Origin of the sequence: Actinocorallia herbida, assembly GCF_003751225.1 — a bacterium.
Lineage (GTDB): Bacteria > Actinomycetota > Actinomycetes > Streptosporangiales > Streptosporangiaceae > Actinocorallia > Actinocorallia herbida.
In genome coordinates this window covers 8,166,770-9,076,329 of record NZ_RJKE01000001.1, presented here as the reverse complement: position 1 = coordinate 9,076,329, position 909,560 = coordinate 8,166,770, and the positions used below count along the sequence as shown (strand labels likewise).

Annotated in this window: 833 protein-coding genes, 9 tRNA genes, 6 rRNA genes, 1 other RNA gene, 5 pseudogenes and 3 riboswitches (2 of these 857 running past the window's edge); of the genes and pseudogenes, 502 read left to right on the top strand and 352 right to left on the bottom strand. The window is 70.9% G+C overall.

Annotated elements, in window-relative coordinates; translation table 11 throughout:
• A riboswitch (TPP riboswitch) is annotated at positions 1–25 on the top strand (it extends 90 nt beyond the left edge of the window).
• The 3 genes from EDD29_RS41350 (at position 21) to EDD29_RS41340 (ending at position 4,091) form a co-directional block, all read left to right on the top strand.
• Positions 21–1,409, top strand: a complete 1,389-nt coding sequence (locus tag EDD29_RS41350) for a purine-cytosine permease family protein (RefSeq protein ID WP_123669589.1) — start codon at positions 21–23, stop codon at positions 1,407–1,409. Its footprint overlaps the riboswitch before it by 5 nt.
• Positions 1,410–1,467: 58 nt before the next feature.
• Positions 1,468–3,462 carry a PAS domain-containing protein gene (locus EDD29_RS41345; RefSeq protein ID WP_123671012.1) on the top strand — a complete coding sequence of 665 codons (1,995 nt, stop codon included), beginning with the start codon at positions 1,468–1,470 and terminating at the stop codon, positions 3,460–3,462.
• A gap of 167 nt (positions 3,463–3,629) precedes the next feature.
• Positions 3,630–4,091, top strand: coding sequence for an ATP-binding protein (locus tag EDD29_RS41340; RefSeq protein WP_123669588.1), 462 nt, complete (start codon positions 3,630–3,632; stop codon positions 4,089–4,091).
• 432 nt (positions 4,092–4,523) lie between these two features.
• Here EDD29_RS41340 and EDD29_RS41335 read toward each other — a convergent pair whose 3' ends face one another.
• Entirely contained in the window at positions 4,524–4,889 is a 366-nt protein-coding gene (locus EDD29_RS41335) for a DUF4132 domain-containing protein (protein ID WP_246053273.1), read from the bottom strand.
• A gap of 164 nt (positions 4,890–5,053) precedes the next feature.
• On the opposite strand from EDD29_RS41335, the gene EDD29_RS41330 reads away from it, so the two are divergent.
• The 3 genes from EDD29_RS41330 to EDD29_RS45115 are packed head-to-tail and all read left to right on the top strand — an operon-like array spanning position 5,054 to position 7,731.
• Entirely contained in the window at positions 5,054–5,392 is a 339-nt protein-coding gene (locus EDD29_RS41330) for an STAS domain-containing protein (protein WP_123669586.1), read from the top strand.
• Positions 5,393–5,447: 55 nt separating this feature from the next.
• Positions 5,448–6,191, top strand: a complete 744-nt coding sequence (locus EDD29_RS41325; protein WP_123669585.1) for a glycosyltransferase family 2 protein — start codon at positions 5,448–5,450, stop codon at positions 6,189–6,191.
• Between the two features lie 25 nt (positions 6,192–6,216).
• Positions 6,217–7,731: an MptA/MptB family glycosyltransferase gene (locus EDD29_RS45115; protein WP_148086270.1), complete on the top strand. Its 1,515-nt coding sequence runs from the start codon at positions 6,217–6,219 to the stop codon at positions 7,729–7,731.
• Here EDD29_RS45115 and EDD29_RS41320 read toward each other — a convergent pair.
• Positions 7,616–9,802 carry a hypothetical protein gene (locus tag EDD29_RS41320; RefSeq protein WP_425455020.1) on the bottom strand — a complete coding sequence of 729 codons (2,187 nt, stop codon included), beginning with the start codon at positions 9,800–9,802 and terminating at the stop codon, positions 7,616–7,618. The two genes, EDD29_RS45115 and EDD29_RS41320, sit on opposite strands and share 116 nt — an antisense overlap.
• Positions 9,803–9,867: 65 nt before the next feature.
• On the opposite strand from EDD29_RS41320, the gene EDD29_RS41315 reads away from it, so the two are divergent.
• The 7 genes from EDD29_RS41315 to serS all read left to right on the top strand — a co-directional run bounded on the left by EDD29_RS41315 (position 9,868) and on the right by serS (position 16,408).
• A complete protein-coding gene (locus EDD29_RS41315; RefSeq protein ID WP_123669583.1) occupies positions 9,868–11,148 on the top strand; it encodes a glycosyltransferase 87 family protein in 1,281 nt (426 codons plus the stop codon).
• On the top strand, positions 11,148–11,588 hold the full coding sequence (locus EDD29_RS41310; RefSeq protein WP_123669582.1) for a DUF4446 family protein: 441 nt from the start codon (positions 11,148–11,150) through the stop codon (positions 11,586–11,588). Before EDD29_RS41315 ends, EDD29_RS41310 begins: the two co-directional genes overlap by 1 nt.
• A 96-nt stretch (positions 11,589–11,684) precedes the next feature.
• Positions 11,685–12,605 carry a prephenate dehydratase gene (gene pheA / locus EDD29_RS41305; RefSeq protein ID WP_123669581.1) on the top strand — a complete coding sequence of 307 codons (921 nt, stop codon included), beginning with the start codon at positions 11,685–11,687 and terminating at the stop codon, positions 12,603–12,605.
• Positions 12,602–13,105, top strand: a complete 504-nt coding sequence (locus tag EDD29_RS41300; RefSeq protein WP_123669580.1) for a GNAT family N-acetyltransferase — start codon at positions 12,602–12,604, stop codon at positions 13,103–13,105. Before pheA ends, EDD29_RS41300 begins: the two co-directional genes overlap by 4 nt.
• A gap of 45 nt (positions 13,106–13,150) precedes the next feature.
• Positions 13,151–13,906: an enoyl-CoA hydratase/isomerase family protein gene (locus EDD29_RS41295; protein ID WP_123669579.1), complete on the top strand. Its 756-nt coding sequence runs from the start codon at positions 13,151–13,153 to the stop codon at positions 13,904–13,906.
• 151 nt (positions 13,907–14,057) lie between these two features.
• A complete protein-coding gene (locus EDD29_RS41290) occupies positions 14,058–15,038 on the top strand; it encodes a hypothetical protein (protein ID WP_123669578.1) in 981 nt (326 codons plus the stop codon).
• 104 nt (positions 15,039–15,142) lie between these two features.
• On the top strand, positions 15,143–16,408 hold the full coding sequence (gene serS, locus EDD29_RS41285; RefSeq protein ID WP_123669577.1) for a serine--tRNA ligase: 1,266 nt from the start codon (positions 15,143–15,145) through the stop codon (positions 16,406–16,408).
• Positions 16,409–16,460: 52 nt separating this feature from the next.
• On the opposite strand, the gene EDD29_RS41280 is transcribed toward serS, so the two are convergent.
• The 3 genes from EDD29_RS41280 to EDD29_RS41270 are packed head-to-tail and all read right to left on the bottom strand — an operon-like array spanning position 16,461 to position 18,804.
• On the bottom strand, positions 16,461–17,291 hold the full coding sequence (locus tag EDD29_RS41280) for a Cof-type HAD-IIB family hydrolase (protein WP_246053272.1): 831 nt from the start codon (positions 17,289–17,291) through the stop codon (positions 16,461–16,463).
• 20 nt (positions 17,292–17,311) lie between these two features.
• The gene (locus EDD29_RS41275; protein WP_123669576.1) at positions 17,312–17,842 is read right to left on the bottom strand and encodes a bacterial proteasome activator family protein; all 531 of its coding nucleotides are present in this window, start codon (positions 17,840–17,842) and stop codon (positions 17,312–17,314) included.
• Positions 17,839–18,804 (bottom strand): NAD(P)H-quinone oxidoreductase, encoded by a 966-nt coding sequence (locus EDD29_RS41270; RefSeq protein WP_123671010.1) that lies wholly within the window; start codon positions 18,802–18,804, stop codon positions 17,839–17,841. The genes EDD29_RS41275 and EDD29_RS41270 overlap by 4 nt, the downstream gene beginning before the upstream one ends.
• A gap of 65 nt (positions 18,805–18,869) precedes the next feature.
• Here EDD29_RS41270 and EDD29_RS41265 point away from each other — a divergent pair.
• A tRNA-Ser gene (locus tag EDD29_RS41265) sits at positions 18,870–18,956 on the top strand.
• 29 nt (positions 18,957–18,985) lie between these two features.
• On the opposite strand, the gene EDD29_RS41260 is transcribed toward EDD29_RS41265, so the two are convergent.
• From EDD29_RS41260 to EDD29_RS47490, 4 genes are all read right to left on the bottom strand, one after another.
• Positions 18,986–19,165, bottom strand: coding sequence for a hypothetical protein (locus tag EDD29_RS41260; protein WP_123671009.1), 180 nt, complete (start codon positions 19,163–19,165; stop codon positions 18,986–18,988).
• Between the two features lie 90 nt (positions 19,166–19,255).
• On the bottom strand, positions 19,256–19,795 hold the full coding sequence (locus tag EDD29_RS41255) for a Clp protease N-terminal domain-containing protein (RefSeq protein ID WP_123669575.1): 540 nt from the start codon (positions 19,793–19,795) through the stop codon (positions 19,256–19,258).
• Between the two features lies 1 nt (position 19,796).
• A complete protein-coding gene (locus EDD29_RS41250; protein ID WP_123671008.1) occupies positions 19,797–20,051 on the bottom strand; it encodes an RNA polymerase subunit sigma-70 in 255 nt (84 codons plus the stop codon).
• Between the two features lie 238 nt (positions 20,052–20,289).
• Complete coding sequence (locus EDD29_RS47490) at positions 20,290–20,751, bottom strand: M15 family metallopeptidase (protein WP_246053271.1); 462 nt, start codon at positions 20,749–20,751, stop codon at positions 20,290–20,292.
• Positions 20,752–21,037: 286 nt separating this feature from the next.
• Between EDD29_RS47490 and EDD29_RS41240 the strand changes: the two genes are divergently transcribed.
• Complete coding sequence (locus tag EDD29_RS41240; protein WP_123669573.1) at positions 21,038–21,433, top strand: hypothetical protein; 396 nt, start codon at positions 21,038–21,040, stop codon at positions 21,431–21,433.
• 44 nt (positions 21,434–21,477) lie between these two features.
• On the opposite strand, the gene EDD29_RS41235 is transcribed toward EDD29_RS41240, so the two are convergent.
• Positions 21,478–21,942: a MarR family winged helix-turn-helix transcriptional regulator gene (locus tag EDD29_RS41235; RefSeq protein WP_123669572.1), complete on the bottom strand. Its 465-nt coding sequence runs from the start codon at positions 21,940–21,942 to the stop codon at positions 21,478–21,480.
• 270 nt (positions 21,943–22,212) lie between these two features.
• Here EDD29_RS41235 and EDD29_RS41230 point away from each other — a divergent pair, with 270 nt between their 5' ends.
• Complete coding sequence (locus tag EDD29_RS41230; RefSeq protein ID WP_123669571.1) at positions 22,213–23,406, top strand: ATP-binding protein; 1,194 nt, start codon at positions 22,213–22,215, stop codon at positions 23,404–23,406.
• 203 nt (positions 23,407–23,609) lie between these two features.
• On the opposite strand, the gene EDD29_RS41225 is transcribed toward EDD29_RS41230, so the two are convergent.
• Both EDD29_RS41225 and EDD29_RS41220 read right to left on the bottom strand, forming a co-directional pair.
• A complete protein-coding gene (locus tag EDD29_RS41225) occupies positions 23,610–24,341 on the bottom strand; it encodes a hypothetical protein (RefSeq protein WP_123669570.1) in 732 nt (243 codons plus the stop codon).
• Position 24,342: 1 nt separating this feature from the next.
• Positions 24,343–25,287, bottom strand: a complete 945-nt coding sequence (locus tag EDD29_RS41220; RefSeq protein ID WP_246053270.1) for a hypothetical protein — start codon at positions 25,285–25,287, stop codon at positions 24,343–24,345.
• Positions 25,288–25,614: 327 nt separating this feature from the next.
• Between EDD29_RS41220 and EDD29_RS41215 the strand changes: the two genes are divergently transcribed.
• The 5 genes from EDD29_RS41215 to EDD29_RS41195 all read left to right on the top strand — a co-directional run bounded on the left by EDD29_RS41215 (position 25,615) and on the right by EDD29_RS41195 (position 28,687).
• Complete coding sequence (locus EDD29_RS41215) at positions 25,615–26,004, top strand: hypothetical protein (protein ID WP_123669569.1); 390 nt, start codon at positions 25,615–25,617, stop codon at positions 26,002–26,004.
• A 56-nt stretch (positions 26,005–26,060) separates the two neighbouring features.
• Positions 26,061–26,149, top strand: a tRNA-Ser gene (locus EDD29_RS41210).
• Between the two features lie 284 nt (positions 26,150–26,433).
• Complete coding sequence (locus EDD29_RS41205; RefSeq protein WP_123669568.1) at positions 26,434–26,742, top strand: hypothetical protein; 309 nt, start codon at positions 26,434–26,436, stop codon at positions 26,740–26,742.
• 65 nt (positions 26,743–26,807) lie between these two features.
• Positions 26,808–27,563 carry a hypothetical protein gene (locus EDD29_RS41200; protein ID WP_123669567.1) on the top strand — a complete coding sequence of 252 codons (756 nt, stop codon included), beginning with the start codon at positions 26,808–26,810 and terminating at the stop codon, positions 27,561–27,563.
• 362 nt (positions 27,564–27,925) lie between these two features.
• The gene (locus EDD29_RS41195; protein ID WP_148086268.1) at positions 27,926–28,687 is read left to right on the top strand and encodes a carboxypeptidase-like regulatory domain-containing protein; all 762 of its coding nucleotides are present in this window, start codon (positions 27,926–27,928) and stop codon (positions 28,685–28,687) included.
• 67 nt (positions 28,688–28,754) lie between these two features.
• Here the strand turns inward: EDD29_RS41195 and EDD29_RS41190 are convergent, their stop codons facing one another.
• Entirely contained in the window at positions 28,755–29,468 is a 714-nt protein-coding gene (locus tag EDD29_RS41190) for a hypothetical protein (protein ID WP_123669565.1), read from the bottom strand.
• Between the two features lie 218 nt (positions 29,469–29,686).
• Between EDD29_RS41190 and EDD29_RS41185 the strand changes: the two genes are divergently transcribed.
• The gene (locus EDD29_RS41185) at positions 29,687–30,622 is read left to right on the top strand and encodes a L,D-transpeptidase (protein WP_123669564.1); all 936 of its coding nucleotides are present in this window, start codon (positions 29,687–29,689) and stop codon (positions 30,620–30,622) included.
• On the opposite strand, the gene EDD29_RS41180 is transcribed toward EDD29_RS41185, so the two are convergent.
• The 3 genes from EDD29_RS41180 to EDD29_RS46040 form a co-directional block, all read right to left on the bottom strand.
• Positions 30,613–31,827: an MFS transporter gene (locus tag EDD29_RS41180; RefSeq protein WP_123669563.1), complete on the bottom strand. Its 1,215-nt coding sequence runs from the start codon at positions 31,825–31,827 to the stop codon at positions 30,613–30,615. The two genes, EDD29_RS41185 and EDD29_RS41180, sit on opposite strands and share 10 nt — an antisense overlap.
• Before the next feature lie 242 nt (positions 31,828–32,069).
• Complete coding sequence (locus EDD29_RS41175) at positions 32,070–33,995, bottom strand: nSTAND1 domain-containing NTPase (protein WP_123669562.1); 1,926 nt, start codon at positions 33,993–33,995, stop codon at positions 32,070–32,072.
• A gap of 65 nt (positions 33,996–34,060) precedes the next feature.
• Positions 34,061–34,237: a hypothetical protein gene (locus EDD29_RS46040; RefSeq protein WP_170201770.1), complete on the bottom strand. Its 177-nt coding sequence runs from the start codon at positions 34,235–34,237 to the stop codon at positions 34,061–34,063.
• 204 nt (positions 34,238–34,441) lie between these two features.
• On the opposite strand from EDD29_RS46040, the gene fxsT reads away from it, so the two are divergent.
• Entirely contained in the window at positions 34,442–36,976 is a 2,535-nt protein-coding gene (gene fxsT / locus EDD29_RS41170) for an FxSxx-COOH system tetratricopeptide repeat protein (RefSeq protein ID WP_123669561.1), read from the top strand.
• A 63-nt stretch (positions 36,977–37,039) separates the two neighbouring features.
• Here the strand turns inward: fxsT and EDD29_RS47485 are convergent, their stop codons facing one another.
• From EDD29_RS47485 to EDD29_RS41150, 4 genes are all read right to left on the bottom strand, one after another.
• The gene (locus EDD29_RS47485) at positions 37,040–37,723 is read right to left on the bottom strand and encodes an aKG-HExxH-type peptide beta-hydroxylase (RefSeq protein ID WP_246053269.1); all 684 of its coding nucleotides are present in this window, start codon (positions 37,721–37,723) and stop codon (positions 37,040–37,042) included.
• A 551-nt stretch (positions 37,724–38,274) separates the two neighbouring features.
• Positions 38,275–39,483 (bottom strand): FxsB family cyclophane-forming radical SAM/SPASM peptide maturase, encoded by a 1,209-nt coding sequence (locus EDD29_RS41160; RefSeq protein WP_246053268.1) that lies wholly within the window; start codon positions 39,481–39,483, stop codon positions 38,275–38,277.
• 73 nt (positions 39,484–39,556) lie between these two features.
• Positions 39,557–40,105, bottom strand: coding sequence for a GNAT family N-acetyltransferase (locus EDD29_RS41155; protein ID WP_123669559.1), 549 nt, complete (start codon positions 40,103–40,105; stop codon positions 39,557–39,559).
• A 60-nt stretch (positions 40,106–40,165) separates the two neighbouring features.
• Positions 40,166–41,017: a DUF72 domain-containing protein gene (locus EDD29_RS41150; RefSeq protein WP_211360160.1), complete on the bottom strand. Its 852-nt coding sequence runs from the start codon at positions 41,015–41,017 to the stop codon at positions 40,166–40,168.
• Between the two features lie 179 nt (positions 41,018–41,196).
• On the opposite strand from EDD29_RS41150, the gene EDD29_RS41145 reads away from it, so the two are divergent.
• Complete coding sequence (locus tag EDD29_RS41145; RefSeq protein ID WP_123669557.1) at positions 41,197–41,589, top strand: STAS domain-containing protein; 393 nt, start codon at positions 41,197–41,199, stop codon at positions 41,587–41,589.
• Positions 41,590–41,656: 67 nt separating this feature from the next.
• On the opposite strand, the gene pruA (EDD29_RS41140) is transcribed toward EDD29_RS41145, so the two are convergent.
• Positions 41,657–43,282 (bottom strand): L-glutamate gamma-semialdehyde dehydrogenase, encoded by a 1,626-nt coding sequence (gene pruA / locus EDD29_RS41140; RefSeq protein ID WP_123669556.1) that lies wholly within the window; start codon positions 43,280–43,282, stop codon positions 41,657–41,659.
• 226 nt (positions 43,283–43,508) lie between these two features.
• Here pruA (EDD29_RS41140) and EDD29_RS41135 point away from each other — a divergent pair, with 226 nt between their 5' ends.
• The gene (locus EDD29_RS41135; RefSeq protein WP_123669555.1) at positions 43,509–44,099 is read left to right on the top strand and encodes an RBBP9/YdeN family alpha/beta hydrolase; all 591 of its coding nucleotides are present in this window, start codon (positions 43,509–43,511) and stop codon (positions 44,097–44,099) included.
• Here the strand turns inward: EDD29_RS41135 and EDD29_RS41130 are convergent.
• Entirely contained in the window at positions 44,089–44,562 is a 474-nt protein-coding gene (locus tag EDD29_RS41130) for a DoxX family protein (RefSeq protein WP_123669554.1), read from the bottom strand. The two genes, EDD29_RS41135 and EDD29_RS41130, sit on opposite strands and share 11 nt — an antisense overlap.
• 182 nt (positions 44,563–44,744) lie before the next feature.
• Positions 44,745–45,992, bottom strand: coding sequence for a phosphoribosylamine--glycine ligase (gene purD / locus EDD29_RS41125; protein ID WP_123669553.1), 1,248 nt, complete (start codon positions 45,990–45,992; stop codon positions 44,745–44,747).
• Positions 45,993–46,340: 348 nt separating this feature from the next.
• Between purD and EDD29_RS41120 the strand changes: the two genes are divergently transcribed.
• The 4 genes from EDD29_RS41120 to EDD29_RS41105 are packed head-to-tail and all read left to right on the top strand — an operon-like array spanning position 46,341 to position 49,799.
• Positions 46,341–47,429, top strand: a complete 1,089-nt coding sequence (locus EDD29_RS41120; RefSeq protein WP_123669552.1) for a magnesium and cobalt transport protein CorA — start codon at positions 46,341–46,343, stop codon at positions 47,427–47,429.
• A 14-nt stretch (positions 47,430–47,443) separates the two neighbouring features.
• Positions 47,444–48,229, top strand: coding sequence for an MOSC domain-containing protein (locus EDD29_RS41115; RefSeq protein ID WP_123669551.1), 786 nt, complete (start codon positions 47,444–47,446; stop codon positions 48,227–48,229).
• On the top strand, positions 48,226–49,092 hold the full coding sequence (locus EDD29_RS41110) for a phosphoribosylaminoimidazolesuccinocarboxamide synthase (protein ID WP_123669550.1): 867 nt from the start codon (positions 48,226–48,228) through the stop codon (positions 49,090–49,092). Before EDD29_RS41115 ends, EDD29_RS41110 begins: the two co-directional genes overlap by 4 nt.
• A 17-nt stretch (positions 49,093–49,109) precedes the next feature.
• Positions 49,110–49,799: an NUDIX hydrolase gene (locus EDD29_RS41105; protein WP_123669549.1), complete on the top strand. Its 690-nt coding sequence runs from the start codon at positions 49,110–49,112 to the stop codon at positions 49,797–49,799.
• 36 nt (positions 49,800–49,835) lie between these two features.
• Here the strand turns inward: EDD29_RS41105 and EDD29_RS41100 are convergent.
• Positions 49,836–50,003: pseudogene (locus tag EDD29_RS41100) on the bottom strand (DUF397 domain-containing protein); the annotation flags it as partial.
• A 151-nt stretch (positions 50,004–50,154) separates the two neighbouring features.
• Positions 50,155–51,462 carry a hypothetical protein gene (locus tag EDD29_RS41095; protein WP_148086267.1) on the bottom strand — a complete coding sequence of 436 codons (1,308 nt, stop codon included), beginning with the start codon at positions 51,460–51,462 and terminating at the stop codon, positions 50,155–50,157.
• A 162-nt stretch (positions 51,463–51,624) separates the two neighbouring features.
• Here EDD29_RS41095 and hisC point away from each other — a divergent pair, with 162 nt between their 5' ends.
• Complete coding sequence (hisC, locus tag EDD29_RS41090; RefSeq protein ID WP_123669547.1) at positions 51,625–52,695, top strand: histidinol-phosphate transaminase; 1,071 nt, start codon at positions 51,625–51,627, stop codon at positions 52,693–52,695.
• Here hisC and EDD29_RS41085 read toward each other — a convergent pair.
• Positions 52,677–53,531 (bottom strand): helix-turn-helix transcriptional regulator, encoded by an 855-nt coding sequence (locus EDD29_RS41085; RefSeq protein ID WP_123669546.1) that lies wholly within the window; start codon positions 53,529–53,531, stop codon positions 52,677–52,679. The genes hisC and EDD29_RS41085 overlap by 19 nt on opposite strands.
• A gap of 113 nt (positions 53,532–53,644) precedes the next feature.
• On the opposite strand from EDD29_RS41085, the gene EDD29_RS41080 reads away from it, so the two are divergent.
• Positions 53,645–54,388, top strand: a complete 744-nt coding sequence (locus EDD29_RS41080) for an SDR family NAD(P)-dependent oxidoreductase (RefSeq protein WP_123669545.1) — start codon at positions 53,645–53,647, stop codon at positions 54,386–54,388.
• Between the two features lie 6 nt (positions 54,389–54,394).
• Here EDD29_RS41080 and EDD29_RS41075 read toward each other — a convergent pair whose 3' ends face one another.
• From EDD29_RS41075 to EDD29_RS46035, 6 genes are all read right to left on the bottom strand, one after another.
• Entirely contained in the window at positions 54,395–55,174 is a 780-nt protein-coding gene (locus EDD29_RS41075) for a hypothetical protein (protein WP_123669544.1), read from the bottom strand.
• A complete protein-coding gene (locus EDD29_RS41070) occupies positions 55,171–56,910 on the bottom strand; it encodes a serine/threonine-protein kinase (RefSeq protein WP_170201766.1) in 1,740 nt (579 codons plus the stop codon). The genes EDD29_RS41075 and EDD29_RS41070 overlap by 4 nt, the downstream gene beginning before the upstream one ends.
• A gap of 77 nt (positions 56,911–56,987) precedes the next feature.
• A complete protein-coding gene (locus tag EDD29_RS41065) occupies positions 56,988–58,334 on the bottom strand; it encodes a transcriptional regulator (protein ID WP_211360159.1) in 1,347 nt (448 codons plus the stop codon).
• A 352-nt stretch (positions 58,335–58,686) separates the two neighbouring features.
• Positions 58,687–59,955: a UDP-N-acetylglucosamine 1-carboxyvinyltransferase gene (gene murA, locus EDD29_RS41060; RefSeq protein WP_123669542.1), complete on the bottom strand. Its 1,269-nt coding sequence runs from the start codon at positions 59,953–59,955 to the stop codon at positions 58,687–58,689.
• Positions 59,956–60,103: 148 nt separating this feature from the next.
• Positions 60,104–60,814 (bottom strand): hypothetical protein, encoded by a 711-nt coding sequence (locus EDD29_RS41055; RefSeq protein ID WP_148086266.1) that lies wholly within the window; start codon positions 60,812–60,814, stop codon positions 60,104–60,106.
• A 158-nt stretch (positions 60,815–60,972) separates the two neighbouring features.
• Complete coding sequence (locus EDD29_RS46035; protein WP_170201765.1) at positions 60,973–61,113, bottom strand: hypothetical protein; 141 nt, start codon at positions 61,111–61,113, stop codon at positions 60,973–60,975.
• A 10-nt stretch (positions 61,114–61,123) separates the two neighbouring features.
• Between EDD29_RS46035 and EDD29_RS41045 the strand changes: the two genes are divergently transcribed.
• Positions 61,124–61,492 (top strand): hypothetical protein, encoded by a 369-nt coding sequence (locus tag EDD29_RS41045; protein ID WP_123669539.1) that lies wholly within the window; start codon positions 61,124–61,126, stop codon positions 61,490–61,492.
• Between the two features lie 74 nt (positions 61,493–61,566).
• Here EDD29_RS41045 and EDD29_RS41040 read toward each other — a convergent pair whose 3' ends face one another.
• Positions 61,567–62,229, bottom strand: a complete 663-nt coding sequence (locus EDD29_RS41040) for a lysophospholipid acyltransferase family protein (RefSeq protein WP_246053267.1) — start codon at positions 62,227–62,229, stop codon at positions 61,567–61,569.
• Between the two features lie 273 nt (positions 62,230–62,502).
• Here EDD29_RS41040 and EDD29_RS41035 point away from each other — a divergent pair, with 273 nt between their 5' ends.
• Both EDD29_RS41035 and EDD29_RS41030 read left to right on the top strand, forming a co-directional pair.
• On the top strand, positions 62,503–64,191 hold the full coding sequence (locus EDD29_RS41035; RefSeq protein ID WP_211360158.1) for a CocE/NonD family hydrolase: 1,689 nt from the start codon (positions 62,503–62,505) through the stop codon (positions 64,189–64,191).
• A 106-nt stretch (positions 64,192–64,297) separates the two neighbouring features.
• Complete coding sequence (locus tag EDD29_RS41030) at positions 64,298–64,669, top strand: phage holin family protein (protein WP_123669537.1); 372 nt, start codon at positions 64,298–64,300, stop codon at positions 64,667–64,669.
• 150 nt (positions 64,670–64,819) lie between these two features.
• Here EDD29_RS41030 and EDD29_RS46605 read toward each other — a convergent pair whose 3' ends face one another.
• Positions 64,820–65,788 (bottom strand): peptidoglycan recognition protein family protein, encoded by a 969-nt coding sequence (locus EDD29_RS46605; protein WP_211360157.1) that lies wholly within the window; start codon positions 65,786–65,788, stop codon positions 64,820–64,822.
• Positions 65,789–65,864: 76 nt separating this feature from the next.
• The gene (locus EDD29_RS41020; RefSeq protein WP_123669536.1) at positions 65,865–66,632 is read right to left on the bottom strand and encodes a MerR family transcriptional regulator; all 768 of its coding nucleotides are present in this window, start codon (positions 66,630–66,632) and stop codon (positions 65,865–65,867) included.
• A 98-nt stretch (positions 66,633–66,730) separates the two neighbouring features.
• On the opposite strand from EDD29_RS41020, the gene EDD29_RS41015 reads away from it, so the two are divergent.
• Positions 66,731–67,747, top strand: coding sequence for an adenylate/guanylate cyclase domain-containing protein (locus EDD29_RS41015; RefSeq protein WP_123669535.1), 1,017 nt, complete (start codon positions 66,731–66,733; stop codon positions 67,745–67,747).
• Here the strand turns inward: EDD29_RS41015 and EDD29_RS47940 are convergent.
• Positions 67,711–69,288, bottom strand: a complete 1,578-nt coding sequence (locus EDD29_RS47940; protein ID WP_148086265.1) for an RNA polymerase sigma factor — start codon at positions 69,286–69,288, stop codon at positions 67,711–67,713. The two genes, EDD29_RS41015 and EDD29_RS47940, sit on opposite strands and share 37 nt — an antisense overlap.
• A 218-nt stretch (positions 69,289–69,506) precedes the next feature.
• Between EDD29_RS47940 and EDD29_RS41005 the strand changes: the two genes are divergently transcribed.
• Positions 69,507–69,579 (top strand) — tRNA-Arg (locus EDD29_RS41005).
• A 179-nt stretch (positions 69,580–69,758) separates the two neighbouring features.
• Here the strand turns inward: EDD29_RS41005 and EDD29_RS41000 are convergent.
• From EDD29_RS41000 to EDD29_RS40985, 4 genes are all read right to left on the bottom strand, one after another.
• Positions 69,759–71,231 carry a tyrosine-type recombinase/integrase gene (locus EDD29_RS41000; RefSeq protein WP_123669533.1) on the bottom strand — a complete coding sequence of 491 codons (1,473 nt, stop codon included), beginning with the start codon at positions 71,229–71,231 and terminating at the stop codon, positions 69,759–69,761.
• Between the two features lie 5 nt (positions 71,232–71,236).
• Positions 71,237–71,458, bottom strand: coding sequence for a helix-turn-helix transcriptional regulator (locus EDD29_RS40995; protein WP_246053266.1), 222 nt, complete (start codon positions 71,456–71,458; stop codon positions 71,237–71,239).
• A complete protein-coding gene (locus EDD29_RS40990) occupies positions 71,451–71,744 on the bottom strand; it encodes a hypothetical protein (protein WP_123669532.1) in 294 nt (97 codons plus the stop codon). Before EDD29_RS40990 ends, EDD29_RS40995 begins: the two co-directional genes overlap by 8 nt.
• A gap of 843 nt (positions 71,745–72,587) precedes the next feature.
• The gene (locus EDD29_RS40985) at positions 72,588–73,049 is read right to left on the bottom strand and encodes an ATP-binding protein (protein WP_123669531.1); all 462 of its coding nucleotides are present in this window, start codon (positions 73,047–73,049) and stop codon (positions 72,588–72,590) included.
• 183 nt (positions 73,050–73,232) lie between these two features.
• Between EDD29_RS40985 and EDD29_RS40980 the strand changes: the two genes are divergently transcribed.
• Entirely contained in the window at positions 73,233–73,838 is a 606-nt protein-coding gene (locus EDD29_RS40980; RefSeq protein WP_246053265.1) for a DUF6879 family protein, read from the top strand.
• A 19-nt stretch (positions 73,839–73,857) separates the two neighbouring features.
• Here EDD29_RS40980 and EDD29_RS40975 read toward each other — a convergent pair whose 3' ends face one another.
• On the bottom strand, positions 73,858–74,310 hold the full coding sequence (locus EDD29_RS40975) for an ATP-binding protein (protein WP_123669529.1): 453 nt from the start codon (positions 74,308–74,310) through the stop codon (positions 73,858–73,860).
• Between the two features lie 90 nt (positions 74,311–74,400).
• Between EDD29_RS40975 and EDD29_RS46030 the strand changes: the two genes are divergently transcribed.
• The 8 genes from EDD29_RS46030 to EDD29_RS40935 all read left to right on the top strand — a co-directional run bounded on the left by EDD29_RS46030 (position 74,401) and on the right by EDD29_RS40935 (position 82,007).
• Positions 74,401–75,792 carry an NsdA family TPR-like regulatory protein gene (locus tag EDD29_RS46030; protein WP_483902883.1) on the top strand — a complete coding sequence of 464 codons (1,392 nt, stop codon included), beginning with the start codon at positions 74,401–74,403 and terminating at the stop codon, positions 75,790–75,792.
• Positions 75,789–76,499, top strand: coding sequence for a 2'-5' RNA ligase family protein (locus EDD29_RS40965; RefSeq protein WP_123669528.1), 711 nt, complete (start codon positions 75,789–75,791; stop codon positions 76,497–76,499). Before EDD29_RS46030 ends, EDD29_RS40965 begins: the two co-directional genes overlap by 4 nt.
• Before the next feature lie 123 nt (positions 76,500–76,622).
• On the top strand, positions 76,623–77,114 hold the full coding sequence (locus EDD29_RS40960) for a hypothetical protein (RefSeq protein ID WP_123669527.1): 492 nt from the start codon (positions 76,623–76,625) through the stop codon (positions 77,112–77,114).
• A gap of 11 nt (positions 77,115–77,125) precedes the next feature.
• Positions 77,126–77,944 carry a phosphotransferase gene (locus EDD29_RS40955; protein ID WP_123669526.1) on the top strand — a complete coding sequence of 273 codons (819 nt, stop codon included), beginning with the start codon at positions 77,126–77,128 and terminating at the stop codon, positions 77,942–77,944.
• The gene (locus EDD29_RS40950) at positions 77,917–78,339 is read left to right on the top strand and encodes a hypothetical protein (protein ID WP_123669525.1); all 423 of its coding nucleotides are present in this window, start codon (positions 77,917–77,919) and stop codon (positions 78,337–78,339) included. Before EDD29_RS40955 ends, EDD29_RS40950 begins: the two co-directional genes overlap by 28 nt.
• Before the next feature lie 175 nt (positions 78,340–78,514).
• Positions 78,515–79,420: a hypothetical protein gene (locus EDD29_RS40945; protein ID WP_148086264.1), complete on the top strand. Its 906-nt coding sequence runs from the start codon at positions 78,515–78,517 to the stop codon at positions 79,418–79,420.
• A 27-nt stretch (positions 79,421–79,447) separates the two neighbouring features.
• Positions 79,448–81,298 (top strand): hypothetical protein, encoded by a 1,851-nt coding sequence (locus tag EDD29_RS40940; protein WP_123669523.1) that lies wholly within the window; start codon positions 79,448–79,450, stop codon positions 81,296–81,298.
• Between the two features lie 127 nt (positions 81,299–81,425).
• Positions 81,426–82,007, top strand: a complete 582-nt coding sequence (locus EDD29_RS40935; RefSeq protein ID WP_123669522.1) for a hypothetical protein — start codon at positions 81,426–81,428, stop codon at positions 82,005–82,007.
• 28 nt (positions 82,008–82,035) lie between these two features.
• Here the strand turns inward: EDD29_RS40935 and EDD29_RS45110 are convergent, their stop codons facing one another.
• Together EDD29_RS45110 and EDD29_RS40930 are read right to left on the bottom strand one after the other, a co-directional pair.
• The gene (locus EDD29_RS45110) at positions 82,036–83,181 is read right to left on the bottom strand and encodes a hypothetical protein (protein ID WP_148086263.1); all 1,146 of its coding nucleotides are present in this window, start codon (positions 83,179–83,181) and stop codon (positions 82,036–82,038) included.
• The gene (locus EDD29_RS40930; protein ID WP_148086262.1) at positions 83,147–84,409 is read right to left on the bottom strand and encodes a hypothetical protein; all 1,263 of its coding nucleotides are present in this window, start codon (positions 84,407–84,409) and stop codon (positions 83,147–83,149) included. Before EDD29_RS40930 ends, EDD29_RS45110 begins: the two co-directional genes overlap by 35 nt.
• A gap of 590 nt (positions 84,410–84,999) precedes the next feature.
• On the opposite strand from EDD29_RS40930, the gene EDD29_RS40925 reads away from it, so the two are divergent.
• The 3 genes from EDD29_RS40925 (at position 85,000) to EDD29_RS46025 (ending at position 88,540) form a co-directional block, all read left to right on the top strand.
• Positions 85,000–86,328 (top strand): IS630 family transposase, encoded by a 1,329-nt coding sequence (locus EDD29_RS40925; RefSeq protein ID WP_246052464.1) that lies wholly within the window; start codon positions 85,000–85,002, stop codon positions 86,326–86,328.
• A 442-nt stretch (positions 86,329–86,770) separates the two neighbouring features.
• A complete protein-coding gene (locus tag EDD29_RS40920; RefSeq protein WP_123669520.1) occupies positions 86,771–86,998 on the top strand; it encodes a hypothetical protein in 228 nt (75 codons plus the stop codon).
• A gap of 1,059 nt (positions 86,999–88,057) precedes the next feature.
• Entirely contained in the window at positions 88,058–88,540 is a 483-nt protein-coding gene (locus EDD29_RS46025; RefSeq protein ID WP_170201763.1) for a hypothetical protein, read from the top strand.
• A 222-nt stretch (positions 88,541–88,762) separates the two neighbouring features.
• Here EDD29_RS46025 and EDD29_RS40905 read toward each other — a convergent pair whose 3' ends face one another.
• Positions 88,763–89,533, bottom strand: a complete 771-nt coding sequence (locus EDD29_RS40905) for an SAM-dependent methyltransferase (RefSeq protein ID WP_170201762.1) — start codon at positions 89,531–89,533, stop codon at positions 88,763–88,765.
• Positions 89,534–90,296: 763 nt separating this feature from the next.
• On the opposite strand from EDD29_RS40905, the gene EDD29_RS40900 reads away from it, so the two are divergent.
• Genes EDD29_RS40900 through EDD29_RS40890 form a run of 3 tightly spaced genes read left to right on the top strand, consistent with a single transcriptional unit; the run spans position 90,297 to position 92,948 of the window.
• Positions 90,297–91,022, top strand: coding sequence for a peptidoglycan-binding domain-containing protein (locus EDD29_RS40900; protein WP_246053687.1), 726 nt, complete (start codon positions 90,297–90,299; stop codon positions 91,020–91,022).
• A 41-nt stretch (positions 91,023–91,063) separates the two neighbouring features.
• Complete coding sequence (locus EDD29_RS40895) at positions 91,064–91,957, top strand: peptidase inhibitor family I36 protein (RefSeq protein ID WP_123669515.1); 894 nt, start codon at positions 91,064–91,066, stop codon at positions 91,955–91,957.
• Positions 91,958–91,991: 34 nt separating this feature from the next.
• A complete protein-coding gene (locus tag EDD29_RS40890; RefSeq protein WP_123669514.1) occupies positions 91,992–92,948 on the top strand; it encodes a SpoIID/LytB domain-containing protein in 957 nt (318 codons plus the stop codon).
• 59 nt (positions 92,949–93,007) lie between these two features.
• Here the strand turns inward: EDD29_RS40890 and EDD29_RS40885 are convergent, their stop codons facing one another.
• Positions 93,008–94,015 (bottom strand): NBR1-Ig-like domain-containing protein, encoded by a 1,008-nt coding sequence (locus tag EDD29_RS40885; protein ID WP_123669513.1) that lies wholly within the window; start codon positions 94,013–94,015, stop codon positions 93,008–93,010.
• Positions 94,016–94,237: 222 nt separating this feature from the next.
• Between EDD29_RS40885 and pgi the strand changes: the two genes are divergently transcribed.
• From pgi to EDD29_RS40870, 3 genes are all read left to right on the top strand, one after another.
• On the top strand, positions 94,238–95,869 hold the full coding sequence (gene pgi / locus EDD29_RS40880) for a glucose-6-phosphate isomerase (protein ID WP_123669512.1): 1,632 nt from the start codon (positions 94,238–94,240) through the stop codon (positions 95,867–95,869).
• Positions 95,866–97,239: a glucose-6-phosphate dehydrogenase gene (zwf, locus tag EDD29_RS40875; protein ID WP_123669511.1), complete on the top strand. Its 1,374-nt coding sequence runs from the start codon at positions 95,866–95,868 to the stop codon at positions 97,237–97,239. The genes pgi and zwf overlap by 4 nt, the downstream gene beginning before the upstream one ends.
• Positions 97,240–97,360: 121 nt before the next feature.
• Positions 97,361–97,876, top strand: a complete 516-nt coding sequence (locus EDD29_RS40870; RefSeq protein ID WP_211360156.1) for a type II toxin-antitoxin system PemK/MazF family toxin — start codon at positions 97,361–97,363, stop codon at positions 97,874–97,876.
• Positions 97,877–97,884: 8 nt separating this feature from the next.
• Here EDD29_RS40870 and EDD29_RS40865 read toward each other — a convergent pair whose 3' ends face one another.
• The 4 genes from EDD29_RS40865 to EDD29_RS40850 form a co-directional block, all read right to left on the bottom strand.
• Positions 97,885–99,111 (bottom strand): tetratricopeptide repeat protein, encoded by a 1,227-nt coding sequence (locus EDD29_RS40865; protein ID WP_123669510.1) that lies wholly within the window; start codon positions 99,109–99,111, stop codon positions 97,885–97,887.
• A 114-nt stretch (positions 99,112–99,225) separates the two neighbouring features.
• Entirely contained in the window at positions 99,226–100,890 is a 1,665-nt protein-coding gene (locus EDD29_RS40860) for a S8 family peptidase (protein ID WP_123669509.1), read from the bottom strand.
• 344 nt (positions 100,891–101,234) lie between these two features.
• Positions 101,235–102,251: a lytic polysaccharide monooxygenase auxiliary activity family 9 protein gene (locus EDD29_RS40855; protein ID WP_123669508.1), complete on the bottom strand. Its 1,017-nt coding sequence runs from the start codon at positions 102,249–102,251 to the stop codon at positions 101,235–101,237.
• 374 nt (positions 102,252–102,625) lie between these two features.
• The gene (locus EDD29_RS40850) at positions 102,626–104,035 is read right to left on the bottom strand and encodes a sensor histidine kinase (protein WP_123669507.1); all 1,410 of its coding nucleotides are present in this window, start codon (positions 104,033–104,035) and stop codon (positions 102,626–102,628) included.
• Positions 104,036–104,202: 167 nt separating this feature from the next.
• Here EDD29_RS40850 and EDD29_RS40845 point away from each other — a divergent pair, with 167 nt between their 5' ends.
• The 4 genes from EDD29_RS40845 (at position 104,203) to EDD29_RS40830 (ending at position 107,726) form a co-directional block, all read left to right on the top strand.
• The gene (locus EDD29_RS40845) at positions 104,203–104,763 is read left to right on the top strand and encodes a hypothetical protein (RefSeq protein WP_123669506.1); all 561 of its coding nucleotides are present in this window, start codon (positions 104,203–104,205) and stop codon (positions 104,761–104,763) included.
• 121 nt (positions 104,764–104,884) lie between these two features.
• Positions 104,885–105,847 carry a GlxA family transcriptional regulator gene (locus EDD29_RS40840; protein WP_246053264.1) on the top strand — a complete coding sequence of 321 codons (963 nt, stop codon included), beginning with the start codon at positions 104,885–104,887 and terminating at the stop codon, positions 105,845–105,847.
• Between the two features lie 163 nt (positions 105,848–106,010).
• Positions 106,011–106,727 carry an alpha/beta hydrolase gene (locus tag EDD29_RS40835; RefSeq protein ID WP_123669504.1) on the top strand — a complete coding sequence of 239 codons (717 nt, stop codon included), beginning with the start codon at positions 106,011–106,013 and terminating at the stop codon, positions 106,725–106,727.
• Between the two features lie 36 nt (positions 106,728–106,763).
• A complete protein-coding gene (locus EDD29_RS40830; protein WP_123669503.1) occupies positions 106,764–107,726 on the top strand; it encodes an alpha/beta hydrolase in 963 nt (320 codons plus the stop codon).
• Between the two features lie 82 nt (positions 107,727–107,808).
• On the opposite strand, the gene EDD29_RS40825 is transcribed toward EDD29_RS40830, so the two are convergent.
• The 3 genes from EDD29_RS40825 to ggt are packed head-to-tail and all read right to left on the bottom strand — an operon-like array spanning position 107,809 to position 111,399.
• A complete protein-coding gene (locus EDD29_RS40825) occupies positions 107,809–108,834 on the bottom strand; it encodes an aldo/keto reductase (protein WP_123669502.1) in 1,026 nt (341 codons plus the stop codon).
• Positions 108,835–108,863: 29 nt separating this feature from the next.
• Positions 108,864–109,541 (bottom strand): response regulator transcription factor, encoded by a 678-nt coding sequence (locus EDD29_RS40820; protein WP_123671000.1) that lies wholly within the window; start codon positions 109,539–109,541, stop codon positions 108,864–108,866.
• Between the two features lie 52 nt (positions 109,542–109,593).
• Positions 109,594–111,399, bottom strand: coding sequence for a gamma-glutamyltransferase (gene ggt, locus EDD29_RS40815; protein WP_123669501.1), 1,806 nt, complete (start codon positions 111,397–111,399; stop codon positions 109,594–109,596).
• Positions 111,400–111,543: 144 nt separating this feature from the next.
• On the opposite strand from ggt, the gene EDD29_RS40810 reads away from it, so the two are divergent.
• Complete coding sequence (locus EDD29_RS40810) at positions 111,544–112,242, top strand: histidine phosphatase family protein (RefSeq protein WP_123669500.1); 699 nt, start codon at positions 111,544–111,546, stop codon at positions 112,240–112,242.
• A 10-nt stretch (positions 112,243–112,252) separates the two neighbouring features.
• On the opposite strand, the gene EDD29_RS40805 is transcribed toward EDD29_RS40810, so the two are convergent.
• Positions 112,253–113,227, bottom strand: coding sequence for a glycoside hydrolase family 64 protein (locus tag EDD29_RS40805; RefSeq protein ID WP_123669499.1), 975 nt, complete (start codon positions 113,225–113,227; stop codon positions 112,253–112,255).
• Between the two features lie 247 nt (positions 113,228–113,474).
• On the opposite strand from EDD29_RS40805, the gene EDD29_RS40800 reads away from it, so the two are divergent.
• From EDD29_RS40800 to EDD29_RS40790, 3 genes are read left to right on the top strand one after another with little or no spacing between them, the layout of a single operon-like run.
• Positions 113,475–114,731, top strand: a complete 1,257-nt coding sequence (locus EDD29_RS40800; RefSeq protein WP_123670999.1) for a cytochrome P450 — start codon at positions 113,475–113,477, stop codon at positions 114,729–114,731.
• Positions 114,732–114,783: 52 nt separating this feature from the next.
• On the top strand, positions 114,784–115,635 hold the full coding sequence (locus EDD29_RS40795) for an NAD(P)-dependent oxidoreductase (protein WP_123669498.1): 852 nt from the start codon (positions 114,784–114,786) through the stop codon (positions 115,633–115,635).
• On the top strand, positions 115,632–116,048 hold the full coding sequence (locus EDD29_RS40790) for a carboxymuconolactone decarboxylase family protein (RefSeq protein WP_123669497.1): 417 nt from the start codon (positions 115,632–115,634) through the stop codon (positions 116,046–116,048). The genes EDD29_RS40795 and EDD29_RS40790 overlap by 4 nt, the downstream gene beginning before the upstream one ends.
• Before the next feature lie 87 nt (positions 116,049–116,135).
• Here the strand turns inward: EDD29_RS40790 and EDD29_RS40785 are convergent, their stop codons facing one another.
• The 3 genes from EDD29_RS40785 to EDD29_RS40775 form a co-directional block, all read right to left on the bottom strand.
• On the bottom strand, positions 116,136–117,113 hold the full coding sequence (locus EDD29_RS40785; RefSeq protein WP_246053263.1) for an alpha/beta hydrolase: 978 nt from the start codon (positions 117,111–117,113) through the stop codon (positions 116,136–116,138).
• A gap of 310 nt (positions 117,114–117,423) precedes the next feature.
• Positions 117,424–118,248: an SAM-dependent methyltransferase gene (locus EDD29_RS40780; RefSeq protein WP_123669495.1), complete on the bottom strand. Its 825-nt coding sequence runs from the start codon at positions 118,246–118,248 to the stop codon at positions 117,424–117,426.
• A gap of 192 nt (positions 118,249–118,440) precedes the next feature.
• Entirely contained in the window at positions 118,441–119,361 is a 921-nt protein-coding gene (locus tag EDD29_RS40775) for a Dyp-type peroxidase (protein WP_211360155.1), read from the bottom strand.
• 190 nt (positions 119,362–119,551) lie between these two features.
• Here EDD29_RS40775 and EDD29_RS40770 point away from each other — a divergent pair, with 190 nt between their 5' ends.
• The 5 genes from EDD29_RS40770 (at position 119,552) to EDD29_RS40750 (ending at position 123,950) form a co-directional block, all read left to right on the top strand.
• Positions 119,552–120,058 carry a mycothiol transferase gene (locus EDD29_RS40770; protein ID WP_123669493.1) on the top strand — a complete coding sequence of 169 codons (507 nt, stop codon included), beginning with the start codon at positions 119,552–119,554 and terminating at the stop codon, positions 120,056–120,058.
• A gap of 83 nt (positions 120,059–120,141) precedes the next feature.
• Positions 120,142–120,909 carry a VOC family protein gene (locus tag EDD29_RS40765; protein ID WP_123669492.1) on the top strand — a complete coding sequence of 256 codons (768 nt, stop codon included), beginning with the start codon at positions 120,142–120,144 and terminating at the stop codon, positions 120,907–120,909.
• Between the two features lie 138 nt (positions 120,910–121,047).
• On the top strand, positions 121,048–122,646 hold the full coding sequence (locus EDD29_RS40760) for an MFS transporter (protein ID WP_123669491.1): 1,599 nt from the start codon (positions 121,048–121,050) through the stop codon (positions 122,644–122,646).
• 71 nt (positions 122,647–122,717) lie between these two features.
• Positions 122,718–123,173 (top strand): MarR family winged helix-turn-helix transcriptional regulator, encoded by a 456-nt coding sequence (locus EDD29_RS40755; RefSeq protein WP_246053262.1) that lies wholly within the window; start codon positions 122,718–122,720, stop codon positions 123,171–123,173.
• A 147-nt stretch (positions 123,174–123,320) separates the two neighbouring features.
• Positions 123,321–123,950 carry a TetR/AcrR family transcriptional regulator gene (locus tag EDD29_RS40750; protein WP_123669489.1) on the top strand — a complete coding sequence of 210 codons (630 nt, stop codon included), beginning with the start codon at positions 123,321–123,323 and terminating at the stop codon, positions 123,948–123,950.
• A gap of 130 nt (positions 123,951–124,080) precedes the next feature.
• Here the strand turns inward: EDD29_RS40750 and EDD29_RS40745 are convergent, their stop codons facing one another.
• The 15 genes from EDD29_RS40745 to fbaA all read right to left on the bottom strand — a co-directional run bounded on the left by EDD29_RS40745 (position 124,081) and on the right by fbaA (position 142,043).
• On the bottom strand, positions 124,081–124,755 hold the full coding sequence (locus EDD29_RS40745) for a TetR/AcrR family transcriptional regulator (RefSeq protein WP_123669488.1): 675 nt from the start codon (positions 124,753–124,755) through the stop codon (positions 124,081–124,083).
• A 41-nt stretch (positions 124,756–124,796) separates the two neighbouring features.
• Positions 124,797–126,395 carry a DHA2 family efflux MFS transporter permease subunit gene (locus EDD29_RS40740; protein WP_123669487.1) on the bottom strand — a complete coding sequence of 533 codons (1,599 nt, stop codon included), beginning with the start codon at positions 126,393–126,395 and terminating at the stop codon, positions 124,797–124,799.
• Between the two features lie 100 nt (positions 126,396–126,495).
• Positions 126,496–126,804 carry a hypothetical protein gene (locus EDD29_RS40735; RefSeq protein WP_148086261.1) on the bottom strand — a complete coding sequence of 103 codons (309 nt, stop codon included), beginning with the start codon at positions 126,802–126,804 and terminating at the stop codon, positions 126,496–126,498.
• Between the two features lie 107 nt (positions 126,805–126,911).
• Positions 126,912–128,213 (bottom strand): hemolysin family protein, encoded by a 1,302-nt coding sequence (locus EDD29_RS40730; protein WP_123669485.1) that lies wholly within the window; start codon positions 128,211–128,213, stop codon positions 126,912–126,914.
• Positions 128,214–128,448: 235 nt separating this feature from the next.
• On the bottom strand, positions 128,449–130,866 hold the full coding sequence (locus EDD29_RS40725; RefSeq protein ID WP_246053261.1) for an excinuclease ABC subunit UvrA: 2,418 nt from the start codon (positions 130,864–130,866) through the stop codon (positions 128,449–128,451).
• A gap of 280 nt (positions 130,867–131,146) precedes the next feature.
• Positions 131,147–132,016 carry a hypothetical protein gene (locus EDD29_RS45105; RefSeq protein WP_148086260.1) on the bottom strand — a complete coding sequence of 290 codons (870 nt, stop codon included), beginning with the start codon at positions 132,014–132,016 and terminating at the stop codon, positions 131,147–131,149.
• The gene (locus EDD29_RS40710) at positions 132,013–132,792 is read right to left on the bottom strand and encodes a hypothetical protein (RefSeq protein ID WP_148086259.1); all 780 of its coding nucleotides are present in this window, start codon (positions 132,790–132,792) and stop codon (positions 132,013–132,015) included. The genes EDD29_RS45105 and EDD29_RS40710 overlap by 4 nt, the downstream gene beginning before the upstream one ends.
• Before the next feature lie 28 nt (positions 132,793–132,820).
• Positions 132,821–134,932 carry a tetratricopeptide repeat protein gene (locus EDD29_RS40705; RefSeq protein ID WP_123669480.1) on the bottom strand — a complete coding sequence of 704 codons (2,112 nt, stop codon included), beginning with the start codon at positions 134,930–134,932 and terminating at the stop codon, positions 132,821–132,823.
• A gap of 3 nt (positions 134,933–134,935) precedes the next feature.
• Positions 134,936–135,742, bottom strand: a complete 807-nt coding sequence (locus EDD29_RS40700; protein ID WP_123669479.1) for a carbohydrate ABC transporter permease — start codon at positions 135,740–135,742, stop codon at positions 134,936–134,938.
• Positions 135,739–136,665 carry a carbohydrate ABC transporter permease gene (locus tag EDD29_RS40695; protein WP_123669478.1) on the bottom strand — a complete coding sequence of 309 codons (927 nt, stop codon included), beginning with the start codon at positions 136,663–136,665 and terminating at the stop codon, positions 135,739–135,741. Before EDD29_RS40695 ends, EDD29_RS40700 begins: the two co-directional genes overlap by 4 nt.
• A complete protein-coding gene (locus tag EDD29_RS40690) occupies positions 136,662–137,999 on the bottom strand; it encodes an ABC transporter substrate-binding protein (RefSeq protein WP_123669477.1) in 1,338 nt (445 codons plus the stop codon). The genes EDD29_RS40695 and EDD29_RS40690 overlap by 4 nt, the downstream gene beginning before the upstream one ends.
• Before the next feature lie 108 nt (positions 138,000–138,107).
• Positions 138,108–139,016 carry a glycerophosphodiester phosphodiesterase family protein gene (locus EDD29_RS40685; RefSeq protein WP_123669476.1) on the bottom strand — a complete coding sequence of 303 codons (909 nt, stop codon included), beginning with the start codon at positions 139,014–139,016 and terminating at the stop codon, positions 138,108–138,110.
• A 163-nt stretch (positions 139,017–139,179) separates the two neighbouring features.
• Positions 139,180–140,463, bottom strand: a complete 1,284-nt coding sequence (locus EDD29_RS40680; RefSeq protein ID WP_123669475.1) for an adenylosuccinate synthase — start codon at positions 140,461–140,463, stop codon at positions 139,180–139,182.
• 107 nt (positions 140,464–140,570) lie between these two features.
• Entirely contained in the window at positions 140,571–140,978 is a 408-nt protein-coding gene (locus tag EDD29_RS40675; RefSeq protein WP_123669474.1) for a DUF3151 domain-containing protein, read from the bottom strand.
• 45 nt (positions 140,979–141,023) lie between these two features.
• Complete coding sequence (gene fbaA, locus EDD29_RS40670; protein ID WP_123669473.1) at positions 141,024–142,043, bottom strand: class II fructose-bisphosphate aldolase; 1,020 nt, start codon at positions 142,041–142,043, stop codon at positions 141,024–141,026.
• 243 nt (positions 142,044–142,286) lie between these two features.
• Here fbaA and EDD29_RS40665 point away from each other — a divergent pair, with 243 nt between their 5' ends.
• The gene (locus tag EDD29_RS40665; RefSeq protein WP_148086258.1) at positions 142,287–142,739 is read left to right on the top strand and encodes a hypothetical protein; all 453 of its coding nucleotides are present in this window, start codon (positions 142,287–142,289) and stop codon (positions 142,737–142,739) included.
• Between the two features lie 36 nt (positions 142,740–142,775).
• Here the strand turns inward: EDD29_RS40665 and pyrE are convergent, their stop codons facing one another.
• Positions 142,776–143,309, bottom strand: coding sequence for an orotate phosphoribosyltransferase (gene pyrE, locus EDD29_RS40660; RefSeq protein WP_123669471.1), 534 nt, complete (start codon positions 143,307–143,309; stop codon positions 142,776–142,778).
• A 68-nt stretch (positions 143,310–143,377) separates the two neighbouring features.
• On the opposite strand from pyrE, the gene EDD29_RS40655 reads away from it, so the two are divergent.
• The 5 genes from EDD29_RS40655 (at position 143,378) to EDD29_RS40635 (ending at position 149,201) form a co-directional block, all read left to right on the top strand.
• Positions 143,378–143,827 carry a hypothetical protein gene (locus EDD29_RS40655; RefSeq protein WP_123669470.1) on the top strand — a complete coding sequence of 150 codons (450 nt, stop codon included), beginning with the start codon at positions 143,378–143,380 and terminating at the stop codon, positions 143,825–143,827.
• A 216-nt stretch (positions 143,828–144,043) separates the two neighbouring features.
• A complete protein-coding gene (locus tag EDD29_RS40650) occupies positions 144,044–146,434 on the top strand; it encodes a sigma-70 family RNA polymerase sigma factor (RefSeq protein ID WP_123669469.1) in 2,391 nt (796 codons plus the stop codon).
• Positions 146,435–146,699: 265 nt separating this feature from the next.
• Positions 146,700–148,085, top strand: a complete 1,386-nt coding sequence (locus tag EDD29_RS40645) for an NYN domain-containing protein (protein WP_123669468.1) — start codon at positions 146,700–146,702, stop codon at positions 148,083–148,085.
• A gap of 73 nt (positions 148,086–148,158) precedes the next feature.
• Positions 148,159–148,719, top strand: coding sequence for a tetratricopeptide repeat protein (locus tag EDD29_RS40640; RefSeq protein ID WP_246053260.1), 561 nt, complete (start codon positions 148,159–148,161; stop codon positions 148,717–148,719).
• A 284-nt stretch (positions 148,720–149,003) separates the two neighbouring features.
• The gene (locus EDD29_RS40635) at positions 149,004–149,201 is read left to right on the top strand and encodes a hypothetical protein (RefSeq protein ID WP_123669467.1); all 198 of its coding nucleotides are present in this window, start codon (positions 149,004–149,006) and stop codon (positions 149,199–149,201) included.
• Between the two features lie 302 nt (positions 149,202–149,503).
• Here the strand turns inward: EDD29_RS40635 and EDD29_RS40630 are convergent, their stop codons facing one another.
• The 10 genes from EDD29_RS40630 to EDD29_RS40580 all read right to left on the bottom strand — a co-directional run bounded on the left by EDD29_RS40630 (position 149,504) and on the right by EDD29_RS40580 (position 161,546).
• On the bottom strand, positions 149,504–151,093 hold the full coding sequence (locus EDD29_RS40630; protein WP_123669466.1) for an alkaline phosphatase D family protein: 1,590 nt from the start codon (positions 151,091–151,093) through the stop codon (positions 149,504–149,506).
• Between the two features lie 257 nt (positions 151,094–151,350).
• Positions 151,351–151,899: a hypothetical protein gene (locus EDD29_RS40625; protein ID WP_123669465.1), complete on the bottom strand. Its 549-nt coding sequence runs from the start codon at positions 151,897–151,899 to the stop codon at positions 151,351–151,353.
• Positions 151,900–152,380: 481 nt separating this feature from the next.
• Positions 152,381–154,975, bottom strand: a complete 2,595-nt coding sequence (gene clpB / locus EDD29_RS40620) for an ATP-dependent chaperone ClpB (protein WP_123669464.1) — start codon at positions 154,973–154,975, stop codon at positions 152,381–152,383.
• Between the two features lie 29 nt (positions 154,976–155,004).
• Positions 155,005–155,430: a heat shock protein transcriptional repressor HspR gene (locus EDD29_RS40615; RefSeq protein WP_123669463.1), complete on the bottom strand. Its 426-nt coding sequence runs from the start codon at positions 155,428–155,430 to the stop codon at positions 155,005–155,007.
• Positions 155,431–156,600: a molecular chaperone DnaJ gene (dnaJ, locus tag EDD29_RS40610; RefSeq protein ID WP_123669462.1), complete on the bottom strand. Its 1,170-nt coding sequence runs from the start codon at positions 156,598–156,600 to the stop codon at positions 155,431–155,433.
• Positions 156,601–156,671: 71 nt separating this feature from the next.
• Positions 156,672–157,229, bottom strand: coding sequence for a nucleotide exchange factor GrpE (grpE, locus tag EDD29_RS40605; protein WP_123669461.1), 558 nt, complete (start codon positions 157,227–157,229; stop codon positions 156,672–156,674).
• Positions 157,226–159,064, bottom strand: a complete 1,839-nt coding sequence (gene dnaK, locus EDD29_RS40600) for a molecular chaperone DnaK (RefSeq protein ID WP_123669460.1) — start codon at positions 159,062–159,064, stop codon at positions 157,226–157,228. Before dnaK ends, grpE begins: the two co-directional genes overlap by 4 nt.
• A 245-nt stretch (positions 159,065–159,309) precedes the next feature.
• Positions 159,310–160,038 (bottom strand): hypothetical protein, encoded by a 729-nt coding sequence (locus tag EDD29_RS40595; protein ID WP_170201761.1) that lies wholly within the window; start codon positions 160,036–160,038, stop codon positions 159,310–159,312.
• Positions 160,039–160,123: 85 nt separating this feature from the next.
• Positions 160,124–160,846, bottom strand: coding sequence for a hypothetical protein (locus EDD29_RS40585; RefSeq protein ID WP_123669457.1), 723 nt, complete (start codon positions 160,844–160,846; stop codon positions 160,124–160,126).
• 10 nt (positions 160,847–160,856) lie between these two features.
• On the bottom strand, positions 160,857–161,546 hold the full coding sequence (locus EDD29_RS40580) for a hypothetical protein (RefSeq protein WP_123669456.1): 690 nt from the start codon (positions 161,544–161,546) through the stop codon (positions 160,857–160,859).
• Positions 161,547–161,835: 289 nt separating this feature from the next.
• On the opposite strand from EDD29_RS40580, the gene EDD29_RS40575 reads away from it, so the two are divergent.
• On the top strand, positions 161,836–163,992 hold the full coding sequence (locus EDD29_RS40575) for a (Fe-S)-binding protein (RefSeq protein ID WP_246053259.1): 2,157 nt from the start codon (positions 161,836–161,838) through the stop codon (positions 163,990–163,992).
• A 148-nt stretch (positions 163,993–164,140) separates the two neighbouring features.
• On the opposite strand, the gene dcd is transcribed toward EDD29_RS40575, so the two are convergent.
• Positions 164,141–164,722: a dCTP deaminase gene (gene dcd, locus EDD29_RS40570; protein ID WP_123669454.1), complete on the bottom strand. Its 582-nt coding sequence runs from the start codon at positions 164,720–164,722 to the stop codon at positions 164,141–164,143.
• 86 nt (positions 164,723–164,808) lie between these two features.
• Between dcd and EDD29_RS40565 the strand changes: the two genes are divergently transcribed.
• Together EDD29_RS40565 and EDD29_RS48270 are read left to right on the top strand one after the other, a co-directional pair.
• Positions 164,809–164,882, top strand: a tRNA-Gly gene (locus EDD29_RS40565).
• 397 nt (positions 164,883–165,279) lie between these two features.
• The gene (locus EDD29_RS48270) at positions 165,280–165,690 is read left to right on the top strand and encodes an Imm32 family immunity protein (protein ID WP_123669453.1); all 411 of its coding nucleotides are present in this window, start codon (positions 165,280–165,282) and stop codon (positions 165,688–165,690) included.
• A gap of 248 nt (positions 165,691–165,938) precedes the next feature.
• On the opposite strand, the gene EDD29_RS40555 is transcribed toward EDD29_RS48270, so the two are convergent.
• The 8 genes from EDD29_RS40555 to EDD29_RS40525 form a co-directional block, all read right to left on the bottom strand.
• Positions 165,939–166,274, bottom strand: a complete 336-nt coding sequence (locus EDD29_RS40555; RefSeq protein ID WP_123669452.1) for a helix-turn-helix domain-containing protein — start codon at positions 166,272–166,274, stop codon at positions 165,939–165,941.
• Positions 166,271–166,642 (bottom strand): type II toxin-antitoxin system RelE/ParE family toxin, encoded by a 372-nt coding sequence (locus EDD29_RS40550; RefSeq protein WP_123669451.1) that lies wholly within the window; start codon positions 166,640–166,642, stop codon positions 166,271–166,273. Before EDD29_RS40550 ends, EDD29_RS40555 begins: the two co-directional genes overlap by 4 nt.
• Before the next feature lie 1,240 nt (positions 166,643–167,882).
• The gene (locus EDD29_RS40545) at positions 167,883–168,188 is read right to left on the bottom strand and encodes a DUF7677 family protein (protein ID WP_123669450.1); all 306 of its coding nucleotides are present in this window, start codon (positions 168,186–168,188) and stop codon (positions 167,883–167,885) included.
• Positions 168,189–168,750: 562 nt separating this feature from the next.
• Complete coding sequence (locus EDD29_RS45100; RefSeq protein ID WP_148086257.1) at positions 168,751–169,128, bottom strand: hypothetical protein; 378 nt, start codon at positions 169,126–169,128, stop codon at positions 168,751–168,753.
• Between the two features lie 1,039 nt (positions 169,129–170,167).
• Positions 170,168–170,377: a helix-turn-helix domain-containing protein gene (locus EDD29_RS40535; protein WP_123669448.1), complete on the bottom strand. Its 210-nt coding sequence runs from the start codon at positions 170,375–170,377 to the stop codon at positions 170,168–170,170.
• The gene (locus tag EDD29_RS45095; protein WP_148086256.1) at positions 170,374–170,892 is read right to left on the bottom strand and encodes a hypothetical protein; all 519 of its coding nucleotides are present in this window, start codon (positions 170,890–170,892) and stop codon (positions 170,374–170,376) included. Before EDD29_RS45095 ends, EDD29_RS40535 begins: the two co-directional genes overlap by 4 nt.
• A gap of 582 nt (positions 170,893–171,474) precedes the next feature.
• A complete protein-coding gene (locus tag EDD29_RS40530; RefSeq protein ID WP_123669447.1) occupies positions 171,475–172,608 on the bottom strand; it encodes a relaxase/mobilization nuclease domain-containing protein in 1,134 nt (377 codons plus the stop codon).
• Positions 172,605–173,021 carry a plasmid mobilization protein gene (locus EDD29_RS40525; protein ID WP_170201759.1) on the bottom strand — a complete coding sequence of 139 codons (417 nt, stop codon included), beginning with the start codon at positions 173,019–173,021 and terminating at the stop codon, positions 172,605–172,607. Before EDD29_RS40525 ends, EDD29_RS40530 begins: the two co-directional genes overlap by 4 nt.
• A 462-nt stretch (positions 173,022–173,483) precedes the next feature.
• Here EDD29_RS40525 and EDD29_RS40520 point away from each other — a divergent pair, with 462 nt between their 5' ends.
• From EDD29_RS40520 to EDD29_RS40510, 3 genes are all read left to right on the top strand, one after another.
• Positions 173,484–173,948 carry an ATP-binding protein gene (locus EDD29_RS40520; RefSeq protein WP_170201758.1) on the top strand — a complete coding sequence of 155 codons (465 nt, stop codon included), beginning with the start codon at positions 173,484–173,486 and terminating at the stop codon, positions 173,946–173,948.
• A gap of 120 nt (positions 173,949–174,068) precedes the next feature.
• On the top strand, positions 174,069–175,466 hold the full coding sequence (locus EDD29_RS40515) for an NsdA family TPR-like regulatory protein (RefSeq protein ID WP_123669444.1): 1,398 nt from the start codon (positions 174,069–174,071) through the stop codon (positions 175,464–175,466).
• A gap of 256 nt (positions 175,467–175,722) precedes the next feature.
• A complete protein-coding gene (locus EDD29_RS40510) occupies positions 175,723–176,496 on the top strand; it encodes a transposase family protein (RefSeq protein WP_123669443.1) in 774 nt (257 codons plus the stop codon).
• On the opposite strand, the gene EDD29_RS40505 is transcribed toward EDD29_RS40510, so the two are convergent.
• The 6 genes from EDD29_RS40505 to EDD29_RS40480 all read right to left on the bottom strand — a co-directional run bounded on the left by EDD29_RS40505 (position 176,482) and on the right by EDD29_RS40480 (position 182,529).
• A protein-coding gene (locus EDD29_RS40505; protein WP_123669442.1) for an IS3 family transposase occupies positions 176,482–177,677 on the bottom strand; the annotation gives its coding sequence in 2 pieces (ribosomal slippage) (positions 176,482–177,428 and positions 177,428–177,677; 1,197 coding nt in all). The two genes, EDD29_RS40510 and EDD29_RS40505, sit on opposite strands and share 15 nt — an antisense overlap.
• 866 nt (positions 177,678–178,543) lie before the next feature.
• Complete coding sequence (locus EDD29_RS40495) at positions 178,544–178,918, bottom strand: hypothetical protein (RefSeq protein WP_123669441.1); 375 nt, start codon at positions 178,916–178,918, stop codon at positions 178,544–178,546.
• 248 nt (positions 178,919–179,166) lie between these two features.
• Complete coding sequence (locus EDD29_RS40490; RefSeq protein ID WP_170201757.1) at positions 179,167–179,631, bottom strand: S1 RNA-binding domain-containing protein; 465 nt, start codon at positions 179,629–179,631, stop codon at positions 179,167–179,169.
• Between the two features lie 736 nt (positions 179,632–180,367).
• A complete protein-coding gene (locus EDD29_RS47475) occupies positions 180,368–180,766 on the bottom strand; it encodes a tyrosine-type recombinase/integrase (protein WP_246053679.1) in 399 nt (132 codons plus the stop codon).
• Entirely contained in the window at positions 180,652–181,854 is a 1,203-nt protein-coding gene (locus EDD29_RS40485; protein WP_246053258.1) for a tyrosine-type recombinase/integrase, read from the bottom strand. Before EDD29_RS40485 ends, EDD29_RS47475 begins: the two co-directional genes overlap by 115 nt.
• Positions 181,855–182,274: 420 nt before the next feature.
• Positions 182,275–182,529, bottom strand: coding sequence for a peptidoglycan-binding domain-containing protein (locus EDD29_RS40480; protein ID WP_170201756.1), 255 nt, complete (start codon positions 182,527–182,529; stop codon positions 182,275–182,277).
• A 502-nt stretch (positions 182,530–183,031) separates the two neighbouring features.
• On the opposite strand from EDD29_RS40480, the gene EDD29_RS40475 reads away from it, so the two are divergent.
• The 3 genes from EDD29_RS40475 (at position 183,032) to EDD29_RS40465 (ending at position 185,326) form a co-directional block, all read left to right on the top strand.
• Entirely contained in the window at positions 183,032–183,667 is a 636-nt protein-coding gene (locus EDD29_RS40475) for a lysoplasmalogenase (RefSeq protein WP_123669438.1), read from the top strand.
• Between the two features lie 76 nt (positions 183,668–183,743).
• Positions 183,744–184,178 (top strand): 2,4'-dihydroxyacetophenone dioxygenase family protein, encoded by a 435-nt coding sequence (locus tag EDD29_RS40470; protein ID WP_170201755.1) that lies wholly within the window; start codon positions 183,744–183,746, stop codon positions 184,176–184,178.
• Positions 184,175–185,326 (top strand): cytochrome P450, encoded by a 1,152-nt coding sequence (locus EDD29_RS40465; protein ID WP_123669436.1) that lies wholly within the window; start codon positions 184,175–184,177, stop codon positions 185,324–185,326. The genes EDD29_RS40470 and EDD29_RS40465 overlap by 4 nt, the downstream gene beginning before the upstream one ends.
• Here the strand turns inward: EDD29_RS40465 and EDD29_RS40460 are convergent.
• Complete coding sequence (locus EDD29_RS40460) at positions 185,266–185,946, bottom strand: TetR/AcrR family transcriptional regulator (protein ID WP_170201754.1); 681 nt, start codon at positions 185,944–185,946, stop codon at positions 185,266–185,268. The genes EDD29_RS40465 and EDD29_RS40460 overlap by 61 nt on opposite strands.
• A gap of 60 nt (positions 185,947–186,006) precedes the next feature.
• Between EDD29_RS40460 and EDD29_RS40455 the strand changes: the two genes are divergently transcribed.
• The 3 genes from EDD29_RS40455 (at position 186,007) to EDD29_RS40445 (ending at position 190,209) form a co-directional block, all read left to right on the top strand.
• Positions 186,007–187,467, top strand: coding sequence for a carotenoid oxygenase family protein (locus tag EDD29_RS40455; RefSeq protein ID WP_211360154.1), 1,461 nt, complete (start codon positions 186,007–186,009; stop codon positions 187,465–187,467).
• A gap of 108 nt (positions 187,468–187,575) precedes the next feature.
• Positions 187,576–188,115 carry a glutathione peroxidase gene (locus EDD29_RS40450; protein ID WP_123669433.1) on the top strand — a complete coding sequence of 180 codons (540 nt, stop codon included), beginning with the start codon at positions 187,576–187,578 and terminating at the stop codon, positions 188,113–188,115.
• A 300-nt stretch (positions 188,116–188,415) separates the two neighbouring features.
• Complete coding sequence (locus tag EDD29_RS40445) at positions 188,416–190,209, top strand: 5'-nucleotidase C-terminal domain-containing protein (protein ID WP_123669432.1); 1,794 nt, start codon at positions 188,416–188,418, stop codon at positions 190,207–190,209.
• 62 nt (positions 190,210–190,271) lie between these two features.
• On the opposite strand, the gene nhaA is transcribed toward EDD29_RS40445, so the two are convergent.
• Positions 190,272–191,543: a Na+/H+ antiporter NhaA gene (gene nhaA, locus EDD29_RS40440; RefSeq protein WP_246053662.1), complete on the bottom strand. Its 1,272-nt coding sequence runs from the start codon at positions 191,541–191,543 to the stop codon at positions 190,272–190,274.
• A 424-nt stretch (positions 191,544–191,967) separates the two neighbouring features.
• On the opposite strand from nhaA, the gene EDD29_RS40435 reads away from it, so the two are divergent.
• The 4 genes from EDD29_RS40435 to EDD29_RS40420 all read left to right on the top strand — a co-directional run bounded on the left by EDD29_RS40435 (position 191,968) and on the right by EDD29_RS40420 (position 196,184).
• Complete coding sequence (locus tag EDD29_RS40435; RefSeq protein WP_123669430.1) at positions 191,968–192,399, top strand: ArsR/SmtB family transcription factor; 432 nt, start codon at positions 191,968–191,970, stop codon at positions 192,397–192,399.
• On the top strand, positions 192,396–193,382 hold the full coding sequence (locus tag EDD29_RS40430) for a cation diffusion facilitator family transporter (RefSeq protein WP_123669429.1): 987 nt from the start codon (positions 192,396–192,398) through the stop codon (positions 193,380–193,382). Before EDD29_RS40435 ends, EDD29_RS40430 begins: the two co-directional genes overlap by 4 nt.
• Before the next feature lie 273 nt (positions 193,383–193,655).
• Entirely contained in the window at positions 193,656–194,543 is an 888-nt protein-coding gene (locus tag EDD29_RS40425) for an EamA family transporter (RefSeq protein WP_123669428.1), read from the top strand.
• Positions 194,544–194,657: 114 nt separating this feature from the next.
• Positions 194,658–196,184, top strand: coding sequence for an SDR family oxidoreductase (locus EDD29_RS40420; RefSeq protein WP_123669427.1), 1,527 nt, complete (start codon positions 194,658–194,660; stop codon positions 196,182–196,184).
• Here EDD29_RS40420 and EDD29_RS40415 read toward each other — a convergent pair.
• From EDD29_RS40415 to EDD29_RS40380, 8 genes are all read right to left on the bottom strand, one after another.
• A complete protein-coding gene (locus EDD29_RS40415) occupies positions 196,103–196,726 on the bottom strand; it encodes a TMEM175 family protein (RefSeq protein WP_123669426.1) in 624 nt (207 codons plus the stop codon). The genes EDD29_RS40420 and EDD29_RS40415 overlap by 82 nt on opposite strands.
• Before the next feature lie 367 nt (positions 196,727–197,093).
• Positions 197,094–197,453: a hypothetical protein gene (locus EDD29_RS47470; RefSeq protein WP_123669425.1), complete on the bottom strand. Its 360-nt coding sequence runs from the start codon at positions 197,451–197,453 to the stop codon at positions 197,094–197,096.
• 67 nt (positions 197,454–197,520) lie between these two features.
• Positions 197,521–197,946, bottom strand: a complete 426-nt coding sequence (locus tag EDD29_RS47465; protein WP_123669424.1) for a protein phosphatase — start codon at positions 197,944–197,946, stop codon at positions 197,521–197,523.
• A gap of 187 nt (positions 197,947–198,133) precedes the next feature.
• Entirely contained in the window at positions 198,134–199,825 is a 1,692-nt protein-coding gene (locus EDD29_RS40400; protein WP_123670996.1) for a solute symporter family protein, read from the bottom strand.
• Between the two features lie 17 nt (positions 199,826–199,842).
• Positions 199,843–200,421, bottom strand: a complete 579-nt coding sequence (locus tag EDD29_RS47460) for a DUF485 domain-containing protein (protein WP_246053257.1) — start codon at positions 200,419–200,421, stop codon at positions 199,843–199,845.
• A 640-nt stretch (positions 200,422–201,061) separates the two neighbouring features.
• Positions 201,062–201,655, bottom strand: a complete 594-nt coding sequence (locus EDD29_RS40390; protein ID WP_123669423.1) for a hypothetical protein — start codon at positions 201,653–201,655, stop codon at positions 201,062–201,064.
• 641 nt (positions 201,656–202,296) lie between these two features.
• Entirely contained in the window at positions 202,297–203,067 is a 771-nt protein-coding gene (locus tag EDD29_RS40385) for an HAD-IIA family hydrolase (RefSeq protein ID WP_123669422.1), read from the bottom strand.
• Positions 203,068–203,134: 67 nt separating this feature from the next.
• On the bottom strand, positions 203,135–203,713 hold the full coding sequence (locus tag EDD29_RS40380) for a GNAT family N-acetyltransferase (RefSeq protein WP_123669421.1): 579 nt from the start codon (positions 203,711–203,713) through the stop codon (positions 203,135–203,137).
• A 34-nt stretch (positions 203,714–203,747) separates the two neighbouring features.
• Here EDD29_RS40380 and EDD29_RS40375 point away from each other — a divergent pair, with 34 nt between their 5' ends.
• A complete protein-coding gene (locus tag EDD29_RS40375; protein ID WP_123670995.1) occupies positions 203,748–204,158 on the top strand; it encodes a gamma-glutamylcyclotransferase family protein in 411 nt (136 codons plus the stop codon).
• Here EDD29_RS40375 and EDD29_RS40370 read toward each other — a convergent pair.
• Together EDD29_RS40370 and EDD29_RS40365 are read right to left on the bottom strand one after the other, a co-directional pair.
• On the bottom strand, positions 204,155–205,117 hold the full coding sequence (locus EDD29_RS40370; RefSeq protein WP_123669420.1) for an NADPH:quinone oxidoreductase family protein: 963 nt from the start codon (positions 205,115–205,117) through the stop codon (positions 204,155–204,157). The genes EDD29_RS40375 and EDD29_RS40370 overlap by 4 nt on opposite strands.
• A gap of 40 nt (positions 205,118–205,157) precedes the next feature.
• Entirely contained in the window at positions 205,158–205,634 is a 477-nt protein-coding gene (locus tag EDD29_RS40365; RefSeq protein ID WP_123669419.1) for a GNAT family N-acetyltransferase, read from the bottom strand.
• Between the two features lie 141 nt (positions 205,635–205,775).
• On the opposite strand from EDD29_RS40365, the gene EDD29_RS40360 reads away from it, so the two are divergent.
• Together EDD29_RS40360 and EDD29_RS40355 are read left to right on the top strand one after the other, a co-directional pair.
• The gene (locus tag EDD29_RS40360; protein ID WP_123670994.1) at positions 205,776–206,045 is read left to right on the top strand and encodes a WhiB family transcriptional regulator; all 270 of its coding nucleotides are present in this window, start codon (positions 205,776–205,778) and stop codon (positions 206,043–206,045) included.
• Between the two features lie 66 nt (positions 206,046–206,111).
• On the top strand, positions 206,112–206,723 hold the full coding sequence (locus EDD29_RS40355; RefSeq protein WP_123669418.1) for a rhomboid family intramembrane serine protease: 612 nt from the start codon (positions 206,112–206,114) through the stop codon (positions 206,721–206,723).
• A 2-nt stretch (positions 206,724–206,725) separates the two neighbouring features.
• On the opposite strand, the gene EDD29_RS40350 is transcribed toward EDD29_RS40355, so the two are convergent.
• From EDD29_RS40350 to EDD29_RS40340, 3 genes are read right to left on the bottom strand one after another with little or no spacing between them, the layout of a single operon-like run.
• Positions 206,726–207,472 (bottom strand): SDR family oxidoreductase, encoded by a 747-nt coding sequence (locus EDD29_RS40350; RefSeq protein ID WP_123669417.1) that lies wholly within the window; start codon positions 207,470–207,472, stop codon positions 206,726–206,728.
• 10 nt (positions 207,473–207,482) lie between these two features.
• Positions 207,483–208,916 (bottom strand): hypothetical protein, encoded by a 1,434-nt coding sequence (locus EDD29_RS40345; protein ID WP_123669416.1) that lies wholly within the window; start codon positions 208,914–208,916, stop codon positions 207,483–207,485.
• A gap of 4 nt (positions 208,917–208,920) precedes the next feature.
• Positions 208,921–209,703, bottom strand: a complete 783-nt coding sequence (locus EDD29_RS40340; RefSeq protein WP_123669415.1) for a sporulation protein — start codon at positions 209,701–209,703, stop codon at positions 208,921–208,923.
• A 235-nt stretch (positions 209,704–209,938) separates the two neighbouring features.
• Between EDD29_RS40340 and EDD29_RS40335 the strand changes: the two genes are divergently transcribed.
• The gene (locus tag EDD29_RS40335) at positions 209,939–211,771 is read left to right on the top strand and encodes an acyl-CoA dehydrogenase (RefSeq protein ID WP_123669414.1); all 1,833 of its coding nucleotides are present in this window, start codon (positions 209,939–209,941) and stop codon (positions 211,769–211,771) included.
• An 82-nt stretch (positions 211,772–211,853) separates the two neighbouring features.
• Here the strand turns inward: EDD29_RS40335 and EDD29_RS40330 are convergent, their stop codons facing one another.
• On the bottom strand, positions 211,854–212,864 hold the full coding sequence (locus EDD29_RS40330; RefSeq protein WP_246053255.1) for a zinc-binding dehydrogenase: 1,011 nt from the start codon (positions 212,862–212,864) through the stop codon (positions 211,854–211,856).
• A gap of 207 nt (positions 212,865–213,071) precedes the next feature.
• Complete coding sequence (locus EDD29_RS40325; protein ID WP_123669412.1) at positions 213,072–213,665, bottom strand: TetR/AcrR family transcriptional regulator; 594 nt, start codon at positions 213,663–213,665, stop codon at positions 213,072–213,074.
• A 101-nt stretch (positions 213,666–213,766) separates the two neighbouring features.
• Here EDD29_RS40325 and EDD29_RS40320 point away from each other — a divergent pair, with 101 nt between their 5' ends.
• The 5 genes from EDD29_RS40320 (at position 213,767) to EDD29_RS40305 (ending at position 218,482) form a co-directional block, all read left to right on the top strand.
• Positions 213,767–214,399 carry an NAD(P)-dependent oxidoreductase gene (locus tag EDD29_RS40320; protein WP_123669411.1) on the top strand — a complete coding sequence of 211 codons (633 nt, stop codon included), beginning with the start codon at positions 213,767–213,769 and terminating at the stop codon, positions 214,397–214,399.
• A gap of 72 nt (positions 214,400–214,471) precedes the next feature.
• Positions 214,472–214,771, top strand: a complete 300-nt coding sequence (locus EDD29_RS45090) for a DUF6458 family protein (protein WP_148086255.1) — start codon at positions 214,472–214,474, stop codon at positions 214,769–214,771.
• 81 nt (positions 214,772–214,852) lie between these two features.
• Positions 214,853–215,968 (top strand): pyruvate dehydrogenase (acetyl-transferring) E1 component subunit alpha, encoded by a 1,116-nt coding sequence (gene pdhA / locus EDD29_RS40315; protein ID WP_211360152.1) that lies wholly within the window; start codon positions 214,853–214,855, stop codon positions 215,966–215,968.
• A complete protein-coding gene (locus EDD29_RS40310; RefSeq protein WP_123669409.1) occupies positions 215,961–216,971 on the top strand; it encodes an alpha-ketoacid dehydrogenase subunit beta in 1,011 nt (336 codons plus the stop codon). The genes pdhA and EDD29_RS40310 overlap by 8 nt, the downstream gene beginning before the upstream one ends.
• A complete protein-coding gene (locus EDD29_RS40305) occupies positions 216,965–218,482 on the top strand; it encodes a dihydrolipoamide acetyltransferase family protein (protein ID WP_123670993.1) in 1,518 nt (505 codons plus the stop codon). The genes EDD29_RS40310 and EDD29_RS40305 overlap by 7 nt, the downstream gene beginning before the upstream one ends.
• Before the next feature lie 60 nt (positions 218,483–218,542).
• Here the strand turns inward: EDD29_RS40305 and EDD29_RS40300 are convergent, their stop codons facing one another.
• Positions 218,543–220,153: a hypothetical protein gene (locus tag EDD29_RS40300; RefSeq protein WP_123669408.1), complete on the bottom strand. Its 1,611-nt coding sequence runs from the start codon at positions 220,151–220,153 to the stop codon at positions 218,543–218,545.
• 122 nt (positions 220,154–220,275) lie between these two features.
• On the opposite strand from EDD29_RS40300, the gene purS reads away from it, so the two are divergent.
• The 4 genes from purS to purL all read left to right on the top strand — a co-directional run bounded on the left by purS (position 220,276) and on the right by purL (position 224,138).
• Positions 220,276–220,518, top strand: a complete 243-nt coding sequence (gene purS, locus EDD29_RS40295) for a phosphoribosylformylglycinamidine synthase subunit PurS (RefSeq protein WP_123669407.1) — start codon at positions 220,276–220,278, stop codon at positions 220,516–220,518.
• Positions 220,519–220,696: 178 nt separating this feature from the next.
• Entirely contained in the window at positions 220,697–221,095 is a 399-nt protein-coding gene (locus EDD29_RS40290) for an ATP-binding protein (RefSeq protein ID WP_246053254.1), read from the top strand.
• A gap of 59 nt (positions 221,096–221,154) precedes the next feature.
• Positions 221,155–221,829 carry a phosphoribosylformylglycinamidine synthase subunit PurQ gene (purQ, locus tag EDD29_RS40285; RefSeq protein WP_123669406.1) on the top strand — a complete coding sequence of 225 codons (675 nt, stop codon included), beginning with the start codon at positions 221,155–221,157 and terminating at the stop codon, positions 221,827–221,829.
• Positions 221,826–224,138, top strand: coding sequence for a phosphoribosylformylglycinamidine synthase subunit PurL (gene purL / locus EDD29_RS40280; RefSeq protein WP_123669405.1), 2,313 nt, complete (start codon positions 221,826–221,828; stop codon positions 224,136–224,138). The genes purQ and purL overlap by 4 nt, the downstream gene beginning before the upstream one ends.
• Positions 224,139–224,298: 160 nt before the next feature.
• On the opposite strand, the gene EDD29_RS40275 is transcribed toward purL, so the two are convergent.
• Complete coding sequence (locus EDD29_RS40275) at positions 224,299–225,210, bottom strand: coiled-coil domain-containing protein (RefSeq protein WP_123669404.1); 912 nt, start codon at positions 225,208–225,210, stop codon at positions 224,299–224,301.
• Positions 225,211–225,297: 87 nt separating this feature from the next.
• Complete coding sequence (locus EDD29_RS40270; protein ID WP_123669403.1) at positions 225,298–226,980, bottom strand: serine/threonine protein kinase; 1,683 nt, start codon at positions 226,978–226,980, stop codon at positions 225,298–225,300.
• A 74-nt stretch (positions 226,981–227,054) separates the two neighbouring features.
• Between EDD29_RS40270 and EDD29_RS40265 the strand changes: the two genes are divergently transcribed.
• Positions 227,055–227,429 (top strand): sterol carrier family protein, encoded by a 375-nt coding sequence (locus EDD29_RS40265; RefSeq protein ID WP_123669402.1) that lies wholly within the window; start codon positions 227,055–227,057, stop codon positions 227,427–227,429.
• On the opposite strand, the gene EDD29_RS40260 is transcribed toward EDD29_RS40265, so the two are convergent.
• On the bottom strand, positions 227,410–227,760 hold the full coding sequence (locus EDD29_RS40260) for a hypothetical protein (RefSeq protein ID WP_123669401.1): 351 nt from the start codon (positions 227,758–227,760) through the stop codon (positions 227,410–227,412). The two genes, EDD29_RS40265 and EDD29_RS40260, sit on opposite strands and share 20 nt — an antisense overlap.
• A 94-nt stretch (positions 227,761–227,854) precedes the next feature.
• On the opposite strand from EDD29_RS40260, the gene purF reads away from it, so the two are divergent.
• Both purF and purM read left to right on the top strand, forming a co-directional pair.
• Positions 227,855–229,309: an amidophosphoribosyltransferase gene (gene purF / locus EDD29_RS40255; protein ID WP_123669400.1), complete on the top strand. Its 1,455-nt coding sequence runs from the start codon at positions 227,855–227,857 to the stop codon at positions 229,307–229,309.
• An 89-nt stretch (positions 229,310–229,398) separates the two neighbouring features.
• The gene (purM, locus tag EDD29_RS40250; protein WP_123669399.1) at positions 229,399–230,424 is read left to right on the top strand and encodes a phosphoribosylformylglycinamidine cyclo-ligase; all 1,026 of its coding nucleotides are present in this window, start codon (positions 229,399–229,401) and stop codon (positions 230,422–230,424) included.
• Between the two features lie 59 nt (positions 230,425–230,483).
• Here purM and EDD29_RS40245 read toward each other — a convergent pair whose 3' ends face one another.
• From EDD29_RS40245 to EDD29_RS40235, 3 genes are all read right to left on the bottom strand, one after another.
• A complete protein-coding gene (locus EDD29_RS40245; protein WP_123669398.1) occupies positions 230,484–231,284 on the bottom strand; it encodes an N-acetylmuramoyl-L-alanine amidase in 801 nt (266 codons plus the stop codon).
• A 99-nt stretch (positions 231,285–231,383) separates the two neighbouring features.
• Positions 231,384–231,623 (bottom strand): hypothetical protein, encoded by a 240-nt coding sequence (locus EDD29_RS40240; protein ID WP_123670991.1) that lies wholly within the window; start codon positions 231,621–231,623, stop codon positions 231,384–231,386.
• A 157-nt stretch (positions 231,624–231,780) separates the two neighbouring features.
• Entirely contained in the window at positions 231,781–232,827 is a 1,047-nt protein-coding gene (locus EDD29_RS40235) for a LacI family DNA-binding transcriptional regulator (RefSeq protein WP_123669397.1), read from the bottom strand.
• 212 nt (positions 232,828–233,039) lie between these two features.
• Between EDD29_RS40235 and EDD29_RS40230 the strand changes: the two genes are divergently transcribed.
• Complete coding sequence (locus tag EDD29_RS40230) at positions 233,040–233,723, top strand: TetR/AcrR family transcriptional regulator (RefSeq protein WP_123669396.1); 684 nt, start codon at positions 233,040–233,042, stop codon at positions 233,721–233,723.
• A gap of 97 nt (positions 233,724–233,820) precedes the next feature.
• Here the strand turns inward: EDD29_RS40230 and bldC are convergent, their stop codons facing one another.
• Entirely contained in the window at positions 233,821–234,024 is a 204-nt protein-coding gene (gene bldC, locus EDD29_RS40225) for a developmental transcriptional regulator BldC (protein ID WP_012850682.1), read from the bottom strand.
• A 618-nt stretch (positions 234,025–234,642) separates the two neighbouring features.
• Between bldC and EDD29_RS40220 the strand changes: the two genes are divergently transcribed.
• Both EDD29_RS40220 and EDD29_RS40215 read left to right on the top strand, forming a co-directional pair.
• Entirely contained in the window at positions 234,643–235,701 is a 1,059-nt protein-coding gene (locus tag EDD29_RS40220; RefSeq protein WP_123669395.1) for a Leu/Phe/Val dehydrogenase, read from the top strand.
• Between the two features lie 242 nt (positions 235,702–235,943).
• A complete protein-coding gene (locus EDD29_RS40215) occupies positions 235,944–236,153 on the top strand; it encodes a DUF3073 domain-containing protein (protein WP_123669394.1) in 210 nt (69 codons plus the stop codon).
• A 66-nt stretch (positions 236,154–236,219) separates the two neighbouring features.
• Here EDD29_RS40215 and EDD29_RS40210 read toward each other — a convergent pair whose 3' ends face one another.
• A complete protein-coding gene (locus EDD29_RS40210) occupies positions 236,220–236,879 on the bottom strand; it encodes a SanA/YdcF family protein (RefSeq protein ID WP_246053253.1) in 660 nt (219 codons plus the stop codon).
• A gap of 51 nt (positions 236,880–236,930) precedes the next feature.
• Here EDD29_RS40210 and EDD29_RS40205 point away from each other — a divergent pair, with 51 nt between their 5' ends.
• Positions 236,931–238,340 carry a DUF7059 domain-containing protein gene (locus tag EDD29_RS40205; protein ID WP_123669392.1) on the top strand — a complete coding sequence of 470 codons (1,410 nt, stop codon included), beginning with the start codon at positions 236,931–236,933 and terminating at the stop codon, positions 238,338–238,340.
• A gap of 32 nt (positions 238,341–238,372) precedes the next feature.
• On the opposite strand, the gene EDD29_RS40200 is transcribed toward EDD29_RS40205, so the two are convergent.
• Positions 238,373–239,383: a quinone-dependent dihydroorotate dehydrogenase gene (locus EDD29_RS40200; RefSeq protein ID WP_211360417.1), complete on the bottom strand. Its 1,011-nt coding sequence runs from the start codon at positions 239,381–239,383 to the stop codon at positions 238,373–238,375.
• 261 nt (positions 239,384–239,644) lie between these two features.
• Between EDD29_RS40200 and EDD29_RS40195 the strand changes: the two genes are divergently transcribed.
• Positions 239,645–239,875, top strand: a complete 231-nt coding sequence (locus tag EDD29_RS40195) for a hypothetical protein (RefSeq protein WP_246053252.1) — start codon at positions 239,645–239,647, stop codon at positions 239,873–239,875.
• A 3-nt stretch (positions 239,876–239,878) separates the two neighbouring features.
• Here the strand turns inward: EDD29_RS40195 and EDD29_RS40190 are convergent, their stop codons facing one another.
• Positions 239,879–241,969 carry an SCO7613 C-terminal domain-containing membrane protein gene (locus EDD29_RS40190; RefSeq protein WP_123669391.1) on the bottom strand — a complete coding sequence of 697 codons (2,091 nt, stop codon included), beginning with the start codon at positions 241,967–241,969 and terminating at the stop codon, positions 239,879–239,881.
• Between the two features lie 115 nt (positions 241,970–242,084).
• Here EDD29_RS40190 and EDD29_RS40185 point away from each other — a divergent pair, with 115 nt between their 5' ends.
• Entirely contained in the window at positions 242,085–242,705 is a 621-nt protein-coding gene (locus EDD29_RS40185; RefSeq protein WP_123670988.1) for an MBL fold metallo-hydrolase, read from the top strand.
• A 56-nt stretch (positions 242,706–242,761) separates the two neighbouring features.
• Positions 242,762–242,989, top strand: a complete 228-nt coding sequence (locus EDD29_RS45085; protein ID WP_148086254.1) for a hypothetical protein — start codon at positions 242,762–242,764, stop codon at positions 242,987–242,989.
• A gap of 44 nt (positions 242,990–243,033) precedes the next feature.
• Here EDD29_RS45085 and EDD29_RS40180 read toward each other — a convergent pair whose 3' ends face one another.
• From EDD29_RS40180 to EDD29_RS40165, 4 genes are all read right to left on the bottom strand, one after another.
• On the bottom strand, positions 243,034–243,510 hold the full coding sequence (locus EDD29_RS40180) for a hypothetical protein (RefSeq protein ID WP_148086253.1): 477 nt from the start codon (positions 243,508–243,510) through the stop codon (positions 243,034–243,036).
• 201 nt (positions 243,511–243,711) lie between these two features.
• Positions 243,712–243,788: transfer RNA gene (locus tag EDD29_RS40175), tRNA-Phe, on the bottom strand.
• A 14-nt stretch (positions 243,789–243,802) separates the two neighbouring features.
• Positions 243,803–243,876 (bottom strand) — tRNA-Asp (locus tag EDD29_RS40170).
• A gap of 154 nt (positions 243,877–244,030) precedes the next feature.
• The gene (locus EDD29_RS40165) at positions 244,031–244,540 is read right to left on the bottom strand and encodes an O-acetyl-ADP-ribose deacetylase (protein ID WP_123669389.1); all 510 of its coding nucleotides are present in this window, start codon (positions 244,538–244,540) and stop codon (positions 244,031–244,033) included.
• Between the two features lie 165 nt (positions 244,541–244,705).
• Here EDD29_RS40165 and EDD29_RS40160 point away from each other — a divergent pair, with 165 nt between their 5' ends.
• The 5 genes from EDD29_RS40160 (at position 244,706) to EDD29_RS40140 (ending at position 248,888) form a co-directional block, all read left to right on the top strand.
• Positions 244,706–245,701, top strand: coding sequence for a hypothetical protein (locus EDD29_RS40160; protein ID WP_123669388.1), 996 nt, complete (start codon positions 244,706–244,708; stop codon positions 245,699–245,701).
• 93 nt (positions 245,702–245,794) lie between these two features.
• Positions 245,795–246,436, top strand: coding sequence for a hypothetical protein (locus EDD29_RS40155; protein WP_123669387.1), 642 nt, complete (start codon positions 245,795–245,797; stop codon positions 246,434–246,436).
• 69 nt (positions 246,437–246,505) lie between these two features.
• Positions 246,506–247,450, top strand: a complete 945-nt coding sequence (locus EDD29_RS40150) for an aliphatic sulfonate ABC transporter substrate-binding protein (RefSeq protein ID WP_123669386.1) — start codon at positions 246,506–246,508, stop codon at positions 247,448–247,450.
• Positions 247,450–248,202: an ABC transporter permease gene (locus EDD29_RS40145; RefSeq protein ID WP_123669385.1), complete on the top strand. Its 753-nt coding sequence runs from the start codon at positions 247,450–247,452 to the stop codon at positions 248,200–248,202. Before EDD29_RS40150 ends, EDD29_RS40145 begins: the two co-directional genes overlap by 1 nt.
• Positions 248,175–248,888, top strand: coding sequence for an ABC transporter ATP-binding protein (locus EDD29_RS40140; RefSeq protein ID WP_123669384.1), 714 nt, complete (start codon positions 248,175–248,177; stop codon positions 248,886–248,888). The genes EDD29_RS40145 and EDD29_RS40140 overlap by 28 nt, the downstream gene beginning before the upstream one ends.
• A 14-nt stretch (positions 248,889–248,902) precedes the next feature.
• Here EDD29_RS40140 and EDD29_RS40135 read toward each other — a convergent pair whose 3' ends face one another.
• A complete protein-coding gene (locus EDD29_RS40135; protein ID WP_148086252.1) occupies positions 248,903–249,739 on the bottom strand; it encodes a ribonuclease HI in 837 nt (278 codons plus the stop codon).
• Between the two features lie 238 nt (positions 249,740–249,977).
• On the opposite strand from EDD29_RS40135, the gene EDD29_RS40130 reads away from it, so the two are divergent.
• Positions 249,978–250,940, top strand: coding sequence for a hypothetical protein (locus EDD29_RS40130; protein ID WP_148086251.1), 963 nt, complete (start codon positions 249,978–249,980; stop codon positions 250,938–250,940).
• Positions 250,941–250,973: 33 nt separating this feature from the next.
• On the opposite strand, the gene EDD29_RS40125 is transcribed toward EDD29_RS40130, so the two are convergent.
• The 3 genes from EDD29_RS40125 to EDD29_RS40115 all read right to left on the bottom strand — a co-directional run bounded on the left by EDD29_RS40125 (position 250,974) and on the right by EDD29_RS40115 (position 252,833).
• Positions 250,974–251,153: a hypothetical protein gene (locus tag EDD29_RS40125; RefSeq protein ID WP_123669381.1), complete on the bottom strand. Its 180-nt coding sequence runs from the start codon at positions 251,151–251,153 to the stop codon at positions 250,974–250,976.
• Positions 251,154–251,276: 123 nt separating this feature from the next.
• Positions 251,277–251,819, bottom strand: coding sequence for a signal peptidase I (gene lepB / locus EDD29_RS40120; RefSeq protein ID WP_123669380.1), 543 nt, complete (start codon positions 251,817–251,819; stop codon positions 251,277–251,279).
• Positions 251,820–251,864: 45 nt separating this feature from the next.
• Positions 251,865–252,833, bottom strand: coding sequence for a DUF2786 domain-containing protein (locus EDD29_RS40115; RefSeq protein WP_246053251.1), 969 nt, complete (start codon positions 252,831–252,833; stop codon positions 251,865–251,867).
• A gap of 119 nt (positions 252,834–252,952) precedes the next feature.
• Between EDD29_RS40115 and EDD29_RS40110 the strand changes: the two genes are divergently transcribed.
• Positions 252,953–253,486: a hypothetical protein gene (locus EDD29_RS40110; RefSeq protein WP_148086250.1), complete on the top strand. Its 534-nt coding sequence runs from the start codon at positions 252,953–252,955 to the stop codon at positions 253,484–253,486.
• Positions 253,487–253,607: 121 nt separating this feature from the next.
• Here EDD29_RS40110 and EDD29_RS40105 read toward each other — a convergent pair whose 3' ends face one another.
• Genes EDD29_RS40105 through EDD29_RS40095 form a run of 3 tightly spaced genes read right to left on the bottom strand, consistent with a single transcriptional unit; the run spans position 253,608 to position 255,013 of the window.
• A complete protein-coding gene (locus EDD29_RS40105; protein WP_123669378.1) occupies positions 253,608–253,916 on the bottom strand; it encodes a hypothetical protein in 309 nt (102 codons plus the stop codon).
• Positions 253,909–254,604 (bottom strand): DUF2786 domain-containing protein, encoded by a 696-nt coding sequence (locus tag EDD29_RS40100; protein WP_123669377.1) that lies wholly within the window; start codon positions 254,602–254,604, stop codon positions 253,909–253,911. Before EDD29_RS40100 ends, EDD29_RS40105 begins: the two co-directional genes overlap by 8 nt.
• A gap of 40 nt (positions 254,605–254,644) precedes the next feature.
• The gene (locus EDD29_RS40095) at positions 254,645–255,013 is read right to left on the bottom strand and encodes a hypothetical protein (RefSeq protein WP_123669376.1); all 369 of its coding nucleotides are present in this window, start codon (positions 255,011–255,013) and stop codon (positions 254,645–254,647) included.
• 137 nt (positions 255,014–255,150) lie between these two features.
• On the opposite strand from EDD29_RS40095, the gene EDD29_RS40090 reads away from it, so the two are divergent.
• Complete coding sequence (locus tag EDD29_RS40090; protein WP_246053250.1) at positions 255,151–255,624, top strand: pyridoxamine 5'-phosphate oxidase family protein; 474 nt, start codon at positions 255,151–255,153, stop codon at positions 255,622–255,624.
• Positions 255,625–255,863: 239 nt separating this feature from the next.
• A pseudogene (gene rho / locus EDD29_RS40085) lies at positions 255,864–256,925 on the top strand (transcription termination factor Rho); the annotation flags it as partial.
• A 52-nt stretch (positions 256,926–256,977) separates the two neighbouring features.
• On the opposite strand, the gene recQ reads toward rho (EDD29_RS40085), so the two are convergent.
• Both recQ and EDD29_RS40075 read right to left on the bottom strand, forming a co-directional pair.
• Complete coding sequence (gene recQ / locus EDD29_RS40080) at positions 256,978–258,804, bottom strand: DNA helicase RecQ (protein ID WP_123669374.1); 1,827 nt, start codon at positions 258,802–258,804, stop codon at positions 256,978–256,980.
• 55 nt (positions 258,805–258,859) lie between these two features.
• A complete protein-coding gene (locus EDD29_RS40075) occupies positions 258,860–259,069 on the bottom strand; it encodes an EF-hand domain-containing protein (protein WP_123669373.1) in 210 nt (69 codons plus the stop codon).
• Between the two features lie 97 nt (positions 259,070–259,166).
• On the opposite strand from EDD29_RS40075, the gene EDD29_RS40070 reads away from it, so the two are divergent.
• Positions 259,167–260,567: a bifunctional phosphatase PAP2/diacylglycerol kinase family protein gene (locus EDD29_RS40070; protein ID WP_123669372.1), complete on the top strand. Its 1,401-nt coding sequence runs from the start codon at positions 259,167–259,169 to the stop codon at positions 260,565–260,567.
• Positions 260,568–260,594: 27 nt separating this feature from the next.
• On the opposite strand, the gene EDD29_RS40065 is transcribed toward EDD29_RS40070, so the two are convergent.
• From EDD29_RS40065 to EDD29_RS40050, 4 genes are read right to left on the bottom strand one after another with little or no spacing between them, the layout of a single operon-like run.
• The gene (locus EDD29_RS40065; RefSeq protein WP_123669371.1) at positions 260,595–261,107 is read right to left on the bottom strand and encodes a copper resistance CopC family protein; all 513 of its coding nucleotides are present in this window, start codon (positions 261,105–261,107) and stop codon (positions 260,595–260,597) included.
• Positions 261,104–261,814 carry a YcnI family copper-binding membrane protein gene (locus EDD29_RS40060; protein WP_123669370.1) on the bottom strand — a complete coding sequence of 237 codons (711 nt, stop codon included), beginning with the start codon at positions 261,812–261,814 and terminating at the stop codon, positions 261,104–261,106. The genes EDD29_RS40065 and EDD29_RS40060 overlap by 4 nt, the downstream gene beginning before the upstream one ends.
• A 39-nt stretch (positions 261,815–261,853) precedes the next feature.
• On the bottom strand, positions 261,854–262,384 hold the full coding sequence (locus EDD29_RS40055; RefSeq protein ID WP_123669369.1) for an MFS transporter: 531 nt from the start codon (positions 262,382–262,384) through the stop codon (positions 261,854–261,856).
• Positions 262,385–262,425: 41 nt separating this feature from the next.
• On the bottom strand, positions 262,426–263,064 hold the full coding sequence (locus EDD29_RS40050; protein ID WP_170201753.1) for a TetR/AcrR family transcriptional regulator: 639 nt from the start codon (positions 263,062–263,064) through the stop codon (positions 262,426–262,428).
• Positions 263,065–263,261: 197 nt separating this feature from the next.
• Between EDD29_RS40050 and EDD29_RS40045 the strand changes: the two genes are divergently transcribed.
• On the top strand, positions 263,262–264,221 hold the full coding sequence (locus tag EDD29_RS40045) for a pirin family protein (RefSeq protein ID WP_123669367.1): 960 nt from the start codon (positions 263,262–263,264) through the stop codon (positions 264,219–264,221).
• A 59-nt stretch (positions 264,222–264,280) separates the two neighbouring features.
• Here EDD29_RS40045 and EDD29_RS40040 read toward each other — a convergent pair whose 3' ends face one another.
• A complete protein-coding gene (locus tag EDD29_RS40040) occupies positions 264,281–264,847 on the bottom strand; it encodes a nucleosidase (RefSeq protein WP_123669366.1) in 567 nt (188 codons plus the stop codon).
• 148 nt (positions 264,848–264,995) lie between these two features.
• Here EDD29_RS40040 and EDD29_RS40035 point away from each other — a divergent pair, with 148 nt between their 5' ends.
• A complete protein-coding gene (locus tag EDD29_RS40035) occupies positions 264,996–265,808 on the top strand; it encodes a thioesterase family protein (RefSeq protein ID WP_123669365.1) in 813 nt (270 codons plus the stop codon).
• An 87-nt stretch (positions 265,809–265,895) separates the two neighbouring features.
• Here the strand turns inward: EDD29_RS40035 and EDD29_RS40030 are convergent, their stop codons facing one another.
• Positions 265,896–266,405, bottom strand: coding sequence for a PaaI family thioesterase (locus EDD29_RS40030; protein ID WP_123669364.1), 510 nt, complete (start codon positions 266,403–266,405; stop codon positions 265,896–265,898).
• Between the two features lie 177 nt (positions 266,406–266,582).
• Between EDD29_RS40030 and EDD29_RS40025 the strand changes: the two genes are divergently transcribed.
• Positions 266,583–268,259 (top strand): adenylate/guanylate cyclase domain-containing protein, encoded by a 1,677-nt coding sequence (locus tag EDD29_RS40025; protein ID WP_123669363.1) that lies wholly within the window; start codon positions 266,583–266,585, stop codon positions 268,257–268,259.
• A gap of 160 nt (positions 268,260–268,419) precedes the next feature.
• Here EDD29_RS40025 and EDD29_RS40020 read toward each other — a convergent pair whose 3' ends face one another.
• On the bottom strand, positions 268,420–269,622 hold the full coding sequence (locus tag EDD29_RS40020; RefSeq protein ID WP_123669362.1) for a PucR family transcriptional regulator: 1,203 nt from the start codon (positions 269,620–269,622) through the stop codon (positions 268,420–268,422).
• A 263-nt stretch (positions 269,623–269,885) separates the two neighbouring features.
• Here EDD29_RS40020 and EDD29_RS40015 point away from each other — a divergent pair, with 263 nt between their 5' ends.
• The 5 genes from EDD29_RS40015 (at position 269,886) to EDD29_RS39995 (ending at position 274,854) form a co-directional block, all read left to right on the top strand.
• Entirely contained in the window at positions 269,886–270,692 is an 807-nt protein-coding gene (locus EDD29_RS40015) for an ABC transporter ATP-binding protein (protein ID WP_123669361.1), read from the top strand.
• A gap of 159 nt (positions 270,693–270,851) precedes the next feature.
• Positions 270,852–271,619, top strand: coding sequence for an ABC transporter ATP-binding protein (locus EDD29_RS40010; RefSeq protein ID WP_123669360.1), 768 nt, complete (start codon positions 270,852–270,854; stop codon positions 271,617–271,619).
• A gap of 52 nt (positions 271,620–271,671) precedes the next feature.
• A complete protein-coding gene (locus EDD29_RS40005) occupies positions 271,672–272,559 on the top strand; it encodes a branched-chain amino acid ABC transporter permease (RefSeq protein WP_123669359.1) in 888 nt (295 codons plus the stop codon).
• Positions 272,552–273,604, top strand: coding sequence for a branched-chain amino acid ABC transporter permease (locus tag EDD29_RS40000; RefSeq protein ID WP_246053249.1), 1,053 nt, complete (start codon positions 272,552–272,554; stop codon positions 273,602–273,604). Before EDD29_RS40005 ends, EDD29_RS40000 begins: the two co-directional genes overlap by 8 nt.
• Positions 273,601–274,854, top strand: a complete 1,254-nt coding sequence (locus tag EDD29_RS39995; protein WP_123669358.1) for an ABC transporter substrate-binding protein — start codon at positions 273,601–273,603, stop codon at positions 274,852–274,854. The genes EDD29_RS40000 and EDD29_RS39995 overlap by 4 nt, the downstream gene beginning before the upstream one ends.
• Positions 274,855–275,050: 196 nt before the next feature.
• Here EDD29_RS39995 and EDD29_RS39990 read toward each other — a convergent pair whose 3' ends face one another.
• A complete protein-coding gene (locus EDD29_RS39990; RefSeq protein WP_123669357.1) occupies positions 275,051–275,881 on the bottom strand; it encodes an aldo/keto reductase in 831 nt (276 codons plus the stop codon).
• Positions 275,882–275,949: 68 nt separating this feature from the next.
• Here EDD29_RS39990 and EDD29_RS39985 point away from each other — a divergent pair, with 68 nt between their 5' ends.
• From EDD29_RS39985 to EDD29_RS39965, 5 genes are all read left to right on the top strand, one after another.
• Positions 275,950–276,660 (top strand): helix-turn-helix domain-containing protein, encoded by a 711-nt coding sequence (locus tag EDD29_RS39985; RefSeq protein WP_211360150.1) that lies wholly within the window; start codon positions 275,950–275,952, stop codon positions 276,658–276,660.
• 107 nt (positions 276,661–276,767) lie between these two features.
• Entirely contained in the window at positions 276,768–277,892 is a 1,125-nt protein-coding gene (locus EDD29_RS39980; RefSeq protein WP_123669356.1) for an NBR1-Ig-like domain-containing protein, read from the top strand.
• Between the two features lie 125 nt (positions 277,893–278,017).
• On the top strand, positions 278,018–278,425 hold the full coding sequence (locus EDD29_RS39975) for a spore-associated protein A (protein ID WP_123669355.1): 408 nt from the start codon (positions 278,018–278,020) through the stop codon (positions 278,423–278,425).
• Positions 278,426–278,470: 45 nt separating this feature from the next.
• Positions 278,471–278,881, top strand: coding sequence for a spore-associated protein A (locus EDD29_RS39970; RefSeq protein ID WP_123669354.1), 411 nt, complete (start codon positions 278,471–278,473; stop codon positions 278,879–278,881).
• Positions 278,882–278,901: 20 nt separating this feature from the next.
• A complete protein-coding gene (locus EDD29_RS39965; RefSeq protein ID WP_123669353.1) occupies positions 278,902–279,336 on the top strand; it encodes a spore-associated protein A in 435 nt (144 codons plus the stop codon).
• Between the two features lie 166 nt (positions 279,337–279,502).
• Here EDD29_RS39965 and EDD29_RS39960 read toward each other — a convergent pair.
• The 4 genes from EDD29_RS39960 to EDD29_RS39945 all read right to left on the bottom strand — a co-directional run bounded on the left by EDD29_RS39960 (position 279,503) and on the right by EDD29_RS39945 (position 282,531).
• A tRNA-Thr gene (locus tag EDD29_RS39960) sits at positions 279,503–279,579 on the bottom strand.
• 68 nt (positions 279,580–279,647) lie between these two features.
• A complete protein-coding gene (locus EDD29_RS39955) occupies positions 279,648–281,189 on the bottom strand; it encodes an alpha/beta hydrolase (RefSeq protein ID WP_123670984.1) in 1,542 nt (513 codons plus the stop codon).
• A gap of 95 nt (positions 281,190–281,284) precedes the next feature.
• The gene (locus tag EDD29_RS39950) at positions 281,285–282,070 is read right to left on the bottom strand and encodes a fructosamine kinase family protein (protein ID WP_246053248.1); all 786 of its coding nucleotides are present in this window, start codon (positions 282,068–282,070) and stop codon (positions 281,285–281,287) included.
• Positions 282,067–282,531, bottom strand: coding sequence for a low molecular weight protein-tyrosine-phosphatase (locus EDD29_RS39945; RefSeq protein ID WP_123669352.1), 465 nt, complete (start codon positions 282,529–282,531; stop codon positions 282,067–282,069). Before EDD29_RS39945 ends, EDD29_RS39950 begins: the two co-directional genes overlap by 4 nt.
• A gap of 123 nt (positions 282,532–282,654) precedes the next feature.
• On the opposite strand from EDD29_RS39945, the gene EDD29_RS39940 reads away from it, so the two are divergent.
• Together EDD29_RS39940 and galE (EDD29_RS39935) are read left to right on the top strand one after the other, a co-directional pair.
• The gene (locus EDD29_RS39940) at positions 282,655–283,908 is read left to right on the top strand and encodes an aspartate aminotransferase type Ic (protein ID WP_123669351.1); all 1,254 of its coding nucleotides are present in this window, start codon (positions 282,655–282,657) and stop codon (positions 283,906–283,908) included.
• Between the two features lie 290 nt (positions 283,909–284,198).
• On the top strand, positions 284,199–285,152 hold the full coding sequence (gene galE, locus EDD29_RS39935; protein WP_123669350.1) for a UDP-glucose 4-epimerase GalE: 954 nt from the start codon (positions 284,199–284,201) through the stop codon (positions 285,150–285,152).
• Between the two features lie 359 nt (positions 285,153–285,511).
• On the opposite strand, the gene EDD29_RS46015 is transcribed toward galE (EDD29_RS39935), so the two are convergent.
• The 3 genes from EDD29_RS46015 to EDD29_RS39920 all read right to left on the bottom strand — a co-directional run bounded on the left by EDD29_RS46015 (position 285,512) and on the right by EDD29_RS39920 (position 289,575).
• Entirely contained in the window at positions 285,512–285,862 is a 351-nt protein-coding gene (locus EDD29_RS46015) for a TSCPD domain-containing protein (protein ID WP_483902886.1), read from the bottom strand.
• 627 nt (positions 285,863–286,489) lie between these two features.
• The gene (locus EDD29_RS39925) at positions 286,490–288,871 is read right to left on the bottom strand and encodes a VIT domain-containing protein (RefSeq protein ID WP_123669348.1); all 2,382 of its coding nucleotides are present in this window, start codon (positions 288,869–288,871) and stop codon (positions 286,490–286,492) included.
• Positions 288,872–288,918: 47 nt separating this feature from the next.
• Complete coding sequence (locus EDD29_RS39920) at positions 288,919–289,575, bottom strand: helix-turn-helix domain-containing protein (RefSeq protein WP_123669347.1); 657 nt, start codon at positions 289,573–289,575, stop codon at positions 288,919–288,921.
• A gap of 142 nt (positions 289,576–289,717) precedes the next feature.
• Here EDD29_RS39920 and EDD29_RS39915 point away from each other — a divergent pair, with 142 nt between their 5' ends.
• The 3 genes from EDD29_RS39915 (at position 289,718) to EDD29_RS39905 (ending at position 293,740) form a co-directional block, all read left to right on the top strand.
• A complete protein-coding gene (locus tag EDD29_RS39915; protein ID WP_148086248.1) occupies positions 289,718–290,443 on the top strand; it encodes a nuclease-related domain-containing protein in 726 nt (241 codons plus the stop codon).
• A gap of 157 nt (positions 290,444–290,600) precedes the next feature.
• Positions 290,601–292,319, top strand: coding sequence for a zf-HC2 domain-containing protein (locus tag EDD29_RS39910; protein ID WP_123669345.1), 1,719 nt, complete (start codon positions 290,601–290,603; stop codon positions 292,317–292,319).
• A gap of 245 nt (positions 292,320–292,564) precedes the next feature.
• Positions 292,565–293,740: an NlpC/P60 family protein gene (locus tag EDD29_RS39905; RefSeq protein WP_123669344.1), complete on the top strand. Its 1,176-nt coding sequence runs from the start codon at positions 292,565–292,567 to the stop codon at positions 293,738–293,740.
• A gap of 33 nt (positions 293,741–293,773) precedes the next feature.
• Here the strand turns inward: EDD29_RS39905 and EDD29_RS39900 are convergent, their stop codons facing one another.
• Positions 293,774–294,262, bottom strand: a complete 489-nt coding sequence (locus EDD29_RS39900) for an inorganic diphosphatase (RefSeq protein ID WP_123669343.1) — start codon at positions 294,260–294,262, stop codon at positions 293,774–293,776.
• Between the two features lie 118 nt (positions 294,263–294,380).
• Here EDD29_RS39900 and dacB point away from each other — a divergent pair, with 118 nt between their 5' ends.
• The 6 genes from dacB (at position 294,381) to folE (ending at position 301,413) form a co-directional block, all read left to right on the top strand.
• The gene (gene dacB / locus EDD29_RS39895; RefSeq protein ID WP_123669342.1) at positions 294,381–295,736 is read left to right on the top strand and encodes a D-alanyl-D-alanine carboxypeptidase/D-alanyl-D-alanine endopeptidase; all 1,356 of its coding nucleotides are present in this window, start codon (positions 294,381–294,383) and stop codon (positions 295,734–295,736) included.
• A 172-nt stretch (positions 295,737–295,908) separates the two neighbouring features.
• The gene (locus EDD29_RS39890) at positions 295,909–297,024 is read left to right on the top strand and encodes a zinc-dependent metalloprotease (RefSeq protein ID WP_123670982.1); all 1,116 of its coding nucleotides are present in this window, start codon (positions 295,909–295,911) and stop codon (positions 297,022–297,024) included.
• A gap of 101 nt (positions 297,025–297,125) precedes the next feature.
• Complete coding sequence (gene tilS / locus EDD29_RS39885; protein ID WP_123670981.1) at positions 297,126–298,211, top strand: tRNA lysidine(34) synthetase TilS; 1,086 nt, start codon at positions 297,126–297,128, stop codon at positions 298,209–298,211.
• Positions 298,135–298,689 (top strand): hypoxanthine phosphoribosyltransferase, encoded by a 555-nt coding sequence (gene hpt / locus EDD29_RS39880; protein WP_123669341.1) that lies wholly within the window; start codon positions 298,135–298,137, stop codon positions 298,687–298,689. Before tilS ends, hpt begins: the two co-directional genes overlap by 77 nt.
• Positions 298,690–298,840: 151 nt before the next feature.
• Positions 298,841–300,805 carry an ATP-dependent zinc metalloprotease FtsH gene (gene ftsH, locus EDD29_RS39875; RefSeq protein ID WP_123669340.1) on the top strand — a complete coding sequence of 655 codons (1,965 nt, stop codon included), beginning with the start codon at positions 298,841–298,843 and terminating at the stop codon, positions 300,803–300,805.
• Positions 300,806–300,828: 23 nt separating this feature from the next.
• Positions 300,829–301,413 carry a GTP cyclohydrolase I FolE gene (folE, locus tag EDD29_RS39870; RefSeq protein ID WP_123670980.1) on the top strand — a complete coding sequence of 195 codons (585 nt, stop codon included), beginning with the start codon at positions 300,829–300,831 and terminating at the stop codon, positions 301,411–301,413.
• A 60-nt stretch (positions 301,414–301,473) separates the two neighbouring features.
• Here the strand turns inward: folE and EDD29_RS39865 are convergent, their stop codons facing one another.
• Entirely contained in the window at positions 301,474–301,710 is a 237-nt protein-coding gene (locus EDD29_RS39865) for a WXG100 family type VII secretion target (protein WP_246053247.1), read from the bottom strand.
• A 483-nt stretch (positions 301,711–302,193) separates the two neighbouring features.
• Between EDD29_RS39865 and EDD29_RS39860 the strand changes: the two genes are divergently transcribed.
• From EDD29_RS39860 to EDD29_RS39835, 6 genes are all read left to right on the top strand, one after another.
• Positions 302,194–303,924: an alpha/beta hydrolase gene (locus EDD29_RS39860; protein WP_123669338.1), complete on the top strand. Its 1,731-nt coding sequence runs from the start codon at positions 302,194–302,196 to the stop codon at positions 303,922–303,924.
• A gap of 595 nt (positions 303,925–304,519) precedes the next feature.
• Positions 304,520–305,359 carry a dihydropteroate synthase gene (folP, locus tag EDD29_RS39855; protein WP_123669337.1) on the top strand — a complete coding sequence of 280 codons (840 nt, stop codon included), beginning with the start codon at positions 304,520–304,522 and terminating at the stop codon, positions 305,357–305,359.
• On the top strand, positions 305,346–305,780 hold the full coding sequence (locus EDD29_RS39850) for a nuclear transport factor 2 family protein (RefSeq protein ID WP_123669336.1): 435 nt from the start codon (positions 305,346–305,348) through the stop codon (positions 305,778–305,780). Before folP ends, EDD29_RS39850 begins: the two co-directional genes overlap by 14 nt.
• Complete coding sequence (gene folB, locus EDD29_RS39845) at positions 305,767–306,126, top strand: dihydroneopterin aldolase (RefSeq protein WP_123669335.1); 360 nt, start codon at positions 305,767–305,769, stop codon at positions 306,124–306,126. The genes EDD29_RS39850 and folB overlap by 14 nt, the downstream gene beginning before the upstream one ends.
• Positions 306,123–306,674, top strand: a complete 552-nt coding sequence (gene folK, locus EDD29_RS39840) for a 2-amino-4-hydroxy-6-hydroxymethyldihydropteridine diphosphokinase (protein ID WP_123669334.1) — start codon at positions 306,123–306,125, stop codon at positions 306,672–306,674. Before folB ends, folK begins: the two co-directional genes overlap by 4 nt.
• Positions 306,671–307,132, top strand: coding sequence for a DUF3180 domain-containing protein (locus EDD29_RS39835; protein ID WP_123669333.1), 462 nt, complete (start codon positions 306,671–306,673; stop codon positions 307,130–307,132). Before folK ends, EDD29_RS39835 begins: the two co-directional genes overlap by 4 nt.
• 58 nt (positions 307,133–307,190) lie before the next feature.
• Here the strand turns inward: EDD29_RS39835 and EDD29_RS39830 are convergent, their stop codons facing one another.
• Positions 307,191–308,336, bottom strand: a complete 1,146-nt coding sequence (locus tag EDD29_RS39830; protein ID WP_123670979.1) for an NADH-quinone oxidoreductase subunit D — start codon at positions 308,334–308,336, stop codon at positions 307,191–307,193.
• A gap of 84 nt (positions 308,337–308,420) precedes the next feature.
• Here EDD29_RS39830 and EDD29_RS39825 point away from each other — a divergent pair, with 84 nt between their 5' ends.
• Together EDD29_RS39825 and EDD29_RS39820 are read left to right on the top strand one after the other, a co-directional pair.
• Positions 308,421–308,960 carry a PH domain-containing protein gene (locus EDD29_RS39825; RefSeq protein ID WP_246053246.1) on the top strand — a complete coding sequence of 180 codons (540 nt, stop codon included), beginning with the start codon at positions 308,421–308,423 and terminating at the stop codon, positions 308,958–308,960.
• The gene (locus EDD29_RS39820; protein WP_123669332.1) at positions 308,957–310,279 is read left to right on the top strand and encodes a PH domain-containing protein; all 1,323 of its coding nucleotides are present in this window, start codon (positions 308,957–308,959) and stop codon (positions 310,277–310,279) included. The genes EDD29_RS39825 and EDD29_RS39820 overlap by 4 nt, the downstream gene beginning before the upstream one ends.
• 52 nt (positions 310,280–310,331) lie before the next feature.
• Here EDD29_RS39820 and EDD29_RS39815 read toward each other — a convergent pair whose 3' ends face one another.
• Positions 310,332–310,592: a chaplin family protein gene (locus EDD29_RS39815; RefSeq protein ID WP_123669331.1), complete on the bottom strand. Its 261-nt coding sequence runs from the start codon at positions 310,590–310,592 to the stop codon at positions 310,332–310,334.
• A gap of 326 nt (positions 310,593–310,918) precedes the next feature.
• On the opposite strand from EDD29_RS39815, the gene EDD29_RS39810 reads away from it, so the two are divergent.
• From EDD29_RS39810 to lysX (EDD29_RS39775), 8 genes are all read left to right on the top strand, one after another.
• Complete coding sequence (locus tag EDD29_RS39810) at positions 310,919–311,947, top strand: SAM-dependent methyltransferase (protein ID WP_246053245.1); 1,029 nt, start codon at positions 310,919–310,921, stop codon at positions 311,945–311,947.
• Between the two features lie 249 nt (positions 311,948–312,196).
• The gene (locus tag EDD29_RS39805; protein WP_123669329.1) at positions 312,197–313,099 is read left to right on the top strand and encodes a Rossmann-like and DUF2520 domain-containing protein; all 903 of its coding nucleotides are present in this window, start codon (positions 312,197–312,199) and stop codon (positions 313,097–313,099) included.
• The gene (gene panC / locus EDD29_RS39800; RefSeq protein WP_123669328.1) at positions 313,096–313,935 is read left to right on the top strand and encodes a pantoate--beta-alanine ligase; all 840 of its coding nucleotides are present in this window, start codon (positions 313,096–313,098) and stop codon (positions 313,933–313,935) included. Before EDD29_RS39805 ends, panC begins: the two co-directional genes overlap by 4 nt.
• Entirely contained in the window at positions 313,935–314,348 is a 414-nt protein-coding gene (gene panD / locus EDD29_RS39795; protein WP_123669327.1) for an aspartate 1-decarboxylase, read from the top strand. The genes panC and panD overlap by 1 nt, the downstream gene beginning before the upstream one ends.
• A gap of 136 nt (positions 314,349–314,484) precedes the next feature.
• Entirely contained in the window at positions 314,485–316,152 is a 1,668-nt protein-coding gene (locus tag EDD29_RS39790; protein ID WP_123669326.1) for an L-aspartate oxidase, read from the top strand.
• Complete coding sequence (gene nadC, locus EDD29_RS39785; protein ID WP_123670977.1) at positions 316,152–317,033, top strand: carboxylating nicotinate-nucleotide diphosphorylase; 882 nt, start codon at positions 316,152–316,154, stop codon at positions 317,031–317,033. Before EDD29_RS39790 ends, nadC begins: the two co-directional genes overlap by 1 nt.
• A complete protein-coding gene (locus tag EDD29_RS39780; RefSeq protein WP_123669325.1) occupies positions 317,033–317,821 on the top strand; it encodes a type III pantothenate kinase in 789 nt (262 codons plus the stop codon). Before nadC ends, EDD29_RS39780 begins: the two co-directional genes overlap by 1 nt.
• Before the next feature lie 312 nt (positions 317,822–318,133).
• The gene (gene lysX / locus EDD29_RS39775) at positions 318,134–319,651 is read left to right on the top strand and encodes a bifunctional lysylphosphatidylglycerol synthetase/lysine--tRNA ligase LysX (RefSeq protein ID WP_123669324.1); all 1,518 of its coding nucleotides are present in this window, start codon (positions 318,134–318,136) and stop codon (positions 319,649–319,651) included.
• On the opposite strand, the gene EDD29_RS39770 is transcribed toward lysX (EDD29_RS39775), so the two are convergent.
• Positions 319,646–320,623 (bottom strand): LacI family DNA-binding transcriptional regulator, encoded by a 978-nt coding sequence (locus EDD29_RS39770; RefSeq protein ID WP_123669323.1) that lies wholly within the window; start codon positions 320,621–320,623, stop codon positions 319,646–319,648. The genes lysX (EDD29_RS39775) and EDD29_RS39770 overlap by 6 nt on opposite strands.
• Positions 320,624–321,009: 386 nt before the next feature.
• Between EDD29_RS39770 and EDD29_RS39765 the strand changes: the two genes are divergently transcribed.
• Positions 321,010–321,228, top strand: a complete 219-nt coding sequence (locus tag EDD29_RS39765) for a LuxR C-terminal-related transcriptional regulator (protein ID WP_123670976.1) — start codon at positions 321,010–321,012, stop codon at positions 321,226–321,228.
• Positions 321,229–321,314: 86 nt separating this feature from the next.
• Here the strand turns inward: EDD29_RS39765 and EDD29_RS39760 are convergent, their stop codons facing one another.
• The gene (locus EDD29_RS39760) at positions 321,315–322,259 is read right to left on the bottom strand and encodes an NlpC/P60 family protein (protein ID WP_246053244.1); all 945 of its coding nucleotides are present in this window, start codon (positions 322,257–322,259) and stop codon (positions 321,315–321,317) included.
• A gap of 125 nt (positions 322,260–322,384) precedes the next feature.
• On the opposite strand from EDD29_RS39760, the gene EDD29_RS39755 reads away from it, so the two are divergent.
• The 4 genes from EDD29_RS39755 (at position 322,385) to EDD29_RS39740 (ending at position 327,190) form a co-directional block, all read left to right on the top strand.
• Entirely contained in the window at positions 322,385–322,897 is a 513-nt protein-coding gene (locus tag EDD29_RS39755) for an amino-acid N-acetyltransferase (RefSeq protein WP_123670974.1), read from the top strand.
• Between the two features lie 160 nt (positions 322,898–323,057).
• Positions 323,058–323,624 (top strand): RDD family protein, encoded by a 567-nt coding sequence (locus EDD29_RS39750; RefSeq protein ID WP_246053243.1) that lies wholly within the window; start codon positions 323,058–323,060, stop codon positions 323,622–323,624.
• A 443-nt stretch (positions 323,625–324,067) separates the two neighbouring features.
• Positions 324,068–324,403 (top strand): histone-like nucleoid-structuring protein Lsr2, encoded by a 336-nt coding sequence (locus EDD29_RS39745; protein WP_123669321.1) that lies wholly within the window; start codon positions 324,068–324,070, stop codon positions 324,401–324,403.
• A 270-nt stretch (positions 324,404–324,673) separates the two neighbouring features.
• Positions 324,674–327,190 (top strand): ATP-dependent Clp protease ATP-binding subunit, encoded by a 2,517-nt coding sequence (locus EDD29_RS39740; protein ID WP_123669320.1) that lies wholly within the window; start codon positions 324,674–324,676, stop codon positions 327,188–327,190.
• A gap of 360 nt (positions 327,191–327,550) precedes the next feature.
• On the opposite strand, the gene EDD29_RS39735 is transcribed toward EDD29_RS39740, so the two are convergent.
• Positions 327,551–328,414 carry an HhH-GPD family protein gene (locus EDD29_RS39735; protein WP_123669319.1) on the bottom strand — a complete coding sequence of 288 codons (864 nt, stop codon included), beginning with the start codon at positions 328,412–328,414 and terminating at the stop codon, positions 327,551–327,553.
• A gap of 68 nt (positions 328,415–328,482) precedes the next feature.
• Between EDD29_RS39735 and EDD29_RS39730 the strand changes: the two genes are divergently transcribed.
• The 3 genes from EDD29_RS39730 (at position 328,483) to disA (ending at position 331,936) form a co-directional block, all read left to right on the top strand.
• On the top strand, positions 328,483–329,190 hold the full coding sequence (locus EDD29_RS39730; protein WP_123669318.1) for a hypothetical protein: 708 nt from the start codon (positions 328,483–328,485) through the stop codon (positions 329,188–329,190).
• A gap of 87 nt (positions 329,191–329,277) precedes the next feature.
• On the top strand, positions 329,278–330,672 hold the full coding sequence (gene radA, locus EDD29_RS39725; protein WP_123669317.1) for a DNA repair protein RadA: 1,395 nt from the start codon (positions 329,278–329,280) through the stop codon (positions 330,670–330,672).
• Between the two features lie 193 nt (positions 330,673–330,865).
• A complete protein-coding gene (gene disA, locus EDD29_RS39720) occupies positions 330,866–331,936 on the top strand; it encodes a DNA integrity scanning diadenylate cyclase DisA (RefSeq protein WP_123669316.1) in 1,071 nt (356 codons plus the stop codon).
• A gap of 325 nt (positions 331,937–332,261) precedes the next feature.
• Here the strand turns inward: disA and EDD29_RS39715 are convergent, their stop codons facing one another.
• Positions 332,262–333,299, bottom strand: coding sequence for an alpha/beta fold hydrolase (locus EDD29_RS39715; RefSeq protein WP_246053242.1), 1,038 nt, complete (start codon positions 333,297–333,299; stop codon positions 332,262–332,264).
• Between the two features lie 55 nt (positions 333,300–333,354).
• Positions 333,355–334,050, bottom strand: coding sequence for a class I SAM-dependent methyltransferase (locus EDD29_RS39710; RefSeq protein ID WP_170201872.1), 696 nt, complete (start codon positions 334,048–334,050; stop codon positions 333,355–333,357).
• A gap of 118 nt (positions 334,051–334,168) precedes the next feature.
• On the opposite strand from EDD29_RS39710, the gene EDD29_RS39705 reads away from it, so the two are divergent.
• The 6 genes from EDD29_RS39705 to EDD29_RS39670 all read left to right on the top strand — a co-directional run bounded on the left by EDD29_RS39705 (position 334,169) and on the right by EDD29_RS39670 (position 340,222).
• Positions 334,169–335,041, top strand: coding sequence for a sugar phosphate isomerase/epimerase family protein (locus EDD29_RS39705; RefSeq protein WP_246053241.1), 873 nt, complete (start codon positions 334,169–334,171; stop codon positions 335,039–335,041).
• Positions 335,042–335,153: 112 nt separating this feature from the next.
• Positions 335,154–336,056, top strand: coding sequence for a proline dehydrogenase family protein (locus EDD29_RS39700; RefSeq protein WP_123669314.1), 903 nt, complete (start codon positions 335,154–335,156; stop codon positions 336,054–336,056).
• A gap of 76 nt (positions 336,057–336,132) precedes the next feature.
• Entirely contained in the window at positions 336,133–336,927 is a 795-nt protein-coding gene (gene proC / locus EDD29_RS39695) for a pyrroline-5-carboxylate reductase (protein WP_123669313.1), read from the top strand.
• Between the two features lie 87 nt (positions 336,928–337,014).
• Complete coding sequence (locus tag EDD29_RS46010) at positions 337,015–338,346, top strand: efflux RND transporter periplasmic adaptor subunit (RefSeq protein WP_246053639.1); 1,332 nt, start codon at positions 337,015–337,017, stop codon at positions 338,344–338,346.
• Positions 338,343–339,044 (top strand): ABC transporter ATP-binding protein, encoded by a 702-nt coding sequence (locus EDD29_RS39675; RefSeq protein ID WP_123669312.1) that lies wholly within the window; start codon positions 338,343–338,345, stop codon positions 339,042–339,044. The genes EDD29_RS46010 and EDD29_RS39675 overlap by 4 nt, the downstream gene beginning before the upstream one ends.
• Positions 339,041–340,222, top strand: coding sequence for an ABC transporter permease (locus tag EDD29_RS39670; protein ID WP_123669311.1), 1,182 nt, complete (start codon positions 339,041–339,043; stop codon positions 340,220–340,222). Before EDD29_RS39675 ends, EDD29_RS39670 begins: the two co-directional genes overlap by 4 nt.
• Positions 340,223–340,232: 10 nt before the next feature.
• On the opposite strand, the gene EDD29_RS39665 is transcribed toward EDD29_RS39670, so the two are convergent.
• Entirely contained in the window at positions 340,233–341,252 is a 1,020-nt protein-coding gene (locus tag EDD29_RS39665; protein WP_123669310.1) for an alpha/beta hydrolase, read from the bottom strand.
• Positions 341,253–341,408: 156 nt separating this feature from the next.
• On the opposite strand from EDD29_RS39665, the gene EDD29_RS39660 reads away from it, so the two are divergent.
• From EDD29_RS39660 to EDD29_RS39635, 6 genes are all read left to right on the top strand, one after another.
• Complete coding sequence (locus EDD29_RS39660) at positions 341,409–342,569, top strand: acetoin utilization protein AcuC (RefSeq protein WP_123669309.1); 1,161 nt, start codon at positions 341,409–341,411, stop codon at positions 342,567–342,569.
• Positions 342,566–343,378 carry a phosphatase gene (locus EDD29_RS39655; RefSeq protein ID WP_123669308.1) on the top strand — a complete coding sequence of 271 codons (813 nt, stop codon included), beginning with the start codon at positions 342,566–342,568 and terminating at the stop codon, positions 343,376–343,378. Before EDD29_RS39660 ends, EDD29_RS39655 begins: the two co-directional genes overlap by 4 nt.
• Positions 343,379–343,487: 109 nt before the next feature.
• Complete coding sequence (locus tag EDD29_RS39650; RefSeq protein ID WP_123669307.1) at positions 343,488–343,691, top strand: helix-turn-helix domain-containing protein; 204 nt, start codon at positions 343,488–343,490, stop codon at positions 343,689–343,691.
• Positions 343,692–343,874: 183 nt separating this feature from the next.
• Positions 343,875–343,973 (top strand): 30S ribosomal protein bS22, encoded by a 99-nt coding sequence (locus EDD29_RS39645; RefSeq protein WP_012854759.1) that lies wholly within the window; start codon positions 343,875–343,877, stop codon positions 343,971–343,973.
• A gap of 45 nt (positions 343,974–344,018) precedes the next feature.
• Complete coding sequence (locus EDD29_RS39640) at positions 344,019–345,071, top strand: NAD-dependent epimerase/dehydratase family protein (protein ID WP_246053240.1); 1,053 nt, start codon at positions 344,019–344,021, stop codon at positions 345,069–345,071.
• Positions 345,071–345,997 carry a lysophospholipid acyltransferase family protein gene (locus tag EDD29_RS39635; protein ID WP_123669305.1) on the top strand — a complete coding sequence of 309 codons (927 nt, stop codon included), beginning with the start codon at positions 345,071–345,073 and terminating at the stop codon, positions 345,995–345,997. The genes EDD29_RS39640 and EDD29_RS39635 overlap by 1 nt, the downstream gene beginning before the upstream one ends.
• A gap of 28 nt (positions 345,998–346,025) precedes the next feature.
• Here EDD29_RS39635 and EDD29_RS39630 read toward each other — a convergent pair whose 3' ends face one another.
• Positions 346,026–346,895 (bottom strand): HAD family hydrolase, encoded by an 870-nt coding sequence (locus tag EDD29_RS39630; protein WP_123670971.1) that lies wholly within the window; start codon positions 346,893–346,895, stop codon positions 346,026–346,028.
• 129 nt (positions 346,896–347,024) lie between these two features.
• Positions 347,025–347,603 (bottom strand): sigma-70 family RNA polymerase sigma factor, encoded by a 579-nt coding sequence (locus tag EDD29_RS39625; protein WP_123669304.1) that lies wholly within the window; start codon positions 347,601–347,603, stop codon positions 347,025–347,027.
• A gap of 180 nt (positions 347,604–347,783) precedes the next feature.
• Between EDD29_RS39625 and EDD29_RS39620 the strand changes: the two genes are divergently transcribed.
• From EDD29_RS39620 to EDD29_RS39585, 8 genes are all read left to right on the top strand, one after another.
• Positions 347,784–349,037, top strand: a complete 1,254-nt coding sequence (locus EDD29_RS39620) for a putative quinol monooxygenase (RefSeq protein WP_148086247.1) — start codon at positions 347,784–347,786, stop codon at positions 349,035–349,037.
• Entirely contained in the window at positions 349,034–349,267 is a 234-nt protein-coding gene (locus tag EDD29_RS39615; RefSeq protein WP_123669302.1) for a glutaredoxin family protein, read from the top strand. The genes EDD29_RS39620 and EDD29_RS39615 overlap by 4 nt, the downstream gene beginning before the upstream one ends.
• Positions 349,268–349,438: 171 nt before the next feature.
• Positions 349,439–350,188, top strand: a complete 750-nt coding sequence (locus tag EDD29_RS39610) for a redox-sensing transcriptional repressor Rex (protein WP_123669301.1) — start codon at positions 349,439–349,441, stop codon at positions 350,186–350,188.
• Positions 350,185–351,492 carry a glutamyl-tRNA reductase gene (locus tag EDD29_RS39605; RefSeq protein WP_123669300.1) on the top strand — a complete coding sequence of 436 codons (1,308 nt, stop codon included), beginning with the start codon at positions 350,185–350,187 and terminating at the stop codon, positions 351,490–351,492. The genes EDD29_RS39610 and EDD29_RS39605 overlap by 4 nt, the downstream gene beginning before the upstream one ends.
• Positions 351,493–351,542: 50 nt before the next feature.
• Positions 351,543–352,412: a hydroxymethylbilane synthase gene (gene hemC / locus EDD29_RS39600; protein ID WP_123670970.1), complete on the top strand. Its 870-nt coding sequence runs from the start codon at positions 351,543–351,545 to the stop codon at positions 352,410–352,412.
• The gene (locus EDD29_RS39595) at positions 352,409–353,953 is read left to right on the top strand and encodes a bifunctional uroporphyrinogen-III C-methyltransferase/uroporphyrinogen-III synthase (protein ID WP_123669299.1); all 1,545 of its coding nucleotides are present in this window, start codon (positions 352,409–352,411) and stop codon (positions 353,951–353,953) included. The genes hemC and EDD29_RS39595 overlap by 4 nt, the downstream gene beginning before the upstream one ends.
• Complete coding sequence (gene hemB / locus EDD29_RS39590; protein ID WP_123669298.1) at positions 353,953–354,921, top strand: porphobilinogen synthase; 969 nt, start codon at positions 353,953–353,955, stop codon at positions 354,919–354,921. The genes EDD29_RS39595 and hemB overlap by 1 nt, the downstream gene beginning before the upstream one ends.
• Before the next feature lie 134 nt (positions 354,922–355,055).
• Positions 355,056–355,670, top strand: coding sequence for a bifunctional DNA primase/polymerase (locus tag EDD29_RS39585; RefSeq protein WP_123669297.1), 615 nt, complete (start codon positions 355,056–355,058; stop codon positions 355,668–355,670).
• A gap of 129 nt (positions 355,671–355,799) precedes the next feature.
• Here EDD29_RS39585 and EDD29_RS39580 read toward each other — a convergent pair whose 3' ends face one another.
• Positions 355,800–357,461, bottom strand: coding sequence for a serine/threonine-protein kinase (locus tag EDD29_RS39580; RefSeq protein WP_170201749.1), 1,662 nt, complete (start codon positions 357,459–357,461; stop codon positions 355,800–355,802).
• A gap of 214 nt (positions 357,462–357,675) precedes the next feature.
• Here EDD29_RS39580 and hemL point away from each other — a divergent pair, with 214 nt between their 5' ends.
• The 8 genes from hemL to EDD29_RS39540 all read left to right on the top strand — a co-directional run bounded on the left by hemL (position 357,676) and on the right by EDD29_RS39540 (position 364,631).
• Positions 357,676–358,968 carry a glutamate-1-semialdehyde 2,1-aminomutase gene (gene hemL / locus EDD29_RS39575; RefSeq protein WP_123670969.1) on the top strand — a complete coding sequence of 431 codons (1,293 nt, stop codon included), beginning with the start codon at positions 357,676–357,678 and terminating at the stop codon, positions 358,966–358,968.
• A 29-nt stretch (positions 358,969–358,997) separates the two neighbouring features.
• Positions 358,998–359,630 (top strand): histidine phosphatase family protein, encoded by a 633-nt coding sequence (locus EDD29_RS39570; protein ID WP_123669295.1) that lies wholly within the window; start codon positions 358,998–359,000, stop codon positions 359,628–359,630.
• Positions 359,631–359,679: 49 nt separating this feature from the next.
• Positions 359,680–360,222: a TlpA family protein disulfide reductase gene (locus tag EDD29_RS39565; RefSeq protein ID WP_123669294.1), complete on the top strand. Its 543-nt coding sequence runs from the start codon at positions 359,680–359,682 to the stop codon at positions 360,220–360,222.
• Positions 360,219–360,971 (top strand): cytochrome c biogenesis CcdA family protein, encoded by a 753-nt coding sequence (locus EDD29_RS39560; RefSeq protein ID WP_246053239.1) that lies wholly within the window; start codon positions 360,219–360,221, stop codon positions 360,969–360,971. The genes EDD29_RS39565 and EDD29_RS39560 overlap by 4 nt, the downstream gene beginning before the upstream one ends.
• Positions 360,972–362,528, top strand: coding sequence for a cytochrome c biogenesis protein ResB (resB, locus tag EDD29_RS39555; RefSeq protein WP_123669293.1), 1,557 nt, complete (start codon positions 360,972–360,974; stop codon positions 362,526–362,528).
• Positions 362,529–362,532: 4 nt separating this feature from the next.
• The gene (ccsB, locus tag EDD29_RS39550; RefSeq protein WP_246053238.1) at positions 362,533–363,486 is read left to right on the top strand and encodes a c-type cytochrome biogenesis protein CcsB; all 954 of its coding nucleotides are present in this window, start codon (positions 362,533–362,535) and stop codon (positions 363,484–363,486) included.
• Positions 363,487–363,549: 63 nt separating this feature from the next.
• The gene (locus tag EDD29_RS39545; protein ID WP_123669291.1) at positions 363,550–364,380 is read left to right on the top strand and encodes a hypothetical protein; all 831 of its coding nucleotides are present in this window, start codon (positions 363,550–363,552) and stop codon (positions 364,378–364,380) included.
• An 11-nt stretch (positions 364,381–364,391) separates the two neighbouring features.
• A complete protein-coding gene (locus EDD29_RS39540; protein ID WP_123669290.1) occupies positions 364,392–364,631 on the top strand; it encodes a hypothetical protein in 240 nt (79 codons plus the stop codon).
• A gap of 12 nt (positions 364,632–364,643) precedes the next feature.
• On the opposite strand, the gene EDD29_RS39535 is transcribed toward EDD29_RS39540, so the two are convergent.
• Complete coding sequence (locus EDD29_RS39535) at positions 364,644–364,841, bottom strand: BldC family transcriptional regulator (protein WP_123669289.1); 198 nt, start codon at positions 364,839–364,841, stop codon at positions 364,644–364,646.
• Between the two features lie 331 nt (positions 364,842–365,172).
• Here EDD29_RS39535 and EDD29_RS39530 point away from each other — a divergent pair, with 331 nt between their 5' ends.
• The 20 genes from EDD29_RS39530 to EDD29_RS39435 all read left to right on the top strand — a co-directional run bounded on the left by EDD29_RS39530 (position 365,173) and on the right by EDD29_RS39435 (position 385,963).
• On the top strand, positions 365,173–366,045 hold the full coding sequence (locus EDD29_RS39530; RefSeq protein ID WP_342774468.1) for a threonine ammonia-lyase: 873 nt from the start codon (positions 365,173–365,175) through the stop codon (positions 366,043–366,045).
• 175 nt (positions 366,046–366,220) lie between these two features.
• A complete protein-coding gene (locus EDD29_RS39525; protein WP_211360149.1) occupies positions 366,221–367,108 on the top strand; it encodes an SDR family NAD(P)-dependent oxidoreductase in 888 nt (295 codons plus the stop codon).
• Positions 367,109–367,201: 93 nt separating this feature from the next.
• Positions 367,202–367,450 (top strand): DUF4229 domain-containing protein, encoded by a 249-nt coding sequence (locus tag EDD29_RS39520; protein WP_123669287.1) that lies wholly within the window; start codon positions 367,202–367,204, stop codon positions 367,448–367,450.
• A gap of 9 nt (positions 367,451–367,459) precedes the next feature.
• Complete coding sequence (locus EDD29_RS39515; protein WP_123669286.1) at positions 367,460–368,179, top strand: demethylmenaquinone methyltransferase; 720 nt, start codon at positions 367,460–367,462, stop codon at positions 368,177–368,179.
• Between the two features lie 102 nt (positions 368,180–368,281).
• Positions 368,282–369,532 (top strand): geranylgeranyl reductase family protein, encoded by a 1,251-nt coding sequence (locus tag EDD29_RS39510; protein ID WP_123669285.1) that lies wholly within the window; start codon positions 368,282–368,284, stop codon positions 369,530–369,532.
• Positions 369,533–369,651: 119 nt separating this feature from the next.
• Entirely contained in the window at positions 369,652–370,011 is a 360-nt protein-coding gene (locus EDD29_RS39505; protein ID WP_123669284.1) for an NADH-quinone oxidoreductase subunit A, read from the top strand.
• A 6-nt stretch (positions 370,012–370,017) separates the two neighbouring features.
• Entirely contained in the window at positions 370,018–370,572 is a 555-nt protein-coding gene (locus EDD29_RS39500; protein ID WP_123669283.1) for a NuoB/complex I 20 kDa subunit family protein, read from the top strand.
• The gene (locus tag EDD29_RS39495; RefSeq protein ID WP_123669282.1) at positions 370,569–371,210 is read left to right on the top strand and encodes an NADH-quinone oxidoreductase subunit C; all 642 of its coding nucleotides are present in this window, start codon (positions 370,569–370,571) and stop codon (positions 371,208–371,210) included. Before EDD29_RS39500 ends, EDD29_RS39495 begins: the two co-directional genes overlap by 4 nt.
• The gene (locus EDD29_RS39490; protein ID WP_123669281.1) at positions 371,207–372,565 is read left to right on the top strand and encodes an NADH-quinone oxidoreductase subunit D; all 1,359 of its coding nucleotides are present in this window, start codon (positions 371,207–371,209) and stop codon (positions 372,563–372,565) included. Before EDD29_RS39495 ends, EDD29_RS39490 begins: the two co-directional genes overlap by 4 nt.
• Positions 372,562–373,257: an NADH-quinone oxidoreductase subunit NuoE gene (gene nuoE / locus EDD29_RS39485; RefSeq protein ID WP_123669280.1), complete on the top strand. Its 696-nt coding sequence runs from the start codon at positions 372,562–372,564 to the stop codon at positions 373,255–373,257. The genes EDD29_RS39490 and nuoE overlap by 4 nt, the downstream gene beginning before the upstream one ends.
• Positions 373,254–374,546: an NADH-quinone oxidoreductase subunit NuoF gene (nuoF, locus tag EDD29_RS39480; protein ID WP_123669279.1), complete on the top strand. Its 1,293-nt coding sequence runs from the start codon at positions 373,254–373,256 to the stop codon at positions 374,544–374,546. The genes nuoE and nuoF overlap by 4 nt, the downstream gene beginning before the upstream one ends.
• Positions 374,547–376,946 carry an NADH-quinone oxidoreductase subunit G gene (locus tag EDD29_RS39475; RefSeq protein ID WP_123669278.1) on the top strand — a complete coding sequence of 800 codons (2,400 nt, stop codon included), beginning with the start codon at positions 374,547–374,549 and terminating at the stop codon, positions 376,944–376,946.
• On the top strand, positions 376,946–378,277 hold the full coding sequence (gene nuoH, locus EDD29_RS39470; RefSeq protein WP_123669277.1) for an NADH-quinone oxidoreductase subunit NuoH: 1,332 nt from the start codon (positions 376,946–376,948) through the stop codon (positions 378,275–378,277). The genes EDD29_RS39475 and nuoH overlap by 1 nt, the downstream gene beginning before the upstream one ends.
• Complete coding sequence (nuoI, locus tag EDD29_RS39465) at positions 378,264–378,791, top strand: NADH-quinone oxidoreductase subunit NuoI (protein WP_123669276.1); 528 nt, start codon at positions 378,264–378,266, stop codon at positions 378,789–378,791. Before nuoH ends, nuoI begins: the two co-directional genes overlap by 14 nt.
• A complete protein-coding gene (locus EDD29_RS39460) occupies positions 378,791–379,558 on the top strand; it encodes an NADH-quinone oxidoreductase subunit J (protein ID WP_123669275.1) in 768 nt (255 codons plus the stop codon). Before nuoI ends, EDD29_RS39460 begins: the two co-directional genes overlap by 1 nt.
• Positions 379,555–379,848 (top strand): NADH-quinone oxidoreductase subunit NuoK, encoded by a 294-nt coding sequence (nuoK, locus tag EDD29_RS39455; protein WP_123669274.1) that lies wholly within the window; start codon positions 379,555–379,557, stop codon positions 379,846–379,848. Before EDD29_RS39460 ends, nuoK (EDD29_RS39455) begins: the two co-directional genes overlap by 4 nt.
• A 9-nt stretch (positions 379,849–379,857) precedes the next feature.
• Positions 379,858–381,750 carry an NADH-quinone oxidoreductase subunit L gene (gene nuoL / locus EDD29_RS39450; RefSeq protein ID WP_123669273.1) on the top strand — a complete coding sequence of 631 codons (1,893 nt, stop codon included), beginning with the start codon at positions 379,858–379,860 and terminating at the stop codon, positions 381,748–381,750.
• Positions 381,750–383,369 carry an NADH-quinone oxidoreductase subunit M gene (locus tag EDD29_RS39445; protein ID WP_123669272.1) on the top strand — a complete coding sequence of 540 codons (1,620 nt, stop codon included), beginning with the start codon at positions 381,750–381,752 and terminating at the stop codon, positions 383,367–383,369. The genes nuoL and EDD29_RS39445 overlap by 1 nt, the downstream gene beginning before the upstream one ends.
• A 65-nt stretch (positions 383,370–383,434) precedes the next feature.
• Entirely contained in the window at positions 383,435–384,949 is a 1,515-nt protein-coding gene (nuoN, locus tag EDD29_RS39440; RefSeq protein ID WP_246053632.1) for an NADH-quinone oxidoreductase subunit NuoN, read from the top strand.
• Positions 384,950–384,967: 18 nt separating this feature from the next.
• Positions 384,968–385,963: a polyprenyl synthetase family protein gene (locus EDD29_RS39435; protein ID WP_123669270.1), complete on the top strand. Its 996-nt coding sequence runs from the start codon at positions 384,968–384,970 to the stop codon at positions 385,961–385,963.
• A gap of 67 nt (positions 385,964–386,030) precedes the next feature.
• On the opposite strand, the gene EDD29_RS39430 is transcribed toward EDD29_RS39435, so the two are convergent.
• Complete coding sequence (locus tag EDD29_RS39430) at positions 386,031–386,708, bottom strand: C39 family peptidase (protein ID WP_170201748.1); 678 nt, start codon at positions 386,706–386,708, stop codon at positions 386,031–386,033.
• Between the two features lie 71 nt (positions 386,709–386,779).
• Entirely contained in the window at positions 386,780–387,679 is a 900-nt protein-coding gene (gene rarD, locus EDD29_RS39425) for an EamA family transporter RarD (protein ID WP_123669268.1), read from the bottom strand.
• A gap of 75 nt (positions 387,680–387,754) precedes the next feature.
• On the opposite strand from rarD, the gene msrA reads away from it, so the two are divergent.
• The 4 genes from msrA (at position 387,755) to EDD29_RS39405 (ending at position 389,317) form a co-directional block, all read left to right on the top strand.
• Positions 387,755–388,411, top strand: a complete 657-nt coding sequence (msrA, locus tag EDD29_RS39420; RefSeq protein WP_123669267.1) for a peptide-methionine (S)-S-oxide reductase MsrA — start codon at positions 387,755–387,757, stop codon at positions 388,409–388,411.
• Positions 388,412–388,646: 235 nt separating this feature from the next.
• Positions 388,647–388,769 (top strand): hypothetical protein, encoded by a 123-nt coding sequence (locus EDD29_RS47935; RefSeq protein ID WP_281280987.1) that lies wholly within the window; start codon positions 388,647–388,649, stop codon positions 388,767–388,769.
• A 32-nt stretch (positions 388,770–388,801) separates the two neighbouring features.
• Positions 388,802–389,056 carry a dihydrofolate reductase family protein gene (locus EDD29_RS39410; RefSeq protein ID WP_170201747.1) on the top strand — a complete coding sequence of 85 codons (255 nt, stop codon included), beginning with the start codon at positions 388,802–388,804 and terminating at the stop codon, positions 389,054–389,056.
• Between the two features lie 69 nt (positions 389,057–389,125).
• Positions 389,126–389,317: a CsbD family protein gene (locus EDD29_RS39405; protein ID WP_123669265.1), complete on the top strand. Its 192-nt coding sequence runs from the start codon at positions 389,126–389,128 to the stop codon at positions 389,315–389,317.
• Between the two features lie 52 nt (positions 389,318–389,369).
• Here EDD29_RS39405 and EDD29_RS39400 read toward each other — a convergent pair whose 3' ends face one another.
• On the bottom strand, positions 389,370–389,771 hold the full coding sequence (locus EDD29_RS39400) for a winged helix-turn-helix transcriptional regulator (protein WP_123669264.1): 402 nt from the start codon (positions 389,769–389,771) through the stop codon (positions 389,370–389,372).
• A gap of 113 nt (positions 389,772–389,884) precedes the next feature.
• Here EDD29_RS39400 and EDD29_RS39395 point away from each other — a divergent pair, with 113 nt between their 5' ends.
• The 3 genes from EDD29_RS39395 to EDD29_RS39385 all read left to right on the top strand — a co-directional run bounded on the left by EDD29_RS39395 (position 389,885) and on the right by EDD29_RS39385 (position 391,307).
• Positions 389,885–390,505, top strand: a complete 621-nt coding sequence (locus EDD29_RS39395; RefSeq protein ID WP_211360148.1) for an NADPH-dependent F420 reductase — start codon at positions 389,885–389,887, stop codon at positions 390,503–390,505.
• A 127-nt stretch (positions 390,506–390,632) separates the two neighbouring features.
• A complete protein-coding gene (locus EDD29_RS39390) occupies positions 390,633–390,845 on the top strand; it encodes a hypothetical protein (RefSeq protein WP_148086246.1) in 213 nt (70 codons plus the stop codon).
• 54 nt (positions 390,846–390,899) lie between these two features.
• A complete protein-coding gene (locus EDD29_RS39385; RefSeq protein ID WP_148086245.1) occupies positions 390,900–391,307 on the top strand; it encodes a hypothetical protein in 408 nt (135 codons plus the stop codon).
• 255 nt (positions 391,308–391,562) lie between these two features.
• Here EDD29_RS39385 and EDD29_RS39380 read toward each other — a convergent pair whose 3' ends face one another.
• From EDD29_RS39380 to EDD29_RS39350, 7 genes are all read right to left on the bottom strand, one after another.
• Positions 391,563–393,797, bottom strand: a complete 2,235-nt coding sequence (locus tag EDD29_RS39380) for an esterase-like activity of phytase family protein (protein ID WP_123669260.1) — start codon at positions 393,795–393,797, stop codon at positions 391,563–391,565.
• 585 nt (positions 393,798–394,382) lie between these two features.
• A complete protein-coding gene (locus EDD29_RS39375; RefSeq protein WP_123669259.1) occupies positions 394,383–395,201 on the bottom strand; it encodes an ABC transporter permease in 819 nt (272 codons plus the stop codon).
• Entirely contained in the window at positions 395,198–397,588 is a 2,391-nt protein-coding gene (locus EDD29_RS39370; RefSeq protein WP_123669258.1) for an alpha/beta fold hydrolase, read from the bottom strand. Before EDD29_RS39370 ends, EDD29_RS39375 begins: the two co-directional genes overlap by 4 nt.
• Positions 397,589–397,650: 62 nt before the next feature.
• Entirely contained in the window at positions 397,651–398,022 is a 372-nt protein-coding gene (locus EDD29_RS39365) for a DUF937 domain-containing protein (protein ID WP_123669257.1), read from the bottom strand.
• A 47-nt stretch (positions 398,023–398,069) separates the two neighbouring features.
• Complete coding sequence (locus EDD29_RS39360; RefSeq protein WP_148086244.1) at positions 398,070–398,573, bottom strand: SecDF P1 head subdomain-containing protein; 504 nt, start codon at positions 398,571–398,573, stop codon at positions 398,070–398,072.
• A 106-nt stretch (positions 398,574–398,679) separates the two neighbouring features.
• Positions 398,680–399,660, bottom strand: a complete 981-nt coding sequence (locus EDD29_RS39355; protein WP_123670966.1) for a 2-oxoacid:ferredoxin oxidoreductase subunit beta — start codon at positions 399,658–399,660, stop codon at positions 398,680–398,682.
• A 40-nt stretch (positions 399,661–399,700) separates the two neighbouring features.
• Entirely contained in the window at positions 399,701–401,545 is a 1,845-nt protein-coding gene (locus EDD29_RS39350; protein WP_123669255.1) for a 2-oxoacid:acceptor oxidoreductase subunit alpha, read from the bottom strand.
• A gap of 458 nt (positions 401,546–402,003) precedes the next feature.
• On the opposite strand from EDD29_RS39350, the gene EDD29_RS39345 reads away from it, so the two are divergent.
• Positions 402,004–402,705, top strand: a complete 702-nt coding sequence (locus tag EDD29_RS39345; protein WP_123669254.1) for an SDR family NAD(P)-dependent oxidoreductase — start codon at positions 402,004–402,006, stop codon at positions 402,703–402,705.
• A gap of 71 nt (positions 402,706–402,776) precedes the next feature.
• On the opposite strand, the gene EDD29_RS39340 is transcribed toward EDD29_RS39345, so the two are convergent.
• Positions 402,777–404,210: a hypothetical protein gene (locus EDD29_RS39340; protein ID WP_123669253.1), complete on the bottom strand. Its 1,434-nt coding sequence runs from the start codon at positions 404,208–404,210 to the stop codon at positions 402,777–402,779.
• A gap of 119 nt (positions 404,211–404,329) precedes the next feature.
• Here EDD29_RS39340 and EDD29_RS39335 point away from each other — a divergent pair, with 119 nt between their 5' ends.
• The 11 genes from EDD29_RS39335 to htpX all read left to right on the top strand — a co-directional run bounded on the left by EDD29_RS39335 (position 404,330) and on the right by htpX (position 414,235).
• Positions 404,330–404,701, top strand: a complete 372-nt coding sequence (locus tag EDD29_RS39335; protein WP_123669252.1) for an NADH-quinone oxidoreductase subunit A — start codon at positions 404,330–404,332, stop codon at positions 404,699–404,701.
• On the top strand, positions 404,692–405,477 hold the full coding sequence (locus EDD29_RS48265) for an NADH-quinone oxidoreductase subunit B (RefSeq protein ID WP_123669251.1): 786 nt from the start codon (positions 404,692–404,694) through the stop codon (positions 405,475–405,477). Before EDD29_RS39335 ends, EDD29_RS48265 begins: the two co-directional genes overlap by 10 nt.
• The gene (locus EDD29_RS39325; protein ID WP_123669250.1) at positions 405,467–406,015 is read left to right on the top strand and encodes an NADH-quinone oxidoreductase subunit C; all 549 of its coding nucleotides are present in this window, start codon (positions 405,467–405,469) and stop codon (positions 406,013–406,015) included. The genes EDD29_RS48265 and EDD29_RS39325 overlap by 11 nt, the downstream gene beginning before the upstream one ends.
• Positions 406,008–406,949: a complex I subunit 1/NuoH family protein gene (locus EDD29_RS39320; RefSeq protein WP_123669249.1), complete on the top strand. Its 942-nt coding sequence runs from the start codon at positions 406,008–406,010 to the stop codon at positions 406,947–406,949. Before EDD29_RS39325 ends, EDD29_RS39320 begins: the two co-directional genes overlap by 8 nt.
• Complete coding sequence (locus EDD29_RS39315; protein WP_246053237.1) at positions 406,946–407,434, top strand: NuoI/complex I 23 kDa subunit family protein; 489 nt, start codon at positions 406,946–406,948, stop codon at positions 407,432–407,434. The genes EDD29_RS39320 and EDD29_RS39315 overlap by 4 nt, the downstream gene beginning before the upstream one ends.
• Positions 407,431–407,958, top strand: coding sequence for an NADH-quinone oxidoreductase subunit J family protein (locus tag EDD29_RS39310; RefSeq protein ID WP_123669248.1), 528 nt, complete (start codon positions 407,431–407,433; stop codon positions 407,956–407,958). Before EDD29_RS39315 ends, EDD29_RS39310 begins: the two co-directional genes overlap by 4 nt.
• Positions 407,958–408,311, top strand: coding sequence for an NADH-quinone oxidoreductase subunit NuoK (gene nuoK / locus EDD29_RS39305; RefSeq protein ID WP_123669247.1), 354 nt, complete (start codon positions 407,958–407,960; stop codon positions 408,309–408,311). The genes EDD29_RS39310 and nuoK (EDD29_RS39305) overlap by 1 nt, the downstream gene beginning before the upstream one ends.
• Complete coding sequence (locus tag EDD29_RS39300) at positions 408,308–410,299, top strand: NADH-quinone oxidoreductase subunit 5 family protein (RefSeq protein ID WP_123669246.1); 1,992 nt, start codon at positions 408,308–408,310, stop codon at positions 410,297–410,299. The genes nuoK (EDD29_RS39305) and EDD29_RS39300 overlap by 4 nt, the downstream gene beginning before the upstream one ends.
• Positions 410,296–411,792 (top strand): complex I subunit 4 family protein, encoded by a 1,497-nt coding sequence (locus EDD29_RS39295; RefSeq protein ID WP_123669245.1) that lies wholly within the window; start codon positions 410,296–410,298, stop codon positions 411,790–411,792. The genes EDD29_RS39300 and EDD29_RS39295 overlap by 4 nt, the downstream gene beginning before the upstream one ends.
• A complete protein-coding gene (locus tag EDD29_RS39290) occupies positions 411,789–413,267 on the top strand; it encodes an NADH-quinone oxidoreductase subunit N (protein ID WP_123669244.1) in 1,479 nt (492 codons plus the stop codon). The genes EDD29_RS39295 and EDD29_RS39290 overlap by 4 nt, the downstream gene beginning before the upstream one ends.
• A gap of 104 nt (positions 413,268–413,371) precedes the next feature.
• Positions 413,372–414,235, top strand: a complete 864-nt coding sequence (gene htpX / locus EDD29_RS39285; RefSeq protein ID WP_123669243.1) for a zinc metalloprotease HtpX — start codon at positions 413,372–413,374, stop codon at positions 414,233–414,235.
• Between the two features lie 76 nt (positions 414,236–414,311).
• Here the strand turns inward: htpX and EDD29_RS39280 are convergent, their stop codons facing one another.
• The 3 genes from EDD29_RS39280 to EDD29_RS39270 all read right to left on the bottom strand — a co-directional run bounded on the left by EDD29_RS39280 (position 414,312) and on the right by EDD29_RS39270 (position 416,954).
• On the bottom strand, positions 414,312–415,106 hold the full coding sequence (locus tag EDD29_RS39280; RefSeq protein ID WP_246053236.1) for an SGNH/GDSL hydrolase family protein: 795 nt from the start codon (positions 415,104–415,106) through the stop codon (positions 414,312–414,314).
• A gap of 199 nt (positions 415,107–415,305) precedes the next feature.
• A complete protein-coding gene (locus EDD29_RS39275) occupies positions 415,306–415,836 on the bottom strand; it encodes an isoprenylcysteine carboxyl methyltransferase family protein (protein ID WP_123669242.1) in 531 nt (176 codons plus the stop codon).
• Positions 415,837–415,901: 65 nt separating this feature from the next.
• Positions 415,902–416,954, bottom strand: coding sequence for a type III polyketide synthase (locus EDD29_RS39270; protein WP_123669241.1), 1,053 nt, complete (start codon positions 416,952–416,954; stop codon positions 415,902–415,904).
• Between the two features lie 295 nt (positions 416,955–417,249).
• Between EDD29_RS39270 and EDD29_RS39265 the strand changes: the two genes are divergently transcribed.
• Complete coding sequence (locus tag EDD29_RS39265) at positions 417,250–417,990, top strand: GNAT family N-acetyltransferase (protein ID WP_123669240.1); 741 nt, start codon at positions 417,250–417,252, stop codon at positions 417,988–417,990.
• Positions 417,991–418,028: 38 nt separating this feature from the next.
• On the top strand, positions 418,029–418,787 hold the full coding sequence (locus EDD29_RS39260; protein ID WP_211360147.1) for a lysophospholipid acyltransferase family protein: 759 nt from the start codon (positions 418,029–418,031) through the stop codon (positions 418,785–418,787).
• Here EDD29_RS39260 and EDD29_RS39255 read toward each other — a convergent pair.
• Positions 418,784–419,179, bottom strand: coding sequence for a VOC family protein (locus EDD29_RS39255; RefSeq protein WP_123669238.1), 396 nt, complete (start codon positions 419,177–419,179; stop codon positions 418,784–418,786). The genes EDD29_RS39260 and EDD29_RS39255 overlap by 4 nt on opposite strands.
• A gap of 70 nt (positions 419,180–419,249) precedes the next feature.
• Between EDD29_RS39255 and EDD29_RS39250 the strand changes: the two genes are divergently transcribed.
• Entirely contained in the window at positions 419,250–419,675 is a 426-nt protein-coding gene (locus tag EDD29_RS39250) for an SRPBCC family protein (protein ID WP_123669237.1), read from the top strand.
• A gap of 49 nt (positions 419,676–419,724) precedes the next feature.
• Here EDD29_RS39250 and EDD29_RS39245 read toward each other — a convergent pair whose 3' ends face one another.
• Positions 419,725–420,234 (bottom strand): hypothetical protein, encoded by a 510-nt coding sequence (locus tag EDD29_RS39245; protein WP_123669236.1) that lies wholly within the window; start codon positions 420,232–420,234, stop codon positions 419,725–419,727.
• On the bottom strand, positions 420,231–420,626 hold the full coding sequence (locus EDD29_RS39240; RefSeq protein ID WP_123669235.1) for a helix-turn-helix domain-containing protein: 396 nt from the start codon (positions 420,624–420,626) through the stop codon (positions 420,231–420,233). The genes EDD29_RS39245 and EDD29_RS39240 overlap by 4 nt, the downstream gene beginning before the upstream one ends.
• A 225-nt stretch (positions 420,627–420,851) precedes the next feature.
• Here EDD29_RS39240 and EDD29_RS39235 point away from each other — a divergent pair, with 225 nt between their 5' ends.
• From EDD29_RS39235 to EDD29_RS39225, 3 genes are read left to right on the top strand one after another with little or no spacing between them, the layout of a single operon-like run.
• On the top strand, positions 420,852–422,582 hold the full coding sequence (locus tag EDD29_RS39235) for a DUF2207 domain-containing protein (RefSeq protein WP_123669234.1): 1,731 nt from the start codon (positions 420,852–420,854) through the stop codon (positions 422,580–422,582).
• Positions 422,579–423,616 carry a hypothetical protein gene (locus EDD29_RS39230; RefSeq protein WP_123669233.1) on the top strand — a complete coding sequence of 346 codons (1,038 nt, stop codon included), beginning with the start codon at positions 422,579–422,581 and terminating at the stop codon, positions 423,614–423,616. Before EDD29_RS39235 ends, EDD29_RS39230 begins: the two co-directional genes overlap by 4 nt.
• A 51-nt stretch (positions 423,617–423,667) precedes the next feature.
• On the top strand, positions 423,668–424,483 hold the full coding sequence (locus tag EDD29_RS39225; RefSeq protein WP_246053235.1) for a class I SAM-dependent methyltransferase: 816 nt from the start codon (positions 423,668–423,670) through the stop codon (positions 424,481–424,483).
• A 6-nt stretch (positions 424,484–424,489) separates the two neighbouring features.
• Here the strand turns inward: EDD29_RS39225 and EDD29_RS39220 are convergent, their stop codons facing one another.
• Both EDD29_RS39220 and EDD29_RS39215 read right to left on the bottom strand, forming a co-directional pair.
• Positions 424,490–425,569, bottom strand: a complete 1,080-nt coding sequence (locus EDD29_RS39220) for a beta propeller repeat protein (protein WP_123669232.1) — start codon at positions 425,567–425,569, stop codon at positions 424,490–424,492.
• Positions 425,570–425,669: 100 nt separating this feature from the next.
• Entirely contained in the window at positions 425,670–426,434 is a 765-nt protein-coding gene (locus EDD29_RS39215; RefSeq protein WP_123669231.1) for an SDR family NAD(P)-dependent oxidoreductase, read from the bottom strand.
• 111 nt (positions 426,435–426,545) lie between these two features.
• On the opposite strand from EDD29_RS39215, the gene mshA reads away from it, so the two are divergent.
• The 3 genes from mshA to EDD29_RS39200 are packed head-to-tail and all read left to right on the top strand — an operon-like array spanning position 426,546 to position 429,053.
• Complete coding sequence (gene mshA, locus EDD29_RS39210; RefSeq protein ID WP_123669230.1) at positions 426,546–427,793, top strand: D-inositol-3-phosphate glycosyltransferase; 1,248 nt, start codon at positions 426,546–426,548, stop codon at positions 427,791–427,793.
• Positions 427,790–428,278 (top strand): type III secretion system chaperone family protein, encoded by a 489-nt coding sequence (locus EDD29_RS39205; RefSeq protein WP_123670962.1) that lies wholly within the window; start codon positions 427,790–427,792, stop codon positions 428,276–428,278. Before mshA ends, EDD29_RS39205 begins: the two co-directional genes overlap by 4 nt.
• A 28-nt stretch (positions 428,279–428,306) precedes the next feature.
• Positions 428,307–429,053, top strand: coding sequence for a phosphoglyceromutase (locus EDD29_RS39200; protein WP_123669229.1), 747 nt, complete (start codon positions 428,307–428,309; stop codon positions 429,051–429,053).
• Positions 429,054–429,125: 72 nt separating this feature from the next.
• Here the strand turns inward: EDD29_RS39200 and phoU are convergent, their stop codons facing one another.
• Positions 429,126–429,791: a phosphate signaling complex protein PhoU gene (phoU, locus tag EDD29_RS39195; protein ID WP_123669228.1), complete on the bottom strand. Its 666-nt coding sequence runs from the start codon at positions 429,789–429,791 to the stop codon at positions 429,126–429,128.
• A gap of 184 nt (positions 429,792–429,975) precedes the next feature.
• Between phoU and EDD29_RS39190 the strand changes: the two genes are divergently transcribed.
• Both EDD29_RS39190 and EDD29_RS39185 read left to right on the top strand, forming a co-directional pair.
• Entirely contained in the window at positions 429,976–431,148 is a 1,173-nt protein-coding gene (locus EDD29_RS39190; RefSeq protein WP_123669227.1) for a sensor histidine kinase, read from the top strand.
• Positions 431,145–431,825 (top strand): response regulator transcription factor, encoded by a 681-nt coding sequence (locus EDD29_RS39185; RefSeq protein WP_123669226.1) that lies wholly within the window; start codon positions 431,145–431,147, stop codon positions 431,823–431,825. The genes EDD29_RS39190 and EDD29_RS39185 overlap by 4 nt, the downstream gene beginning before the upstream one ends.
• A gap of 103 nt (positions 431,826–431,928) precedes the next feature.
• On the opposite strand, the gene EDD29_RS39180 is transcribed toward EDD29_RS39185, so the two are convergent.
• The gene (locus EDD29_RS39180; RefSeq protein WP_123669225.1) at positions 431,929–432,576 is read right to left on the bottom strand and encodes a copper chaperone PCu(A)C domain-containing protein; all 648 of its coding nucleotides are present in this window, start codon (positions 432,574–432,576) and stop codon (positions 431,929–431,931) included.
• 188 nt (positions 432,577–432,764) lie between these two features.
• A complete protein-coding gene (locus EDD29_RS39175) occupies positions 432,765–433,472 on the bottom strand; it encodes a hypothetical protein (protein WP_123669224.1) in 708 nt (235 codons plus the stop codon).
• Positions 433,473–433,757: 285 nt separating this feature from the next.
• On the opposite strand from EDD29_RS39175, the gene EDD29_RS39170 reads away from it, so the two are divergent.
• Together EDD29_RS39170 and ispF are read left to right on the top strand one after the other, a co-directional pair.
• Positions 433,758–434,240 carry a CarD family transcriptional regulator gene (locus EDD29_RS39170; RefSeq protein WP_106397345.1) on the top strand — a complete coding sequence of 161 codons (483 nt, stop codon included), beginning with the start codon at positions 433,758–433,760 and terminating at the stop codon, positions 434,238–434,240.
• Between the two features lie 15 nt (positions 434,241–434,255).
• Positions 434,256–434,741, top strand: coding sequence for a 2-C-methyl-D-erythritol 2,4-cyclodiphosphate synthase (gene ispF, locus EDD29_RS39165; RefSeq protein ID WP_211360146.1), 486 nt, complete (start codon positions 434,256–434,258; stop codon positions 434,739–434,741).
• A gap of 59 nt (positions 434,742–434,800) precedes the next feature.
• Here ispF and EDD29_RS39160 read toward each other — a convergent pair whose 3' ends face one another.
• Positions 434,801–435,703, bottom strand: a complete 903-nt coding sequence (locus EDD29_RS39160) for a hypothetical protein (protein WP_123669222.1) — start codon at positions 435,701–435,703, stop codon at positions 434,801–434,803.
• 126 nt (positions 435,704–435,829) lie between these two features.
• On the opposite strand from EDD29_RS39160, the gene cysS reads away from it, so the two are divergent.
• The 4 genes and pseudogenes from cysS to EDD29_RS48260 form a co-directional block, all read left to right on the top strand.
• On the top strand, positions 435,830–437,224 hold the full coding sequence (gene cysS, locus EDD29_RS39155) for a cysteine--tRNA ligase (protein WP_123669221.1): 1,395 nt from the start codon (positions 435,830–435,832) through the stop codon (positions 437,222–437,224).
• An 89-nt stretch (positions 437,225–437,313) separates the two neighbouring features.
• Positions 437,314–438,258, top strand: coding sequence for a 23S rRNA (guanosine(2251)-2'-O)-methyltransferase RlmB (gene rlmB / locus EDD29_RS39150; RefSeq protein WP_123669220.1), 945 nt, complete (start codon positions 437,314–437,316; stop codon positions 438,256–438,258).
• A gap of 24 nt (positions 438,259–438,282) precedes the next feature.
• A tRNA-Thr gene (locus tag EDD29_RS39145) sits at positions 438,283–438,356 on the top strand.
• A 185-nt stretch (positions 438,357–438,541) separates the two neighbouring features.
• Positions 438,542–438,796: pseudogene (locus EDD29_RS48260) on the top strand (hypothetical protein); the annotation flags it as partial.
• Here EDD29_RS48260 and EDD29_RS39135 read toward each other — a convergent pair.
• The 3 genes from EDD29_RS39135 to EDD29_RS39125 all read right to left on the bottom strand — a co-directional run bounded on the left by EDD29_RS39135 (position 438,795) and on the right by EDD29_RS39125 (position 440,934).
• Positions 438,795–439,619, bottom strand: a complete 825-nt coding sequence (locus tag EDD29_RS39135; RefSeq protein ID WP_123670961.1) for an alpha/beta fold hydrolase — start codon at positions 439,617–439,619, stop codon at positions 438,795–438,797. The pseudogene EDD29_RS48260 and the gene EDD29_RS39135 overlap by 2 nt on opposite strands.
• Positions 439,620–439,963: 344 nt before the next feature.
• Positions 439,964–440,350 carry a DUF7144 family membrane protein gene (locus EDD29_RS39130; protein ID WP_123669219.1) on the bottom strand — a complete coding sequence of 129 codons (387 nt, stop codon included), beginning with the start codon at positions 440,348–440,350 and terminating at the stop codon, positions 439,964–439,966.
• A gap of 164 nt (positions 440,351–440,514) precedes the next feature.
• Positions 440,515–440,934 (bottom strand): Rrf2 family transcriptional regulator, encoded by a 420-nt coding sequence (locus tag EDD29_RS39125; RefSeq protein ID WP_123669218.1) that lies wholly within the window; start codon positions 440,932–440,934, stop codon positions 440,515–440,517.
• Between the two features lie 76 nt (positions 440,935–441,010).
• Here EDD29_RS39125 and EDD29_RS39120 point away from each other — a divergent pair, with 76 nt between their 5' ends.
• The gene (locus tag EDD29_RS39120; protein ID WP_123669217.1) at positions 441,011–441,862 is read left to right on the top strand and encodes an SDR family oxidoreductase; all 852 of its coding nucleotides are present in this window, start codon (positions 441,011–441,013) and stop codon (positions 441,860–441,862) included.
• 34 nt (positions 441,863–441,896) lie between these two features.
• Here the strand turns inward: EDD29_RS39120 and mycP are convergent, their stop codons facing one another.
• Together mycP and EDD29_RS39110 are read right to left on the bottom strand one after the other, a co-directional pair.
• Positions 441,897–443,105 carry a type VII secretion-associated serine protease mycosin gene (gene mycP, locus EDD29_RS39115; protein ID WP_123669216.1) on the bottom strand — a complete coding sequence of 403 codons (1,209 nt, stop codon included), beginning with the start codon at positions 443,103–443,105 and terminating at the stop codon, positions 441,897–441,899.
• Positions 443,106–443,178: 73 nt separating this feature from the next.
• Positions 443,179–443,706, bottom strand: a complete 528-nt coding sequence (locus tag EDD29_RS39110; RefSeq protein ID WP_123669215.1) for a MarR family winged helix-turn-helix transcriptional regulator — start codon at positions 443,704–443,706, stop codon at positions 443,179–443,181.
• 113 nt (positions 443,707–443,819) lie between these two features.
• Between EDD29_RS39110 and EDD29_RS39105 the strand changes: the two genes are divergently transcribed.
• The 5 genes from EDD29_RS39105 to EDD29_RS39085 all read left to right on the top strand — a co-directional run bounded on the left by EDD29_RS39105 (position 443,820) and on the right by EDD29_RS39085 (position 449,936).
• On the top strand, positions 443,820–445,379 hold the full coding sequence (locus EDD29_RS39105; protein ID WP_246053234.1) for an MDR family MFS transporter: 1,560 nt from the start codon (positions 443,820–443,822) through the stop codon (positions 445,377–445,379).
• A gap of 240 nt (positions 445,380–445,619) precedes the next feature.
• Positions 445,620–445,943 carry a DUF3263 domain-containing protein gene (locus EDD29_RS39100; protein WP_123669214.1) on the top strand — a complete coding sequence of 108 codons (324 nt, stop codon included), beginning with the start codon at positions 445,620–445,622 and terminating at the stop codon, positions 445,941–445,943.
• 34 nt (positions 445,944–445,977) lie between these two features.
• Positions 445,978–446,745, top strand: coding sequence for a trehalose-phosphatase (gene otsB, locus EDD29_RS39095; protein ID WP_246053233.1), 768 nt, complete (start codon positions 445,978–445,980; stop codon positions 446,743–446,745).
• Between the two features lie 73 nt (positions 446,746–446,818).
• Positions 446,819–448,396, top strand: a complete 1,578-nt coding sequence (locus EDD29_RS39090) for a serine/threonine protein kinase (protein WP_170201746.1) — start codon at positions 446,819–446,821, stop codon at positions 448,394–448,396.
• An 88-nt stretch (positions 448,397–448,484) separates the two neighbouring features.
• Positions 448,485–449,936, top strand: coding sequence for a serine/threonine protein kinase (locus EDD29_RS39085; RefSeq protein WP_170201745.1), 1,452 nt, complete (start codon positions 448,485–448,487; stop codon positions 449,934–449,936).
• A gap of 3 nt (positions 449,937–449,939) precedes the next feature.
• Here the strand turns inward: EDD29_RS39085 and EDD29_RS39080 are convergent, their stop codons facing one another.
• Positions 449,940–450,503: a PadR family transcriptional regulator gene (locus EDD29_RS39080; protein WP_123669210.1), complete on the bottom strand. Its 564-nt coding sequence runs from the start codon at positions 450,501–450,503 to the stop codon at positions 449,940–449,942.
• Between the two features lie 176 nt (positions 450,504–450,679).
• Positions 450,680–452,449, bottom strand: a complete 1,770-nt coding sequence (locus EDD29_RS39075) for a serine/threonine-protein kinase (protein ID WP_246053232.1) — start codon at positions 452,447–452,449, stop codon at positions 450,680–450,682.
• A gap of 52 nt (positions 452,450–452,501) precedes the next feature.
• Here EDD29_RS39075 and EDD29_RS39070 point away from each other — a divergent pair, with 52 nt between their 5' ends.
• Positions 452,502–453,053, top strand: coding sequence for an RNA polymerase sigma factor (locus EDD29_RS39070; RefSeq protein WP_123669208.1), 552 nt, complete (start codon positions 452,502–452,504; stop codon positions 453,051–453,053).
• A 59-nt stretch (positions 453,054–453,112) separates the two neighbouring features.
• Here EDD29_RS39070 and EDD29_RS39065 read toward each other — a convergent pair whose 3' ends face one another.
• Positions 453,113–454,537, bottom strand: a complete 1,425-nt coding sequence (locus EDD29_RS39065) for an alpha,alpha-trehalose-phosphate synthase (UDP-forming) (RefSeq protein ID WP_123669207.1) — start codon at positions 454,535–454,537, stop codon at positions 453,113–453,115.
• A gap of 184 nt (positions 454,538–454,721) precedes the next feature.
• A riboswitch (SAM riboswitch) is annotated at positions 454,722–454,860 on the top strand.
• Between the two features lie 16 nt (positions 454,861–454,876).
• On the opposite strand from EDD29_RS39065, the gene thrC (EDD29_RS39060) reads away from it, so the two are divergent.
• From thrC (EDD29_RS39060) to groL (EDD29_RS39045), 4 genes are all read left to right on the top strand, one after another.
• A complete protein-coding gene (gene thrC / locus EDD29_RS39060) occupies positions 454,877–456,106 on the top strand; it encodes a threonine synthase (protein ID WP_123669206.1) in 1,230 nt (409 codons plus the stop codon).
• An 8-nt stretch (positions 456,107–456,114) separates the two neighbouring features.
• The gene (locus EDD29_RS39055) at positions 456,115–456,393 is read left to right on the top strand and encodes a MoaD/ThiS family protein (RefSeq protein WP_123669205.1); all 279 of its coding nucleotides are present in this window, start codon (positions 456,115–456,117) and stop codon (positions 456,391–456,393) included.
• A gap of 264 nt (positions 456,394–456,657) precedes the next feature.
• On the top strand, positions 456,658–456,858 hold the full coding sequence (locus EDD29_RS39050; protein ID WP_123669204.1) for a cold-shock protein: 201 nt from the start codon (positions 456,658–456,660) through the stop codon (positions 456,856–456,858).
• Positions 456,859–457,152: 294 nt separating this feature from the next.
• Positions 457,153–458,778, top strand: coding sequence for a chaperonin GroEL (gene groL, locus EDD29_RS39045; protein WP_123669203.1), 1,626 nt, complete (start codon positions 457,153–457,155; stop codon positions 458,776–458,778).
• A 145-nt stretch (positions 458,779–458,923) separates the two neighbouring features.
• Here the strand turns inward: groL (EDD29_RS39045) and EDD29_RS39040 are convergent, their stop codons facing one another.
• A complete protein-coding gene (locus EDD29_RS39040; RefSeq protein WP_123669202.1) occupies positions 458,924–459,337 on the bottom strand; it encodes a winged helix-turn-helix transcriptional regulator in 414 nt (137 codons plus the stop codon).
• A 104-nt stretch (positions 459,338–459,441) separates the two neighbouring features.
• On the opposite strand from EDD29_RS39040, the gene EDD29_RS39035 reads away from it, so the two are divergent.
• The 4 genes from EDD29_RS39035 to rrf (EDD29_RS39020) all read left to right on the top strand — a co-directional run bounded on the left by EDD29_RS39035 (position 459,442) and on the right by rrf (EDD29_RS39020) (position 466,337).
• Positions 459,442–460,377, top strand: coding sequence for an NADP-dependent oxidoreductase (locus tag EDD29_RS39035; protein WP_123669201.1), 936 nt, complete (start codon positions 459,442–459,444; stop codon positions 460,375–460,377).
• A 685-nt stretch (positions 460,378–461,062) separates the two neighbouring features.
• Positions 461,063–462,573, top strand: a 16S ribosomal RNA gene (locus EDD29_RS39030).
• Positions 462,574–462,979: 406 nt separating this feature from the next.
• Positions 462,980–466,088 (top strand): 23S ribosomal RNA (locus EDD29_RS39025).
• 132 nt (positions 466,089–466,220) lie between these two features.
• A 5S ribosomal RNA gene (gene rrf, locus EDD29_RS39020) occupies positions 466,221–466,337 on the top strand.
• Together the 16S, 23S and 5S rRNA genes form the textbook arrangement of a ribosomal RNA operon.
• A gap of 149 nt (positions 466,338–466,486) precedes the next feature.
• Here rrf (EDD29_RS39020) and EDD29_RS39015 read toward each other — a convergent pair.
• The 3 genes from EDD29_RS39015 to EDD29_RS39005 all read right to left on the bottom strand — a co-directional run bounded on the left by EDD29_RS39015 (position 466,487) and on the right by EDD29_RS39005 (position 470,481).
• Positions 466,487–467,410 (bottom strand): aminoglycoside phosphotransferase family protein, encoded by a 924-nt coding sequence (locus tag EDD29_RS39015; RefSeq protein WP_123669200.1) that lies wholly within the window; start codon positions 467,408–467,410, stop codon positions 466,487–466,489.
• Positions 467,411–467,540: 130 nt separating this feature from the next.
• Positions 467,541–468,899, bottom strand: coding sequence for an apolipoprotein A1/A4/E domain-containing protein (locus EDD29_RS39010; RefSeq protein ID WP_170201744.1), 1,359 nt, complete (start codon positions 468,897–468,899; stop codon positions 467,541–467,543).
• Between the two features lie 409 nt (positions 468,900–469,308).
• Positions 469,309–470,481, bottom strand: coding sequence for a class I SAM-dependent methyltransferase (locus tag EDD29_RS39005; RefSeq protein WP_123669198.1), 1,173 nt, complete (start codon positions 470,479–470,481; stop codon positions 469,309–469,311).
• Between the two features lie 198 nt (positions 470,482–470,679).
• Between EDD29_RS39005 and groES the strand changes: the two genes are divergently transcribed.
• From groES to EDD29_RS38990, 3 genes are all read left to right on the top strand, one after another.
• Positions 470,680–470,988, top strand: a complete 309-nt coding sequence (groES, locus tag EDD29_RS39000) for a co-chaperone GroES (RefSeq protein WP_123669197.1) — start codon at positions 470,680–470,682, stop codon at positions 470,986–470,988.
• Positions 470,989–471,135: 147 nt separating this feature from the next.
• Complete coding sequence (gene groL, locus EDD29_RS38995) at positions 471,136–472,758, top strand: chaperonin GroEL (protein WP_123669196.1); 1,623 nt, start codon at positions 471,136–471,138, stop codon at positions 472,756–472,758.
• Positions 472,759–473,281: 523 nt separating this feature from the next.
• Positions 473,282–473,893, top strand: coding sequence for a sigma-70 family RNA polymerase sigma factor (locus EDD29_RS38990; RefSeq protein WP_211360409.1), 612 nt, complete (start codon positions 473,282–473,284; stop codon positions 473,891–473,893).
• A 1-nt stretch (position 473,894) separates the two neighbouring features.
• On the opposite strand, the gene EDD29_RS38985 is transcribed toward EDD29_RS38990, so the two are convergent.
• Positions 473,895–474,275 (bottom strand): DUF5319 domain-containing protein, encoded by a 381-nt coding sequence (locus tag EDD29_RS38985; protein ID WP_123669195.1) that lies wholly within the window; start codon positions 474,273–474,275, stop codon positions 473,895–473,897.
• A gap of 109 nt (positions 474,276–474,384) precedes the next feature.
• Here EDD29_RS38985 and guaB point away from each other — a divergent pair, with 109 nt between their 5' ends.
• From guaB to glpD, 3 genes are all read left to right on the top strand, one after another.
• Positions 474,385–475,881 carry an IMP dehydrogenase gene (guaB, locus tag EDD29_RS38980; RefSeq protein WP_123669194.1) on the top strand — a complete coding sequence of 499 codons (1,497 nt, stop codon included), beginning with the start codon at positions 474,385–474,387 and terminating at the stop codon, positions 475,879–475,881.
• A gap of 91 nt (positions 475,882–475,972) precedes the next feature.
• A complete protein-coding gene (locus EDD29_RS38975; RefSeq protein WP_123669193.1) occupies positions 475,973–477,091 on the top strand; it encodes a GuaB3 family IMP dehydrogenase-related protein in 1,119 nt (372 codons plus the stop codon).
• A gap of 177 nt (positions 477,092–477,268) precedes the next feature.
• Positions 477,269–478,993, top strand: a complete 1,725-nt coding sequence (glpD, locus tag EDD29_RS38970) for a glycerol-3-phosphate dehydrogenase (RefSeq protein WP_123669192.1) — start codon at positions 477,269–477,271, stop codon at positions 478,991–478,993.
• Between the two features lie 4 nt (positions 478,994–478,997).
• On the opposite strand, the gene EDD29_RS38965 is transcribed toward glpD, so the two are convergent.
• Positions 478,998–480,710 (bottom strand): GMC oxidoreductase, encoded by a 1,713-nt coding sequence (locus EDD29_RS38965; RefSeq protein WP_123669191.1) that lies wholly within the window; start codon positions 480,708–480,710, stop codon positions 478,998–479,000.
• Positions 480,711–480,722: 12 nt separating this feature from the next.
• Positions 480,723–482,285 (bottom strand): succinic semialdehyde dehydrogenase, encoded by a 1,563-nt coding sequence (locus EDD29_RS38960; RefSeq protein WP_123670958.1) that lies wholly within the window; start codon positions 482,283–482,285, stop codon positions 480,723–480,725.
• 184 nt (positions 482,286–482,469) lie between these two features.
• Between EDD29_RS38960 and EDD29_RS38955 the strand changes: the two genes are divergently transcribed.
• A complete protein-coding gene (locus EDD29_RS38955; RefSeq protein ID WP_123669190.1) occupies positions 482,470–483,099 on the top strand; it encodes a TetR/AcrR family transcriptional regulator in 630 nt (209 codons plus the stop codon).
• Between the two features lie 3 nt (positions 483,100–483,102).
• Here the strand turns inward: EDD29_RS38955 and guaA are convergent, their stop codons facing one another.
• Positions 483,103–484,662 (bottom strand): glutamine-hydrolyzing GMP synthase, encoded by a 1,560-nt coding sequence (gene guaA / locus EDD29_RS38950; RefSeq protein ID WP_123669189.1) that lies wholly within the window; start codon positions 484,660–484,662, stop codon positions 483,103–483,105.
• Positions 484,663–484,850: 188 nt separating this feature from the next.
• Here guaA and EDD29_RS38945 point away from each other — a divergent pair, with 188 nt between their 5' ends.
• Positions 484,851–485,840: a zinc metalloprotease gene (locus tag EDD29_RS38945; protein WP_123669188.1), complete on the top strand. Its 990-nt coding sequence runs from the start codon at positions 484,851–484,853 to the stop codon at positions 485,838–485,840.
• Between the two features lie 139 nt (positions 485,841–485,979).
• Here the strand turns inward: EDD29_RS38945 and EDD29_RS38940 are convergent, their stop codons facing one another.
• Positions 485,980–486,654 (bottom strand): DedA family protein, encoded by a 675-nt coding sequence (locus EDD29_RS38940; RefSeq protein WP_123669187.1) that lies wholly within the window; start codon positions 486,652–486,654, stop codon positions 485,980–485,982.
• 181 nt (positions 486,655–486,835) lie between these two features.
• Entirely contained in the window at positions 486,836–487,549 is a 714-nt protein-coding gene (locus EDD29_RS38935) for a DNA alkylation repair protein (RefSeq protein ID WP_123669186.1), read from the bottom strand.
• Between the two features lie 135 nt (positions 487,550–487,684).
• Between EDD29_RS38935 and EDD29_RS38930 the strand changes: the two genes are divergently transcribed.
• Positions 487,685–489,160, top strand: coding sequence for an aldehyde dehydrogenase (locus EDD29_RS38930; RefSeq protein ID WP_123669185.1), 1,476 nt, complete (start codon positions 487,685–487,687; stop codon positions 489,158–489,160).
• Between the two features lie 175 nt (positions 489,161–489,335).
• Here EDD29_RS38930 and EDD29_RS38925 read toward each other — a convergent pair whose 3' ends face one another.
• Positions 489,336–489,869 carry a MarR family winged helix-turn-helix transcriptional regulator gene (locus tag EDD29_RS38925; protein WP_123669184.1) on the bottom strand — a complete coding sequence of 178 codons (534 nt, stop codon included), beginning with the start codon at positions 489,867–489,869 and terminating at the stop codon, positions 489,336–489,338.
• A gap of 201 nt (positions 489,870–490,070) precedes the next feature.
• On the opposite strand from EDD29_RS38925, the gene EDD29_RS38920 reads away from it, so the two are divergent.
• From EDD29_RS38920 to EDD29_RS38905, 4 genes are read left to right on the top strand one after another with little or no spacing between them, the layout of a single operon-like run.
• Positions 490,071–491,144 (top strand): ABC transporter substrate-binding protein, encoded by a 1,074-nt coding sequence (locus EDD29_RS38920; protein WP_123669183.1) that lies wholly within the window; start codon positions 490,071–490,073, stop codon positions 491,142–491,144.
• Positions 491,145–491,147: 3 nt separating this feature from the next.
• Complete coding sequence (locus EDD29_RS38915; protein ID WP_123669182.1) at positions 491,148–491,930, top strand: ABC transporter ATP-binding protein; 783 nt, start codon at positions 491,148–491,150, stop codon at positions 491,928–491,930.
• Positions 491,927–492,799, top strand: a complete 873-nt coding sequence (locus EDD29_RS38910) for an ABC transporter permease (protein ID WP_123669181.1) — start codon at positions 491,927–491,929, stop codon at positions 492,797–492,799. The genes EDD29_RS38915 and EDD29_RS38910 overlap by 4 nt, the downstream gene beginning before the upstream one ends.
• Positions 492,796–493,998: an alcohol dehydrogenase catalytic domain-containing protein gene (locus EDD29_RS38905; protein WP_123669180.1), complete on the top strand. Its 1,203-nt coding sequence runs from the start codon at positions 492,796–492,798 to the stop codon at positions 493,996–493,998. The genes EDD29_RS38910 and EDD29_RS38905 overlap by 4 nt, the downstream gene beginning before the upstream one ends.
• An 87-nt stretch (positions 493,999–494,085) precedes the next feature.
• Here EDD29_RS38905 and ahpD read toward each other — a convergent pair whose 3' ends face one another.
• Both ahpD and EDD29_RS38895 read right to left on the bottom strand, forming a co-directional pair.
• A complete protein-coding gene (gene ahpD, locus EDD29_RS38900; protein WP_123669179.1) occupies positions 494,086–494,622 on the bottom strand; it encodes an alkylhydroperoxidase, AhpD family in 537 nt (178 codons plus the stop codon).
• A gap of 2 nt (positions 494,623–494,624) precedes the next feature.
• The gene (locus EDD29_RS38895) at positions 494,625–495,179 is read right to left on the bottom strand and encodes a peroxiredoxin (protein WP_123669178.1); all 555 of its coding nucleotides are present in this window, start codon (positions 495,177–495,179) and stop codon (positions 494,625–494,627) included.
• 99 nt (positions 495,180–495,278) lie between these two features.
• On the opposite strand from EDD29_RS38895, the gene EDD29_RS38890 reads away from it, so the two are divergent.
• The 4 genes from EDD29_RS38890 to EDD29_RS38875 all read left to right on the top strand — a co-directional run bounded on the left by EDD29_RS38890 (position 495,279) and on the right by EDD29_RS38875 (position 504,478).
• Complete coding sequence (locus EDD29_RS38890; protein ID WP_123669177.1) at positions 495,279–496,202, top strand: hydrogen peroxide-inducible genes activator; 924 nt, start codon at positions 495,279–495,281, stop codon at positions 496,200–496,202.
• A gap of 209 nt (positions 496,203–496,411) precedes the next feature.
• Positions 496,412–497,968, top strand: coding sequence for a CDP-glycerol glycerophosphotransferase family protein (locus tag EDD29_RS38885; protein WP_148086243.1), 1,557 nt, complete (start codon positions 496,412–496,414; stop codon positions 497,966–497,968).
• 1 nt (position 497,969) lies between these two features.
• On the top strand, positions 497,970–501,137 hold the full coding sequence (locus EDD29_RS38880) for a bifunctional glycosyltransferase/CDP-glycerol:glycerophosphate glycerophosphotransferase (protein ID WP_123669175.1): 3,168 nt from the start codon (positions 497,970–497,972) through the stop codon (positions 501,135–501,137).
• Positions 501,134–504,478 carry a bifunctional glycosyltransferase/CDP-glycerol:glycerophosphate glycerophosphotransferase gene (locus EDD29_RS38875; protein WP_123669174.1) on the top strand — a complete coding sequence of 1,115 codons (3,345 nt, stop codon included), beginning with the start codon at positions 501,134–501,136 and terminating at the stop codon, positions 504,476–504,478. Before EDD29_RS38880 ends, EDD29_RS38875 begins: the two co-directional genes overlap by 4 nt.
• On the opposite strand, the gene EDD29_RS38870 is transcribed toward EDD29_RS38875, so the two are convergent.
• Positions 504,479–505,324 carry an SRPBCC domain-containing protein gene (locus EDD29_RS38870; protein ID WP_123669173.1) on the bottom strand — a complete coding sequence of 282 codons (846 nt, stop codon included), beginning with the start codon at positions 505,322–505,324 and terminating at the stop codon, positions 504,479–504,481.
• 215 nt (positions 505,325–505,539) lie between these two features.
• On the opposite strand from EDD29_RS38870, the gene EDD29_RS38865 reads away from it, so the two are divergent.
• Positions 505,540–505,956 carry a cupin domain-containing protein gene (locus EDD29_RS38865; protein ID WP_123669172.1) on the top strand — a complete coding sequence of 139 codons (417 nt, stop codon included), beginning with the start codon at positions 505,540–505,542 and terminating at the stop codon, positions 505,954–505,956.
• 3 nt (positions 505,957–505,959) lie between these two features.
• Here EDD29_RS38865 and EDD29_RS38860 read toward each other — a convergent pair whose 3' ends face one another.
• From EDD29_RS38860 to EDD29_RS38845, 4 genes are all read right to left on the bottom strand, one after another.
• Positions 505,960–506,157: a hypothetical protein gene (locus EDD29_RS38860; RefSeq protein ID WP_123669171.1), complete on the bottom strand. Its 198-nt coding sequence runs from the start codon at positions 506,155–506,157 to the stop codon at positions 505,960–505,962.
• Positions 506,147–507,439 (bottom strand): PspC domain-containing protein, encoded by a 1,293-nt coding sequence (locus EDD29_RS38855; protein WP_123669170.1) that lies wholly within the window; start codon positions 507,437–507,439, stop codon positions 506,147–506,149. The genes EDD29_RS38860 and EDD29_RS38855 overlap by 11 nt, the downstream gene beginning before the upstream one ends.
• Positions 507,440–507,512: 73 nt before the next feature.
• Positions 507,513–508,538: a FecCD family ABC transporter permease gene (locus tag EDD29_RS38850; protein ID WP_123669169.1), complete on the bottom strand. Its 1,026-nt coding sequence runs from the start codon at positions 508,536–508,538 to the stop codon at positions 507,513–507,515.
• On the bottom strand, positions 508,535–509,563 hold the full coding sequence (locus tag EDD29_RS38845) for an ABC transporter substrate-binding protein (RefSeq protein ID WP_246053231.1): 1,029 nt from the start codon (positions 509,561–509,563) through the stop codon (positions 508,535–508,537). Before EDD29_RS38845 ends, EDD29_RS38850 begins: the two co-directional genes overlap by 4 nt.
• Before the next feature lie 57 nt (positions 509,564–509,620).
• Positions 509,621–509,805: riboswitch (cobalamin riboswitch) on the bottom strand.
• A 90-nt stretch (positions 509,806–509,895) separates the two neighbouring features.
• Between EDD29_RS38845 and EDD29_RS38840 the strand changes: the two genes are divergently transcribed.
• Together EDD29_RS38840 and EDD29_RS38835 are read left to right on the top strand one after the other, a co-directional pair.
• Positions 509,896–511,035: an ATP-binding protein gene (locus tag EDD29_RS38840; protein ID WP_123669167.1), complete on the top strand. Its 1,140-nt coding sequence runs from the start codon at positions 509,896–509,898 to the stop codon at positions 511,033–511,035.
• Positions 511,032–511,661: a LuxR C-terminal-related transcriptional regulator gene (locus EDD29_RS38835; protein WP_123669166.1), complete on the top strand. Its 630-nt coding sequence runs from the start codon at positions 511,032–511,034 to the stop codon at positions 511,659–511,661. The genes EDD29_RS38840 and EDD29_RS38835 overlap by 4 nt, the downstream gene beginning before the upstream one ends.
• Positions 511,662–511,670: 9 nt before the next feature.
• On the opposite strand, the gene EDD29_RS38830 is transcribed toward EDD29_RS38835, so the two are convergent.
• Entirely contained in the window at positions 511,671–512,591 is a 921-nt protein-coding gene (locus EDD29_RS38830; protein WP_123669165.1) for a hypothetical protein, read from the bottom strand.
• 5 nt (positions 512,592–512,596) lie between these two features.
• Positions 512,597–513,157 (bottom strand): RNA polymerase sigma factor, encoded by a 561-nt coding sequence (locus EDD29_RS38825; RefSeq protein WP_123669164.1) that lies wholly within the window; start codon positions 513,155–513,157, stop codon positions 512,597–512,599.
• A gap of 251 nt (positions 513,158–513,408) precedes the next feature.
• On the opposite strand from EDD29_RS38825, the gene EDD29_RS38820 reads away from it, so the two are divergent.
• A complete protein-coding gene (locus EDD29_RS38820) occupies positions 513,409–514,767 on the top strand; it encodes an LCP family protein (RefSeq protein ID WP_123669163.1) in 1,359 nt (452 codons plus the stop codon).
• 4 nt (positions 514,768–514,771) lie between these two features.
• Here the strand turns inward: EDD29_RS38820 and pcrA are convergent, their stop codons facing one another.
• Positions 514,772–517,012 (bottom strand): DNA helicase PcrA, encoded by a 2,241-nt coding sequence (gene pcrA / locus EDD29_RS38815; RefSeq protein WP_123669162.1) that lies wholly within the window; start codon positions 517,010–517,012, stop codon positions 514,772–514,774.
• A 76-nt stretch (positions 517,013–517,088) separates the two neighbouring features.
• On the opposite strand from pcrA, the gene EDD29_RS38810 reads away from it, so the two are divergent.
• Both EDD29_RS38810 and EDD29_RS38805 read left to right on the top strand, forming a co-directional pair.
• Positions 517,089–517,535, top strand: a complete 447-nt coding sequence (locus EDD29_RS38810; RefSeq protein WP_123669161.1) for an SRPBCC family protein — start codon at positions 517,089–517,091, stop codon at positions 517,533–517,535.
• A 412-nt stretch (positions 517,536–517,947) separates the two neighbouring features.
• Entirely contained in the window at positions 517,948–519,717 is a 1,770-nt protein-coding gene (locus EDD29_RS38805; protein WP_246053230.1) for a tetratricopeptide repeat protein, read from the top strand.
• A gap of 26 nt (positions 519,718–519,743) precedes the next feature.
• Here EDD29_RS38805 and EDD29_RS38800 read toward each other — a convergent pair whose 3' ends face one another.
• A complete protein-coding gene (locus EDD29_RS38800; protein ID WP_246053229.1) occupies positions 519,744–521,105 on the bottom strand; it encodes a glycoside hydrolase family 15 protein in 1,362 nt (453 codons plus the stop codon).
• A 268-nt stretch (positions 521,106–521,373) separates the two neighbouring features.
• Between EDD29_RS38800 and sucC the strand changes: the two genes are divergently transcribed.
• The 3 genes from sucC (at position 521,374) to EDD29_RS38785 (ending at position 525,193) form a co-directional block, all read left to right on the top strand.
• The gene (gene sucC / locus EDD29_RS38795) at positions 521,374–522,558 is read left to right on the top strand and encodes an ADP-forming succinate--CoA ligase subunit beta (RefSeq protein WP_123669159.1); all 1,185 of its coding nucleotides are present in this window, start codon (positions 521,374–521,376) and stop codon (positions 522,556–522,558) included.
• Positions 522,558–523,445 carry a succinate--CoA ligase subunit alpha gene (sucD, locus tag EDD29_RS38790; RefSeq protein ID WP_123669158.1) on the top strand — a complete coding sequence of 296 codons (888 nt, stop codon included), beginning with the start codon at positions 522,558–522,560 and terminating at the stop codon, positions 523,443–523,445. Before sucC ends, sucD begins: the two co-directional genes overlap by 1 nt.
• A gap of 173 nt (positions 523,446–523,618) precedes the next feature.
• Positions 523,619–525,193 carry a cell division protein PerM gene (locus tag EDD29_RS38785; protein WP_123669157.1) on the top strand — a complete coding sequence of 525 codons (1,575 nt, stop codon included), beginning with the start codon at positions 523,619–523,621 and terminating at the stop codon, positions 525,191–525,193.
• Between the two features lie 33 nt (positions 525,194–525,226).
• Here EDD29_RS38785 and EDD29_RS38780 read toward each other — a convergent pair whose 3' ends face one another.
• Positions 525,227–525,661: a hypothetical protein gene (locus EDD29_RS38780; protein WP_123669156.1), complete on the bottom strand. Its 435-nt coding sequence runs from the start codon at positions 525,659–525,661 to the stop codon at positions 525,227–525,229.
• A 145-nt stretch (positions 525,662–525,806) separates the two neighbouring features.
• On the opposite strand from EDD29_RS38780, the gene purN reads away from it, so the two are divergent.
• Positions 525,807–526,472 (top strand): phosphoribosylglycinamide formyltransferase, encoded by a 666-nt coding sequence (gene purN / locus EDD29_RS38775; RefSeq protein WP_123669155.1) that lies wholly within the window; start codon positions 525,807–525,809, stop codon positions 526,470–526,472.
• Positions 526,469–528,028: a bifunctional phosphoribosylaminoimidazolecarboxamide formyltransferase/IMP cyclohydrolase gene (purH, locus tag EDD29_RS38770; protein ID WP_123669154.1), complete on the top strand. Its 1,560-nt coding sequence runs from the start codon at positions 526,469–526,471 to the stop codon at positions 528,026–528,028. The genes purN and purH overlap by 4 nt, the downstream gene beginning before the upstream one ends.
• A 101-nt stretch (positions 528,029–528,129) precedes the next feature.
• On the opposite strand, the pseudogene EDD29_RS48255 reads toward purH, so the two are convergent.
• Together EDD29_RS48255 and EDD29_RS38755 are read right to left on the bottom strand one after the other, a co-directional pair.
• Positions 528,130–528,372: pseudogene (locus EDD29_RS48255) on the bottom strand (hypothetical protein); the annotation flags it as partial.
• 259 nt (positions 528,373–528,631) lie between these two features.
• A complete protein-coding gene (locus EDD29_RS38755) occupies positions 528,632–529,489 on the bottom strand; it encodes a sulfurtransferase (protein ID WP_123669153.1) in 858 nt (285 codons plus the stop codon).
• Between the two features lie 299 nt (positions 529,490–529,788).
• Here EDD29_RS38755 and EDD29_RS46005 point away from each other — a divergent pair, with 299 nt between their 5' ends.
• From EDD29_RS46005 to EDD29_RS38745, 3 genes are all read left to right on the top strand, one after another.
• Positions 529,789–529,947 carry a hypothetical protein gene (locus EDD29_RS46005; protein WP_170201743.1) on the top strand — a complete coding sequence of 53 codons (159 nt, stop codon included), beginning with the start codon at positions 529,789–529,791 and terminating at the stop codon, positions 529,945–529,947.
• A gap of 64 nt (positions 529,948–530,011) precedes the next feature.
• Positions 530,012–531,088: a DNA glycosylase AlkZ-like family protein gene (locus EDD29_RS38750; RefSeq protein WP_123669152.1), complete on the top strand. Its 1,077-nt coding sequence runs from the start codon at positions 530,012–530,014 to the stop codon at positions 531,086–531,088.
• 68 nt (positions 531,089–531,156) lie between these two features.
• Positions 531,157–532,005, top strand: a complete 849-nt coding sequence (locus EDD29_RS38745; protein WP_123669151.1) for a bifunctional methylenetetrahydrofolate dehydrogenase/methenyltetrahydrofolate cyclohydrolase — start codon at positions 531,157–531,159, stop codon at positions 532,003–532,005.
• A 101-nt stretch (positions 532,006–532,106) separates the two neighbouring features.
• On the opposite strand, the gene EDD29_RS38740 is transcribed toward EDD29_RS38745, so the two are convergent.
• On the bottom strand, positions 532,107–532,784 hold the full coding sequence (locus EDD29_RS38740) for an FHA domain-containing protein (RefSeq protein WP_123669150.1): 678 nt from the start codon (positions 532,782–532,784) through the stop codon (positions 532,107–532,109).
• A gap of 134 nt (positions 532,785–532,918) precedes the next feature.
• Between EDD29_RS38740 and EDD29_RS38735 the strand changes: the two genes are divergently transcribed.
• The 4 genes from EDD29_RS38735 (at position 532,919) to EDD29_RS38720 (ending at position 536,509) form a co-directional block, all read left to right on the top strand.
• On the top strand, positions 532,919–533,278 hold the full coding sequence (locus EDD29_RS38735) for a DUF3017 domain-containing protein (RefSeq protein ID WP_246053624.1): 360 nt from the start codon (positions 532,919–532,921) through the stop codon (positions 533,276–533,278).
• 124 nt (positions 533,279–533,402) lie between these two features.
• Positions 533,403–534,620, top strand: a complete 1,218-nt coding sequence (locus tag EDD29_RS38730; RefSeq protein WP_123669148.1) for an NADP-dependent isocitrate dehydrogenase — start codon at positions 533,403–533,405, stop codon at positions 534,618–534,620.
• A gap of 175 nt (positions 534,621–534,795) precedes the next feature.
• A complete protein-coding gene (locus EDD29_RS38725) occupies positions 534,796–535,785 on the top strand; it encodes a malate dehydrogenase (protein ID WP_123669147.1) in 990 nt (329 codons plus the stop codon).
• A 163-nt stretch (positions 535,786–535,948) separates the two neighbouring features.
• Positions 535,949–536,509 (top strand): type 1 glutamine amidotransferase domain-containing protein, encoded by a 561-nt coding sequence (locus EDD29_RS38720; RefSeq protein ID WP_123669146.1) that lies wholly within the window; start codon positions 535,949–535,951, stop codon positions 536,507–536,509.
• Here EDD29_RS38720 and EDD29_RS38715 read toward each other — a convergent pair.
• From EDD29_RS38715 to EDD29_RS38705, 3 genes are all read right to left on the bottom strand, one after another.
• Complete coding sequence (locus tag EDD29_RS38715) at positions 536,506–537,888, bottom strand: sugar porter family MFS transporter (protein ID WP_123669145.1); 1,383 nt, start codon at positions 537,886–537,888, stop codon at positions 536,506–536,508. The two genes, EDD29_RS38720 and EDD29_RS38715, sit on opposite strands and share 4 nt — an antisense overlap.
• A gap of 19 nt (positions 537,889–537,907) precedes the next feature.
• A complete protein-coding gene (locus tag EDD29_RS38710; protein ID WP_123669144.1) occupies positions 537,908–538,681 on the bottom strand; it encodes an SDR family oxidoreductase in 774 nt (257 codons plus the stop codon).
• A gap of 120 nt (positions 538,682–538,801) precedes the next feature.
• Positions 538,802–539,458: a maleylpyruvate isomerase family mycothiol-dependent enzyme gene (locus EDD29_RS38705; RefSeq protein ID WP_211360144.1), complete on the bottom strand. Its 657-nt coding sequence runs from the start codon at positions 539,456–539,458 to the stop codon at positions 538,802–538,804.
• Between the two features lie 114 nt (positions 539,459–539,572).
• On the opposite strand from EDD29_RS38705, the gene EDD29_RS38700 reads away from it, so the two are divergent.
• The gene (locus EDD29_RS38700; RefSeq protein ID WP_246053228.1) at positions 539,573–540,010 is read left to right on the top strand and encodes a MarR family winged helix-turn-helix transcriptional regulator; all 438 of its coding nucleotides are present in this window, start codon (positions 539,573–539,575) and stop codon (positions 540,008–540,010) included.
• 52 nt (positions 540,011–540,062) lie between these two features.
• Here EDD29_RS38700 and EDD29_RS46000 read toward each other — a convergent pair whose 3' ends face one another.
• Positions 540,063–540,215, bottom strand: a complete 153-nt coding sequence (locus EDD29_RS46000; RefSeq protein WP_170201742.1) for a hypothetical protein — start codon at positions 540,213–540,215, stop codon at positions 540,063–540,065.
• Positions 540,209–540,427, bottom strand: a complete 219-nt coding sequence (locus tag EDD29_RS38695; RefSeq protein ID WP_123669142.1) for a 3'-5' exonuclease family protein — start codon at positions 540,425–540,427, stop codon at positions 540,209–540,211. The genes EDD29_RS46000 and EDD29_RS38695 overlap by 7 nt, the downstream gene beginning before the upstream one ends.
• Positions 540,428–540,777: 350 nt before the next feature.
• On the opposite strand from EDD29_RS38695, the gene EDD29_RS38690 reads away from it, so the two are divergent.
• Together EDD29_RS38690 and EDD29_RS38685 are read left to right on the top strand one after the other, a co-directional pair.
• Positions 540,778–541,590: a helix-turn-helix domain-containing protein gene (locus EDD29_RS38690; protein ID WP_123669141.1), complete on the top strand. Its 813-nt coding sequence runs from the start codon at positions 540,778–540,780 to the stop codon at positions 541,588–541,590.
• On the top strand, positions 541,587–541,781 hold the full coding sequence (locus tag EDD29_RS38685; RefSeq protein ID WP_123669140.1) for a DUF397 domain-containing protein: 195 nt from the start codon (positions 541,587–541,589) through the stop codon (positions 541,779–541,781). Before EDD29_RS38690 ends, EDD29_RS38685 begins: the two co-directional genes overlap by 4 nt.
• A gap of 27 nt (positions 541,782–541,808) precedes the next feature.
• On the opposite strand, the gene EDD29_RS38680 is transcribed toward EDD29_RS38685, so the two are convergent.
• Together EDD29_RS38680 and EDD29_RS38675 are read right to left on the bottom strand one after the other, a co-directional pair.
• Positions 541,809–544,967 (bottom strand): NACHT domain-containing protein, encoded by a 3,159-nt coding sequence (locus tag EDD29_RS38680; protein ID WP_170201741.1) that lies wholly within the window; start codon positions 544,965–544,967, stop codon positions 541,809–541,811.
• Between the two features lie 406 nt (positions 544,968–545,373).
• Positions 545,374–546,540 carry an amidase family protein gene (locus EDD29_RS38675; RefSeq protein WP_123669138.1) on the bottom strand — a complete coding sequence of 389 codons (1,167 nt, stop codon included), beginning with the start codon at positions 546,538–546,540 and terminating at the stop codon, positions 545,374–545,376.
• 129 nt (positions 546,541–546,669) lie between these two features.
• On the opposite strand from EDD29_RS38675, the gene EDD29_RS38670 reads away from it, so the two are divergent.
• The 3 genes from EDD29_RS38670 to dnaE all read left to right on the top strand — a co-directional run bounded on the left by EDD29_RS38670 (position 546,670) and on the right by dnaE (position 552,409).
• Positions 546,670–547,449 (top strand): hypothetical protein, encoded by a 780-nt coding sequence (locus tag EDD29_RS38670; RefSeq protein WP_148086242.1) that lies wholly within the window; start codon positions 546,670–546,672, stop codon positions 547,447–547,449.
• 77 nt (positions 547,450–547,526) lie between these two features.
• Entirely contained in the window at positions 547,527–548,726 is a 1,200-nt protein-coding gene (locus EDD29_RS38665) for a GH25 family lysozyme (RefSeq protein WP_123669136.1), read from the top strand.
• Between the two features lie 92 nt (positions 548,727–548,818).
• The gene (dnaE, locus tag EDD29_RS38660) at positions 548,819–552,409 is read left to right on the top strand and encodes a DNA polymerase III subunit alpha (RefSeq protein WP_123669135.1); all 3,591 of its coding nucleotides are present in this window, start codon (positions 548,819–548,821) and stop codon (positions 552,407–552,409) included.
• Here the strand turns inward: dnaE and EDD29_RS38655 are convergent.
• Positions 552,387–552,932 (bottom strand): 2'-5' RNA ligase family protein, encoded by a 546-nt coding sequence (locus tag EDD29_RS38655; protein WP_123669134.1) that lies wholly within the window; start codon positions 552,930–552,932, stop codon positions 552,387–552,389. The two genes, dnaE and EDD29_RS38655, sit on opposite strands and share 23 nt — an antisense overlap.
• The gene (gene trpS, locus EDD29_RS38650) at positions 552,922–553,956 is read right to left on the bottom strand and encodes a tryptophan--tRNA ligase (protein WP_123669133.1); all 1,035 of its coding nucleotides are present in this window, start codon (positions 553,954–553,956) and stop codon (positions 552,922–552,924) included. The genes EDD29_RS38655 and trpS overlap by 11 nt, the downstream gene beginning before the upstream one ends.
• 300 nt (positions 553,957–554,256) lie before the next feature.
• Here trpS and galE (EDD29_RS38645) point away from each other — a divergent pair, with 300 nt between their 5' ends.
• From galE (EDD29_RS38645) to gad, 3 genes are all read left to right on the top strand, one after another.
• Positions 554,257–555,204: a UDP-glucose 4-epimerase GalE gene (gene galE / locus EDD29_RS38645; protein WP_123669132.1), complete on the top strand. Its 948-nt coding sequence runs from the start codon at positions 554,257–554,259 to the stop codon at positions 555,202–555,204.
• Positions 555,201–556,295 (top strand): galactokinase, encoded by a 1,095-nt coding sequence (galK, locus tag EDD29_RS38640; RefSeq protein WP_246053227.1) that lies wholly within the window; start codon positions 555,201–555,203, stop codon positions 556,293–556,295. Before galE (EDD29_RS38645) ends, galK begins: the two co-directional genes overlap by 4 nt.
• 92 nt (positions 556,296–556,387) lie before the next feature.
• On the top strand, positions 556,388–557,755 hold the full coding sequence (gene gad / locus EDD29_RS38635) for a glutamate decarboxylase (protein ID WP_123669131.1): 1,368 nt from the start codon (positions 556,388–556,390) through the stop codon (positions 557,753–557,755).
• Between the two features lie 13 nt (positions 557,756–557,768).
• Here gad and EDD29_RS38630 read toward each other — a convergent pair whose 3' ends face one another.
• On the bottom strand, positions 557,769–558,704 hold the full coding sequence (locus EDD29_RS38630; RefSeq protein ID WP_123669130.1) for a YihY/virulence factor BrkB family protein: 936 nt from the start codon (positions 558,702–558,704) through the stop codon (positions 557,769–557,771).
• A 184-nt stretch (positions 558,705–558,888) separates the two neighbouring features.
• On the opposite strand from EDD29_RS38630, the gene EDD29_RS38625 reads away from it, so the two are divergent.
• Complete coding sequence (locus tag EDD29_RS38625) at positions 558,889–559,332, top strand: hypothetical protein (protein WP_123669129.1); 444 nt, start codon at positions 558,889–558,891, stop codon at positions 559,330–559,332.
• Positions 559,333–559,336: 4 nt separating this feature from the next.
• Here the strand turns inward: EDD29_RS38625 and EDD29_RS38620 are convergent, their stop codons facing one another.
• Complete coding sequence (locus EDD29_RS38620) at positions 559,337–560,458, bottom strand: D-alanyl-D-alanine carboxypeptidase family protein (protein ID WP_123669128.1); 1,122 nt, start codon at positions 560,456–560,458, stop codon at positions 559,337–559,339.
• Positions 560,459–560,509: 51 nt separating this feature from the next.
• Between EDD29_RS38620 and EDD29_RS45080 the strand changes: the two genes are divergently transcribed.
• From EDD29_RS45080 to EDD29_RS38595, 6 genes are all read left to right on the top strand, one after another.
• Positions 560,510–560,716, top strand: coding sequence for an SCO4848 family membrane protein (locus EDD29_RS45080; RefSeq protein ID WP_148086240.1), 207 nt, complete (start codon positions 560,510–560,512; stop codon positions 560,714–560,716).
• Positions 560,717–560,763: 47 nt separating this feature from the next.
• Positions 560,764–562,509, top strand: coding sequence for a methylmalonyl-CoA mutase family protein (locus EDD29_RS38615; RefSeq protein ID WP_123669127.1), 1,746 nt, complete (start codon positions 560,764–560,766; stop codon positions 562,507–562,509).
• Positions 562,506–564,683: a methylmalonyl-CoA mutase gene (gene scpA, locus EDD29_RS38610; RefSeq protein WP_123669126.1), complete on the top strand. Its 2,178-nt coding sequence runs from the start codon at positions 562,506–562,508 to the stop codon at positions 564,681–564,683. The genes EDD29_RS38615 and scpA overlap by 4 nt, the downstream gene beginning before the upstream one ends.
• 14 nt (positions 564,684–564,697) lie before the next feature.
• A complete protein-coding gene (gene meaB, locus EDD29_RS38605) occupies positions 564,698–565,696 on the top strand; it encodes a methylmalonyl Co-A mutase-associated GTPase MeaB (protein WP_123669125.1) in 999 nt (332 codons plus the stop codon).
• Between the two features lie 129 nt (positions 565,697–565,825).
• Positions 565,826–567,037 (top strand): glutamate--cysteine ligase, encoded by a 1,212-nt coding sequence (locus EDD29_RS38600; protein ID WP_425455019.1) that lies wholly within the window; start codon positions 565,826–565,828, stop codon positions 567,035–567,037.
• A gap of 61 nt (positions 567,038–567,098) precedes the next feature.
• Positions 567,099–568,379: an amidohydrolase gene (locus EDD29_RS38595; RefSeq protein WP_123670954.1), complete on the top strand. Its 1,281-nt coding sequence runs from the start codon at positions 567,099–567,101 to the stop codon at positions 568,377–568,379.
• Positions 568,380–568,407: 28 nt separating this feature from the next.
• On the opposite strand, the gene EDD29_RS38590 is transcribed toward EDD29_RS38595, so the two are convergent.
• The 4 genes from EDD29_RS38590 to EDD29_RS38575 all read right to left on the bottom strand — a co-directional run bounded on the left by EDD29_RS38590 (position 568,408) and on the right by EDD29_RS38575 (position 573,816).
• Positions 568,408–570,861, bottom strand: a complete 2,454-nt coding sequence (locus EDD29_RS38590) for a carbohydrate binding domain-containing protein (RefSeq protein WP_123669123.1) — start codon at positions 570,859–570,861, stop codon at positions 568,408–568,410.
• Positions 570,862–570,908: 47 nt separating this feature from the next.
• Entirely contained in the window at positions 570,909–571,991 is a 1,083-nt protein-coding gene (locus EDD29_RS38585) for an adenosine deaminase (protein ID WP_123669122.1), read from the bottom strand.
• Positions 571,988–573,265 carry a thymidine phosphorylase gene (locus EDD29_RS38580; protein WP_123669121.1) on the bottom strand — a complete coding sequence of 426 codons (1,278 nt, stop codon included), beginning with the start codon at positions 573,263–573,265 and terminating at the stop codon, positions 571,988–571,990. Before EDD29_RS38580 ends, EDD29_RS38585 begins: the two co-directional genes overlap by 4 nt.
• Positions 573,266–573,402: 137 nt before the next feature.
• The gene (locus tag EDD29_RS38575) at positions 573,403–573,816 is read right to left on the bottom strand and encodes a cytidine deaminase (protein ID WP_123669120.1); all 414 of its coding nucleotides are present in this window, start codon (positions 573,814–573,816) and stop codon (positions 573,403–573,405) included.
• Between the two features lie 234 nt (positions 573,817–574,050).
• On the opposite strand from EDD29_RS38575, the gene EDD29_RS38570 reads away from it, so the two are divergent.
• The 6 genes from EDD29_RS38570 (at position 574,051) to EDD29_RS38545 (ending at position 580,730) form a co-directional block, all read left to right on the top strand.
• Positions 574,051–575,124 (top strand): BMP family lipoprotein, encoded by a 1,074-nt coding sequence (locus tag EDD29_RS38570; RefSeq protein WP_211360143.1) that lies wholly within the window; start codon positions 574,051–574,053, stop codon positions 575,122–575,124.
• A gap of 92 nt (positions 575,125–575,216) precedes the next feature.
• Positions 575,217–576,764 (top strand): ABC transporter ATP-binding protein, encoded by a 1,548-nt coding sequence (locus tag EDD29_RS38565; RefSeq protein WP_123669119.1) that lies wholly within the window; start codon positions 575,217–575,219, stop codon positions 576,762–576,764.
• Positions 576,757–578,013: an ABC transporter permease gene (locus tag EDD29_RS38560; RefSeq protein WP_246053226.1), complete on the top strand. Its 1,257-nt coding sequence runs from the start codon at positions 576,757–576,759 to the stop codon at positions 578,011–578,013. The genes EDD29_RS38565 and EDD29_RS38560 overlap by 8 nt, the downstream gene beginning before the upstream one ends.
• Positions 578,010–579,302 (top strand): ABC transporter permease, encoded by a 1,293-nt coding sequence (locus tag EDD29_RS38555; protein ID WP_123669117.1) that lies wholly within the window; start codon positions 578,010–578,012, stop codon positions 579,300–579,302. The genes EDD29_RS38560 and EDD29_RS38555 overlap by 4 nt, the downstream gene beginning before the upstream one ends.
• Positions 579,303–579,486: 184 nt before the next feature.
• On the top strand, positions 579,487–580,104 hold the full coding sequence (locus EDD29_RS38550; RefSeq protein ID WP_148086239.1) for a hypothetical protein: 618 nt from the start codon (positions 579,487–579,489) through the stop codon (positions 580,102–580,104).
• Between the two features lie 95 nt (positions 580,105–580,199).
• Positions 580,200–580,730 (top strand): PH domain-containing protein, encoded by a 531-nt coding sequence (locus tag EDD29_RS38545; protein WP_123669115.1) that lies wholly within the window; start codon positions 580,200–580,202, stop codon positions 580,728–580,730.
• Positions 580,731–580,787: 57 nt separating this feature from the next.
• Here EDD29_RS38545 and EDD29_RS38540 read toward each other — a convergent pair whose 3' ends face one another.
• Positions 580,788–582,176 carry an NAD(P)H-quinone dehydrogenase gene (locus tag EDD29_RS38540; RefSeq protein ID WP_246053225.1) on the bottom strand — a complete coding sequence of 463 codons (1,389 nt, stop codon included), beginning with the start codon at positions 582,174–582,176 and terminating at the stop codon, positions 580,788–580,790.
• Positions 582,177–582,230: 54 nt separating this feature from the next.
• On the opposite strand from EDD29_RS38540, the gene EDD29_RS38535 reads away from it, so the two are divergent.
• The 3 genes from EDD29_RS38535 to EDD29_RS38525 all read left to right on the top strand — a co-directional run bounded on the left by EDD29_RS38535 (position 582,231) and on the right by EDD29_RS38525 (position 585,279).
• Positions 582,231–582,689, top strand: a complete 459-nt coding sequence (locus EDD29_RS38535) for a gamma-glutamylcyclotransferase family protein (RefSeq protein ID WP_123669113.1) — start codon at positions 582,231–582,233, stop codon at positions 582,687–582,689.
• 134 nt (positions 582,690–582,823) lie between these two features.
• Positions 582,824–583,621 carry a purine-nucleoside phosphorylase gene (locus tag EDD29_RS38530; protein WP_123669112.1) on the top strand — a complete coding sequence of 266 codons (798 nt, stop codon included), beginning with the start codon at positions 582,824–582,826 and terminating at the stop codon, positions 583,619–583,621.
• Positions 583,618–585,279, top strand: coding sequence for a phospho-sugar mutase (locus tag EDD29_RS38525; RefSeq protein ID WP_123669111.1), 1,662 nt, complete (start codon positions 583,618–583,620; stop codon positions 585,277–585,279). Before EDD29_RS38530 ends, EDD29_RS38525 begins: the two co-directional genes overlap by 4 nt.
• A 4-nt stretch (positions 585,280–585,283) precedes the next feature.
• Here the strand turns inward: EDD29_RS38525 and EDD29_RS38520 are convergent, their stop codons facing one another.
• The 3 genes from EDD29_RS38520 to EDD29_RS46595 form a co-directional block, all read right to left on the bottom strand.
• Positions 585,284–586,687, bottom strand: a complete 1,404-nt coding sequence (locus tag EDD29_RS38520) for a DHA2 family efflux MFS transporter permease subunit (RefSeq protein WP_123669110.1) — start codon at positions 586,685–586,687, stop codon at positions 585,284–585,286.
• A 103-nt stretch (positions 586,688–586,790) separates the two neighbouring features.
• Positions 586,791–587,342 carry a TetR/AcrR family transcriptional regulator gene (locus tag EDD29_RS38515; protein ID WP_211360142.1) on the bottom strand — a complete coding sequence of 184 codons (552 nt, stop codon included), beginning with the start codon at positions 587,340–587,342 and terminating at the stop codon, positions 586,791–586,793.
• Positions 587,343–587,418: 76 nt separating this feature from the next.
• A complete protein-coding gene (locus EDD29_RS46595) occupies positions 587,419–588,771 on the bottom strand; it encodes a hypothetical protein (protein WP_123669108.1) in 1,353 nt (450 codons plus the stop codon).
• 139 nt (positions 588,772–588,910) lie between these two features.
• Here EDD29_RS46595 and EDD29_RS38505 point away from each other — a divergent pair, with 139 nt between their 5' ends.
• The 3 genes from EDD29_RS38505 to EDD29_RS38495 are packed head-to-tail and all read left to right on the top strand — an operon-like array spanning position 588,911 to position 592,085.
• Positions 588,911–590,221, top strand: a complete 1,311-nt coding sequence (locus EDD29_RS38505) for a flavin-containing monooxygenase (protein WP_123670952.1) — start codon at positions 588,911–588,913, stop codon at positions 590,219–590,221.
• Positions 590,221–591,147: a bile acid:sodium symporter family protein gene (locus tag EDD29_RS38500; RefSeq protein WP_123669107.1), complete on the top strand. Its 927-nt coding sequence runs from the start codon at positions 590,221–590,223 to the stop codon at positions 591,145–591,147. Before EDD29_RS38505 ends, EDD29_RS38500 begins: the two co-directional genes overlap by 1 nt.
• The gene (locus tag EDD29_RS38495) at positions 591,144–592,085 is read left to right on the top strand and encodes an SDR family oxidoreductase (RefSeq protein WP_123669106.1); all 942 of its coding nucleotides are present in this window, start codon (positions 591,144–591,146) and stop codon (positions 592,083–592,085) included. The genes EDD29_RS38500 and EDD29_RS38495 overlap by 4 nt, the downstream gene beginning before the upstream one ends.
• 225 nt (positions 592,086–592,310) lie before the next feature.
• Here EDD29_RS38495 and EDD29_RS38490 read toward each other — a convergent pair whose 3' ends face one another.
• Entirely contained in the window at positions 592,311–594,059 is a 1,749-nt protein-coding gene (locus EDD29_RS38490; RefSeq protein ID WP_123669105.1) for an acetyl/propionyl/methylcrotonyl-CoA carboxylase subunit alpha, read from the bottom strand.
• A gap of 233 nt (positions 594,060–594,292) precedes the next feature.
• Between EDD29_RS38490 and EDD29_RS38485 the strand changes: the two genes are divergently transcribed.
• On the top strand, positions 594,293–594,565 hold the full coding sequence (locus EDD29_RS38485; RefSeq protein ID WP_123669104.1) for a WXG100 family type VII secretion target: 273 nt from the start codon (positions 594,293–594,295) through the stop codon (positions 594,563–594,565).
• A gap of 30 nt (positions 594,566–594,595) precedes the next feature.
• Here EDD29_RS38485 and EDD29_RS38480 read toward each other — a convergent pair whose 3' ends face one another.
• Positions 594,596–598,945, bottom strand: coding sequence for an FtsK/SpoIIIE domain-containing protein (locus EDD29_RS38480; RefSeq protein ID WP_246053224.1), 4,350 nt, complete (start codon positions 598,943–598,945; stop codon positions 594,596–594,598).
• Positions 598,946–599,309: 364 nt separating this feature from the next.
• Between EDD29_RS38480 and EDD29_RS38475 the strand changes: the two genes are divergently transcribed.
• The 10 genes from EDD29_RS38475 to EDD29_RS38430 are packed head-to-tail and all read left to right on the top strand — an operon-like array spanning position 599,310 to position 608,532.
• On the top strand, positions 599,310–600,095 hold the full coding sequence (locus tag EDD29_RS38475; protein WP_148086238.1) for a CpaB family protein: 786 nt from the start codon (positions 599,310–599,312) through the stop codon (positions 600,093–600,095).
• On the top strand, positions 600,092–600,934 hold the full coding sequence (locus EDD29_RS38470; protein ID WP_246053223.1) for a hypothetical protein: 843 nt from the start codon (positions 600,092–600,094) through the stop codon (positions 600,932–600,934). Before EDD29_RS38475 ends, EDD29_RS38470 begins: the two co-directional genes overlap by 4 nt.
• Positions 600,935–602,239, top strand: a complete 1,305-nt coding sequence (locus tag EDD29_RS38465) for a TadA family conjugal transfer-associated ATPase (RefSeq protein WP_246053222.1) — start codon at positions 600,935–600,937, stop codon at positions 602,237–602,239.
• The gene (locus EDD29_RS38460; RefSeq protein WP_246053221.1) at positions 602,236–603,159 is read left to right on the top strand and encodes a type II secretion system F family protein; all 924 of its coding nucleotides are present in this window, start codon (positions 602,236–602,238) and stop codon (positions 603,157–603,159) included. The genes EDD29_RS38465 and EDD29_RS38460 overlap by 4 nt, the downstream gene beginning before the upstream one ends.
• A complete protein-coding gene (locus EDD29_RS38455; RefSeq protein WP_123669102.1) occupies positions 603,156–604,076 on the top strand; it encodes a type II secretion system protein in 921 nt (306 codons plus the stop codon). The genes EDD29_RS38460 and EDD29_RS38455 overlap by 4 nt, the downstream gene beginning before the upstream one ends.
• A gap of 8 nt (positions 604,077–604,084) precedes the next feature.
• Positions 604,085–604,300 carry a hypothetical protein gene (locus EDD29_RS38450; RefSeq protein WP_123669101.1) on the top strand — a complete coding sequence of 72 codons (216 nt, stop codon included), beginning with the start codon at positions 604,085–604,087 and terminating at the stop codon, positions 604,298–604,300.
• A gap of 33 nt (positions 604,301–604,333) precedes the next feature.
• A complete protein-coding gene (locus EDD29_RS38445; protein ID WP_246053220.1) occupies positions 604,334–604,765 on the top strand; it encodes a TadE/TadG family type IV pilus assembly protein in 432 nt (143 codons plus the stop codon).
• Positions 604,765–605,187: a TadE/TadG family type IV pilus assembly protein gene (locus tag EDD29_RS38440; RefSeq protein ID WP_123669099.1), complete on the top strand. Its 423-nt coding sequence runs from the start codon at positions 604,765–604,767 to the stop codon at positions 605,185–605,187. The genes EDD29_RS38445 and EDD29_RS38440 overlap by 1 nt, the downstream gene beginning before the upstream one ends.
• Positions 605,188–605,233: 46 nt before the next feature.
• Complete coding sequence (locus EDD29_RS38435; protein ID WP_123669098.1) at positions 605,234–605,671, top strand: Tad domain-containing protein; 438 nt, start codon at positions 605,234–605,236, stop codon at positions 605,669–605,671.
• 50 nt (positions 605,672–605,721) lie between these two features.
• Complete coding sequence (locus EDD29_RS38430; RefSeq protein WP_123669097.1) at positions 605,722–608,532, top strand: bacterial transcriptional activator domain-containing protein; 2,811 nt, start codon at positions 605,722–605,724, stop codon at positions 608,530–608,532.
• A 162-nt stretch (positions 608,533–608,694) separates the two neighbouring features.
• Here the strand turns inward: EDD29_RS38430 and EDD29_RS38425 are convergent, their stop codons facing one another.
• From EDD29_RS38425 to EDD29_RS38410, 4 genes are all read right to left on the bottom strand, one after another.
• A complete protein-coding gene (locus tag EDD29_RS38425) occupies positions 608,695–609,780 on the bottom strand; it encodes a YncE family protein (RefSeq protein ID WP_123669096.1) in 1,086 nt (361 codons plus the stop codon).
• Between the two features lie 72 nt (positions 609,781–609,852).
• On the bottom strand, positions 609,853–610,923 hold the full coding sequence (locus tag EDD29_RS38420) for an NYN domain-containing protein (protein ID WP_123669095.1): 1,071 nt from the start codon (positions 610,921–610,923) through the stop codon (positions 609,853–609,855).
• Positions 610,924–611,021: 98 nt separating this feature from the next.
• Positions 611,022–611,231 carry an acyl-CoA carboxylase subunit epsilon gene (locus tag EDD29_RS38415; RefSeq protein ID WP_123669094.1) on the bottom strand — a complete coding sequence of 70 codons (210 nt, stop codon included), beginning with the start codon at positions 611,229–611,231 and terminating at the stop codon, positions 611,022–611,024.
• 36 nt (positions 611,232–611,267) lie between these two features.
• On the bottom strand, positions 611,268–612,860 hold the full coding sequence (locus tag EDD29_RS38410; protein ID WP_123669093.1) for an acyl-CoA carboxylase subunit beta: 1,593 nt from the start codon (positions 612,858–612,860) through the stop codon (positions 611,268–611,270).
• Between the two features lie 152 nt (positions 612,861–613,012).
• Here EDD29_RS38410 and EDD29_RS38405 point away from each other — a divergent pair, with 152 nt between their 5' ends.
• From EDD29_RS38405 to EDD29_RS38385, 5 genes are all read left to right on the top strand, one after another.
• On the top strand, positions 613,013–615,661 hold the full coding sequence (locus EDD29_RS38405; RefSeq protein ID WP_246053219.1) for a phosphoenolpyruvate carboxylase: 2,649 nt from the start codon (positions 613,013–613,015) through the stop codon (positions 615,659–615,661).
• Positions 615,662–615,729: 68 nt separating this feature from the next.
• The gene (locus EDD29_RS38400) at positions 615,730–616,620 is read left to right on the top strand and encodes a biotin--[acetyl-CoA-carboxylase] ligase (RefSeq protein WP_246053218.1); all 891 of its coding nucleotides are present in this window, start codon (positions 615,730–615,732) and stop codon (positions 616,618–616,620) included.
• Positions 616,621–616,690: 70 nt separating this feature from the next.
• The gene (locus EDD29_RS38395; protein WP_123669090.1) at positions 616,691–617,653 is read left to right on the top strand and encodes an adenylate/guanylate cyclase domain-containing protein; all 963 of its coding nucleotides are present in this window, start codon (positions 616,691–616,693) and stop codon (positions 617,651–617,653) included.
• Between the two features lie 61 nt (positions 617,654–617,714).
• Positions 617,715–619,799, top strand: coding sequence for an RNA degradosome polyphosphate kinase (locus tag EDD29_RS38390; RefSeq protein WP_123669089.1), 2,085 nt, complete (start codon positions 617,715–617,717; stop codon positions 619,797–619,799).
• Positions 619,789–620,694, top strand: a complete 906-nt coding sequence (locus tag EDD29_RS38385; RefSeq protein WP_123669088.1) for an NUDIX hydrolase — start codon at positions 619,789–619,791, stop codon at positions 620,692–620,694. Before EDD29_RS38390 ends, EDD29_RS38385 begins: the two co-directional genes overlap by 11 nt.
• A 51-nt stretch (positions 620,695–620,745) precedes the next feature.
• Here the strand turns inward: EDD29_RS38385 and EDD29_RS38380 are convergent, their stop codons facing one another.
• The 4 genes from EDD29_RS38380 to EDD29_RS38365 all read right to left on the bottom strand — a co-directional run bounded on the left by EDD29_RS38380 (position 620,746) and on the right by EDD29_RS38365 (position 623,922).
• Positions 620,746–622,224: a CYTH and CHAD domain-containing protein gene (locus EDD29_RS38380; RefSeq protein ID WP_123669087.1), complete on the bottom strand. Its 1,479-nt coding sequence runs from the start codon at positions 622,222–622,224 to the stop codon at positions 620,746–620,748.
• Positions 622,225–622,323: 99 nt separating this feature from the next.
• Entirely contained in the window at positions 622,324–622,815 is a 492-nt protein-coding gene (gene bfr, locus EDD29_RS38375) for a bacterioferritin (protein ID WP_425455000.1), read from the bottom strand.
• A 68-nt stretch (positions 622,816–622,883) separates the two neighbouring features.
• Entirely contained in the window at positions 622,884–623,258 is a 375-nt protein-coding gene (locus tag EDD29_RS38370) for a (2Fe-2S)-binding protein (protein WP_123669085.1), read from the bottom strand.
• A gap of 217 nt (positions 623,259–623,475) precedes the next feature.
• Positions 623,476–623,922 (bottom strand): hypothetical protein, encoded by a 447-nt coding sequence (locus tag EDD29_RS38365; RefSeq protein WP_123669084.1) that lies wholly within the window; start codon positions 623,920–623,922, stop codon positions 623,476–623,478.
• A gap of 123 nt (positions 623,923–624,045) precedes the next feature.
• Between EDD29_RS38365 and EDD29_RS38360 the strand changes: the two genes are divergently transcribed.
• Together EDD29_RS38360 and EDD29_RS38355 are read left to right on the top strand one after the other, a co-directional pair.
• A complete protein-coding gene (locus EDD29_RS38360; RefSeq protein WP_123669083.1) occupies positions 624,046–624,717 on the top strand; it encodes a response regulator transcription factor in 672 nt (223 codons plus the stop codon).
• 73 nt (positions 624,718–624,790) lie between these two features.
• Positions 624,791–626,062, top strand: coding sequence for an ATP-binding protein (locus tag EDD29_RS38355; RefSeq protein ID WP_123669082.1), 1,272 nt, complete (start codon positions 624,791–624,793; stop codon positions 626,060–626,062).
• Here EDD29_RS38355 and EDD29_RS38350 read toward each other — a convergent pair.
• From EDD29_RS38350 to EDD29_RS38340, 3 genes are read right to left on the bottom strand one after another with little or no spacing between them, the layout of a single operon-like run.
• Positions 626,046–626,609 carry a GtrA family protein gene (locus EDD29_RS38350; protein WP_246053217.1) on the bottom strand — a complete coding sequence of 188 codons (564 nt, stop codon included), beginning with the start codon at positions 626,607–626,609 and terminating at the stop codon, positions 626,046–626,048. The genes EDD29_RS38355 and EDD29_RS38350 overlap by 17 nt on opposite strands.
• A gap of 54 nt (positions 626,610–626,663) precedes the next feature.
• Entirely contained in the window at positions 626,664–627,131 is a 468-nt protein-coding gene (purE, locus tag EDD29_RS38345; RefSeq protein ID WP_123670947.1) for a 5-(carboxyamino)imidazole ribonucleotide mutase, read from the bottom strand.
• Positions 627,132–627,167: 36 nt separating this feature from the next.
• Entirely contained in the window at positions 627,168–628,313 is a 1,146-nt protein-coding gene (locus tag EDD29_RS38340; protein ID WP_123669081.1) for a 5-(carboxyamino)imidazole ribonucleotide synthase, read from the bottom strand.
• A gap of 44 nt (positions 628,314–628,357) precedes the next feature.
• Here EDD29_RS38340 and EDD29_RS38335 point away from each other — a divergent pair, with 44 nt between their 5' ends.
• Positions 628,358–629,047: a glycerophosphodiester phosphodiesterase gene (locus EDD29_RS38335; RefSeq protein WP_123669080.1), complete on the top strand. Its 690-nt coding sequence runs from the start codon at positions 628,358–628,360 to the stop codon at positions 629,045–629,047.
• Positions 629,048–629,100: 53 nt separating this feature from the next.
• Here EDD29_RS38335 and EDD29_RS38330 read toward each other — a convergent pair whose 3' ends face one another.
• Together EDD29_RS38330 and EDD29_RS38325 are read right to left on the bottom strand one after the other, a co-directional pair.
• Positions 629,101–630,333, bottom strand: coding sequence for a hypothetical protein (locus tag EDD29_RS38330; RefSeq protein WP_123669079.1), 1,233 nt, complete (start codon positions 630,331–630,333; stop codon positions 629,101–629,103).
• Positions 630,334–630,762: 429 nt separating this feature from the next.
• The gene (locus EDD29_RS38325) at positions 630,763–631,932 is read right to left on the bottom strand and encodes an acyl-CoA dehydrogenase (protein ID WP_123669078.1); all 1,170 of its coding nucleotides are present in this window, start codon (positions 631,930–631,932) and stop codon (positions 630,763–630,765) included.
• 43 nt (positions 631,933–631,975) lie between these two features.
• On the opposite strand from EDD29_RS38325, the gene EDD29_RS38320 reads away from it, so the two are divergent.
• Positions 631,976–633,292 carry a UDP-glucose dehydrogenase family protein gene (locus tag EDD29_RS38320; protein ID WP_123669077.1) on the top strand — a complete coding sequence of 439 codons (1,317 nt, stop codon included), beginning with the start codon at positions 631,976–631,978 and terminating at the stop codon, positions 633,290–633,292.
• A gap of 78 nt (positions 633,293–633,370) precedes the next feature.
• Here the strand turns inward: EDD29_RS38320 and EDD29_RS38315 are convergent, their stop codons facing one another.
• Positions 633,371–634,387 (bottom strand): glycosyltransferase family 2 protein, encoded by a 1,017-nt coding sequence (locus EDD29_RS38315; RefSeq protein ID WP_123669076.1) that lies wholly within the window; start codon positions 634,385–634,387, stop codon positions 633,371–633,373.
• Between the two features lie 134 nt (positions 634,388–634,521).
• On the opposite strand from EDD29_RS38315, the gene EDD29_RS38310 reads away from it, so the two are divergent.
• Positions 634,522–636,093, top strand: coding sequence for an LCP family protein (locus tag EDD29_RS38310; protein WP_123669075.1), 1,572 nt, complete (start codon positions 634,522–634,524; stop codon positions 636,091–636,093).
• Positions 636,094–636,097: 4 nt separating this feature from the next.
• On the opposite strand, the gene ispD is transcribed toward EDD29_RS38310, so the two are convergent.
• Positions 636,098–636,814: a 2-C-methyl-D-erythritol 4-phosphate cytidylyltransferase gene (gene ispD / locus EDD29_RS38305; protein WP_123669074.1), complete on the bottom strand. Its 717-nt coding sequence runs from the start codon at positions 636,812–636,814 to the stop codon at positions 636,098–636,100.
• Between the two features lie 81 nt (positions 636,815–636,895).
• On the opposite strand from ispD, the gene EDD29_RS47930 reads away from it, so the two are divergent.
• From EDD29_RS47930 to rrf (EDD29_RS38260), 9 genes are all read left to right on the top strand, one after another.
• Positions 636,896–638,497, top strand: coding sequence for a CDP-alcohol phosphatidyltransferase family protein (locus EDD29_RS47930; protein ID WP_123669073.1), 1,602 nt, complete (start codon positions 636,896–636,898; stop codon positions 638,495–638,497).
• Positions 638,494–639,150, top strand: coding sequence for a DUF5941 domain-containing protein (locus EDD29_RS47925; RefSeq protein ID WP_123669072.1), 657 nt, complete (start codon positions 638,494–638,496; stop codon positions 639,148–639,150). The genes EDD29_RS47930 and EDD29_RS47925 overlap by 4 nt, the downstream gene beginning before the upstream one ends.
• Entirely contained in the window at positions 639,147–639,890 is a 744-nt protein-coding gene (locus EDD29_RS38290) for a phosphocholine cytidylyltransferase family protein (protein WP_123669071.1), read from the top strand. The genes EDD29_RS47925 and EDD29_RS38290 overlap by 4 nt, the downstream gene beginning before the upstream one ends.
• Before the next feature lie 5 nt (positions 639,891–639,895).
• Positions 639,896–640,951: an iron-containing alcohol dehydrogenase family protein gene (locus tag EDD29_RS38285; protein WP_123669070.1), complete on the top strand. Its 1,056-nt coding sequence runs from the start codon at positions 639,896–639,898 to the stop codon at positions 640,949–640,951.
• A 1-nt stretch (position 640,952) separates the two neighbouring features.
• A complete protein-coding gene (locus tag EDD29_RS38280; RefSeq protein ID WP_123670946.1) occupies positions 640,953–641,879 on the top strand; it encodes a CDP-alcohol phosphatidyltransferase family protein in 927 nt (308 codons plus the stop codon).
• Positions 641,880–641,976: 97 nt separating this feature from the next.
• Positions 641,977–642,846 (top strand): glycosyltransferase family 2 protein, encoded by an 870-nt coding sequence (locus tag EDD29_RS38275; protein WP_425454999.1) that lies wholly within the window; start codon positions 641,977–641,979, stop codon positions 642,844–642,846.
• Between the two features lie 646 nt (positions 642,847–643,492).
• Positions 643,493–645,003 (top strand): 16S ribosomal RNA (locus EDD29_RS38270).
• Between the two features lie 417 nt (positions 645,004–645,420).
• A 23S ribosomal RNA gene (locus EDD29_RS38265) occupies positions 645,421–648,529 on the top strand.
• A gap of 132 nt (positions 648,530–648,661) precedes the next feature.
• Positions 648,662–648,778, top strand: a 5S ribosomal RNA gene (rrf, locus tag EDD29_RS38260).
• Positions 648,779–648,927: 149 nt separating this feature from the next.
• Here the strand turns inward: rrf (EDD29_RS38260) and EDD29_RS38255 are convergent.
• Positions 648,928–651,306: a HelD family protein gene (locus EDD29_RS38255; protein WP_246053215.1), complete on the bottom strand. Its 2,379-nt coding sequence runs from the start codon at positions 651,304–651,306 to the stop codon at positions 648,928–648,930.
• Positions 651,307–651,438: 132 nt separating this feature from the next.
• The gene (locus EDD29_RS38250) at positions 651,439–651,957 is read right to left on the bottom strand and encodes an SRPBCC family protein (protein ID WP_123669069.1); all 519 of its coding nucleotides are present in this window, start codon (positions 651,955–651,957) and stop codon (positions 651,439–651,441) included.
• Between the two features lie 30 nt (positions 651,958–651,987).
• Between EDD29_RS38250 and EDD29_RS38245 the strand changes: the two genes are divergently transcribed.
• The gene (locus EDD29_RS38245; protein ID WP_246053214.1) at positions 651,988–652,623 is read left to right on the top strand and encodes an HD domain-containing protein; all 636 of its coding nucleotides are present in this window, start codon (positions 651,988–651,990) and stop codon (positions 652,621–652,623) included.
• Here the strand turns inward: EDD29_RS38245 and EDD29_RS38240 are convergent.
• The 3 genes from EDD29_RS38240 to EDD29_RS38230 all read right to left on the bottom strand — a co-directional run bounded on the left by EDD29_RS38240 (position 652,535) and on the right by EDD29_RS38230 (position 656,189).
• Positions 652,535–653,536: a glycosyltransferase gene (locus EDD29_RS38240; protein WP_123669068.1), complete on the bottom strand. Its 1,002-nt coding sequence runs from the start codon at positions 653,534–653,536 to the stop codon at positions 652,535–652,537. The genes EDD29_RS38245 and EDD29_RS38240 overlap by 89 nt on opposite strands.
• 170 nt (positions 653,537–653,706) lie before the next feature.
• Complete coding sequence (locus EDD29_RS38235; protein WP_123669067.1) at positions 653,707–654,564, bottom strand: sulfotransferase family protein; 858 nt, start codon at positions 654,562–654,564, stop codon at positions 653,707–653,709.
• Between the two features lie 110 nt (positions 654,565–654,674).
• Positions 654,675–656,189, bottom strand: coding sequence for an arylsulfatase (locus EDD29_RS38230; protein WP_123669066.1), 1,515 nt, complete (start codon positions 656,187–656,189; stop codon positions 654,675–654,677).
• Between the two features lie 177 nt (positions 656,190–656,366).
• Between EDD29_RS38230 and EDD29_RS38225 the strand changes: the two genes are divergently transcribed.
• Together EDD29_RS38225 and EDD29_RS38220 are read left to right on the top strand one after the other, a co-directional pair.
• Complete coding sequence (locus EDD29_RS38225; RefSeq protein ID WP_123669065.1) at positions 656,367–657,332, top strand: hypothetical protein; 966 nt, start codon at positions 656,367–656,369, stop codon at positions 657,330–657,332.
• Positions 657,329–658,489: a DUF6716 putative glycosyltransferase gene (locus EDD29_RS38220; protein ID WP_123669064.1), complete on the top strand. Its 1,161-nt coding sequence runs from the start codon at positions 657,329–657,331 to the stop codon at positions 658,487–658,489. Before EDD29_RS38225 ends, EDD29_RS38220 begins: the two co-directional genes overlap by 4 nt.
• Here the strand turns inward: EDD29_RS38220 and EDD29_RS38215 are convergent.
• From EDD29_RS38215 to EDD29_RS38190, 6 genes are read right to left on the bottom strand one after another with little or no spacing between them, the layout of a single operon-like run.
• Positions 658,426–659,433 (bottom strand): glycosyltransferase family 2 protein, encoded by a 1,008-nt coding sequence (locus EDD29_RS38215; RefSeq protein ID WP_123669063.1) that lies wholly within the window; start codon positions 659,431–659,433, stop codon positions 658,426–658,428. The genes EDD29_RS38220 and EDD29_RS38215 overlap by 64 nt on opposite strands.
• On the bottom strand, positions 659,399–660,727 hold the full coding sequence (locus EDD29_RS45075) for a hypothetical protein (protein WP_148086237.1): 1,329 nt from the start codon (positions 660,725–660,727) through the stop codon (positions 659,399–659,401). Before EDD29_RS45075 ends, EDD29_RS38215 begins: the two co-directional genes overlap by 35 nt.
• 7 nt (positions 660,728–660,734) lie before the next feature.
• Complete coding sequence (locus EDD29_RS38205) at positions 660,735–662,102, bottom strand: alpha-2,8-polysialyltransferase family protein (protein WP_123669061.1); 1,368 nt, start codon at positions 662,100–662,102, stop codon at positions 660,735–660,737.
• A complete protein-coding gene (locus EDD29_RS38200) occupies positions 662,099–663,067 on the bottom strand; it encodes a glycosyltransferase family 2 protein (protein ID WP_123669060.1) in 969 nt (322 codons plus the stop codon). Before EDD29_RS38200 ends, EDD29_RS38205 begins: the two co-directional genes overlap by 4 nt.
• The gene (locus tag EDD29_RS38195; protein ID WP_123669059.1) at positions 663,067–663,951 is read right to left on the bottom strand and encodes an N-acetylneuraminate synthase family protein; all 885 of its coding nucleotides are present in this window, start codon (positions 663,949–663,951) and stop codon (positions 663,067–663,069) included. The genes EDD29_RS38200 and EDD29_RS38195 overlap by 1 nt, the downstream gene beginning before the upstream one ends.
• Before the next feature lie 2 nt (positions 663,952–663,953).
• Positions 663,954–665,138: an acylneuraminate cytidylyltransferase gene (locus tag EDD29_RS38190; protein ID WP_123669058.1), complete on the bottom strand. Its 1,185-nt coding sequence runs from the start codon at positions 665,136–665,138 to the stop codon at positions 663,954–663,956.
• Between the two features lie 238 nt (positions 665,139–665,376).
• Here EDD29_RS38190 and EDD29_RS38185 point away from each other — a divergent pair, with 238 nt between their 5' ends.
• From EDD29_RS38185 to EDD29_RS38175, 3 genes are all read left to right on the top strand, one after another.
• Positions 665,377–667,227, top strand: coding sequence for a glycosyltransferase family 2 protein (locus EDD29_RS38185; protein ID WP_170201740.1), 1,851 nt, complete (start codon positions 665,377–665,379; stop codon positions 667,225–667,227).
• Positions 667,228–667,238: 11 nt separating this feature from the next.
• A complete protein-coding gene (mptB, locus tag EDD29_RS38180) occupies positions 667,239–668,735 on the top strand; it encodes a polyprenol phosphomannose-dependent alpha 1,6 mannosyltransferase MptB (protein ID WP_123669056.1) in 1,497 nt (498 codons plus the stop codon).
• A gap of 125 nt (positions 668,736–668,860) precedes the next feature.
• Positions 668,861–672,265 carry a bifunctional glycosyltransferase/CDP-glycerol:glycerophosphate glycerophosphotransferase gene (locus EDD29_RS38175; protein WP_123669055.1) on the top strand — a complete coding sequence of 1,135 codons (3,405 nt, stop codon included), beginning with the start codon at positions 668,861–668,863 and terminating at the stop codon, positions 672,263–672,265.
• Positions 672,266–672,613: 348 nt separating this feature from the next.
• Here the strand turns inward: EDD29_RS38175 and EDD29_RS38170 are convergent, their stop codons facing one another.
• The 6 genes from EDD29_RS38170 to EDD29_RS38145 form a co-directional block, all read right to left on the bottom strand.
• Positions 672,614–673,846, bottom strand: coding sequence for a phospholipase D-like domain-containing protein (locus tag EDD29_RS38170; protein WP_148086236.1), 1,233 nt, complete (start codon positions 673,844–673,846; stop codon positions 672,614–672,616).
• Between the two features lie 100 nt (positions 673,847–673,946).
• Positions 673,947–675,209 carry an FG-GAP repeat domain-containing protein gene (locus EDD29_RS38165; RefSeq protein ID WP_123669053.1) on the bottom strand — a complete coding sequence of 421 codons (1,263 nt, stop codon included), beginning with the start codon at positions 675,207–675,209 and terminating at the stop codon, positions 673,947–673,949.
• A gap of 89 nt (positions 675,210–675,298) precedes the next feature.
• Positions 675,299–677,482, bottom strand: coding sequence for a bifunctional glycosyltransferase/CDP-glycerol:glycerophosphate glycerophosphotransferase (locus EDD29_RS38160; RefSeq protein ID WP_211360141.1), 2,184 nt, complete (start codon positions 677,480–677,482; stop codon positions 675,299–675,301).
• 197 nt (positions 677,483–677,679) lie between these two features.
• Positions 677,680–678,723, bottom strand: a complete 1,044-nt coding sequence (locus EDD29_RS38155; protein WP_246053213.1) for an acyltransferase family protein — start codon at positions 678,721–678,723, stop codon at positions 677,680–677,682.
• 101 nt (positions 678,724–678,824) lie between these two features.
• A complete protein-coding gene (locus EDD29_RS38150) occupies positions 678,825–680,255 on the bottom strand; it encodes an LCP family protein (protein ID WP_123669050.1) in 1,431 nt (476 codons plus the stop codon).
• 17 nt (positions 680,256–680,272) lie between these two features.
• Positions 680,273–681,007 (bottom strand): TIGR03089 family protein, encoded by a 735-nt coding sequence (locus EDD29_RS38145; RefSeq protein WP_123669049.1) that lies wholly within the window; start codon positions 681,005–681,007, stop codon positions 680,273–680,275.
• 125 nt (positions 681,008–681,132) lie between these two features.
• Between EDD29_RS38145 and EDD29_RS47920 the strand changes: the two genes are divergently transcribed.
• Positions 681,133–683,175 carry a hypothetical protein gene (locus EDD29_RS47920; protein WP_281280984.1) on the top strand — a complete coding sequence of 681 codons (2,043 nt, stop codon included), beginning with the start codon at positions 681,133–681,135 and terminating at the stop codon, positions 683,173–683,175.
• A 13-nt stretch (positions 683,176–683,188) separates the two neighbouring features.
• Here the strand turns inward: EDD29_RS47920 and EDD29_RS38135 are convergent, their stop codons facing one another.
• Positions 683,189–684,727: an LCP family protein gene (locus tag EDD29_RS38135; RefSeq protein ID WP_123669047.1), complete on the bottom strand. Its 1,539-nt coding sequence runs from the start codon at positions 684,725–684,727 to the stop codon at positions 683,189–683,191.
• A 163-nt stretch (positions 684,728–684,890) separates the two neighbouring features.
• Here EDD29_RS38135 and EDD29_RS38130 point away from each other — a divergent pair, with 163 nt between their 5' ends.
• Both EDD29_RS38130 and EDD29_RS38125 read left to right on the top strand, forming a co-directional pair.
• On the top strand, positions 684,891–685,799 hold the full coding sequence (locus EDD29_RS38130; RefSeq protein WP_246053212.1) for a glycosyltransferase family 2 protein: 909 nt from the start codon (positions 684,891–684,893) through the stop codon (positions 685,797–685,799).
• Between the two features lie 11 nt (positions 685,800–685,810).
• On the top strand, positions 685,811–686,884 hold the full coding sequence (locus EDD29_RS38125) for a glycosyltransferase family 4 protein (protein ID WP_123669045.1): 1,074 nt from the start codon (positions 685,811–685,813) through the stop codon (positions 686,882–686,884).
• Positions 686,885–686,895: 11 nt separating this feature from the next.
• On the opposite strand, the gene trxA is transcribed toward EDD29_RS38125, so the two are convergent.
• Together trxA and EDD29_RS38115 are read right to left on the bottom strand one after the other, a co-directional pair.
• Entirely contained in the window at positions 686,896–687,219 is a 324-nt protein-coding gene (gene trxA, locus EDD29_RS38120; RefSeq protein WP_123669044.1) for a thioredoxin, read from the bottom strand.
• The gene (locus tag EDD29_RS38115; RefSeq protein WP_246053211.1) at positions 687,216–688,166 is read right to left on the bottom strand and encodes a lysylphosphatidylglycerol synthase transmembrane domain-containing protein; all 951 of its coding nucleotides are present in this window, start codon (positions 688,164–688,166) and stop codon (positions 687,216–687,218) included. Before EDD29_RS38115 ends, trxA begins: the two co-directional genes overlap by 4 nt.
• A gap of 87 nt (positions 688,167–688,253) precedes the next feature.
• Between EDD29_RS38115 and manB the strand changes: the two genes are divergently transcribed.
• The 3 genes from manB to EDD29_RS38100 all read left to right on the top strand — a co-directional run bounded on the left by manB (position 688,254) and on the right by EDD29_RS38100 (position 692,813).
• Positions 688,254–689,321 (top strand): mannose-1-phosphate guanylyltransferase, encoded by a 1,068-nt coding sequence (manB, locus tag EDD29_RS38110; protein ID WP_123669043.1) that lies wholly within the window; start codon positions 688,254–688,256, stop codon positions 689,319–689,321.
• Positions 689,321–690,184, top strand: coding sequence for a DNA-3-methyladenine glycosylase family protein (locus EDD29_RS38105; RefSeq protein ID WP_123669042.1), 864 nt, complete (start codon positions 689,321–689,323; stop codon positions 690,182–690,184). The genes manB and EDD29_RS38105 overlap by 1 nt, the downstream gene beginning before the upstream one ends.
• An 85-nt stretch (positions 690,185–690,269) precedes the next feature.
• Positions 690,270–692,813 carry a bifunctional FO biosynthesis protein CofGH gene (locus tag EDD29_RS38100; protein WP_123669041.1) on the top strand — a complete coding sequence of 848 codons (2,544 nt, stop codon included), beginning with the start codon at positions 690,270–690,272 and terminating at the stop codon, positions 692,811–692,813.
• Between the two features lie 59 nt (positions 692,814–692,872).
• Here EDD29_RS38100 and EDD29_RS38095 read toward each other — a convergent pair whose 3' ends face one another.
• Together EDD29_RS38095 and EDD29_RS38090 are read right to left on the bottom strand one after the other, a co-directional pair.
• Positions 692,873–693,076: a DUF397 domain-containing protein gene (locus tag EDD29_RS38095; protein ID WP_123669040.1), complete on the bottom strand. Its 204-nt coding sequence runs from the start codon at positions 693,074–693,076 to the stop codon at positions 692,873–692,875.
• Between the two features lie 8 nt (positions 693,077–693,084).
• Entirely contained in the window at positions 693,085–693,954 is an 870-nt protein-coding gene (locus EDD29_RS38090) for a helix-turn-helix domain-containing protein (protein WP_246053210.1), read from the bottom strand.
• Positions 693,955–694,118: 164 nt separating this feature from the next.
• On the opposite strand from EDD29_RS38090, the gene EDD29_RS38085 reads away from it, so the two are divergent.
• Complete coding sequence (locus tag EDD29_RS38085; protein WP_123669039.1) at positions 694,119–694,526, top strand: ATP-binding protein; 408 nt, start codon at positions 694,119–694,121, stop codon at positions 694,524–694,526.
• Between the two features lie 88 nt (positions 694,527–694,614).
• Positions 694,615–695,160 carry a hypothetical protein gene (locus EDD29_RS38080; RefSeq protein ID WP_123669038.1) on the top strand — a complete coding sequence of 182 codons (546 nt, stop codon included), beginning with the start codon at positions 694,615–694,617 and terminating at the stop codon, positions 695,158–695,160.
• 12 nt (positions 695,161–695,172) lie between these two features.
• Here the strand turns inward: EDD29_RS38080 and EDD29_RS38075 are convergent, their stop codons facing one another.
• From EDD29_RS38075 to EDD29_RS38050, 6 genes are all read right to left on the bottom strand, one after another.
• Positions 695,173–695,715: an RloB family protein gene (locus tag EDD29_RS38075; RefSeq protein ID WP_123670940.1), complete on the bottom strand. Its 543-nt coding sequence runs from the start codon at positions 695,713–695,715 to the stop codon at positions 695,173–695,175.
• Between the two features lie 74 nt (positions 695,716–695,789).
• Positions 695,790–697,100, bottom strand: coding sequence for an AAA family ATPase (locus EDD29_RS38070; RefSeq protein ID WP_123669037.1), 1,311 nt, complete (start codon positions 697,098–697,100; stop codon positions 695,790–695,792).
• Between the two features lie 221 nt (positions 697,101–697,321).
• Positions 697,322–697,507: an ATP-binding protein gene (locus EDD29_RS38065; RefSeq protein WP_246053209.1), complete on the bottom strand. Its 186-nt coding sequence runs from the start codon at positions 697,505–697,507 to the stop codon at positions 697,322–697,324.
• A gap of 153 nt (positions 697,508–697,660) precedes the next feature.
• Complete coding sequence (locus EDD29_RS38060) at positions 697,661–698,434, bottom strand: ABC transporter permease (RefSeq protein ID WP_123669036.1); 774 nt, start codon at positions 698,432–698,434, stop codon at positions 697,661–697,663.
• 44 nt (positions 698,435–698,478) lie between these two features.
• On the bottom strand, positions 698,479–699,420 hold the full coding sequence (locus tag EDD29_RS38055; protein WP_123669035.1) for an ATP-binding cassette domain-containing protein: 942 nt from the start codon (positions 699,418–699,420) through the stop codon (positions 698,479–698,481).
• A gap of 34 nt (positions 699,421–699,454) precedes the next feature.
• The gene (locus tag EDD29_RS38050) at positions 699,455–700,120 is read right to left on the bottom strand and encodes a DUF4097 family beta strand repeat-containing protein (RefSeq protein WP_123669034.1); all 666 of its coding nucleotides are present in this window, start codon (positions 700,118–700,120) and stop codon (positions 699,455–699,457) included.
• A 296-nt stretch (positions 700,121–700,416) separates the two neighbouring features.
• Between EDD29_RS38050 and EDD29_RS38045 the strand changes: the two genes are divergently transcribed.
• Both EDD29_RS38045 and EDD29_RS38040 read left to right on the top strand, forming a co-directional pair.
• Positions 700,417–701,559 carry an AAA family ATPase gene (locus EDD29_RS38045; protein WP_123669033.1) on the top strand — a complete coding sequence of 381 codons (1,143 nt, stop codon included), beginning with the start codon at positions 700,417–700,419 and terminating at the stop codon, positions 701,557–701,559.
• 119 nt (positions 701,560–701,678) lie between these two features.
• A complete protein-coding gene (locus EDD29_RS38040) occupies positions 701,679–702,866 on the top strand; it encodes an MFS transporter (RefSeq protein ID WP_170201739.1) in 1,188 nt (395 codons plus the stop codon).
• Between the two features lie 63 nt (positions 702,867–702,929).
• On the opposite strand, the gene EDD29_RS38035 is transcribed toward EDD29_RS38040, so the two are convergent.
• Positions 702,930–703,943 (bottom strand): LLM class flavin-dependent oxidoreductase, encoded by a 1,014-nt coding sequence (locus tag EDD29_RS38035; protein WP_170201738.1) that lies wholly within the window; start codon positions 703,941–703,943, stop codon positions 702,930–702,932.
• Positions 703,944–704,037: 94 nt separating this feature from the next.
• Between EDD29_RS38035 and EDD29_RS38030 the strand changes: the two genes are divergently transcribed.
• The gene (locus EDD29_RS38030) at positions 704,038–704,559 is read left to right on the top strand and encodes a flavin reductase family protein (RefSeq protein ID WP_211360139.1); all 522 of its coding nucleotides are present in this window, start codon (positions 704,038–704,040) and stop codon (positions 704,557–704,559) included.
• Between the two features lie 166 nt (positions 704,560–704,725).
• Positions 704,726–706,240: a class I adenylate-forming enzyme family protein gene (locus tag EDD29_RS38025; RefSeq protein ID WP_123669030.1), complete on the top strand. Its 1,515-nt coding sequence runs from the start codon at positions 704,726–704,728 to the stop codon at positions 706,238–706,240.
• A gap of 54 nt (positions 706,241–706,294) precedes the next feature.
• Here the strand turns inward: EDD29_RS38025 and EDD29_RS38020 are convergent, their stop codons facing one another.
• Positions 706,295–706,906, bottom strand: coding sequence for a TetR/AcrR family transcriptional regulator (locus EDD29_RS38020; protein ID WP_123669029.1), 612 nt, complete (start codon positions 706,904–706,906; stop codon positions 706,295–706,297).
• A 179-nt stretch (positions 706,907–707,085) separates the two neighbouring features.
• On the opposite strand from EDD29_RS38020, the gene EDD29_RS38015 reads away from it, so the two are divergent.
• From EDD29_RS38015 to EDD29_RS37995, 5 genes are all read left to right on the top strand, one after another.
• Complete coding sequence (locus EDD29_RS38015) at positions 707,086–708,468, top strand: 4-hydroxyphenylacetate 3-hydroxylase N-terminal domain-containing protein (protein WP_123669028.1); 1,383 nt, start codon at positions 707,086–707,088, stop codon at positions 708,466–708,468.
• A 2-nt stretch (positions 708,469–708,470) separates the two neighbouring features.
• The gene (locus EDD29_RS38010) at positions 708,471–709,712 is read left to right on the top strand and encodes an acyl-CoA dehydrogenase family protein (protein WP_123669027.1); all 1,242 of its coding nucleotides are present in this window, start codon (positions 708,471–708,473) and stop codon (positions 709,710–709,712) included.
• Entirely contained in the window at positions 709,709–710,800 is a 1,092-nt protein-coding gene (locus EDD29_RS38005; protein WP_123669026.1) for an acyl-CoA dehydrogenase family protein, read from the top strand. Before EDD29_RS38010 ends, EDD29_RS38005 begins: the two co-directional genes overlap by 4 nt.
• Before the next feature lie 157 nt (positions 710,801–710,957).
• Positions 710,958–711,398: a DUF6325 family protein gene (locus tag EDD29_RS38000; RefSeq protein ID WP_123669025.1), complete on the top strand. Its 441-nt coding sequence runs from the start codon at positions 710,958–710,960 to the stop codon at positions 711,396–711,398.
• Positions 711,399–711,427: 29 nt separating this feature from the next.
• Entirely contained in the window at positions 711,428–711,712 is a 285-nt protein-coding gene (locus tag EDD29_RS37995; RefSeq protein WP_123669024.1) for an SHOCT domain-containing protein, read from the top strand.
• 58 nt (positions 711,713–711,770) lie between these two features.
• Here the strand turns inward: EDD29_RS37995 and EDD29_RS37990 are convergent, their stop codons facing one another.
• Positions 711,771–713,042: a coenzyme F420-0:L-glutamate ligase gene (locus tag EDD29_RS37990; RefSeq protein ID WP_123669023.1), complete on the bottom strand. Its 1,272-nt coding sequence runs from the start codon at positions 713,040–713,042 to the stop codon at positions 711,771–711,773.
• The gene (cofD, locus tag EDD29_RS37985) at positions 713,039–713,998 is read right to left on the bottom strand and encodes a 2-phospho-L-lactate transferase (protein ID WP_123669022.1); all 960 of its coding nucleotides are present in this window, start codon (positions 713,996–713,998) and stop codon (positions 713,039–713,041) included. Before cofD ends, EDD29_RS37990 begins: the two co-directional genes overlap by 4 nt.
• Before the next feature lie 77 nt (positions 713,999–714,075).
• On the opposite strand from cofD, the gene EDD29_RS37980 reads away from it, so the two are divergent.
• The 4 genes from EDD29_RS37980 to EDD29_RS37965 all read left to right on the top strand — a co-directional run bounded on the left by EDD29_RS37980 (position 714,076) and on the right by EDD29_RS37965 (position 720,599).
• The gene (locus tag EDD29_RS37980) at positions 714,076–714,963 is read left to right on the top strand and encodes a hypothetical protein (protein WP_123669021.1); all 888 of its coding nucleotides are present in this window, start codon (positions 714,076–714,078) and stop codon (positions 714,961–714,963) included.
• A 151-nt stretch (positions 714,964–715,114) separates the two neighbouring features.
• Positions 715,115–715,381: a WhiB family transcriptional regulator gene (locus EDD29_RS37975; RefSeq protein WP_123669020.1), complete on the top strand. Its 267-nt coding sequence runs from the start codon at positions 715,115–715,117 to the stop codon at positions 715,379–715,381.
• Positions 715,382–715,566: 185 nt separating this feature from the next.
• Complete coding sequence (locus EDD29_RS37970) at positions 715,567–718,839, top strand: glycosyltransferase family 2 protein (RefSeq protein WP_148086235.1); 3,273 nt, start codon at positions 715,567–715,569, stop codon at positions 718,837–718,839.
• On the top strand, positions 718,836–720,599 hold the full coding sequence (locus EDD29_RS37965) for a DUF5719 family protein (RefSeq protein ID WP_148086234.1): 1,764 nt from the start codon (positions 718,836–718,838) through the stop codon (positions 720,597–720,599). Before EDD29_RS37970 ends, EDD29_RS37965 begins: the two co-directional genes overlap by 4 nt.
• Positions 720,600–720,624: 25 nt before the next feature.
• Here EDD29_RS37965 and EDD29_RS37960 read toward each other — a convergent pair whose 3' ends face one another.
• Positions 720,625–721,035, bottom strand: a complete 411-nt coding sequence (locus EDD29_RS37960) for a metallopeptidase family protein (protein WP_123669017.1) — start codon at positions 721,033–721,035, stop codon at positions 720,625–720,627.
• Positions 721,036–721,262: 227 nt separating this feature from the next.
• On the opposite strand from EDD29_RS37960, the gene EDD29_RS37955 reads away from it, so the two are divergent.
• The 7 genes from EDD29_RS37955 (at position 721,263) to EDD29_RS37925 (ending at position 727,852) form a co-directional block, all read left to right on the top strand.
• Positions 721,263–721,625, top strand: coding sequence for a DUF3499 domain-containing protein (locus EDD29_RS37955; protein ID WP_123669016.1), 363 nt, complete (start codon positions 721,263–721,265; stop codon positions 721,623–721,625).
• A 237-nt stretch (positions 721,626–721,862) separates the two neighbouring features.
• A complete protein-coding gene (locus EDD29_RS37950; protein ID WP_123669015.1) occupies positions 721,863–723,221 on the top strand; it encodes a phosphomannomutase/phosphoglucomutase in 1,359 nt (452 codons plus the stop codon).
• The gene (locus EDD29_RS37945) at positions 723,218–723,391 is read left to right on the top strand and encodes a Trm112 family protein (RefSeq protein WP_123669014.1); all 174 of its coding nucleotides are present in this window, start codon (positions 723,218–723,220) and stop codon (positions 723,389–723,391) included. The genes EDD29_RS37950 and EDD29_RS37945 overlap by 4 nt, the downstream gene beginning before the upstream one ends.
• Positions 723,388–724,479 (top strand): SIS domain-containing protein, encoded by a 1,092-nt coding sequence (locus EDD29_RS37940; protein ID WP_123669013.1) that lies wholly within the window; start codon positions 723,388–723,390, stop codon positions 724,477–724,479. Before EDD29_RS37945 ends, EDD29_RS37940 begins: the two co-directional genes overlap by 4 nt.
• Positions 724,480–725,451, top strand: a complete 972-nt coding sequence (locus EDD29_RS37935; protein ID WP_123669012.1) for a cation diffusion facilitator family transporter — start codon at positions 724,480–724,482, stop codon at positions 725,449–725,451.
• 239 nt (positions 725,452–725,690) lie between these two features.
• Positions 725,691–727,109 carry a sensor histidine kinase gene (locus tag EDD29_RS37930; RefSeq protein ID WP_123669011.1) on the top strand — a complete coding sequence of 473 codons (1,419 nt, stop codon included), beginning with the start codon at positions 725,691–725,693 and terminating at the stop codon, positions 727,107–727,109.
• Positions 727,110–727,186: 77 nt separating this feature from the next.
• Entirely contained in the window at positions 727,187–727,852 is a 666-nt protein-coding gene (locus EDD29_RS37925; protein WP_123669010.1) for a response regulator transcription factor, read from the top strand.
• Positions 727,853–728,042: 190 nt separating this feature from the next.
• Here the strand turns inward: EDD29_RS37925 and EDD29_RS37920 are convergent, their stop codons facing one another.
• Positions 728,043–728,384, bottom strand: coding sequence for a MerR family transcriptional regulator (locus tag EDD29_RS37920; RefSeq protein WP_123669009.1), 342 nt, complete (start codon positions 728,382–728,384; stop codon positions 728,043–728,045).
• Positions 728,385–728,476: 92 nt separating this feature from the next.
• Here EDD29_RS37920 and ahcY (EDD29_RS37915) point away from each other — a divergent pair, with 92 nt between their 5' ends.
• From ahcY (EDD29_RS37915) to EDD29_RS37885, 7 genes are all read left to right on the top strand, one after another.
• A complete protein-coding gene (gene ahcY, locus EDD29_RS37915) occupies positions 728,477–729,913 on the top strand; it encodes an adenosylhomocysteinase (RefSeq protein ID WP_246053208.1) in 1,437 nt (478 codons plus the stop codon).
• Between the two features lie 9 nt (positions 729,914–729,922).
• The gene (gene ahcY, locus EDD29_RS37910; RefSeq protein WP_123669007.1) at positions 729,923–731,182 is read left to right on the top strand and encodes an adenosylhomocysteinase; all 1,260 of its coding nucleotides are present in this window, start codon (positions 729,923–729,925) and stop codon (positions 731,180–731,182) included.
• Positions 731,182–731,727, top strand: coding sequence for a hypothetical protein (locus EDD29_RS37905; protein WP_123669006.1), 546 nt, complete (start codon positions 731,182–731,184; stop codon positions 731,725–731,727). Before ahcY (EDD29_RS37910) ends, EDD29_RS37905 begins: the two co-directional genes overlap by 1 nt.
• Positions 731,728–731,983: 256 nt before the next feature.
• A complete protein-coding gene (locus EDD29_RS37900) occupies positions 731,984–732,583 on the top strand; it encodes a superoxide dismutase family protein (protein ID WP_170201737.1) in 600 nt (199 codons plus the stop codon).
• A 124-nt stretch (positions 732,584–732,707) separates the two neighbouring features.
• Positions 732,708–733,559 carry a hypothetical protein gene (locus EDD29_RS37895; RefSeq protein WP_148086233.1) on the top strand — a complete coding sequence of 284 codons (852 nt, stop codon included), beginning with the start codon at positions 732,708–732,710 and terminating at the stop codon, positions 733,557–733,559.
• The gene (locus EDD29_RS37890; protein ID WP_123669003.1) at positions 733,559–734,500 is read left to right on the top strand and encodes a hypothetical protein; all 942 of its coding nucleotides are present in this window, start codon (positions 733,559–733,561) and stop codon (positions 734,498–734,500) included. The genes EDD29_RS37895 and EDD29_RS37890 overlap by 1 nt, the downstream gene beginning before the upstream one ends.
• Before the next feature lie 9 nt (positions 734,501–734,509).
• On the top strand, positions 734,510–734,734 hold the full coding sequence (locus EDD29_RS37885) for a UTRA domain-containing protein (protein WP_123669002.1): 225 nt from the start codon (positions 734,510–734,512) through the stop codon (positions 734,732–734,734).
• A gap of 225 nt (positions 734,735–734,959) precedes the next feature.
• Here the strand turns inward: EDD29_RS37885 and EDD29_RS37880 are convergent, their stop codons facing one another.
• Positions 734,960–735,424 (bottom strand): MarR family winged helix-turn-helix transcriptional regulator, encoded by a 465-nt coding sequence (locus tag EDD29_RS37880; RefSeq protein ID WP_123669001.1) that lies wholly within the window; start codon positions 735,422–735,424, stop codon positions 734,960–734,962.
• 58 nt (positions 735,425–735,482) lie between these two features.
• Here EDD29_RS37880 and EDD29_RS37875 point away from each other — a divergent pair, with 58 nt between their 5' ends.
• Together EDD29_RS37875 and EDD29_RS37870 are read left to right on the top strand one after the other, a co-directional pair.
• Positions 735,483–735,863 carry a cupin domain-containing protein gene (locus EDD29_RS37875; RefSeq protein ID WP_123669000.1) on the top strand — a complete coding sequence of 127 codons (381 nt, stop codon included), beginning with the start codon at positions 735,483–735,485 and terminating at the stop codon, positions 735,861–735,863.
• Between the two features lie 111 nt (positions 735,864–735,974).
• A complete protein-coding gene (locus EDD29_RS37870) occupies positions 735,975–736,379 on the top strand; it encodes a VOC family protein (RefSeq protein ID WP_123668999.1) in 405 nt (134 codons plus the stop codon).
• Positions 736,380–736,430: 51 nt separating this feature from the next.
• Here the strand turns inward: EDD29_RS37870 and EDD29_RS37865 are convergent, their stop codons facing one another.
• Entirely contained in the window at positions 736,431–736,772 is a 342-nt protein-coding gene (locus tag EDD29_RS37865; protein WP_123668998.1) for a hypothetical protein, read from the bottom strand.
• A gap of 190 nt (positions 736,773–736,962) precedes the next feature.
• Between EDD29_RS37865 and EDD29_RS37860 the strand changes: the two genes are divergently transcribed.
• Both EDD29_RS37860 and EDD29_RS37855 read left to right on the top strand, forming a co-directional pair.
• Entirely contained in the window at positions 736,963–737,541 is a 579-nt protein-coding gene (locus EDD29_RS37860) for a TetR/AcrR family transcriptional regulator (RefSeq protein ID WP_123668997.1), read from the top strand.
• Between the two features lie 82 nt (positions 737,542–737,623).
• The gene (locus EDD29_RS37855) at positions 737,624–738,406 is read left to right on the top strand and encodes an oxidoreductase (protein ID WP_123668996.1); all 783 of its coding nucleotides are present in this window, start codon (positions 737,624–737,626) and stop codon (positions 738,404–738,406) included.
• A 319-nt stretch (positions 738,407–738,725) separates the two neighbouring features.
• On the opposite strand, the gene EDD29_RS47915 is transcribed toward EDD29_RS37855, so the two are convergent.
• Complete coding sequence (locus EDD29_RS47915; RefSeq protein WP_123668995.1) at positions 738,726–739,772, bottom strand: RDD family protein; 1,047 nt, start codon at positions 739,770–739,772, stop codon at positions 738,726–738,728.
• Positions 739,773–739,816: 44 nt separating this feature from the next.
• Here EDD29_RS47915 and EDD29_RS37845 point away from each other — a divergent pair, with 44 nt between their 5' ends.
• Positions 739,817–740,812 carry a stage II sporulation protein M gene (locus EDD29_RS37845; protein WP_123668994.1) on the top strand — a complete coding sequence of 332 codons (996 nt, stop codon included), beginning with the start codon at positions 739,817–739,819 and terminating at the stop codon, positions 740,810–740,812.
• A 29-nt stretch (positions 740,813–740,841) separates the two neighbouring features.
• Here the strand turns inward: EDD29_RS37845 and EDD29_RS37840 are convergent, their stop codons facing one another.
• The 6 genes from EDD29_RS37840 to mtrA all read right to left on the bottom strand — a co-directional run bounded on the left by EDD29_RS37840 (position 740,842) and on the right by mtrA (position 747,846).
• Positions 740,842–741,531, bottom strand: a complete 690-nt coding sequence (locus EDD29_RS37840; RefSeq protein WP_211360138.1) for a response regulator — start codon at positions 741,529–741,531, stop codon at positions 740,842–740,844.
• Between the two features lie 69 nt (positions 741,532–741,600).
• Positions 741,601–742,305, bottom strand: a complete 705-nt coding sequence (gene hpf / locus EDD29_RS37835; protein WP_123668992.1) for a ribosome hibernation-promoting factor, HPF/YfiA family — start codon at positions 742,303–742,305, stop codon at positions 741,601–741,603.
• Positions 742,306–742,708: 403 nt separating this feature from the next.
• On the bottom strand, positions 742,709–743,692 hold the full coding sequence (locus tag EDD29_RS37830) for a ComF family protein (RefSeq protein WP_148086232.1): 984 nt from the start codon (positions 743,690–743,692) through the stop codon (positions 742,709–742,711).
• A gap of 90 nt (positions 743,693–743,782) precedes the next feature.
• Complete coding sequence (locus EDD29_RS37825) at positions 743,783–745,567, bottom strand: LpqB family beta-propeller domain-containing protein (protein ID WP_123668990.1); 1,785 nt, start codon at positions 745,565–745,567, stop codon at positions 743,783–743,785.
• Complete coding sequence (gene mtrB / locus EDD29_RS37820) at positions 745,564–747,138, bottom strand: MtrAB system histidine kinase MtrB (RefSeq protein WP_123668989.1); 1,575 nt, start codon at positions 747,136–747,138, stop codon at positions 745,564–745,566. Before mtrB ends, EDD29_RS37825 begins: the two co-directional genes overlap by 4 nt.
• A gap of 30 nt (positions 747,139–747,168) precedes the next feature.
• Positions 747,169–747,846 (bottom strand): MtrAB system response regulator MtrA, encoded by a 678-nt coding sequence (gene mtrA / locus EDD29_RS37815; protein WP_123668988.1) that lies wholly within the window; start codon positions 747,844–747,846, stop codon positions 747,169–747,171.
• Positions 747,847–748,094: 248 nt separating this feature from the next.
• Between mtrA and EDD29_RS37810 the strand changes: the two genes are divergently transcribed.
• From EDD29_RS37810 to secA, 6 genes are all read left to right on the top strand, one after another.
• Entirely contained in the window at positions 748,095–749,066 is a 972-nt protein-coding gene (locus EDD29_RS37810) for a hypothetical protein (RefSeq protein ID WP_123668987.1), read from the top strand.
• Positions 749,063–749,683: a DUF4129 domain-containing protein gene (locus tag EDD29_RS37805; protein WP_123670938.1), complete on the top strand. Its 621-nt coding sequence runs from the start codon at positions 749,063–749,065 to the stop codon at positions 749,681–749,683. The genes EDD29_RS37810 and EDD29_RS37805 overlap by 4 nt, the downstream gene beginning before the upstream one ends.
• Entirely contained in the window at positions 749,680–750,840 is a 1,161-nt protein-coding gene (locus tag EDD29_RS37800) for a DUF4350 domain-containing protein (protein ID WP_246053207.1), read from the top strand. Before EDD29_RS37805 ends, EDD29_RS37800 begins: the two co-directional genes overlap by 4 nt.
• Before the next feature lie 35 nt (positions 750,841–750,875).
• On the top strand, positions 750,876–751,847 hold the full coding sequence (locus EDD29_RS37795; protein ID WP_425455018.1) for an AAA family ATPase: 972 nt from the start codon (positions 750,876–750,878) through the stop codon (positions 751,845–751,847).
• A complete protein-coding gene (locus EDD29_RS37790; RefSeq protein ID WP_123668985.1) occupies positions 751,847–753,139 on the top strand; it encodes a DUF58 domain-containing protein in 1,293 nt (430 codons plus the stop codon). The genes EDD29_RS37795 and EDD29_RS37790 overlap by 1 nt, the downstream gene beginning before the upstream one ends.
• Before the next feature lie 257 nt (positions 753,140–753,396).
• A complete protein-coding gene (gene secA, locus EDD29_RS37785) occupies positions 753,397–756,141 on the top strand; it encodes a preprotein translocase subunit SecA (protein ID WP_123668984.1) in 2,745 nt (914 codons plus the stop codon).
• A 61-nt stretch (positions 756,142–756,202) separates the two neighbouring features.
• On the opposite strand, the gene EDD29_RS37780 is transcribed toward secA, so the two are convergent.
• Complete coding sequence (locus tag EDD29_RS37780) at positions 756,203–756,637, bottom strand: Rv3235 family protein (RefSeq protein ID WP_123668983.1); 435 nt, start codon at positions 756,635–756,637, stop codon at positions 756,203–756,205.
• Positions 756,638–756,752: 115 nt separating this feature from the next.
• The gene (locus EDD29_RS37775; protein ID WP_123668982.1) at positions 756,753–757,514 is read right to left on the bottom strand and encodes a GntR family transcriptional regulator; all 762 of its coding nucleotides are present in this window, start codon (positions 757,512–757,514) and stop codon (positions 756,753–756,755) included.
• A gap of 171 nt (positions 757,515–757,685) precedes the next feature.
• Here EDD29_RS37775 and EDD29_RS37770 point away from each other — a divergent pair, with 171 nt between their 5' ends.
• The 5 genes from EDD29_RS37770 to EDD29_RS37750 all read left to right on the top strand — a co-directional run bounded on the left by EDD29_RS37770 (position 757,686) and on the right by EDD29_RS37750 (position 762,285).
• Complete coding sequence (locus EDD29_RS37770) at positions 757,686–758,729, top strand: SIS domain-containing protein (protein ID WP_123668981.1); 1,044 nt, start codon at positions 757,686–757,688, stop codon at positions 758,727–758,729.
• A gap of 195 nt (positions 758,730–758,924) precedes the next feature.
• Positions 758,925–759,188 (top strand): HPr family phosphocarrier protein, encoded by a 264-nt coding sequence (locus EDD29_RS37765; protein ID WP_123670936.1) that lies wholly within the window; start codon positions 758,925–758,927, stop codon positions 759,186–759,188.
• Positions 759,139–760,854 carry a phosphoenolpyruvate--protein phosphotransferase gene (gene ptsP, locus EDD29_RS37760; protein ID WP_342774467.1) on the top strand — a complete coding sequence of 572 codons (1,716 nt, stop codon included), beginning with the start codon at positions 759,139–759,141 and terminating at the stop codon, positions 760,852–760,854. The genes EDD29_RS37765 and ptsP overlap by 50 nt, the downstream gene beginning before the upstream one ends.
• Before the next feature lie 43 nt (positions 760,855–760,897).
• Positions 760,898–761,488, top strand: a complete 591-nt coding sequence (locus EDD29_RS37755; RefSeq protein WP_342774466.1) for an RNA polymerase sigma factor — start codon at positions 760,898–760,900, stop codon at positions 761,486–761,488.
• A gap of 8 nt (positions 761,489–761,496) precedes the next feature.
• Positions 761,497–762,285, top strand: coding sequence for a hypothetical protein (locus EDD29_RS37750; RefSeq protein ID WP_123668978.1), 789 nt, complete (start codon positions 761,497–761,499; stop codon positions 762,283–762,285).
• 10 nt (positions 762,286–762,295) lie between these two features.
• Here EDD29_RS37750 and EDD29_RS37745 read toward each other — a convergent pair whose 3' ends face one another.
• Positions 762,296–764,011, bottom strand: coding sequence for an MFS transporter (locus tag EDD29_RS37745; RefSeq protein ID WP_123668977.1), 1,716 nt, complete (start codon positions 764,009–764,011; stop codon positions 762,296–762,298).
• Between the two features lie 215 nt (positions 764,012–764,226).
• On the opposite strand from EDD29_RS37745, the gene EDD29_RS37740 reads away from it, so the two are divergent.
• Positions 764,227–764,616 (top strand): MarR family winged helix-turn-helix transcriptional regulator, encoded by a 390-nt coding sequence (locus tag EDD29_RS37740; protein WP_211360135.1) that lies wholly within the window; start codon positions 764,227–764,229, stop codon positions 764,614–764,616.
• Here EDD29_RS37740 and EDD29_RS37735 read toward each other — a convergent pair.
• The gene (locus EDD29_RS37735; protein ID WP_123668975.1) at positions 764,613–765,113 is read right to left on the bottom strand and encodes a DUF6912 family protein; all 501 of its coding nucleotides are present in this window, start codon (positions 765,111–765,113) and stop codon (positions 764,613–764,615) included. The genes EDD29_RS37740 and EDD29_RS37735 overlap by 4 nt on opposite strands.
• A gap of 104 nt (positions 765,114–765,217) precedes the next feature.
• Positions 765,218–766,129 (bottom strand): LysR family transcriptional regulator, encoded by a 912-nt coding sequence (locus EDD29_RS37730; protein WP_123668974.1) that lies wholly within the window; start codon positions 766,127–766,129, stop codon positions 765,218–765,220.
• A 334-nt stretch (positions 766,130–766,463) separates the two neighbouring features.
• On the opposite strand from EDD29_RS37730, the gene EDD29_RS37725 reads away from it, so the two are divergent.
• Positions 766,464–767,324: a sulfotransferase family protein gene (locus EDD29_RS37725; protein ID WP_123668973.1), complete on the top strand. Its 861-nt coding sequence runs from the start codon at positions 766,464–766,466 to the stop codon at positions 767,322–767,324.
• A gap of 7 nt (positions 767,325–767,331) precedes the next feature.
• Here EDD29_RS37725 and EDD29_RS37720 read toward each other — a convergent pair whose 3' ends face one another.
• The gene (locus EDD29_RS37720) at positions 767,332–767,991 is read right to left on the bottom strand and encodes an HAD family hydrolase (protein ID WP_425454998.1); all 660 of its coding nucleotides are present in this window, start codon (positions 767,989–767,991) and stop codon (positions 767,332–767,334) included.
• Positions 767,992–768,076: 85 nt separating this feature from the next.
• On the opposite strand from EDD29_RS37720, the gene EDD29_RS37715 reads away from it, so the two are divergent.
• Positions 768,077–769,273: an acyl-CoA dehydrogenase family protein gene (locus EDD29_RS37715; protein ID WP_123668971.1), complete on the top strand. Its 1,197-nt coding sequence runs from the start codon at positions 768,077–768,079 to the stop codon at positions 769,271–769,273.
• Here EDD29_RS37715 and EDD29_RS37710 read toward each other — a convergent pair.
• Both EDD29_RS37710 and EDD29_RS37705 read right to left on the bottom strand, forming a co-directional pair.
• Positions 769,270–770,232 (bottom strand): N-acetylmuramic acid 6-phosphate etherase, encoded by a 963-nt coding sequence (locus tag EDD29_RS37710; RefSeq protein ID WP_123670935.1) that lies wholly within the window; start codon positions 770,230–770,232, stop codon positions 769,270–769,272. The two genes, EDD29_RS37715 and EDD29_RS37710, sit on opposite strands and share 4 nt — an antisense overlap.
• Before the next feature lie 5 nt (positions 770,233–770,237).
• The gene (locus EDD29_RS37705) at positions 770,238–771,173 is read right to left on the bottom strand and encodes a MurR/RpiR family transcriptional regulator (protein WP_123668970.1); all 936 of its coding nucleotides are present in this window, start codon (positions 771,171–771,173) and stop codon (positions 770,238–770,240) included.
• Between the two features lie 63 nt (positions 771,174–771,236).
• On the opposite strand from EDD29_RS37705, the gene EDD29_RS37700 reads away from it, so the two are divergent.
• From EDD29_RS37700 to EDD29_RS37670, 7 genes are all read left to right on the top strand, one after another.
• Positions 771,237–772,292: an N-acetylglucosamine kinase gene (locus tag EDD29_RS37700; RefSeq protein WP_123668969.1), complete on the top strand. Its 1,056-nt coding sequence runs from the start codon at positions 771,237–771,239 to the stop codon at positions 772,290–772,292.
• Positions 772,293–772,391: 99 nt separating this feature from the next.
• The gene (locus tag EDD29_RS37695; protein WP_123668968.1) at positions 772,392–774,023 is read left to right on the top strand and encodes a glycoside hydrolase family 3 protein; all 1,632 of its coding nucleotides are present in this window, start codon (positions 772,392–772,394) and stop codon (positions 774,021–774,023) included.
• An 89-nt stretch (positions 774,024–774,112) separates the two neighbouring features.
• Positions 774,113–774,595: a hypothetical protein gene (locus EDD29_RS37690; RefSeq protein ID WP_148086231.1), complete on the top strand. Its 483-nt coding sequence runs from the start codon at positions 774,113–774,115 to the stop codon at positions 774,593–774,595.
• A gap of 68 nt (positions 774,596–774,663) precedes the next feature.
• A complete protein-coding gene (gene pruA / locus EDD29_RS37685) occupies positions 774,664–776,289 on the top strand; it encodes an L-glutamate gamma-semialdehyde dehydrogenase (protein ID WP_123668966.1) in 1,626 nt (541 codons plus the stop codon).
• 71 nt (positions 776,290–776,360) lie between these two features.
• The gene (locus tag EDD29_RS37680) at positions 776,361–777,038 is read left to right on the top strand and encodes an HAD family hydrolase (RefSeq protein WP_342774465.1); all 678 of its coding nucleotides are present in this window, start codon (positions 776,361–776,363) and stop codon (positions 777,036–777,038) included.
• A 484-nt stretch (positions 777,039–777,522) separates the two neighbouring features.
• Positions 777,523–779,019 (top strand): serine/threonine protein kinase, encoded by a 1,497-nt coding sequence (locus EDD29_RS37675; protein ID WP_246053205.1) that lies wholly within the window; start codon positions 777,523–777,525, stop codon positions 779,017–779,019.
• A gap of 79 nt (positions 779,020–779,098) precedes the next feature.
• The gene (locus tag EDD29_RS37670) at positions 779,099–783,925 is read left to right on the top strand and encodes an NAD-glutamate dehydrogenase (RefSeq protein ID WP_246053204.1); all 4,827 of its coding nucleotides are present in this window, start codon (positions 779,099–779,101) and stop codon (positions 783,923–783,925) included.
• A gap of 166 nt (positions 783,926–784,091) precedes the next feature.
• Here the strand turns inward: EDD29_RS37670 and EDD29_RS37665 are convergent, their stop codons facing one another.
• Both EDD29_RS37665 and EDD29_RS37660 read right to left on the bottom strand, forming a co-directional pair.
• Positions 784,092–785,027 carry a DUF8094 domain-containing protein gene (locus EDD29_RS37665; RefSeq protein ID WP_123668964.1) on the bottom strand — a complete coding sequence of 312 codons (936 nt, stop codon included), beginning with the start codon at positions 785,025–785,027 and terminating at the stop codon, positions 784,092–784,094.
• A gap of 73 nt (positions 785,028–785,100) precedes the next feature.
• The gene (locus EDD29_RS37660) at positions 785,101–786,117 is read right to left on the bottom strand and encodes a DUF8094 domain-containing protein (RefSeq protein WP_148086230.1); all 1,017 of its coding nucleotides are present in this window, start codon (positions 786,115–786,117) and stop codon (positions 785,101–785,103) included.
• Between the two features lie 95 nt (positions 786,118–786,212).
• Between EDD29_RS37660 and prfB the strand changes: the two genes are divergently transcribed.
• The gene (gene prfB / locus EDD29_RS37655) at positions 786,213–787,334 is read left to right on the top strand and encodes a peptide chain release factor 2 (RefSeq protein WP_123668962.1); all 1,122 of its coding nucleotides are present in this window, start codon (positions 786,213–786,215) and stop codon (positions 787,332–787,334) included.
• A 55-nt stretch (positions 787,335–787,389) separates the two neighbouring features.
• On the opposite strand, the gene EDD29_RS37650 is transcribed toward prfB, so the two are convergent.
• Positions 787,390–787,575: a hypothetical protein gene (locus EDD29_RS37650; RefSeq protein WP_123668961.1), complete on the bottom strand. Its 186-nt coding sequence runs from the start codon at positions 787,573–787,575 to the stop codon at positions 787,390–787,392.
• Between the two features lie 154 nt (positions 787,576–787,729).
• Here EDD29_RS37650 and ftsE point away from each other — a divergent pair, with 154 nt between their 5' ends.
• The 8 genes from ftsE (at position 787,730) to EDD29_RS37610 (ending at position 799,065) form a co-directional block, all read left to right on the top strand.
• Positions 787,730–788,419: a cell division ATP-binding protein FtsE gene (gene ftsE, locus EDD29_RS37645; protein ID WP_123668960.1), complete on the top strand. Its 690-nt coding sequence runs from the start codon at positions 787,730–787,732 to the stop codon at positions 788,417–788,419.
• 13 nt (positions 788,420–788,432) lie between these two features.
• Complete coding sequence (gene ftsX / locus EDD29_RS37640) at positions 788,433–789,338, top strand: permease-like cell division protein FtsX (RefSeq protein WP_211360134.1); 906 nt, start codon at positions 788,433–788,435, stop codon at positions 789,336–789,338.
• Positions 789,339–789,422: 84 nt separating this feature from the next.
• Positions 789,423–790,247 carry a S41 family peptidase gene (locus tag EDD29_RS37635; protein ID WP_123670931.1) on the top strand — a complete coding sequence of 275 codons (825 nt, stop codon included), beginning with the start codon at positions 789,423–789,425 and terminating at the stop codon, positions 790,245–790,247.
• Positions 790,248–790,266: 19 nt separating this feature from the next.
• Entirely contained in the window at positions 790,267–790,743 is a 477-nt protein-coding gene (gene smpB, locus EDD29_RS37630; protein WP_123668959.1) for an SsrA-binding protein SmpB, read from the top strand.
• A 1-nt stretch (position 790,744) separates the two neighbouring features.
• Positions 790,745–792,718: a penicillin-binding transpeptidase domain-containing protein gene (locus EDD29_RS37625; RefSeq protein WP_170201736.1), complete on the top strand. Its 1,974-nt coding sequence runs from the start codon at positions 790,745–790,747 to the stop codon at positions 792,716–792,718.
• Between the two features lie 131 nt (positions 792,719–792,849).
• Positions 792,850–793,222, top strand: a transfer-messenger RNA (tmRNA) gene (gene ssrA / locus EDD29_RS37620).
• A 2,562-nt stretch (positions 793,223–795,784) separates the two neighbouring features.
• The gene (locus tag EDD29_RS37615; protein ID WP_123668957.1) at positions 795,785–796,858 is read left to right on the top strand and encodes a hypothetical protein; all 1,074 of its coding nucleotides are present in this window, start codon (positions 795,785–795,787) and stop codon (positions 796,856–796,858) included.
• Between the two features lie 89 nt (positions 796,859–796,947).
• Positions 796,948–799,065, top strand: coding sequence for an acyl-CoA dehydrogenase family protein (locus tag EDD29_RS37610; protein ID WP_123668956.1), 2,118 nt, complete (start codon positions 796,948–796,950; stop codon positions 799,063–799,065).
• Positions 799,066–799,105: 40 nt separating this feature from the next.
• On the opposite strand, the gene EDD29_RS37605 is transcribed toward EDD29_RS37610, so the two are convergent.
• Positions 799,106–799,939 carry a hypothetical protein gene (locus tag EDD29_RS37605; RefSeq protein ID WP_123668955.1) on the bottom strand — a complete coding sequence of 278 codons (834 nt, stop codon included), beginning with the start codon at positions 799,937–799,939 and terminating at the stop codon, positions 799,106–799,108.
• A gap of 333 nt (positions 799,940–800,272) precedes the next feature.
• Here EDD29_RS37605 and EDD29_RS47435 point away from each other — a divergent pair, with 333 nt between their 5' ends.
• The gene (locus tag EDD29_RS47435; RefSeq protein ID WP_123668954.1) at positions 800,273–801,616 is read left to right on the top strand and encodes an acyltransferase family protein; all 1,344 of its coding nucleotides are present in this window, start codon (positions 800,273–800,275) and stop codon (positions 801,614–801,616) included.
• A gap of 1,791 nt (positions 801,617–803,407) precedes the next feature.
• Here EDD29_RS47435 and EDD29_RS47430 read toward each other — a convergent pair.
• The 4 genes and pseudogenes from EDD29_RS47430 to EDD29_RS37585 form a co-directional block, all read right to left on the bottom strand.
• Positions 803,408–805,309, bottom strand: a pseudogene (locus EDD29_RS47430) (alpha-(1->3)-arabinofuranosyltransferase domain-containing protein); the annotation flags it as partial.
• Positions 805,299–806,468 (bottom strand): glycosyltransferase family 4 protein, encoded by a 1,170-nt coding sequence (locus EDD29_RS37590; RefSeq protein WP_246053203.1) that lies wholly within the window; start codon positions 806,466–806,468, stop codon positions 805,299–805,301. The pseudogene EDD29_RS47430 and the gene EDD29_RS37590, both read right to left, overlap by 11 nt.
• Before the next feature lie 5 nt (positions 806,469–806,473).
• On the bottom strand, positions 806,474–806,602 hold the full coding sequence (locus EDD29_RS47910) for a hypothetical protein (RefSeq protein ID WP_281280981.1): 129 nt from the start codon (positions 806,600–806,602) through the stop codon (positions 806,474–806,476).
• A gap of 53 nt (positions 806,603–806,655) precedes the next feature.
• Entirely contained in the window at positions 806,656–808,158 is a 1,503-nt protein-coding gene (locus EDD29_RS37585; RefSeq protein WP_123668952.1) for an MmpA family trehalose lipid delivery protein, read from the bottom strand.
• Positions 808,159–808,281: 123 nt separating this feature from the next.
• Here EDD29_RS37585 and pgfA point away from each other — a divergent pair, with 123 nt between their 5' ends.
• Positions 808,282–809,217, top strand: coding sequence for a cell envelope lipid trafficking protein PgfA (gene pgfA, locus EDD29_RS37580; protein WP_123668951.1), 936 nt, complete (start codon positions 808,282–808,284; stop codon positions 809,215–809,217).
• An 85-nt stretch (positions 809,218–809,302) separates the two neighbouring features.
• A complete protein-coding gene (locus tag EDD29_RS37575) occupies positions 809,303–810,418 on the top strand; it encodes an NAD(P)H-dependent flavin oxidoreductase (protein WP_123668950.1) in 1,116 nt (371 codons plus the stop codon).
• A 172-nt stretch (positions 810,419–810,590) separates the two neighbouring features.
• On the opposite strand, the gene EDD29_RS37570 is transcribed toward EDD29_RS37575, so the two are convergent.
• The 3 genes from EDD29_RS37570 to EDD29_RS37560 are packed head-to-tail and all read right to left on the bottom strand — an operon-like array spanning position 810,591 to position 812,201.
• On the bottom strand, positions 810,591–810,896 hold the full coding sequence (locus EDD29_RS37570) for a hypothetical protein (protein WP_123668949.1): 306 nt from the start codon (positions 810,894–810,896) through the stop codon (positions 810,591–810,593).
• Between the two features lie 27 nt (positions 810,897–810,923).
• A complete protein-coding gene (locus EDD29_RS37565) occupies positions 810,924–811,346 on the bottom strand; it encodes a type II toxin-antitoxin system Phd/YefM family antitoxin (RefSeq protein WP_211360133.1) in 423 nt (140 codons plus the stop codon).
• Positions 811,347–811,388: 42 nt separating this feature from the next.
• Entirely contained in the window at positions 811,389–812,201 is an 813-nt protein-coding gene (locus EDD29_RS37560; RefSeq protein ID WP_123668948.1) for a crotonase/enoyl-CoA hydratase family protein, read from the bottom strand.
• A 219-nt stretch (positions 812,202–812,420) separates the two neighbouring features.
• Here EDD29_RS37560 and EDD29_RS37555 point away from each other — a divergent pair, with 219 nt between their 5' ends.
• The 5 genes from EDD29_RS37555 to EDD29_RS37535 are packed head-to-tail and all read left to right on the top strand — an operon-like array spanning position 812,421 to position 818,692.
• The gene (locus tag EDD29_RS37555) at positions 812,421–813,986 is read left to right on the top strand and encodes an acyl-CoA synthetase (protein ID WP_123668947.1); all 1,566 of its coding nucleotides are present in this window, start codon (positions 812,421–812,423) and stop codon (positions 813,984–813,986) included.
• A gap of 14 nt (positions 813,987–814,000) precedes the next feature.
• Positions 814,001–814,930, top strand: a complete 930-nt coding sequence (locus EDD29_RS37550; protein ID WP_123668946.1) for a Zn-ribbon domain-containing OB-fold protein — start codon at positions 814,001–814,003, stop codon at positions 814,928–814,930.
• A complete protein-coding gene (locus EDD29_RS37545; protein ID WP_123668945.1) occupies positions 814,927–815,967 on the top strand; it encodes a thiolase domain-containing protein in 1,041 nt (346 codons plus the stop codon). Before EDD29_RS37550 ends, EDD29_RS37545 begins: the two co-directional genes overlap by 4 nt.
• A 2-nt stretch (positions 815,968–815,969) precedes the next feature.
• Positions 815,970–817,127, top strand: coding sequence for a thiolase domain-containing protein (locus EDD29_RS37540; protein WP_123668944.1), 1,158 nt, complete (start codon positions 815,970–815,972; stop codon positions 817,125–817,127).
• On the top strand, positions 817,124–818,692 hold the full coding sequence (locus EDD29_RS37535; protein ID WP_123668943.1) for an acyl-CoA synthetase: 1,569 nt from the start codon (positions 817,124–817,126) through the stop codon (positions 818,690–818,692). The genes EDD29_RS37540 and EDD29_RS37535 overlap by 4 nt, the downstream gene beginning before the upstream one ends.
• A 224-nt stretch (positions 818,693–818,916) precedes the next feature.
• Here the strand turns inward: EDD29_RS37535 and EDD29_RS37530 are convergent, their stop codons facing one another.
• Positions 818,917–820,206 carry a glutamate-cysteine ligase family protein gene (locus EDD29_RS37530; RefSeq protein ID WP_123668942.1) on the bottom strand — a complete coding sequence of 430 codons (1,290 nt, stop codon included), beginning with the start codon at positions 820,204–820,206 and terminating at the stop codon, positions 818,917–818,919.
• A 348-nt stretch (positions 820,207–820,554) separates the two neighbouring features.
• Between EDD29_RS37530 and EDD29_RS37525 the strand changes: the two genes are divergently transcribed.
• Positions 820,555–820,986, top strand: coding sequence for a Zn-ribbon domain-containing OB-fold protein (locus EDD29_RS37525; protein ID WP_211360132.1), 432 nt, complete (start codon positions 820,555–820,557; stop codon positions 820,984–820,986).
• On the top strand, positions 820,983–822,173 hold the full coding sequence (locus EDD29_RS37520) for a lipid-transfer protein (protein ID WP_123668941.1): 1,191 nt from the start codon (positions 820,983–820,985) through the stop codon (positions 822,171–822,173). Before EDD29_RS37525 ends, EDD29_RS37520 begins: the two co-directional genes overlap by 4 nt.
• A gap of 118 nt (positions 822,174–822,291) precedes the next feature.
• Here EDD29_RS37520 and EDD29_RS37515 read toward each other — a convergent pair whose 3' ends face one another.
• The 4 genes from EDD29_RS37515 to EDD29_RS37490 all read right to left on the bottom strand — a co-directional run bounded on the left by EDD29_RS37515 (position 822,292) and on the right by EDD29_RS37490 (position 829,375).
• Complete coding sequence (locus EDD29_RS37515) at positions 822,292–822,774, bottom strand: hypothetical protein (RefSeq protein ID WP_123668940.1); 483 nt, start codon at positions 822,772–822,774, stop codon at positions 822,292–822,294.
• A 5-nt stretch (positions 822,775–822,779) separates the two neighbouring features.
• Entirely contained in the window at positions 822,780–827,666 is a 4,887-nt protein-coding gene (locus tag EDD29_RS47425) for a hypothetical protein (RefSeq protein ID WP_246053759.1), read from the bottom strand.
• Between the two features lie 152 nt (positions 827,667–827,818).
• Entirely contained in the window at positions 827,819–828,031 is a 213-nt protein-coding gene (locus EDD29_RS37495) for a PspC domain-containing protein (protein ID WP_123668936.1), read from the bottom strand.
• Between the two features lie 696 nt (positions 828,032–828,727).
• Positions 828,728–829,375: an HAD family hydrolase gene (locus EDD29_RS37490; RefSeq protein WP_123668935.1), complete on the bottom strand. Its 648-nt coding sequence runs from the start codon at positions 829,373–829,375 to the stop codon at positions 828,728–828,730.
• Between the two features lie 83 nt (positions 829,376–829,458).
• On the opposite strand from EDD29_RS37490, the gene EDD29_RS37485 reads away from it, so the two are divergent.
• Complete coding sequence (locus EDD29_RS37485) at positions 829,459–830,490, top strand: phosphotransferase family protein (RefSeq protein ID WP_123668934.1); 1,032 nt, start codon at positions 829,459–829,461, stop codon at positions 830,488–830,490.
• Positions 830,491–830,526: 36 nt separating this feature from the next.
• Here EDD29_RS37485 and EDD29_RS37480 read toward each other — a convergent pair whose 3' ends face one another.
• Positions 830,527–831,624: an Rv3169 family protein gene (locus tag EDD29_RS37480; RefSeq protein ID WP_123668933.1), complete on the bottom strand. Its 1,098-nt coding sequence runs from the start codon at positions 831,622–831,624 to the stop codon at positions 830,527–830,529.
• 161 nt (positions 831,625–831,785) lie between these two features.
• Here EDD29_RS37480 and EDD29_RS37475 point away from each other — a divergent pair, with 161 nt between their 5' ends.
• Complete coding sequence (locus tag EDD29_RS37475; RefSeq protein ID WP_123668932.1) at positions 831,786–833,384, top strand: serine/threonine protein kinase; 1,599 nt, start codon at positions 831,786–831,788, stop codon at positions 833,382–833,384.
• Between the two features lie 46 nt (positions 833,385–833,430).
• Here EDD29_RS37475 and EDD29_RS37470 read toward each other — a convergent pair whose 3' ends face one another.
• From EDD29_RS37470 to lysX (EDD29_RS37455), 3 genes are read right to left on the bottom strand one after another with little or no spacing between them, the layout of a single operon-like run.
• Positions 833,431–834,378 (bottom strand): LLM class F420-dependent oxidoreductase, encoded by a 948-nt coding sequence (locus EDD29_RS37470; RefSeq protein WP_123668931.1) that lies wholly within the window; start codon positions 834,376–834,378, stop codon positions 833,431–833,433.
• Between the two features lie 17 nt (positions 834,379–834,395).
• The gene (locus EDD29_RS37465) at positions 834,396–835,163 is read right to left on the bottom strand and encodes an SDR family oxidoreductase (protein ID WP_123668930.1); all 768 of its coding nucleotides are present in this window, start codon (positions 835,161–835,163) and stop codon (positions 834,396–834,398) included.
• A 33-nt stretch (positions 835,164–835,196) separates the two neighbouring features.
• Positions 835,197–838,823 carry a bifunctional lysylphosphatidylglycerol synthetase/lysine--tRNA ligase LysX gene (lysX, locus tag EDD29_RS37455; RefSeq protein ID WP_281280980.1) on the bottom strand — a complete coding sequence of 1,209 codons (3,627 nt, stop codon included), beginning with the start codon at positions 838,821–838,823 and terminating at the stop codon, positions 835,197–835,199.
• Between the two features lie 145 nt (positions 838,824–838,968).
• On the opposite strand from lysX (EDD29_RS37455), the gene EDD29_RS37450 reads away from it, so the two are divergent.
• The 3 genes from EDD29_RS37450 to EDD29_RS37440 are packed head-to-tail and all read left to right on the top strand — an operon-like array spanning position 838,969 to position 843,484.
• A complete protein-coding gene (locus EDD29_RS37450; RefSeq protein ID WP_246053200.1) occupies positions 838,969–840,609 on the top strand; it encodes a serine/threonine-protein kinase in 1,641 nt (546 codons plus the stop codon).
• A gap of 28 nt (positions 840,610–840,637) precedes the next feature.
• Complete coding sequence (locus EDD29_RS37445; RefSeq protein ID WP_123668928.1) at positions 840,638–842,251, top strand: serine/threonine-protein kinase; 1,614 nt, start codon at positions 840,638–840,640, stop codon at positions 842,249–842,251.
• 45 nt (positions 842,252–842,296) lie between these two features.
• Complete coding sequence (locus tag EDD29_RS37440) at positions 842,297–843,484, top strand: serine/threonine-protein kinase (RefSeq protein ID WP_123668927.1); 1,188 nt, start codon at positions 842,297–842,299, stop codon at positions 843,482–843,484.
• A gap of 4 nt (positions 843,485–843,488) precedes the next feature.
• Here EDD29_RS37440 and EDD29_RS37435 read toward each other — a convergent pair whose 3' ends face one another.
• From EDD29_RS37435 to EDD29_RS37425, 3 genes are read right to left on the bottom strand one after another with little or no spacing between them, the layout of a single operon-like run.
• Positions 843,489–844,352, bottom strand: coding sequence for a hypothetical protein (locus EDD29_RS37435; RefSeq protein WP_123668926.1), 864 nt, complete (start codon positions 844,350–844,352; stop codon positions 843,489–843,491).
• A gap of 23 nt (positions 844,353–844,375) precedes the next feature.
• Positions 844,376–844,810: a DUF6114 domain-containing protein gene (locus EDD29_RS37430; protein WP_211360131.1), complete on the bottom strand. Its 435-nt coding sequence runs from the start codon at positions 844,808–844,810 to the stop codon at positions 844,376–844,378.
• Positions 844,797–845,408, bottom strand: coding sequence for a DUF6230 family protein (locus EDD29_RS37425; RefSeq protein WP_123668925.1), 612 nt, complete (start codon positions 845,406–845,408; stop codon positions 844,797–844,799). Before EDD29_RS37425 ends, EDD29_RS37430 begins: the two co-directional genes overlap by 14 nt.
• Before the next feature lie 276 nt (positions 845,409–845,684).
• Here EDD29_RS37425 and EDD29_RS37420 point away from each other — a divergent pair, with 276 nt between their 5' ends.
• Together EDD29_RS37420 and EDD29_RS37415 are read left to right on the top strand one after the other, a co-directional pair.
• Positions 845,685–846,290, top strand: a complete 606-nt coding sequence (locus EDD29_RS37420; RefSeq protein WP_123668924.1) for a TetR/AcrR family transcriptional regulator — start codon at positions 845,685–845,687, stop codon at positions 846,288–846,290.
• A gap of 163 nt (positions 846,291–846,453) precedes the next feature.
• A complete protein-coding gene (locus tag EDD29_RS37415) occupies positions 846,454–847,665 on the top strand; it encodes a PucR family transcriptional regulator (protein ID WP_123668923.1) in 1,212 nt (403 codons plus the stop codon).
• A gap of 45 nt (positions 847,666–847,710) precedes the next feature.
• Here EDD29_RS37415 and nagA read toward each other — a convergent pair whose 3' ends face one another.
• The 4 genes from nagA to EDD29_RS37395 all read right to left on the bottom strand — a co-directional run bounded on the left by nagA (position 847,711) and on the right by EDD29_RS37395 (position 852,318).
• Positions 847,711–848,829, bottom strand: a complete 1,119-nt coding sequence (gene nagA, locus EDD29_RS37410; RefSeq protein WP_123668922.1) for an N-acetylglucosamine-6-phosphate deacetylase — start codon at positions 848,827–848,829, stop codon at positions 847,711–847,713.
• The gene (locus EDD29_RS37405; RefSeq protein ID WP_148086227.1) at positions 848,826–849,410 is read right to left on the bottom strand and encodes a hypothetical protein; all 585 of its coding nucleotides are present in this window, start codon (positions 849,408–849,410) and stop codon (positions 848,826–848,828) included. Before EDD29_RS37405 ends, nagA begins: the two co-directional genes overlap by 4 nt.
• A 140-nt stretch (positions 849,411–849,550) precedes the next feature.
• Positions 849,551–850,150 (bottom strand): hypothetical protein, encoded by a 600-nt coding sequence (locus tag EDD29_RS37400; RefSeq protein ID WP_123668920.1) that lies wholly within the window; start codon positions 850,148–850,150, stop codon positions 849,551–849,553.
• Positions 850,151–850,239: 89 nt separating this feature from the next.
• Complete coding sequence (locus EDD29_RS37395) at positions 850,240–852,318, bottom strand: beta-glucosidase family protein (protein ID WP_148086226.1); 2,079 nt, start codon at positions 852,316–852,318, stop codon at positions 850,240–850,242.
• 205 nt (positions 852,319–852,523) lie between these two features.
• Here EDD29_RS37395 and EDD29_RS37390 point away from each other — a divergent pair, with 205 nt between their 5' ends.
• The 9 genes from EDD29_RS37390 to EDD29_RS37350 all read left to right on the top strand — a co-directional run bounded on the left by EDD29_RS37390 (position 852,524) and on the right by EDD29_RS37350 (position 863,758).
• Positions 852,524–853,201 (top strand): helix-turn-helix transcriptional regulator, encoded by a 678-nt coding sequence (locus EDD29_RS37390; RefSeq protein WP_148086225.1) that lies wholly within the window; start codon positions 852,524–852,526, stop codon positions 853,199–853,201.
• Positions 853,202–853,283: 82 nt separating this feature from the next.
• On the top strand, positions 853,284–855,269 hold the full coding sequence (locus tag EDD29_RS37385) for a hypothetical protein (protein ID WP_123668917.1): 1,986 nt from the start codon (positions 853,284–853,286) through the stop codon (positions 855,267–855,269).
• Positions 855,266–856,741 carry a GT4 family glycosyltransferase PelF gene (pelF, locus tag EDD29_RS37380; protein WP_123668916.1) on the top strand — a complete coding sequence of 492 codons (1,476 nt, stop codon included), beginning with the start codon at positions 855,266–855,268 and terminating at the stop codon, positions 856,739–856,741. The genes EDD29_RS37385 and pelF overlap by 4 nt, the downstream gene beginning before the upstream one ends.
• Complete coding sequence (locus EDD29_RS37375; RefSeq protein ID WP_123668915.1) at positions 856,738–858,117, top strand: hypothetical protein; 1,380 nt, start codon at positions 856,738–856,740, stop codon at positions 858,115–858,117. The genes pelF and EDD29_RS37375 overlap by 4 nt, the downstream gene beginning before the upstream one ends.
• A 45-nt stretch (positions 858,118–858,162) precedes the next feature.
• The gene (locus EDD29_RS37370; RefSeq protein ID WP_123668914.1) at positions 858,163–859,149 is read left to right on the top strand and encodes an SDR family NAD(P)-dependent oxidoreductase; all 987 of its coding nucleotides are present in this window, start codon (positions 858,163–858,165) and stop codon (positions 859,147–859,149) included.
• Between the two features lie 53 nt (positions 859,150–859,202).
• Positions 859,203–859,916 carry a sugar phosphate nucleotidyltransferase gene (locus EDD29_RS37365; protein ID WP_123668913.1) on the top strand — a complete coding sequence of 238 codons (714 nt, stop codon included), beginning with the start codon at positions 859,203–859,205 and terminating at the stop codon, positions 859,914–859,916.
• Positions 859,913–860,758: an NAD-dependent epimerase/dehydratase family protein gene (locus tag EDD29_RS37360; protein WP_123668912.1), complete on the top strand. Its 846-nt coding sequence runs from the start codon at positions 859,913–859,915 to the stop codon at positions 860,756–860,758. The genes EDD29_RS37365 and EDD29_RS37360 overlap by 4 nt, the downstream gene beginning before the upstream one ends.
• Positions 860,752–861,480, top strand: a complete 729-nt coding sequence (locus tag EDD29_RS37355; RefSeq protein WP_148086224.1) for a spherulation-specific family 4 protein — start codon at positions 860,752–860,754, stop codon at positions 861,478–861,480. Before EDD29_RS37360 ends, EDD29_RS37355 begins: the two co-directional genes overlap by 7 nt.
• A gap of 37 nt (positions 861,481–861,517) precedes the next feature.
• Positions 861,518–863,758, top strand: a complete 2,241-nt coding sequence (locus EDD29_RS37350; RefSeq protein ID WP_123668910.1) for a hypothetical protein — start codon at positions 861,518–861,520, stop codon at positions 863,756–863,758.
• A 36-nt stretch (positions 863,759–863,794) separates the two neighbouring features.
• Here EDD29_RS37350 and EDD29_RS37345 read toward each other — a convergent pair whose 3' ends face one another.
• The 5 genes from EDD29_RS37345 to EDD29_RS37325 form a co-directional block, all read right to left on the bottom strand.
• Positions 863,795–864,685 (bottom strand): ribonuclease Z, encoded by an 891-nt coding sequence (locus tag EDD29_RS37345; RefSeq protein WP_123670927.1) that lies wholly within the window; start codon positions 864,683–864,685, stop codon positions 863,795–863,797.
• A 61-nt stretch (positions 864,686–864,746) separates the two neighbouring features.
• Positions 864,747–865,268 (bottom strand): hypothetical protein, encoded by a 522-nt coding sequence (locus EDD29_RS37340; protein WP_123668909.1) that lies wholly within the window; start codon positions 865,266–865,268, stop codon positions 864,747–864,749.
• A gap of 141 nt (positions 865,269–865,409) precedes the next feature.
• On the bottom strand, positions 865,410–866,162 hold the full coding sequence (locus tag EDD29_RS37335; protein WP_148086223.1) for a hypothetical protein: 753 nt from the start codon (positions 866,160–866,162) through the stop codon (positions 865,410–865,412).
• Between the two features lie 205 nt (positions 866,163–866,367).
• Positions 866,368–866,676 (bottom strand): integration host factor, actinobacterial type, encoded by a 309-nt coding sequence (gene mihF / locus EDD29_RS37330; protein ID WP_123668907.1) that lies wholly within the window; start codon positions 866,674–866,676, stop codon positions 866,368–866,370.
• A 381-nt stretch (positions 866,677–867,057) separates the two neighbouring features.
• Positions 867,058–867,129: transfer RNA gene (locus EDD29_RS37325), tRNA-Arg, on the bottom strand.
• 127 nt (positions 867,130–867,256) lie between these two features.
• On the opposite strand from EDD29_RS37325, the gene EDD29_RS37320 reads away from it, so the two are divergent.
• The 13 genes from EDD29_RS37320 to EDD29_RS37260 all read left to right on the top strand — a co-directional run bounded on the left by EDD29_RS37320 (position 867,257) and on the right by EDD29_RS37260 (position 880,940).
• Positions 867,257–867,661: a response regulator transcription factor gene (locus EDD29_RS37320; protein ID WP_123670926.1), complete on the top strand. Its 405-nt coding sequence runs from the start codon at positions 867,257–867,259 to the stop codon at positions 867,659–867,661.
• A 61-nt stretch (positions 867,662–867,722) separates the two neighbouring features.
• Positions 867,723–868,373 (top strand): anticodon-binding protein, encoded by a 651-nt coding sequence (locus EDD29_RS37315; RefSeq protein WP_123668906.1) that lies wholly within the window; start codon positions 867,723–867,725, stop codon positions 868,371–868,373.
• Positions 868,370–869,764: a diaminopimelate decarboxylase gene (lysA, locus tag EDD29_RS37310; protein ID WP_123668905.1), complete on the top strand. Its 1,395-nt coding sequence runs from the start codon at positions 868,370–868,372 to the stop codon at positions 869,762–869,764. The genes EDD29_RS37315 and lysA overlap by 4 nt, the downstream gene beginning before the upstream one ends.
• An 11-nt stretch (positions 869,765–869,775) precedes the next feature.
• On the top strand, positions 869,776–871,044 hold the full coding sequence (locus tag EDD29_RS37305) for a homoserine dehydrogenase (protein WP_211360130.1): 1,269 nt from the start codon (positions 869,776–869,778) through the stop codon (positions 871,042–871,044).
• A gap of 320 nt (positions 871,045–871,364) precedes the next feature.
• Complete coding sequence (thrC, locus tag EDD29_RS37300; protein ID WP_123668903.1) at positions 871,365–872,420, top strand: threonine synthase; 1,056 nt, start codon at positions 871,365–871,367, stop codon at positions 872,418–872,420.
• Complete coding sequence (gene thrB / locus EDD29_RS37295) at positions 872,417–873,328, top strand: homoserine kinase (protein WP_123668902.1); 912 nt, start codon at positions 872,417–872,419, stop codon at positions 873,326–873,328. Before thrC (EDD29_RS37300) ends, thrB begins: the two co-directional genes overlap by 4 nt.
• 299 nt (positions 873,329–873,627) lie before the next feature.
• The gene (rho, locus tag EDD29_RS37290) at positions 873,628–875,535 is read left to right on the top strand and encodes a transcription termination factor Rho (RefSeq protein WP_123668901.1); all 1,908 of its coding nucleotides are present in this window, start codon (positions 873,628–873,630) and stop codon (positions 875,533–875,535) included.
• Between the two features lie 199 nt (positions 875,536–875,734).
• Positions 875,735–877,030, top strand: a complete 1,296-nt coding sequence (locus EDD29_RS37285; RefSeq protein ID WP_123668900.1) for a sensor histidine kinase — start codon at positions 875,735–875,737, stop codon at positions 877,028–877,030.
• Positions 877,031–877,040: 10 nt separating this feature from the next.
• The gene (locus EDD29_RS37280; protein ID WP_123668899.1) at positions 877,041–877,667 is read left to right on the top strand and encodes a response regulator transcription factor; all 627 of its coding nucleotides are present in this window, start codon (positions 877,041–877,043) and stop codon (positions 877,665–877,667) included.
• Positions 877,668–877,779: 112 nt separating this feature from the next.
• On the top strand, positions 877,780–878,001 hold the full coding sequence (rpmE, locus tag EDD29_RS37275; protein ID WP_123668898.1) for a 50S ribosomal protein L31: 222 nt from the start codon (positions 877,780–877,782) through the stop codon (positions 877,999–878,001).
• Between the two features lie 106 nt (positions 878,002–878,107).
• Positions 878,108–879,160, top strand: a complete 1,053-nt coding sequence (prfA, locus tag EDD29_RS37270) for a peptide chain release factor 1 (protein ID WP_123670925.1) — start codon at positions 878,108–878,110, stop codon at positions 879,158–879,160.
• Positions 879,160–880,026, top strand: coding sequence for a peptide chain release factor N(5)-glutamine methyltransferase (gene prmC / locus EDD29_RS37265; protein ID WP_123668897.1), 867 nt, complete (start codon positions 879,160–879,162; stop codon positions 880,024–880,026). Before prfA ends, prmC begins: the two co-directional genes overlap by 1 nt.
• 5 nt (positions 880,027–880,031) lie before the next feature.
• On the top strand, positions 880,032–880,940 hold the full coding sequence (locus tag EDD29_RS37260; protein WP_123668896.1) for an L-threonylcarbamoyladenylate synthase: 909 nt from the start codon (positions 880,032–880,034) through the stop codon (positions 880,938–880,940).
• A 33-nt stretch (positions 880,941–880,973) separates the two neighbouring features.
• Here EDD29_RS37260 and EDD29_RS37255 read toward each other — a convergent pair whose 3' ends face one another.
• A complete protein-coding gene (locus tag EDD29_RS37255; RefSeq protein WP_123668895.1) occupies positions 880,974–881,912 on the bottom strand; it encodes a DUF2207 domain-containing protein in 939 nt (312 codons plus the stop codon).
• 353 nt (positions 881,913–882,265) lie between these two features.
• Here EDD29_RS37255 and EDD29_RS37250 point away from each other — a divergent pair, with 353 nt between their 5' ends.
• The 16 genes from EDD29_RS37250 (at position 882,266) to EDD29_RS37175 (ending at position 895,023) form a co-directional block, all read left to right on the top strand.
• Complete coding sequence (locus EDD29_RS37250; RefSeq protein WP_123668894.1) at positions 882,266–882,736, top strand: hypothetical protein; 471 nt, start codon at positions 882,266–882,268, stop codon at positions 882,734–882,736.
• 351 nt (positions 882,737–883,087) lie between these two features.
• Positions 883,088–883,531, top strand: a complete 444-nt coding sequence (locus EDD29_RS37245) for a hypothetical protein (protein ID WP_123668893.1) — start codon at positions 883,088–883,090, stop codon at positions 883,529–883,531.
• A gap of 102 nt (positions 883,532–883,633) precedes the next feature.
• Entirely contained in the window at positions 883,634–884,719 is a 1,086-nt protein-coding gene (locus EDD29_RS37240) for a hypothetical protein (RefSeq protein WP_123668892.1), read from the top strand.
• Between the two features lie 172 nt (positions 884,720–884,891).
• A complete protein-coding gene (locus tag EDD29_RS37235) occupies positions 884,892–886,070 on the top strand; it encodes an MraY family glycosyltransferase (RefSeq protein ID WP_123668891.1) in 1,179 nt (392 codons plus the stop codon).
• A gap of 111 nt (positions 886,071–886,181) precedes the next feature.
• Entirely contained in the window at positions 886,182–886,637 is a 456-nt protein-coding gene (locus EDD29_RS37230) for a Cg1360 family ATP-synthase-associated protein (RefSeq protein WP_123668890.1), read from the top strand.
• A gap of 36 nt (positions 886,638–886,673) precedes the next feature.
• A complete protein-coding gene (locus tag EDD29_RS37225; RefSeq protein ID WP_123668889.1) occupies positions 886,674–886,889 on the top strand; it encodes a hypothetical protein in 216 nt (71 codons plus the stop codon).
• Positions 886,890–887,001: 112 nt separating this feature from the next.
• Positions 887,002–887,796, top strand: coding sequence for a F0F1 ATP synthase subunit A (atpB, locus tag EDD29_RS37220; protein WP_123668888.1), 795 nt, complete (start codon positions 887,002–887,004; stop codon positions 887,794–887,796).
• A 79-nt stretch (positions 887,797–887,875) separates the two neighbouring features.
• The gene (gene atpE, locus EDD29_RS37215; protein ID WP_123668887.1) at positions 887,876–888,100 is read left to right on the top strand and encodes an ATP synthase F0 subunit C; all 225 of its coding nucleotides are present in this window, start codon (positions 887,876–887,878) and stop codon (positions 888,098–888,100) included.
• Positions 888,101–888,132: 32 nt separating this feature from the next.
• Positions 888,133–888,687, top strand: a complete 555-nt coding sequence (locus EDD29_RS37210; protein WP_123668886.1) for a F0F1 ATP synthase subunit B — start codon at positions 888,133–888,135, stop codon at positions 888,685–888,687.
• Positions 888,687–889,496 carry a F0F1 ATP synthase subunit delta gene (locus EDD29_RS37205; protein WP_123670924.1) on the top strand — a complete coding sequence of 270 codons (810 nt, stop codon included), beginning with the start codon at positions 888,687–888,689 and terminating at the stop codon, positions 889,494–889,496. Before EDD29_RS37210 ends, EDD29_RS37205 begins: the two co-directional genes overlap by 1 nt.
• 17 nt (positions 889,497–889,513) lie before the next feature.
• Positions 889,514–891,151, top strand: a complete 1,638-nt coding sequence (atpA, locus tag EDD29_RS37200; protein ID WP_123668885.1) for a F0F1 ATP synthase subunit alpha — start codon at positions 889,514–889,516, stop codon at positions 891,149–891,151.
• Positions 891,152–891,154: 3 nt separating this feature from the next.
• Positions 891,155–892,060, top strand: coding sequence for a F0F1 ATP synthase subunit gamma (locus EDD29_RS37195; protein WP_123668884.1), 906 nt, complete (start codon positions 891,155–891,157; stop codon positions 892,058–892,060).
• 8 nt (positions 892,061–892,068) lie between these two features.
• Positions 892,069–893,496 carry a F0F1 ATP synthase subunit beta gene (atpD, locus tag EDD29_RS37190; RefSeq protein ID WP_123668883.1) on the top strand — a complete coding sequence of 476 codons (1,428 nt, stop codon included), beginning with the start codon at positions 892,069–892,071 and terminating at the stop codon, positions 893,494–893,496.
• 61 nt (positions 893,497–893,557) lie between these two features.
• Complete coding sequence (locus EDD29_RS37185) at positions 893,558–893,947, top strand: F0F1 ATP synthase subunit epsilon (RefSeq protein ID WP_123668882.1); 390 nt, start codon at positions 893,558–893,560, stop codon at positions 893,945–893,947.
• 16 nt (positions 893,948–893,963) lie between these two features.
• The gene (locus tag EDD29_RS37180) at positions 893,964–894,416 is read left to right on the top strand and encodes a DUF2550 domain-containing protein (protein ID WP_246053199.1); all 453 of its coding nucleotides are present in this window, start codon (positions 893,964–893,966) and stop codon (positions 894,414–894,416) included.
• 25 nt (positions 894,417–894,441) lie between these two features.
• The gene (locus EDD29_RS37175; protein WP_123668881.1) at positions 894,442–895,023 is read left to right on the top strand and encodes a cob(I)yrinic acid a,c-diamide adenosyltransferase; all 582 of its coding nucleotides are present in this window, start codon (positions 894,442–894,444) and stop codon (positions 895,021–895,023) included.
• A 13-nt stretch (positions 895,024–895,036) separates the two neighbouring features.
• Here EDD29_RS37175 and EDD29_RS37170 read toward each other — a convergent pair whose 3' ends face one another.
• A complete protein-coding gene (locus tag EDD29_RS37170; protein WP_246053198.1) occupies positions 895,037–895,522 on the bottom strand; it encodes a GNAT family N-acetyltransferase in 486 nt (161 codons plus the stop codon).
• Positions 895,523–895,579: 57 nt separating this feature from the next.
• Between EDD29_RS37170 and nucS the strand changes: the two genes are divergently transcribed.
• Entirely contained in the window at positions 895,580–896,260 is a 681-nt protein-coding gene (gene nucS, locus EDD29_RS37165) for an endonuclease NucS (protein WP_123668879.1), read from the top strand.
• Positions 896,261–896,383: 123 nt separating this feature from the next.
• Here nucS and EDD29_RS37160 read toward each other — a convergent pair whose 3' ends face one another.
• Positions 896,384–896,875 carry a hypothetical protein gene (locus tag EDD29_RS37160; protein WP_123668878.1) on the bottom strand — a complete coding sequence of 164 codons (492 nt, stop codon included), beginning with the start codon at positions 896,873–896,875 and terminating at the stop codon, positions 896,384–896,386.
• A gap of 149 nt (positions 896,876–897,024) precedes the next feature.
• Entirely contained in the window at positions 897,025–897,906 is an 882-nt protein-coding gene (locus tag EDD29_RS37155) for an oxygenase MpaB family protein (RefSeq protein WP_123668877.1), read from the bottom strand.
• Between the two features lie 63 nt (positions 897,907–897,969).
• Here EDD29_RS37155 and EDD29_RS37150 point away from each other — a divergent pair, with 63 nt between their 5' ends.
• The 3 genes from EDD29_RS37150 (at position 897,970) to EDD29_RS37140 (ending at position 900,030) form a co-directional block, all read left to right on the top strand.
• Complete coding sequence (locus tag EDD29_RS37150; protein ID WP_123670922.1) at positions 897,970–898,602, top strand: TetR/AcrR family transcriptional regulator; 633 nt, start codon at positions 897,970–897,972, stop codon at positions 898,600–898,602.
• A 66-nt stretch (positions 898,603–898,668) separates the two neighbouring features.
• Complete coding sequence (locus EDD29_RS37145) at positions 898,669–899,454, top strand: site-2 protease family protein (protein WP_123668876.1); 786 nt, start codon at positions 898,669–898,671, stop codon at positions 899,452–899,454.
• Between the two features lie 183 nt (positions 899,455–899,637).
• The gene (locus EDD29_RS37140; protein WP_123668875.1) at positions 899,638–900,030 is read left to right on the top strand and encodes an SCO5389 family protein; all 393 of its coding nucleotides are present in this window, start codon (positions 899,638–899,640) and stop codon (positions 900,028–900,030) included.
• Here EDD29_RS37140 and EDD29_RS37135 read toward each other — a convergent pair.
• The gene (locus EDD29_RS37135) at positions 899,999–901,024 is read right to left on the bottom strand and encodes an LLM class flavin-dependent oxidoreductase (RefSeq protein ID WP_123668874.1); all 1,026 of its coding nucleotides are present in this window, start codon (positions 901,022–901,024) and stop codon (positions 899,999–900,001) included. The genes EDD29_RS37140 and EDD29_RS37135 overlap by 32 nt on opposite strands.
• A 69-nt stretch (positions 901,025–901,093) precedes the next feature.
• Between EDD29_RS37135 and EDD29_RS37130 the strand changes: the two genes are divergently transcribed.
• The 4 genes from EDD29_RS37130 (at position 901,094) to EDD29_RS37115 (ending at position 904,039) form a co-directional block, all read left to right on the top strand.
• Positions 901,094–902,152 (top strand): 3-hydroxyacyl-CoA dehydrogenase family protein, encoded by a 1,059-nt coding sequence (locus EDD29_RS37130; RefSeq protein ID WP_123668873.1) that lies wholly within the window; start codon positions 901,094–901,096, stop codon positions 902,150–902,152.
• Between the two features lie 20 nt (positions 902,153–902,172).
• The gene (locus EDD29_RS37125) at positions 902,173–902,451 is read left to right on the top strand and encodes a hypothetical protein (RefSeq protein WP_170201735.1); all 279 of its coding nucleotides are present in this window, start codon (positions 902,173–902,175) and stop codon (positions 902,449–902,451) included.
• A 1-nt stretch (position 902,452) separates the two neighbouring features.
• Positions 902,453–903,163, top strand: a complete 711-nt coding sequence (locus EDD29_RS37120) for an alpha/beta hydrolase (protein ID WP_123668872.1) — start codon at positions 902,453–902,455, stop codon at positions 903,161–903,163.
• Between the two features lie 90 nt (positions 903,164–903,253).
• A complete protein-coding gene (locus EDD29_RS37115) occupies positions 903,254–904,039 on the top strand; it encodes an alpha/beta fold hydrolase (RefSeq protein ID WP_123668871.1) in 786 nt (261 codons plus the stop codon).
• Between the two features lie 12 nt (positions 904,040–904,051).
• Here the strand turns inward: EDD29_RS37115 and EDD29_RS37110 are convergent, their stop codons facing one another.
• The 3 genes from EDD29_RS37110 to mce all read right to left on the bottom strand — a co-directional run bounded on the left by EDD29_RS37110 (position 904,052) and on the right by mce (position 907,548).
• Entirely contained in the window at positions 904,052–905,356 is a 1,305-nt protein-coding gene (locus EDD29_RS37110; RefSeq protein ID WP_123668870.1) for an AI-2E family transporter, read from the bottom strand.
• 117 nt (positions 905,357–905,473) lie between these two features.
• Entirely contained in the window at positions 905,474–906,754 is a 1,281-nt protein-coding gene (locus EDD29_RS37105; RefSeq protein ID WP_123668869.1) for a DivIVA domain-containing protein, read from the bottom strand.
• 365 nt (positions 906,755–907,119) lie between these two features.
• Positions 907,120–907,548, bottom strand: coding sequence for a methylmalonyl-CoA epimerase (mce, locus tag EDD29_RS37100; protein WP_123668868.1), 429 nt, complete (start codon positions 907,546–907,548; stop codon positions 907,120–907,122).
• A gap of 85 nt (positions 907,549–907,633) precedes the next feature.
• Between mce and EDD29_RS37095 the strand changes: the two genes are divergently transcribed.
• A complete protein-coding gene (locus EDD29_RS37095; protein WP_123668867.1) occupies positions 907,634–908,809 on the top strand; it encodes an acetyl-CoA C-acetyltransferase in 1,176 nt (391 codons plus the stop codon).
• A 111-nt stretch (positions 908,810–908,920) separates the two neighbouring features.
• Here EDD29_RS37095 and EDD29_RS37090 read toward each other — a convergent pair whose 3' ends face one another.
• Positions 908,921–909,560: the 3' portion of a DUF4230 domain-containing protein gene (locus EDD29_RS37090; RefSeq protein WP_123668866.1), read on the bottom strand. The gene runs 47 nt beyond the window's last position; the window shows 640 of its 687 coding nt (coding positions 48–687); the start codon falls outside the window, past its right edge; it ends in the stop codon at positions 908,921–908,923.

Here is a 909,560-nt window from a genome sequence, read left to right as displayed (position 1 = left end):
GTAGGGAGAGTGCTCCTCGCATGTCTTCAAGCACGCTTGAAAACCGCCCCCAGCGCCCCGAAGGCCCCGCTGAGGCGCCGCTGACCCTCGACGAACCCGCCCCGCGGGTCCTGTCGTTCTGGGACCAGAGCGCCTTCTGGGCCAACCTCGGCGTCAGCCTGTTCGCGTTCTCCGGCGCCTACACGGTGCTGGCGCCCGACGAGAACGGCGTTCCGCAGCTCTCCATCGCGGCGGGCATCGCCGCGATGATCATCGGCACCCTCGTCGGCGGGCTCATGCTCGGCCTCGCCGCGGTGCCCGGCGCCCGCACGGGCCGGCCGGCGATGGTGATCCTGCGGGGGCTGTTCGGCGCCCGGCTGTCGTACGCGCCGACGGTGCTCAACATCGCCCAGCTCATCGGCTGGGGCACGTTCGAGCTCATCGTCATCGCCGACGCCGCGCACGAGCTGTTCGGCGGAGGCCCGCGCTGGGTCTACGTGCTCATCGCGGGAGTGCTCACCACGGCTCTGACGATCTGGCCGCTCGGCTCCGTGCGCCTGCTGCGCCGGTTCGTCACCATCGCCGTGGGGATCGCGCTCGTCTGGTTCTACATCCAGTTCGTCAGGGCGGGGCTGCCCGACCTGACCGCCCACCCCGGGGCGTCCGGGGGAGGGCCGTTCGGCGCCGACTGGAGCCTCTTCTGGCTCGCGATCGACGCCGCCCTGGCCGTCTCGATCTCGTGGGTGCCGCTCGCCGCCGACTACACCCGGCACGCGCGCAGCGAGCGGGCCGCCTTCGGCGCTGCCAGCGGCGCGTACGCGGTCACGCAGATCATCGCGTACACCCTCGGACTCTTCGCCCTCGTCCTCGCGGGCCAAGGCGGCGGCGTCTACGGGCCGTTCCTCACGGTCACGGCCGGCGCGGTCTTCTTCTTCGTCTTCGTCCTGCGTGAGGCCGACCAGTCGTTCGCGAACGTCTACTCCACCGCGCTCTCGATCCAGAACCTTGTGCCGCGTGTGGACCGTCGTGTCCTGAGCGTCGGCCTCGGGGCGCTCATCACGGTGCTCGCCCTCGTCCTGAACATGGACGACTACTACGGCTTCCTCGCCCTCATCGGCTCGGTCTTCGTGCCGCTGCTCGGCGTGCTCGCCGCGGACTTCTTCCTCGGCCGCGGCCGCACCGGCTGGAACACCGCGCCGGACGCTCCCGCGCGGTGGTCGATGGTCGTCTCCTGGCTCGGCGGCTTCGTCGTCTACCAGCTCATCAACCCCGGCCAGCTCGGCGCGTGGCAGCGGTTCTGGGAGGGCGTGCAGGACACGATCGGCCTGACCGTCCAGCCGTGGATGAGCGCGTCGCTGCTGTCCTTCCTCGTCGCGGGCGTGCTCGCGCTGGTGTGCGGCCGGATCGCCGGTCGGCGGGGCACGGACTGACGGGATTCGGCGCCGGGGGAGTGCCGCCCGCCCTCGCGATGGGACGATGGCGGGCGTGATGCTCCCAGATGAGGGTCGGAACGCGCGCGCGGTGCTCGCGAGCGCCGCCGATCCGATCGTGGCGGTGGACGAGGCGGGCCGGGTGACCCTGTGGAACCCGGCCGCCGAACGGCTGTTCGGCTGGGCCGCCGAGGAGATCCTCGGCCAGGTCCCGCCGATCGTCCCGGACGAGCTGACCGCGGAACACCACGCCGTCCTGGAACGGGTCCGCTCGGCCGGGTCCCATGTCTCGATCGGGACCCGGCGGCGGACCCGCGCGCGCGAGCTCATCGACGTGCGGATCGGCACCAGCGCGTTGCGCGAGTCCGACGGGCGGCTCAGCGGGTGGGTCTCGGTGTTCCATCCGGTGGCCGAACCGGAGACCCGGGCCGTCGCGGAGAAGGCGCGGCTCGTCCGTCGGCTGAACGACATCCTCGGCGACCTCAACTCCGCGCTCGACCTCGACCTGGTCCTCGACCGGATCACCGCGGCGCTGGTCGAGCTGACCGGCGCGGACGCCGCGGCGTTCGTCCGGATCGAGGGGAGCAGGCTGCGGCTGGTGACGGCGCGCGGCCTGCCCGAGGAGATGCTCGGCGCGACGGTCGCCCTGGAGCCGAGCCTGGTGACCGAGCTGCTGGAGTCCGGCAGGGACGTCATGCTCGCGTCCGGGCAGCGGGTCACCGACCTCATCTGGCAGCGCCTGCCCGACCTGCACACGGTCGCCCTCGGCATGGCCCACCTCGGCAACCGGCCTTACGGCGCGCTGTACGCGCTGTTCGCCGGGCGGACCACCGGGCACACCGAACTCGAACTGCTGGAGCTGCTCGCCGGGCACGCGGGCGTCGCCGTCGGCAACGCGGTCGCCTACCAGGAGGTCGTCCGGCAGCGCGCGCACGAGCGCGCGGTCATCGACGCGAGCGCCGACGGGATCGCGGTGCTCGACACCGACGGGCTGGTCTGCCAGTGGAACCCCGCGGCGACCCGCATCACCGGACGGGACGCGCTCAGCGCGCTGGGCTCCGGGCTGCCTTTCCCCTTCTCCCCGGGCGAGACCGTCACCCACCTGCTCCCGAACGGCACCTGGATCGACGTGCTGGCCGCGGCGATCGAGGAGACCGGAGAGATCGTCGTGGACTTCCGCGACGTCACCGCGGCCAAGGAACTCGAGGAGTCCAAGGACCTGTTCCTGGCCACGACCGGGCACGAGCTGCGCACCCCGATCACCGTCGTGCAGGGCTTCGCCGAGACCCTCGTCACCCGCTGGGACGAACTCCCCGACGCCGAGCGGCGCAAGGCGGTCGGGATGATCGCGGACCGGGGGAGGGCGATGGGCAAGCTCGTCGAGCAGCTCCTGCTGGGCTCGCGCGCGGGCTCGGCCCGGCCTCCGGTGACCCCCGCGCCGTTCGACCTCGCCGGGCTGCTGCACCGGGTCGTCCCGGCCTTCCGGACGCTGTCGCAGACGCACCGGCTGGAGTGCGCGGTGCCCGAGGACCTCCCGACCGCCTACGGCGACGTGATGGCGACCGACATCATCGTCGGCCAGCTCGTGGAGAACGCCTACAAGTACTCCCCGGAAGGCGGGCTGATCGAGGTGGCCGCAGGGATCGCGGGGGGAAGGCTCGTGGTGACGATCGACGACGAGGGCATCGGCATCGCGGCGGGCGACCACGAGCGGATCTTCGAACGGTTCGTGCAGGGCGAGGCGGGGGACCGGCGCAGGTTCGGGGGCGTCGGGCTGGGCCTCTACATCGCCCGAAGGCTGGCCACCGCCCAGGGCGGCGACGTCACCGCGCACTCCCGCCCGAACCGCGGTACGCGCATGCGGCTGACGATCCCGATCGTGGCATCGCCGGACGGCGGGCTTCCGGACGGGGCGATCCCGGACGCGGCGCTCTCGGACGAAGTGGTCCCGGAGGGTGAATCGAGGGCTTCGGAACGCGATTCCCGGGCCGTCGAAGGGGCCGGGACGGCGGGTGAAACGTTCGCGGATGTGACGGACGAAACGTCCGTGTGACGAATAACCGGGGCGGGCCGTGGAAAAGTCTTCGGGTGATCGGCCGTGACTTCCAGGTCGGTCACTCGTTGGACCGGGAGACCGCTGTTTCGTCCTGGTTTCTTACCAGGTCATACGGGGCATTTCGGTCGGTACAGATGGTCAAGCGGATGGAGGAGGTTCTGACGATGAGCATCGTCCACCTGCCCCATTCAGCCGCCGGGGTCTCGGCGGTACGACGGAGACTCGGGCGCGAGCTGCTGGAATGGGGCGTGCCCGACGAAGTCGCCGACGATGCCGCGGTGATCGTGAGCGAGCTGTTGAGCAACGCGCTCCGCCACGCGCGCCCGCTGCCCGGCCCCGAGCCGCAGATCAAGGCCGCCTGGACGCGCATCGGCGACATCGTCGAGGTCTCCGTCTCCGACGGCGGCGCCATCACCGAACCCCGCAAGGGCCAGCCCGCCCTGTCCTCGCTCGGCGGCCGCGGCCTCGGCATCGTCGAGACCCTCTCCCAAGCCTGGGGAGTACGCCGCGACGACCACGGCAGCACCGTCTGGGCCCACCTGCACGCCCCGTCGGTGTTCCCGCAGATGGACGGCGTCGGAAGACTTGTCCAAGAAACGGGCACCCCCGTGCAAAATCTTTCCTAAGGGGCCGCTAAGGTCTGCCTCAGCTCGGGGTGCTGTCGCGCCCCCGTCGGTAGCACCTCGAGCATCCAATCTCATTGCCGCACCCGCGGCCTCGCTCGCCTCTCTTATCGCCGCACCCGCGTCCTCGCTCGCCCTTGAGGGCTCCCGAGGCCGCGGGTGCGGCTGGTTCGGGCGCTTTGGATCCCGACGCCCGCCCCTCCGGCCTGGCGGACGTCGGGGCGCCCTCACAAAACTCTCAGGGGGATTCCTCGTGCTGGGGGCCGTGCCCCTGGGGGCCGGGCTGGAAGAGCTCGCTGGTGGCTGGGCGGGAAGATCCCGGTGGCTGAGCCGGAAGCCTCGCGGGTGGGGCTGGGGGATCGCTGGTGGGCTGAGCTGGGACCCCCGCCGATGGGTGGGTGGAGAACGTTCTTGTGGGGGTTTTGGGGGTGGGGGTCAGTGGTCTAGGGAGGTGGTGAGGGCTCGGAAGGTGGGGCAGGGCCAGCGGGTCATGCAGGCGCGGCAGCGGCGGAGGGGGTTCTCGGGGTCGCTGGAGAGGCCGCCGGAGGGTTTGGGGTGGTGGAGTTCGAGGATGCGGAGGGCGGCTTCGGCCAGGAGTTCGACCTCTTCGCGAGCCTCGGCGAGGAAGATCAGGTCCTCGCGGGTGAGGCGGGTGCCGATGGGGACTTCGCCTTTGTGGTTGACCAGGCGCAGCAGGTAGGCGACCGGGATTCTCCAGGACGTGGACTTCTCGGCCCGGGCGCGCATCGCCTCCAGGCGTTCGCGCATCCGGGAGCGTTGCCGGTCGGGCTGCTTCCTCACCGGTCCAGCTTCCCAAAACCGAGGGTCTCGCGCGTCCCGATCGTGCAGATCGAACCTGGTGTTACCGCAGGTAGACCGGATCATCACCAATCGGCTGGGCGAATCACTCGGACTTGGCGAAGACTGTCTGGCTACCTGGCGCGCGGGCCGATAGTGTGCCCGTCATGGAGCTTCAGGTCTCGACTGCATCTCAGGCAGGTCACGCCGTCGTCTCAGCCGTCGGTGAGCTGGACCTGTACACCGCGCCCAGGTTGCAGCAGGCGCTCGCCGCCCTGCTCGGCGAACAGGAACTCGACCGGGTCGTCGTCGATCTCTCCGGGGTCGAATTCTGCGACTCGACCGGGATGAACGTCCTGTTGTCGGGCATGAAGCGGGTCCGCGAACGCGGAGGCGTCTTCGAACTCGCCGCACCCCGGCCGGCCGTCCAGCGCATCCTCCAGGTCACCGGCCTGGACACCGTGTTCACCGTGCACGACGCCGTGCCCGCACTCGACGCCACCTGACGTGTCGCGCGCCGCGGGCGGCCCGCACGCCCGCGACGCCACTACGATCGCAGGCATGTCCGACGAAACGCCGACCGGCACCGCGGTGATCATTCCGGCCATGAACGAGGCCGATCGCATCGCCGCGACCGTCCGGGCGGCCCGCGAACTGCCCGGGGTCGATCTGGTGCTGGTCGTCGACGACGGCTCGGCCGACGCCACCGCGATCATCGCGGGCGAGGCCGGGGCCGACGTCGTCCGGCACGCGCGCAACCGCGGCAAGGCCGCCGCGATGGAGACGGGCGCCGAAGCGGTCCGCCTGCTGGACACCCGCGACGGCGCCCGTCCGCGCAATCTCCTGTTCCTCGACGCCGACCTGGGCGACACGGCCCGGGAGGCGGCCCCGCTGATCGAGCCGATCACGGCGGGCGAGACCGACATGACGATCGCCGTCTTCTCCTCGACGGTGAAACTCGGCGGCCACGGCCTCGTCGTCCGCCTCTCGCGCGACGGGATCAAGCGGGCCACCGGCTTCACCCCGACCCAGCCGCTCAACGGGCAGCGCTGCCTGACCCGGGCCGCGTTCGAGGCGGCCAAGCCACTCGCGCACGGCTTCGGGGTGGAGACCGCGCTGACGATCGACCTGCTGCGCCGCGGCTTCCGGATCAAGGAGGTCGAGGTGCCGCTCGCGCACCGGGCCACCGGCACCGACCTGCGCGCCCAGATCCACCGGGCCCGCCAGTTCCGGGACGTCGCGCGCGCCCTGGCCGTCCGGGATCCCGCGGTCCGGGGCGGGCTCTCCCGGCTCAAGCCCCGCTGACCCGGACGCCCGCGCCCCCCGCGCCATGGACGCCGCCACTCCCGCACCCCGGATCCGGGCCCGCCTGCTCCTCCCCCTGGGGCTGGCCTGCTGCGCGTTGTCCCTCGGGGGCTTCCTCGCGCTGTCCGTCCTCGGGCCGTCGGCCGTCCAGCCCGCCCTGGGCGCGGGCGGCGGGCCGCCCTGGGCGCTGAACGCCGGGCTGGACCCCCGCGCGGCGGTCGCGCTGCTCGCCGCGGCGATCACGCTGGCCGGGGCAGGTCTCGCGCTGTGCCTGGCCGCCGTGCGCCGGGGCTTCCGCCCGCGCAGCGGCCCGATCCTCGCGGCGGGCGTGCTCGCCGCGCTCGCCTTCGCCGTCACCCCTCCGGTCGGCTCCTCAGACCACCTCAACTACGCCTCTTACGGGCATATGGCCGCTCTCGGTCTTGATCCGTACACGACGACCGCCGTCGACCTCGGCTCGGACGCCTACGGGCTGGCCGTGCAGGAATGGCGGACCACGCCGTCGGTCTACGGCCCGTTCGTCACCTGGACCCAGGAGTTCGCGGTCTGGGCGGGCGGCGACACCGTGCGCGGCACGGTCTTCGCGCTGTCCCTGATCAACGCGCTGGTGTTCGTGCTGATCGGCCTCGTGCTGCGGCGGACCGCCCGCGACGAGCCGGGCCGGCTCCGCGCCGCCCTGCTCTGGTCGGCGAACCCGCTGCTGCTCTACCAGCTCGTCTCCGGCGCCCACAACGACGTCCTGGCGATCGGCGCCGCGGTGCTCGCCCTCGCCGTCTGCACCGCGGGCGTCCGGCGGGCCTCCCGGGCGGGCGCGGTCTGGCGGGCGTTCGGCGCGGGGGCGCTGACCGGGGCCGCGCTGGCGATGAAGTTCCCGGCCGGGCTGGTCGGCGGGGGCGCCGCCTGGCCGCTGCTGCGCGCCCGCAGGTGGGGCGGGCTCGCCGCGCTCGCGGCCGGCGCGCTGACCGTCGCGGGGGCCGCCTACGCGGCGGTGGGGTTCGGCGCGTTCGACCAGGTCAGGAAGGCGTCCCAGTTCGTCTCACTGGCCAACCCGTGGCATCTGGTGGCCGGGCGGGGCGGCGGAGTCCTGAACGTCGGGCTGCCGAAGGACCTGGTGCCGGTGCTGTCGCTCGGCCTGATGGTCCTGCTGATCTGGCTGCTCGGCCGGGCGCTGCCCGAGGCCGACGAGGCCGTGCGGACCGCCGCCGTCCTCGTCTTCGCCTGGCTGTTCGCCGCGTCCTACGCGCTGCCCTGGTACGACGGACTGGGCTGGGCCGTCCTGGTGCTGCTGCCGTGGTCGCGGTTCGACTGGATCATGCTGGCCAGGACCGTCGCGCTCAGCCTCGCCTACCTGCCCGCGCGCGACCCCGTGCTCGCCGGGCTCCCGGACGGGCTGCACTGGCTGGTGACGGGCCTTCGCGCGACCGTCATGCCGTTCGTGCTGGCCGCGGTGCTGGCGGCTCTGGTGGGGACATGCCTCGCTCGGCGTCCAGTTCCAGTGCTCGTACGCACGCCGCCAGCACCAGCGGGACCGCCAGCGTGAAGACCAGCGCGGGGATCACCACGCCCGAGTCGTTCATCAGCATGCCCACCAGGGTGACGGTGAGGACCGCGACGAGCGACGGCGCGAAGGTCGGGCTGTAGTCGTAGGCGCGGGCCAGGGCCGAGGCCCGCCACGCCAGGGGCCGCGCCAGCACGAGGAACAGGAACAGCAGGGCGCTGATCGCCATCAGCGTGAACGGCAGGTACCCGCCGAAGCTCCGCAGCATCGCCCCGGCCTTGCGGGTGACGACGCCCAGGGCCTCGCCCGCGGCGAGCTGCTCCCAGAACTTGCCGAGGTGGGTCGGCTCGGCCCGCAGCGAGTCCAGGAACGCCATGCCGAGGACGACCCCGGCGCCGACCGCGCCCGCCAGCGCGATCCGCACCGCGGAGACCCGCTGGCCGCCGACCTGGAGGGCGAGGACCGCGGTGCCCAGCAGGATCGCGACGACCCCGCCGAAGTCGGCGCCCCAGCCGGGGAACCCGTCGACGGTCATCGCGCCGAGCCCGATCGCGACGACCAGGGCGGCCGCCGCACGGCGCCGGCCCGCCCGCACGAGGGGTTCGGCGAGCCAGGCCGCGGTGAGGATCGCGGCGGTGGCGAAGAGCGAGAACGCCATGTTCCCGAAGCCGTAGAACCGGCCCGCGACGAGCGCGGTATAGCCCATGAAGGCGTTGAGCTGGAGGTGCGAGCCGGTCATGGCGTCGATGCCGAGGACCGCGACGGTGATCATCGCGATGACCAGGCCCGAGCCCGTCAGGCTGCGCCGCCAGGGCCCGGCCAGGGCCGCGGCGGTCACCAGGGCGGTCGCCGCCGCCACGCAGACGGTGAGGGAGACGACGGGGTGGTCCGAGCGCCACCACGGGATGAGGTTGGCCAGATAGGTGCCCACCGGGGCCGCCGCACCGCCGAGGGCGACGATCCGGGTCAGTCCGAGGACGCGGCGCCGGTCGAACGCGCGACGGCGCAGCGAAAGGGCGGCGAATCCGTAGAGCAGAAGTTGTGCGGCGAGCAGAACGATGAAGAAGGCACCACTCAGGCTCCGTATCGCTTGCGCGGCGACGTCCTCGTCATGCAGGACGTCGGTCTTCTGCGCCGCGGTGTCCGGTGAGGGGACCGTCCGCCAGGTCGCCCCGACCATCCCCGACGGCTGGGACAGCCCGAGGACGGACAGGACCGTCGTGCTGAGGTCGGTCAGCGTGACGAGGCCGCGCCGCCGGGTCGAGGAGCTGGTGAGGTAGCCCGAGGAGAACCCCGGGCCCTGGGCGACCGCGACGTGCAGGTGCGGGTCGCCGGTGGTGTCGGCGAGCCCGGCCAGCAGGACCGTCGCGTCCGCCGGGAGCCTGCCGAGCAGGGCGGCGACCCGGGTGTCGGCGGCCGCGGCGGCGTCGGCCCGGTCGGCGGCCGGGACCTCGACCTGCTCGCCGTCCTCGTCCACCCCCGCCTCGACGAACACGCGGTAGACGTCGTCGATCTCCACGACGGTGAACGGGCAGCGCGACCAGTCCTCGACGTCCTCGGGCACCGGCACGTAGTCGTCGATCCTGCCTTCGGTGTCGGCCGCGCCGAGGGCCGCGCCGGGCCCGACCGCCCGGGTGCACCCGCCGGACTCCTGGACCCGGGCGCCGAGCGCCCCGACCTGCGCCTGGTAGTTGGTCGTCGTGTTGTCCTCGGCGATCGCCGCCCAGCCCGGCACCACCGCGCCCCCGCCCGGCGCCGCGCGCGGGGTGGGAGGCAGGGCGCACGCGCCGTGCTCCAGCCTGGCGCGCTGGCCCGCCGAGAGGGTCAGCCAGCCGTCGATCGGGCAGGTTCGCGTGGTGGTGGTCCGGATCGACAGGGACGCCGCGGCGCCCTTCCCGACCATCTTCCACAGCGCAGGGGTGTCCCCCGGAGAGAGGTCGGACCACTCGAGGCCCGGTACTCCGACGACCACGACCGGCCCCGGCCGCACCGCCGCCTGCGCGGAAGCGGGCAGCGCGACGACCGGGATCAGCGCCGCGAGCAGCGCGAGGAGGAGAATCCGTCCCGCTGCGGCGGCGTCCCGACGGTGCATCCGCCAGCGGGTCAACGGCACCTCCCCAGGGCCCCTCATCGACGCTCGTCCCCAGGTTAGTGGTCGGCTTGCGCCAGGATGGACCCATGGCAGGACCCTGGAGACGCACGATCGCCGCCTTCGGCGGCCTGCTGGCGGCCGGCGCCGCCCTCGTGCCCGTCGCGATGAGCTGGCTCAGCAACCCCGAAGACCAGCGCCTCGTCGACCTCGACGTCTACCGGACGGCCGGGCAGGCCGTCCTCGACGGAAGATCCGTCTACGACTTCGTCACGCAGGCCCCCCAACTCCTCCCCTTCACGTATCCCCCCTTCTCGGCGATCCTGGCCGCCCCCTTGGCCTGGCTGCCTTGGCCGGTGGCCCAGGTCGTCATGGTCGGGCTGGTGTTCGGGGCGCTGGCGCTGGCGGTCTGGTGGGGATTTCGCCCGCTGATCGCCCGCGCGGGTGATTTCGGGCCCCTGGTGTTCGGCGGGCTCGTCGCCGCGCTGATCTTCCCGCTGCCCGTCTACGACCAGGTCAGGTTCGGCCAGGTGGGGCTCTTCCTCGTCGCGCTGTGCGTGATGGACTGCCTCGCCCCGCGCACGTACTGGCCGCGCGGCGTGCTCGTCGGCCTGGCCACCGCGTTCAAGCTGGTGCCCGGCGTCTTCCTGGTCTACTTCCTGATCACCCGGCGGCGCGAGGCGGCGGGGAACGCGGTGCTCACCGCAGTGGGCGTGAGCCTCCTCACCTTCGTGATGCTGCCGCGCGACTCCGTCGACTTCTGGTTCGGGGCGCTGCTCGCCGGCGACCGGGTCGGCTCCAACTTCGGCACCTCCAACCAGTCGCTGCGCGGTTTCCTGCTGCGCCTGTACTGGCCGGACACGGTCACCTCGCTCGTCTGGCTCGTCGCCGTCGTCACCGTCGCGTTCGTCGGTTTCCGGTACGCCAGGAAGCTGTCCCTGCTGGGCGCGTCCGGGCGGCTTTCCCCGACGAACGCCTGGTCGGCCGAGACGGCAGGGATCGCGATCACCGGGCTCCTCGCCGTCCTGCTCTCGCCGGTCGCCTGGATCCACCACCTCGTGTGGATCGTCCTGGTCGTCGGGGCTCTGGCGGGAGATGGGCGCAACCTCCGTCGCTGCCTGGCGGCGGCCGGTGTGTGGCTGTTCTACGTGCTCCAGACGCCCTGGTGGGGCACCTCCCACATCCAGGGCCGGCTCCCGGTCTGGGAACAGGCCCTGGGCAGGGCCATGCAGAGCTCGTACGGGCTCGGCGCGGTGGCCCTGCTGTTCGTCCTCGGTGGCTGGCTGGTGAACGAAATGTGGCGGGAAACACCTCCGCAGGGGCGGGAAGAAGGCCCGGAGCGCGTCGGCATGGGTACGCTCACCCCGTGATGCTTATCACCGTCGCCGTCGTGGGCGCTCTCAGCGGATTGGCCGGCCTCGCCATGGCGCTCACCGCGCGCAGCCGGGTGGGCAGGGTCGTCGAGGAGTGCGCCGACGTCCTCCGCCGGCAGATGCAGGTGGCCACGGGGGTGGACAAGAAGGCGCTCCGCGACCTCGCCATCGTGCGCTACGACGCGCTCGCCGAGATGTCGGGCGAGCTGTCGTTCTCCCTCGCCGTCCTCGACGCCGCGGGGGACGGCGTGGTGATCAGCTCGATCAACGGGCGCAGCGAGACCCGCACCTACGCCAAGGTCGTCCAGGGCGGCCGAAGCTCCCAGCTGCTCTCCCCCGAAGAGGAGCACGCCCTGCGCGCAGCCCGCCTCGGCCGCGGCCCCGTCGTGGAACTCGACGACCCCCTCGCCGACTTCGGCGCCCCCGTAGGCGGCTGACTCTTCGGCCGACGCGCCCCGGCCGTCCGCACAAAACCAGCGCTCGGCTCCCTTAGCCACACGAGCGGCGATCCGACTCGGTTAATCTTTTGTTTCATGCCCGACCGTTACGCCTACCTGGGTCCCGAAGGCACCTTCACCGAAGCCGCGCTGCTCACGCTGCCCGGTGCGGCCGAAGCCGAGCGGATGCCTTACGCCACAGTGCCCGCCGCGCTGGACGCCGTCCGCAGCGGGTTCGCCTCGCGCGCGGTCGTGGCCCTGGAGAACTCCGTCGAAGGCTCGGTGCCGACGACCCTCGACGAGCTGGCGACGGGCGAGCAGCTCCAGATCGTCACGGAGATCCATCTGGCGGTCGAGTTCGCGCTCCTCGTCCGGCCGGGCACCGCGCTCGCCGACATCAAGACCGTCGCGTCCCACCCGCACGCCCAGCCGCAGTGCCGCCGCTGGCTCGCCGCGCACGTCCCGGACGCCGAATGGCGGGCCGCGACCTCGAACGCCGAAGCCGCCCAGCACGTCGCCGACGGCCTGTACGACGCGGCCCTCGCCGGATCCTTCGCCGCCGCCAGGTACGGGCTCACCGCGCTCGCCTCGAAGATCCACGACGTCGACGGGGCGGTCACCCGGTTCGTCGAGCTGTCCCTGCCGTGCGCGCCGCCGCGGCGCACCGGCCGCGACCGCACGACCGTCGTCGCCTACATCCGCGACGACCACGCGGGCGCGCTGCTCCAGATCCTCCAGGAGTTCTTCGTCCGGGGGATCAACCTGACGCTCATCCAGTCGCGGCCCACCGGGGCCGGGCTCGGCTCCTACCTGTTCTGGATCGACTTCGAGGGCCACGTCGAGGACGCCCGCGTCGGCGAGGCGCTGATGGGTCTGCGCCGGGTCTGCGCCGAGGTCAGGTTCGTCGGCAGCTACCCGGCGGCCGACGGGGTGCGCCCGGTGGCCCGGCGCGGCACCGCCGACGAGGACTTCGCCGCGGCGTCCGACTGGCTCTCGGGCATCCGGGGCCAGTCTTGATCATCCGCCGGGAGCGGCCCGCGGACGCGCGGGCGATCCGGGAGGTCGTGGCCGCGGCGTTCGGCGGCCCGCACGCGGCCGAGGCGCCCCTGGTGGACGAGCTGCGCGCCGACCCCGCCTGGATCCCGCGGCTGTCCCTGGTCGCCGAGCTCGGCGGCGACATCGTCGGGCATGTGGTCTGCACCCGCGGCCGGGCGGGGACGACGCCCGCGCTGGGCCTCGCCCCGCTGTCGGTCCGGCCCGACGTGCAGCGCTCGGGCGTCGGCAGGGCGCTGATGCACGCGGTGCTCGGCGCGGCCGACGCGCTGGACGAGCCCTTCATCGCGCTGCTCGGCGATCCGGACTACTACGGCAGGTTCGGGTTCGTCCCGGCCTCCGACCTGGGCGTCCGCGCGCCGGATCCGGCGTGGGGCGTGCACTTCCAGGTCCGGGTGCTCAGCGCCTACCGCCCGGACGGTCTCGGCGAGTTCTCCTACGCGCCGCCGATCATGGGGCTCTGAGGTCGGCCGACGGTCGGGAGATCACCGCTAGGTACGATCTCCGCCATGAGCCTGGAAACCGGTGTCTCGGGCGGCGTCGCCACGGTGACCATCAGCAATCCCGCGAAGCGCAACTCGATGTCCGCGGCCATGTGGCGCGAGCTGCCCGGCCTGGTCGGCAAGCTGGCCGACGATCCGGGCGTCCGCGTGCTCGTGCTCGCCGGGGAGGGCGACCACTTCTGCGCGGGGGCCGACATCACCGAGCTCGCCGAGATCAACGCCGCGGGCGAGGCGAACCTGTCGGCGCAGGCCGAGGCGGCGCTCGCCGCGTTCCCCAAGCCGACGATCGCGGCGATCCGCGGCTTCTGCGTCGGCGGCGGCTGGCAGCTTGCGGGCGCCTGCGACGTGCGCTTCGCCGACACCGGCGCGCGCTTCGCGATCACCCCCGCCAAGATCGGCATCGTGTACCCGCCGTCGGCGATCCGCAGGTTGATCGCCCTGGTCGGCCCGGCCGCCGCCAAGTACCTGCTGTACTCGGCCGACCTCATCGACGCCGGGCACGCGCTGCGCCTGGGCTTCCTCCAGGAGGTCACCGACGACCTCGCGGGACGGGTCCGCGCCTACCTCGACGTCCTGCTGTCCCGCTCGCAGTTCAGCCACGAGGCGGCCAAGGACATCATCGACGGGTTCGTCACCGGGACCATGACCGAGGACCGGCTCGCCTCCTGGCAGGAGGGGTCGATCTCCGGCGCGGACGCGGCCGAGGGCGTCGCGGCCTTCAAGGAGCGGCGTCCGCCGGTCTTCACCTGGACACGCCCCTGAAGAAAGGCGACATAGGGCGACACTCCATGGAGTGGGAAGGTTGCCTGGGTTCCGAATTATTTTTGGAAATCCTGGTATAACGGGTGTTCCGCTTGATCACGACCGTTCCGGAGATCTCCGGAATCCCCTCCCGTCCCCCTCGGAGGACCCGTTGCGCATCATCGCCGTATCCACCGGCCTGGCGCTCCTGGCCGGCGGCCTCGCGTTCGCGCCGCCCGCCTATGCCGCGGCCGGCAGCACCCTGACCATCAAGGTCGCCGCACCCCCCGCCTTCATCGGCGACGAGGTCACGGTCACCGGCAAGCTCACGTCCGGCGGTAAGGCCCTCGCCGACCGGGACGTCCTCGTCGACGTCGCGGGCAAGCGCCAGATCGTGGAGACCAACGGACAGGGCCTCTACATCGCCGAACTCAGGGTGCCCCGCAGCGGCGCCTTCACCGCGGACTTCTTCGGAGACTCCTCCTACAACGAGTCCACCGCTGCGACGCCGTTCTACAACGTCGTCTACCGCACCGGCATCGACGGGTTCGGCGCCCAGCCCAGGCCCGTCGCGCAGAACAAGCCGGTGAACATCACCGGCCGCCTCTACCGGAGCGGCCTCGCGGGCCGGGAGGCGCTGTCCGGCGCCCGCCTCGACCTGCTGTTCTCCCCCGACGGCCAGAACTGGAGCTACGTCGCCTCGGCCGCCACCGACGGCAAGGGCAAGTTCCGGTTCGCCCCGACCGTCGCCCAGGACGGCACCTGGCTCGTCACCCTCCCGGCCAACTCCGCCGCCGACGGCTGGGCGGCCACCGAGAAGAAGATCTGGGTCGACTCCCGCTACCCGACCCGTCTGTCGGCGTCGGCGACGCCCAAGAAGGTCAAGTACAAGGGCAAGGTCCGCGTCTACGGCTCCCTCGGCCACAAGGTCGACGGGCTCTGGGCGGCGCTCGGCAGGGTCCACGTCGCGGTCTACTTCCGCGCCAAGGGCTCCAGCAAGTGGCGTTTCAAGGACGACGCCTGGGTCGGCGCGGACGGCAGGTACGGCAAGAAGTTCACCGCGACCCGCGACGGATACTGGCGGACCGTCTACAAGGGCACGGGCGCCGACTTCAGGGTCACCAGCGGCAAGACCTACGTCGACGTGCGCTGACGCCCTCCGGCGGTACCTGAGAGCTCCCGGGGCGGGTCGGCGCGCGGCCCGCCCCGGGGATATCGGGAAGCGCCGGGGTGCCCCGGGGCGATAACCTCGGGTCTGTGATTGACCTGCGAGCCCTTCGTGAAGACCCCGAACGCGTGCGCGCCTCCCAGCGCGCCCGAGGCGAGGACGAGGCAGTCGTCGACTCCCTGCTCGGCCTCGACGAGCGCCGCCGTGCCGCGCTGACCCGGTTCGAGCAGCTGCGCGCCGAGCAGAAGAGTTCCGGCAAGCTGGTCTCCCGGGCTCAGGGCGACGAGAAGCAGGCCCTGCTCGCCAAGGCCAAGGAGCTGGCCCAGGCCGTCAAGGAGGCCGAGGCGGAGTCCGGCGTCCTCGGCGAGGAGCTCAACACGCTGCTGCGCTCGGTGCCCAACATCATCGAGGACGCGCCCGCGGGCGGCGAGGACGACTACGTCGTGCTGGAGACGGTCGGCGAGATCCCGGCCTTCGACTTCACTCCGCGCGACCACCTGGAGCTGGGCGAACTGCTCGGCGCCATCGACATGGAACGCGGCGCGAAGGTCTCCGGCTCGCGCTTCTACTTCCTCACCGGCATCGGCATGCAGCTTCAGCTCGCGCTGCTCAACATGGCGATGGAGCAGGCCGTCTCCGCCGGGTTCGTCCCGATGTACGTGCCGGTCCTGGTCAAGCCGGAGACGATGGAGGGCACCGGCTTCCTCGGCAACCACGCGCCCGAGGTCTACCACCTGCCCGCCGACGACCTCTACCTCGTCGGCACCGCCGAGGTGGGCCTCGCCGGGTACCACATGGACGAGATCCTCACCGATCTGCCCAAGCGGTACGCCGGCTGGTCGAGCTGCTTCCGCAGGGAGGCCGGCTCCTACGGCAAGGACACCCGCGGCATCATCCGGGTGCACCAGTTCGACAAGATCGAGATGTTCTCCTACGTCGACCCCGCCGACGCGCACGCCGAGCACCTGCGGCTGCTGGAGTGGGAGAAGGAGATGCTCGCCAAGGTCGAGCTGCCCTACCGGGTCATCGACACCGCCGCGGGGGACCTCGGCTCCAGCGCGGCCCGCAAGTTCGACTGCGAGGCCTGGGTGCCGACCCAGCAGAACTACCGCGAGCTCACCAGCACGTCGAACTGCACCACGTTCCAGTCGCGCCGCCTGTCGACCCGGATGCGCGACGCCGAAGGCAAGCCCCAGCCCGTCGCCACGCTGAACGGCACCCTGGCGACCACCCGCTGGATCGTCGCCATCCTGGAGAACCACCAGCAGGCCGACGGATCCGTCCGGGTCCCCGAGGCGCTCCAGAAGTACCTGGGCGGCCGCGAGATCCTGGAGCCGGTCGGCGGCCGCCGCTGACCCCGACCGTCGGTCCGCCCGCGTCCCGTTCCGGGGCGCGGGCGGCGCCGTCTCAGGACACGCGGCCGTCGAGAAGGTCCTCCAGGACCGCCGCGACCCCGTCGGCGTTGTTGTCGGCGGGGGTGTGGGCGGAAATCGCGGCGAGGACCGAAGGGTGGGCGTTGGCCATCGCGTAGGGGCGGCCCGCCCAGGTCAGCATCGGGAGGTCGTTCGGCATGTCGCCGAACGCGATCACCTCGGCGGGGGCCACCCCGCGCGCCGCGCAGTAGTCCTCGAGGGCGGTCGCCTTGGTGACGCCCAGGGCGCTGATCTCCAGCAGGGAGCGCTCGGACGCCCGGGTGATCGTCACGAGGTCGCCGACCGCCTTGACCGCGTGCGCCATGAGGGCGTCCGGGTCGGTGCCGGGGTGCAGGCCGAGCAGCTTGGTCGCCGGGCGTGCGACGAGCCCCGCGTCGTCGACCGCCTCGCCGCCCATCTTGCCGAGGTCGAACCTGCCGTGCAGGTAGCGCTCCTCGAACACGAAGCCCTCGCCGTACTCGACGGCGAAGCGCAGCTCGGGCAGTTCCGCCCGAAGCCTGCCGATCACCTCGTCGAGGACCTCGGCGGGGATCGTCCGGCGACTGATGATCTGTTCGGTGACCAGGTCGTACAGCACCGCGCCGTTGGCGCAGATCGCCTGGCCGCGGTTGCCGATCTCCTGGGCGACCACGTTCATCCAGCGGGGAGGGCGGCCGGTCACCATGAGCACGGCGAGTCCCGCCTGCTCGGCGCGGGCCAGGGCCGCCACGGTACGGGGGGAGACGGTCCCGTCGGAACGGACGAGCGTGCCGTCGAGATCTGTGGCGATGAGCTTCATGTTCTGCCGCGAGGAGCGGGCGTCCACCCGCTCCTCGCGCTCACTCCTTACAGGTAGGGACCGCTGGAACCACCGCGGTCGTCCTCGTGACCACCGGGCGGGACCATGCCCGCGGGCAGCGCCCGGCGCATCTGCTCCAGCTGCGCGCGGGCGGCCATCTGCTGGGCGAACAGCGTGGTCTGAATGCCGTGGAACAGCCCCTCGAGCCAGCCGACGAGCTGGGCCTGGGCGATCCGCAGCTCGGACTCGCTCGGCACCTCCGAGGCGAACGGCAGCGACAGCCGCTCGAGCTCCTCGACGAGTTCCGGGGCGAGGCCGTCCTCCAGCTCCTTGATGGACGAGGTGTGGATCTCCCTGAGGCGGACGCGGCTCGCCTCGTCCAGGGGGGCGGCCTTCACCTCCTCCAGCAGCTGCCTGATCATGCCGCCGATGCGCATGACCTTCGCGGGCTGCTCCACCATCTCGGTGAGGGGGCGCTGCTGCTCGTCGTCATCGTCGGCGTCGTGGCCGCCGAGCTGGTCGCCGATCTTGCCCGGTCCGACGATCAGCACGTGCGGCTCCTGCTCCTGTTCGCTCATGACTCCCCAGTCTCCAACAAGATCTTCCCGAAGTGGCCGCTGTTCTCCATCAGCCGATGTGCCTCGGCCGCCTCCGCCATCGGCACCGTCCGGTCGATCACCGGCCGGACCGAGCCCGCCGCGACGAGCGGCCAGACCCGCTCGCGCACCGAGGCGACGATGCGCGCCTTGTCGTCCAACGAGCGGGCCCGCAGTGAGGTTGCGTGGACCGAGGCGCGCTTGGCGAGCAGCGCGCCGAGGTCGAGTTCGCCCTTGGCCCCGCCCTGGAGGCCGATGACCATGAGGCGGCCCCCGGTGTTCAGGGCGGTGACGTTCCTCGCGAGGTACTTCGCGCCCATGTTGTCGAGGATCACGTCGTAGCCTCCGGACTCGACGAAGTCCTCGGTGCGGTAGTTGACCGTGAGGTCGGCGCCCAGCTCCCGGCACCGTTCCGCCTTCTCCTCGGTGCCGACGGTACAGGCGACGTACGCGCCGGCGGCCTTCGCGAGCTGGATGGCCATCGTGCCTATGCCGCTGCCTCCGCCGTGCACGAGGAAGCGGTCGCCTTTGGTGAGACCGGCGTCCAGGAAGACGTTGGACCAGACCGTGCAGACGACTTCGGGCAGCCCGGCCGCCTCCACGAGGGAGACGCCCGCGGGGACCGGAAGGAGCTGGGTGTGCGGAACCGCCACCTTCTCGGCGTACCCACCACCGGCCAGAAGCGCGCACACCTCGTCGCCGACCTTCCAGCCTTCGACCCCCGGGCCCAGCGCGCCGACGCGTCCGGAGACCTCCAGACCGGGGTAAGGGGACGCCCCTGGCGGCGGATTGTAGAAGCCCATCCGCTGGAGCACATCCGCGCGGTTCACGGCGCTCGCGACGACGTCGAGCAGTACCTCGCCCTCGCCCGGGACCGGATCGGGGACCTCGCCCCAGACCAGGGCCTCGGGGCCGCCCGGCGTGTCAATGGAGATCGCATGCATGGTCATCACGCTATCCATCGGCGAGCACGCCGGTGCCCCGGGCCGCTATCGTGGTGTCCGCCACTGGAGGGTTCGCATAGTGGACGAGTGCAGGCGCCTTGAAAGCGCCCGGGCCTTCACGGGTCCCATGGGTTCGAATCCCATACCCTCCGCCTAGCGCGGCGCGGCCCGGAGGTCGGCGTCAGCCCATCAGCACCATGAGGGCGACGATGGCGATCGCCACGACCGCGGCCACGGCGGCCACCGCCGCGATGATCCCCATGGGCGGCCCGGAAGGAGCCGGAGGCTCCGGACGGTTCTGCTCGGTGAACGCGCGGAACTGCTGGGTACTCCGCGCGGGATCCAGTTCGTTCTCAGCCATGCGCGGGAGGATAGCCAACGCATGTGACGGCTGGGATTCTCCTTTCTCACCCGCCAGGGCTTGACACGGCGCTCAGAAGGCCGGGGCCGGTCAGGCGGCCAGGTCGGCGACCTCCCTCTCGACGTCCGCCCTGAGGGCCTCCAGATCGACGTGGGCGGCGCGCAGGGCGGCCACCGCGGGGGAGCCCGGGAGCATCAGCAGTCCCAGCAGGATGTGCCCGTCGCAGATGAAGCGCTGCTTATGGCGGATGGCCTGCCGCAACGCGAGTTCAAGGACCTTCTTGGCTTCGGCGGAGAACCTGATGTGGCCGGACCGTCGCCCGCCCGGCCGCGCGTCGAGCGCGCCGGGGCCGAATGTGGCCTCGGTGGCCTCCCGGACGGCGTCGAGGTCGATGCCGATGGCGGCCAGGGCGTCGGGGTCGAGGCCGCCCGACTGACGGGCGACGAGGGGCCGCAGCACGTCCGGGGAGAGGCCGTGGGCCGCCAGCGCGCGTCCGGCCGAGCCGCTGTGCGGGCCGAAGAGCCCGAGCAGGAGGTGCGCGGTGGTGATCTCGCCGTGGTGGAGCTCCCTGGCCTCGGCCTGGGTGCGCACGACGGCCTCGCGGGCCTCCTTGGTGAAGCGTTCCAGCACGTCAGTCCTCCCTGCCCCGCGCGGCCGGGGACACCGGCGGCACTGTCTCGATCTTCCGGTGCTTCTTGTGGACCGCCTGGCGGCTGACGCCGAGGGCCTCGGCGATGTCCTGCCAAGACCAGCCGAGCGCGCGCGCATTGCCGACCTGGAGGCCCTCCAGGCGCTCGGCGAGCTCTCTTAGCGCTCGTACCGCGCGCAGCCCTACGGCCGGGTCGCGGCTGCCCGCCTCACGGGCGAGCTGTACTCCATCGCTCATGCTGTCAATGTAGGTTGACGCGCGAGGGTTGTCAACCATGGTTGACGGGCGAAGGGGTGTGACGCGACCTACATGGGACGAGTTCTGGTGATTTGCCCACATGAGGGCGCTCGGGAAGGTAATTGTTCAGAGCATGGTCATGCGGTCATGACCCCATGAACCCCGTACGGCCGCGGTGGTGTCCGCGCCCCCGCCGCGGCCGTACGGAACCAGGAGCTCCCGCTTCGGGACCGCCCCGTCAGCGCTTGTCGAAGTGCTGGAAGTCCTTGGTGCCGGCCCAGTAGCCGCCCCACTGCCAGCCGATCGCCTCGAACGCCCTGACCGTCTTGTCGCCCGAGGTGATCACCCCGGGCGCCGGGGACCGGTCGGTGTAGAACTTCTTGCAGCGCGGGTGCGCGATCTCCCCGGACGTCGAGACGTAGGGGTTCTCGCACGGGTTGATGTCCACGGCCATGCCGTAGGCGTGCCGCGACCAGTTCGACGAACCCGTCGCCGGCCGGCAGTTGAAGGCCGAGGTGTTGTCCGCCTCGATCGAATCGAAGTCGTCGCCCTTGTAGACGTCGACCGGGACCATCTTCCGGATCGGGAACTTGTTCTTGTAGAGCTTCCCGAAGGTGTCGGCGACGTCCTGGGCGACCTCGGCGTTCACCACGAGCTTCCCGCCTTCGTGGGTTTTGCCGTCAAAACCCCAATAAGGCATGGTGATCAGTCGGAGCCCCGAGACCGGAACCGGGCACCCCTCCCGCCACGAGTGCTCGAGATCCGCCGCCGTCAGCTTCGAGATGTCGGCCTTGAACGCGGCTTTGTCAGGTGTCGGGGTCGGCGTGGGCTCCCCCGCATCGGAAGGAGAGGCGAACCCCGATGGCGACGCGGCGCGGTCCGGCACCTCCTCGGTCTGGCCACATGCGGCCGACCCGACGAGGAAGACGGCTGTCAGGGCAAGTATCGGAACTGTCCGTACAACGTCCATCACCTCAGGATCGCCCATGACCGAGAAGGACGAACGCCCGACCCTCTCGGACGAGCTGTTCGGCGGCGAGGACGGACCCGCCGAGCCAGTCCGGGACCTGCCCCCCGAACCCGCCCTCCCGTCCTGGCCCGCGTTCCTCGGCGCCCGGCCGTCCACCCGCGACTGGGTGCTCGGCGGATGCGGCGCGCTGCTCTTCGCGCTGATCGACCTGATCGTCATGTGGGCGCCCCTACGCGACCGGGACGTGACCAGCAGCGCCCAGTCGGTCGTGCTGATCGTCGTCGCCTTCGGCATCGGGACCGTGATGGTGAAGCTCGTGGGTCACTCGTTCAGGGCCATCGGCTTCGGCATGATGGCCGCCTGGATCGCGCTGACGCTGTTCTCGCTCGGCTTCGCGACCGGGCTGAACTGAGCCGGCCGGGCCGGGCGACCGCGCCTACGGGCACCGCCCAGGCGTCAGCCGATGGCGGGGCGGGCCTGCTCGGCGATCCTGGCGAAGACCCGGCCGACGACCGCGAGCTCCTCGGCGTCGAGAAGGTCCACGAAGTGCTGCCGGACCGTCCTGACGTGGTCGTGCGCGGCCTCGCCGAGCAACGCGTAGCCCTCCTCGGTGAGGACCGCGTTCACACCGCGCTTGTCGTCGTCGCAGGGCACCCGGACCACCAGGCCCTTGGCCTCCAGCCGCGCGCACGTGTGCGAGAGCCTGCTGCGCGAGTGGTACGCCATCTGGGCCAGCTCGGCCATCCGCAGGGTCCTGCCGGGGGCCTCGGACAGGCGGACGAGGATCTCGTACTCGGACATCGTGAGGCCGTGCGTGGCCTTCAACTCGCGGTCCAGCAGCTCCAGAAGCAGCGAGCTGCCGTCGAGGTAGGAGCGCCACTGGCCTTGCTGGGTTGCGTCGAGCCAGCGCGTTTCAGCCATGCGGCGAGCCTACCGCCAGGTTTTCCACAAGGTCGCTGGCGAGTCGAACATTTGTGCGTTACGGTGGGCGGCACGATCGAACGGATCTTCGATTACGCGTCTCTTGCTCCGCGCGTCTCTTGATTCTGTGCGTGTCCTGGTCGCGCGTGCGTGCCGCACGGCGCCGTCTAGTCGGGGTTGGGGGGAATCATGGCTGTATTGGCGACACGCCGTAGATGTTCATACGGAAATCTACGGCCATCGCTATATGGGCTCATAGAGTCCGAGAGCGTGGATCCCGTACGCAATCCCTACGCACCAGGCGCCGGGCAGCGTCCGCCGGAACTCGCCGGGCGCGACCGCGAGCTGCTCCAGTTCGAGGTGGTGCTGGAACGGGTCGCGCGCGGCAGGCCCGAGCGCAGCATGGTCGTCACCGGCCTGCGCGGCGTCGGCAAGACCGTGCTGCTCAACACCTTCCGGTCGATGGCCATCCAGCGGCTGTGGGGCACCGGCAAGATCGAGGCGCGGCCGGAGCAGTCGATCCGGCGGCCGGTCGCGGCGGCGCTGCACACCGCGGTGCGCGAGCTCGCGCCCCGGCACCGCGCGCCCGATCGGATCGAGTGGTTCCTCGGCGTCCTCAAGGCGTTCGCGCAGGCGGGGCCGCAGCCGACCACCCGGGCCAAGGCCCCGGCGCACCGCTGGCAGCCGGGCATCGACGTGCCCGCCGTGCGCGGCCGCGCCGATTCCGGCGACCTCGAGATCGACCTCACCGAGCTGTTCGTCGACGCCGCCTCCGTGGCGACCGACCTCGGCGTCGGCATCGGCCTGTTCGTCGACGAGATGCAGGACATCCCGGCCGAGGACGTCTCGGCGCTCTGCGCGGCCTGCCACGAGCTCTCCCAGACGGGCGGGCCGTTGATCGTCGTCGGCGCCGGGCTGCCGCACCTGCCCGCGGTGCTGAGCGCCAGCAAGTCCTACTCCGAACGGCTCTTCCGCTATGCCAGGATCGATCGCCTCGACCGCGAGTCGGCCGATCTGGCCCTGCTGGTCCCGGCCGAACGCGAGGAGGTGAGCTTCACCCCGGAGGCCCTCGACGCCCTGTACGAGGCCGCGGACGGCTATCCCTACTTCGTCCAGGCCTACGCCAAGGTCGTCTGGGACCTCGCGCCCACCTCGCCCATCACCGCGCACGACATCGCGGTGGCCGCGCCCGAGGCGGAGAGCGAGCTCGCCGTGGGCTTCTTCGGCAGCCGGTACGAGCGGGCCACCCCGGCCGAACGCGATTACATGCGCGCGATGGCCCTCCTGGGCGACGAACCCGTGCCCACCGCCTCCGTCGCCGATGAACTGGGCCGTAAGCCATCGAGCCTTTCCCCGGCGCGGGACGGCCTCATCAAAAAGGGCCTCATCTACAGCGCGGAACGCGGCCTCGTCGCCTTCACCGTGCCGCACTTCGGGAAGTTCCTGCGGGCCCAGCCGTCCTGACGGCGGTCGTCGCCGGATCGGGATCTCTACGGCTCTCTAGCGTTTTCCCTAGAGAGCCGTAGAGAGATGTGACGAGTGGTTTCTATGTTTTTCTAGCGATCTGCCTAGAAAGCCGTAGAGAGCTGTTGAGTCCGGGTGGATCGAACCCCTTTGCGGGAGTGTCGTGGTGTGTGTCAGAAGCCGCGCTCGCCGGAAGCCGGGTGTCAGACGAAGACGGGAGCCGACAGCAGACCCGAGCCGTTGCGCTCGGGCAGCACGGGGACATGCGCGGCCCTGACCTCGCCGTCGGCGATGGACACCGCGAAGACCAGCTCGCCGCCGCGTACCGGATAGACCAGGAACCGCCAGCACAGCTCGCGCCACACGTCCGAGGGCTCGCCTAGGCCCGCCCCGTGCTTCCGCCAGGCCGCGCTGCCGTGCAGCACCCGCAGCGTGTCGGTGAGCGGCACCGGGCGGCGCTCGCACGGCACCGCCGCACGCTTGAGCAGCGCGGCGGATTCCGGGGACACCGCCGCGATGACCGCCAGCTCGGCGACGAGGAAGACCTCGGCGAGGCCGGGGCCGTCGGCGAACACCTCCCAGCCCGCCATCGGCGCCCAGCAGGCGGCGAACGCCACCCCGGCGATGAGCGCCGTGCGCGCGACCGTGCGCCAGCCGATCCGGATGCGGCTCAGCCTGCCGAAGCAGCCGCAACCGTCGTCGGGCCGGGTCGTGCGCAGCTCGCTCACCACCCAGGTCGCCGCGGCGAGCCCCGCCACGGTCACCAGGCGCGGCACCAGCGCGTCGGTCGCGAGCAGGGCCAGCGCCAGCACGCCCTCGGCGAGCGCGTAGACCAGGGCCATCCGGTTCTTCGGCCCGTGCAGCTTGCCCCAGGAGGCCAGTGCGAACACCACGATGATCACGAGGAGCTGCGCCCCGAGGAATTCGTTGGTCATCTCACCCCACCACCAGGGTCACGTTGAAACAGCCGACATCCAGATCGCCGCCCAGATCGACGAAACTGGCCCGGGTGAGCTCGGTCACCCGGCCCCGCGGCGACGTCCCGCAGACGACGCAGCGGTCGCAGAAGCGTGCGGCGGTACAGCCGCACTCGATCACCCGCACCTCGGCGCTGCGCTTGCCGCAGTCGTTGCGCACGTGCAGGGTGGAGCCGAGGGAGAGCAGTGGAAGCGGCGCGCACGAGGGGGGCGCCCCCGCGCAGCCCCCCGCGTCGCCGTACGGGTCGAGCGCCGGATAGGCGGCGCCGCGGCCCTCGGCCGAGAACCAGGTCGCCGTCCCGCGCAGCAGCGTCCCCGGAGCCGGGCTGGGCACCTCGGCGAGCGGCCCCGCCTGCGCGGTGCCGGGCCGCACCGCGACCGGGCCGCGCTCGGACCGCAGCGCGATCACGTCGAAGAGCTGGCCGGGCTCCATGCGGGGATGCCGCACGAGGATGTGCCCGAAGTTCTCCGGCGGGATCACCACGTGCGCGCGCGGCCGGTGCGGCCCCTGATCGACCTCGACGTTGTGCACGGCCCCGCGCGCCCCCCGCTCGCGGGCGACCGAGACGATGACGCCGTTGACGCGCAGGATGTCGACCCAGACCCGGTCGGCGGCGAGTCCGTCGGCCGTCGGCCGCACCACAGCCTCACGACCTGGGACAAGTGCCGACAAATCTGCCTTTCCGCCATGCCAGATCACCGTCGATTCCGACATTGCCATACGAAAGTCATAGAACACCGGTTCTTGTCCGTTGGTGCGGGCCGGCGCACGCAGCACGAGCAGGTGCGGACTCGCGTCGACGATGCGCCCCTCGACCGCGTGCAGCGGCGGTTCCGCAGGGGTCAGCAGCCTTCTCGGCGCCGCCCCCAGCACCGCGGCCCGCAGCTCACGCCGACGTCCCATGCCCCTCCTCACCTGTCTTCGTGCTCCACACTTACTAGCTATCAACCATGAGTCGACCATTTTGTCCACAAGTCCCTGGCACGCGGGGAGAGAAATCATCTACTGGGTAGAGATTCCTCTTCCCCAGGGGGCCCGAAATGGAGGATTCTTCTACCAACCCGGCGGATTCGTCGGTGCATGTCGGTACATGTACGGATCGTCGGAGGAGTCCCGTGGTGCCGGGTCGGAGGGGGCCGAGCCGGCCGGCGTCGGTACGGTGAAGCCGCCCGGCCGACACGCCGGGGCCCGCTAGTCTCGGGACTCCCCGCCTTCCCCCTGGAGCCCACCATGCGCTTGCGCTCGGTTCTCGTGGCCGCCGCCCTCGTGCCCCTCGCCGCCTGCAGCGGCGGAGGAGGCTCCACCGACCACGCGACGGCCTGCGACGGCTACAAGACGGCGATCAACACGCTCGGCACGACCCAGGTCGGCGTCGACTTCTCCGATCCGTCGACGCTCACCGGCCCGTACAACGACGCGGCCGACGAGATCCGCAAGATCGCCTCGGACGCCGCCGACGAGCGCGTCGAGAAGGTCGGCGACCAGATCGCCGACGCCCTTGACCAGGTCGTCGAGGCCGCCAAGTCCGGCTCCTCCGCCGACCGCCCGTCCCTCACCGCGAGCGGCCGCCTGGCCGACGCCGTCTCGGCGATGGAACGCGAATGCGGCCCGATCTCCTAACCGCTTTGCCGACCCCCGCCATCCCCGGTACCCTGTCACCTGGCCCCCAGGGCCACGGAGGTGTCGCCTAGTACGGTCTATGGCGCCGCACTGCTAATGCGGTTTGGGTGCAAGCCCATCGCGAGTTCAAATCTCGCCACCTCCGCCCCCGATCAGGGCCTCCGCTCATTCGATGAGCGGAGGCCCTGATCATTTCCCGACCCTGGTCACGGGAGCTCTACGACGCAGCCGGACGGCACCAAGAGGTGCCTTCCCCGTCTTCGACCAGCCGGCCGAGACCCGGCGGTCCCTACCGCGCAGTGACGCGACCCCGACGCCGACGGCCGCTCGTGGAGTCGGAAACCCGCGCCGGGCCACCGGCCCGAAAACCTCAAGGTCCGGACGGGCGAGCAGCGGATCTGGGCGGTCAACCGGCGCGGCGGCATCGGCGTGCTCCGCTGGAACGGCACCCGCCGGCGTGTCGAGAAGGGACCCGCACATGATCAGCGCATCCGCGTCGCGGACGGCCACGGCGGCCTGTGGGCCGTCGGCGAAGACATCTGGACCGGCCCCGACCAGCTCTCCCACCTCTACCACCGCACCGCGAAGGGCGCCTGGACCACCCGGACCATGTCCGCGGACGGCCTGCGCCTGCGGGCGAACGATCTGGTCCGCTTCCCCGGCACGGCCGAGCCGGTCGGCGTGGGGAGCACCACCCACCTGATGGAGGAGTACGGCCGCATTTTCGTCTCCCGCTGACCGCGACTCGCCAGTCCTGTGACAGGCTTCAGGTCGTTTTGTACTAGAAATGCGTGGAGTGTCGGGTGAATCGGCAGGTCGTGATCGGGCGTATCCGGGCGGCTTTCAGCCTGGCGGACAGGCCGGTGCGGATCCTGCTCATCTTGTGCATGGGTTATGCCGCCGTGACGGCCCTGGCCTATGACAGACCGCAGCGGACGAGTTCGATCGAGCGCCTTTACGACGATCTCGATCATCATCGCGTCGATCATCTGGAGTTGGTGACCGTCGACTTCAAGGCGAGTCGCGAGACCAACATCTTCGGGTTCCGGTGGTCCACCAGCAGGCTGACCTGGTGGGAGTTCCGAGGGCGGCTCTCACGGGCTCAGCTTGCGGAGGCTCGTCGGTGGCCGAGTCTGATCCGAGTGGTGACCGGGGACCACGGCGGGCCGGGTTTCGATGAATGGCTCGATCCGGAGGTCGACCTGCGGGTGAGCGGAGGGGATCTGTCGCGAGCGGACAGCCGGTCTTTGTCCGACCGACTCCCCGAAGGGCGGCTGCGGCTCCTGATCTCGATCATCGGGCTGGGGACTTTCGTGCTCATGCTCAGCCGACCCGACCATCACTACGCGAACCGGTGGGCGTGGTTCTGGCTGATGACGACCGGTTTGTCGGGAGCGGTGCTCTATCTGCTCCTGGAACGACGGCCTGCCTGGAGGAGCCTCGACCGGCCGCTGCGGGACCCGGCCAAGCGCCTCACCGGCGGCTGGGGCTTCGTCTGCTCGCTCTTCCTCGCCCCGCTGAGCATCGGCTTGGCTTCCGTCGTCTTCTCCTTGCTCTAGTGGCGACCGTTTTTCCGGTCTGGGACGGCTCCTCCACTGGCCACCGCATTCCCGGGGACCCGACCAGGACGTTCAGGCCGACGGCGCGGGGCTGTGGCAGATGAAGTAGGTTCCGGACACCCTCGGAGCGCCCGGTCGTCGGCATGAGCGGATGCGTAATGCCCTGGAGCAATCGCGCTTCGGTGGCAGTTCTGGTCGGGCGCTGTTCTCGTTCCCGGGGGCGGTGCGGGTTCGGGGGAACCGGTCTCGTGGGGGAGGGGGGCGGATCTAAGATCACCGGCGGGTGAATCTGGTGAATTCGCCCTCTTTCTGGTGAGAGGTAGATGGTGTCAATGCGTGGGTTGTTTGTACGTTCTGTCGGCTTGGTGGCGGCGTTGGCCGGGGTGGGGGCGGTCGTCGCGCCGGCCGCCGCCGCGGCGCCCGGCGACGGGCTGATCGCGACGTATCTGATCCGGCCTCCGGCGACCGACCCGGTCAACACGTGGGGCAACGGGCCGGTGTCGATCACCCCGATGCAGCCGGTGCGGACCGCCCCGATCACCCTTACCGGCAGGCTGGTGACCGACCAGAACGTGCTCAGCGGCGCGCTGGTGACGCTGCGGACCGATGCCGGCGCCGTCGTGGCCGAGGCGTGGACCGACGCGACGGGCACGTACACGTTCAAGCCCGTGCTGAAGGATTTCACCTCCGACTTCAAGGTGACCTACGCGGGCAACTCGACCATCGCCCCCGCCGAGGGCGACCTCACGAGGTTCGATGCCCTGTACAAGACGAGGATCGCCGGTGTGAAGGTCTTCAAGGAGAAGGCCAAGAAGAAGCAGCCGAAGGTCTTCATGAGCGGCCGCATCCAGCGCTGGGTCTACGGCGAGTGGCAGACCACCGGCCTGACCCGGATGAAGGACTGCCGGCTCATCCCCGAGTTCCGTGCCAAGGGCAAGTCGACCTGGCAGCGCAAGCCCCCGGTGAACTGCACCCCGGACGGCAGGTTCTCCCTGCCGGTCGCCCGTCCTCTGGGCTCCACCAAGGGCCACTGGCGCCTCTGGCTCATCCGCACCGACAACGGCCAGGTCCAGTCCCAGCGCCACTGGGCCTCCACGAGCAAAGCGGTCTACCTGAACCGCTGAGCCGAGGCGCCGGGCCGCGGCCCGGCGGCGGCGGAGCGCGCCCGGGGCTCCGGAGGGACCGGGCGCGCTACTTGACGGGGAAGGGCTTGGACTTGACGGGGGTCGTGGTCGGGGTGCCGGGCCAGACGATCTGGAGGGCGCCGGCGGCCTTCGGGGTGACGGTCTTGGTGAACCTGCCGTTGGCCTTGGTCTTCACGGTGGACAGAAGGGTCCACTTCGAAGATCCCTTCTTGCGGAAGAGGATCTTGAGGTTCTTCTTGCCGAAGCCCGTGTAGGAGCCGAACTCGATGGTGCGGAGCGCGCCCGAGAGGGTGACGGGGGACTTCTTCTTCGGCTTCTTGGGCGAGACCGAGGCGGCGAGCTTCGTCTTGGTCCGGACGGTGAAGGCGCCCGTCGGGCCGGGGATCTCGTTGCCGGTCTCGTCGCCGATGGCCTTGGTGGTGATCGACCACTTGCCGGGCACCGCGAACAGGGCGGTGAGCTGGACCTTGCCGGTGTAGACGCCGTCGCCGTCGGGGTCGAAGAGGTCGAGGGGCTCGTAGCCGTTTCCGCTGAGCGCGGTCAGCTCGGCCCAGATCTTGCCTTCGTAGAAGGGCTCCGCGGCGTCGATGGAGGCGCTGACGGTGAGGGTCGTCGACTTGCCGGTGGTCACCACCGCGTTCTTCGGCGACGCGGTGGCGAAGGTGGCCCTGCGCTCCGGTTCCGCCGCGTTCGCGGGGGCCGCGAACGCGGTGAGGGCGACGGAAGCGGCGACGAGAACGGCGAGGGGCGTGCGGGGCATGAAGCGCTCCTGTGAGTAGGGGGGCCTGTCTGAAGGGCGAGGCTACTTAGAGGATTTGCTGCACTCTGCGTCTCACGCCGCTTTTGCCGCTCTTGATCGACTTTTGTCATGGTCGCGTTCACCAAACCGTCACACGGGCTCTGTGGGACTCGGGTGAGGCGTGGGGGTGGAGGGCGCTAGGCTGCCAAGATCCCTCGAACCCTCCCACGGAGTGAACTATGCGACGAATCGCCCATATAGGCGTCGGCACAGTCGTTCTGGCGGCGGCCTCGGTCTTCGGGGTGGGCGCGGCGCAGGCGGCCCCCGAGCCTGAGCGGGCGCCCGCGGGCAAGCTCTACGTCGACGACGTGACCCCCAAGAAGGGGGAGAAGGTCGGCACCGGGATGCCGATCATGCTGCGCTTCACCCAGCCGATCCGCAACCGCAAGAAGGTGGAACGCGCGCTGAAGGTGACGTCGGGCAAGTCGACCATCGGCGCCTGGTACTGGACGAAGAGCGCGTCGGGCATGCCGTTGGCGATCTTCCGGCCGAAGACCGCGTGGAAGCCGAACCAGACGGTGACCGTCACCGCGAACCTCAAGGGCCTCCAGGGCGCGGGGCCCGGCCTCGTCGGGTCCAAGAACCTCAAGCACAGCTTCCGCATCGGCGACGACCACGTCGTGAAGATCGCGGCGAAGAAGTTCCGTGCGAAGGCGTACCGGAACGGCAAGCTGGTCCGGTCGTGGCCGGTGAGCATGGGCTCGGGCGGCGAGGTCGTCAACGGGACGGACGTGCTCATCACCACGAGCGGCATCCACCTCGTCATGGCGCACAGCAAGCTGGAGCGCATGATCTCCCCCGGCAAGGAGGAGGGCGACCCCGGCTACTACGACGAGATGATCCCGTGGGCGACCCGGATCAGCGGGTCGGGCGAGTACATCCACCAGAACATGGACGACCCGACCTGCCTCGGCAAGCGGAACTGCTCGCACGGCTGCGTGCGCTCCCCCAGCGGTGACGCCAAGTGGTTCATGAACTGGTCCTACCGCGGTGACCGGGTGATCATCACCGGCACCAAGCGCAAGCTGGCCTGGAACAACGGCTGGGGCTTCCACCAGATCCCGTGGAAGCAGTGGGTCGCGGGCGGCGCGCTGGACACGCCGGTTCAGACCTGAGCGGGCACCCGGACGGCGGCGCGGGGTCGCCGCGCCGCCGGACGCCGCCAGGGCGTCACCGCCGCCGCGAGGCACACCAGCGCGATGGTGACCGCGGCGGCGACGCCGCGGGTGCCGAGGAAGGTGATCGCGTAGCCTCCGGCGAGCGCGCCGAACGGCGTGGTCGCACCCGTCGCTAGCGCGCTGACTCCGGTCACCCTTCCGAGCAAGTCCGGCGAGGTGACGCGGCAGCGTTGGGCGGCGAGCGCGACGTTCATCAGCGAGCCGAGCAGGCCGACCCCCGCCCACGCGATCATGCCCGCCTCCGGCCGGTGCAGGGCCGTGACGAGCAGGATGAGCGCGGCCCATCCCCAGCCGCACACCGCGGGCACCGCGGCGCCGAGCCGGTCCGCCCAGCGCGGCGCGACCGCGGCCCCGACGGCCCCGCCGGCGCCCGAGGCCGCGACCAGCACCCCGATCTGGAGCGGCGGCGTGCCCTGCCGTTCGGCGAGGACGAGCAGCATCAGCAGGACCGCGGGGAACAGCGCGTTCGTCGCCGCGCACAGCGCCACGGACCGCCGCTGGAACGGGTCGCTCCACACGCACATGACCGCCTCGCGCAGGGTCCCCGAAGGCCCCGCCCCGCGACGGGCCGGGGAAGCGAACGGGCGGAGGAACACCAGCGTGAGGAGTGCGGTGGCGCTGGCCAAGGCATCGGCGACGTACGGGAACGCCCGGCCCGTCCCGTAGAGAAGTCCGCCTAGGGGGCGGCCCAGCACGAGCGATAGGTGGAGGCGAAGTTCGTTGCGGGAGACGGCGGCGTCAAGACTCCTCGTGGGGACGACCCGGGGAAGGGCCGTCTGCTCGGCGACCGCGTAGAAGGCCGCGGCGGTGCCGTCGAGGGCCGCCAGCAGAAGGAGCCCCGAGACGGGAGGGTGCCCGAGAAGGAGAAGGGCACCCGCGCCGAGGAAGGCGAAGACGAGCCGGAGTGACTGGCTCCAGAGCATGATGCGCCGCTGGTCGCCGCGGTCGGCGAGCCTCCCCGCCGGGACGTGGGCGAGCAGGTGAGGCAGGGTTCCGCAGGCCGCGGCCCAGCCCGCCGCCGAAGGCGAGCCGGTAAGGCCGAGTGCGAGAAGCGGCAGCGCGGTGGCGGTACCGGTACGGCCGAGCTGAGCCACCGCCGACCCGGCCCACAGCAGTGCGAAGTCACGGCGCCAAGCGCTCACCCCGGTGGTGCCTTCCTGAGATCCCGCTGCGAAGGGGCATGCGCCGCCGCGCCCTCAGCGCGGGCGCCCGGCCCGCGGACCGCCCCCGTCGTCGAGAGCGCCCCGGATTCCGAGCAGCCTACTAAAACGCCCCGTGATCGTCCGGTGACCCATGATGTTCACCCGAGTCAAACCCCACCCGCGATCCCCACGCCCCGCATCGTGATCGCCCGTGCGTGATGCGGACCGAGAAGGGCCGGGAGCTAATTGGCGGAGGAGGTGAGGTGATGGGCGGTGGGGTGGAGGTGCGCGGGCAGGGGCGGGTCGGTGGCCTGGGTGGCTCGGGTGGCCAGGCGGGCCGCGGTGGCTGGGTCGCCGGTCAGGGCGGCCACGCGGGCGGCGCGGAGGAGGACCAGGGAGCTGTCGGCCGGGGAGGCGTCGGGATCGGGGAGGGCGGCCCGGGCCTCGGCGGGGCGGTTCAGGACGGCGAGGGCCAGCGCGCGGGCCGCCTGGGCGGGTGGCAGGGGAGCGGTGAGGCGGTCCAGGTCGCGCAGGGCCGACGCGGCGGAGACGGGGTCGCCGAGGTCGGCGAGGATCTCGGCGCGCGTCCCCAGGGCTTCGAGGGTGCCGCCGTCGAGGGCGAGGACGCCGGTGAGGACGGCGAGCGCGGGGACGGGGCGTCCGGCGAACCACAGGGCGCGGCCGAGGCCGGTCTGGATGGCGGGGTCGTGCGGGACGCGTCCCACCGCGGAGTTCAGGTCGGCCACCGCGCGCTCGGGCGAAGTGCCGTGGCCGAGCCGGAGCCTTCCGATGGCCGCGAGCAGCCGTCCTACGGCCGTCGTGTCCTGCACAGCCTCGTACGCCACGGCGGCCGCTCGGTAGTGCGCCGCCGCGGCCTCGGCAAGGCCGCGCTCGTAGGCGATGTTCCCCAGAGTCGTCTCGGCGGCGGCGTGGACCCGCAGTGAGCCTTCGCTCTTGCACGCGGCCTCGGCGTTGGCCTGCGCGAGCGCGTGCTCTCCCCAGTGCAGCGCCTTGTCGGCGGCCTGGAGGTGGTCCTCGGGAGAGGGGCGGAAGGCCGGCGCCGGATGCAGCGCGCGTACGGGACGGACGAGGCGGGGATGCGTCAGCCGGTAGAAGAGCAGCCCGTCCCGGTGCCGGTGGGCGCGCAGTAGGTGGCCGTCCACAAGGTCGCGTATGACGGCGGCGGGCATGCCCGCGGTCTTCGGCCCGTCCTCGTAGGCCACCCGGGCGCCGCCGGAACGGGGCGCGAACACGTCGCGGAACCAGCCGGTGAGCGCGGCGGGCGTCATCCGGTGCCCGGCGGCGACCCGGGCGAGCACGGCCGCCGTGTGGTCGGCGAGCGCCTGGTCGACGTCCGGGCCGAGATCGTGGCCGGGGCCGCCCGCCGCGTCCGGGCCGAACAGCCGCGCGCACACGGGCTGGAGGAGCGACGGCTCCACCCAGGCCGCCTCGTCGCGGCCGCGGCCCTGCCGGCCGCCGGCCAGATCGGCGGCGAGGCGGTCCGGCAGGTCGGGGTCGCCATGGGGGCCGAGCGGGCCGCGGATCGCGGCGGCGGCCGCGGCGCGGTCGAGCGGGCCGAGCAGCATCCTGCCCGGTTCGCTTAGTCGTGAGGCGAAGGCGAGGGCTTCAGGGAGCCGCTCTTCACGGACGCACAAGAGAAGTCGGAAGCCTGCGTGGCCGGACAGCGCCTCGGCCAAGTCGTTGAGGAAGGCGACCCGCGCAGCCTCGGCGGCCGATGGCGCGAACAGCTCCTCCGCCCGGTCGATCGCCAGATGGGCGGGTCCGTGCGCGTCGGGGCCCGCGATACCGCGCAGGAACGCCGCCGCGGTGAGCCCGGCGAGGCGGGTCGGCGCGACCTCGGGCCGCCAGGAGGCCAGGATGGCGAAGGCGAAAGGATTCTGCCGCGGAATTGCGGCGAGGGGCAGCGCGGGCCGGTACCCGGGCAGCGCCGGGGGAAGTACCCGACGCGCCCCGTCGCGTAGCGCGGGAATGACACCCGCGTGCAGCAGTGAACTCTTTCCGGCACCGGATTCGCCATGCAGAATGGTGATTTCCTGCCGCTGCCACAGATCCGCGAGTTCGGCGGTCTCGACGGCTCGGCCATGGAAGTGCGGACGGTCCCGCGCGGTGAACTCTCGATTTCCGGGAAACTGCGCGGGAAACGTCATTGGCCTCATCCGGCCAGGCACGTCGATGTGCCTGTGCAGTGGTTTTCCGTTTTCCGCAGGCCGGGTCAGCGGACGGGCGGAAGGCTCGCGTTGAAGGCCGCGACGGTGTCGCCGGCATCGGGTTCGGCGGGGCCCAGGATCTCGGTGAGCACATGCCAGAGGCTTGAGCGGTCGAGTGAGTCGAGATCCGGCAGGGACAGTCCGGAAACGTCCACGAGATCACCGCGAGCGTGATCTTCCATGAGTCCTCCCGGTCGGCGGTCACAGGTCGCACCAATCTTCGCACGCGGTCCAACCGCTTTCCAGAGCGAAAGGAAAAAGATCTGCGACCGACTTGTGCCGGATGCCACGATCACGGAAACGCGCTGTTGCGACCATTGTCGAACACGGGGTTAGCATGACGCGGGACATCTGATGCGAATATGGACGATCACGCGGAGGTTTCGATGGTGAAATCCCGTTCCGCGGGCGTGCCGGGCAGGCCGCTCGGGCGTGTGCCGGACGTCTGGGGGAAGGTGCCCCCGCGCAACAAGAACTTCACCGGCAGGGAAGATCTGCTGACGCGGCTGCGCGAGCGCGTCACGGGGCAGGTGACCGCGGTCGTGCCGCACGCGCTGCACGGGCTGGGCGGCGTGGGCAAGACGCAGATGGCCGTCGAGTACTCCTACCGCTATCGGCAGGAGTACGACCTCGTCTGGTGGGTGCCCGCCGACCAGCCCGCGCTGGTGCGCTCCAGCCTCGCCGCGCTGGCCCCGCATCTGGGTCTGCCCCCGGCGACCGCGACCGGCATCGAGGACGCCGCCAACGCCGTCTTGGACGCCCTGCGCAGGGGCGAGCCGTACGCGCGCTGGCTGCTGGTGTTCGACAACGCCGACCAGCCGGAGGACCTCAAGGATGTTCTGCCCCAGGGGCCCGGCCATGTGCTGATCACCTCGCGGAACCACCGCTGGGAGGGGGTCGTCGACACGGTTCCCGTGGATGTGTTCACCCGTGCGGAGAGCATCCAGTTCCTGGCGAAAAGGGTGCCGCGGACCGTCGGCGGGGCGGACGCCGACCGTCTCGCGCACGAGCTCGGCGACCTGCCTCTGGCGCTGGAGCAGGCCGGAGCGCTTCAGGCGGAAACGGGCATGCCGGTCACGCAGTACCTGGAGTTGCTGACCGAGCGCACGGCGCAACTCCTCTCGGAAGGCAAGCCGTCGGAGTACCCGGTGTCGATGACCGCCGCGTGGGGCCTGTCGGTGGCGTCCCTGAGCGGCACCATGCCCGAGGCGATCGAGCTGCTGCGGTGTTGCGCGTTCTTCGGCCCAGAACCCATCCCGCGCGACGTGTTCAGCCAGCCGAGCGGAGACCTCGGCCCGAAGCTCGCGGCGCTCCTGCGCGACCCGATCCGGCTGAGCCGGGCGGTCGGGGAGCTCGGCAGGTACGCGCTCGCCAAGATCGACGCCTCGGCCCGCACGATCCAGGTGCACCGGCTGATCCAGGCGCTGGTCCGGGAGGAGCTCGACGCTGGGGAGCAGCGCCGCTTCCGGCACGAGGTGCACGTGCTCCTGGCGATGGCCGCGCCCGGCACCCCCGACGACAGGACGAGCTGGCCCGCGTACTACGACCTGCTCGGGCACATCCAGCCGTCCGGGGTGGCCGAGAGCACGGAGCCCGAAGTACGGCAGCTCGCTTTGGACGTCGTCCGGTACCTGTACGCCTCGGGCGGCTACGCCTCGGCAAGGCTGTTCGTGCAGGGGTTCATCGACAGGTGGTCCGAAGACGGGGCGCCGGATGATCTCGACGTCCTGAAGGCGCGACGGCAGCTGGGAAACGTCCTGAGGGAACTCGGTCTCTACCAGGCCGCGTACGAGTTGAACCAGGTGACGCTGGAGCTGCACCGGGGACGCGCCCACCCGGAGGAGCAGGAGGTGCTCCGCCTCGTCAACACGATAGGGGCCGACCTGCGGGCGCGCGGAGACTTCCCGGCGGCGCGCGCGCACGACCTGGAGTCCAGGGAGCGGCACGAGGCCGTCATCGGGGAGAACGAGCCGCACACCCTGCGCGTCATCAACAGCCTCGCGCTCGACTACGGGCTCATCAGCGACTACCAGCAGTCCAAGCGCCTCCACGAGGAGGGCTACATGAGGATGCGGGCACTGGGGAGGCGGGCGGGGGCCGTCGACGTCCTGGCGCCCTGGAGCGGGCTCGCCCGCGCGGTCCGCCTGTGCGGGGATTACGCGGAGGCGTGTGATGTCGGGGAGGAGGCGTACCACTACGGCGTCAACGAACTCGGCGCGGACCACCCGTGGACGCTGCGTACAGGCAAGGACTTGTCCATCGCCTGGCGGAGGGTGGGCGAGCTGGACCGGGCGCTGGAACTCGCCCTGGAGATGCACGCGAGGTACGTCCGGCTGTACGGGCTGAGCCACCCCGACACGCTCGCCTCGGCGATGTGCCTCGCCAACGTCCAGCGCGCGCTGGGCGACCTGGACTCTGCGGTGGAGCTGGCGGCCGACACCGTCAACCGGTACCCGAACGTCTACGGGCCGGAGCACCCCTACAACCACGGCTGCGCGGGCAATCTCGCGATCCTGCGCCGCGCGACGGGCGAGTCGGAGGCAGCGCGCGCGCTCAACGAGGCGGCGCTCGCGGGCCTGGAGGCCAAGCTGGGCCGCGACCACCACTATCCGCTGACCGTCGCGGCGAACCTCGCCAGCGACTACGCCGACCTGGGCCGGCTCGACGAGTCGGTCACGCTCGGCACCGACACCAGGGTCCGCCTCACCCGCGTCCTCGGCCCCCGCCACCCGATGACGCTCTCCTGCACCGCGAACCTCTCCGCCGACCTCACCCTCCTGGACCGCAAGGACGAGTCCGACGCGCTCTTCACCAGCACCCTGGAGGCGTACTCCGCCACCCTGGGGCTCGCCCACCCCGACGCCGTGGTCGCCCAGGACCGCCGCCACCTCGACTCCGACTTCGACCCCCCGCCCATCTGACGGTCCGGCCCGGCGCGCGGCCAGAACCCACCGATCCGGCGTCGGGCGGAAGTCCGCAACGCGTCAGGCGGGGAGGGCGGCCGGGGGATCGGACTTCCAGGCGGCGAGGGTCGCGGTGGTGCCTTCGAGGAAGAGTCGGCCGTGAGGGGTGAGGGCAGGGCTTTCCGCCAGGGCGACCGCCGCGGCATGGGCGGCGTCGCGCCACCGGGCGTAGGCGCCTTCGGCGCGCGGCCCGGCCGCCGGGCGCTCGCGCCGCCAGAACCCGGCGACGCCCAGATGGGCGTAGACGCCGTGGAGAGCGCCCAGGAGCGGACGGGGGTCGGGACGCCAGGCGACGGGGTGACGGACGCCGTCGTCGGCCTCTGTGAGGACGTGGTGGTCGAGGACGGCGTTGAGCTTCGTGTGCTGGATCTCGTGCGCGATCGTCTCGGCGAGGCCCCGCGCGTCGACGGGGGACGAGAGCCCGATGAGGCCGGGCGCGTGTCTCGGGGTGCCGCTGGTGGCGCGTCCCGGGGGCGCGTCGAGCACGGTGACGGCGCGCAGGAGGACCCGGGCCTCGGCGGCGGTCGTCCAGTGCCGCCGCAGCAGGATCGTCCACGCCTCCTCCAGGAGGACGCCCCACCGGTCCGCCTCGGCGGCGGTGAGCCGGCCCCCGCGCAGCGACGCTCCGGGCATCCGGTCCGGATCGGCCTCGTCGAGCAGCAGCGTCATCCCCGCACCGCCCTCCCCCACGTGAAGCGCGCGCACGGGCGCCCACCCAGGCGCCGCTCCCTTACGCGGCACACACAGCACGCCTCCCCCGCCGATTACCTCGACCCCGTCCCCTGTCCGCACCACGAGGTCCTCCCCCGCCCACCCCTCCGGCAGCGCAAGACACCCCACCGAGGGCAACACCAGGACCTCCCCGGCCTGCGGCACCGTGACCGTGGCCCGTACCCCGCCCAGCACGGCCGCCGCCGCCGCGACCCCGCCAAGTAGCGCCGCAGCCTCCGCCCCCTGCCCGCCCTCCCCGCTCACCACCCCCCGCAGCACCCGCCGCGCGGCAGGCCCCACCGACGGATACCCCACGACCTGAGCGAACGCCGAAGGCTCCCTCTCCCGCACCTCCGCGAGCACCCGCCAAGCCTGCTCCCCCGCCCCGCCCCACCCTCCACCCCGAGCCACCTCCAACACCCCCCGCACCAACACCCCTCGCCGTCCGCCCTGCCCCTCCCGCAATACGCGCGCCGCCCCCTCGCCCCCGCCCCCTGCCGCCACACTCCGCAACACCTCGACGGGCAGCCCGCCCGTGCCGCCCCTCATGAGTGGGGCGGGCGGAGGGTGGCTATGTCGGTGGTGAGGGTGTCGCGGACATGGGTGATGAGTGCGTAGAGGTCGGGACAGTAGACGGAGGGGTTGCGGAAGCCGGTGGGGGTGCGGTGGCGGTGGGGGTAGAGGCCGCCGCCGCAGACGCGGACCAGGGTGCAGGAGCGGCATTCGGCGGAGAGAGCGCGGGCGCCTATCTGGCGGGCGGCGATGCCGGGGACGAGAAGGGCGTCGTCGAAGGAGTCGCGGGCGACGTGCAGGGGGGTGCCGCTCGCGCCCTCGAAGGCCGCCTTGAGGGTGTCGACCTGTTCGATGCGGCCGTTCGTCTCGACCACGACGGTCGCGACGGGGGAGAGGCCGATGGTCTCGCTGCGCGAGGGCCTGCCGAGCAGCAGGTGCAGGATCTCGCCGAACAGCCGGACGCGGGTCTCCCGCACGGGTGCGCCGTACCAGCGGTCGAACGCCTTGACGAGCCAGTCGCCGTAAGGGGTGGAGCGGTCGGCGGGACGGCCGGGCGGCGGCAGGTCCCAGGTCCCGTGCGGGAGCAGGAAGTCGATCTCGGGCGGGTCGTGCGCGAGCAGCGCCTCGTAGGTGACGACAGGGTCGTTGGCGAGGTCGACGGCGGCGAGCAGCCCGCTGAACAGATGCCGGTACCGGGGTGCGGTGAGCTGTTCCAGACCCCGCCGGACGGCTTCGTGGCTGCTCCCGCCGTCGCGCCGGAGCCGGTGCCTGTCGTTGGCGGTGGAGTCGCCGTCGAGGCTGACCCCGACGCGCACGTCGAGCTCGTCGAAAAGGGCGAGGAAGACCGGATCGAGCAGTGTCCCGTTGGTCTGCACCTGGAAGTCGACGCGCACCCCGGGCAGCGCCGCCCGGGTCGCGGCCACCGCGTACCGCAGGTGCTCGACCCCCGCGAGCAGAGGCTCGCCCCCGTGCAGCACCACGGTGACCGCGGGCAGCCGGTGCGCCGCGACGTGTTCGGCGATCCGCGCGATCGTCTGGTCAAGGGTCCCGCGCGCCATGCGCCGCGGCTGGGCACGCCACCCTTGGTCGGGCGATTCGTACATGTAGCAGTAGTCGCAGGCGAGGTTGCACCGGCTGTGGATCTTGAGCACGAACTCGCGGAACGGCGTGGGCCGCCATCCGCCTTCCAGCAGCCCTTGGACGTCGAGGAGCGAGGGCCACTCACCGCCGTGGACGGCCACGCTGATCAACTCCCCGGCGATGGCGTCTATCCGGTTTCATCCGGTTATGTGGCCAAAGTCGGGATGTTAAAACTCAGGTGTCCGGCAGTTGCCAAGGCTCGCACCGCACGAGCCCGTCCGCCGTGTCCGCGGTGATCGCCCATCGCTCGTGGTCACGCCATATCCCGCCGACCCGGATGAACCCCCGCGAAAGCCCCTCCCGCCGGAACCCGACGCGCTCGGCGAGCCGCAGCGACGGGGTGTTCTCCGGTTCGATGTCGGCCTCCAGCCGGTGCAGCCCGAGCGGCCCGAACCCGTACTGGACGACCAGGGAGAGCCCCTCGGTGAGATACCCCTGCCCGACCGAAGGCGCGAACCCCGCGTACCCGAGGACCGCCCGCTCGTAGACGCCCCGCGTGACCCCGCTGATGATGACGACCCCGACGATCGCGTCGTCCTCGATCCGCCGGACGGCCAGGGGGATCGCGCCTTCGTCGGCGAGCCGGAGCAGGTAGTCGAGGCATTCCGCCGTCGCTCGCGGCATGTACACCCAGCGCCCGTGCAGCCGCCGGCTCAACCTTCCGAGCCGTGCCACCTCGTCGGCATCCGCAGGACACAACCGCCTGAGAACAACACGGTACATTCCGGCATTCGACCAATACCGGAGGACCTGTGTAAACCCCCCGGCGTCGGATGAACACGCTCAGAAGAGAGTCAAGGGTTCCTCAGGCGCCACCGGCGGGACGGGCTCGGGGAGAGGCGCCAGCGCCTCCGCCGCCGCGCCGAGGCGCGCCCGCACCTCGTCATGGAACCGCCGCGCCAGCGCGGGCGCCTCATCGTTCCCGGGCGTGTGCAGGAAGAACGTGGGCGAACGCCCTTCACGCAGCCACTCCGCCACCGTCTCCACCCAGGGCGCCCACCCCGCGACGGTCTCCTCGGAAGAGTCCCGCCCGAGGTACCTGACGATCGGGGCCCGCGTCAGCGCGAGCGACCGCCGCGGCATCCGGGGCTTGTGCGTCCACGCCTGACGTTCCGCGTCGGTCGTGGGCGGCGTCGAGAACAGCACGGTCGTATCGAAAGGCACCCATTCCGCCCCCGCCGCGTCCAGCGTCCGCTCCAGAAGCCGCACTGCCCGCTCGTCCTCGAAGAACGCCCTGTGCCTGACCTCGACGGCGTACCGATGTGTGCGCGGCAGGTGGCGCAGGAACGTCGCGAGTGCCCCGACGTCCCCGGGCCCGAACCCTCCGGGCAGCTGGATCCACAGCACCCCCGACCGGGGCCCGAGCGGCTCGACCGCGTCGTAGAAGGCCGCTAGTTCGGCCTCCGCCCCCGTCAGCCGCCGCTCGTGCGTGACGGTCCTGGGCAGCTTGAGCGGAAGGCGAAAGTCCGGCGAGGTCTGCGCCGCCCAGGACGCGGCGGTCTCCCGGGTCGGTGTCGCGTAGAACGTCGTGTTCCCCTCGACCGCGTTGCACCAGGACGCGTAAGCGCTCAGCCGCTGCTCGGCGGGCAGCGGATGCGGGACGTACCGCCCTCGCCAGGGAGCGAGCGTCCACATCGCACATCCCACATGAAGCCGCATGGACCCGAAGTTACCGGGTTTCCCCGGGCGCCTCGGGCCACCGCCCCGCCCGTTCCGGCGCGATGCCGATTCCGGGATATGTCCTCACGCAACGAGGTCATCCGATTACCCTACGCCGGAAGTCCGCAACCCCGGCACCCACAGGACGGTGACGCATGTCAGAGCAGTCCGCGCCGCAGCAGCGGCCCACCGGAGCCCCCGCCTTCCGGGCGACGACACTCCGCTACGGAAGCCATCGCCTCCTCATGCTCGCCGGGACGCTCGACGCGAGCGCCGTCGCCGGGCTGGAGGCCGCGCTGCTGCCGCTCCTCCAGGAAGAGGTCCGCACGCCCCTGATCGTCGATCTGGAGGACGCCGTCGACATCGCCGACGTCGTCCACCCGACCCTCATGGAGGCCGCGCGCCTCGCCGCGGAACGGAACGTGACGATGACGTTCGGCTGCTCGTCCGAGAGGCTGCTGCAAGCCTTGCGCGCGATGGGCGCGCTCCGCTTCATGTCCCTGTGGGAGTCCACCCCGGACGCCGTCGAGGCCGCCCTCACCAGGTGAGGACGGCCTCGCGGGACGGGAACCGCGGTGCCCGTGCGTCGCCCCGCACGGGTGCCGCGGTCCGGTGTCAGCCCATGTGCGGGTAGCCGTGCGTCGTCGGAGGCACGAAGGTCTCCTTGATCGTCCGGGTGGACGTCCAGCGCAGCAGGTTCTGAAGGGAGCCGGCCTTGTCGTTGGTGCCCGAGGCCCGGCCGCCGCCGAACGGCTGCTGCCCGACGACGGCGCCGGTCGGCTTGTCGTTGATGTAGAAGTTGCCCGCGGCGAAGCGCAGCGCCTCGGTGGCGTGCGCGACGGCGGCGCGGTCGCGGGCGATGATCGAGCCGGTCAGGCCGTAGGCGCTGGCCTTCTCCATCTGCGCGAGCATCGCGTCGTAGGCGGCGTCCTCGTACACGTGGACGGACAGGACCGGGCCGAAGTACTCGTCGCGGAAGATCTCGTGCGCCGGGTCGTCGCTCACCAGGACGGTCGGGCGGACGAAGTAGCCCTCGGCGTCGTCATAGGTGCCACCGACGAGGACGTCGATCTTCGGGTCGGCCGCCGCGCGGTCCAGGACGCCCTTGAGCTTCGCGAACGACCGGGCGTCGATGACGGCGCCCATGAAGTTCCGCAGGTCGCGCACGTCGCCCATGGTGAGGCTCTCGACGGTCGAGGCGAAGTCGTCGCGGATGAGGTTCCACACCGAGCGCGGGACGTAGGCGCGGGAGGCCGCTGAGCACTTCTGGCCCTGGTACTCGAACGCGCCGCGGACCATCGCGGTCAGCAGTACCGCCGGGTCGGCCGAGGGGTGCGCGACGATGAAGTCCTTGCCCCCGGTCTCGCCGACGAGCCGGGGGTAGGTCGCGTAGGAGTCGAGGTTCTCTCCGACCGTGCGCCACAGGTGCTTGAAGGTCGGGGTGGAGCCGGTGAAGTGGATGCCGGCGAGGTCCGGGGCGCTGAGCGCGACGTCGGACATGGCGATGCCGTCGCCGGTCACCATGTTGATGACGCCCGGGGGCAGGCCCGCCTCTTCGAGCAGCTTCATCGTGGAGTGCGCGGAGAACTGCTGGGTGGGCGACGGCTTCCAGATGACCGTGTTGCCCATCAGCGCGGGCGCGGTCGGCAGGTTCGCGGCGATCGCGGTGAAGTTGAACGGCGTGATCGCGTAGACGAAGCCCTCGAGCGGCCGGTGGTCGGCCCGGTTCCAGACGCCGGGGGACGACACGGGCTGCTCTTCGAGGATCTGGCGCGCGAAGTGCACGTTGAACCGCCAGAAGTCGGCGAGCTCGCACGGGGAGTCGATCTCGGCCTGCTGGGCGGTCTTGGACTGGCCCAGCATCGTCGCGGCGGCGATCGTCTCGCGCCAGGGGCCGGTGAGCAGGTCGGCGGCGCGCAGCAGGATCGCGGCGCGGTCGTCGAAGCTCAGCGCGCGCCAGCCGGGGGCGGCGGCGCGGGCGGCCTCGACGGCGTCGCGGGCGTCGGAGTGGTCGGCGTTCGCGGTGACGCCGAGGATCTCGCGGTGCGCGTGGGGCTGGACGACCTTGATCCGGTCGCCCTTGGCCATCCGGTGCTCGCCGCCGATGACGGAGGGCAGTTCGGCGCCGCCGACGGACAGTTCGGTGAGCTTGGCCTCCAGCCGGGCACGCTCGGGGCCGCCGGGCGCGTAGGCGTGTACCGGCTCGTTGACCGGCGCGGGCACGGTGGTTCGGGAGTCCATGAGCTTCTTCCGCCTCCGGGCGATCGTGGGTTGGGCCTTCTCTCTCGAAGCTAAGAGCGGGCCTTGCCCTTCACCATCGACAGGTGTCACGACCTCCGTGGTGATCTTTCATACAGCTGTATGAGGCGGCGGGCGCACCTGATCACGGCTCCCTCGAGTGAGGGATGTACAGGGATTGTCGGGGTCGGCAGAATTTCCTTGACCGATCATGAGAGGGGGCTGCGCGATGGGTGTTCTCGTGCTGCACGGCTGGCAGAACCACCGCCCGGAAGGGCATTGGGAGCGGGTACTCGCAGAGGAGCTCGCGGGGCGCGGGCTGGCGGTGGAGTACCCGCAGCTGCCGGATCCCGATGTCCCGGATCTGGAGGTCTGGCTCGCGGAGATCGCCGGGCTCCTGGCGGAGCCGCCCGGTCACGGGGAGGCCGACGAGAAGGTCGTGGTCTGCCACAGCCTCGCGTGCGTGGCCTGGCTGCACGCCGCCGGGCGCGGCCTGGTGAAGGCCGACCGGGTGCTGCTGGTCGCGCCGCCATCGCCGGAGTTCTGTGCGGGTGAGCCGGAGATCACGGCGTTCGCGCCGCCGCCGCTCACCCCGGCGGAGGTGGCCGCCGCGGGAGTCGTGCGGCTCGTCGCGTCCGACAACGATCCCTACTGCGTCGGCGGGGCGCTCGAGGTGTACGGGCGTCCGCTGGCGCTGGACGCGGATCTGGTGCCCGGCGCCGGACACCTCGATCTCGACGCCGGGTACGGCCGGTGGCCATCGGTCTTGGAGTGGTGCCTGGACCCATCGGTCAGGCTGGTGCCGCGGGTCAGCCCTTGACCAGCATGGCGATGAGCGAGGCGACGACGCCCAAGGCGATCGCGCCCCAGCCCCAGGCCTCGCCGGTGGTGGTGCGCCGCCACGGGCGGCCTTCGTCGAGGCTGTAGCGGCCCGGCCCGGTGAGGGCCAGGCTCGCGCCGGCCGCCGCGATGAGCAGCGGGGTCTCGGTGCCGGAGAAGAAGCCCTGCTTCCAGGTGCTGAACGCCGCGGTCAGCATGACCCCGACGACCATCGCGGGGCCGAGCGGCCACAGCAGGCCGAGGGCGAGCAGCAGCCCGCCGACGAACTCGGTGAGTCCCGCGATCACCGCGTAGAACTGGCCCGGCTCGAAACCGAGCTTCCCGAAGAACATCCCGGTGCCCTTGATTCCGCCGCCGCCGAACCAGCCGAACAGTTTCTGTGCGCCATGTGAGGCGAGGACCAGCCCGAAGACCAGTCGCAACAACAACAATCCCGCGTCCATACCGCCCCAAGGTAACGGAGCGTGACCTCCGGGCCACGTATCCGACGTTCTCGCCTCGGCAAACTCAGGAAGAGGGAACCCCTCACGGGCCGCTCATGGGCGGGTGCGGAGATGCCGCGTGCCCGGAACCGGTGAGGGGTCCGGGCACGCGGTCGAGCAAAGGAGGTGCGGTAGCGGGAAGGTCAGGATTCGGTGGCCTTCAGCGCGATGTCGCCGCGGTAGTGGGACCCGCGGAGGGTGATCTTAGACACTGCCTCATAGGCGGCCGCGCGGGCTTCGGTGAGGTTCTCGCCGGTGCCGACGACCGAAAGGACCCGTCCGCCGTTGCTGTACAGGACGCCTTCCTCGTTGAGGGCGGTGCCCGCGTGCAGCACGTAGGCGCCCTCGACGGCGTTCGCTTCGGTGAGCCCCTCGATGGCGTCGCCCTTGACGGGGTTCGCCGGGTAGTTCTCGGCGGCGACCACGACCGTCACCGCGGCGCCGTCCCGCCACGCCGTCGTGGTCTCCGGGGTCAGGTTGCCGACCGCGCAGGCCTGGAGCAGCGTGCCGAGCGGGGTGGCGAGCCGGTCCAGCACGACCTGGGTCTCCGGGTCGCCGAACCGCGCGTTGAACTCGATGACCCGCGGGCCCTTGGACGTCAGGGCGAGCCCCGCGTACAGGACGCCGACGTAAGGGCTGTTGCGGCGGCGCAGTTCGTCGATGGTCGGCTGCACGACGGTGCGCATGACCTCGGGCACCAGGTCCGGGGTGAGGAAGGGCAGCGGCAGGTAGGCGCCCATGCCGCCCGTGTTGGGGCCCTCGTCGCCGTCGTAGGCGCGCTTGAAGTCCTGCGCGGGCAGCAGCGGGATCGCGTGCTCGCCGTCGCTGAGCGCGAACAGCGAGACCTCGGGGCCGTCGAGGTACTCCTCGATGACGACCCGCTCACAGCCTTCGGCATGTGCCTCGGCCACGGCGCGGTCGTGGGTGACGACGACGCCCTTGCCCGCGGCGAGACCGTCCTCCTTCACCACGTACGGCGCGCCGAAGGTGTCCAGCGCGTGCGCGACCTGGGCGGGGCCGTCGCAGACGAAGGCGCGGGCCGTCGGAACGCCCGCCGCCTCCATGATCTCCTTCGCGAAGGCTTTGGAGCCCTCGATCCGGGCGGGCCCGGCGTCGGGGCCGAAGCAGGGGATGCCCTCGCGGCGCACGGCATCTCCGACGCCCGCGACCAGCGGTGCCTCGGGGCCGATGACCACGAGGTTCACCCGCAGCCTGATGGCCAGCTCGGTGACCGCGATGGGGTCGGTGGGGTCCAGGTGGTGGTTCTCGGCGAGCTCGCCGATGCCTGGGTTGCCGGGCGCGCAGTAGAGCGCGCTCACGGAGGGGTCTTGGGCGAGGGAACGGACCAGGGCGTGCTCACGGCCGCCAGATCCCAGAACAAGGACGCGCACGTTACGCGAGCCTATCGGCAACGGCGTGTGAACCTGGACGATGCCCCCGGCGTCTGAAGTGTCGGGTGCTAATCTGCCAGGGGCCGGCCGCCCTGCTTTTGGCGGTGCCGCCCCGGGCCTGTCCCCTGACACGAAGGGAGGTGGAGGGCGAAATGAGTACCGGAGACCCTTGTAGTACCGGCGAAACGCCTCATCATCCACGATCCACTTCTTTTCGGGGCCCCGTCACGCACGTGCGTTCCCTCGCCTGATTCCTTCACGGTCTGTTCATCGGCCTGACGGCGTCGCGAGGTCGTAGCGCCGTTCCCCCGCCGGGTCCCGCATCCGTGCGTGAAGGAGATTCCGGTCATGGCCATGACCAAGGTGCGTCCCGGGCTTTCGCTGTTCGGCCGCGGTGCCAAGCCGCTCCCGCTCGACCCGGTGTGCCGCGACAGCGCGGTCATCGATTGGGCCGTCTACATCGACGGCCAGCGAGTGGTGACCGAGAGCGTCGCCGATGCCGTCCGGTTGGTCCGCGACGGCGAGCTTTTCGTCCCTGCCAACACGGACTCGCCCGGTTTCGTGTGGGTGGGTCTGCACAACCCCGATTCCACCGAGTTGGAGCGTCTTGCCGCGCTGTTCGGGCTGCCCGCCCTGGCCGTCGAGGACGCCATCAAGGCGCATCAGCGGCCCAAGCTGGAACGCTATGACGAACTGCAGTTCTTCGTGTTGAAGACCGTCGGCTACGTGGCGCAGGAGGACGGCGTCGACGCGGTCGAGACCGGCGAGATCATGATCTTCTGCGGCCCTGATTTCGTCGTCACGGTCCGGCACGGCGCGCACGGCGAGCTCGGTTCGGTCCGGCGCAGGCTGGAGGCCGACCCGAAGCGCCTCGCGCTCGGCCCCGCGAGCGTGCTGCACGCGGTCGCCGACCGGGTCGTGGACGAGTACCTCCAGGTCGCCGAGGGCATCCAGCAGGACGTCGATGAGGTCGAAGAGTCGGTCTTCTCCCCCGAGCGGACCAACGACACGAACCGCATCTACCACCTCAAGCGCGAGACGATCCAGCTCAAGCGCGCGGTGGGCCCGCTCGCCGGGCCGCTGCGCACCCTGTGCACCCGCCGGATGGTCCCGACCGAGATCCGCGAATACCTGCGCGACGTCGAGGACCACCTCGCCCGGGTCCGCGAGCAGGTCGACGCCTGCGACGAATTGCTCAACCCGATCCTCCAGGCGCACATGACCCAGGTGACCGTCGGCGACAACCAGGACATGCGGAAGATCTCGGCCTGGGGCGCGATCCTCATGCTGCCGACCGCGATCGCCGGTATCTATGGCATGAACTTCGACCACATGCCCGAGCTGAGCTGGGCATACTCTTATCCGACAGTTATTTCCGTCATCGCCGTCGGCTGTCTTCTGCTCTACCGGGGCTTCCGCCGCAACGGCTGGTTGTGATCCGGGGGGCACGGTTGATCACCGTCACGGGGCTGAACGTGCACCCGCTGAAGAGCGGGTCGGCGACACCGGTCCACGCGGCCGATCTGCTCGAGACGGGGCTGCGTCATGACCGCGAGTTCATGCTGGTCGACGCGGAGGGCAGGTTCCTGTCACAGCGCAAGCACCCCCGGATGGCGCTGCTCCGCACCGCCTACGACGGGGTCGCCCTGGACGTCAACGGCTTCCACCACAAGGCGGTCGGCCCCGACGGCGGCCCGGTCGTCGACGTCACCGTGCACGGCAAGCCCTGCCAGGGCGTCGACCAGGGCGCGGAGGCCGCAGGGTTCTTCTCGGACTTCATGGGCATGCCCGTTCGGCTCGTCCGGTTCACCGGGACCAGGCCGACGGGCCGGGGCGGCGGCAAGGTGGCGTTCGAGGACGGCTATCCGCTCCTGATCATCGGTGAGGACTCCCTCGACGACCTCAACGGGCGGCTCGCCGAGCCCGTCCCGATGAACCGGTTCCGGCCGAACATCGTGCTGTCCGGGCTCGGCCCGTACGGTGAGGACTCCGTGCGACGGCTGCGGATCGGCGGCGTCGAGATCGAACTGGTCAAGCCGTGCGGGCGGTGCGTGCTGACCACGGTCGACCAGGACACCGGGGTCAAAGGCCGCGAACCACTCGCCACGCTCGCCCGGTACCGGACCGCGGAGTTCGACGGCGAGCGCCTGATCATGTTCGGCCAGAACGCGATCCCGCGCGTGACCGGTACCCTTCACGTCGGCCAGTCGGTGGAAGTCATGGAGTTCGCAGCGTGAAGCACGTGCACAGTGGCAAGGTCAGGGATCTCTACGAGCTGCCCGGCGGTGAACTCCTCATCGTCGCGCGCGACACGATCTCCGCGTACGACTATGTGCTGGACACGCCCATTCCGGAGAAGGGCGCGGTGCTGACGCAGCTGTCGCTGTGGTGGTTCGAGCAGCTCGCCGATGTGGTGCCCAACCATGTGATCTCCACCGATCTCCCCGAGGGCGCGCCCGCTGAATGGGCGGGGCGCTCCGTGGTCGTCAAGAAGCTCGAGATGGTTCCGGTCGAGTGCGTCGCGCGCGGCTACCTCGTCGGCAGCGGCCTGAAGGACTACCGCGCGACGGGCGGGGTCTGCGGGATCGCGCTGCCCGCCGGCCTGGAAGACGGGTCCCGGCTTGCCGAACCGATTTTCACCCCCACCACCAAGGCCGACGTCGGCGACCACGACCTGCCGATGACGTACGCCGAGGTCGAGGGATCAGTCGGCGGCGAACTCGCGGCGAAGCTCCGGGACATCACCCTCGAGGTCTACCGGCGCGGCGCCGAGCTGGCGCTGGACCGCGGCGTGATCGTCGCCGACACCAAGATCGAACTCGGTCTGCTGGACGGCGAGCTCGTCCTCGGCGACGAGGTGCTGACGCCCGACTCGTCCCGCTTCTGGCCCGCCGATCAATGGCAGCCCGGACGTTCCCAGCCGTCCTTCGACAAGCAGTTCGTCCGGGACTGGCTGACTTCGCCCGCTTCCGGATGGGACCCGGCCTCCGGCGAGGCCCCGCCGTCGCTGCCCGCCGACGTGGTCGAACAGACTCAGGCGAAGTACATCGAAGCGTACGAAAGGCTCACCGGTCGTAAGTGGGGCCAGGCGTCCCGATAGCCGATAGGTTCTGGGGCATGTCGTCGGTGCCCAGAGTCGCTCTCACGGTGGACCTCGTCGTGCTCACCGTGCGCGAGCAGCGGCTCTGCGCACTGACCTGGCTTCGCGACCACGAGCCCTACCGGGGCCGCTGGTGCCTCCCGGGCGGCTTCATCCAGTTGGACGAGGACCTTCCGGTGGCCGCGGCCCGCTTCATGGACGAGAAGGCCGGCCTCGCCGACACCGCGATCCACCTGGAGCAGCTGGCCACCTTCGGCTACCCCGACCGCGACCCCCGCCAGCGCGTCGTCAGCGTCACGTACCTGGGGTTGGCCCCGAACCTCCCCGCCTCCTCACGAGCCCAGGTGACGTGGAAGCCGGTGGGCATCCTCCTCAACGACGAGGAGAACGCCTTCGACCACCGCCGCATCCTCCGCGAAGGCGTGGAACGGGCCCGCTCCAAGCTCGAGTACACCTCCCTGGCCGCGGCCTTCTGCCCGCCGGAGTTCACCGTCGCCGAGCTGCGCCGTGTCTACGAGATCGTCTGGAGCACCCCACTCGACCCCCGCAACTTCCACCGCAAGGTCACCGGCGCCGAGGGATTCCTCGTCCCCACCGGCACCACGACGACCCGCGACGGCGGCCGCCCCGCCCAGCTCTTCCGCCGAGGCCGAGCCGAGCAGCTGCACCCGCCCATGCTCCGCCCCAGCTCCCTCTCCGTCCGCTAACGCGAAAATCTCTCGCGTTAGTGGCCCCCGGGCGAACGCGCCGCACGAGGCCCGCCCCACCACGAGGAACCCCGCCTCCGGATTCTTCGAATCCCGCACCCCGACGGCCGCCCCGACCCCGGCGAGCTCCACGCAGTCGTCTCCGGAACCGGTGCTCTGGCTGCTCTTGCGCCCGCGCAGGTTCGGACTCTTGGTGTTCTTCACTCGCCCCCCGCGAACACTCGAATCATCCGCTCAGAGTCACGCACGGACAGGGCCGAGCCTCTGAGCCGACGGCGCTGGGCGTCCTGGCCGCGCTGGGCACCATCGTCTACGGAGGACCTCCAGCCCAAGGACCATCGCGCCTGAGCGGCGGTCAGCCCCGGACGGCGACGGTGACGCGGTCGCCGACGGACGGGAGGGTCCAGCTCGTCCCCGCGAATCTGACCTCCCACTGCCCTGTGCGCGTCGCGACGGTCTTGAAGTCGTACTTGCCCTTCGCATCGGTGCGGAACGTCTTCTTCCGCGTCCACTTCTTGCCGCCGGCGGGCTTGAACCAGAGGGTGAGCGGCTGCTCGGCGAAGGCCGCGTACGCGCTGCCGGTGTACCACCCCAGCCGCCCCTTGACGCGTACGGTCGACTTGCCCTTCTTCTTGGACAGGACGTCCGGACGACCTTCCACCTGCGTCTGCGCCTGTACCCGGGTGGACGGGCCGACGGCCCCGGCGAAGGCGCCCGCGGCGGGCAGGCGCACCCGGTAGTAGCCGCGGGTCGGGTTCTCCTCAAGGATCCAGAAGGTGTTCCCGGTGCCGATCGCGGCGCCGCCGACCTGCTTCCAGGACTTCTCGTCCCTGGAATGCTCAAGCCGCACCGAGGCGGACGACCGCAGGTCCGTGGCGTTCTTCGGGCCGAACCCGAGCGTTCCGGTGAGGGACAGCCCGTCGCCCGACTTCTTCGGGGTCCGCGCCTTGACCGCGAAGAAGGACGCCTTGATCGGGTACGCGTAGAACGAGGTGGCCGTCGCGCCGCCGTGGACGTCCTTGAGGCCGTCGAGCTCGATGTGCCAGTCGGCGGACCGCGCGGCGTCCGTGGAGGTGCGCGAGACGCGTCCGTCGGAGCCGGTGGAGGTGTGGATGACGAAGCTGCCATCCGCGTTGGCGATCGTGACGGGGGCCGACATGGGGATCCAGGCTCCGCCGCGGTCTCGCTGCTCGACGGTGGCGTCCAGGCTCAGCAGGCTCCCGGTGGCGGTGATGCTGGGCAGCGCCTCGAACGCCTTGACGCGGACCTGCGCCGGGGTCAGCGCCACTTGCCGTGTGACGGGGGTGCCCGCCGGGCTCGCCTTGATCGTCCAGGGCCGGCCGCCGCAGACCCGGCCGGAGAGCGCGGTGAACCTGCCGGACGCGTCGGTGACGAAGTCGACGGACGAGGGCTGGCACGGGTCGGCCAGCGGGGAGGTGGCCCTCATGGGGGCGTTCGCGACGGGGACGGTCGTGCCGTCGCCGTCCACCGTGACGAGCCGACCGCTCAGCGCGACCTGGTAGAGGTCGCCTTCGAAGATGTCGGTCACCTGGGCGGTGGCGTCGAGCACCTGGTAGGTCGCCGCGGCGCGGGCGGGGGCCGCGCCGAGGAGCGTCATCAGGAGCATCGCGGCCGAACCCACGGCCGTCATTCGCTGGAACACGCGCCCGCCTTGTCCGAAAAGCCGCGATTAGAGAGATAGTTCTACCATTCAGGGGTGTTTCGCGGGGATGTTGGGCTTCATCCACCTGATGCATGGGATGCCGCCTCCCCCGCCCCGGTCACATAAAGTTGGGGCATTCCCCAGTACAGGAGGTATCCGGCGATGAGCCCGCGGTTCCGTTCCGTTCTCGACCGCTTCCAGGCCTACAAGCCGGGGAAGACCGCCGTCTCCGCCGACGGCAGGTCGTACAAGCTGTCGTCGAACGAGTCACCGCACGGGCCGCTGCCTTCGGTGCTGACGGCGATCGCGTCGGCGGCCGCGACGGTCAACCGGTATCCGGACAACGGGTGCACCGAGCTGATCGCGGAGATCGCCGGGCATTTCGGGGTGCCTGAGGATCATGTCGCGGTCGGGAACGGGTCGGTCGTCGTGGCCGCGCACCTGTTCGAGGCCGTGAGCGAGCCGGGGGCCGAGGTCGTCTACGCGTGGCGGTCTTTCGAGGCGTATCCGCTACTCGCCGCGCTGGCCGGGGCCGAGCCGGTGCAGGTGCCGCTGAAGGCCGACGAGACGCATGATCTCGCCGCGATGCTCGCCGCGATCACCCCGGCCACCCGCATGGTGATCGTCTGCAACCCGAACAACCCGACGGGCGAGGTCGTCCGGCGCGACGAGCTGATCGCGTTCCTCGACCGGGTGCCGAAGGACGTCCTCGTCGTGCTGGACGAGGCGTACCGGGAGTACATCCGGGACGAGGACGTGCCCGACGGCCTCACGCTCTACCGGGACCGGCCCAACGTCGCCGTGCTGCGCACCTTCTCCAAGGCGTACGGGCTCGCGGGCCTGCGCGTCGGCTTCCTCATCGCGCACCCGACGATCGCCGAGGCGATTCGCAAGGTCTACCTCCCGTTCAGCGTCAGCAGCATCGCGCAGGCCGCCGCGGTCGCCGCGCTCAAGGCCGAGGACGAGCTGACGACCCGGGTCGAGGAGACCGTGAAGGAGCGGGAGCGGGTCGGCCACGCGCTGCGCGACCAGGGCTGGACCGTCGTCCCGTCCCAGGGGAACTTCGTGTGGCTGCGGCTCGGCGACCGGACCGTCGACTTCGCCGAGGCGTGCGAGCGCGACGGCGTCAGCGTCCGGCCGTTCGCCGGGGAGGGCGTCCGGATCTCCATCGGCTCGGTCGAGGACAACAACGCCCTGCTGGCCGCCGCGGCGGCCTACCCCCACCGAGTCTGATCCTCCACGCGCAGGTCCTGCGCGCCGATCACCCGCAGCAGCCGGAGCGCCTCGTGCGCCGGGGTGCCCGGCGCCGCGGTGTACAGCACTACCCGCTGGTCGCGGTCGGGCACGAGCAGCGAGTCGCAGTGCAGCGTGATCGTCCCGACGCGCGGGTGCCGGATCGTCTTCTCCTGCCCCGATCGGACCTCGACACCGTGCTCGGCCCACAGCGCCCGGAAATCCGGGCTGCGCTCGAGTTCGGCGATCAGCCCGGTGACGCCCGGGTCGTGCGGATAGCGGGCGAGCGCCCGGCGCAGGTCGTTGACGCACCCGCGCGCGAAGTCGCGCTGCTCGGGGGTGAGGTCGGCGAGGCGGACGCCCGGCGTCAGGAAGAGGCCGCGGGTGATGTTCCTGGCCTTCGGCGGCAGCGCCGTGAGGCCGAGGAGCGCGTCGGCCATGGCGTTCCAGGCCAGCGGCTCCCACTTGGCGTCCAGGACGAACGCGGGGGTGTCGTCGAGCCGGTCCAGCAGGTGCAGGACGGCCTGGGGGACCTCCGACGGAGGACCGGGCGGCGGCTCCGGCGACTCGCCCGCGAGCCGGAACAGATGGACGCGTTCGGCGTCGCCGAGCCTTAGCGCGCGGGCCACCGCGGCGAGGATCTGCCGGGAAGGGTGCGGCCCCCTGGCCTGCTCCAGCCGGATGTAGTAGTCGACCGACATCCCCGCGAGCCGGGCGACCTCCTCACGGCGCAGCCCGGGGGTGCGGCGGCGCGGGCCGCGCGTGAGCCCGGCGTCCTCGGGTCTGACGCGCTCGCGGCGGGAGCGCAGGAAAGCGGCGAGGCTTGCTCTGTCCACAGGTCGAGCATCGCCCATCCGGCCCCGGATGGCACCGGCCGAAGGTGGTATTCCCGATCCCCCGATCACCGGTGCTCTCCCGCGTGGGGCCGCACCACGGTGGACTCGGCCGTATGACGACACGCATCGCCCTGGTGACCGGGGCCAACAGAGGACTGGGCTTCGAATCGGCGAGGGCGCTGGCCGGGCACGGGTTCACCGTGCTCGTCGGCGCGCGCTCCGCCGAGCGCGGGCAGGAGGCCGCGGCGCGGATCACCGCGGAGGGCGGCACCGCGCGGTGCGTGCCGCTCGACGTCGCCGACGACGCCTCGGTGGCCGCGGCCGCCGACCTCATCGGACGCGAGTACGGGCGGCTCGACGTGCTCATCAACAACGCGGGGATCACCACGCCCCCGGACGTCCCGCCGGCGGACCACCTGCCCAGCCGGACGACGGCCGACACGGTTCGGCGCACCTACGAGACCAACGTGTTCGGGGCGATCCGAACGATCGGGGCGCTCCTCCCGCTGCTGCGCGAGGCGCCCGCGGCCCGGATCGTCAACGTCTCCAGCGGGCTCGGCTCCCTGACCATCGGCAGCGACCGCACCCACCCTTACCACGCGCTCAACTTCCTGCCCTACTGCTCCTCCAAGACCGCGCTCAACGGCGTCACCCTCGCCTACGCCAAGGAACTCGCGGACACGCCCATCAAGGTGAACTCCGCCGATCCCGGTTACTGCGCGACCGACCTCAACGGGCACAGCGGCGTCCGAAAGGCCGAAGAGGGCGCGGCCGACATCGTCAGGCTCGCGCTGCTGGACGCAGACGGGCCCACCGGCGGCTTCTACGGCGAAGGGGGAGAACGGCTCCCCTGGTGACCCGGGCTAGGGGCGGCAGACGTACTCGAAGGTCGCCGAGGACTTGGTCCTCTTCGGGGATTTCAGCTCGAACGTCGCGGTCAGCTCCTTGCGGCCCTCACCGGAGACCGTCCAGTGCAGGGGGGCCTCGAAGGCGGTCTGCCCGTCCATGATGGTCGCCTTCTGGAAGGCGCCCGGTGTGCCGTCGCTCTGCACCCAGCGGTAGGACAGCACACCCGGCGCGCCGTTCAACGTGACGATCGCGGTGAGGTCGACGGTCCTGGCCTGCTTCGCGGTGTCGCAGCGCTGCTGCCCGCCCGGGGCCTCCACCCGGACGTCCTTGACGGCCAGGGGCACGACCTCCTCGCCGCCCCGGAGGGCCAGCCACGCGAGCAACGCGCCGATCACCGCCAACGAGAGGATCACGCTGAGGAACGGCGCGGTCCGGGAGTTCCGGCGGCGGTGCCGTGCGGGCACCGAGTCCGGGCTCCACATCGGCTGCGGGCCGGTCGGGCCGGAGCCGAGCCTGACGCGCACCGCGTCGTCGCCCGGCGGGGTGACGCCCGGCCAGGGGTAGCCCGCCGGGCGGGCGGACGCCGGGGGCCGGGTCGTGTCGCCGCCGGCCGGGCGGGTGCCGCCGTGGCCGTACTCACGCCGGGTCACCGTCGGGTCGAGCGAGGTGTCGTCGGATCGGTCGAGCCTGGTCCGGGTAGGGTCCTGCGTGCCGCCGCCGAGATCGAAGCGGGTGGCGTCCGCGGGACCCGGGCCTTCGCGCGGATCGAACGGCGGACCTGGCACGTCGGTCATCCCGCGCCGAGCACCGGGACCGGCACGAGGGACACGGGAGTGCCGACGGAGATCGACACCGCGGCGCGGCCGACCACGAACGACACGCGCTGACCGGCGATCGGGACCGACTGGTCCTCCTCGGACGCCTCGGGCTCGGGCGTCACCTCCGGGACGGTCGGGGTCTCGGGCGTCTCGGACTCCTCGGGCTCGACCGGGTCGGTCGGCGTAGAGGGGTCCGTCGGATCGGTCGGGTCGGTCGGGGTGGGCTCGGCGGGATCGGTCGGATCCGGGGAGTCCGTCGGGTCGGGGGACTCGGTCGGGTCGGTCGGGTCGGGATCCGGCTCGTCGGTCTCCGACGGGGTCGGGTCGCTCGGCGAGACCGTCGGGGAGGTCGGGGTCGTCGGCGCGGGGGAGCCCGGCACCTCCGACACCGGGTCCACGGTGATGAGGGGCTTGCGCTTCGCGTCGTCGTCCTTCGCGGACCGCGACGGAGGCTCGTTGCCGCCCGCCTGCGCGGCCGGAGAGGCGACGGGCGAGGGCGCGGCCTGCTGGTGCAGCGGAATGTCGTCGGACAGGGACTGGACCAGGTACACCGCGCCGCTGAGCAGCGCCAGCGAGGCGAAGGCACCGGCGGTGACCGCCGCGAGCCCCAGCCGCTTGCTCGGCCGGTACCGCTCCTCGGCGTCGAGGCCGAGCGGCGGGAGGTCGAGCATGGTCAGCGAGGCGGTGGCCGCGCCGGAGGCCGCGGGGAGCCGCATGGTGCCCGGCTGCGCCTTCCCCGCCTGGGGCGTGCCCGCCCGCGGCGTGTGCACCGGACGCGCCGGCGCCGGAGCGGGCGCCGGGACGTGGGGAATCGGCGCGGTGGGGATGAAGTCCGCCGGACGGCTGATCGGGAACAGCAGCGCGAGGGCGAGCGCCCGGGACTTCAGCTGGGCCTTGCCGCGGTCCTCCCACCCGGGGCCGAGGACGGCCCCGGCCGTCATCTCCAGCTCGAGCAGGAACGCGAACGCGCTCTGCGGCCGCTCCCGCACGTCCTTGGCGAGGCCGGCGGCGACGAGCGCGCGCAGCCCCTCCGGGACGTCCTCGACGGGCACAGGAGCCGACCGGTGGGCGGCGGCCAGGGCGGACAGGGAGGCGGCCCGGTAAGGGGGCAGCCCTGTCATGCACTCGTAGGCGACGGCCGTGGCCGCGTACACGTCGGCGGTCGGTCCTACCGGGCCGCCCTCCCACTGCTCGGCGGGCATGTACGCGGGCGTCCCCACCGCACCCGGGTGACCGGGGACGGGGAGCGCGATGCCGAAGTCGGTCAGGTAGGTCTGGCCCTGGCCGTCCACCAGGATGTTGGCCGGCTTGAGGTCGCGGTGCACCACGCCCGAGGGGTGCGCGGCGGCGAGGCCGAGCAGCGCTCCCTTGAGCACGGCCATGGCGGCCTCGGCGGGCATCGGCCCGGAGTCGCCCAGCAGATGGGCCAGCGCGACGCCGTCGATCAGCTCGAGGACGACCGCCGCGCTCGTGGAGGTCTCCACGTACTCGAAGAACTGGACGAGATGCGGCTCTTCCAGTTCCGACAGCGCCTGCGCCTCATCGCGGAAGCGCAGCACGAAGTCGGGGTCCATGGCGAGTGCGGGGGCGAGGTATTTGATCGCGACCTCGATCGAGGTCTCCTCGTGCACGGCCATGACGACATGGCCGGACGCGCCGCGTCCGAGCTCACGCAGATGCCGGTAACCCGGTACCGTCCAGTTCCTTTGCACGCCAGTCCCTCCCGCCACCCCTCAACACGTGCTGAGACGCATGTAGTCGGCCAGTGGTTGGCGAAAGTTTAGCTTTTTCATGGTCCGCTCACCGTTTTTGCGGGACCGAGCTTTTCCACGATGAGCCGGTAGAGCTGACGCGGCCTTCCCGGCTGCGGCGTGCGGTTCGGCGGCAGCGGCCAGGCCAGACCCTCCTCGACGAGGGTGCGCAGGAGCCGCCGCGCAGTGCGCGAAGTCACACCGAGCATCTTCCCCGCGTTCTCGGCGTCGACGATGAGCGGTGCGCCCGTCTCGACCTGGTCGCCCAGCCGGTCGGCCAGCCTGGCGAGGATCTCCAGGCCCTTCGGCTTGACCGGAGGGGCGCCGCGCGGGGGAGTCCGGGGGGCGGGGATGAGCGCTCTGCCGTCCCTGTCCAGCGCGAAGCCCTGCGCGCGCTGGGAGGTCTGGGAGCGGGCCAGGGCCGCGCGCGCGTGCGCCTCGGCCTCCTGCGCGGTGCGGCCCATGCCGATCCCGACCTCGACGGCCAGGCCCAGCTCCTCGCGGATCCGCTCGACGAACGGCGGCGTCCGGAAGCCCTCGGTGCCCGAGGACACCGAGCCGCGGGTGGCCGTCACGAGGTAGCTGTGGTCGTCCAGCGGCCACACCGCGGCGTTCATCCGGTGCGCCTCCTGGAGCAGCACCCGGTGCAGCGCGAGCTTCAGTTCCTCGCGCCAGTACCGGGGCGTGACGCGGCGCGGCGACTCGCGCAGCGTCGGCACGTCGACCAGCACCACGACCAGCTGCGACTCCTCGAGCCTGTGGTGCGCGCCGAGCAGCGCCGCGGTCTGGAGCGCGCTGCGGATGGCCGCGCCGGTGGGGCGGATGCGCAGCGTCGGCACGCCGGCCAGTTCCATCCGCTCGGCCGTGGCGTGCACGCAGGTGAGCGCGACGCTGGTGACGCCGCGCCGCCACAGCCGCTCGTGGAACGCGGCCAGGGTGCCCGGCCCTGCCACCTCCTCGCGCAGGTGGACCTGCTCGACGGGAAGGCCTATCTCCGCGTAGGCCTCCTCCACCTCGCCGCGGGCCAGCACGTCGATGCTCACCTTGGAGGGGTCGAACCGCTCGTCCAGCGCGGCGCGGAGCAGTGCCCCCTGCAACGCGGCGCCGTTGAGCGGGACATAGGTGGCGGGCATGGTCAGCACGCCCGCTTTGCGTGCGAAGTCATACGGGACGGGGCTGGCGAACAGGCAGACGTCGACGCCCGAGCCCAGGCGCATCACCTTGTCGGCGGCCTCCTGCTCGTCCCGGTACGCCGCCGCCACAAGTCTGCTCGGAACCGGTGTCGGTCCGTGCCCCATCAGCATGACCCGTTCGACGAGGTCGTGCGGACCGACGACCCCGATCGTCAGGTCCGGGGTCACCGCCCCCGTCCGTGGTCCTGTCATGGCTTCCGCCCCTGCCTTTCGGCCGCCCACGTTGCCCGTATGTGTAGCCCGACGTACGCACGCGCACCTCGGGGTCGAACCATCCTCAACACGCGGATCGCCCCTCCGCGCGGGGATGTGACTCTCTGACGCGAAACCGAATCAAGAGTGCGGCGAAAAAGTAACCTATAGACAGGGGCGGACAGAAAATCCTTACCGGATGGTCAGGTTCCGGTCAGCACACCAGCCCATGACCACGCACCCTAAAGGTGCGGATCATGGGCTGGGAAGGGCTCTCAGTGATTTGTGGCCACGGCGGTCGGTGTCCGAATCCGGCCGCCGTATGGCATCTGTGTCGTATTACTCAGTCTCGTTACTCGGTCTCGCGAATGACGTCGGCGCCGAGGGCGTTCAGCCGTTCCGCGAAGTTCGAGTGCCCGCGGTCGATGTAGTACGCGGAGCTGATCTCCGTCTCGCCTTCCGCGGCGAGCCCGGCGAGGACCAGGGCCGCGCCCGAGCGCAGGTCGTGCGCGACGGTCTGGGCGCCCTTGAGCGGGGTGCGGCCGTAGACCCTGGCGCGCTGGTTGCCGTCGACCTCGATCGACGCGCCCATCTTGATCAGCTCGTCGGCGAGCTGGAAGCGGCTGTCGAAGATCCGCTCGTAGATGTAGGACTCGCCCTCGGCCTGGCTGGCCAGCGCCATGATCGGCGACTGGAGGTCGGTGGCGAAGCCCGGGTACTCGTCGGTGATGACGTTGATCGGCCGCAGCGGGCGCTCGCGGCGGACCTGGAGCACCGCGCCCTGCTGGCTGAACTCCACGCCCATCTGCTCGAGCTTGTCGACCGCGACGCCCAGGTGCTCCATCTCCGCGCCGACCAGGCTGACCTCGCCACCGGTGATCGCGCAGGCCATCACCAGCACGCCCGCGTCGATCCGGTCGGGCATGACGGTGTGCTCGACGGCGGTGAGCTCGTCTACCCCGTGGACCCGGATGAAGCCGGTGCCGCCGCCCTCGATCTCGGCGCCCATCCGCTGCAGGAAGTCGATGTTGTCCAGGACCTCGGGCTCCAGCGCGGTGTTCTTGATCAGCGTGGTGCCGTTGGCCAGCGCGCCGGCCATGACGAGGTTCTCGGTGCCGGTGTGCGAGGGGGTGTCGCAGTAGAGCGTGCCCGCCTGGAGCTGGCCCACCTTCACATGGATGTTGGTGTCGTGCTCGGTGACGGTCGCGCCCATGCGCTTGAAGCCGTTGTAGTGGAAGTCGAGGTTCCGGCTGCCGAGGTTGCACCCCCCGACGCCCTCGATCACCGCCTCGCCGAGCCGGTGCAGCAGCGCCGGGACGAACAGGAAGGACCCGCGGAAACGGGCCGCGATGTCGGCCGGGAGCACCGGGCTGGACAGCTCGGAGGCGTCGATCACCAGGGTCCGCTCGGCCTCGTGCAGCTCGGCCTTGGCCCCGATGGCCTCGGCGAGCTCCACCGCGCGCCGGACGTCCTCGATGATCGGGACGTTCCGCAGCACCGTCCGTCCCTTGGCGGCCATGAGTGCGGCGCCGATCATCGGCAGGGCGGAGTTCTTCGCGCCCTGGATGAAGACGGTGCCTTGCAGCTGTCGGCCCCCGCGTACACGGTAGGTAACGCTCATTACCGGGTGGTCCCCTTCCCCTAGACACACGCGGCCCCAGTATTCCACCGGGCCCCGGATGCGCTGACCGTTCCGTCCCTGGTCCCGCGCGCTCGTTCCGATTGGGTGAGACTGCCGGACAGGTGCCGAGGTTCGGGTGTTCCGGCAGCTATCCCAGGACCCGCTCGATCTGCCCCGCGGCGTCGCGGGCCAGGCGTTCGGCCTCGCCCTTGGTGGCCTTGGGCCCGTAGACCGACACCGTCCCGAGGTAGCCCGGCGCGGTGAAGACCACGAACCACATGTTCACTTCGACCTCACCGCTCATCGTGACCAGTCCCACGGTCCGCGAACCCTCCCCGACGAAATGCCGGTCCGGGGTCTGCTCCAGCACCTGGTGGGTGGACCACTCGCCGCCGACCTTGGTCTTGTAGGTCCGGCAGAGCTTGGGCACCCGGCGCTCGATCTCGCGCTCGGCGGCCTGCGCGGAGACCGCCAGCAGCGTCTGGGTGACGGTCTCGCCGGTGGCCTTGGCGAAGGTGGTGAGGGCCGCGGGGGCCGCGGCGAGGTCGCCCGCGGTCTCCAGCGCCTTGGCGGCGTCGGCGCACTCGGGCTTGTCGAGCTTCACCTGGCCCTGGAGCTGGGTGAAGTTCCGGATCGCCCGGAGCATCCCGTACGTCCCCGATTCCGGCTCGCCCGCCCGGACGTATCCCGCGACGTCGCTGAGCAGCGCCTGACGGAGCTGGTCGGAGGTGTAGGAGGCCGCCCCGGCCTCGGGGGTCCGGACCGCGGGCGGCGCGGTGTCGTCGGCGCCGCCGGAGCAGCCCGCGGCGGAAGCGACGAGCACCGCCATAACCGGAGGGATCAGACGCTTCAGCAGCATGGAAGCCGACGATACTGCGCCCCGGCGCGGTGATCTTCGCGCCACAACGGGGTAGGCCGAGATCCAAGGGCTCAGTCTCGGGGGGAAAACAACATGTTCGGGAAGTTGCTCGCGGTGTCTGCCTTGACTGTTTCTCTCACTGCTTGTGGGGGTGGTGGTCAGGATGTCGCGGAAAGGGCTTCGGACGCCGTCGCGACGGCCTCGGGGGCCGCTGCCTCGAACGCGGCATCGGCTTCGGCGGCCGCGTCGGCCACGGCCGCGGCGGCCTGTCCGACCGCGGCGACCAAGAAGTTCGCCAAGACGCGGTTCGTGGCGGACGCCGGCCTGGCCTTCGGCGCCTTCAACCAGTGGATCCTCAAGCCCTACAAGGCGGGCGGCTTCAACGCGGACGCGGCCAACCGCAAGCGGACGATCGCCAAGGCCGTCGCGGCGGGCGCGTTCTCGCTCAACCGGCTGAACGCGGCGCGCAAGATGATCAACGCGGACCCGACGCTGTGCAAGTCGCTCAAGGCCCCGGTCGAGGCGGTCTGGGCGACCGCGACCGCCGCGATCGAGAAGATCAAGACCGGTGACGTCTCGGGCATCGGCGACGCCAGCAGCGCGCTCGAGGACATGCGCAAGCAGGCCAAGGACGACGGCCTCAACATCAAGGACCGGCAGCCGCCGTCCGGCTTCTAGCCGGGGCGGAGACGCACGAAGGACCCTGGAGCGCTCTCCGGGGTCCTTCGGCGTAGGTCGCGAGGAGACTCAGGTCAGCTGTCGCCCTTGCTCTGGTGGTCGTTGTACTCGGGCACGTACTCCTGCCCGGTGAGCTTCTGGATCGCCTGGACGATCTCGTCGGTGATCACCCTGCGGGCGCGGCCCTTGGGCATGGCGGCGTAGCCGCCGAACTCCAGCGGCTCGCCGATCCGGACGGTGACCCGCGTGCCGATCTTGGGGAAGCGGCTGCCGTACGGCTGGAGCTTCTCGGTGCCGACCAGCCCGACGGGCAGGACCTTGGCGCCGGTCTCCAGCACGAGCCATCCGGCGCCGGTGCGGCCGCGGTACAGCCGCCCGTCCATCGACCTGGTGCCTTCGGGGTAGAGCGCGAAGACGTCGCCGCCTTCGACGATCTCGGCGGCCTGCTCCAGGGAGCCCATCGCCGACGACCCGTCGCCGCGGGCCACCGGGACCATGCCCATCGAGGTGAAGAACCACCGGCTGAGCCGGCCCTTGAACCCGGTGCCTTCGAAGTACTCGGCCTTCGCCAGGAAGACGACCTTGAGGGGCAGCAGCGACACGGGGATGACGTAGCTGTCGATGAAGGACTGGTGATTGGCCGCAACGATCAGGGGGCCGGCCTCCGGGATGTTCTCCTGGCCCTCCACTTTGAGGTGGAACAGGACACGGAACGCGGGCGGCACCACCAGTCGCATGAAGCGATAGAGCAACGGGTCTCCCAAGGCTCCTGATGACCGATTTTCGGTGGGGTCACCCTATCGGGGTTCCGTTACTCGTCGGTGACCGGCCTGCTACCGGCTGGTAATACTTATCACCGGCGACCGTGTCGCTGCCCCGGTATTTGTCACGATTCCCCAATGATCTGCTTGGTAGCGGTGCCCGGCCGGAATCCGGTTCGGGTGGGCGCGTGTTACCACGAGGTAACACGTGGGTATCTATCTCAGACATCTCCGTACAGGGGAGGACCGATGGCAATCACCGACCGGTTGAGTGTCCCCGAGCGGCTGCGCCAGCTTCCGCAGCTCCCGCAAATCCCCCACCTCCCCCACATCCACGGCATTCCCGGTCTCCCGGCCCTGCCCTCGGCCACCTACCGGGTGAGCCACATCAAAGACATTCCGGTCCCCATGCCGGACGGTACGGTCCTCCTCGCCGACCGCTACGTGCCGCTGGGCGTCAAGACCCCCCCGACGATCCTCGTCCGCACCCCCTACGGACGCAGGGGCGTCACCGGCGCCATCAACGGCTACCCGTTCGCCTTCTTCGGCTACCAGATCGTCGTCCAGAGCGTCCGCGGGACGTTCGGCTCCGGTGGCAGCTTCGACCCGCTCAACGAGCAGGTGGACGGCCTCGCCACCGTCGAATGGCTCAAGCAGCAGCCCTGGTTCCACGGCACGTTCGCCACCTACGGGCCCAGCTACCTCGGGCACACCCAGTGGGCGATCGCCGGGAAGGCGGGGCCCGAGCACAAGGCGATGTCCCTGGCCGTCACCGCCTCCCAGTTCCGCGACGCGATCTACATCGGCGGATCCTTCGCGCTGGAGTCCACCCTCGGCTGGGCGTCGGTCACCACCCGGATCGAGCACCCCCTCGACCTCTTCCGGATGCGCCGCCGCACCGCGCGCGCGGTGCGCGCAGGGCTGCCGCTCGAAGAACTCGACGCCTACACGACCGGAGGCAGCGTCCCGTTCTTCCAGCAGCTCCTAGCGGGCCACGGGGTCCCCGAAGACCCGTTCTGGGACGGCCGGGTGCACAGCGCCGCCTGCGACGGGGACCTCCCGCCGGCGTCCATGGTCGGCGGCTGGTACGACGTCTTCCTGCCCTGGATGCTCAAGGACTACATCGCGATGCGGTCCACCGGGCAGACCCCGCAGCTCACCGTCGGGCCCTGGTGGCACGCCGACCCGCGGCACGGGCTCGTCGCGCTCCGCGAGTCCCTCGTGTGGTTCCGGGCGCACCTCAAGGACGACCCCTCAGGGCTGCGCGAGAACCCCGTCCGGCTGTTCGTCACCGGCGCGGGCGAATGGCGCGAGTACGCCGACTGGCCCGTCCCCGGCACGCGCACCGAACGCTGGCACCTCCAGGCCGGGCACGGCCTCGGCACCGACGGGCCCCGCGCGTCGAAGCCGGACACGTACCGCTACGACCCGAACGACCCGACCCCCGCGTTCGGCGGGCCGACCCTGCTGGGGATCGGCCGCCCCGTCGACCAGCGGCCCGCGGAACGCCGTCCCGACGTCCTGGTCTTCACCTCGCCGGAGCTGGCCGACGACCTCGACGTCATCGGGCCGGTGGCCGCCGAGCTGTACGTCAGGTCGACGCGGCCGCACACCGACTTCGTCGTCCGGCTCTGCGACGTCGCGCCGGACGGGTCGTCCAAGAACGTCTGCGAAGGGGGCCTGCGGCTCACCGCCGAGACCTCCCCGCCCGACGGCGACGGGGTCCGCAAGGTCGAACTCGACATGTGGCCGATCGCGCACCGGTTCAAGAAGGGCCACCGGCTGCGGGTCCACGTCGCCAGCGGCGCCTACCCGAAGATCGCCAGCAACCCGGGCACGGGCGAGCCGATCGGCTCCGCGCGCACCATGGTCGCCGCCGACCAGGAGGTCTACCACGACCCCGACCGCCCCTCGGCCCTCTTCCTACCGGTGATGTGACCCGACTTCGCCCTCTCTTCTTACGCCTCGGTGAGGAGAGAGGGCGATGTGATGTTCACCGTCTGGAGTGACGACCGGGCGGTGTCCCACATGTAACGATCAAACCGTGAAAATCCTGATCAATGTCGTCATCACCGCCCTCGCCCTCGCCGCCGCCACCTGGTTCCTCGACGGAATCGAGGTCACCGGGGCGGGTGACCAGGAGAAGGCACTCACCCTCGTCCTGGTCGCCCTGATCTTCGGGCTCGTCAACGCGGTGCTCAAGCCGATCATCAAGACCGTCGGCTGCGCCTTCTACGTGCTGACCCTCGGCCTCTTCGGCCTGGTCGTCAACGCCCTGCTCCTGCTGCTCACTTCGTGGATCGCCGGCGAGTTCGACCTCGCCTTCCACGTCGACGACTTCCTCACCGCCCTCTTCGGCGGCGTCATCGTCGCGGTGGTCAGCTGGGTGCTCAGCCTGGTTCTGGACAACGACTAGCCCTCACCCGCCCCGCTCCCGCATCCCCCGGACGCGTTCGGGCGCTCGGATCCCGGCGCCCGCCCCTCCGGACCTGCTCGCCCCGGGGGGCTCACCAGCCCTCCCGGGGCGGCCGGACGTATCCCCGCGCCCTTCGGGCCGCGGTCCCGGTCAGCGGGCGATCCGCAGCCTCGCCGAGGCGACCGTCACGGACTCGGCGCCGTGGTTCACCAGGTCGGCGCGGTAGCCGTGGTCGCCGCTGAGCCAGACCAGGCCCGAGACGGTGTGCTCGGTCCTGGTGCCGTGGCCGATCTTGTCCTCGCCGAAGTGGTCCTTCAGACGGATGTTCCCGGTCCGCTCGTACTCCCCGATGACGAGTTTGAGGCGCTCGCCCTTCTGGTGCCCGGTCACGATCGCGGAGAACGTCACGAGGTGCCAGTCGGCGGCCTTGGGGAGCCAGGCCGCGGACTTCGCGGCGTGCAGCCCGGACGGGTCGGCGTGCTCGACCGTCCAGGGGATCGACAGGCGGGCCCCCGGGGCCACCGTGACGGATCCCTCGGTCCCAAGGTCCAGAACGAGCGTCAGGGCCGCAGCGGCCGTCTCAGGGTCGGGCACGGGCTCCGGCGTCGGATCGCCCTTCGGTCGGGGCGCCCCGTCCTTGACCCATTTGTAGAGCTTCGCTCCGGGGCAGTCCGTGCTGTAGCCGTCCCGGTGGCCCTTGATCTCCTTGCCCGCGCCGCCCTTCGCGCGGACGTGGTCGATGGCGTCGCGGATTCCGTGCAGCATCGCGTCGTTCGGCACGGTCAGACCCTCGTTGCCGACCATGCCGAGCACCGCGTAGTGCCCGCTGTTCAGGCCCGCCCCGTTGGCTGCGGGCAGCTTGTGCAGGCCACGCCCTTCGAACACATACCTATGCGGACATACGCAAAAGCTGTAGCCGATGTCGTTCCAGCCGTTGCCGTCCATGTGGCCGTTCTGGATCTGCCGGACGAGCGCCGCGCAGCGGTCGTGGTCGTCGGCCATGCGGGGGTCCACCCGGCTGCCCGTGTAGTGCACCTTCACGCCCTTGGTGCCGGCCAGATGGGACGCCGCGGTGCGGGGGCTGCGCGCGCCCCACTGCTTGCGGGTGACGAGCTTCACGGGTTCCTCCGGGGGGAGCGGGACGGCTCGAAGCCGACCTTAACCCCGGGAAACCAACATCAGGGGTGAATCGCCATCAGACGGCCGGATCGCCGACCCGTCCGTCGGCGCGCTCCTCGGCCATGAGGACCTCCAGCTTGTCGCCGAGTTCCGCGCGGACCCGCTGCTCCATGCCCCGCGCGACGAACGGGTTCACCACCATCTGGACCAGCGGCCGCATCCGGCGGATCACCTCGGACACCCGGCCCGCGTCCGCGCCGAGGAGGTCGGCGTCCTTGAGCACGTGCGTGTCCACGAGGTCCACGAACCGGTTCGCGATCACCTCGCAGTCGCGGCGGATCTCGTCGGCGATCTCCAGCACCGCCTCCAGCGGCACCCCGCCCGCGACCAGCTCCGCGCCGACGTGCAGCAGCCGCGGGCTCGGCACCCGGAAGCGGTCGCCGTCCGGCTCGACCAGGCCCAGCTCGACGGCCCGGCGCAGCCGTTCCTCGATCTCGTCGGGCGCGGTGTCCAGCCCGAACGCCGCGACGAGCTCCTCGTAGGTCGCCCAGCCGGGGATCTCGTCGGTCCACGGGTCGGTGAGCACCTGCTCCAGCCCGAGCACCGCGCCGACGTCCCGGCCCGCCTCCCACGCGGCGACGAGGTCGCTGATGTTGGCGAGGGTGTAGCCGCGCTCCAGCATCTGCCCGATCAGCCGCAGCCGGGCGAGGTGAGCATCGTCATAGAGGCCGACGCGGCCGCGCAGCCGGGGCGGGGGGAGCAGGCCGCGGTCCTGGTAGGACCGGATGTTGCGGACTGTCGTCCCGGCACTTTGCGCCAGTTCGTCGATCCGGTACTCGACCATCGGCCCTCCTCCCGCTTGACCCCTCGGGGCCGGTCGTACGAATCTTACGCCTGACATCAATGAGACATTGTTCGATGTAACGGTCGGAGGCTCCGGACATGACGGACGCGCGCGAGGTCGAGGAACTCCTTCTCGGCGAACCGCTCACGCACACGATGACCGACATGGAAGAACTGTCCGGCTTGGACGCAGAAATCGGGCTGCGGCTCTGGTCGGCGCTCGGATTCCCCACCCCGTCACCCGAGGAGATCGCCTTCACCGAGGAGGACGTCACCGCGCTCGGCGAGATCCGCGAACTCCTCGACCACGACTACGTCGACGAGGAGATGATCCTGCGCGTCGCCCGAGGCGTCGGGCAGGGCATGAACCGGATGGCCAACCGGGTCGCCGAACTCTGGCTGGAACGGCTCGCCGAGCAGCTCGTCAAGCCCGGTGACGTCGCCGACGAGGACGCCGTCGTCGCCGCCCTCACCGCGAGCGCGGAACTGCGCCCCAAGTTCGAACGACTCCTCCTGCGCGCCTGGCGCCGCCAGCTCGCCGCCGCCGGAGTGCGGGCCTTCGGGGCCGCCGCCGACGCCACGGCCGACGCGGGCACCGGCACCGCGCTCGTCTCCGTCGGGTTCGCCGACATCGTCTCCTTCACCCGGCTGAGCAGGCGGCTCAGCCCGTCCGGGCTCGCCGAGCTCGTCGACAGGTTCGAGACGGCCACCGCGACGATCATCGCCGAGGAGGGCGGGCGGGTCATCAAGACCCTCGGCGACGAGGTGCTCTTCACCGCCCCCACCGCCGAGGCCGCCGCCGAGATCGGCCTGCGCATCTCCGACTGGTCCGCCGCCGACGACTTCCCCGACGTCCGGGTCGGCCTCGCCGGCGGAGAGGTCATCCTCCGGCTCGGCGACGTCTTCGGCACCCCCGTCAACCTCGCCGCCCGGCTCACCGCCGCGGCCCGGCCCGGCACCGTGCTCGCCGCGCCGGAACTCGCCGCCGACCTCGCCTCCGGCGACGGCTACACGCTGAGACGGCTCAGCGCGCGACCCCTCCAGGGGATCGGGAAGGTACGGCCCTACCTACTGCGCCGTCACAGCAGCGAAAGGCCCCAGCTCACCTCGACCTGATGCGCCGTCCCGTCGCTGCCGCTGACGATCGTCACCTCGGTGCTGCCCGGCAGCCGGATCAGCGCGGCCGGGAGCGTCACCTCCAGAACGAAAGGCTCCCCGGGATTCACCACCCCGCTCTCCTGGGCGAGCTGGATGTCGTCGTCGGCCGCCACCGCGGTGAAGGGCACCGGGCCGTTCTCCGCCGCCAACGGGATCTCCGACGTGCGGCCAAGGCCGATCGCCACCTCCGCGGCGCCCACGGTGAGCCGGGCCACCACCGGAGCCTGCTCCGCCGTCTCGGGGACGGTCACCTGCGGCTGATCCGCGGGAGCCGCCTCGGGCGCTGGCGAAGGCGCCGCCACCGGGGCGCCCCCATCGGTGTCCCCCTGCTCCCCGGGCGCGTCCGGATCGCTGGGCTCCGGCGAGTCCGTGCTCGTCACCTGGGGGACGTCCGGATCGTTGTCGTCACTGGCGTGGCCGGTGTCCGGCGCCGTCGGCGACGCCGAGGGTGTCACCCCCTGCGCCGGACCACCCTGCCCAGGCCCCTGACCGCCAGGCCCCGGCAGCTCCGCCTGCGCCTCCACCGGGGAGCGCACCGGCTGCTCCCCCGACGGCCACGCCAGCGGAGGCTCCCCCAGCTGCGGCCCCAGCACCAGGGTCGCCACGACCGCCGACGCCAGCGTCACCGCCATCCCGCTGCCCGCGATCACCCAGCGGCGGCCCATCCCGGACGGGGTGTCCGGCTGGCGCGGGAACCCCTCGGCCGTCAGATGCCCGCCCTTGGCGACGATGTCGGCCCGGTACCCGGCCAGCTCCGGATCCGTTCCGGTGTGCATCACCCGGTGCCTGAGCGCGTCCGGCGGCGCCGGCACGGCCGGCGCCGTCACCAGCGCGGGGAGCCCCACCCTGGCCCGCTTCCGGCACTCGGCGCACTGCCGCGCGTGCTCCTGGTCCTGCGGCCTGCGGTTGTCGGCCCGCACCACCACCGGACCCCGGCCGGAACACCTGCCCTCGTGCGCCCGCAACTGCGCGGCCACGGCGGTCTCCGCCCGGCGCCGCGCCCGCCCCGCCCGCGCCGCGGCCCGGTGCGGCGGCTCCCCGAGCACCGCCCCGAGATCACCGCCGACGATCCCGTGCCGCAGCGTCAGCAGCACGAGCTCCTGGTCGGCGAAGGAGATCCGGTCCAGCGCGCCCTGCACGATCACCCGCGCCTCGTCGATGGGCAGCCCGCTCATCTCGTCCAGACCCGGCACGCCTGAGAGCCACGCCAGCTCCCGCACCCGGGTCCGCAACAGCGCCCGCCGCCGCACCCCGCCGTACAGCCACGCCCGCAACCGCACCGGCGCCCGCATCCGCGGCGCCCTGCGCAACGCGTCCACGAACGTGTCGTGCACGATGTCCTCGGCCGCCCTGGGATCCCCCGCCAGCGCGTACCCGTAGTCGTAAAGCTGCTCCCCATAGACCGCGAAAGCCCTCTCCAGAGCCCCCGCGTCCTCCTCATGGAACCCGCGGACCAGCTCCCGGCCCCCCTCGGACCCCGACCCCGCCCATCTGACCATGCACGTCACCTCACCCGGCAACCTCCTGCATACACCCGCCCCCCACCCCCCCGCCCCCAGATCCCCCAAATCGTTCCCCACCCCCACTCACCCCACCCCATTCCCCCCAAACCCCCCACCCCTCCGACCCTCCCCCCACCCGTCCCCGCCATCCGATTCGCCCCCACCCCCCACCACCCTGTATGGTTATTCCCGTTGCCCCACCGCAACACCCACCAGCACCCGTAGCTCAATGGATAGAGCATCTGACTACGGATCAGAAGGTTAGGGGTTCGAATCCCTTCGGGTGCGCAGCACAAAGGCCAGGTCAGCACGATGCCGACCTGGCCTTTCGCATTTATCGGACACATGCATATGTCCGATTCACGGACGCGGAACCCGGCCGTGATCGGCTCCCCGTTCCCAATCCGTTCCCACGGGAACGGCCCCGTCCGGCCCGCATCCCGGCCCTGGTGGACCGTTCGCCCAGGTCACACCACCTGACGGCCCGGCTGTCCTGACGGGGCCCGTGGTGCGGGCAGCGGAGGAACCAGCGCGAGAGGCTTCCCCTTCCAAGCGCCGTCGCCGAGGACCTTCATGATCTTCTGCTTGTCGATGTCGCCTTGCCCGGTGAGGCACTTGGCGTAGGTCGTCATGAGGACCATGGGGCTGTTACCCGCCCACTCCGCGACCTGAGTCGCCGAGATTCCGGCGTTGAGCCAGGTCGACAGGCAGGCGTGACGGAGGTCGTAGGGCCTGGCCGCGAGCGGCGACGCCTGCTCTTCTTCTGTAAGGGCGTCTTCTCTGGCCAATCCCCAGAGCCGCTGGATCGTGCTCGTGGACAGCACCTTGCGCTGCACTCCGAAGAAGATCCGGTTATCCGGCCCGAGCCCGTTGTCCCTCTCGTGTCGGCGGAGGATCGCGACCAGGGGCGGCGGGATGGGAACCGGGCGCCCCTCACCTTTCGCCCGGTGCTTGAGCCCCCGGTCATCGCGGGCCTCGCCGGAGTCGGTCCAGTCCCGTCCGACATCCGGGGCCGCGCGGGTCAGGTAGAACTCGCCCCACTCCTCGTCGGTGCCGGGCAGCGTCCGCTCATGCCGTCTGACGTCGACGGCCTCCTCAGGGCGAAGACCGCAGTAGTAGAGCGTCGCGAAGAACGGCATCAGGTACGCGCCACTCGGCTTACGGCCATAGACCGCGTCGAGGAGAAGCTTCGCCTGATGCGGGTTGACGACCGACCGCCGATCCACCTGAAGAACCGCCTTCGCGGGAGGCTCCCACTTCAGGCTCTTGATCGGATCGGAGTCGAGAAGCTGAAGCTCGACCGCGTACCGCATCACGCTGTTCAGCATGTAGACGTGCTTGCGCGCGGTCTTCGCCGAAGCACGCGTCCCGTCGAGCTTGTTGATCGCCGCGTTGAGCAGCTCCCGCGCGTTGCCGGGCTTCGCCAGCCAGCCGACGTCTTCGCAGTTGTCCCCGACCCACGCGAGGATCTGCCGCTGCTCGTCGGGCGCGTTGGCGCGGTGCTTGGTATTGAAGGCCCACCGGCGCAGTGCCGTCCGCACCTCCTTGGCGGTGTACGGGCAGTCGCACTCGCGGAGCATCGCGAACGTGGCGTTCGCCAGCAGGTAGGAGAAGCCGAACCGGTGCTTGGCCGAGATGTCCGGCCAGCGCATGTCGATGAACCTGGTCGCCAGCTCGTACCAGCCCATCGTCGGCGTCTCATCGACGACCAACGTCCACGAGGCCGGACGCCCGGTGGCCTTGTCGAACGGCTCCGCGTTCTTCGCCGCCGTCTGAATCCTGCTCCGGTAAGCGTCGGCCTGCGCAAGGTTCTTGCATGTCTCGGTGAACTTCCTCCCGTCCACCTTCCACGCCGCCCGATACGACGTCACCTCGCCCCGGGCATTGACGCGACTCTCGATCGCCAGCACCCGAACGTTGAAGGTCGTGCCGTGGTTCACCCGCCTCACCCCTCCCGCTCGGTGAGCCAGAGGTCGAGATCGGCCCGCCGCACCCGAATGCACCCGTTGGGCAGCTTCACGCACCGAGGCGCGTTCCCCTTCGCCCTCCAGTCGTAGAAGGTCGACCGTGTGATCCCGAGCTCCGCACAGACGATCGGGACGGACAGCAGCACCGGAGCCTCGTCGGCGAACCGAGCCCTGGACCTGGCGAGCGAGGTATCAGACACGGGCCACCCGCCTCCGCGCCCGCTTCACCGCGCGAACGGGGACACCTGCCGCAGCAAGCCGCAGCAGAACGCTCGCGGAGCTGTCCCGCGCGCAGGAGAGCCGGCTGGCGGACTGGACTGCGACGAGGTCGAACCGCCTTCCAGGCTGAGCGGCTTCGAGCAGGAGATCATCGAGCCTCCCGTTCCGTTCCAGCCCGAACCCGTCCGGCAGCCGCTCCGCGCCTTCCTCACCTCGGCGGCCGACGTCGAAGAAGACCGCGGTGATCGACTCGGACGGCAGAAGCATCCGCTCACACGCCTCGCTGAGCCATGAGCTGTTCCTCGGCCCGACCGACCTCAACAGCACGCCCGTAGAAGGCGACCCTCAACATGATGTGTCCCCCATTCGTTCATCGGCCGCCATCCGGCCGGGACCGGGATCGACGCCGACCTCGTTCCGCCCCGTCAAGTCGTCACTCGCGGCCACAGCGAAGAACACGCCGCCCCGCACCTGACCGTTCGCCTACACAAATGGAGCACCCGGAAACAGAGCTGATTCGGAAGGGAAGGAGAGTAAAAATCCGAGACCCCTGCGCTCTGCATGTACCGCATCGCCGTGCGCAGGCACGTCGCGTCTCGCGAAGGGTCTTGATCCGACGACATCGGCAGCGAGGCCCGGGGGCACTGCGAGCCCCCGGCTGCGCCCGTCTGCCACCGACAGCAACGCCGGGGCCAAAGTGACGCCCCGGCATACGATGACCCGCCCCAGGGCGTCAGGACGCGATTGGGGGCCGTGGGTGGCATACAGAGGGCATTAACGAGGACGGTCACGAATGACCGATTCGGCAGGCCGTTCCTGCGGGATTCTTCGCGGTGGTGTTCGCCTTATAGGTGAGTCGGGGGGATTGCCGGTAGGGGCAACACGCGGCGCAAGCAGCAGGAACTCAACGCGACCGACCTACCTGTTAAAGGTGCCACACAGATTGGTATACGGATTGGGCCCCCGATTGGGCCACGGATTGGCAATCTGACACTTCATGACGACCCCGCCAAAACGAACAGGAGCCTCCCCTCGGGACAGTCCCCCAAGAAAAGGCCCCTGCACTACGGTGGCCCATGGGGCCAGCCCGCCACCGACGGGCTGGCCCCGCTACCCGGCCATCGGCTCGGAGAAGGGCAAGGACCGAAGCTCGGCCCAGACGGTGTGCCCCTCACGCTCGTCCCCCCAGTAACCGGATCGAACGGCGAGCCTGGTCACCAGTTCAAGCCCCCTCCCGCCCTCACTGAACCGCCCTTCCTGGCGCATTCCAACGCGCGGCGCCCCCGACCCGCCGAGGTCCTGCACGGCGATGCCCGGCGTGCGGCCGAGCATGACGTAAACGACGAAGTGCCCGCCCCTGGCCCCCGAGACCGTGTGCCGGATCGCGTTGGAGACCAGCTCCGCCGCGACGAGCTCGGAATCGAACCCGCAACGCGGCCCGAGCATCCGCCGCGCGTACATCCGCGCCAACGCCGCCTGACTCGCGTACCACGCATACCGCTGCTGCCCAACGAACGTGCCGCTCTCCGGCGACTCCCAAGGCCCGTGCCCACGTTCGAGTTCAACACCCATCGATTCCCTCACTTCCCCGACCCGCCCGCCACCGCACACACGGCGTAGCACCGAACAGACGAACCGGGGACCATGAGGAATCGACTCGGCAAATTGCGTCAAGTCCGACCTTGAGATAAATGAAGAGCGATCTGGAATATGTAATATTCAAGGAAGCGAGTCCGTAGTCCGACTTTGCCAGACTTGCCACTGAAGATCAGGGGTTATCGAATGGAGATTGCGAGCAGGGCTGCCGGCAGCCTTGGTCCGATGAAGACGATCGGACCGAGCGCGAGTAAACCGACGTTCGCTGAACTGCTCTCCGAGTGCGTCACCTCAGCGGTACACCTGGAGATGCATGATCGGCACCTCACCACGGACCCGGCGTTCCTTGCGTGGAAAGCCGGGCAGCCCCACGAGGAGGACACCGAGCCGTACCGCGTGTTCCGCGCGCTGGTCTCGGACACCGTCGCCAGGGGCGTCGTCGCCCGAAGGGCCCGCATCGTGTCAGAGCCGGTATCCGACTATGTGCGCTGGGAACACAGCCTCACCGAACCGCACAACATCGCCGCAGAGGAACTCGTCCGCTGGCTTCCTCGCGAACGCGCGTCAGCACTCGCTCTGCCCGGAAACCCGTTCTGGGTCTTCGACGGCCGCTTGGTCCGCTTCTCCATCTTCGACGGAGACGGTGCCCTCGTCGGCCATCAGTTCACCGAGGAACCCGCCATCGTCGAGTTCTGCACCTCGGCTTTCGAGACGGTGTGGGGCCGCGCGACCGACCACGCCGACTACTGCATATCCACCGACTGAATCCGCTCCGAAAGTGGCCCTACGCTCCGGTTTCTCCGATCAGCTCCGCCCAGACGGTGTGCCCCGCTCCCGGCTCGGTCCGGGTCCCGTGCGACGCGGCCAGGTCGGCCACGATGAACAGACCGCGGCCCTCCTCGGCGAGCGGCCCGGAGTTCTCCCAGGCGAGTGCGCTGTTGGCTCCCTGGTCGGTGACGGAGACGATCACTCGGGCACCATCGGCGACGACTTCGACGCCGAACCATCCTCCGTCCGCGCCCGACCTCGTGTGCTGGAGGGAGTTGTTCGCCAGCTCCGTGACGATGAGGGCGGCATCGTCTTCGAGACCGGTTCCCGCGAGCAGTATCCTGACGAAGGCACGAGCGCGCCGAACCTGATCGAGGTGTCCCGGGAACGTCGCCCTCCAGACGCGTGCGCCCCGGGCACGCAGCCATTCGCCCTCTCTCAGGCTCGGTGTGCTGAGGACCGATGTCATGTCGTTCTCCATGCAGGAATCGGGGTTGCGGAGTCGGCGTGGAGGCCGCCCGCCTACGCGAACTGGCGGCGTTCCACCGGAACCCGACCGATGTGTTCGGCACCGGGCCCATCACTCAAAGCGAATACCTGCGCACAAGGCGACGTCAGGAGGAGACTGGAGGAGACCAGCGAGAATCCCACCGTCGAAGACGATGAGGAGCACATGGGCCAGGACGCGGTAAGACCTCCCTGGGCGGAAGAGATCCGAACCCGGCGCCATCGCCTGTGCTGGAGCCAGAAGGAGCTCGCTCGCCGGCTCTTCCTGGCAGCCGATGAGAAGACGAGAGCGCAGCTCCCGAGCCGAGACTCGATCGTCCGCGAGATCCGGTTCCACGAGCGGGGAGAACACCGCCCAGGGCCGGTCTACGCCGAGCTATACCGGCGGGTGTGGGAGATCGCGTTCAACGGCGAACGGCAAGGCGCGGCGTCTTCTCTGGAGGATGAGGACGCCACGCGGATCGTCGCTCGGGCGCGCGCTCTGACGTACTCGAACGTGGATGACGCCGTGCTCGACGATGCTGAACTGTCGATCGCGAGGGTCGTCGGCGCTTACGAGGGCGAAGGCCCCTGGCCGCTGGCCCAGCGGATGCTTCTGCTGCGGCAGACCCTGCACGGCCTCCTCGACGGCCGACAGTCGGCCAGGCAGCGCCGCGCCCTCTTCCGCCTGGCGGCGAAAGTTTCAGGGCTGCTCGCCTACATGGCCGTGAACCTCGACAAACCGTCATTGTGCGACGCCTACTGCACCGAGGCCGAGCTTCTCGCGCGTGAGGCCGAAGACGTCGAGCTGGCGATGTGGACGATGGGGACCCGCTCGTTCGGGCTTTACTACCAAGGCCGCTACGCCGATGCCGACCACGCCGCCGCGGCCGGGATCAGGCTCGCTCCGTCCAACCCGCAGGCCATCAGGCTCCTCGTCAACGGACGGGCTCGGGCACTCGCCCGCACGACCGGGCACAATACGGAGGCTCGGCGACGGATCGAGGAGGCGCTGACCTTGTCCGATACTTCGGAAGGCCTGCCCGGAGGAATGTCCTCATGCGTCGCCTTCACCCCGTACAGCCCGGCCCGCACCATGGCCAACGCCGCGACCGCGCTGCTGTCCCTCGGGGACCACACCCAGGTCCTGGAGCACGCCGAAGCCCTCGATCCCCTCGTGGAGGAGTCCGACTCCCGCTGGAGCAAGGCACTCCTCCGCCTCGACACCGCAAGCGCGCTCCTCACCCAACGAGACCCAGACGTGGGCCGCGCCCTGGAACTCGGACACCAGGCCCTGTGCATGACGGTCTCCGCACCCATCAAGTCCATCGGGCAGCGGGCCGAGGAACTCGCCCAGAAAGCCTCCCGCTGGAGCAGTACGCCGGAGGCAATCGGCTTCCGTCACCGCCTCGCCTCGTGGAAGGCCACAGCCCGCACCCGCCACACCGCCAAGACAGCACCATGACGCCCCGGCTACACCACGACGAGGAGTCCTTCCCCGCCGCTCCGCCCTCTGACCTGCACGATCCGGCTGCCATCCTGACCCGGGACTGGGACGCCTACCGGGACCTCGACACGATGAAGGACCACTGGGACCGAGCGCGCTGGCATCCCGAATACCGCGCCTACTACTGGATGCTCACCTTCCCCGAAGCTCCTGACCTGCTAAAGCTCGCCCGCCACTGCCAGGACGCCCTGGCACCGCTCGGCATGGACAACATCCCCGAAGACGGCCTCCACATCACCATGACCAAGATCGGCGAGACCGACCGCGTCACTCCGAACCAGCTCGCCGACCTGGCCGCCACAACGCTCCCCACGAGATTCACCCTTACCGCCCATCCCCTCATCGGGTCACGCGGGGCCGCCCGCTTCACCATCACGCCCTGGCACCACCTGGCCGACCTCCATCAGACCCTCACCACCGCCAATGCCAGAGCGGGAGTTCCCGGCGGCCGTCCGACGCCGAGCTTCCGTCCCCACCTGGGCGTGGCCTACAACAACCGCCCCCGCCCCGCCCAAGACCTCCTTCCCTACCTCCTCTCGCTCCACGCCCTACTTCCAGTACGGATCGCGGTGAGGTCCGTCGAGTTGGTGGAACTCCGCAGGGAAGACGCTGCCTACCGCTGGACGGTCCTGCACTCCCTTCCGCTGAACGACCGTCTCCTCTGATCTCCTCTGCCCGTCTCCTCCCGCGCCGACGTTCACTTGCCGTGGCGATCCGCTCCGCTCCCGGCCTCCGGGAGCGGGGCGGATCACGGCAGCAAGATGCCCGCTCGATGGAGAGGAACGCTTGTGATCACCGAGGACACCAGGACCAGGACGCCCCGCGACCGCGTTTCCGCGGACCTGTTCGGCAGGATCGTCGCCCGTATTCAGGAGCACATGCCCGTCGCGACGACCTATGCCGAGACGATGGTCGAGCAGATGCTCGCCTACATGGCCACCGTCGCCGCCTACGACCCCGAGAACCCTCCCGCCGGCCTCCTCCAGGAAGGCCACGAGTTCACCTACCTCACCCCGTCGGCCGCCGTGGACCCCGCGATCCACTACTTCCTCGACTTCACCGCCGACTACCGCGCCTTCTGCGCCGACCTCACCGACGGAGCCTTCCTCGACCACGCCCCCGTCACCCACGACGACATCCGCACCGGCAAGTCCGTCACCCTCACCACCACCGCGATGGCCTTCTACGGCTGGCCCGTCGACCCCGCCATGTGGGAGCAGGGCACAAGCTGCTGCCAGACCGACAACTGCTACCTGAAGGTCACCCGCCTCGCCGCCTAAGGTTCACGATCATGCGCCGCACCTGGGAAGACCTGCCGCCCAACACCCGGGCCGCCATCGAGGAGCACACCGGCCGAGTCGAACACGCCACCCCCCACCACGTGGGCGAGCACTCCGACATCACCGCCGTCCTCCACACCGCGACCCGAACCCTCTTCCTCAAAGGCATGCAGACCGACCCGGAAACCCCGGACCTATGGGCCCTCCGGCGCGAAGCCCGCATCAACCCCGCCGTCGTCGGCCTGGCCCCTCGGCTTCTGCACAACGTGGAAGCCGAGGGCTGGCACCTCCTCGCCTACGAACACATCGAGGCCCGCCACGCCGACTACCAGCCTGGCTCTCCGGACCTCGCCCGTTTGGAATCGGTCATCCACCTCCTCCAGACGATCGACGCCCCCGACCTGAAGATCCCCACCGGACGCCGCTGGACGGACCTGGGCGACATCTCCGCCCTCGAAGGCGACACCGTCATCCACGCCGACCTCAACCCCGGCAACGTCCTCATCACCCCCGACGATCGGGTCTTCGTCGTCGATTGGGGCTTCGCCAGCCGAGGCGCCGCCTGGACCGAACTCGCCCTCCTCGTCCAATGGCTCCTCAAAGCCGGCCACACCCCAGAGCAAGCCGAAGCATGGCTCTCCCGCTTTCCGACCTGGACCAGCCTCCCCACAGCGGCTCTCACGGACTTCGCCGAGATGAACGCGGCCTTCTGGAACGCCGCCGCCGACCGCATAGCCGAGCCCTGGGCCCGAGAACTCCAGGACATCACCGGCCACTGGGCCGAATACCGTCGAGGACTCCCATGCACGAACCACGACAGGTCCACCTGACCAAGAGCATCACCAAGCCCGACGGCACCACGGTCGCCATAGACGAGGGAATGACCGACCTCGTCTCGGCCATATGGGAACTCGGCCTCGACACGGCCATGTGCTGCCAGAACGCCGGAGAATCCCTCGCCCAAGGCGGAGCCGCCATCCCACCCAACCGATGGAACCGCTACGCCGCCTTCTATACCGGCTTCGCCTGGCTCACCATGCCCCCCACCGACATGCAGATCCTCTTGAACATCGCCGAACCCCTACGCCCCGGCAACGGCTGGGCATCCAACATCCGCCTCCGCTCCACCGGCCCGCTCCCGCACGCGAGCCTGCACTTTCCCTCCCGCCAGATCACCGACCTCACCAGCCACCTCCGCCGAACCGCAGCCCGCCACCCCAAGTAGACGCTCCAGATTCGGGCTGGCGAGTCCATCGATTTCGGCATGCACCAATGTCATGGCAGGACGGTCGCCCGCCCGTGCCAGCCGCTCGATATCAGGAACCCACCCAGTTTTGTCAGTACGGACTCGTAGAGTTAACAGCCAGGGGATTCCCAAGACGAAATGGGGCGTGCTTGACATGAGTGATGGGGTCTCGCCCATCGCGACGGGCGGTGCTGGGACGATTTTCGAGTACAGGGTGGCGGCGGTTCTGCTGGGGCGCCTGCTGCGGGGCGCGCTCGTGCCGATCGGCATGCGACTCCCCATGGGGTGGGTGGAACTCCAGCAGGGTATCGACGGTCGGGACTTCGACGACATCGTGGTCACAGCGGGCGGAGAGAATCCGGCTCCATCAATTGAGATCCAGGTGAAGCGGCGACTGCGGATCACGGGCTCTGACGCCGACTTCATCAAGGTGATGCGAACAGCAGCCGGGGTCTGTCAGACACGAGGCAAGGAGCTGGTGAAGGGTCGTCTTCTGCTCGGGCTAGCGGTCGGCGACGATGACGGTACCGGCCCCCTCTCGGAACTCACTGAGATGGCCCGAGCCCGTCGCGATCACGAATCACTGGCACGACTACTCCGTCCAGGAGTCACCCGCGAAGAACTGCGGATCCGTCACAGCCATGTCGTGAAGGCCGTCGCAACCGCAGTGTCGATCTCTGATGGAGCTCAGGCAGAAGCGCTCTCCCACCGAATCCTTGCCGGGCTGCATGTGTGGCGGGTCGACGTAGGTCCGGAAGGTTCTGATTGGCGGGAGGAACTGGATCTTCTAGATGACCTCGCGTCGGCTTGCGACCGTACATCCTCGGACCTGTTGAACCTGCTCTGCGCATTCGCCCAGGAGCTTGGTCCACGTGCCGGGCAGGTGGATGCCGCCCGAGTCCGGGCCGAGCTGCTCCGCGCACACGGCATCGATCTTCCGCTCCACCAAAATGCGGCAACCGCGCCTTCCTCCTCTCCTCGGTTCACCATCGTGAACCACTCAGGAACGGTCTTCGCGGCTGAGAACCAAACCTTCAACAACCCCCAGTTCGGACGCTGACGCTCGCCGACACGCCAGAAAGAAGCCATGACTTCTCTTGAGGTATACGACGGCGGAACCGCGTTCGTCGCGGGCATTCAGAACTTCCATTATGGCGAAGATTTCGTTGAGATCCGAGACGTCCTCAGTGAGGAGCTCGCCGCTTGTGCCGATGGAAGGTTCATCGACCCGACAGGCGAGGACTGGGCGAGCGCACCGAATCTGCTCCGCGGCCACCAGGTCCTCGTCCTGCTAGGCGATACGGGGACCGGCCGCCGCACCGCCGGGCTGAGGCTGCTCCAGGATCTTTGTGATTCCAAGCGACTGCACGAGTTCGAGCCGACCTGGTCGCGCCCTCAGGTGCGCCTGCTCCCTCCTGTAGCCAAGGGGCACGGTTATCTCCTAGACCTGTCAGAACACAGGCCGTCAGAGGACTTCAGCAGAGATCTTCTCGCCTGGGCACGGAATCGGCATGTCGCCGTGGTGATACTCGGTGCCCCCAACACCTGGGAAGGACCCGGTGCGGACCGGTTGAAGGAGCAGACCGTCCTTCACTTCTCTCCGAATGCGCTGGAGCTGGTCCAGCAAGAGTTGTTGGCCTTCGGATCAAACGATCGCACCTACCTGCTCCATAGCCATGCCTTCGCGGATGTCTGGGACTCCAATCCGAAGGCCGCCGACGCTTGCCGGCTGGCACGCATTATCCGAGATGCCCCGGACCCCGATGTTGAACGAATCATCGCCGAGTACGGCGACTGGGAGTCTTGGCTATCTGCGAACTTTCCCGGTGATCTCGAAATCAGAGTGCTGCTGTGGTCGGCGGCGTTCTGTGATGGCGGAAGGCGTTCGTCCGTCCTCGACATGGCGGAGGATCTCCTCCGACGTCTCGGATACAGCCAAGAACCCGCCGACATTCTCGGGGGCAGGTTCACGTCACAGCGGTTGAAGGACGCAGCCGTGGAGCGCTACGGAGACCGGGTTCGCCTTTCTCCGACTCATCACGGACTGGCATCGGCGGTACGACGGCACCTCTGGGACGAAGCCCGCCTACTGGATCTGCTCACCGCCTGGGCTGTCGACCAGGCGGCCCGGCTCCCCGCAGACGACGCCGAGCGCGTAGTCGACGCACTACTAGATCTTGCACTCCTCTATCGCGATACTAAGATCATAAATCGGCTGCGCGACGGCCTGATGACAGAACGACGGCCCCTTGCCGTCCAGGCCCTCGCGCGAGCGGCCCTCGACCCACGGCTTGGCCGCTATGTACGGAGTCGGCTATATACCTGGCTGACAGGAGCCCCATCCCAAAGCCTCGTGGATCTCGTCGCCGACATCTGCGCCGGACCATTCGGTGAGCACGAGCCAGACATGGCGTTGGTCCGGCTCCACTGGGCTGCGCTGAAGACCCCAGACCCAGGAAGCGAGGCAGTGGCCAGGGCGTTTGTCACGCTGGCCACTGCACAACCCAAGATCATCGAAAAAGTGTTCGCATGGCTCGATACGGTGAAGTCCGAGCGGGCTGGGATCGTCGCATTCCTGAGCTTGGCTTCGAGTGGGAGCGGGGTTGCGCTGCTCTGCGGCAAGCACGGTCAGGCACTCGCAGATCGCATCGTGCGCCAGTCGATCATCCTGGCGTTCTGCCGCTCCCTCACCTTTACCGAAACCCGCATGGTGGCTCAAGCCGCGATCGAAGCATGGGTGAATCTAGTGGAGGGTGAGCATCTATCCGCGGACGCCTCGGAGGAGGTGCTCGGTGCCGTGCTAGCTCCATGGGTAAGAGACGATGTCATCAGCAGCTTCCTGCCGAAACGTCCTCTTAATCCCACCTACTTCCGCGATCGGGTCTTCGCGCGCGCTGTCCAGCTATCGCAGGAGAGCGCCCGTGTTCAGGGCGAGTGAACTAAAGAGGCTGCGGCGGACTCGTCAAAGCCGTCTCTCCATGGCGCTCGCGACCTCGGTGCCCGGCATTTCTTTCAGTGCCTCCGGAACAGTGTGGTACCGCCCAAGGCCAGGAGCAGCAAAACACATGGTCTTGGCCGAGGCTCAGGCGGCTGCCCGAGCCTCGGCCATTAAGCTCGCCGGTTATGTGGCTCGCCTCAGCGCCCCGGAAGCCGTGGCTGAGGCCGCGCAAGACACTGCCCTTGCACTAGCTGACTGGCGAAACCCAGACGACTACCCCTTGATCCAAGTGAGGGCTCGACTGGACCTGGTTCTCCCGCCGGCCGACGCGGCCCGCACAGAGAGCTATCTCGACGCCCAGCGCGCCGCCCAACTCGATCAGGTACTGCTCGAGAAGAGAATGACCCACTTGGCCGCCGTGATCCTTGCAGACATCGACACCGCCAGCCGCTGGTGGCTCGACCGTTCTCTCAACGCCCCTGACCCGGTCGCATCCTGGCGCCTGTTCGATGACATCATCCGCCCAATGGTGGCTCATTGGTCCAGCGGTGAAGACCAGGCCACCCGCTTCGCCCGGATGGTCACAACCCTGCTTCAGCGGTTGGATGAAGAACCCGACCGCCTAGAAACCTTTCTCCGCATCACCGAGGCGAACTTTATGACCATGGGTTGGCACGACCTAGCCGCAGACCTCCGTACGCCCAGCTGAGGCAGACAAAAACGGCAGTGATCGGTAGCTAGGAGGTCTCAGTCAGAGCCCGCTCAAGATCTACAAAGCTTGCTTCGCACCCCCTGACAAAGCCTACGACCAGCCGGATCAGACGCATCGAACTGTCGCGGTTCACCCCAAGACGGGCAGCAGCTATCTCGTGGATCTGGCGTTGGTGAACGAGCCTCTCGTAGACCACGAAATCGAGCTGCCGTGGAAGCGCTCGAGCAGCTGGTGCATCGCTCTTGAGGCGCCAGCAGAGTTCTGCAAAGGGTTCGGCATAGTCAGGTGGTTCGGGCAGGAAGGCGCCGATTGCCGCCGTCTTCATCTCAGGAGAGGCGCCAGCAGCAGACAAGACACCTGCTACAAACTTGTCGACTGAGTCTGAAAGTGCGCGCATATGGCGCATGGGAACTGCCCCTTCCGCCAACCGCTCCATCACATAGGCGTTCCAGCTCTTCCGGTCCAAGGCCATAGCAGCACTCGCAACAGTGACAAGATTCAGTGTCAGGAGGCTGAGTGCCTCCGCAGCGAGCCATCGGAGGGCGATCTCTTCACCATCCTGGAGGCGAGGTGTCCACCGCAGAGTAATCCTCCGAAGCAGGTCGATCAGCTGCTTCGCCGCAAGGAACGGATCGAGGAAGTAAACCTCACCACGCAGGAAATTAAAGGCACGCTCCAAATCAATGTTTTTCTTAGCGATTAGGCGGACAGTCTGCTCAAGTATGAAGGCGTTAACACCTTGTGATCCAAGATCGGCTAGAGGTCCGACAGCATCGCTTTCACGACGTTCCACGTCTTCAACTGATTGAGCAGATATTCCCAAGCCACGACTCAGGCTCTGAGCTTTGGCAGAAATCGAGGCTGCAATCGTTAGCTCACCGGCATCGGCACCGGTAAGGGACTTTAGCCCGCTCAGCCAGATGATCCGGTCCAGAGCTTTGGGGGCAGATCTACCAGTACCAGACTTGACCTCACCGATGTATCGTCGAATCGCAAGTTGGGGGTTGAAGTCAAAAGCAAATAGGTCGAGATCCGTAACCTGCAGCGGCTCTTGATAATAGCGCTGGAAGTTGACGCCGCGGCGAGCGTAGAACCCCTCCCAGAACCAAACCTGTGCCACTCGCGCCTCGAGGCGGTCACCTGTTGAAGGGGCTTTGGTGGCGGACTGCACGCTGCGCCTCCTTCCTTAGCTCGAGGATGGTCGACGTGAGGATCTCCTCAGACGCCGCATCATCGGGGATGCTAGAACGATCTCGCTCTGGCGTCACGAACCCGCCCGGGGCGTTGGCCAGTTTTGTGAGGTCTCCAGAGCCACCTTGGATGGATCCGAGGCTGGCCTTTAGCCAGTCCAGGCCGTCGCTCACGATGTCCTCCTTGATGAGTTTGAGGTACGCCCGCTGGCCTGGATCGCCTTCGACTCGGACGACGCCTGCCGCTTCGAGCATGTGGTAGTCGGTGCCGATGTTAGTTGCGGGACCGACTTGGCCTCGCCGCAACAGGCTCCCGACTAGAACCACCGGATCCATGATCCTCCCGCGGCCAAGAGCCGCCTTCTCACGGCCGAACAGGATGTGAGCGATGAAGAGCTTTCTGAGGTGAAGCGCTTCCGTTGTGCTGGCCTGGTCGTCACTCGTCTGGATAAGCGGGGAGAACGCATAGGTCTGGGTCAGGTTCTTCCCGTAAGCGTTGGACTTGACCGTCGCTGCTTGGATTAGGCCAACCTTCCGCGCACCTGTCAGAATCTTCGATTCTCCGCCGAGTGAATCCAAGGTAGAACCTGGCTTTGCGGTGACCGACTCACAGATACCGAGCAGTGCATCACGCTCGTTAGGTGGGAGATTCTGGAGGAACGATGCAATCTCTACCTGCCGCGTACCCCAGACATGAGGATTGAAGACGACCTCCTCATTCAGCTCCTTCGAGAGAATCCGCTGGTTAATCCCGATTGCAAACGCATACTTCAGTCCTCGAGCAGCGGATTCATCACCAACGGACACTCGATTAGTGATCTGTTGAAGGTGCTGTGACGTGGTCAGTGGTGCCCAAGATGCGATCTCTATGCTGTGGAGCAACGCGATCTCTGAGTCGCTAGGTTTCAGGCTGTCCAGCACCTTGAACGTTTGACTGATCACGCTGCCGGTCACACCGACGAACTCTTCGACGTATTTGATCTGTCCATGTTGATCGACTTCGAAATCAATTACATCGCAAGCCTTCAGAATCGGCAGGACGTCCTTGTAAAGCTGACGCTCACCGAGTCCCACGAGGCGGGCGAAGTTTTTGACCAGATCAGGGTTGGTGATGCGGTTATAGCCTTTTAGTCGCGTCGCGAAGTCCATTGCCTGGCCGGTGAGCAGCAACACTCCGATGTCGGCGCGTATAACCTGCTGGGTGATCATCGGTTCTTGTTGCCACAGGAAGAGCACCGCTCTCCCAAGGCGCGACTTGGCCGAGTTCGATGAATCAGAGACAGAAGTACTAGACACACGACCTCCGCAGACGACCATCCTGGACGCACCATGGTCTCACCTCTCAAACCAGGATGCCTCGACATTCTCGGATGTACCGATCGAACTCGACCTTGTTCGCTTCCATAAGATGCAAGTCCGCTCCCGGACGCGACCCCGTCCGGGATGGATCATAAGGACGCCGCGCCCCACCATGATGATCACCAGGGCACGGATCAGCGGGTCAAGGAGCTGCCGCGAGACTGAGTCGGTCAGATAGCGGAGGCGAACAGCGGGGGCACACGGCACCAGCGGCAAAGCCGTCTGACCGGTACCCGGTCTAGTGGCCCGTCCCCGAACGTTCCTGCGCTATTTGATCTAGGAGGGTGAGCGCGGCAGCCTTGTCCCCAGGCTCGTTCTGGGAGGTGGTCGTGGTGCACATCCTCGATCAGCTCTTGGACCAGCTACCCGACCAAGGTTGCGTGACACGCCACTAGTGTCCTGCGCCTGAAATTCGTTGGTTAAGTATGTATCGTGTTGTTATGGCGAATCGGGGTCCTGCTGCGGTCGAGATCGAGCTGGGTGAGGTCGAGCGGGCGCGGTTGGTGGGTGTGTCAGTGGAGTCGTCGGCGTTGGCTCTTCGGGTGGGGATCGTGCTGGCGTGTGCTGAGCCCGGGGCGAGTAACGCGCGGGTGGCGCGTGATCTAGGGGTGTCGGTGACGACGGTGCGCAAGTGGCGGGCGGCGTTCGCGCGCGGTGGGGTGGAGGGGTTGCTGGATGCGCCTCGGGAGGGCCGGCCCAAGGCCGTGCTGAGGGTGGGTGATGATGAGCGGGTGGTGCTGGTGCGGTGGGCTCGGCGGGCGAAGTCCGCGCAGGTCCTGGCGATGCGAGCGAAGATCATATTGGCGTGTGCGGACGGGATGAGCAGCAAGGACGTCGCCGCCCGGTTGGGGGTGGACGCCTCCACCGTCTCCAAGTGGCGTGGCCGGTTCGTCCGGCTGGGGTTGGATGGGTTGATGGACGAGGAGCGGCCGGGCCGGCCTCCGTCGATCACTCTGGATCAGGTGGAGGAAGTGGTGGTGGCGACGTTGGAGGAGACGCCGAAGAACGCCACACACTGGTCGCGGGCGTCGATGGCCGAGCGCAGCGGCCTGTCGAAGTCGACGATCGGCCGGATCTGGCGTGATTTCGGGCTCAAGCCGCACCGGGCTGAGACGTTCAAGCTGTCGACCGACCCGCTGCTGGTCGAGAAGGTCGTCGACATCGTCGGCCTCTACCACGACCCGCCCGAGAAGGCGGTGGTCCTGTGCACGGACGAGAAGTCGCAGATCCAGGCGCTGGACCGGTCGCAACCTGTTCTGCCGATGATGCCGGGCATGCCCGAGCGCCGCACCCATGACTATGCCCGGCACGGCACCACCACCCTGTTCGCAGCCTTCGACATCGCCGACGGCACCGTCATCGGCCAGATGCACCGCCAGCACCGGGCCGCGGAGTTCAAGAAGTTCTTGATCACCATCGACAAGACCGTGCCCGCCGACCTGGACGTCCACCTCATCGTGGACAACTACGGCACCCACAAGACCCCGGCGATCAAAGCGTGGCTCGCCAAGCACCCACGTTTCCACATGCACTTCACCCCGACGGGGTCCTCCTGGATCAACCAGGTGGAACGCTGGTTCGGCTTCCTGGCCGACCAGAAGATCCGCCGTGGCGCCCACAAAAGCGTCCAGGCCCTGGAAGCCGACATCCGCGACTGGATCAACGACTGGAACAGCAACCCCCGGCCCTTCATCTGGACCAAGACCGCCGAAGAGATCCTCGAATCCCTCGCACGATTTTGCCGACGAATTTCAGGCGCAGGACACTAGGTTCGAACCCATGTTGTGGTCACCCGGCCACGAACTGTGTGATGTTCCCGATGCGTTCCCGCGTTGGCCTCCCGGCCGGTCTTACCAACCTCTGAGCTGCGGCGGAGCGGATGAGCAGCGTCCGCTACGGATCAGAAGGTTAGGGGTTCGAATCCCTTCGGGTGCGCTTTAAGTACGGCCTGAGCAGCCAGTTCTTCACTTGAGAAGGACTGGCTGTGTTCGTTTGTGGCGATCGGGCGTCGTTCGGGCATCCATCCCTGAGGAAGCCCCGGCTGATAGTGGGACCGGCCGCATGAGGATCTACAAGATCGCCTACGCCGTCCCAATCCCACCCCAACGCTCCGTTGCAACCGCGCCCAGGACAGCCCCACCCAGAGAACCGGGCCAAGCTTCTGAGGTCAGAAGACCCGACCACGAGCGTTCGGCGCGCATACTGAAGTCAATGAACCAGTCACGCTCGTCCACAGTGCGCTACCTGCCGACAAGTCCCTTCAAAGCGCCTCCTCCTCCGCCGCCACCCGAGGTTTTCTCGGTCGGCGACCGGGTGAGCCATGACAAGCACGGCCTCGGCACGGTGATCTCGATCAGTGGCACCGCCACGGTGACCGTTGATTTCGGCACCCTGCAGGTGTGCGTTCCCACCCCGTTCCCCAGGCTCTACAAAATCTGACGAGGATGGTCCGAGGCGAGCAAGGTAGACGGTGTTGGCCGTCCGTTCCTGGAAGGAGTCGGGAAAAGAGGCGATCACCGCCCCCCGGCTCCTACGCGCTTGCCGTGACGGCTCCACGGCGCACCCGGGAGACACCGATCGCGCCGCCGGAATCACGCACCTGAGCGATCTCGACCCGCGAATGGTCGAAGAACTCATCGCCCGGCTCCGGGTGCGCAGACCCTAACGCCATCAGGACCTCGACAGAGAAGACGTCCTGCTCCGCGGTCGGCTATTGGTCCCTGAGCCGGACGTCGACCGACTCGGCGAAGAAGGCATCTCCTCCGCCTGTAACACCTCGCTTCATCCGACTTCTCGAGGACGTTCCCGCCGCACGCGCAGATCGGCGAGCTCAATTGCTGGCAACCCTCGGAACACGATCGCTGTGCCGATCAGACCTCGCGGCGCAACCCTCGCCAGGCCGCTGACCTGCGCAAGCTCAACATGCTCCGACCAGGATGTTCACCTACCAAGGTGAACATCCTTCGTCTTTCCGGCTGCACGGGGTGCCCGTGGGGTTCCCGGTAACGCCAACCAGTCTTCTCGCACCACAGCCCTCACATGGCCGCCCCCAGAAGACATGTCCCGCCCGATACCCGCCCACGACCCGGAGGACCTGCCGCGCCGAACCCCATCTGACCAGCCGAAACACCGTACATGAGTTGATCACTACGGATCAGAAGGTTAGGGGTTCGAATCCCTTCGGGTGCGCAGGTAGAAGGCCAGGTCAGCGTGACGCCGACCTGGCCTTTTGTATTCGATGGGCGCATGGTTTTTGTTCGGTTCGCGAGCGTGGAAACCGGTGCACTCGGGTCTTCTTCCCTGGGGCCGGGAAGAGTTCGGGGGCGCGTGTGAACTTCTCTGTGCGGACAGGGCATCCTGATGCCGCCGGCGGACTGCGGGTTCGGGACGCGGCAGGTCGGATTGATCACTTCCCGGCGCCTGAACCCATCGGGCCGTGCCCCGCATCTCACCCGGCATAACGCGATCATGAAGGATCGCGCACGAGAACGGGGACCCATGCGGAAGATCCTGATCACGGGCGTGGCAGCGGTACTGGCGCTCGGCCTGACGGCCTGCAACGGTGAGGTCGACGGCGGCTCCGCGGCGGCTCCGCCCTCCGCGCCCGCGCCGAGCGGCACCGCGACCCCGGGTGAGATCTCCACACCGGACGCGCCCTCCGCGCCGAGCGGAACCTCCACCCCGCAGAACCCGGGCGGTTCGGACACCTCGAGCGAGCAGCAGGGCCAGCAGATCACCGAGAAGTGGGGAACCTTGAGCTACCTGGCGCCGGGCAAGTTCCTCGTCGGCGACGTCGCCTTCTTCACCGCCACCGACACCGCTTTCTACGTCGCCGGCGGCACCTGCCCCGACGGCACCGTACCGGCCGACGAGAGCAAATGCTCCCTCGACGGTTTCGACGAATGGGTGCAGAACGCACCGCACAACGCCGTCGTGGAGTTCTCCGGCCAAAGCGCCACCCTCATCCGAGAGACCCAGTAACAAGAACAGGCAAGAGGGGGCCGCGATCCGCGGCCCCCTCTTGCTCCCCTCCCTCAGCACGGGACGCCGGTCGACGATGTGCGGAGCCTCCCGGCGGCCTGCGACACCCGGGGAAAAAAGCTCCGCGCCCGAAGCGCCCTCTTGTGGTCGCGGCCCGCGCGAAGCAGGTGAGGGAGCCGTCGTATCCGGTGCCGACGGGCCTATGGCCGGGTTGGAAGCGCGCTAGATCCGCGCGATCCCGCCGACGACTCTCAGCCCGCCCTCCGGGATCCCGACCTCGGTGATGTGGGGCCAGGACCAGACGTCGACCAGGCCCGGCGTGACGAGCTCGAGACCGCCGAACAGGTCGTGGATCGCTTCGAAGGTCCGCACCCACAGCCTGCCCGCGTAGGCCTTGCGGATCACCTCCTGTTGCGCCGGAGTCGCGCCGCCTTCGTTCGAGACATGGCTCAGGGCGAGCAGCGAACCCGAGGGGAGCGCCTGGACGTACCGGCGGATGAGGCCGGCCGGGTCGTCGACGGGCACCACGTGCATGACCGAGCCGAGGAGGAGCGCGGTCGGCTGGCAGAGGTCGAGGTGGGTGGCCGCCACGGCCAGCACCTCTTCGACGTCGGCGATATCCGCGTGGTGGTAGATCGTGCCCGGAGCCTCGAGGAGCGCGCGGCCGGTGGTCGGCACGTCGTTGTCGACGTAGACGACGCGCGCTTCAGGGTCGATCGCCTGCGCGACCTGGTGCACGTTGGTGCGCTGCGGCTTGCCGCAGCCGAGGTCGAGGATCTGCCGGACGCCCTGATGCCCGACGATGTACCGGACGGCCCGCATGACCCATGCCCGGTTCTCGGTCGCGAGCTGCGCGGCGTTCGACGCCGCCCTGCGGATGATCGCGGCTGCTTCACGCTCGTCCACGTAGGTGTCGGCACCGCCTTGAAGCGCCGTGTAGATGCCTGCCTGGCTGACGGTCCCGGCCCCATCGCCGTCATTCGGGTCGCTCATGTTCCATGTGTAGACGCCGGCGGTCATCGGGGCTAGTGGGACCTTCGGCCGGATCGGGCTGGCTGCCTTGCCACTTGGAGACCCTGCCACCGGGAGGGTGTCGGCGCTTCAGCGCCCGCCGCCACGGTGACGAAGACCGTCACCGCTGAGCCGGACGCCGCCGTTCGGGCGGTCAGGTCCTTGGTACGGGCCACTTGATCGAGCATCAAGTTCTCGTCGGCGCCCGGCTTGTCCGTCTGGACCGGGGTCCGGCCTTCGGCGGCCGTGACGAACGGCGCCGGCCGTTCCCGTTCGGGCGTTCTGTCCAGCGTTGCGGTGAGTGACTGTCATGGCGTTCGCTTCTTTGCGGTGGTCCGGTTCGCCTTGCGCGTTCGGGCGCGGTCCCTGTTGTCGTCGGCCGGGTGAGGCGTCGAGGGATGCCTCAGGCGAGGACACGGTCGCTTTCGTCGGGGAGGGCACCGACGGAGACCAGGGTTCTGGTCGGGCGTTCGGGGTGTTCGGAGGCTGTCAGGTGGGGGTCGGGGTGTAAGGCGGGCTGGTCGGACAGGCTGACAACAAGATCTTGTTGCGGACGGGGCGGGGGTGTCGAGACGGTGGGGGCGTTGCGGGAAACGACCACCATCGGATGAGACGCGGGAGAACGATGAAGCTGACCTCATGTGCTGCCGCGCTTGCGGCGGCGGCTCTGCTTGCGCCTCTGACGGGGGCGGCGGGGTCGCCGGCGGCACAGGCGGCGGACGCGAGGGCGTTGCCCAGCGTGAACATGGAAGCGACCGTCAAGGCGGCGCAGATCGACCCGCGGCGGGCGGACGACACGTTGACCCCGGGCGCGAAGTCCAGCGTGCTCCTCGTGGAGAAGGCGCTGCGCGACCGGAAGCTGCTCGCCGCGAAGTGGGTGGACGGGTACTTCGGCACCACGACGGTCGCCGCCTATGCGAAGTACCAGAAGTCGCTCGGCTACACCGGTCTCGCCGCCAACGGCATGCCGGGAAAGACGTCACTCGCCAAGCTCGGCGCGGGACGTTTCAAGGTCACCAAGACGATCACCCCGGGTGCCAAGGTGTCCAGCGGGGGTGTCATCATCAACACCCGTACGCGGAACATGCTGGCCGAGGCGAAGCGGCTGCTGGGCCGCAAGCTCGTGTTGGACCAGGGGTCGTACAACCCCGGTGGCGACCCCACGTCCGCGGGCACCCACGACGGCGGCGGGACGGTCGACATCTCCGTCAAGGGGATGAACGCGGCCACTCGTACCGCGGTCGTCCGCGCGCTGCGCAAGGTCGGCTTCGCGGCATGGGTGCGCAACCCCGACCAGGCCGACTGGCCGTGGCACATCCACGCCGTCGCCATCAGCGACACCGACCTCTCCGCCCAGTCCCAGCACCAGGTCGGTGACTACTACCTCGGTCTGAACGGGCTCGCCGGGCGCGGTCCGGACGACGGCCCGAAGGTGACCATCCGCACCTGGGAGGAATACCAGCGCCGCTGATTCCTCCCCAACCCAGGCTGCACAGACACAAGGAGCAGATCATGACGAAGCTCAACAAGGTTCTCAGCGCGTCCGCGGCTGCGGTGGCGCTCGGCGGGATGGTGCTCGCCACCGCGTCGCCCGCCTCGGCGGCCACCCGCAACGGCAAGTGCGACGCCGGCGAGTTCTGCTACTACTTCAACAGCGGCAACAAGGGCTCCATCTCCGACTTCAGCACGTCGGTCGGCGACTACGGCACCAAGCAGCCCTCCTGCTACGACTTCAAGGGCGCGGGCGCCGGCAAGGGCAAGTGCATCAAGAACGAGGCCGCCTCGGTCTGGAACCGGACCAGCAAGACCGTCCGGGTCTACTTCAACAGCAACTACCAGGGCAACTACCAGGACTTCAAGGCCGGCGCCAAGGGCAACCTGAACGCCACCCTGAAGAACCAGAACGCCTCGCACAAGATCGGCCCGTCGACCTCCGCGCGCGTCGACCTGTCGGACGCCCTCTACGTCGGTGGCGGCGGCTACATCAGCTGCAAGTACGACGGCTACACCACCACCAAGGGCAAGCACGAGGGCATCGACTTCATCCGAGGCAAGGGCGCGGACGTCCGCTCCCTGGTGACCGGCACGGTCATCCGCGTCAAGCGCGGCGCGAACGGCGGCGCGGGCCTCTCCACGATCGCCATCTACGTCGCCTCGTCGAAGAAGACGGTCATCTACCTGCACACCGCCCCGCGCGCCGGCCTGGCGGCCGGTCAGAAGGTCACCCGCGGCCAGGTCATCGCCGACGAGGCCTGGCACGGCGTGAGCTCCCCCAGCGCCGCGCACACCCACGTCGAGGTGCGTCCCGGCAAGCAGCTGTACGCGGCCCCGAGCGTCAACGACTACACCCTGAGCAACCCGAACCCGACCCCGTTCTGGAACGCCCTGGGCTTCAACGTCCGATAACGCCCCGCGGACTCCGACGACGAGGAAGGCATCTGTGTCCACACGAACTGCACGGCTGTTCTCGCGGCTCACCGCGGTCGCCGGCGCGCTGGCGCTCGGCGGGATGGTGCTCGCCATGGCCTCGCCCGCCTCGGCGGCGACCCGCAACGGCAAGTGCGAGACCGGCGAGTTCTGCTACTACTTCAACAGCGGCAACAAGGGCTCGGTCTCCGACTTCACCACTTCGGTCGGCGACTACGGCACCACGCAGCCCTCCTGCTACGACTTCAAGGGAGCCGGCGCGGGCAAGGGCAAGTGCATCAAGAACGAGGCGGCCTCGGTCTGGAACCGCAGCGGTAAGACCGTCCGCGTCTATTTCAACAGCAACTACAAGGGCTCCTACCAGGACTTCAAGCCCGGTGGAAAAGGCAACCTCGAGACCGGTCTGAAGAACCAGAACGCCTCGCACAGGTTCCTCAGCTCGACCCCGTCGACGCCGACCGGCTGCAAGACCGACGGCACCCACACCAAGCCGCCCACGACGATCCTCGTCTACCGGGCGGACCTGGGCATCGTGCAGCGGATCCCGTTCAAGACCTACGTCAAGAACGTGCTGCCGAACGAGTGGTACGCGAGCTGGCCGAAGGAGTCCCTGAAGGCCGGCGCGATCGCCGCCAAGAACTACGGCTGGTACTGGGCGCTGCACTCGACCCGCAAGACCGCGAGCGGGAAGTGCTTCGACGTCTGGGACCACACGAACAGCCAGATGTACAAGCCGAACTCGGCGCAGCCGGCCACCAACGCCGCGGTGAACGCGACGTGGGGCACCCGGCTGACCCTCGGCGGGAAGATCTTCCAGGCGCAGTACTGCCAGAACACGACGGCGTGCCGCACCTGGTGGCGTGACGGCGAATGGATGTCGCAGGAAGGCTCCCGCGACAAGGCCAGGGCCGGTTGGAGCTACAGCAGGATCCTCAAGTACTACTACAAGGGGATCGCCTTCAAGTCCTGACGCCCGCAGGCCGTCCGGTCCCGATTCCCCGCCGTGTCACACGCGGCGGGGAATCGGCGTCAGTCGACGATGATCTGGAAATTGACCGGGCGGCTTCCGGGGAACACGAGCTTTCCCGAGGCGTTCGCCATCTTGAACCGCACGTAGCAGAGGCCCGGCTTCTTCGGCGTGGTGATCTCGGTCTCGATGTCGACGATCTCGCCGGGGAGCGTGTCCTTGATCAGGATCTCGGGAATGGTCTGGCATTGGTCGGCCCGCTGCGGCTGGTCGAGGCGGCGCAGTGAATATCCCCTCCACGGGACGGTGCCGACGTTCTTGATCTGCCAGATCTTGGTGACGGTCTGGCCGCGCCCGACGTGCGTGCAGTCGGGCAGCGTGAGGTCGCCGACGAAGATGGAGGCGTCGCCCTTGTTCGCCGGGGGAGCGGACGGCGGGTTGGTCGGTGTCACCGGGCAGTCGGCCGCGGTCAGCGCGGGAGCCGCCGGATCCGCGGACGGGCCGGGACCCGGCTCGTCGGGCCCGCCGTCGATGACGGCCACCACGAGGATCACCGCCCCCGCGCAGACGGCCGCGGCGGCGAGCACGGTCGGAAGGGCAGGCCGGAACCGCCTCGGACCCCTCGGCGCGGGGACGCGGCCCACGACTTCGTCGGGCGGCGGCGGCTGAGCGGGAACGGACGCCCCGGTCTCGCCGAGAGGCGCCAGAGCGACCTGCGCGGCCTGCGGCGCGACGGCGGCCGCCGTGAGCCCACCGGGCGGAGTGCCCACCGAGCCGTCGACCCGGATCGGGGGGTCCTCGGCGCTCGTCGGCCTGAACGTCCGGTTCGCGCGCTCCCAGTGATCGCGGTACGCGGCGGGGTCCGCGCCGCACGCCTTGACGAACTCGACGGTGGTGCCCCAGCTCGGGAGCCGGTTGCCCTTGGTGGCTTCGTGCAGTGTCGTGTGGGAGATGGCCCCGGACCGGCCGGACATCTCGCGGAAGGGAGGGTTGCCGACCGAATCGCGCAGTTCCCGCAGCGCCTTCGCGAAGCCCTCTATCGCCTCCGCCTGTGCACGCCTGTCGTCCACCGGACGAAGCTAACAGCACTTCGGGTCTTCCCTCAACTCACACCGGAACCGACCGTTGAGGACGAGTGGGACACCAGGGCAGCCCGCTGGGGCCCGGCCGAGGGGAGATGTCGGGCACAGTTCGTGGGCGGGAGGCGGTGCTTCGGGGCAGGTGGGTAGGGGATCATCGCGGGAGGGGCATCGCGGGTGTGCGGTGGCCGGACGACCGGTGAGGGGAGAGCCGTGGGCGGCGAGGTTGTGCGGGGTGTGGAGTGGGAGGGGCTGCGGAAGCACTTCGGGGAGGTGGAAGGCAGGACCCTCAGGGAGCTGTTCGCGGAGGATCCCGGGCGGGTGGCGCGGATGGGGGTGCAGGCGGGGGATCTGTTCCTCGACTACTCCAAGCACCGGGTCACCGACGAGACGGTCGGGCTGCTCGTGGCGCTCGCGGAGAAGGCGGGGCTGCGGGACGCCGTCGAGCGGATGTTCAGCGGGGAGCACATCAACGTCAGTGAGGACCGCGCGGTGCTGCACACCGCGCTGCGGCTGCCCGCGGACGCCTCCCTGCACGTCGACGGGCAGGACGTCGTCGCCGATGTGCACGAGGTGCTGGACAAGATGGGGGCCTTCGCGGAGAAGATCCGGTCGAAGGAGTGGCGGGGCGCGACGGGGGAGCCGATCGCGACGGTCGTCAACATCGGGATCGGCGGGTCCGACCTCGGGCCGGCGATGGCGTACGAGGCGCTCCTGGACTACGCGGACGCGGGCATCACCGCCCGGTTCGTCTCGAACATCGACCCCGCCGACCTCGACGGGAAGCTGCGCGGCCTCGACCCGGCGACGACGCTGTTCGTGGTCAGCTCCAAGACGTTCACCACGATCGAGACGCTCACGAACGCCAGGGTGGCGCGGAGCTGGCTCGTCGACGCGCTCGGTGAGGACGCGGTAGGCAAGCACTTCGCTGCGGTGTCGACCAACGCGGAGAAGGTCGCGGAATTCGGTATCGACACCGCGAACATGTTCGGCTTCTGGGACTGGGTAGGCGGCCGCTACTCCTACGACGGCGCCATCGGGCTGTCGCTGATGGTGGCGATCGGCCCGGCGCGCTTCCGCGAGATGCTCGACGGCTTCCACACGATCGACGAGCACTTCCGCACGACCCCGTTCGAGAAGAACATGCCGGTCCTGATGGGGATGCTCGGCATCTGGTACACCGACTTCTTCGGCGCGCAGACCAGGGCCGTCCTTCCGTACGCGCAGCGGCTGCACAGGTTCCCGGCTTACCTTCAGCAGCTCACCATGGAGTCCAATGGCAAGTCCGTGAAGGCGGACGGGAGCCCTGTGGAGGTCGACACCGGCGAGATCTTCTGGGGCGAACCCGGCACGAACGGGCAGCACGCGTTCTACCAGCTGCTGCACCAGGGCACCCGGCTGGTTCCGGCCGACTTCATCGGGTTCGCCGAGCCGTTCGCCGACCAGGCGGGCATGCACGACATCCTGACCGCGAACCTGCTGGCCCAGACGTCGGCGCTGGCGTTCGGCAAGACCGCGGCGGAGATCGCCGCCGAGGGGACACCGCCCGAGATCGTGCCGCACAAGGTGATGCCGGGGAACCGCCCGACGTCGACGATCCTCGCGCCGAAGCTGACCCCGCGCGTCCTGGGGGAACTCGTCGCCCTGTACGAGCATGTCGTGTTCGTCGAAGGCGTCATCTGGGGCATCGACTCGTTCGACCAGTGGGGCGTCGAGCTCGGCAAGAAGATGGCGCTCGGCCTGGAGCCCGCGCTGACGTCGGAGGAACCGCCCGGCGATTTCGCGGACGCCTCCACCGAGAGCCTTGTCCGTCGCTACCGCGCGCTAAGGGGGCGACGGGTATGACGGAGGCTCCGCAGCGGGCGCAAGCGCTCGTCCTGTTCGGCATCACGGGCAACCTCGCTTTCAAGATGCTGCTGCCCGCGCTCTACCGGCTGACCGCCAACGGCGTGCTCGACCTGCCCATCATCGGGGTCGCGAAGACCGATCTCGATCTCGACGCGCTGCTCGCGCGGGCACGCGGCGCCTGCGGCAGCGAGGTGGACGACGCCGCGTTCGCGAAGTTCGCCGGGAATCTTCAGCTCATCTCGGGCGACTACGCCGACCCGGCGACGTTCACGGCGGTCCGCGAGGCCGTCGCGGGCGCCGGATTCGTCACCCACTACCTGGCGATTCCGCCCGCGCTCTTCGCGACCGTCGCCGAGGGGCTCGCCGCGGAAGGGCTGAACGAGAACGCGCGGCTCGTCGTGGAGAAGCCGTTCGGCCACGACCTGGAGTCGGCGAAGGCGCTCAATCTCGAGATGCTCCGCCACTTCGACGAGGACCACCTGCGCCGCGTCGACCACTTCCTCGGCAAGGAGCCCATCGAGGACCTCCTGGTCTTCCGCTTCGGCAACATGTTCCTCGAGCCGATCTGGAACCGCACGGTCGTCCGGAACGTGCAGATCACCATGGCCGAGGACTTCGACGTGTCCGACCGCGGCTCGTTCTACGACGCCAACGGGACGATCCGCGACGTCGTCCAGAACCACCTCCTCCAGATCCTCGCGATCCTGGCGATGGACGCGCCGCCGTCACGGGACGCGCGCGCGTTCATCGACGAGAAGTGGCGGGTCCTGCGCGCGGTCCGATCGCCCGGACCCGACGATGTGGTGCGCGGACAGTACGAGGGCTACCTCGACACCGAGGGCGTTCAGGAGGGCTCGACCACCGAGACGTATGTGGCGATGCGCCTGTTCATCGACAACTGGCGCTGGGCGGGCGTGCCCTTCTACCTCCGTTCGGGCAAGGCGCTGCCGGAGACCGATCTCGAGGTCGTCGCCGAACTCGCCGCCCCGCCCGTCCACCTTTTCGACGGGGACCTCCAGCCGAACCTGATCAGGTTCCGCATCCAGCCCGACGCGGGCATCACCCTCGACGTCCTGGCCAAGGAGCCCGGCGCCGACTCGACCCGCCGGATCCCCCTGCACGTCGACTTCACCAAGGCCCTCGGCCCCATGGAGGCGGCCTACCAGCGCATCCTCACCGACGCCGTCACGGGCGACCCGCGCCGGTTCGTCCGCTTCGACCTCGCCGAGGAATCCTGGCGCATCGTCCAGCCGCTCCTCGACGATCCGTCTCAGCCTCTCCCCTACGCCAAGGGCACCTGGGGCCCCGAGGCCGGCTCCGCCCTGGTCCCCGACGGCTGGCACCCCATCTCCACGACCTTCGACTGACCGGCGACGGCCGCGACGGGCGAAGCGGAGGGGGATCTTCTCTTTCGCCCGTCGTGTCCACCGGGTTCAATCGGATGTTCTTCCGGGTCGCCGGTCCGGGAAGGTCTCGAAGGGTCTGCGCTTGAAGATTCTGCGCGTGGCGATGCTGGTCGTCGTCGTTCTCTGCGTCGTCGGCATCATCGTGACGGGTGACGTGTCGGGGGGTCTCACCTCCCTGTTCCTGCTCCTGTTCCTGGTCGGCCTCGTGTACGCCGTGGTCGAGAAGGTGTCCGGGACCGCGTCGGAGCGGCGCAGGGGGCACCCGGAACCCGGTGCGGAAGGGCCGAGGCCGGGCCAGGTCTGGTGGGCGGACATTCCGTACGAGGACAGCCGCGCGAGCAAGGACCGGCCGTGCCTCGTCCTGGACGTGACGGGCCGCCGCGTCACCGCGTTGAAGATCACGAGCAAGGACCGCAGCGGCCGTGCGGACTGCCTGCGCCTCCCCGCCGGGATCATCGACGATCCGACCGGCGCGAACCGCGACAGCTGGCTGGAACTGCGCGAGCAGCGCACGTTCGACGCCGGGCGCATGCGGCGTCATGCCGGAGCGGTGCCCGCGAGGATCTGGTCGCGGGTCCGCCGTGTCCACCCCGCCTGACGCGATTCTCAGGCGTCCTGGGCGTCCAGGAAGGGGATCCAGGCGGCGATGATCTCGACGGCCTCCGCGGTGGTCGGCGGCAGTCGGGCCACGACGGCCCGCGCCCACCCGGTGAGGTCGTCGGCGAGAGCGGGGTCGCCAGGCCGCAGGGCGAGGGTGAGGGCCAGGAGCACCCGCGCCCACAGGGCTCCGTGCGTGACGAACCGGTAGCGCAGGTCGGAATCCTGCGCCTCGGAGGCGTAGGCGAAGAGGTAGTGGGCTTCCAGGCCGAGGCGGACACCGTGGGGGACGTCCTCCGGGAGGGCGCTAAGGCAAACCGCCGAGAGGGCGGTCGCGTGGGCCGTCGCAAGGAAGGGCGCTGCGCTGCGCTGGGACGGAACGAAGGGTGCTTCGGCGTCACGCGGGTCGAGAGCGGGCACTCCGGTGGCACCCGTGGCGGCCATCGCCTGCGCGAGCGTGACGGACGGCTCGGGCGTCGGGTAAGAAGCGGGGTCCGCATCGGGGACAAGGCCGCGGAGCTCCTTGAGGAAGCGGTCCGCGGTCCTCAGGTCGCCGGACTCCCGCAGCCGGACGACCATGCGCAGCCCGTCGGAGGGCATCGCGAATCCTTGTTCGCGCCCGGAGGTCCAGGCGATCTCGGCGGCGGCGAGGGCCGGGTCGGGGCGGCCCGCAGCGGCGTGCAGGTCCGAGGCGCGGCGCGCGGCGAGGAACAGGTACCGCGCGTCGGCCGCGCCGGGCCGGCCCGGCTGGAGCAGGATCCTCAGGCACCTGTCGGCGGACGCGACGGCGAGGTCGGGATCGCCGTGGTCGGCCAGGACATCGGCGTTGAGCTGGAGGACCCGGGCGAGATCGGACGGCCGGCCGACGTCGAGGTGGGTGCGGACCGCGGCGTCGGCCTCGATGACCGCCGATGCGCCCCGCCCGGTGGCCGCGAGCGCGACCGCCCGGCGCATCCGCACGTCCGCGATCAGCGTGGGCGCGGCGCCCAGCTCGGTGTAGCGCGCCAGGCTCTCCTCGAGCACCCCGGCGGACTCCGCGTGGCGGCCGAGCGCGTTCAGCGACCCGCCCGTCCCGTACAGGAGCGCGGCGAGCCGCTCGTCGCGGCGGGCACCGGAAGGCTGCCCGCGCAGCAGTCCCTCGGCCTCGCGCTGCTGGGTGAGCGCCTGCTCCCACATCCCGCGCTGCTGGAGTTCCACCGCCGCGTGGAACAGCAGGTCGATCTGCTCGTCGGACATCGGCGACTCCCGTCCGGATCGCGTGCGGAAGAGCGGACGGCCCCTGCGCACGTTCTGGGGACTGCATAAGGCGCCCGGCCGTACACCGACGGCCGGGCGCCTTCGTAGGGTCGGTTACTTCACGGCGCGGAAGGCGTTGATGATGCCGTTGCCGTAGAAGCCGTTGTTGGAGCGGGAGCCTTCACACGTCTGGGTGGACGTGCTGAGGGCTCCGCCGCGGGTGTACCACTCGTAGGTGAAGGTCGCGGGGGCCGGGCAGGGGTGCGGGACCGCCGTGCGGCGCAGGCGGGCCTCCACGAGGTCGGGGCTGTAGGTGAGGCCGCCGTTCGCCCTGTCGCGCTTGCCGTACCGGCTGACGATCAGGGCCGCGACGCCCGCCGCGTGCGGCGAGGCCATCGAGGTGCCCTGGAGGGACTGGTAGTAGGCGTCGCCCTGCTTGACGACCCACGGCACGGTCGGGGTCCCGTCCGCCGCGATGGAGCCGGACGCGCGCCCGACGCTCTCGGGGTAAGCGGCCCAGATGCCCACGGCGTCGTCCACGTGCTTGTCGGCGGTGTCGACCTTGTCGCCGCCCGGCGCCGCCACGGCGACATAGCCCTTGCCGAAGCTGGAGTAGTACGCCTTGCGCTCGGAGATCCCGGTCGAGGAGACGGGGATGACATGGTCGCCCTCGGAGGGGATCGACACGCACGAGGCCGGGACCTCGCGCGGCCGCGGCTGCTGGCCGGGGAACGTCGCGTAGTCGGGGCCGGAGTCCTCGTTCGTCTTGGTGTAGTCGACGAGGTCGTTGCCCGCCGCGGCCACGAGCGTCACGCCCTTGCGGTGCGCGTAGTTCAGCGCGCGGTTGGCGGCCCGGACGATGACGCGCTGCTGCTCCTGCTCGTCCGCGCTGTCGGCGGGGTTCGCCGAGCAGTTCCAGAGCCAGGGGTCCACGTAGTACGACATGTTCACGACGTCGACGCCGTTGTCCGCGGCGTAGGCGAGCGCGTCGAGGGTCGGCTTGAGGAAGAAGTAGCCGGAGTCCTGGCCGGTGCGCAGGTTGACGATCCGGACGTTCGGCGCGACACCCGCGATGCCCTCGCCGTTGCTCGGGGACGCGATGGTGGACGCGACGTGCGTGCCGTGCTCGTTCTCGTCGACCGTCGCGGGGTCCTCGCAGGAGCCGTCGGGGTCGTCGGCGCAGGCGCCGTCGATCTCGGTGCCGTTGGCGTCGGCGGGCAGGTCCACGGTGAAGTTCCGGCTGAGCTTGAAGTCGAAGTTCGGCCGGATGTCCGGGTGGTAGGCGTCGACGCCGGTGTCCATGATGCCGACGAGGACGTCCTTGCTGCCCTTGGTGACCTTGTGGGCGGCCGCCGCGTCGATCTGCGCCATGTCCCACTGGAGGTTGTCCAGGGGCTCGGACTTGCCCTTGGCCTTCGGGGACTTGCCCGTCCCGCGGACCTTCTCGACGTCCTCCGCCGGGTTCGCCGCGCGGGGCGTCTTCGGCACGTAGCCGACGGCCCGGTTCTCGGCGGCGCCGTCGAGGGCGCCCGACGAGGCGACGGCGTCGGTGAAGCCGGCCTCGTCCGAGGTGACCGTGGCGACGCCGAGCACCGCGTTCTCGTCGACGATCGTGCCTCCGGCGGCCTTGACCGCCGCGCGCGCCTTCGCCGTGGTCACGCCCTCGCCGTAGAGGACGACGTACTCCTTCGACTTCACGGGCTCGGCTTCGGCCGGGACCGCGCTCAGCGTTACCGCCAGCACGCCGACCAGCGCCGTGCTCACCAGAGTGCTGCGCACTCCACTCTCCGTTCCATGGGGGGTCTCCCGCGGGGCCGCAGGCTCTTCGGGGGAGTTAAACAGGTGATCGATGCCGCCCGGAATACCCCTCTTATCAAGAAGTATTCACGTTCTCGCACCCCATCTCCTGCGCAGCCGCATCCGGCCGCCCCACACATCACTCCCGCCCCGTCTCGCACACCGGCCCTGCACGGCCGGGGCGGACGGGACGGGAGGGGAGGACCCCGCCTCCGGCGGCGGACGACGGGGTCAGGACTCGACGCGCCGGACTCGGAGGTCCGGGCCCTGCCCTCTCGTCCCGCTGCGGTGACGAGAGGGCAGGGCCCGGACTCGACGTGATCCGGTCAGGACTTCGCGTGGCTCGCGTTGCGGCGGCGGGCGGTGAGCAGGAGGCCAGCGACACCGCCGAGGGCGAGGCCCGCGGCACCGGCCATGAGCGCGGTGCCCTTGGGGTCGGGACCGAGGGCGGAGGTGCCGGAGGCCGGGGTGGAGTCGGTGAGCGGGGTCACGCCATGGTCGTGGTCGTGCCCGGTGGACGCGGGCGCGCACGACTGCGTGGGCTTGGGCTTGCCCGTCTTGGTGGGCTTGGTCGTGGGGGAGGCCGTGCCCGATCCCGCGCCGGAACCGGTGCTCGAGGTCGCGGTCGGCGAGGGGGAGGCCGTGGTGCCGCCGCCCGTGGTGGTGCCGCCGCCCGTCTCGGTGGTCGTGCCGCCGCCTCCGGCGCCGAGGACGATGTCGGAGCACGAGTAGAAGGCCTCGGGGCTGTCGGTCCGCTGCCAGATCGCGTAGATGAGGTGGCGGCCCGTCTTGCCCGCGGGGATCTTGCCGGACAGCTGGTAGTAGCCGCCCGACGCCGACGGGTTCGTGGCCGACGCGAACGGCGCGGCCTCCAGGTCCGCCCACGTGAGCGGCTTCGCGGCGTCGTACCCGTTCTTGGTGATGTACAGCTCGAAGCCGCCCTTGTGGATCGCGGTCACCCGGAACTTGAGGGTGTAGTCCGTCCCCGCCTTGAGCTGGGTGGCGGGCCAGTCCGCCCGGGCCAGGTCGAGCCCGGGGAAGGCCGGGTTGCCCGCGCTGCACAGCTTCCCGTCGGGGATGATCTGCCGGTGCCGTCCCGCGGCGTCGCCGATCCGCACCCCGTTCCAGTCGTAGAACTGCTGGGCGCCGCCCGCCGCGACCGCAGCCTTGCACGCCGCCGAACTCGGGTTCTCCGGGTTCTCCTGGTAGCACGTGAGGACCCGGCTCAGCGGGAACTCCATCGACCCGTGCGCCAACGCCGGCGCACCGCTCAGCGCCACCGGCGCGGCGGCCGCCGTCACCGCCGCGGCAGCTCGGACAAAGAACTTCGCGTGCCTGTTCATGGGGCCTCCTCGACGGCTCACCGCTGCCTGAATCGCCGCACCGATTCGCTGCGGCAACCGCGATGCTAGGCCCCTGGAACCCCCCTTTCTTCATCCTTCAGACGCTCTTAACCCACCCATCAGAGCCGCCTAAAAATCCCTTCCACCCACCAATCCCACCCCCCTCGAATCCCCTCCCCTTAACGCCCCCATATCAATTCCTTAAGACACCCCTAAGACCATTCTCCATCCCACTTCCCATCCCCGGACCACCCCTCGTCCCCCACCCGGCCCTCCTCCGCACCCCACCCACCCCCTGCCACCCTCACCCGAGCCAGGCCGCACGCCCCCGCCGAGCCTGGCCGCGTGCGGAGCGGGCGAGGTGGGGGCTGGGCTTAAGAGGGGTCGGTGGGGTGGGGGGCGCGGTCGGCGCGGGGTCTGCGCCAGGGGGCGGTGCGGCGGCTGACGCGGCGGGCCGCGTGGCGGACGGTGCGGCCGGAGGCCGGGCGCTGGTCGGTGCGGAGCCAGACCTCCACCTGGGCGCCGCCCAGCAGGGACGTGCCGACGCGGAGCGAGCCGCCGGTGGACTCCGCGAGGCGGCGTGCGATGTCCAGGCCGAGGCCGGTCGACCCGCCGCCGCTGCTGCCGCGCCGCGCGGCGGCCTGTGGATCGGCGATCCCCTGGCCCGCGTCGCCGACGAGCAGGCCGGTGGCGTGCCTGCCGCGGTGCACGGTGACCTGGAGCGCGGCCCCGTGCGGGGTGTGCCGGAAGACGTTGCCGAGCAGCGCGTCCACGACCGCCGACAGCTCCGCGGCCGCGACAGGAACGGGCGCGCCCGCCTCGGGGGCGGTCAGCCGGCACTCGCGGCCCTGGTCCTCGGCCAGCGCCGACCAGAACTCCAGCCGGGCCCGGACGACCTCCGCGGCGTCGCACGCCTGGTCGGGCGCGGGTTCCCGGTCGGTCCTGCGCGCGGCCGCGATGATCTCGTCGACGGCGTCCTCCAGCCGCCCGAGCGCCTCGTGGCTCTGCGCGAGCCTGGCTGGATCGCCCGGGTGGGCGGCCAGCCCGCCGAGGTTGATCCGCAGCGCGGTGAGCGGGGTCCGGAGCCGGTGCGAGAGGTCCGCGCCGGCCTCCCGCTCGGCGGCCAGCAGCCGCGCGAGTTCGCCGACCATGTGGTTGAACGCCTCGCCCGCCACGCGCAGCTCGCGTGGCCCGTCTGGCGCGATCCGCGCCTTGAGATCGCCGCCGGACACCCGGGTGACCGCCTCGGCGAGCCGGTCCGCGGCCCGCACGACCCGGATCGCCAGGCGATCCGCCATGGCCACCGACACCCCGACCAGCGCGAGCGCCACGAGCACGAGGATCAGCCAGGATTTCCGCACCCCCTGGCCCAGCTCGGCCGAGGGCACGAAGACCTCGATGACGGCCGTGCGATCGGCGTCCAGGACGACGGGGCGCAGCAGCACCTTGCCGCCCTCGGCGTCGGCGGTGAAGGTCCGTTTCAGCCGCGCGGCCTCGGCGAGCTTCGCGCGTGGGGCGTGCGAGGAGCCGAGCGGCCCGCCCCCCGGCAGGTGCAGCGCCATCACCCCGGCGGCCCCCGCAGGGGTCGAGCCGAGCGCTGCCTCGAGTTGCGCCGGGTCGCCGGTGACGGTGAGCACCGGCACCAGCGAGGACGCCTGCCGCTCGGCCGCGGTGATCGCCCGGTCGTAGGCCATCTGGCCGTTCAGCAGCCCCAGCGGGATGACGAACGACAGCGCGACCATCGCGGTCACCGCCGTCGCCACCCGCGCCAACGCACTTCTCATTTTCGCGGCCCTCCTTCCCGCCCGGTCCTGCCGCGACGCTACAGGAATGCGCGCGACGACGGATTCCCGCCTGTGGATAACTTCTTTCGGTACTCCCGGGGAATTCTCGGAAGGGTGCGAGGAGCCTTACGGTCGCGCGAATGCCCGGACGCCCCGATAATGGCGGCATGCGCGTGCGACTCGGATTTCTCGCGGTGTGGACCGCCACGACGGCCGCGGGCGTCGGGATCACCTGGGTCGGCGTCGGCGACGCGATGCGCGGCACCGCGCTGCCGGTCCCCGACGCGGCGGCCGAGGTCCCGGTCATCCAGGGCCGCCCGCCGAGCGCGACCGCGGATCCGGTCCGGGATCCGGCGGCGTCCACGCCGAGCCCGACCCGCTCGTCGGCGCGGCCCTGGCCCAAGGCGTCGACCCCCGGCCCCGGCCCGGCGAAGCCGACGAAGCCGGTGAAACCGACGGTCCAGCAGTCGCCGACGAGCCGGCCCGAGCCGTCGCCTGCCCCGCAAGGAGAAGTCCGCACCTACGTGGTCGCGTCAGGCCGAGTGGTCCTGTCGTTCACCGAGGACGCGGCGAAACTCGTCTCCGCGACCCCCGACAGCGGCTTCGAGGTCAAGGTCTGGAAGCAGACCGAGTGGCTGCGCGTCGACCTCACCGACGGCGTTCGCGGCTCCGCCGTGTTCGCCACCTGGAACGGGCACCCGCCCCTCGTCGAGGTCTACGAGTACTAGTCGCCCCAGCGCCCAGAGCCCCCACGCGGGCGGCAGCCGGCCCCCGGACGCCGTTCACACGATGGAAACGCAGGTCAAGGTACTCTTAAGGGGTGGCGGTCCGAGGCGCGGTGGGGGTTTCGTGAGTCGCCGTCGCATCGGGTTCCTGGTGTTCGACGGCGTCAAGATGCTCGATTTCGCCGGGCCCGCCGAGGTGTTCGTCGAGGCCAACCAGACGCTGGACGCCTACGAAGTGGTGCCGGTCTCGGCCGACGGGCGTGAGGTCGGTACGTCCATCGGCGCGCGCGTCTCGGTGGCCTGCGCGGCGCACGAGGCGGGGTGGTTCGACACCGTGGTGATCCCCGGCAGTGAGCTGGCGCCGCGGGAGTTCGTCACCCCCGAGCTGCTGGAGGCCGCGCGGAGCCTGGCCGGGAGGACACGGCGGCTCACCTCGATCTGCAGCGGCGCCTTCGTGCTCGCCGAACTCGGCCTGCTGAACGGAAAGCGGGCCACCACCCACTGGAAGTTCACCAGGGAGCTGGCGCAGCGGTATCCGGAGATCCGGGTCGAGCCCGATCCGATCTTCGTCAGGGACGGCCGCGTCTTCACCTCGGCGGGGGTCGCCGCGGGCGTCGATCTCGCGCTGGCGCTCGTCGAGGACGACCACGGGGCGGACGCGGCCCGCGCCGTCGCCCAGTCGCTGCTGGTCTACATGCAGCGGTCCGGGGGCCAGTCGCAGTTCTCGGCGTCGCTGAGCGGTCCCGCGCCCCGCACGCCGCTGGTGCGGGCGGTGGCCGGGCTGGTCTGGGCCGATCCCGCGCATCCCTACACGGTTCAGGAGCTCGCCTCCCTCGGCGGCGTGAGCGTCCGGCATCTGACCCGGTTGTTCCGCGCCGACCTGGAGAGCTCGCCCGCCGAGTACGTGGCCTATGTCCGGTTCTCGGTGGCGCGGGAGAAGCTCGACGCCGGGTGCACGGTCACCGAGTCGGCGACCGCCGCGGGCTACGGCACCAGCGAGGCCATGCGCCGCGCGTTCGTGGCGCGTCTCGGGATCTCCCCGCGCAAGTACCAGCAGCGGTTCCGCTCCACCCTCCGCTCCGCCTGATCCGGCCGCGCTTCGGGCCGTCCCCCCGTTCCGCCGACCGGCGTGCGCCGACCCGTCGTCCCAGGCCGGCGCCTTGATGCCGCCTTTATGGATGTCCTGATCAGCGGCATTCGTGGCCCGTGAAGGGGGGCGCCGGGCGACGGGCGGAGCGGAGACTTAAGACATGTTGCAGAAAACCACCATCGTCCTGGTCCATGGGGCTTTCGCGGACGGTGCGAGCTGGGCGCCCGTCACACTCCGGCTCCTGGAGCGGGGGCACGACGTGCTCGTCCCGCCCGTCGCGAACCGGAGCCTTTCGGGCGACGCCGCCTACATCCGGTCGGTCGCCGAGCAGATCGACGGTCCCGTCCTGCTCGTCGGGCACTCCTACGGCGGGGCCGTGATCACCGTGGCCGGAGTGGCCGAGAACGTCGTCGGGCTCGTGTACGTGTCGGGCTACGCGCTGGAGGAAGGCGAGAGCCTTGGTCAGCTCCAAGGCGGGTTCCCCGACTCCGAGCTCGCCGCGAACCTCGTCTACGCGCCCTATCCGGTGGACGGCGGGGAGCCCGGCACCGACGTGTCCGTGAAGATCGAGGCGTTTCCGTCGGTCTTCGCCGAGGGGGTGGACGAGGACACGGCCAAGGTGTTCGCCGTCTCCCAGCGTCCGCTCTCGGCGTTCGCGTTCGGTGAGCCCGCGGGCGCGGCGGCCTGGCGGGAGAAGCCCGCCTGGGGCGTCGTGTCGGCCGCCGACAAGACCATCAACCCCGACGTCGAGCGCTTCGGCTACAAGAGGGCCGGTCTGCGCGAGGTGATGGAGCTCGACGCGCCGCACCTGGTCATGCAGACCCACCCGGCCGAGCTCGTCGCGTTCATCGAAGCCGCGCTCGCCGACCTCGGCTGACCCACCGCACTCCCTCTCGAAAGGCACCGAAAGCCCATGGCAGGAAACCCGCACGGACTGGCGCTGGAGCAGGCGGCCCAGGAGTTCGTCGACGCGACGTCCGAGCCCCCGTTCCTCTACCAGCTCGCCCCCGAAGAGGGCCGCAAGGCCGTCGACGGCGTGCAGGACGCCCCGATCTTCAAGCCCGAGGTCGACGAGGAGTGGATCACCGTCGAAGGCGGGCCCACCGGCTCGGTGCGGGCCAGGATCGTCCGGCCGAAGGGCGCCGAGGGCCCGCTCCCGATCATCGTCTACACGCACGGCGCCGGCTGGGTCTTCGGCGACGCGCACACCCACGACCGGCTCGTGCGCGACCTGGCCGTCGGCGCGCACGCGGCCGTCGTGTTCCCCGAGTACGACCGCTCGCCCGACGTGCGCTACCCGGTAGCGAACGAGCAGTCCTACCGCGTCGCCCAGTGGGCGGCTCAGGAGGGTGCGGCCAAGAACCTGGACGGCTCGCGCATCGCGCTCGCGGGCGACTCCGTAGGCGGCAACATGGCCATCGCGCTCACGCTCATGGCGAAGGAACGCGGCGACCTTTCGTTCGTGCAGCAGGTGCTCTTCTACCCCGTCACGGACGCGGCCTTCGACACCGCCTCCTACGCGGAGTTCGCCGAGGGCTACTTCCTCACCCGCGACGGCATGAAGTGGTTCTGGGACCAGTACACGACGAGCGAGGAGGACCGCGCCCGGATCACGGTCTCGCCGCTGCGCGCCACCCCCGACCAGCTCACCGGGCTTCCCCCGGCCCTGGTGGTCACCGCCGAGGCCGACGTCCTGCGCGACGAGGGCGAGGCCTACGCCGCGAATCTTCGCCGGGCGGGCGTCCCGGTGACGGCGGTCCGGTTCACCGGCATCGTCCACGACTTCGTCATGGTGAACTCCCTGCACGACACCCAGGCCGCCAAGGCCGCGGTCGCGCTCGCCGCGTCGACCCTGAAGGCCGCCCTGCACCCGTGACCCGTGCCGGGGAGCGGTCTCGGGGGCCGCTCCCCGGCCCGTCCGCGCCCGAGCGGCGGCTCGCCGCGGGGGCCTTTCGCCGCTAGGCCTCGCGGGCCGCGGAGGTGCTGGACATGTCCGGGTACCGGTCGCCCGCGACCTGCGCCGCGATCGGCTCGAGCAGCGCGAGTTCGGCGGCGGTGAGGGCGATGCGGGTGGCCGCGGCGTTCTCCAGAAGGCGGCCGCGCTTGCGGGTGCCGGGAATGGGCACGACGGTCAGGCCGTGCACGTCGGCCCGCTGCTGCACCCAGGCCAGCGCGATCTGCGCGGTCGTCGCGTCGTGGGCGGCGGCGATCTCGCGCAGCGGAGCCAGGAGCGCGGCGTTGGCCTTGGCGTTGTCGCCGGTGAAGCGCGGCTGCCACTGGCGGAAGTCGCCGCCGGAAAGGTCGGTGCTCGCGTTGGTGAAGGAGCCCGTCAGGAAGCCGCGGCCGAGCGGCGAGTACGGCACGAACGCGACCCCGAGCTCGGCGGCCGCGCCCACGGCGCTGCGCTCGACGTCGCGGCTGAAGACCGACCACTCCGACTGGAGCGCGGCGATCGGGTGGACGGCGTGCGCCTCGCGCAGTTCGGCGCCGGTGACCTCGCTCAGGCCGAGGTGCCGCACCTTGCCCTCCCGCACCAGCTCGGCCATCGCGCCCACCGACTCGGCGAACGGGACGGCCGGGTCCCGGCGGTGCATGTAGTACAGGTCGATGACCTCGACGCCCAGGCGGCGCAGGCTCCCTTCGACGGCCGCCTTGATGTAGGCGGGATCGTTGCGGACGCCCCGGAACCGCGGGTCGTCCGCCCGCCGCTCGATGGCGAACTTCGTGGCCAGCGTGATCTCGTCCCGGTGCGCCGCGACGAACGGGGCGAGGAACTCCTCGTTGGCACCGCTGCCGTAGACGTCCGCGGTGTCGATCAGGGTGACGCCCGCCTTGACGGCGGCCTCCAGCGTGTCGCGGGCCGCTTCGGCGTCCGTCGGACCGTAGAACTCGCTGATGCCCATGGCCCCGAAGCCCTGGACTCCTACGACGGGCCCGCCCGTCCCCAGCGTGACCTTGCGGATCGGTTTGATTTCGTCGCTCATACCCGCTTCAAGCCTTCCCGGGCCGCCGGCTATTCCGGGGCCATGAGCATCACGCCGACGCCCCGGACGGTGTGCAGGTACCGGGGGCGGGCCGCGCTCTCGCCCAGTTTGCGGCGGAGCCAGGAGAGATGGACGTCGATCGTCTGGTCGTCGCCGTGGGGCTGCCGCCACACCTCGGCGAGCAGTTCCTGGCGGCGCACGACCCGGCCCGCGTGCCGGGCGAGATGGGCGAGCAGGTCGAACTCTCGGCGCGACAGTTGGAGCGGGGTCCCCGCGAGGCTCGCCTCGCGCCGGTCGGCGTCGACCCTTAGGTCGCCGACGACGAGGGCCTCGTTGCGCGGGGCCGTACGGGTCCGGCGTAGGACGGCCTCGATACGGGCGTGCAGGTGGACCGCGGAGAACGGCTTCGTCAGATAGTCGTCGGCACCGGAGCCGAGCAGCCGGATGATCTCCTGCTCGCCGTCGCGCGCGGTGGCCACGATGACGGGGACGTCGGAGACCGCCCGCATCATCTTGAGCGCCTCGCCGCCGTCGAGGTCGGGCAGGCCCAGATCGAGCACGACGACCTCGGGGCCGCCCGCGGCGACCTCGCGCAGCGCGTCCAGCGCCCGTCCGGCGCTGCTCACCGCGTGTCCCAGGGCGCGCAGCTCCCGCAACAGCGCCTGTCTGACGTGAGCGTCGTCCTCGACGAGCAGTACCGTAGCCACGATCGGACGATAGAGCATGGTTCCGCCGGTGAAGGAAAGTATGCCCGGCTGGTCAGTCCGGGCGGACCGTGCGCGCGCTACCCCCGTGCCGCCTGACGGGTTCGGCGACGGCCTGGACGAGCCCGTCCCCGAGGAACTCCAGCGCGGTCGCGGCCCCGATCTCCGGGGGCGGCCCGGGATAGGGCTCCAGGATCTGGCCCCGGGTGGTCAGCGCGGGGCCGTAAGCGTCGAGGAACGCCCGTTCGGCGAGGGTCGTGGGCGTGTTCCGCTGGGTGGCGCGCGGCGCCGCGACGGAGCCGGGCAGGTCCATGCCGAGGTCGAGCCGGTGCACCAGGATCTGGAGCACCGTGGTGATGATCGTGGAGCCGCCCGGCGAGCCGAGCGCGAGGAAGGGCAGGCCGTCGCGGAGCACGACGGTCGGCGCGATGCTGCTGCGCGGGCGCTTGCCCGGCGCTGCGGCGTTGGGGTCGCCGGGGCGCGGCGCGAGGCTGAAATCGGTGAGCTCGTTGTTGAGCAGGAACCCGCGGCCGGGCACGGTGATGCCGCTGCCGCCCCACTGCTCGATCGTCAGCGTGTAGACGGCGACGCCGCCCCACCGGTCGGAGACGACGAGGTTGGTGGTCTGCGGGCCTTCATAGGCGAGGGGGCCTCCCGTACCGGAGGCGGAGGCGCAGGTCTCGTACTGCCCGTCAGGAGAGCCCGCCGCTACGGGAGGCTTCAGGGCGCTCGTCGGACTCACCAGACAGGCGCGTTCCCTTCCGTAGTCCTCGGAGAGCAGCTCCTTCAGCGGCACCCCGGGGACGTCGCCCACATACCGCTCTCGGTCGGCGTAGGCGAGCTTCGACGCCTCCAGGTAAGAGTGCAGCGTCTGGACGGGATCGCTCGCCGGGCGCGGAAGCCGGTCGAGGATGTTGAGCGCCTCCCCGACGGTGCTGCCGCCTGACGACGGGGGCGCCATGCCGTAGACATCGAGCCCCCGGTACCGGGTGCGCACAGGGTCCCGGGACACGGCGCGATAGGACGCGAGGTCGGAGGCCGTCAGAAGGCCGGGACGCACCTTGCGGGCCGCTCCTTCGACGAGGGGCGGGCGCCGGACCGTCCGGACGATCTCGCGGGCGAGGCCGCCCTCGTAGAACCAGCCGATCCCCTTCTCGGCGATGCCGCGGTAGGTCGCGGCGAGGTCGGGGTTGCGGAAGGTCGTGCCGACGGCGGGAGGCGCGCCACCGGGGAGGAAGAGTTTTCGGGTCGGGACGAAGTCGGCGAAGCGGGCGGCGTTGCGCGCGGTCTGGTCGTGGAACTCCTGGTCCACGGGAAAGCCGCGTTCCGCGACCTTGATCGCCGGGCGGAGAAGGTCGCCCAGGGGCCGTGTCCCGTGCCGTCGCAGGAGGAGGTCCCATTGGCGGAGCGTGCCCGGCACCCCGACGGACAGGCCGCTGGTGATGGCCTCTTCCAGGGGGATGGGCCGCCCCGTGGACGGGTCGGTGAAGGAGTCGGCGCGCATCGCGGCGGGAGCGCTCTCCCGGCCGTCCACGGTGTGGACGTCGCGTGTGCGCGGGTCGTAGTAGAGGAAGAAGCCGCCGCCGCCCAGTGCGGCGACGTACGGCTCGGTCACGCCGAGGGTGGCGGCCGCCGCCACCGCCGCGTCCACCGCGTTCCCGCCTTGGCGGAGCACTTCGATGGCCGTGCCGCTCGCCGTGGCGTCGACCGTGGCGACCGCGCCGCCGCGGCCCGTGGCCGTTCCGGGAAGGCCGCCTCCGGCCTCCGTCGGCCTTCCGGGCACACCGAGGAGGGTCCCGGCCAGGAGCGCAGAGGCGACCAGCGCGGTTCTCCTCGCCCGCGGTATCCCGATGCGCGGCATGCGTCCCCCCGTCCCAGACCGGCGGCCTGTACCCCACGCCCTACCCGGCCTCCGCGCCGAAATCCCAGGACCCGCCGCACCCGGCTCCCACGCGCACGCGGTGTGCGCTTCCGCCGACGGGGGCGGGCGTGCGAGCCTGGCGACATGGTTGACGCGCGGCGGGTGTGGCTGATCAGGCATGGCGAGAGCGAGTCGAACGCGGGGCTCCCGACGAACGGGCCCGGGGCGGCGCCACTGACGCCGCTCGGCAGGGAGCAGGCGGCGCTGGCGGCCGCGGCCTTCGCGGAGCCGCCCGAGCTCATCGTCAGCTCCACGTTCGTGCGGGCGAGGCAGACGGCGGAGGACACCGTCGCGAGGTTCCCCGCGACGCCGTACGAAGAGTGGCCCGTACAGGAGTTCACCTATCTGGGCCGACTGCACGCGCCGCGTACGACCAACGCCCAACGGCAGCCGGACATCACCGCCTACTGGGAACGCATGGACCCCGAGTACAGGCACGGAGGGGATGGCGAGTCTTACGTCGCGCTCATCGCCCGCGTTCACGCCCTGCTGGACAGGCTCGCCGCCCTGCCCGGCGATGGACTCGTCGCGGTGTTCACCCACGGCCTGTTCATGAAGGCGGTGATCTGGACGCTGGCCATGGGCCGGGAGGCGGCGCCCGACGTCGCGCAGATGCGGGCGTTCCGCCGGTTCGTGGGTTCGTGCGATGTCCCCAACTGCTCGATCACCGAACTGTGGAGGCCGCACGGCCCCTACGGGTTCCGTCTGGTCGGCGGAGGGACGACGCACCTTGCGGGGGCGTCCAGGCCACTGGAGTCCGGCTCCCCCGCCTCGCTGGACTAGGCCCCGTCGCCTACCAGCCGACGGCCACGAGCAGCCAGGCCGGGTCGCCGTGGGAGACGAACGACGACTGCTCGGCGTGGTCGTCGTAGGGGAAGCCGTAAGACAGCCCGCCGAGGGAGTGGGCGTGCCAGAAGGCCGCGTAGTGGTTCGCCGGGCCCTTCTTGTAGAAGGCCGCCGGGTCGCGCTGGACCGCTTCCGGCTTTCCCGCGGTATGCCGGTTGAGCGCCGCGCACAGCGCGGCGGACTCGGCGAGCGGCCCCGCGCAGCCGACGACCTCCGCCGTGGTCGCCTTGACCCCGTGCTTCTTGGCGTAGGCGGTGAAGTAGCCGGCGGCGGAGCCTCCGGGCTGGAAGGGCGCCGCGGTGCGCGGCGCGACGATCCGGTAAGGCGCCTCGACGCGGGCGAGGTCCTTGAACGGGCCGGGCACCTCGTCGACGAAGCGCTGGAAGGTCGCCTCGCGTGATTCGGCGAAGAGCTTCCGGTCCTCGCCGACCTCGACGTCGAAGCCGTCGTGGGAGTGCAGCCGCATGGCGAGCTTCAGGCCGAACGCGTCGACCCGAGTGGTGTTGCCGTGGAAGACGTCGGGGCCGACGGTGAACTCGATGAAGTCCGTGTACTGGGAGTCGGGCGAGCCGAGGGAGAAGTACATGCGGCCCGAACTGTTGGCGGGCATGTCCACGTAGGGCTGTTCGGCGATCGAGTGGACCTGGTCGTTGAAGCGCCAGAAGACCTGGTCGTCGGGGTATTTGCCGTTCGTCCGGTTCAGTACCTTGACGGTGAGGACGTTCGCGGCGGCGGGAATCGCCGAGGTGTCGCCCCAGAAGTCGGCGGGCGTCTGCCCGGGCGCGGCCTGAGAGGCCGCAGGAGGCGCCGACGGCGCCGGGTCGGGCTCGGATGAGCACGCGGCCAGTGCGGCGGCCATCGTGATCGTGAGGCCGAGGAGGAGGGCGCGGGCGGAACCGCGTCCGCTGCTGCCGGAGAACATGCGACTCCCGGAGTCTGGGCACGCCGGGCGGGCGCGTGGCCTCGCCCCGGCTCGTCGAAATTGGGGCCGACCGAAGACGGCCAAGGGCGCATTCCGACCCTACTGGACCCGGGAGGGCCCGCGATCGCGGTCGGCCGGGCCCGGGACCCCGGCCTTGTTCACCAAGCGCTTGCTTGTATAAAGTATGCGAAGCGCGGAAGCACCCCGCGCGGGCCGGTTAGACAGTGACGAGTCCGAGGTGACGGCCATGCGCACTCCGCCCGCCCAGTCCCCGCCCGCAGGGCAGGGACCGCTGGTGTTCAGCCCGTACGACTACGCGGTCCACGAGGATCCGTATCCGTTCTACGCGCGGCTCCGGGAGGAGGCGCCCCTCTACCGGAACGACGATCTGGACTTCTGGGCGGTCTCCCGGCACGCCGACGTGTCCGCGGCCTTCCGCGACCACGCGCGGTACTCCAGCGGGAACGGGGTCACCCTCGACGCGTCCGCGTGGGGGCCCACCGCGCACCGCACGATGTCGTTCCTCGCGCTCGACCCGCCGGACCACACGCGGATGCGCACCCTGGTCTCGAAGGGCTTCACCCCCCGCCGGGTACGCGACCTCTCCAACGACATCCTTCGCCTCACCAGGCTGCACCTGGAGCCCGCGCTCGCGTCCGGGGACTTCGACTTCGTCGCGGACTTCGCCGGGAAGCTCCCGATGGACGTCATCTGCGAGCTGACCGGGGTGCCCGTGGCCGACCGGGACGAACTGCGCAGGCTCGCCGACCTCGTCGTGCACCGCGTCGAAGGGCTCAACGACGTGCCGCCCGAGGGCATGGAAGCCGCGCTCACCCTCGTCGGCTACTACCAGGACATGGTGACCGAGCGCAGGCGCGGCGGCTCCTTCGGCGACGACCTCACGACGGCCCTCCTGGAGGCGGGCACGGAGGACGGGGACAGGCTCGCCGACCACGAGGTCATCGCGTTCCTGTTCCTCATGGTCGTCGCGGGCAACGAGACCACGACCAAGCTCCTCGCCAACGCCCTGTACTGGGGAGGGCGCACCCCTGACGGCATGGCGGGTCACCTCGCGCAGGCGCCCGACGATCCCCTCGACGGGCCCGAGTGGACAAGCCGCTGGGTCGAGGAGACGCTGCGCTACGACACCTCGAGCCAGATGCTCGCCCGGACGGTCACCCGCGAGACCGAGCTGCACGGGAGCCTTCTGCGGCCCGGCGACCGGCTGCTTCTGCTCGTCGGCTCTGCCAACCGTGACCCGCGCGCCTTCGCCGACCCCGACGTCTACGACCTCTCCCGGGACACCTCCGCGCTCATCAGCTTCGGCGGAGGCAGGCACTTCTGTCTCGGGGCCAACCTCGCGCGGCTCGAAGCGCGCATCGCCCTGACGGAGTTCGCGCGCCGCGTCGCCTCCTACGAGGTGGACGAGGCCGCCGCCCGACGGGTGCATTCAGCGAACGTGCGGGGCTTCGCGCGACTCCCCGTACGCGTGCGCACGCGCTGACGTAGACCGCCTGTCCACCCGCCTCCGCAAGGAGCGCCGGCGAAGGGATGCCATGGAAGACCAGAAGAAGGACCCCGTCTACGGCTTCATAGGGCTCGGCCAGATGGGCGGCCCGATGGCCGCGCACGGCCCTGCCGCGATCGTCTACGACGTGTCGCCTGAGGCCGTGGAACAGCTCGTGGCGAAGGGCGCGAAGGCGGCGGCCGGCCCTGCGGAGGTGGCGGCCGCCGCGGACGTCATCTCCGTGATGGTCAGGGACGACGCGCAGGTGGTCGCGGTGTTCGAGGCGATGGCCCCGGCGCTGCGGCCCGGCACGGTCCTCGCGGTGCACTCCACGATCCGGCCGCGGACCGCCGAGGAGCTGGCCGAGCGGGCACGCGAGCTCGGCGTCGAAGTGGTCGACGCGCCGGTCAGCGGCAGCGCGTTCGGCGCGATCGCCGGGACGCTCGCGGTGATGGTCGGCGGGACCGAGGAGGCCTTCGCGCGGGTCCAGGGCCCGTTCGCGGCCTGGTCGGGGCTCGCCCTGCACGTGGGGCCGATCGGCGCGGGCACCCGCGCGAAGCTGGCCCGCAACATCCTCCAGTTCACCGGGTTCGCCGCGGCGGCCGAGGCGCAGCGGCTGGCCGAGGCCGCGGGGATCTCACTGCGCAGGCTCGGAAGGCTCGTCCGGCACTCCGACAGCGTCAGCGGCGGCCCTGGATCGGTCATCCTCCGCGGCACGACGGACCCCATGGCCCCGGACGACCCCCTCTACGACGCGATGCGGCACGCACTCGCGCTCGGAGAGAAGGACTTGTCCTTGGCCTTCGACCTTGCCGACGAGCTGGGCGTGGACCTCCCGCTGACGCGTATGGCAGCCCCGCTTCTGGCCGCGGCCCTGGGCATCCCGGAGAAGGAGTCATGACGGCTCACGAAGTCGACGGCTCGCCCAACGGCCAGGACGAACGCCGCGCACGCGGCCTGGAGATGATGTCCCGGGTCTACGGCTTCGACGTCGACGAAGCCCGCGGGGACTTCATGGAGACGACGGTCGACCACCTGTTCGGCGATATCTGGAGCCGTCCCGGCCTGAGCTTCCGCGACCGGCGGCTCCTCCTCATCGGGCTGCTCGCGGGCCAGCACCTCAACGACGTCCTCGACCTCCAGATGCCCGCCGCGCTGGCCAACGCGGAGATCACTCCGGACGAGTTGCGGGAGATTGTGCTGTTCCTCACGCATTACACCGGTTGGCCGCAGGGCGCCCGGCTCAACGGTCAGGCGGAGACCCATATAGCCCGGTATCAGAAGGCCGCCCGCAAGGGAGGATCCCCGGGATAGGCCACCGGCCACCGCGCTTCCTTCGGGGCTTCCTCGGGCACGCCGGGCATCGGGCGTCAAGGCTCGGTGCCCGGCGGCGCCGTGGGGTCAGGGGGCCAGGCGCGGGGCGAGCCAGCGCAGGGCGAGGGGGTAGCGGTACTCGATGGCCCCGTGCTTGGCCGGGAAGAGCTCGAAGTTGATCCGGGAGTCGGGAAGCCCGGCGGCCTGGAGGGCGCGCCGGTAGGCGATCGCCCCGGAGTCCAGGTGGTACTCGTCGGCGTTTCCCGCGTCGATCCACACGGCGTGCAGGGAACGGGCGGCCTCCGCGCGCGCCGGGACCATCCGGACGGGGTCGAGGGCGAGCCAGCGCGACCAGACGTCCTGGACGGGGACGCCCAGGTCGTCGAAGGGCAGCTGGACGGTTCCGTCGGGCAGGGCCGAGTAGCAGGCCGCGTACCCGTACAACTCGATCAGGGTCATGTCGCTCGCCTTGGACCCCGCAGGCCGACCGCTGTAGAAGTCCGAAAGGAAGGCGTTCCAGTCGCCGTCGTAGGAGTCGCGGAGCGTCCGCGCCGCCTCCGGGAAGAACGGCTGGTAGGAGAGCTCGAACAGGGCGTCGCCGGCGTGGGTGGCGAGCGAGCCGAACACGTCGGGCCGCAGCAGCGGCGTGACCATCGCGCCGTAGCCCCCGCTGGACTTGCCGGTGATCGCCCGGTGCCGCGCCTCGGGCAGCGTCCGGTAGCGCTCGTCCACGAACGCGACGACCTCGTCGCAGAGGTAGGAGTGGTAGTCGCCGGTGCCCGGCGAGTCCAGGTACTGGCTGCCGCCGACGCGCGTCCAGGCGTCGATGAACACCACGAGCGCGGGCGGCACCTCGGCGGACGCGAACAGCGCGTCGATCATCTCGGGATAGCTGGCCCGCCAGGGCGCCCCCTGCCGCCAGGTCCCGATCCGCCCCGTGTACCCCTGGATCACATAGACGACGGGGTAACGCCCGGCCCCCGTCGCATAACCGGGCGGCGTGTACACCCACAGCGGCCGCTCGTGCGGATCGCCCAGCGGATTCCCCCGCAGCCGCTCACTCACGATCACATGCTCGTCAACGCTCCCTGCGAACACCGCGCCTCCCGCCGATCCAGATCCTGGTGCCGAGGTTATCCACAGGCGCGAGAGCGCGGCCGACGAGATCGGCGTAACCTGCCGGTGACGGCATGTGGTCCTCGCGGGCGCGGCCGCCGGGCGGATCGGCCGAGCCCGGCGCCTCCGCCCGCTGCGGTGGACCTGAGCCGTGCGGGCGGTCGGCGGGTGATGGTGGCGGTGCGGCGGAGGGGGGGAGGGGGAGGGGTGGGTTAGGGCTTGTTTCGTGGGGGTTTCGTGGTGGTCCGGAATGGGTGGGTCAGGGTTTGCGGGCGACGCCGCCGTAGTCGGGCACTTCCGGGGCGGCGAGGGCGCGCATGTCGGGGCGCCAGCGCGAGCAGGAGACGACGCCCGGGGGCAGGAGGTCGAGCCCGTCGAAGTAGGAGGTGAGGAAGCCGACGCTGCGCAGGTGGTAGGAGGCGGTCGAGTCGGGGTTCTCGTTGTAGTCGCCGATGGCGTCGTTCTGGGCCGTGTCGGTGTCGACGCCGTCCTCGATCACGACGAAGCTGCCGGAGGGGAGCGCGTCCACGAGGGTCCGGACGATGCCGCGCGGGTCGTCGGCGTCGGGAATCTGGCCGAGCACGCCGAGCATCATCAGCCCGATCGGCTCGTTGAAGTCGAGCGTTCGGGCGGCTTCGGCGAGGATGCGCTCCGGTTCGCGGACGTCGGCCTCGATGTAGTCGGTCAGGCCCTCCGCCGTGCCGACGAGCAGTGCCTGGGCGTGCACGAGGACGAGCGGGTCGTTGTCGACGTAGACGATCCGGGCGTCGGGGGAGACCCGCTGGGCGACCTCGTGGGTGTTGTTCGCGGTCGGCAGCCCGGTGCCGATGTCGAGGAACTGCCGGACGCCCGCCTCGGCGGCCAGCAGCGTCACGGATCTGACGAGGAAGGCGCGCACCTGGCGGGCGACGTGCACGATGCCGGGGAACTTGGCGGCGTGCTCCTCGGCCACCTGGCGGTCGATCTCGAAGTTGTCCTTGCCGCCGAGCCAGTAGTTCCACATCCGGGCCGAGTGCGCGGCCGTCGGGTCGACCTCGGCTCCGGTCCAGGGGCCGACCCCGGGCCCCCGGGAGGTGCTGCTCATGGCGCGTGCCTTTCTCTGAACGAATCCGCCTTATGCGCCGCGATCGTAGGTCTTGACCGGCGATTTCGTTTGAGAAAGAGGCAATGCAGTGAAGAAATGTGATGCAAGTCCTATTATTTCGATTAAGCGTGAGGCAACGCGCTCTCCTTTTCGGCCCGCGCCCGGTACGGCCGGAGGGCGCCGCAACGCGGCTCAGGGAGCGGGGTCCGTGGACTCCAGGAGGCCTGCCGGGGGGATGAAGAAAAGGCCGCCGGTGATGGCGGTGGAAAAGTCGAGAATACGGTCGTGCTCGGCGGCGCCGTCGCCGAGGAACATGTTCCGGAGCATGCGTTCGAGGATGCGGGGATCGCGTGCGTAAGCCAGGTAGTAGAGGCCGCCCGCGCCGTTGGCCGCGCCGCCGAAAGGCATGCCGTAACGCACGACCTCGAGTTCCTCGCCGTCCTCGTCGGTGATGACGTTGAGCGAGAGATGGGCGTCGGCGGGCTTGTCGTCGAGTTCGATGTCGTCGAGCTTGGTGCGGCCGATCGCGCGCTCCTGCGCCTCGACCGGCAGGGCGTTCCAGGACTCCAGGTCGTGCAGGTACTTCTGCACGACCGCGTAACCGCCGCCCGCGAACTCCGGATCTTCCGCGCCGACCGTCGCCGCGGCGACCGCGTCCTCGCCCTCGGGGTTCTCGGTGCCGTCGACGAAGCCGAGGAGGTCGCGCCGGTCGAAGTAGCGGAATCCGTGCGTCTCGTCGGCGAGCGTGACGTGCGCGCCGAGCCTGTGGTGGATCTGCCGCGCGAGTTCGAAGCAGAGGTCCTGGCGTTCCGCGCGGAGGTGGAAGAGGAGGTCGCCCGGGGTCGCCGGGGCGGTGTGCGCCGGTCCGCGCAGTTCCTGGAACGGGTGCAGCAGCGCCGGGCGCTTTCCGCCGTAGAGGCGGTCCCAGGCGTCCGAGCCGATGCCCGCGACACAGGTCAGCCCGCCGGACGCGGCCCGGAAGCCGATCGCGCGCCGCAGCCCGTCGAGGTCGCGCAGGAGATCGCGCGCGGTCTCTTCGCCGCCGGGTTCGAGGGTGAACACCAGGAAGACCGCCGCGCTCGTGAGCGGTCCGGCCATGGGCTGCGCATCCATGACCGGCACCATATCGACATAACACCCGTTTCTTGCACCGAAGTAAGGCCTGGTCACCGACTTTCCCGACAAAACGGACGACTACAAGATCACCTGGGTCTCGACCCCCGCGTCGGACGGGTGCCGGAGTAGCGGAACGGGGAGTGGAGAGGAACCTCCCCAAGAAGGCCGATCGCGGGAGGGGAGCGCCATGGACGCCGTGGGCGTGCTCGAGGACGGGTTCGCGCGGATCAAGGAGGTCGTGCACGAGGCCGTCGAAGGGCTGTCGAAGGACGATCTGGCCGTCCAGGTGGATCCGGAGGCCAACTCGATCGCCTGGCTGGTCTGGCATCTGACGCGGGTGCAGGACGACCACGTGGCCGACGTCGCGGAACGCGACCAGGTCTGGATCACCGGCGGCTGGGCCGAGAGGTTCGGCCTGCCCCTCGACCCCTACGACACGGGCTTCGGCCACGACGCCGCGCAGGTCGCCGCCGTCGTCGCCGACGCGAGGTCCCTGCGCGGGTATCACGACGCCGTTCACCGGGAGACGATCGCCTACGTGCGGGGCCTCACCGCCGAGGACCTCGACGAGGTCGTCGACACGTCCTGGGATCCGCCCGTCACCCTGGCCGTCCGGCTGGTGAGCGTCATCGCCGACGATCTCCAGCACGCGGGCCAGGCCGCCTATGTCAAGGGCCTCCTCCAACGGCGTTGATCGCGGTTTGGGCTTCCTGTGGAAATGACGTGAGCCGCCCTCTAGGTGGCGATCTGTAGCGTCGGAGGGGGAGGTTGAGATCTGTGCCGGAAGTCGTCGAGTACGCCTGGAACACGCCTTCGTGGGTGGAGCTGAACTCCCCCGACGTGGAGGAGTCGAAGCGCTTCTACGCCGAACTGTTCGGCTGGGGCACCTACGTCCTGGCCAGCGACCGACTGGGTGACTACGAGATCTTCACCCAGGACGGCGCGGACGGGCCCGAGGTCGCGGGGCTCCTGCAGCTCGCCGACCCGGTCGAGCGGCCCTCCTGGATGTTCTTCTTCCAGACGCCGGACATCGAGACCGGGCTCAAGCGGGTCACCGAGGCAGGGGGGCAGGTCATGCTGTCCGGCGTCGACGTGGGCGACCTCGGCCGGATGGGCACCGCGCAGGACCCTTATGGCCTGGAGTTCGGCCTCTGGCAGCCCTACCGGCACCAGGGCGCGGCCCGCATCGACGAACCGGGCGCGCTCGCCTGGATCGAGCTGGCCGGAGCCGACCCGGAAGAGGTGTCGGCCTTCTACGTGCACGCTTTGGACTGGCGGGTCAGCGCGCTGGCGCGTGACGGCGCGGGGGAGCGCCTGGAGTGGACCACCGATGACGGACGGCCCGTGGCCAGCGCCGTCTCGTCGGAGGAGGACCCGCACTGGTTGCCTTATTTCGGCGTCTCCGACTGCGCGTCGGCGGCGGACCGCGCGGAGGCGGCCGGGGGCAGGATCCTCAGCGGCCCCGAGGACGGCGCCGCAGGGCTGATCTCGCTGATCACCGACCCCCACGGTGCCCGGATGGTCTTGGTCTGTCGCGCGCCGTGACCGCCTGATCCGCGAGGTTGTGGCGGATGTCTCAGCTTTCCTCGTACATTATAGGTATGTACCTATAGGTATGTTTGCGGAGTCTTCTTTGAGCCGACGTGCGCCTCCGCACGTCGAAAGGAAAGGTGCTCCCCACCCATGGATCTTCAGAGCCCCGCGAAGGCTCCCGCAAAGGGCGAGGCGGAAAAAGCCCCGCGCAAGCTGCGGTCCAGCCCCTGGGCCGCGCTCGCAGCCGTCGCGTTCGGCCTGTTCATGGTCGGTCTCGACGGCAGCGTCGTCTCCGTGGCCAACCCGTACATCGGTGCGGCACTCGACACCTCGCTGTCCCAGCTCCAATGGGTGACCAACGCCTACCTGCTGGCCCTCGCGGCCCTGCTCGTCCTCGGCGGCAAGCTCGGCGACCGCTACGGACGGCGCAGGTTCTTCCTCATCGGCCTCGTGGGCTTCACCGTGACGTCCGCGATCATCGGCCTCGTCGGCTCCATCGAAGGCGTCATCGTCTTCCGGGCGCTCCAGGGCGCCTTCGGCGCGCTGCTCATGCCGAACACCCTCGGCATCCTGCGCGCGGTCTTCCCGCCGCGGCGGTTCGGCATCGCCGTCGGCATCTGGGCCATGGTGTCCTCGGTCTCCACCGCGCTCGGCCCGATCATCGGCGGCGCGCTGGTCGAGCAGGTCGGCTGGGAGTGGGTCTTCTACATCAACGTCCCGATCGGCGTGATCGGCCTCGTCTACGGCCTCTGGGTGCTGCCCGAGACGCGCAACAGCACCGGCCACCACAGGTTCGACGTGCCCGGCGTGATCCTGCTGGCGCTCGGCATGGTCGCGCTCGTCTTCGGCATCGTCAAGGGCGAGAGCTGGGGCTGGAGCGACGGCCGCACCTACGGCGTGCTCATCCTCGGCCTGGTGCTCCTGCTCGTCTTCGGGCTCGTCGAGAACCGCACCGAGCACCCGCTGCTGCCGATGCGGCTGTTCCGCAACCCGTCGCTGACGGTCGGCACGCTGATCACCGCGATCAACTTCTTCACCCTGCTCGGGTCGATCTTCTTCATCATGCTCTACCAGCAGAACGTGCGCGGGCACTCGGCGCTCATGGCGGGCGTGCTCATCCTGCCGCTGAGCATCGCGTCCGTGGTCGCCTCGCCGGTCGGCGCCGCGCTCACCGACAGGTTCGGGCCGCGGCTCACCATGCCGCTCGGCATGGTGCTCCAGGGCGCCTCGGCGCTCACGCTGATGCTCCTCGCCGTGGACTCGTCCTACCACCTCCTGTGGCCGCCGTTCGTCGGACTCGGCCTCGGCGTCGGCATGGTGATGGCGGCGTCGTCGGAGGCGATCGTCGGGAACGCGCCGGTCAAGGACGCGGGCGTCGCGGGCGGCCTGCAGGCGACGGCGCTCCAGATCGGAGGCGCGCTCGGCACCTCGGTGCTGCTGTCGGTGCTCGGCTCCCGTGCCGCGGGGACGATCGGCAGCGCGTTCACCGACGCGGGCGTGCCGGCCGACGTCGGCGCGGAGCTCACCGGGCACGCCCGCGAGACCGTCGCGCTCGGGGTCGCCCTGGTGCCGCCGGGCGCGGACCCCGGACTCGCCACGGCGATCACCCAGGCGACGGGCGAGGCGTTCGTCACCGGGGTGCACGCCGCCGCCGGCACCGCGGGCGCCCTGTGCCTGATCGGCGCGGTCGTCGCGATCGTGGTCGTGCGCCGGGGCCAGAGCCCCGTCGACGTCCCCGCGGCCCACTAGACCCGCCGGCTGACCCGCCCATGGATACCCATGTTCCGGATACCTATCCGGCGCATGGGTACCATGCGTCTGTGCCTTCCCGGAAGGAACTCCAAGACATCTCGGCCGGTCTCGGGCCGATCCTGCCGCTGCTGATCCGTGCGATCGAGCGCCGTCTCGACGATGAGTTCCCCCATCCCAAACCGCCGGAGACCCAGCTCGCCCTCATGCGGCTCGTCGGCGAACGCGACGGCATCACCGTCCGCGAGGCCGCCGAGGCGCTCCGCATGAAGCCCAACAACGTGAGCTCCCTGGTCTCCCTCCTGGTCGCCGAGGGCGAGTTGATCCGCCTCCAGGACCCCGCCGACAAGCGCGTCGCCCACCTCCACATCACCCCCCGCGCCCGAGCCCGCCTCGCCGAGGTCGACGCCCTCATCACCACCTACACCCGCGACGCCCTCGCGACCCTCTCCGACGCCCAGATCACGGCCATCGCGGACGCGGTCCCGGCCCTCACCGCCCTGGCCGCCCGTCTCCGCGAACCCTGACCGGGGCCCGCCCCTGCCCGCACGACCTCGCGCCCATGCCGCGCTCGTGCCCGGCCGAAGTCTCGGCGGCGCCGGTCCCGCCGCATCGCGAGACCTTTTCGAGGCGGGGCGCTGCTAGCGTTTTGGACGGTGCGGGAAAGGGGTTCCATGGCGGCGAAGGGGACGGCGGGGCGTCCGGCGCTCACACGCGGCCTCATCGTCGGGACGGCCATCGCGCTCGTCGAGCGGGAAGGCGCCAAGGCGCTGACGATGCGGAAGGTGGCCGCTGAGCTCGGCGTCGGGACGATGTCGCTGTACAACCATGTGCCCGACCGCGACAACCTTCTCGAAGGCATCGCGCAAGAGGTCTTCGCCGAACTCGACACCGAGGCCGCGGCCGACGCGGGCGACTGGAAGGCGGGGGCGCGGGCGCTGGTCGGGGCGTTCGGCGAGGCGGCCCGCAGGCATCCGCGGACGATGCACCTCGTCCTCACCAGCCGGGTGGACCTGGAGTTCCCCATGCGGACCACGGAACGCGCCCTGACCGTCCTGGAAGAGGCGGGATTCGACGCCGAGACGTCCGTGCGCGCCCTGCGCTGCCTGATGTCTTACGCGATCGGGGCGCAGATGATGATGAGCGGCGCCCTGAAAATGCCGGAACCGCCCGAGACCGCCGCCCGCCTCAAGCAGACCGGCCTCCCCGCCGAGTTCCTCCGCACCGACCTCGCCGGCGACTTCGACATCGGCTTGGAACTCCTTCTCGCCGCCCTCGACGCCCTCCGCACCCGAACCCCCTGAATCCCGATCGCCCGGCCCGCGGGCCTGGACGGCTATCGCCCGGACCCCGGACGGGCCGCGGATCCGCGCACCGTCGCGATCGGCTTGGCCGCGGGGCAGCCGGGTCGGGACGGGGCGGGAGGCGGGGTGGTCAGAGGGGGTCTCGGTGAGGGGTGGCGCCTGCTTCGATGGCGGCGAGGAAGAGTTCGAGGCCGAACTCGAAGTCGGCGTCCGCGTCCGGGTCCAGCAGGGCCTCGTGCTGGGCCACGACGTGGGGGAAGCGGGCCGCGCCGAGGGCGCGCATCGCCGCGGCGGGGTCGCCGGGCTCCCGGGCCAGTACCCTGCCGAGGCCCGCCTCGCGCAGCTGCGAGCCGAGGGTGAACGCCATCATCGAGCGCATCACCGCGATCGCCGTCGGCCCGTCGAGACCGGCCCGGACGCAGAGGCTCAGCGCCCTTTCGATCGCCCGGAACGTCACCGGGATGCGGGTGCGGCTCTCCAGCACGAGGGCGAGGCTGCGGGGGAACTCGCGAGCGATCGCCCGGAACGCCCGGACCAGCTCCCGGGCCTCGTCCCGCCAGGCGCCCTCCTGCTCGTCGGGCACGTCGAGCGTCGCCATGACGTACTCGGCCATGCCCTGGATCAGGTCTTCCTTGCTCTCCACGTGCCGGTACATCGCCATCGCGCTGACGCCGAGCTCCTCGCCGACCGCGCGCATCGACAGGGCGTCAGGACCGTCGCGCTCGACCAGTTCGACGGCGGTGTGCACGATCAGCTCGCGGGTGAGGACCACCCGCATGATCCGCTGGGGAACCGTCCTGCCCACTCCCGGCCTCCCGTCCCGCCGACCGCCGCGGCCCTTCCACCCTACGCTCCGCGCTCCGACGGTGGGGCGTCGGCGGTGTCGCGTCCGGCGGGCTCCGTGCGGGGTCCGGTCTGCGCGTCGTGGTTCGGAATCGGGACGGCATCGTGCGTTCCGGACGCGTCGCCGACGGGCTCGGCGGCCGCGCGGGTCCTGGTGCGGACCGCGGCGATGAGGAGGGCCGTCGCGCAGAGGGAGGCGACGGCGAAGACGGCGAAGGCCAGGCGGTATCCCGTGACGAGTCCGGCGAGGGCGTCGGCGGAGGGGCGGGCGTCGGCCGTCGCGTACAGCAGGTGCCGGTCGGCCGCGGCGAGCCGGGAGGTCGCGACCGCGACGGCGACGGCGGGGCCGAGCACCGTGCCGAGGTTGTGCAGGGTCAGCCGGACGCCGTTGACGACGCCGAGCCGGTCGCCGGGCACGCCCATCATGATCATCGTGGTGTTCGCGGTGTAGAAGACGCCGCTGCCGGCCGACACCAGCATCATCGCCGCGGCGATCACCGGGTAGGGAGTGTCACGTTCCAGCAGGAGCACGGGGAGGGTGAGGCCCGTCATCGAGGTGAGCGCCCCGGCCACCGCGATCCGGTCGGCCCGGAACCAGCGGCCGAGCTGCCCGCCGATCGGCGAGGCGATCATGCCGATGATCGGGCCGGGCAGCACCGCGAGGCCCGCCTCGGCCGTCGACATGCCCTGGACGTTCTGGAAGTACAGCGCGAGCAGGAAGACGTTGCCGATCCAGCCCATCGCGCTCAGCGTCGTGGCGAGCCCGCTCAGGGTGAACGGCCGGTCGGCGAACAGCGATGGGTCGACGAGAGGAACCTTGGCCTTGCGCTGCCGCAGGACGAATCCCAGGAAGAGGAGCGGACCGGCCACCGCGGGCAGCCAGCCGGAGCCCGCGCTCTCCTGCGATCCGGCCTGGGACACCGCGAGCACCAGCATGCCCAGCCAGCCGGTGAGGAGGGCCGCGCCGACCGCGTCGATCGGGTCGTGGGACAGGGCGCGCGAGCGCGGCAGCACGAGCATGCCCCAGACCAGCGCGGCGGCCCCGGCCGGGACGTTCAGCCAGAAGACCCACTCCCAACCGACGTTCTCCGCGAGATAGCCGCCGAGTGACGGGCCGATGAGCGGGGCCGCGGCCATCAGGCCCAGGTAGAAGCCCATGCTCTGGCTCAGCCGCGACGGCGGCACCGCGGCGGCGATGAGCGCCGTGCCGTTGGCCATCACCAGCGCCGCCGCGACGCCCTGCACCACGCGCAGCGCGATCAGCACCCCGATCGACGGGGCGAAGCCCGCGACGAGGCTCGCCGCGGTGAACAGGACGATGCCGAGCAGGTAGATCCGGCGCCGGTCGAACCTGTCGGCGACGCGTCCGGCCACCACGAGCAGGCACGTCTGCACGAGCATGAAGCCGAGGATCGTCCAGGTCGCGGCGAGCGGTCCCGCCTCGTAGTGCTCGGCGACGAGAGGCAGCGCGATGTTCAGCGCCGAGGAGTTCAGCACGAGCATGACGGTGCCGAGCGTGACCGTCGCGACGGTCTGCCACGCGCCCGCGGAAGCCCCGCGGACGGCCCGGGGACGGGGGGAGGGAAGGGCGGGCCCGGACATGCGGCCTCCGAGGGGGTGGGGGAAGTCCAGTGTGGCACCGGGGGTGCCGCCCACGGAGGCCGCCTCCGGGTGAGCCTTCACCGCCCGGTGCGGCGCGGTGTCAGGCGGAGCGGTTGAGCCAGCCGAGGATCTTGTCGGCGCCGCGGTCGGCGCTGGCGGCGCGGCGGCGCGCCCGGCGGCTGCGGGGCAGCGCGCGGATGCGCTCGCGGTGCCACAGGGTGTCGCCCAGGGCCGCGTAGCGCGCGTTCAGCGCCAGGCGTTCCGCGGCGTCGGCGAGCTCGACGAGCGCGCGCCGCTCGGCGATCAGTGACGGCGCGGTCAGTGCCAGCGCGAGCAGCGCCTCGACCTCGGTCATCTGGGTGCCCAGCCACAGCAGCGACTCTCCGCCGGCCCCCGGTTCGTTGCCCATCGCCCAGTCCTTCGTCCGGTCCTTCGTGTCGCTCGTGTCCCCCGGCACGCTCCCCCTGTCTTCATGGTGCACCTTGGACACCCCTTCCGTCGGCTCTTTTTCCGGCTCTAGGCGTTTTCGGTCGCCTCGTTCCGCGGCATGGCGGCGGGCCTGATCCGCACGCTGGTGATCGCGTGCCGGTCGACCCCGGTGACCTCGAACTCCCAGCCCTCGGCCTGGACGGTGTCGCCCGGCGCGTCGGGGATGCGGCCGAGCAAGGCGAGCACCAGCCCCGCGACGGTCGTGTAGTCGGCGTGGCCGTGCGGGGCGAGCTTGACCCCGACGTCCGGCAGATCGTGCAGCGGGAACGATCCGGGGACGGCCAGGGCGCCGTCGTCGGCGGTGACGGCCAGAACGTCCCGGTCGTTCTCGTCGTAGATCTCGCCGACGATCTCCTCCAGCAGGTCCTCCAGGGTGACGATCCCGGCGACCGTGCCGTATTCATCCATGACCAGGGCGAACTGCTGGCGTTCGATCCGGAACCTGCGCAGCGCCGCGGCCACCTTCAGGGACTCGGGGAACGTCAGGGCGGGCCGGCAGGCACGCGCGACGGGCAGCGCTCCGTCGGCGGAGATGAGCTCGCGGAGGTTGGCGACGCCGACGATGTCGTCGACGTGCCGGGCGGCGGCGACCGGCGCGCGCGAGTGGCCGGACTCGGCCAGGGCGGCGCGCGCCTCGGCGACGGGAAGGTCGGCGCGCAAGACGAACACTTGCCTTCGGGGTCGCAGGACCGACCGCAGGGTGCGCTCGTGGATGTCGAGCGCGCCCGTGATGATCGTGCGCTGCTCCGCGGTCAGGCCGCGCTGCCCGGCGACGAGGTCGCGCAGTTCCTCGGCCCCGAGCTGCTCCTTGGCGGCCTCGGGGTCGCCGCCCAGGAGCCGCACTACGCCGTCGGTGGCCTTGCCGAGCGCCCAGACGATGGGCCGGGACAGCACGGCGATGAAGTTCAGCGGCCGGGCGACGAACAGCGACCAGCCCTCGGCTCGCTGCATCGCCACCCGCTTGGGCGCCAGTTCGCCGAGGACCAGCGTGAAGAAGGTCAGGATGAGAGTGACCAGCGCGATGGCGACGGCGTCCGCGGCGCCGCCGAGGAAGGCCAGCGGCTCGACGAGCGGGCGCGACAGGGTGACCGCGGCGGTCGCCGAGGCGAGGAACCCGGCGAGGGTGATGCCGATCTGGATGGTGGCGAGGAACCGGTTGGGGTCGCGCGCGAGCCGGACGAGGGCCCTCGCGGACCGGCCCTTGCGCCGGTCCAGCTTGCGGAGCTGGCCTTCGCGGAGCGACACCAGGGCGATCTCGCTGCCGGCGAGCACCGCGTTGACGCCGATCAGCACAAGGACGAGCACGATGTTCCCCAGATAGGCGCTCATCCCTGCTCCCTCCCCCGTGGCCGCGCCCCGCATCCCCGTCGCGGCCGTGCGTCGCGGCACAGCGCGGGTCCGAGAACGATCAACTACATATGTAGCAGATCCTCCGCCGGCCCCGCCGGACTTCATTTCGACGGACGGTGCCGAGCCACGACAGGGCGGCCAAACCGACCGACGCCTCCCGCCGAGAACACCCACCGGGCGCCCGCCACCGCCGGAACGAGACCGCGAACGGCGCTCAACCCCGCCGAAGATGCCGTGCCAAGTAGACCCCCGTAGGGCTCCCCGGATCCGCCGCGACCTCTTCCGGCGTGCCCGCCGCGACGATCCGCCCGCCGTGCGGTCCCGCGCCGGGGCCGAGGTCGACGACGCGGTCGGCGTTCGCGATGAGGTCGAGGTCGTGGTCGATGACCAGGACCGTGGCGCCCGCCGCGAGGAGGCCGTCGAGGGCGCTGAGGAGGGTGCGGACGTCGAGCGGGTGCAGGCCGATCGACGGCTCGTCGAAGACGTAGAGCGCCCCGTCCTGGTCGGTGCGGAGGGCTTCGGCGAGGCGGAGGCGCTGGGCTTCGCCGCCGGAGAGCGTCGGGGTGGGCTCGCCGAGGGTGAGGTAGCCGAGACCGACCGAGTGGAGTGCGGATAGGCGGCCCGCGATGGCGGGACGGCCGGAGAACGCCTCAGCCGCCTCGTCCACGGTGAGGGAAAGGACGTCGGCGATGGTCCGGTCGTCCACGCGGACTTGAAGGGTCTGCGGGTTGTACCGGCCGCCGTCGCAGTCGGGGCAGCGGATCGTCATATCGGGCAGGTACTGGATGTCCAGCGACAGTTCGCCCAGCCCCTCGCAGCGGTGGCACTGACCGTCGCGGGTGTTGTAAGAGAAATGCCCGGGTTTCCAGCCGCGTTCGGCGGCGTCCGGAGACGCCGCGAAGAGCTGCCGCACGGGATCGAACACGCCCGAGTACGTCGCGGGCGTCGAGCGGGCGTTCTTGCCGATCGGGGTCGCGTCGATCTCGACCAGCCGGGTGATCCCGCCCGCGTCGAGGTCCTGGACGTGCGGGGGGAGCGGCTGCCCGGCGAGCCGGCGGCGCAGCGCGGGCACGAGGCTGTCGAGCACGAGGGCGGTCTTGCCCGACCCGGAGACGCCCGTCACGAGCGTCAGTCTTCGCAGCGGGACGTGCACGGCGATGTCGCGGAGGTTGTACAGCTCGCCCACGGTGAGCGAAAGCCGTCCGTCCTCCTTTTCCGCCCTCCGGGTCCGTACGACGGGCTCGGCTTCGCCCGACAAGAACGGCCCCGTCACGGAGGCCGGGTCGGCGGCCACCTCCTGCGGGGTGCCTTGCGCGGTGACGGTCCCGCCCAGGCTGCCCGCGCCGGGACCCATCTCGATGAGGTGGTCGGCGGCCCGCAGAAGGTCGACGTCGTGGTCGACCACCACGACGGAGTTGCCGTTGCCGGCCAGGACGCCGACCAGGTCACGCACCCCCGCGACGTTCGCCGGGTGCAGGCCCACCGACGGCTCGTCCAGCACGTACAGCAGCCCGGTAGAACGCTCCCGTACCGTCCGGGCGAGCTGGACGCGCTGCCTTTCCCCGGTGGAGAGGGAGTCGCCCGAGCGGTCCAGAGACAGGTAGTCGAGGCCGAGCCGGCGTAGCGGCTGTACCGAGTCGCGCAGCTCCCCGGCGAGCCGCGAGGCGAGGGCGCGCACCGGCTCGGGCAGGCAGCCGGGCAGGTCGGCGGCGAACGCGTCGAGCCGCTCCAGATCCAAGGCGGTGATCTCGGCGATCGTCCGCCCGTCCAGGTGCGAGGCGAGGGCCTCCGGCCGGTACCTGGTGCCGTGGCAGGCCGGGCAGACGTGCGTGGTGAAGAACCTGCTGAGCCTGCTGCGCGTCGTCTCGCTGCCGCTGCTGCCCGCCTGGGCGACCGAGGCCACCGCGTTCTCGAACGTCATGTTCAGTTTGAACGCGCGGCCCTTCTTCGAAGGGAGCGTCACCTCCCGCTGCTCGGGCGGGCCGTGCAGGACGATCTCCTTCTCCGCGGCCGTGAGCTCGGCGTACGGGACGTCGATCCTGACCCCGAGCTCCGCGGCCACCTGCGGCATGTAGCTGCGGCCCGCGCTGTTCCAGGGCGTCACGGCCCCCTCGGCCAGGGTCTTGGCCGGATCCGGGACGAGTGAGTCCTCATCGACCTCGTCGCGGGTCCCCATGCCGTGGCAGACCGGGCAGGCGCCGAGCGAGTTGAACGCGAAGGACTCCGCGCCCGGCAGGCGGAACCGCACCCCGCACTCGACGCACGAGGTCCACTCGTCGGCCGCGGCGGCCAGGGACGGGGGATTGCGGTGGCCGTTCGGGCACACGTGCGCGCCGAGCCGGGAGACCATCAGCCGAACGATGCTGAGCACCTCGCTCATCGTCCCGACCGTGCTGCGCCTGCCGGGCACGGGGGGACGCTGTCGGAGAGCGAGCGCGGCGGGCAGGAAGTCAACCCGGTCCACGTCGGGTTTGGCCGCCTGCTCGATCCTGCGGCGGGTGAAGGTGCTCAGCCCGTCCAGGAACCGCCGCGATCCCTCCGCGTACAGCACCCCCATTGCCAGAGACGACTTGCCCGACCCGGAGAGCCCCGTGACGCCCACGACCCGCCAGAGCGGCACGTCCACATCCACGGATCGCAGATTGTGCACGCGCGCGCCGGTCACCCGGATCGCCCCCGGCCCCCGCTCCCCCACGCCTCCAGTATCCGCCCGCCGCCTTCCCCCGCCCCTCCGACGCGCCCCGCGCCCTCAGGAAAGGAACGGTTTCAGCCCGGCCACCCCGGCAGCCCCTCCCGAGCCTCCACCGAGGCGCCCATCGACGTGAGCGGCCACTACCTGCGCGACGGCGCGGGCAACGTCCGCGTCTTCGTCGGCGGGGGCACGACCGGCACGTCATCGAGGTCGTCTGCTCCTACATCGTCCCCGAGTCCTGAGCGGGCCTCCGGGCCGTCCCTTCCGGTGGGGAGGGGCGGTTCGGATCCTTCGGGAGGGAGCTGTGGAGGTGAGTGGCCTCGCGGAGGGCGAGGGCGTAGGAAGAGGTGTCTCCCAGGTGGGCGTAGGAGTGGAGGGCTTGGGCGTAGGAGTGGAGGGCGGAGGCGGGGCGGTCGGCTTCGGCGTCGAGGCGGGCGAGGCGGAGGCTGACGGCGGCGTGGGTGCGGAGGTCGCGGGTGTCCTCGGCCTCGGCCTGCGCGGCCCGGAGCAGGGGCGTCAGGGCGTCGGAGGGGAGGCCGGCCGGGTCGGCGAGGTGGGGCAGATCGTGCAGGAGGGTGAGGAGAGGCGCCGACGGAGGGGGCGGCGGCGTGACGGCGAGGGCGCGGAACCCGTCCACGATGAGGGAAGGGCGCGGGACGCGGGTGGTGATGAGGGTGAAGCAGGATTCGGCGGCGGGAAGGTGAGCCACCACATCGAAGTCATCGGGCACGTTGTCGAGGATGAGGAGGCTGCGCGGCCCCTCAGGCGGGTCGGTGGGCGCGGGCGCGGGAGCGGCACAGAGGTCGGCGTGCCGTAGTCCACCCGGGAACAGCCCGTGCGCCTGGTGGGCCCATTGGAGCGCGAGGGTGCTCTTGCCGCTCCCGGACGGCCCGGTGAGCACGACGCCCGGGGGAGGCTCGGCCTCGGAGGCGGCCCGCCACAGCGCGGCGAGTTCCGTGCCGCGGGCCGCGCGTGACGGCGGATGGTCGGGGAACGGCGCGGGCAGCCGCAGGACCAGGCGGCCGACCTGCACCGCGGTGTCCACGGGGCCGTGCACCTCCAGATGGAGGGCGGGTTCGGAGGCCGTCACGGCGCTCCGGGGGGCGGCGCGGCGCTCAGGTGCACCCCGCCGATGATCTCGGCGGCCTGGATCAGGGTGCCGACCCGGGCGTCGGGGTGGACCGTCACCGACATCGCGGCGAGCGGCGCGGCCGGGGCGGGCTGCGGGATCTTGATCTCGTCCGGCGCCGCGGGCCGGGGCGCCGGGGGCGTGGTCCGGGGGACGAGCTCGCCGTCCGCCGCGATGGGCCGTCCACCGGTCCAGATCCAGGCGTCGGCGTCGAAGGGCCCGCCGACGCGCGCGGCGGTGAAGCGGGCGGCGGCCAGGCCCGGAGGATCGCGCCGGACCACGTCGTCGTAGAAGGAGTCGGAGACCATGAGCGCAAGGCGGGTGCCCGGGTCGTCGCGCAAGGCGGCGCGCAGCACCGCCGAGTCGAGCATCCGGCAGGTCTTCACCACCGCCCGGCCGACGAACCCGTTGTCGCCGAGCCACGCGATCCCGCAGTGGACGGACACGCGCAACCGGAAAGGCACGGCTTCGCCCTCCGCGCCGAGTCCTGTCCACAGGCTGTGGACAAAGTCCGCGAGGAAGCGCGCCTCGTCGGCCGGAGGGTCGACCAGCGCGACCTCTCCGTCGCCGGAAGGCTGCCGCGCGAGGGCGACGGCCGGGGCCGCCGCGGCGTGCGCCCCCCGGAGCAGCGCCGCTAGGCCGCGCTGCACCTCCTCCTGCGCGAGATCACCGCGTCCGCTGTAGTTCTCGACGTCCACCGCGACACAGATCCGCCGCGCGGCAAGGGCAGGGTCCACAGAGCCTCCTCCGCTAACGCAAGTCGCCTCACGGCCCAGTATCGCCGTGCCCGTCCGGCTCGGTCAGCGCCTCGAGACGGGACCGAAGCCGCTCCGATACGTCCTCGACACGTCCGCCGTCGAGGGAGGCGAGCCGCGCCCTTGCGGTGCGCCACAGCGTCGCCGCCTCCGCGTCCCGCCCTCGACGCGCGGCGGCGTCCCCGAGCAGGAGCAGTGCTCGGGCCTGGTCGCCGCGGTTGCCGCGCGTCTCGTAGGAGCGCAGCGCCCTTTCGAACAGGACGAGCGCGTCGTCTTCACGGCCCCGCGATAGCAGCACCTTCGCGAGGAGTTCCAGGGTCCAGCCTTCGCTCTTGAAGGCGCCCAGTTCGGCCAGCACGCGCAGGGCCGTCCGAAGGTTGGCCTCAGCCTCCGCGTACCGTCCGAGGTCCACGTACGCCTCCCCCAGCCCGTGGTACGCCCAGGCGAGGCCGAAGCGGTCGTCGCCGCGCGTGAACGCGGCGATCTCGGTGACGCGGAGGCGCAGGGAGTGCAGCGCGTGCCCCTGCGCGCGCACGAGGTCGGCCTGCCCGTGCAGCGCCCACCCGACGGCGGTCCAGTCGCGGTCGGCCACGAAGACCCCGTGCGCGCGCAGGGTCAGCCACAGGGCCCGGTCCAGGTCTCCCTCGTCGCGCAGCAGGTTCGCCTCGGCGTGGTCGGCGTCGGCGGTCCCGCGCGGGTCCCCGGCGGTCAGCTCCCGCATCGCCGCGACCTCCTCGAAGGCCTCCTTCATCCGCATGCCCTCGCGGTAGGCGAGCGCCAGCCTCTCGTGCAGCCGCGCCGCGCGGTCCGGCTGCCCGGCCTGGGCGCACAGCCGCGCCCCCCAGCGGTGCAGCCGCTCCCAGTCGCCGAACGGCGAGTGCACGTCGACGTCGGAGGTCACCGCGCGGACGAGGGCCCAGAGCTCCTCGACGAGCCCGCTGCGGAACAGCCGGCTCCCGGCCGCGACGATGTTGTCCCATTCCTCCAGGTACCACTGCCGGGCCTCGCGGGTGTCCGGCCCGTCGAGGGCGGCGCGGTGCTCGGCGGTGCGGGCCGCGTACCAGACCGCGGTGCGGTCGGCCGCCGCGTCGCCCCGGCCGGGACCGAGCAGTTCGCGCGCGTAGAGCGCGACGAGGTCGTGCATCCGGTAGCGGGGGCCGCCGTGGCCGTCCCGGACGTCGAGCAGGTGCAGGTCGGCGAGGCCGCGCAGCCGCTCCCCCGCGTCGGGCGCGCCGGTGAGCACGGCCGCGGAGCCCGCGGTGAGGTCGGCCAGCGGCAGTGCCGCGAGCAGCCGGAAGAAGCGCCGCGCCGAGGGGTCGAGCGAGGCGTAGGAGGAGGCGAAGGTCGCCCGGACCGCCCGGTCGCCCATGCCGTCGCTGAGCGCGAACAGCCGCCCGTCGGGGCGGGCGAGGGCCGCGGCGAGGTCGGCGGCGCGCAGGCCGGGGTCGAGCGCCAGCCGCGCCGCGGCGATCCGCAGCGCCAGCGGGAGCCTGCCGCAGGCGCGCGCGATGTCCTCGGCGGTCTCCTCCCCCGCCCCGGCCGCGGTGAGCAGCCGGACGGCGTCGCGGGGGCGCAGCCCGTCGAGGGCGAAGGTCAGCGCGTCCGGCGCGGTCATGACGCGCCTGCCCGTCGCCAGCAGCAGCGAGCCGCGGGCCGGGCGCAGCAGCGGCAGCTCGGCGGGGGAGACGACGTCGTCGACGACCACGACCATCCGGCGGCCGGCGGTGACCTCCCGGAACGCCGCCGCGCGGGCCTCGCGGTCGCCGGGGATGTGCGCGGGGGAGTGCCCGAGATCGCTGAGGAGGCGCTCCAGGACCTCCATCGCGCCCAGCCGTTCGCCGCCGCTGTGCGCGCGCGCCTCGGCGAACAGGGCGCCGCCGGGGAAGCGCCCGCGGAGCCGGTGCGCCGCCTCCAGCGCCAGCGCGGTCTTGCCGACCCCGGGACGGCCGCACAGGCAGATGATCGAGGGCGCCCCGGCCGATGACGCCTGGGCGACGATCTCTTCGAGTTCCTCGGCGCGTCCGGTGAAGGCCGCGGGACGGCGCGGCAGCGTCCAGGGCGGCCCGCCTTCCGGGGCGGCGGCTCCGGTCTCGACGACGACCGATCCGATCTGGACGCGCATCGGCTACCGCATCCAGGAGGCGTAGGCGCCCGCGGTGAAGTACCGCTGGGCGAACAGGAAGAGCAGGAGCAAAGGGAGCACGTACAGCAGGGATCCCGCGGCGAGGAGGTTGTCCACGCCGTGCCCGGACGGGTCCGCGTACCCCATCGGGACGGCCACCGCCAGCGTCGTCGTCCTCTCGTCGAGGAGCAGGCGCGGGCCCGTCCAGTCGCCCCAGGCCCAGGCGAAGGTGAGCACCGCGGAGGCGGTCAGGGCGGGGCCGGACTGGGGCAGCACGACGCGCAGGAACAGGCGGACGTGCCCGCAGCCGTCGATGAAGGCGGCCTCTTCGAGCTCCCTGGGGACGGCGGCGAAGAACTGCCGGAAGAGGAAGATGATGTAGGCGTTCCCGCCGAGCCCCCACAGGACCCACGGCCAGTACGTGCCGACGAGGCCGAGTCTCGCGAACAGCAGGTACGTCGGCACGAGGGTGACGATGCCGGGCGTCATCATGGTCATCACGAGCAGCGCGAACAGGGGCTTCTCCCCGCGTGCGGTGAGGCGCGCGAAGCCGTAGCCCGCGCAGACGGAACTCGCCGTCGTGAGCACCGAGTAGAGGCAGGCCAGGATGACGGAGTTCAGGAGGTGCCCGGAGAAGTCGATCCGGGTGAACGCGTCGGCGAAGTTCCCCCAGCGGGGCTGCGCGGGCAGCCAGTGGTCCGACGCCCGCTCATCGGGGCTCTTCAGCGCCGCGAGGAACAGCCACAGGAGAGGGCTGAGGAAGAGCACCGCCAGGCAGATCAGGGCGAAGTGCAGGAGGGGATGCCTCAAGGACGACCACCCCCGGGGCCGACCAAGGTGAAGACGAACCTTCGGGAGAGCCTGAACAGCACTCCTGTGCACGCGAGGGTGAGCAGGAAGAGCACCCACAGCAGAGCCGAGGCGTATCCGAAGCGCCCTTCGGCGAAGTAGGCCACATAGACGTGGATCATGAAGAAGTAGCCGCCCTGCGGCATCGTGGTGAGGTCGCCCCCGCCGGATCCGGGGGCCAGGAGCAGCGCGGGCAGGAACGTCTGGAGTCCCGCGGTGACCCCGGTGACGGCCTGGAACAGCAGGACGGGTGAGATGAGCGGCAGGGTGACCGCGGTGAACGTGCGCAGCGCCCCCGCGCCGTCCACCAGGGCGGCGTCGAAGAGGTCGCGCGGCACGTCCTGGAGGGCGGCGAGCGAGATCGTCATGAAGCTGCCGACGCCCCACAGCGCCAGGCAGACCAGCACGGCGGTCATGTGCGGCCCCTCCGTCCAGGTGACGGCCTCGGCCCCGGCGAGCCCGAGGACCCCGTTGACGGCCCCGGTGTCGCGCGCGAACAGCGCCTTGAACGCGATCGCCGTCGCCACCGGAGGCACCACGGAGGGAAGGAAGAACGCGGCGCGGTAGAAGGCCCGGCCCGGTAGGGGGCGCTGCACGAGAACGGCCAAGAGAAGTCCGCCAAGGACGCTCGCCGGAACGGTCGCCAAGGTGAACAGGGCGGTACGGGCGAAGGCTTCGCCCGCTCGCGCGTCGTGGAGGAGTTCGGTGTAGTTGGCGGCTCCGACGAAGTCGCTGTCCTGGGAGAGCACGTCGGCGCTGGTGAGGCTCAGCCAGAAGGCGTACGCCAGGGGGAAGGCGGTGAGGGTGAGGAACCCGATGACCCACGGAAGGACGAACACGTAGAAGACGCGGCTCTTGCGGGCCGTCCCTGCGGGAGCGCTCACCCGACCCGCTCCCTCCCGCGCGCGAGGACCTCGTTGATCTCGGTGGTCAGCAGTTCGGCGAGGGCGCCGGGCGACGCGTCACGCGCGAACGCCTCGGGGACGACCCGGTTGATGACGGCGTCCAGCGCCTCCTCCCGGGCGTAGGGGGTGAAGGACAGGACCGTGAGATGGGGCAGCTCCGCGCGCTGGACCTCCAGCGCTCGCGTCTGGAACGGCTCGGCGGCGGGCAGCCGCGACCGCAGCGAGGTGAGCGGCGGCACGCCGAAGCCGCGGTCGGCGCGGTCGCGGGCGGGCGCCCCGGCGAAGTACCACTCGAAGAACGCCCAGGCGGTCTCGGGGATGGGGCAGGTCCGCGGGATCCACAGGCCCGCCGCGGCGTAGCAGGGGCTGACACGCGGCCCTCCGAACGACGGCGCGGGCATGAGCCGGGCGTCCGCGGGCAGGGCGGGCTCGTCGGCGATGAGGGCGCCGAGCCAGTACCCGGCCATGACCATCGCCATCCGCCGCGCCTGGAAGGCGGGCCACGGCCACCCGTCGGGGTTCAGGTCGACGGGGCTGAAACCGGTCCGCGCCCGGATGTAGGCGAGATACCAGCGCAGGACCTCCCTGGGCTCGGGCGCGGAGAAGTCGACGGTCGCGAGGTCGTCGCCGAAGATCCGGCCGCCCGCCGACGCCGTCATCCCCATCAGGTGGAGGAATCCGCCGAGTCCGGACACGTCGAGGCCGTAGGTGGTGGTCCGGCCACCGCTGCGGACGGTCAGGTCGCGGGCCAGGTCCAGCCAGGCGTCGTGGCCGAGAGGCCGGGACGGGTCGGGCAGGGCCACCCCGGCGCGGTCGAAAAGGGAGGCGTCGCACCAGAACATCCCGTCTTGGGAGTAGTCCTTGACGAGTCCGTACCGGGGCCCGGCTCCCTGCCGGACTCCGTCGAACCGCCACGCGTCGCCCACGGGGTCGAGGTCGGCCGCGTCGATGGCCTTGCTCGCCGTGAGGTGGGGATCGAGGTCGAGGGCGAGCCGGGACGCGGCGAGGAAGGGCGCGTCGATGGTCCCGCTCCCCCGGATGACGTCCGGGGGACCGCCTTCGGCGAGCATCGCGGTGAGCCGGGTGAGATCGGGGTCGAGCCGGCGGACCCGGACGCCGAGGACCCGTTCCGCCTCCTTGCGCGCGGCCTCGTCGAACTCGTTCGCGTGCGTCATCACGGTCAGCTCGCCGTTGTGCCGGGCGGGCTTCGCGCATCCGGCGAGGGCGGCGCCGGCCAGCGCCTGGGCGCCGAGCCCGAGGACGCCGCGGCGGGAGAGCGACCTGGCGGGGGAGGGACCGTCATGCGACCGCATAGGTGGGTTGTACCCCTAGGTCCCAGCCTTTGTCTCAGACAACAACGAAACGGTCATGCAACGACATTTATGAGCTTCCCGGTCGCAAAGATCACCGGGTCGTGGGCGTCATGAGGCGGCGGCCTCGACCGTACGGTACGGCTCGGGAACGGCATGCCCATGGGCGGTCATGACGACGCGGAGCAGATCCGGGTAGTCCGTGACGATCGCGGCGACGCCCATGCCGAGGTACCTGGCCATCGCCTCGGGGGTGTTGACCGTCCAGACCGTCACCGGGAGGCCGAGCCCGGCGGCCCGCTCGAACAGGGCCTCGTCGAGCATCGTGTACTGCGGCGAGAAGATCGTCGCGCCCTCGGCGAGCGCCGACAGGGCGGGGTCGCGCGGGTCCGCGCCGGCCAGCCAGGACGGGTCGGCCAGGGTCGGCGGCTCGGCCAGCGCCACCCGGGCCACCGACGGCTCCAGCCGCCGCGTGTGCTTGAGGAACCGCCAGTCGAAGCCGAGCAGCCGGGTGCGGTGCAGCAGGCCGTGCGCGGCGAGGACGGCGAGCACCTCGGAGACGAAGTAGGCGACCTCCGCGTCCGGCCAGGACGGGTCGGTCTTCAACTCGACGCACAGCCTTACGCTCCCGGCGGGGGCGAGCAGCGCGCACGCCTCGTCCAGCGTCGCGAGCGGCGTGCCCGGCAGCGCGAGCGCGGTGCGGCGGTAGGGATCGGCGGGATCCGCGGCGCGCACCCCGGAGTCCAGGGTCTTGAGCTGGTCGAGCCGCAGCGTCCGGATGGGCCGCCCGACGTACGGGAACTGCGGGTCCCCGGGGAAGGCCGGTCCGGTGTCCCGGGTCGTCAGCGGTGAGACGGTCTGGTCGTGGTGCAGCACCACGACGCCGTCCGCGGAGAACCCGACATCGAACTCGACGGCGTCGACGCCGAGCGCGAGGGCGTGTGCGAAGGCCGGAAGGGTGTTCTCGGGACGAAGTCCGCGAGCACCCCGATGCCCCTGGAGTTCGACACATCGGTCCATGCGCTCAAGATTACGCACAGTAATGTAACGCCCCCCGATCGTGCCGGTTGCCTGCGGAAGAACAACTCCTGGCCAGGGTAGGAGAGGCCTTCTAGCCGCCGGTCGATCGGGGGGTGTGAGAGAGGACACCCGATGTGTGCGGGGCGGCCGAGGCCGCCCCGGGTCAGATCAGATCACGCAGGGTGAGCGTTTGGTCGCGGCCGGGGCCGACGCCGATCGCCGAGATCCGGGCGCCGGAGAGCTCTTCGAGCCGCCGGACGTACGCCTGGGCGTTCGGCGGCAGGTCGTCGAACGTCTTGGCGCCCGTGATGTCCTCGCGCCAGCCCGGCAGGATCTCCAGGACCGGCTTGGCGTGGTGGAAGTCCGTCTGGTTCGACGGCATCTCGTCGTGCCGCACGCCCTCGACGTCGTAGGCGACGCAGATCGGGATCTCCTCGAGGCCCGACAGCACGTCGAGCTTGGTGAGGAAGAAGTCCGTGACGCCGTTGACCCGCGCGGCGTACCGGGCGATCACCGCGTCGAACCAGCCGCAGCGCCGGTCGCGGCCGGTGGTGACGCCGTACTCGCCGCCGGTGGTGCGCAGGTACTCGCCCATGTCGTCGAGCAGTTCGGTCGGGAACGGTCCCGAGCCGACGCGCGTGGTGTAGGCCTTCAGGATGCCGATGACGCCCGTGACCTTCGTCGGCCCGACACCCGAGCCGGCGCAGGCGCCGCCCGCGGTCGGCGACGAGGACGTGACGAACGGGTAGGTGCCGTGGTCGACGTCCAGGAGCGTGCCCTGGGCGCCTTCCAGCAGGACGACCTTGCCGGCGTCGAGCGCCTGGTTGACGATCAGCTCCGTGTTGGCGACGTACGGGCGCAGCCGCTCGCCGTAGGCCAGGTACTCCTCCACGATCGGCTCGACCAGCATCGGCCGCCGGTTGTAGACCTTGGTGAGTACCTGGTTCTTCTCCCGCAGCGACAGCTCCACCTTCTTCTGGAGGATGCCGGGGTCGAAGAGGTCCTGGATCCGGACGCCCATGCGCGCGATCTTGTCGCCGTAGGCGGGGCCGATGCCGCGGCCGGTGGTACCGATCCGGGCCTTGCCGAGGTAGCGCTCGGACACTTTGTCCAGCGCGCGGTGGTGGGGCATGATCAGATGGGCGTTGGCCGAGATCAGCAGGCGCGAGCAGTCCACGCCACGGGCCATCAGGCCCTCGATCTCGTGCAGCAGCACACCCGGGTCGATCACGACGCCGTTGCCGATGACGGGCACGACGTCAGGGGACAGGATTCCCGACGGCAGCAGGTGCAGCGCGTACGACTTGTCCCCGATGACGACGGTGTGTCCGGCGTTGTTGCCCCCCTGGTAGCGGACGACGTAGTCGACCTTCCCGCCAAGCAGGTCGGTCGCCTTTCCCTTGCCTTCGTCGCCCCACTGAGCACCGACGAGCACGATGGCCGGCATCTGACGATCTCCTTCAAGGCCAATAGAAAAGCCCCTGATCGCAAGCGAACAAGGGGCCTCTTGCGATCAGATACTACCCGGCGCAGTCCGGCAGGGAAACTGCGACGTCAGGCCAGGGCCTGCGCGGCGGTCTCACTGGAGTCCCGGAGGAACGTCCGGCAGCGCTCGGCCTCTCCGTCCTCACCGATCGCGGCGGCCGCCCGGCCGAGTGCGGCCAGCGCCCGCAGGAAGCCGCGGTTGGGCACGTGCTCCCACGGAACCGGCCCGTGGCCCTTCCAGCCGTTGCGGCGCAGCGCGTCCAGGCCGCGGTGGTAGCCGGTGCGGGCGAACGCGTAGGACTCGATGACGTCTCCGCGCTCGAAGGCGCCTTCGGCGAGGACCGCCCAGGCCGCCGCGTAGGTCGGGAACTTGGCGGCCACCTCGTGCGGCTCGACGCCGTCGGCGAGGAGCTTCGCCGCCTCGGGCTCATCGGGAAGAAGGGTGGGGGCCGGGCCGCCCAGCAGGTTCTGGCTCATACCCGCATGCTAGGCATCCCGGCCCCCGCCCTTGGCCGCAGGGCCTTACTTGATCTTCTTGCCGGCCGAGAGCAGGTCCTCACAGGCCGTCACGATCCGGGCGGTCATGGACGCCTCGGCGGCCTTGCCCCAGGAGCGCGGGTCGTACAGCTTCTTGTTGCCGACCTCGCCGTCGACCTTCAGCACGCCTTCGTAGTTGCGCAGCATGTGGTCGGCGACCGGACGGGTGAACGCGTACTGGGTGTCGGTGTCGATGTTCATCTTGATGACGCCGTAGGAGAGGGCCTCGCGGATCTCCTCCAGCGTGGAGCCGGAACCGCCGTGGAACACGAGGTCGAACGGCTTGTCCTTGCCGTACTTGGCGCCGACGGCGTCCTGGAGCTCCTTCAGGACCTCCGGGCGCAGCTTCACGGCGCCGGGCTTGTACACGCCGTGCACGTTGCCGAAGGTCGCGGCGAGGATGTACCGGCCCTTGTCGCCGGTGCCGACCGCGGCGGCGGTCTCCAGGGCGTCCTCGACCGTGGTGTACAGCTTCTCGTTGATCTCGTGCGAGACGCCGTCCTCTTCGCCGCCTACGACGCCGATCTCCATCTCCATGACCGTCCTGGCCTTGACGGACTCGGCGAGCAGGTCGACCGCGATCTCCAGGTTCTCCTTCAGCGGCACGGCCGAGCCGTCCCACATGTGCGACTGGAACAGGGGCTCCTGGCCGCGCGCGACGCGCTCCTGGGAGATCTTGATCAGCGGCCGCATGAAGCCGTCGAGCTTGTCCTTCGGGCAGTGGTCGGTGTGCAGCGCGATCTGCACGTCGTACTCGGCGGCGACGACGCGGGCGTACTCGGCGAACGCCGCGGAGCCGGTCACCATGCTCTTGAGGGAACCGGACAGGTACTCCGCCCCACCGGTCGACACCTGGATGATGCCGTCGCTCTCCGCCTCGGCGAAGCCGCGCAGGGCGGCGTTGAGCGTCTGGCTGGAGGTCACGTTGATCGCCGGATAGGCGAATCCGCCCTGCTTGGCGCGGTCGAGCATCTCCGTGTAGACCTCGGGAGTGGCGATGGGCATGCTGCGTTCCTCTCATCCGGGGCAGGTCAGCCGCCGTGCACGCACGACGGTGCCGCAGGAGGGTGCGGCGATGGTCTGCCTCTGCCTCCTACTATCTCGTACGCCTTCGGAGCGGCCCCGGATGGGGTTTGGCGGGGGTCGGGTGGAAAGCCGTGACTGGGGTAGTGAACACTGGTTGGTCTCATGGGTCACGGATGTGTAGTTTCGTTCGCCGGACCCCACTTGTGTCGCTAGTCTCATCCCGTGGGCCGTCACCGAAATGACCCTCGTGGTCTCGTCAACATCCTGATCATCGCCGTGGGCGTAGCGCTCGCCCTCGGTCTGGTGGTGGTCGGTGGTACAGCCCTGGTGAGTTCGATGAAATCCGAGGCGGTGGGCCCCTCGGAGTCGGACCCCGGGTCCTCGGCCTCGATGAGCGCGTCCATCGAGGGCAAGCGCACGGTCTACGCGACGATCAAATTCGTGAAAAAAGTCGACGTCTTCGCGGCAGGCCCCGGCAATTCGCCCGTCTACTGGCGCGGGCAATTCGGCAAGGGCGACGAGCGCGAGGTGCTGTGGCCCGACGTGGACGTCACGATCGGCGACTCCGCGGCCGTCCAGGTGAAGGTCGACGGCAAGGCGATCGAGCTCCCCTCCGGCAAGATCACGATCTCCTTCGTCAAGGGCTCCGCCAAGGCCCGCAGCGTCGAAAGCTGACCGCGGACCCCGGCGGGGATGGGCGTCTTCCGCGCCCTACAGGCCCAGGGCCGCCAGGTCATAGGCGTACCGGTACTCCAGGCCCGCCGCGGTGATCGGCTCGGCCGCGCTGCGCTCCACCACGGTGGCCACGCCGACGACCGTGGCCCCGGCCTCGCGGGCCGCCTCGACCGCGGTGAGCGGGGATCCACCGGTCGTCGAGGTGTCCTCCACGATGAGCACCCGCTTCCCGGCGATGTCCGGGCCCTCGATCCGCCGCTGCATCCCGTGCTGCTTGGCGGCCTTGCGCACCACGAACGCGTCGAGCCGCTGACCGCGCGCGGCCGCCGCGTGGAGCATCGCCGTGGCGACAGGGTCGGCGCCGAGGGTGAGGCCGCCGACGGCGGTGTAATCGAGGTCGGTCGTCAGGTCGAGCATGACCTTGCCGATCAGCGGGGCGGCCTGGCCGTCAAGGGTGACCCTCCGCAGGTCCACGTAGAACGCGGCCTTCCGGCCGGAGGAAAGGGTGAAGTCGCCGTGCACCACGGCCTTCGTCTTGATCTCTTGCAGTAGCTCTTCGCGGTCACTCACGCGTCAAGCCTAGGGTCGACGGGGTCCCGGTCGGCACTCGGGTGGGTGCGGGATGTAACGATGGGTCCATGACGCCAGGCACTCTCGTTCTCCTCGGCGCACCGCTTCCCGGTGGGCTGGCCGACGAACTGCGTACGCAAGGGCTGCACGTCGTCGTTCCGCAGCCCACAGATGATCCGGCCACCGGCGCCCGCTACATCGCGGGCTCGTCCCTGGCCATCGCCGCCGCGGCCCCGGAGGCCCCGCTGGTGCTGGTCGGGCACGGGTGCGCCGGACCCTTGCTGCCCTCGCTCGCCGGGGCCCAGAAGGCCGCGCACAGGCTGGTGGGCGGCTACGTCTTCCTCGACGCCGATCTGCCGGCCCACGGCGGCGACTGGCCGGACGCGCCCTGCGCGTTCCTCGCCACGTCGCCCGACGACGTCAGGTTGAAGGCGGCCAGGGCCCGTGCCTGGGAGACCGCCCATACGGCTCCGGAGAACCTGTCGGAGACGCTCAGCAAGCTGATCGCCCAACTCTGAACCGGCCGCCTTCCCGGCGGGCGCGACGAGCGCGGCACGTGCGACGTGCCGCGCTCGTCGCGTGTCGCGTGTCGCGTGTCGCGGGGCGGCCCGGGGCGCGGTAGGAGAAGATCGGGTAAAGATCCCCGCGACTACGGGTCATGACCTCGTTCGCGGAAACACCCCTAAGCACTGTCCGTAGCCAATAGATTACTCTGCGGCTGCAAAGGGGGTGCCATGGGGGAGCAGAAGGCCGTCGGGCCGAGCGACGCCGAGCTCATCGAGCGGATTCGGCAAGGCGAGACCGCTGGGTACGGGGTGCTGTACGAACGGCACAAGGAGGCGGCGCGACGCCTCGCGCGGTCGCTCGTGGACGGCGACGCCGAGGCCGACGACGCCGTCGCCGACACCTTCACGAGGGTCCTCGCCGTGCTCCAACGCGGCGGAGGCCCGGAGGACGCGTTCCGGCCCTATCTGCTCACCTCGCTTCGCAGGACCGTCGTCGACCGCTACCGGCGGCGCTCCCGCGAGACGAGCACCGACGCCATCGAGAGCTACGACCCGGGCGTTCCGTTCGTCGATCCGGCACTGGCAGGGCTGGAGAACGAGCTGATCGTCCGGGCGTACCTCTCCCTGCCGGACCGGTGGCAGGCGGTGCTGTGGCACACCGTCGTCGAGGGGGAGAAGCCCGCTGAGGCGGGCAAGGTCCTCGGGCTCAGCGCCAACGGCACCGCCGTGCTCGCGCTCCGCGCCCGGGAAGGGCTGCGCCGCGCCTACCTGAGGATGCACGCCCCGGCCCACCCGGACGCGGCCTGCGCGCCCGTGCTCGACATGCTCCCCGCGCTCGTCCGCGAACCCGCGAGGTCGCGCGGCCGGGAGCGGATGGACAGGCACCTGCGCGAATGTCCCTTCTGCAAGGGCATCTACGAGGAGCTGTCCTCGCTCAACGACGGGCTCGGCGTGACCGTGGGGCCTCTCGTCCTCGGCCTCGCCGCGTCCTCCTACCTCACCAAGGGCGCTTTCGCGGCCCTCGGCCTGCTCTGGGGCCGGGTCCCGAAGCAGGGCCGCAGGGCCACCGCCGCGGGCGTCGCGGCCGCCCTGGTGGCCGCGGCGGCCATGGCCTGGCCCGCCTCGAACACCGAGCCGGCCTCGCCCGGGGCGCCCGGCGCTCCCCCGGCCGTCGCGGACCCTCAGCCGTCCCAGGCGCCCGCGGACCCTTCCGCGGGCGCACAACCCGCGAAGCCTCCCGGGCCGCCGGTCCAGTTCGCCGTGCCCGACCCGCCCGCCGCGCCCGCGGTGCCCGGGGCGCCGGGGGCGCCTGCCGTGCCCGCGGTGACCTCGACGTCCCCGGCCGTCACGTCCGCCCCGCCCTCCCCGGTGCTGCGCGCGGAGATCGGGACGGTCGGGGCCCTGCTGCCCGGCAGCCGGGGGATCATCGCCCTGGCCGTCCGGAACGAGGGGCGCGGCAGGTCCGGCGACCTCATCGCCGACGTGACCCTCCCCTCCGGAGTCGTCCTCGACGGGGCGGGCACCGGACGGGCCTCGGCCCGGTGGGTGTCCCGGGTGCCTTTCGGCGACGGCTGGTCCTGCCGCCCCGCGGCCGAAGCCCTGCGCTGCACCCGTGCGGGCCTTCCCGCCGGACGTTCTTCGGCGGCCTACCTTCACGTGAACGTAGCGCCGGGCGCCCAGCGGGGCGTGGTCCCGTCCGTCGCGGTCCGATCCTCCGGCACCCGGGTGACGGCGCGAGGCAAGGCGGGCGTCCTGGCCGCAGGGCTTCCCGCGCGGTACGCGGTGGACGGACGGGTGCGCGTCCAGCGGGTCGGCAACGCCCTGCTGAGCTGCCGCGAGGCCGAGCACGGCTGCGCCGAGGCCAGGCAGCGCAAAGGCGGCAGGCTCGACAACGACCTGTGGAAGATGGCCTCCCTCGACCTCGACGAGGACCCGGCCACCACCCGGTCCAGCTCGGCGCGCCTCGCCCTGCCCGGACGGGTGCTCTTCGCGGGCCTGTACTGGTCCGGCACGGGCCGGGAAGGCGCCATGGCCAAGCTGCGCGCCCCCTCCGGTGGCTACAAGGCGGTCGAAGCGGAGGAGACGGACATCGTCGACCTCCCGGGCTTCCCGGCCTATCAGTCCTTCGCCGACGTGACCGCGCAGGTGAAGGCGGGCGGCACAGGCGACTGGACGGTCGCGGACGTGCAGGGCGGCGAAGGCGTCGGCCACTACGCGGGCTGGAGCCTCGTCGTCGTGTCAGAGGACGTCTCGGCCCCGCTCAGCCGCGCGATGGTGCTCGACGGAGCGCGCGCGCTCGGACCCACCGGAGCCGACACCCTCCAGGTGCCGTTGGACGGCCTCCTGCCCGCGGCGATCCCCGCCGAACTCGGCTTCGTCGCCTGGGAGGGGGACGAGGAGCTGGCCGACGACGGGATCGTCCTGGACGGCAAGAAGCTCGGCGGCCCCAACGCGTTCAGGAGCGTCGCGGAAGGAGCACTCGGGCAATCCCTCACTTTCGGCGTCGACGTGGTGGGGCACGACGCGGAACTCGGCGGGAAGTCATCCGTCGCCCTCACCACCAAGGCCGATGCCTATGTGGCCGGTGTGGTGACGGTAACGGCTCCCCTGCGGAGCTGACCGTTGTCGAGATCCGCCGTAAAGAACGTGTGAACTCCTTAACGGACAGTCCGGAACGGCTGGTAGCGTCCGCGCTCAGCCACCGTCATCGGCCACTCCACCTGCCTCCTCACCCTTGCGCCCGGCATGCGCGCGGTAAGAGGATGGCGAATCACCGGAACGGCTTACGGCGGGAGTGGCTTTCATTAGGCTAGAGCCGCCCGGGCTCTGAGCTGGGTCGATTCGGGTCGCAGACCTCCACTCGGGGTCGGAGAGGTGTTGCCTTGTGGAACGCTGTGCGCTCTTCGTAGACGCCGGTTACCTGCTGGCTGACGGCGCGATGGCGGTGCACGGAGTCCGCCAGCGCGAGCAGGTGTCCTGGGACTTCCCCGGGCTGCTCCAACTGCTGGGCAACCTCGCCCGGGAACGCGCCGGAATGCCGCTGCTGCGCTGCTACTGGTACGAGACCAGCGTGGAAGGGCGCCGGACTCCCGAGCACGAGGCGCTCGCCGACCTCCCCGGGCTGAAGCTGCGGCTGAGCCGGAGCCGTCCGGGCCGCCGCGAGAGCGTCGACGCCGAGCTGCACCGGGACCTCATGACCCTCGCCCGCAACGGGGCCATCGCCGACGCCGTCGTGGTGAGCGGAGACGAGGACCTCGCCGCCGTGCTCCAGGACGCCCAGGACCTCGGCATCCGGGTCACCGTCGTGCACGTCGCGGTGGAAGGCAACTGGACCATCTCCCGGGTGCTCCGCCAGGAGTGCGACGACCTCATCGAGATCGGCGCCGGGCACCTGCGGCCCTACGCCTCGGCCGCGCCAGCCGCCGAGCGTCCGGCCGAGCCTCCGGCGCAGAGCCCGGTGCCCTCGTCCATGCCCGCCTCCCTGGCGAGCGTGCTCGCCGCCTCTTCGAACGGCTCCTCCCTCAGCTCCCTGACCAACGGCCTGACCTCGGCGGCCTCGGCCCCGGTCGCGCACCACACTCCGGCTCCCGCGCCCGTCGTGGCGCCGCAGCTCCCGGCGCCGTCCACCACCGGCTCCAATGTCCTCAGCGGCATCCCCTTCTCCACCCCGTCGGCCGCGCCGGCTCCCGCGCCGCCCACCCAGCCGAGTTACGCCACCCCCGTCGCGGAGCCGACCTATGCCAGTCCTGTCGCGGAGGCGAGCTACGCCAGTCCCGTGGCGGAGCCGAGCTATCTGACCTCGGGCACGGTCACCCCCAATCCGTTCGCGGTTCCGGCCCCGGCGCCCTCTTCCTACGGCACGGCGTCAGCACAGTTCGGCACCACGTCCTCGCCCTTCGGCTCCCTGCCGCCCTCCTCCTATCCGCTCACGCCCCCGCCGACCCCTGCCGCGCCCGTCCACTCGGCCTACAGCGCCTCGCCCGCGCTGCCGGTCGTGCCGCAGCCGGCGGTGCCCTCACCCGGGCCGAGCCTTTCCGACGCGGTGAAGGCGGCGCACACCGAGGGTCAGGACTTCGGCGAGTCGGTGGCCCGCGACGCGCCGGCCCTGTGGTTGGAGGCCGTGCTCGCCCGCAAGCCGCGTATGCCCTCCGACCTCGAGGCCCGGCTGCTCCAAGGCTCGGCGCTGCCGATCGACTTCCTGCTGCACGACGAGGTTCGGCACTCCCTGCGCCGCGGATTCTGGGACGCGCTCGAGCGCTCCCGTCGGTGACCTCGCCGCCACCTTCCGCTGATCTTGAGTAATCTCCCGGTTTTGCCGGGGGAGCGCGGGTAACGTCTAAGCCGTGACCCACGTGACCGAAGGCGACCTCGACGACCTGGAGTTCGACAGCCTGCGGACGGGAGATCACCGCTCCGCAGCCGTGACCTTCGCCGACTGGGCGGACAACGCCACCACGGATGAGGGCCTGACCCGCGCGATGCTGCTGCTGCGCGCCGGCGAGCAGTTCCAGCACGCGGGCGAGCACTCCCACGCGGCCGAGGTGTACCGCCGTGCCATCGAAGACGGCGGGGAGACGTACGGCGACGCCCGTGTCTACCTCGCAGACGCACTCCTGAAGCTCGGCGACAACGCAGGTGCCATCGGCCTGCTCGCCGAGATCCGAGAGAGCGCCCCGACCGACCCCGAGGTGTTCCGCTCCGTCGCCGAGATCCTCTACGAGCACGGCGACCTGCTCGGCGCGCACACCTGGTCCACGCACGGTGCCGACCTGGTGCTCGCGCTGCCCGAGCGGACCCGCGGCGACGCCGCCGAGAGCCTCGAGGGCCTGCTCCGCCTGCGGTTCCGCGCCCGAGTCGACCTTGGCAGACCCGAGGACGAATACGACGCGCTCCTGGACGCCTGAGCCAGGGAGCTCCTCCGCGCAGGCGCGCTCTCGGCGCGCCTCCGCGCGCCTCCGCGCGTTCTTCCCTTCGCGAGCCACGGCCGCACCCGGCCCCGGCGCGCCCGAGCCCACATCGCCGAGGCCGCCGCCCTCCCCGCGCCGTGCCTCTGCCGACCCTCACTCGCGCCTTTCCCGACGCCTATTCGGACGGACATTCGCCACTTGTCGCAAGTGGACATCACCGCGCCATCCTCGACCCTGACCGTACGCTGATCAGGACTCGACCAGAGCGGAGAGAGGCGCGCATGACGGACGAAGAAGCCCCCACCCCCTTGAGCGGCGCCCGCGCCATATGGCAGAACAGCGTGGACAGTGCCATACGCCAGTTCGTGAAGGGAAGCGGCCGCCTGCCGACCGACGACGAAACCGCCAACATCCACAGGCAGATCGACAACATCCTGACCCAGCTCGGCTGCCGCCCCGAGACCGAGGACCAACGCTAGGCACGCCAGGCGGCCGCCATCTCGCACCCGGCCCCGGAAATGTCCTCTGACCAGGCATGATGTCCTTGACCGTTGGACCCTCTACGGTCCCGAGCAGCGGAACGCAGCCGGCACCGGCCGCGCACGGCGGGACAAGATCGTCCGCTGCCGCCCCGATTCCCAGGTCAGCGCCGCACTTCAGACGGCAAGAAGCGGCTTCGGAGATCATCCGGAGCCGCCCCGGGGTCATCGTTATCCGTGGACGGCTTTCCGGCATGGCGAATCCGCGGCACGGCCCAGGTCGAGCGGGATGAATCGCCGGATCAGCCGGGATCGGCCGGGATCAGCCGGGTCTGCTTCGGGTCCAGTGGGGCGGAGCGCAGGACGCGCAGGGTGGTTCCTGTGGCGGGGGTGTGCCAGACGACGGAGTCCGGGGTGATCGTGGCGATGGCGTTCTTGAACCAGGGACCGTCGGTGAGGCGCCAGCCGAACGGGGGGCGCCGTACCCCCGTGGTCTTGGCGAAGAGGCGGGCAGGGCCGCCCAGCAACCGCAGGCAGGCGATCCGGTTCGCCCACTTGAACGGGCCGCCGAGCGGGTTGCGGAACGGCGAGCAGACCGCCTGGAAGATCGGCAGGCCGCCGTCGGCCTTGGCCAGGTAGCTGTAGTGGATGTCGCCGCCGAGGAACGCGATGTTCTTCGGTGGGGCGCCGCGCCCGCCGCGTGTCACTTCGAGCACCGCTCGCGAGACCGCTTCGAAGCTCTCCCGGAACGCCGCCCAGTGCTCCAGGTCGGCGAACTGCCGAAGCTTCTCGCCGAACCCGTCGAGGCTCCGCTCGGCCACCGGCTCGTTCCAGGCCTCCGCGTAGTGGATCACCGGGGGCAGGAGGAACGGCAGCGAGCTCGCGATGAGGAGCTGGTCGACCCCGCCCGTCAGCTGCTCGTCCAGCCAGGACTGTTCGGCGTCGTCGAGCATGGCGCGGCGGGTCGGCGTGAGCAGCCGGGACGCCCGGCTGTCCACGACGACGACCCGGGTCCGGCCCAGCTCGAAGCGGAAGGACCATCGGGCCGTCGAGGGCTCCCGGTCGGCCAGGTCGGCGAATTCGTCGAGCGCCGCGCCGCCGTCGGCCGCGCCGCGGACCGCCGCCAGCACCTTGTCGGCGCGCCGCTCCTCGGGCGAGAGGTTCCCGAGGTGCTGGTAGATCCAGTAGGCACCGATCCCGCTGACGACCCGCTGCCGCCACCAGGCCACCCCGGCCATCGACTGCCGCCACGCGTAGGAGGTGTTCCAGTCGTCGCGGACGTCGTGGTCGTCGAAGACGCTGCGCGTCGCCACCGTGGACAGCAGCCAGCGCACGGCGGGGTCGGTCGTCCAGGCCAGCCGGTACAGCTCGGTGTACTCCTCGAAGTCGGCGATCTCCTCGCCGGGCGGGGCGGAGATGTCGCGGCGGCCGCTGATGAACGCCCGCATGCGCTCGCCCGTGCCGTCGGCGTAGACCTGGTCGCCGATCATCAGCAGGACGTCGGGGAAGTCCGCGCCGTTCTTGAGCGCGTGCGCGAACGCGCTCAGCGCGTCGATCCCGTGGGTCTCGGTCGCCGCGGGCGCCACCCGGCACGACCCGAACGCGACGGCCGCCGGCCGGGCCGGGTCGACGGTCCGGATGACGCTCGGCGGGAACTCGCTGCCCGCTTCCGGCCACACCCGCCGCCCGTCGAGCTGCACCTCGTAGGGGGTCGCGGACCCGGGCTCCAGCCCATCGACGTCCACCAGCGCGTAGTGGTGCCCGTGCACGGCGAAGGTCCGCTCGGTCCGCCCCAGCACGGTCACCTCGCAGGCCTCGGTGGTCTCCACCCAGACCGTCGCCCCGCGCTCCCCGACCCACCGCAGCAGCGGCCCCAGCACCAATCCCGTCATACCCCCCATTGCATCGGAACTCCCGCCCCCCGTCCACACACCCCGCCCTGCCCCCGTCCGGCGGCTCGAAGTGGTCGGCCCGGTACCGGACAACACGCATACACGCCGACTGAACACCGCTTGATTCAACAAAGCGGACATGGCCCGCACCCATAACGGGTGCGGGCTTTCCCCCGCCCGCCCGGAGCCCGGCGAGGTCGTGCGCCGGGTGCGGTGTCACGGGGCGAGGCGGGTGGACTTCCCGGGAACGCGGGAGGTCAGCGGCCCGCGCGGTTGTTCATGCGGCGGGTGGGCAGGGTCCGGGCGTTGCCGCGGGAGCGCTGGGCGAGCGCGGCGGCGCGCCGGTCGGTGCGCTTGAGCGCGGTCTTCCTGCCGGTCTTGCGGACGGTGTCGGGCTTGGCGGGCACGGAGGACTCCTCGGATTCGGGCGACGGCGCGGGCAGCGCGTCCGTCGTGGAGACCGGCAGGCCGGGAACGGGGAAGCGTGCGGCCGACTCGCCACCGGGCACCACGGGGAGGGAGGCCGGGAGCACCGCGGACAAAGCGGTCACGGGTACGCCGGCCGTCGACGGGTCGGTCGCGACGGCGGAGGTGGAGGAAGAGGTGGCGGGCATGCGCGACTCCTGGCGGTCGGTTCCGGCGGTCTCGGCTGAGGGGCGGGCGGTCGTGGTCGCGGCGGAAGCCACGGAGGACGCACCGGTCGGCTGATGGGTGGCGGGCATGCGCGGCTCCTGGTGGTCGGCGGTGGCGGGGCGGGTGGTCGCGGACGCGGCGTCGGGTGCCGAGGGGTGGGTGGAGGCGGGCATGGTGGCTCCTGGGAAGGGCTGTGGTGCATGCGTCGGCGGCGACATGAATGGCACGAGGAAAGGCGAATACGACGAGTGGCGCATTCATGGGCTCGCGGAAAAGAACTGTCGGCCGGGGCGCATGAAGGAATTCCGGAAAGGGTCCGGTGAAAGAGAAGGCGCGTGGTCCGGTAGCCGAAGGCGAACGGCAAAGGAGCCGACAGGCGCACTGTCTCGATGAGAAGGGTGCACAGGTGGGGTCGCTGTGATGGCGGGCGCTCCACGGCGCCTCAGGCCCACCTCGTGCTGCGGGAGCCGCTCGGCGGCTCGACCGGAAGGGATCAGATCTCCATGACGGAGACATTAGCCCGGCCCCGCACCGGACGTCAACACCTTTCTGTGAAGTGCCCGGAATTCACCCGGCACGGTGCGGAGGAAAGGTCGAAAAATGGAGCGGCCCGCGCCCCCGGGGAGGGGGTGCGGGCCGGGGAAAGGCGCCGGATCAGCGCTTGCTGAGCGGGACCGTGGAGTGGACCGCCAGCTTGTCCGTCGCCGGGTCGACCTCGACGGTGACCTCGGAGCCGTCGCGGATCTTGCCCGACAGGAGGCCGCGGGCGAGCTGGTCGCCGATCGCGGTCTGCACGAGGCGGCGCAGCGGACGGGCGCCGTAAGCCGGGTCGAAGCCTGTCCGGGCGAGCCACGCGCGGGCGTCGGCCGAGACCTTGAGCGAGAGCTGCCGGTCGGCGAGCCGGTCGGCCAGGCGGTGCACCTGCAGGTCGACGATGTCGGCGAGCTCGTCCTGGGACAGCGCGTCGAAGACGATCACGTCGTCGAGCCGGTTCAGGAACTCTGGCTTGAACGCCATCCGGACGGTCTTCATGACCGCCTCCCGCTGGGCCTCCTTGCTCAGCGACGGGTCGACCAGGTACTGCGACCCGAGGTTGGAGGTGAGGATGAGGATGGTGTTGCGGAAGTCGACGGTGCGGCCCTGGCCGTCGGTGAGGCGGCCGTCGTCGAGCACCTGGAGCAGCAGGTCGAAGACCTCCGGGTGGGCCTTCTCGACCTCGTCGAGCAGCACCACGCTGTACGGCCTGCGGCGCACCGCCTCGGTGAGCTGCCCGCCCTCCTCGTATCCCACGTAACCGGGAGGGGCTCCGACGAGCCGGGCGACACTGTGCTTCTCGGAGTACTCCGACATGTCGATCCGGGTCAGCGCCCGCTCGTCGTCGAACAGGAAGTCCGCGAGCGCCTTCGCCAGCTCGGTCTTGCCGACGCCGGTCGGGCCGAGGAACAGGAACGAGCCCGTCGGCCGGTCGGGATCGGCGACGCCCGCACGGGAGCGGCGGACCGCGTCGGACACCGCGATGACCGCGTCGCGTTGCCCGATCAGGCGGGCGCCTATGACGTCCTCCATGCGCAGCAGCTTCGCCGTCTCGCCTTCCAGGAGCCGCCCCGCCGGGATCCCCGTCCACGCCGACACCACGTCGGCGACGTCGTCGGGCCCGACCTCCTCCTTCACCATCGCGCCGCGGGTCTCGGCCTCCTCCGACGCCTGGGAGATCTCCTTCTCCAGGGTCGGGATCTCGCCGTACAGCAGCCGCGACGACGTCTCGAAGTCGCCTTCGCGCTGCGCCCGCTCGGCGAGGCTCTGCAGGTCGTCGAGCTTCTTCTTGAGCTCGCCGACCCGGTTCAGGCCGGCCTTCTCCTGCTCCCAGCGGCCGACGAGGCCGTGCAGGTGCTCCTGCTTGTCGGCGAGGTCGGCGCGGAGCTTCTCCAGCCGCTGCCGGGACGCCTCGTCGGACTCCTTGGCGAGCGCGAGCTCCTCCATCTTCATCCGGTCGACCGTGCGCTGGAGCTGGTCGATCTCGACCGGCCGGGAGTCGATCTCCATCCGCAGCCGGGAGGCGGCCTCGTCGACGAGGTCGATCGCCTTGTCCGGCAGGAACCGCGAGGTGATGTAGCGGTCCGACAGCGTGGCCGCGGCGACCAGCGCCGAGTCGGAGATCTGCACCTGGTGGTGCGCCTCGTACCGGCCCTTGAGGCCGCGCAGGATCGCGATGGTGTCCTCGACCGACGGCTCGCCCACGAACACCTGCTGGAAGCGGCGCTCCAGCGCGGGATCCTTCTCGATCCGCTCGCGGTACTCGTCCAGCGTGGTCGCGCCGATCATGCGGAGCTCACCGCGCGCCAGCATCGGCTTGAGCATGTTGCCCGCGTCCATCGCGCCCTCGGCCGCGCCCGCCCCCACGACGGTGTGCAGCTCGTCGATGAACGTGATGATCTGTCCCTCGGACTCCTTGATCTCGTTCAGGACGGACTTGAGCCGCTCCTCGAACTCGCCGCGGAACTTCGCGCCCGCGACCATCGCGCCGAGGTCGAGCGAGATGAGCCGCTTGTCGCGCAGCGACTCCGGCACGTCGCCGGTGACGATCCGCTGCGCCAGCCCCTCGACGACGGCGGTCTTGCCGACGCCGGGCTCGCCGATGAGCACGGGGTTGTTCTTGGTGCGCCGCGACAGCACCTGGACGGTCCTGCGGATCTCCCCGTCCCTGCCGATGACGGGGTCGAGCTTGCCGTCCCGCGCCTTCTGGGTGAGGTCGACGCCGTACTTCTCGAGCGACTGGAAGGTGTCCTCGGGGTTCTCGCTGGTGATGCGCCCGTGCCCGCGGACCTTCTCGAACGCGTCGAGCAGGGCGTCGGGGGAGGCGCCGTACTCGCGCAGCAGGTCGGCGACCTGGCCGCCGTCCGTCGCGAGGCCGACCAGGAGGTGCTCGGTGGAGACGTACTCGTCCTGGAGCTGGCGGGCGCGTGACGCCGCGGTGTTCAGCGAGGCGAGGAGCTGGCGCGAGGTCTGGGGCGCCGCCACCGTCGATCCCTGCGCCTTCGGCAGGTTCGCGATGAGCTCCTCCGTGCGCCGCCGGATCGCCGACGGGTCCGCGCCCACCGCCTCCAGCAGCGGGACCGTCGTGCCCTCGCTCTGCGCCAGCAGCGCCGCGAGGAGATGGGCCGGCTCGACCTGGGGACTGCCCTCCGAGGCCGCCCGGCGGACCGCGACCGAGACCGCGTCCTGGCTCTTGTTGGTCAGCTTGTAGTCCATTGGATCAAACCCCCGGGTTCAAAAATCCTTCAGTCTTGCTGCTTTCGCCAGAGGACGACCCCGGTCTGGCGGATCGGGACCAGATCGCCCCCGCGCCCCTCCCCGCGCATCTGCGCGAGTCTGGCGGCGACGGCACGGGTGGACTCGAGTTCGTTGCCCAGCTCCTCGACGAGCCGTCTCAGCCGTCCGAGCTCATTGCGCAGCTCGTCGTTGGAGCGCTGGAGTTCGAGGATCTTGCTGATGCCCGCCAGGTTGACCCCCTCCTCCTGGGAGAGCCGCTGGATCTCGCGGAGCGCCGCGATGTCGCGCGCGGAGTACCGGCGGCCCCGGCCGGACGCCCGGCCGGGGGAGACCAGCCCCATGCGGTCGTAGGTGCGCAGCGTCTGCGGGTGGAGACCCGACAGTTGCGCCGCGATCGAGATGACATAGACCGGGGTGTCGTCGGGGAAGTCCACTTACCCCTCCCTAGCCTGCTGCACCAGGGTCTGGCGCAGGTCGTCGCCGCGATGGGTCTCCGACAGGTCGGTGAGCGACTTGCGCTCCTCGTCCGTCAGCTTCTGTGGCACGTTCACCTCGATGGTCGCCAGGAGATCGCCCCTGGAACCGTCGCGGCGGGTCGCGCCCCTGCCGCGCACCCGGAAGGTCCTGCCGTTCGGGGTGCCCTCGGGAATGCGCAGCTTGACGGGCTGGCCGCCGTGCACCGGCACCATGATCTCGGCGCCGAGCGCGGCCTCGGGGAACGTCACCGGGACGGTCACCATGAGGTTGTCGCCGTCGCGGCCGAAGACGGGATGTCCGGAGACCTTGAGCTTGACGAGCAGGTCGCCCGCCGGGCCGCCGCTCTCGCCGGGCGCGCCCTTGCCCTTGAGCCGGATGGTCTGGCCGTCCTTGACGCCCGCGGGGATGCGCGCCTGGATGGTGCGGGTGCCGATGGCCCGGCCGCTGCCGTTGCAGGTCGGGCACGGGTCGTCGACGACCATGCCGCGGCCGTGGCAGTGGCTGCACGGCTCGGCGAACCCGAAACCGCCCATGTTGCGGGTCTCCTGGCCGGTGCCTTCGCAGTAGGGGCAGACCCGAGGCAGGGTGCCCGCCTTGGCTCCGGTGCCCCGGCAGGTCTGGCAGGGCGCCTCGGAGGACAGCCGGAGCGGGACCGTGATCCCGTCCAGCGCCTCGCTGAAGGTCAGGGTCACCTCGGACTCGACGTCCTGGCCGCGCCGCGGCCTGCGGGTGGAGGTGGTGCGGGTCTGGCCGCCGCCGCGGCCGAAGAGGCCGCCGAAGAGGTCGCCCAGGCGCTCGCCGGCGCCGGCCCCTCCCGGGGCGTTGCTGCCGAAGAGATCGTTGAGGTCGAAACCCTGCGGACCTCCGCCCGGACCGCCCCCGCGGAACGCGCCCCCGTACGCCCTGACCTCGTCGTACTCCTTGCGGCGCTTGTCGTCGGACAGGACGTCGTAGGCCTCGGAGATCTCCTTGAAGCGCTCCTCGGCCTCGGCGTCGCCCTTGTTGGCGTCGGGGTGGAACTTGCGAGCGAGCTTCCGGTAGGACTTCTTGATCTCGTCCTGGGTGGCGGTCTTGGCGACACCGAGGGACTTGTAATAGTCCTTCTCAAGGTAGTCCTTGGTGCTCACCGGCTCCCCTTCGAAATGTGCTGCGGATCTCGTCCCGGGGGCGGGCCGCCGCCCCCGGGACCGGTGTCAGTTCAGGCCTGCGGGCCGGCGACGACCACACGGGCCGGCCGGACGACGCGCTCGCCGATCCGGTATCCGGGCTGGTAGACCTCCAGCACCGAGTCCTCCTCCACGTCCGCGGACGGGACGTGGGTCAGCGCCTCGTGCACGTTCGGGTCGAACGGATCGCCGACCGCCCCGTACCGTTCCAGGCCCAGCTTGCCGAGGGTCGTCTCCAGGGACTCCCCGACGGACTTGAAGGCGCCGACGAGCTCGTCGTGCTCGCGGGCCTTGTCGATGCTGTCGAGGATCGGCAGCAGGTCGGTGAGCACGCCCGAGATGGCCTGCTCCCGCACGGCCACCCTGTCGCGTTCCACCCGCTTGCGGTAGTTCACGTACTCGGCCTGGAGCCTCTGAAGGTCCTTGGTGCGCTCCTCGAGCTGCTCGCGCAGTTCGGTGGAGGCCTCATCGACCGCTTCGTCGGCCGGAGCCGCGGACTCCTCCTCGGTGGGAGGAGTCCGCAGCTCGCCCGTCTCAGGATCGATGCGCCGCGAGTCGCGGATCACCGGTTCTTCCTGAGAACTGCTCACTTGGCGTCCTTGTCGTCGTCGATGATCTCGGCGTCCACGACCTCGTCGTCCTGGGCGCTCTGGTCGGCGCCGGGTGCGGCGGTGTCGGCGGAGCCGTCGGCCTGCTGCTGGGCGTAGAGCGCCGCGCCGAGCTTCTGCGACGACTGGGCCAGCTTCTCGGCCGACGCCTTGATCGCGTCGGTGTCGGTGCCCTCGAGGTCCTTGCGCACCTCGGCGATGCCGTCGGTGACCTCCTTCTTGAGGTCCTCGGGCAGCTTGTCCTCGTTCTCCTTGACGAACTTCTCCGTCGAGTAGGTGAGGGTCTCCGCCTGGTTGCGGATCTCGGCCTGCTCCTTGATCCGGCGGTCTTCCTCGGCGTACTGCTCGGCCTCGCGCATCATCCGCTCGATGTCGTCCTTCGGCAGCGCGGAGCCGCCGGAGATGACCATCGACTGCTCCTTGCCGGTGCCGAGGTCCTTGGCCGAGACGTTGACGATGCCGTTGGCGTCGATGTCGAAGGCCACCTCGATCTGCGGGACGCCGCGGGGCGCCGGGGGCAGGCCGGTGAGCTGGAAGGTGCCGAGCTTCTTGTTGTACGCCGCGATCTCGCGCTCGCCCTGGTAGACCTGGATCTCCACGGACGGCTGGTTGTCGTCGGCCGTGGTGAAGGTCTCCGAGCGCTTGGTCGGGATCGTGGTGTTCCGCTCGATGATCTTGGTGAAGATGCCGCCCTTGGTCTCGATGCCGAGGGACAGCGGGGTCACGTCGAGGAGCAGGACGTCCTTGACCTCGCCCTTGAGGACGCCGGCCTGGAGCGCGGCGCCGACGGCCACGACCTCGTCGGGGTTGACGCCCTTGTTGGGGTCCTTGCCGGCGAGCTCCTTGACCAGCTCGGTCACCGCGGGCATGCGGGTCGAGCCGCCGACCAGGACCACGTGGTCGATCTTGTTGACCGTGATCCCGGCGTCCTTGATGACCTGCTGGAACGGCGCCTTGCAGCGGTCGAGCAGATCCGAGGTGAGCCGCTGGAACTCCGCCCGGGTGAGCTTCTCGTCGAGGTGCAGGGGGCCCTCGGCCGAGGCCGTGATGTACGGCAGGTTGATCGTGGTCTCCGAGGAGGAGGACAGCTCGATCTTCGCCTTCTCCGCGGCCTCACGCAGGCGCTGGAGCGCCATCTTGTCCTTGGAGAGGTCCACGCCGTGCGCGTTCTTGAAGTTGGTGACCAGCCAGTCGACGACCTTGTTGTCCCAGTCGTCGCCGCCCAGGTGGTTGTCGCCGCTGGTGGCCTTCACCTCCACGACGCCGTCGCCGACTTCCAGCAGCGAGACGTCGAAGGTGCCACCGCCGAGGTCGAAGACCAGGATGGTGGCCTCGCCCTCGCGCTCCAGGTGGTAGGCCAGGGCGGCGGCGGTCGGCTCGTTGATGATGCGCAGGACGTTCAGTCCCGCGATCTGGCCGGCCTCCTTGGTGGACTGCCGCTGGTGGTCGCTGAAGTAGGCCGGGACGGTGATCACCGCGTCGGTGACCTTCTCGCCCAGGTAGGCCTCGGCGTCGCGCTTCAATTTCTGGAGCACGAACGCGCTGATCTGCTGCGGGGTGAAGTCCTTGCCGTCGATCCCGACCTTCCAGTCGGTGCCGATCTCACGCTTCACCGAGCGGATGGTCCGGTCCACGTTGGTGACGGCCTGCCGCTTGGCGACCTCACCGACGAGCACCTCGCCGTTCTTCGCGAAGGCCACGACGGACGGCGTGGTCCGCGACCCCTCCGCGTTTGCGATCACGGTGGGCTCGCCGCCCTCCAGAATCGCGACGACCGAGTTGGTCGTCCCGAGGTCGATACCGACCGCACGTGCCATCGTCCGCTTCCTCCGTCTGTCTCATCGGGGCTCTGACGGGTCCCAGAATGCCCCGCGCGTCGTGTGCTGTCAAATGAGTTGAGTCAAACTCGCTCAACTTAGTTGCTGGAACACCGGTGTGACGCAGCCTATTCCGGGATGTACCCGCTCGTCCGGCAAACGAAGAACGGGCCCGCCATGCCTGTCGGGGGGCAGGCGGCGGGCCCGTTCGGCCTGGTCAGGCCGCCCGAAGGCGGCCAGAAGGGTTACATGGTCTTGTGCCGGACGAGCCAGTTCCACGCGGCCTTGTTGGTGCCCGCGGTGTTCGGCAGCTGGAAGCGGTCGTTGACGATCAGGTCCACGAGCCCGCCCGGGATCAGCCCGCAACCGGACGCCTTGGGCAGCGCGAACTTCATGTCGGTCGTCCAGACCTTTGCCAGGAGAACACCCTCGCGGACCTCGGGAAGGGCGAGCCCGATCACCGGCTTGACCGTGATCGGCGCGGCGTCGGTGCCGACGTAGCAGGAACCGAGGACGAGCGGGTGGACGAAGCGGAACTTCACCCCGAACTCCTTCGGCATGACCGTGCCCGCGACGACCGAGCCCGTCGTCTCGATCTTGACCTTGGTGCCCGTCAGGTCCTGGGTGTAGATGCCCGTGCCCGGAAGCGGCGTCTGGATCGTCAGCTCACCGCTGGTCAGCCCGCCGACCTTGGCGACCGAGGTGCCGTCGGCGAGTCTGCCCTGCCCGGTGACGAGCTGGATCGGCTTGTCGACGAGGACCTTCACCGAGCCGATGTCGATCGTCCCGTCGATGACGGTGGAGACGAAGCAGGTCCAGGACGTCGCGTCCGCGGGCCTGGCCGGGCAGGACGCGAAGTCGGCCTCCGACGGGACATAGGCGTTCTCTGCGGCCGCGGGAGCGGCCGGCGCGAGCGCGACCGCGGTGGCGAGCGCGGCTGCTCCGGTGGCAGCACGACGCAGAAGCTTCTTCATGATGGCTCCGGTAGGGGTGGGGTGTGAGCGCGGCCCCGAGGAGCCGCGCTCCCGCCTGTCGGAAGGAGAGGGGGGCGGAGAAGCGTCAGTACTTCTTCTGCCGGACCGCCCAGACGAAGTTCGCGGAGCTGACGCCGGAGGCGGCGGGCAGGCCCAGGAGATCGTCGGGGTGGCCGAGCAGCGGGTAGGTGGAGCAGCCCGTTGACGCGGGGAGGGCGTACTGGTCGTCGTTCGCCCAGATCTTGATGCCGGGGGTCAGCCAGAAGAACCACGGCAGGGAGGCCGTGCTCTGCGGCTTGAGGACGACGGGGGAGGCGTCCGTGCCGATCGTGCAGTTCTGGCCGAGCAGCCCGCCCGGGCTCCACAGCTTGAACTTCACCTTGAACTCGTGGATCGAGTCCGGCCGGTTCAGCCCGACCCCGACGAGCCGGCCCTCGATCTCGGGCAGGGTCGAGAGGATCACGTTCGTTCCGGGAAGTACCGTCACGACCTTGAAGTTCTGCGGCTGGGTGATGCCGCCCCAGGCCGTCACCTTCGAGCCGTCCGCCGCCTTGCCCTCGGCGGCGGTGACCCGGATGGGCTTGTCGAGCAGGATGCGGATGTTCTTCTTCGTCCCGAGGGTGAAGCCGCCCTCCAAGGCGATCGAGACGTAGCAGTTCCACTCGGTGACGCCCGCGGGCTGTGCGGGGCAGTCGGCGAAGTCGGCGGGCGAGGGCACATAGGCCTGCTCGGCCGCGGAGGCGGGCGCGGTGAAGCCGAGCGTGAGGGCGAGGGCGCCGAGGACGACCCCGGTACGGCGGAATCTCATCGCAGCGTCCTTAGAAGGTCTTGTGACGGATGGCCCAGGTGGCGTCGAAGTGGTTGCTCGTGGCGTTCGCCGCCCCGATCAGCACGTTGGGGAGCTGGTTCTCGCATCCGGTCGCCCAGTCGATGGCGAAGACGTCGTCGTAGACCTTGGCCCGGGTGAGCAGTTTTCCGCTGACGAGCCACGGCAGCGTCCACTGGATGCGGGGGGCGATGACGACGGGAGCGGTGTCGGAGCCGATGTAGCAGTTCGCGCCCAGGCCGTCGCCGATGAGCCGCGCCTTGAGGCCCACTTTGGAGGGGACGAGGGCGCCGGGGGAGACCTCTCCGGTGGCTTCGATCTGGACCTGCCACCCCGTGGGGTCGGGGATCTCCAGAGGGGTGCCCAGCAGGCCCGTCACGAAGGGCACGGGGTCGCCCTTCAGGGAGCCGAGCACGGCGGTCTTCGTGCCGTTGACGTTGCCCTGCCCGATCGTCAGCCGGTACGGAGAGGTGATCCGTGCCTTCATGTTCTTCAGGCGGAACTGGCCGTCGAGGGCGGTCAGCACGAAGCACGTCCAGTCGGACGCGCCCGCGGGCTTCGCCGGGCAGTCGGCGAAGTCGGCCTCGGTGGGGGTATAGGTGTTGTCGGCCTGCGCGGGGGTGGCGGTGAGGCAGAGGCCCACCGCCACCGCGGCGAGCCCTGCGGAGATGAGGCGACGCATGGACACGGCTCCTTGGGGGGTGGGATACCGGTGAGGCGGCTTCGCCTCGGCGTGCTCCTGGGGATGGGGGCGCCGCTGAGACTAACCTCACAAATCGCCCAATCCAAGGTCTGTAGTGTCACGAACGGGAAACACGGGGTACCTCTCGCATTGACCGGTCCACTACGGTGCGAGCGCACGGCTCTGGCTTGGTAAGTTACTCGTCGGTATAACTCGGGACCCGCGTGCGATCAAGCTGGCGGCGCGCCCTACGCTTCAGCCAATGGCCGTACCCCAGGAGGACGGAACAGTGTTCCTGATCACATTGATCATCGGGCTCGCCGGAGCGGCGGTCGCGCTAGCGCTCGCCGGGAAGCGCGTGCTCTTCCTCGCCAAGCTGTTCAAGAGCGGGCAACCCGCTCCGGACCGCGTGGCGAGCGTCAAGCGCGACCCCAAGGGCGACGTCGAAGGACAGGTCACCGAGGTCCTCGGGCAGAAGAAGCTGCTCAAGTGGACCGTGGCGGGGCTCGCCCACTTCTTCGTGATGTGGGCCTTCTTCCTGCTCGCCACCGTGTACCTCGAGGCGGGCATCGCGCTCCTGTTCGGTCTGGAGACGCACGTCCCGATCCTCCAGACGTGGGGTCCGATCGGGTTCATCCAGGACTTCATCGCCGTGATGTGCGCCCTGGGCCTGCTCACCTTCGCGATCATCCGCTTCAAGAACGCGCCGAAGACCAAGGGCCGCAAGTCCCGGTTCTTCGGATCGCATCTCGGCGGCGCCTGGGTGATCCTGTTCATGATCTTCAATGTGGTCTGGACGATGTTCTTCTTCCGCGGCACCCTCGCCGCGCTGGAGACCGTCACCGGCGAGCACTACTTCCCCTTCGGCAAGGCCGCCTTCGGCTCCTACGGCGTGGGCCTCCTGCTCGACGGGTTCTCCGAGACGACGCTGAAGGTCCTCGCGTCCATCGGGCTGCTCCTGCACATCGGCGTCGCGCTGGTGTTCCTCGTCATCGTGGTGAACTCCAAGCACCTGCACATCTTCATCGCGCCGCTGAACGTCATGTTCAAGCGCCGCCCGAACGGCCTCGGCGCGGCGATGCCCGTCACCAAGCCCGACGGCACCCCGCTGGACTTCGAAGAGGCCGACCCCGACGAGGACCTCTTCGGCCGCTCCCGCATCGAGGACTTCACCTGGAAGGGCTTCCTGGACTTCGCGACCTGCACCGAGTGCGGCCGCTGCCAGTCCCAGTGCCCCGCCTGGAACACCGAGAAGCCGCTGTCGCCGAAGCTGCTCATCCTCGAACTGCGCGACCACGCCTTCGCCAAGGCCCCTTACATGCTCGCCACCGACGAGCAGAAGGAGGCCTTCACCGACGAGCAGAAGCTCGCCATGCAGGTCGACAAGCCCCTCGTCGGCGAAGACGGCGTCATCCACCCCGACGTCCTGTGGTCCTGCACCAACTGCGGCGCCTGCGTCGAGCAGTGCCCGGTGGACATCGAGCACATCGACCACATCCTGGACATGCGCCGCTACCAGGCCATGATCGAGTCGTCCTTCCCGTCCGAGGCCGGCGTCATGCTGCGCAACCTCGAGAACAAGGGCAACCCGTGGGGCATGGGCGAGATGAAGCGCCTCGAGTGGATCGAGGAGCTCGACTTCGAGGTCGAGGTCATCGACGAGAAGATCCCCGAGGACGCCGAGTACCTGTTCTGGGTCGGCTGCGCCGGCGCCCTCGAGGACCGGGCGAAGAAGACCACGAAGGCCGTCGCCGAACTCCTGCACACCGCGGGCGTCAAGTTCGCCGTCCTCGGCCCGATGGAGGCGTGCACCGGTGACCCGGCCCGTCGCCTCGGCATGGAGTACCTGTTCCAGGGCATGGCCCAGCAGAACGTCGAGACGCTGAACGACGCGGGCGTCAAGAAGATCGTCGCGACCTGCCCGCACTGCTTCAACACCCTCGCCAACGAGTACCCGCAGGTCGGCGGCCACTACGAGGTCGTCCACCACACGCAGCTGCTCGCCGACCTCGTGGACAACGGCAAGCTCGTGCCGGTCACCGCGATCGAGGAGAACATCACCTACCACGACCCGTGCTTCCTGGGCCGTCACAACAAGGTGTACAAGCAGCCGCGCGACATCATGGCGAAGGTCCCCGGCGTCAAGACGCAGGAGATGCACCGCTGCAAGGACAAGGGCTTCTGCTGTGGCGCCGGCGGCGCGCGCATGTGGATGGAAGAGCGCATCGGCAAGCGCATCAACACCGAGCGCGTCGACGAGGCCCTGGAGACCAACCCGGACACCGTGTCCACCGCCTGCCCCTTCTGCCTCGTGATGCTCGGCGACGCCATCAACGAGAAGAAGAGCTCCGGCGAGGCCAAGGAGTCCCTGGAGGTCGTGGACGTGGCCCAGCTGCTCCTGAAGTCCATCAAGGGCGAGCCGGCGGTCGCCGCCGCGGCTGAGTGACCCTGAGCCCACCGCGGCGCCCGTCCCCCTTCTTGGGGGGCGGGCGCTTCGCTTTTCACGTCGCTGCCAGGGTTTTCCCGTACCGGAAACGCGAAAGGGGAGCCTCGTGGGCTCCCCTCTTCGCTCTTCGTTCTTTGCCCGCGCCGCGTCAGTCCTTGATCTCGGTGCGGTGGAAGTTCAGGTAGGACCGCGACGGCGTCGGCCCGCGCTGCCCCTGGTACCGCGACCCGTATTTGGCCGACCCGTACGGGTGCTCGACCGGCGACGACGTCCGGAACAGGCACATCTGCCCGATCTTCATGCCCGGCCACAGCTTGATCGGCAGCGTCGCGACGTTCGACAGTTCGAGCGTCACATGGCCGGAGAAACCCGGGTCGATCCACCCGGCCGTCGCGTGGGTCAGCAGGCCGAGCCTGCCGAGGGAGCTCTTGCCCTCCAGGCGCGCGGCCACGTCGTCGGCGAGCGCGAACACCTCGTACGTCGACGCCAGCACGAACTCGCCCGGGTGCAGGATGAACGGCTCGTCCTTGTCCACCTCGATGAGCCGCGTCAGATCGCTCTGCTCCTCGGCCGGATCGATGTGCGGATACCGGTGGTTCTCGAACACCCTGAAATACCGGTCGAGCCGCACGTCCACCGAGCACGGCTGGACCATGCCCGGATCGAACGGTTCGATCCCGACCCGTCCGGCTTCCACCAGACCCCGAATATCCCGATCAGAGAGCAACACCCGCCCAACGCTACCGCCCCCCGCCCCCTCTCCCACCACCCCCCGAAACCTGCTAACCTGCTCCCGGTGGCCTCAACCCCCACCACGCGGATGTAGTTCAATGGCAGAACTCCAGCTTCCCAAGCTGACCACGCGGGTTCGATTCCCGTCATCCGCTCCACAAAACCCCAGCTCAGCCCCCTGAGCCGGGGTTTTTTCATACCCCCCCAAGATCATTTGTCACCCGTTTGTCACCCAGACACCCCAACCCCAGCCGTCATCCGGCACCCCCAACCACTCCGATCCGGCAGACCACTGACTCCATGCGGTGAGCCCTGGCAGATCGGATATCCCAGCCTCATCAGGCAAGCGAGGCACTCGACAAGAGCGGCACCTCATCAGAGCGGGGTCTGAGGGCGGCGCTGGGACTCGGATGAAGACACCAGTGCCCTCAATACCGCTGACAGCCCCGACCCTCACATCGCCGTTGACTACCCACAGGGGCAGCCGTCACCTCGCTGTACAAGCCCACCAAGCCCCTACGGGATCCCCCTCAGCCAGCCTCACCAGGAACTTCCATGCCGCAGACAGACACCCTGACCATCTTGTGCTTCCCGCCTACAGGCGAAGTGGACCTCTCTGGAACCAGAACGGCTCTCCAACTGCTGGCTGCCAAGCTCGCTCTTGGTACAGGGACAGTGCAGGCCGAAGACATCGACACCGACTATGGGCAAGTAGCTCTGACTCGGATCCATGTCTTCGTCGCTCAGGCACCGGTCACCATCACGGCAAGCCTCACCGACCGCTCCCTGTCTATCGCGGGAGCCATGAGCAGCTTGCGAGGGCTGGCCCAGGAGATCAACGAGATCGCGGACCTGGCCGACGGCGCCCACTTCCACATCGAGCACTACCCGGATCACCCTTACCTCGCCGAGGGCTCACAGCCCCTCGTGGTCAACAGCCCTCACGGAGGAATGCCGGCCCGCTAGTACTCCAGCCGGTGCGCCCAGAGATCATGGAGGTGATTGTCCAGCGGTCATGACCTGATCGGAAGCTCGTCGTCGCCTGCCGGTGTCAGTCCGGTCCGGGCAATTGCCAGGGAGCCCGGTAGCAGGCTGGCGGCTTGGTCTGGAAACGGGCCGGGTCGGAGCCTCCAACCTACTCGGGGTGACCCAGCGGAGGTGTGCGGGATCTTGTGGTTCGGCGTGGTGTGCGTGGGCTGTGGTGTGGTTGCAGGTTAGGCGGCGTCGGTGTCGGTGCCGCGCAGGATGTACAGGTCGTCGCCGAAGACCGCGGAGATCTGGAGGTGGCCGCCGAGGGCTTGGACGTAGCGGGCGATGGCGTCGACGGTGGAGACCTCGCCGCGTTCGATCTGGGAGACTCGGCCCTTGGTGACGCCCATCCGGTCGGCGACATCGCTCTGGGTCAGGCCGAGTGCGGTACGGCGTTCGGCGAGCCGATGGCCGTCGATGTAGGACTGGTTGCGCTTACGGGCCTCGGCCACGGCCTGTTCTCCGCCGGCCTCGGTGACGATGTCGGCTCGTACATCACTCCACTTGGGAAAGTTCGTCATCGCTGCCCCTCCTCGGCCTCTCGTTCCTTCACGTACTCGACGTACAGTTCCTCTGCACGCGGGATGGCCCGCCGGTACCAGCCGGTCCAGTCGCCGGACTTGTCCCCGCCGACCAGGAGGATCGCCGACCTCCAGGGGTCGAAGACGAAGATGATCCTCACCTCGGAACGGCCCGCCGAACCAGGCCGCAGCTCCTTCAGATTGTGGACCTGTGAACCCGTCAGCCGATCGACCAGCGGTCGCCCCAGCGCGGGGCCGTCTTCGGCGAGCCTGTCGATCGCGTCGACGACTTGCGCCTTGGACCTGGCGTCCAGCGTCCCGAGCCAGCCCAGGAACTCGTTGGTGACGCGGATCTCCCATTCCTCCACAGCGCGAGTTTAGCAAATCCTCTACCTGTGCAGCCGCCAAGCACACGTTGTTCGGGCGGTCGAGGTCGCGCTGGAGGCGCCTGGAGCTTGAGCGCGCGTGTCATTAGCGTGCCATTAGGCAGGGTGATCAAGGGTCAGCAGGAGACATCTGCGGGCGGAGCCGCCCGCAGGTCAGGTGTCCTGCAACGGGAAATCCAGGCGATTCCCAAGCTGACCATGCGGGTTCGATTCCCGTCATCCGCTCCACCAACCCCCAGCTCAGAGTCATGAGCTGGGGGGTTTTCGTTCATGGGTCCCATATCATGCGGCAATCTCAGGTGCAAACATTTTGTTCTGTGTTCGATCTAGGGGATCCTGCCCCAGTCTTGAGGGAAGCCTGGACTAGGCTCAATGTTATTGTCTCCGAGCGCAATTCAATCGCGCATGGCGAGCAAACCCCCGATGAAGTTGGGCGCAGATATACCTACTCGGATATTCAGACTCTAGCGTCATCATGGGAAAATCGCTGGAGCGACTTTATTAACTGGGTTGAAGGTCAAGCTTCGGCTAGAGATTTCTTTCGGCATGCGAGATAATCCACGAATATGTCGACTAGTGCCGCACTACGATCGCCACGACGGAGTTGAGGCCGGCGGTTGGCTGGGGGCGATTGCTGCCGCACCGCTTCCGGTCCTCGTGGCCTAGCGGCCCCTCCGGTTCGGGTCGGCTTGCCATTGGGCAAGTGTCGTCGCAGGACCAGGTGTGCTAACGCGGTGCTAACAGCGGCACTGGATGGTTGTGGATCACGTATGGGGGCGAAAGGCTGCCGAGCAGGCGTCGAGGGCAGATTTGGATGTCCTGGACCGTAGCGATCTTGCTCGTGAACAGCCAATCGTCCACCGTGCACCACCCCAGCAGCAGCTCTGGCGGACAGCGCGGGCGTCCCGACTCAAACTCCGTGCATAATCTTCTGACCTGCTGGGTTGAGCCCGGGGCTCCGGGTCCCGATGCCGCTGCTCTGGCTTGTCCTCGCCTATCTGACCATGTTCGCAAGTGGCTTTATGTCCGCTCCTGAACAGAGGGAAGGGGAGGTGGCTATGAACTGGTGGTTGAGGTACATCAACCCTGCTGCTCTCGTCACTGGTGGCGTCCTCGTCAACTGGGCAAGCGAGGCAGCAGCATCGGGCTGAGCCCAGCAGGGGCTAGCTCTCACTGCGATGCCCTCGGCAGGTGAGTGGCGACCCGGGGACTAGCGTTGCTTTCAGGGGCTGGCTAGGCGGGTTTCCCACTCCTCGAAGGGTGGCTCGACGACGTAGGAGGGATCGCAGTAGCGGCGTAGCCACTGGGCCACTCGGTACTGGGCGTGGCCGTCGTCGACCAGGCCGTCTTCGTCGACATCCAGCACGTTCGTGTAGATGGTGAAGACCATTTCAAGCGTGGAGCCCGAGTCCAGCAGGGCCGGACGGTAGTCGATGCCGTCGAGCAGCTCAAGATCCAGGGTGCCGTTCGCCAGATAGAAGGCGAAGAACCGGATGCCGGCTCGGAGGTCCTCGGAGAGTTTGGCCACAACTGATCGTAGGCCGAATCGACGAGCTGGTTCGGGCACCTGAAATACGGAACCGAAGAGCAGCGGCAGGGCCCTGCCGAGCCGCGGGTATGCGGCGAGCAAGGGCGACGAGGTCCCAGAGGCTCCGCAGTTCAGGAGGCGTTGTGCGCAGCCGTTCCCAAACCGTGTGTCGATGGCTCTGACTACGGCGAGGAGATCTTGGACGGGAAGAACTGGCTGATTGAGTTCGAAGCGGGGGTCTCGCGACCCCAGTCCCCCGCAGGCCGGCGCACTCGCCCGCGCGAAACCATCTGTCACACCGTCTCGCCGTTCGCGCGGGCGAGCACTCCGGGACGAGCGCGGTGGGCGAATGGTCTGCGACGTTGCTAACAGGGGTGCTAACAACAGGGTTGGACAGCCTTGCACCAGGGTGGACGGGGCGGAGGATCCGGTGCAGGTCAGAAGACAGGTGCGGATGGTCTTGGACAGGGGTCTCAGGACTTTTAATCCGTAGGTCAGCCGGTTGTACGGTCGGGTGTATGGATGAGCCGCAGGATGGCAAATTCGATGAAGCATCGACTGATCAGTTATCAGCTGGCTCGATGATGTTGCCCTTATCGTCGATATCCATGATGATTTCGTGACCAGATTGTCCGTGGTAGTCGGACAGCAAGACCATAGCTGCAGACAAGGTGCGTTCTTCAGCATGCATACCTGCCTTCGTAAGCAGGTCACGTGCTGAAAAGGCCTCGATTGCGAAGCTTGCAAGCATCGGCTGATCGGCAGTTGCGTAGAGAGCCAAAATCTTTATGCAGAACCGAGTCAACTCATCAGCTCGCGGATGGGGTGAAGCGATGATCCTCTTGGCGACAGCAGCCACATTTTCATATGCGGGTCTCGGATTAAGCGATCGATGATCTGCGAGGTCCTTCGGCACTTCTAGCCAGAACTCGGCAGCCATCTCATCGATCCTCTGCCACGCAGCACCAACTAGACGCTGATCAGCCTTCGGAGACTTACGCCTGAAGATCGGCACGGTTGACCTTCCCTCGTAGGAGAGGCCGATCTTAGCCGACTTGTACATCTAAGGTATAGGGATAAAAAGATCTCGAAGACATGTCAAGCCAGGCAAAACGTGCACAATAAGACAAAACGTAACAATTACTCCGATCTGCTCGCTTAGCCTCGATCTTTTGATCTTGTTAGCACAGAGTGGTTCGGCTCAGGATGCTGGCGCATACGACAGCGGAAGGATTTCGTTGAGGCCGCTGCTCGTGCGCCCCCTCGAAGTAGCGGACGGCTTGGAGCATTGCCCCGCCGTTGGGTCCTTCGTTGCGGATGCGACGCGCGATGCAAGCGATCTTGTCCAAGTGTGGGAGAAGTCGCGTTAGCACCTGGGTGATTTGTTCGTCTATCGCCAGTTCAGGATCGCGGCATTCGAGCTTCCAAGCACGGCACACTGGCACCGCGGGACTTTAAGGCGACTGCCCTGGACGGGAACAGCATCTAGTTCGATACCGAGCCACGCCGGTCATATCGACGGACGCGGTCCGCTTGCTGAAGAGACGAAAGTAGACGTACTGGCACACCGGCACGCCCGAAGGCTACCGACCCTGCTGCTGACCAGGCCGTCCAGGTGGGCGACCAAGTGAGTGACAACCCAGGCGGACGAGGCTGGACCACAGGGGACCGTTGCGAGCTTCTGCTGCAGGTCGAAGCAGAGTCAGGCCCGTTGGGGATCTTGCATAGCTTCGTTCGGGACGAAGCGGCCGACGAGCTGGTTAGCCGAGTTCGAGGCGTGGGCCTTGCGGCCCCAGCTTTCTGCGGGTCGGCACTCGACTGGATGAATTGCTCTGTCAGACCGTGTGGCGCGAGAGCGTCTGGGCGCAGCCCTAGCATCGCGACCGGTCACCCGGTGAACACGATCGTATGGATGGGAAGACCTGTTAAGGAGGGGCTCTGTGCTCTCGCTTGGAAGGAGAGCACAGAGCCCGGTCATCCTAGGCGCCTTCGGGTGGGCTCATGAGCTTGAGCAGCTCCTTGAGGCTGACCTTGTAGCTGGCGCCGATGATGACTACATGGCAGGGGAAGCGACCTTTGCGGGCGAGGTCGTAGGCCTTGGTGCGGCCGATTCCGAGGATGCCAGCGGCCGTCATCAGGTCGATGAAGGGAGGAAGCGAGCCGAGGTCGTCGAGGGTTATGGATTTCATGCCTCGGTCCTGCCTCGGGGTCGGGTCGGCCGTCTTGGCGGCGGGTTGGTCGTGCGGGCAGAGATGAAGCCGGCGTTGCGGACGGCTTCGGCGGCGTTGTGGGGGAAGGCCTGGGTTGCCAGACGAACGGGTGAGAGTTCGGGCTGGGCGTTAACCGCGTTGATCGCGCTCTGGGCGTGTCCGAGCGTGTTCCCGAGGTCTCTTGCCACCGCTCCGGCCGCGCGGAGGCCGTCTTGCGCTCGCTGGATCTCCGTGATCGGGTTGTGTCCGAGATCGTGGCCGAGCCTGCCTGCGTTCAGTTCGTCGCCGAGGAAGCGGTCGAGCTGTTCGAGGGTTTGTCCCAGGCTGTGTACTGCCGCGGAGAGGTTGCCGAGGATTGTGTAGGCGGTTCCGGGATAGGTGAGGCCTGGGGGTCCGGCTGTTGTGTGGTTGAGGCGCCGGACGTCCTCGTAGATGTTGCGGGCGATCTGTTCGGTTTGGTCGTCTTCTGGCTGCGTGGATTTGTTGTTCGCCATTGCTGTGCACCTCCGGGTTCGTCGGTGCAGCGTGGCGCGGGGTGGCTACCGGGCGAGGCTTGGTGATACTCGCGTGTCGGGTCTCTGGTTCGTCGACTCAGCCATAGGCGCATCCTTTCTCTTCGACGGCTCCGCGCACTGCTGCACGCTTGTGCTCGCTGATCGAGCACTGCCGCTCCCATTACCCAGTGGATCGGCTCGTTACTCTTCGCAATTAAGGCTACTTTCTGGGAGCTCTCCTCTGGTCGCGGGAGGTGGGCGGTGTCTTGGATGCGGATCGTTCTCTCTGGGGCACCTGCGCTCGCGGAGGGGCAGGGAAGGACGCAGTGGCGAGCATCTCTGGAAGAGCTGGCCTCGCTCCCGTCGCTCCCGGCGAGGCGGTGTCTGCCATCTCCTTGAGTGCATGCGCTGCCTGTTGCGCGGCCATGGCCTGAGCGGCTCTGCCCTGGTGGGCTCGGTGCTGGGCGATTCGGTCGACGAGGTATGCCAGGTTCGAGAACAGTTCGATCCATGCGAGGGTCCGCTCGTAGGCGGTCCGGGCTTGGTGCCCCATCGTGAGGGCGAGAATTCGGCTTACGGCTCTCAGGCCGCGGGAGTAGGAGCCGAGTGGCGAGATTCGTCCGTGGGCTCTCGGCCGGCTCTGGCGTATAGGTCGGCGATGTCGGTCAGGCGGGGGTTTCCGGTTGTGTGGGCGACGGTGTGAAGGACGCCGGTGGTGGCTGCGGCGATGTCCGAGCGGACTTGTGGGCTGCTGCTCCACTGGAAGCGGTGGGCGGCCTGCATGACGGCTTGGGATGCTGCGCGGCACACGACCTCCCGCTCATGCGGGGTTCGTGCGGCTCGCGGAGAGGTGGACGGATTGGCGGGGAGCGCCGGATCGGACCACCTCTGGAGCAGCTTGGGGAGGCTGAGTTCTGGGGCGAGTCTGCCGCCGGAGAACCAGATCTGCTGTCCGTCCTTTGTGGTGTCGCCGGGCAGGCCGATCTTGTATCCGGTTACCTCGGAGGGGTTCCGCGTGCTGTGGCGCTTGCCGACCAGGACTCCGGCTTCGTCGAGGTGCGCGAAGAACTCCTCGGGGCTGGCCGCTCCGGTTGCCGCGGTCGTGGCTGCTCGGCGGAGGGTTTGGCGGGGTGGTTCTTTTCGGCCTTGACGTGCGGATTTCTCGTCTTCGGCCCGGGTGGCACGTCGATTCGCCGTCCTGTCGGCCGGTGCCGTCCGCCGCAATCCGTGGCTCTCCTCGGCGGCGGAGCATGCCTCCCGGACTTTGAGTCTGTCGTTCCAGAGCCGTGGCGTCCGGCCGTCTTCGCGGGCCAGGGCGGCGACGATGTGGACGTGGTCATCCGCGTGGCGGATCGCGATCCACCGGCATCCGGAACGATCCGCGTCGCGGATGATGCCCACGCGGCGAAGTGTCTCCCTGGCGATCTCGCCCCATTGCTCGTCACTCAGCCAGGGGTCCTCCGGAGCGGCTCGCAGCGAGCACTGCCACACCGGCTGGTCGATGGGTTTCACGGACAGAGCGGTCAGCGGCTGCCGGAGGAGGCTGATGAGCGGCCTGAGGTTCGGCGCGCCGCCTTCGGTGAGGGGTTCCAGTTCGGACGGAGGCCGGAAGCCGGCAACCACGTGGGGGTTCTCGTGGACGCTGCCACGCCCGGGTCCGTAGAGGTAGACGATCAGGTTTCCGACGTTCGACCCGCGCGTGATCTTTCCGATCATCGGCGGTGGATCAGCTCGTCCAGGCTCATGGCCAGCGAGTCCAGTCTTTGGAGGCTTCCCGCCACCAGCTCCAGACACCAGCCCAGCTCCGGCGGGCACTCCCCGGAGGCGTTCAGCCGAAGCGCGATCTGGTTGAGGTTCCCGCCGACTCGCCGGATCTGCCGGTTCCCCTCCATGACCTCCCGTAGCAAGGCCCGATCTGCCTCCCTGACGACCGGAGCGTCCTCGCGCGCCACCAGGAGGACCGCTTCGGCGGCGAAGAACGTCCGGGTCACCCTCTGGCGGCTGGCTGCTGCCGTGATGATCTCGTATTCGCTCTCGCTGAGCCGCAGGCACAGACACCTTCGTCGGGGCTCGTCCCCTCGCCGTCGATAGACCCTCTGGGTCGGTACCTCGTCGTAGCCGTCGGACAACACCGCACCCCCGGAGTCTCGTGGACCACGCTCGGTCCACACCCTTCGGGGCGATGTGGGCGAGCGCGCAGCGTCGCCCATTTCGTAGCCACGAATGCCTCATCTTGCACCCCGCGGAGCCATCCCGATAAATGACGCAGGAAGCCGCGGCCAGGCGCTGACGCCCGGCGAATGACGTGAAGTGCCGAAGATGACCGGCTGCTTCGGCGTGGACGTCTTCGGGTGTCTCACCGGGGCTAACTCACCCCGGGTCGGACGGGGACGGGCTACCACAACGCTACCGATCGCTCTAAGTGCACTAGTGCGCACTCAGCGCACCTCCGCATCGGGCACTTCGTTTCGCGTTGGATTAGGCATATCAGCCGGCCTGCGCGTCGATCCGAGCGAACCACGGTTCGGGGATCGGGCCGCTTCTCTCAGGCTGATCACAGAACTCAACTGCACCGAGACATGGAGTCGGTCATGCTCTGCGTGGATTCCCCGGAGAAATGGATCCGGGCGACGGGCCCGCTGTCCTGGCGAAGGACGTTCGTCGGAGCCAGAGACCAGGTTCCCCGGGCCAGGGCGTTCGTCGAAAGCCTGTTTCTGGGCACCAGACGTGAGGACGACGCAGGTCTGATCGTGACCGAACTCGTCAACAACGTCGTCCTGCACACGAGGTCGAGGGAGCCGGGCGGATGGTTCGGCGTCGAGGTGGTCATCGACGAGCTCGCCTGGCTCACGGTGACCGACCAGGGAGGCGCCGACCGCCCTCAGATCCGGCCCCAAGCACCGGTCGCGGAGGTCGACCTTGACGACCTGGGCCAGACCGGAAGAGGGCTCTTCATCGTGTCCGAGCTCGCGACCTCTCTCGATATCCAAGGCTGCCCCGTCCGCGGCCACACGGTCCGGGCGGTGTTGGACCTCCAAGCGCGACGATGCGAGTAGAGCGGAGCCCGGGAAGGCGAAGCAATCGGTAGCGTTCTGGTAGCGACCGTAGCTGAGCGCACACGGCCGCTCTACCGTTCGTCTCAGTAGGACTGCCGACGACGAACGACGGAGAAGCCGATGGGCGATGCCCACCCGCTGAGCGGGCTACTCACCACGCTGGGCTTCAGTGGAGACCGCTTCGCCCGCCGTCTCAACGCCGCCGCCGAGAGCCTGGGCCGCCCCGAGCGCATCCATCCGAAGACGCCGTACAAGTGGATGAGGGGCGAGATTCCGCGCCCGCCCTGGCGTTCGCTGGCCGCACATGTCCTCAGCCGGGAGCTCGGCCGCGCGATCGCCGTCACGGACCTGGGCTGGCCCTCCGACGAGATGGAGTACGTCTCCGCCATCGCGGGCCTGCACCTCACGTGGATGACTTGCGGAACCTTGCAAGTCGTGCAGACCGTCACCGACGCTAGCCCTATGGACCGGCGTACCTTCCTTCTCCTTGCAGGGTCCTCGCTCACCGCTCCCGCCCACGAATGGCTGATCGCCCACCCGGCAGAACAGATCGGCCGGAGATCAGGTTCGAAGATTCCGCTCGACGTCGTCGACCACCTCGACGAGATGACCGGCCACCTCCGCCTCATGGACGACAGAGTCGGCGGAGGCAACCTCCTCGACCTGGTCCTCCACCACCTCCGCTACGTCTCCACCCTCCTCAATGAGGGCCGCTACACCGACACGGTCGGCCGCAGACTCCACGCCACCGCTGGCGAACTCCTCCGCCTCTCCGGATTCCTCGCCTTCGACGCCGACCAGCACGCCCGAGCCCAGCGCTACTGGATCGCCAGCCTCCACGCCGCCCACACCGCCGGGGACCGAGCCCTGGGCGCCAACATCCTCGGCTTCATGTCCTGCCAGGCCAAAGACCTCAACCACAACCGGGAAGCCGTCGTCCTGGCCGACACCGCCCGAACCGGCTACCCCGGCACCAGCCCCAAGGTGAAGGCCATTCTGTCCCTCCGCCTCGCCGAAGCCCACGCCAACGACCGCACCACAACCCCCGCCCGCCGCGACACCGACACCCGCCGCTCCATCGACGAAGCCTTCGACGCCCTGACCGACACAGCCCCCACGACCAGCGACCCGGCGTGGAGCTACTGGATGACCCCGGCCCACGCCCACGGCCAAGCTGGCTACTGCCACCTGCGCACCGGCGACCACACCCGCGCCCGCCACCACCTGCGCCAATCCCTCCAGGGCCTCGATTACTCCCGAGAAGACGCCCTCCGCAACACCCTCCTGGCCACCACCTACATCCGCCAGCCCCACCCCGACCTGGAGAAGGCCCTCGCCCACGCGAACCAGTCCCTCACCCTGCTCCAAGGCCAGGTCGATTCGGCCCGCTGCCGAGGCCACCTATCCCAGCTGACCACCGCCCTCACCCCGTACCGAGCATCCCAACCCGTAGCGAACTTCCTTGACCGGGCCAGCTCCGTCCTCACCGCGGAACGCCCTCGGCCAGCGCATCGCTGACGCACGAGGGGCATGGAGGATCGACCGCTCGCACATGTAGATCTGATGTGCCCCGCTGATTCCGGACAGCTCTATTTGCGGTCAGTTCACGCTGAGAGCTGGGAGTTCAGGTACTCAGTGAGCGTTTTCCAGCAGCTTCTGAGGGGCTGTTGATCACGACCTGATTGCGTGCGGCGCGGTTGGTCGTGGACGTGAAGAAACCCCTGGTAGGAGAGGTGGTCTCTGACCTCCAACCGCCCCCGACCAGAGGTTTCACGTGCTTTTCTATCGTGCTTCGCTGCCGTTGTCGCGTTCGACCCTGATCTACCTGACCGGTCTTGTCCGGCGGGAACGGGCGAAGTTGAAGAGCAAGGGCCGGGCGTTGAACGCCGGGAAGCAGGCGTTGATGGCGCTGGCGTATCTGAAGAACGGGGATACGTTCGCGCAGCTCGGAGCGGGTTTCGGGGTGGGGACGACGACCGCGTGGAGGTACGTGAACGAGGTGGTGGCGTGGTTGTCGGCCCGCTCGCCGAAGCTGGGCAAGGCGCTCGCCCGGGCGAAGAAGGACGGGGTCGGACACGTGATCCTGGACGGCACCCTGATCGCGATCGACCGCCTGCGCGCCGACCGGCCGTTCTTCTCGGGCAAGCACAAGCAGCATGGGGTGAATCTGCAGGTCATCGCTGGTCCGGATGGCCAGATCGTGTGGGTGTCGGGGGCGGTGCCCGGCTCGATCCATGACCTGAAAGCGGCCCGGAACTGGGGCATCATCCGCGCCCTGGCCACGTGCGGGCTGATCGTCTTGGCCGACAAGGGCTACGTCGGCGCCGGCCCGGCGATCCTGGTCCCGTACAAGGGCAAGAACAAGCCGCCGTCACAGAAGCAGGCGAACCGAGCGCACGCCAAGCTCCGCGGCCCGGGTGAACGCGCGAACGCCCAGCTGAAGTCATGGAAGATCCTCGCCAAACTCCGCTGCTGCCCGCACCGCGCAGGCCACCTCGCCAAGGCCATCAGCGTCCTCCAAAACCGCGAAGCATCAGCGCACGCGTGATGGAAAAGGTTCAGTGTGAACCTGGGCCGGGCTCTTGTTGCCGAGTGCTGAATGCCGTCGCCGGGGATTATACCAGAGCTCGATGTATTTGATGATGTCCCGGCGTGCGTGTTCTCGAGTGGGATATTCCGTCCGATGGACGCGCTCGTTCTTCAGCGCGGCGAAGAAGGATTCCGCGAGTGCGTTATCCCAGCAGACTCCGGTCCGCCCGGTCGATTGCCGTAGCCGGAGGCGCCGCAGGGTCTCGGCGAACTGCCTGGACATGTAATTGCTTCCGCGGTCGCTGTGAAATATCGCGCTTTCGGCCAGCCGGTGGTTTCGGGCCGCCATGCCGATCGCCTTCTCGATCAGCGGGGTCTTGTAGTCCTCGCCGATCGCCCAGCCGATGACGGCTCTGGAATAGCAGTCGATCACCGTCGCCAGATAGATCCAGCCCTCCCATGTTTCGACGTAGGTGATGTCGCCGACGAGTTTTTCGCCGGGGGCGGACGCGGTGAAGTCGCGCTGCACGAGGTCGGGCACGTGGTGGGCCTGGCCGTCCTGCTCGGTCAGCCCGACGCGCCATGGCCTGGGCTGGCAGGGCTCCAGCCCCAGCTCCCGCATGACCGAGCGGACGAGCTCCGGCCCGGCGGGCACGCCCTGTTCCACCAGATCGGTGTGGATCCGCCGATACCCGTACGTCCCATCGGAAACGTCGAAGAAGTGCCTCACCCACGCCTTCAGCTCATCGCGGCGCCGCGCGGTCGCCGACTCCGGCCGGCTTCTCCATTCGTAGAATCCCGAGCGCGAGACACCCAGCCATGCGCACATCTGAACGATTGCCGGCGATCTATCGCCGATGACGACCGAAGGGTTGGCGTACTCCGCGTCGATGAACTCGTACTTCGAGGTCACCGCTGCTCCCGAGCGAAGTACAACGCCGCTTTTTTTACGAACTCGAGCTCCATCTTGAGTTCCTGGATCTCGCGTTCCTGCTCCTTCAGGCGCACCCGCTCATCGAGCGTCAAAGGAGCCTCTTCCCCGGCATTCTCACGCCGGTACGCACTCACCCAATTCGCCAGAGTCCCGGCATTGATGCCGAGCTCCTTCGCGACCTGTGCGATCGGACGGGAAGAATCCACCACCAACCTGGCGGCTTCCTGCCGATATTCAGGAGAGTAATTCCTCTTCGAACGAGCCAAATCACTTACCTTTCCGGACTACCCCATTCTAGTGGGGCCACTGTCCGGAACCTTCGGGGCGGCTCAATCGTCCTTAGCCGCCCCTATCGGGCATCGCCCCGACGGGAAGCCGAAGCTGCCGGGCTTAAGGCCTACCGACCTTGCGGATTCGTGCCTGTTGGCCAACGCTTCCCGGGCTTACACGCTCGACTAGGCATTCGCGATGCGCGATGACCGTAGTGGCACCGGCACCGTCGTTACTGCGGATGTCCAAGACGAGACCGTCGCCTCCCGGACTCAAGATCGTGGACTTCAGGCAGAAGTCGCACATTACGCGGAAGGCCTGGAGCTCCTCCGGCCGGATACTCAACCGGACCCAGGCCGGCGCGTGCTCTCGGCTGATTCTCATGACCACGGCGTCGATCGCCGATCCGACGGGATACAACTCCGGCCACTGCTCGTGGCTGGGCGGAGGGGCGCCCTGCTGGAACAGGTCGATGGAAGAGCCGAGGTGCTCGTATCCCTCGATTGACGTCATGAGTCCCCACGGCTCGTGGCTGAGAACCTTCGCCTGGACGCGCTGCCCAGGGAGAAGTGCAAGACTCTCAACCTCAAAACGTTGCATAACGGCCATTCTTGCAATGATCGCTCGAATGAGTGCCCACTCCTAGCTCAATCCACGAAGCTTGCTCGCGGAGAGCGCGGAACTGTGAGCGCTTCGAGATCCGTCCCTGCAACGGTGTGGGCATCATGTGCACGCTCTGATGCCCCGGCCCAGTAGCCACTTGGATGACTACGAGGCTGGCCACACCGGCGATGGCGACGGGAGCACGCGATAGAGACGGCGCCGGGGCTGCCACTGCGGCTGAGGGTTAAGGACGCCTCACCTAGTTCGCGCTCTCAGCTTTGGCGAGCAGGGCGCGCGCCTTCTCCAGCCGGGCCGACAGTTTCGACTCCCGCCAGTCTACGAGTTTCTGGTACCGCTCGAGGACGGCGACCTCTGCCGCGTAGTCCTTGCGCTTGCGATGGATGGTGGCCACCCGTTCGTAGTAGCCGGGCGCGATCCAGTGGCCGGGAGGAAGGTCCGGGGTCTGCTGGATAGCCGAAGCCTCCTCGACCGCAGCAAGGATCTTCCCGAGCAGAACAAGGCTTTCGTCGTCTCGCTTCTGCGTACGCATCTCGTTGAGGACGGGAACCCATTCGGTGTAGTGGCGGCCGCCGACCTGGCCGGCGCGTTCTGCGGCTGCTCTGCTGGCGTCCATGCCGCGACGTTAGGACCCGGGACTGCGACGAGGCCCTCCGAACTGGAGCATTGTGGCCAGGTCGTGAGGTACTGGGGAGAGTTCTGCCGTTCGGAGTTCGTGGCTTGGCCGCCCAGTACGCCGTCCCGCCCATGTCGGCTGGCTTTGTCGATGAGTTCTCGTGCCACATGTTGAGAGGCCGGGCCTGCGATGATCAACTGATTTGGTTGTGTTGGTGAGTTGGGTGCCACAGACGGCAATCCAACCGTTCACGCCAACGCGAGTCTTACCCGGCGCCGCTGAAGATTGATCTCACGGAGACAGACCCGGAGCTGCTGGCCGCAGACCGGCAGTTGCCCCTCGTGGAAGTCAGCCGCAGGAACGAGCCCCTCGATGCCCTCGACCAACTCAACGAAAGCCCCGATCGGGACGACCTTCGTCACCGGACCAGTGAGCACCTTGCCCAACGGAGTACGGGCCACCTCGACCAGCGGATCGTCCTGCGACGCTTTCAACGACAACGACATCTGGCCGCGCTCGAGATCTACATGGCGGACCATCACCATGACCTCCTGGCCCTCGCGGACGACCTCCGCGACCGAGTCAATCCGTCGCCAAGACAGCTCCGACACCCGCACGAGACCACGCAAGCCACCGACATCCACGAAAGCCCCGAAAGGCTCGAGTGAACTCACCACGCCCAGGTGGACCTGCCCCGCCTTGAAATCGCTCATGCTCGCCATGCATCCATGATCGTCCGAAACCGGTCTGCCTGCGCGAAGCTTCGAGCTGTCCGTCGCACTGGGGAGCTCAATCTGGGTTGCATTGGGTAACCGAGATGGCCGGAGGGCAGTGTTGTACCTGACTGTCGTGTACTCGCGCCGACGCGTTGCCAGGAGAGGATTGGCCAATCTGGGAAAAGGACCGTCAGGCGAACCTCCGCTCCCTTAGAATCCGTGGATTGCACTCAGCTTCCTCGGAAGGATACCTGCATGCATCAGGCGCCGCCTCCACAGCCTCCTCGGCATTCCATGGCTTGTGCTTCGCCTAATTATTGCCGTTGTCAACCTCTGCCGATTCGCCTGGCACGGTGGTCGAGTTTCCTATAGTGAGCATCACGGCGCCACCTTCACGCCCAATCAGCCGAGCGGACGGCCCGGACCAGCCGCCTACGATCCACAGCAGTCACTCGATTACACCGCTGGGGTAATGAACGCAGGACGCGGCACCGATGGGGTGATCAACTTCTACGACGCTCATGGCAACTACACTGGCTATCAGCGTGGCAATGATTTCTATGACGCTCATGGTAACTATCTCGGTAGCCAGAGGCATTGAGTTATCTAGCAAAGTGCGAGGCTGCGGGGTAGAAAGAATTCGATCAATTCTTCGGGCCGCACGCTAGTCGAGTGAAACGCGGATGCACAGAGGGTGGTGGGGTTGCCCACTGGGCAGCCCCACCCGTGTCGGTTACGCGAGACGGAGGTCCGGGGTGTTGTTGAGGTGCTGGTCCAGGACTTGTTGGGCGATGACCGCCTGGAGTTGCGCGATCTTCTTGTTGGCGGCTTCCAGTTGGGCTTGCAGGTCGGGGTCGGCCGAATCGGGGGTGGTCGGGGACTTGGGTGCGCGGATCTTGTTGAGGGCGTCTAGGGCGGTGGCGTCGGCGGTGGGGAGGGTGTGGAGGTAGCGCTCGGTGGTGGAGATCTTGGCGTGGCCTAGGCGTTCTTTGACGACTTGGAGGTCGGCGCCGCCGGCTAGGAGCCAGGAGGCGTGGGCGTGGCGGAGGTCGTGGAATTTGGGTTTGTGGGTGAGGTGGGCGGCTTGGCAGGCGGGGGTCCAGGTTTTGCTTCTGAAGGTGGAGGCGGGGATGTGGGGGTCGGGGTCGATGGGGCGGGGGTGCGGGCGGTGTCTTTGCCTTCGGCTCGGCGTTTGGCTCGGTAGGCGGTGACGGCTGCTCGGCAGTGGGGGCAGCGGCATTTGCCCAGGCCGTAGGCGGTGGTGGTGCCGTGGCGGTAGCTGCGGGCCTGGGCGTTGGGAGGGGTCCAGCCGAGGTCCTTGGCGGGCTCGATGACCTTCAGGGCTGTTTCCTCTTTGGGGATGTGGCGGGAGAAGAGTAGGTCGTCTTCCTTGAGGTGGCGGGACTCGGTGTGGGCTTGGAGCTTGGTGATGATCTGGGGGCTGAGCTTGAGCTTTCGCCACTTCTTGCTCTTGGGGTAGGGCTTGACGAGGAAGTGCTTGCCCTCGGGGTGGACTTCGGGGGAGAGGTAGAGGACGACGCGGCTGACGGTGAGGATGCCCGTGTCGAAGTCCAGGTCCTTGACGCGGAGTTCGGTGAGTTCGCCCCAGCGGAGGCCGCTTTCGATGGCGGTCTCGACCAGGAGGCGGGAGTCTTCGTCAGGGAGCGCCGCGTAGATGCGGTCGAACTGCTCGGCGGTGATGATGCGGCGGGGCTGGGTGGGGACCGGGTCGGTGGGGACGTTGTGGGCCGGGTGGAGGAGGATCACGCCGTCGGTGACGGCGGTGGTGAAGATGGCGTTGAGGACCGAGACCTTGCAGAACTCGATGCGGCGGAGGCCTACGCCGGAGCGCTTGAGTTCGGTGAGCCAGGCTCGGACGTCCTGGGAGGTGATCTCCTGGAGCTTCATCTCGCCGAAGTACGGGAGGATGTGCCGTCGCAGGGCGGACAGGTAGTCCTGTTTTGTGCTGAGTTCCATGCGGTGGTTCGGTAGCCAGGTCGCCTCGACGTACTTGCCGAACTTCTGTCTGCCTCGGCGCGGGTCCCAGGATTTTCCTTCGGCGATCTTGGCTTCGGCGGCTTGCCAGGCCTTGTCGGCTTCCTTCCTGGTGTCGAAGGTTCCGGCGGTCTGGCGGACGCCTCGGGCGTCGTCGTAGAGGGCCTGGTAACCGACTCGTCCGTGCTCGCCCTTGCGTGCTCTCGTGAAGCCTATTTCGATCACCTCAGGTCAAGATCATTTGTCACTCATTTGTCACTGGATCGTGCTGATACGCAGTGTTGCCGAGTGGTAGTGATTGGCATGTGATCATGCCTCTGACCTGCACTTTAATGCCAAACGATGATCGACTGTAGAAACTTAATCTGACGCGAAATCGAGTTCCCAAGCTGACCACGCGGGTTCGATTCCCGTCATCCGCTCAGATCGCGAAGGCCCCGCCGGGATGTGAGTCCCGGGCGGGGTCTTTGTTTGTTTCCGGGCTTGCCGGGTCGGCTTGGGCTGCGCGCTGCGTCCGGGAGGCGAAGGCGTTCCCGAGTCTGCTTCAGGTCGTGGAGGCATTTCCGCAGGCGGATCGGAGTCGCCGGAGATTGCCGATTCGGCATTTTCGCCGGGGAAACTCGCCCTTTCGCCGATGTGGGAAGCCTAGGCCGTCACTTTCACTTCCAGGAGTTCGGTCCACGTCTTCGGCCCGATCTCGCCGTCCTGGTCGATGCCGTGGCGCGCCTGGAACTTTTTCACTGCCTCGGCCGTCTTGGGTCCGAAGATTCCATCGACGGTAACCGCAGGGTTGGCCTTGTGGTGGTTGAGCCGCAGCTGCGCGTCCTCGACGGGGTTGCCCGTCATGTTCGGAGTCTTGAGCTTCAGCAGCGGGTAGCAGGTCGGATTCGGAGCAGCCATCGCACGTTCTCCCTTGTTCGGTGTGCGGAGTGGTGCTCTCGAGACCAGAGAGATCAGTGAATAATCTGCCATGACTCGGGATTCAGCCGACTCCGCATCATGAATGACTACATGAGCAAGCGTATGTCGGTGTCTTTCCGGGTGTCAATTTGGCAGATCCGAATAAAGCTCGGATCTATTGCTGGATATGGCGAGAAATTGCGCATGCCGCTAAGTATCTCCCTCCGGTCCAAGCCGATGGGGGACGGCCTCGGTCGGTTTGATCGCCGGATGCACAAAGAGCACCGTCCGGGTCGGTGAAGGTCGCGCCATCGGACGGGGCCCGGGTTCCTCGAACCGAGGCCCGCTAAACCCGTCGTCGGCATGGATCGGGTCAAGACCGGGCCGCCCGGCTCGTCCGGTCGCAACGTGCGGGGGTGCGGGGTGTCGCGGAACGGGACGGGGCCCTAACATCCGGTCATGCGTGACTTGTCGAATGTTTCGGGCGCGGCGGTGAAGGCCGGTGCGTGAGCTGGGGCGTGTCCGTGCCCTGTTCCTCGTGGTGGCGGCCGCGCATCTGGTGGTCCTGGCCGTCGGGGCGCCGTCCTGGGCGGACTTCGTGACCAAGGCGTCGCTGATGCCGGTGCTCGCGTGGTGGGTGTACCGGCGGGGCGGCGCGCGGCTGGTGATCGCGGCGCTGCTGCTGTCGGCCGGGGGCGACATCGCGCTGGAGTTCGACGGGCTGTTCATCGTCGGCATGGGGTTCTTCGGGGCGGCGCACGTCTGCTACGTGACGTTCTTCGGACGATCGTTCGCGGCGGCCGGACCGCGGAAATGGGTGATCGCCGGCGGCTACGCGATCATGTGGGCCGTCCTCATCGCCGTCCTGTGGCCCAGACTGGGCGACCTGCGGATCCCGGTGGCCGTGTACTCGCTGCTGCTGACCTCGACCGCCGTGGCCTCGGCGGGCCACGGACTGCGGACGGGCATCGGCGGGGCGCTCTTCCTGATCTCCGACGCGCTCATCGCCCTGGGCATCACCGACCGGGAGCTCCCCATGCACGGTGTGCTGGTGATGCTGACGTACATCTCGGCGCAGTATCTGCTCGCGTCCGGGTCCCTCACCCGTTCCGCCGCACGCCCTCCGGTGCCCGTCTGACCGGCCTCCCCCGGAGGCGGCCCTTGCGGTCGGTCCTTCTCTCAACCTAGCGTTTGCTTGGATGAGAGGAGAGGGTGTGGAGGAGCTTCAGGTAGGGCATGTGCACGAGGCGGATGTGCCCTGGGTGTACGCGGGTGATGTGGGCATCCAGCTTCTGCGGGCCACCCCTACGGGGTTCGCGGTGCGCAATAGGTTCAAGGCCGGCTATCGGCTTCCGACGCACAAGCACACGGGCTCGGTGAACGGGTTCACCTTCTCCGGCCGGTGGTGCTACGCGGAGCAGGGCGTCGAGTACGTGGCCGGCACGTTCATCCACGAGCCCGCAGGTTCGGCGCACACCCTCACCGTGCTGGAGGACACCGACGTGCTCTTCATGGTGGAGGGCGCCTACGTGGAGTACGCCGAAGACGGGACGGTGGCCGGCGTCGTCGATTCCGAGACGTTGATCGGGGCGTACTACGCGCTCTGTGACGCGTTCGGAATCCCCCGTCCGGAGGCCGTGCTCAGATGAAGGGCTTTCCGGACGGCCACTACACGGACGGGCATCCCGCCGGCTTCTACGCCGAGCTGTACGGGCGCGGCCCTGTCCGCCACCCGGAACTGCCGCTCTGGCTCGTCGGCGGGCACGCCGACGTGCTCAAGGCCGTGACGGACCCTGTCTCCTTCCGCAACCGCGACGGCATCCTTCTGGAGGAACTCGGGGTCACGTACGAGCGCCCGCCCACCCTGCTGCACACCGATCCGCCTGAGCACACCCGCTACCGCAGGCTCGTGGCGCCCGCCTTCCGCAGCTCGGTGCTGCGGGGTCTGGAAGACGACATACGGACACGCGTGGGGTCGCTCCTCGACGCAGGGCCGACGGAGTTCGTCGGCCAGTTCGCCGTACCGCTGCCCCTCCAGGTGATCTGCCTTCTGCTGGGCATCCCCGAGGACGACTGGGAACGCTTCTACGCCTGGTCGGAGGCGTTCGTCCCCGGGGCGTCGGAGCTGCCAACGGAGGAACGCGACTCCCTGCGCATGGAGTGCGGCCTCTACCTCGTGCAGCAGGCGCACGCGCGGCGCGCGGATCCCGGCGGCGACGTCATCTCGCAGCTCGCCGTGCTCGAACTCGACGGGGAGAGCCTGACCGACGCCGAGCTCGTGATGTTCCTGATCCAGTTGTTCGTCGCCGGCAACGAGACGACCAGGCACGCGCTGTCGGGCGGCCTCCTGGCGCTGGCCGACGATCCCGCGCAATGGGCGCTGCTGCGGGAGGATCCCGCGCTGATCCCCGGCGCGGTCGAGGAGATCCTGCGCTGGACGTCGCCCGTGGTCTACTTCCTGCGCACCGCGACGGCGGACGTGGAGCTCGGCGGGGCCAGGATCGCGTCCGGCGACAAGCTCATGCTCCTGTACGGCGCCGCCAACCGGGATCCAGCGGCGTTCGGCCCTACGGCGGGAGCCTTCGACGTCACCCGGGCGTCCGAGGCGCTGAACCTGGCTTTCGGTTTCGGGCCGCACTTCTGCCTCGGCGCGGCCTTGGCGAGGCTGGAGCTGCGCCTTGCCCTGACGGAGCTGACCACCCGCTACCGCGCGCTGGAGCGCACGGGGCCTGCGCGCTACAACGGCTCGTCCGTGGTCGCGGGCTTGCGCTCGCTGCCCCTCACGCTCGTCCCCTGAGCCGCGGCCTCGGCCGCGGTGTGGGCGGCGTCGGCGAACATCGCGGCGAGCTCGGCGGCCGAGGCGCGGATGTCGCCGTCGAGCCAGGCGGTGAGCGCGCCCGTCCAGCCGGACACCAGCATGACCGCGGTGAACCCGATCAGCGCGTCGGAGCCCTCCGGGACGCCGAAGCGGTCGCGGGCATAGCGCGCGACGAGTTCGGCCCACTCGCGCTGCGCCGCCTTGCTCCTGGCCCGCAGGACGGGGCTGGAGGGGGCCTCGACGAGCACGATCCGCGCCTTGCGGGGGTCGGCCCCGCCCAGCTCCAGGACCGCCTCGGCGCCGGCCCGGACGACGGCGCGCAGGTCCGCGTCGGGACCCGCGGCGAGGATGGCCCGGGTGGCGGCCTGCGCGGATTCGGCGGCGATCCCGTCGTAGACGGCGGCGAGGAGGGCGTCGAGGTCGGCGAAGCTCTCGTAGAAGTAGCGCTGGTTGAGGCCCGCGCGCGCGCAGACGGCGCGCAGGGTCGTGGCGCGCAGGCCCTCGGTCCCCAGCAGGTCGAGGGCCGCGTCGAGCAGGGCGGCTCGGCGTTCGGCCCGCCGGTCCGCCGCGGCGACGCCACCGTACGGTCGGGTGCTCACCCCAGAATCTTGACACACCCGCATCCAGAATTTAGCGTCTGGATATCACCGTATCCAGATATGAGGGACCACCCCATGGCCGCCATCGCCCCAGCCCTCAGCCGCATCTTCGAGCCCTTGGCAGACGAGCACGACTACCCGGCACCCCAGATCGACGGGACGCTTCCGCCCGACCTCACCGGGACGCTCTACCGCATCGGCCCCGGCCGCTGGGAGATCGGCAGGACCAGGCTGGACCACCTCTTCGACGGTGACGGCATGGTGTCCCAGTTCATCTTCGACGGGCGCTCCGTCCGGTTCCGCAATCGCTATGTGCGCACCCGGCAGTTCGTGGACTCCCTCACCTCCGACCGGCTGCGCAGGCCGGGCGTCGGCACCGCACGTCCCGGCGGGCTCCTGGCGAACGCGGGGCGGATTCCGGCGAACGTCGCCAACACCGGCGTCGCGCTGCACGCCGAGCGGCTGCTCGCGCTGTGGGAGGGCGGCCCGCCGCACCGCCTCGACCCCGACACCCTCCAGACCCACGGGACCCACGACTTCGACGGGGCGCTGCGCGGGCTCCTCAAGTCGTTCTCCGCCCATCCCAAGTGGGATCCGCGGACCGGCGAGATGTTCAACTTCGGGCAGGACTTCTCGCCGCTGCCCACGCTGAACTGCTGGAAGGCCGACAGCCGAGGCGGGATGAGCCGCATCGCCTCGGTCCGGATGCTCGACATGCCGTGGAACCACGACGTCGCGCTGACCTCGCGGCACCTCGTCTTCGTCCTCGACCCGTACCTGTTCGACCTGCGCAGGCTGGCCGCCGGGCACGGGGTGATGACCGCGCTGGAGCACCGTCCGGCCAAGGGGACGCGCTTCCTCCTCGTCCCCCGCGACGGCGGTCCGGTCCGGATCGTCGAGCACGACGCCCTGATCCACGTGCATGTCTCCAACGCCTTCGAAGATGGGCCCGACACCGTCGTCGACCTGGTCCTCTTCGAGGACTTCGCCACCCTCAAGAGGGATCTGACCGACTTCCGGGCTTCCTTCACGGCCCTTCCGCCGAGCAGGCTCATGCGGTACCGGATCACCCCCAACGGACGCGTCATAGCCGAGGAGCTGGCTGACGTGCCCGGGGAGTTCCCCCAGTACGACTGGCGCCTGTCCGGACATGAGCACCGCTTCACCTACATGACGGGACGGACGGCGTCGTCGGGCCCCTACGACTCCGTGCTCAAGGTGGACGGCGAAGGCGGGCCCGTCCAGGCGCACTCGTTGGGAGCCGACGCGTACGTCGGGGAACCCATCTTCGTCCCGCGTTCGCCCGACTCCGCGGAGGACGACGGATGGCTCCTTGCCGTCGTCTATTCGTCGGCCGAGCACCGCTCCCGCCTGGAGATACTCGACGCGCGCGGTCTCGCCCCGGTGGCCGCGGTCCACCTGGACCACCACCTGCCTCTCGGCTTTCACGGGACGTTCACCCGCCGCGTCGCCTCGCCGGACGCGCCCGTACCCCGCCCGGAGGCGCTTCCCACACCCTGACAACCAAGACATAGGGGTGCTTCGGCCCGCACGGCCTCGTTTAGTGTCGGAACGGTCATGGCGGGCTTCAGATGATGAAGGTCCGCCGGGAGCAGTGAGGAGAACCCCATGAGCGTGCACGATTTCCAGGTGGCGGCGGCCGACGGCACCACGCGTGACCTCGCCGGCCTCGCGGGCCGGACCGTCCTTGTGGTGAACGTCGCCAGCAAGTGCGGCCTGACCCCGCAGTACGAGGGCCTGGAGGCGCTGTACCGCGAATTCCAGGGCCGCGGCCTTGAAGTCCTCGGCTTCCCCTGCAACCAGTTCGGCGGCCAGGAGCCCGGCACCGACGCGGAGATCCAGGACTTCTGCTCGGTGAAGTTCGACGTGACCTTCCCCGTCCTGGCGAAGATCGACGTCAACGGGCCGGACGCCGCCCCGCTCTACGCGCACCTGCGCGCCGCCGCCCCGGGCGACTTCGGCCCCGGCAACGGCTTCCTGTTCGAGCACGTCAAGAACACCAGGCCCGAGGCGATCGGGACCGACGAGGTCAAGTGGAACTTCACGAAGTTCCTCGTCGGCGCGGACGGCGCGGTGATCCGCCGCTACGAGCCGACCGTCCTGCCCGAGGAGATCCGCGCCGACCTGGACGCCCTCCTGCCGGCCTGACGCTATGCGCCCCGCGGGGCCGGTTCACGGCTCCGCGGGCGGGCATTCCACAGTGGTATGTGTCCATCCCGTACGGTCCTGCGCGTCCCCTCACGAATCTACGGCGGGCCGGAGAGCCGCGTCCCTGCCCTTCGGGCACGCCCGAGTAGGCCGCCCGGCGCAGGGCCCGCACGTCGACGGCGGAGGTTGCCAGACGCGTCGGCGAGCTTGGGCAAAAGCTGATCATTCGTATGACCTGCCGCCCGGGTTAGGGTCGCGGTGTTCCAGTGCGTCCGGAGTGCGTTCGAGAGGCTGGTGGGCATGGGCGGCGTGGAGATCTCGCGGCGGCAGGCGGTAGGGGGCGTCGGCGCGGCTGCGGCGCTGGCCGCGGCGGGATGGCAGGGCGCGGCGGGAGCCAAGCCCAAGCCCAAGCCGGGCGACGAGTCCGTGACGATCACCGTGATGGGCACCTCGGACCTGCACGGGTGCTGCCTGAACTGGGACTACTTCAAGAACGCGGAGTTCGACAACACCGCGCACGACGACATCGGCCTGGCGAAGATCTCCAGCCTCGTCAAGCAGATCCGCGCCGACCGCGGCCGCGACCGGACCCTCCTGTTCGACTCCGGCGACACCATCCAGGGCACGCCCCTGGCCACGTACTACGCCAAGGTCGAGCCGATCACCGAGACCCGGGTGAAGCACCCGATGGCGCGGGCGATGAACGCCATCGGCTATGACGCCGTGACGCTCGGCAACCACGAGTTCAACTACGGCCTGCCGCTCCTCGACCTGTGGATCCGCCAGATGGACGCGCCGGTCCTCGGCGCCAACGCGGTGCGCGCCTCCCGGGACGTGCCCGCCTACGAGCCCTACGTCATCAAGAAGATGCGCGTCGGGCACGGCAGGACGGTGAAGGTCGGTGTCCTCGGGCTGACCAACCCGGGCGTCGCCATCTGGGACAAGACGTACGTCGAGGGCGAGCTGCGCTTCCTCGACCTCGTCGAGACCGCCCGCAAGTGGGTGCCCGTCCTCCGCGCGAAGGGCGCCGACGTCGTCATCGTCACCGCCCACGCCGGGGACAACGGGTTCTCCTCCTACGGCGGCGACCTCCCGGTGGAGAACGCCTCCGCGATGGTCGCCGAGCAGGTCCCCGGGATCGACGCGATCCTTTTCGGGCACTCCCACCAGGAGGTCGCCCAGCGCTTCGTCCTCAACAAGGAGACCGGCGCCGAGGTGCTGCTGTCGGAGCCGTCCTACTGGGGGCGCCGGCTGTCCGTCCTGGACTTCACGCTGGTCCCGAAGAAGGGCGGCTGGACGGTGACGGCCAAGTCGGCGATCACCGTGAACAGCAACACCGTCGCCGAGGACCCCGCGATCGTCGCGCTGATCAAGCCGCAGCACGACACCACGGTCGCCTACGTCAACCAGGTCGTGGCGACCTCGGTGGCCGAGCTGAGCACCGCGGAGTCCTGCTACAAGGACACCCCGATCCTCGACTTCATCCAGGACGTCCAGGCCGGGACCGTCAAGGACGGTCTCGCCGGGACCGCCTACGAGGCGCTGCCCGTGCTGTCCATCTGTGCTCCCTTCTCCCGCACCGCGGTCTTCCCCGCCGGAGACGTCTCCATCAGGGACATCGCCGGCCTCTACATCTTCGACAACACCCTCCTCGGCAGCGTCCTCACGGGCGCTCAGGTGAAGGCGTACCTGGAGTACTCGGCCAAGTACTTCACCCAGCTCCCCGTAGGCGCCCCCGTGGACGTCGCGACCCTGACGAACGCGAACGGCGTGCCCGACTACCTCTACGACCAGCTCTCCGGCGTCACCTACGACATCGACATCTCCCAGCCGACGGGTTCGCGCATCGTGAACCTCGCCTACGAGGGCGTACCCGTCACCGCCGCGCAGGAGTTCGTCGTGGCCGTCAACAACTACCGCCAGTCGGGCGGCGGCGGCTTCCCGCACATCACCACCGCGCCGGTCGTCTACAACCGGCAGGTCGAGATCCGCCAGGCCCTCATCGACCGCGCCTCGGCCGTCGGCGTCATCGACGCCGCCGACTTCCACGTCCTCAACTGGAAACTGGTCCGCGCGGGCGTCCCGGTCTTCTGACCCTTCCCTGGCACGACCGGCCCCCGCTCAGCCCGTCCTGCCTCCGGCTGGAGGCAGGCGGCTCAGCCGCGCTGGTAGATGTCGGGGATGCCGTCGTGGTCGTCGTCGCGGGTCTCCTCCTCGTGGATGCGGCGGTAGGCGCGGTTGCGCAGGCGCAGCACGATCGCGGCGAGGAGGCTCGCGGTCAGTGAGGCGGCCAGGACGGCGATCTTGACATGGTCGGCCGTCTCGCCTGTGCCGAAGGCGAGTTCCCCGATCAGCAGGGAGACCGTGAAGCCGATCCCCGCGAGCAGCGACAGGCCGAGGACGTCCAGCCAGGACAGGTCGGTGTCGAGATCGGCGTGGGTGAACCGGGAGACCAGCCAGGTCGCGAGCATCACGCCCGCCGGTTTGCCGAGGACGAGCCCCGCGAACACGCCGAGCGCCACCGGATCGGAGACCGTGCTCCGCAGTCCTGCGACCCCGCCGACGGCGACGCCCGCCGACATCAGCGCGAACAGCGGCACCGCCACCCCCGCCGAGAGCGGGCGGAACCTGTGCTCGAAGTGCTCCGCCAGCCCCGGCCCCGCCTCGGGGCCGCCCGCCTTCCGGCTGCGCAGGACGGGCACCGCGAACCCGAGCAGGATGCCCGCGACCGTCGCGTGGACGCCCGAGGCGTGCACGAGGATCCAGGTCGCGGCGGCGAGCGGCAGCAGCAGCCACCAGGAGCGGATCCGGCGCTGCACCAGCAGGGTGAACAGGCCGAGCGGGATCAGCGCGGCCAGCAGGGGCATCGGCGACAGATCCGCGGTGTAGACGACCGCGATGATCACGATCGCGATGAGGTCGTCGACGACCGCGAGGGTCAGCAGGAACGTCCGCAGCGCCGCGGGGAGGAAGCGGCCGAGCACGGCCAGCACCGCCAGGGCGAAGGCGATGTCGGTCGCTGTAGGGATCGCCCAGCCCTCGGCCGCGCCCGGGGTGCCCCGGGCGACCGTCAGGAAGACCAGCGCGGGCAGGATCACCCCGCCGCAGGCCGCCGCCACCGGAACCGCGGCCCGCCGCGGGTCGCGCAGGTCGCCCGCGACGAACTCGCGTTTCAGTTCCAGCCCGGCGACGAAGAAGAAGATCGCGAGCAGGCCGTCCGCCGCCCATGTCGCCAGGGAGAGGTGCAGGTGCAGGGCTTCCGGTCCGATGCCGAAGTCGCGCACCGCCGCGTAGGAGGAAGCCCAAGGCGAGTTCGCCCAGGCCACCGCCACCACCGCGCCCGCGAGCAGCAGCGCGCCGCCGACGGTCTCCGCCCGCAGGACCTCGGCGATCCGCCCCGCCTCGGGCCATGTGCCCCGCCCGAGGATGACCCGCCGCCTGTTTCCGCTCGCGCCTTGACCCACGTGCACTCCCGTCGCCTGAGGCGTCGTTCACCGACCGCCGACCAGACTTCCCGGCACACCAGCCACCAATACTACCCAGCAGCTGCGAAAACACCCCACCAATACTACCCAGCAGCTGCGAAAACACCGCGGACCCCGCGCCGCACACCCGCGCCACCATTGTCCGGACCATCACCGCACACCTCCCGCCTCGACCGACCGCTTACCCCCTCACCGTGCCATTCCACAAGACCCGTTCTGAGTTATCCACAGGCCTGATCTCCCAGGTACCGCAGAAGAAATCTCCCAGCGCTCAACAAATCACGATCATTTGCCCGGTGGAACGACGGAAGCGATTCCCGGTCGGGTAGGTCGTGACACGGCGGGCCCTTCGCGTTAACCTCCACGTATGAGCAACGGTTCAGATGAGCAGATGATCGTGGACGGGTGCGCCGTCCGGGTCGTCGACCCGGCGCGCGTCGCCGTCGTGGCCGAGGCCATGCCCGCGGACGAGGACGTCGTCGAACTCGCCGACGTGTTCGGGCTGCTGTCCGATCCCGGGCGGCTGCGGGTGCTCGTCGCCCTGCTCGAAGGGGAGATGTGCGTGTGCGACCTCGCGGTGGTCGCGCGGGCGAGCGAGTCGGCCACCTCCCATCACCTGCGGCTGCTGCGCGCCCACCGGGTCGTCACCTCCCGCAGGTCCGGCCGGATGGCCTACTACCGTCTCGCCGACGCGCACGTGCGGATGCTCCTGGACGTCGCGCTCACCCACGTCGGCCACGCCCCCGCCACCGGGCACCCCGAGCGTGCGGCGGCCGAGACCCCGGCGGGCCTCGCGTGAGCGCCCAGGGCCACGACCACGGCCCCGAGGCCGGGCACGGCCATGGGCACGGCCACGCGGTGGGCGCGGACGCCGATCGCAAGTGGCTGACGGGCGCGCTCGCGCTGATCATCGTGTTCATGGCGGGCGAGGTGGTCGTGGGTCTCGTCGCCCGGTCGCTGGCGCTCATCTCCGACGCCGCGCACATGCTCACCGACGCGATGTCCATCGTGCTCGCGCTGATCGCCATGCGGCTCGCCGCGCGCCCACCGAAGGGCGGCTACACCTTCGGCCTCAAGCGCGCCGAGATCCTCTCGGCCCAGGCCAACGGGCTCACCCTGCTCCTGCTGGCGGCCTGGCTCGCCTACGAGGCGGTGCGCCGCTTCCTGGATCCGCCGGAGGTCGGGGGCGGCCTCGTCCTGGTGACGGCGCTCGCCGGGGTCGTGGTGAACCTCCTGGCCACCTGGATGCTCTCCAAGGCCAACCGGTCGAGCCTGAACGTCGAAGGCGCCTTCCAGCACATCCTGAACGACCTGTTCGCGTTCATCGCCACCGCCATCGCGGGCCTGATCATGGTCACGACCGGGTTCGCGCGGGCGGACGCGATCGCGACCCTCGTCGTCGTCTTCCTGATGGTCAAGGCGGGCGTCGGACTCGTCCGCGAATCCGGAAGGATCCTCCTGGAGGCGGCCCCGGCAGGTCTGGAACCCGAACGGGTCGGTCCGCTGCTCGTCGCCAGCCCCTACGTGAGCGAAGTCCACGACCTGCACATCTGGCAGATCACCTCAGGCATGTCGGCCGCCTCCGCCCACGTCCTCGTCACCCCCGGGCGTGACTGCCACGCCGTCCGCGCAGACCTCGAAACCCTCCTCCATGACCTGGGCATCACCCACACCACCCTCCAGGTCGACCACGCCTCCGCCCAGTACCTCGCCATAGGCCGCCCCCACAGCCCCTCGACCGACCCGGACGAGGCCTGGACCCGCCCACCGCACCCGTGCTGAGGAGGGGGAACGAGTGCGTCCCCTAAGGCCATCCACCAGTCCGTTCTGGGCCTGGGGCCGGGAAAGCGCCTATTCTTCTGTCGTGCACAAGTACTGGCACGTGGTGCTTCCGCCTCTCGTCGTCTGACGGACGCAGCAGGCTGACGCCTTTTCGGTGAAGACCGGCCAAGCGGGCCGGTGTCTTTCGCGTGCCGTCCGTCTCCTTCCCTCCACAGCTTCGAGACGGAAAGTTCATTCGTGCAGAATCAGGATTCCCTTCCCCGCTCTTCGCCCATGCCCGCGGCGCGTCTGCTCTCGGGACCGATGCCGATCCTCGCCGCCGGGATCCTGTGGGGGACCACGGGGACCGCCGCGTCGTTCGCGCCCGCCGGGGCCGACGCCGCGGCCGTCGGGTCGGCCGCGCTGGTGCTCGGCGGCCTCTTGCTGTTCCTCACCACGCGGGGTTCGCTTCGCCTGGCGGTAGGCGGAACCCCGGCGCGCAAGGTGCGGCTGCTCCTCGGCGCGGTGACCGTCGCGGGCTACCCGGTGACGTTCTACCCGGCCGTGTCGATGACGGGCGTCGCCGTCGCCACGGTCATCGCGCTCGGCAGCGCCCCGGTGTTCGCCGGGCTGCTCGGCTGGTGCCTCGGGCACGGCCGCCCGTCGGCCCGCTGGATGTGGGCCACCGGCGCGGCGGTCGCCGGATGCGGCGCCCTCGTGCTCGGGCCCGCGCTCGACGGGTCCGGTGCCCGGGTGGATCTCGTCGGGGTCGCTCTCGCGCTGGTCGCCGGGGCGTCCTACGCGGCCTATTCGCTCATTGCGGGCCGGCTCATCTCCGAGGGAGAGGCGTCGAGCCCCGTCATGGGGGTGATGTTCGGCGGGGCGGCCCTGCTGGTCCTGCCCGTAGTGCTCGCCACCGGACCCGGCTGGATCGCCACGGGCGCGGGCCTCTCCATCACCGTCTACCTGGCCTTCTTCACCAGCTTCCTGGCGTACCGGCTCTTCGGGATCGGCCTGCGGAACACCTCGGCGGAGACGGCCACGGTCCTCACCCTCTCCGAGCCCGCTGTGGCGGCCCTCCTTGGGGTCGTCGTCTTGGACGAGTACCTTCCGCCGCTGTCCTGGGCCGGACTCGCGGTCCTCGCCCTTGCCCTGGCCGTTCTGACGACGTCTGACGGCTGAGCCTTGGACCAGGTGCCGTCACCCTGAGACGGCACCGGGGCCCCATCCGGATCTGGTGATGTGTCGTGACTTAGAGTTGATGTCCTGGTACTCCACGTATGAGGGGTGAGGGGCATGCGGGTCCTGGTGACGGGGGCGTCCGGCTACATCGGCGGGCGGTTGGTGCCCGAACTGCTCGCGGCCGGGCACACCGTGCGGTGCGCCGCCCGCCGGCCGGAGAACCTGCGCGGCCAGCCCTGGGCGGGCGACGTCGAAACCGTCAAGGCCGACGTCCTGGAATCCGCCGCGATCGGCGCGGCCCTGGACGGCATGGACGTCGCCTACTACCTCGTGCACGCGATGGGCTCGGGCCGCGACTTCGAAGAACGCGACCGCGAGGCGGCCTGGACGTTCGCGGCGGCCGCGGCACGGGCCGGAGTGACCCGCATCGTCTACCTGGGCGGCCTCGGCGCGGGCAGGGAGGTCTCCCCGCACCTGCGCTCCCGCAACGAGGTCGGCGAGATCCTGCTCGCCGGGGAGTCGCCCGCGATCGTGCTGCGCGCCGCGACGATCATCGGTTCCGGCTCAGCCTCCTTCGAGATGCTGCGCTACCTGACCGAGCGGCTGCCCGCCATGGTGACGCCCAGGTGGGTGCACACCAGGATCCAGCCGATAGCCGTGCGGGACGTCCTGCGCTACCTCACGGCGTGCGCGAACATCCCGGGCATAGTGCGCGGCTCCTTCGATATCGGAGGGCCCGATGTGCTCACCTATGAGGAGATGATGCAGCGGTACGCCGCCATAGCGGGGCTGCCGAAACGGCTCATCATCCCGGTGCCCGTACTGTCGCCGTCCCTGTCCAGCCACTGGGTGGGGCTGGTGACGCCCGTCCCCAGGGCCATCGCCCGTCCGCTGGTGGAGGGCCTGCGGACCGAGGTGGTGTGCCGCGACCACGCGATCCGCGCCCTGGTCCCGGACCCGCCGGAAGGACTCATCGGCTTCGACGAGTCCGTGGAACTCGCGCTGCGGCGCATTCGCGAGGCGTCGGTGGCGACCAGGTGGTCGTCGGCCTCGATCCCGGGACGGCCCAGCGACCCGCTGCCGAGCGACCCCGATTGGGCGGGCGGCAGCCTCTACGTGGAGGAGCGCGTCGCCGTCACGGAGGCGCCGGCCGCCGTCGTCTGGACCGTCATAGAAGGCATCGGCGGGGACAACGGGTGGTACTCCCTCCCCGTCGCCTGGAGGCTGCGGGGCTTCCTTGACCGGCTCGTCGGCGGCGTGGGGCTGCGGCGCGGTAGGCGCGATCCCGAGCGATTGCGGGTAGGGGACGCGCTGGATTTCTGGCGTGTGGAGGAGGTCGTCCCCGGCTCTCTGCTCCGGCTGCGCGCGGAGATGATGCTTCCCGGCCTCGCCTGGCTGGAGCTGAGCGTCCACGAGGCGCACGGCCGTACGCTGCTGCGCCAGAGGGCCGTCTTCCACCCGCGTGGCCTCCTCGGTCACCTCTACTGGAAGGCCCTGACCCCGTTCCACGGGATCATCTTCGGCAGGATGCCGCAGAACATCGTCAAGGCCGCCGCGCGTCAGGCAGTCCGAGCCGGGTCCTCGCCGCGCGTGAGGACGCGCATGACGACCGGGGACAGGAAGAGCAAGAGCAGGGCGTAGTACGTGACGCCCGGGACGGTCGAGGACACCGCGAGCGCGAGCGCCAGAAGGCACGTCGCCGTCACGGAGCCGAGGAGGTCGTCCCGGGTGAGCGGCAGGCCCGGACGCTGGATGTCGGGCGTGCGGCGGATGGCGATCGCCATGACGGTCTGGCAGGCGCTCGCCGCGAGGATCGTGCCGATGTAGACGCCCGCGGTGAACCTGTCGTCCGTCTCGTACGTGCTGGTCATCTCCGTCGGGAAGGGGATCACCACGATCGTGAGCACCCAGGCGAGGTTCCAGAGCATCAGCCGTCGGTCGTAGGCGCGGACATGGTGGAACAGTTGGTGGTGGACCATCCACAACCGGGCGATGACGACGAAGCTCAGCAGGAACCCGAAGATGGCCCGGCGGTTGGTCGTGAGGAACTCACGCGCGCCGCCGCTCTGGTCCGCGCCCTCGCCCACCGCGTCGACGAGCGGAAGGACCAGGAGCGTGAGGGCGATCGCGACGACCGCGTCGGTGAAGTTGACGAGCCGCTCCGACTCCCTGAACGTGGCCATCTCCGCACGCTAGCCCGAGGGAGCGCGCAGGCCCGGTAATCGTCGTTCCAAGTGGGGCGCGGGTCGCCGCGGCCGTTGATTGGGTCGCCCGCATGGACGTCTACGCCTCGATGGAGACCACCCCGGACCCGGTCCCGGACCCCGAACTGCCGCGCTGGTGCCGGGACGAACTGGACCACCGTGCCAAGGTCCGCCGAAGGATCGACCTCGCCTTGCGTGCCGCGACCTCGACGGCCCTCCTCTCCGGAAGCGCGGTGCTCTTCTGGACCTTCGTCCTCGACCCGCCGCCCACGCCCGCCGCGCCGCGGGGCGCCCCTGCCCGGCCGACGGCAGACCGGACGGAGCCGGGGCCTCCCGTGGTCGTCGACTACACGCCGACCGAGCCGTCCAAGCCCAATCCGGTGCTGCCGGCTTTGGCCGACGGCACCGCGACGCCGTCGAGCGGTCCGATCGTCATCGACGCGTTCCCCGATGACTCCGTCGATCCTGAGGATCCCGTCGGCCTCGGCGACGCGCAGGACGCCTTGCGGCACCGGCCGCGCCCGGAGAAGGCGGCCCGGCCGAAGCCGCCCGCGCCACCGAAGCCGCGGGCGTCGACGGCACCGGAACCCGCGCCGCCGCGCCCGCGTGCGACGCCCGAGCAGGCACGGCCGAGCGCGCAGCCGGTGCGGAAGCCGAAGAAGAAGAAACGCAGGTATCTGACCGCCGACGAGGAGTGCGCCCGCACCTACAAGGACCCCAAGCTCCTGCTGTCGTGTCTCAAGCTCTGGGACAGCGGGGCCCGGCTCGCCGGTTCAGCCGAAACGCAGGACGAACCGCCGCTGCCACGGGGTCTCGACCGCCCGCGGGTGATAGCGCGCTCGGACGTAGGCGACGGCCTCCTCCGCGGGGACCCCGTCGAGGACGGCCAGGCAGGCGAGCGCGAGGCCGGTCCGTCCCACGCCGCCTCCGCACCCGACCTCGACACGACGGTCGCCGGCGCGTTCGAGCGCGAGGCGGAACGCGGCGCGGGCGTCCGCGGGGTCGGCGGGCGAGCGGAAGTCAGGGCACCGCACCCAGCGGCTCTCCCAGGAGGTCTCGGGCGGTCGGCCGAGGAGGTAGACCCCGAAATCGGGCTGCTCCCCGCCCTCCTGGACGCGACGGCGCAGGCCCCGGCCGCGGATCGCCAGACCTGACGGCAGGAGCAGCACACCTGGCCCGACGGTCCACATCGCCTTCATTCGGCGACGTTAACCGGCGGCCCGCGAAGTTATCCACAGATCGAAAATATTCTCGGTGAGGTCTTGTCGCGCAGCGTAATCTGTGCTCGTCAGGCCGGGCGCGAGACCCCGGAAACGCGTGTGCCCGACGTCGCGGACGTCGGGCACACGGGGGTCGCGAGGCGCGGCGCGGTCGGGTGCGGTCGGGTCAGGGGGTGCGCTGGTGTCTGGGAGCACGGGACGGCGGTCGGTGGGAGCCGACGCCGGTCAGGGAGCGGACGGACAGCTCGTCGTAGGCGGAGGGTTCGGGGCGTTCGGAGCTGAACAGGGTGCCGACGATCGCGCAGAGGAAGCCGAACGGGATGGAGACCAGGCCGGGGTTCTCCAGCGGGAAGACGGCGAAGTCGAGGCCCGCGGGCAGGAGCGAGAGGCTCTGCCCCGTCAGAGGGTCGACCTTGCCCGAGACGACCGGCGAGAAGGCGACGAGCACGAGCGAGCCGCCGAGGCCGCCGTAGATGCCCGCGACGGCGCCCGCCGAGGTGAAGCGCCGCCAGAACAGGGACAGCACGATCGCCGGGAGGTTGGCCGACGCGGCCATGGCGAAGGCGAGGGCCACGAGGAACGCCACGTTGAGGTTCCGCGCGATGATCGCCAGCAGTATGGCCAGGGCGCCGATGACGAAGGCGGAGACCCGCGCCACCGCGACCTCCTGGGACTCCCGGGGCCGCCCGAACATCAGCACATGGCCGAAGAAGTCGTGCGCGAGGGAGGTCGAGGAGGCGAGTACCAGCCCGGAGACCACGGCCAGGATGGTGGCGAAGGCGACCGCGCCGATGAACGCGAGAAGGATGTCGCCGCCGATCTGCCCGCCGAAGTGGGTGCCGAGCGCGTGCGCGAGCTGGAGGGCCGCGGTGTTCCCTGCCGGGTCCTGCTCGGTGATCGCCTCGTGCCCGACGATCGCGGCGGCGCCGAACCCGAGCGCGAGCGTCATCAGATAGAACCCGCCGACCAGGCCGATCGCCCAGTTCACCGAGCGGCGGGCGGCCCGCGCGTCGGGGACGGTGAAGAAGCGGCCGACGATGTGCGGGAGGCCCGCCGTGCCGAGCACGAGGGCGAGCGCGAGGCTGAGGAAGTCCAGCTTGTTGAGCACCGAGCGGAAGACGTCGCCCTCGATGTCCTGGCCGTAGCGGCCGCCGGGCTGCAGGAAGCCCTCGGGACGGGCGCTGGCGTCGGCGGCGGAGCCGAGCATCGCGCTCGGGTTGAAGCCGAAGCGGCTGAGCACCAGCACCGTCAGCACGACCGTGCTGGCGACCAGCAGGACCGCCTTGATGATCTGCACCCAGGTGGTGGCCTTCATCCCGCCGAACATGACGTAGAAGACCATGACGGCGCCGACCACGACGATCGTCAGGACCTGCGCGGCATCGGCGGAGACTCCGGCGAACTCCTCGCCGCGCCGGATGCCGAGCAGCAGGGAGACGAGCGCGCCCGCGCCGACCATCTGCGCCAGGAGGTAGAACACCGAGACGACGACCGTGGAGATGGCGGCCGCGGTCCGTACCCGGGGCTGCCGCTTGACCCGGTAGGACAGCACGTCGGCCATGGTGAAACGGCCCGCGTTGCGCATCAGCTCGACCAGCAGGAGGCTGAGCAGCCACGCGACGAGGAAGCCGATCGAATACAGGAAGCCGTCGTACCCCGAGAGTGCGATGAGGCCCGCGATGCCGAGGAACGAGGCCGCCGACATGTAGTCCCCGGCGAGCGCGATGCCGTTCTGCATGCCGGAGAAGGCGCGGCCGCCGGCGTAGAAGTCGTCGGCGCCGCGGGTGGTGCTGCGGGCCCAGAACGTGATGCCGAGGGTGATGAGGATGAACGCGATGAACAGCCCCACGGTCAGCATCCTGCCGTCCGCGGCGATCACGACGCGCCCTCGGCGGGGACGCCCCGGCCCGCGACGCGGCGGTCCGTGGCGGGCTGCGGCGGAACCGCGGCAGGCCGCGCGGCTTGGCGGTTCGGCGGAATCGCGGTCGGCCGCATGGCTTGGTTCGACGGAGTCGTGGCAGGCCTGGCGGCTTGGCGGCCTGGCGGGACCTCGGCCTGCGGGGCGGTCTGGAGATCCGGCGGGACCTCGGCAGGCCGCCACGCCGCGGTGCGCACCCGGTGCTCGGACTCGGCGCGCAGCTGCGCGGCCAGCGGGTCCAGCATGAGGCGGGCGTAGCGCGAGTAGTACCAGGCGAGCCCGAACGTCGAGGCGAACTGGAGCACGCCCAGCACCAGCGCGACGTTCACATGGCCGAAGACGTTCTGGGCCATGAACCCGCGTGCGAACGCGGACAGCCCTATGTAGAGGAGGTACCAGCCGAGGAAGACCCCGGCGAATCTGATCACCAGTCGTTGGAACCTGGCTCTGAGCAGCCGGAACTTCCGGTCCCCGGCGATGACCGCGCACTCACCGCCCATCCGCTCCGCGCCGGGCCGTATCGTCGCCGCCGCCATCCCGCCCCCTTGGCTCGCTTACCGTAGCCGGACAACTCCGTAGCGGAACCAAACGATAACCGGGAGTGCACGGCTTTGCAGGGGATTACCGGAATGGATTACATCTCCTCCCACGACTCGGCAATGTTCCCCCCAACCCGCTGGACGTGTCCCCGAACCGGCGCCCGTGAACCCGGCGCTCGCCCACACCCGGAGCCCGCCCCGCCCCGCGCCGGGTCACCGGACCCATGGGCTTGGGCTGATCGCTGGGCGCGGGCTGCTCTCGGGACATGCCGCTGGGTGTTGATCATCCGGCCGTGGGCCGGCTTCGGAAGGCGCAGGTGGGAGCTGTGCCGCGGGTTGGTCTCGGGATGTCCCGCCGGGTGCTGATCACCCGGGCATGGGCCGGCTTCGGAAGGCGCCCGCTGCGCGGTGGGCGCGGGCTGGTTTCGGAATGCGCGCGAGTGATGTGCGGTGGGCGCGGGCTGGTCGCGGCGCGCGGCGCTGGGACTCGCGCCGGGTGTGCGATGCCGGGCTTGGGCGCGGGTGGAACTCGAGTGCGGGCTCGGTGCTCGGCTCGGCTCGGGGGCGGCGTGGGCGGGGGCGGACCGGGGGCGCGGTCTCCCGGGGGAAGGTGCCGGGAAACCGCGCTGGTGGGCGGTCAGGGGCGGCGGACCCAGGCCGGGCAGTCGGTCTCTTTGAGGGAGACCTGGAGGTGGTGGTACTCCTCCACGTCGATGACGCCCACGTCCTTGCGGATGACGTCGTCGTAGAAGCGTTCACTGGCGATGAGGCACACGGGTGCGGGTGAGCGGCCCACGAGCTCCTTGAACGACGGGGCGTCCAGGAGGCGGCAGAGGTGGTTGACGTCGGTGCCGACGAGGCCGCGGCCGTCGTGCCGGGCGACGCCGAGGTGGACGGCGGCGCGCAGGCGCATCTGCGCGATCTCGCTGGCCAGCCGGTTGCGCCTTTTGACGTGCGCCTTCAGCCCGTCGAACACCGCGGTCACCAGTAGCGCGGGGTCGTGGCCGGAGGGGACGGCCGCGATGACGCCGTCGCCGCGGTCCTCAACATAGATGTCGCCGTAGGGGATGCGCGCATGGGTGAAGCTCGCCTCGAGCGCCCGGTACATGTTGTCGCGCAGGAACCCCTGGACCTCGTCGGTCCGCCGCGCGTCGCCGTAGGAGATCACGTCGCAGGAGAACAGGTGACACCAGCCCGTCGGCGTCCACGGCGCGGCAGTGTCGGCGGTCATGGGAGGTCCCCCGCAGGGTCGGCGCCCCATCTGGACGGCGCGCCGCGGTCAAGGACATTCCGGATAAAGAATGAAGGTGTCTGCTCATCACACTGCTCCCGCACGCTTCTCTCCCTTCCCTGAGATCAAAGAGAAAAAGACCGAATCGAGGCCCGGTGGGGGCGCATGAACGGTCGTTTGCTGTCTCGCAGCATAGCGACGGAGGCTCTGCCCGCGCCCGTCATCGGTTAATGCCGAACTGTGTCGCCGCCGCACTGGGCGTTTCCGCATTGCGGCGGGAGTGTCGTACCGGGCGGGACGGATCGGGGTCGCGTGCCCCGGTCGTGCGAGCGGGAATCTTCGGGGGCGCGAAGTATGCCGGGTGACACGAGGCGGGAGCACATCGCGGCAGGAAGAGGTCACCGGGCACGATAAAGCAGGTCATCGGCCATGCGGTGCCGTTCTCCCTGTTCTGGACGGTCGGTCGCCGTCGGCGGGACGTGGGTGCTCGAACGCATCCCGCGAGGGAAAGCGGGGACTTTCGTCTTTCCGGTGGGCCGAAACGCGTCTTGCGTTTCGCGGGACCACTGGATTCGGCGCGGGAAAGGCTGAGCGGCGGGCGCGAATTCCTCAGTCAGTGATTGCGTAGGGAAGCGGCCATGTCAAGATGTGCTGCGGGAATCGAGGAGGGCGGGCAGGTCCGCGACGGAGTCGATGACGTGGTCGGGCGCGGCGAAGGCCGCCGCGAGATCCTTTTCCCGGAACTTCCCCGTACGGACCTGGACTCCGGTGAGTCCCGCGCGCTGAGCGCCGAGGACGTCGGCTTCGAGGTCGTCGCCGACCATGACCCCGGTGTCGGCGCCGAGGCGGGCGAGGGCGGCGTGGAAGAACGCGGGGGAGGGCTTGCCGATGACCTCGGCCCGGACGCCCGCGGCGGCCTCCCAGCCGAGGAGGTAGGCGCCCGCGTCGAGGCTGAGGCCGTCGGCGGTGCGCCAGGACAGGTTCCGGGCCATGGCGACCAGGTGGGCGCCGTCGTTGAGGAAACCGAAGACCCGGTCGACGGTCGGGTAGTCGAAGGCGGGTCCCGCGCCGCCGACCACGACGACGTCGGGGGCGTCGTCGACGAGCCGGACGCCGGGCAGGTCGGCGGTGACGTCGCCGCCGTTGAGCAGGAAGACCCGGGCGTCCGGGTGGTGTTCGGCGAGGAAGGCCGCGGTCGCGGTGGTCGCCGTCATGACGTCGGCGGGCCCGACGGGGAAGCCCGCCGCGACGAGCGCCCCGGTGATGTCGGCCTTGGTGCGGGATGTGGTGTTGGTCAGCAGAAGCAGGTCGTGCCCGTCCGCGCGCAGCCTCGTCACGGCCTCGACCGCACCGGGGATCGGCCGCCACGCGACGGTCAGGACGCCGTCGATGTCCAGAAGCACCGCTGTCATACCGGGAATCTAGCCATGAATCCCCCGATCCAAGCCTCCCGGTCGACCACCGGGAGGGCCGGCGGGGTCAGAAGCGGCGGCCCATCCACACCGTGTAGGGATCGCGGCGCAGAACGGCGAACCCGACCGCCTCGTAGAACGCGAGCGCGTTGGTGTTGGCCGGGTCGACCCCGAAGTGGAGGCCGGTGGATCCCGCGGCGACGAGTTCCTCGGTCAGCCGCTCGATGAGGGTCCGTCCGTAACCTTTGCCCCGGGTGTCGTCCAGCAGGTTGATGTGCAGGTGGGACGGGTGGTCGCGGACGATGTCCTCGGGTGCGGGCAGGAAGTGGTGGATGATGTGGATCATCCGCTCGTCCGGGGTCCGCGGCTCGGCCGGGTCGTCGGGGTAGCGCTTCTGGAGCATCGGCCACCACTCCTGCCGGCACCGCTCCTCGAACTCGCGGGTGTCGGGCGTCCCGACGATGTAGCCGAGCACCGGGCCGCCCTCGTTCACCACCGAGGCGAACTGGGGCGAGAAGCGCAGGTAAGGCCCCGCGTAGACATGGCCGACGAGCTGGGGATCGTCATAGCCGTCCGGATTCGCCGAGGTCCGCAGGCAGATGTCGTAGACCGCGTACTCGTCGTCGAGACGGAATTTCCTGATCATTGGCTTGTCCTCTCCAACGGCTATTTTGGGGCTCATGCCCGATCTGTTTGTCTATGGCACCCTCCGCTTCCCGGAGATCCTCGAAGCGCTCCTCGGCAGAGTGCCCCGGCTGTCCCCGGCGAGCGCGGACGGCTGGCGGGTCGCCGCCCTGCCCGGTCTCGCCTATCCCGGGCTGGTCCGCGCGGAAGGCCGGGCCGAAGGGCTCGTGGTGGAGGGTCTGGCAGAGGCCGAGCTGGAGATCCTGCACGCCTACGAGGACGACGACTACACCGTCGAGACCGTGCCCCTCACCGACGGAAGGCGGGCGCTCGCCTACGTCTGGCGTCATGCGGCCCTGCCCGACGCCTGGGACCCTGCGGCGTTCGACGTCGCCGCCTGGGTCCCCGTCTGCGTCGCGTTCCGGGCGGAGCTCCCGCGCGACCGGGCGCCGCGCGAGGCGGGTTAGGGGATCAGCGCGATCTTGCCCGCGACGCGTCGGGCGGCGAGGTCGGCGAGCGCGCCCTCGATCTCGGTGAGCGGGCGCTCCTGCGGCGCGACGGGGTCGAGCCGCCCGTCGGCGACCATCGCCAGCGCGTCCTCCAGCAGTTCCCGCTGCGCGACGGGGTGGTTCAGCGCCCAGAAGCCCCAGTCGACGCCGACGACGTTCCGGTTGCGCAGCAGCACCTGGTTGAGCGGCACCGACGGGATGCCCGCGGTGAACCCGATGACGGTGTAGCGGCCGAAGTCGCGCAGGGCGCGCAGCGTGGCCGGGGCGAGTTCGCCGCCGACGGGGTCGAACACGACGTCCACGCCGCCTTCGGCGAAGTCGCGCGCGGCCGCCTTGACGGCGTCGGGGGAGGCCGTGTCCACGACGGCCTCGGCGCCCGCGGCGAGGGAGAGGTCGCGCTTCTCGGGGCTGGAGGCCGCGGCGAGGACGCGCGCGCCTAGCGCGACGGCGACCTGGACGGCGGCGAGTCCGACCCCGCTGCCCGCGCCGAGCGCGAGCACCGTCTCGCCGGGCCGCAGCCCGACGCGCTCGCGCAGCGCGAAGAGCGCTGTGCAGTAGGACTGGGTGAAGGTCGCGGCGCGGGCGAAGTCGAGCTTCTCCGGCACGTGCACCGCGGTGTTCGCGGGGATGACGACCTGGGAGGAGAATCCGCCGAACCCGCACATCGCGAGGACCCGGTCGCCGATGGCGAAGCCTTCGACGCCCTCGCCCAGCGCGCTGACGGTTCCGGCGATCTCGCTGCCGGGGGTGAAGGGAAGCGGCGGCTTGATCTGGTACTTGCCCTGGATGAGGAGCCCGTCGACGTAGTTGACGCCCGCCGCGCCGACGTCCACGCGTACCTGGCCGGGTCCGGGGTCCGGGGCCTCAGCCTCGACGAACGTGACGGATCCGAGTTCTTCCACGACGAGCTGCACCATAAAACCGAATCCTATTCGGCCATCTCCGCGGGCGAAAGGGTCAGTCGTGATCGGTGAGGGGGTACTTGAGCCCCATGTGGGACGGGCGGAAACCGACCTTCTGGTAGAACCGGATCGCCTCGGGGCGCTGGCGGTCGCTGGTGAGCTGCACCACACGGCAGCCGTAGGCGCGCGCCTCTTCGATGGCGTAGGAGAGCATGGCGTGCCCCACGCCGTGGCCGCGCAGGTCGCCCGCGACGCGCACGCCCTCGATCTGGGCGCGGGTGCTGCCCATGTAGGTGAGGCCGGGGATGTACGTGAGCTGGAGGGTGCCGACCACGTCGCCGTCGAAATCGGCGACGATGAGCCGGTTGTTCGGGTCGGCCGCGATGGCCGCGAAGGCCGCCTCGTAGTGCTCGTTGACCTCGGGAGACTCCCGGGTGGCGCCCAGGACGTCGTCGGCGAGCAGTTTGACGATCTTCTCCAGGTCCGCGTGGGTGGCGTCGCGGAAAACCGGCGGCTTGCGGGTCCCTGTCATGGGACGCAGGGTATCGGGACACGCTTCTGTTGCTTTCACGTGGCCTTGCCGTAACGCCCGCTTGTAGTACTACGGCTTGTAGTACTACATTGGGTGGTAACACCAAGTCCACGCGAGGAGGCGTGAGCCTTGAACACCACGATGTACCGCGACCCGGCCAACCCGCTGGCGGTGCGCAAGGAAGCCGACGACCACTGGACCGACCTGTCCGAGTGCCGCGGCTCCGATCCCGAGATCTTCTATCCCATCACCGAGTTCGGTCCCGCCCGCGATCAAGTGGCCGAGGCCAAGCGCGTCTGCTACCGCTGCGCCGTCGCAGCGGAATGCCTTGACTGGGCGCTGCGCGCAGGAGAGCCCGCCGGCATCTGGGGCGGCACGACCCCCGAGGAGCGCCGCTATCTTCGACGGTAATACCGGGGACTAATCGGGTAGGCCGGTCGTTGTCGATTCAGGCGACGGATAGGGATATAGCCCTCGATGAGTGAGCGAAGCAGGGCGTTCGGCAGGCGTGCGGCCGGGGAGATCAACACCCAGGCGACCCGTGCGCTCGCCGCCGCCGCCCTCGTGCTCACCGTCCTGGCCGGCATGTGGCTGCTGGAGATCGTCGATCAGCTCATCGGCAACCAGCTCGACGTGTACGGCATCCGCGCCCGCCACGTCGGCGACCTTCCCCAGATCTTCACCGCACCGTTCCTGCACGGCAGTTTCGACCATCTGATCGCCAACACCATCCCGTTCGCCGCGCTCGGCTTCCTCGCGGCCCTGCGCGGCATGGGCAAGTTCCTGATGACGAGCCTCATCGTCATCGTGATCGGCGGGCTCGGCGTCTGGTTCACCGGCCCGCCGAACTCCGAGACGCTCGGCGCGAGCATCCTGGTGTTCGGCTACTTCGGCTACCTGCTGGGCCGGGGCGTCTTCGAACGGCACATCTTCGACCTGCTGATCGCCATCGCCGTCGTCGTGCTCTACGGCGGCATCGTCTACGGCGTCTTCCCGAACGACTCGCGGATCTCCTGGCAGGGCCACCTCTTCGGGCTGGTCGGCGGCCTCATCGCCGCCTTCCTGCTACGCCGCCGCGACCGCGTCTAGCGTCAGGCGTTCGGCCGCAGGGACAGGTCGGTGACGACGGCGTCGGGCGGGGTCTCCAGGGCCCCGACGATCGCGCGCGCGACCGTGGAAGGCTGGATGTAGTCCGCGGGGTCGTACTGCCCCGATTCCTGTGCCCGGACCTTGCGCTGCATCTCGCTCGCGGTGCGCCCCGGGTAGACGGAGGTGACGCGCAGCACCGACTCCTCCTGGCGCAGCCCGTCGGCGAGCGCCTTCAGCCCGTGCTTGCTCGCCGCGTACGCCGACCAGTTCGCGTTCGTGCGCAGCCCGGCGCCCGAGTTGACGAAGACCACGTGCCCGCGCGCCGCGCGCAGCGACGGCAGCAGCAGCCGGGTCAGCTCGGCGGCCGCCACGAGGTTCACCATGAGCTGGTCGATCCAGGTGTCGGCGTCGAGTTCGGCGACCGTGCCGAGGTCGCAGACGCCCGCGGCGTGCACGACGCCGTCGAGCCTGCGCGGCAGGTCGGCGACGGCCAGAGCGGCCTCGATCCTGCGCGGTTCGCCGAGGTCGAGGACGACGGTGCGGACGGCCTGCTCGGCGGGCCGCTGGGCCTGCGGAAGGGTCCAGGCCTGGGTCTTCCCGTAGGGGGCCGCCGCGAATCGGCCCGCCATCTGCGTCAGCCGTTCCAGGGACCGCGCGGTCAGCACGAGGTCGTGTCCGCGCTCCCGCAGCAGCTCCGCGGTGGCCAGGCCGATGCCGCCCGTGGCTCCGGTGATGAGATACGTCCCCATGTCGCCCCCTTCATGCGGGTCGCAGAACCCTTGTCACCCCGGCGATGAGCGCCGTCGCGAGAATCCACCCCGAACCGATGATTGCGTAAGCCGCCCACTGGGTCCACCCCACCGGATCCCACGCGCCGCGCAGGCCGAACGCGCCGATCGGAATGAGGAGATCTACGACGTAGATCAGGGACTGGAAGTCGGGGAGCTCCGCGGGCTCCTTGAGGGGACGGGGCGGGATCAGCGAGAAGATCGTGGTGCCCGCGGCGACGATCACGGCGAGCCAGGCCGCGGCGAGCCAGGGCCGGTAGCCGTAGCCGACCGTGTAGTCCAGCAGCGCGCCCCATGCGCGGGTGTGCAGCGGCTGGGAGCGCCTGCGGCGGCGGAACTTCATCAGCTGGGCACGCCGCGCGAGGTCCTCGCGGCCGTCCCGCAGCGCCCAGGCGGAGAGCTGCTCGTAAGGCTGGGCCCGGAAGCCGTCGGGGTCGCGGTTGACCCAATCGAGCCGCTGGTCCGGATCGCCGACGCGCAGGGACTCGTAGACGAGCCCGTCGAGCCGCAACTGCGCGGGCCATACCTCGGTCCGGTCGAGCAGCACCCCGATCCGGGCGTAGGACATCGAGACGATGCCCTCGATCGGCTCGGCGGGGGTGAGGATGAGCTCTGCGATGTCGGAATGGGAGAGCTGGACCGCCAGGCGGTCCGGTGAGCTGAGGCGGGCGGCCCGGTCGAAGGAGACGGTCCCCTCGACGCGGGCTCCGCGCAACTTGACGGTCCCCTCCGCCTGGAAACCGTGCGAGCACTCCAGTGCGTCGGTGACGACGATGTTCTGCCCGTCGAGCGCGAGCCTGCCGGGGTTGATCAGCTCGGCGCCCTCCAGGAACACGCCGCCGTTGATCCGAGATCCGGCGAGTCGCACTCCGCCCTCGATCCGGGCGTTCCTGGCGAAGAGCCCCGCTTCGATCGCCATGCCGCTCGCGAAGACGGCGAAGGCGGCGTCCTGCGCGGTGATCTGCGCCTCGTTGAGGATGAGCCCGCCCGCGAGCTGGGCCCTGCGGAGCTGGAGCTGGCCGTTGATCACCGTCCGGGTGAAGCGCAGTGCCGCCTCGGTGCGCAGGCCGGTGCCCTGGAATCCGGGCAGCACGCAGTCGAGGAACATGAGCTTTTTGATGCGGGTGTTGCCGAACAGCGGCGTGGCGTCGAAGACGCACGATTCGAGCCGCATCTGGCAGTCGACGTCGCCCGCGGTGAGGTCGAGCTCGTCGGTGATCAGCGCGCCGCGCAACCGGACGGCGGGGATGTGGCCGTCTTCGGACGGCACCGCACCGAGCAGCAGCCGGGCGATCACCGCCGCCCTGACCTCGCGGTCGGGGCGGCCGGTGAGATCGACGCGGTCGCCGCGCGGGTAGGCGTCCCACAGCTCCTGTTCGGCGCTGGTCAGGGGGCCTCCCGGCAAGGGGCTAGAACCAGCCGCGCTTGCGGCCGGCCTGCTGGAGCAGGCCGTCGAGGTGCTGCTCCCAGTCGGTGTTCTCGAAGCCCTGGTTGGGGACGGTGAAGCGCAGGAAGGTGTCGTGGCCCTCGCCGAACACGGTGCGCTTGTCCAGCTCCAGGACGACCTCGGTGCTCGCCGGGTTGCTGACGAACGTCACCTCGAGCTGCTTGAAGGAGCCCGAGTAGCGGGCGCCCGGGTAGAACTCGATCTCCTGGTAGAAGGGCAGGAGCTGGTTGACGCCGTAGATACGGCCCTTCTCGCAGTCGGCGTTGCGGAACTGGAAGCCGAGGTTGGAGAAGGCGGCGAGGACGCGCTCCTGCGCGGGCAGCGGGTGCACCGCGATCGGGTCGAGGTCGGTGGCGTCGACGGCCCGGGCGACCTCGAGTTCGGTGGCGACGCCGACGGTGGTGCCGCGCAGGGGCTGGCCGTACATGTGGGTGAGCGGGGTCTCCCACGGCACTTCGAGCTGGAACGGGAAGCTGTGGCGGACGCCGGGCTGGAGCTGGAAGCGGCCGGAGAGGTGGGCCTTGGCGTACTTCTCGTTCTGCGAGTACTCGCTGTCGCCGCTCTCGACCTCGACCCGGGTCACCAGCGCGACGTTGATGCCGAGGATGTCGGCCTCGCGCTCGCCGCCGATGAGGTGGATGTCGCCGCTGACGATCCCGCCAGGCCGGACGTTGGAGTCCCGCAGGATCGTCTCGATCGAGGGGCCGCCGACTCCGAGCGCACCGAGAAGCTTCTTGAAGACCACTGTGTCGTCTCTCCTAGGTAGTTGCGGGGGGTCCCGTCAAACTCTCTCCTTTTAGTCGTTCGAGGCATGCGTTACGTTCCTGATGATCTACCCCCATGCAGTGTGGTATGAGTCACACCCGAACGGGGTTCGCCCCAAGGCTTGTCACCGGTTACCGACGGGTAGCATCATGGTAGTTACTAACCGGTAGAGCGGGCCGAGGGGCACCGCCGACGAGCTAGACGGGGTGTCACCCATGGGGCACTACAAGGCCAACCTTCGGGACATCGAGTTCAACCTCTTCGAGGTGTTCAACCGCCAGGACGTCCTGGGCACGGGCCCGTTCGCAGACGTGGACGAGGACACCGCGCGGAGCATCCTCGACGAGGTCAACCGCCTCACCACGGGCCCGGTAGCCGAGTCCTTCGAGGACGCCGACAGGCACCCGCCCGTCTTCGACCCCGCCACCGGTGAGGTCAAGATGCCCGAGTCGTTCAAGAAGTCCTACAAGGCGTGGATGGACGCCGAGTGGTTCCGCCTGGACCTCGGCCCCGAGCTGGGCGGCACCAACGCGCCGCGGTCGCTGAACTGGGCGGTCGCCGAGCACGTCCTGGGTGCCAACCCGGCCGTCTACATGTTCTCCTCCGGCCCCGGCTTCGCCCAGATCCTCTTCAACGAGGGCAACGAGGAGCAGCGCAAGTTCGCGCAGCTCGCCGTGGACCGCCAGTGGGGCGCGACCATGGTGCTGACCGAGCCCGACGCCGGCTCCGACGTGGGCGCGGGCCGTGCCAAGGCGATCCAGCAGCCCGACGGCACCTGGCACATCGAGGGCGTGAAGCGCTTCATCACCTCGGCCGAGCACGACATGTCCGAGAACATCTACCACCTGGTGCTGGCCCGCCCCGAGGGCGCCGGCCCCGGCACCAAGGGACTGTCGCTGTTCCTCGTGCCGAAGTACCACGTGGACGTGGAGACCGGCGAGCTCGGCGAGCGCAACGGCGTCTACGTCACCAACGTCGAGAAGAAGATGGGCCTCAAGGTCTCCACGACCTGCGAGCTCACCTTCGGCGAGAAGCACCCGGCCATCGGCACCCTCGTCGGCGACAAGCACGACGGCATCCGCCAGATGTTCCTGGTCATCGAGTACGCCCGGATGATGGTCGGCACCAAGGCCATCGCCACCCTCTCGACCGGATACCTGAACGCGCTGGAGTACGCCAAGGAGCGCGTCCAGGGCGCGGACCTGACCCAGCAGACCAACAAGGCCGCCCCGCGCGTCACGATCACCCACCACCCGGACGTGCGCCGCTCGCTGCTCACCCAGAAGGCCTACGCCGAGGGCATGCGCGCGCTGGTCACGCTTACCGCGACCTACCAGGACGCGGTCCAGATCGCCAAGCACGAGGGCCGCCACGACGAGCTGGCCGAGAAGCTGAACGATCTGCTCCTGCCGCTGGTCAAGGGCTTCGGCTCCGAGCGCTCCTACGCGCTGCTGGGCGCCGAGTCCCTCCAGACCCTCGGCGGCTCGGGCTTCCTCCAGGACTACCCGATCGAGCAGTACATCCGGGACTCCAAGATCGACACCCTCTACGAGGGCACCACCGCGATCCAGGGCCTCGACCTGTTCTTCCGCAAGATCCTCCGCGACCAGGGCGCGACCCTGAACGTGCTCGCGAACGAGATCAAGGAGTTCGCGGCCTCCGAGTCCGGCAACGGCCGGCTCAAGGCCGAGCGGGCGCTCCTGGCCCAGGCCGTCGCGGACACCGAGGGCATCATCGGCGCCATGGTGAACGCGGCCCTCGGCTCGCTGGAGAACCCGAAGGAGGTCTACAAGGTCGGGCTGAACAGCACCCGCCTCCTCCTGGCCCTCGGCGACACCGTGGTCTCCTGGCTGCTGCTGCGCCAGGCCACCATCGCCCTGGAGAAGCTGTCCGGCGACGTCTCCGCCGCCGACCGCGACTTCTACACCGGCAAGGTCGCCGCGGCCCAGTTCTTCGCCGCGAACGTCCTGCCCCGCATCACCTCCGACCGCCTCATGGCCGAGAACACCACCCTCGACGTCATGGACCTCCCGGAGTCGGCCTTCTGAGCCGCCTGACCAGTTCCCGCTGAGGGAACCGTCCGCCCCCGCCGATCGCCCTCGGCGGGGGCGGCCGCGTTCCCGGCCCCGGTCAGGGCAGCAGGAGGGTCTTGCCGACGGTGGCGCGGGCCTCGATCGCGGCGTGGGCGGCGGCGGCCTCGGCGAGCGGGAACGTCTGCCCGACCGTCACCAGGAGCCTTCCGGCGGAGGCGAGGGCGAGGGCTTCCGCGACGAGCGGGAACAGCTGCTCGGGGGTCCTGCCGATCGCGAAGAGCGGCACGATCTCCTTGCCGTGCACGGCGTTCTCGTCCAGGTCGGCGAGGCGGCCTCCGGCGGCGCCGTGCCGCACGTATCGGCCGCCCGCGCGGGTGAGCGGGAGGAGTTCCGCGGTGACGGAGGCGCCGACCCCGTCGAAGACGACGTCCAAGCCATCGGGGGCCAGGTCGCGCAGGCGTCCGGCCCAGCCGTCGCCGCGGTACTCGACGGCCGCGTGGGCGCCGAGGGCGACGGCGTGCGCGAGTTTGGCCTCTGACCCGGCGAGCGCGATCACCCGGGTGCCCGAGGCCGCCGCGAGCTGCACGAGCAGTCCGCCGACGCCGCCCGCGGCCGCCGTGACGACGACGGTCTCCCCGGCCCGCGCCTTTCCCGACCGGTGCACGCCGAGCGCGGTCCGGCCGTCGCCGAGCAGCGCGGTCGCCTCGGCCATGGTCAGCCCACCCGGGACGCGGTGCAGGTCGGTGTCCCGGGCCAGGGCGAACTCCGCGTAACCCCCCGAACCTCCCGTCACGCTGACGACCCGGGCACCGCGCCAGCCCGGATCCACGCCCGCGCCCACCTTGTCGACGACGCCGCCGACCCCGTTCCCCGGCACGTACGGGAACGCCATGCGCGGCCCGAACGGCCGACCCGCCCGGAGCGCGGTGTCGAGGAACGCCACGTTCGCGCACGCGACCGAGATCCGCACCTGTCCCGGTCCCGGCCACGGATCGGGCACGCGCCGCACGCGCAGCGTCCCTGGCCCGCCCGGCCCTTCGGCGACCACGGCCCGCACGACGGCTCCCTCCCCTGGCGCGCCCGCGATCCCGCCATCGGGATCGGGCACCGGAGGCCGACGCTAGGCCGCCCGCACGTCACGCGGGAACCACCCGGGCCGCACGGTAAGCGTGCATCCCGGGCACTCCGCGCACACCACCCGCTGATCAGGGGAGGGGCGGGCTGACGGCTCGGCGCGGGCCCTGGACGGGCGTGTTCAGCCCGGCTCGGAAGACCGGGCGAGGGGGCGACGGTCGAAGGCGCGCCGCTCGGGGCGTCAGGCGGGCGGGGACGGAGGGAGGAGGGGGTGGATGAGGGTCTTGGTGAGGGCCGACGCGACGGTGCGGGGGATGGGAAGGAGGTCGGGGCCTTCGGCGTAATAGCGGAGGAAGGCCTCCTGGAAGCACGCGCCGACGAGCAGTGAGGCGGCGGCGGCCGGGTCGGCGGTCTCGGCGAGCCTGCCGCGCGCCCGCTCGGCCTCCAGGTAGGCGGAGAGCGCGGTGACGGGGCGGTCGGGGCCGCCGCCGTGCCGGGCCATCGAGGCGCGGTGGGAGGCCATGCGCTGCGGGTCGGCCAGCAGCGCGCCGAGCATCGGGATCGACTGCCGGTAGAAGTCGAGGTAGGCGTGCGCGAGATCGGTGAGGGTCTCCGCCAGGTCGCCCTCGCCGGGGCGCAGCGCCACCCGGGACGGGCCGGGGAGCCGCTCCTCCAGGACGGCCAGCAGCAGCCGCTCCTTGTCGCCGAAGTACTTGTACAGCGTCGGCTCCGAGACCTCCGACGCCAGCGCGATCTCCTTGGTCGTCGCCTGCGCGATGCCGCGCGTGCGCAGGATCCGCGCGGCGGCGTCCAGGATCCGCTCCCTTGTGCCCATGCCTTCTCCCTCGCCGCCTTCGCCGTGCTCCCTTGACAGGTTAGCGAACACTAGCCCACGATGAAGCTAGTGTTCACTAGCCCCTGTTGAGGAGGGCGGACATGGATCTGACGATGTTCGGAGCGACCGGCCGCACCGGTCGCCATCTCGTCCGTGCGGCGCTCGCCGCGGGCCACCGGGTCACCGCCGTGGTGCGCGACCCGGCCCGCCTGGAGACCGCCGCGCACCCCCTGCTGGAGGTCGTGACGGCCGACCCGCTGGACCCTGCGGCCATCGAGGACGCGGTCGCCGGACGCGACGCGGTCCTGTCCGCGCTCGGGGCGAGCGACCGGACGTCGGCCGCGGTCTGCGGGCCCGCCGCCCGGTCGATCATCGCGGCGATGCGCGCGGGCGGCACGCGCAGGCTGGTCTTCGTCACCGCGAGCGGCCACGTCGTCGACGCGGGGGACGGTCTCGCGACCCGCCGGATCGTCAAACCGCTGGTCGGCCGCTTCCTGGCCGGCCCGTTCGCCGACTTCGCGGACGCCGAGCGGGAGATCAGGGCAAGTGGCCTGGACTGGACGATCGTCCGCCCGCCGCGCCTCACCGACGGCCCCGCCAAGCCCTATCGGACCGCCGTCGACCGAAACGTCCGCGGCGGCCTCAGCCTGTCCCGGACCGACCTGGCCCGCGCCGTCCTCGCCGCCGCCGCAGACCCCGCGACGGCCGGCCACACCGTGGCCGCGGGGTACTGACGCGGGTCCGCGGGAGCACCGGGTGTGACCGAAGTGTCATCGGGTGGCGCAGATTGGACGGGTGGAGCGATCATGGATCTTGTGAGGGTGGGTACAGAGGCTTTACCGAAGGCGGATGTTCGCGCGAGAGGGGTCCGGCCGGTGGGTTTTGGTGTTGCGATCTTCATCATCACGCTTGGCGCAATTTTGAAGTTCGCGGTGAACGCGGACCTGGGGCCGGTGGACCTGAACGCGATCGGGGTGATCCTGATGATCGTCGGGATCGTCTCCTTCCTGTTGCAGTTCGTGTTCGCGCGGCAGCTCGGAAGTGACGGACCGAGGAGGGTGAACGGGCCCGCGGGACGGGACACCTCCCACGACGGCGACGACTGAGGAAAAACCCCGTGCGCCGCCCCGTCTCAAGGACTGAGACGGGGTCGGGCGGGTAGGTCTCCTTCAAGGAAGGAGGCGGCCGTGACAGTAGACGCGCACACCGCCCGGGACGCCGAACTCGTCCAGCTCCTGACCCCCGAAGGCGAGCGGCTGGAACATCCCGATTACCCCTTGAACCTTTCCGACCAGCAGCTGCGCGAGCTGTATCGGGACCTGGTGATCGTGCGGGCCCTCGACCTCGAGTCCGTCGCGCTGACCCGGCGGGGCGAGCTGGGCCTGTGGCCCTCGCTCCTCGGCCAGGAGGCCGCGCAGATCGGATCGGGCCGTGCGCTGGGTGCCGCGGACATGGTGTTCCCCACCTATCGCGAACACGGGGTCGCGTACTGCCGAGGGCTGCCCTGGCTGGACATCCTCAAGCTGTTCCGCGGCGTCAACCACGCCGGGTGGGACCCGAAGGAGTTCGGTTTCCACCTCTACACGATCGTCATCGGCAGCCAGACCCTGCACGCCACCGGCTACGCGATGGGCATCCAGCGCGACGCCCACGCGATCGCCGAGAAGGGCGAGACGGCCATCGGCGACGCGGCCCTCGCGTACTTCGGGGACGGGGCCACCTCGCAGGGCGACGTCAACGAGTCCTTCGTCTGGGCGGCGGTCTACAACGCGCCGCTCGTGTTCTTCTGCCAGAACAACCAGTGGGCGATCTCCGAGCCTCTGGAGCGGCAGACGCGGATCCCCCTCTACCGGCGCGCTCAGGGGTTCGGCTTCCCTGGCGTGCGGGTGGACGGCAACGACGTCCTGGCCTGCCTCGCCGTCACCCGCCGCGCCTTGGACCGTGCCCGGACGGGCGAAGGCCCCTCGCTGATCGAGGCGTTCACCTACCGGATGGGCGCGCACACCACCACCGACGACCCCACCCGCTACCGGCACTCCGACGAGCTGGAGGCCTGGAAGCTGAAGGACCCCATCGCCCGGGTGAAGGCCTACCTTTCGCGGACGGGCCTGGCCAACGCGGCGTTCTTCGAGGAGGTCGAGGCCCAGGTGGCCGAGGCCGTCGTGGAGTTGCGCGCCGCCTGCCTCGCCCTGCCCGATCCGCCGCCCCAGGCGATCTTCCAGCATGTCTACGCGGCCCCGCACAGGCTGCTGGAAGAAGAGCAGGCGGCTTACGAGACCTACCTGGCGGGTTTCCATGACTGAGGTAACGGCACCGCAGACACAGGCCCGAGAGGCCGGGACACAGACGCTGACGATGGCCAAGGCGTTGAACGCGGGGCTGCGGCGGGCCATGGAGGACGACGCCAAAGTCGTCCTGATGGGCGAGGACATAGGCAAGCTCGGAGGGGTCTTCCGCATAACGGACGGCCTCCAACGGGATTTCGGCGAGGGAAGGGTGATCGACACGCCCCTCGCCGAGTCCGGGATCGTCGGGACGGCCATCGGCATGGCCCTGCGCGGGTACCGGCCGGTCTGCGAGATCCAGTTCGACGGGTTCGTCTTCCCCGCGGCCGACCAGATCATCACCCAGCTCGCCAAGATGCGGCTGCGCTCCCTCGGCAAGGTCGAGCTGCCCGTCGTGGTGCGCATCCCGTGCGGGGGAGGGATCGGCGCGGTCGAGCACCACAGCGAGTCGCCCGAGGCCTATTTCGCGCACACCGCGGGCCTGCGCGTGGTGGCGTGCGCGAATCCGGTCGACGCCTACTGGATGATCCAGCAGGCGATCGCCTGTCCGGACCCGGTGATCTTCTTTGAGCCGAAGCGGAGGTACTGGGACAAGGCGGTGGTCGATCCCGAGGTTCCGGCGGCTCCGATGGGCGATGCCCGGGTCGTCAGGGAAGGTACGGACGCGACGCTGCTGGCGTACGGGCCGATGGTGAAGACCTGTCTGGAGGCCGCGGAAGCCGACGAGCGGTCTTTGGAGGTCGTGGACCTGCGCTCCCTTTCGCCGCTGGACACCGAGACGCTCTTCGCGTCGGTGCGCAAGACCGGAAGATGCGTGGTCGTCCATGAGGCGCCCGTCTTCGGCGGCCTTGGCGGGGAGATCGCGGCGCGCGTCACGGAGTCCTGCTTCTACCACCTGGAAGCGCCGGTCCTTCGCGTCGGCGGCTTCGCGACGCCTTATCCGGCCTCCCGGCTGGAGGACCACTACCTCCCCGACCTCGATCGGATTCTCGACGCGGTGGATCGGACGTGCGCATGGTGAAGTACTTCAACCTGCCCGACGTGGGAGAGGGCCTGACCGAGGCGGACATCGTCCGCTGGCACGTCGCGCCGGGCGACAGGGTCGAGGTCAACCAGACCATCGTGGAGATCGAGACGGCAAAGGCGATCGTCGAGCTTCCGTCCCCGTTCGCCGGAGTCGTCCGGGAGTTGCTTGCCGAGGAGGGCCAGACCGTCGACGTCGGGGTGCCGATCATCGGGATAGAGGAGGCCGGGGCCGAGCCGCCGGCGGGCCCGCCCGCGCAGAGCCCGCCCGCCGAGGCCGGGCCCGCGACGGGCCAGGCGCCGCCCGCGCGGACGCCCGTGCTCGTGGGGTACGGGGTGAAACCGGGCGCGACGCAGCGGCGGCCGCGCAAGAACGGACCCGCCTCCGGACGGCCCGGGGGCGGTTCCGCGCGGCCCGCCGCGCCGCGCCCGGGCGAACCCGCCGCCTACGCGAGCGGCCAGGACGCGGGAGGCCGGGGCTCGGGAGGGCAGGGCTCGGCAGGACAGGGTTCGGGAGGACAACAGGGTTCGGGAGGACAGGGCGAGGCGCTGGCCGTGCGGCTCGGCCGCGCGGAGGCGGCCACGGGCCGCGCACTGGCCAAGCCGCCGGTGCGCAAGCTCGCGAAGGACCTCGGCGTGGACCTCGCGACGGTCGACGGCACCGGCCCGCACGGCTCGGTGACCCGCGACGACGTGCGGGCCGCCGCGTCCGCCCCGGTGCCCGCGCCCGTCCGCGAGGAGGCCCCTGCCGCCCCCGCACCCCCGACCGCCCCCGTCGTACCCGTGGAGGCGCCGGAGGCCGCTGGAGGGGCGCGCATCCCCGTGAAGGGGGTGCGCAAGGCGATGGCCGCGGCCATGGTCTCCTCGGCCTTCACGGCCCCGCACGTCACCGAGTTCCTCCAGGTGGACGTCACGCGGACGGTGCGGACGGTCGAGAAGCTGCGCGATCTTCCGGAGTTCGGCGAGATCCATTTCAGTCCGATGCTGCTCGTGGCCCGCGCGCTCCTGGTGTCGCTGCGCAGGCATCCCCTCGCCAACGCCGCTTGGACGGAGGACGGCCACGGCGCCGAGATCGTGGTGCCGGAGCACGTGAACCTCGGGATCGCGGTCGCCACCGACCGGGGCCTGCTCGTGCCGAACGTCAAGGGGGCCGACACGCTGCCGCTGCCCGACCTGGCCGCGGCGCTCGCGGACCTCGCCGCGCGCTCGCGCGCGGGCAAGGCGACGCCCGAGGACCTCGCGGGCGGGACGGTCACGCTCACCAACGTCGGCGTCTTCGGCGTGGACGCGGGCACCCCGATCCTCACCCCGGGCGAGACCGCCATCCTCGCCGTGGGCGCCATCCGGGACACCCCTTGGGTGCACAAGGGCAAGGTCAAGCCGCGCAAGGTCGCCACCCTCGCGCTCTCCTTCGACCACCGCGTCCTGGACGGCGCGACGGGCTCGGCGGTCCTCCGCGAGGTGGGCGCCCTCCTGGAGGACCCGTTCCGCCTCCTGGCGGGCTCATGAGCCGGCCCGGTGCCCGGCCGGCTCGCGTAGGGCCACGCGGGTAGGCGGCCCGCTCTCGGCTCACTCGCGGGACAAGGCCCGGGTGGCGCCTGCGGCGACGGTGAGGCCGAGGACCAGCCCTGCGGCGACCAGGACGTTCGCCACCCACTGGGAGGGTCCCTCGGGGGAGAAGAGGGCCTCCTGGCCCAGGGAGCCCAGGGGGAGGAGGAGGTCGAGAGTGTAGAAGAACGCGTTGAAGTGGGGGTTCTGGTCTGGGTCGAGTTCTTCGGGGCGCTTCAGGCTGAACATCACGGTTCCGGCGGCCAGGAGGGCGCCGAGCCAGGCGAGCGCGCGAAAGGGCCGGTACCCGTAGCCGACCAGGATGTCCTGGAGGTAGCCGAACATGCGGTGCAGCACCGACTGGGTCTTGCGCCGGTCCCGCTGCTTGGCGAGCTGGACCGACCTGCCCTCGGCGTCCAGGCCGAGCGTCTTGTAGGTGGCGGCCAGACGCTCGTAGGGCTGCGGCTGGTAGCCGTCCCGGTCCCTGCGGATCCAGTTGAGCCGGGCCTTGGCGTTGAGCGGCGGGTCGAGGGTCTCGTAGGCGAGTCCGTCGAGCTGGAGCGAGTTCGCCCAGGTCATGGAGTCGTCCCGGAGGACGCCTATCCGGGCGTAGGAGAGGTCCACGACCCCGTCGACGGGTACGGCGGGCCGCAGCAGGAGTTCCTCGGCCGACAGCCGCTGGACGCTCAGGGCGACCTTGTCGGGGTTGGCCAGCCGGGCGCCCTTGAAGCTGAGCTGGCCGCCGATCTTGGCCCCCGCGAAGCTCGCCTCGCCGATGCACGTGAAGTCGTCGGAGCAGTAGACGTCGGTGTCGACGTTGAGGTCGTCGGCGTTGAGCGCCCTTCCGGCGTTGGTGATCCGGGCGCCCACCAGCGACAGGTAGCCGCCGATGCGGGCGCCGCGGAGCCGGACCTCGCCTTCCGCCACGAACCCTTCGTCGCAGAAGACGTTCGCCGCAACGTCCAGGCGGGACGCGTACAGGGCGGGACGGCCGGGATTGCGCAGCGTCGCGTCACGGAAGATGAGCTGGCCGCCGATGCGTGCGCCCGGCAGCCGGACCTCGCCCTCGGCGCGGAACCCCCGGTCGCAGTAGACGTTGGCCTCCACCTGGAGCCTGTCTCCGAGCAGGGCGTCGCCGCCGGGCACGGGGAGCTGGACGCCGCTCAGGTTGAGGATGCCGCTGATGTGCGCCCCGTCCAGCCAGAGGCCGCCCTGGAAGACGCTGCCTTCCAGCCACAGGTGCCCGTCCACGCGGGTGCCCGAGGCGATCAGGCCGGGCAGCCGGCACTGGATCAGGTGGATCGACTGCGTCTGCGCCCAGTACAGCCGCGGCGGCTCGGCGAACGCGCACGCCGTCAGGGACAGCGGGACGTTCACCTGCGCGTGGCCGAGGTCGAGCAGGTCGGTGATGTAGGCGCCGCTGAGGCGCACCGCGGGCACCCGGCCCGGCTCCGCCTCCCGCGCTCCGGTGAGAAGCGCCACGATGACCTCGGCCCTGACCCGCCGGTGCGGCCCCCACTGGCCCGCCTGCTCGGTGGGCTCAAGGCCGCTGGACGACAGGTCCACGGGCTCTCCCGTGGCGAAGGCTTCCCAGACGCGGCGTTCCGCGGGGGTGAGGTCCGAGAGGTCCAAGGAGGCTCCTGGGGGGCAGTGCGGTGGGGGTGCCGTACGCTTTTCGGTGCGGTCCAACCGCATGAATACCAAAGCTACGGATCAGGTGCGGGCACGGCGCCCGTGCGAGGGGGGAACCACAAGTGGCCCGAGTGGTCGTCGACGTCATGCTCAAGCCGGAGATCCTGGACCCGCAGGGCCAGGCCATCGCGCGCAAGCTCCCGCAGCTCGGCTTCGAGGGCGTCGCCGCGGTCCGGCAGGGCAAGCGGTTCGAGATCGAGGTCGACGGCCCGGTCGACGAGGCCGCCCTGGAGCGGGTCCGCAAGATCGCCGAAACGCTGCTCGCGAACCCGGTGATCGAGAACTTCGAAGTGCACGCGGAATAAACGCAGAACGAACGTCAAGTGCGTCACAAGGCGTTGTTCCGTTCCAACAATACCTAAATCAAAGAATCACCATGGTCGCGATTACACCAGAGGGCGCGGGGAAGTGTTAGCTTCGTCCGAGTTTTCCGAGGTGGGCCTGGTGGACATGAAGTTCTCACTCGCATTGCCACGAGAGGCGATGAGTGTTCCCGTCATCCGTCGCGTGCTCGGTGACGCGCTGCGCGGGCTTGGGGTGTCCGAGGACTGCATCGACGACATACTGGTCGCCGCGTCGGAGGCGTGCACCAATGTGGTGCGGCATTCCACGACCGTCGAGTACGAGGTGGACGGCACCATCGACGACGAGAACTGCGTGCTGTGGATCACCGATCACGGCACCGGGATGCGGCGTCCGGCGGAGACGGGGGAACTCGCCGAATCAGGGCGGGGCATGAACATCATGCGCGCCCTCGTCGACGACCTGACCCTCGACGCGCGGCCCGACGGCGTCCGCGTGGCCATGCGCAAACGGCTGACCTGGCATGACGAGGCACTCATGCGCCGCCTCGAATCCGAACTGGTCCACAGCGCCCGGTAAATTGGGCGTGAGACGGCAGGCCCTGACCTGGGCGGCCGCGGACACCCAATGGAGTGCAGATGGCCCGGGTGGGCGTCATCACTTTTCCCGGATCGCTCGACGACCGGGACGCGCAGCGCGCCGTACGCATCGCCGGGGGTGAACCCGTAGCACTGTGGCACGCATCCACGTCCCTGGAGGGCGTGGACGCGGTCGTGCTGCCGGGCGGGTTCTCCTACGGCGACTACCTGCGCGCGGGCGCCATCGCCCGCTTCGCTCCGCTGATGGCGGAGTTGATCCCGGCCGCGCAGGCGGGACTTCCGGTGCTCGGCATCTGCAACGGCTTCCAGGTCCTCGCCGAGGCGCACCTGCTGCCGGGGGCGCTGATGCCGAACGCGGGCGGCCACTTCGTGTGCCGCGACCAGCGGCTGCGGATAGAGAACGCCGAGACCTCCTGGACGTCCGAGTTCGCCAAGGGCCAGGAGATCGTGGTCCCGCTGAAGAACATGGACGGAAGGTTCACCGCCTCCGCGGAGACCGTCGCCGAACTGGAGGCCGAGGGCCGGGTGATCGCCCGCTACGTGGACGTCAACCCCAACGGCTCCCTGAACGACATCGCCGGCGTCACCAACGAGGCGGGCAACGTCGTCGGGCTGATGCCGCATCCCGAGCACGCCGTGGAGTCCCTGACCGGCCCGACCACCGACGGGCTCGGCTTCTTCACCTCGATCGTCAAGGGCCTGATCAACGCATGAGCGAAGTGACCGAGCTGACCCCCGAACCGACCCCCGGGCCGGACGACACCGCCCCTGGCCTGCCGCGCACCGACAGCGTCGCGCGCGCCGAGGCCAGCCCTGAGCATCCCCAGCCCTACAAGGAGTTGGGGATGAACGACGAGGAGTACGGCCGCGTCCGCGACATCCTCGGCCGCCGCCCGACCGCGTCGGAGCTGGCGATCTACTCGGTGATGTGGTCGGAGCACTGCTCCTACAAGAGCTCCAAGATGTATCTGCGCCAGTTCGGCGAGAAGGCGCCCAAGACCGACGCGCTGCTCGTCGGCATGGGCGAGAACGCCGGTGTGGTCGACGTCGGCCAGGGCTGGGCGGTGACCTTCAAGGTCGAGTCGCACAACCACCCGTCGTTCGTCGAGCCCTACCAGGGCGCCGCGACCGGCGTCGGCGGCATCGTCCGCGACATCATCTCGATGGGCGCGCGCCCGGTGGCCGTCATGGACTCCCTGCGCCTCGGCGCGGCCGACGCCCCCGACACCCGGCGGGTCCTGCCCGGCGTGGTGAGCGGCATCGGCGGCTACGGCAACTCCCTCGGCCTGCCGAACGTCGGCGGCGAGACCGTCTTCGACCCGTGCTACCAGGACAACCCCCTGGTCAACGCGCTGTGCATCGGCGTGCTGCGGCACGAGGACATCCACCGCGCGTCCGCCGAGGGCGCCGGGAACCTGGTCATCCTGTACGGCGCCTACACCGGCCCCGACGGCATCGGCGGCGCGTCCGTCCTCGCCTCGGCGACCTTCGACGATGAGTCCCAGGCCAAGCGGCCCTCGGTCCAGGTCGGCGACCCGTTCATGGAGAAGCTGCTCATCGAGTGCTCCCTCGAGCTGTTCCAGGCGGGGCTCGTCGAGGGCATCCAGGACCTGGGCGCCGCGGGCGTCTCCTGCGCCACCACCGAGCTCGCCGCGGGCGGCTCGGGCGGCATGGCGGTCAAGCTCGACGCGGTCCCGCTGCGCGACCCGAATCTCCTCCCCGAGGAGATCCTGATGAGCGAGTCGCAGGAACGCATGATGGCGGTCGTCACACCCGCGAACGCCGCGGCGTTCATGGCCGTGTGCGCGAAGTACGAGGTGCCCGCGACCGTCATCGGCGAGGTCACCGACACCGGCCGTCTGGTGATGACCTGGCACGACGAGGTCATCGTCGACATCCCGCCGCGCACCGCCGCGCACGACGGCCCGGTGTACGAGCGCCCCGTCGCGGTCCCCGCCGACCAGGCGGCCCTCCAGGCCGACTCGCCGGCGAAGCTGCCCCGGCCGTCGAACCGGGACGAGCTGCGCAAGACCGTCCTGTGGCTGGCGGGTTCCCCGAACCTCGCCTCCAAGGACTGGGTGACCTCCCAGTACGACCGCTACGTCCTCGGCAACACCGTGCTCGCGCAGCCGGAGAACGCGGGCGTGATCCGGCTCGACGACGAGACCGGCCTGGGCGTCGCGCTGTCCCTGGACGGCAACGGTCGCTACACCCGCCTCGACCCGTACGCGGGCGCGCAGCTCGCGCTGTCGGAGGCGTACCGGAACGTGGCGGCGACCGGCGCGCAGCCGCTCGCGGTCACCAACTGCCTGAACTTCGGCTCGCCGGAGGACCCGGGCGTCATGTGGCAGTTCGCGCGGGCCACCGAGGGCCTCGCCGACGCCTGCCTGATGCTCGGCATCCCGGTGACGGGCGGCAACGTCAGCTTCTACAACCAGACGAACGACGTGCCGATCAACCCGACCCCGGTCATCGGCGTGCTCGGCGTGCACCAGGACGTCCGGCGGCGCACCGCGATGGCGTTCGCGGCCGAGGGCCACAAGCTCGTCCTGCTCGGCACGACCCTCGACGAGTTCGGCGGGTCGGAGTGGGCGCACGTGCTCTACGGGCACCTCGGCGGCACGCCGCCGAAGGTGAACCTGCCCGCCGAGGCGGCGCTGGGCTCGGTGCTGGTCACCTCCGCGCAGGAGGGCCTGCTGTCGGGCGCCCACGACGTCTCCGACGGCGGCCTGTCCCAGGCGCTGGTCGAGGCGTCGCTTCGCGGCGGCCTCGGCGTGCGCGTGGCCTTCCAGGGCGACCCGTTCGTCGAGCTGTTCTCGGAGTCGGTGGCGCGCGCCGTCGTCGCGGTGCGGCCCGAGGCCGAGGCCAGGTTCGTGGACATCTGCGCCCAGGCGGGCGTGCCGTTCACCACGATCGGCGTCGTGGGCGGCGACTCCTACACCGTCGACGGGGCCTTCACGATCCCGCTGCACGAGCTGCGCGAGGCGCACACCCGGACGATCCCGGCCCTGATGGAGCAGTGACGTCCTGACGATCGGCCACGACGCCCTCCCACCCGCACCGGGTGGGAGGGCGTCGTGCTCTTCAGATGTGCCGGGAAGCCCCTGAGATCGCCGGAGACGGCGCGGGCCCGCCTCCGGCGAGGGAGAGCGGGCCCGAGTGGTGCCGACGGCTGGAGAGGGCTCAGAAGACCGAGATGTGGACGTGGTCGTAGTGGTTGGCGGTGAGGCTGCCGCGGTCGGACATCGCGGCCCATCCCGGTGAGCGCATGTCGTAGATGCGCTGCTTCCAGATCACGTACTTCACGCCGTACTTGGCCGCGTTCTTGATGGCCCACGCCGCGACCTCGTCGCCGTGCTGGACGCGGTCGGCGGTCGGCATGGTGCCGCCGGTGCTCTCCATGAAGTCGCAGGCGCGGCCCGTGCCGTGGTCCTGCGGGTCGCCCGGGCGCAGGCAGCCGATCATCGGGAAGGACCCGAACTCGTCGAGGACGGCGGTCCGCAGGGCGACCAGCCGGGCGGTCAGGCTGGTGTTCCCGACCATCGGGGTCGGCTGGTACTTCTGGATCAGTTTGCGGATGTCGTCCTTGCGCTTGGTGAGGTCCGAGACCGTGTCTTCCATCTTCTTGATCTTGCGCTTCGCCTCGTTGGCGGCCTCGGTGTGCAGGTCGACGAGTTCCTGGATCTGGTTGGTCCGGTTCGCCTCGTTCGACGACAGGTGCTCCACCATCGCCATGCCGGCCAGGATCTGGCTCGGGTCGCCGATCTGCAGGACCGCGAGCGACGGGTCGAGGCCGACCGACATGTACTGGCTGGACGCGAGGCGGCTGACGACGTTCCGGGACTTGTCCAGGTCGTCGGACAGGTCCTGCTGCCGCTTGATCGCCTTCTTGGCCTCCCGGCGGATGCCCTCCAGTTCCTCGAGCTCGCCGCCGAGCTCCTTGTCCAGCGCCTTCATCTGCTTGGTGAGCGAGGCGAGCTTGTCCGGGTCGGTCGGCAGGGCCGAGGGCACGCCGGAAGAGGGAGCCGCCAGCATCAGCGCACCGGCCACGGCGGCCAGCAGGGCCGTCCCTGCGCGGAGCCGGATGGGGGTCACACGCGTCTCCTCTCGCCCACTGCGGATCGGGGGGCAATCCCGCAAAGAGTAATCCCAAACATCACGTGAGGGTCACGAACTGGAAGATCACGGGCGCTTCAGGAGCGCCTCGTAGCGGCGGCCGCTGCCAGGCTTCATCTCCCAGAGGTATTGGAGGCCGCCATCGCCTTTGTCGGTCATGGTGACAGTGCCGGGGGTGCACTGTCCTGAGGTCCGCTTGAACGACATGTTCAGGGCGCCGCCTTCACCGCCGGTCTTGGTGAGCTTGCCTACGCAGCTGCCCACGCCGAGCTTCGCCGTGGCCCTGCCTTCGCCGTTGAACGTGACGCGGATGCTGAACCGCGCGCCCGACTGGTTGGTGGCCATGCCCTCCCACGTCCCGGAGAAGGCCGCGGAGGGCGTGGCGGGGGTCGACGCGCCGTCTTGTGCCGCGGGAGTCTTGTCGCCGCCGTTCGAGGCGAGGGCGAGGGTGAGGACCACGATGCCGACGACCGCGACGAGGGCCAGCGCGCCGACCTTCTTGCTGGGACCCCGCTCGAACAGCGCGACCGCGGCGCGCGCGGGCGCCGGGATGGACGTGCCGCCGGCGGGCGGCGACGCGGGGGGTCGCTCCCACAGGGCGGTGGCGGCCTGTGGCTGTGCGAGGGAGGGGGGAGGCGCGATTGCGGCCGCGGGCTCCGGGAGGGCCGGAAGGGCGCCCGCGGGGGCCGCCATGGGCCAGTCCGAGCGTTCGGGCGCGGGCGGCAGGTAAGGCCCGGCGAACGGGTCCCCGGAGTCGGCGGGCGGGATCGGCGGAGGCGGCGGCGTGGGGACGCCGATGGGGCCGGCCGCGGGGATCGCGGCGAAGGAGCCGGTGGAGGTCCGCACGTCGGTGGAAGGCTGCGCGGGCGGTAGCGACGACCAGGGGTCGGCGGGCACCGGCGCGGCGAGCAGCGCCTCGGCCTCGGCCTGCTGGGCGGCGGGCAGGTCGAGGCCGCGGCGCAGGAGGGTCTGCAGGACGGTCTCGGCGGTCGGCCGCCGGAACGGGTCCTTGCTCAGCGCCATGATCACCAGATCGCGCACGGAGTCGGGCAGCTTGTGCAGCTCGGGCTCCGAGGACGTGACGCGGGCCGCCACCGCGTCGGCCCGGTCCTCCCCGAAGGGCGGCTTGCCGGACGCGGCTGCGGCGATCACCGCGCCCCACGCCCACAGGTCGGTGCCCGGCCCGACGCCCGCGCCGGTGAGCTGCTCCGGCGCCTGGAAGGAGGGGATGCCGGGGTCGGCCGGGACGCCGCCCGCGGCGAGCGCGCGGGCGACGCCGACGTCGGTGAGGACCGGGCCGTCGGGGGTGATGATCACATTGGACGGCCTGAGGTCCAGGTGGGCGACGCCCGCCTTGTGCAGGGTGGCCAGGCCGAGGGCGATGCCGACGGCGAGCCGTTCGACGGTCGCGCGGTCCCCGCGGCCGGTGGCGACGATCATCTGCTGGAGGGAGGGCCCGGCGACGAGTTCGCTCACCACGTACGGCCAGTCGCCCGCCACGTCGGCGCTCAGGGGGCGGGCCACCCGGGTGCCCGGGAGCCCGCGGGCGGCGAGCGCCTCGCGCAGGAACTCCGCCCTGGCCCCGGGATCACCGCCGAGCCGGGTGTGCAGGAGCTTGACCGCGACGGGCGGGCCGTCGGCGACACCCCGGAAGACCACGCCCCGGCGGCCCTCGCCGAGCCGCCCTTCCAGGACGTGATCACCGAGCCGACCGGGGTCGCCGGGTTGGAGCGGCAGGACGTCGGACATCGTCAACACCTCGAAAGATCGACCTAACCGGCATATTTCTACCGGTCCGCGCGGCCGCGTGTAACGTCGTCCGCGTGAATGGGGGGAGTATCGAGGGTCAGGACGCGCTCGCGCAGGCGCTCTCGGCGTACCGGTCGGGCGAAGTCCCCGAGCGGAAGGTGGAGAAGATGGCGGTGAAGTACCTCCTCTCCCTTTTGACCAAGAAAGCTCCTGGTAAATCCGTAGAGGTGAGAATTCCGCCCTATGCGGCGGTCCAGTGCGTCGAAGGCGTGCGGCACACCCGCGGCACCCCGCCGAACGTCGTCGAGACCGATGCCAGAACATTTCTCGGCCTCGCGACCGGGACCACGGCCTGGGCCGAGGCCGTCGCCGACGGTCGGGTGCGCGCCACCGGGACCCGCGCCGACCTCACCGGGCTCCTGCCGCTCACTACTCCCGATGGGCCTTGAGCAGCGGGAATCTGGCGTCCAGGCAGGACGAGCGGTCGAAGGTCGTCTGGTAGCGGCCGCTGCAGTCGGCGGCCTGGCGGCCGAACCACACGAGCGCCCCGCCCGCCACCGTGAGAGCGAGCACACTGAGGGCTATTCCGGCATAGCCGAAAACCCGCCCCCTGCCCCGCGCCACCGCGAAGGCGCCGCACCCGATCCCGGCCACCGCGAGCAGCATGCCGAGACCGCACATCCAGAAGGTCAGCAGCCCGAGAACGCCCAGGGCGAGGGCGGTGAGTCCGGGGCCGCTCGGCGAGGCCCCGACCGCGGTGCGGAGGTCGGGCGACGTCATGATGCACAGGGTTCCCTCTGCCGAGTCCGGTCCCGGGAACGCGCGGGCAAGGGTCGCTTAAAAGCATCAGCTCACAGACCCTAAACTGGCTGTCATGTCGCGCCGCGCCGATGGACGTCTCAGTCATGAGCTGAACCCCTCCGACAAGGGACCGCAGGACGCCTGCGGCGTCTTCGGCGTCTGGGTGCCGCCGGACGCCGCCGCCACCGCGGAGGTCAGCAAGCTCGCCTACTACGGCCTCTACGCGCTCCAGCACCGGGGCCAGGAGTCCGCGGGCATCGCCGTCAGCGACGGCGCCCGCATCGTCGTCTTCAAGGACATGGGCCTGGTCTCCCAGGTCTTCGATGAGTCCGTGCTGTCCACCCTGCGCGGCCACATGGCCCTGGGCCACTGCCGGTACTCCACCACCGGCTCGCCGACCTGGGAGAACGCCCAGCCGACCTTCCGGTCCACCGACAGCGGCGCCCTCGCCCTCGCCCACAACGGCAACCTGATCAACACCCCCGAGCTGGCCGCCCGGCTGTCCCCCGGCGAGCTCACCGCCACCACCGACACCGAGGTCCTCACCGCGCTGCTGGCCACCCGCGAGGGCGGTCCGCTGGCCGCCGCGCGCGAGATCCTCCCGGTCACCCGCGGCGCCTTCTCCCTGGTCTTCATGGACGAGCAGACCCTCTACGCGGCCCGGGACCCCGAGGGCATTCGCCCGCTCGTCCTCGGCCGTCTGGAGCGCGGCTGGGCCGTCGCGTCGGAGACCGCGGGCCTGGACATCATCGGCGCCCAGTTCGTCCGCGAGGTCGAGCCCGGCGAGATCATCGCGATCGACGCCGACGGCCTGCGCTCGGAGCGGTTCGCCGAGGCCCGCCCCAAGGGCTGTATCTTCGAGTACGTCTACGTCGCCCGGCCCGACACCTCCATCGCGGGGCGCTCGGTGCAGGCCACCCGCGTCGAGGTGGGCCGCCTGCTGGCCAAGGAGCACCCGGTCGAGGCCGACCTGGTGATCCCCACGCCCGAGTCCGGCACCCCCGCCGCCATCGGCTACGCCGAAGCCTCCGGCATCCCCTACGGCCAGGGCTTCGTCAAGAACTCCTACGTCGGCCGCACCTTCATCCAGCCGTCGCAGACCATCCGGCAGCTCGGCATCCGGCTCAAGCTGAACCCGCTGCGCGAGGCGGTCGAGGGCAAGCGCCTGGTCGTCGTCGACGACTCGATCGTCCGCGGCAACACCCAGCGGGCCATCGTCCGGATGCTGCGCGAGGCCGGCGCGGCCGAGGTGCACGTCCGGATCTCCAGCCCGCCGGTGCGCTGGCCGTGCTTCTACGGCATCGACTTCGCCACCCGCGCCGAGCTGATCGCCGGCAACCTCAACGTCGAGGAGGTGCGCGCCTCGCTCGGCGCCGACTCCCTGGGGTACATCTCCCTCGACGGCCTGGTCCAGGCGACCGAGCAGCCCAAGGAACGGCTCTGCCGGGCCTGCTTCGACGGGGTCTACCCGATCCCGGTGGAGGAGTCCGCCCGCGGCAAGCACGTCCTGGAGACCGTCACGCCGTAGCCGCCCGAGGCAGCCGCCCGAGGCGTCCGCACCGCGGGCGCGCCGTATTCCGGCGTGTCCGCGCTTCCGCACGAAGGAAACCGATTCAGTTGAGCACGTACGAGGCCGCCGGAGTCGACATCGCCGCCGGCGAGCGCGCCGTCGAGCTGATGAAGTCCCGGGTGGCGCGCTCGCGTCGCCCCGAGTGCGTCGAGGACGCCAGCGGCTTCGCGGGTCTGTTCGACGTCTCGGCGCTGCTCAAGTACCGCAGGCCCCTGCTGGCCACCTCCACCGACGGCGTCGGCACCAAGGTCGACCTCGCCCGCCGCCTCGGCCGCTACGACACCATCGGGCACGACCTCGTCGGCATGGTGGTCGACGACCTCGCGGTCTGCGGCGCCGAGCCGCTGTTCATGACCGACTACATCGCCTGCGGCAAGGTCGTCCCCGAGCGGATCGCCGACCTCGTCGGCGGCATCGCCGACGCCTGCGTCCTCGCCGGCACCGCCCTGGTCGGCGGCGAGACCGCCGAGCACCCCGGCCTGCTGGAGCCCGACGAGTTCGACGTCGCGGGCGCGGCCACCGGCGTCGTGGAGGCCGACGAGCTGCTCGGCCAGGACCGGGTCGTGGCCGGTGACGTGGTGCTCGGCATGGCGTCCTCGGGCATCCACTCCAACGGCTACAGCCTCGTCCGGCACATCCTGCGCGAATCGTCCCTGACCCTCGAGGACGCGCCCGCGGAGCTGGCCGGGACCGTCGGGGAGGAACTGCTCACCCCGACCCGGATCTACGCGCTCGACTGCCTCGCGCTGGCCCGCGGCGGACTGGTCCACGCGTTCGCGCACATCACCGGCGGCGGCCTCGCGGCCAACCTCGCCCGCTCGCTGCCGTCCGGCGTGGACGCCGTGCTGCGCCGCGACTCCTGGACGGTGCCGCCGATCTTCCAGATCCTGGCGAGCCACGGCCAGGTCGCGCAGGCCGACCTGGACAAGACCTTCAACCTCGGCGTCGGCATGGCCGCGATCGTCCCGGCCGAGGCCGCGGACGCCGCGCTCGCGCTGTGCGCCGAGCGCGGGCTGCCCGCGTGGGTGCTCGGCGAGATCACCGAGGGCTCGGGCAAGGCCGTCCTGGTCTGACCCGCTCGTCCGGGAGCCCCGCGCGGGGCTCCCGGGAGCCGGGCCCGGTCTCGAACGGCTCAGTTCTTGAAGTAGGTGTCCAGGCCGTTGGCCAGGGAGACCGCGATCTTCTGCCGGAACTTCGGGTCGCTCAGCTTGGCGGCGTCGCCCTTGTTCTGCATGTTGCCGGTCTCGATGAAGATCTTCGGCACCGTGGACAGGTTGAGGCCGCCCAGGTCGTCGCGGATCGTGAGGCCCTTGCCGTCGCCCAGGTAGGTGGCGAAAGGCATTCCGGTGCCCTTCTTGTACGACGCCCTGATGTCCTTGGCCAGCCGGAGCGACGGCTTGACGATCCCGTCGTTGTAGCCGGGGACGGGCTTCGGCGCGATGATGTGGAAGCCGTGGCCGCCGGTGGTGGCGCCGTCGGCGTGGATGGAGATCACCGCGCCCGCCTTCTTGGCGTTGCCGAACTTCGCGCGCTCGTCCACGCAGGGGCCGGAGCCCGTGTCGTTCTTGCGCGTCAGGGAGACCTTCGCGCCCCGCTGCTCCAGCACCTTCTTGGTGCGGTTGGCCACGTCCCAGGTGAACGCGTGCTCGGTGTAGCCCGCCTTGGTGGCGGTGCCCGAGGTGTCGCAGGACTTGTAGCCGTTGCCCACGAAGACCTGGTTGCCCTTGACCGGGCCGCCGTTGTGGCCCGGGTCCAGCACGATCGTCTCGCCCTTGACCGGGTGCGCCGCGCGCTGTTCCGGCGACTCGGTGACCTGCCCGTTGACGGTCGGCGGTGCGGCGGAATCGGAGCCGTCCTCCGCGCCCGCGCCACAGGCGGTGAGGCAGATCGCGGCCGCGCCGAGGACGGCCAGTGCCCTGCGTCCCGTAACCAAGATCGACTCCCCGTGATCGGTTCGTTATGAACCGACCCAGTCTATGGGGAAACGGCGGCGGAGGGATGGGCGCTCCCGCGAACATCCCTCCGCACCTGGTCAGGCCACCGCTTCTTCCCGGCCCAGCAAGGCCGCGAGCGCCCGTGCCTCCTCGGCGTCGAGACCGAGCACCACCCGGGGCCTGCCCCACGGATGGTCGATCGAGTGGGCGACATAGCTGGCGACGGACTCGGGGGCCGGGCTCTCGGCCATGCCCCGCGCGTGCCGCCACTGCTGCCAGGCACGCTCCAGCTCACTCGCCGCGCGCTGGGCGCACGAAACCAACTCCGGATCACGCACGGATGTACCCCCCTGGACGATCCTGCCGAACGGCACCCATCCAACGGGGGCCTCAAGCAGGAGGCCAGCCCTTCAAGGCAGAGTTGGGCAGTCCCTTACTCCGGCCCGGAAAGATCTCCACCTCACAGGACGGCTCGGGACCGGGCCGCTCAGCCGCTCAGACCGGCACGGGACCCGTCGTCGACCGCACGACCAGATGCGGCATGACCAGTTCCTGCCGGACGGGACGGGCGGCGTCCTCGATCCGGGAGCACAGCAGGGACGCGGCGACCCGCCCCATGTCGCGGCGGGGCTGGTCGACGCTGGTCAGCGAGATGTGCCGGATGGCCGCGAGATGGGTGTTGTCGTAGCCCACGATCGAGACGTCCTGCGGGACCCGCAGGCCCAGCTCGTCGGCCGCCGACAGGGCGCCGGTCGCGACGAGGTCGTTGGGGCAGAAGATCGCGGTCGGCCGGTCGGGCCGGTCCAGCAGCGCGCGGGCCGCGCGGTGGCCGCCGTCCTCGGTGAAGTCGCCGGACTCGACCACGATGAAGTCGGCGAGCCCGTGCCGGGTCATCGCCGCCTCGTAACCGGCCCGCCGATACCGCGCGGTGCCCGATGGGGAGCCCTCGATGTGCGCGATCCTGCGGTGCCCGTGGCCCACGAGGTGGTCGACGGCCAGGCTCGCGCCCAGTTCGTCGTCGTCCACGACGATGTCCACGCCCTCGACGTCGCGCTCGCCGACCACCACCACCGGCACCGACGCCGCGGCCTCCTTGAGGGAGTCGGGCACGACGCTGAGCAGGACCAGCCCGTCCACCCGCATTTCCAGGAACGCCTCGACGGCCTCGGCCTCGAACAACGGGTCCCAGCGGCCGGATCCGACGAGCATCCGCAGGCCCTCGCCGTGCAGGCTCTCCTGGAGGCCGTCCAGCGTCTCGGCGAAGAACGGGTTGTGGAGGTCGGCGACGAGCGCGCCGATGAGGCGGGTGCGCCCCTCCACGAGGCTCCGCGCGACGGCGTTGGGCCGGTAGCCGAGCTCCCGCGCGGCTTTCAGCACGGCCTGTCTCCGCCGCTCGCTCACATGCGGTGACCCGCGCATGACGAGGGAGACCAGCGACTTCGAGACGCCGGCGCGCTCGGCGACATTGCGGATCGTCGGCTTGCTCGACGACTGCCGGGGCACGCCGGAGTCGGGCCGCGGCGCGTTTTCATCAGCTGACATGGCTCTCCTGTCGGGGGGAGAAAAGCAGGGCCTGCCGCCATCGCAGTTACTTCACAAAGAAGAAGATGCCATGCTGCCCCCGCCCTGCGCCAAACGGGTCCGTAACCGCGTGTAACGGGTATGTTTATACGGTCGTGATCGGGTGTCCGAAAATCCCCTTCCCGCCGGGTGGCACGCGGGCGGAGGGGCCTCACCGGCTCGGATACGCTGCCATGGTGGCAGAGCAGGCGGCTCCGGAGGCGGGCAGGGCGAGAAGGGCCCGTCGGCGGCTGAGCGTCGACGCCCGCAGGGACGAGCTGATCGAGGCGGCGCTCGACCTCTTCAGCCGCCTGCCGCCCGAAGAGATCTCCATCGACGACGTCGCGGAAGCCGCGGGCGCGTCGCGGGCGCTGGTCTACCACTACTTCGGCGGCAAGCAGGAGCTGTACCTCGCGGCGCTGCGCAGTGCCGCCAAGCAGCTCGGCGACCTTCTGGAGGCGCCGACCGAGGGCACCTCGCTGGAGCGCCTCGGGCTCTCCCTGGGCCGCTACTTCCGGTTCGTCGAGGACCACGCCACCGGCTACCTCGCCATGGTGCGCGGCGGGACGGCGTCCGGTTCCGGCGAGGTGACCGAGATCGTCGAGGGCACCCGCGCGCTGCTCCTGGACCGGATCAGCCGGGAGATCTCCACCGGGCAGCCGGGTCCCGTCCTGCGCGTCACGCTGCGGATGTGGATGACGGCCGTGGAGACCGCGGCGCTGGACTGGCTGGAGCACCGCGACCTCCCCCGGCCACAGGTCGAGGCCCTTCTGGTCGACCAGATCGTCCTCACTCTGGCGAAGGCCGCCGAAATGGACCCGGAGCTCGCCGAGGCGCTCGCGCGGCTCGCGAAGCAGGAGTCCCAGGCCAAGGACTGAGCCCGCCCGACCACGAACAGGCCGCCGAGACCCCGTGCGGGGCGGCTCGGCGGCCTGTTGGGTGGACCATCGGTCGATGGTCCGGCGAGCTGACGCCCTACTCCGAGCGCTGCTGCGGAATGCCCGCAAGCAGCGCACGGACCTCGGCTTCGCGGTAACGCCGGTGCCCACCCAGGGTACGGATGGACGTCAGCTTGCCGGCCTTCGCCCACCGCGTGACCGTCTTGGGGTCGACCCGGAACATCGTCGCCACCTCTGCCGGGGTCAGCAAGGGCTCTGCCTCTGGTGTACGTGCTGACATGGTGCGGCCTCTCCTCCGTGGACCGTCTGGCAGCCGATCCTGCGATCTGGTTTTCGCGCGGGTTACCGATGTCCCCTATGGCCCGGAACGAGCCACTATGACATCACAAGGTGTAACCTTGCCATCACTCACCGCAGTAAGCAAGCCCCCTGGCTCAAATCTGCGTGTTCGTGATGACTGGGTTACGCTGAGTGATTCTAGCGACACGTATGGTGCCATGGCGTGCGGAATCGAGAACTTTCTGCGGGAGTTTGTCCCGACCCGGTCGTTGCGATCGGTCACCGGACGTCGCGAACGACGCGCTGAGCAGGGGTTTTTACCGCTACTTTGCCCTTCTTGTCGGCTCGGGATCGGTGCCGACCGGAACGCCGACAACGCCCGTGATCGGCGGGTGGGGCCGTTTCCGCGCCTGTCCGGCCCTGAAAAGCGCGCTGCGCCGCTTCCTTGGGGTGGTCGGTCATGAATGGTGCTCTTGGTCGAGAAACGCCGGAGATCGCGTGTCTGGCGTGGTTGGTGGGGTTTTGTCGGGACGGCAGGGGTGTTCGGGTCCCTCGGCCGGAGCCGGTTCGAGGGGCCTTCGTGGTCAGGGGACTCCCCGCGCGGTCTTAGGCTGATCCCGTGACCGTTTTCCAGGGGCACGAACAGGTCGTCTTCTGCGCCGATGAGGCGAGCGGCCTGCGCGCGATCATCGCGATCCACTCCACCGCGCTCGGCCCGGCGCTCGGCGGAACCCGGTTCTTTCCTTACGCCTCAGAAGACGCCGCGCTCGCCGACGTCCTGGATCTGTCACGCGGCATGACCTACAAGAACGCCATGGCGGGCCTCGACCACGGCGGGGGCAAGGCCGTCATCATCGGCGATCCCCGGATGGACAAGAGCGAGGCGCTGCTGCGCGCCTACGGCCGCTTCGTGCAGAGCCTGAACGGCCGCTACGTCACCGCCTGCGATGTGGGCACCTACAGCGAGGACATGGATCACGTCGCTCGCGAGTCCTCCTTCGTCACCGGCCGCACCACCTCCCACGGCGGTGCGGGCGACTCCTCGATCCTCACCGCCCTCGGCGTCTTCCAGGGCATGCGGGCCGCGGCCGAGCGCGTCTGGGGCGCGCCCACCCTCGCCGGCCGGACCGTCGGCATCGAGGGCGTGGGCAAGGTCGGCCACCGCCTCGCCGAACTCCTGACCGCGGACGGCGCGGCCCTCGTGATCTGTGATATCGACCCCGAGGCCGCCGCCCGGGTCGCCGAGCGGCACCTGGGCACGGTCGTCGTCCCCGACACCGCGGCGCTGATCGCCTCGGGGATCGACGTCTACGCGCCCTGCGCGCTCGGCCACGCGCTGACCGATGAGGTGGTGGAGGTGCTGCGCGCGGCGATCGTGTGCGGCGGAGCCAACAACCAGCTCGCGCACCCCGGGATAGAGAAGGCGCTCGCCGCCCGGGACATCCTCTACGCCCCCGACTACGTGGTGAACGCGGGCGGGGTGATCCAGGTCGCCGACGAGGTGCACGGATTCTCGATGGAGCGGGCGCGCGCCAGAGCAGAGCAGATCTTCGAGACCACCCGCCGGATCTTCGCGCTCGCCGACGGGGAGGGGATACCCCCCGCGGTCGCCGCGGACCGGCTCGCCGAGCGCAGAATGTCCGAAGTCGGGCGGCTGAAGGGTATCTGGCTGAACTAACCCTGAGTTGTCAAACGATCGCTCGGGGGGCCGTCGCCGCAGGTCAGGGCGGTGTCCGGGTCCCATTAGACTGGCTGCCACCACGGCAAAGGCAGGCGCCACCGTCTAGACACGTACCGAGCCGCGTGTAAAACGGGTACGGTTGTACCCGTAGCTGACGCACGGCTCAGACGTGTCAGCGCGTGTGCGTAAGCGTAGCGATAGGGCCAGTAGAAGCCCTGACCATCAAGGGGGTCGAGCCAATGGGGCGAGGCCGAGCTAAGGCCAAGCAGGTTAAGGTCGCTCGCCAGCTGAAGTACAACGGCGGCCACACTGACCTCGACCGCCTTTCGGACGAGCTGGGAGTATCACCCGTGCAGCCCGCGGAGATCGATGACTCCTATGACGACGAGTTGGTCGACAAGTACGCGGACTACGCGGACTACCAGCCCAAGGACAGCTCAGCGGGTTGACCACCTGATTCGCGTCCGCGTTCGCGCGGGCGATGAGTACAGGTGTGCCTGAGGGCAAGAACACCGTCACTCCTGGAGTGCCCGATCCACTCCGTCCTCGCGGGGCCCGAGGAATCTCGGGTCCCTGCGAAGGATCACGTCGCCCATTGCTTTGAGGGTGGCGGGGACCTCGCGGACGTATCCGTACAGATTGGGCATGCGGTACGGCGGACTGTCCCCTACCCCGTGGGCGTCGACGCCCGCGCGGCGGCACAGGGCGACGGCTCTCGTCAGGTGGAAGTACTGACTCACCACGAGGGCCCTGGTCACCCCGAAGATCCGCCGTGCGCGGACGCACGAGTCCCAGGTGTCGAATCCGGCGTGGTCGAGCACGATCACCCGTGCTGAGACGCCGTGCGCGACCAGGTAGTCGCGCATCGCGGTGGGTTCGTCATAGGTCGTCTGCCCGTTGTCGCCGCTGAGCAGCAGCACTCTCGCCTTGCCGCTCTCGACGAGCTCGATCGCGCGGTCCAGCCGCCGGGCGAGGAACGGGGTGGGCGTACCGGCCGGGGTGAGCCCCGCGCCGAGCACGAGTGCCACCTCCGCCTTGGGCGCTCCCGCCACCCCGGTGATCCTGCCGTGCGCGGTGGCGTGCGCCCAGACCGTCGGGGACAGGACGATCAAGACCACCACCACGACGGCGATGACGCGCGCCCTGCGGGAGCCGATGATCCGCCGCGGGTCCATGCCGACGATCATAGGCGCGCGAGAGGTCTTGCGGTCCGGCAGGATGAGCGGGTGCTGAAGACTCTGCGTGCGTGTTTCGACGAGGCCGGATACACCGTCGACGGCGTGCGGGAACTGCTCGGCCCGGTGGCCGGCGCGGCGCTCGCGCGCGACCAGATCGTGCCCGCGCTGCGCGCAGTCCGCCATGACCCCTCGACGCTGGCCGCGCTGACCACCCTCCTGTGGATCCAGGAGCCCGTGCCCGTCTCCGCCGGCCTGCCCGTCGCCGAGCTCGTCGGGACGGGGCTGGCCCGCCGCGACGGCGACCTGCTCGTGCCGCTGCTGCACGTCGAGCCGCTGGACTGGCCGGGGCAGACCAGGTACGCGGTCTCCGACCTCAAGGTGCGGCCCGGCGACGCGCCGGGCTCGCTGGCGGCCGACCATGTGGTCGGGGTCGGCGGCGCCTCCTACAACCTCGCCCGCCTCGTCGTCCACAAGCCTGTGGACAGCGCACTCGACCTCGGCACCGGCTCGGGCGTCCAGGCGCTGCTGCTCGCCGACCGGGCCCGGCGGATCACCGCCACCGACACCAACCCGCGCGCGCTGGAACTCGCCAGGCTCAGCCTCGACCTGTCCGGCATGGACGCCGAACTGCGGCTCGGCTCGCTGTTCCAGCCAGTGCCCGAGCGCTACGACCTCATCGTCTCCAACCCGCCCTTCGTGATCTCGCCGGACGGGCGGTTCCCCTACCGGGAGTCCGGGATGGCCGGCGACGACGTCTGCCGCCGGCTCGTCCAGCAGGCGCCGAGCCACCTCACCGAGGGCGGCTGGTGCCAGCTCCTGGCGAACTGGCTGCACGTCGACGGCGAATCGTGGGACGACCGCGTCGCGGACTGGATCAGCGGCTGCGACGCCTGGGTCGTCCAGCGCGATGTGCAGGACCCCGCCGAGTACGCCGAACTGTGGCTGCGCGACTCCTGCGAGGCGGGCTCCGCCGAGTACCGGGAGCGCTACGACGCCTGGCTCGCCTATTTCGAACGCGAACGCGTCACCGGGATCGGCTTCGGTTGGATCACCCTGCGCGAGGGAGGCGGCTCGATCAAGGTGGAGGAGCTGCGGCACGCGGTGGACCAGCCCGTCGGGGCCTACGTGGAGTCCGTCCTGGACTCCGTCGAGGCCGCCGACCACCCCTTTACCCGGCTGCGGACCGTCGACGGCGTCGTGCAGGAGCAGATCGGGCGGCCCGGGGCGGAGGACCCGGAACGGATCGTGCTGCGCCAGACGTCGGGGCTTCGGCGGGCCACCGGCGTCGGCACCACCGAGGCGGCGCTCGCCGGTGTCTGCGACGGCACCCTCCCGCTGGAGCCGCTGCTCGGCGCGATCGCCCAGCTGACCGAGGCCGACGAGGACGCGGTCCGGGCACACGCCGACGCGGTGCTGCCCGAACTCGTCGCGGACGGCTTCTTCGAGGTCACGGGCTGACGGCCCGACCGCTCGACGGGAGGTCCGGGGCGTCAGGGCCTGCGGGCCAGCTCCCGGTTGATCCGGTAGGCCCACAGCGGCCCGCGGTAGATCATCGCGGTGTAGCCCTGCACCAGGGTCGCCCCGGCGGCGAGGCGCTCCCGGACGTCGTCGGCGGTCTCCACGCCGCCGACGGAGACCAGGGTGATCCGGTCGCCGGTGCGCGCCTTGAGGCGCTTAAGGACCTCCAGGGACCTCGCCTTGAGCGGCGCGCCGGACAGGCCGCCGGTCTCCGCCGCGACGGCCGGGTCGCCGCGCAGGCCCTCGCGACCGATCGTGGTGTTGGTGGCGATGATCCCGTCGAGCCCGAGTTCGAGCGCGAGGTCGGCGACCGCGTCGACGTCCTCGTCGGCGAGGTCGGGCGCGATCTTCACCAGGAGCGGGGTCGTGCCCTTGGCCTCCCGGACCGCGGTGAGCAGCGGCCGGAGCACGCCGACGGCCTGGAGATCGCGCAGGCCCGGCGTGTTGGGCGAGCTGACGTTCACCACGAGGTAGTCGGCGAGCGGCGCGAGGAGCCGGGTGGACTTGACGTAGTCCGCCGCCGCCTCGGCCTCCGGCACGACCTTGGTCTTGCCGATGTTCACCCCGACGACCGCGCGGCGCGGCCGGCGCAGCCGGGGCGCGGCGGCCGCGGCGCCGCCGTTGTTGAAGCCCATCCGGTTGATGATCGCCCGGTCCGGAACGAGGCGGAACAGCCGCTTGCGCGGGTTGCCGGGCTGCGGCTCGCCGGTGATCGTGCCGACCTCGACATGGCTGAAGCCGAACGCGCCGAGCGCCTCGTAGGCGACCGCGTCCTTGTCGAAGCCCGCGGCGAGGCCGAGCGGGCCGGGGAACTCCAGGCCGAACGCCTGTACCGGCGGGCCCTGCGGGCCCAGCACGCGGCGGAGCAGCGCGGAGAGCCCGGGCACCGCCTCCACGACGCGCAACGCGCGCATCGTCAGATGGTGGATGCGCTCGGGGTCGATCCGGCTGAAGACCTGGGAGAACAGCAGTGCGTACACGATCACCGATTCTCCCAGGCCGTTCGGCGACCGTGTGCGCCGGGCCGGTGGACGCGGCGGGATCGGCGGGTCATGCTGGACCCGAGTCGTTGGTGACCTTGGGGGTGCGCGCTTGGCCAGGGATTCCGAACCGCCGCCCTGCGGGCATTGCGCGGGGACCGGGAAGGTCACCTATGAGCGGCCCCGGCGTGAGGCCGACGGCAGCGTGGTGTGGGTCGACAGCGTCGAGAACTGCCACGTCTGCGACGGCACGGGACGGTGCCGGTGATCCCCGACAGGTGCGGCCTCGACTCCTGCCGCTGGTGCGACAGGTCGGACGTGCCGTGCCGGTTCTGCCTGGGGACGGGCTGGTGGCGGCCGGAGATGCCGCGCCGGGAGGCCGACGGGGTGATCGGCTGGGTCCGGGTGGACGAGCCGTGCCGGATGTGCGGCGGTACCGGCAAGGAGCACGACCCCCTGTCGGCCGGCCCGCGGGTGGTGCCCCGGCCGTCCTAGCGGTCAGCGCATGGCCGTCAGGGAGGCGCGCAGGCTCCTGGCCCGCGCGAGGTGCCGCTCGTAGGTGGCGCCGAGGACGAGCAGCAGCAGACCGGCGGCCCCGAGGGGCAGCCATTGCGGGACGGCTTCCCAGACCCGGACGGCGTAGGGCGCGGCCGTGTCGGCGGCGTCCAGGACCAGGACGACGGCGCCCATGACGGCCGGGGCCTGAAGCCGCAGCCTCACCCCCGCGAGCAGGATCGCGAGGGATCCCGCCCCGAGGAGAAGCGGACGGGTGGGCCCCGAGTCCTCGGCGAGAAGGATCAGCGTCGGGAGGAGCGCCAAGATGACCCCCGGCCCGTACGTCGTCCACGAGGAGGGCAGGGAGGCCCGCCAGACGTGCCCGACAAGGAGGGCGCCCACGGCGACGGGAAGCGTGAGTGCTTCGACGGGGACATCCCAGTTCACCGTCTCGAAGGCGTAGTACGCGGTGACCCCTGCCCAGAGGGCCGCACCCGCGCCCGTCAGGACGCGGATCAAGGGGGTGCGGGCCCGGGCGGAGGCGGCGATCAGGGCCAGGAGGGTCCCCGCCGCCACCGGGAGGGCCAGGTCGGGCCCGGCGTGCTCGGCCGCCGTCCAGGCCGCGACGAGCGCCGCGAGGCCCTCACCGGGACCCGCGGCACGGCGCAGGGCGGCCGGGACGAGCAGCGCGAGGAACAGGGCGGCGAACCACAGCGCGGTCGCGACCGTGCCGAATCCGGCGGCGGACGGGAGCGCGGAAGCGGCGGCGGCCCCGGCCGCGACGGCGGGGGCGGGCAGCCGCTCCAGCGCGAATCCCGCGGCGACCGCGGCGAGGAGCCCGGGCGTCCACCCGGAGGCGGTCTCGTGGCGGGAGAGCAGTACGGGCAGGACGTCCACGACCGCAAGGACGCCGACGGCCGTGAGGAAGATCCACGCGATGGCCCTGTAGGAGTTCTCTCCGAACCGGGAGGCGATGCCGAAGGCGCGGCGCAGACCGTCGGGGAAGGGCGGGGTCCGGAGGGCGGCCACCACGAGCGGGGGCAAGGCGGCAAGGGCGAAGGCGGTCGGGAAGTGGTCGCGGAAGGAGAGGTTCGCCAGCGGCAGGGCGAGGGTCAGGACGAAGGAGAGCGCCCCCGCCAAGGCGAAGAGCTCGTGCACCCGGGAGGCCCAAAAGGACGCGAGGACGACGGCCGCGATCAGGAAGGGGATCAGGCTCAACGTCGCCTTGAGTTCCCCGTTCGTCGCGTAGAAGCCGTGGACGAGGAGGATGCCGAGGACGACGGCGAAGGAGACGCACGCGGAGGCGATCGACGCGCGTCGCACGCGCACGGGGACGGCGCGCAGCAGCAGAAGCGCCCCGAGCAGGGCGTTGCCGAGGAAGGCGGCGGTCTGGGCGAGCGGCCCGCCGTCCAGCGCGGCGACGGTCAACGGCAGCGGGAACTGCGCGGAGACCACCGCCGCGGCACCGGGAAGCCGCACCGGAGCCCAGCGCGCGTACGCCGACCACAGCACGGTGATCACAAGCGCGCTCACCGCATGGAACCAGCCGGGATCCATCCCCGGAGCCGCCTGACGCACCGCGTAGCACTCCAGCAGCGTCAGCAGCAGTCCGATCCCGGCGGCGGACTCCGCGGTCGCGCCCATCCCGCGCCGTGCGAGCGGCCACGGGAGCGCCAGCGCCACCGCCGCGAGCGCGGTGAGCACCGCCGCCCTGCCGCCCGGCCCGAGCACACCCCAGCTCACCACCGTGAAGACCAGGGCCGCGAGCCCGGTCAGCCCGGCGCCGACCACCAGCAGCAGGTCCCGCGCGCTCCTGCGGCCCAGCTCCGGACCCTGCGCGGCCGCGCCCAGCAGGACGGACCGGCGCGCCCACAGCTCCCCGCGGCGGGCCCCGATCTCGGCGAGCCTGCCGCGCAGGGTGTGCTCCTCGGCGTCGAGGGCGAGGGACTCGGCCCGCAGGACGCCCAGTTCCTCTGCCGCGGGACCGTCGAGGGGCGCACGGCAGTACACGAAGCCGCAGCGCGTGGCGGCGGGATCGGAGACGAGGCAGCCGCAGGCGGGACAGCCGCGCGGGGGGCCGGATGCGTGGTCCATGCCGCAATGGTGGCTTTCGCACCCCGGCCGGGACATCCGCTCTCGTACTCAGGTTCCTCCGGGGTTCCCCGGGTCGGCTGTGGGCGGCACCGGGACGTTCGTGATGATGGGGGTCATGCAGCTGACGAAATTCGCCCACGCCTGTGTCCGGTTCGAGACGTCCGAGGGACGGGTCGTCATCGACCCGGGCGCCTTCTCCGGCGAGGACCCGCTGATCGACGCCGACGCGGTCCTGATCACCCATCTGCACTTCGACCACATTCAGCCCGACGTGCTGCGCGACCTGCGCCGCAAGCGCCCCGACCTGGCGATCTACGGGCCGCCTTCGCTCGCCGAGCCGCTCGGCGACCTCGAGTTCACCGCGGTCCGCCACGGCGACGTGGTCGAGGCCGCCGGGCTCTCCTTCGCGGTGGTCGGCGAGGAGCACGCGGTGATCCACGCCTCGATCCCGGTGATCGAGAACGTCGGCTACCTGGTGGACGGGATCTTCCACCCGGGTGACGCGCTGACCGTTCCCGAGGCCCCGGTGTCGACCCTTCTCGCGCCGGTGAGCGCGCCGTGGCTCAAGCTCGGCGAGGCCGCGGACTTCATCAACGAGGTCGCGCCCGCGCTCGTCCACCCGATCCACGACGTCCTGCTGAGCGACATCGGCACGAACGTCACCGACTCGATCCTGGGCGGGCTGATCGGCTCGGAGTACGTCCGGCTCGGCATCGGCGAGAACGTCACGCTCTGATCGGAAGTGCTCCCGGCTTCCGGCTTTCGAAACAGTGTTCGATAAGCTCTGGAGCCATGGAAACGGAATCTCTGTGGGCGAGCGGCCCCGACGGGTTCCCGGTGGCCTGTCCTTACGGCCACCTGCTCGGCCCCGGCCGGGTCCTGGTGGGCTGGCGGCCCTGCCGGTGCTCGCCCGCGACGGGCGGGCACCGCACCTACTCCTGCCGGGCCTGTCAGGCGCTCTCCGACCAGCGCCAGACGACCTGCCACCAGCCGCCCTGCACGGTGCCCAGAAAGCCCTGAAGGCCCCACGGAACCTCCCGTGGGGCCTTCGGCATGTTCCGGGGTCAGTGGTGCTGCTTCGTCTGCTCCCGCGAGGTTTCGCGGGCCTCCTCGAAGGAGCGCCGGTCGCGGTCGTGGATCTGGTTGGCGCCACGGATGATCTGCCCGCGCGGAATGCTCCCCGGCGTGGGCGCCCCCCAGCTCACCGTGTCGTCCATGATCTTCACGGCGAGCCCCGCGGGGAAGCACAGCACCGCGATCACCGCGCAGATCCACATCAGCACCCACGCGTGCAGGACGAACGCGACCGCTCCCACGACCAGTGCCACGATCGCCGTCACGACCACCACCCAAGACGACGTCTTCCCATGCGGATGCCCCGTCTTGAAGTGCGCCCGCGGCAGGTTGTAATACTCCTCGCCCACCGCATGCGGCCCACTCAACGTCGCACTGGACCCCGTTCTCACGACCCCCTCCGCGCCCTCTTCGCCGACGCCCGCACGCGCGCCCCCCGGCGCCGTGATCTCCGCTTCGTCCTCCACGCCCTGCTTCCGTGTCTCCCGGGCCATCACTCACCTCCACCTAGGACCGAGCACCTTCAAGAACCCCATTGCCCACCCCACCGCCCCGAACCCCCCACCCCACATCTTTTTGCCCATTTGCCCCAAACACGCACCAAGTCCAGCAACCAACCCCAAAAACGCAAGAGGCCCAGTCCGGATGCCGGACTGGGCCTCTGATGCTGGTGGCCAGGGGCGGGGTCGAACCGCCGACCTACCGCTTTTCAGGCGGTCGCTCGTACCAACTGAGCTACCTGGCCGTGATAAAGAGAAGCGGTCCTGACGGGACTTGAACCCGCGACCTCCACCTTGACAGGGTGGCGAGCACTCCAACTGCTCCACAGGACCTTGGTGCTGCTCCCGGGGCTTGCGCTTCGCTCCGGGGCAACGTGGAAAAGCTTAGGCGATGCTGGTGGGTAGTGCCAACTCGGATTCCAGACAGGGGAGATCCACGGACTCGATGACGCCCTGAGCTGGGGTTTTTCGCCGAGGCAACGGAGCGTCAGCGGGGGAGATGGGCGCGGAACGCCGCATGGGCCTCCGGATCGAAGAGGACGAACCGAGCCTCGGCGATCCGCGACGGGGTCGTCCGGACGGTGGTGAGGGCGATGCGGGCGGCGTCGTCCATGGGCCAGCCGTAGACGCCGGCGGAGACGGCGGGGAACGCGACGGTCCGGGCGCCGAGCGCGTCGGCGACGCGGAGGGACTCCCGGTAGCAGGACGCGAGCAGGGGCGCGAGGTCTTCGGAGGCCGACCAGACGGGGCCGACCGTGTGGATCACCCAGCGCGCAGGCAGGTCGCCCGCCACGGTGGCGACGGCCTGGCCGGTGGGCAGCCCCTCGGGGTGGGTGGTGGCGAGGATCTCCCGGCACGCGGCGAGGATCGCGGGTCCGCCCTTGCGGTGGATGGCCCCGTCGACGCCGCCTCCGCCGAGCAGCGACGAGTTCGCCGCGTTGACGACGGCGTCGACCCGCGCCTCGGTGATGTCCCCCTGGACGAGCACGATGTCCATTCCGGTCCCTTCAATAAAGCCGTCGCACGGGTTCCCCGCCCGCCACGCCCGTCATTGGACGTCACGTCTGACGTACCATCCGAACAGCGTCCGGGCAACGCCGTCACCAGTGGATGGACCGTGCTCGAACGGCGCCCAGCATTCGCCGTCTTCCGGGGAGCCGTCATGTTGCTGCGTGCCTGCCGGTCGCTCGCCGAGGCCGCGCGGGAGGGTGCGCCGGACTTCAGGGAGCGGCTGGAGGGGGTCATGCCCCTGGCCGCCGCCGCGCCGAAAGACGAGCTGACGGCGGCCGCGAACCTGCTCGTCGACACCGCGGCCGAGGTCCTGCCGGAGCGCGGCGGCTGGCTCGCGGCACTCGCGGGGGCGCTGGCAGGGCGCGGCGCGGACGCCGACGGCATCCCCCTGGTGGCGCGGCTCGGCGGGGTGGCCGCGGGCGCGATGGCGTTCGCCGAGGCCTGGGACGGCCGCCCGCCGCCCGCCGCGGCGGGGCCCGCGCCGCGGATCTGGGAGCGGACACGGGCCCTCATGGGCGACCGGGCGATGATCTCGATGCAGTGCTGGTACGCGCTGCCGCGGTTCGCACAGGGCGCGCTGGCGCTGCTGCTGCACTCCCCGGCGACCCGGGCCGCGGTCGCCGACTTCGACGAGGCGGTGGACCGGGCGGTCGTCCACTGCGACGCGCTGCGCGACGTGCAGGAGCTGCGCCGGGTGCTGGACGGCGAGTCGCTGCTGGTGCTGCACCGGCCCTCCCGGCGTGGCTGGACGGTGACGATGCGCGGCGTCACGGACAATTTCCAGCTCCACACGCTGCTCGCGGGGCTGCTCGTGGGCGTCGAGATGCCCGGGCGGGCGCCACACCCCGGCTGGGTCGCCGCGTTCGGCGACGCCGACTCGGCGCCGGCACTGCCGCCCGTCGAGGGGTGGTGGGACTTGGCCGACGCGCACGGCGAGACGGTCTGGAACGAGGGGGTCCCGGCCGACATCCCGCTGCTCGGCGACACCCGCGTGCTGGTGCTCGACCCCCCGTCGCGGCAGCGGACGTGGGAGGCGGGCCGCCGCCATCCGGAGGTGTCGGGCCTGCTGGAGCTCGAGGCGGCCTACCACCCGGACGATCTCCTCGCGTGGTGGCCGGCGCTGAAGCCGCCCACGGGCGGGGGCTAGACGCGTAGGGATGGGGGCTTGCCTGCGGAGACCGCGGCCACCTAGGGTCCCGATGGATACGCCGTTTCTCTTAAGGAAACATGGGGTTGATCCATGGTCTCCGTCCTCATGGCCGTCGTTTGTCTCTGCCTCCTTGGCCTCGCCGTCGAGGCGGCACGTACGCGTACCCCTGTCGGCATCGCCCTCGCCGTCCTCACTGTGGGACTCGCCTATGACAACGGGGCGATCGCCGTAGGGTCCGTCCTCGGATTCGGTGACGCACTCGAGGCCGTCAACGTCCCGCGGTACTGGATCCACGCCCTGTTCACGCCGCTACTCGTCGTCATCGGCGCCCTTCTCGCGCGCCGGCTGGGCGTCTCGGTCGGCACGCCGGTGCTCGCGGGCGCGGGGGTCCTCGCGGCCGTCCTGGTCGTGCTGGGCCTCGTCACCGAGGCGTTCGGGCTGCACCTGAAGCCCGAGACCTACGCCGACGCCCTGCGCTATGTCCACGCCGAGCCGGGCGGCCCGCCGATGGCCGCGATCGCCACGATCATCGTGCTCGGTGTCATCGGCGCCGTCGTCTGGCGAAAGGCCGGCGTTCCGTGGCTGTTCGCGGGCGCGGTGACGATGTTCGTCGCGGCGGGGGTCGGGTTCGCCCACTTCTGGATCAGCAACCTCGGCGAGCTCGTGCTCCAGACCGGAATCGTCGCGACCTTGGTCGGTTCGACAAGGGCGTTGCCCGTCAAAACCCACTAAACCTATACAAACGGTAGGTTATACAGGTAGGCTGCGGCGCAATTGCAGCGTTCCCACAAGGAGCCCCCCATGCGCCGCCGCCTCACCGTCGTCTTCGGCGTGCTCGCCCTTCTGGGCAGCCTCACCACCGCCTGTGGAGGAGGTGAGGAGACGGAAGCAGGCGCCGCGCAGCTGAAGATCGGTTATCAGAGATTCGGCGGCCAGAGCCTCGTCAAGGCCAAGGGCGAAGCCGCGGACGCCCAGTGGTCGCTGTTCGAGAGCGGCCCCGCGCTCACCGAGGCGCTCAAGGCGGGCGCGATCGACATCGGCCAGACGGGCGAGGCCCCGCCGATCTTCGCGGCCGCCGCGCAGACCGACTTCAAGATCATCGCAACCTCGGAGCCGGTCCCGCAGGGCGAGGCGGTCCTCGTCAAGGAGAAGAGCGGCTACAAGTCCTTCAAGGACCTCAAGGGCAAGAAGGTCGCTCTCAACAAGGGCTCGAACGTCAACTGGCTCCTGGTGAAGCTCCTGGAAGCCAACGGGATGAAGATCGAGGACATCCAGGTCCAGTACCTCAAGCCCGCCGAGGCCCGGCCCGCCTTCGACAACGACCAGGTGGACGCCTGGATCATCTGGGACCCGTACTTCTCCCTCGCCCAGTACGAGGGCGTGCAGGTCCTCGCCGACGCGACCGGACTCGCCAACAACCGCGAGTACCTGCTCGTCTCGCCCAAGGCGCTCGAGGAGAAGGGCGACCTGATCCGCGAGTACGTGAAGAGCTACCGCGAGGTCACCGACTGGGGCATCGCCAACCCGGACGAGCGGGTCAAGCTGATCGCACCGGAGCTCAAGCTCGAAGAGCCCGTGGCCGCCCGCGCGCTTGAGCGCAGCGCCAAGGCGCTCGCCCCCGTGACCCCCGCGATCGGCGACGAGATCCAGGAGATCGCCGACGGGTTCGCCGCGCTCGGGCTCATCCCGGCGAAGGTCGACATCAAGTCGCGGATCGACGACCGCTTCACGGACCTCTTGCAGTGATGAAGGCGCGACGACTGATCACGCCGATCGTGCTCGTCGCCGTGTGGGAGGGCGCCTCGCGCGTAGGCGTCCTCCCGCACGAGAAGCTGTCCCCGCCGAGCGCGGTGCTCTCGGCGGCGTGGCGGCTCTCCCTGGACGGCACGCTCGGCATGCACCTGATGGAGTCACTCCAGCGCGCTTTCACCGGCCTGCTCATCGGCGGTGTGCTCGCGCTCGTCCTCGGCTCCGTCGCCGGGCTGCTGCGGATCGGCGACGACCTCGTCGACCCGGTCGTCCAGGCGGCCCGGATGCTGCCCCACCTCGGCCTCGTGCCGCTGCTCATCATCTGGGTGGGCATCGGTGAGTCGCTCAAGGTGTCCCTCGTGGCGCTCGGCGCGTTCTTCCCGATCTACCTCAACACCTACGCGGGCATCCGCGACATCGACGAACGGCTCGTGGAGGCCGCCCGTACCTGCGGGCTCAACGCCTTCGAGCGGGTCAGGCACGTCATCCTGCCGGGGGCGATGCCTTCGCTGTTCCTCGGGCTGCGGCTGGCGTTCGCGGCCGGGTGGCTGAGCCTCGTCGTCGGCGAGCAGGTCAACGGGGTCAGCGGCATCGGCTTCATGATGATGGAGGCCCGCGACTTCAGCCAGACGGAGATCGTGGTGCTCGGCCTGCTCGTGTACGCGGCGCTCGGCCTGGTCTCGGACTTCCTGCTGCGCACCGCGGAAAGGAGGGCCCTCGCATGGAGGCGCGGTCTTCAGGCGTCGTAGCGGCGACCGGGGTGCGGCGCACCTTCGGGAAGTCCGTCGTGCTCGACGGGGTCGACCTGTTCGTGGAGCCGGGCGAGATCGTCGCCCTGCTCGGCGCGAGCGGCTCGGGGAAGAGCACCCTTCTGCGGGTGCTGGCAGGGCTCGACGAGGATGCCGAAGGCGAGGTCCGGACGTCGGGGTCTAAGGCCGTGGTGTTCCAGGAGCACCGCCTTCTGCCGTGGAAACGGGTCGCCGACAATGTGGCCCTCGGCGTGCGGGGCAAGGACGCCAAGCAGCGGACCGCCAAGGCGCTTGAGGAGGTCGGCCTGGACGACCGTGGGAGGGCGTGGCCCTCGGAGCTGTCCGGCGGGCAGTCCCAGCGCGTGGCGTTCGCGCGCGCGCTGGTACGCGAGCCCGAACTGCTCCTCCTCGACGAGCCCTTCGGCGCGTTGGACGCGCTCACCCGTCTGAAGATGCAGGCGCTGTTCGCAAGGCTGCACGAGGCCCACGGCTTCGCCGCCCTGCTCGTCACGCACGACGTGGACGAGGCGCTGCTGCTCGCCGACAGGCTCCTCGTCCTTGACGGAGGACGGATAGCCGAGGAGATCAAGGTGGACCTCGGCCATCCGCGATCGGTCGACATGGACGGTTTCGCGACCCTCCGCCGTCGGCTGCTGGACCTGCTGCACGTGCCGACCGAGACCTGAGGCCGCGGGTGGGCTCAGGCCGAGAGCCGGGGCTCGCTCCAACTGCGCAGGAACGAGTCCACGAGGCCGGCCGAGCGCTCCTCGGCCTCGTGGACGCCCAGCGCGCCGGCCGCGTGCCGCCGTCCGATGGACGCCAGGGCGTCGGCCGCCTCGTTGAGCAGATGCCCGCTGTGCGCTTTGACGTGCTCGAAGCGCAGCTCCGGGCTGCGCGCGAGCAGCCGGGCGAGGGGCGGCAGGTCGGGGGCCGAGCACCCGCCCGGCAGCGCCCGCGTCTCGCCGCGCCGCCACCTGCGCAGGAGGTCGAGCGCGCCGCGGCTGTCCACGAGGACCGTCATCGGGGTGCCGGGCGGCACTTCGGCGAGCAGCAGCCCGACCGCGCGCAACTCGGTGACGAGGATCTTCGACGGCCCGGCCGGGTCCTGCGGCACCGTCGGCCGGCCGCCGAATCCCCAGCGGCCGTCGGTGGTGAGGAAGCCGGTCCCGCCGCACCCGTCCTTCCAGGACGCGTCCGTGGCGGCCACCAGCGGGCGCGTCCCGGCCCAGCGGCCGATCCGGCCGGTCAGCTGCGCCGGACGCTTCTTGGGGGCCGTACGGGGCTTCTGGGCCGTCACGGACACGGGATGGGTGTGCTCCTCGACCGGGAGGATCCGCTCGGCGAGGGAGAGGACCGCCGCGGCCTCGCCGGGAGCGCCCGCCGCGGCGGATCTCAGCGCCAGCCGGGTGAGGACGCCGACGCGCACGCACCCTTCGCACTCCAGGCTGACGAGGACATAGCGCTGGAGGCGGCCGACCCGAGTCTGGAGGTCGGCCGGCAGCGCCTGGTAGACGGCGCGGAACTCTGCGGGGGACATGCGGGGGGACAGCGCGAACACCTCCCTGCGGGGTGCGCACTGGATGTGCGCAGTGCGGGATCACCGGTCATAGAAGTGACGCGCGGACCCGCCGCAAGGTTCACCATTGTCACGACGCCGGGCGAACGGCACTATTGCCCGCATGTTCACGCCGGTCTCCCTCAATGCACTGACCAGAGGAAAGCCGGGTCGCGAGACTCCGAGCGACCTCCGGGATTTTCTCTTTCGTTCTTGGATAGTGGCCTTCGCCCTGAAAATGGTGGGTTCGTCCTGGGATGTCTCCTGGCACTTCAAATGGCTGCGCGACGACTTCGCACCCCCGCACCTGCTGAACAGCGCGGGGACCCTCCTCGCGCTGGCCCTCGTCGGCGTGCACTTCTACACGGGTTACGGACTCGACAGGATCTCTCAGCGGTTCGTCGAGATCGGCACGGCGGTCTTCATGATCGCGATTCCGATCGACGTGCTGAACCACCGCGTCAACGGCCTCGACATCACCGCGTGGAGCCCGTCCCACGCCCTGCTCTACATCGGCACCGCGCTGATGCTCATCGGCGTGATCCGCGCTTCGTCGGGGGTCATGCGCGCGGTCTTCTTCGCGTTCTTCCTGGAGAACTGGCAGTTCCCCGCGCTGCACCAGGAATACGGCGTCTATGCCCTGAAGTCCTGGTTCGCGGGGGACCCCGAGGCCGAGCCGAGCCTTCTGGCGTTCGCGGCCGACCAGATGGGCCGTCCGGTGGACGACACCATGGTCCAGCAGTTCGCCCAGCCCGTCTCGTCCTGGGTCTACCCCCTGTGGACGGCCGCGGGCGTCATGCTCGTCCTGGTCCTCGCGCGCCGCTTCACCGGACTGCGCTGGACGGCCACGGGCATCGCGGCCGCGTACGTCGCCTACCGGGCCGTGACGGGTCTGCTGCTCGACGCCGCGGGGTTCCCGCAGTCCGTGTGGCCGGTCTTCCTCATCGCCGGGGCCGTCGCCATCGACCTCACCTTCCGGTACCTGCCTCAGCTGCCCGTCGTCGGCGCCTTCCTCACGGTCGGCGCCGCCTACTGCGGGCTGACGGTCCAGGGCTGGGTCTGGGACGCGCCCCCGAACGAACTCGTCGCCTGGCCGGTCGCCGCGGTGCTCCTCGCCGCGGGCTGGTGGGCGCTCGCCCGGTTCTTCCCCGAACCCGCCGGGGAGCCTCAGCCGGTGTCTTGAGCACTCTCCCCCGGGTGGCGTCCCTTGGGGGCGTCACCCGATGAGCCACCCGGCGACCGTGAGCAGCCCGACGAGGAAGACGAACACGGTGGCGGCCCGGAGGGCGGCGCGCACCAGGCCGAGAAGGGCGCGGCCGACGAGGAGGAAGAGGGTGACGGTGACGGCGAGTTCTTGAGGGGTGGGGACCTGGACGTGCGCGATGAGGTCGGCCATCGGAGGCGGCTCCTTCCGGATCACCTTCCATGGCACGCGATCACGCCGAAGGGGTCCGTGGCACCTGACGCTCCGGGCACGTGCCCTTGGACACCGTCACCGGCCCGGGCCGCGAGCGGCCGATCAGAGCCAGTCCCAGCGGGTCACCGGCCAGATGATCATCCGGGCGTGGCCGACGACGGAGTCGACCGGCACGAACCCGTGGTCGCGAGAGTCCGAGGAGCCGGACCTGTGGTCGCCCATCACCCAGAGCATCCCCTCGGGAACGGTCACCTTGTCGAACGCGCGGTGGTCGTCCTGGTAGAGATAGGGCTCGTCGATGGCCTTGCCGTCCACGGAGACCTTGCCGTCGTCACAGCACTCGACGGTCTGGCCGGCGGTGGCGATGACCCGCTTGATCAGGTCCTCCTTGGGCCAGTTGCCCGTCCCGTGGAAGACGACGATGTCGCCCTGGTCGGGGTCGGAGACCAGGTAGCTGACCTTCTCGACGATCACCCGGTCGCGGGTGCAGCCCTCACAGCCGTGCAGGGTGCGCTCCATGGAGCCGGACGGGATGTAGAACGTCTGGAGGACGAAGGTCCGGATCAGCAGCGCCAGAACGACCGCGGTCACCGCGAGGAAAGGCAGTTCTTTGAAGAAGGACCTGTCGGTCGAGGCAGACGTCACGCGGTCACCCTAGATCGTATGGCGGTAACGGGCACATAAAAGCGGTCAGCTCAGGTCGGCCTCACGGGCTGCCCTTCTGCCCTCGGCCCACCCCGCGGCGTCACGGACGCGCCGTGACCTTACAGAGGTGAGTTCCGGGAAGAGCCTATCCACAGCCTTGTCCACCGCTTCATCCCGCCGGGACAGGACGGGCAGCAGATCCGTCTCCGCGGCGGTCTCCGCCTCGGCCGCGGCGAGCAGGCGCTCGCCGATGTGGTGGGCGAACGAGGTGAGGAAGCTCTCCCGAAAGGCCCGCCGCGAACCGTTCTTGGGCATCGCGGCGTCGGCCTGCACGAGCAGCGACGTGTAGAGCAGTTCGACCGCGTCGAGATCGGCGGGGAACCCGAGGATCGTCGCGAACCCCAGCTCCGAATGCCAGACCGACCGGCAGCGGTTGGCCTCGGCGACCACATGGAGCAGGGTCGCCTTCGCCTCCTCGTAGGGGCCGTCGACCCCGAGGCGGACGCCGGTGGGTGCGTCGTCGGGGGCGTCCAGCGCGGCCCGGTCGAGGCTGTGCCGGGTCATCAGCGTCTGCGCCCGCGCGACGAGCGCCTCGGCCTCGGCGGGGAAGCCCGTGGACTCGGCCTTGGCGAGCAGCGCCCGGATCCGGCCGAGCGCCGGATGGTCGGGGCGCGCCGACCTGCTCAGCACCGCGATGCGCGGCAGCCGCGCCAGCGTGCACAGCACCTCGACCACCCGCCCGACGGCGTCCAGCCTGTCGCGCGGGCCGAGCGAGGCCGCGCCGAGCACCGCGGCGTGCGCGGGGGAGCGGAACCGGGTCAGGTGCCGCCGCAGGTCCTCCTCGGTCCAGCCGCGGCCCGCCGCGGCCTCCCGGGCGCGCGCCAGCGCGGCGAGCAGCATGCCGTCCGCCGCGGGGGACGCGGCGAGAAGGGCCGTCGCGGAGTCCCAGGCGCGCAGATCACCGCTGAACTGGGCCTCCATCGCGGCGGTGACCAACGCTTCGGGATCGTTCACCCGCCCATCGTCCCATTCCCCTTCTCTGCCGAATCGCTTTGCTCTATGGTGCCCCGGAATGTCGGCTCCATTGAGGGGAAAGTCACATGCGTGCAATCGCGGTGCTCAGTGTGTTCGCTATGGGATGTGCGGGTGCCGCGGTGGTCGGCGCCCCCGCCTCGGCCGCGGCCAAGTGCTGGACGGGGAAGTGGACCGTCACCTCGGCGTCCGCCGAGATCAAGACGGCGGACCTCGAGTTCAGCCTGAACGGCGGCAAGGGCATCAAGCTGGCCCTCGCCAAGACCGGTAAGGCCACCTACACCTTCACCGGCTCCAAGCCGCTGACCGGCTCGGGCAAGGTCAAGGGGGTGCCCACGAAGGCGACCCTCACCCTGACCAAGACGCTGCTGATGAGCAACACCTTCGGCGGCTCGGCCAAGGGCACCATCAAGGGCAAGCCGAAGTCCGCGAAGGGCGACGCCCTGCTGACGGTCAAGGCCGGCCTGGTGACGCAGAAGCACAACGTCGCCAAGGCGGTCCGCACCGGCGGCGACCAGGGCGTGGTGCCCCGCGACGCCAAGTACACCTGCACGGCCAAGAAGCTGACGATCCGGCAGACCGTCAAGGACGGCGCGGACTACTCCAAGACCGTGTGGAACCTGCGCCGGGCCTGACCGCCCGGCAACAGGCGGGGCTCCCGGTTCTGGAGCCGCCCGCCCTGCTCGAGCCGACGCGACAGGCGGGCTCCCCGGTTCCCGAGGCCGCCTGCCGCCCCGCTTCGGCCGGCGCGGCGGTTCACTCGTCGATCGGCTCCAGCAGGCCCTCGGACTCGCTGATCTCCAGCATCGCCTCGACCGGGTCGATCTCCTCGATCCGGTCGACGAGCCCGAGGACCGCCTCGGGGCTGATCAGCCACCGCAGCGCCGAGGCGCCCGTCTCGTCCGCGGTGATCTGGTCGTGCTGCTCCTCGAACTCGGCGAGTTCGGGCTGGCGCAGCCGAAGGTCGGCCAGCGCCGTCTCCCGCAGGGAGGCGGTGTCGGTGACCTCCACGACGAGTTCCAGCGTCACCCGAAGGAAACGTTCGGTATCCGTTCGGTTACTCATGGTCCGATGCTAGTGCGGTGTGCCCCAGCGCCGCACGGTCGGCGGCGGCGCGGCCGTGGACCCAGCCGTCGGTGTTGGAGGCCCCGCCGCCGCGGAACCGCCGCAGCCTGGGAAAGCGCTCGGTGACCGATCGCTGGACCGCCGCGTCGCGCGAGGCGAGCACCAGGCCGAGGCCCGGCGCGTCGGTCGCGCCGACCGCCTGCTCGGCCGCCTCGCTCAGCCGCTCGCCGATCCGGAGCGCGTACGCCGAAAGGAACGCGTGCCGGAACGAGCGGGTGCGCGAGCGGCCGAGGCCGTCGGTCCGCGAACCGGCCCGGATCATCGCGGCGGTCGCCTGCACCAGCAGCGAGGTGAACAGCAGCTCGACGCCCGCCAGATCCTCGGCGTAACCCAGCAGGGTCGCCTCGCCGCGCTCGCGGTGCCAGACCGACCGGCAGCGGTTGGCCTCGGCGACCACGTGCAGCAGCGTCGCCTTCGGCGCCGCGTAAGGCTGGCCGACGGCGACGACCCGGGCCAGCGGCCCACGGCCGTCGCCGCCGTGCTCGGCCTCAAGAAGCGCCGTGTGCAGGTTGTGCCGTGCGATCAGCTCCTGCGCTCGCGCGGTGAGCGCCTCCGCCTCCCGGGGGAACTCGGTGGACTCGGCCTTCTGCAGCAGAGCCCGCACCTTCCCCAGCATCCGCTGGTCCATCTCCCCATTCGACCATCACGACCGGGGTGGTCGAGGCCGGTCAGCCGACACCGAACACCCCGAGTTTGACCAGCCGGGCCAGCACCGCGTTGCGGCCGCGGCCGAGCTCCGCGCACAGCTCCGCGATCTGGCGGCCCTCGCTGAGGCGGCCGAGCAGCCGGGCGTCCTCCTCCGGGGTCCACGGGAAGTACGCCTTCGGATGCCGGACGCGCAGCGCGGCGACCGAGCGGCGGGCCGGCAGATCGATCGCGCTCATCTCCCGGAACGGCACGTCGAGCACCAGCTCCTTGCGGCGCAGTACACGCAGCGCCGCCCCGCCGAACACGAGCCGGTCGGCGTCGACGTCGAGATCGCAGACGGACCCGCCGGCGTGCGGGCGGGGTTCCAGAAAACTCATCTTGATGTCCATGGGCACACTCTGCGTGATCTCTTTCAAGATCACTTAGCGGGCTGTGGATAACTTCCCGAGGCTCCGGGGGCTGGTGTGACGGAGGCCGCCGGACATACGCTTGACCGGCTTTACCGGAACGTGATTCGGGAGCCGTTGTGAGCAAGCGCGACAAGATCAGGATGTCCGGTGAGGAACTGGCCGACTTCCTGGCGAAGCAGGCCAAGGTCCAGATCGCCACGATCGGCAAGGACGGTGCCCCGCACCTGGTCACGATGTTCTACACGCTCTACGAGGGCAAGATCGCCTTCACCACCTACGGCAGTTCGCAGAAGATCGTGAACCTGCGCCGCAACCCCGTCATGACCTGCCTCGTCGAGGCCGGCGACGCCTACAACGAGCTGCGCGGCGCCACCCTCACCGGCCGGGCACGGGTCGTGGAAGACCGCGACGTGCTCCTCGCCGTAGGCACCGTCGTGGCTCACCGCATGGCCGGACTGCCCGTCCCCGGGGACCTGTCCACGGTCGACCCTGCGTTCGTCGAAGGTGTCGGCAAGGCGATGGCCAAGCGCGTCGCCGTCATCCTGGAGCCCACCAAGATCAGTTCCTGGGACCACGCGAAGATGGGTTGACAATCGGCCTCAACGCGTGTTTCCTTCGGGTGGAGGCAGAGCGCTTCTTGGCCGTGTCACGGCATGCCGCCTCCCTCTCTCCTTCTTTTCCCGGCACCACTTCCGCGCCTGCGGCCCGTGCCGATCCTCGCGCCCGGCAGTGATCCCGGCGCGACTCCCCGCCGCGCGCCGCTCCGGCGCGCCAGCCCCTTAGGGAAGCACGCATGACCGTCATCGAAGAAACGTCAGTGCGGAGCGCCGTCCCCGTCTCGGGAATCCTCTCCGCCAACAGCAAGAACGCACGACTGCGCGTCCGCGGCCTCGCCCCGTCGCCCGACGACGTCCAGGTCCCGCTCGCGCTCGTCCAGAAGTACGCGCTCCGCTCCGGCGACCAGGTCGCAGGCACCGCGCGTCCCCGCACCCGCGGCGGCCCCGCCGTCCTGGCGACCGTCGACGGCGGACGCCGCAGGCGCGTCCCGTTCGAGGACCTGACCCCGCTGTTCCCCACCGAACGGCTCACCCTCGGCCCGTCCCCCGCGGGCCGGATCATCGACCTGCTCGCACCGATCGGCAAAGGCCAGCGCGGCCTCATCGTCGCGCCGCCCAAGGCGGGCAAGACGATCATCCTCCAGGCGCTCGCCACCGCGATCGCCGCCAACCACCCCGAATGCGAACTGCTCATCCTGCTCGTCGACGAGCGCCCGGAAGAGGTCACCGACCTGCGGCGCAAGGTCCCCGGCGCGCAGATCTTCGCCTCCACCTTCGACCGCCCCGCCGCCGAGCACGTAGAACTCGCCGACCTCGCGGTGGAGCGCGCGAAGCGCATCGCCGAACGCGGCCGCGACGTGGTGATCCTGCTGGACTCCCTGACCCGGCTCGGGCGCGCGCACAACATCGAGTCGCCCTCGAACAGCCGGATCCTCGCCGGCGGCGTCGCCGCGGGCGCGCTCTACCCGCCGAAGAAGTTCTTCGGCGCCGCCCGCAACCTGGAGGAGGGCGGCTCCCTGACGATCCTCGCGACCGCGCTCGTCGAGACGGGCTCGCGTATGGACGAGGTCTTCTTCGAGGAGTTCAAGGGCACCGGGAACATGGAGCTGCGGCTGTCGCGCAAGCTCGCCGACCGGCGGATCTTCCCCGCGATCGACCTCGCGGCCTCCGGCACCCGCCGCGACGAACTGCTCCTGCCGCCCGCCGAGCTCGCCGCGTCCTGGAAGCTGCGCCGCATGCTCACCGCGCTGGACGAACAGCAGGCGATGACGCTGCTCCTCGACAAGATCAAGGAGACCCGCACCAACGCCGAGTTCCTCGCCCAGCTTCCCTGACGGCCCCGCCGGGCCGATCTCTCAAGGAACCGCGCGCCGGACGAGGGAAGTGCTACTCCTCCTCCGTGACGACCGCCAGGATCGCCTCTCCGTACTTGTTCAGCTTGTTCTCGCCCACCCCGGTGATCGTGCCCAGCTCGGCGAGGGAGGCCGGACGACGCGTCGCGACCTCGCGCAGCGTCGCGTCATGGAAGATCACATACGCCGGGACGCCCTGCTCCTTGGCCGTCGCCCCCCGCCACGCGCGCAGCCTCTCGAACAGCGGCTTGGCCTCGTCGGGAAGGTCCACCGCCACCGTCGACCTGGCCGCCTTCGCCGGCCTGGCCGCGCGCTCGGGCTCCCGCCGCATCGGCACCTGCCGCTCCTGCCGCAGCACGCCGCCGCTCGCCTCGGTGAGCACGAGGGTGCCGTAATCGCCCTCGACGCCCAGTAGGCCCTGCGCGAGCAGCTGCCGGACGACGCCGCGCCACTCGGTCTCGGTCAGCTCCGTGCCGATCCCGAAGACCTTCAGCGCGTCGTGGCCGTGCTGGCGGACCTTCTCGGTCTGCTTGCCGTGCAGGATGTCGATGATCTGGCCCGCGCCGAACTTCTGGTTCTTCTCGTTCTTCAGCCGCACGATGGCCGACAGGAGCTTCTGCGCCGCGATCGTGCCGTCCCAGGACTCCGGCGGCGCCACGCACGTGTCGCAGTTCCCGCAGGGCGCCGAGCCGCGCTGACCGAAGTAGGCGAGCAGCTGGCTTCGCCGGCATGTGACGGTCTCACACAGGGCGAGCATCGCGTCCAGGTGGATGGACTGCTGGCGGCGGAAGGCGAGATCGCCGTCGGAGGAGTCGATCATCTTGCGCTGCTGCACCACGTCGGCCAGGCCGTAGGCCATCCACGCGGTCGACGGCAGTCCGTCGCGGCCCGCGCGTCCGGTCTCCTGGTAGTAGCCCTCGATGGACTTCGGCAGGTCGAGGTGGGCCACCAGGCGCACGTCGGGCTTGTCGATGCCCATCCCGAACGCGATCGTGGCGACGACGGTCAGGCCGTCCTCGCGCAGGAAGCGCGACTGGTTCTCCGCGCGGATCCTGGCGTCGAGGCCTGCGTGGTACGGCACCGCGGGGACGCCGTTGGCGGCCAGGAACTCGGCGGTGCGCTCGACCGAGGCGCGCGACAGGCAATAGACGATCGCCGCGTCGCCCTGGTGCTCGGTGCGCAGCAACTCGAGGAGCTGCCGCTGCGGGTTGTTCTTCGCGACGATCCGGTACTGGATGTTGGGCCGGTCGAAGCTCGCCACGAAGTGCCGGGCCTCGGTGAGCCCGAGCCGCTCGGTGATCTCCGTGTGGGTGGCCTCGGTGGCCGTCGCGGTGAGCGCGATCCGCGGCACGTCCGGCCAGCGCTCGTGCAGCATCGACAGCAGCAGGTAGTCCCTGCGGAAGTCGTGGCCCCACTGGGACACGCAGTGCGCCTCGTCGATCGCGAAAAGGGCGACCTTGCCCTGCTCGAACAGCCGGATCGTGCCGTCGAGCTGGAGGCGTTCCGGCGCCAGGTACAGCAGGTCGAGATCACCGGCGACGAAGGCCTGCTCGACGTCCCTGCGCTCGGCGGGGCTCTGCGTGGAGTTCAGGAAGGCGGCCCGCACGCCGAGCGCGCGCAGGGCGTCCACCTGGTCCTGCATCAGGGCGATCAGTGGGGAGATCACCACACCGACGCCCGGGCGTACCAGGGCCGGTATCTGATAGCACAGCGACTTGCCGCCGCCGGTCGGCATGAGCACGAGTGCGTCGCCGCCGGCGACGACATGGTCGACGATCTCCTGCTGGCCTGGCCGGAAGGAGTCGTATCCGAAGACGCGCTTGAGCACGTCGGCCGCGTCCTGCGCGCCGGGGGAAGTCACCCGGCAAGTCTACGAATCCGGCGGCTCTCTCACGGCCGAACCTGTGGACAACGGATCAGAGGGCGTCGAGCATGGCCTGGAGTTCGTCGAGCGTGATGTAGCCGTCGTGGTTGATGTCGGCTCGCTCGAAGCGCTCCTGAGTCTCGGCCTTGCTCCAGGTCAGCCCGAGTTCGTCCAGCACGAGAGTGAAGCCGACCAGGTCGAGGCGGCCGTTGTCCTGGACATCGATCGTGCGGAATGCGGTGAGCAGGCTCTCGACTGTCAAAGTGGAGCTCCCTTCCTTGTCTAGATCGTCAGATCATGACACAGGCAGTGACGGGTCACACGGTAGAAAGGCACCACTGCCGGGGAATACGTGGCACATGGACCTGGCCGAAATCGATCACCGCGCGTTCGACAGAGTGGCCGCCGCGAAGCTGCGCGGCCTGGAATCGGTGCTTCCGCGCCTGTCCGCCCTGGCCGATCACGGCAAGCTGTGGTACCTCGTCGCGGCGGGTCTCGCGGTGACGGGACGCCCGTCGCTCCGGCGCGCCGCGACGCGCGGACTGATCGGGATCGCGCTCGCCAGTCCCGTGGTGAACATCGTCGGAAAACAGATATTCCGTCGGCGAAGGCCGATCATCGACAATGTTCCGCAGGTCAGACTGCATCGGATTCCGCGTTCCCCGTCGTTTCCGTCCGGGCACACCGCGTCCGCCGCCGCGTTCGCCGCGGGAGTCGCCATGGAGTCGCCGCGGCGCGCGGCCCTGCCCATCGCCGGGCTCGCCGCCGCCGTCGGGTTCAGCCGGGTCTACACCGGGGCGCACTACCCCGGCGACGTCCTGGCCGGTGCCGCTTCGGGGCTCGCGGCGGCCCTGGTGACACGACTGATCTGGCCGGTTTCGGTCCCGGCGGAAGTGGTGCCGCTGGACCGGACCGTCGAGGAGGTCACCCCGTCCGGGGAGGGCGTGGTGATCGTCGTGAACGGCGACGGGCTCGTCGAGGAGTACCTGCGCGGCGAGCTTCCCGGTGCGGCCTTCGAGTCCTCGGGCGAGCTGGAAGACAGACTGGAGAGGGCGGCGCGGAAGGCGAAGGTCCTCGCCGTCGGAGGGGGCGATGGCACGGTGGGAGCGGGTGCGGCGGCGGCTTTGAAGCACGACCTCCCTTTGCTCGTCCTCCCCGTCGGCACCCTCAACCACTTCTCTCGGTCGCTCGGCATAGAGACCGTCTCCGACGCCCTGAACGCCTACCGGAGCGGGAACCTGTCACGCGTCGACGTGGGCGCCGTGAACGGCGTGCCCTTCCTCAACAACGCGGGCTTCGGGATCTACCCGGACGTCGTGCGGCGGCGCGAGAAGCTGGAGCGCAGGTGGGGAAAGTGGCCCGCGCTGGCGGTCTCCACCGTACGGGCGCTGCGCCACACCGCCCCCGTCCGCACCTCCATCGACGGCGAAGGCCGCCGCGTCTGGCTGGCGTTCGTAGGCAACTGCGCGTACGGCTCGCACGGTACGGTCCCCACCACCCGGGGCCGCCTGGACGACGGACTCCTCGACGTCAGGGTGGTCTTCGCCCGGAGGCGGCTGGGCAAGCCGGGTGCCTTCGCCGCGGTGCTCACGGGGAGTTCCCGGCTCGGCTATGCGAAGTGGGCTGCCGAGTCCCTGCACGTCCTGCCTTCGGCGGACGACCTTCTGGTCTCCCATGACGGCGAGATCAGGGGCTCGACTTCGCCGATCGTCTTCGACAAGCACCCCAAGCGCCTTGCCGTGTTCGTGCCCGCCCCCTGAGGCGGAGGACGGGCACGAACAGAGAGGTCACTCCTCGTCGTTGCGGGAAGAGGCCCAGTAGAGGCCCCCTCCGACGAGGCCGAGAGCGAGCACACCGAGGACGATCCAGGTCCAGGGCCCGCTTCCCTCCTCTTCTTGCCGCGCGGAGGATGCGGCGGCCTGCGTGGCGCCCCCTTCGACGGTGAACGAGAACTCGCCCTCGATCGGGTGCCCGTCAGGCGACACGGCGCGCCAGGACACATGGTGAAGGCCGGGCTGCAAGGTCTTGCGCACGGGCACCGTCACCTTCTTGCCCTTCGACGCCGGCTTGCCGCCGAACTCCTTGCCGGCGGCGTCCGTGAGGACCGCCTGGGGCAGGATCACCGCGTCGGCGAAGGTGAGCACGACGCTCTTCGGCGCGGGCACGACCGACCCGTCCTCGGGCGCGGTGCCGGTCAGGCTCGTGTGCGCGCTCGCCGGAGCCGCCAGGGCGACGGGTCCGGCCACCGCGGCCGCCGCGAGGGCGACGGCCGCGGAAGCACGCGAGATGACGCCGATCACGCGCTGCGGCGTCCGCGGGCGAACCCGAGGCCGCCCAGGACGAGTCCGACGAGGCCCGCGGCGAGCCCGAGCCCGCCGAGCAGACGCGCGGTGCCGTCCTGTCCGCCGTCGGTGTCGGCGGCCTCCGGCGCCGCGGCCGAGACCGCCATGCCGCCGTGCGCGTCGGAGCCCTCGGCCGGGGCCGTCAGCTTGAGGACGGGCGCGGGGTGCTCGGGTTCCTCGGCGCCCTCTTCGGTGAGCTCGGTCCACTTGACGACCTCGCCGCTGGAGTAGGTCTGGTCGGCCTTGAAGACCAGCTCGTCGGTGGTCGTCGGCAGCGGGCCGAGGGTGACGTCGAACTCCTGGAACTGGCCGGCGTCGATCTTCCCGCCGGACCAGGTGATCTTCGAGACGGCTTCGGTGATCTCACCGCTGCCGGTGTCCACGGGCTTGGCGAGCTCGCTCTTGGGCGCCTCGACGGTCCAGCCGGGCACCGGCTTCACCGAGACGAACGCGATCGGGTACTCGGCGGGCAGCTCCACGACGAGCTTGGTCGTCGAGGCGTCGTCGCGCTCGTTGGGGACCCGGAAGGTGACCTTGGACCAGGAGCCCTGCTCGGCGGTGCCGGGCTGGACGCTGACGTGCGCGAGCGCGGGCGCCGACACCCCGGCGAGGGTGAGGGCGGTGATCCCGGCGACGAGGGCGGCTCGGCGGCTGTTCTTGGACATGCGTGTACTCCACGTGACTGACTCGGACGAACGATGACTTCAGCGGGCGAAGGCGGCGTTCGGAGGTCCGCGGAGGACGAGGCTGTGCCTCAGCAGGGCGGTCTTGGGACGTGCCTGCGGTTCGGGGTGGCCGGGCCGACCGGGCGCGACGGGCGCGGGCACCCGCGCGGGGATGAACAGGAGCGGCGGGACGAGCCGCCGGGCGAGCGCCCAGAAGGCGCGTTCACCGCGGCGGAGCCAGACGGCCGACAGCAGCGCGGCTGTGGCGTGCGCCGCCATCATGCGCCCGTTCACGGACCCGTCGGGGCCGGTGAGCGGGCTGTGGTGGTCGGTGGCGAGCAGGGAGTGCAGAGCGAACTGCCCGCCCAGCAGCGCGCCCAGGATGAGGGGAAGACCTCGCTCGTGCCCGGCCAGAAGATGGGCCACCCCGGTGACGCCGAGGAAGGCGGCGGCGATGGTCCACGGATCTATGGGGTCTCCGGACGCCGCCCAGTGGCCCGCGAGCGTCAGGCTCACGCAGACGGCCGCGAAGGCCGCCGCGCGGGCGAGACGGTAAGGAGCCTTGGTCAAGGGGGAGTCCGGGGTAGCCGAGAGCGAGCGAGGGCAGTCTTTCACACCGCTTTGCGCAGCAGCCCCTGGCGTGCGGCCGTCGCCGCCACCTCCGCGGCCCGCACGGTGTCGGCCTCTCCCACCGGTTCGCAGGAGATGTAGAGCCGGTAGTAAAGGGGTGCGGCGGCCTGCCGGATGACCTCCGCGGCGTCGGTGTCCTGGGGCACCTCGCCGCGTTTGACCGCCCGTTCGACGATCACCGCGCCGATCTCCGCGCGGGTGCGCAGGGTGGAGCTGGCGAAGGTGTCGCGGGCGGGGCCGTGCCCGAGCGCGGAGCCGATCAGCACGTCCATCCACGCGCGGTAGGGCGGGGTGTTGAAGAGCTCGACGATGGCGCGGGTCAGGGTGGACAGGTCGCCTTCCAGGGTCCCGGTGTCGGGGACCGAGAGGTTCTCCTCCATGACGGACTGCGCGGCGTCGGCGACGACGCCCTCGAGGCTCCCCCAGCGGCGGTAGATCGTGGACGGGGCCACGCCCGCCCGGATCGCGATCTTCTCCACCCCGGTGCTGGAATAGCCGACCTCGACCAGCTCGGTGAGCGCCGCCTGGAGGACGCTGCGCCTGGTCCGGGCGGTGCGGCCGCCGGGTCGGACCGTGCCAGGCCGTTGCCCGGCCACAGGGTGGGGATCGCGTTGTCGCATGGAGTCAAGCCTTCCGTCACGTCTGTCAGAAGGTAACGCAACGGCTGTCGCGTTTGTCACGCGGCCCCCGAAAACGCCGTCCATTCGTGACCAGCCGCTCATCTGGGACGTCTCGGGCACTGTCCTGCCGGGCGGAATATGTTTAAACTTCAATTAGTTGCAGCCGGTGGAACAGCTTCCGCCAGAAGGAGGACGACATGCCCGCCGTCACCGTGGAGAGCCCGCTCACCCTGCCCCGGGTGCCCGTGCCCGACGCCGCCACCGACACCCCGCGCCCTGTGCTCGGCGTCACGAACGCGCCGAGCGGACTCGAAGGTGAGGGCTTCCCTGTACGTCGCGCCTTCTCCGGAGTCCACATGCGGCACCTCGACCCGTTCATCATGATGGACCAGATGGGTGAGGTGGACTACGCGCCGGGAGAGCCCAAGGGCACCCCGTGGCACCCCCACCGCGGGTTCGAGACGGTCACCTACCTGATCGACGGGCAGTTCGACCACCAGGACTCCGCGGGAGGCGGCGGCAAGATCGGTCCCGGGGACACCCAGTGGATGACCGCCGGCTCCGGCCTCCTGCACATCGAGGCCCCGCCGGAGTCGCTCGTCATGAGCGGCGGCCTCTTCCACGGCCTCCAGCTCTGGGTCAACCTGCCCGCCAAGGACAAGATGATCCAGCCGCGCTACCAGGACATCAAGGGCGGCAACATCAAGCTGCTCACCACGCCCGACGGCGGTGCGGTGCTCCGCGTCATCGCGGGCGAGGTGGACGGGCACCACGGCCCCGGCATGACCCACACGCCCATCACGTTCATCCACGCGACGGTGAGCCCGGGCGCCGAGGTCACGCTGCCGTGGAACCCGTCGTACAACGCGCTCGCCTACGTGCTGTCCGGCCGGGGCACCGTCGGCACCGCCCACCGTCCGATCAAGGACGGGCAGCTCGCCGTCTACGGCAAGGGCTCCAGCATCACGCTGGCGGCCGCCGCCGAGCAGGAGGTGAACAAGCCCGACCTGGAGGTGGTGCTCCTCGGTGGCCTGCCCATCGGTGAGCCGGTGGCGCACTACGGCCCGTTCGTCATGAACACGCAGGCCGAGCTCCAGCAGGCGTTCGCGGACTTCCAGGCCGGACGGCTCGGCGTGGTCCCCGCCGACCGGATCTGACCCTCCGGCAGAAGGCGTGCTCCCACCCTTGGGGGCACGCCTTCGGCGTTCCCGGCGCGCTACAGGTGGGTGGACACCCAGGCCGCGAGGTCGCGGGCGCAGTCGTCCACCGACTCCTTCCAGGTCTTCGCCGAGTCGTCGTCCGCGCCGTCGCTCACATGCTTGACGAGCCGCACGGGCACGCCGGCGGCGGCGGCCGCGGCGGCGACCGCGTAGCCCTCCATGTCGACCAGGTGGGCGTCCGCGGCGAGCTTCACCCTGACGTCCTCGGCGGAGACGAAGACGTCGCCCGTCGCCAGTACCAGCCCCTCGGCCCTGAGCTCGAACGGCTCCCCGGTCGGGCGTCCGGTGAGGGCGCTGATCCCCCTGCCGTCCAGGTCGTGCTGGATGACCCGCGCGACCTCGTGCGTGCCGTGGATCCCGGGGCGCAGCGCCCCCGCCGTCCCGAGGTTGATGATCTCTGCCGGGGTGTGCCTGGCGAGGACCGCCGCGACCGAGACCGCGGCGTTGACCTTGCCGATGCCGGTGAGCAGGACGGGGAGTTCCCGGCCGAGATAGGTGGCCTCCTCATCCGCAGCGACGACGAGAAGGGGGAGGTCGGGGGCGATGATTCCGGTGAGCCGCATGACCGCACGCTAGCGCGTCGACCTGCACGTCCGGGTCTCGATCCGCGGTCGCCGGGGCCACCGCGGGCACGGTCGCCGGGGTACCGCCCGGGCGTCTGCCACGGCAGGGACCGAACTACACTCGGTTCCTTCGGTGAGGAGGAGGGCCATGTCGAGGTTCGGGGCGGACACGACCAGCAGCAGCCTGGTCGACGGCAGGATCGCCGCGGAGGTGTCGGCGGAATGGGGCACCGGAGGGCCCGCGCCCAACGGCGGCTACCTCCTCGCCCTTGTGGCGCGGGCCTTGGGCGGCACCCTGAAGCACCCCCATCCCCTGACGATCACCGCGCACTACCTGAGCGCGGCGACGCCGGGTCCCGCGGTCATCGAGACCGAGACCCTGAGGGAGGGCCGCACTCAGACGACGGCGATGGCCCGCCTCGTCCAGGATGGCAAGGAGCGCATCCGCGTGCTCGCGGCGTACGGCGACCTCGCCGACCTGCCGGACGACGTGCGCACCACCGCGAAGCCGCCCGCGCTCCCTCCGGTGGAGGAGTGCTACGCGCCGCCGAAGGAGTTCGCCGAGGTCGTCACGATGATGCGGCACACCGAGGTCAGGCATGATCCCGCGACGTCGGGCTGGGCGCGCGGCAAGCCTTCCGGCGTCGGGCTCCTGCGCAGCTGGCTCCGCCTCGCCGACGGCACCGAGCCCGACCCGTTCATGCTCCTGTACACCGTCGACGCGCTGCCGCCGGTGGCCTTCGAGATGGCGCTCAACGGCTGGGTGCCGACCCTCGAGCTGACGGTGCACCTTCGGGCGCTGCCCGCGCCGGGCTGGTTGCGGGTGCAGGCCGAGAGCCGCAACCTCGCGGGCGGCCTCATCGAGGAGGACATCGAGGTCTGGGACAGCGAGGACCGCCTCGTCGCGCAGGCCAGGCAGCTCGCGAAGGTCCGGCTGCACAGCCCCGCCCAGGCGGGATGAGCCGCACCGTCCGGCGGCGCCCTCGGCCTCCGGACACGCGACGGCCGGTCCGGGAACGTTCCCGGACCGGCCGTCGCGCTCGGGTGCTCAGCGCTCCTGGGTGAAGTGCACCGCGGGCACCTCGACGAACAGGGCGGCCGCCTCGACCGCGATGGGCCCGTCCGGGTCGTTCAGCCTGCCTTCCGAGCGCAGGTAGATCTTGCGTCCCTCCACGCCCGTGCACCAGGCCTTGAGGTAGACGGTGGAGCCGACCGGCACGGGCATCCGGTAGTCGGTCTCCAGGCGGCCCGTGACCGCCATCCTGCCGAGGCTCCAGGCCGCGGTGCCGAGGATCTCGTCCATGGCGGTGGCCAGCAGGCCGCCGTGCGCGAGGCCGGGGGCGCCCTGGTGCCGGTCCCCGACGTGGAAGTGGCCGTGGACGAAGGTGCCGTCGGAGGAGGTGCGTTCGACCTGGAGGCCGTCGGCGACGTCCTTGCCGCAGCCGAAGCAGCCGTCGTAGATGCCCGCCGATCTGAGATCGTCCGGCGAGATGAGGCCGAGGTCCTGGGTCGGGATCCGGGCGCCGGGCGGCGGTGTGGTCGCGGGTGAGGCGGTCATGGGAGGTCCTCCGTGAAAGTCGTGCACATATTACTGACCGGTACGCGCCGACTTACGGGTTCGTCCTGTGGGGTCTGCCATAGTGCCGAGTGCACGAAAGCTCCGGTGAACTTGTGACCTGTGGCCTTTCTCTCCTTACCGCCCGGTGCGTAGAGTGACGCGCGCGGAGGTGATCGGGTGGACCGGGAGCAGATCGCGCACAGCCTCGACTCCTTGCAGGAGAAGATCGCGAGCATCCCGGGGGTGCCGACCTTCCTGGAGATCCGGGTCCGGTGGCTCCTCACCACGGCGGTCCTCTGCGCGAACGCGGTCGGCGCCGCGGTGGTCCTGGTCTTCGTGCTGCTCGTGCTGCCCAACCCCGAAGACGTGGACCGGCTCTATCCGAACGCCGATCTCGTCAACCTCATCGCGTTCGCGTCCTACCCCGTGTTCGCCGTGCCCTGCGCGGTGTGGTGGGCGCTCAAGGAGTTCGCCCCGATCCGCCGTCTGGTGAGCGAGCGGGGCACCCCGGACCGGGAGCAGCGCCTCGCCGTCCTGCTCGGGCCCGCGCGGCTCAGCCTCATCCAGGGCGTGCTGTGGGTGGTCGGGGCGACCGGGTGGACGATCCTCAACGCCTTCTACGGGCCGCTCATGGCCCTGAAGATGGGGATGACCTGCCTTCTCGGCGGCATCACCACCATCGCGCTCGTCTACCTGATGACCGAGCGGCTGCTGCGGCCCGCCGCCTCCCTCGTGCTGGCCACCAAGCCGCCGCGCGAGCACCTCTTCTCCCGGGTGCGCACCCGCGCCATGCTCGCCTGGGCGGTCGGCACCGCGGTGCCCATGCTCGGGCTCATCGTCATCGCGATCGTCGCGCTCACCGACCCGGACTTCGACTCCTACGAGGCGGCGCGGTCCGGCCTCGTGCTCGGCTGCATCGCGCTGGCGATCAGCTTCCAGGTGACGTGGTGGGTGGCGCAGGCGCTCGGCGACCCGATCCGGACCGTGCGCGAGGCGATGGAGCGGGTGTCGCGCGGCGACCTCGACACCGAGATCGCCGTCTTCGACGCCAGTGAGCTGGGCCAGCTCCAGGCGGGCTTCAACACGATGGTCACCGGCCTGCGGGCGCACGAGCGGCTCCAGGACCTGTTCTCCCGGCATGTCGGCAGTGACGTCGCGGAACTCGCGCTCAACTCCGACATCTCCCTGGGCGGGGAGGAGAAGGAGGTGGCCGTGCTGTTCGTCGACCTCGCAGGGTCGACGCGGATGGCCGCCGAGCGTCCGCCGGACGAGGTCGTCGCGCTGCTCAACCTCTTCTTCGGCGTCGTCGTGGACTGTGTGAACCGCAACGGCGGCTGGATCAACAAGTTCGAGGGCGACGCGGCACTGGCGATCTTCGGCGCCCCGGCGGACCTGCCGGAGGCGGGAGGGCACGCGCTCGCCGCGGGCCGCGAGATGGCCGCGCTGCTGCGCGAGCGGGTGCCGGAGGTGACGGCCGGGATCGGCATCTCGCTCGGCCAGGTCGTGGCCGGCTACATCGGCGCCGAGCAGCGGTTCGAGTACACCGTCATCGGCGACCCAGTGAACGAGGCGGCGCGGCTCAGCGACCTGGCGAAGACCGCGCCGTCGCGGGTGCTGGCGTCGGACCAGGTGCTGGAGGACGCGTCGGAGCTCGAGCGCTTCCGCTGGGAGACCGGGGCGCCGATCACCCTGCGCGGACGGCCCAGGCCCACCGTGCTCGTCCATCCCCGGGTCCCGGTCGAGAACGCGGTGCCGCTGCCCGAGCTGATCGTGCGGGCCAAGGGGCTGCGCCGCCGACGCCGGTTCCTCCCGCTGCTCCCGATGCTGCGGCCGCCCCGCCGCGACGCAGACTGAGAGAGTTGTCCACAGGCCGCTGAGCGATCTTGAAGAAGATCGAGCAGACTGAGTGCCGGACGTCCGGGGACGTCGCACGAGGTCTTCGGGGGTGGTGGCGATGGGGTTCTGGCGGAAGACGATCACGCGGATGGGGCGCGCGCTGATGGATCGCGCGCGGTCAGCGCAGGGCGCGCGCGGTGAGCGCCGCGGCGAGTTCGGGGCCCGACGGGTCGAGGCCGGTGAGCGCGGAGATCCCGCGCAGCCGGTAGTCGAGGGTGTTGCGGTGGACCTGGAGGGTCTCGGCGGCGCGGCGCCGGTTGTGCCCCTGGTCGATGTAGACGCGCAGCGTCTCCATGAGCTCGGGGCGGTCGTCGAGCGGGTCGAGCCGGGCGGCGAGCTGGGCGAGGCCGTTGCCCGGCCGCGCGATCTGGTACTCCAGCAGCACGTCGGTCATCCGGTACAGGCCGGGCGGCCTGCCGAGCCGCAGGACCAGCTCGGCGACCTCCGCGGACTCGCGGAGCGCGCCGGGGATCGCCGCGGCGCCCGCGGCGGGCGCCGTCGTGACGGTCACGGCCCGGCCCGTCGCGAGGACGATCCGGTCCACCAGGTCCGCGAGCGGGTCGGCGCAGTCCGCGGCGGTGGCGGGCCGCGCACGGCCCGGAGCGCCCGCGGCCTCGCCGCCCTTGGCGGGCAGGAGGGCGGTGCCGGACATCCCGTCCAGGACCGCGAGTACGGGGGATCGGGCGTGCGCGTCGAGCACCGACTGCACCTGCCGGGTCAGTTGGCGCGCCGCCGCGGGGTCGGGATCGGGGTCGCCGCGCAGGACCAGCACGTCGTAGGCGGCGGCCAGAGGTACCCCGGCGCGCAGCGCGGGCTCATCGGCGGGCGCGCCCACGAGCAGCGCGTCGAGCACGGCCCTGCGCGCGGCGCGCAGCTCCCCGTAGCGCTCCCTGCCCTCCTGGGCGTGCGCGAGCGCCACGGCGGGCACCACCGCGCGCAGATAACCGAAGAAGTGCAGCGCGAGCGCGCCCAGCTCCCCGGCCTCCTCCTCGCTCGCCTCCTCCACGAGCGCCTGCCAGCACAGCTCGATCGCCAGGTGGTAGGCGGTGAGCACGGCCTCCAACGGCACACCCTGCTCGGCCCTGCGGGCCGACCATTCGATCACCTCGGCCCGCTCGTCGACGGTGAAGGGTCGTTGCTGGCGTAGCGTCTTCACCGCGATCCGCAGGTTCGCCTCGATCGCCGGACGCAACTGTCCGTCGAGCACCTCACGAGGCTGCTCGGCGTAGAACGGCACGCGTCTGCCGAACTCGTCCACGAGCCGCGACGCCAGGTCCGGCAACCGCTCGGCCAGCCACAGGTGAAGTCTCGGTTCGCTCACCGGTCCGATGCTGGCGCGGCGGCCCCGTCCGGTCCATGGCGGCCCGCACTCGGCTGGCGGGCGCGGTTGTGCCGCTGCCCAAGGCCCTTCGGCAGGCCGCACAGTCCGGCGCGGGAGCGTTCGCGCATCGTCCCAGGTCGGCCGGGATCCACAGCCTGTGGATTGTGCGTACGCACAGGACGCCTGGCGCATCAGGGTCGGAGGCCCATCGCCTTCGCGGGCGCCGGACGCGCATCATCCTCGCACCGTCTGTGAGGAGGATCATGGTGAAGACACCGACCGTGCGCGATGGCACGGCCCTGTCCGTGCGCGACCTGACGGTCTCCTATGGCCGGGCGGTCCGGGCCCTGCACGGGGTGTCGCTCCAGGTGCCGCGGGGCGAGGTCGTCGCGGTGCTCGGCGCGAACGGCGCCGGCAAGACGACCCTGATGCGCGCGATCTCCGGGGTGCTGCGCTTCCACGGAGGCCTGGTGACCGGCGGGCACATCAGCTGTGCCGAAGCCCGGCTGACCAAGGCGCCGCCGCACCGGATCGTCGCCGCGGGCGTCGTCCAGGCGCCCGAGGGCCGCCGGGTCTTCGGGCGGATGACGGTCGAGGAGAACCTGCGGGCCGGCGGCTTCCACGCCCCGGCCGAGGTGCGCAAGCGGGTCTTCGACCTCTTCCCGATCCTCGCCGAGCGGCGCACCCAGCGCGCGTCGCTGCTGTCGGGCGGCGAGCAGCAGATGCTCGCGATGGGCCGGGCGCTGATGGCCCGCCCCAAGGTGCTGCTGCTCGACGAGCCGACCCTCGGGCTCGCCCCGAAGATGGCCGAGCACATCGCCAGGACCGTCGCCGAGATCAACCGGCAGGGCACCTCGGTGCTGCTGGTCGAGCAGAACGCGGCACTGGCGCTCCGGCTGTCGAACTACGCCTACGTGCTCGACGTCGGCGAGGTCGCTCTGGAGGGGCCGTCCGCCGAACTGGCCGCCAGCGACGAGGTGCGCCGCCGCTACCTCGGCGTCTCCGACGAGCCTGCGCCGGTCTTCCGGACCCGGCGCGGCATCGCCAAGTGGGAGCCGACGGCGCCGTGAGCGAGCACGTGAACGAGCACGGACGCGCCCCGCGCGGTGTCCCGGCAAGGGACGCGGCAGGCACGGCGCAGCACGACCGGCGTCTTCGGGCGCCGCAGGACCAGGGCCCGCCAGGGCCGTCGATCGCACTTCGGGGGAGAGGTGTCGCAGGTGAGTGAAGTGCCCGAACTCGTGGTCGATCAACTGACCGTCCGTTTTGCCGGGATTGTTGCGCTGGACTCGGTGAGCTTCACCGTCGCGCCCGGCACCCTGCACGCCGTCATCGGCCCCAACGGGGCCGGGAAGTCGACGTGCTTCAACGTCCTGTCGGGGGTCTACCGGGCGACCTCCGGCAAGGTCACCTTCGGCCGCCGGGAACTGACCGCCATGGCACCGCACCGCGTCGGCGCCCTCGGCATCGCCCGAACGTTTCAGAACCTCGCGCTGTCCCCGCTGCTCAGCGTCGAGGACAACCTCATGCTCGGCCGGCACAGGCTGATGCGCGCCGGCTTCGTCCGGGCCGGCCTGCGCTGGCCCGGCGCCCTGCGCGAGGAGCGGCAGCACCGCGAACGCGCCAGGGAGATCGCCGACTTCGCCGGCATCGCGCACCGGCTCGCCTCTCCCGTCGGCGCCCTGCCGTACGGCGACCAGAAGAGGGTCGAGCTCGCCCGCGCGCTCTGCGGCGAGCCCCGGCTGCTCATGCTCGACGAGCCGGTCGCCGGCATGAACGCCACAGAACGCCTGGAGATGGCCGAACTCGTCCACGCGGTCCGCACATCGCTCGGCATCTCCATCCTGCTGGTCGAGCACGACATGGGCCTCGTCATGCGCCTCGCCGACCACGTCACCGTCCTGGACTTCGGGCGCCGCATCGCCTCCGGCACCCCCGCCGAGGTGCAGCGCGACCCCGAGGTCCTCCGCGCCTATCTGGGAGAGGAGGCCTCATGACCAGGCTTCCCGCCGACCCGTCCCCCGCCGCGCCCACCCGGGAGGAGGGACCGTGACCAGGCTCATCGAACTGCTGATCAACGGGCTCAGCCTCGGCTCGGTCTACGCGCTGATCGCGCTCGGCTTCGTCGTCATCTTCCGGGCCACCGAGGTCGTGAACTTCGCGCACGCCTCGCTGCTGCTGCTCGGCGGCTACGTCACCGCGGTCCTGCACGAGGACCTGGGCTTCGTCGGCGCGCTCGTGGTCGGCGTCCTCGCCGCGGCCGCGGCCGGCGCGCTCATCGAACTCGTCCTGCTGCGCCGCGCCAAGGCCCGCCGCGACGTCGTCGCCATCGCCACCATCGGCATCGACATCGTGCTCATGGCCGAGCTCAGCAGACGGCTCGGCACCTCAGTGATGTCGCTCGGCGACCCCTGGCAGGACCGGGTCGTCGTCCTCGGCGGCGTCACCATCGCGCAGACCAGGATCGCCGCGCTCGTCGTGGCGGCGGTGCTCATCGGACTGTTCCTGCTCGCCTTCAAGTACACCCCCTGGGGCGTGTCGATGCGCGCGGTCGCCGAGGACGCCGAGACGTCCGCGCTGATGGGCATCAGGCTCGGCCGGATCTCGATGTCGGCGTGGGCGGTCGCCGGGGCCCTCGCGGCCGTCGCCGCGGTCTTCATCACCGCGTTCCCGACCCCGGGCCTCGACCGGACCAGCTCCCTCGCGGCGCTCAAGGCGTTCCCCGCGGCGATCCTCGGCGGGCTCGACTCCGTCACCGGGGCGCTCGTCGGCGGGCTGCTCATCGGCGTCACCGAGGCGCTCGTCGGCGGCTACCAGAACGACCTGACGTTCCTCGGCCGCGGCCTCGGCGACGTCGCCCCCTACGTCGTCATGATCGCCATCCTGCTGGTGCGGCCGTCGGGCCTCTTCGGCACCCGGGAGGTCTCCCGTGTCTAGGCTCCGCTACCTCCCTCTGCTTCTCCTGCTGCTCCCGCCCTTCTACCTCGAACTGTTCTGGCTCCAGGCCGGCCTGTTCGTCATGGCCGCGGCGATCGGCGCGATCGGGCTCAACCTGCTGACCGGCTCCACCGGCCAGCTCTCGATGGGCCACTCGTTCTTCCTGGCGGTCGGCGCGTACGGCTACGTCTACTTCGCGGGAGAGAGCACCGGTGAGGGCAGCGGCCACCTCGTCGGGCTCGGCCTGCCGCCCGTGCTCGCCGTCGTCTGCGCGGTCGCCCTAGCCGGGCTGGCGGGCCTCGCCTTCAGCCCGATCGCGGGCCGGCTGAGCGGCGTCTACCTGGGCATCGCGTCCCTCGCGCTGATCTTCCTCGGCCAGCACGTCCTGTTCAACGTGCACGAGGTGACCGGCGGCTACAACGGGCGTGCCGTGCCACCCCTGGAGGTGTTCGGCTTCGCCTTCGACGGGTCCGGCGAGGTCGTCGTCCTCGGCATCCCGTTCGGCGGGCTGGAGAAGCTGTGGTTCCTCGGGCTGCTCCTGCTCGGCCTCGCCGCGTTGTTCGCCCGGGGCGTCCTCAAGGGCAGGCCGGGCCGCGCGATGAACCTCATCCGCGACCAGCAGACCGCGGCGGGCGTACTCGGCATCCCCGTGGCGCGGACCCGCGCCGCGGTGTTCACCCTCTCGTCCATGTACGCCGGGCTCGGCGGGGTGGTGCTCGCGCTCACCTTCCAGCGGGCCGTCCCCGACTACTTCGGCATGCTCCTGGCACTCGACTACCTGGCCATGATCGTCATCGGCGGGCTCGGCTCGGTGTCCGGCGCCATCATCGGCGCGACCTTCGTGACGCTGCTCCCGCAGATGCTCACCCGCTACAGCGACGCGCTACCCCTCGTCGCCCCCACCGGAACGGGCGGCATCAGCCCGTCGGACGCCGCCCGCTACCTGTACGGCGCGGCGGTCGTCGGCATCGTCCTCTTCCTCCCCGCAGGCCTGCGCGGTCTGCGTCTCCCCTCCCTCACCCCCCGCAAGGAGACCACCCCATGAAGATCAGGAACATCGTCGCCGGACTCGCCGTGCTCGCCGTGACCGCCACCGGGACCGCGTGCAGCGGCAAGTCCACGGAGTCCGGCGGCGGAACCGGAGCCGACGGCGTCAAGACCGGTCCCGGCGTCACCGCCGACAAGATCACGCTCGGTGCGCTCACCGACCTCACCGGCGTCTACGCCACCCTCGGCAAGAGCATCACCCAGGCGCAGCAGCTGTACTTCGACGAGCTGAACGCCGCGGGTGGCGTGTGCGGCCGTGACGTCGAGGTCCTCGTGCGCGACCACGGCTACGACGTGCAGAAGGCGGTCGGCGCCTACACCGAGATCCAGCCGAAGGTCGCGGGCCTGCCGCAGGTCATCGGCTCGCCCGTCATGGCCGCGATCGCCGCGAACGTCGCCACCGACAAGCTCCTGACGGTCCCGGCCGCGTGGCCGTCGGCGCTGCTGAAGGCCCCGTACGTCCAGGTCGTCGGCAGCACCTACGAGATCGAGATGATCAACGGCATCGAGTTCCTCCTCAAGGAGAAGGGCATCAAGAAGGGCGACAAGATCGGGCACGTGTACTTCGAGGGCGAGTACGGCGAGAGCGCGCTCGCGGGCTCCAAGTTCGCGGCGGAGAAGGCCGGGCTGACGATCGTCGAGCAGCGCATCAAGCCGACCGACACCGACATGACGTCCCAGGTCAGCGCGTTGAAGGCCGAGGGCGTCAAGGCGATCCTCATCAGCGCGGGTCCCCGCCAGTCCGCCTCCCTCGCGGGCGTCGCCGCCGCGGGCGGCCTCATGGTGCCGATCCTGTCCAACAACCCGGGCTTCAGCCCGCAGCTCCTGGCGACCGCGGCCAAGCCCGCGCTCGAGGCCAACTTCCACCTCATCACCGCGGCCTTCCCGAACGACTCCAAGGAGCCGGGCATGACGGCCCTCGTCTCGGCCTACGAGGCCAAGCACCCGGGCGAGGCCCTCGACGGCGGCGTCACCTTCGGCTACGTCTCGGCCATGGTGTTCGGCGAGGCGCTCAAGAAGGCCTGCGCCGACAAGGACCTCACCCGCGAGGGGATCTACAAGGCCCACCAGTCGCAGAGCGCCTTCGACACCAAGGGCCTGATGCCCCCGCTCGACTTCTCCAAGCCCGGCGACGTCGGCACCCGCGTCTCCCTCATCCAGAAGCCGGACTCCAAGGTCAAGGGCGGCCTGACCGCCGTCGGCGAGCCCATCGTCTCCGAGAACGCCGTCGCCTACACCTTCCAGTAACCCCCGCCGGGCTCCGCACGGAGCCCGCCCCCAGCGCCCGTCGGGGATACGGGTGGCCCCGGACGTCGCGCGACGTCCGGGGCTCTGGACCGCCCGGCCCCACCGGGCTGCCGGCGGATTCCCCTGGAACACCCCGTTCGGGGCGGCGGGTGGCCCCGAACGTCCGTGCGACGTCCGGGGCCGGGCCGCGGGGGTGTCAGCGGAGGAGTTCCAGGTCCTCGGGGTCGAGCTCGAGGTTCGCGGCGGCCTGGTTCTCGGCCAGGTGGTCCAGGGAGCCCGTGCCGGGGATGGCGAGGGTGGCGGGGGAGGAGGCCAGGGCCGCGGCGATCGCGACCTGGGCGGGGGTGGCACCGTGGCGGGCGGCGACGGTGGCGACGGCGGCGGAGGACAGGGCGCCGGAGTCGATGGAGAAGAACGGCACGAAGGCGATGTCCGACTTCTCGCACTCGGTGAGCAGATCGTCATGCCCCGCCGGGTTCTGCACGGAGGCGACCGGCGCGATCGCACGGGCCTCGGCCAGCTGCGCCGCGTCGACGTTGCTCACCCCGAGATGCCGGATCAGGCCCTCCTCGCGGAGCGCCGCGAGCGCCTCGAAGCGCGCCGCGATCGACTCCCCGCCCGGCCCGTTCATGCCGCCGACTCGCAGGTACACCAGGTCGAGGCGGTCGAGGCCGAGGTCCGCGAGGTCGGTCTCGACGAGCGCGCGGAGCCCGTCGGGCCCGGCCTGGCCGAGCGGAAGCCCGCGGTCGTCCCGCAGCGGTCCCACCTTGGTCGCGATGACGAGTCCCTGAGGGTACGGATGCAGTGCGTCCCGGATCTGGCGGTTCGCCATGGTCTCCCCCGTCCCATAGAACCCGGCGGTGTCGATGTGGTCGACCCCGAGGTCCACCGCGCGTCTGAGGACGGCGAGGCCCTGCTCGTAGGGCCGGATGGGCGCGCCGAAGGAGCTCCGCGCGAGCCGCATGGCCCCGAAGCCGAGCCGCCGGACGGTGAGGTTGCCCCCGAGGGCGAAGGTCGCAGTGGTCATGCCGGTCAGCCTTCCCCAGAAACGTCCGCCGAGGCGAACCCCTGGCAGCAACCTGCCAGACTGGGGGAGTGCTGGACGAGCAGGTCTTCTCCGTGCGCGGCGACGCCGAGCTCGTCGCCCGCGCCGGGCATCTGTTCGCCGCACTGCGCACGGAGTTCGTGTGCGCGGCGCGCGACCTGGCGACCTGGTCGCTGCCGGAGGCGCGTGCGGCGGTCCGCGGCCGGATGGGGCACGGCGAGTTCACGACGCGCAAGCTCCTCGGCCCCCGTGCCCTCGCCGACGAGGCGGACCGCGCCCATCTGGCCGCCGTCCGGTCCCGCGGAGCCCAGGTCCGCGTCAGCGCCGCGGCCCTTCCGCACGAGGTCATCATCCTGGACCGGCGGGTCATGATCATGGCCGCCCGAGAGGTCCCGGGCACCCCGCGCACCTACACCGTCACCACATCGCCGACCCTGGTCGAGGGCACCCTGTCCCTCTTCGAAGCGGTCTGGTCCGCGGCCGGAGACCCCGTCGCCTACCTCCGCGCGGAGACCCCGCACTTCGCTCCCGAAGACCGCCCCGTCCTCGACGCCCTTGCCGCGGGCCTCACCGACGAGACCGCGGCCCGCCGACTCGGCGTCTCCCTGCGCACCTACCGCCGCCGTGTCGCCGCGCTCATGACCGTTCTGGAAGCCGGTTCCCGCTTCCAGGCGGGTCTGCACGCGGCACCGCTGCTGGCCCCCGGGGCAGGCGGAGCAGCCGGGCGGCCGAGGCCGCGCCCTTCCCGGCAAAGAAGGTGAGCCGGAAATAGCTCCTAATGGTGACAAATGTTGAATTCTCGGTGGATATCTTCGGCGACCGGGCATAACGATCTTGATCGTGCGAGGTGTCCGACCGGGTAGGAGTCATGCGAGAACCAGCACAGGCCGACGGACGGGGACGGCGCGGGCGCAAGGCACAGCGCCCAGATCCGGAGGAGGGGCCGGTTCCGGCGTTCGCCGACCGGCTGTGGCGGCTCAAGCGGGAGGCGGGCGACCCGTCGTTCGCCGAGATGTGCGGGCGGATGGGCGCCGCCGCGTCGAAGTCGACGCTCGCCGCGGCAGCCCAGGGCCGGACCCTGCCGAGCTGGGGGACGACCTGGGAGTTCGTCCGGGTCCTAGCGGTCGACAGGCTCGGCCGCGACCCGGAGCGGACCGAACGGGAATGGCACGAGGACTGGCTCCGCGCCCGGGCGCTCGCCGGGGGCGGAGTGCCGGATGCCGCCCCCGCTTTCGCCGCGCGAGACGCCGTCGCTGAGGACGCGAACCAGGCCTCCACCCCGGCCCGCAGCACTTCCGAAGCGCGGGATGCGCACTCCGGCATCGGAAGCGGCGCCTCCGAGACGCGGCACGCGAACTCCGGCGCGGCAGGCGACACCTCCGAGGCGCAGGACGGCATCGTGACCGGCGGGACAAGAGAAGCCCCCGAGGCTGCGCCTCCGCAGGCCGGGACCCGGCGCGCTCGGATACCCGCGCCGAGGACACAACTCGATGAGGTGACCGGACCGCAAACCGTCTGGCGGCCACCCGCGAAGCGGTCCCGCCTCCAAGCGGGCGGCCTCATCGCCGCCGGGGCGCTCGGCGCCCTCGTCGCCGTTGCCGCGTTCGCCTTCCCGGGCGGCGACGGGGACGCGCCCCCGCAGAAGACCGCGATGCAGGTGGACGACTCGGTTTTCGAAGGCGACATCACCGTTCCCGACGGCACCCGCGTCCAGCCCGGCGCGTGGTTCGAGAAGGTCTGGCGGCTGCGCAACACCGGGACCGTCGCATGGAGCGCCCGCTTCCTCATGCGCGTGAACGACGCGGCCTGCGAGAGCCCGGAACGCGTCGAGATCCCGCACACCGCGCCGGGGCAGAGCGTCGACATCCGGGTCCTGGTCCAGGCGTCCGAAGAGCCGGGAACCTGCCGGATCTACTGGAAGATGGTCGACCTCCAAGGCCGGACCCTGTTCCCAGGCAAGCGCCCGATCTTCCTGGACGTCCGCATCGAATGAGCCGCTGACCTGCGGTCTCATTTGTCCAAAGTCCATCGGACGGGTCCCGGACGAAGATCACTGGCTTCGTTCCGGCCGGGCATGCCAGCGTCGGGCGCACCGACTCCGAACGAAGGGAACTCGTCGTGCGCCTGTCCCGGAAGACCTCAGCGGTGGGCCTCTCCGTGGCCGCGGCCGCGGGCGTCGTGGTCGTCGCGTCGCCCGCGTCCGCCGCGCTCTATGGCGGCCAATGCGGCTCCGGATACACCGTCGTCAACGTCGCCGACTTCAGCGACCAGCGCGGCACCGTCTACCTGACCTACAGCAGCTCGACCGGCAAGAACTGCGTCGTCACCATCCGCGAGAAGCCCGGTGCCGCCGCGCCCATGGACGCCTACCTCCGCCGCTCCGGCACCGGCGCGTGGGTCGACGACCCGGGCAACTGGACCACCTACGCCGGACCGGTCTACGTGTCGGCGGCAGGTTCCTGCGTCGACTGGGGCGGCACCATCGGCACCGCCTCCCTCACCCGCTACGGCACCAACTGCGGCTGAACCGCCTTGCCCGTCCCGCCCCCTTCGCCCGTCAGGAGCACCCTCATGAACTTCAAGCGGACCGCCACCACCGCGGCCCTGTCCGTCACCGCCCTCGCCGTGACCTTCGCCGTCGCGGGCCCGGCCGCCGCCGCCACCTACGGCGGGGAGTGCGGATCCGGCTACAGCGTCGTCAACTCCGCGGCCATCGGATCGAAGGGCACGGTCTTCCTCACCTACAGCTTCGCCACGGGCAAGAACTGCGTGGTCGCCAAGCGCAACTCCGCGGGCTCCGCGGTCCTCCTCGAGGCGGGTCTGTCCGTCAGCCCCGTCGGCACCCACTGGCCCGCCTACGACGGCGGCTACTACACCTCCTACGCGGGCCCGATCTATGTCTCGGCCGCGGGCAAGTGCGTCGACTGGATGGGCCGGATCACCGGCACCGAGGCCGGCAAGCGCGGCACCAACTGCGGCTGATCAAGAAGGGACAGAACAGCATGAGCGTGCTCAAGAAGACCCTGGCGGCCGGTGCGATGACCGTCGCCGCCACCGCGGGGGTCGTCACGATCTCGACCGCCGCCTACGCCGAGGCCTACTGCGGCTCCGGCTACGGCGTGGTCGCCTCCGCGCCGGTGCAGAACCAGTACGGCGACACCTGGGGCCGCGTCTACCTGACGTACAACAGCAGCACGGGCAAGAACTGCGTGACGACGGTCAAGTCCGCCTTCGTCGGCACCGCCTCGTTCACCTCGGCCCAGCTGATGATCCAGAACGGCAACAGCTACTACGACCAGGGCTACTACGTCCAGTACGCCGGCCCCCTCTACGGCTCCGCCGCCGGCAAGTGCGTCATGTACTGGGGCTCGGTCACCAACCCCAGCAACACCATCGGCGCCGGCGGCGGCCGCATGTCCTGGGGCAACTGCGGCTGACCCGCCGATCCCCCCGGCCCCGGACACGGGGGCCCGGTGGCCGGGGCCCGACGACCACCCGAAACCCGATTCCCTCCACCCCCGGGGAGGCCACGGCCAACGCACTCCCCACCTGATCCCCACAACACCAGAAGGCCCCTCCCGGATCGGGAGGGGCCTTCTGAACTGGAGCCGCCTAAGGGAATCGAACCCTTGACCTACGCATTACGAGTGCGTCGCTCTGGCCGACTGAGCTAAGGCGGCAGCGCCGCCGTGGGCGGTGCGGGTAGCAGTCTACAGGGTCCGGGCGACTTGTGGGCGGGGCGGGTGGATCAGGTGCAGGTGGTGTTCTCCGGTGGCAGGGTGCCCGCGGTGAGGTAGGTGTCGATGGCGTTGCGGATGCACGGGGGGCCGGAGAGATAGGCGGTGTGGCCGTCGCCGTCGTAGGTGAGCAGGTGGCCGTTCTCCAGCTGGGAGGCCAGGTTCTTGGCCCACTGGTACGGCGTGGCCGGGTCGCGGGTGGTGCCGACCACGAGGATCGGGGCGGAGCCCGCGGCGCGCAGGGCCCGTGGCTCCTCGGCGGACTTCACCGGCCAGTAGGCGCAGGGGAGCGTGTTCCAGACGATGAACTCGCCGAAGTTCGGGGCCGCGGCGGCGGCGGTGTCGGCCTCGGCCTGGAAGCCCGCGACGTCCGGATTGGGCTTGTCGACGCAGTTGACCGCCATGTTGCTCTCGGTCTGGTTGGAGAACGTGCCGTTCTGCTCGCGCTCGACGAGGAGATCGGCGAAGCGCAGGAGCGAGGTGCCGTCGCCCTTCATCGCCTGGGCGAGCGCGATGCGCAGCATCGGCCAGGCCTCCCGCTGGTACAGCGGTGTGGCCAGGCCCCAGGTCACCAGCGACTGCTCGACCTTGCGGGTGTCGGAGGTGTTCTTCAGGGCCTGCTTGTCGGCCTTCTCCAGCAGCTGGGTGATCTTCTTCATCCCGGCGTCCACATCGGTGCCGAGCGGGCAGTCCGGCTGCTTCACGCAGTCCTCGGTGAAGGCGCGCAGGGCGGTCTCGAAGCCCTTGGCCTGCTGGATGTTGGTCTCGGCGGCGGTCAGGCTCGGGTCGAGCGCGCCGTCGAGGACGAGGGCGCGGACGTTCTGTGGGAACTGCTCGGCGTACCAGGCGCCCAGATAGGTGCCGTAGGAGGCGCCGTAGTACGTCAGCTTCTCGTCGCCGACTGCCGCGCGGATCGCGTCCATGTCGCGCGCGGCGTCCTTGGTGCCCACATGGGCGAGCAGGTCCGCGGAGTGCTCCTCGCAGCCTTCGGCGAAGCCCTTGGAGACCTTTTCGAGCTTCTGCAACTCGGCGTCGGAGTCCGGCGACATATCCGTTTTGAGATAGGTGTCGAGCTGGGCGTCGGTGAGGCACTGGACCGGCTCGCTGGCCCCGACGCCGCGCGGGTCGAACCCGATGAGGTCGAAGTCGCGGCGGAGGCTCTCGCCGAACGTCCGGCCGCTCATCCTGACGAAGTTGACGCCCGACCCGCCGGGACCGCCGGGGTTGGTGAGGAGCGAACCCTTCTTGGTGCCGGTGGCAGGCAGCTTGATCAGCGAGAGCGGGATCTTCTCCCCGGAGGGTGCGGCGTAGTCGACGGGCACGTCGAGGGTGCCGCACTGGAAGCCGTCACCACAGTCCTTCCAGGCGATCGTGCCGGAAACGAACGCCTCCGAAGGGCCGGCCGGCGCCGGGGTGGCCGGTGCCGGGGTGTCCGTGGTCGTGCAGGCCGTGATCACGGCCAGCGCCATGAGCGTCACCGCCGCCGCCCTTGCCTTCGCCCTGCCGTCCACTGTGACCAGCCCCCTTCGCTCGACGCCCGCCCATCGTCGCATCTTCGGCACCCCGAAAATCAAAACGCCTCGAAGCCTGTGGATAACCCGTCGAAGAAGTGTTGGACTTTGCTGGTATTCGCGCGAAATGTCGTGTGTCAGATCGCGGCCGCTGCGTCCAGCAGCGCGGTCCGGTAGGAGCCGCCGAAGAGCACGACATGGACCAGCAGCGGGTGCAACTGGTGCAGCGGGACCCTGGCCCGCCACCCGTCGGCCATCGGGGCCACCTCGGTGTAGGCCGCCAGCACGTCGCCGAGTCGCGGCGCGCCGAAGAGCGCGAGCATCGCCAGGTCGGTCTCCCGGTGGCCGCCGTGCGCCGCCGGGTCGACCAGGTGCGCGCGCCCGCCCGAGTAAAGGACATTGCCGCTCCACAGGTCGCCGTGGATGCGCGACGGCGGCTCGGCGGGCTGATGGGCACGCCCGAGCGCGTCCTCGACCGCCCGAGCGTCCGACGGCCCCAGCGCGTCCGCGTCACGCGCCATGCGCAGGTACGGCAGGACCCTTCGCTCGGCGTACCACGATGTCCACTCTTCGCCGGGGGTGTTGTCCAGCGGAAGGTCGGCGATGTGCCCCGGCCATGCCGCGCCGAAGTGCGGGGCGCCGCGCGCGTGCATCGCGGCGAGGTCCCGTCCCAGGCGTCGCGCGGCCTCCTCGCTCGGCGGCTCGGGAGGCAGCCAGGGCAAGACGAGGACATCGCCTTCGGCGTCCAGGACCTCCGCGGAGGGCGGCCCCAGCCACCGCAGGCCGTGCGCCTCAGTAGAGAAGTCGTAGCCCTTCTTCACGAAGAGCTCGCGCCCGTCCTCCAACGTCACATGGTGGAGGGTCCAGGCGTGCCCGCGCCCCAGGTCCCGCGAACGGGCCACCGGGACGCCGAAGAACCTCACGCCTTGCGCACCTCGTCGGCGAGGCCGGGGACGGCGGCCTCGATCAGCTCCAGGCACTCCTCGAAGTCGGCGCCGCCCCCGTAGTACGGGTCGGGGACGTTCAAGTCGACGGCCTGCGGATCGAACGAGCGCAGCAGCCTGACCTTCTCCCGGGCCTCCGCCGACGGCGCCATCGCGTGCAGTTCCCGCTGATGGCCCTCGTCCAAGGCCACGATCAGGTCGTAGCGGTCGAACCACGCCGGGCTGAACTGGCGGGCGGAGTGCGCGCTCGTGTACCCGTGCCGGGCGAGCGTGCGGACCGTCCGGTGGTCGGCCGGATCGCCGACATGCCAGCCGCCGGTACCCGAGCTGTCGACCTCGACGTCCAGGCCCTCCTCGGCGAGCCTCCTTCGCACGACGTGCTCGGCCATGGGCGACCGGCAGATGTTGCCCGTGCACACGAAGGTGATCCTGTACGCCATGCCCCCATTGTGCAGCCCCCGCCGCGGCGGCCCCGACCCCTCGGGGCGGTAATTCTGAGGCCCTACCCACCAGGGGCGATATCCTGCGAGGTGCCCGGACCGGCATCTCCCAGAGGGACCGTTGTGACTTCTCAGAATGTGGTGGATCTCCACGCCAAGGCGCGCCAGGACTACGAGGCCTTCAAGGCCCGCGGCCTGAAGCTGGACCTGACCCGGGGGAAGCCCGCGCCGGCCCAGCTCGACCTGTCCAACGAGCTGCTGACCCTGCCCGGTGAGGGACTCTACAAGTCGGCCGACGGCACCGACCTGCGCAACTACGGCGGCCTGACCGGCATCCCGGAGATGGCGGAGATCTTCGCCGAGGGCCTCCAGGTCCCCGCCGCGCAGCTGCTGCCCCTCGGCAACGCCAGCCTCGCCGTCATGCACGACACCCTCGTGTACGCGCTCTTCAACGGCGTGGCCGGCGGCGAAGGGCGCTGGATCGACCAGGACATCACCTTCCTGTGCCCCGTCCCCGGCTATGACCGGCACTTCGCTCTGACCGAGCGTTACGGGATCAAGATGGTCACGGTGCCCATGACCGACGAGGGCCCCGACATGGACGTCGTCGAAGAGCTCGTCGCCGGGGACGCCTCCATCAAGGGCATCTGGTGCGTGCCCAAGTACAGCAACCCGACCGGCGCCTCCTATGGCGACGAGACCGTGCGTCGGCTGGCGGCCATGCCCACCGCGGCCGCCGACTTCCGGATCTTCTGGGACAACGCCTACGCCGTCCACCACCTCACCGACGAGCACGACGAGATCCTCGACGTCCTCGCCGCCGCCGCCGAGGCGGGCAACCCCGACCGCGTCTTCGTGTTCGGCTCCACCTCGAAGGTGACCTTCGCGGGCTCCGGCGTGGCGTTCTTCGGCTCGTCCGCGGCGAACGTCAAGTGGTTCACCGGCTTCCTCGGCAAGGGCACCATCGGCCCCGACAAGATCAACCAGCTCCGGCACGTGCAGTTCCTCAAGGACTCCAAGGGCCTCGCCGAGCACATGCGCAAGCACGCCGAGATCGTCAAGCCCAAGTTCGACGCGGTCGAGCGGATCCTCAGCGAGCGGCTCGGCGGCACCGGACTGGCGACCTGGACCCAGCCCAAGGGCGGCTACTTCGTCTCCCTGGACGTCCCCGAGGGAACCGCTCAGCGGGTCGTGGAGCTGGCCAAGGAGGCGGGCGTCGCGCTGACCCCGGCCGGTGCGACCCACCCGTACGGCGACGACCCGGCCGACCGGACCATCCGGATCGCTCCGACCTTCCCCGTGCTGTCCGAGCTCGAGGTGGCCATCGAGGGGCTGGCGACCTGCGTTCTGGTCGCCGGGTACGAGAAGCAGCTCTGACGGATCGTACAGATCTGAAGATCGTCTTCAGGGGAGGCCCGGGTTCGCCCGGGCCTTCCTCATCGCTGGGTGGAAGTGCTGCTCGGGGTCTCGATCGGCTTCGCATACCCCTTCGCCTGGCATCCGGTGGCGGTCACCGTCACAGCCAGCAGGAGCGCCGCGAGACGCGAGGCGTTCATCAGATCCTCCAGTGTTTCGTATCACTGACGATCCTGCTCTGCGCCTGTTGTGAACCACTTGGGATTTCCTTGGGCCGGTAGCTTGGGCCCGCCGCTGATCATTGGGGGAGCATGAAGATTCTTGTCACGGGCGGGGCCGGATACATCGGATCGGTCGTCGCGGCCCAACTCCTGGAGGCCGGCCACACCGTGGTCGTGCTGGACAATCTGACGACCGGATCGACCGTCGGGTTGCCGCCCGGCGTCGCGTTCGTGCAGGGGGACATCAAGCAGGCCGGGGACGTCCTCGCCGGGGGCGGGTTCGACGCCGTCATGCACTTCGCGGCCAAGTCCCAAGTCGGCGAGTCCGTGCGCAAGCCCGAGGTGTACTGGGACAACAACGTCGGGGGGACGCTCGCGCTCCTGGACGCCATGCGCGCGCACGGGGTCCGCCGCATCGTGTTCTCCTCGACCGCCGCGACGTACGGCGTCGTGGGGGACGCGCCGATCACCGAGGACGCGCCGACCGCGCCGATCAATCCCTACGGACAGTCCAAGATCGCCGTGGACTTCGCGCTGCAGGGGGAGGCGACGGCCCACGGGCTCGCTGCGACGAGCCTGCGCTACTTCAACGTCGGCGGGTCCTACGCCGGACTGGGCGAGCGCCACGACCCCGAGACCCACCTCATCCCGAACGTGCTGCGCGCCGCCGCCGGGCTGATCCCCGCCGTCGAGCTCTACGGCACGGACTACCCCACGCCCGACGGGACCGCGATCCGCGACTACCTGCATGTCGCCGACCTCGCCGAGGCCCACCTCCTCGCGTTGGGGGCGGTCCGACCGGGCATCCACACGATCTACAACCTGGGCAGCGGCACGGGCACGTCGGTTCAGGAGGTCATCGACACCGCCCTCGAAGTGACCGGCCTGCCCATCCCCGTCAACCTGAACCCGCGCCGCCCTGGTGATCCGCCCTACCTCGTCGCCTCCGCGACCCGTATCTCCGAGGATCTCGGCTGGCAGGCCCGCCGCCCCCTCCCCGAGATCATCGCCGACGCCTGGACCTTCCTCCGCTCGACGCTCTGACCTGGCGCCTCGGCCGGCCCACGCCACCCGGCCCCGCACGGTCGAGTGCCGTGCGGTCTGCCGGTTCGAGTACGGGGTGGCCCGAGGAGTCGGGCGCCCCGTACTACCCGCGCGCGCTGAGCGCCGAATGACCCGCAAGGTCGTGCGCTGCGCGGTTCATGAGGTCGCGCGCGCAGGTACGCCAAGGTCGAGCACCGTGCGGCCCGAAAGGCCGAGCGTTGTGCGGTCCATGACCACGAGTGCCATGCGGTCCGCGGCTTTGGGCGCGCTCTGCGGGGTTTCCGCAATCTTCGGCCCGCGTCGTCGTCCGGTCCCGTGCGGGACCGGACGACGACGCGATGCGACGGACGTGGTGCCCGTCAGGACGAGCGGTAGGCGTCGGGCCAGACGGTGTCCGGATCGTGCACACCGAGCTTGCGACGCTGCTCCGGGGTGAGCCAGGCCTGGGCGAGGTGCCGTGCCAGGTAGTCGGCGACCGAGGTGGCCGCCGGGATCGCCGGGTCGGTGGTCTCGCCCTGCGGGAGGAAACGCAGGTTCAGGAACTTCTCGATCAGGTGCTCGGGCGGCACGCCCTCCCGAACGGCCAGGCTGACCGCCTCTCCGAGTGCCTCGGCGAGACCTGCCGCCGTACTATCCGGCTCCCCCCACTTGATCCGAACTTCCCTGCCCCCATCCGTCTCCACCCACACAGGTGTTCCGCCGATCATCATCACCCGCCGACGCTATCCCCCTCCCCTGACAGAACCCCACCGCGAACCGCCCCGCCCTCCCACTCCGACGCCCTTCCGAGCGTCCACCCCGCGGAGCCCCGGTCCGGTACCCCCTGGCGGCACCCCCACCGACAGCCGACCCCCTGCCCATCCCCGCGCAGGATCCCGTCGGGCATGGCTTGAGCATCCTCTGATCTTCCTCCGATAGCTCAGCCTGCCGCGCCGGGTCGTGTGCCTCTTGAGCGTCCGATCTGGTCTGTGTCCCCTGCCGGGCTGACCGGCTTGGCTCCCGCCAGGCCCGGACCCGGCTGGCCCCGGACCTGGGGGCGGGGGCGGAAACGGGGGTGGGATGGGCCGGAAGACGAGTTGATGGAGACGAGTCGATGGGTTGATGGGGTAGGCCGGGCCAGCCGGGCCCGATCGTGGGCGGGCCCGTCGTGTCCGGAGCCGGGGCGGCGTTGGGTCGGGGTGGGGCCTGGGTGCGGTGTGGGCACCGGGCGCGGTGGTGATCGGGTTCAGGTCTCGATGAGGGGCGGGCCGGCCTCCCAGGGAGGTGTCGGGGAGGGGAACGGGCGGCTGAGTCGCGGCCCCGCGCGGGTGGGGTGGCCCGCGCGGGGTGGGGTGGGGTCAGCGCTTCCAGAAAGGGCGGCGGGTGGTCGGGGCGGATGGGGTGGGAGTGGTGAGGGCGGTGAGGGCCTCTTCCAGGAGGGGCCAGAGGGTCAGGGGGTCGGGAAGGGTGGGGAAGGAGGCGAGGAGATCGGCCAAGGCGGGGACGGCCAGGGCCTCCAGGCGGGTGACGAGGTCGGTCAAATGGGCCAGACGGACGGGGTCGGGGGCGGCGGAGAGGGCGCGCAGGCGCTGGAGCTCGAGGGAGAACAGCGGGGTGAGGTCGGGCACGGGTGGGGCGGCCGAACGGCGTGGGGCGGCTCCTCCGGGGCGGGGCGAGGGACGTGCGCCTTGCTTGGGCAGAGGCCTGGCGCCACCTGGGGCGGCAGGGGCGGGCGGAGGTGCTCCGTACCCTCCGGGCGCGGGCGGGGCCGCGTCGAACGAGACGGCGGAGCGGCTGCGGGGAGCGGCCGCCATGGGGGCGGGCATGGCGACCTGCATCGGCGGGGGTGTCGGAAGGCTGAGCGTCTCCCAGCCCTGCGGCAGCTCCACCGGCTGGATCACCTGGTGCGGGTCGGCGCCGTCGGTGACGACGCGGGAGTCCACGGCGACGTAGGCGGTGAAGCGGCACAGCACCCCGTGGCGCAGCGAGGTGGCCACCAGCCGGGACTCCCGCTCAGGGCTGGGATCGCTGGCGTAGCCGTCCTCCAGGTCGCGCAGGTGCGCCCGTGCCCACAGCGCCGTCGCCGGGGAGGAGGCGACCGTGACCGCCTCGAAGGTGCGCTCCCACGACGGGCCCGTCGCCAGGGCGCTCAGGGACGATCCCGAGCCCCGGTAGCGTCCGGAGAGCACCAGCGGGACCCCCGGGAAGACCGACGCGGGACGGGCCGGGGAGACGGTCTCAGGGAGGATCTCCAGCCCTTCGCCCGCGCGCAGGGTCAGACCGGTGAGGATCGGAGCGGCGATCCGGTGGTGGATCTGCTCCATCGCCGTGTCCAGCCTGTCCTCGGACTCGACGAGTTCGCAGCGGCCCTGGCCGTAGGCGGCGAGTCTGCCGAGGAAGCCCGCGTTGACCGCGCGGTCGATGCCGACGGTGTGCACCCGGATGCCGTCGAGTTCGGCGGGCGGCAGCGCGGCGAGGATCTGGTCCTCGTTGCCCACTTGGCCGTCGGTGACCAGTACCAGGACCCGGTCCCGGCCGGGTGCGCCGAGCAGCGCGAGGGCGTCGCGCAGCGGCCGCAGCATCTCGGTGGCGCCGCGCGCCTCGATCTTCGCCAGGTGCTCGACCGCGCGGAACCGGTGCCGGTCGGTGGCGTCGGCGAGGCCCTGCGGCAGACCGGCCGGGGTCTCCACCGCGTGGTCGAAGGAGAAGACCGCGAAGCGATCCCGGCCGTGCAGGCTGTCGATGATGCGGGCGGCCGCCCGGCGCGCGGCCACCATCTTCCAGCCGTGCATGCTGCCGGATCTGTCCAGGACGAGGACGACGTCCTTGGGCCGGGGGTCGGACTCGACGGCCGGCAGCAGGGTCAGCGTGAAGGTGCCCTCGTCGCCTTCGGCATCGGGGGTGAACAGCAGGGACTCGGTGAGTCCGGGGACCGGGTCCGCCACGGGTTCCGCCGACGGCTCCGGCGCCCGGTCGCCGTACGGCAGCCGCAGGACGAAGTCGCGGTCGAGCCGCTGGCCGTGCCCGAGGGTGACCAGGCCCGAGGGGTCCTGGGCGAGCGGGTGCGTGCAGTCGAGGGGGCCGAGGGGGAGCCCGGCGGGGTCGATGCGCGCGGTGAGGGAGAGCGTGACGGGATCGGGGAAGCCGGGCAGCAGGATCGGCGGGCTGATGCGGGACGCGTCGGGCACGGCCGCGGTGTCGGGCTGCACGCCGAGCCCCGCGTCGGGTCCGGGCAGGGGGCTGCCGGGGATGTAGCGGGGCGCGACGACGAGGGGGAACCGGAAGACCGCTGTGCCGTCCTCGTAGGGCAGTGGCTGGCTCAGCGACAGCCGGATGGTGACGCGCTCGCCGGGCAGGATGTTGCCGACGCTCATGGAGAACACATCGGGCCTGTCCTCCTCGGCGAGGGAGGCGCGCCGCCCGCTCGCGATCGCCTCCTCGTAGACCTGCCGGGCCTCACCGCGCTCGCGCAGTTCGGCCCGGACGACTCTCCCGTCGGCCTGCATGACCAGGCCGGTCACCGCGGCTCGGTCCGGTAGGGGGAAGACGTAGGTGGCCGCGAGCGGGACCGTGAAGGAGTTGCGGAACTCCTGCACCACCTCGACGGCGGCGGCCAGCCCGGTGATGTCGGTGTGGATGGCGAGTGAGGCGAGGGGGAGGCCCCCCTCGGAGGTCTGGAGCGTGCCGACGCCGGAACCGGCGGCGGGGTGTTCTCCCGTGGCTTCTGTCTGCACTGTCACTGCAACCTGCCTTCGCGCTGGCGTTCGTTCGGACGTCGGAATCGGGATCACGCGGGGGCGGTGTCCACCCCCTCGGGTGGCAGCAGGCCGAGCCGGGCCAGCTCGGCCAGCAGCGGGGCGGCCGCGCCGTGCAGCGCGCTCACCTGGTCCGCAGAGAGCGGACCGCCTTCGAGGAGCAGCATCGCGCCGGGCGCGAGCCGGATCCCCTGAAAGGCCGCGTTCTCGAACTCCACGGGCGAAGGCTGCGCGCCCTGCCCTCCAGCTGTCTCGGCTTCCACGGGCGAGGGTTGCGCGCCTTGGGCCGCGGAGGTCTCGGTGGTGGGTGGCGCGGCCCAGAAGCGGCGCGCGGACGGACCTGGCTCGGGACGCTCCGGCCTGGGAGAGGACCCGCTCCAGGCGATGTCGGGGACCGGGCCGGTGATCGCGCTGAGCCGCTGATCGGGCGCCTGGAGGAGCTCTGCCTGGATTTCGGCGAGACTGCGCCCGGCGGCCTGGCGGCGCTTGACCGCGATGAGCTGGAGCAGGTGCCGCCGCGTGTAGCGCGCGGTGCGGCCATGGCGCAGCGGCGGGTCGAGCAGGCCGAGGGTGGTGTACCAGCGGATGAGCCGCGCGTTCGGCACATCCTGGACGCGGCCGTTCACATCGAGGTCGGCCAGTTCCTCGGCCGCCCGCGATGCGAGCTGGGTGATCGTCCACTCGTCCATGCTGCAATCATGACACTGTCATCATTGCAGTGTCAACCCGTGTCCGCCTTGTCACGGTCTGGCAAGACGACACCTGCCCGCGGCCGTGAAGTCCTTGAATGCGGCCCCACCTGGCACGACTCTTGCCCCGGGGGTGAGCAGGGTGGGCCGGAGTGAAGTGGGGGTCGCCGGGGCGTCGGCTTGGGCGCGGTACCGGGCGCTTTCCTCGCGCGTCGAACGCCTCGCCGTCGGCGCCGCGTTGGGCGGGGCGGCGGGCGTCATGACCGCGGGGTTCCTGGACTGGCGCATTGGCGCGTGCTCAGGCGCCGGCGTGGCGGCGCTGCACTACGGTGCCGGATATCTGGTGCCGGGGCCCGAGGCCGAGTGGCGGCGCGGCGCGCGCGCCGAGCGGCGGACGGGCCGCGAACTCGGCGGGCTCGGGCGCGGCTACAGCGTCCTGCACGACCGGACGGTCCCGGACCTGCCGTCGACGAATCTCGACCATCTGGTGATCGGGCTGACCGGCGTCTACGCGATCGTCACGCGGCGCGTCCGGCGCGGAGTCCGCGTGTGGGTGGACGAGGGCCGGGTGTGGGCCGGCGAGGAGTCCGTGAGCGGAATCGAGGCCACCGCGGCCCGCGCGGCCGAACTCGTCGGCCGCCTTCTCGCCGAGGACCTGGACGACGAGTTCGACGTGATGCCGCTCGTCGCCGTTCAGTCGGGAAAGGTGGAACCTGAGGGTTTTGAGCACGAGGGGGTCGTCTTCCACCGTGGAAGGGAGATTCCGGAATTCGTGCGGTCGCACCCCGTCATCTTCACGTCGGCGCAGGTCGCGACGATCACCGCGGCGGCAGAACGCCTTTTTCCGCCCATGCGACTGGAATTCTGATCATCCCGGCGAAGCGCCAGAGTGGGAGCGCTCTGGATAAAACGCATTGCGAAGATCGAGATGTATGCCGCGTATTTCCGAAGTGTTGCAGGGGAATGGCTGAGCAATTCCATGGATTCGGTGGAGGGAAACATGGCGCTGCCTTTATTTTTCCTCCATGGATGACCGCCTGCTCGTCGAGGCGCTGCGCGCACGCGACCCCGGTGCGCTCGCCTCGGTCTACGACGCGTACGCCGCCCGCCTGTACGCGTACTGCTGGTTCCGGCTTGCCGACGCCGAAGCCGCGCAGGTGGCTCTGCGGGATACCTTCATCGTCGCCGAGGCCCACGCCGACCGTCTGCAGGACAGCGGGGCGTTCCTGCCCTGGCTGTTCGCCCTAGCGCGCGCCGAATGCGCACGCCGCCCCGAGGCGGCGGAGCCGCAGCCCGATCCCCCGGTCGGTGACCCCGACCAGCCGGACACGGACCAGAAGATGCTCGCGTGGCGAGCGGTCCAGGCGCTCGACCCGCTGCCTCGCGAGGCGTTGGAGCTGGAGGCCAGACACAGGCTTCCCGCCTCCCATGTCGCGCTGGTCCTCGACCAGCCGGAGCGCCAGACGCTGGAGGTGCTCGCCGACGCCAAGGGCGACCTGCGGCGGGCGCTGACCGTGGAGATCCTCTCCCGGCTCGGCCCCGTGGGCTGCTCCGGCCGCGCAGACCTCCTGGCGGCGCGGGTGGCGGGTGAGCTCGACGCCAACGTGCGGGCGAACCTGCTGGCCCACGTGAAGGCATGCCCGGAGTGCGCGGGTCACCGGCCGACCGACGCCATCTCGCCGACCAAGATCTTCGCGATGGTGCCGTGCGCGGCTCCGCCCGCCTCGCTGCGCGCCAAGGTGATGGGCTGTTTCACCGACCCGGATCTCGTCGGCTACCGCCTGTTCGTGGCCACCCGCAGCACCGATTTCAACGCCCTCGGCTTCCCCGGGTGCGCCGCGCCCGAGCCCGTCGAGGAGGAGCCTTCCCGGCGCGGATGGTGGCGCAAGGTGCTCGTCGTGGGCGTCCTGTCGGGAGGTCTCGTCGCGGGGACGACGTTCGTGGGGTGGATGGTGGGCGACCCGAGGCACGAGGTGCGCACGATCGCCTCCGGCGGTTCACCCACGTCGCGTCCCACACCGTCGGAGACGGTCGACGACAGGCCGCGTCCTCCGGTGCCGCGCCACGGCCTGCTCAGCGCGACGTTCCCCGCCGGGGCGTACGGATCGGCCACTCCCGAGCCGATCGCCACACCGCAGGCGGTGCCGCCCGTGCCGACGCCCCAGAGCGTCGGGCAGGGGGGCGTCGCCCCGGAGCCGGGTGGTCCGGGCCGCCTCAAGGTCTGGCCCCTGCGCCTGCACATAGGGTCCGGCTCGGACGGCGAGTTGAAGCTGGAGGCCGACGACGACCTCGTCTGGCGGGCGAAGGTGAAGGGCCCGATCAAGCTGTCGGAGCCGTCCGGCGAACTCACCAAGGACGAGAGGGCCACCGTCAAGGTGAAGGTGCTCCGCTCGGCCAAGGCGGGCAAGGGCGTCATCCGCTTCGGCGGGGTCACCGTGAAGGTCACCTGGGACGCCGCGACCACGGCGCAGAGCCCTTCGCTCACTCCGTCCGTGCCGTCTCCTGAGGGCCCCCTTCCGCAGGTGCCTTTGCCGATCGAGCCGACGGCCTCTCCCGCGCCGACGGCCGTCGTGCCACCCGATGGGGACGGATCCCCGGCGGGCGGGCCCGCTCCCGAGGTGTCGCCGTCGGACTGTCCGCCGGAGGAGGCCGACGACCACGGGGACAAGGACGACGACGGAGACAAGGGCGGGAAGTTCGGGTCGTGGACGGCGCCGACGAGCCTTTCCTTCGGCGTCGGCTGAGGCCACCGGTCTCCGGCCCGCGAGGGGCCGACCGAGATGTCGGCACATAGTGCGGAATCGTCGGTCGGCCCTGGTCAGCGGGCCGAAAAGAAGGCGACAAGGCGGGAGTGGCGGCCGACGGGCGCGGGGTAGGGGGTGACCGTGTGACGGATGTCCACAGGACGTGTTCGTAGCGCCGCCCCGCGGTGGCGTGTCCGGCGTGGAGGTGGAGTGTGCCGCGGTCGTCTCGAAGTCTCGTCCTGGTCGTGACGGGAGCGCTGCTCGCCGGTGCGACCCCGGTCCTGGCCGTGGAGCGCCCCTCCGCGGACGACTCGGTGCAGAACCTCATGGAGGCGCGCGCGTCGGCCTTGGCGACGGGCCGGATCAAGGCCCGCATCGCCGAGGCCGACGCCGAGTTGATCCGGCTCGGGGCCGAGGCGCAGTGGGCCATGGAGCGGCACAACGGCGAGCGCGTGCTCCTGGCGCGGGCGCGGACCGCTGCCAAGGACGCCCGCGCCCGCGCTCGCAGGGCCGACACCGCCTACCGGGCGGCGCGCAAGGAGTACTCCGGGTACGCGGCGGGCGCCTACACCTCCTCGGCCGCCTCGGCCGGCCGGCTGGCGATGGTGATCAGCGGCACCGGAGGGGCGCGGGGCATGCTGGAGCGGGCGGGGATGCTCCAGATGGTGTCCGCGCAGCAGGACGGTCTGCGCCGCCGGGTGAAGGCCGCGCGCAAGGTGTCCCACCTGCTCCGCGCCGCAGCGAGGAAGGCCGACGCACTGCAGAGCGAAGCGGTCGCCTTGGTGGCGCGTACGCGACGCGATGCGATCGCCGCCATCGGCGCGCAGGAGGCCGCGGCCGTACGCGTCGGCGCGGTGCGAAAGCACCTGGTCCGCAGGCTCGACCACGTGCGGTCCCGGGCCGAGCGGCTCGCCGAACGCAGGACCGCGGCGCTGCGCGTCCGGACGGCGCGGCGGCTCGACCGGGACGCGGTGCGGCACTTCGAAGAAGAGGACGGACTAAGCGCGCGCGGGGCGGGACGCGGACGAACGGTCGTACGCGAGGCCCTGAAATGGATCGGTACCCCGTACTCCTGGGGAGGCGGGACCGCCAAGGGGCCGTCCAAGGGCATCGCCCACGGTGCCAAGATCCGCGGGTTCGACTGCTCGGGCCTGGCCCTGTACGCGTGGGCCAAGGCGGGCATCGGGCTCGACCACTGGACGGGCAGCCAATGGGCGGCCGGACCGAGGGTGCCGACGAGCATGCTCCGCCCCGGCGACCTGGTCTTCTTCGCCAAGAACACCAAAGATCCCGACACGATTCACCATGTCGGGATCTTTATCGGCGATGGCCGGATGGTCGAGGCGCCCTATACGGGGGCCAAGGTGCGCATCTCGTCCATGTGGCGCAACGGGTTCATCGGTGCCGTCAGGCCCGGATGAGCGCGCGCCGGCGGCGGTGCCTCGGTGGCCGGATCAGTGGCCGTGCTCCTCAGCGCGCTTGCGGGAGCGGACGATCTCCTCCTCGGCCTCGACGCGGCCGACCCAGTTGGCGCCCTCGACGGACTTGCCGGGCTCCAGGTCCTTGTAGACCTCGAAGAAGTGCTGGATCTCCAGCCGGTCGAACTCCGCCACGTCGGTGATGTCCCGGACGTGCGAGAAGCGCGGGTCGGTCGCCGGGACGCAGAGCAGCTTGTCGTCGCCGCCCGCCTCGTCGGTCATCCGGAACATGCCGACGGTGCGGCAGAGGATGAGGCAGCCGGGGAAGGTCGACTCCTGGAGCAGGACAAGGGCGTCGAGCGGGTCGCCGTCCTCGCCGAGGGTGCCCTCGACGAAGCCGTAGTCCGTGGGGTACTGCGTGGAGGTGAACAGCAGGCGGTCGAGCCGGATCCGGCCCGTCTCGTGGTCCACTTCGTACTTGTTGCGAGAGCCCTTGGGAATCTCGATGGTCACGTCGAATTCCACTGTTTTCCTCCGTCGCCATGGTCCGAAGCTGCCGCGTTGATGCGTGGCTCATGGGGTGTTGTGTGTATACAAGGATCTCGCACTCACGTAGCAGGCCTGGACGAGGGAGAGGCACGACATGGTGACCATTGACCGGCCGGTGGCCGTGGTCACGCTCTTCCTGCTTCAGGTCTTCGCGGTGGGTGCGAGCGCTGGTGTGCTGAAAATCACACCAGAACGGGATCTGTCTCCGCAACCGGCCGCGGTGGCCGAACGGCGGGTCATGGATCCCGGTAAGACTGAGCAGGTTACCGGTGCCGGGAAGATTCCCGGAGCGGCACTCGCCTCGCGGCTCTCCGCGCTGAACACCGAAGGCAAGATCAGCGGGGTCGTGCTGGACTCCGAGACGGGAAAAACTCTGTTCGACGCGGGGTCGGCGAAGGCCGCGGTTCCGGCGTCCACCACGAAGATCGTCACCTCCACCGCGGCGCTCGCCGCCCTGGGCCCGTCGGCCACGCTGACCACGACGGCGGTGCGCAAGGGGGGCCGTCTGGTCCTGGTCGGAGGCGGGGACCCGACCTTGTCCTCGAAGGAGAAGACCGCGGTCTATCCCCAGCCCGCGTCTGTGGTCGATCTCGCACGTGAGACGGCGGAGACGCTCAAGGCCGAGGGAGTAACGCGGATCACCGTGGATTACGACTCCTCGCTCTACGAGGGTTCGGCGATGGGCCCCGGGTGGAAGCCGACCTACGTCACCGAAGGCAGCGTCGCGCCCATCAACGCCCTCATGGTCGACAACGGGCGCAGCACACCGAACCCGTGTGAGGGAACCGTCACACCGTCGGAAAACGGGCCGAAAGCGGCCACGCAGGCCTTCGCCCGTCAGCTCGGCCGTTTCGGTGTCACCGCCTCCGTCGGGCGGCCCGCTTCCGGGCAGGGAGGCAAGGAGGTCGCGTCCGTCGATTCGCCGCCGGTCGCCGAACTCGTCGAGCACCTCATGCAGTGCAGCGACAACGAGGTGGCCGAGGCGATGGCCCGCCAGGTGGCGCTCAAGAAGAAGCTGCCCGCCTCGTTCGAAGGCGGCGCGCAGGCTGTGCGGGCCGTCCTCCAGTCGCTCGGGATGGGCGAAGGGGTCGCCGTCGTGGACGGCAGCGGCCTTTCCCCGCTCAACCGGATCACGCCTCTCGCCCTCGCCCGCATCGTGTCCCTCGCCGCGTCGGGGGAGCACCCGGAGCTGAGCACCGTCCTTACCGGGATGCCCGTCAGCGGCTTCAGCGGCACCCTGAGCGAACGCTTCCTCGGCCTGCCGAGCGCAGGACTCGTCCGGGCCAAGACCGGGACGCTCAACGGGGTCGCGACCCTCGCCGGGATCGCCTACGACTCCACAGGTCGCCTCATGTCCTTCGCCTTCATGGCCAACGACGCGGCCGATCTCACCGCGGCCCGCACGGCGCTCGACACGCTGGCCGACACCGTCGTCACCTGCGCCTGCTGAGCCGCCCGGATCCGCCGTGACCTGCCCGGACGGGCCCTGCGGACCGGTTGCGGGCGGGCCCGCAGGGGAACGTCTGTGGGGTGCCGGGCGTTGGTCGCATACGGTGGAGCAAGAACGCGAGTGAGTCCTATCCGGGGTTCCGGTCCCGGCGGAGGGAGCGGGCGTGGGCGGGATGATCGACTGGGGGACGGCGGTCCAGACCGGGGCCCGCCTGGTGCGTCCGGGGCCGCAGGTCTCCGCGGAAGAGGCCAAAGACGTGGTCCGCGAGCTGCGGGAGCTGTCCGCGGTGGCGCAGGAGCACGTCCGCGAGTTCACCGGCATGAACGTCCTGCCCGATCCGCAGCCGGCGACGATCGTCGACCGGCCGGGGTGGATCAAGGCGAACGTCGACGGATTCCGGGTGGTGCTCGAACCGCTCGTCGACAAGCTGTCCCAGCGCAAGACGGCGACCGGCCCAGTGGGCATCGCGGTCGACCTCGTCGGGGCGCGCGTCACCGGCATGCAGATGGGCGCGATCCTCGCCTACATGGCCAGTAGGGTCCTCGGCCAATACGAGCTGTTCCTTCCGCCCGACCCTTCCGGCCGCGCCTCCACGGGCCGCCTGACGCTCGTCGCGCCGAACATCGTGCAGACCGAGCGTGAACTCGGCGTCGACACCCGCGACTTCCGCCTGTGGGTATGCCTGCACGAGGAGACCCACCGCGCGCAGTTCACCGGCGTGCCCTGGCTGCGCGGGTACGTCCAGGACCAGATGACCCGGTTCCTCCTGGCCTCCGACATCGGCCCGAGCGAGCTCCTCGACCGGATCAAGGACGCCGCCGAGGCGGTCGCGGACGCGGTGCGCGGCGGCGAGTCCACCCTGATCGACGCGATCCAGAGCCCGGAGCAGCGCGTGATCCTCGACCGGCTCACCGCGGTGATGACCCTGGTCGAGGGCCACGGCGACTTCGTGATGGACGCGGTGGGCCCCGGCGTGGTCCCGACCGTCGAGCAGATCCGCAGCAAGTTCAACGGCAGGCGCGGCGGCGGATCGAAGCTGGACAAGACCATCCGCAGGCTGCTCGGCATCGAGATCAAGATGAAGCAGTACGCCGAAGGCTCCCGCTTTGTTCGGCGGGTGCACGCCGAAGTCGGCATGGCCGGCTTCAACCGGGTCTGGGACTCGCCGGAGACCCTGCCGACGATCGCCGAGATCGCCGATCCGCAGGCGTGGATCACCCGCGTCGTCCGGCCGTCCCTGCCGGGCGAGGTTCTGGAGCTGGAGAAGCCCAACGGCACCGAGTCCTGACCCGCTCTCCCGGCCTGGCCCCGGAATTGTCCGTGCCGCATGGCACGCTGGGGCCGGTCGCGTCGCGCGGGCGGCGCGGGAGAGTTCGGGGGAGGGTGAAGGTGGGGCCTGATCCTGCGGTCGCACGGGTGCGCGCCGCGGTACGGGCGGAGCTCGCCGGTCTCGGGCCGGGCTCGCTCGTCCTCGTCGCGTGCAGCGGCGGCGCCGATTCGCTCGCACTGGCCGCGGCGCTGGCGTTCGAGGCGCCGCGGGCCGGGCTGCGCGCCGGGGGCGTCACGGTCGACCACGGGCTCCAGGAGGGGTCGGACACGCGCGCCGTCGGGGTGGTGCGCACGATGTGGGGGCTCGGGCTCGATCCGGCGGGCTCGGTCGCGGTCGACGTCACGGGCGGGGGCGGCCCAGAGGCCGCGGCGCGTGAGGCGCGGTACGCGGCGCTGGAGAAGGCCGCAGCGGAGCTGGGGGCACCGGCCGTCCTCGTCGGGCACACCCTGGACGATCAGGCCGAGACCGTCCTTCTGGGCCTCGCCCGTGGGTCGGGGGCGCGCTCGCTCGCGGGGATGCCCGCGCGCAGCGGGCTGTACCGGAGACCGCTGCTGGGCCTCGACAGGGCCGAGGTGCGCCGGGCCTGCCTCGCCGAGGGCCTGACGCCCTGGGACGACCCGCACAACACCGATCCGGCGTACGCGCGGTCCAGGGTGCGCACCTCGCTGCTGCCGGCGATGGCCGAGGTGCTCGGTCCGGGCGTGCCCGAAGCGCTGGCGCGCACCGCCGATCTGCTGCGGGCCGACGCCGACGCGCTCGACGGCTGGGCGGACCGGGCGCTGGAGGAGGCGCGTGTCGTCGGCCACACCTTCGACGTTCCGGTCTTGGAGGGTCTGCCATCCGCTGTCCGGGGAAGGGTTCTCCGCAGAGCCGCGGTGGAGGCGGGGTCTCCGGCGGGCGCGCTGGGAGCCGTCCACGTCACGGCGATGGATCGGCTGGTCACGGCGTGGCACGGGCAGCGCGGCGCCGACCTTCCCGGTGGTCTCCGGGCGATCCGGAGGTATGGCAAGCTGCAATTGGGCCCGGCCGAAGCGGCGGGCCAGGGCCGCGAAGGAAGAAGGCGAGCGGGTGGAAGAGAAGGACCTGGGCAACGACCTGGCCAAGGTGCTGATCCCGGAGGACGTGCTCCAGGCGAAGATCCGTGAGCTCGCCGCCCAGATCGACGAGGACTACGCGGGCCAGGATCTCCTGCTCGTGGCCGTGCTCAAGGGCGCCGTGATGGTGATGGCCGACCTCGCTCGGGCACTGCACTCGCACGTCTCGGTGGACTTCATGGCCGTCTCCTCCTACGGATCGGGCACCAAGTCGTCAGGCGTGGTGCGCATCCTGAAGGACCTCGACACCGATATCTCCGGTCGTCACGTCCTGATCGTCGAGGACATCGTCGATTCCGGGCTGACGCTGTCGTGGCTGATCGACAATCTGCGGACCAGGCAGCCGGCGAGCCTGGAGGTCTGCACGATCCTGCGCAAGCCGGATGCGGTCAAGGCCGAACTGGACGTCAGGTACGTTGGGTTCGATATCCCCAATGAGTTTGTTGTGGGATATGGGCTGGATTATGCCGAGAAGTATAGGAATCTCCCTTTTGTGGGGACACTCGCCCCACACGTGTACGGGAGTTGATCGCGGGGAACGTCTCGGTCCACCCGATCGTTGGCAAGACGCTGGGGAGATCGCTGGCTGCATGTCCTGCATCGTCCGGTGTACCTTCAGTAGCTAGCTTTCCGCAGACGTTGGTCAGGAGGGACGGGCCCCGTCCGGGGGTGCCGCACATATGGACGTGAAGCGATACTTCCGCGGACCACTGCTGTGGGTCCTTCTCTTCGGTCTGCTCGCCGCTCTCGTGGTCTGGGGCATGAGCCCCGGTCAGACCTACGAGAAGGTCGACACGTCGACGGTCGTCAGCGCGATCGAAAAGGGTCAGGTCAAGTCGGCGAAGATCATCGACAAGGACCAGAACATCCAGATCACCACCACCGACGGCAAACACCAGCAGGCCAGTTGGGTGGGCGGCCAGGGCTCGCGGCTGCAGATGCAGCTGCAGGAGCAGGTCGACGCGGGCAAGACCCAGTCGTACCAGGTCGAGGTGCCGAAGCAGAGCCTGCTGCTCAGCTTCCTGTTCAGCCTGCTGCCGCTGATCATCATCGTGCTGATCTTCCTGTTCATCATGAACCAGATGCAGGGCGGCGGCTCTCGGGTGATGAACTTCGGCAAGTCCAAGGCGAAGCTCATCACCAAGGACACCCCGAAGACCACCTTCGCCGACGTGGCCGGCGCGGACGAGGCGATCGAGGAACTCCAGGAGATCCGGGACTTCCTCCAGAACCCCGCCAAGTTCCAGGCCATCGGCGCGAAGATCCCCAAGGGCGTCCTGCTCTTCGGTCCTCCCGGAACCGGCAAGACGCTGCTCGCGCGCGCCGTCGCCGGTGAGGCGGGCGTGCCGTTCTACTCGATCTCCGGCTCGGACTTCGTCGAGATGTTCGTCGGTGTCGGCGCGTCCCGCGTGCGCGACCTGTTCGAGCAGGCCAAGGCCAACGCCCCGTCCATCATCTTCATCGACGAGATCGACGCCGTCGGCCGGCACCGTGGTGCGGGCCTCGGCGGTGGCCACGACGAGCGCGAGCAGACCCTCAACCAGCTGCTCGTCGAGATGGACGGCTTCGACGCCAAGGGCGGCGTCATCCTCATCGCCGCCACCAACCGTCCCGACATCCTCGACCCGGCGCTGCTGCGTCCGGGCCGGTTCGACCGTCAGGTGACGGTCGACCGCCCCGACCTCGAGGGCCGCAAGGGCATCCTGCGCGTCCACGGCCGCGGCAAGCCGTTCGCCCCGGACGTCGATCTCGACGTCATCGCGCGGCGCACGCCGGGCTTCACGGGCGCGGACCTCGCCAACGTCATCAACGAGGCGGCCCTGCTCACCGCCCGCTTCGACCAGAAGCTGATCGACATGGCGACGCTGGAAGAGTCCATCGACCGCGTCATGGCCGGACCAGAGCGCAAGACCCGCGTCATGTCCGACGCGGAGAAGAAGATCATCGCCTACCACGAGGGCGGTCATGCGCTGGTGGCGCACGCGCTGCCCAACGCCGACCCCGTGCACAAGGTGACGATCCTGCCGCGCGGCCGCGCCCTCGGCTACACCATGACCCTCCCGATGGAGGACAAGTTCCTCACCACCCGCTCGGAGATGAACGACCAGCTGGCCATGCTGCTGGGCGGTCGCACCGCCGAGGAGCTGGTGTTCCACGAGCCCACCACGGGCGCGTCGAACGACATCGAGAAGGCCACCTCGATCGCGCGGAACATGGTCACCGAGTACGGCATGAGCGAGCGCCTGGGCGCCCGCAAGTTCGGCACCGGCCAGGGCGAGGTCTTCCTCGGCCGGGACATGGGCCACGAGCGGGACTACTCCGAGGACATCGCCTCCGCGATCGACGACGAGGTGCGCCGCCTCATCGAGGGCGCCCACGACGTCGCATGGGAGATCCTCACCGAATACCGGGACGTCCTGGACCACCTGGTGCTCGAGCTGATGGAGAAGGAGACCCTGAGCAAGGACCAGGTCCTCTCGGTCTTCGCGCCCATTAGCAAGCGCCCGCACCAGAACTCCTACACCGGTTACGGAAAGCGACTGCCGTCCGACCGTCCGCCGGTCATGACCCCCAAGGAGCTGTCGCTCAACGGGTCGAAGGACACGAAGGTCGTCGAACTGCCATCCGGGGAATCGGACGCCTAGCGTCACCGCGTAGAGTGTCCGTTATGACTGCTGCCCCGGGTTTCGATCACGCGCGGATCGAAAAGGCCGTACGCGAGATCCTCTACGCGATCGGTGAAGACCCCGACCGTGACGGACTCCGGGCCACCCCCGCGAGGGTGGCCCGGGCCTATGCCGAGCACTTCGCCGGCCTGGCCATGGGACCCGAAGACGCACTGACGACGTCATTCGAGGCCGACCACGATGAGATGGTGCTGGTCAAGGACATCGAGCTGTACTCGACCTGTGAGCACCACCTCGTTCCCTTCCACGGCGTCGCGCACGTCGGTTACACCCCGGGGGAGAAGGGGCAGATCACGGGCCTGTCGAAACTGGCCCGTCTGGTCGACGTATATGCGCGGCGCCCGCAGGTGCAGGAGCGGTTGACCAGCCAGGTGGCGGACGCGCTGATGGAGCACCTCCAGCCCCGGGGCGTCATCGTCGTGGTCGAGGCGGAACACCTCTGCATGACGATGCGCGGAGTACGCAAGCCCGGAGCCAAGACCATCACTTCCGCGGTCCGTGGGGACTTCCGTAATTCCGCGGAGACGCGCGCCGAGGCGATGAGCCTCATTCTCGGCCGTTCTTGATGCCGCGGGCGTCTTCGTGGAGCAGGGGGACTCCTCCACGAAGACGCCGCGTACGGTCTTTCAGCGGGTAGCCGCCTCGATGTTCGCCTGAGAACGGCGGATGTCGCCCGCGCCTTCCTCCAGGGCGACCGCCATTCTGTCGAATGCGGATTTGGCCTCCGCCCACGCGGCGCGGAAACGGTCGGCGCCCGGACCCCACCAGATCTCACTGGATCCGACGGTCCTGCCGTTCAGATCCTTGATCAGGCTGTCCAGGTTCGTGGAGTGTCTGGAGAAGAGCCGCGACAGCTCCTCCATCTGCCCCAGATTTCCGCCGCGCCTATCCGCGCCCATTGACGACAGTCCTTTCCGTGGAAGACCGATTGGGAAAGACCCTAGGGGCATTCCGAGATTCCCGCCGCCCGTTCGGCTACTTGCGGGGAAAAGTCACCGCTGTCCCGGAGCGATTCCGGCCCATTGGGCATTTTCCCCAAAGGGTAAGCGCGACTTCTCCCTTCGTTCACGGCATGCCGCGCAATCCACGGCCGACTGCCTGAAATCCCCATGATGTGGAATGGCGCGACGGTCGTCGAAGGTCGGCGGATGGTCGTGCGCCGGTCCGGGATCGGTCGGCGGGTGGCGCGGATTGCGTCAAGGCGGCGGCGGTGCGCCGACGGAGCGCGGAAGATGCGGCGGTCGGGGTCGCGCTGCGAGACGGGGCGCGAAGGATGGGGCCGTCGGGTGCCGCGCTACGGGGTGCGGGGGTCACGGCCGTCGGGGTGCTGAGCGGCGGGAGACCGGGTGTTCACGGGGGACCAGGTGCGGGGGGCGGGGAACGCGATCGCCGCCGCGGGCTCGGCGGCCTGCTCGGCGGCCTCGGGCTGCTACCGGATGCTCGCCGCCGACGTGCTCGTCGGCCCCGCGGGCGGCGCCGTGCACCAGCGGCTCGCCGACCGGCACCGTGCCGTCCGCAAGGCCGTGGCGGACGCCGCGTACCGCGCCGACGAGGCGGGCCGCTCCCTCACGCCGCCCGTTCGGGTCCGCGTACCCGAACTTTCCGGGCCCGCCGGAGCGCCTTCCTGGGCGGCCGGCACCGCCCAAGGGGACCCCGACGGCATCAACGCGCTCTGTGCCGCCCTCAAACGCGCCGGAGAGGCGTGGATCGAGGCCGGCCAGGAGATCTCCCGGCACCTCGCGGCCCTCGGCGCCCCCACCGGCGCCGCCCAGCGGATCAGCAGGGCCGGGGCCGACCTGCTCACCGAACTCCCCGACCTGCACCGCCGCCGCGACCTCCTCCTGACCTCCGACCCCTCCCGCGCCGCCTGGACCCGGACCGCCGACACCCTCATGAAGGCGCTCATGACCCGCGACCGCGCCCTCTACACGACCCTGCTCGAACAGGGCCTCCACCCCATGGACATCCCCCGCGCCGACCCGTCCGCCGCCGCCACCTGGTGGAAATCCCTCACCCCCCGCCAACAATCCCTCTACACCCGCGCCTTCCCCTCCACCATCGGCTGGACCGACGGCCTCCCCGCCCCCACCCGAGACAAAGCCAACCGCCAAACCCTGAAATCCCGCCTAACCCACCTAGAATCCCTCCCACCCACTTCCCTGACCCCTTTCGAACATAGAGACCTAACCCGCCTCCGCACCCTGGTCGGCCATATAAACCGCCTTGAGAGAGGTGGAAAAATAGTCAGTGTCTTGGGAATTGACTCGACAACATCGGGTCCATGGGATGTCAAAGAGGGAGCGACCTGGATTACCCGAAACATTCCAGAATGGGCTTACGATCCTGCCCAAGGGCCGGACGGTAAACTTGTGCTATCAATTGGCAACCCAGATTCGGCAGAGAACGTTGCCGTCTACGTCCCAGGAACCACCTCGCAATTGGATGGTATTGGTGGTGATATAGACCGTGCCGCCAACCTGCACCGCAGGAGTGAAAAGTACGGATCTGGCTCAGTATCTACCATTATATGGCTTGGGTATGATGCGCCAGACTCGATCATGAAAGATGCGGCCGTAGATAAGTATGCTGATGAGGGGGCGCCGAAGTTCTTGGCGTTTCTTGATGGCATTGATCCTGGCAGGCGGAAACATGTCACCGTGATTGGGCATAGCTACGGCTCGGTAGTTATTGGTGAAAGTGCAATACGGGGACGGTTGCACGCAGATGAAGTAATTGCAGCTGGAAGCCCAGGTATGCACGTTGGACAGGCTAAGGATCTTGATGTGGGCGAACATCATGTATGGGTTCAGGCGGCAGATGGCGACCCGGTTCCTGCGTTGGGCCGTCTCGTTCACGGTGCTCCAGCTGTAAGAGGAGTTCCGACGCTTCCTCAGGTCCCATCAGACGGTGGGTTCGGCGGAAATCTGATGTCGACAGACACTCAAGGCCACAGCGATTATTGGAAATCAGACTCGCTAAGTCTGGATAATCAGGCGAAGGTCATAATGGGTGGTCATGAGACACAGGGTGTCGACGATGATCCAGGGTTGGCGAAGAGGCCCATGTTCTATCGTTAGGAAGAAAACTTTGGTGCGTACCGCAAATATCGTACTATTTGCCCCAATGCTCATGGCATCCTGTACTTTTCGCGAGGTCCAATTGGTGGATGATTCACTGCCCTTCGGTAACCCGGAAACCGTGGCAGCGATGGTATCTCAATATGTGTACGAAATGCAAGGATTTATTGTAGATGCTAGGTCGAAATCTGACTTCGTGGTGGTGCCAGAGCCATGTGGGTTTGGGAAGTTGCGCCAAGTGCCATCCGCGCATAGTGACGCACGGTCTTGGGCTCCTAGCTATTCGCCGTACCGCGAGGTGGTTGACACCTATCTGAATTTGGCACCAGGGAGGTCGGTGCGAGGTTCTCTAAGTAGTGTGCGCGGTCGGCTTATTTCTGCGGGTTGGAGGGTCGTGTCGATTAGTGATGAGTCTATGAGAGTAGATTTCAAGGCGCCGGGGCCTGGATACGGCGGAACTGTTGAAGGAATTATGCCAAGCCGCGGTAGGCCGGCGAGGATCGGGATTAATGTGTATTCGCCTTGTTTTCGGTATCCGGGGGTGGGTTAGGGGTTGGGTGGGTGGGGGTTTGGGGGGAGGGTTTAGGGTGGGGGGATGAGTGTTCCTGGGCTGCCTGATGTTGATCGTTGTCTGGTCATGGGGGTGGTGAATGTCACTCCTGACTCGTTCAGTGATGGGGGGGAGTGGTTCGATCAGGAGCGGGCGGTGAAGCATGGGCTTGAGTTGGTGAAGGACGGGGCCGACATCATTGATGTCGGGGGGGAGTCGACTCGGCCTGGGGCGCAGCGGGTTTCGCTCAAGGAGGAGTTGCGCAGGGTGGTGCCGGTGGTGGCGGCGCTCGCGGCGGAGGGTGTCGCGGTGAGCGTCGACACGATGCGGGGTGAGGTGGCGGCGGCCGCGGTGGAGGCCGGGGCGAAGCTGCTCAACGATGTGAGCGGGGGGCTCGCGGATCCGGACATGGCGCCGGTCGTCGCGGCGGCTGGGGTGCCCTATGTGGTGATGCACTGGCGCGGGCATGGGCACGAGATGCACACGCGGACGCAGTACCGGGATGTCGTGGCGGATGTGGAGCGGGAGCTGCGGACCCGGGTCGACGCGGTGATCGCGCAGGGCGTGGATCCGTCGATGATCGTGCTGGACCCGGGGCTGGGGTTCTCCAAGGAACCGGCGCACAACTGGCGGTTGCTCGCGGTCACCCGTGAGCTGGGCCGGGACTTCCCGGTGCTGGTGGGCGCGTCCCGCAAGCGGTTCCTCGGCAAGCTGCTCGCCGACGCCGACGGCACCCCGCGCCCGTTCGCCGAATGTGACGACGCGACACTCGCGGTGACCGCGATCGCCGCGCTGGAAGGCGCCTGGTGCGTGCGGGTGCACAACGTGAAGCCGAACGCGGACGCGGTGAGGGTCGCCGCCGCCATAGGCTCTGTGCGTGGATGAAGCAGCCGCGGTAGAGGCCGCCAATGCCAACTTCTATACGGCATTCGAGAACGGGGACCTTGACCTCATGCACGAGGTCTGGGCCGATGGGGACTGGGCCGACACGGTGACGTGCGTGCACCCGGGCTGGACCATGCTGCGGGGACGGGACGAGGTCATGCGCTCCTGGGCGCTGATCATGGCCAACACCGCGTACATCCAGTTCGTGCTGACCGATGTGCGGACCGAGGTGCGCGGTGATCAGGCGGTCCTGACCTGCGAGGAGAACATTCTCACGGCCGACGAGGACGACGAGGGATTCATCGCCGGGGGAAGCGTCGTGTCCACCAAGGTGTTCGTACGAGAAGAGGGGCGTTGGCGCCTGTGGGTGAACCACGGTTCACCGGTGCTCGACGGAACGGACGACGATGGATCGGATTGAGCTGCGCGGACTGCGCGCACGGGGACACCACGGGGTCCTCCCGGCCGAGCGCGAGCTCGGGCAGGAGTTCGTCGTGGACGCCGTCCTGAGCCTTGATCTGCGTCCGGCGGCGGAGAAGGACGACGTCACGCTCACGGTCCATTACGGGGAGTTGGCTTCGGCCCTGGTGGAAGTGGTCACCGGGGAGCCGGTCGATCTCATCGAGACGCTCGCGGAGCGGCTCGCCGAGGTGTGCCTGGCCGATCAGCGGGTACGCAGCGCCGAGGTCACCGTGCACAAGCCCGCGGCGCCGATCCCCCACCCGTTCGCCGACGTCGCCGTCACGATCTTCAGGAGCCGCGGATGAACGCAGAAGACGACCGCACCCTCACCGGCGGTCACATGCTTTCCGACCACAGGGTCGTGTTCTCGCTCGGCAGCAACCTCGGCGACCGGCTGGACAACCTCCAGGAGGCCGTGGACGCGCTGTTCGATGCCCCGGGCCTGACGGTCCGGGCCATCTCGCGCGTCTATGAGACCGCCCCCTGGGGCGGTGTCGAGCAGGACGACTTCCTCAACGTCGTGGTGGTCGCCTCGACCAGGCTCGCGCCGATGACGCTGCTGGACCGGGTCCTGTCGATCGAGGAGTCGATGCGCAGGGAGCGGGTGGTCCGCTGGGGGCCGCGCACCCTCGACATCGACATCGTCCTGTACGAGGGCGTCACGTCGGCGGATCCGGCGCTCATGCTGCCGCACCCGCGCGCGCACGAGCGGGCGTTCGTCCTTTCGCCCTGGTTGGAGCTCGACCCGGAGGCGGTGCTCGAACCGCACGGCCGGGTCGCCGATCTCGTCGCGGGGCTGACCGATCAAGTCGTCACGGTTCGGGACGACCTGGCCCTCCAGCTCCCCTCGTGAAGGCGACCCGCCCCTCGGTGCTCCTCGCGCTGGTCCTGGTGCCGGCGCTCGTGGTGTGGGCGCTGCTGCGCGGTTTCTACAGTCAGCTTCCCCCGCTGCCGTGGACCGCGGTCCCCACGTTCCTGCTGCTCGCGGTCGGTGAGGCGTTCACCGGGGTCGGCACCCGGAACAAGATCCTGCACAAGTCCGCGGCGGAGACGGCCAGGCCGGTCGATCCGCTGAGCGTCGCGCGGCTCGCGGTGCTGGGGAAGGCCAGCGCGCACGCGGCGGCGGTCCTGGCGGGCGTCTTCTTGGGGTTCGTCCTGCATGTCGCGGGGGATCTGGACAAGCCGACGCTGCGGCACGACTTCTATGTGAGCGCCGCGACCGCGCTGTCGGCCCTGGTCCTCATGGGCGCGGGCCTGTTCCTCGAGTGGTGCTGCCGCATCCCCGAGGACAAGGACGACGACAAGCGCTAGCGGTCGACGCCGCCGACGACGTCGCGATCCGCGGCCGCGCGGGCGACCACCACGCAGCTCAGCGGTCGATGTCGCCGACGACGAAGAACATGCTGCCGAGGATGGCGATCATGTCGGCGACCAGGAGCCCCTCGAGGAGTTCGGGGAGGACGTGGATGTTGTTGAAGCTCGCGCTGCGCAGTTTCAGGCGCCACGGCGTCTTCTCGCCGCGGGAGACGAGGAAGTAGCCGTTGAGGCCGAGTGGGTTCTCGGTCCAGGCGTAGGTGTGGCCGTAGGGGATCTTGAGGATCTTGGGGAGCCGCTGGTTGACCGGTCCCGGCGGGAGTTCCGCGAGCCGGTCGAGGCAGGCGTCGGCGAGGCCGAGTGACACGTGCGTCTGGTCGAGCAGGCACTCGAAGCGCGCGAGGCAGTCGCCTTCGGTCCGGGTGACGACGGGGACGTCGAGTTCGCCGTAGGCGAGGTAGGGCTCGTCGCGGCGCAGGTCGAAGTCGACGCCGGACGCCCGCGCGATCGGCCCGCTCACCCCGTACTGGAGGACCTGCTCGCGGGACAGGACGCCGATGCCGCGGGTGCGCGCGCGGAAGATCTCGTTGCCGAGGATGAGGTCGGAGATGTCGCCCATCCGGGACCGGACGAGCGCGACGGCCTGACGGGTCCGTTCGATCCAGCCGAAGGGCAGATCCTCCTTGAGGCCGCCCACCCGGTTGAACATGTAGTGCATGCGGCCGCCGGAGACCTCCTCCAGAACGCGCTGGATCTCCTCTCGTTCCCGGAACGCGTAGAACATCGGGGTGATCGCACCGACCTCCAGGGGGTAGGACCCGAGGAACATGAGGTGGTTGAGGATCCTGTTCAGTTCGGCGAGGAGCGTGCGCGCCCAGACGGCCCGCTCCGGCACCTCCATGCCCAGCATCCGCTCCGCGGCGAGCACGACGCCGAGTTCGTTGGAGAAGGCCGACAGCCAGTCGTGCCGGTTGGCCAGCATGATGATCTGGCGCAGGTCGCGCACCTCGAACAGCTTCTCGGCGCCGCGGTGCATGTATCCGAGGATCGGCTCGCACGCGGCGATGCGCTCGCCGTCCAGGGTGAGGCGCAGCCGGAGCACGCCGTGGGTGGACGGGTGCTGCGGCCCGATGTTGAGGATCATGTCCTCGGTGCCCAGCTCCTTGGCCCCGGCGCCGATCCCGACTGTGCGCGTCTCCATGCACGCCATGGTCGCAGAAGCCGGGACGGGCGGGCGCTCCGCGGCGGTGTCGCGGAAGCGGCGTTTCGGGTTGACTGGGGCGCGATGAACGAGCAGCCGCAGATGATGCCGCCGGAACCGTACCGTCAGCGCAGCCGTGAGGAGGCGTTCGGTCCGCCGCAGGGCGCGCAGTGGTGGCGGTTGTCGCCGCGCTACCGCTGGCACAGGCGGCTGTCCGCACTCGCGGTGGTGGTCCTCGGCGGTCCGCTGGGCGCGCTGGTGGTCTCCCGGTCGGCGGGCGCGGCCGGAGTGCTGCTGTGGACGGCCGCGGTGCTCATCGGGTTCGTCCTCGCGTGGGTGGCCGCCGAGCAGGAGTTCCAGGCGTGGGGATTCCTGGAGCGCGCGGACGACCTCGTCGTCACGTCCGGCGTCTTCGGGCGCCGTGTCGTCATCGTGCCTTACGGGCGGATGCAGTTCGTCGATGTCACGTCGGGGCCGCTGGAGCAGGTGCTCGGGCTCGCGACGGTCCGGCTGCACACCGCCGCGGCGACCACGGACGCGCGCATCCCCGGCCTGCCGACCGCGGTGGCCGACCAGTTGCGCGACAGGCTCGCCCGGCGCGGGGACGAGGGGTCGGGTCTGTGACGCCCTATCTGGCGATGGCGCCGCGCCCGGCCTGGCCGACGGTCGGGGCGCGCCGTCTGCACTGGGCGACCGCGCCGCTGCGGGCGCTCACCATCTTCGTCGTCTATCTGGTTCTCATCGGGCTGTGGCTGCTCATCGTGCCGACCGACGGGACGGTCACCATCCCGATCGTGCGCATCATCGTGTTCGTCGCGGTGTCGGTGCCCGTCGCGGTGGTCGCGGCGGCCGTCGGGGTCTGGCACTGGTGGGCGCTGCGCTACTGGATCGAAGGCGACGACCTCGTGGTGGACGCGGGCATCGTGCGCAGCCGGATCCGGCGCATCCCGCTGTCGCGGATGCAGGGCGTCGATGTGGTGCAGCCGCTCGTCGGCAGGGTGCTCGGCCTCGCCGAGGTGCATCTGGAGCTGGCGGGCGGTACCTCCGCGCAGATCACGCTGCGCTATCTCGGCGACCAGGAGGCGCGGGCGCTGCGCGCGGAACTGCTGGCGCTCGCCGCGGGCCTGCCCGCGCACACCCCTGAGGCGCCGGAGCGGCCGATCGGACGGGTGTCGCTCGGCGTGCTGTTCGCCTCGCTGATGTTCAAGGTGCCGGTGCTCGCGGCGATCGCGCTGTTCTTCGCGCTGGTGGCGTTCGGCATCGTCTTTCATGAGCTCGCGGTGCTCGCGGTGGCGGTGCCGCTCCTGCTCGGGCTGCTGCGCGGGGTCATCGCCCCGCTGGTGCTCTACACGGAGTTCGCGATCGCGGTCGCGCCCGACGGGATGCGGTTGCGCTACGGCCTGTTCGAGACCCGCACGCAGACCGTGCCGCCGGGCCGGATCCAGGCGGTGCGGGTGGTGGAGCCGCTGATGTGGCGGGCGTTCGGCTGGGCGCGGGTCGAGGTGACCGTCGCGGGCTACGGCGGGGATCGGCAGGCGCTGTCGTCGACCCTGGTGCCGGTCGCGCCGACTTACGCGGCGTTCGCTCTCGTGGCGGAGGTGTTCCCGGGGGTCGCGCTGGAGCGCATCACCTTGGTGGAGGGGGAGTCGGCGCACGCGGCGGCGGGCACGTCGGCCGAGGTGTTCGTGACGCGCCGGGGCAGGTTCTGCCGGATGTGGGACGTCGTCGCGCTGGCGCGCGCGCAGTCCGTCCGGATGACGGCGACGCCGTGGCAGCGGCTGTTCGGCCGGGCGACCGTGCACGTCGATGTGCCGCCCGGACCGGTGCACGTCGCGGCCGTGGACCGGGACATGGTCGGGGCGCGGGAGATGGCCGACGACGCGGTCGCGCGGGCCGACCGGGCGCGCGCCCTCGCGGTGCGGCCGGAGCGGTGGGCCCGCTGAGATGCGAACGGCCGGCGGTCCCGTGGGGACCGCCGGCCGTTCAAGGACCGACTTAGAAGTCGTTCTTGACGACGACGCCGCTGTCGGTGCAGGAGCCGCTGGCGATGCCCAGGATCGCGATGCCGTTGCCGCAGAGGTTGATCGGGATCGAGATCGGGGCGATCAGCTGGATGCCCGTGAGGAGGCCGGTGTTGTTGTTGTTCTCCGGCCCGTCGTTACCGCCGTTGCTGGCGAACGCCTGGCCGGCGCCGCCGAGCACGCCGAAGGCGGTGATGGCGAGCAGACCGGTGCCGGCGATTTTCTTGAGCGACATTGAAGGAGATCCTCCTGGTACGTGGACGAAGCATCGGAGCAATGCCGCCCCGAACTCTCACGTGGAGTAGTTATTCAGCTACTCGCCGGTAGTGGGTCGCTAATTCGAGCACGATTACTCGATTAGGAGGCAAGGATCACCATCCCTTTACCTTCTGGCGTCGCTATGTCCGGGAATCTGGCGGGTCTCCGGCGACACGCGTGTGCCACGCTTGTGGCGTGATCGGGTGGCGCGAAGCGATGGAGGGGGCTCTCTACGGCCCCGAGGGCTTCTATCGGACGCAGAGTCCAAGAAGACATTTCCGGACTTCAGTGCATGTGTCCCCGGTGTTCGCGGAGGCGGTCGCGAGGCTTCTCGCGACGGTCGACACGGCACTCGGCGGGCCCGCCCGGCTCGACTTCGTCGACATGGGGGCGGGCGACGGGGCGCTGGCCGAAGGGGTGCTCGCCGCCTTGCCGGAAGAGCTGCGCGCGAGGGTGCGGGCGACCGCCGTCGAGGTGGCGCCCCGGCCGTCGCGGACGGTGCCGGGCCTGGTCTGGGCGACCGAGCCGCCCGCGCGGATCACCGGGCTCGTGGTCGCCAACGAGTGGCTCGACAACGTGCCGCTCGACCTCGCGGTGCGCACCCCGGAGGGGCCCCGGCTCGTGCTCGTCGACGGTTCGGGACGCGAGGGGACGGGCCGGGAACCGGATCCGGCGGACCTCGCGTGGCTGGTCCGGTGGTGGCCGGACTCGCGGTGGCCCGAAGGGGAGCGCGCCGAGATCGGGCGTACCCGGGACGTCGCCTGGGCGGGGCTGGTCGACCGGCTGGACGCGGGCCTCGCCGTCGCCGCGGACTACGCCCACGACGCGGAGACGCGGCGGCCCACCTTGACCGGGTACCGCGACGGACTCGCCGTCGCGCCCGTCCCGGACGGCACCTGCGACATCACCGCACATGTCGCCCTCGACTCGGCGGCCGAGGCCGCGGTGCGGGCCGCGGTGGAGCAGGCCGTCTCGCCGGGCGCCAGGCCGACCGGCGAGACGGCCGTGAAGGCCGCTTCGCGGGGCGTCGCGGAGGCAGGGAGCGTGCCCGCGACGGCCTTCCCGAGACTCCCCCTGGTGACGGTCCGCACCACCCAGCGCGCGGCGCTGCGCGCTCTCGGCGTGACCGGCGCCCGGCCGCCGCGGGAGCTCGCGGTGGCCGATCCCCGCGCCTACCTGCGGAGCTTGACGCGGGCCGGGGAGTCCGCCGAACTGACCGATCCCGGAGGGCTCGGCGGGTTCGGCTGGCTGATGCAATCCAGGGGGGTGCGCCTCGACGGGTTCGCGGAGGCCGAACCCAGGGCGACCGCCGCCCACGGCCTGACCGGGTGAGCACCGGACCGGCGGTCGCCGGGACCCCTGAATCCATCCGGGAGATCCTCCTTAGGCGCCTCCCTTCACGGTGTGTGATGGTGGTGTGGCAGAAACCACCTTCGCCCCTGGTGGGCGCGGGCGGCTATGGCCCCGAAGCGACCTTTTGGTGACCACGGGTCAGGGCGGGTGTCAGGAGAGCAGCTCCAGGGGTTGGGTACCCTTGGCTGTCGCAACCGTCCGGTACCCCTTGCGAGGACTGGAACGTTCATGGAAATGCCTTCTCAGCGACCCGGCAGGCTCAAGGTCGGGGTCGTCGGCGCGGGCCGTGTCGGCACCGTGCTGGCCGCGGCTCTGCAGCGTGCCGGGCACCCCGTCGCCGCCGCGTCGGCGGTCTCGTCGCGCCCGCGCGCCGAAGCGATCCTGCCCGGGGTGCCGTTCCTCGCGCCCCAGGAGGTCGTCGGGGCCGCGGACCTTGTGCTGCTGACCGTCCCGGACGACGAGCTCGCCGGGCTCGCCGCGGGGATCGTCGCCGCCGGAGTTCCCGTGCAAGGCAAGTTGTTCGCTCACGCCAGCGGACGGCACGGCGCAGGCGTCCTCGACCCTTTGACGCGTGAGGGCGGGCTGCCCTTGGCGCTGCACCCCGTCATGACCTTCACCGGCCGCCCCGATGATCTGGCCCGCCTCGCCGGGATCTCCTTCGGCGTCACCGCTCCGGGGCCGCTCCGCCCGATCGCCGAGGCCCTGGTCTTCGAGATGGGCGCCGAGCCCGTGTGGATCGAGGAGGAGAACCGCACCCTGTACCACGCGGCCCTCGCCGCGGGCGCGAACCACCTGGTCACGCTGGTCGTGGAGGCGTCCGGGCTGCTGGGCAAGGCGGGGGTCGCCGAACCCGGCAGGATGCTCGGCCCGCTGCTGGGCGCCGCCCTCGACAACGCCCTGCGCCTCGGCGGCCAGGGGCTGACGGGGCCGGTCGCGCGCGGGGACGCGGGCACGGTCGCCGATCACGTGGCCGCGCTGGCGAAGGCCGAGCCCGACGCCATCGCCGCCTATCTGGCCCTCGCCCGGCGCACGGCCGACCTGGCCCTGGACGCCGGACTGCTCAAGCCGGAGGACGCCGAGCGGCTGCTCGGCGCGCTGTCGGACCCCCGCCGAACGGAAGGACCCCGATGATCGTGCACACCGTCGCCGACCTCCGCCGGGCGCGCAGGGCGCTGCCCGGCCGGGTCGCCCTCGTCCCGACGATGGGGGCGCTGCACGCAGGGCACCGCGCCCTGGTCCGGGCGGCCAAGGAGGCCGCCGACCATGTCGTGGTGAGCGTCTTCGTGAACCCGCTCCAGTTCGGCGAGCAGGCGGATCTCGACCGCTATCCGCGCACCCTGGAGGCGGACGCGGCGATCTGCGCCGAGGAGGGCGCCGAGCTCGTCTTCGCGCCGTCCGTGGACGACGTCTACCCCCTGCCGCTCGAGGTCTCGGTGAGGACCGGGCGGATGGGCGAGATCGTCGAGGGCGCGGCGCGTCCCGGGCATTTCGACGGGATGGCGACGGTCGTGGCCAAGCTCTTCGGCATGGTCCGGCCCGATCTGGCGTTCTTCGGGCAGAAGGACGCGCAGCAGCTCGCGATCGTGCGGCGGCTGGTGGCCGACCTGAACCTCGATCTGGAGATCGTCGCGGTGCCGACGGTCCGGGAGGCCGACGGATTCGCCCTGTCCAGCAGGAACCGGTTCCTGTCGGCGGCGGAGCGGGTGACCGGCCTCGCCCTGTCCCGGGCGCTCTTCGCGGGCCGTGACGCCGTCGCGGGCGGTCCCGGGTCGGTGCTCGCCGCGGCGGAACCCGTTCTCGCGGCGGCCGCCAAGGAGGACCCTCCGCTGCTCCTGGACTACCTCGTGCTGGCCGACCCGGCCACCTTCACCCCCGTCGCCTCCGGACACCGAGGTCCGGCTGTACTCGCCGTCGCAGGACGCGTCGGCGCCACCCGGCTGATCGACAACCTCCCCCTGGAGTTCTGATGTTCCGCACCATGTTCAAGTCCAAGATCCACCGCGCCACCGTCACCCAGGCCGACCTGCACTACGTGGGCTCGGTGACGATCGACGCCGATCTGCTGGACGCCGCCGACCTGCTGCCCGGCGAGCAGGTGCACATCGTGGACATCACCAACGGCGCCCGGCTGGAGACCTATGTCATCGAGGGGCCGCGCGGCACCGGGGTGATCGGCATCAACGGCGCCGCGGCGCACCTGGTGCACCCGGGCGACCTCGTGATCATCATCAGCTACGCGGCGATGACCGACGCGGACGCCCGCGCCTTCAAGCCCTCGGTCGTGCACGTGGACGGTGCCAACAAGATCGTCCTGCTCGGGGACGACCCGGCCGAGCCCGTCCCCGGCACCGACACCCGCCGTCCGGACCTCGTGGGCTGAATCGGGCGGACAGGACGACCGGCGGACGGGTGGCGTAGGGATGTCTGGTGACGTTCCAGACTTTGTTCGACACCCCCGGAGGAATGCCTCAAATGGGTTTACTGTCATACTGACGAAAACCCCCGAGGAGGGCCCGATGATCAAGGAGCGCGCGGCAGGAGTGCCGGGCTGGACCGTGGAAACCGACGTCGTCGTGATCGGATCCGGCATCGCCGGGCTCGTCGCGGCGATCCGCGCCTCCGGGCACGGGCGCGTCCTGCTGGTCACCAAGGCGCTCCTCGACGCGGGCTCCACCCGGTGGGCGCAGGGCGGCATCGCCGCGGCGCTGGCCCCCGACGACAGCCCCGCCGACCACCTCGCCGACACGCTCACCGCGGGCGTCGGACTCTGCGACGAGGAGGCCGTCCGGATCCTCGTCACCGAGGGACCCGACGCGGTCCGCCGGCTGATCGACACCGGCGCCCACTTCGACCTCGCCTCTGACGGCTCGGTGTCGCTCACCCGCGAGGGCGGGCACCACCGGCGCCGCATCGCGCACGCCGGTGGCGACGCGACGGGCGCGGAGATCAGCCGGGCGCTGCTCGCCGCGCTCAAGCAGACCGACGGCGTCGAGGTCATCGAGCACGCGCTCGTCCTCGACCTGCTGACGGCCGGCGGACGCGCCGCGGGCGTCACCCTGCACGTCATGGGGGAGGGCTCGCGCGACGGCGTGGGCGCGGTCCGAGCCAGGGCCGTCGTCCTGGCGACGGGCGGGCTCGGCCAGGTCTTCGCGGCGACCACCAACCCGGAGGTCTCCACCGGTGACGGGGTCGCGCTCGCGCTGCGCGCCGGGGCCGAGGTCGCCGACCTGGAGTTCGTGCAGTTCCACCCGACCGTCATGTGGCTCGGACCGGACGCCGAAGGCCAGCAGCCGCTCATCTCCGAAGCCGTGCGCGGTGAAGGCGCGCACCTCGTGGACGCGTCCGGGGAGCGCTTCATGACGGGCCGCCACGAACTCGCTGAGCTGGCCCCGCGTGACGTCGTCGCCAAGGGCATCATGAACCGGATGCGGGAGACGGGCGAGCCCTGCATGTGGCTCGACGGCCGCCACCTCGGCGCCGCGTTCTGGGAGTCGCGCTTCCCCAACATCCTGGCGAGCTGCCGGCGCCACGGCGTGGACCCCGTCACCGACCCGATCCCCGTGGTCCCCGCCGCGCACTACGCCAGCGGGGGCGTCATGACCGACCTCTACGGCCGCACCTCCATCCCGGGCCTCTACGCCTGCGGGGAAGTCGCCTGCACGGGCGTGCACGGTGCCAACCGCCTCGCCTCCAACTCGCTGCTCGAAGGGCTCGTCTTCGCCGAGCGCATCGGAGAAGCGGTCAAGGACGACCTCGCAAGGCAGGTCGTGGCGGCCGAGCCGTCCGGCGGGACCGCAGGGCTGCTCGATCCGACGGTGCGCGCGGAGGTCCAGAGGGTGATGAGCGCCTACTGCGGCGTCCTGCGCAGCGCGGACGGCCTCGCGGAGGCGGAGCGCGCCCTCGCGCGGCTCGCCGGGCTGACGTCCGCGCAGCCGTGCGTGGAGGCATGGGAGGCGACCAACCTTCACCAGGTCGCCACCGCCGTCGTCGCGGCGGCAGCGCGGCGCACCGAGACCCGCGGCAGCCACTGGCGCGAGGACTTCCCCGACCGCGACGACGCCGCGTGGCGCGGTCGCCTGGTCGGTCGGGCCGGGCGGGCCCCGGGCTCTGGGAACGGCTACGAACTGGCCTTCCACCCCGCGGGCGGGCCCGCGAACAAGACGACTGCATCGAAGGGCGAGTGATGACACCGGAGCTTCAGGCGCGGCTGCGCGCCGAGGGACTCGAGCCGGAGCGGGTGGCGAAGGTCGTGCGCGTCGCGCTGGCCGAGGACGGCGACGTCGACGTGACGAGCGAGCCGATCTTCGACCCGGCACAGGTGTCCACCGCCGATTTCACCGCGCGCGGCGAGGGCGTCGTGGCGGGTCTGCTGGTGGCCGAGGCCGTGTTCGAGATCCTGCTCGGCGACCGGGCGTCCCTGGAACCGAAGGTGAAGGACGGAGAGCGCGTCGGCAAGGGCGACGTTCTCCTGACCGTCACCGCGCCGACGGTCGGGCTGCTGCGCGCCGAGCGGATAGCGCTGAACTTCCTTACGCACCTGTCCGGCATCGCCACCCAGACGGCGCGGTGGGTGGCGGCGTTGGAGGGCACCAAGGCACGGGTCCGCGACAGCCGCAAGACGCTGCCCGGCCTTCGCGGCCTGCAGAAATGGGCGGTGCGCTGTGGCGGCGGGGTGAACCACCGGATGTCCCTCCAGGACGCCGCGCTCATCAAGGACAACCATGTCGCGGCGGCCGGAGGCGTCACCGCGGCCTTCCAGGCGGTGCGCGCGCGTTACCCGGAGCTGCACATCCAAGTCGAAGTGGACACCCTGGACCAGCTTCAGGAGGCCTTGACGGCCGGAGCCACCGACATTCTGCTGGACAATATGACGGACTCCACGATGGCCGAGGCGGTAAGCCTGACGGCCGGTCGAGCGACCCTCGAAGCGTCTGGCGGTCTCTCCCTGGACAGGGCACGAGACGCCGCCGTGACCGGTGTGGATTACCTTGCGGTCGGCGGGTTGACGCATTCCGCGTCCGCCCTCGACATCGGCCTTGACTTCCGTCCAGTAGCGGGGACCTGATGCTTCTCACCATCGACGTCGGCAACACCCACACCGTGCTCGGCCTTTTCGAGGCCGAGGAGGTGATCGAGCACTGGCGCATCAACACCGATCCGCGCCGCACCGCGGACGAGATCGCGGTCGTGCTCCAGGGCCTGGTCAACCAGAGCCCACTGCTCGTCGACACCGATATCAGCGGGATCGCGCTGTGCTCGACCGTGCCGTCGGTGCTGCACGAGATGCGCGAGATGTGCCGCAGGTACTACGGCGACGTGCCCGCGGTCATCGTCGAGCCGGGGGTGAAGACGGGCGTTCCGGTCCGGATGGACAACCCCAAGGAGGTCGGGTCCGACCGGATCGTCAACTCCCTGGCCGCCATCAACATGTACGGCGGTCCGGCGATCGTCGTCGACTTCGGCACCGCGACGACGTTCGACTGCATCTCGGCCAAGGGCGAGTACGTGGGCGGGGCGATCGCGCCGGGCATCGAGATCTCCATCGACGCGCTGTCGGTCCGCGGCGCCCAGCTGCACAAGATCGAACTGGTCCGGCCCCGGCACGTCATCGCCAAGAACACCGTCGAGGCGCTCCAGTCGGGCATCATCTTCGGCTTCGCGGGCCAGGTGGACGGCCTGGTCGACCGGATGGCCGAGGAGCTGTGCGACAACCCCGACGACGTCAAGGTCGTCGCGACGGGCGGCCTGGCCCCCCTCGTCCTTGAGGAGGCCCGCAGCATCGACGCCTTCGAGCCCTGGCTCACCCTCCACGGCCTCCGCCTCATCTACGAACGCAACATCGGCGGCTCGTAGTTCACCGGCCCGACCTCCGGCCCTAGGGGGCCCGCGGTCGGGCGTGTGATCGGGCGCTTGAGATCCCTGGGCTGTGTTCGCCGGCCCGACCTCCGGCCCTGGGGGGCCTGCGGTCGGGCGTGTGATCGGGCGCTTGAGATCCCTGGGCCGCCCCTTCGGCCCTTGGGGGCCTACGGGGCGGTCCAGGGGCGCCCGATCACGTGTGCGGCCGCGCCTGACGGCGCTCCCTGGAAGGCCGGTCAGGTCGGCGGCGACGGGAGTTCTCCATATATCGCGTTCGCGTTGGAAATTGGGGCTCGGTAGCCTGACACCGTGAGTGAGCAGACCTTCGACGCGTCCCAGGGCGACGGCTATGCCGATGCGCCCGAGCAGATGCGCGTCCGCCTCGAGAAGGTGGCGCGACTGCGGGAGAGCGGCATCGACCCTTACCCGGTGAATTTCCCGCGCACGCACACCATCGCCGAGGTGCGCGCCAAATACCCCGAGCTGGAGCCGGGCACCGAGACGGGTGAGAAAGCCGCGATCACCGGGCGCGTCATGCTCTCGCGGATCGGCGGCAAGCTGTGCTTCGCGACCCTGCGCGACGGCACGGGCGACCTCCAGGTGATGATCTCCCTCGCCGGGGTCGGCGAGGAGGCGCTGGCCGCCTGGAAGAGCGACATCGACCTCGGCGACCACGTCGGCGTCGTGGGCGAGATCATCTCGTCCAAGCGCGGCGAGCTCTCGGTCATGGCCGAGAGCTTCGTGCTGACGTCCAAGTGCCTGCGGCCGCTGCCGGAGAAGCACGCGGGTCTCACCGACCCCGAGGCGCGTGTCAGGTACCGCTACGTCGACCTCATCGTCAACGACGAGGCGCGCAAGATGGCGCGGCTGCGCAGCGACACGGTGCGCGCGGTCCGCGACTTCTGGCACGAGGAGGGGTACCTCGAGGTCGAGACCCCGATGCTCCAGCCGATCCACGGCGGTGCGGCGGCCCGGCCGTTCAAGACGCACATCAACGCCTACGACATGGAGATGTACCTGCGCATCGCCATCGAGCTGTACCTCAAGCGGCTCGTCGTCGGCGGCGTGGAGAAGGTCTTCGAGATCAACCGGAACTTCCGGAACGAGGGCGCGGACTCGACGCACAACCCCGAGTTCACCATGCTCGAGGCCTACGGCACCTACCTCGACTACAACGACATGGCCGACCTCACCCAGCGCATGTACCAGAAGGCCGTGGTGGCCGCGCTGGGCCACTCGGTGGTCGTGCACGAGGGCCGGGAGTACGACCTCGGCCTGCCGGTGTGGCCGCGCATCACGCTTTTCGGCGCGGTGTCGGAGGCGCTGGGCGAGGAGATCACCCCGCACACGGCGATCGAGCAGGTCCGCAAGCTCGCCGACGCGCGTGAGATCCACTGGGACCCCAAGTGGGGCCAGGGCAAGCTGGTCCAGGAGATCTTCGAGGAGCTGGTGGAGCACACGCTGCTCCAGCCGACCTTCGTGATGGACTACCCGCTGGAGACCTCCCCGCTGACCAGGGAGCACCGGGCGGAGCCGCTGCTGACCGAGAAGTGGGACCTCATCGGGTTCGGCACCGAGCTGGGCACCGCCTACTCGGAGCTGGTCGACCCGATCGAGCAGCGGCGGCGGCTCACCGAGCAGTCGCTGCTGGCCGCCGGGGGCGACCCCGAGGCGATGCAGCTCGACGAGGACTTCCTGCGGGCGCTGGAGTACGCGATGCCGCCCACCGGCGGCATGGGCGCCGGCATCGACCGGATGATCATGGCCTTCACCGGCAAGAACATCCGCGAGACGATCCTCTTCCCGCTGGTCAAGCCGGGCTCATGAGGCCGACTCCCGGATCACCAGTTCCGGGGTGAGCACGATGTTCCGGCCTTCCGCGCCGGCGAGCGCCAGTTCCGTCGCGATCCTGCCGAGATCGCGGCGGGGCTGGCGCACCGTGGTCAGGGGCACCACCGCGGTGGCGGCGAGCGCGATGTCGTCGTAGCCGACCACCGCCACTTCCTGGGGGATCTTCACCCCGCCCCGCACGAGCTCGTTGACGACGCCGATGGCCATGAGGTCGTTCGCGCACAGGACGCCGTCGGGGAGCGTTCCAAAGTCCATGAGGCGCTGCGCGGCGTGTCGGCCCGCCTCGGTGGTCAGTCCGGGCTCGGCGATGGTCAGCGGCGGGGCGTGCCCTGACCTGGTCAGCGCGCGCAGGACCCCCGCGCGGCGCTGGCGCAGCGGCGGGGTCTCCGGTTCCGCGGTGACGAACGCGAGGTCGTGCCGGCCGATCGCGGTGAGGTGCTCGGCGGCGAGCCGCCCGCCCTCGACGTGGTCGACGCCGACCGAGCAGGCGCCCGCGCCGGGGATCTTCCGGTCGACCAGGACGACGGAGACGCCATGGGCGCGCAGCCGCCCTATCCGTCGCGCGTCGAGCCCCACGGGGGTCACGATGAGCCCTGAGACGCCCTGCTCCTCGAGGAAGTCGACACAGCGCCGCTCCTTCTCCGGGGAGCCCTCGCTGGTGCACCACAGGACGTCGAAGCCGAACTCGTTCAGCGCGGCCTCCGCGCCGCGTGCGACGTCGGTGAAGTAGGGGTTGGCGATGTCCTCAACGAGTACTCCGAGTGTTCGTCCCGAGCCCTTGCGGAGGGCGCGGGCCGCCTCGTTGCGGACGAATCCCAGCTCCTCGATCGCGGCGAGCACCCGGACTCTGGTCGCTTCGGCCACCTGTTCTGGCCGGTTTAGGACATTCGAAACGGTCCCAACTGAGACTCCCGCACGCCGCGCCACCTCACGAATACTTGCTCGCATCAGCCCACTCCCCTCCGGTCCGGGACGTGTTCTCGCAGGTTAACGCCATATCGTTCGCGCAAGGCCGTCCTGGACGGCACGGGATGTGGCGGGATGATCACTTTTAGCGCTCTTTGGGACCTTGACGGTCCAGATCCGGCCGCCTAGCGTTCCGGACCGTAGGGACCTTGAAACGATTCACGGACCGGGAAGGGGAAGGCTGCAACCGATGTCCCCTCCCTCAAGCCGACGTTACTCACAGTTCCCCGCGAACGGCCCGCAAACGACGCATCGGCCGAGTCCGGCCACCGAACACAACCGAGACCGAGAACCATTGCCCGTGCAGCCCACAGGCTGCGCCCCCGCGGTCGCACCATCGACGAGGGAGGAATGGAGTGGAACAGGCCATGCTCGCACGCAGGGCGTTCGACGAACCTCGGCTGAGCGAGGACGAACTGAAGTTGCTCGCCCAGATCGCCAGTGGAGTCACCGCCGACGTCGCGGCGCGCAAGCTTGAGCTGAGCGCCCGGACCCTGCGCCGCAGGCTCCGGACCATCTGCGACCGGCTCGACGTCAACACCCCCATCGAGGCCGTCGTCTGGGCGGCCCGCAGGCAGCTCATCTGATCCACCGGCCCGCCCGTGGGAACCCCTCCGTTCCCGCGGGCGGCGTCGTGCCGGGAGCGTCGTCCCCGGGCGCGCGGGCCCGGGGCTCAGGCCAGGCGCACGGCGCCCGCGAACGGCCGGCCGGCGATGGGCGCGATCTTCACGACGTCACCGGTCTGCGGCGCGTGGACCATCTGCCCGTCGCCGAGGTACAGGCCGACGTGGTGCAGATCGCTGTAGAAGAAGACGAGGTCTCCCGGCTGGAGGTCGTCCTGGGAGATGTGCGTGCCGGCGTTCCACTGGCTGCCCGTGTAGTGCGGAAGGCTGATACCGACCTGGCGGTAGGCCCACATGACCAGCCCTGAGCAGTCATAGGAGCTGGGGCCCGCGGCGCCCCACACGTACGGCTTGCCGAGCTGGCCCAGCGCGTACCGCAGCGCCTCGGCGGCCTTGCCGGCGCCCGGCACCGGCGGGATGTCGACGACCTTGCCCGGGTCCTCGCGGACGATCTTGTCCCGGATCTCGGTGTACTGGTCCTTCAGCTCGTCCTGCCGGTCGGTGAGCTGTGTCTTGAGGTCGCGCACCTGCTTGGCCCGGTCGTCCGCGGACTTCTGCGCCCGGTTCGCGGACTGCATCGCCGACAGCAGCGTCATGACGCGCGTGCCGTCCTGGTTGGCGAAGTAGCTGAGGGTGGCGCTCTGGTCGAGGAACGTCTGGGGGTCGTTCGAGGTGGCCAGCAGGAACGCCTGGTCGGTGGCGGTGCCACCGGACATGTAGCTGGTGGCGGCCAGGGTGCCGACACGCTCGGCGGCGCCTTCCATGGCCTTCTGCTGCCGCTTGGCGTTCTCCCGGGCGACCTTCGCGGCGCGCTCGGCCTGCTTCAGCTTGACCTTGAGACCGTTGATCTCCTCGCTGACGGTCTCCAGTTCCTCGTGGATCGCCTCGATCTTCTTCATCGGATCCGGCTCGGCGTGCGCCGTACCGGGGATCACGATGGAGGAGGCGAGCAGGCCGCAGGCGATGGCGAGCAGACGGCTTCGGACGTGCTTCACGGTCTTCCTCTCCTGGGCCCGCCTAGGGCTCGGTCGAGGAGACTAACGAAAACCGGGGTCCGTGCCAACCGGAACCGAACATGGGTCGGCGAAAGCTCCGCCCTGCGGATAGTCTCATGCTCACTATGGAGTTGACGATCCGCCGGGCGCGTACGCCCGATGTCCGTGCTATCCGGAGGCTGGTCGAGACCTATGGCGGGGACAGCCGCCGTCTGCTCCAGAAGAGCACGGTCACGCTCTATGAGGACATGCAGGAGTTCTGGGTGGCGGACGCCCCCGGAAACGGCGGGGTCATCGGCTGCGGCGCCCTGCATGTGATGTGGGAGGACCTCGCCGAGGTGCGGACCGTCGCAATCGACCCCGAATGCAGGGGGCTCGGCATCGGCCACCAGATCGTCGAGCGGCTGCTGGAGACCGCCCGGGATCTTGGCGTGCGGCGGGTTTTCTGCCTCACCTTCGAAGTGGACTTCTTCGCGCGCCACGGCTTCACTGAGATCCAGGGCACGCCGGTGCAGCACGACGTCTATGAAGAGCTGCTGCGCTCCTATGACGACGGTGTGGCGGAGTTCCTTGATCTGGACCGGGTGAAGCCGAACACCCTGGGCAACACCCGGATGCTGCTTCGCTTGGAGGAATGACGTCATCATGAGTGGACCCCCCAACCCGTATGGCCCCGGAGGGGGATATGGGCCGCCCCCGCCACACGGTCGGCCTCCTCAGGGACCTGGATTTCAGGGGCGGCCGGGATATCCCGATCCCGCGCAGTCCCGCGGCGGGCCTTCGGCCCCGCCGCCGCAAGTGCCGCCGCGTCCGGCGGGCCCGCATCCCGCCGAAAGCCTTCCTCTCGCGGCATTCCGGCCGCGCGCCCTGGCCCGGCTGATCGACGCCGGACTCGTATGGGCCGGCGGTTTCGCGGTGCTGTTCCCGATCGTGCTCGCCTCCATCGGGGTGAACAAGGAAGAAGACGGAGTCTGGTCCACGCCGGTGCTGTGGACCACTTTCATCGTCGTCGCGGTCATCCCGTTCCTCTACGAGGCGATCCAGCTCGCGGTCTGGGGCCGTACGCTGGGCAAACGGCAGGTCGGCCTGCGGGTCGTGCTCGCCGATCCGGCGGGGGACGCGCTGCCGATCACGACGGCCGTCTACCGGGCCGCGATCAACAATCTCGGCTACATGCTGGGCATTTTTCTGTTCCTGCTCCTCGGCGTGAAGGTGTGGTCCTTCTTCATCTTCCTCATGTTCGTCGCGGCCGCCGGGGTGTTCATGGCCTACGCCTGGTCCGTCTGGGACAGGCCGCTCTTCCAGAGCATCCATGACCGATACGCCGGTACTGTCGTGGTAGATGACCGGGCGGAGTGGTCATAGGGTCAGGCCATAAGGCCCCCCTCTTAGGGGAGATGCTCATCACAGTGAAGGCCGTCCGGGCGCATCTGCCGGACGGCCTTCGTTGCGTCCTGGGGGCTTCAAGCAATTCTCACCCTTATCGCCGGGTATATCTCATGTGGGTGTGCACGGGCGCCGCGGGGATGGGTTAAAGGTGGCATCTGCGTTGGATTCGGGTGGGAATCCATGATCGACTTGTCGGCTGAGATGGCCTCGGCATGAATCTCCCGTTGGAATCCGGGCCGATTACGGTCCGTCACATCGTGGGAGCGAAAACTCTGGCGGGCGCTGAATTGTCATCTGCAGTCGTCGGGTATATCTTTGTCAACCGAATGAACTATCGCCGGGCTCGCCCGATCGGTGCGCGACCTATCGGTGTCCGACTCGTGTGCCCCGGCTCTACCGATTGCTGAAAGGCCAGCCCCATGGCACGCGAAACTATTGTTCGTCTGGTCGACGATCTCGACGGCGGCGCGGCGGACGAGACGGTGTCGTTCTCGCTCGATGGCGCGGCCTATGAGATCGACCTGAGCGCCGAGAACGCCAAGAAGCTGCGCGATTCTCTCTCCTCCTTCGTGGAGCACTCCCGCCGCGCCGGTTCGGCCAAGCGCGGGCGCACCGCGGGACCGGCCAAGCGTGGCGCTTCCAACCGCGAGCGCAGCGCCGACATCCGGGCCTGGGCCAAGGGCCAGGGCATCAAGGTCAACGAGCGGGGTCGCATCCCCGCCTCGGTGGTGGAGCAGTACGACGCCGCGCACTAGACGCACGCTGCACTGAACGAGCGAACGGCCCGATCCGCCCAGCGCGGAGTCGGGCCGTTCGCTTGTGGCGTATCGGAAAGTCCCGACCGGAGCGGGAAACTGCGCGTCTCCAGGGGTACTCGTGGGAGGAGAGCCCCAATAGGTCGTTCGCCTGTGGCGTATCGGGAACACGGCACGCTCAGTCGGTAGTTGGATGAGGATGAACAGCCCCAGCACTGGGAAGGCCTTCACCTGAAGACCTCCTGCGGGGCGGTGTGAGGGAGCGACGAGATGTTCGAAAGGTTCACCGACCGTGCACGGCGGGTGGTCGTCCTGGCCCAAGAAGAGGCCAGGATGCTCAACCACAACTACATCGGCACCGAGCACATCCTCCTTGGCTTGATCCACGAGGGTGAAGGTGTCGCCGCCAAGGCCCTCGAAAGCCTGGGGATCAGTCTCGAAGCCGTGCGCCAGCAGGTCGAGGAGATCATCGGCCAGGGTCAGCAGGCGCCGTCGGGGCACATCCCCTTCACCCCGCGCGCCAAGAAGGTGTTGGAGCTGTCGCTGCGCGAGGCGCTGCAGCTCGGCCACAACTACATCGGCACCGAGCACATCCTGCTCGGCCTGATCCGCGAGGGCGAAGGCGTCGCGGCGCAGGTCCTGGTGAAGCTGGGCGCCGACCTCAACCGGGTCCGCCAGCAGGTCATCCAGTTGCTGCACGGCTACCAGGGGAAGGAGGCGACGGCGACCGGCACCGCTACGGAGTCCGCTCCCTCCACGTCCCTGGTGCTCGACCAGTTCGGCCGCAACCTGACCCAGGCCGCCCGTGAGGGCAAGCTCGACCCGGTCATCGGCCGGGACAAGGAGATCGAGCGGGTCATGCAGGTGCTGTCCCGCCGCACCAAGAACAACCCGGTGCTGATCGGTGAGCCCGGCGTCGGCAAGACCGCGGTCGTCGAGGGGCTCGCGCAGAAGATCGTCAAGGGCGAGGTCCCCGAGACGCTCAAGGACAAGCAGCTCTACACGCTCGACCTCGGCGCGCTGGTCGCCGGTTCGCGTTACCGCGGTGACTTCGAGGAGCGCCTGAAGAAGGTGCTCAAGGAGATCCGCACCCGCGGCGACATCATCCTGTTCATCGACGAGCTGCACACCCTGGTCGGGGCGGGCGCCGCCGAGGGCGCGATCGACGCCGCCAGCATCCTGAAGCCGATGCTGGCCCGCGGCGAGCTCCAGACCATCGGCGCCACGACGCTGGACGAGTACCGCAAGTACCTGGAGAAGGACGCCGCCCTGGAGCGGCGCTTCCAGCCCATCCAGGTCGCCGAGCCGTCCCTGTCGCACACCATCGAGATCCTCAAGGGCCTGCGGGACAGGTACGAGGCGCACCACCGCGTCTCGATCACCGACGGCGCCCTCGTGGCGGCCGCCCAGCTCGCCGACCGCTACATCTCCGACCGGTTCCTGCCGGACAAGGCGATCGACCTCATCGACGAGGCCGGGTCGCGGATGCGCATCCGCCGCATGACCGCGCCGCCGGACCTGCGCGAGTACGACGAGAAGATCGCCGACGTCCGTCGGGAGAAGGAGTCCGCGATCGACGCGCAGGACTTCGAGAAGGCCGCCGCCCTGCGCGACAAGGAGAAGCAGCTCCTGGCCGCCAAGGCGCAGCGGGAGAAGGAGTGGAAGGCCGGCGACATGGACGTCGTCGCCGAGGTCACCGAGGAGCTCATCGCCGAGGTCCTGGCGACCGCCACCGGCATCCCGGTCTTCAAGCTGACCGAGGAGGAGTCCGCGCGGCTCCTGCGCATGGAGGACGAGCTGCACCGGCGCGTCATCGGCCAGGAGGACGCCATAAGGGCTCTCTCCCAGTCGATCCGGCGTACCCGTGCGGGTCTGAAGGACCCCAAGCGTCCCGGTGGCTCGTTCATCTTCGCCGGCCCGTCCGGTGTCGGTAAGACCGAGCTGTCGAAGACCGTCGCGGAGTTCCTGTTCGGCGACGAAGAGGCGCTGATCTCGCTCGACATGTCCGAGTACATGGAGAAGCACACCGTCTCGCGGCTGTTCGGCTCCCCGCCCGGCTACGTCGGGTACGAGGAGGGCGGCCAGCTGACGGAGAAGGTGCGGCGCAAGCCGTTCTCGGTGGTCCTGTTCGACGAGATCGAGAAGGCCCACCCGGACATCTTCAACTCGCTGCTGCAGATCCTGGAGGACGGTCGCCTGACCGACGCCCAGGGCCGGGTCGTGGACTTCAAGAACACCGTCATCATCATGACGACCAACCTCGGCACCCGGGACATCTCCAAGGGCCTGTCCATCGGCTTCGGCCGCGCGGACGACGCCAAGGGCGACTACGAGCGGATGAAGGCGAAGGTCGGCGAGGAGCTCAAGCAGCACTTCCGGCCCGAGTTCCTCAACCGTGTCGACGACATCGTGGTCTTCCACCAGCTCACGCCGAAGGAGATCATCCAGATCGTCGACCTGATGGTCGCCCGCCTGGACGAGCGCATGCGCGACCGGGACATGGGCATCGAGCTCAAGCAGTCCGCCAAGGACCTGCTGGCCGAGCGGGGCTACGACCCCGTGCTGGGCGCCCGGCCGCTGCGCCGGACCATCCAGCGGGAGATCGAGGACACCCTGTCCGAGAAGATCCTCTACGGCGACCTCAAGGCCGGCCAGATCGTCGTGGTCGACACCGAGGGCACGGGCGAGAACGCCAAGTTCACGTTCAAGGGCATGCCGAAGCCGTCGTCCGTCCCGGACGTCGCGGCGATCGAGGAGGCCTCTCCGCTGAACCTCAACAAGGACTGAGACCCGTCCTGAGCCATGGGCCCGCCCCCTTCGGGGATGCGGGCCCTTCGGCTTGTCCGGGGCCGCTTGAGACGGAAAGACCCGCAACCCCTCAGGGCCGCGAGCCCTTCCAATGTTCCCGACAAGGGCCCGGTGTTCCAAACAAGGGCCCTAGGACACCGCCGGTTTCCAGGGAGCGCCGCCAGGCGCGGAGAACCACGTGATCGGGCTCCCTGGGGCCGTCCCGCAGGCCCCCGGGCCGGAGGGACGGCCCCAGGCTCGTAAGAGCCCGATCACAGCCCGCCCGCAGGCCCCCCGGTCCGGAGGGCGGGCCAGATGGTAAGCCCCAGGGCCGGAGGGTGGGCCGACCAGCACGCCCGGCTAACTCGGCAGGGCGTATCTGCCGTCGTCCAGGGGGTCGACGAGGCCGTCGGCGATGAGGCCGTCCAGGGCGCGTTCGCGTTGGACGGCGTCGGACCACACGACGTCGAGGGCGGGCTTCTCGACGGGGTGGGAGGCGTCTCGGAGGACGGCGAGGAGCCGGCCGCGGCACTGCCGGTCGGTGCCGGCGTAGGTCTGGCCGCGGCGGGGCGGGCCGTCCCACGCAGGTTTGCCCGCCTTGTACCAGGCGCACTGGGCGATCACCGGGCAGTCGGCGCAGCGCGGGGAGCGGGCGGTGCAGATCAGCGCGCCCAGCTCCATGACGGCCACGGCCCAGGTCGCGGCGGTCTCGGCCTCCTCGGGGAGGAGTGACTCGGCCAGGCGGAGTTCCGCCGTCGTCTGGGATTTCGGCGGGTGCTCCTGGCCGGACTTCAGCCGGGCGAGGACCCTGCGGACGTTGGTGTCGAGGACGGCGTGCCGCTGGCGGAACGCGAAGCTGGCGACGGACGCCGCGGTGTAGGCGCCGACGCCGGGGAGGGCGAGGAGTTCGGCGTGGTCGGTGGGCACCTTGCCACCGTGCCGCTCGGTGATCGCGACGGCGCAGGCGTGCAGCCGCAGGGCGCGGCGCGGGTAGCCGAGCCGCCCCCAGGCGCGGACCGCCTCGCCGGACGGTTCCGCGGCGAGGCTCGCGGCGGTCGGCCAGCGTGCCATCCAGACGGTCCAGACGGGCAGGACCCGGTTGACCGGCGTCTGCTGGAGCATCAGCTCGCTCACCAGGATCGACCAGGGGGAGGCGGAGGGCGCGCGCCACGGCAGCTCGCGGGCGTGGACGGCGTACCAGGCGAGTATGGATTCGGTCGGCATCGCCGCCCAGCTTAGGGGGTGCGCGTGTCGCACGGTCCGCCGGAAGATCCAAAAAGCATACTGTCGGCATGGATTCGGGCACGCCGGGTTATGAGGATGAGGGTTACGCCGAGGCGTACTGGCGGCGCAGGGCGCTCGCGCTCGGCGCGGTGCTGCTGGTCGTCGGAGGGGTGGCCTGGAGCTGTATGGGCGGGGCGGAGGAGCCCCCCGTCCACAAGGCCGCGGGCACCGGTTCGGCGAGTCCGTCGCCGAGCGGGGCCAAGCCGGGCCCGGTGGTGGCGGCGAGCGGGAGCCCGAGCGCGACCGACCCGCTCGTCCTGCCGACGATCACCTACACCGCGACGGTCACCGCCACCGTGGCGGCGCCGCGCAGGCCGGGGGACGTCTGCGCCAAGAACAGCGTGGTCGCCAACATCACGCCGACCAGGCCGCAGTTCCGGCCCGGTGAGCGGCCGTCGTTCCGGCTGACCGTGGTCAACACCGGCGAGCTGGACTGCACGTTCGACGTCGGGGCCGAGCGGTTCGTCACGCGGATCACGACGGGGCCGTACAAGATCTGGTCGTCGGCGCACTGCCCCGCCTGGGCCGGCTCGTCGATCCAGCTGCTGCGCCGGGGCATCCCGTACGCGACGACGTTCGAGTGGAACCGCAGGCGCAGCTCCAGCGGGTGCGCGGCGGGGCAGGACAAGGTGTCGCCCGGCGAGTACACCGTGCGGGCGACCACGCGCGGGGTGAAGACGCCCAAGCAGACGTTCACGCTGCTCGCGCCGTCCTGAGGGGCTTTCCGGGGGCGCCCTGGCGGCCCGGCGGAGTTGTCCACAGGGCCGCCGGAAAGTGTCGGTGGATCGGCTTAAGGTCTTGGCATGGCCAAGGCAGTGAAGACCGCGTACAGGTGCGGCGAGTGCGGGTGGCAGACCGCGAAGTGGGTCGGCCGGTGCGGTGAGTGCCAGGCGTGGGGCACCGTCGGCGAGGCGGGCGGGGCCGCCCCGCCGCGGGTGGTGTCGGCGGGGCCGGTCAGCGCGCCGGCCCGGCCGATCGGCGAGGTCGACGTGCGGAGCTCATCGTCCCGGCCGACGGGGATGGACGAGCTGGACCGGGTGCTGGGCGGCGGGCTGGTGCCGGGCGCGGTGGTGCTGATGGCGGGGGAGCCGGGCATCGGCAAGTCCACGCTGCTGCTGGAGGTCGCGGCGCTGTCTGCGGGTCAGGGGGCCGTGCTGTACGTGACGGGTGAGGAGTCGGCCGAGCAGGTGCGGCTGCGGGCCGATCGGGTGGGCGCGATCACCGAGCGGCTGTACCTCGCCGCCGAGACCGATCTCGGCGCGCTGCTGAGCCATGTGGAGTCGGTGCGGCCACGGCTGCTGATCGTGGACTCCATCCAGACGATCGGCTCGGCCGAGGCGGACGGGGCGCCGGGCGGGGTCACCCAGATCCGGGAGGTCACGGCGAACCTGATCCGGATCGCCAAGGAGCGCGCGATCACCACGGTGCTCGTCGGCCATGTCACCAAGGAGGGGGCGATCGCGGGGCCGCGGCTGCTGGAGCACCTGGTGGACGTCGTCCTGTACTTCGAGGGCGATCGGCACAGCAGGCTCCGGATGATCCGCGCCGTGAAGAACCGCTACGGCCCGACGGACGAACTCGGCTGCTTCGACCTGTCGGAGGTCGGCATCGTGGGCCTCGCCGACCCGAGCGGGCTGTTCCTCACCCGTCGCGAGGAACCGGTGCCGGGCACCTGCGTGACCGTCACGCTGGAGGGCAGGCGGCCCCTGGTGGCCGAGGTGCAGGCGCTGGTCGGGCAGAGCTTCCTGCCATCGCCGCGCAGGGCCACCTCGGGGCTGGACTCGACCCGGGTGGCGATGGTCCTCGCGGTGCTCCAGCAGCGGGCGCGGATGAAGATGCATGAGAAGGACATCTATGTCTCGACCGTGGGCGGGGTGCGGCTCACCGAGACCTCGGTGGACCTCGCGGTGGCGCTCGCCGTCGCCGGATCCAGCTCCGAGCAGCCGCTGTCGCCGACGCTGATCGCGGTCGGCGAGGTGGGCCTCGCCGGGGAGGTGCGCGCGGTGCCGGGGGCTCAGCGGCGGCTCAGCGAGGCCGCGCGGCTGGGCTTCCGCAGCGCGATCGTGCCACGGGGGGCGCTGGAGCTGGGCAAACGCGGTCCGCTGCGGGAGCTGGGGGCGGTCGAGTTCGAGGGCATGAAGGTGATCGAGGTCGACACCCTGGCCGAGGCCACCCGAGTGGCCTTCACCGCGCCTTGATCACGATGAGAATTCGATGCCCATCATTTCAGGAAGAAAGGGAACCATACCGGTGGCTACCACGTCCGATCGAACGGAGAAGGGGTTCTCGGTAAACTGTCTTCGCCCGAATCTCTTCCCAGGGGCGCAGAACGGTGGAGATCTTCCGGTCCGGCCGCGTCCCCTCTGACGACCGGCGACCTGCGGGGGTCCAGTGCCAGCAACAGAGAAGACCGTCGACGACCGACGCCGAACGACCCTTGGCGCGGTGGCTCCGGGGACACAGCTACGCGATGGGCTGGAGCGCATCTTGCGCGGCCACACCGGGGGCTTGATCGTGCTCGGCTACGACAAGCTGGTGCAGGAGCTGTGCACCGGCGGTTTCGAGCTGGACGTGGAGTTCTCCGCGACCCGGCTGCGTGAACTCGCCAAGATGGACGGCGCGATCGTGGTGGACTCCTCGTGCACCAGGATCGTCCGGGCCGCGGTGCACCTCGTGCCGGATCCGGGCATCCCGACCGAGGAGTCCGGCACCCGGCACCGCACCGCCGAGCGCGTCGCCAAGCAGACCGGCCACCCGGTCATCACGGTGAGCCAGTCGATGCGGATCATCGCGCTGTACCTCGATGGACGCTATGTCCTTGAGGACTCCGCGGCGATCCTGTCCAAGGCCAACCAGGCGCTCGCCACCCTTGAGCGGTACAAGCTGCGGCTCGACGAGGTCTCCGGCACCCTGTCGGCCCTGGAGATCGAGGATCTCGTCACGGTCCGGGACGTCACCGCGGTCGTGCAGCGGCTGGAGATGGTCCGCCGGATCGCCGATGAGATCGACGGCTATGTCGTCGAACTCGGCACCGACGGGCGGCTTCTGTCCCTCCAGCTCGACGAGCTCGTCTCCGGCGTCGAAGAGGAGCGCGAGCTCATCATCCGGGACTACCGGCCCAGCCAGCGGCCGGTCACCGAGGTGCTCGAGGCCCTCGACGCGCTCAGCGCCTCAGACCTCATCGACCTCGGCGACGTCGCCCGCACCATGGACTTCACCGGCTCCGACGCCCTCGACCTGCCCGTCAGCCCCAAGGGCTACCGCCTCCTGGCCAAGGTCCCCCGGCTCCCCAACACCGTCGTCGAACGCCTCGTCGAGCACTTCGGCGGCCTCCAGAAGCTCCTCGCCGCCACCACCGACGACCTCCAGGCCGTCGACGGTGTGGGCGAATCCCGCGCCCGCTCCGTCCGGGAGGGCCTCTCCCGCCTCGCCGAGTCCAGCATCCTCGAACGCTACGTGTAGCTCGGCGCTCCCCTTGCCCCGACCTGCGTTCGGGGCGGGAGCGCCGGCGGGCGTCCGCAGGGTCGGGAGGGTCCGTCGGCCTCGGCCGGGCCTCCGGGCCCCGAGGAGCCCAGGAGGGCGCCAGAAGCCGGGCGTCCCGAAACGGGGTCCCGAGAGGGGCTGCCGGGGTCCTGAGGAGGGCTCGGGGGCTGGATGCGGGTGAGAAGGCCCTGGAGGTCGCCGGAAACGGGTCCCGGGCGGGGCCCGGGGGCTCGGGGCTGGATGCGGGTGAGGAGGTTCTGGGGGTTGTCGGAAACGGGTCCGGGGGAGGGACCGGGGCTCGGGGCTAGATGCGGGTGAGGAGGTCCTGGAGGTTGTCGGAGAGGGGGGTGGGGCGTTCGAGCATGGCCATGTGACCGGCGGTGGGGATGACCTCGAGGCGGGCCTTGGGGCACTTGGTGGCGATGGTGAGGCTGTGCTCGACGGGGGTGAGGCGGTCGTTCTCGGCGGCGACGATCAGGGTCTCGATGTCGGCGAGGGGGGTGCAGGGGGAGATCTCGGAGGTGGTGAGCATGGAGTGGAGGAAGCCGGTGAGGGCGTCCAGGCGGGTGGCGGCCATCATCTCCTCCGCGAAGCGGACCGCCGTGGGGCTGGCGTCGGGGCCGAAGGCGAGGAGGTCCTCGACGATCAGGGAGGCGGTGCGGCCGCGCTTGCGCAGGCCCTCGAAGGGCAGGACGCGCGGGGTGGCGGCGCGCAGGCCGGCGGGCAGGACCCGGCGGCTGACCCGGGCGAGGACGGCGGGGAGGCCGAGGGTGACCTCGCCGAGGCCGCCGCTGGAGGTGCAGACCAGGGCCGCGCCCTTGATCCTGGAGCCGATCAGCTCGGGGTAGGCGTCGGCGAAGCGCATGATCGTCATGCCGCCCATCGAGTGCCCGACGAGGACGACCGGGGTGTGCTCGGGCACCGTCGCGTCGATCACCGCGCGCAGGTCGTGGCCGAGCTGGGGCAGCCCATAGGTGCCGTGCGCGGCCGATTCGGACCTGCCGTGGCCGCGCTGGTCCCAGACGACGACCCGGCCCGCGTCCTGGAGGGCCTCGCGCTGGAAGTGCCAGGAGTCCCCGGTGAGGGTCCACCCGTGGCAGAAGACGATCGCGACGTCGTCGCGGTCGGGGTTGTCGATCTCGGCGTGCAGGACCGTCCCGTCGTCGGCGGTGACCCGCACCGGGGCGCCGCGGCGGCCGCCGAGCGGCTCGCCGGCGTACGGGTCGGGGCGCAGGGCGAGACGGCGGGCGGCGTGCCGCTGGGCTGCGGCGCCCGCGACGCCGGCTCCGGCGGTGGCGGCGCCGAGGGCGGCGGCTGCCCACATCAAGGTGCGACGGCTCATGGATCGACCTCCTCTTCCCGCATTGTTATACATCTTGTCCAGCAATGGGAAGCGCTCAGTACCCCCGGTGCCAGACGTTGACCGCGTAGTCCACCTCGAGGCCGGGCGCCTCCTCCAGGAAACGCGCGGCGAGCTCCGCAGGGAACTCGATGCCCAAGACCGCCGCGAGATCGGCGCGCGAGCCGAACGACCAGCGGATGAGCACGGGCTCCCGGGTGAACCCCTGGCGCGCCCAGAACCGTTCGACGGCCTCGGGGTCGTAGGCCGGGAGCCACTGCCGGAACCAGCCGCCGAAGGTCGAGCGGGTGGCGTCGTTGTCGATCACCATGGCGGTGCCGCCGCGGCGCACGACCCGGTTCAGCTCGCGGAGGCCGGGTTCGCAGCCGGGCCCGAAGAAGTAGGCCCACCGAGCGTGCACGACGTCCACCGACGCGTCGGGCAGCGGGATCGCCTGGGCCGAGCCCTGCCGCACGGTCACGTTGCCGAGCCCCTCGACGCGCCGCCGCGCCCCGGAGACCAGGCCGGAATGCGGTTCGACACCGACGACCCGGCCCGCCCGTTCGGCGAAGAAGGGCAGGTGGAAGCCCGTTCCGCAGCCCAGGTCCAGGACCGTCGCCCCGTCCCAGGGGCGGATCCGCCACATCGCCTCGGCCAGCAGCCCGTCGGGGTCGACGGCCCGGTTCTCGATCTCGTAGATCTGCGGCGTGTTCCAGATGTTCGGGCTCGGGACGGCGCCCGCGGCGATCTCCATCACGCCACCGAGGGTAACCGCGGCGGCCGGGACCTTGTGCTTCGCGCCACCGCTGCGCACGTCCGCCCGAGAAAGCGCATAGGCTTTCACTGCTAGGAACGGCCAGGGAGGCGCAGCCTTGTCCCGTAACGACATAGCCAAGTTGATCAGGGTGCCGGACGCCCCGATCACTCTTTCGACGGCCTCGGTGTACCCGGAGAAGGTGCCGAGCGCGTTCGAGACGGCCTCCTGGCTGGGTTATGACGGCGTAGAGGTCATGGTGACCCTGGACGCGGCCTCACAGGACCTGAACGTGCTCCGGCGGCTGTCGGAGTACCACCAGATGCCGATCAAGTCGATCCACGCGCCCTGCCTGCTGTTCACCCAGATGGTGTGGGGCCGGGACCCCTGGGTGAAGCTGATGCGCTCGAAGGACATCGCCGAGCAGCTCGGGGCCGAGGTCGTCGTGGTGCATCCGCCGTTCCGCTGGCAGCGCGAGTACGCCCGGGAGTTCGAGGTGGGACTCGCCCGGATGCAGGACGAGACCGATGTGATCTTCGCGGTCGAGAACATGTTCCCCGCCAAGGCCCGCGGCACCGAGCTCGGCATGTACTCCCCGCACTGGGATCCGAGCGGCTACGACTACCCGTTCCTCACCCTGGACATGTCGCACACCGCGGTCTCGGGCAGCGATCCGATGGCGATGGCCGACAAGTTCGGCGAGCGGCTGCGTCATCTGCACCTCGCCGACGGCGTGGGCATCCCCAACAAGGACGAGCACCTGGTCCCGGGCCGGGGCACCCAGCCCTGCGGGGAGATGCTGGAGCGGCTCGCCCTCCAGGGCTTCCAGGGTCATGTGGTGCTGGAGGTCAACACCCGCAAGGTGACCTCTCGGTCGGAGCGGGTGGAGGACCTCGCCGAGGCCCTGGCGTTCGCGCGGCTGCATCTGGCGGCGAGCCGCACCTGGGAGGTCTCGGCCTCCGGGGAGATCTCCCGCCAGCCGGGCCGGTGACGACGGGATCCGCGGTGCGGGCCTCCTGATCTTGCGCCACGCCGCCCGGACGGACGCCGTGACCTCGGCTTAGGCTGGTCTGCGGGGAGTGCGTCATGGGGAGGGGGACCCGATGCTGCGCCGGACACTGCAGGCCGCCTCGCGACGGGGCGGGCTCCTGCGCAAGGCCGTCGAACGGATGCCGTCGGCGCGCGCCGCGGCGGGGCGGTACGTCGCGGGGGAGACGGTCGGGGAGGTGCTGCTCGCGACCCGGATCCTGCGGAGCGAGGGGCTGCTGGTGAGCATCGACCGGCTCGGCGCCGACGTCACCGACCGGGCCGAGGCCGAGGCGACGGTCCTGGCCTACGAGCGGCTGCTCGAGGAACTGCCCGAAGGCGCCGATGTGTCCTTGCGGCTGACGGCCCTGGGCGTCGGCTTCGACGAGGGGCTCGCCTACACGTGCGCGGAGCGGATCTGCGAGGCGGCGGCCGCGGCGGGCACGACGGTCACCGTCGACATGGAGGAGCACACCGGCGTCGAGGCGGTCCTGCGCGTCGTGGAGGGACTCCGGTTCGGCTACCCGCTGACGGGCGTCGCGATCCAGTCGGCGCTGCGCAGGTCGGAGGAGTACTGCGCGGAGTACTCCCACGCGGAATCGCGGGTCCGTCTCTGCAAGGGCTCTTTCCCCGCACCCGCCGACGTCGCCTTCGCCGACCGGGACGAGATCGACAAGTCGTTCGTCAGGTGCCTGCGCGTCCTGATGGCGGGGGAGGGCTACCCGATGGTCGCCACCCACGACCCGCGCCTGCTGGAGATCGTCGACGCCCTGCGCGTCATCCACGACAGGCCGTACGACTCCTTCGAGTACCAGATGTTCTACGGCGTCCGCCAGGACGAGCAGAAGCGCCTCACCGAGGAGGGCGCCCGGATGCGCGTCTACGTGCCTTACGGAAGCAACTGGTACCCCTACGTGATGCGCCGGATGGCCGAGCACCCCGCCGACCTGCGCCATCTGCTGCGCGGGGCGCCCTCCTGAACGGGAGGCACCCCCGGGTCGCACTAGGCTGGAGCGTCCGGCTTACTCCCCAGCGCATGACCAGGTCAGGTGTGTGATGATCGCGATACTCGGTACCGGCAAGATGGGCGAGGCCCTGCTCTCCGGACTGCTCCGGGCGGGGCGGGGCTCGGCGGAGGTGCTGGTGACGGCCCGGCGGCCCGAGCGCGCCAGGCTGCTGCACGAGCGGTACGGCGTCGTCGCGGTGGCGAACGCCGAGGCCGCGGCGAAGGCGTCGGTGCTGGTTCTGGCGGTCAAGCCGCAGGACATGGGCGCGCTGCTGGCGGAGGTCGGCGGGCACATCGCCTCCTCGACCCTCGTGGTCTCGATGGCCGCGGGCATCACCTCGGGCTTCATCGAGGAGCGGATCGGCTCCGACGCGCCGGTCGTGCGCGTCATGTCGAACACGCCGGTGCTGGTGGACGAGGCGATGAGCGTCATCTCGGCCGGGTCGCACGCGACCGAGGAGCACCTGCGCCTCGCCGAGGAGCTGCTGGAGCCCGTCGGCAAGGTCACCCGCATCCCCGAGTCGCTCCAGGACGCCGCGACGGCCCTGTCGGGCTCCGGGCCCGCCTACTTCTACTACCTGGTCGAGGCGATGGTCGACGCGGGCATCCTGCTGGGGATGCCGCGGGCGGCGGCGCTGGACATGGTGATCCAGTCGGCGGTCGGCGCGGCGGTCATGCTGCGCGACTCCGGCGAGCATCCGGTGCTGCTGCGCGAGGCCGTCACCTCGCCGGGCGGCACGACGATCGCGGCGATCCGCGAGCTGGAGCGGCACGGCGTGCGCGCGGCGGTCCTCGAGGCGATCGAGGCGGCCCGCAACCGGGGCCGTGAACTCGCCGGCGGCTGAGCCGTACCCGCCGATTTCGCGTAGGGGGACCCCTTTGTGGGGGACCCAACGGCCGTGCCGGGCCTGCGGCCCTAGCATGCGCTGGTGATGATGCGGCGTTTCATCCCCCCGGCGCTTGCTTTCACCTGCGTGCTCGTGTCCCTGAGCGGCTGCTCGGGCGACGGGGACGACGGTGCCCGGATCAGGCTCGGCACGGTCGAGCGCGGTGCGGTCGCCGAGACCGTCGAGGCGCCCGCGACCCTGACGGCGAAGGCGAACGCGACTCTTCGCAGTCCCGCGGAGGGGACCGTCGCGCGCTTGCGCGTCCGGGACGGCGACCGGGTCAAGGAAGGGCAGGTCCTCGCCCGGATCTCCTCGCCGACCGCCCGGGAGCAGCTCGACCAGGCCGAGGAGGCCGACCGGAAGGCCGCGGACGGGGTCGCGCCGCCGACCGGGCTCGCGATCGCCGACTTCAAGGACGAGATCGACGCGATCGCCGAGCGCGGGTTCAAGAAGGCAAGGCAGGCCGCGATGGCGATCGAGGACCCGAAGGAGCGCGCCAAGGCCCTCGCCGAGATCACCCAGGCCGAGGGCGACTACGCCTCCGCGGCGGGCGCCGCGGAGGCCGCGGTGGACCGGCTGAACGCGGGCATCGGCGGGGTGACGGCCGCGCTGTCGTCGATCGGCGCGGCGAGCCGGGTGCAGACCCAGGCCGCGGTGAAGGCGGCCCGCAGGACCGTGGACGGGCTCGTGCTGCGCGCGCCGTTCGCCGGGGTGGTGAGCCTCGGCGGCCCGTCCGGCGGCGGCAACGACGCGCTCTCCGGGTTGCTCCCCGCCGAGATCGCCGGGCTCACCGGGGACCTCGCGGTGCCGGGCGCGGCCACCGACGGCTCGGCCGTCGCGGTCGGCGCCCCCGTGACGTCCGGGGCCGCGGTGATCACCGTCACCGATGTGTCGGAGCTGCGCATCTCGGCCGACATCGACGAGTCCGACATCCTCAAGGTGGAGCGCGGGAGTACGGCGGCCGCCGACTTCGACGCCCTTCCCGAGGCCGTCTACGCCGCGAAGGTGTACAGCGTAGGCGTGACCCCGAAGGCGGGCTCCGGAGGCGGCGTCACCTACCAGGTGCAGTTGGACCTGGCCGAAGGGAGGCTCCCGGACGGGGCCGAGGCGCCCGAGCCGAAGCCGGGGATGAGCGCGGTCGTCCGCATCACCGTCCGGGAGGTGGCCGACGTCCTTGTCGTCCCCGTGGCCGCCGTCGTGAGCAGCGGCAGGGACAGCGTCGTCTGGGTGGACGACGGGGGGAAGGCCGTACGGCGGATCGTGACGCTCGGCGCGGAGGGCGACGGGACGGCCGAGGTCGTCTCCGGGCTCAAGGAGGGCGACCGGGTCGTCGTCTCAGGGGCCGACTCCGTTGAGGCGGGACAGGATCTGAAGTGAGCGAACCGCCCGCCTTGGAGGCCGTGGACGTCACCCGCACCTACGAGCTGGACGGCGTCAGCGTGCAGGCGCTCAAGGGGGTGAGCCTGCGGATCGACCAAGGCGAGTACGCGGCCATCCTCGGTCCCTCCGGATCGGGCAAATCCACCCTTATGCATTTGCTCGGCGCGCTGGACCGGCCCAGCTCCGGCACCCTGCGCGTCGCCGGGCGGGACGTGGCCGGGCTGAGCCCCGACGAGCTCGCCGAGCTGCGCAACGCGCACATCGGCTTCGTCTTCCAGTCGTTCCACCTGCTGGCCCGCACCAGCGCTCTCGACAACGTAGGACTGCCGCTCGCCTACCGCGGCGTGCCCAAGGCCGAGCGGCGGGAGCGGGCCGCCGCCGCGCTGGAGACGGTCGGGCTCGGCCACCGGCTCGGGCACCGGCCGAACCAGCTGTCCGGCGGCGAGCAGCAGCGGGTCGCGATCGCTCGGGCGCTCGTCGGCGGGCCGCGCCTCGTCCTCGCCGACGAGCCGACCGGCAACCTCGACACCCGCACCGGCCACGAGGTGATGGACCTGCTGGAGCGGCTGAACGCCGAGACCGGCGCGGCGGTCGTGCTGGTGACGCACGAGCCCGACGTCGCCGAACGCGCCCCGCGCCGGGTCCACGTGCGCGACGGGCTGATCGAGGCCGACGTGCGCGCGGGGGACGCGTGAGGACGCGCGAGCTGTTCGCGGTCGCCTTCGAGGCGCTGCGGGTCAACCGGATGCGCAGCCTGCTCACCATGCTCGGCGTCGTCATCGGGGTGTGGGCGGTGGTCGTGCTCGTCGCGATCGGCGGCGGCGCGCGCGACATGGTGGAGGGCGAGATCGAGGGGCTCGGTTCGAACATCATCTTCGTGGTGCCCGGCGAGTTCGGGCTCGGCTCGGCCCCGACCGTCAGCCGGATGACCGCCGACGACGTGGCGCTGCTGCGCGACGTGGCGGGTCAGGACGCCGTCACGGCCGCGCTGACGTCCGGGGAGAGCGTGCGCAACGGCCGCGCGGAGCTGTTCACCACGCTCACCGGCGCCGACGAGAACGGCCTGCGCGTCTTCGACCGGCCGCTGGACAAGGGCAGGTACCTGTCGGAGATCGACGTGGAGACGGCCCGGCGCGTCGCCGTCCTCGGCCCGGACGCCGCGGCCCGGCTGTTCGGCGACGTCGACCCGATCGGCAGGCAGGTGACGGTCTCGGGCGCGCGGTTCCGGGTCGTCGGGGTGTTCGCGCCGGTCGGCCAGACGTTCGGTCAGTCCCGTGACGCCGAGGTGCAGGTCCCCCTGACGACCGCGCACCGGCTCCTCGGCGTCACCCGGGTCGATCTGGTGGCCGTGCGCGCGCCCGACGCCGCGGCGGTGCCGGGGCTCCAGCCGCGGATCGTCGGCGCGCTGGAGGGCGCGCACCCGGGCGAGCGGTTCTCCGCGGTGACCCAGACGCAGCTGCTCGGCACGATCGGCACCGTCCTCGACGCGCTCACCGCGGTCCTCGCGGCGATCGCCGCGATCTCCCTGCTGGTCGGAGGGGTCGGCGTCTCCAACATCATGCTGGTGAGCGTGCGCGAGCGCACCCGCGAGATCGGCCTGCGCAAGGCGCTCGGCGCCCGCCAGCGCGACGTCCTGGGCCAGTTCCTCGTGGAGGCGGTGCTCCTCACCTCGGTCGGCGGCCTCACCGGCATCCTCCTGGGCGCCGGCACCGCCCTGGCCATCGCCGCCCTGTCCCCGGTCCCCGCCGCCATCGCCTGGTGGTCCCCGGCCCTCGCCTTCGGCGTCTCAGCCGGCGTAGGCGTCTTCTTCGGCGTCATGCCCGCCCGCCGCGCCGGCCGCCTGGACCCGGTGGTGGCCCTGCGCGCGGACTGACTTCGGACGGTCAGGCGACGATGGTGAGGTCGCCCTGGTCGGGGGCGGCGAGGGCGTCGGTGATGAAGGCGGCGGTTTCGCGCATCGCCTCGTCGGCGTCGGGGAGGAAGCGGTTGAGGAGCTGGAAGACGTGCATCTGGCCGGCCCAGATCTGGAGGTCGACGCGGCCGCCGGCGGCGGTGAGGAGGCGGGCGAGCTCTTCGGCCTCGGGGCGGAGGACCTCGGCGCCGCCGACCTGGATGAGAACGGGCGGGAGGGCGGCCCAGTCGGCGGTGAGCAGGTGCAGCCGGGGGTCGATCTCTCGTCCGGCGACGAGGCGGCCGACGCGGCGGGCCGCGAACGGGCTGATGAAGGCGTCCTTGACGTCCTTGTCGGCGGGCACGGACAGCTCGCACGAGAGGTCCACCCACGGCGAGTACAGGACGACGCCCGCGGGTTCGGCCAGCCCGGTCCGCGCGATCTCCCCGGCGAGGCTGGCGGCCAGGTGGCCGCCTGCGGAGTCGCCCATGATCACGACCCTGTCGTGGCCGCGCTCCAGCAGCCACCGGTAGGCGGCGAGCGCGTCGTCGAGGGCGGCGGGGAAGGGGTGCTCGGGGGCGAGCCGGTAGTTGGGGACGAGGACGGGCAGCCCCGTGTCGAGCGCGACCCGGGTGGTCAGGGGGCGGTGGGTCTGCGGGGAGCAGAGGATGTAGCCGCCGCCGTGCAGGTAGAGCACCGCGCCGGATTCGGGGGCGTCGGCGGAGTCGGGGATGATCCACTCGCCGCGCATGACGTGCCCGGTCCGCAGGTGCGGGTCGCGCACCCGTTCGACCCGGACGCGCCGGTCGGTCGGCATGAGGCCCGCGGCCCGGTCCAGGGCGCGGCGGGCGACCCGGATCGGCAGGGGGCGGCTGGGGGCGTGGTGGATCAGCGGGCGCATGGTGAGGCGCAGGGCGCCGCCGAGCACACGGCTCTGAACGCTCGGGCGCCACTCCCACTGCGGGTCGCGGGAGAGCGGCGCAGGCACCGATGAGACGAGGTCCTCGGCCATGTGCACCCCAGGTGTTTCCGCTTTGTTAAAGGTTACCCATTCTGACAACAGAGTTACCCTACGAAAAGCGTCAAATTGGTACGCTCCAGGTAACTCTCCGTATAGCGCGCTACGGTGGGACCGTCGGTGCGGTTCACGATGCGGCGGAGTGATCAGATGAGCGGCGATCTGCGGGTCTACTGGGATGAGAAGCTGTTGTCCTACGACTTCGGCCCCACCCACCCGCTCAATCCGGTCCGGGTGGACCTGACGATGCGCCTCGCCCGCGCCCTCGGGGTCCTCGACCACACCGAGGTCGCCGGGTTCACCTCGGCCGGTGACGGTCTCATCTCGCTGGTCCATGATCGCGGCTACATGGAGGCGGTCAAGACCGCGGGACACGCGCTCAAGCCGGACTTCCGCTACGGGCTCGGCACCGCCGACAATCCGATCTTCGAGGGCATGCACGAGGCGTCCGCGCTCGTCGTCGGGGCCTCGGTGGCCGCCGCGCGCGCGGTGTGGGACGGGGAGGTCCCGCACGCGGCGAACATCGCGGGCGGCCTCCACCACGCGATGCCGGACGCCGCGGCGGGCTTCTGCGTCTACAACGACCCGGCCGTGGCGATCGCCTGGCTGCTGGAGCACGGCGCCCACCGGGTCGCCTACGTCGACGTCGACGTGCACCACGGCGACGGCGTCCAGAAGGCCTTCTACGACGATCCCCGCGTCCTCACCATCAGCCTGCACGAGTCGCCCAGGACGCTGTTCCCCGGCACGGGGTTCCCGCACGAGACCGGCGCGGAGGGCACCGCGGTGAACGTCGCGCTGCCGCCGGGCACGGGAGACCGCGCCTGGATGCGCGCGTTCCAGGGCGTCGTGCCCCAGCTCCTCGAGGCGTTCCGGCCCCAGGTCCTGGTGACCCAGCAGGGCTGCGACACCCATGTGCAGGACCCGCTCGCCCATCTGTCCCTGAGCATCGACGGGCAGCGCGCCATCTACGCGGAGCTGCACCGGCTCGCCCACGAGACGGCGGGCGGCCGGTGGGTGCTCACCGGGGGCGGTGGCTACGAGCTCGTCAGGGTGGTGCCGCGGGCGTGGACGCACCTGCTGGCCGAAGCTTCCGGGCGGCCTCTCGCGCCGCAGACCGCCTGTCCCGAGGACTGGCGGGCCTATGCGCTGGAGCGCACCGGGGAGATCGCCCCCAAGGCGATGACCGATGGATTCCAGGTGGAGGTGCAGACGTGGGGCGAGGGCTTCGACCCGGCCAATCCGATCGACCAGGCGATTCTGGCGACGCGCAAGGCGGTCTTCCCGGAGCACGGACTGCTCCCGGTGTGACCGGCCCCGGTGCGCCGTCGAGGGACGAACTGCGCGCGCATCTCCTGCGCCACTACATCGCCGGGGACGTCGCGACGCCCCGGCAGAACAACCTCCGCCACTTCAGGAAGATGGCCGAGGGCGACCCGTACTACCAGTTCGGCCTCGACCTCGGCCCCTGGACGTACGAGGAGACCGTCGCCATGATGGCCGGCCTCGCCGGGACGAGCCCCGACCTCTCCCACTGGTACGGCGACGACACCATCGACGTTGAGCGCACCCTCGACGCCCTTGACGCGATGGGCGACCGGATCGGTGAGGCGGCCCGTGCGGGGTCCACCGTCCTGCTGGCCACCGGCCACCCCGGCGCGCTCCTCGACGTCCTGTACGTCCCGCTCGCCGACGCGTTGCGCGCCGCGGGCTGCACCGTCCCGACGCCCGCCGAAGGGTGGTCCTACCTCTCCGACGAGGGAAGATACGGCCCGGAAATCCGGACGATCCAGTACAACAAGGGCGTCGCCGCGCTGGAGGGCGATGACGAGTTGCGGCACACGCACCACTCGGCTCCCATGGAGGCGATGTTGGCAAACCTCGCAGACGAATCCCGGTATTGGCCGGATCTGGTCATCGCCGACCACGGGTGGGCGGGCGCGGCGGGAGAGGCGGGCGTTTCGACCGTCGGATTCGCCGACTGCAATGATCCCGCCCTGTTCGCGGGGCATGTCCTGGGGAAAATAGAGGTCTGTGTGCCGCTCGACGACTTCGTGCTCCCCCGGCACTACACCCCCCTGACGCGCTACCTGATGGCCCGCGCGGACCTGTCGGCCTGAAGAACCCCTTGCGACTTGCGGTACGCGATTTACGCTGGATGAAGAACACGTGCGGTGATCGAAGTCACCCGAAGGGCAGGTGCGCGGCACGTGTGTGAGAGGGCGACCCATGGGCGCAGGCGAACGACCCCTCAGTGAGGTGAGGTTCCTGACCGTCGCCGAGGTGGCGTCGGTGATGCGGGTGTCCAAGATGACCGTCTATCGGCTCGTGCACTCGGGCGAACTACCGGCCATCCGGGTCGGGCGCTCGTTCCGGGTCCCCGAGCAGGCCGTCCACGACTACCTGCGAGAGGCCTACATCGAGGCCGGGTAGTCCGGGCAGACCCGGGTTACGGGGACGGGGACACCACCGACACCGGCGGCCGAAAGGCCGCCGGTACTACTCAAAGGACGACCACCGGTAGTGTTAGGCGCCGGACCGCTGTCTAGCGGCCCGTCCTGCACACCCCGCAACGGCCATCCGGACGATGGCCGGGGATCGTCTGAGTGAGGTTTCGTGGGTTCTGTTATCAAGAAGCGCCGTAAGCGGATGGCGAAGAAGAAGCACCGCAAGCTGCTGAAGAAGACCCGCGTGCAGCGCCGCAACAAGAAGTAAGTCGCAGCTCGCCGCTACTGCCAGCCGTGAGGGGTGGGCCGCACAGTGTCTTCTTTGCGTGCCTCGGGCGCGGCCCGTGTCGTTCTGGTCACCGGTGTCTCCAGGTTCCTAGGCGCGCGGGTCGCGAACACCCTGCAAGCCGATCCGGCGATCGAACGGGTCATCGGCGTCGACACGGTGCCGCCGGCGCATCAGCTCGGACGTACCGAGTTCGTCCGGGTGGACATCCGCACCCCGAGCATCGCCAAGGTGATCGACACGGCCGAGGTCGACACCGTCGTGCACCTCAGCCTGGTGACGTCTCCGTCGGGGCAGCGCGCCGCCGCCAAGGAGATCAACGTCATCGGCGCGATGCAGCTGCTCGCGGCCTGTCAGCGCTCACCGCACATGCGCAAGCTGGTCGTGCGCTCCTCCGCGGCGGTGTACGGCTCCTCACCGCGCGATCCCGCGGTCTTCACCGAGGACACCGAGCCGGTGGAGCCACCGGTCTCCGGCTATGCCAAGGACGCGGCCGAGGTCGAGGGCTATGTGCGCGGACTGCAACGGCGCAGGTCCGACCTCGTCGTGTCGGTGCTGCGGTTCGTGAACTTCCTCGGCGCGGGCGTCGACTCGCCGCTGACCCGGGTGCTGCGCATGCCGGCGGTCCCGACGGTGCTCGGCTACGACCCGCGCCTCCAGTTCCTGCACGAGGACGACGGCGTGGAGGTCCTGCGGCGGATGACCGCCGAGGACCATCCCGGGGTCTTCAACGTCGCGGGCGACGGTGTGCTGCTGCTGTCGCAGTGCCTGCGCAGGGCGGGGCGCGCCGCGGTCCCGCTGCCTTCGTCCGCCTACGCGCTGGTCGGCGACGCGGGACGCCGCGCGGGCACGCTGCCCGGTTTCTCCAGTGAGCTCCAGCGCTGGCTCACCTACGGGCGGGTCGTCGACACCGACCGGCTCGCGGCGGAGCTGGGGTGGCGGCCCAAGTACGACACCGCCGCCGCCTTCGCCGAATTCGCGCAGGCCCACGGGCTCGGCAACGAGTTCCCGCTGGGCCTCTTCGACATGCTCACCGCGGGTCTGCCCCACGGCCCGGGGGGCGGGGGTTCCGCACGGTGATGAACGCTGAGAACGGCAAGGACGGCGCCGACGCCGCCGCGCCGATGGCCCGGGTGATCCCGCTGCACGGCTACCGCGAGCCGGAGGACGAGCGGGGCTCGCTGGAGCGGGCCGTCGCGTCCGGGCTGGCGTTCCTGCGCCGCCGCGTCGCCGGGGACTACGAGATCGACGAGTTCGGCTACGACCAGGACTTCACCGACTCCGTCCTCGTGCCGATGGCCCGGCTGTTCTACAAGCACTGGTTCCGGGTGGAGCTGCACGGCCTGGACAACGTCCCCGACACCGGCGGCGCGCTCCTGGCCGCCAACCACTCCGGCGTCCTCCCGCTGGACGCGATCATGCTCCAGGTCGGGCTGCGCGACTCCCTCGACCGGCATCTTCGGCTGCTCGGCGCGGACCTCGTCTACCAGGTGCCGTTCCTCGGGCATCTGTCCCGCAAGTCGGGGCACACCCTCGCCACCCCGCCCGACGCGCTGCGGCTGCTGGCCAAGGGCGAGCTCGTCGGCGTGTTCCCGGAGGGCTTCAAAGGCGTCGGCAAGCCTTTCAGCGAGCGCTACCGGCTCCAGCGGTTCGGCCGGGGAGGCTTCGCCGCGACGGCCATGCGCAGCCGCGTCCCGATCATCCCGACGGCCATCGTGGGGGCCGAGGAGATCTATCCGAAGATCGGCGACATCAAGCCGCTCGCGCGTCTTCTCGGGTTCCCGTACTTCCCGGTGACGCCGACCTTCCCATGGCTCGGCCCGCTCGGCGTGGTGCCGCTGCCGTCGAAGTGGATGATCCAGGTCGGCGAGCCGATCGGCGTCGACGACTACGACCCCGAGCAGGCCGACGACCCGATGGTGGTCTACGAGCTGACCGACCGGGTGCGCGAGACCGTCCAGCAGATGGTCTACGACCTGCTGCTGCGTCGCGGCCCCGCCTTCTAGCGGGGCTCGACCGCGCGGCGGACCCGGCTCACACCGGGGTGCGGTAGTGCCGGCGCAGCGCGATCCCGGCGGCGACGCCCCCGGCGAGCGCGCCCGCGCCCGCGGCGGCGGGCAGGGTCACCAGGGCGACCTTGCGGCCGGTGCGGAAGTCGTGGACGGGCCAGTCGTCGGCCTTGGCGCGGTCCCGCAGTTCCCCGTCGGGGTTGACGGCGTGCGGGTGCCCGACGGTGGTCAGCATGGGCAGGTCGTTGGCGGAGTCGCTGTAGGCCGCGCAGCGTGACAGGTCGAGGCCCTCCCGCTCGGCGAGCGCGCGCACGGCCTCCGCCTTGGCGGGCCCGTGCAGGAGGTTCCCGACGAGGCGGCCGGTGTACACGCCGTCGACGGTCTCCGCGACGGTGCCGAGCGCGCCGGTCAGGCCGAGCCTGCGGGCGATGACCCGGGCGATCTCCACGGGGGTCGCGGTGACCAGCCAGACCTGCTGCCCGGCGTCGAGGTGGCTCATGGCGAGGCTGCGGGTGCCCTGCCAGATCCGGTCCTCCATGACGTCGTCGTAGATCTCCTCGCAGAGGGTGACGAGTTCCTCCACGGACTTGCCGGCGACGAAGCCGAGCGCGGTCTCGCGGGCGGTGCCGATGTGGTCGGCGTTCTCGGTGCCGCGCGCCCGGAAGACCGCCTGGCCCCAGGCGAACAGCAGGAGGTCCTTGGTGGTGAACATCCGGCGCTTGGCGAGGCCGCGGGCGAAGTGGTAGATCGACGCGCCGCGCATCATCGTGTTGTCGACGTCGAAGAAGGCGGCCGCCGTGGGATCGGCCGCGAGCGGCAGGCGCTCGACGGCGTCGACGGCCGCCTTGCCCGCGTCGACCGGGTCGTGCTCGTGCTTGTGCCAGAAACGCCGCATGCCGATGACCATCTCCGCTCCCCGTCGCCTATCGCAGAGCCTAACCACGGCGCCCGCCGTTTCCGAGCCGACGGGGCCGAATGGGGACGGTCGTCACAGAACCTCCCGCGAAGCGGCGCGGAGGCCCGGTCACCAGGACCTCGGATCGTGGGGCAGGGTACGGGCCAGGGTCCGCACGGCGCGGTGCTGGAGCGCCTTGACCGCGCCGGTGTTCTTGCCCATCACCGCCGCGGTCTCGGCGACGGACATGCCCTGGAGGAAGCGGAGCGCCACGCAGAGCCGCTGATCGGCTCCGAGCCGTCCGACGGCCTGGAAGAGCGTCTGGTAGGCGAGGGAGTCCAATACGGCGCTTTCGGGACCGTCCAGGGGCGTCTCGGGGGGATCGTCCGTGCTCAGCTCCCACCGGTACCGGCCCGACTTGTAGTGGTCGGCGACGAGGTTGCGGGCGATCGTCACGAGCCAGGCGCCGAAGTCGCGGCCCTGCCAGGTGAAGTCGCCGATGCGGCGCAGGGCCCGGAGGAACGTCTCGCTGGTGAGGTCCTCGGCGAGGGGATGCGTGCCGACGCGGGCGTGGACGTAGCGGTAGATGAGATCGGCGTATTGGGCGTAGAGGGCGCCGAACGCCTCCCGGCAGCCTTTGCGCGCGCGTTCGACGAGCACCTCGGGGCTCGGCGCCTGCGCCCGGTCGGGCAGGAGGGGGGCGTGCATGGTGAGGTCTCCTAGGGGGCGGCTGTGACCTGCGGCACGAAGGCCCAGCCTAGGCAGCACCGGAGATCCCGGCAATGCCGCGTTACATGGAAAAACCGTGAGAAATTGCCCTCTCGGTACGCCTCATCCCGGTTCATCGGGCACCATGGGGGCGCGATGGTCGAAGGAATGCTGGCTCTGGTGGCGACTTTGGCAGCCCTCGTGGGCGCCGGGTTGCTGGTGCAGAGCACCCTCAAAGAGCGGCGGGCCCACCTCGCCGTGTGGTCCGGTGCGCTGGTCCTCACGGCCCTGGGCCTCGCCGGCATGGCGCTGGGCTCCTTCGGCGGCTTCAGCGCCGGGGCCTTCCGGCTCATGGCCGTCACCGGTGGGCTGCTCGCCCCCTTGGCCACCGCGGTCGGGCTGATCGAGCTGACCGCCAAGCCGGTCCAGGTGAGGTTCGCCGCCCGGCTGGTCGGCATCTCCTACGGGCTGGTCGCCCTCGTCGTGCTGGTGCTCGACCCGCTGTCGACGAGCTCGACCCCCGAAAGCGGCCTGCCCAACCCCGGCGACGTCTACGGCGTGCTGCCCGGGAGCCTGCTCACCGGGGCGACCGTGCTGACGGTGCTCGCGCTCATCGCGGGCGTCGCCACCACCGTGGTGCGCACGCAGAACCGCGACAAGAGCGCCTACCCGCTGATGCTGCCCGCGGCGCTCGCCACCGTCGCGGGAATGATCAACGTGATCGCCGTCGGCTGGCTGCCCGGTCTGCTTAAGATCGTCGGACTGGCCGCCGCGGCGGGGCTGATCTTCTTCGCCGCCTCCAAGACGACGGCCGAGTCCGCCGAGGACGACGCAGAAGACGCCGAAGCCGAACAGGAAGCCGAGGACGAGATGGCCTTCGACCCGCCGCACCGCCCGCACCAGCAGCCCCCGCGCAACACCCAGGGCATGCGCAGGCCGGAGCCGCCCCAGCCGCCGATGCCGCCGCAGCAGGGGGGCAGGCACACCGGCCAGCGCCCGATGCCGCCGCAGCCGCCGGCCGGGCCGCCCACCCAGGCGATGCCGCCGATGCAGTCCACCGGCCCCGTCGCGCCCGACGACTGGTACGCCACCCCGCCCCCGCAGCCGGCGCAGCCGCCGATGGGCCCGTACGGCCAGATCGTCGTCTACACCCTGCTGGACGGCCGGGAGCAGGCGTTCGACCGGCAGGTCAACCAGCTCATCGGCGAGGCCGTGCGCGCCGAGGACGGCATCCTGATCTTCACCTGCCACGAGGTCGAGGGCGCGCCGACGCAGCGCATCTCCTACCAGCTCTTCCGCGACCGGGCCTCCTACAACGAGCACCAGGGCCGCCCGTACGTGCACCGCTTCCACGGCGAGAGCCGCACCCACGTGCTCGCCACCAACGTCATCGACCTGAAGCTGACCGGCGGCAGCCTCCCGGTGCTGCGTTGATCACCCTGCTCTCCCGGCCCGGCTGCCATCTGTGCGACGACGCCCGCGCGGTGATCGAGCGGGTGGCGGCCGACTGCGCCGAGTCCTGGGAGGAGAAGGACATCACCCAGGACGAGGCGCTGCTGCGCGAGTACCACGACCACATCCCCGTGACCTTGGTCGACGGCCGCCAGATCGACTTCTGGCGGGTGGATGAAGATCGTTTGAGGCGCGCGCTAGCCTCTAGGTGAATGTCTCGTCCGTCACACCTTCCGGGCCGGTCGGCGTTCCCCACCAGCGGCAACCGCTCGGAGGCGGATTTCCCGACTTTGTGCATTCGTTCACGACCGGGTTAACCTGGTGGAAATACGCCTCTCCCGGGGTGGGAGGGGCGCGCTCAAGGAGAGGCCGACCCACCCGCGATGAGCCCCCGGCAAGCGCAGCCCTCGGATACCGCAGCCAGTAGAGACACACCCGCGAGAGACCTTCCGCACCGGGACGTCAGGGGCGGGGTCAAGGGCATCCCCGAGGCGACGGTCGCAAGGCTGCCGGTCTACCTCCGGGCACTGCACGGGCTCAAGGAGCGCGGGGTGATGACCGTCTCGTCCGAGGAACTCGCCTCGGCGGCGGGCGTGAACTCCGCCAAGCTCCGTAAAGACCTGTCACACCTCGGCTCGTACGGCACGCGCGGCGTCGGATACGAGGTTGAGTACCTCGTGTACCAGATCTCCCGCGAGCTCGGCCTCACCCAGGACTGGGTCGTGGCCATCATCGGAGTGGGTAACCTTGGCCGCGCTCTCGCCGGTTACGGCGGGTTCGCTTCCAGGGGGTTCCGGGTCGCCGGGCTGCTCGACGCCGACGCGAGCACGGTCGGCCAGCGCATCTCCGGGCTCACCGTGGAGCACATAGACCAGCTGGAGACCATCATCAAGGACCATGGCGTGTCCATCGCCGTCATCGCCACCCCGGCGTCGGCGGCGCAGCCGGTGTGCGACAGGGTGGTCGCCGCCGGGGTCACCAGCGTGCTCAACTTCGCTCCCGTCGTCCTCACCGTCCCCGAGGGCGTCGACGTACGCAAGGTCGACCTGTCGATCGAGCTCCAGATCCTGGCGTTCCACGAACAGCGCAAAGCCGGGGGACCGCACGAGGAGTACGTAGAGGTACACCAATGAGCCTGCTCGTCGTCGGCCTCAGCCACCGTTCCGCCCCCGTCACCCTCCTAGAGCGCGCCGCCATCACCGGCGACGACCTGGTGAAGCTGCTGCACGAGATCCACGACTCGGTCCGCGAGACGATGATCGTCTCGACCTGCAACCGGGTCGAGGTCTACGCCGCGGTGGACAAGTTCCACGGCGGCGTCCAGGTCATCTCCGAGGCGCTCGCCCGGCATTCGGGCATCGCCCTGGAGGACCTGACCCGGCACCTGTACGTGCACTACGAGGACCGGGCCGTCCAGCACGCGTTCGCCGTCGCCTGCGGCCTGGAGTCGATGGTCGTCGGCGAGGGCCAGATCCTCGGCCAGATCCGCTCGGCCTTCAAGCTCGGCCAGGACGAGGGCACGATCGGCCGGGCCCTGCACGAGGTCGTCCAGCGGGCGCTGCGGGTCGGCAAGCGCGCGCACTCCGACACCGGCATCGACAAGGCGGGCGCCTCGCTCGTCAGCGTCGGGCTCCAGGTCGCCGCGGCGCACCTGGGCGCGCTGGAGGGCCGCCGCGCGCTGGTGATCGGCGCGGGCGCGATGAGCGGCCTCGCGGTCGCCACGCTGGCCCGCAGCGGCATCGGCGAGATCGCCGTCGCCAACCGGACGTACTCCCGCGCGGTGCGGCTCGCGGAGTCCGCGGCCGCCGAGGGCGTGCCCGCCAGGCCGCTGCCGCTGGAGCAGATGGACGCCGAGCTCAACCGGGCCGACCTGATCATCTCCTGCACCGGGGCCGGGCGGATCATCACGCCCGCGCAGCTCGAACCCGGCCGCAGGTTCATCCTCGACCTCGCGCTGCCGCACGACGTGGACCCCGCGGTCCGCGACGTCGAGGGAGTGGGCCTCGCCGGGCTCGACGACCTGCGCACCGCCGAGGAGGCGGCCAAGGCCATCGGGCCCGAGGCCGTCGAGGCGGTGCGGCGGATCGTCGTCGACGAGGTCGCCGCCTTCCTGTCGGCCGAGCGGGCCGCGGCCGTCGCCCCGACGGTCGTCGCGCTGCGCGCCAAGGCCGCCGAGGTGGTGGAGCTGGAGCTCACCCGGCTGCGGGCCAAGCTCCCCGACCTCGACCCCAAGACCGAACACGAGCTCGCGATGACGGTGCGCCGGGTGGCCGACAAGCTCATGCACGCCCCGACCGTCAGGGTCAAGGAGCTTGCGGCGTCGCCCGGCGGCGACTCCTACGCCGACGCCCTGCGCGAGCTCTTCGACCTCGACCCCACGGCTCCCGAGGCCGTGACCCGCGCGGACATGCCGCGCCAGGAACGGAGATCGTCGTGACCGAGCCCGCGTCCCAGCCCGCGCTCAAGCTGGGCACCAGAAAGAGCCTCATGGCGACGACCCAGTCGGGTCTCGTGGCCGACGCGCTGACCGAGGCGACGGGGCATGCCGTCGAGCTGGTCGGGGTAACGACCGAGGGTGATGTCTCCAAGGCACTGCTGGCCCAGATGGGCGGCACCGGCGTGTTCGTCAACGGGCTGCGCGAGAAGATCCTCGCCGGTGAGGTGGACTTCGCCGTGCACTCGCTGAAGGACCTGCCGACCGCGCCCGCCGAGGGCATCGCCCTGGTCGCGATCCCGGCCCGCAACGACCCCAGGGACGCGCTGTGCGGCCCGGGTAAGCTGAGTGAGCTCCCGCAGGGCGCCAGGGTCGGCACGGGTTCGCCGCGCCGCGTCGCCCAGCTCCGCGCGCTGCGCCCCGACCTCGAGGTCGTCGCGATCCGCGGCAACGCCGACACCCGCCTCGGCAAGGTGACCGGCGGCGAGCTGGACGCGATCGTGCTGGCGCACGCGGGGCTGGTGCGGATCAAGCGCACCGCGGAGATCGGCGAGGTCTTCGAGCCGGAGCAGATGCTGCCGGCGCCGGGTCAGGGGGCCCTGGCGCTGGAATGCCGGGCGGACGACGCCCGGATGATCGAGATCCTCAGGGCGCTGGACGACCCGGCGACCCGGGCGGCCGTCACCGCCGAACGCACCGTTCTCGCGGTGCTGGAGGCGGGATGCTCCGCACCGGTGGGCGCGTTCGCGTACCTGGAGGACGAGCAGAACCTGAACCTGACTGCGGCCGTCGTCTCGGTCGACGGCACCCGCCAGATCAGGCTCACCGCGAGCGGCCACCCGGATCGGGCCGAGGAACTGGGGCGCGAACTCGCGGCCCGGCTCTTCGCCGAGGGGGCCGACAAGCTGATGGAGGTGCCATGACCGTCACATTCGTGGGCTTGGGCCCGGGCGACCCCGGCCTGCTCACCCTGCGCGCGGCCGAGGTACTGGGGAAGGCCGACACGATCGTGGTGAACGTGTCCTCCTGCCCCAAGGACGTGCTGGCGCTGTGCGCGCCGGGCGCCGAGATCGTCGACGCCGACGATCGCGACGCCGCGAAGCTCGTCCTCGCCGCGGCCCGCACGGGCACCGTGGCGCGCCTCGTGTCGGGGGACTCGGGCCTGGGCGGCCGCGCCGCCAGGGAGGCCGAGCAGTGCGCCGCGGAGGGCGTCCCGTTCGAGATCGTGCCGGGCGTCTCGGCGGTCACCGCCGTGCCCCAGTACGCGGGCATCCCGCTGCGCGACGAGCGCACCCGCGAGGTGCGCGTGGTCGACGCCGCGGGGGGCGGCGTGGACTGGGACTCGGTCGCCGCGGGCGACGCGACCCTCGTCGTGCTGGGCGCCGACGGGATGATCAGCGAGGTCGCCAAGGGCATCATCTCGGCGGGCCGCGCGGACTCCACCCCGGTCGCCTACACCTCGCTGGGCAGCACGACCGAGCAGGAGACCGTGGTCACCACGCTCAACCGGCTGTACGCCGAGACCAAGGGCATGGACACCCCGGCGATGATCATCGTCGGCGACGTCGTGCGCTGGCGCGAGAAGCTCTCGTGGTTCGAGACCAAGGCGCTGTTCGGCTGGCGGGTCCTGGTGCCGCGCACCAAGGAGCAGGCCGCCGACCTGTCAGAGCAGCTGCGCTCCTACGGCGCGGTGCCCGACGAGGTCCCGACGATCTCGGTCGAGCCGCCGCGCACCCCGCAGCAGATGGACCGGGCCATCAAGGGCCTGGTGACCGGCCGCTACGAGTGGGTGGTCTTCACCTCGGTCAACGCGGTGAAGGCGGTCCGCGAGAAGTTCGTCGAGTACGGCCTGGACGCGCGCGCCTACGCGGGCCTCAAGGTCGCGGCGGTCGGCGAGCAGACCGCGGCGGCGCTGGTGGAGTTCGGTGTGATCCCGGACCTCACGCCGTCCGGCGAGCAGTCCAGCGACGGGCTGCTGGAGGTCTGGCCGCCCTACGACGAGGACCTCGACCCGATCAACCGGGTGCTGCTGCCGCGGGCCGACATCGCCACCGACCGTCTCATCTCCGGCCTGACCGACCTCGGCTGGGAGTGCGACGACGTCACCGCCTACCGGACCGTCCGGGCGGCCCCGCCGCCCCAGCCGATCCGCGAGGCGATCAAGGGAGGTGGCTTCGACGCCGTGCTCTTCACCTCGTCCTCGACGGTGAAGAACCTGATCGGGATCGCGGGCAAGCCGCACAATGTGACGGTGATCGCGGTGATCGGGCCGCAGACGGCCAAGACCGCCGAGGAATACGGCCTGCGCGTGGACGTCATGGCCGAGAAACCATCGGTATCGGCGCTCGCCGAGGCGCTGGCGGAGTACGGTGCGAAGCGAAGGGCCGCCCAGGTAGAGGCGGGCGAGTCGCTCCGCAAGCCCAGCCAGATGCGGCGCGGGGCCCGGAAGAAGAGGTTCACGTGATGATCGAACGTCCCCGCAGGCTGCGCAGGACTCCTGCGCTGCGCCGGCTGGTCGCCGAGACCCGGCTCGACCCGGCCGACCTCATCCTGCCGATGTTCGTCAAGGAGGGCATCGCCGATCCCGTCGAGATCGTCTCGATGCCCGGCGTGTACCAGCACACCCGTGAAAGCCTCCGCAAGGCCGCCCACGAGGCCGCGGAGGCGGGCGTGGGGGGCGTGATCCTGTTCGGCATCCCGGCCGCCAAGGACCCGCGCGGCTCGGCCGCCGACGACCCCAACGGGATCATGCAGGTCGCGCTGCGCGAACTCGCCGCCGACCTCGGCGACGCCCTCGTGATCATGACCGACCTCTGCCTCGACGAGTACACCTCGCACGGGCACTGCGGGCTGCTCACCCCGTCCGGCGAGGTCGACAACGACCCGACGCTGGAGCGGTACGCCTCGATCGCGGTCGCGCAGGCCCAGGCGGGCGCCCAGGTCGTCGCGCCCAGCGGCATGATGGACGGCCAGGTCGCCGCGATCCGCGACGCGCTGGACGGCGCGGGCTTCGCGCAGATCCCGATCCTGGCCTACTCGGCCAAGTACGCCTCGGCCCTGTACGGCCCGTTCCGGGACGCCGCCGAGTGCGCGCCCCAGTTCGGCGACCGCGCGGCGTACCAGCAGGACCCGGCCAACGCCCGGGAGTCGCTGCGCGAGGTCGGCCTCGACCTCGCCGAAGGCGCCGACATGGTCATGGTGAAGCCCGCCGGGCTCTACCTCGACGTCGTCCGCCAGGTGAAGGACTCCGTCGAGGTGCCGGTCGCGGCCTACCAGGTGAGCGGCGAGTACGCGATGATCGAGGCGGCGGCGGCGAACGGCTGGATCGACCGGGAGCGGGCGATCCTGGAGTCGCTGGTGTCGATCAAGCGCGCCGGGGCCGACCTGGCCCTGACCTACTGGGCCACCGAGGTCGCGCGAGGACTTCGGTAGGGGTCCGGTGCCCGGTTCCGACCGGGTGATCTCCTTCTAGTCATTTGGAACCGTATCCGGGGGTCGGCGCGCAGACCGTCCGGGGCTTTCGCCATCATCGGGGAAAGGGCGGTTCTCTCCTCGGGGGGCGGTAGATGTTGGCCGTGACGCGCTATTCACGCACGAAGAACCGGTTGGCCGACGCGGCACGGGATTACGCGCGACGGGGCTGGCAGGTCGTCGCGGGGGCGTCCGCCGGCGTCGACCGGGCCTGTTCGTGCGACCGGATCGGCTGTCCGGATCCCGGCGCCCATCCGGTATCGGCGGCCTGGGGCATCCAGGCCACGACCGACGCCGAGACCCTGAACCGCTGGTGGTCGCGGGACCCCGCGGCCAACCTGATCCTGCCGACCGGCCACGTCTTCGACGTGTTCGACGTCCCCGCCGAGCCGGGCCGCGCCGCCATCGAGGCGATGGTGGCGGCGGGGGTGCCGACCGGCCCGGTGGCCGGGGTCGGCGAGGAGCGGCTGCTGTTCTTCGTCGCGACCCGCGGCAACCCCGAGGACGAGGCCGAGTGGTGGTCCTGCCACCTGGACTCCACGCCCGAGACCATCGTCGACAACCCCGGCATGCGCTGGCACTGCCGGGACAGCTACGTGGTCGCGCCCCCGTCGGTGCTGCCGTCCGGCCGCGAGGTGTTCTGGGTGCGTCCCCCCGACGGCGCGCCGCTGCCCGACCCCCTGCGCATCCTGGAGTTCCTGGCCGACTAGGCCGGGGGAGCACAGCCGACTAGGCCGGGAGCACAGCCGACCAGGCCGGGGGAGCACAGCCGACCAGGCCGGGCTCCGGGAGACGACGAAGGCGCGGCCCGAAGGCCGCGCCCTCTGTCTTTTCCGGGTCTACTTCTTCGGCGCCTTGATGGTGACCTTGGCGCCCCACTTGGCGTAGCTCGTGAACACCACGACCTTGGGCTTGCCCTCGGCGGTGATGGTGAGCTTCAGCTGGCGCGGCAGCCATCCGGTGCCGACGGTGAGGTCGTAGGAGACCTTGGCCTTCTTGTAGCCGGGCGCGACGTCCTCGAGGCCGGAGGCGTCGGTGATGCTGCCGAGCCAGCGGGTGCCGCCCTTGCGGGTGAGGTTCTCGGTGGCGTCCAGGAGATCCGTCAGGGTCGCCACGGAGCCGCCCCAGTGGGCCTGCGCGGCGAGGACGCCGTAGGTCTTGGCCTTGCCGAGCGGGAACTTCTGCCAGACGGCGCCGAGCTGGACGTGCGCGGTGCCGTCGAGCACGACCGCCGTCCGCTTGGTGAACGGCTTCTGGCCGGAGAGGCTGACCTTGAGGTCGCCGTCCTTGGCCCAGCCGGACGCGTTCGTGCTCTCCTTGCCGGAGGTGCGCTTGAACCCGTAGGCGAAGCTGTCCTTGCCGTCGACCGCCGTGGTGATCTTTCCGGCGAGGCCGGGGCCGTCGAGCGCCTCCTCGGTCGGGGTCGGCAGCGGGGTCTCGACCGCGACCAGCGGGGCGGACGCCGCGGGCTCGGACGGGACGACGGTGACGTTCTGGTCACCGTCCCCCTGGTTCGCCGCGTAGGCGACGCCGCCGACGATCAGGATCGCCGCCACACCGCCCGCGGCGAGGAGCAGCGGGCCCTTGCGCCCACCGCCCTGCGGGAGGCCGTGAGCGTCCTTCTTGGGGGCGAGGAACGACCGCTGAGGCTCCGGGGGAGGGGGCGCGTCGGCTGCGCGCTTGGCGAGCTCCCGGACCCGGGCGCGGCCGCGCTTCTCCCAGTCGGCCCCGAAGACCGGGCTGACCGCGTCGTCGAGCTCGGCGAGGAAGTCCGCCGCCGAGGCGGGCCGGTCGCCGGGCGCCTTGGCCAGGCCGTGCAGCACCAGCGGACGCAGCGGGCCGGGCACGTCGGTGACCGGGACCGCCATGTTGTTGTGCGCCTTGCCGAGGCCGCTGGTGGACGTGGCGGGGAACAGCCGCCGTCCGGTGAGGCACTCCACGAAGACCGCGGTCGCCGCGTAGATGTCGGCCCGCTCGCTCTGCGGCGAGCCGTGCCAGCGCTCGGGGGCCTGGTAGGCCGGGTGGCCCGCGGGCGCGCCCCTGCCCTGCACCACCGCGATGCCGAGATCGCTGAGCTTGGCCCTGCCGTCCGGCGCGATGAGCACGCGGTCGGGCGTGACGTCACCGTGGTGGACGCCCTTGCCGTGCGCCGCGGCGAGGCCGAGGAGGATGTCGCTGAGGATCACCACCGCGGACTCCGCGTCGAGCGGGTCGGTCAGCAGCCGGCGCAGCGCCACCCCCTCGAAGTACTCCGAGACGACCGCCGCTTCGTCACCATCGGTGACCAGTTGATAGACCTGGACCAGGTTGTCGTCCTCCAGTTGGGAGAGCGTCTCCATCCGGTGCGCGAAGGCCTCGTCCCGAGGCAGCGCCGGAGGGAGGTAGCGGATGGCGACCTTGGTCCCGGTCAGCTCGTCGGTGGCGAGCACCTGCCGCCCTGACGCGTCGGCTCCCAACTCGCGGGCGAGCGCGAACCCCGGTACCGCCCAGCCGTCAGTCACTTCAGTCCAGCCCCTTAACGCACGTGCATTTCCGATGCCCTCATGGGTGGATATCGGCAGTTGCGGTGCGTGGTCAAGCGAGTTACCGGATTGTGTCGGGGTCGGCGCATATGTGCGGCCGAAAGGCCACGGCGCGCCCACCCCGCGGTGACCTTCCGTGATCTTCGGACGGACCCGGGCCCGGTCACCCGGAGGGTGCTGGCACACTGAGTCCGTGACTTCCACCGAGCGATCTCAAGCCCTGTTCGACCGGGCCCAGACCGTCGTGCCGGGTGGCGTGAACTCCCCGGTCCGGGCGTTCCGGGCCGTCGGCGGGACGCCCCGGTTCATGGCCTCGGCCAAGGGCGCCTACCTCACCGACGCCGACGGCAATACCTACGTCGACATGATCTGCTCGTGGGGGCCGATGATCCTCGGCCACGCCCACCCCGAGGTCGTCGAGGCGGTCACGGTCGCGGCCGCGCGCGGGACGTCGTACGGAGCGCCGACGCAGGGCGAGGTCGACCTCGCCGAGGAGATCGTCGCGCGCACCGCGGTGGAGAAGGTCAGGCTGGTCAACTCCGGCACCGAGGCGACGATGTCGGCGATCCGGCTCGCCCGCGGGTTCACCGAGCGGTCCAAGGTCGTCAAGTTCGCCGGGTGCTACCACGGCCATGTGGACGCCCTGCTGGCGTCGGCCGGGTCCGGGCTGGTCACGCTCGGCCTGCCCGACACCCCGGGCGTCACCGGCGCGTCCACCGCGGACACGATCGTGCTGCCGTACAACGACGCCCTGGCCGTCGAGAAGGCGTTCGCCGACTTCGGCAACGAGATCGCCTGTGTGATCACCGAGGCGTGCCCGTCGAACATGGGCGTGGTGCCCCCGATCGACGGCTTCAACGAGCTGCTGCGCCGGCTGTGCGCCAAGCACGGCGCCCTCCTGATCCTCGACGAGGTGCTCACCGGCTTCCGCGTCACCAGGTCCGGCTGGTACGGCCGCGAGGGGGTCAAGGCCGACCTCTTCACCTTCGGCAAGGTCATGGGCGGCGGCCTGCCCGCCGCGGCGTTCGGCGGCCGCGCCGACGTCATGGACCGGCTGGCCCCCGTCGGGCCGGTCTACCAGGCCGGCACCCTGTCGGGGAACCCGCTGGCGACCGCCGCGGGCCTGGCGACGCTGCGCGGCTGCACCGACGAGGTCTACGCCAAGGTCGACCGGGCCGCCGCCCTCGTCGGCGAGTGGGCGTCCGACGCGCTCAGCCGCGAAGGCGTCCCGCACCGGCTCCAGACCGCGGGGAACCTCTTCTCGGTCTTCTTCGCCGACGAGCGCGTCCTGGACTTCGAAGCGGCCCGCAAGCAGAACTCCGCCGCCTACTCCGCCTTCTTCCACGAGGCGCTCCAGCGGGGCGTGTACCTGCCGCCGTCGTCTTACGAGGCGTGGTTCCTCAGCGCGGCCCACGACGACGCGGCGCTCGACCGGATCGCCGACGCCCTGCCGCACGCAGCCCGCGCCGCCGCACAGGCCGGCTGACCGCTTCGCACAGGTACCCTGGGGCCGCCATGACTGAGACCACGATCGTCCATCTGCTGCGCCACGGCGAGGTCTACAACCCTCGCGGCGTACTCTACGGCCGGCTGCCCGACTTCCACCTCAGCGAAGACGGGCACCTCATGGCCAAGGCCGCGGCTGACTTCCTGGGTCGCCGCGACATCGTCGCTGTCCTCACCTCCCCCCTGGAACGCGCCCAGGAGACGGCGGTGCCGCTCGCCGCCGCCACCGGGCTCACCCCCATCTTGGACCAGCGCCTCATCGAGGCCGAGAACGTCTTCGAGGGCCAGGTCTTCACGATGGGCCGGCTCGTCGACCCCCGGGTCTGGCCGCATTTCCGCAACCCCTTCAGCCCCTCGTGGGGTGAGCCGTTCGAGGTCGTCGCGCGCCGGATGGGCGGGCTGACCGAGGACGCGCGCCGCCACTGGCGCGGGCACGAGGTGGTCTGCGTGAGCCACCAGTTGCCGATCTACACCGCGCGGCGGCGGGCCGAGGGCCTGCGGCTGTGGCACGACCCGCGCCGCCGCGAGTGCGGCCTGGCCAGCGTCACCAGCCTGGTGTACGAGGGCGACACGCTCGCCCGGGTGATGTACCACGAGCCCGCCGCCCATCTGATCAAGGGTCCCACCGTCCCGGGCGCCTGAGGCGCCGGTACAGTCGGGTACTACATCCCGTAGTACTTCAGGAGTGTTCATGATCCCCCGTGCCGTCGCCGTGTCCGGTGCCGCCGTCGCGCTGCTTTTCGCGACGGCCTGCGGATCGGGCGGCGGCACGGGGACCGCGGCGGGATCGCCGCTCCCCGCGGCCGAGCGCAAGGCGCCGTCGGCGGTGACGGGCGAGGACCTGGAGGGCAAGCCCCTCGACCTCGCCTCCTACCAGGGCAAGGTCACCGTGGTGAACTTCTGGGCGTCCTGGTGCGGCCCCTGCCGGGGCGAGGCCGAGACCCTGGAGTACGTCTACCAGGAGAACAAGGACGAGGGCGTCGAGTTCGTCGGGGTCGACATCGAGGACACCCGGGACGGCGCCAAGGCGTTCACCCGGACCTTCAAGACGAGCTACCCGAGCTTCTTCGACCCCGAAGGCAAGATCACCCAGGCGTTCTCGACGGTCAACCCGTCCGCGCTGCCGACCACGCTGATCCTGGACCGCCAGGGCCGCGTCGCCGTGCAGTTCCCCGGTCTGGTGACCACCACCAAGCTCGAACCGGCGCTCGCCGAGATCGTCGCCGAGCAGTGATCGCCGCTGCGGGCATCGAGCAGACCATCACCAGCGGCACGCTGGTGCTGGCGCTGCCGCTCGCCGCGCTCGCCGGCATGGTGTCCTTCCTCAGCCCCTGCGTGCTGCCGCTCGTCCCCGGCTACCTGTCGTACGTGACGGGCATGACCGGCGAGGACCTCGCGGTGCAGCGCAAGGGGCGGCTGGTCGCCGGGGTCGGGCTGTTCGTCCTCGGCTTCACCTTCGTGTTCATGGCCTACGGCTTCATCTTCGGCGGGCTCGGCCACTGGCTGCACGCCTACGAGGACGCCATCACGCGCGTCCTCGGCGCCGTCACCATCTTCATGGGCCTGCTGTTCATGGGCCTGTTCACCGGTCTCCAGCGCACGGTGAAGTCCGCGCGGCTGCCCAGCGCGGGGATCGCGGGCGCGCCGCTGCTCGGCGCGCTGTTCGGCCTCGGCTGGACCCCGTGCATCGGCCCGACGCTGGGCGCGATCCAGGCGCTCGCGGTCACCGAGGCCACCCCGGTCCGCGGCGGCGTCCTGTCGTTCTTCTACTGCGTCGGCCTCGGCCTGCCCTTCCTGGTGACCGCGCTGGCCTACCGCCGCGCGCTGGGCGTCTTCGGATGGGTGAAGCGGCACTACGTCCTGGTGATGCGCCTCGGCGGCGGGATGCTCGTCGCGATCGGCGTGCTGCTCCTGACGGGGCTGTGGACGGAACTCAACAATGAGCTGCGGGTCTGGATCGGCGGCTTCGGGACGGTGATCTAGATGGGTGTGATGGGCTGGCTGCGCTGGGGCTGGCGCCAGTTGACGTCGATGCGGACGGCGCTGGTGCTGCTGTTCCTCGTCGCGCTCGCGTCGGTGCCGGGCTCGATCTTCCCCCAGCGCGGCATGTCGCCGGAGAAGGTGAACCAGTACTTCACCGAGCACCCCGACCTGGCCGTCTGGCTCGACCGGCTGTCGCTGTTCGACGTGTTCGCCGCGCCCTGGTTCGCGGCGGTCTACCTGCTGCTGTTCACCTCGCTCGCGGGCTGCGTCGTGCCGCGCACCTGGCAGCTCTTCCAGCATGTGCGCGCCCGGCCGCCGAAGGCGCCCAAGAAGCTCGCGCGGCTGCCGCAGCACGCGGAGTTCACCTCCGACGCCTCGCCCGAGGAGGCCGTCGAGGCGGCCCGGGAACTGCTGCGCAGGCGGCGGTTCCGCACCGAGGTCGACGGCCTGTCCGTCGCGTCGGAGAAGGGCTACCTGGGCGAGGCCGGGAACCTGCTGTTCCACCTCTCGATGCTCGCGCTGCTCCTTGCGGTCGGCCTCGGCGCCCTCTTCGGCTACCGGGGCAACCTGCTGCTCACCGAAGGCAAGGGCTTCAGCAACTCCGTCGCCTTCTATGACGAGTACAAGCCGGGCCACCTCGTGGACCCCGAGGACCTCGCGCCGTTCCAGCTCACCATGGACGACTTCGAGGCGTCGTTCATCAGCTCCGGCGCGCAGACCGGCCAGCCGAGCGGCTTCGACGCCAACGTGACCTACCGCGAGGAGGTCGGCGGCGCGGAGAAGACCTACAACATCCGGGTGAACCACCCGCTGGAGGTCGACGGGACCAAGGTCTACCTCCTCGGCCACGGCTACGCCCCGACGTTCAAGATCACCGACTCCGAGGGCAACGTCGCGTTCGACGACGCGGTCCAGTTCCTTCCGCGTGAGACCGGGAACCTCACCTCCGAGGGCGTCGTGAAGACCCCCGACGCCAAGCCGCAGCTCGCGTTCCAGATGATGTTCTGGCCGACCGCGGGCGCGTCCGCCGACGGCACCTCGATCGTGTCGACCTTCCCTGGGCCGCTCAACCCGACCGTCGCCATCAAGGCGGCCTTCAAGGGCGACCTCAACATGGACGGTGGCGCGCCCCAGTCCGTCTTCGAGATCGACTCCAGCAAGCTGGAGATGGTCAAGCTGGACGAGGACGCCAAGGTGCTCAAGATCGGCGACACCCTGGAGCTGCCCGACGGCGCCGGGACGCTGGAGTTCACCGGCGTCAAGGAGTACGGGGCCATCACGGTCACCTACGACCCGGGCCGGGTGCCCGCACTGGTCGCGGGGGCCCTGGCCGTCCTCGGTCTGGTCGGTTCGTTCATGATCCGGCGCCGCAGGGTGTGGGTCCGTGCGAGCGCCGGAGAGGACGGGCGTACCTTGGTCGAGGTCGGCGGCCTCACCCTGGGCGCGGCCACGGCGGAGTTCGACGACATCGTGCGCGACCTCCGGCCGGATGACGGCGAGCGCGACGCGCGCTCGGATGACAGCGAGCCGGTCGCGACCGGCCCGATCAAGGAGTGACACGGTGGTCGACGCCGATCTGGCCGGCCTGAGCAACAACCTCGTGCTCGGCGCGGTGCTCTTGTACGTCGTCGCGATGCTCGGCTACGCGGCCGACCTCATCTCGACCCCGACCCGGGCCGAGCGCCGAGCGCTGGTCGGCGCGGGCGCTCCGGCCGGCGAACCCGCCGCCGAGGAGGCGGCGCCGAAGTCACGCGCCGACTGGGGCCGCTTCGCGATCGCGATGACCTGCTTCGGCTGGCTGCTGCACGCCGCCGCGATGATCACCCGCGGCGTCGCGGTGGAGCGCTGGCCGTGGGCGAACATGTACGAGTTCGTCGTCGCGATCTGCCTGGCGGCCTCCACCGCCTACCTCGTGCTGGTCTTCAAGGCCAAGGCGAAGTTCCTCGGCGCGTTCGTCATGGTGGCGGTCGTGCTGGGCCTCGGCGCGGCGACGATCTGGCTGTACCAGGAGGCGGGCGCGGTCGTCCCGGCCCTGGAGTCCTACTGGATCGCCATCCACGTCACCGCGGCGATCATCGCCTCGGGCGGCTTCACCGTCGGGTTCGTGGCGAGCCTGCTCTACCTGGCCGCCGCGCGGTACGAGGCGCGCAAGGCCGCGGCGGAGGCCGGCGCTCCGAAGCCGGGTCTGCTCGACCGGCTGCCCGGCGCCGACGTCCTCGACGGCCTCGCCTACAAGGCGATCATGTTCGTGTTCCCGATCTGGACGTTCGCCATCATCGCGGGCGCGATCTGGGCGGACTCCGCGTGGGGCCGCTACTGGGGCTGGGACCCCAAGGAGACGTGGTCCTTCATCGTCTTCGCGATCTACGCCGGGTACCTGCACGCGCGGGCGACCGCGGGCTGGAAGGGCAGCAAGGCCGCCGTCGTGTCCGTGATCGGCTACGCGGCGCTGCTGTTCAACCTGGTCGGCGTGAACATCTTCTTCGAGGGGCTGCACTCCTACTCCGGCATGTGATGTGATCATGGGCGCTTCCACGCTTGAATAGTCGGCGTTGTCCGGCTACGCGGGAGATTGCTCATGCGGTGGGGAAGACACCGGAGGACCGCCGAGGCGATCCCCGCGGCCCCGGCCCGTCCAGACGCGGTGCGCGCCCGTGAGGTGCAGCCGAGGGACGGCCGGGGCCGTTTCCGTCGGGCCGGGCGGGACGACTCGTCGGTGGGCCTGCGGGACGCCGCGGCCTATGAGCTGTACGACGCGCCGGACGCCATCGTCGCCGTGCCGCCGCATCCGCCGGACCACCCCTGGGGTGGCGACGGACGGGTCCACTGCGGCCCGCTGGAGGACATCCTGGTCCGGCAGTGGGACGCCGCCGCGGGGCCGCCCCCGGACGCGATCGTGCGGGCCGTGGAGAGCCTCGCGGGCCTGCCCGCGAGGCTGAAGGAGAAGCTGGCCCGGGGGCTCGACGCCATCTACGTCGGCCCCGGCGGTGTGCCCGACCTCGACCACATGGGGGAACTCAAAGGCCGGGCACTGCCGTCGGGCGCCGCCACCTGGGACATCTGCGCGGGGGCTTACGGCAACCGCAAGATCGTTGTGGGCGACCGGCCGTCGCCCACCCCCGACGTGATGATGCACGAGGTCGGCCACGCCCTCGACGACGTGGACGACCCCGGTGAAGGCTGGGCGTCGGACTCCCCCGAGTTCCAGACGCTCTTCCGCGCGTGCTCGCCCTTCCTGCGCAGCGGGTTCCACCGCCAGGAGGGGGTATTGGGCCGTCGGGAGTTCTTCGCCGACGCGTTCGCGGCGATCGCCTCGCACCAGCGTCCCGCCCTCGTCGACATGCTCGGCGGCAACATCCGCCTTGCGCTCGACGTGATGCTGTTCTTCAACCGCCGGTATGGAATCTGAGGAGTACGAGGATGTACGTGATCAGACTCGCCAATGGGAGATTGCGGGTGCCGTACAGCGAACTCACCGAGAACGAGGAGATCGTTCAGGCGTATCGGGAAATAGGCCCCGAAGACGAGGAATACTCATCACTGATGGCCGAGGCGGTCAGCGAAGAGGAACTCGTCCGGATCAAAGATCGCTGGCGCAGGGATGACGCTGCGCTGCGCGCGAGCTTCGAGGCCTGGAAGGCTTCATCCCAGGAGGATTAAGCCGCCGACGGCTTAGCGGACCTCGACGAGCGGCTCTTCGCCGCGCAGCAGTGCGTGCACCTCGGACTCGCGGAACCGGCGGTGGCCGCCCGGCGTGCGGATGCTGCTGATGCGTCCTGCGGCGGCCCAGCGGGTGACCGTCTTCGGGTCGACCCGGAACAGGGCGGCCACCTCACCAGGTGTCAACAGACGCTCACTAGTGCTTTCCACGGATTCTCTCCCCTTTTGTCCCGCTCTGGTGACGGGTGGTTGGATTCCAAGTCTGACGGGTCAAGACCGATTCATGCCTTGTTTTCGGAAAAGATGACTTTCCGTGACGCTCTGACCAGGGCCTATGTCGGAAAGTAACCGATGCATGTCTCACAGCAGCATCTACGGTGCCACTGACTTCGCTCTTGACCCTCGCAGACCCCATCAGATGAGGGTTTCGGGCGGTTGGTTCGCGGTGTCCGAAGGGCACTCGGCTAGGGTTCCGCTCATGTCGGATCTGGTCACTTTGTCGGAAATCGAAGCTGCTGCGCGGCGGCTCCGCGGGGTCGCCGTGCGCACGCCACTGGTCCGTCTCCCCGGGACCGAATTGTCGATCAAGCCCGAATCGCTGCAACCGATCGGCGCGTTCAAAATCCGCGGCGCATATGCCGCGATGACGGTGGGCGCGGTCCCCGTGGGCGTGGTCGCCCATTCCAGCGGTAATCACGCGCAGGCCGTCGCCTACGCGGCCCGGGAACTGGGGATTCCGGCAGTTCTCGTCATTCCGCATACGGCGCCCGAGCTGAAAGTGGAGGCGTGCCTTGAGCTCGGCGCGGAGATCGTCCTTGTGGAACCGACCCTCGAAGCGCGCGAGGGCACCGCGGCGCGGCTCGCCGAGGCGCACGGCTACGAGCTCATCCCCCCGTTCGACGACCTCCGGGTCATCGCGGGCCAGGCGACCATCGGCCTCGAACTGCTCGCCGACGATCCGCACCTGGACGTCGTCCTGGTTCCCGTCGGCGGCGGAGGGCTGCTCGCGGGCGTCGCGACGGCGATCAAGCTGAGCGGGTCGCGGGCCAAGGTCATCGGAGTGGAGCCGTCGCTGGCCGCCGACGCGCGCGACTCCCTGCGCGGCGGCACCCCGGTCAGCTGGGACCCCGCCAAGACGGCCCGCACGATGGCCGACGCGCTGCGCGCGGAGCGGGTGGGCGACATCCCCTTCCGGCACATCGCCAAATACGTGGACGACATCATCACCGTCACCGAGGAGGAGATCTTCGAGGCGGTCCGCCGCCTGGCCGCGGGCGCGCACCTGATCGCCGAACCCGCGGGCGCGGTCGCCACCGCGGGCTACCTGGCCCACCGTCAAGCCCTCCCCGACGGCACCCGCTACGCCGCGATCCTCTCGGGCGGCAACGTCGACCCGGCCCTCCTCTTCGGCTGACCCGCCGCCCCTTCGGGCAGCGCGCCGGACCTCCGTCGCGGAAGTCGCGGGTCTCCTCGGCCGCGGCGGGTCACGCCGCCTCACGGATGGGCGGCGCACAAAGCGGATAGGCCATCCGGGTTTGTGCTAGCGTCCTCGGTAAGCGGATGGGTTATCCGTATGCGAGGAGGGCTCAGTGGGGAAGATCGCCGTGGTCACGGGTGGGACGGGTGGCATCGGGCTGGAGACGGCGCTCGGGCTCGCCGCTGCGGGGTTCGAGGTCGTCGTGGTGGGGCGTGACGCGGAGCGCGGCGCGCGGGCGGTCGAGCGGATCGACGCCGTGGGCCAGGGGAGGGGGCGGTTCCTGGCCGCGGATCTCGCCTCGCTCGACGAGGTGCGGGCGCTCGCCGGGCGGATCGCCGCCGACTGCGCGGCATCGGGGGAGACCCTGGGCGTGCTGGTCAACAATGTCGGGGCGATGTTCGCCGAGCGGCGGACCGCGGGAGGGGTCGAGGCGACCTTCGTCGTCAACCATCTGTCCCCTTACCTGCTGACGGAACTGCTGCTGCCCACCCTGACGGCCGGGGCGCCCAGCAGGATCGTGAACGTGACCTCGGCCGCGGTCGGGCTAGGTAGAAGGGCGTTCGACGCCGCCGAGCCGCCCGGCGGCTACTACGCCTTCCACTGGTACGGCCGCGCCAAGCTCGCCAACCTGGCCTACACCCTCGACCTGGCCGCGCGACTGGACGGCACCGGCGTGTCCGTCTTCGCCGCGGACCCCGGCGGAGCCGCGACCGACATGACCGACGGGACCATGGCCGACCCGAAGATCGTCTCCCCGGCCCTGCGGTTGCTGTGGCCACTGGTGCGCCGCAGGTTCGCCCGCGCGACCTCGGGCCCTGCGTCCGTCGCGGCCAGGCCCTCGATCGTCGCCGCTACCGACGCGGCCCTCGACGGCCGGACCGGAGTCGTCATCGGCGCCCGAGCGCGCCCGGTGGCCCCGTTCCGCGCGGCGACCGACGCCCGCGTCGCCGAGGCCGTGCGCCGGCTCAGCGAGCGGCACGCCCCCCTCCCGACCGGCTGACCGCCGCCCTCCGGCCGCGCTGGTCGGCGGCCCGCGGGTCTAGGGGTGGGTCGGGGGAGAGATCTCCTGAGCAGGGGATAACCTCAAAACACCATGCGCTCAGTACTCGCCTACACAGCATCCAGGTTCCTGCTGTTCATAGCCACTGCCGCGATCCTTCTGCTGATCGGGGTCACCGGCCTGCTGAACCTCGCCCTCTCCGTGTTGATCTCCGGCATCGTCAGCTATGTGGTCCTGTCCAAGCAGCGGGACGCCGTGTCCACCGCCGTGGTCGAGCGGACCCAGCGACAGGGGCATGAGCACGGCCAGGGTGACGAGGATGCCGCGGTCTCCGCGGAATAGGCTGCATCCATGACCCGTGCCGATCTGGACAAGAAACCCTCGGACGTCGCCGCGATGTTCGACGACACCGCCGAGCGGTACGACCTGCTCAACACCCTGATGACGGGCGGGCAGGACCGCGCCTGGCGCAAGGCGGTCGCCCGCGCGGTCGACGCGCGCCGCGGCGAGCGGGTCCTGGACCTCGCGGCGGGCACCGGCACCTCCTCGGCGGCGCTGGCCGCCGAAGGCGCCGACGTCGTCGCGTGCGACTTCTCGCTCGGCATGCTCCAGGTCGGCACCCGCCGCCAGTCCGGCACCGCAGGCCTCACCTTCGTCGCCGGCGACGCCCTGAGCCTGCCGTTCGCGGACGACTCCTTCGACACGGTGACGATCTCCTTCGGCCTGCGCAACGTGGCCGACGTCGACGCGGCGCTCAAGGAACTCCTGCGGGTCACCAGGCCCGGCGGGAAGCTGGTCATCTGCGAGGTGAGCCACCCGGGCAACCCGCTGCTCCGCACCGGCCACCGCCTCCACCTCAAGGTCGGCCTGCCGTTCCTCGCCCGGTTCAGCTCCAACCGCGACTCCTACAACTACCTCGCCGAGTCGACCCTCAAGTGGCCCGACCAGCGCGGCCTCGCCGCCCTGCTGCGCACCGCGGGCTGGGACCGCGTCCAGTGGCGTGACCTCACTTTCGGCGTCGCCGCGATCCACCGCGCGTGGAAGCCGGAGATCATTACCCGAGCCGAGTAACCTCCTCTGCCGCTCGCGAGCACGCTGGGTGTAGCGTGAGCATCAAGAGAGTTTGTGAAGTTGTTCACAAACGCACTTGAGCGGAGCGAAGAAGGTCGGCAGTTGAGCGAGCACTCCCCCGAAGCCGCGGATGTCATCGTCGTGGGAGCCGGTCCCGCCGGCTCGACCACGGCGTACTACCTCGCGCAGACGGGTCTGAAAGTCCTCCTGCTGGAGAAGGCGACCTTCCCTCGGGACAAGATCTGCGGTGACGGGCTCACCCCCCGCGCCGTCCGGCAACTGATCGCGATGGGCGTCGACATCAACGCCCCGGGGTGGATCAGGAACAAGGGCCTGCGCATCTTCGGCGGCGGCGTCAAGATCGAGCTGCCCTGGCCCGAGTTGGCGACCTTCCCCGACTTCGGCCTCGTGCGCCCCCGCATGGACCTCGACGCGCTGCTCGCCGAGCACGCCGTCAAGGCCGGCGCCACCCTGATGCAGGGCACCACCGTCACCGAGCCCGTGATCGACGAGCGCAGCGACCGCGTCGTGGGCGTGCGCACCAAGGACGGCCGCGAGTTCCGCGCGCACCTGGTCGTCGCCGCGGACGGCAACTCCGCCCGGCTCGCGACCGCGCTCGGGATCCGCAAGCGCGAGGACCGGCCCATGGGCGTGGCCGTCCGGCGCTACTTCGAGACGCCCCGCCACGACGACGACTACCTGGAGTCGTGGCTCGAACTGTGGGACGGCGAGAAGCTGCTCCCGGGCTACGGCTGGGTCTTCGGGTGCGGGAACGGCACCTCCAACGTCGGGCTCGGCCTGCTTAACACCTCGAAGTCGTTCCAGAACACCGACTACCGCGACATGCTCCGCCGCTGGACCGCCGGAATGCCCGAAGAGTGGCAGTTCGACGAGGCCCACGCGACAGGTCCGGTGCGCGGCGCGGCGCTGCCGATGGGCTTCAACCGGCAGCCGCACTACTCCCGGGGCCTGCTCCTGGTGGGCGACGCCGGAGGAATGATCAACCCGTTCAACGGCGAGGGCATCGACTACGCGATGGAGTCCGGCCACCTGGCCGCCGACATCATCGTGCAGGCGCTGGCCAGGCCGACCGCCGCACAGCGGGAACGGGCGCTGTACGAGTACCCGCGCATCCTCAAGGAGGAGCACGGGGGGTACTTCACGATCGGGCGCGTGTTCGTGAATGCCATCGGCGACCCGCGGGTGATGAAGTTCGCCACCCGGCACGGGCTGCCCCACCCGACGCTGATGCGGTTCACGCTGAAGCTCCTGGCCAATCTCACCGACCCGCGCGGGGGAGACGCGATGGACCGGATCATCAACGCGATGACCCGGATAGCCCCGTCGGCCTGACCTCTTCCGCCCAGAACAACTGAAACCCCACTGGTACGGACCAATGCGCGTTCTCACTAGGATGATGCAGCTCACAACGGTGAGATGTGTCACGAACTCTGAGGGGGGTGTGTGATCCCGTGGACCTCTACTTGCCGATCCTCGTGCTCGGGGCGCTGGCGGCGGCCTTCGCCGTCGGCTCGGTGATCATGGCGGCATTCACCGGCCCGAAACGCTGGAACAGGGCCAAACTCGAATCCTACGAATGTGGGATCGAACCGACGCCGCAACCCGTCGGCGGCGGCCGATTCCCCGTGAAGTACTACCTCACGGCGATGCTCTTCATCGTCTTCGACATCGAGATCATCTTCTTGTACCCCTGGGCGGCCTCGTTCGACCGCCTCGGGCTCTTCGGTCTTGTCGAAATGGTGCTGTTCATCGTCACCGTCCTCGTCGCGTACGCCTACGTGTGGCGCCGCGGCGGCCTGGAGTGGGACTGATTCACCATGGGTCTTGAAGAGAAACTCCCGAGCGGATTCCTGCTCAGTACCGTTGAACAAGTGGCCGGCTGGGCCCGGCGCAGCTCCACCTGGCCCGCGACGTTCGGCCTCGCCTGTTGCGCCATCGAGCTGATGGCGACCGGCGACCCCAGGCATGACATGTCCCGCTGGGGCATGGAGCGCGCGGCGGCCACACCGAGACAGGCCGACCTGATGATCGTCGCGGGGCGGGTGAGCCAGAAGATGGCTCCCGTGCTGCGGCAGGTCTATGACCAGATGACCGAACCGAAGTGGGTCATCGCCATGGGGGTCTGCGCCTCGTCCGGCGGCATGTTCAACAACTATGCGATCGTCCAGGGCGTCGACCACATCGTACCAGTGGACATCTACCTGCCCGGATGCCCCCCGCGTCCGGAGATGCTGCTCGACGCCATCCTGAAACTGCACGACAAGATGCAGAACACCAAGCTCGGTGTGCAGCGCGAACGGCAGATCCAGGAACTGGAGAAGGCGAAGCTGCGGCAGTTGCCGCTGCTCGGTCAGTCCGGAGCGCGCTCATGAGCGAGTCGAACGAGCGCCACGGCATGTTCGGCGCCAACACCACCGGCGACACCTCCGGGTTCGGCCGCCTCGTCGTCCAGCGGCCCGCCGCGGCCTCGTCGCCGCGCCCCTACGGCGGTTACTTCGACGACGTCGCCGACCACCTGGAGCGGTCCGGCTTCGGTGACGCGGTCGAGTGGACCGTCGTCGACCGGGACGAGCTGACGTTCTTCATCAAGCGCGAGCGGATCGCCGAGGTGGCCGCGGTGCTGCGCGACGACCCCGAGCTTCGGTTCGAACTGCTCTCCGGCGTCTCGGGCGTGCACTACCCCTCGGAAGAGGGGCGGGAGCTGCACGCGGTCTACCACCTGCTCTCGATGACGCACAACCGGCGTGTCCGGCTGGAGGTGGCGATCCCCGACGCCGACCCGCACGTGCCGTCGCTCGTCGGCGTCTACCCGACCGCCGACTGGCACGAGCGCGAGACCTGGGACTTCTTCGGCATCATCTTCGACGGCCACCCCGCGCTGACCCGGATCGAGATGCCGGACGACTGGATCGGGCACCCGCAGCGCAAGGACTACCCCCTCGGCGGCATCCCCGTCGAGTACCGCGGCGCGGAGATCCCGCCGCCGGACGAGCGGAGGTCGTACTCATGACCACCACGTATGACGCCTACCAGGCGGGCGCGACCGACGACGGGACGGCCGAGGGCAAGGTCTTCAACCTCGCCGGGCAGGACTGGGACGACGTCGTCGCCGGGGCGAAGGACGCCGCAGACGACGAGCGCCTCGTCATCAACATGGGGCCGCAGCACCCCTCGACGCACGGCGTGCTCCGGCTCATCCTCACCCTCGACGGCGAGTCCGTCGACGAGGTGCGGGTGGGCATCGGCTACCTGCACACCGGCATCGAGAAGAACATGGAGTTCCGCACCTGGACGCAGGGCACCACGTTCTGCACCCGGATGGACTACCTGGCGCCCCTGTTCAACGAGACGGCGTACTGCCTCGCGGTGGAGAAGCTGCTCGGCGTCACCGACCGCATCCCCGAGCGGGCCAATGTCATCCGCGTGATGATGATGGAGCTCAACAGGATCTCCTCGCACCTCGTCGCGATCGCCACGTTCGGTCTCGAACTCGGCGCGACGACGGTCATGCTGAACGGGTTCGTCGAGCGCGAGTACACCCTCGACCTGTTCGAGGAGATCTGCGGCCTGCGCATGAACATGGCCTACATCCGGCCGGGCGGCGTCGCCCAGGACGTCGGCCCCGCCGCGATCGCGAAGCTGCGCGCCTACCTGGAGCGCATGCCCGAGCGGTTCCGGACCCTGCGCAAGCTGCTCGACGCGAACCCGGTCTACCTGGCCAGGACCAAGGACGTGGCCTACCTGGACCTGACGGGCTGCATGGCCCTCGGCGTCACCGGCCCGATGCTGCGCAGCGCAGGTCTTCCGTGGGACCTGCGAAAGACGCAGCCTTACTGCGGCTACGAGACGTACGACTTCCAGGTGCACACCCAGGAGAGCGCCGACGTGTACGGCCGCTATCTCGTCCGGATGGCCGAGATGGAGGAGTCGCTCAAGATCGTCGAGCAGTGCGTCGAGCGGCTCACCAAGGGCTCGGCCAAGGACGGGCCGGTGATGATCGAGGACAAGAAGATCGGCTGGCCCGCGCAGCTCGCGATCGGCACCGACGGCATGGGCAACTCGCCCGCCCACATCGGGCACATCATGGGCGAGTCCATGGAGGCGCTGATCCACCACTTCAAGCTGGTGACCGAGGGCTTCCGGGTGCCCGCCGGGCAGGTGTACGCCGCGGTGGAGTCGCCGCGCGGCGAGCTCGGCGCGCACGTGGTGTCCGACGGGGGCACGCGCCCCTACCGGGTGCACTTCCGCGAGCCGTCCTTCGTCAACCTTCAGGCCACCGCCGCGATGTGCGAGGGCGGCTACGTCGCCGATGTCATCGCCGCGGTCGCGTCCATCGACCCCGTGATGGGAGGTGTCGACCGATGAGTGCGGTCCCTGTCGGCTTCACGGGGCATTTCCCCGAGGGCTCCCCGTACGACGTGGAGACCAGGCAGCGCCTGGAGCAGGACGCCAAGGAGATCATCGCCAAGTACCCCAAGACGCGCAGCGCGCTGCTGCCGATGCTGCACCTCGTGCAGTCCGTCGACGGGTGCGTGACCAGGGCGGGTGTCGAGTTCTGCGCCACCATGCTCGACATCACCCCGGCCCAGGTGACCGGTGTGGCGACGTTCTACACCCAGTACAAGCGCCGCCCGATGGGCGACTACCACGTCGGCGTGTGCATCAACACGCTGTGCGCGGTGCTCGGCGGCGACGAGATCTGGGCGGCGCTCAACGAGCACGTCGGCGTCGGCCATGACGAGGTCACCGATGACGGCAAGGTGTCGCTGGAGCGGCTGGAGTGCAACGCCGCCTGCGACTTCGCGCCGGTGATGATGGTCAACTGGGAGTTCTACGACAACCAGACCCCCGAGTCGGCCAAGCAGCTCGTCGACGACCTGCGCGCGGGCCGTCCCGTGCCGCCGACCCGCGGCGCGGACGGCATCTGCACGTTCAAGGAGGCGTCCCGGGTGCTCGCCGGCTTCAACGACGGACGCGCCGCAGAGGGCGTCCAGGCGGGCCCGGAATCCCTCGTCGGCCTCGAGCTGGCCAAGGAGAAGGGCTGGGAGGCGCCATGACGACACTCACCCCCGTGCTCACGAAGCACTGGGACCAGGCGGACTCCTTCACCCGCGCGGGCTACGAGCGGGAAGGCGGCTACTCCTCCCTGCGCACGGCCCTGGGCATGGAGCCGTCCGCGATCGTCCAGGCGGTCAAGGACTCCGGCCTGCGCGGCCGGGGCGGCGCCGGATTCCCCACCGGCATGAAGTGGGGATTCCTCGCGCAGGGCACCGGTAAACCCACCTACCTGGTGGTCAACGCCGACGAGTCCGAGCCGGGGACCTGCAAGGACATCCCGCTCATGCTCGCCAACCCGCACGTACTGGTCGAGGGCGTGATCATCAGCTCCTTCGCGATCGGCGCGCACCAGGCGTTCATCTATGTGCGCGGTGAGGTCCTGCACGTCATCAGGCGGCTCCAGCAGGCGGTCGCCGAGGCGTACGAGGCCGGTTACCTCGGCAAGGACATCCTCGGGTCGGGGTACGACCTCGACCTGGTGGTCCACGCCGGGGCGGGCGCGTACATCTGCGGTGAGGAGACCGCGCTGCTCGACTCGTTGGAGGGCTTCCGCGGGCAGCCGCGGCTCAAGCCGCCCTTCCCCGCGGTGGCGGGCCTCTACGGCGGACCCACCGTCGTGAACAACGTCGAGTCGATCGCTTCGGTTCCCTCGATCGTCGGAAAGGGCGCCGACTGGTTCGGCTCGATGGGCACCGAGAAGTCGAAGGGCTTCGGCATCTTCTCGCTCTCGGGGCACGTCACCCGGCCCGGCCAGTACGAGGCGCCGCTCGGGATCACGCTGCGCGAGCTGCTGGAGATGGCGGGCGGCATCCGGGAGGGCCACGAACTCAAGTTCTGGACCCCCGGCGGCTCCTCCACGCCCATCTTCACCGCCGAGCACCTGGACGTCCCGCTCGACTTCGAGTCGGTGGGCGCGGCGGGGTCGATGCTCGGCACCCGCGCGCTCCAGATCTTCGACGAGACCACGTGCGTGGTGCGGGCGGTCTCGCGCTGGACCGACTTCTACGCGCACGAGTCCTGCGGCAAGTGCACGCCGTGCCGCGAGGGCACCTACTGGCTCAAGCAGATGCTCAAGCGGCTGGACGCCGGGCAGGGCACCGAAGAGGACCTGTCGACGATGAACGACATCGCCGACAACATCCTCGGCCGGTCCTTCTGCGCACTCGGCGACGGTGCGACGAGCCCGATCCACTCCTCGATCAAGTACTTCCGCGAGGAGTACCTGGCGCACTTCTCCCACGGCGGGTGCCCGTTCGACCCCGCCAAGTCCACGAAGTGGGGCGCATAAATGACCGCGACATCCGAGACGGGCGTCGTTCCCCAAGAGGATCTCGTCTCCCTCACCATCGACGGCTTCGAGATCTCCGTCCCGAAGGGGACGCTGGTCATCCGGGCCGCCGAACTGCTCGGCGTGCAGATCCCCCGGTTCTGCGACCACCCGCTGCTCGACCCGATCGGGGCCTGCCGCCAGTGCCTGGTGGACATCCCCGACGCCGGCAACGGGCGGGGCTTCCCCAAGCCGCAGGCGTCCTGCACCATCCCGGTCGCCGACGGCATGGTCGTCAACACCCAGCTCACGTCCCCGGTCGCCGAGAAGGCGCAGAAGGGCGTGATGGAGTTCCTGCTCATCAACCATCCGCTGGACTGCCCGGTCTGCGACAAGGGCGGCGAGTGCCCCCTGCAGAACCAGGCGATGTCCAACGGGCGGGGTGAGACCCGGTTCATCGAGCGCAAGCGCACCTTCGCCAAGCCGCTGCCGCTGTCGTCGCAGGTGCTGCTCGACCGCGAACGCTGCATCCAGTGCGCGCGCTGCACCCGGTTCTCCGAGCAGATCGCGGGCGACCCGTTCATCGACCTGTTCGAGCGGGGCGCCAAGGAGCAGGTGGGCACCGCCGACGGCGAGCCGTTCTCCTCCTACTTCTCCGGCAACACCGTGCAGATCTGCCCGGTCGGCGCGCTCACCGGCGCGGCCTACCGGTTCCGGTCGCGGCCGTTCGACCTGGTGTCGACCCCGTCGGTGTGCGAGCACTGCTCGTCCGGCTGTGCGCTGCGCACCGACCACCGGCGCGGCAAGGTCACCCGGCGGCTCGCCGGTGACGACCCGCAGGTGAACGAGGAGTGGAACTGCGACAAGGGCCGGTGGGCCTTCACCTACGCCACCGAGCCCGACCGGCTGCGGTACCCGCTGATCCGCAACGCCGACGGCGTCCTCGAGCCCGCGTCCTGGCCGGAGGCGCTGCGCGCCGCCGCCGAGGGGCTCGGCTGGAAGAGCGCCGCGGTCCTCGCGGGCGGGCGCCTCACGCTGGAGGACTCCTACGCGTACGCGAAGTTCGCCAGGATCGCGCTCGGCACGAACGACGTGGACTTCCGGGCCAGGCCGCACAGCGCCGAGGAGGCCGACTTCCTCGCCTGGGGCGTCGCCGGGCACGGGATCGAGGTGTCCTTCACCGCGCTGGAGAAGGCGCCCGTCGTCCTGCTGGCCGGGCTGGAGCCCGAGGAGGAGGCCGCCGCGATCTTCCTGCGGCTGCGCAAGGGCGTCCGCAAGCACGGATTGCAGGTCCTGGCGATCGCGCCGTTCGCCACCAAGGGCCTCACCAAGCTGAACGGACGGCTCCTCCAGGCGGGTCCCGGCGGTGAGCCGGAGGCGCTGAGCATCTCCGGCGAGGCCGCCGCGGAGCTCGCCGCGGAAGGCTCGGTCATCCTCGTCGGCGAACGGCTCGCCGAGGTGCCGGGCGCGCTGAGCGCGGCCGTGCGGCTCGCCCAGTCGACCGGCGCGAAGCTCGCCTGGGTCCCGCGCAGGGCCGGGGAGCGCGGCGCCGTCGAGGCGGGGCTGCTGCCCGGCCTGCTGCCCATCGGACGGCCGCTCACCGACCCGCAGGCGCGGGCCGAGGTGGCCCGGGTGTGGGGCGTCAGCTCCGTGCCCGACACGCCGGGCCGCGACACCGCGCACATCCTCGCCGCCGCCTACGCGGGCGACATCGAGGCGCTGGTCGTCGGCGGCGTCGACCCCTACGACCTGCCCGACCCGGCGTTCGCGCTCGCGGCGCTGGACAAGACCCCGTTCATCGTCAGCCTGGAGCAGCGCGCGAGCGCGGTCACCGACCGCGCGGACGTGGTGCTGCCGGTCGCGGCGGTCGCGGAGAAGTCCGGCACCTTCGTCAACTGGGAGGGTCGCGGCAGGCACTTCGAGACGGCGCTGAAGGTGCCCGGCGTGCTCACCGACCTCGCCGTCCTCGGCGCGCTGGCCGACGAGCTGGACTTCCACCTCGGCCTGCCGGACTCCGCGGCGGCCCTGCGGGAGCTCGCCGAACTGGGCTCCTACCGCGGTGAGCGGTCCGGCGCCCCCGGCACGCTGACCGAGTTCACCTACACCCCCGGTGACGGGGAGGCCGTGCTCGCCACCTGGCGGCAGCTCCTCGACGACGGCAGGCTCCAGGACGGCGAACCGCACCTGAAGGGCACGGCCCGTCCGGTCGTCGCCCGGATGTCGGCCGCCACCGCGGCGGCCAACGGCCTCCAGGGCCTGGTCACGGTCTCCACCGACCGCGGCGCCGTCACGGTGCCGCTGGTCATCGACGACCTGCCCGAGGGCGTCGTCTGGCTGCCGGGCAACAGCTCGGGGATCAACCTCGCACGCGACCTCGGCGCCACCTCCGGCAGCGTCGTGCAGATCGGAGGCGTCGGCTGATGGACAGCTACCCCTACCCGACCCTCGCCGACTTCGGCAAGGACCCCTGGTGGCTGATGGTCGGCAAGTGCGTCGCCATCTTCGTCTTCCTGGTCCTCACCGTGCTGATGTCGATGTGGGTGGAGCGCCGGATCATCGGCCGGATGCAGCTGCGCATCGGCCCGAACCGGTGCGGCCCGTTCGGTCTCCTCCAGGGCCTCGCCGACGGCGTCAAGCTGGCGCTGAAGGAGGACATCGTCCCGTCCGGGGTCGACAAGATCGTCTTCTGGACGGCGCCGGTGATCTCCGCGATCCCCGCGTTCATCTCCTTCATCATCATCCCGTTCGGCCCGATGGTCTCGGTCTTCGGCCACAAGACGCCGCTTCAGGGCACCGACCTGCCTGTCGCGGTGCTCCTGGTGCTGGCGATGAGCTCGATCGGCGTCTACGGGATCGTGCTCGCGGGCTGGGCGTCCATGTCGCCCTACTCGCTGCTCGGCGGGCTGCGCTCCAGCGCCCAGGTCATCTCCTACGAGATCGCGATGGGCCTGTCCTTCGTGGCGGTGTTCCTGTTCGCCGGGACGCTCTCCACGTCGGGCATCGTCGCCGCCCAGCACGACCGCTGGTTCGCGCTGATGCTGTTCCCGTCGTTCGTGGTCTACGTGATCACGATGATGGGCGAGTCCAACCGCATCCCGTTCGACCTGCCCGAGGGCGAGGGCGAACTCGTCGGCGGCTTCCACACCGAGTACTCGTCGCTGAAGTTCGCGATGTTCTTCCTCGCCGAGTACATCAACCTGGCGACCCTGTCCGCGCTGGCCACCACGCTGTTCCTCGGCGGCTGGCGGGCGCCCGCCCCGATCTCGACGGTCTGGGCCGGCGCGAACGAGGGCTGGTGGCCGATCCTGTGGTTCCTGGTGAAGATGTGGATGTTCATCTTCTTCTTCATCTGGCTGCGCGCGGCGCTGCCGCGGGTCCGCTACGACCAGCTGATGAAGCTCGGCTGGAAGGTCCTCATGCCGTTCTCCCTCGGCTGGATCCTCCTCGTCGCCACCTTCCGCGCGCTCCGCAACGAGGGCCACAGCTCGACCGGCTTCGTCATCGGCGCCGCGGTCCTGGTGGCCATCGCGTTCGGCGTCTCGGTCGTGGTCGACATCCTCAAGCGCGAGAAGCCCGGCGCGAAGACCGCCGAGCCCGCCGAATCCGGCAAGCGGACAGCCGTCAAGCCCGACCCGTTCGCGGGCGGCTTCCCCGTCCCGCCGCTGGACGCCCCGCACTACCACGGCGTCGTCCCGCGGCCCGCACCCGAATCCGTGACCGAGAAGAAGGAGGTCGAAAGTGGGATTCACTGACTTCCTGAACCCGGTCAAGGGGTTCGGAGTCGCCTTCCACCAGCTGTTCACCAAGGTGGAGACGGTCCAGTACCCCGAGGTGAAGGTCGCGACCGCGCCGCGGTTCCACGGCCGGCACCAGCTCAACCGGTGGCCCGACGGCCTGGAGAAGTGCATCGGGTGCGAGCTGTGCGCCTGGGCCTGCCCGGCCGACGCGATCTATGTCGAGGCCGGCGACAACACCGAGGAGGACCGCTTCTCCCCGGGTGAGCGCTACGGCCGCGTCTACCAGATCAACTACCTGCGCTGCATCCTGTGCGGGCTGTGCATCGAGGCGTGCCCGACCCGGGCGCTCACGATGACCAACGAGTACGAGCTGGCCGACGACAGCCGCGAGTCGCTCATCTTCACCAAGGAGATGCTGCTCGCCCCGCTGCGCGAGGGCATGACCCAGCCGCCGCACGCGATGGAGCTGGGCGAGACGGAAGAGGACTACTACCGGCTCGGGCTCGGCGCCAAGGACGGTGACTTCTGATGGTCACGTTCTGGATCCTCGCGGTGGTGTCCGTGGCCGCCGCGCTCGGCATGATCTTCCAGAAGAAGGCCGTGTACTCGGCGCTGCTCCTGGCGGTCGTCATGCTCAGCCTCGCCGTGCTCTACGCCGTCCAGGACGCCCCGTTCCTCGCGTTCGTGCAGGTGATCGTCTACACCGGCGCGGTGCTGATGCTCTTCCTGTTCGTGCTGATGCTCGTCGGCGTCGCCTCCACCGACTCGCTCGTGGAGACGATCTCCGGACAGCGGATCTGGTCGGCGATCGCCGGTCTCGGCTTCGGCGGCCTGCTCGTCTTCGGGTTCGGCTCCGCGAGCTTCTCCGGTGACGTCGGCCTCACCGCCGCGAACGGCGAGGGCAACGTCATCGGGCTCGCCCGGCTGATCTTCGGCAAGTACGTGTTCGCCTTCGAGGTGACCAGCGCCCTGCTGATCACCGCGGCGCTCGGCGCGATGGTGCTGGCGCACAAGGAGCGGCTCACGCCCAAGCCGACCCAGCGGGAGATGTCGGAGGACAGGTTCAAGTCCGGGGCCCACCCGGGCAACCTGCCGCCGTCCGGCACCTACGCCCGCCACAACGCGGTCGACATGCCCGCGCTGCTGCCCGACGGCTCCATCTCGGAGCTGTCGCTCAACCCCGTCCTCACCGGCCGCGGCGAAGACGCCGCGGAACGGCACACCGACCTCGCCGGGGCCTCGGAGACCGAGGCCGTCGACGAGGACGTCAAAGCCGTTCAGGAGGCCCAGCAGTGAGCCACTACCTGATCCTGTCCTCGCTCCTGTTCACCATCGGCGCGGTCGGCGTGCTCATCCGCCGCAACGCCATCGTGGTGTTCATGTGCATCGAGCTGATGCTCAACGCCACGAACCTCGCGTTCGTCAGCTTCTCGAAGCTGCACGGCAACCTCGACGGCCAGATCATCGCGTTCTTCGTGATGGTCGTGGCCGCCGCGGAGGTCGTGGTCGGACTGGCGATCATCATGACCATCTTCCGATCCCGCAGGTCCTCGTCGGTCGACGACGCGAACCTGCTGAAGTACTAGGAGCGGGGCATGGAGAGCCATACCCTCGCCGCGACCGGGCTCCAGTCCTGGGCCGGGCTGCTCATCGCGCTGCCCCTGCTGGGCGCCGCGATCCTGCTGCTCGGCGGCCGCGTCACCGACAAGTGGGGCCACTACCTGGCCACGCTGCTGTCGGGCGGCGCCTTCGTCCTCGGCTTCGCGATGTTCTGGCAGATGCTCGGCTACGCCGGTGAAGAGCGCGCCCGGGACATCCACCTCTACCAGTTCTTCAAGACCGGCGACCTGAGCTTCGACCTCGGGATCCTGCTCGACCAGCTGTCCATCAGCTTCGTCCTGCTGATCACCTTCGTCGGCACGCTGATCCACGTCTACTCCATCGGCTACATGGCGCACGACGCCAACCGCCGGAAGTTCTTCGCCTACCTCAACCTGTTCGTCGCGGCCATGCTCCTGCTGGTCCTGTCGGACAACTACCTCGGCCTGTTCATCGGCTGGGAAGGCGTCGGCCTCGCCTCTTACCTGCTCATCGGGTTCTGGCAGCACAAGCCGACCGCCGCCGTCGCGGCCAAGAAGGCGTTCGTGGTCAACCGGGTCGGTGACATCGGCATCGTCATCGCGCTCGGCATCATGGTCGCCACCTTCGGCTCGCTGGCCTTCGACAAGGTCTTCGGCGAGGTGTCGGGGGCGTCCCAGGGCGTCATGACCGCGCTCGGCCTGATGCTGCTGCTCGGCGCGTGCGGCAAGTCCGCCCAGCTCCCGCTCCAGTCCTGGCTGCTGGACGCCATGGAGGGACCGACCCCGGTGTCGGCGCTCATCCACGCGGCGACCATGGTCACCGCGGGCGTCTACCTGATCGTCCGCTCCGGCGCGATCTTCGAGGCGTCCGCCGTCGCGCAGACCGTCGTCGCCATCGTCGGCGCGGCCACGCTGCTCGCCGGTGCGATCATCGGTTGCGCCAAGGACGACATCAAGAAGGCGCTCGCCGGCTCGACCATGTCCCAGATCGGCTACATGATCCTCGCCGCGGGCCTCGGCCCCGTCGGGTACGTCGTGGCCATCGCCCACCTCATCGCGCACGGCTTCTTCAAGGCCGGGATGTTCCTCGGCGCCGGCTCGGTGATGCACGCGATGAAGGACGACGTGGACATGCGCAAGTACGGCGCGCTCCGCACCAGCCTGAAGATCACCTTCGTCACGTTCTTCTTCGGCTACCTCGCCATCATCGGCGTCCCGCCGTTCTCGGGCTTCTTCACCAAGGACGGCATCATCGAGGCCGCCATGCACGAGAACGTCGTCCTGGGGATCTGCACGGTCGTGGGCGCGGCGATCACCGCGTTCTACATGTCCCGGCTGATCTTCATGACGTTCTTCGGCAAGGCCCGCTGGGACGACGACGCCCACCCGCACGAGTCCCCGGCCGTCATGTGGATCCCGCTGGTGGTCCTGGCCGTCGGCTCGATCGGCATGGGCGGCTTCCTCATGCTGGGCGACAGGTTCGGGGCCTTCCTCGAACCCGTCACGCACACGCCGGAGGCCGAGCACGAGTTCTTCAGCCTCACGGGCATCATCACGCTCGTGCTCGTCGCCATCGGCGTCGCCATCGCGTGGTTCAGGTACGGCGCCGCCCCGGTGCCGCGCGAAGCCCCCCGCGGGTCGTGGATCACCACGTTCGCCCGCAAGGACCTCTACGGAGACGCCCTGAACGAGTCGCTGCTCATGCGGCCGGGCCAGTGGCTGACCCGGCTTTCGGTCTGGTTCGACAACCGCGGTGTGGACGGCGTCGTCAACGGCCTCGCGGCCGGGATCGGCGGCACCTCCGGACGCGTCCGGCGGATCCAGACCGGGTTCGTGCGGTCCTACGCACTGTCCATGTTCCTCGGCGCCGGCATCCTCGTCGCGGCGCTCCTGGTGGTGAGGATCTGATGCTCTCCGCACTCATCGCCCTCCCCGCGCTCGGCGCGCTCATCGTCGCGCTGCTGCCCAAGGGCAAGGAAGAACTGGCCAAGCAGGTCGGGCTCGGTGTCGCCCTGCTCGTCCTGGTGTTCGGCGTCACCCTCGCCACCGGCTGGGACACCTCGTCGACCGAGCGCTTCCAGTTCGCGCAGGAGTACTGGTGGATCCGGGACTTCGGCGTGCACTGGGCCGTCGGCCTGGACGGCATGGCGCTCGTCCTGGTGCTGCTGTCGCTCATCCTCGTCCCGCTGGTCATGCTGGCCAGCTGGACCGCGGCCGACCGGTACGGCGGCGCGTTCGAGGACGTCGCGGCGGCCCGCGCCGAGCAGGCGGCGGCCGACGAGGCCGCGGGCAAGACCGGCAAGTCCCCGTTCGGGGTCGTCGGCACCCGCTCGGCGAAGACGTACTTCGTCCTCATCCTCCTCATGGAGTCGATGATGATCGGCGTCTTCGCGGCGACCGACGTCTTCCTCTTCTATGTGTTCTTCGAGGCCATCCTCATCCCGGTGTACTTCCTCGTCGGCCTCTTCGGCGGCCCGCAGCGGAGCTACGCAGCGGTGAAGTTCCTGCTGTACTCCCTGTTCGGCGGACTGCTCATGCTGGTCGCCGTCATCGGGCTGTACGTCGCGGCGGACAAGAACACCTTCCTCATCGAGCAGCTGAGCGGGGTGGACCTCGACCCGGGGACCGCCAAGTGGCTGTTCCTCGGCTTCTTCATCGCCTTCGCGATCAAGGCGCCGATGTTCCCCGTGCACACCTGGCTGCCCGACACCGCGGCGCAGGCCCCGGCGGGCGCGCTGGTCCTCATCGTCGGGGTGCTCGACAAGATCGGCACCTACGGGATGATCCGGTTCTGCCTCGAGCTGTTCCCCGGGGCCGCCAAGTGGGCGACGCCGGTGGTCATCGTCTTCGCGGTGATCAGCATCGTCTACGGGGCGGTCCTGGCGATCGGGCAGGTCGACCTCAAGCGGCTCATCGCCTACACGTCGATCAGCCACTTCGGGTTCATCGTCCTCGGCATCTTCGCGATGACGTCCATGGCCCAGTCCGGCGCGATCCTCTACATGGTGAACCACGGGTTCTCCACGGGCGCGCTGTTCCTGGCCGCGGGCTACCTCATCGTCCGGCGCGGCTCGGCCCGCATCGACGCCTACGGCGGCGTTCAGAAGGTCGCGCCCCTGCTGGCCGGGACGTTCCTCATCGCGGGCCTGTCGGCGCTGTCGCTGCCCGGCCTGTCGACGTTCGTCTCGGAGTTCATGGTCCTCGTCGGGACGTTCACGCGGTACCAGGTCGCGGCGATCATCGCCACGTCCGGCATCGTGCTGGCCGCCCTGTACGTCCTGTGGGCCTACCAGCGGATCGCGGGCGGACCCACCGCGGAGGCCATCTCCCGCAAGGGCGCGTTCCCCGATCTCAGCCGTCGGGAGCTCGCCGCGATCGGCCCGATCCTGGCCGTCATCATCCTGCTCGGCTTCTTCCCGGGGCCGATCGTGAACGTGATCAACCCGACGGTGGACCACACGCTCTCGGTCGTCCAGGTGAACGACCCTGAGCCCACCGTGGCGGAAGCCCCTGGAGGCCAGCCGTGAACACCGCAGAACTGGTCGCGGAACCCTTCCGCGCGCCGCACATCGAGTACTCCCATCTCGCGCCGATGCTCATCATCTTCGGCGTCGCCATCGTCGGCGTGCTCGTCGAGGCGCTGGTCGGGCGGGCGTGGCGCGGACGCGTCCAGATCCCGCTGGCGTTCGCCGGGCTCGGTGGCGCCCTCATCTGGCTGATCATGCTCGCGGTCAACCAGAAGCCGCACAGCGTCGACGCCGAGGGCGCCCTCGGCATCGACGGGCCCACCCTGTTCATCCAGGGCACCATCCTGGTGATGGCCATCCTCAGCCTCCTGCTCGTCGCCGACCGGCAGCAGGAGACGTTCGCGGCCCAGGCCGCCGCACTGCCCGGCAGCGAGGCGGAGGCACAGGCGCTGGCGAAGGGCTCGGTGCAGACCGAGATCTTCCCGCTGGTCATGTTCGCGGTTGCGGGCATGCTCATGTTCCCCGCCGCCAACGACCTCCTCACCATGTTCGTGGCGCTCGAGGTCATGTCGCTGCCGCTGTACCTGCTGTGCGGGCTCGCCCGCCGCCGTCGCCTCCTGTCCCAGGAGGCCGCGGTCAAGTACTTCCTGCTCGGCGCGTTCTCCTCGGCGTTCTTCCTCTTCGGGGTCGCCCTGGTCTACGGGTACGCGGGCAGCGTCAAGCTCGGCGACATCTCCCTGGCCGTCCAGTCCGGTCCCGGCGCCGCGGCGGGCACACCCGTCGAGGTGCCGTCGGTCGTCCTGGTCATCGGCGGCGCGCTCCTGGCCGTCGGCCTGCTGTTCAAGCTGGGCGCGGTGCCCTTCCACTCGTGGAAGCCCGACGTCTACCAGGGCGCGCCGACGCCCATCACGGCGCTCATGGCGTCCGGCACCCTCGTGGCCGCCGTCGGGGCGACCCTGCGGGTCTTCTACGTCGCGTTCGAGAACCTGAGCTGGGACTGGCGGCCCATGATGTGGGCCGTCGCGATCCTGACGATGATCGTCGGCGCGATCGTGGCGATCACCCAGACCGACATCAAGAGGCTGCTGGCCTACTCGTCGGTCGCCCACGCGGGGTTCCTCCTCACCGGTGTCATCGCGATGTCGGAGGCGGGCCTTTCCGCGGTGCTGTTCTACCTCGCCGCTTACGGGGCCGCGACGATCGGCGCCTTCGCCGTCGTCAGCATGGTCCGGGACACCGGGGGCGAGGCGGGGCACCTGTCGCGCTGGGCGGGCCTCGGCCGTCGGTCCCCGGTCGTCGCCGGGATCTTCGCGTTCTTCCTGCTGGCCTTCGCCGGAATTCCGCTCACCAGCGGGTTCAGCGGGAAGTTCGCGGTGTTCTCCGCGGCCATCGAGGGCGGCGCGACCCCGCTGGTCATCGTCGGTGTCCTGTCGTCGGCCGTCGCCGCGTTCTTCTACGTCCGGGTGATCGTGGTCATGTTCTTCAGTGACCCGGAACCGGACGGCCCGTCGATCGTGGTGGCCCCGGCCACCGCGGCGGCGGTGGCCCTCGGGCTTGCGGCTACTGTGGTACTCGGTGTGCTGCCGCAGCCGCTGCTCGACCTGGCCAACACGGCGGCAGGTCAGCTTTTCGTTCGTTAGCCAGAAGGGGGCGCATTCGTGAGTGCTGCCGTTCCGTTCGATCTGCGGGTGGACGACACGCTCGCCGCCCACGTGCAGCAGGGACTCGCCGAGGTCGAGTCCCTGCTCCTCGAGACGGTGCACAGCGACTACGCACTGCTCACCGAAGCCTCCGAACATCTGCTGAACGCGGGCGGCAAGCGGTTCCGGCCCATGCTGGTCCTGCTCGCCGCCCAGTTCGGCGACCACGCCCGGCCGGACGTCGTCCCGGCCGCGGTGGTCCTGGAGTTGACCCACCTCGCGACGCTGTACCACGACGACGTCATGGACGAGGCCCCGCTCCGCCGCGGCGCCGCGTCGGCGAACTCGCGGTGGAACAACAGCGTCGCGGTCCTCACCGGCGACTACCTGTTCGCCCGCGCGTCCGACCTGCTCGCCGACCTCGGCCCCGAGGCGGTCCGGGTCCAGGCCAGGACGTTCGCCCGGCTCGTGCGCGGCCAGATCCAGGAGACCGTGGGCGTCCCCGAGGGCGGCGACGAGCTCAAGCACTACCTCCAGGTCGTCGGCGACAAGACCGCGTCCCTCATCGCGACCTCCGGCCAGTTCGGCGCGATGATGGCCGGCGCGCCCCAGCACGTCGTGGACACCCTGACGTCGGCCTGCGAGAAGATCGGCGTCGCCTTCCAGCTCTCCGACGACATCCTCGACGTCGCCTCGGAGTCCTTCCAGTCCGGCAAGACGCCCGGCACGGACCTGCGCGAGGGCGTCCGGACCCTGCCGATGCTGCACGTCCTCAGCGGCGAGGCGGCGGGTGACGAGCGGCTGCGCGCCCTGCTCGCCGGCCCCATCACCGACGACGCCGAGCATGCCGAGGCGCTCGCCCTGCTCCGCGCCCACCCGGCCATGGAACGTGCCCGCTCCGACACCCGCCGCTGGGTCGAGGACGCCCGCGCCGAACTCCTCACCCTCCCGGACATCTCCGCCCGCCACGCCCTCACCGGCCTGTGCGACTACGTGGTCTCCCGCACCGGCTGACCACCCTCGCAAACGCGAGAGACCCCGGCCGGACGGCCGGGGTCTCTCGCGTTCGCGGACCGGGCGCCTACTCCTTGGTGAGGTAGAACATGCCCGCGCGGTTGTCGACGGACTGGGTGGCCTTCGCGAGGCGGGCCACCTTGATCGTGTGGGTGCCGCCGGTGAAGTAGTAGTTGTAGGGATCCCAGACCTTGATCGTCTTCTTCTTCTTGTTGTAGCCGTAGGCGACGATGATGTGGCCGGGGTTGCCCTTGGTGATCTCGCCCTTGTACCAGGGGAGTTTGCGCATGTAGACCTGGAGCGGCACCGCCTTGCGCAGGACGCCCACGTTCTGGACGACGCGCTCGGACAGCGTCGCGGGGTCGTTGACGTCGTAGACGAGGGTGTACAGGTAGCCCCTCGGCACGGCGTAGGTGTTGAGCACCTTCACCGCGACGTTGTCATAGGTACCCGCCGGCGCCTCCGTCTTCATCTTCTTGGCGAGGACGCTCTGCGAGGCGCTCACCCCCAGCGTCGCCAGGGAGATGGACGAGCCCGCGGGGTTGCACCACAAGGGGTCGCGCTGGAACACCTTCTTGATGTCGAGTGTGATCTTGGCCGGGGAGGCCGCGACGGCCCGGGCGGCGGGCGCCTGTACTTCGGCCCGCCGCTCGGGTGCCGCGGCGACCGCGGGTGCGCCCGGGACGACGAAGAGCGACGCGATGAGGGCGGTGCCGGGCACCAAGCTCGCGAGTACCTTGTTCACCTGGTGGGACTCCGGGCGTTCGGGGTGGTTTGCAGTAAGAGTGCCGAACGAAGCCGACCGGTGCAAGTGTCTCAAGCGGCGGCGGTGACTGGAGTGGCCGCCCGTGATCTGCGTGCCGTACGGAACGCGTCGAAAGTCAGAATGGCCAGGGCGAACCAGACGAGTCCGAAGCCGGTCCACCGGCTGCCGGGCATCAGTTCGTGCTGCACGAACAGGCCGACGGAGAACTGGAGCACCGGCGCCAGGTACTGGAGCAGGCCGACGGTGCTCAGCGGCAGGGCCTGCGCGGCGGTGTTGAAGAGCATCAGCGGCGCCGCGGTGACGATGCCGAGGGCCAGGATCAGCAGGACGTGCCCGGCGCCGTGGTGCCCGAACGCGGCGGAGCCGTCCGCCTGGGTCCACACCGCGAAACCCGCGGCCGGGACGAACAGCACCGCGGACTCGATCGCCATGCTCTCCGCCGACGGCATCGCCGCCCGCTTCTTGAGCAGCCCGTAGATGCCGAACGTGAACGTCAGGATCAGCGCGATCCACGGGGGCCGGCCGTAGTCGAGGGTGAGGATCACCACGGCGAGGACGCCGATCCCGACGGCGGTCCACTGCCAGGGGCGCAGCCGCTCCTTCAGCAGGACGACGCCGAGCAGGACGCTGAACAGGGGGGTGATGAAGTAGCCGAGGCTCGCCTCGATCGTCTTGCCGTCGTTGACCGCGAGGATGTAGGTGCCCCAGTTGACCGCGATGAGGACCGCCGCGGCGGACAGGGCGGCCCACTGCCGTCCGGTGACCGCCTTGACCCACGCCCACCTGCGCGCGAAGGCGAGCAGGAGGCCCATCGTGACGAGCGTCCACACGATCCGGTGCGCCAGCACCTCGCCGGCGCTCGACGGCTTGAGGAGGGGAAAGTAGAGGGGGAAAAGTCCCCAGATCACGTAGGCCGCGAGTCCGGCCGCGAGCCCCCGCCGAGTTTCCATGACGCGCAGGGTATCAAGCCGTAATCAGCGAACCACGGTTGAGTCCTGTCTTGACCGGGCGGATATCCTTACCACATGTTCGGATTCGCGAAGACGTCAATGGTCAGCCCGGAGAAGGCCCTGCCCGGTCGGGACACCCCGATCCCCGTGGCGCCCAGGCACGTCGTGCTGGACGCCCCCCTCGCCCCGCCCTTCCCGGACGGCGCCGAGATCGCGGAGTTCGCCATGGGCTGTTTCTGGGGCGCGGAGCGCGTGTTCTGGCGCACTCCCGGCGTCATCTCCACGTCCGTGGGCTACGAGGGCGGCTACACCCCCAACCCCACCTACGAAGAGGTCTGCTCGGGCCTCACCGGCCACACCGAGACCGTCCGCGTGGTCTTCGACCCCTCGGCCGTCTCCTACGACACCCTCCTCAAGACCTTCTGGGAAGGCCACAACCCCACCCAGGGCATGCGCCAGGGCAACGACGTCGGCACCCAGTACCGCAGCGCCGTCTTCACCCACTCCGACGCACAGCTCGCCGCCGCCAAGTCCTCCAAGGACGCCTACCAGTCCGTCCTCACCTCCGGCGGCCTGGGCGACATCACCACCGAGATCACCCCGGCGACAGACTTCTACTACGCCGAGGACTACCACCAGCAGTATCTGTCGGACAGCAAGAACCCCAACGGCTACTGCGGCCTCGGCAGCACCGGCCTCTCCTGCCCGATCGGCATCGCCCCCGCGGAGTGACCTGGACGGATCGCGACGAACTCGCGATCCTCTGGGCAGAGCACTCGCCGCCTCACCCTCCCTGACGACCTCAGGTTCACCGACGGGTCGGACGAGACTCCGATCCTGGATCCGTACGTCGCAGGGGCGGTGATGGCGGCTCTCCGAGGGCGCCCTCTGGAACCGTTCGATGCCGGGACGTTGACGGAAGGGATCACATTGCTGCGTCGATGGTCGGCCGGTGGATGAGGCGGGGATGACGCAGTCGGCCGTGGTGCGGTTCGAGTGCGGCGGGATCGTCCCCCTGGCGGTGCTGGATCGGCTCGCCGCGGCGCTGGGTGCGGAACTCGTCGTTTGGTTCCGCACGCGGGTCCCGTGAACCCCTGTTGCGGGGAGCGGTCGAGGGGGGACGTGGGTGAGGGGGTCGCGGCGCTCAAGGCGCTGCCGGGCAAGGACATCGCGATCTTCGGCAGCGCGAAGCTGACCGCGAGCCTCCTCGAGCTCGGCCTGGTCGACGAGCTGCGGATCATGATCCATCCGGTCATCCTGGGCGCGGGCAGGTCCGTGCTGCGCACCGTGGCCCGCCGGATTCCCCTCGAGCTGACCTCTACCAGGGTCTTCGCCTCGGGAAGTGTGATGCTTCACTACCGGCCGATATCGGGGTGAGTGTTCGCATTGATCACGCCTTGTGGGGAAGGGGCCTCTAGGTAAGGACTTTTCCTAGGGGGTGGGGACATGGGGTTCCTGGACAAGATGAAGAACAAAGCCGAGCAGATGAAGGGGCATGCCAAGGAGGCGACGGGCAAGGCCACCCATGACAAGTCGATGAAGGACGAGGGGCGGGTGGACCGGATCAAGGGCAGCGCCAAGCAGGCGGGCGAGCATCTGAAGGATGCCGCGAAGGACCTCCGGCACCGCGGCAAGTGATCATCGGTGACGGCCGGGGCGGCTTTCCGTCCCGGCCGTCACCATGCGGAGGTCAGCCGCGACGGGTGTCGTAGGCGGCCCGGGAGCGGTCGACGCGCGGCATGTTCTCCTCGGCCCACGACGCGAGGGAGTCCAGGAGGGGCAGGAGGCTCTCGGCCAGGGGCGTCAGGGCGTAGTCCACCCGGGCCGGGACGCCGGGGGCCGCGGTGCGGCGGAGGAACCCGTCGCGTTCGAGGGCGCGCAGGGTCTGGGTGAGCATCTTCTGGCTGGCCCCCGCGACGGTCCGGGACAGCGCGTTGTAGCGGAGCGGCCCGTCCGCGAGCGCCCGCAGGACCAGCGGCGCCCATTTGTCGCCGAGCCGGTCCAGCAGCCGGTTGGCGGGGCACGCGGCGGCGCGGTCGAGGTGGTCGGCGCGGGCCGCGGCGCGGCGGGCGGCGGCGCTGAGGGTGGTCATCGGTCTCCTCCGGGTGCGTTGCGCACTTGCGGGTGCGTACTGCCGCGGGGCCTCCGGCGACGCCTAGGGTCGGCGCCGGAAGCGTCCTCGAAACGAGTATGGGGTGGTCGACGGTGATCGGGATTCTCGGCGCGGGCGGGGTGGCCCGAGCGCTGGCGGCGGGGCTGCGCGCGGCTGGCCGCGAGGTCGTGGTGGGCGCGCGGAGCCCCGCCGGGTGGGACGTGCCCGGCGTGCGGGCGGTCGCGCCGCGCGAGGCGGCAGGGGCGGCCGACGTGGTCGTGAACGCGCTGCCGGGCGACGTCTCCCTCGACGTGCTGGCCGGCCTGTCCCGCGAGCTGCAGGGCAAGGTGGTGCTCGACGTCGCCAACGCGGTGGTGCCGGATCCGGTGGGGTTCGCCGTGGCGCTGCGGTATCCGGGTGGGAGCCTCGCCGCGGAGCTCCAGCGGGTGCTGCCCGGGTCCCGGGTGGTCAAGGCGCTGAACACCGCGCACGTCTCGCTCATGGCCGCCCCCGGCTCCCTCCCCGTCCCGCCCGACGTCTTCCTTTCCGGTGACGACCCCGCGGCCAAGGACGTCGTCCGGGGGCTGCTGCGCGACCTGGGCTGGCCGGACCGGGCGGTCGTCGACCTCGGGGGCGTGGAGACGGCCCGCGGGCCCGAGTCCTTCGTCCTGATGGTCGGGGACCTCGTGCGCGCGCTGGGCCCGGTGCCCTTCGCCTTCTCCGTCGCACGGTGAGTGCGGATGTCCGTTATTCGGGGTAGGGCTGTCCGCAGCCTCGCGGCGTTCGATCGGACGGCACGGCGATGGCGTCATAACGGACATGGGGGTCGAAGTAGCAAGCAACATGTACAGGGCAGGCTCGGTGGCAGCCGCCCTAGGATTCCTGCTCGTGCTGGCGTCGGGCGGCGACGGATGGGCGGCGTGGCTCGGTGCCGTGTTCGGGATCGCCGGGACGCTGACGCTCTTCGAGGCGCTGGTCGTCCGGGGCGTCCGCCCGCGCCGCGTCCTCGACGCGCTCGCCCCGCTCGCCGTCCTGGGTCTCTGCGTGGAATCGGCGCTCTGGGTCATCCTCTGACGGCGATGCCGCTTTCGCAGCACGCCGGGTGAATAATCCCTACGCTCCTTTTCCGTGCGAAAAGGAAAAGTCCTAGCAATCCCGCTGGCGGTCGCGGTCCTCGTCGCGGGATGCGCGGGCCAGCCGCCCGGAGACGAGCTGCTGCCGAAGGACGACGAAGTGACGGCCTGGGTCCCCGACGGCGGCAGGACGGTCCTCCTAGAGGCGACCACCGGTCTCTGCGATAAGGAAGCGCACGCGCAGGTCGAGGAATCCCCGGAGAAGGTCAGGATCGGCGTCTTCATCGAAGGCGGCGACGAGCCGTGCCTCCTGGCAGGCGTCGCGCGAGTCTTCGAGATCCCGCTCTCCCGCCCGCTCGGCGACCGCGAACTCGTCGCGAACGACGACGCCCCCTATCGCAGGGCCAGGGAGAGGCCGACCGGGAAGCAGGACCTGAAACTCACCATCGACGTTGTGGACTGACCGGATATACGGTCCTCTCACTCTGCAAAAGGACACCGGGCGAATCCGGCGCACCCGGTGCAGAGCAGGTGCACCCATGCGTGACAGATGGCGCGTCGGCTTCACGCCGGGTCGTGCCTTCCCGCTGACGCCGCTCGCCGCCGCTCTGGCGACCGGGGCCTTCCGCGGGTTCCTCGTGTCGCGCAGGCCGCCGCGCGAGGTCTGCGAAAGGCGGAATCCCCGCCCGGGTTCGAGCGGGGATTCCTTGGGGGAGCGTCAGCGCAGGCGCTTGGTGAAGGACAGGAACACCGTCTCGCCGGTGGCGTCCTGGACCGCGTCGTTGTCGGTGACGATCCACGGACGGCCGGCGCCCGTGACGGCGAAGCCCTCGACCTTCTCCTGCACCCAGCCGCCCAGGGAGGCGAGGTCGGGCAGCAGGTCCCGCACGAGGGTCTTCTGGAGCACGGGCAGCCCCGCCGGCTCGCCGGTGGGCAGCGCGACGGAGTACAGCTTCTTGTGCGCGGCGGCCGTGCCGGACGCCTTGTCGCGCTCGACGACGATCAGCCGCCCGTCATAGGCGGTGATCTCCGACAGCCCGTTCCAGTTGGCGGTCGACGCCGACGGCTCGATCGGGTACCCGAACCACGACCAGGTGCCCGTCGCCGGGGCGAACCGCCCGATCCGGACGGTGTTCGCCGGGTCGCCGGTGAGCGGCCGCTGGAGCGTCACCCAGACGGTCTCGGCGGCGCCGGACCCGGTGACGGTCACGCCCTCAAGGCCCTGCGCGCCCATCCGGGACGTGATGTCGGCCGGCAGCGCGACCTCGCGGGTGACCGCGCCCTTGGCGTCCACCTCGACCAGGAGGTTCCCCGGACCCTTGGCGCCCTCGTTGGCCAGCCAGAACCCGCCGGATCGACGGGCCGCGATCCCTTCGGCGTCATAGGCGGCGGGGGCGCCGTCCTTGGTGACGGTCAGGGCCGAGGTGATCACCGCGGGGGTCTCGTCGGTGTCGATCGAGTAGATCCTGGTCGGCGCGTAGGCGTTGTCGGAGATCGCGTACAGGCCGTCGCGGCTGCCCGGCTCGGCGGACAGGCCCGACAGGGCGCCCCAGCCGATCGGCGTGCCGTCCCTGCCCGTCGCGGAGATCAGGCCGGGCGTCGACGGCTCGCCGAGCCGGAACACCTGGACGCCCGCGCGGACGCCCACCGAGGCGTCGTCGGTCTCGGAGGAGACGATGAACATGCCGCGCGACGGGACCGCGAGCAGCCCCTCCGGCCCGGCGTTCGTGGCGAGGAACTGCACGAACCGGGGCCGGGACGGCCGGCTCAGGTCGTAGACCGCGACGAAGTTCGAGCGCTCGGATCCGACGAAGGCGTACCGCTTGCCCTGGAAGGTCCCGACGGTCAGGCCCTCGGGCTCGGTGCCCTTGTTCTCCGACCTGTCGTCGTTGGCGTGCCCGTGCTGGAGCGCCAGCCGCTCGAAGGAGTTCCCGGCGTCCCACAGGACCTTGCCGGACGCGGAGAAGACGGTCCAGCCGCGGCTGCCGCCCTTCCAGTCGCCCTCGTTGGCGGTCGCGAGGGTCGCGTCGTCGACCCAGGAGATCGCGTCGGGCTCGCGCGGCACGTCGGTGATCGTGCCGGTCGGGGAGAGGACGCCGTCCTCCTCGGTGTCCACACCGGACACCGTGACCTTCCCGGTGGAGAAGACCTTCTCGATCCGGCCGGAGGCCAGGTCGACGATCGCGACGCCGTTGTTCTCCTGGAGGGTGACGGCGACGCGGCCGCGCCCGTTGATCGAGACGTACTCGGGCTCGGGGTCCGAGGGGGTGTCGATCCCGGCGGCGGTGAAGGCGGGCAGTGCGCTTCCGTCGGCCTTGGTGAAGGGGACCTTGCGCACGCCCCAAGACGACGGGTTCGCGCCCTTGAGGTCGAGGATCTGGAGGAATCCGGCGGGGGCCTGAGGCAGGTCGCCTTCTTCGCCGCCCTCGGGGGCGACGTCCTCGTCGCGCTGGTTCTCCATCGCGATGGCCGCGTACTTGCCCTTCACGGCGATCGAGTCGGGCTGGCCGCCGAGGTCGATGCTGCGCACGAGGGTGCGGTCGGCGATGCGCACGACGTCGACCCGGCCGGACGGGGCGGTGAAGCTCTCGCTCGTGTCGATGACGATCAGGGCGTAGGCGCCGACGACGGCGACGGAGGTCGGCTGGCCCCCCTCGGTCGCCAGGGTGCCGAGGCCCTTGGGAGAGCCCGGCTTGGAGAGGTCGAGGAAGCCGACGCGCTCGCCCGGGGCGTCGGTGTAGATGAGGGTCCTGCCGTCCTCGGTGACCGCGCTGATCTCCGCGACGGTCTCGTCGGCGGGGTCGGCGCCCGCGGGCAGGTTCTGGAACACCGGGTAGGTCGCGACCCGCTCGAACAGCGGGTCCTTGCCGCCCGCGTGCGCGGCGGGGCTCAGCCCGGCGACCAACGCGGCGCTCGCGAGCGCTCCGGCCGACAGACGCATGCGAAGGCGCATGAAGTACTCCGTTCCGTATTCAAACGGAACGACCCTTCCAGCCGACGGATAAGTCCAGGTGAACACTCGGCTACCGGGACCTGAAAGGGCTGCGGAGTATCGCCGGGGCGAAGGTGGGGCGACCGAGCCGGGGCTCAGTAAGGGAGAACGCGACCGGAAGGAGTGCGGAGGTCGAGGTCGGTGGTGGGCTTGCGGGGGACACGCGGAAGCTTGACGATCTGCTGCTGCCTTGCCATTTCGATCATCTCCCCTCGGAGACAGGCCGCTAATCGGCCGGAGTGTTCACCCTCGGCGGAACTTCGCGTTCGGTCCCGCGACTGCCGTGGGTTGTGCTGAGCTTACGCACGGTTTGCTGCTACTTCATCCGAATTTATGGTGGTGGGTGTCACGCAAGGTGATCGTATGGTCTCTTCCCGTCGGCACGCAGGGGGTTTCCGGATGATCCCCGTACGCTCTTTGGCCGTGGAATACCCCACTGACACCTCGTTATAAACAGCGGATTGCCCGGGCTTCTTCCGAACGGGGAGGAAGCCCGGGCAACGGGACTGCGGCGGCGTGTGGCGGCCCCGCCGGTTCAGGCGGCCGTCAGGAGGTGATGTCCTTGGCGCGGAAGCGCCGGAAGGCCAGCGCGAACAGGATGAGCGCGTACGAGACGGACAGGGCGGCCCCCTTGGCCATGCCCGTCCACTGGATCTCGGGCTGGAGCGCGTCCATCCAGGCGTACATGTAGCGGGTCGGCAGCACGTCCCGCCAGGAGCCGAGGGCCTCCACCGCGTCCAGGATGTTGCAGATGATCACCATGCCGACGGCCCCGCCCACCGCGCCGAGCGGCGAGTCGGTGCTCACCGACAGCAGGAACGCCACCGCCGCGACGACGAGCTGGGAGACCAGCGCGTACCCCGCGATGATCGCCATCCGGCCGAAGGCCGCCTCGGCGGGGAAGGTCCCGCCCGTCGGGATCGTCACGTCCGTCCAGCCGAAGACCAGGGTGCCCGCCAGCAGCGCCATCACCGGCAGTGTCAGCACCGCGGCCGCCGCGTACCCGAGCGCCACGATCAGCTTCTGCCGCAGCAGCCTGTCGCGCGGGACGGGCGCGGCCAGCAGATAGCGCAGCGACGACCAGCCGGCCTCGCTGGCCACCGTGTCGCCGCAGAACAGCGCGACCGCCACGACCAGCAGGAAGCCCGTCGCCACGAACAGCGAGAACAGGGCGAAGTTCAGCCCGCCCGTCGTCGCCACGTCCACCAGCGAGATCCGCCCGTCCGGCGCGTCGCCCTCGCCGCCGAACTGGAACGCCAGGATGAGGATCCACGGCAGCGCGAGCAGCAGCCCGAAGGCCACCAGCGTCCGGCGCCGCCGGAACTGGCGCACCGCCTCGACCCGCAGGGGCAGCGCCCGGCTCATACGCCCCCTCCGATGATCTCCAGGAACACGTTCTCCAGGCCGCGGCCTCCGACGATCTCCTCGACCGGGCCGTCGGCGACCTTCGCGCCGCGGGTCATCACCACGACGTGGCTGCAGGTCTGCTCGACCTCGCTGAGGAGGTGGCTGGAGACGATCACGGTGCGGCCGCGCGCGGCGTAGTCCACCAGGACCTCGCGCATCGCGCGGATCTGCGGCGGGTCGAGGCCGTTCGTCGGCTCGTCGAGGACCAGGAGGTCCGGGAGGCCGAGCATCGCCTGGGCGATCGCCAGCCGGGCCCGCATGCCCTGCGAGTACGTCCGGACGGGGCGGGCCAGCGCCTCCTCGCCGAGGTCCGCCACCTCAAGGGCCTCTTCGAGGTGGGCCTCGGCGAAGGGACGTCCGGTGGCCCGCCAGTACAGGGTCAGGTTGTCGCGGCCGGACAGATGCGGAAGGAACCCCGGGCCCTCGACGAACGAGCCGAGCCTGCGCAGCACCGCGGCCCCCGGCGTCACCTTGTGGCCGAAGATCCGGATCTCGCCGCCCTCGGGATGGATGAGCCCCATGAGCATCCGCAGAGTCGTCGTCTTCCCCGCGCCGTTGGGGCCCAGCAGTCCGAGGACCTGGCCCTTCTCGACCTTGAAGGACAGATCGTCGACCGCTTTGAACCCGTTGGAGTAGGTCTTGGTGAGGCCGTCGATCCGCAGCGGCACCTCGGCGAGCGCGGGGTCGAAGCTGTTCTTGGGCCTGCGCCGGAACACCAGCGCCCCGGCGACCACGAGCGCGCCGAGGGGCAGCGCCCACACCCAGGCCGGAGGCCGCCCCGCGGGGGTGGCCAGGCCGGGCACGGTCGGGAGCGTGAGGGCCGAGACCGCCGAGATCTTGTAGGTGGCGGGGGCGAGCGGGCTCGCGAAGCCCTGGTCGGTCGTGGAGAGCACGATCCTGACCCGGTGGCCGCGCGCGAAGTCGTAGTCGATCGCCGGAAGGACGACCTCCGCCTCCCCGGCCTCGGTCAGCCTGACGGGCGCGGCGATCCGCCGGGCGAGCGCGGCGGCGCCCTCGGGGGTGACGTCGTAGACCTTCGCGAAGAGGGTGGCGGCCCGGTCGACCTTGACGGTCAGGCGCGGCGCGCCCGTCACCCGCAGGGACTCCGCCAAAGGCTCCGTGGTGAAGGAGGCGCTCTGCCCTGGCGAGGCGAAGTCCGCACCGAGGGACCCGAGCGAGGAGCCCAGCGCGCTCAGGCCGCCGAGGCCGGGCAGCGCGGAGATGGCCGCGGGGACGCCGCCCGCGGGGTTCTGGACGGTCTGCTCGTCGCCCTCCACGGGCATTGCCCGGGGCGTCGAGGACAGGCCCGGATAGGTCGGGGAGGTCGCCGCGCGCAGCCAGGTCCGCCCGTTCGTGGAGTCCACCCCGGTCGCCCGGCTGACGGTGAAGGCCGCGGCCGGCTCCGAGTCGAGGCCCTTCAGGTGGTCGTCGAAGAAGGTCGCGGTGAGATCGGTGAGCAGAGGGGCCTCGGCGTCACCGCCGTCGTGGCCGCCCTGGTACCAGACGACGGAGACGGGGCCCGCGGCCCGGCGCGCGTTGGCGTCGGCGTGGTCGAGGGGGAAGAGAGAGTCGCTCTGGCCCTGGATAAGGAGAGTCGGCGCCTTGACGGGCGGAGCGGTCGACGGGGAAGAGGCCCGCAGCAGGGCGACGTCCTCCTCGGTGGCCTCGCCGGTCTGGGCGATCCGCTGGTACATCGCGCACAGCTCGGGCCGGAACCGTCCACAGGCGGTGGATCCGTCCGACTCGCCGGTGAAGAACAGCCCCGCCCACAGCTTCTTGAACACCCCGTCGGGCAGCAGCGCCTCGGACAGGTCGTGCCAGGTGATGGACGGGACCAGGGCGTCCACCCGGTCGTCGTAGGCCGCGGTCAGCAGGGAGATCGCGCCGCCGTAGGACGGGCCCGCCATGCCGACGCGCGGGTCGCCCGGGGCGTCCTGGAGCACCTCGGGGCGCTTGCCCAGCCAGTCGATGAGCTGCCTGGTGTCCTTGACCTCGTAGTCCGGGGAGTTGAGCGCGATCTGACCGCCCGACGCGCCGAAACCACGGGCCGACCAGGTCAGCACCGCGTAGCCGCGCTCGGCGAGATCCCGCGCCGCCGCGGCCTGGGAGCGCTTGGAGCCGCCGAAGCCGTGCGCGAGGAGCACCGCGGGGACCTTCCCGGCGCCCGTCGGCCGGTAGAAGGTCGCGTCGAGCGTGATCCGCTCCTCGTCGCGCGGACCGTCGACGACGTCGATCCGCGCGTCTTCCTGGACCACCTCGGGGCCGTCGTCGCGCAGGAGGACGTATCCGCCCCCGCCGGCCGCGACGAGGCCCGCCACGGCCGCGCCCGCGACCCACCGCCTCATGCGCGTGATGCTACGCGGCACCGCGTAAGAGGGAGATCAAACGCCCGGCGGAGCGACCCTGATCAGCGGCGGTGCCGGTGCGTGCCCAGAAGGCCCTTGGCCTCCTTGTGCCCGCCCGTTTCCGGCGAGGACACGCCGTTCTGGATCACCTCGCCCTGCACGTTCTGCTGCTGCTTGCGCTTGGCCACGATCGCGCTCACCGCGCTGATGATCACCGGGGCCGCCGCCGTCAGCAGCATCTGCACCTGGCTCTGCGGCAGTCCGGTCTTGCGGGCCAGCCGCTTGGCCACCGGGGCCAGCGCCTTGCCCAGGACCGCGGTGCCGACGATGCCGCCCCCGGCCATCGCGGCGATCTTCTTGCCGGAGGACGAGCCGCCGCCCGCCGACTCCTCTTCGAGCCACATCAGGGTCTCTTCGTCGAACCTCTGGGTCATACGAGGAGCGATGCCCTGCGGCACGGAGGGCCAGCCCCAAGGGCCGGTCACTTTCCGGTGAGCTCGTACGCCAGCTGATCGGCGCCGGCCTGGCTGAACTGGCCGGTCAGCATGACCCGGCCGCCCTTGATCGGCGCGTCCACGGTCGGCGCGGTCACCACCCGCCCGGACACGACGAGGACGAGCTGCTTGCCCGCGGCCTTGCCCGTCAGGCTCTCGAACTCGCCCCGGTCGCCCGTCAGCAGGTGCAGGACCACCCCGTAGGTGCCGTCCGGAAGCGCCTGCACGTCCACCGCGCTGACCCGCTTGACCTCGATCCCGTCCTCCACCACCTGGTAGCAGGACGGCTCGGGGCCCGCGAAGCCCAGCGCGTCGACGGGGCAGACGCCCTGCGTGTGCTGGGACACCGGGTAGATCAGCAGCGGCTCCGCGAGGTCGACGCGGGGCTGGCGCGCGATCGACAGCAGCACCCCGGTGAGCGCCACCGCGCAGGCGGCCAGCGCGATGACGACGATCGAGGTGATCATCAGGGTCCTCGGCGGTCTCCGCATCGGCCGATTGTCGCAGAAGACCGCGGGGGTGCCGCAACACGGGAAGGGCCCGGTCACCCCTTCGTTCGGAAGGGATGTCCGGGCCCCAGGGAGCCTCAGGACGGCGTCAGTCGACGCGCCAGGTGTCCCCGCTGGCCAGCAGCGCGGCGAGGTCGCCCTTGCCCTGCGTGGCCTTGGCCTCGGCCACCTGCTCGTTCAGCAGGGAGTCGTAGGACGCCCGCGGCGCCGAGCGGAACACGCCGATCGGCACGTGGGTGAACGCCGGCTGGTCCAGCCGCGACAGCGCGAACGCCAGGGACGGGTTCGTGGTGTGCGCGTCGTGGATCACCACGTCCGGGTCGTCCGGGCTGCCGACCTTGAAGCCGAACCCGTCGCGGACGAGGGCCTTGTCGCGGTCCTTGCCGTAGATGAGCGGCTGGCCGTGCTCCAGGCGCAGCGTGATGTCGTCGCGCTGCTCGGAGTCCTTCAGCGGCTCGTAGGCGCCGTCGTTGAAGATGTTGCAGTTCTGGTAGATCTCCACCAGTGCCGAGCCCTTGTGCTCGGCCGCCGCCCGCAGCACCGACTGGAGGTGCTGACGGTCGGAGTCGATGGTCCGGGCGATGAACGCGCCCTCCGCGCCGATCGCCAGGGAGATCGGGTTGAAGGGGCTGTCGACCGAGCCCATCGGGCTGGACTTGGTGACCTTGCCGGTCTCGGAGGTCGGCGAGTACTGGCCCTTGGTCAGCCCGTAGATCCGGTTGTTGAACAGCAGGATCTTGATGTTGACGTTGCGGCGCAGCGCGTGGATCAGGTGGTTGCCGCCGATGGACAGCGAGTCGCCGTCACCGGTGACCACCCACACCGACAGGTCCTGCCGGGCCGAGGCGAGGCCCGTCGCGATCGCCGGGGCGCGCCCGTGGATCGAGTGGAACCCGAAGGTGTTCATGTAGTACGGGAACCGGGAGGAGCAGCCGATGCCCGAGATGAACACGGTGTTCTCGCGCTTGATCCCCAGTTCGGGCATGAAGCCCTGAACCGCGGCGAGGATCGCGTAGTCCCCGCAACCGGGGCACCACCGGACCTCCTGGTCCGACTTGAAGTCCTTCATGGAGAGCTTCACGTCGGACTTGGGCACGAGTGAGAGGGCGTCAAGAGTCACTGTTGATCACATCCCGGATCACGTCGGCGAGTTCCTCCGCCTTGAAGGGGAGACCGCGGACGCGGTTGTAGCCGACCACGTCGATCAGGTACTTGCTGCGCAGCAGCGTGGCGAGCTGTCCGAGGTTGATCTCGGGCACGATCACCTTGTCGTAGGACTTGAGCACTTCGGCCATGTTCGCCGGGAACGGGTTGAGGTGCCGCACGTGTGCCTGTGCGACCTTCCCGCCCGCCTTGCGGACCCGGCGGACGGCCGCGGAGATGGCGCCGTAGGTGCCTCCCCAGCCGAGCACGAGGACCTTGGCGTCGCCGTCCGGGTCCTCGACCCGCAGCGGCTCGATGTCGTTGGCGATGCCGTCGACCTTGGCCTGGCGGAGCCGGGTCATGAGGTCGTGGTTGGCCGGATCGTAGGAGATGTTGCCGGAGCCGTCGGCCTTCTCCAGCCCGCCGATCCGGTGTTCCAGGCCCGTCGTGCCCGGGACGGCCCAGGGGCGGGCCAGCGTCTCGGGGTCGCGCTTGAAGGGCTGGAAGTCGACCTGGTCCGGCTCGGCGAAGTTCGCCTCGATCACCGGAAGGTCGGCGACCTCGGGCAGCTTCCACGGCTCGGAGCCGTTGGCGAGGTACCCGTCCGAGAGGATGAAGACCGGGGTCCGGTACTTCACCGCGATCCGTGCGGCCTCGATCGCGGCGAAGAAGCAGTCGGACGGCGAGAGCGGCGCGACGATCGGCACCGGGGACTCGCCGTTGCGGCCGAACATGGCCTGGAGCAGGTCGGCCTGCTCGGTCTTGGTCGGCATGCCCGTGGACGGGCCGGAGCGCTGCACGTTCACGATCAGCAGCGGCAGTTCGACGGACACGGCGAGGCCGATCGTCTCGGCCTTCAGCGCCACACCCGGACCGGACGTGGTGGTGAGGCCGAGCGCGCCGCCGAACGAGGCGCCCAGCGCCGCGCCGATCGCGGCGATCTCGTCCTCGGCCTGGAACGTGCGGACGCCGAAGTTCTTGAACTTCGACAGCTCGTGCAGGATGTCCGTGGCCGGGGTGATCGGGTAGGAGCCGAGGAACACGTCGAGACCGGACCGCTCGCCCGCGGCGACCAGGCCCCACGCGAGGGCCGTGTTGCCGGTGATCTGGCGGTAGAGGCCCGGCTCCAGGGTCGCGGGCTTGACCTCGTAGGAGTTCACGAAGTCCTCGGTGGTCTCACCGAAGCTCCAGCCCGCCTGGAAGGCGGCCACGTTGGCCTTCATGATCTCGGGCTTCTTGGCGAACTTCTTCTCGAGGAAGGAGATCGTGCCCTCGATCGGCCGGTGGTAGAGCCAGGACAGCAGGCCCAGGGCGAACATGTTCTTCGCCCGTTCCTTGTCCTTCTTGGTGAGGTCGAAGTCCTCGAGCGCCTTGACCGTCATCGAGGTCAGCGGCAGCGCGTGCACCCGGTAGTCGTTCAGCGAGCCGTCCTCGACGGGGCTCGCCGCGTAGCCGACCTTGACCAGGTTGCGCTTGCTGAACTCGTCGGTGTTGACGATCACGTCGGCGCCCTTGGGCAGGTCGCCGAGGTTGGCCTTCAACGCCGCGGGGTTCATCGCCACCAGGACGTTCGGCGCGTCGCCGGGCGTCATGATGTCGTGGTCGGCGAAGTGCAGCTGGAAGCTGGAGACGCCCGGGATGGTCCCGGCGGGTGCGCGGATCTCCGCCGGGTAGTTGGGCAGGGTCGAGATGTCGTTGCCGAACTCCGCCGAGTCGGCGGTGAACCTGTCACCGGTCAGCTGCATGCCGTCACCGGAGTCGCCGGCGAAACGGATGATGACACGGTCGAGCTGCTGGACCTGTTTGGTCACTGCGCCTCCTTGGCGGGCGCTGTGGGCGCGTTGAACACAGCCGTTGCGGTGGGCACCGTGACGTTGCGTGCTGGGTGTGCGGGGAACTCGCTCCGCTCGATCAACGGAGGAAGGCCTTTCTCGACGGCGCAGCTCTGACGCCGCGGGCTGAGGGACCCCCGAGGCAGGAGGGCTACTAGGGCTTTGGGCTTATGTTATGACGACCCGGATGAGCTGGTATCGGCCACGCCGCGGCCGTGTGCGCACCCGGGCACTGAGGACCCCGCGCCGAGAGCCGACCAGTGCTCTACCAATGTACCGAACCGGCCAAGTGGGGTTCCTGCCTGCCCTGCCCGCAAGCCCGTTCCGGGTGTGATCTGAATCGCTTTCGGCACACAGCGTGATCACTGATCGGAATTAACCTGAAATTTCGCTCCGTACCCGCTGTGAAGGGGATCACTAAACCTATCTTGTGATCCATGATCGCCCTCATCACCGGTGCGAGCAGAGGCATCGGCTACGAGACCGCCCGGGGACTCCTCGCGCGGGACGTGGAAGTCATCATCGGAGCCAGGGACGAGACCAAGGGCCGGAAGGCGGCCGCCGACCTTGGCGCGGGATTCGTCCCGCTGGACGTGACCTCGCCGGAGTCGGTCGCCGCCGCGGCGGCACAGATCACGAGCGAGCACGGCGCCCTGGACATCCTCGTCAACAACGCGGGCATCCTGCGGCTGGAGCACAACATGGTGCCCAGCCAGAGCCCCCTGGACGACCTCAAGGACACCTTCGAGACGAACGTCTTCGGCCTGGTGGCCGTCACCAACGCGATGCTCCCGCTGCTGCGCGCCTCGGCCGCGGCCCGGATCGTCAACCTTTCCAGTGAGCTGGGGTCGATGACCCGGATGTCCGACCCGGCCGATCCGAACTACGGGTTCAACCTGCTGGCCTACAACGCCTCCAAGGCGGCCGTGAACATGATCACGATCTCCTACGCCAAGGAGCTGGCCGACACGTCCGTCAAGGTCAACGCGGTCAACCCCGGGTACTGCGCGACCGAGCTGCACGGGCTGCCCGGCCCGCGCACGGCGGCCGAGGGCGCGGCGATCGCGATCGCGCTGGCGCTCGACCCCGACGCGCCGACCGGCGCCCACCTGGAGGACGCGGGCGCCGTCCCCTGGTGACCCCGGAACGAGGCGCGGCGGCCGTCCCCTTCGTCGGGGGCCGGCCGCCGCGGCGGTTCTGGGGAGGCGCGTCAGCCGCGCTCCTTCTCGATCTCCGAGACGATCGTCGCGGCGCGGGCGCCGGAGACCGACTCGACCTGCACCCAGCCGTAGCTGTAGAAGTCGCCGGAGCCGCCGTCGAGCGACCGCACCCACTTCTTCCACGCGGCCCCGGCGACGGAGCACTTGAGCGCCGTCTTGCCCTTGGTGATCTTCACGGACTTCGTGCACTCGCCGATCGGCTTGGTGCCCGCCTTGTCCGTCGAGACCTCCGCGTGGTACTTCACCCAGGCCGTGGCGCCGTCGTTGACGAAGGACTGCTCGACGTCGCACTTCGACTCCGTGCAGCCGTTGGCGGACGACAGCCCCGACCGGCTGATCGGCGAGTACGGGTCGAGCGCGCCGATCAATTCGTTCTTCACCTTGTCGAGGACGCCGTCGTACAGGGCGCTCAGGGCGGCGGTGTCGACTTCGGTGACGGTGAAGGAGAAGGAGTCGTCGCCCCCCGTCTTCACATGGGTGAGGCGGTGCGGGGCCTTGTCGCTGACGAGGTACTGGGCGTCGCCGCCCTCGAAGGACAGGGACGGCACGCCGCCGGCCGCCGCCTGGGCCGTCGGCTGGCCGGAGGGCACGACCGTCGGCGCGGCCTGGCCGAGGCTCTGGCCGAGCGCGCCGGGGACGAGCAGCGCGCGGATGTCGAAGCCGCGCAGTGACTTCGGCGCCTTGGCCCACTTGTCGGCGTAATCCGGCGCGACCTGCTCGCCGGCCTCCGGCTGGGTCACCCAGAACGCCTTGGGCGCCTTCACGTACATGTCGCCGTCGAGCAGCATCATGTCCATCGACTGGCCGTAGACGGTGAGGGTGCCCGTCGCGGTGCCCGCGTGCGTCACCGACAGGTCGGCCTGCACGGGCGTCGTGTCGGAGGTGAAGTCGCCGGTGTAGCGCAGCCCGCGGACCCCGCTGAGGAACTCGGCGGCCGCGGCCCTCTTCTGCTCCGCGGTCAGCGGCTTGGCGGGCTCGTCGCCGCCGGTCCACACCGCGATCGCGACGACCGCGAGCACGACGATGACCGCGCCGATCGCCGAGAAGAGCGCGACGAGCGGCTTGCGGCCCGAGCGCGGCGGCGGGTAAGCGCCGGGGAACCCGCCCTGCGGAGGGACGCCCTGGGGGAACTGGCCGCCCGGAGGGAACTGCCCGCCCTGCGGCGGGTACTGGCCCTGGGGGAACTGCCCGCCTGGCGGGAACTGGCCGCCGCCCTGCGGCGGGTACTGGCCGGGAGGCCCCTGGAAGGGCGGCGGGGTCCAGGGCGGAGGAGTGCCCGGCTGCCCTTGCGGACCCTGCTGCGGGGGCTGCCCCGAGGGGTTCCCCTGCTCGTCGAAAGGCTGCTGTGGAGGCTGCCCGCCGGAAGGCCCGCCCCATCCTTGAGGCTGGGGCTGCCAGCCCTGCTGCTCCGGACCCTGCGCCATGCCCGCACCACCCCGTATAACACGTGTTCCTGGCGAGACCCTATGTTCGTCTCATTGATCCGTAAAGATGGATGCATCGCGCGCGGCGTTGGTTCCCTGCGACGGTCTACAGTGCCTGAGTGCGCGACTACTACGGCTCCTACGCCCTCGTCGCGATCCTCTTCCTCATCGGCGGAGGGATCGTCGCGGGCGGCCTCGGCGCGAACCGGCTCCTGCGGCCGCACCGGCCCACGCCCGAGAAGCTCACGACCTATGAGTGCGGCGTCGACCCGGTCGGCGAAGGCTGGGCCCAGTCCTATGTCCGGTACTACGTGTTCACGTACCTGTACGTCGTGTTCGCCGTGGACGCCATATTCCTGTTCCCGTGGGCGACCGTCTTCAGCCTCGACGGGTTCGGCGGCCTCACGCTCGTGGAGATGTTCGTCTTCCTCGGCTTCCTCGCGACCGGGCTCCTCTACGCCTACAAGAAGGGAGTCCTGACGTGGGTGTAGTCGACCTTCCCGAACCGTCCGTGGGGCCCCTGTCGAAGCTCGCGCCGCAACCGGTCAAGTTCGTGCTCAACTGGGGGCGCCGGTACTCGCTGTGGGTGTTCAACTTCGGCCTCGCCTGCTGTGCGATCGAGTTCATCGCGGCGTCGATGGCCAGGCACGACTTCATGCGGCTCGGCGTCATCCCGTTCGCGCCGGGACCTCGGCAGGCCGACCTCATGGTGGTGTCCGGGACCGTCACCGACAAGATGGCGCCCGCGATCCGGCGGCTGTACGAGCAGATGCCCGAGCCGAAGTACGTCATCTCGTTCGGGTCGTGCGCCAACTGCGGCGGTCCGTACTGGGACTCTTACTGCGTGACCAAGGGCGTCGACCAGATCATCCCGGTGGACGTGTACGTGCCCGGCTGCCCGCCCCGGCCCGAGGCGCTGCTGCACGGGATCGTCAGGCTCCAGGAGAAGATCGCCGGGGAGTCCCTCGGCGACCGGTACTCCGGGCCGCAGCCTCCGCCGCCCGTCTGGGACGCGCCGGCGAGCGCACTGCGCCGACCGCTGCAACCCGTGCCGGAGCTGCTGGCCGAGAACGACGCGCCCACGCAGGGGATCGTGGCGGTGCCGCAGGGGATCGAGGCCCAGGACACCCCCGACACGCAGACCATCGACATGCAGATCCTCGACACGCGGCCGCTCGACGTCCCTGGCACGGGATCAGGGCGGACGCGGCCGAATCGGGTCAGCGACTACTCGATCATCCCGGGATGGCCCGCCGATGACGCCTGAGGAGCTCCACGAGAGGTTCTGGGCGGAATTCCCGGACGCGGCCACCACGACGAACCTTGGCGAACCGACCGTCGACGTGCCTTCCGGCGTCTGGGTGGAGGCGCTCACGTTCGCCCGCGACGAGCTGGGGTGCGGGTTCTTCGACTTCCTCACCGGCGTCGACGAGCTCGACGAGGGCTTCCGCGTCGTCGTCCACGTGTACTCGCTTGAGGGCCGTCACCACCTTCTCCTGCGCACGCTGCTGCCGAAGGAGGCGCCCGTCCTCGCGTCGGCCGCCGGGGTCTACCGCGGCGCGGACTGGCACGAGCGCGAGACGTGCGAGATGTTCGGGATCGTCTTCGAGGGCCATCCGAACCTCGTGCCGCTGCTGCTGCCCGACGGGTTCGAGGGCCACCCGCTGCGCAAGGACTTCGTGCTCGCCGCGCGCGTCGTGAAGCCGTGGCCGGGGGCGAAGGAGCCGGGAGAGGGCGGCGGCGCGCCTTCCCGGCGCAAGAACCTTCCGCCGGGCGTCCCGCAAGGCTGGGGGCCCAATGCGTGATGTCGTCGCGCTCGTCCTCGTCACCGTCGCCTTCCTCACGCTGCCGCTGGTCATCGGCCAGGCCGAGCACAAGGTGATGGCGCACATGCAGGGCCGCCTGGGGCCGATGTACGCGGGCGGCTTCCACGGCTGGGCCCAGCTCATCGCCGACGGGGTCAAGTTCGCGCAGAAGGAGGACACGGTCCCCGCGCGGGCCGACCGGCGCGTCTTCCTGCTCGCCCCCGGCGTCGCGCTCGTGCCGTACCTGGTCGTGCTCGCCGTCGTCCCGGTCGGGCCGGGGCAGGTCGCGGTCGATCTGTCGCTCGGGCTGTTCTTCGCGCTGGCCGTCATGGGCATCGGCGTGATCGGCTCGATCATGGCGGGCTGGGCGTCGGCCAACAAGTACTCGCTGCTCGGCGGCATGCGGGTGGCGGCGCAGCTCGTCTCCTACGAGCTGCCGATGGTGCTGGCCGCCGCGTCGTTCGCGATGGCGGCGGGGACGCTGAGCCTGTCGGGGATCGTCGAGGAGTGGCGCTGGTACTGGCTGTTCTGGCAGGCGGGCGCGGCCGCGGTGTTCTTCGTCGCGGGCCTCGCGGAGCTGCGCAGGCCGCCGTTCGACATGCCGGTCGCCGACTCCGAGGTCATCTTCGGGCCGTACACCGAGTACGGGGGGCTGCGCTTCGCGTTCTTCCTGCTCGCCGAGTACGCCGGCATCCTGGTGCTCTGCTCGCTGACGACCGTGCTGTATCTCGGCGGGTGGAAGGGGCCTTTCCTTCCCGATGTCGTGTGGACCCTGATCAAGATCTTCGCGCTGGCCTTCGTCGTCATCTGGGTGCGGGTGTCGTTCCCCCGGATGCGCGAGGACCAGCTCCAGCGGCTCGCCTGGGTGTGGCTCGTGCCGATCTCCCTGGCGCAGCTCGCGCTGACCGGTGTGGTGAAGGTGGTGCTGGCGTGAGCGGGCGGAGAGCGGGACTCGGCCTGGCCAAGGGCCTCGCGGTGACGCTGCGGACGATGATGAAGCGGTCGGTCACCCGGCAGTATCCGGACGTGTCGCCCGATCTCGCGCCGCGCTCGCGCGGGGTGATCGCGCTGTTCGAGGAGAACTGCACCGTCTGCATGCTGTGCGCCAGGGAATGCCCGGACTGGTGCATCTACATCGACTCGCACAAGGAGACGCTGCCCGCCGAAGGCTCGGCCCGGCCTCGCGCCCGCAACACGCTCGACAGGTTCGCCATCGACTACGCGCTGTGCATGTACTGCGGGATCTGCGTCGAGGTCTGCCCGTTCGACGCGCTGTTCTGGTCGCCGGAGTTCGAGTACGCGGCCTATGACATCGCCGAGCTGACCCACGAGCGGGAGCGGCTGCGCGAGTGGATGTGGACGGTGCCGCCGCCGCCCGCCCACGAGCCCAACGCCGACCCTCCGAAGGAGCTGCGGTGACGACCGCCGAGATCGTGTTCACCGCGCTCGGCGTCGTCGCGGTCGCCGCGGGCGTCGTCACGGTGACGACGAAGCAGATCGTGCACGCGGCGCTGTGGCTCGTGGTGTGCTTCGGCGCGGTCGCCGGGATGTACCTCGTGCTCACCGCCGAGTTCGTCGCCTGGGTCCAGGTGCTCATCTACGTCGGGTCGATCGTGGTGCTGCTGCTCTTCGGCATCATGCTCACCCGCGCGCCCGTGGGCCCCGCTGCGGGCCTCGACTCCCCGAACCGGCCCTGGGCCCTCGTCGTGGCCGCCGCTACCGCCGTCGTGCTCGTGACGGTCCTGTGGCGCGGGTTCAAGGACGCGCGGATCGAACTGGAGCCGGGCGGCGGCTCGGGCGAGGCGATCGGCGCCGCGGTGTTCCGGCAGTGGGTGCTGCCGTTCGAGGTGCTGTCGGTGCTGCTGCTCGCCGCGCTCGTCGGCGCGATCGTGCTGTCGAAGGCCAAGCGCGCCGCGCGCTCCCGGACGCCGGAGGAGGGCTGATGTCCGTCGCCTATCCCGCGGTGTTCGCCGCGCTGCTGTTCGCCGTCGGCGTCTACGGGGTGCTGGCCAGGCGCAACGCGATCCTCGTGCTGATGTCGGCCGAGCTGATGCTGAACGCGGTCAACATCAACCTCGTCGCGTTCGACGTGTGGGTGAAGGACGTGCTGCACGGCGGCCAGGTGCTCGCGCTGTTCACCATCGTCATCGCGGCCGCCGAGGTCGGCCTCGGCCTCGCGATCGTGCTTCTGCTGTTCCGCAACCGGGGGAACATCGACGTGGACCTCCAGGACACACTGCGCGAGTCGGACCTTCCGGCGGAGCCGGCCTCCGTCCCCGGCGGGGAGGCCCGGTGACCGTCCTCGCCGCGCAGGCGATCGCCCTGCCGTTCCTCGGCGCGCTGCTCGGGCTGCTGCTCGGACCGTGGGCCACCCGGCGCCTCGCCGAGGTGGGCCTGCGCACCGCCGCGCCCGTCCCGCCCGTCCGGCCGACCGAGGCGCGCGGCGCCGAGGCGCACGTGGAGGCCGAGCCGTCGGTCCCGGGCGCCCCTGTGCCTGCCGAAGGGCTGCCCGGCGTCGGCACCGCCCCCGGCGGCGGCTCCCGGGGCGCGCTGGGGCCGGTCATCTTCGCGGTGCTGCCTACGGTGCTCGCCGCGGCGCTCACCATCGTCGTCGGCCTTACCGCCTGGCTGAGCCCGGGCGTGCGCCGGAGCACCCTCACGACGATCCCCACCGGCGGCCCGGAGATCTCCGTCGGCCTGTCGATAGACGGGCTCGCCGCTCTGCTGGGCGTCCTCGTCGGGCTCGTCGCGCTCGCCGTGCAGGTCTACTCCGTCGCGTACATGCGCGACGAACCCCGGTACTCCTCCTACGCGGCGTTCGTGTCGCTGTTCACGTCGGCGATGCTCGTCGTCGTCTACGCGAGCGACCTCGTGGTGCTGTACGTCGGCTGGGAGATCATGGGCGTCTGCTCGTACTTCCTGGTCGGCCACCACTGGGAGGAGAAGACGGGCTCGCGGGCCGCGGTCAAGGCGTTCCTCGTGACGCGGATCGGAGACGCGGGCCTCCTCCTGGGCTTCATCGTGCTCGGCGTGGGCGCCGGGAGCTTCGACATCGCCACGGTCCTGGCGAAGGTCGACTCCCTGCCTTCCGGGACGCTCCTGGCGGCGGCCCTGCTGGTGCTGTGCGGCGTCGCGGGAAAGAGCGCGCTCTTCCCGCTGCACACCTGGCTCCCCGACGCGATGGCGGGCCCCACCCCGATCAGCGCGCTCATCCACGCGGCCACGATGGTCGCCGCGGGCGTCTACCTCGTGGCCCGCCTGTACGGGGTGTTCCTCGCCGCGCCGACCGCCCTGGCCGTCCTCGGCGTGCTCGCGGCGGTCTCCATGCTCGGCTCGGCCCTCGCCGCGCTCGCCCAGCCCGACCTCAAGCGGGTGCTCGCCTACTCGACCATCAGCCAGCTCGCGGTGATGGCCGCGGGCCTCGCGGTCGGAGCGAAGTCGTCGGCCATGTTCCACCTGATCACGCACGGGGCCTTCAAGGCCCTGCTGTTCCTCGCCGCGGGCTGCGTCATCCACGCCGTGGGGTCCAACCTCCTCGCCGACATGGGCGGGCTCGCCAAGGCGATGCCGTACACGTTCGTGTCGATGACGATCGGATACCTCGCCCTCGCCGGGGTGCCTCCGACGTCCGGGTTCTTCTCCAAGGACGCGGTGCTGGAGCACGTCCAGGACAACGCGCTGCACGGGGGCATAGGGCTCCCCGGATGGGTGGCCTGGGCGCTGTACCTCAGCCTCCTCGCCACGATCGCGCTGACCGCCGCGTACTCGACCCGGGCGTGGCTGCTCACCTTCCTCGGTCCGGCCAGGGAGGCCCACGAGGCGCCCGGCGCGATGAAGTGGCCCGTCGTCCTGCTCGCCGGGGCGTCCCTCGTCCTGGGGTTCGCCGGGCTCGGCGTCGAGGACCTGCGGCCGCACCTCGCGCCCGCCGCGATGGGCCTGCTGTTCACCGCCGCGGGCACCGCGGCGGTGTACCTGTCGTGGCGTGACGACCCCGCCCGCGACCCCGCCTCCCGGCTGGGATTCCTACGCGGACCGTTCGAGCGGGCGTTCTACGTGGACGAGCTGTACGACCTTACGATCGTGCGCCCTGTCCGTCTCCTGGCCAAGGGAGTACGCGGACTCGACACCCACGTGGTCGACCGGGTCGTGGAGTCGTCCGTGCCGGCGGTTCGCTTCGCGGGCAGGCTGGCGCGGCTGCCGCAGAACGGCAACCCGCAGACCTACCTCACCGGCGTGCTCGCCGGAGCCGTGTTCCTCGTCCTCGCGGTGGTGGCCCTGACATGAGCACCCTCGTCCACCTCCTCTGGATCCCCCTCGTCGCGGCGGTCCTGCCGCACCTGCGCATCGGGTTCATCGCCCGCGACCCGATCGGGTTCGGGCGCTACGCGGCGGGCTTCGTGCTGGCCATGGCGCTGGTGCAGGTCGCCGCGTTCGACTACGGCACCCCCGCGCGGATGCAGCAGCGCATGAACGAGCCCTGGATCAGCGCGCTGAGCGTCAGGTTCCACCTCGGCATCGACGGGGTGTCGCTGCCGCTGGTCGTGCTGACCGCCCTGCTGGTGTTCCTGTGCTTCGTCCACCTCGGCCGGCGCGAGGTCGCGAACGCGGGGCTGCTCACCAGCCTTCTGCTCATCCTGGAAGTCGGGATGATCGGCACGTTCCTGGCGCTCGACCTCGTGCTGTTCTTCGTCTTCTTCGAGATCGTGCTGCTGCCGATGTTCGCGGTCATCGCCCTGTGGGGCGGGCCGCGGCGCAAGCACGCCGCCTACAAGTTCCTGCTCTTCACCCTCGCGGGCTCGGCGCTCCTGCTCGCCGGGCTCGTCCTCATCGGATGGCACGCCCGCACCTTCGACATGATCGCGCTGGCCGGGCAGCAGGGCCGCGCGCTGCCGCACGGCGTCCAGATCGCGGCGTTCGCGCTGGTGGGCCTGGGGCTCGCGGTGAAGGCGCCGATCTGGCCGCTGCACACCTGGCTGCCCGACGCGCACACCGAGGCGCCCACGGTCGGCTCCGTGCTCCTCGCGGGCGTCCTGCTGAAGATGGGCACCTACGGGCTGGTCCGGATCGCCGTCCCCGCGGCACCTGAAGGCGCGGCCTACTGGGCGCCCTGGCTCGGCGTCCTCGCGGCCGTCGGGATCGTCTACGGCGCCCTCGCCTGCCTCGCCCAGACCGACCTCAAGCGGATGATCGCCTACTCGTCGGTCGGGCACATGGGCTTCGTGCTGCTCGGCATCGCCACCCTCACCCCGGTCGGCCTGAACGCCGCGCTCTTCGGCAACATCGCGCACGGCCTCATCACCGGCCTGCTCTTCTTCCTCGCGGGCTCGGTCAAGGACCGCTACGGAACCGGCGACCTCACGGAACTCGGAGGCGGGATGCTCGCTCGAGCGCCGCGTCTCGCGTCCGTCCTGACCTTCGCCTGCGTCGCCTCCCTCGCGCTGCCGGGGCTCGCCGGATTCTGGGGCGAGATGATGACGCTCGTAGGCGCCTACTCGCCTGCCGAGGGCCTTCCGCGCGACACCTTCCTCGTCCTCATGGTGGTCGCCGCCTTCGGCGCCGTCCTCACCGCCGCGTACTTCCTGCGCCTCCTGCGCAAGATCACGCACGGCCGGGCGACCGGTGCGGAGGCGGGCGGCGCGGTCGCCGACGTGCGGGCCGCCGAATGGGCGGCCTGGGCGCCGCTCATCGTCCTCGTCCTGCTCGTCGGCCTGTGGCCCAAGGTCCTGCTGGCCCTCACGGACGGCCCGGTGCGGGCGCTGATCGGAGCCGGATCATGATCCAGGAGATCGACTACGCGGCCGTCGCGCCCGTCCTGGTCACCGCGGCCGCCGCCGTCGCGGTGCTGCTGGCCGGGGCGTTCGAGGTGCGCGGCAGGATCCTGGGCTGGGCGACGGCCGGGGCCCTCCTCGCCGGGCTCGTCGCCGTGCTCGCCCTGGTGGGCGGAGGGGTGCGGACCACCTTCTGCGTGCCCTCGTCGCTGCGTGACGGCGGCTTGCCTTCGTGCTCGTACTCGGCGGACGACTTCACGCTCGTCTTCCAGGGCATCGTGCTGGCCGCGGCCGTCCTCGTCGTACTGCTGTCGCTCGCCGACCTCACCCTGGCGAACGTGCCTTTGGGGGAGTACTACTTCCTCCTCCTGTGCTCGGTGACGGGCGTGCTGACCCTCGTCGCCGCGCGCGACCTCGTCCTGCTCGCCGTCGGGCTGGAGACCCTCGCGCTGCCCGTCTTCGCCCTCGTCGCGCTCAAGCGCTACGACGGCCGGGCCACCGAGGCCGCCGTGAAGCTGCTGCTCGTGTCCGTCGTGTCGGCCGCGGTGCTGCTCTTCGGGATCAGCCTCGTCTACGGCGCCACCGGCGCCCTGCACTTCGACCGGATCGCCACCGCGGTGGTCCCGCCCGAGCTCGAACCCGTGCTGACCGCCGGGATCGTCCTGGTGATCTGCGGATTCGCGTTCAAGGTCGCGGCGGTGCCGTTCCACACCTGGACGCCCGACGTCTACCAGGGCGCGCCCCTGCCCGTCGCGGCGTTCCTCTCGGTGGTCTCCAAGGCCGGCGGGTTCGCCGGGCTCGGCCTGGTCGTCGCGCTCGCCTTCCCGGCCAGGGGCGATGTCTGGGGGCCGCTGCTGGCCGTCCTCGCCGCGCTGACGATGACCGTCGGCAACGTGCTCGCGCTGCGCCAGACCCAGGCCGTCCGGCTGCTCGCCTGGTCCTCGGTCGCCCAGTCGGGGTACATGCTGGCGCCCCTCGCGGTCGGCGAGGACACCGTCACCGTGGCCGTCGCCGCGATGGCCGGATACCTCGGGTTCTACGCGGTGATGAACCTCGGCGCCTTCGCCGTCGTGACGGGATTCGCCAGCCGGCGCGAAGGCGAAGAGGGCAACCTCCTCAAGTCCTACCGGGGACTCGCGCGGCGGAACCCTGTGGAGGGGCTGGCGCTGGCGTTCTTCCTCGTCTGCCTCGCCGGACTGCCTCCGGGCATCATGGGCCTCATCGCCAAGGTCGTCGTCTTCGAGGCGGTCATGACGGGTCCCGTCGTCTGGCTCGCCGTCGTCATGGCGCTCAACACCGTCATCGGGCTCTACTACTACGCGGTGTGGGCTATCCGGCTGTTCGCCCCCGAAGGCAAGGGGGAGAACGCCCCGATGCCCAAGGCCCTCCCGTTCCGCGTCGCCCTGGGCGTCACCGCCGTGGGCGCCGTCCTCCTGTCGGTCCTGCCGAACCTGTTGCTGCACGCCACCCTGTCCGTCGGCTGACGCGCCGCGAAGGGCGCGAGCCGCCTCGTGAGGCGGGCTTCAAGGAACGTTTACCCAGGTCCCTCCGTTGTTTCGGGTGTAGGGCCAAGGGGAGGTTCTCGGACATGAACGGCATCAAGACGGCGCTGCTCATCGGCGCCCTCTCGGCGGTGATGCTGCTGGTCGGATTCGCGCTGGGCGGTCGCGGCGGGCTGACCATCGCCCTGCTGATCGCGCTGGTCAGCAACGGCGTCGCGTACTTCTTCAGCGACAAGATCGCGCTCCGGTCGATGCGCGCCCACCCGATCAGCGAGGTCGAGGCGCCCGGTCTGTACGCGATGGTCCGCGAGCTGTCGACGCAGGCCCGTCAGCCGATGCCCCGGCTGTACGTCTCGGAGACGCCGCAGCCGAACGCCTTCGCCACCGGCCGCAACCCGCGCAACGCCGCGGTCTGCGTGACCCGGGGCATCCTTCAGATGCTCGACCCGCGCGAGCTGCGCGCGGTCATCGGACATGAGCTGTCACACGTGTACAACCGCGACATCCTCATCTCGTCGTTCGCCGCGGCGCTCGCCACGGTCATCACCTACCTGACGTACCTCGGCATGTTCTTCCGCGGAGGCAACGACCGCAGCGGCGGCCCGGGCATCATCGGCTCGATGCTCATGATCATCCTCGGGCCGCTGGCCGCGAGCGTCATCCAGATGTCCATCAGCCGCACCCGCGAGTACCAGGCCGACGAGTCGGGCGCGAACCTCACGGGCGACCCGCTGGCCCTGGCCAGCGCCCTGCGCAAGATCTCCGGCGGCGTCCGCGCCCGGCCGCTGCCCGCCGACCCCCAGTTGGAGTCCACCAGCGCGCTCATGATCGCCAACCCGTTCAGCGGCGGCGGCTTCTCCAAGCTCTTCTCCACCCACCCGCCCATCGAGGACCGCATCGCCCGCCTCCAGCGCATGGTGGACCCGGGCCGACCCCCGCACCTGCACTGAGACGGCGCCTCCACCCGGGCCGGATCGGACCAGCCACGGGAGGGCCCCGGCCCCAGGAGGGCCGGGGCCTCGTGCGTCAGAGGACGGACTTGAAGGCGGGCAGATAGGCGCCCGAGTGGCCTGCGGCGGTGGGGTGGTAGGAGCTGCCGAGGGGCCAGGCGAGGGCGTGGATCCACTGGGTGGAGTCGCAGAGCTGGTGGCCGCTGAACGCGCTCACGACGCTCTTGAAGACGAAGTTCGCGCGGCCGGAGACCGCGGTGGAGACCGCGCTGTTCAGCTGGACGGCCGCCTGGTTGAGGATGGTGCGCTTCGTGGTGTTGAGGCCGATGCAGCCGGAGTCGAGTGCCAGGTTGTAGAAGACCGGGTAGCCGAGGACGACGATCTTCGCGTTCGGGGCCGCGGTGCGGATCTTGCCGTAGAGCGTGCCGAGCCGGCCCGGGAGGGTCGAGGAGATCAGGCCCTTGGCGGTGTTCACGGAGGTCGTGCAGGTGGCCGTGGTGCCGAGCACGCAGTCGGTCATGACGTCGGCGAAGCCCACGTCGTTGCCGCCGACGGTGATGCTGACGAGCGTGGTGCTCGAGCTGAGCGCGCCGAGCTGCGCCGAGGTCACGGTGGCCGTCGTCGCGCCGGAGCACGCCTGGAAGCTGAACGAGGTCGGCGAGGTCTGCTGGTACCAGAGGTAGGCGTACGCCTTGGAGCTGCGCTGGCAGGTGGAGTCGACGTAGCTGGCGGCGCCCGTCCCGGAGGAGTAGGAGTCGCCGAGCGCGACGTAGTTGACGGTCGCGGCGTGCGCCGTGGTGGCGAAGCCGAAGGTGGCGGCGAGGGTGGAGAGCGTGACGAGGAGGGCGGAGAGCAGGGGGGAGCTGCGCACGATGGGGGGTCCTGACGTGAGGGGGGTCGGGAGGGTCGGCAGGAGTTATTCGTATGACGTCACGTGACGGGTGTTTTTTACCACTTAGTGATCGTCATCGCCTAGCCGCGATTTCCGTGCCCGTCCGTCGCCTTAGGTGATCGCCGCACGTCCGGCCCTGAGCGATTCTCAGGAGAGGGGCGAAAGCGGATCAGGAGGCTTAGGCCTCGCGCGGGTCGAGGGCCCTGAGGGCGGTGTTCTCGGTGTGCAGGCGGAGGGCCGTCACGGGGATGTTGAGGACGGTGAAGGCGAGGGCCGTCATCCACGCGCTGTGCACGAGGGGAAGGGCGAATCCCTCAACGGCGACCGCCAGGTAGTTGGGATGGGGCAGCCAGGAGAAGCGGTACGGCCCACGGGAGACGCGGGACAGCCCCGGAATCACCACGACCCGGGTGTTCCACTGCGGGCCGAGCGTCCGGATGCACCACCAGCGCAGCCCCTGCGCGGCCGCCGCCAGGACGAGCATCGGCCAGCCGAGGACGGGCAGGAAAGGCCGGTCGAAGAAGGCGGGCTCCAGAAGGCAGCCCGCGAGGAGCCCGACGTGCAGGGCCACCAAGGCCGGGTAGTGGTCGCCCCCCGACTCCACTCCGCCCCGGGCGAGACTCCACCGCAGGTTCCTCCTGGCCACCTTCAGCTCGGCCAAGCGCTCCAGCCCTACGAGGCCGACCAGCACGGCGTACCAACCGGACATGTCAGCGCCCTTCCCCTACGCCGGATCCGGCCGCCGCGAATCGAAGCCTTCGTACCGTCACCGCGTCACCAGTCCAAGAGGACGAGTTCGGCGCAGAAGCCGGGGCCGAGGGCCATCAGGAGCGCGTGGCCCCCGCTCGGGGGCGAGGCGGCGAGGGTGTCGGACAGTACGTGCAGCACCGAAGCCGACGACAGGTTGCCCTTCTCCTGGAGCGACGTCCTGGTCAGCGCCAGCGCGGAAGGCGCGAGGTCGAGGGTCTCCACCACCGCGTCGATGATCTTTGGGCCGCCGGGGTGGCAGATCCAGGTCGTGATGTCCTCGGGCGCGAGGCCGTGCCCGGCGAGGAAGCCGCGCACGTCGTCGGCCAGGTGGGCGCGGACCATCTCGGGGATGTCCGGGTCGAGCATGACGCCGAAGCCGTCGCCGGTGACCTTCCAGCCCATGAGGTGTCCGGAGTCGGGGTAGAGGCGGCTCCGCGTGGACCGGACCGAGGGCGCGCCCGGGAGGTCGTGGGCGGATCCGCAGATCACCACGGCCGCCGCGCCGTCCCCGAACAGGGCGGTGGCGACGAGGTTGGCGGGCGTCAGGTCCGCGCGTTGCAGGGTGAGCGAGCACAGCTCGACCGACACCAGGACCGCGACATGCCCTGGCCAGCCCCGCAGGTGGTCGTGCACGCGGGCGAGTCCCGCCGCGCCGCCCACGCAGCCCAGCCCGAAGACCGGCACCCTGCGCACGTCGGTGCGCAGACCCACCTGGGACGCGATGCGCGCGTCGATGGACGGCGCGGCGACCCCGGTCGTGGAGACGGTGAGGATGAGGTCGACGTCCTTCGGCGCGAGTCCCGCGTCGGCGAGCGCACCGGTGAGGGCGCGCGACCCCAGGTCCACGCTCGCCGCGATGTAGGCGTCGTTGGCGCCGCCGAACCCGTCGAGGCCCGCGTAGCCGCCGATCGGCAGCGCGAGGCTCCGCGTGCGCACCCCCACCGCCGTGTGCAGCCGCTCCAGCAGGGACCGCTTGGTCCCCGTCAGCCCCCAGCCCGCGACGAACGCCTCGGTGATCTCCTCCTGGACGTACCGATGCTCGGGCAGAACCCCCCGAACCGCCGCGATGCGCGTCATGACTCCATGAGAATCCTTCTTCGCCCAAGACCGGGGCACATCAGGGCCAAGCGCGGGTGAGGAAGCGTCGGAATCGCTTCTGTGGCGGGAGGGTCGGGAGGTCACCCTTCGGAAATCATCGGTGGCGCATCGTAGGAACACCGTGTCGGAATGGTCCGGTAATGGGCGCGGTGTGCCCGGACTTCACCCGGTGTTCCGGCGCGCGCTCGACGGCCGTAGCCGGACGTGCGCCCTGGCGGCCGATGGTTCCTGCGACGGGCCGAGTCCGCGGCCCGCCGATCGCGGGAGCACATCCATGACCACACCCCTGCGCAGCCACACCCCACTGGGCTCCTACACCGTCTGCGTCGCCGACACCCGGGAGCAGATCCGCGCGGCGCAGCGCCTGCGCCACCGGGTCTTCGCCACCGAGCAGGGCGCGGTCCTGGACACGCGGGTCCCGGGCCACGACGTCGACGCCTTCGACGAGCACGCCGACCACCTGCTGGTCGTCGAGAACACGACGAACGAGGTCGTCGGCACCTACCGGCTCTTCCCGCCCGGACGGGGCCCGTCCTACGCCGCCACGGAGTTCGACATGTCCGGCCTGCCGGACGAGGTCCGCGCGTCGATGGTCGAGACCGGACGGGTCTGCGTGGATCCCGAACACCGCACCGGCGCCGTCATCACCATGCTCTGGTCGGGAATCGCCCGCTATGTCCTGCTCTCTGGTCACCGCTACCTGGGCGGCTGCGCCTCCGTCTCCCTCGACGACGGCGGCCACACCGCGGGCCACGTCCGCACCCTCGCCACCTCCCGCCACGCCGCCCCGGACGGCATCACCGTCCGCCCCCACACCCCCTGGCGCCCCACCGCCGCCCGGCCCCCGGCCGCGCCGCCCGTGACGCCGCTGCTGCGCGCGTACCTGCGCATGGGCGCGTGGATCTGCGGCGAGCCGCACCACGACCCGGACTTCGGCACCGCCGACTTCTTCGTGCTGCTCGACCTCGACGGCATGCACGAGCGCTACCGGCGCTTCTTCCTGGCCGAGCCGTGAACGCCTGGGCTCCCCGCTCGCCCTGCACCTCCGCCTGCGTGACCGCGGCGCTGCCCGCGGTCCCCGGGCGCACCGCGGCCCTGCGCGCCGCCCGCCTGGCGACCGTCCTGACCCGCGCCCTCCCCAGCGCCCCCGACGACCTGCCCTCCCTCTCCCGCGCCCTCCTCCAGGCCCTGGACGTCACCCTCGACACCGGAGGGCCGGGCGAGGGGCTCAGCGTGGCGGGGGAGGCGGGGACGCTCGTGGTGGCGAACCATGTGTCGTGGCTCGACGTCCCGGTGCTGCTGGCGCTGGAACCGGTGACGATGCTCGCGAAGCAAGAGGTCGAGGGGTGGCCGGTCATCGGCGGGCTCGCGAGGAGGGCGGGCACGCGGTTCATCGACCGGGACGGGCTGTGGTCCCTGCCGGGGACGGTCGCCGAGCTCGCGGGGCTGTTGCGGGCGGGCACGTCCGTGATGGCGTTCCCCGAGGGGACGACCCGCTGCCGGGTCCCGGGCACCCTGCACCGGGCGGTCTTCCAGGCGGCCCTTGACGCCGGGGCCCCGATCCGTCCCGTCACCCTCACCTACCGTCAGGGCCACTCCCCGTCGACCCTTGCGGCCTACGTGGGAACCGACCCCTTCACGCTCTCCCTACGTCGCGTCCTCTCGGCCGCCGACCTCACCGTCCACGTCCGCGTTCACCCGCCGCTGCACCCCTCCCCGTCCGACACCCGCCGCGCCCTCGCGCTGCGCGCGGCGTCGCTCCTCAGCCCCGACGGGCCCGCCCCCGCCCATCTCGTCCCCGTGGCGGGCTAGGCCGGGGGCCGGGAGTCACGGCGAAGCGGGTGGTCCGCGGGGATCTCCACGAGGACGATGCGGGTGCCGTCGGGATCGGCGATCCACATCTCGTGGAGGCCCCAGGGCTCTCGCCGAGGTGGGCGGAGGACCGGGACGGAGGCGGCGGCGAGCCGGGCGTGCTCGGCGGCGAGGTCGCGGACCTGGAGCCAGAGGGCGACGGACTCGGCGGACGGTGCCGGGGAGCTTCCGGACAGTTCCAGGAAGCCCGAGCCGAGGAAGAAGACGGTGCCGGGGGATTCGGGCGGGCCGAACTCCCGGTAGACGGCGAGGCCCAGGACGTCGCGGTAGAAGGCGAGGCTCCGGTGCGGGTCCACGGGCCGTAGCAGCACCCGTCCGCTCAGTACTTCCATGCCGTGATTGTGCCGAGCCCGCGCCCCGGCGCTAACCCCGCCCGGGACAAAGGACTGCCATGCTGGCCCGATGGGCCGGGTGACGGATGAGGTCGAGGTGCGCGCCGCGGTGTCCGCGGAGCGGGTGTTCGCGGTGCTGACGGACTGGCCGCGGCACGGCGAATGGATGCCGTTCACCCGCGCGACGGGCGGTGAAGGCGTCGGCGCGGTGATCGAGGGCTGGACGGGCCTCGGCCCGGTCGGCTTCCTCGACACCATGCGGATCAGCGAGTGGGAGCCGGGCCGGCGCGTCGCCGTCGTCCATACCGGCCGCCTCGTCCGGGGCGAAGGCTGGTTCACCACGACCCCGCTGCCCGGCGGCGGCTGCGCGGTCCGCTGGGGCGAGAGCCTCGACCCGCCCGTCCCCGCCGCGCTCTGGCGCCTCGCCGCGCCCGTCTACCGGGCCTTCATGCGCAGGGGCCTCACCCGCCTGGTCCGCTTGGCCGAAGCCGCCTGAACGCGCGAAGGGCGCCCGGCCGTACGGCGGGGCGCCCTTCAAGGACGGCTCACGCCTTCTTGGCGGGGGTCTTCTTGGCGGCGGCGGGCTTCGGCTTGGGGGCCGGCTTGGCGGCCTCGGCCTCGATGGAGGTCGCCTGCCGGGGCGGGGCGGCGACGGTGGCCTCCTCGACCTTGACCGCCTCCTTGTTGATGACGGTCTTGCCGCGCTCGGCGAGCTCGTCGATCACCTCGGTGACCTTGGTGGAGAAGGTCGCGACGTACCCCTGGAAGGTGGTGGCCTCGGTGGTCTCCTGGTAGCGGGCGACGTTGGCCTTGAGCTCGTCGACGCGCACGGTGACGGTGGTGCGGGCCTTGGCGACGCGCTCGTTCAGGTCGCCGCGCAGCTCGTCGACGTTCCCGGTGACCGATTCGCGGTACTTGCTGTAGTTCTCGGTGAGTTCGGCGCGCACCTTGGCGGCCACCTCGGGCACTTCGCGGAGCTTCTCGACGGCGAGGTCCACCGCTCCGGCTCCGGCGTAGACGGCCTTGCTGTCCTTGAGCTTCTCGGCGAGGGTCATGGTTCCAGGTCCTCTCTTGTCGACGGGGCCTCGTCTTCGGGCCCGGTGTCTGCTGAGTTCTCTTTCCGGAAGGAGTCGTAGATGTCGAGCAGTACCTGCTTCTGCCGTTCGGAAAGAGCGAGGTCGGCCCTGACGGCTGTCTGGACGTCGCTGTCGGCCTCGCGGTCTTCGAGGATCCCGGCCTGCACGTAGAGCGCCTCCGCCGAGATCCGCAGACCCTTGGCGATCTGCTGAAGGATCTCCGCCGAGGGCTTGCGCAGGCCCCTCTCCACCTGGCTCAGGTAGGGGTTGGACACCCCGGCCTGCTGTGCCAGCTGGCGCAGCGAGATCTTCGCCCGTTGCCGCTGCTCCCGGATGTACTCCCCGATGGAGCCGACCTTCGGTCCTTGCATGTGTCCCACCCTCGGTCAAAGTGCTTGCTATTGCAAGCGGGGGAGCGGGGTCCCGGCGGTGACTCCGCTCACAATTTGCCATGATCCCGTAACTCAGCTGCGAAATTCACGGGATTCTTGGGGATCTTTTGCGTGTTCCGTGGCGAAAGAGTGCGTGCTCGAGCAAGCAGAGTGGTTCGCGCATCCCATAGTGGGTGTGATCGGTACCCACTACGCTTTGGGCGCATGCTGGGACGACCGTGGCTGATCGCCGCCCCCCTCCTCCTGTTCGCCCCGATGACCCCCGCGCACGCGGCGAACCCGCCGACGGCCGCGGAGCGCGCCGCGGTGTTCGCCGCCGCCGACGACCGGGTGCTGAGCGACGAAGTCGTCCTCACGGTCGGCGCGGACGGGGTGCTGCACGCCACCGAGACCGTCAGGTTCGACCACGGGTCGGCCTCCGGCGGCGACCCCGTCGAGCGGATCTTCATCACCCGGGTCCCGGTGGACGCCGCGCGCGACCGGATCTTCGCGGTGGAGAACCTCAAGGTGGCCGGCGGCTCCACCCAGATCACCGACGCCGACGCGGTGGTGGAGGAGGACCGGACCGTCATCAGGCTGGGCGGCGGCACGGGCGTCCAGACCTACACCCTCGACTACGACATCAGGGGCTCGATCGCGCCGCTGCCGAACGGGCAGGAGCTGCGCTGGACCGCGGTCGGCTGGAACGTCCCGGTCGCCGAGGCCACCGTCACCCTCGACGTCGCGGCCGAGGTGCGCGGCGTCAACTGCTTCGCCGGCTCGCCCAGCAGCGTCGTCGGATGCAGCGAGTTCCGCCGCCCGAAGCCGGGCCGGATGACGCTCTTCGCCCAGACGTCGATGCTTCCCGAGGAGTATCTGACGGTCGCGGGGGTGCTGCCCGCAGGGCACACGACCGGGGCGCCCACGTACGAGGAGCGCAAGACGCTCGCCTCGTCCTTCGCCATGAACGCCGTCACCGGAGGCTCCCTGGCGGCCCTCCTCCTCGTCCTCCTGGGCGGCTTCTTCCTGCTGCACCGCCTGCGCGGCCGTGACGCGCGCGCGGAGGTGCACGAGACGACGCCGCTCACCGACACGGGCTTCGAGCCACCGGACGGCATCCGCCCCGGCCAGGTCGGCACCCTGATAGACGAGCAGGCCGACGTCATCGACGTGGCGGCCACCGTCATCGACCTCGCCGTGCGGGGCTACCTCCTCATCGAGGAGGCCGAAGGCAAGGGCGACTGGACCCTCCGCCGCCTCAACAGGCCCGTCAACGACCTCCATCCTTACGAGCAGATCCTCTACGACGGCCTCTTCTTCGACGGACGTGAGACCGTCAAGCTCGCCGCCCTGGGCGGCACGTTCGCCACCAAGCTGGCCCAGGTGCGGGCCGCGCTGTACGTGGACGTCGTCAAGCAGGGGTGGTTCAGCCGCAGGCCCGACGCGGTGCGCTCGCGCTGGACGGTCCTCGGCTACGTGGTCAACGTGCTCGGCGTCATCGGGACGATCGGGCTGGCGATCGCCACGAGCTACGCCCTGGTCGGCCTCGGCGTCCTCGCGTTCGGCCTCGCGCTGACGCTGTTCGGCAAGCACATGCCCGCCAAGACCGCCAAGGGCTCCGCGGTGCTCGCGCGCACCCTGGGCTTCCGCGAGCACCTGCGCAAGGGCGAGGCCGAGCGGGTGCCCGACCGTCAGAAGATCGCCCTGTTCTCCCGCTTCCTCCCGTACGCCGTCGTCTTCGACACGGTCGGGCCGTGGGCCAAGACCGTCGAGACGGCCGGGGTCGAGGGAGGCGACAACCTCTACTGGTACGAGGGGCCCGCCGAATGGGATCTGTCGAAGTTCGCCGAGTCGATGCGGGCGTTCACCTTCGCGCTCTCCGGGGCGCTCGCCCAGTCGCGGCCGTACGGCCGCAAGGCGCCGAAGGTGGACGTCGAGGCATTGGGCAAGAGTTGAGGCGGGCCGCGGCCTTCACGGCGGTCGTCCTCGGCGTCTCTCTCGTGGCGGTCCCCGCCGCGCAGGCGGCGGCGCCCAAGTGGCGAAAGATGCCGGGCGTGCGGACCGTGAAGGCGGGGGCGCTCAACAACGTCGAGTTCGTCTCGCCGAAGCTGGGCTGGGCGGCGGGCAAGGAAGGCGACAAGCTCGCTCTGTGGCGCTGGAACGGGCGCAAGTGGAGCCGGGTAGGCAACGACTTCGCTTTCGCGCCCGCCGGGCTCGCTGTCGCGGGTCCCAAGCAGGCCTGGATAACGGGCGTCGAGCTGACCGCGGCGCACGCGCTCCACTACAACGGCACCGCGTGGCGCGAGGTCGACTTCCCGGGGCCGGGCGTCCCCGTGGACCTCGCCGCCGGACCTGACGGGACCGCGGTCTCCGTCGCCGAGGACCTGTTCAAGGGCGGCAACGCGGTGCACCGGTGGAAGGACGGCGCGTGGCGGCGCTGGAAGGTGCCGCTGCCGAAGAACGCCGTCCTGAGCACCGTGGAGGTGCGGGCCAAGAACGACATCTGGCTCGGCGGCACCTACAGCCCCGACCGGAAGAACTTCCACTCGCTTCTCCTGCACTGGAACGGCAAGAAGTGGCGGCGCGTCAAGGTCGGGGGCGTGTCGACCAAGGCGATCACCCAGATCGTCGCCGACGGTCCGGGCACGGCCTGGGCGCTGCGCGGGTCGACCGCGACGTCGCTGGTGCGGTGGAACGGCAAGCGCGTCATCGACCGCAAGCTGCCGCGCGGCCTCGGCGCGCTCACCCTCACCACCGACGGCACGGGCGGCGTGTGGATGCTGCCCTACAGCGACAGCAACGCGAAGGAGACCCCGTACCTGCGCTGGCACGAACGCGACGACCTCTGGGACTTCGCATACGGGCCGCGCCGTGAGGGAGTACCGGGCCTGGGGGACCTCGACAACATCCCCGGGACCTCCCGTGTCGTCTCCGTGGGCGGCCTCGACCGCGACGATCAGCGTTTCCCCATCGTCGAGATCTTCCGCTAGCGGCCGCCCAGACGGCCGGAGCGGTCGGGGGGAGCCTCTACCGTGGTCAGGGTGTGCGCGGAGCGGGTGCGGAGGCCTGAGGGGGAGCTGACGCGGGGGACGACCAACCCCAACCGGCTGCGGCGGCAGGACCTCTGGATGGCCGCGACGACGCGGCTCCCGCCCGAGGCGCTCGTGGTGGACCTGGGATACGGGGCCTCGCCGGTGACGGCCGTGGAGCTGTACACACGGCTCAGGACCGTCCGGCCGGACGTCCGGGTCGTCGGCCTGGAGATCTCCCAGGACCGGGTGGACGCGGCCCGGAGCTTCCTCGCCGGCCGGCAGGACGCCTATCCCGGGCTGACCTTCGCCCGCGGAGGCTTCGAGCTGCCGGTGGGCCGCCCGCCCGATCTCGTCAGGGCCGCGAACGTGCTCCGGCAGTACGACGAGGAAGCCGCGTGGCTCACGTGGGAGCGCCTGCGGGAGCGTCTGGCGCCCGGAGGCACCCTCGTGGAGGGCACCTGCGACGAGATCGGCCGAAGGCACGTCTGGGTGGCGCTGCCCGAGGACGGGCCCGCGACGATCACGTTCGCCGCCTCGGTGGCCCATCTGCCGAAGCCGTCGGCGCTGGCCGAGCGGCTGCCCAAGACCCTCATCCACCGCAACGTGCCGGGCGAGGCCGTCCACGCGTTCCTGACGGACCTGGACCGCGCGTGGGCGACCGCGGCCCCGCAGTCGGTGTTCGGGCCGAGGCAGCGCTGGCTGGCGACCGTCGAGCAGATCCGGCGTACGTGGCCGGTCCTTACCCGGCCCCCGTACGGCGGCGTACGCCGCTGGAGGCTGGGCGAGGTGACGCTGCCCTGGGACGCGCTCGCGCCTCGGCGGTAGATTCCGTCAGCGGTAGATCTCGATGACGGGCAGGCGCTTGTTCTTCGCGGCGACCCCGCCGACCGCGATCACCTGCTTGGTCCCGGGAACGCGGACCAGGTCGTGGATCTGGGTGTCGGCCTTGCGCTGCGGGCCCTTGACGTTCGTCCACTTGCCCGTCCAGTGCAGGTAGAGCGAGCTCTTGCCTCCGCTGCCCGGCGACGGGATGGTCCAGGCGCCGGAGCCGCCGTCGGGGGTGAGCGCGTAGTGCGAGATGAGCGGAGTGCCGGCTTCCGTCCACTTGGTGCCGTTCCAGCGCAGGAGGCCGCCGCCGTTCTGCGCGCGGATCGCCCAGACCTTGTCCGGCCCGGTGACCGCGAGGTCCTGGATGATGTTGTGCGCCTGCCCGATGACGCCCCAGTCGCCTCCGGGGGCCTTGACCGCCTTCCACCGCCCGTCGACGAGCCGCACGACCGTGGCGACGGCCTGGGTGCCGTTCGCGGTGGTCGTCCCGGCCAGCCAGACGTCCTTGGCGCCGCGGACGGCCACCGCGGTGAGGGAGGCGCCCGCCGCGGGCGGCACGTCCACGTTGACGAACTTCCCGCCGTCCCACCTGCGGACCACACTGGCGCCGTCGTTCTTCGAGTTCAGCCCCGCGACGGAGTAGACGGTGCCGTCAGGGGCCGCCGAGAGGGAGAACGGGACGATGGGCAGGGCGATCGGGCCGAGGTTGGCGCCCGGGTACGCGACCTTCTTCCACGTCTTGCCGTTCCAGTAGATGGCGACCGGCGTCACGCCCGACATCCCCACCGCCCACGCCCTGTTCGGGCCCGCCGCGGCCATCGCGGTAGGCCGGAACTTGCCTGCGCCCTTCTTCACGGTCCACTTCTTGCCGTTCCAGTGGAACGGCCGCCCGTTCTCGTTGATCGCGAAGGCGGTCTTCTTGTTCACCGCCGCCGCGGCCAGAAGGGTGCCCGCGGTCTTGAACGCCGAACCTGTGACGTTCTTCCAGGACGGCTTCCTGGCGGACGGCTGCGCGGCGGCGCCCTGCGGCACGAGGAGCGCCCCCGCGAGGAGGGCGGAGACGGCGACGGAGAGACGGCGCATGGGTCGGGCTCCTCTAGGGGGATGGGAGTGCGCATCACCCTAGAGGAGCCCGCCAACGGGACGTAAGGGAAGTGGGTGCCTGAGCGCGCTCCGTCTCCGGCTATTCCCGGTGGATCTTGTAGGGCGCGGCCTGCGCCCGCGGCTGGACGTCGATCCTGTCGATGTTCACGTGCGCGGGACGGGTGACGGCCCAGGCGATGCAGTCGGCGATGTCGTCGGCGACCAGCGGTTCCGCGACACCCGAGTAGACGGCGTCGGCGGCGGACCGATCACCGCGGAGACGGACCAGGGAGAACTCCTCGGTCTTCACCATGCCCGGCGCCACCTCGGTGATCCGGACGGGCCTGTCGACGAGTTCCAGCCGCATGATGTCGTTCACGGCGGCCGCGGCGTGCTTGGCCGCCACGTAGCCGCCGCCGCCCTCGTAGGGCACATGGGCGGCGAGGGAAGTGATGTTCACCACATGACCGGAGCCGGAGGCGACGAGCTTGGGCAGCAGCGCCCGGGTGACCCGCAGGAGGCCGAGGACGTTGGTGTCGTACATGACCCGCCAGTCCTCGGTCTTGGCGTCGGCGATCCGCTCGGTGCCGTGCGCGCCGCCCGCGTTGTTGATCAGGACATGGCACTCGGGGAGGCCCGCGGCGAGCTCCGCGACGGACTCCTCCGAGGTCACGTCGAGGGTGACCGCCTCGACGAACCCGCGCCGGCCCGCCGGGTCGGCGGCCTCGATCTCCTTGACCAGGGCGTCGAGCCGGTCGCGGCGACGGGCCGCGGCGACGATGTTGAAGCCCTCGGCGGCGAGTCTGCGGGCGGTCGCCGCGCCGATGCCGCTGCTGGCTCCGGTGATCACTGCTGTCTTTCGCATGGGTCCATTCTCGCGCGGCGGGCTCCAGCGGCGGCCCGGGGTGGGGAACAAGTCGGGCAGATCGGTAGGTTCAACAGTTGGTTCCCTGTTCCCTGAGCAAAGCGAGGTCTCGTGATCAACCGGGTCGCGACGCTCTCCGTGCACACGTCACCCCTGGACCAGCCCGGCACGGGCGACGCCGGGGGCATGAACGTCTACATCGTGGAGACCGCGAGACGGCTCGCCGAGCGGGGCGTGGAAGTCGACATCTTCACCCGCGCGACGTCCCGGGCCCTGCCGCCGGTCGTCGAGCTCGCCCCCGGCGTCCTGGTCCGCAACGTCCAGGCCGGGCCGTTCGAGGAGCTCGACAAGACCGAGCTGCCCCGCCAGCTGTGCTCGTTCACCTCGGGCCTGCTGCGCGCCGAGGCGGCGCACGACCCCGGCCACTACGACCTCGTGCACTCGCACTACTGGCTCTCCGGCCAGCCCGGCTGGGTCGCCGCGCACCGCTGGGGCGTGCCGCTCGTGCACTCGATGCACACCCTCGCCAAGGTGAAGAATCTCAGCCTGGCCGAAGGCGACACCCCGGAACCGGCCCTCAGGGTGACCGGCGAGGAGCAGATCGTCGCCGACGCCCATGAGCTGGTCGCCAACACCGCGGACGAGGCACGTGAGCTGATCGACCTCTACGGCGCCCTTCCCCGGCGCGTCCAGACGGTCGCCCCGGGCGTCAACCTCGAGGTGTTCACCCCGGGAGGACGGGCGGAGGCCCGCAGGCGCCTCGGCGTACCCGCCGACGCCTATCTCCTGCTGTTCGTCGGCCGCATCCAGCCGCTCAAGGCCCCCGACGTCCTGGTGAAGGCCGCCGCCCGGCTCCTGGACCGCCGTCCCGACCTGCGCTCCCGGCTCGTCGTGGCGATCGTGGGCGGCCCGTCCGGGACGGGCAAGGAGCGCCCTGAGGGCCTCCAGAAGCTCGCCGCGTCCCTCGGTCTCGGCGACGTCGTCCGGTTCGAGCCGCCGACCCGGCAGTCCGGCCTCGCCGAGTGGTACCGCGCCGCGGACGTCACCGTGGTGCCCTCCCACAACGAGTCCTTCGGCCTCGTCGCGGTCGAGTCCCAGGCGTGCGGGACGCCCGTCGTGGCGTCCGCCGTGGGCGGCCTGCGCACGGCGGTCGGAGACGGGATCTCGGGCGTCCTCGTGCAGGGCCACGACCCCGACGACTACGCCAGGGTCCTGGAGAATCTCTACGACGAGCCGCATCTCCGTGAAAGGCTCGGGCACGGGGCGGTAAGGCACGCCCGTGTCTTCGGCTGGGACGCCACCGCCGACCGCCTCCTGCGGGTGTACAACAGCGTCGTGAACGAACGGGTGTGCGCGTGACCACCGCCGAGACGATCAAAGCGGCCCTCGAAGAGTCCGAGCTGACCTACGAGGAGCCCCGCGAAGGCGCCTTCCTCGTCAGATTGCCGGGGGAGCACAAGCTCGCCACCATGGTGTGGCTCATCGTGGGCGCCTACAGCCTCCACGTCGAGGCGTTCTTCTGCCGCAAGCCCGACGAGAACCACGCGGTCTTCTACCGGTGGCTGCTGGAGAAGAACGGCAAGATGTACGGCCTCGCGTTCACCCTGGACGAGGTGGGTGACGTTTATCTCGTCGGGAAGACGCCGCTCAAGGCCGTCGACGCCGAGGAGATCGACAGGCTGCTCGGCTGCGCGCTCTCCTACAGCGACGAGAATTTCGACCGCGCCCTGGAACTCGGCTTCAAGACCTCGATCCAGAAGGAATGGGACTGGCGCGTCTCGCGCGGCGAGTCCCTGGCCAACCTCCAGGCGTTCGCCCGTTTCGCCGCTCCCGGCAACCGCTGAAGGACGCCCCCTCGGTAGGATCTCCCGCATGGCTACCCTGGTTTTGCTCCGGCATGGCGAGAGCGTGTGGAACGCGGAGAACCTGTTCACGGGCTGGGTGGACGTGGATCTGTCCGCCAAGGGCGAGAGCGAGGCCGCGGCCGCCGGCGATCTGCTGCTCGACGCCGACCTCACCCCTGACGTCCTGCACACCTCCCTGCTCAAGCGCGCCATCCGCACCGCGAACATCGCGCTGGACGCGGCCGACCTCCTGTGGCTGCCCGTCCGCCGCTCCTGGCGGCTGAACGAGCGCCACTACGGCGCGCTCCAGGGCAAGAACAAGGCCCAGACGCTCGAGGAGTTCGGCCCCGAGCAGTTCAAGACGTGGCGCCGCTCCTACGACACCCCGCCGCCGCCCATCGCCGACGGCGACCCGCTGTCCCAGGTCGGCGACCTGCGGTACGGCTCCCTGCCGTCGGAGCTGGTCCCGCGCACCGAGTGCCTGGCCGACGTCGTGGACCGCCTCCTGCCGTACTGGTACGACGCGATCGTCCCCGACCTCGCCGCGGGCCGCACCGTCCTGGTGACCGCGCACGGCAACTCGCTGCGCGCCCTCGTCAAGCACCTCGACGACATCCCGGACGACGAGATCTCCGAGCTGAACATCCCGACGGGCATCCCGCTCAAGTACGAGCTCGACGCCGACTTCGTCCCGCGCAAGCGCGGCGGCGAGTACCTCGACCCCGCGGCCGCCAAGGCCGCGATCGAGGCGGTCAAGAACCAGGGCAAGAAGTAGTCACCGGGGAGACCCGTGAGACGTCGAGGGGCCGCACAGGACGTCTGTGCGGCCCCTCCGGCGTCTCCCGCGTCAGTTGAACTCTTCGATGATCTCCTCCGGCCGCTGGCCCGTCACCAGGTAGACGACGTCGCCCGCGACGTGCACCGCGTGGTCGGAGAACCGCTCGAAGTAGCGGCCCGCCAGGGTGATGTCGACGGCCTTCTCGACGCCGTGCTTCCACGACGGCGACAGCAGCACCTTGAACAGCCTGCGGTGCAGCTTGTCCATCGCGTCGTCGTCGGTCTCCAGTTCCAGGCCCATGGCCACGTCCTGGGACGCGATGACGCTGCCCGCCTTGGCGACCATCCGCTCGGCCACCTGGCCCATCTCCAGGATGGTGGAGTGCAGCTCCGCCGGGATGCAGGACTCGGGATGGCGCCGCCGCGCCGTCTTGGCGATGTGCGCCGCGAGGTCGCCCATCCGCTCGAGGTCGGCGGCCATCCGCAGTGAGGTGATGAGGGTCCGCAGGTCGCCCGCGACGGGCTGCTGCCGGGCCATCAGGTCGAAGACCGTCTGCTCGATCTCGGACTCGATCTTGTTGACCGCCTTGTCGCCGCTGATGACCTCTTCGGCCAGCCGGGCGTCGGCGTCGAGCAGGGCAGTGGTCGCCCGCGCCATGGCGGAACGGACCAGACGGGTCATCTCCACCAAGTCATGGGAGATCCCGTCGAGTTCCTCATGGTAAGCGTCGCGCAAAGTCCCTACCTCGTGTTCGTTCGATCACAATGGGTGAAATCCCATGTGATGGGTTGTTCCCGTGACACATCGAACATGTCGGTCATGAACTGAATCAGTGGCAGAGGTGAACATTGGGCGAACGCGACCGTCCGAGTACGTCGGGTAGTGCAAGGGCGTCCTCAACGGCACCTAACATCCAGTTGTGAATGTCGAACTGGCCGTCGGACTCGCCGGTTTCGTCGGCTTGACCGGCGGGCTGGTGACAGGCCTGGCCATCCGCTGGACCGAACTGGCCCAGGGCCGCGCGCAACCGCCGCAACCCCCCGTCGTGGCCCTGCCCCCGGGCGTCTCCTCGGTCCTCAACGTACTCCCGTCCTCGGCCGTCGTCCTCGACACCGACGACAAGGTGCTGCGCGCCTCCTCGGCCGCGCGCGCCTTCGGCATGGTCAGCGGCGACCGCCTCATGGTCGACGAGATCCTCGCCCTGGCCCGCCGGGTCCGCCGCGACGGCGAGATCCGCGAGGCCGAGGTCCAGGTGGGCGTCGCCGACTCCCGCTGGTTCGCGGTCCGGGTCGCGCCGCTCGGCTCCGGAGGGCTCGTCCTCGTGCTCGCCGAGGACCTCACCGAGATGCGGCGCGTCGAGTCGATCCGCCGCGACTTCTCCGCCAATGTCAGCCACGAGCTGAAGACGCCCGTCGGGGCGCTCCTGCTGCTCGCCGAGACCGTCCAGGACGCCGCCGAGGACCAGGTGGCGGTGCGCCGGTTCGCCGGGCGGATGCAACTGGAGGCCGCCCGGCTCTCCAGCCTCGTCCAGGACCTCATCACCCTCTCCTACGTCCAGGGGGAGGAGCCTCTCGCGCAGGAGGAGCCCGTTGCCGTCGCGGACCTCGTCGCCGACGCCGTGGACCGCGCCACTCTCACCGCGCAGGCCCGCGAGATCCATCTCGGCGTCGCCGTCACGCCCGACCTGTACGTCAGGGGCGACGAGGAACTGCTGGTGATGGCCCTGAAGAACCTTGTGGACAACGCGATCGCCTACAGCCCGGAACGGACCAAGGTCGCGATCAGCACGCGCGTGGTGGACGACGAGGAGCGCCCCTACGCCGAGATCAGCGTGACCGACCAGGGCATCGGGATCCCCGAACCGGAGCTCGAGCGGATCTTCGAGCGGTTCTACCGCGTCGACCCCGCCCGCTCCCGCCAGACCGGGGGGACCGGCCTCGGGCTGGCCATCGTCAAGCACGTCGCCACCAAGCACGGCGGCGAGGTGATCGTTTGGAGCAAGGAGGGCTCCGGCTCCACCTTCACTCTCCGGCTCCCCCTGCGGGAACACCCCCGATCCCTAGATCAGTCAGTCCGGGAGGACAATCCGTGACCCGTGTACTTGTCGTGGAGGACGAGGAGTCGTTCAGCGACGCCCTGTCGTACATGCTCCGCAAGGAGGGCTTCGAGGTGGCCGTGGCCGCCACCGGGCCGGACGCGCTGGAGGCCTTCGACCGCAACGGCGCCGACCTCGTCCTGCTTGACCTGATGCTGCCCGGCCTGCCGGGCACCGAGGTCTGCCGCGAACTGCGCTCCCGCTCCAGCGTCCCGGTGATCATGCTCACGGCCAAGGACAGCGAGGTCGACAAGGTGGTGGGCCTCGAACTGGGCGCCGACGACTACGTCACCAAGCCGTTCTCGTCGCGTGAGCTGGTCGCAAGGATCCGGGCCGTACTGCGGCGCCAAGGGGACGTGGAGGAGATCGTCCCCGCGGCACTGGAAGCCGGCCCCGTGCGCATGGATGTGGAACGTCACATAGTGAGCGTGGGCGGGGAGACCGTCCAGCTCCCCCTCAAGGAGTTCGAGCTGCTGGAGGTGCTCCTGCGCAACGCGGGGCGCGTCCTCACCCGGATGCAGCTGATCGACCGGGTCTGGGGCGCGGACTACGTCGGCGACACCAAGACCCTCGACGTCCACGTCAAGAGGCTCCGGGCGAAGATCGAGCCGGCGCCCTCGACACCGCGGTACATCGTCACCGTCCGGGGGCTCGGCTACAAGTTCGAGCCCTGAGGGCCCCTGCGCCCCGTCCAGGGCGCGGCGAGAGCGGGTAAAGGGAAAGGCCCCCGGCGTGACGCCGGGGGCCTTTCGGTGTTCTTGGGGGCCGTGCTCGGGCTCAGTGCTCCGAGGGCTCGCTGCCGGCCGACTTCTTCGGGCTCTTGGTCGGCTTCGGGTTGACCGCGGGGGTGCCCTCGACGCCCTCGACCTCGGTGCCGCCGGTGGCGGCGCCCGTCGGGGTGGCGCTGCCGGTCGGGGTCGCGGCGGGCGCGGGGGACAGGGTGGCGTACTCGCCGACCGAGGGCACGACCGGGACCGTCACGGTGATCTGCGGGGCGTTGGTGAAGGTCAGGGTGAGCTTGACGCTCTCCCCGCCGAAGAGCTTGGCGCTCGTGCCCTTGAGGACGACCGAGGTCTGCGGGCCGCCGAGCGGGACCGCGGTGTGCGCGGGCAGCGCGATCGTGCCGGCGCCGATCACCGCGGACTGGGCGAAGCCGCCGGCCGCGGTGACCGAGGTCAGCGCGTCGGAGTCCTTGGCGGTGTTGTTGATCAGCGTGCCGTAGAGCGGCAGGTCGGCGCCGGGCTCGGCGGGCGTGCCGGGGACCGGGCCGAGGAGGAACATGTTGCGCACGTCGAGGCCGCCCTGCGAGATGTTGACGCCGTCCGTGAGGCGGGTCGGCTTCACGCTCTGGGCCTCGGTCCCGGCACCGCACCCGGCCAGGGCGAGAGAACCGGCCAGGGCCAGCGGGGCGACTTTGCGGATCACGGCGACGTGTCTCCTCGTTTGGTGCAGCCCTTCGGGGCGCAGATATTCCAGTTACCGGTGTTCGATCGTGGGTCCGCACGCATCGTAGCGAGCACTCGCCGGTGCTCCGGACCGGGGGTGCTCCGGCGTTCTCCGCGCCGATCCCCTGCCCTGCGGGGCCCGTGGCGGAGCGAACCGGGAGGAGGCGCTCAGAAGCGGACGAGCGACGGCTCCGGGGTCGTCCGCAGGTCGCGCATGATCTGCCCGACGGCGCCGTTCGCCTTCACCACGAGAACTGTCAGCCCGTGCGCCTGATAGGTGCGCGGGAGAAGATCGGTGGAATCGTCGACAATGGAGGCCTGTGATCCCGCGACGCGCCCGGAGATCTTCCAGAGATCTTCATGGGCCTCCTTGACCGATTCTCCTGACGTGCGGCGGTCGGCGAGGAAATAGATCCTTACGGAAGCGGCGTCGGCGATGCGGTCGAGTCCGCGCAGGGTTCCGTCGCAGTCGCACGCGCGGGGAATGATCGCGATCAGCGCGGGGCGCATGTCGACGGTCCGCATGGGCGCGCCATTCACGGCCAGGTTCGCGGAAGGGAGAAGGCCGCCCACCGAACCGGGCGGCGCGGTGCTGCGCGCGAGCGTCTGGGCGGGCGGGATCTGGCGCGGGGCGCGCGGTCCGAAGAACGTCATCAGGGTGCCGCTGAGCACTGCCACGAGCAGTACGAGGATCGTGACGGGCAGTGCGAGGCCCCAGCCCTGGAACGGCTTGGCGATCCGCTGCCAGCGGGCCTTGCGCAGGCGGGACCTCTCCTCGCGCCGCCAGATCGCCAGGTCCTCGTCGAGCTCGCGGGCGTCGTCGGGGACGACCACATGGACGTGAGGCAGGCCGTAGTCGTCGTCCTCATGCCTCATGCCGCACCTCGCCTCCGGCGGCGCCGATCACGCGTCCCTTTCCAGTATCGCCTTTTCCGGCAAGATCGGAATATCGGTTTCGCGGCCCGTACACAGGTGTTGCGCAGAGGTTGCGAAGACGTTTCCCCTGGGTAGAACAATGAGTCCGGAGTGCGGGCTTGCACCGGTGCGAAGGTTTGTCAAGACCCCAATTAATGGCGTGACCTGCGGAAATGTACGGTTGGCCCGTGCGTTCCGTGGGAAGCGCGTGGTAGGCTAGTGCCTAGCGGAAGGGGTACTTGTCACATGACTTTCACGGTCGGCGACACCGTCGTCTACCCCCACCATGGGGCTGCTCGGATCGAAGCCATCGAGACTCGCACCATCAAGGGTGAGGACAAGACCTACCTGGTGCTGAAGGTCGACAAGGGTGACCTTACAGTACGCGTCCCCGCGGACAACGCCGAGTTGGTCGGGGTCCGGGATGTGGTCGGCCAGGAGGGCCTGGAGAAGGTGTTCGAGGTGCTGCGCGCCCCGTACACCGAGGAGCCCACCAACTGGTCTCGGCGGTACAAGGCGAACTTGGAGAAGCTGGCGTCCGGTGACGTCAACAAGGTCGCCGAAGTAGTGCGTGACCTCTGGCGGCGCGACAAGGAGCGCGGGCTGTCGGCGGGGGAGAAGCGCATGCTCGCCAAGGCACGGCAGATCCTCGTCAGCGAGTTGGCGCTCGCTGAGAAGACGAACGAGGACAAGGCCGAAGCGCTGCTGGACGAGGTCCTCGCCGGGTAGGGCACGCTTGTCTGCATGACATTTCAACATCCAAGGGTGGGCGTCGGTACCGACGTCCACCCTTTTGCGTCCGGCAGGCCGCTGTGGGTGGCCGGGCTCGAATGGCCCGGCGAGGGCGACGGCATCGAAGGGCACTCCGACGGTGACGTCGCCGCCCACGCCGCCTGCGACGCGCTGCTGGGCGCCGCCGGCCTCGGCGACCTCGGCGCGGTCTTCGGCACCGCCGACCCGCGCTGGCACGGGGCGTCCGGGGCGGTCCTGCTCACCGAGGTGCACCGGCTGGTGCGCGAGGCGGGCTACGAGATCGGCAACGTCGCGATCCAGGTCATCGGGAACCGCCCCAAGATCGGAAAGCGGCGCGCGGAGGCGGAGAAGACGCTGAGCGCGGTCCTGGACGGCGCCGCGGTCAGCCTCTCGGCGACCACCACCGACGGGCTCGGGCTGACCGGCCGCGGCGAGGGCATCGCCGCCATCGCCACGGCGCTGATCTTCCCGCGCTGATCCTCCTGCGCGAAGGCGTCTGAGACGGTGATCCGCACTTCCTCCGGGAGCCCCGCGCGTCAGCCCTGTCCGGGCGGCGTGGGGCCACTGCGCAGCGTGCCGGAAGGCGGGTCCCACTCGTCACCCCCGTAGGCGGCCCACTCGTCGAGGTCCGGCCTCGGGCCCTCCGGCTCCGACTCGTCCCGGGAGGCGTCGCTCTTGGCGGGCCGCCCCACGAGCTTCACGTCCGTCGGAAGGCTGGCCGGCGGACGGACGGGCTCGGCGGCGACGGGAAGGGGCAGCGGAGGCGGACTCGGAGGCTCCTGGTCGTCTTCGGCGTCCTCATGGTCCGGCGCCTCTACCTGCTCGATCGCGGGTGCGGGACCCGGCGGAGGCACCGGGTGGGGATAGGCGTCGAGGTACGGGTTCGGGAAGTCCGCCGCGGTGGGCAGCCGCATCGGCTCGGCCGGAGTGATCCCGTCGAGGGAGAAGTCGGGCTGCGGCACGGGCTCCGGCTCGGGAGATCCGTTGGGCGTCTTACGGGTCCGCCGGACCGCGCGCACTTGCCGGAACATCGACAGCCACAGCCAGGTCGCCAGGAGCGCGGCGACCCAGGGGGCCGAGGCCACCCCCGCGTCCAGCGCGGTGCCGTCGATCGCCGCGAAGCCCTTCACCACGTTCTGGATGGAGGCGGCGATCGCGCCGCCGACCAGCGCGTAGAGCAGGATCCACCGGATCCAGCGGGTCCACCAGGGCGCGCGGCGCGCCGTGAAGAGCGCGAGGATCGCGGTGGCGATGAGCCCGTCGTAGACCAGTGGGTAGTACCTGCCGAAACGCTCGACGTTCCGCCCGCTCAGCCCGGTCTCGGCCAGCAGTCGCAGATCGTCGTAAGACAGGATGAACGCCCCGGCGGTGAGCCCGGCGACGGCGATGAAGCTCAGAATCGTGAACGCGCGATGAGCGGGCGTCAGTGCGGTCGTCATGGTGCCTCGGGGGGAAGACGGAGTGAGAGACAATCTTGACCCGGCGCGCCGCCCCGCGCGACCCCTGATGGCGCATCTGCGCCCGCGGCCTCTGCGCGAGGCCTTTCCCTAGTAGCCTTGACTTCCGTGAGCCTGCGCCTTTATGACACCAGCACGCGTGCCGTCCGCGAGTTCGAGCCCCTGACGCCGGGCCGGGTCGGGCTGTACGTCTGCGGGGCCACACCGCAGGCCGCCCCGCACATCGGCCACCTGCGCTCCGGCGTGATCTACGACCAGCTCGTCCGCTGGCTGATCCGCTCGGGCTACGAGGTCACCTTCGTCCGGAACGTCACCGACATCGACGACAAGATCCTGGCCGTCGCCGAGCAGTCCGGACGGCCCTGGTTCGCCGTGGCCGAGGGCAACCAGCGGATCTTCGGCAAGGGCTACGAGACGCTCGGCTGCCTTCCGCCGACCATCGAGCCGCGCGCCACCGGGCACGTCCCGGAGATGATCGTCCTCATGCGGCGGCTCATCGAGCGCGGGCACGCCTACAACGTCGGCGACGACGTCTACTTCGACGTCAAGTCCTGGGCGGACCACTACGGGCGCCTGTCCAACCAGAAGCTGGAGAACATGCGCTCGGCGGGGGACACCCCGAACGAGGAGCTCAAGCACGACGCCCGGGACTTCGCCCTGTGGAAGGGCGCCAAACCCGGCGAGCCGTCCTGGGAGACGCCGTGGGGCCCCGGCCGTCCCGGCTGGCACCTGGAGTGCTCGGCCATGGCGACCAAGTACCTCGGCGAGACGTTCGACATCCACGGCGGCGGCATGGACCTGGTCTTCCCGCACCACGAGAACGAGATCGCCCAGGCTCAGGCCGCGGGCGACGGGTTCGCGCGGTACTGGATGCACAACGGTCTGCTCACGATCGACCGGGAGAAGATGAGCAAGTCCATCGGGAACGTGGTGTACCTGGACGATCTGCTCGGTCAGGTCAGGGCCGTCGAGGCCAGGTACTTCCTCGTCTCGGCGCACTACCGCTCCACGATCGACTTCACCCCCGGCGCGCTCGACGACGCGGCCCTGGCCTACCAGCGGATCGAGGGCTTCCTCGTCCGGGCCGCGGAGACCTTCGGCGACGTCAAGATCTCCGCCGACCTCCCCGCGGCGTTCGTCGGGGCGATGGACGACGACCTGGGCGTCCCGCAGGCGCTGGCCGTCCTGCACGAGACCGTCCGGGCGGGCAACAGCGCGCTGGCGTCCGGCGACGGCGAGGCCGCGCGGGAGGCCGCCGCCGAAGTGCGCGCGATGGCCTCGGTCCTCGGGATCGACCCGCTGGAGTGGAGCGTCGCCTCCGACGCCGCCGATCTGCGCCCGGTCGTCGACGCGCTCGTGCGGGTGGTGCTGGGCCAGCGCCAGGCGGCCCGCGGCCGCAAGGACTGGGCCGCCGCCGACGCGATCCGCGACGGTCTCGCCGAGGCCGGGATCGTGGTCGAGGACACCCCGCAGGGCCCCCGCTACGACATCAGGCGGGGCTGAGTTTTCCACAGGCGGCCCGGAGCGATGCTTCGGGTCGCTTACGCTTGTGGTTCACGTGGTTTTGTTTTCTGTGGGAAGGGCAGCCGAGGATGACCAAGAAGGGCAAGAAGGGCCCGAGCGTCACCGCCAAGGCCGAGGACAGGCATTGGCACGGCAAGCGCGTCAAGGCGCGCAACGCCAAGAGCTCTTCCCGCACCGGCACCAAGACGTTCGGTCCGCGTAAGCCGGGCGGACGTCCCGCCACGGGCCAGCAGACCCGGCAGGGCGGCGCGGCCGCGGCCCAGAGCCGCCCGGTCGCCGCGCGCCGTCCCGACGCGCCTGAGCTCGTGCACGGCCGCAACCCCGTGCTCGAGGCGCTGCGCGAGGGCGTGCCCGGCACCACCCTGTACTACATGCCCGACAGCGACGACCGGGTCCGCGAGGCCGTCAAGATCGCGGCCGACCGCGGCATCCCGCTGATCGAGTGCGGCAAGCCCGAGCTCGACCGCCTCACCGACCGGGCCGTCCACCAGGGTCTCGCCTTCCAGGTGAAGCCCTACCGCTACGCCCACCCCGACGAGCTGCTGCAGGGCACCGCCCCGCTGATCGTCGCCCTGGACGGCATCACCGACGCCCGCAACCTGGGTGCGATCGTCCGCTCGGCCACCGCGTTCGGCGCGAGCGGCATCCTGCTGCCCGAGCGGCGCAGCGCCGGGATCAACGCGGGCGCCTGGAAGACCAGCGCCGGCACCCTGGCCACCACCCCGGTCGCCCGCTGCACCAACCTCACCCGCCAGCTCAAGGCCTACCAGGAGGCAGGCTGCTTCGTCGCGGGCCTCGACGCCCACGGCGGCTCCTCTATCACCGACCTCCCCGCCGCCGACGGCCCGTTCGTCCTCGTCGTCGGCTCCGAGGGCAAGGGCCTGGGCCGCCTCGTCGGCGACAGCTGCGACATCCTCGCCCACATCCCCATGTTCGGCCACGCCGAGTCCCTCAACGCCGGCGTAGCCGCAGGCATCGCCCTCTACGAGATCGCTCGCCAGCGCCACACCTGATTCGGCTAAGATGCCCCCCACAACGCCTCGTTAGCTCAGCCGGCCAGAGCAGCTGTCTTGTAAACAGCAGGTCATCGGTTCGAATCCGATACGGGGCTCCGGTCAAGGCCCTCCGGCTGCGGAGGGCCTTTCGGCTTTTCGGGGGCTTTCGGCTGTTCGGGGGGCGGTGGCGGGCCCGCCGGGAGCGTGTCTTGTGGCCTAGTTGTCGGGAGGGTGGCGGGTTAGGGTTTTTGGTGGGTTTGGGGGGGCTTTGAACGAATTTGGACGAGGCGATCTTCCTGAGGTGTACCGGGTGGCGTCGGACGCGTCGGCGCTCGGCCAGCGGCGGGTGACGCGGCAGACGCGGTTGCTGTTCGGGGCGTCGCTGGGGGTGGGGCTGTTCGAGCTCTTCGGCGGGCCCGGCGGGCCGTCGTGGCACAGCGCGGCGGATCTGCTGACGGCGGTGTGCTTCTGCGTCGGGAGCCTCGGCGGGTACCTGCTCGCCGCGGGGAGGTCCCATCGGCGGTGGTACGACGGCAGGGCCTCCGCCGAGTCGATCAAGACGCTCGTGTGGAAGTACATGATGCGGGTCCCGCCGTTCGCGGGCGCCGCCGACGCCGACGGCGTGCTGCTCGACCCTCGACGGCGCCGAAGTGGGTGGCGCCGCGCTCGACGTACGTCTCCGCGGCGGGGATCCGGGCGGCGAGCCAGCGGGTGTGGTCGACGGGTGAGAACCGGTCCTGCGACCCGTGCCACAGGAGGGTCGGGACCTGGATCTGGGAGGGGTCGAAGCCCCAGGGGCGGCGGAGGGCGAGCACGTCGTCCACCCAGCCGTCGGCGCCGTACTTGAGCGCCTCGCCGTAGGTGCGGATGAGCTGTTCGCGGATCTCGACGTCCTCGACGATGCGGAGGTCCCCCGAGGAAAGGTCGCCGCCCAGCATGCGCAGCAGGGATTCCGGGTCCTTCTTGATCTCGTCGGCCTTGCGGATGATCTCGCCGAGTCCGCCCGCCGGGTCGAGGTCGATGCCGGAGTACTCCCGCCTGTTCAGCTCGCCCATGCCGCCGTACCAGTCGAGCCCCTTGCTGTCGGGGGGCGCGACCGTCACCAGGACGGCGGCCATGGTGACCCGGTCGGGCAGGAGGGCGGCGCAGGCGAGGGCGTGCGGACCGCCGCCGGATCTGCCGACGACGGAGAACCGCTCGTATCCGAGGTGGTCGGCGATCGCCCGCACGTCGTCGGCGGCGTGCCGGACGCACCGGCCGGGCCGGCGGGCCGAATCCCCGTATCCGGGCCGGTCGTAGCTGAGGAGGCGGACGCCGAGCCGGTGCAGGACGATGCCGCGCGGGAGCGGGCCGCTGCGGCTGCCCGGGGTGCCGTGCATCAGGAAGACGGGTGTGCCGTCCCGGGGGCCCAGGCAGTCGACGACGAGTTTGCCTCCGCCGGGAGCGCCCACCAGCAACGTCACCCTTTGCCTCCCGCGCTAGCCCCTGCCTTCGATGATGTGACAGGTGGTGGTGGTATTCGTACTATCTGCGAGGTGTTCTCGTGCTGTCCGACCGCGCGCCCCGTCGGTCACGCGGGTCACGATAGCTTCCATGCGCCTGTGCGGGCCGTCCTTATTCGCCCGGGTGTGGGCAGTGCTCGGTTGAGCAGGCTATTTCTCCTACTTTGCGATATATAGCCCCGGTGGCGCAATTCCCGCGACCGTCAATGGTCACCATGCCGTCAGAGGGATTCGGGGCGCCAGGCCAGGAGGGCCCAGATGATGACGATGTCCAGGACGATGATGAGGATGGACCACCAGGGGTAGTACGGGAGGAAGGCGAACTGGGCGATGGCCTGGATGGAGGCGAGGACGATGACGGGCCAGCGGGCCCAGGACCGGCCGGCGATGAGGGCCACCGCGACGGCGATGAGCACGATGCCGAGGAGCAGGTGGATCCAGCCCCAGCCGGTGATGCTGAATTCGTAGACGTAGTTCGGGGCGACGACGAAGAACTCTCGCTTGATGATGGCCGCGAGGCCGACGATGGCGCCCCAGACCCCGCTGAGGATCATCAGGATCGCGGCGAAGAGGACGAATCCCGTCGCGGTGGTCTGCTTGGTGTTCATGCGCGCCTCCGGGCTGCCGAGCCGCGGAGCACCTGTCCCGGGCCGGTCGGCGGCCCGGCGATCCTGCGGCACAGCAGAGATTCCCCGATTTGATCGCCCGGAATGTCGGCAAAGGTCAACTGTGACGTCGGCTTTGCCGGGAATTGGAGGGCCGCGCCGACGGCTCAGAGGGCGGCGGGGGCCAGGAGGTCGGCGATGGTGGTCCGCGCCAGGGAGGTGAGGACCGCCTCGCGGGCGAGGGCGTCCTGGGCGTGGAGGTTGGCGGTCACGGTGCGGCCGACGGGGCACGCGGGGTTGGGGAGGTGGACGCCGAGGACGGGGTCGTCGGCGTTCACGGCGGTCCAGATGTCGGCCAGGGTGAGCGTCTCGGGCGGGCGGGAGAGGGCCCAGCCGCCCCGGGGTCCGGCGTGGGAGTGCACGAGGCCCGCCGCGCGGAGCCTGCCGAGGACGCGCCGCACGTGGACGGGGTTGGTCGCGGGGCTGACGGCGAGTTCACCGGAGTCGACGAGCTCGCCGGGGCGGCCCGCGAGAAGGGTCGCCAGGTGGACCGCGACGGAGAACTGGGTGTTCGTCGCCTGCGCCATGTCCGACATTGTATCCGTAACCACCGCTGATACAGTATGAAACGTCACCAGGCCAGTTACAGAAAAGGGATCTTTCATGACCACTTATGGCGTCACCGGGGCCACCGGGCATCTCGGACAGCTGGTCGTGCGTGCGCTGCTGGGCCGCGGGGTGCCTCCGGCGGACGTCGTGGCGATCGCGCGGACGCCCGCGAAGGCCGCCGAGCTCGAGGCGCTCGGGGTCACCGTGCGCGAAGGCGACTATGGCAGGCCCGAGACCCTGGCGAGCGCCCTCGCCGGCGTCGACAGGCTGCTCCTCGTCTCCGGCAACGAACTCGGCACGAGGGTCCAGGGGCACCGGAACGTCATCGCGGCGGCCAAGGACGCGGGCGTAAGCCGGATCGCGTACACGAGCGTGCTCCGTGCCGGTTCGACCGAGCTGTCGCTGGCCCCCGACCACCTGGCGACCGAGGACGCGATCCGGGACTCCGGCCTGCCTTACGTCCTCCTGCGCAACAGCTTCTACACCGAGGTCTACCTCGCCAAGATCCCCGCGGCGCTGAAGACCGGGGAGATCGTGGACGCCACCGCGAACCGTCCCGCGTCGACCGCCACCCGCGCCGACTACGCCGAGGCGGCCGCCGCCGCGCTGACGGGCGATCCCCAGAACGTCATCTACGAACTGGGCGGCGCCCCGTTCACGCTCTCGGAGTTCGCCAGGGCCCTGTCCGACGCCTCGGGCACCGAGGTCGCCCACCGGAACGTCACCCCCGCCGAGCTCACCGAGGTGCTGAAGGGCGCGGGCCTCGACGGGGCGACCGCCGCCTTCGTCGCCTCCCTGGACGACGGCCAGGCGCGCGGCGAGCTCTACACCGACTCCACCGACCTCGCCGACCTCCTGGGCCGCGCGCCCACGCCGTTCGCCGAGGCACTGCGCGCCGCCCTCTGACGCCGTAGGCGCCCCGTCCCGGGGAGTCGCGCCGTCAGGCGGCGGGGCGGGGCCTGCGGGTGCGCCAGGCGATGGCGAGGCCGGCGATGACGAAGAGGCCGCCGATGGCGAGGATGGCGAAGCCGAGGGCGGGGGAGCCCGCGGTGTGGCTGTCGGCCGAGGGCGCGGTGTCGGCGGCGATCTGCTCCGCGACGGCGGGGTCGGCCGGATCCTGCCCGCCCAGGGGGACGATGAGCGACCCCGTGGCCTTCGCCGTCCGCTGGGCGGCGCGCACCGCCTTCCACGCGTGCACGACGCCCGCGCCGACCCGGTCGTCGCGTCCGGTCTTCGGCTTGCGGGTGGTGCCCTCCTCCAGCGCCGCGCGGATCTGCGCGGGCGTCAGTTCGGGGAAACGGGAGCGCAGCAGCGCCGCGACGCCCGCCACGATCGCCGCGGACGCGCTGGTGCCGTCGTCGGTGGCGTAGGCGTTCTCCGGCTGGGTGGTGACGATGCCGACGCCGGGTGCGGCGAGGCTGATCCACGGGTTGTGGTTGCTGTCGGACCAGGGCTGGTAGGAGCGGTCGACGGCGCCGACCGCGATGACGCCCTCATAGGCCGCGGGGAAGTTGCGCCGGTTCTGCCCCGCCCCGTCGTTGCCCATCGACGCGATGAGGACGACCCCCTTGGACAGCGCGTAGTCGACGGCGTCCATCTCGGTCTCGCTGCCGGTGTAGTCGGCCTTGCCGCCGCCGAGCGACATGTTGATGACGTCGGCGCCGTGGTCGACCGCGTACCGGATCGCCTTGGCCATGGCGTCCTTGTTGAGGTCGCGGTTCTTCTGCCGGTCGCGGGCGGGGTCCTTGTTCTCCCACGTCACCTTGATCGAGAGGAGGTCGGCGCCGGGCGCGACGCCCTTCACCCCGGACGAGCGGCCCTTGCCGTGCCCGCGGCCGGCGATGATGCCGGCCATCGCGGTGCCGTGCAGCGCCCAGTACGGGCTGTCGGCCGTGGTGCTGTGGCCGGTGTAGTCGGGACCGGTGGTCACCTTGCCGACGAGGTCGGGATGACCGGGGTCGACGCCGGTGTCGAGGACGGCCACGGTGACGCGGTCGCCCTTGGTGAGCTTCCACGCCTTGGGGAGTCCGAGCTTGCCCAGCACCCACTGCCGGTCGCGGATCTCGTCGGCGTGCGCGGGCAGCGGGGTGAGCGCGCCGGGCGCGGTGAGGAACAGGGCGAGGCCGACCGACAGCGCGCGCAGCCGCATGCCCGTTCTCCTTTACGTTGCGGACCGGGACATTGTGCCACGGCAAGGTCGGCGACTCAGGGTGAAATGGTGGTCACTCAACGCTCTCCGCTTCGGTGAAGATCTCGGAGATCCGGGACGGGTCCATCGGGTCGCCGGAGATGGCGTCGGCGAAGGCGGTGAGCAGCCGGGCGAACTCCACCCTGTCTGATTCCGGCCACGTGCGCATGATCTCGGCGAGATAGGCGGCACGGTGCCTTTCCGCGGAGTCGAGCACGCGCCGTCCGGCCTCGGTCAGCCGCAGGTCGGCCCGTCTGGCGTCGGACGCCGAGGCCCGGCGCGAGACGAAGCCGGCGTCGATGGCGTGCCCGACCAGCCGGGACGCGGTCGAGGGGTCGACCTCCAGCCGTTCGGCGACGGCGCCGATGGTCACCTCGCCGCCCGCCTCGCCGAGCCTGCCGACGGCGCTCACCACCATGAGGTTGGAGAGCTGGAGCGGCCGGGTGCCCGAGTGCTGCGCGCCGACCTTCTTCATGAGGTCGGGACGCGCCCACACCCGGCGCAGCCGGAACAGCGACGTGCCGATCTGGGTGAGGAGGGGATCGTGGGCCACGGTCTCCATCACATCCCTTTCGTGTGGTTCGCAAGGATCCACGCCGTCTGTCCGAGGAGCACCGGCGGCCGGAAGGAAAAATGTATGGTGCACACGGTCTCACGTCACCGTGAAGGAGCCTTGTGGAATCCCCCCGTTTCAGCAAGCGCCAGATCCGGATCATCCTCGCGGGCCTCATGCTCGGCACGTTCCTCGCCGCGCTCGACCAGATGATCGTCTCCACCGCCCTGCCGACCATCGTCGGCGAGCTCGACGGCCTTGAGCACATCTCCTGGGTCGTCACCGCGTACCTGCTCGCCTCGACCGTGGCGATGCCGCTGTACGGCAAGCTCGGCGACCTCTACGGCCGCAAGCCCGTCCTGGTCTTCGTGATCGTCGTCTTCCTCCTCGGCTCGGTGCTGTGCGGCGCGGCCCAGTCGATGACCCAGCTCATCGCGTTCCGGGCCGTGCAGGGGCTCGGCGGCGGCGGGCTGATGCTGAGCGCGATCGCCATCGTCGCCGAGGTGGTGCCGCCCCGCGAGCGCGGCCGGTACCAGGGCCTGTTCGGCGCGATGTTCGGGATCGCCTCGATCGTCGGCCCGCTGATCGGCGGGTTCTTCACCGACCATCTGACCTGGCGCTGGATCTTCTACATCAACCTTCCGCTCGGCGCGGTGGCGCTGGCCGTCGCGGTGCTCGGGCTGCGGCTGCCGCGCCCCGCGGCGCGCAAGCCGAAGATCGACTACGCCGGTGCGGCGCTGCTGGCGGGCGCGGTCACCTGCGTGGTGCTGTGCACGAGCTGGGGCGGGACGGAGTACGCCTGGGCGTCACCGGTCGTCCTCGGCCTCGGCGCGGGCGGCGCGGTGCTGCTCGCGCTGTTCCTGCTCGTCGAGCGCAGGGCCGCGGAGCCGGTGATCCCACTGCGGCTGTTCGGCATGCGGACCTTCTCCGGTGCCTGCGTCGCGAGCTTCTTCACCGGGTTCGCGATGTTCGGGTGCATCGCGTTCCTCCCGCTGTTCCTGCAGCTGGTGAGCGGGGTGTCGGCGACGAACTCGGGACTGCTGACGCTGCCGATGATGGTGGGCCTGCTGGCGTCGTCGATCACCGCGGGCCGCCTCACCACGCGCACCGGCAGGTACAAGGTCTTTCCGATCGCGGGCACCGTCGTCGCCGCGCTCGGGCTGTTCCTGCTGTCCACGATGGACCTCGGCACCGCCAAGGCGACCTCCGCGGTGTTCATGGTGATCCTCGGCCTCGGGCTCGGGCTGGTCATGCAGACCGTGGTCCTGGCCGTCCAGAACGTCATCGACCTCCGCGACCTCGGCAGCGGGACCTCGACGGTCACCTTCGCCCGCCAGGTCGGCGCGTCCTTCGGCGTCGCGGTCTTCGGCGCGATCTTCAACCACAGGCTCGCGGGCGAGCTCGCCGCGCGGCTGCCCGGCCAGGAGGCCCCGGAGACCTCCTCGATCTCCCGCAAGGCCATCGACGCGCTGCCGGGGCCGGTGCGGGACGCGGTGCTGCTGTCCTTCCAGGACTCGCTCACGGCGGTCTTCCGCTACGCGGTGCCGTTCATGCTCGTCGCCTTCCTGACGACGTTCTTGATCAAGGAACTGCCACTGCGCGGCGCACACCCCGCGGGAGCCGCCGGGGCAAAGCCCGCCGGCCCTGGCGGACGCGATCCGCAGGAGGTGCCGGGAAACTGAGCGAAAAGGCCCGGGACGAGCCGGTCATCAGAGGTATCGTCGCAGGTCGGAACGGGGATGGGCACCCTGGGACGGAAGATGTCACCGGGACCGGAGAGAAGGAAGGAAAAGCAGATATCCGCGTGCCGATAACCGCGTAGAGGGACGGCCAGAATGGCCGCCATGCCCGGGTGGACCCCGCTAGAGTGAGGTCCCGCCTAACCCGGACAGCCGGGATCAGAATCCATCGAAAGGGACCTGATGACTGTGCCCGACGTCCCCGACGAGGAACCCGGTGTGCGCGACCCGGACGACCTGCGCGCCTTCCCCGACGGACTGCTGTCCGACCGCGACCGCCGGATCCTGGCCTTCGAACGCCAATGGTGGAAGCACGCGGGCGCCAAGGAGCAGGCGATCCGCGAGACCTTCGACATGTCCGCGACCCGCTACTACCAGCTGCTCAACCTCCTGATCGACCGGCCACAGGCGCTGGTGCACGATCCGATGCTGGTCAAGCGGCTGCGCCGGATCCGCGCCCAGCGGCAGCGCCAGCGCGCTGCGCGCAGGTACGGATTCAATCCGTGACGACGGGGGCGGCGGGCTCTGCAAGACTGGCGGGGTGACCGTACTCGCCCCGCTCCTCAAAGCCCCCGGCGAAGCCCTCGTCGCGCTCGACTTCGACGGCACGCTCGCCCCCATCGTCCCCGATCCGACGCAGGCCCGCGCGCTCCCGGAGACCGCGCCGGTGCTGCGCGCGCTCGCGCCCAAGGTGCGCGCGATCGTCATCATCACCGGCAGGCCCGCCCTGCTCGCCGTGGAGTACGGCGGCCTCGCCGACGTCCCGAACCTGACCGTGCTCGGCCAGTACGGCCTGGAGCGGTGGTCGGCCGGGAGCCTTCAGACCCCACCGGAGCACCCCGGAGTGGCCGAGGCGCGGGCGAAGCTCCCGCTGCTGCTGGCGAAGGCGCCCGAGGGCGTCAGCCTCGAAGACAAGGGACATGCCCTGGCCGTTCACACGCGGCGCGCGGCGGAGCCCGAGGTGGCGCTGGAGAGGCTGCGGTCGATCCTTGAGGCGCTGGCGGAGAAGACGGGCCTGGCGATCGAGCCGGGAAGGCTGGTCCTTGAGCTGCGCCCGCCGGGCATGGACAAAGGCAAGGCGCTGACCTCGTTCGCCGAAGAGGTCGGCGCGGGCTCGGTGCTGGTCGCGGGCGACGACCTGGGCGACCTCGCCGCCTTCGCCGCCGCCGACGCGCTGGGCCTCCCCGCGGTCAAGGTGTGCAGCGGCTCCGCGGAGGTCGCCGCCCTGGCCGAACAGGCCGACGTGGTGGTGGACGGCCCCGCCGGGGTCGTGGCCCTCTTGGCGGAGCTTTGCGAAGAAATTTCATAAACTGGCCTTAGGCTCGTCGTGGTTCTAGGGTTTTCGCCCAACCCACCTGTGGATCACGATGAGGGGATCGGTCATGCCCGAGGCGCAATCGCTGAGGCCCGGCGACCCCGTGCAGCTCGGCCCCTACCGCCTCGTCGGACGGCTGGGGGAAGGCGGCCAAGGCGTCGTCTACCTGGCCACGGCGACGTCCGGGGAGCAGGTCGCGGTCAAGCGCCTGCACACCAGGTTCAGCGGGGACAACCGGGCGCGCGCCGCGTTCGCGCACGAACTCGAGTCCGCGCAGAAGGTCGACCCCTTCTGCACCGCGCGCATCCTCACCGCCGATGTCGAGGGTGACGTGCCCTACATCGCCAGCGAGTACATCCACGGCCTGTCGCTGAAGCGGACGGTCGAGGAATGGGGTCCGCGCGCGGGGTCGCAGCTCAACCGGCTGGCGATCGGCACCGCGACGGCCCTGGTCGCCATCCACAAGGCCGGCGTCGTGCACCGCGACTTCAAGCCGTCGAACGTGATCCTCGGTCCGGACGGGCCGCGGGTCATCGACTTCGGCGTCGCCCGCGCGCTCGACCTCACGACGGCGTCGGTCTCCACCGGCGGTCCCCTCGGCACGCCCGCCTACATGGCGCCCGAGCAGTTCGCCCGCGCGCCCGTCGACCGCCCGGTCGACGTGTTCGCCTGGGCGTCGACGCTGGTGTACGCCTCCTGCGGGGAGCCGCCGTTCGGCAACGACTCGATCTCGGTGGTGATCAACCGGATCCTGCACACCGAGCCCGATCTCGGCGCGCTCACCGGCGGCCTGCGCGAGCTCGCCGAGGCGTGCCTGGCCAAGGACCCCGCGGCGCGGCCGACCGCCGAGCAGCTGCTCTTCGATCTCATCGGCACCGGGCGCTCCGACGATCCGTTCCCGGCCGCACCCGCCGCGCCGCGCCCGCCGTCCCGCGAGCGGGCCTCGATGTCGAGCCACTCCAACCCGACGGCCTCGCGCCTCGAACTGCGGGCGATCGAGCGCGCGGCGGCACGTCGCAAGAACTCGGTGCGCTACGGCATCGTCGGCGGGGTCATGGCGGTCGCCGCGATGGCGGTGGCCGCGGTCGTGCTGCTGTCCGGCGGCGGCACCCAGAAGGACCTCGAACCGCCGAGCCCGTCGGTGATGGCGACGGGCGGGGCCACCTCGCAGGTGCGCCCGCCGACGGGTCCGGCGCTGGAGCTGCGCAGCACCGACGACTACACGTACACGATCGCGGGGGTGGGCGGCGGCACCGAGGAGGTGGGCGGCAAGAAGTACGCCTACGCCGACTACCTCATCGCCAACACCCAGGAGCAGCCGGTGCCGCTGGAGTTCCCGGGCGACCTGTTCATCGAGCGGTCGAAGGCGCCGAAGGGCGTGGCGTGCATGGAGCAGGCGGGCGCGCCGTCCAGCCGCTGCACCGTGGAGAACGAGACGACGGTGAAGGCGCTCCTCGACGGCTCGGACGCCCCCCTGATGGTCGACGGCGACGAGTACATGGCCGCGGGAGCGTCCTACCTGCTGCGGATCCGGACGAAGGACCCGGTGCCGGGCGACGTCAAGGCCGCTGACCTCGGGATCTATGTCTGGGAGGTCCGGTTCTTCCAGGACCGGAAGGCACGGCACATTGAGTTCCCCGGATAGCCCGGCGCCACCCCGCCGCGCCGGGAATGGCCGCAACCGGCCACGAGAGCTCGGTTACACGCCTCCGCGAGGGGCCAGGATTCCCGGCATGGAAGACCTCCAGGCGGGCGATCCGGAACAGATCGGCCCCTATCGCTTGACCGCCCGGCTCGGGCGCGGCGCGCAGGGGGTGGTCTACCTCGGCGACCGCGACGGCGACCTGGCCGCGGTGAAGCTGCTGCACGCGAGATTCGGCGGCAACCACCGGCTGCGCGCCAGGTTCGCCCAGGATCTGTCGGCCGCGCAGCGGGTGGACGACCCGTGCGTCGCCCGGCTGCTGGGCGCGGGCATCGAGCGGGGCGCCCCATGGGTGGCGTCGGAGTTCGTGCACGGCCTCTCGCTGAGCGACGTGGTGGAGGGCGCGGGCCCGCGCGTCGGCCCGCCGCTCGACAGGCTCGCCATCGGCGTGGCCGGGGCGCTGTGGGCGATGCACCGGGCCGGGGTGATCCACCGGGATCTGCGGCCGGGCAACGTGCTGCTGGATTCGGGCGGCCCGCGCGTCATCGACTTCGGCTACGGGGCCGCGCTGGAGGGCGGCGGCGTCCGGGGCGTGCTCGGCGGCCCGTCGTTCCGCGCGCCCGAGCAGGTCTCGGGCCGGGAGACGGATTCGGCCGCCGACGTGTGGGCGTGGGGCTGCCTCATGGTCTACGCCGCGGCGGGACGCCCTCCGTTCGGCGAGGGGTCGATCCAGGACGTCGTCACCAGGGTCCTCACCGAGCCGCCTTCGCTGGGCGGGCTCGACGGACGGCTTGGACAGCTCGTGGAAGACAGTCTCGCGAAGGAACCGAGGCGAAGGCCGTCCGCGCAGCAGCTGCTGCTGGAACTGACGGGGACGACGGCGCCTTCGGCGAGGTCGTGGCCGTCGCTCTCGGTCGTGCAGGCTCCGGCGAAGCCTCCGCGTCCGGCGATCGAGCCGGTGCAGCCGTATCTGGGGCTCGCCGGGGTGCAGGTGACCCCGCTGCGCCCGCTGCTGCTGGCGGCGTCGGTGGTGGTGCCGCTCGTGGTGGGCGGCGCCGTGGTGAAGTGGAACGAGAACCGCACGGAACCTGTCGTGGCGCAGGTGGCCGCGGCCACGGCGGATCGCCGGCTCGACCTCGGCGGCGCCTATCGCGTCAAGGCGCTGAAGGGCGGGACCGCCGACGGCAGGGCCTTCGCCGACTACGAGATCGTCAACACCTCGGGTGCGCCGATCGACCTGGAGACGCCGGGCGAGCTGCTCATCCGCAAGGCCGCGCTGCCCGAGGGCGTGCGGGCGGGGTGCGAGCCGGTCCTGGCGATGTGCGCGCTGCGCACGGGCACCGTGGTGCGTGAGGCGGTGGCCGGTTCGCCGCCGCCGAGACTGCGGGACGGCACCTTGACGATGCCGCCCCGCGCCGCATACGTGCTGCGGATCTCCACCACCGATCGGGTGGAGGCCGAGCTCGGCCAGGCCGATCTCGGGTTGTACGTGCTCGATCCGAGGTTCACCCAGCAGGCCATCGCGCTGCCCTTCGGGACGTAGCCGTCAGCTCTCGGCGAGGATGCCGTAGAGCTTGCGCTTGGCGTCCCCGACGATCTCCAGGGAGCGGGCCTGCTGCTCCTCGGTGCCGGCCATCATGACCTGCTTGAGCGCCACGGCGAGCTGGTGGACCGATTCGCGTGCCTTGACCGCGGAGTCCCCCGCGGCGTCGGCGACGGCGCGCCAGGGCTCCGGGTCGGCGGCCGCGGTGGTCGCGCCCTGCTCGGTGATGGTGAAAAGGCGCTTGCCTTCCTGCTCGGCGCTGGTGACCAGGCCCTCTTCCTCCAGGAGCTGGAGGGTGGGGTAGACCGAGCCGGGGCTGGGCCGCCAGATGCCGCCCGTCCTGTTCTCCAGCTCGCTGATCATCTCGTAGCCGTGCATGGGGCGCTCGGCGAGGAGGGCCAGCAGCGCCGCCTTGACGTTGCCGCGACGGGCGCGTCCGCGCCTGCCGCCGGGGCCGCCGAGTCCGCCTCCGCGGGGGCCGCCGCCGCCGGGGCCCCAGGGGCCGAAGTCGCCGCGCCTGCCGCGGCCTCGCCGCGGACCCATGTTCTCTTCGTGATGGCGATACATGATCGCTTCCTTCCGGTAAGTGTCTCGACTGTTTGTCGATGGCTCAACGATATATCGGAAGCGTGTCGTTGGCAAGTCGTCGGCGCGGAGTCCTCCCCGGGGAGGGGGAACGAGGGCATGAAGAAGGCCGCCCGTCGCAGGTGACGGGCGGCCCGGTACGTCGGGGTCCGAGTGGGCTAGGGGGCCTGGAGCTTCAACGTCCGCAGGATCTGGTCGCTGATGTCGGGGCCCGCGGCCTGCTTGATCCGGACCCAGGCGCCGAAGGTCTTGTCCTCCTTCACCACGCCGACCTCGGTGATCGACGGGACACCGGTCTTGCACTGCGTCCACGGGGTGATCGTCGCGCCGAGATCGCCGATCTTGAGCGAGCGGGCCTCGCCCTTGACGCAGCCGCCGTCTTCGGGCGCCGTGTGGTCGGACTCTCCCTTGGGGGGCAGCGTCAGCGCCGTGGTGAGGCCGACGAAGACGCCGGGGGACTTGGCGTCGGCGGGCCGGAAGTCGTCCTTGTTCGTGGTCGCGCGCAGCACCGGCCGATCGGCGGCGTCGTCCACCCCGGCGTTGGCCGAGGGGTTCCAGATGGACTCCCCGGTGTCCTGCGTCCACTCGGCCGGCACGCTCACCTGGATCTTCCGGCTCGGGTCGGCCAGCGGGACGAGCGCGACCGTCGGGGTCGGCTTCGGCTCGGGTTCGCCGCCGCCGAGCCGGAACAGCACGGTGGCGACCGCGCCGAGCACCAGCACGCCCGCGGTGATCACCGCGGGGAGCAGCAGCCGCTGCCGGGGCGGACGGGGCGCGGAGGCCGCGGCCGGGGGGACGGGCGCGGCGGGCCGCCCGGGGGTGAAGCCGCCGTGCGGAGGGGGCGGCGGGCCCTGCGGGTGCTGCCTGCCGAAGGGGGTGTCGCCGAAAGGGGTGTCGCGCGGGGGCTGGGGCCGCCGGTCGAGCATCGGATCGTGGTCGAGGACCGTCGCGTCGTCGCCCTCGGGGTACCGGACGGCCTGGGTCTCGGCGTCGGAAGGGGCCTCGGGCCGGTACCGCGGCTGCCCGGACGGTTCCTGCGGGGGCTGAGGGCTGCCGTAAGGCTCGAAACTCGGCAGGTCGGGGGAAGTGCGCGCGGCGGGCGGCACGGGGCGCGGCGCGGCCGACAGGGGCGCCTCGCCGCGGCGCAGCGCCGCGATCGCCTTCGCGTACGCGTCGGCGGTCGGCCAGCGCAGCTCGCGGTCGGCCTCCAGCGCCTTGAGCACCACGGCGTCGATCTCGGGCGTGACCGCCGGGTTGTGCGCGCTCGGCGGCACCTTGACCGGCGCCGGGCCCGGCGCCCTTCCGGCCAGCAGGTGGTAGCTCAGAGCGCCCACACCGTAGACGTCCGCCCGCACGTCGAGGCCGCCGCCGAAGCGGGCCTGCTCGGGCGACATGTAGCCGGGGGTGCCGACCGGGAGCGTGAACGCCCCCGACGCGTGCGCCAGCGCCTTCGCCAGACCGAGGTCGGCGATGAGCAGGCGCTCGCCCTGCCCGTCCTTGGTCGTCTGGAAGAGGATGTTCGACGGCTTCAGGTCGCGGTGGATGACGCCCAGTTCGTTGATCACCTCGACGCCGTGGGAGATGTCCTCGATGTAGGCCAGGGCGGTGCTGACCGGAAGTGGACCGCCCTGCTTCATCCGGTCCGACAGCGATCCGCGGTCGGCGAAGGACATGACGAAGTACGGGCGGCCGTCAGGCAGCTCGCCGAACTCGTGCACCCGGACGAGCCGCTCGGAGTCGGCCCGCCGCAGGATACGGGCCTCTTCCAGGAAGCGGTTGCGCACGTCCAGATCGTCAAGGAGAGCCCCGGACAGGACCTTGATGGCGACCTGGTCGTTCAGGTCGTCGTCCAGGCCGAGCCAGACGGAGGCGAACGCCCCCTGTCCGAGGACTCGATCGATTCGGTAACGGCCGACGGCTGAAGGCATGGACACCCCGATATCATGCCCTTTGAGCGGTCATGAAGGGGAGCGGAAGCGGATGGCGTTCAACGAACGAACCGAAGAGCTGGCCTTGAAGGCCGCCCAGGGAGACCAGGGTGCGCTCAACGATCTCCTCGGTCTAATCCAAAGCGATGTCCTGCGGCATACGGGCAGATTCCTCCCGTGCAGGCAGGACGCGGAAGAGGCGTGCCAGGACGCGCTGCTCCAGGTGGCGCGCAACATCCACAGGTTCGAGGGCCGCTCGCGGTTCTCCACCTGGCTGCATGTGGTCGTGGCCAACTCCGCCAGGTCGACCTACCGGTCGCTCAAGCGCCGCTCGGTCGAGCAGGCGGGCGAGCTTCCGTCACAGCGGCCGGACCCGCGGCGCACCAGCGTCATCGCCGGATCCCGGGTGGACATCCTGGAGGCGATGGAGGAGCTGGAGGCCAAGAAGCCCGACCTCATCCAGGCCCTGGTGCTGCGGGACGTCTCCCAGTTGGAGTACAGCGAGATCGCGGCGCAGCTCAACCTGCCCCTCGGCACCGTGAAGTCCCGTATCCACGAGGCCCGCAAGCAGGTCCGCGCCACCCTGGGCGAGTCTTACTCCTGACAAGGCCGGCAGACGCCTAGGGGCCGCCCGTACGCGGGCGGCCCCTAGGCGTTCTTTCTTCAGTCCAGGGCGGCGAGCTGTTCCGCGAACCAGCGGCCGGGAGGCAGGGCGGTCGCGGCGTCGGCGAGGCGCTTGGTGCGGTTGCGGCGGTCGTCGCCGCTCAGCAGGAGGGCCTGGTTGAGGGTCTCGGCGGTCTGCGAGACGTCGAACGGGTTGACCACCAGCGCGTCGTCGGAGAGCTCCGCCGCGGCGCCGGCCTCGCGGGACAGGACCAGCGCGCAGCCCTTCTCCGATAGGACGGGACCCTCCTTGGCGACGAGGTTCATGCCGTCGCGGATCGGGTTCACCACGAGCACGTCGGCGAGCTGGTAGGCCGCCAGCGACCTTGCGTAGTCGTCCTTCACCTGGAGGATCAGCGGGGTCCAGTCTTCGGTGCCGAACTCGTCGTTGATCTCGGCGGCCAGCCGCTCGACCGCCGCGGTGTAGGCGCGGTACTCCGGCAGATCCGTCCGCGACGGGTAGGCGAACGCCAGGTGGACGACCCGGCCGCGCCACTCGGGATGGTTGAGGAGCAGCTCCCAGTAGGCGGCGAGGCCCCTGACGATGTTCTTCGACAGCTCGGTGCGGTCGATCCGCAGGATGAGCTGCCGGTCGCCGACCTGTTCGCGCAGGCCCGCGATCCGCTCGGCCACGTCGGCCTGCCCGGCCCGCTCGCGCAGCTCGGGACCGTCCACGCCCAGGGCGTGGACGCCGACGCGGGTCGTCCGCCCCCGGTACGTCACGGTGCCGGCGACGGGGTCGATCCGCGCGCCGAGGATCTCGTCGCAGCAGGCGAGGAACGCCTCGGCCCAGCGCTCGCACAGGAAGCCGAGATGGTCGGCGCCGAGCATGCCCTCCAGGATGGCGATGCCGATGTCGTCCGGCAGCAGCCGGAAGTAGGCGGGCGGCGCCCAGGGGGTGTGCGAGAAGTGCGCGATCCGAAGGTCGGGCCGGGCCTCGCGGAGCATCCCCGGCACCAGAGACAGGTGGTAGTCCTGCACGACGACCTTCGCGCCCGGCTCCGCGTCCTGCCCCAGCGCCCCGGCGAAGGCGGCGTTGTAGGCGGAGTAGGCCTGCCAGTCGCGCCGGAAGGTGGCGTCGAAGTGCGGGGCGGTCGGGGTCGCGTAGAGAAGGTGGTGGACGAACCACAGGGTGGAGTTGGCGATGGAGTTGTAGGCCCGGTGGAAGGTCTGCTCGGGGATGTCGAGCATCCTCACCGCCCCCGTGTCGTGGCCCGCCTTGTCGAGGCGTCCTTCGGGGTCCTGCCGGGCCGCCGTGCGGTCGGCGTCCGAGAGCGCCGCGCACACCCAGAGGAGATCGGTTCCGGCGGCGACCGAGGCGAGCCCGGAGACGAGGCCGCCCCCTCCCCGGCGCATGGTCAGGGTGCCGTCCTCGGCGCGGCCGAAGGAGACGGGACCGCGGTTGCTGGCGACGAGTACCTGCATGCACGAAGTGTCGCACGGCACATCGGGGCGGCCCCGGTCAAGGTCGGCCCTGACCTGCCCGGCAGTGGCGCAACTCACACTCGGGCACGGTCCAACCAGGTGGCCGCCCCGGCCGTGCGGCCGATCGGACACCTGAGGTAAAGTCGGGACACAACTTCATACACGCCCGTCGTTTTCTGACGGGCGCTCATCCAGAGGGGTGGAGGGACCGGCCCTGCGAAGCCCCGGCAACCCTTCCGGCGATCCGCGCTGACCTTGCGCGCGCTCCCGGAACAGGTGCCAACTCCGGCCTGCGACCAGATCGGCGCAGGTAAAGATGAGGGAGAGGCCTCGCACATCATGCCCAACCTGGGTAACGCCACCGCGCTCACCTGCCGCGAATGCGGCAACTCCGTCGAACTCGGCCCGTACTACGCCTGTGCCGAGTGTTTCGGCCCGCTCGAGGTCTCCTACGACGTCAAGGGCGTGACGCGGGAGTCCATCGAAGCGGGACCCCACAACATCTGGCGTTACAAGGACCTGCTGCCGGTCCCCCCGAACGTCGCCGAGATCCCCAACCTCGAGCCCGGCTTCACCCGTCTGGTGAAGGCCGACCAGCTCGCTTCCGCGCTCGGCCTGAGCGCGCTGTGGGTCAAGGACGACAGCGGCAACCCCACCCACTCCTTCAAGGACCGCGTGGTCGGCGTGGCCCTGGCCGCCGCCCGCGAACTCGGCTTCAAGGTGCTGGCCTGCCCGTCCACCGGCAACCTGGCCAACGCCGTCGCCGCCGCGGCGGCCCGCGCGGGCATCCGCAGCGCGGTCTTCGTGCCGTCGGACCTGGAGCAGCAGAAGATCATCACCACCGCCGTGTACGACGGCACGTTCGTGACCGTGGACGGCAACTACGACGACGTCAACCGTCTGGCCTCGGAACTGGCCGGCGAGCAGGAAGACTGGGCGTTCGTCAACGTCAACGTCCGGCCGTACTACGCCGAGGGCTCCAAGACCCTCGGCTACGAGATCGCCGAGCAGCTCGGCTGGCGGCTGCCCGACCAGATCGTCGTCCCGATCGCGTCCGGCTCCCAGCTGACGAAGATCGACAAGGCCTTCCAGGAGCTGATCAAGCTCGGCCTCGTCGAGGACCGGCCCTACAAGGTCTACGGCGCCCAGGCCGAGGGGTGCAGCCCGGTGTCCGCCGCGTACAAGGCGGGCCAGGACGTCATCCGCCCGGTCAAGCCGAACACCATCGCCAAGTCCCTGGCGATCGGCAACCCGGCCGACGGCCCCTACGTCCTCGACGCGGTCCGCCGCACCGGTGGCGCGATCGAGGACGTCACCGACACCGAGGTCGTCGACGCGATCCGGCTGCTGGCCAGGACCGAGGGCATCTTCGCCGAGACCGCGGGCGGCGTGACCGTCGGCGTGCTGAAGAAGCTCATCGACAGCGGGCAGCTCGACCCGTCGCTGGAGACGGTCATCATCAACTCGGGCGAAGGCCTGAAGACCCTGGACGCGGTGGCCCCGGTCGCCAAGCCGTCCGCCAACATCGCGCCCTCGATCGAGGCGTTCCGCGCTACCGGATTGGTCTGAATCTAGATATGAGTGTTTCCGTCCGCATTCCCACGATCCTCCGCACCTACACGGGCGGCGAGGCCGAGGTCAAGGCGACCGGGGAGACCCTCCGCGAGGTCATCGCCGACCTCGAGGCGAACTACACGGGCATCGCCGCGCGTGTGCTGGACGACACCGGCAAACTGCGCCGTTTCGTCAACGTCTACGTCGGCGACGAGGACGTCAGGTTCGAGCAGGGCCTGGACACCGCGACCCCCGCGGGCGTCCAGGTGTCGATCATCCCGGCCGTCGCCGGAGGCTGCTAGCCGCGAGCGCCCGACACAGCGACTTTACAGAAAGGGCTTTCCCGTCAGAATGGGAAAGCCCTTTCATGTTCTGGGGCGGTTCGATAATGGTGGCCACACCCGGCCGGGACATTCCCTCTGTCTGATACAGCCAGGTATGTTCCGTTGCCATCTCCATCACGCCCGGATATCCGGGGGGTCTCGAATGGGGATCGGGGAGTCCGAGGTGGATTCCCCGGCCGTTCCGCGGTCCAGGGGGGCCGCGGCTCGAGTCAGGGTTCAAGCATGGCGCAGGGCACCGTGAAGTGGTTCAACGCGGACAAGGGATACGGATTCATCGCCGTCGACGGCGGCCGTGACGTGTTCGTCCACCACAGCTCCATCCAGATGGACGGCTACCGCACCCTCGAGCAGGGACAGCGGGTCGAGTTCGAGATCACCCAATCCGACCGGGGGCCGCAGGCCGACCTCGTCCGATCCCTCTGATCCCTCCGATCCGGACCGCACGCACGGACCCGCCGCCCCTCCCCGGGGCGCGCGGGTCTTTCTGTTAGACCGCTGGTCAGGGTGGATGCGGCTTGCACTCTCCAGGGTAGAGTGCTAAACAGTGTTCTGGCACTCTCTGGGTGAGAGTGACAACCACAAGCTTCAGGGTCGGGACGATGAGGTCTGGCTCTCGGGTGGCACGCATGGGGCCGTCCGCAGGGTGAGGTCGTCCGTCGCGGGCATCCACCCGATCCGCCATGTTCCGCATCCACTACTGAGGAGGATCTGGAGCCGATGGCTGCCAAGATGATCGCGTTCGACGAGGAGGCCCGGCGCGGTCTCGAGCGTGGCATGAACCAGCTCGCAGACGCCGTCAAGGTGACGCTTGGCCCGAAGGGCCGCAACGTCGTGCTGGAGAAGAAGTGGGGCGCCCCCACGATCACCAACGACGGTGTCTCCATCGCCAAGGAGATCGAGCTCGAAGACCCGTGGGAGAAGATCGGGGCCGAGCTCGTCAAGGAGGTCGCCAAGAAGACCGACGACGTCGCGGGTGACGGCACCACCACCGCCACCGTCCTGGCCCAGGCGCTCGTGCGCGAGGGTCTGCGCAACGTCGCCGCCGGCGCGAACCCGATGTCCCTGAAGAAGGGCATCGAGGCCGCCGTCGCCGCCGTCTCCGAGCAGCTCTCCCAGCTGTCCAAGGAGATCGAGACGAAGGAGCAGATCGCCTCCACCGCCTCCATCTCCGCCGCCGACACCGAGATCGGCACGCTCATCGCCGAGGCGATGGACAAGGTCGGCAAGGAAGGCGTCATCACGGTCGAGGAGAGCAACGCCTTCGGGCTGGAGCTCGAGCTCACCGAGGGCATGCGCTTCGACAAGGGCTACATCTCGCCCTACTTCGTGACCGACCCCGAGCGGATGGAGGCGTCGCTCGACGACCCGTACATCCTCATCGTCGGCGGCAAGGCCTCCTCCAACAAGGACCTGCTGCCGGTGCTCGAGCAGGTCATGCAGGCCGGCAAGCCGCTGCTGATCATCGCCGAGGACGTCGACGGCGAGGCCCTGGCCACGCTGGTCGTCAACAAGATCCGCGGCATCTTCAAGTCCGTCGCCGTCAAGGCGCCGGGCTTCGGTGACCGCCGCAAGGCCATGCTCGGCGACATCGCCGTGCTGACCGGCGGCCAGGTCATCACCGAAGAGGTCGGCCTCAAGCTCGACTCGGTGACCCTCGACCAGCTGGGCCGCGCCCGCAAGGTCGTCATCACCAAGGACGAGACCACCATCGTCGAGGGCGCGGGCGACGCGACCGAGATCCAGGGCCGGGTCAACCAGATCCGCCTGGAGATCGACAACACCGACTCCGACTACGACCGCGAGAAGCTCCAGGAGCGCCTGGCCAAGCTCGCGGGCGGTGTCGCGGTCATCAAGGCCGGCGCCGCCACCGAGGTGGAGCTCAAGGAGCGCAAGCACCGCATCGAGGACGCCGTTCGCAACGCGAAGGCGGCCGTCGAAGAGGGCATCGTCCCCGGCGGTGGCGTGGCGCTGCTGCAGGCGTCGGTCAGCGCGTTCGACAAGCTCGACCTGACGGGCGACGAGGCCACCGGTGCCGCGATCGTCAAGAAGGCGCTCGAGGAGCCGATCAAGCAGATCGCCGTCAACGCCGGCCTTGAGGGCGGCGTCGTGGTGGAGAAGGTCCGCAACCTGCCCGCGGGCCAGGGCCTGAACGCCGCCACCGGCGAGTACGTCGACATGTTCGCCTCCGGCATCATCGACCCGGCGAAGGTCACCCGCTCGGCGCTGCAGAACGCGGCGTCCATCGCGGCCCTGTTCCTCACCACCGAGGCCGTCATCGCCGAGAAGCCCGAGAAGAACCCGGCCCCGGCCGGTATGCCCGACGGCGGAGGCATGGACTTCTAAGAAGTCCGCGCGCCACGGAGGCAAAGAAAGGGCGGTCCCTCTCGGGGCCGCCCTTTCGGCATGCCGTCTCCCTTTTCGGGAAGAGCCGCGGGAGGCTCTCCCCCGGGAGAATTCGAAGAACGTCGCGTGATGGGGGAAGGCCCGGTCACGGGCTCCTGACGGGCTGCGGTTCGAGCGTGGCCCGCAGGTCGTAGTCGGCTCGGGCGGTCAGGATCTCGTCGACATGGAATTCGGCCCAGGACTTGATTCCGCTCATCAGGGTGATGACGCTCCGGCCGAGCGGAGTGAGCTCGTATTCGACTTTCGGGGGGATCGTCGGATAGACGGTCCGCAGGACCACGCCATCGCGTTCCATGGTGCGCAGGGTCGAGGTGAGGCTCTTCTGGGTGATGCCGCCGATCCGGCGCCGGAGCTCGCCGAAGCGGACCGGGCCGTCCTTGAGCGCGTCGACGAGCAGGCACGTCCACTTGTCGGCGAGGGCGATGAGGACTGTCCGCGACGCGCACTGAGCCAGATAGGCGTTCGCGTCGTAGCGGACCTGCTCAGGCTTGGTATCCATGAGGTACCTATATATCTCAAAGGTGCCTTCTTTCAAGGGGATACCTGTCGCGGTGAGGATGGAGGCACCCGGGGGGAAGCCTCCCGAAGACGACAGGAGCACCCATGCGCAAGCTCGTCCAGGACGCGTTCGGCACACCGGCCGAGGTCCTGCGGATCACCGAGGCCGCCCGTCCGGAGCCCGGCCCCGGCCAGGTCCTCATCGAGGTCGCGGCCGCGGGCGTCAACCCGGTGGACGTCGCCGTCAGCGCCGGGCACTACCCGCTGCTCGGCGACCCGCCCTTCACTGCGGGCTGGGACGTGGCCGGGACCGTCGCGGCCGTCGGGTCGGGCGTCTCGGCGTTCCGGCCGGGCGACCGCGTCCTCGGCCTGCCGGCCTTCCCGGCGGAGGCCGCGGCCCACGCCGAGTACGTCCTGGCGTCGGCGAACGAGCTCATCCCCATCCCGAAGGGGCTCGCGGTGGAGGAGGCGGGGGCGCTGCCGCTCGTGGGGCTCACCGCCTACCAGGCGCTGATCGGCATCGCCGAGGTGCGTCCGGGTCAGCGGGTGCTCGTGCACAGGGCCGCGGGCGGCGTCGGCCACCTCGCGGTGCAGCTCGCCAAGAGCAGGGGAGCCTGGGTGGTCGGGACGGCCTCCGCAGGCAAGCACGACCTCGTGCGCGCGCTCGGCGCCGACGAAGTGATCGACTACCAGGCGACGGACTACACCGAGGTGCTCGCCGGCCTCGACGTCGTCTTCGACCTTGTCGGCCACGACAACGGCCCGCGGTCGGCGGGCGTCCTGCGCGCGGGCGGCGTTCTCGTCGGCGCGCTGCCCGCCTTCCTCGGGCTCACTCAGGAGGAGGCCGCTGCTCGGGGGATCCGCCTGGCCGGCGTCGACGTCCGGCCCTCCGCCCATGACCTGGGCCACCTGACGGCGCTCGCGTCGGATGGCGCGCTCCGCGTCCACGTCGAGGCGGCCTTCCCCCTGGCGGACGCGGCCAAGGCCTACGAGACGGTCGCAGCAGGCCACGTCACCGGCAAGGTCGTCCTCGTGCCCTGACCGAACGACCCGGGCGGCCCGCCCCGCTCCTGGCGGGGAGGACGGAGCGGGCCCTGGCCGGGCGGTGCCGGGGTCCGCCCCGATCCTCTCGGGGAGCACGGGAGCACGGGAGCACGGGAGGGGCTGAGCGGGTGAGGGGACTTCCGTTGAACTTTTCCTGCGGGCCGGTTTGACGATCAGGCGGAGGGGGCATAACGTTTGCTTCGCCCCGCTGAGAGCGGGCCGCAACGAGGGAGACCGAGGGGCGGCCGATCGCGGGGAATCCTCTGAGATCCACCCGCTTGAGGGCGCGGTTCGCCGTGGCCGAAAGCGACAGATCGGGACGAAGTTTGACACTTCGGGCAGATCTGCTAGGTTAGGAGGGTTGCTCCGGAGCCCGGTACGAAAGTAGCGGATCTAGAGCACAGTGTGAGACAGGAAAAAGAAGTTGACAAGCTTCCGAAACCTGGTAAGTTAGAAGGGTTGCTCCAAAAGAAGCCCGAAAGGGTGGAAAACGGTGCGAGTCCGTTTCTTGAGAACTCAACAGCGTGCTAAAAGTCAGTGCCAAATTAGGCCAGGACTTCGGTTCTGGTCATCCTCGTCTGAGGATTTCTTTGAGGCAATCGACAAGGTCAGCCAAGACCTTGTTCTTGCCAGTTTCAACACCTTTAGGTTTGGCTCGGAGCTTGCTTCGGGTCGGTAGACCTTAATGGAGAGTTTGATCCTGGCTCAGGACGAACGCTGGCGGCGTGCTTAACACATGCAAGTCGAGCGGAAAGGCCCTTCGGGGTACTCGAGCGGCGAACGGGTGAGTAACACGTGAGCAACCTGCCCCCGACTCTGGGATAAGCCCGGGAAACTGGGTCTAATACCGGATACGACACCGATCGGCATCGGTTGGTGTGGAAAGTTTTTCGGTTGGGGATGGGCTCGCGGCCTATCAGCTTGTTGGTGGGGTAGTGGCCCACCAAGGCGACGACGGGTAGCCGGCCTGAGAGGGCGACCGGCCACACTGGGACTGAGACACGGCCCAGACTCCTACGGGAGGCAGCAGTGGGGAATATTGCACAATGGGGGAAACCCTGATGCAGCGACGCCGCGTGCGGGATGACGGCCTTCGGGTTGTAAACCGCTTTCAGCAGGGACGAATCAAGACGGTACCTGCAGAAGAAGCGCCGGCTAACTACGTGCCAGCAGCCGCGGTAATACGTAGGGCGCAAGCGTTGTCCGGAATTATTGGGCGTAAAGAGCTCGTAGGCGGCTTGTCGCGTCGGGTGTGAAAGCCCACGGCTTAACCGTGGGTCTGCATCCGATACGGGCAGGCTAGAGGCAGGTAGGGGAGAACGGAATTCCCGGTGTAGCGGTGAAATGCGCAGATATCGGGAGGAACACCGGTGGCGAAGGCGGTTCTCTGGGCCTGTACTGACGCTGAGGAGCGAAAGCGTGGGGAGCGAACAGGATTAGATACCCTGGTAGTCCACGCCGTAAACGTTGGGCGCTAGGTGTGGGGACCTTCCACGGTTTCCGCGCCGCAGCTAACGCATTAAGCGCCCCGCCTGGGGAGTACGGCCGCAAGGCTAAAACTCAAAGGAATTGACGGGGGCCCGCACAAGCGGCGGAGCATGTTGCTTAATTCGACGCAACGCGAAGAACCTTACCAAGGCTTGACATCGCCGGAAAACTCGCAGAGATGCGGGGTCCTTTTGGGCCGGTGACAGGTGGTGCATGGCTGTCGTCAGCTCGTGTCGTGAGATGTTGGGTTAAGTCCCGCAACGAGCGCAACCCTCGTTCCATGTTGCCAGCACGTAATGGTGGGGACTCATGGGAGACTGCCGGGGTCAACTCGGAGGAAGGTGGGGATGACGTCAAGTCATCATGCCCCTTATGTCTTGGGCTGCAAACATGCTACAATGGCCGGTACAGAGGGCTGCGATACCGCAAGGTGGAGCGAATCCCTTAAAGCCGGTCTCAGTTCGGATTGGGGTCTGCAACTCGACCCCATGAAGTCGGAGTCGCTAGTAATCGCAGATCAGCAACGCTGCGGTGAATACGTTCCCGGGCCTTGTACACACCGCCCGTCACGTCACGAAAGTCAGCAACACCCGAAGCCCGTGGCCCAACCCGCAAGGGAGGGAGCGGTCGAAGGTGGGGCCGGCGATTGGGACGAAGTCGTAACAAGGTAGCCGTACCGGAAGGTGCGGCTGGATCACCTCCTTTCTAAGGAGCACGAGCTCAAACAGACCGGGCCACAAGGTCCGGCAGATAGAGCTGCTCGTTAGTTCGTGGAGCACTGACTATTCGGTCGACCCCGGTCGCCGCATCGCAAGTACTTCCCCTCGGGGAGTGGAACGGGATGTCTCTGGGGGTCGAGGTCGATCGAGCACGCTGTTGGGTCCTGAAGAAACGGGCGACCGTGTCTTCGGATACCGCGGGCCAGGGGCCTGGGGGAGAACTTGTTTCTTCCCCGGAATTTTGGCGCCGTCTGTTTTTTGAGAACTGCACAGTGGACGCGAGCATCTTAAAGCAATTTAAGAGCCTGAAATATCTGATGCGAGGCCTTTTGGGTCTTGTTTGCAGAGTTTTTCAGTTCACATCTATGTCTTGGTATGGGCCAATTGTGTTTGGTCAAGTTTTTAAGGGCATACGGTGGATGTCTTGGCATCAGGAGCCGATGAAGGACGTGGGAGCCTGCGATATGCCTCGGGGAGTCGGCAACCAGACTTTGATCCGGGGATTTCCGAATGGGGAAACCTGGCACCTTTCATGGGGTGTCGCCGCCTGCTGAATGTATAGGCAGGTTGGTGGGAACGCGGGGAAGTGAAACATCTCAGTACCCGCAGGAAGAGAAAACAATAGTGATTCCGTGAGTAGTGGTGAGCGAAAGCGGAAGAGCCTAAACCGATCGTGTGTGATAGCCGGCGGGCGTTGCACGGTCGGGGTTGTGGGACCACCCTGTTAGAGCCGCTGCTCTGGCGAAGAGTTACAAAATCTCGTGGTAGTCGAACGGCATGGGAAGGCCGACCGTAGACGGTGAGAGTCCGGTAGACGAAATTGCGAGGTCTCTTGGGTGTGTTCCCGAGTAGCACGGAGCCCGTGAAATTCCGTGTGAATCTGCCACGACCACGTGGTAAGGCTGAATACTCCCTGATGACCGATAGCGGACAAGTACCGTGAGGGAAAGATGAAAAGTGCCCCGGTGAGGGGTCGTGAAATAGTACCTGAAACCGTGTGCCTACAAGCCGTCAGAGCGTCTCCAGTGGCTTTTGCTGCTGTCCGTGATGGCGTGCCTTTTGAAGAATGAGCCTGCGAGTTATGGTGTGTGGCGAGGTTAACCCGTGTGGGGGAGCCGTAGCGAAAGCGAGTCTGAATAGGGCGAACTTTAGTCGCATGCTGTAGACCCGAAGCGGAGTGATCTAGCCATGGGCAGGTTGAAGCGCCGGTAAGACGGTGTGGAGGACCGAACCCACCAGGGTTGAAAACCTGGGGGATGACCTGTGGTTAGGGGTGAAAGGCCAATCAAACTCCGTGATAGCTGGTTCTCCCCGAAATGCATTTAGGTGCAGCGTCGTATGTTTCTCGCCGGAGGTAGAGCTACTGGATGGCCGATGGGCCCTACAAGGTTACTGACGTCAGCCAAACTCCGAATGCCGGTGAGTGAGAGTACGGCAGTGAGACTGCGGGCGATAAGGTTCGTAGTCGAGAGGGAAACAGCCCAGATCATCGACTAAGGCCCCTAAGCGTGTGCTAAGTGGGAAAGGATGTGGAGTTGCGATGACAACCAGGAGGTTGGCTTAGAAGCAGCCACCCTTGAAAGAGTGCGTAATAGCTCACTGGTCAAGTGATTCCGCGCCGACAATGTAGCGGGGCTCAAGCACACCGCCGAAGTCGTGGCAATCAGTCTTATGGCTGGTTGGGTAGGGGAGCGTCGTGCAGCCGGTGAAGCCGCAGCGTGAGCTAGTGGTGGAGGCTGTACGAGTGAGAATGCAGGCATGAGTAGCGAATGAGCAGTGAGAAACTGCTCCGCCGGATGACCAAGGGTTCCTGGGGCAGGCTAATCCGCCCAGGGTAAGTCGGGACCTAAGGTGAGGCCGACAGGCGTAATCGATGGACAACGGGTTGATATTCCCGTACCCGCTGGTACGCGCCAACGCTGAACCTCGTGATACTAACCGCGCGAATCCCTCTCTGGATCCTTCGGGTGAAGGGGATGTGGGCTAGTCCGGGACCTGATCGGGTAGTAGGTGAGCGATGGGGTGACGCAGGAGGGTAGCTCAGCCCGGGCGATGGTTGTCCCGGGGTAAGGATGTAGGGCGAGAGATAGGCAAATCCGTCTCTCATGTGCCTGAGATCTGATGCCGAGCCGTTTTAGGCGAAGTGAGTGATCCCATGCTGCCGAGAAAAGCCTCTAGTGAGTGTACCGGCGGCCCGTACCCCAAACCGACTCAGGTGGTCAGGTAGAGAATACCAAGGCGATCGGGTGAACTGTGGTTAAGGAACTCGGCAAATTGCCCCCGTAACTTTGGGAGAAGGGGGGCCTTGAATGGTGATGGGACTTGCTCCTTGAGCTGTTCGGGGTCGCAGATACCAGGGGGAAGCGACTGTTTACTAAAAACACAGGTCCGTGCGAAGTCGTAAGACGCTGTATACGGACTGACGCCTGCCCGGTGCCGGAACGTTAAGAGGACCGGTTAGACCCGTGAGGGTCGAAGCTGAGAATCTAAGCGCCGGTAAACGGCGGTGGTAACTATAACCATCCTAAGGTAGCGAAATTCCTTGTCGGGTAAGTTCCGACCTGCACGAATGGCGTAACGACTTCCCCGCTGTCTCAACCACAGGCCCGGCGAAATTGCACTACGAGTAAAGATGCTCGTTACGCGCAGCAGGACGGAAAGACCCCGGGACCTTCACTATAGCTTGGCATTGGTGTTTGGAATGGCTTGTGTAGGATAGGTGGGAGACTGTGAAGTCCGGACGCTAGTTCGGGTGGAGTCATTGGTGAAATACCACTCTGGTTGTTTCGAATGTCTAACCCGCGCCCCTTATCGGGGTGGGGGACAGTGCCTGGTGGGTAGTTTAACTGGGGCGGTTGCCTCCCAAAGAGTAACGGAGGCGCCCAAAGGTTCCCTCAGCCTGGTTGGTAATCAGGTGGCGAGTGCAAGGGCACAAGGGAGCTTGACTGTGAGACCGACGGGTCGAGCAGGAGCGAAAGCTGGGCCTAGTGATCCGGCACCTACGTGTGGAAGTGGTGTCGCTCAACGGCTAAAAGGTACCCCGGGGATAACAGGCTGATCTTCCCCAAGAGTCCATATCGACGGGATGGTTTGGCACCTCGATGTCGGCTCGTCGCATCCTGGGGCTGGAGTAGGTCCCAAGGGTTGGGCTGTTCGCCCATTAAAGCGGCACGCGAGCTGGGTTTAGAACGTCGCGAGACAGTTCGGTCCCTATCCGCTGCGCGCGTAGGAGTCTTGCGAGGATCTGTCCCTAGTACGAGAGGACCGGGACGGACGGACCTCTGGTGTGCCAGTTGTTCTGCCAAGGGCACGGCTGGTTGGCTACGTTCGGAAGGGATAACCGCTGAAAGCATCTAAGCGGGAAACCTGCCTCTAGATGAGGACTCCCTCCACCTTACGGTGGGTAAGGCCCCCAACAGACTATTGGGTTGATAGGCCGGAGATGGAAGCACTGCAAGGTGTGGAGTCGACCGGTACTAATAGGCCGAGTGACTTGCCTACAACACATCCATGCTGCAAGACGTAACATGTGTGCTCGCGTCCCTGTGCGGTTCCCGGAAAACAGCCGGCCGAACCGCAACACCAAAAAAAGAGAATACTTTCGCTGACCGTTTGTGTCCGCGAGCTGAGGCTTGCGGCGGTTATGGCGGAGGGGAAACACCCGGTCCCATCTCGAACCCGGAAGTTAAGCCCTCCAGCGCCGATGGTACTGCACGGGAGACTGTGTGGGAGAGTAGGACACCGCCGCAATTGTTGTGAGGAAAGGCCCCGAACCACAGGTTCGGGGCCTTTCCGCATTCCCCGGGGATTCTTGCATTCCCGGACCTCTCCGCATATCCGGAGACCATGGCCCGCCATCGCCGCACCGGATCGGCGCGGTCCGTAGGGTGCGGCGCTGGCTAGAGCAGGCTGAGGCAGCGTTCCAGGTGGTCTTCGAGGCGTTCGACCAGGGGCGCCGGCAGGGGCTGCGCGGTGTCCTCCGGGAGGAGGTCGACGATGCAGCGGACGTCCCAGTACGGGTGGTGGTCGTAGTTGCCGCGGACCTGTTCGAACGCCGCGGAGAAGGCGTCGGCGGCGTCGGGACCGTAGCGGGCGACGAGGTTCCAGCGCATGTGCGCGACGTCGACGCCGATGGGGCCGTAGGAGGCCTTGTCCCAGTCGACGACGCCCTGGAGGCGGCCGTTGGCCCACAGGGAGTTGTCGGGGTGGTAGTCGCGGTGGATGAAGTGCGGGACGAAGTCGGGCGGGGGCTCGGTGACGATCTCCTGGGCCTTGTCCCAGACCCCGGGGTTGCGGGCGTGGAACGGCGGCTGACGGGTCAGGAGCCGGTTGTACGGGGCGTAGGGCGGCATGGTGGTGGCGCCCTTGACGTCGTGGAGGGTGACCAGGGCGGCGGCGAGCTGGATGAGGTACTCCGAGAGGTCCTCTGGCAGCGGCCGCGGCGGGTGGCCGGGCAGCCGGGTGATGAGCAGCGCCGGCGCGTCGCAGCGGCCGCCTGAGGGGTCCGCGGCGATGAGCTGAGGGGTGGGGATCTCGCAGCCGGCCAGGAGCAGCAGCGCGGCGATCTCGCGCTCCGGCGGGTACTCGGGGTCCCAGTCGGTCCAGCGGCGCAGCACGAGGCGGTGGACGCTGCCGGAGCGGGTCTCGACGAGCAGCGTGTGGTTGGTGCGGCTCACCCCGCCGGTGAGCGGTCGCTGGAGGCGCACCGTGCTGCCGGCGCCCAGGCACTCGCACACCCAGCGCAGGGTGGCCGCGCTGGGCGGCCTGCCCAGCGGCAGGGCCCTCGCGGTGCGGGCTGCGGTGTCGGTGGTCACGGGGTCCATGTAAACGGATTCCGAAGGGGATGAGGAGTGATTTTGCGGAAGCTGAACGTAACACTTTCCCGGTCACGCACGTGGCCTTACGGAGGGGCGCCTGGCGCTCCCTCCGTAAGGCCGTGTGCGTCAAAGGCGCTTACTCTTTGCCGTCCCTGCGGGGGCGGAGCAGCGCTTCGGCGAGGGCGAGCATCGTCTCCTCAAGGGTGGCGAGACGCTTGAGCACGTCCTCGTGGACGGCGCCGACGCGGTTGCCCACTTCGGTCTGCACGCCCTCGACGCGTTTGCTGATTTCGGTCTGCATGGTCTCCGAGCGCTTGGCGACCTGCTCGTGGACGGCGTCGGTCCGCTTGGTGACCTCTTCGTGGACGGCGTCCGACCGTTTGACCACCTCGTCGAAGACGCCTTCGACGCGTTTGGCGACATCGAGGTGGATGTCCTCGAACCGCTTGGAGATGTCCTCTCGGACATTCTCGAATTTGCGGGACACATCGTCCTGGGCGCCTTCGAGTCGTCGCTTGACGTCGTCCTGCACCTCCCGGCCGGTCTCGTCGAGCCGCTTGCTGAGGCCGCTGTACGCGCTCTCCACGATCTTGGACACGGTGTCCTCGATCTCGCCGCGGTCGGGGCGGCTGCGCAGTTCCACGATGAGCGGGTCGGTGACGGTGCTGACCTGCCGCTCCAGCTCGTCGAAGCGCTCGCCGTAGTCCAGGTGCGGGCGCTGCGCGAGCTCGGCGAGCCTGCGGTGGATCTCGTTGATCTCCAGCGCGGCGGGGAGCTGGCTGAGGCGCTCGCCGAGGGCGTCGAAGCGGCTGTCGAATCCGTTGATCTTGCCGCTGAGTCCTTCGAGTCGTCCGTCGATGCCCTCCAGCCGGCCGCCGAGGCCTTCGACGCGGCTGCCGACCGAGTCGAGGCCCTGGTCGATGCGGTCGGCCATGTCGGAGAGCGACTGCTCGACCCGGCCGGTGATCCCGGTGACGGTGTGTTCCAGCTTCTCCGACCGGTGGCCCAGCTCGGCGAGGGACTTGTCGAGCCGGTTGAAGCGGACGGAGGCGGCCTCCATCGCGCCCTGGAGCTTGTCGAGGCGCTTGGTCATCTCCTCCATGCGCTGGGACGCCGCGGCGGTGGCGTCCGCGATGTGCGCCGCGGAGTCCATGACGTTCTGGAGCCGGGTCAGGCTCTCGTCGACGTTCTCGGCGACGACGCCGACGTCGGCCCACAGCGCCGGGAGTTCGCTGACGGGTTTGATCCGCTCGCCGACGGCTTCGAGGTGCTCGCCCAGGCCCTCCGCCCAGCCGGGCGCCTTCCCGGTGAGCTCCTCGACCTGGCCTCGGACGCCGTCGAGCTGGCCGGTGAGGCTGGTGAGTTCGCGTTCCCGGACCTCGCGCAGCAGCCACTCCATGCCTTCGAGCCGCTGGCGGATCTCGTCAAGGACCTGACCCTGTGAACGTGATTCGTACACATGGTCTTGCGCCGCCCGGGCGAGCAACTCCCGCATCCGGTCCGAGACCGGTTGACCCCCCGTCTGCAGGAAGTTGTGATTCGTTTCCAACGCATGCCCCTTCTCACGCCCGTGCCCCTGAATACCTGTAGGGCTCGTGGCATTGATGTGAAGTGCTCACTTTAGTGCTTGATCACAAAGCGATAGAACGGCGTTGGAATGCCGCGAGACCAGGGATGCGGCGGGAGATCAACTGCTTCGTGGGATAAGCCGGATCTCGTGGTTTCGGTTGGCTGATGTGGGTGTTCTTCGGTCTGAATGGCGATCGTTTCGGGGTGGTATGGCGGGAAAAGCGGGCGGGGCGGCCGAACGGCGGCGCGGGCCGGAACTGGGAATTCTTCACCGGCCGGGGAAAAGTAATTCCAGTTGTGCGCCCCATTGTTTGCCTGATCCTGAACCGCGCTTTTCAGGGACGTCCGCAGATGAGCGCGACGGGCGCCTCGCCGATCCGGGTCAGCACGACGGTTCCGGGGCGGGAGCCGGCCGGGCGCAGGTCGCGCCGGAGCTTGTCGAGGTCGGCGGCGAAGCCCCGCTTCTTGAGGGTGAGGACGCCGATGTCGTGGGCGCGCAGCGCGGCCTTGAGGCGCTTGACGGAGAAGGGGAGGACCTCGTGGATCTCGTAGGCGGCGGTGTACGGGGTGCCGACGAGGGCGTCGGAGGTGATGTAGGCGATGCGGGGGTCGGCCAGGCCCCCCTCGACGAGCGCCGCGGCCTCCCCGACGAGGTGCGCGCGGATGACCGCCCCGTCCGGCTCGTACAGGTAGCGGCCCCACGGGCGAACGGGCGGGACCGTCGTCTTCGGGTCGGGTTCGAGGCTGTGGACCTCGCCGCCGCGCAGGAGGGTCGCCTTGCGGACCGGCCCTTCGGCGAGCGTGCCGAGCCACAGGGCCGCCTCCTTGACGTCGCCGTCCTCGGAGATCCATTCGGTGCTCGCGCCCTCGGGGATCGCCTCGTAGGGGATTCCGGGGGCCACCTTGACGCACGCGCCCGGGGCCTTCATGGCGAGGCCGAGGAGGTCGTCCAGGGGCGGCTCGTAGGACTTGGGGTCGAAGACGCGCCCGCGCGCGGTGCGCCGTCCAGGGTCGGCGAAGACCTCGGCGTAGCCCGCGGGGTCCTGGTCGAGTGCGTCTCCCTGGCGCACGGAGGCGACGTCCTCGACGCCGAAGGCCGCGAGGTTGGCGCGGGCGACCGAGACCGTCAGGGGGTCGAGGTCGACGCCGGTGCCCGGGACCCCGGCGCGGGCGCGGAAGGCGAGGTCGGCGCCGATGCCGCAGCACAGTTCGAGGACGGGCCCGGTGAAGCGGGCGGCGCGGTAGGCGGCGACGGCCGACCGGGTGGACTGCTCGAGGCCGTGCGGGGTGAAGTACATGCGGGCCGCGTCGGGTCCGAACTTGGCGGCCGCCCTGACGCGCAGTCGCACCTGGGTCAGCGCCGCGCCGACGAGTTCGGCGGGATACCGCTCCCGGAGCCGGGAGGCCGCCGCGAGCAGCCCGCCCTCGGACGTGTCGGCTTCCGCGGCCCGCGCGAGAACCTCCTGCCCGGAGGGGGTGAGCAGTCCTTCGAACCCGTCGATCTCCATGACTCAACGGTAGAGCCGGTCCCACTACAGAGCGTCCGGTTGACTGTCGTTGAGGCACGGCATAATGTCACTGACTGGCACTCTCCCATCGAGAGTGCCAAAGCGACGAGCCCGGTCTGGCACCCGCGACGACAGGCCGGTCGAGGTCGCCTCCTAAGCATTTCGACGCACACTTCACATCCGAAGGGGAGGTTCGACGTGTCGACCGCCACCAAGGTTGTCCTCAAGCCGCTCGAGGACCGCATCGTGGTCCAGCCGCTCGAGGCCGAGACCACCACTGCTTCCGGCCTGGTCATTCCGGACACCGCCAAGGAGAAGCCCCAGGAGGGCACCGTCCTGGCCGTCGGCCCGGGCCGGGTCGACGACAAGGGCGCCCGCGTGCCGCTGGACGTCGCCGTGGGCGACGTCGTCCTGTACTCCAAGTACGGCGGCACCGAGGTCAAGTACAACGGCGAGGAGTACCTCGTCCTGTCCGCCCGCGACGTGCTGGCGATCATCGACAAGTAAGGGCCCGGTAAGTACGGCCGGTGCCCAGGTTCTCAAAGCACCCGTGCACCGGCCCGGCGAACAGGCTCACGCACCCCGCCCCGGCGGCCCCATCCGGGCGGCCGGGGCGGTGTGCTTCGGACAGGCAGACAGAGGGAATCCGTAGACATGGCCAAGATCCTTGAGTTCGACGAGGGCGCCCGGCGCGCGCTCGAGCGCGGCGTCAACGCTCTCGCCGACGCGGTGAAGGTGACGATCGGCCCCCGTGGGCGCAACGTCGTCATCGACAAGAAGTTCGGCGCCCCGACCATCACGAACGACGGCGTGACCATCGCCCGTGAGGTCGAGCTGGAGAACCCGTACGAGAACCTGGGTGCCCAGCTCGTCAAGGAGGTCGCCACCAAGACCAACGACGTCGCGGGCGACGGCACCACGACCGCGACGGTCCTGGCGCAGGCGCTGGTCCGCGAGGGCCTGCGCAACGTGGCGGCCGGGGCCTCCCCGCTCAGCCTCAAGCGCGGCATCGACATCGCCGCCAAGCACGTGTCGGACCTGCTGCTCAAGTCGGCGACCGAGGTCGACGACAAGAAGGCGATCGCGCACGTCGGCACGATCTCCGCGCAGGACGCCAAGATCGGCGAGCTGATCGCCGAGGCGTTCGACAAGGTGGGCAAGGACGGTGTCATCACCGTCGAAGAGGCGCACACCTTCGGCCTGGAGCTCGAGTTCACCGAGGGCCTCCAGTTCGACAAGGGCTACCTGTCGCCGCACATGGTGACCGACCCCGAGCGCATGGAGGCCATCCTCGAGGACGCCTACGTGCTCGTCGTCGAGGGCAAGATCTCCAGCGTCAACGAGTTCCTGCCGCTGGCCGAGAAGGTCGCGCAGAGCAAGAAGGCGCTGCTGGTCATCGCCGAGGACGTCGAGGGCGAGGCGCTCGCGCTGCTCGTCGCGAACAAGATCCGCGGCACCTTCCTGTCGGTCGCCGTCAAGGCCCCCGGCTTCGGCGACCGCCGCAAGGCGATGCTCGGCGACATCGCGACCCTGACCGGCGGCCAGGTCGTGTCCGAGGCCATCGGCCTCAAGCTCGACACGGTCGGCCTCGAGGTGCTGGGCCAGGCCCGCCGCATCTCGGTCACCAAGGACAGCACCACGATCGTGGACGGCCTGGGCGACGCGCAGGACATCTCCGACCGCGTCCGCCAGATCAAGGTCGAGATCGAGAACAGCGACTCCGACTGGGACCGCGAGAAGCTCCAGGAGCGCCTGGCCAAGCTCGCGGGCGGCGTGTGCGTGCTGCGCGTCGGCGCGGCCACCGAGGTGGAGCTCAAGGAGAAGAAGCACCGCCTCGAGGACGCGATCTCCGCGACCCGCGCCGCGATCGAGGAGGGCATCGTCTCCGGCGGTGGCTCCGCGCTCGCGCACGTGGCCAAGGACGGCTTCGAGTCCCTCGGCCTGACCGGTGACGAGGCGACCGGCGCCGAGGCGCTGCGCCGCTCGCTGGTCGAGCCGGCCCGCTGGATCGCCGAGAACGCCGGCCAGGAAGGCTACGTCGTCGTCTCCAAGATCCAGGAGCTGCCCACCGGCCACGGCTACAACGCCGCGACCGGCGAGTACGGCGACCTGAAGACCGCGGGCGTCATCGACCCGGTCAAGGTCACCCGCTCCGCCGTCACCAACGCCGCGTCGATCGCCGGCATGCTCCTCACCACCGAGGCGCTCGTCGTCGAGAAGCCCGAGGAAGAGGCCCCCGCCGCCGCAGGCGGCCACGGCCACGGCCACGGGCACTGAGTTTTCATGGCCGATAGGCCGGGTCTGCTCGCCCTGGGGGCTCGCAGACCCGGCCTATCGGCTGTTCGGGCGCTTTCGATCTTGGGGCTGCCCCTCCGGCCCTTGGGGCCTACGGGGCAGCCCCAAGGCGCCCTCACGAGGGTCCCATTGGTCGGTGCCGGGGGTGGAAGGTCCTCGGGTGAGCGGGGTGGTGGCCGTCCATTGGGTGGAGGGCCGTCCGATGGGGTGGTGGGGCCTCGGCCGGGTGCGGGGTACCCCGGGCGGGGGTGGAAGGTCCTGGGGCGGGGCGTGGGCGGCCGCGGGTCCGGGGTGGGGCCGGGTTGAGGTGAATTGGGGGGTGGGGCGGGGTTTGAAATGTTGTTGGGGGTGGGCTGTGGGGGGTTTTGTGTTCTGAAAGGGGGTTCGGGGGTTGGGTTCTGGCACTGTGACCATTTCGTGGCCGTCACTTGTGAAGACTTGAACCTTCCGGCTGGGCATAGTGCTCTACGTGACGGAGGCTGCGATCGTCGGGACCGATCATCGGCTGGAGCCGGGGCCGTCCCGTACCGGGGAGAACGAACTCGATCTGCGGGAACTTGCCACTCTCGCCGTTCAGGGTGACCCTTTGGCCACCGAGGTTCTGATCGGGCAGGTGCGCCCGATGGTGGTGCGTTATTGCCGGTCCAGGCTGGGCCGGGTGTCGGGGCAGTACCACGCGGCCGACGACGTCGCGCAGGAAGTGTGCATCGCCGTTCTGTCCGCGCTGCCGCGCTACCGCGACATGGGACGGCCTTTCGTGTCGTTCGTCTTCGGGATCGCCGCGCACAAGATCGCCGACGCGCTGCGGGTGGCCCTGCGCACGGCGGTGCCCACCGAGGACCTTCCCGACGGCCCGGACGAGGGTCCGGGTCCGGAGGAGACCGTGGTGCGCTACCTGGAGGCGGCGCAGGCGCGCGAGATGCTCGGCAGGCTGCCCGCCCAGCAGCGGGAGCTGGTGCTGCTGCGGGTGGTGCGCGGGCTCTCCGCCGAGGAGACCGGCACGGTTCTGGGCATGAGTGCGGGCGCGGTCCGCGTGGCGCAGCACCGCGCGCTCGCCCGGCTGCGGGCGATGGCCGTGGCGATGGAGGCCCTGGAGGAGCCCAGGCAGACGGCCTGAGCTATCCCTTGCCTTCTTCGCTGTCGATCACGCCGTCGACGTAGCCCCTGGCGTACTCCCAGGTGACGTAGTCGACGGGGTCGGGGTCGAGGGCGGGTTCGTGGACGCGGGGCTGGCCTTCTTCCAGGAGTTGCTTGAGGTTTCCGCGCAGCAGGTCCCAGTCGATGTAGTGGGTGCGGCCGCAGTCCTCGCAGTCGACGGTGAGACCGCGCACACCGAGCGGTTCGAGAAGGGTGCGGAAGACTTCAAGGTCGGCGAGGTCGGCGAGCACATCGTCACGCTCCGCCGAGCTCAGCGGAGCGATCTCTTCGAGCTCGCCGAGGGCGGCGGCCGGGTCGTCCGGGTCGCCGGCGAACGGGTCGAGCGGAGTCTCGTCGTGCACAGTCCCAAACTACTGCGCGCGCGGGGATGCCGGGAAGTCGCAGGTCCCGCAGGGTGTTACCCCTACGATGGGTAACCAAAAGCCGCCAACCCCGCAGGAAAGGCCGATCATGAACCCCGCACCGGACATCGCCAAGTTCGCTCCCGTGGGGCTGACCTTCGATGACGTACTGCTGCTCCCCGGCTACTCCGACATGCAGCCGGGAGACGCCGACACCACCACCAGGCTCTCCAGGGGCATCACGCTCAAGATCCCGCTGCTGTCCGCGGCGATGGACACCGTCACCGAGGACCGGATGGCGATCGCCATGGCCCGGCAGGGCGGCATCGGCGTGCTGCACCGGAACATGTCGGCGACCGAGCAGGCCCAGTACGTCGACACGGTCAAGCGGTCCGAGGCCGGCATGATCACCAATCCCGTGACCTGTACCCCCTTCGCCACTCTCGCCGACGTCGAGGAGCTGTGCGCCCGCTACCGGATCTCCGGGGTGCCGGTCACCGACGAGCGCGGGATACTGCTGGGCATCGTGACCAACCGGGACATGCGGTTCGAGACCGACATGTCCCGTCCGGTGTCCGAAGTGATGACCCCGATGCCGCTGGTCACCGCGCCGGAGAACGTCGCCAGGGAGGACGCGTTCGCGCTCCTGGCCAAGAACAAGATCGAGAAGCTGCCGCTGATCGACGGGGAGGGCCGCCTGCGGGGCCTCATCACCGTCAAGGACTTCACCAAGACCGAGCGCTACCCCAACGCGACCAAGGACGAGGCGGGCAGGCTCGTCGTGGCGGCGGCCGTCGGCGTCGGCGAGGACTCCATCAAGCGGGCCCAGGCGCTCATCGACGCCGGGGTGGACGCGGTGATCGTGGACACCGCGCACGGTCACTCCAAGGGCGTGCTCGACACCATCGCCAAGATCAAGGCGAACTCCCGGGTCCAGGTCATCGGCGGCAACGTGGCCACCTACGCGGGCGCCAAGGCGCTGGTCGACGCGGGCGCGGACGCCGTCAAGGTCGGCGTGGGCCCCGGCTCCATCTGCACCACCCGCGTGGTCGCGGGCGTCGGTGTGCCGCAGATCACCGCGATCAACGAGGCGGCGCGGGCGTGCGCCCCGGCCGGCGTCCCGGTGATCGGCGACGGCGGCCTCCAGTACTCCGGCGACATCGGCAAGGCCATCGCCGCGGGCGCGTCCACCGTGATGCTCGGCTCGCTGCTCGCGGGCGTCGACGAGTCCCCGGGCGACCTGGTCTTCGTGCACGGCAAGCAGTACAAGATGTACCGCGGCATGGGCTCGCTCGGCGCGATGCGCAACCGCGAGCGCGGCAAGTCCTACTCCAAGGACCGCTACGCCCAGGCCGACGTCTCCGCCGAGGACAAGCTGATCCCCGAGGGCATCGAGGGACAGGTGCCCTACCGCGGCCCGCTCTCCGCGGTCGCCCACCAGCTCGTCGGCGGCCTGCACCAGGCCATGTGGTACACCGGCAGCCGCACGATCGACGACCTCCAGGCCGGCGGCCGCCTCATGCAGATCACGTCCGCGGGCCTCAAGGAGAGCCACCCGCACGACATCCAGATGACCGTCGAAGCCCCCAACTACCAGGGTCGATAGACTCGCTGGGTTCGGCTTGGCGTTGGGACCCCCGCTGAGGGGTGCCGAGGACGCGTAGCCCCTCCGAGGGGTCGCACATATGAAGGGCTAGATGGTGGCTGCTGAGGTTGAGATCGGGCGCGGCAAGAGCGGGCGCCGGGCTTACGCCTTCGACGAGATCGGCATCGTCCCGTCCCGTCGGACGCGCGACCCCGAGGAGGTCGGGGTCGCCTGGCAGATCGACGCCTACCGGTTCGAGATCCCGCTGCTGGTCGCGCCGATGGACTCCGTGGTGAGCCCGGCGACCGCCATCGCGATCGGCAGGTTCGGCGGGGTCGGGGTGCTCGACCTGGAGGGTCTGTGGACCCGCTACGAGAACCCTGAGCCGCTACTGGCGGAGATCGCGTCGCTGGACGAGTCCCGGGCCACCCGGCGGCTCCAGGAGGTCTACAGCGCGCCGATCAAGGAGGAGCTGATCGGGCAGCGGATCGCCGAGATCCGCGACGCGGGCGTCACGGTGGCGGCGTCGCTGTCGCCGCAGCGCACCGCGAAGCTGTCCAAGGCCGTGGTGGACGCGGGCGTCGACCTGTTCGTGATCCGCGGCACGACGGTCTCGGCCGAGCACGTGTCCGGCCGGGCCGAGCCGCTCAACCTGAAGCAGTTCATCTACGAGCTCGACGTGCCCGTCATCGTCGGCGGCTGCGCGACCTACCAGGCGGCGCTGCACCTGATGCGCACCGGCGCGGCGGGCGTGCTCGTCGGCTTCGGCGGCGGTTCCGCGCACACCACGCGGGGCGTGCTGGGCGTCGCGGTGCCGATGGCGACCGCGGTCGCGGACGTGGCGGCGGCCCGCAAGGACTACCTCGACGAGTCCGGCGGCCGGTACGTGCACGTCATCGCCGATGGTGGCATGCGCTCCTCCGGTGACATCGCCAAGGCCGTCGCGTGCGGCGCCGACGCCGTCATGGTCGGCTCGCCGATCGCGCGGGCCACCGAGGCCCCGGGCCGCGGCTACCACTGGGGCAGCGAGGCCCACCACGGCGACGTGCCGCGCGGCACCCGCCTCGACCTCGGCACGATCGGGACCCTGGAGCAGATCCTGTTCGGCCCGTCGCACGTCGCGGACGGCTCGATGAACCTCATCGGGGCGCTCAAGCGGGCGATGGCCACCTCCGGCTACACCGAGGTGAAGGACTTCCAGCGCGTCCAGGTCGTCGTCACCCCGCAGTAAGGGTTCTCTGACGTGGAAGGGACGTCGTGCGCTCCGGCGCGCGGCGTCCCTTTTGCTTTCCGGAGTGGCCTGTTACCAGTGGGTAATTATTGGCCCGAGGTGCTGTTCTCCGGGTTGGGACGGCGCTTACCGTGGGAACGGACAACGCTGAGAGCCTAGGGTCGGGGGAGTCGTCACATGATCGGTCTGGGCGCGTCGAAGCTGGGGCCGGGGGAGCGGGAACACGCTCTCGGGCGGATGGCGGCGGAGGAGTTCGACGTCGTGGTGGTCGGCGGCGGGATCGTCGGCGCGGGCGTCGCCCTCGACGCGGTCACCCGGGGGCTGAAGGTGGCGCTGGTCGAAGCGCGGGACTTCGCCTCGGGGACCTCCTCGCGTTCGTCCAAACTGGTCCACGGCGGCCTGCGCTACCTGGAGCAGTACAACTTCGACCTGGTGCGCGAGGCGCTCACCGAGCGGGGGCTGCTGCTCCAGCGGATCGCCCCGCACCTCGTGCGGCCGGTGCCGTTCCTCTTCCCGATGACCCACCACGTGTGGGAGCGCGCTTATGTCGGCGCGGGCGTGGCGCTTTACGACGCGCTGTCCTTCTCGATGGGCTCGACCCGGGGGGTGCCCGGCCACCGGCACCTGTCGCGCAAGCAGGCCCAGCGGGTGGCGCCGTCGTTGAAGAAGTCGTCCTTCAAGGGCGCGGTCCAGTACTGGGACGCCCAGGTCGACGACGCCCGGTACGTGATGATGGTCCTGCGCACGGCCGCCGCGTACGGGGCGCAGATCGCCTCCCGGACCCAGTGCGTGGGCTTCCTGCGCGAGGGCGAGCGGGTCACCGGGGTGCGGGTGCGCGACCTGGAGTCGGGCGACAAGCTCGAGGTCCACGCCAAGCAGGTCGTCAACGCGACGGGCGTGTGGACCGACGACATCCAGGACCTCGTCGGCGGGCGCGGCCAGATCCACGTCCGGGCGTCCAAGGGCATCCACCTCGTGGTGCCGCGCGACCGGATCCACAGCGCGTCCGGGATCATCCTGCGGACCGAGAAGTCCGTGCTGTTCGTGATCCCGTGGGGCCGGCACTGGATCCTCGGCACGACCGACACCACCTGGACGCTGGACAAGGCCCACCCCGCGGCGTCGAAGGCCGACATCGACTACCTCCTCGACCACGTCAACGCCTTCCTGACCGTCCCGCTCACCCATGACGACGTCGAGGGCGTCTACGCGGGGCTCAGGCCGCTCCTGTCCGGGGAGTCCGACGAGACCTCGAAGCTGTCCCGCGAGCACGTCGTGGCCCATCCCGTCCCGGGACTGGTGATGATCGCCGGAGGCAAGTACACGACCTACCGGGTGATGGCCAAGGACGCCGTCGACGCCGTCGTGCACGGGCTCGACGGGCGGATCGCCGCCTCCTGCACGGACCGGATCACCCTGGTCGGCGGGGCGGGCTTCCCGGCCCTGTGGAACTCCCGGTACCGGCTCGCGGCCTCGTCCGGGCTGCACGTCGCGCGGATCGAGCACCTGCTGCGCCGGTACGGCACCCTCATCGACGATCTGCTCGCGCTCGTCGCCGACCGGCCCGAGCTCGGCAGGCCGCTCACCGGGGCGGACGACTACCTGCGCGCCGAGGTCGTCTACGCCGCCTCGCACGAGGGCGGCAGGCACCTCAACGACATCCTGTCGCGCCGCACCCGGATCTCCTTCGAGACCTGGGACCGGGGTCTGGGCGCGGCCGAGGAGACCGCCGAGCTCGTCGCGCCGGTGTTGGGCTGGACGGCCGAGCAGGCCCGCAGGGAGATCGAGTACTACCGCACCGGGATCGAGGCGGAACGGGCCTCCCAGTCGTCCGAGGACGACCAGGAGGCCGATGCCCTGCTCCGGGGTGCTCCGGAGATCGTGCCCACCGCGGCGATCTGAGCCGTCAGGAGATCCCGACGATGGGGAGCCGGTAGGCGGCCGGGGCCGTCGCCGGGACCAGCGGGTTCTTCGGCGCGATCGGGGCGAGCCGCGTGTACGGGGCGGCGAGGTCGGGGCGCTTGTCGGCCTCGCCGTTGTTCGGCCACAGCGACATCGCCCGCTCGGCCTGCGCGGTGATCGTCAGCGACGGGTTGACGCCGAGGTTCGCCGAGATCGTCGAGCCGTCCACGATGTGCAGGCCGGGGTGGCCGTAGACCCGGTGGTAGGGGTCGATGACGCCGGTCGCGGCCGAGTCGCCGATGACGCAGCCGCCGATGAAGTGCGCGGTGAGCGGGATGTCGAACAGGTCGCCCCAGTTGCCGCCGGGCAGCCCGCCGGTCTCCTCGGCCATCAGCCTGACCGCCTCGTGGCCGACCGGGATCCAGGTCGGGTTCGGCTCGCCGTGGCCGGGTTCGGCCCGCACCCCCCACCCGAACAGGCCCTTGCGGCCCTTCACGGTGATGGAGTTGTCGCTGGTCTGCATGACCAGCGCGATGACGGTCCGCTCCGACCAGTGCCGGAGGTTGAACAGCCGGACGAGGTCCCACGGGCGGCGGGCGACCTCGCCGAGGAACTTGAGCCAGCGCGGCCGGCCCCCGCCGTCGATGAGCAGGGATCTGACCATGCCCATGAGGTTGGAGCCGTGCCCGTACCTGACGGGTTCGATGTGCGTCTTGTCGTCCGGGTGGAAGGACGAGGTGATCGCGACGCCCTTGGAGAAGTCCTCGCCCTCGTGCTTGTAGCGCTCGGCGCCGAGGATGGCCTCGGAGTTGGTGCGGGTGAGGACGCCGAGCCGGTCGGAGATCCCGGGCAGGGACGAGCCTTTGAGCTTGTGCAGGAGCTTCTGGGTGCCGTAGGTCCCGGCGGCGAACACCACCTGCCGGGCCGTCAGCGTCGTGCGGTTGCGCAGGGGGGTGCCGGTCCGCACCAGGTCGACGGCGTAGCCGCCCTCGACCGGGCGCACGTCGGTGACCCGGGACAGCGGCATGATGCGGGCGCCGCCCTTCTCGGCCAGATACAGGTAGTTCTCCGTCAGCATGTTCTTCGCGCCGTGCCTGCAGCCCGACATGCACTCGCCGCACTGGGTGCAGCCGACGCGCTCGGGGCCTTCGCCGCCGAAGTACGGGTCGGCCTCGCGTGCCCCGCCGTGCCTGCCGAAGAACACCCCGACGGGCGTCAGCCGGAAGGTGTCGCCCTTGCCCATCTTGTCGGCGACCTTCTTCATCACCTTGTCCGCGGGCGTCATCGCGGGGTTCTGGACCACCCCGAGCATCCGCGTGGCCTGGTCGTAGAACGGCGCGAGCTCGTCCTGCCAGTCGGTGATGTGGCCCCACTGGGCGTCGTTGAAGAACGGCGCGGGCGGCACGTACAGGGTGTTGGCGTAGTTCAGGGAGCCGCCGCCGACCCCCGCCCCGGCCAGCACGGTGACCATGCTGCCCTTCGTCCCGCGCACGAGGTGGATGCGCTGGATGCCGGTGAGCCCGAGCGGCGGCGCCCACACGTAGGAGCCGAGCCGCCAGGACGTCTTGGGCAGCTTCCTGTCCCCGGTCCCTTCACCGCGCGTGTCGTAGCGCCGTCCCGCCTCGATCACCCCGACGCGGTAGCCCTTCTCGGTGAGCCGCAGCGCGGTGACGCTCCCCCCGAACCCCGAGCCGATCACCAGAACGTCGTAGTCCATGCGGGGGCCTCTCTACTTCAGGTGGAATCGCTTGAGGGTCTTGATGGCGCCGGTGAGGAGGTCGGCGTACTTCGCGTAGGGCACGTTGGCGGGGGCGTCGAGCTCCATGAACTGCTGGGAGGCGACGGTCTGGGCCTCGGTGTAGCGGAGCATGCCTTCGGCGCCGTGGCGGCGGCCGACGCCGGACTGCTTCATGCCGCCCATGGGCGCGTCGTGGGAGGCCATGGCGGCGCCGTAGCCCTCGTTGACGTTGACGGTCCCGGCCTGGAGGCGGGCGCCGACGCGGCGGCCCCTGGCGAGGTCGCGGGTCCACACCGAGGCGTTCAGGCCGTAGGAGGTGTCGTTGGCGCGGGTGACCGCCTCGTCCTCGGTGGCGAACCGGTAGACGCTGACGACGGGGCCGAAGGTCTCGCCCGCGCACAGGTCCATGTCGGTGGTCACGTCGGTGAGGATCGTCGGCTCGTAGAACAGGGGGCCGAGGTCGGGCCTCGCCTTGCCGCCCGCCACGAGGGTGGCCCCGGCGGCGACGGCCTGCTCGACGTGCGCGGAGACGGTGTCGAGCTGGCGCTGATGGGTCAGCGAGCCCATCTGGGCGTCGAAGTCCAGGGCGGAGCCCAGCTTCATGGCCTCGGTCTCGGCCTTGAAGGCGGCGAGGAAGTCGTCGAAGACCTTCTCGTGCACGAGCAGCCGCTCGATGGAGATGCAGAGCTGCCCGGCGTTGGAGAAGCAGGCCCGGACGGCGCCGCGGGCGGCGAGCTTCAGGTCGGCGTCCTCAAGGACGATCATCGGGTTCTTGCCGCCGAGCTCCAGGGAGTAGCCGATGAGCCGGGGCGCGGCCTTCGCGGCGATCTGGCGGCCGGCCCGGGTGGAGCCGGTGAACGCGATGTAGTCGGCGGCCTCGATGATCGGGTCGCCGATCTCGGCGGGGTCGCCGGCGACGATCTGCCACAGGTCCTTCGGCAGCCCGCACTCGATCATCAGGGCGACGCACCACAGCACGGACAGGGCGGTCTGGGTGTCCGGCTTGTGCACGACCGCGTTGCCCGCGAGCAGGGCCGGGACGGTGTCGCCGACGCCCATGCTGATCGGGTAGTTCCACGGGGTGATCATCCCGATGACGCCCTTGGGCTGGCGCAGCTCCCGGGTCTTCACCATCAGGGGGAAGGCGCCCTGGCGGCGCTTGGCGCCGAGCAGCTTCGGCGCCTTGCGCGCGTAGTACAGGGAGCCGAGGGAGACGTCGAGGAACTCCTCGAAGGCGTGCCGCCGGGCCTTGCCGGTCTCCCACTGGAGGATGTCGAGGATCTCGTCGCGGCGGGCGAGGAACGCGTCGACGAAGCGCAGGACGGGCTCGGCCCGCTCGGCGGGGCTGAGCTCGGCCCAGGCGCGCTGCGCGGCGCGGGCCTTGGCGTAGGCGTTCTCCACGTCCTCGGCCGACGAGGTGGGGATCACCGCGAGGGGCTCGCCGGTGAAAGGCGCGTTGATGACGGTGCTGCCCCCGTCCGAGGTCACCAGGGCGGTGAGCTTGGCGATGGCCGCGTCGGACAGGGGGCTCGGGGAAGCCGTCTGGGTTGCCATGGCCGTCAGCATATGACCGACTGGACAGCTTTGGATACCCGCAAGTAACTAACAATGTCCGGCCGGTCATGTGTGGTCAGGACACATGATCGCAGCGCTTTGGAGCGGTCCACATCAGTAAAGCCTGGAACGACCAAGCTCTCCCGGTGTATCTCAAGGTGAGACTTCTGGGGAGGAGCGGCGAATGACAGGCGCGGCGGGGCAGAGGGTGCGGAGGGGGCGGCCGGACCGGCGGCTCCAGACACGGAAGGCGCTGCTGGACGCGGCGCGGAAGCTGTTCGCGGAACGCGGCATCCACGGGGCCGCCCTCGACGACGTCGCGCACACCGCGGGCCTCACCAAGGGGGCCGTCTACTCCAACTTCGCGGGCAAGCCCGACCTCGTGCTCGCCCTGCTCGACGAGTGCGTGACCAGCGCCCCCCGGCTGCACGGCAGATGGCTGGACGCCTCGGACGAGGACCGGCTGCTCGCCCAGCTCCTCGCGGAGTTCTGGCTCTACGGCATGCGCGACGGCGCCGCGGGCTGGCGGGTCGCGGAGTGGGCGGAGAACCAGCGCCGCGAGATCGCCCGCAAGATCGCCGCCCGGGACGGGACCGGCCCGGAGGGCAAGGCGCCCGAAGACGGCGAAGCCGGGCCCGGTGCGTCCGCGGGAGGCGGATCCGAGCCCGGCGAAGAGGCCGCGCGCCGCGCGACCCTGGCCATGGCGATGGAGATGGGACTCGCGCTCCAGCATCTGCTCGACCCCGACCGGGTGCCGGCCGAGGTCTACCGCAGTGGCATGGAGCTGGTGCTGGGGCCTAAGCCCCGGCGGTAGCCCCTACTCCCACTCGATGGTGCCCGGGGGCTTGCTGGTGATGTCCAGCACCACCCGGTTGACCTCGCGGACCTCGTTGGTGATCCGGGTGGAGATGCGCTCCAGCAGCTCGTAGGGCAGCCGCGACCAGTCGGCGGTCATGGCGTCCTCGCTGCTCACCGGGCGCAGCACCACGGGGTGCCCGTAGGTGCGGCCGTCGCCCTGGACGCCGACCGAGCGGACGTCGGCGAGCAGCACGACCGGGAACTGCCACACGTCGCGGTCGAGCCCGGCGCGGGTCAGCTCCTCGCGGGCGATCGCGTCGGCGTCGCGCAGGAGGTCGAGCCGGTCGCGGGTGACCTCGCCGATGATCCGGATGCCGAGGCCGGGACCGGGGAACGGCTGGCGCCAGACGATCTCGGCGGGCAGGCCGAGCTGCTCGCCGAGCGCGCGGACCTCGTCCTTGAACAGGGCGCGCAGCGGCTCGATCAGCCCGAACTGAAGATCGTCGGGCAGCCCGCCGACGTTGTGGTGGGACTTGATGTTGGCGGTGCCGGTGCCGCCGCCGGATTCCACGACGTCCGGGTAGAGCGTGCCCTGGACCAGGAACTCCACCTCGCCCTCGGTCGAGATCTCCCGGGCCGCGGCCTCGAAGACGCGGATGAACTCGCGGCCGATGATCTTGCGCTTCTCCTCGGGGTCGGTGACCCCGGCGAGCGCGGTGAGGAACCGCTCCTCGGCGTCCACGACGCGCAGGTCGACGCCGGTGGAGGCGACGAAGTCCTTCTCGACCTGCTCGGACTCGCCCTTGCGCATGAGGCCGTGGTCGACGTAGACGCAGGTGAGCTTGTCGCCGATGGCGCGCTGCACCAGGGCCGCGGCGACCGCGGAGTCGACGCCGCCGGACAGGCCGCAGATCGCGCGCCGGTCGCCGACCTGGCGGCGGATCGCCTCGATCGACTCCTCGGCGATGTTGACCATCGTCCAGTTCGACCGGACCCCGGCGAGCTCGAGGAACCGCCGCATGATGGTCTGGCCGTGCTCGGTGTGCAGCACCTCGGGGTGGAACTGAACGCCGTAGAAGCCCGCTTCGGGGTTCTCGAACGCGGCGATCGGGGTGACGTCGGTGGTGGCCGTGACGGTGAAGCCCTCGGGCGCCTGGGAGGCGTAGGTCCCGTGCGACATCCAGACCTTCTGCGCGGCGGGCAGGCCATCGAGCAGGGAGCCGCTCTCGACGACGGCGAGGTCGGTGCGGCCGTATTCGGCGACGTCCGTGCGCTCGACGACACCGCCGAGCGTCTGGGCCATCACCTGGAAGCCGTAGCAGATGCCGAAGACGGGCACCCCGGCTTCGAACAGGCCCTCCGGCGCGGCGGGCGCGCCCGGTTCGTACACCGAGGCGGGGCCGCCGGACAGGATGATCGCCTTCGGCCGCTTCGCCAGCATCTCGGCGACCGGCATGGTCGACGGGACGATCTCGCTGTAGACCTGGCACTCGCGGACGCGCCTGGCGATCAGCTGCGCGTACTGCGCGCCGAAGTCCACGACGAGAACAGTGTCGAACGACTGTTCGGTGACGGACACGGAGAACCTTTCGCGGGAATGAGGAGTCAACTAAGTCTAGATGCCCCCCACGCTGGGTGAACGCAGAGTGTGGTCAACCGGACAGTCAGTTCGAGGTATGTCAGTAATCACGGCATTGTGTCGGACGTGTCTTGTAGATTTGCATCCCCCCTGATCCAACCCCCGATCCCGACCCCCCGAGGAGCCAAGTGAAGAGCGTAGGGAAGCTCGTCGTGCTCGGTCTGACCGTCGCGGCGACCGCCTCCGTCCCGCAGCTCGCGTCCGGCACGGCGCTCGCCGCGCCCGCGCCGGCGTCCGCCGTGGAGTGTTACGGCGCAGACCTGGGCCCGGCGTCCGACGCGAGTTCCGCGCGCGTCGTCAACGGCTCGAAGGTCGTGGAGCCGCACGCCACCGTCGACCCGAAGGTCGAGGCCGCGATCCAGTTCGAGCTGACCAAGCAGAACCTGCTGTCCCGCTCGTCCGACGCGCGGGCCGCCACCAAGTGGATCCACATCCCGGTCTACTTCCACGTGCTGCACTACGGGAAGCAGGGCAAGCTCTCCAAGAAGGCGATCAACGAGCAGATCGCCATCCTGGACCGGGCGTACAAGGCCGGTGAGGGCGGCCACAACCTGAAGATCAACTTCTTCCTGAAGAAGGTCGACTACACCAACAAGAAGACCTGGTTCAAGAACGCCCTCAAGTACGAGTCGGCCTACAAGAAGAAGCTGCACAAGGGCGGCAAGGCCTCCCTGAACCTCTACACCGCGGACCTCGGCAACGAGCTGCTCGGTTTCGCCCACTTCCCGTGGGAGGCCAAGAAGGCCCCGAAGATCGACGGCGCCGTCGTCCACTACAAGTCGCTGCCGGGCGGTGCCTTCACCGACTACAACCTCGGCGACACCGCGGTGCACGAGGTCGGCCACTGGCTGGGCCTCTACCACACCTTCGGCCGCGACTACCCGTACCAGGACGGCTGCGCCGCGGGCGACCGCGTCTCCGACACCCCGGACCAGGGCGTGCCGACCGGCGGCTGCCCGGCGGACGACGCCATCCCGGACACCTGCCCGTCGGAGGGCCTCGACCCGATCCACAACTACATGGACTACGGCAACGACGGTTGCATGACGGAGTTCACCAAGGGTCAGAACGACCGCGTCCGCGCCCTGTGGAAGAAGTACCGCACCACCAAGAAGTAGCGCGTCGCCGGTAGGCCGCCCGAGGCGGAGCCCCTTCCCGGGGACTCCGGGGCGGCCTTCGGACAGCGGAACGCCCGGGTCCCTCCTACAGGGGGACCCGGGCGTTCGTCGTCTCGAGGGGCGGGGCGTGCCCCGGCCGTCAGGAGGCGCGGTGCTTGGCGGTGGGCGCCCCGTTGCCGCGGCCGCGGAAGCGGACGACGACGTAGCCGATCACGGCGATGACCGCGATCACCAGGACGACCTTGGACAGGACGCCGACGTAGGTCTCCACGATGTGCCACTGGTCGCCGAGCCAGTAGCCCGCGAGGACCAGGATCGAGTTCCAGATGAGGCTGCCGCCGGCCGTCAGCAGCAGGAAGATCGGCATCGGCATCTTCTCGACGCCCGCGGGGACGGAGATCAGGCTCCGGAAGATCGGGACCATCCGGCCGAAGAACACCGCCTTGGTGCCGTGCTTGGCGAACCAGGCCTCGGTCTTCTCCAGGTCGGAGACCTTGACCAGCGGCATCCGCTCCCAGACCCGGTACATCCGCTCGCGGCCGATGACCCGGCCGATCCAGTAGAGCACCGCGGCGCCGACGACCGCGCCGAGCGTGGTCCAGAACAGGGCCGCGAAGAGGGACAGCTTGCCCTGGCCCGCGGTGAACCCGGTGAGCGGGAGGATGACCTCGCTGGGCAGCGGCGGAAAGAGGTTCTCCAGGGCGATGAGGAGGCCCGCGCCGGGCCCGCCGAGCGTCTGGATGAGGTCGGTGGCCCAGCCCGCGATGCCGTCCGCCGGGACGTCCGTCTGGGCGGCGAGGATCGACAGGTGCATGCGCTGGACTCCTAGGTGTGCTCGGGGAACCGGGTGGGCTGGACGGACGCGCGCCGACCCCCGGTCATCCTTCCATGGTGGGAAGAGGGACTTCAGGACAACGTAAGGATCTTCGTCCGTTTCGCGTGGTTTCGCCCACACGATAGTCGGCGGGCGGCGCGCGGTGGGCGCTTTCCGCGGTTCACGCGGGCGTTGCGCGGGCCTGGACGAGGGCCTCGCGGGTCTCGTCCGGGAGGCGGCGGACCGCCTCGCGGAAGGTGACGCCGGAGGCCGTCCGGAGATGGGCGGCGACCCAGTCCGCGACCCAGCCGGGCTCGGTGCGGGTCAGCTCGCGCAGGAGCCAGCCGAGTGACTTGCGGATGAAGAACTCCTTCTCCGGGAGGGCCGCCTCGGCGTAGGCGGCGATCCGCGGGAGGTCGGCGGTGCCCGCGCGGGCGCGGGGGATGTGCGCGAGCAGGGCGGTGCGGCGGATCCAGAGGTCGGGGTCGGTGATCCAGCGGTCGAGCGGCGCGAGGTCGTCGCCGAGGATCGGCCCGACGACCTGGATGGCGAGGGGGTCGACGAGGGCCCAGCCCGCGGATTCCCGGATCAGCCGCTCGGCCAGGGGCAGGTCGCGCCGGTCGAGCGCCTCCGCGCGATGGGCGAGCGCCTCGACGGCGGCCATGTGCAGCTCGTGCACGGACGTGTCCCAGAGTTCGGCGACGAGATCGAGCAGCCGCGCACGGGACATGCCCTCGGACTCCCGCACCGCGACCCGCCGGGTCGCCGGGAGGGTCGCGCCGAAGTGGTCCAGCGAGCTCTTCAGGTACCGCTTCTCCTGGACCGCCCGCTCGGGGGTGCCTAGCGCGGCGAGCTCCGCGGAGATCCGTGCCGCGATCTCCCGTGTCGTCTCCATGCCAGGAGTCTCGCCCCTCGCGGGGCGCGCCGAACCAGGGTTCGCACACTTCGGGACGGTCTCGGGCGGTGGCCCCGGACCCGTCTCCGCGGCTAGTATCTTAGTAATAAGATACTTGGGATAGGGGATCTTGAAATGGCCGAGGGCATCGTGGACGAGATCTTGGTGGGCGGGGTCTGGCGGCGCGGCGCGGGACCGCTCGTGGAGTCGAGGAGCCCGGTCGACGGCAGGGTGATCGCCGCCCTGCACGGTGCCGACGCCGCGGACGTCGACGAGGCGGTGCGCGCGGGGAAGGCCGCCGCCGAGGATCCCGCGTGGCGCGGCCTGCTGCCGCACCAGCGGGCGAAGTTCCTGGTCCGGATCGCCGACGGGATCGCCGCGGCCGCCGAGGAGCTCGCGCGGTTGCAGACCCTCGACACGGGCAAGTCGATCAACGAGACCCGGGCGCTGGTGGCCAGCGCCGAGGGCACGTTCCGGTACTTCGCCGCGGCCCTGGAGACAGTCGAGGAGTCCGTCACGCCGTCGCGCGGGACCTATCTGACGATGAGCGTGCACGAGCCGATCGGCGTGGTCGGCGCGATCACCCCGTGGAACTCGCCGATCGCCAGCGACGCGCAGAAGATCGCGCCCGCGCTCGCCGCGGGCAACGCGGTCGTGCTCAAGCCCGCCGAGTGGACGCCGCTGGTGTCGCTCCGGCTCGGCCGGATCATCCACGCCGCGGGGCTTCCCGCGGGCCTGCTCTCGGTGCTGCCCGGCCCCGGCACGGTCACCGGTGACGCGATCGTCAGGCACCCCGGCGTCGGGAAGGTCTCCTTCACGGGCGGGACCGCGACGGGCCGGGCGATCGGCGCGGCCGCCGCGCAGAAGATCATGCCGGTCTCGCTGGAGCTGGGCGGCAAGTCCCCGACGATCGTGTTCCCCGACGCCGACCTGGAGCAGACGCTCGCGGGACTGCTGTTCGGCATCTTCTCCTCCTCCGGGCAGAGCTGCATCGCGGGATCACGGCTGTTCGTGCACGCCTCGGTGTACCGGGAGGTCGTCGACGCGCTCGTGGACCGCGCCCGGAGCCTGCGCGTAGGCCCCGGCGACGACCCGGCCACGCAGGTCGCGCCGCTCGTCGCGCACGCGCATCGGGACAAGGTCGCCGCGATGGTCGACCGGGCCCGGAAGGAGGGCGCCAAGGTGCTGTGCGGCGGAGCGGCGCCCGAGGGGGAGGCGTACGAGAAGGGCGCGTACTACCTGCCGACGATCCTGGAGGGCCTGCCGAACGACGCGGAGACCTGCCAGGAGGAGATCTTCGGGCCCGTGCTCGTCGCGCTGCCGTTCGAGGACGAGGACGACCTCGTCGCGCAGGCCAACGACTCGGTGTACGGGCTGGCGTGCGGGATCTGGACACGGGACTACCGGAAGGCCGCGCGGGTCGCCCGCCGGATCGACGCGGGCACCGTCTGGATCAATACGTACAAGCAGTTCAGCGTCACCACGCCGTTCGGCGGGATGAAGGAGAGCGGGATCGGCCGGGAGAAGGGCCGCGAAGGGATCTTCGGCTACATGCGGCAGAAGAGCCTGTACTGGGAGCTGACCGAGGCGCCGCTGCCCTGGGCGCTGTGAGTCCCGCGAGTCCGCGGCCCGGTCGTCCCCGCTGGGGCGGCCGGGCCGTCGCGGTTGGGCGCCCGGCCGAGTGCTCGCGTCCCCGCATACCCTGTGCGCCGGAGAATCCGCAGGTCAGAAGGGGGAAGTCGATGAAGGCGAGCCCGAGGCCCGCGCCCGGACGCCGTGCCGACGGTCAGGGCCTGGCGATCCGGCGCAGACGCCGCGCCGGCGCTTTCTCGGCCGCGGCGGTGATCGCCTCTTCGAGCATGACCAGGCTGTCGGCGATCTGAGTGCGCTGGGCCGGGGTGAGGGTGCCGAGGAGGTGGTCCTCGTTCGCCATGTGGTGCGTGAAGACCTCGTCGATGAACGCCAGGCCCGCCGGGGTCAGCTCGGCGAACATGACGCGCCGGTCGTTCGGGTGCGGGCTGCGGCGGATGAATCCGAGCCGCTCCAGGCTGTCGAGCCGGCCGGTCATCGCGCCGCTGGACAGCAGCGAGGACTCCGCGAGTTCCGACGGCGTCTTGCGGTACGGGGCGCCGCCCCTGCGCAGGTTGGCCAGCACGTCGAAGGACTTGGGCGTCAGGTCGTACGGGGCGAGGAACGTCTCGAGGTCCTGGCGCGAGAGCTCGGCGACCCTGCGCAGCCTGCCGAAGACCCCGATCGGGGAGGCGTCGAGGTCGGGCCGTTCCCGGCGCCAGTCGTCGAGTGCCTGTCCGATCGCGTCCATTGCACAGTCCCGTGGGGTGAGGCGAAGCGGATCCGTGGGGAGCCGTCCGGAATCATAGCGCAACCAAGATATCTTGACACAAGTAATCCTGTAACCAGATACTTGACTCTAAAGTAATCGCGCCGCGTCCCCGCCCCCCGGCGACGTCGCCCGCCCGACCGCCGTCATGGACGGACGGGCCAGTTCTCAAAGAGGTCACCGATGCACACTTCTCTCGCCGCGCCGCCCAAGGGCCGCCTGGTCCGCCGCGCGCTTCCCGGCCTCGCCTTGACGCTGACCGCGGCGCTCGCCCTGTCGGCCTGCGGAGGCTCGGACTCCAACGAGGACGCGAACGGACTGACCAAGGTCAACGTCCGGACCGACGTGTACTTCACCGGCTCGGTCCTCCCCCTCGTCGCCGGGGTGGAGCAGGGCATCTTCGAGAAGCACGGCCTGAACGTCACGCTCAACGCCGGCAAGGGCTCGGCCACCACGCTGCAGACCGTCGCCAACGGCTCCGACGACATCGGCTACGCCGACGCGGGCGCGCTGGTCCAGGCCGTCGGTAAGAAGATGCCGCTCAAGATGGTCGCCGGCATGGTGCAGTCCTCCCCGCTGGCGGTCTTCGTCCGGAAGGACTCCGGCATCACCAGCGCCAAGGACCTCGCGGGCAAGACCGCCGGATACACCGCGGGCTCCGCCGCCGAGACGCTCTTCCCGGCGTTCGCCAAGATCAGCGGCCTCGACCCCGAGTCCGTCAAGCTGAACAAGGTCGACATCCCCACCCGCGACAGCCTGTTCGTGCAGGGCAAGACCGACTTCAGCTTCGGCCTGCTCAACGTCACCGAGCCGAACATGACGCTCAACTGCTGCGAGCTGACCGCCCTCGGCTACGGCGACGCCGGGCTCGACGTGCTCAGCTCCGGCATCGTGACCTCCGACAAGTACCTCGACGGCAACGCCGAGACCGTCCGGAAGTTCCTCGCCGCGACCGCGGAGGCCGTGGAGGCCGCCAACACCGACCCCGACGCGGCCGTCGAGTCCTTCTTCAAGGTCGCCACGACGAGCACGCTGTCCAAGGAGGTCGTCAAGGAGCAGTGGCTCGCCACCGCGAAGCTGGCCACCTCCGCGCGGACCGCGGACGAGCCGTTCGGCTGCACCTCCACCGCGGACTGGGAGAGCACCATCAAGCTGATGGAGGACTACGCGGGCGTGGAGGCCGGCGCGGTCACCCCCGCGGGCGCGGCCAGCAACGCCTTCCTGTCGCAGTGTTCCGACGCCCTGGGTGAGGAGTAGGCGATGGCAACGGCGACCGCCCCCTTCGTCGCGTTCGACCGCTTCACCAAGTCCTTCGACTCCGTCACCGCGGTCAGTGAGATGTCCTTCGAGCTGGAGCGCGGGGAGTTCCTCGCGATCGTCGGCCCGAGCGGCTGCGGCAAGAGCACGCTGCTCATGGCACTCGCCGGACTGACCCAGCCCACCTCGGGCGAGGTGCGCGTGCAGGGCGAGCCCGTGCTCGAGCCCTACACCGACCTCGGCATCGTGTTCCAGAACGCGGAGCTGCTGCCCTGGCGCACCTCGATGCAGAACGTGCTGCTCCAGTCGGAGATCCGGCGCTCTCCCAAGGGCCCGTCCGAAGAGCGCGCGCGTGAGCTGCTGCACCAGGTCGGCCTGGCCGGGTTCGAGGACAACTACCCCGACGAGCTGTCCGGCGGCATGCGCCAGCGCGTGGCGCTGTGCCGCGCGCTGCTGCACGACCCGGACATCCTGGTCATGGACGAGCCGTTCGGCGCGCTCGACGCGCTGACCCGTGACCAGATCCAGATCGACCTCCAACGGCTGTGGATGGACCGCCGCAAGACCGTCGTCTTCGTGACGCACAGCATCGACGAGGCGGTCTTCCTCGCCGACCGAGTGCTGGTCTTCTCGCCCCGCCCCGCCCGGATCGCCGCCGAGTTCCGGGTGCCGCTGGAGCGGCCCCGGCACCTGAGCGCCCGGACCGGCCGCGAGTTCACCGACCTCGTCGGTGAGATCCGCGGCGTCTTCGAGAACCTCGGCGTCCTGAGGGAGGAACCCAAGTGAGCACCGCACAGGACGTCCGGCGGACGAACGCGGCGGGCGGCGCGGCCGTCGGCAAGCCCAAGGGCAGGTCCGCGGGCAGGCGCTTCCTCGAATCCCGCGCCGCCGACTGGGTGCTGCCCCTGGTCCTCGTGGCGATCGTCATCGGGATCTGGCAGGCGGTGTGCGCCTCCGGCGGCGTGGAGGAATACGTCCTCCCCGCGCCCGGTGACGTCGTCGTCAAGATGTTCGGCGACCTCGGCATGTTCGCCGAGCAGTCGGTGCCGACCCTGGTCGCGATCTTCGTCGGGTTCGCGCTCGCCGTGCTGGTCGCGCTGCCGATCGCCGTCGGCATGGTCTACAGCGACATCGTGCGGCGCGCGGTCTACCCGCTGCTGATCATCGCCCAGGTGGTGCCGAAGGTGGCGATCGCGCCGCTGTTCATCATCTGGTTCGGCTTCGGCCAGCTGCCCAAGGTGCTGATGGTCGCGCTGATCTGCTTCTTCCCCGTCGTCATCGACGCGCTGGTCGGCTTCCGGGCCACCCGGCCGGAGAGCCTGATGCTCGTCCGGTCGATGGGCGCGAGCCGGTGGCAGGCGTTCTGGAAGATCCGCTGGCCGTTCGCGCTGCCGAGCATCTTCGCCGGTCTCAAGGTCGGCATCACCCTCGCCGTCGTCGGCGCGGTCGTCGCCGAGTTCGTCGGCGCGGACACCGGCCTCGGCGTGGTGCTCATCAACGCGCGCGGCGACATGGACAGCCTCACGGTGTTCGCGTCGATCGCCTGGCTGACCGTCGTCGGCTTCGTCCTCTTCGTCATCGTCGAGCTGCTGGAGCGGATCCTCGTCCCCGGCAAGCGCGGCGGACGCTCGCACGAAGCCTCGGGCTCTCTGTGACCGGCGACGCGGCGTCACCACGCGGGACCCAGCGGGCCGTGGTGTTCGGCGGGCCGGACAGGGCCGAGATGGGGGAGGCGCCGATGCCCGCCCTGGAGACCCGGGCGGCTCCCGGCGTGCTCCCGCGCCGCTGCGACCACGCGGTGATCGTCAGGACGCTGGCGACGTGCGTGTGCGGGTCCGACCTGCACACCCTGCACAACCCGGGTGCGGCGCCCGGCATGGTCCTCGGGCACGAGCTCACCGGCGTCGTGGTCGAGGTCGGCCGGGACGTCCAGCGGGTCAAGGTCGGCGACGTGTGCTCGGTGCCGTTCAACGTCGCCTGCGGGCGGTGCGCGAACTGCCGGGCGGGCCTCACCGGGCACTGCCAGGGCACGAACCCGGCGCGTCCGGGCGCCACCTACGGGATGGGCGAGGCGTTCGGCGGCTGGGCGGGCTTCCAGGCGGAGTACTCGCTCGTCCCCTACGCGGACTTCAACCTGTACGTCTTCGCCGACCCCGACCAGGCCAGGGAGCGCCTGCTGGACGTCGCGATGATCGGAGACATCCTGCCGACGGGCTACCACGCCGCCCGCTCGGCGGGGGTCGCCCCCGGCTCGACCGTCTACGTCGCGGGCGCGGGGCCGGTCGGACTCGCCTCGGCGGCGGCCTGCCGGCTGCTCGGCGCGGCCGCGGTCGTCGTCGGTGACTTCAACGCCGAACGGCTCGCGCACGTGCGGTCCGTCGGGTTCGCCACGGCCGACCTCGCGGCGGACGGCGCACTCGCCGACAAGCTCGCCGAGGTGCTCGGGGTGCCGCACGTCGACGTCGGGATCGACTGCGTCGGCGCGTCCGACGCCGCGGTCATGAACGCGGGCGCGGAGGGGATCACCCCCGGCGCGCGGGCGCTCAACGACATCATCGGGGTGGTCCGTCCGGGCGGGGCGGTCGCCGTGCCCGGCGTCTACTCGGCGGGGACGCCCGGGGCCCGGCCGTCGCTGGGCGTCTGGCTCGGCGGCGTCTGGTCCAAGGCCATCACCGTGACGTCCGGGGCCACCCCCGCCCGCGGTTACCAGGACGACCTGGCCACCGCGGTGCTGCTCGGCGGTTTCGGCATCGGCGAGATCGTCCGCGCCACCGAGATCCCCCTCGACCAGGGCGCGGCGGCCTACGCGCGGTCGGCGGCGGGCGCGAGCAGCAAGTTCGTGCTCGTCCCCTGACGGGCGTTCTCCGCACCACGACGACGAAGGCCCCCGCCACGATGTGGCGGGGGCCTTCGAAGGCGCTGGGCCTTCGGGCCGGGGTCGTCAGACCGCGGTGAGCGCGGACTCCGACTCCAGCACGGCGGCCGTGGCGTTGACCACGGCGGCGATGCGGAGGGCCTCCTGGATGAGCTCACGGGACAGGCCGCCGTCGCGCAGCACCTTCTCGTGGGACTCCAGGCAGCGGCCGCAGCCGTTGATCGCCGAGACGGCGAGGCACCACAGCTCGAAGTCGATCTTGTCGACGCCGGGCTTGGCGATGATGCTCATGCGCAGCTTCGCCGGGAGGGTCGCGTAGGTCTCGTCACCGATGAGGTGCGTGGCCCGGTAGTAGATGTTGTTCATCGCCATGATCGCGGCGGCGCCCTTGGCCGCCTCGAACGCCTCGGCGGTGAGGTAGTCGCCCGCCTCGGCCGAGACGGCGGCGATGACCCGGCCGCTCTTGGTGGCGAGGGCGCAGCTGAGGACGGTGCCCCAGAGCTGCTGCTCGGTCAGCTGGGAAGTGGTGGTCACCGAACCCAGGTTGAGCTTGATGTCCTTGGCGTACGCCGGGAGGGCGGACTTGAGGTCGTCGATGCTCATGCTCAGGCGCCCGCGAGGAGCTTGCCGGCGTCGAGGGTGCCCTCGCCCTTGTTCCAGTTGCAGGGGCACAGCTCGTCGGACTGGAGGGCGTCGAGGACCCGCAGGACCTCCTTGACGTTCCGGCCGACGGAGCCCGCGGTGACCATGACGAACTGGATCTCGTTGTCGGGGTCGACCAGGAAGGTGGCGCGCTGCGCGACGCCGTCCTTGGTGAGGATGCCCAGCTCGGAGGCGAGCTCGCGGTTCAGGTCCGACAGCATCGGGAAGGGCAGGTCGGTCAGGTCGGGGTGGTTCTTGCGCCAGTTGTAGTGCACGAACTCGTTGTCGACGGAGGCGCCGAGCACCTGCGCGTCGCGGTCGGCGAACTCCTCGTTGAGGCGGCCGAACTCGGCGATCTCGGTGGGACAGACGAAGGTGAAGTCCTTCGGCCAGAAGAACACCACGCGCCACTTGCCCTCGTAGGACTTCTCGGTGATCGTCTCGAAGGCGTTGTCGGCGTCGAGGGAGACGCAGGCCGTCAGAGAGTAGGCCGGGAACTGGTCGCCAATGCTGAGCATGGGCCCTCCAAGGTCGAAATGGGGTCGGTGACTGCCGCCCAGCATCCCGCAGGTATCGTCATGTGAGAAATCGAGGGAACAGTGGTTTCTTGATAGGAGTTGGCTATCAGCCGTCCGACGATCGCCCAATTGAGGGCGTTTCTCGCTGTAGCGGACTATCTACACTTCCGGGACGCCGCGGCCGCGCTGCGCATGAGCCAGCCCTCCCTCTCGGCGGCGGTGGCCGCGCTGGAGGACACCCTGGCCACCCGGCTTGTGGAACGCACCACACGCAAGGTCCTGCTGACCCCCGCGGGCGAAATCGTGGCGCGCCGGGCGGCGATCGTACTCGCCGAACTCGACCGCATGGCAGAAGAGGTCGCCGCGGACAAGGGACCTTTGGCCGGACCATTGCGGCTGGGGGTCATTCCGACCGTCGCGCCCTATTTGCTGCCGACCCTTCTCCCCGCTCTTAATTGTGATTTTCCCGACATTGAGCTTTCTGTACGGGAAGAGCAGACGGCGATCTGCGTCACAGAACTCCTCGCCGGCCGCCTGGACGTGGTAGTGCTCGCGCTTCCGGTGACCGTCCCCGGGATCGTCGAGCAGGAGCTGTACCGCGAGGAGTTCGTCCTCGCCGCGCCGTGGGGCCTGGAGATCGTCGAGCCGGTGGAGCGCCAGGTGCTGAGCGACCTCGACGTGCTGCTGCTCAACGAGGGGCACTGCCTGCGCGACCAGGCGCTCGAGGTGTGCCGGGAGGTCGGCGCCAAGGCCGCCGCGGCCACCTACGCCACAAGCCTCGCCACGCTGGTGCAGCTGGTGTCCGGCGGGCTCGGCGTGACCCTGCTGCCGGAGTCCGCGGTACCCGTGGAGTCCGGAAGGTCGGGCATGGCCCTGCACCGCTTCGCCCAGCCCGCGCCCTCCCGCCGCATCGGGCTCATCCACCGGGCGACGTCGCCGCGCGCCGAGGAGTTCGGCCTGCTCGCCGCCACGATGCGCCGCGCGGTGCGGGACAAGGATTGGAAAGTCCACATAGCCGCCTGACCGGGCGGATCATGAGGCGGGCGCAACCTCAAGATTGCGTCAAGGGACCTCCATCTACTCACTCAACGTGAGCAGCGGGTGCGCAATGTGACCATGCTGAGCGTCATGGCCAAGCCTGCGCCCCGGTGACTCACGGTGGCGGGTCGGCCATCGTGTTGTTACTTTCTGTGCGCTGATCATGACGTTGAGTGGGGATAGGAGAGGTGTCCGTGCCCGTCCTTAGGCTTTTGCGCTGGTCGTCCGCCCATGTGCCGGCCCCCGCCCGGCGGGCCCTGGCCCGGCTCAAGGAGCACGGCCGCGCCGAGTTCCGGATCGACCAGGCCGCCTGGACGGCCGAGGGCGACCTCCTTCTGACCGGTTCCCGTGTCCCCCAGAGCCTTGTCCTACGGCACCGCCGGACGGGGCGTGAGGTGACCGTCCCGGGAACCGCGGAAGGCGTCCGGGTGCCTTGCACGCGCATCCTGTCCTTCGGGGAGGAGATCCCGCTCGCCAGCGGCGAATGGGAGCTGCGCGACGCCCGCTGGACGGGCAGGCGCCTGCCGCAGAAGCGGGTCGACGGCCTTCACGTGTTCACCCCGGTCCAGCGCGGCACCCGGTTCTTCCTGTCGGTCGCCGCGCACCACGCGCCCGACGAGCGGGGCCCGCGCGCCCAGGAACGCCTTCAGTCGGGGCACTACGCGGGCCGCAGGGCGCTCCCGCTGCTCGACCTGGTCGTCTTCGACTCGATGAGCGGCCGGGCCGCGTCCTGCAACCCCCGGGCGATCCACGACGAGCTGCTCCGCCGTGACCTCGGGCTCGATCTCGTCTGGATCAGCGCCGACGGGCAGTTCGCCGCCCCGCCGGGCGCGGAGGTCGTGCTGGCGGGCTCCCGCGCCCACTACGAGGTGATGGCGAGGGCCAGGTACCTCGTCGGGAACGTGCGGCTGCCGCGGTGGTTCCGCAAGCGCGAGGGCCAGACCTACCTCCAGACGTGGCACGGCACCCCGGTCAAGCACCTCGGCTTCGACATCGCGGTGCTGCCCGACCGGCGAGAGGCCGCGTTCGCCCACATCCGCGGAGACACGCCGCAATGGGACTACCTGATCTCGCCGAGCCCGTACGCGACGCCGATCCTTCGCCGCGCGTACGGCTTCGAAGGAGAAGTCCTGGAGGTCGGCTATCCCCGGAACGACACGCTGCACCGTCCGGACCGGGAGGCGAGGGCTGCCGCCGTACGGGCCAGGCTCCGGCTCCCCGAAGACAAGAAGGTCGTCCTGTACGCCCCCACCTGGCGTGATGACCTGCGCTTCTCCGGGACCGCGCAGGACCTCGCCCTCGACGTCGCCGACGCCCGCCGGGCCCTGGACGGCGACCATGTCCTGCTCGTCCGGGCGCACCGCAACGCCCGCAAGGGCGGCGGCTGGCCCCGCCCCGACGGCTTCGTGCGCGACGTGACCGCCTACCCGGACATGGCCGACCTGCTGCTGGCCGCCGACGTCCTGGTGACCGACTACTCATCGACGATGATCGACTTCGCGGGCACCGGCCGTCCCGTCGTGGTGTTCGCGCCCGACCTGGACCACTACCGCGACGAGGTGCGCGGCCTCTACCTCGACCTCGAGGAGAAGTCCCCCGGCCCCCTGCTGCGCACGTCCGGCGACGTCGTCGCCGCGCTGCGCGCCGGGGTGGAGCACGGCGCGGCGGAGGACTTCCTGGCCGAGTTCTGCCCGTTCGACGACGGGGACGCCTCCGGCCGGGTGATCGAGCACGTCTTCAAGGGGATGTGACATGCCGCCCGTGCTGAGCGTGGTCGTCGCGTTCACGGCCTCCGACGGGCTCGGCGACACCCTCGCCGCCTTGGCCGCGGCCGGGACCGGGATCGGGACCTACGGGACCGGGTTGCGCGTGGTGATGGTCGACGCCGGCGCCCTTGACGGCGCCGACACCGTGGCCAAGGAGTACGCGGCCGCGGACGAGCGGTTCGCCCTCGTCAGGGGCGAGGCGGGGGAGGCCCCGCGCAACGTCGGCGTACGCCACGCCACGGGCTCCTACCTGGCTTTCGCCGACCCGGGCGACCTCGTCTCTCCGGGGCCGCTCGTGGCGTCCCTGGAAAGGACCGGATCCGACCTGGCCCTGGGCAGGGCCGCAGGGGTGCGCTACCCCGACGGCCTGTTCACGACGGCCCGCACGGAACTCAGCCTGAAGAGCGAGCCTTTGCTCCTGCACCACCGCACGCTGGGCGCGAAGGTCTTCCGCAGATCGTTCTGGGACCGCCATGGGCTGTCCTTCCGCGACGGACCGGAGGCCGACCTCCTCCTGGTGGCCGCCGCGCACACCCTCGCCGGCCGGACCGACGTGCTCCCCGACCTCGTGCACGGGCATCCCGCGCCCGTCAGCCGGGATCCGGTCGCGCTGCTCGGGGCGCTCGCCGAGGCGTCGGCCCACCTCGCGGCGCACGCGCCGAGGCAGCGCGCCGAGTTCGACCGCAGCGCCGTCATCGGCGAGCTCACCGGGCTGCTGCACGCCGTGGCGCAGGTGGAGGAGGGCAGGGAGGACCTGTTCGAGGCCGCGCACGCCTACCTGTCCACGGTGTCCCGCGACCTGTTCCACCACGGCCCCGTCGCGCACCGGATGCGCTGCCATCTGACGGCCGAGGGCCTGCTCGAGGAATTCCTCGAGGTGACCAGGTACGAGCAGGCCTGGGGCACCCGCGCGGGCGTCATCCAACGCGGCATCCTCTGGCGGACCTGGTACCACCACTACCCGCAGCTCTTCGACAACCGGGTCCCGCAGGAACTGCTGCGCGCGGCCCAGGAGATGACGTTCGCCGCAGGGGTCGACGAGGTCGAGCACGTGCACGGGTCGCTGCTGCGGATCACCGGTCACGCCTACGTCGAGCTGCTCGACCTGTCCGGCACCGGCGACGGCGAGCTCCGGCTGACCCTCGTGGAGGCCGGGGGCCGGCGCCGCGTGCCCGTCGACCACCAGCGCGTCGACCGGCCCGACCTCACCGCGCGGTCCGCCCAGGCCGCGGCCGCCTACCGGGGCGGGGGGTTCGCGGCGATCGTCGACGCGGCAAGGCTCGACCCGGGGGAGTGGCGGCTCGAGGCGGTGTTCGCGCACCGCGGCGTCCGGCGCACCGCGTTCGTCGCGGGGCCCGCCGACCTGCGCCGTGCCCACCCGGCGGGCGTCCGGGTCGGCGCCGGCCTGTGGGCGCAGCCGGTGTGCGCCGGCACGTTCGCGCTGCGGGTCCGCCCGCTGCGCGCCCTGGTCACCGGCTGCTCGGTCGAGGACGGCGACCTCGTCCTCACCGGCTGGTCGCCCGAGGAGGACTTCCCGCTGCTCGCCGGATCCGCGGAGGCGCCGCTGGAGCTCACCGGTGAGGACGGGTTCCGCGCCCGCGTGCCCCTCGCCGTCCTGGGGGGCTCCGCGGGGACGGGCGAGCTGCCGCTCCGGCTCGGCTCGGCGCCGCTGACCGCGGGCGACCTGCCGCCCGTCGCGTCCTGCGGGCTCGTCCTGCGCCGCGACGAGGACGGCCTGCTCGCGCTCGCCAGGCGCCCCGCGGGGCCGCGGGTCCTGCGCGCGGAACCCGAGGGCGCGACCGGCGTGCTGCTGTCCGGCGACCTGGGCACGGGCCTCTGGCTGCGGCACACCGGCACCGGCGAACTGCGCGCGCTGCCCTGCGACGCCGACGGCGACGTGCCCGTCCGGTACACCGAGCTCGTCCCGATCCGCGGCGGCGAGTGGGACCTCGTCGACGTCGAGGGCACCGCCGCCACGATCGACCGGGCCGCCGCGGGGCGCCTCCCCGGGCCCCGCCGCTGCGGCAGGGCCGAATACGACCTGCGCGTCACCGCCCGCGACGGCCTGCGGCTGCGGATCAGGCCGGGCCTGCGCGACGAGGAGCGCGGCGGCTTCCACCAGCGCAGGCTCGCCGAGCAGCACTACCCGCGGCTGCGCGGCAGGCCCCTGTTCGACCGGGTGGTGTTCGAGGCGAGCGAGGGCACCCGCTGCTCCGGAAGCCCGCGCGCGCTCTACGAGGCGCTGCGTGAGCGCCGTCCCGACCTCGACCTCCTGTGGATCGCGCGGGACGCCTCCTTCGCCGTCCCCGACGGAGCCGACTGCGTGGTCCGCGACAGCGCCGAGCACTACGCCGCCCTGGCGACCTCCCGGTGGGTGGTCGGCGACGGGCTCATGCCCGAGTGGTTCCGCAAGCGCGAAGGCCAGGTGTACGTCCAGACCTGGCACGGCGCGCCGCTCGCCGGGCTCGGATTCGATCCGCGCGAGCCGCGCGGCTTCGCCGAGGCCGCCCGGCAGGAGCGGATCGCCGCCGACGTCGCCCAGTGGGACCACCTGGTCTCGCCGAACGCCTACAGCACCCAGATCCTCCGCAACGCCTTCGAATACGACGGGCCGATCGTGGAGTCGGGGTACCCGCGCAACGACGTGCTCGCGGCGCTCGACCTCACCGAGGCGTCCAAGGCGGCACGGGCAAGGCTCGGGCTGCCCTCCGACGCCCGCGTCATCCTGCACGACCGCGCGCTCGACGTGGCCGCCCTTCGCGCTGAGGTGGAGCCCGGCACGGTGTTCCTCGCCGCCGCCGACCGTGACCCCACCGACCTGTGCCTGGCCGCCGACCTGCTCGTCACCGGGGTGTCGGCGCTGATGTTCGACTTCGCCGTCACGGGCCGTCCCGTGTACTGCCACCGCCCCGTTTGGCACCGCAAATACTTCGACGTCGTCCTGGAAGGGCCGGGGCCCGTGCTCGACGACCTCGGCGACCTCGCCGCGGCGCTGCGCGACCCGTGCGGCTCCAGCGCGGGGTTCGCGGCCCGGTTCTGCCCCCTGGACGACGGCCTCGCCTCGGCGCGGGTGCTCGGCAGGGTGTTCGACCGGCCCCGCGACGACCGGGTCTTCGGCGTGTCCCGCAAGAAACGCAAGAGGAAGGCCCGATGAGCCCTCGGCTGAGCGTCGTCGTCCCGATCTACAACGTTGAGCGCTACCTGCCCGCGTGCCTGGACTCGCTGGCCGCGCAGACCTTCACCGACCTTGAGGTGATCATGGTCGACGACGGCTCCACGGACGGCAGCGCGGTGATCGCCAAGTCCTACACCCAGCGGGACCGGCGCTTCACCCTGATCCAGCAGGAGAACCAGGGGCCGGGACCCGCCCGCAACCTCGGCGTCTCCCAGGCGCGCGGCGAGCTCCTGGCCTTCGTCGACGGCGACGACCTCGTCCACCGCGACGCCTACAGCAGCCTCATCGGCTCCCTCGACCGGACGGGCTCCGACCTCGCGTCCGGCGGGCTGCGCCGGTTCGGCAACCGGGGCGTCCGGCACTCCGAGCTGCACCGGGCCGCGTTCGCCGACGACAGGCTCGCCACCCACATCAGCCGGTTCCCCGACCTCGTCGCCGACCGGATCGTGTGGAACAAGGTGTGGCGCCGCGCGTTCTGGGACCGCGCCGGGCTCGCCTTCCCCGCCGGGCTGTACGAGGACATCCCCGTCGCACTGCGCTCGCACGTCCGGGCCAGGAGCGTCGACGTGCTGAGCGGGCCGGTCTACCTGTGGCGGGTCCGCGACGCGGGCGAGGCGTCGATCACCGAACGGTCCGGCGAGCCCGCCAACGCCTGGGACCGGCTCGCCGTGCTGCGCGAGATGCGCGCGGTGATCGCCGCCGAGGCGGCCGCCGCGCTGCCCGCCTTCGACCGGTTCACCCTGGAGTTCGACCTGCCGAAGCTGGCCTGGGCGATCGACGCGTCCGGCGACGCCGAGGCCGCCGCGCGGATCCGGGAGTTCGTCGGCGGCCTGGACGAGGGCGCGGGCCGCGACCTGCCCGCCTACGCCAGGCTGCGCAACCACCTGCTCGGCCGAGGGCTGCTCCCCGAACTCGGCGAGGTGCTCAGGTTCGAGCGCGAAGCGGGCTCCGCGCCCGTCCGGCCCTATGGCCGGCTGCGGCGGCGCTGGCTCGCCGACTACCCCTTCCTGCGCGACACGGAAGTGGCGGTCCCCGACGACGTGTACGACGTGACGTCGGAGCTGGCGCTCAGCACCCGGGTCAAGGACGTCTGGTGGGACGGCGACCTCCTGTGCATCGAGGGGTACGCCTATATCGCCAGGATCCAGACGAAGCCCGACGACCGGATGCGGGCCTGGGCCGTCGAAGGCAAGACGGGGAAGCGGCAGCGCTGCGTGCTGCGCAGGGTGCTCGCCCCGGAGGCCACCGTGGAGTCGGGGCAGTCCGCGGTCAGCCACGCCGAGTCGGGGTTCATCCTGGAGATCCCGGTGCTGCCGCGCGGCGACTGGCGGATCGTGGTGGAGCTGTCGTCGGGCGGGCTCAAGCGGAGCGCGCCCCTCAACCGGCCCGCCGCGGGACGCGCCTCCTGGACGCCGTACCTCAACGTAGGGGTCGGGTTCCGGGCGCAGGCCATGTACGACGACGAAGGGCTGTTCGTCCGGGTGCGGCGGGTGCGGTCCCTCGTGACGTCCGTGTCCATCACGCCAGAAGGGCTGCTGACGGTGCGGGGCTGGGTCTCCGCGAAAGGCGAGGCCGCGCTCATCGCGACGTGCGGGGCGCGGCGGATCGCGTTCCCGATGCGGCGCGAAGGCCAGATCTTCACCGCCGAGGTGCCCCTGGCCAAGCTCAACACCTCGCGCACCGAGGTGTTCTCCGGCGGCGCCCAGTGGGAGCTGCGGATCGCCGCCGACGACCAGAAGATCACGCCGCTCGTGGAGCCGTCCGTCGCGGAGGTCCGCTGGGCCGACGGGGGCACCGAGCTCGCCGTCACCCGGACCCGGTACGGGGCCGCCGCCGTCGTCGTCAGGCCGGCCGGGCTGACCGTCACCGACCTGCGCTGGGAGTACGGCGCGCTGGTGCTCCAGGGGGAGCGTTCGCCCGGCGCGCCGGAGCCCGCCGAGGTGGTGCTGCGCTGCGGGCACGACAGGCACCGGCTCGACGTGCGCTGGTCGGGGCCCGCCTTCCGGATCGCCTTCGACCCGGCCGCCCTGCCGGGCCCGCTCGGTGCGGCGCCGCTCGCGGGCGGCACCTGGGAGCTGCTCGCGGTCACCGGGGACACCGAGCGGCCCGTGGTCCTGGAACGGCGGCTGCTGCCGGTGCTGCCACCGGAGCTCAGGGCGGGGCGGCGCGTCTACCGGCCCACCTACGGCGAAGGGCTCCGGCTGCACGCGAGCCGGGCCCTCGCCGCCGACGAACGCGGCCCCTACGCCCAGCGGATGCTCCGCGAGGTCGACTACCCCAGGTACCGGACGGAACCCGTGCTCGACGCCGCGGTGTTCCTCAGCGGGCGCGGGGCGACCTGCGCGGGCGGGCCGCGCGCGGTGTTCGAGGAGCTGCGCGGCCGCGGCACCGGGCTCGACCTCGTCTGGCTCAGCTCCGACGACCGGTTCGTCGTGCCCGAAGGGGCCCGGGTCGTCGGAACCGGGACCCGCGAGGCGTACCGGCTGCTCGCCCGTGCGCGGCACGTCGTCACGGACGCGGCGCCGCAGCCGTGGCACCTGCCCGCGGAGGGCAGGACCTGGCTGCGGACCGGGCCCGGCACGCCGCTGTGCCGTCCGGCCGAGGCGCCGGGCGCCCAGGCGGACGTGCTGCTGTCGCCGGGCTCGGGGGCGTCGGCGCTGCTGCGCGCGGGCCTCGGGCACACGGGGGAGGTGCTGGAGATCGGCTCGCCCGCCAACGACGCGCTCTTCGCGCCGGACGCGGCGGCCCGCGCCGCGTCCGTCCGGGAGCGGCTGGGATTGCCCGCGGACCGCAGGATCGTGCTCTACGCGCCCGCGCGGCGGGCCGGGAAGACACGGGGCAGCGTCGCCCGCTTCGACCTGCGGATCGACCTTGAGGAGGCGCGGGCGCGGTTGGGCCGCGACCACGTGCTGCTGGTCCGGGCGCACCCGGGCACGGGCGGCGTCGGCCTGCGGAACGACTCGTTCGTCCGGGATGTCGGCTGGTATCCGGAGATGACCGACCTGCTGTTGATCGCCGACGTGCTGGTGACCGACTACTCCTCGATCATGTTCGACTACGTGCTCACCGGCCGTCCGATGGTCTTCCACCCGCACGACCTGGCCGGGCACGGGAAGCAGCCGGGCTTCCTTCTGCCCTACGAGGAGACCGTCCCCGGCCCCGTCGTGCGCGGTTCGGCGGAACTGGTCGACGCGCTGAGCGCGCTGGACGACGTCGCCGCCGCCCACCGGGACGCGATCCGCGCCTTCGCCGCCCGCTTCACCGCCGCCGAGACCGGCGCCGCGGCCCGCCAGGCGGCCGACCGCCTGCTCGCCGACTGATCAGTTCCCGCGCCGCCGCACCACGGCCCGCACCACCACGACCACCGCGAGCACGACGGCCAGCACCGGCAGCACCCGCCGCAGCACCGTCCCCCGCTCCTCGGGCCCCGCGCCGAGCGCCCCGATGCCCTCGGCGAAGAGGGCTTCGACGGGCTCGGGATCCTTCCCGCCGTCGTCCTCGGCGGCGGGGGCCGCGGGTGGTCCCAGGTCCTCGGGCGCGGCCGGGATCGGCTCGGGCTCGGACGCCGAGGGCTCGTCCGGGGCTTTCCGGGTGGGTTCGGGGGCGTCCGGGACTTCGGGTTCGGGGACGTCCGTGGGCTCGTCCGGGGACTCCGAGACGGGGGTCGTGGGCTCGTCCGGGGCCTCGGGGGCGTCCAGGGGCTCGGGGTCGAGGGGGGTCGGGGCGTCGGTGAGGGCGGTGGAGAGGGCCGCGGCGAAGCGGGTGAGGAGTTTGGCGCAGGTCTCGGTGAGCAGGGGGGCGGGGATGGTGGCGGCGCGGCCGGTGAGGGTGGCGCGGGTGTTGAGGAGGACGCGGGAGCCGGTGGGGGCGGGCAGGACCGTGGCCTGGAAGGTGGCCTCCGCGGTGCCGGGGCCGCGGGCCTCGCGGGCGGTGGCCTCGAGGATCGCGGTGCGGGTGAGATCGTCGACGACCGCGGTGCGGACCGTGCCCTTGAAGGTGATCGTGGTCGCGCCGAACTTGATCTTGACCCTGCCGCGGTGCTCGGCGTCCGCCGTGTCGTCCAGCACGACGCCCGGCATCAGCGGGGCCATCCGCGGGACGTCGAGAAGGGCGCGCCAGGCGGTCTCGGCGTCGGCGGTGAGCGCGAACTCGGTGGCGAATTCCATGGGACCTCCCTGCTCTCGCGCGAAACCCTACGGCGCTGGGGGATCGGCTGTCACAGGGACCGCCCCGGAGGAGGCCGCCACGGCCGGATGTGCGGGAGATCGCATGACGCGGGCCGCGATGCCGGGTACAGTTGCCCCATGTTCTCCGCCTTCTCGTGTTGTTGTCGCTGACCCGCGTATTCCGCCCCGTCAGTCGACCACCCGAAGGATCTTCGTTGAAGGCCGAGACTTTTCCTGACATCACCATGGCTCCGATCGCCCCGGTGAACCCCGATGCCCCGCCGACCGTCGGCCAGCTCGCCTGGCGTGTCAGTCAGGCCGCGGCCCGCCCCGACGCCTGGTGGCACCTGGTCACCTTCGTGCCCGGCGAGCGGATCCGGGTCGAACTCGAGGACGGGCTCACCCTGATCATCTGGCCGCCCGGCTTCCGGCTGTCCGCGCACGACCACGGCGGCCACCTCCAGGTCATGGCGGTGATCGCGGGCGAGCTCGCCGAGGTCGTCGTCGGCGACGACGGCGCGACGGCCCGGCCGCTGCGCGCCAACCGGGTCCGGGTGCAGGCGGGCGACCGGATGCACGAGGTCGTCAACCCGGGTGAGGGCTACGCCGTCACCCTGCACGCCTACGCCTGACCGCTACGCCCGATCTTCGCGGCGGCCGCGGCTGAGCCCGCGGACCAGCAGCACCACCGCGTAACCGACCGCCAGCGCGGGCAGCAGGTACCGCATCGGCGCGAGGTCCACCCAGGACAGCGCGGCCCCGCCGAACAGCGCGGCGACGATGAGGAAGAACACCCCGCCGACGAAGGCTCCCGGATCGGTCTTATGCGCCACCGCGCACCACCTCCACATCGCCGACGATGCCCTTGACGTGCACCTCGAGCGTCGGCGGGTTCTGGCCCGACCCGTCGAGCACCTGGTCGACCTTGACCCGCGGACCGCTGTTGATCTTCTTGTCGACGGTGATGTCGCCGAGGCCCGTCGCGGCGTGGAGTTCGACCCGGGCGTGCGCGGGCAGCACGATCCGGATGCCGCCGAGGCCGAGCCGCGCGTCGACCCGGTAGCGGGCGCCCGGGGTCAGCGCGAGCGTGGTGAGGTCGAGCTTTCCGGTGCCCGCGACGATCCGGTACGGCTGGGTGGATCCCGGGTCGACGGGCCGCCACTCGACGTCGCCGAAGCGGCTGCCGGCCGGGAGTTCGGTGGTCGCGGTGCTGGTGAGCAGCGCCAGCGACAGCAGGGCGCCGACCCCGACGAGCCCGCGCGGCCTGCCGAACCAGGTCCCGGTGACCAGGCCGAGGCCGACGACGGCGAGCGCGGCGCTCAGCGCGAGCTGCTGGAGGTGGTCCTGGCTGAGGCCGGCGTTGTTCCCGACCGCGGCCGCCGCCGCCCCCGCGAGGACCAGGGTGGTCAGGGTCAGCCACTTGCCGCCGCGCTTGCGCGGGCCGCAGGGCGAGGTGGCTCCTGCGGGCCGCTTGACCTCTCCGGGGGGCGGGACCGCGGCCCCGGGAACGGCTCCCGGGGCCGCGGCGGGCGCGCTCAGGTCGACGCCGATCCCGCCGAGCGGCCGGGCGGGGATGGGCCGCAGCGTCGCGAGGTCGATCCACTCCGCCTGCGCGGCGGGGCGCGGGCCGCCCGTGACGCCGGCGGCGCCGGACGCCTTGGCGGGCTCCGGGCCCAAGGGCTCCCCGCGCAGCCCGTCGGGCAGGGTCCGCGCCGCTTCGACGAGGTCGACCCCCCGGGTCTGCGCGATCATCCCGATGAGCAGCACGATCATCAGCGCCCCGAGCACGCCCGCGTCGAGCCCGCCGGTCGCCCCGCTGAGCACGATGTCGAGCACGACCCCGCCCGCGAGCGCCACGCCGAGCAGCGAGAGCACCGCGGACCCGGTCATGACGCGCCGGGCACTGCGTTCGACGAGTCCCGGACCGCCATCGGGCTCGGCCATCAGGACCGCCGCGAGGATGTACAGCGGGATCGCGGTCCACGTGACGAAGACCAGCACCCCCCACCCGATCCGGAACACCAGGGGGTCGATCCGCGTGTACCCGCCGAGCCCGGCGCACACCCCGGCGACGAGGCGTCCGTCGGCCCCCCGGGCCAGCCTGTCGGTCGTCATGCCCCCATGGTCCCCTGCCCCTTCCCGCCGCGGTATCCGGGACAGCCCTGACCCGACCCTGATTCCCGGGACGTCACCGGGCCCCGCGCCGCGAGGTGCGGTGCAGGATGATCACGAACGCCGGGACCCCGATCAGCGAGGTGACCACCCCGACGGGCACCTCCTGCGGGTCCAAGGCGGTCCGGGCCGCGGTGTCCACCCAGACCAGGAAGATCGCCCCGGTCAGGGCGCTGACGGGCAGCAGCCGGAGGTGCCCGGGCCCGGTGAGCGCGCGGGTCGCGTGCGGAAGGACCAGGCCGACGAACCCGATCGCGCCCGCCGCGCTGACGAGGGCCGCGGTGAGCAGCGCCGTCGCGCACAGCAGCACGATCCGGGTCCGCGCGACCCGGACGCCCAGGGCCACGGCGGCGTCCTGGCCGAACGCGAAGGCGTCCAGGTCGCGCGCGTTGCTCAGACAGATCAAGAGGACGACCGCGAGGACCGCCGCGCAGACCCGGACGTCGGTCCAGGTCGCGCCGCTGAGGGAGCCGAGGAGCCAGAACAGGACGCCGCGGGTGGTCTCGGCGTCGGCCGAGGTCAGGACGATGAACGAGGTGAGCGCGGAGAACAGCTGCATCGCGGCGACGCCGGAGAGCACCACCCGGTCGGTGCTGCCGCCGACCCGCAGGCCCAGCAGCAGGACGAGCCCGAACGAGAGGATCGCGCCCGCGAACGCGCCTCCGGAGACCGACAGCACGCCGCCGCCGAATCCGAGCACGACGACGAGGACGGCCCCCGTCGAGGCGCCCGAGGAGACGCCGAGGACGAACGGGTCGGCCAGCGGGTTGCGCAGCAGCGACTGCATGACCGCGCCGCACACCGCGAGGCCCGCCCCGCAGACGGCGGCCAGGAGCGTCCGGGGCAGGCGCAGCTCCCACACGATGCCGTCCCGGATCGGCGTGAGGTCGGCCGCGCCGAAGCCGAGATGGGCCGCGACGACCCGCCCGACCTCGGGCACCGTGAGGTCGGCGGGGCCGATGGTGATCGCGATCGCCACCGAGACGGCGAGGGCGACGGCCCCCGCCGTCCACAGCAGGGGTCCGCGCGGCGCGGCTCTCACCCGGCGAGCCCGAAGCGGCGCAGCGCCTCGGCGACGAGCTCGACGCCTTCGACCGTCCGGATCGTCGGGTTCATCGCCTGCCCGCTGAGCAGCACGTACCGCTGGTTCTTGACCGCCGTCATCTCCCGCGTGACGGGGTGGCCCTCAAGGAACCCGATCTTCTTGGCCGCGGTCTCGGCGGTCTGTGATCTCCGGGTGAGGTCGCCGATGACCAGGACGTCCGGGTCGCGTTCCGCGACGGTCTCCCAGTTGATCTGCGGCCACTCGTCGGTGGTGTCGTCGAACACGTTCCGCAGCCCGAGCTCGTTCGTGATGACGCCGGGCGCGCCGCAGCAGCCCGCGAGATACGGTGCCTCGGCGTTGGCGAACCAGTACATGACCGACACGTCCGCGCCGGTGGCACTGTCCGCGGCGGCCTCGAGGCGGCCCCGGAGCGAGGCGACGAGGTCCTCGCCGCGCTCGGGGACGCCGAAGATCCGGGCGAGGTCGCGGATCTCGCCGTAGATCGCGTCCATGGTCAGCGGGGTGGTGCGGGACCCGTCTCCGGTGCCGCCGTTGTCCTTGCCGACGCAGTCCGACGGCGACAGGTAGGTCGGCACGCCCAGCTGCTCGAACCTGTCCCGTTCCGCGACGCCGCCCGTGCCGAGCGTGGAGGCGAAGGACGCGGCGACGAAGTCGGGCTCGGCGGCCAGGACGCGTTCGAACGACGGGGCGTTCTCGGCGAGGCGCGGCACGCCTGCGTCGGCCCCGGTGAGGCTTTCCGGCAGTGGGTCGGTCCAGGTCGCCGTCCCGGCGAGCCGGTCGGCGAGGCCGAGGGACAGCAGGATCTCGGTGACGCCCTGGTTGAGCGAGACGGCCTGCCGCGGCGCGGCCTCGACGGTCGTCTTCGCCCCGCAGTTGTCCAGGGTGAGCGGGTAGCCGGACGGCCCGGACGCGGTGGTCTCCGCCTTTCCGGAATCGACGGCGCAGCCCGCGGCGAGGACGGCGAGCAGGGCGAGGCAGGCGGTGGGGCGTGCGAAGGGCACGGTGATCCTTCTGGCGTCGAGGGCTCAAGCGCGGAGCCCGTCCGTACGGGGGACGCCTCCCGGAGGAGGCCGCCAGCAGGTCTTCGGACTCGGGTTCCGCCGGACACGGCGCCTTCCCGGGGATCGCTCCCCAGTGGCCTGATGCCGTGCCCGTCACCCTCACCGCTGCGCGTCAGCTCCGGATTCGCACCGGATTCCCTGGCCCGTGCAGAACGGGCGCGACTGGCCCGGCGAAGCTATCAGGAGGCTCCGGGCCACCCTGACGCGACCCTGAGAGGGAATGGGGGTGGTTCCCCGATGCGCGCGGGCCGTGGAGGGTGTGGAATCGGGGGATGGGGTCAGAGGGCATCGTCCGGCTGGAGCGCCGCCGGGACGGCAGGTTGCTCGCCGGCGTGTGCGCGGGGCTGGCCGGGCAGTTCGGGCTGGAGCCCGTTGTCGTGCGGCTGGCGTTCGTGGTGCTGGGCGCGGCGGGGGTGTACGGGATCGCGGCCTATGCCGCGTTCTGGATTCTCACCCCCGCGCGCGACGAGGAGCGGCGCAGGCGCGATCCGGCGCAGCTGCTCGCCTACGCGCTCCTCGGCGGCGGCCTTTCGCTGCTGACGGGGGTGTCGGGGCTGGCCCAGATCGCCCTGTGGCCGGTCCTGGTCGTCGGGATCGGCGCGGTGATCCTCTGGCAGCAGGCGGGGCGCGACCAGCGCGAGCGCTTCGTCTCGCTGCCGCAGGGCATGTGGTGGCGCAGCCTCCTCGGCGCGCTGCTGGTGACGGCGGGGATCGGCGGGTTCTTCGCGCAGCGGGTGTCCCCGCAGGACATCCCGCAGGTGCTGCTGGCCACCGCGATCATCCTCACCGGGGTGACCGTCGTGATCACCCCCTGGCTGGTGAAGCTCTGGCAGGAACTCGACGCGGAGCGCGCCGAACGCGTCAGGTCGCAGGAGCGGGCCGAGGTGGCGGCGCACATCCACGACTCGGTGCTGCACACCCTGACCCTCATCCAGCGCAACGCGCACGACCCGAAGGAGGTCGCGCGGCTCGCCAGGTCCCAGGAGCGCGACCTGCGCGCCTGGCTGTACCAGCCCAAATCCGACTCGTCCCGGATGTTCGCGGCGGCCGTCCAGGAGACGACCGCCGAGGTGGAGGACCTGCACGGCGTCCCGATCGAGGTGGTCTGCGTCGGCGACTGCCCGCTCGACGACCGGATCGGCGCGATGATCCAGGCGGCCCGCGAGGCGATGGTCAACGCCGCCAAGTACTCCGGCGCCCCCAACGTCTCGGTCTACGCCGAGGTCTCCGGCGACGATCTGGAGATCTTCGTCAGGGATCGGGGCAAGGGGTTCGACCTCGAAGGGGTCCCGGCCGACAGAATGGGCGTGCGGGGTTCGATCATCGGCCGGATGGAACGGCACGGCGGTACCGCCCGGGTGCGCAGCGCCCCCGGTGATGGCACCGAGATCAGGTTGGAGCTGAAGAAGTGACGCGTGTGGTGCTGGTGGACGACCACCAGATGTTCCGGACCGGGGTCCGCGCCGAACTGGGTCCGGAGATCGAGGTCGTCGGCGAGGCCGCCGACGTCGACTCGGCCGTCTCGGTGATCGCGGCGACCTTGCCCGAGGTGGTGCTCCTGGACGTCCATCTGCCGGGCGGCGGCGGGGTCGAGGTGCTGCGCCGGGTCCTGCCGTCCAAGACCACCAGGTTCCTCGCGCTGTCGGTGTCGGACGCGGCCGAGGACGTCATCGGGGTCGTCCGGGGCGGGGCGCGCGGCTATGTGACCAAGACCATCTCCGGCCCCGAGCTGACCGCCGCGATCGGCCGGGTGGCGGAGGGAGACGCGGTGTTCTCCCCCCGCCTGGCGGGATTCGTCCTTGACGCGTTCAGTGCGACCGACGCCCCCGCTGCCGATCCCGAACTCGACCAGCTCACCGCGCGCGAGCGCGAGGTGCTGCGCCTCATCGCGCGCGGCTACGCCTACAAGGAGATCGCCAAGGAGCTGTTCATCTCGGTGAAGACCGTCGAGACGCACGTCAGCAGTGTGCTGCGCAAGCTCCAGCTCTCCAACCGGCACGAGCTGAGCCGCTGGGCCGCCGCCCGCCGCCTCGTCTGACCGCCCCGGCTACGCGGGGGGAGCCAGGTCGAGGACGGCCGAGCCGTCCGTCACCTTCTGCCCCTTCGTCTCGCGGAGGCCGAGGTAATGGGCGGTCTCCGGGTCGACGAAGATCTCCCGCAGCACCCCGTCGGACCCGTCGATCCCGAACGACGTCGCGGAGCGGCCGATCCAGTCGGTCGCGTTCTCGGTGGTCTTGACGCCGGGCAGGGCGCCGAGCGCGTCGATGAGCTTGCGGCGGCCTTCCTCCGGGCGCAGGGTCGCGGCGAGGATCTGCTGGATCCTGCGGAACTGCACTTCGACGAGCCCGTCCTTCCCGGATCCCCCCTTCTCGATGTCGATCGCCAGTTCCTTGAGCTCCTCGATGACGTCCTCCACCGAGGTCCCGTCCCCCTTGCCCTCGAATTCCGGCGCCGCGCGCTGAGGTCCCTTCCGCACGACCCAGACCCCTGAGGGGTCCTTCGGGGACGGCAGGGCGGCGTCGGAGGAGTCGCAGAGCTTGCCGGTGGGGTCGGGGGGCGAGCCCAGGACGCAGCCGTCCGCGGTCTGCGCGTAGGTGACGGTGAGCGGGCCCTTCGCGGACTTCTCGGCGGGCCAGGAGGCCGGGTCCGTCGCCGCTTCCAAGAGGTCGTGGATCTCGGAGGGCACCGGCACGGCGGTCATGTCGTCGGTCTCGGCGGTCGTGGCCGTGACCGCCGGGTTCGCGGACGGAGCGGAGGCCGGCGGGCTGCTCGCGCCTTCGCCGCCGGACCAGAGGACGGTCGGAACGGTGATGATCGCGGCGGTCGCGGCGGCGGCGACGGCCAGGGCGGGCCAGCCGCGCGGGGACGGGAGGCGGCGGACGCGGCCGGTGAACTCGGGGGCGGACAGGGGCGGCGGGGTGTGTTCGAGGCTGCGGCCGAGGTCGCGCAGGTGCTTCAGGTCGTCCATCGGGATCACTCCTCGTCCGGGTCGGTCAGGGGGTTGCCGCCGAGGGCGGCGCGGGTCTTGCGGCGGGCCCGGTTCAGCCGGGACCTGACGGTGCCGACGGGGATGCCGAGGGCGCGGGCGGTCTCCTCGTAGGTGAGGTCGGCCCAGGCGACGAGCAGGAGGACGTCGCGGTCGCCGGTGGCGAGTCCGGCGAGGGCCGCGGCGAGCGCCGATCCGGCCGCGGTGGCTGTGAGATCCATCACCACGCGCTCGTCGTCGGCGGGCGCGGAGAACTCCGCGTGGGTGCGGGCCAGTGCCCGGTATCGGGTGATCTCGTCGCGCCGGTGGCGGGCCACGAGCCGGGTCGCGATCCCGTACAGCCAGGGCCGCGCGTCGGGGTAGGCGGAGTTGTACCGTGCCCGTTTCCGGAAGGCGGTCAGGAAGGTTTCGGCGACGACGTCCTCGGCGGCTTCCGGACCGATTCGTCGGGATACGTGCCGGTAGAGGGTGTTGGCATGCCGGGCGAAGAGACCGGAGAACAGCTCGGGTCGGTCCGCGGAGGCGACGATGAGGGCGGCGTCGGACATGGCCGGGTCCGCCGGTGCGGATCGCGGGGGACCGGCCGCTTCGGGGGGCGGCTCGGCCGGGTCCTGGGACTCGGGAGGTGTTCGGAGAACTGTCACGTCATGTTCTCTCCAGAAGCCGCCGCGGGGGTTCACGCTCGGGAACGAAGATCGGGCGGTTCGGCCGAAAGGCAAACATTTCGTCCCCGTCAGACGTCTTCATTATTGATCTACTGTTCGGGAGCGTGACCGATGGCGAAGGTATCTTGGCGGGGATGAAGCGCACGATCTGGATCACCCTGGCCTCCGCCGCGGCGTGGGGCACCGCCCATTTCCTGACCGGGCGGCGGGTGGTCGGCGCGCTGCTGCTGGCGCTCCAGGTCGCCCTGGCCGTCGGCGTGCTCGTGCTGGTCGGGCCGCTCGCCGACGACGCGACCGAGTGGTTCGTCCAGCCGCAGTGGCTGAACGTGCTGCGGGTCGGCATCGTCGCGACCGGCGCGATCTGGGCGGCGGTGATCGTGCGCTCCTACCAGCTGGTGTCGACGGGCCGTCCCGTGCTCGTCGGGTTCGTCATCGTGCTGTGCCTCGCCGTCGCCGCTCCGCTGGCCTACGCGGTCGAGCTGACCCGGGTCTCCCAGGACCTCGTCAACGACGTCTTCGCCAAGGGCACCAAGAAGAACCCGTTCAACGGGGTGGACCGGATCAACCTGCTGCTCATCGGCGCCGACGCCGCGCCCAACCGGCCGGGGGTGCGGACCGACAGCATGACGGTCGCCAGCATCGACACCCGCAAGGGCACCACGACGCTGTTCAGCCTCCCGCGCAACCTCGAGGACGTGCCGATGCCGACCCCGGTGTCGCAGGCGGCCTTCCCCGACGGCTTCCAGGGCGACGGGGCGGGCAGCCCCGGCCTGCTCAACGAGGTCTTCCAGTGGGCCGAGGACCACCCGGACATCGTCCCGGGCGTCGCGGACGGGAAACGCGGCCCCGACCTGCTCAAGGACACCGTCGGGGGCGTCCTCGGCCTCCAGGTGGACTACTACGTGATGGTGGACATGGCCGGGTTCGCCCAGCTCGTCGACGCCGTCGGCGGGGTCCGGATCAACGTTGCCGAGGAGCTGGTCTACGGCAAGCAGAGCCAGGGCCGCATCCCGGCGGGCGACCAGATCCTCACCGGCGAGCAGGCCCTGTGGTTCGGCAGGACCCGCACCAACAGCGACGACTACAACCGGATGGGCCGGCAGAAGTGCCTGCTCTACGCGCTGTCCCAGCAGGCCGACCCGGGCACGCTGCTCACCAGGTTCCACGGCATCGCGGGCGCCGCCAAGCGAGCGGTCTCCACCGACCTGCCGTCCAACGCGCTGCCCGGGCTGATCAGGCTGTCGAAGAAGATCCGCGGCAAGGACGTGCGGAGCGTCCAGTTCGTCCCGCCGCTGATCAGCACCGCCTACCCGGACTGGGAGCTGATCCGCGCCAAGGTCACCGAGACCCTGGCCGCCAAGCCGGCCCCGGCCAAGAAGCCGACCGCGGTGGTCGGCCCGGCCGCCGCGACGACCGCGCCGGAGACCCCGGCCGCCGAGGCGACCGCGACGGAGCCGGCCGAGCCGGACTCCCTCGCGACCACCTGCGGCTGAGGCGTTACAGCTTCTCGATCGGGGCCCAGCGCAGCACGAGGTGCTTGACCCCTTCGCCGCTGCCGAAGTCGACGGACGCCGCGGCCTTGTCGCCGACGCCGTCCACCGCCACGACGGTGCCGAGCCCGTACTTGTCGTGCGTGACGCGGTCGCCGACGGCGAGGTTCGGCACCGCGCGGTTGCCGGGCGAGCGCGCCCCCGCGCGGGAGGCCGCCGACGCCAGCGCGGGCGCCGTGATCGGCTCCGCGGCCTTCTCGACGAGCAGGGTCGGCGGGATCTCCTTGAGGAACCGCGAGACCGGGTTCGACTGCGGCGCGCCCCACGACGAGCGCATCTGCGCCCGGGAGACGTGCAGCCGCTCCCGCGCCCGGGTGATGCCGACGTAGGCCAGGCGGCGCTCCTCCTCCAGCTCCTTGGGGTTGCCGAGCGCCCGCAGGTGCGGGAACACGCCGTCCTCCATGCCGGTGAGGAACACCACGGGGAACTCCAGGCCCTTGGCGGTGTGCAGGGTCATCAGGGTGACCACGCCCGCGCCGTCGTCGGGGATCTGGTCGGAGTCGGCGACCAGCGAGACCCGCTCCAGGAACGCGGTCAGCTGGTTCGGCGGCTGGGCGTCGGCCTCCTCGCGGTCGGCGTCGCCCTCGGCGAACAGGTCCTCGAACTCCCGCGCGACGTTCTCCAGCTCCTGGAGGTTCTCGACGCGGGTCTCGTCCTGCGGGTCCTTGGACGCCCGCAGCTCGGCCAGGTAGCCGGTCTTGTCCAGCACCGCCTGGACGATCTCGGCGGGGCCGTGCCCGGCGACCATGGCCTGGAGCTCGTCCAGCAGCGCGACGAACTCGTTGATCGCGTTGAGGGAGCGGGTGGCCAGGCCCGGGACGGTCTTGGCCTCGCGCAGCGCCTGCCAGAACGAGATCCGCGACCGGGCCGCGTGCACCTCGACACAGGCTTCGGCGCGGTCGCCGATGCCGCGCTTGGGCACGTTGATGATCCGGCGCAGCGAGACGGTGTCCTCGGGGTTGGCCAGCACCCGGAGGTAGGCCAGGAGGTCCCGGATCTCCTTGCGCTCGTAGAACCGGACGCCGCCGACGACCTTGTAGGGCAGGCCGACCCGGATGAAGACCTCTTCGAACACCCGGGACTGGGCGTTGGTCCGGTAGAAGACCGCCACGTCGCCGGGCTTCACGGCGAACTCGTCGCCGAGCCTGTCGATCTCGTTCGCGACGAACGCGGCCTCGTCGTGCTCGTTGGAGGCCGCGTAGCTGGTGATCTTCTCGCCCTCGCCCTGGTCGGACCAGAGGCGCTTGGGCTTGCGGTCGCCGTTGCGCTCGATGACCGCGTTGGCGGCCGACAGGATCGTCTGGGTGGAGCGGTAGTTCTGCTCCAGCAGGATCGTGGTCGCGTCCGGGTAGTCGCGCTCGAACTCCAGGATGTTGCGGATCGTCGCGCCCCGGAAGGCGTAGATCGACTGGTCGGCGTCGCCGACCACGCACAGCTCGGCCGGGCCGAGGTCCTCGACGGGCGCGGCGAGGCGCCTGACGAGTTCGTACTGGGCGTGGTTGGTGTCCTGGTACTCGTCGACGAGGATGTGCCGGAACCGCCGCCGGTAGTGCTCGGCGACGTCCGGGAAGATCTCCAGCAGGTTGACCGTGGTCATGATGAGGTCGTCGAAGTCCATGGCGCCCGCCTGGAGGAGGCGGGCCTGGTACATCTCGTACGCCTCGGCCAGGGTCTGGTCCATGTGCGTGGTGGCCCGCGCCTTGAACGTCTCATAGTCGATGAGCTCGTTCTTGAGGTTGGAGACCTGCGCGGAGAACGACTTGGGCGGGTAGCGCTTGGGGTCGAGGTCCAGCTCGCGGCAGACCAGGGCCATCAGCCGCTGGGAGTCGGCCTGGTCGTAGATGGAGAACGAGCTGGGGTAGCCCAGTCGGGAGGCTTCGCGGCGCAGGATGCGCACGCAGGCGGAGTGGAAGGTCATCACCCACATGGCGCGCGAGCGGGGGCCGACCAGGGCGTCGATGCGCTCCTTCATCTCCCCGGCCGCCTTGTTGGTGAACGTGATCGCCAGAATCTGGCCGGGGTGGACGTCCCGCTCCGACAGGAGATGGGCGATCCGGTGCGTGAGGACCCTGGTCTTGCCGGATCCGGCGCCCGCGACGATGAGCAGCGGACCGCCGGCGTGGACCACGGCGGCGCGCTGCGGCGGGTTCAGCCCGTCAAGGAGAGGGTTCGAGGTTGCAGTCGACATCACCTTCGAGTGTATGGCCGACCGCCGACAGAGGGGCCTCTTGTCGGCATCGTAAGCAGAGCCTTACAGTCGGCGCATGCTCCAGAACGCGACTTTCTCCGCCCTGACGGCGGCGGCACCGGACCGCGTCTTCCGGCACCTCGCGATCGCCGAGGCCTGGCCGGTGTGGATGCGCCTGCCGACCAAGGCCCGCCGGGCCGTCGACGGGGCGCCGGAGCCCGACGGGGTCGGCGCGGTCCGCGCCATTTTCCCGGTGCGCGAGCAATGTGTGGCTTACACACAAGATGAGCACTACGCGTACGTCATGCTCTTCCCCCGGCCCATCAAGGGCTATCGGGCCGATGTCCGGCTCACCCCGAAGGGCGACGGGACGCTCGTGGAGTGGAACGGCCAGGGGGCGCCGTACATCCCGGGCACGGGCCCGCTCGTCAGGGGCGTGCTGTCCTTCGCCGCGCGGGTCCTCGCGACGCTGCTCGTCCGGCACGCCGCGCGGTGCGAGCCGGGCTGTCCCGCGCATGGGTGAAGTGCTTGATCGGGACCTTTTGCCCTAGTCATGGACCCTGTGGACCCCCTCATTTGAGGGGGTCTTCTTCATTTGGTTTCGTCAAATTAGTAACAGTTGTCCGAAAGCGGTCAGAACTTAGAGAACCACGACGAATGCCGCAATAGTGCTTCTCTGTTGATCTATGGCGGAACCAGGGCGGGGGCCCCGACCGAGCAGTCGACCGGGCGTTCCGCGTCGACGGGGCTCCGCCGTATCCAGAGAGGGATGGTCGTGAAGCAGGTCGTCGTACACAAGAAGGGCACGGTTTCGTTGCGGGGGAAGGCGAGCGCCAAACACGCGTGACCGACGGACCGGTCCCGTGCCCTACGGGACCGGTCCAATTCGTGCGCCTCCCTGCCAACCCGGAGCTTCCCCCCACCCGGAGACATCCGTGCCCCTCCTGACGGTCGACACGCCCGTCCTTCCCCAGGGCCTTCCGCGGCTCCTGGCCACCGCCGACGCCGACCGCGGCACCGGAGGCCCGTACGCCGCCGCGGCGGTGCTCGCCCGAGCGCTGTTCCCCCGGGCGCCGGCCGAACTGATCGCCGCCCGCGACATCGAACTGCGCGCGATAGCCCCGGACCTGCCCGTCCCGCTGGCCCGGGCGACCCTGTCGGACACGGTCCCGCGGCCGGAGCGGATCCTCATCCCCGCGCCGCAGCGGACCCTGCGCGTCGCCAACGGCTTCGCCGAGTTCGTCCGCGACGCGCTCGCCGGGCCCGCCGCCTTCCTCGTCACCGGGTACGCCGCCGCCGACCCGGCCGACCGCGAGATCGTCGACGTGCTCGTCCGGCGTGTGCCCGACCTCACCGTCGTCGTCTGCGACCTGCCCGATCCCGCCGCGGGGTCCGCGCCCGCGCCGTTCTGGGACGGCCCGGCGGACGGGTCCGCGGCGATCCGCGCGGCCGTCGAGTGGTGCCAGGAGCGCGGCTGCCACCACGCCGTGGTCGAGCTGGGACGGCGCGGCCTCGCCGTCGCGGAACCCGACGGCGACGACTGGTGGGCGATCGTGCACGCGGTCGCCGTCGGCCTCGGGGCGCTGGAACGCGAAGAGGAGGCCGAGGAGGTGCTCGGCATGGCCCGCTCGGTCACCACCGACCCGGCCAGGCAGTCGACCATGGCCTACACCAGCGCCATGCTGCTGACCCGGCACCACGATCCGGCCCGCCGCGACCTGGAGGCCGCGCTCGGCTGGGTGAACATCGGCATCGCGCTGTGCGGGCTGCTGCCCGAGCAGGCCGACCGGGCCGTCAAGCTCGGCTTCGACATGAACGGCAAGGCGCTCATCAAGTCGCGGCTCGGCAGGCCCGGCGAGGCCATGGAGCTGGTCGAGGCGGCGATCGCGCTCGCCGACGCCGACCTGGCCGACGGCGCCCAGCGCATCCACCGGCTCGTGCTGCGCGCCAACCGCGCCCAGTTGCGCGTCCGGGCGGGCGACCTGGACGCGGCCCTGGCCGACCTCGACGCGGTCATCGCCGCCGACCCCGGCTACCCCGACTACTACATCGACCGCGGCAACATCCTCGCCGGGCTCGGCCGGGAGGACGCGGCGCTCGCCGACTACCGGACCGCCGCGCGCGTCGGGCCGCCCTTCGCCGAGGCCTACTTCAACTGCGCCGAGATCGGCTACGCGCGCGGCGACCACGCGGGGGCGCTCGCCGACCTGGACTACGCGCTGGAACTCGACCCCGATTTCATCGACGCCCTGGTCAACCGGGCCGGGCTGCTCACCGCGGCCGAGGAGTACCCCCGGGCCCGCGCCGACGTCGACCGCGGCCTCGCGGTGGACCCCGGCAACCCCTACCTGCTGTGCGCGCTCGGCCAGATCGAGCAGGCCGCGGGCGATCCCGTCAGGGCCCGCGCGGCCTTCGACGGGGCGGTGCGCGCCGACCCGTCGCTCGCGGTCGCCTGGGCCGGCCGCGGCATGCTCGCCTACGCGCGCGGCGAGGTCGAGGCCGCCATCGCCGACCTGGGCCACGCCGTCGACCTCGCCGAGGAGCCGGGCCTCCTGTTCAACCGCGCCCTCGCCCTCCGCGCCGCAGGCCGCTCCGCGGAGGCCGCCGCCGACCTGGCCCGCGCCCACACGCTCGCCCCGGACGACCAGGAGATCACCGAGGCCCTCGCCGCCGCCGGCACCGCGGCCCCTCCGGGCGCCGCCTGACCCGAGCGCGCCAGGCCGGATGCGATTTATCCCGCTTCCTCATGGACCGTCGTGCCGGATACCGGGGGGACGGGGAGGGGGTCGGCGAGGGCGCGGAGGGCGAGGACGACGAGGGAGGCGGTCCATCCGAGTGGGGCGACGGAGGCGGGGCGGTGCTGGTCGTCGACCTTCTCGGGCAGGACGCCCAGGGAGGTGCGGTGCTCGGCGAGCCAGTCCAGCCAGGACCCGGCCTGGACCGTCCGGCCGGAGGAGGCGTCGGCGAGCGCGAACATCGCGACCTCCGGCGTCCAGGCGGTGGTGGCGGTGCCCGCCCAGTTCTCCCCGGGGAGCAGGCCGCCGTTCTCCAGCCCGAGCCTTTCGACGGCCCGGCCGAGCGCGAAGTCCACGCCGAGGTCCGACGGCGCGAACGGCGGTGCGAGGAACGTCACGGACGCGTCCATGTCGCCGCCGTCGATGGGGGATCGCGGGTAGCCGTGCGGGCCGTACTCCCGCCGGATCGCCGCGTCCAGGACGCCCGCGGCCTCGCCCCACCGCGCGGCCTCCCCGGTGTGCCCGCCCTCGGCGGCCAGCGCCGTCGCCGACCGCAGTCCCACGAGCAGCGGCGCGGACACCCCGAGCGTCGGGCTGTCCGGGTCCTGCTCCGCCGACGGCTTGCGCTCGAAGTAGTCGGAGCCCGCCGGGGGCAGCCCGTCGGCGCCCAGATTCCCGGCGATCCAGTCGGCCGCCGCCTGCACCATCGACCACGGCGCGGTCGACTCGCCGTCGTCGGCGAAGCGTGCGGTGAACCACGTGGACCACAGCACCCAGCCGATCTCGTCGAGCTGGATCGCGCGGCCGTCGTCCACCGCGCTGCCCTCGGGCCGGTAGCGGGTGTCCCAGCTCCCGTCGCCGCCCTGCACCCGGGCCAGGAACGAGAGCACCGAGCGGGCCTCGTCCAGATGGCCCGTCACCGCGAAGGCCGCGGCGTGGAAGGCGGCGTCGCGCGGCCACACGTAGTTCCACATGCCGTACCAGGACGCGGTGGACGCGCCCGTCGGGGTCGTCAGCAGCCGCAGGTCGAGCAGGGCGCGCGCGGCCATCCCGCGGTGCTCCAGCGACCCGCCCGGGACCGTTCCAGAACGCAGCCAGTCGCGGTCGCCCTTGACCGCCGCCCCGACGCGCGGATCGGTGATAGGCACGGTCACCGCCTCGGACTCGCCGTGCGGGATGAGCATCGCGCGGCCGTCGGCGAGGCGCAGGACGGAGCTGTCCAGGATGTACGCGGCGCCCTCGGCGTCCGCGGGACTGACGGCGGCCTGCGCGTAAGGCCAGCCGCCGCCTCCGACGAGTCCGGGGCTCTCGTATCCGGGTGGGCCGGAAAGGGGATCGCGGGCGCTGCACGTGGCCACCGCCGCCAAAGTGATAAGTGCCACAGTCAGCCGCGCCCGGCGTCGCCACATCGGCCAGTCCCCCTGAATTCACCGGTAAATCCGCAGCTAGTAGATCAGAGGCCACCAAATCGTTAGTTAGAGGTTTCTTTCCCCTGTCTACCCATCGGTAAGCAACCCCGCTGGCCGGTGCTGTGGTGCCGGTTGGCTAGGCTTGCCTGCCGGAGCGGACCGCCGTGATTACCGCACGTGCGGTCATCACCCGTCGATCCCGCAGAAGGACGTCCTCGTGGACCTGTTCGAACATCAGGCGAAGGAACTCTTCGCCGAGTACGGCGTACCGGTGCCCACCGGCAAGGTCGCCAACACCCCGGCAGAGGCCAAGGCGATCGCTACCGAGCTCTTCGCGGCCGGCAGCAAGAAGGTCGTCATCAAGGCCCAGGTCAAGACCGGTGGTCGTGGCAAGGCCGGCGGCGTGAAGCTCGCCGACACCCCGGACGAGGCCGAAGCCCTCGCCACCCAGATCCTCGGCATGGACATCAAGGGCCACACGGTCCACAAGGTCCTGGTCGAGGAAGGCAGCGCCATCGCGCAGGAGTTCTACTTCTCCTTCCTGCTCGACCGCGCCAACCGGACCTACCTGTCGATCTGCACCGTCGAAGGCGGCGTCGAGATCGAAGACGTCCCCCACGACAAGCTGGCCCTCATCGCGATCGACGCCCTCGAGGGCGTCGACGCGGCCAAGGCCCGCGAGATCGCGGTCGCCGGCCGGCTGCCCGAGGTCGCCGTCGACGGCGCCGCGGACATCATCGCCAAGCTGTGGACCGTCTTCACCAAGGAAGACGCCACGCTGGTCGAGGTCAACCCGCTGATCCTCACCGCCGACGACCAGGTCCGGGCGCTGGACGGCAAGGTCTCGCTCGACGAGAACGCCTCCTTCCGCCAGCCGCGTCAGGCCGAGCTCGAGGACAAGGCCGCCGCCGACCCGCTCGAGGCGAAGGCCAAGGAGAAGGACCTCAACTACGTGAAGCTCGACGGTAACGTCGGCATCATCGGCAACGGCGCGGGTCTGGTCATGTCGACCCTCGACGTCGTCGCCTACGCGGGCGAGGAGTTCCCGGGCTCGCCGAAGCCCGCCAACTTCCTCGACATCGGCGGCGGCGCCTCGGCCGAGGTCATGGCCGCCGGCCTGGAGATCATCCTCTCCGACCCGTCGGTGAAGTCGATCTTCGTCAACGTCTTCGGCGGCATCACCGCCTGTGACGCGGTCGCCAACGGCATCGTCGCCGCCTACGAGCTGCTCGGCTCGCGCGGCGAGACCGTCGACCGCCCGCTGGTCGTGCGCCTCGACGGCAACAACGCCGAACTCGGCCGACAGATCCTCAACGACGCCGCGCTCGCGGGCGTCGAGCAGGTCGAGACCATGGACGACGCGGCCCGCCGGGCCGCCGAACTCGCTGCGGTAGGTGCGTAATGGCCATTTGGCTGACTGAGAACAGCAAGATCATCGTTCAGGGCATCACCGGCTCGGAGGGCTCGAAGCACGCCGCGCGCATGCTCCGCTCCGGCGCCAACGTGGTCGGCGGCGTCAACGCGCGCAAGGCCGGCACCACGGTGACGCTCGAGGGCAAGGACCTGCCGGTCTTCGGCACCGTCGAGGAGGCCATCAAGGCCACCGGCTCCGACGTGTCCGTCGTCTTCGTGCCGCCGAAGTTCACCAAGGACGCGGTCGTCGAGGCCATCGAGGCCGAGATCCCGCTCGCCGTGGTGATCACCGAGGGCGTCCCGGTCCAGGACAGCGCCGAGTTCTGGGCGCTGGCCGTCCAGAAGGGCGGCAAGACCCGGATCATCGGCCCGAACTGCCCCGGCATCGCCTCGCCCGGCAAGTCCAACGCCGGCATCATCCCCGCGGACATCACCCCCGCTGGCCGGATCGGCCTCGTGTCCAAGTCGGGCACGCTGACCTACCAGATGATGTTCGAGCTGCGCGACTTCGGCTTCTCGACCTGCGTCGGCATCGGTGGCGACCCCGTCATCGGCACCACGCACATCGACGCGCTCCAGGCGTTCCAGGACGACCCGGAGACCGACGCCATCGTGATGATCGGCGAGATCGGCGGCGACGCCGAAGAGCGGGCCGCCGCCTACATCGGCGAGCACATCACCAAGCCCGTCGTCGGCTACGTCGCGGGCTTCACCGCCCCCGAGGGCAAGACCATGGGCCACGCCGGCGCCATCGTGTCGGGCTCCGCGGGCACCGCGCAGGCGAAGAAGGACGCGCTGGAGAAGGTCGGCGTCCGCGTCGGCAAGACCCCCAGCGAGACCGCCCGCCTGATGCGCGAGATCATGAAGAACCTGTAGCCCTCACCGGCTCGGCGGGTCCGTTTCGACGGATCTGTCAGGTTCTGAACAGGCCGTCCTCCGTTCCGGGGGGCGGCCTGTTTTTCTGGGTTTTCTGGTTTTCGCCCGGTAGGTCATGCGACACGCCGGGGCGGCGCGGCGCGGGCGTCCGGCGGGGCTGCCAGCATGAACCCATGAGCAACGCCGAGCAGCCAGGACGAAGGCTCCGCGTCGTCCGCGACGGGGAGACCGCGCCGCCCCTGCCGGACTCCGGCACGGACGACCCGGCGGAGACCGCCGCCCCGGACGTCCCGGAGCCGGCCACGGAGGCCGCGCCACCCGCGCGTCCTCGGCCGTCCCGGCCCGCCCCGCCGCGCGGCAGCGCGCCCCCGGCCCGTCCGCTCGCCGTGACGGGCATGGTCGCGGCGGCCTGGTCGGTCGCGCTCGGCCTGGTGATCCTCACCACGGTGACGCTCGCCGGATGGGCCACCTCCGCGCACGAGGGCGCCTTCGGCGACGGCCTGCCCGGGGTCTTCCGGCTCGCCGTCAACTTCTGGCTCGTCGCCCACCACGCCGGATTCGACGCCGAGGTCGGCCGGGTCGGGCTCCTCCCGCTCGGGCTCACCCTCCTGCCCGCGGCCCTGCTGTACCGCAGCGGCGGCTGGATCATCCGCGCCGCCGAGAGCCGGTACCGCCAGCGCGTCGGCGTCCTCCAGGTGGCGCTGCTCCTCGCCGCGCCCTACGCGACCTTCGCCGTAGCGCTCGCGCTCATCGCCCAGATGCCCGACCTGAAGCCGTCGCCCTGGCAGGCGTTCCTCGCCGCGTTCACGCTGGCGATCCTCGCCGGGGGGCTCGGCGCGGCGCGGGCGATCTCCGCCGCACGCGGCCGGGTCCGCTCCGGCGTCGGGGCACTGCTGCGGCTCCTGCCGGAACGGCCCCGCTCGGTCCTCACCGGGGTGCTCGGCGCGCTCGCGGTGCTCATCGCGGCGGGCGCGATCCTCGTCGGGGCGTCCCTGGCCGTCCACCACCGCGAAGCCGCCGACCTGTACGCCATGCTCGCCCCCGGACGGCTGGGCGGTGTTCTGCTCCTGCTCGTCGAGCTGCTCTACCTGCCGAACGCGATCATCTGGGGCGTCTCCTTCGCGGTGGGCCCCGGCTTCGCCGTCGGCGCGGGGACGACCGTGTCGCCCACCGGCGTGTTCCTCGGCGCGCTGCCGACCTTCCCGCCCCTGGCGGCGCTGCCCGACCCGGGGCCCGCGCCCGCGCTCTCCCTGCTCGCGCTGCTCGCGCCGTTCGTCGCGGGGATCGTCGGCGGGGCGCTGACCGTGCGTTCCTTCCCCAGTACCGTCTACGAGGCCGCGCCGCTGTGGGGGTTCCTGTCGGGGGCGATCACCGGGGCCGTCATGACCGGGCTCGCGGCCCTGGCGGGCGGGCCCCTGGGCGACGAGCGGATGGCCACGATGGGGCCGTCGGCCTGGCGGGTCGGGCTGCTCACCGCGCTGGAAGTGGGCCTCGCGGCGGCGTGCGCGGCCTGGATCGTCAACTGGTGGATGTTCCGGGAGAAGCGCCCTTCGCGGCGGCGCGACCGGAGCCACGGCCGGAGCCGGCGGGAGAGGGCGGAACCGGAGTACGTCTACGACCACGAGGCGGAGGAGGCCGCGCCCGCGCCCGAGGCCCCGCAGGCGCCCCAGCCCGAGCCCCGGCGGACGCCCAATGACGACCCCTTCGCCTTCGTGGAGTCCGAGCCGATCCTGCGCCGCCGCGACTGACCGGCGCGGCGGCGCAGGATCAGCGCGACGGGATCAGAAGTACGCCCCGAGATCGATGTCGTTCTTTTCGAGGAAGCCGTCGGGCAGGTGGAGCACCGACTCGAACTTCGACTCGATCTTCGGCACCCAGAGGTCCTTGCAGTTCTGCTTGTCGGTCTCGGTGTTGACGGTCTGCTGGCACTCGGCCAGACCGCTCAGCTCCGGGTACAGGAACGCGCTGAACGTCAGGGAGAACGCCGAGAACAGGACCGCGATCAGGCCCATCACCACGCCCGCGATCACCCCCGGGGTCTTCGTGCCCTTCGCCGCGCGACGGGTCCGGACCGCGACGACGACCGCCGCGACGCCCAGGATGAAGCCCGCAGGCGGGAACCACACCATGAGGATCAGGGCGCCGAGGCCCAGCCAGAGCGTGCGCAGGCCCGCCCGGCTCTTGGTCTCCGCGGTCGCGGGGCCCTGCTCGTTCACCGAAGTCCTCCTGGGTTCTCGCGGCGTCCCGGCCGCTGCATGGGATCTTCCTGGCGGAAGATAGAGTTTTCGCGGCGGACGCATCCGCCGCGGTCCGGGGGAGCAACCCCCTGACCTGTAACGTTCTTCCGTCAGGAGAGTTCCGTTGACCGCCCGGCTCGTCGTTCTCGTCTCCGGAGCGGGGACGAATCTCCAAGCGCTGCTCGACGCGTGCGCGGACCCAGCTTATGGGGCGCAGGTCGTTGCCGTGGGCGCTGATCGTCCCGGTATCGCCGGACTCGACCGGGCAGAACGGGCGGGGCTCCCCACATTCGTCGCACAGGTGGGCGATTTCCCCTCCCGTGCGGCCTGGGACGAGGCCCTGACGGCCCTGGTCGCCGAGCACGAACCCGACCTCGTCGTGTCCGCCGGATTCATGAAGATCCTCGGGCCCCGGTTCCTCGACCGCTTCACCGTCGTGAACACCCACCCGGCGCTGCTCCCGGCCTTCCCCGGCGCGCACGCGGTCCGGGACGCGCTGGCCTACGGCGTCAAGGTCACCGGCTGCACCGTGCACTTCGTCGACGCGGGCGTCGACACCGGGCCGATCATCGCCCAGGAGACGGTCAAGGTCGGCTGGCACGACGACGAGGAATCCCTGCACGAGAAGATCAAGCAGGTCGAGCGGCGGCTGTTCATCGACGTCATCGGCAGGCTCGCCCGTAATGGCTGGACCCACCGTGACGAACGCCACGTGTCCATGAAGTGCAGTGTGTGCGCGCCCACCGAAGGCGCAGACGCCGAGAACAACGAGGAGGGGACCCAGCCGTGAGCCGGATCGCCATCAAGCGGGCCCTGGTCAGCGTCTACGACAAGACCGGACTGGAGGAGCTGGCACGAGGGCTGCACGAGGCGGGCGTCCAGCTCGTCTCCACCGGCTCCACGGCGGGCCGGATCGCCGCGGCCGGGGTACCGGTCACCAAGGTCGAGGAGCTGACGGGCTTCCCCGAGTGCCTCGACGGCCGGGTCAAGACCCTGCACCCGCGCGTCCACGCCGGGATCCTCGCCGACCGGCGGCTCCCCGAGCACGTCAAGCAGCTCGCGGAGCTCGAGGTCGAGCCGTTCGACCTGGTCGTGGTGAACCTCTACCCGTTCACCCAGACCGTCGCGTCGGGGGCCTCGCCCGACGAGTGCGTCGAGCAGATCGACATCGGCGGGCCGTCGATGGTCCGCGCCGCGGCCAAGAACCACCCGTCGGTGGCGGTCGTGACCTCCCCGTCGGCCTACGGCGACGTGCTCGCGGCGGTCGCCGAGGGCGGCTTCAACCTGGTCCAGCGCAAGCGGCTCGCCGCCCAGGCGTTCGCCCACACCGCGGCCTACGACGTGGCCGTCGCGTCCTGGTTCGCCGACGGCTACGCGCCCGACGAGGTCGGCACCGACTCCGGCTGGGCCGACTTCACCGGCACCACCGGGGTCCGCAAGGCCGTGCTGCGCTACGGCGAGAACCCGCACCAGCGGGCGGCGCTGTACACCACCGGCGAGGGCGGCCTCGCCGGCGCCGAGCAGCTGCACGGCAAGGAGATGTCCTACAACAACTACGTCGACACCGACGCGGCCCGGCGCAGCGCCTACGACTTCGCCGGGCCCGCCGTGGCGATCATCAAGCACGCCAACCCGTGCGGCATCGCCGTCGGTGCCGACATCGCCGAGGCCCACCGCAAGGCCCACGAGTGCGACCCGGTCTCGGCCTACGGTGGCGTCATCGCCGCGAACCGCGTGGTCACCGAGGAGATGGCGAAGCAGATCGCCCCGGTCTTCACCGAGGTCGTCGTCGCCCCCGGCTTCGAGCCCGCCGCCCTGGAGATCCTCAAGGCGAAGAAGAACATCCGCCTCCTCGTCGCCGAGGACCTGCCCCGCACGGCCCGTGCGGAGACCCGCCAGATCAGCGGCGGCCTCCTCGTCCAGACCGCCGACCTGGTCGCCGAGGGCGGCGACGAGGCCGCGAACTGGGAGCTCAAGGCCGGCCCGGCCGCTTCGTCGGAGCAGCTCGCCGACCTCCAGTTCGCCTGGAAGGCCATCCGCTCGGTCAAGTCCAACGCCATCCTCCTGGCCAAGGACGGCGCTTCGGTCGGCGTGGGCATGGGCCAGGTCAACCGCGTCGACTCCTGCGGCCTCGCCGTCACCCGCGCCGCCGACCGCGCCGAAGGCTCGGTGGCGGCTTCGGACGCCTTCTTCCCCTTCGCCGACGGCCCCGAGATCCTCATCAACGGCGGTATCAAGGCCATCGTCGAACCCGGCGGCTCCATCCGCGACGAAGAGGTCATCGCCGCCTGCGAAAAGGCCGGCGTCACCCTCTACTTCACCGGTATCCGCCACTTCTTCCACTAGCCCGACCCCGAACGCCCCCGTCTCCGTCACCGCGGAGCCGGGGGCGTTCTCCGTCCTCCACGCGCCGGACGTCGGCCGGGCCGTCGGCCCTGCCCGAACCGTCAGCCTTCCCGTTCCAGGGCCGTCAGCAGCGACTCCAAAAGCCCGGTACCGCGTCGTGGAGCGCGGTGCGGCGGCGGCGGCGGTGGCCGCGGGGGGCCGACCATGACGGGGTGGAGCACGCCCGCCTCGACCAGGATCTTGAAGTGGTGGGTGGCGGTGGACTGGTTCAGGCCCTCGTAGAGATCCGCGCAGGGGGTCTCGGCGGCGGGGTGCGCCGCCAGGCGGCGGACCCTTTCCAGGCGGACGGGATCGGCGCGATCGTCGTCGTCGGCGGGGCCGCCTTGCTGGACGTGAACCCCGAGGGGCGGCCAGGACCGGGACGCTCACCGCCATCGCGTTCAACGTCGGCATCGCCGCCGCGGCGCTCGGCGCCGCGGGACTCGCCCAGACCGGCTTCCACCCCCTGCCCTACCTCGCCGACGCGCTCATCGCCGTCGTCCTGATCGTCCTCCTCGTGGTGATGCGCGAGCCGCACCGTTCATTCCCGTCCGGCGGGCCGGGTCAGCCCGTGATGAGGGGGAGGGACGGGTCGGCGGCCCATTCGGTGAGGGAGCCGTCGTAGATGGCGACGTCGGGGCGGCCGAGCCGAGCGAGGTGGAAGGCCAGGCCGGTGGCGGCGATGCCGCTGCCGCAGTAGGTGATGACGTTCTTGGACGGGTCAAGGGCGTCGGCCTGCTCGAAGAGGGGGCGGACCTCTTCGGCGGACCTGAAGCCCGCCTCGCCGAGGAGCGCGGGGAAGGGGACGTGGGTGCTCGACGGGATGCGGCCCGGGCGCGCGTAGGTCTGCCGGGTGCCTTCGAACGTCTCCTTGTCGAGGGAGTTCACCAGGACGGTGGCGGGGTCGTCGATGGCGGCGAGGACGTCCTCCTTGGAGGCGAAGAGCCCGGGGCGGCGGTGCGCCTCGAACGTCGCCGGGGCATAGGACTCGACGCCGGTCTTCACCTCGTTTCCGGCTTGGATCCAGGCGGGGAGGCCGCCGTTCAGGACGGAGATGTCGTCGAAGCCCTCGTAGCGGAGGTTCCACCACAGGCGGGTCGCCCAGATGCCCAGGCCCTGGTCGTAGATCACGACGTGGGTGCCGGGGCCGACGCCGAGGGCGCCGAGCTTCGCGGCGAACTCCGCGCTGGGCAGGGCGGTGAAGGTGGTCGCGGCGGTCTCGTCGGCGAGGTCGTGCAGCAGGTCGGCGAAGACGGCGCCGGGGACGTGGGCCTTCTCGTAAGCCTGTCGGCCGGACTCGACGTCGTAGTACCCGTCGCCCTCCGGCTGGGTGAGGAACGTGGTCGCGTCGAGGATCCGGATCGCGGGGTCGCCGAGGTGTTCGTGCAGCCAGGCGGCGTCGACCAGCAGCGGGTGGCTCATGCGTGCTTCCTTTCGGACGGGTTCCCGGCGGACGCGCCGAGATCTCCTATAAAACCTACCTGTTAAGTGGTTAGATGCGCGCACGGGCTCCACGGGAGGGGTGCGGGGATGCGGCTTCCGCAAGGGGAACGGGCCTGTGATGCCGGAAGGTTCCGTGGTTTGCGACTTATGTCATGTGTTGTCCAAATCCTGGAGATGTTCTCTTCGGTCGACCCGGCCGCGCATCCGTCCCGTTTGGGTAGCCTCTGGCGGAGTCTTTGTGTCGGCTTTAACTCGGGGGGCTACCTGTGGACGTGGTCATGGGGCTGATGGTGGACAGTGCGTCCTGGGCCACGGAGGGGCGGGAGTACGTCGGGTTCGCGGCGGCGATGCTCGCGGCGATGCTGGCGGGGCAGGCGGGGTGGAAGGCGACGGACTGGGTGATCGAGCGCAGGGCCGCGCGCGACACTGAGCAGTAGGAAAAAGCCTGGCAAAACCGGACATATGCGGTGAAATCTCCGAGGGCTAGGGAACACCGGCCCTATGGACGAAGAGAAGCTGAGGGCTTTCTGGTCGGCCCGGCAGGGGCTTGACGGAGGGCTGGCCGGGGCCGGTCCCGCCGAGGTGCTGGCCCGGACGGGCTGGGCCAGGTCCGTCGGGGGGTTCAATCCCTATCTGACGATCTTCAGCCGGTCCGGGACCGGGAGGTCCGGGACCGACGCGGCGGTCGCCGACGGACGCATCTGCGAGATCCGCACCGCTCGGGGGCGCACCTACGTGCTGCCCGAGGACGACTACGGGCTCGGCCTGCGGATGGCCGCGCCCGCCGCCCGTGCCGAGATCGACTCCTGCGACGACCACGGTGTCGCCCACCCGACGCTCGACCGGATCATCGGCCTGATCCAGGACGCGATGACCGACGAGCCGATCGAGGCGTCCCGGCTCGACCTGCACGGGCTGCTCCCGGAAGGGGACGCGGGCAAGGTCGCGCTCAGCGCCGCGCTCGCCGTGCTGGAGGCGTCCGGCGACATCAGGCGGGTCCCGCTCGCCGGCCGGCTCGACCGCAAGGGGCACGGGTACGTCCGCTGGAGCCCACCGCACGTCCCGGAGTCGGCCGAGGCCCGCACGGCGCTCGCCGAACGGTACTGGCGGTGGATCGGGGTGGCGTCCCTGGCGAACTTCCGCTGGTTCTCCGGCCTGTCGGAGGAGGCCGCCCACGGCGCCGTCGCCCCGCTGGACCTGCATCCCCAGGTCGACGGGGACCTGCTCATCCAGGACGTCGACGAATACGGCGATTTCACCCGCCCGCACAGTCCGTCCTACGCCGTCGTAAGCGCACTGGACGGCCTCCACCACCTCCGGCACGACCTGCACGGCGTCCTCGACACCGAGCACGGCGACCTGCGCGGTCTGCCCGCCCAGGCGATCTTCGACCGGGGCAGGCTCATCGGCTTCTGGGACTTCGACCACGGTCGCGGCGAGATCGTCTACACGACCTGGACCAGGCCCGACGACGAACTCGAGGCCACCATCGACCGTTCCGGCGGCTTCCTGCGCGAGGAACTCGGCGACCTGCGGGGCAGCACCCCCGACAGCGTGCGCCCGCCCGCCCTCGCCTGACCCGCCGCCCCGCGGCGGTCCCACCGGCCGTCCGCTGGGAGAATGGGGCGACGCAGGCGAGGAGAGCAATGAGCGCAACGATTCTGGACGGCAAGGCCACCGCGGCCGAGATCAAGGCGGACCTCAAGCAACGGGTCGCCGCCCTCAAGGACAAGGGGGTCTCGGTCGGCCTCGGCACGGTCCTGGTCGGCGACGACCCGGGCAGCCACGCATACGTGAGCATGAAGCACCGCGACTGCGCCGAGGTCGGCATCACCTCGATCCGCGTCGACCTTCCGGCCGACGCCACCCAGGAGCAGGTGGAGGCCGCGGTCGCCGAGCTGAACGCCGACGAGGCGTGCACCGGCTACATCGTGCAGCTCCCGCTGCCCAAGGGCCTCGACGAGCAGCGCGTCCTCGAGCTGATCGACCCGGCCAAGGACGCGGACGGCCTGCACCCGGTGAACCTCGGCAGGCTCGTCATGCTCAAGGAGGCGCCGCTGCCCTGCACGCCCAAGGGCATCGTGGCGCTGCTGCGCCGCTACGACGTGCCGATCGCCGGCGCCGAGGTCGTGGTGATCGGCCGCGGCCTGACCGTCGGCAGGCCGCTGGGCCTGCTGCTGACCCGGCGCAGCGAGAACGCGACGGTCACGCTCTGCCACACCGGCACCCGCGACCTGGTCCGGCACACCCGCCGCGCCGACATCATCGTCGCCGCCGCGGGCGTTCCCGGGCTGATCACCGCGGACATGGTCAAGCCGGGCGCGGCCGTTCTCGACGTCGGGGTGTCCCGGGTCGACGGCAAGCTCGCCGGCGATGTGTCCTTCGCCGTGTCCGAGGTGGCCGGCTGGGTGGCGCCCAACCCCGGCGGCGTCGGTCCGATGACCCGCGCGATGCTGCTTTCGAACGTCGTGGAGTCGGCGGAGAAGTCGGTCTGATCTCCGTCGCGGAACCCCTGTGGTCGCCCAGCCGACCCCGCTGTCGGCTGGGCACTCGTCCGTTTCCGGTCAGCTGACCCGCGCTCGCGCGCGGGGCCTCCTCAGCTGGCTCGGCGGGTGACGGGGGTCCGCGCGGCGATGCCCGGACGGCGCGGTTCCGGAGGGACGGGCATGGCGGTCCGCTGCGGCGGTATCTGCACCGTCGGCAGCGGGCGTACCAGGCCCATGGCGATCACCTCGTTGGCGAGGCGGGTACGGCGGTTGATGCCCTCGGGGATGCGGAACTTCTGGTACAGCCGCAGCAGGTGCTGCTTGACCGCCGCCTCCGTCACGACGAGCTCCAGCGCGATGTCCTTGGCCGCGGCCGGGGCGACGAAGGCCTCGTCCGACAGCGCGGGACGGCACAGCGCCGTCAGTACGTCGAGTTCCCTTCGGGTGAGCTCGGGCGCGACGGCCCGGCGCAGTTCGGTCTCCGGATCTACCTCCTCGCGGGGGATGCCCCCCAAGCGGCCTCGGGCGGTGCCGAAGCTGATCACGTCTCCGTCTTCGAGGACCCTGCGGGCGATGGGACGTCCGTTGACCCTGGTCCCCGTGCGCGACAGGCCCATGTCGACCACGTAGACGTAGGGTCCTCGCCGGACGATCTCCGCGTGCAGTCGTGCCACGCTCGGGTCGTCCAGCCGGATGTCCACCCCCCTTCCTCTGCCGACCGTCGTGACGTCGGGGCGAAGCGGCACTACCGCGCCGCTCTCCTCGATGCGTATGAACGGCCCCTCCACTGTGGTTCCTCCCACTCAGTTAGCGACCCCTGTCGTGCGGGTTACCCGGAGCGTGGGAGGTCACACGACCTACTCGTGGGTAGCACTTTGACCGTCGCCGGGTTTGCCGTGGCAGGGCGTAAAATCGGCGGGTGATGACAGGCGAACGCTCGGGGTCCTCCGCGCCCCCTCCCGGCGGACCCGGCCAGGAGGGCGGAAGGCGGCGACGCCGTCGCGCGTCCGCCCGGCAGGGCTCCGGTCTCAAGGCCCAGGCGTACTACGCCGTGGTGGCCGGCGGGGTCTTCCTCGGGCTGTTCACCGCCTGGCAGAACTTCCGGGTCGGCGCCTATGTGATGGCGGCGGCACTGCTGCTCGGCGCGGGTTTCCGCGCCACTCTCCCCGAGTCCCGGCTCGGCTTTCTCGTCACCCGTAAAAAATGGACGGACGTGGTCACCATGGTCGTTCTCGGGGCGGGCCTGGCTATCCTCGCCTTCCTCGCACCGCGTGGCGGGTAAGTGAGCACTTTGTCAAGCAACGAAAACCGGGGGTGGCGGTCTAGACCTGTGAGCCCCCTCGGATACCCTCCCCAGTGAGCCTTACAAGGGACCGCAGGGGCGAGGAAAGGGAAAGCCACCAGCCATGCCCAAGATCAAAGTAGAGGGTCCCGTCGTCGAACTCGATGGCGACGAGATGACCCGGATCATCTGGCAGTTCATCAAGGACAGCCTGATCCTGCCTTACCTCGACGTCGACCTGAAGTACTACGACCTCGGTATCGAGCACCGCGACGCCACGGACGACCAGGTCACCATCGACGCCGCCAACGCCATCAAGCAGTACGGCGTCGGCGTGAAGTGCGCCACCATCACCCCGGACGAGGCGCGCGTCGAAGAGTTCGGCCTGAAGAAGATGTGGCGTTCCCCCAATGGAACGATCCGCAACATTCTCGGCGGTGTCGTGTTCCGCGAGCCGATCGTCATGCAGACGATTCCGCGGCTCGTGCCGGGCTGGACCAAGCCGATCATCATCGGTCGCCACGCCCACGGCGACCAGTACCGCGCCACCGACTTCGTCGTGCCCGGCCCCGGCACCGTGACGATCTCCTACGTGCCCGAGGACGGCTCCCAGCCGATGGAGCTCGAGGTCGCGAAGTTCCCCGGCGGCGGCGTCGCCATGGGCATGTACAACTTCGACGACTCGATCCGGGACTTCGCGCGCGCCACCATGCGCTACGCCCTGGACCGCAAGTTCCCGCTGTACATGTCGACCAAGAACACGATCCTGAAGGCCTACGACGGCCGCTTCAAGGACCTGTTCCAGGAGATCTTCGACGACGAGTTCAAGGCGGAGTTCGCGGCTGCGGGCCTCACCTACGAGCACCGTCTCATCGACGACATGGTCGCCGCGGCCCTCAAGTGGGACGGCGGCTTCGTCTGGGCGACGAAGAACTACGACGGCGACGTCCAGTCCGACATCGTCGCGCAGGGCTTCGGTTCGCTCGGCCTGATGACCTCGGTCCTGATGACCCCCGACGGCAAGACCGTCGAGGCCGAGGCCGCGCACGGCACCGTCACCCGGCACTACCGCCAGCACCAGCAGGGCAAGCCGACCTCCACGAACCCGATCGCCTCGATCTTCGCGTGGACCCGTGGCCTCGCCCACCGCGGCAAGCTGGACGGCACCCCCGCGGTCACCGACTTCGCCAACAAGCTCGAGCAGGTCTGCATCGAGACCGTCGAAGCCGGCCAGATGACCAAGGACCTCGCCCTGCTCGTCGGGAACGACACCCCCTGGCTGACCACGGAGGAGTTCCTGCACGCGCTGGACGTCAACCTCCAGAAGAAGATCGCCCTGTAAGGCGCTTCCGCGGAACCGTCCCCGGCACGGGGGGAGGGTTCCGCCTCGCCCTGCGGACTCGAAAGCCGCGCACCTCACCGGGGGTGCGCGGCTTTTCGTGCGAGGCGTCGCGATAGCCTGGCAGGCGCAGTATCTCGATACCGAGAGATCCCGCCCATCTTGGAGTGAACGCGAAATGACTCGCACCCCTGTCAACGTCACGGTGACCGGCGCCGCAGGCCAGATCGGCTACGCGCTGCTGTTCCGCATCGCCTCCGGGCAGCTCCTCGGCGCGGACGTGCCGGTGAAGCTCCGCCTGCTGGAGATCCCGCAGGCCGTCAAGGCCGCCGAGGGCACCGCGATGGAGCTGGACGACTGCGCGTTCCCGCTGCTCGCGGGCATCGACATCTTCGACAACCCGACCGACGGCTTCGCGGGCGCCAACGTGGCCCTGCTGGTCGGCGCCCGGCCCCGCACCAAGGGCATGGAGCGCGGCGACCTCCTCGCGGCCAACGGCGGCATCTTCGGCCCGCAGGGCAAGGCGATCAACGACGGCGCGGCCGACGACATCCGCGTCCTGGTGGTCGGCAACCCGGCCAACACCAACGCCCTCATCGCCTCCGCGGCGGCCCCGGACGTCCCGGCCTCCCGCTTCACCGCGATGACCCGCCTCGACCACAACCGGGCGATCTCCCAGCTCTCCGCCAAGACCGGCGTCTCGGTCAGCGACATCAAGAAGCTGACGATCTGGGGCAACCACTCTGCGACCCAGTACCCGGACATCTTCCACGCCGAGGTCGCGGGCAAGAACGCCGCCGAGGTCGTGGGCGACGAGAAGTGGCTCGCCGACGACTTCATCCCGACCGTCGCCAAGCGCGGCGCGGCGATCATCGAGGCCCGGGGCGCGTCCTCGGCCGCCTCCGCCGCCAACGCCGCCATCGACCACGTCTTCGACTGGGTCAACGGCACCCCCGAGGGCGACTGGACCTCCGCCGCGATCCCGTCGGACGGCTCCTACGGCGTCGCCGAGGGCATCATCTCCTCGTTCCCGGTCACCTCCGAGAACGGCGAGTGGAAGATCGTCCAGGGCCTGGAGATCAACGACTTCTCCCGCTCCCGCATCGACGCCTCGGTCGCCGAGCTCGTCGAGGAGCGCGACGCGGTCAAGGAGCTCGGCCTCCTCTGATCCCCGCGTAACCCCGCGAAAGCCCCGGAACCGATCGGTTCCGGGGCTTTCGTGGTCCCGAGACCCCGGCGTTCCTGCCGGGTTTTTCGGTTTCCTGGTGGTGGTCTTGGTGCGGGCCGGGCAGGGGAGTGCACGTGGAGACCACCGACGGGAGGAGAGGATCATGAGCGGCGGAAGACTCGACGGGACACGCGTGCTGGCGATCGTCACCAACTACGGGGTCGAGCAGGACGAGCTGATCGTCCCGGTGGAGCGGCTGCGCGAGGACGGGGCGGACGTGGAGATCGCGGCGCCGACGCGGGAACCGGTCCGGACGCTCGTGGGCGATGAGAAGCCGGGCGAGGTCGTGGACCCGACGGAGACGCTCGGCGAGGTGGACCCGGCCCGGTACGACCTGCTGCTGATCCCCGGAGGGGCGCTCAACGCCGACCACCTGCGGATGAACGACGACGCGCTGGAGATCATCAAGGACTTCGCGTCGTCCGGGCGTCCGGTGGCGGCCATCTGCCATGCGCCCTGGACCCTGGCCGAGGCCGGCGTCGTCCAAGGCAAGAACCTCACCTCTTATGCCTCGCTCCGGACCGACCTGCGCAATGCGGGGGCGTCCTGGGAGGACAGCGCGCAGGTGACCGACACCAACGGCTACACCCTCATCACCTCGCGGACGCCCGCGGACCTCGACCCGTTCGTCGAGGCGATCGAAAGAGAGCTGACTCCCGCCTAGTGCGCCGGGGCCTCGCCCGCGGAGATGGACTCCAGGGTGCGGCCCTTGGTCTCGGCGAGGCGGCGGCGGACGAAGACGAAGGACACGGCGGCGAACGCCGCGTACAGGAGGTAGGTGGCCGGAAGGCTCCACGCGCTGAGGCTGGGGAAGGTGAGCGTGACGAGCCAGTTGGTGAGCCACTGGGTGGCGGTGGCGACGCCCATGGCCGCGGCGCGGATGCGCAGCGGGAACATCTCGCCGAGGAGCACCCACACGATCGCGCCCCAGGACAGCGCGTAGAAGAGGACGAAGACGCTCGCGCCGATGAGGGCGGTGAGGCCCCAGCCGAAGGGGAGCACACCGTGCGAGGTGTGCGCGAAGGAATAGGCGGTCACCGCCAGGGCGACGGCCATGCCCGCGGAACCCGTCATCAGCAGGGGCCGCCGGCCCAGGCGGTCGACCAGGGAGATGGCGACGAACGTGCCGATGAGGTTGATGACCGACGTGAAGAGGCTGAGCAGGAGCGAACTGCTCTGCTGGACGCCGACGGACTGCCAGAGCGTCGAGGAGTAGTAGAAGATCACGTTGATGCCGCACAGCTGCTGGAACGCGCACAGGCCGAGGCCCGTCCAGACGATCGGCAGGAGCAGGCGCGGTCCGCGCAGGTCGGCGAAGCGCGCCTTGCGCTCGCTGCCGAGGCTCGCGCGGATCTGGGCGATGCGGTCGGAGGTGGCACCGCCCTCGATCCTGGTGAGGACGTCGCGGGCCTCGGCGTCCCGCCCGGTGCGCACGAGGTGGCGGGGCGATTCGGGCATGACCGCGGCGAGCAGGAAGTAGACCGCGGCGGGCAGCAGGTTCACGGCGAACATCCACTGCCAGGTGTGCAGCGGGCCGAGCGTCCCCGCGGAGCCGCCGCCCGCCGCGGCGAGCAGGTAGTTGACGAGCTGGGACACCACGATCCCGATCACGATCGCGAGCTGCTGGAGCGACGCGAGCCGCCCGCGGTAGGCGGCGGGTGAGATCTCGGCGATGTAAGTGGGCGCGATGACCGAGGCCATTCCGATGGCGACGCCCGCGGCCATCCGCCAGAACGCCAGGTCCCAGACGGTGAACGGCAGCGCCGAGCCCACGGCGGTGACCGCGAACAGGACCGCCGCGACGCGCTGGGCGCCGAGCCTGCCGAGCCGGTCGGCGATCCGGCCGCCGACGGCCGCGCCGATCGCCGCGCCGGGCAGGTCGGCGGCCACGACGAAACCCGTGACCGCCGGGTTCGTCGGGAACTCGGCCTCGATGCCGTCGATGGCGCCGTTGATGACGGCGCTGTCGTAGCCGAAGAGGAATCCACCCATGGCGGCCGCCGCCGCGTACGCGGTGACGCGCAGGAGATGGGGATCCGGCATGGGTGCTCTTTCGTCGGGGTCAGGCGATGGAGGCGCCGCCGTCTACGTTGAGGGCCAGACCGGTGACGTAGGAGGACAGCGGGGAGCAGAGCCAGAGAGCGGCCTGGGCTTGCTCCTCCGGCGTGGCGAGGCGGCCCATGGGGATGGTCTCGATGAGCTCTCGGGCGCCTTCCGGGTCGGCGGCCATCTGGCGTTCGACGGCGGGGGTGAGGGTGCGGCCGGGGCTGAGCGCGTTGACGCGGATGCCGTCGCGGGCGTAGGCGAGCGCGGCGCCCATGGTGAGGCCGAGGACGCCGGATTTGGCGGCGACCCACGGCGACAGCCCGCCGAGCACGTTGAGCCGGGGTGAGGCCGCGGTGTTGACGATCGAGCCGCCGCCGCCCTGCTTGCGCATCTGCTCGACCTCGTGGGTGAGCGCGGACCGGACCCCTTCGAGGCCGACGCCCATCACCCGGGCCCAGTCCGAGGGGCCCGAGTCGGCGCCGGGCGCGGCGGGGGAGCCGAGTCCTGCGTTGTTCACCGCCCAGTCGAGCCGCCCGTAGTGGTCGATGACCGAGGCGACCAGCAGTTTCAGGTCCTCGTTCACCGCGGCGTTCGCGGCGACGAACACCGCGGTGCCGCCCGCCTCCTGGATGAGCGAGACGGTCCGGCGTCCCTCGACGTCGTCGATGTCGCCGACGATGACCCGGCCGCCTTCGGCCGCGAAGGCGAGCGCCATCGCCCGTCCGATGCCGCGCGCGGCGCCCGTGATGAGCCCGGCCCTGCCTTCCAGCACGCCCCGCGTTCCGCTCACCCGTTCTCCTCCCGCGCTCTCCGGAGTCGTCGCCGATCGGTGTCCGGGGAAAACGCGGCGCGCGGCCAACGGGTGGCAAACGATCGCGCCCGCCCGGCCCCCGCGCGGACGGGCGCGGGCTCAGGTGAGGGCCGCGACCCCGGGCCCGGTGAGGTCGGCCAGCGCCGCGCGGCGGCCGGAGACGAGCAGCAGGAGCGAGGCGATGGGCCCAGCGGCCTCGGCGCCCTCGCCGGCCGTCCAGGGCAGGTCGGTGGCCACGAGGCGGACTCCTGCGAGGCGCTTTCGCGCGTGGAAGGGTGCGCCCATGGCGTAGACGAGGTCGGCGCAGTGGCGGGCGGCCTCAAGGGGCATGTCGCGGGTGACCCCGAGGGGGCGGGCTATGTCCTGCCCGTGGACGAGGACGTCCAGGAGGGCGTAAGACAGCTTCTGGCCTGGGGCGAGACGCCGGGAGCCGGCGGAGGCGCGCACGATCGCGGTGAGCTCTCCGACGGGCCGGCGCGCGTCGCGGCGGGCCGTCGTGTCGACGAAGCGGTCGAAGTCGCCGCGGGCGCGGAGGAGGCCGAGCACGGCAGGGCCGAGCCGGATGGTCGGCCCCGCGCCCACGTGCGCGGCGACCTCGCGGACGGTCCAGCCCGCGCACAGGGACGGGGTCGCCCACTGCGCGGGGGTGAGGGTGTCGAGGAGCGCGGCGAGGGAGGCGCGTTCGGCGTCGATGGTCCGCCAGATCGCCGCCTCGCTCATCCCGTTGCTCTGGCTTGTTCCGGTTTGCTGGCCCATGTCCGCTCCCGTCCGGCACGGGCCGCTAGGGTGACCCGTAACTAGTCAGTCTCTCTGTCCGACTCCTTCGCCAAATTAGGCAGAGAGGCTGACCATCGTCAAGGAGGTGCGCCGGTGTCCGACGAACTCGGTCTGGGAGTGCTGCTGTTCATCCCGTACCGCGAGATGGAACGCCGGGTCTTCGCCGCGCTGGCCGAAGCGGGCCACACCCTGACCCCCGCGCAGGCCCGGCTGCTCGCCCGGATCGACCCGGGCGGTTCCCGCGCCGTCGACCTCGCCGAGTCCGCCCAGGTGACGAAGCAGACCGCGGCCTATCTCGTCGACCAGCTCGAACGCGCCGGCTATGTCGAGCGGGTCCCCGACCCCACCGACGGAAGGGCCCGCCTGATCCGGCTCACCCCGCTGGCCGAATCGGCCCGCCCCGTCGCCGACGCCGCCACCGCCGCCGTCGAAGCCGAATGGCTCGCCCACCTGGGCCCCCGCCGCCTGGCCGCCCTCCGCGCCACCCTCACCCGCCTCCGTGAGATCACGGACCCGTTCCTCGACCACTGACCCCGCTCACCCGTGCACCGGGCGGGCCACTCGTCCGCGGCCGACCTCGGGGTCAGGTCCGGTGGTGGCGGCCTTTGGGCTGGAGGTCCTCGTAGACGATGGTGCCGAGAGCGGTGAGGACGCCCAGAGCGGTCGTGGTGAGCGCGGCGGTACCGGCGAGCGCCCAGGGAGTGGCGGTGAGGGAGTCGAAGAGGGCGGTCAGCATTTCGGGGTCTCGATCCGGGCCTGGGCCGTGAGGGCTTCGGTGAGGGCCTCGAAGGTGTCCTCGACGAGCGTCATGGCGAGCCCCGCGCCGAGTTCCTCGGCGGTGAGGTGGGAGTGGTTCCTGCGGGTCGCCATGAAGAGCCTGCCCGCGGCGGTGGGCCGGATCAGCCACTCGGGGTGGCTTGCGCGGAGAGCCGTGAGATCGGGTGTCATGCCTGGTCCTTTGCGGTTTGCGGCCGAATTCGGTGACGAGGCTGACACGGCGGGGTTACCGTCGGCTACGAACCAGCGGACCCCCAATTTTTCGCGGAGAGCTACCTCAGGACTACCCGGTGGACTACCTCTCGGCGACAAAACGGGCGGATATCCCGGGCCGCCGACGAAAGGGTGAACATCGAGACGGTCACGGAGGACGACCATTTTGCAAGAGAAGTCCGATTAGAAAGTCGGGCTTATCGGGAGATGGTGATTTTTCGGGTGACACCCCGGTGACACCCAGCCGACACCCGCGCGGCACCCACCGGGCACCCCGGAACCCCGCGCACGAACCGGAGGGAAGGCGTGTGACGACCGAGAAAAATCTTGAGGTTCCGTCGCTCCATCGCTTGTTCGTCAAGGAGATGCGGGTTCGCAGGGAGGCCGCCGGGCTCTCCCGGAACAGGCTCGCCGAAGCACTCGGCTGCTCACCGCAGTGGCTCGCCAAGGTCGAGACCTACGCGAAAGCCCCCTCCGTCGGCCTGGCCGACGACCTCGATGCTTTCTTCACCACTGGCGGCACCTTCCGCCGGACCTGGGACGAACTGGACGATGAACGCAAGCGTGGTCTGGTCCCCAGCGGCTTCCGCCCGCTCATCGAGATCGAGAAGACGGCGACGGGAATCCTCGCCTTCGAGCCCATGCTCATGACCGGCCTGATGCAGACCGAGGATTTGGCGCGCCTCCTCCACCTGCACGGTGAAGGCCCCGAGAAGGTGGAGGAATTCGTCAGGATCCGCATGGAGCGTCAGCGCCTCTTCGACAAGCCTGATGCCCCGTGGTTCTTTCTCCTTATGCGTGAGGCAGCCCTCCGCGACCTTCCGGGGCACCTCCGCCAGAAGCAGTGCCAGCAGCTGTTGAGGCGGCTGGAGCACCCCAAGATCTCCATCCAGATCATTCCCGCTGAGGAGCTCTCCTTCATCGGAGCGGGGTTCATGGTGCTTTCGTTCGCCGAGGCCGAGGACCTGGCCTACGTGGAAGCCGCCAAAGGTCTCGGCCGAATAGTGGAAGATGCCGAGGCGGTGAAACGGCTCGGAGTAACCTTCAACCTGCTCAGAAGCTCGGCCCTGTCCGTGCGTGAATCTGAGCGCATGATCCGAGCATTCGCGGAGGCGGAGTGAAGAACAGTGAGAGCCCGAACCTGCGTTGGCGCAAGAGCAACCACAGCAGCGGCTCCGGAGATAACTGCGTCGAGCTCGCCGACCTCGCAGGGGCGGTGGGCGTCCGCGATTCCAAGAACCCGCAGGGCGACCCGCTCGTCCTGGCCCGGCCCGTCTTCGTGCACCTCGCCCGGAGCCTCCGCATCCGCTGACCTGCGGAAGGCTGGAAGCATCCCCGCTCACCCGTGCATGAGATAGAGCAGTTCGTTCGCGGGTGTGGCCTCGGGCGTCAGCGCGAGGAGGGAGTGGATGACGGAGGCGAGTGCCTTCTTGAGGCCGTGCTCGTCGTGCCTTACGCCGTGCGTGTGGGCGGCAGTCAGGAGGGCCGCCGCGAGCACCCGGCGGTGCGTGTCGACGCGGTCGATGCCGGACGGCTCCAGGCAGGCCAGCTTCTCCGCCGAGACGAGGAAGGGGATCTCGCGTTGGGCGTCGCTCACGCCGTACGGTTCCTCGGTCTCGATCAGTCCCCGCAGCAGGGACCAGGGGTCGGCGGTCGGCGGCCCCGCCGGGCGGATCTCGGACCAGTCGCGCCGAAGCGACTCGCTCGCCCCTTGCCCGCCCAGAGGGTACAGGAGGGTGTAGGCGCATGCGTGTAGGTCGATCAGCAGGTCGTGACCGAGGCCCGGGTACGACCGCACGAGCTTGCGGGTTCTGTTGAGGGCCTCTGCCACGGGGAAGAAGGGCGACGGGTCCGGGAAGGAGGGTTCGATGACGGGCCATGCGGTGATGTCCAGTTGCGCGTGATCCGGTGGGATGAGGCCCGCGCCCGGGAGACGGTGGTTCAGGTCCTCGCACGCTTTCAGGAGCACGTCGACCGCCTGCGCGGAGTTCGGTCGGCCGCCCTTGGGGATCCACGTGATGGTCCAGTGCTCGTCGCTCATGTAGTAGGGGGACCCCAGCCTGTGGCGGGTTTCCACGGCGGCCTGCATGAGCTGGTGGAACCTCTGCGTGCTCGATGCGAACGAGTCGTCGGGGAAGTCGTACGAGTCGACGGGGAAGGAGATGGACCGGCACAGGACGTTCACCCGTTCCCACAGGATCGGCAGCCCGCCGGACTGATAGACCCCGGACTCGACGGCGGCCGCGAGGGTGGCGGCGGCCTCCAGCGCCGTGACGATCATCCAGGCGGCCGATCCCCGGCCGTGCCTCGCGTGGACCTCGCCGTATTCGAGGAGCCGCCGAAGCGCCGGAACCTTGGATCCAGGGCCGAGGAGGTGCTGGAAGTCGCGGAACGGGCTGAGCTCCCTGGAGAGCAGCCCCGGGAATTCGGCGAGGCGTGTTCTGCTCGGTGTGTAAGGCCACGGGGTCTTGTCGGGGCGGAGGAGGACGAGGCCGCCGCCGGAGGTGGAGGCCCAGCGGGTGTGGCGGGGCGGGGAGGAGAGGGCGGCGAAGCCGGGGCCGGTGAGGGTCTGCGGGGAGGGCGGGCGGTAGGTGGTGCCGTCGTCGAACAGGGAGTTCAGCCAGTCGAGGAAGGCGGCGGTCTCGTGGGCGGTCGGGTGGGCGTGGCCCGCGCCGGGGTCCTGGGCGGGCCGGTGTACGGGATGCGGAGACCGGGCGTTGCGGAAGCGCTGCCACAGGTCCTCGGTGACGGGGCGGGGGTGGAGCTTGACGTCGCCTTCGAGGAGGACGACGTCCTGGAGGGCGCGGGAGGCGTAGACGGCGTCGATGAGGCGGCGGTGCTCGGGGGTCAGGTCGCCCTCTTGGTTCAGTAGCGCGAGAAGGCGGGCGCGCACCACGGGGTCGACCTGGCGGGCCTCGTCGAGACAGTCGAAGGCCAGGGTGAGCGCGCGGACGGAGCCCGATTCGAGACAGGCCTCCACGACGGGGGTCGCGTCGCTCCTGCTGGCCCACAGGAGGGCCGTCTCGCGGAGCCACGGGTCGTCCACGCCGTCCGTCAGCATCGGGAGCAGGTGGCCGTGCTCGCGGAGGTGAGCGGCGGCGAGGTACTCCTGGAGGGTCAGGTGGGCGAAGGCGTAGGAGCCCTCTTCGTGCTGCACCAGTAGGCCGTTGCGGGTGAGCTCGGTGAGGAACCGCGCCGAGATCCCGCGCCGGTCGCTCACCTGGGCGAGGGGCCCGGTGACGACCTCGGCGGCGATCCCGGTCGGGATGTCGCGCCGCCCTTCCCGCATCATGTGGAAGGCGAGGTGCGCCGCGACGGTCTCCTTCTGCGCGCCGGAGAGGCCGATCGGGTCATCCAGGTGCTTGCTCTCCTGCCTGCGGTGCAGCAGGACGTCGCACATCTCCGCGTAGAGCGCGGCCCGGGTCCCGGGTAGCGAGCCCCGGTACTGGTGCACGTGGGCGATCATGGTGAGGAGCAGGGGGTTGGCGGTGAGGTCGTAGAGCGCGATCTTCCGCTGCAGCTGGGCGATCAGGTTGTCGGCCTTGCCGTCGGCGGCCTCGCGCACCGCCCGGCCGCCGCTGCCGCGCGCCCGCCGCTCGGTCGCGCGGTACCAGGAGTGCAGGAACCGGGAGACCTGGTCGCCGGTGAACCGCTGGACCTGGAGCACCTCGGCGTTCGGCAGCGGGTCGCCGACGTAGCCGTGCGGCCGCGAGGTGACGACGAACGTGTTGCCGGGGTAGCGGCGGATCTGGTCGTCGACCCAGGCGACGACCCGGCTCCGGTCGCCCGCGTCGGCGACCTCGTCGAGGCCGTCGAGCAGGACGACGCACCGGCCGCGGGCGAGCCTCCGTTCCAGCCAGGAGGCGGGCACCGCGCCGCGCAGCCAGGGCGCCCCGGCCGCGATGTCGGGAAGGCCCGGCGCGTCCTCGGCGAGGATCGCCGCGGCGTGGCCGCGCAGGTACAGCAGCACCGGGATACGGAAGAACGGCAGCAGGCGCGATCTTCCGGACATCACCCGGGCGGTGTGCCGTACCAGGGTCGTCTTGCCGGAGCCGGGGGCGCCGAGCACCGCGTAGACCGCGCCGGCCGCCGCGAGGAAGTCCGACAGCGGCCTGCGGCCCGGTGCGGCGAGCCGCAGCCCGGTGCGCTCCTCGGGCGGGGTGGCCGGGCGCTGGCCGTGCCGTAGAGCCACGTCGACGTACACCTGCCGCATGCGCAGCACGTAGTCGCCGGGCGTGGCGAGCCCGGAGGTCTCCATGTCGCGGACCGAGGCGCGGAGCTGGCGCAGGTAGCGTCCGCGGACCGTCCCGGCGGGGTGGACGCTGCTGCCGGTGGCGACCGCGGCGGCCTCGCCGAGGAGCAGGGTGAGGAAGGCCGCGGCCATGGCGGGATAGGCCCAGTTCCAGGCGAAGCCCTTGTCGGTGAGGATCTGGTTGGCCGCGACCGAGGTGGCGACGGCCGAGGCCGCGCCGAAGAACGTCCGGAGCGTCCAGCTCACCAGTCGCCACATGTGCGCCAAGCCCGTCCGTGAGAACCGCCACGTCGCAGATGTGACGGCCGGGAAGGCGCCGCGGTTGCGGGGGTCGCGGGACGGACGGGCCGATATCGCCATTTGCGTCGAAGGCGGATAACGCGGACTCCGTCGCGTGCCCTCCTGTCGTCAGCGCAGGGCGGCGACGCGGGCGGCGAGGGCCTGGTTCATGGCGGTGAACTGGGGCGGGGTGTTCGCGCGGAGGGTGGGCCGGAAGAAGGGGACGGCCGCGCCGCGGAACTCCTCGCTCTGGCGGAGCCGGACCCGGCCGCCGCCCAGGTCCTCGATGACGAAGCGGTGCTCGCCGTCGAAGAGGAGGCCGTTCGAAGATGGCTCTGGCCGCCGAATTACGCAACGGTCGTAGCGAAAAAGGTCAGCGGGACGCGAGGGTGCGGGTGAGGGCGAGGAGGTCTTCGTCGGTTGAAGGCTGGGAGATGAGGGTGAGGCCCAGGGGGAGGTCGTCGAAGGTGGCGAGGGGAAGGGTGACGGCGGGGGCGGCGGCCAGGGAGGCCAGGCAGGTGTAGGGGAGGAGCTTGGCGCGCGGGAACTCCTCGCCGAGGAAGGGCGGCGTGAAGGGGGCGGTGGGGACGGCCAGGACGCTGCCGCGGAGGCGGGTGCGGAGGGTGGCGGCGGCGTGGTCGGCCTTCTCGCGGGCCGGGGCCAGGTCGTGGTCGGTGAGCCGTGACGCGTACGTGAAGCGGGCGGCGACGGACGGGCCGAAGGCCGGGGTGGTGGACTCGACCCAGGGGCCGAGCAGCCGCCACGCCTCGTGGCCCTGGACCGTGGTGAAGGCCGCCACCGCGTCGTGCCAGTGCGACGGGCGCTTGAACAGCGGGGTGCGGTCGGCCTTGAGCAGTTCGCGCAGCCTGCCGAGGACGGGTTCGTACGCGGCCCGGACGGGTGCGGGCACCTCCGCCCACAGGTCGTCGGGCAGGAGCAGCCACTCCAGCGCGCACGTCTGCTGGGCGGGCGGGTCGAGGAGGGCCGACGCGACGCGCGCCAAGACGACCGCGTCCCTTGCGAGCACAGCGGGGACGTCGAAGGTGGGCGCCAGAGGCAGCACACCGGTGGCGGGCACGCGCGCGTGCGAAGGCCGCAGCGCGTACAGGCCGGTGAAGGCCGCAGGGACCCGGATGGACCCCGCCGTGTCCGTCCCCAGCCCGACGTCGGCGGCCCCGGACGCGACGGCCGAAGCACACCCGCTGGAGGAGCCGCCCGTGTACCGGCCGGGAGCCAATGGATTGCGGGGCGAGCCGTAGTGGATGTTCGTTCCGGCGAGGCTGTAAGCCAGCTCGTCCATATGGGCCTTGCCCACGAGGGACGCCCCTGCCCGGCGGAGCCGGGTGACGACCTCGGCGTCCTCGGTGGGCGTCGCGTGCTCGGCGAGCCAGACCGGATTGCCCGCGCCCGTGGGCCAGCCCGCGACGTCGATGTTGTCCTTGACCGCGACGCGCACGCCGTCCAGGGGTCCCCCGGAAGGGGCGGGCGGGTCGAGCGGGCCGTCTTCGATCCAGGGGACCAGCGGGTCGATCTCCTCCATCCCCCCTTCTTACCGCCCCGGCCGTGCCCCGTACGCCCAAGGGACGGCAACGATGCGTGTCCCTGCGGGCCGGCGGGGCACGCCGCGGGTAATCTGCCGCGCGCGTCGAGGCGGAGCCGAGGAGGGCCAGTGCGTGCTGTGACGTGGTGCGGAACGCTTGTGGTGTCCGGCGGGATGCTGGTCGGGGCCGCGCCCGCGGTGGCGACGGGCTCCCCGGCGCTCGCCGTCCGGATCGACACGTGGGGTGACGCGCGGCCGGGCGGGCGGCTCGACTTCCTCGTCACCGCGGCGAACCAGGGCGCGAGCGCGACGCGCAAGGTGCGCCTCGACGTCGCGGTCCCCAGGGGCATCGACGTCATCGGGCTGCCCGACGGCTGCCGCGAGCGCAGGCGGCTGATCCGGTGCCGGCTCGGGGTGCTCGCGCCCAAGGCGATCCGCAAGGTGACCGTCTCCGGGATCGTCAGGCCGACGGCCAGGGGCGCCCAGACCGTGGTCGCGGAGGCGGACGGCGCGAGCGCGCGCACGAGCGTCAGGGTGAAGCCGGGCACGGACCTCGCGGTGCGCCTGCGCACCCCGCAGGGCACCGACGGCTCCTTCGCCTTCGCAGCGCGCGCGCTCAACCAGGGCAAGAGGTCCGCGCGCAAGGTGAGCGTGACGGTCGCCGTGCGCGGCGCCCGGTTCACCAGGGTTCCCGCGGGCTGCATGTCCAGCGCGCACCGGGTGACGTGCGACGCGGCGGCGCTGGACCCCGGCGCGATGGTGCGCTTCGCCTTCCGGGCCAAGGCGGAGCCGGGCCGCAAGGCCGCCGAGGTCTTCGCGACGGTCGGCGCGGCGCACATCGGGGAGACGCGACCGGCCGACAACGGCGCGTTCACCTCCGTCCCAGTCGTCCGATTCGCACAGGATTAGCGGTTTCTCACGGATTCTGACCAAGATCATGCGCTAGGGTGCTGGGACTCCGAAGTCAACAGCAGGGGAGCTTTACCGTGCCGCGCGTCGCCGGAAGCATCCTGGTCGCCACCGCCCTTGTCGCCGGGACCGTTCTGACCGGATCTGTCGCGTACGCCGCGCCGGTGGCACCGCCCAACACCGTTCCCGGCCTGGACGTCAGCTACTGGCAGGGCCCGAACGTCGACTGGAAGAAGATCGCCGACAACGGGGCCAAGTTCGCCATCATCCGGGCGACCCGCGGCACGTCGAGCACCGACAACGCCACCCCGTACGTCGACCCCTACTTCGCGCGGAACGCCGCGGAGGCCCGCAAGTACGGCATCATCCAGGGCGCCTACCACTTCGCCGGCCCCGACAAGTCGTCCGGCGCGACCCAGGCGAACTTCCTCGTCGACAACGGCGGCGGCTGGCAGCCCGACGGCATGTCGCTGCCCGGCGCGCTCGACATGGAGAGCGACCCGTACTCGACGCTGCCGAAGCAGGACGGCGTCCGGGTCGACTGCTACAACCTGACGGCCCCGCAGATGATCGCGTGGATCAAGGACTTCTCCACCACGTACTTCAAGCGCACGGGCCGCTACCCGATGATCTACTCCAACCAGAACTGGTGGAAGAACTGCACGAGTTCGCCCGCCGAGCCGACCGGCACCGCCGCGTTCGACCTGACGAACCCGCTGTGGGTCGCCAACTACAAGGACCCGGTGAAGAACCCGGCCCCGGCCATGATGGGCGGGTTCACCAAGTACACGTTCTGGCAGTTCTGGAACGGCAACGACAAGCCGCTGTTCCCCGGTGACCAGAACCTCTTCCCCGGCACCCTCGCCCAGCTCCGCGCGTTCGCCAAGAAGGCCGACAAGCCGGTCGCCAACGTGGGCGTCAAGGTCACCAAGAACGGCAAGTACCGCGTCGGCAAGAAGGCGTCCTTCAAGGTCGAGGTCACCAACAAGGGCCCCGACGCCAGCGGCACCACCCGCGTGTACGTGAAGTTCCCCGCCAAGAAGCTCAAGCTCCGCAGCTTCCCCAAGGCGTGCACCAAGGCCTCCTACGGCCTCAAGTGCGTCTATCCGAACATTCCCGCCAAGGGCGCCAAGACCTTCAAGGTCTGGTTCACCGTCACCAAGCAGCTCAAGGCGGGCAGCAAGCCCACCGTCACCCTGGGCCTCCAGACCCCCGGCATCCTCGACCCGGGCAAGCCCAACAACACCTCCAAGACCACGCTCCCGATCACCCGCTGAGGGGTCGGGGCCGGGCCGTTCGAGCCCGGGCAGGGCGGCGGCGGCGCTAGGGTAAGACGGCCCCCGTCCGCCCTGTGAGAGGTCTGCTGATCATGGCTGATTCCTTCGTTCACCTGCATGTTCATACCGAGTACTCGATGCTCGACGGTGCGGCGAAGGTCGGGAAGCTGACGGACCGGGCGGCCGAGCTCGGCATGCCCGCGATCGCGATGAGCGACCACGGGAACCTGCACGGGGCGTACGAGTTCCACAAGAAGGCCAAGGGCTCCGGGGTCAAGCCGATCATCGGCATCGAGGGCTATGTGAGCCCCGAGTCCCGGTTCCACAAGCAGCCGGTGTTCTGGGGCGAGCCGCACCAGCGGAAGTCGAACGACCAGACGGGGCTCGGCGGCGACGTGTCGGCGTCCGGCACGTACCTGCACAAGACGATGTGGGCCTACACCGCGCAGGGGCTGCGCAACCTCTTCCGGATCTCCTCGCTGGCCAACTTCGAGGGCCGGATGAAGAAGTACCCCCGGATGGACGACGAGCTGTTCGACCTCTACCACGAGGGGATCATCGCGACCACGGGCTGCCCGTCGGGGGCCGTCCAGACGCGGCTGCGGCTCGGCCAGTACGACAAGGCGCTCGAGCACGCGGCGAAGTACCAGGACATCTTCGGCAAGGAGAACTACTTCCTCGAGCTGATGGACCACGGCGGCATCTCGATCGAGCGGGGCGTCCGCGACGACCTGCTCAGGCTCGGCAAGCAGCTGGGCATCCCGCCGCTGGTGACGAACGACTCCCACTACGTCACCGAGGACCAGGCGACCGCCCACGACGCCCTCCTGTGCGTCGGCACGAACTCCCTGATCAGCGCGCCGGACCGGTTCCGGTTCTCCGGCGGCGGCTACTACGTGCGCTCCGCCGACGAGATGCGCGGCATCAACCCGACCTCGGACGTCTGGCAGGACGGCTGCAAGAACACCCTGCTCATCGCCGAGCGGGTCGAGTCCTACGACGACGTCTTCGCCTTCCGCGACCTGTACGCCAAGTTCCCGGTCCCCGAGGGCGAGACCGAGATGAGCTGGCTGCGCAAGGAGTCGCACCGGGGCGCGGCCGAGCGGTACGGCGAGCCGGTCCCCGCGCACATCACCGAGCGGATCGAGTACGAGCTCGGCGTCATCGAGAACATGGGCTTCCCCGGCTACTTCCTCGTGGTCGCCGACATCTGCCGGTACGCCCGCGACAACGGCATCTGGGTCGGCCCCGGACGAGGCTCGGCGACGGGTTCGATGGTGGCCTACGTCACCCGGATCACCGAGCTCGACCCGATCGAGCACTCCCTGCTGTTCGAGCGGTTCCTGAACCCCGAGCGCATCTCCCCTCCCGACGTCGACCTGGACTTCGACGAGCGTCGGCGCGGCGACATGATCCGGTACGTCACCGAGCGGTACGGCGAGGAGAACGTCGCGCTGATCGTGACGTTCATGACGATCAAGTCCAAGCAGGCCGTCAAGGACTCCGCCCGAGTGCTCGGCTACCCCTTCGCGGTGGGCGAGAAGATCACCAAGGCGTTCCCGCCCGCGGTGATGGGCAAGGAGATCCCTCTGACGGGAGTCTTCGACCCCAAGCACGACAGGTACGCCGAGGCGTCGGAGCTGCGGTCCCTGTACGAGGACGACCAGGACGTCAAGCGGGTCATGGACACCGCGCTCGGCCTGGAGGGCCTGACCAGGACCACCGGCGTGCACGCCGCGGGCGTCATCATCTCCTCGCAGCCCCTCGTGGACGTCATGCCGGTCGTCATGCGCCCCGACGACGGCGCCCGCATCACCGGCTTCGACGGGCCGTCCAGCGAGAACATGGGCGCCCTGAAGATGGACTTCCTGGGCCTGCGCAACCTCACCGTCCTCGGCGACGCGGTCGAGAACATCAAGAAGAACCGCGGCGTCGACATCGACATGCTCAACCTGGGGCTGGACGACAAGACCACCTACGAGCTGCTCGCCCGCGGCGAGACCCTCGGCGTGTTCCAGCTCGACTCCTCGATGATGCGCGACCTGACGAAGCTGATCGCCCCGGCCCGGTTCGAGGACATCTCGTCGGTGCTGGCGCTGGGCCGGCCGGGTCCGATGGGCGCGAACGCGCACGTGAACTACGCGCTGCGCAAGGCCGGGCAGCAGGACATCGTGCCGATCCACCCGGGTCTCAAGGACGCGCTCGAGCCGATCCTGGGGACCACCTACCACCTGGTCGTGTACCAGGAGCAGGTCATGGCCATCGCGCAGCAGCTCGCCGGCTACACCCTCGGCGGCGCCGACATCCTCCGGCGCGCGATGGGCAAGAAGAAGAAGGAGGAGATGGACAAGCAGTGGGCCACCTTCTCCTCCGGAATGGTCGACAACGGGTACACCGAGGAGATGGCGAAAGCCGTCTGGGACGTCCTCGAACCGTTCTCGTCCTACGGCTTCAACAAGTCCCACACCGCCGGATACGGGCTCGTCTCGTACTGGACCGCCTATCTGAAGGCGAACTATCCGGCCGAGTACATGGCGGCCCTGCTGACGTCCGTCGGCACCAACAAGGACCGCATGGCGATCTATCTCGCGGAATGCCGCCGGATGAAGCTGAAGGTGCTGCCGCCGGACGTCAACGAGTCGCTGCTGCGCTTCGCGGCCGTCGGCGACGACGTGCGGTTCGGGCTCGGCGCGGTCCAGAACGTCGGTGAGAACGCGATCAACGGGATCATCGCCGCGCGGACCGAGCAGGGCAGGTTCGCCGATTTCAACGACTTCCTCAAGAAGGTCCCGCAGATCGTCTGCAACAAGAGGACGATCGAATCCCTGATCAAGGCGGGCGCCTTCGACGACCTGGGCCACCCCAGGTTCGGCCTGATCCAGGTGCACGACACCGCGATCGACTCCGTCATCGACGTCAAGAAGAAGGAGGCGATGGGACAGGACTCCCTGTTCGGCGCCTTCGAGGACGCCGACGACGGATCCGCCGACGCCTTCACCGTCATCGTGCCCGACGTGGAATGGGACAAGAAGACCAAACTCGCCTTCGAGCGGGAGATGCTCGGCCTGTACGTGTCGGACCACCCGCTCAACGGGGCGGAACGGATCCTGGAGAAGAACCGGGATTACACGATCGTCCAGATCCTGGACGGCCAGGTCGACCACCGCGGCGAGTTCCGGATCGCCGGGATCATCTCGGGCGTCGACAAGAAGGTCACCAAGCAGGGCAACGTCTGGGCGATCCTCAAGATCGAGGACCACGACGGCTCGATCGAGGTGCCCTGCTTCCCGCAGACCTACCAGCTCTACGGGCCGAACCTCGCGCCCGACCTCGTCGTCTCGGTGACGGGCCGGATCAAGACCCGCGACAACGGCGAGGACGCGACGGTCTCGTTCACCGCGACGGGCATCGAGTTCCTCGACATCTCCACGGCCCGCGCCGACGGCAAGACCCCGATCGTCATCGGGCTGCGCGAGGAGCGGGTGAACCCCGACCTGATCGACGAGCTGAAGCGGATCCTGAAGGCGCACCCGGGCGGCAACCCCGTCCATCTGCGGCTGGAGATGCTGAACCGCAGGATCGTGATGATCAACCTGCCGGACTACGAGGTGACCCTGGAGTACGGGGCGTTCGCGGGCGACCTGAAGGTGCTGCTCGGGCCTACCGCACTCGTGGAGCAGTGACGCGGGGGCCGAGGGGGAAGGAGCGGACGTGGCGCCAGTCCTCGTCCCCTCCGTGCACGGACAGCTGGAAGGACGTGCACTCGAAGACCGCGTGGAAGTCGGCGAGTTCCTTGAACGCGCGGTCCAGGGCCTCCTCGTCGAGGTTGTGCGCGACCGTCACGTGCGGGTGGTAGGGGAAGAACAGCTCCCGCTCCAGCGGCGGGCGGCGGAGCTTCTCCTCCAGCAGTGAGCACGGGCCGATGCCCTCGGCCACCTGGAGGAACACCACGGGGGTCACCGGCCGGAACGTGCCGGTGCCGCGCAGCCGCACCCGGAACGGGTCGATCATGGTGGCGGCGCGGGCCAGGTGCGCGACGATCCCCGGCATCTCGCCGGCGCCGACCGGCGTCGGCGGGACCAGCGTGATGTGCGGCGGGACGAGCCGGGCGAGCGGGTCTCCGTAGGACTCCCTCGCCCGGATCAGCGTCTCCGAGTACGGCTCCGGGACCTCGATCGAGACCCCTATGACGGTGTCAGGCGCCACGCCTCAGCAGTCCCACCCGCTCGCGCACGACGCTCATCGTGCCGGCGGCGACCTCGGCGGCCCGGTCCGCGCCCTTCTCCAGGATGCGGTCGAGTTCGGCGGGGTCGGCCAGCAGTTCCAGCGTCCGGTCCCGGACGGGGGTGAACACGCCGAGGGCGGTCTCCGCGAGCTCCTTCTTGAGCTGGCCGTAGCCCTGGCCCTGGAAGTGGCTCTCCAGCTCGATGATCGGGGTGCCGGTGAGGGCGGACATGATCGTCAGCAGGTTGGAGACGCCCGGCTTGTTGTCCGGGTCGTAAGCGATCTCGGTGCCGGTGTCGGTGACCGCCCGCATGATCTTCTTGCGCATCGCGCCGGGCTCGTCGAGGACATTGATGATGCCCTGCGGCGAGGACGCCGACTTCGACATCTTCCGCTCCGGCTCCTGGAGATCGGTGATCTTCGCGGTGGCCTTGAGGATGTAGGCGTTGGGCTCCACGAACGTCTCGCCGAACCGGTGGTTGAACCGGCCCGCGAGGGTGCGGGTGAGCTCCAGGTGCTGGCGCTGGTCCTCGCCGACGGGGACCTGGAAGTCCTTCTCGCCGAGGTGCGGGGTGTACAGCAGGATGTCGGCGGCCTGGAGGATCGGGTAGGTGAAGAGCCCGACGCTCGCCGCGGACGTGCCCTCCTTGGCCGACTTGTCCTTGAACTGGGTCATCCGGGAGGCCTCGCCGAAGCCGGTCAGGCAGCTGAGGATCCACTGGAGCTCGGCGTGCTCGTAGACCTGGCTCTGCGCGAAGACCGTGGAGCGCTCGGGGTCGAGGCCGGCCGCGAACAGCTGCGCGGCCGAGGCGCGGGTGCGCCTGCGCAGCACCTCGGGGTCGTGCTCGACGGTGATCGCGTGCAGGTCGGCGAGGAAGTAGAACGCCTCGTGGGTGTCCTGGAGCGGAACCCACTGCCGCACCGCGCCGAGGAAGTTGCCGAGGTGGAACGACTCGGCCGTCGGCTGGATCCCGGACAGGACCCGGGGGCGCGTGTTCATGGTCATCCCTCTCTCTTCCCGAAGGGACGGCACCGCCGGTCCCGTATCCCCTGCCGCTTCGATTCTCCCAGACCGAACCGGCGGAGCGGCACCCGTTGATCCGGGGTCGTTCCGCGGACCGTGGCGGGTGATCTTTACGTGATCTCCCCGGGGCGGCCCGGGTAAACGGTGCGGTCCCGGACGGGCCCGCCGCGTTCGCGCCGGTCACCCCCGGTGCCGTCGGTGCGCCGGTATCGGGACTGTATGGCTAGGCTTTCGTATGGCCAATCTACTGCCCGGTCTGTCGTCGATGAAGGGTTCTCAACGGTGAAGCTCCTGGTCACGGGTGGTGCTGGATACATCGGCAGCGTCGTCGCGGCTCTCCTGATCGAGGCGGGGCACGAGGTGGTCGTGCTCGACGACCTGTCGGTGGGCCATGCCGACGCGGTGCCGCAGGCGGCCCGGTTCGTTCAGGGGACCTTGCGCGAGAAGGCCGCGGACGTCCTCGGCGAGGGCGGGTTCGACGCGGTGCTGCACTTCGCCGCCAAGTCGCAGGTCGGCGAGTCGGTGCGGCTGCCCGCGCTGTACTGGGACCGCAACCTCGGCGAGTCGCTCGCGCTGTTCGAGGCGATGCGCGGGCACGGCGTGCGCAAGATCGTCTTCTCCTCGACCGCGGCGACCTACGGGGAGCCCGAGCAGGTGCCGATCCCCGAGGACGCGCCCACCCGGCCGACCAGCCCCTACGGCCAGACGAAGCTGGCGATCGACGGGGTGCTCACCGAGTTCGCCAGGCTGTACGGGTTCGGCGCGGTGTCGCTCAGATACTTCAACGTGGCGGGCGCGCACGGCAGGTTCGGCGAGCGCCACGACCCGGAGACCCATCTGATCCCGAACGTGCTGCGGGTCCCGTCCGGCGCGGTGCCGCACGTGAGCGTCTTCGGCGACGACTACGCGACGCCCGACGGCACCTGCGTCCGCGACTACATCCACGTGGTCGACCTCGGCGACGCCCATCTGCTCGCGCTGGGGGCGGCCGAGCCGGGCACGCACCGGATCTACAACCTCGGCAGCGGCAGCGGCTACTCCGTCCAGGAGGTGATCGACGTGTGCCGGGAGGTCACCGGCCATCCGATCCCGGCCGTGGTGGCGCCGCGCCGCCCCGGCGACCCGGCCGTGCTCGTCGCCTCGTCGGCGAAGATCCAGGACGAGCTCGGCTGGAAGCCGGAGCGCGACCTGCGCGCCATGGTCCGCGACGCCTGGGAGTTCGCCAAGTGAGCGGCCTGCCGACCTCGGGGGTCTGGCACGGGCCGGGCCGGGTCAACCTCATCGGCGAGCACACCGACTACAACGACGGCCTCGTGCTGCCCTTCGCGCTGCCGCAGGGGATCACCGCCGAGGCGTCCCGGCGCGACGACGGCATCCTGGAACTGCACTCGAACGGCCAGTCCGCGACCGTCCCGCTGGACGGCCTGGCGCCCGGTTCGGTCCAGGGCTGGGCCGCCTACGCGGCGGGCGTCGCGGGCGCCCTGCGCGAGGCGGGGCACCCGGTGGGCGGGGCCACGCTGCGGTACTCCTCCGATGTGCCCTCGGGCTCCGGCCTGTCGTCGTCGGCGGCCCTGGAGTGCGTCACCGCGGTCGCGCTCAACGACATGTACGGGCTCGGCCTTTCGGCCAAGGAACTCGTGCCGTTCGCGCAGCGGGCCGAGAACGCCTATGCGGGGGTGCCCACGGGCGTCCTCGACCAGTCGGCCTCGCTGCTGTGCACCGCCGAGCACGCGCTGCTCCTCGACGTCCGCTCCGGCCTGTCGTCGCAGATCCCGCTGGAGCTGGGCGGTTTCCGGATCCTGATCGTCGACACGCGGGTGCACCACGCGCTCGGCGACGGCAAGTACGGCGAGCGCCGCGCGGAGTGCGAGGAGGCGGCCCGGCTGCTCGGGGTGCCCGCGCTGCGCGATGTGCGGAACCTCGGCGAGGCCCTGGGCAGGTTGAAGGACCCGGTGCTGCGCCGCCGCGTCAAGCACGTGGTCACCGAGAACCACCGGGTGGAGGCGACCGTCGGCCTCCTGCGCGCGGGCGCGATCGCCGAGGTCGGCGCCCTCCTGAACGCCTCCCACCTGTCGCTCCGCGACGACTACCAGGTCTCCTGGCCGGAGGCCGACTTCACCGTCGAGGCGGCGGTCCGCGCGGGCGCCCGCGGCGGCCGCATGGTCGGTGGCGGCTTCGGCGGCTCGGTCATCCTCCTGACCCGCGCCGACACCCTCGACACCGTCCGCGACGCCGTCACCGCCCGCTTCGCCACCGCCGGCCGCCCCGCCCCCGACTACCTCGTCGCCACCGCCGCCCCCGGCGCCCGGCGCCTCTCCTGACGTCCGGCGCCCCCCTCGGGCGGCCGGGAAAGAGCTGGTCAAGGGGGGCGTACGGCACTTTCGCCGCGTGACGTGCGGGGTATGCGGCTCGTATGGGCTTGCATCGGGTGCGGGGGAAGATCGATCCGCTGGACGACGTGTTCAGCATGCCGTTGAGCGAGCGGGTGCTGCCGAAACGGCGGGTGCCGGACGGGGAGAGCGATCCGCGGTCGGCGTTCGAGGCGGTGCGGGCCGAGCTGCGGCTCGACGGGGAGTCGGCGCAGAACCTCGCGACGTTCTGCACGACGTACAGCAGCGCCGAGGTGCGGGAGCTGATGGCGCTGTGCCTCGACAAGAACATGATCGACAAGGACGAGTACCCGCAGACCGCCGAGATCGAGGCGCGGTGCGTGCGGATGCTCGCCGACCTGTGGAACTGCGCGGCCGACGACACGGTCGGCTGCTCCACCACCGGGTCGAGCGAGGCGGCGATGCTCGGCGGGCTCGCGCTGAAATGGCGGTGGCGCAAGGCGCGCAGGGCCGCGGGCAGGCCCGCCGACCGGCCGAACCTGGTGTGCGGGCCGGTCCAGGTGTGCTGGGAGAAGTTCTGCCGCTACTTCGACGTGGAGATGCGGCAGATCCCGCTGGAGAAGGGCGCGACGGGCCTGCGCCCGCACCAGCTCGCCGACCACGTGGACGAGAACACCATCGGGGTCGTCGCGATCCTCGGCGTCACCTACACCTGCGACTACGAGCCCGTCGCGGAGATCGCCGCGGAGCTGGACCGGCTCCAGGCCAGGACCGGCCTCGACGTGCCCATCCATGTGGACGCGGCCAGCGGCGGGTTCGTCGCCCCGTTCCTCCAGCCGAACCTCGTGTGGGACTTCCGCGTCAACCGGGTCGCGTCGATCAACGCCTCGGGCCACAAGTACGGGATGGCGCCCCTCGGCGTCGGCTGGGCGGTGTGGGCGTCGGCGGAGATGCTGCCCGAGGAGCTGGTGTTCGACGTCAGCTATCTCGGCGGGGACATGCCGACGTTCGCGCTCAACTTCTCCCGGCCGGGCGGTGAGATCATCGCGCAGTACTACACGCTGCTCCGGCTGGGCCGGGAGGGCTACCGCAAGATCGCGCAGGCCAACGCGGACACCGCGCGCTACCTCGCCGAGCGGATCAAGGCGATGGGCCCGTTCGAGCTGCTCTACGACGGCCAGGGCGCGCTGCCCGCGGTGAGCTACAAGCTGCGGGAGGGCGCGCGCTTCTCCCTGTACGACCTGAGCGAGCAGCTGCGGACCCGCGGCTGGCAGGTGCCGTCCTACCCGCTGCCGCCCGACCGCGACGACACCACGATCCAGCGGGTGCTGGTCAGGCACGGCGTCGGCAAGGACGAGATCTCGCTGCTCGCCGACGACATGGAACGGGCCCTGAGACGGATCCCCGACGGTGGCACGGGCGCCCCGCGGCGGCCGGGATTCCACCACTGAGGGGCAGGCCCCGTCAGGCGGCGTCCGGGTCGGACCGGGTGGGGTGGTCGGCGCGGTGGACCTTGCCGCGGGTCGACGTCCAGGAGACGGCGAGGAACGTCATCCGGCTGACCACGTTCATCCACAGCAGCGCGCCGACGAGGACCGCGAACGAGGCGTAGATCGGGTTGCTGGTGACCGTGCCGAGCAGCAGCGCGGCGAGCGTCTTCAGCACCTCGAAGAGCACGGCGGCCAGCAGGGCGCCCTTGAACACGTGCCGCCAGGACGCCTTGGTGCCCGAAAGCCGGGTGAACAGGGCGAGGTAGATGAGGGTGTTGAACACCAGCGCGACCACGATCGAGACGGGCCGCAGCGTGAGCGTCGCCCAGATGCCGCCGATGCCGGTGAACTCCAGCGCCTGGCCGGTCAGGCTGGTGGCGAGGGTGGTGGCGGCGACCGAGCAGATCAGCATGAGGCCGAGGAAGGCCAGCACCCACAGGTCGCGCAGCTTCAGCAGGAGGAAGTTGCCCTCGGTCTTGGGCTCGAGCCCCCACAGGGTGCGGATCGACTTGCGCAGGTTCCCGGCCCAGCCGAGCCCGGTCCAGGCGAGGCCGACGAGGCCGATGACGCTCGCGCCGACCCTGGCCCCCGCGATGCGCTCGACGTCGAGGCGGGTCGCCAGGCCCGGCAGGTACTCGTTGATCGCCGTGATCAGCCAGCCCTGGAACGTCTCGCTGAAGTGCAGCGAGTACCCGAGCAGCGCGTAGGCGAGCGCCAGCATCGGAAAGAACGACAGGAACGAGTAGAAGGTGAGCGCCGCGGCCATGTCGTCGCCGCCCCGCGCGGTGTAGCACGCCCAGGTTCGCGCCAGATGGTCGAACCAGGGCTGTTTCGCGCGTGCCGTCCGAATCCGGGAGGCCCACAGGTCGCCGGAGAACAACTCCTTGACCCGTGCGAACCACCGCTTCATCCTCCGGACTCTATCTTCCCGATGGTCTTCCGCCCCAGCCCTCGCCGGGCGCGGCCGGGCCGGGGAATCGCCCGGGAGTGGCGAATTGTGGCCCCGCCGTGCCGGACGGGAAAGACGGTAAGGCTCCTGCTGGAGGGCGTGGCGCGCTAGCTTCTTGCCGTCCGTGAGCGGAAGGGTGCGGAATGTGTTCGACGGGGAGGAGCGGCCGCCGAGGAGTGCGCTCGGGGCTCTGCTGACGTTCGGGGCCGGGGTGCTGGCCGGCGGGATCGTGTGCGGGGTCGTGCTGGCGCTGCCGCGGCCCGTCCGGAAGGCGGAGCGGACGGCGGAGACGCTGACGCCGCCGGTGGTGCGGGTGCCCGTGGACGGGACCGACGTGCGGGTGACGGTCGACCACCGGCGCGTCCGGGTCGAGAACGTCAGCCGGGGGCAGACCGGCCGGCTGCGGCTGGAGTTCCGGGCCCGGCACCGGGTGCCCGCCGACTGCGGCGACTGCGTCTGGCCGCGCGGCCTCCCCCCGGGCGGCACCCTCACCGTGACGCTGCGCGGCGAGGACGGCCCGGTCCGCGTCCGGGCCGTCACCGAGGTGCCCGACCGGGCGCCCGCCGACAATGAGGCGCGCGCCCGCTAGGCCGTCACTCGTCCGGGGCCTCGATGGCGGGCCTGCGCCGCCTGCGCACCAGCAGGATGGCGCCGCCCGCGACGACGAAGCCGCCGCCGACGCCCGCCAGGACGAGGTTCACCGAGGCCTTGCGCTGGGCGGGCACGGGCGCCGCCGCGTTCGTCGCGCCGGGGTCCGCGAGCGCCGTCGGCTCGGTGCCGGGCGGCGCGGGCAGCGACTCGACGGCCTGGACCTTGCCCGCGTTGGCGAAGCCGTAGTCGAACAGGGCCTTGGCGTTGTCCCACAGGCTGTCGGCCGCCATCAGCGCGATGATGATCTTGTGTCCGTCGCGCTCGGCCGCGCCGACGAACGTCTGCTTGGCGGCGTTGGTGTAGCCGTTCTTGCCCGCGACGAACCCGTCATAGGCCGCCGACTGGGTCGGCAGCATCCGGATGTGCGAGTAGATCGGCATCTTGTACTTCTTGGTCTTCTTCTTCTTCGTCTTCTTGTCCTTGACCTCGCGCAACGCGGGGAACGTCGCGTCGTTGGTCTGGGCGTAGGAGACGAAGTCGGGCAGGGTCAGGCCCTGCCGGAGGATCACCGCGAGGTCGTAGGACGTCGTGTGCTGGGTCTTGACGTTGAGGCCGAGGTCCACGTCGAGGCCGTTGGGCGAGCCCGCGAGCGTGTCGTTCGCGCCGAGCCGCTTGGCCTCGGCGTTCATCAGGTCGAGCGTCGGCTTCATCCCGCCCTGCGGGACCGTCAGCGACATCGCCGCGTCGTTCGCCGAGACCATGAGCAGCGCGCGGAACAGATCGGCGGCCTTGTAGGTGAGCTTCGGCGTCATGCCGACCTTGGTGCCCTCGGGATAGCACGTCTCCTCGGTCGGCCTGATCTCCGCGTCGGCGCCCAGCAGCGGGATCAGGGTCACCGCGGTGAGCACCTTCTGGGTGCTGGCGGGCAGCAGGTGCAGATGCGGGTTCTTGGCCGCGAGGACCTCCCCGGTCTCCGCGTCGGCGACGATCCAGGACCGCGCCTTGATCTTCTTCAGCTGGCCGGGCAGCCGCGGCGCGGCGGCGGACACGGCGGTGCCGGGCGTCAGCAGCGCGACCATGCAGGCGGTGACGAGCGCGGACGCGGCGCGCAATGGAAGTCCCATGAAGACGAGAGCCTAAACCGCCGGACGGCGCAGGACCCATAGTCTGCAAGGGTGAAATCTCGTCCGACCGGCCTGTTCCTCATGGGGCTGGCCGTTTTCATGGTCTTCGAGTGGGTCATGCTGGCCAAGAACCTCGGCAGCGGACCGAGGCGCTCCGACGCCTTCTACGTGATCCACTACATCCTCTGCGCCGTCAATGTCGTGCTCGCCGTGATCCTCGCGAGGATCGGCTGGAAAGCATGGAAGAGCGCCTCTTGACACCCCGGTCACCCACACCAGATAAGCGCTCGCCTACGATCCCAACCATGGAGTTGGCAGCTGCCTTCCCCCCAGCTGAGCGCGAGCGTTGGCGGGAGCAATTGAAGGGCGTACTCCGCAAGTCCGGAGCCGCCACCGAAGACACCCCACTCGACTCCGTCGAGGGGCTGCTCACCAGGCAGTCCTACGACGGCGTCCCGATCTCTCCGCTGTACACCGCGGACGAGGCAGTCCCCTCCCGCCCCTTCGCGACCGCGCCGCGCGAGGGCGAGGAGACCCCGTTCGGGTGGGACGTGCGCCAGCGGCACGACGACCCGGATCCCGCCACCACCAAGGCCGCGATCCTCGACGACCTCGAGAACGGCGCCACCTCCGTCTGGCTGACGGTCGGCGCGGCGGGCCTCCCCGTCACCGCGCTCGCCGAGGTCCTGAAGGAGGTCCACACCGACCTCGCCCCCGTCGTCCTGGACGCGGGACCGCAGACCCGGCAGGCGGCCGAGGCGTTCTTCAAGATCGCCAAGCCGGCCACGCGCGGCAACCTGGGCGCCGACCCGCTGGGCCTCGCCGCCCGCACCGGCTTCCTGGTGCCCGTGCCCGTCGACCTCGCCCAGAAGGCCGTCGCCGAGTTCCCCGGCGTCCGCACCTTCGCGGTCGACGGCACCGTCTACCACGACGCGGGCGGCTCGGACGCGCAGGAGCTCGGCGCGGTCCTCGCCGCGGCCGTCGCCTACCTGCGCGAGCTGACCGAGGCCGGCCTCACCGTCGACGAGGCGGCCGGGCAGATCGAGTTCCGCTACGCCGCGCACGCGGGGCAGTTCGCGACCATCGCGAAGCTGCGCGCCGCGCGCCGCCTGTGGACCCGCGTCGCCTCGCTCTCGGGCGTCGCCGACACGACCGCGACGATCCACGCCGTCACCTCGAACGCGATGATGACGAAGCGCGATCCGTGGGTGAACATGCTGCGCACCACCGTGGCGTGCTTCGCCGCGGGCGTGGGCGGCGCCGACGCCGTCACGGTCCAGCCGTTCGACGCGCGCCTCGGCCTGCCGGACACGTTCTCGCGCAGAATCGCCCGCAACGACCAGATGCTCCTGCTCGAGGAGTCCTCCCTGGCCCGGGTCGTCGACCCGGCGGGCGGCTCCTGGTACGTCGAGTCCCTCACCGAGGAGCTCGCGCAGGCCGCCTGGGCGTTCTTCACCGAGATCGAGCAGGCCGGCGGGCTCGCCGCAGCGCTCGAATCCGGGTTCCTGGAGAACGCGCTCGCCGCCACCTGGGCGGCCAGGCGCAAGGACATCGCGCGCCGCAAGGCCCCGCTCACCGGCATCAGCGAGTTCCCCAACCTCGCCGAGAAGCTGCCCGCGCGCCCCGCCGCGCCCGCGCCGCTCGGTGGCGGACTGCCCCGGCACACCTACGGGCAGGACTTCGAGGCCCTCCGGGACCTCGCCGACGCCCAGGGCGTCCGGCCCAAGGTCTTCCTCGCCACCCTCGGCCCCGTCGCCGTGCACACCGCGCGCGCGAGCTTCGCGGCCAACCTGTTCCAGGCGGGCGGCATCGAGACGGCCACCGGCACCGTCGACGAGTTCGAAGGCGGCGTCGCCGTCATCTGCTCCAGCGACAAGCTGTACGCCGAGCAGGCCGAGGAGACCGCGCGGACCCTGCGCGCGCGCGGCGCGGTCAAGGTCTGGCTCGCGGGCAAGGGCGAGTACACCGGCGTGGACGGCCGGGTCTTCGCCGGGTGCAACGCGATCGACGTCCTGGAGGAGACCCTCCGGGACCTGGGAGTGACGGTATGAGCATCCCCGACTTCTCACACCTGACGCTCGGCGACCCCGAGGCCCCGGCCGTCACCGAGGGCCGCTGGCGCGCGGCCGCGGGCGACCGCCCGGCCTGGAACACGCCCGAGGGCATCGCCGTGCAGCCGCTGTACGACGCCGCCGATCTCGAAGGGCTCGACTTCCTCGGGACGTTCCCGGGCATCAAGCCGTACCTGCGCGGCCCGTACGCCCCGATGTACGCCACCCAGCCTTGGACGATCCGGCAGTACGCCGGCTTCTCCACCGCCGAGGAGTCCAACGCCTTCTACCGCCGTAACCTCGCGGCCGGGCAGAAGGGCCTCTCGGTGGCGTTCGACCTCGCCACCCACCGCGGCTACGACTCCGACCACCCGCGCGTGGCGGGCGACGTCGGCATGGCGGGCGTGGCGATCGACTCCATCTACGACATGCGGCAACTGTTCGACGGGATCCCGCTGGACAAGATGTCGGTGTCGATGACCATGAACGGCGCGGTCCTGCCCGTCCTGGCCCTCTACGTGGTCGCGGCCGAAGAGCAGGGGGTGAAGCCGGAGCAGCTCGCGGGGACGATCCAGAACGACATCCTCAAGGAGTTCATGGTCCGGAACACCTACATCTACCCGCCCTCGCCGTCGATGCGCATCATCTCCGACATCTTCGCCTACACGTCGCAGAAGATGCCGAAGTACAACTCGATCTCCATCTCGGGCTACCACATCCAGGAGGCCGGGGCCACGGCCGACCTGGAGCTGGCGTACACGCTGGCCGACGGCGTCGAGTACATCCGGGCCGGCCGCGACGCGGGCCTCGACATCGACGCGTTCGCGCCGCGCCTGTCCTTCTTCTGGGCGATCGGCATGAACTTCTTCATGGAGGTCGCCAAGATGCGGGCCGGGCGCCTGCTGTGGGCGAGGCTCGTGAAGGACTTCGACCCCAAGAACGACAAGTCCCTGTCGCTGCGCACCCACTCGCAGACCTCCGGCTGGTCCCTCACCGCCCAGGACGTCTTCAACAACGTCGCGCGGACCTGCGTCGAGGCGATGGCCGCGACCCAGGGGCACACCCAGTCGCTGCACACCAACGCGCTCGACGAGGCGCTCGCGCTGCCGACGGACTTCTCCGCCCGCATCGCCCGCAACACCCAGCTCCTGCTCCAGCAGGAGTCGGGCACCACGCAGGTCATCGACCCGTGGGGCGGCTCCTACTACCTGGAGAAGCTCACCCACGACCTCGCCGCGCGCGCCTGGGAGCACATCCAGGAGGTCGAGAAGTACGGCGGTATGGCCAAGGCCATCGACGAGGGCCTGCCCAAGCTGCGCATCGAGGAGGCCGCGGCCCGCACCCAGGCCCGGATCGACTCCGGTCGCCAGCCCGTCATCGGCGTCAACAAGTACCGGCCCGACGTCGACGAGATGATCGACGTGCTCAAGGTCGACAACGCCTCGGTCCGGGCGCAGCAGATCGCCAAGCTGGAGCGGCTGCGCGCCGAGCGCGACCCGCAGGCCGTCGAGCGGGCGCTGTCCGCGCTCACCGCGGCCGCCGGGGCCGACGCGGTCGGCGACCTGGAGCACAACCTGCTCAAGCTGGCCATCGACGCGGCCCGCGCGAAGGCCACCGTCGGGGAGATCTCCGACGCGCTGGAGAAGGTGTACGGTCGGCATTCCGCGACCATCCGCACCATCTCGGGCGTCTACCGTGAGGAGGCCGGCGCCGTGTCCGTCATGGAGGAGGCCCGCGCGGCCACCGACGAGTTCGCCGAGGCCGAGGGCCGCCGCCCCCGCATCCTGGTCGCCAAGATGGGCCAGGACGGGCACGACCGCGGTCAGAAGGTGATCTCCTCCGGCTTCGCCGACCTCGGCTTCGACGTCGACGTCGGCCCGCTGTTCCAGACCCCGGAGGAGGTGGCCCGCCAGGCCGTCGAGGCCGACGTGCACATCGTCGGCGTCAACTCCCTGGCCGCAGGCCACCTCACCCTGGTGCCCGCGCTCAAGACCGCGCTGGCGGAGCTGGACCGTCCCGACATCATGGTCGTCGTGGGCGGCGTCATCCCGCCGCAGGACTTCGACGAGCTGCGCGCGGCGGGGGCGGCGGCCATCTTCGGTCCGGGGACGGTCATCGCCGAGGCCGCGCTGGACCTGCTCAAAGAGCTGTCCGCGAGCCTCGGCCACGCCTGATCGGTCCTCGCGAAATGCCTGACGTCAAGGACTACGTGACCGGTGTCCGGGAGGGCTCCCGGGCGTGGATCGCCCGCGCGATCACGCTCGTGGAGTCCACCCGGCCCGATCACCGGGCGCTCGCCCAGGCCGTGCTGGCCGAGCTGACCCCGTTCGCCGGGAACGCCCGGCGCATCGGGATCACCGGGGTGCCCGGGGTCGGCAAGTCCACCACGATCGACGCGCTCGGCATGCACCTCATCGACCGGGGCCACCGGGTCGCCGTGCTGGCCGTGGACCCCTCGTCCACCCGGCACGGCGGCTCGATCCTCGGTGACAAGACGAGGATGGTCCGGCTTTCGGCGAGTCCGGCGGCGTTCATCCGTCCGTCGCCGACGGCGGGCACCCTCGGCGGGGTGGCCAAGGCGACCCGTGAGGCGATGGTCGTCATGGAGGCGGCGGGCTACGACGTCGTCCTCGTGGAGACGGTCGGGGTCGGCCAGTCCGAGACGACCGTCGCGGAGATGACCGACTCGTTCCTCTTCCTCACCATCGCCCGGACCGGCGACCAGCTCCAGGGCATCAAGAAGGGCGTCCTGGAACTCGCCGACGTGATCGCCGTCAACAAGGCCGACGGCCCCCACGAGCTGGAGGCCAAGAAGGCGGCCCGTGAACTCGCGGGCGCCCTCCGCCTTCTCCGCGGCAACGACCGCGTCGTCCCCGTCCTCACCTGCAGCGCCCTGGAGGGCACCGGCCTGGCCGACGTCTGGGACCAGATCGTCGCCCACCAGGAGGACCTGGAGGCGTCCGGCGAACTCGCCCGCCGCCGCCGCGCCCAGCAGGTCCGCTGGACCTGGTCCATGGTCGAGGACCGCCTCCTCCACGCTCTCCACACCCACCCCTCCATCCGCGCCATCGCCCCCACCCTCGAAGCCCAGGTCGCCTCCGGCGAAACCACCCCCGCCACCGCCGCCGACCTCCTCCTCCAAGCCTTCACCACCCCCGGAACCACTGAGGAACCCGAAGACCGCTGAAGACTCCTGTCGATCACCGCGCCGCGCCGTCGGAGTGGTGATCGACGCCTTTTCGGGGGCGGAGGGCGGTGAGGGTCGTCTCGCCCGGGGGGCGGGTAGGGACGGGGGGATAGTGGGCAGATCGTGGGGATGGGTCGGGCTTTCCGGCTCTTGTGGTTGAGATCTGGAGGAGTCGTGGGCATTCGGTTTAATCCCTCGCGGGGGGCAACGTTGGGTGTGGAGTGGGAGCTACAGCTCGTCGACGGCGAGTCGCGGCTTCTGCGGCAGGACGCGGGGGAGTTGCTGGGGGATGTGCCGGAGCTGAGTGAAGGGAAGTTCACGAAGCTCAGGCACGAGCTGATGGAGTCGACGGTGGAGGTGGTCACCGATCCGTGCTTCACGGTGCAGGAGATCACCGCGGACCTCGGGCGGACCATCGGGCGGCTGCGGGACGCGGCCAAGCCGCGGGGGATCGAGCTGGCCTGCACCGGGAGTCATGCGATCAGCGACTGGCGGGACGCGGTGATGGCCCCGGTCGCGCGCTACCACGAGCTCGTCGAGGAGATGCAGTGGCTGGTGCGCCGGATCCAGACGTTCGGCGTGCATGTGCACGTCGGGGTGACCGATCAGGACAAGGCGATCCCGATCATCAATGCTTTGTCCAGGTACCTACCGCATTTTCTGGCGTTGACCGCATCTAGCCCGTTCTGGAACGCCGACGACACGGGCCTCGCCTCCGCCCGCTCGATCATCTTCGGCGACCTCCCGACCGCGGGTCCGCCGCATTCGCTGAGTGACTGGCCGGAGTTCGAGGGTTACATGGACACCCTGCTCAGGGCCGGGACGATTCGGTCGATCAAGGAAGTCTGGTGGGATATCCGGCCGCATCCCGACTTCGGCACTGTGGAGATCCGCATGTTCGATGGAATCCCGACAATGCGGGAGGTAGGGATGGTCACAGCGCTCTGCCAGGCCCTCGTCACGCTTTTCGAGCAGCAAATCGATCGCGGATATGCGCTTCCGCGCCCGGCGGCCTGGGTTGTCCGTGATAATAAATGGCGAGCGACCCGATACGGGCTCGACGCCATCATCATCACCGATGACTACGGACGTACCGCGCCGCTACGTGACGACCTCTACGAACTCGCCTCAGAGCTGGCTCCCGTGGCAGACCGCCTCGGGTGCACCGAGCAGCTGAAGGTGGTCGGCGATGTCCTCGAACACGGCGCCTCCTACGAGCGCCAGCGCGCGATCCGCGACGAGGGCGGCAGCCTGGAGGACGTCGTGACAGCCACGATCATGGAGTTCGACGAGAACAGGTTCGTCGGGCCTCGGGAGGTCGTCCATGCAGGGACGACCTGACGATACGCCCTCCGGGCCCGACGCCGACTCCGTCGACTCCGTCATGCCTGAGGGGGAGCACATGACGCAGCTTCATCCAGGGGTGATCCCGTCCCTGGAACGCCCGGTCACCGAAGCCACCGACCTGAGCGGTCACCTGGAGGTCTTCCTCGACCGGCACGCCGACGCCCTAGTCGGCTTCCGCCGCGACCTGCACATGCACCCCGAACTCGGATTCACCGAGTACCGCACCACGGCCCGCCTCGTCGAGCAGCTCAAGGAGGCGGGTCTCGAACCCCGCGTCCTGCCCAAGGGCACCGGCGTGATCTGCGACATCGGCCCCGCCGACGGCCCCACGATCGCGCTGCGCGCCGACATCGACGCGCTGCCCCTGCCCGATGAGAAGGACGTCTCCTACGCGTCCACCGTGCCCGGCATCAGCCACGCCTGCGGCCACGACGTGCACACCACCGTCGTGCTCGGCGCGGGGCTGTTCCTCGCCGAGCAGGCCGCGAAGGGTCTGCTGCCCGGCCGGGTGCGGCTGCTGTTCCAGCCCGCCGAGGAGAACCCGGGCGGGGCGCTCGACGTGATCGCCGCGGGCGGGCTCGTCGGGGTGGACCGGATCTTCGGCCTGCACTGCGAGCCGAGGTTCGAGGTGGGCGAACTCGGGGTGCGGCCCGGCCCGATCACCGCGGCCTGCGACAAGGTGTTCGTCAAGGTCACCGGCCCCGGCGGGCACACCGCCCGGCCGCATCTGACCGCGGACCTCGTGTACGCGCTCGCCAAGATCGTCACGGAGCTGCCCGCCGCGCTCTCGCGCCGGGTGGACCCGCGCTCCAGCCTCAGCCTCGTGTGGGGCCGGATGAACGCGGGCTCGGTCGCCAACGCCATCCCCGACCAGGGCCTGGCCGAGGGCACCGTCCGCTGCCTCGACGACGAGGCCTGGCACCGCGCCCCCGACCTCATGCGGTCGCTGCTCGACTCCGTCGCCGGCGCCTATGACGTCGAGGCGTCGCTGGAGTACGTGCGCGGCGTCCCGCCGACCGTCAACGACTCGGCCAGCGTCCAGATGTTCCGGGACGCGGGCTCGGCGGTGCTCGGCCACGACAAGGTGGTCACCGCCCCGCAGAGCCTCGGCGGCGACGACTTCGGCTACTACGTCGAGGCGGTGCCCGGCGCGTACGGGCGGCTCGGTGTCCGCACACCCGGTATGCCCGAGTACGACCTGCACCGCGGTGACTTCGACGTCGACGAGGGCTGTATCCCGGTCGGGGTGCGCATCCTCGTCTCCACGGTGCTGACGGCGCTGTGCGACGTGCCGCGCGCCACCGTCCCCGACGACCTGGAGTCGGCCGGGGCGTGATCGCCCGCGCCGCCCCTCGGGGGCGGCGCTACTTCCGGTAGAGCGCCATGTCGTCGCAGGCTCCCGTGCCCGGGAGCACCCGCCAGCAGTACAGGCGGGCGGTGGTCTGGTCACCCGTCTTGAACGTGGCGCTCACCCGGGTCCAGCCCTTGTTGCCGGAGCTGCCCGCCCTGGGGTCGCCGCCGTAGTCCTTGGCGCCGACGTACGTCTTGCCTCCGTTGGCCGTCACCCAGCCGGCGACGATGTAGGTCGTGTTCGGCTTGAGGCCCGTCACGACGAGTTCGACGGCGGCGTCGTAGCCCTGGCCCGGCTTGAGCAGGACCGCCTTGCCGCCCGCGTGGGACTTCTTCGCGCCGAGGAACGCCACGGCGCGCGGCTGCCACTTGCCGAAGCCCTTCTCGAACCCGCCGTTGGCGATGAGGTTCGTCTTGGGCTTCGGCGGTGCGGGCTTCGTGGTCGGCTTGGGCTTCGGCTTGGGCTTGGGCGACCCGCCGTTCTTCGTCTCCTCGGCGGAGTCCAGGGTCGGGGCCACCGAGGTCGGCGCGGCGGTCGGCGTGACCGAGGCGGTGACGCCGGGCACGCCGGGCTTGGCGACGGTCGCGTCGGCGGGGTCGTCGCCGATCCGGGTCAGCACGACCGCCCCGGCGAGCGCGACGACCACGGCGGCCGAGGCGGCGGCGGCGACGAGCACTCCGCGGCGCTTCCTGCGCGGCGCGGGGCCCGCGACGAGCAGGCCCGCGTCCCACGGCTGCTGCGGCGCGGCCTGCTGGTGCCAGGCGGCCTGACCGGGGTCCGCGGGGGCCGCCGCAGGGTCGGCCGCGAAGGCGGCGGGGTCGCTCACCGTCGCGTACGCCGCGGTGGCGGCCTGCGGCTCGGCGCGGGTCGCGAAGGGGTCGGCGGTCGTCGCGAAGGGGTCCGCGATGGTGGCGAACGGGTCCGCGGGGAGCGGCTGCACGGTGGTCGCGCCCGCTTCCGGCAGCGGCTGGACCGTGGTCGCGGCCGCCTCGGGCAGGGGCTGGACGGTCGTCGCGGCGGCCTCGGGCAGCGGTTGCGTCGTGCTCGACGGCGGCTCGGCCGCGAAGGCCGCGGTGGCTTCGGCCTGCGGCTGCTCGGCGGCCTCCAGGGCGGACCGCGCTGCGGCGGCGAGGTCGTCGGCGCTGGGCGCGGTCTGCTCACGGGGCGCGGCGGCCTCCGCGAGCAGCGCCGCGGCCGTGACGATCCCGCCGGGCTGCTCCGGCGTCTCCTTCACGAGCGACGGACCCTGTCCGACGGGTTCGGCGGGCCACTCCGCGGCGGCCGGCGCCGTCAGCGGGTCGAGGGCCGGGCCCTGGTTCGGCGCGGAGGCGGCCTTCACCAGTGAGGGCGGCCCCTGGACGTCCTGCGCCGCCCCGGCCTCCGGAGACACCGGCACGGCGGGCGGCAGGGCGTCCGCGCCGAAGGCCGCGGGCTGCGCGCCGAACGCGGCGGGCTGGGCCGAGTACGGGTCGGCGGGCACGGTCTCCGGGCCGACGGGCGCGGCGAAGGGCGTCTGCCCGGCGTCGCCGCCGACGGACGCGGCGAAGGCCGCGGGCTGCGCGGCGTTCGGGTCGAAGACCGCGGGTCGGGCGGCGTAGGGGTCGGCGGGGGCCGCGGGCTGTGCGGGCTCGGTACCGGGGACCACGGGCTGGGCGGCGAACGGGGCCGAGGATTGCGCGGGCTCCGCGCCGAAGGCCGCGGGCTGGGCGGCGAACGGGGCCGCGGGCTGCGCGGGCTCCGCGCCGAAGGCCGCGGGCTGGGCGGGGTCCGGGGCGAAAGCCCCGAGGGGGTCGGTGAGGGGGGAGGTGCCGAAGGTCGACGGCGGGGCGGGCGGCGCGGCGAGGGGGTGCAGGAGGGCCGCGGCGGCCGGGGGCGTGGCGCTCGCGCAGGACTCGACCTGGGCGGCCAGCCGGGGCGGGAGCGCCTCGGCGGAGCCCGCGGCGAAGGCCACGAGAGCGGCCCAGGCGCGGACGTCGTCGGCGAAGGCCGTGGGGCCCGCGGGGGTCAGCCCGTAGTCGGTGAGGACGGCGCCTGAGCCGGTCAGGAAGACGTTGACCGGGGTGAGCGCGCCGTGCGCGATGCCGTGGGCGTGCAGGCCGGCCAGCGCGGCGGCGACCTCGGCGGCGAGCCGCTCCAGATCCGGCGCGCCCAGCGGCAGTTCGGCCTCGGCCAGCGGCGTGCCCTCGACGTAGTCGGACATCAGGTACGGGCGGGCGCCGACCAGGCCCGTGGCGCGGGCCTTGGCGGTGTGCGGGATCTCCACGGAGACGAGCGTCTCCATGGCCCGCTGGAAGCCCTCCCACACCGCCGGGTCCTCGGTGAGGTGCGCGTGCAGGAGCTTGACGGCGATCTCGCCGCCGTCCTGCCGGCGGCCGAGGAAGACGACGCCGCGGGGGCCCGCGCCGAGCCGTCCGCTCAGCCAGAGCCCGCCGACGAGCCCAGGATCGCCGGGTTCGAAGGGTCGCATCGGAGATTCACCTCAGGAGGCCGCATCACGATCTAGGTCGGCCTAACCTAGCGCAAGTCGGGATAACCGGGCTTGACGATCCCGTTGATGATCTCCAACCGGCCGTCGAAGTCGATGAACGCGGATTTCACAGCGTTAAGCGTGAACCACCGCAGATCCTCCCAACCGTAGCCGAAGGCCTCGCTGAGCTTGCGGAATTCCTCTGAGAGGGTCGTCCCGCTCATCAAACGGTTGTCTGTGTTCACCGTCACTCGAAAACGGAGCCGGGTGAGCAGTCCGATCGGGTGCTCGGCGAGTGACGCGGCGGCCCCGGTCTGGAGATTCGACGTCGGGCACATCTCCAGCGGAATCCGCTTGTCCCGGACGTAGTGGGCGAGCCGCCCCAGTTCGGCGCCCTCCCCGACCCGCACGATGTCGTCGATGATCCGGACGCCGTGGCCCAGCCGGTCCGCCCCGCACCACTGGATCGCCTGCCAGATCGACGGGAGGCCGAACGCCTCCCCGGCGTGGATCGTGAAGTGCGCGTTCTCCCGCTGGAGGTACTCGAACGCGTCGAGGTGCCGGGTCGGCGGGTTGCCCGCCTCGGCCCCGGCGATGTCGAACCCGGCCACGCCCCGGTCGCGGTACCGCACGGCGAGTTCGGCGATCTCCCGGCTGCGCGCCTGGTGCCGCATCGCGGTGAGCAGGGACCGCATCTTGATGCCGTGGTCGCGCTCCCCTTCGGCGAAGCCCGCGCTGACGGCCTCGACGACCTCGTCCAGCGACAGTCCGCCGACGAGATGCTGCTCCGGTGCGTAACGGACCTCGGCGTAGACGATCCCGTCGGCCGCGAGGTCTTCGGCGCACTCGTAGGCGACCCGGTGGAGGGCGTCGGCGGTCTGCATCACCGCGACGGTGTGCGAGAACGTCTCCAGGTAGCGCTCCAGGGAGCCGCTGTCGGCGGAGGCGCGGAACCAGGCGCGCAACGCCTCGGGATCGCGTTCCGGCAGGCCGGTGTAGCCGTACCGCTCCGCGAGTTCGATGATCGTCGCGGGCCGCAGGCCGCCGTCCAGGTGGTCGTGCAGCAGCACCTTGGGGACGCGGCGGATCTCCGCGAGCGTCGGCAGCACTGTGGTGGTCGCACTCGTCACGGCACGATCCTCTCGATGATCAGCGGCAGCAGCCGCGGCACGCCGTCCGGCACGATCTCACAGGCGTCCTCCAGCGCCTGGAGGGCGCGCTCGAAGCGCACGGGCTCGTCCGCGTGCAGGGTGAACAGGGGCCGTCCCGCTTCGACGCGGTCGCCGGGCACCGCGTGCCAGGTGATGCCGGCGCCCGCGCTGACCGGGTCCTCCTTGCGCGCCCGGCCCGCGCCGAGCCGCCACGCGGCGACGCCGACGGCGAGGGCGTCGAGCCGGGTGAGGACGCCGGAGGCGGGGGCGGTGACGGTGTGCGTCTCGCGCGCGACGGGCAGGGGCGCGTCGGGGTCGCCGCCCTGCGCGATGATCATGCGCCGCCAGTGGTCCATGGCCGTGCCGTCGCGCAGGGCGTCGGCGGGGTCCTTGCCGTAGATCCCGGCGGCGGCGAGCATCTCGCGGCCGAGCGCGACGGTCAGCTCGACGATGTCGGCGGGCCCGCCCCCGGCGAGCACCTCCAGGGACTCGGCGACCTCGAGGGCGTTGCCCGCGGTGCGGCCGAGCGGCCGGTCCATCGCGGTGAGCAGCGCGACGGTGTCGACCCCGGCGTCATGGCCGAGCTCGACCATGGTCCTGGCCAGCTCGCGTGCCCTCTCAGGGGTCTTCATGAACGCGCCGGATCCGGTCTTGACGTCCAGGACCAGCGCGGACGTCCCCTCGGCGATCTTCTTGGACATGATCGACGAGGCGATGAGCGGGATGGACTCGACGGTTCCGGTGACGTCGCGCAGCGCGTACAGCTTCCGGTCGGCGGGCGCCAGGCCCTCGCCCGCGGCGCAGATGACGGACCCGGCCTCGCGCAGCACGGCGAGCATCTCGGCGTTGGACAGCCTGGCCCGCCAGCCGGGGATGGACTCCAGTTTGTCGAGGGTGCCGCCGGTGTGGCCGAGGCCCCGGCCGGACAGCTGCGGCACCGCGCCGCCGCACGCGGCCACCGCGGGGGAGAGCGGGAGGGTGATCTTGTCGCCGACCCCGCCGGTGGAGTGCTTGTCGGTCGTCGGCCGGTCGAGCGCGCTCCAGTCCATCCGCTCGCCGCTGCGGATCATGGCCTTCGTCCAGTCGGAGATCTCCCGCCGGTCCATTCCGTTGAGCAGGATCGCCATGTTCAGCGCGGACATCTGCTCGTCGGCCACCGCACCGGACGTGTAGTTCTCGATCACCCAGTCGATCTGTGCCGTACTGAGCTCCCCACCGTCCCGCTTGGTGACGATCACGTCGATGACGTCCATCGCGCAGTCCCCCTCCTTCAGTGGGTACGCCCTACTCCCTGAGGAGTCACACGTATGACTATAGCCTTCCGCGGTGATCACGCGAGGTGTGCGGCACCTGGTGCGCGGAAGGCGGGCCCCTGATTTTTAAGTTCTGGTTACAGATATTCCGGGCCGAAGGCGTTCGGGAGGTACTCCGAGAGGGGGCGGACGCCTGTGTCGGTCTCCAACTGGAGGGACGGGCCGCCGTGTTCGTGGAGGAGCTGACGGCAGCGGCCACAGGGGGTCAAGGGGAGTCCCTCGCGGTCGACGACGCTCACGGCGAGCAACCGGGGCGGGTCGGTGAAAGAGAGGTCCGAGGGGGCGCCCGCGCCGAACAACGCCGATACCAGGCTGCATTCGGCGCACAGGGTAATGCCGAGTGAAGCGTTCTCGACATTACTGCCCGTGACGATTCTGCCGTCCGAGGTCAGCGCCGCGGCCCCCACCGGGAAGTGCGAGTAGGGGCAGTAGGCGCGCTCCATGGCGGCGCTCGCGGCGGCCCTCAGGGCGGCCCAGTCGATGGCGGTCATGCCGTGAGCGTAGCCCTCGGAGCAGGTCAGAGCGGGGCTCGCTTTCTTACGCTTTGCTGGTTATCGTTGCCGTCACACGTATGACGATATCCATGACCTGATCACGTCTGTTACGTAACGGTATGCCCACAAGTTGCACCGGTGTGTCGACTGTTACCGCCACGGACGGTGAACCTGTGGGTATCGACAAGCCAGGCAACGGTTGCCGTGGCTCGGACGAATCTGGAGGCAGAAGTGTCCAAGGGGATCCGGCTCGCTGCCGGTCTGGCTGGTCTCGCGCTACTGGCATCGGCCTGCGGTGAGGCCCCCGACGAGAACAAGGGCGGCGGCACCGCCGAGGCGGGCCCGCTCTCGTGCATGGTCACCGACACCGGCGGCATCGACGACCGCTCGTTCAACGCCTCGGCCTGGAAGGGCATGCAGGCCGGCGCCACCGCCACCAAGGGCAAGGCCGAGTACATCGCCTCCACGAGCGAGAACGACTACATCCCGAACATCGGCCAGCTGGTCACCAAGGGCTGCGAAACCATCGTCACGGTCGGCGGTCTGATGGGCGACGCCACCACCGAGGCGGCCAAGGCCAACCCGGACCAGCAGTTCGCCATCGTCGACTCGCCCTCGGTCGCGGGCCAGAAGATCTACGGCATGGAGTTCAACACCGCGCAGAGCTCCTTCCAGGCCGGCTACCTCGCCGCCGCGATGTCCAAGACCGGCAAGGTCGCGACCTTCGGCGGCCTGGCCATCCCGCCCGTCACCATCTTCATGGACGGCTTCTACGAGGGCGTCAAGTACTTCAACGAGAAGAAGGGCAAGAAGGTCGAGGTCCTCGGCTGGGACGAGGCCAACCCCAAGAGCGGCTCCATCGCCGGTGACTTCGGCGACCAGGCCAAGGGCAAGAGCATCTCCGCGGGCTTCATCGAGCAGGGCGCGGACGTCATCTTCCCCGTCGCGGGCGGCACCGGCCTCGGCGCGGCCGCGGCGGCCAAGGAGTCCGGCGGCAAGGTCAGCGTGATCTGGGTCGACTCCGACGGCTGCGAGTCGGTCGCCGAGTACTGCTCGGTCTTCCTCACCTCGGTGCTGAAGAACGTCAGCGGCGCCGTCGAAGAGGCCGTCACCAAGTCGGCCGCGGGACCCCTGACCGGGTCCTACCTCGGCACCCTGGACAATGGCGGCACGGGCCTCGCCGACTTCCACGAGTTCGACGCCAAGGTCCCGGCGGACCTGAAGGCCGAGCTGGAGCAGATCAAGACCGACATCACGTCGGGCACGATCAAGATCACCTCTCCGTCTCAGCCGCAGGCCTCCTGACCCCCGGCGGCTCCCCGGGGACGGACACCGCGTCCGTCCCCGAGGGGCCGCACCCGTACGTCCGCCCCTCAGTTTCGGAAGAGGTGTCCAGGGTGGCTCTTGAACTCAGGGGCATCACCAAGCGCTTCGGCTCCCTGGTGGCCAACGACGCGATCGACCTCGAGATCACCCCGGGGGAGATCCACTGCCTGCTCGGTGAGAACGGCGCGGGCAAGTCCACCCTGATGAACATCCTCTACGGGCTCTACCAGCCCGACGAGGGCGAGATCCTGGTCGACGGCGAACCCCTCGCCCTCGACGGCCCCCGCTCGGCGATCAACGCCGGGATCGGGATGGTGCACCAGCACTTCATGCTGGTCCCCGTCTTCACCGTCGCCGACAACGTCATGCTCGGCGACGAGCACACCAAGAGCGGGTTCCTCAACCGGAAGTCCGCCCGCGCGCACGTCCGCGACGTCTCGACCCGGTACGGCCTCGAAGTCGACCCGGACGCCGTCGTCGGCGACCTGCCCGTCGGCCTCCAGCAGCGGGTCGAGATCGTCAAGGCGCTCACCCGCGACGCCCGCTTCCTCATCCTCGACGAGCCGACGGCGGTCCTCACCCCGCAGGAGACCGAGGAGCTGTTCACCGTCATGCGCGGGCTGCGCGCGGCGGGCAAGGCCATCGTCTTCATCACCCACAAGCTCAAAGAGGTCAGGGCGATCGCCGACCGGATCACCGTGATCCGGCGCGGCGCGGTCGTCGGTACGGCCCTGCCGTCGGCGTCCGAAAGCGAACTCGCCTCCTTGATGGTCGGCCGCGAGGTCCGCCTGCGCGTGGACAAGGCGCCCGTGCAAGAGACCGGCGCGCCTCCCGCGTTCGCCGTCCGCGACCTGACCGTGCGGAACGCCGCGGGCCAGCCCGTGGTCGACGGGATCGGCTTCGACATCGCGCCCGGCGAGATCCTCGGCGTCGCGGGGGTCCAGGGCAACGGGCAGACCGAACTCGCCCAGGCCGTCCTCGGGCTCATCGAGCCGGAAGCCGGGTCGATCACCCTCGACGGCACCGAGCTCCTCGGCAAGACGCCGCGCGACAGGCTGCGCGCCGGACTCGGCTTCGTCCCTGAGGACCGCTCCCACGACGGGCTCGTCGGCGGCGCGAGCGTCGCGGAGAACCTCGTGCTCGACCTCTACGACCGGCCGCCGTTCGGGCGGCGCGGGTCGATGGACGTCGCCGAGGTCCGCCGCAACGCGCGTGACCGGGTCGCGGAGTTCGACATCCGGACCACCTCCATCGACACGCACGTGGCGCACCTCTCCGGGGGCAACCAGCAGAAGGTGGTCGTCGCCCGGGAGATGTCCCGGCCGCTGCGGATGCTGCTGGTCTCCCAGCCGACCCGCGGCGTCGACGTCGGCGCGATGGAGTTCATCCACAAGCGGATCGTGCACGAGCGCGACGAGGGCCGCCCCGTTCTGGTGATCTCCACCGAACTGGACGAGATCTTCGCGCTGGCCGACCGGATCGCCGTCATGTACCGAGGAAAGATCATGGCGATCGTGCCGCCCGACACGTCGGCGGAGACGATCGGCCTGCTGATGGCCGGGGCCCACCCCGACGAGACAGCCACGCACACCGCCGCAGAGGATGCCGCCGATGAGTGAGAAGGAACTCCCCGCGCGGGACCCCCGGCGCTCCCCGTGGCGGCGGATCGCCGACGAGATGGTCGACGGGGTCGGCTGGCTCACCACCCTGCTCTCGATCGTCCTCGCGATGGCCGTCGGCGCCGTCCTCATCATCGTGTCCGACCCCGAGGTCCGCGGCACGTTCGGGTACTTCTTCACCCGCCCCGGCGACGCCCTCAGCGCGTCCTGGGACGCGGTGTGGACCGCCTACAAGGCCCTGTTCACCGGCGCCGTCTGGAACCCCGACCGCTCCTGGAACGCCGCGACCGCGCTCGGCCCGCTCAGCGAGACCCTCACCGAGGCGACCCCGCTGCTGCTCGGCGGCCTCGCGATCGGCCTGGCGTTCAAGGCCGGGCTGTTCAACATCGGCGGCCAGGGCCAGCTCATCATGGGCGCGATCTGCGCCAACTACGTCGGTTTCACCGTCACCGGGCCGCCCGGCGTCGCGATCGTCACCGCGGTCCTCGCGGGCATCTTCGGCGGCGCGCTCTACGGCGGGCTCGTCGGGTTCCTCAAGGCCAGGACCGGCGCGCACGAGGTGATCGTGACGATCATGCTCAACCACATCGCCGCGGCCTTCCTCGTCTGGGTCATCACCACCGAGCTGTTCCGCAACCCCGACCGCAACGACGCCGTCTCCCAGTCGGTGTCGGACAACGCGCTCCTGCCCAGGCTCCTCGGCTGGCTCCCGGACGGCGCGGGCCTGCGCGTCAACTTCGGGCTGTTCCTCGCGGCGGCGGCGGTCCTCTTCTCCTGGTGGCTGCTGAACCGCTCGACCCTCGGCTTCGAGCTGCGCGCGGTCGGCGCCAACGCCGCCGCCGCGCGAACCGCGGGCATGAGCGTCGGCCGCGCCCAGATCCTCGCGATGGCGATCTCCGGCGCGCTCATGGGCGTCGTCGGCGCCACCCAGGTCCTCGGCACCACCAACGCCTCGCACGCCCTCACCGCCCAGATCGACGCCGGCCTCGGATTCACCGCGATCACCGTCGCGCTCCTCGGCCGCGCCTCGCCCATCGGGACGGTCTTCGCCGCCCTTCTGTTCGGCGCGCTCCAGGCGGGCGGCCGCGCCATGCAGGGCCAGGCGGGCGTCTCCATCGAGATCGTCGGCGTCATCCAGGCCCTCATCGTCCTCTTCGTGGCCGCCCCGCCCCTGGTCCGCGGCCTCTTCCGCCTCCGAGGCGGCACCGCCCCCGAAGCAGCCCTCGCATCGAAGGGATGGAACGGTTGACAGCGACAGTTCTGGCGCCGGAGAATCTCGCGCCTGTTGCGGGCGCCCGTGCTCGGCGGGGGAGGCTGTACGGCGGGATCGCGATGATCGTCGTCGCGCTCTACGGGCTCTGGGCGTTCGGGCTCGGCGGGCGGACCGACGGGACCGACACGACGTTCGTGCTCAACCTGTCGGACGCGACCGGCATGACCGTGCCCGACGTGACGTTCCCGTCCGCGCCGGTGGCGATCGCGCTGTGCGTCCTCGCCGCGCTGTGCGGGGCGCTCCGGATCGCGGTGGACCTGCCGAAGCGGTGGAACGCGGTCGTGCTCGGCGCGTTCTTCCTGCTGTACGTCACCGCGTTCATGACGTGGGCGGCGGCGGCCAAGAGCATCAACGTCGCCTCGATCCTCGACGCGACGGTCATCGCGGCGGTCCCGCTGGTGCTGGGGGCGCTCGCGGGCGTCCTCGGGGAGCGGTCCGGCGTCATCAACGTGGCCATCGAGGGCCAGTTCCTGCTGGGCGCGTGCCTCGCCGCGTTCACCGCGTCGGTGTCGGGCTCCCTGCTGTGGGGGCTCGTCGCGGGCGTGCTCGCGGGCGGCCTGTTCGGGCTGCTGCTCGCCGTCTTCGCCCAGCGCTACCTCGTCGAGCAGGTCGTCCTCGGCGTCGTCCTGACGATGCTGGCGACCGGCCTGACCGGGTTCTTCTACGAACGGGTCATGCGGACGGAACCGGACAAGTACAACAAGGCGATGGCCTTCCCGCCGATCAAGATCCCGCTCCTGGCGGAGCTCCCCGTGGTCGGCCCCGTCCTGTTCCACCAGAACGTCCTGTTCTATGTGACGATCCTGCTGATCGTCGCCGTCCACATCGTGCTGTTCCGCACCCGTTGGGGCCTGCGCACCCGCGCCGTCGGCGAGCACCCGACGGCCGCCGACACCGTGGGCGTCAACGTGATCCGCACCCGCTACCTCAACATGTTCGTCGCCGGCCTCATCGCCGGCCTGGGCGGCGTCTGGCTCACCATCGGCACCAACATCAGCTTCAACAAGGACATGGCCTCCGGCAAGGGCTTCATCGCCCTGGCCGCGGTCATCTTCGGCCGCTGGTCCCCGGTCGGCGCCCTCTGGGCCGCCCTCCTCTTCGGCTTCGCGGGCGGCTTCTCCGACGCCATCCAGCTCATGCAGACCCCCCTGCCCACCGACTTCCTCCGCATGCTGCCCTACCTCGCCACGATCTTCGCCGTGGCCGGGCTCGTCGGGTATGTCCGAGCGCCCGCCGCCGACGGCCAGCCCTACGTGAAGTCCTGACCGGGCCGCGCGGGCCGGCGTCCACCGCCGGGTCATGACAGGGGAAGGCCGACGCAAAGATGCGTCGGCATTCCCCTAGATGCCGGGCGAACCTCCGGTGCCCGATTCGGTGACGGCCGGAACGGCCGCGGAGCAGGGGTGTATGCAGGTGACTCCTGACTACTGCGAGTGACGGGATGGGCTGATGTTTCGAGCCGTTGCGATGGCTTTCGGCATGGCGGTCGCGGGCGTGGCGGCCGTCGGCGGCGGGGCGGCCGGGGCCGCGGGGGCCGCGGCGCCGTGCGCGATCGGGACCTGGACGATGACGTGGCAGAGCGTCGTCTTCGAGGGGACCTTCGAGGATAAAAGGGTCACGACGACGCACGGCGGCTCCACCGGGACCCGCCTGATCATCGGGCCCAAGACCATGAAGCTGGACTTCTCGAAGTCGACAAAGCAGAACATCTCGTTCGGGTACGACGGGACGGGCGGGTTCGAGATCTACCGTGGGTCGTTCACCGCGGGCCTCATGCGCACCGGGAACACCAAGGGCAAGCTCACCGTCGTGAACAAGACGGCCAAGGGCGACGCCACGGCGAGCTACACCCAGGAGACGCCGGAGAGGGCCGAAGGCATCACCTACGACGTCGACGAGCCCCTGAGGACCGCCGTGAAGCCCAGCCGCTACTGGGACTCCCTCGCGATCACCCGGGGCGACTACACCTGCTCCAAGAAGACCCTCAAGATCACTCGGTCGACCTCCGGCGACTCCGGCGGCTTCGTCCATACGGGCACCTTCGACTACACCTTCACCCGCGCCTGACGGCCCCGCGCCGGCCCGGCCCCGTCCAGGACGGGGCCGGGCCCGCACCAGGGCGTCCTTCGCCGCCCGGGGCGGGCCGTCGATAGCCTGGTGCGATGAAGGTGTTCAGGTCGCGGACCGGGTGGGTGCTGGGCTGGGTGTGGCTGGTGTTCGCGGCGGTGAACTTCGTGGACCTGGCTTTGCGCGGCCGCGACAAGGCGTCCCTGATCGTCACCGCGGTCCTTCTGCTGACCTGCGGCCTCGCCTACGTGATGGGCCTGCGCCCCGCCGTCCGCGGCGACGAGACGGGCGTCTCCATCGAGAACCCCTTCAAAACGACCCGGCTCCCCTGGAGCACGGTCCGGAAGATCGGCACAGGCCGAGCCCTGTCCTTCGACCACGCCGGAGGCCACATCGACTCCTGGGCCGTCCAGGTCTCCGCCCGCAAGGCCGCCACCGCCGCCCGGGCCAGTCCCGAAGACCTCGCCTCCCGCACCCCGGTCACCTTCGCCGCGGAACAACTGGAGGAGCTCCGCAACGCGGCCCCCGCGGCCCCGACCGCCGAGCCCCGCCCCACCTGGTCGATCCCGGCCCTGGCCGCCGTCCTGGCCCCCCTGGCCCTCCTGGTGATCGCCGCGCTCGTCTGACGATTCGGCGAGGCGCCCGGCCGGCCTGTGAGCGGGGCCGTCCGTGCGAAGGAGGGCCTAGTAGGCCGAGTCGACCGTCAGGCGGTTCGCCGCCTCCTGGATGCTGCCCGACAGCGAGGGGTAGACCGTGAAGGTGTGGGCGAGCTGGTCGACCGTCAGGTGCTGCTGGACGGCGACGGCGAGGGTCATGATCAGTTCGCTGGCGCGAGGGGCCACGATGACGCCGCCGAGGACGATGCCGGTCGAGCGGCGGCAGAAGAGCTTGATGAAGCCGTCCTCGAAGCCCTGCATCTTGGCGCGCGCGTTCGTGTTGAGCGGCAGCATGACGGTGCGGGCGTCGACCTCGCAGTTGTCGACCATCGCCTGGGTGACGCCGACCGCGGCGACCTCGGGGTCGGTGAAGATGTTGGAGCTGACCCAGCCGAGCTTGAGCGGCTGGACCGCCTCGCCGAGCGCGTGCCAGACCGCGATGCGGCCCTGCATCGCCGCGACGGAGGCGAGCGCGAGCACGCCGGTGCAGTCGCCCGCGGCGTAGATGTTCGGCACCGAGGTCCGGGAGACCTTGTCGGTCTCGACGTAGCCGCCGCGGCCGAGCTTCACCCCGGCGGCCTCCAGGCCGATGCCGCGGGTGTTGGGGACCATGCCGACGGTCATCAGGCAGTGCGAGCCGTGGACCTTGCGGCCGTCCTCGAGGGTGACCACGACGCCGTCGCCGGAACGCTCCACCGCGCCCGCGCGGGAGCGGCCCATGACGTTCATGCCGCGCCGCCGGTACACGTCCTCCAGGACGGAGGCGGCCTCGGCGTCCTGTGATGGCAGGATCCGGTCACGGGAAGAGACCAAAGTCACCTTCGAGCCGAGGCTGAGGTAGGCCCCCGCGAACTCCGCGCCGGTGACGCCGGAGCCGACCACGATCAGCTCTTCGGGCAGCTCGGGAAGGTCGTAGAGCTGGCGCCAGGTGAGGATGCGCTCGCCGTCGGGCTCCGCGCCGGGCAGGACGCGGGGGGTCGCGCCGGTCGCGACGATGATCACGTCGGCCTCGATACGGCGCTCGCCGACGACGACCGCGCGGGGCCCGTCGAGCCTGCCCTCACCGCGGACGATCTTGACCTCCTCGTACCCGAGGCGGTCGGCCACGTCGAAGGACTGGGCGCGGGCCAGGTCCTTCACCCGCTTGTTGATCAGCGCGAGGTCCGCTTTGACGCCGCCGACCTCGCCGTCGGCGCCGCCGTCGAAGTTCACCCCGAGGGCGCCGGACTCGCTCAGCACCGACATGCGGACCGACGTGGCGATCAGCGTCTTGGACGGGACGCAGTCGTAGAGCACGCTGGCTCCGCCGGGTCCGTCCTTCTCGATCACGGTCACGTCGGCGCCGAGTCGCGCCGCGACCAGCGCGGCCTCGTAGCCGCCCGGCCCTCCACCCAGAATTACGATACGCGTGCTCACAACGCCCATTCTTTCCTAAGGTCGTCGATGGATGGGCCGGTAGGCTCTGTCAGCGTGGCTCTGTACGCGGCATACGCCTCCAACATGGATCCCGAGCAGATGGCCTTGCGCGCCCCGCATTCGCCGCTGCGCGACACGGGCTGGCTCCAGGGCTGGCGCCTGACGTTCGGCGGTGAGGAGATCGGCTGGGACGGCGCCCTGGCCACTGTTGTCGAGGATCACACCTCGCAGACCTTCGTGGCCCTCTACGACGTCACGGAGCTGGACGAGCAGGCTCTCGACGCGTGGGAAGGGCACGAGCAGGGGCTCTACACCAAGATCAGGGTGCGGGTGCAGACCCTGTTCGGTGAGGAGCTCGCCTGGATCTACGTGCTCGACGCCTACGAGGGCGGCCTTCCGTCGGCGCGGTTCATCGGGATCATCGCCGACGCCGCCGAGCGGGCGGGCGCGCCGGAGATCTATGTGAAGGAGCTGCGCGAACGACCGTGCGACACGCTGGGCTCCGAGCTGTGACCCCCGGCTGCGTTCCCGTGCCGGTCGGACCCGGGCGTCCGGCTGTAGAACGGAACAAACCGGGCGCGTTGTGATCGGGGAATTTGGGAGGTTCGGGCCGCGTAAGGCCCCGATCCCGCCCCTAGGCTGGGCGGGTGGAGAACAACCCTTATGCACTCGCCGAGCGCGCCGCCGCCGCGTTGACCGCCCTGACGTACCCGAAGTTCGACGTCGCGCTGGTGACGGGCTCGGGGTGGGTCCCGGCCGCCGACGCGCTGGGCGAGCCCGCGCACGAGATCGCGTTCACCGAGCTGCCGGGCTTCACCGCCCCCGCCGTCGCGGGCCACGGGGGCAAGGTCAGGGCGCTGCGGGTGGGGGACAAGAACGTCCTGGTCTTCCTCGGCCGCACCCACCTGTACGAGGGGCGCGGCGTGGAGCCCGCGGTCCACGGGGTGCGGACCGCGCTGGCCGCGGGGGTCAAGACCGTGGTGCTCACCAACGCGGCCGGAGGGCTGCGGCCGGAGACGCAGTCGATAGGCGACCCGGTGCTCATCAGCGACCACCTCAACCTCACCGGGGCGAACCCGCTTACGGGCACGTCCTTCCTGGACCTCACCGAGGTGTACTCCAAGCGGCTGCGCGCCCTCGCCCTTGAGGCCGACCCCTCGCTCGCCGAAGGCGTCTACGCGGCTTTCCGCGGCCCCACGTACGAGACCCCCGCCGAGATCCGGATGCTGCGCACCCTGGGCGCCGACCTCATCGGCATGTCCACGGTCCTTGAGGCGATCGCGGCCCGTGAGGGCGGCGCGGAGGTCCTGGGCGTCTCGCTGGTGACGAACGTCGCGGCGGGCCTGTCGGACGCGCTGCTCGACCACGCCGAGGTGCTGGAGGCGGGCCGCGCGGCGGCGGGCCGGATGGGCGTGTTGCTGAAGACCGTGGTGGAGCGGCTGTGACCCTGCGCGAGCGCGCCGAGGAGTGGCTCGCCCAGGACCCGGACCCGGTGACCAGGGCCGAGCTGGCGGCGCTCCTGGCGGACGACGAGGCGCTGGCCGAGAGGTTCGGCGCCGTCCTGGAGTTCGGGACGGCCGGGCTGCGCGGCGCGCTCGGCGCCGGGCCGAACCGGATGAACCGGGTGACGGTCATGCGGGCCGCCGCGGGCGTCGGGGCCCGGGTCCCGCGCGGCGGGGCGGGCGTCGTGGTGGGCTACGACGCCCGGCACAACTCCGCGCGGTTCGCGCTGGACACCGCCGCCGTCCTCACCGGGATGGGCGTGCGGTGCAGGGTGCTGCCGGGGCCGCTGCCGACGCCGGTGCTGGCGTTCCTCGTGCGTCATCTGGGGGCCGACGCGGGGGTCATGGTGACGGCGAGCCACAACCCGCCGCAGGACAACGGCTACAAGGTGTACTGGTCGGACGGGGCGCAGATCGTGCCGCCCGTGGACGCCGAGATCGCCGCGGCCATCGCCGCCGTGGGCCGGGTCGACGAACTGCCCCTGGGGGTGCCGCCCGAGGAGGCGCGGGAGGGCGACCCGACGTGGGAGGTCCTGGGACCGGAGGCCGAGGAGTCCTACCTGGACGCGCTCAAGGGCCTGCCGCTCGGCGAGGCCCGTGACGTCTCGGTGGCTTACACGCCTTTGCACGGGGTCGGGGCCGAGACTCTTCTGAGGGCCTTCCTCAGGGCGGGGTTCACCGCCGCGTTCACGGTGCCCGAGCAGTGTCTGCCGGACCCGGACTTCCCCACCGTGGCGTTCCCGAACCCGGAGGAGCCGGGGGCGATGGACCTGCTCCTCGCGCTGGCCGAGCGGACGGGCGCCGACCTGGCGATCGCCAACGACCCCGACGCGGACCGCTGCGCCGTCGCGGTTCCGCTGCCGGGCGGGGGCTGGCGGGCCCTGACCGGCGACGAGGTCGGCGGGCTGCTCGCCGAGCACGTCCTGCGGCACACCGCGGGCGACGACAGGCTGCTCGCGACGACGATCGTGTCGTCGTCGCTGCTGGGTCGGATCGCCGAGGCGCACGGGGCGGCCTTCGCCGAGACCCTCACCGGCTTCAAATGGATCATGCGCGGGGGCGGACCGGGGCAGAGGCTCGTCCTCGGCTATGAAGAGGCGCTGGGCTACTGCGTAGGCGGCGCGGAGGGCGCCCCGGTGCGGGACAAGGACGGGATCGGGGCCGCCCTGGCCGTCGCGTCCCTCGCGGCCGAGGCCAAGGCCGCGGGGCGTACGCTGCTCGACCTTCTGGACGACCAGGCGATCCGGTACGGGGTGCACGCGACGAGCCAGCTCTCGGTCCGGGTCTCCGACCGGGCGCTCATCGACGGCGCCGTGGCCGACCTGCTCAAGTCGCCGCCTTCCGTGCTCGGCGGACGGGCCGTCCTGGCGGTGGAGGATCTCGCCGAGGGGGCCGGCGGGCTTCCGCCGACGAGTGGGCTGCGGCTCACTCTCGAGGGAGGCGCCCGGGTCGTCATCCGGCCGTCGGGGACCGAGCCGAAACTGAAGTCCTACCTCGAGGTCGTCGTCCCGGTCGCCGAAGGGGACGTCGCCGGAGCGCGCGAGAGCGCCGCCGAGGCCCTGGCGTCCCTGCGGACGGACCTGGCGGCGCTCCTGCCCTAGCGGCTCAGGCGGCGGCCACCAGTTCGGTGGCCTCGGCCTCCCGGACGCGGCGGGGGATCACCAGCGCCGCCGCCGCGCCCGCCGCCACGATCGCGGCCCCGGCCCACAGGGCGGGCACCAGGCCGTCGGTGAAGGCCTGCCCGGAGGCGTAGCCGCCCTGCCCGGCGAAGATCGCGGCGAGGCTCGCGACGCCGATCGCGCCGCCGAGCTCGCGCAGCGCGTTGTTGGCGCCGGACGCCATGCCCTGCTCCTCGGGCCGGACCGAGGCCATGACGACCCCGGCCGCGGGCGCGAAGTACAGGCCCATGCCGATTCCGCTGATGATCAGGGACGGAAGCTGGGTGGTGTAGGCGACGTCCGGGGCCGCGACCAGCGCGAACAGGGCGAGCCCGACGGCCTGGAGCGCGAGGCCCGCCGCGACGACGGGCCGGCCGCCGATCCGGTCCGACAGGATGCCCGCGATGGGCGCGACGACCAGGGGCATCGCGGTCCAGGGCAGCATCCGCAGGCCGGCCTCGGTGGGCGAGTGCCCGAGGACCGTCTGGAGGAACTGGCTGAGCAGGAAGATCGAGCCGAACATCCCGGCGAACATCAGAAGGCTCGCCGCGTTCATGGCGCTGAAGGCACGGGACCGGAAGAGGCGCATCGGGAGCATCGGGTGCGGGGCGCGCAGTTCCCAGGCGACGAAGACGGCGAGCAGGAGCGGCCCGACGATGAGCCCGGAGAGGACGGGCGCGCTGGTCCAGCCGTCGGTGTTGCCGCGGATGAGGGCGTAGACGACGGCGAAGAGCGCGGCGCTCGCCAGGAGCGTGCCGGTGACGTCGAGGCGGCCGGACGGTCCGCGGGATTCGTTCAGGCGCAGCCTTGCGAGCGGGATGAGCGCGACGCCCACGGGCACGTTCAGCCAGAAGATCCACTGCCAGGACAGGTGCTCGGTGAGGGCGCCGCCGACGAGCGGTCCGGACGCCACGGCGAGGCCGTTGATCGCGCCCCAGATGCCGAAGACGAGACCGCGGCGGTTCTCCGGGGTCGCCGCGGTGAGCAGCGTGAGGGTCAGCGGCATCATGATCGCCGCGCCGACGCCCTGGACGGCCCGCGCCGCGATGAGCGCCTCGATCCCGGGGGCGAGGGCGGCCGCCGCGGAGGCCGCGGTGAAGACCGCGACGCCGATGCCGAAGATCCTGCGGCGGCCGAACCTGTCGCCGAGGGCGGAGCCGAACAGCAGCAGGACGGCGAAGGTCAGCGTGTAGGAGTTGACGGTCCACTCCAGGTCCTCCAGGCCGCCGCCGAGGTCGGTGCGGATGGAGGGGAGCGCCGTGGTGACGACGAGGTTGTCGAGCGAGGCCATGAAGCCCGCCAGGCCGGTGATGACGAGGGTCCAGACGAGCGTCGCGCGTTGGCTGCGCATCGGGTCTCCTAGATAGTGATCGGTCACTAACTTTCTGGGCCGTCGGAGGGCCTAAGGCGCCCTCTTCGGGGGGTCGGTTCTTGAGCCGGGGGCGTGCGGAGGGTCAGGATCGGGCGCAGTTCCAGATGCGGTGGTCCTGCGGGTAGCCGAGGGCGACGAGGACGTTGATGAGCATCCCCTGGGCCATGAAGTCGCCGGTGGCCGTGTCGTCGCCGGAGAGCAGCACGCGGACGGTGTCGACGAGGTCGGTCCAGCCGGCCCGGATCGTCTCGCCGAACTCGGCGTCGCCCGCCCGCGCCGCCTGGTGGCTCGCGACCTGCATCTGCATCTGCATCATGACGAGCTCGCCGTCCGCGATGAGATCCAGGTAGGCGTCCCCGAGAGCCTCCTTGACGCCCTCGGTACCGGCCTCCGGGTCGATCCCCTCGGCCGCCGCCACGAACGTGTCACGCGTCCGCTCGGCGCACCGCAGCGCCGCCGCGAGGAACATGGCCCGCTTGTTGGGGAAGAGCCGGAACAGGTAGGGCTGCGACACCCCGACCCGCTGCGCGATCGACTCCGTCGACGTGCCCTCGTACCCGCCGCGCGCGAATTCGGTCAGCGCGGCGGCGATGACGCTCTCCCGCCTGTCCTCGGCACTCATCCTCGGGCTCATGGGAGATAAGTTAGTGGCTGATAACTAACTTTGGAAGCCCCGAGAGCACCGGGATCCCGAGGTCGGCAGGATCCGGTCAGAAGTCGCCGCCGCCCCCGCCGAAATCGCCGCCTCCGCCAAAGCCGCCTCCGCCCCCGAAGCCGCCTCCGCCGAAGCCCCCGAAGTCGCCGAAGTCACCGCCGCCTCCGCCCCAGTCGCCGCCGCCGTCCTGGCCGCCGTAACCGCCGCCAAAGCCGCCGCCCCACATGGAGCCGATGGCGGTGCCCAGCAGGATGCTGTTGAGCATGCCGAGGCCGCCGTAGCCCGCGTAGTAGCCGCCGGCGTAAGGCGCCCACTGGGGTCCGGCCTCCCAGTAGGGGCGGCGCTGCCCTGCGACCTCGACCATGCGGGCCTCGGGGTCGTCGCCGCGCTCGACGCGCTCGGCGTCGGCGGCGCAGGCCGGGACCTCGCGAGGCTGGCCGCCGAGGGGCGCCCACATGACGTCGCGGACCGACGGGCCGTGCTGGGGGTTGAAGAAGCAGGGCGCGCGGCGCTCGGGGACGGGCTCGCCGTTGAGCCGGGCGCGCACGGCCGTCATGGAGTAGCGGCCGTCTTCGAGCGCCTCGGTGACCCGCTGCATGTCGGCCGGCCTCGCCGCCTGCTCTACGGAGACCTTCGCGCGGTCGTAGGCGTCGAGCGCATGGCTGTAGTCGGTCTTGGCCTCCTGGGAGACCTTCGGGTCGGCGAGGTCGAGGTCGAGCCCGGCGATGTCCTCGCCCAAACGGGTGACGTCCTCGTCCACGCCGCTCTTGAGCTCGGCCATCTGCCGGGCGTCCTCGATCCGCCTGCGCTTGCGGGACGCGCGCACGTAGAACAGCCCTCCGAGGCCGAGCGCGACGATCAGGCCGAGGAAGGCGTAGGTGGTCACGCTGCTCGTGGTGGACGGCTTGGTGCCGCTCGCCACGTCGATGTCGTTCACGAAGGCGACGAGGCCGGACGCGGGATCGCCCCGGTGCTCGCTCGCGGCCTGCGAGGCAAGGGTGGCGGCCTGTCCGCGGCGCAGCCCTGTCTGGCCGAGGGATCCGGCGGTGAAGTGCCGGCCGGACAGCAGCGCGTACACGCCCGTGCTGCCGACCGCGTTGGCGGCCGCCGCGAGGTACTGGTTGCTCTCCTGCGCGGTGCCGAGGTCCTTGGTGACCATCATGTAGACCGGCGAGGACGCGTCGCGTACCGCCGCCTTGACGCGGGCCACGCCCGCGGCGTCGAGGGAGGTCTGGTCGGGGGCGGCGTAGAAGCGGTCGGCGCGCAGGGTGGAGATCACCTCGGGCGACGGGGTGTCGAACCGGGCCGCCCCGGCCTGCGGGAACGCGTCCGCGAGAGCGCCCGCCGACCCGATGCCGCCTGCGACGAGCAGGACGAACACCAGGATCAGCAGTCGCAGTGATCTCATGACTCCATCCTGCTGGAACCCCTTCCACCTACTGGCAAAGCCGCTGTTAAGCCTCAGCACCGCCCTTTCCTCTACTGTGGCCTGCACCACATGCAGGGGAAATTCGTATTCCAAGTAGGTTTAGAGGACAATGCCGGACATGACCGAGACCTACGCGGTGATCGGGGCCGGTCCGTCCGGGCTCGCCGCAGCCCGCGCCCTTCAGCGCCACGGCATCCCCTGGACGGGCTACGAGCTCGCCGGGGACGTCGGCGGCCTCTGGGACATCGACGGCCCGCGCAGCACCGTGTACGAGTCGGCCCACCTCATCTCGTCCAAGACGACGACCCAGTTCGCCGAGTTCCCCATGGCGGACTCCGCCCCCGACTACCCCGGGCACCGCGAACTGCTGCGCTACTTCCGGGCCTACGCCTCCGAGTACGGCCTTCGCGACGGGTTCGCCTTCCGTAGCGAAGTCGTGAAAGCCGAGCCCGTCGGTACAGGAGACACGGCCGAGGGGTGGGACGTCACCGTCAACACGCCGGAAGGCGCCGTCACCCGCAGGCACGCAGGCGTCGTCCTCGCCAATGGGACCCTGAGCGAACCGAACCTCCCCGACTTCTCCGGCAAGTTCGACGGCGAGGTCATCCACACCAGCGCCTACAAGCGGGCGGCACAGCTCGCAGGCAAGCGGGTGCTCATCGTCGGCGCGGGCAACTCCGGCTGCGACCTCGCCGTGGACGCCGTCCACCACGCCGCGTCCGTCGACATCAGCGTCCGGCGGGGCTACCACTTCGTCCCGAAGTACCTCTTCGGGAAGCCCGCGGACACCCTGAACCAGGGCAAGCCGCTGCCTGCCCGGATCAAGCAGGCCATCGACGGGCGGATACTCAAGCTCTTCACGGGCGACCCCGTCAGGTTCGGCTTCCCCGAGCCCGACCACCGGATCTACGAGTCGCACCCGATCGTGAACTCGCTGATCCTGCACCACCTCGGCCACGGCGATCTCGCCGTCCGGCCCGACATCTCCCGATTCGACGGCCGCGCCGTGGAGTTCCGCGACGGCACCCGGACCGACTACGACCTCGTCATCCTCGCCACCGGGTACCGGCTGCACTACCCGTTCGTCGATCCCGCCCTGCTGCGCTGGACCGGCGCCGCCCCCGACCTCTACCTCAACATCTTCAGCGACACCGCGCCCGGCCTCTTCGTGCTCGGCATGATCGAGGCGTCCGGGATCGGCTGGCAGGGCCGCGCGGAGCAGGCCGAACTCGTCGCGTCCTACCTCGCGGCGCTGGCCGGGGCGCCCGAGCGGGCCGCCGCCTTCGCCACGAAGATCCACGGCCCCCGGCCCGACCTCAGCGGCGGCTACCGGTACCTCGGCCTCGACCGGATGGCCTACTACGTCAACAAGGACGCCTACCGGACCGCGGTCCGCGCCGCGACCGCCGAGCTGAAGGGCCGCGGCTGATGGACGTCGACGCGATCGGCATCGCCTTCGACGAGGGCTCCCTGACCACGCTCAAGATCGTCGTCGGCGCGATCCTCTTCGGCATCGCCCTCGACACCAAGGTCGCCGACTTCGCCGCCGCGGTCAGACGGCCGGGGGCCATCGCCATCGGCGTCGCCGCCCAGTTCCTCCTGCTCCCGGCCGTCACGTTCCTGCTGACGCTCGCGCTCGACCTGCGCGGGTCCGTCGCGCTCGGGCTGATCCTCGTCGCCTGCTGCCCGCCCGGCAACGTCTCGAACATCCTCACCCACCGCTCCGGCGGCGACGTCGCGCTGTCGGTGTCCATGACCGCGGTGAGCAACGTGCTCGCCGTCGTGCTCATGCCGCTGAACGTCGCGTTCTGGGGCGGGCTGCACCCGACCGGGCGCGACCTGCTCGCCGAGATCGACCTCGGCGTGTGGGACATGCTCGGCGAGATCGCCTTCGTCATCGCGGTGCCGTTCGCCGCGGGCATCGCCATCGCGCACTTCTTCCCTGCCTTCGCCGCGCGCGCCCACAAGGTCGTCGGCCCGGTGTCGTTCCTCGCGCTCGGCGCCGTCATCGGCATCGGCCTCGCCAACAACTGGGCGGTCTTCACCGCGCACATCGGCGTGGTCCTCCTCGCGGTCTTCCTGCACGACGCGCTCTCCCTCGCCCTCGGCTACGGCATCGGCCGCGCCGCCCGGCTGCCCGCGGCGAGCGTCAAGGCGATGACGTTCGAGATGGGCATCCGCAACGCGGGGCTCGGCCTCCTGCTCGTCTTCACCTTCTTCGGCGGGCTGGGCGGGATGGCCCTCGCCGCGGCCTGGTGGGGCATCTGGGACATCATCGCGGGCCTCGCGCTCGCCCAGTTCTGGCGGACGCGCACCACCCGCGCCGCCGTCGCGCCCCGTCTGGAGGAAGCGTGAAGATCCTCGTCACCGGAGCCCTCGGGTTCCTCGGATCATCGGTCGTGCGGGGGCTCGCGGCGGCGGGCCACGAGGTCGTCGGCGCCGACCTGCGCGTCCCGGAGACGTCCGGGGCCGCCGTGCCGGGGCTCAGCCACGTCGTCATGGACGTGACGGACGCGGCCGCGGTGGACCGCGCGTTCGCGGAGGCCGCGCCGGAGGTGGTCGTGCACCTCGCGTCGATCGTCACGCCGGGCAAGGACTCGTCCCGCGAGCTGGAGTACAGGGTCGACGTCGAAGGCTCCCGGCACGTCCTGGACGCCTGCCTGACGCACGGGGTCCGCCGCGTGGTCGTCTCCTCCAGCGGCGCCGCCTACGGGTACCACCCGGACAACCCGCCCTTGATCTCCGAAGACCAGCCCGTCCGGGGCAACGTCGAGTTCGCCTACAGCCACCACAAGGGCCTCGTCGAGGGGATGCTCGCCGACCTGCGCACCTCGAACCCCGAGCTGGAGCAGGTGGTCCTCCGCATCGGCACCATCCTCGGCGACCGCGTGAACAACCAGATCACCGCCCTCTTCGACCGCCCCCGCCTCCTCAAGATCCGAGGCTCGGCCTCCCCCTTCGTCTTCATCTGGGACACCGACGTCGTCGCCATCATCGAACGCGCCGCCACCACCGCCCCTCCCGGCGCCTACAACGTCGCCGGCGACGGCACCCTCACCATCGACCAGATCGCCGAGGCCCTCGGCAAGAAGACCCTCCCCATCCCGGAGCCCGTCCTCCGCGCCGCCCTGGCCCTCGCCAAGCCCCTGGGCCTCACCCCCTACGGCCCCGAGCAGACCCGCTTCCTCCAGTACCGCCCCGTCCTGGACAACGCCCGCCTGAAATCCGTCTTCGGCTACACCCCCGCCAAAACCACCCCCGAAGCCTTCCACGCCTGGCGCACCCGCCCCTGATCATGCGACGGGAGTTCGGTCCCGGCGGATCGGGCCGGGACGGCATGGTCCGGCTCCTGCCGTCCGCCCACGGGCGGCGAAGTCCACGTCGTGCGCATCGACCACCGCGCCGACGCCCACCGACCGCGTCGACCGTCCCGCGCCGGAACCGCCGACCCGCCCCTGGGACGCCGAAGGGCGGCCGTGTGCGAGCGGCCGCCCTTGTGCGTGGTGGTGGGGGTGGGGTCAGTCCTTGATCTCGCAGATGGGGGCGCCTGCGGTGACGGTCTGGCCGACCTCTGAGGTGAGGCCGGTGATGGTGCCGGCCTTGTGGGCGGTGAGGGGCTGTTCCATCTTCATGGCCTCGAGGACGACGACGGTCTCGCCTTCGGCGACGGTGGCGCCGTCCTCGACGAGGATCTTGACGATGGTGCCCTGCATGGGCGAGACGAGGGAGTCGCCGGAGGCGGCCTTGGCGGCGCCCTTCTTGGCGGTCCGCTTCGGGGAGGCCTTGCCGGCCGCGGCGGGGGCCGCGCCCGCGCCGAGACCCGCGGGCAGGACGACCTCGAGGCGCTTGCCGCCGACCTCGACGACGACCTTCTGGCGCTCCTCGGGCTCCTCGCCGACGGCCTGGTCGCCGGCGTAGGGGGCGATGGTGTTGTCGTACTCGGTCTCGATCCACCGGGTGTGCACCGTGAACGGCGCGTCGGTGTAGGCGGGCTGGGTGAGGATGTCCCGGTGGAACGGGATGACCGTCGGCATGCCGTCGATGGCGAACTCCGCCAGGGCCCGGCGGCCGCGCTCGATCGCCTGCTCGCGGGACGCGCCCGTCACGATCAGCTTCGCGACCAGCGAGTCGAACGACTGCGGGACGGTCTGGCCCGCGACGTAGCCGGAGTCCAGGCGGACGCCCGGACCGGTCGGGATCTCCATCGCGGAGATGGTGCCCGGGGCCGGGAGGAAGCCGCGCCCGGCGTCCTCGGCGTTGATCCGGAACTCGATGGAGTGGCCGCGGATCTCCGGGTCGCCGTAGCCGAGCTCCTCGCCGTCGGCGATGCGGAACATCTCGCGGACGAGGTCGATGCCGGTGACCTCCTCGGTGACCGGGTGCTCCACCTGGAGGCGGGTGTTGACCTCGAGGAAGGAGATGGTGCCGTCCTGGCCGACGAGGAACTCGCAGGTGCCCGCGCCGACGTAGCCGGCCTCCTTCAGGATCGCCTTGGAGGAGGTGTAGAGCAGGTCCATCTGGGCCTCGCTGAGGAACGGCGCGGGGGCCTCCTCGACGAGCTTCTGGTGGCGGCGCTGGAGCGAGCAGTCGCGGGTGGAGACCACCACGACGTTGCCGTGCTGGTCGGCGAGGCACTGGGTCTCGACGTGCCGGGGCTTGTCGAGGTAGCGCTCGACGAAGCACTCGCCGCGGCCGAACGCGCCGATGGCCTCGCGTACGGCCGACTCGTACAGCTCGGGGACCTCTTCGAGGGTGCGGGCGACCTTGAGGCCGCGCCCTCCGCCGCCGAACGCGGCCTTGATCGCGATCGGCAGGCCGTTGGCCTTGGCGAACTCGACGACCTCGTCCGCGCCCGACACCGGGTCGGCGGTGCCCGCGACGAGCGGCGCGCCGACCTTCTGCGCGATGTGCCGGGCCTGGACCTTGTCGCCCAGGGAGGTGATCGCGGCCGGGGGCGGCCCGATCCAGATCAGTCCGGCGTCGGTGACCGCCTGGGCGAAGTCGGCGTTCTCGGAGAGGAAGCCGTAGCCCGGGTGGACCGCGTCGGCGCCCGCGTCGGAGGCGATCTTGAGCAGCTTCTCGACGTTCAGGTACGACTCGGCGGCGGTCTGCCCGCCCAGCGCGTACGCCTCGTCCGCGACGCGTACATGCAGCGCGTCGAGGTCCTGCTCGCTGTAGACCGCGACGCTGCCGAGCCCCGCGTCCCGGCAGGCACGCGCGACCCGCACCGCGATCTCGCCCCGGTTGGCGATGAGAACTTTCCGCAACGTACGACTCCGTCCGTGAGAACCGTCTAAGGGATCACCCCTGACCTGACCCGTCCCCGCGAGTTTAGAGAACCGGGTTTCCCGCTGCGTAATCGCCTCCTTATTTAGGGACGAACCCCTTCTCACCACACCTTTGGCCGCATGCGGCCACCCGGTCGGGGGTCCGCTGAGGGCCGAGTGGTGTGAGCTTTGGAAGGTACGTCTGGAAATCCCGGCGATCGGAAGGATCAGACATGGGAGCGGACCGTCGCGGCGGGAACATGGCCCAGATGGAGGACCTGGCCCGCCTGTTCTCCCGTCACTCCAAGAACCTCGACGCGCTGATCAACGACCTCAACGGCAGGACCGTCGGGTCGAACGAGATCTGGTGGGGTCCGCGCGCCGACAGGTTCCGGGCCGCCTGGGCCGAGGCCAAGTCGGCGTTCGACAAGATGGCGGTCGCGCTGGAGGAAGGCGCGACCGATGTTCGCCAGTCCGTCCAGAACATCGAGGCCGCGACCCGCTGACGCGGTTCCGGTAGGCACGACGCGCAGGGCTCAGTCGTCGGCCGGGGTCGGGGGAAGCGCGGCCTGGACGGGCACGGGAGTGCCCGCCCGGATCAGCAGACCCCGGCCGACGGGCCCGGTGTAGGCGGCGTTGCGGGGCAGCCGGAGTCCGAACAGTTCCCCGTCGTCGGGGGAGGAGATGCCGAGCAGCAGGCCGGTCCGGTTCTTGCGGGCGTCGGAGAGGAAGCCGCGGTAGCCGCGGCTCAGGTCCTCGGTGTTCCCCGCGATCACGACCGCGTGCTCGCCATCGCGGGCGGCCCGCAGGACGGCCTGGACGGCGTCGCCGAGATCGGTGTCGTCGATCAGCTCCGCGTCGTCGACGAGCAGGGCGAACCTGTGCTCCGGCGCGACGAGTTCGTCGAGTTCCGCCCGGTCCGCGGTCGCGTCCAGCACGCCCAGCACCCCCGGCACGTCCTTCAGCGCGCGCAGGGGCGACCGGCGAGGGGTGAGGACGAGCAGGGGGACGCCCCGGGCGAGCAGGGTCCTCCCGATCGTCTCCAGCGCGCTCGACCGGCCGGAGCGGGTCGGCCCGGCGACGACGAACGAGGGACCCTCCTCCAGCAGGTCGACGCCCAGGGGGCCGAGCGTGTCCCCGCCGGCCCCGACCAGGCACCACAGCGGCCCGGTAGGCGGCCCGGCCGGGTCCAGCGCCAGCGCCTCCTCCGCGGTGATCCGCGCGGGCAGTTCGTCCACCCGCAGCGGGCCCGGCACGACCCGTCCGTAGCGGGCCCGCGCGGCCTCGGCGGCCTCCTGGAGCGCCGCGACCTGGGCGGTGCCCGAGGGGTCCTGGCCGAGCAGCCCGATCTGCGCCTCGATGATCGGTCCGCCGGGGACGGCCCGGAGCGCCCGCCCCGGCGGCATGTGCGCCGGGACCTGGTTCTCCGGGACCCCCGCGTAGCCGTAGTCGGCGGGGTCGCCCATGCGCAGCACGAGACGCCGGTCGAAGACCGTCGCGGCCTGGCCGAGCAGGCCCGACCTGTCGCCCGCGACGACGGCCCGCAGTCCGACCGCGGCGCCCTCCTGGAGCAGCCGCAGCAGCGCGTTGACCAGGCGGCCGTAGTCGTAGTGCTCGAACGCCGCGGTGTAGCCCTCCCAGCGGTCGAGCAGCAGCACCATCCAGGGCAGCCGGTCGCCCGCGGAGACCGTCGCGCGCTGCTCGGCGAGGGTGGCGAACCCGGCGGCCGACAGCAGCCCCTGGCGCCGGGAGACCTCGGCGGTGAGCGCGTTCAGCAGCCGCTCGACCCGGTCGTAGGAGTCGCGGGTGACGACCGCGCCGCAGTGCGGCAGGGCGACGAGCGGGGCGAGGCCGTTGCCGCCGCAGTCGATCGCGTACAGGTGCACGTCATAGGGGGTGGCGGAGGCGGCGAGCGCCCCGGCGAGCGAGCGCAGCGCGGTGGTGCGGCCGGACTGGGCGGCGCCCGCGAGGTACAGGTGGCCGTCGGCCTCCAGGTCGAGGGCGAGCGGCTCGCGGGTCTGCCGCGCGGGCAGGTCGGAGACGCCGAACTCCAGCGGCGGCACCGCGGCGACCGAGCCGCCGGGGGCGGATCGCGGCGACAGCACGACGGCCTCGGGCAGCGGGGTCAGCCAAGGGCTCGGCTGGCGGGCGATCCCGGCCCGCTTGGCCGCCTCGGCGATCGCGGCGACCAGCACCGACAGGTCGGTGGCCTGGCCGTCCTGGTCCTCGGCGGGCTCGGGCAGCGGGTGGCCGAGCTGCGCCCAGGCCAGCGCCTTGGCCTCGGTGGGCCGGGCGGTCGCACCCCGCCGCCCGCCGATCCGCGCCGACTGGACGGCCCACGGGCTCGCCGCGCCGGTGCGGACGAAGCAGCGGCCGGGGGTCGCCTTGGCGATGCGCGCCGCGTCGGGCAGGTCGATGACGTCGGTGGAGTCCTCCGCGTCGGTGACGCGCAGCGCGACCCGCAGGTTGGTGTTGGCCCGGATGTCGGCGGTCACCACTCCGGCGGGCCGCTGGGTGGCGAGGATGAGGTGGACGCCGAGGGACCGGCCGCGCCGTCCGATGTCGACGAGCCCGTCGACGAAGCCGGGCAGTTCGGCGGCCATCGCGGCGAACTCGTCGATGACCAGGACGAGCCGGGCGAGGCCGAGGCCGCCCGCGGCGTGGAAGTCCTCGATGTCCTTGGCGCCCGCGCGGGCCAGCACGTGCTCGCGGCGGCGCAGCTCGGCGGCGAGGGAGTCCAGGGCCCGCGCGGTGAGGCGGCCGTCGAGGTCGGTGACCATGCCGACGGTGTGCGGGAGCGCGGCGCAGTCCTTGAACGCGGCGCCGCCCTTGTAGTCGATGAGCACGAACGTCATCTCGTCGGGGCGGTTGCGCACGGCGAGCGCGGCGATGAGGGTCTGCAGGAGTTCGGACTTGCCCGCGCCGGTGGTCCCGGCGATCAGGCCGTGCGGCCCGTCGGCGGCGAGGTCGATCTCGAAGGGCCCGCCGCCGGTGACGCCGATGGGGACGCGGGTGCCGGGGCCTTCGCGGCGCGCCCAGGAGTCCAGGATCCGCGCGGGCGACGGGTCGGGCATGCCGAGCAGGTCGAGCAGTTTCACCGAGGCGGGGACGGCCTCGGCGGAGTCCTCGCGGGAGACGTCCTTGACGGGGGCGAGGGACCGCGCGAACCGTTCGGCCCAGCCGAGGGGCACCCGGTCGGCGAGGACGGGCCCGGTGTCCTCCAGGCCCCGGCCGCGCAGCCGGACGTGGTCGCCGTCCCAGGCCGCGGCGACGGTGCACTCCTCCGGGAGCAGCCTGTCCTCGTCGTCGAGGCACAGGGCGTAGATGCCGGCTTCGGCGCCGTGCGCGAGGACCTGGGGCATGCCGGGGACGCGGCGCAGCGCGCGGGCCCCGTCGAGGACGAGCAGGACGGCCGGGGCGGGCGGGCCCTCGGGGGCCGTGCCGAAGGCGGGCTGCTTGGCCCGGCGCCGTTCGGTGATCTTGACGGCGAGCTCGGTGACCCGGGCGGCGACGCTCACCGGGTCGTCGCCGATGAGGGCGAGGCATTCCTCGCCGTCGCGGGGGGCGCAGTGGGGGAGCCACCGGGTCCAGTTCCAGTGGGCGCCGCCGGTGCCTCCGGCGGCGAGGCCGTCCGCGGACAGGACGACGATCGCGAGGTCGCGCGGCGTGTGCAGGGCCGCGGCCTGCGCGACGAGCCAGCGCGCGAGGCCGCGGGAGTGCTCGCGCGGCCCGGTGATGCCGACGACGCCGTAGTCGGGGAACGGGAGCGTGACCGGCACGTGCCGGGCGAGCGGGAGCCCGGTGAGGCCGGCCCGGTCCAGGGCCTCGCGGACGTCGTCCTCGTTCCCGCGCAGGTCGACGCGGGCGGGCAGGTCGGCGAGGCCGACGCGCAGGTGCAGCGCGTCGGGGTCGGTGAGGCGGCGCTCCCAGAGCCGCCGCCGCGGCCCGGTGGCGGTGAGCAGGACCTCGGCGGGGTCGGGCGAGGAGGCCCGCCGGTCGCGCTCGTCGGAGCGCCGCAGTTTCTCCAGGTCGCGTGCGAAGAACGCGGACTTCACCTGGTATTCCTTATATGCCTTTTTGTACGATTTCCTGCCGTACAGTCGGTCGCCGATCCATTCGCCCACCAGCATCAGCGGCCACGCGAGCGCGAACAGCGCCCAGTACCACTGCCCGAGCACATAGGCCATGACCAGGCCGAACACCGAGAAGAGCAGTGCGCCGAACAGCCGCAGCCGCTCCCTACCCTGCTTCTCCGGAAGGTGCGGCGCCTTCAGCCGCAGCCTTTCCCGTGCCGGTTCGATCCGCGGCGGACGGTTGAAGGCGAGCCCTTGCGGAAGCGCTTCCAAATGGGTGTCCGGGGCGGCCGAACGGGCCAGTGCGAGCACCGTCGGGCCGACCGCGAGCATGCCTCCCTCGGGCCACTCCCGCTCGTCCCCGGCGGCCCCTTCCAGCGGTTCCCCGTCGAGCGTCGCCGGCACCTCCGCGCGCACCCGCACGCCGTCGCGCCGGACGGTGAGGAACACCCCGGGATGGACCTGCGCGTTGCCGGGGCCGAGCCGGTGCACCCCGCCCGCGTCCCGCCCGCCGACGACCCTGACCTCCACCATCCCCGACGGCTCGGACCGCATCGTGGCCGGGACCATGCGCCCGTCCAGGGTGACGAGGGACCCGTCGGGGAGTTCGCGGGCGGCGGGCGCCGAGGGGTCGAGCATCCTGCCGTCGGCGTAGAAGGGCTGCTGGAGCTGGACGACGTTCGGGGCGAGGGCCTCACCGCGCTCCAGTCCCGACAGGGCGCGCGCCACCGCCGAGACGGGCATGTCGGGGTCGCCGCTCACCAGGACGTCGCGCGATCCGGTCGCGTCAAGGGCCGTCAGGGAGATCCGCACGGACGACAGGGTGGCACACGGACACCGCGCCCGACAGGCGACGGGACGGGAAACCCCGGGAAAACGGACGAGCCGCGCAGCAATGATCATTACGACGGGCAACAGCACTCATGACGAATCTGTCGTCAACGAGGTGTCAGGGTCATTGGAGCCGTCCGGATAATCCTTGTCGAGTGGTGTTTCGGCGGTGCGGAACGGGGTACTGCCTGCGTTCCGGATGGTCCTATGGCCGTAATTTTCTGACGCCCGGTTACGAGACTGCGTCACCTACTCGAATCCATTGACGTGACCTTGTCAAGGCAGACAGCATGGTCGCTCCGGCCGCAATCGGATGTTCGGATACCTCCCCGGAGTCATCACCACGATGAGGACCAGTCAGCAGAGTTCACCGTCGAACGCCACAATCTCGGGCCCGCAGCACGGGCTCGGCTCGGGGCTGGGCGGTTCGGCCGGACGTCGGCTCCCGGTGCCGCCGCGCGAGCGCAAACCGGCGCTCGCGGCGCTCGCCGTCCTGCTCATCCTGGGTGGCGCGCTGGTCAGCGCCTACCTGGTCGTGCAGAGCGGGCAGCGGGTCTCGGCGATCGCTATCGCGAAACCCGTCGCGGCGGGTCAGCCCATCCCCGAGGACGCGCTGGAGGCCGTGACCGTCAGCAACACCGGCCTGGAGTTCCTCAAGTGGAGCGAGCGCCAGAAGGTCGTCGTCGGCACTTTCGCCGCGGTGCCGCTCGTGCCCGGCACCCTGCTCAACAACAACATGATCACCCCGAACGCCGACGTGGCCAAGGGCCGCCTCGTCGTGGGCCTGCTGCTCAAGCCCGGCCAGTACCCCGCGGAGGGGCTGCGGCTCGGCGACCGGCTCGCCCTGTACGCCATGGGCGGCACGGAGAAGAACCCGAAGGCGGTCATGCTGGCCGCCGACGCCGAGGTCCGCGACGTCAGCTCGCCGGGCTCGGAGAGCCGCACGAGCGCCTCGTCCGGCGGCGGCCTGCTCGTCTCGATCGCGGTCCAGCCCGCTCAGGCCCAGGACATCGCGCTCGCCTCGGCGTCCGGCGCCATCGCGGTCGCGATCGTGCCGCCCGGCACCGAGGTGCCGACCGCGCCGGCGGCGCCGGCGAACAAACCGGGGAAGACCCCGAACGGCGGCGGGTGACCGTGGCACTGATCGCTCTTGCCGCGGACAAGGGAGCCCCGGGCGTCACCACGGCGGCGGTGGCACTCGGCGCGGTGTGGCCGCGGCCCGTCCTGGTCGCCGAGTGCGACCCCGCAGGGGGAGACCTCGTCTACCGGCTGCCCGGCGAGCACGGGATGCTCGACCCGGCGCGCGGGATGCTCTCGCTGGCCACCACCGCGCGGCGCGGCCTGCGGCCCGAGCAGATCGCCCCGCACGCCCAGCGGCTGTCCGGCGGCCTCGACGTCCTGGTCGGGGTGTCCAACGCCGAGCAGGCCGCGGGCCTCACCTGGCTGTGGAGCCCCCTGGGCCGGTCCTTCTCGGTGCTGCCCGGCGTCGACGTCCTCGCCGACTGCGGGCGCCTCGCGGCGGGCAGCCCGCTCGTCGAGCTGCTGCGCGAGGCCGACCTGACCGTCCTGTTCACGCACGCCACGCTGGAGCACGTCGCGCACCTGCGCGAGCGGATCACCCAGCTCGCCGCCGACCTGCCCCGCCAGCGCACCCGCATCGGCGTCGTGGTGGTGGCCGACCCGCGCGGCTACCGGGCCGCGATCTCCGAGGTCGAGCGGGTGCTCGCGGCCTCGCGGCTGCCCGCCGTCGTCCTCGGCGGCCTCGCCTACGACCCCAAGGGCGCGCAGATGCTGCGCGGTCAGTGGGGCGGCAGGCTCGACAAGTCGCTGCTCATCCGCTCCGCCCGCGAGCTCGCGGGCAACCTCGTCGCCCGGCCCTCGCTGGAGCACGCCGCGGCCCCGCCGCCGCCCCCGACGGTCACCGCGGCCCCGCCGCAGGAAACCGCCGGGGAACGGGGAAGGGGGCGCTAGATGATGGATCACGTCCTCGTCAAGCGGCTGCGCCAGGAGGTGGGCGACCGGCTCGCCCAGCAGCGCAGGCTCGACGCGGCCTCCGGCCTCACCCCGATGTCGGCCGAGGACGAGCGGCAGTTCGCCCGCGCCCTCATCGCGCAGGTGCTCGAGGAGCACGCCAGGTCCGAGATCGGCATCGGCCGCCGCCCGCCCACCCCGGACGAGGAGGAGGACTACGCGGCGGGCATCCACGCCGCCCTGTTCGGCGTCGGCAGGCTCCAGCCCCTGCTGGAGGACGGCGAGATCGAGAACATCGACGTCAACGGCTGTGACCGGGTCTTCCTGTCCTACGCCGACGGCCGCGAGGTGATGGGCGAGCCCATCGCCGACACCGACGAGGAACTGGTCGAGCTGATCCAGATCCTCGCCGCCTACTCCGGCCTCCAGTCCCGCCCGTTCGACTCGGCCAACCCGCAGCTCGACCTGCGGCTCCCGGACGGCTCCCGGCTCTCGGCCGTCATGGACGTCACCCAGCGGCCCGCGCTGTCCATCCGGCGCGCCCGCCTCGGCAAGGTCTTCCTCACCGACCTCGTCGGCAACGGCACCGTCCCGGCCGACGTGGGCCGCTTCTTCCAGGCCGCGGTCGCCGCCCGCAAGAACATCATGATCTCCGGCGCGACCAACGCGGGGAAGACCACCCTGCTGCGCGCGATCGCCAACGAGATCAGCCCGCACGAGCGCCTCATCACCGTGGAGCGCGCCCTGGAACTGGGCCTCGACCAGTTCCCCGAACTGCACCCGAACGTCGTGGCGTTCGAGCAGCGGCTGTCCAACTCCGAGGGGCAGGGCGCGATCTCCATGGCGGAGCTCGTACGCCGCTCGCTGCGCATGAACCCGTCGCGCGTGATCGTCGGCGAGGTCCTCGGCGACGAGATCGTCACCATGCTCAACGCGATGACCCAGGGCAACGACGGCTCCCTGTCGACCATCCACGCGAACTCCTCGATGGAGGTGTTCAACCGCATCTCCACCTACGCCATCCAGTCGGAGGAGCGGCTGCCCATCGAGGCGACCCACATGCTCATCGCGGGCGCCATCGACTTCGTCGTCTTCATCGACAAGCGCAACGACTACCACCGCGGCGGACGGCTGCGCAGGTACGTCGCCAGCGTCCGGGAGGTCACCGGCTGCGACGGCAGGGTCCTGTCCTCGGAGATCTTCGCGCCGGGTTCCGACGGCGTCGCCAGGCAGCACGCGCCGATCGCGTGCGCCGAGGAGCTCGTCGAGTTCGGCTACGACCAGCGGATGGGGGTCTGGCAGTGATCCTCGGGATCGATGTGCTGTACGCGCTGTTCGCGGGCGGCCTGGCCTGCGCGGGTCTGTGCGCGCTGGTGATGGCGGTGCGCGGCACCCCCGTGAAGCCCGGGCAGACGGCGCGCAAGCGCTCGCGGGAGGACCTGCTGCGCGCGCTCGGCACCCGCACCGGCATCGCCGTCATCGCCGGGTTCGCCGCACTCGTCCTCACCCAGTGGGTGGTGGTCGCGGTCGGCATCGGCCTGCTCGTCCTCGGCTGGGACGCCGTCGCGGGCGGCGCCGCCGAGGAGCGCAGGTCGATGGCCCGGCTCGAGGGCCTCGCCAACTGGGCCGAGTCCCTGCGCGACACGATCGCCGGCGCCGTCGGCCTGGAGCAGGCGATCCCGTCGTCGGTGCGGGCCGCGGCGCCCGCGCTCCAGCCCGCGCTGCGCGCCCTGGTCGACCGGATGCACACCCGGGTGCCGCTGCCCGAGGCGCTGCGCCGCTTCGCCGAGGACCTCGACGACGCCTCCGCCGACCTCATCATCGCCGCGCTCATGCTCAACGCCCGGCTGCGCGGTCCCGGCCTGCGCGAGATGCTCGGCGCGCTCGCCGCGTCGGCCCGCACCGAGCTGGAGATGCGCCGCCGCGTCAACGCCTACCGCGCGATGACCCGGCGCAGCGTCCAGATCGTCGTCGGGTTCTCGGTCGGGTTCGCGCTGCTCGTCTCGGTGTTCAACCCGTCCTACGTCGAGCCGTACAACTCGTTCGTGGGCCAGATCGTGCTCGCCTCGGTCGTCGGGCTGTACGCGCTCGGGTTCTTCTGGCTGCGCAGGCTCGCCAAGTTCCAGGCGCCGGAACGGCTCCTCGGCGCGACCGACGCCGAGCCCGCCGAGACGGGCAGGCCGCTGCGCGGGCGCGCCGCCATGGACGCGGGGGTGGGCCGGTGACCGGGGCGATCCTGACCGGCGCGCTGGTCGGCGCGGGCCTGTTCCTGCTGCTGCGGGCGCTGTTCCCGGCCCGGCGCGGGCTGCGCTCGCTGATGGCCGAGTACGACGAGGTGACCAAGCACGGCGGCGCCGCGGCCAAGGCCGCCAAGGCCGCGGACACGCCCCGTCCATCGCTCACCGAACGGCTCCAGAAAGAGGTCGGCGAGGCCCTCGCGAAGATCATCGAGGACCGGGGCTGGGAGCTGCGCTCGACCCGCGCGGACCTGGCGATCCTCGACCGCGACTACCAGACCTACCTGGCGAGCAAGGTCCTCGCCCCGGCCGTCGCCCTGGCGTTCACGCCGCTGTTCGTCGCGCTGCTCGCCCTCACCGGCGGGGTCAGTCTGATGATCCCGGTCTGGGGCGGCCTGCTGTTCGCGCTCGCCGCGTTCTTCTTCCCCGACCTCCAGCTGCGCCAGGAGGCGGGGGAGGCCCGCGAGGACTTCCGGCACGTCGTCGGCGCGTTCCTCGACCTCGTCTCGATGAACCTCGCGGGCGGCCGGGGCGTGCCGGAGGCGTTGATGACCGCGTCCCAGATCGGCGCGGGCGCGCCCATGCTGGCGATCCGCGAGGCACTGGCCAACGCCCGGATCGTCGGGCAGACACCGTGGCAGGCGCTCGGCGCGCTCGGCGAGCGGATCGCGGTCGCCGAACTCGCCGACCTCGCCTCGGCGCTCGCGCTCGTCGCCGACGACGGCGCCAAGATCCGCCAGTCCCTGTCGGCGCGCGCCGCCTCGATGCGCAGCCGGGAGATCTCCGCGCTGGAAGGCCGCGCGGGCCAGAATTCCCAGACGATGCTCATCGCCCAGCTTTCGTTCTGTCTCGGCTTCCTCGTGTTCCTGCTGTACCCGTCGGCCATGCAGGTCATCTCTTTCTAGGAGCGAACATGAACCCGTTCGGCATGCCCCAGGTCGCCTACCTGCGCACCCATCTCGCGGTCCGGATGGACCGCCTTCGCGACGGCGAGAAGCGCGGCGCCGGCGCGTCGGCCATCGAGTGGGCCATCATCACCGGCCTGCTCGCCGCGATCGCCATCGCCATCGGCGTCACGATCCGCACCGCGATCCAGAACGCCGCGAACCAGATCCCCGCGGCGCCCTGACCGATGCGGGGCGAACGGTCGTACCGGAGACCCGTGCGCGAAGGACCCGCGCGCAAGAGGAGCGCGAAAGGGGCGACCGCGCTGGAGTGGGCGCTGCTCACCCCCGTGATCATCCTCGTGATCCTCATCAGCATCCAGTTCGCCATGGTCTTCCACGCCAACCACATCGCGCTGTCGGCCGCGCAGTCGGGCGCCAGGGCGGCCCGTGTGCTCGGCGCGGACGGCGACTGGCAGGGCGCCGGCATCGCCGCGGCGACGAACTCGGTGAACCAGCTCGGTCCGAACGTGCTCACCGGCGTCGCCGTGACGCCCCTGGGCGACGGGAACTACGACCGTGGCTTCGAGGTGACGGGCACCGCGGTGACCGTCGTGCCGGGGATGACGTTCACCGTCACCAAGCAGGCGGTCGGCGCCGTCGAGTGCTTCCGGCCGGACGTGGGCGAGGCGATGAATTGCGAGGACTGATGGCGCGGCCCGCCGCGCGCGCCCGGGGCAGCATGTCGCTGGAACTCGTGCTGATGACCCCCGTCCTGATCATCCTGTTCCTCTTCCTCGTGCTCGTCGGCCGGCTGGTGAACGTGCAGAGCCAGCTCGACGGCGCGGCGCGGGACGGGGCGCGCGCCGCGACGGTCGCCAGGAACGAGGGGGACGCTCAGACGTTCGCGATCCAGGCCGTCAACGAGTCCATCGCGGGGACCAGCTTCTGCGTCGGCGGGGCGGCGCAGACCGCGGTGGACACCGCGCTGTTCGCGCCGGGCGGTCAGGTCACCGTCACCGTCACCTGCACCACCGATCTGACCGGCCTCGGCCTCGTGCCGTTCGCGGGCGATCCGGTGCGGACGGGCACCGCGTCGGCCCCGGTCGACACCTACCGGCGGATGGATTGAGCCACGAACCCCCGCGAAGCCATCGAAGACGAGTGAGGCATCGGAGATGAAGCGCGACGAGCGCCGTGCGGTCCCGCCCTCCGGGCGGCGGGACCGCGGCACGTTCAGCATGTTCACCGTGCTGTTCACCCCCTCGGTCCTGCTGTTCGCGGGGCTGCTGCTGGACGGCGGCATGGCCATCCACGCCCGCGAACGGGCCCTGGACATCGCCGAGCAGTCGGCCCGCAAGGGCGCGGACCAGATCGACGTCGAGCATCTTCGCGACACCGGCGAGATCATTCTGGACGGCACCGCCTGCGGTGAGGCCGTAGCCTTCGCCGGCAATTTCCCCGGGGGATACGCTGCGGTCTGTAACGAGACGGGCCCCGACGAGGTCACGGTGAACGTCACCACCCAGGTGGAGCCGGTGTTCCTCGGCCTGTTCATCCAGACGAATTTCCAGATCGATGTGAACGCGTCGGCACATCCGGAGGACGGGGCGTAGAAGTGGTCGGAAGGCGGCAACCGGCGAAGGCCCGGCGGAGCGCGGGCGATGTGCTGGTCGGACTGCTGTCGCTGGTGGTGCTCGGGGCGCTGGTGGGAGGGGTCCCCTACGCGCTCGTGCGGTTCGTGGGGTCCCCGCTGCCGGAGGGGCCGCTGGACCTCTCGCTGCTCACCCAGCAGCTCACCGTCGAAGCGGTGCTCGGGTTCATCACGGTGTTCGTGTGGCTCGCGTGGTTCCAGCTCGTGCTGTGCCTCGTGGTGGAGGTCCAGGCCGGCCTGCGCGGGGTGGGCGTGCCGGCGAGGGTGCCGCTCGCCGGGGCCACCCAGGCCGTCGTGCACAAGCTCGTGGTCGCGGTGCTGCTGTTGTTCACCGCGACGACCGCGATCATGCCCGCGTTCACCCAGATCCAGGCGAAGCCGCACCAGCCCGTCGTGGCCGCCTCGCCGGCCGCGCAGCCGGTCGTCGCCGACGGGGTGCGGCTGATGGCCGCGCAGTCGCCCGAGGAGGCGGACGGCGAGACCGCCAAGATCTACAAGGTGCAGCCGCCGCACGGCCGCCACCACGAGAGCCTGTGGGAGATCGCCGAGAAGTGCCTCGGCGACGGCCGCCGCTACAAGGAGATCTTCGAGCTGAACAAGGGCCATGTGCAGCCCGACGGCTCGAAGCTGCGTGAGGCGAGCCTGATCCGGCCCGGCTGGGTGATGGAGATGCCCGCCGACGCCCGCGACACCCTGATCATTCCCAAGACCGAGCTGCGCGACTACTTCCAGCACGGTCACGCGGTGCCCGACCAGGGGTCCCCGTCCCGTCCGGACAAACCCGCCGAGAACCCCCAGCAGGAGGCGCCGCCGCAGCAGCAGAGCCCCAAGCCGCAGGCCCCACCGCAGACTCCGCAGCAGGAGAGCCCGCGGCCCCAGGCTCCGCAGCAGCAGGCCCCGCAGCAGAGCCCGGCCCGGCCGGACGCGCCGGGCACCGTGCACGGGGAGCCCGGCGCGCCCGTCGAGTCGCCGCCCGCCGAGACGGCCGAAGCGCCGTTCCCGTGGCCCGAGGCGCTGGCGGGCTCGTCGCTGCTGGCGGCCGGGGTGCTCACCGCGCTCGGCCGCAGGCGGCGCGCCCAGGTGCTCGCCCGCGAGCCGGGCAAGATGATCGAGCGGCCGGAGGGCGCGGAGGCCCGCGTCGAGCAGGCGCTGCGCCTCGGCGCCGACGCCGAGGGCATCCGGGTCCTCGATCTCGGCCTGCGCAGGCTCTCGCAGGCGCTCGCCGCGCAGGGCCGCACCCTGCCGACGGTCTACGGGCTGCATCTCGGCGCGGAGTCGATGGATCTGTGGATCGCGCCCGCCGACCCGAACCCGCCGGAGCCGTGGCGGGCGCACGACGGCGGCCAGGTGTGGCGGCTGCACACCGCGAGCCTCACCGCCCTGTCGGCGACCGACCTCGCCGACGTGCTCGCGCCCTACCCCGGCCTGATCTCCCTCGGCGTCGGCCAGAACGGCAGGGTGCTCGCCGACCTGGAGGCCGCGCACGGCGTCATCGCGCTGGACGGCCCGCCCGAGCAGCGCAAGGCGGCCCTCGCCGCGGTCGCGGTGGAGCTGGCCACGAGCACCTGGGCCGACCACATGCGGCTGACCCTCGTCGGGTTCGGCCCGGAGCTCGCCGCGCTCGCGCCCGACCGGATCCGGTGCGTCCCGACGCTGGCCGAGGCGCTGCCCGAGCTGGAGTCCCGCACCGCCGAGGTGCGCAGGGCGCTCGCGGCGTCCGGGGCCGACTCGGTGCTCACCGGCCGCTGCCGCGGTGTGTCGGGCGAGGCGTGGATGCCGCACTACCTGGTGATGGCGGACCAGCCGACGAAGGCCGACGCGGCCCGGCTCACCGCGCTCGCCCGCACCGCGCAGCGCCTGTCGGCGGGCTACGTCGTCGCGGGCCATGTCGAGGGCGCCGCCTGGACCTGGACGATCGACGAGGACGGCACGCTCGACGCCGGCGTCCTCGGCTTCCAGGTGGAGGCCCAGCGGATTCCCGAGGCCCAGTACCGCGCGGTGGCCTCGCTGATGCGGACCGCGGGCCGCAAGGAGGGCGTCCGCCTTCCGGAGCTGACGATCGAGCATCCGCCCGCGGCGGAGCCGACCGCGGAGATCCGGGTGCTCGGCGGGATCGCGGTGCGCGCGCCCGGCCCGATGCAGGACACCCGGCGCGACATCTGCACCGAGGTGCTGGTCTACCTCGCCGCCCATCCCGGCGGCGTCCACCCGACGGTGCTGAGCAGCGCGGTCTGGCCGCGCGGGGTGACCGCGGGCGTCCGGGACGCGACGGTGGCGATGGCCGCGGACTGGCTGGGCCGCGACGGCAGGGGCCGCGCGAACCTCTACACCGACGAGCGGGGAAGGCTCCGGCTCGGCTCGGAGGTCTCGGTGGACCTCCAGCAGTTCCAGTACCTCCTGTGGCGGTCGGCGGCGGAGCCCGCGGCGGAGGCCGCCTACCTGTCGCACGCGCTCGAACTCGTCCGGGGACGGCTGCTCGCGCCGCGCCCGCGCGGTCGCTACTCGTGGCTGGCCGCGGACGCGCTGGAGTACGAGACGACCGCTCGCGTCGTGGACGCCGCGCACCGCCTGGCCCAGATCCGCCTCGCCGAACGCGACCCGCACGCCGCGGTCGCCGCGGCCCGCGCCGGCCTGCGCCTCGCCCCCGACGACGAGCTCCTCTGGCGCGACCTCCTGCGTGCCACCGACTCCACCGGCGATCCCGCCGCCCTCCGCGCCGCGCTCAACGAGATCCGCGGTCGCGCCGACCTGGACCAGCTCCACCCGGAGACCGAGTCCCTCATCGACGAACTGACCCCCCAACTCCACGCCCGAGGCGCCTGACCCCGCTCAGCACCGTCGTGCCGCCCGGTCCGCCCCTCGTGGGGTCCGCACCCGGGGCGCCACCGTTCGCGCGGCGCGCCGTCAGGTCGCGCCGTGCGGGTCCGGGGTCGTGGGATCCGCGTGCGAGGAGTCCGGCCCCGGGCGCTTAGGGCGGGGTGGGGGTCATCTGAGGTGGGGGCCGACGCTGTAGCGGCCGGGTTGGGGGTAGAGGGTGAGGTCGGTGTTGGGGACGGGGGCGGTGCGGGTGGGTGCGGCCAGGCGCTGGGCGGCCAGGCCGGTGGGGGTGCGGAGCCAGAGCGTGCGGCCGTCGGCGGAGACCGCGGCGAGGGTGGCGCGGTCGGGGACGGCGACGCGGCGTTGCGGGGCGCCGGAGGGGCCGACGGCGGAGAGCGCGCCGGGGCCCGCGGCGTAGACGACGCGGGCGGAGCGGCCGGGGACGAGCGCGGCGATGCCGTGGCCGAGGCGGACCCGGGCGGTCTCGCGCAAGGTCGCGGCGTCCAGGACGAGCAGGCCGGAGGGCGACGCGCCGTAGAACCGGGCCCCGTCGGGGGAGAGGAGCAGCCGGGTGGGCGCGTCGGACAGCGCGGAGGTGCCGGACATGCCGGTGCGCCAGTCGACGAAGAGCAGGGTGCCGCCGCACGCGGTGACCAGCCGGTCCCCGGCGGCGGTGAAGTCGGCGGCGGCGGTCGGCGCGCAGGGCAGCCGCAGCGCCCGGCGCAGTTCCATCGAGCCGGGGTCGCGGAACTCGACCCGCCGGTCGGTGAGCACCAGCGCGGTGCTGCCGTCGGGGGTGAAGACCAGGTCGCGCGCCCCGGCGAGCCGCCGGACCGGCCCGGCCCGCAGCGTGCGCGGGTCGAGCGGCACCAGCGCGCTGGGCCCGAACGCCCACAGCGTGCGCAGATCCCAGGACGGGACGACCCGGGCGACGGGCGCGGCCAGCCGGATCCGCCGGACCCGGGTCAGGTCCCGCTGGTCCAGGACGGTCACGGTCCGGCCGTACGGCAGGAACAGCCGTGCGGGCAGCGACCGCAGGGGTCCGGCGGTCCCGGGACGGGTCGCGGCGTACACGTCGGCGGGTTCCGGTCCGCGCGGCCGGACCACGGGCGGTCCTCCGGGCAGGTAGGGCGCGGCGGCCCCGAGCACGACGACGGTGCCGTCCGGCCGCCCGCCCGGGGCGAGGGACACGGCACCGCAGCCGGTCAGCGCGGCCGCGGTGAGCGCGAGGGCCGCCGCCTTGTGGAAGCGCACCGGCCGAGGGTACCGAGCCGGTCACCCCCGGTGTTCATGGCTTGGCGTGAGCTTGGGACGTTCCGGGGGCCGTCAGGAGTCCGAGGTGCCGACGCCGATGCCGAACTCGCGGTAGACCCGCTCCCAGAACCCGTCGCGCAGCCAGGTCCGCGCCTCCTGGTAGGGCCGCAGCGACCTGCCGAGGATCTTCTCGGCGTCGATCAGCAGCTCCTTGTCGATGACGGGCGGCAGGATCGGCCCCGGCAGCAGGTCGCGGATGTTGTCGCGGCCCCGCTCGAACACCCACTTCTGCGCGACGTGCTCGCCGACCTCCAGCATCGCGCCCCGGTCGGGCCCGAGCTTGCTCTCGGTGGCCTTGGCCTCGCCGGTCCTGAGGTCGGCGCCCCTGCTCTCCAGCGACTTGGCCTCGATGGCCTTCCCGGCCGAGCCGACGGCCGCGGCCGCGGTGGACGGCAGCGGGGGCCGCACGGGCGGCGGCGGCGCGACCTTGCCCGCGAACACCTGCGACGGCGAGGGCACCGCCGGACGGCTGGTGGACGCCGCGACGGCCGGGGTGGCGGCCTCCCCGCCCGGGAGCAGTCCGGCACGGGCGAAGTAGGGCCGCACGAAGTCGGCCGGCAGCACCTCGACGGTGTCGGACTCCCACACCAGCCATTCGGCCTGGTTGGAGCCATGGGTGGGCTCCACGCCCCACAGGTGGACCCGCACGCCGTAGCTCTGCGCCGCCTCGACGGCGGGGAGCATGTCCTCGTCTCCGGCGAGCAGGACCGCGTCGGTGATCGCACGGTGCCGGGCGAGCGATTCGAGGTCGGCGCGCAACTGGGCGTCGACGCCCTTCTGCTGACCCTGCGCGTTGAGGTTGCCGAGGCGCAGTTTCACCAGCGGGAGGTTGGCGATGACGCGCTGCTCGACCGTCGGCTGCTTGCGGGGGGCGGCGTCGAACCAGTAGAGCCGCAGGAGTTCGCCGTTGATGCGTTCGTCGGCGTGCGCGGTGAGCGCCTTGATGAGCTTTTCCGCGAAGACCCGGTACTCGCGCCGGGAGGACGCTTCAAGAAGAAGGGCCCCAGAAGCGGCATAAAGGTAACCCGCATCGACAAAAACGGCATAGCGGGCAGGTTGCGGGAGAAACTCGGAGGCAGCCATGGGAACCCCACCTTAAAGGCACCGAGCCTTTCCGAGGAGCTACTTGAGACCGCCTTTTCGAGTGCCGCGCGGGGGCGCCGGAGCGCCCCCGCGAAGGCTCAGCGCGGCAGCGCGCTCGCCCGCCACGCGCCGGGACCCGCCTGGACCGGCCCGCGGACCAGGCGCGACCTGTCCGTCCACACCGACCCGCGGCGCGCCGGGGCCGCGGCGGGGGCCGTCGCGCGGGCGGAGACGACCGCGATCAGCGCGGCCACCTCCTCCGGGGTCGCGTCACCCTTGATGACCTGAAGAAACGGTCTTTCACTCATGAAACGTCCCCTTGTTGTCCCTCGGCCTGAGGCGCGTTACAGCGGGATGTTGCCGTGCTTCTTCGGCGGCAGCGTCTTGCGCTTCTCCCGCAGGGCCCGCAGCGCCTTGATGACGTGCGCACGGGTCTCCGAGGGCATGATGACCGCGTCCACATACCCGCGCTCGGCGGCGATGTAGGGGTTGGCCAGCGTGTCCTCGTACTCGGTGACGAGCTCGGCGCGGCGCGCGTCGGCGTCGTCGGCGGCGGCGAGTTCACGGCGGTACAGGATGTTCACCGCGCCCTGCGCGCCCATGACCGCGATCTGCGCGGTCGGCCACGCCAGGTTGACGTCGGCGCCGAGGTGCTTGGAGCCCATGACGTCGTAGGCGCCGCCGTAGGCCTTGCGGGTGATGACCGTGATCAGCGGGACGGTCGCCTCGGCGTAGGCGTACAGCAGCTTCGCGCCGCGCCGGATGATGCCGTTGTACTCCTGGTCGGTGCCGGGCAGGAAGCCGGGCACGTCCACGAAGGTCAGGACGGGCACGTTGAAGGCGTCACAGGTCCGGATGAACCGGGCGGCCTTCTCCGAGGCGTCGATGTCGAGGCAGCCCGCGAACTGCATCGGCTGGTTGGCCACGATGCCGACGCTGCGGCCGTCGACGCGGGCGTAGCCGACCACGATGTTCGGCGCGAACAGGGGCTGGACCTCCAGGAAGTCCCCGTCGTCCACGACCGACTCGATGATCGTCTTCATGTCGTAGGGCTGGTTCGCCGAGTCCGGGATGATCGTGTCCAGCTCGGGCACGGTGTCCAGCTCGGCCGCCTGCTCGAACTCCGGCGCCTCGGACATGTTGTTCGAGGGCAGGTAGGACAGCAGCGCCTTGACGTAGTCGATCGCGTCGGTCTCGTCGGAGGCCATGTAGTGCGAGACACCGGACTTGGCGTTGTGCGTGTGCGCGCCGCCCAGTTCCTCGAACGTCACCTCCTCGCCGGTGACCGTCTTGATCACGTCGGGGCCGGTGATGAACATGTGCGACGTCTGGTCGACCATGACGATGAAGTCGGTGAGCGCGGGGGAGTACACGTGGCCGCCCGCGGTCGCGCCCATGATCAGCGAGATCTGCGGGATGACGCCGCTGGCGTGCACGTTGCGCTTGAAGATCTCGGCGTAGAGGCCGAGGGCCACCACGCCCTCCTGGATCCGCGCGCCGCCGCCCTCGTTGATGCCGACGATCGGGCAACCGGTGCTCAGCGCCATGTCGAGCATCTTGACGATCTTCTCGCCGTAGACCTCGCCCAGGGATCCGCCGAAGGCCATGACGTCCTGGGAGAACACGCACACCTGACGGCCGTCGACGGTGCCGTAGCCGATGACCACGCCGTCGCTGTAGGGGCGCTTCTTCTCGAGCCCGAACATGGTGGACCTGTGCCGCGCGAACTCGTCGAACTCCACAAAGGAGCCTTCGTCCATCAGGGCGTCGATCCGCTCGCGAGCGGTCATCTTGCCCTTCGCGTGCTGCTTCTCCACCGCGGCGGCCGACCCGGCGTGCACGGCTTCGTACCTGCGTCGCTCAAGGTCGGCGATTTTTCCCGCCGTGGTGTGGATGTCGATCTTTTCGACCGGGGGTTCAACCGCTTCCATCGCCATGGGCGAAAGAGTAACCAGTCACTTGTCAAACCCGGTGCACCGGGGTATGTGACCGCGCCCGAACCCCGCTCGGTACGGGTGCCGGACCGAATCCGGGGATCCGGGAGAACCCATTGGTATAGACCAATTGATTCCTCTGTAGGATGCCGATCGTGACCGAGAACCTTGCTACCCAGATCAGAGTGGACCTGCCCGAGGAGTTGCGCGCGGACGTCCGGCTGCTGGGCGCCCTGCTCGGCCATGTGCTCGTCGAGTACGGCGGCCAGGGCCTCCTCGACGACGTCGAACGGCTGCGCCACGCCGTCATCGGGGCCCGCAAGGGCGAATCCGCCCAGCGGGAGAAGGCCGCCGAGGAGATCATCTCCTTTGTGGCGGCCTGGCCGATGGAACGCGCCGAGCTCGTGGCCCGCGCCTTCTCCGTGTACTTCCACCTGACCAACCTCGCCGAAGAGCACCACCGCATCCGGACCCTGCGCGAGCGCGACGTCGAGGGCGGCGCCCCGCAGCGCAGCTCGGTCAAGGCCGCGGTCGCCGAACTCGCCGACCCCGTCGAGGCCGTCGCCGGGCTGGAGTTCCGCCCGGTCTTCACCGCGCACCCGACCGAGGCCCGCCGCCGCGCCGTCGTGACCTCGCTCACCCGGGTGAGCGACCTGCTGCACGAGTACAACAGCCCGGCGCGCGGCTACAGCGAGAAGACGGACCTGCGCCGCCGCCTGCGCGAGGAGATCGACCTCCTCTGGCGCACCGCCCAGCGCCGGCACGAGGCGATGGACCCGCTCGACGAGGTCCGCGTCGCCCTCGCCACCTTCGACGAGACGATCTTCCGGGTGATCCCGGCGATCTACCGCTCCCTCGACATCGTGCTCAAGGGCCAGGGCAGGACCGAGGCCGACGAGCTCGACGTCGCCGGGGCCGAGCCGCCCCTCGCGCCCGCCTACGTCAGGTACGGGAGCTGGATCGGCGGCGACCGCGACGGCAACCCGTTCGTCACCGCGCAGGTCACCCGGCAGGCGCTGAAGATCCAGTCGCAGCACGTCCTCATCGCGCTGGAGAACGCCGCCACCCGCATCGGCAGGCAGCTCACGGTCAACCAGAGCACCACCCCGGCCTCCGCGGCCCTGCGCAACGCCATCGCGGCGGCGCGCACCGCGCAGCCCGAGGCGCTCGCCGAGCTCGCCGCCCGCTCGCCGGGCGAGCCGCACCGGCAGTACCTGCTGTACGCCGCCGAGCGGATCAAGGCGACCCGCGAGCGCAACGCCGACCTCGGCTACGCGGGCCCCGAGCAGCTCCTCGACGACCTCGTCCTCATCCAGGACTCCCTCGCCGAGGTCGGCGCGCCCCGGCAGGCCTACGGCGAGCTCCAGCACCTCATCTGGCAGGTCGAGACGTTCGGCTTCCACCTCGCCGAGCTGGAGATCCGCCAGCACTCCGCGGTCCACGAGCGGGCCCTCACCGAGGTCAGGCGGGGCGGCGCCCTGTCGGCCGAGACCGAGGAGGTCCTCGACACCCTGCGCGTCATGGCGTGGGCGCAGAAGCGCTTCGGCGTCTCGTCCTGCTCCCGCTACATCGTGTCGTTCTCCCGGTCGGCCGCCGACATCGCCGCCGTCTACGAGCTGGCCGAGTCCCTGGGCGACGCCGCGCCGACCCTCGACGTCGTCCCGCTGTTCGAGACCGGCGACGACCTCCAGCGCGCGGTGTCGGTCCTCGCCGAGGCCATCCGGCTCGTCCCGGTCCAGCGGAGGCTCGGCCAGACCGGGCGCCGCCTGGAGGTGATGCTCGGCTACTCCGACTCGGCCAAGGACATGGGCCCGGCCAGCGCGACCCTGCTGCTGTACGACACCCAGGAGGCCCTGGCCCGCTGGGCCGAGGAGAACAGCATCACCCTCACCCTCTTCCACGGCCGCGGCGGCTCGCTCGGCCGCGGCGGCGGCCCGGTGAACCGCGCGATCCTCGCCCAGCCGCCCGGCTCGGTCGACGGCAGGTTCAAGGTCACCGAGCAGGGCGAGGTCATCTTCGCCAGGTACGGCCACCCCGAGATCGCCAAGCGCCATGTCGAGCAGGTCACCAACGCGATCCTGCTGGCCTCCACCCCGGCCGTCGAGCGGACGGTCCAGGAGGCCGCCGCCCGGTTCCGGCCGCTGGCCGACCGGATCAGCGACGCCGCGCACAAGGCGTTCCGCGAGCTCGTCGAGACCGACGGCTTCGCCGAGTGGTTCTCCCGGGTGTCGCCGCTGGCCGAGATCGGCGAGCTGCGGATCGGCTCCCGCCCGGCCCGCCGCACCGGCGCGTCCTCCCTGGACGACCTGCGCGCCATCCCGTGGGTGTTCGCCTGGACCCAGACCCGGGTGAACCTCCCCGCCTGGTACGGGCTCGGCTCCGGCCTCGCCGCCGTCGCCGACGACCCCGACCTGCGCGAGGCGTACGCGTCCTGGCCGCTGTTCAACGCGATGATCGACAACGCGGAGATGTCGCTGGCCAAGACCGACCGGCCCATCGCCGTCCGCTACCTGGCGCTCGGCGGCCGCGACGACCTCGCCGACACCGTCATCGCCGAGTACGACCGCACCCTGGAGCTGGTCAAGAGCGTCACGGGGCACCGCCGCCTGCTGGAGAACCGCACGGTGCTCTCCCGCGCCGTCGAGCTCCGCAACCCCTACGTCGACGCCCTCAGCTACCTCCAGCTCCGCGCCCTCAAGACCCTCCGCTCCGGCGAAGCCGCCGAAGCCGACCTCACCCGCCTGGAGAACCTCCTCCTCCTCACCGTCAACGGCGTCGCCGCCGGCCTCCAGAACACCGGCTGACCCGTTCGGCGCACCGGGTGACGTGCCCGACACTCCGCAGGTTCCGCGCGTGGGGTTTGATGGGGGGCATGGGAGCGTACTCCGACCTTGATCGGCCGCCGTTGAACGAGCGCGCGCTGAATCGCGTGCTGGCTCGGGAGGGCGCGTTCTGGCGGGAGATCCGGGTGCTCGACGAGACCGGGTCCACCAATGCCGATGTGGCGGCCCTCGCGCGTGAAGGCGCGCGCGAGGGCGTCGCGGTGGTGGCCGAGGCACAGCGCGCGGGACGGGGCAGGCTGGGCCGTGACTGGGCGGCGCCGCCGCGGTCGGGGCTGATGTTCTCGGTGCTGCTGCGGCCCGGATCCGCGGTTCCGCCCGCGCGGCTCGGCTGGATCCCGCTGCTGACCGGCGTGGCCGTCGCGACGGCCGTCAGATCGGTCACCGGGCGGGCCCAGGCCGGGGAGTTCGGCGAGGCCACCGGCGAGGAGGTGGTCGAGGCCGGGCTGAAATGGCCCAACGACGTCCTGGTCGGCGACCGGAAGCTCGCCGGGATCCTCGCCGAGAAGGCCGACGACGCCGTCGTCGTCGGGGTGGGGCTGAACGTGTCCCTGCGGGCCGAGGAACTGCCCGTCCCGACCGCGACGTCCCTGCTGCTCGAGGACGCCGCGGTCACCGACCGTGAGACCGTGCTCAAGGCGATCCTGCGGGAGCTGGCGCTGCGCTACACCGAGTGGCGCGCCGCCGACGGCGACCCCGAGGGCAGCGGGTTGCGCGCGGCCTACCGGGATCTGTGCGGCACGCTGGGCCGCGAGATCCGGATCGAACTGCCCGGTGGGACCGCCGAGACGGGCCAGGCCGTCGACGTCGACGCCGAGGGCAGGCTCGTCGTGGAGCCGTCCGGCGCGGGGCGGGCGGGCGCGCGCGCCTACAGCGCGGGCGACGTTGTCCATGTCCGGAATCCGAGACCTGCGGGACACTAGTGACAGCCATCACATAGCCTGTTCGTCGCATTGGGGCTGATCAGCCGCGAGATCGGGGAGTGACGGGGAAATGTCCGGGCGAGAACGGGAGGTGCGGGAGCTCGAAGAGCTCCTGCTCGGCGGTGAACTGAGGTTCACCCGCCAGGACGCCGTCCGGGAGACGGGCTTGTCCGCCGAGTTCACCGAGCGGCTGTGGCGCTCGTTCGGCTTCGCGAGCCCCGGGGACGGCGTGCCGGCCTTCACCGAGGGCGATCTCTCGGCGCTGCGCCGGATCAAGGGCCTGCTGGACCGGGGGAGCCTCGGCGACCGGACCGAGGAGCTGGTGCTCGGCCAGGCCCGCGCGTTCGGCCAGACGATGGCGCGGCTCGCCGAATGGCAGAGCGGCCTGCTGCGCGGCGCGGGGCTCGACTCCTCGGTGCTGAACGAGCAGTTCCTCGGCCATCTGGAGCCGCTGCTGCTGCACGCGTGGCGGCGCCAGCTCGCCGCGGCGGGGGCGCGCGCCATGGCGTCGATGTCGGAGGACGGGGAACTCGCCTCGCGGCCGGTCGCGGTCGGGTTCGCCGACATGGTCTCCTTCACCGCGATGAGCAAGGAGCTGAACGAGTTCGAGCTGGGCCGGGTCGTCGAGCGGTTCGAGACGACGGCCGCCGACATCGTCGCGGCGTACGGCGCCCGGCTGATCAAGACGCTCGGCGACGAGGTGCTCTACGCGGCCGATTCCGCGGCGACCGGGGTGCAGATCGGCATCGACATCTCCGAGGCGGTCCAGCGCGAGACCGAGGTCCCCGACGTCCGGGTAGGCATGGCCTTCGGGCCGGTGCTGCCGCTCATGGGCGACATCTTCGGGACCACGGTGAACCTCGCGTCCCGGCTCACCTCGATCGCTCGACCGGGCACGCTCGTCGCCGACGAGGGTCTGGCGAAGGAGCTCCAGGGAGATTCTTCCTATGAATTGGTCCGGATCGTGCGTAGACCCGTGCGTGGCCTGGGGATCATCCAGCCGTACGTGGTGCGCCGGTCCACACCGCGATGACAAACTTGAGGACACACGGAGTTTGTTATCCGTTCACCTTCAAGGGGGATGATTCACCATCATGGCTGCGAATCCAGGACAAATCCCTCACGGTGACTACCTTCCCGATGACCGGTTCCTGGACCGCGAGGAGAGCTGGCTGAGGTTCAACCAGCGGGTCCTGGAACTCGCCGAGGACACCGACCTGCCGCTGCTGGAACGCGTCCGCTTCCTGTCGATCTTCGCGACCAACCTCGACGAGTTCTTCATGGTCCGCGTCGCCGGTCTCATGCGCCGGATGGCCACCGGCCTGGCCGTGCGCTCGGCGTCCGGAAGGCAGCCCCGCGAGGTCCTGGAGCGCACCGCGGTCGTCGCGCACGAGCTGATGCTGAGGCACGCGGCCTGCTTCCGCGGCGACATCCTGCCCGCGCTCGCCAAGCAGGGCATCGAGATCCTGCGCTGGGACGAGCTCGCCGACACCGAGCGCGAGAACCTGAGCCGGATGTTCCGCGAGCGGATCTACCCGGTGCTCACCCCGCTCGTGGTGGACTCCGCGCACCCCTTCCCCTACATCTCCGGCCTCTCGCTGAACCTCGCCGTCGTCGTCCGCGACCCCGAGACCGAGGCGCGGCTCTTCGCCAGGGTCAAGGTGCCCGAGGTGCTCCCGCGCCTGCTGGAGGCCTCGCCGGACAGGTTCGCGCCGCTGGAGGACGTGATCGCCGCGCACCTCACCCAGCTGTTCAACGGGATGGAGATCGTCGAGCGGCACGCCTTCCGGGTCACCCGCAACCAGGACCTCGAAGTCGACGAGGACATCACCGAGGACCTGCTCCAGGCGCTGGAGAAGGAACTGCTGCGGCGGCGCTTCGGCCCGCCCGTCCGGCTCGAGGTGGAGGAGTCCATCTCCGCCGAGGTCCTCGACCTGCTCACCGAGGAGCTGGGCGTCAGCGAGAAGCAGGTCTACCGGGTCCCCGGCCCGCTCGACCTGGGCGGGCTCAGCCTCATCGCCGACCTGGACCGCTCCGAACTGAAGTACCCGCCGTTCGTGCCGTCCAAGGCCGCGCTGCCGTCCGAGGGCACCATCTTCGCGGCCCTGCGCGAGCGCGACGTGATCGTGCACCACCCGTACGACTCGTTCACCACGAGCGTCCAGCGGCTCATCGAGGAGGCCGCCGACGACCCCCGGGTGCTCGCGATCAAGCAGACGCTCTACCGGACGTCCGGCGACTCGCCCGTCGTCGACGCGCTCATCGCCGCCGCCGACGCGGGCAAGCAGGTCGTGGTCGTGGTGGAGATCAAGGCGAGGTTCGACGAGTCGGCGAACATCGAGTGGGCGCGCAAGCTCGAACAGGCGGGCTGCCACGTCGTCTACGGCTTCGTCGGCCTGAAGACGCACTGCAAGCTCGCCCTGGTCGTCCGGCAGGAGCCCGACGGCAGCCTGCGGCGCTACTGCCACATCGGCACCGGCAACTACCACCCGAAGACCGCGCGGCTGTACGAGGACCTCGGCCTGCTCACCGCGGACCCGGAGGTCGCCGAGGACGTCACCGAGCTGTTCAACCACCTGACCGGCTACTCGCGCAAGGTCAGCTACCGGCAGCTCCTCGTCGCGCCGAACACCCTGCGCAGCGGCCTCGTACTGCGGATCGAGCGGGAGATCGGGCACCACCGCGCCGGTCGTCCCGCGCACATCAGGTTCAAGTGCAACAGCCTCGTGGACGAGGTGCTCATCGACGCGCTCTACCGGGCGTCCCAGGCGGGGGTGCGGGTCGACGTCTGGGTCCGAGGAATATGCGCACTGCGTCCCGGTGTGCCGGGTATGTCGGACAACATCAGGGTGCGCAGCGTCCTCGGCAGGTTCCTCGAGCACTCCCGCGTCTACGCGTTCGAGTGCGGCGGCAGCCCGGAACTGTGGTTCGGCAGCGCCGACCTCATGCACCGCAACCTCGACCGCCGCGTCGAGGCGATGGTCCGGGTCAACGACGTCGGCCATCGCGACGAGCTGATCCGCTTCCTCGACAAGGGCATGAACGACGACACCGCGTCCTGGCGGCTGGACGGCGACGGCGACTGGACCCGGTACACCGGTGCCCCCGACAATCCGGCCACCGACATCCAGACCCACCTCATGCGGACCCGGCGCTGGAGAACCGTGGATGGCGGCTGACCCCTCGGTCCGCACGGAGCCGACAGTCCGCGCCGCGGGCGCCCTGCTGTGGCGGGAGGACCGCGGCGGCTTGGAGGTGGCCCTGGTCCACCGCCCCCGCTACGACGACTGGAGTTTCCCCAAGGGCAAGGCCAAGCAGCACGAGCACCTTCTGCGCACGGCGGTCCGCGAGGTCGCCGAGGAGACGGGCGTGACACCCCGGCTGGGCCCGCCCCTCCCGTCGGCGCGCTACACGGTGAACGGCCGCGCCAAGCGGGTCGACTACTGGGCCGCCGAGGTCGCCGCGGAGGCGGCCTTCAAGCCCGACCACGAGGTCGACGAACTGGTGTGGGCGCCCGTCGCCGTCGCACTCGGCCTGCTCTCCCACGAGCACGACGCGGCGCTCCTGCGCGCGTTCCTGGCCCGGCCGCGGCACACCCGCCCCGTCATCCTGCTGCGGCACGCCTGCGCGGGGGAGAAGCGCTTCTGGCACGGCAGCGACCTGCTGCGCCCGCTGGACGCCAGGGGCCGCTGGGAGTCCACCGCGCTCACCCCGCTGCTGGCCGCCTACGCCCCCGGCCGAGTCGTCTCCTCGGGGACCGCGCGCTGTGTCGAGACCGTCCTGGACTACGCGGTCTCCCGCGGCCTGCACGTCGCCACCGAGCCCGCCTTCACCGTCGGCGCGCCCGACCCGGCGCGTGCCGACCCCGCCGCCCGCTTCGCCGCGCTCGCCGCGGACAGCCCCGACGGCCTGCTCGTCTGCACGCACGGTGAGACCCTCCCCGAGCTCCTCGCCGCCCTGCCCGGCGCGGCCCCCCAGCCCGCCACCCTTCGCAAATCCGCCTTCTGGGTCTTCCATCTCGACGCGGGCCAGACCCCCCAGGCCATCGAGCACCACAGCCCCCACCTCGGCTGACGCCCGGGGGCGGCCGGCCCGCGAAGCCGTCGTCCGCGCGGCCCCGGAGGGTCAGCTGAGGACGGGCAGGACGGTCGCCTGAGCCGTGGCGTAGGCGTCCTCGATCTCGCTGAGGGCGGCGTCGGCCTCGCTGCGTTCGCGGCCGTAGAGCGCGCCCAGGACGAAGGCCTGCTCAAGGGCGTCCGGGGTGGCGGTGGTCGGCCGCCGCTCACGCAGGAACTCCTGGGCGAGGATGCCGTCCTGGAAGCGGCCCAGGACCTCCTGGAGCGCCTTGGCGGCCTTGGAGACGGTCTTGGCGTCCTTGCCGAGCGCCTCCCGGGTCGCGTCGGCGGTGTACCTGGCGCGCTTGGCCTTCTTGCGCGTCTCGTGCCGTGCCTCGTCGGCGAGCTCCGGGTTCTCCGCCGCGGCGATCCCGGCGTGCGCCTCCTGGACGCGCCGCCAGGCCCGGCGGATCAGCCGGGGCAGCTCGGTGTCGGCGGGCCGCACCGCGCGAGGGGTGAACGGCGGGGCCGTCAGCAGGTGGTCGAGGGAGTTCAGCAGCGCGAAGTACCGCTCCCCGGACAGCGCCTCGCGGATCGAGTCGTAGCCCGCGCCCTCGCGCTCCTTGATCTCGGCGAGCCAGCCCGGCTCGCTCTCCGGGGCGACGGGCAGTTCGGCGATGCGCTCGCTGAACCGCGCGTACAGCACCTCGGCGTCGCGGACCTCGCCGAGCACCTCGGCGAGCCAGCGCAGCTCCGGCTGGAGCGGATCGGTCAGCTCGCGGTCCAGCAGCGGCCGGGCGCTGGCCAGCACGCTGCGCAGCCGCCGCGCCGCCACCCGCATCTTGTGGACCGCGTCGAACTCCTCAAGGCGCACCTTGGGGTCGTTGCCGAGCAGCTCGGCGATCTGGACGGTGAGATACCGCATGATCGCGTCGCCCGCCCGCGCGCCGTCCCAGGTGGGCGGCTTGGTGATCGCCGGAGCGAGCAGCCTGCCGAGCTTGGAGGAGCTGGCCGAACGCCGCGCGCCCGCCTTGAGCAGCTGCTTGCCGACGTCGGCGAGGAGCTTCGGGGAGCCGGAGACGAGTTCGATCTCGATCTCCCGCCACGCCGACGACCCGGGAGATCCCGCGACGACCCCGGTGACGTGGTCGTCGGCGAGTTCGGCGAGCACCTCGCCGGCCGCGGAGTACAGGTCGCGGGTGGTGCGGATCGTGGTCAGCGTCGCCACCGGCTTGAGTTCGCCGCCGCGCGCGTAGGCGGCGACGAGGGAGGCGAGCTCCTCAGGAAGGTCGTCCTGCGGCGGGGCCCGGAATTCGCGCTTGGCGTCGGGCCCCGCTGGCAGTTTCAGGTGCCAGCCCGCGTCATGACCGCCGGTCCGGCGGCGGAGGGTGACCTTGCGGGCGGCGAGCCGCAGCTCGTCGGTGTCGTAGTAGACGGCTTCCAGCTCGTGGGTCTCGGGCGGGCCCGCGGTGACGGGACCGCCGAGCTCCGGCAGGGCGAACCCGGCGTCGGCGTCGAACTTGAGCTCGATCTCCAGGTGCTGCGCCATGCCCCGGCACCCCTTCCGTTCGGCCGTACGCGTGAATCTTCAGGATGTCACGCGGACATAACGTTCGGGAAGGGCGCGCCGATCGGTGCCGGACGTCGGTCAGTGCCCGTTGTCGTCGGTGAAGCGCTGGATGTACAGCGGCTCGCCGAGCTTGTTGAGCAGCTCGAGCTCGGTCTCGAGGTAGTCGACGTGGCCCTCTTCATCCTCGAGGATGTGCTCGAAGATCCGGGCCGAGGTCACATCGCCCTTGGCGCGCATCGTGTCGATGCCGCCGCGCAGCCGGACGATGGCCTCCATCTCGATGGTCAGGTCGGCCTCGAGCTGCTCCTTGATCGTCTGGCCGATCCGGAGCGGGTTGAGCTTCTGGTAGTTCGGGAGCGCCTCGAGGAAGAGCAGCCGGTCGGTGAGGACCTCGGCGTGCTTCATCTCGTCGATGGACTCGTCCCTGGTGTGCTTGGCCAGGAACTTCAGACCCCAGTTCTCCTGCATCTTGGCGTGCAGGAAGTACTGGTTGATGGCCGTAAGTTCCGCGGTCAGCTGCTCGTTGAGCAGCGCGATGACTTCCTTGTCGCCTTCCATGGGAACATCCAAGCACGAAGTCCAGGCAGCACAAAGCGCCCGATCGCGTGTCTGCGAACGGGTTGCGGCCTCCGCGGGGGTCAGGCTGCCGGGTTCCTCACCTCCCTGACGGGCCGTCCGAACCGGCGCGCGGGGGCGGCGGGAAGCTCGGGCCGGGTGACGGTCTCGGCGGGCAGCGCCTCCTCGGCGGGGACCAGGTCCGCCGCGGGAGCCTCCGCGGGCACCGAGTCGTCGTCCGGCACGGAGTGCAGCGTCGCGGGGCCGCCGGTCATCGCGTCCAGCAGCTCGTTCGCGGTCTTCCACTCGCTGAGCATCGCGCGGATCCGCTTGGTGCAGGTGCCGCATCCCGGCTTCATGCCGCAGCCGTCCTTGACCTGCCGCGTGTTCTGCGCGCCGGAGGCGAGGCAGGTGTGAACCGCTTCCTCGGTCACCGCGTTGCAGACGCACACGTACATCGGGCTGATTCCTTCGGCCGGGGTGGCAGGGGGCCCGGAAGGTCCGCCTTCGGGCCGAAGCCCTCTGGAGGCCCTACCGGTTAGGTTAGGCACCCCTAAGTTACAACACGTCCCACCGGTCTGGCCAGCCTGGGCCGGGGGGAAATTTCCGGGGAAGGGTGTTCCGGTCCTGCTCAGGGCCGGTTCCGAGGGCGTCGCGCGGGCCGTCCAAGGGCCGTCAGGGCCTATGGAGAAGGCGTTCTCGCGCTTGCGACAGGGCGTCGTCCGCGCTCGAGTAGGCGCGCGAGATGAGCACCCAGACGGAGAGAAGTGCGAGTGAGGCCGAGACGAACGGGAGCGCGAGGTCCGACGGGTACCGGGTCCATCGGCCGCTCACCGGCTCGCTCGTCACCGGCAGGCCGACACTCTGCGTGAGCAGCCAGGCGATGATCGTCAGAACCCCGTTGACGAGGGCGTACCACCAGATGCGCGCCCGCGGCTCGGCCATGAAGCCGACCACCCCGGCGAAGTCGATCACGCAGCTGAGCAGCAGGAAGACCCCGACGTACGCGCCCAGGTGGAAACCCTCGGGGAGGCTGAGGAAGTGGATGCCCGCCGTGAGGAAGAACAGCCCGGCTCCTGCGCCGCGGGCGATGTCGGGTGAGGGCCGCACCATCCGCGACATGGCCGGTTGCCTCCACAATTAAGCTGATCTGTCGTACTTGAGTTTGTACTATGAGTAGTAAACCGCAGGTCAAGCCTGTGTCCCATGCCAGGAAACGTTCATGAACGGTCCTACGATCGGTCCATGACCTCAGTACTGCTCGCCGAGGACGACACGTCCATCTCCGAGCCTCTCGCCCGCGCGCTGCGCCGCGAGGGGTACAGCGTCGAAGTGAGCCCCGACGGACCGCAGGCCCTGGAGCGGGCCCTGGGCGGGGGCGTCGACCTCATCGTGCTCGACCTCGGCCTGCCCGAGCTGGACGGCCTGGAGGTGGCCCGCCGGGTCCGCTCCGAGGGGCACGGGGTGCCCATCCTGATCCTCACCGCCCGCGCGGACGAGGTGGACACCGTCGTCGGCCTCGACGCCGGCGCCGACGACTACGTCACCAAGCCGTTCCGGCTCGCCGAACTGCTCGCCCGGGTGCGCGCGCTGCTGCGCCGGGGCAGCACCGAGACGCCGATAGTGCAGGGCGTCCGCATCGACGCCGAGTCCCGCCGGGCGTGGATGGGCGAGACCGAGCTCCAGCTCACCACCAAGGAGTTCGATCTCCTGCGGGTGCTCGTCCGCGACGCGGGCAAGGTGGTCACCCGCGAGCAGATCATGCGCGAGGTCTGGGACACCAACTGGTGGGGCTCCACCAAGACGCTCGACATGCACATCTCCTGGCTGCGCCGCAAACTGGGAGACGACGCCGCGAGCCCCCGCTACATCACCACGGTCCGCGGGGTCGGCTTCCGGTTCGAGCGGGGGGACTGACGACGCACGGCCACGAGTTCTCGGCCAGAGCGGGCGGGCCCGCCGCGGCGCGGAACGGCCGGGGGAGGAAGCGATGAGGCGCCGGATCCTGCTGTCGACGCTGGGCGTGGCGGTGACGGCGATCCTGTTGCTCGGGATCCCGCTGGCCTGGGTCGTCAGCAAACTGATCTACGACGACGCCAAGCAGAGCCTGAACATCACCGCGGCGGGACTGATCAAGGAGGTCGAGGTCCCGCTCGGTCGAGGTGAGCGGCCGGATCCCGGGCAGATCGCCCGGGCCTATCCCCATCTGTACATCGAGATCAGGCTGCCGGACGGCTCCACCGAGACGGCGGGCAGGGCGATCCCGGGCGAGACGATGAGCGCCACGAGCACGACCGACGACATCACCGTCACCGTCCACCGGGCGTACGCCGAGGTCAGGGACGAGGTTCTGCGACAGCTCCTGCTGATCGCCAGCCTCATCCTGCTCGGCGTGGCCATCGCGACGGTGCTGGCGATCCTGCTGGCCAGACGGCTGACCCTGCCGTTGGTCGACCTCGTGGAGACCGCGGAACGGCTCGGCACCGGCAACGCGCGGCCGCGCCGCCGCAGGTACGGCATCCCCGAGGTCGACACGGTGGCGGAGGTGCTGGACACCAGCGCCGTCCGGATCGCCGATCTGCTGGCGTCCAGCCGGGAGTTCGCCTCCGACGCCAGCCACCAGCTCCGCACGCCGCTCACCGCGCTGACGATGCGGCTGGAGGAGATGGTCGAGGCCGCCGACTACCCGGATGTGGTCCGCGAGGAGGGCCAGGCCGCCCTCGCCCAGGCGGAGCGGCTGGTGGCGGTGGTCGAGCAGCTGCTGGCCCGGGCCAAGCACGACCGGACGGGCCAGGCCGTACCGACCGCGATCGACCTCGTGATCGAGCAGCAGATCGAGGAGTGGCGGCCGATCTTCGCCAGGGAGGGCCGCGCGATCCATCTGGAGGGCGACGCCGACCTCGTGTCGGTCGTCACGCCGAGCTGCCTGTCGCAGATCCTCGCGACGCTGCTGGACAACTCGCTCATGCACGGCTCCGGAACCGTCACCCTCGCGACCCGGCTCACCCGTCAGAACGTCGTGGTGGAGGTGGGCGACGAAGGGCCGGGGGTCGCCCCGGAGCTGGCCAAGAAGATCTTCGAGCGGAGCGTCAGCGGGGCCGGCGGCACCGGCCTCGGGCTGTACCTGGCGCGCTCACTCGCCGCGGTCGACGGCGGCAGGTTGGAGCTGGTCCAGGCCCGGCCCGCGGTCTTCGCGTTCTTCATGCGGCGGCGGGAGGAGGCCCGCCTGGCGCACGAGAGGGTCGTCAGCGGACCGGTCTGATCGGGGCCGCGTACCCCAGGGGAGCCCCAGAGGGACCCTGGACGGGTTGCGCGGCCAGATCGGTGCTCGGGAGCGTCAGGGGGGCCTCGGCCGACTGAGACGTGGCAGAGGGGCCGGGCACGAAGACCCAGCGCCGGTAGGACCAGAAGCGGAAGACCGTCGCCGCCCCGGTGCCGAGCACCATCGCCACGTTGTCGGCGATCTTGCCGTTGTAGCCGAGCCCGTAGTGGCTCGCGACGATGAACAGCTGCGTGATCACCAGGCCCACGCCGTTCAGCCCGAAGAACAGCACGTACTCACGCCGCAGCCCGCTGCGCTCACGGTGCTGGAAGGTCCAGTGCCGGTTCGCGAAGTACGAGAACGTCGTCGCGATCACGGTGGCGACCGTGATCGAGGTGACCGGGCCGATCTCCAGGTGCCGGAACAGGTTGAACAGCAGCGTCGTGATGACGAACGCGATCGCCCCGACACTGCCGAACTTGGCGAACTCGCGTGCGATGGCGCGCAGCCATCCACGCAAGGTTCCGGTGATCCCGCGGATGCTCACGAAACTGTCAATCCTTCCGGTGCGGAGCCCGCCCCCGTCGCCGGGAGGGACCGGTCAGAGGCTGTCGCGCAGCTTCGCGCCCTTTGCCTTCGCCTGACCGTAGAGATCCTGCTGGAACTCCAGCATCTTTCGCTGGAGTTCGGCGTCGCCGGTGGACAGTATCCGAACGGCGAGCAGTCCCGCATTGCGCGCGGCTCCCACGGCGACCGTCGCCACGGGCACGCCCGCCGGCATCTGGACGATCGACAGGAGCGAGTCCATGCCGTCCAGGTACTTCAACGGTACCGGTACGCCGACCACCGGGAGCGTGGTCACGCTGGCGAGCATGCCGGGCAGGTGGGCAGCGCCGCCGGCCCCCGCGATGATCACCTTGAGGCCCCGGGCGGCCGCCTCGGTGCCGTACTCGATCATGTCGAGCGGCATCCGGTGCGCCGAGATGACGTCGGCCTCGAACGGCACCCCGAACTCGGTCAGGGCGTCGGCCGCGGCCTTCATCACCGGCCAGTCCGAGTCGCTGCCCATGACCACCCCGACCAGGGGCTTCACGTCCGCCACGCCCTACTTCCCCTCTTCCGGGTAGACCAGTCCTGGGTCGCGCAGGTAGAGAGCCGCATGTTCGGCCCTTGCCCGCAACCTCGGAAGATCATCCCCCGAGACGTTCACATGTCCGATCTTCCGGCCGGGCCGGACGCCCTTGCCGTAAAAGTGGATCTTCATCCCCGGGTCGTGCGCCATGACGTGCTCGTAGCGCTCGAAGATGTCCGGGTCCTCGCCGCCGAGGAGGTTGCCCATGACCGTCCAGGCGGCGTTGCCGTCGGTGTCGCCCAAGGGCAGGTCGAGGACCGCGCGCAGGTGCTGCTCGAACTGGGTGGTGCGGGCGCCGTCGGTGGTCCAGTGGCCCGAGTTGTGCGGACGCATGGCCAGTTCGTTGACGACCACGCCGTCCGCGGTCTCGAACAGCTCGACCGCGAGCAGGCCGGTGACGCCGAGCTCCTCGGCGATCCCGAGCGCGAGCTTCTGGGCGAACGCCGCGGTCTCGGGGTCCAGCCCCTCCGCGGGCGCGACGACCTCGACGCAGATCCCGTCCTCCTGGACCGTCTCCACCACGGGGTAGGCGGCGCCCTGGCCGTGCGGGGAGCGCGCGACGAGCGCGGCGAGCTCCCGCCGGAAGGCGACCTTCTCCTCGGCCATCAGCGCGGTGCCGCTGGCGATCACTTCCGCGGCCTCGGCGGCGGAGCCCACGACCCACACGCCCTTGCCGTCGTAGCCGCCGCGTGTGGCCTTCAGCACCACGGGCCAGCCGTGCTTTTCGCCGAACGCCGTGACATCGTCGGTCGAGTGGACCGCCGCGTACGCGGGGCAGGGCGCGCCGAGCGCCGACAGCCTCTCGCGCATGACCAGCTTGTCCTGGGCGTGCAGCAGCGCCGCCGCACCGGGCCGGCAGACGACGCCCGCGGCCTCCAGCGCCTGGATGAGCTCGCCGGGCACGTGCTCGTGGTCCCACGTGACCACGTCGCAGCCCTCGGCGAAGGACATGAGATCCTCCAGGGACGTGTGGGACCCGAGCCGGACATCCGCGCACACCTGTGCCGCGGACTCCTCCGGGTCCCCCGCGAGGACCCGCAACCGCACACCCAGCGCGATCGCGGCCTGCTGCGTCATCCGGGCGAGCTGACCGCCGCCCACCATCCCGACAACCGGCATCTGACCTGGACTTCTCACACCGAGCAGCTTAGTGGGGCGAACACATGATGTTTGACGGCGGACCGACGATCATCGGGCATAGGGGACTTGGCGGGGGTGAGGGGGAGAACACCCTCGCGTCGCTGCTGGGGGCGGTCGAGGCGGGGTTGTCCTGGGTGGAGATCGATGTTCAGCGGACGGCCGATGATCGACTGGTCCTCGCGCACGACCCGGTCGCCGAGGACGGGACCTTTCACGTCGACGCCCTGGCCGGGGACCGGCTGACCTTGGAGGAGGTCTTCGCGGCCCTGCCGCCCGAGGTGGGCGTGGACGTGGACGTCAAGACCGTCTTGGAAGACGCCCTGGACCCGCGGACGGCCCCCCTCCTCAAGGACGTGCTCAAGGAGGAGGCCCGGCGGCGGCCCCTGGTCGTCACCAGCTTCGACCCGTCCGTGCTGCTGGCCTTGGACGGCACGGGGATCCCCCGGGGGCTGCTCACCTGGCTGTGGTTCCCGATCGGCCACGCGATCGCGTCGGCGTCCGGGCTCGGCCTGGAGGGCATCGCCCTGCACACCGCCTCTTGCGACCCGACCCCTAAGGCGCGGCCTTTCGCCGACTGCGTGGACATCGCCCACAAGGCCGGCCTTGAAGTCATCGTCTGGACCCCCAAGCCGGACGCCCTTGAGGGCTACCTTCCGGCCGACGCCCTGGTCGTCGACGACGTCCCGGGCACCCTGCGCGCGCTGGGCCGCTGACGCCGGGCCCCGCCGGGTCCTCATCGACGCGGCGGGGCCGGCCCCGGAGGGAGTCAGTCCCGCGGCGCGTTGGTGTACGCCCGCAGGTCGCCCCGGTACGACCACCCGGTGACGAGGACGTGCTCGGTGCCGGGCAGGGCGGCCACGTTCCAGCCGCCCCAGATGTCCATGGCTGCGGGCACCGGGGTCCAGACGCCGTCGGCGAAGGAGTAGAGGGCGTTCTCACCGGTCGAGGTGGAGATCGTCCGCGGGGCGAAGAACCTGCCCTGGCCGTCCTTCGCGAGGGGCAGGGCGGTGCCGGGCGTGGTGAGCCACGCCGAGCCCGTCCAGTGCAGGAGGGTTTTCGGGGCGGTCTTCAGGCCGTCGGCGAGCAGCCACGGGCCGTCGACGTCCGTCGTGGCCCAGGGGGCGTTGTAGAAGCTCGGCCAGAGGTCGGACCGCGTGTAGCCCTCGGGGTAGGCGACGGTCGTCCAGGCCGTGCCGTCCCAGAGAGCGAGCCCGGCGTCGGTGGCGACCCAGCCCGCGGCAGGGCCGGTCGGCTGGAAGGTGTGCTTCCCGGTGCCGGCGGGGAGCGCGAGGGACGTCCAGGCCGACCCGTCCCAGTGCCGGACCCAGGTGCTCCCGTCGGCGCCCGAGCCCGACGCCCACGCCTCGCCCGAGTCGTAGGACTCGATCGCCTTGATCGTCGAGCCGAGGTCGTACCCGGTCCACCCCGGACCGTCCACGAACCGGTAGGCCTGGGTGCCCTCGGTCATCCACAGCCCCCCGGAATCGGCCGACAGGTGCCGCAGGTAGCCGGGCGCGCTGGTGTTCGTGGGCCCGTTGACCTGGACGAACTCGGTCCCGTTCCAGGTCCCGATGTAGGCGTAGCGCTGCCTGGCCGCGCCGTTCCCCGGGTCGTAGATGATCGTGCCGAGCGCCCAGACCTTCCCGCCGCTCACCTCCAGCTCGTCCAGGGTCCCCTCCTCGGGGATCCCCTCCGGGTGGTGGGCCTTCCACTGCCGTCCCGTCCACTGCTGGAGGACCGGTCGCGGCTCCCGCTGCCACAGCACGTTCGGCGGCAGCGGTGGGTCCCACGGCCCTATCTGGATCGTCTTCCGCCCCTGGTACCCGACCGCCCACACCTCCCTGGCCCCGACCGCCGCGACATCGCTGAACCCCCGCTCCGGCGCGGTGAACACCGGCGCCTGATTCCGCCACCCCTCCTCCGCCCCGGCCGCCCCCGGCACACCGACCAGGCAGACCCCGACCACGACCGCCGCCGAAACACTCCGGATGACGCGCAAGTGCCTCTCCTCTCACGAAGGTGAGGACCAGAACCAGGCCGACACTCGGCCCCCTGATCCGCCGTTCCCCCACCCTCAAAGAACCGCCCGCCGACGTCTTGTCCCATCCATGACAATTCCCGCCCACGAATTCCCCTCGCCGCTGGACACCCTGCCCATTTCGTAAATCGACAATTCCCAGAAATTTGTCCACCCACCGCCCCCCACCAGCACCGACAATTCCCCTGCGATCCCCAAAGGATCATCCTCCGCAATGGGCGGCCATGCCAGGACGCCTGAAGAGCCGGTGTTCTCGCTGGACCGGGCGCGGGCTTTGCGGGATGGCCGACCGTGCCGCCCCAGGAGGTCGATGGCCCGCCGAAGCGGCCTGGACGTGGGAAAGGGGGCCTCTCCGAACTGGAGAGGCCCCCTTTGAATGTGCCGCGCCGGCTATTTGAGGAGCTGGCGGGCCATGACCATGCGCTGGATCTGGTTGGTGCCCTCGTAGATCTGGGTGATCTTGGCGTCGCGCATCATGCGTTCGACGGGGAAATCGGAGGTGTAGCCGTAGCCGCCGAGGAGCTGGACGGCGTCGGTGGTGACGTCCATGGCGACGTCGGAGGCCAGGCATTTGCAGGCCGAGGAGACGAAGGTGAGGTCCGGGACGGTCTCGCCGTGCATGGCGCGTTCGGACTTGATGGCCGCGTGGTAGGTGAGCTGGCGGGCGGCCTCAAGGCGCATGGCCATGTCGGCGATCATGAACTGGACGCCCTGGAAGTCGCCGATGGCCTTGCCGAACTGCTTGCGCTCCTTGACGTACCCGATCGCGTAGTCGAGGGCGCCCTGGGCGAGGCCGAGCGCCTGGGCGGCGATGGTGATGCGGGTGTGGTCGAGGGTCGCCAGCGCGGTCTTGAATCCGGTGCCCTCGGCGCCGATCATGCGCGAGGCCGGGATCCGGACGTCCTCCAGGATCACCTGACGAGTGGGTGAACCTTTGATGCCGAGTTTCCGCTCCTTCGGCCCGAAGGACACGCCCGGGTCTGCCTTCTCCACGACGAACGCGGAGATCCCACGGGCCCCGGCCGACGCGTCCGTCACGGCCATGACCGTGTAGTACTCCGACACACCGGCGTTCGTGATCCACATCTTGGCGCCGTTGAGGACGTAGTGGTCGCCGTCGCGGACGGCACGGGTCTTCATGCCCGCGGCGTCGGACCCCGCTTCCGCCTCCGAGAGCGCGTACGAGAACATGGCTTCGCCCTGGGCCACAGGGGCCAGGTAACGTTTCTTCAGTTCTTCGGAGCCGGACAAGAGCACGGGGACCGTGCCGAGCTTGTTGACGGCGGGAATGAGAGAGGATGAGCCGCACGCGCGGGCGACCTCCTCGATCACGATCACCGTGGCGAGCGCGTCCGCCCCGTTGCCTCCGTAGGCCTCGGGGACGTGGACGGCCTGAAGGTCGTTCTCCCTGAGGGCGTCCAGCGCCTCCTGGGGGAACCGCGCCTGCTCGTCGACCTCCGCCGCGAACGGGGCGATCTTGGCGTCGGCGAGTTCGCGTACGGTCCGCCGCAGGAGCTCGTGCTCCTCGGTCGGTGCGTAGGCGGGGAAGTCGCTGCTCATAAAAGCATGCTACCCGTCGGTAAATTTCTTAAGGAGAAGGTCGGTGGCTCTGAAGCTCACGGTCATCGGTGCCGGGTACCTCGGCACGACGCATGCCGCGTGCATGGCCGATTTGGGGTACGAAGTACTGGCGCTCGATGTCCTGCCCGACCGGGTGGATCGGCTCGCGGCGGGGGATCTCCCGTTCTACGAGCCCGGCCTGCCCGAGGTGCTCCAGCGGAACCTGGCGTCCGGACGACTGAGGTTCACCACCTCCTACGCGGAGATCGCCGAATTCGGTGACGTGCACTTCGTCTGCGTGGGCACGCCCCAGCAGAAGGGCGACTACGCCGCGGACGTGTCCCACCTCGACGCCGCGTTCTCCGCGCTCGCGCCCCTGCTGACCCGCGAGTGCCTCATCGTGGGCAAGTCGACGGTCCCGGTGGGCACCGCGGACAGGCTCGCCGCCAAACTCGCCGACCTCGCTCCTTCCCCGGACGTGGCGCTGGCGTGGAACCCCGAGTTCCTGCGCGAGGGCTTCGCCGTCCAGGACACCCTGCACCCCGACCGGATCGTCGTCGGCGTGCGGTCCGCGCGGGCCGAGGAGGTCCTGCGCGAGGTCTACACGCACCAGATCGCCGAGGGCATCCCTTTCCTCACCGTGGACTTCCCGACGGCCGAACTCGTCAAGGTCTCGGCGAACGCGTTCCTCGCGACCAAGATCTCCTTCATCAACGCGATGGCCGAGGTATGCGAGGCCACAGGCGCCGACGTGACGATGCTGTCCAAGGCCCTCGCCTTCGACGACCGGATCGGCGCCAAGTTCCTCGGTCCCGGCCTCGGCTTCGGCGGCGGCTGCCTGCCCAAGGACATCCGCGCGTTCATGGCCCGCGCCGACGAGCTGGGCGTCGACCAGGCCCTGTCGTTCCTGCGCGAGGTCGACGCGATCAACATCCGCCGCCGCCTCCGGATGGTCGATCTCGCCCGCGCCCTGCTGAACGGATCGTTCCAGGGCCGCAAGGTCTGCGTGCTCGGCGCCGCGTTCAAGCCGAACTCCGACGACGTCCGTGACTCGCCGGCCCTCGACGTCGCCGCGGCGATCAGGGAGGAGGGCGCCGACGTCACCGTCTACGACCCTCAGGCGCTCGACAACGCCCGCAAGGTCCAGCCGACCCTCAGCTTCGGGGCCTCCGCCCTGGAGGCCGCCCAGGGCAGCGACATCGTCCTGCTGCTCACCGAGTGGCAGGAGTTCCGGGACCTCGACCCCGAGATGCTCGGCTCCCTCGTCGCCGCCCGCAACGTGGTCGACGGCCGCAACGCCCTCGACGCCGAGGTCTGGCGGGCCGCGGGCTGGACGTACAAGGCGCTCGGCCGCCCGTGAACGAGCGGAAAAGGACCGGACGCCCGAGGCGTCCGGTCCTTTTGTCAGTAGGGGCCTTGTTTAGTAGGGGCCGGGGGGTCAGTCCTTGGTGATGCCGAGGCCGGGCGGGCTGGTCAGGAAGCCGAGCCCCCAGGAGATGTGCATCGTCGCGTAGACGAACGGCAGGAGCAGCTTCGCCTTCACCGGCAGTCCCTGGGCGGTCATGACGGTCCCGCCGACCGGGATCGCCAGGAAGTAGCCGACCGGCAGGATCCACCCGGGCCAGAACCCGAACAGCCCTGCGACGGTCCCGGCCAAGATCCCGAGGACGGCCAGGGGAGGCGCCAGGTAGCGCAAGTTCAGCGTGCCCTGGTGCTCGCGGCCGACGACCCGCCGCCACCGCCCGGTGTAGAAGAACTGGGTGGCCAGCGTCTTCAGGTTGGGCCGTGGCCGGTAGGTGACCCGCATCTCGGGCGTGAACCAGATCTTGCCGCCGGACTGGCGGATCCGATGGTTCATCTCCCAGTCCTGGGCCCGGACGAAGGTCTCGTCGTACCCGCCGACCCGTTCCAGCGCGCTGCGCCGGAACGTGCCGAGGTAGACGGTCTCGACTTCGCCCGCCTCGCCGCCGGTGTGGAACCTGGCGTTCCCGACCCCGAATTTCGAGGTCATCGCACGGGCGACGGCCTTCTCGAAGGCGGTGACGCCCTGGGCGTCCATCAGTCCGCCGACGTTGTCGGCGCCGTGGGAGTCCATGGTCTGGACGGCGATGCGGACATAGTTCGCGGGCAGCAGTGAGTGCCCGTCGACCCGGACGATGATCGAGTACTGGGACGCCTTGATCGCGATGTTCAGCCCGTTGGGGGTGCGCCCCGTGGGGTTGCGCGTGACGACGATCCGGGGATCGGTCTGCGCGAGGGCCGCGGCGATCCTGTCGGTCTTGTCCCGGGAGGGGCCGAGCGCGAGGACCAGCTCCAGCTCACCGGGGTAGTCCTGGGCCATGATGTGGCGCACGGCGTCGGCGAGGTGGCGTTCCTCATTGAGCACCGGCATGACGACGGACACGGCGGGCCACGTAGTGCGCGGCTCGCCGTCAGCGTGGAGAGGCAGATTCATGACGGCGCCACGGTAACGTATCCAGCCAGGTCCACAGGCCAGTATGGGCGGTCCTTTCGCCCAACGGGGTCGAAGGCGGCACGATCAACGGGCGGCGCCGTCGGGTGGGAAGACGCGTGTGGAGGGGGCTTCGCATGGCCGACGACGACCCGGTCGAGCAGTTCTTCCGCCCGCGCCCCGCGGGCGCGGAAGGCCCCGGCGGCCCGGTGGCCGACGACAGCGGCAGCTGGGACGCGGTCGCGGTGGACGACGACCGAGCCCAGAAGGTCGCGGTCGCGCCGCCCCGCTCCGGTGGCCGTCGCGCCCGCGGCGCGGTCTCCGCGAGGGCCGCCGTGCGCCGGCGCCGCCTCGTGGCGGTCACCGCGGCCGCCTCGGCCCTGGTCCTCGCCGGATCCGGCGCCGGATGGGCGTTCCAGGAGTACTTCAAGGGCAAGGTCCAGACCCTCGACCTCGACATGGCGGGCGGCGCGCCGCGCGGCGCCATGAACATCCTGCTCGCCGGGGTCGACAAGCGCGACGGCATGAGCGCCAAGGACATCAAGCGCCTGCACCTGGGCAAAGAGGCCGGGGCCCGCTCCGACACCATGATGATGGTGCACGTCTCGGCGGACCACGACGAGGTCACGATCGTCAGCCTTCCGCGCGACACCCTCGTCACGATCCCCGCGCACAAGGACGGCGACGGCAAGCGGATCGGCGCCCAGCAGGGCAAGCTCACCTGGGCCTACGCGTTCGGCGGCGCCCAGCTGATGAAGGACACCGTCGAGGACGCCACCGGCATGCGGGTCGACCACTACGTCGAGGTCGACTTCGCCGGGTTCCTCAAGGTCGTCGACGCCGTCGGGGGCGTCCAGATCTGCACCCCGCAGCCGATCGACGACAAGGCGAGCGGCCTCAAGCTCACCGCGGGCACCCACCACGTCGACGGCGCGACCGCGCTGGCGTTCGCCCGGGTCCGGCACGGACTCGGCGAGGACATCGGCCGGATGCAGCGCCAGCAGGAGTTCCTGTCCGCGCTGCTCAGCACCGTGCTGGGCAAGCTCAAGGACCCGGGCAGCGGCCCCAAGGTGCTCGGCGCGCTGCTGGAGTCGGTGCGGGTCGACTCCGACCTCAAGAAGAACCTCGACGCCTATGCCGGGCAGTTCAAGGACGTCTCCCTCGGCAATGTCCGCTTCGCCAAGGTCCCGCTGGACGATCCGGCCGGGACGGCCCAGCTCGGCGGGGTCACCCAGTCCGTCGTGATCTGGGACGACACCGCGGCAGACCGGATGTTCCAGCGGATCGACGACGACGAGCCCGCGGTCGAACCCGTGGTCACCCCGACCTCGACGGCCAAGCCGCTGACCGTCGCGCCGAAGGACGTCAGCGTGGTCGTCCGCAACGGCGTCGGCACCGTCGGGCTGGCGCGCAACGCCACGGACGGACTGGTCAAGGCCGGGTTCCGGGCTTCGTGGGTGATCGGGGTGGTGCAGCGCAAGGACACCAGGTCCACGGTGATCCGGTACGGGCCCGCGCGCGCCGATTCGGCCCGCACCCTGGCCGCCTCGATCCCGTTCGCCAAGCTCCAGAAGGTCGAGGCGCTGGGCACGGGGCTCGAAGTCGTCGTCGGATCGGCCTGGGCCAAGCCCAAGGAGGTCGAGATCCCCGGCGCCGAGGCGGCGAAGGTCGAGACCCGCACCGCCTCCGACAACCTCTGCAAGGCCTGAGGCCCTAGGCGTCCTCGCCGGCCGCCCGCTCGGCCGCCTGGTACTGCGCGGCGAGGTGCTCGGCCACGACGAGGTCGAGCGGCGTCGTCACCTTGAGCAGCCCTTCGTCGCCCTCCACCACGGTGATCGGCACGTCGGGCAGGTACCGGTGCACGACGCCGCAGTCGTCCGTGGCGACGAAGGCCGGGTCCGCCAGAGCGCGCGCGTACGCGCGGCGCAGGGTGCCGAGTCGGAAGCCCTGGGGGGTCTGGAACCGGGCGAGGGTCGAGCGCGGCGGCATGTCGGCGACCAGCCCGCCCTCGACCGCGACGACCGTGTCGGTGACGGGCAGCGCGACCGCGACGGACTCGTGCGTCTCCAGCGCCGCGAGGCACCTGTCGATCACCGCGTGGCCGACGAACGCGCGGGCCGCGTCGTGGAAGAGCACCCGGGTCTCGTCCGGCGCGCCGGCGAGGACCTCCATCGCCTTGAGCGTCGAGGCCGTGCGGGTGTCGCCGCCCTCGACCACCCGGACACCGTGCGGCGCGCACAGCTCCTCGGCGGCCTCCAGATGCCCGCTCGCCATGACGACGATCACTTGATCGAGACCGGGAAAAGAGGCGAAAGTCCGGATCGGATAGGCCAGGAGAGGACGCCCGCCGACCCGGATGAGCTGCTTGGGGATGCCCGCGCCGACCCGCTGTCCGATTCCGCCCGCCAGGATGACGCCTGCTGTTTTCACCTGGTACTCCTCCGTTTCTGTCCCGTTCACCCACTAGGCTGGGGGCTTTCCGGACTACCTGCCGTGTGTTGGAGGCTGCGGGTGACGTTCGTGGTGCTGGCCACCGAGCCGGGCGACCCGACAGCCGAGCTGGACTACTCAGCCGGGACGACTCTGCTCGACCGGCTGCTAGGACAACTGGCGGCACTCAAGGTAGCGGACGTGCGTGTGATAGCACGGCCGCGGGCCGCTGAGGTGCTGCGCAAGAACGGGGCCGATGCTCGGGGCCTTGAGATCATCGAATCCGCCGACGTGGCGGGCGACCTGCGAGAGGTCGGCAGACTGGCACGGGCCAAGGGCGAGATGGTGATCGCGCACGGCGACCTCGTGGTGAGCGACGAGCTCCTCACCCGGCTCGTCCGCGACAAGACCACCACCGCGGTCACGGCCAAGCAGCCGGTCTCCGGCAGCCGCCCGGCCGTCCGGATCGCGGGCCGCAGGGTGGTGTCCGCCGGCTCGCGCTACCACCAGGTCACCGACCCCGACGGGGTGTTCCGCGGGCTGCTCAAGATCGTCGAGAGCGAGGCGCTCGCCGACGTGTGCGAGCGGCTGACCATGCTCGTCGACATGCTGCCCGAGGTCGAGCCCGTCCGGGTGCTCGGCCGGGAGCGCGGGAAGAGCCTCGACGTCTTCGTCGACAACACCGCGCGCGACGAGCTCGACAAGGCCGTCCGCCAGCATCGAGACCTCGGCACGACGGCGCCCGCCGAACCCGACACCGCGGCGCTCGTCCTGGTCGGCCTGGTCCGCGCCGGGATCCGGGTCACCGCGCGCAACGTCGACGTCCTGGTCTGCGAGCGCGCGCTGGACGCCGCCCAGGCCGCGGCGGCCCGCGAGGCCGTCGAGGCGATCGACGAGGACAGGGTCCGGCTGGACGCCGCGGTCAAGGGCGACGACGGCTGGTTCACCACCTACTTCGTCTCCACCTACTCCCGCTACATAGCGCGCTGGGCGGCCCGCAGGGGGCTCACCCCCAACGCCGTCACGTGCATCTCCATGGGCACGGCGGCGATCGCCGCGCTCTGGTTCGCCGACGGATCAAGGCTCGGCCTCGTCCTCGGCGCCGTCCTGCTGTACTTCGCGTTCGTCTTCGACTGCGTCGACGGGCAGGTCGCCCGCTACACCCGGCAGTACTCCACCCTCGGGGCCTGGCTCGACGCCACCTTCGACCGGGGCAAGGAGTACCTGGCGTACGCGGGCCTGGCCGTCGGCTACGGCGCCACCCACGTGGGCGACGTCTGGGGCCTGGCCTGCGCGGTGATCATCCTCCAGACCTGCCGGCACATGGTCGACTTCAGCTTCGCCGTGCACAAGGGTTCGGTCCCGCCCGCGCCGATCCGCGAACTGCCGCTCGACGTCCCCGACGACAGCCTGCTCGACCCGGCCCCCGCCGCCTCCCGGCACGCCGCGCCCCGCAAGGGCCTCGGCATGCTCGCGGTCCGCGCCTCCGCGGCCCTGGAGAACATCCCCGGCGCCCGCTGGGGCAAGAAGATCATCATTCTGCCGATCGGTGAGCGCTTCGCCCTGATCGCCCTGACGGCGGCCTTCTTCGACGCCAAGGTGACCTTCCTGGCCCTGCTCGCCTGGGGCGGCCTCGCCGCGGCCTACACCCTGTCCGGACGGATCCTGAGGTCCCTCGCATGACCGCCGCCACCGCCACCGAGGCCGCAGAACTGCGGGCCCAGAAGCGCGCCGCCGAACTCCGCGCCTACCGCGACGACGGCCCGATCGCCCGCGCGCTGGGCCAGCTCGCCCGCGGCCAGCTGCCGCCGCTCGCACCGGTCCTGGTCGCCGCGGTCCTCACGGTCGTCGCGCTGAGCCTCGGCGCCGGAATCGGCGAACTGCCCGCGCTGCTCGCGCCCGTCTCGCTGCTGCTGCTGGCCGGACCCTCGGCCACGCACCCGCACGGCGGCCGCCTCGACTGGCTCGTCCCGCCCCTGATCAGGGCCATCGAGTATGGTTACCTCGCCGTCCTGGGGTTCGCCCTGGACGTGCCGGAGCCGCTGGTCTACACGCTGCTCGCGGTGCTGGTCTACCACCACTACGACACCGTCTACCGGACCAGGCAGGGCCTGTGGCCGCCCGAATGGGTGTTCCAGGCGGGCCTCGGCTGGGACGGCCGGATGCTGATCGCCGCGATCGCCGCGGTGTTCGACGTCACCACCCCCGTCTACGCCGCGCTGGCGCTCTATCTGGGCGTCCTGTTCGGCTGGGAATCCGTGCGCACCTGGGTCGAGACCGACAAACGGACCGGCAAGGGCGCAGAAATCGATTTGGAAGAGGAGGCCGGCGCATGATCGGCATGATTCTGGCGGCGGGCGCGGGGCGTCGGCTCCGCCCGTACACCGACACCCTGCCGAAGGCGCTGGTGCCCGTCGACGGTGACACCACGATCATGGACATCTCGCTGAAGAACCTCAGCGAGGTCGGCCTGACGGAGATCGTCATCGTGGTCGGCTACTGCGCGGGCGCCGTCGAGGAGCGCAAGGCCGAGCTGGAAGCCAAGTACGGCGTCACCATCACCCTGGTCCACAACGACAAGGCCGAGGAGTGGAACAACGCCTACTCCATGTGGCTGGCCCGCGAGCACTTCGCCAAGGGCGTCCTCATGGTCAACGGCGACACCGTCCACCCCGTCTCGGTCGAGAAGACCCTGCTGGCCGCCCGCGAGGCGGGCCGCAGCCCCGGCATCCTGCTGGCCGTCGACGACGTCAAGAAGCTCGCCGACGAGGAGATGAAGGTCATCCTCTCGGCCGAGGGCACCCTCGAGCGGATCACCAAGCTCATGGACCCGTCGGACGCGGCCGGTGAGTACATCGGCGCGACCCTCCTGGAGCCCGAGGTCGCCGAGGCGCTCGCCGACTCCCTGAAGGCCACCTTCGAGAAGGACCCCGACCTCTACTACGAGGACGGCTACCAGGAGTTCGTCAACCGGGGCAACGCCATCGCGGTGGCCCCGATCGGCGACGTCTCCTGGGTCGAGGTCGACAACCACGACGACCTCGCCAAGGCCAGGGAGATCGCGTGCCACTACTGACGCGGATGCTGACCGCGCCGCTGTCGATCGACGTGCGGCGCGGGGCGATCGCGTCCCTCGGCGAGCTGCTCGCCGACCGGCGGATAGCCACCGAGGGCCGCGTCGCGGTCGCCGTCGGCCCCGGCCAGGGCGACGCCATCGCCGCGGACGTGCGGCCCTCGCTGGCCGACTGCGAGGTCTTCCGGGTGCCCGGCGGGACCGTCGACGCGGCGGTCCAGCTCGGCAGCCAGCTGCGCGGCGGCACCTACGAGGCGGTCGTGGCGATCGGCGGCGGCAAGACCATCGACGCCACCAAGTACGCCGCGACCCTCGCCGGGATCCCCATGGTCTCGGTCGCCACGAACCTCTCGCACGACGGGATCTGCTCGCCCGTCGCGTCGCTGGAGCACGAGAAGGGCAAGGGCTCCTTCGGCGTGGTCATGCCGATCGCGATGATCGTCGACCTCGACTACGTGCGGGCCGCCCCCGAACAGCTCGTCCGCTCCGGTGTCGGCGACGTGGTGAGCAACCTGTCGGCGGTCGCCGACTGGGAGCTGGCGCACGCCGAGACGGGCGAGCCCATCGACCGGCTCGCCCTGACCGTCGCGCGGACCGCCGCCGAGGCGCTGATCTACCAGCCCTCCTCGATCGAGTCCGACGCGTTCCTCACGGTCCTCGCCGAAGGACTCGTCCTGTCCGGCATGGCCATGTCGTTCGCCGGCTCGTCGCAGCCCGCCTCGGGCGGGGACCACGAGATCCTGCACGCCATCGACCGGCTGTTCCCCGGCACCGGCAACCATGGCGAACTCGCCGGGATCGGCGCCCTGTTCTGCCACTACCTGCGCCGCGAGTACCTCGGCGAGGACCCCTCCCGGGTCCGGATCGTCGCCGACTGCCTCGACCGGCACAGGCTCCCGCTCACCTGCAAGCACGTGGGCCTGTCGGCCGAGCAGTTCGCCGAGGCCGTCGCGTTCGCCCCCTCCACCCGGCCGGGCCGGTACACCGTCCTGGAGTACCTGAACCTTCCCGAGGACGAGATCCTCGCGGCCGTGCACAAGTACGTTCAGGAGTTCGGTAGCTGACATGCCTGCCAGGAGCTACTCCCTCAAGGAGATCCGCGAGAAGGGCCAGCCCCCCGGCCTGAAGGAACGCCGCAACGAGGAGCACTGGGCGGGCCGGCTGTACGCCCGCTCGGTCTCCCCGTACCTGACGTGGCTGCTCCTGCGGATGGGGCTGTCGCCGAACCAGATGACGTACCTGATGATCCTGTGCGGGATCGGCGCGGGCGTCGTGTTCGGCGTCGGGACGGGGATCGCGAGCGCCGTCGTCGGCGTGGTGCTCGTCCAGCTGTACCTGGTGCTGGACTGCTCGGACGGCGAAGCCGCGCGGGTCACCGGACGCACCTCGATCACCGGGGTCTTCCTCGACCGGCTCGGGCACTACTTCTCCGAGGTCTCCATCCTCATCGGCCTCGGCTTCCGAGCCCAGGCCCAGGCCGGATGGATCTTCGCGGAGGGCGGCTGGTGGGTGACGCTGGGCGTCGCCGCCGCACTGGGCGCCGCGCTGATCAAGGCCGAGACGGACAACGTGGTCGTCGCGCGGGCCAAGGCCGGGTTGCCGGCCGACCCTGAAGGCGGCGACCGGGCGCTGCGGCCCACCTCCACGTGGCTCGCGCTGGCCCGCCAGGCGGCCTCGCTGCTGAAGTTCCACCGGATCATCGGCGCGATCGAACTGTCACTGCTGATCCTCGTCGCGGCGATCCTCGACAAGGTGCTGGGGCTGCCCGACGTGCCCGACTCGCTCGGGTGGTTCGGCTACGCGCCCTACGAAGAGGCGCCCAACGGAGTCGACATCGTCAGCAACGAGGCCTACGGCAGCACGCTGTCCATCGGCTTCGGCAGCCCCATCTGGTCGGTGACACGCGGACTGACCGTCGCGGTCTTCGCCGTCGCCGTGGTGCAGACTCTGCTGCACTTCGTGAGCATCGTCGCGTCGCGGCGGCTGAAGTAGGCGCGGCGGCCGGAACCGGCATCTGAAAGAACGGGCGCGCAGGCGCTTGGAGCAAGGGCCCGGCGATGTCCGGGCCGGGAGAAGGGAGGGGTGTCCGGTGACGCTCTCGTTCGTCGTACTGACGATGGGGAACCGCCCGGTCGAACTCGACCGGTCACTGCGCAGCGCCCTCGACCAGGAGGGCGTCGAGGTCGAGATCGTCCTCGTCGGCAACGGCGTCCCGGGTGACTGGGCGGCGCCGATCGCCGACGACCGGATCCGGACCTTCCCGCTGCCGGAGAACCTCGGCGTGCCGGCCGGGCGCAACTACGGCGTCCGGGAGGCCAAGGGGGACATCATCGTGTTCCTCGACGACGACGGGTACTACCCGTCCCTCGACCTCGGGCTGCGGCTGGAGCGGATGTTCGCCGAGGACCCGAAGCTCGGGATCGTCTCCTTCCAGGTGAAGGACCCCGAAGGCGGGCCGGGGCAGCGGCGCCATGTGCCCAGGCTGCGCGCGGGCGACCCCGAGCGCTCCTCCGAGGTGACGACCTTCCTCGGCGGCGCGTCCGCGATGCGCAAGAGCGCGTTCGAGGCGGGCGGCGGCCTTCCGGAGAACTTCTTCTTCGCGCACGAGGAGACCGACCTCGCCTGGCAGGCCATCAACGCCGGATACCGGATCGTCTACGACGCCGAGTCCGTCATGTGCCACCCGGCGACCCTGGCGACCAGGCACGCGAGCTTCTACCGGTACAACGCGCGCAACCGCGTCTGGCTGGCGAGGCGGAACCTGCCGTGGCCGATCGGGATGACCTATCTGGGTGTGTGGGTCGGCATGACCGTGGTGCGGGAGCGGAAGCCCGCCGCGCTGAAGCCCTGGTTCAAGGGCTTCGCAGAGGGGTGGAAGACCGACGCGGGACCGCGCCGGCCCATCAGCTGGGGCGCCGCGTGGCGGATGACCAGGGCCGGGCGTCCGCCGATCATCTGAGCCGGACCTTTCTGACGAGCCGGGCCGCGCCTTCTCCGGAAGGCGCGGCCCGGCTCCGTCGTTTCCCGGCCACGGAGGCGGGGGGATCCCGGCGTTCCGGGCGCGAGCACCGTGGGGGTGGGGTAAGTTGGCCGGACGCGTCAGACGCCGAAAGGCTGACGAACCGCGACAAGGCCTCGGAATCCCGCTGGGATCCAGAACCGGTTCGCAGGTTTGGTTTGACGGACTCCAGGGGAGAGCGTAGAGTTCTCTCTTGTGCCCAACCGGGTGCGGGACGCGAAGCGGTCGAAAGATCGGGGCGGCCGGCCGGTGGGTAAATCGCCAGAAAAGAGAAGCCCTGCTACTGCATTGCCTCTTTTTAATGGCACAGCGGAAACCGGCTGAATTTGACAGCCAGCGCGGATCTGCTAAATTAGAAACATCGCAGCGAGGGAAACGCCGAAAGGCGCGGAACGAACTGCGAGTCCGTTTCTTGAGAACTCAACAGCGTGCTAAAAGTCAGTGCCAAATTAGGCCAGGACTTCGGTTCTGGTCATCCTCGTCTGAGGATTTCTTTGAGGCAAATGACAAGGTCAGCCAAGACCTTGTTCTTGCCAGTTTCAACACCTTTAGGTTTGGCTCGGAGCTTGCTTCGGGTCGGTAGACCTTAATGGAGAGTTTGATCCTGGCTCAGGACGAACGCTGGCGGCGTGCTTAACACATGCAAGTCGAGCGGAAAGGCCCTTCGGGGTACTCGAGCGGCGAACGGGTGAGTAACACGTGAGCAACCTGCCCCCGACTCTGGGATAAGCCCGGGAAACTGGGTCTAATACCGGATACGACACCGATCGGCATCGGTTGGTGTGGAAAGTTTTTCGGTTGGGGATGGGCTCGCGGCCTATCAGCTTGTTGGTGGGGTAGTGGCCCACCAAGGCGACGACGGGTAGCCGGCCTGAGAGGGCGACCGGCCACACTGGGACTGAGACACGGCCCAGACTCCTACGGGAGGCAGCAGTGGGGAATATTGCACAATGGGGGAAACCCTGATGCAGCGACGCCGCGTGCGGGATGACGGCCTTCGGGTTGTAAACCGCTTTCAGCAGGGACGAATCAAGACGGTACCTGCAGAAGAAGCGCCGGCTAACTACGTGCCAGCAGCCGCGGTAATACGTAGGGCGCAAGCGTTGTCCGGAATTATTGGGCGTAAAGAGCTCGTAGGCGGCTTGTCGCGTCGGGTGTGAAAGCCCACGGCTTAACCGTGGGTCTGCATCCGATACGGGCAGGCTAGAGGCAGGTAGGGGAGAACGGAATTCCCGGTGTAGCGGTGAAATGCGCAGATATCGGGAGGAACACCGGTGGCGAAGGCGGTTCTCTGGGCCTGTACTGACGCTGAGGAGCGAAAGCGTGGGGAGCGAACAGGATTAGATACCCTGGTAGTCCACGCCGTAAACGTTGGGCGCTAGGTGTGGGGACCTTCCACGGTTTCCGCGCCGCAGCTAACGCATTAAGCGCCCCGCCTGGGGAGTACGGCCGCAAGGCTAAAACTCAAAGGAATTGACGGGGGCCCGCACAAGCGGCGGAGCATGTTGCTTAATTCGACGCAACGCGAAGAACCTTACCAAGGCTTGACATCGCCGGAAAACTCGCAGAGATGCGGGGTCCTTTTGGGCCGGTGACAGGTGGTGCATGGCTGTCGTCAGCTCGTGTCGTGAGATGTTGGGTTAAGTCCCGCAACGAGCGCAACCCTCGTTCCATGTTGCCAGCACGTAATGGTGGGGACTCATGGGAGACTGCCGGGGTCAACTCGGAGGAAGGTGGGGATGACGTCAAGTCATCATGCCCCTTATGTCTTGGGCTGCAAACATGCTACAATGGCCGGTACAGAGGGCTGCGATACCGCAAGGTGGAGCGAATCCCTTAAAGCCGGTCTCAGTTCGGATTGGGGTCTGCAACTCGACCCCATGAAGTCGGAGTCGCTAGTAATCGCAGATCAGCAACGCTGCGGTGAATACGTTCCCGGGCCTTGTACACACCGCCCGTCACGTCACGAAAGTCAGCAACACCCGAAGCCCGTGGCCCAACCCGCAAGGGAGGGAGCGGTCGAAGGTGGGGCCGGCGATTGGGACGAAGTCGTAACAAGGTAGCCGTACCGGAAGGTGCGGCTGGATCACCTCCTTTCTAAGGAGCACGAGCTCAAACAGACCGGGCCACAAGGTCCGGCAGATAGAGCTGCTCGTTAGTTCGTGGAGCACTGACTATTCAGCAGGGACTGATCGTCCTTCCGCAAGTACAACCGAGGGGTTCGCCTCCCGGAGTGGAACGGGGTCGATCGAGGGTCTGGACCTGTTGAGCACGCTGTTGGGTCCTGAAGAAACGGGCGACCGTTTTCTTCGGTATCACACGGGCCAGGCCGATGAAGAGAGTGTTTCTCTTCGGATGCCTGGTAGCCGTCTGTTTTTTGAGAACTGCACAGTGGACGCGAGCATCTTAAAGCAATTTAAGAGCCTGAAATATCTGTTGCCGGACCCGTTGGGGTTCGGTGTCTGCAGAGTTTTTCAGTTCACATCTATGTCTTGGTATGGGCCAATTGTGTTTGGTCAAGTTTTTAAGGGCATACGGTGGATGTCTTGGCATCAGGAGCCGATGAAGGACGTGGGAGCCTGCGATATGCCTCGGGGAGTCGGCAACCAGACTTTGATCCGGGGATTTCCGAATGGGGAAACCTGGCACCTTTCATGGGGTGTCGCCGCCTGCTGAATGTATAGGCAGGTTGGTGGGAACGCGGGGAAGTGAAACATCTCAGTACCCGCAGGAAGAGAAAACAATAGTGATTCCGTGAGTAGTGGTGAGCGAAAGCGGAAGAGCCTAAACCGATCGTGTGTGATAGCCGGCGGGCGTTGCACGGTCGGGGTTGTGGGACCATCCCGTTGCCTCCGCTGGGGTAGCAAAGAGTTACAAAATCTCGTGGTAGTCGAACGGCATGGGAAGGCCGACCGTAGACGGTGAGAGTCCGGTAGACGAAATTGCGAGGTCTCTTGGGTGTGTTCCCGAGTAGCACGGAGCCCGTGAAATTCCGTGTGAATCTGCCACGACCACGTGGTAAGGCTGAATACTCCCTGATGACCGATAGCGGACAAGTACCGTGAGGGAAAGATGAAAAGTGCCCCGGTGAGGGGTCGTGAAATAGTACCTGAAACCGTGTGCCTACAAGCCGTCAGAGCGTCTCCAGTGGCTTTTGCTGCTGTCCGTGATGGCGTGCCTTTTGAAGAATGAGCCTGCGAGTTATGGTGTGTGGCGAGGTTAACCCGTGTGGGGGAGCCGTAGCGAAAGCGAGTCTGAATAGGGCGAACTTTAGTCGCATGCTGTAGACCCGAAGCGGAGTGATCTAGCCATGGGCAGGTTGAAGCGCCGGTAAGACGGTGTGGAGGACCGAACCCACCAGGGTTGAAAACCTGGGGGATGACCTGTGGTTAGGGGTGAAAGGCCAATCAAACTCCGTGATAGCTGGTTCTCCCCGAAATGCATTTAGGTGCAGCGTCGTATGTTTCTCGCCGGAGGTAGAGCTACTGGATGGCCGATGGGCCCTACAAGGTTACTGACGTCAGCCAAACTCCGAATGCCGGTGAGTGAGAGTACGGCAGTGAGACTGCGGGCGATAAGGTTCGTAGTCGAGAGGGAAACAGCCCAGATCATCGACTAAGGCCCCTAAGCGTGTGCTAAGTGGGAAAGGATGTGGAGTTGCGATGACAACCAGGAGGTTGGCTTAGAAGCAGCCACCCTTGAAAGAGTGCGTAATAGCTCACTGGTCAAGTGATTCCGCGCCGACAATGTAGCGGGGCTCAAGCACACCGCCGAAGTCGTGGCAATCAGTCTTATGGCTGGTTGGGTAGGGGAGCGTCGTGCAGCCGGTGAAGCCGCAGCGTGAGCTAGTGGTGGAGGCTGTACGAGTGAGAATGCAGGCATGAGTAGCGAATGAGCAGTGAGAAACTGCTCCGCCGGATGACCAAGGGTTCCTGGGGCAGGCTAATCCGCCCAGGGTAAGTCGGGACCTAAGGTGAGGCCGACAGGCGTAATCGATGGACAACGGGTTGATATTCCCGTACCCGCTGGTACGCGCCAACGCTGAACCTCGTGATACTAACCGCGCGAATCCCTCTCTGGATCCTTCGGGTGAAGGGGATGTGGGCTAGTCCGGGACCTGATCGGGTAGTAGGTGAGCGATGGGGTGACGCAGGAGGGTAGCTCAGCCCGGGCGATGGTCGTCCCGGGGTAAGGATGTAGGGCGAGAGATAGGCAAATCCGTCTCTCATGTGCCTGAGATCTGATGCCGAGCCGTTTTAGGCGAAGTGAGTGATCCCATGCTGCCGAGAAAAGCCTCTAGTGAGTGTACCGGCGGCCCGTACCCCAAACCGACTCAGGTGGTCAGGTAGAGAATACCAAGGCGATCGGGTGAACTGTGGTTAAGGAACTCGGCAAATTGCCCCCGTAACTTTGGGAGAAGGGGGGCCTTGAATGGTGATGGGACTTGCTCCTTGAGCTGTTCGGGGTCGCAGATACCAGGGGGAAGCGACTGTTTACTAAAAACACAGGTCCGTGCGAAGTCGTAAGACGCTGTATACGGACTGACGCCTGCCCGGTGCCGGAACGTTAAGAGGACCGGTTAGACCCGTGAGGGTCGAAGCTGAGAATCTAAGCGCCGGTAAACGGCGGTGGTAACTATAACCATCCTAAGGTAGCGAAATTCCTTGTCGGGTAAGTTCCGACCTGCACGAATGGCGTAACGACTTCCCCGCTGTCTCAACCACAGGCCCGGCGAAATTGCACTACGAGTAAAGATGCTCGTTACGCGCAGCAGGACGGAAAGACCCCGGGACCTTCACTATAGCTTGGCATTGGTGTTTGGAATGGCTTGTGTAGGATAGGTGGGAGACTGTGAAGTCCGGACGCTAGTTCGGGTGGAGTCATTGGTGAAATACCACTCTGGTTGTTTCGAATGTCTAACCCGCGCCCCTTATCGGGGTGGGGGACAGTGCCTGGTGGGTAGTTTAACTGGGGCGGTTGCCTCCCAAAGAGTAACGGAGGCGCCCAAAGGTTCCCTCAGCCTGGTTGGTAATCAGGTGGCGAGTGCAAGGGCACAAGGGAGCTTGACTGTGAGACCGACGGGTCGAGCAGGAGCGAAAGCTGGGCCTAGTGATCCGGCACCTACGTGTGGAAGTGGTGTCGCTCAACGGCTAAAAGGTACCCCGGGGATAACAGGCTGATCTTCCCCAAGAGTCCATATCGACGGGATGGTTTGGCACCTCGATGTCGGCTCGTCGCATCCTGGGGCTGGAGTAGGTCCCAAGGGTTGGGCTGTTCGCCCATTAAAGCGGCACGCGAGCTGGGTTTAGAACGTCGCGAGACAGTTCGGTCCCTATCCGCTGCGCGCGTAGGAGTCTTGCGAGGATCTGTCCCTAGTACGAGAGGACCGGGACGGACGGACCTCTGGTGTGCCAGTTGTTCTGCCAAGGGCACGGCTGGTTGGCTACGTTCGGAAGGGATAACCGCTGAAAGCATCTAAGCGGGAAACCTGCCTCTAGATGAGGACTCCCTCCACCTTACGGTGGGTAAGGCCCCCAACAGACTATTGGGTTGATAGGCCGGAGATGGAAGCACTGCAAGGTGTGGAGTCGACCGGTACTAATAGGCCGAGTGACTTGCCTACAACACATCCATGCTGCAAGACGTAACATGTGTGCTCGCGTCCCTGTGCGGTTCCCGGAAAACAGCCGGCCGAACCGCAACACCAAAAAAAGAGAATACTTTCGCTGACCGTTTGTGTCCGCGAGCTGAGGCTTGCGGCGGTTATGGCGGAGGGGAAACACCCGGTCCCATCTCGAACCCGGAAGTTAAGCCCTCCAGCGCCGATGGTACTGCACGGGAGACTGTGTGGGAGAGTAGGACACCGCCGCAATTGTTGTGAGGAAAGGCCCCGAACCACAGGTTCGGGGCCTTTCCGCATTCCCCGGGGATTCTTGCATTCCCGGGCCACTCCGCATATCCGGAGGGGTCCCGCAGGCGAAATGTGCCCCCAGGCCAGGGGCCTGGGGGCACACGGGACGGTCAGCGGTTGCCGAGGAGCTTTTCCCATTCAGGGTCGGTGGTGAGGACCGTGAGGCGTTGGGTGGCTCGGGAGACGGCCACGTAGAGGGTGCGGAGGCCGGTGGGGGATTGGGCGGCGACGGTTTCGGGGGAGAGCAGGACCGCGGCGTCGAATTCGAGGCCCTTGGCTTCGAGGACGTCGAGCAGCTGGACGCGGTCGGGGACGTCCCAGGTCTCCTTGGGCCAGCCGAGCGGGAGGATCACGCCGATGGTGCCCTCGACCTGGCCGAGGAGGTCCACGACGGCGTCGCGGGCGGCGTGCAGGAGGGTCGGCTGGTCGGCGTCCTGGTGGAGGGCGATGACCGCGTCGTGGCCGCTGCGCCGGACGGCGCGCGCCGGGGTCGCGTCGGGCACGGCCCTGGCGAGGACGCGGGTCGCGACCGAGGCGATCTCGATGGAGTTGCGGTAGTTCGTGGTGAGCTCGTAGGCGTGGTGCGGACGGCGCGGGGTGCGGGAGGGCCCGCCGCGCCTGTTGCGCCCGCCTCGGCGTCCTCCGGGCCCGCGGGACGGGGCCTGGCCGTGGCCGGGGGCCTCGGCGATGCCGAGGGCCGCGGACATGGCCTGCCGGGACGCCGCGAGGTCCTCCCATGCCGACTGCGCGGGGTCCTCCACGACGGTCCAGGTGGCCTGGCGACCGCGGCGGCCGAGCATCCGCCACTGCATCGGGGACAGGTCCTGGGCCTCGTCCACGACGACGTGCCCGAAGTCCGTGGCCTCCTCGGCCTCGTCGTCGACGCGGCGGGCCCGCTCGGACCGTTCGATGGAGGTGCTCAGCTCGCGGTACTCCGGCTCCCAGTCGGCGACCTCCTCGCCGGTGAGGATGTTGACGCCGTCGACCACGTACGGGTCGTCCTCGCGGACCTTGCCCGCGGCGCGCGGCGGCCGGCCGAGGACCGCGTCGATCTCGTCGAGGAGCGCGACGTCCTGGTAGGACCAGTCGTCCTCGCGGGCGAACGACGCGGCGAGGCGGCCGATCTGGGCGGGGGAGAGGTCGCGGCCGGCGGCCTCGCGCAGCCGCTCGGGGTCGCCGAGCGCGCGCAGCACCTCGCCGGGCGTGCGGATCGGCCACCAGGCGGTGAGGAAGTCGCCGAACTGGTCGCGGGCGTTGGCGATGAACTCGCCGCGCTTGATGCCGGGGGCGTCGACGAGGCCGCCGATCTCCACGAACCTGTCCCACAGGGCGTCGAGGAGGGTCTCGGCGACCTTGCGGCGCGCGGTGTTGACGCTGCCGGAGACGCGCTGGTGGATCTGGCGGCGGATCTTGTCCAGCCGGTGCCGGTCGAGCCTGACGACGACGCCCGCGTGCACGACCGTCAGGAGGTCGGGGGCGTCCGGCGGGTGGTCGCCGACCGCGCGCCGCATGATCCCGGCCATCGCGCCCGCGCCCTTGATCCGGCTCAGCTCGGGGGTGTCGTGCCGGGTGGCGACGACGCCGGAGACGAGGTCGCCGAGTGAGCGCAGCGCCGCCGAGCCCTCGCCGAGCGACGGCAGGACCCGTTCGATGTAGGCGGTGAACCGCTGGTTGGGGCCGACGATGAGGACGCCGCGGCCGCCGAACCTGCGGCGGTGGTGGAAGAGCAGATAGGCGACCCGGTGCAGGGCGACCGCGGTCTTTCCGGTGCCGGGCCCGCCGCGCACGATGACCGTGCCGTCGGCGGGGGCGCGGATGATGACGTCCTGCTCGCGCTGGATCGTGGCGACGATGTCGCGCATCGCGCCTTCGCGGGTGCGGGCGAGGGACGCGAGGAACGCGCCGTCGCCGACGACGGTGAGGCCGTCGGCGCGCGCGGGCTGCAGGAGGTCGTCCTCGATGTCGATGACGCGGTGGCCGCGCGAGTGCAGGACCCGGCGGCGGATGACGTCGCGCGGGTCCTCGGGGGTCGCGCGGTAGAACGCCTCGGCGGCGGGGGCGCGCCAGTCGATGACGAGGGACTCGTGGTCGCGGGTGCGGACGCCCACCCTGCCGATGTAAAGCGGACCGTTCCGTTCGGACGCCTTGTCCTCGGCCCCTTCAGGCGCCTCGACGGTGGCGGCCGCCGCCTTGACGCCCAGGTCGAGCCGGCCGAAGACGAGCCCGTCGTCGGCGATGTTCAGCGCCTGGGCGCGCAGTGACGCCTGGTAGACCATCGCGTCCCGGTCGACCAGTGAACTGCGGGTCCCGGCCTGCGCCTGCCGGAAGCCCTCCCGCAGCATGTGCTCGGCCTCGCTCCGCATCTCGCCGAGCCGGACGTAGGCGGCGTCGACCCGGGTCTGCTCCGCGGCGATCTCCGCGTCTTTGACCTGCCCCGCGCCCGGCCCGGACGCGGGTCCGGCGCCCGGCCCGCCCACTTCGGTCGACAATGCTTCTCCTGATTCGCTGTGCCGCGCCTCCGGCGCGGTGGTCTTCGGGAGCCTGAGATCCCCGGCCCTGCCACTTCGGCCTCGCCCGCTCCGCGAGCGCGCATCCTATGCAGCTTAGGCGGTCGGGGGTGTTCAGGTGGAGGGCCGGTCCGCGGGGGTCTCCAGGGCCGCCTTGATCCCGGTGAGGGTGGTGCGCATGCCGGCGCGGTTGAGGGCGGCGCGGCGGGCGGGCGGGGTGCCGGTGAAGACGCGGCCGAGGAGGGAGACGAGGGGGGCGGTGCGGCTGCCGCGGCGGAGGTCCTGCCAGTACTCGGTGAGGCGGGTGCCGGAGCCGACGGGTTCGAGGCGGTAGCCCCACAGGGCGACCTCCATGCCGAAGGACATGACGCGGAAGGCGAAGACCCTCTCCGGGTCGTGGACGGTGACCTCGCAGTTGGTGAACCAGACGAAGGGGCCGCGCCGGTTGAATCCGACGAACCTGCTGAACTCCTCGATCGGCTCGTCGCGGACCCAGACCCGGAACACCTCGGGCGACCAGCGGACGACCTGGCGGGGATCGGACACCGCGGCGAAGACCGTCTCGGGGGAGGCGTCTATCAGCACGCTCTCCTCGGCGACCCATTCCCGTTCGGCTCCGGTCTCAGCTCCCATGGGCCGATCCTCCCGCACTACGGTGAATCCGTGAACACCGACCACCCGAGCGACCCCGCCGAGCCCGGCTCTCCGCGTGAGGTGCCCGGCGCCTGGCGGAGCTGGGCCGACGTCGCGCCCGAACTCGCCGAGCTCCTGGACCCCGAGGGCCTCGACCTCGTCAGCCGGGCCGCCGAGGCCGCCGCGCGCTGGCACGGCGGCCAGCTGAGGCCGACGGGCGAGCCCTACACCGTCCATCTGTTCGAGGCGCTCGAGGTGCTCGCCATCGGGGCGGGCGAGCGTGATCCCCAGGTCCTGGCCGCCGCGCTGCTGCACGACACGGCCGAGGACACCGCGGCGACGATCGCCGATCTGGAGGCGGAGTTCGGGCCCGTCGTCGCCGAGTACGTGGACTGGCTGACCAAGCCCCCGGCGGCGAGCAAGCGGGAGAAGCGGACGGGCAAGGTCGCCTACCTGCGGCGGCTGCGGGAAGCACCGCCGCAGGTGATCGCGGTGAAGCTGGCGGACCGGGCGAGCAATGTCGCGACGCTGGACCGGATGCCGCTGGACTTTCAGCGCAGGTACTACGCGGAGACCGTCACCTATGTGATGCCGCTCGCGGAGGGCGCGCCGTTCTACGGGCCGTGGTTCGCGGCGTGGGCGCGGCGATTCGCCCATCTGCGCTGACGACGGCGGTGCCGGTGCCGTCTGCGGCGGCCTCCAGGGCGGCCAGGAAGGCAGGGGCGGCGTCCGCCCAGGCGAAGCGGGCGGCGGCGGCCCGGTGGCCGCGGCGGGCCATGTCCGAGCGCAGGGCGGCGTCGGCCCGCAGCCGCAGCACGGCCTGGATCGCCGCGGCGGGGTTCGGCACGATCAGGCCCGCGCCCGTCTCCTCCAGCAGGTAGGCGGCGGCGGGGTCGGGCCCGGCGATCACGGGGACGCCGTGGGCCAGGTACTCCAGGACCGGGGCGGGCACCTCACTGGTGACGGGCCGGGCGGGCCGCAGCGGGCCGAGGGCCGCCGACGCGCCGGAGACGATCCGCAGTGCCCGGTCGTTCGGCACGAACCCGTACCAGCGCAGCGCCCCCTCGCGGACGGCGTCGCGCAGCAGCGGCCTGACGTCCTCGTCGGCGGCCCCGATCAGCTCGACCGCGATCCCGTGCTCGGCCAGGCCCCTGGCCGTCTCGATGATCTCCGCCGCGCCTCCGGTCCTGGACAGCCTGCCGAGGCGGACGACCCGGGGGTCGTCCGGGGGCCGTGGCGGCTCGGCAGGGACGGGCGTCAGCGTCGGGAACCGGCCGCCGAGGACCGCGGGGACCCCGCGCGGGACCGCCCTGCGCAGCTCCGGATCGTGCAGCAGGTAGAGATCGGTGTGCCGGGCCCGTTCGGCCAGGGCCCGCCGCGCGTGCCTCAGCGTGTGGAACCGGTGCGCCCGCAGCGGCACGTCGACGGGGGTGATCTCCCGCCACGGTGTGGCGCGGTGCGCCCGGAACGGCGCGATGTACGTGACCCGGTGGCCTCCGTCGAGCAGCGCCCGGATCTGCCGGTGCAGAATCCGCGCGTCCTCGGGGTGGTGGCCGACGGTGCAGACGCAGACCCGCATGGGACTGCCTCCTGATCTCCCGCGATCCGATGAAGTTCCTTACATCGGCATCGTGACCAGCGGGGATGTACACAGAGTGAACGCCACAAGGCACCTTGCGGGCGACTGGCAAGACTGCGGCCCCGCCACCCGGGAGGGGTGACGGGGCCGTGGTCGAATGCGGGGTCGTGCTAGTCCAGATATCCCCAGGCCTTGACGATGTCGAGGAGCTTGGGGTCGATGGTGTCGACGGTGGGGAGGGGGCGGGCGGCCTGGACCTTGCCGGACTTGATGTTGGCGCTCCAGTCGCCGAAGACCGGCTTGATCGGGCCGTGGTCCTGGGATCCGTAGTCGACCATCCCGGCTTCCCAGGGGAGGCCGAGGTATTCGCAGATCCGCTTGGTCTCCCGCTCGGGGTCGGCGGTGAGGTCCTCGTACCTGACGGTGACGCCGTCGAGGTTCTGGCGGGCCTCTTCGACGCCGGCGACGTAGTTGTACGTCTCCTGGACGACGGCGTCGAGGTCGGCGCCCTTGCGGCGGTTCATCACCGACTCGACGACCGACTGGGGGTGCCGGAGCAGGAAGATGTACCGGGCCTTGGGCCAGGCGCTGTGGACACGGCGCCAGATCAGCGCGTTCGCCGGGGTCTTGTCGACGATCACGCTGGCGTGGCTGCGCTCCATCTCGTGGTGGAGGATCCGGTCCCACAGGAGGTGCTCGAGCTCCTTGCGGGTGAGGCCGAGCGCGCCCATGACGTCGTCGGAGAACTCACGGCTGGGCTCGACCTTGAGGGTCCTCAGGTGCAGTTCGTGGGGTGCCCGGATCTGGGTGTGGCTGTTGAGGATCACTCGCAGCAGGGTCGATCCGGACCGCTGGGAGGAGAGCACGAAAACGGGAGACGGGACGAGCCGCTTCGCACCGTTCCTGCGGGAGGGGACCTCGACGCGGCGCTTGGGCTTGACGCCCGGCGGTCGAAGCGCCTCCGCGAGGTGTTCGGTACGGCGGCGGATGGCCCGCTTGACGGCGGTGCTGCGCTGTGCTTCCTGCATCCCTCATGTCCCGGGTCGTTGGCGGTTCGCAGGAGACGATAGCGACGAACCTTGCCAATCTGGACTATTGTTGCTGAATATTAACTGAGAAACAGGCAACCTCGAGCCCATTATGGAGCTCGCCACGACTGCCGGATGTAGCGAACACCGCGGTTGACGATCGCGGGGTGGCTCTTGACGAGGTTTTTCTTCTCGCCCGGGTCCTTGTTGAGGTCGTACAGCTCGTAGACCCACTTGCCGTTGGGCGCGCTGTACTCGCGGCCCGGAGCCCAGCCGATCAGCTTCCACTGCCCGAAGCGGACCGCGGCAGAGCACTGCCTGCCCCGGCCGTGCTCCAGTGCCCGGTGGGTCTTGGTCGAGCCGGCGTGCAGCCGCAGCCAGTACAGGTACTCGTGCGTCGGAGCGCCCGCGCTGCCGTTGAAGACCTTGCGCAGCGAGTAGCCGTCGTTCGTGGGGGCCTTGGCGCCCGCGTAGTCGGCCATCGTGGCCATGAGGTCGTAGTGGGCCGTCGGGTGGGTGGTGCGCTTGCGGACGGTCTTGGCCAGCAGCTTGGGCGACCAGACGATGAACGGGGTCCGGATGCCGCCCTCGTACAGGTTGCGCTTGAGCCCCTTGAACGGGCCGCCCGCGTTGAAGAAGGCGGGCTCGACGCCGTTCTCCTCGTGCGCGCCGTTGTCGCCCGTGAAGATCACGATGGTGTTCTCGTCGAGGCCGTTCCGCTTGAGGGTGTCGACCAGCAGCCCGACGTAGGAGTCGAGCCGGGTGACCTGGGCGGCGTGGGTCTTGTTCGCCGGGTTCCAGGGCTTGTTGCCGTAGGCGCCGAGATCGCTGATCACCGAAGGGGCGTGCGGCAGCGGGAGTGTGAGGAGCAGCAGGAACGGGTCGTCCTTGTTCTCCTCGACGAACCCGAGCGCGCGGTCCATGATCAGGTCCGGGCCGTACAGGGCGCCGTAGTCGTCGAAGTTGCCCGGCAGGTTCACCTTGTTGCGGTTGTCCCACAGGAAGCGCGGATAGTAGCTCTTGGCCGCGTGGTGGGTCATGTACCCGAAGAACTCGCCGAAACCGCGCGCGTTGGGGTGGCTGCCCTCGTCGCCGGCGTTCCGGCCGAAGCCCCACTTGCCGAACATGCCCGTCTTGTAGCCGACGGACTGGAGCACGTCGCCGATGGTGCGGGTGCCGGCCGGGAGGGGCAGCTCGCCCTCCTTCGGCGGGTTGCGCCGGACGGGGTTGTGCCCGGCGTGCAGTCCGGTGAGCATCGAGGCCCGGGACGGCGCGCAGACGGGCGCGGGCGCGTAGGCGTCGGTGAAGCGCAGGCCCTCGTTCGCCAGCTGGTCGAGCCGGGGTGTGTTGATCTTCGTCTGGCCGTAGGCGCCGAGCTGGCCCCAGCCCAGGTCGTCGGCGAGGATGACGACGAAGTTCGGCTTGCCGGCCACCGGGCCGCGCTGGGCCACGTCGCCCATCGGCTCGACCTCGGCGAGGTCGCCGTGCGGTGAGCTGGGCGGCTGTTCGGGCGCGGCCAGCCGGGGCGTGGCGGACCCGTCGTTCTGGGACGGCCAGACCGCGCAGGCGGCTGAGCCCGCGGCCAGAACGCCCGCGCCGAACAGGAAGCGACGCCTGTCAGTCAAGAGATGGCTCCTGGGGGAGAGTGGGGGACCGCAGGCAGCTTAGCGAGATCGACACCCGTAAAGATTGTTAATCGCTCCCGACAGCTCATGTTGGTTGTCCGTTCATGTGCGTCTGCGAAGCTTCTGGTGACACTCAGTCACATCGTGACGGAACCTGACCCGTATTGATAGGTGGCGATGACGGATCTGGCCTGGGTCGAGTCACCCCTCCAGTTGCTGTCGGTCCTGGAGGCGCGACACGCCGGGGTGCTCGGGCCGGTGGTGGTGCGGGTCCGCACGGGTTCGCCCGCGCTGGCCGCGACCGCCGCGGAGGTCGCGCGGCTCGGCCTGCCCTCGGGCGTCGTGCTCGAGGACGCGACCCGCGCGTCGGCGGGCCGCGGGGCCTGGGCGCTCGGCGACGCGTTCTCCGGGCAGGCGCAGGCCACTTTGCTCACCGGGCGCGCGCCCGGGCGCGTCGTGCTGGTCGACGACGGGCTGGCGACGCTGCATCTGCTCGGCCTCCTGTCCGGGCCGTGGCGGCAGCCGCTGATCCGGGCGCGGGCCAAGGCGGGACTCGTGCGCCGGGGGCTCGGCGCGCTCGCCGGGGCGCGGCTGCGCTCGCTCGCGGAGCGGGGCAGGGTGACGGTGTTCACCGGCCTGCCGGTCCCGTCGGCGGTGCTGGCGCGGGCGAACCGGGTCGGCATCTCCGTCGTCTCGCACGACTTCCCATATCTGCGCTCGCTGCCCGCCGACCCGCCCCCGGCGGAGCGCGTGGTGATGCTGGGCACGTCGCTGGTCGCCAACGGGCTGATCGACCGTGGGGAGTACCTGCGCTGGCTGAACGGGCGGGCCGCGGTGGAGCCGTTCGTCTACCACCCGCACCGGCGCGAGTGCCCGCAGGTGCTGGAGGCGCTGCGGGCGGACCCTCGGGTGCGCGTGCACGACACGAAGCTGCCCGTCGAACTGAGCCTGCGCGGCCTGACGTCCTGGCACCGCGTGGTCAGCCTGCCCTCGACCGCCCTGTCGTCGCTGCGCGTCCTGCTGGGCGGGCAGGGGCCGGTCATCGAGGGCGTCACCGTGCCGCACGCGTGGTGGACCGAGCAGGCCGACGCGTCGCTCCGCACCCATCTCAGCCTCTTCACGGTAGGACCGGAGTTCGCTTGAGGGTCCTCGCCGTCGCCGATTCCGACTCCTATCTCAAGTGGGGCGCAGCGCTGCTGCGCGGGCTGCCCGGCGAGCACCGGCTCGTGGTGGTGCGCTCGCCGATCACGCCGTCGGCCGAGCAGCGGGCCGCCGCGGTGAGCGGGAGCGGCTACGACCTCCCGCCCGTGGTGTCGGCCCGTCAGTACCGGGCGCTGCTGCGGAGCCTCGACCCGGACGCGGTGCTGCTGTGCTGCACCGGGCCGGTCGTGCGCGCGCTCGCGCCCGCGGTCTCGCGGGGCCGCCGCCGCGTCCTGGTGACGGGTCTGCCGGGCATCTCCGTCCCGGCCACCCAGCGCGCTTGGGAGCTGCGGGCCTCGGCCGATCTCTTCGTGGTGCACAGCGGACGTGAGGTCGCGGAGTTCTCGGCCATCGGCCGCGCGCTGGGGCTGCCCGGCCGGGTCGTCCGGGCCACGTTGCCGTTCCTGGGGAACCTGCCGGAGGCGGGCGCGCCCGACCGCGTCGTGTTCGCCACCCAGGCGAAGGTCCCCGCCGAGCGGGCCGACCGCGAGGCGGTCCTGCACGCGCTCGCCGCGCTGGCGCTCGGCAGGCCGGACCTGCGGGTCGTGGTGAAGCTGCGCGCGCTGCCCGGCGAGGAGCAGACGCACCGGGAACTGCTGCACTACGCGGAGCTGTGGCCCGACCTGCCCTACGACCGGGATCTGCTGGAGTTCGACGCGGGCCCGATGCGCTCCCATCTTCAGTCGGCCGCCGGGTTCGTCACGGTCAGCTCGACCGCGGCGCTCGAGGCGATCGCCTCCGGCGTCCCGCTGCTCGTCCTTGAGGACTTCGGCGTGTCGGCCGAGATGATCAACCTGGTCTTCGAGGGCAGCGGGGTGCTCGGCACCCTGGACGAGCTGGCGCGCGGCGCGTTCAAGAAGCCCGATCCGCGCTGGTGCCGGGAGAACTACTTCCACCCGGCGTCCGAGGACGACTGGGCGGACGCGCTCGACGATCTCGTGGCCACCGCCGACGGGCTGCCGCCCCGGCCGCGCGCGGCGGGCGGCCGCAAGGAGCGGCTGCGCGCCCGGCTGCGGGTGGAGCTGCCGCCCCCCGCCTACCTGGCGCTCATGCGCGTCCGCCGGGCGCTGCGCGTGCCGCGCGTGCCGCGCGGCGGCTGATCGGTCAGGCCCGCGACCCCTTCGAGCAGGTCCCTGCGCTCGGGCCCCCAGCCGCGCAGGACCGAGGCCAGGACGTCCGGAGGGAACGTGCGAAGGGTGGCGGCCGCCCTTGCGCGCTGGGTCGCCTGGAGCCCCGGGGTGAGGCGGGCCTCGGCTCCTATCTGCCGGGCCATGATGGCGCAGTAGTTGCGGATCGCCTTGTAGTGCAGTTCGGGCGGCTCCCCGTCGGCGGTGAGGTCGGCGAGGATGCCGTCGAACGCGTCGAAGTAGTGCAGCTGCCGGGCATCGCCGATGCGGGTGAGCGCGGTCGTGGCGCCCCGCCGGTAGAACAGCCCGCGCAGGGACACGACGGCGAAGTCGTCGGCGCGCCGGTAGAGCCGCCAGAACCAGGGGCGGTCCTCGGCGGTGTGCAGCCTGGGGTCGAACTCCAGCAGCGGGCCTAGCGCGCGGCGGTAGATCCCGGCCCAGGTGTAGGGGTAGTCGACCATCGACTTGTCGTGCTGCGGCAGGATCGCGGGCCGCGCGGGCAGCCGCTCGCCGAGCCTGGCCTCGGGCGGGACGCGCAGGATCCGCCGCGCCCCCTTGGCCTCGATGTGGTCGGTCATGACGAAGTCGCAGCCCAGGGTCTCGATGGCGGCGACGAGTTCGGCGAGGTAGCCGGGCCGGATCCAGTCGTCGCCGTCGAGGAAGGTGACGTACCGGCCGGACGCCTCGGCGAGGCCGGTGTTCCGCGCCGCAGACGGGCCTCCCGGCGCCTGGTGCGTCAGGATCCGGAGGCCGGGGACGCGGGCGCGGCGCAGCAGCTCGGCGGTGGCATCGGTGGAGCCGTCGTCGACGACGAGGAACTCGAAGCCCGGCCGGACGTTGGCGGACAGGGAGGCGAGGAGGTCGGGGACGTAGCGGGCTACGTCACGGACCGGGCTGATCACCGACAGGACGGACATGGCGGGGGTGCGCTCCGAGGTGCAGGACGCGGCGCAGCCGCTGCGCCGTGGCGGGGGCGGGCAGGCCGAGCGCCGCGAGCCCGGAGGCCGGGAAGTACCCGTGTGCGGCGTCGGCCCCGGTCAGGTGCGCGACGGCGGCCGGACGGAGATCGGGGAGCTGTCCGGGCCGCAGCGTGTAGGCGAGGGCGTCGAGGAGTGGTTGCAGCGCCGGGCCGGTGCGGGCGCCCCGACCGGGCGGGGGGATGAGCCGGCCGCCGCGGGTGAGCAGCGGGACGGTCAGGTGGGTGAGGGTCGCGGGGACCCGCTCGGAGGTCGGCACGAGCCGCCGGGCGCCGGCCGCGGCGACGGTGACGCCGCCGACCCTGGCGAGCGCGGTGAGCGTCGCGGAGGAGTGCCCGACGGCGAGGACGGGCCGCACCGACCAGGGGTCGGCGACGGTCTCGACGGTGAGGCGCAGCCTCCGCGCCTCCCGCAGGACGGCCCCGGGCACGGCCTCGCCCGCGCAGCGCAGCAGCCCGATCCCGCGCGCGGCGACGGCCCGGACCGCGCCGGCCAGCACGACCTGTTCCGCCGCGGCCGGGAGCACCCCGCGCGCGGCGAGGTCCTCCGGCAGCAGCAGCGCCCCCTCGGCGGGCGTGCCGGGCGGCCCCAGCAGTTCCCGCAGCGGCGCGGCGGGCACCGGCGTGGAGGCGAGCCCGTACTCGCGCAGCAACAGCGGCGACAGCCCCGGCACGAGATCGAGGTGGAGCAGCCGGACGATCCGCGACCCGACCCCGTCCGGCGGCCTGACCTCGGTGGGCCCGTAGGCGTCCAGCCCCGCGGCGCACACCGTGATCCGGGCCCCCGCGAGGATCGCCCCGAGCGTCGGCAGCGCGGCGGGCGTGTCGACGACGAGATGGACGCCCCCGGCGAGCCCGGATCCCGCGAGCGCGGGTCCGGTGTCCGCGGCACCCGGGTGAAGGGGTCCGCCGGGTGCGGAGCCCGCGGACTCGGGGCCCGAGCACGCGGGCCCGGCGGGTGCCGCGCCGGGAAGGGACCAGTGTTCGGTGAGCCAGCGTTCCAGGACGGGGAGGTCCTGGGGGCGGGGGGCCCAGCCGAGGGGGCGGAGCGGGGCGAACTCGGCGTCCCAGTCGAGGACGTCCGTGAAGCGCGCGGCGATGGCGGGGCCCGGCGGCTCGGAGGTCAGCAGGATCCGGCGCGGCGCCGTGGGGAGCAGGCCGAGGTCCAGGGCCGCGGCGATCGTGGCGGCGCCGAGCCGGGTTGCCGCCGCGCACAGCAGGACCGGGCCGGGCATCGCGGGCTCAGTCCCGCAGCCGGTCGACCCGGCGCAGCGCGGCGACCGCGAGTTTGCGGCGGCGGCTCGCCCGGGGCAGCGCGGCGGAGACGAGCGCGCGCTCCCCGGCCGGGAGCCCGCCGGGCAGCCCGAGCGAGGTGAGGCGGCGTCGCTTGAAGTACCGCTGGACGTCCGGCCACCGCTCGTCGAGGTAGCGGACCGCCGCGGACCGCAGTTCGGGACGGGTGCCCGCCTGCATGGCGTAGGTCACCGCGGTCACCAGGGGTTCGAGCGCCGGGCCGGGGAACTCCGGCTCGGCGAGCACGCCGTCCTCGCCGAGGGCGGGCACGGTCGCGTCGACGATGGTGACCGGGACGCGGTTGCTGTTCTCGTACGGCGCGAGCCTGTCGAGCAGGCCCGCGGTGCCGACCGCCGCCGCGGGGACGCCGTAGTAGCGCGCCGCGGTGATCTGCGCCGTCGAGAAGCAGCCGACGATCAGTGCGGGCCGTACCGCCGCGCACCAAGTCTCGGCCGGTACGGGTTGGTCGACGACCAGGAGCCGCGCGCCGAGCCGCCGGGCCTCATTCGCCAGGCGTTCGGTCGCCCGGACCGGGCTGGCCGGATGGGGCTTGAAGAGCACGGTCGTGTGCCCACGGGCCACGACTCCACGCAGCATCGCCACATGGAGGTCATCTTCCTCCTGCGCGGTCAGGATTTCCAGAGCGGCCAGGTACTGACCGACGACGAGTGGTGTGCCTTCGGGGACCGCGGTCCCGTCCGGCGCGGTCAGCGCGGGCCTGACGGCCTCGGTCAGCTCGTCCAGGACCTTGCGGAACGCCGCGTCGGGAATGGTCGCCGACGGCACGGCGTACTCGCGCAGCAGGTGCGGGATGAGGCCGGGGACGAGGTCGAGGTGCAGGAGCCGGTCGATCCGGCTGCCGACGCCGGTCGGCAGCGCGCTGCGGGTCGGCCCGTAGGACATGAGCCCGTCGGAGTAGACGGTGATCGGCGCGTCGAAGAACAGCGCGCACAGCGTCCGGGCGGGCGCGACCGCGATCGACTCGACCACGAGTTCGACGTCCTGCCCGGTGAGTCCCCATCTGTCGCGCAGCCACCGCTCGTACAGCGGCAGCTCCTCCTCGCGGGGCTGCCACCCCGACGGGTGCAGCGGCGCGATCTCGGCGTTCCAGTCGACGAGCACGTCGAAGCGCTTCCCGATCGCCGCCCAGCCGGGCTGCTCGGTGAGCCCGGGGGTGAGTTCGGGGATCGCCGCGTTGTTGCTGACGATGAGGACGCGCTTGGCGTCCCCGGCGCCGAGGAGCCCGGCGTCGAGGGCGGCGGCGAGGGTCAGGGCCCCGAACGGGGTCGAGGCCAGGAGGATCTGTGTAGCGCTCAAGCGTCGATGCCCAACAGGTCGGCGAACAGGTCACGGCGGTCGGCGCCGAGCCCCGGCAGGGCCTCGGCGAGGGCGTCGGGGGGGAACCCCTCGACGGTCTTGCGGGCGCGGCGGCGCAGTTCCCGGCGCAGGGCCGGGGTGAGCCTGTCCCGTTCGGTCAGGTGGTGGGCGATCAGCGCGCAGTACGTCCGCACGGCTTTGCGGCGCAGCTTCTCGGCCTCGGGGTCGGACTCCAGGTCGGACAGGACGAGGTCGAACGCGTCGAAGAAGTGCAGCTGCCTGGCGTCGCCGATGCGGGTGAGCGAGCCGGCGACCGCGCGCCGGTAGAACACCCCGGCGAGGGAGGCGACGGCGTAGGTCGCCGCCTCCCGGTGCAGCCGCCAGATCCACGGCCTGTCCTCGGCGGTGTGCAGCCGGTCGTGGAACCGGAGCAGCTCGCCGAGCGAGCGCCGGTAGACGCCCGCCCAGGCGTACGGGTAGTCGACCATCGACCTGTCGTGCACGGGCAGGATCGCGTCGCGCGGGTCGAGCACCTTCCCGCGGCGGCCCATCGGCGCCCGGTGCAGCACGTGCCGCCGCCCGGTCACCTGGATGTGGTCGACCCGGACGAAGTCGCACCCGAGCCCTTCGATGGTGTCGGCGAGCGCGGTGAAGTAGCCGGGCGCGACCCAGTCGTCGCCGTCCAGGAAGGTGACGTACTCGCCGCGCGCGGCGTCCAGCCCGGTGTTCCGCGCCCCGCTCAGGCCGAGCGGCGACGGGTTGGTGAGCACGGTCAGGCCGGGCACCCCGGATTCGGCGAGCAGCCGCGGCGTGTCGTCGCGGCTGCCGTCGTCGACGGCCAGGAACTCGATGTCCGGCGCGGTGTTGCGGCGCAGGGTGAGCAGCATGTCCCCGACGTAGGACTGGACGTCCCGCATCGGGATGACGACCGTCAGCCGGGGCGCTCCCGCGATGGCCGTCCCCATCAGGCGGTGGTGCGCCGCAGCCGCTCGCGCGGCTCGGCCTCGCCGGGGAAGACCCGCTTGACGCCGTCGCCCAGGGCGGTCTCGATCACGCGGATGTCGCGGACGAGGTGCTGGAGACCGGTCGGCTCCAGGGAGGCGGCGTGGTCGGAGCCCCACATGGTGCGGTCGAGGGTGATGTGCCGCTCGATCGCACAGGCGCCGAGGGTGACGGCGGCGAGGCTGATCTGGAGGCCGCGCTCGTGTCCGGAGTAGCCCACGGGAACACCGTAGCGCTCACGGAGCGTGGTGATGGTGCGCAGGTTCGCCTCTTCGGCGGGCAGCGGGTAGGTGGAGGTCGCGTGCAGGATGACCAGGTTCTCCGTGCCGAGGATCTCGACCGCCTCGTCGATCTCGGCGATTTCCGACATCCCGGTTGAAAGGATCACGGGCTTGCCGGTGGCGGCCAGGGCGCGCAGCAGCTCGCGGTCGGTGATCGACGCGGACGCCACCTTGTGCGTGACGACGTCGAACTCCTCGAGGAAGTCGACCGAGGGCACGTCCCAGGGGGAGGCGAACCACTGGAGGCCGCGCTCGCCGCAGTACTTGGCGATCTCGGCGTACTGCTCGTGGTCGAACTCGACCCGGTGCTTGTACTCCAGGTAGGTCATGTCGCCCCACGGGGTGGAGCGGATCTTGGACTGCTGCTCGACCGGGACGCAGATCTCCGGCGTCCGCTTCTGGAACTTCACCGCGTCGCAGCCGGCGTTGGCCGCGACGTCGATGAGCTGCCGGCAGATCGACATGTCGCCGTTGTGGTTGATGCCGATCTCGCCGATGACGTAGACGGGCCGGCCGTCGCCGACCGAGAGGTCGCCTATGCGGACCGGGGTGCTGTTGGGAGACATGCCTATTCCTCGCTCTGTGAAGAAGTCTTGTGGGTGCGGACCAGGTCGCAGACCTCGCGGACCGCGCCCCCTCCGCCCGGACGGGTGAGTACGAGCCGGGCCGCCGCGAGGACGTCCGGGTGCGCGCCGGGCACCGCGACCGGCCAGCCCACGAGGGCCAGACAGCCGAGGTCGTTGACGTCGTTGCCGACGTAGGCGACGCGCGCGGGGTCCCACCCCGCGTCGCGCAGCCACTTCTCCAGGACGGCGGCCTTGTCGGCGACGCCGTGCAGGACCGGGACGCCGAGCTTCTCGGCGCGGGCCCGGACCACGGGGTTGGTCTCGGTGGACAGGATGAGGAACGGGATGCCCGCCTTCTTGAGCAGGGCGACCCCCATCCCGTCCTCGCGGGAGACCGTGACGGTCTCGGTGCCGTCCTGGCCGACGCCCGCCCGGTCGTCGGTGTGCACGCCGTCGAAGTCGGTGACGACCGCGTCGACGTCGAGGGGCTCGGGGCGGTCGGCCAGGGGGGCCAGGGCGCGGGCCACGGCGAGGTCGGCGTGGGAGTCGATCTCCACGGCGTGCTCGCGCGGCACGGGCTGGGCGGCGATGGCGCCGAAGAACCGGTGGCCGTGTTCCAGCAGGCCGGTGGTCCGCATCACGTAGAACGCGCCGGTCTCGCGGAAGTGCGGGGCGCGGTCCTGGCGGCGGGGCCGGAACGCGGCGCTGTGGCCCACTCCGGCCACTCCGTCGGGGCCCTCGGCCCACTGGAACTCGTGGCATTCCAGGGCGGCGAAGACGCTGTCGGCGGTCCCGTCGAGCACCCGGGTGATCGCGGCGTCGAGATCGTCGGGGTCGAGGAACGGCGACGTGCACTGGATCAGGACGGTCGCCTCGGGCGGCTCGGGCAGGGTGGCGATCGCGTGCAGGACCGCGGACTCCGAGGACGCGGTGTCGCCGGACAGCTCGTCCGGCCGCTCCACCACGCGGGCGCCCGCGGCCCGTGCGACCTCGGCGATCTCCCGGTCGTCGGTGGAGACCAGCACGGTCTCGACGGTCCGGGCGGCCAGGGCGGCGCGGATCGCCCGGGTGACCAGGGGCACACCGCCGACCCTGGCCAGGTTCTTGCCGGGGACGCCCTTGGAGCCGCCCCGGGCCGGGATCACGCAGACCGCCCGTCCCGTGTGAAGTCCGCTGTGGAGTCGCACACATCTTCCTCGTCGTCGCCGCCCGGTGGTCGGGCAGAGGACTCCGAAGCTAGGAGGCCGATGTGACGCGCTGTGAGCGTGGAGGTGAACGAAGCGCGGCTGAGGTGTGGACACTGCGGCGCCGGGTGCGTACTTTATGTTCGCCTTAACCAGCCATGATCGTTTCGGCGGAGTTCTCGCGCAAAGGCTCCAGGGTCCGGCTAATGTGCATGTGCTCCCTTGTGACAGGAAATCTCGCGTGCCTCACCCCAAAGCCAGCGTCATCGTGCCGGTCTACAACTGCCGGACGAGCCTGGAACACTGCGTCGGATCGGTGCTCTCTCAGACCCTGAGCGATCTCGAACTGATCTGCGTGGACGACGGCTCGACCGACGGCAGCCTCGAGCTGCTGCGGCAGATCAGCGACCCACGGATGACCGTGATCACCCAGCCGAACTCCGGCGGCCCCGGCGCCCCCCGCAACGCGGGCCTGGACCGGGCGACGGGCGAGTTCGTCCTCTTCCTCGACGCCGACGACTGGCTCGGGCCCCGCGCCCTTGAGCTGATGGTCGGCATGGCCGAGGACAACGACACCGACATCGTGATCGGCAAGTACGTCGGCGTCGGCCGCAAGGTCCCGGTCCGGCTGTTCCGCCAGACCGTCGCCCGCACCACGATCTACGACGACAAACCCGACCTGTACGCCACGCTGGCGCCGCTCAAGCTGTTCCGGCGCGAGCTCATCGGGGACATGCGCTTCCCCGAGGGACTGCTGTCGCACGAGGACCAGGAGTTCACGGCCCTCGCGTACTTCAAGGCCAAGGCCGTCAGCGTGCTCGCCGACTACGACGCCTACTTCTGGGTGGAGCGTGAGGACGGCAGCAGCATCATGCAGCAGGGCGGCGCCGTCGACGACGCGTTCTTCCCGGTGATCGGCAGGGTGATGCGCCTGGTCGAGGCGCACACCGAGCCGGGCAACGCGCGCAACCGCATGCTGCGGCGGCACTTCCGCGAGGAGGTCATGTCCCGGTTCGGGCGCGCCTACCTCGCCTCGTCCCCCGCGGACCGGGTGATCACCGAGGGCTACGCCCGCGAGCTGATGGAGCAGCACCTCACCCCGGAGATCACCGAGGCGAGCGCCCCCTTCTTCCGGCAGCTCGCCCACTGCCTGCTCAACGGCCGCGAGGACCTGCTGCCCGAGATCGTGGCCTTCCGGGTCGCCGTGGACGCCGAGGAGGCGGTCGCGCCGCTCAAGGCGGTCGACGGCCGGATCTACCAGGACACGCCGGGCTTCGGCGAACTGCCGGACTCCTGCTATGACGTCTCCGACCGGGTCCCGTTCCGGGTCGCGCTGACCCGCGCCGAATGGGAGGGCTCCGGCCTCGTCCTGGAAGGCGACGTGGAGCTGCCCGGGGCGGTCCCGGCCGAACTGTCGGTGGTGCTGCGCGACCGGAACGACGACCCCGTCGAGTACCCGTTCGCGGTGGCGTCGACCGCGCCGTTCCGGGTCGTCCTCGACCTCGCCGAGACCACCCTCGCCAAGGGCCGCTGGGACCTCGTGGTGCGCGCCTCGCTGGGCGGGGTGCCGCTGGCGGCCCGCCCGTCGCTGGGCGAGCTGGAGGTGCCCGGCGACAGGTACGTCCCGGTCCACGACGGCAAGCCCGTGGTCCGAGGGCATGTCACCGACTACGGAAACCTGAGCGTCGACGCCGGATGGCAGTCCAAGACGCCGGAGTGGTCCGCCTCGGCCCGGGTCGTGGGCGGCGCCCTCGAGGTCGTCGGGGAAATGCCGGCGTCCACCCCCGTCAAGATCGTGGCGAAGCTGCGCGGCGAGAGCGAGGTGGTCGAGGTCCCGGCGAAGTTCTCCGGTGACTCCTTCACCGCGTCCCTGCCGCTCAAGCAGATGCGCGACGGCACCTGGCAGATCGAGTTCGAGGTCGGCGGGATGCGCGGCGCGTTCCTGCCGGACGCGCTCGCCTCCGGCCGGATCGGGCTGCGCCGCACGGGGCGGCCCTACCGGACGAACGGCGGGCGCCTCGCGGCCACCCTCGCCGCCGCGCCGGTGCTGCCGCGATTGCTCGCGAAGGCGGGCCTGCGCGGCAGGCCCTGAACCAGGTCACCATGTCCGCTAGCTCCCGTTGGGCCGGGGCGGCCGGGATCGCCGCCGCCCTGGTCGCGGTGGCGCTCGGCCTGGCCGCCTGCCTTCTCGGCCCGTCCAACGCGGTGCCGGAGAGCGGCGGCGGCTGGTCGCTGGACGCCGATCCGAGTGCCGCGCTGATCGTCGCGCTGACCTTCGGCATGGTCGGCTTCGGCACCGCGGGGGTCTGTCTGGGCCTGCTGGCGGTCCGCCGGGGTTGGCTGCCGTCACCGAGGATGCTGCTGTACGGCGGCCTGCTGGCCGCTCTGGCCTTCGCGCTCGCGCCGGTGGCCGGATCCACCGATGTGCAGAGTTATGCCCTGTACGGGCGAATGCTCCTGCTGGGCCATGATCCTTATCAGACGGTCCCGCAACTGCTGATCGATCTGCGCGATCCCGTCGCCGCCTACGCCCCGCAGGCGTGGCGGCAGACCCCGTCGGTGTACGGGCCGGTCTCGAACTGGCTGTTCGCCGGGGCCGCCTGGCTCGGCGGGACGTCCATGTTCGCGGTCGTCTCCGTGCTCAAGCTCGCCGCGGCCGGGGCGTTCGCGGTGGTCGCGGTGCTGTTGCACCGGATGGCCGAGGGCCCCGCGGCCAAGGTCAGGGCGCACCTCCTGTGGACCTGCAACCCGCTGATGCTCTGGGCCTGCGCGGCCGGCGCCCACAATGACGTGTTCGGCGCGGCCTTCATGGTCGCGGCCTTCGCCGTCTTCTTCCGGGCCTCCCGGCACACCCCGATGTGGGCCGCGGGAATGTACGCGGGCGCGCTGATCGGGCTCGCGGGCGGAGTCAAGGCGCCGTTCTTCATCGCGGGAGTGGGTCTCGCCTGGGTCGCGCGCCGCTCCCTGCCGACCCTCGCCGGACTGCTCGGCGGGGTGCTGGCGACCGGGCTCGGCTGCTATCTGATGGCCGGGCCGCGGGCGTTCGAGGTCCTGCTGGACAAATCCCAGGACGCCTCGCCCACCAATCCGTGGCGTTATCTGCCGCGCTGGGGGATCGACACCACACACTCCCAGATGAATCAGCTGGGCTATCTCGCCGCCGCGGTGATCGTCGCGGCGCTGCTGTGGAAACTCACCCCGGCGGCCACCCGTCAGGGGCAGGCCGCGCGGTTCGCCTTCGCGGTGTGCGCCGCGGTGCTCATCGCCTCGCCCGTCCAGCACCCCTGGTACGACCCGCTGATCTTCCCGCTGCTCGCGCTCGCGCCGCGCACGCGGATCGACGGACTGATGCAGATCCGGCTCGCCGTGGGATCCTTGGGCTTCCTGCCAGGGGTGCCGCAGTTCCGCGGCGACCCGTGGCCGGATCCGATGCCGTTCGTGCGCGATCCCGTGAACAACTGGTGGACCTCGGCAGCTCTGGGAATGATCATGTGCTTCGCCGTGATCATGGTGGTCATTCCGGAGCGAACCGCCCGTAGGGGCTCCGAGAAAAAGGATTCCACCGGAAAAACAGGAGTTCTCACCGCCTCGGGCGGGTGATCGGTCTTCCACACGGTGGGATGACCGGGCGCGGGGAATGGGTCACGTCGTACACTCCGCTGACCACTGAACGACAGCAAAACGCACGACTCGTGAACTGTCACCTAAATATGTGAGAACTCCTGATGATCAGTGTCATCGTGCTCGTCTCGGGCGACGAGCCGTTTCCGGGTGCGAGCCTGGAGTCGCTGGCCGGGCAGACCCACGCGGATTTCGAGGCGATCGTCGTCCATGACGGCGCCCTCCCCGCAGGGGAACTGCCCGACGAGCGCTTCCGGGCACTGCCCGGAACTGGACTGAGCCGGGGGGCCGCACGTGAGCTCGGCGTGGCCGCGGCCGAAGGGGAGCACCTGTTCTTCGTCGACGAGGGAGACCGGATCCCCGCCGACGCCCTGGAACTCCTGCACACCGCGCTCACCGGGTCCCGCGCGGACTTCGCGGCCGGGAACGTGGGCCTCATCACCGAAAACGGCGGCGTCTGGCGGTCCTGGATGCACCGGGGCCCCTTCGGCTCCCGCAAGCACGCGACGTCCCTGCGCAAGTCTCCCGGCCTGCTCAACGACAGGCTGGTGACGGCCAAGCTCTTCCGCCGGACCTTCTGGGACGCCGCCGGGCTGCGCTTCCCCGACGCCGACCGGCTCCCCGACCTCCCCGTCGCGGTGATCGCCTACCACCTGGCCGGCGCGGTCGAGGTGCTCCCCGAGTACACCGTCGAGCGGGCCGCCCCCCTCCAGCCGCCGCCCAGCACCGACCCGAACGACGCGGCCGAGGCCTTCGCCGCGGTCGCCGCGATCCGCGGCAGCCTCGACGGCAGGTGGAAGGCGCGCGAGCGTCGCGCGGTGGAACTCGCCCTGCTCGACCGCGAGCTGAGGGTCTTCCTCGACACCCTCCCCGACGCCGAGCCCGCGGCCCGTGCCAGGACCGTCGAGCTCGCCGCGGAGTTCGCCGAGACCGTCGAGCCCCGGGTCTTCGCCGAGCTCGGCGCGCTGAGCAGGCTGAAGTGGCATCTCGCCTCCCGGCGCCTGGTGACCGAGCTGGTGAAGGTCGTCCGGTACGAGCGGGGCGGCACGAACCCGTCGATCGTGCGGGACGGGCTGCGGCGCTACGTCGTCTACCCCTACTGGAAGGACGACGCCCTCGCCATCCCCGCCGCGGTCTACCGGGCGGGCGCCGAGGTGAAGCTGCGCGGCAGGGTCGAGGAGATCGCCTGGCGGGACGGGAAGCTCGCCGTGTCGGCGCAGGCCGACATCGCCTCGGTGGGGATGTCGCGGCGCTGGACGTCGGTCAAGGGCGTCACCCTGCGCCAGGGCAAGCGCACGATCCGGGTGCGGGCCAGGCAGTCGCTGCGCCGCAAGGCCTGGCGCGGGCTCGAGTTCACCGTGGACCCGGCCAGGCTGCGCCGGCGCGGCGTCTGGAAGGACGGCGTCTGGCAGGTCAAGGCGTGGGTCTTCGCCGACGGCCTGCACCGCGAGGGCCCGCTCAACGCGGGACCGACCGGTTCCGGGCTCTTCCCGCCTTACGGGTATGTGGCGGACGACGTCCGGATCGTCCCGGAGATGGTGGACAAGAAGCTGCGGCTGCGGGTCGAGACCGTCAAGGTCAAGGTCACCGGGCTGCGCTGGGACGGCGACGTGCTCGAGGTCACCGGCCGCGCGCCCGCGGCCGTGCCGGTGAAGCAGGGCAAGGGCAAGGGCAAGAAGGGCAGGCCCGCGCGGCTCACGCTCGTCCGGGGCGACCAGACCGCGGCCTTCCCGGTCGAGTTCACCGAGTCCCCGGGCCAGGCGGGGCGGGCGTTCACCGCCCGCATCGCCCTCGCCGACCTGCCCGAGGTGCGGCAGGACGAGGCCAAGCTCGACGACACCGTGGCCTGGCAGGTCCAGCTGGACGGCGTCCGGGCCGTCCTCGCCGAGGAGACCGAGCCCGAGCGGCGGCTCACCGGCGAGCGCGAGGTGATCGCCGGGCGCAACGCCTCCGGGTACGTCCAGCTCAGTCTGCGCACCGCCCGCTACCTGGTGGAGCGCGCCGAGCTCGCCGCCGACGGCGTGCTCACCCTGCACGGCGCCCACCCGGTGCACCGGGACGGCACCGTCGTGCTCCGGGCGCGCGGCCGCAAGCAGGACCTCGCCTTCCCGATGACGCGCGGCGAGACCGTCATCCCGCTCACCCGGATCACCTCGTTCGCCGGGACCCTCCCGCTGCGCGCGGGCAGGTGGGACGTGCTGTTCCGCGCCGGAGAGGCCCGGCCGCTGGCCGTCCGCCTCGACGACGACGCGGTGCTGCCCGAGGCGGTCGAGGTCGCCTTCCGGCAGTACGCGGTGGAGAGCCAGGGCGGCAAGGTCGTCCTGGACGTCGGCAACGACCTGAAGCCCGACGAGGCCGGCGCGTCGACCCGGATGCGCCAGGAGGCGAGGCTCAAGGTCAAGGAGGAGGGGCTGCGCGACGCGGTCCTGTTCACCTGCTTCAACGGCAGGCAGTACTCCGACAGCACCAAGGCCATCCACCAGGAGCTGGTCCGCCGGGGCAGCACCCTGAAGCAGCTGTGGGTCGTCGGGGACGGCCAGGTCGAACTGCCCCCGACGGCCAAGGCGGTGCGGCTCAACGGCCGCGACTGGCACGAGGCGATCCACTCCTCCCGGTACGTCGTCACCAACCACCGGATCGGCGACTGGTTCCGGCGGCACCCCGACCAGACCGTCCTCCAGACGTGGCACGGCACCCCGCTGAAGAAGATCGGCAGGGACGTCAAGGAGGTCCACTTCGCCTACGCGCCCGGCATGCAGAAGGCGCACGCGGCGACCGTCGGCGAGGTGAAGCTGCCGGAGTGGACGCACCTGGTGTCGCCCAACCCGTTCAGCACCAAGATCCTCAGCCGGGCCTTCAAGTACGAGGGCGAGATCATCGAGGCGGGCTACCCGCGCAACGACGTCCTGTACTCCCCGGACGCCGACGCGATCGCCGCGTCCGTCCGGGAGAAGCTGGAGATCCCCGACGGCAAGAAGGTCGTGCTGTACGCGCCGACCTGGCGGGACGACCAGTTCTACGGACAGGGCAGGTACAAGGCCGACTGGAACATCGACCTCGACCTGTTCGGCGAGGAGCTCGGCGACGACCACGTGCTCGTCGCCCGCCTGCACCCGAACGTCGTCGACGGAGCCCCCGACGCCCCGTTCATCCGGGACGCCTCGCTCTACCCCGACATCGCCGAGCTGTACCTCGCGGCGGACGTCATGGTGAGCGACTACAGCTCGGTGATGTTCGACTTCGCCAACCTGCGCCGCCCGATGCTCTTCTTCACCTACGACCTGGCCCACTATCGGGACAAACTCCGCGGCTTCTACTTCGACTTCGAGTCAGAGGCGCCCGGCCCCCTCCTGGAGACCACCGAGGCCCTCGTCGGCGCCCTCAAGAACCTCGACGTGGTCGCCGAAAAGTACCGAACCCCCTACGACGCCTTCCACACCCGCTTCTGCGCCCTGGAAGACGGCCACGCCGCCGCCCGCGTCGTCGACAGGGTCTTCGGCAAGCGATAGCCCACCCCGACCCAAGGCCCGCGCCCCTTCCCAGGGCCGCGGGCCTCTCCATATTCCGTCACCGCTGCGCGGCGGCGGCTACGTTCAGCGCGGCCCACGTGCCCGGCGTGGCCCGGTTCGTCCTGGCGCTGCTCGTGGAGCGTGCTCAATGACCTTCGTGCGACGGAGCAAGCACTTCCCTCGCGTCGGCGTCGGTTCCGGCTGTCGCTCTGCCAGGACGCCGTTCGCACGTGACGCCGAGGGCCGGACCGTCGACCGGGTGCCGGCAAGGGCTGATTTCGCCGCAGGAGCGCGGAAACGGCGCGGACCCGCGTCCCCGGAAGGGGCGCGGGTCCGCGGTCGTTCAGGTCACTTGCAGTTCGGGGCGGGGATGGGCTTGCCGAGGAACTGGGCCTTGGCCCGGGTGAAGTTGCAGACGTACTTGGCGTGGACCTTCTTGATGCCGGTCTTGCCGAGGTGCTTGATCTGGAGGATGGCTTCGTCGTCCTGGTGGAGGGAGCCCCAGGTCATGTTGGCGCTGCCGGTCCAGACCCACTTGCCGATCTTCGAGCCGAGCTTGCCGGAGATCAGGGTGTACTTGGAGTGCATGGGGTTGGGGCTGGTGTACTCGCCGAAGTCGTAGACCTTGACGCCCGCGTTGCGGAGCACCGGGATGACGGCGGTGCGGGTGCCGTCGGCCGGGTCGACGGTGGTCATGACCTCGACGATGCAGCCCTTGCGGACGAGGCCGGACAGGGCGGTGACGACCTCGTCGCGCTTGCTGTTGAACGCGCCCGTGGCGATCCGGATGTGGCTCTTGGCGGTCTTGCCCTTGGGCGTGGTGTAGACGCACTTGACCTGGCGCAGCGTCTTGGCGACCGGGTCGCTGGTCTGCTTGGCCTTGGGGAAGAACTGGACCGCGGACTCGGGGCTGGCGATCACGCCGCCGCGCTTCTTCCAGTAGTTCGCGACGGGCTTGCGGGCCCACAGGTCGTTGAAGTACTGGTCATAGGCGCGGTAGGTGCCCGCGGCGTTGGCCAGGACGACCGCGTCGTTCCAGTCCGTGGTGGTGCCGCCGGTCGCGTTGAGGTTCTGCGACGTCTGCACGACGACGTTCGAGGTGCCGCGGGTGTTGCTGAACAGGAAGAACTTGGTGTGGTTCAGCTTCTCGCCGATGCACGCGCGGGTCTCCGGGCAGGTGATCGCCTTGCCGCCGCCGATCGCGTCACGGACCCGCTCGAAGCCGGTCGGGGCGTAGTCGGGGCCCCAGCGCTTGAGGGAGTACTTGTCGGCGACGATCCGGACGTCGACACCGCGCCGGTCGGCCGCGATGAGCGCGTCGGCGATGCCGTAGGCGTTGGAGAACCGGTAGACGCTGATCCGGATCTTGCTGCCCGGCTTGGCGCCCTTCACCAGTTTGGTGATGCGGTTCTCGATGTTGCGCGCGCCCTTGTCGGTCATCGGGTTGTTGAACACGACGTGCGATTTCACTCCGCCGCCCGCCGTGGCCGACGTCGCGGGTAGCGCGGCGACCGTTCCTGCCGCCGCGACCGCCGCCAGCACCCCGGCGAGCCCACGTCTGTGACCCTTGCTCCTCAGCACCCCGAACCTCCCCAGCCCCGTACAAGAACATCAGCGCGTGACATTACCGGATCATCGCCGAGCTTTCTGAGGAAAGTCGGGCATTGGTCATCACATCGCCTCATGCGGGGCTGTCCATAATGGGCGCCCAGGACGCGCCGGAGAGGCCCCACGCCGCAGGGATGATCTTGCCCGGTTCGGCCGAGGTGAACCGCTTGCCGGTGTTGCGCAGCACGTAGAGCCGCTGTTCTCCGGCGGCGGCCACGACGAGTTCGGGGGAGCGGCCGCCGGAGAAGTCGACGAGCGCGACGGCCGAGCCGAAGCGGTCGGTGCCGCGCGGCGTCGCGTGCAGGGCCGCCTGCCCCTGGTGGAACGCCTGCGGGTCCTTGATCCGGATGCCGTTCTCGGCGCTGTAGAGGACGACCACCCGCCCGGACGCCTGCGGCCCGCCGCCGGGCTGGCCGAGGACGAGGTCGTCGCGCCCGTCCCGGTCGACGTCGCCGACCGCGAGGGACGACTCCGGGTGCGCGGTGAGCGGCTTGCCGGGGAACCCGATCTCCTCTCCGGTGACATGGCGGACGGTGTGCAGCCCGCCGGAGTGCCCGTGCCTGATCTCGACGGTGTCGCCCCCGTACTGGAGGGCGATGTCGGCGTGCCCGTCGTTGTCGAAGTCGCCGGTGGCGGCGGTGACCGGAGCCGTCCAGGTGACGTACTGGGGCGTCCGGACGGGCGTGCCGAAGCCGCGCCGGCCGCCGCGGAACAGGAGGTCGTCACCGTCCCGGTCGGCGAGGTACAGGTCGTCGAACCCGTCGCCGGTGACATCGGCGGCGACGGGCGTCACCGCGCAGGCGCTCTCGCCGGGGAACTCGGTGTTCGCTCTGGGGGCGCCGCGGCGCACGTCGAGGAAGACGCGGGTGTCGGCTCCCGCGGTCGCGACGAGGTCGGGCCTGCCGTTCCCGTCGAAGTCCCCGGCGGCGAGGAGGCGCGCCGCCCCCGGCGTCGCGTGCGGCACGGGGAGATGGGCCCGCCGCCCGGAGAGCCCCTTGGCCGACCCGTAAACGACGGTCACGCCCCGGGCCGCTTTCCCGGTCGTCGCCAGATCGGCGTACCCGTCCCGGTCGAAGTCCGCCGAGACCGACGTCTCGGCCGGGGTCGTGCCCTTCCGGGTGGAGAGATGCCGGACCTTCCCGTCCCCGTAGCGCACCGTCACGACGCCGAGCGGCCCCTTCCCCTTGCGCAGCGAGGGCGACAGCACGACGAGATCGCCGCGTCCGTCGCCGTCGAAGTCCCCGGGCTTCGCGGGCCGGGCGGCGGCCGAGGCCGCGGCGCCGGGGAGCGCCGCGGCGAGCAGGACCCCGGTCAGCAGTGCCGAAATGTGCCTCATATGCGAAGAACCCTTCCTCCCGACGGACGCGCTGCGTGAGACGCGTTTTCGGGAGGAAGGGTTCGGACTTAATACGCTTTTCGGGCTATTTACCGGACGGGCTTGGGGAGTTGCTGGCCGAGGTAGACGCGGCGGACGACGCGTTCCGCGGCGCTGCCGTTGTCCCAGGGGCAGTAGCGGGCGCGGAACTCGACGCGGTCCTTGGCCGCCGAGCCGCCCCAGGCGGCGCCGGTGAGGAAGGCGTCGGTGAGTTCCTCCGGGGTCTGCGCGAACACGCCGGGGGGCTGCTGCGACAGGTCGAAGTTGACGCCCCGGGTGCGCTTGTAGGTGTCCCAGTCGTTCGCGTAGATCACGATCGGCCGGTCCTCCAGGACCGCGTAGTCGAACATGATCGACGAGTAGTCCGTGATGAGCGCGTCGGACGCGATCATCAGGTCCTCGACGGTCGGGTAGCCCGAGACGTCGATGATCCGGTCCTCGGGCAGGCCGCGCTTCTTCGGCTTGTAGAAGTAGTGCGCGCGCAGCAGCAGGACGTAGTCCGGGCCCAGCGTCTTGGCGAACTCGACGAGGTCGAACTGCGGCGCGAACCGCTTCATGTAGTCGCGGTGCGTCGGCGTGTAGAGGATCGCCTTCACGCCGGGCTTGATGCCGAGTTCCGCGCGCAGCCGGGTGCGCTCGGCCTCGGTCGCCCGCACGAGGCGGTCGTTGCGCGGGTAGCCGACCTCGAGCATCTCGTAGGAGCAGGGGAAGCCCCGGTCCCACGCCTCGCTGGACAGCAGGTTGGACGACACCAGGTAGTCCCAGCGGTCCGCGCGCATGATCAGCTCGCGGAAGTCCATGTCCCCGGCCGAGACGGGGAAGTCCATCTGGTCCAGGCCCATCTTCTTCAGCGGGGTCCCGTGCTGCGTCATCACGTGGACCTGGCCCTTGCGCTTGACCGGGTCGTCGGTGAAGTTCACGTTGTTCACGAAGTACTTCGCCCGCGCCATCAGCCGCGAGTGCGCCCGCGAGCCGGCCACCACGTAGGGGACGCCTTCGGGCATCTCCTTGTGGGAGCCCTTGCGGACCACCCACACGCCCTTGATCTGCGGCGCGAGCTCCTTCTGCTTCTCGTAGATCGCCGCGGGGTTGCAGGCGTAGCCCCGGTACCAGTACGCCGCGTAGACGGCGAGGTTCGGGTCGAGCGGCATGCGGAGCTGGATCCGGTAGTAGACGCCCTTGGCCTTGCCCTTGGCGAAGTTGATCGCGCGCCGGGCCTGCCGCTTGGTCTTGCGCAGCCGCTGCTTGGCCGCCAGCCGCTGCTCGTTGAGCCGCTTGGAGGTGGCGAACGCCCGGTAGTTGTTCTTCTCGATCAGCTTGTACTTGGCCGCGAGCTGGGCGTCCTCGGGCAGCACGTGCGCCTTCGGGCGGTAGGTCTTGTAGATCTTCGACATCCCGGCGAAGAACTTCGCGCGGTCCTCCGGCAGTACCCGGTCGCCGCGGCCGAGGATGATCAGCAGATGCCAGATCGTCCGGTCGAACATCAGCGGACGGTACTGGTCGGTCTCGGGATGCCGGTCCATGAACGCGAAGATGCGCTCGTACTGGGCGAAGGCGTCGAAGTGCTTCTTGCCGCCGGTGCGGGTGATCGCGCCGCGGCGGCGCTGGCGGTAGATGTAGACGACCTCGTCGAGGAGGCTGAGCTTGTCGGCCGCCATGAGGATCGGGTAGGTGACGTTGATGTCCTCGTAGTACCCGCCGCTGAACTTGATGCCGAGGTCGACCAGGAAGTCCCGGCGGATCGCCTTGTTCCAGGCGGTCATCATCAACTGGAGGACGCTCGCGCGGTCCTTCAGCGCGAAGACCTCGGGGGCGGGGGGCTCACGGAACAGCTTGTTGATGACGCTGCGCTGCACTTTGCCGTGCCAGTACGAGCGCGCGTAGTCGAAGATCAGGACGTCGGGGCGGGTCTCGTGCAGCCGGTCGTAGACCGAGGACATGGCGCCGTCCGCGGCGTAGTCGTCGCTGTCGAAGAACCAGACGTACTCGCCCGTCGCCAGGGAGAGGCCCACGTTGCGGGCCTCGCCGAGGCCCACGTTCTGCTCAAGGTGGACGACCCGCAGCCGCGGATCGCGCAGCGCGTACTCGTCCAGAATGGCGCCGCAGCCGTCCGGGGACTTGTCATCAATCGCGATCACTTCGAGGTCGGGGCACCCCGGGTAGAGGATCGAGTCGAGGCACTGGCGGAGGTAACCCTGGACGCCGTGCACGGGCACGATGACACTCAGGAACACGCTGCTCATTCCAGATGAATCCGTTTCCAGCAATGGAGGCTTGGCCGGCGGCAGGCCTGCCGCGAGTCTACCGAGGCGTCGACCGTGCGCTGATGATCACGATCACGCATGCGGCATCCGACGACTCTACAGACTTCCGGACCGCGTCAAGCTACGTTCATCTGCCCGATGGGTACCTGTAATAAGCGTGTTCTGCATCACTTACTGACGAAAGCCCAGCTTGCCCTGGGTTCTACCGCCCAGCGAAAGATCTTCTGGACCGGCGGAGTGCACAGCGCGGTGCCCAGGACCACCGCGAAAACGACGGTCGCGGCGAGTCCCCACGGGGTCTGGAACACCGCGGCCTCGTCCCAGCCCTGGAACTGGGCGTATTTGATGAAGAACCCGTGCAGCAGGTAGGAGAAGATCGTCGCCGCGCCGAGGTCGGTGAACCAGGCGCGGCGCCGCGGCACGACGGCGAGGAACGCGGCGACCAGGACGACCGCGACGACCATCATGCCGAGCCGCATCGCGGTGCCGGTGACCCAGTCGACGTTGAAGACCTTGTGGGTGTCGCGCCAGTAGAACCAGCGGTAGTCCACCCGGTCCTTGATGAGGAACGCGCCTGCGAATCCGGCGGCCAGGACCGCGGCGCCGACGATCCGGGCGCCGGGGCGGCGCACCAGGTCGAAGTGCGCGGGGCGCAGGCACAGGCCGAGGACGTAGAAGGGCGCGAGGCCGAAGACCCGGTGCATCTCCAGGTCGGTGGCCAGCGGCGCGGTGTAGGCCAGCAGGGAGATCCCGACCGCGACGGCCAGGGGCCACCGGATCTGCTGCCACACCGGGGTCGACAGCCGCCACAGGAACAGCGCGAGCAGGAACCAGGTGAGGTAGATCGGATCGAGGAGGCTGATCTCCAGCTGCTTCTTGTCGTTGAAGTGCCACTCGAACAGCGAGTACCCGATCTCGAAGATGAGATAAGGCGCGCCGACCGCCGTCAGCAGGCGCTGGGCCTTGCGGCGGCTGAACGAGAACGACCGCGAGAAGTACCCGGTGATCACGATGAACAGCGGCATGTGGAACAGGTACAGGAACGTGTACACGCCCTCGGCGACGCCGTAGCCGCGCATCCCGGCGAGCGCGTGCCCGAGGACCACGAGGATGATCGCCAGGTACTTCGCGTTGTCGAAGAACGGGTCGCGCGTCTTGGGCGCCGGGGCGGCCGCTGAGGGCGCCTGTCCGGGTACTGCGGTCTGCGTCAAGGTGGATCCCACATGAGAGCCTGCTGAAAGGTGCATGAGAACCTAGCAGCGCGGCGTCTCCGTGGAACACGGGGAAATCACCGAATATTAACGGTCGCCGATCAGGTCTTGGCGCAGATGTTGTCGTTGGCCTTGATCTCGCCGTCGAGCTTCTTCGGCAGCTTGGTCTTGGTGACCAGGCCGGTCCAGCCCGGACCGAGGACCAGGTGGACGGTGCCGGCGGCGACCTTCGACGACGCGACGGGCTTGGCCCCGGAGACCTGCTTGGCCAGCGTGTTCGCCGCGGCCTCCGCGCCCTCGCCGTACAGGATCTGGGTCTCGGTCGGCAGTTCCTTGGGGTTGCCGACGGACAGGACCTGGAACTCCTTGGCGGTGAGCGCCTCGCCGGTGCGGGCCGCGGCGCCCTCGATGCCGCTGCCGTTGAGCACCTTCACCTTGACCTGGGCGGCGGGGACGGTCTCCGCCTTCTGGTTCATGTCCTCGATCTCGTTGTCATTGGCGATCTGCGAGAAGAAGGTGTTGGCGTCGGGCTGGGCGAGGGCGACCCGGTTGGGGTCGGGCGCGTACGCGGCGTAGGGCACCGTCACGAAGCGGATCTTGTTGACCTCGACGTCCTTGAGCTTGGTGCCGAGGTCGGCCATCGCCGTGATGGTGAAGTCCTGGTCCACCTCGACGGTCTTGGTGACCGATTTCAGCAGCCCGTTCAGCTTCCCGGGGTTGCCCAGGACGCCCTGGCTGAGGGCCTTCTTGGCGACCGAGCCGAGGAACTGCTGCTGGCGCTTGACGCGGCTGAGGTCGGAGCCGTCGCCGAGGCCGTGCCGGGCGCGCACGTACGCCAGGGCGGTCTCGCCCTTGACGGTGTGCTTGCCCTTCTTCAGGTTCAGTTTGCTCTGCGGGTCGTTGACGTCGTTCGGCAGGCAGATCTGGACGCCGCCGATCGCGTCGACTACGCCCTTGAACCCGGCGAAGTCGACCACCGCGGCGTGGTCGATGTGGATGTTGGTGATCGTCTGGATGGTCTTCCAGGTGCACTCGACGCCGCCGATGCTGAACGCCGAGTTGATCATCGCGGTCTGCGGGGCCGAGGTGCCGCCGTCGGGGGTGTCGCAGGCGGGGATGTCCACCATGAGGTCGCGCGGGAAGCTGATGCCGGTCACCGCGCCGCCGCCGGGGGACAGGTGCATGAGGATCGTCGTGTCCGCGCGCGGGGTCTCCTCGGCGAGGCTCTTGCCGTACTTCTCGTTGTCCTTGCCCTGCCGGGAGTCCGAGCCGAGGAGGAGGATGTTGACCGCCTCGTTCAGCTTGGGCACCGCGTTGGCGACCCCTTCGTCGATGTCGACCCGGGTGATCCGGTGGTCCAGGTAGCGGACATAGCCGTAGGCGGAGATGCTGCCCAGGACGAGGACGCCGGACAGGGCGATCGATGTCCAGCCGAGCGCCTTCCAGCCTTTGGAGACTCCCCTGTTCTCCAGGGTCTCCGGCTCCGGCGCCTTCGCGTCTTCGGCGTAGTCGAGATACAGGGGGCTGTTCATGGCTCCACGAGAGTAGGTCACGGGAGACGGCGCACGTTGGCGTACGGCGTTTCCGGTCCGGCTACTGCGGTCACATGCTCCGTTTCGATCCTGCGCGGCATCAGATCATCGTCAAGGTTGCGACAAAGTATGACCGATCCTTCGGCGCGGAGCGGGGCGAGCAGCCCGGAGATCAGACTCGGCGCGTCGGTGAACGGGGCGGTCACCAGAACCCGATCATCGGCGCGCAGGCTGTGCTCACGGAGGAATGAGACTATTTCGGTATCTAGCTGTGATGTGGAGAATGTGGCGTTCGTCACAGTCAGCTGCGGGCCGGCGTGCACGTACGGAGAGAAGCGGTCTCCGTACGCTCTGACCTCGACGGCGTAGTCGGTCACCCAGGCGGGGGCGTCCTTGAGCGGGGCGCCCATGGCGTCCAGGGACAGCCCGACGACCTCCTCGGGCCAGTCCGGCGCGGAGCGCGGGTCATCGGTGACCCAGACGCCGTCCTCCTCGCGGACCGCGTCCCGGCCGAGGACGACCTCCTGGCCCGTCCACCACGCGGCGAAGATCCACACCGCGGTCTGCCAGTGCAGGGGCAGATCGAGGACGACCCGGCCGCCCGGCGCCGCGCCGAGCCCGTCCACCAGCAGGTTCGCCGTCTTGGCGATCCAGTTGTCGAACGTGCGGCGGGAGAACTCCAGGCGCTCGCCCGAGGCGTCGTCGTAGAACGTCACCAGCGGGCGCTGGGCCGATCCGCGCATGAGATCCATGGCGGAAGGGTACCGACGTCTCTCCGTGACCCGTCGTGGGAAGCGCACGCGGCGTGGGAAGCGGATTTCGTGCGGGAGGCACGCTTCACGGTTTTCACATGGGGCACCCGTTAGCCTGCTGCACCGTGACAACCCGAGCGGTACCGCCCAGCGCGTTGGCGCGCGTCAGCGTCGTGCCCGTCCTGCTGGTGGTCGCCTGGCTCGTGGTCGGGCTGCCGCTGCTGCTGCTCGGCACCTTCACGATCGGGCCCGCGCTCGCGCTCTTCCCGTTCGCCGCCGCGGCCGCGCTGGCGGTCGGGCTGCACGGCGCGCCGCGCGTGCCGCAGGGCCCCGGCCTGGACCCGCGCTGGAGCTGGTGGCCGCTCGCCGGCGTCCTCCTGGTGACCGTGCTCTTCCTCGCGGTGCAGCTGGAGTTCAACTCCGAGCAGGTCATCGTGCGGCGCGACCCGGCCACCTACGCCCAGTTCGCGGCCTGGCTGAACGGGCACGGCGCCCTGCCGATCTCGCCGTCGCTGTGGGCGTTCGGCGGGCCCGATCCCGTCCTGCGGTTCGACAGCCCCGGCTTCTACGCCGAGAGCGGGGGCACCGAGATCGTCCCGCAGTTCATGGCGGGGATGCCGCTGCTGCTGGCGCTCGGCGGCTGGATCGGCGGGACGGGCGCGCTGCTGGCCGTCGCGCCCGTGCTCGGCGCCTTCGCGGTGCTGACGTTCGGCGGGCTCACCGCCCGGCTCGTCGGGCCGCTGTGGGCGCCGGTCGGCGCCGCGGCGTTCGCGCTGTGCTGGCCGGTGATGTTCGTGTCGCGCGCGACCTACAGCGAGTCCGCGGCGCTGGTGCTGCTGCTCGGCGGCCTGTGCCTGCTGCACGACGTGCGCGACCTGCGCGGGGGCAGGGCGCGCGCGTTCCTCGCGGGCCTGGCGTTCGGGCTCGTGGTGCTGGTCCGGATCGACGGGCTGCGCGACATCCTCCCGGTGATCGTCTTCGCCGGGGTGCTGTTCGCCCGGCGCAGGCGCACCGGGCTGCCGCTGGCCGCGGGCGTGGCCGTCGGCGCGGGCGCGGGGCTGGCCGAGGGCTACCTCCTGTCTCGGCCCTACCTCACCTACCTCGGCGGCTCGCTGCTGCCGCTGCTCGCGGTCACCGGCGCGACGGTCCTCGGCACCGCGGCGATGGCCGCGCTGTGGCGGTGGCGGCCGGTGTCGTTCCGGCGCGGCGGCGACTGGGTCGCGCGCGGCCGGATCCCCGACCTCGCCGCCGCCCTGACCGTCCTGATCATGATCGGCTTCGCGGTCCGGCCGTACGTGCAGACGGTCAGGCGGATCCCGACCAACGCCGAAGACGAGTTCAACTCCGAGTACATCGCCTATATCCAGAAGACGATCGGGCTGCCGGTCGACGGCGCCCGGCAGTACACCGAGCTGTCGCTGCACTGGGTCGCCTGGTACGTCGGCGTCCCCGCGCTGATCCTCGCCACCGCGGGCGCGGCGCTGCTGCTGCGCCGGCTGCTGAGGCGCGCGTCCCCCGAATGGGTGCTGCCGTACGGGCTGATCGCGCTGACGACCGTCGCGACCCTGCTGCGGCCCGGGATCACCCCCGACCATCCGTGGGCGTCGCGCCGGCTGGTGTCGGTCGTCATCCCCGGGCTGCTGCTGTTCGCGGTGTGGGCGCTGGCGTGGGCGACGCGCCGGGTCCGGCGCACCGGCTACGGCAGGGCGGTGGCGTTCCTGTTCGCCGCGGCGGGGACGCTCGCGCTGACGTTCCCGATCGGGGCCGCGTCGGCGGGCCTGGTGTTCAAGCCGGTCGACCAGGGGGAGAGCGCCGCGGTGCGGGCGCTGTGCCATGAACTCGGCCAGGGCGTGACCGTGCTCATCACCGAGCGGGTCACCGCCGACCGCTTCTCCCCGGTGCTGCGCGACTCCTGCGGCATTCCGACGGCCCGGGTCGACGGCGCGGCCAAGGCCGACGTGGACCGGGTCGCCGCGCGCGTCCTGGCCAAGGATCGCAGGGCCGTGGTGCTCGGTGCCAACGCCTCCGACGTCTCCCCTTACGGCGATCCCGTCCAGGTGGTCGACCTGCGCACCCGTCAGGACGGGCACGCCCTGGAGTCCCGGCCCCGCTCGACCTGGTCGCTGACCATCACGGTGTGGATGGCCGAGATCGTCCAGGACGGCTGACGCCCGGGGGCGCTCAGGTGGTCGTGCCGCCGGCCTTGCAGATGTCGTCGGAGGCCGTGACCTCGTCGTCGACCTCGGGGATCGAGGAGGCGGCCGAGCCGAGGCCCGCGTAGTCGGCGCCGAGGTAGAGGTGGACGGTGCCCGCCTCGAGGGTCGCGTCGAGCTTCGGGGTCACGTCCGGGAGCAGCTTGCCGAGCAGCGCCGCCGCGGCCTCGCCGCCGGTGCCGTAGGCGATGACCGTCTTCTCCAGGGCGCCGTTCTGGTAGCTGCCGGTCGAGCCGAGCGAGGCCTGGTACTTCTTGGTGGTGAGGTCGGTGACGGCGCGGCCCGCGAGGCCCTGCCGGTCGGTGCCGTTGTAGACCTTCACGACGACGTCCGCGGCCTTCACCTTGGGAGTGTCGGCGGCGGGGGCCGCGGCCTCTCCATCGGCCGCCGCCTCCGTCGCGGTGGGCTTCTTGGGCTTGGTGTTCTTCGGCACCTTGTTGTCGCGGCGGATCGCGTCGAACAGCTCCTGGGCCTTGTCCTCCTGCCAGAACACCACGCCGGCGAGGCTCGCGTCCGACGCCCGCTCGGCCTCCGTCGCGTACCGCCAGGGCACGGTGACGAACTTGATGCTGTCCGGGCGCAGGCCCTTGACCTTGGTGGCGAGGTCGGTGATCTCGGTGGAGTTGAAGCCCTCGTCGGTCTTCAGTGACTTGGTCGCAGCGTTGACGAAGCCGAGGAGCTTGGTCGGGTTGGTGAGGATGCCCTTGCTCGTCACCTTCTGCACGATCGAGCTCATCAGCTGCTGCTGGCGCTGGATGCGGCCGAGGTCGGAGCCGTCGCCCAGCTTGTAGCGGGTGCGGGCCCAGCCGAGCGCCTGCTTGCCGTTGATCTTCTGCTTGCCGGCCTTGGGGATCACCAGCTGGGCCTTGGGATCCTCGAACGCGATCGGCGAGCAGATCTCGACGCCGTCGAGCGCGTTCACGATGTCCTTGAAGCCGGTGAAGTCGACCTTCACATAGTGGTCGATCCGAATCTGGGTGAGGCTCTCGATCGTCGCCCAGGTGCAGTAGGCGCCCGCGTAGGCGAAGGCCGAGTTGATCTTGTCGGTGCGGGCGCCGATGGTCTTGCCGGAGTGGTCCTTGCACTCGGGGATCGAGACCCAGGAGTCGCGCGGGAAGCTGATGGCGGTGGCCTTCTCGCCGCCCGCCGACAGATGCAGCACGATCGCGGTGTCGGAGCGCTCGCCCTCGATGTGGCTGCCGTAGCCGCCGTTCTTGCCCGCGCGGGTGTCGGATCCGAGGACGAGGATGTTGACGGAGCTGTCGAGCTTCTTGGGGCGGTTGGCCTCGATGATGTTGCCCGGGTCCGTCTCCTGCTTGATGTTCCCCGCGAACTTGTAGTAGAAGCCGTAGGCCGTCAGGCTGCCGAGGACCAGGCAGGCCGCGAGCCCGATGGACACCCACTGGATGATCTTCCAGGCCTTGCCTTGCGGGGCTGTCGTGTCGTAGGCGCCGCTGATCTCCGGGGTCTCCAGAAATTCGAGGTCGTAGTCGATTCCGCCGCGCATGAACCCGCCCGAGTCCCGGAGTGTTTCAAGGTGTGCAGCAGTATGGCGGAAGTGTTCGGTTCTTGTCGTCGTGTCCGGTGTGATGCGGAGAATTCCGTGATCATCGGTGTTTGTTTGTCCGGATTCCGGGGTGGCGGCGCGGGGATCGGTAGGCTTGGGCGCCGTGAGCCCCGAGCAGCAGTCCGTGCACGTCACCGTCGTCCTGCCCTGTTACAACGAGCAGGACCATGTCGTCGACGAGGTCGAACGCATCACCAAGGCGTTGGACGCCAGCGGCCAGACCTATGAGCTGCTCGCGTTCGACGACTGCTCCACCGACGAGACGCTCGCCCGCCTCCGCGAGGCCGAGCCGCGCTTCCCGCACCTGCGCGTCATCCCGTTCCACCACAACAGCGGGTCGGGCACGATCCGGCGGGTCGGCAGCCAGCAGGCGCGCGGCGAGATCGTGGTGTGGACCGACGCCGACATGAGCTACCCCAACGACCGGATCCCCGAGCTCGTCGAGATCCTCGACACCGACCCGACCGTCGACCAGGTCGTCGGCGCGCGGCGCACCGAGGAGGGCACGCACAAGCTGCTGCGGGTCCCCGCCAAGTGGATCATCCGCAAGATCGCCGAACGGCTGTCCGGGTCGGCGATCCCGGACCTGAACTCCGGGCTGCGCGCGTTCCGCCGCGAGGTCGCCAGGCCCTATCTTCGGCTGCTGCCGCCCGGGTTCTCCTGTGTCACCACGATCACCCTGGCGTTCCTGTGCAACCAGCACGGCGTGCGGTACCTGCCCATCGACTACGCCAAGCGCGCGGGCACGTCGAAGTTCCACTTCACCAAGGACGCCTACCGCTACATCCTCCAGGTGCTGCGGATGATCATGTACTTCAACCCGCTCAAGGTGCTCATGCCGCTCGCGCTGTGGCTGCTCGGCCTCGCGGTGGTGAAGGGCCTGCTCGACCAGTTCACGCACAACCTGCTGTACCTGTCGAACAACACCATGCTCATGTTCATGAGCGGGCTGCTCACCGCGTCCCTCGCGCTGCTCGCCGACCTCATCGTCCGCTCGCGCGGCGACGCCTAGGGCCGCGGCGGATGCGGATCGCGCTCGTCGGCCCGGCCTTCCCCTACAAGGGCGGCGGGGCACGGCACACCACGGAGCTGGCCCGCCGCCTCGCCGCGGCGGGGCACGAGGTCGTCCTCGAGTCGTGGAAGGCGCAGTACCCGGGGTTCCTCTATCCGGGGCAGCAGACGATCGACGTCCCCGAGGGCGACCTCTTCCCGGGCACCCACCGGAGGCTGTCGTGGCGCCGCCCTGACGGGTGGTACCGGACGGGCAGACGGCTGCGCTCCTACGACCTCGTGGTCTTCGCCGTCCTGTCGTCGGTGCAGGTGCCGGCCTACCTGGGGATCCTGCGCGGAATGGGCCGCGCCGCCCGGCAGCGGGCGGTGGCGCTGTGCCACAACGTCCTGCCGCACGAGCCCAAGCCCTACGACCGGCCGCTCATGCGGGCGCTGCTCGGCAGGGTCGGGGCGGTCCTCACGCACACCCCTGAGCAGGCCGCCCTTGCCGGGAGCCTGACGGACGCGCCGGTGGCGGTCGCGGAACTGCCGATGCACCTGCCCGCGGCGTCGCAGGAGGGCGCGGGACGGGTCGGGGGAAGCGGGCTGCTGTTCTTCGGGATCGTCCGGCCCTACAAGGGGCTCGACGTCCTGCTGCGCGCGCTGCCCGAAGGGGTGCGGCTGACCGTGGCGGGGGAGTTCTGGGCGGGACTCGAAGAGGCGCGGGAGCTGATCGGCGCGCTGGGGCTGTCCGAGCGGGTGGATCTCCGGCCGGGATACCTCCCCGCGGAGGAGATCCCCGGGATACTGCGCGCCGCCGACGCCCTCGTCCTTCCCTATCGCGCGGCCACGGCCTCCCAGAACGTCATGATGGCGTTCGAGCACGGCGTGCCGGTCGTCGCGACGCGGGTCGGGGGGTTCGCGGCGCAGATCCGGGACGGGGTCGACGGGGTGCTCGCCGAGCCGGACGACGCCGCGTCGCTGCGCGCGGCGATCGAGAAGCTGCTGGCCGATCCCGACGGGTTCCGGGCGAGGGTGGTGCGTCCCGATCCGGAACCCGTCTGGACGGCCTACCTGGCGGCGCTCACGGGCCCTCGGGCCCGGTAGGCGCCGACCGGCTAAAGGTGCGGGTCGATCGCGCTGAGCAGGGCGCGCTTCGGCTTCGCCCCGACGATCTGGGCCACCACCTCGCCGCCCTTGTAGAGGTTGAGGGTGGGGGCGCTCAGGATCCCGTAGGCGCGGGCCGTCTCGGTGCTGCTGTCGATGTCGACCTTGACGATCTTGAGTCGTCCGGCGTACTCGGCGGCGATCTGCTCCAGCACGGGGGCGACCATCTTGCAGGGAGCGCACCATTCGGCCCAGAAGTCCACGAGGACGGGAAGGTCGGCTTCAAGCACCTCTGCTGCGAAGTTCGAGTCGGTGGCCGTGGTCGTTGCGGTCACGAGGTCTCCTCAAGGCGGTGGTCGTCCTCGGGGACAAGGCCGCGCGGCGCCGGTTGATTCCCGCTCCGCGGGCTTTCCTGGGGCGCTTTCTGGAGCCGTCCCACGCCCGCCCAGATCAGGTCGGCGATCGTGAGGACGGCGCGCGAGGCCAGGGCCAGGACGAGCGCGTCGGCCTGCCCCATCACGGGGCCGAGGGCGAGCACGAGGGCGGCCTCCCGGGCGCCGAGGCCGCCCGGCGCGAGGATCACCAGGAACCCGACGACGTAGGCCAGCGCGTACGCGCCCCCCGCCAGCAGCACGGACCCCGAGGGCGCCAGCAGCCACAGGTGGACCGCGAAGAACAGCCAGCCCAGCAGGGTCCAGGCCACCGCAGCGGCCATCGCGCGGGCCGGGACGGCGCTGTCCAGCACTGGCCTCCGCACGAGGCGCAGCGCGAGGTTCAGCGCCCAGGTGACGACCCGGGGGTGCAGGCACGCCAGCAGCACCGGGGTGAGCGCGGCCGCCCACCAGTAGGCGCGCAGGGCCTCTGCCGAGGTCAGCGGCAGTGCGGCGGCCGCGGTGAGGCACCCCGTGGCGACGGTCGTGGCCATCGCCAGGACCGTCGCGCTCGCCGACGCGGTGCGGGCCACGCCGTAGGGCCGGGCGAGCTCCACCTGGCCCACCAGCGCCCAGACGGAGCCGGGCACGTACTTGCCGAGCTGGCCGAGGAACATGATCCTGGTGGTGGCGCGGACCGGCAGGGGGGCTCCGCACCCGGCGAGCAGGGCCCGCCAGCCCAGCATCCAGCAGCCGAGGCCCGCGAGGCCCGCGGCGAGGGCGCCGACAAGAGCGCTGGGGGACATCCGGGACAGGGCGTCGACGATCGACGGCCACTGGGACGCGATGCCGTACAGGCAGCACCCCAGCGCGGTCAGAACGAAGATCGACTTGAGCCGGCGGGAGTTCACTCGGCCAGCCTACGGGGGAGAACGCTCCGAGTAGGCTCTGTGATCTGCTCCGGACGGTCGGGTCAGACGCTGTCAGAAAGGTGTGGCGTGGAAGCGATTCTCCTTGTCGGGGGTAAGGGCACGAGGCTCCGGCCGCTGACGATCTCCACTCCCAAGCCGCTGCTGCCGACCGCGGGCGTGCCCTTCCTGGCGCACCAGCTGGCCAGGGCCAGCGCGGCGGGGGTGACCCGGATCGTCTTCGCCACCTCGTACCGGTCGGAGATGTTCGAGGCGGCCTTCGGCACCGAGGCGTACGGGCTCGAACTCGTCTACGTGGACGAGCGGCGCCCGCTCGGCACCGGCGGGGCGATCCGGAACGCGGCCCAGGCCCTCGTCAGCAAGCCCGACGACCCGGTGCTGGTGCTCAACGGCGACATCCTGTCGGGGCACTCGATCCCCGATCAGGTCCAGACGCACCTGGAGTCCGAGGCCGCGGTCACCCTCCACCTGACCGAGGTGGACGACCCGTCCCGGTTCGGCGTGGTGCCGACCGCCCCGGACGGCAGGGTGACGGCGTTCCTGGAGAAGACGAACAACCCGATGACGAACCGGATCAACGCCGGGTCGTACGTGTTCCGCCGCGAGGTCATCGACACGATCCCGTTCAACGAGGTCGTCTCGGTCGAGCGGGAGACCTTCCCCGGCCTCATCGCGTCCGGCGAGACCGTCATGGGTTTCGTGGACGCGCACTACTGGCTCGACGTCGGCACCCCGTCGGCGTTCGTGCGCGGCTCCTGCGACCTCGTCACGGGGCTGCTGGAGTCGCCGGCGCTGCCGGGCAAGCCCGGTCCGATGCTGGCGCTGGAGGGCGCGAACGTGTCGCCGCGCGCGGTCGTCACGGCGGGCACGGTCGTCGGCTGCGACGCGACGATCGAGGCCGGCTCGACCGTCAGCGGCAGCGTCCTGTTCGACGAGGCGGTCGTCGCCAAGGGCGCGTGGGTGCGCAACTCGGTGCTGGGCCGGGGCGCGCGGGTCGCGTCCGGCGCGATGCTCGACGGGGCGATCCTGGGCGACGGCGCGGTGGTCGGCCCGGGCAACGAGCTCGGCGACGGCCTGCGGCTGTGGCCGGGCATCGAGCTGCCGCCGACCGCGGTCCGTTTCTCCAGCGACGTGTAGTGCCCCTGCGCGTCTGGGAGGCGCCGTGGCCGGTGCGGCCGCGGCGCACCCTCGCGGTGTTCCGGCGGGGTCCGCACGACCCCGCCTACCGGGTGACGCCCGACGGGACCGTCTGGCGCGCCTCGCACACCCCCGAGGGCCCCGGGACGCTCGCGGTGGCCGCCTCCGGCGGGCACGTGGAGGCCGAGGCGTGGGGGCCCGGCGCGGACTGGCTGCTGGAGTCGCTGCCCGCGCTGCTGGGCGCCGAGGACGACCCGGACGCGCTCGTCCCGATCGACGACGTCGTGCGGGACGCGGCCCGGCGGTTCCCGTTCCGGATAGCCAAGTCCGGGCTGGTCTTCGAGGCGCTGGTCCCGGCCGTCCTGGAGCAGAAGGTGCCGGGCGCTGAGGCGTGGCGCGCCTGGGGGTATCTCCTGCGGCGGTTCGGCGAGCCCGCGCCGGGCGCGCCGCAGCTGCGGGTGCCGCCGCCGCCCGAGGTCTGGGCGCGGATCCCGTCGTGGGAGTGGCACAGGGCCGGTGCGGAGGCGGTGCGGGCGCGGACCATCATCGGGGCGAGCCGGGCGCGGCTGGACGCGGACCCGTCGCGGCTGCCGAAGCTGCCGGGCGTCGGCCCGTGGACGACCGCCGAGGTTCGGCAGCGCGCGTTGGGCGACCCGGACGCGGTGTCGGTCGGCGACTACAACCTTCCGGGGATCGTCGGCTGGGCGTTCCTGCGCCGCAAGGTGGACGACGCGGGCATGCTCGAACTCCTTGAGCCGTACCGGGGGCAGCGTTACCGCGTGTCGGTCCTGCTCCAGCTCGCGGGGTACGCCCCGCCGCGCCGCGGACACCGGCTGAGCGTCCGGGACTATCGCCGATTTTGAGGGCTTTCTTTAAGTTCGCATGACTTTTGGTTCTTGCGGGGGGTCTGCCCTGTTCCCACTATGACGCTTGGCATAGAGTGCGCCCATGGAGAGCGCAGTGAGTGAATCCGGGCTGCGCCGCGCACTGGCGCGCGCCCGCGACGGGAAGACCCTCGACCAGGCCGAGGCCGCGGTTCTGCTGCACGCCCGAGGCGACAGCCTCGACGCGCTGCTGACCTACGCCGCGCGCACCCGCGACGCGGGCCTGCGCGACGCCGGGCGCCCCGGCGTCATCACCTACAGCCGCAAGGTGTTCATCCCGCTGACGCGGCTGTGCCGCGACCGCTGTGGATACTGTACGTTCGCGACCGCCCCTGGCAAGCTCCCGGCCCCGTTCCTGAGCCCCGACGAGGTGCTCGACATCGCCCGGCAGGGCGCCGCGCTCGGTTGCAAGGAAGCCCTGTTCACCCTCGGCGACCGCCCCGAGGACCGCTGGCACCAGGCCCGCGAGTGGCTCGACGAGCAGGGCTACGACGACACGCTCTCCTATGTGCGCGCGATGGCCATCCGCGTCCTTGAGGAGACCGGCCTCCTTCCGCACCTCAACCCCGGCGTCCTGTCCTGGCGCGACTTCCAGCGGCTCAAGCCCGTCGCGCCGTCCATGGGGATGATGCTGGAGACCACCGCGACCCGGCTGTTCACCGAGAAGGGCGGCCCGCACTACGGCTCGCCCGACAAGGACCCCGCCGTGCGGCTGCGCGTCCTCGAGGACGCCGGCCGTTGCAACGTTCCGTTCACCACGGGCATCCTCATCGGCATCGGCGAGACCATCGAGGAACGCGCCGACGCGCTCTTCGCCATCCGCCGGACCATGCGGGAGTACGGGGCGATCCAGGAGGTCATCGTCCAGAACTTCCGGGCGAAGCCCGACACGGCGATGCGCGGCACCCCGGACGCCGAACTCGAGGAGCTCGCCGCGACGATCGCCGTCGCCAGGCTCGTCCTCGGGCCGAAGGCGCGCATCCAGGCGCCGCCGAACCTCCTGGACGAGGAGTACGCGCTGTTCCTGCGCGCGGGCATCGACGACTGGGGCGGCGTCTCACCGCTCACGCCCGACCACGTCAACCCCGAGCGGCCGTGGCCGCAGATCGAGGAGCTCGCCGCGCGCACCGCCGCCGCCGGGTTCACCCTGCGCGAGCGCCTCACCATCTACCCCGAGTACGTGAAGAAGGGTGAGCCCTGGCTCGACCCGCGCCTCCTCGCGCACGTCCGGGCGCTCAGCACGCCCGACGGCCTCGCCGACGAGGACGCCGTGGTCGAGGGCCGCAGCTGGCAGGAGCCGGACGGCGGCTTCGCCGAGACGGGCCGCACCGACCTGCACACCGCCATCGACACCGAAGGCCGCACCTCGGACCGCCGCGACGACTTCGACGAGGTCTACGGCGACTGGGACGCGCTGCGCGAACGCGTCCGCGTCCCCGAGCGGTTCGACGCCGACGTCAAGGCCGCGCTCGCCGCCGCCGAGAAGGACCCGGGCGGCCTGTCCGACACGCACGCCCTGGCCCTCCTGCACGCCGACGGCCCCGAGCTGGCGGCCTTGGCGAAGATCGCCGACGACCTGCGCCGCGAGGTCAACGGCGACGAGGTCACCTATGTCGTCACCCGGAACATCAACTTCACCAACGTCTGCTACACCGGTTGCCGCTTCTGCGCCTTCGCCCAGCGCCGCACCGACGCCGACGCCTACTCGTTGTCGCTCTCCCAGGTCGGCGATCGTGTCGACCAGGCGTGGGAGGCGGGCGCGACCGAGATCTGCATGCAGGGCGGCATCCACCCCGACCTGCCCGGCACCGCCTACTTCGACCTGGCCCGCGAGGTGAAGAGCCGGCGGCCCGACATCCACCTGCACTCCTACAGCCCGATGGAGGTCGTCAACGGGACGGCCCGCACCGGCCTGTCGCTGCGCGAATGGCTCATCGCGGCCAAGGAGGCCGGGGTGGACTCCCTGCCGGGCACCGCCGCCGAGATCCTCGACGACGACGTCCGCTGGGTCCTGACCAAGGGCAAACTCCCCACCTCGGCCTGGATCGACGTGGTCAAGACCGCCCACTCGGTGGGCCTGCCCACCACGTCGACGATGATGTACGGCCACGTCGACACCCCCGCCCACTGGGTGGCCCACCTCAAACTGCTCCGGTCGATCCAAGAGGAAACAGGCGGCTTCACCGAGTTCGTCCTGCTCCCCTTCGTCCACCACAACGCCCCCATCTACCTGGCCGGCATCGCCCGCCCGGGCCCCACCGTCCGCGAGAACCGCGCCGTCCACGCCCTCTCCCGCATCCTGTTGCACGGCGCCATCGACAACATCCAGACCAGCTGGGTGAAGCTCTCCGACGACCTCTGCACCGAAGTCCTCCAAGGCGGCGTGAACGACCTGGGCGGCACCCTCATGGAGGAGACCATCTCCCGCATGGCCGGCTCCGGAAACGGCAGCTTCAAGACCATCTCCTCCCTGGAGGAGATAGCCGCCCGCGCCGGCCGCCCCGCCACCCAACGCACCACGACTTACGGCCGCCCCACCCAGGAACGCCTGGACGCCGCCCGAAAGACCAACGGCGTAGGCCACTTCCTGCCTTTCGTCACCAACTGACAAAACGAAGGCCCCCGGCAACTCACGTAGCCGGGGGCATCGCGCAGGTGCGACTGGGGTCAGATGCCGCCGCTGCGAATGCGGGAGGTCAGGCCGCGCAACTGGCCGCGAGTGACGTTCAACTGCGCGCGTTCAGGGCTCTTGGAGTCGCGGATGCCCACGCCTCCGCGCAACTCGCCGAGCTCTACACAGTCGCTGCCCTGCGGAGCGCTGTAGGAACTCTTGCGCCAGATCACGGTCAGAACCTCGTCGCGGTGGATCATGTGTCTGGTCACTCCTTGATGATGGCGGCGATGAGTGCTGCCGACGGATCCTCAGGAAGGGCGGTGCTGACGATGCCCTCGTGCAGGAGGCTACAGCGCCTCCCTTGGGCGATCTCCTCCAGATATAGGCCGCCGGCGATCGTCTCCAGGTAGACGACGTCCGGTTCGATGGGGCTCGCGAAGCTGAAGATGACGAAGCTGCCGCCCGTTCTGCCGGGATGTAGACCGGCGGAGCTCTCCAGCACGCGAATGCCGATGTTCGACCGTCGCGCCGCCGTCAGCAGCGCCTCCAGTTGTTCGCGCATCACTTCTCCGTCCCCGATGGGGAGCCGGAGAGCGGTCTCGTCGAGCACGATCGAGAGCTTCGGCGCGGATGGGCGGGTGAGCAGGGCCTGGCGGGTAAGACGGGCCTGCACTCGCCGCTCGATCAGGTCGGGATCATCCTCCTGCATGATCGCGCGAGCGTAGGCGGGCGTTTGGAGCAGACCGGGAATGAACGATGTCTGATAGCTCCTGATTTCGGTCGCCGCATCCTCGCACTGCGCATAGGAGCCTCCGACGACGTCGCCGTACGCCGACCACCATCCGCGCACCCGGACGTCTTGGACGAGCTGGACCAGCGCGAGCCGGAGCGCCTGGTCGGTGCCGCCGTACGCGTCGAGGATGCGCTGCACATCGTCCGCTGAGGGTGCCCCGCCGCTCGTCTCGATCCTGACGAGCTTCGGCCGACTCCAGCCGAGAAGATCTGCGGCCTGCTGCGGCGTCAATTCGGCAGATTCGCGAAGTTTGCGCAGTTCCGCCGACAGCCGTCGGTGCCGGACCGTCGGCCCGCCCACCGTCTCGTTCACCGAGAAATCCGCCATCTCCGCAGGTGCCATACGCCGCAGTCTCCCACTGTGACGGAGCGTCGCGGGGTGTTACTGGCCAGATCGGGCCACGAAACTCTGACTTGTTCACACCTTCATTGACTTGTTAATGCCATCCTGTTCCCGTGCATGACATCGCTCAGCGTAGTCGTCCGAAAGCAGTCAGGAGTGTGGTGATGTATCAATCGAGACTCGGCCTCATCGGGTTCAGCCACCTGAAGCCGGACGTTCGGATGCCCGCACGGGCGCGAACCTGGGTGGCGGAGGCCGCCGTCAAGTATGCGACTCCCTGCGCGATCGACACACTTCGCCTCCTCACCTCGGAGGCCGCCACCAACGCAGTCCAGTACGGGGGCGCCGGGATCGTGCGGATCTCGCTGCTGCACGGGCCGGGCGTGCTGCGAGTCGAGGTGTCCGACGAGGGCGGCGGAATCCCTGTGCCCCGGATCGCCGAAGACGACGACGAAGACGGCCGCGGCCTCTTCCTCCTCGACGCCCTCGCCCTCTCCTGGGGCCACACCCCCGCCCCTGACGGCAAGGGCACCACGGTCTGGTTCGAAATCGACCCGGACGCGTCCGCCTGACGAGCGGCAGCCGAAACCCAGCCCGTCACGAACCCCGTAGGACCCAGGGCGCCTCGCCCGAAGGCCTAGCCCAGGAAGGACCCCGCCCATGTGCGACCGCATCGGCACTCCGCCGCCCCGCTCCGCCTCCTCCACGGCGAACAACGCCCCCCGCCCCCTCGACCAGCGCGCCCTCCGCGCGAGCTTCCCCGAGGTCCTCGCCCTCTGGTTCGGCGAGTCCACCCGCGTCTGGCGCGCCCTCGTCCCCCTGTCCGGCCGCGACACCTGGATCACCGCCCCCACCCTCGAAACCCTCGGCCACGCCCTCTGGACCACCCTCCGCACCCGTCCCCCCTCCGCCCCCGCCCTCCCCGGCCCCTACGCGACCCGCGCCACCCCCTTCCCCGACCCGGCCCGTGCACCCCGGCCCCTTCCGCCCCACCCCGCACCCGTCATCTCTCCCGCACCAGGCACACTTCGAGCCCCAACCCCTCGCCCCGCCCACACCCTCATCCCGGCGGCGGACCCGCCGCCCCAGCCCGCCGACGACTACCGGCCCGGCCTCGACCGCTCCCGACGCGCCCCCGCCCCGAAGCGCCCCGGCCTCCTCGCCCGCTTCGGCAACCGCCTCCGCTCGCACCTGACCGCCGCATAGCCGCCGGCCCGGCTAGCCCTCGCCTTCGAGGCTCTTGAGGAACTTGTACATGCCGGAGGAAGGGTTGTCGTGCGGGAATCGGGTCTCGCTCTGCCGATGCCCCTTGTCGAGGAGAATCGCGCTCCTCGCCGCCTGCTTCCTCAGCGGCATGTAGAGAGCGGCATCGATGCTCTTCCCCGTCCGGCTGTCCAGAGAGCGTGAAAGACTCTCGGCCGGATTGGTGTCGATGAACGCCCCGTGCTGCTTGTGGTGCAGGATGAGCCACAGCTCGAAACAGGGGTTCGATATGGCGAGATTGATTCCACTCGACTCGGCGAGGTTGACGGCTTGGGCGAGATGCGGATGGTTTCGCGGCCACTCGACATCGAAGATGCACCAGCACTCGTCGATCTCGGGATCGCCGACATGTTCACGGGCCATCTTGACCGGCGTGAGCGGAACTCCCTGCTCTGGATGGATCCGGATATCCAGTGCGGTGTTCTCCGCTATATGAGGCAATCGCTTCAGGCCATTGATGTAGTCCGGTTCGGAATTCTGCCCTTCGCAGAAGACCATGATGGTCCTCAGCTCTTTTCTGCTGCCGGCGGTCCTGCGCAGCGGCTTGGCGCCGCGACGTTGCCGAGAGCCCATCAGCCGATCAGTCCGAGCGCGCGGAGAAGCAGCGTCTGATCGACCTGGGGGAGCGCACCGAAACGGCCGTGCAGGTAGGCGTTCTCCAGGTTCTGCGATCTTCGCACCCGCTCGCCCGCGAAGTCCGACAGCGCACCCAGCCGGGTGGATCCGTCGGCCTTCTTCTCGGTCAGCCAGACCTCGTCCCTGTTCAGGTGGTTCAGCAGACTGGTGTCGTGTGAGGTGAAGATCAGCTGTGCCGCGCGCGGGTTGGTCGCGGGGCTGTGGAAGATCTTCAGTAGCTCGGCGGACAGGGTCGGATGCAGGCTCGCGTCAAGTTCGTCGAAGAGCACGATCGACCCTCGCCGGAGTGCGGAGAGTACGGGCCCGATGGTGTTGAACCATGACCTTGTGCCCTCCGACTCGATCTCCAGATCGAAGGGAACGCTCTCGTCCGTCGACTTGTGAAGGAGCCGGATCTTGCGACGGGTCACTCTTTCCCCGTCGGAGCGCCGCAACTCGTCCGTGTCGATGACGACGTCCTCGATCCCCAGATCCGCGAGCCGGAGCATGGCCAGGGCCTGGTCGCGATCCGTGGACGAGGTCTCGCTGATCTCGCTCTCTTCGAAGAGCGCCAGCTGGTCGGGCGGGTTGTCGAACCAGCGAGCCGTCGGAGAGATCGACCTGTTCCGGGCCATCAGCCGGGGCGTTCGGTAGCCTTTTGCCGAAAACGGACTGCCGAGGACGTTGCCCGCGCTGCCCAGAATCTGCACTTCTTGGAGTTCCTGTGCAAATCTCCGGACCAGCGGTTCGTCGAACCTCTTGGCAACGGACAGGGCGAGCGTCCGATCGGTCATGAGGCCTCTCGTGCCGGATATGGCCCCGAGCCCTCGTTGTAGCTTGAGCTCCGGCCCCTCCCTTTCGAAAATTCGCCTGCGCTTTTTCTCCGGATAGTGAAAGAGGCCCTCGTAGATGACGTGTTCCGAGTCGACTTCCAGGATGTATTCGAACCTGATGTCGTTGATGGTGATTTCGGCGGTAAATTCGCTGGGTATGGCCCGGCCGTTGCGAAAAATGAAAGGTTCGACCGGGATTTCTTCTTCCCAGGCGTACACGGAGTTGCGGACGGCGTCGCACAGCCAGGCAAGGGCCGAGATCACGTTCGATTTGCCGGAGGCATTCGGCCCGTAGATCGCGGCCACCGGCAGCAGGCTCTCGCCGAGCATCGGCGCATGCCGGGCCTCCGCCCGGTCGTGATCGATCGCGACCATCGAGAGTTCGGCCGGCTCCCTGATGGAGCGGTGGTTGGACGCCTCGAACCTGATCAGCACAACGTCACCCTACCCGCGCCGTACCTGCGGATACAGGCCTCAGATCGCAAAGATCGTACGGAATCGTGCTCCTGAGAGCACCTGGCCAGCTGGAGGATGACGCTCTGGGATCGCCGGCCGACGTGTACGGCAAGCTGTGCGCCTGGAGATGCGGACGTCAGCGAAGTAGGGCTGCGCGCAAGGTCGGGTTCCGCAAGGCGTGGTCCTTCAGCCCTCGGCCCCTATGGACACCCGCCCCTCTTCGAAGGCGGCGCCTGCGGGGCCGGGAACGCCAGGGCCATCGCCCGGAGGAGGGTGGTCTTGCCCGAGGCGTTGCGCCCGGCGAGGACGGTCCATCCGGCGTGGCCGCCGTCGGGCCGGATGAGATCGAGATCGACCGAACGCGGGCCGGTGAAGCCCATTGCCATCGGTCAGTCTCAGCCGGGACACGGACATGGGGCGGCTCTACGCGTTCGCCTGTGGCCTGAGGGAAGCACCGGCACAGGGCAGGGGACCGGGGAAAAGGCTCAGGGCCGTCGGACCCTGGGGTCTGACGGCCCTGTTCGGGCGGGGCATGGGGGTCAGGCTTTGGTGAAGGTGTTCTTGGCCCAGAGGTAGGAGAGGGCGGTCAGGGCGATGCACCAGGCGAGGGAGATGTAGGCGTTGTTGCCGATTTCGGTGCCGAGGAGGAGGCCTCGGGTGGTTTCCATGATGGGGGTGAAGGGCTGGTAGTCGGCGAACCAGCGGAGGACGGTGGGCATGGAGTCGGTGGGGACGAAGCCGCTGCCCAGGAAGGGGAGGAGCATGAGGAACATGGGGCTGCTGCCCGCGGCTTCGGGGGTGGGGGAGGCGAGGCCGAGGGCCACGGCGATCCAGGAGATGGCGAAGGCGAAGAGGGTGAGCAGGCCCAGGACGGCGAGCCACTCGACCGCGGAGGCGTTGGGGCGGAAGCCGAGGGCGTAGGCGATGGCGAGGAGGGCGGCCATGCTGAGGAGCTGCTGGATGACGCTGGCGGCGACATGGCCGGTCAGGACCGACGCTCGGGAGATGCGCATCGTCTTGAAGCGGGCGACGATGCCTTCGGTCATGTCGGTCGCGACCATGACGGCGGTGCCGGCCACGGCCGTGGAGGCCGCCATCAGCAGGATGCCGGGGACGATGTAGGCGATGTACTCGGCGCGTCCGCCGCCGATGCCTTCACCGAGGGTGCCGCCGAGGACGTAGACGAACAGGAACAGGATGATGATCGGCGTGATGACGAGCTGGACGGTCATGGCCGGGTAGCGGACGAGGCGCTTGAGCTGGCGGCGGATCATGGTGGACGAGTCGCGGGCGGCGAGGGCGAGGGCGCTCATGGGGGGATCTCCCTGGGGGTTTCGGCGCGGGGGCGGAGGGGCGTTCAGTGCTGGGCGGGGGCTTCGGGGCGGCCGGTGAGGGTGAGGAAGACGTCGTCGAGGTCGGGGGTGTGCACGTTCATCTCGGCGACGTCGATGGCGCGCTCGTCCAGGAGGGCGAGGAGTTCGCGGACGGCGCGGACGCTGCCGTCGCTGGGGACCTGGAGGGTGAGGGTCTCGGGGTCGGGCGTTCCGGCGGCGAGCGCGGATCCGGCCGCGTCGAGGAGCGCCGCGTCGGCGAACTTGAGTTCGATGTGGCCGCCGGGGATGAGGCGCTTGAGCTCGTCGGCGGTGCCCTGGGCGATGAGCTTCCCGTGGTCGAGGAGGGCGATGCGGTCGGCGAGCTGGTCGGCTTCTTCGAGGTACTGGGTGGTGAGGAAGATGGTGGTGCCGTCGGTGACGAGGTCGCGGACGATCTGCCAGAGGGAGCGGCGGCTGCGGGGGTCCAGGCCGGTGGTCGGTTCGTCGAGGAAGATGAGGCGGGGGTCGCCGACGAGGGTCATGGCGAGGTCGAGGCGGCGCTGCATGCCGCCGGAGTAGGTGGAGGCGGGCTTGTGCGCGGCGTCGACGAGGTCGAAGCGCTCCAGGAGGTCGGCGGCCTTCCGCCGGCCGTCGCGCTTGGTCAGGTGGTGGAGGTCGGCCATGAGGAGGAGGTTCTCCTGGCCGGTGAGGAGCTTGTCGACCGCCGAGTACTGGCCGGTGACGCCGATCGCGCCGCGCACGTCGTCGGCCTGGCGGGCCAGGTCGAATCCGGCCACCCGCGCCTCGCCGTCGTCGGCGGTGATGAGGGTGGACAGGATCTGGACGGTGGTGGTCTTGCCCGCGCCGTTGGGGCCGAGCAGGGCGAGGATCGTGCCTTCGGGGACGTCGAGGTCGATGCCGTCCAGGACGGTCTTGTCGCCGTAGGACTTGCGGAGTCCGCGTGCGGTGATGGCCGGGTTCGTCATGGGGGGTGTCCTGCTCTCTTCGACGGGGCGGCGGTCAGAGGCTGCGGGCGGTGATGTCGCCCTGGGTGGTGGTGGCGTGGATGTCGAGGGTGGGGGTGCCGTCGTTCTTGAGGGTGTTGGTGATGCGGCCGTGGGAGGTGCCGGCGTCGAGGGAGGCCGAGACGCCTGGGGCGGTGGTGATGGTGATGTCGCCGGCCTGGGTGGTGAGGGCGACCTTGCCGGTGGTGGCTTCGGTGATGGTGATGTTCCCGCGCTGGGTGGTGAGGTCGGCGGGGCCGGTGAGGCGGCCGATCTCGATGTGGCCGTCGGTGGCGGTGAGGGTGATGCGGGTGGCTTCGTCGATCTTGATGTGGTGGTAGGCGCCGTCGAAGGCGATGTCGCCGAGCCGGCCGACGGCGCGGAGTTCGGTGGCGGCGGCCTTGCCTTCGGCGCTGGAGCCGGCGGGCAGCTGGACGGTCACCTCGATGGATCCGGGGGCGCCCAGGAGCTGGTTCTTGGCGGCCGGGCCCTCGATCCGCAGGACGCCGTCGGTGTAGGCGACGGTGGTCTGCTCGGCGGCCTTGACGTCACGGGTCTTGGTGGCGTCGGCGGGCAGGACCTCGACCACGGTGTCGGTGCGGTCGGCGGCGATGAGGCGGACTCGCCCGGCGGGGACGTTCAGGACGGCGGTGATCGGGGCGGGGGTGGCGAACTTCTGCATCGTGCTCTCCTGTGCTCTCGTGTCGGTCGTTGTTTCCGACATCGCAAAAGCTACGTTGCGTTCGAAGAACTGGCAACAAGCTTGTTGCACGATAAACGCATCATCGCAGGTGAATGCGCGAATATTGTTGCAATAGTCCTGCGAGCTAACGCAACAACCACGGGCATTGCGTTGCAATGGACTGAAAGTGAAAGCTATGGCGGAGCCGATTCCGGGTCGTGGCCGCCGCGTCGGCGGGCGCGCACGCGCGCCGTCGGGTCGCCGAGGTTGTCGGTGGGGAGGGGCAGACTGGGGGGATGCTGACGACGGTCGCGGTGGAGAACTATCGGTCGCTCAGGAGGCTCGTGCTGCCACTCGGGGCGCTGACGGTGGTGACGGGGGCCAACGGGAGCGGGAAGTCGAGTCTGTACAAGGCGCTCAGGTTGCTGGGAGAGGCGGGGAGCGGCGGAGCGGTGGGGGCGCTCGCACGGGAAGGGGGGTTGCCTTCGGCGTTGTGGGCGGGGGAGAGAGGCGGGCGGGAGGCCGGGGTGAGCCTCAAGTTGGGGTTCGCGGGGGACGAGTGCGGTTACGCGGTGGATTTCGGGTATCCGATCGCGACGGCGGGGGCGCCGGGGGTGCCTTCGCTGTTCAACCTGGATCCGGAGATCAAGCGGGAGTGCGTGTGGCACGGGCCGCTGCTGCGGCCCGCGGCGCTGCTGTCGGACCGGGCGGGGCCGCGGGTCAAGGTGCGGGGGGAGCGCGGCGGGTGGGAGACCGCGCCGAAGGGGCTGCGGCCCTACGACAGCATGCTCGGCGAGCTGGCGGGGCGGTCGCCCGAGCTGACCCGGGTGCGGGAGCTGCTGCGGTCGTGGCGGTTCTACGACCAGGTGCGCACCGACGCGGACGCGCCCGCTCGCGCCGCCCGCGTCGGCACCCGCACGCCGGTCCTGGCGTCGGACGGCGCCGACCTGGCCGCGGCCCTCCAGACCGTCCGCGAGATAGGCGACCACGAGGCGCTCGGCGAAGCCGTCGACGCGGCCTTCCCCGGCAGCGCCGTCGAGATCGGCGTGGACGAGGACGGCCGCTTCCTCCTCCGGCTCCGCCAGCCCGGCCTGCGCCGTCCGCTGGGCGCCGCGGAACTCTCCGACGGCACCCTCCGCTACCTCCTGTGGTCCGCCGCCCTCCTCACTCCCCGCCCCCCGGACCTCCTGGTGCTCAACGAACCTGAATCCTCCCTCCACCCGTCCCTCCTGGCCCCCCTCGCGTCCCTCCTCGCCACCGCCGCCCGCCGCACCCAGCTCCTCGTCGTCACCCACTCCCCGGCCCTCGCCGAGGCCCTCACCGCCCGCCCGCACCACGCCACCCTCGTGGAACTCCTCAAGAACGAGAACGGCGAGACCGAGGTGGCAGGCCGGGAGGGCCCACTGGACGAACCCCCCTGGCAGTGGCCCAAGCGCTGACGCGATCCCGTGCCGGCGGGCGCGCGCCGGGGGCCTGACGGAATTGGCGGGCGCCCCGCCGCGTTGGCGACTCCCGTGATCGGAGATCGGGCCCGCGAAGGGTGGGCATGATGAGGACCATGACGGGGTCGGGGACGGCTCGGCGGGACAGCCTGCTGGTGGCCTATGTGTTCACCGTGGTGATGGTGGCCACGACGTTGCCTACGCCGTTGTACGCGATCTATTCGGCGCGGCTGGCGCTGAATCCGTTGATGGTGACGGTGATCTACGCGGTGTACGCCGTGGGGGTGCTCGGGACGCTGCAGTTTCTCGGGCGGCTGTCCGACCATGTGGGGCGGCGGCCGGTGCTGCTGGCGGCGGTCGCGTTCTCGGTGGCGTCCGCGGTGGTGTTCGTGGCGACGAAGGGGCTGACCGGGCTGTTCGTGGGGCGGCTGGTCTCGGGGGTCTCGGCCGGGTTGATCACGGGGGCGGCCACCGCGTACATCGCGGAGCTGGAGTCGCCGCTGGGGGTGCGGAGCAAGGCCGGGGTCATGGCGACCGTGGCGAACATGGGCGGGCTCGGGCTCGGGCCGCTGATCGCCGGGGTGCTCGCCGACCATGTGCCGCATCCGCTGGACGTGCCGTATCTCGCGGGGGCGCTGCTGCTGCTGCCCGTCGTGCTGGTGTTCGTGTGGCGGGTGCCGGAGACGGTGCGGGTCAGGGACGGGTTCCGGGCGGGGGTGGGGTTCCAGCGGATCGGGGTGCCGGCGGAGATCCGGGTGCCGTTCCTCGCCGCGGCGATCGCGGGGCTCGCCTCGTTCGCGCTGCTCGGGTTCACGACGGCGCTGGCGGGCCAGGTCCTGGCGGAGGGGCTGGGGAACAGGAGCCACCAGACGGCCGGGGTCGTCGCGTTCCTGCTGTTCGCGGCGGCCGCCGCCGCGCAGGTCGCCGCGGGCCGCTTCGTCCCCCGCACGGCGAGCCTGCTCGGCCTCGTGCTGATGACGTCGGGGGTCGTCGTGGTCGTCTCGGCGGTCGCGGCGGCGTCGCTGCCGGTGCTGGTCGCGGGGGTGCTCGTGGGCGGTGTTGGGGTCGGCCTCGCCTTCCGCGCGGGGCTCTCCTCGGTCACCGCGATCGCCCCGGAGGAGCGCAGGGGCGAGGTCATCTCGGCGTTCTTCATCGCCGCCTACATCGGGCTGACGATCCCCGTCGTCGCCGCGGGCGTCCTCGTCACCGCGACGACCCTGCTCGACGCGGCCATCGCGCTCGCCGTCTTCATCGGGGTACTCGCCGCGGCCTCGGCGGCGATCATCATGCGCGCGCCGCGCTGACGCCCCCGGTGACGGGCTCTCGAAGGACCCGGCTTCGCCGGGGAGCCCGCCACCGGGCCGGGGTCAGCCGTGCAGCTTGGGCATGACGTCGGAGGCGAACAGCTCCATCGTCGCGAGGACGTCCTCGGCGGGGAGGCCGCCCGGGTCGAAGACGGAGAGGTGGACGTCCGGGCGGAGGAGTTCCTCGACGGCCTGGAGCCGGTCGGAGACCTCGGCGGGGCTGCCGCAGATGGCGGGCCCGTCGATGAGCGAGGCGTAGTCGGCCTTCATCTGCCGCCCGGTCAGCGCGTTCACCCACTCGACGTATTGGACGAGGTAAGGCTCCCAGGTGTCCTTCGCGTCCTGGCTTCGCTCCTGGACGTGCACGTACGAGCAGCACCCGACGAACGCGCGCTCGCCGAACCCGTGCTCCTCCATGACCTCCCGGTAGAGCCGGACGGGCTCGGCGTACGCCTCGGGCGCGAGCAGGATGCTCGGCAGGAACAGCGGGTGGCCCTGCTCGGCGGCGCGCCGGATCGAGCCCTCGCTGAGGCCGCTGCCCATCCAGATCCGTGGCTCGGCCTGGAGCGGCCGGGGCTGGACCGTCACGTTCTTGAGCGGCGAGCGGAACCTCCCGGACCAGGTGACGGGCTGCGCGTCCGCGCTCCACAGGGCCTTGAGGAGCGCGAGCTTCTCGTCGAGGTTGTCGCGGTCCTCGGCCGGGTCGTAGCCGAAGGCCCGGTAGTCCTTGGTGGAGATGCCGCGGCCGACGACCATCTCCATGCGGCCGCCGGAGATGAGGTCGAGGGTGGCGAAGTCCTCGGCGACGCGGACGGGGTCGGCCATGGGCAGCAGGGTCACCGCGGGGGCGAGCCGGATCCGGCCGGTGCGCGCGGCGACGGCGGCGAGCATCACGCTCGGCGAGCTGACGATGTAGTCGTTGAAGTGGTGCTCGCCGATCGCGTACATCGTGAAGCCGAGTTCCTCCGCGCGCACCCCGGCCTCGACGATGGCCTGGTGCCGCGCGGCCTGCGAGACCCGCTCGCCGGTGCGCGGGTCGGGGAGGTGGTCTCCCAGGCTGAGGATGCCCAGTTCCATGTCTTTACCCCAATCAGGGAGAGCTTGTGTCATAACTGGAACTGATGTTAGTTTCAGTTTTAAGGCTGGTCAAGGCATGGGCGAAGGGATACCGATGACGAACTCCACGGATGTCCGGCAGGCGGACGCCGCGCACGGTCGGGAGATGGATCCGCGGCTGTTCCGCGAGGTCATGGGCGGCTTCGCGAGCGGCATCGTGGTGGTCGCGGGCATGGTCGCGGACGAACCCGTCGGGCTGACGTGCCAGTCGTTCACCTCGCTGTCGATGGACCCGCCGCTCATCGCGTTCTGCCCGGCGCTGTCCTCGGTGACGTGGCGGCGGATCCGTCCGACGGGGGCGTTCTGCGTCAACGTCCTCGCGGCGGAGCAGCGTGACGTGAGCGGGCTCTTCGGGCAGCGCCGGGACGACAAGTTCGAGCAGGTCCCGTGGCGGCGCGGCGTCTCCGGCGCCCCGCTGCTCGACGGCGCCGCGGCGCACATCGAGTGCGAGATCGCGGAGATCCACCCCGGCGGCGACCACGAGATCGTCGTCGGCCGGGTGGTGGCGCTGACGGGCGACGCCGAACGGATGCCCCTGCTCTACCACCGTGGCCGATACGGCGTCCTGGCACCGTGACCCACCGGTGCGTCGGCGATCTGGGCGGGTGGAATTCTCCGTTTTGTCGGTTTCTGGGCAATTGTGGTGGACTTCACAGGGAAGTCTTGCGGCCCTACTGAAACTGAACCTAGTATCAGGAATATCCGGAGAAGTACCCACCCCCTTCTCGTACGGAGGAGCCCCCTTGCCCAGAAGCGTCCCGCGCCCCGCCGTGGACATCGACGCGGCGGTCCGCCGCCACGCGGCGACCCGACCGGACGCCCTCGCGGCGGTCGGCGCCCGCACCCTGACCTGGCGGGAGCTCGACGAAGCCGCCGACCGGGCCGCCGCCCACCTCGCCGCCCAGGGTGTCGGCCCGGGCGACCGGGTGGGCTGGCTCGGCCAGAACGGGCCCGGCCACCCCGTCGTCCTGCTCGCCGCCTGGCGGCGCAGGGCGGCCCTCGTCCCGCTGAACTGGCGGCTGCCCGCCGCGGCCCTGCGCGAGGTCGCCGCCTCGCTCGGCCTGAAGCACGTGGTCGCGGGCGGTGAGTTCGCCGACCAGGCCCCGCTCGTCGGCGCCGCGTTCTCGCTGCTCGACCAGGCGGCCGAGGTCTGGCCGGACGTCGCCCCGATCGCCCCTCTGGAGGCGGAAGGCGGCGATGAGGCCGTCATCTACTTCACCTCGGGTTCGACCGGCGAGCCCAAGGGCGTCCCGCTGACCCGTGACGCGGTGGACGCGATGATCCCCTACGCCGACGTCCACGTCTTCTCGCAGGACGCCCGTGTGCTCATCGTCCCGCCGACGTTCCACGCCGCGGGCGCGTGCTGGTCCCAGTACTGCCTCGGCATCGGCGCGACCCTGCTCTACCCGTCCGACCCGAGCCCCGCCGGGCTCGTCCGCACCCTCGCGGAGCGGGAGGCCACCCACACGATCCTCGTGCCGACCCTGATCCGCATGATCGTCGACCAGCTGAAGGCGGAGCCCGTCCCGCTGCCCGCGCTGCGGCACATCGGCTACGGCGCCTCGCCCATCACCCCGACCCTGCTCGCCGAGGCGATGGAGGTGCTCGACTGCGGCCTCTGCCAGGTCTACGGGATGACGGAGGCGGGCGGCGGCCTCTGCTTCCTCACCGAGGAGGACCACCTTCCCGGGGCCGACCCGGCCAGGCTCGGCTCCGCCGGACGGCCCGGCGACGGCATCGACCTCAGCGTCCGGGACCTGCTGACGGGCGAGGAGGTCGCGCGGGGCACCGAGGGCGAACTGTGGTTCCGGGCCCCTTCGATGACCCTCGGCTACCTGGGCGCCGACCCGTCCCGCGGCGTCCTCGTCGACGGCTGGTTCAACAGCCGGGACATCGGCTACGTCGACGACGGCGGCTACCTCTTCGTCCAGGGCCGCTCCGACGACATGATCGTCACGGGCGGCGAGAACGTCCACCCGGGCGAGGTGGAGAACGTCATCGCCGCCATCCCCGACGTCTCCGATGCCGCCGTCTACGGGGTCCCCGACCCGCACTGGGGCCAGAAGGTCTGCGCCGCCGTGGTCCTGCGCGCCGGCGGCACGACCACCCCCGAGGAGATCCAGGACCACTGCCGGCTCCACCTGCCCGGCTACAAGACCCCGAAGCTCCTCCGCGTCCTCCCCGACCTTCCCCGCACGGCCACGGGCAAGACCTCCCGCCCCCAGCTCGTCAAGGACACCCTCGGCGACCCCGCCTAGGCTCCGCCGACGCCGCCAGGAGGCCCCGCCCGGACGGGCGGGGCCTTCCCGGTCTCAGGCCCGGGGAACGGGGTCGTAGTAGACGGAGCGGTACCAGACCGTGGCGATGGCCTCGATGGCCTCTTCGTCGGTGGGGGTGGGCATGTCGGGTTCTCCACCGGTGGCGAGCCAGGTCCAGCAGAAGGAGTCGATCATGGCGGCGATGGCGGAGGCGAGGAGGTCGGGGCGCGGCCCGTGGCGGTAGCCGGCCTGTTCGGCGGCGTGGATGCCCGCCAGCACGGCCCGGACGCCCGCGCTGCGGACCTCGCGCCAGCGCGCGTTGAACGACTCGTCGGTCATCGACATCTGGAACATGCCGATCATCTCGGCCAGGTACTCGCGGTAGGTGTGCCAGTAGACCCGGGCGGCGGCTCGGATGCCCTCCTCGGGGTCGTCGCCCTGGTTCTGGAACGACTTGACGAGGACCTCGCTCGAGAACTGGTCGAGGAGCGCCTGGAGCAGCTCCTCCTTGTTCTCGTAGTAGTTGTAGAAGGACCCTGACGACTTGCCCGCGGCCTGTGCGATGTCGGAGATCTTGGCGTTGAAGTAGCCCTTCTCCGCGAAGACCCGGCGCGCGGCGTCGAGGAACGCGGCCTCGGTCCGTCTGCCCTTCGGGGTGGGTGGCATCGCCGGGCTCCTCCGTCTCGCGTGGCGGGCGCGCCCGTTCCGTGCGGTCGCGACGGGATCAGAGTGTAGGCCCGGGACCCGGCTTCCTTCACGCCCTTGACTGAAACTGAATTTAGCATCAGAATTTTTCCCGGGCCAGTCACGGTGGACGGACTGCGCCGGATCGAAGGGGAGACACGATGGCGATGATGAGCAGGGAGGCCTACCTGGCCTCGCTCGAAGACGGCAGGCGGGTGTTCGCCGAGGGTGAGGAGGTCAAGGACCTCAGGTCGCACCCCCAGTTCGTCCAGGCGATCGAGCTGGTGGCCGAGGGCTATGCGAAGCACTACAAGCCGGGCGAGGACGCCTGCGGGCCCTACTTCGCCGTTCCGCACGGCAAGGACCAGCTCAAGGAGATCCTCCAAGAGCTCCTCGACTGGGACATGGTGACCGTGACGACGTCCCAGGGCCTGCTCGCGCTGCTCACCGCGGCGGCCAGGATCCGGCCGGCCAGCGCGGTCTACGCCGACCGGATCGAGGGGTACTTCGAGCTCTGCAAGGCGCAGGACCTGCGCTGCGTCCAGGCGATCACCGACGCCAAGGGCGACCGCAGGCTCTCCCCGAGCGGCCAGGACGACCCCGACGCCTATGTCCGGATCGTCGAGCGCCGCCCGGACGGGATCGTGGTCCGCGGCGCGAAGCTGCACATCTCGTCGGCGTCGGTCAGCCACGAACTCGTGGTGATGCCGACGAAGAAGATGAAGCCGGGCGAGGAGGACTACGCGGTCGCCTGCGCGATCCCGGTCAACGCCCCCGGCGTCAAGATCGTCAACACCAGTTTCGCGCCCCGCGAGCGGCACCAGGACTTCCCCGTGAGCTCCCGGCACAACATGCCCGAGGGCTTCGTCATCCTGGACGACGTGTTCGTGCCGAACGAGCGGGTGTTCCTCGCCGGCGAGGTCGAGCACTCCGCGACCTTCGCGCACTCGCTCGGCCTGTGGGAGCGCCTCGGCGCGACCGCCCATCTCGCCGAGTACGGCGACACCCTCGTCGGCCTCGCCCAGCTCATCGCCGAGGCCAACGGCACCGAGCGGGTCTCCCACATCCGGGAGAAGATCGCCGAAATGGTGATCTACGCGACGCTCGTGCGGGCGGGTCTCGAGGCCGCGATCGCCAACGCGGAAGCGAGCCCCGAAGGCTGGTACTTCCCCAGCGAGCTGTTCACCAACGCGGCCAAGCACCACGGGGCCGCCGAGTTCAGCACGATGGTCCGGAACCTGCACGACATCGGCGGCGGCTCCATCGTCACCGCGCCGTCGATCGCGGACCTGGAGCACGCCGAGGTCGGGCCGTTCATCAGGAAGTACATGGCGACGAAGGAGGGCATCAGCGGCGAGTACCGCACCCGCCTGTTCCACGCCATCCGCGACTTCACCGCCGACGCCTACGGCGGCTGGCAGCTCGTCACGATGCTCCAGTCCGGCGGCGGCCTGTACGCGCAGCGGCTCGTCGCGCGCAAGCACTACCCGATGGACGAGGCCAAGCGGCTTGCGCTGAAGCTCGCCGGGCTCGCGGAGGTCTGAGCATGACCGAGACGTCCACCGCGGGCCTCGCCGCGTTCCGGGCGGAGGCCGAAGAGTTCCTGCGGTCGATCGCGGGCGGGTTCGCCGCGGACGAAGCGGCGCGGGCCCGGCGCGAGTCCGACCGGATCGCCTCCGTCGAGGAGCTCGGCGAGGGGCACGAACTCCAGGTCGAGCGGGTCAGGAACCTTCAGGCCCGGCTGTTCGACGCGGGCCTGGCCTGGCCGAGCGGGCCCGTCGACTGCGGTGGGCGCGGCCTCGGCCGCGACCACGACCAGGTCGTCGACGATCTGCTCGCCGAGCTGGGCTTCCCGTCCCGCGAGGTGCTGTTCGTCGGGCTGCACATCGTCGCGCCCGCCCTCGACCGGCACGCCGCCCCCGAATTGCGGGCGCGGATGCTGCCCGCGCTGTACCGCGGCGACGCGATCGGCTGCCAGCTGTTCTCCGAGCCCGGCGCGGGTTCCGACCTCGCGGGCGTCGCCACCCGGGCCGTCCGCGACGGCGACGGCTGGGTGCTCACCGGCCAGAAGGTCTGGACGTCGATGGGGCACCTCGCCGACGTCGGCGAGGCCCTGGTCCGCACCGATCCGGACGCCCCCAAACACGCGGGAATGACCATGTTCCTCGTGGACATGCGCGCCCCCGGCGTCACCGTCCGGCCGATCCGCCAGATGACGGGCGGGGCGGCGTTCAACGAGGTGTTCCTCGACGGCGTCCGGGTCCCCGACGCGCACCGGATCGGCGCGGTCGGCGAGGGCTGGAAGGTCGCGGGCACCAGCCTCGGCAGCGAGCGCAAGACCATGGTCGGCGACGACGGGCCGGTCAGCCCGTACGCGCTGGGCCGGCTCGCCGCCTTGGTCGAGCGGCTGGGCGCGGCCGACGACCCCGTGCACCGGGCGGAGATCGCCGGGACCGTCGCGTCGGTCGTCGCGATGAAGGCCGCGGCGGAGCTGCCCGAGGGGGCGTGGGGCTCGCTGGGCCCGGCGTCCGGGTCGGTGCTGAAGATGCTGATGACCCGGGCCGTCGACCGGATGGCCGGGCTCGCGGGCGAGGTGCTCGGCGAGCTCGCCTTCACCGACTCCGGCGAACCCGACACGCACGCGTGGGCGGAGTTCGTCCTCGGCGCTCCCGCGCTGCATCTGGCGGGCGGCACCGACGAGATCCAGCTCAACATCATCGCGCAGCGCGGGCTCGGGCTGCCGCGCCCGCCGAAGCCCGCACGCCAGACGACGGAGGCACGGTCATGAGCGACGAACTGCTCAGCCAGGACGAGGTGCGGGCGGCCCTGCGCGGCTACTTCGCCGACACCGGCGGCCTGGACGAGGCCCGGAGGCTCCGCGACGCCCCGGCCGACGACCCCGGGTACGACGCCGGCCGCTGGAAGGCGCTGGCCGGGGACGTCGGCCTCGTCTCGATGGCGGCGCCGGAGGGCGCGGGAGGGCTCGGCCTCGGCCTGGTCCATCTGACCGCGGCGGCCGAGGAGGCGGGGGCGGTCCTGTACGCGGGGCCGCTGCGCGCCTCGGTGCTCGCGGCCTGGGCGCTCGGATCGGCCGAGGCCGACTTCGACGGGGTGCTCACCGGCGCCGAGACCGTCGCGATGCCGCAGGGCTTCGCCGCGCTCCAGCCCGGACTCGTCCTGGACGGCGACGGACTGGTCGGCGGATCGGTGCCGGACGCCGCACACGGGATGACCGCCGACGTCCTCCTCGCGATCGCCGACACCGCGCAGGGCCCGTGCGCGGTCCTGGTCCGGCTCGGCGAGGAAGGGGTGACCCGGACGCCGGTCGCGGCGACCGATCTCACGGCACGGCCCGCCGCGCTGCGCCTCGACGGCGTCCCCGCGGTGCGGCTCACCGCGCCGGGCGACCGGGCCGCGCTCGGCCGGGTCGGCGACGCGGCCCGGCTGCTGCTGGCCGCCGAGCAGGTCGGCGGCGCCCAGGGCTGCCTGGACCACACCGTCGCCTACGCCCGGATCCGCACCCAGTTCGACCAGGTGATCGGCACCTACCAGGCGATCCAGCATCGCTGCGCGGAGACCGCCATCGCGGTCTCGGCGGCCCGTGCCCTGGTCTTCACGGCCGCCGTCGCCCTCGACGCGGGCGCGGCCGACGAGGCCCACCGGCTCGTCCTCCTGGCGAAGGCGGAGGCCTCGGACGCCTTCGAGGGGGCCGCCGCCACCCTCATCCAGGTCAACGGCGGCATCGGCTTCACCTGGGAGCACGACGCCCACCTGTACTACCGCCGCGCGAAGGCGACCGCCGCGTACGACGGCCGTCCCTCCCGTCTGCGCGATGAGGCGGTCGCGTCCGGCGCCCTGGCCCTCCTCACCCGCTGACCTCATCCGCGAACGCGCACTCACGGCGGGCTCCCGACCCGGGGGCCCGCCGTGCGTCCCTGCCGACGGTTGGGGGATTCATTGGGAGATATGGGGTTCCTCGGAAGGGCGGTCCGGTCAGACCTGACGGAGAGGTCGTCGATCGCGGGGGAGCGCCATGCGTGAGGAGCTGACGGCGGAGTCCATGGGGCCCGTCGATGTGGCGGTGATCCTCTTCCGGGGGAGCCGCTTCAACGGGGACGTCGCGCCCTCGCTCCTGGAACTCCAGGAGTCGGGCACGATCCGGATCATCGACCTGGCCTTCGTGTCCCGGGCCGCCGACGGCTCGGTCATCGCGACCGAGGTCAGCGAGTCGGAGTTCGCGGCGCGGTTCGGCGGGCTGACGACCGAGCAGCTCGACCTGCTCAGCGACGGGGACCTCGACCAGGTGGGGGCCGGGCTCGAACCCGGGGACTCGGCGCTGGTGGTGGTCTGGGAGCACACGTGGGCGCGGAGGCTGTCGGACGCGGTGCGCGGCTCGCGGGGCGAGGTCGTCTCGCTGGAGCGCATCCCGCGCGAGGTGGTGGCCACCGCGCTGGCCGCGCTCAGCGACGCCTGAGCGCGCCGGACGACGACCGAGGAGGACCGATGATCAGAGCAGGACGGCCAGGGCTGTTGGGCACCGTGGCGAGGACCGCGGTCATCAGCGGCACCGCGACGGCGGTCTCCGGCCGCGTCCAGCGCAGACAGGCCCGCCGGGATTACGAGCAGCAGGCCCAGCAGCAGCCCGTGCGGCAGCAGGCCGACCCCGCTCAGCAGGTGCCCGCCCCGGACCGGATCGAGCAGCTCCAGCAGCTCGCCGACCTCCAGGCCCAAGGGGTGCTGACCCCCGAGGAGTTCGCCGCGGAGAAGGCGCGCATCCTCGGCTCCTGACACCCGGCCGCCGCCCGTCCCGTAGGGGCGGACGGCGGCCGTCGGGTGCCGAGCGGGGTCAGCGGACCTCGAGGAAGGCGTCGGGGAGGCGCACCGGGCGGTCCCGGGGCGGGGCGGCGGCGTGCCCGACGGCGACCGTGCCCATGGGGTCCCAGGAGTCCGGGAGGTCGAGCACCTCGCGGACGGTCGGGCGGCAGAACATCGTGCTGGAGACCCAGCAGGAGGCGAGGTTCTCGGCGGTCAGGCCGACCAGGAGGTTCTGGACGGCCGCGCCCGTCGAGACCAGGAACATCTCGCGTTCCGCGGCGCCCCGGCGCGCGTCCGGGTAGGCGTGCTGGCCGGCTTCGGTGTCCAGGCAGGGGATGACCAGGTAGGGGGCGCGGCGCAGGACGTCTCCGCGGGAGAGCCGCTTGGTGATCGACTGCTCGGTGAAGCGGTCGGCCTCCAGGTCGGCCCGCCAGGCGTCGCGCATGGCGTCCAGCAGCTTCGCCCGGATCTCCGGCGACTCCAAGAGCACGAACCGCCACGGCGTCGTGTGGTGGGGTGCGGGCGCGGTGAGCGCCGCCGAGACCGCGCGGCGCACCTTCTCGCCGTCGACGGGTTCGTCGGTGAACTCCCGGATCGTCCGGCGGGCGTGCAGGAGTTCCGCACCGCCGAAGCGGAACAGGTCGTCCGCGGCGCCGCGCACGATCGCGCTCGCGCCGGGCCCGTCGGCGTCGGTGACGAGGTGCGAAAGGCCCCGGACCACCGCGACGGGCACCCCGTCGAGCTTGCCCTTGGCCAGTTCCGCGGCGGCGGCGATCTCGTCGGCGATCGCGGTGACGGTCGCCTCGAGGAGGTTGCCGTGCGGGTCGGTGCGGCCGCGGAAGTCGTCGAGCGGCTCCAGGCCCGCGGCGCCGATCGCGACGTCGGTCTGCCCGGCCCGCCAGGGGCGGCCGAAGGTGTCGGAGATGAGGACGGCGACGCGCTTGGGGAGCGCCGCGCGCAGGGCGCGGGCCGAGGCGTCGGGGTCTTCCGGAAGGAGGAGCACGGTGCCGGGCGCGGTGTTGGAGGCGTCGACCCCCGCCGCGGCCATGACGAGCCCCTGCCTGGTCTCCACGATGCGGGTGCGGCCCCGGCGGGCGACGACGCGGACGGCCTCGGCGTCGATGGCCGCCTCCCGGTCGTCGGCCTTGACGATCCGGCCCTCGGCCTTGCTGACGATCTTGGAGGTGACGACGAGGACGTCGCCGTCGCGCAGGTCGGGCAGGGCCGCGGTGATGAGCGCGGCGAGGTCGTCGCCGGGCTTCACCTCGGGCAGGCCGGGGACCCCGGTGATCTCGATGCTCACGCGCTCTCCCCGGACAGTTCGACGGCGAGGTCCACCGCGGCGGCGGCGAGCGCCCGGGTCGCCTCGGGGTCGGACATCAGCAGCGGCCTGGCCCGTACGGCGATGTCCTCCAGGCCCGGCGACGTGAAGTGCGGGCCGTCCTCGGTGGCGACCAGCCAACCGCTCAGCAGCGCGGGCCCGTAGAAGCCGGCGACCGCGGCGGCCGAGGTCTCCACGCCGATCGCGCTCAGGCAGGCGTCGGCCATGCCGCGCACGGGCGCCCCGCCGATGATCGGGGAGACCCCGACGACGGTCTTCGCCTTGAGCGCGTCTCTGATGCCGGGGATGGAGAGGATCGTCCCGATGCTCACCACGGGGTTGGACGGCGGGAGCAGCACGAAGTCGGCCTCCTCGATCGCCTTGAGGACGCCGGGGGCGGGCTTCGCCTCGTCGGCGCCCACGGGGGTGATCGCCAACGCGGGGGAGGAAGCGCGCATCTTCACCCACCACTCCTGGAAATGGATGGCCCGTTTGCCCCGTTCATCGTCGATGACGACATGGGTCTCGACCCGGTCGTCGGTCATCGGGATCAGCCGGACGCCCGGCTGCCAGCGGTCGCAGAGCGCCTCGGTGACCTGGGACAGGGGGTACCCGGCGTCCAGCATCTGGGTGCGCACGATGTGCGTGGCGAAGTCCCGGTCGCCGAGCCCGAACCAGGTGGGTTCGACGCCATAAGCGGCGAGTTCTTCCTTCACCTTGAACGCCTCGTCGGCACGGCCCCAGCCCTGCTCCTCGTTGATGCCACCGCCGAGGGTGTACATGACGGTGTCCAGATCGGGACAGACTTTCAGCCCGAACAGGTGGATATCGTCACCGGTGTTCCCGATGACCGTCACCTCGGCGTCCGGAGCCGCCGCCTTGAGTCCGCGCAGGAAGCGCGCCCCGCCTATCCCTCCGGCCAGAACCACGATTTTCACGGTTCAAGTCTTCCATCCCTGCGATACGCTACGCGCCCGGGATGAGCCGCCCAAATACCCCATTATGGAGTGATCCAGTGAACACCGAAGCGCTGCAGCGGCTGCGCGAACCGGCTGCGTACCTGCTGCTCGGAGCCGCCGCCCTGCAAGTACTCGCCGGACTGATCTGGCTGTTCTCCTCGGGCGGATTCACCACCCGTGCGCTCGGTGAGACCGCCAACTCGGGCAACTTCACCGGCTTCATCCTCGCGGCGCTCACCGTGCTCGCTGTGCTGTTCGCCACCCGCCCGGCGCCCTCTCCCGCCGCCAAGAACATCGTGACCGGCGCGCTGGTGATCGTCGCCATCGGGCTCGTCCTGGGCGTCATCTCGCTCTTCTCCGGCCTGCTCACGGAGTTCTCCACCGGAGGCGGCAAGGCCGCGGCCTTCTTCTACGGCCTGAGCAAGATCGCCGTCTCGGGCGGCGCGGGCTACTTCATCTTCCTGAACTTCAAGACCTTCCAGCCGGCCCGTCCGGCGCAGGTGCCCGGCCAGGTCTACGGCCAGCAGCCCTTCGGCGCGGACCCGTACGGCCAGCAGCAGTACGGCCAGCCCGGCCAGCCCGCGCAGCAGTACGGCCAGCAGCAGTACGGCGTCCAGGATCCGTACGCGCCCCCCGCGGCCCAGCCCGGTCAGCCCGCGGCGCAGCCCGGCCAGGACCCGTACGCGCCGCAGCACTCGGCTCCGGGCGCGGACCCCTACGGCCAGCAGCCGCAGCAGTACGGCCAGCCGGGCCAGCAGTACGGCCAGCCGCAGGACCCCTATGGCCAGCAGCCCGCGCAGCCCGGCCAGCAGCCGTACGGCCAGCAGCAGCCGCCGCAGGCCGACCCGGGAGGCTGGACCCGCCAGTTCGGGGACAACGACCCCGCCGCGCCGCCCCAGCAGAGTGACCAGAACTGGTATCGCGGGGATCAAGGTCCGCAATAATCCCTTCCAGGAGCCCCGCGCTTCGCCCGGATAACCCATAGTTCACCCCACCCGTGGCCCCTACCGCTTGACGCACGGGGGACTACACACGTGTAATTTCAAGTGTGTAGTTCTGACCGGGGGGCTCTACGGGGGCGGCTAGGAGGTGCGCGTGGGCGAGATCGTGATCCCGCTGGCGCACGGCACAGATGAAGGTGAGGAGTCGGGCTGGCAGGAGCGCGCCCTGTGCGCTCAGACCGATCCGGAAGCGTTCTTTCCGGAGAAGGGCGGCTCGACCCGCGAGGCCAAGAAGGTGTGCCGGGCTTGCGAGGTGCGTGCGGAATGTCTGGAGTACGCGCTCCAGCACGACGAGCGATTCGGGATCTGGGGGGGCCTGTCGGAACGTGAGCGGCGCAAACTCAAGCGCGCCGCCGTCTGAACGGACCATGCCGTCCGAACGGACGACGGAGCCGGTTCGTGACGTTGCGGCCGCATGGCGGGCCGCACCGGACATGGATCGTCCCGGCGCTGACCGAGACCGGACGGTCACAGTAGAGTGAGCAGCCGCGTGGACTCCAGGTCCGCGCGGCTGTCGCCTTTTCCACCCACCCGAATGAGCAGCCTGTGGCGCCTGGACTCGACCGGCATGTGGTCACCGCGGTGCTCGTCATGCACGATGGCGCGCGCTGGCTGCCCGACACCCTGAAGGCCCTGCTCAGCCAGACCCGGCGGATCCAGCGGCTGGTCATCGCCGACACCGGCAGTACCGACACCGGGCCCGCGATCGTCGCGGGCGTCGTCGGTCCCGGCAACCTCCTCACCCTCGACCGGGACGTCCCGTTCGCGGCCGCCGTCGCCGCCGCGCTGGAGACCCCCGCGGCCGACATGGCGGTGGAGACCGAGGACGCCGTCGAGTGGCTGTGGATCCTGCACGACGACTCCACCCCCGCGCCCAGCGCGCTGGAGAACCTGCTCCGGCACGTCGACTCCGACCCCAACGTCGGCCTCGCCGGCCCCAAACTGCGTGACTGGGACGACCGCCGCCTCCTCCTCGAACTCGGCGTCGCCCTCGACGGCCAGGGCCGCCGCTTCACCGGCGTGGACCGCGGCGAGTTCGACCAGGGCCAGCACGACGGCGTCCACGACGTCATGGGGGTCAGCTCCGCGGGCATGCTGGTGCGCCGCGACGTGTGGCGCCACACCGGCGGCCTCGACCCCCGCTTCGGCCTGTTCCGCGACGACGTCGACTTCGGCTGGCGGGTGCAGGCGGCGGGCCACCGGGTCGTCGCCGTCAGCGACGCGCTGGTCTACCACGCCGAGGCCGCGGCCCGCGGTGTGCGGCCCACGCCCATCGCGCCCCGCCGCCTCGACCGGCGCAACGCCATGTGGGCGCTGCTCGCCAATCTTCCCGCCCGGCAGGCCGCCGGGTCCTTCCTGCGGCTGCTGTTCGGCTCGCTGCTGCGGATCGCCCTGCTGGCGCTGGCCAAGAAGCCGATGGCCCTGCGCGACGAACTCGACGCGCTGCGCGACGTGGTGTCCTCGCCGAGGGTGCTGCGCGCCTTGCGCGCGGGCCGCACCGAAGGCAGGGCGCGCGTCTACCGGTCGGTCCGCAGGTTCCAGCCCCAGTGGGTGACGCTGCGCAGGATCGCCGAACGCCTCGGCTCGCTCATCGCGCCGACCGAGTACGGCCTCGACGCGGTGGAGGCCGAGGAGGAGCGCATCCCGCTGCGGGAGCGGGGATTCGGCGTGGTGCGCCGGGTGCTCGCCCATCCCAGCGCGGTCGTCCTGCTCGTCCTCTCCTGTGTCGCCTTCCTCGCCGAACGCTCGCTGCTCGCCTCGGGGGGACGGCTGGGCGGAGGCGCCCTCGTTCCCGCGTGGGGGAGCACGGGCGACCTGTGGGCGGCGTACCTGGCGGGATGGCATCCGGTCGGCTTGGGGTCCGCCGACGCGTCGCCGCCTTACCTCGCCTTCTTGGCGGGGCTCTCGGTGCTCACCTTCGGGCAGCCGTCCTTGGCCGTCATGGCCCTGCTCGTCGGCTGTGTGCCGCTCGCCGGACTGACCGCCTACCTCGCCGCGAAACGGCTCATCCCGACCAGCCTGCCCGCCGGGAAGCGGACCGCCCGCCTCCTGCGGCGCAGCCGGGTCCCGGCCAGCGCCATCCGGGTGTGGGCGGCGATCGCCTACGCGGTGCTGCCCGTCGCCACCGGGGCGATCGCGGCGGGCCGGGTCGGCACCTGTGTCGTCTACGTGCTGCTGCCGCTCATCGGGCTGCTCGGCGCGCGGGTGCTGCGCGAGCCGAGCGGCCGGGTCGACGCCCGGCAGGCGCGCCGCGCCGCCTGGGGCCTCGCGCTGCTGCTGACCGTAGCCATGGCGTTCGTGCCCTTGACGTGGCTGCTGCTGCTCATCCTCGGCGGGCTGTCCTACCTGGGCTCCAAGGTCGTCAGCGGCATCGACCTGGCCATCGGGCTCGTGGTCCCGCCGCTGCTGCTCCTGCCCACGACGCTCCAGCTCTTCACCCACCCGTCGCGGTTCCTGCTGGAGGCCGGGCTGCACCGGCCGGAACTCGTCGACGAGGGGCTGACCGGCCTGTCCATCCTCACCCTCGACCCGGGCGGCCCCGGCACCGACCTCGGCTGGGCGACCGCCGGGCTGCTGGCCCTCGCCGTCGCGGCGCTGCCGCTGCGCAGCCGCCGCACCGCGGTCATGGGCGGCTGGATGCTCATCCTCTTCGGCTTCCTCGCCGCGATCGCGGTGTCCGCGATCGTGGTCACCGAGGCGCCCGGCGAAGGCGCGCCGGGCTGGCCCGGCGTGCCGCTGGCGTTCGCCACAGGCGGCCTCATCCTCGCCGCCTGCGCGGGGCTCCAGCGCTCGGTCGAGCTGGTGTCCACCGGCACCTGGAAGTACCGCTTCGCCGCGGCGGCGGCGGTCCTCATCGCGGTCTCCACGCCCGCGCTCGCCGCGCTCGCCTGGATCGGGATCGGCGTCGACGGGCCCGTCGGCAAGGCGGCCGGGCAGTCTCTGCCCGCGTTCGTCACCGCGGTGAACGGGGAGACCCGCGCAAGGACCCTCGTGCTCTCCCACGACGGAGGCGCCGACCTTTCTTACGCCCTGATGCGCGGGCCGTCCCCCGAGCTCGGGGACGAGGCTCTCCAGCCGGAGGCGAAGGCGGCCGGCCACCTTGAGCGGCTGGTGGCGCACCTCGCCGCGGGCCAGGGGACCGAGGGGCTGAACCGTTTCGGCGTGCAGTTCCTCTACCTGCACTTCACCGGGGACAAGCGCCCGGAGAGCGGCGACCGGCTGATGCGGCGGCTGGACGGCCTGCCGGGCCTCACCCGGCTGAGCCGCAGCGACGACTTCGCCGTCTGGCGGCTCACCGAACCGGGCGCCCGGCTGATGCTCATGGCCGACGGCGGCGGGATCACCCCGCTGCGGTCCGGCGAGGTGGCCGCCCGGGTCGAGATCCCCGCCGGAGAGGCGGGCCGCAAGGTGGTGCTCGCCGAGCCCACCGGAGGCTGGACCGCGACCATGGGCGGGAAGGCGGCCCCGGCCGTCACCGTCGATGGGTGGGCCGCGGGGTGGGAGGTGCCGGAGAGCGGCGGGACGTTCGTGCTGGAGCGGAGCGAAAGGCTGTGGACGGCCTGGGTGGCCGTCCAGGGCGTCGCGCTCCTTCTCGTCATCGTGCTCGCGCTGCCCGGTGGCGAGACCCCGATCCGGGGACGGCGCCGAGGCCGCCGCGCGGCGGCCGCCGTGGAGGCGGACGGCCTCCGGGACGGCGAGGAGAACGCCGGGGAGGGCGCCGGGGAGGACGACGGGTCCGCGACGCGGTCCGGGTCGGCGGAGTCCGTCGTGTCGGCCGCGGCCGCCCCGTCCGCCGAGTCCTTGGGGAGCGATCAGTGAGCCGGGCCAGGAAGCGCACGTCGCCCTTGTCGGGCGCCCTCGGCAGGTTCAAGCCCGCCGCGCGGGATGCCGGGGCCGCGGAGAGTCCCTGGGCGTCCCCTGCGGTGGAGGCACAGCCGGGACCCGGTGCGGAGGCCGAAGCCGAAGGCGGCCGGGACGGATCGGACCCGAGCGCCCAGGTGCCCGAGCCGCGCGCGGAGAGGACCTCGCGCCGGAGGCTCCGGCCGGGTACGCCCGCGCGGGGGCTGCCGCGCCGGCGGCGGCCGGGGAGCGGCGCGCAGCGGACGGGCGCTTCGGGCGCGGGTGCGCTGACCCAGGGCGCGCTCGGCAAGGTCGTGGACGTGGCGACGGTCGTCGCGGGCAACCGCTACGGGGTGGCAGCCCTGATCCTCGTCGCGGTCTCGGCCTTGTACGGCGCCGCCGCGCTCACCCGTCCGGGGGAGCCTTCCGAGCTCCGGGGCGCCTCCGTGCCCGTCGAGGCGGCTCTCGTGGCGTGCCCGGCGGCCGAGCAGGCGGCCCGGCTTTCCCTGGTCTCGGGCGGCGAAGGCGAAGGCACGGCCTCGGTGACCGCGCTCGACGGCAAGGCGGTGGCCGAGGTGCCCGCCGCGTCCGCGCTGTTCACCGGCGAGGTCAAGCGCGGGACCGCCCTGGCGGTCCGGGCCGACGGCGGGGTCGCGGCAGGCCTCGAGGCCGCCCAGACCGTCGTGGGCAAGCGCGGCATCTCCTCGGTGCCCTGCACCGCGCCCGCCACCGAGCACTGGTTCGTCACCCCCGGCCCCGGCGCGGGCGGGCTCGAACTGCACGTCACCAACGTCGACGACGTGCCCGCGACGATCGACCTCGACGCGGTCTCGGACGACGGGTCCCTCGACACCACCGACGGCAAGGCCCTGGACGTGCCCGCGCACGGCACCCGGGTGATCAAGATCGGCGAGACCCTCGACGGACTCGGCATGATCGCCTCCGACGTCCGGGTGCTCACGCTGCGGGTGACCGCCACCAGCGGGCGGGTCGCCGCGGCGGTCCGCGCGGACGCCGGGTCCAAGGGCGCCGACTGGGCCACCGCCACGGCCGAGCCCGCCACCCGGGTGATCGTGCCCGGCGTGCCGGGCGGCGGCGGCAGGCGGACGCTCTACGTGGGCGTGCCCGGAGGCCAGGACGCCCAGGTCAAGATCCGCGCGCTCACCGCGGACGGCGCGTTCGCCCCCGAAGGGCAGGACGTCCTCGACGTCCCCGCGCGAACGGTGATCCCGCTCGACCTGGAGGCCGCGCTCGGCGGCCGCCCCGCCGCGATCGAGCTGACCTCCACCCGCCGGATCGTCGCCGGGTTCGCCGCGATCGGAGCCGACCTCGCGCTCGGCGGAGCGGGCACCCCCCTGGACGGCGGCACGTCCGCCCTGGGGGCCGCGCCGGCCCCCGCGCGCGGTACTGGCGCCCAGAAGGCACGGGAAGCCGCCTCGCTCGTTCTCACGGCCCCCGGCAAGGCCGCCACGGTCCGCGTGGTCCCCCTGACGGACTCGGGCGCGGGCACCGCCACCGAGGTCGAGATCCCCGCAGGTCGCACCGTGGAGATCCCCCTGGACGCCCCCGCGGTCCGCGTGATCCCGCTCCCGGGATCCGGCCCGGTCTACGGCACCAGGATCATCACCACCAGAACCGGCCAGCGCGAACAGGTCGCCACGATCCGCACCCTCGCCGCCGCCCCGCTGACCGTCACCCTCCCGCCGGTCTCGGACTCCCTGACCTCGGTGGTCCCCTAGGGCCTCCCGCGCGGGGCGTCCCGGGTCAGTCCTCTTCCGGCTCGTCCACGTCGTCCGGGTCCAGGCCCAGGAGCTGCGCCACCTCGTCCACGACGACGTCGTGGATCAGCCTGACGAGTTCACGTTCGCCCTTGCCGTCCTTGCCCGCACGGGCCTCCATGGGGCGGCGGAAGACGATGACGCGGGGCACGCCGGCGACGGTGCGGGTCTCGCCCAGGGGCACCTGCGTGGCGCCCGGCTCCGCGGGCGGAATGTCCTCGACCGCGAACTCGACCCCGGCGAGCTGCTCCCGCCACGGCGCGACGACCCGCTGTACCTCTTCGCGGACGAGGTCATCGAACTTCTCCGCACGGGTGAGGGAGATCGGCACCTCAGGCGGGGCCAGCGGACCACGAAGCCCCCGGCCATGCCGGTCACGCCGCCTGACTCTCCTCACGCCGGGCAGTCTAGTTGTTGGGTCGAGGCGCCGATCACGCGAGGGCCGCGCCCGGCCGCGCTCCGGGGGGCCGGAGCCGCGGGTGCGTTTGCGGAGGTCAAGGGACGTCGGGCGGGGGCCGAAGTAGGGGAATCGGCTGCCCGAATTGTTGATGTATTAGATGAAACGCGAGACACGATCACGCGGATACTGGCGATGCGGGCCGGAAAGGCGTACGTTCAGCCAACGTGAGCCCCGTCCGCATCTGCTCCCGCACAGCGTGCAAAGCGTCAGCTGTGTTCACGCTCACGTACGTCTACCGCGATTCCACCGCGGTCCTGGGTCCGCTAGCCGCGTACGTCGAGCCGCACTGCTATGACCTGTGCGCCGAACACGCCGACCGGCTGACCGCGCCCATGGGCTGGGAACTGCTCCGGCTGCCCGCCGAGGAAGCCTCCGACCAGCCCACCAGCGACGACCTCGAGGCCCTCGCCGACGCCGTCCGCGAGGCCGCCCGCCCCGTGAGCCCCGGCACCGAGCCCGTGGGCCAGGGCACCGAAGTAGGCCGCCGAGGCCACCTCCGCGTCCTCCGCTCCGACCAGCAATCCTGACCCGCGATCACCCCGAACGGCTTCCCGCCTCCAGCGGAAGCCCCACAAGTGATCGAGCACCCCGGGACGGTTCTCCACCCCCGGTGTGATCGGGCGCCCCGTCGCCGCCCCGCGGGCCCCCGGGGCCGGAGGGGCGACGACGGGATCCAGAGCGCCCGATCACCGCCCCGCCGGAGGCGGGGCCAAGAACACAGTAGGCTCGAAGTCCAAGACCGACGAGCCGGAGGGACACCCGAAGTGGGCGATCTCGCCAAGATCTTCAAGGCCTATGACGTGCGGGGCGTCGTTCCCGACGAGTTCGACGAGGAGATCGCCGAGGCGACCGGCGCCGCGTTCATACGGGTGACCGGAGCCGCCCGGATCGTCACCGCGCACGACATGCGCGCTTCCTCGGTCCCGCTGGCCGCGGCCTTCGCGCGCGGTGCGGCAGCGCAGGGCGCCGACGTGGTGGAGGCGGGGCTCGGCTCGACCGACCTGCTGTACTACGCCAGCGGCAGCCTGGGCCTGCCCGGTGTCATGTTCACCGCGAGTCACAATCCGGCCAAGTACAACGGCATGAAGATGTGTCTTTCCGGCGCCCGCCCGATCGGCCAGGACACGGGTCTGCGGGAGATCCGCGATCTCGTCGCCGCGGGCGTCCCCGCGCAGGACGGCCCGGTCGGCAAGGTCGAGCAGCGCGATCTGCTCGCCGGGTACGCCGAGCACCTCAAGACCCTGGTCGACCTTTCCGGCATCCGCCCGCTCAAGGTCGTCGTGGACGCCGGCAACGGCATGGGCGGCCACACCGTCCCCGCGGTGTTCGACGGCCTTCCGCTGGAGGTCGTCCCGCTGTACTTCGAGCTGGACGGCACCTTCCCCAACCACGAGGCCAACCCGATCGAGCCGGCGAACCTCCGCGACCTCCAGGCCGCGGTCCTCGCCCATGGCGCCGATCTGGGCCTGGCCTTCGACGGCGACGCGGACCGCTGCTTCGCCGTCGACGAGCGGGGCGAGATCGTCTCCCCGTCGGCGATCACCGCGCTGGTGGCCGAGCGCGAGCTCGCGAAGTACCCGGGCGCGTCGATCGTGCACAACCTGATCACCTCGGCGGCCGTGCCGGAGATCATCGCCGAGAACGGCGGGAAGCCGGTGCGCACCCGCGTCGGTCACTCGTTCATCAAGCAGACCATGGCCGAGGTCGGCGCCGTCTTCGGCGGGGAGCACTCCGCCCACTTCTACTTCCGCGACTTCTGGTTCGCCGACTCGGGGATGCTCGCCGCCCTGCACGTGCTCGCCGCGCTCGGCGAGCAGGACGGAACGCTCTCCTCCCTGCTGGCGTCCTACGACCGGTATATCGCCTCGGGGGAGATCAACAGCGAGGTCGCCGACCAGGCGGCGGCGGTGGCCCGGGTGCGCGCGGTGTTCACCGCCCGCGACGGCGTCACCGTCGACGAACTCGACGGCACCACGTTCACGGGCGACGGATGGTGGTTCAACCTCCGCGCGTCCAACACCGAACCGCTGCTCCGACTCAACGCCGAGGCGGGAGACGGGCAGACCATGGCGGCGATCCGGGACGAGGTCCTGTCGATCGTCCGCACCGAGGAGGCAAAGTGAAGATCGACGCGTGGCTCCTGGAGATCCTCGCCTGCCCCAACTGCCGCGGCGCGCTGCGCGCCGAGGAAGGCGCGCTCGTCTGCACCGGGGAGTGCGGCAGCATCTACCCCGTGACGGATGAGGGCGTCCCCGTGCTGCTGGTCGACGAGGCGCGGGCCCCCCGGGCATGACCTCGGAGGGGCGGCGGCCGGAGGCGGGCGCGCTGGACGATCCCGACGCGCTGGAGGCGGCCGACCGGGGCGGAATGCTCCGGCTCGCGGCCTCCGGCGCGGCCCAGATGAGGCAGGCCGCCGCCATGACGGCGGAGGCGGGCCTCACCGAGGCGCTGGAAGGCGCCGGACGCCCCCGCGCCGTCGTCATCGTCGGTCCCGGCTCGGCGGGTGAGGTGGTCGCCGCGATCTGCGGCACGGGCTGCCCGGTGCCCGTGCTGACCGTGGCCGGGGACGTCCTGCCCGGCTGGATCGGCGCCACCGACCTGGTCTGCGCGCTCGGCGACGAGTCCTTCGACCTCGCCGCCCAGGCCGTCCGGCGGGGCGCCGCGGTCGTCGGGGTCGGGCCGGCCGACGCGCGGCTGCGGTCCCTGGCGACCCAGAACCGGCTGTTCTACGTGCCACTGCCGCCGCCCGCCGGCCCGATCAGGGCGCTGCTGTGGGCGCAGGTCGTACCGCTGCTGCTGGTGCTGCGCGGGCTCGGGATCGTCGCGGTCCCGGACGAGGTGCTGGAGGCCGCCGCGGTCCGGCTGGAGGACGTCGCGAACCGCTGCCGCCCGTCGGGTGAGCCGTTCGTGAACCCCGCCAAGCAGATCGCGCTGGAACTCGCCGGGTCGCTCCCGATGCCCTGGGGCCGGACCCCGCTGGAGCTGGCCGCCGCGCACCGGCTGGCCGCCCAGTTCGCCGACAACGCCAAGGTGCCCGTCGCGCTGCCGTTCCCCGGCTCCCTCGACGCCGCGGCCCCCGACACCGACGACTTCTTCCGCGACCGCGCCGACGAGCCCGAGTCGGCCGTCCACTTGGTGCTCGTCGCCGAAGGCGCAGGCCCGGAAGGCGAGCCCGCCCAGGGCCGCTCGCCCGTCGCCGACACCGCCGCGGCGCGCGGCATCGCGGTCTCCACGATCACCGGGGAGGGCGTGCACCCCCTGGAGCGTGCCGTCTCGCTGATCGGGTTGTGCGACTATGTGTCCGTTTACCTGGCGTTGGCGCTGGGAGTGGACCCGACACCCGTCCCCGCGCGTACGGAAATTGAAGCGAGGATCTACTAAATGTCAGCAGAAGGCGGAACCAAGGCGATCGTCGCGGCACTCGCGGCGAACCTGGGGATCGCGGCGGCCAAGTTCGTGGCGTACGTTTTCACGAGTTCGTCGTCGATGCTGGCCGAGTCCATCCACTCGGTCGCCGACTCCGGCAACCAGGCGCTGCTCCTCCTCGGCAAGAAGCGCGCCACCCGGGCACGGACCGCCGACCACCCGTTCGGGTACGGCAGGGAGCGGTACTTCTACGCCTTCATCGTCGCGCTCGTCCTGTTCACGGTCGGCGCGGTCTTCTCGCTCTACGAGGGCGTCCACAAGCTCCAGGACCCGCACCCGGTGGAGTCCCCGCAGTGGGCGTTCGGCGTCCTGATCATCGCGATCGGCCTGGAGAGCTTCAGCTTCCGGACGGCCATCGTGGAGTCCAACGCGATCCGCGGCGACCGCTCGTGGTGGGAGTTCATCCGCCGCGCGAAGGCACCGGAACTGCCCGTCGTGCTGCTGGAGGACCTGGGCGCGCTCGTCGGCCTCGTCCTCGCGCTGCTGGGCGTCGGCCTCGCCGTCATCACCGGCGACGGCACCTGGGACGCGCTCGGCACCATCTCCATCGGGGTGCTGCTGGCCGTCATCGCGGTGATCCTCGCGTTCGAGACCAAGAGCCTCCTGCTCGGCGAGGGCGCGGGCGAGGCCGCCGACAAGGAGATCATCGCGGCGCTGGAGTCGGTGCCGGAGGTCGACCGGGTGATCCACCTGCGCACCCAGTACCTCGGTCCCGAGGAACTGCTCGTCGCGGCGAAGATCGCGGTCGGCGGCGAGGACACCGCGGTGGAGATCGCGCGGGCGATCGACGCGGCCGAGGGCAAGGTCCGGGAGCTGATGCCGGTCGCGCGGCTGATCTACCTGGAGCCCGACCTCGACAAGCACAAGTCGGCGGGCAACGGCGTGTCGGGCGCCACCGCCGGAAACGGATCGGCGCCGGAGGCCTGAGGCCGTCCGACGCCGTGACCTTGAGCGAAGCCCCCGCCCATCGGTTCCCCCGAATCCGGTGGGCGGAGGCTTTTCGGAGACCCCCATCTCCTGCTCTCTGTCTCCAACGGTAGGCGTCGCGCTTTCATTCCACGTCCCCCTCCGGGCCCGGATCCGGGTCATCCTCCAGGCGGATCGGTCCACGGGGTATCGCACCCTAAGGTGAGGCGAACAGCCCCAAATCCGGCGAGGATGGCAGCGTGAGCAGCGAGAAGACACTGGGGACGGGTGCGGCCGAACATCTGTGGCGGCTCTCCGGACGGGGCGTGGCCGCCGTCGGCCAGCTCCTGCTGTGGGTGCTGGAAGGCATCGGGCGGCTGTTGAAGCCACTCCTGGACAAGGCCCTCGCCAAGATCCACGGCCGGCCGCAGCCCGCCGTGCCGCTCCCCTCGTTCGGGCCCTACGGCACCATGATCGCGCCGCAGGCCGCGCAGCCCGCGCCCACGCCGCGCTGGATGGCCTCCTGGCAGCGGTTCTTCTCCTCGTGGGTCTACGCGCCCGTCACCGGACTGCTCTTCACCCTTGCCGCCGTGTACGAGGCGGGCACGAACACCGACGATCTCTTCAGCGTCCAGGGGGCCTTCGCCGTCGCGGCCGCGCTGCCGCTGGTGTGGCGGCGCGAGGTGCCCAAGCCCGCGGCCGCGCTGGTGCTGGGCGCCGCGGCGGCCTCGCTGCTGTCCGGACAGGCGTTCCTGGTCACCACGATGGCCGCCGCGCTCTGGATGCTCTACCTCCTGGCGCAGACCCTGCCCCGGGCGTCGGCGGGGGTGCTCGCGGTGACCTCGCTCACGGTCGTCGGGGTCGTCTACCTCGCCGGGGACGGCCTGGACGCGATCCCGTGGCCCGCCGCGGTCGCCGCGGTGATCGGGGCCATCGGACTCGGGGACGCCCGCCGGACCGTCCAGACGACGGCGGCCGAGGCCCGGGAGCAGCGCACGGAGACCCTTCAGGCGCTCGGCGACGCGCAGCGGGACCAGGCCGTCATGCGGGAGCGGGCCCGGATCGCGCGGGAGCTGCACGACGTCGTCGCGCACTCGGTGTCCATGATCGCGGTCCAGGCCGAGACCGCCCCGTACACGATGCCGTCGCTGACGGACGAGGCCAAGGAGGGCTACGCGGAGATCGCGCACACCGCGCGCGAGGCGCTGGTCGAGATGCGGCGGCTCCTGGGCGTCCTGCGGTCCGACGCGCCCGCCGACGGCGAGGTCACCCCGCAGCCCAGGCTCGACCGGATCGGCGACCTCCTCGACCAGCACCGGGGCGCCGGAGGCGCGGCCGCCCTTTCGGTGCGCGGAACCGAGCACCCCTTGTCGGCCACCCTTGAGCTGTCCGCCTACCGGATCGTCCAGGAGGCCCTGACGAACGTGCGCAGGCACGCGCCGGGGGCGCCCGTCCAGATCGATCTCACCTACCACCCCGACAGGCTGGCCGTCCGCGTCCACAACGCCGCCGCGGGACCCGCGCAGACCCGGGTCGACGGGTTCCCGCTGCCCGCGGCCGGCGGGCACGGCCTGATCGGCATGCGCGAGCGGGCGACCATGCTCGGCGGCGACTTCCGGGCCGGGCCCGCCGCCGACGGCGGATTCGACGTGTCCGCCGACCTGCCCTTCCGCACCTGACCGAGGATCTGTCTGCCCTGGCCGGTGCCACGGGGCCGATCGGCTGGGACAATCGGGGGACCGGTTAGGGAGGCGCCATGATCCGGGTCGTCATCGCCGACGATCAGACGATCGTCCGCGCGGGGTTCGCCGCCCTGCTCGGCGCACAGGAGGACATCACCGTCGTCGGCGAGGCCGGAGACGGGGCCGAGGCCGTGGACCTGGCCCGGAGACACCGTCCGGACGTGATGGTGATGGACGTCCGGATGCCCCGCATGGACGGCATCGAGGCGACCCGCCGGATCCTCGCCGACCCCGGCACCGAGAACCTCCGCGTCCTCATCCTCACCACCTTCGACATCGACGAGCACGTCTACGACGCCCTCGCCGCGGGCGCCTCCGGCTTCCTCCTCAAGGACGCCACCGCCGCCGACCTCGTTTCCGCGGTCCGCATCGTCGCCCGGGGCGACGCCCTCCTGGCCCCCCAGGTGACCGCCCGCCTGGTCCGCGAGTTCGCCCGCCAGCGCCGCTCCCGCATCACCCCGCCCGCCGCCCTCGCCACCCTCACCGCCCGCGAGAACGAAGTCCTCATCCTCATGGCCGGCGGCCTCTCCAACGCCGAGATCGCCACCCACCTGGTCGTCTCCGAACACACCGTGAAAACCCACGTGGCCCGAGTCTTCACCAAACTCACCCTCCGAGACCGAGCCCAAGCCGTCATGCTCGCCTACGAATCCGGCCTGGTGACCCCCGGCCAGCCCTGACCTGGCCGTAGGCCGCGGGGGATGGGTCAGGCGCCGAAGGCGGTGGTGACGCGGTCGAGGGGGACGGGCTTGAAGTTCTGGTCGCCGGCGGTGCAGCTGTAGGTCTCGTCGGCGTGGCAGCCCGTCTTCAGCAGGGTGAGCTTCCGGGTCGTGGCGTCGATCCGGTGGATGTGCGTGGCGCGGCGGGCGTTCAGGGACGGGGGCGGGGGCGGAGGAGGCGCTGGGCCTTGGCCTGGTCGAAGTCGAGGGCGCGGACGGGGTGGGGCTTGAGGCGGCCGAGGCGCTCGCCGAGGTCCTGGACGCGGGCGCGGGCTTCGGGGTCGGCCAGGACGCGGAGGGCGAAGGCGAGTTCGGCGGGGCCGATGTCGTAGCGCTGCTCGATGGCCAGGCCCGTGGCGACGGCGCGGAGATCCAGCTCGGTGTACTGGCGGTGGACCCTACCCGCCCGCGGTGGGAGAAGTCCTAGTTTCTCCCGGTATCGCAGGATTCGGGGGGAGGTGCCGAGGCGCTGCGCGGCCTCCGTGATCCTCATTCTGACAATTCTATGTCAGATTCGCCCGGTCCAGCGTGCCTAGGCGCGGGTTCGGGTCCTAGACTTCCGAGCGGAGCTATCCAGAGGAGTCGTTGAAGATGGACTACAAGGTCGCCGACCTTTCGCTCGCGGCGTTCGGCCGCAAGGAGATCCAGCTCGCCGAGCACGAGATGCCCGGCCTGATGGCGGTACGCGCGGAGTACGCGGCGGCCCAGCCGCTGCGCGGCGCGAAGATCATGGGCTCGCTGCACATGACGATCCAGACCGCCGTGCTCATCGAGACCCTCGTCGCGCTCGGCGCCGACGTCCGCTGGGTGAGCTGCAACATCTTCTCCACCCAGGACCACGCCGCCGCGGCCGTCGTCGTCGGCCGCGAGGGCACCGTCGAGGACCCCAAGGGCGTCCCGGTCTTCGCCTGGAAGGGCGAGACCCTGGAGGAGTACTGGTGGTGCACCGACCAGGCCCTGCGCTGGCCCGACGGCACCCCGCCGAACATGATCCTCGACGACGGCGGCGACGCGACCCTGCTCGTCCACAAGGGCGCCGAGTACGAGAAGGCCGGGGCCGTCCCCGCCGCGACCGATGACGACCCCGAAGAGTGGCACGTCATCGTCGACACCCTCAAGAGCACCATCGCCGCGCAGCCGGGCCGCTGGACCGACGCCGCTGCGTCGATCAAGGGCGTCACCGAGGAGACCACGACGGGCGTGCACCGCCTGTACGAGATGCACAAGAACGGGACCCTCGCGTTCCCGGCGATCAACGTCAACGACTCGGTCACCAAGTCGAAGTTCGACAACAAGTACGGCTGCCGCCACTCCGTCATCGACGGCCTCAACCGCGCCACCGACGTCCTCATCGGCGGCAAGGTCGCGCTCGTCGCGGGCTACGGCGACGTCGGCAAGGGCTGCGCGGAGGCCCTCAAGGGCCAGGGCGCCCGGGTCATCATCACCGAGATCGACCCGATCTGCGCGCTCCAGGCCGCGATGGACGGCTTCCAGGTCGCCACGCTGGACGACGTCGTCGGCATCGTCGACATCTTCGTGACGACGACCGGCAACTTCAACATCATCACCGCCGACCACATGGCGAAGATGAAGCACCAGGCGATCGTGTCCAACATCGGGCACTTCGACAACGAGATCGACATGGCCGGCCTGGCGAAGATCCCGGGCATCGTCAAGGACGAGATCAAGCCGCAGGTCGCCACCTGGACCTTCCCCGACGGCCACAACATCATCGTGCTGGCCGAGGGCCGCCTGATGAACCTGGGCTGCGCCACCGGCCACCCCTCGTTCGTCATGTCGAACTCCTTCACCAACCAAGTGATCGCGCAGATCGAGCTGTTCACCAAGACCGAGCAGTACCCGGTCGGCGTGTACGTCCTGCCGAAGCACCTGGACGAGAAGGTCGCGCGCCTGCACCTCGACGCGCTGGGCGTCAAGCTCACGACCCTCACCAAGGCCCAGGCCGAGTACATCGGCGTGGACGTCGAGGGTCCCTACAAGTCGGACCACTACCGGTACTGAGCGGACGTCTTGACTGACTCCGACATCGCGGACCCCGGCCTGGCTCAGGCCGGGGTCCGGCGCATCGACTGGGCGGACCGGGCGATGCCGGTCCTGCGCGCGATCCGCGAGCGGTTCGCCGTGGAACGTCCCCTGGACGGTCTGCGCATCGCCGCCTGCATGCATGTGACGACGGAGACGGCGAATCTCCTGCGCACCCTCCAGGCCGGGGGCGCGCAGGTGGCCGTGGCCGCTTCGAATCCGCTGTCCACCCAGGACGACACGGCGGCCGCCCTCGCCGTGTCCTACGGGGTGTCGGTGTTCGCCCGAGCGGGTGTGGATATGGACACCTATTACCGACATATCCATGCGGCGTTGGACCTCGCCCCGCACATCGTCGTGGACGATGGGTGCGATCTCGTCAACATCCTGCACACCGAACGGCTCGACCTCCTGCCGGGAGTGCTCGGCGGGTGCGAGGAGACGACGACGGGCGTCCTGCGGCTGCACCAGATGGCCAGGGAGGACGCGCTGCGCTTCCCCGTCGTGGCCGTCAACGACACCGCGACGAAAAGGCTCTTCGACAACAGGTACGGCACCGGACAGTCCACGCTCGACGGCATCGTGCGGGCGACGAACACGCTGCTCGCGGGCAAGACCGTCGTCATCGCCGGGTTCGGGTACTGCGGCCGGGGCCTCGCCGAGCGCGCGCGAGGGCTCGGCGCGCGCGTCATCGTGACCGAGATCGACCCGGTGAAGGCGCTGGACGCGCTGCTCCAGGGCTTCGGCGTGCAGACGATGGAGGAGGCCGCCGCGCAGGGAGACGTGTTCATCACCGCGACCGGCAACCGCGACGTCGTCCACGCCGGGCACTTCGCGGTGATGAAGGACGGGGCGATCCTCGCCAACTCGGGGCATTTCGATGTCGAGGTCGACGTCCGGGGTCTCGCCGGGCTCGCCGTCGACGTCCAGCGGGTCCGCCCGCACGCCGACGAGTACCTGCTCGAGGACGGGCGCCGCCTCGTCCTGCTGTGCGAAGGCCGCCTCGTCAACCTCGCCGCCGCCGAAGGGCACCCGGCCGCCGTCATGGACATGTCCTTCGCCGATCAGGCCCTCACCTGCGCGTGGCTCGCCGCCGCGCACACCGGGCTCGCCCCCGGCGTCCACCAGGTGCCCGAGCGGATCGACGCCGAGGTCGCCAGGCTCAAGCTCGCCTCCACCGCCGTCGAGATCGACGTCCTCACCACCGACCAGGAGGACTACCTGTCGTCCTGGCGCTCGGGGTCGTAGTGCCGCGCGGCGTCTATCTGCACACCGAGTCCGGGACGCGCGAGGAGTTCCAGTGCGCCCCGGGGCCCGCCGGATGGCGTTATGTGGCGTCCGGAGTCGATCTGACCGTCGACTCGCGGTGGCGTCCCGCGCGGCTCGTGCTCACCTCGGGGGAATGGACGCTGCGGGGCGGCTGCGCAGGCCGCGAGGTGCTGTGGGTGCGCGGCGGCCGCGAGCACGCCGCGGAGGCGCACGGGTTCCTCGGGGAGTCGCCGGGGTTCCTCGTGGCGGTCGCGCGCTCGCTGCGGCTGGAGCCGGGCGGGACGGCCGACGTGCCGCTCGTCGCCGTCTCGGGGGAGGTGCTCGCGACCCGGCGGGTGGTCCGGCGGTTCACGCTGCGCGCGGTGGAGGCGCACGAGACGGATCTCGGGGCGCTGCCGGTCGAGCACTGGACGTCGGTGGACCTCGATACCGCCGAGGAGACCGAGTTCCATCTCGCGGGGGACGTCGTCGTGGCGGCGGAGGGCATCGAACTCGATTCGCTGGAGTCGCCGCCGTCGCGGTGATCCGTCGGCGCCGGTTCGGCGTGACGGAACGGGCAGGTCATCTCTCGGAAAAGCCCCGCCTCCTGGACGAGATCTTCCCGAAGGATCCGGAAGACCGAACGTTTGCTTCCCGGTTCGGGGGAGCATGCCCACCGCGTCCGATACTGGAGGTGAGGTGTCCGGGGAGCCGCGGGGCCCGGCACGGCAGGCTCGTCCCGCACAGGCTCGGATCCTCCCCAGGGCATCGGACAAGACGCCACATCGGGGAGATCTACTCATGTTCCGCATCAGGCAACTGGCCCTGGCCGTCGCCGTCGGGGCGGGCGGCACAGCGATAGCGGCCGCCGCGGCCGCCTCTGCCGCCGGAGACGCCCAGGACCCGCAGGCGACCGCCGTCATCAAGACCGCGGAGGGCGCCACGGTCGGCTCGCTGACCGTCGACGCCGAGAACGGACCCGCCCGGGTCACCATAAAGGCCCAAGGGCTCCCGCCCGGCTACCACGGCCTCCACTTCCACCAGACGGGCGTCTGCGACGCGAACTCCAAGGACCCCGCCACCGGCAGCCCCTTCTTCAGCGCGGGCCCCCACCTGGACACCGGCGGCCACGAGCACGCCCACCACACCGGCGACCTCCCCGACCTGCTGATCAACACCGACGGCACGGGCACCGCCACCGCGGTCTCCGACCGCTTCCAGGTCGACCAGCTCTTCGACGCCGACGGCACGTCCGTCATCATCCACGCCAACGCCGACAACCAGTCCAACATCCCCGATCGCTACACCGCCCCGGACGGCCAGAAGGGCCCCGACGCCGACACCCTCAAGGCCGGCGACTCCGGCGGCCGCACGGCCTGCGGCATCCTCCAGAAGCCGTGAGGCCTGACGCTTCCCGAGTGCGGGGCGGGCCGTGAGTTTTCGCCGCTCCCAAAGTACGCGGGCCGAATTCCGGTAATTGCTAAATAGGGCGACATGTCTGGTGCTGTTCCGCATACTCGGGGTCATGGCGAACTCACGGGGGCGTGGGCTGGTCCTGACGGTCACGGCCCTTCTGGCACTCGCCGTCGCAGGCTGCGGCGGAGACGGCCCGGAAACCGGCGCGGCGCCTTCCGCCGACGCCTCGGTCCCGGCGCCGGGCACCGGACGGCCGTCGGGCGGACCGCTCGACGGATCGCCGGGCGGATCCCCCGGCGGCGGCGAGGGGGAGACCGCGCCGCCCGTGGGTCCCTCGGCGCAGCCGTGGCAGATCCCGGAGATCGACCAGCCGGCGGGCCCCGACCTGGACGGCAGGACCCTCGACGGCACCTGCGCCTTCATCTTCCCCACGGGCGGCGACGTCCGCATCGTGCGCTACACGCTCGGGTCCGGGACCGAGGACGACTTCACGGACGCGCCTGCGGAGTACTTGACGCGGAACGACGCGGAAGAGAGCGTGCCCGCGACCCTCGGGCTCACCGAGACGCCGCCGCCGATCCTGCCGGAGGAGGAGTCCGGTCAGACGTCCGGCGCCTGCCGGGGCTCGACCGACGGCGCGGGTGTGCCGACCGGGCCGTGGGGCGCCCAGCCGTGCGGCGTGGACATCGTGCTCACCCCGACCAAGGGATGCAGCCTCTGGCTCTCCGACGACCCGCTGCCTCCGAAGGCCCGTCCCGGGTCCTACCGGATCCCGGTGAGCATGCGGCTGAGCAAGCTGTGCAAGGACACCGCGCACCCGGCCTGCCAGGACCTCACGAGCGTGACGCCCACCCCGGAGACGCCGGTACGGGTCTTCTGGGACGCCGAGGCCGAAGTCGTCCCGTACGTCGTCTGGGTGAACGGAGAGGCGATGGCGAGCTTCAACCCGGCGATCTGGTGATGGCGCGCAGGCCCAGGTGGGCGCGGACCGGGCCCGCCCAGGCGCCGGACGCGGCGGCCGAGGACGAGGAGCGGCGCTGGACCGAGCGGCTCACCCTCCTCAGCACCGTCGGGCCGCCGACGACGCTCGCCGCCGGGCTCCTCATCTGGTACGGGTACGTCGCCACGCTCCAGCGGTTCCGGTACTTCGGGGTGGAACTCCAGCTCACCGGCCTCGCCAACCAGGACCTCCTGCTGTTCGGCCTGGAGATCGCCTACCCGGCGGCGGTTCTGCTCCTGGTGGTCGTCCTCGCGTGCCTGACCCTGCACACGGGACTCGGCCTGCTGCTCCGGACGCGGCCCCGCGCCGTCCGGTGGATCGCCCCGGCCGTCGCGCTCACGGGCGCGGCGCTGCTCGTGCGCGCGCTCGTCGGCGTCCTGGTACGCGGGGTCGCCGAGCACGAGAGGCCGGGGACCACGCCGCTGTCCCTGACGGTGTGCGCGCCCCTGCTCGTCTACGGGTTCTGGCTGGCGCGCCGGGCGTGGGAGGGCGGCTGGCGGGAGAGCGCGGAGGCCGAGGCGCTGGAGCGGAGGGGCAGGACCCTGGCGATCGCGCTCGCCGTCGTCGGCCTCTTCTGGGCGGCGAACTCCCTCGCCGCCGAGGTAGGCGTCGCCCGCGCCTACGACAGCGTGAAGCGCCTGGACAGGCTGCCCGAGGTCGTCCTCTACACCAAGGAACCCCTCGCGGACGCCCCCGCGGAGACCCGCCAGTGGGACTTCGGCAAGAAGGCCACCTTCCGCTACCGCTACCAGAACCTGCGCCTCCTCCTCGCCTCCGGCGGCCGCCTCTTCCTGGTCCCCCTCACCTGGAAACCCACCGACACCACCGCCCGCCTCTCCACCTTCGTCGTCCCCTACGACACGAACATCCGCCTCCAACTGATCCCCCGCCCCACCCCCTGACGGGCCCCTGTGGCCCTCTCAGAGAGGTCGGCGCGCGGACCCGAGCCCGGTCGAGAGGCCGCCCGTGCCGCGACATCAGAAGAACGCGACCTTTTCGGCCTCACCGAGACCGAACCCGTCCTCGCCCTGACCCGCCTGATCCGCGACGCCGACGACCACCCCATCGAAGCCGACGCCATGACCATGCCCGCCCGCTCCACCCGCCTGCGCTGCACCCTGAAGGCGACCCGATGACCGACACCGGCCGCCCCCCTCCACCAGCGCATCGCCGCAGGTGGGCGGAGGGCTTCGTCGGGGGCTCACCATCGTCATGGCGCTCTCCGAGGCGTGCGGGATCGCGCCCTCGCCCGGCGGCGGCAAGATCGTCGGGCGCGACTGCGCCCGGCCTGATGGCGGACCGGCGCCCATGCGCGCGGCGAGGGGGAACGGCGGCGCGGCCTCCTCGCCGCCTGGTTCGGGTCAGGAGAACCAGGCGGGGAGGTCGGTGCGGAACGGCTCCGCGGCGGTCATGGTGCGGAGGGCGTCTTCGACGGTGGCCAGGCGGGCGGGGCCCAGGGCCTCGGACCATTCGGCGCGTAGGGCGTCGAAGATTTCGGCGGAGTCGGAGAGGGCGGACACGCCGCGCGGGGTCAGGCGGACGATGCGGGCGCGGGCGTCGGCGGGGTCGGGGACGCGGGTCAGGTAGCCGAGGCGTTCCAGGGACTCGACGGTCTTGGCCGCGGCCTGCTTGGTGACGCCGAGGCGGCGGCCCAGTTCGGCGGTGCTGCATCCCTCGGGGCCGACGGCCTGGAAGACGAAGCCGTGCATGGGGCGCATCTCGGGGTGGCCGCGTTCGGCGAGCCTCGTGTGCAGCTCGTCGATGAGGGCGCGGAAGGCCAGCAGAAGGCGGATCGGGAGTTCGAAGCCGGGCGGATCACTTGACATAAAAGACAACCTGGTTGACTATATGGACAACTTAGATGTCTATCTTAGGGGTGTTCCCATGAAGATCGTGCGTTCCGCGGAAGCCCGGCAGACCAGCACGCCCACCGCGACCATGACGACCCTCGCGTCACCGACCCTCGGCGAGGCCGCGACGTCCGTCTGGCGGGTGGACGTCGCTCCGGACGCGCCCGTGGGTCCCGTCCACGTGATCGACGCCGAACAGGTGTGGACCTTCCTCTCCGGCGTCGCGACGGTCGAGGTCGACGGCCGCGCAGCCACCCTGGGCGCGGGCGACACCATCGTGATCCCCGCCGACGAGACCCGCCAGGTGCGCGCCGACCGCGCGACGGGCTTCACCGCCCTGGTGACGGCCGCCGCCGGCGCGCGCGCGGCCCTGTCCGGAACCGGCGAGTTCCAGACCCCGCCCTGGATCGCCTGACGTCGTGCGGGGCGCCCCCTCCGCGGGAGGGGGCGCGGGCGGCCGCACCGTGTTCTGTCGGTGGCCGTGGGTAGGCTCCGGGCGAGTCGACCAGTGGGAAGGACGCGGAAGATGCGGGTGAAGCCGTTCCTGATGTTCGAGGGTCGGGCCGAGGAGGCGATGGACCTCTACGTCTCGCTGTTCCCCGGGTCGGAGATCGTGTGGATCAAGCGGTACGGGCCAGAGGGGCCGGGCCCCGAGGGCTCGGTGTTCCAGGCGGTGTTCCGGGTGGCCGACCAGGAGGTGATGTGCATCGACAGCTACGCGGAGCACGGGTTCACCTTCACGCCGTCGTGGTCGCTCTACGTCGAGTGCGACTCGGCCGAGGAGCTCACCCGGATCGGCGCGGCCCTCGAAGAGGGCGGCTCGGCGCTGATGCCCGTCGGGTCGTACGGGTTCAGTGAGCTGTTCACCTGGGTCGCCGACCGCTTCGGCGTCTCCTGGCAGCTGAACTACCAGGGCGACGCCGCGACCTGACCGAGCCCGTCCCGGCGCGGGTGCGGCCGCGTCGGGACGGGGCCGCCCCGCTCAGGAGACGTGGAAGCCGCCCCGCTCGACGGCCTGGGCGCTGAACTCGCCGAGCGCGCGTACTTCGCCGACGAGGCCGTCGGGGATCCCGTCGACGAAGGTGCCGTAGGTGGAGACCGCCTTTTCGGCCTCGGCCCCGTCGAGGAGGTCCGCGATCGCCCGGCACTCCTCGGGGCCGACGTGCCAGCCGTCGTTCGACTCGAACTTGTGCACCTGTACGGGGCAGTCCGCGCCCGCGTGGGCGACGGCGATCCGCAGCACCTCGCGCACGTCCGCCATCACGTGGCCGGGAACGTCGAACCCCGGCCCCGCGCCATCGGCATAAGAGAAGTAGAACCCCACCCGCGTCCTTCCCAAGTGTCTCTCCGGTACGCCGAGCATCCTCCGCCCCGCCCGAGCCCACCTGGAAGGGACCCGGGTCCCGCCCGAGTCCCTTCCAGGCCGAGCGAGCCCGCGCCCCGCCCGAGCGACCCCGCGAGGGACCCGGAGTATTTTTGACTTGAGGGTACAGAATCGTGCTAGGGTCGCGGACATGGGTAGGCCGCGCCAGTTCGATTCCGACTCCGCCGTCGAGCGGGCCATGCAGGTGTTCTGGCGCAAGGGCTACGGCGCCACGACCCCGCAGGACCTCGTCGACGAACTCGGCATCGGCAAGGGCAGTCTCTACAACGCGTTCGGCAGCAAGCACGCGCTGTTCGAGAAGGCCCTGCTCCGGTACCGGGACAGCCAGACGGAGGCGCTGGTGGCGATGCTCGAGGAAGGCGGGCCCGTCAAGGAGCGGTTGCGCAAGGTGCTGATGTTCCTCGTCGAGCTCGATCTCGCGGATCCGGATCGTCGGGGCTGCATGGCGGTCAACACCGTCGCGGAGCTCGGCGAGTCGGACGAGTCCGCGATGCGGCTCGTCCGGCGCATGCTCGACCGCACCGAGGAGGCGTTCCGCGCGGTCGTGGAGGAGGGGCGGCGCGATGGGGAGATCGCCGCCGACGTGGACGCCAGGGCCGTGGGAAGCCTGCTGCTGAACACGGTCGTGGGCCTGCGGTTGATCTGCCGGTCCGCCGAGGGGCCGGAGCGTCCCACCCGGGTGGTCGACGCGTTGCTGGCCTCCCTCTGACCCCGCGAAGCCCGATCCGGACACCGGATCGGGATGTTCTTCGGCCTAATTTTGTACCCGCAGTTCAAGAATAGGAAGCCTCATGGATCTCCATCTCACCGGAAAGACCGCAGTCGTCACCGGGGCCAGCCGGGGCATCGGGCTGGCCACCGTGCGGACCCTGATCGCGGAGGGCGCCCGCGTCGTCGGGGCGGCGCGCACCATCACCGCCGAACTGAAGGACTCCGGAGCCGTCCCCTTCGCGGCCGACCTGAGCACCGAGGGAGGTGTCGCCGCCCTCGTCGACCACGCGCTCGCCGAGTTCGGCGGTGTCGACCTGCTGGTGAACAACGTCGGAGCCGGGGATGACGTAGGGCTCGGCGGATTCCTCGACACCGACGACACGCAGTGGACGCGCGTCTTCGACCTCAACCTGTTGAGCGCGGTCCGCGCCACCCGCGCCGCGTTGCCCAGTCTCATCGAGCGCGGGGGCGCGATCGTCAACGTCTCCTCGATCAACTCCAGGCTGCCCGCCGCGGGCCCGATCGCCTACAGCGCCGCCAAGGCCGCGCTGACGGCGTTCGGCAAGTCGCTCGCCGAGGAGTTCGGGCCGCGGGGCGTGCGCGTGAACACGGTGTCGCCGGGCGCGGTCCGCACGGCGATCTGGGAGGCCCCCGACGGCTTCGGCAGCAAGATCGCCGCGGCGACGGGCACCGAGCACGCCGACTTCCTGCGAGGGCTCCCCGCGGCGTTCGGCATCACCACCGGCCGCATCACCGAACCCGAGGAGGTGGCGGCGCTGATCGCGTTCCTGCTCTCCGACGTGGCCGGCAACATCACCGGCGCGGACCACCTGATCGACGGCGGCACCGTGAAGTCCGTCTGAACCCATGCCCTGTCATGGCGCCCGAGCCCGCGCGCCATGACGGGGCGCCTCAGGTCCGTCGCCCGGCCCGCCGGCGCGGAGGAAGCGCAACGGGACGGCGTTCCGGGCCGTGCCCGAAGGCGGCCACGTCGACGCGCGCGGCCCGAGCACGGGAGGACAGGGACGGGGCGGGAGGGCAGGGACGGGACGGTCTTCCGAGCCGCCGCCCTGAACGGCGGCCACGTCCATGCCGCCGACCGCCGGGAGGCACGGCTCGTGGCCCGAAGGCGGGAGGGGGCCGTCGGCCGGTCGCGGCTGAGAAGCGGCTGCGTCGACGCCGTCAGCGCAGGGGAGGACGCGCGGGTGGGGTCGGCTGGGGGCCGGAGGAAGGGGCGTAGGACTTGGCCGGGTCGTGGCCAGGGGGCGGGGGAGCCGCGGGGTAGGGGCCCGGGGCGTAGCCGGGAGGTGGGGTGGGGTGGTGGCCAGGGGCCGCGGGGTAGGGGGCGGGGGGCGGGAAGACGGGGAGGTAGGCGGTGGTGGGGGGAAGGTAGGGGCGGATGTGGGAGGGCTGTTCGGTGGGGATGTGCTGGCCGGTCCGGCGCAGGTGGTCGACGCGGCGGGCCTTGCGGGCGGCGAGGCGGCGTTCCTCGCGAGTGCGGCGTTCGGCGAGGACGGCGGTCAGCAGGAGCTCCGGCGGGTTGCCCGGGGGCGGGGGCGGCGACAGCAGCGGCAGGAAGCGCTGGAGGAGGGAGGCGCCCATGGAGACGCGGACGTCGGGGAGGAGCTCCCAGTAGCGGAGGAGGTACTGGCGGGCGCTGAGGGCCAGGTCGTCGGAGATCTGGGAGAGTTCGAGCGCCGCGGCCCACGGGGCGAGGTGCGGGGGCATCATCGCGGGCGGCGGAAGCGCGGCGGTCGCCGCCGTGCGGTCCTGGATGACGAGGGTGCCCGCGAAGAGGTCGCCGAGGCGGCGGCCCTCCCGGTTGAACAGCGAGCAGATCAGTGCGGGCGCGCCCATGAACATGAGGAACTCGACGAACCCGGTGAGCGCCCGCATCAGCGCCTGGCGGAACCGGACGACCCCGCCGTCCACCGCGACGACCCGCAGCCCGAGCGCCATCTTTCCGACGGACTTGCCGCGCGTCAGCGTCTCGGAGATCGCCGGGTAGCCGACGAACGTCCCGACGGTCACCACGATGCTCAATCCGACGGCCACCGCCTCGTCGGCGACCAGCACGACGAACTGTACGGCCTGCATCAGGGTGGACACCACCGCGAACATGATCGCCAGGTCCAGGAGCAGCGCCGACGCGCGGCTGGCCAGGCGGGCGGGCCGCAGATCGAGGGCGACCGCCTCGCCGGTGACCAGTTCTGCCGAGGTGACCGTCATGGTGCCCAGTATGCCGGGCTCGCCGGGCCGGTAGATTCGCCGTCGTGGATGTCGACGCCTATGCTGCCGCGCACAATGCCGAATGGCTCCGGCTGGAAGAGCTCATCAACCGCGCCGGCAAGCTCCGCGGCGCCGAGATCGACGAACTCGTCGAGCTGTACCAGAGGGCCGCGACGCACCTCTCGGTCGTCAGATCGGCCTCGCCCGATCCGGCGCTCATCGGGCGCCTGACGTCGCTCGTCGCGCGCGGCAGGGCCGCGGTCTCGGGGGCGAACGCGCCGCTGTGGCGGGACGCCGCGAGGCTCATCACCGTGTCGTTCCCCGGCACGGTCTACCGGCAGCGCTGGTGGTGGCTGGGCTGCGCCCTGTTCGGGAACCTGCTGGCCCTGGCCGTCGCGCTGTGGGTGGCGGGCGATCCGCGGGTACAGAGCACGCTCGGCACCCCGTACGACATCCAGCAGCTGGTCGAGCACGACTTCGCGAACTACTACACCGAGCACGAGGCGGGCGCGTTCGCGTTCCAGGTGTGGGTGAACAACGCGTGGGTGTCGGCGCAGGCGATCGTGTTCGGCATCCTGCTCGGCATCCCGACCCTGTACGTACTGGTGGTCAACCAGCTCAACCTCGGCGTCACCGGCGGGCTGATGGCCGCGCACGGCAAGACCGACATCTTCTTCGGCCTGATCCTCCCGCACGGCCTGCTGGAGCTGACCGCGGTCTACGTGGCGTGCGGCGTGGGCCTGCGCCTCGGCTGGACGATCATCGACCCGGGCGCGCGCCCGCGCGGCAGGGCACTGGCCGAAGAAGGCCGCGCCGCGATGAGCGTGGTCCTCGGCCTCATCGGTGTGCTGCTGGTCTCCGGCGCCATCGAGGGCTTCGTGACGGGCTGGGTGCACACGACCTGGCTCCGCATCGGCATCGGCGTCGTCGCCGAGATCGCCTTCCTCGCCTATGTCTGGTACTTCGGCCGCAAGGCCGTCGCCGCGGGCGACACCGGTGACGCCATCGACACCCCGGACCTCGCCCCGGCCGCGGCCTGATGGCCCCGCCCTCGGGCGGGGCCATCAGGTCAGGTGATCTCCAGCAGTTTCTCGCGGACCGCGTAGACGACGGCTTCCATGCGGGAGTGCAGCTGGAGTTTCTCCAGGATGTTGCGGATGTGGTTCTTCACGGTGTTCTCGGAGATGAACAGCTCTTTGGCGATCTCCCGGTTGCCGAGGCCGCGGGCGACGAGGCGGAGCACCTCCATCTCGCGGTCGGTCAGCCGTGGCGCGGGGACCTGCTGCTGCCGTTCCTCGGACCGCCGGGCCAGCGCGGTGAACTCGCTGATCAGCTTCGACGCCATGGACGGGCTGATCAGGGACTGCCCGCCGTGCACGGCCCGGACGGACTGGGGCACTTCGTCTATGGCTATCTCCTTGAGCAGATAGCCGCTGGCACCCGCCTTGAGCGCCTCGAAGAGATCCTCCTCCTCGTCGCTGATCGTCAGCATGACGATCTTGGCGCTCGGCACCGCCTCCTTGATGGCGACGCAGGCCTCGATACCGCCGCGGCGCGGCATCCTGATGTCCATCAGGATCACGTCGGGCAGCAGGTCGCGTGCCTTGTCGACGGCTTCCAGCCCGTCACCGCCCTCGCCGACCACTTCGATCCCGGCCTCGCCGGTCAGGACCATCTCCAGACCCCGGCGGAACAGGGCGTGGTCGTCCACGATCAGGACTCGGATCGGATCGGTGCGAGGTTCGGGGATCTCGCTCACTCTTCCTCCCCCATATGGGATACCTAGATCATGGCATGCGAGGGCGGGTGACGGGTTGTTAACGACGCATCACTCGTCAATGAGACGGATGACGCCGTAGTCCCAACCCCTCCTGCGGTAGACGACGCTGGGAAGGCCGCTCTCCCTGTCAGAGAACAGGAAGAAATCGTGGCCGACAAGTTCCATTTCGTAGAGGGCCTGGTCGATGTGCATCGGCTCGGCCTTGTGGGTCTTCTCCCGGACGACGACGGGGCAGTTCCCGTCCTTGTCGATGGTGAGCAGCTCCTCCTCGAGGTCGGGCCGCTCGAAGCCGTCGGGCCTGCGGTCGGACACCGCGACACCGGTCGCGGCGGCGACCCGGGCGAGCCCGGCGCGGGCCGGCTCGGGAGCGCGGACGGGCTCCGGGGTGGGCGGCAGGGTCGACGGCATCGCCTCCATACCGTTCATCTTGGGCGGGGTACGGGTGCCGTAGTGGGTCTTGCGCCGGTCGGAGACCCGCCGCAGCCTCGAGTCCAGCTTGTCCAGGGCCATGTCGAGCGCGCCGTAGCGGTCGTCGGACGCCGCCTCGGCCCGGATCACCGGACCCCTGGAGTGGAGCGTCAGCTCGACGCGCTCCTTCTGGTCCGCCATCCGCGGGTTGCGCTCCGAGCTCACCTCGACGTCCACCCTGATGATCTTGGAGTCGAGCTTCTCCAGCTTGGCGAGCTTGCTGTCGACGTGCCGCTTGAAGCGGTCGTTCACGTCGGTGCGTCGGCCCTTCACGATGATGTCCACGTAGGGACCCCCCTTCTCAATCGAGATAACGGACGGTCCGGAATTCGGAGTTCCAGATGTTTCCGTTGTGTGGAGGAGCACCCGCCCGGCCGACCTGGTCTTCGACCCCACAATCGCCTGCTGAGAGGTTCGCAGCCCATGCCACTACTGCTCTTCTCCCGTGACGGCGGATATCTGATCCACCGGCGGGGCAGGACTTACTTCTAAGCCGCACCGTGATCACTCGACAAAAAGTCGGCTTACGTGGACCGCTTCGCCTGCGACTGGCATCGGCTAGCTCGGTACGCCGTCTCCCAGGGGAGACGAGCCCACCGGCGCAACCACGGACCCGGGCGGGTGCCATGTCAGCACGCTAGCCCCTTCAGGCCCGAATGTCATCGGGGACGAAGGCGGCAAATCTCACCTACGGTGATCGACTTCGCGGCTGTAGTGCCCTGGTGCAGGGGCTGAGGGACAGGTCAGCGTCTTCTGGCGGGCCGGTGAGTTTCCTGGATTCTTGGCATTTCCCTAACCGTGCGTTACCAATTGTGGCGATTCTTCCTTTGAGGGCGCTGGTGAGAAGAACGGCCCCTTCGAGTCGTGCGCCCGCCGCGGTGAGCGCCCGGCACGCCTCTCGCAGGGACGCCCCGGTGGTCACCACGTCGTCGAGCAGGAGGACCCGGGCTCCCGCGATCTCGGGGGAGGCGCGCATCGCGCCCTGGAGGTTGCGCCGCCGCTCGGTGGGCCCTAGGCCGCCCTGATCCGCGGTGCCCACCCGCCTGGACAGGGCGGCCACCGCGCGTGCGGGCCTGCCGCGTGCCCGCAGCTCGGCCGCCGCGGCCTCGGCGAGCTCCCCCATCGCGTCCCGCCCGCGCCGCCGCACCGACCGCCGCCCCGAAGGCACCGCCACCACCCAGACCTCGCCCTGCGCGCCCGCCCCGCCGGGGGAGGGGCGGCCGCGCAGGGCGGTGTCGGCGGCCAGCCGTGCCAGGGCCGCGCCGAGCGGGACGGCCAGGGGAGCCCTGCCGCGTTCCTTGTGCGCGATGACGAGACGGCGCAGGACGCCCTCGTGCTCGCCCAGCGCCCAAACGGGCGGGACCGCCCGCGCGCGCTCCGCACGCGTGAAGACGGGGACGGGGAGGCCGGGCCCGCCCAGGGGCGCCGCGCAGCCGGAGCACAGCACGTGCCCGGGGGCCCGGCACGCCGTGCAGCACGGCGGCAGCAGCAGATCCACCAGCGCGGGCAGCATCCCGAGCGCCCCGGCGACGCCGGGCACCGCGAGCACGCACAACCCGGCCAGGCACGCCGCCCCCAGCACCCCGGAGACCTCGAGCCCGCCGGGCCCGAGCAGCCCGCCGGCCGCTTCGCCGAGTGAGAAGAGAACGCTGAGTACCCGAGAAATGACCATGAGCACATGATCCGCCGCCGCGCGCCCCCTGAACGCCGCCCGCCCGCATCTGTGGACAACTTTTCTCGGGCCCCGCTCGGGCGGGCGCGGTCAGCCGGGGTAGGTGGGGGAGGAGCCGGTGATGTCGCAGTCCCAGGTGCTGAAGCGGGGTTCTTCGCTGGGGGTCTGGACGCAGGTGGTGGGCTCCGGGCGTTCTTTGGATTCGATGCCCAGGAGGATGGTCTCGCCGGGGGCGGCGCCGATGCTGACGGGGGTGCCTTCGAAGCTGCCGCCCACGGGGCTGATGGCGCCGCCGCTGATGGGGACCTCGTACGGGAGGACGCTGCTGCTGGAGGTGCCGGACTTGCCGAGGACGGCGAGGGTGTCGGCGTCCCGCCAGGCCAGGTCGACGAGGCCGGACAGCTCCGCGTTGATCGGGTGGAACTCGTCGATGCTGTAGCCCGAGGTCGCGCTGGGCGCGATCCGCGCGATCTGGATCTCGGTCTTGACCGCGCCGGAGACGAGAGCGGCGACCCGGACGCCGTCGTGCGCGACGCGCAGGGCCTTGATCTGCCCGACGAGGTTCTTCGGCAAAGGCACCTGGACCGCTCTGACCCCGCCCGGAGACCGCAGCCACAGGGTCGATTCCGAGCCCTTGTTCTGCACGATCCACAGGTATCCGTGACGATCCCATGACGGCCGGAGCAGGGTCGCGCCCTCCTGGGCCTTGAGCACCTCCGAGACCGCCCCCGTCGAGGTGTCCCCGACGTACAGGGAGCGCCCGGAGATGGCGGCGAACTCCCGCGCGTCGAGTGCGACGGCGGGTTCCCGGAAGGTCCGCTTCGCCAGGGACGGGAAGGGGGACGGCTCCTTGCCCTGGAGCAGGGACAGGTGCCCCGAGCCGTCGAGGAGGTACTTGCTGGCGGCCACCTCGTTGAAGGGCGCGTCCGGGCCGAGCGGCTGCCACCGGGCGAGGGTCTGCACCTCGATGCCGTCGCTGGTCCGCTGGGTCTTCCCGTCGATCTGGAGCCGCATCGACTGGACCTCGGTCAGCTGGCCGAGCGTCCACATGAGCTGCGCCGACATGCGGTCGACGTCGCCGGCCGCGGCCTCGGCGCTCAGATTGACGGTGACGACGTCGTCGTCCTCCAGCGTGACCTTGCCGCCGAGGAGCCGGGTGCCGAGCGGGAACGACGACACGACGGCGTCGCGGAGCCACGGCGTGGTCCGGCTGAGCAGCGACTTGACGAGCTGGCTGGGCAGGTCGGAGCGGTTGAGCTGCGGCAGGAACACCGAGTCGGGGACGAGGCTGCGCGCGTCCGGCGCGAGGTAGTACAGGTTCGTGGTGCGGAACGCCCGGTCGACGTCGCTGCGCTTCAGCACGAGTTCGGGGGCGGCGCCCGACGCGTACGAGATGCGCCAGTCGCCCGCCTTGTTCTTGCGCAGGGTGAACGTCACGTCATAGGCGTGCTGCGCGGCCGCGAGGTACTGCCCGGACGGGGTGATCTTGCCGAGCCGGTCGCCGACGATCTGCACGATGGCCAGGTCGTCGCGTTCCGATATCGGCATCGGCCCCTGGAACGTCTCGTCGTCCAGCACGTTGACCTCGGGCCGGACCGCGGCGTCGAACTCGACGTCCTCGTCGAGGTAGGAACGGAAGGCGGCCCGGTCGTTGTCGAAGTTGGCCATGGCGACCAGATAGCCCTCGACGACCTCCTTGGGGGTCCAGCCCTGCTTCGGCCGGGTCGGTTCGATCCGGACGTACGGCTCGTCGAACGGCTCGGTGCGCGCGTCGTTGGTGTGCGTGGAGACCCGGCCGCCGGTGGGCAGTGACGCGCAGCCCGTCAGCAGGACGAGTGCGCAAAGGCCCGCGGCGAAGGGGCGGAGCCGTCTCATTCGGCGGCCTCCAGATCGGTGATGATGGTCCGGTTCAGCTCCACCTCGGCGGGCACGAGCGGCAGCGGGGAGCCGCGCAGCTCGGTCCCCGCGGTGCGCGGCAGCGACAGCCGGAACTGCGAGCCGACGCCCGGTTCGCCCCACGCCTGGAGCCAGCCGCCGTGCAGCTGGGCGTCCTCGCGGGAGATCGACAGACCGAGGCCGGTGCCGCCGATGGTCCTGGCCCGGGACGGGTCGGCCCGCCAGAACCGGTCGAAGACCTGCTGGGCGTCGCCCGGCCGCAGGCCGGTGCCGTGGTCGCGGACGGCCAGCGCCACCGCGTCCCGGTCGGCCGCGACGGTGACGACGATGTCGCCGCCCTCGCCGTGCTCGACCGCGTTGAACAGGAGGTTACGGAGGATGCGCGCGACCCGGCGGCGGTCCACCTCGGCCATGCACGCCTCGCCGGGGAGCTTCAGCACGACCTTGCTGCCGCGCCGCTCGGCCACGTCCTCGACGTCCCCGACGGCGTTCAGCACGAGTTCGCGGAGGTCCAGGGACTCCGCGTCGAGGGTCGCCGCGCCGGCGTCGTGCCTGCTGATCTCCAGGAGGTCCGAGAGCAGCGACTCGAAGCGCTCCATCTGGCTTTGCAGCAGCTCGGTGGAGCGGCTCACCCCGGCCTGGAAGTCTTCTCGGTGCTCGTAGAGCATGTCCGCGGCGATCTTCATCGTGGTGAGCGGGGTGCGCAGCTCGTGCGAGACGTCGGAGACGAACTGGCGCTGCACCTGGGAGAGGGTCTCCAGCTCGTAGATCTTCTCCTGGAGCGTCTCGGCCATGTCGTTGAACGAGCGGCCGAGCTTGGCGAGGTCGTCCTCGCCGCGCACCTTCATCCGCTCCTCGAGGCGCCCCGCCGCGAGCCGCTCCGCCGACTGCGCGGCGAGCCGGACCGGGATGACGATCTGGCGGGTCACCACCGAGGCGATCGCGGCGAGCAGCAGCGCCAGGGCGACGCCGACCCCGACGAGGGTGCGCTGGACGATGCTGATCGTCTTCTGCTCCTGGTCGAGCGGGAACAGGTAGTACAGCTCGTACGGCCCGTCCTTGCCGCCGATGATCAGCGCGGGCTCGGGGTCGTGGTACTGCCGGGACAGCTCCCCGATCGTCCAGACCTTGTCGCCGTCGGGCGCTTCGCTGAGCGCGGTCGCCAGCCGGCGGGGGATGCTCGCCGGGTCGAGGTCGTTGGTGGGCACGCCGCCGTTGGTCTTCTCGCGGGTGTCCCGCAGGTAGACCTCGTACAGGCCGGACGGGCCGCTGCGCGCCGCGAGCTCCTTGGCGACCTTCTCGGCGACGCTGTCGCCGGGGGTGCGCTTGAGGATGCCCAGGCCCTCGTTGAGCTGCTGGGAGGCGGCCTCGGCCTTGCCGTCCAGCAGCGCGGTGGTGATCTGCTGCATGAGGAAGACCCCGAGCACCACCGCGACGATCGTGGAGATGAGCAGGGTGGAGGTGACCACCCGCACCTGGATGGACCGGCGCCAGCGGACGTAGGAACGCCGCCAGAGGCCGTCGACGATACGCCGCAGGGTGGTCTTCATGGGGGGTGGTCCTCGGCTGCGGGGGGGAGGTTAAGCCGGGCCGGCCTTGTAACCCACGCCCCGTACGGTCACGACGATCTCGGGCCGCTCAGGGTCCTTCTCGATCTTGGCGCGCAGGCGCTGGACGTGCACGTTCACCAGCCGGGTGTCGGCCGCGTGCCGGTAGCCCCACACCTGCTCCAGCAGCACCTCGCGGGTGAAGACCTGGCGCGGTTTGCGGGCCAGCGCGACGAGCAGGTCGAACTCCAGCGGGGTGAGCGGGATGTGCTTGTCGCCGCGCTTGACCGAGTGGCCCGCGACGTCGATCGCGATGTCGCCGATCTGGAGGGTCTCGGGCGCGGGCTCGTCGGTGCGGCGCAGCCGGGCGCGTACCCGGGCGACCAGTTCCTTGGGCTTGAACGGCTTGACGACGTAGTCGTCGGCGCCGGACTCCAGCCCGAGGACCACGTCGACGGTGTCGCTCTTGGCCGTCAGCATGACGATCGGGATGCCGGACTCGGCGCGGATCTGACGGCACACGTCGATGCCGTCGGCGCCGGGGAGCATCAGGTCGAGCAGGACGAGGTCGGGCCGAGCTTCGCGGAACGCCTCGAGAGCCTTGTCCCCGTCATGGACGAAGAACGGCTCGAAGCCTTCGCCGCGCAGAACGATGCCGAGCATCTCCGCGAGCGCCAGGTCGTCGTCGACGACCAGTACACGTCCCCTCATGCGCCCTCTCAAGCCGTTCAGTAGGGAGGCCGAGCCGCCGTCGCGCCGCCACCGGATGCCAGGTGAGCCACAGGTTACCCGCGTTTTACCGGTGGCAGGGCCGCTAATCACCGAAAGCCCGGCGATCTAGCCGCAAGGCCGGTACTCTGCGTTCCGATTCGCCTACAACACGCGATATTTGCACCACCCGGGGAGGGGCAGGAGTTGGGGATCTCCTGGATTTAGGGACACATGGCAGGATGGCCCCCGTGCGAAGCGACCGGGCCCGACTGCTCGGCGGGGAGATCCCGCTGCGGCCGCTCAACGCGGCCGAAATGCTGGACGCGGCCCTCGCCCTGCTGCGCCGCTCGCCGCGCGCGGTACTCGGCCCGGCCCTGGTGGTGGTGGGGGTCGTGCAGATCGCGGTGACCCTCACGGGGTACTTCCTCGCCGGTGGGGACGCGACGGGCGAGGTGACGCCCAATGTCCTGCTTCGTTCCTTTGGATCCCAGCTCGTCGTGGCGGTCACGGGCGGCCTCGTCGGATCGCTCGCGGTGCTGGTGCTGGCCGGGACGTTCGGTCCGGCGATCGCCCGCGGATACTTCGGACTCCGGATCACGCCGGGCGTGCTGTGGCGCGATGTGCGGCCGCATCTGGCCCGGCTCGTCGTGGTCGCCCTCATCGTCGGGCTCGGCTCGCTGGCCGCCGGCGGGGTGCTCCTGATCCCGTTCGTGCTGCTCGCCGTCAACGACGGTTCCTCGGGGGCGGGGATCCTCTCCGGAGTGCTCGGCTTCCCCGCCGCGGCGGCGGTGACGGTCTGGCTCTACGTGCTGGGGGCGCTCGCCGCGCCCGCGCTGGTGCTGGAACGCCGCGGGATCGGCGGTGCGCTCGCCAGGGCGGCCCGGCTGGTGCGCGGCCAGTGGTGGAAGACCTTCCTGGTCCTGCTGCTCACCGCCGTCATCGTCTTCCTCATGGGCACCGCGCTGCGGCTGCCGTTCGTGGTCGCCGAGTTCCTGTTCTTCAGCGACGAGCCGCAGGGCTGGGCCGCGGTCGCCGCGCTGGCCCTGGACACCGTCGGACGGATCTGCGGCGCCGCGATCACCACGCCGTTCCACGCGGGCGTCCTCGCGCTGCTCTACCTGGACCGGCGCCATCGCAGAGAGGGCCTGGACCTGGAGATCCAGCAGCGGGGCGAAGTCCCCGACGAGGACCCGCTGGCCCCGTGGGCGGTGCCCGCGTGAGCGCCGCGGACCCGGTGACCCGGGAGCAGGCGCGCGAACTCGCGGAACGGGAGCTGGAGAAGGCGGTCTACCACCGCGACCGGCCGTCGTTCCTCGACAAGATGCTCGACCAGATCAAGGAGTGGCTGGAGGACATCCTGCCCGACCCGCCCTCGCCGGGTCCCGGCCACGGCGGCGGCGGGCTGACGCTGGTCATCCTCGTGGTGCTCGCCGCGGTGGTCGTCGCAGCGGTGCTGTGGTGGATGCGCGGCCGCAAGAACCCGTCGGCCAAGAAGGCCCTGCTGGAGGACGTGCCCACGCGCGCGGTCGACCACAGGTCCGCGGCCGAGCGGATGGCCGCCGAAGGGCGGTTCGCGGAGGCGATCAGGGAAAGGCTCCGCGCGATAGCGCGTGACCTGGAGGAGCGCGCGATCCTTCTGCCCCGGCCCGGCCGGACCGCCTTGGAGCTCGCGGTCGAGGCGTCGTCCGCGCTGCCCGTCGACCTCATGCCGGGCGCGCGCGTCTTCGACGAGGTCTGGTACGGAGACCGTCCGGGCACCCCGGAGGGCTATGCCCTGCTCGTCGCCCTGGACGACGCGGTACGCGCCGCGAGGCCCCGGCCCCTGGAGGCGGTGTGACGGCCGTGGCCGAGGTGGAGAGCGCCGGACGGGTCGCAGGGCGCAGGTTCCGGAGATGGCGGGGAATCGCGGCGGCTCTGGCCGCGGTGGCCGTCCTCGCCGTTCTGCTCGCCGCCTTGCGGCCCACCGCCACGAGCGGCTACCTCGACCCCGAGGACGTCACGGACGCCGGGACCAGGGCGCTCGCGGAGATAGTCCGGGAGCACGGCACCGAGGTGACCGTCGTGCGGTCGCCCGCGGAGGCCGCCGGCAGCGCGGCCGCCGACGGGCTGCTGGTGGTCGCCCGCGACGAGCGGCTGACCGAGGACGATCTCGACCTGATCGCCGGATCCCGGGCGCCGCTGCTGCTCATCGAGCCGGTCACCGGGGTGCTCGACGCGCTGGCCCCGGGCGTCACGGAGGCCACGTCGGTGGCGGGCGGCGAGGTCACGCCGGGCTGCACGCTCGCCGACGCCGCGGGCGCCGTCGACTTCGAGGCGGCCACGGTGTACTCGGCGCCTTCGGGAGCCGTCACCTGTTACCGCGACGAGGAGTTCGCGCGCCTGGTCAGGGTGCAGGGCCCGCGCACGGTGACGGTCATAGGCTCCGGCGCGCCCTTCACCAACGGCTCCTTGACCGAGGCCGGCAACGCGGCCCTCGGCATGAACCTCTTGGACGTGCCGGGCGGCGTCGTCTGGCTGGTGCCGCCCCTTCCGGTGGAAGACGACGACGTCGTCGGCCAGGAGTCCCTCACCGATCTCATCCCGCCGGGCGTACGGCTGTTCTTCTGGCAGCTCGCCATCGCCGTCGTCCTGGCGGCGCTGTGGCGGGCCAGGAGGCTCGGCCCCGTCGTGGTGGAAAGGCTGCCCGTCGCGGTGCGCTCGGCCGAGGCCGTCGAAGGCAGGGCGCGGCTCTACCGCGCCGCCCATGCCCGCGACAGGGCGGCGCTCGCCCTGCGCGGCGCGGCGCGGGAGCGGCTCGTCCCGCTGCTGGGGCTGCCGCGCAGCGCCGCGGGCGACCTCGGAAGGGCCGCCGAGGTGAGCGCGCTGGTCGCCGCCCGAAGCGGCATCGAGGAGCAGACCGCGCGCTGGGCGCTGTACGGTCCTGACCCGGCGGACGATCGGGAACTCCTCCAGCTGACCGACCTTTTGGACGAACTGGAAAGACGGGTGCGATGAGCGACGAAACGGTCCTGGACACGGCGATGCCCGGCATGGGGGCCGCCGCGCGGCCCGCGGGCGCGGCGGAGGCCCGGCAGGGGCTCGCCGCGCTGCGCGGCGAGGTCGCGAAGGCCGTCGTCGGCCAGGACGCCGTGGTCACCGGCCTGGTGATCGCCCTGCTGTGCCGCGGCCACGTGCTGCTCGAAGGCGTTCCCGGCGTCGCCAAGACGCTGCTGGTGCGCACCCTGTCCCGCGCGCTGGACCTGGAGTTCAAGCGGGTGCAGTTCACCCCCGACCTGATGCCCGGCGACGTCACGGGCTCGCTGGTGTTCGACGCGCGCGCCTCGGAGTTCGAGTTCCGGCGCGGCCCGGTGTTCGCCAACCTCCTGCTCGCCGACGAGATCAACCGGACGCCGCCCAAGACCCAGGCTTCCCTTCTGGAGGCGATGGAGGAGCGGCAGGTGTCGGTCGACGGCACCTCGTACGCGCTGCCCGACCCGTTCGTCGTCTGCGCGACCCAGAACCCGATCGAGTACGAGGGCACCTACCCGCTGCCCGAGGCGCAGCTCGACAGGTTCCTGCTCAAGCTGACGGTCCCGCTGCCGACCCGCGAGGAGGAGATCGGCGTCGTGCAGCGGCACGCGCTCGGCTTCGACCCGCGCGACCTCGCCGACATCAACCCGGTCGCGGGCGTCACCGAGCTGAACGCCGGCCGTGACGCGGTGCGCACGCTGCACGTCGACCCGAAGATCATCGCTTATGTGGTGGACCTGTGCCGGGCCACCAGGGAGTCGCCGTCGCTCCAGCTCGGGGCCTCCCCGCGCGGCGCGACCGCGCTGCTGAACACCGCGCGGGCCTGGGCGTGGCTGTCGGGCCGCGACTACGTGACGCCCGACGACGTCAAGGCGCTGGCCCGGCCGACGCTCCGGCACCGGGTCCAGCTCAGGCCGGAGGCCGAGCTGGAGGGGGCGACCTCCGACGGCGTCCTGGACGGCGTCCTGGCCACCGTCCCCACGCCCCGGTAATGGCGCTCACGGGACGGGTGGCCCTGCTGGCGCTGATCGCCTGCGCGCTTCCCCTGTTCTTCCCCTACGGCTGGGTGGTCCTGGCGGTGGTGGCGGTGCTCGCCTTGGCGATCGCCGTCGACCTCGCCCTCGCGGGCAACGTGCGCGGCCTCGGCCTGCACCGGTCGGGCGACACCGCGATCAGGCTCGGCGAGACCGGTCGCGTAGGGCTGATCGTGGAGAACCCCGGCAAGAGGCGGGTGCGCGCGGTCGTCCGTGACGCCTGGCCGCCCAGCGCGGGGGCGTCGCCCCGGACGGCGGAGCTGGACGTGCCGCCGGGGGAGCGGCGCCGCATCGACCTCACTCTCACCCCGACAAGGCGGGGAGACCGCTCGCCGGCGTCGGTGACCATCCGCTCCACGGGTCCGCTCGGGCTCGCCGCACGCCAGCTCTCCCGGCCCTCTCCCTGGACCGTCCGGGTGCTGCCCGGCTTTCCCTCGCGCAGGCACCTGCCGGCGAAGCTGCGCAGGCTGCGCGAGCTGACCGGCCAGCAGGTGGCGCTCATCCGGGGCCAGGGCACCGAGTTCGACTCCCTGCGCGAGTACGTCGCGGGCGACGACGTCCGCTCGATCGACTGGCGCGCGACGGCCCGGCGCGGCGACGTCGTGGTGCGGACCTGGCGGCCCGAGCGGGACCGGCGGATCTTCCTCATCCTCGACACCGGGCGCACCTCGGCCGGCCGGGTCGGCGACATCCCCCGGCTCGACTGCTCGATGGACGCGGCCCTGCTGCTGGGCGCCCTGGCGTCCCGCGCGGGCGACAGGGTGGACCTGCTGGCCTACGACCGGGCCGTGCGCGCGCGGGTGGAGGGCGCTTCGCGCACCGACCTGCTGCCCGCGATGGTCCGCGCGATGGCCCCGCTGGAACCGGAGCTGATCGAGTCCGACGCCGCGGGCATGGTCTCGGCGCTGCTCGCCGGGTCCCGCCAGCGCTCCCTGGTCGTCCTGCTCACGGAGCTGAACACCGCCGCGATGGAGGAGGGGCTGATCCCGCTGCTGCCGCGGCTCACCGCCCGCCACCTCGTGCTGGTGGCCGCGGTCGCCGACCCCAGGGTCGGCGAGATGGCCGCCGGGCGCGGAGATCTCGCCGCCGTCTACGACGCCGCCGCGGCCGAACGCGCGATCGCCGAACGCCGGAGGCTGACGGCCGAGCTGCGCGGCTACGGGGTCGAGGTCGTCGACGCGGGCCCGGAAGAGATCGCCCCCGCCCTCGCCGACGCCTACCTCGCGCTCAAGGCCGCCGGACGACTGTGATCGTCCTTACGCGCGGGGCCTCCGGGACCCGTGCGGGACGCCCGATGGCCGCTTGCGGTCACGGGCCGGGAACTCGATCAAGATCCCCGACGTTACGAATTGCGCGTGAGGGTGACCTGCACCATCCTTGACCTCGCCTAGGATGGACAGGCTACGAGTGGTATGCGCGGGAGGCTCTGTCTTCTCCGAGGCTCTGCCTCGTCACAGGGACAGGTCGCGATCCGCGCGGCTATCCGATCTGCAAGGAGCTTCCGAGAGTGCCAGCTGTCATTGACAAGATTCTTCGCGCCGGCGAAGGCAAGGTCCTGCGCAAGCTCAAGCGGATCGCGAACCAGGTGAACTCCATCGAAGAGGAATTCACCGAGAAGACCGACGCCGAGCTGCGCGAGCTGACCGAGACCTACCGTGAGCGGCTGGCCGAGGGCGAGACCCTCGACGACCTGCTGCCCGAGGCGTTCGCCACCGCGCGAGAGGCGGCCCGCCGCGTGCTGGGCCAGCGCCACTTCGACGTGCAGGTCATGGGCGGCGCCGCGCTCCACCTGGGCAACATCGCCGAGATGCGCACCGGTGAGGGCAAGACCCTCACCTGCGTGCTGCCCGCGTACCTGAACGCGCTCGCCGGCAAGGGCGTGCACGTGGTCACCGTGAACGACTACCTCGCCAAGCGCGACGCCGAGTGGATGGGCCGCGTGCACCAGTTCCTCGGCCTGGAAGTCGGCGTGATCCTGGCCAACATGTCGCCCGACGAGCGGCGCAGGGCCTACGAGTGCGACATCACCTACGGCACGAACAACGAGTTCGGCTTCGACTACCTGCGCGACAACATGGCCTGGACCCTGGACGACTGCGTCCAGCGCGGCCACTTCTTCGCGGTCGTCGACGAGGTCGACTCGATCCTCATCGACGAGGCCCGCACCCCGCTGATCATCTCCGGCCCCGGCGACCAGAACTCCAAGTGGTTCGCCGAGTTCGCCAAGATCGCCCCGCGCCTGCGCCGCGCCTCCGCGGCCGACGCCGACGACGGCGACTACCAGGTCGACGAGAAGAAGCGCACGGTCGGCATCCTGGAGACCGGTGTCGAGAAGGTCGAGGACTGGCTCGGCATCGAGAACCTCTACGACGCGACGAACACCCCTCTGGTCGGCTTCCTGAACAACGCCCTCAAGGCCAAGGAGCTGTACAAGAAGGACAAGGACTACCTGGTCGTCAACGGCGAGGTCCTGATCGTCGACGAGTTCACCGGCCGCGTCCTGCAGGGCCGCCGCTACAACGAGGGCATGCACCAGGCGATCGAGGCCAAGGAGGGGGTGGCGATCAAGGACGAGAACCAGACCCTCGCCACGATCACCCTCCAGAACTACTTCCGCCTCTACGGCAAGCTCGGCGGCATGACCGGCACCGCGCAGACCGAGGCGTCGGAGTTCAACAAGATCTACAAGCTGGGCGTCATCCCGATCCCGACGAACCGGCCCGCGCAGCGCGTCGACATCGCGGACGTGGTCTACAAGACCCAGCTCGCCAAGTTCGAGGCAGTGGTCAAGGACATCGCCGAGCGGCACGAGAAGGGCCAGCCGGTCCTGGTCGGCACCACGTCGGTCGCCAAGTCCGAGATGCTGTCGAAGATGCTCAAGAGCGAGGGCATCCCGCACCAGGTGCTGAACGCCAAGCACCACGAGAAGGAGTCGGCGATCATCGCCGAGGCGGGCCGCAAGGGCGCCGTCACCGTGGCCACCAACATGGCGGGCCGCGGCACCGACATCATGCTCGGCGGGAACCCCGAGTTCCGGGCCGACCTCGAGCTGCACAACCGCGGCCTGTCCCCGCTCGAGACTCCCGAGGAGTACGAGGAGGCCTGGCCGGAGGCGCTGGACAAGGCCAAGGAGGCCGTCCAGGGCGAGCACGAGGTCGTCGCCGACGCGGGCGGCCTGTACGTGCTGGGCACCGAGCGGCACGAGTCCCGCCGGATCGACAACCAGCTGCGCGGCCGCTCCGGCCGGCAGGGCGACCCGGGTGAATCCCGGTTCTACCTGTCGCTGGAGGACGACCTCATGCGGCTGTTCAACTCCGCGCGGGTCGAGGCGATCATGACCCGCCTCAACATCCCGGACGACGTGCCGATCGAGGCCAAGATCGTCTCCTCGGCGATCAAGTCGGCCCAGCACCAGGTCGAGCAGCAGAACTTCGAGATCCGCAAGAACGTCCTGAAGTACGACGAGGTGCTGAACCGCCAGCGCCAGGTCATCTACGCCGAGCGCCGCCGGGTGCTCGAGGGCGCCGACCTGCACGAGCAGGTCAGGCACATGATCGACGAGGTCGTCGACGGCTACGTCGCGGGCGCCACGGCCGAGGGCTTCGCCGAGGACTGGAACCTCGAGATGCTCTGGAAGGCGTTCAAGCAGCTCTACCCGATCAGCGTCTCCGCCGACGACCTGGTCGAGGACGCCGGCGGCGAGGTGCAGAACCTCAACGCCGAGTTCCTCGCCGACAAGATCCGCGAGGACGCCCAGGCCGCGTACGACAAGCGCGAGTCCGAGCTCGGCGCGGAGGTCATGCGCGAGCTGGAGCGCCGCGTCGTCCTGACGGTCCTGGACCGCAAGTGGCGCGAGCACCTCTACGAGATGGACTACCTCCAGGAGGGCATCGGCCTGCGCGCGATGGCGCAGCGCGACCCCCTGGTGGAGTACCAGCGCGAGGGCTACGACATGTTCGCCTCGATGATGGAGGCGATCAAGGAGGAGTCGGTCGGCTACCTCTACCACCTCGAGGTCGAGGTGGAGGAGCAGCCCGCGGCCCCGGCCGTCGGCGTCAAGCCCGTCGCGGTGGCGGCCAGCGCGCTCGGCCAGCCGGAGGCGAAGAAGCTCGACTTCTCCGGTCCGACCGCCGAGGGCGAGGTCGAGCACCACACCGAGGGCACCGACCCGTACGAGGGCGTGTCCCGCAACGACCCGTGCCCCTGTGGCAGCGGCAAGAAGTTCAAGCGCTGCCACGGCGGCAACCGCTAGCAGCGCCCGCGACGCCGCCCTTTCCCGCCTGCCGGGGGAGGGCGGCGTCGCCGTTTCCGGCTCACCAGTGCACCGCGGTCTCCACCGCGGCGCACCGCCAGGCCCCGCGCCTGCGGACGAGCCGGACCGCGACGGGCTGGATCCGCCCGCCGATCACCACGGTCGCGCTGACCTCGGCGACGCCGGGTCCGGGCCGCTGGATCCGGCGGTTGCGGATGCGCGGGACCGTCGCGCGGGCCCGTCCCGCCGGGTGGCGCTGCCGGGGGAGCACCTCGGCGAGCTCGATGGTGGACAGCCGCGCGAGCTGGGGGAAGGGCCGGAGCCCGGCGAACACCTCGGCGGCCACCCAGATGACGCGTTCGGCGGCCTCGTCCAGGCCGTCGGACTCGCACGGGTAGTCCTTGAGCGCGAGGCTCCCCTCGGTGCGCGGCTCGTCCGGCCCGCTGTCGTCGTCGGCGGCCGCCGGCACCAGCCGTAGCACCCTGACCCGTCCCATGCCCTGCCTCCTCTCGGGCGCCGCCTGTGCGGCGCACGCCCTTGCAGAGCGGAGGGACGGTCAGCGGATGCCCCCGGAAAGGAAGATCGTTCGGGCGGGGGCGGCGCGGCCGGGGTCAGTCCTGCCGGGCGCGGCGCGGGTCCGCGGGCTGCCTGGGCAGATCGAGGTTGGTGTGCAGCTGGTATCTGTCGGCCCGGTACGTCGACTCGGTCAGCTCGGCGCAGGTGGCGCGCAGGTAGGAGCGGCGGCGCAGCAGCAGGACGGGGCTGGGCTGGGGGAGCTGGAGGAGCTCGGCGTCCAGCGGGGAGGCGAGGGCCGCCTCGATGGTCTGGTCGCCGGAGTCGAAGGCGATGCCGTAGCGGCGCTCCAGAAGGTCGTAGAGGGACTGTCCGGCCAGCCTGGTGGTCAGGAGGTCGGGGGCCAGGGCCGCGGGGATGTGGCAGCGCTCCACGGCCATGGGGGCGCCGTCGGCGGTGCGCAGCCGCTCCAGCACGTGCACGTAGGCCCCGGCGGCGAGGCCGAGGGAGCGGGCGACGTGGCCGGAGGCCGGAACCGTGCGGTGGTCCAGGTCGATCGCGCCGGGCGTCATGCCGCGGGCCTTCATCTCGGCGGTGAAGGACGAGCTGAGCCTCAGCGGCATGTCGATCTTCGGCCGGGCGACGAAGGTGCCCTTGCCCGGGACCCGGTAGAGGCGGCCTTCGGAGACGAGCTGGTCGACGGCCTGGCGGACCGTCATGCGGGACAGGCCGTAGCGCTGGCACAGCTCGCGTTCGGACGGCATGGGGGCGTCGGGCTCCGACCCGGCCCCCTCGATCAGATCGACGAGGAGTGCGCGGAGCTGAACGTACTTCGGGACCGGGCTTGTCGCGTCGATCACTGCGGGACACCGCCTCGCTGGGAAGGGCTGCGTTGGGGAGAACGGCCCCTGTGGGGGCTGTTCTCTCATGCTTTCACAAGGGTAAGGTTCGTACTGGTCTAGTCCAGACTGGACCAACGCCCGGGAAAGGGAATATTCGGGCTCCCCCCGTTTCCGTCCAAGGAGGACGCCATGACCAGCCGGATGCGGCAAGAGATCGGCCAGCAGCCCGAGGCGCTGCGCCAGACCGTCGCCACCCTGCTGCCGGAACTGGGCGCCGTCCGGGCCGCCGCCGCGCGGACCCGTCAGGTGCTCTTCATCGCGCGCGGGTCGTCGGACAACGCCGCCGTGTACGGCAGGTACCTCTCTGAGGCGTACGCGGGACGGCTCGGCACGCTCGCCGCGCCGTCGATCGCCACCTCCTACAAGCGGAGGCTCGACCTCGACGGGGTGCTCGCGGTGGCGATCAGCCAGTCGGGCCGGACCGAGGAGATCGTCGAGACGCTGGAGTGGGCCAAGGCGTGCGGCGCGGTCACCGTTGGGGTGACCAACGGGGAGGGCTCCCCGCTGGCCGAGGCCGCCGATGTGGCCCTGCTGACCAAGGCGGGGGAGGAACTCGCCGTCCCGGCGACGAAGACCTACACCACGCAGCTCGCCGCCCTCGCCGTCCTGGCCGTCGGGCTGGGAGCCGACGTCGACCCGGACGACCTGCTCAGGGTGCCGGACGAGATGGAAAGGCTGATCGCCGAGACCGAGGGCTCCGACGCGCTCGAGAAGATCGCCGCGGAGCTGGCCAAGGTCCCGGGGACCGTCGTGTCGGCCCGTGGGATCGCCTTCGGCACCGCGCTGGAACTCGCGCTCAAGCTCAAGGAGGCGTGCTACCTGCACGCCATGGGGCTCTCGTACGCGGACCTGCTGCACGGGCCGATCGCGGTGGTCGACGCCGACACGCCCGCGATCGTCCTGGGCGCGGAGGGGAGCCCGACGCTGGAGGGCACCGTCGCGCTGGCCGAGCGGGTCACCGGGGCGGGGGCGAGGGTCTACGGGATCGGCGGGGGCGCGGACCTGGCGTCCGCCGCGTCGGTGGCGCTGCCGGGGCCTCGGCTGCCCGAGTGGGTGGCGCCGCTGGGCCTCATCGTGCCTGGTCAGCTGCTGGTCGAGCGGCTCGCCAGGACGCTCGGGATTGATCCCGACAATCCTCGCGGTTTGCGTAAAGTAACGCAGACCGGAGCATAGGCTGGGAATGCTCCCGGCAAAGGGGGGCGTTGGAAGTAGTGAGCCCTTCACCAGGGGCAACTCCAGAATGTCCCATCGAACACCTGCCGTTCACCTCGCTCGACCAAAATCCAGAACGGCGGCGCATCGAACCGAAGCGGGTGAGCGATCAGTCGATCGCATGGAACAATTCACCCCCGAAGGAGGATCATGGATATGGCTGAGCGTCACGTGCGGGTCGAGTCCCTGGTCGGACTGCACTCCAGGCCGGCTGCGGAGTTCGTCAAGGCCGCCGCGGCGGCGCCGATGGAGGTCACCATCGGTCGTTTCGCCGAGGTGCCCGTCAATGCCAAGAGCATCCTCGGGGTGCTCGCGCTCGACGCGCGGCAGGGCGAGCAGCTGAGGCTGTGTGCGGAGGGCGACGGCGCCGATGAGGTGCTGGAGTCGCTCGCGACCCTCTTCACGGAGCCGAATGCGTGAGTTCACGGGGACAGGGGTCAGTCCGGGCGTGGGAGTCGGCCGCGTCCGGGTGATGACCGGGTCCGTCCCCGTGCCGCCCGCGGAGCCGTTCACCGGCGACCGCGTGGCCGAGACCGCCCGCGCGCTCGCCGCGCTGGAAGAGGTCGCGCGGGAGCTCGAATCCCGTGCCACCGCGGTCGGCGGCGAAGCACACGACGTGCTTTCCGCGCAGGCCCTGATGGCCCGTGACCCCGACCTGGCCGGCGAGGTCACCGTCGGGGTGTCCGCGGGGCTGAGCGCCGCGCGCGCCGTCTACGAGTCGTTCGGGTTCTACCGCGAGCTGCTCGGCGGCTCCGGCGCCTACATCTCCGCGCGCGTCGCCGACCTGGACGACGTCCGGGACAGGACCGTCGCGCGGCTCATGGCCTTCGCGGTGCCGGGCGTGCCCGAGACCGACGAGCGCTATGTACTGATCACCCAGGATCTGTCCCCGGCCGACCTCGCGCTGCTCGACCCCGCCCAGTGCGTCGCGTTCGTGACCGAGGAGGGCGGGCCGATCGGCCACACCGCCATCCTCGCCCGCGCCATGGGCATCCCCGCCATCGTCGCGTGCGCCGGGGCGCTGGAAGTGCCCGACGGCGCCTACGTGCTCGCCGACGGTGCCTCCGGGACCCTCGTCCTGGAGCCCGACCCCGCGCGCGTCGAACGCGCCCGCGCCGCCGAGAAGGCGCGCGCCGAGGCCGTCGGCAGCGCCACCGGACCGGGCCGCACCAAGGACGGCCACCCCGTCCCGCTGCTGGCCAACGTCGGGGGCCCCGCCGACATCGAGCCCGCGCTGCGCAACGGCGCCGAGGGCGTCGGACTGTTCCGCTCCGAGTACCTGTTCCTCGACGAGGCGGTGCCGCCGAGCGAGGAACAGCAGATCGCCGCGTACCGGGCGGTCCTCGAGGCGTTCCCGCGGGTCGTCGTCCGGGTGCTGGACGCCGGGGCCGACAAGCCCCTGTCGTTCCTGCCGCCCGCCGCCGTCGAACCCAACCCGGCGCTCGGCGAGCGCGGGCTGCGGCTGCTGCGCCGCCACCCCGAGGTGCTCAAGGGCCAGCTCAAGGCGCTCGCCAGGGCCGCCGAGGGGCTGCCCGCCGACCGGCTCCGCGTGATGGCGCCGATGGTGACCGACGCCGAAGAGGCCCGCGTGTTCACCCGCGCCTGCCGCGACGTCGGCATCCAGCAGGCCGGGATCATGATCGAGGTCCCCGCCGCGGCCGTCCGCGCCCACGACATCGCCGAAGAGGTCGACTTCTTCAGCCTCGGTACCAACGACCTCGCCCAGTACGTGTTCGCCGTGGACCGGCAGGTGTCCAGCCTGACCCGCCTCCAGAATCCGTGGCGGCCCGCGCTCCTCGACCTCATGGCGCACGCCGCCCGCGCCGCCACCGAGGCGGGCAAGGGCTGCGGAGTCTGCGGCGAAGCCGCCGCCGACCCCGTCATGGCCTGCGTCCTCGCGGGGCTGGGCGTCACCAGCCTCAGCATGAGCTCGCCCTCCCTGCCGCTCGTCCGCGCCGCCCTGGCCGCGCACACCTACGCCGAGTGCCAGGAGGCCGCCCGCGCGGCCCGTGCCGCCCGCACCGCGGGCGACGCCCGCGCCGCGGCCCGCGCGGCCCTGCCCGCGCTGGAGACCCTGGGCCTCTGAGCCCTGCCCGGAACCTCTTCCGCGGGATCGGGGAAGAGGGGGTGTGGAGCTCTTGAGCGAAGTGGCGACCGGGGCGGGTGACGGTGAGCTGATCCGGCTCTCCGTGGACGCGCCGGAACGGTTCGCCGAAGTTTTCGATAGATATGCCCGGGACGTCCATGGCTATGTCGTGCGACGGCTCGGGCCCGCCCATGCCGACGACGTGGTCGCCGAGACGTTCCTCATCGCGTTCCGGCGCCGGGCCCGGTACGACACCTCGCGGGAGAACGCGCGCCCCTGGCTGTACGGGATCGCCACCAACCTCGTCGCCCGGCACCACAGGGCCGAGAAACGGTTCCTGCGGGCGCTGGAGCGCACCGGGGTGGACCCGGTCGCCGCGGCGTTCGACGACGGGGTCGTGGACCGGGTGGCCGCGGGAGCGCAGCAGCGGGCCCTGGCCGGCGCGCTGGCGGGGCTGTCGCGCGGGGAGCGGGACGTGCTCCTGCTCATCGCGTGGGGCGGACTCGGTTACGAGGAAGTGGCCGGGACCCTCGGGATCGCGATCGGGACCGTGCGGTCCCGGCTGCACCGGGGCCGGGCGAAGGTGCGCGCCGCGCTGGGCGGCGCCGATCCGACGGCGGATACGGACAAGTAAGGACAGAGATGAACGAACTCGACTTGATCAGGACGATGCGCGCCGACCTTCCGGAGCTCGGCCGGGCGGCCGAGGCGGCGGCGCGGGCGGAGCTGCTGGCACAGGCCGCGCAGGTGGAGGACCCGGCCCGAGCCCGGTGGCGGGTTCCCGCTCTGCGGCTCGGCGCCGGCCTCGTCGCGGCCGCCGCGGCGACCACCGCCGTGCTGGTGGGGCTGCCCGGTGACGGAGGCACGCGCTTCGCCAACGCCGCGATGGAGATCGAGGGGTCGGGCGCGGGCTGGGAGATCAGGATCAAGGACGGTGGGGCCGACCCGGCCGTCTACCGCGAGGCGCTGGAGGGCGTCGGCCTGGACTCCGACTTCCGGTTCGTCGCCGCGCTGACCCCGGCCGCCGCCCCGTCCGCTCCGCCGGAGGCGCCGGCGGAGGAAGGCGAGCCGCCGACCGAGATCAGGATCCACGACGAGGGGACCCCGGGCGACCTGCTGGACCTCACGATCACCATCGCAGGCAAGGGCCCCGGAGCCGTGGACCTGGGCGACGGCCTGGCCACGGCCCCAGGGCCCGAGGACAGCGGGGCGACGAGGCTGCGCGGCCTGGCCGTCGCCGAGGCGGTCGAGCGGCTCGACGGCCTGGGCCTCAAGGCGGCCTTCGCGTCAGGCCGGCTCGCCGACGACGGGACCGGCACCATCGAGATCCCCGGACGTCCCTGGAAGCCGTCCGACACCGCGAAGGTGAGCGGCGCCTACCTTTCCTCCGACCACGAGGTGACCCTCGTCGTGGAGGAGGAGCTGAAGTAGCCCCGGCGGGTCACGAGAGGGCGGTGCGCAGGGACTCCAGGGAGTCCTCGGTGAGGGGGCGCGGGGCGTCGGCGGGGTCGACGAGGAGGACGTCGCAGGTGGCCTCGCGGGCGACGGCGGCGGTGAAGCCGCCTTCGGCGAACTGGACGAGGGGGCCGCGCCCCGACCTGCCGAGCGCGACGGCCCGCGCCCCGGCGTCGGCCGCGTGGCGGGCGAGCGCCCGTCCCGCGGCGGCGTGGTCCCCGACGCTGGTCAGTACCTGGCCGGTGGCCGCGATCCCGGCGGCGGAGAGCCGGTCCAGGTGGCGGCGCACCGCGGCCCGGGCGCTCTCGGCGTCCTCCGGCTCGATCGCCTGCTCCTCGATGACGGCGGTCTCGCGCACGTGCACGACCTCCAAGGCCGCGCCCGTGCCGCGCGCGACGGCCGCCGCCGCGTCCACGACGGAGGCGGCGCCCTCGCCCGCCCCGACCGCGACGATCACCGCGCCGGGCCCCGCACTCCCGCCGACCGGCTCCAGCGCAGGGCCGACCGGCTCGCCCCCGTCGTCGCCGCGCTCGGCCGCGGCGATGAGCCTGTGCCCGGTGGCGAGGACGGGGACGGCGAGCAGGAACGTCGCCGCGCCCAGGAAGAACGGCATCGACAGGTCGGTGGCGTCGGCGAGTTCGCCCGCCGCCCACGGGGCGAGGCCGCCGCCGATGAACCTGACGAACCCGTACGCCGACGAGGCGACGGAGCGCTCCACCGGCGCGACCAGCATGACGGCCTGGGTGGTGAGCGTGTTGTTGATGCCGATGAACGCCCCGCTGACGACCACCGCGGCGATCACCGCCGCCGGGGTGTCCACCCCGAAGCCGATCACCGCCATGACCGCGGCGCACCCCGCGAGGTTGGCGTAGAGGACGGGCGCGGTGCCGAACCTGGCCTGGAGCCGGGGCGCGACGAACACCGAGAACAGCGCGACGAGCAGGCCCCAGCCGAAGAAGACATAGCCGAGCTCACGCGCGTGGAGCTCCATGGGGTAGGGCGCGTAGCCCAGCATGGTGAAGAAGCCCCAGTTGTAGAGGACCGCCACGAGCGCCATGGTGAGCAGCCCCCGGTGCCGCAGCGCCTTGAGCGGGGCGCTGAGCGGCGTCCGCCGGGCGGGCACGGGCGTGGTGGGCACGAAGACCGCGGTGGCGATCAGCGCGATCGCCATCAGGGCCGCCACGCCGAAGAACGGGCCGCGCCAGCTGAGGTCGCCGAGCAGGCCGCCGAGCAGCGGGCCGACCGCGATGCCGAGGCCGAGCGCGGTCTCGTACAGGATGATGGCGCCGGCGAACCCGCCGCTGGCGGAGGCGACGATGACGGCGAGGCTCGTCGCGATGAACAGCGCGTTCCCGAGGCCCCAGCCCGCGCGGAACCCGACGATGCCGTCGATGGAGCCCGACGCCCCGGCCAGCGCGGCGAACACGACGATCACCGCGAGCCCGACGACGAGGGTGCGCTTCGCGCCGATCCGGCTGGAGACCCAGCCGACGAGCAGCATCGCCACCGCGGTGACGACGAGGTAGCTGGTGAACAGCAGTGAGACCTGGCTCGGCGTCGCGTCGAGCTCCTCGGCGAGCGCGGGCAGGATCGGGTCGACCAGCCCGATGCCCATGAACGAGATCACGCAGGCGAAGGCGACGGCCCAGACCGCGCGCGGCTGCCGGAACGGACTGGCGACAGCCCCGTGGGACGCACTCATACGAGCCCCTTCAGTTCTCGGCCCCGCCTCCGGCAGGGCGGTGATCGGGCGCCCTCGTCGGGTTCCGCTCCGAGGGCCGTACTCTGGGGACTCCTTGTGCCGGGCCGCGCTCAGAAGTGAGCGGCATCGTGCTCGGCCGGCGTTGAGAACCCCCATGACGGGACTATACATAAGGGGATTATGTAGTGGAACCGGCGGGCGAACTGTTGAGATTCGTGGAGCTGCTGATTCCGTTCGTCCGCCAGGTCGAGACGGCCGACGGGCTCAGCTCCTCGGCGTCCTCGGTCCTGCATCGGCTCGTGCGGGCCGGGCCGCAGCGGTTGACCGAACTGGCCCGCGCCCAGGGCGTCTCGCAGCCCGGGATGACCCAGCTCGTCGGGAGGCTGGAGCGCGACGGACTGGTCCGCCGCGAGGCGAGCGCGGCGGACGGGCGCGGCGTGGTCGTCGAGGTGACCGACGAGGGGCGCGAGCTGTCGCGGAACCGGCGGGCCGAGCGGGTCGAGCTGCTCGCCGGCATGATCGAGGCGGCGCCGCCGGAGGACCGGGCGGCGATCGTCGCGGCGCTGCCGGCGCTGACCCGGCTGATCGAGGCCCGGGTGGGCTAGGACAGATCCGGCAGTTCCTGGGTGGCGAACCACATGAGTTCGTGGCCTTCGGCGCTGTCGACGGTGAACTGGGCGTCGAGGTCGCCCTGGTCGGCGGCGCCGAGGGCGAGGGCGGCGGCCTGGACGTCGGGGGCGGCCTGGGGGTCGTCGACGTGGCCGGAGACGATCTTCTTCAGGGGGACGACGTCGCGGAGGCGGACCTCGGCGCGGTCGCTGTCGCCCAGGTTCTCGTAGCCGCCCTCGTAGGCGACGGAGCCGTCGGGGACCTCGGCGGCGAGGACGACGCGGCGGCTCGGCACGTCAGGGTCGCCCGCGAGGATGCGCAGGCTGGCGCGGGCGGCGGCGAGCATCGCGGCGTATTCGAGTTCCTCGGTGTCGCCGTCGGCGTACCACTCCCGCAGCGCTGGCGTCACCGCGTAGGCGCGGTGGACGGTGATCTCCCCGTCGGCCAGGGCCCGGGCGAGTTCCGGCAGGGTGGACGGAAGGTAGACGCGCATTCCCCAAGTGTGGCACTACGACGGCGCGGGTCGATCCCGCACACGGCGCCGTTCCGGTCCCGGCGCGGAAATTCGCCCGGCGAAGGCGCCACGGGGCGAGCGCGTCAGCGGGCGGGGGCGCGGGCCAGCGCGAGCAGGTCGCGGGCGGGCCCGGACGGTTCGGGCCCCGGCCGCCAGACGGCCCGCAGCTTCCGGGTGAACGCCACGTCGGCGAGGGGCACTTCGACGAGGCGGCGGGTCGCCAGCTCCTCGGTGAGCGCGAGCTCGCTCAGCACGCACGGGCCCGCGCCGCCCGCCGCCGCCGACTTCACCGCGGTCGTGGAGGCGAGTTCGAGGAGCGGCGCGGCATGCCACGTCAGCGCGTCGTCGAGCACCTGACGGGTGCCGGACCCCTCCTCGCGCAGGATCAGCGGCGCCGCGGCGAGCTCCGCGGCCGTCACGGGGGCGCGCCGCCTGGCCCACGGGTGAGCGGGTGCGACCGCGACGACGAGGCGGTCGCCGCCGATGACGACCCCGGCCAGCCCGGGAGGCATCGCGGGCCCTTCGACGAACCCGAGATCGGCGTCGCCGGCCAGCAGCCGTTCCGCGACGAACTGGGAGTTGCCGGCCAGCAGCGACACCGCGGTCCCCGGCCGTTCCCCGCGCAGCGCGATGAGCCACCCGGGCAGCAGGTATTCGGCGATGGTCATGCTGGCGGCCACGGTGAGCCGGGAGTCGCGGTGCGAGCGCAGCGCCTGCGCCCCGGCGTCGAACGCCTCGGCCGCCTCGACGATCCGGCGGGCCCAGTCGGTCACGAGGGCGCCGGCGCGGGTGAGCGTGGATCCGCGCGGGGAGCGTTCCACGAGCGGGACGCCGAGCAACCGTTCCATGGTCCGGATCCGGCCGCTCGCGGCGGGCTGGGAGATGCCGAGTTCGGCGGCCGCGCGGCCGAGGCTGCCCAGCCGGGCGACGGCGAGCAGCAGTTCCAGCGCCGCGAGGTCCGGCACCCGGTGCCCGATCGGCCCGCGTTCCCCCATCGGGCCAGCTTATGGCGTGCGGCGCCGGCGTCGAGGCATAAGGTCGGCTTATGAGTCCATAGGGCGAAGACGGCTGGTGGACCGGTCCCGCAGGGGCGAAGGTGGGGTGTGCAGCGCGCCAGCTGCTTGTCGCGACCGCGTCGATGAGGGATCGGCTCGGCCCCGCCCTTCGGGGCGTTCGCGATTCGGCGCCGTCCGCGGTCGGGAAACGCCGCCCGCCCGCGGGCGCGCCGAAGGGGTCCGTTCACACTGATTCATCTTCGGTAACGGGCGTTCACAGGAAGTCCACGCACCGTTCGCCGACACGTAGGCAACCCCTTCTACGTTCTGCCGGATGAACTGGCGAAACGTGGTGCAGCACCAGCTCGTGAGACGGACGGGGTACGAGGTGCGCAAGGCGGTGCCCGCTCCGGCCCCCGCCCCGCCCGAAGAGCGCGAGGAGGCACGGCCCCCGCGGTACCCCGAGGTCGACAGGCTGCTGCGCGAGCCCGTGTTCCTGCTGTCGTCGGTCAGGTCGGGCTCGACGCTGTTGCGGATGATGCTGGACAGCCACCCGCGCGTCCACGCGCCGCACGAGATGCATCTGCGGCGGATGGGCGTGGAGCTCAAGTCGCCGCCCGTGCGCATGGCGACGGAGGCGTCCGGCCTGTCCAGGACGGATCTGGAGCATCTGCTGTGGGACCGCGTCCTGCACCGTGAGATGGTCCGGCACGGCAAGGACGTCCTCGTGGAGAAGACCCCGAGCAACGTCTTCGGGTGGTGGCGGATCCAGCAGTGCTGGCCCGACGCCCGGTGGATCTTCCTCATCCGGCACCCGGTGTCGATCGCGCGTTCCTGGCATGAGGCCGATCCGGAGGAGCGGACGTGGGAGAAGACGGTTCCGCACACCCTGCGGTTCATGGAGGCGGTGGAGCGCTGCCGCACCAGGCTCCCCGGGCCGACGGTCCGGTACGAGGACCTCGTGGCCGATCCCGAGAAGGTGACCCGCGGCCTCTGCGACGAGCTCGGCCTCGAGTGGTCGCCGATGATGCTGGAGTACGGCGCGCGCGACCACGGCCCGATCATCAAGGGCATCGGCGACTGGCGGGACAAGATCACCACGGGCCGGGTGCAGCCGGGCCGCGAGCTGCCCGACCCGTCGGAGATCCCGGAGGCGCTCGTGCCGATCGCCAGGGCCTGGGGCTACCTGGACTGAGCCGTTCCTACAGCGGGAACCCGAGCAGCCCGGTGAGCGCCGTCCGGGTGCTCTCGGGCGTGGTGTGCAGGACCCCGGTGAGCCCGAGGGCTTCGGCCGCGGTGATGTTCTCGGCGATGTCGTCGATGAACACGCACTCGTGCGCGGCGAGGCCGAGGGCGTCGAGGGTGTGCGCGAAGATCTCGGGCGCCGGCTTGCGCATGCCGACCTCGCCGGAGATGACGACGGTGTCGAACAGTCCGGCCCACAGGTCGCGCGGGTAGGTGTTCCCCCACGAGTTCGACAGCAGCGCGGTCTGGAGCCCGCCGGCCTTGGCGGTGTGCAGCGCCTCGTACATGGGCGCGACGGGGTGGAAGGCCGCGAACATGCGGTCCAGCAGCCCCTCGGCGGCGACCGCCCCGCCGTCGACGGTGACGAGCTCGGCGGCGAGGAGCCGTTCGAACTCGGCGGGCGGCAGGGAGCCGTCCTCCAGCGCGTGGATGAGGTTGCCGCCGGAGTAGGCCGACGCGGCGTGCTCGCCCGCGTAGGCGTTGGCGAACCAGGTGCGCATCGTCGTCTTGTAGGTTGCGGCGTCGATGCGGTCGGCTTCCAGCCAGAGCTTGATCGCGTCGTTCAGGGGGGACGTGAGGACACCGCCCCAGTCGGTGATCACCGCACGTAGCGTCATACCGGACATGGTAGAGCTGACTCGTGAGTCACTTGGCCCCGCCCCGGTAAGTGGCGGCTGACGCGCGGGTGCGAGACTTTCCGGCATGGACTTCGAACTGAGCCCGAAGGCGGCTGAATACCAGGCCAAGCTGCTGGAGTTCATGGACTCCCACGTCTATCCGGCAGAGCAGGTCTACGCCGAGTGGCGCGCGGTCAACGATCCGCACGCGCTGCCCCCGGTCGTGGAGGAGCTGAAGGCAGAGGCGCGCAAGCGCGGCCTGTGGAACCTCTTCCTGCCCGACCTCGGCGGCCTGTCGAACCTGGAGTACGCGACCCTCGCCGAGATCACCGGCCGCAGCCCGGACATCGCCCCCGAGGCGCTGAACTGCCAGGCGCCCGACACGGGCAACATGGAAGTCCTGCACATGTTCGGCACCGACGAGCAGAAGAAGGCGTGGTTGGAGCCGCTGCTCAACGGCGAGATCCGCTCGGCCTTCGCGATGACCGAGCCGGACGTGGCGAGTTCCGACGCCACCAACATCACCATGAGCATCGTCCGCGAGGGCGACGAGTACGTGATCAACGGCCGCAAGTGGTGGATCACCGGCGCGGCCGACGAGCGCTGCAAGATCTTCATCGTGATGGGCAAGACCGACCCCGACGGCCCGGCGCATCGCCAGCAGTCGATGGTCCTGGTGCCCCGCGACACCCCCGGCTTCACCATCGTGCGGGACCTGACCGTGTTCGGCCGCCACGACCAGCACGGCCACTGCGAGCTCCGCTTCGAGGACGTCCGCGTGCCCGTCACGAACCTCATCGCCGAAGAGGGCGACGGGTTCCTGATCTCCCAGGCGCGGCTCGGCCCCGGCCGCATCCACCACGCCATGCGGGCCCTCGGCATGGCCGAGCGCGCGCTCGAGCTGATGTGCCGCCGGGCCGCCGACCGCGTCGCGTTCGGCAAGCCGCTGGCCGCGCAGGGCGTCGTCCAGCAGCAGATCGCCGAGTCGCGGATGGCGATCGAGCAGGCCCGGCTGCTCACGCTCAAGACCGCGTGGCTGATCGACAAGCACGGCGCCAAGGGCGCGCGCACCGAGATCGCGGCCATCAAGGTCGTGGTGCCGCGGATCGCGCACGAGGTCATCGACCGTGCGATTCAGATCCACGGAGGGGCGGGGGTCTCCGATGACACGCCGCTGGCGGCGATGTACACCTGGGTCCGTGCGATGCGGTTGTTCGACGGCCCGGACGAGGTGCATGTCCGGACGTTGGCCCGTCAGGAGCTCAGGCCGTACCTGTCCTAGGCGGTGTCCCTCCTGACGTCGCCCAGGAGCAGCAGGGCCTCTCTGACCGCGCCGCCCGCGTCCTCCAAGGCGCGGGCGGCACGGGCGGGGGGAACGTCGGCGAGGAGGGTGACGAGGGCGACCCGGGTGTCGCCGCCCGCTTCGGCGAGCGCGTGCTCGCAGGTCCGCCCGTCGAGGCCGGTCGCCTCGACGAGGATGCGGATGAGGCGCCTGCGCAGCTTGGAGTTGAGCGCGTTGACGCTCACCATGAGGTTGGAGTAGGTGCGGCCCAGCCTGATCATGACGGTCGTGGAGAAGGCGTTCAGCACCATCTTCGTCGCCGTCCCGGCCTTCATCCGGGTCGAGCCGCTGATCACCTCGGGTCCGGTGTCGAGCCCGACGTGCACGTCGACCTCGCGGCCGAACCACGACGACGGGTTGGCCGAGATCAGCCCGGTCGACGCCCCGATCTCCGCGGAGTGCCGCAGCGCGCCCACGACGTAGGGGGTGGTGCCGCTCGCCGCGATGCCGATGGCGACGTCGCCGCGCCGGACCGTGCCCGCGTCCGAGGCGCCCAGCGCGACGTCGTCCTCGACGCCCTCGACCGCGGACGACAGGGCCGCGGCGCCGCCCGCGTGGTGCGCGACGACCCATTCGGGGGGAGTGCCGTAGGTCGGCGGGAGCTCGGCGGCGTCGATGAAGCCCAGCCGTCCGGAGGTGCCCGCGCCGAAGTAGTGCACCCGGTTGCCGCGGCGCAGGGCGGCGACGGCGAGGTCGGCGAGGTCGGCGACCTGGGGGAGCACCTCGGCGACGGCCTGGGCCACCCGCTCGTCCTCGGTGTTGATCCGGTGCAGCACTTCGAGGGTGGGCAGGGTGTCGATCTCGGCGGTACGGGGGTTGCGGCGCTCGGTGGGCAGGTCGATGGGGAGGTTGACGGGGGCGGGGAGCTGGGTGGGCGGGCTGGGCGGGCTGGCGGGCATATCGGTCATCGCCTCTTCCTCTCCGGCCGGACACTGCGGCCGTGAACTGCGGTGTAGGTGGCCTCAAGGGCCTCCCTGGTCGGCTCGTAGGTCTGCCGCGCGACGCCGACGAACACGCAGTCGATGACGGTCAGCTGGGCGAGCCGGCTGGCCGTCGCGCCCGAACGGAAGGTCGTCTCACGCGCCGCGGTCGTCAGAACGAGGTCGGCCTGCTCGGCTATGGGGCTCTTGGGGAAGTTGGTGAGCGCGATCGTGGTCGCGCCACGCCCGGCCGCCACCGCCAGCGCATCCAACGTTTCGACGGTGGTGCCGCTGTGCGAGATGCCGACGGCTACGTCACCCCGCTGGAGAACTGCCGCACTCGTCAGCATGATGTGTGCGTCGGACCACGCATAGGAGGTGTGGCCGATGCGGTGCAGCTTCTGCTGGAAGTCGAGGGCGACGAAGGCGCTGGCGCCTACGCCGTAGACGTCCACGCGCCGGGCCGCCACGACCGTGTCGATGACCCTGGCCAGGGTCGCGAGGTCGAGTTGCGCCGCGGTCTCCTCCACCGCGCGGGCGTCGGCGAAGGTGACCTTCTCCACCAACTCTTCGAGAGAGTCATCCGGTCCGATGTCACTGCCGACCACCCTCCCGCCGGACGCGGACTGGGCGCGCCCTGCCTCGGTGGCGAGCGTCAGCCGCAGCTCCGGGTATCCGCTGAAGCCGATCGCCCGGCAGAACCGGATGACTGTGGTCTCCGAGGTCCCGCACGCCTGGGCCAGCTCGGTGATGGTCGAGTTCGCCACCCCCTCGGGGTCGTCGACCACCCGCTGGGCGACCCGCCGTTCGGCCGGCGGGAGGTTCGGCAGCAGTGACCGGACTCTGACCACCGTGCTCAGTGGAGGTGCTGCGTGTCCCGCTTCCTGGTGTCCCGTGTCTTGACCTTCGGGTTTCCTCATGGAAGAAAGTTTCTTACAAGGGGTTTGTCGCGTCAACGCCTAAGTATTTACGGACGTGATGTGATGAGTGATTTCGCCAGCCCGAACGACGCGCCGCCGTCCGGTCCGCTCTGCGGCTCGGAACCGTACGTCGTGGGGATCGACGCGGGGGGCACCCACACGCGGTGTGCGTTGGCGACCCTCGACGGAACCGTCGTCGGGGAGGGCAGGGGGCCGGGGGCCAACCCGAACTCCGGGGGCGACCCGGAGAAGGCGCTGGGTGAGGCGCTGTCCGAAGCCATGTCCGGGGTCGACCCGTCGGCGGTCCGGGGCGGGGTCTTCGGCATCGCCGGAGCCGGTGCCGCGGGCCGTCCCGTGCTGGTCTCGGCCTCGCAGCGCGCGTGGGAGAAGCTCGGCATCGCCGGGCAGCCCGAGGTCTTCACCGACATCGCCATCAACTTCGCGTCGGGCACCACCGCCGCGTCGGGGATCGTGGTGTTCGCCGGGACCGGGGCGGGGGCCGCGGTCATCCGGGACGGCGAGATCGTCGCCCGCGCCGACGCCTACGGCTACCTCCTCGGCGACGAGGGCTCGGCCGTCTGGATCGGACGTCAGGGGGTAAAGGCCGCACTTGCCGCGATGGATGGCAGAGGGCCCGAAACTCTACTCGCCGATCTGGTGCCCGAGGCGCTGCTGGGACGGGAGGCGGCCTTGGGGCTCAGGCCCCGTTCTCTGGTCCTGGCCGGATCCGGCCAGGCGCCCACGGGATTCGGACGCCCGGCGCCGCCGGCGACGGGCCTGCCCCAGGCGATCCTCAAGGAGGTCTACGGGGCTCCCCCCGCCGCCCTCGGCAAGGTCGGCCCGGTCGTCAGCGAGGCCGCCTCGCTCGGCGACGAGGTCGCCCTCAGGATCGTCTACGAGGCCGCGGACTCCCTGCTCCTCGACGTCGACGCGATCATGCCGGCGCTCGGCGATCCCGATTCCCCGGTCGTCATGGCCGGGTCGGTGCTGAGCGGCGGCATGGTCGCCGAACTCGTCAGGGCCGGCCTGCGCGAGCGGTTCTCGCGCGAGCCGTGCGCGGCCGGCGACGGGGCGGCGGGCGCGGCGCGGATGGCGATCCGGAGGCTCTCCGCGGCCTGAACCGGGCAGGTTCGGGCAAAGGCGCCCCCGCGCGGCGTGTGCGGTGGCGCAGGGCGGTGCAGACGGGTACTACCCTCCCCGTGCATGGGGGGAGTCGTCATGAGGACACGTACTGTGGCGCGGTTCGCGGCCGTCGCCCTGGCCGGATGCACCGCGCTGGCCGCCTGCTCGTCCGGCGCCGGGGGTGAGAACCGGCCCGCGGCCGAGCCGTCCTCGGCCACGCCCACGCCCGAACCCGTCCCGATCGCGGTGACCCTCGTCGAGCAGATGAGCGTCCAGGAGAAGGTGGGCCAGCTCCTGCTGCCGACCGTGCGCGACGCGGCCGACGGCGCGAAGCTGGTCCAGGACTACGGCGTCGGCGGCTTCATCTACTTCCCCGGGAACCTCAAGACCCCGCGCAAGGCCGCCGAGCTGTCCCAGGCGCTCCAGGAGAAGTCCGAGATCCCGCTGTTCCTCGGCGTCGACGAGGAGACCGGCATCGTCTCCCGGACGGACTTCGCCACCGCCTTCCCCGGCGCGATGGCGCTCGGCGCCACCGGCGACCCCGAACTCGCCCGCCAGGCGGCGCTGACGACCGGGGCCGAGCTCAAGGCCATCGGCGTGAACCTCAACTTCGCGCCCGTCGCCGACGTCAACGTCGATCCGCGCAATCCCGTCATCGGGGTCCGCTCGTTCGGCTCCGACCCGGACGCCGTCGGCGGGTTCGTCGCCGCCGCGGTCGACGGGTACCGGACGGCGGGGGTCGCGGCCGTCGCCAAGCACTTCCCCGGTCACGGCGACACCTCGGTCGACAGCCACACCGGCCTGCCCGAGATCGACCACACGGTCAAGCAGTGGCAGGAGCTCGACGCGCCGCCGTTCCGCGCCGCGATCGAGGCGGGCGTCGACGCGATCATGACCGGTCACCTCGTCGTCCCGGCCCTGGACAAGAGCAAGGTGCCCGCGACGATGTCGAAGAAGATCCTCACCGGGGTGCTGCGCGAGCAGCTCGGGTTCCGGGGCGTCATCGTCACCGACTCGCTCCAGATGGCGGGCGCGCAGGTCGAGGGCGGCGCGCCCGAGGCGGCGGTCCGCGCGGTGCTGGCCGGGGCCGACCTCCTGCTCATGCCGCCGGACCCGGCCGCGACGCACGCCGCCCTGGTCAAGGCGGTGAAGAAGGGGCGGATCTCGCAGAACGCCCTGGACGCCGCGGTCATCCGGGTCCTCACGATGAAGGAGGCGCGCGGCCTCTTCGCCGGGACCACCGTCGACCCTTCGGCCGCCGCGGCGGCCCAGCACACCCCCGAGCACCGCGCGACCGCGCTCGACGTGGCCACCCGCGCGGTGACGGTCGTGCGCGACAAGGACGTCCTGCCGCTCAAGGGCAAGGTGTACGTCTCCGGCCCGGAGTCCGACCGGGTCGCGGCGGCGCTCAAGGCCGAGGGCGTCAAGATCGGCGGAGCGGACTCGCCCACGCACGTCATCACCACGGTCACCCCGGGGTCGGAGACCTCGTCGTACCTCGCCTCCCTGGCCGGGCGGCGCAAGGTCGTCGCGGTGGTCCTCGGCAGCCCCTACGGCCTGCGCCAGACCGGCGAGGCGCAGGCCGCCGTCGCCACCTACTCCTCCAGCGCGACCTCCCTGCGGGGTCTCGCGAAGGTCCTGACGGGCCGGGCGGTGCCGCAGGGGAAGCTGCCGGTCGACGTCCCGGACGGCCCCAAGCTCGGCACCGGAATCACCAGCGCGCTGTGACGTGACGTGCTCCCCGATGCCTCCCGCGGTCGTTCGTTGGACGCGGGGAGCATCGCGGCGATAGGTTCCGGCGCGGAAAGGGGTCCGACGTGCTGGGACGAGCGGTCGCCGCGGGATGCGCAGCCGTGCTGCTGGCGGGCTGCGGCGCGGGAGAGGCGGCGCAGACAATGCCGCCGCTGACCCCAGAGCCGGAACTCCCGCTCTTCGCCAGTGATCCGGCCGCGAGCCCGCAGACCGAGCCCGCCGCCGACGGCGGCAAGGCGCGCAAGGCGCTCCAGCGGGTCCTGCGCGGTGCGGGGGCCGGTCGGACGAAGGTGTGCGCCCAGGTGGCCCCGGCCTTCGCCCGTGCCCGTCTGGGCGGCACCTGCGCGGCGTGGATCGCCTCCCTCACCCCCGAGGACGGGGCCAGGCTCCGCGCGGTGAAGGTCGGCCCGCCGGCCCCGGGGACCCGGGCCGACACCTGGATCTTCCAGGCCGCCGACCTCGGCTGGCCGCTCGGCGCCCCGGCGAGCCCCGCCGCCGACCGCTACGTCATGCGCCTCAAGGGCGCCCGCTGGACCCTGACGGGCTGACGGTCCGGCCTCTCCGCATCCGTTCACGGACGGTTGCCACGCCCATGACGCGGGGTAATGACCGGATCATGGATGCCGTCACCCACGTCCCGGCCCCGCAGAACGAGCCGGTGAAGTCGTACGCGCCGGGCAGCCCCGAGCGGGCCGCCCTGGAGGCCGAGATCAAGGAACTGGGCTCGACGAGCCTGGAACTGACGATGACCATCGGCGGGAGGCGAAGGCCGGGCGGCGGGCGCGGCATCGACGTCGTCGAACCGCACAACCACGGCCATGTGCTCGGCCGGATGAACAACGCGACCCCCGCCGACGCCGTCGCCGCGATCGAGGCGGCCCGCGAGGCCGCACCCGGGTGGCGCGCGCTGAGCTTCGACGACAGGGCGGCGATCTTCCTGCGCGCGGCCGACCTCCTGTCCGGACCGTGGCGGCAGGTGCTCAACGCCGCGACGGTGCTCGGCCAGTCCAAGAGCCCGGTCCAGGCGGAGATCGACGCGGCCTGCGAGCTGATCGACTTCTGGCGCTACAACGTCGCCTACGCCCGGCAGCTCCTGTCCGAGCAGCCGGGGAACGCGCCGGGCATCTGGAACCGGATGGAGTACCGCCCCCTGGAGGGCTTCGTCCTGGCGATCACCCCGTTCAACTTCACCTCCATCGCCGGGAATCTCCCGACGGCCCCCGCCCTGCTCGGCAATACCGTCGTCTGGAAGCCGTCGCCCACCCAGGCGTTCGCGGCGCACTTCACGATGCGGCTGCTGGAAGAGGCTGGCCTGCCGCCCGGCGTCGTCAACCTGCTGACCGGCGACCACGAGGCGATCGCCGAGGCCGCGGTCACCCACCCCGACCTCGCGGGCATCCACTTCACCGGCTCGACCGCGACGTTCCGGCGCCTGTGGACGGAGGTCGGCACCAACATCGGCGGCTACCGGTCCTATCCGCGCCTGGTGGGGGAGACCGGAGGCAAGGACTTCGTTGTCGCGCACCCCAGCGCCGACCCCGCCTCGCTCGTCACCGCGCTGGTGCGCGGCGCGTTCGAGTACCAGGGGCAGAAGTGCTCGGCGGCGTCGCGCGCCTATGTCCCGCGCGCGCTGTGGCGGGAGATCCAGGACGAACTGGTCTCGGTCACCGAGTCGCTGACGATGGGCAACGTCGCGGAGGACCAGTCGCTGTTCATGGGCGCGGTCATCGACGAGCGGGCGTTCGCCAAGCACCGGGCCGCGATCGAACGGGCCGGGACGGACGGGGTCGAACTCGTCGCCGGGGGGCGCTACGACGACACCGAGGGGTACTTCGTCCGCCCGACGATCCTCAGGTCCGACGACCCGGCCGACGAGATCTTCCGGACCGAGTACTTCGGCCCGATCCTGGGCGTCCACGTGTACGACGAGGCCCGCTACGACGACATGCTCACCCAGATGGAGTCGGTCAGCCCCTACGGCCTGACCGGTTCGATCATGTCCCGCGACCGTGCCGCCGCGGCCGACGCCGCCGCGCGCCTCCGCTTCGCCGCGGGCAACTTCTACATCAACGACAAGCCCACCGGCGCCGTAGTCGGCCAGCAGCCCTTCGGCGGCGCCCGCGCCAGCGGCACCAACGACAAGGCGGGCTCCATCTTCAACCTCCTGCGCTGGGTCAACCCCCGCGCGCTCAAGGAGACCTTCGTCCCGCCCACCGACCACAGGTACCCCCACATGCGCTGACGCCTGTAGGCGGCACGCTGGGCGCCTGACATCATGTGCGGGTGCGTCGTCATCGGTTGATCTTGTGGAATGTGGACCACACCCTGCTCGACGCGGGGCGCGTCACGCGTGAGGCGTACGCGGAGGCGTTCCAGGAGGTCGCGGGGGTCCCTATGGAGCGGATGGCCCCGACCGCGGGGCGGACCGAGTCGGAGATCGTGTTCGAGACCCTGGCGTTCAACGGGGTGGTGACCGGCGACGACCATCTCGACGCGTTCACCGCGGCGCTGGCGCGGGCGTACTCGGTCCGGCGGGACAGGGTGCGGGCGCACGCGCGGGCCCTGCCGGGGGCGGCGGAGGCGCTGGAGGCGGCGGGACGGCTTCCGGGCGCGATCCAGTCGGTGCTGACGGGGTCGCTGGAGGCCGCCGCCCGGATCAAGCTCGCCGAACTCGGCCTGGACCGCCATCTCGACCTCGCCGTCGGCGGGTACTTCTCGCCGGTCTACCCCAAGGGCGCGACGATCGAGACCTCGCGGATCAAGGCGGCGGCCGCCTACAAGACGACGATCGCCGAGTCGGCCACCGTGCTCGTCGCCGACCATCCGCTGGACGTCCGGGCGGCCCAGATCGCGCGCGCCCGCTGCCTCGGCGTCGCGACCGGCACCGCGACGGAGACGGAACTGCGCGCGGCGGGCGCGGACGAGGTGCTGCCGGGGCTCGCCGACACCCGCGCGGTCCTCGTCGCGGTCGACCGGCTCACTCGCGGCTGACGGTCCTCTCAAGGCTGCTCAGACCCCTTCCGGAGGGCGATCCGACGGCCGGGGAAGGGGTGTTCACCGAACCGCGACCCAGCCGTCGCCGTCCTGTCACTCTTTTCTTACGAAGCCGTCGGACGGGTCTGGAACCCGAGGTCCAAGCGCCGCGGCGGCCCGTCGCTTTCCGACAGGCGGACCTCCGTTCGCGTTAAGGCTCGACGTGGAGGACCCCGTCCGGCACGATGTGAGGCAAGTCACTTGCGCCGAAGGTGTGGATCAGAAAAATCCAGGTCAGGTCCCGCGCGGGAAAGTAATTCTCCGTACCGGGCAACGGTTAGGGGGTCTTCGGGCGTCCTGTTCCAAAAAGGTGCTCTACTGCGCCCCCCGGCTTCGCGCCTGTACAGTCCATCCGACACGCGGGCGAGCACGGCGAAGCGAACGGCCGGGCTCGGTGTAGTGACGGGTGCCGTAAGGCGGCGACGACGGGGGAAGACCAACAATGGTGGCGGAGCTTCGGTCCAATGATCCGCTGCGCCTTGGCCAGTACCAGATCGAGGGGCGGCTCGGCGAGGGCGGGCAGGGCGTCGTCTACCTCGGCCGGCACATCGACGGCGGCGAACCGCGCGCGATCAAGCTGCTGCACCTGGAGGCCGACGACAAGGCGCGCGCCAGGTTCCTGCGGGAGGTGGAGGTCGCCAAGAAGGTGGCGCCCTTCTGCACCGCGCGTCTGTACGACGTGGGCGCCGACGGCGACCAGTTCTACACGGTCAGCGAGTTCGTGCCGGGCCCGAGCCTCCAGGCGCGCGTCCAGCAGGACGGCCCGCTCGACGAGGCCGACCTGGAGCGGCTCGCGGTAGGCACCGCGACGGCCCTGGTGTCGATCCACCAGGCGGGGATCATCCACCGCGACTTCAAGCCGCACAACGTCCTGCTGGGCCCCGACGGCCCGCGGGTGATCGACTTCGGCGTCGCCAAGGCCCTCAGCTCCTCGACGACCCTCACCAGCCGGGTCATCGGCACCCCCTCGTACATGTCGCCCGAGCAGGTCGAGGGCGAAGAGGTGAGCACCGCCGCCGACGTGTTCTGCTGGGCGTCCACGATGGTCTACGCCGCGACCGGCGAGCCGCCGTTCGGCCAGGACACGATCATGGCCGTGATCAACCGGATCGCCAACCACGAGCCGGAGCTCGGCAACCTCCAGGGCTCGCTGCGCACGCTCATCAGCGCCTGCCTCGCCAAGAACCCCCACGACCGCCCGTCCACCCGCGACGTCCTCATGCGGCTGCTCGGCCACGCCGACGCGCCCACCCCGGTCGTCGCGCCGGGCGACGAGCCGACCGCGATGCTGAACGCGGGCGCGGCCCTCGCCGTCCAGGGCGACCCCAACACCACCTCGCTCGACCCCGGCCGCACCACGGTCCAGGGCCTCAGCCCGGCCCAGTGGGCGGCCCGCGGCGGCGAGCTGCCCGCAGTGCCCGGCGTCTACCCGCGGCGCGAGGCCCGCCAGGCCCGCCGCGCCGCCAAGGTCCCGTGGTTCATCACCGCGGCCGCGGTCTCGTTCGCGGTGTTCACCGCGGGCGGCGCGGGCTTCGTCATCTACCGGATCTCCTCCGGCTCCACCGCGGTCCCGAACACGATAACGACGCCGTCGAGCACCGGTCTGGACACCGACCGGGAGGGTCGTCCGATCGACACCCCCAAGCCGTCCAAGCCGGTGGACCCGGGCGGCCAGAGCGGCCAGGGCACGGGCCCGTCCCCGACCGAGGCGACCGAGACCCCGACGACCAAGCCGACGAAGCCCACCGTCAAGCCGTCGCAGACGACCGACGCCCCGGACGACCCCGACGAGACGACGGAGCCGACGACCGAGCCGACCGACCCGGTCGAGCCGACGCCCGAGCCGACCGACCCCGTGGAGCCGACGGCGACCACGACCCCGGATCCCGGCACGGCGGGCGGCGCCGGCACCACGACGACGGGCCGCGTCCGGGCCTGACGCGGGGGGACGGGACCCGGCCCCGATGCCCGGAGGTCTAGGGTGGGCGTGGTACGCATGCGGACATCACAACGGAGTGATGAAGGGATCGCTGCCGACCATGGGCACACTCGACGAAGCCAAGGACGACCTGCTGCGCCGGGCGGCGCACACGTGCGCCAAACCGCACGAGACCGAGCAGGTGCTGGATTTCCTTAGGCTGTACTACCGGCAGGTCGCCCCGGAGGACCTGCTCACCCGCGACCCCGCCGACGTCTGCGGGCCCGCGCTCGGGCACCGGCACTTCGGCGAGCGCCGCAAGCCGGGCCAGACCCTCCTGCGGGTCTTCACCCCAGGGGTGGAGGAATACGGCTGGGACCCCGGGCACAGCGTGGTGCAGGCGGTCACCGACGACATGCCCTACCTGATCGATTCGCTCACCATGGAGCTGAACCGGCACGGGCTCGCCGTCCACCTGATCGTGCACCCGCTGATGGGCGTCGACCGAGACGCGGACGGGAGGCTGGAGAGCTTCCGGCACAGCCGCGACATCCTCGACGACGTCGACGAGTCGTGGCTGCACATAGAGATCGACCGGACCACCGAGCCGGAGACGCTCGGCGAGCTGAAGGCCGATCTCGAACGCGTCCTCAAGGACGTCTACATGGCCGACGAGGACGAGCCGATGATGCAGTCGCTCGCCGGCCAGATCGCGCTCGACGTGCGGGAGGACCCGCCGCCGCTGCCGGAGAAGGAGATCGCCGAGGGCGTCGAGCTGCTCGACTGGCTCGCCGACGGCCACTTCACCTTCCTCGGCTACCGCGACTACGACCTGTCGGAGGACGGCACGACGCTGGTGCCCGTCCCCGGCACGGGCCTCGGCGTCCTGCGCGAGGAGAAGAAGGAGTCCGGCAGCTTCGCCGCGATGCCGCCCGAGGTCAGGGCCAAGGCGCGCGAGCCGAAGATGCTCATCCTCACCAAGGCCAACAGCCGTGCGACGGTCCATCGCCCGCACTACCTCGACTACATCGGGGTGAAGCGGTTCGAGGCGGGCGAGGTCGTCGGCGAGCGGCGCTTCCTCGGGCTGTTCACGCACGTCGCCTACTCCGAGTCGATCTCGCACATCCCGGTGCTCAAGCGCAAGCTCGACGAGGTCCTCCAGCGCGCCGAGGTCACCCCCGAGTCCTACGACGGCCAGGACCTCATCGAGATCCTGGAGGACTACCCGCGCGACGAGCTGTTCCAGACGTCGGTCGACGACCTCGTCCGGATCGCGACGGGCGTCCTGCGGCTGCGCGATCGCCGCCGGGTCAAGCTGTTCCTGCGCAAGGACGACTACGGCCGCTACATGTCGTGCATGGTCTACCTGCCGCGCGACAGGTACACGACCCAGATCAGGCTGCGCATCCAGGAGATCCTGCGCCGGGCCTTCGACGGCGTCGCGGTCGACTACAGCGCCCAGGTCACCGAGGGACAGCTGGCCCGCCTGCACGTCGTGGTGCGCGGCGAGCGCGGCCGCGACCTGCCGGACGTCGATCCCGACGAGCTGGAGACCAGGCTCGCCGCCGCGACCCGCTCGTGGTCGGACGACCTGGCCGAGGCGATCGTCACCCAGGTCGGCGAGGAGCCCGCCCGCGCGCTGTCCTCAAGGTTCGGGGACGCCTTCCCCGAGGCCTACAAGGCCGATTTCCCGGCCCGCACCGCCGTGGCCGACCTCCGCAGCCTCGACACCCTCGACGAGGCCGTCGAGACCACCATGAGCCTGTACGAACCGTACGAGGCGGGCCCCGGCGAGATCCGGCTGAAGATCTACCACCGCGGCGAGCCCATCTCGCTGTCCCACGTGCTGCCGCTGCTGCAGAACATGGGCGTCGAGGTCGTCGACGAGCGGCCGTACGAGATCAACACCGGTGACCGCAGCAGGTACTTCATCTATGACCTGGGCCTGCGCCACTCCGTCACGGACGTGGAGGAGGGGCGCCTCAAGGGCCTGTTCCAGGAAGCGCTGATGGCGCTGTGGCGCGGCGACGTGGAGAGCGACGGCTTCAACGCCCTCGTCCTGCACGCCGGGCTCACCTGGCAGCAGACGATGGTGCTGCGCGCCTACGCCAAGTACCTGCGCCAGATCGGCACCGCCTTCACCCAGCACTACATCGAGGACGTGCTGCGCGGGAACCCCGCGATCGCGCGGCTGCTGGTCCGGCTCTGGGAGTCGCGCCTCAACCCGGCCCTCACCGCCGGCGCCGACGAGCGCAGCGACGCCATCTCCGAGGAGCTGTCCGGGATGCTCGACGAGGTCGCCAGCCTCGACGAGGACCGTATCCTGCGCAGCTTCTTCGACATGGTCCAGGGCACGCTCCGCACCAACTTCTGGCAGGGCCGCCCGTACCTGTCGCTCAAGTTCGACCCGGCCCGCATCCCCGAGGTGCCGGAGCCGCGGCCGAAGTTCGAGATCTTCGTCTACTCGCCCCGGGTCGAGGGCGTCCACCTGCGGTTCGGGTCGGTCGCCCGCGGCGGCCTGCGCTGGTCGGACCGGCGCGAGGACTTCCGCACCGAGGTCCTCGGCCTGGTCAAGGCGCAGGCGGTGAAGAACACCGTCATCGTCCCGGCCGGGGCCAAGGGCGGGTTCGTCGGCAAGAGGCTGCCCGACCCGGCGATCGACCGCGACCAGTGGCTGTCCGACGGCATCGCCTGCTACAAGGAGTTCATCTCCGGTCTGCTCGACGTCACCGACAACCTCGTCGACGGCAAGGTCGTGCCCGCCCCGAACGTCGTCCGGCACGACGGCGACGACACCTACCTCGTCGTCGCCGCGGACAAGGGCACCGCGGCCTTCTCCGACATCGCCAACGGCGTCGCCGCCGACTACGGCTTCTGGCTCGGCGACGCGTTCGCCTCCGGCGGCTCGGTCGGCTACGACCACAAGGCCATGGGCATCACCGCCCGCGGCGCCTGGGAGTCGGTGAAGTACCACTTCGGCACCCTCGGCCGGGACACCCAGACCGAGGACTTCACGGTCGTCGGCGTCGGCGACATGTCCGGCGACGTCTTCGGCAACGGGATGCTGCTGTCGGAGCACATCAAGCTGGTGTGCGCCTTCGACCACCGGCACATCTTCATCGACCCCGATCCCGACCCCGCGCGGTCCTTCGCCGAGCGCGGCCGGATGTTCGCGCTGCCGCGCAGCTCCTGGGCCGACTACGACGCCTCCCTCATCTCCGAGGGCGGTGGCGTGTTCCCGCGCACGGCCAAGTCGATCCGGATCAGCCGACAGATGCGGGCGGCGCTCGGGATCCCCGAGGGCGTCAACGCGCTGACCCCGTTCGAGCTGATCAGGGCGGCCCTGCTCGCCCCGGTCGACCTGCTGTGGAACGGCGGCATCGGCACCTACGTCAAGGCGTCCACCGAGAGCAACGCCGACGTCGGCGACAAGGCCAACGACCCGGTCCGCGTCGACGGCGGCGAACTGCGCTGCAAGGTCGTCGGCGAGGGCGGCAACCTGGGGCTCACCCAGCTCGGCCGGATCGAGTACGCCAAGCAGGGCGGCCTGGTCAACACCGACTTCATCGACAACTCCGCGGGCGTGGACACCTCCGACCACGAGGTGAACATCAAGATCCTGCTGGACAAGGCGGTCCGCGACGGCGAACTGACGCTCCGCCAGCGCGACGCCCTGCTGGACGAGATGACCGACGAGGTCGGCGCGATGGTCCTGCGCGACAACTACCGGCAGAACGTGGTGCTGGGCGCGACCAGGTCGCAGGCGGCGAGCATGATGCACGTCCACTCCCGCTACCTGCGCAAGCTGGAGCGCGAGGGCGGCATCAACCGCAGGCTCGAGGCGCTGCCCGACGACAAGACGATCGCCGAGCGCCGCCAGGCCGGCCAGGGCCTGGTCTCCCCGGAGATCTCGATCCTGCTGGCCTACACCAAGCTCACCCTCGACGACGAGATCACCGACTCGACCCTGCCGGACGACCCGTACCTGGAGGACTGGCTCGTCCAGTACTTCCCGACGGCGCTGCGCGAGCGGTTCCGGCAGTCGATGGACGAGCACCCGCTGCGCCGCGAGATCATCGCGACCCAGGTGGTGAACGACGTCGTCAACAACTCGGGCACCACGTTCATCTTCCGGTTGAACGAGGAGACCGGGGCGTCCCCCGCCGATCTCGCCCGCGCCTACCTGGTGGCCCGCGAGGTCTTCGACATGCAGCGGTACTGGGCGGACGTCGAGGCGGTCGGCGGGCAGATCGAGCAGTCCGCGCAGATCAAGCTGCTGCTCGAATCGCGCAAGCTCACCGAGCGGGCGACCCGCTGGCTGGTGGCCAACCGGCGGCCCCCGTTCGACATCCGGGCCTCCATCGCGCGGTTCAGGGACGGGGCGCGCAAGCTCCAGACGGCCCTGCCCGGCCTGCTGTCAGGGCGTGACCTCGAGACGTTCACCGAGCGGCGCGACATGTACGCGGCCCGGGGCGTCCCGCTGGACCTCGCCGAGCGTGCCGCGATCATGGTGGCCGCCTACTCCACGCTGGATCTCGTCGAGACCGCGCACGGCACGGGCAAGCCCGTCCAGGAGGTGGCCGAGGTGTACTTCGACCTCGGTGACCGGCTCCAGCTCGCCCGGCTGCGGGAGCGGATCTTCGCGCTCTCGCGGGACGACAGGTGGAAGGCGATGGCCCGCTCGGCGCTGCGCGACGACCTGTACGCCGCGCACGCGGAACTCGCCAGGGACGTCCTGGTGAACACCCCGACCGGTGACCCGGAGGCCCGGGTCGCCGCGTGGAACCTGCGCAACGAGGCCGCGGTGCGGCGGTCGGGCCAGATGCTCTCGGAGATCTGGGAGAGCGACAGCTACGACCTGGCGACCCTGTCGGTCGCGCTGCGCGCCATCCGCACCCTGGTCCGGGCCAGCACCCTGCCGGACTAGCCCCCTGACGGGCCCGCGCGGGGCGCACCGCGCGGGTCGCACAGCACGAAGGGCGCCCCCCATCCAGGGGCGCCCTTCGTATTTCAACGCCGGTGCGGGACGGGGCAGCGGTCGTAACGCCCCGCATCGGCGCGCCGGGGGCCGGAGTCGCTCCGGCGCAGGGCCGTCAGGAGGAGGTGGCCTCCACGGCCTTGCGGCTCACCGCGGTCACCTGGGCGTCACCGGTCGTCGGCACGGAGGCCAGGTACTGGATGAGCGTGGTGGCGGTGAGGTTCTTGACCTTGCCCTTGGGCGCGAGGCCGACGAGGTCGCCCGCGACGGGGACCTTGTCGCCCTTGTAGTTCTCCTTCTGGCGCAGCACGTACCAGACGAAGGCGCCGCCGTCGTCGGTCCGCAGCGCGTAGGTGGAGGTGCCCGCGGGAGTGAACGTGGTGGAGAAGGCGACCCCGGCCTGGTTCAGCCCGGTGTCGATCTTCTGGATCATCGCGTGCGTGTCGGTCGTCTGCGGACCGGAGGCGAGCCCCGCGGCCCCGGCGGCCTGCGGGCCGTCGGTCAGCAGCGTGGCGTGCGCGTCGGCGAGCTGGGCGGGCTGGAGCGCGAGGCCGTCCGAGGCGACCTCGGCGAACCCGGAACCGTCGACCGTGACGCCCTTGAGCGGCGTCGCCTCCTTGCGCTGCGGGTCGGCCGCGAGCTTCCAGCTCCCGTCGCCCTCCTCGACGAACAGGAGCGCGTGCCGGGTGTCGGTGCCGGACTGGGCGTCCACGGCGAACCAGCGCGGCTGGCCGTCGGCGATCCGCGGGATGTAGTAGATCGGGTCGGCGTACGACACGGCCTGGGCCTTCTTGTCGGTCGCCTTGAGCAGCTTGTAGGCCGCGGTGTCCATCTCGAGCTGCGGCCCGGTCTCCACCGGCGTGAGCAGCGCGGCGTTCAGGGCGCCGGCGGCCTTGGCCGTCGTCGTCTGGAACTCGGTGAGGACCGTCTTCGCCTGGTCCAGGGTCAGGGCTGGCGGCGCGTCGGCGTCGGCCGCCTTGTCCGCGCCACCGCCGCAGGCGGAGCTGAGGAGGAGTGGGAGAACGGCAAGTGCCGTGTACGCAGTGCGCATGAAGGGCCTCGTTGGGTGATGGACTGTGCGTCGCCCGGAAGCATCGCACAGTACATGGCCGATCACACTGCGTTCAGGATGAATTGATCCTGGTGACCCCTCCGCCATGGGCGATCACCGCGGCCTTTGGGCGCTCGTCTCCGCCCTTGTACGCGGGGACCACGGCGGCGAACTGGAGGCTGCCGATCTCGTGCGTCTCGGTGGCCTCGATCTCCCGCGACACGCCGCCGCCGAGCGGCATCAGGTGGGCGAACTCCTTCGGCAGCGGGAGCGGCGCGGTGTCCGAGGCGTCCTTGCGCGCCGTCGTGGTGTCGCTGGTCAGCGGGTAGAGCACCAGCGCCGAGCCATCGGAGGTGCGCAGCGCGAAGACCGGCTGGACCGGCACCGTGAACGTGCTGGTGCGCCGCAGGCCGTCCTTCGCCGCCTTCTGCGCGGCCTTCTCATGCGCGCTGAACAGACCGGTCGTGTACGGGCCGCCCTTCAGCACCCGGGCCGAGAAGCTGCCCGGCCCCTCGTCGGCCACCGCGGCCTGGAGCGACGCGACCGCGCCGGGGCTGGTGAGCAGGCCCTGCTGGTCGGCGGAGTCGACGAGCGCGGCGTAGCCCTCTTCGTCCACGGGCACCTTGGGCAGCTTGACGCCCTTGCCGGGCGTGACCGCGATGCTCAACCGGAACCGGGCGTCGGGGTTCTTGCGGATGAACGCCATCAGCACCCGGGACCCGTCCCGCTCGACCGAGGCGACGAACCACTGCGGGTACCCGGTCAGCCGCGGCACCCACAGCGCCGGCTTCCCGTAGCCGTGCCGGACGGGGGTCTTCCCCGCCGCGGCCGCCGCCCGGAACTCCGCGGCGCCGACCCCGAGCTGGGAGTCCTCCGACCAGGACTGGGCGAGCAGGCCGTCGGCCGAGGCACGGGCGAGATCGTCGTTGACGGTCCACGTCCGGAACGCGGTGGCGGCGCTCTCCGGCGTCAGCGGGGTGTCGGCGCTGCTCGCGGCCATCGGGATCGAGGCCACGCGCGGCGGCTCGGCCGCCCCCGCGCACCCGGAGGCGAGCAGCAGGGCCGCGGCGCAGATCACCGTAATCCGCACGGCGTCCCCTTCCGAATCTTGACGGCCATTGGCGTCAGATTGTGCCATCACCCCACGCTGCCCGGCGCGCCGCGGCGGGCGGATAAGCTTGACGGGTGGCAGCCATCGACCCCATGGATCAGATCAAGGAGCTGGGCGCGACCCTCACCGGCATCGAGGCGGTGATGGATCTCGACATCATGCGCCGTGACATCGCCGAACTGCGCGACCAAGCAGCCGACCCGGACCTGTGGAGCGACCAGGAGCACGCCCAGAGCGTCACCCGCAAGCTGTCCAGCCTGGAGAGCGAGCTGGGCAAGGTCGAGGCTTTGCGCGGCCGCCTCGAGGACCTCGAAGTCCTCTACCAGATGGCCGCGGAGGAGGACGACTCCGACACCAAGGCCGAGGCCGACGCCGAGCTGGACACCCTCGCCGGCGACCTGCGCTCCCTCGAGGTGCGCACCCTCATGTCCGGCGAGTACGACGCCCGCGAGGCGCTCGTCTCGATCAACGCCCAGGCGGGCGGGGTCGACGCCGCGGCGTTCTCCCAGCAGCTCCAGCGGATGTACCTGCGCTGGGCCGAGCGGCACGGCTACCCGACGGAGATCTACGAGACCTCCTTCGCCGAAGAGGCGGGCATCAAGTCCACCACCTTCGCCGTCAAGGCCCCCTACGCCTACGGCACTCTGCGCGGCGAGCACGGCACCCACCGGATGGTCCGTATCTCCCCGTACGACAACCAGGGCCGCCGCCAGACCTCCTTCTCCGGCGTGGACATCGTGCCGGTCGTGGAGCAGAGCGACCACGTCGAGATCAACGAGGACGACCTGCGCATCGACGTCTACCGGTCCTCCGGGCCCGGCGGCCAGGGCGTCAACACCACCGACTCGGCGGTCCGCATCACCCACCTGCCCTCCGGCATCGTCGTCTCCTGCCAGAACGAGCGCTCCCAGTTGCAGAACCGCGCCTCGGCGATGAACGTGCTCCAGGCCAAGCTGCTGGAGCGCAAGCGCCAGGAGGAGGCCGACGAGCTCAACAAGCTCCGCGGCGAGGGCACCAGCTCCTGGGGCACCCAGATCCGCTCCTACGTGGTGCACCCGTACCAGATGGTCAAGGACCTGCGCACCCTCCACGAGGAGGGCAACCCCGAGCGCGTCCTCGACGGCTGGATCGACGAGTTCCTCGAGGCCGAGATCCGCTGGCTCCGCAAGGCCGAAGCGGGCGAAGGCGACAACTAAGACACTCGCGTCAGAGCCGGGCCCCCGGAGCCCGGCTCTTCGCGTTGCCGCGGGCTCAGCCCGCCAGGTGCGGCAGGGCGAGCGAGAAGGCGAGCAGCAGGAGCAGCGCGCAGAGGATCATGAGCTGCTGCGGAGTCGGCCCGTGGTGGTGGAAGCGGGCTCGGGCGGCGCGGCAGGAAGGGCAGTTGCCCTCTTCTACGGGGTGTGCGCATCGGGCGCAGATCAGGTGTTCACAGCTCACGGCGCGCCTCCCTTGCTTCGTTCTTGCCGAGCGGAATCAGATGTCCGGAAGAAGGACTATCCATGCCAGTGTCACCCCTAGACTGCTCCAGAGCCAACTCCGAGGGGGACACCGTGGCCCATCAGCCCCTAGACTGGCGCACCGTGATGCAGCCGTGATCAATTTCGACAACGTCACCAAGGTCTACCCGAACCAGAACCGGCCTGCCCTCCAGCACTGCAACGTCGCCGTCGAAAAGGGCGAGTTCGTCTTCCTGGTGGGTCCGTCGGGGTCGGGCAAGTCGACGTTCCTGCGGATGGTGCTGAAGGAAGAGCGCCCGTCCCAGGGGCACGTCTACGTCGCCGGCAAGGACCTGAACAAGCTGACGAACTGGAAGGTCCCCCATCTTCGCCGCCGCATCGGCTGCGTCTTCCAGGACTTCCGACTCCTCCCGAACAAGAGCGTCACCGAGAACGTCGCGTTCGCCCTCGAGGTCATCGGCAAGCCCCGCCGCTTCATCAACAAGGTCGTGCCCGAGGTCATCGACCTCGTCGGCCTCGACGGCAAGGGCCACCGGATGCCGGACGAGCTGTCCGGCGGCGAGCAGCAGCGCGTGGCCATCGCGCGCGCGTTCGTCAACCGCCCGATGATCCTGCTGGCGGACGAGCCGACCGGGAACATCGACCCGGCGACGTCCATCGGCATCATGAAGGTGCTCGACCGGATCAACCGAACCGGTACCACCGTGGTCATGGCCACGCACGACGCCGCCATCGTCGACGCCTTCCGCAAGCGCGTCGTGGAACTCGAGGACGGCCGGGTCGTCCGGGACCAGTCGCGCGGCGTCTACGGCCAGGCCTACTGAGGAAATTTCCCCGATGAGACTCTACTTTGTGTTCCAGGAGATCTGGATCGGCCTGCGCCGCAACCTGACGATGACGATCTCCCTCGTCATCACGGTCGCGATCGCCATGGCGCTGTTCGGCACCGGCATGCTCCTGAAGAAGCAGGTCGACTCGTCCAAGACCTACTGGTACGACAAGGTCAACGTCTCGATCTACCTCTGCGCCAAGACCAGTTCCAACCAGGACTGCGGCAACAAGGAAGCCACCAAGGACGAGCGCGAGACCCTCGTCTCGACCCTCAAGGCGCTGCCTCAGGTCGCCGAGGTCGAGTACGAGGACAAGAACGCCGCCTTCAAGCGGTTCCAGGACCTCTTCGCCAACACCCCGGGCATGATCGCCGCCGTCAAGGAAGGCGACATCCCCGACTCGCTGCGGGTGCGGCTCAAGGATCCGACGAACTTCGAAGAGGTCATCACCGCGGCCAACGACGCCCCCGGCGTCGACCAGATCGTCAACGAGCGCGAACTGCTGGAGAAGCTGTTCCGCATCCTCGGCGGTCTCCAGTGGGCGGCGCTGTTCATCGCGCTGATCCAGGTGTTCGCGGCGGTCCTGCTGGTCGGCAACACGGTCCGGCTGTCGGCGTTCAGCCGACGCCGCGAGACCAACATCATGCGGCTGGTCGGCGCGTCCAACATGTACATCCAGCTGCCCTTCATCCTGGAGGGCGCGATCGCGGGTCTGTTCGGCGGCGTGATCGCGGCGCTGCTGCTGGTCGGCAGCAAGGTCCTGCTGATCGACCGGCTCCAGGAGTCGCTCCAGTTCGCCACCCAGCTCACCTGGACCCAGGTCGCGGGCGTCATCATCTTCTCGATGGCCGTCGGTGTGCTGCTCTGCGCGGGTGCCTCCTTCCTGACCCTGCGGCGCTACCTGAAGATTTAAGCTGCCGGGGTGTCCAGGCCTCGGCGGTCAGTGCGCGGGGCGGCCGTGGTGGCCGCCCTGCTCGGCGCTTACACACTCGGCACGATGTCGGTCGAACCGGCCCGTCCGGGCCCCGCGGCGGCGGGCGGTGGCGTGCCGGGCGACGACAGGGTCCTCGACGACGCGGTCGACGCGATCGCGGACGCCGCTGAGGGGCACGTCAGCCGGACCCGGTTGCGCGAGGCCGCCCTGCGGGCGATGGTGCGGGAACTCGGCGACCCTTGGGCGCGTTACTACCCGCCGCAGGAGTTCGCCGACTTCACCGCCTGGCTGGCCGGGGAAGGCAAGGTCGTCGACCCCGAGCCCGAGACCGGCGACGTGAGCGTCCTGCGGCAGAGCGACCTGACCGTCATCCGGGTCGCGGTGTTCACCCGCGGCGTCGGGCAGCGGGTGCGCGAGGGCGTCACGGGCAGCCACGCGGTCATGCTGGACCTGCGCGGCAATCCGGGCGGGCTGCTGACCGAGGCCGTCGACACCGCCTCGGCCTTCCTGGCCGAGGGGCCCGTCGTCACCTACGACGGCAACGGCACCGACCCGGAAGTGATCACCGTCACATCTCCCGGCGACGCGCGGATTCCCGTCGTCGTACTGGTGGACCAGGGGACCGCGAGCGCCGCCGAGGTCGTCGCGGGCTCCCTGCGGGACCGGGACCGGGCGGTGCTCGTAGGATCACCGACATTCGGGAAAGGGACGGTGCAGGAGCCGGTGCGGCTGCCGGACGGGTCGGCGGTGGAGCTGACCGTGGGTCGCTATGAGACCCCCGACGGCCATAATCTCGAAGGTACCGGCGTCGAACCGGATGTGGCGGCCGAGGAATCGGACGCCGAGGAGCGTGCCCGGACCGTCCTCGCGGGACTGTCCGGAGCCTAGGTAGGGGAGAGCAGAGCAAGTGCCTCGGGAGCAGGGCCAGAAGTACATCGCCCAGAACAAGAAGGCGCGGTACGACTACCACATCGAGGACACCTGGGAGTGCGGCATGGTGCTCACCGGGACCGAGGTCAAGTCGCTGCGCCAGGGCCGCGCGTCCCTCGTCGACGGCTATGCCGCGGTCGACGGGCACGGTGAGGTCTACCTCTACAACATCCACATCCCCGAGTACTCCCAGGGCACCTGGACCAACCACACGGCCCGGCGCACCCGCAAGCTCCTGCTGCACCGGCGTGAGATCTCCAAGATCCTCAAAGAGACCAACGAGCCGGGATTGACGCTCATCCCGCTCGCCCTGTATTTCAAGGACGGCAGGGCCAAGGTCGAGATCGGTCTCGCCCGGGGCAAGAAGACGCATGACAAGCGGCAGACCATTGCCCAGCGCGAGGCCGACCGGGAGATGGCCCGGCAGCTCCGAGCGCGGAACCGGGGTCGGTGAAGTGAGCAGGACACGCAGGGTCGTCGGGGCGACGACGGTCGGGGTGATGCTCGCAGGCCTGCTGTCGGCGTGCGCGCAGGCCTCCCCGTTCACGACGGTGAAGGACTTCCTCGTCGCCTGGCAGGTGGCGAACTACGAGGCGGCCGCCGAGCACACCACCGGCGACCCGAAGGAGGTCGCGCAGGCCCTGGAGGGCGTGCGGACCCAGCTCGACGCGGCCTCGCTGCGGCTGCGGCTGCGGCCCGCGAGCACCCCGGGCGGCCCCGAAGAGGAGGGCCGCATCGAGAAGACCGGTGCGGACACCGCCGCGGCCCGCTTCCAGGTCAGGATCGACCTGGGCGAGAACGGCCGCCCCCTGGAGTACCAGGGGCAGATGAACCTCAAGCGGATCGGCGGGATCTGGAAGGTCGTCTGGAGCCCGTCGGTGATCCACCCGGCGCTCCAGGAGGGCGAACGCCTCGCCGTCGTCTCCGAGTCGGCGCCGCGGGAGGTGATCCAGGACAACAAGGGCCGCACGATGCTCCAGTCTCTGAAGACCGATGTGTTCGGCGTGGTCCCCACCCACCTCACCGACGTGGACGCCACGGTCGACGGCATCGGCGACGTCACCGGGCAGGACAAGGACCGGCTCAAGGGCCGGATCTCCTCGGCTCCGCCGCGCGCCTTCCTCCAGCTCGCGGAGGTTCCCAACGGCGGCCCCCAGGCGCGGAAGCTGCGCGGGGTGCCCGGCGTCGAGCTGCGCACGAAGAACCTGGAGACCCAGCCCGTCCAGGCCCAGGCGCTTCTCGGGCTCGTCGGCCCGGCCACCAACGACGTGCTCAGCCAGGTCGGCGCGCCCTACCAGCCGGGCGACACCGTCGGCTCGTCCGGGCTCCAGCTGCTGTTCCAGCGGCGCCTGGCCGGCCTGCCGTCCGTCAAGGTCGTGATCCTCGACGCGAAGGGCGACCGCCGCAAGGAGATCCGCGACTTCAGCGAGGCCGACGCCGAGGTCGCCACCGCAGGGCAGGACGATCTGACCCCGCGCGAGCCCATGCCCGTCCGCACCACCATCGACCGGGCGGTGCAGGCCCGCGCCGAGAACGCGCTCCGGGACCTCGCCGTGCCCGCCTCGCTCGTCGCGGTGCGCAGCCAGACCGGCGAGGTGCTGGCCGCGGCCAACCACATGACCGGCGTCCAGAACCTCGCCTTCGAAGGGCTCTACTCGCCCGGCACGACCTTCTCGCCCGTCGTCGCCGCGGCGCTGCTCGCCAACGGCGGGCAGAAGCCGGAGACGGCCTCGGAGTGCACCGAGGAGGAGACCATCGGCGGCGAGGTGTTCTCGGTGTCCAAGCCGCGCACACAGTCCACGCTCGGCCTGAACGTGGCCACCGGCTGCCGGACCGCGCTCGCCCGCGAGGGCGCGGCGGTCGACCCCACGGCCTTGGCCACGACCCTCCAGAAGTTCGGTCTCGACGGCCAGACCTCCTGGGACCTGTCGAAGGTCAGGCACTCCGAGCCCCAGGGCCTCGCCCCCGTCACGGAGGCGGACAAGGCCCGCTTCGCCGTCGGTGAGGGCGACGTCAAGGTCAGCCCGCTGACGATGGCGCTGTTCGCGGCGGCCCTCCAGAACGGGACCTGGCGTGAGCCCCTGCTGATCCAGGACCCGCCGCCCACCACGCCCCCGCTCGCCCGGTCCATCGATCCGACCATGCTGACGCAGCTTCAGAAGATCATGTCGATGGGTGTCAACAAGGGCACCGCCAAGGCCGCGGTCTCCGGGCACCGGAGGTACCAGGGCGGCCTCGCCGCGACCGTCGAAGAGGGCGGCAAGACCGTCTCCTGGTTCGTGGGGTACTACCAGAACAACCAGAACACCTACGGCATCGCCTTGGCCGTCGAGGGCAAGGTCAACGCCGCGGCGGTCGCCGCGGCGTTCATCAACGCCTCGCCCACCATCCCCGGCGCCGAGACCGGCGCCTCCGACGACGCCGCCTGACGTCCCGGGTCCGGCCCGCCCAGGCCGGACCCGCCCCGGGGCCTGCGGACCCTCCCCGGCAGGTCGGCCGGGAATACCGTTGGCACCTGTGGTGTTGAGCAGATACGATTGGGCTGTTGATAACTGAACATGGGGGTGACTGGTTTCGACTGCGGTAGTCGTGCCAGGAGAAGCGGGCCGAGGGTTGCGATCACGACCTCGTAAATCCCGAGATCGCAAACCAATAAGTGCCAACTCTAAGCGCACTGAGTTCGCCCTCGCCGCCTGAGGCGAGTAGCGACTCTGTCGGCCTAGGAGAGTCTCCGACCTAGGATCCGGCATCGTGAGGAGACTCAACCCACCGCCCCGGTCGCGGGGGAGGTGGGGAAACCAAACAGCGACTGAGCCTGTCAGTGACTAGCCTGCAAGAGCACTGGGGCTGAGAAAACGCCAAGCAAGGCTGCGCCCGGAGAAGACCTGTCTCACTGCTGTAGGACCAGGGTTCGATTCCCTGCACCTCCACCGATGAACAAGCCGTGTTCGCGCGCCCAAGGCCTCCGGCCTCGGGCGCGCCCCCACGACTCCCGCACCCCCATGATCGTCGCGCCTTCCACACCACCCGTGGAGGGCGCTTCTCTTTTCCCCACCCCAAGGCACGAAGCCCAGCGCGTGAGCCGGCGCGCAAGCCACCAGGCCGGAAGTCCCGAGCAGGCTCAGCGCGACGAAACCCGCAGCGGCAAGACGAGGCACGACCCGAACGGCTTCCCACTACCTGCGCCCGGCGGCCTCGGCACCCGACCGCGCAACCCCCTCACGACGACGAAGAGCGCACCGAGGCCGACCCGCGCCCGACCCCACCGCGCGACGACCACGCGGAGGGGCCTCGAAGCCCGAAGCGAAGCGAGTCCGCACCGCCCTCGCGAGACGTGGTCTTCGCGCGCATACCGCAAGGCCCGAACCCCGACCCGCCCCGCGGCGGCGGGGTCAGGGCGCGTGCCGAGTGAATCGGCACCGCGAGGCCGGGTGCCGGGTGGGGCCCGCCACGCTGCCCGGCCTGCCCCGATCCCCGGCACGGCCAGAACAGGACCCGGTACCGAGCGGCCTGGCGACCCCGACACCCGAGCACGCAGCTCCGTCAGCCACGCCGAAGACACCCGGCACGGCAACGAAGGGCGCAGCGAAGCCAGGCCGCGCACCCCCGCCGCACACCCGGCTTCGCTCATTCCCCGCCCCGCCCCGCACGGCTCGAGGTTTCATGCCGGGCCGTGTCTCGCACGTGCCGCGCCTCGTGCCCGGCTTCGTGCGTGCCCCACCCGGCACCGGGGCTTCATGCCTGGGCCGGGGCGGACTTCGCGCCGAGCTCGCCGCGGGACTCCGGGGGTGCCGGCGGACCGGGATCCTTCGCGGACATCGGTGCTGTGGGCGCATCCGCCTCGCCGACGAGCACGCCGAGCAGCCGGTGGCATCGAGTGGCCGGGGTACCTGTGGGCGGCGGTCGCTGCGCGCGACACCCGCGCAGCGGCGGGGGCGCTGAGCGCTGGGCTCACGGGCAAGGAGGAAGGGGCATCGGGTGACGCGAGGGGAGGTGCGCGGGGGGTGCGGGAGGTGTGGGCGCGGCGGGTTGGTGGGGGCGTTGGCTGGTGGGTGGGGAGGTGCGCGGGGGGCTGGTGGGGGCGTTGGCTGAGCTTCTTGGGCGTGTGGGCTTGGGGGAGTCGGGCTTATGTCGTACTTGCTGAGGGTTTACCCGGGTTGGGTCTCCCCGTGCTGCCCTCTCGCGTGTTCCGTGCCGTGCATCCCGATTCGTCCCTGCCCGCCTGGCCCTGGGCTTCCCCGCGCTGTTCCCTCGCGTGTTCCGCGCCGCGCCGGGCTTCGCGGCGCGCCGGTCAGCGTCGTCGGACTTCGCTGCGCCTTTCGTCGCTGTGCGGGGCTTGCGCGCATGGGTGGCGAGGCCGCCGGAGCGTCAGGTGGTGGGGGGCTCTTACCTCGTGTCCGTCCCCGCCGACGCCCCGGACGCGCGCCGCCCGGCTTCTCGCCGGGTGGCTCTCGTCGCCGCGAGGGTTCCAGGCAACGGAGCCTCCCGCCTCGCCCGTCTCACATCCCGTGCACTCCGACGAGCCTCCCGCGACTTCGACCTCGCGAGCCTCGGCCTCGTCAAGGTGCTCCCCACCCCGCGGGCGGCCTCACCTGGACCCCCAAGGCGGCCTTCCAGCGCCCCGAGTACCTTGCGCCCGCGCGCCTGCTCCGCCTCGCTTCACCCGCCTTGAGTTCCGCTCCTCCTCGCGCGGGGCCCCGCCCCTCGCGCCCCCGCCCCTTGGGTCTCGCGCCCCTCGCGCCCCCGAGTCTCGGGTCTCGCGGCCCTCGGGTCTCGCGTTCCGGGCTCTGCGTGCTCGGGGGATCGGGTCGCAAGAGCGCCAGGGGGCGAGGTCTCTCGCCCTGCGAGCTTTGCCCGGCGAACCTGAGGCGCCGCGCTGGGCATCGTGCCTCGTGCGCTCTGTGCCAGGTCGGGCTCGGCGTGTTGCGCGGCCTGGCGTGGGGGTCGGGCTTCGCCCGGCCCGGCGGCCCTGGACGTGTCGGGCCTGTGCGTTCCCGGTACGGGGCATGGGGGGTCATGCGCCATCGGGTGGCGGGCCGGGTGTCTTCGGCGTGGCTGAGGGGGGTGTGCGCTCGGGGCGGCCGGTGAGGGGGCCGGGGGTGCTGGGTGCTGTGGAACTGGTGGCTCGTGTTGTGGGTTCTGCGTTGTGCGGGGTCAGGGTGGGGGGCTTTGCGGGAGGTGGGGGAGGTGGGGGTGGGTGTGTCGGGGTGGTTTGGTGGGGTTTGGGGTGTGTTGTTGAGCACTTGGGTGGGGGTTATGGGGGGTTTGGGGGGCGCGGGGGAGGGGGGTTCTAAGTTGTTATCGACTCGCGGCGTCCAGAATCTTGATCTTCGCGTAGCCTGTGCCGCATGTCCGATCAGGGGGAGCTTTCGGGGCGTCCGGAAAACGAGGCCGAAAGTGGCGCCGTGCGCAGTGAAGGTGAAGAGGCGGTAGAGCCTCGGACGGGACCGCAGCCGGTGTTCGCCGAGCCTACCCGTTCGGGAGCCGAGAATCCGGTGGTCGGCGGGGACGTCGTCGCGGAGAGCGCGTACGCGTCCGGTGAGCGGCCGGTGGTCGCCGCGGGGACCACGGCCGAGGGCGCCGGATATCCCGATTCCGGATATCCGGAATCCGGTGATCGCGGCGAGGACTTCGGCGGGCTCGACGACGGGCCCGGGGTCGCCGGGTACGCGGGCGTCGACATGTCGGGTCCTGAGGGGCCCGTCAAGGCGGGCATCCCCTCCAGCGGCAACTGGCGCATGCCGGAATGGATGCGCGAGGAGACCGAGGCCAACAAGCAGGCCGGCGTCCAGAACGCCGGATTCGACGAGGGCGAGATGCGCCGCGACCGCGGCCGCACGTACGTCTTCGCCGGCATGGGCGCGGTCGCCCTCGTCGCGTTCATCGCCCTCGGCGTCATGGTGCTGAAGGAGGACGGCTCGGCCGACGACGGCGGTGACGCCAGGGTCGGCCCCTCGGCGACGACCAAGGCCCCCGTGCCGACGCTGACCCAGGACCCCGAGGCGCACCCGCTGAAGCCGCTGAAGGCGTTCAAGGGCGCCGGGTCGCCGGTCGCCGGTGCGGTCGCCGACGCGAACGCGGGCCTGACGTACCCCGCGTTCGGCGGCAAGTGGACGGTCCCGACCAAGAAGAACAAGCTCTTCCAGCCGGGCTGGTCCGGCCAGCAGATCATGGTGACCGAGCAGAAGGGCACCCAGCTCTGGTACGGGACGATCCTGTCCAAGCCGCTCGGCCCCGTCGAGAAGCGGCTGACGGCGTCCGGTTCGTCCCTCCAGGAGAAGACCGAGCTCGTCGCCTCGGGCCTTGAGGACCAGCTCTACCGGTTCCCGCACAAGAACAAGCCGATCGCCTCCCAGGAACTGAAGCTGGAGGGCGGCAAGGGCTGGCTCGTGGCGTCCCAGTTCAGCTTCGACCGGACGCCCATCCGGGCCAAGAGCGAGATCGTGGTGACCGCGCTCGTGGACACCGGCAAGAAGAGCCCGTCGCTGCTGTTCATGTCGATGCCGAACACCGCCAAGAACCTGTGGCCCGACATCAACGCGGTCGTGGACGGCCTGCGCGTCGGCTGATCCGGGATCCGGGACGGGCCCGGCACCGGTCACCGAACCGGATTCTAGTAACCTGCTCCTTACTCTCAAGTGGTGAGGAGCTGGTTTCATTGGCGATCGGACTCAACGAGGAGCACGAGGCGCTTGCCGCGTCCGTCCGCGGCTTCGTCGCACGGCACGTCGAGGCCGCCGAGGTGCGGGCCGGGCTGCCGCGGCCGCCGTTCGCCGCCGCGCTCGCCGCGCAGGGCCTCCTGGGCCTCCACGTGGCCGAGGAGCACGGCGGCCAGGGCTTCGGCCTCGTCGAACTCGCGGTGGCCCTGGAGGAGCTGGGCCGCGGCCTGGTCCCCGGCCCGTACACCCCGACGGTCCTCGCGGCGGCCCTCCTCGCGGACTCCCCGGCCGCCGCGGACGTCCTGCCCGCCCTCGCCGACGGGTCGCGCACCGCGGCCGTCGCGCTGACCGCGGCCCTCGTCCGCGACGGCGACACGGTCTCCGGCACCGCCGCGACCGTCCTGGCAGGGGAGGGCGCCGACCTCTTCCTGCTGCCCGTGGGCGACGAGTGGGTCCTGCTGGACGCCGCCGACGTGACCGTCACCCCGCAGGAGGCGCTCGACCTCACCCGGGGCATCGCGGCCGTCACGGTCGAGATTGTCGCGGCCCCACCCGTCAAGGGAGTGGGCGACGTAAGCGCGCTTGCGGCGGTCGTCCTTGGCGCGGAAGCCTGTGGGGTCGCCGGACGGGCGCTCGACGACGCCGTCGCGTACGCGAAGCTGCGGGAGCAGTTCGGCCGTCCCATCGGCCAGTTCCAGGGCGTCAAGCACAAGCTGGCGCGCATGCAGGTGCTCGTGGAGCGGGCCAGGGCGACGGTCTGGGACGCCGCCCGCTCCCTCGACCCCTACGCGGTCGCCGCCGCGGCGGTCCTCGCGGCCGACGCCGCGGTCTCCTGCGCGTCCGACAACATCCAGACGCACGGCGGCATCGGCTACACCTACGAGCACGACGCCCACCTCGTCTACCGCCGCGCGCTCACCCTGCGCGCGCTGGTGAAGGGCGACAAGGCGGACTCCCCGGAGGACCGCCTGGCCGCGCTCGCCCTCGCCGGGGTCCGCCGCGAGATGGCGCTGGAGCTGCCCGCGGAGGCCGAGCCGCTGCGCGCGGAGGTCAGGGCGCAGGTCGCCGAGCTCGCCGAGCTCGACGAGACCGCGCGTCGCCGGGCGATGGCCGAGGGCGGCTGGGTGACCCCGCACCTGCCGAAGCCCTGGGGCCGCGACGCGGGAGCCCTGGCGCAGGTCGTGATCTCCCAGGAGCTCAAGGCGGCCAAGGTGAAGGCGGTGCCGCTGCTCATCGGCGCCTGGGTGGTGCCCTCGCTGGTGCAGTACGGCACCGAGGAGCAGAAGGAGCGGTTCCTGCCGCCGACGTTCCGCGGCGACTTCCTGTGGTGCCAGCTGTTCTCCGAGCCCGGTTCCGGATCCGACCTCGCGGGCCTGCGCACCCGCGCCGAGCGCACCGAGGGCGGCTGGCTCATCACCGGCCAGAAGATCTGGACGTCCCTGGCCCGCGAGGCCGCCTGGGGCATCTGCCTGGCCCGCACCGACGCCGACGCGCCCAAGCACGAGGGCATCACCTACTTCCTCGTCGACATGGCCTCGGCCGGCGTCGAGATCCGCCCGCTGCGGGAGGCGACCGGCGACGCGGTGTTCAACGAGGTGTTCCTGGAGCAGGTCTTCGTCTCCGACGACCTGGTCGTCGGCCCCGTCGGGGCGGGCTGGCAGGTCGCCAGGAACACCCTCGCGAACGAGCGGGTCGGCCTCACCTCGTCGTTCCAGCTCGGCGGCGACCTGCCGAAGCTGGTCAGGCTGATCGGCGAGCTCGGCCTCGCCGACGACCCCGTCGTGCGCCGCGGCCTCGGCGCGCTCGCCGCCGACGAGCACGCCTTCCAGCTCCTCGGCCTCCGCGCGACCATGAAGCAGCTCTCGGGCACCGACCCGGGCGCGACCGCGACCGTTCGCAAGCTCGTCGCGATGGAGCACGGCCAGCGGGTGACGGAGTTCGGCTACGAACTGCTCGGTGCGGACGGCGTCCTGACGGGCGGCTGGAAGAGCCCGCTCCGGGCCAGGTGGACCCGCTACCTGCTGGCGTCCCGCGCGATGACGATCGGCGGCGGCACCACCGAGATCAACCTCAACGTGATCGGCGAACGCATCCTGGGCCTTCCACGGGACGCGTGAGCGAGCCCGTCCGGGGCGGTCAGAGGGCCGCCCCGGGGGCCTACCTCATGTTCGAGTGGATGACGCCGATGCCGACGGCGCCGACGGTGCTCGCGCCGTTGAGCGAGGCCATCACCAGGTGGTCCTTGGTGTCGGAGTAGGCCTCGAGATCGGCGCCGAGGAGTTCGACCCCGGCCGGGATGAGGGAGGCGACGTCCTCGGGCAGGTACTGGATGAAGTTGCCGCCCGCGGTCAGGTCGATCGTGTGCTTGTAGATCTTGGTCTTCTTGTCGAACTGGGTGTTGATGCCCGGAAGGTCCTTGATCTGATTGGTGAGGAAGCGGGGGTCGGCCTGCCGCTTCATCTCGTCGAGCTGCGCCTTGGTGAGGGTCTCGCGCTCGAGGGGCTGGTCGCCGACCTTCGTCGTCATCACCCTGCCCTTCACGGTGACGACGGTGGTGCTGACCTTCTTCCAGTTCTTGCCGTTCAGCTTGCTGCGCACGCTCGTCGACTTCATCGTGAACTTCGGCTTGAGCGTGAACGTCGCCGTCTCCTGGATCTGCTCCGTGCCGGTGGGCAGGATCCGCAGGGTGCCGATCTGGCGGTCGAAGGAGGTGAGCTGCGCGGGCGGCGTGCCGGTCGTGCCCGGAGCCTGGGGCACCGTCACGGGGAGGGCCGGGGCCGGCGGGGCGGCGGCGGGCTCGGGCGGCGCCTTGGTCTTCAGGGGCTTGGGCGCGCCGGGGTAGTCCTCGGCGACCGGGGTGATCGAGGTCTCCGCCGGGGTGCCGCCGTCGAAGGCGGCGCCGGGGCGCACGAAGCCGAGGGCCGCGGCGGGGACCAAGGCCATGGCGATGATCGTGACCAGGCCGACGGTGCGGTCGGTACGACGATCCACGGTGTTCCTCCTGGGGGGTCAGGGCACCGATTCAACACCACATGACCCGTCGGTAACAATGCTTGCCGTGATCGGCCTCTTGCGGTCAGCGCGCCCAGGAATGGTGCCGGAAGAGTACCGAATTCAGATACCTCGTCCTGGGAAACAGTACTCGGCCGGGAAACGAACGGGTCGGCTGAGCGGGCTGTGCTTCCTGATGCGATGCCAGATCGAAACCTGACGGAGACTGCGGCCGGGTGCGAGCGGTGCCGGCTCATGGCCCGGAAGGTCCCCGGCACTTCCCGCGACAGGGCAAACTAGTCCGATTCCCCAGGAGATCCCCCAGGAGGTGGCGTGGCCGCACCGAAGCCGGCCCGGACGTCCACCGGGCACCTCGCCGCGCTGGACGGGCTGCGCGGCCTCGGCATCGCCCTGGTCGTGGTCATCCACGTGGCGGGCCCGACCGCCATGCTGACCCTGCCCGACCTCCAGTGGCGGATCCTCAACATGTTCTCGGTCGGCGTCCCGATCTTCTTCGTGCTCTCCGGCTACCTGCTGTACCGGCCGTACGCGCGGGCCGCCTTGGCCGGGACCCCGTCGCCGCGCACCGGCGAGTACCTGCGCCGCAGGGCGCTGCGCATCCTGCCCGCCTACTGGGTGATGCTCCCGTTCGGGATGATCCTCCTCAACCCCGAAGATGCGGGCGATCTGTGGCTGTGGCTGAAGATGGCCACCCTCACCCACAACTACGACCTGCACCCGGAGTGGGAGCTCGGCGCGTCCGGGCCGACGGCGCTCGGCCCGATCTGGAGCCTCTCGACCGAGGTGACCTTCTACCTGCTGCTGCCGCTGTTCGCCGCGGGCCTGCGCAGGTTCGCGCGGGGCGATTCCCGCCGTCTGCTCTCCGGCATCGGCGTGCTCTTCGCGCTCTCGGTGGCCGAGACGTTCGTGGTGCGACGGCTGGAGTACCTCGGCACGATCTTCGGGCAGGACCCGATGATCTTCCTGTTCTACAACGAGCACCTGCTGCCCAGGTCGCTGATGTACTTCGCCGTCGGCATGGCCGTCGCCGTCCTGGCCGAGCGTCCGAACCGCCTCAGCGCCGCGGTGGGGAGCTCCCCGGGCATCGGGTGGGTCCTCGCGCTGTGCCTGATGGCGCTGGGCTCGACGCCGCTGGTGACCCCGCTCGACGGCGCGCAGACCGCCGACCAGTACACGGTGTTCATCGTGCTGGCCGTGGTGATCTCCGCCGCGGTGGTCGCGCCCGCCGCGCTCGCCCCGGAGCAGCCGCTCACCCGCCTGCTGCTGGCCAACCCGGCGATGCGGCAGCTCGGGCTGATCTCCTACGGGCTGCTGCTGTGGCACTCACTGGTGATCGACGGCTGGTACCGGCTCACCGGCCGCGACATGTACCGGCTCGACTTCTGGCTCGTCCTGTTCGTCACCGTGCTGTTCGGGCTGATGCTCGCGCTGCTCAGCCATGTCTTCGTCGAGCAGCCCGCCCAGCGGCTGGCGCGGCGGCGGCGTCAGGAGCAGCACCGCGAGCAGGACGCACAGGACCGCCGGGACCTGCTCGGAGAGCGGCCCGTAGAGGACGGCGAGGCCGCGCGGGTAGAGGTAGGCGGCCAGGACGAGGGACCCGGCCGAGAGGCCCGCGAGGGCGACGAGAAGGGCGTCGGGGAGCCTGCGCGGTCGTAGGAGGCGGGCCGCGCCCAGGGCGGCGAGCGCGGCGACGAGGCCGAGCGGGCCCGCGGTCCACAGGCCGAAGGCCGCGCCGCCCCAGCGCAGGTCCCGGTCGCGGGGCTGCCGGGCGGGCGCACCGGGCCGTCCGGGAAGGGCGGCGAGCAGCGCGACGAGCAGGACGAGTCCCAGCCCTGCCAGGAGGCACAGCCGGTAGAGGCGGTCGGGGCCGTAGGTGAGCTCGACGGTCCCGGACGCGCCCGCGGGCAGCTCCCAGCCCTGCCGCCAGCCGTCCAGGACGACCGGGCGCAGGGTGACGCCGTCGAGGACGGCGGTCCAGCCTTCGTTGAAGTTCTCCGGGACGCTCAGGTAGCCGCCCGTCGTCGTCTGGACCTCCGCGGTCCGGGAGGTCGCCTCCCACCGGGTGGTCTCCGCCGCCTTGGCCGTCGACGCGGCCGGGGTCTGCGCGGCGGGCCGGAGCGCCGCCGTCGCGACGAGGAAGGAGCCCGGCTCAAGGGCGAGGGTCCGCTCCCCGGCCTTGAGCGGGACCGTGCGGCAGGAGACGAAGCGGACCGACCGTCCGGCGAGGACGTCGGCGGCGGGTGCGTCGACGAGCCTTGTCCGGACCCGGGAGCCGTCAAGGGTGAAGGTCGGCCCGGAGCCGCAAGAATCCGGGACCGCTTTCGGGGTCGCCAGCGTCGGCAGCCCTGGGCCGGTCACTTCCGCGATCTGGATCGCGGGCGCACCGGGGAACTCGAGGGTGAGCGTCCTGGTCCGGATCGGGGCGAACCGGACGACGCCCTTGGCCGAGATGAGCGCCTCCTGGGCCTCGCCGTCATCGCCGGTGACCGTCACCCGGGTGATGCCGCGCTCGGCGGCGAAGTCGAACCGCAGCTCCGAAAGCGTGACCGGGGAAGCGAACTCGCGCGTCAGCGAAGGGTCCTCGTCGCCGAGCTCGGCGGTCCAGGCGGTGGCCGGGTCGCCGTCGAAGGCGGATCTCGGCTGGGCCGGCGCGTCGTCGACGAGGGTGGAGGAGGCCCGGACGCCGTCGGCGCCGGTGTACTCCGCGACGAGCCCGGGGTCGGAGACGATCGCACCGCCCGTCAGCCGGGTCTCGCCGCCGAGGTGCGTGAAGGTGCGGACGAACCCGCCGCCCTCCTCGCCCTGGGCGGCGAGGTACCCCGAGCACACCCAGCCCTCGGAGCCCTGCATGCAGCCGGGCGTGTACCCGTTCAGGCCGGTGAACACGACCGTCGAGCCGCTGCGGGGCAGCGCGATCGCCCGCTGCGGCGTCACCCCGGGCACGCGCAGCTCGGTGATCGCCGCCCGGGTGCCGAGGGGGAACGGGTTCTTCGTCCGGATCGCCGCGATCTCGATCCGCAGCCGGGTCGTCGGCCCCTCGGGGACCTTGAGCCGTTGCGACCTGCGGGTCTTGCGGACGTCCTGGGTGAGGCTTCCCGCGTCGGTCTCGACGGTCACCCGCGACACCGAGGGCCCGAGCAGATCGCTGACGGCGAAGGCCACATCGACCGTCGAAGGGGTCCTGGCCCGCTCGAACCCGACCTCCAGCCACTCGCCGACCGCGCCGCCCCAGCCCGCGGAGGTCCACTGGGTGCCCGGGTCGCCGTCGAGGGCGGCGAAGGCGTGCTGGGACATGAGCCCGGCGCCGAGCGAGGCCCCGGCGTCGGCGGCGCTGGTGGAGGCGGTGACGTCGCGGATGCCGGAGTACGCGGCGACGGACTGGTCGTCGGCCCAGCCGGGCTCGGTGAAGTCCTTGGTGGGGGTGGTTCCGAGGTACTCCTGGTCGGCGGTCATCGTCGGGGAGACCCCGCCGCGCAGGTCGGAGAAGGACAGCTCGCGGCGGCGCAGCGTGTCGGAGGCGACGTCCGTGCCTTCGCCGGCGTTGAGCACGATCGGGCGGCCGTCGTCGAGCAGGCCCTCGTCGGCGAGCGCCAGGAGCGCCTCGGGGCCGCCGGAGACGCGCAGGGGCGCGCCCTCCAGGACCGTCGCGCGCGAGGCGGCGGCGGGGATCTCGTAGACCTCGACGGCCGGGTAGCGCTGGTCGAAGGAGTTCGTCGCGCTGGTGAACTTCTGGCCCTGGTCCTTGCCGAAGGACGCGGCGAGCCTCACCTCCGGCATCGCGGCGATCGCGTCGTGCACCCGGGCGGGCCAGGCGCCGCCGAGGACGCCCCGCTCGACGTCGTTGCGGACGAACAGGTACCGCACGCCCATCCGGGCCAGGACCTGGGCCAGGCCGGGGGAGCCCCGGCCGGAGGCGAACCGCTCGTCGAACGTCTGGAGCAGCCGGGCGAGGCCGACCGACCCGGCCGGGGCGACCATCCGGCCCGCCCAGCGCCCGTCGAGGAGCGACTGGAGCGGGTCGTCCATCATCCGGCCGTAGGTGTACTGGCCGAACTGCTGGCCCGGGACGGACAGGACGGTCCCGTCCCGGTCGTTGAGCCAGTCGGCGGCCTGTCGCATGTACCCCGGGACGTTCACGGGCGCCTCGGGGATGGCGAGTCCGGGCGTCAAGGCAGGGAGCGCGGAGGCCGCGACGAGCACGGTGGCGACCCGGCGCCAGGGCACGGAGACCGCCAGGGAGGCGAGGCCGAGGACGACGGGGAGGCGGATCAGCGCGTCGAACTTGTGGAGGTTGCGGAGCGGGCCGAGTGGGCCGTCGAGGAGGTCGCGGACCTCGCCGGAGAACAGGGTCCCGGTGTGCCCGGCGACGACGACGGCGAGGCCGAGCAGCAGGGTCGAGGCGAGGAAGACCCGGTGCCGCGAGCGCCGGATCCCCAGCACGCCGAGCCCGGCGACGAGCCCCGTGGCCAGGATCAGCCACCAGCTCCCGGCGAGCTGGTTCCCGGCGGGCCACCACGGGCTGAACCCGCCCGGAAGGTAGGCCCCCCACTGCGAAGCGCCGCGCAGCGCGTTGGGCAGGGAGGTGATCGCCGTGGTCGTGGCGGAGGTCTCGGTGTAGGGCAGGAACGGGAAGACGTACCGGCCCATGAGGAAGGTCGGCATCAGCCACCAGAAGGAGGCCGCGGCCGTCAGCGGCAGCCACCAGAGCAGGAGGCGCCGCCGGTAGAAGAGCAGATAGAGGCCGGGGACAAGGAGGACCGCGAATACCGCCGTCGCGTTGATGCCGCCGCAGGCCACGACAGCCAGCGCGGAAAGGGCGGCCGCCCTGCGCGGCGACCGTACGGTGACCAGGGGCAGCAGGATCCAGGGCAGGACCGCGGTGGGCCAGAACTCCGCGGAGTTGATCCCGACCAGGGTCTGCGCGCGCGGCGCGAGCGCGTAGGCGAACGCCGCGACGAGCTGGGCGCCCGGCCCGCCGAGGCCGAGCGCGCGGGTGAGCCGCAGGACGCCGAAGTAGGCGGTGCACAGGACGAGGGCCAGCCAGAGCCGCTGGGTGATCCACGGCGCCATCCGCACCGCGTCGCCGAGCAGGTAGAACGGGCCCATCGGGAAGAAGTAGCCGTACGCCTGGTTCTGAACCTGGCCGAAGGCGCCCGACGGGTCCCACAGGTGCAGGGCCCGGCCGAGGAAGCCGCCGGGGTTCAGCGCCATGTCGAGCTTGGTGTCCGGGATGATCCGGCCCGGCGCGGAGACGAACGCCAGCGTCGTCAGGACCAGGGCGCCGACCCAGGTGTGGACCTTCTCGCGCGCGGTGCGCGTGGCGGATCCGGCGCGAGCGTCAGAAGGCATCGAGGTCGTCCATGATCAGGCGGTGCATGCGCGCACCGCTCTCCGCCCAGGTGAACCGGCCCGCCCAGCCCCGGCAGGCGGCGTGGAACCGGGGGCCGTGCGCCTGGAGCTCGGCCAGGGCGCGGCGGACGGCGTCGGCGAGGTCCTCGCCGGGCCTGGCGAGCCAGCCGGTCTCACCGTCGCGGATCGCGTCGCGCAGGCCCTCGACGTCGTAGGAGACCGTCGGGACGCCGTACGCGGCGGCCTCGACGACGGACAGGCCCCAGCCCTCGTAGCGGGACGCGGACAGGTGCAGGTCCGCGCCCGCGAGGAGGGCGTCCTTGGCGGGCTCGGGCAGGTAGCCGTGCAGCGTCACGTGGCCGGCGAGGCCCAGCTCGTCGATCCGGGCGGCGAGCGCGGCGTGCTCCGGGCCGCGTCCCACGATGTGCAGGTGGACGCCGGGGTGGTCGGCGCGCAGCGCGGCGGTGGCCTCGATCAGCCGGTCCACCCGCTTGTGCGCGACGAGCCTGCCGACGGTGACGAGTGAAGGGTCCCCGGCAGAGGTGCCGCGCGGAAGCGGAGCAGGGGAGGGCGCGCCGTTCGGGACGATGTAGAGGGGGCCGTCCCAGCGGAGCCGCCTGCGCAGCGCGTGGGCGGTCGAGGCGGAGACGGCGACGGTGGGCCCGCTCCGGTAGATCCTGCGGGCGACCGGCCCCTCGATCGTGCGGCCGACGGCGGCGAGGAACCTGCCGAAGTACAGCGAGAACTGCCGGTCGTGGACATGGTGGACCAGCAGGATGATCTTCGTGCGCCGGGCGAGGGCCAGCGGCGAAAGGAACGGGACGCCGTTCATGCAGTCGATCGCGACGTCGAAGGCGGTCCGGTGGCGCAGCAGCCAGCCGAGGACCAGGGGGTAGCGGGAGAAGGTGCCGCCCCGGCGCACGATCCGGATGCCGTCACGGACCTCGGCGCGGGGCTGGCCCGGCTCACGGCCGGTGACGAAGGTGACCGCCGAGCCCCGGTCCCTCAGCTGCTCGGCCATCCGCCAGGCGTAGAGCTCGGCGCCGCCCGCCGCGCGCTGCCACGGGTCCCGCCAGTTGACGATCGCGACCCGCCGCGGCACGGCCCTTCCATCGAGGGGTCGTGCCGCGTCGTCGACCGTCCCCGATGACAGCGCCAAGGCGGCTAACGCTGGCCGTAGGGGTAGATGTTCAGTGGCCGGGGGTCGGGCTTGGCCGTGGCGGCGTTGACGATGGCCACGGAGGAGCCGGTCGCCAGCAGCACGCCGGCGATGATCGCGACGAGGATGCGCATCGGAGGCCTTTCAGTTGCCCGGAGGGCGCCAGGGTAGAGCCATTTATACCGAATCATCCAGGGTGCTGGAGCTGGAAGACGAGCAGCGTGGGGCCTTCGAACACCAGTGTGGCGCCGGTGAGCCTGGCGCGAAGGGCCGCGGCGGAGGAGTCCTTGGTGATCAGGACGTATCGGTACCCCTCGGCGATGAGCGGAGCGGCGAGTCCGTCGGACGTCTCAAGGATCTTCGCGGCCTTGACGGCGCGCGGGTCCTCGTTGGCCAGGACGGCGTCGCCGACGCGGAAGCCGTCGTGCCAGACGACGTGGCGCTCCAGCATCCGGGGGAGCGGGTCCATGACGGCCCGGCCCCCGTTCCAGTCCGGCCTCCGGTACGCCCCCCACGGGAGGGAGAGGGCGGGGCCGGCGACGGGATCGGCGTTGATGATCTTCTGGGCGGTGCGCCAGTCGTCGGGGAAGTCGACGGAGGACAGCGTGCCGAAGGCGCCCCAGGCGAGGCCGGGGAGCAGTAGCACGGGGATGACGGGCAGGGCGGGCGCGAAAAGGGCCAGCGCCCGGACGGAGGCGAGACGACCGAGTCCAAGGGCGGCGGCAAGGGCGAGGGGTCCCAGGTAGAGCTGCCCGTCGCGCAGGACTCCGAACGCAGGCTGGATCTCGATGAGAGCGCGCAAGGCGGCCCGTCCAGGTGCGGTGATCCCGATGCAGGCCAAGGCGAGTCCCGTGGCCCCCGCGTAGAGAGCGGCCCGGCTCAGGGGCGTCCGGGCGCGGGCAAGGCAGATCAGGCACGCACAGACGAAGACGAGCAGGAGAAGGGCGGGCAGGAAGGGCCCGTACCCGGGCGGGACGACCTCGGCGTTCCAGATGCCTCCCAGGGACAGCAGGCTCCCGAACGTGCCGAAGGGGGTGTCCGCACGGGCCGCGAAGGCGTCCACTCCGGAGGGGTCCGTAACGGTGCCCGAGGCGAAGAGCAGAGCGGGGACCAGATACGGGGAGGCGAAGGCGAGGTACGTCAGGCAGGCTTTCAAGGCGCCCCGCCCGCGCAGCACGATGAGTCCCGCGACCAGGACGAGCAGGGTGAGGTTCATGGCGGCGAACCCGCCTATCGCGGCGGGGATCAGCGCGGCCCAGAGCCCGCGCCGGCGCAGGACCGCGCGCAGCACCCAGGGCAGTCCCGCGTATCCGAGCAGCAGGGCCCAGTGCCCCAGCAACAGCCGCTCGGCGACATAGGGGTTCCACACGTAGAAGACCGCCGCCGCGGCCTTACCCGGCCACGGCCCCGGCACCAGCCGCGCGACGCCCCAGGCCGCGATGACGAAGATCGACAGCAGGATGAGCTGCTGGCTGTACGGCACGAAGGACAGGGCCGCGGCGACGGCGTCGCTGGGAACCTGCCGGGGGAAGCCGCCGGTCCGGCCGAGCATCGCCTCCGTCAGGGCGGGGCCGGGCACGAACACCATGTCGTAGGACAGCACGAACCCGGGGGCGAGCGCGGGGCCGAGGACCAGGAGTCCGGCGCCGAGCCCGAGCAGTGGGGGGAGGGGCGCCCGGCGGAGTGTCACGGGAAGAGAGTAGGTCGGATAACAACTTGTCTGACCCAGGAGTCGCGGATATCCCCTCCGGTAGGGTTACGCCCCAGTAATGCGGGGCTGCCGGGGGCTCCGCGAGACCCGGAGGTGCGGTCGATGCGGCGGGGCGGCTTTCTGCTGGTCATGCTCGGAGCGTTCTTCTTGACGCTCGCACCGCTCTGCCGGTTCTACATCGCGGACAAGGTCGTCGCCGCGCCGTTGGACTTCCAGGAGCGGATCACGCTCGTCGCGCCGGACGGCGCCTTCTACGACCTGGCGACCAACAAGGTCAAGCGCGACCAGGAGGTCAAGGGCCAGATCAGTGTCGCGGGCGACGTCCGCAACGGCACCGATGACGTCCTGGCCCTCATCGGCACCTACTACCTGAGCCAGAAGAAGGGCCAGCTCTCCCTCATCGAGTTCCAGTTCTCGCCCGACCGGCGGACCGGCCTGCTCACCAACGAGGCGGGCGCGATGCTCGACCGCGACACCTCGGTCAAGCAGAGCGGCTATGGCCTGATGCTGCCGATCGGCAAGGTCGAGCAGCGCACGTACCAGGTGTTCGACCTGCCGACCGGCCGGACCTGGCCCGCGGTCTTCTCCGGTGTGGAGACGATCTCCGGCGTCGAGGTCTACCGGTACGAGCAGAAGGTCGAGCAGACCCTCATCGGCAAGTCCAAGAAGAAGGTCGACCCGACCGTCGTCGGTCTGAAGAAGGACGACAAGCCGGCCAAGATCGACAGGTACTACTCGTCGGAGAACACCTTCTGGGTGGACCCGCGCACGGGCATGCCGGTCAAGCTGCGGCAGAACATGGACTCGACGCTGCGCACCGCCGACGGGCACGAGGGCACGTTCGTCAAGGCCGACCTGGTCACCGGCGACGAGGACGTGAAGAAGCTCGTCAGCCGTTCGGAGGCCTACGCGGCCAACATCAGCCGCGTCGAGGTCACCCTTCCGGCCATCGCGTTCGGCATCGGGCTCGTCATGCTCATCGCGGGCGGCGTCCTGTCGCTGGTCGGGGGCTCGCGCGAGGCGAAGGCGACGAAGTAGAACCGGTTCCTTGATCCCGGCGGCCCAGGCCAAAGCAAAATAGAACCTGTTGCAGTTTCTCCCCCGCGCGGCTTACAGTGCGGGGGTGCGGACACGTGTAACCGAACTCTTCGGTATCGAGTACCCGATCTTCGCTTTCAGTCACTGCCGCGACGTGGTCGCCGCGGTGAGCCGCGCAGGCGGCATGGGCGTGCTGGGAGCGCTCTACTTCACACCGGAAGAACTTGAGCTCGAGCTCAAGTGGATCGACGAGCACGTCGGCGGCAAGCCGTACGGCGTGGACGTCGTGATGCCGGCGAAGTACGAGGGCGCGGACCTGGGCGACGCCGAGGAACTGCTGGGCAAACTCCAGTCGATGATCCCGCAGGAGCATCGGGACTTCCTGGAGGGCCTGCTCACCGAGCACGGGGTCGAGCCGTCCACGGAGACCGCCGGGCGCGCCCTGCTCGGCTGGACCGACCAGACGGCGAGGCCGCAGGTCGAGGTGGCGCTCAAGCACCCGATCGCACTGCTGGCCAACGCGCTCGGCCCGCCCCCGGCCGACGTCGTCGAGCTGGCCCACCAGCACGGCGTGAAGGTCGCGGGCCTGGCCTCCAGCGCGCACCACGCGCGCAAGCAGGTCGAGGTCGGCGTCGACATCATCGTCGCGCAGGGCACCGAGGCCGGCGGCCACACGGGCGAGATCTCCACCATGGTCCTCATCCCGGACGTCGTGGACGAGGTCGGCGACGAGGCCATCGTCCTCGCCGCGGGCGGCATCGGCCGCGGCCGTCAGGTCGCCGCGGGCCTCGCCCTGGGCGCCGAAGGCGTCTGGACCGGCAGCATCTGGCTGACCGTCGACGAGGCCGACACCCCCGAGCAGGCCATGCCCAAGCTGCTCAAGGCCACCAGCCGCGACACGGTCCGCTCCCGCGCCTGGACGGGCAAGCCCGCCCGCTTCCTCAAGACCGCCTGGACCGAGGCCTGGGAGTCGGAGAAGTCCCCCGGCTACCTCCCCATGCCCATGCAGTTCATGCTCATCTCCGACGCCCTCCGCCGCATCTCCCGCTCGGGCGACGGCGAACTCGTCACCTTCCCGGTCGGCCAGATCGTCGGCTCCATGAACCAGGTCAAGCCCACCGCCCAGGTCGTCTACGACCTCATGTCCGAGTTCATCGAAGCCACCGATCGCCTCAACACCCTCGTCAACGACGAAGACTGACCCCCCGGTCTTCCCACCCCAAGGCGCCCCCCTCCCCCCGGGGGGCGCCTTTCCGTTTCCTTCCGCGGCCGGCCGCAGAGGGATGCGGAAAGGGCGGCCGCGCGGTCGGCGCGGCCGCCCTTCTTCATGAAGGCGGGACGGGTGCCCGCAGGGGCCCGGTCGGGGGCCGGGGTCAGCGGCGGGTCAGGTAGGCGAGGAGGCTGCCTACGGCCCAGTAGACGACGGCGGCCAGGGTCCAGTTCTGGTAGAGGGCGGCGTCGTGGCCGGAGGGGGTGAAGACGTCGTCGAAGGGTTCGGCGAGCCATTCGCCCAGGTTGAGGATGAAGTTCACCAGGTCGTTGGCCTGGTTGGCGTCGGCCCAGACGAGCAGCATGCCGATGACGAGGACGGCGACGACGAGCCAGGTGATCAGGCCGATCGCGCGGCTTACCGGGTTGGTGCGGCGCTCGGCCCATCGGGTGCGTTCGGTAGCGGACATATCAACCTCCTGTGAGAAGACGTACCGCTACTGGCGCGTAACAACCGGATATGGCCCGACCCGGCCGAAAAGCGAACAAATCGGCTGGGATGTCGATCTAAGGCGAAGAATCGATGCGAGGGAGGGTGCGCGTGTGGTCGGAGGACCGGATGGAGCCGGTGTTCTGCTGCGCCCTCTCGCGGACCGGGACGAGTGATGATCTCGTCGAGATCCTCGGTGACGCGGTCCAGGGCCGCGGCCAGGTTCGAGCGGAACTCGCTCGCGGACATCGGATGCATGAACCCTCCCCTCCGGGCAAGGCAAGCTCTCTATGGAGGCGGCGAGACGGCGGGCATTAGCCGGGATGCCGAGCAGGAACGCCGTCTCCTTCAGGGACTCGTACTCGCGCAGGCTGATCACCACGGCCGGCTCGCGGTTGGGCCGCGTCACCGCGTACGTAATCACGTACATGAATGGCAAGCAGCCTGCGGAGGGGGCGCCGGACGGGAGTGGTCAGGCGCCCTTGAAGTCGGCGGGGCGCTTCTCGCGGAAGGCGCGGGTGCCCTCCTTGGCGTCCTCGGAGCCCATGACCTTCCAGCCGATCTCGTCCTGGATCTTGAGGGCCTCCTCCTCGGGGAGGTGGGAGGTCTCGCGGTAGACGCGCAGGATGGCCTGGACGGACAGGGGGGCGCTCGCGGCGACGGCCTCGGCGAACTCCAGGGCCACCTTCAGCGCCTCGCCCTTGGGGACGACCCTGTTGATGAGGCCGAGGGACAGGGCCTCGGCCGGGGGCACCTCGCGCGCGGTGATGAGGATGTCCATCGCGGCGGCGTAGCCGATCTGGCGGGGGAGGCGGATGGCGCTGCCGCCCATCGGGAACAGGCCGCGGCGCGCCTCGAAGAGGCCGAGGGTCGCGTCCTCGGCGACGACGCGGAGGTCCGTGCCGAGGAGGAGCTCGGTGCCGCCCGCGACGGCGTAGCCCTCGATCGCGGCGATGATCGGCTTGGTCGGGACGGCTTCGCGCAGCAGGCCCTTCCAGTGGTAGTTCGTGATCTCCGACGCCCGCTGCCGCACCCGCTCGTCCTGTGAAGGGGTGCCCATCGCCTTGAGGTCCGCGCCCGCGCAGAAGTCTCCGCCCGCTCCGGTGAGGACGCCTACCCGTACGGAGGGGTCCTCGGAGATGTAGGCGAAGGCGTCCGCCATGCCGACGAGCATGTCGCTGCTCAACGCGTTCTTGGCTTCCGGCCGGTTCATCGTCACGATGACCACGGGGCCGTCCTGCTCCACGGTGCAGTGGGCGGTGCTGATCGGCAGGATCGAAGGCATCGTCGGTGCTCCTTAGGGCCGCGGGGGCGGGAACGCGTCTGCCCCGGACGGGCCGTGACAGTCGGATCGAGATCTATAACGAGAACAGATTCTAAGTTCGAGATCAGCAGTACAACAAGAGAAAACATCCCCTTGCCCACTCAAACTAGAACGTGATCTACTCAGGTTCTGGACTTGAGTCTCACAGGCACCCCACCCCCGAGTGCAAGGGAGATGGTCATGGGCACGCTGGGCTTCTGGCGGCTCGCGGAGAAGGATCCGGACTGGATCGCGGCCGTCGACCCCGACGGCACCGAGCACACCGCGGGGGACCTGCTCGCCCGCGCGAACCGGCTCGTCCACGCACTGCGCGGGCTGGGCCTGGAGAAGCACGACGGGATCTGCGGCCTCGTCCCCAATGGGGTCGACGGCCTTGTGCTGTATCTCGCGGCGCTTCAGGCAGGCTGGTACTACACCCCGATCAACTGGCATCTGACCGGCCCCGAGATCGGCTACATCGTGGCCGACAGCGAGGCCAAGGCGTTCTTCGTGCACGAGCGGCACGCCGCGGAGGGCGTGCGCGGCGCGGACGAGGCGGGTCTCGACGCCTCGCGCCGCTTCGCCTTCGGTGAAGTCCCCGGCTTCACCCCGGTCGAAACGCTCGTCGCCGAGGTCCCGGACATCAAGCCCGAGGACCGCAGCAACGGCGCGACGATGCACTACACGTCGGGCACGACGGGGCGCCCCAAGGGCGTGCGCCGCGCGCTGGCCGGCATCGACCCCGACGACAGCGCGGAACTGATGACGTTCCTGCTGACGTTCTTCGGCTACACCCCCGGTCTCCCCGCGGGCGGCGGCCACGAGGCGCACCTGGTGACGTCGCCGAACTACCACACGGCGGTCACCCAGTTCGGCGGCTCGGCCCTGCACATGGGCCACACCCTCGTCTACATGGACAGGTGGGAGGCCGAGGACTCGCTGCGGGTCATCGAGAAGTACCGGATCACCAACACCCACATGGTGCCGACGCACTTCAAGCGGATGCTGACGCTGCCGCAGGAGACCCGCGAACGGTACGACGTGTCGTCGATGAAGTGGGCGATCCACGCGGCGGCGCCCTGTCCCGTCCCGATCAAGAAGCAGATGATCGACTGGTGGGGCCTGTGCATCTGGGAGTACTACGCGGCCACCGAGGGCGGCGGCACGATCGCCTCGCCGCAGGACTGGCTGGACAATCCCGGCACCGTCGGCACCCGCTGGCCGATCTCCGAGCTGCTCATCGTCGATGAGAACGGCGAGGAGGTTCCGCCGCGGATCCCCGGCACCATCTACATGAAGATGGCCGGCGTCCAGTTCGAGTACAAGGGCGACCCGGAGAAGACGGCCAAGGAGCGCCTGCGCGACTACTTCACCGTCGGCGACATCGGCTACCTCACCGAGGACGGGCACCTGTTCCTGTCCGACCGGAAGTCCGACATGATCATCTCGGGCGGGGCGAACATCTACCCGGCCGAGATCGAGAACGAGATCATCCTCCACCCGAAGGTCGCCGACGTAGCGGTCTTCGGCATTCCGAACGAGGAGTGGGGCGAGGAGATCAAGGCGGTCGTCGAGCCCGCCGCCGGCGTGGCGCCCGATGACGCGCTCACCGAGGAGATCTTCGAGTTCCTGAAGCCCCGCCTCGCCAAGATGAAGTGGCCGCGCACGATCGACTACACCGACGCGCTGCCCCGTGAACCCAACGGAAAGCTGCTGAAGCGCAAGCTCCGCGATCCGTACTGGGCCGGCCGCACCACCTCGATCTGAGCCTGGAGTTCCTCTTGCCCACCAACCACGCACTGGAGTTCCCGGGCGGCTACACCCGATCGGTCGGCCCGGTCATCGGACGGTTCCTCTCCGAACTGCGCGACGGCAAGCTCGTCGGCGTCCGGGCGGAGTCCGGCCGGGTGGTGTTCCCGCCGCTGGAGTACGACCCGGCCAACGGCCACAGCGTCACCGACGAGTTCGTCGAGGTAGGTCCCGGCGGCGTCGTCGAGTCGTTCGCCTGGGTGGCCGAACCGCTCGCCTCGCACCCGCTGGACCGGCCGTTCGCCTGGGCGCTGATCCGTCCCGACGGCGCCGACACCGCGATCCTGCACGCCCTGGACGTGGGCGAGCTGGCGCGCGGGGCCGAGGCGCCCAAGCGGTTGAGGATCGGGATGCGGGTGCGCCCCGACTTCCTGCCCGCCACCGAGCGCATCGGCGACATCGCCGACATCCGGGCCTTCCGTCCCGACGTCACGATGATCACCGCCCCGTCCCGGCTGGAGTACGACATCAAGCCGGGCCGCGCGCTCGACCGGTTCCTCGAAGGCGTCTCCGAGGGACGCATCCTGGGCCACCGCTGCCCGGTCTGCGCGAAGGTCATCGTCCCGATGAAGGGCCTGTGCCCCAAGGACGGCGTCCCCACGACCGAAGAGGTGGAGGTCTCCCACACCGGGACCGTCACCACCTTCGCCGTCAACAACCTGCCGGACCCGCGCGCCCCCGAGGTGCCGTTCGTCTCGGCCTACGTGCTGCTCGACGGCTCGGACATCGCGATGGTGGCCCTGGTCTCCGGCATCCCCGCCGACCAGGTCCGCATGGGCATGCGGGTGCGGGCGGTGTGGAAGCCGCGCGAGGAGTGGGGCCGCACCATCACCAACATCCGCTGGTTCGAGCCGATCGACGAGCCGGACGTCCCCTTCGAGTCCATCGCGGAGTACATGTGAAAGACATCGCGATCGTCGCGTTCACCCAGTCGCGGCACAGCGCGGAAGAGAACGGCCTCTCCGAGACCGAGATGCTCCTTCCGCTCATCACCGGGGTCAAGGAGCAGGTCGGCGTCTCACGCTTCGACTTCACCTGCTCCGGCTCGAACGACTACCTGCTCGGCGCGCCCTTCTCGTTCGTGTCCGCGCTCGACGCCGTCGGGGCGTGGCCGCCGATCTCCGAGAGCCACGTCGAGATGGACGGCGCCTGGGCCCTGTACGAGGCCTGGGTGAAGATGCAGTACGCCGACATCGAGACCGCCCTCGTCTACGGGTTCGGCAAGCCGTCGCAGGGTTCGCTGCGCGAGATCCTGGCGCGCGGCTACGACCCCTACTACCTCGCCCCGCTCGGCATCGACGCGGTCTCGATGGCCGCGCTCCAGGCACGTGCCTACCTTGCGCGCTCGGGCGCCAAGGAAGGCGACCTGACGGCCATCGCCGCCCGCTCCCGGGCCGCCGGGCGTGACAACCCCTTCGCCCTGAGCCTTGACGACCCCGCGGCGGACGCGCCTTACGACGTCGCCCCGCTCCGCGTTCACGACGTCGCGCCTGAGGCCGACGGCGCCGCCGTGGTCGTCCTGGCCACCGGGGACAAGGTCGCCGAGATCTCCGCGCGGACCGGGCTCACCCCGGCCTGGATCCGCGGCATCGACCACCGGGCCGATCCGCACTCGCCGGGCGTCCGGGACCTGTCGGTCTCGCCGTCGGCGCGGCTCGCCGGGCAGAAGGCCGGGGCCGCCGGGGTCGAGGTCGCCGAACTGCACGTCCAGTACAGCCACGAGGAGCTGATCCTCCGGGAGGCCCTCGATCTCGGCGACGACGTGGTGGTGAACCCGTCAGGCGGGCCGCTCGCGGCGAACCCGATGATGGCGGCCGGCCTGATCCGGATCGGCGAGGCCGCGGCCCGCATCCACCGCGGCGAGAACCGCCGCACCCTGGGCCACGCCACCAGCGGCCCGTGCCTGCAACAGAACCTCGTCGCCGTCCTGGAGGCCTGACCATGGGCAACCCCTGCGCGATCATCGGGATCGGCCAGACCCGGTACCAGACCAAGCGCCTGGACGTGTCCATCGCGGGCCTGCTGCGGGAAGCCGCACAGCGCGCGCTAGAAGACGCCGCCCTTACCTGGGACGACATCGACTGCGTCGTCATCGGCAAGGCCCCCGACATGTTCGAGGGCGTCATGATGCCCGAGGCGTACCTCGCCGACGCGCTCGGCGCCACGGGCAAGCCGATGATGCGGGTGCACACCGCGGGCTCGGTCGGCGGGTCCACCGCGATCGTCGCGGCCAGCATGATCCAGTCCGGCGTGCACCAGCGGGTGCTCACCATCGCCTGGGAGAAGCAGTCCGAGTCGAACGCGACCTGGGCGCTGACCGTCGGCGGGCCGCACAGCACGTCGCTGGTCGTCGGCGCGGGCGGGTACTTCGCCCCGCACATCCGCGCCTACATGCGCAGGTCGGGCGCGCCCGACCACATCGGGACGCTCGTCGCGGTCAAGGACCGTGAGAACGCCCTGCTCAACCAGTACGCGCATCTGCGGATCCCGGGCATCTCACGCGAGATGGTCGAGATGACGCCGATGCTCTGGGAACCCATCAGGTACCTGGAGACCTGCCCGTCGTCCGACGGGGCGTGCGCCATGATCCTGGCCAGTGAGGACGCCGCCCGCCAGGCGCCGAACCCGCCGGCCTGGGTCCACGGGACGGCCATGCGGTCTGAGCCGATCTTCTTCGCGGGCCGCGACACGGTGAACCCGCAAGGCGGCAAGGACTGCGCGGCCGACGTCTACCGGCAGGCCGGGATCACCGACCCGCGGGCGGAGATCGACGTCGCCGAGGTCTATGTCCCGTTCTCCTGGTACGAACCGATGTGGCTGGAGAACCTCGGCTTCTGCGCCGAGGGCGACGGCTGGAAGCTCACCGAGGCCGGGGCGACGTCGCTGAAGGGCGACATCCCCTGGAACGCCTCGGGCGGCGTCCTGTCGTCCAACCCGATCGGTGCGTCAGGAATGATCCGGTTCGCCGAGGCCGCGCTCCAGGTGCGCGGCATGGCAGGCGACCACCAGGTCGACGGCGCCCGGCGCGCCCTCGGCCACGCCTACGGGGGAGGCGCCCAGTTCTTCGCGATGTGGATCGTCGGAAGCGAGAAGCCATGACCCTCTTCCACCATGCCGACCTCTTCGAAGGCGTCGCCGACGCGCTGCCCGACAGGGTCGCCGTCATCTGCGACGGCGAGAGCCTGACCTTCGGCGAACTCGACAAAAAGGCCAACCGGCTCGGCCACGCGCTCATCGGTCTCGGCGTCAAGCCCGGTGACCACCTCGGGATGCAGCTGTACAACGGGATCGAGTACGTCACCGCGCTGGTCGCGGCGATGAAGATCCGCGCGGTGCCGGTGAACGTCAACTACCGGTACGTCGAGGCGGAGCTGAGCTACCTGTACGGCGACTCCGAGATCGTCGCGCTGCTCTTCGACACCGAGTTCGACGCGCGGGTCGCGGCGGTCGCGCCGCAGGCCGAGAAGCTGGCGCACCTCGTCGCGGTCGGCGGGGCCACCGCGGTGCCCGGCGCGCACGAGTACGACGCGCTCCTGGCCGCGGCCTCGGACGGCCGCGGGTTCGGGCCGCGCACCGAGGACGACCTGTACGTCATCTACACCGGCGGCACGACCGGTATGCCCAAGGGCGTCATGTGGCGCACCAAGGACATCCTGTTCGCCTTCGCCAACCCGACCTACCCCGCGCCGGAGACCCCGCAGGGCTGGATCGACCACGCGGCGGCCAGCGGCCCGCTCGTCATGATGGCGGTCGCGCCGCTCATGCACGGCGCCGCCCAGATGGCGCAGTGGATCGGCTGGTGGATGGGCGCGACCATGGTGTTCGTCCGCAAGTTCGAGGCCGACGGCGTCTGGCGCGCGATCGAGCGCGAGAAGGTCAACTCCCTCACCATCACCGGTGACGCCATGGCCATTCCGATGGCCGACGCGCTGGAGACGAACACCTACGACCTGTCGAACCTGTTCGCCTACGTCTCGACGGGCGCCATCCTGACGGGCGCGGTCGCGGCCCGGCTCGGCGCGCTCATGCCGAATGTGATGATCATGGACAGGTTCGGGTCCACCGAGTCCGGGTCCACCGCGCAGGCCATGCCCGGGTCGTCGCCGGAGAAGGGCCTGAAATTCGCGCCCGACGTGCCCGACATCGCGGTGCTCGACGACGACCTCCAGCCGGTGAAGCCCGGATCGGGCAGCATCGGACAGGTCGCCCGCACGGGATACATCCCCGTCGGGTACTACGGCGACGCCGAGAAGACCGCGAAGACCTTCCCGGAGGTCGACGGACGGCGCTGGCTGCTCACCGGTGACCTCGCGACGGTCGAGGAGGACGGGACCATCGCGGTCTACGGGCGCGGCTCCCAGATGATCAACACCGGTGGCGAGAAGGTCTACCCCGAAGAGGTCGAAGCGGTACTCAAGGGGCATCCCGGGGTGTTCGACGCGGTCGTCACCGGGATCCCCGACGACAGGTTCGGATCCCGGGTGGCGGCGGTCGTGCAGCTGCGGGACGCCGGGACGTCCGAGGCCGACCTCGACGCGCACTGCCGGTCGCTCCTGTCGGGGTACAAGGTGCCGCGGACCTACGCCTTCGTGCCCGAGATGCGGCGTTCTCCGGCGGGGAAGGCGGACTACCGGTGGGCGAAGGAGACCGCGCAGAACGTCTGACGTCCTGCGGTGGTCGCGCACTAGACGTCTGAGGCCTCCGGCGGACGGGCCCGGGACCCTTCTGGGGTCCTGGGGAGAGACGTGCCGTCCGTCGGCCTCGGCGACCGCCCCCCACGCGCCGTTCGCGCCGGCGCCGGGGGCGGGGCCGCGTCCGTCCGCCCGCTCGTCGGTCGCGGGTGGGCGGACGCGGTTTTTTTTCTCGTGGTTCTCCTGGTGCGGCTGGTTCACCGGTAGCGGTGGTCGGCGACGTAGGTCGCGGGATCGTGGGCGTACCTGGCCGGCCAGGCTTCGGCGAGGCGCGCGGCGGGCGGCACCCCGGTCGCCGCGACGGCCTCGACGGGTTCGAGGAACGCCAGCGCGCGCTCGTCCTCCAGGCCCTGGACGACCTGGCGTGCCAGGCCCTCCTTCGCGATCCGGACGAGATCGGCGCAGCGCGTCCGCAGCGGGGTGCCGCCGAACGACGCGGCGGGCCCGGCCTCGGCGACGGCTGCGGTGAGCGCGTCGAGTTCGGCGCGGCCCGTGTCGCGCATGAGGTCGGCGGCCTCGGCGCGGGACGCCTCGTCGTAGAGGAGACCCGTCCACAGGGCGGGGATCGCGGGCCAGTCGGCATGCCCCGGGCCGTCGGCGACGCGCAGTTCCAGGGTGCGGCGCAGCCGGACGAACGGCCACAACGTGGACAGCAAAGCCGTCCAGTCCTCCTCGGTGGGATAGGAGCCGTCGCCGTACCCGTGGTCGAGGAAGTAGCGGAAGGAACGGCCTGGAGGGACGGGCGCCGCCTTCCCCGCGATCTTGCGGAAGATCGGGGCGAGGCCGGTGATCGCGTCGAGGAACTTGTCGAGGTCGAGCGGGTCGCCGAGCGCGTGCGGCAGGTATCCGGTGCGGCGGGCGTCGACCCCCGCCCACACGTGCAGCCGGTGCGACAGCCGCTCGGTCAGCGCGCCCTCCCAGACCGGCGAGTTCACGAACAGCGCCGCGACGAGCGGGGACACCAGGTTGGCCGTGCGGTGCTTGGCGTCGCGGTCCGCGGTGTCGGTGTAGTCGAGCGTCGTCTGCACCGAGAGGATCCGCGACATCGCCGCCCAGCCCGTCGAGCGGGTGCCGAACTCGGCGCGGAAGAAGTCGAGCATCAGCGGGATCTGCGGCTTGGGCGCCCACGTGCGGTGCCCGGACGGGTCGTACGGCAGGAGCGCCCCGGACAGCAGCGCCAGGTCCAGCTCGTGCGCGAGCGCGGCGAGGTCGGCGAGGTCCGCGCGCACCCTCCGGACCAGCGCGACGAGCCCGACGGCAGGAGGCGACCCGTACTCCAGCGCGCATCCGGACTCCAGCATGATCTCCGCCCCGTCGTCCCGCCGGAACCCCAGGATCGACCCTTCCTCGACCACCGCGGTCCCCGGCCAGCGCCGCGCGATCAGTTCGAGCAGTGCCGCGACCCCCCGCTCACCCGCGTACGGCCGCGAAACCCCCGTCCGCGGGTCCACCACCCCCACCTCGATCTCCACCCCCACCAGCTCCACCCGTCCCCGCGCCCCGCGAAAGACCCCCGCGAGCCTTCCCTCCCGCCTTCGGCCGCCCATCTACCCCCCTGCGCTCAGCGGCACGGGACCACCCGTCACACCGGACGCCCCGCATCGCCTCCGGCAGCGGGACGGACGACCGCAAAGGAGTCCTTCCCCATTCCATCTGCCCAAGGAGCTACATTCTGCTTCCCTCCCGGCCTCCGAGCGCGGCGCCGAACCGGGCGCGGGCGCCCCGGGGGACTCGGCGCGGCGTCCTACCGGAGAGGTTCACCCCGGGGTGTTCGGGGCGGAGGGCTTGCGGTTATAGTCAAGCGGTCGCTTGGTTGGTTTTCTGGGAGGTGTCGGTTGGCGCAGAAGGTCGCCGTCGAGGGATGGTTCTCGGTGGAGCCCGCGGCCCTGGTCGGGACGCGGTGCACCGCGTGCGGGACGCCCTACTTCCCCCGCAACGAGATGGCCTGTCGCAACCCCGGGTGCGCCGGGGCCAAGGACGGGTCCGAGCTTGAGCCCTACACCTTCTCCACCCGGGGCAAGGTGTGGTCCTACGCGGACGCGCGGTACAAACCGCCGCCGCCCTACGTCTCACCCGAACCGTTCCGGCCCTACGTGGTCGCGGCGGTCGAACTCGAAACCGAGAAGATCGTCGTCCTCGGCCAGGTCGTCCCCGGCGTGAGCGTCGACGACCTCGCCGTCGGGCAGGAGGTCGAACTCACCGTCGGCACCCTGTACACCGACGGGGACGACGACTACCTCGTCTGGATGTGGAGGCCCGCCGAATGAGCCGGGAGATCGCCGTCGTCGGCACGGGCATGCACCCGTGGGGCAAATGGGGCAAGAACTTCGTCGGGTACGGGCTGCACGCCGCCCGTGAGGCGCTCGCCGAAGCCGGGCTCGAATGGACCGACGTCCAGTACGTCGCGGGCGCCGACACGATCCGCAACGGCTACCCCGGCTTCATCGCCGGCGCCACCTTCGCCCAGGCCCTCGGCTGGTCGGGCGCCCGGGTGTCGTCGAGCTACGCGGCCTGCGCGTCCGGGGCCCAGGCCATCGCCAACGCCCGCGCCCAGATCCTCGCCGGACTCGCCGACGTCGCCCTCGTCGTCGGCGCCGACGCCGCGCCCAAGGGCTTCTTCGCCCCCGTCGGCGGAGACCGGCCCGACGACCCCGACTGGCTGCGCTTCCGGCTGCTCGGCGCCACCAACCCCCTGTACTTCGCCCTCGCCGCCCGCCGCAGGATGGCCCTGTACGGGTCGACCTCCGAGGACTTCGCGCTGGTGAAGGTGAAGAACGCCAAGCACGGCGCCGCCAACCCCAACGCCAGGTACCGCAAGGAGACGAGCGTCGCCGAGGTGCTGGACTCGCCCATCGTCGCCAGCCCCCTGCACCTCATGGAGATCTGCGCCACCAGCGACGGCGGCGCCGCGCTCATCCTCACCTCGATGGAGTTCGCCCGCGCCCGGGGCCTGAACCCCGTCCGGATCGCGGGCCTTTCGACGGTGACGCCGACCTTCCCCAAGACCGTCATCGACCTGCCCGACTTCGCGACCGACGCGGCGATGACCGTCGCCGAACCGGCCAGGCCCTTCCGCGCCGACCTCGCGCACACCGCCTACGAGGAGGCCGGCGTGGCCCCCGCGGACATCTCCGTGGCCGAGGTCTACGACCTGTCGACCGCCCTGGAACTCGACTGGATGGAGGACATCGGCCTGTGCGCCCCCGGCGAAGCCGAGTCCCTCCTCCGCGCCGGCGAGACCGCCATCGGCGGCCGCATCCCCGTCAACCCCTCAGGCGGCCTGGCCAGCTTCGGCGAAGCGGTCCCCGCCCAGGCGATCGCCCAGATCTGCGAACTCACCCGCCAGCTCACCGGCCGCGCCGAGTCCCGTCAGGTCCCCTCCACCCCCACCACCGCCATAGCCGTCAACCAGGGCCTCTTCGGCCACGGCAGCGCCACGATCCTCACCACCTGACCCGCCCCCAGAACCCCGCGCCTCCCCCGGCCCCGCGCCCCACGCCTCGCGCGCCCGAACCCCGCCTCATGCGCGCACCCCTCTCCGCGTCGCTCCACCCGTCGCCTCGCCTCACGCGTCAGAGGGAGTTGAGGTAGTCGGTGGTCTGGGGGTCCAGGGGGAGGTCCGGGGTGTTGGTGCGGATCGTGGTGGTGAGGTGGGTGGAGAGGGTGGGGTGGGCGGCCAGAGCGAGGAGGTCGAGGGTGAGGTCGCGGCCTGCGGAGTCCTCCAGGTGGAGGGTCGGGCGGGGGGAGGGGGCGAACTTGACGCGGGTCAGTTTGGACGTGCGCACCCAGGACGAACCGGCGCGGAACCAGTCCTTTCCGGCGGCGATCGTGGCGATGCGGGACCAGGCGACCAACGCGACGATCGCGGCTATGACGGCGACGACCGCCCAGACCAGCGGGTTCGCCGTCCAGGTGAGATCGCCCTCGGCCAGCGTCAGCAGCACGGCGGCCAGCGCCACGGCGCCCGCGAACGCGGCGAGGAAGGGACGGGGACCGCGCTCGGTCCAGACGACGGCGGGACCCTGGCCGGGCGGCGGCTTCGGACGACGGGACACGGACCTCACCCTGCCAGAGACCGGACGGCGAAGCGCAGACGGGCCTCCACGATGTCCCGCTCGTCGGCGGGGCAGGCCAGCAGGTCGCGGGCACGGGAGACCAGCGGGTCGCCCGACAGCCCGGTCTCGGCGGCCAGGCCCGTGAGGAGGTCGCGCAGTTCGTCGCGGTGGTAGGCGACGATGGAACGGCCGGGCACGAACCCGTCGGACGGGCGCGGCGCGGGCACTCCGGGCGGCGCGGCGGCCGCCACGGGTGGTCGTGCGGCGCCACTGGAGTCCAGCACCGTGAACCGCGCGGCGAGCGCGCCGAAGAACGTCGACGCGGGGGTCAGCGCCCGGTCGGCGGGGATCTCCCCGCCCTCGCCCAGGATGATCACGCGGGGCGCCAGCCACAGCAGGAACAGGGCTTCGGCACCCTCCCCGGCGTGGTCCACGACGACCACGTCGAACGCGTCGGGCGTGGGGGCGACCACGGCGGGCACCTGGTCCAGCGGCATGATCCACAGGGGCAGCGCCTCCGGCGCCGGGCGTCCGCCCGCGCGGCGCAGCGCCCAGGCCCACGCCTCGGCCGCGGCCAGCGCGGTCTTGGCCTCCGCGGCGCGCGCCTCGGTACGGGCCAGTTCGGCCTCGGCGGCCTCCTCCGCCGCGGAGCGGGGCCGGTCCAGCAGGTAGGACGACACGTGCGCCCACCGCCAAGCCGCCGCCCACTCTCCCGGGACGAGCGCGGGGGCCGCCGCGAGCCCCGGATGGACCTCGTGCAGCCGGTTCAGCAGCTCGTCGCAGCGGAGTTGCGCCCGCTGCTCCTCGCGGGCCGTCTCCAGCGCGGCGAGGCACCGCTCGTAGGCGGGCAGATCGCGTGCCGACAGGGCCGCGGCGGCGGCCGTCAGCTCCGGGGGCGCGCCGCCGCGCCGGATCTGGAGCTCGACGGCCTGGCGCAGCGACGCGAGCGCCGCCCACGCCGTCGAGGCCCGACGCCGGATCCGGACGGTCTCCAGCGCGCTCCGGTAGATGATCCACTCCTCCGGAGAGGTCAGCGGCACCGCGAGCCCCGTCCGGTGCAGCAGGCGCGCGGTCTCGGCGATCGCGTGCAGCGCGGCGCGCACCTGGGCCAGCCGCGTGTACAGGCCCGCGAGCTGCGCCACCATGCCGTCGAGCGCCGGGGTCTCGGTCAGCTCGACCCCGGCCGCGGCCCAGGCCGAGACCAGCTCGTCGACGGCCTGCCTGCCCTCCAGCGCGGAGATGACCACGTCGAGCAGTTCCGGCGTGGCCGGCGGCTCCCCGTCGACCATCGCCTCCGCGAGCAGGGGCTCGGCACGGCGCTGCACGCCGGGACGCAACGGGCCGCGCTTCATCGTGCCGCCGTTCGCGAGGTGCGCGCGCAACTCACGGGCCGCCGAGATCAGTTCCCCTTCCGTGCCGGTGGGCAGCAGTACCCAGCGGGCGCCGACCGAGCGCAGCGCGCGGTCGGCCTCCGCGGCCCGCGCGCCGAGTCCGGCGAGCCGTTCCCAGCCGGGCGACGGCCCGGCCATGCCGTCGCGCAGCGCGCGCACGGTCCAGTCGGTGCTGTCCCAGCTCACGCCCAGCTCCATCAGGGCGCGGTGCACCGCGTTCGCGGCGGCCTCCAGCCGGTCCACCACCGCGGGGTCGCGGTCCGCGAGACGCTGGGCGAGGTCCCCGGCCGGATCGGGCGCGGGGACCTGCGCCACGCTGATCAGCGCCCGCACCTGGTCGACGCCCGGGAGCGCGCCCGGCTCCGGCAGGGTCTGCGCGGACCTCGCCTGACGCCGCGGGGTCCGCGCGGCGAGCAGCGCGGTCAGCTCCGCGACCTCCGCCGCGCTCAGCGGTGGTCGTTCCGGCAGCCCGGGGATCACGGGCAGCCAGGGGTAGCCGGGGCGCAGCAGCTCCCGCACTTCCTCCAGCGAGCCGCGATAGCCGGGCCCGAAGTCATAGGAGACATCAGCCGACAATTCGGCCAGAACCTCGCGGAGTCGCCCTACTTCCCGGTCCAGCGCGACGGTCTGCGCGGCCCGGTCCGTCAGCACCCGCTCGTACCGCTCGGGGTCGTGCGCGGCGAATCGCTGCCTGAGCCCCCGCAGCCGCTCGGCGAGATCGACCTGCCCGCCCGCCACGGTCACCGCGAGCCCCGCGAGCTCCGGCGGCAGCGCGTCCCGCAGCTCCCGCGGCCGCCGCGTCACCGCCAGCACCCGCTGCCCCCTCCCCAGCAACGCCGTGAACAGCCCTCCCGCCGCCTTCCGATCCGGCACATGCGCCAGCCGATCCTCCACCCCCGGCCGCAAGAACCGCCCCACTCCACCCGGCACCCCCACCCCGCCCGACGCGCCCCTCCCCACCACATCCACGCCCCCCTCCACCCCACGCCGTCCAACGGCACCACCCCGCGCCGCCCCACCCTGCACCTCCGCATTGCCCCGCACCTCCTCCCCACTAAGCGCATTCGCCTCACCGCGCGCCTCCGCACCGCCACGTGCCTCCGCCCCGCCCCCCGTGACGACCCCACCGCGCACCCGATCCCGGCCATCGCCCTCCACGTGGCCCTGCCCGCCCCCAGGCCCTGCCGCCTCCACCCCACCCGGAAACCCCACACCACGCGCATCCACACCGCCACGGGACCCTCCGCCCCCGGACCGTCCCACCCCCTCACCCGCCGCCGCGCTCCCACCGCTCAGCCCCCCGCCACCCACCCCAAGGTGCCCGGTCGCCCCTCCACGCTCCAAGATCTCGCCGCTCAGCCCCTCCTCGCCTCGCCCGGCACCCCCGCCATGAACGCCCCCACCACCATGCGTCGCCGCTCCGCCCGGCACACCCGGCGCACCCGGCACACCCGGCACACCCGGCATGCCCGGCACGCTCGGCATGCCCGGCGCACCCGGCGCACTCGGCATGCCCGGCACGCTCGGCATGCCCGGCGCACCCGGCACGCTCGGCATGCCCGGCGCACCCGGCGCACCCGGCGCACTCGGCCCGCTCGGCGCGCTCGGCGCACTCGGCATGCCCGGTCCGATCGCGCCTTCGTGTGGCGCCGCGCCGCCGTACTCTCCTGCTTCGCCGCGTTCGGTGACGTTGCCGGTCGGGCTTGTCCCGCCTCGCGTGGTGGGGTCGTCGTGGGGGTCCGCGGCGTGGTGGGTCGCTGCTCCGCTCGGCGGGTTTCCGCCAGCCAGTCCTGGCGCGCCTTCGTGGGCCGTCGTGCTGCTGTGCGGGCCCTCGGATCCGGGCGTCCGGGTCTCGGTGCGGGCCTCGCCGGGCGGGCCTGTGCGGGGCGGGTCGGCGGCGTTGTCGTGCGTGCCGGTGCCACCGTGCGGGGGCAGGTTCCCGCTGCCGCGTCCGAAAGTGTCGGGTGCGGCCGGGGCCGTGCGTCCGAGTGGTTCGGCTCCGGGTCGGGTGGCCGGATGGGTATGCGGCGACGGGGCGTCGCCGGTCGCCGGGAGGCTTCGCCGGGTGAGGTCGTTTTGCGGGGGGACGTCGCTTTGCGCCCATCCGCTCGGCTCCGGGGCATCGCGCGCTTCGGGTCCGCCTCGCCCGATCGCTTCGCCGCCGGGGTGGGCGCCCCCATGTGCCGGCGCCATGCCCGGTCCGTTTCCACCTCCCCGCTCCGCGGCGCCGGAGGGCGCGACGTCGCTGTCCGTGGGCGTGCCCGGCCGGTTTCCGAGTTCCCGTTCCGTGGTGTCGTCGGGCAGGGCGCCGCCGTGGGCCGCCGCCGTGCCCGGCTCGTTTCCGCGTCCCTGCTTCGCGGTGACGGCGGGTGCGACGTCGCTGTGCGCCGTGGGTGTGCCCGGCCCGTTTCCGAGTTCCCGCCTCGCGGTGTCGTCGGGCAGGACGCCGCCGTGGGCCGTTGCCGTGCCCGGCTCGTTTCCGCGTGCCTGCTTCGCGGTGCCGGCGGGTGCGACGTCGCTGTGCGCCGTGGGTGTGCTCGGCCGGTTTCCGCGGTCCCGTTCCGTGGTGCCGTCGGGCACGGGACCGCCGTGCGCGGTTGCCGGGGCCGGGCCGTTTCCGTGGCCGTGCTCCGCGATGCTGTTGGACACGACGCCTGTGATGCCGTCGGGCGGGACGCCCGGTGCGGTGTCGGCGGGTGCTCTGGTCCAGCCCTGCTCTGTTATCGCGCCCTGTGGGTCGGTTCCGTCCCGGGGGGCGGTGGGGTGGGTGAGGGCGGCGAGCATCGCGTCCAGGTAGTCGATGAGGGAGAGGTCGGTGTGGGCGCGGAGGACGAGGGCGGGGGAGAGGTGGAGGCGGGGGGCGGGGGTGGCGGGGTCGGTGGTCCAGTCTTCGCGGAAGGGGAGGGGCTCGGCGAAGGCGAAGCTGCACCATTTGCGCAGGATGTCGGTTGCGGAGTCGTGGAGGGCGGTGCCCTGGCCTGAGCGGACGGCGTCGCGCAGCCAGTCGGTGCGGGCCGCGTGGAAGCCCGGGAGGCCCTCCAGGAGTTCGCGGTCGCGCAGGACGGTCGGGCGGTCGGACAGGACCACGTCGACGCGCTCGGTCTCCGGATCCACCGTGATCCGGACCGGGGTGAGCAGCAGGTGGTCGCGCACCGCGGTGCCGTCCTCGGCGGTCCAGGTGAGCAGGCCGGTCGCCAGGACCAGCTCGCGGCCCTCGGGCACCTCGGCGTGTCCGCGCAGGGTGCGGTACCAGCGGCGCAGCGCGAGCCAGCCGTCGAACTCGGCGAGTTCGGCGGGCGGGGTGAGCGGGATCGGCGGCAGCCCGAACAGGACCTCGCCGGGCCGCGCGTCGGTGTGCACCGTCAGCTCGGCGGGCAGCTCGGCCAGCCAGTGCACCTCGTCGTGGGCCTCGACGTCCAGGACCCGGACCCGTTGGCCCCGGGCGAGGTCGCGCAGGAACCGCAGGAGGTTCCCCGCCTCATCGCTCAGTTCCCCGCGCACGGCGCCTCCTCCCGATCCCCGATCTAACACGCCGCCCCACGAAACTCCAAGAGGCACGGGGCCGACCGGCACGGGGGCCGCGCGCACCTCGCGGTAGCGTACGGTGATGCAGTCGGTACCTTACGCATTTTCACGGGTTCGGGATGGCGGCTTCACCCCACCCGCGTCCGATGGCGCTGCTCGCTCGGGAGCATGATCCACAAGATCGCGTAGATCAGGAACTGCGGTCCGGGCAGGATGCAGGACAGCACCGCGAGCACCCGGACCAGCGCCACACTGATCCCGAACCGCCGCGCGATCCCCGCGCACACTCCGCCGATCCAGCGTCCTCCGTGGCCGCGATCCGGCCGGTAAAGCGTACTCATCTGGTTTCCTCCCCTTTGTCCGCCCGGCACGCTCTCACGGCCGGGCCGTCCCCTTCATTGCTCTCCACGCTAGACAGCCGCGCGCCGCCGCGAATCCCCTGTGCGGACCGTCCTGAACTCATCCCCCGGCATTAAGGGAGATCCCCTAGGGGCCGCCCGGATCCCGCGACCGCGGTACCACGAACCACACCTTTCCCCCACGCGACCCGACAGATCCACCCCGCTCCACGGTGCCCGAAAATGCCGCGCCGCGTACTCCTCCTGCGGTACCAGGGCACCGAACGCGAGCCCGGTGCCCGGGTGGGCGGCCCGAGGTTCCCGCGCGGGCGGCGCCCGTCGTCGGCCGGGCGGAGCCGGGCGCGTCGCGCGTGATTTCGCCCGGTCTCTCCGGGTGCGGATGCCGCGCGGTCGGGCGGAGCGGGGTGCGGGCTGTGTGAGGGCATGGGCTTCTCCCGGGCGGGTGCCGCGGGGCTGCCGCGGTGACGGGTCCGGCTCCGTCACTCGCAGGACGTGCTCGGCTCCCGTGCCGGGGAATCCCGTCCAATCGTCAACGATCTTCGACACGGCACGGCCGCCACCTGAGCGGGAAAGGGGTGCTGGGCGTCTCGCCCGAGCGCCGCTGGGCGCCTCGCGCTCGGGTGGGGGAGGGCGGGCGGCGTCGGGTGGCAGGTCGGCGCCGTGCCGGGCGGGGCGGTGTCAGGTGAGGAGAGAGACCAGGGTGTCCAGGTCGGGAAGGGCGTACGTGGGGGGGACGGGGAGGGGGGCGAGGGATTGGACGTGGGCCCAGGGGCCGCGTAGGAGGAAGGCGGTCTGGAGGCCGTGGGCGGCGGCGGGAACGACGTCGTTGTCGACGCGGTCGCCCACGTAGAGGATTTCGGAGGCGGGGAGGGACGCCTCCGCGCAGAGCCGGGTGAAGAACGCGGGGGAGGGCTTCTCCACACCCCATTCGGCGGACATCGCCGCGATGTCCGATTCCAGGCCGAGGGCGGCGAACCGGGCGGCGGCCTCGCGCGGCTGGTTGCCCGCGACGCCGACGAGGAGGCCCGCCCGGCGCAGGGCGGCGAGGCACCGGCGGGCGTCGGGGTACAGGTCCTCGGCGCCGAAGCCGTTCGGGACGCCCGCCGCGGCGCGCGCGGCCTCCTCGGCGGCGAGGTCGAAGCCGGGGCGGAAGTGCTCGAAGACGTTCATGTGGTTCTCGCCGCGGGCGATGACCCCGCCGAGGACGGCGTGGAAGGTGTGGCGGGGGACGCCGAGCCAGTCCGCCCAGGCGTCGTAGATCCGGCCCTCGTTGATGAGGGTCTCGCCGATGTCGAAGAAAACCGCCTTGATCTTCACTTCTCGCATTTTAGAGTGCCCCTTCCCAGGCGGGCCGGGAGGGTTTACCTTGCGGTGAAATGATGACCAAGCGCTAGTTAGGTGGTGTTCACGTGCCCGTCCCAGACCAGCGCGACCCGGAGCTGACGCGCGCCGTCCTGGAGGGCTGGCTGACCGGCCGGCTCCCCGACGCGCGGGTGGAGCGGCTGGAGACCCCGTCGACGAGCGGGTTCTCGGCCGAGACCCTGCTGTTCACCGCGGGCGGCGCGGACTACGTCGCCAAGGTCGCGCCGACGGGATACCAGATCTTCCCCGAGCCGCGCTTCGAGGAGCAGTACGAGGTCCTGCGGGAGCTCCGTTCCCGCGGGCTGCTCGTGCCCGAGGTGTTCTGGTACGAGCCCGACGCCTCGCTCCTGGGCGCCCCCTTCTTCGTCATGGCCGCCTACCCGGGACGGGCGCCGTCCGACATGCCCACCTACCACCAGGAAGGGTGGGTCACCGAGATCGGCCCGGACGAGCGGGGCGCCCTGTGGGACGCGGGGCTCCGCGCGATGGCGTCGATCCACCACCAGGACGTGAAGGGCCTGGAGTACGTGGACCAGACGAAGTACGGGCCTACGGGGTGGGTCCAGCGCGTCGCCTATTGGGAGCACTATCTGAGCTGGGGCTACTCCGGGAAGGTGCCCGTCGCGGACAGGGCGCTGGAGTGGCTGAGGGCGAACGCCCCCGTAGAGGAGAGGCCGCCGGGGCTGCTGTGGGGCGACTCCAGGATCGGGAACCTCCTGTTCGTCGAAGGCGAGGTCACGGCCATCCTGGACTGGGAGATGGTCACCCTCGGCCAGCCGGAAGAGGACCTGTCCTGGTACCTGTACCTCGATCGGCACCACAAGGAGGCCGTCGGATCCGAAGGGCTGCCGGGCTTTCCCACCCGCGAGGAGACGATCGCCCGCTACGCCGGCCTCCTGGGCCGCGACCTGGACGACCTCCGCCCCTACGACGTGCTCTCCGGGCTCAAATTCGCCGCGGTCATGGCCCGGATAGGCCAGCTCTTCATTCACTACGGCCTCGTGGGCCCGGACGACCCCTTCCCCTACGACAACACCGCCACCCGCGTCCTGGAGAACGTGCTGGACGAGTTGTCCTGAGGAGGATCGCCCCGCCGTGAGGCGGGGCGATCCGTGTTACGCCACGCCGAACCAGTCGGCGAAGCCCGTGGGGTCGTGGCGGCCCATGGCGGCGTGTTCGAAGAGGCCCCAGCCTTCGGCGCCGTCGCAGGTGGCGCGGGCGACGTGGTCGATGACGCCGAACATGAAGCGGCCCGCGATGTCGGGGGACGTGACGTCGTAGGTGGCCCGTTCGACGAAGTCGGGGCCTTTCCACATGCCGTGGGACCAGTCGGGGTCGCCGCCGTATCCGGCGCCGACGTGGATGGGGACGGCGAGGAGGGACTCGACCTCCAAGACGACGGGTTCACCGGTAGGGGCGGTGCAGGTGATGGTCGCGCCGGTGGGGGTGCGGGTTCCGGGCGCGTACCGGACCTGGACGCGTGGCCACCCGAGCTGCTCCACCCGGCCGTCCTTCCAGACCCGTGTGCAGTCGTTGAGGGTGCGGAAGCCGTCGGGCTGCTCCTGCATGATCAGGACGATCGCGTAGTCGTCGAACCGCATGGGGACGTAGGTCCACCACATGCCTTCGAAGGGCGGATCGGCGGGCCGTCCCGGCGGCTCCGCCTCCCCGACGGGACGGATGCCCCACGACCGGTCACGGGTGCCGACCCACCTGTCGGGCGTCACCGCGATCTCCGCACCGTCGACGGTCACCGTGCCGCTCCAGGTCCCGACCTGGGCGAAGCGCTGGGCGTCGAGGGTGACCCGGCCGCCGGTGCGCATGAGGTGCGGCTGCTCCTGGACGACGTCGAAGGACCCTTCCCAGGTGAGGTCCACGGCGATGCCCTCGGTCTCCTCCAGGACGACGCGGAGCCTCTTCAGCGGTTCGAGCACCTCGATCCGGTAGGGCCCGACCCGCTGGTTCAGCCGGTCCCCGTCGATGGCGTCGCCGAGGCGCACGACGGTCTGGGCGCTCCCGCGCCGCACGAGTACGAAGGCGTCCTTGGTGCCGAGGTTGGGGTAGTAGCCGGCGCCGGTGATGACGAAGACGTCGCCGGTCCGGTCGTGGGCGTTGAAGTAGCAGCGGTCGTAGAAGTTGCGGTCGCTGGTGGCGGCCCAGGCCATGGGCAGGGGGGCCTGGTGGATGGGGTACTCGTCCAGGGGACCGATCATCGGGGCGGGCCTTTCCTCGTCGAGGACCTCGCGCGTTCGGGGGCGCGCGAAGACGCAGGACCACTATCCCGACCGACCCATAAGTAGAACAAGTTCTAAATTCATCGGCTTTCCCGGCGGCGCTCCCGCCGAACCGGTGGGCCGCGTGGTCATGGAATGTCATGATCTGGGCCATGGTGCTGCCCGAGCGGATCGGTCCGTATCGCCCCTTGGAGCGCCTCGGTGCCGGTGGGATGGGAGAGGTGTTCCTGTGCCGCGACGTCGACGGGCGGGTGCTGGCCGTCAAGGTGCTGCGGCCGGAGCTCGCCGACCGGGCCGACGTGCGGGCGAGGCTCGGCCGCGAGGCGGCGACGATGCGCCGCGTGACGAGCCCGTACGTGGCCGAGCTCGTCGCGGCGGAAGGCGACGGTGAGACGGTCTACCTCGCGACCCGGTACGTCCAGGGGAGGACGCTGGGGGCCTTCGTGGCCGATCGGGGACCGCTGCGCGGGGAGGAGCTGCGGACGCTCGCGCTCGGCCTCGCCGAGGCCCTCGCCGCGATCCACGCGGCGGGTTGCGTGCACCGCGACCTGAAGCCGGAGAACGTGGTCATGGCCGAGGGGCGGCCCGTCGTCATCGACTTCGGGATCGCGCACGCCCTCGACGCCACCCGGTTCACGACGACGGGCAGGGCCGCGGGCACGCTCGCCTACATGGCCCCCGAACTCCTCGCCGACGGCCGGGTCGGGACGCCCGCCGACGTCTTCGCCTGGGGCGCGACCGTCGCCTTCGCCGCGACGGGCCGGCGCGCGTACTGGTCGCACCTGGCCCCCGGCGCGATCCGGAAGATCCTGCACGAGTCCGAAGGGATGCCGCCCGAGGTGCGGGAGGCCGTCGGCGCGGCCCTTGGGCACGGCCCGGACGGGCGCCCTTCGGCACCCACCCTGCTGACGCTGCTGACGGCCCCGCTCAGCGACCTGCCTCCCGTGTCGTTGCCGGAGCCCGGTCCTGCGGGCGGGTCTGGAGCCTTCGTGCGTCCGTCGGCTTCGCCGGTTCCGCCGGTTCTGCCGGAGCGGCGGCCCTCTGTCCGCCGCCGCCAGGAGGCCGGGGCGCAGGCGTACCGGTGGGGGGCCGTGGTCGTCGCGGTCGCGGTCGCGGTCGCGGGGCTGCTCTCCTGGGTGATCCCCGGGGGCCCCGAACAGGGCGCGGGGTCCGGTCCGTCCTCGCCCGCGGCGGTGGCCACCTCTCCGGATCCGACCGCGTCGCCGAGTGCCGCGGCGGACGGAGACGGAGTCTGGGAGGAGCTCCCGCGCGGGGCCTGCGACCACGTGGCCGAGGCCACCTTCCTCGAGTACGTCCCCAAGGGAAGCCGAGAGGAGTTCGGCGGAACAAGGGCGGGGTCGTGCTCCTACGGATCGGCCGACGACGTTTTCTACCTCAGACTGGAAGTGCGCGTTGCGAGCGTCGTGGGTGACGTGGACCCCATCGGAGCGGCGCGGTGGTCCTATGAACAGGAATTCCAGAACGACGGCGACGGCCGGCAGGGCCGGACGTTGCTACTGGAGAACCGCAACGGCCTCGGAGATGCCGCCTACCATCGCGTCTTCGTCGACGAAGGACTCGGCAAGACGGTGACGTGCAGGGTGGTCACGAGGGTCCACAACGTCATACTCACGACCTCCTACCTCCGGCCCTACGCCAAAGAACCCGAGGACGAGGAGAGCGCCTGCCTCGACGGCGCCGTGGCCGTCGTCAGCGAAGCCGTGAAGGTGTATGCGTGAAGGCGGCCGCGCCCGGCCCCGGTGAGGGGCCGGGCGCGGGGGCGGGTCAGGCGTTGGGCGCCAGGGCCCGGACGGCGTCGAAGCCGTTGAGCTGGGAGTTGGGGAGGAGCATCAGGATGGGAGTGGTGAGACCGTTGGCGACGTAGGCCTCGATGCGGGCCCGGCACTCGGCCGGGGAGCCGTGGATGACGAGGTCGTCGACGACCTCGTCGGGGATGGCCTTGAGCGCGCCCTGGCGGTCGCCGGCGGCCCACGTGTCGAACATCGGGCCGAGCGCGTCGCCGCGGCCGAGCCACTCGTGGAAGGCGCGGTAGACGGGCACGTTCAGGTACGAGGTGATCATCCAGCGGCCCAGGCGGCGGGCCTCCTCGGCGTCCGAGGTCGGGACGACGAACAGCCGGGCGAGGAGTTCCTTGTCGGGGTGGAACGCCGCGCGGACGGTGCGCACGTCGTCGGCCGAGAGCCAGTTGGTGATGGCGGCGTCGGCCTCGCGGGCGGCGAGGCGCAGCATGCCGGGGCGCAGCGCGGCGAGCGCGATCCGCGGCGCGACCTCGGGGGCCGACTCCAGCTTGAAGCCCTTCACGCCGAGCGCCTCGTCGGTCACCTTCTCCCCGGCGAGCGCGCGGCGCAGGAAGCGCAGCGTGTCGCGGACGCGGGCGAACGGCTCGGTGAACGGGATGCCGTTCCAGCGCTCCACGATGGTGTCGCTCGAGGTGCCGATGCCGAGGATGAAGCGGCCGGGAGCCAGGTCGGCGAGGGTGGCGGCCTGCTGGGCGAGCAGGGCGGGGCCGCGGGTGTAGACCGGCACGATCGCCGGGCCGAGCCGCAGGCCCGGCGCCCACTGGGACGCCAGGGCGAGCGGGGTGAAGCCGTCGTTGCCGTTGGTCTCGGCCGACCAGACGTCGGTGTAGCCGAGGCCGGGCAGTTCCTCCACGAGCGTCCGGTGATCGGCGAGCTTGACGCCGGGCAGCGGAATGGTCAGTCCCCAGTTCATGCGAGCCTCCTCGAGGGTCAGGCGATCGCCGGGCGGATCACCGAGCCGCCGTCGACGACCATGGTCTGGCCGGTCATCCAGGACGAGCATTCTCCGGCGAGGAACACCGCGGCGCCCGCGATGTCCTCGGGCACGCCGAGGCGGCCGAGCGGAAGGGCCTTGGCGATGGAGTCCTCGTTGCCTTCCCACAGGCCCGAGGCGAGCTTGGTCTTCACCAGGCCGGGCGCGATCGCGTTGACCCGGACCTTGGGCGCGAGCTCCACCGCGAACTGCCGGGTGAGGTGGATGACCGCGGCCTTGGTGGCGTTGTAGTAACCGATGTTGTGCTCGGTCACCATGCCGCCGATGCTGGCGATGTTGATCACCGTGCCGCCGTGGCGCTCCATCGCGGCCTTCCAGGCGAGCTGGGTCCACAGCACGACCCCGTACTGGTTGATCTCGACGGTCTTGGCCGCCTGGCCCGCGTCGATCTCCACCAGGGGCCCGAAGTGGGGGCTGACCCCGGCGTTGTTCACCAGGACGTCGAGGCCGCCGAACGCGGTGATCGCCGCGTCGATCGCGGCCGAGGCCGCCGCCGCGTCGCCGACGTGCGCGGCCTTGGCGAGGACGCCCGCGCCGGGGTGCGCGGCCTTGATCTCCGCGGCCACCTCGTCCAGCGACTCCTGCCTGCGCGAGGTGAGCACCACGTTGGCGCCCTCCTCGGCCAGGGCGAAGGCGATCGCCTTGCCTATGCCGCGCGACGCACCCGTGATCAGTGCCGTCTTGCCTTCGAGTCCCGTCCGCATGTCGCCCTCCCGAATGTCGTTCCGGCGCGCACTCTATCCACTAAGTGACTCGTGGGTTAGTTTGCCCCCATGACAGAGACCGCCGACCGCTCCCAGACCCCGGCGCTGCGGCTGAGCGCGCTGCTCGCCGTGGCGGGGGCGCTGCACTTCATCGCGCCCAGGCAGTTCGACGCCATCATCCCCAAGGGCCTGCCCGGCACACCGCGCTCGTGGACGCACCTGAGCGGGATCGCGGAACTCGCGGTGGCCGCCGCGGTGGCCGTCCCGAGCACCCGCAGGCTCGGCGGGCTCGCCGCCGCCGGGCTGTTCGCCGCGGTGTTCCCCGCGAACGTGCGGATGGCGCGCGACTGGAAGGACAAGCCGCTGCCTCTGCGCCTCATCGCGCAGGCGAGGCTGCCACTCCAGATCCCCCTCCTGATCTGGGCGCTGTGGGTGGCCCGCAAAGCCGACGCCTAAGAGCGGTTCACGCCCGCGGCCCGGAAGCGGGAAGGCGACGACGTCGCGGATGGGACGGCCGGTGAGCGTCATGATCAGCCGGTCCATCCCGAGGCCGAGGCCGCCCGCCGGGGGCATGCCGTACTCGAGGGCGCGCAGGAAGTCCTCGTCCAGGTCCATCGCCTCCGGGTCGCCGCCCGCGGCCAGCAAGGACTGCTCGGTGAGGCGGACGCGCTGGAGCACCGGGTCGATCAGCTCGGAGAACGCGGTGCCCACCTCCAGGCCGCCCACGATGAGGTCCCACTTCTCTGCGAGGCGCGGATCCCGGGCGTGCGGCCTGGCCAGCGGCACCGTCTCGGCGGGGAAGTCGCGCACGAAGGTGGGCCCGGTGAGGGCGCCCTCCACAAGGTGCTCGAACAACGCCACGACGAGGCGGCCCGCGCTCCAGTCGGGGTCGGCGGCGAGGCCGTGCGCCGCGGCGTGGCCGAGGAGGTCGGCGGCCGGGGTGCCCGGGTCGATCTCGGCGCCGAGCGCCGTGGAGACCGCGCCGTGCACGGTCACGGTCCGCCAGGGCTCGGCGAGGTCGCAGGAGAGGCCGGGACGGTCCAGCACGCTCGTGCCGAGCGCGGCCCGCGCCGCCTCGACGACCAGGTGCCGGACGAGGTCGGCCATCGTGTCGTAGGTCCCGCCGGGCTCGTAGGCCTCCAGCATCGTGAACTCGGGGCTGTGCCGCGCGGACAGGCCCTCGTTGCGGAAGCTGCGGCCCAGTTCGAAGACCGGGCCCGCGCCCCCGGCCAGCAGCCGCTTCAGGTACAGCTCCGGCGCGATCCGCAGATAGAGCGGCAGGTCATGGGCGCCCAGACGGGTGCGGAACGGACGGGCGGCGGCGCCGCCGTGGACGCGGTGCAGCATGGGCGTCTCGACTTCGAGGAAGCCCCGGGCGCGCAGCGCGTCACGGACCGCGCCGACGGCCGCCGCGCGCAGCCGCAGGAGGCCGACGTCCGTGACGGGTCCGCGCCGCCCCGCCTTCACCGAGCGGCCCGCCGGGCGCAGGCACTTGGCCAGCAGCGTCCACGAGGCGGCCGACACGGTCAGCTCGCCGGTGTCCGAGCAGATCACCTCGCCCCGGAGCCCGACGCGGTCCCCGACGTCGATGAGGGCCTTCCAGGCGGCATACGACGGCAGTGCGGCGGTGAGGAGGACCTGGACGTCCCCGGTCTCGTCGCGGAGGACGGCGAAGCACAGCCCGCCGTGCCGGCGCAGCCGGGTGATCCGGCCCGCGACCTCCGCGACGGCCCCCGTGCGCGTCCCCGGTTCCAGCCCGTCGAAGAGCTCGCGCAGGGCGTGCGCCGTGTGAGAACGCCCATAGGTCCGTGCGTAGGGCTCGATGCCCAGCGCGCGCGCTTCGGCGAGCTTGCCGTGCCTGGCCTCCTCCTCGTCCGACAGCCTGCGCGAAGGAGCGCGCGCGGCCTCCGCGGCCTCCTCCACCTCGTCGATGGCGGCGAGCAGCTCGGGCGACGCGGCGGCGACGGCCAGGGGAGGCTTGCGCAAGGTGGGCACGAACCCTTCGGCCCGCGCGGCGGCGAGTCCTATCCGGACGGCGTCGCGCGACGTGACGAAGCACAGATACCGGGGCACCCACTCGGGCCGGTACTTGGCGTTGGACTGGTAGAGCGATTCCAGCTGCCAGAAGCGCGACGCGAAGGACATCACCCAGTACCCCAGCCGTAGGACGGGTCCGGCACCGAGCTCCCCGCCCTGCTCGAAGACCGAGCGCAGGACGGCGAAGTTGAGCGAGATCCGCCGGACGCCCAGGGAGGGCGCCTCGGCCGCGAGGGTCGCCACCATGAGCTCGGTCAGCCCGTTGTCGGCGGTCCTGTCCCGGCGCATGAGGTCGAGGGAGAGGCCGGCCCGGCCCCACGGGACGAAGCTGAGCAGGCCCCTGCGCGTCCCGTCGCGGTCGAACGCCTCGACCATGACGCACCTGCCGTCGGCGCGGTCGCCGAGGCGGCCCAGGGCCATGGAGAAGCCGCGCTCGGTCGCCCCGTCGCGCCAGCGGTCGGCGTCGGCGACGAGCCCCGCCATCTCGCCGGGGTCGATCCCGGCGTGCCGCCGGACGCGCACGGTGTAGCCCGCGCGCCGCGTCCGCCGGACCGCCTGGCGCACCTGCCGCATGGCGTGGCCGGTCAGCCGGAACGCCGCGGGGTCGAGGACCGCCTCGTCGCCGAGGAGCAGGGCGCGCAGGCCGTGCCGGGCATAGGCGCCCGCGCCGCGCCTGCCCGCGCTGAGGACGCCGGGGATCCAGGCGTGCGCGCGGCACATGGCGAGCCAGGCCGCGATGGCGGAGTCCCAGTGGTCGGGGTCGCCGAGCGGGTCGCCGCTGGCGAGACAGACCGCGCCCTCCACCCGGTAGGAGACCGCGGCTTTGCCCTGGGGCGCCGCGCACACGTCCTTGTCCCGCCGGAGGGCGAAGTACCCCAGGGAGTCCTCTTCGCCGTACTCCGCGAGCAGTCTTCGGGCGGTCAGCTCTTCCTCGAAGGTGAGAATGGCCTCTCCGTGGGCGGGCTTGAACAGTGCCCAGACGGTGAGGACAAGGAGGCCTCCGCCGAGGACGCCCAGGACCCCGTCCACCCACGAGGGCACCTGCACGCCGACAGGGTGCCCGGTGACGGCGGCGCCGAAGGTGGACTGGGAGACGGCGTAGACGACATGGGTCCACCACCCGCCTACGGGGTCGGTGTCCGTGGCGGCGACCAGAAGGCCGCCCACGACGACGCCGACGACGAGGAACCCGGTGAAGACGCGCAGGGCAAGGCGTCTGTTGGCCCGGTCAGGGAGGGTGTCGAAGGTGTCGCGGGAGGCGAGGAGCCCGGCGAAGACCAGTCCGGTGGCCGCGGCGAGGAGGGCGTTGCCGGTCCGTCCGGTGGGGTCGAGGGCGGCGATCACCGACAGCAGGAAGACGGCGCCGAACAGGACGCACACGATCCGCCACGCGGCCTTCTTGCGTCTGCGGATGCCGTAGGACAGGAGCACGAGGGCCAGGCCATAGGGGAGACTGGGAGCCCAGCCGAGAAGTACCAGCCAGCGCAGCGCCCAGATGCCCAGAAGGTCCTGGATGAGATCCGATGAGATCCACGCGATTATGGACAGAAAACCAGACAGCCGGACATACCAGAACACTATGCTTGGCGCGACAGTCCGCCAGTGATCCAGTGCGTTCCGCATCTTTCCCCCGACAGGGAGCCGTACCCAATCCGTCCGTGACATCGCACGAACATCCGCCGTCTTCCGGCCGTCTAACGCAACCAGAGCGTGTTCCTCGCCGGGACGCCGCCAAAATGCACCTTCGAACCTGGATATGGTCGCTTCTATGCCGAACGAGACCCCGAGTGACCGGATGCTGGCACGTCGATACCGGTTGCACACCCAGGTCGGCAGGGGCGGCATGGGCACGGTCTGGCAGGCTTTCGACGAGGTGCTCGGCCGGGACGTCGCGGTCAAGGAGGTCATCCTTCCGCACGGCCTGACGGACGAGGAGCGCGATCTCCAGCACCGGCGGACCTTCCGCGAGGCACGGACCGCCGCCCGCCTCGCCCATCCGGGCGTCGTCACCGTCTACGACGTGGTCGAGGAGGACGGCAGGCCCTGGATCGTCATGGAGCTGATCAAGGCCGACTCGCTCGACCGGGTGATCAAGGGCCAGGGCACCCTCGACTTCCGGCGGGCCGCCAAGATCGGCGGCCAGATGATCAGCGCGCTGCACGCCGCGCACGAGGCGGGCGTCCTGCACCGGGACGTCAAGCCCTCCAACGTGCTGCTGGCCGCGGGCGACCGCGCGGTCCTCACCGACTTCGGCATCGCCACCTCCACCGGCGACGCCACCCTCACCGCCACCGGCCTCGTCATGGGCTCGCCCGCGTACATCGCCCCCGAGCGCGCGCGCGGCAAGGTCGCCGGTCCGGCCTCGGATCTCTGGTCCCTCGGCATCACGCTCTACGCCATGGTCGAAGGCAGGTCGCCGTATGAGCGGCCGGAGCCGATGGCGTCCCTCATCGCGATCATCACCGACGAGGTGCCCGCGTCAGAGAAGTCGGGGCCGCTCAGGCAGGTCATCGAGGGCCTGCTGGACAAGGATCCCGAGACCCGGCTGACCACGCACGAGGCGGGCCGGATGCTCGACGAGATCGCCCGCGACGGCAAGATCAGCGGCGAGTACGCGCGGCCCGTCGCGCTGCGCTCCGAGCCCGCCGCCGATCCCGCGCCGACCACCGCCGAGCGCGTCCCGGCCACCGGTCTCGGCATGCTCGGCGACCCCACCACCGCCTCCCGGTCGTCCGGCAACCGCATGACCGGGCTGATCGTCGGGGCGATCGTGCTGGTCACCGTGATGATCGTCGGCGGCATCGCGCTCGCGAACAGCTTCAACGGCGACGAGGAGGGGGCCAAGCCGCCCGTCTCGACCGCCACGGAGACCCCCTCGGCGACGCCGAGTGACACCCGGACGCCCACACAGCAGCCCAGCCAGACTCCGTCGGCCACCGCGAGCGCCCAGACGCCTCCGACCGGATTCCGGCTGTACCAGGACCCGACCGGCTACTCCATGTTCGTCCCGGACGACTTCGGCGCGCCGGACAGGCAGAGCCTCGAGGCCCACTTCTTCGACGGCGCCGGCGGCGTACGCGTCCAGATCGGGCAGACGTCCGACCCGGGCGACAGCGCGATCGAGGACTGGAACGACAATGAGCCGAACCACAGCGGCTTCAATGGCTACCAGCTGCTGGGCATCGAGCCGACCGGAGACGGCCTGCCCGTTCCCAGCGCCGACGGCGTCGCCTCGGCCGACTGGGAGTTCACCTTCACCGGCAACGCGGGCGGCCCGATGCGCGCGCTGAACAGGGGCTTCATCATGGGCGACATGGGCTACGCCATCCTCGTGATGGCCCCGGCCGACACCTGGGACCAGACGATGAAGAAGCTCGAGCCGCTGTACGCGAGCTTCAAGGGCAAATGAGACGCCAGCCGACGATGGGGACCGCCGGATGACACAGGGCGAGGGAAGGCTGCTGGGGGCGCGGTACCGCCTGGATTCGGTGCTGGGCCGCGGCGGCATGGGCACGGTGTGGCTGGCCAAGGATGAGGTGCTCGGCCGCGAGGTCGCGGTGAAGGAGGTCATCGCCCCGCGCGGCCTCGAGGACCACGCCCGCGAGGTGCTCTACAAGCGGATGCTGCGGGAGGCGCGCGCCGCGGCGCGGCTGAGCCACCCGGGCATCGTCGTCGTCCACGACGTCGTGGAAGAGAACGGGGTGCCCTGGATCGTCATGGAGTACGTGCGGGCGCGCACCCTCCAGGACTCGCTGGACTCCAGCGGACCGCTCCCGGTCGACCGGGTCGCCGAGATCGGCGAGCAGGTGCTGGGCGCGCTGCGGGCCGCGCACGCCGCGGGCATCCTGCACCGCGACGTCAAGCCGGCGAACGTCATGCTCGCCGACGACCGGGTGATCCTCACCGACTTCGGGGTGGCGCAGCTCGAGGGTGACGCGGCCCTGACCCAGACGGGCATCGTCATGGGTTCGCCCGCGTACCTGTCGCCCGAGCGCGCCCAAGGGCTCAAGCCGGGTCCGGCGTCCGACCTCTGGGCGCTGGGGATGCTGATGTACGCCGCGTGCGAGGGCACCCCGCCGTTCGAGCGGCCGGAGGTGCTGTCGACCCTTGCGGCGGTGATGATGGAGCCGCTTCCCGAGCCGTCCCGCGCGGGGCCGCTCGTCCGGGTCATCACGGGGCTGCTGGACAAGGATCCCGAGGCGCGGCTGGACGCCGCGACGGCCGCCGAGATGCTGCACCGCGCGCACGCCGAGGCCAGGGCGGTCCCGGTGACCCCGGCGCCCAGGTTCGTGCCCGAGTCGCAGCGCAGCGGCGACACCTATGAGTCGCTGTTCAGGCCGATCGCCCCCGCGGTCGTCACCATGCCGGACCCCGGGAGGGCCGCCCGTCCGGCGCCTCCGCCGCCCGCCCCGCCGTCGGTGCCGACCCCTCGGAACGCCGAGACCCGGCCCGCGTACGGCGAGCAGTCTTCTTACGCGGAGCGGCCCGCGGCGCCGTCCCCGCCGACGGCCGGGCCGCGCCCCGCCGGGGGCCGGACCTCATGGCGGGTCCACCTCGCGCTGGCCGTCGCCGCGGTGATGCTCGTCGCGGGAGTCGGCTACGCGTTCCGGGACCAGATCCTCGGGACGGAGCAGACCCAGGAGGCGCTCGGGTACACCCTCACGCTCCCCGAGGGCTGGCGGCAGGCCCATCTGGACTCCAAGCTGAAGTACGCGACCTGGGAGGACCCGAAGACCGGCGCCTACGTGCAGCTCGACCTGCGGGACTGGTCCGACGGCGACGCGGGCGTGACGCCGAGTGACTCCTTCAAGGGCTACGGCGCGAAGTTCGAGGACTACGAGCAGACGGGCCTGCGGACCTTCTCGCTCGGCGGTACCGCCATGGCGGAGCTGCGGCACAGGTTCAGCAAGGGCGGCAAGTGGATGCGCGCGATCAACCGCAGGTTCATCTCGAACGACCGGCACGTTGCGCTGTTCGTCGTCTTCCCCGGCAAGACCTGGGGAAAGAACAAGACCACCGCCCAGAATATTCTGGATTCGTGTGCTTCGTGAGATGGTGGTGAGCCTGTTCTCCAGAGCCCGGGGGAGAGGCACGTTATGGAACAGGGTCCGGGGCGGCTGCTCGGCGGCCGGTACCGACTGCTGAGCGAGATCGGCCGTGGCGGCATGGGCGCGGTGTGGCGCGCCACCGACACCATGCTCGACCGCGACATCGCGGTCAAGGAGGTCACCTTCGGCCCCGGGCTCAGCCAGCGTGAGAAGGACGTGCTCAAGCAGCGCACCCTCCGCGAGGCCAAGGCCTCGGCCCGCCTCAACCACCCGAACGTGGTCACCGTGCACGACGTGGTGGAGGAGGAGGGGCGGCCCTGGATCGTCATGGAGCTGGTGCCCGCGCCCTCGCTCCAGGACATCCTCGACGCCGAGCGGACGATCGAGCCGCACCGGGCGGCCGAGATCGGCCTCCAGGTCCTCGATGCGCTGCGCGCCGCGCACGCCCGCGGCATCCTGCACCGCGACGTGAAGCCGTCGAACATCCTCATCACCGACGGCAGCCCCGCGCGGGTCGTGCTCACCGACTTCGGCATCGCGCAGATGGAGGGCGACGTCACCCTCACCCAGACGGGCCTGGTCATGGGGTCGCCCGCTTACATCCCGCCGGAGCGGGTGCAAGGCGAGCGGGCCACCGCGGCCTCCGATCTGTGGTCGCTGGGCGCGACGCTCTTCGCCGCGGTAGAGGGGTACGCGCCTTACGAGCGCCCGGACGCGATGGCGGCCTTGTCGGCGGCGCTCTCCGAGCCGGTGCCGCGGCCGCGCAACGCCGGCCGCCTGACCCGCGTCCTGGAGGGGCTGCTGGTCCGCGAGCCCGCCGCGCGGATGACCGGCGACCAGGCGATGCCGCTGCTGACGGACGTGTCGACGTCCCGGCCCAATCCGATGCCCACCCAGTACGACGAGACCGTCCTCGACCGGCCGCGCGACAAGGACGTGGCGCTGGAGACGGTGCTCGACCCGGCGGTGCGGCCGCTGCGGATCCCGCCCGCGCGGAGGGAGGCCGAGCCGGAGGCGCGGACCCTGCTGGAGCCGCACGGCTGGTCGCTGGAGCAGCAGCACATCCCGCCGCCGCAGCCGCCGCCGCCTTACGGCTACGTGCAGCAGCCCTACCAGACTCCGCCGCCCGCCCCGCTGCTCTCCGGCGACTCCGGAACGCGCCACACCATCGTCATCGCGGTGTCGCTCGTGGTCGTGGTGATCGCGATCGCCGTGGCGGTCGTCCTGCTGCGCTGACGCGTCAGCGCTGGTCGAGGCCGGACACGGTCGCCTTCGCCGCGGTGACCGCGGTTCCGGTGACGGTGACGTCGGTGAACATCATCACCGGGAGGACGAGCGGGGGCGGCGCGTCCGGCGTCAGGGTCATCGGCAGCAGGCCGAACGCCTTGCCGGTGATGCTGGCGGCGTACATGACGACGGAGCCGGAGAACCCGAACTCGGCGGCGCCTAGGGTCAGGCCGCCCGCGGTCTGGCGCAGCCCGGTGAGCTTCGCGGTGCTCATCGAGAACTTCAGCAGCCGCGCCGACCCGGTGGACGTCGGGAGGGTGACGACGCCGTCGTAGGTGAGCCCGGTCTGGGTGAGGACGTCGGCGGTCAGCGTGACGTCCTCGGTGTAGGTGGTGAACGGATCGGCCGGCGCGGCCTTCGTGTCGGCCGCGGGGACGGTGCAGTCCGCCGCCTTCCACGCCTTGTAGAAGGCGGCGGCCTGCTCCTGGGTGACGGTGGCGGCGTCCTTCGGGACCTCCGGACACGCGTCCTTCGCCTCGGTGTCTTTCGCGACGTCCGTCTCCGCGGCCTTGGCCTGCTCCCCGGCTCCGGCGCCTTCGCTCGGGGAGGCGGCGGCCTCGGTCGTCTCCTCGGTGGGCGACTCTTCGACGGACGGCGAAACGGACGCTTCGCCGGAAGGCGAAGGGGACGTCTCGGAGGAGGGCGACGGAGACGGAGCCGGGGAGGGCTCCGTCTCCGCCGTGGGAGCGGCCGCGGGGGAGGCGGCCGTCGTCCCGGGCGTCGCCGTCTGCGGCGTCTCCTCCGCGAAGGCGGGGGCGGCGCACAGCGCGGCGAGAAGCGACGGGAGCAGGGTCAGGGCCAGGGGCTTGGCGCGCACGGGGAGGTTCCTAAGGACGTCGGTCAGGAGACGAGGCCGGGGGCGATCTCGTCACGGGCGCGCTCGGCGCCGCCGTCGACGGCACCGTCACGGCCGGGCGCCCAGGCGAAGATCATGCCCGCGCCGACGACGCCCAGCAGCAGGCCGAGGAGGAACCCGCCGAGGTTGGAGGTGGGGAAGGACGCCAGCGCGGCGAGCATCGCGATGATCCCGTAGAAGTGCCGCTGGACCGGGTGGACCCAGGCCAGCACGCCGCCGGTGATGAGCAGGGCCCCGGCCAGCCAGGACGCGACGCCCGGCATGCCCTGGTGGATGCTCAGCGCCAGGGGCGCGAAGGGGATCGAGATGAGTTCGAGGCCCGCCAGGACGGCGAACACGCCACCCCAGAAGGGACGTGTCCGCCGCCACTGCCGGAATCCGGCGAGCGTCCTCGGGAGGGGAGCGCTACTTGCAGACATCGCCGCTTCCAACGAAGCGGAGGTTCAGGTTCGGGAGGTTGAAGGTGCCCGCGGTGGTCGCCCAGGCGGTCTGCTTCAGGTCGGTGATCTTCACCGTGTCGGCCTGCTGGCCGAACATGCCCGCGCCCTCCTTGGGGTCGGCGTGGATGTCGCCCGCGGCGTCCAGGGTGCTGGCGTCGCGGCCGATCTCCATGTCGCCGAACTCCGCGTCGCCGGTCAGGGTCGAGATGTCCAGGACGAGGTCGGTGGCGGTGACCGGGGTGCCGCCGTCGCCCGCGGTGAGGCGCAGCGCGAACGGGCCGAGCGAGACCGACTGGCACATGTTCTTGATCGTCGCCTTGCGGATGCCGGAGACCGCGACGGGGGTGGTGCTCTTGCCGGCGGGGGTCACGGTGCCGCCGTACTGAACGAAGCCCTCGCCCGTCAGTTCGTCGGCGGTGACCGTGAAGTTGCTGCCGGAGATCGCGAACGACGACGCGAGCGCGCCGGAGGCCGTCGCGAAGCCGAACGCGCCAACGACGAGGCCCGCCGGGACCATCATCAGGCCGAACCGCTTCCAGTTGACCCGGCCGGTCGCGGTGGATGCCGCATGCTTCATGTGGGGGTTCCCCAAACTCGGGATTAAAGGGGTGATTCCTGACACCCTTGGTCAGGCGTCCGTCAAGCTACTCCCAAGTACTTACTTTCGGCAAGTCATGAGATCGACCCCCATGCCTGTTGATCAGCGTAAATACCCAGCGGCGTCACCTGGCCGCCCGATATGGTCTAGACCAATCAGCCGCGCGCATGGTCACGTCCGGACAACAGTCAGGGCCGGGGGTGACGGGATGGTGCCGGTACGCGAAGATGTTCTTGGAAAAGTGGAGGTGCCACCTTGGCCGGCGACGTACGGATCACCGTCACGCGCACTCTGAGCAAGGACCAGCAGGCTCGGCGCGCCCGGCTGATCCAGGCCGCCCATGAGCTGGCGAGCGAGGGCGGCTACCCCGCGGTGACGATGCACGACGTGGCCGACCGCGCGGGCGTCGCCAGGGCGACGGTCTACCGGTACTTCTCCTCCAAGGACCATCTGCTCACCGAGGTCGCCGCCGACTGGGCCCGGGTCATCGAGGACATCGCCGGGGCCGCCGTCGGCGATCCGGTCGAGCGGCTGAGCGGGCTGCTCGAGGCGCTGGTGGGGATCGCCGCGGACAACCTCCCGCTGACCTCGGCGATCGTTCAGGCCGCGACCTCCGGGGACTCGGGCGTCGATGACGCGCGCAACGAGCTGTTCCGCTACGTCCGCGACAGGTTCGGTGGCGCCATCGACCCGGACCACACGATCGACGAGGTCGCGGGCGTGCCCGTCGAGGACGTCGAGGTGGTGATCGGGCACCTGGTGCTGTCGGCCCTCATCGGGCTGACCACCCTGGCCAGGCCGCGCGACGAGGTGAGCTCCATGGTCCGCACCGCGGCGATGCTGATCATGGGAGGCCGCTGACCGGCGCCCGTCCCGCGACCCCGTCGACTCCCGGCTTTGTCACCTGACTGACAAACTGTTCGGTGGTTTTGTCCGTGATGGTGGTGCGCAGCTGCGTACGCCCCGGTAACTTGCGATCCGCAACAGAACGGAAAAACAGGCGACACCCCCGGGAGGTGAGGCCATGTCCATCACGCTGGACGGCACGTCGCACAGGGCGTTCCCGCAGCTTCCCGGCGACTGGGACGCGTTCTTCGCCCCGTTCATCGGCGGGGTCGCCGATCAGATGATCGAGGAGATCAAGGCGGGCGTCCCGGAGTTCGCCCGGATGGAACCCGCCTACGTCACCAACATCCGGACCGCCGTCGAGGGCGCGCTCCAGCATTTCGTCCAGCTCATCACCGACCCCGACGCCTCGCTCGACAAGCTCACCGAGGTCTTCCGCTACATCGGCTGGGGCGAGGCGCGGGTCGGCCGCAGCCTCGACGACCTCCAGATCGCCATGCGGATCGGCGCCCGGGTCGCGCTGCGCCGGATCACCCTGGAGTCCGAGCGGTACGACCTGCCGCGCTCGTCGCTCGGCGATCTGGCCGAGGCGATCCTGCTCTTCCTCGACGAACTCGCCTCGGCCGCGTCGGCGGGCTACCACACCGCGAGCGAGCAGGTCGCCGGCGAGCAGTCCCGGCGCAGGCGGCGGCTGCTGGACATGCTGCTGTCGGACCAGACGCCCTCGCCCTCGGCGATCGCCGACGCGGCCCGCGACGCCGGATGGCGGCCGCCCAGGTCCGTCGCGGCGGTGGCGCTGCGCGAGCGGCGCACCGAGGAGTACCTCCAGCCCGCGCTGCCGCCGGACGTCCTCATGGACCTCAACCGGCACGAGCCGTGCCTGATCGTGCCCGACCCCGACGGCCCGGGCCGCAGGCAGGCCCTGGAGACGGCGCTGCGCGACTGGTCGGCGGCGATCGGCCCGACGGTCGAGCTCACCGAACTCGGCAACTCGCTGCGCTGGGCGCGCGAGGTGCTGGCGCTGGCGCACCGCGGCGTGGTGCCCGACGACGGCCTCATCCGCTGCGTCGACCACCTGCCGAGCCTCGTCGTCTTCAAGGACGAGGACCTCGTCTGGACGGTCGCCCGCGCGCGCCTGGCGCCGCTGCTCGACATCCGCGCCCGGCACCGCGACAGGCTGGCCCGCACCCTGCTGGCCTGCCTCCAGAACGGGTTCAACGCCACCGAGGTCGCCGCGCGCCTCCACGTCCACCCGCAGACCGTCAGGTACCGCCTGCACCAGCTCGAGGAGCTGTTCGGCGACCAGCTCTACGACCCCGAGGCGCGGATGGCCTTCGAGATGTCGCTCCGCGTCTGGCTGACCCTGCACGCCGAAGGCCGCGAGGCCTAGGCACGGGTTTCGGGCCCCGCCCGGCTGAGGCCGGGCGGGCGCCCGTCAGTCGGCTTCGGGGACCTCGACGACCCGCAGGTCGGCGTCCAGGATGACGAGGTCGGCGCGCCTGCCGGGGACGAGCGCGCCCCGATCGGCGAGGCCGAGCGCCTGGGCGGGGACCGCCGAGGCGTAGCGCGACGCGGTCTCGATGGGGATGCCGACGTCCTGGACGGCCCTGCGCAGGGCCGCGTCCATCGTCAGGGTGCTGCCGGCCAGGGAGCCGTTCTCGACGAGCCGGGCGGTGCCGTCCTCGACCCGCACCCGCATCGCGCCGAGCAGGTACTCGCCGTTGCCCATCCCGGTCGCGTCGATGGCGTCGGTGATGAGGGCGAGGCGGCCGGGCGCGATCCGGTCGATCATCCGGACGATCGCCGGGTCGAGATGGATGCCGTCGTTGATGATCTCGAGGACCACCCCGGCGGACTCGGCGGCGGCCACGACCGCGCCGGGCTCGCGGTGGTGCAGCCCCCGCATCCCGTTGAAGGCGTGCGTGACCAGCGACGCGCCCGCGGCGAAGGCGGCCTTGGCCTGCGCGTAGGTGGCGTCGGTGTGCCCGACCGCGGCGACGACGCCGCGGGAGACCAGCTCGCGGACGAGGTCGATGCCGTCCTCGCCGGTCTCCTCGTTCACCAGTTCCGGCGCGACGGTGACCTGCCTGACCGTGCCGCGCCCGGCGTCCAGGAGCAGCCGCAGGTCGGCGAGGCTCGGCGGGCGCAGCGCCGCGGGGTTCTGCGCGCCGCAGCGCGAGTGCGCGAGGAACGGGCCCTCGAAGTGGCAGCCCGCGACCAGGCCCTCCTCGGTGAGGTCGGCGATCCAGCCCGCGGCCTCGGCGAGGTCGGGCAGGGGCGCGGTGACGAGGCTGACGAGCGTCGTGGTCGTGCCGTGCGCCCGGTGGAAGGCGACCGCCTCGCGGATCGCGGCCTCGGACGTCATGGCCGAGTGCCCGCCGCCGCCGTGCACGTGCAGGTCGACGAAGCCGGGCAGCAGCCACGCCCCGGCGAGGTCCCGGCCCCGCCGGTCGCCGGTGCCGACCCCGGTGATGCGGCCGTGTTCGGCCTCCAGCCAGCCGCGGCCGATGACCCCGGTGGGCGTGACGATCCTTGCGTTGGTGTAGACGGTCATGGCACCCGGGTGAAGAAGCGGTCGACGGTGATCTTGCGTCCGTCGAAGGAGAAACCGGACTTGAGAGTGAGGGACTTGCCCTTGCAGGTGAACGACGACTTGATCGGCGCGATGCTCTCCTGGCCGCCACCGCGGTAGGTGGTGCGCAGCTTCCAGCTCCGCTCGGGGCCCAGGTTCGCGACCTGGCTCCGCCCGATGGCGCCGCCCTCGGCGGTCTTGGGCTTGAGCCGGACGCTTCCCGACGCGGATCCCTTGACGGTCGCGTCGAACGAGAGCAGCTTGGTGTACTTCGTCCAGGCGGACCAGTGGATGCCTTCGACCTCGCCGGTCGTGGTCTCCTTGGCCGACTTGTTGAAGTCGTAGCGCACGGACGTCCGGGCGATGGTCAGCTTCACGCCCGCGCCGCCGTGCACCTCGGTGTAGGAGTCGTCGGCGATGACCGTGCCGGACATGCCCGTCTGCTTCCAGGTGCCGATGACGCACCCCTTCGGCGCGGCGGAGGCGGCCGACGCCGGGGCGACGACGCAGAGGCCGATGACGGCGGCGGCGAGCGCCGCGCGCGGTGCGAACACTGAGACCACGGGGACCACTGTGACTCCTCGCTCGGGAACAGGCGCCCAACCTATAGCGGACGCGACGGGCACGACAGCCGAACCGGATGAACGCCGCGTGAGCGCCTCCCTGCCGGGAAGCACCCCAACGGGCCGCACGTCCGGACGGCTCAGGAGATTCGGGTGAAGACGCGTTTGACCGTCGTCTTCTCGGCGCCGTAGGTGATCGTCGAGTTCAGCGTCAGCTTCTTGCCGGCGCAGGTGAACGACGCTTTGGCCGGGGAGACCGACTCCGAGCCTCCGTCGCGGATGTTCTCGGCGAGGCGCCAGGTCAGCGGGTCGCCCGCGGTCGGGCTGGTGATCTTCGACGTCCCGGTGGCGCCGCCCTTGACGGATTTGGGCTTGGCCGTCATGGTGCCGGCCTTGGCGCCCTTGACCGTCGCGGTGAAGGTCAGCTTGCCCTTGTACTGTGTCCAGCCCTTCCACTTCGTGCCGGACGCGGTGATCGCGGCGTTCTCCCGCGCGGAGCCGGTGAAGTCATAGGCGAGCGACTTCCGCTTGACGGTCAGCTTGACGCCCTTGGCACCGCTGGTCTTCGCGCGGTAGTTCACGCCGACGGTGTCGGACGAGTAGGTGGTCTGCTTCCACTTGCCGAGCACACAGGCAGCGGGCGCGGCAGTGGCGGGCGCGGCGGTGCCGGTGAGCACACCCGCGCCGAGGACGGCGGCGAGCGCTGCGGCCCGCGCCTTCCGGTTTCCGATGACGAACAAGACGCCCTCCAACCTTCGAAGCTGCCCCAACCTACCGATCACGCCCTTTCCACCGACACCCGGTCGCCGGAAAGAGACCCGGCCGGAGGTCAGCGGCACAGCGGGGCGGCCAAGGGCAGGGCCCGGCTGGACGCTCCGACTTCGAGGGTGAAGCAGCCGTGCGGAACCTTCCAGCCGCCCTTCCAGACGGAGAGGGCGCGCTTGTCGAGGGTGAAGGTGACGCGGCGGGCCTGGCCCGGCTTCAGCTCGAGCCTGGTGAAGCCCTTGAGCTGCCGCGGCGGCTCGCCCGCGGTCCGCGGGAAGGTGAGGTAGAGCTGCGGGACCGCGGTGCCCGCGCGGGCCCCGGTGTTGGTGACGGTCACCTGGACCCGGTCGCCCTTCACCTTGATGCCGCTGTACTTGAACGTCGTGTACGTCAGGCCGTGACCGAAGGGATAAGCGACGGGCGTCTTGCGCGCGTTGACGCGGCGGTAGCCGACCTGGAGCCCTTCGGTGTACCGGACGGTCCCGCCCTTGGCGGCCTTGACGTCCTTGACGGGGAACGTGACGGGAAGCCGTCCGCCGGGCTCGGCGTCGCCGTACAGGACGCGGGCGACCGCGCTCCCGCCGCGCTCGCCCGGGTACCAGGCCTCGACGACGGCCGCGGCCCGTCCGCGCCAGGGGGTGAGCACCGGGCCGCCGGTCTGGAGGAGCACGACGGTGTCGGGGTTGGCCGCGGTGACGGCGCGCACGAGCGCGTCCTGGTTCTCCCGGTCGGGGGCGCCGCACGTCAGCTTGAGGCACTTGAGGTCCGCGGCCTCCTCGCGCTGGTCGGCGACGACGACCACGGCGACCTTGGCGGCGCGTGCCGTCGCGGCGGCCTGGCCGAGGTCGGACCCGTCGGCGTAAGTGACGGGCCCGCCTGCGCGCGCTTGGAGGCCCGCAAGGACCGTGACGGGGTCGCGCGGGGTGACCTGGGAGGAGCCGATACCGCTGATGTACTCCCCGGCGGCCGAGCCGATGACGGCGAGGCTCGCGCCTTGCGCCAGTGGCAGGACGCCGTCGTTCTTCAGCAGGGTGATGCCGTCCTCGGCGATCGACCGCGCGGTCAGGTCGTGCGCCCCGACGTCGATGGTCTGCGGCTGGTCGGGGTAGGCCGCGCGGTCGAAGACGCCGTACGCGAAGAGGGTGCGCAGGTAGTTCCGCACCCGCGCGTCGATCTGCCCGGCGGTGATCTTCTTGTCGCGCAGGGCGTCGGTCAGCCTGTCCTTGCTGTAGACGAGCCCGATGGGCATCTCCACGTCCATGCCGCCCTGCACGGAGGCGACGGTGTTCTTCGCGCCGACGAGCCAGTCGGAGGCCACGAAGCCCTGGAAGCCCCAGTTCCCGCGCAGCACCTTGCCGAGGAAGGTCCCGTTCGCGCAGGACGCCTTGCCGTTGACCTTGTTGTAGCCGCACATGACGGCCGCGGCGTCGGCGGCGCGGACCGCCTTCTCGAACGGGGGCAGGTAGATCTCGCGCAGCGCGCGGGTGCCGACGACCGCGTTCATCGTGTAGCGGTCGGTCTCCTGGTTGTTGGCGGGGTAGTGCTTCACCATCGCCATGACGCCGCGCCCCTGGGCCGCCGTGATCCAGGAGGCGCCGAGTTCGGCGGTGAGGTAGGGGTCCTCGCCGTATGCCTCGTAGGAGCGGCCCGCGTTGGGGAGCCGCATGATGTCCAGGGCGGGGCCGAGAATGATGTCGTTGCCTTTGCGCCTGCCCTCGTCGCCGACGACCCGGCCGTAGCGGGCGGCGTCGCTTCGGGAGAAAGACGCGCCGAGGGCGATGGGGGCGGGCATCGCGGTGCCTTCGCCCTGTCTGATCCCGGCGGGGCCGCCCCCGGCCATGCGGACGGTCGGCACGCCGAGCCTGGCGATGCCCTGGACGGTCCCCTCATGCGCGTTCGCGTTGTTCTGGGTCTGCAGCGGGCCGAGTGCGTCGTCGCCCGCCATCATCCCGATCTTCTCCTCCAGTGTCATCGCCTTGAGAAGGAGGCGGGCGCGCTTGTCGGGCTTCAGGTCCCGGTCGCACCAGGGCCGCGCGGAGATGCCGCCGCACGGCCCCGGCGCGGCGGCCGACGAGCCGGAGACCGCCACGAGCGGCACTCCGAGCAGGGCGATAAATGCCACGACGGCGCTTCGCGAAATCACAAGCGGTCATTATGTCCAGCTCATTACCGACGGTGGAACCGGCATTTCATAACGAGTCAGGCATTTTCCCGAGTGACCCGGACTGACTTGGATTGTTACCGGGGGGATCGCAGGCACTTGGGGGACGATGGGTGCCGGACCGGTGACTTTCGGTGAACGAGACGAGCCGGGTGGGCTCAGTGGACAAGGACGTTCGGTGGGGGACATGTCATCTGTCGCGGTCGGGGTCCGGGTGGTGGAGCGCAATCCCGTGCTGGAGCTGGGGGTGGCCGCCCTGCTCCGCGGGGCCGCCGGGATCGAGCTGGTCGCCGACCGTGCCGCCCGGCCCGTCCGGGAGGGCGGCGGCGAGGAGAAGGGGGACGGGGAAGAGGAAGAGGGGGAGGCCGCGGTCGTGGTGGTGGGGCTCGAAGGGCCGCGCGGCCTCGCCGAGGTGGAGCGCCTCGCCGCCGTGCACAAGGTCGTGGTGCTCGCCCCGGAGGAGAGTCCGGCGCTGCTGGTCAGGGCGCTGCGCGCGGGCGCTCACGCGGTGCTGGCGCATGGGCACTTCGGTGCGGCGGAGCTGGCCGAGGCGGTCGCGGCGGCCGCGCAGTCCCGCGGCTACCTGTCGCCGCCGGTGGCGACCGCCCTGGTCGACTGGCTGCACGGAGGGTCACCGGAGGCGCCGGGGCGGACCCGCGGATTCGGCCACAGCCTGACGCCGCGCGAAGCGGAGGTCATGGAATTGATCGCCCGCGGCTGGTCGAACCGCCGCATAGCCAGCGAGCTTTACATATCCGAGAAAACGGTGAAGAACCACGTCCACCAGATCTACCGCCGTCTGAAGGCCGACGACCGCGAGCACGCCGTCGCCCGATGGCGGGTCCTAGGACCGGCCCGTTCATGAAACGGGACCCGATTCTCCCCCACGGCATGTGCCGGATGAAAGACGCTACACACGGCAACAAGCTGATTACGGAGGAGACTCTATGAAAGGTCCCGGCATACGGGTCCTGTCGGTGTTCGCACTGACCGCGGGCCTCGTGGCCCTGCCCACGGCCGCCCAGGCCGCGGGGCCGCGGATCGACCTCAAGGTCCTCGTGGTGACCGACGGGTCGAGCCCGTCCGTCGCGGCGATGGCCGCCCAGCTCGACAGCGAGGGCGTCCCCTACGACCTCGTGGACCTGAGCGCGCCAGGCCGTCCCGCCATCACCCGCGCGTTCCTCCAGGACACCGTCGGCGGCGCGGCGCGGGCCAAGTACCAGGGCGTCGTCCTCCCGAACGCGGCCCCGTTCGGCGACGCCGCCGAGATGACCGCGCTCGCCGAGTTCGAGCGGCAGTTCGGCGTCCGGCAGATCAGCTCGTACGTGTACCCGACCCCCGACGTCGGCCTGGACTACCCCTCCAGCGCCGGGGAGCTGGACGGCACCACCGCGGAGCTGACGGCCACCGCCAAGGCCGGCGCCTTCCGCTACCTCAAGGGCGGCGTGCCTTTCGAGAACCTGGCGCCCTCCGTCCCCGAGACCTACGGCTACCCCGCCACGCCGCTCCCCGACGCGGCGGGAGCGCACTTCGAGCCCTACCTCACCTCCGGAGGCAAGACCCTCGCCGGGGTGTACAGCAGCGGCACCAGGTCCCAGATGGTGCTGACGTTCAGCGCCAACCAGTACCAGACCCAGTTCCGCGCGCTCGGCCACGGCCTCGTCACGTGGCTCACCAAGGGCGTCCACCTCGGCATCAACCGGCAGTACTTCAGCGTCCACGTGGACGACGTCTTCGCCCGCGACGCGAGGTGGAGCGGCGACCAGAACTGCACCCCCGGCGAGAACTGCACGGACCCCTCGGTCACCACCCCCGACATCCGGATGACCCCCGCAGACGTCACCGCGGCCGTCGACTGGCAGGCGCAGCGCGCGTTCCCCCTGGACCTGTACTTCAACGGCGGCACGAGCAAGGAGATCGTGGCGAACGAGGGCGGCGACCCCCTGCTGACCGCGTTCAAGCAGCAGCGGACGAAGTTCCGCTGGGCCAACCACACGCTCGACCACACTTACCTCGGATGCGAGCAGGACTTCACGGTCAGCCCCTGGGCGTGCAAGAAGGACGCCCAGGGCAAGCCGGTGTGGCAGACCCGCGCCTACCTCAAGGCCCAGATCGCCGACAACCGGACCTGGGCCGCCGGCCAGGGCTTCGCGCTCCAGGCCGACGAACTGGTGACCGGCGAGCACTCCGGCCTCAAGATCCTGCCGCAGCAGCCCGAGGACAACCCCAACCTCGCCCTCGCCGCCGCCGACACCGGCGTGAAGTGGCTCGGTTCGGACGCCTCCCGCGACTTCGACCAGCGCGCCGTCGGCGCCGCCCTGACCGTCCCGCGCTACCCGATGGCCAACTACTTCAACGTGGGCACCGCCGCGGAGATGGCCGACGAGTACAACTGGATCTACACCTCCAGGGCCGACGGCGGCAGCGGCATCTGCGAGGACAACCCGCAGATCATGACCTGCATCGACCCGCTGGACCCCGCGACCGGCTACCTGGGGCACATCGTGCCGCTGGACGCCAGGATCACCCTCGCGCACATCCTCCGCAACGACCCGCGGCCGCACTACGTGCACCAGTCCAACATGGCAGAGGAGCGCATCCTCTACCCGCTGCTCGACCGGGTGCTCGCCGACTACGGCGCGCTGTTCGCGGCCAACAGCCCGCTGGTCAACCAGCGGATGCGCGACAACGGCGCGGAGCTCAAGCGGCAGGCCGCCTGGCGCGCCGCGAGCAAGCAGGTCACCGCCTACCTCCAGGACGGCAAGGTCAAGGTCTCCGGCGCGCCCTCCGGCGTCCAGGTGCCGGTCACCGTGCCCGAGGGCACCAGGACGGGGCTGCTGAACCTCGTCGTCTTCGGCGAGAAGTACGCGGGTGAGCGCTCGGCCTACCAGACGGGCGCCGTCACCCTCACGGTAGGTGCGGCGACGGTATGAAGATCACCCTTGTCACCGAGGGCACCTACCCGCACGCGTTCGGCGGGGTGAGCGTGTGGTGCGACCAGCTCGTGCGCGGCATGCCCGAGCACGACTTCCGGGTCGTCGCGCTCACCGGCACCGGCCTGGAGAAGCGGGTGTGGGACCCGCCCGCGCATGTCCGCGTCGAGCCCTTCGCGCTGTGGGGCCCGGCCCCGCGCGGCAGGCGGCGGGCGGGCAAGGCGGCCCGCTCCTTCGCCGACGCCTTCCGTGCCCTGCTGGCGCTGACGGCACGGGGCGCGGAGGCGCCCGGGGGAGCAGGCGGCCGCGCCGCCGACACCGCGGAGACCGCCGAGTTCGACGGGGTCCTGCGTGCCCTGTTCGACCTCGGTCCCGGACTCGTGCCTGCCCTGGGTGACGAGGGACCCGTCGTCTGGCTGATGGAGGAGTGGGCGCGCAAGGCGATGCCCGAAGGGATCCGCCCGAGCGTGCACGACGCGCTCACCGCGGTCTCCCTGCTGGACCACGCGCTGCGCCCGCTGGCCCTTCCCCAGCCGAAGGACGACCTGACGCACGTCGTGTCCAACGGCGTCGCGGTGCTGCCCGCCCTCGCGGCGAAGTGGGCGCACGGGACGCCCATCTGCCTCACCGAGCACGGCATCTACCTGCGGGAGCGCTACCTCGGCTACGCCCGCGGCTACACCTGGCCGGTGAAGGCGCTCATGCTGCGGTTCCTGCGGCTGCTGTGCGCCGAGGGCTACCGGACGGCCGACCTCATCACCCCCGGCAACCGCTACAACCAGCGCTGGGAGGTGCGCTGCGGCGCCCGTCCCGAGGCCATCCGGACCATCTACAACGGGGTGGACCCCGGCGCGTTCCCCCCGGCCGGGCCGGAACCCGCCGTGCCCACCTTGAGCTGGGCCGGGCGGATCGACCCGATCAAGGACCTGGAGACCCTCATCCGGGCGTTCGCCCTGGTCCGCAAGGAGGTCCCCGAGGCGGTCCTGCGGCTGTTCGGGGGCGGCGACGCCGGATACCGCGCGAAGTGCGAGGCGCTGGCCGCCAAGCTCGGCGCGGCCGAGGCCGTCACCTTCGAGGGGCGGGTGGACGACATCCGCGACGCCTACGCGGCGGGGACGGTGGTGATGCTCTCCAGCATCTCCGAGGGCTTCCCCTACACCCTCATCGAGGCGATGACCTGCGGCAGGCCCACGGTCTCCACCGACGTGGGCGGCGTGGCCGAGGCGGTCGGGCCGGACTCCCGGGGGCGGGAGTGCGGCCTGGTCGTGCCGCCGCGCGATCCGGCGGCGATGGCCGAGGCGGCCCTGGGGCTCCTGCGCGACCGGGCTGGGCGCAGGAGCATGGGCGGCGCGGCGCGGCGCCGCGCGCTGGAGGACTTCACCGTCGACCAGGCGGTCGCCTCCTTCCGCACGGTCTACGCGGAACTGGCCGGCGCCCGGCCGCCCGCCGCGCGAGAGCCGGTGGGCGCATGACCGAGGTGCTCACCCGCTTCGACGACCTGGGCGACGACCTGCCCGACGGCCTCGTCCCCGACGAGACGGAACTGCCCGAGGGCCTTCCCGGTCTCCTGGCCTCCGCCGTCGACCCGCTGGAGGTGACCGCGGCCCTGGAGGCCGAAGGCTTCGGCGACAGGGCGGCCCACCGATACGGATTCGACGACGTGTTCACCCTCGCCCAGCGGCTTTACGACACCTCGGTCCGGCGGCCCCCGCGGCCGATCTCCCACGACAACCCGTGGGCCGCCGAAGGACCCCTGTGGAAGACGGCTCTGCGTTATCTCCTGCGCGGGGTGCTGTTCGGGCTCCCCGGCCTCGGCTACGTCGCGGCGGGCCCCCTGCTCGGGCAGCGCTCCGGTGGTCTCGTGCTCACCCTTTCGCTCGTCCTGTGCTGGCCCGTCTCCCAGGGCGTGGCGGCCATCGCCTACTCCCGGACGGACGGGGCGCGCAGGCGAATCCTCGCCTTGGGCGTCCTGGTAGGCACCCCGCTGCTGTCCCTCGTGGCGGCGGCACTGGGGATCGCGGTCGGATCGGGTCCGGCGATCATCGCCGTCGCCTGCGCGCAGAGCTTCTATCTGCTGGCCGCGACCGCCGCGCTCGTCATGGGCGCCGAGCTATGGCTGCTGGTCTGCCTGCTGCCGGGCACCGCGGTCACCCTCGCCGGGCTCGCCTGGCAGTTCCAGGTGTTCGGCTGGGCCCTCACCGGGCTGTCCGTGGCCGCGCTGGCGCTCGAGCGGACCCGCGGCGGCGAGGACCCCGGCGTGAGCTGGGTGATGGCCGCCAGGGCCGTGCCCTACGCGGCGTTCGGCCTGCTCGCGGGCGGCCTGCTCACCTTCACCATCGTCGCGGCCTACGGCGGCTACGGGGCCCCGGCCCCGGCGACCAGCGCCGCCATGGTCGCGCTGTCGGTGGCGATGGGCCCCGCCGAATGGCTGCTCACCGCGTTCCGGGCGCGCGGCCACGGGCTGCTGCACACCTCGGGCACCCCGCGGGCCTTCGCGGCGGGCGCGCGGAGCGCCTTCGGCGACCTGCTCGCCCGCTTCCTCCTGGCCTTGGCGCTGCTGCTCGGCACCGCCATCGGGATCGCCGGCCCGACGTCGGGGGAGGGCCGGGTCTTCGTGTGCTTCCTGCTCCTCGGCGGGGCCTTGGTCGTCGCGCTGATGCTCCAGTCGTTCGGCCGCACCGCGGCCCCGGTCGGGCTGTGCGCGGGCGCGCTGCTCGCCGAGACCGCGGTCCTCATGACCGCCGCGCCCGATCCGGGCGCGGTCCAGCTCCACGGCGCCGTCCTGCTCTTCACGGCGCTGCTCGCCTACGCGGTCGTGGTGCTCGGGCGCACCACGACGCACCGGTGAGACCCCTCAGATGACGCACTTCAAAGACGAAGAACGGACTCGTACATGCAGAACCTCGTCGCGGTGACCGGAGCCGACGGCTTCATCGGCTCCCATCTCGTGGAGCACCTCGTGGCACGTGGCCACCGGGTGCGGGCCATGGCCCAGTACAACTCCCAGGGCTCCTGGGGCTGGCTCGACACCCTCGCCCCCGACGTCCTCACGCAGGTCGAGGTGCAGCTCGGCGACGTGCGCGACCCCGGGTCCGTCGGCGCGCTCGTGGACGGCGCCGACGCCGTGCTCCACCTCGCCGCGCTGATCGCGATCCCGTACTCCTACCGGGCCCCGCGCAGCTACGTCGACACCAACGTGACCGGCACGCTCAACGTGCTGGAGGCGGTGAAGGAGCACCGGACGCCGCGCATGGTGCACACCTCCACCAGCGAGACCTACGGGACGGCCAGGACCGTCCCCATCGCCGAGACCCACCCGATCCAGACGCAGTCCCCGTACGCGGCGTCCAAGGCGGCCGCCGACAAGCTGGTGGAGAGCTACCACGCCAGCTTCGGCCTGCCCGTGGTGACGCTGCGGCCGTTCAACACCTTCGGCCCCCGCCAGTCGGCGCGCGCGTTCATCCCCACCGTCATCTCCCAGATCGCGGCGGGCATGACGGAGATCAAGGTCGGCGCGCTCAGCCCGACCCGCGACTTCACGTACGTGCGCGACACCGCGTCGGCCTTCCACGCCGCGATGGTCGCCCCCGGGATCGAGGGCGAGGTGTTCAACGCGGGCGTCGGCGGTGAGATCTCCATGGGCGACCTCGCCGCGACGATCGCCGAGGCCATGGGCAGGCCCGAGGTCCGGTTCGTCAGCGAGGCCGAGCGGATGCGGCCCGACGCGTCGGAGGTGATGCGGCTGGTCTGCGACTCGACCCGGCTGCGCGAGGCCACCGGCTGGCGGCCCGAGCACACGCTGCGGGACGGCCTCGCCGAGACGGCCGCGTGGCTCACCGGCAACCTCGACCGGTACCGCCCCGGCGTCTACGCCGTCTGACCACGCCCCTCACGTCGCGTCCGAACTTCTCTGATCTGCGAAAGGCCCGTCACATGCACGCTGTCATCCTCGCCGGGGGCAAGGGCGTCCGCCTGCGGCCGTACACCACGACGCTGCCGAAGCCGCTGGTCCCGATCGGCGACCAGTACTCCATCCTGGAGATCGTCCTGCACCAGCTCGCCGCGCAGGGCTTCGCCTCGGTCACCCTCGCCATCGGGCACCTCGGCCACCTGATCCGCTCCTACGTGGGCGACGGGGAGCGCTGGGGCCTGCGCGTCGACTACGCGCCCGAGGACTCGCCGCTCGGCACCATCGGCCCGCTGCTCGCCATGCGCGAGCTGCCCGACGACTTCCTGGTGATGAACGGCGACATCCTCACCGACCTGCGCTACGGCGAGCTGCTCGCCACCCACCGCGCGGCGGGGGCGCACCTGTCGGTCGCGACCTACCGCCGCGAGGTCAAGATCGACTTCGGCGTGCTCACCACCACCGCCGGCCGGATCACCGAGTTCGCCGAGAAGCCCAGCTTCGACTACCGCGTGAGCATGGGCGTCTACGCGCTGAACCGCGCGGTGCTCGACCGGTACACCCCGGGCCTGCCGCTCGGCTTCGACGAGCTCGTCCTCGACCAGCTCGCCGCGGGGCAGGGCCCCCTCGACTTCGCCTTCGAGGGCTACTGGCTCGACATCGGGCGGCCCGACGACTACGACCGCGCCAACGCCGAGTTCGACGCGCTGCGCCCGGCCCTGCTCGGGAGCCGCGGATGAGGCGGATGCTCCTGCTCGGCGCCACCGGGTTCCTCGGCGGGCACGTCGCGGACCGCGCCTCGGGCTGGGAGGTGGTCACCGCCTCCCGCACCGAGGACGCCGCCGACGTGAAGCTCGACCCCTCCCACGACGCGATGTGCGAACTCGTCAGGCGGCTGCGGCCGAGCGCCGTCGTCAACTGCGCGGGCGCGGTCTCCGGCACGCCCGCCGACCTCGTCGCGGGGAACGTCACCCTGGTGTCGGCGCTGGCCGAGGCCGTCCGGACCGAGGGCGGCAGGCTCGTGCACGTCGGCTCGGCCGCCGAGTACGGGCGGGTCACCGAGGGCGTGCCCGTGTCCGAGTCGACCGCGCCCAGGCCGGTCGGCGCCTACGGGATGACCAAGCTCGCCGGGACCGAACTCGCCCTCAGCGTGCCCGGCTCGGTCGTGCTGCGGGTGTTCAACCCGATCGGGCCGGGCGCGCCCCGGGCGTCGCTGCTCGGCGGGGTAGCCGGGCAGCTCGCCGACGGCGCCTCGGAGGTGCGCACCGGGCCGCTCGGCGCGGTCCGCGACTACGTCGACGTCCGGGACGTCGCCGACGCGGTGCTCGCCGCCGCGGCCAGGGCCGCCACCGGCATCCTCAACGTCGGCAGCGGCACCGCCACGGTCTCCCGCGACCTGGTGCGCTCCCTGCTCGCCCTCGTCCCCGGCCGCACTCTCGCCGAGGACGGCGACGGCTCGGCGAGGTCGGCCGCGGTGCCCTGGCAGCGCGCAGACCTCGGCACCACCACCGCCGCACTCGGCTGGACCCCCGTGACCCCCCTGGCGACCTCCGTCAGGGACCTCTGGGAGAGCCCTTGCTGAGCAGGCGCAACATGTTGTGCGCGATGTCGGCGGCGGCCGTGCCGTCGCCGGCCTGCGCCCTCGGGCCGCGCGTCATCGTCCCCGCCTACTTCGCGCCGCACGTGCGGCCCGGCCTGTGGGAGCGGGTGTGCGACGCGCGGCTGCGCTGCGTCGTGCTCAACGTCGCGAGCGGTCCCGGCACCGCGCCCGACCCGGTCTTCGCCCGCGCGCGGGACCGGATCGCGGCGCGGCGCGGGACCGTCGCGGCGTACGTGGACGTCTCCTACGGCCGCCGCGACGCCGGACTCGTCCTCGCGGATCTCAAGCGCTACCGGCGCTGGTACGGCGTCACCGACGTCTTCTTCGACCAGGTCCCGGCGGGCGTCGACGGCCTGGCCTACATGCACCGCGTCACCGGCAAGGCCCGTGACGCCGGAGCCGGGCTCGTCGTGTTCAACCACGGCACCTACCCGGATCCGGCCTACCTGGCCCTCGCCGACGTCCTCGTCACCTTCGAGGGCCCCGTCACCGCCTACCCGTCGGCCGAACCGCCCGCCTGGACGCTGCTCAGCGACCCGGGCCGCTTCTGCCATCTCGTCTACGGCTGCCGCCCCGAAGACCTGGAGGTCGTCACCGCCCTCGCCCGCCGCCGGAACACCGGCGTCCTTTACATCACCGACCGCGCCGGTGCCAACCCCTACGACGGCCTGCCGTCCTACTTCGAACGGCTCGTCGGCGGCTGACCGCCGACGGAAGCCACGCACCCATACGGAGCCGGGAATGCTCGACCTGAGACTGCGCGACACCCTCGACACCTCTCCGCTGCTCGCCTCCCGCCGCGGCCTCGTCGGCAGAGACGCAGAGCTGCGGGAGCTGGCAGGGCTGCTGCCCGCCTACGGCGCACTGACGCTCACCGGGCCCGCGGGCATGGGCAAGTCCGCCCTCGCCCGCGGCCTCGCCGGGCTGCTCGGCCCGCGCTACCCGGACGGCTGCGCGTTCGCCGACTGCGCCGCGCTGCCTCCGGACGCGGCCTCAGGCGCCGCCGCCGACCTGCTCCTGTCCGCCCTGCGCCTGGGCAGAGGACCGTCCGGGCCGCTCTCGACCGTGCTCGGCGCGGTCCGGGACCGGCGCGCCCTCCTCGTCCTCGACCACGTGGGGCAGCTGACGGCAGGGGCCCGCCGGGCCGTCGAGGACGTCGTCCGGGCGGTCCGTGCGGGCGACGGCGAGGGCGCGCACGTCGTGGTGGTCTCCCGGGACCCGCTCGGCACCGAGGGCGAGCGGGTCTGGCAGGTGCCGCCGCTGGACGGCGCCGCCGCCGTGCGCCTGCTGCTGCCGCGCCAGGCGCCGGGCCCGCCCGCGCTCCTCGGCCCGCCCGCTCCCAGGCACGCCGCCCAGCCTCCGGCCCCGGACGGGACCGGCGAGCCGGACACGCGCGCCGAACTCGCCGAACTGCTCGGCGGGGTGCCGCTCGCGCTGGAACTCGCCGGCGCGCTGCTCGGCCGGATCTCCGTGCGACGGCTGCGCGACCATCTGCGCCGCCGCCGCGACCTGCACGCCGCGTTCGGGCTGCCCTGGCCGTCGGGCGAGCGGGTCGCCGACTGGGTGGCCGACCTGCTGCCCGCCCGCGAGTCGGTCCTGCTGGGCCGGATGGCGGTCTTCCCCGGCCCGGCCGGTCCCGACGCCGTCGCCGCGGTCTGCGGGCACGCCCCGCTCAGCGCGGGGGAGGTGCCCGAGCTGCTGAAGTCGCTGACCGCCGCGGGCCTGCTCACCGAGGCGGGCACCCTGCGGCCCGGCCTCACCGAGTCGTGCGCGGCCCGCTGCGAGGATCCGGGACTGCTGCGCGACAGGTTGCTCGCCTACTGCCTGCTCACCGCCCTGGAAGGCCGCCGTCCCAGCGCCGCGGACACCCTCGCCGCGCTGGGCTGGGCGCTGCGGCCGGACGCCGGGCCCGCCGCGGTCCGCGCCGCCGCCGACCTGCTGGACGCCGCGGGCGCCGACCTGGCCGATGACACGGGCCCCGCCGAAGCCCTCGCCTGGACGCTCCGGGCGCTGCACCACCCGGCGGGGCTGCCCCGGCACGAGGCGGGCCTCCTGCACGCCCGCGCGGGCGCGTTGAAGGCGCGGATCGGCGACGACGCGGAGGCCAGGGCCCACTACGAGACCGCGCTCGGCCTGTTCGGGGTCGAGCCGCGGGGCCTGCGCCGCCGCGCCGAGGTGCTGGGCCTGCTCGTCGGCCTCGACCTGAGCGCCGCCCACCCGAGCACCGCGGCCCTGGTCGCGGGCGCCGCGGCCGAGGCCCGCGCGTCCGGCGACCCGCGCGCGATCACCGCGGTGCTGCCGTCCCTGGCGGTCGCGCTCGCCCACCTCGGGCGCGAGCAGGACGCGCTCGACCTGCTCGCCGAGGCCGAGGCGGCCGGGCCGCTGCCCGCCCCGGAGGAGGCCGCGTTCGTCCACCTGCGCGCGGGCGACCCGGTCGAGTGCCTGGCCAGGACCGCGCCCCTGACGTCCCGGGGCGGCCTCGTCGGGGCGCGCGCCCTGCTCGCCCGGGGCTGGGCGCGCATGGTCGGCGGCGACCTCCCCGAGGCCGCGGAGACCTTGGCGCGCGGCGAGGACCTGGCGACGGGAGCGGGCGCCCCCGCCATCGGCGCGCCCGCCCTTCTGGCCGCCTTCGACGAGGCGTTCGCGCACGCGGCCCGGCTGTCGGGCGACGCCCCGTCGGCGGCCCGCCGCACCGCACGGACGCTGCGCAGGGCCGTCGAGCGCCGCGACGTCCTCACCGGGGTCAGGGCCGGGTGCCTCGCCCTCGTCCTGCACGCCGACACCCATCCCGAGGCCGAGCGGATCGCCGGGATCGTCCGGGAGTGCAGGCTGCGCACCGGCCTGCCCGCCTGGCCGTTCCCGGACGCGGAGATCGCCGAACTGGAGGAGGCGCTGGGGGCGACCGGGGTCCCGCCCGCAGGGTGGTACCCCGACATCGTCCCCGCTCTGCTCGCCGAGCTCCTCGACCTCTTGGAGTCCTGAGACGGCCGGCGTGGAGGGGACCCGCGGAAGGGAGGGTCAGGGGGCGGCGCGCCGCGCCGGGACGGGCACGCGGTCGAGATCGTGCGCGAGGACGGCGCCGGGGAAGGCGGCCTGCTCGAGGAACAGAGGGTCGGCCGCCTCGTCGTACCGCTCGGAGAAATGGGTCAGCACGAGGGTCCGCACCCCGCAGGCGCGCGCCACCTCGCCCGCCTGCCGCGCGGTCAGATGGCCCCGCTCCTCGGCCTGCGCGGCCTCGGTGTCCAGGAAGGTCGACTCGATGACGAGCAGGTCGACGCCGTCGGCGAGGGCGTGCACGTTGTCGCAGAGCCGGGTGTCCATGACGAACGCCACCTTCTGGCCGGGACGGGGGACCGTGCACTCCTCCAGAAGCGGCCCGGACAGCTCACGGATCGCCGGGCCGGAGATGCCGTGGGCGCGCAGGCGCTCGGGGAGGAACGTCCGGCCGTCGGGCTCGGTGAGGCGATAGCCGTAGGTGGGGATGCTGTGGTCCAGCGGGAGGGCGGCCACAGTGAAGCCGTCGCCTTGGAGGACCTCACCGGGCCCGGAGACGGGATGCTCCACGAGGGAAGGAGCGCCGTAGTAGCTGGTCGCGTGTTTGAGCCGCTCCCAGTACTCGGCGCCTTCGGCCGGGTAGACCGCGTGGACGTCGTGCGGGACCCCGTCCCTGCCGAGGCGCTGCACGATCCCGGGGACGCCGAGGGAATGGTCGCCGTGGAAGTGGGTGACGCACAGCCAGCGCAACTCCGTCGCCGAGGCGCCCGCGTGGGACATCTGCCGTTGGGTGCCCTCACCCGGGTCGAACAGGACGCCCTGCCCGTCCCAGCGCAGCAGGTACCCGTTGTGATTGCGCCGCCGGGTGGGCACCGCCCCAGCGGTGCCCAGCACGATCAGTTCCCGTCTGGACATGACGCTCATCCTGGCGGGTGCCGCCGGGGATGTCAGATCCTTTTCGGGTGCCCGGACCCGCCTAGACGGAGGTGAGGGCGAGGCGGGGCGAGACGACGGTGCCGTCGGTCAGCGGGACGATCCACTGGTCGCGGTAGAGGCTGTGCAGGGCGAGGTGCAGGTCGTCCACTCCGGCGAAGCCGTTGACGTGGCTCTCGTGCACGAAGCTCGCCTCGTGGCCGACGGTCTCGATGCCCTGGAAGTCGATCGCGACGGCTTCCAGCACGGCGAGGTCCGCCGGGATGAAGTCGCCGTAGCGGGCGAGGATCGTCGCGCAGAAGTACTCGCCGTCGTCCCAGTCGGCCATCCAGTCCGACACCCACGGCTGGTCGAGGAACTCCGCGCGGTCCCAGACCAGCCCTGTCGCGGGCCGCCAGGCCGCCGCGTTCTCCGGATCGGCGGCCTGGGCGAGCTCCTCAAGGGTCAGCCAGGGCTCGGCAGGGGTGAGGCGGTACCGCGCCGGATCGTAGACCCGGCCCGCATAGGCCCGCCCTGTGCAGCGCCACAGCGGTCGGACCCGCCGCCCGACCCGCGATCTGCCCATCGCAACCCCCGACCCGTCTGAGCCCGTCAAGGACGCTGCGATCCTAAACACCCACCCCGCCCACCACCGCCCACGTCGTCCACATAAGGAGAATGCGCACCCCCGCTTTACCAGCCCGCCACCTGGGGGACGGGCCGGGGCTCAGCTCAGGCGCAGGCTGACGGGCAGGTTCGGGCAGCGCCACAGCGCCCGGAGCGACTTGCCGCAGGGCTTGGCGCGCGGGATCAGGTGGCGCAGCGGACCTCGGGCACGGCCCGCCCCGGCCGTCTCCCGGGTCCTGTCGTCGCCGGCCTCGGCGCCGCCGCCCGAGGGCGCGGCGGCCGGGTGCGGTTGGCCGTGCCCGTCGGCGGGATGCGGCGCGGGCGTCGCGCCCTGGTGCGCGGGGGTCGCGGCGGGATGCGCGGGCGCGCCCTCCGACGCGCCGGAGGGGCCGTACACGGGGGCGGCGGGGCTCGCCGGGTGCGCGGGGCCCTCGGCGGCCTCAGAATCGCCCCTGGGCTTGTCCGGCGCGCTCTGCGGCTCGGTCCCCGGGCCCTCGGGGGCGGCGTCCTGCGCCCCCTGGGAGGCTTGCGGGGCCTGCTGATCGGGCCGGACGCCGCCGACCGCGCCGGGCCGGGACGACAGCGGGGTCGAGGTCCCCGCGGTGGTCACCTCGGGGGCGCTCAGCCGGGGCGCGGCCACCCGCGTCGGCTCGGGCACCTCGGCCCAGTGCAGGGTGTGCTCGGCCTGTGGGGCCGCGAGGGTCAGCTCGGTCGGGGGCACGGACCCGGTCGACAGCAGGGCGAGGCCCACGATGGCCCAGCCGGACAACGCGAGGACGGGGAGGACGGACGCCACGACCACATGCCCTCGTGACGAAGGGGCAGCGGCGTGCGACGCTGTGTATCTGCTCACGGGGCGAGAGTTGCATAGCCCCGGGGAATCGGCTGGGCTTTTTCCTGCTTTCGCTATGGTTCCTCGAAGTGCCCGCACACCCCCTCACCTGCATGGTAATGCGCGGGGTAACCGTCCGAATATCGGTCAGAAAACGGCGGAACCCCGCCATGCGCGCGCATGGCGGGGTTCCGTTGCAAGTGGCCTATCGGCTCACGTGGGCGCCTCAGCCGCCGATCTCGGCCAGGAGCTTGGCGCGCTGCTGCTCGCCGAGGCCGCCGACGCGGCGGTTCTCGTCGATCCCGAGCTTCTCGATCAGGGCGGAGACCTTGGCGGGGCCGTAACCCGGCAGCGCCTTCAAGACCTGGGTGACCTTGGTCTTCTTGGCCACGGTGTCCTCGCGGGCCAGCACGTCGGCCAGCTTGAGCGTCCCAGCCTTCAGCGCCGCCAGCAGCTCGCTGCGGGCCTTGCGGGCTTCCTGGGCCTTGGCGAGAGCTTCGGCCCGCTGCTCGGGGGTCAGCGTCGGCAGAGCCATCGTTTCTCCTCGTTGTTGATCGAACCGTCCGCACCGTCGGCACGGACGTAGTGACCATCATGGCGAAGAGGACCGGCGGATGCCCACTTGAGCAGCGGATTAGTTCGATCTGACGGTGTCCGGTGACCCATCGTGATCGTTTTCGGTCCTCCGGTCGAGGCGCGCGGCCACGGCCAGAAGGCGCAAAGAGCGCGTTTTGAGTGCGGGATTGGCGGGTTGTTCGCGGCGTCTGACGACGGTGTTCATTCTCCTCCTGAATGCGCTGCGTGCGGAGGGGCCGTAGGCATGCAACGCGCAGGAGGGGCGCGGGTATTCCCGTGTGTTCGGAGAAGACGACGGAAAAGGCGCGGATCCGAAGATCCACGCCTTCTCGCGGTACTGCGCTCCCGGCAGGATTCGAACCTGCGCTTTTGCCTCCGGAGGGCAACGCTCTATCCCCTGAGCTACGGGAGCTTTGTCACTTGCGCGACGGGAATCAACAGTACCAGGGTTCAGGCGGGGGCGCGCACGGGTTCGTTTCGAGTGCGCCGCGGACCCGGGTAAGGCTAGCCTCAGCCCTGTGGTCGAGAAGCTCGGGCGGGTGCTGGTCGTCGATGACGACGAGGTGATTCGGCAGCTCATCGCGGTGAACCTCCAGCTTGAGGGGTTCGACGTGGCGACTGCCGTCGACGGGCGGGACTGCCTGGACAAGGTCCGTGAGGTCTCCCCTGACGTGATCACGCTGGACGTGATGATGCCGCGCCTCGACGGGTGGATCACCGCGGTCCGGCTGCGCGAGGACCCCGACACCGCGCACATCCGGGTGGTGATGATCACCGCGCGGGCGCAGGAGCGCGACCTGGACCGGGGCATGGAGATCGGCGTCGACGCCTACGTCACCAAGCCGTTCGACCCGGCCGAGCTGATCCGCACGGTCCGCCGCCTGTCGGCCGACCGGCCGGCGGAGCAGGCCCCGCGGCCGCCCGGGCCGCGGCCGCCGTCCTAGGCGGGGACCGCTCCGGATAACGGTTGGGTCGTCCACATGCTGGTCGGCTACCCTCGGGACCGTGACTCCCGGTGACCTCGACGCGGTGATCGTCACGGCGGTGCGCGCCGTGACCGGAGTCACCGTGCCCACCGCGGCGATCACCTGGGAAGACACCTACGTCTCTCCCGTCGCGGCCCGCCACCGGCTCCCCGCTGAGCCGATCGCGGGACGCGTCGCCGAGCACCCCGACATCTCACATGTCGAGACACGGGGTGCGGGCCTGCTCGCCGTCCGGCTGCGCGCGCCGGGGCGGATCGCCGAGGCGATCACGCGGGACCCGGACTACGGCACGGGTGCGGCGATCACGGCGGAATGGCCGGACCTCCCCAGAACGTTCGACAACCCGGGCTTCCGCGTCAGGTTCGCCCACGAGCGCGCCTGCGCCGTCGTGCGCCGCGCCCGCGACCTGGGCGTCCCGCAGGGCGACCCGGCGGCGCTCACCGCGCCGGGCGAGCGGAAGCTGCTCGGCCTGCTGGCGGGGTTCGACGGGCACCGAAAACCGGTGCTCCAGCTGGAACGTATCGCCGACGCCTACCACGACGTCCACGAGACCTTCCGCGAGGAGCCGACCCCATCGCACGGCGCCCGGGTGATACTCGCCGGGGCCGTGCGCGTCACCTTGAGCAACGGGCTGCGCAGGCTCGGAGAGACCCCAAGAGAGAGATTGTGAGCAGAGTTCACCCGGCGGGCGGCAGGCACGAGAACGTCCTGCCCGAAGAGCACCCGTCGCCGGCCCCGGCCGACCTGAACGACTTGGCCCCCCTGGTGTGGCCGCGGACCGCCCACCGCGAGGCGGGCGCCCTGAGCGTCGGCGGCGTCGACGTGCGCGACCTGGCCGCCGAGTTCGGGACCCCGCTGTACGTCGTCGACGAAGAAGACTTCCGCCAGCGCGCGCGCGAGTACGCCGCGGCCTTCTCCGACGGCAGCGTGCACTACGCGGGCAAGGCCTTCCTGTGCGGCGCCGTCGTGCGCTGGCTGGCCGAGGAGGGCCTGGGCCTGGACGTGTGCACGGGCGGCGAGCTCGCCCTGGCGCTGGCCGCCGGGTTCCCGCCCGAGCGGATCACCATGCACGGCAACAACAAGTCCGCCGACGAGCTCGTCATGGGCCTGGAGGCGGGCGTCGGCCGGATCGTCGTCGACTCCTTCGAGGAGATCGCCCGGCTGGGCTTCCACGCCGAGCGCCTCGGCCTGCGGCCCAAGGTCATGATCCGGGTCACCACCGGCGTCGAGGCGCACACGCACGAGTTCATCGCCACCGCCCACGACGACCAGAAGTTCGGGTTCTCGCGCGGCTCCGGCGCGGCCCTGGAGGCGGTCCGCCGCATCCTGGCGCTGCCCCAGCTGGAGCTGGCCGGCCTGCACTCCCACATCGGCTCGCAGATCTTCGAGACCGACGGGTTCGAGGTCGCCGCCCACCGCGTCGCGGAACTGCTCGTGGCGATCCGCGACGAGCACGGCGTCGTCCTGCCCGAGCTCGACCTCGGCGGCGGCTTCGGCATCGCCTACGTCGAGGGCGACGAGCCCATCGACGCCAAGCTCATCGCCGACAACATGCGCGACATCGTCGCCCGCGAGTGCAAGGCCTACGACCTGCCCGTCCCGAAGCTGACGGTCGAGCCCGGCCGCGCGATCGCGGGCCCCGGCGGGATCACCCTGTACGAGGTCGGCACGATCAAGGACGTCGAAGGCATCCGCACGTACGTGAGCGTCGACGGCGGTATGAGCGACAACCTCCGGACCGCCCTCTACGGCGCGGAGTACACCGCCGGGCTCGTCAGCCGCGAGTCCGTCGCGGACCCCACGCTGTGCAGACTTGTCGGCAAGCACTGCGAGAGCGGGGACATTGTCGTGCGTGACCTATGGTTGCCCGAAGATATTTCGCCCGGGGACCTGGTGGCGGTCGCCGCCACGGGCGCTTACTGTCGGTCGATGGCCAGCAACTACAACCACGTGACCAAGCCCGCCGTGGTGGCGGTGCGGGACGGCGCGGCGCGGGTCATCGTCCGGCGGGAGACGGTCGCCGATCTTTTGAGGCTCGACATGGAGGTTGGACAGCCGTGAAACCGGTGCGGGTGGCTTTGCTGGGGTGCGGCGTCGTCGGCACCGAGGTGGTCCGGCTGCTGCTTGAGCAGTCCGACGACCTGGCGGCGCGCGTGGGCGCGCCGGTCGAGCTGGCGGGCATCGCGGTCCGCAGGCCCGACCGGGTGCGCGAAGGCGTGCCCGCGGACCTCGTGACGACGGACGCCATGGGCCTGGCCACCCGCGCCGACGTGGACATCGTGGTGGAGGTGATCGGCGGGATCGAGCCCGCCAGATCCCTCATCCTCGGCGCCCTCAAATCCGGCAAGTCGGTGGTGTCGGCGAACAAGGCGCTGCTGGCCGAGGACGGCCAGACCCTGTTCGGCGCGGCCCGCGAGTTCGGCGTGGACCTGTACTACGAGGCTTCGGTGGCCGGGGCGATCCCGCTGCTGCGCCCGCTGCGCGAGTCCCTCGTCGGCGACCGCATCCACCGGGTGCTCGGCATCGTCAACGGCACCACCAACTACATCCTCGACCAGATGGACACGCACGGCGCCGGGTTCGCCGACGCGCTGTCCGAGGCGCAGGCGCTCGGCTACGCGGAGGCCGACCCGACCGCCGACGTCGAGGCGTTCGACGCCGCCGCCAAGGCGGCGATCCTCGCCCAGCTCGCCTTCCACACCCCAGTGACCGCGGCCGACGTGCACCGCGAGGGCATCACCGACGTCACCGCCCAGGACGTCGCGGGCGCCAAGGCGATGGACTGCGTCGTCAAGATCCTCGCGATCTGCGAGCGGGACGGCGACCGGGGCGTGGCCGTGCGGGTCCACCCGGCGATGATCCCCAGGACCCACCCGCTCGGCTCGGTGCGCGGCGCCTACAACGCGGTGTTCGTCGAGGCCGAGTCGGCGGGCAGCCTCATGTTCTACGGCGCCGGCGCGGGCGGCGCCCCGACGGCGTCGGCGGTGCTCGGCGACATCGTCGCGGTCGCCCGCAACCGGGTGAACGGCGCGTCCGGCCCGGTGGAGACCACCTACGCGGCGCTGCCGATCCTGCCGATGGGCGACACCGTCACCCGGTACTACGTCCAGCTCGACGTCGCCGACCAGGCGGGCGTCCTCGCCCAGGTCGCCGAGGAGTTCGCCCGCCACGGCGTCTCCATCCAGGCCGTCCGCCAGGAGGGCAGTGGCGAGGACGCCCGCCTCGTCATCGTCACCCACCGCGCCACCGACGCGGCCCTGAGCTCCACCGTGGAGTCCCTCCGCAGCCACGCGTCCGTACGCGAGGTCGCCTCGGTCATGCGGGTCGAGGGCGACATCTGATCACAGGCCGGGCGTACGGAGGCCCGGCGTGCCCGTGCCCGCACGATCGCCGGCCACCTCGTCCGGGCCCGGGCCCGGTCGACGATCGAGGACCGCCGCCTGGACACCTGGTACCGCGACGCCGGTGGCGCCGACCCCGGAGCGGGACCCCATGGGACCGCACCGGACGGACACCGCCAGGCGGCGGACTGGTTCGACACCTACTTTGAAACAGGCCTTAGACTCGCCTTCCATAAAGGCAGGTCACTCCCCGGTTCGGGTGTGCCCTTGGGGGCAAGTCGGACGCCGCCGTATCGGCGGCACTCATCAGGAGGAAAGCCGTGAGCGCTTGGCGCGGGCTGATAGAGGAATACCGTGACCGGCTGCCGGTCACCGAGAAGACTCCCGTGGTCACGCTGCTCGAGGGCAACACCCCCCTGGTGCCCGCGCGCCGGGTCTCCGAGCTGACCGGCTGCGAGGTCTACCTCAAGGTCGAGGGGTTGAACCCGACCGGGTCCTTCAAGGACCGCGGCATGACCATGGCCATCTCCAAGGCCGCCGAGGAAGGCGCCAAGGCCGTCATCTGCGCGTCCACCGGCAACACCTCGGCTTCGGCCGCGGCCTACGCGGTGCGCGCGGGGATGACCTGCGCGGTGCTGGTGCCGCAGGGCAAGATCGCGATGGGCAAGCTGGCCCAGGCGCTCGTGCACGGCTCCAAGCTCCTGCAGGTCGACGGCAACTTCGACGACTGCCTGGAGCTGGCGCGCAAGCTCGCGGTGGACTACCCGGTCGCGCTGGTGAACTCGGTGAACCCCTACCGGCTCCAGGGCCAGAAGACCGCCGCGTTCGAGATCGTCGACGCGCTCGGCGACGCCCCGGACGTGCACTGCCTGCCCGTCGGCAACGCGGGCAACATCTCGGCCTACTGGATGGGTTACAAGGAGTACGCGGCCGACGGGGTGTCCACCGGGCGCCCCAGGATGATGGGCTTCCAGGCGAGCGGGGCCGCCCCGTTCGTCACGGGCGCGCCGGTCAGCAACCCGCAGACCATCGCGACCGCGATCCGGATCGGCAACCCCGCGTCCTGGGACCTGGCCTCGGCCGCCCGCGACGAGTCCGGCGGCGCGATCGGCTCGGTCACCGACCGGCAGATCCTCGCCGCCTACCGGCTGCTCGCCCGCGAGGAGGGCGTCTTCGTCGAGCCCGCCTCGGCGGCGTCGGTCGCGGGCCTGCTCCAGGCGCGCGAGCAGGGCGCGATCGAGTCCGGCCTGAAGATCGTGTGCACCGTCACGGGCAACGGCCTCAAGGACCCCGACTGGGCCATCTCCGGCGCCCCGAAGCCGACCACCGTCCGGGTGGACGCGCACGAGGCCGCCACCGCGCTCGGGCTCGCATGAACCACAGTGTGACCGTCGAAGTACCGGCCACCAGTGCGAACCTGGGGCCGGGCTTCGACTCCCTGGGCCTCGCCCTGACCTACTTCGACGAGGTGACCGTCGAACTCGCGGGCACCGGCGTCGAGATCGTGATCGAGGGCGAGGGCGCGGATCTCGCCGACCTCGGCGAAGAGCATCTGATCGTCAAGGTGTTCCGGCTCGCCTGGTCCCGGATCGGCGGCGCCCCGGACCCGCGGGGCCTGCGGCTGACCTGCGTCAACCGCATCCCGCACAGCCGCGGCATGGGCTCGTCCTCGGCGGCGATCGTCGCCGGGATCACCGCCGCGCGGGCGCTGCACCCCGCGAGCGAGGGCTTCTCCGACGACGACGCACTGGCGCTGGCCACCGAGATCGAGGGCCACCCCGACAACGTCGCGCCGTGCCTGGCCGGTGGTCTCACCATCGCCTGGACCGGCGAGGACACGGGCACCAGGCTCGTCCGGCTCGACGTGGACGTGCCCGTCACGGTCTTCGTCCCCGACCAGCGCCTCGCCACGGAGCGTGCCCGGGGACTGCTGCCCGAGACGGTGTCCCATGCCGACGCCGCGGCGAATTCTGCCCGCGCGGCCTTGCTCATCGCGGCACTGACCAGCAAACTGGGCTACGACGTGCTGTTGGACGCGACCGAGGACAGGTTGCACCAGTCGTATCGTGCGCCCGCCATGCCGGGCTCCGCGGCGCTGGTGGAACGGCTCCGTCGGGCGGGAGTACCGGCCGTGATCTCCGGGGCCGGTCCTACAGTTCTGGCGTTCGGGTGGCCTACTCCCGGTTGGCCCGAAACCGAGGCGGGTAATGGCTGGGATATGCACCGGCTGAACGTCAGCCCGTTCGGTGCCCGCGTGCAGCCGCGCGACTCGCGAACACGCTGACCTCAGGGAATACAAGTGCGCCGTGGTGGTGTTAGGCTGGAAGCCGCACCAGATGCCCCGCTCGGGTTTCCACTGCTCGGGGCCGTAGGCCCATCGGCATATCCACTGCTGATGCGCCCGTGCACCAGGCTCTCCACTTCTGATTCCCTTCGGCTTGGGGACGAGTACGCGATCATCTGGCTGTCTTCGGAAATTCCGCATGGCGAATTGATCGCCGGATTCGGCGCCCCCGCCGAGTCGAAATATCGGGTAGATCGGCCTCCTATCGGCCCACACCCGCTCCCTGGGAAGGACCCTTTGTGAGCGAATCCAGCGAACTGCTCAACGAAGCGCCGGCCGACGCGCCCGCGCCCAAGCGCGCCCGTCGCGGCACCGGGCTGTCCGCGATGGTGCTGCCCGAGCTCAAGACCCTCGCGTCGCAGCTCGGCATCAGCGGCACCACCGGGATGCGCAAGAGCCAGCTCATCGCTGCCATTCAGGAGAAGCAGGGCGGTGCGGCCGCGGGGGCGGCGGCCAAGCCCGAGACGAAGGCCGAGGTCACGGCCGAGCCGACCCGCACCCGCCGCGCCCGTGTCGCGGCCCCGCGTGAGGAGGCCGAGCAGGTCGAGACGCGCGCCGAAGTGAAGCAGGAGCCCCGTCAGGACAAGCCCGTCGAGCAGCTCAAGGGCGACGGCAGGGCGGAACGGTCCGGCGAGGAGCACGCCGAGGGCGGCGAGCGTCAGCGTGAGGGCCGCCAGCGCACCCGCAGCGGCCGTGAGCGCGGCGAGCGCCAGCGCGGCGAGCGGGGCGAGCGCCAGCAGCAGGAGCGCGGCGACCGGCAGGAGCGCGGCGAGCGCCAGGACCGCGGTGAGCGCCAGGACCGCGGCGACCGGCAGGACCGGGGCGAGCGCCAGCAGCAGGACCGGGGCGACCGCCAGCAGGACCGCGGCGACCGCCAGGGCGGCGGCCAGCAGGGCGGCGAGCACGACGACGAGCGCGGCTCGCGTCGCGGGCGCCGTTTCCGTGAGCGCAACCGGGGCCGCGGCACCGGCGGCGGCCGGGACCGCTACGAGGCCGAGCCCGTCGTCTCCGACGACGATGTGCTCATCCCCGTCGCGGGCATCCTGGACATCCTCGACAACTACGCGTTCGTCCGTACGACCGGCTACCTGCCCGGCCCGAACGACGTGTACGTCTCCCTCGCCCAGGTCCGCAAGAACGGCCTGCGCAAGGGCGACGTCATCACCGGCGCGGTCCGCCAGGCCCGCGACGGCGAGCGGCGCGAGAAGTTCAACGCGCTGGTCCGCCTCGACACCGTCAACGGCATGGAGCCCGAGCAGGCCCGCGGCCGCGTCGAGTTCTCCAAGCTGACCCCCCTGTACCCGCAGGAGCGGCTCCGGCTGGAGACCGACGCGAACATCCTGACGACCCGGATCATCGACCTGGTGAGCCCGATCGGCAAGGGTCAGCGCGGTCTGATCGTCTCCCCGCCGAAGGCCGGCAAGACGATGGTGATGCAGTCGATCGCCAACGCCATCACCAAGAACAACCCCGAGTGCCACCTCATGGTCGTCCTGGTCGACGAGCGGCCCGAAGAGGTCACCGACATGCAGCGGTCGGTGAAGGGCGAGGTCATCCACTCGACCTTCGACCGTCCGGCCGAGGACCACACCACGGTCGCCGAGCTCGCCATCGAGCGGGCCAAGCGCCTCGTGGAGCTGGGCCACGACGTCGTCGTGCTGCTGGACTCCATCACCCGTCTGGGCCGCGCGTACAACCTCGCCGCGCCCGCCTCGGGCCGCATCCTGTCCGGTGGTGTGGACTCCACCGCGCTGTACCCGCCCAAGCGGTTCTTCGGCGCGGCCCGCAACATCGAGAACGGCGGCTCGCTGACGATCCTGGCCACCGCGCTGGTCGAGACCGGCTCCCGGATGGACGAGGTCATCTTCGAGGAGTTCAAGGGCACCGGCAACATGGAGCTCAAGCTCTCCCGCCAGCTCGCCGACAAGCGCATCTTCCCCGCGGTGGACGTCGACGCGTCCAGCACCCGCAAGGAGGAGATCCTCATGGCCCCCGAGGAGCTGCGCGTCGTCTGGCAGCTGCGCCGGGTGCTGCACGCCCTGGACACCCAGCAGGCGCTGGAGCTGCTCCTGGAGAAGATGAAGGAGACCAAGTCGAACGCGGAGTTCCTGCTCCAGGTCCAGAAGACGACCGTCGCGCACGACTGATCCCGCATCACGCTCCGATCTTCGGACGAGCACGGCCCGAGGCCCGCACGGTTCACCGCGCGGGCCTCGCGCTTTGCCCGGCTACCCTTCTCGACGCGCCCGGGGGTTATCCCCACCCTGTGGACGGAGGGCCGCCCCATGGTGCGGGCACTTCGGTTCCGGGAGCCTTGAGGACATCGAGAGAGAAGGAGATCCCGTGATGGCCGACCCCGCAGGACGTCAGCCGAACCTCGTCGCCGTCCCCAAGCCCCTTGACCTGCTGCGGGACGCGACGGTCTGGAAGGCCGCGCTGTACTTCCCGCTCACCTCCGTGCTCGGCCTCGGCTGGTTCGTGATCCTGGCCGCCGGGGTCCCGCTGGCCGCCGCGACCACGATCATCTGGGTCGGGCTGCTGGTCTGGGCGCTGCTGCTGGTGCTGCTGCGCGGCGGTTCGATACTCGACCGGCGGCTCATCGGCGCCGCGTTCGGCACGCGCATCCCCGACCCGTACCGGCAGCTCCCGCAGGGCTCGCTGACGGCCAAGGGAAAGACCATCCTGGGCGACCCGGCCACCTGGAAGGACCTCGCCTTCCAGATCATCAGGATTCCGCTGGCCTTCGGCTACTTCGTCGGCTCCATGGTGCTGTGGGCGTTGACCGCCGCGCTGATCCTCGCCCCCGTAGGCGGGCAGATCAATGAGGGCTTCGTGCCCGAGTTCGGGAACTACGAGCCGCGGATCGACTCCTGGTACGACGGGCTTCCCTACACCCTCCTCGGGATCGTCCTCCTCATCGTCGTCCTCTACGTCGTCAAGGCGGTCGGCGTCGCCCACGTGGCGCTCGCCAAGCTGCTGCTGGGGCCGTCCGAGAAGCAGGCGCTGGTCGCCCGGACCACCCAGCTCCAGGCCAGCAGGGCGCGCGGCGTCGACGCGGCGGAGGCCGAGCGGCGCAGGATCGAGCGCGACCTGCACGACGGGGCGCAGCAGCGGCTCCTCGGCGTCGCGATGGACATCGGCAGGGCCCGCGCGAAGATCGACAGCGATCCCGAGCAGGCACGGGAGCTCATCGCACAGGCGCACGACGGCGCCCGCGCCGCGATCGCGGAACTGCGCGACCTCGCCCGCGGGATCTACCCGGCGATCCTCACCGACCGGGGCCTGGAGGCCGCGCTGTCGGCGCTGGCCGGGCGCTGCCCGGTCCCGGTGCGGATCTCCGTGGACCTGCCCGAGCGGCCGCCGGCGGCCGTCGAGTCGATCGCCTACTTCACCGTTGCCGAGGCCCTGACGAACGTCGCCAAGCACGCCGGGGCGGCGCAGGCCGCGGTGGAGGCGCGCAGGGAGGGCGACGTGGTCGTCGTGGAGATCCGCGACGACGGGCGCGGCGGCGCGGCACTCGCCCCGGGCGGCGGCCTCGCCGGACTCGCCGACCGGGCCGCGACCATCGACGGGACCCTCGCGGTGGACAGCCCCGCCGGGGGACCGACGGTCGTGCGGGCGATCCTGCCCTGCTCCTGGTGAAATGGGACCCATGCGCGTCGTGATCGCCGAAGACTCGGTCCTCCTGCGGGAGGGCCTTGTCCGGCTGCTCGCCGACGAGGGCGTCCAGACCGTCGGGGCCTGCGGGGACGGCGACGCCCTCGTCGCCCTGGTCGCCGAGCACCGCCCCGACCTCGCGATCACCGACGTCCGGATGCCGCCCGGGTTCGGGGACGAAGGGCTGCGAGCGGCGCTGGCGGTCCGGCCGACGCCGGTGCTGGTCCTCTCGCAGTACGTGGAGGAGCAGTACGCCGCGGAGCTGCTCGGCGGGGACGCCAGGGGCGTCGGCTACCTGCTCAAGGAGCGGATCTCCGACGTCGCCGAGTTCACCGCGGCGGTCCATGAGGTCGCCGGGGGCGGCACGGTGATCGACCCCGAGGTCGTCACCCAGCTCCTCGGCCGCAACCCCCTGCGGGACCTGACGCCCAGGGAGCGCGAGGTGCTCGGCCTGATGGCGCGGGGCCTGTCCAACGCGGGCCTCGCGCATGCCCTGTTCATCGGCGAGGGCGCGGTCGAGAAGCACATCTCGGCGATCTTCGCCAAGCTCGGCCTGGCGCCCTCGCGGGACGTCCATCGACGGGTCCAGGCGGTTCTGGCCCAGCTCAGAGGCGGGGAATAGGCGCTGGTCCCGGCATGTTCGGGTATCCGTCATACTGGAGGTGCCCACAGGTTCCGGTTCCCGGCCGCGGACGTCTCGGTCGATCCGGCGCCGTCTCGAAGGAGATCCATCCATGAAGCCCGACATCCACCCCGACTACGTGGTCACCGAAGTGACCTGCACGTGTGGGGCGACCTTCACCACCCGCAGCACCGTGGAGAGCGGCCAGATCCGCTCCGACGTGTGCAGCCAGTGCCACCCGTTCTACACGGGCAAGCAGAAGCTGCTCGACACCGGCGGCCGCGTGGCCCGGTTCGAGGCCCGCTTCGGCAAGAAGAAGGCCGCGGACAAGTAGGGGTCGGCGGGAGCCCGGCCGCGGCTGTGATCGCAGCCGTCGCCGGGCTCCGCTCATTGGTGTCCCCCTTCGTCCGAACGCAAGCCTTGAGAAGAGCTGACCGGTGATCTTCGACCTCGATGACTTCCTTCGCGAGTACGCCGACATCGAGCTGGCGCTCGGTGACCCGGCCGTGCACGCCGACCAGAAGAAGGCGCGCGACCTGGGCAAGCGCTATGCCCACCTGCGCCCGATCGTCGAGACGTACCGGGAGCTGGAGCAGGCCGAGGACGACCTCGGGACGGCCCGTGAGCTGGCCGCGGAGGACAAGGCGTTCGCCGAGGAGGCCACCGCGCTCGAGGGCCGGATAGAGGAGCTCAACGAGCGCCTCAAGCGCCTGCTCGTGCCGCGGGACCCCAACGACGACAAGGACGTGATCGTCGAGATCAAGGCGGGTGAGGGCGGCGAGGAGTCGGCCCTGTTCGCCGGGGACCTCCTGCGGATGTACAGCCGGTACGCCGAGCGGATCGGGTGGAAGACCGAGGTGATCGACTCCCAGTTGTCGGACCTCGGCGGGTTCAAGAGCGTCACCATGGCCGTCAAGGCCAAGGAGGGCGCCTGGTCGCAGCTCAAGTGGGAGGGCGGGGTGCACCGCGTGCAGCGGGTGCCCGTCACCGAGTCCCAGGGCCGCATCCACACCTCGGCGGCGGGCGTGCTGGTCACCCCGGAGGCCGAGGACATCGACATCCAGATCGACCCGAACGACCTGCGGATCGACGTGTTCCGCTCCGGCGGTCCCGGCGGCCAGTCCGTCAACACGACGGACTCGGCGGTGCGGATCACGCACATCCCGACGGGCACGGTCGTGCAGTGCCAGAACGAGAAGAGCCAGCTCCAGAACAAGGAGTCGGCGCTGCGGGTGCTGCGCTCCCGGTTGCTGGCCGTCGCCCAGGAGGAGGCCGAGGCCGCCGCGTCGGCCGAACGCAAGGCCCAGGTGCGCACGGTCGACCGCTCCGAGCGGATCCGTACCTACAACTTCCCGGAGAACCGGATCTCCGACCACCGCGTGGGCTTCAAGGCGTATAACCTCGACCAGGTGATGGACGGAGACCTGTCCGCCGTCATCAAGGCCCTGGTGGACGCCGACATGGAACGCCGGCTGGACGAAATTCAGCAGTAATGAACTTGCTTCTCGACGAGATCGCGCGCGCCACGGCAAGATTGGCCGAAGCCGGGGTGGCTTCGCCGCGCGCCGACGCCGAGGAGCTGGCCGCCTTCGTGCACGGGGTGGGCAGGGGTGAGCTGCACACGCTCCCCGACAGCGCCTTCGACGCCCGGTTCTGGGAAGGGGTGGCCCGCCGTGAGGCGGGTGAGCCGCTCCAGCACATCACCGGCCGCGCCTACTTCCGCTATCTGGAGCTGACGGTCGGCCCCGGTGTCTTCGTGCCGCGCCCCGAGACCGAGGTGGTCGCGGGCTGGGCCATCGACCGGCTGCGCGAGATGGACGTCGCCGACCCCGTCGTGGTGGACCTCGGCACCGGCTCCGCGGCGATCGCGCTGTCGATCGCCCAGGAGGTCCCGCAGGCCAGGGTGCACGCGGTCGAGCTCGACGACGACGCCCACCGCCACGCCGCCAAGAACATCGCCGACCTCGACGCCCGCGGCCAGGTGACCCTGCACCGGGGCGACCTCGGATCCGCGCTGCCCGAGCTGAACGGCAGGGTCGACCTCGTCGTCAGCAACCCGCCGTACATCCCCATGAGCGAGTGGGAGTATGTTCCGGTCGACGTGCGCGAGCACGACCCGGCGCCTGCCCTGTGGGGCGGCGGCGACGACGGGCTCGACGCCGTCCGCGCGGTGGAGCGCACGGCCCGCAGGCTGCTGCGTCCCGGCGGATTCGTGGCGGTCGAGCACAGCGATCTCCAGGGGGCTCCGGTCTACTGGATCTTCGCCGAGGAGCACGGCTGGCGCGACGTGCGCAACCGCCGCGACCTCACCGACCGGGACCGGTACGTCACGGCCCGCCTGACCACCTCGATGGAGTAGTCCCCATGAGCCGACACTATGACTGCTCGGACCCCCTGGAGCGGGCCCGGGGCGTCGCGGACGCCGCGTCGTGCCTCCGCCGCGGCGAGGTCGTCGTGATGCCGACCGACACCGTGTACGGGATCGCCGCGGACGCGTTCACCCCCTCCGCCGTGCGGCTCCTGCTGGAGACCAAGGGCCGGGGCCGCGACATGCCGCCGCCCGTGCTCGTCGGCTCGGTCCGCGCGGCCACCGCGCTGATCGACGACCTCGGCCCGTACGGCCAGGACGTCATCGACGAGTTCTGGCCGGGCGCGCTCACCGTGGTCTGCCACGCCAACCCGAGCCTCGCCTGGGACCTCGGCGACACCAAGGGCACCGTGGCGGTCCGGATGCCGCTGCACGACCTCGCCCTCGAACTGCTGCGGGAGACCGGCCCCCTGGCGGTCTCCAGCGCGAACCTGAGCGGGCACCCGGCCGCGCGGACCATCGAAGAGGCCGAGGCGATGCTCGGCGACAAGGTCTCGGTCTACCTGAACGACGGCCGGTCGAGCGGCGGCGCCGCCTCCACCATCGTCGACCTCACCGGCACCCTGCCGAAGCTGCTGCGCCGCGGCGCGGTCCCGGAGGCCCGGCTGCGCTCGGTGTGCGGGGTGCTGCTGCGCGACGAGCTCCTCGGCGACGAGGACGACCAGCTGACCGACGACGCCCTCGCCGTCGAGGAGGCCGCGGCCGCCGAGGCGCTCCAGCAGGAGTTCGGCGCCCCGGGCGAGAACGCCGATGAGAAGGACGAAGCGGGCCCGGTCGACTTCGTGAAGGCCACCGCCGACGAGAAGGACGCCGAAGGCGCGGTCGATCTCGTCAAGGGCGCCGCGGCCGAGCCCGGCGAGGGCTCCCCGGCCGACGACACGGGGACCGCCGCCAAGGAGCGCTGAGGACGCGGGCGCCGGGCTTCCCGGCCCGTCCGTTCACTCCTGCGCGGTACGCCGGGTCGCCACCCGGGCCAGGGCGAGCAGCATCAGCCCGCACAGCAGCTTGTCGTCGGCGGCGGCCTGCCATGGGCCGCCCGCGATGACGTCGTCGGCGAGGTCCCAGACCACGATCCCGCCGCCCGCGACGCCGAGCGCGTGCCGCAGCCACTGCGGGCTGCGGCCGTGCAGGACCATGCCGAGCGGCACCGCCGACAGCAGGACGAGCCATCCCCAAGGCGTGAACCCCAGATGGGGCGGCGCGGTGACGGCGGCGGCCGGCGCGAGCGCGCCCGAGGCGAACGCCGCGCGGACGACCATGCCCTCGCCGGGGCGCAGCGCCGACTGGTGGAAGGCCGCCTTCCCCGGGCCGTCCGGACCGCCCGCGCAGGTGGTCTGCGCGCCCGAGCGCCCGGCGAGGCAGCCCGCGGCGAAGACCGCGGGCCCCTGGATCCGGACCGTCGCCTCACCGAGCGGATGGGCCCAGCCGGGCCCGAGAGCGTTCCACAGCAGCTCGTCCCGCGGCCCGTGCGTCCGCACCAGCCCGACGACGTCGTAGTCCAGCACGTACGTGTGACGGCCGGAGACGGGGGGTCCGGCGCCGATCCGCAGCTGCCGCTCGTGCATGAACTCGCGGTCGGTCAGGTTGACCGGCGCGAAGGTCGGGCTGGTCACCGTGACGTTCTCGATCCGGTGGACCAGGTCGCCCTCCCGCTCGCGCAGCCGCCGGAGGATCCCCGTGGAGCCGCTCTCGGCGTAGTCGACGGTGAAGGTCTCCCGGACGTGCACCGTGCCGTCCTCCGTGACGGTCAGGAGCGCGTCGAACTCCGGGACGGCGGCCTCGGCGGACTGCTGGCCGCGGAAGAGCACGGGCAGGATCGCGAGGAAGACCAGGGTGGCCGCCGTCATGAGGCCGGTGGGGGAGGGGCGTCGCTTCATCACCGGGCGCAGTCTCTCGCGGACGCAGCGCAGCTCGCAGCCCGTTCGACGAAACGGGAAACCCCGCGTATCGGCAAACTGTGAAGAAGGTCACATGCAACCTGACGCATGTCAGTGATCATGCGAATGCGGTGTGCATTGTCCCTGGTGGGGGTCGCCGCGAACCGTCACTCAGCGTCGTGCGGCCCTCCGGAGCATCCCTGCTTCGATGCGGGAGGGCGCCGGTCGGTTCCGAAAATCGGCAGATTTCGGCACGGCGCATTCTCCGCGTATGTGGCGCATAAACCTGATCTTTGGCAAACCGCTACAGTCCGACCCCGAGTAGGCGAGAGATCAGATCAAGGAGTGATCACATGCGGCGCATCGCTGCGGTTACCGCTACCGCCGTCGCCCTGGGCGGTGGCATGGTCCTGGCCGCGACCCCCGCCGGAGCCGCCCCCGCCGGGGCGAAGAAGGTGACCAAGAGCTGGGTCACCAACAAGGGCAACAAGGCGATCTTCCGGGCGGTCAAGGCCGGCGGGAAGTTCAGCTACAACACCAAGACGAAGAAGTTCGTCGTCAAGGGGTACATCCAGGACCTCTCCAAGAACGGGACGGCGCCCGGCGTCCAGTTCCGCGTCTGGCGTGACGGCCAGTGGCACGAGTCCAAGGTGCTCTTCGTGACGAGCAACTACTCCACTCCGGTCGACGGCGTGTACAAGTTCAACTCGAAGGACGCCCTGTGGACCACCACGGGGACCAAGCTCCAGGTGCGGGAAGGTGCTCTTAAGATCACCGCCGACCTGAAGGGCGCGAAGTACGGCGCTTGGAAGAAGCTCCGCTAGGAGCCCCCTTCATCGGTGAGCTCCCAGGCCCGGCACCTTCCCGAGGTGCCGGGCCTTCTTTTGCGCACCGTCCTGGAGATTATGACCGACCTCACATGCAACCGGAAAAGGCCTGTCAGCGGCCTCTGGCTCTGCGTAGTCGCCTCAGGTGAGGGGCCCGGACGTGTGCGGGGCCGTTCCCGCGGTGGGCGGGGGCGGCTTAGATGCCGAGGGCGCCCGGGAGGTTCGGCGGACACCGAATGTTTATCCGACCGACATTCTTCGGTGGCCGGGCCAAAAGTCCACGCATTCGGTGCTCGGTACAGTCCCCTTTCGGAAATCGGGCGGGCGATCATCAGAGGGGGCGCGGACATGCGGCGCATCGCGGTGCTGGCGCTGGCCGTCGTACTGGGCACGACCTGGACGGTTCCCGTCCAGGCGGCGCCGAGCGCGAAGGTGACGAAGAAGTGGGTGACCGCGGAGGGGAAGACCAAGCCGTTGAAGTCCGTCAAGGCGTACGGCACATACACCCGCGAGGACGCCTCGGTGTCGGCGAAGGGCGTGCTCCACGACTTCGGAAAGAACGGCTGGTCACCGGGGGTGCAGTTCCGGGCCTGGAACGGGAAGAATTGGACCGAGTCCGAGGTCTACTTCCGGGTCCGCGCGAACGGCAAGCCGATGGACGGGCCGTTCACGATGAACTACGGCCTCTTCTGGGCGACCGCCGCCACGCATTTCCAGGTCCGCGAGGTCGCGCTGAAAGCCACGAGCACCACCAAGGGCCGTAAGTACGGGGCCTGGCAGAAACTCTTCTGAAAAATCCGCGCGCCCTGCGTCGCGCATTCCCCGGAACGGGCGCGGCGCCCGCGGATACGATGCCGGGGCCCGATTCCGCGATGACCGCCGGGAGCGCCACGGATGCCACGCGTCACCACCGTGCTTTTCGTCTGCGGGGCCCTTTCGCTGGGCTTCGCGCTCCTCGGCGTGCCCGGTCTCGCCGAGGAGCGGGCGCCCCAGACCGTCCTCGCCGAAGGCGGGTTCAAGACCGCTGACGGCGAGGGCGCGGCCTTCCGGCAGATCCGGGCGACCGGCGAGTACCAGATCACCGAGGACGCCGTCACCGTCCGCTTCACGCTCACCGACCGCAGGCGGGACGGCTGGACGGCGGGGGTCCAGTTCGCCACGGGCGAGGCCTGGGACGAGCACCACTCGCCGGTCTTCCACCCGGTCGGCGACCCCGCCGCGCCGGGTCCCGGCAGGCTGCGCGGTCCCCGGATGGCCGAGGCGACGCCGCGGGACCGGCCCGCGTGCCACGGCTGCCGGGTGCTCGAGCCGCGCAAGCGCAAGGGCACGGGCGCGCCCGCGGACGGCGTGATCTCCTACCGCTTCCCCAAGTCCTTCACCTCGGCGTTCACCGAGGGGCTGTGGGCGCGCGAGGTGCTGATCAAGAAGGAAGGCGGCAGGACCGTCCTGCGCCCCGGCCGGACCGTCACCGTCTACCGGGCTCCGGTCGGCACCGTTCTTCCGGGCGCGCAGCGCGAGGCCCCCCTGCCCTTGGGCTCCCGCTTCGCCAACGACCTGGGCGGCCCGCTCGGATTCGGCGCGGTGAGCGGGCGGAAGGGCCGTGGCGGCCCCGTCCCGTTCTCGGCCAAGGAGTTCCCGGGAGGCCCCGAGGTGTCGGCCGAGCCCTGGGGAGAGGCGGAGCGCGCGCGCCGCAGGGGAGGCGGCGGGGAGGCCCGGACGCTGCTGCGGATCCGGGATCTGGCGGAGGACCGCAGGCTGCCCGGGGTGATCGTGACCTTCACCGACGAGGACGGCCGGCGCATAGACACCTGGACGTACTGGAACAGCAGGGACAGCTCCGGCCGTTGGACCAGTCGGATGGCGGTCAACAAGCTGTCCGGCCATCTCTTCTATCGTGCCTGTGTGGGTACGCAGAGTCATAGGGGCGACCAGTGGGCGTTCGAGCCGGTCTCGTGCGGGGAGACCCGCCAGGTCTACTGACCGCCTTCGGGACGGGCGGGAGATGTGACGAGGACGAAGGCCGTGGAAAGCACATCCAGGACGATCGGAAGGCGTAAGGTGTCCTGATCGTGAGGCCGCGCCGCCAACCGGAGCCGGACGGCGGACGTCACATCAGGCACAGGGGCAGATCAGGCGGAACGGGGGTGACGGCGTGCGGGAGTATCTGCTGGTGATCCTCACCGGGATCGCCGTGACCTACCTGCTCGTCTCCCCGGTGAAGAGCCTGGCGATCGCCATGGGCGCCCAGGCCGCGGTCCGCGACCGCGACGTGCACAAGGTGCCCACCCCGCGCATCGGGGGCCTGGCGATGTTCGGCGGCCTCCTCGGCGCCCTGGTGATGGCCCGCGCGCTGCCGCACATGACCCAGGTCTTCATCGAGACCAAGACCGCCAACGCGGTCATCCTCTCCGGCGCCCTCATCGTGCTGCTCGGCATCGCCGACGACCTGTGGGACATCGACGCGCTGACCAAGCTCGCCGGGCAGATCGCCGCCTCCGGCATCCTCATCATGAACGGTGTCCAGCTCAGCGCGCTCCCGCGCCTGGACGGCGGCTCGCTCGCGCTCTCCCCGGTCTACGGGGTGCCCCTGACCGTCTTCATCGTGGTCGCCACGATCAACGCGGTGAACTTCATCGACGGCCTCGACGGCCTGGCCGCGGGCGTCGTCGGCATCGCCGCCTTCGCGCTGTTCCTGCTGGGCTACCGGCTCGCCGAGGTCGTCGACATCCCGCTGCTCATCGGCCCCGCGATGATCGCCGCGGTGCTCGTCGGGATCTGCGCGGGCTTCCTCGCGCACAACTTCCACCCGGCCCGCATCTTCATGGGCGACACCGGCTCGATGCTCATCGGCCTGCTGCTGTCGGCCGCGACGATCCAGCTCATCGCGCTGTTCGACACCGCGATCGCCGAGAAGTACCTGATCTTCCCGCTCTGGCTGCCGCTGCTGCTCGTGCCGATGGTGACCGTCGTGCCGTTCGCCGACATGCTGCTCGCGGTCTGGCGGCGCACCAACCAGGGCCTGTCGCCCTTCGCGCCGGACAAGCAGCACCTGCACCACCGCCTGCTGCGCCTCGGCCACTCCCACCGCCGCTCGGTGCTCATCATGTACGGCTGGGTCGGCCTGGTCGGCGCCTGCATGGTGGCCATGTCGTTCGTGCCGCCGGATCCGCCGACCTGGCAGGCGCTCGTGCTGTTCATCACTCTCTGTGTCGCCGCCCTGGGCGCGGCCCTCATGGTCGGCGTCCCGCGCATCATCGCCAGAAGGGCCTTCCAGGCGGAGGTCGAGGCCGCGGCCGCGGGCCCCGGGGACAGGACGCGGCAGCACGCGTAACCTGCCGTTCGCATGCCGGTTACCCGGGGGGTAATTGCCGGAGTTCCCTAGGCTTGTGATAGCTTTCACTAAGTAGAGACGAACACGTAACGTAACCACCCCGGAGCCCTCATGGACTCGACTGGAAAGCGCCTCTTCGCCGGCGCAGCCCTCCCCGTCTCCCTCGCGGGAGTCATCGCGATCGCCGTCGGCAGCCTTGTCGCCGGGATCGAAGGGGGGCTCGGCGCGGCACTCGGCGCGGTGGCCGTGATCGCCTTCTTCTCACTCAGCGCGTACGTCGTGAACTGGGCTTCGAAGATCTCGCCGCAGACCGTCATGATCGCGGGCCTCGCCAGCTATGTGCTCAAGGTCCTCGCCATGATGATCCTGGTTTCGGCGGTGAAGGGTGTCACGGTTTTCGACACCGTGGTTTTCGGCTGGACCGTGGTGGCCCTCGCGGTCGCCTGGATCGTCGCCGAGTTCCGGATCACCCTCGACACACGAAAGCCCTATATCGATGAACCCGCCGGTGCTGCCCGCAGCGACGACGCCAACGAGCGCGCGTCGCACGGGGCTACTCCGATATGACCAGTCCGCACCTAGCCTGCTATTGTCCGGAACGCGATGAGCGAGCACGAGGCACCATCCAGAGAGGCGGGCCCCAGCTTCGCAGACGCCATGTGGTCGGTACCGAGCTACATCCTCTCGGGAATGGCCATCTGGGGCGGCGCGGGTTGGTTTGCCACCTATCTGACCGGGTGGGTGCTGTTCAAGCCGGTCGGGTTGGTGATCGGTGTGGTGCTCGCCGTCTACCTGGTCTACGTGAAATACGGTCGCTGACCGCCGGTGCCACGCATCCGGTCAGCCGGTTTTTGATCCGATCTCAGCTTGAAGGGAACGCCACAGTGCGCGAGTGCAGCGAGCGGACCACCGTGCCCACCGAGGTGAACAAGTGAGTACTGCAGTCGTGCTCGCCTCATCCGGTGGCGAGTTCACGCCGCCGGGCGCTGAACTGTTCGACTTCCCGCCGCTGTTCGCCGGCGGACCCGAATGGCTGACCAAGCCGGTCCTCATGGCCCTTCTGGGCGTCGTCGTCACCTGCGCCCTGGCGTGGAGCGCGTTCGCCAAGCCGAAGCTGGTGCCGCGCGGCATGCAGAACGTCGGCGAGATGGGCTACATCTTCGTCCGCGACCAGGTCGCCCGCCCGTTCCTGGGCAAGGACGCCGAGCGTTGGATGCCGCTCCTGCTGTCGATGTTCCTCCTGATCTGGGTGTGGAACATCTTCGCGGTCGTCCCGATCATCCAGTTCCCGGTCGCGTCGCACATCGCGTTCCCCGCGGTTCTCGCGCTGAGCGTGTACTTCCTCAAGATCTACCTGGGCATGAAGCACCAGGGGCCGGTGAAGTACTTCACCAACCTCATCCCCCCGGGCCTGCCCAAGCCGATCTACGTGCTGCTCGTACCGATCGAGTACCTCTCCACGTTCGTGCTCGCGCCGTTCACGCACGCGGTCCGACTCTTCGCGAACATGTTCGCCGGCCACATCATCCTGGCCTTCTTCAGCCTCGTGGGCTACTGGTTCCTCATCGAGAACCCGACCCTCCTCGGCGCCCCCGTCGGTGTGCTCGGCGTCGTCATGACCATCCTCATGACCGCCTTCGAGATGTTCATCCAGTTCCTGCAGGCCTTCCTCTTCACCATGCTGGCCGCGATGTACATCGGCAGCGGTCTGCACGCCGACCACTGAGTCGACAAGTCACAAGGCCTCTATCCCCATGGACCAGACCGGTGGAACCTCCACCGGCCAACTGAAGGAGTAAGTGAAAATGAGCGTTCTCGCCGCCGTCGAAGGCAACGTCGGTGCGATCGGTTACGGCCTCGCCGCGATCGGCCCGGGTGTGGGCGTGGGCATCATCTTCGGTCAGGGTGTGCAGGCTATGGCCCGCCAGCCCGAGATGGTCGGCGTCATCCGCCAGAACATGATGCTGGGCTTCGTTCTTACCGAGGCGCTGGCCCTCATCGGCCTGGTCGCGCCGTTCATCTACGGCTGATCAGCTTCAACTGACGAAAGGCTGCGAACACCATGATCACAGCAGCTTCACTGCTCGCTGCGGAGGAGGGGAACAACCCCCTCATTCCGCACACCTACGAGCTGGTCGTCGGAATCTTCGCCTTCCTCGTCGTCGTCCTGGTCGTCGGCAAGATCCTGACTCCCCGGATTCAGAAGACCCTCGCCGAGCGCACCGAACTCATCGAGGGCGGGCTCAAGAAGGCAGAGGACGCCCAGGCCGAGGCCAAGCAGACACTCGACGCTTACAAGAACCAGCTCTCGGAGGCCCGCCAGGAAGCGGCGCGCCTGCGCGAGGAGGCTCGTGAGCAGGGCGCTCAGATCATCGCTGAGATGAAGGAGCAGGCCCAGGTCGAGGCTCGGCGGATCGTCGAGAACGCCCAGGCGCAGATCGAGGCCGAGCGGGCTCAGGCCCTGGCCTCCCTGCGTGCCGAGGTCGGCGCGCTGTCCGTCGACCTGGCCGGTCGTGTCGTCGGCGAGTCCCTTGAGGACGAGGCGCGCCAGCGTCGCATCGTCGACCGCTTCCTGGAGGAGCTCGAGACGTCCAACGCCGCCGGTAAGGCCCTGTGATGGCGGGAGCTGTCACCAGGGCCGCGCTGGCGGAGGTCGACGAGCGGTTCCCGGAGATCCTGGCGTCCACGGACGCCGGTGTGCTGGGCGCCGAACTGTTCGAGATCCTGCACCTGCTGGACCGCGAGCACGGCCTGCGGCGCACGCTGTCCGACCCCTCGGCTTCGGCCAAGGCGAAGGCGGCCCTGCTGGGCTCGCTGCTCGAGGGCAAGGTCAGCACCGCCGCGGCGACGCTGGCCGGCGAGATCGTCCAGCGCCGCTGGAGCTCGTCCGCCGAGCTGACCGACGCGTTCGAGCAGTTCGCGGTGGCGGCCCTGGCCGACGCCGCGGAGCGGGCCGGTCAGCTCGACCAGCTGGAAGAGGACCTGTTCCGCTTCGGCCGGATCATCGCGGGCGACACCGAGCTGCGCAACGCGCTGGCCGGGGACCTGGTGCCCCTGGAGCGCAAGGCCGAGCTGGTCACCTCCTTGCTGGAAGGCAAGGTCGGCGGACCGACTCTGGCCCTCGCGCTCGAGGCCGCGACCCACCCGCGGGGACGTAGCCTGGAACGTGGGCTCGACGCCTACGGCAAGCTCGTCGCCACTCGGCGCAACCGGCTCGTCGCGCTCGTGCGCACCGCTGTAGCCCTCACCGGCGACCAGCAGACCCGGCTGGCGGCCGCGCTCGGCGCGTCCTACGGCCGCGAGGTACACCTGAACATCGAACTCGACCCCACCGTGCTCGGCGGCATCGCCGTGCAGCTCGGGGACGAGGCAATCGACGGCACGATCGCCGGACGCCTTGACGGCGTGCGCCGGCGGATCGCCTGAAGGGCAAGAGAGGAATCATGGCGGAGCTGACGATCCGTCCGGATGAGATCCGGAACGCGCTGGAGCGTTTCGTCCAGTCGTACGAGCCCGACGCGGCCGCGCGCGAGGAGGTCGGCACTGTCACCGAGTCCGGCGACGGTATCGCTCGCGTCTCGGGCCTCCCCTCGGCGATGGCCAACGAGATCCTCGAGTTCGAGGGTGGCATTCGTGGTCTGGCGCTGAACCTCGACACGCGCGAAATCGGCGCGGTCGTACTGGGCGACTTCACAAAGATCGAAGAGGGCCAGTCCGTGCGCGGCACGGGCGAGGTCCTTTCCACCCCGGTCGGCGACGAGTTCCTGGGCCGCGTCGTTGACGCCCTGGGCAACCCGATCGACGGCAAGGGCCCGGTCGACTCGACCGAGCGCCGCGCGCTGGAGCTGCAGGCTCCCACCGTCGTGCAGCGCCAGTCGGTCGGCGAGCCGCTGCAGACCGGCATCAAGGCGATCGACGCCATGACGCCGATCGGCCGCGGCCAGCGCCAGCTGATCATCGGCGACCGGCAGACCGGTAAGACCACGGTCGCGGTCGACACGATCATCAACCAGAAGGAGAACTGGCTCTCCGGCGACCCGGACAAGCAGGTCCGGTGCATCTACGTCGCGGTCGGCCAGAAGGGCTCCACCATCGCGTCCGTGCGCGCCACGCTGGAAGAGGCCGGCGCGCTCGAGTACACGACGATCGTGGCGGCTCCCGCGTCCGACCCGGCCGGCTACAAGTACATCGCGCCGTACACCGGTTCCGCGATCGGCCAGCACTGGATGTACCAGGGCAAGCACGTCCTGATCGTTTTCGACGACCTGTCGAAGCAGGCCGAGGCCTACCGCGCCGTGTCGCTGCTGCTGCGCCGTCCGCCGGGCCGTGAGGCCTACCCGGGCGACGTCTTCTACCTGCACTCCCGTCTGCTGGAGCGCTGCGCGAAGCTGTCGGACGACCTGGGCGCCGGTTCGATGACGGGTCTGCCGATCATCGAGACCAAGGGCAACGACGTCTCGGCGTTCATCCCGACCAACGTCATCTCGATCACCGACGGCCAGTGCTTCCTCGAGACGGACCTGTTCAACCAGGGTGTCCGTCCGGCCATCAACGTCGGTATCTCGGTCTCCCGCGTCGGCGGTTCCGCGCAGATCAAGGCGATGAAGCAGGTCGCCGGCACGCTGCGCCTGTCGCTGTCGCAGTTCCGTGACCTGGAGGCGTTCGCCGCCTTCGCGTCCGACCTCGACGCGGCCTCCAAGGCCCAGCTCGACCGCGGTTCCCGCCTGGTCGAACTGCTCAAGCAGCCGCAGTACAGCCCGTTCCCGGTCGAGAAGCAGGTCGTCTCGGTCTGGGCCGGCACCTCCGGTGAGCTGGACGAGGTCCCGATCGAGGACATCCGCCGCTTCGAGGCCGAGTTCCTCGACTACGTCGAGCACAACGCCAAGAGCGTCCTGCCCGGCATCCGCGAGACCCTGAAGCTCTCCGACGACGCGCTGACCGTCCTGAAGGACTCGATCACCGAGTTCAAGAAGGGCTTCACCACCAGCGCCGGCACCCTCCTGGGCGCCGACGAGCCGGTTGAGGCCCTGGGCGCCGAGGACGTCGAGCAGGAGACCATCAAGCGCGTCAAGAAGGCCTGATCCATGGGAGCTCAGCTTCGAGTCCTGCGCGGCAAGATCAAGTCGGTCTCCTCGACCGCGAAGATCACGCGCGCGCAGGAGCTGATCGCCACCTCCCGGATCACCAAGGCCCAGGAGCGCGTGGCCGCCTCCAAGCCGTACGCCGACAAGATCACCGCGGCGCTGTCCGCGCTGGTCAGCCATCGGTCGGGCGTGAAGCATCCGCTGCTCAGCGAGCAGCCGGAGGACAAGCGCTCGGCGGTACTGATCATCACGTCGGACCGCGGCTTCTGCGGCGGCTACAACTCCAATGTGATCCGTGAGGCCGAGGCGCTCATGGCCATGCTGCGCGAACAGGGCCGCGAGCCGGTCCCGTACGTGATCGGCACCAAGGGCGTCACCTGGTACCAGTTCCGTGACCGTGAACTCGGCGGGTTCTGGTCCGGCTTCTCCGGACAGCCGGACTTCGCCAGCGCCGAGCGGGTCGGGCGACGGCTCGTCGAGGACTTCCTCAAGACGGACGCCGAGGGCGGGGTCGGTGAGATCCACGTGGTCTACACCGAGTTCGTCTCGATGCTCACCCAGGAGGCCCAGGTCAAGCGCCTGCTGCCGCTCCAGGTCGAGGAGGTGGAGCGCGACGCCAATGGTCCGCTCCCGTCCTACGACTTCGAGCCGTCGGCGGACACCGCGCTCGACCTGCTGCTGCCCAACTACATCGAGAGCCGCATCTTCCACATGCTGCTCCAGGGCGCGGCCTCCGAGCACGCGGCGCGGCGCCGGGCCATGAAGTCGGCGACGGACAACGCCAACGATCTGATCAACCTCTACTCGCGCCAGGCCAACCAGGCGCGGCAGGCCGAGATCACCCAGGAAATCAGCGAGATCGTCGGTGGCGCGGACGCGCTCGCCGACGCCGGTCGCGGGGAGTGAAAAGGAACATGTCTTCAACTGCGGTAGCGATCGGCACCGGCCGCGTCACCCGGGTCATCGGCCCGGTCGTCGACGTGGAGTTCCCCGCCGACGCGATGCCTCCGATCAACAACGCCCTCAAGGTCGACGTCACCCTCGGTGCCGAGACCAAGACCCTGACCCTCGAGGTCGCCCAGCACCTGGGTGACAACGTGGTCAAGACCATCTCCATGCAGCCGACGGACGGCCTCGTTCGCGGTGCCTCGGTCTCCGACTCCGGCACCCCGATCCAGGTTCCGGTCGGCGACGTGACCAAGGGCCACGTGTGGAACGCCCTCGGCGAGTGCCTCGACGCTCCGGTGGCCTCGCTCGGGGTCACCGAGCGCTGGGGCATCCACCGCAGCGCTCCGCCGTTCGACCAGCTCGAGTCGAAGACCGAGATCCTGGAGACGGGCATCAAGGTCATCGACCTTCTCACCCCGTACGTCAAGGGTGGCAAGATCGGTCTGTTCGGTGGCGCCGGTGTCGGCAAGACCGTGCTGATCCAGGAGATGATCACCCGTGTCGCGCGGAACTTCGGTGGCACCTCGGTGTTCGCCGGCGTCGGCGAGCGCACCCGTGAGGGCAACGACCTCTGGGTCGAGATGGCCGAGGCCAACGTCCTGAAGGACACCGCCCTGGTGTTCGGCCAGATGGACGAGCCGCCGGGCACCCGTCTGCGGGTCGCCCTGTCCGCCCTGACGATGGCGGAGTACTTCCGCGACGTGCAGAAGCAGGACGTGCTGCTCTTCATCGACAACATCTTCCGTTTCACCCAGGCCGGCTCCGAGGTCTCCACGCTGCTGGGCCGCATGCCGTCCGCGGTGGGCTACCAGCCCACCCTGGCCGACGAGATGGGCCAGCTCCAGGAGCGGATCACCTCGACCCGCGGTCACTCGATCACCTCGATGCAGGCGATCTACGTTCCCGCGGACGACATCACCGACCCGGCGCCGCACACCACGTTCGCGCACCTCGACTCCCGGACCGTGCTGTCCCGGGCCATCACCGAGAAGGGCATCTACCCGGCGGTCGACCCGCTGGACAGCTCTTCCCGGATCATGGACCCGGCGATCATCGGCCGTGAGCACTACGACGTGGCGCAGCATGTCATCGGGATCCTCCAGAAGTACAAGGAGCTCCAGGACATCATCGCGATCCTCGGTATCGACGAGCTGTCCGAGGACGACAAGGTCACCGTCCAGCGCGCGCGTCGCATCGAGCGGTTCCTGTCGCACCCGATGTACGTCGCCGAGCAGTTCACCGGCCAGCCCGGTGTGACCGTTCCGCTCGACGAGACCGTGGCCTCGTTCAAGGCCCTCACCGAGGGCAAGTACGACCACATCCCCGAGCAGGCGTTCTTCATGTGCGGTGGGGTCGACGACGTCGAGAAGAAGGCGAAGGAGCTCGCCAAGTAAGGCGGACTCCCGTGGCCGGGGCTGAGAAGCCCCGGCCGCCCTTCCTGGAAGAGGAGACACTATGGCGATCAGAGTCGCCCTCGTCTCGCCCGAGCGCGAGGTATGGGCGGGCGAGGCCGAGATGGTGGTCGCGCAGACCATCGAGGGTGAGATCGGTATCCGTACCGGTCACTCCCCGGTGCTGGGCGTCCTCGTCGACGGCAGCGTCGTGAAGATCTTCCCGACCGGTGGCGACCCCGTCATCGCGGCGGTCGGCAGCGGGTTCTTCTCGGTGGCCGACAACGAGGTGTCCGTGCTGGCCGAGCAGGCCGAGCTGGGCGCCGAGATCGACCTCGCGGAGGCCCGGCAGGCACTCGCCGAGGCGCAGGGCGGCGGCGACGGGGACAACCCGCAGGCCGTGGCCGAGCGCCGGGCGCGCGCCCGGCTCCGTGCCGCCGGCGCGGACGTCTGAGAGAGACCGGCAACACGTGGGCGAGCACCTGGCAGAGATCACCGGCTGGGTGCTCGTCGCCGTTGTGCTGTGCGTCGTCGTGCTGTTCGGCGCGATGACCCTGCGCCGCTGGCTGCTCGAGCTGGGCGGCGGCACCGTCGAGTGCAGCCTGCGCGATCTGGGCGGCACCGGGGTGTGGCGCCTCGGGATCGGCAGGTACCAGGGCGACGAGCTCCAGTGGCACCAGATCTTCGGGTTCCGGCGCAGGCCGCGGATGGTCATCCAGCGGCGCGGCCTCGTGGTGCTCGGGCGGCGTGACCCGTCCGACGGCGAGGCCGAGGCCCTGACGGGTGACGCGGCGATCATCGAGGTGCGCAGCGGGGACTCCAAGGTCGAGCTGGCGATGTCCCTGGCCGCCCTCACGGGCTTCCTGGCGTGGCTTGAGTCCTCGCCTCCGGGCTGGCCCGTCGACCTGCCTTCGGGGGCTTGAGGCACCGCGCTCTACGCTGGCCCCTATGAGCCGCGAAGACGAACCCGTCGTCCTGTCCAAGATCTACACCCGGACCGGGGACGACGGCACCACGGGTCTCGGCGACGGAAGCCGGACCAGCAAGACCGACCCCCGTCTCGCCGCGTACGCCGACGTGGAGGAGGCGAACGCGTTCATCGGCGTCGCCCTGGCCACCGGCGGCCTCGCCGACGACGTCGCCGCGGTCCTGCGGCGCGTGCAGAACGACCTCTTCGATCTCGGCGCCGACCTGTCGGCCCCGGTCGTCCCGGATCTGGGCTACGAGCCGCTGCGGGTGACCCCGGCCTACGTCGAGCGCCTCGAGGGCTGGTGCGACGAGTTCAACGCGCCCCTCCCGGTGCTGCGGAGCTTCATCCTGCCGGGCGGCGACCTGCCCACGGCGCACCTGCACGTCGCGCGGACGGTCTCGCGCAGGGCCGAGCGCATGGTGTGGGCGGCGATCGAGGCGCACGGGGACAAGGTGAACCCGCTCACCGCGCGCTATCTCAACCGGCTTTCGGACCTGCTGTTCATCCTGTGCCGGACCGCGTCGGCGGGCGCCGAGGTGCTGTGGAGGCCGGGCGGCTGAGGGTCCCGGGGCGTCACAGGACGCGGGCCATGAGGACGTCGTCGACATAGGCGCCCTCGATGAGGAACTCCTCGCGGAGTATCCCCTCGATGTGAAAGCCCGTGCGCTCGTACAGGCGGCGCGCCGAGGTGTTGACCGACAGGACCCGCAGGGTCAGCCTGCGCGCGCCCTGACGGCGGGCCTCGGCGCAGGCCGCCTCCAGCAGCGCGCGGCCGATCCCCAGTCCGCGGACGGAGTGGTCGACGCCGAGGCCCTGGATCTGCCTGACGTGCGCGGCGGTCGGCTGCCGGATCGGCTGGACGAGCCGCAGGAAGCCCACGACCTTCCCGGCCCGTTCGGCGACGAGGAAGTCGTCGGGCAGGTTGAAGCGGTCGAAGAAGTGCGGGCCGGCGGACGGGCGGGGCACCACCGAGTTGTCCGGCGCCCAGGTGCGCCGGTCGAGGTCGGCGAGCGCGCGCTCGTCCTGCGGCCGTGCCTTGCGGATGACCACGTCGTTCACGCCCCCAGTCTGCCGTTCCCGGACCATGCGGGGCGAGGGCGGTGGGAGACTTGGCGCATGCGTCTCGTCATCGCCCGCTGCTCCGTGGACTACGTCGGGCGGCTCACCGCCCATCTGCCGCTCGCGACCCGCCTCGTCCTGATGAAGGCCGACGGCAGTGTGTCGATCCACGCCGACGACCGCGCGTTCAAGCCGCTGAACTGGATGAACCCGCCCTGCACGGTCAAGGAGGAGCCTTTCACCGAGCACGGCGCGATCGCGAAGTGGACGGTCACGCACGGCAAGTCCGGTGAGCAGCTGATCCTCACCGTCTTCGAGGTCCTGCACGACCATCGGCACGAGCTCGGCGTCGACCCCGGCCTCCAGAAGGACGGGGTGGAGGCGCACCTCCAAGAGCTGCTCGCCGAGCACATCACCACCCTGGGGGAGGGCTACCGGCTGGTCCGGCGGGAGTACCCCACCGCGATCGGGCCCGTGGACATCCTGTGCCGCGACGCGTCCGGGGGCACCGTGGCGGTGGAGATCAAACGGCGCGGCGAGATCGACGGCGTCGAGCAGCTCACCAGGTACCTGGAGCTGCTGAACCGGGACCCGCTGCTGGCGCCGGTCAAGGGCGTCTTCGCGGCGCAGGAGATCAAGCCCCAGGCGAAGGTGCTCGCGCACGACCGCGGCATCGACACCGTCACGCTGGACTACGACGCCCTGCGCGGCATCGAGAAGGAGGGAATGCTCTTCTAGGGCGTTCCACCGGGTTACGGGCCCTGGGACGCCGAGAGCCGCCCCCGGTGCCCGGTCCGGGATGACGGCCCGGTGCGGTCGGCCGAGGGCGGCCCGTGCCCGATGATCTTCGGCCCGGCCGCGTCAGAGGTCCGGACTGAACGAGTAGGTGTACTTCGCGTAGTGGTGGTTCGTGCTCGGCACGAAGACCCGGTACGTGCGGTTGTTGCGCAGCACCCAGCCGGTCTGCCCGATCCGGTCGGTGCGGCGGCACGAGACCGTCACGAAGCGGCGGTCGTAGCCCCGGACCTCCCTGCGCTGGAGGCACGCCCGCGCGTCCCGCAGCACGCGGTCGGTGCCCGCCCGGGTGACCTGGATCTCCAGGAGCGACCGGTTGCGCCGGTAGTCCTGGAGGTCGAGCCGCACCGAGACGCGGTAGCGGCGCAGATAGTCGTCCTTGACCGCGGTGGCGACCCGGCCGCCGGCCGTGGCGGAGGAGTCCGCGGCCACGGCCGTGCTCGGGGCGGCCGGCCGAGCCGGCGGCGCCGCGGGGATGGTGGACTCGGAGGCGAAGGCCGATGGTGCCGTGGCCAGCGCAGCCGCGGCTGTCGCCGCACAGAGCATCTGCTTGATCATGCATCCTCCCGGAGAGATCGTTATCCGATGACCTGTCCGAGAAGGGCGGTGGTGAATCTTGAGGCGGCGCTTGTGCTTGGTCAATTATCGGAAAAACGAGTCCTTTGTCGGAAATAGAAATCGGTGTTCCGGGAGAAAGGTCCAGATCGTCATGGCCTGGTGTAAGGGACGCCGACCCGGGCGTGCGCCTCTTCCACGATCCGCTGGTGCACGCCGAACCGCAGCGTCCGGGTGAGGGCGTACCCGGCGGCGCGGGCGGCGAGCGGGCCGACCGGGGTGCGGGGCGACAGGCCCAGCAGGCGCTTGGCCCAGGACGGGAGCAGATCGGTGGCGACCCGGCTGATGACCTGCGTGGAGTAGCGGGTGGTGGCGTCCCCGCCGACGGGCCCGCGCAGGAATCCGATCGCCTCCAGGGTCTCCTCCGAGACGGTGAGGCGCGGCCGCATCATGGCGAAGTAGTCGGCGACGTCGGCGCGCGACTTGGGCACGTCGGTCGCGCCCAGCATCTCCGAGACGACGGCGTACTGGGCGAAGTACTCGTCGAGGCCTTTTCCGTCCAAAGGCTTCGGGTGGTAGCGCTGATGCGCTTTCGCGGCCTGGGCGGACTGGGTGATGCCGGTCCAGATGATGTCGGCGGAACTCGTCGCGGAATAGGGGCGGCCGTCGGGCATCGTGCCGTGCACCCGCTTGTGCATCGTCCGGACGATGCCCGCGAGCTTCTCGGCGACGGGCGTCGCGGCGTAGGACATGCCGCTGACGAAGCTGCTGGTGAACCCGAGGCGCCGGATCGGGTCCTGGAGGTAGTTCGAGTGCTGGTTGGTGCCGTGGGTGACCGGTTCGTTGAGCGTGCCGAGCAGGAGTCCCGAGACGCCTCCGAGGACGCCGGACACGTCGCCGTGCACGTACCAGACGGCCGAGCCGGGGCCGAAGAGCCCGGGATCGCCGACCGGCTCGGTGTACTGCTCGCCGGGGAGGTGGGCGGCGGCGAGCATGCCCCAGTAGGAGTCGTCGATCTGCTTCCTGAGGTTCATAAGCACATACTTATGGACGCATGAGACAAATTGCAAGTGCTGTCTCACGGATAGGGTGTGACCATGCCCTCAGGTGCCGCCACGCCCTCCGTGCCGTCTTCGCCCTCGGCCGTCCCGCCGTCCTCCGCCCCGCGCTCCTCCGCCGAGCGGATCGTCGACGCGGCCGAGGAGTGCTTCGCGCGGTTCGGCGTCGCCAAGACGACGGTCGAGGACGTCGCGAACGCCGCGGGCATGTCGCGGGCGACCCTGTACCGGAACTTCTCCGGCGGGCGGGACGAGCTGATCCTCGCCGTCTTCCTGCGCGACATCGGGCGGTTCCTCGACGAACTCGTGGCGAACGTCCCCGAGGAGTTCGACCCCGCCGAGTCCGTGGTGGCCGGGGTGCTGGACGCGGTGCGGTTCGTGCAGGGCGAGCCCAAGTTCGCCGCGCTGTTCGTGCCCGAAGCGGTCGGGCACACCCACAAGGCGGTCGCGCACTCGTCCCAGCGGGCGGTCGACCTGTGCGCCGAGCGGGTCGAGCCGTACTTCCTCGCCGCCCGCGACGCGGGCCTGCTGCGCGCGGAGCTCGAGGTCAACGGCACCGTCGAGTTCCTGTTCCGGATCATCTCCTCGCTCAGCCTCGCGCCGCTGGAGCGGCCGGAGGCCGAGACCGCGAAGTTCCTGCGCACGTACGTCGTCCCCGCGCTGCTGCCCTAGTCGTGGCCGAAGAGTTATCCACAGGCTCGGATTCGGATGCGGGGCCGGGGAGGTAGCGTTCGGCTCGTGAGACAGACGCAGCGCAGTTCCGGCAGGGGGATCAGCCCGGTCTTCCTCGGCATCCTGGCCTTCACCGCATTCTTCGGCTACCTGGTGTGGCGGGCCGAGTGGCTGCCCGGCGCCGGTCCATCGAGCCGGGCGGGCCTCGCGGTGTTCGCCTTCGTGGTGGGCGCCTGGGTGGTGTCGCTGTGCCTGCACGAGTTCGGGCACGCGGCGCTCGCGCACCGCTTCGGCGACCACTCGGTGGCCGCGCGCGGCTATCTCACGCTCGACCCGCGCAAGTACACCGACATGACCCTGAGCATCGTGCTCCCGGTGCTGTTCCTGATGCTCGGCGGCATCGGCCTGCCGGGCGGGGCGGTCTGGATCGACCGCGGCGCGATCCAGGGCAGGCTGCGGCACAGCATGGTGTCGTTCGCCGGTCCGGCGGCCAACATCGTGTTCGCGATCCTGTGCGGGGCCGCGATCCAGCAGTGGGCCTTCGAGTCCGAGCACACGACCTTCTGGGTCGCCATCGGCTACCTGGGCTTCCTCCAGGTCACCGCCGCGGTGCTGAACCTGCTGCCCGTCCCGGGGCTCGACGGCTTCGGCATCTGGGAGCCGTACCTGCCCAGGGCCTTCGTGCAGAAGGTGGCCGGCTACGGCATGTGGGTGTTCATCGGCCTGCTGGTGCTGCTGTGGATACCACCGCTGAACCGGGCCTTCTTCACCGTGGTCTACGGCATCACCGGATGGTTCGGCATTCCCGAGGAGTTCGCGCAGGTCGGGCACTCGGTCTTCATGTTCTGGTGACCCGCGTCCCAGGGGGCGCACCGGCCCCGCGGGTGGCCCGGCCGCGCACCCACACCCTTCGGTAAGGGAAGTGTCACGAAATCGTCAAGGAAACCTCGCGATCCGTCGCCGTTCACACTGGACGTCTCACGCAAAGGTGATTAGCGTCACCAGTGGACACTTCGGCGGAAGGAAGCCACTCGTATGTCCCTTGATGTCTCCCCCGAACTGCTCGCAAGGGCACAGCAAGGTGAGATCGACGACGCGATGTTCGTCGAGTGCATCCGGACCTCGCTCCCGTACGCCTGGGATCTGATCAGCGGTCTGGTCGCCGACCTCGAGGTCGCCGGAGGCGACTTCGCCGACAACCAGACACCTCCCCCGGACGAGCAGGCGCGTGGGCAGCTCCTGCGGGTCCTGGCGAGTGACGCCATGCGCGGCAGCATCGAGCGCTACTTCGGCGTCAAGCTGGCCTTCCAGAACTGCCACCGGGTGGCGGTCTTCCCCGGCAAGGCCGGGGACACCGACACCTACCGGAAGTTCGTGACGGCGCGAGAGCAGATCCTCAACCAGCAGCCGCACCTGCGCGACTGCTGACGGGCACCCGGAGCCTCGGCAGGACGTCCCTGCCGAGGCTCCGCACGCATTGCAGGACCGCTGAGGGGTCCGCGGCGCATTCGGCAAGCAGGACCACCCTCGCGACGTCCGGGACCGCACACGTGCGTTCCAGGGCCGCGGCGCAGTCCTCCACGGTGCCGACCGCGTGCAGGTCGGCGAGATCCGCCGCGTACTCGGCGGCGTCGCGCTGGGCCCGCGGCCTCCCGTCCACGGCGACATGGCCCGCCAGGCCCGGCCCCATCCAGCGCGGCAGCTCCTCCCGGACCGTCGCCCTGGCCTCCTCACGGGTCCGGCCCACCCAGGCCAGGCCCGTCGCCACGTGGCCCGCCCCGGCCGGGCCGCCCAACGCGCGGTACCGGGCGACGGCCTCGGCCTTCGCCGCGTCGCCCACGTGCATCCCCAGCAGCATCGGCAGGCCGCGCCGCGCGGCGAGTTCCTCCGAGGCCGGGCTCGTGGCGGCGAGGAAGACCGGCGGGGGAGTCTCCGGCCGGGGGACGAACGGGACCTCGCCGAACCGGAAGAACCGCCCGTCGGCCGCGATCGTGTCCCGGCCGTCCAGACAGGCCCGGAGCAGGTCGAGAGCCTCGGGGAAGCCCTCCTCGTACCGTTCGAGCCCGGTGCCCAGGACCTCGAGCTCCCGCCACGGGCCGCCCCTGCCGATCCCGAGCAGGAACCGCCCGGGCGCCAGCGAGGCGAGCAGCGCGGCCTCCTCGGCCAGCGCGACCGGATGCCGGGCCGACAGGACGGCGACCGCGGTGCCGACCGCGATCCGGGACGTCGCGGCGAGCAGGTGCCCGGCCAGCACGGTCGCCGACGGGCAGACCCCGTAGGTCATGAAGTGGTGCTCGGCGAGCCACACCTCGTCGAATCCGGCGTCCTCGGCCGCTCTGGCCAGCGCGACCGTGCGGCGAAGGGCGTCGGTGGGGGACTGGCCGGGCCACTGCCCGGCGGGGAGGAAGAGTCCGAAGCGCATGGTCGTCTGCCTGCCCGGCGGAGGCGTCTGCCAGACTTCTTCCCAGTGGACGGCTTGAGAGGAACTGCTATGGGCTTCGGCAAGGTGGGCGTGGTCGGACTCGGCACCATGGGCGCGGGCATCGCCGAGGTGCTGGCCCGCGGCGGCGTGGAGACGGTCGGCGTCGAGATCAACGACGCGGCCCTGGAGCGCGGCAGAAGCGGCATCGAGGGCTCCACGACCCGTGCCGTCACCCGCGGCAAGCTCACCGAGGAGGCCCGCGACCAGATCCTCGGCCGGATCACCTTCAGCACGGACTTCGGCGCCCTCGCCGACTGCGACCTCGTCATCGAGGCGGTCCCCGAGCTGATCGCGCTCAAGGCCAAGGTCTTCGCCCAGCTCGACGAGGTGTGTCGGCCCGACGCGGTGCTGGCCACCAACACCTCGTCCCTGTCGGTCACCGAGATCGCCGCGGCGACCTCCCGGCCGGAATCGATCGTCGGTGTCCACTTCTTCAATCCCGCGCCCGTCATGAAGCTCGTCGAGGTGATCCACAGCGAGCGGTCCAGGCCCGAGTTCGTCGCGGCCGTCACCGAGCTGGTCGGCGACCTCGGCAAGGTCCCGGTGACGATCGGGGACCGGGCCGGGTTCGTCGCCAACCGGCTGCTGTTCGGGCTGCTCGGCCCGGCCGCCCAGCTCGCGGAGACCGGGGTCGCCAAGGAGGACATCGACGCCTCGCTCAAGGCGATCGGCCTTCCCATGGGCCCGCTCACCCTGATGGACCTCATCGGCCTCGACACCTGCCTCGAAGTGCTGGAGGCCGTCCACGCCGACTCCGGCTCGCCCCGGCACGAGCCCGCGGGCATCCTGCGCAAGCTGGTCGACGAGGGCTCGGTGGGCCGCAAGTCCGGCGGCGGCTTCTACACCTACGACCGCGCGGGCTCCGGCACCGTCGTCGCCCCGGTCGAGGGCACCGCCTCGGCGGAGATCGCCGAGCAGCTGTACGGCCCGTACCTCCAGGACGCCGCCGAGATGGTCCGCAGCGGCTACTGCACCGCCGCCGACGCCGACGCCGCCATGACGCTCGGCTGCGGCTTCCCCGTGGGCCCGATCTCCGCCTTGCGCGAGCGGGGCGCCTGGACCGACTGAACTCGCATAATCTTCAGCCCGTGGCACGCAAGAACCGGCGAGGCGACGGCGGCGAGCGGCCGCTGTCGTCGTTCGGCGTGCAGGAGACCAGGCGCGAGGCGGACGGCGAATGGCATGTCCGCGCCATCACCGCGGCGGCCGCGGTCAAGGCCTACCGGTGTCCGGGCTGCGACCAGGTGATCCCCCCGGGGGTCCCGCACCTGGTCACCTGGCCCGCCGACCGCGGCGGCCCCGACGACCGGCGGCACTGGCACCGGCCGTGCTGGTCGGCTCGGCTGCACAGAAGACCCAGAAGGTGACATGAGCACGGAGATCAGGGCATCCACCGTCCTGCCCGCCAAGCGCGAGGACATCACGCTGCACACCGGCGACGGGCTCGAGCTCGTCGGCGAACTCGCGCTGCCCGAAGGCCGCGCCCCGGCGGCGACCCTCGTCTGCCTGCACCCGCTGCCGACCCACGGCGGGATGATGGACAGTCACGTGCTGCGCAAGGCGTCCTACCGGCTGCCCGCGCTCGCGGGGCTCGCGGTGCTGCGCTTCAACACCCGCGGCACCACCTCCGAGCGCGGTACCTCCCAGGGCGCGTTCGACGGCGGCGAGGGCGAGCGCTACGACGTCGCCGCCGCACTGGAGTTCGCCGAGTACCACGATCTGCCGAACGTGTGGCTGGTCGGCTGGTCGTTCGGCACCGAACTCGCCCTCAAGTGGGGGCTCGACCCGTCCGTGGCGGGCGCGATCCTGCTGTCCCCGCCGTTGCACCGCGCCACCGACGCGGACCTCGACGCGTGGGCCGCCGACGGCCGCCCGCTGACCGCGCTCGTCCCCGAGCTCGACGACTACCTGCGCCCACCCGAGGCGAGCCTGAGGTTCGCGCGGGTCCCGCAGGCCGAGGTCATCGGCGTGCCCGGCGCCAAGCACCTGTGGGTCGGGGAGCCGTCGGTGCAGGTGGTGCTGAACGAGATCGTCAAGCGCGTCGCCCCGGACGCCTGGCCGCTGCCCGTCTCCTTCTGACCGCACACGGCCAGCCCGCGGTGTTCTTCTGATCAACCGGGTACGGGAGTGTGCGTTGAACCGTTTCAAGACGTTCTAAGGGGATTGCTGATGCAGTTGTACGCACGGGACGTCGGCCAAGGCACTCCGCTCGTACTCCTGCACGCGTTCCCCCTTTCGTCCTCGATGTGGCTGCCGCAGCGCGAGGCGCTGGCCGGGCGTTTCCGCATCATCACCCCCGATCTGCGCGGGTTCGGCGGCTCGGTGCTGGGCGCGGAGGAACCCTCGGTGGAGACGATGGCCGACGACGTCGCGGCGCTGCTGAAGTCCAAGAACATCCCGCGTGCGGTGATCGGCGGGCTCTCCATGGGCGGCTATGTGGCGATGGCGCTGTGCCGCAGGCATCCCGACCGGGTGCGCGGCCTCGTCCTCGCCGACACCAAGGCCACCGCCGACGCCGACGCCGCGCGCGAGAACCGGCTGCGCACGGCCGACCGGATCATCGCCGAGAACAGCGTCGCCGTGCTCACCGAGGAACTGCTGCCCAAGCTCATCGGCCCGACGACGATGCGGCAGCGCGCCCTGGTCTACGGGCGGATCCGCGGCCTCGTCCAGTCGACCCCGCCGAAGGCCGCGGCCTGGGCGCAGCGCGCGATGGCGGCCCGGCCCGACAGCACCGAGACGCTCCGGGCGGTCCGCGCGCCCGCGCTGGTCATCGTCGGCGCCGAGGACGGCATCACCACCGAGGCCGACGCCCGGCACATGGCGGACGCGCTGCCCAACGGCGAGCTGCACGTCATCCCGCGGTCGGGCCACCTCACCTCGATCGAGCAGCCCGACCTGTTCAACCAGTCGGTCGCGGACTTCGTCAGCGCGGTCGCCAAGTCCACCGCCTGACGGCGGGAGGCCTCAGCGGGCGTCCTGGCGGGGGTGGACCACCTCACGGATGATGAGCGAGATCGCCGCGGCCACCGGGATCGCCAGCAGCGCGCCCGTGATGCCCATCAGGCTGCCGCCGACGAGCGCGGCGATGACCGTGACGACCGGCTGGACGTTGACCGAGCGCTCCATGATGCGCGGGTAGATGAAGTAGTTCTCCACCTGCTGGTAGAGCACGAAGAAGATGGCGCACGCGATGCCCTCGGGGACGCCGGTGAGGAACCCGACGAGGGTGACGATCGCCCCGCCGATCGTCGCGCCGACCATCGGGATCAGGCCCGTCAGCGCCACGATGAGGGCGAGCACCGCCGCGTACGGCACGCCGGCGATGCTGAGGAAGATGTAGGCGGCCACGCTGGCGATGAGCGAGATGAGCGCGGCGCCGGAGACGTATCCGCCGATCTGGTCGAGGATCTCGTCGCCGAGCAGCGCGACCCTGGCGCGGCGGGTGCGCGGGGTGAACCGGTAGAAGAAGTTCTTCATCTGCGGCAGCGCCGCCAGGAAGTACAGGGTGAGGATCAGCACCGTGAAGGTGTTGAAGATGGCCGACAGCGCGCCCCGGCCGACGCCGAGCGCCCAGTCGGCGACGCTCGCCTGGAAGTTGGACTCCAGCAGCTTCTGCTGCAGTGTCTCCAGCAGGTTGTAGCGCTGGTCGAACTCGGCGATCCGCTCGTTCTGCTGGAGCTGGGCGATGTACTCCGGCACGTGCTCGGCGAACTTGCTGATCTCGGTGACGACGGGCGGGACGACGGCCCAGCCGATGCCGGTGAGGAACAGCGCGACCGCGAGGAACACCACGGCGACGGCCTTGCCGCGCGACAGCCCGACCTGCACCAGCCGCTCCACACCGGGGTTCAGCCCGACGGCGAGGAACAGCGAGATGGTGAGCAGGATCAGCACCTGCCTGACGTCCAGGACGGCCTGCACGAGCAGCCAGGCGAGGATGCCGCCGAGGACGGTGAAGAAGCCGAACACGAACGGCTGGAACCTGTTGAGCGGAGCGCCCGGCATGCCGAAGGGGAGCTGCTCGGTGACCCCCGCCTCACGGCGGCGCTGGCCGATGTCCGTCAGCGGGTCGGCGCCGCGCTGCGCCGGCACCCGCTCGGCGTCGACCGGCCCGGCGGCTTCGACGGGCTCGATGGACTTGCCCGTCCCGAGGGTCTCGGTGGACCCCCAGGCGCCCTGCGCGGGCGGCTCGGACCCGCCCGCGGGCACCTCGCTCGGGAGCTTCCCCGGGTCGTGCCCTGCCGACGGATCCGCGTTGGAGTCCCGCATGCCCTCTCCTTTTCCCCGAAGCCGACGAAACGCCTAAAGAGATAGACGCAGGAAGGCCCGGGGTCGTTGCCGACCCCGGGCCACATTGTCCCTCACCGAACCCCTAGGGGTGTTCGGTCACTCCTGCCACCAGTCGTCGTCGTCACCGGCGGACGCGGGCTTCTTGGCACCGGCCTTCGCGGCCGGGGCCTTCGGCTCCGGCGCGGAGACCGCGGGGGCGGGCTCCGGCGCGGAGACGGCCTCGGGGGCCGACATGACCGGGGCGACGCCACCGATGAGCTGGCGCAGCTGGTTCAGGTGGCTGGTGATGGAGTCGCGCTGACGCGTGAGCTCGTCCACCTGGCGCTGTGCCGCGGTGCGGATGCGCTCGGCCTCGGCCTTGGTCTCGGCGAGCAGCTGCTCGGCCTGCGACTTGGCCTCGGCGATGACGTTGTCGGAGTTCTTGCGCGCGTTGGCCATGAGCTGCTTGGCGTGCGAGTCGGCCTCGCGACGTGTCTGCTCGGCCTGCTGCGTGGCCTTGGCGGCGCGCTGCTCGGCGGAGGCGGCGCGCTGCTCGGCCTCGGCGACCAGCTTCTGCGTGGCGGCCTGGGCGGCGGCGTGGCGCTCGGCGTCCTGGCGGTCGGCCTCCTCGCGGCGGGCCGCGAGCTGGATCTCGAACTCGGCCTCGGCCTGCGCGCGCTGAGCCTCGGACTCCTCAAGGATGCGCTGCGCCTGCGCGCGCATCTCATCGGCCTGCCGCTTGGCGGTGGTGAGGATCTCGTCGCGCTCGCGCTTGGTGGAGGCGCGCAGCTGGGCGACTTCGCGCTCAGTGGTGGTGCGCAGCTTGGCGATCTCGCGCTCGGCGCTGGCCCGCTTCTCGGCGACCTCGTGGTCGGCGGTGGCGCGCAGCTTGGCGACCTCGCGCTCGGTGGTGGAGGTCAGCTCGTCGGCTTCACGGCGGGCGCTCGTGCGCACCTCGTCGGCCTCGCGCTCGGCGGTGTTGCGCATGTCGTCGCCCTCGCGCTGGGCGTTGTTGCGCAGCTCGGAGGCGTCGTTCTCAGCGGTGGCACGCAGTTCCGCGGCGTCGACCTTGGCCGCGGCCTTGATCTCGTTGGCCTCGGAGCGCGCGGCGCCGACCAGCTCGGTCGCCTGCTCTTCGGCAAGGCGCAGCAGCTGCTCGATGCGGGCGCCGAGCCCCGAGTAGGTCGGGCGCTCCTGCTCCTGCAACTGGCGGTGCGCGTCGGAGAGCTCGCGCTGGAGCGCCCCCGACTGCTCGGTGGACTTGCGCACCTCGTTGTCGAGCTGCTTGATGTGCTCGTCCACCTGGTGGCGGTCATAGCCGCGGAGGACGACGTCGAACTCCTTGGCGGGGGTGTCTTCGAAGAAGTTGCTGAGCTGGGCGTCGATGTCGGACTGCATGGAGGCTCAATCCTGGTGTGACGAGTGCGGGCCGGGGTCATCTGTGTGACTTCACAACCGGTTGATGGCCTGACGGTGCGCAGAGCTTCTTCCGGCGAGTGCAGCGTACTCCCGCCGCTGCCGTGTTGGGGGCTCATCTGAACGCACTGCGTAGATTGTCGGATTTGTTACCTTTCCGACACGGGCGTGCGGAGCCCACTCTTCCACGGAGAGTGACGTGAAGAACCGGACATGAAGGCCGAGACGTCCATGGAAACCCCGCTGCGTGACCGCGCGATTTCGATAACGTCACGAAACAGGCAACGCTGGACGACTCCCAACGATGTGGTGACTTCCCGGCCTTCTACTCCGTCAGAAGGTGTCCGTCATTCGGCCTTCTGTACCAATTCGGTGAGGACGCCGTGGCAGTCCTTCGGGTGCAGGAACGTGATGCGCGAGTCCATCGAACCCCGGCGCGGCTGCTCATAAAGGACCCGCACGCCCTTGCCCGCGATCCCGTCGGCCTCTTCCTGCACATCGGTGCCGTCGGTGCCGAACGCGATGTGGTGGACGCCCTCGCCGTTCTTCTCCAGCCACTTGGCGACGGTCGAATCGTCCCGGATCGGGGTGATGAGCTGGATGTAGGAGGCGGCCCCGTCACCCGTGGTGTTGATCTTGAGCATGCACTCCCGGACGCCCTGCTCCTCGTTCACCTCGAAGTGGGCGTCGGTGAAGCCGTAGGTGCGCTGGTAGAACTCGACGGTCGCGTCGAGGTCATGGCAGGCGATGCCGATGTGGTCGATGCGGGACAGCATGGGGCGAACCCTCCAGAAACTCGGTACGGGGCTGCTGGGTATCGTGGCAAACGAGTTGAGCCGCGGCTTGGGAGGCCCCCTAGTTATGACATCTGTGATCGTTGCCGGAGCCAGGACGCCCATCGGGCGTCTCCAGGGCTCGCTGAAGGACTTTACCGCCACCGACCTGGGCGGATTCGCGATCAAGGCCGCCCTGGAGCGGTCGGGTGTCGCGGCCTCCGACGTGCAGTACGTGATCATGGGCCAGGTGCTCCAGGCCGGGGCCGGCCAGATCCCGTCGCGGCAGGCCGCGGTCAAGGCGGGCATCCCGATGACCGTCCCGTCGATCACCATCAACAAGGTGTGCCTGTCCGGCCTCGACGCGATCGCGCTGGCCGACCAGCTCATCCGCGCGGGCGAGTTCGACATCGTGGTCGCGGGCGGCATGGAGTCGATGACCAACGCCCCGCACCTGCTGCCCAAGTCCCGCGCGGGCTACAAGTACGGCTCCATCGAGGTCCTCGACCACATGGCCTTCGACGGCCTCACCGACGTGTTCGACCACATCCCGATGGGCGAGTCGACCGAGCGCGTCAACGCCAGGCTGGGGCTCTCCCGGGAGTCGCAGGACGAGTTCTCCGCGCGCTCCCACCAGCGCGCCGCCGCCGCGATCAAGAACGGGCTGCTCGCCGACGAGATCGTCCCGGTGGAGATCCCCTCCCGCAAGGGCGACCCGGTCGTCTTCGCCGAGGACGAGGGCGTGCGGCCCGACACCACCGCGGAATCCCTCGGGAAGCTGCGCCCCGCCTTCGCCAAGGACGGCACGATCACCGCGGGCTCGTCCTCGCAGATCTCCGACGGCGGCTGCGCGGTCGTCGTCATGTCCAAGGCCAAGGCCGAGGAGCTGGGCCTGACCTGGCTCGCGGAGATCGTCGCGCACGGCAACGTCGCGGGCCCGGACAACTCCCTGCACTCCCAGCCGTCGCGGGCGATCGAGCACGCGCTCGGCAAGGCCGGTCTCGCCGTCTCCGACCTCGACCTCGTGGAGATCAACGAGGCGTTCGCCGCGGTCGGCCTGAAGTCGATGGACGACCTCGGGATCACCGCCGACATCGTCAACGTCAACGGCGGCGGCATCGCGCTCGGCCACCCGATCGGCATGTCCGGCGCCCGGATCGTGCTGACCCTCGCGCACGAGCTCAAGCGGCGCGGCGGCGGCCTCGGCGCGGCGGGCCTGTGCGGCGGCGGCGGTCAGGGCGACGCCCTGCTCATCAAGGTCTGATCCACGAGGTCCGATCTTCCGGAATCACCCGGGAGAAGGCACCGAAGAGGGGCGCGGCCGGTGCGGCCGCGCCCCTCGCGTCGTCGGTGCCGGGGGAGATCCCGTGCCGGGCTAGCCCTGCGGTCCGTTGATGGTGACCTTCTCGAAGCCGAGCGCCTTCATCAGGTTCTCCAGCATCTGCTTGGTGTTGCCGTCGGCGCGCTGCTTGAGCCCGGACGCCTCGGCCGCCTCCGCGATCTTGTCCTCGGCGAGCTGGTAGACCTGCTGCTGGTCGCCGGGGTTACTGGAGAAGAAGTCGCCGAAGCGGTCGAAGAGCCCCCGCTCGTTGGCGAAGACATAGGACTTGTCGTTGTCGAGCGCGGCCTCTTCCAGCGCCGCGGCGGGGAGGTCGATGGTGACCTCGGTGCGGTCCGGGCTGACCTTCACCTGGTCGATCTTGGAGAAGTCGACGTAGGCGTCCACACTGCCGACGCCGACGAAGAGGGTCCGTTCGCCCCGGATCGAGTCCGGGAGGAACTTCGCGTCCTTCTCCAGGTCGACCACGACCTGGAACTGGCCGGTGGCCGCCTCGTACCGCGACAGGTCCTGGATCGACTTGAGCACGGCCGGGCCGGAGCGGTCCTTGGTCGTGAGGCCGAAGGGGTCGGTCCAGCTCGGCAGCAGGCTGAGGCCCTGGGCCACCGCGTACAGCACGGCGAGTACCACGACGACGGCGCCGGTCTTGAGTATCCGGCCGGACGTCCGCGGGCCG

What these genes read in the sequence shown, in the direction of transcription:
- EDD29_RS41350 (WP_123669589.1), top strand. Translation starts at nt 21, where the DNA reads ATGTCTTCAAGCACGCTTGAAAACCGCCCCCAGCGCCCCGAAGGCCCC.
- EDD29_RS41345 (WP_123671012.1), top strand. Translation starts at nt 1,468, where the DNA reads ATGCTCCCAGATGAGGGTCGGAACGCGCGCGCGGTGCTCGCGAGCGCC.
- EDD29_RS41340 (WP_123669588.1), top strand. Translation starts at nt 3,630, where the DNA reads ATGAGCATCGTCCACCTGCCCCATTCAGCCGCCGGGGTCTCGGCGGTA.
- EDD29_RS41330 (WP_123669586.1), top strand. Translation starts at nt 5,054, where the DNA reads ATGGAGCTTCAGGTCTCGACTGCATCTCAGGCAGGTCACGCCGTCGTC.
- EDD29_RS41325 (WP_123669585.1), top strand. Translation starts at nt 5,448, where the DNA reads ATGTCCGACGAAACGCCGACCGGCACCGCGGTGATCATTCCGGCCATG.
- EDD29_RS45115 (WP_148086270.1), top strand. Translation starts at nt 6,217, where the DNA reads ATGGACGCCGCCACTCCCGCACCCCGGATCCGGGCCCGCCTGCTCCTC.
- EDD29_RS41315 (WP_123669583.1), top strand. Translation starts at nt 9,868, where the DNA reads ATGGCAGGACCCTGGAGACGCACGATCGCCGCCTTCGGCGGCCTGCTG.
- EDD29_RS41310 (WP_123669582.1), top strand. Translation starts at nt 11,148, where the DNA reads ATGCTTATCACCGTCGCCGTCGTGGGCGCTCTCAGCGGATTGGCCGGC.
- pheA (WP_123669581.1), top strand. Translation starts at nt 11,685, where the DNA reads ATGCCCGACCGTTACGCCTACCTGGGTCCCGAAGGCACCTTCACCGAA.
- EDD29_RS41295 (WP_123669579.1), top strand. Translation starts at nt 13,151, where the DNA reads ATGAGCCTGGAAACCGGTGTCTCGGGCGGCGTCGCCACGGTGACCATC.
- EDD29_RS41275 (WP_123669576.1), bottom strand. Translation starts at nt 17,842, where the DNA reads ATGAGCGAACAGGAGCAGGAGCCGCACGTGCTGATCGTCGGACCGGGC.
- EDD29_RS41270 (WP_123671010.1), bottom strand. Translation starts at nt 18,804, where the DNA reads ATGCATGCGATCTCCATTGACACGCCGGGCGGCCCCGAGGCCCTGGTC.
- EDD29_RS41260 (WP_123671009.1), bottom strand. Translation starts at nt 19,165, where the DNA reads ATGGCTGAGAACGAACTGGATCCCGCGCGGAGTACCCAGCAGTTCCGC.
- EDD29_RS41250 (WP_123671008.1), bottom strand. Translation starts at nt 20,051, where the DNA reads ATGAGCGATGGAGTACAGCTCGCCCGTGAGGCGGGCAGCCGCGACCCG.
- EDD29_RS47490 (WP_246053271.1), bottom strand. Translation starts at nt 20,751, where the DNA reads ATGCCTTATTGGGGTTTTGACGGCAAAACCCACGAAGGCGGGAAGCTC.
- EDD29_RS41240 (WP_123669573.1), top strand. Translation starts at nt 21,038, where the DNA reads ATGACCGAGAAGGACGAACGCCCGACCCTCTCGGACGAGCTGTTCGGC.
- EDD29_RS41235 (WP_123669572.1), bottom strand. Translation starts at nt 21,942, where the DNA reads ATGGCTGAAACGCGCTGGCTCGACGCAACCCAGCAAGGCCAGTGGCGC.
- EDD29_RS41225 (WP_123669570.1), bottom strand. Translation starts at nt 24,341, where the DNA reads ATGACCAACGAATTCCTCGGGGCGCAGCTCCTCGTGATCATCGTGGTG.
- EDD29_RS41220 (WP_246053270.1), bottom strand. Translation starts at nt 25,287, where the DNA reads ATGGGACGTCGGCGTGAGCTGCGGGCCGCGGTGCTGGGGGCGGCGCCG.
- EDD29_RS41215 (WP_123669569.1), top strand. Translation starts at nt 25,615, where the DNA reads ATGCGCTTGCGCTCGGTTCTCGTGGCCGCCGCCCTCGTGCCCCTCGCC.
- EDD29_RS41190 (WP_123669565.1), bottom strand. Translation starts at nt 29,468, where the DNA reads ATGCCCCGCACGCCCCTCGCCGTTCTCGTCGCCGCTTCCGTCGCCCTC.
- EDD29_RS41185 (WP_123669564.1), top strand. Translation starts at nt 29,687, where the DNA reads ATGCGACGAATCGCCCATATAGGCGTCGGCACAGTCGTTCTGGCGGCG.
- EDD29_RS41175 (WP_123669562.1), bottom strand. Translation starts at nt 33,995, where the DNA reads ATGACGTTTCCCGCGCAGTTTCCCGGAAATCGAGAGTTCACCGCGCGG.
- EDD29_RS46040 (WP_170201770.1), bottom strand. Translation starts at nt 34,237, where the DNA reads ATGGAAGATCACGCTCGCGGTGATCTCGTGGACGTTTCCGGACTGTCC.
- fxsT (WP_123669561.1), top strand. Translation starts at nt 34,442, where the DNA reads ATGGTGAAATCCCGTTCCGCGGGCGTGCCGGGCAGGCCGCTCGGGCGT.
- EDD29_RS41155 (WP_123669559.1), bottom strand. Translation starts at nt 40,105, where the DNA reads ATGTACCGTGTTGTTCTCAGGCGGTTGTGTCCTGCGGATGCCGACGAG.
- EDD29_RS41150 (WP_211360160.1), bottom strand. Translation starts at nt 41,017, where the DNA reads ATGTGGACGCTCGCTCCCTGGCGAGGGCGGTACGTCCCGCATCCGCTG.
- EDD29_RS41145 (WP_123669557.1), top strand. Translation starts at nt 41,197, where the DNA reads ATGTCAGAGCAGTCCGCGCCGCAGCAGCGGCCCACCGGAGCCCCCGCC.
- pruA (WP_123669556.1), bottom strand. Translation starts at nt 43,282, where the DNA reads ATGGACTCCCGAACCACCGTGCCCGCGCCGGTCAACGAGCCGGTACAC.
- EDD29_RS41135 (WP_123669555.1), top strand. Translation starts at nt 43,509, where the DNA reads ATGGGTGTTCTCGTGCTGCACGGCTGGCAGAACCACCGCCCGGAAGGG.
- EDD29_RS41130 (WP_123669554.1), bottom strand. Translation starts at nt 44,562, where the DNA reads ATGGACGCGGGATTGTTGTTGTTGCGACTGGTCTTCGGGCTGGTCCTC.
- EDD29_RS41120 (WP_123669552.1), top strand. Translation starts at nt 46,341, where the DNA reads ATGGCCATGACCAAGGTGCGTCCCGGGCTTTCGCTGTTCGGCCGCGGT.
- EDD29_RS41105 (WP_123669549.1), top strand. Translation starts at nt 49,110, where the DNA reads ATGTCGTCGGTGCCCAGAGTCGCTCTCACGGTGGACCTCGTCGTGCTC.
- hisC (WP_123669547.1), top strand. Translation starts at nt 51,625, where the DNA reads ATGAGCCCGCGGTTCCGTTCCGTTCTCGACCGCTTCCAGGCCTACAAG.
- EDD29_RS41080 (WP_123669545.1), top strand. Translation starts at nt 53,645, where the DNA reads ATGACGACACGCATCGCCCTGGTGACCGGGGCCAACAGAGGACTGGGC.
- EDD29_RS41075 (WP_123669544.1), bottom strand. Translation starts at nt 55,174, where the DNA reads ATGACCGACGTGCCAGGTCCGCCGTTCGATCCGCGCGAAGGCCCGGGT.
- EDD29_RS41065 (WP_211360159.1), bottom strand. Translation starts at nt 58,334, where the DNA reads ATGACAGGACCACGGACGGGGGCGGTGACCCCGGACCTGACGATCGGG.
- murA (WP_123669542.1), bottom strand. Translation starts at nt 59,955, where the DNA reads ATGAGCGTTACCTACCGTGTACGCGGGGGCCGACAGCTGCAAGGCACC.
- EDD29_RS41055 (WP_148086266.1), bottom strand. Translation starts at nt 60,814, where the DNA reads ATGCTGCTGAAGCGTCTGATCCCTCCGGTTATGGCGGTGCTCGTCGCT.
- EDD29_RS41040 (WP_246053267.1), bottom strand. Translation starts at nt 62,229, where the DNA reads ATGCGACTGGTGGTGCCGCCCGCGTTCCGTGTCCTGTTCCACCTCAAA.
- EDD29_RS41035 (WP_211360158.1), top strand. Translation starts at nt 62,503, where the DNA reads ATGGCAATCACCGACCGGTTGAGTGTCCCCGAGCGGCTGCGCCAGCTT.
- EDD29_RS41020 (WP_123669536.1), bottom strand. Translation starts at nt 66,632, where the DNA reads ATGGTCGAGTACCGGATCGACGAACTGGCGCAAAGTGCCGGGACGACA.
- EDD29_RS41015 (WP_123669535.1), top strand. Translation starts at nt 66,731, where the DNA reads ATGACGGACGCGCGCGAGGTCGAGGAACTCCTTCTCGGCGAACCGCTC.
- EDD29_RS47940 (WP_148086265.1), bottom strand. Translation starts at nt 69,288, where the DNA reads ATGGTCAGATGGGCGGGGTCGGGGTCCGAGGGGGGCCGGGAGCTGGTC.
- EDD29_RS40990 (WP_123669532.1), bottom strand. Translation starts at nt 71,744, where the DNA reads ATGCTTCTGCCGTCCGAGTCGATCACCGCGGTCTTCTTCGACGTCGGC.
- EDD29_RS40985 (WP_123669531.1), bottom strand. Translation starts at nt 73,049, where the DNA reads ATGGGTGTTGAACTCGAACGTGGGCACGGGCCTTGGGAGTCGCCGGAG.
- EDD29_RS40975 (WP_123669529.1), bottom strand. Translation starts at nt 74,310, where the DNA reads ATGACATCGGTCCTCAGCACACCGAGCCTGAGAGAGGGCGAATGGCTG.
- EDD29_RS46030 (WP_483902883.1), top strand. Translation starts at nt 74,401, where the DNA reads ATGTGTTCGGCACCGGGCCCATCACTCAAAGCGAATACCTGCGCACAA.
- EDD29_RS40965 (WP_123669528.1), top strand. Translation starts at nt 75,789, where the DNA reads ATGACGCCCCGGCTACACCACGACGAGGAGTCCTTCCCCGCCGCTCCG.
- EDD29_RS40955 (WP_123669526.1), top strand. Translation starts at nt 77,126, where the DNA reads ATGCGCCGCACCTGGGAAGACCTGCCGCCCAACACCCGGGCCGCCATC.
- EDD29_RS40950 (WP_123669525.1), top strand. Translation starts at nt 77,917, where the DNA reads ATGCACGAACCACGACAGGTCCACCTGACCAAGAGCATCACCAAGCCC.
- EDD29_RS40945 (WP_148086264.1), top strand. Translation starts at nt 78,515, where the DNA reads ATGAGTGATGGGGTCTCGCCCATCGCGACGGGCGGTGCTGGGACGATT.
- EDD29_RS40940 (WP_123669523.1), top strand. Translation starts at nt 79,448, where the DNA reads ATGACTTCTCTTGAGGTATACGACGGCGGAACCGCGTTCGTCGCGGGC.
- EDD29_RS40935 (WP_123669522.1), top strand. Translation starts at nt 81,426, where the DNA reads ATGGTCTTGGCCGAGGCTCAGGCGGCTGCCCGAGCCTCGGCCATTAAG.
- EDD29_RS40930 (WP_148086262.1), bottom strand. Translation starts at nt 84,409, where the DNA reads ATGATCACCCAGCAGGTTATACGCGCCGACATCGGAGTGTTGCTGCTC.
- EDD29_RS40925 (WP_246052464.1), top strand. Translation starts at nt 85,000, where the DNA reads ATGGCGAATCGGGGTCCTGCTGCGGTCGAGATCGAGCTGGGTGAGGTC.
- EDD29_RS40920 (WP_123669520.1), top strand. Translation starts at nt 86,771, where the DNA reads ATGAACCAGTCACGCTCGTCCACAGTGCGCTACCTGCCGACAAGTCCC.
- EDD29_RS46025 (WP_170201763.1), top strand. Translation starts at nt 88,058, where the DNA reads ATGCGGAAGATCCTGATCACGGGCGTGGCAGCGGTACTGGCGCTCGGC.
- EDD29_RS40905 (WP_170201762.1), bottom strand. Translation starts at nt 89,533, where the DNA reads ATGAGCGACCCGAATGACGGCGATGGGGCCGGGACCGTCAGCCAGGCA.
- EDD29_RS40900 (WP_246053687.1), top strand. Translation starts at nt 90,297, where the DNA reads ATGGAAGCGACCGTCAAGGCGGCGCAGATCGACCCGCGGCGGGCGGAC.
- EDD29_RS40895 (WP_123669515.1), top strand. Translation starts at nt 91,064, where the DNA reads ATGACGAAGCTCAACAAGGTTCTCAGCGCGTCCGCGGCTGCGGTGGCG.
- zwf (WP_123669511.1), top strand. Translation starts at nt 95,866, where the DNA reads ATGACGGAGGCTCCGCAGCGGGCGCAAGCGCTCGTCCTGTTCGGCATC.
- EDD29_RS40865 (WP_123669510.1), bottom strand. Translation starts at nt 99,111, where the DNA reads ATGTCCGACGAGCAGATCGACCTGCTGTTCCACGCGGCGGTGGAACTC.
- EDD29_RS40855 (WP_123669508.1), bottom strand. Translation starts at nt 102,251, where the DNA reads ATGAACAGGCACGCGAAGTTCTTTGTCCGAGCTGCCGCGGCGGTGACG.
- EDD29_RS40850 (WP_123669507.1), bottom strand. Translation starts at nt 104,035, where the DNA reads ATGAGAAGTGCGTTGGCGCGGGTGGCGACGGCGGTGACCGCGATGGTC.
- EDD29_RS40845 (WP_123669506.1), top strand. Translation starts at nt 104,203, where the DNA reads ATGCGCGTGCGACTCGGATTTCTCGCGGTGTGGACCGCCACGACGGCC.
- EDD29_RS40835 (WP_123669504.1), top strand. Translation starts at nt 106,011, where the DNA reads ATGTTGCAGAAAACCACCATCGTCCTGGTCCATGGGGCTTTCGCGGAC.
- EDD29_RS40830 (WP_123669503.1), top strand. Translation starts at nt 106,764, where the DNA reads ATGGCAGGAAACCCGCACGGACTGGCGCTGGAGCAGGCGGCCCAGGAG.
- EDD29_RS40825 (WP_123669502.1), bottom strand. Translation starts at nt 108,834, where the DNA reads ATGAGCGACGAAATCAAACCGATCCGCAAGGTCACGCTGGGGACGGGC.
- ggt (WP_123669501.1), bottom strand. Translation starts at nt 111,399, where the DNA reads ATGCCGCGCATCGGGATACCGCGGGCGAGGAGAACCGCGCTGGTCGCC.
- EDD29_RS40810 (WP_123669500.1), top strand. Translation starts at nt 111,544, where the DNA reads ATGGTTGACGCGCGGCGGGTGTGGCTGATCAGGCATGGCGAGAGCGAG.
- EDD29_RS40805 (WP_123669499.1), bottom strand. Translation starts at nt 113,227, where the DNA reads ATGTTCTCCGGCAGCAGCGGACGCGGTTCCGCCCGCGCCCTCCTCCTC.
- EDD29_RS40800 (WP_123670999.1), top strand. Translation starts at nt 113,475, where the DNA reads ATGCGCACTCCGCCCGCCCAGTCCCCGCCCGCAGGGCAGGGACCGCTG.
- EDD29_RS40795 (WP_123669498.1), top strand. Translation starts at nt 114,784, where the DNA reads ATGGAAGACCAGAAGAAGGACCCCGTCTACGGCTTCATAGGGCTCGGC.
- EDD29_RS40790 (WP_123669497.1), top strand. Translation starts at nt 115,632, where the DNA reads ATGACGGCTCACGAAGTCGACGGCTCGCCCAACGGCCAGGACGAACGC.
- EDD29_RS40780 (WP_123669495.1), bottom strand. Translation starts at nt 118,248, where the DNA reads ATGAGCAGCACCTCCCGGGGGCCCGGGGTCGGCCCCTGGACCGGAGCC.
- EDD29_RS40775 (WP_211360155.1), bottom strand. Translation starts at nt 119,361, where the DNA reads ATGGATGCGCAGCCCATGGCCGGACCGCTCACGAGCGCGGCGGTCTTC.
- EDD29_RS40770 (WP_123669493.1), top strand. Translation starts at nt 119,552, where the DNA reads ATGGACGCCGTGGGCGTGCTCGAGGACGGGTTCGCGCGGATCAAGGAG.
- EDD29_RS40760 (WP_123669491.1), top strand. Translation starts at nt 121,048, where the DNA reads ATGGATCTTCAGAGCCCCGCGAAGGCTCCCGCAAAGGGCGAGGCGGAA.
- EDD29_RS40750 (WP_123669489.1), top strand. Translation starts at nt 123,321, where the DNA reads ATGGCGGCGAAGGGGACGGCGGGGCGTCCGGCGCTCACACGCGGCCTC.
- EDD29_RS40740 (WP_123669487.1), bottom strand. Translation starts at nt 126,395, where the DNA reads ATGTCCGGGCCCGCCCTTCCCTCCCCCCGTCCCCGGGCCGTCCGCGGG.
- EDD29_RS40735 (WP_148086261.1), bottom strand. Translation starts at nt 126,804, where the DNA reads ATGGGCAACGAACCGGGGGCCGGCGGAGAGTCGCTGCTGTGGCTGGGC.
- EDD29_RS40730 (WP_123669485.1), bottom strand. Translation starts at nt 128,213, where the DNA reads ATGAGCGCCTATCTGGGGAACATCGTGCTCGTCCTTGTGCTGATCGGC.
- EDD29_RS40705 (WP_123669480.1), bottom strand. Translation starts at nt 134,932, where the DNA reads ATGCGCGTCCAGATCGGATCGGTCGTCGTCGAGACCGGAGCCGCCGCC.
- EDD29_RS40690 (WP_123669477.1), bottom strand. Translation starts at nt 137,999, where the DNA reads ATGCGGTCGCATGACGGTCCCTCCCCCGCCAGGTCGCTCTCCCGCCGC.
- EDD29_RS40685 (WP_123669476.1), bottom strand. Translation starts at nt 139,016, where the DNA reads ATGGACCGATGTGTCGAACTCCAGGGGCATCGGGGTGCTCGCGGACTT.
- EDD29_RS40680 (WP_123669475.1), bottom strand. Translation starts at nt 140,463, where the DNA reads ATGCCGGCCATCGTGCTCGTCGGTGCTCAGTGGGGCGACGAAGGCAAG.
- EDD29_RS40675 (WP_123669474.1), bottom strand. Translation starts at nt 140,978, where the DNA reads ATGAGCCAGAACCTGCTGGGCGGCCCGGCCCCCACCCTTCTTCCCGAT.
- fbaA (WP_123669473.1), bottom strand. Translation starts at nt 142,043, where the DNA reads ATGCCCATCGCCACTCCCGAGGTCTACACGGAGATGCTCGACCGCGCC.
- EDD29_RS40655 (WP_123669470.1), top strand. Translation starts at nt 143,378, where the DNA reads ATGACGCCAGGCACTCTCGTTCTCCTCGGCGCACCGCTTCCCGGTGGG.
- EDD29_RS40650 (WP_123669469.1), top strand. Translation starts at nt 144,044, where the DNA reads ATGGGGGAGCAGAAGGCCGTCGGGCCGAGCGACGCCGAGCTCATCGAG.
- EDD29_RS40635 (WP_123669467.1), top strand. Translation starts at nt 149,004, where the DNA reads ATGACGGACGAAGAAGCCCCCACCCCCTTGAGCGGCGCCCGCGCCATA.
- EDD29_RS40630 (WP_123669466.1), bottom strand. Translation starts at nt 151,093, where the DNA reads ATGACGGGATTGGTGCTGGGGCCGCTGCTGCGGTGGGTCGGGGAGCGC.
- EDD29_RS40625 (WP_123669465.1), bottom strand. Translation starts at nt 151,899, where the DNA reads ATGCCCGCCTCCACCCACCCCTCGGCACCCGACGCCGCGTCCGCGACC.
- clpB (WP_123669464.1), bottom strand. Translation starts at nt 154,975, where the DNA reads ATGGACTACAAGCTGACCAACAAGAGCCAGGACGCGGTCTCGGTCGCG.
- dnaK (WP_123669460.1), bottom strand. Translation starts at nt 159,064, where the DNA reads ATGGCACGTGCGGTCGGTATCGACCTCGGGACGACCAACTCGGTCGTC.
- EDD29_RS40595 (WP_170201761.1), bottom strand. Translation starts at nt 160,038, where the DNA reads ATGAAGAAGCTTCTGCGTCGTGCTGCCACCGGAGCAGCCGCGCTCGCC.
- EDD29_RS40585 (WP_123669457.1), bottom strand. Translation starts at nt 160,846, where the DNA reads ATGAGATTCCGCCGTACCGGGGTCGTCCTCGGCGCCCTCGCCCTCACG.
- EDD29_RS40580 (WP_123669456.1), bottom strand. Translation starts at nt 161,546, where the DNA reads ATGCGTCGCCTCATCTCCGCAGGGCTCGCCGCGGTGGCGGTGGGCCTC.
- EDD29_RS48270 (WP_123669453.1), top strand. Translation starts at nt 165,280, where the DNA reads ATGCCGCAGACAGACACCCTGACCATCTTGTGCTTCCCGCCTACAGGC.
- EDD29_RS40555 (WP_123669452.1), bottom strand. Translation starts at nt 166,274, where the DNA reads ATGACGAACTTTCCCAAGTGGAGTGATGTACGAGCCGACATCGTCACC.
- EDD29_RS45100 (WP_148086257.1), bottom strand. Translation starts at nt 169,128, where the DNA reads ATGGCTGCCGAGTTCTGGCTAGAAGTGCCGAAGGACCTCGCAGATCAT.
- EDD29_RS40535 (WP_123669448.1), bottom strand. Translation starts at nt 170,377, where the DNA reads ATGAAATCCATAACCCTCGACGACCTCGGCTCGCTTCCTCCCTTCATC.
- EDD29_RS45095 (WP_148086256.1), bottom strand. Translation starts at nt 170,892, where the DNA reads ATGGCGAACAACAAATCCACGCAGCCAGAAGACGACCAAACCGAACAG.
- EDD29_RS40530 (WP_123669447.1), bottom strand. Translation starts at nt 172,608, where the DNA reads ATGATCGGAAAGATCACGCGCGGGTCGAACGTCGGAAACCTGATCGTC.
- EDD29_RS40520 (WP_170201758.1), top strand. Translation starts at nt 173,484, where the DNA reads ATGCTCTGCGTGGATTCCCCGGAGAAATGGATCCGGGCGACGGGCCCG.
- EDD29_RS40515 (WP_123669444.1), top strand. Translation starts at nt 174,069, where the DNA reads ATGGGCGATGCCCACCCGCTGAGCGGGCTACTCACCACGCTGGGCTTC.
- EDD29_RS40495 (WP_123669441.1), bottom strand. Translation starts at nt 178,918, where the DNA reads ATGGACGCCAGCAGAGCAGCCGCAGAACGCGCCGGCCAGGTCGGCGGC.
- EDD29_RS40490 (WP_170201757.1), bottom strand. Translation starts at nt 179,631, where the DNA reads ATGAGCGATTTCAAGGCGGGGCAGGTCCACCTGGGCGTGGTGAGTTCA.
- EDD29_RS40480 (WP_170201756.1), bottom strand. Translation starts at nt 182,529, where the DNA reads ATGGCTGCTCCGAATCCGACCTGCTACCCGCTGCTGAAGCTCAAGACT.
- EDD29_RS40465 (WP_123669436.1), top strand. Translation starts at nt 184,175, where the DNA reads ATGAAGGGCTTTCCGGACGGCCACTACACGGACGGGCATCCCGCCGGC.
- EDD29_RS40455 (WP_211360154.1), top strand. Translation starts at nt 186,007, where the DNA reads ATGAGGGACCACCCCATGGCCGCCATCGCCCCAGCCCTCAGCCGCATC.
- EDD29_RS40450 (WP_123669433.1), top strand. Translation starts at nt 187,576, where the DNA reads ATGAGCGTGCACGATTTCCAGGTGGCGGCGGCCGACGGCACCACGCGT.
- EDD29_RS40445 (WP_123669432.1), top strand. Translation starts at nt 188,416, where the DNA reads ATGGGCGGCGTGGAGATCTCGCGGCGGCAGGCGGTAGGGGGCGTCGGC.
- EDD29_RS40435 (WP_123669430.1), top strand. Translation starts at nt 191,968, where the DNA reads ATGAGCAACGGTTCAGATGAGCAGATGATCGTGGACGGGTGCGCCGTC.
- EDD29_RS40425 (WP_123669428.1), top strand. Translation starts at nt 193,656, where the DNA reads ATGCCCGCGGCGCGTCTGCTCTCGGGACCGATGCCGATCCTCGCCGCC.
- EDD29_RS40420 (WP_123669427.1), top strand. Translation starts at nt 194,658, where the DNA reads ATGCGGGTCCTGGTGACGGGGGCGTCCGGCTACATCGGCGGGCGGTTG.
- EDD29_RS40415 (WP_123669426.1), bottom strand. Translation starts at nt 196,726, where the DNA reads ATGGCCACGTTCAGGGAGTCGGAGCGGCTCGTCAACTTCACCGACGCG.
- EDD29_RS47465 (WP_123669424.1), bottom strand. Translation starts at nt 197,946, where the DNA reads ATGAAGGCGATGTGGACCGTCGGGCCAGGTGTGCTGCTCCTGCCGTCA.
- EDD29_RS40400 (WP_123670996.1), bottom strand. Translation starts at nt 199,825, where the DNA reads ATGCTGACCGTGGGGCTGTTCATCGCGTTCATCCTCATCACCCTCGGC.
- EDD29_RS47460 (WP_246053257.1), bottom strand. Translation starts at nt 200,421, where the DNA reads ATGGCGGCGGCGACGATACGGCCCGGCGCGGAGCGGATGGGCGGTGAG.
- EDD29_RS40390 (WP_123669423.1), bottom strand. Translation starts at nt 201,655, where the DNA reads ATGACCGCCGACACTGCCGCGCCGTGGACGCCGACGGGCTGGTGTCAC.
- EDD29_RS40385 (WP_123669422.1), bottom strand. Translation starts at nt 203,067, where the DNA reads ATGACAGCGGTGCTTCTGGACATCGACGGCGTCCTGACCGTCGCGTGG.
- EDD29_RS40380 (WP_123669421.1), bottom strand. Translation starts at nt 203,713, where the DNA reads ATGATCAGGAAATTCCGTCTCGACGACGAGTACGCGGTCTACGACATC.
- EDD29_RS40375 (WP_123670995.1), top strand. Translation starts at nt 203,748, where the DNA reads ATGCCCGATCTGTTTGTCTATGGCACCCTCCGCTTCCCGGAGATCCTC.
- EDD29_RS40370 (WP_123669420.1), bottom strand. Translation starts at nt 205,117, where the DNA reads ATGGTGCAGCTCGTCGTGGAAGAACTCGGATCCGTCACGTTCGTCGAG.
- EDD29_RS40365 (WP_123669419.1), bottom strand. Translation starts at nt 205,634, where the DNA reads ATGACAGGGACCCGCAAGCCGCCGGTTTTCCGCGACGCCACCCACGCG.
- EDD29_RS40360 (WP_123670994.1), top strand. Translation starts at nt 205,776, where the DNA reads ATGTACCGCGACCCGGCCAACCCGCTGGCGGTGCGCAAGGAAGCCGAC.
- EDD29_RS40355 (WP_123669418.1), top strand. Translation starts at nt 206,112, where the DNA reads ATGAGTGAGCGAAGCAGGGCGTTCGGCAGGCGTGCGGCCGGGGAGATC.
- EDD29_RS40350 (WP_123669417.1), bottom strand. Translation starts at nt 207,472, where the DNA reads ATGGGGACGTATCTCATCACCGGAGCCACGGGCGGCATCGGCCTGGCC.
- EDD29_RS40335 (WP_123669414.1), top strand. Translation starts at nt 209,939, where the DNA reads ATGGGGCACTACAAGGCCAACCTTCGGGACATCGAGTTCAACCTCTTC.
- EDD29_RS40325 (WP_123669412.1), bottom strand. Translation starts at nt 213,665, where the DNA reads ATGGGCACAAGGGAGCGGATCCTGGACGCCGCCGCGCGGATCCTGCGC.
- EDD29_RS40320 (WP_123669411.1), top strand. Translation starts at nt 213,767, where the DNA reads ATGGATCTGACGATGTTCGGAGCGACCGGCCGCACCGGTCGCCATCTC.
- EDD29_RS45090 (WP_148086255.1), top strand. Translation starts at nt 214,472, where the DNA reads ATGGATCTTGTGAGGGTGGGTACAGAGGCTTTACCGAAGGCGGATGTT.
- EDD29_RS40310 (WP_123669409.1), top strand. Translation starts at nt 215,961, where the DNA reads ATGACTGAGGTAACGGCACCGCAGACACAGGCCCGAGAGGCCGGGACA.
- EDD29_RS40305 (WP_123670993.1), top strand. Translation starts at nt 216,965, where the DNA reads ATGGTGAAGTACTTCAACCTGCCCGACGTGGGAGAGGGCCTGACCGAG.
- EDD29_RS40290 (WP_246053254.1), top strand. Translation starts at nt 220,697, where the DNA reads ATGAGTGTTCCCGTCATCCGTCGCGTGCTCGGTGACGCGCTGCGCGGG.
- purQ (WP_123669406.1), top strand. Translation starts at nt 221,155, where the DNA reads ATGGCCCGGGTGGGCGTCATCACTTTTCCCGGATCGCTCGACGACCGG.
- purL (WP_123669405.1), top strand. Translation starts at nt 221,826, where the DNA reads ATGAGCGAAGTGACCGAGCTGACCCCCGAACCGACCCCCGGGCCGGAC.
- EDD29_RS40270 (WP_123669403.1), bottom strand. Translation starts at nt 226,980, where the DNA reads ATGTCCGACGTCCTGCCGCTCCAACCCGGCGACCCCGGTCGGCTCGGT.
- EDD29_RS40260 (WP_123669401.1), bottom strand. Translation starts at nt 227,760, where the DNA reads ATGACGTCGCCCGACCTCCGCACCGCGGTCGGGGCCTCGCCGAGCGGC.
- purF (WP_123669400.1), top strand. Translation starts at nt 227,855, where the DNA reads ATGTCGCGCCGCGCCGATGGACGTCTCAGTCATGAGCTGAACCCCTCC.
- EDD29_RS40235 (WP_123669397.1), bottom strand. Translation starts at nt 232,827, where the DNA reads ATGTCAGCTGATGAAAACGCGCCGCGGCCCGACTCCGGCGTGCCCCGG.
- EDD29_RS40230 (WP_123669396.1), top strand. Translation starts at nt 233,040, where the DNA reads ATGGTGGCAGAGCAGGCGGCTCCGGAGGCGGGCAGGGCGAGAAGGGCC.
- bldC (WP_012850682.1), bottom strand. Translation starts at nt 234,024, where the DNA reads ATGTCAGCACGTACACCAGAGGCAGAGCCCTTGCTGACCCCGGCAGAG.
- EDD29_RS40215 (WP_123669394.1), top strand. Translation starts at nt 235,944, where the DNA reads ATGGGGCGAGGCCGAGCTAAGGCCAAGCAGGTTAAGGTCGCTCGCCAG.
- EDD29_RS40210 (WP_246053253.1), bottom strand. Translation starts at nt 236,879, where the DNA reads ATGGACCCGCGGCGGATCATCGGCTCCCGCAGGGCGCGCGTCATCGCC.
- EDD29_RS40190 (WP_123669391.1), bottom strand. Translation starts at nt 241,969, where the DNA reads ATGGACCACGCATCCGGCCCCCCGCGCGGCTGTCCCGCCTGCGGCTGC.
- EDD29_RS40185 (WP_123670988.1), top strand. Translation starts at nt 242,085, where the DNA reads ATGCAGCTGACGAAATTCGCCCACGCCTGTGTCCGGTTCGAGACGTCC.
- EDD29_RS45085 (WP_148086254.1), top strand. Translation starts at nt 242,762, where the DNA reads ATGGAAACGGAATCTCTGTGGGCGAGCGGCCCCGACGGGTTCCCGGTG.
- EDD29_RS40165 (WP_123669389.1), bottom strand. Translation starts at nt 244,540, where the DNA reads ATGGACATCGTGCTCGTCCAGGGGGACATCACCGAGGCGCGGGTCGAC.
- EDD29_RS40160 (WP_123669388.1), top strand. Translation starts at nt 244,706, where the DNA reads ATGTTGCTGCGTGCCTGCCGGTCGCTCGCCGAGGCCGCGCGGGAGGGT.
- EDD29_RS40155 (WP_123669387.1), top strand. Translation starts at nt 245,795, where the DNA reads ATGGTCTCCGTCCTCATGGCCGTCGTTTGTCTCTGCCTCCTTGGCCTC.
- EDD29_RS40150 (WP_123669386.1), top strand. Translation starts at nt 246,506, where the DNA reads ATGCGCCGCCGCCTCACCGTCGTCTTCGGCGTGCTCGCCCTTCTGGGC.
- EDD29_RS40145 (WP_123669385.1), top strand. Translation starts at nt 247,450, where the DNA reads ATGAAGGCGCGACGACTGATCACGCCGATCGTGCTCGTCGCCGTGTGG.
- EDD29_RS40140 (WP_123669384.1), top strand. Translation starts at nt 248,175, where the DNA reads ATGGAGGCGCGGTCTTCAGGCGTCGTAGCGGCGACCGGGGTGCGGCGC.
- EDD29_RS40135 (WP_148086252.1), bottom strand. Translation starts at nt 249,739, where the DNA reads ATGTCCCCCGCAGAGTTCCGCGCCGTCTACCAGGCGCTGCCGGCCGAC.
- EDD29_RS40125 (WP_123669381.1), bottom strand. Translation starts at nt 251,153, where the DNA reads ATGGCCGACCTCATCGCGCACGTCCAGGTCCCCACCCCTCAAGAACTC.
- EDD29_RS40110 (WP_148086250.1), top strand. Translation starts at nt 252,953, where the DNA reads ATGGGATGTGCGGGTGCCGCGGTGGTCGGCGCCCCCGCCTCGGCCGCG.
- EDD29_RS40105 (WP_123669378.1), bottom strand. Translation starts at nt 253,916, where the DNA reads ATGAGTAACCGAACGGATACCGAACGTTTCCTTCGGGTGACGCTGGAA.
- EDD29_RS40100 (WP_123669377.1), bottom strand. Translation starts at nt 254,604, where the DNA reads ATGGACCAGCGGATGCTGGGGAAGGTGCGGGCTCTGCTGCAGAAGGCC.
- EDD29_RS40095 (WP_123669376.1), bottom strand. Translation starts at nt 255,013, where the DNA reads ATGGACATCAAGATGAGTTTTCTGGAACCCCGCCCGCACGCCGGCGGG.
- EDD29_RS40070 (WP_123669372.1), top strand. Translation starts at nt 259,167, where the DNA reads ATGGACCTGGCCGAAATCGATCACCGCGCGTTCGACAGAGTGGCCGCC.
- EDD29_RS40060 (WP_123669370.1), bottom strand. Translation starts at nt 261,814, where the DNA reads ATGTCCAAGAACAGCCGCCGAGCCGCCCTCGTCGCCGGGATCACCGCC.
- EDD29_RS40050 (WP_170201753.1), bottom strand. Translation starts at nt 263,064, where the DNA reads ATGCGACAACGCGATCCCCACCCTGTGGCCGGGCAACGGCCTGGCACG.
- EDD29_RS40045 (WP_123669367.1), top strand. Translation starts at nt 263,262, where the DNA reads ATGCCCGCCGTCACCGTGGAGAGCCCGCTCACCCTGCCCCGGGTGCCC.
- EDD29_RS40040 (WP_123669366.1), bottom strand. Translation starts at nt 264,847, where the DNA reads ATGCGGCTCACCGGAATCATCGCCCCCGACCTCCCCCTTCTCGTCGTC.
- EDD29_RS40035 (WP_123669365.1), top strand. Translation starts at nt 264,996, where the DNA reads ATGTCGAGGTTCGGGGCGGACACGACCAGCAGCAGCCTGGTCGACGGC.
- EDD29_RS40030 (WP_123669364.1), bottom strand. Translation starts at nt 266,405, where the DNA reads ATGACCGCCTCACCCGCGACCACACCGCCGCCCGGCGCCCGGATCCCG.
- EDD29_RS40015 (WP_123669361.1), top strand. Translation starts at nt 269,886, where the DNA reads ATGGTGAAGACACCGACCGTGCGCGATGGCACGGCCCTGTCCGTGCGC.
- EDD29_RS39995 (WP_123669358.1), top strand. Translation starts at nt 273,601, where the DNA reads ATGAAGATCAGGAACATCGTCGCCGGACTCGCCGTGCTCGCCGTGACC.
- EDD29_RS39990 (WP_123669357.1), bottom strand. Translation starts at nt 275,881, where the DNA reads ATGACCACTGCGACCTTCGCCCTCGGGGGCAACCTCACCGTCCGGCGG.
- EDD29_RS39980 (WP_123669356.1), top strand. Translation starts at nt 276,768, where the DNA reads ATGCGAGAACCAGCACAGGCCGACGGACGGGGACGGCGCGGGCGCAAG.
- EDD29_RS39970 (WP_123669354.1), top strand. Translation starts at nt 278,471, where the DNA reads ATGAACTTCAAGCGGACCGCCACCACCGCGGCCCTGTCCGTCACCGCC.
- EDD29_RS39965 (WP_123669353.1), top strand. Translation starts at nt 278,902, where the DNA reads ATGAGCGTGCTCAAGAAGACCCTGGCGGCCGGTGCGATGACCGTCGCC.
- EDD29_RS39955 (WP_123670984.1), bottom strand. Translation starts at nt 281,189, where the DNA reads ATGCGACGATGGGCGGGCGTCGAGCGAAGGGGGCTGGTCACAGTGGAC.
- EDD29_RS39945 (WP_123669352.1), bottom strand. Translation starts at nt 282,531, where the DNA reads ATGGCGTACAGGATCACCTTCGTGTGCACGGGCAACATCTGCCGGTCG.
- galE (WP_123669350.1), top strand. Translation starts at nt 284,199, where the DNA reads ATGAAGATTCTTGTCACGGGCGGGGCCGGATACATCGGATCGGTCGTC.
- EDD29_RS46015 (WP_483902886.1), bottom strand. Translation starts at nt 285,862, where the DNA reads ATGATGATCGGCGGAACACCTGTGTGGGTGGAGACGGATGGGGGCAGG.
- EDD29_RS39920 (WP_123669347.1), bottom strand. Translation starts at nt 289,575, where the DNA reads ATGGACGAGTGGACGATCACCCAGCTCGCATCGCGGGCGGCCGAGGAA.
- EDD29_RS39910 (WP_123669345.1), top strand. Translation starts at nt 290,601, where the DNA reads ATGGATGACCGCCTGCTCGTCGAGGCGCTGCGCGCACGCGACCCCGGT.
- dacB (WP_123669342.1), top strand. Translation starts at nt 294,381, where the DNA reads ATGGTGACCATTGACCGGCCGGTGGCCGTGGTCACGCTCTTCCTGCTT.
- EDD29_RS39890 (WP_123670982.1), top strand. Translation starts at nt 295,909, where the DNA reads ATGATCGACTGGGGGACGGCGGTCCAGACCGGGGCCCGCCTGGTGCGT.
- ftsH (WP_123669340.1), top strand. Translation starts at nt 298,841, where the DNA reads ATGGACGTGAAGCGATACTTCCGCGGACCACTGCTGTGGGTCCTTCTC.
- folE (WP_123670980.1), top strand. Translation starts at nt 300,829, where the DNA reads ATGACTGCTGCCCCGGGTTTCGATCACGCGCGGATCGAAAAGGCCGTA.
- EDD29_RS39865 (WP_246053247.1), bottom strand. Translation starts at nt 301,710, where the DNA reads ATGGAGGAGCTGTCGCGGCTCTTCTCCAGACACTCCACGAACCTGGAC.
- folP (WP_123669337.1), top strand. Translation starts at nt 304,520, where the DNA reads ATGAGTGTTCCTGGGCTGCCTGATGTTGATCGTTGTCTGGTCATGGGG.
- folB (WP_123669335.1), top strand. Translation starts at nt 305,767, where the DNA reads ATGGATCGGATTGAGCTGCGCGGACTGCGCGCACGGGGACACCACGGG.
- folK (WP_123669334.1), top strand. Translation starts at nt 306,123, where the DNA reads ATGAACGCAGAAGACGACCGCACCCTCACCGGCGGTCACATGCTTTCC.
- EDD29_RS39830 (WP_123670979.1), bottom strand. Translation starts at nt 308,336, where the DNA reads ATGGAGACGCGCACAGTCGGGATCGGCGCCGGGGCCAAGGAGCTGGGC.
- EDD29_RS39825 (WP_246053246.1), top strand. Translation starts at nt 308,421, where the DNA reads ATGAACGAGCAGCCGCAGATGATGCCGCCGGAACCGTACCGTCAGCGC.
- EDD29_RS39815 (WP_123669331.1), bottom strand. Translation starts at nt 310,592, where the DNA reads ATGTCGCTCAAGAAAATCGCCGGCACCGGTCTGCTCGCCATCACCGCC.
- EDD29_RS39805 (WP_123669329.1), top strand. Translation starts at nt 312,197, where the DNA reads ATGGAAATGCCTTCTCAGCGACCCGGCAGGCTCAAGGTCGGGGTCGTC.
- panC (WP_123669328.1), top strand. Translation starts at nt 313,096, where the DNA reads ATGATCGTGCACACCGTCGCCGACCTCCGCCGGGCGCGCAGGGCGCTG.
- panD (WP_123669327.1), top strand. Translation starts at nt 313,935, where the DNA reads ATGTTCCGCACCATGTTCAAGTCCAAGATCCACCGCGCCACCGTCACC.
- EDD29_RS39790 (WP_123669326.1), top strand. Translation starts at nt 314,485, where the DNA reads ATGATCAAGGAGCGCGCGGCAGGAGTGCCGGGCTGGACCGTGGAAACC.
- nadC (WP_123670977.1), top strand. Translation starts at nt 316,152, where the DNA reads ATGACACCGGAGCTTCAGGCGCGGCTGCGCGCCGAGGGACTCGAGCCG.
- EDD29_RS39780 (WP_123669325.1), top strand. Translation starts at nt 317,033, where the DNA reads ATGCTTCTCACCATCGACGTCGGCAACACCCACACCGTGCTCGGCCTT.
- EDD29_RS39770 (WP_123669323.1), bottom strand. Translation starts at nt 320,623, where the DNA reads ATGCGAGCAAGTATTCGTGAGGTGGCGCGGCGTGCGGGAGTCTCAGTT.
- EDD29_RS39765 (WP_123670976.1), top strand. Translation starts at nt 321,010, where the DNA reads ATGCTCGCACGCAGGGCGTTCGACGAACCTCGGCTGAGCGAGGACGAA.
- EDD29_RS39755 (WP_123670974.1), top strand. Translation starts at nt 322,385, where the DNA reads ATGGAGTTGACGATCCGCCGGGCGCGTACGCCCGATGTCCGTGCTATC.
- EDD29_RS39745 (WP_123669321.1), top strand. Translation starts at nt 324,068, where the DNA reads ATGGCACGCGAAACTATTGTTCGTCTGGTCGACGATCTCGACGGCGGC.
- EDD29_RS39740 (WP_123669320.1), top strand. Translation starts at nt 324,674, where the DNA reads ATGTTCGAAAGGTTCACCGACCGTGCACGGCGGGTGGTCGTCCTGGCC.
- EDD29_RS39735 (WP_123669319.1), bottom strand. Translation starts at nt 328,414, where the DNA reads ATGCCGACCGAATCCATACTCGCCTGGTACGCCGTCCACGCCCGCGAG.
- EDD29_RS39730 (WP_123669318.1), top strand. Translation starts at nt 328,483, where the DNA reads ATGGATTCGGGCACGCCGGGTTATGAGGATGAGGGTTACGCCGAGGCG.
- radA (WP_123669317.1), top strand. Translation starts at nt 329,278, where the DNA reads ATGGCCAAGGCAGTGAAGACCGCGTACAGGTGCGGCGAGTGCGGGTGG.
- EDD29_RS39715 (WP_246053242.1), bottom strand. Translation starts at nt 333,299, where the DNA reads ATGAGCCGTCGCACCTTGATGTGGGCAGCCGCCGCCCTCGGCGCCGCC.
- EDD29_RS39710 (WP_170201872.1), bottom strand. Translation starts at nt 334,050, where the DNA reads ATGGAGATCGCCGCGGGCGCCGTCCCGAGCCCGAACATCTGGAACACG.
- EDD29_RS39700 (WP_123669314.1), top strand. Translation starts at nt 335,154, where the DNA reads ATGCTGCGCCGGACACTGCAGGCCGCCTCGCGACGGGGCGGGCTCCTG.
- proC (WP_123669313.1), top strand. Translation starts at nt 336,133, where the DNA reads ATGATCGCGATACTCGGTACCGGCAAGATGGGCGAGGCCCTGCTCTCC.
- EDD29_RS46010 (WP_246053639.1), top strand. Translation starts at nt 337,015, where the DNA reads ATGATGCGGCGTTTCATCCCCCCGGCGCTTGCTTTCACCTGCGTGCTC.
- EDD29_RS39665 (WP_123669310.1), bottom strand. Translation starts at nt 341,252, where the DNA reads ATGGCCGAGGACCTCGTCTCATCGGTGCCTGCGCCGCTCTCCCGCGAC.
- EDD29_RS39660 (WP_123669309.1), top strand. Translation starts at nt 341,409, where the DNA reads ATGAGCGGCGATCTGCGGGTCTACTGGGATGAGAAGCTGTTGTCCTAC.
- EDD29_RS39650 (WP_123669307.1), top strand. Translation starts at nt 343,488, where the DNA reads ATGGGCGCAGGCGAACGACCCCTCAGTGAGGTGAGGTTCCTGACCGTC.
- EDD29_RS39635 (WP_123669305.1), top strand. Translation starts at nt 345,071, where the DNA reads ATGAACGCTGAGAACGGCAAGGACGGCGCCGACGCCGCCGCGCCGATG.
- EDD29_RS39630 (WP_123670971.1), bottom strand. Translation starts at nt 346,895, where the DNA reads ATGCGGCGTTTCTGGCACAAGCACGAGCACGACCCGGTCGACGCGGGC.
- EDD29_RS39625 (WP_123669304.1), bottom strand. Translation starts at nt 347,603, where the DNA reads ATGCACGCCCCCCTCCTGCCCGACCGGGCGCAGGCGCCGAGCCCCGAG.
- EDD29_RS39610 (WP_123669301.1), top strand. Translation starts at nt 349,439, where the DNA reads ATGAGCCCCCGGCAAGCGCAGCCCTCGGATACCGCAGCCAGTAGAGAC.
- EDD29_RS39605 (WP_123669300.1), top strand. Translation starts at nt 350,185, where the DNA reads ATGAGCCTGCTCGTCGTCGGCCTCAGCCACCGTTCCGCCCCCGTCACC.
- hemC (WP_123670970.1), top strand. Translation starts at nt 351,543, where the DNA reads ATGGCGACGACCCAGTCGGGTCTCGTGGCCGACGCGCTGACCGAGGCG.
- EDD29_RS39595 (WP_123669299.1), top strand. Translation starts at nt 352,409, where the DNA reads ATGACCGTCACATTCGTGGGCTTGGGCCCGGGCGACCCCGGCCTGCTC.
- hemB (WP_123669298.1), top strand. Translation starts at nt 353,953, where the DNA reads ATGATCGAACGTCCCCGCAGGCTGCGCAGGACTCCTGCGCTGCGCCGG.
- EDD29_RS39585 (WP_123669297.1), top strand. Translation starts at nt 355,056, where the DNA reads ATGTTGGCCGTGACGCGCTATTCACGCACGAAGAACCGGTTGGCCGAC.
- EDD29_RS39570 (WP_123669295.1), top strand. Translation starts at nt 358,998, where the DNA reads ATGACTGAGACCACGATCGTCCATCTGCTGCGCCACGGCGAGGTCTAC.
- EDD29_RS39565 (WP_123669294.1), top strand. Translation starts at nt 359,680, where the DNA reads ATGATCCCCCGTGCCGTCGCCGTGTCCGGTGCCGCCGTCGCGCTGCTT.
- resB (WP_123669293.1), top strand. Translation starts at nt 360,972, where the DNA reads ATGGGTGTGATGGGCTGGCTGCGCTGGGGCTGGCGCCAGTTGACGTCG.
- EDD29_RS39545 (WP_123669291.1), top strand. Translation starts at nt 363,550, where the DNA reads ATGCGGTGGGGAAGACACCGGAGGACCGCCGAGGCGATCCCCGCGGCC.
- EDD29_RS39540 (WP_123669290.1), top strand. Translation starts at nt 364,392, where the DNA reads ATGTACGTGATCAGACTCGCCAATGGGAGATTGCGGGTGCCGTACAGC.
- EDD29_RS39520 (WP_123669287.1), top strand. Translation starts at nt 367,202, where the DNA reads ATGCGCTCAGTACTCGCCTACACAGCATCCAGGTTCCTGCTGTTCATA.
- EDD29_RS39515 (WP_123669286.1), top strand. Translation starts at nt 367,460, where the DNA reads ATGACCCGTGCCGATCTGGACAAGAAACCCTCGGACGTCGCCGCGATG.
- EDD29_RS39500 (WP_123669283.1), top strand. Translation starts at nt 370,018, where the DNA reads ATGGGTCTTGAAGAGAAACTCCCGAGCGGATTCCTGCTCAGTACCGTT.
- EDD29_RS39495 (WP_123669282.1), top strand. Translation starts at nt 370,569, where the DNA reads ATGAGCGAGTCGAACGAGCGCCACGGCATGTTCGGCGCCAACACCACC.
- EDD29_RS39490 (WP_123669281.1), top strand. Translation starts at nt 371,207, where the DNA reads ATGACCACCACGTATGACGCCTACCAGGCGGGCGCGACCGACGACGGG.
- nuoE (WP_123669280.1), top strand. Translation starts at nt 372,562, where the DNA reads ATGAGTGCGGTCCCTGTCGGCTTCACGGGGCATTTCCCCGAGGGCTCC.
- nuoF (WP_123669279.1), top strand. Translation starts at nt 373,254, where the DNA reads ATGACGACACTCACCCCCGTGCTCACGAAGCACTGGGACCAGGCGGAC.
- EDD29_RS39475 (WP_123669278.1), top strand. Translation starts at nt 374,547, where the DNA reads ATGACCGCGACATCCGAGACGGGCGTCGTTCCCCAAGAGGATCTCGTC.
- nuoH (WP_123669277.1), top strand. Translation starts at nt 376,946, where the DNA reads ATGGACAGCTACCCCTACCCGACCCTCGCCGACTTCGGCAAGGACCCC.
- EDD29_RS39460 (WP_123669275.1), top strand. Translation starts at nt 378,791, where the DNA reads ATGGTCACGTTCTGGATCCTCGCGGTGGTGTCCGTGGCCGCCGCGCTC.
- nuoL (WP_123669273.1), top strand. Translation starts at nt 379,858, where the DNA reads ATGGAGAGCCATACCCTCGCCGCGACCGGGCTCCAGTCCTGGGCCGGG.
- EDD29_RS39445 (WP_123669272.1), top strand. Translation starts at nt 381,750, where the DNA reads ATGCTCTCCGCACTCATCGCCCTCCCCGCGCTCGGCGCGCTCATCGTC.
- nuoN (WP_246053632.1), top strand. Translation starts at nt 383,435, where the DNA reads ATGCTCATCATCTTCGGCGTCGCCATCGTCGGCGTGCTCGTCGAGGCG.
- rarD (WP_123669268.1), bottom strand. Translation starts at nt 387,679, where the DNA reads ATGGAAACTCGGCGGGGGCTCGCGGCCGGACTCGCGGCCTACGTGATC.
- msrA (WP_123669267.1), top strand. Translation starts at nt 387,755, where the DNA reads ATGTTCGGATTCGCGAAGACGTCAATGGTCAGCCCGGAGAAGGCCCTG.
- EDD29_RS47935 (WP_281280987.1), top strand. Translation starts at nt 388,647, where the DNA reads ATGACGCAGTCGGCCGTGGTGCGGTTCGAGTGCGGCGGGATCGTCCCC.
- EDD29_RS39405 (WP_123669265.1), top strand. Translation starts at nt 389,126, where the DNA reads ATGGGGTTCCTGGACAAGATGAAGAACAAAGCCGAGCAGATGAAGGGG.
- EDD29_RS39400 (WP_123669264.1), bottom strand. Translation starts at nt 389,771, where the DNA reads ATGACCACCCTCAGCGCCGCCGCCCGCCGCGCCGCGGCCCGCGCCGAC.
- EDD29_RS39380 (WP_123669260.1), bottom strand. Translation starts at nt 393,797, where the DNA reads ATGCGCCTTCGCATGCGTCTGTCGGCCGGAGCGCTCGCGAGCGCCGCG.
- EDD29_RS39375 (WP_123669259.1), bottom strand. Translation starts at nt 395,201, where the DNA reads ATGAGCCGGGCGCTGCCCCTGCGGGTCGAGGCGGTGCGCCAGTTCCGG.
- EDD29_RS39370 (WP_123669258.1), bottom strand. Translation starts at nt 397,588, where the DNA reads ATGAGGCGGTGGGTCGCGGGCGCGGCCGTGGCGGGCCTCGTCGCGGCC.
- EDD29_RS39365 (WP_123669257.1), bottom strand. Translation starts at nt 398,022, where the DNA reads ATGACCCAGAGGTTCGACGAAGAGACCCTGATGTGGCTCGAAGAGGAG.
- EDD29_RS39360 (WP_148086244.1), bottom strand. Translation starts at nt 398,573, where the DNA reads ATGCGGAGACCGCCGAGGACCCTGATGATCACCTCGATCGTCGTCATC.
- EDD29_RS39355 (WP_123670966.1), bottom strand. Translation starts at nt 399,660, where the DNA reads ATGAAGGACTTCAAGTCGGACCAGGAGGTCCGGTGGTGCCCCGGTTGC.
- EDD29_RS39345 (WP_123669254.1), top strand. Translation starts at nt 402,004, where the DNA reads ATGATCGCCCTCATCACCGGTGCGAGCAGAGGCATCGGCTACGAGACC.
- EDD29_RS39340 (WP_123669253.1), bottom strand. Translation starts at nt 404,210, where the DNA reads ATGGCGCAGGGTCCGGAGCAGCAGGGCTGGCAGCCCCAGCCTCAAGGA.
- EDD29_RS39325 (WP_123669250.1), top strand. Translation starts at nt 405,467, where the DNA reads ATGACGCCTGAGGAGCTCCACGAGAGGTTCTGGGCGGAATTCCCGGAC.
- EDD29_RS39320 (WP_123669249.1), top strand. Translation starts at nt 406,008, where the DNA reads ATGCGTGATGTCGTCGCGCTCGTCCTCGTCACCGTCGCCTTCCTCACG.
- nuoK (WP_123669247.1), top strand. Translation starts at nt 407,958, where the DNA reads ATGTCCGTCGCCTATCCCGCGGTGTTCGCCGCGCTGCTGTTCGCCGTC.
- EDD29_RS39295 (WP_123669245.1), top strand. Translation starts at nt 410,296, where the DNA reads ATGAGCACCCTCGTCCACCTCCTCTGGATCCCCCTCGTCGCGGCGGTC.
- EDD29_RS39290 (WP_123669244.1), top strand. Translation starts at nt 411,789, where the DNA reads ATGATCCAGGAGATCGACTACGCGGCCGTCGCGCCCGTCCTGGTCACC.
- htpX (WP_123669243.1), top strand. Translation starts at nt 413,372, where the DNA reads ATGAACGGCATCAAGACGGCGCTGCTCATCGGCGCCCTCTCGGCGGTG.
- EDD29_RS39275 (WP_123669242.1), bottom strand. Translation starts at nt 415,836, where the DNA reads ATGTCCGGTTGGTACGCCGTGCTGGTCGGCCTCGTAGGGCTGGAGCGC.
- EDD29_RS39270 (WP_123669241.1), bottom strand. Translation starts at nt 416,954, where the DNA reads ATGACGCGCATCGCGGCGGTTCGGGGGGTTCTGCCCGAGCATCGGTAC.
- EDD29_RS39265 (WP_123669240.1), top strand. Translation starts at nt 417,250, where the DNA reads ATGACCACACCCCTGCGCAGCCACACCCCACTGGGCTCCTACACCGTC.
- EDD29_RS39255 (WP_123669238.1), bottom strand. Translation starts at nt 419,179, where the DNA reads ATGGAAGTACTGAGCGGACGGGTGCTGCTACGGCCCGTGGACCCGCAC.
- EDD29_RS39250 (WP_123669237.1), top strand. Translation starts at nt 419,250, where the DNA reads ATGGGCCGGGTGACGGATGAGGTCGAGGTGCGCGCCGCGGTGTCCGCG.
- EDD29_RS39245 (WP_123669236.1), bottom strand. Translation starts at nt 420,234, where the DNA reads ATGACCCTCGCCGAGAAGCTCAAGGACAGCAAGGCCGTCTACGCCGGA.
- EDD29_RS39240 (WP_123669235.1), bottom strand. Translation starts at nt 420,626, where the DNA reads ATGCAAGGACCGAAGGTCGGCTCCATCGGGGAGTACATCCGGGAGCAG.
- EDD29_RS39235 (WP_123669234.1), top strand. Translation starts at nt 420,852, where the DNA reads ATGCTGGGACGACCGTGGCTGATCGCCGCCCCCCTCCTCCTGTTCGCC.
- EDD29_RS39220 (WP_123669232.1), bottom strand. Translation starts at nt 425,569, where the DNA reads ATGCGCCGTCTCTCCGTCGCCGTCTCCGCCCTCCTCGCGGGGGCGCTC.
- EDD29_RS39215 (WP_123669231.1), bottom strand. Translation starts at nt 426,434, where the DNA reads ATGCGAAAGACAGCAGTGATCACCGGAGCCAGCAGCGGCATCGGCGCG.
- EDD29_RS39200 (WP_123669229.1), top strand. Translation starts at nt 428,307, where the DNA reads ATGGCTACCCTGGTTTTGCTCCGGCATGGCGAGAGCGTGTGGAACGCG.
- EDD29_RS39175 (WP_123669224.1), bottom strand. Translation starts at nt 433,472, where the DNA reads ATGAGGCATGAGGACGACGACTACGGCCTGCCTCACGTCCATGTGGTC.
- EDD29_RS39170 (WP_106397345.1), top strand. Translation starts at nt 433,758, where the DNA reads ATGACTTTCACGGTCGGCGACACCGTCGTCTACCCCCACCATGGGGCT.
- ispF (WP_211360146.1), top strand. Translation starts at nt 434,256, where the DNA reads ATGACATTTCAACATCCAAGGGTGGGCGTCGGTACCGACGTCCACCCT.
- EDD29_RS39160 (WP_123669222.1), bottom strand. Translation starts at nt 435,703, where the DNA reads ATGACGACCGCACTGACGCCCGCTCATCGCGCGTTCACGATTCTGAGC.
- rlmB (WP_123669220.1), top strand. Translation starts at nt 437,314, where the DNA reads ATGACCAAGAAGGGCAAGAAGGGCCCGAGCGTCACCGCCAAGGCCGAG.
- EDD29_RS39135 (WP_123670961.1), bottom strand. Translation starts at nt 439,619, where the DNA reads ATGCACGGCACCCCGGGCAGCCGCAGCGGCCCGCTCCCGCGCGGCATC.
- EDD29_RS39130 (WP_123669219.1), bottom strand. Translation starts at nt 440,350, where the DNA reads ATGAACACCAAGCAGACCACCGCGACGGGATTCGTCCTCTTCGCCGCG.
- EDD29_RS39125 (WP_123669218.1), bottom strand. Translation starts at nt 440,934, where the DNA reads ATGGCGCAGGCGACGAACACCCAGTTCTCCGTCGCGGTCCACCTGGCG.
- EDD29_RS39120 (WP_123669217.1), top strand. Translation starts at nt 441,011, where the DNA reads ATGACCACTTATGGCGTCACCGGGGCCACCGGGCATCTCGGACAGCTG.
- mycP (WP_123669216.1), bottom strand. Translation starts at nt 443,105, where the DNA reads ATGCGGCTGCGCGCGCTGTCGGTCGGCCTCGCCCTGTTCCTCACCGCG.
- EDD29_RS39110 (WP_123669215.1), bottom strand. Translation starts at nt 443,706, where the DNA reads ATGGAGACCGTGGCCCACGATCCCCTCCTCACCCAGATCGGCACGTCG.
- EDD29_RS39100 (WP_123669214.1), top strand. Translation starts at nt 445,620, where the DNA reads ATGACTGTGCCCGACGTCCCCGACGAGGAACCCGGTGTGCGCGACCCG.
- EDD29_RS39090 (WP_170201746.1), top strand. Translation starts at nt 446,819, where the DNA reads ATGCCCGAGGCGCAATCGCTGAGGCCCGGCGACCCCGTGCAGCTCGGC.
- EDD29_RS39085 (WP_170201745.1), top strand. Translation starts at nt 448,485, where the DNA reads ATGGAAGACCTCCAGGCGGGCGATCCGGAACAGATCGGCCCCTATCGC.
- EDD29_RS39080 (WP_123669210.1), bottom strand. Translation starts at nt 450,503, where the DNA reads ATGTATCGCCATCACGAAGAGAACATGGGTCCGCGGCGAGGCCGCGGC.
- EDD29_RS39075 (WP_246053232.1), bottom strand. Translation starts at nt 452,449, where the DNA reads ATGCCTTCAGCCGTCGGCCGTTACCGAATCGATCGAGTCCTCGGACAG.
- EDD29_RS39070 (WP_123669208.1), top strand. Translation starts at nt 452,502, where the DNA reads ATGGCGTTCAACGAACGAACCGAAGAGCTGGCCTTGAAGGCCGCCCAG.
- EDD29_RS39065 (WP_123669207.1), bottom strand. Translation starts at nt 454,537, where the DNA reads ATGCAGGTACTCGTCGCCAGCAACCGCGGTCCCGTCTCCTTCGGCCGC.
- thrC (WP_123669206.1), top strand. Translation starts at nt 454,877, where the DNA reads ATGCCCAACCTGGGTAACGCCACCGCGCTCACCTGCCGCGAATGCGGC.
- EDD29_RS39055 (WP_123669205.1), top strand. Translation starts at nt 456,115, where the DNA reads ATGAGTGTTTCCGTCCGCATTCCCACGATCCTCCGCACCTACACGGGC.
- EDD29_RS39050 (WP_123669204.1), top strand. Translation starts at nt 456,658, where the DNA reads ATGGCGCAGGGCACCGTGAAGTGGTTCAACGCGGACAAGGGATACGGA.
- groL (WP_123669203.1), top strand. Translation starts at nt 457,153, where the DNA reads ATGGCTGCCAAGATGATCGCGTTCGACGAGGAGGCCCGGCGCGGTCTC.
- EDD29_RS39040 (WP_123669202.1), bottom strand. Translation starts at nt 459,337, where the DNA reads ATGGATACCAAGCCTGAGCAGGTCCGCTACGACGCGAACGCCTATCTG.
- EDD29_RS39035 (WP_123669201.1), top strand. Translation starts at nt 459,442, where the DNA reads ATGCGCAAGCTCGTCCAGGACGCGTTCGGCACACCGGCCGAGGTCCTG.
- EDD29_RS39015 (WP_123669200.1), bottom strand. Translation starts at nt 467,410, where the DNA reads ATGGACCCCGTGACCACCGACACCGCAGCCCGCACCGCGAGGGCCCTG.
- EDD29_RS39010 (WP_170201744.1), bottom strand. Translation starts at nt 468,899, where the DNA reads ATGCGGGAGTTGCTCGCCCGGGCGGCGCAAGACCATGTGTACGAATCA.
- EDD29_RS39005 (WP_123669198.1), bottom strand. Translation starts at nt 470,481, where the DNA reads ATGGAGATCGACGGGTTCGAAGGACTGCTCACCCCCTCCGGGCAGGAG.
- groL (WP_123669196.1), top strand. Translation starts at nt 471,136, where the DNA reads ATGGCCAAGATCCTTGAGTTCGACGAGGGCGCCCGGCGCGCGCTCGAG.
- guaB (WP_123669194.1), top strand. Translation starts at nt 474,385, where the DNA reads ATGAACCCCGCACCGGACATCGCCAAGTTCGCTCCCGTGGGGCTGACC.
- EDD29_RS38975 (WP_123669193.1), top strand. Translation starts at nt 475,973, where the DNA reads ATGGTGGCTGCTGAGGTTGAGATCGGGCGCGGCAAGAGCGGGCGCCGG.
- glpD (WP_123669192.1), top strand. Translation starts at nt 477,269, where the DNA reads ATGATCGGTCTGGGCGCGTCGAAGCTGGGGCCGGGGGAGCGGGAACAC.
- EDD29_RS38965 (WP_123669191.1), bottom strand. Translation starts at nt 480,710, where the DNA reads ATGGACTACGACGTTCTGGTGATCGGCTCGGGGTTCGGGGGGAGCGTC.
- EDD29_RS38960 (WP_123670958.1), bottom strand. Translation starts at nt 482,285, where the DNA reads ATGGCAACCCAGACGGCTTCCCCGAGCCCCCTGTCCGACGCGGCCATC.
- EDD29_RS38955 (WP_123669190.1), top strand. Translation starts at nt 482,470, where the DNA reads ATGACAGGCGCGGCGGGGCAGAGGGTGCGGAGGGGGCGGCCGGACCGG.
- EDD29_RS38940 (WP_123669187.1), bottom strand. Translation starts at nt 486,654, where the DNA reads ATGCACCTGTCGATCCTCGCCGCCCAGACGGACGTCCCGGCGGACGGC.
- EDD29_RS38935 (WP_123669186.1), bottom strand. Translation starts at nt 487,549, where the DNA reads ATGGAGACGACACGGGAGATCGCGGCACGGATCTCCGCGGAGCTCGCC.
- EDD29_RS38930 (WP_123669185.1), top strand. Translation starts at nt 487,685, where the DNA reads ATGGCCGAGGGCATCGTGGACGAGATCTTGGTGGGCGGGGTCTGGCGG.
- EDD29_RS38925 (WP_123669184.1), bottom strand. Translation starts at nt 489,869, where the DNA reads ATGGACGCGATCGGACAGGCACTCGACGACTGGCGCCGGGAACGGCCC.
- EDD29_RS38920 (WP_123669183.1), top strand. Translation starts at nt 490,071, where the DNA reads ATGCACACTTCTCTCGCCGCGCCGCCCAAGGGCCGCCTGGTCCGCCGC.
- EDD29_RS38915 (WP_123669182.1), top strand. Translation starts at nt 491,148, where the DNA reads ATGGCAACGGCGACCGCCCCCTTCGTCGCGTTCGACCGCTTCACCAAG.
- ahpD (WP_123669179.1), bottom strand. Translation starts at nt 494,622, where the DNA reads ATGAGCATCGACGACCTCAAGTCCGCCCTCCCGGCGTACGCCAAGGAC.
- EDD29_RS38895 (WP_123669178.1), bottom strand. Translation starts at nt 495,179, where the DNA reads ATGCTCAGCATTGGCGACCAGTTCCCGGCCTACTCTCTGACGGCCTGC.
- EDD29_RS38880 (WP_123669175.1), top strand. Translation starts at nt 497,970, where the DNA reads ATGCCGCCCGTGCTGAGCGTGGTCGTCGCGTTCACGGCCTCCGACGGG.
- EDD29_RS38875 (WP_123669174.1), top strand. Translation starts at nt 501,134, where the DNA reads ATGAGCCCTCGGCTGAGCGTCGTCGTCCCGATCTACAACGTTGAGCGC.
- EDD29_RS38870 (WP_123669173.1), bottom strand. Translation starts at nt 505,324, where the DNA reads ATGGAATTCGCCACCGAGTTCGCGCTCACCGCCGACGCCGAGACCGCC.
- EDD29_RS38855 (WP_123669170.1), bottom strand. Translation starts at nt 507,439, where the DNA reads ATGACGACCGACAGGCTGGCCCGGGGGGCCGACGGACGCCTCGTCGCC.
- EDD29_RS38840 (WP_123669167.1), top strand. Translation starts at nt 509,896, where the DNA reads ATGGGGTCAGAGGGCATCGTCCGGCTGGAGCGCCGCCGGGACGGCAGG.
- EDD29_RS38830 (WP_123669165.1), bottom strand. Translation starts at nt 512,591, where the DNA reads ATGGACGACCTGAAGCACCTGCGCGACCTCGGCCGCAGCCTCGAACAC.
- EDD29_RS38825 (WP_123669164.1), bottom strand. Translation starts at nt 513,157, where the DNA reads ATGTCCGACGCCGCCCTCATCGTCGCCTCCGCGGACCGACCCGAGCTG.
- EDD29_RS38820 (WP_123669163.1), top strand. Translation starts at nt 513,409, where the DNA reads ATGAAGCGCACGATCTGGATCACCCTGGCCTCCGCCGCGGCGTGGGGC.
- pcrA (WP_123669162.1), bottom strand. Translation starts at nt 517,012, where the DNA reads ATGTCGACTGCAACCTCGAACCCTCTCCTTGACGGGCTGAACCCGCCG.
- EDD29_RS38810 (WP_123669161.1), top strand. Translation starts at nt 517,089, where the DNA reads ATGCTCCAGAACGCGACTTTCTCCGCCCTGACGGCGGCGGCACCGGAC.
- sucD (WP_123669158.1), top strand. Translation starts at nt 522,558, where the DNA reads ATGGCCATTTGGCTGACTGAGAACAGCAAGATCATCGTTCAGGGCATC.
- EDD29_RS38785 (WP_123669157.1), top strand. Translation starts at nt 523,619, where the DNA reads ATGAGCAACGCCGAGCAGCCAGGACGAAGGCTCCGCGTCGTCCGCGAC.
- EDD29_RS38755 (WP_123669153.1), bottom strand. Translation starts at nt 529,489, where the DNA reads ATGAGCCACCCGCTGCTGGTCGACGCCGCCTGGCTGCACGAACACCTC.
- EDD29_RS46005 (WP_170201743.1), top strand. Translation starts at nt 529,789, where the DNA reads ATGGGGCTGATGGTGGACAGTGCGTCCTGGGCCACGGAGGGGCGGGAG.
- EDD29_RS38750 (WP_123669152.1), top strand. Translation starts at nt 530,012, where the DNA reads ATGGACGAAGAGAAGCTGAGGGCTTTCTGGTCGGCCCGGCAGGGGCTT.
- EDD29_RS38745 (WP_123669151.1), top strand. Translation starts at nt 531,157, where the DNA reads ATGAGCGCAACGATTCTGGACGGCAAGGCCACCGCGGCCGAGATCAAG.
- EDD29_RS38735 (WP_246053624.1), top strand. Translation starts at nt 532,919, where the DNA reads ATGACAGGCGAACGCTCGGGGTCCTCCGCGCCCCCTCCCGGCGGACCC.
- EDD29_RS38730 (WP_123669148.1), top strand. Translation starts at nt 533,403, where the DNA reads ATGCCCAAGATCAAAGTAGAGGGTCCCGTCGTCGAACTCGATGGCGAC.
- EDD29_RS38725 (WP_123669147.1), top strand. Translation starts at nt 534,796, where the DNA reads ATGACTCGCACCCCTGTCAACGTCACGGTGACCGGCGCCGCAGGCCAG.
- EDD29_RS38720 (WP_123669146.1), top strand. Translation starts at nt 535,949, where the DNA reads ATGAGCGGCGGAAGACTCGACGGGACACGCGTGCTGGCGATCGTCACC.
- EDD29_RS38715 (WP_123669145.1), bottom strand. Translation starts at nt 537,888, where the DNA reads ATGCCGGATCCCCATCTCCTGCGCGTCACCGCGTACGCGGCGGCGGCC.
- EDD29_RS38705 (WP_211360144.1), bottom strand. Translation starts at nt 539,458, where the DNA reads ATGGGCCAGCAAACCGGAACAAGCCAGAGCAACGGGATGAGCGAGGCG.
- EDD29_RS46000 (WP_170201742.1), bottom strand. Translation starts at nt 540,215, where the DNA reads ATGCTGACCGCCCTCTTCGACTCCCTCACCGCCACTCCCTGGGCGCTC.
- EDD29_RS38695 (WP_123669142.1), bottom strand. Translation starts at nt 540,427, where the DNA reads ATGACACCCGATCTCACGGCTCTCCGCGCAAGCCACCCCGAGTGGCTG.
- EDD29_RS38675 (WP_123669138.1), bottom strand. Translation starts at nt 546,540, where the DNA reads ATGGAGGAGATCGACCCGCTGGTCCCCTGGATCGAAGACGGCCCGCTC.
- dnaE (WP_123669135.1), top strand. Translation starts at nt 548,819, where the DNA reads ATGGCTGATTCCTTCGTTCACCTGCATGTTCATACCGAGTACTCGATG.
- trpS (WP_123669133.1), bottom strand. Translation starts at nt 553,956, where the DNA reads ATGACCATGAACACGCGCCCCCGGGTCCTGTCCGGGATCCAGCCGACG.
- gad (WP_123669131.1), top strand. Translation starts at nt 556,388, where the DNA reads ATGGGCTTGCATCGGGTGCGGGGGAAGATCGATCCGCTGGACGACGTG.
- EDD29_RS38630 (WP_123669130.1), bottom strand. Translation starts at nt 558,704, where the DNA reads ATGAAGCGGTGGTTCGCACGGGTCAAGGAGTTGTTCTCCGGCGACCTG.
- EDD29_RS38620 (WP_123669128.1), bottom strand. Translation starts at nt 560,458, where the DNA reads ATGGGACTTCCATTGCGCGCCGCGTCCGCGCTCGTCACCGCCTGCATG.
- EDD29_RS38615 (WP_123669127.1), top strand. Translation starts at nt 560,764, where the DNA reads ATGGAGTTGGCAGCTGCCTTCCCCCCAGCTGAGCGCGAGCGTTGGCGG.
- scpA (WP_123669126.1), top strand. Translation starts at nt 562,506, where the DNA reads ATGAGCATCCCCGACTTCTCACACCTGACGCTCGGCGACCCCGAGGCC.
- meaB (WP_123669125.1), top strand. Translation starts at nt 564,698, where the DNA reads ATGCCTGACGTCAAGGACTACGTGACCGGTGTCCGGGAGGGCTCCCGG.
- EDD29_RS38600 (WP_425455019.1), top strand. Translation starts at nt 565,826, where the DNA reads ATGGGTCGGGCTTTCCGGCTCTTGTGGTTGAGATCTGGAGGAGTCGTG.
- EDD29_RS38595 (WP_123670954.1), top strand. Translation starts at nt 567,099, where the DNA reads ATGACGCAGCTTCATCCAGGGGTGATCCCGTCCCTGGAACGCCCGGTC.
- EDD29_RS38590 (WP_123669123.1), bottom strand. Translation starts at nt 570,861, where the DNA reads ATGCGACCCTTCGAACCCGGCGATCCTGGGCTCGTCGGCGGGCTCTGG.
- EDD29_RS38580 (WP_123669121.1), bottom strand. Translation starts at nt 573,265, where the DNA reads ATGGACGTCATCGACGTGATCGTCACCAAGCGGGACGGTGGGGAGCTC.
- EDD29_RS38575 (WP_123669120.1), bottom strand. Translation starts at nt 573,816, where the DNA reads ATGACCGCCATCGACTGGGCCGCCCTGAGGGCCGCCGCGAGCGCCGCC.
- EDD29_RS38560 (WP_246053226.1), top strand. Translation starts at nt 576,757, where the DNA reads ATGAGTGAGAAGGAACTCCCCGCGCGGGACCCCCGGCGCTCCCCGTGG.
- EDD29_RS38550 (WP_148086239.1), top strand. Translation starts at nt 579,487, where the DNA reads ATGTTTCGAGCCGTTGCGATGGCTTTCGGCATGGCGGTCGCGGGCGTG.
- EDD29_RS38545 (WP_123669115.1), top strand. Translation starts at nt 580,200, where the DNA reads ATGAAGGTGTTCAGGTCGCGGACCGGGTGGGTGCTGGGCTGGGTGTGG.
- EDD29_RS38520 (WP_123669110.1), bottom strand. Translation starts at nt 586,687, where the DNA reads ATGCGCAGCCAACGCGCGACGCTCGTCTGGACCCTCGTCATCACCGGC.
- EDD29_RS38515 (WP_211360142.1), bottom strand. Translation starts at nt 587,342, where the DNA reads ATGAGCCCGAGGATGAGTGCCGAGGACAGGCGGGAGAGCGTCATCGCC.
- EDD29_RS46595 (WP_123669108.1), bottom strand. Translation starts at nt 588,771, where the DNA reads ATGAGATCACTGCGACTGCTGATCCTGGTGTTCGTCCTGCTCGTCGCA.
- EDD29_RS38505 (WP_123670952.1), top strand. Translation starts at nt 588,911, where the DNA reads ATGACCGAGACCTACGCGGTGATCGGGGCCGGTCCGTCCGGGCTCGCC.
- EDD29_RS38500 (WP_123669107.1), top strand. Translation starts at nt 590,221, where the DNA reads ATGGACGTCGACGCGATCGGCATCGCCTTCGACGAGGGCTCCCTGACC.
- EDD29_RS38485 (WP_123669104.1), top strand. Translation starts at nt 594,293, where the DNA reads ATGGGAGCGGACCGTCGCGGCGGGAACATGGCCCAGATGGAGGACCTG.
- EDD29_RS38475 (WP_148086238.1), top strand. Translation starts at nt 599,310, where the DNA reads ATGAGGACCAGTCAGCAGAGTTCACCGTCGAACGCCACAATCTCGGGC.
- EDD29_RS38465 (WP_246053222.1), top strand. Translation starts at nt 600,935, where the DNA reads ATGATGGATCACGTCCTCGTCAAGCGGCTGCGCCAGGAGGTGGGCGAC.
- EDD29_RS38450 (WP_123669101.1), top strand. Translation starts at nt 604,085, where the DNA reads ATGAACCCGTTCGGCATGCCCCAGGTCGCCTACCTGCGCACCCATCTC.
- EDD29_RS38440 (WP_123669099.1), top strand. Translation starts at nt 604,765, where the DNA reads ATGGCGCGGCCCGCCGCGCGCGCCCGGGGCAGCATGTCGCTGGAACTC.
- EDD29_RS38435 (WP_123669098.1), top strand. Translation starts at nt 605,234, where the DNA reads ATGAAGCGCGACGAGCGCCGTGCGGTCCCGCCCTCCGGGCGGCGGGAC.
- EDD29_RS38420 (WP_123669095.1), bottom strand. Translation starts at nt 610,923, where the DNA reads ATGGCTGCCTCCGAGTTTCTCCCGCAACCTGCCCGCTATGCCGTTTTT.
- EDD29_RS38415 (WP_123669094.1), bottom strand. Translation starts at nt 611,231, where the DNA reads ATGAGTGAAAGACCGTTTCTTCAGGTCATCAAGGGTGACGCGACCCCG.
- EDD29_RS38410 (WP_123669093.1), bottom strand. Translation starts at nt 612,860, where the DNA reads ATGGCGATGGAAGCGGTTGAACCCCCGGTCGAAAAGATCGACATCCAC.
- EDD29_RS38400 (WP_246053218.1), top strand. Translation starts at nt 615,730, where the DNA reads ATGGGAGCGTACTCCGACCTTGATCGGCCGCCGTTGAACGAGCGCGCG.
- EDD29_RS38395 (WP_123669090.1), top strand. Translation starts at nt 616,691, where the DNA reads ATGTCCGGGCGAGAACGGGAGGTGCGGGAGCTCGAAGAGCTCCTGCTC.
- EDD29_RS38390 (WP_123669089.1), top strand. Translation starts at nt 617,715, where the DNA reads ATGGCTGCGAATCCAGGACAAATCCCTCACGGTGACTACCTTCCCGAT.
- EDD29_RS38385 (WP_123669088.1), top strand. Translation starts at nt 619,789, where the DNA reads ATGGCGGCTGACCCCTCGGTCCGCACGGAGCCGACAGTCCGCGCCGCG.
- EDD29_RS38380 (WP_123669087.1), bottom strand. Translation starts at nt 622,224, where the DNA reads ATGGCGCAGCACCTGGAGATCGAGCTCAAGTTCGACGCCGACGCCGGG.
- EDD29_RS38370 (WP_123669085.1), bottom strand. Translation starts at nt 623,258, where the DNA reads ATGTACGTGTGCGTCTGCAACGCGGTGACCGAGGAAGCGGTTCACACC.
- EDD29_RS38365 (WP_123669084.1), bottom strand. Translation starts at nt 623,922, where the DNA reads ATGTCGCGGATGGTGCGGCCCTCACCCGACATCGCCCGCGGCGCAGGA.
- EDD29_RS38360 (WP_123669083.1), top strand. Translation starts at nt 624,046, where the DNA reads ATGACCTCAGTACTGCTCGCCGAGGACGACACGTCCATCTCCGAGCCT.
- EDD29_RS38355 (WP_123669082.1), top strand. Translation starts at nt 624,791, where the DNA reads ATGAGGCGCCGGATCCTGCTGTCGACGCTGGGCGTGGCGGTGACGGCG.
- purE (WP_123670947.1), bottom strand. Translation starts at nt 627,131, where the DNA reads ATGGGCAGCGACTCGGACTGGCCGGTGATGAAGGCCGCGGCCGACGCC.
- EDD29_RS38340 (WP_123669081.1), bottom strand. Translation starts at nt 628,313, where the DNA reads ATGCCGGTTGTCGGGATGGTGGGCGGCGGTCAGCTCGCCCGGATGACG.
- EDD29_RS38335 (WP_123669080.1), top strand. Translation starts at nt 628,358, where the DNA reads ATGATGTTTGACGGCGGACCGACGATCATCGGGCATAGGGGACTTGGC.
- EDD29_RS38325 (WP_123669078.1), bottom strand. Translation starts at nt 631,932, where the DNA reads ATGAGCAGCGACTTCCCCGCCTACGCACCGACCGAGGAGCACGAGCTC.
- EDD29_RS38315 (WP_123669076.1), bottom strand. Translation starts at nt 634,387, where the DNA reads ATGAATCTGCCTCTCCACGCTGACGGCGAGCCGCGCACTACGTGGCCC.
- EDD29_RS38310 (WP_123669075.1), top strand. Translation starts at nt 634,522, where the DNA reads ATGGCCGACGACGACCCGGTCGAGCAGTTCTTCCGCCCGCGCCCCGCG.
- EDD29_RS47925 (WP_123669072.1), top strand. Translation starts at nt 638,494, where the DNA reads ATGACCGCCGCCACCGCCACCGAGGCCGCAGAACTGCGGGCCCAGAAG.
- EDD29_RS38290 (WP_123669071.1), top strand. Translation starts at nt 639,147, where the DNA reads ATGATCGGCATGATTCTGGCGGCGGGCGCGGGGCGTCGGCTCCGCCCG.
- EDD29_RS38285 (WP_123669070.1), top strand. Translation starts at nt 639,896, where the DNA reads ATGCTGACCGCGCCGCTGTCGATCGACGTGCGGCGCGGGGCGATCGCG.
- EDD29_RS38280 (WP_123670946.1), top strand. Translation starts at nt 640,953, where the DNA reads ATGCCTGCCAGGAGCTACTCCCTCAAGGAGATCCGCGAGAAGGGCCAG.
- EDD29_RS38250 (WP_123669069.1), bottom strand. Translation starts at nt 651,957, where the DNA reads ATGGGAGCTGAGACCGGAGCCGAACGGGAATGGGTCGCCGAGGAGAGC.
- EDD29_RS38240 (WP_123669068.1), bottom strand. Translation starts at nt 653,536, where the DNA reads ATGCGGGTCTGCGTCTGCACCGTCGGCCACCACCCCGAGGACGCGCGG.
- EDD29_RS38235 (WP_123669067.1), bottom strand. Translation starts at nt 654,564, where the DNA reads ATGCAGGAAGCACAGCGCAGCACCGCCGTCAAGCGGGCCATCCGCCGC.
- EDD29_RS38225 (WP_123669065.1), top strand. Translation starts at nt 656,367, where the DNA reads ATGACGGATCTGGCCTGGGTCGAGTCACCCCTCCAGTTGCTGTCGGTC.
- EDD29_RS38215 (WP_123669063.1), bottom strand. Translation starts at nt 659,433, where the DNA reads ATGTCCGTCCTGTCGGTGATCAGCCCGGTCCGTGACGTAGCCCGCTAC.
- EDD29_RS45075 (WP_148086237.1), bottom strand. Translation starts at nt 660,727, where the DNA reads ATGCCCGGCCCGGTCCTGCTGTGCGCGGCGGCAACCCGGCTCGGCGCC.
- EDD29_RS38200 (WP_123669060.1), bottom strand. Translation starts at nt 663,067, where the DNA reads ATGGGGACGGCCATCGCGGGAGCGCCCCGGCTGACGGTCGTCATCCCG.
- EDD29_RS38195 (WP_123669059.1), bottom strand. Translation starts at nt 663,951, where the DNA reads ATGTCTCCCAACAGCACCCCGGTCCGCATAGGCGACCTCTCGGTCGGC.
- mptB (WP_123669056.1), top strand. Translation starts at nt 667,239, where the DNA reads ATGTCCGCTAGCTCCCGTTGGGCCGGGGCGGCCGGGATCGCCGCCGCC.
- EDD29_RS38175 (WP_123669055.1), top strand. Translation starts at nt 668,861, where the DNA reads ATGATCAGTGTCATCGTGCTCGTCTCGGGCGACGAGCCGTTTCCGGGT.
- EDD29_RS38165 (WP_123669053.1), bottom strand. Translation starts at nt 675,209, where the DNA reads ATGAGGCACATTTCGGCACTGCTGACCGGGGTCCTGCTCGCCGCGGCG.
- EDD29_RS38150 (WP_123669050.1), bottom strand. Translation starts at nt 680,255, where the DNA reads ATGAACAGCCCCCTGTATCTCGACTACGCCGAAGACGCGAAGGCGCCG.
- EDD29_RS38145 (WP_123669049.1), bottom strand. Translation starts at nt 681,007, where the DNA reads ATGGATCTCATGCGCGGATCGGCCCAGCGCCCGCTGGTGACGTTCTAC.
- EDD29_RS38135 (WP_123669047.1), bottom strand. Translation starts at nt 684,727, where the DNA reads ATGCGCGGCGGAATCGACTACGACCTCGAATTTCTGGAGACCCCGGAG.
- EDD29_RS38125 (WP_123669045.1), top strand. Translation starts at nt 685,811, where the DNA reads ATGCGGATCGCGCTCGTCGGCCCGGCCTTCCCCTACAAGGGCGGCGGG.
- EDD29_RS38100 (WP_123669041.1), top strand. Translation starts at nt 690,270, where the DNA reads ATGGAGAGCGCAGTGAGTGAATCCGGGCTGCGCCGCGCACTGGCGCGC.
- EDD29_RS38095 (WP_123669040.1), bottom strand. Translation starts at nt 693,076, where the DNA reads ATGATCCACCGCGACGAGGTTCTGACCGTGATCTGGCGCAAGAGTTCC.
- EDD29_RS38090 (WP_246053210.1), bottom strand. Translation starts at nt 693,954, where the DNA reads ATGGCACCTGCGGAGATGGCGGATTTCTCGGTGAACGAGACGGTGGGC.
- EDD29_RS38085 (WP_123669039.1), top strand. Translation starts at nt 694,119, where the DNA reads ATGTATCAATCGAGACTCGGCCTCATCGGGTTCAGCCACCTGAAGCCG.
- EDD29_RS38080 (WP_123669038.1), top strand. Translation starts at nt 694,615, where the DNA reads ATGTGCGACCGCATCGGCACTCCGCCGCCCCGCTCCGCCTCCTCCACG.
- EDD29_RS38075 (WP_123670940.1), bottom strand. Translation starts at nt 695,715, where the DNA reads ATGGTCTTCTGCGAAGGGCAGAATTCCGAACCGGACTACATCAATGGC.
- EDD29_RS38065 (WP_246053209.1), bottom strand. Translation starts at nt 697,507, where the DNA reads ATGGCAATGGGCTTCACCGGCCCGCGTTCGGTCGATCTCGATCTCATC.
- EDD29_RS38060 (WP_123669036.1), bottom strand. Translation starts at nt 698,434, where the DNA reads ATGAGCGCCCTCGCCCTCGCCGCCCGCGACTCGTCCACCATGATCCGC.
- EDD29_RS38055 (WP_123669035.1), bottom strand. Translation starts at nt 699,420, where the DNA reads ATGACGAACCCGGCCATCACCGCACGCGGACTCCGCAAGTCCTACGGC.
- EDD29_RS38050 (WP_123669034.1), bottom strand. Translation starts at nt 700,120, where the DNA reads ATGCAGAAGTTCGCCACCCCCGCCCCGATCACCGCCGTCCTGAACGTC.
- EDD29_RS38045 (WP_123669033.1), top strand. Translation starts at nt 700,417, where the DNA reads ATGCTGACGACGGTCGCGGTGGAGAACTATCGGTCGCTCAGGAGGCTC.
- EDD29_RS38040 (WP_170201739.1), top strand. Translation starts at nt 701,679, where the DNA reads ATGACGGGGTCGGGGACGGCTCGGCGGGACAGCCTGCTGGTGGCCTAT.
- EDD29_RS38035 (WP_170201738.1), bottom strand. Translation starts at nt 703,943, where the DNA reads ATGGAACTGGGCATCCTCAGCCTGGGAGACCACCTCCCCGACCCGCGC.
- EDD29_RS38030 (WP_211360139.1), top strand. Translation starts at nt 704,038, where the DNA reads ATGACGAACTCCACGGATGTCCGGCAGGCGGACGCCGCGCACGGTCGG.
- EDD29_RS38020 (WP_123669029.1), bottom strand. Translation starts at nt 706,906, where the DNA reads ATGCCACCCACCCCGAAGGGCAGACGGACCGAGGCCGCGTTCCTCGAC.
- EDD29_RS38015 (WP_123669028.1), top strand. Translation starts at nt 707,086, where the DNA reads ATGGCGATGATGAGCAGGGAGGCCTACCTGGCCTCGCTCGAAGACGGC.
- EDD29_RS38010 (WP_123669027.1), top strand. Translation starts at nt 708,471, where the DNA reads ATGACCGAGACGTCCACCGCGGGCCTCGCCGCGTTCCGGGCGGAGGCC.
- EDD29_RS38005 (WP_123669026.1), top strand. Translation starts at nt 709,709, where the DNA reads ATGAGCGACGAACTGCTCAGCCAGGACGAGGTGCGGGCGGCCCTGCGC.
- EDD29_RS38000 (WP_123669025.1), top strand. Translation starts at nt 710,958, where the DNA reads ATGCGTGAGGAGCTGACGGCGGAGTCCATGGGGCCCGTCGATGTGGCG.
- EDD29_RS37995 (WP_123669024.1), top strand. Translation starts at nt 711,428, where the DNA reads ATGATCAGAGCAGGACGGCCAGGGCTGTTGGGCACCGTGGCGAGGACC.
- EDD29_RS37940 (WP_123669013.1), top strand. Translation starts at nt 723,388, where the DNA reads ATGACCTCGGAGGGGCGGCGGCCGGAGGCGGGCGCGCTGGACGATCCC.
- EDD29_RS37935 (WP_123669012.1), top strand. Translation starts at nt 724,480, where the DNA reads ATGTCAGCAGAAGGCGGAACCAAGGCGATCGTCGCGGCACTCGCGGCG.
- EDD29_RS37925 (WP_123669010.1), top strand. Translation starts at nt 727,187, where the DNA reads ATGATCCGGGTCGTCATCGCCGACGATCAGACGATCGTCCGCGCGGGG.
- EDD29_RS37920 (WP_123669009.1), bottom strand. Translation starts at nt 728,384, where the DNA reads ATGAGGATCACGGAGGCCGCGCAGCGCCTCGGCACCTCCCCCCGAATC.
- EDD29_RS37900 (WP_170201737.1), top strand. Translation starts at nt 731,984, where the DNA reads ATGTTCCGCATCAGGCAACTGGCCCTGGCCGTCGCCGTCGGGGCGGGC.
- EDD29_RS37895 (WP_148086233.1), top strand. Translation starts at nt 732,708, where the DNA reads ATGGCGAACTCACGGGGGCGTGGGCTGGTCCTGACGGTCACGGCCCTT.
- EDD29_RS37890 (WP_123669003.1), top strand. Translation starts at nt 733,559, where the DNA reads ATGGCGCGCAGGCCCAGGTGGGCGCGGACCGGGCCCGCCCAGGCGCCG.
- EDD29_RS37880 (WP_123669001.1), bottom strand. Translation starts at nt 735,424, where the DNA reads ATGTCAAGTGATCCGCCCGGCTTCGAACTCCCGATCCGCCTTCTGCTG.
- EDD29_RS37875 (WP_123669000.1), top strand. Translation starts at nt 735,483, where the DNA reads ATGAAGATCGTGCGTTCCGCGGAAGCCCGGCAGACCAGCACGCCCACC.
- EDD29_RS37870 (WP_123668999.1), top strand. Translation starts at nt 735,975, where the DNA reads ATGCGGGTGAAGCCGTTCCTGATGTTCGAGGGTCGGGCCGAGGAGGCG.
- EDD29_RS37860 (WP_123668997.1), top strand. Translation starts at nt 736,963, where the DNA reads ATGGGTAGGCCGCGCCAGTTCGATTCCGACTCCGCCGTCGAGCGGGCC.
- EDD29_RS37855 (WP_123668996.1), top strand. Translation starts at nt 737,624, where the DNA reads ATGGATCTCCATCTCACCGGAAAGACCGCAGTCGTCACCGGGGCCAGC.
- EDD29_RS47915 (WP_123668995.1), bottom strand. Translation starts at nt 739,772, where the DNA reads ATGACGGTCACCTCGGCAGAACTGGTCACCGGCGAGGCGGTCGCCCTC.
- EDD29_RS37830 (WP_148086232.1), bottom strand. Translation starts at nt 743,692, where the DNA reads ATGGTCATTTCTCGGGTACTCAGCGTTCTCTTCTCACTCGGCGAAGCG.
- EDD29_RS37825 (WP_123668990.1), bottom strand. Translation starts at nt 745,567, where the DNA reads ATGAGACGGCTCCGCCCCTTCGCCGCGGGCCTTTGCGCACTCGTCCTG.
- mtrB (WP_123668989.1), bottom strand. Translation starts at nt 747,138, where the DNA reads ATGAAGACCACCCTGCGGCGTATCGTCGACGGCCTCTGGCGGCGTTCC.
- mtrA (WP_123668988.1), bottom strand. Translation starts at nt 747,846, where the DNA reads ATGAGGGGACGTGTACTGGTCGTCGACGACGACCTGGCGCTCGCGGAG.
- EDD29_RS37795 (WP_425455018.1), top strand. Translation starts at nt 750,876, where the DNA reads ATGGGGGCCGCCGCGCGGCCCGCGGGCGCGGCGGAGGCCCGGCAGGGG.
- EDD29_RS37790 (WP_123668985.1), top strand. Translation starts at nt 751,847, where the DNA reads ATGGCGCTCACGGGACGGGTGGCCCTGCTGGCGCTGATCGCCTGCGCG.
- EDD29_RS37780 (WP_123668983.1), bottom strand. Translation starts at nt 756,637, where the DNA reads ATGGGACGGGTCAGGGTGCTACGGCTGGTGCCGGCGGCCGCCGACGAC.
- EDD29_RS37770 (WP_123668981.1), top strand. Translation starts at nt 757,686, where the DNA reads ATGACCAGCCGGATGCGGCAAGAGATCGGCCAGCAGCCCGAGGCGCTG.
- EDD29_RS37765 (WP_123670936.1), top strand. Translation starts at nt 758,925, where the DNA reads ATGGCTGAGCGTCACGTGCGGGTCGAGTCCCTGGTCGGACTGCACTCC.
- ptsP (WP_342774467.1), top strand. Translation starts at nt 759,139, where the DNA reads ATGAGGTGCTGGAGTCGCTCGCGACCCTCTTCACGGAGCCGAATGCGT.
- EDD29_RS37750 (WP_123668978.1), top strand. Translation starts at nt 761,497, where the DNA reads ATGAACGAACTCGACTTGATCAGGACGATGCGCGCCGACCTTCCGGAG.
- EDD29_RS37745 (WP_123668977.1), bottom strand. Translation starts at nt 764,011, where the DNA reads ATGAGTGCGTCCCACGGGGCTGTCGCCAGTCCGTTCCGGCAGCCGCGC.
- EDD29_RS37735 (WP_123668975.1), bottom strand. Translation starts at nt 765,113, where the DNA reads ATGCGCGTCTACCTTCCGTCCACCCTGCCGGAACTCGCCCGGGCCCTG.
- EDD29_RS37730 (WP_123668974.1), bottom strand. Translation starts at nt 766,129, where the DNA reads ATGGGGGAACGCGGGCCGATCGGGCACCGGGTGCCGGACCTCGCGGCG.
- EDD29_RS37725 (WP_123668973.1), top strand. Translation starts at nt 766,464, where the DNA reads ATGAACTGGCGAAACGTGGTGCAGCACCAGCTCGTGAGACGGACGGGG.
- EDD29_RS37720 (WP_425454998.1), bottom strand. Translation starts at nt 767,991, where the DNA reads ATGACGCTACGTGCGGTGATCACCGACTGGGGCGGTGTCCTCACGTCC.
- EDD29_RS37715 (WP_123668971.1), top strand. Translation starts at nt 768,077, where the DNA reads ATGGACTTCGAACTGAGCCCGAAGGCGGCTGAATACCAGGCCAAGCTG.
- EDD29_RS37710 (WP_123670935.1), bottom strand. Translation starts at nt 770,232, where the DNA reads ATGCCCGCCAGCCCGCCCAGCCCGCCCACCCAGCTCCCCGCCCCCGTC.
- EDD29_RS37705 (WP_123668970.1), bottom strand. Translation starts at nt 771,173, where the DNA reads ATGAGGAAACCCGAAGGTCAAGACACGGGACACCAGGAAGCGGGACAC.
- EDD29_RS37700 (WP_123668969.1), top strand. Translation starts at nt 771,237, where the DNA reads ATGAGTGATTTCGCCAGCCCGAACGACGCGCCGCCGTCCGGTCCGCTC.
- EDD29_RS37695 (WP_123668968.1), top strand. Translation starts at nt 772,392, where the DNA reads ATGAGGACACGTACTGTGGCGCGGTTCGCGGCCGTCGCCCTGGCCGGA.
- pruA (WP_123668966.1), top strand. Translation starts at nt 774,664, where the DNA reads ATGGATGCCGTCACCCACGTCCCGGCCCCGCAGAACGAGCCGGTGAAG.
- EDD29_RS37675 (WP_246053205.1), top strand. Translation starts at nt 777,523, where the DNA reads ATGGTGGCGGAGCTTCGGTCCAATGATCCGCTGCGCCTTGGCCAGTAC.
- EDD29_RS37670 (WP_246053204.1), top strand. Translation starts at nt 779,099, where the DNA reads ATGAAGGGATCGCTGCCGACCATGGGCACACTCGACGAAGCCAAGGAC.
- EDD29_RS37665 (WP_123668964.1), bottom strand. Translation starts at nt 785,027, where the DNA reads ATGCGCACTGCGTACACGGCACTTGCCGTTCTCCCACTCCTCCTCAGC.
- ftsX (WP_211360134.1), top strand. Translation starts at nt 788,433, where the DNA reads ATGAGACTCTACTTTGTGTTCCAGGAGATCTGGATCGGCCTGCGCCGC.
- EDD29_RS37635 (WP_123670931.1), top strand. Translation starts at nt 789,423, where the DNA reads ATGTCGGTCGAACCGGCCCGTCCGGGCCCCGCGGCGGCGGGCGGTGGC.
- EDD29_RS47910 (WP_281280981.1), bottom strand. Translation starts at nt 806,602, where the DNA reads ATGCGCATCCTCGTCGCGATCATCGCCGGCGTGCTGCTGGCGACCGGC.
- pgfA (WP_123668951.1), top strand. Translation starts at nt 808,282, where the DNA reads ATGCGGCGGGGCGGCTTTCTGCTGGTCATGCTCGGAGCGTTCTTCTTG.
- EDD29_RS37570 (WP_123668949.1), bottom strand. Translation starts at nt 810,896, where the DNA reads ATGTCCGCTACCGAACGCACCCGATGGGCCGAGCGCCGCACCAACCCG.
- EDD29_RS37565 (WP_211360133.1), bottom strand. Translation starts at nt 811,346, where the DNA reads ATGTACGTGATTACGTACGCGGTGACGCGGCCCAACCGCGAGCCGGCC.
- EDD29_RS37560 (WP_123668948.1), bottom strand. Translation starts at nt 812,201, where the DNA reads ATGCCTTCGATCCTGCCGATCAGCACCGCCCACTGCACCGTGGAGCAG.
- EDD29_RS37555 (WP_123668947.1), top strand. Translation starts at nt 812,421, where the DNA reads ATGGGCACGCTGGGCTTCTGGCGGCTCGCGGAGAAGGATCCGGACTGG.
- EDD29_RS37540 (WP_123668944.1), top strand. Translation starts at nt 815,970, where the DNA reads ATGGGCAACCCCTGCGCGATCATCGGGATCGGCCAGACCCGGTACCAG.
- EDD29_RS37535 (WP_123668943.1), top strand. Translation starts at nt 817,124, where the DNA reads ATGACCCTCTTCCACCATGCCGACCTCTTCGAAGGCGTCGCCGACGCG.
- EDD29_RS37520 (WP_123668941.1), top strand. Translation starts at nt 820,983, where the DNA reads ATGAGCCGGGAGATCGCCGTCGTCGGCACGGGCATGCACCCGTGGGGC.
- EDD29_RS37495 (WP_123668936.1), bottom strand. Translation starts at nt 828,031, where the DNA reads ATGAGTACGCTTTACCGGCCGGATCGCGGCCACGGAGGACGCTGGATC.
- EDD29_RS37490 (WP_123668935.1), bottom strand. Translation starts at nt 829,375, where the DNA reads ATGCGAGAAGTGAAGATCAAGGCGGTTTTCTTCGACATCGGCGAGACC.
- EDD29_RS37480 (WP_123668933.1), bottom strand. Translation starts at nt 831,624, where the DNA reads ATGATCGGTCCCCTGGACGAGTACCCCATCCACCAGGCCCCCCTGCCC.
- EDD29_RS37475 (WP_123668932.1), top strand. Translation starts at nt 831,786, where the DNA reads ATGATCTGGGCCATGGTGCTGCCCGAGCGGATCGGTCCGTATCGCCCC.
- EDD29_RS37470 (WP_123668931.1), bottom strand. Translation starts at nt 834,378, where the DNA reads ATGAACTGGGGACTGACCATTCCGCTGCCCGGCGTCAAGCTCGCCGAT.
- EDD29_RS37465 (WP_123668930.1), bottom strand. Translation starts at nt 835,163, where the DNA reads ATGCGGACGGGACTCGAAGGCAAGACGGCACTGATCACGGGTGCGTCG.
- lysX (WP_281280980.1), bottom strand. Translation starts at nt 838,823, where the DNA reads ATGCGGAACGCACTGGATCACTGGCGGACTGTCGCGCCAAGCATAGTG.
- EDD29_RS37450 (WP_246053200.1), top strand. Translation starts at nt 838,969, where the DNA reads ATGCCGAACGAGACCCCGAGTGACCGGATGCTGGCACGTCGATACCGG.
- EDD29_RS37445 (WP_123668928.1), top strand. Translation starts at nt 840,638, where the DNA reads ATGACACAGGGCGAGGGAAGGCTGCTGGGGGCGCGGTACCGCCTGGAT.
- EDD29_RS37440 (WP_123668927.1), top strand. Translation starts at nt 842,297, where the DNA reads ATGGAACAGGGTCCGGGGCGGCTGCTCGGCGGCCGGTACCGACTGCTG.
- EDD29_RS37430 (WP_211360131.1), bottom strand. Translation starts at nt 844,810, where the DNA reads ATGTCTGCAAGTAGCGCTCCCCTCCCGAGGACGCTCGCCGGATTCCGG.
- EDD29_RS37425 (WP_123668925.1), bottom strand. Translation starts at nt 845,408, where the DNA reads ATGAAGCATGCGGCATCCACCGCGACCGGCCGGGTCAACTGGAAGCGG.
- EDD29_RS37415 (WP_123668923.1), top strand. Translation starts at nt 846,454, where the DNA reads ATGTCCATCACGCTGGACGGCACGTCGCACAGGGCGTTCCCGCAGCTT.
- nagA (WP_123668922.1), bottom strand. Translation starts at nt 848,829, where the DNA reads ATGACCGTCTACACCAACGCAAGGATCGTCACGCCCACCGGGGTCATC.
- EDD29_RS37390 (WP_148086225.1), top strand. Translation starts at nt 852,524, where the DNA reads ATGTCATCTGTCGCGGTCGGGGTCCGGGTGGTGGAGCGCAATCCCGTG.
- EDD29_RS37385 (WP_123668917.1), top strand. Translation starts at nt 853,284, where the DNA reads ATGAAAGGTCCCGGCATACGGGTCCTGTCGGTGTTCGCACTGACCGCG.
- pelF (WP_123668916.1), top strand. Translation starts at nt 855,266, where the DNA reads ATGAAGATCACCCTTGTCACCGAGGGCACCTACCCGCACGCGTTCGGC.
- EDD29_RS37375 (WP_123668915.1), top strand. Translation starts at nt 856,738, where the DNA reads ATGACCGAGGTGCTCACCCGCTTCGACGACCTGGGCGACGACCTGCCC.
- EDD29_RS37370 (WP_123668914.1), top strand. Translation starts at nt 858,163, where the DNA reads ATGCAGAACCTCGTCGCGGTGACCGGAGCCGACGGCTTCATCGGCTCC.
- EDD29_RS37365 (WP_123668913.1), top strand. Translation starts at nt 859,203, where the DNA reads ATGCACGCTGTCATCCTCGCCGGGGGCAAGGGCGTCCGCCTGCGGCCG.
- EDD29_RS37360 (WP_123668912.1), top strand. Translation starts at nt 859,913, where the DNA reads ATGAGGCGGATGCTCCTGCTCGGCGCCACCGGGTTCCTCGGCGGGCAC.
- EDD29_RS37350 (WP_123668910.1), top strand. Translation starts at nt 861,518, where the DNA reads ATGCTCGACCTGAGACTGCGCGACACCCTCGACACCTCTCCGCTGCTC.
- EDD29_RS37345 (WP_123670927.1), bottom strand. Translation starts at nt 864,685, where the DNA reads ATGTCCAGACGGGAACTGATCGTGCTGGGCACCGCTGGGGCGGTGCCC.
- EDD29_RS37340 (WP_123668909.1), bottom strand. Translation starts at nt 865,268, where the DNA reads ATGGGCAGATCGCGGGTCGGGCGGCGGGTCCGACCGCTGTGGCGCTGC.
- mihF (WP_123668907.1), bottom strand. Translation starts at nt 866,676, where the DNA reads ATGGCTCTGCCGACGCTGACCCCCGAGCAGCGGGCCGAAGCTCTCGCC.
- thrB (WP_123668902.1), top strand. Translation starts at nt 872,417, where the DNA reads ATGAACCACAGTGTGACCGTCGAAGTACCGGCCACCAGTGCGAACCTG.
- EDD29_RS37285 (WP_123668900.1), top strand. Translation starts at nt 875,735, where the DNA reads ATGGCCGACCCCGCAGGACGTCAGCCGAACCTCGTCGCCGTCCCCAAG.
- EDD29_RS37280 (WP_123668899.1), top strand. Translation starts at nt 877,041, where the DNA reads ATGCGCGTCGTGATCGCCGAAGACTCGGTCCTCCTGCGGGAGGGCCTT.
- rpmE (WP_123668898.1), top strand. Translation starts at nt 877,780, where the DNA reads ATGAAGCCCGACATCCACCCCGACTACGTGGTCACCGAAGTGACCTGC.
- prmC (WP_123668897.1), top strand. Translation starts at nt 879,160, where the DNA reads ATGAACTTGCTTCTCGACGAGATCGCGCGCGCCACGGCAAGATTGGCC.
- EDD29_RS37260 (WP_123668896.1), top strand. Translation starts at nt 880,032, where the DNA reads ATGAGCCGACACTATGACTGCTCGGACCCCCTGGAGCGGGCCCGGGGC.
- EDD29_RS37255 (WP_123668895.1), bottom strand. Translation starts at nt 881,912, where the DNA reads ATGAAGCGACGCCCCTCCCCCACCGGCCTCATGACGGCGGCCACCCTG.
- EDD29_RS37250 (WP_123668894.1), top strand. Translation starts at nt 882,266, where the DNA reads ATGCGGCGCATCGCTGCGGTTACCGCTACCGCCGTCGCCCTGGGCGGT.
- EDD29_RS37245 (WP_123668893.1), top strand. Translation starts at nt 883,088, where the DNA reads ATGCGGCGCATCGCGGTGCTGGCGCTGGCCGTCGTACTGGGCACGACC.
- EDD29_RS37240 (WP_123668892.1), top strand. Translation starts at nt 883,634, where the DNA reads ATGCCACGCGTCACCACCGTGCTTTTCGTCTGCGGGGCCCTTTCGCTG.
- EDD29_RS37230 (WP_123668890.1), top strand. Translation starts at nt 886,182, where the DNA reads ATGGACTCGACTGGAAAGCGCCTCTTCGCCGGCGCAGCCCTCCCCGTC.
- EDD29_RS37225 (WP_123668889.1), top strand. Translation starts at nt 886,674, where the DNA reads ATGAGCGAGCACGAGGCACCATCCAGAGAGGCGGGCCCCAGCTTCGCA.
- atpE (WP_123668887.1), top strand. Translation starts at nt 887,876, where the DNA reads ATGAGCGTTCTCGCCGCCGTCGAAGGCAACGTCGGTGCGATCGGTTAC.
- EDD29_RS37210 (WP_123668886.1), top strand. Translation starts at nt 888,133, where the DNA reads ATGATCACAGCAGCTTCACTGCTCGCTGCGGAGGAGGGGAACAACCCC.
- EDD29_RS37205 (WP_123670924.1), top strand. Translation starts at nt 888,687, where the DNA reads ATGGCGGGAGCTGTCACCAGGGCCGCGCTGGCGGAGGTCGACGAGCGG.
- atpA (WP_123668885.1), top strand. Translation starts at nt 889,514, where the DNA reads ATGGCGGAGCTGACGATCCGTCCGGATGAGATCCGGAACGCGCTGGAG.
- EDD29_RS37195 (WP_123668884.1), top strand. Translation starts at nt 891,155, where the DNA reads ATGGGAGCTCAGCTTCGAGTCCTGCGCGGCAAGATCAAGTCGGTCTCC.
- atpD (WP_123668883.1), top strand. Translation starts at nt 892,069, where the DNA reads ATGTCTTCAACTGCGGTAGCGATCGGCACCGGCCGCGTCACCCGGGTC.
- EDD29_RS37185 (WP_123668882.1), top strand. Translation starts at nt 893,558, where the DNA reads ATGGCGATCAGAGTCGCCCTCGTCTCGCCCGAGCGCGAGGTATGGGCG.
- EDD29_RS37175 (WP_123668881.1), top strand. Translation starts at nt 894,442, where the DNA reads ATGAGCCGCGAAGACGAACCCGTCGTCCTGTCCAAGATCTACACCCGG.
- nucS (WP_123668879.1), top strand. Translation starts at nt 895,580, where the DNA reads ATGCGTCTCGTCATCGCCCGCTGCTCCGTGGACTACGTCGGGCGGCTC.
- EDD29_RS37160 (WP_123668878.1), bottom strand. Translation starts at nt 896,875, where the DNA reads ATGATCAAGCAGATGCTCTGTGCGGCGACAGCCGCGGCTGCGCTGGCC.
- EDD29_RS37155 (WP_123668877.1), bottom strand. Translation starts at nt 897,906, where the DNA reads ATGAACCTCAGGAAGCAGATCGACGACTCCTACTGGGGCATGCTCGCC.
- EDD29_RS37150 (WP_123670922.1), top strand. Translation starts at nt 897,970, where the DNA reads ATGCCCTCAGGTGCCGCCACGCCCTCCGTGCCGTCTTCGCCCTCGGCC.
- EDD29_RS37140 (WP_123668875.1), top strand. Translation starts at nt 899,638, where the DNA reads ATGTCCCTTGATGTCTCCCCCGAACTGCTCGCAAGGGCACAGCAAGGT.
- EDD29_RS37135 (WP_123668874.1), bottom strand. Translation starts at nt 901,024, where the DNA reads ATGCGCTTCGGACTCTTCCTCCCCGCCGGGCAGTGGCCCGGCCAGTCC.
- EDD29_RS37130 (WP_123668873.1), top strand. Translation starts at nt 901,094, where the DNA reads ATGGGCTTCGGCAAGGTGGGCGTGGTCGGACTCGGCACCATGGGCGCG.
- EDD29_RS37120 (WP_123668872.1), top strand. Translation starts at nt 902,453, where the DNA reads ATGAGCACGGAGATCAGGGCATCCACCGTCCTGCCCGCCAAGCGCGAG.
- EDD29_RS37115 (WP_123668871.1), top strand. Translation starts at nt 903,254, where the DNA reads ATGCAGTTGTACGCACGGGACGTCGGCCAAGGCACTCCGCTCGTACTC.
- EDD29_RS37110 (WP_123668870.1), bottom strand. Translation starts at nt 905,356, where the DNA reads ATGCGGGACTCCAACGCGGATCCGTCGGCAGGGCACGACCCGGGGAAG.
- EDD29_RS37105 (WP_123668869.1), bottom strand. Translation starts at nt 906,754, where the DNA reads ATGCAGTCCGACATCGACGCCCAGCTCAGCAACTTCTTCGAAGACACC.
- mce (WP_123668868.1), bottom strand. Translation starts at nt 907,548, where the DNA reads ATGCTGTCCCGCATCGACCACATCGGCATCGCCTGCCATGACCTCGAC.
- EDD29_RS37095 (WP_123668867.1), top strand. Translation starts at nt 907,634, where the DNA reads ATGACATCTGTGATCGTTGCCGGAGCCAGGACGCCCATCGGGCGTCTC.